Below are 777817 nucleotides of genomic sequence, written 5' to 3' on the forward strand. Positions count from 1 at the left end.
ACCACCACCTGCTTGTCGCCCGGCAACATGATCAGCACGTCCGGCTGGAAGCGTTCGCCGTCCGGGCCTTTGAGGCTGACCTGGGTCTGGTACTCGCGCCCCTTCTCAAGGCCCGCATGTTCCAGTACCCGCTCGAGGATCAGCTCGCCCCAGTTGCCCTGGGTTTTCTGGCCTTTGAGGGCACGGGTCAGGTTGGTGGCTTCGTCCGACAGGCGCAGGTTCAGTTGCTGCAGGCGCTCAAGCTCCTTGGCCAGGGAGAAGCGTTCGCGGGCTTCGTTCTGGTAACTCTCTTCAACGCGTTTTTCGAAGGACTGGATGCGTTCCTTGAGTGGGTCCAGAAGCTGGCCCAGGCGCTCCTGGCTGGTTTCGGCAAAGCGTTGCTCGCGCTCATCGAAGATCTTCCCGGCCAGTTCGGCAAACTGGGCGCGCAGTTCATCGCGGGAACCTTGCAGGTCGGCGAGGCGCTGCTGATGGCTGTCCTGCTGTTCGCGCAGCTCGGCGCGCAAGGCCGCGGCCAGGGCGTCAAGCCGGCGCAGCTCGGTTTCCTTGGCGCTGCGATCCAGGTTCCAGGCGTGGGCGGCGTCGCGGGCGTTGTCGCGGTCGATCTGCAACAGCTCGACTTCACGGCGCACGGCGGCCAGGTCGGCCTGCTTGGCGGCATTGGCCTGGCTCAGATCGCTGATCTCGTCGCGGCTGGCGTCCAGTTGGGCGCCAAGCCCTTCCTGGGCCAGTTGCGCGATCGCCAGGCGCTCTTCCAGCAACTCCCAGCCGGTGGTGCGCGCGGTCAGCCGCCGTTGAATCTGCCAGCACAACGCCAATAACGGCAGCGCTGCCCCAGCAAACCCCAAGGCGACACTGGTCCAGTCGAAAACCATAGCCATTTCTGCCATCACCAAAAAACAGCAAGGTTAACCAAGCAAGGCACGGGAGGACAGCTCAGTCTTCGACCTGGCCCAGTTCACGCTGGGCGAGACGGTCGCCGGCGCGGGCCGCTGAACGCAGCAGGTCGTGGCCGATACGCCGGTCGCGGGCACTTCCGCATTCACGGCACATCAACTGGCCCAGGCGGCTCTGCGCGGCCACCACACCCTCGCGGGCAGGCTGCTTGAGCAGACGGCCAGCCAAGTGCTTGATGTTGGTACTCTGCCCCAGGCGCGGGCTGTCGAGGAGCCACAAGGCGACTTTCAAAGAGAAACGCTTGGGCGCGGTAACAGATTGGGGCGTGTCGGTAACAGAAGGTGATACTGAGCGAAACTTCATAAAGCACTGTGGGACAGAACGGAAGGCGCGCCACTCTACTCTTTTTTTCGTACAGGTAAAGTCGAAAAAACGCTGCACGCCCGTTCTAGAGCAAGCGCTTGGGACAATCCACAGAAGCTGTGGATAACTCAGTGGACAACCCGGCTTTAACTCGCGCAAAGGCCCATGGAACGGGGGCCGCAGTCAAACTGACGATTTTTTCACCAATAAAAAAAAGCGAGATTTTTCATTGACTTAAATTTTGATTGCAGGCAAATGGGCAGGCTCCAGCACTGTCACCAGCGAAGTTAGGTGGGCTGCGACTAATGTGCACAAGTACACAGCCAATGGTTATATCCACGGCTTTTTTTGGTCCGACACGCTCGCAAAATGTTACTGCCAGCCAACCAGGGGCCTTTTCAAACCGGTCGCGGCTCGCCACACTCCCCCACCAACAACCCAACCGTGCAGGGCCGATGAAAGGAATTCTGTTATTCGCCGCATTGCTGCTGGCGGTCTGCGCGACGTCTCTGGGCATCAATGCGCTGTTACCGTCCCCGGACGGCGCACTGTTCGCCATCGCGATCCTGCTGTCAGCCGCCTTGACCGCTGTGTGCCTGTGCATCGAACTGGGTGAAGGCGGGATCAATGACATGCGTGATGTGATGCGGGTCATCGAGACCGGCCAGTCCCTGCGACTGACCCTCGCCGCGTACGGGCTTGGCTCCACGCTGGCGGCGGCCATAACCGTGTTGGTTTATCGTGGCCTGCTGGGTGGCTGAATGTTTTTTTGCCTGGCGGCTTCCCTTCCTAGTTTCGATCCGTTACTATCCGCGGCGTTAGTACCAAGCTGAAAGTCAATTCTGGTCGAACACGTCCCCTGAACAACATGGGATCGACCACCTCGATGGTTTCCAGGTATCACTTGCGACGACACTGCCTTTGAATAAGCAAAGGGTGCCGCGAAGTCTGCATACTCTGACCGAACCAACCTGCAAATTGATCAGGATCTTCACCCCGGGCCCAGAACCTTTGCCCTTGTTGTGTTGCCTGCCCTCCTAAGTACCTACCTGCCAGCCCAAGCGCGCCTAATTGAATAGCGCTTCAAACTGGCTGCTTTGTTCCAGACTAGGTTCTTTCGCTTGATCAATGGTGATCAGCGTTTCTGGAACGTTTTAACGTTGCACGGTTCTTATCCGTGTCATTTGTAGGAACACCAATAATATGAACGCTCAAATCCACACTCAGGATGCCATCCGCACCCTCACCAACGCTTTTGCCCCAATGAACTGCCTGATCATGGCCGCTCGCAAAGGCTGCTTCAGCTTCACCCTGGTCAACGAACACGGCATCGCACGTCACAGCGAACGCCTGTACCCCGATCAATACTCCAGCGCAGAACCGCTGCAGGCCGTGATCGAGCGTACCCGTCAGGCACTGACTGCCTGATCGACCCGAGTCGCTGAAACACAAAAACCCTGCCTGAAAAGCAGGGTTTTTTATTGCCTGGAATTTGACCCAGGTACTTTTTACTAAGCACGAATAGATATAAACGTTATAACCGGATAAAGAAGATGTTTTAAAAACAGTCCTTTACAAGACGAATATGACACTACACTTCAACTCAAGCGGCATGATCCGCTTGCGACGGGCCTGAGATCCGATCCACCGCTGCCAAGCCCCCTTCTCAGGCCCGTCAATCATTCCGACGGACTGAGGCTTGTATGGGTATTGCCGCCAGCGAATTGTGTCGTTATGTAATCAGGCCGACCTTGATGTACCTCGGCTGTCATAACCCGACTGCCGAAACCCTGTTGCTGGGCATTGCCGCCAGCCAGTCGGAGCTTGGCTCAGCCTTGCATGACCGGCGCGGCCACGGCCTCTACAGCATCACCGAACCGCGCCACCGCGCCCTTTGGGACACCTACCTGGCGCTCGACCCCGAACGGGCGAGCCTGGTGCGTGGACTGGCCAGCCAACATGCGTTCCTCAGTGCGCCCCAGTTGGAGCTGACGGTGAACCTGCGTTACGCCACAGCGATTGCCTGGTTGCTGGTGGAACAGCACCGTCCCGCCCTGCCCGCCCCCGGCGATGTACTGGCGATGGCACGTATCTGGAAAGAAATATTTCACCCTCAAGGCCGGCTGCGGGATTTCTCTCAGGCCTGGCAAACCTGCGTCTCCCCAATGAAACAGGCGACCTGCTGACCGGGCAAATTGCAAGATTCGCCAAAACCCGGTGAATTTGGTCGGATTGTCCTACAAAACCGCTCTATCTCCTGCGTTACAGCCTATAGCGCGATGACAAATTTATTGATACTTTCCGCAGCGGTGATCACACGGAGTTCTAATAATGAAAAAAGTAATGCTCAAGACCACACTTAGCCTCGCCGTTGCCATGGCCTCCTCCCAACTGTTCGCCAGCGGCTTCGCTCTGAACGAACAGAGCGTCAGCGGAATGGGTACCGGTTTCGCAGGTCGTTCTTCTTCTGCCGATGATGCAAGCACTGTCTATGGCAACCCTGCCGGTATGGCTCGCCTGAATGGCCAGCAGATCACCGGTGGTGTCGCAGCCATTGATGCTTCCACCGATATCAGCGACGTCAGCGGCCGCTCCCGCGGCAGCAACAAAGGCGATATGGTGCCTTTCACTGCCGTACCGTTCGGTTTCTACACCAACAAACTCAACGACCAGTGGGCAGTCGGTTTCGGCGTCTATGCACCGTTTGGCCTGATCACTGACTACGAAAGCGGCTTCCAGGGCCGTGGCTTTGGCAGCAAGAGCGAAGTAAAAGTCATGACCTTCCAGCCGACGGTCAGCTACGCGTTCAACGATCGCGTTTCCGTCGGTTTCGGTCCGACCATCAACCGAATTTCCGGTACGCTGGAATCGGACATCACGCTCAACCCTGCCGCGCCAGATACCAATATCAAGATCAAGGGTGATGACACCGCGCTGGGCTTCAACATCGGCGTGCTGGTACAAGCCACCGATACCACCCGCGTCGGCCTGACCTATCACTCCAAGGTCAGCTACAAGCTGGACGGCCACACCGAAGTGACCGCGCCCACCGCGACCTCGCCGTTCCTGCGCAGCAACCGCTACGACGCTTCGCTGAAGATCGATACGCCTGAGTCCTACGACCTGTCGGTGACCCAGGACCTGACCGACGCCTGGAAGCTCTATGCCGGTGCCACCTGGACCCGCTGGAGCCGCCTCAAAGACATCACCGTCAACAACGACGGCGTCAGCGGCGCAACCGGTGGCGCACTGGCCCCTGCGCTGGTAAGCACCATCAAGGAAGACCAGAACTGGCACGACACCTGGGCTTACGCCGTGGGTACTTCGTACCAGTTGACCAAGCAAGTGGTGCTGCGTACCGGCCTGACGTTCGATCAGTCGCCGACCAACAACACCGATCGCTCGCCACGCATTCCTACCGGCGACCGCACCATCTTCAGTCTGGGCCTGGGCTACGAGGTCATGCCGAACATGACCATCGACGTGGCCTATTCCTACCTGAAGGAAGAGGACGTCAAGGTGGCACGCTCCAACCAGCTGGCCAGCTACAACGCCAAGTATGAAAACAGTGCCAACGGTTTCGGCCTGGGCATGACCTACCGCTTCTGATTCGCTGCGGTATAAAAAAGCCCCGCTCTCCTGCAAAGGAGGCGGGGCTTTTCAATGGCCGGCGATCAGGGTTTGGACGCCAGCGCCTTTTCCACCGCCTCGATCAACTCCGGACTGTCAGGCTTGGTCAGGCTGGAAAAATTGGCGATGACCTTGCCCTGGCGATCCACCACGTACTTGTAGAAGTTCCACTTGGGCGGCGCGTCGGTCTGCTGCGCCAGAACCTTGAACAAATTGACCGCATCCGGCCCCTTGACCTTCTGCGGCTCGGTCATGGTGAAGGTCACGCCGTAGTTCACGTAGCAGACCTTGGCGGTTTCTTCGCCGGTCTTGGCTTCCTGCTTGAAGTCATCGGAAGGCACGCCGATCACCTCCAGACCGTCGCCCTTGTAGCGCTGATACAACGCCTCAAGCCCTTTGAATTGCGGAGCGAAGCCACAGAAGCTTGCGGTGTTGACGATGACCAGCGGTTTGCCTGCGAAACGCTGGCACAGGTCAATGGATTCCTTGGCCCGCAACTTGGGCAATTGGCCCTCCAGCAACGGCGGACAACTGGCCGCCAGGGCCACGCTGCCAAAAGCCATCAGGACGGGTAAAGCGAGCCAGCGCTTGCGCATATCGAAAGTCCTTGAGTCGGTTCAGGCCAACAACTTAACAGATCGACATACCCAACTGCATCAACGCCAGGCCCCCTTGCTGCCAGCCCCACCAGGCCAGCAGCAACAGTATCAGCCCTGCCGCCAGGGCCATGCACCGCAGTGCTGCACTCATGCCGCCTCCATTTGCGCCTGCACCCGCGCCACCGGCCGTTCACGCACCGGCCAGTTCAGGGCCGCCGCGAGCAGGCTGAGCAGAATCGCCACGTGCCAGATCAAGTCGTAGTTACCGGTTCGATCATAGACCACCCCGCCCAGCCAGCCCCCCAGGAACGAGCCGAGTTGATGGAACAGGAACACGATCCCACCCAGCATCGAGAGGTTGCGTACGCCGAACAAGGTCGCAACGGTGCCGTTGGTCAGCGGTACGGTGGACAACCACAAAAAACCCATCGCCATGCCAAACAGGTAGGCCGTGACTTCCGTTACCGGCGCCCACAGGAACAACACGATCACCACCGCACGCAACAGGTACAAGCCGGTGAGCAAGCGCGGCTTGGACATGCGCCCACCCAGCCAGCCCGCGGTGTAAGTTCCGAACACGTTGAACAGACCGATCAAGGCCAGCACGGTGGTGCCTACCGTGGCCGGCAAATGCTGGTCCACCAGGTAGGCCGGCAGATGCACGCCGATAAACACCACCTGAAAACCGCAGACAAAAAAGCCGAAGGCCAGCAGCCAGAACCCGGAGTGCGAACATGCCTCCTTCAACGCTTCGCCCAGGGTTTGCTGGCCGAGCGTCACCGGCAGTGGCCGATCCTTGAGCATGGCCACCAGCGGCAAGATCAACGCTACCATCAGGCCCAACGCCAGCAGTGCTGCGGACCAGCCCAGCCAACCGATCAAACCGAGGGTGCCGGGGACCATGGCGAACTGGCCAAAGGAGCCGGCGGCACTGGCGATGCCCATGGCCATGCTGCGTTTTTCCGGGGGTACGGCGCGGCCGACCACGCCCAGAATCACCGAAAACGAGGTACCGGACAGGCCGATACCAATCAGTAATCCGGCGCTCAACGACAAGGACCACGCCGAGTCCGACATACCCATCAACACCAGACCCACGGCGTACAGCACGCCGCCGACGAACACCGCCTTGGTCGCGCCGAAACGGTCGGCCAAGGCCCCGGTGAACGGCTGCGCCAGGCCCCAGATCAGGTTCTGCAAGGCAATGGCGAAGGCGAACGTCTCACGCCCCCAGCCAAATTCGCTGCTCATCGGCGCCAGGAACAGGCCAAAGCCGTGCCGCACGCCCAGAGACAACGCCAGGATCAGCGCACTCCCCAACAGAACCCAGCCACTGGTGCGCCACAACGAGGTCATTTCTTATTCTCCGGTCGCGGGTATGTACCCGCTTATAGTCGAACAAACTGCCGTTCAGGCGAGTTCATCCAGCAAGGCCAACAAGGTTTCGCGCTTTTCGGCGCCCAGCTTATCAATCAGTTTCTGTTGCGCCGCTTCCCATGCCGGCAACGCGGCCGCCAAGCGCTGTTCACCTACGCGGGTCAAGACCACCAGGCGGTTGCGCAGATCATCGCCTTCGACCAACTGCACCAGGCCCTCACCTTCGAGTACGCGCAGGTTACGCCCCAAGGTGCTACGGTCCAGGCCCATGGCGTCCGCCAGACTGGAGATGCTCGGCTGATCCAGACGCTGCAAGTTGCACAGCAGAGAATACTGCGCAACGTTGATCCCGAAGCCGTCGAGGGCGCCGTCGTAATGCCTGCTGACGCCACGGGCGGCACGTCGCAGGTTGATGCATAAACATTGGGAGGCAAGCATGGAGCGTGTATATACCCGGAGTTAAGGAAATGCAAGAAAGTGTTACAGCGCCAGCCCAATCAATACAGCCGCTTCAAGCAGCTCCAGCAGGGCGCCGGCGGTATCGCCGGTGGTGCCACCGAGGCGGTTGACCATCAACTGGCGTAATCCGATAAAACACATGCCAGCCAACAGTACCGCTAGGCCACCGCTGAAGCCTGCGATGAAGATGCAGGCCAATCCACTGAGAATCAGCACCTGCTGACCGACGATCCTGGGTAAATGATCCGACAGCGCCTGACCCAACCCACCTGCACGCACATAGCGCGTGGTAAGAAACAGCGCCAGCATCGAAGCGCGGCCGATCAACGGCGCAAGAATCAGCGCAGCGCCATTGTGCTGCTCGATCAGGGCCACCAGCGCGGTGAACTTGAGCAACAACACCAGGCCCAGGGTGACCACGGCGATGGGCCCGCTGCGGGGGTCCTTCATGATGGTGAGGGTGCGTTCGCGGTCGCCAAAGCCACCCAGCCAGGCGTCGGCGCTGTCCGCTAGACCGTCCAGGTGCAGGCCACCGCTGAGCAGCACCCAGGCGGTCAATAGCAGCGCGGCGTGCAGCAACAGTGGGGTGCCGGTTAGCAAACTGTTCAGGCCCCACAGGAGCAGGCCAAACAGCAAGCCCACCACGGGGTAAAACAGCAACGAGCGCCCCAGCTCCTGCGGTTGCGGCATGCCGGGCAGGCGAATCGGCAGGCTGCTTAGAAACTGCAGGGCGATCCAGAATGGCAGCATGTTCAAGCCCCTTCCTTCAGTGAGCCATCACTCGCCACCTGCAGGCTGAACAGCCCGCCGTGGCCGACTTCGACATTCAGCAAGTGTTCTCGGGGCAAACCCCGCGCGCGCGCCAACAGCAGCCGCATCACGCCACCATGGCTGATCAACAGCACGCGCTCACCGGCATGGGCCTGCTGCAGGCGTGCGACAGCGCCAAGCACCCGTTCGGAAAATGCGCTTACCGGCTCGCCGTCTGGCGGCGTAAAACCGTAGGGGTCGGCCCAGAACAAGCCCAGGCCCTCGGCATCGGTTTCCATCAGCGCGGCCGCACTCTGCCCTTCCCAGGCGCCGAAGTGCAGCTCTTGCAGGCCTTTTTCCAGGCTGACTGGAAGGTTCAGACGTTCGCCCAATTCCTCGGCAAAGCGCGCACAGCGTTGTAAGGGCGAGCTGATCAGTCGGTCCCACGGCCCCTGCCCCAGTACGGCGGCGCGCATCTGCTCCCAGCCCTTGGCCGTCAATGCATCGTCCAGGCTGCCGCGCAGCCCGCCGCCCAGTTCGGTTTCACCGTGGCGCAGCAGGTCCAGGCGCAAGGTCATGCGGGGCGATCCGCCACGGCGGCTTCGGCGAACGTCGCCATCTGCCCGTGCAACGCACAGGCCAGGCGCAACATCGGCACCGCCAACGCCGCGCCGCTACCTTCGCCCAGGCGCAGGCCCAGGTCCAGCAGCGGCTGTGCATCGAGACTGTGCAGCACGTGACGATGGCCCGGCTCAGCGCCCCGGTGGCCGAACACCAGCCAATTGCGGCATGCCGGGTTCAGGCGCGTGGCAACCAGCGCGGCGACGCTACAGATAAACCCGTCCACCAGCACCACGATGCCTTCCTGGGCGCAGGCCAGGTAGGCGCCGACCAGCGCGGCAATTTCAAAGCCACCCAAGTTGAACAGCGTCTGCAACGCATCGCCCCGCTGGGCCGCGTGCAAGGCCAGGGCGCGTTTGATGACCGCTACCTTGTGACTGACTCCCTGGGCATTCAACCCCGTGCCGGGGCCGGTCATCTCACTCACCGGGCAATCGAGCAGCGCACACGCCAGCGCACTGGCGGCGGTGGTGTTGCCGATGCCCATTTCGCCACCAATCAACAGCTGGGCGCCGCCTTGCTGAGCGCGACGTACGCTGTCTCGCCCGGCGTGCAGGGCTTGGCGCCCCTGAGTCTGGGTCATTGCCGGGCCTTCGACAAAGTTGGCGGTGCCCGCGCCGAGATTCAGGTGGCGCACGCCGGGCAGGTCCAGGGAGGGCGTCACCGTGCCGAGGTCGACCACTTCCAGCTGCGCACCCAGTTGCCGGGCCAATACGCTGATGGCCGCGCCGCCGGTGACAAAGTTGTGCAGCATCTGCCCGGTCACGGCCTGGGGGAACGCCGACACGCCTTCGGCGACCACGCCATGGTCGCCGGCAAAAATCGCGATCCACACCTGTTCCACCGACGGCTTGACCTGCCCCTGTAAACCGGCCAGTTGCACCGCCAGCGCTTCCAACTGGCCGAGCGAACCGGCCGGCTTGGTCAACTGCTGCTGACGTGCCAGCGCCTGCTCGTGCACAGCGGCGTCGATGGCCTTGCAAGGGTGGAGCCACCAGGAATCCGTCATAACGCAGTACCTTTCAAAGTCAGGGGCAGGCCGGCGACTGTCAGTACCACACGCTGACACCGCTCGGCCAAGGCTTGATGCAGCCAACCGGCTTCATCCACATAACGGCGAGTCAATTCGCCCAGCGGCACGACACCGAGTCCGGTCTCGTTGCTGACAAAAATGATCTGCCCCGGCAATGCCGCCAGGGTTTCCAGCAATTGGTCGCGCTCGAAGGCCAGGCGCTCGGGGTCTTCCAGCATCAGCAGGTTGGTCAGCCACAGGGTCAGGCAGTCCACCAGCAGGCAACGCTGGGCGGCAGCGTTTTCGCGCAACACCCGCGCCAGCTCAATGGGCTCTTCGATCAGGCCCCAATGCTCGGGACGACGCGCCCGGTGCAGGGCAACGCGCTGGTTCATCTCACCGTCCAGCGGCTGGCTGGTGGCGATATACATCACCGGTAAACCACTGTCGCCGGCGAGTTTTTCAGCGAGGCGACTTTTGCCCGAACGAGCGCCGCCGAGAATCAATTGATGCATGAGCCAGTACCTTTTTCATTCAGCCGGAAGCTTGCGCCTGGCACCGTCCGTTATGGGAAGGGGCTTCAGACATTGATGCATCGACTGACACACCGCTATCGGGGGCAAGCCCCCTCCCACATGTGTATCGTTTACAGGCCGTCAGATCCCGCACAAACGACGCAACAATTGAGTGTCCAGATGGTTTTCCACCAGGTCCGCCAGGCGCTCGATATCGCGCTCACGCAGGGCGTGATAATCGACCTCCTGCACATCCTGCAAACCCGCCCAGCGCAGCAAGGCACTGCACGCTGCCGGTGTTTCGAACAGCCCGTGCAGGTAGGTGCCCAGGATTTGCCCGTCGGCACTCTGCGCCCCATCACTGCGCCCATCATCGAGCAGCACGGCGGCCTTCGACAGCGCTTGGCCGGTCGTCACCCCCGCATGAATCTCATACCCGCTGACCTCGGCATCCTCCAGCAACAAGCGCCCGCGCACATTACGCAACTGCTTCTCTTGCGCGAGCGTCGTACTGAATGCCAGCAGCCCCAAGCCGTCGCTGGAGCCGACAGGTCCTTCCAGCCCGAGCGGGTCATGCACCTGCTCACCGAGCATCTGCAAGCCGCCACAGATGCCCAGCACTTTGCCGCCATAGCGCAAATGCCGCGCCACGGCGCTATCCCAGCCATTGGCGCGCAGGTAGGACAGATCACTGCGCACGCTTTTCGAGCCGGGCAGGATGATCAGGTCGGCGGCAGGAATCGGCTGACCCGGCCCGACGAACTGCAGATCCACCTGCGGGTGCAGGCGCAGCGGGTCGAAATCCGTGTGATTGCTGATGCGCGGCAGCACCGGCACCACCACCTTGAGCACCTGGGCGGCCTTGTCGATCTGGCGCTGGTCGATGCCGTCTTCGGCCTCCAGGTGCAGGTCCATCACATAGGGCAATACGCCCACCACCGGCTTGCCGGTGCGCGCTTGCAACCAGTCCAGCCCCGGTTGCAGCAGCGCAATATCGCCGCGAAAACGGTTGATGATAAAACCCTGCACCCGCGCCTGTTCGCTGGGGGACAACAATTCCAGCGTGCCCACCAGATGGGCGAACACCCCGCCGCGATTGATATCGGCGATCAACAGCACCGGGCAGTCCACCGCTTCGGCGAAACCCATATTGGCGATGTCGTTGGCGCGCAGGTTGATTTCGGCCGGCGAGCCCGCGCCTTCGACCATGACCACTCCATAGGCCTGGCTCAAACGCGTGTGGGAAGCCAGCACCGCCTGCATGGCGATGGCTTTGTAATCGTGGTAGGCGACCGCGTTCATGCTGGTCACGGCGCGGCCATGGATGATCACCTGAGAGCCGGTGTCACTGTTGGGCTTGAGCAACACCGGATTCATGTCGGTGTGTGGCGCAAGGTTGGCGGCCTGCGCCTGCACCGCCTGGGCGCGGCCGATCTCGCCGCCTTCGGCGGTCACCGCGCTGTTGAGCGCCATGTTCTGCGGTTTGAACGGCACCACCGCGATGCCCTGGCGCACCAGCCAGCGACACAGCGCAGTTACCAGCGTGCTTTTGCCGGCGTCGGAGGTGGTGCCCTGCACCATCAGCGTAGTCATGTGGCTTCCTTGTAAGCGGCCAGCGCCGTGTCCAGACGTTGCCAGTCGGCCTCGCTGTCGGGCAGGCCGAAACGCACGCTGCTGTCATGCACGAACAGGCGCAGCAATATGCCGCGCTGGGCCATGAATTCGTGCAGGCGTTCGGCATGGGGGGTGATCAACCACTGGAACAAGGCGCAGCCACCCTGGGGTTGAAAGCCCTGGCGCTCAAGCAGGTCGAACAGGCGCTGGCCGGCCTCGATGCACCGCGTGCGCTGGCGGGTGTGCCCGGCGCTGTCGCGCAGGCATTGCTGGCCGATTACCCGTGTCGGCCCGCTGACCGCCCATGGCCCGACCTGGTCAGCGAGCAATTTGAGCAGCTTGCGCTCGGCCAGCACGAAGCCCAAACGCACGCCGGCCAGGCCGAAGAACTTGCCGAAGGAACGCAACACGATCAAGCCGACCTGATGAGTGTGACTGGCCAGGCTCAGGTGCGGGGTGACGTCCATGAAGGCTTCGTCCACCACCAGCCAGCCGCCGCGCTGGGCCAGCCGCGCGTGCCAGTCAAGCAGGCGCTCGGGGGCCAGGCTCAAGCCGGTGGGGTTGTTGGGGTTGACCACCACCAGCACGTCGAGGCTGTCGAGAAAGAAGTCGACTTCCTGCTCCTGTACCTCGCGCACCAGATAACCGGCGCGACGCCAGGCTTCGGCGTGTTCGGCGTAGCACGGCGACAGCACGCCGACCTTGCCGGACCGGCGCAGGCGCGGCAGTAACTGGATGGCGGACTGAGAACCCGGCACCGGCAACACCTGAGCGGCGCCATAGTAGTCGGCGGCCGCTTTTTCCAGACCGTCATCGGCCTCAGGCAAGCGGGCCCAGGCGCGCAGGGGAATCTCAGGGATCGGCCATGGCCAGGGCGCCAGGCCACTGGACAAATCCAGCCAATCGGCTTCGGCGATCCCGTATTCAATTGCCGCCTTGCGCAAGCGTCCACCGTGTTCAAGCATAAAATTGCGCCCCCGCGCACAGGATCAGCAGCCACAGCCAGACGCCGCGTTGCACCAGTTGCCAGCCTCGGTCGATGGCGTCAGCGTCGGCCGGCGGACCTTCGCCCAGCTGTGGACGCTGGTGCAGCTCGCCGTGATAAATCGCCGCGCCGCCCAGTTCGACGCCCAACGCACCGGCGCCAGCGGCCATTACCGGGCCAGCGTTGGGGCTGTCCCAGGTCGGGCCCTGGCTGCGCCAGCATTTGAGCGCCAGGCGCGTCTTGCCCAGCAATGCGTAGGTCAAGGCCACCAGGCGTGCAGGAATATAGTTGAGCCCATCGTCGATCTTCGCCGCCGCCCAGCCGAAGCGTTCAAAGCGCTCGTTGCGATAGCCCCACATGGCGTCAAGGGTGTTGCTCAGGCGATAGAGCACCACCCCCGGCACGCCAGCGACCACGAACCAGAACAACGCGGCGAACACAGCGTCGCTGCCGTTTTCCAGCACCGACTCGGTGGCAGCGCGGGCGACTTCGGTGCGGTCCAGCTCGCTTGTCTGGCGGCTGACCAGATAACTCACGCGTTTGCGCGCTTCGTCCAGGTCATCACTGCGCAAGGCCTGGGCGACCGGAATCACATGCTCTCCCAGGCTGCGCATGCCCAGCGCGCAGTACAACGCCAGGATCTCCAGCACCCAGCCGATGTAAGGGGCCCAGGACAATGCAGTCGCCAGCAGGGTCAGCGGCACCACCGCGATAAACCACGCGGTCACGCCATGGCTGCGCCAGCCACGGCCTCCGGTATTGAAACGTTGCTCGATGCGCCCGGCAAAATTGCCGAACGCCACCAGCGGATGCCAGCGCCTGGGTTCGCCCAGCAGCGCATCCAGCGCGACTGCGGCGACACACAGCAAGGCCACACTCATTGACTCACTCCCCACAGGTTTTCATACAACATGTCACTCAATGGCCGAGGCTCGGTCCAGCCTTCGAGCTGCAACATCGGTGCCGGATAGAACTCGGCGACCGGCCCCAGGCACAGCACCGCCAGCGGTTTGGCACCCGCCGGCAAACCCAGCAGGTCGGCCAGGGCCTGGGGTTCGAACAGCGAAACCCAGCCCATGCCCAACCCCTCGACGCGGGCCGCCAGCCACAGGTTCTGAATCGCGCAGGACAAGGAAGCCATGTCCATTTCCGGCAACGTACGACGGCCGAAAATATGCCGCTCGCGATCATCCATCAGGGCTGCTACCAGTACTTCGGCGCAGTCGTGGATGCCTTCGACCTTGAGCTTCATGAATTCATCGGAGCGTTCGCCCAGGGCTTGGGCGGTGCGTATGCGCTCTTGCTCCACCAGCTGTTGAATCCGGCCCCGTAACTGACGGTCACTGATGCGGATAAAGCGCCACGGTTGCATCAAGCCGACACTGGGCGCCTGGTGGGCGGCCTGGAGCAGACGCTGCAGCAATGCAGGCGCGACGGTGCCGCCGCTGAAGTGGCGCATGTCGCGGCGTTCGGCGATGGCGCGGTAGACGGCCTGGCGGTCGGCTTCGGGGAAGGCGTTGTCGGTCATGGCGTCATCGGGGGCAAGCCCCCTCCCACATTGGATTGGGTTTCAACGCCGTCAATTGTGGGAGGAGGCTTGCCCCCTTCCACATTGGATTGGGTTTCAACGCCGTCAATTGTGGGAGGAGACTTGCCCCCTTCCACATTGGATTGGGTTTCAACGCCGTCAATTGTGGGAGGAGACTTGCCCCCTTCCACATTGGATTGGGTTTCAACGCCGTCAATTGTGGGAGGGGGCTTGCCCCCGATAGCGGTGTCGGGGCCCGGCGCAAACAGCGCGGCCACCGCTGTCGGATTGGACGGAAAGTAAAAGTGCACGTAGGAAGCGGTCATTCGCCCTTGTCGATAAACCGCCTCTGCGCCGCGTCCGCCATTGGGGCTCAGGCCACGGGCGATCGGCTGGCATTCGGTGCTGGTGAGGGAATGGTGGTAGGTGTGGCCACGCAATGTGCCTTCCGGCAACTCGACGCTTTGCAGCGCCAGCGCCGCCAGTTTCTTTTGCATCACCGCATCGCCCTGCAAAAGGCCCAGCAGTTCGGCGCGGTTGCCGTCGACGTCGGTGAGCGAGTCAAGCAGGTACAGCATGCCGCCGCATTCGGCGAGCAAGGGCTTGCCGGCCGCATGATGAGCGCGGATGGCATCAAGCATCGGTGTGTTTGCCGACAGGGCCTGGTGATGCAGCTCCGGGTAACCGCCAGGTAGATACAGGCTATCGGCTTCAGGCAATGCGCCGTCATGGATCGGCGAAAAGAAACTCAACTCGGCGCCCATCGCCCGCAGCAGGTCCAGACTGGCGCCGTAGGTAAACGCGAAGGCCTCGTCACGGGCCACAGCAATGCGTACCCCGGTGAGCAGCGGCTCGGCGGCGATCACCTGCGGCGCGGCGAAGGTCACCGGCGGCGGCAGGGCGACTTCGCAACTGCTGCCCAACGCCTGAGCGGCAGCGTCCAGGCGCATGTCGAGGTCATTGAGTTCGCTGGCCTGCACCAGGCCCAAGTGACGGCTGGGCAATTCGATGCCGGTTTCACGCGAAAGCGCGCCGTACCAGCGCAACCCTTCGGTCAGGCTGCCTTCCAGCAACTGCGCATGGCGCAAGGTGCCGACACGATTGGCGAGCACGCCGGCAAATGGCAGGTCCGGCTGGTAGCGCGCCAGCCCCAGCGCGAGCGCGCCAAAGGTTTGCGCCATGGCCGTGCCGTCGATCACCCCCAGCACCGGCACACCGAAGTGCCGTGCCAGGTCGGCGCTGGACGGCGTGCCGTCGAACAGGCCCATCACGCCCTCGATCAGGATCAGGTCGGCCTCCCCCGCCGCTTCCCACAACAGACGTCGACTTTCCTGCTCGCCGACCATCCACATGTCCAATTGATACACCGGCGCGCCGCTGGCGCGTTCGTGAATCATCGGGTCGAGGAAGTCCGGCCCGCATTTGAATACGCGCACCTTGCGCCCCAGGTTGCGGTGCAGGCGCGCCAACGCAGCGGTGACGGTGGTTTTGCCTTGGCCGGACGCCGGTGCGGCGATCAATACGGCCGGGCAATGACGGGGCTGATTCAAAGTTCGACGCCTTTCTGAGCCTTGATACCGGCCTGGAACGCGTGCTTGAGCATGCCCATTTCGGTGACGGTATCGCCCATTTCGATCAGCTCAGGCTTGGCGCCACGGCCGGTGACCACCACGTGCTGCATCGGCGGCCGCGCTTGCAGGTCGCTGAGCACCTGGTCCAGGTCGAGGTAACCGTGCTTGAGGGCGATGTTCAGTTCGTCCAGCACCACCAGGCCGATGGCAGGGTCATTGAGCATCGCCCGGGATACGGCCCAGGCCGCTTCGGCGGCGGCGATATCGCGCTGGCGATCCTGGGTCTCCCAGGTAAACCCTTCGCCCATCACGTGAAAGCGCACCTGCTCGGGAAAACGGCGGAAAAACAACTCCTCCCCGGTGCTGTTACGGCCCTTGATGAACTGCACCACACCGCACTGCATGCCATGCCCCATGGCCCGGGCCAACATGCCAAAGGCCGAACTGCTTTTGCCTTTGCCGTTACCGGTCAGCACCAGCAGCAAACCGCACTCATTGGGCGAATTGGCAATGCGTTCGTCAATCACGGCTTTTTTGCGCAGCATACGCGCCAGGTGACGCTCGTCGCGCTCGGGGGTATCGGTCATGGCAGCTCTCCGTTGGGGCTGGACAAAAACGGCGGGCAGGAAAAAAGAAAAAACAGACAGCCAAGCATCGCCCACCGTGATGCTGTTGAATGTTTCAGGCCGGTCTCCGGGCTCATGAGTGGCGTTCAGGCCGGCGCTGCGCCTTCCCATATCGTGTGGATACAGTGGCAGAAGGCAGCGTCTTGACTCATTTACCGTTGCGGGGGCAGCGCCGGAATTGCGGCGGCACTGTGTACAAGTGCGCTCACTCACCGGCTTCCCTGTTTCACTCTGTTGACGCATACGCCACAGAGCACCTGGAACAAGCCGCGAAGGTTAGTGGGTTGGGGGTGGAGCGTCAATTAAAGCTGGCCCTGTACTTGAACCATCAAGGCAATGTGCTTCTCTACCCTTACAGGTATTCAGGAGAACACCATGCCTAAAAACAGACTCGCCCTACTGATCGCGCTGGCCGGCACCCTCGCCGCCTGCGGAGAAAGCTCGACCCTGCAGGTGGTCGATGGCACCGGGCCCTCGCCGACGTTGCCGGAACCGAACGAGACGCTGATCCCCACCGTGAACATCGCCCCGGCTGTCGGCTGGCCCGACGGCGCCAAACCAACGGCCGCTGCCGGCACCCAAGTGGCTGCGTTCGCAGAAGGTCTGGACCATCCGCGCTGGCTGTATGTGCTGCCCAACGGCGACATCCTGGTGGCCGAGACCAACGCACCGCCCAAGCCGGATGACAGCAAGGGCGTGCGCGGCTGGGTGATGGAGAAGGTCATGGGCCGTGCGGGTGCCGCAGTGCCAAGCCCGAACCGCATCACCCTGCTGCGCGATGCGGACCACGACGGCGTCGCCGAAACCCGCACGGTGTTCCTGGAAAACCTCAACTCGCCGTTCGGCATGGCGCTGGTCGGCAACGACCTGTACGTGGCGGACTCGGACAAGCTGCTGCGCTTCCCCTATCAGTCTGGCGAAACCGCGATCAAGGCCACAGGCACCAAAGTCGTCGACTTACCGGGGGGCAGCCTCAACCATCACTGGACCAAAAACGTGATTGCCAGCCGGGATGGCAGCAAGCTGTATGTCAGCGTCGGCTCCAACAGCAACGTCGGCGAGAACGGCCTTAAAGCCGAAGAAGGCCGGGCGGCGATCTGGGAAGTCGACCGCGCCACAGGCCAGCATCGGATTTTCGCCTCCGGCCTGCGCAACCCCAACGGCATGGCATGGGAACCGCAGAGTGGCAAATTGTGGACGGCGGTGAACGAGCGCGATGAAATCGGCAGTGACCTGGTGCCGGACTACATCACCTCGGTCAAGGATGGCGCATTCTACGGTTGGCCCTTCAGCTACTACGGGCAACATGTGGATGTGCGCGTCAGCCCGCAGAGCCCGGAGCTGGTCGCGCAAGCCATTGCGCCGGACTACGCGGTAGGCCCTCATACCGCGTCGCTGGGGCTGACATTCGCCCAAGGCAACAAACTCCCGGCGCAGTTCGCCAACGGCGCGTTCATTGGCCAGCATGGTTCATGGAATCGCAAGCCGCACAGTGGCTATAAAGTGATCTTCGTGCCGTTCGAAGGCGGACAACCCAAGGGCCAGCCGGTGGATGTCCTGACCGGGTTCCTCGACAAGGATGAGAACGCCATGGGCCGGCCGGTGGGCGTGGTGGTCGATCAGCAAGGCGCTTTGCTGGTGGCTGATGACGTGGGGAATAAGGTATGGCGGGTGTCTGCTGCCAAGTAAAGATTCCCTGGGCCGATACAAAACCAATGTGGGAGGGGGCTTGCCCCCGATAGCAGTGTGTCAGGCACAGATACTGTGACTGATACTGCGCTATCGGGAGCAAGCCCCCTCCCACATTTGGATTGGTGGTTTGTTCAGGGATTTCGCGCCAGGTTTGCCGGCAACACCCGCTTGGCGCTCAGGTAGGCATTCTGCCAATACGCCTTTGACAAGGTATCCAGCTTCACCGTACCGCCGGTCTGCGGAGCATGCACAAAACGCCCCTCACCCACATAGATCCCTGCATGGCTCACCCGCGAACCACCGCCGGTGGCAAAGAACAACAGGTCACCGGTTTGCAGGTTTTGCTCGCTCACGTCCTGGGCGCGCATCACGATCAGCTCGCGGGTGGTACGTGGCAGAGAGATGCCGGCCGCGTCGCGGTAGACAAAGCCAATCAGGCCACTGCAATCAAACCCCGAGTCCGGCGTATTGCCGCCCCAACGGTAAGGCGTGCCGACCAGGCCCAGCGCGCGGAAGAGCACGTCTTCAGCCGCAGGCGAGAAATTCTGGGTGGAATAGTTGAACACCGGCTTAGGCTTGGCTGCGACGGGCGCGGGCGGCGGTGGACGGCTTGCGCAGGCGCTGAGCAGCGCGGCGCAAACAAGCAGAATGAGGCGGGCCGAGGTCGACATGGGCAGAACAATCCTGATCTGGATGCGGCTTTCGCTGCCGAACGCTGAAAACCAGAACGCGCAAGCAAAGCTCGCGCGAACGGATTACAACAATGTCCAGGGATTCTAGCGCTTACACGTCAAACTTCAAGTATCACTTTAACTTTACTTACTGGCGGTAACCGTAGACGGGGCCATGGCGAGTGCACGCTTGGCTTCGATAAAGGTTTTGCTCCAGTAGCTGTCGCCCAGGTTATCGACCCGAACACCACCACTGCGACGGCTGCTGGAGTGGATAAACTGGTTATCACCCAAGTAGATACCGGCGTGGCTGACACGACCGCGACCGGCCGTACTAAAGAAAAGCAGATCACCAGGCTTGAGGTTGTTGCGCGCGACCAACGGTGCTTTCACGTTGATCATTTCGCGAGTGGAGCGCGGCAGGTTCATGCCGGCCTCTTCACGAAACAGGTAGCCGATAAAACCGCTGCAGTCGAAACCGGCTTCGGAAGTGCCGCCGAAACGGTAACGGGTACCGATCAGGGACATGCCGCGTTCGAGAATGCTGTCGGCCAGAACAGGCAGCTGGTAAGGCTTGCTGCCGGAGAAATCGGTGAGTTCTTTTTCGGTTGCCAGCTCTTCTTCATAAACAGAAGCAGACTGTGCAGCAACGAATTTAGCCTGATTTTGAACCTGTGGTTTTTGCTGCTCTGCCACCTGCTGGGGGTGGGAGGCGCAACCAAACAACAGGGTAACGAGTGCGAGAGGCACGAGGGGTGCGAAGCGATTTAGCATGGGCACGACCGTGGCTGATGTGTAAAGAAGGCGAGACTATGCCCTCTATCACATCGATTTGCAAATTCAATCGAGTTCTTTGTGACTTCTCGTTTGGACTATGCCATCTAAGCCCTCAATCCCTGATACCCGCCGCTTGCGTGGCCAAACCGGCCAAAACGCAGGTTTTCTGGCGCCTGGAATTTGCCCAGGCCTTGAAATACAAGGGCTGGCTACCAGCCGAGGGTTTCCTTGAGAAAGGGAATGGTGAGCTTGCGCTGGGCCTGCAACGAGGCCTGGTCGAGTTGTTCGAGCAAGTCGAACAGCGCGCTCATGCTGCGTGTGCCACGGGTGAGGATGAAGTGGCCGACTTCGTCGGTCAGGTGCAGGCCGCGACGCGAGGCGCGCAGTTGCAGGGCGCGTAACTTGTCCTCGTCGGACAACGGGCGCATCTGGAAGATCAGCGCCAGCGTCAGGCGCGACTTGAGGTCGGCCAGCTTCACCGGCAGCTCGCGGGGCGACGTCGACGCGGCGATCAGCAGGCGCCGCCCACTGTCACGCAGGCGGTTGAACAGATGAAACAGCGCCTCTTCCCAATCGGCCTTGCCCGCGATGGCCTGCAGATCGTCCAGACACACCAGTTCGTATTGTTCGAGGTTGTCGAAGATGCCGACACCATGGTCCATCAGCTCAGCCAGGGGCAGGTAGACCGCCGGCTCGCCCATTTGCTCGAAGCGCAGGCATGCGGCCTGCAGCAAGTGGGTACGCCCTACGCCATGCTTGCCCCACAGATAGATCAGGCTTTCAGTCCACCCGGCGTCGGCTTCGCAGAGGCGCTCGACATAGCCGAGTGCAGCGGCATTGGCGCCTGGGTAGTAGTTGATAAAGGTAGCGTCGTCACGCAGACGCACACCTAGGGGCAGCTGAATCGGTTTCATGCTGACTGAACGGCTCCCATCGAACCGTGAGTGGCCTCTGTGTAAAGTTTGCAAAGTTTATACTCGTGGCGCTGGGTGCACAATGCAGCAGACCGCAAGCAAAATCAAAGGTTTGCGTTAACTTGCAGGTTTACGTGGATTGTTTGACGCCCCCCTCCCCTTAAACAACAAACCCGGCCATGGGCCGGGTTTGCGTTATCGCGATTACAGGTCGGGGTCTTCAACCCCCGTGTACACGTCCGAATCCTTGTACAAATCGTGCACATGCCGCACCAGCACCATGATCACCGCCGCCACCGGCAGCGCCAGCAGGATGCCGGTAAAGCCGAACAACTCACCGCCCGCCAGGATCGCAAAAATCACCGCCACCGGATGCAGGCCGATGCGGTCTCCCACCAGCAGCGGCGTCAGCACCATGCCTTCCAGCGCCTGGCCGACCATGAACACCGCGACAATCCCCAGCATCGGGTACAGGTCACCGCCGAACTGGAACAGCCCCGCCACCAGCGCCGCACCGATGCCGATCACGAAGCCCATGTAAGGCACGATTGCCGCCAGGCCGGCGATCAGGCCGATCAACAAGCCCAGCTCCAGGCCGATCGCCATCAAGCCGGCGGCATAGATGATGCCCAGCGCCAGCATCACCAGCAATTGCCCGCGCACGAACGCGCCCAGCACCTCATGACACTCGCCCGCCAGGGACACGATGCGTTCCTCACGGTCGCGCGGCAGCAAGCTGCGGATCTTGGCCACCATGATGTCCCAGTCACGCAGCAAGTAGAACGCCACCACCGGGATCAGCACCAGGTTGGTCAGCCAGCCGATCAGTGCCAGGCTCGAAGCGGTGGCCTGGCTGAGCACCACACCGACGATATCGGTGGTCTTGTCCATGTGTTCGCTGATCGCCGCCTTGACCTTGTCGAACTTCCAGAACCCGTCCGACAGCCCCAGCTTGGCCTGGGCCCACGGCATGGCCGTGTGCTGCAACCAATCGAGCATCTGTGGCGCCAGTTCGTACAGCCGATACAGCTGCTTGGCCAGCATCGGCACCAGCACCAGCACCAGCGCGGTAATGATCAAGGTGAACAAGGCAAACACCGCGACCACACCCAAGGTTCGCGACAGGCCAGCTTTCTCCAGGCGATCCACCACGGGATCGAACAGATAGGCGAGCAGCAACGCAACCAGAAACGGCGTCAGGATCGAATGCAGCAAGAACACAAAAACGCACAGCAGGACAATCCCGCCAAGCCACACCCAACGACGCGTATCCGCCATAAACCACTTCCTCTGTTATTGACTTGCCGCTTCTATATAGAAGGAAGGCCACTTACCAACGAAAACGTAACTGCGCCTGGGGTTCAGGCGCGGCGACCGGTTGAGCGCCATCGGCCGCTGGCTGCTGGGCGGCAGGTTCGCCGGCCGGCACCTCCTGCAACTTGGCCAGGCTCAACTGGGTACGCAACTGATCGGCGCTGCCATTGACGCGATACACAATGCGACTGCCATCGACCCGCTGCGGCTGACCACCAAAGGGCTCCAGCAGACGGCCCAGCACGGCGTAACGCTCCAGAGTCATGCCTTGCACCTCAAGCAACTGTTCGGCGCTGACCCCCGGCTTGACCGCAAAACGCGGCGCGAGCTTCTGGCTGACCGCGAGCAATACGGCATCGGCGACCGCGCCAGTGTCAGCGCCCTGGACGCTGCCCTGCTCGGTTTTATCACCCAGCCACAGGCGCCATTTGGCCTGCCACTGGTTGCCTTCCTGGCGCGCATGCACCGCCAGCAACGCATCGGCGCCGTAGCGTTCGGAGGCCGCGCGCAACGGCGTGGCGTCGGCACTTTCCAGGTTTGGCGCGGTGGCGACCACCTGTTCGTCCAGATCACCCAGCGGCAGGCGCAGCGGCAAGCCTCGGTGCTGGGCCGCCCGGCGCAGCGCTTGAGCCACCGCCTGTCCGTCACCGACCAGGCTGCTGCCTTCGGTAGAGTCGTTCAGCCACCAGCCGAGGATTGAGGGTCGATTGCTGCCCCAGATCGCCAGCCCGGCGTCACGCAAGGCGCGATCGGTGCTGACCGGGTCGAAATCCACCTGCAGGCTTTCCGGCGGGCCGGCGTCGTAGCCGTATTGGCTGATGATTTGTTGCGGATCCTTGCGGATCGCCGCCAGGCCTGGGCCCTCGGCGGCCTTGGCATCACCGGTCAAGCGGATGACCAGGGTCTGCACGGCGCGCTGAGTGGCCTGGTCGCGCTCCTGGGGCGACTGGCTGCTGACCGGTTCGAGAACTTGATAGAGGCCATTGAGGGTTTCGGCATGACTCGCCAGGCTGACCAATGACAAGCAGCCTACAAAAAAGAATTTACACAGACGCATGGAAGATTCCCGAACGACAAATTTAGCGGCTGGAACAGACCGCGTGAACTCGGTTTGGCAAGGCTGTGACACAGCGACCGGTAAAACATTCACAGGTCTGGGTAAGTTTAATGCTGTCACAACGATAGCGGGTTCAAGGCTATACCTTAATACGCTCCATTACCGGCCCGATTCGGTTTTTTTTAAGCTCATATGCCCTGCCCGTCGGCCCGAGGATGGCCGCTGCCCCTCAAGCCTGATAAAATCGCGCGCCTTCGCAGACCGTCAACGGCTGGGCCTTTTACAAAGAGTGCCTGCCGGCTCGGTCGTTACCCAGAAATCCCCCCTAAAGGCCTGGATCATGAGCAAGCAACCCTCCCTGAGCTACAAGGACGCCGGTGTAGACATCGACGCCGGTGAAGCATTGGTCGAACGCATCAAGAGCGTCGCCAAGCGCACTGCGCGCCCTGAAGTCATGGGCGGCCTGGGCGGTTTTGGCGCCCTCTGCGAAATCCCGGCCGGCTACAAGCAGCCTGTACTGGTTTCCGGCACCGACGGCGTGGGCACCAAGCTGCGCCTGGCCTTGAACCTGAACAAGCACGACAGCATCGGCATCGACCTGGTGGCCATGTGCGTCAACGACCTGGTGGTCTGCGGCGCCGAGCCGTTGTTCTTCCTCGACTACTACGCCACCGGCAAGCTCAATGTCGAGACCGCGACTCAAGTAGTTACCGGCATCGGCGCCGGCTGCGAACTGTCGGGTTGCTCCCTGGTCGGCGGCGAAACCGCTGAAATGCCAGGCATGTACGAAGGCGAAGACTACGACCTGGCCGGCTTCTGCGTGGGTGTGGTCGAAAAGGCCGAGATCATCGACGGCTCCAAGGTGGCGGCCGGCGACGCCCTGCTCGCCCTGCCGTCCTCCGGCCCGCACTCCAACGGTTACTCGCTGATCCGCAAGATCATCGAAGTGTCCGGCGCCGACATCGAGAACATCCAGCTCGACGGCAAGCCCCTGACCGACCTGCTGATGGCCCCGACGCGCATCTACGTCAAGCCACTGCTCAAGCTGATCAAGGACACCGGCGCGGTCAAAGCCATGGCCCACATCACCGGCGGCGGCCTGCTGGACAACATCCCGCGCGTTCTGCCAAAAGGCGCCCAGGCGATTGTCGACGTGGCCAGCTGGCAGCGCCCGGCGGTCTTCGACTGGCTGCAGGAAAAAGGCAACGTCAACGAAACCGAGATGCACCGCGTACTGAACTGCGGCGTGGGCATGGTCATCTGCGTGGCGCAGGAACACGTTGAAACCGCGCTGAATGTATTGCGTGAAGCCGGCGAGCAGCCTTGGGTGATCGGCCAGATCGCCACCGCTGTCGAAGGCGCGGCCCAGGTTGAACTGAAGAACCTTAAGGCGCATTGATGCCTGTTACCTGTGATGTGGTGGTGCTGCTCTCCGGCACCGGCAGTAACTTGCAGGCCCTGATCGACAGCACGCGTACCGGCGACAGCCCGGTACGCATCGCTGCGGTGATTTCCAACCGCAGCGACGCCTACGGCCTGCAGCGCGCCAGGGACGCGGGTATCGAAACCCGCTCGCTGGACCACAAGGCGTTCGACGGTCGCGAGGCCTTCGACCGCGCCCTGATCGAACTGATCGACGCCTTCAACCCCAAGCTCGTCGTCCTGGCCGGCTTCATGCGCATCCTCAGCGCTGACTTCGTGCGGCATTACGAAGGACGCCTGCTCAATATCCACCCGTCCCTGCTGCCCAAGTACAAAGGCATGCACACCCACCAACGCGCCCTCGACGCCGGCGACAGCGAGCATGGCTGCAGCGTGCATTTTGTCACCGAGGAACTCGATGGCGGGCCTCTGGTCGTACAGGCAGTGGTTCCGGTAGAGTCACAAGACTCGGCGCAGACGCTTGCGCAACGGGTTCATACCCAGGAACACAGGATTTATCCGCTGGCTGTTCGCTGGTTTGCCGAGGGTCGGTTGATTCTTGGCGAACAGGGTGCATTATTGGACGGTCAGTTACTCGCGGCCAGCGGCCACTTGATTCGAACCTAGGAGATTTTATGCGTCGCGCCCTGCTTTTCGCTTTTGCGCTGTTCGCTCTGCCTGCCGTGCAAGCGGCAGACCTTCACCCCTTCTCCGTCAGCTACACCGCCGACTGGAAGCAGCTTCCCATGAGTGGTTCGGCTGAACGCAGCCTGACCAAAAACGGCGATGGCACCTGGACCTTGAACTTCAAGGCCTCAATGATGATTGCCAGCCTGACCGAAACCAGCGTGATCCTGTTTGACAAGGACACCCTGCAGCCCAAGAGCTACAGCTTCGAACGCGGCGGCCTGGGCAAGGCGAAGAAGATCAACCTGGACTTCGACCAGGCGACCAAGAAAATCACCGGCTTTGAAAACAAGGACCCGGTTAACGTCACCCTCGAAAGCGGCATGCTCGACAAGTCCACGTACCAACTCGCCCTTCAGCGTGACGTGGCTGCCGGCAAGAAAAGCATGAGCTACCGCGTGGCCGAGGGTACTGATGTTGATACCTATGACTTCCGCGTGATTGGCCCGGAAAAGGTCCAGACCAAGGTAGGCTCCATCGACGCGATCAAGGTTGAGCGCGTGCGTGATCCTTCGCAGAGCAAGCGCATCACCCAAATGTGGTTTGCCAAGGATCAGGGCGGCATTCTGGTCGCCTTGCGCCAGGTTGAGACCGATGGCAAGGAATACAACATCATGCTGCAGGATGGCACCGTTGACGGTCAGGCTGTCAAAGGTAGCTGATGAGCTGATGATTCCAAGGAAAGCCTCGCTGAATGCGGGGCTTTTTTTTGCCTGCAGGTTTTGTTGTGAGCCGCCACCGCTATCGGGAGCAAGCCCCCTCCCACACTTGGAATGCGTTCCAAAATGTGGGAGGGGGCTTGCTCCCGATGGCGTCAGTAGCCTGCCCCCAACATGAAACTTTTGTCATCCAACCTCAGCCATTGCGGCCAAACGCCGCGGTTTACGCGGCCTGCGCGAATGTTGCGTTTCCCGCAATAAATTGTTGCGTGCAAAAGCAGTTTACTTAGCAAGCTAACAAATCATATAACAAAGGCCTGCGACGACTTGCCGCAGGCCCACCAAAGATTGGAGCAAGCAGATGACTGTAAAAGTAACTGAACGCGACGATGAACATATGTCCCATGAAGCGATAGGCCACGGGATTCATATCTGGGATGTCCATCAGCAAGACGTATTGGTTGGCATGTTCCACAGCGAGAGCGACGCCCACAATTATAAAAACGAACTGGAAACGCTCGAACTGCAACGCCAGGCAAAAAGCTCCTGAAACACTGAAATCACGTAGAAACTCGGCCCACGCAGCCGAGCCGCCTACACACAAAAACCCCGCCTCTGAGCGGGGTTTTTCGTTTATCGCATACACGCATTTAACCCGCTTGATCCTGCGGCTCCCCGCCCTTCCCCCAGTTGAAAAATCGTGTAAGCAAAAAGCGTAACAACAAATAGACATTTGGTAATGATTCTCGATAGTATCGCTGCGCTTTCACTCGGCCCCACGGAAACGGAGTTTGACTTGATGCACGGATACATCACCACACCGGAACAATCGCTGCTTGGCCGCTGGGGTGAAGCTCTCGCCACCCGTCAATTCCAGGCCAGGCACCTCACCATGGATTCGCTGGTGGCGACCTTGGCGCCCGCTTGCGAACGCAGTTTTCAACGCCTGATCCAAGCGCTGTTTCGTGAAGGCCTGCTCGACCCCGACACACTCAGCCATGATGAACACGATCACTGCTGGCTGGTGCTACCCGACCAGAGCCGCCTGCGCTTCGAACACTTGCAGCCCGGCCGTATGGCCAGCTGGGATTTGCGAGGCAAGGTCAGCCTGCTGCGGGCCGGGCAGCCCGAACAGCACATCCAGTTTCCGTCACAGTTGCTGACCCTGCTCAACACGAGCCTGCAATCGCCTGCCGACCCTGAAGTCTTGAACCGTCTCAACGCAGAGATCGACGACAGCTTCATCAACGATACGCTGTGCCTCGCCTTTCACCAGCAATGGACGCTCAACCTGCACGCATCAATGGGCGCTGAGCATCAGGGCAACCTGCTCAGCTACCTCAAGGACGACGCCGAGGTTTGCAACCCGACATCGGTGCTTGAGCAATGGGGTACGCTCGGTCACCCCTGGCACCCCAACTACAAGACGAAGCTGGGTTTGGGGACAGACCAGGTAATTGATTTCTCGCCAGAGTTCGAGGCGCGTTTCCCTGTGTTGCTGTGTGCGTTGCACCGCCAGTACGCCCATGTCGAAAGCCTGGCCGGAACTGCGGATTACTGGCAGTGGTGGCAAAGCCACTTCCCGCAGGCCGCCCGCCAATTGACCGCACAACTGACCGCTCAGGGCCTGGAGGCCGGCGATTATCTGCCGCTGCCTGCCCACCCCTGGCAAGCTCGCCAGGAATTACCGCAGCTGTTCGCCAATGAAATCGGTGACCGCTTGCTGGTGCTGACCGACATCGTTGCATTCACTGCCCACCCCACCATGTCGTTCCGCACCGTTCTGCCTGAAGGCCGCAGCGATGCGCCGATGGTCAAGCTGCCGGTGTCGCTGCGACTGACCAGCGTACAGCGCACCGTTTCGCCACGCTCGGCGCGCATGGGCCCGCGGATCAGCCACCTGCTGCTGGCAATCCTGGAACGCGAGCCTGCGATTAAGAACATCCTCAGCATCGTCCCCGAGCGCATCGGTGTGCATTTCAAGCCACAGCCGGCCAACGACGAACACTCTCGTCACCTGGCGGTGCTGTACCGCGACAATCCGCAGAGCCAGCTGCAGCCGGGAGAAATGGCGGTGCCGGTGGGCAGCCTGTTTGCCACCGACCAGCACGGCCAGCCGCTGCTCAGGCAATGGGTGCGGCTGAGCAAAAGCAAGGATGACGCCGATGCCATGCTCGCCTTCTTCCACGACTACGCGGCAATCACCGTGCCGGCACTGCTGGGCATGTACTTGCGCTACGGCATTGCCTTCGAGGCCCATCAGCAGAACTCCTTCATGGTCATGGCTGCTGACGGCCAATTGAGCCGCCTGTTGCTGCGCGATTTCGGCGATATCCGCATCGACCGCAAAACCTTGCACGCCCACGGCCTGGACATTGAACTGCACGACCCGAAGATGACGCTCTACGACGACGCCGGTTTCGTGCGCGACAAGCTGCTGCACACGGTGTTCATGTGTCACCTGGGCGAATTGGTACTGCTCGCCTCGCGCCACTTCGACCTGCCCCAAGCGCGGCTCTGGAAGGCGCTGTCGACACAGGTCAGCCAGTGCTTTGACGACTTGCGCGGTCAGGTCGAGCCGCAACGCTGGCAAACCGAACGCCAGGCACTGCTGGAGCTGGACTGGCCAGCGAAGTCGTTCATGCGCATGCGCCTGCTGGAAAGCCACGCCGACATCGTCGGACGCCTGCCCAACCCGTTGAGCGCCATCGCCAATGCCGAATAACGGCACGGCGCTGCGGCTGCTGGTGGTGATTCAGTTGGTGTCGATGGGGGCCATGGAGATGAGCGGCCCCTTCTGGCCGCTGCAGATCCAGAAGCTGCTCGGTGTTGCCAATGCCCAGTACACCGGCCTGTTGTCTTCGCTGGTGTACGCCGGGCCTATGATGGCGGCGATGATCCTGACGCCCCTGTGGGGCCGACTGGGCGACCGAACCGGGCACAAGCCGATGATCATCCGTGCGTTGCTGGCGCTGGCGGTGTGCCAGGCGCTGGCGGCGCTTACCCTCGACCCTTGGGTGCTGGTGGCCATTCGCGTGGCGCAAGGGGCCCTGGCCGGTTTCATCGCGGCAGCACAAGCCTATGCGCTGGCCTGCTGCGGCGACGGTGGACGCGGGCATATTCTGGCCCGCCTGCAATCAGCCACCGCCGTCGGTTCCCTCGCCGGGCCGGTGCTGGGCGGCTGGCTGATGGATATATCCGGTTTCGTATTGCTGTGCTACAGCGCCACCGCCGTCTGCGTGTTGTGCGCAATAATCAGTCTGTTTTTACCCAACGACTCACCCCGATCGAGACCTGCCCGCACCTCCAAGCCCGCCGCACTGCCCAAAGGCTGGCTTGGCGCGATGCTGGGAATCATCGTATTGATTCAAGCAGCCAAGATGATGCCGCAACCGTTCTACGCGTTATATGTTGCCGATGTCCTGCACGCACCCGCGTGGCTGATCGGCGCCAGCTATGCCGCCAGCGCATTGACCCTGGCGCTGTCCGCGCCGTTATGGGGCCGCCTGTTCGATCGACATCAACCCGCACACACGCTGCGCATTATCGAGTGGGTCACCTGGGCCTGCGCCTTGACGCTGGCCTTCACCGCACTGGCCAGTGAATGGCTGGGATTCATCGCCAGTCGACTGCTATGGGGCGTGTGGCAAGGCGCCTTGTTGCCCGTTGCCTACACGCTGATCGCCAACACCGTAGCGCCGAGCCAGCAGGGTTTCGCCCTGGGCATGGGCAACAGCGCCGCCAAAGCAGGTGCCTTGGGCGGCGCGCTGATCGGGGGCATCGGCATGGGCTTGGTGGGCCTGGGGCACAGCTTCTGGCTGGTGGCACTCACCTATGCACTGGCCGCCGTCGGCATCCGCGCCATCCGCTCGTTGACGCGCATGCCTGAAACATCGGTTCTTTCTGTCAATACTTCTAATAACTGAGACAAGCTCATGAACAAATCGCAATGGGCAGTGCTGCTGCCGCTTTTCGGGTCGATAAGTGCCCCTGCCTGGGCCGACCAGGCAGAGCAGACCCAGGCCGCGCCGACCACCCTGCAGCTACAGGAGACCGTGGTCTCGGCCACGCGCAATGAAACCAGCATCGCGCAGATTCCAGGCTCGGTGCAGGTGATCAACGAAGAGCAGATCCGCCAGCAGACGGGGGCCGGACGCCGCGTCGCCGATATCCTCGGCCAACTGGTGCCGGGCATCGCCCCTTCCAGCGGCGGCATGAGCAACTTCGGCCAGACACTTCGGGGGCGCAATACCCTGATCCTGATCGATGGGGTTTCCCAGAACGCCACACGGGATAACTTCCGCCAACTCAACAGCGTGGCGCCGGAAAGCATCGAACGCATCGAAGTGATCTCCGGTGCCAGCAGTGTCTACGGCGCAGGCGCATCAGGCGGCATCATCAACATCATCACCAAGCGCAACAAGGGCGAAGACTTGGCTTTCAGCAGCAAGGTCGGCATGACCGCCGGCAATAGCTTCAGCCACAAGGGCTTTTCCTACGAGGCGTTTCAAAGTGCCACGGGGCGCAAGGGCCCGGTGGACTGGTACCTCTCGGGCAACACCGTGCAGCGCAACGACCAGTTCGACGGCAACGGCAAACGCATTCCCCAGGACACGTCCCAGGGCAGCAACATGGACACCGACACCTACGACCTGCAAGGGCGTTTCGGCTACGAGCTCGATGATGACAAGAAGCTCAGCCTGTCGCTGCAGGACTACAAGGACGAGCAAGACACCCGCTATACCAAGAACCCGCGTATCACCAGCTCTGCGGTCGCGGTAAAGGGCCTGGACCTGGGCGACCAGCCTTACACCCACAACCAGGCGGTCAACCTTAACTACACCGACAAGGATTTCTACGGCCAGGGTCTGCAGGTGGAAAGTTACTGGCGCCGCGCGGATGCGTTGTTCTTCCCGGACCTGTCCAGGGGCCGAGCAGGCGTATCGGACAACAACAGCGTGCAAGATGTGTATGGCTTGCGCGCCGCGATCGACACACAAATGCCGGACATCGGCCCGGCGACCGGCAACCTGGTCTGGGGCGCCGACTATGACCATGAAACCTCGCGTCAACGCGGCGACCAGTACCGCGTCAACGGCCTGACCTACACCAAGACCGGCACCACCTTCGAGCTGGGCCCGGACATTCAGACCACCACCAAGGCCATCTTCGGCCAACTGTCCTATGACATCGGTGACTGGACCTTGCGCGGTGGCGTGCGCCGCGAGTGGATCGAGAGCGATGTCGACGACAGCATCGCTTACGGCGAAATCGTTCAGACCGGCAACCGCGCGACGCTGCCGGGCGGCACTCTCAAGTATGACGACACCCTCTACAACCTCGGCGCGGTGTACCACCTGACCGAAAACCAGGATGTATTCGCCAACTTCAGCCAGGGCTTTTCCCTGCCGGATATCCAGCGCTTCCTGCGTGACGTCAACAGCACGTACAACATTCAAGACCTCAATGCCCAGGCGCTGAAGGTCAACAGCTATGAACTGGGCTGGCGTGGCAACTGGGACAAGTGGCTGGCCAATGTCACGGCGTATGAAAACACGTCGGATGTGACGCAGTTCTATGACGCCAATGACCGCGTACTGCGCCTGATCAATCAGAAAGAACGCGTGCGTGGCATCGAAACCAGCCTGACCTACAACGTCAACGACCAATGGTCAGTAGGCGGCACCTACGCCTACGCCAAAGGTGAAACCCAGCAGAACGGCAAATGGATCGACCTGCCCGCCACCCGTATCTCGCCCGCCAAGACCACAGCTTTTGTCGGCTATGACCGTGGCGACTACAGCCTGCGCCTGCAGGGCATGCGCCTGGCCAATTACGACGCCGCGTTCAAGGACAACAACGGGCGCGATATCCAGGGCTACACCCTGGTCGACCTGCTCGGCTCGGTAAGCCTGCCGGTAGGCCGCCTCGAAGGTGCGGTGTACAACCTCACCAACCGCAACTACCAGAACATGTTCGCTCAGGCCAACGCCCGCGCCCCATACCCGAATGCCGAAGGTCGCACCTTCAGCCTCAGCTATGCGGTGGATTGGTAAGCTGCACGCAGCTGGTTAAAACACAAACCCCGCCTTTTGGCGGGGTTTGTGTTTTAACGGCTTACCACATCAGATCGTCGGGGATCTGGTAGGCAGCGTACGGATCGTCCTCATCCGGCACCTGGCTTTCCGTCAGGATATTGAGCTGCACGATACGCTCTGGCGCGCGCTCCTGGATCTTCAGCGCGGCTTCGCGCGGGATCACCTCGTAACCGCCGCCGTGGTGCACGATGGCCAGGGAGCCGTTGCTCAGTTTGTTGCGCATCAGCGTGTTGACCGACAGGCGCTTGACCTTCTTGTCATCCACGAAGTTGTAGTAATCCTCGGTGGTCAACTTCGGCAGGCGCGAGGTTTCGATCAACTGCTTGACCTGGGCCGTGCGCGCCTTGGCCTCGGCTTTTTCCTGCTGCTGACGGTTCAGCTCCTGGTCGCGCTTGACCTTCTCGGCATGCGCCTCGGCCGCCAGGCGCGCCTGGGTGTCATCGACTTCAGCCTGACCCTTGTGGACCAGCCGCTGCTGTTTCTGCTTCTCTTTGCCGACCTGCTTGGCCTGCTTTTGGTTGACCAGACCTGCTTTGAGCAACTGGTCGCGAAGGGAAAGGCTCATGGTGCTTACTCACTTGGGCAACTGCTCAACCGCAGCTGGATACATTCTTTTCCTGGCGTTTGGCTTCGCCCCACAGGGCGTCCAACGTTTCGAGGGTGCAATCTTCTATGGGTTGGTGCGTGTCGCGCAATGCCTGTTCGATAAATCGGAAACGTCGCTCGAACTTGGCATTGGCGCCGCGCAGCGCGGTTTCCGGGTCGACCTTGAGGTGACGGGCCAGGTTGACCGCAGCGAACAACAGGTCGCCGACTTCATCGGCGATGGCCGCCGAATCGTTATCGGCCATGGCTTCAAGCACTTCATCGAGCTCTTCGCGCACGTTATCCACCACCGGCAACGCCGACGGCCAGTCGAAACCCACCTGGCTGGCGCGCTTTTGCAACTTGGCCGCACGCGAGAGAGACGGCAAGGCGGTGGGCACATCATCGAGCAGGGACAATTGCTCGGGTGCGTCGGATTTCTCCGCGCGTTCCTCAGCCTTGATCTGCTCCCAGCGCTGCTTGACCTGCTCTTCGCTCAACTGCGGGATATCCAGCGGGGCATACAGATCGCCGGTCGGAAACACGTGGGGGTGACGCCGGATCAGCTTGCGGGTGATGCTGTCGATCACCCCGGCAAATTCGAAGCGCCCTTCTTCGCGCGCCAATTGGCTGTAATACACCACCTGGAACAGCAGATCGCCCAATTCCCCCTGCAGATGATCGAAGTCGCCGCGCTCGATGGCGTCGGCCACTTCGTAGGCTTCTTCGAGGGTATGCGGCACGATGCTGGCGTAGGTTTGCTTGATGTCCCACGGGCAACCGAATTGCGGGTCGCGCAGGCGGTTCATCAGGTGTAGCAGGTCTTCAAGTGAATACATCAGTCTCTTTCCGCTGAAGATCAAATGTGGGAGGGGGCTTGCCCCCTCCCACATTTTAAACCGCGTTCATGGGGTGCGATTACGCCGCGTCTCGATGATGTTCGGCAACTGGGAAATCCGCCCCAGCAACCGCCCCAGCGCATCCAACCCCGGAATCTCGATGGTCAGGGACATCAGCGCAGTGTTGTCCTCCTTGTTGGAGCGGGTGTTGACCGCGAGCACGTTGATCCGCTCGTTGAGCAGCACTTGCGACACGTCGCGCAGCAGGCCGGAGCGGTCGTAGGCACGGATGATGATGTCCACCGGGTACGTGAGCACCGGCACCGGGCCCCAGCTGACCTGGATGATCCGCTCTGGCTCGCGCCCGCCCAGTTGCAGCACCGAGGCGCAGTCCTGGCGGTGAATGCTCACACCGCGGCCCTGGGTGATGTAGCCAACAATGGCATCGCCCGGCAACGGCTGGCAGCAACCGGCCATTTGCGTCATCAGGTTGCCCACGCCCTGGATCTGGATATCGCCGCGCTTGCCAGGCTTGTAGCCGGTGGCCTTGCGCGGGATCAGTTCCAGCTGTTCGTTGCCGCGCTCCGGCTCCACCAGTTGCTGGGCCAGGTTGACCAACTGGGCCAGACGCAAATCGCCGGCACCGAGGGCGGCGAACATGTCTTCGGCGATCTTCATGTTGGCCTTTTCGGCCAGCTTGTCGAAGTCCACCTGGGGCAGGCCCAGGCGCGCCAGTTCGCGTTCGAGCAGAGTCTTGCCGGCGGCGACGTTCTGGTCGCGGGCCTGCAGTTTGAACCAATGGACGATCTTCGCCCGCGCCCGCGAGGTGGTGATATAGCCCAGGTTCGGGTTCAGCCAGTCGCGGCTCGGCGTGCCGTGTTTGCTGGTGATGATCTCGACCTGTTCACCGGTTTGCAGGCTGTAGTTGAGCGGCACGATGCGCCCGTTGATCTTGGCGCCCCGGCAGTTGTGGCCGATTTCGGTGTGCACGCGGTAAGCGAAGTCCAGTGGCGTGGCACCCTTGGGCAAGTCGATGGCGTGGCCGTCGGGGGTGAAGATGTAGACCCGGTCCGGTTCGATATCCACGCGCAGCTGTTCGGCCAGGCCACCGATGTCGCCCAGCTCTTCGTGCCACTCCAGCACTTGGCGCAACCAGGAGATTTTTTCTTCGTACTGGTTGGAACCGGCCTTGACGTCGGTGCCCTTGTAGCGCCAGTGCGCGCAAACCCCCAGCTCCGCCTCTTCGTGCATGGCGTGGGTGCGAATCTGCACTTCCAGCACCTTGCCTTCAGGGCCGATCACCGCCGTGTGCAGCGAGCGATAGCCGTTTTCCTTGGGGTTGGCGATGTAGTCGTCGAATTCCTTGGGAATGTGCCGCCACAGGGTATGCACGATCCCCAGCGCGGTGTAGCAGTCGCGCATTTCCGGCACCAGCACACGCACGGCGCGTACGTCGTAGATCTGGCTGAACGCCAGGCCCTTGCGCTGCATTTTGCGCCAGATGGAATAGATGTGCTTGGCGCGGCCGCTGATGTCGGCATCCACGCCGGTGGCCTGCAACTCGGAGCGCAACTGGCCCATCACGTCGCTGATAAAGCGCTCGCGGTCGAGCCGCCGCTCATGCAGCAGCGTGGCGATCTGTTTGTATTGATCGGGCTCGAGGTAGCGGAAGGACAGGTCCTCCAGCTCCCATTTGATATGGCCGATACCCAGGCGGTGCGCCAGCGGCGCGTAGATATCGAAGACCTCGCGGGCCACGCGGTTGCGCTTTTCGTCGTCGGCGGTTTTCACCGCCCGGATCGCGCAGGTGCGTTCGGCCAGCTTGATCAGCGCGACGCGCACATCGTCGACCATCGCCACCAGCATCTTGCGCAGGTTTTCCACTTGGCCCTGGGTACCCAGCACCATGGACTGACGCGGACTGAGGCTGGCACTGATGGCCGCCATGCGCAGCACGCCGTCGATCAGCTTGGCCACCACGGCGCCAAATCGCTGGCTGACGGTCGGCAACGGGATGTGCCCTTCACGCACGCCGCGATCGAGCACGGCGGCGATCAGCGAATCCTGGTCCAGCTTGAGATCGGCCAGGATCTCGGCGATTTCCAACCCGGTACGAAAGCTTGAAGTGCCTTCCGCCCACAGGTTTTTGGCCGCATTGTCTTGCTGTTCAGACTCACGAGCGAACTCGCAGGCTGCTTTCAAGGCTTCACGGTCCAGTGCCGGGTCGACACTGACGGCATGATCCAGCCATGCCTCGAGATTGATACTGCCGTCGGTGTTGATCGGCTGGTGTGCTCTCACCTGTACCATCTTGCTTACCTTCCCTACGACGCACCTTGGATGCGCCAAAAATCATCGCCGACCTTGCTGCAGGCTCCCTGGCAGTTCACGGCCCTGGAGACTGCAGGCCAGTCGGATTAAACGGGCATCCTAGCCCGCTTCAAATAACGCCATGGCCTCGACATGCGCTGTCTGCGGAAACATGTCGAGGATCCCGGCACGCTTTAGCCGGTAACCTTGCTTGACCAACTCAACGGTGTCCCGCGCCAGCGTGGCCGGGTTGCAGGACACATACACCAGGCGCCTGGCCCCCAGGGTTGCAAGTTTACGCACAACCTCCTGGGCACCGTCGCGGGGTGGGTCCAAGAGTACCGCAGAAAAGCCTTGTTTGGCCCATTGCGCATCAGTCAGAGGCTGGGACAAATCGGCTTGAAAAAACTCGGCGTTATGCAAATTGTTGCTTAAGGCATTCTGCGCAGCACGCTCGACCATCGCCTGCACACCTTCCACGGCAATCACTTCGCGTACCTGCCTGGCCAGTGGCAGGGCGAAGTTGCCCAGCCCGCAAAACAGATCCAGCACCCGCTCATCGGGTTGCGGCGCCAGCCATTGCAGGGCCTGGGCCACCATCGCCTCGTTGACCGCGGCATTAACCTGCACGAAATCCCCTGGCCGGTAAGCCAGCTCCAGATCCCACGCCTCCAGTCGGAAACCAAGCGTCGTGGCTGGCTCGACCGGCTCCGGCTGACCTTCGCCGTGCAGCCACAATTGGGCGTCATGGAACGCGCAGAATTCCTTCAGTACCTGCATGTCCGCGTCTGACAGCGGTGCCATGTGCCGAAGCAACACGGCGATGGACGACCCGCTGAACAGCTCCACGTGCCCCAACGCCTGCGGTTTGCTCAAGCGGCGCAGCATGGCCGGCAGACGCTGCATGATCGGCTGCAAGGCCTGTACCAGCACCGGGCAATCATCGATGGCGACGATGTCCTGGCTGGCCACGGCACGGAAACCCACCTCGAGTTGCTTCGCCTTCGCATCCCAACGCACCGCCACGCGGGCACGGCGGCGGTAGCCGAATTCCGGCCCGCTCAAGGGCGCGGCCCATTCTTGCGGTTCGACGCCGGCTACGCGGGACAATTGCTCGGCGAGCATGCGCTGTTTCAGCGCAAGCTGTTCGTGATGAGGCAGGTGCTGCACGCTGCAGCCGCCACAACGGCCAACGTGGGCACAGGGTGCGGGGCGGCGCAGCTCGCTGGCGGTGAATACACGCTCGGTGCGCGCCTCAACCACCTTGCCGTGGGTGCCGAGCACGCGTACTTCCACCTCTTCGCCGGCCAGCGCACCATTGACGAACCAGGTGCGGCCTTCGAAGAACACGATGCCGCGACCGTCATTGGCCAGGCGTTCGATGGTCAGGCGTTGCTTCTTGCCTACGGGAATCTGCGGGGCCCGGCTGCCGCCCGTCGGCTGGAAGCGCAGGCCTCTCTCGTGCTTGGCCATCAGTTGGGTTCGTCGAAGATGCCGGTCGACAGGTAGCGGTCGCCTCGGTCACAGATGATCGCGACGATCACCGCGTTTTCGACTTCCCTGGACAAGCGCAACATACCGGCCACAGCGCCACCGGACGACACGCCGCAGAAGATGCCTTCTTCACGGGCCAGGCGGCGGGTGGTGTCTTCGGCTTCACGCTGAGCCATGTCGATGATGCGATCCACCCGCGTGGCGTTGTAGATCTTCGGCAGGTACTCTTCAGGCCAGCGCCGGATACCGGGGATGGCTGCGCCTTCCATCGGTTGCAGGCCGACGATCTGAATCGCCGGGTTCTGCTCCTTGAGGTAGCGCGAGTTGCCCATGATGGTGCCGGTGGTGCCCATGGAACTGACGAAATGGGTAACGGTGCCCTGGGTCTGGCGCCAGATTTCCGGGCCGGTGCTGGTGTAGTGCGCTTCGGGGTTATCCCCGTTGGCGAACTGGTCCAGCACCACGCCACGGCCTTCGGCGGCCATGCGTTCAGCCAGGTCACGCGCGCCTTCCATGCCCTCTTCCTGGGTGACCAGGACAAGCTCGGCGCCATAGGCGGTCATTGCCGCCTTGCGCTCGGCGCTGCCGTTGTCGGGCATGATCAGCACCATCTTGTAACCCTTGATCGCGGCGGCCATGGCCAGGGCGATCCCGGTATTACCCGAGGTGGCTTCGATCAGCGTGTCGCCCGGCTTGATCTGCCCGCGCAGTTCGGCGCGGGTGATCATCGACAGCGCCGGACGGTCCTTGACGGAACCGGCGGGGTTGTTGCCCTCAAGCTTGAGCAACAGGGTATTGCTGGTTTCACCCGCCATGCGTTGCAAGCGGACCAGGGGTGTGTTGCCGACGCAATCGGCTATTGTGGGGTACTGCAAGGTCATGGCGTATTCGCAATCCAGACTGCGGGGGCGGACATCATACCGGGAAAGGTCGGCGGGCCATATCACGCAAAGTATGGTGCTTATGGCTTATGGGAATAAGGCAGAGGTGTGGTGCCTATGAGGGCGCCATCGGGGGCAAGCCCCCTCCCACAGTTGATCGCGTTCCAACATGAGCATGCGGTCGAATGTGGGAGGGGGCTTGCCCCCGATGGCCGCACCTCGATAACCGGCCGGGCCCTAATCTCCGTCGCCATGATTTCGCCGGAAAACCTCTTCACCCATTGCAGCGATCTGCCCCTCGATAAGTGCTTCAAAGGGTTTGAGCAACGGCTCGAACGATGTCGGCGCTTCCAATAACTGCAGCGCCTGCGCAATCGCTTCGACCGTCGACAACGCCCCTGGGCCAGGCGCCTTGCGCAGCCGATACCGGGAAACGCTACCGTCGGCCAAGCTCACTCGCGGCAAGGCTGCCAGCAGCGGGTTCAGGTACAGCAGCTTGCGCGCCTTGCGCCACGTGCCATCGGGCACCACCAGCAACAGTGGCTGATCACCCGGCCCGTAGGTTTGCAAAGGCTGCGCATCATCGGCCGGAAACAACAACCGCGCCTGATACCCCGGCGGGTTCAATAACGTCGCCAGGTCCTCGAACACCTCCCCCACCACCAACTGCGCATTGTTGAGCCCCAGCGCCGCCAATCGCGCCGTATTCAGCGCATGGTTGACCTCGCTGGGGTGCTGCAACAGCAACACGCGGGTACGGCTGTCGAGGCTGGGGATCAGCGCGCACAGGCAATGAGTGGTCGGCCTGAGGCAGCGCGGGCATTGGGGTCTGGACATGGTTTTCAGACCTGGTTGAGCTGGGCTTTAAGTAGATCGCGAAAGGTCTGGATCAGCGGCTCGCGGCTTCGCCCACGGCGCATGATCATCGAAAACGGCGCCTGGTAGCCAAAGGTGGCCGGCAGCAGCACACGCAGGTCGCCCTTGTCGGCCCAGGCCTGGGCGTAGTGTTCGGGCAAGTAGCCGATGTAGGCGCCCGACAGCACCAGAATCAGCTGCGCCTCCATGCTTTCCACCGTCGCGGCGCTGTGCTTGAAGCCGTGGCGCGCCAGTTCGGCCTGGCTCCAGTAACCACGCCCGACCATACGTTGTTGGGTGATGACCTGCTCGGGGATGCGTCGCTCATTGAACAAAGGATGCCGAGTGCTGCAATACAGCCAGTGCTGCTCGCGGTACAGCGGCATATACACCAGCCCGCTCATGCGGTTGGAGAACGCGCCGATGGCCAAGTCCAGACGGTTGTCCTGCACGCCCAGTTGCAACTCATACGGGCTCATGACCGATAAATGCAGGTGCACTGCCGGGTGTTCCTGGCTGTAGGCGCCAATCACTTCGGCGAACGGCAAGGCTTTATCGCTGACGGTTGAGTCGAGCACGCCGAGCTTGAGGGTGCCGCGCAACTCGCCCTTCAACGCGGCGGCATATTGTTCGAAGCCTTCCAGCTCACCCAGTAACCGCAAGGTTTCCTGATGAAACAGCTCGCCCTTGCTGGTCAGGCTGAAGCCGCCCCGCCCGCGATGGCACAGCACCAGGCCCAACGCCGATTCCAGCTGGCTCATGTAGGTGCTGATGGCTGACGTGGACAGGTTGAGTTCGTGCTGGGCATTGGCGAACCCCTGGTGCCGCACGACGCTGACGAAGATGCGCAGGAGTTTGAGGTCGGGCAAGGCGTTGGCCATGGATTCTCCAGAGGCGCTCCCACATTTGCCGCCGAGTTTACCTCAGGCGTTAGTTTAGAAAAATCTGAACTAAGTATTTGCCTCTGCCGATTCTTCCCTCCCTGCGCTTTTCGCAGAATCGGCCCCTGATAAACAAAATAATGATGAGGCAATCCCGTGGACAAGATTTTCCACCAACCACTGGGCGGCAATGAAATGCCGCGTTTCGCCGGCATCGCCACCATGATGCGCCTGCCCCACCTGCAGTCGGCCAAGGGCCTGGACGCCGCCTTTATCGGCGTGCCCCTGGACATCGGCACCTCGCTGCGCGCCGGCACCCGCTTCGGCCCCCGTGAAATCCGCGCCGAATCGGTGATGATCCGCCCCTACAACATGGCCACCGGTGCGGCGCCGTTCGATTCGCTGTCGGTTGCCGACATTGGCGACGTGGCGATCAACACCTTCAACCTCCTGGACGCCGTGCGCATCATCGAAGAAGCCTACGATGAAATCCTCGAGCACAACGTTATTCCCATGACCCTGGGCGGCGATCACACCATCACCCTGCCGATCCTGCGGGCTATCCATAAAAAACACGGCAAGGTCGGGCTGGTGCACATCGACGCCCACGCCGACGTCAACGATCATATGTTCGGTGAGAAAATCGCCCACGGCACCACCTTCCGCCGCGCCGTGGAAGAAGGCTTGCTCGATTGCGACCGCGTGGTGCAGATCGGCCTGCGCGCCCAGGGCTACACCGCCGAAGACTTCAACTGGAGCCGCAAGCAGGGCTTTCGTGTGGTTCAGGCCGAAGAATGCTGGCATCACTCGCTCGCGCCATTGATGGCCGAAGTGCGCGAAAAAGTCGGCGGCGGTCCGGTGTACCTGAGCTTCGATATCGACGGCATCGACCCGGCCTGGGCGCCTGGCACCGGCACTCCGGAAATCGGCGGGCTGACCACCATCCAGGCAATCGAGATCATCCGCGGCTGCCAGGGCCTGGATTTGGTCGGTTGCGACCTGGTGGAAGTGTCACCGCCCTACGACACCACCGGCAACACCTCGCTGCTGGGCGCCAACCTGCTGTACGAGATGCTCTGCGTACTGCCCGGCGTGGTACATCGCTGATGAGCGTGCCAGCGGTGCTCAAGGCTGCGGCGGCGCTGGTCCGGGCCTTCGCTGGCAACGACCGCGCCGCTTACTTCGGCGCGTTCACCTGCGATGCGACTTTCGTGTTCCACACCCTGCCCCAGCCGCTGCTCAGCCGCGATGCCTACCAGGCGTTGTGGGACAGCTGGCGCCGGGACGAGGGGTTCGAGGTGCTGTCGTGCACCTCGAGCAACGCCTTTGTCAGCCTGCAGGGTGACGTGGCGATTTTCATGCATGACGTGGCCACCGAGCTGCGCATGAACGGGGAGCATTACTTCAGCCAGGAACGCGAGACCATCGTCTTCACACGACAAGGGTCGCGCACAGAACAACAACAAGGCCTGTGGCTGGCCTGTCACGAACATTTGTCCGCTATGCCGGAAGGGCTGCCGCCCCCTTAGCCAATGTGATCGGAGCTGATCATGAATAATAAAAACAACCAAAACAGTATTCGCACCATAGAAACCAACGGGGTCGAACAGATCCCCGACCACGAACGCACCGCCGCGCCCAAGGACCTGTTCCGGCTGATCTTCGGCGGTGCCAATACCTTTGCCACTGCGGTGCTGGGCGCGTTTCCGGTGCTGTTCGGGCTGTCGTTCCAGGCCGGGGTCTGGGCGATTGTGCTGGGCGTGCTGGTGGGCGCGGTGATCCTGGCGCCCATGGGCCTGTTCGGACCGATCAACGGTACCAACAACGCCGTGTCTTCCGGCGCGCACTTCGGCGTGCATGGGCGGATTGTCGGCTCGTTTCTGTCGTTATTGACGGCAATTGCCTTCTTCTCACTGTCGGTGTGGAGTTCAGGCGATGCGCTGGTGGGCGGTGCGAAACGTCTGATCGGCTTGCCGGAATCCGACCTGACCCTGGGCCTGGCCTACGGCGTCTTCGCCCTGCTGGTGCTGACGGTATGCATCTACGGTTTTCGCTTCATGCTGTGGGTCAACCGGATTGCGGTGTGGGCCGCGAGCCTGTTGTTCCTGCTGGGGATCTTCGCCTTTGCGCCAGCCTTCGACAGCCACTTCTCCGGCAGCGTCGCCCTCGGCCAGAGCGGTTTCTGGGCGGCCTTTATCGGCGCTGCGCTGGTAGCGATGAGCAACCCGATTTCCTTCGGCGCGTTCCTCGGCGACTGGTCACGCTACATCCCGCGACATACCCCAAAGCATCGGATCATGCTGGCGGTGATCCTGGCCCAGCTCGCCACCCTGATTCCCTTTCTGTTCGGCCTGGCTACCGCGACCATCGTGGCCGTCAAGGCACCGGACTACATTGCCAGCAACAACTATGTGGGTGGCTTGCTGGCGGTGGCGCCGAGCTGGTTCTTCCTGCCGGTGTGCCTGATTGCGGTGATCGGCGGCATGTCCACCGGCACCACCTCGCTGTATGGCACCGGGCTGGACATGTCCAGCGTGTTTCCGCGCCTGCTGTCGCGGGTCAAGGCCACACTGCTGATCGGGGTAATGTCGATTGCCTTCATCTTTATCGGACGTTTCGCCGCCAATCTGGTGCAGAGCGTGTCGACCTTTGCCGTACTGATCATTACCTGCACCACGCCATGGATGGTGATGATGATCATCGGCCTGATCGTACGTAGAGGTTTTTATTGCCCGGATGACCTGCAGGTGTTCACCCGAGGCGAAACCGGCGGCCGCTACTGGTTCAGCCATGGCTGGAACTGGCGCGGGCTGGGGGCCTGGATCCCGAGCGCACTGGTGGGCCTGTGCTTCGTCAACTTGCCGGGGCAGTTCGTCGGGCCATTGGGCAACCTGGCCGAGGGCATCGACATCAGCTTGCCGGTGACGCTGGGCCTGGCCTCGGTGGCGTACCTGAGCCTGCTGCGGCTGTTTCCGGAACCGGCCGCCGTCTATGGCCCGACGTTTGTGGCGAGGGAGCTCGCTCCCGCTGGACTGCGAAGCGGTCCTGAAAAAGCCGACTCCAGCTTCGCTGTCGAACGGGAGCAAGCGCCCTCGCCACAGCAAGCGCCTTCTGCACAATAAAAAATAATCGGAGACTCGCCGTCATGGCTTTGGATTTATTCGTCGTACTCATCTACGCCGCCGGCATGCTTGTGCTTGGCTACTACGGCATGCGCCGTGCCAAGACCCATGAAGACTACCTGGTGGCGGGACGTAACCTGGGGCCCACGCTGTACATGGGCACCATGGCCGCTACCGTATTGGGCGGCGCCTCCACGGTCGGCACCGTGCGCCTGGGTTATGTGCACGGCATTTCCGGTTTCTGGCTGTGTGCTGCGCTGGGTGCGGGGATCATCGCGCTCAACCTGTTCCTGGCCAGGCCGCTGTTGAAACTGAAAATCTTCACAGTCACCCAGGTCCTGGAAAAACGCTATAACTCCACGGCCCGCCAGGCCAGCGCGGTGATCATGCTGGCCTACGCGCTGATGATCACGGTGACCTCGATCCTGGCCATCGGCACCGTATTGCAAGTGCTGTTCGGCCTGCCGTTCTGGGTCTCGGTGCTGCTGGGCGGTGGCGTGGTCGTGGTGTATTCGACCATCGGCGGCATGTGGTCGCTGACCCTGACCGATATCGTGCAGTTCGTGATCAAGACCGTCGGGCTGATGTTCATCCTGCTGCCGATCTGCCTGTACCGCGTCGGTGGCTGGGATGAACTGGTGGCCAAGCTGCCGGTCTCGAGTTTCAGCTTTACCGCGATCGGCTGGGACACGATCATCACCTACTTCATGATCTACTTTTTCGGCATCCTGATCGGCCAGGACATCTGGCAGCGCGTATTCACCGCCCGTGACGAAAAAGTCGCCAAATACGCAGGCACCTTCGCCGGTTTCTATTGCATTCTTTACGGCCTGGCCTGCGCGTTGATCGGCATGGCAGCGCACGTGCTGCTTCCGGACCTGGACAACGTCAACAACGCGTTCGCGGCCATCGTCAAAGCGTCGCTGCCCGACGGTATTCGCGGCCTGGTGATCGCCGCGGCCCTGGCGGCGATGATGTCAACCGCCAGCGCCGGCTTGCTCGCCGCCTCCACCGTGCTGACCGAAGACCTGCTGCCACGCTTGCGCGGTGGCAAGCAGTCGAGCCTGGGCATCAATCGCTTGTTTACCCTGCTGACCGGTGTGGCGGTGCTGGGTATCGCACTGGTGGTGAACGACGTGATCAGCGCCTTGACCCTGGCCTACAACCTGTTGGTAGGCGGCATGCTGGTGCCGCTGATCGGCGCGATTTTCTGGAAGCGTGCGACTACCGCCGGCGCAATTACCTCCATGACCCTGGGCTTCGTCACCGCGCTGGTCTTCATGTTCAAGGATGGGCTGGATGCGAACACCCCGATCTATTACAGCCTTGCGGTGGCTTTGGTGAGTTTTGTAATGGTGAGCCTGTTGTCGCCTAAACCGCGGGCTTTGGCGGCTGGGGCGGCATGAAACGGACCAGGCTTTAGGCAGGACGGTTTCTTCAGCGGGTGCGACGTCGGATGTGGCACCCGTTTTTTATTCTCAACAGTGATGCGCTCTGGCCTGAATGGTTTCCTGAACCAGAGAAGCCCACACCAACCCTTGTGTGGTGCCCCCGGCATACGTTCCCCCGGCCGCAATCTGATGGCAGGCGGACCAATACACGATGGAAAGTCCATCCGAGGTACCCGGCCTGGCACATTCGATTATGTGCAGTTCTGCTTTTTCAACCGCACTGCGGTACGACTGCGGAAAGTGCCGCGAAACAGCGGCAAGGCAGGCAGCCAAAACCTGCTCCTTGTACTCAGGCGTCGATCCACTCGGCACCTGCCCACCCGAGACGAGAATGTAATCCCCATCCCGGCGGCAATTCATGACCCCGACGGGCAGATCGTACTGAAGCTTGAGTCCGCGCATCTGCGCACCTTCATCACCCACTGCGCACAGTTTGAAGAACCAGCCCATGACCGCGATGACGTTGGCCTCCTCTACGCCCATGGCAGTGACAACGAAGTGATCTTTGCTCAACTCGGCAATTTGGTCCGGACTCAGATGCTGGGGCAGAAACTGCACCCCCGAACGCTGCAAAAGCCTCTCTAACTCAAGCATCAGATCGTTGAACGCTACCTCGTAGCCCGATACTTCAATCGCCCGACCTACACCGGGTATTCCATACCTTGCCTGGAACTGCAGCGGGCTGATCTGCGTGACAACACCGCCCGGTTTGCCGCTCGGCCAAGGCCGGTTTTCGATATCGCATTGCTCACCGATCGCCGCTTCCACGCCGCTTGCCTGCGCCATATAGGCGCGAACAACTGGCGAGCACGCAAATCGCGCCAGTGAGGTGTTATCGGCCAGAAGTTTCTCAAACAGCTCGATGCCTGCTCGATTGCACTCGACGGCGAACGACTGATTCGCGCGTAACAGGTAGGGGTTATGCAGCGGCTTTGCCGTCGTCTCCGTCGCCGACAGATGGCGCATGTTCACTTGCTTGTGACTGGCGCCGTCGCTCTGCCGATTTCGACCATATACATCGACCTGATAATTCGCCAGGCGACACATTACGGCTTGTAACAGACCATTGATTCCCCTTCCGATGATCGACACACGCGGCGCGTGGGTATCTATCGGTTGAGGGGGGATCGTCAGTGACTGTGCAAGTTTTCGCCTGACGAGGCCGTGCAAAGCCGTCAAGCTCAGTTGAATTGAGACGGCGTAATCCAGGTCGCATTGGCACGCCTCGATAGTTGCCGCTTGCGCCGTCAGCATCGCCGGCTTGCGCCATGTGGAGACGCTACAGCCGAGCTTCTGTGTGCGCATTCGAAACGCGTCCAGTGTTGCCGGCCCGTAGTCCAATATGAGCTGGATGTTTTCGGCAGTTGCCAGGCATTGCAAAGCGTCATCGCTGAAGACGTCCGGTTTGGCGACGCAGACCAGGCGGGCCTGCCTCTGCATGCATTGAATAAGGGCTCGATCAATGCAATGCACCGAGTCATCCGTCAGCGACAGACATACGGCGACTGCGCTCGCATCCCTCATCGCCTCGAACCCATCCACCACAAATGAAACCCTGCTTTCCTGAAACGCGCGCCTGTCGGGCACCTGGTGAGATCGGCACAACACCTTGATTCGCACATCCGGATCTCGATCAAGCAGTAATCTGACCAGTTCACCGCCGACATTCCCGTATCCCAATACACGGATATCACGCGGTATCGAGCCATCGACCAGTGTCAGCCAGCGCAGGATATAAGCTGCGACATGGGGCGCATTGACCCCAGGCGTGTTGACCACTTGAATCGCGCTGGATGCGCACAGGTCCAGTCGAACCTTATCCAGACTGGTACCTCTGCGGATCAGCTGAAGGCTTCCAAATGGATGAGCTATGCGCCATCGCTCTATGACGTCTGCATCGATGGCTTGGTCCCCGACAACGATGGCGCACGGACGCAGGAGACCGATCTGTGTGAGCAGCGTCTGTTTGGTCAAGGTTGGCGAGAGAAACACGACATTGCTGGGAGCGCTAGCCTTCCAGCCTCTGGACACCGGAGCTATATGCAAGATGCTTTCGGTTGTAGCGATCAAGGAAGCGGCGACTGGCGCAACGGGATAGTTCGTCATGGCGTTGTCTCCAATAACTCTGACTCGCTGATGCCCCAAGAGGCGATTCATAAAGTTTGGAGTTACGGGAGCAGCCCTTCTTCTATTCCGATAAGGGTCTGTAGGGCAGCGGCCAATAGGCTGCGACAAACCAGGAAGAGCCCCGTAACGGAACTCAACCTACGCTCATCTCGAAAACTGAATAAGCCAGCCGATTCTGACAAGCACGTAGTCCAGCTCCGACGCTTGAAAGGGAAGATAACGAGGGTTCATAACCCGCCCTTCATGCCTGACACAAACAAACGTGGGAGCGGCCTTGCTCGCGAATGCAGTGAAACAGTCAACGGTCTATCGACTGATTTACCGCATTCGCGAGCAAGCCCGCTCCCACGTGAATCCTGGGTTGGCTTGGGCTCAGCGCCGACGAGGGCGACGTTGCTCGTCATCGGTACGGATCGGTACCGGCTGCAGCGGAGGCTCGATCAAGCCCAGCGCAACGCCAAGGTCATGGAGCCAGGTTTGGATTTTCTCTTTCATGATGTGCCCCCTTTGAGGGTAATGCTGGCAGGCGCCTGTTCTATCGCCCTTTCCTACACTGATAGTAGCCCTAAGTCCTACGTATTGCTTGCGCGAAACCACAACGAACTATTACTGAATGGATCTGAATCCTGACGGATCGTTCAAGCAATCTCGCGCGTGTCCTTCAAGCATTCTGCTCCGCTTGCCTGCTGCAGCTCGATCCATGCGTTGAGGTTAGCGCCGAGCATACCCTTTCGCCACATCAACCAGGTGGTGGCAGTGGCAAAAGGCCCAGTCAACGGATGAACGGACACACTGTCCTTGCCTGGCAGGCTGTCGAGCATGGATTCAGACATCAACGCCACGCCGGAACCGGCAATCACGCACGCGAGCATGCCTTGGTAGGATTCGATCTCGATAGCGCGGCCCATGGCCACGCGCTCGTGGGAAAACCAGGTTTCCAGGCGCGTGCGATAGGCGCAACTGCGGCGGAAGGTGAAGACCGAGCGGCCGGCCACGTCTTGCGGGCCGCGGACGGGCGGGTGGTCGGCCTCGCAAATGATCACCAGGCGCTCTTCGCACAGCGCGATACCGTCCAGCGTGGCAAGAGTCAGCGGGCCATCCACCAGCGCCGCATCCAGCCGTCCGGTAATCAACCCTTCCAGCAGTTCGCCGCTGGGCGCCGATTGCACCTGCAGGTTCACCCTCGGGTAGGCCTTGTGATAACGCGCCAGCAGTGTCGGCAAGTGAATCGCTGCCGTGCTGTACATGCTGCCGAGCACAAAATCACCGGCCGGTTGCCCGCCCTGCACGGCGCCGTGTGCTTCGTCGTGCAGCGCCAGTAGGCGAGTGCTGTAGTCCAACAGCACTTTACCGGCGGGAGAAAGCTGCAACCGCTGGCGTTCACGCACAAACAGCTCAACGCCGAGTTGTTCTTCCATTTGCTTGAGCCGGGTCGACAGGTTCGACGGCACACGGTGCAAGCGCTCGGCGGCGCGGGTGATGGAGCCCTCCTCGGCCACCGCCTGGAAGATGCGCAGTTGACTGAATTCCACACCTTTCTCCAAAACTGAACAAGTTACTCACTATTATTCATTTTTACAGAAAGTCAATCCGCTTTAGCCTGACGGTCTTCGCTTTGTTGCAGGACACTTGAACATGTCACCACTGATTCGCTTAACCGCCAGCTTTGTTGCCCTGATGATGGCCATGGGCATTGGCCGCTTTGCCCTTACCCCGCAGATGCCGCATCTGCTCAGCGAAGGCCAGATCGACCTGACCGGCGCCGGGCTGATCGCGGCCGCCAACTACCTGGGTTACTTCGTCGGTGCCGTGGACTCGATATTCGCCCGCAGCCATCACCACATTAAGGGTCGCTTGTACGGCGGGCTGTGGTTGTGCGTGCTGCTGACGCTGGCGTCGTACTGGGCACACGGCTTCTGGCCGCACCTGTTGCTGCGTTTCGGCACCGGTGTGGCCAGCGCCTGGGCCTTGGTGATGATCACCAGCCTGAGCCAGCCACTGGCGATTGCCGCCGGCAAGCCACGCCTGGGAGCGTTGGTGTTCGCGGGGCCGGGCCTGGGGATTGTGCTGACCGGCTTGCTGGCGCTGGGCTCCAATCTGCTGGAACAAAGCTCCGCGACGCTGTGGCTGGTGTATGGCGCCGTGGCGCTGGTGATGCTGCTGGCCATCCTGCCCTTCCTGCCGAAGCCGACCCCCTCGGTTGCCACCGAGTCCAGCGCTGGGAATAACGGCAGCATCGCGCACTTATGCTGGATCTACTTCCTGTACGGCCTGGGCTACATCATTCCAGCGACCTTTCTGTCGCAGATGGCCAACGCGCAGTTCAGGGGCGCCTGGCAGGCCGACTTGTTCTGGCCTTGCTTTGGCCTGGCGGCCGCCACTGGCGTGGTGATTGCCAGCCTGCGCCGCAAGGATCCGAACACCACCCGGCGCTGGCTGATGACCACCCTGTGGCTGCAAGCGGCGGGTGTGTTCACTTGCTTGCTGGGCAATGGCTGGGGCCTGGCGCTCGGGGTTTTGCTATGCGGCGCGCCGTTTCTGGCCTGCATGCAGTTGGTCATGGCGCGCCTGCGCGAAGTTGCGCCCCACGGCTACCAGCGCAGCACCGGGCTGCTGACGGCCAGCTTTGCCATTGGCCAATTGAGCGGGCCGCTGCTGGCCGCGGTAAGCAGCCACTTGAGCGGCGGCTTGCAACCGGCGCTGGTGATTGCCGGTTGCGGCCTGCTGGTGGCCGGTGGTGTATCGATCAGCCGGCGACCAGAGGCGTCGGCGCGTGGGCCTGCTCGCGCCGCGCCAGCACCAGAAAAAACAGCCCGCCCAGCAAACATCCGGTAAACCAGGCGAAATTGGCCATGCCCTGCAACGCTGGGGTGAAAGTAATCGCGACGCCCACCAGCGTGGCCGGCACCAGCGCCTTGATCGCCGTCCAGTTCACCCCGCCATCGAAGTAATAGCGCCCGCTCGGGCTGTCATCGAACAGCGCATCCACGTCGATCTGCTGCTTTTTGATCAGGTAAAAATCCACCAGCAGGATGCCAAACAGCGGCCCGATAAACGCGGCGAGAATATCCAGGGTGTAATGGATCATCAGCGGGTTATTGAACAGGTTCCACGGCGTGATAAAGATCGAGGCCACCGCCGCGATCATCCCGCCCGCGCGCCAACTGATCTTGCTCGGCGCGATGTTGGCAAAATCAAACGCGGGCGAGACAAAATTGGCGACGATATTGATGCCGATGGTGGCGGTGACGAACGCAAAGGCGCCCAGCAGCACAGCCATGCTGTTGTCGATGCGCGCCACGGTGGCGATCGGGTCATGCAGCATTTGGCCGAACACCGGCAGGGTGCCAGAGACGATCACCACGGTTACCAGAGAGAACGCCAGGAAATTCACCGGCAGCCCCCAGAAATTGCCGCGCCGCACGTCCTGCATGCTGCGGCAGTAGCGGCTGAAGTCACCGAAATTCAAGGTCGGCCCGGAGAAATACGACACCACCAGCGCCGTCGCCACGATCACTTGGCCGAACGCCTGCCAACCCGACAGCGATTTTTCCGCGAGGGTGAAGCTGATATTCGCCCAGCCGGCCTTCCAGACGATCCAGCCGGCCAAGGCAAACATCACCGCGTACACCACCGGGCCCGCCCAGTCGATAAAGCGGCGAATGGACTCCATGCCCGCCCAGAACACGGCGGCCTGCAACACCCATAAGGTGAGGAAACCGAACCAACCCAAGTAGGACAACCCCGCAAAATGCGGCTCGGCATACACGGCCATCGACGGGAAGAAGCGCAGCACCACGATGATCAGGGCACTCGACGCCAGGTACGTCTGAATGCCGTACCACGCGACCGCAATCAGGCCACGAATCACCGCAGGAATATTCGCGCCGAACACGCCAAATGCCAGCCGGCAGATCACCGGGTAAGGCACGGCCGCTTGCTGACTCGGCTTGGCCACCAGGTTGGCGATCAGTTGCACGATGCAGATACCCGCGAGCAAGGCGATCAACACCTGCCAACTCGCCAGACCCAGGGCGAACAGGCTGGCGGCGAAGACGTAGCCGCCGACGCTGTGCACGTCGCTCATCCAGAAGGCGAAGATGTTGTACCAGGTCCACTTTTGCGGCAGTGGACCCAGGTCCTGGTTGTAGAGCCGTGGGCTGTAGCCTTTGGGCAAGTGTTCAGTCATCGCAGGACTCCTCGTAATATCGCCCCGCGCTGCCGTAGCGGTATGCATACGGAACGCGCGCGGGTTGTATACGAGGCATTCAGCAGAATGCGTGCCAATAGCACACAATCCCCACGGAACAAGGCTCCAAAGGGATTATGAAAATTCAGGAACCAGGGCTACGCGCAGCAACGGTGCACAGCAATCCTGTACACAATCAGCGGTGCACCCGTTGTGCACACAGGTAGCCAACCGTACAACAGGCCGCTGTCAGCACAGTGCCCCACGCCATATCCATCACCGCCAGGCCTGCCGACCAGCCTTGCAGCGTGGCCCAGTTGCTCAGGTCGTAAGTGCCGTAAGCGACCAACCCAAGCAAGGCACCCAGACGCGCGGCGCGCTGCCAGCTGGCACTGGGTAACACAACGAAAACCACGCAACCGAGGACGTACAGCAGGTAAAACACCACTGCGGGAAAAAGGCGGGGCTGATCAAGCATCAGCGAGCCAAGCAGGCTTTTGTAGGTGGGCCCCATCAAGACACCCAGCCACAGGCCGTCGAGCACCAGGAAGGCGACCAGCGTGCCCAGATAGGCAAACAACGTTTTCTTCGACATTTGACCCATCCACTGTAGGAGCGAGCGTGCTCCTACAGCAGAGCGAACCGCAGTCAGCTTAGTTCAATGCGGTCCGCGTGAATCACAATCTGACCCTGTTTGTAGAGCGCGCCAATGGCCTTTTTGAAGTTGCCTTTGCTCACGCCGAACAAGTTGCTGATCACTGCCGGGTCGCTTTTATCGCTGACCGGCAAGGTGCCGTTGTTGTCGCGCAACTTGGCAAGAATCTTCGAGTTGAGACTGGACGCGGCTTCCTGGCCAACCGGCTGCAAGCTCAGACTGATGTTGCCATCGGCGCGGATCTCCTTGATGAAGCCCTTTTCTTCCTTGCCCGGGCGCAGGAACTTGAACACCTCGTTCTTGTGGATCAGGCCCCAGTGCTTGTTATTGATGATCGCCTTGAAGCCCATGTCCGTAGCTTCGGCCACCAACAGGTCGACTTCCTGGCCCACCTGGTAATTGGCCGGGGTCTTGTCCAGATAGCGGTCAAGGCGTGCGGTAGCGGTGATGCGCTTGGTGTGCTTGTCGAGGTAGACATGCACCACGCAATACTCACCGGCGCTCAACTGGCGCTTTTCTTCCGAATAGGGCAGCAGCAGATCCTTGGGCAGACCCCAATCGAGGAAAACGCCAATACTGTTGACTTCCACCACTTTCAAGCTGGCAAATTCGCCCACTTGAACTTTGGGTTTTTCGGTGGTGGCGATAAGTTTGTCATCGCTGTCCAGATAAATGAAAACGTTTAGCCAGTCTTCATCTTCACTGGGAATGTCTTTGGGGATATACCGATTAGGCAAGAGGATTTCCCCGTCTTGCGCACCATCGAGGTACAAACCAAAGTTAGTGTGTTTAACCACTTGCAAGCTGTTGTAGCGCCCGACTAAAGCCATTTCCAAATACCCTCGTTACGTGGGCGGCATTCTACCCGAGTTGGACCAGGCCCGCGCGCGCACCTGAAAAATCCGCTGGCTGACATGGCCCTCCAATGGCACTGCCCCGCTCGTCTGATCAATCCAGCGAATTTCGCCGCTTACACGCGCTGGTTCATTGCATGCTTTCGAGTTAAAACAGTAAGTTAGCGAATTAATCCAGGGATAATGTTCGACCTTTTTTCAGACGCGACATTAATTCCTCGGGGATATTTGCCAAGCAATTGTCAAGTATTTCCTGTACGATGCCTGGCCAAGTTAATTTTCTACAGGTTAGTGGCCGCCATGCGCGTAAAAGCATCCAACAGCAAAGCAAAGCCAGCTCCAGCCGTTGAAACCAGCGAATCGATCAACAGCCAGATTGCTGCGTTCCTCAAGTCCGGTGGCGAAATCCAGCAAATTGCCAAGGGCGTGAGCGGCCAGACTTTCGGTCCGTCCAAGCAGATCAGCCTGGGTAAAAAGTAAGACCTCGCAACACACCTGGTTCCTAAGCGTCTTGCCCCCAAGGCGCTAGGACTAGAGCCCGACACCCCCCTCTTGCTTGACCCCATGATCCGCCAATCGACGAACGGCCCTCAAGCCGGCGACTTTCGTCGGTATGCTTGCACACGTCTAGCACGGGCATCTCCCGACTTTTTTATCACTGCTCCTCGCTTTTCATGGAGTGAAGCATGCTCAAACCCTGCATTTTTCTGATCGCTGCCCTCGCTGCCAGCCCCCCTGCCCAAGCGCAGATCTTTCAGCGTGAGCTGGGCGACTTTGATCTGAAGTTAGGCACCACACCGACTCGCAGCATGGCCCAGGGCCTGGTCAAGCCGACCTCGCCAGGCAGCGACTCATTCCACGGCGGTCTGGACCTGAGCCACAACAGCGGCCTGTATTTCGGCCAGTTTTCGCCGAACATAGGCCTCTCCTCAACCAGTAATCTGGAAGTCGACTCCTACATGGGCTTCAAGCACCCGTTCGACCAGACCCTGGGCTACGAGGTGGGCCTGATTCACTACAGCTACCCCACGCTCAGTCCACTGGACAGCCAGGAGTTCTACGGCGGCCTGAACCTGTTGGGCAATCGTTTCGGCGCTTCTTTCAGCAACGACCCCGACCGCCGTGACAGCACGCTGTTTGCCGACCTCGGCGGCACGCAGCCTTTCGGCATCGGCGTCAGCATGAAATACACCACCCACCAGCTGGGCACCCCGGCCTCGGTGGAAGGCGGCACCATCAGCAGCTTCAGCGATTGGTCGGTCCAGTTCTCCCGCGCCTGGAAGGGCGTTGACCTGGACCTGATCTACAGCGATTCCAGCCTCAACGGCGGAGACTGTTCGGCCTACTCCGGACACAATTCGCAATGTGATGGGCTGTTGACCTTGAAGGCCGTGCGATCGTTTTATTGATGGGCTGAACTGTCGCCCCCGCCGCAGGTTCACATGCATTAACCCTCTCCGTGCAAGGACCTGCCCATGTTGCGTCGGCTCAAATTCGTGGTGTTATTGCTGACCCTGAGCCTGGTGCTCGCCGGCTGCAACCGCGTAGGCCTGGCCTACCGCAATCTCGACGTGATCATCCCCTGGACCCTCAACGACTACCTGGACATGAATGCCGGGCAAAAGAGCTGGTTCAACGACAGCCTCAAGCAGCACCTGGCGTGGCACTGCACGACCCAGTTGCCCGGTTACTTGGATTGGCTGGACCGCCTGCAACTGATGGTCGACAGCAATCAGGTCACGGACGCCGCCTTGCAAGCCCGCACGGTCGAAGCCAAGCAGGCCATCGCCGAGATTGCCCGTGAAATCACCCCCACGGCGGTTCAATTGCTCCAAGGGCTGGATGATCAACAGGTCAAGGAGATGAACGACGCCCTGGCCAAAGACCTGCGCAAGCGCCAGGACGAATACCTGAAACCGCCACTGGCCCAACAGATCAAAGAGCGCGCCGAGCGCATGAGCAAGCGCCTGGACGCCTGGATCGGCCCGCTGAGCCCCAGCCAGCAGAGTCGGGTGACAGCCTGGTCCGTCGCATTGGGTGATCAGAACACCGAATGGATCGGCAACCGCGCCCGTTGGCAGGCTCAGTTCATCGACGCCGTGCAGCAGCGCCATAGCGCCGACTTCCCGCGCAGGATGCAGCAACTGCTGGTCGACCGCGAAAGCCTGTGGACCCCGGAGTACCGCACGGCCTACGCTCAGACCGAGGCCGCCGCGCGCAGCCTGATCGTTGACTTGATGGCTCAAAGCACCGCGCAGCAGCGCCTCAAGCTGACTCAGAAAATCGACGGCGTGCGCAACGACTTCAAGGCCTTGAAGTGCCTGAAAGCCGCGCCTTCACAATAAATGCGGCACGTTTCAATTAGCGCACACGGGTGACGCAGAGCGTCACGGGGTGCATTCCCACGCGGGAGCGTGGGAACGATCTTGGTGAGGCGCGCGACCGCTAAATCGCACCGCCGGCAATGGCCGCCTCGGAGGCGACACGATCAAAGGTGTCTTGATCCAGCGCGTCTTCCTGCTGGTCCATCACATGCCGCGGATGATCGTTGCCCGGAATCGAGCTGTCGATCAGCGAGAGCAGGCTCGCACCTCGCGGGGTCAGAATGAAATTCTCGCCATTGCCGCCCTCTTCCTCAGGGCGCGACTCGATAAACCCACGCTTGAGCAGTAACGCCTCGTAATCGGCAGCGGTCTTTTTCAACGCATCCAGATTGCCGGTGGACTCGCCCGCCGTGGCCTTTTCGGCAGCTTCCTGCTCGGCGTATTTGCGTGGAGCAAAGCTGCCCTCGCCGTTTTGTACTTCGTGCAACAGCCGCTCGATCAGATCCCAGTTGTAAGTCGTCATCCTGATTCCTCCTGCAGGCCTGGATAAATTAGCCCGTCAAAGCTAGTGACCCGTCCACGCGCTCGCCGTTCCGCTGGATGAACGGGCGGTCGTTTCGCTGAACTTTCCAGACGTTTACCCCCTCAACCGAGCATCATCACGCCAAGGAGGTCGAACCATGAGCACTCTGAAAAACCTGACCATCGCCGCCACGCTGTTGTGCGCCCTGCCCGCCTGGGCCTGCACGCCTGACGAGGCCACCGCCAAGCGCGAGGAGCTGGCCAAGGAAGTGACCAGGCTCACCGAGCAGAATCCTGCCAAAGCCAAGGAAATGAACGACGAGTTGCAGAGAATGGATCTGGACACCGAAAGCGCACAATTTCCCGACAAATGCCAGTTGATCGACGCCAGGCTCAAGGAGTTGAAGGAAGCGGCTGCCAAGGCCAACTGAACGAAGCGTGGCGCGGAGCGCCCCTGGCTACGCTCCCACGTCGAGCATCGGAGGGACCAAGCAAACTGCACACGCAAAAAAACCGGACAATGTCCGGTTTTTTTATACCGCCCAGGCCTTATTCGGCAGCAGGTGCTTCCGGCTTGCGGCGCTTGAGCGGGGCCATGCCGTCCTTGCTGACGAGCGACAGGTTGTCGGTCTTCGGACGGTTGGCGATCTTGCGCTTGGTCGGAGACTTGGCGCCGGCTTTCTTCTTGTCACCCTTGGCGTCAGTCTTTTTCTTCTTCACGCCCACCGCCTTGCCCGAGGCCTTGACCTTCTTCGGCCCGGTGTACGTACCTTTGACTTCCTTGATGGTGCGGCGCTCGAACGATTGCTTCAGATAGCGCTCGATGCTCGACATCAGGTTCCAGTCGCCGTGGCAGATCAGCGAGATGGCCAGGCCGTCGTTGCCGGCACGCCCGGTGCGGCCGATACGGTGCACGTATTCATCGCCGCTGCGCGGCATGTCGAAGTTGATCACCAGGTCCAGGCCATCCACGTCGAGGCCGCGTGCCGCGACGTCGGTGGCCACCAGGATCTTCACGCCGCCGGCCTTGAGGCGGTCGATGGCCAGCTTGCGATCCTTCTGGTCCTTCTCGCCATGCAGCACGAACGCCTTGTATTCCTGCGCTACTAGACGACCGTAGATGCGGTCGGCGGCAGCCCGGGTGTTGGTGAACACGATGGCCTTCTGGTAGGTCTCGTTGGCCAGCAACCAGTTGAGGATTTGTTCCTTGTGCACGTTGTGGTCAGCGGTGACGATCTGCTGACGCGTGGTCGCGTTCAGGTCGCTGACGTTGTTGACCTGCAGGTGCTCGGGATTGTTCAGGACCTTGGCAACCATGTCGCGCAGGGTCGAACCACCGGTAGTGGCCGAGAACAGCATGGTCTGCTGACGGTTGACGCACTCTGCGACCAGACGCTGCACGTCGTCGGCAAAGCCCATGTCGAGCATGCGGTCGGCTTCGTCAAGCACCAGCACTTCGACTTCCTTGAGGTCGAGGTTGCCGGCATTGAGTTGCTCGATCATGCGGCCCGGAGTACCGATCAGGATATCCGGGACCTTGCGCAGCATGGCGGCCTGGACCTTGAAGTCTTCACCGCCGGTGATCAGGCCGGACTTGATGAAGGTGAACTGCGAGAAGCGCTCAACTTCCTTCAGGGTCTGCTGGGCCAGCTCGCGGGTCGGCAGCAGGATCAGGGTCTTGATGCTGACGCGGACTTTGGCCGGGCCGATCAGGCGGTTGAGAATCGGCAGGACGAAAGCAGCGGTCTTGCCGCTACCGGTTTGCGCCGTCACCCGCAGGTCACGCCCTTGGAGCGCGAGCGGGATGGCCGCTGCTTGCACAGGCGTAGGCTCGACAAATTTAAGCTCGGCCACGGCTTTGAGCAGGCGTTCGTGCAGGGCGAATTGGGAAAACACGGGTGCTACCTCGAAGAAATACAAAATATCAGCGGCATAGGTTACCGGTTTCGGGCGTCCAAACCGAGTTTCTTTACGCGAACGGTGCTAATCAGCTGCTTTTTTGTCAGCGATTTTGTCCGTGACGTCAACTTTGTTGCACTTAAATGCTCTAATCGCCCCCTGTTGTCTTACAGAAGAATCGGCTCATTCATGGATATCAAACAGCTCTGGCTCAAGGCCCAAGACCTTTGGGGCGCCCTCGACGAACACCCGGTCCTGCATTCCAGCCTCGGCTTGCTGGTGTTGCTGGCGCTGGCACTGTTGGTGGGACGCGTGGCGCGTTATCTCATCCTGCACGCCGTCAAATTGCTCGGCCGGCAACCGGCCCTGCACTGGCTCAACGACCTGCGGCACAACAAGGTCTTTCATCGCCTGGCGCAGATGACGCCGTCCCTGGTGATCCAGTTTGGTCTGTACCTGGTGCCGGACCTGAGCAAGACCGCCATCCTGTTCATCGGCAACGTGGCGCTGGCAATCACCATCCTGTTCATGGTGCTGTCGATGAGTGCCCTGCTCAACGCGCTGCTGGATATCTACGCGCGTACCGAACACGCCCGCACCCGCTCGATCAAGGGGTATGTGCAGCTGGCGAAGATGGTGCTGTTCGTGTTTGGCGCGATCATCATTGTCGCCACCCTGATCGACCGCTCGCCACTGTTGCTGCTCTCGGGCCTGGGTGCGATGTCGGCGGTGATCCTGTTGGTGTACAAGGACACCCTGCTGTCGTTCGTCGCCAGCGTGCAGTTGACCAGCAACGACATGCTGCGGGTCGGTGACTGGATCGAAATGCCCCAGGTCGGTGCCGACGGCGATGTGGTGGATATCACCCTGCACACGGTCAAGGTGCAGAACTTCGACAAGACCATCGTCTCCATTCCCACCTGGCGCCTGATGTCCGAATCGTTCAAGAACTGGCGCGGCATGCAGGCCTCCGGAGGCCGGCGCATCAAGCGCAGCCTGTTCATCGACGCAAGCGGCGTACGCTTTTTGCGCGATGACGAAGAAGTGCGCATGACCCAGGTGCACCTGCTCACCGGCTACATCAGCCGCAAGCAGGCCGAACTCAAGGCCTGGAACGAGGCCCAGGGGCACAGCGCGCAACTGTCGGCCAACCGCCGTCGCATGACCAACCTGGGGACTTTCCGCGCCTATGCCCTGGCGTACCTGCAAAGCCACCCGGACATCCAGCCGAACATGACCTGCATGGTGCGCCAGATGCAAACCACGGCTCAGGGTGTGCCGCTGGAAATCTACTGCTTCACCCGCACCACGGCGTGGGCGGATTACGAGCGGATCCAGGGCGATATTTTCGATTATCTGTTGGCGGTGTTGCCGGAGTTTGGCTTGAGCCTGTATCAGCAGCCAAGCGGCACGGACCTGCGCGGCGGGATATTTGCGCTGACGCAAAATGCCCAGGCCGTGGAAAGCCTGGAGCATTGATCACCTGTGAACACGGGCTGCAACCCTCAGGTCGCAGACGCTCGCTTAATGCCCAATCGGCTGATCCACACTGCCGCCAGAATCACCAGGCCGCCCAGGGCCAGCCTTCCCAGCGGCTCATGCTGGTTCCAGATGAGCAGGTTCAACAGCAGCCCCACCGGCACATGCAGGTTATTCACCACTGCCAGGGTGCCACCATTGACCAGGCAGGCGCCCTTGTTCCACCAGTACATGCCCAGCGCAGTGCTGACCACCCCCAGGAACACCAGCACACCCCATTGCAGCGGCGCCTGGGGCAGGAAGTCCGCCTTGCCGAATAGCAGGAACGCGGGCAACACCACCAGCAAGGCGCCCAGGTAGAAATAACCGAAGCGCCGGTAGTGCGGCTGATCACTCGGGTAGCGCGCCACCAGGTGCTTGTACATGACCTGCCCGGCAGCGTAGGTGAAGTTGGCCAATTGCAGCAGCAAGAAGCCCATCAGGAAGTTCGGGGTGATCTGGTCGAAGCGAATCACCGCCGCGCCCGCCACCGCCACCAGCGCAGCGACCAGCGCCCAGGGATTGAAGCGTCGATTGAGCGCATCTTCGATCAAGGTCACGTGCAAGGGCGTGAGGATCGTGAACAACAATACCTCCGGCACCGTCAGCACACGAAAGCTCAGATAGAGGCACACATAGGTCACGCCAAACTGCAGTGCACCGATGATTAGCATGCTGCGCATGAAGGCCGGTTCCACCGAGCGCCAGCGGGTCAGCGGGATAAAGATCAGCCCGGCCAGCACCACGCGCACCAGCACCGCGAAGTAGCTGTCGACGTGACCGGCGAGGTATTCGCCGATCAAGCTGAAGGAAAAAGCCTGAATCAGAGTGACAACCAGTAGATAGCCCATGTGCGCCTCGCTTCGAATGGGCGCGACATTAAAGCTTTTCGATGTTTGAAGAAACTCAGGGCAAAAAAAACCCGACCTCGCTAAAGCGGCAGTCGGGCAGGAGCACTCAGGAGCACAAGTGCAAAGGGAGGTTCTGTACGCGTACTTGAAGGGATTGCGTGGGGCTAGATAAACATTGGCGGATTATCTGGCGATTAAAGGATCAGGCCACCTGTGCGAGCAGGGCTTTGGCATGGTTGATACCTTTTTCCTGGAAATCACCGCTCAGGTTCACCCCTTCGGCATGAATGAAGGTGACGTCGTGAATCCCGATAAAGGCCATCACTTGGCGCAGGTACGGTTCCTGATGGTCCGATGCTGCACCGGTGTGAATGCCGCCACGGGCAGTGAGCACGATGGCGCGCTTGCCGGTGAGTAAACCTTGCGGCCCGGTAGCGGTGTACTTGAAGGTCACCCCGGCGCGCAACACATGATCCAGCCAGGCCTTGAGGGTGCTGGGGATGGCGAAGTTGTACATCGGTGCGGCCATCACCAGGACGTCGGCAGCCAGCAGTTCATCGGTCAATTCGTTGGAGCGGTCCAGGGACGCCTGTTCGATCGGGCTGCGCTGCTCGGCAGGTTTCATCCAGCCGCCCAGCAGGTTGGCGTCCAGATGGGGCACCGGGTTGAGCGCCACGTCGCGCACCGTGATCTGATCGCCTGGGTGGGACGCCTGCCATTGGCTGATGAACTGCTGGGTCAGTTGGCGGGAAATCGAATCCTGCTGGCGAGCGCTGCTTTCGATGATCAGAACGTTGGACATGGCTATGTAGGCTCCATCGGTAAATGCTGTAAGTCGATGGAGAAAAGATTAACCACGGACGGTTCGATTAAAAAGCGCAAAAAACTGCTATAAACCATCTAGAAATTTGTTCATAAGCGGAGTATTCCTTAAGGCATGCTCCGCTTTCGCGTTATTTCGGCGTGCAGCTCAGGGCGATTCGCATCTTTATGATCGCGCGGTTGAACTTGACCGTGGTGTTGGTGCTTTTGCCCGCGGGTACGCTGACGGTACGCCGGCGCGGCGATTCAGGGCCGTTGGTGAAGACGACCGAACACACAGCATCTTGAGTGCCATAGTTGTTCAGTTGAATCGAACTGATATCGCCGTCTACATCGGACGCCGTGTAATCGATGCTTACACCCTCGATTTTTTTAGTCACGTCGATGGGATAGGCAAACGCGCTCATCGGCGGCAGCGCCAGCAACACACAACACAATTTTCTCATTCGGCAGTCTCCAATAAGGACTGTCAGCTTAGGACAAGAGGAGCTCATCTTGAAAGCGCCCCGCGTTACCCTCGATCAATGGCGCACGCTGCAAGCGGTGGTCGACCATGGCGGCTTCGCCCAGGCGGCCGAAGCGCTGCACCGTTCGCAGTCCTCGGTGAGCTACACCGTGGCGCGCATGCAGGACCAGCTCGGCGTGCCGCTGCTGCGCATCGACGGGCGCAAGGCGGTCCTCACCGATGCGGGTGAAGTGCTGCTGCGCCGCTCTCGCCAATTGGTGAAAAACGCCAGCCAGCTGGAAGACCTTGCCCATCATATGGAGCAAGGCTGGGAGGCCGAAGTGCGCCTGGTGGTGGATGCGGCCTATCCCAACGCGCGCCTGGTGCGCGCCCTCACCGCCTTCATGCCGCAGAGCCGAGGATGTCGGGTGCGGCTGCGTGAGGAAGTGCTGTCGGGCGTCGAGGAGCTATTGATAGAAGGCGTGGCCGACCTGGCGATTTGCGGTTTCAGTATTCCCGGTTACCTGGGCACCGAAATGAGCGACGTGGAATTTATCGCCGTGGCCCACCCCGAACATGCGTTGCACCGCATGAACCGTGAGTTGAGCTTCCAGGACCTGGAGAGCCAGATGCAAGTGGTCATCCGTGACTCCGGCCGCCAGCAACCGCGGGATGTGGGTTGGCTCGGCGCCGAACAGCGCTGGACCGTCGGCAGCCTGGCCACCGCCGCCGCGTTCGTGGGCAGCGGCCTGGGGTTTGCCTGGCTGCCCCGGCACATGATCGAGCGCGAACTTGCCGAAGGCGTACTCAAGCAACTGCCGCTGGAACAGGGCGCCAGCCGCCACCCCACGTTCTATCTGTATTCGAACAAGGACAAGCCCCTGGGGCCGGCGACGCAGATCCTCGTCGAATTGCTGCGTACCTTTGATACCGCTCCGCTGGACGCGCCCTTCGCGGCCCCTCGGCAAGCCTGAAACGGAGTTCACCCATGGTTTGGTTCGATCATGAAGGTTGCAGCCTGCACTACGAGGAATACGGCCACGGCGCCCCGCTGATCCTGATCCATGGCCTGGGTTCAAGCAGCCAGGACTGGGAACTGCAAGTGCCCGTGCTGGCCAGGCACTATCGCCTGATCGTGGTGGATGTGCGCGGGCACGGCCGTTCCGACAAACCTCGCGAGCGCTACAGCATCAAGGGATTCATGCTCGACCTGAACGCCCTGATCGAACACCTGGCCCTGCCACCAGCCCATGTGGTCGGCCTGTCCATGGGCGGCATGATCGCCTTCCAGCTGGCGGTGGACGAGCCTGCGCAGGTCAAAAGCCTGTGCATCGTCAACAGCGCGCCCGAGGTCAAGGTGCGCAGCGCCGCAGACTATTGGCAGTGGGCCAAGCGCCGCAGCCTGGCCCGTCTGCTCAGCCCGAGGACCATCGGCAAGGCCCTGGGCGAGAGGCTGTTTCCCAAGGCAGGGCAGTCCGACCTGCGCCGCAGGATGGCCGAACGCTGGGCGAGCAATGACCAACGTGCTTATCTCGCCAGCTTCGACGCGATTGTAGGCTGGGGCGTGCAGGAACATCTTTGCACCATCACCTGTCCAACCCTGGTCATCAGCGCCGACCACGATTACACCCCCGTTGCGCAGAAAGAAATCTATGTAAAACTGCTGCCCAACGCGCGACTGGTGGTGATTGAAGATTCCCGCCATGCCACGCCCCTGGATCAACCCGAAGTCTTTAACACTACCCTGCTCGACTTTCTACAGACCGTCGACGCCACTACCAGGATCACTGACCCATGCTGAAAAAAATCGCCTTCTTTGCCGGTTCCGTTTTGTTCGCTGCCAACCTGATGGCGGCCGAACCCGCCAAGGCGCCCCACGTATTGATCTCCACCACCAATGGCGACATTGAAATCGAACTGGACCCGGTCAAGGCGCCGATCAGTACCAAGAATTTTCTCGCCTACGTCGACAAAGGCTTCTACACCAACACGATCTTCCACCGCGTGATCCCGGGCTTCATGGTCCAGGGCGGCGGCTTCACCCAGCAGATGTCGCAAAAGCCGACCGAAGCGCCGATCAAGAACGAAGCCAGCAACGGCCTGCATAACGTGCGCGGCACGCTGTCGATGGCACGCACCTCGAACCCGGATTCGGCCACCAGCCAGTTCTTCATCAACGTGGCCGACAATGCCTTTCTCGACCCGGGTCGCGACGCCGGTTACGCCGTATTCGCCAAAGTGGTCAAGGGCATGGACGTGGTCGACATCATCGTCAACTCCCAGACCACCACCAAGCAAGGCATGCAGAACGTGCCAATCGATCCTGTCCTGATCAAGTCGGCCAAGCGCATCGACTGAGGTCTGCAGGAAGCTTTGCACGTTGCCCGCAAGGCAACGTGCACATTTGAAAGGAGAGCCCGCACGGCGGGCGTCAAGCCTAATGCTCTATCGTCGTTTTGAACAACTGATCGACATCTTCCGCGACGCTCCCAGCGCGGCCCCTCCCGACCAAGTCCTGCCCTTCTATCTCTACTACCTGCGTCAGGTGTGGCCGCATTTTGCCGCCCTGCTGGTGGTGGGCCTGATCGGGGCCCTGATCGAAGTGGCCCTGTTCAGCTACCTGAGCCGCATCATCGATCTGGCGCAGGGCACGCCACCCGCCAATTTCTTTCAGGTCCACAGCACCGAGCTGATCTGGATGGCAGTGGTCGCGCTATTGCTGCGCCCGATCTTCGGCGCCCTGCATGATTTGCTGGTGCACCAGACCATCAGCCCCGGCATGACCAGCCTGATTCGCTGGCAGAACCACAGCTACGTGCTCAAGCAGAGCCTGAATTTCTTCCAGAACGACTTCGCCGGGCGTATTGCCCAGCGCATCATGCAAACCGGCAACTCCCTGCGCGACTCCGCCGTGGCGGCGGTGGATGCGATCTGGCACGTGGCAATCTACGCCATCAGTTCGCTGGTGCTGTTCGCCGAAGCCGACTGGCGCCTGATGATCCCGCTGGTGACCTGGATCATCTGCTACAGCCTGACGTTGCGTTACTTCGTGCCTCGTGTGAAGGAACGCTCGGTGATTTCCTCCGAGGCGCGCTCCAAGCTGATGGGCCGCATCGTCGACGGCTATACCAATATCACCACCTTGAAGCTGTTCGCCCATACCCAGTACGAGCAGCAGTACGCCAAGGAAGCGATCATCGAGCAGACCGGAAAAACCCAGCTGGCCAGCCGCGTGGTCACCAGCATGGACGTGGTGATCACCACCATGAACGGCCTGTTGATCGTCACCACCACCGGCCTGGCCCTGTGGTTGTGGACGCAGTCGCTGATTTCCGTGGGCGCGATTGCCCTGGCCACCGGCCTGGTGATTCGTATCGTCAACATGTCCGGCTGGATCATGTGGGTGGTCAACGGCATTTTCGAAAATATCGGCATGGTGCAGGACGGCCTGAAAACCATTGCCCAGCCGCTGGCCGTGATCGACCGCGACAACGCCCCGCCGCTGAGCGTACCCCATGGCGAAGTGCGTTTTGAGCAGGTGGATTTTCATTACGGCAAGACGAGCGGGATCATTGGTGGCCTCAACCTGGAGATCAAGGCGGGGGAAAAAATCGGCCTGATCGGCCCATCCGGCGCGGGCAAGTCGACCCTGGTCAACCTGCTGCTGCGCCTGTACGACCTGCAGGGCGGACGCATCCTCATCGACGGCCAGAACATTGCCGAAGTGGCCCAGGAAAGCCTGCGTGCACAGATCGGCATGATCACCCAGGACACTTCACTGCTGCACCGCTCGATTCGCGACAATCTGCTGTACGGCAAGCCGGACGCAACCGATGAAGAACTCTGGGCCGCCGTACACAAAGCGCGCGCCGACGAGTTTATCCCGCTGCTGTCGGACTCCGAGGGCCGTACCGGGCTGGATGCCCACGTGGGCGAGCGCGGGGTGAAACTCTCCGGCGGGCAACGCCAACGGATCGCCATTGCCCGCGTGCTGCTCAAGGACGCGCCGATTTTGATCATGGACGAAGCCACCTCAGCGCTGGACTCCGAGGTGGAAGCCGCGATCCAGGAGAGCCTGGAAACCCTGATGCAGGGCAAGACCGTGATCGCGATTGCACACCGCTTGTCGACCATTGCGCGGATGGACCGGCTGGTGGTGCTGGAAAAAGGCCAGATCGCCGAGACGGGCAGCCACGCCGAGCTGCTGGCCCATGGTGGGCTGTATGCAAGGTTGTGGCAGCATCAGACCGGTGGGTTTGTCGGCATCGACTGAACCCACACCCTCCACGGTGGGAGCAGGCTTGTTGTGGCGAGCAAGCTTGCTTGCGCTGGGGTGCGAAGCGCCCCCAAAAAAGCCGTCTCCAGCTGCGCTGTCGGACGGGAGCAAGCTCCCTCGCCACCACCAGCTCGCTCTCATATTTGATCGTAATCGGTTAACACAATTTGCACCGCGCGCCAGTGTCCAAAGGGCCCTGGCGCTTTTTTCACGCCCTGGATTTGTGGCAGAACCGTGCTGTAATCAGTGCAGTGCCCAGAGGGGCGCTGAAGTCAATCTGCAGGGAGCATCATTGATTTACGGATCCGGTAGAGCGATCTATCAAGGATGTGTCACATGTCTTTGTTCAAACGTTCAGTCGCAGAGGGCTTGGGTACGTTCTGGCTGGTGTTGGGCGGTTGCGGGAGTGCGGTGTTGGCCGCAGCGTTTCCCACGGTCGGGATTGGTCTGTTGGGCGTAGCGCTGGCATTCGGCTTGACGGTGCTGACCATGGCCGTTGCAATCGGCCATATCAGCGGTTGTCATCTTAACCCGGCAGTATCGGTGGGGCTGGTGGTCGGCGCAAGATTCCCCGCCAGGGAGCTGCCGGCGTATATCGCGGCGCAAGTCATCGGTGGTGTGATTGCCGCCGCGTTGCTGTACTTCATCGCCAGCGGCAAACCCGGCTTCGAGCTGGCCGGTGGCCTGGCGTCCAACGGCTACGGCGACCATTCACCCGGTGGCTACTCGATGGCGGCGGGGTTTGTCTGTGAGCTGGTGATGACCACGATGTTCGTACTGATCATCCTCGGCGCCACCGACAGCCGCGCCCCGAAGGGCCTCGCGCCCATCGCCATCGGCCTGGCGTTGACCCTGATCCATCTGGTCTCCATTCCTGTCACCAACACATCGGTCAACCCGGCCCGCAGCACCGGCCCGGCATTGATCGTCGGCGGGTGGGCGATCCAGCAGTTATGGATGTTCTGGCTCGCGCCAATCCTGGGCGCGGTGATCGCAGGCGTGGTCTATCGATGGCTGGGCAAGGAGCCGCCGGCCTGAGGTAAACAAGCTCAGCCCTGCCGATAAGGCAGGGCTGACCTTAAGAGCGTGCTGATCAGCCTTGATGAGCCTGCATGTATTGGCGCAAAAGCTGGTTGATACGAGTCTGGTATCCAGTACCTTGACCTTTGAACCACTCTAAAACGTCCGCATCAAGTCGAATGGTAACCGCCTGCTTCACCGGAACACGCAGCTCAGCACGCCGAAAAAACTCAGCATCCAGTTCAGGAATTTCACCGGTATCGATGTCTTTATCATTCATCTTGGCCAAGCGCTCCCAATCAGTTTTCGATGTTTGCGACATAATATTTGGCCTCCTTCTTGGTTGCTTTTCGGGCAGAGATGATACGGATCACATCGCCACGCCGTTCGGTGTATACGACCACACCTATCAATAATTTGATCCAGCCAATACCGATCCAGCGCTCTTCACCATAATCCCCTCGATCATCGCGCAAGGCCAGCATTGGATGCCGAAAGATATCCGGAACGTCATTGAAATCGATGCCGTGCTTAGAAATGTTGGCGTTGTTCTTTGACTCATCCCACTCAAAATGCATGGCACGCCTGTATGTACTTTTGTACATACAGACTAGCGCGTTTGGGTCTTGTCAGGCAGCACCGCCAGACAAGTGGCTCAGCCCTGCCGATAAGGCAGGGCTGACCTCGCCTCTTCGGCATACGCCAGAACGCCCACCCTTTCACGTTCGAGAAAATCTTCCACGGCGTTTTTCAACCCCGGGTGCCGCAGGTAATGCCATGACCGGGTAATCACCGGCTCAAAGCCGCGAATCAGTTTGTGCTCGCCTTGGGCGCCGGCGTCGAAGCGTTGCAGGCCGTGCGCGATGGCGTAGTCCATGCCCTGGTAGAAGCAGGTCTCGAAGTGCAGCCGGTCGAACTCCGCCAGGCAGCCCCAATAGCGGCCGTAGAAGCTGTCACCACCGATCAGGCTGAAGGCCATGGCTACCGGACGGGAGCCCTGCCTGGCCAGTACCACGCGGATCGCCTCGGGCATGCGTTCGGCCAGCAGACTGAAAAACGCCCGGGTCAGGTAGGGCGACTGACGACGTACCGCATAAGTATTGGCGTAGCAGGCGTAGACAAAGTCCCACTGGGCCTCGCTCAGCTCATGGCCCTGCAGCCACTCGAACTCGATGCCCTGCTCCGCCACTTGCTCGCGCTCCTTGCGCATCTGTTTGCGCTTGCGTGAACTCAGGGCGTCGAGAAAGTCCTGGAAGTCACGGTAGCCGCGGTTCTGCCAGTGAAACTGGCAGCCCAGGCGCTGCAACCAGCCCGGTTGCCGGGCCAGTGCATCGTCGGCCAACGAGTCGGTGAAGTTGATATGAGCGCTGGAAAGCCCTTCGATTTCCAGGTAACCGGGCAGGCTGTTCAGCAGCTCAAAGCCGTCCTGGGCGCTGGCGGCCAACAGCCGCGGGCCGCTGACCGGGCTGAAAGGCACGGCCGTCAGCAACTTGGGGTAGTAGTCGATGCCGGCCCGCGCGCAGGCATCGGCCCAACCGTGATCGAACACGTACTCGCCATAGGAATGAAACTTGCGATAACCAGGCAATGCCGCCACCAGACGGTCGCCTTCCCAATGCAGCAAATGCTCCGGCTGCCAGCCCGAATGAGGGCCCAGGCTGGCACTGTCTTCCAGCGCGCTCAGGAACGCATGCCGCACGAACGGCTGGGCCTGCGGCGCCAGCGCATCCCAGAGCTGCGGGGTGATTTCGGACAGGCTGTCCAAACGTTGCAACGGCATCGGCATCCTCACTGTTTCTGGGCGTGAAAGCCTGGCGAGTATCGCCTATCACAGCCGCGCATACACCTCGAAAAAGCCGGACAGAGCTCAAGACCGATAGTTCCATGGGTGACCCACATGTCATGCAGATGAAATCACTTAGCCACTACTCCGTCATAAACCGTCGCGATACTGACGCCTGTTTTTAGAGCATCTGGATATTGCCAGGTGGATTTTTTCCGCCCGTGATCGGTCGGTTGTGTCCTGGAGGGCTTGCTGGCCCTCCCCACTTTCGGAGATTGATATGCGTCTTGCTTCCACTAAAACTGCGGCGGCCCTGTGTGGCGGCCTGTTGCTGGCCCTGAGCGTTCCGGCCAGCGCTGCAGTCGACGCCAAGTTGCTCGACATGCTCAAGGCCAACGGCCAGATCACCGCTTCGCAGTACACCGAATTGCAAAACGAGTTGGCCAAGGATCAGAAAGAACAGCAGATCGCACGGCAGGCTCAACAGGAAACCAACGAACAGATCGCGGCCACCGCCAAAAAGACCAACGAGCTGAGCAGCTTCGACCAGAAGCTGGCCTGGGCCGCCAAGACTCAGTTCAAGGGCGATGTGCGCTTTCGCCAGGAAACCATCAAGATCGACGGCGAACCCAACAATGGCGGGCGTGACAAGGACCGCCAACGCATCCGCGCCCGCCTGGGCGCCTACACCGAAATCAATCCGCAAGTGGACACCGGTATCCGTATCGCTACGGGCGGCGGCGACGACGCGCGTTCCACCAACCAGGACCAGGATGGCTACTTCGATAAGAAATCGATCTGGCTGGACCTTGGCTACATCGACTACCACCCGGACCAGATCAAGAACCTGCACGTGATCGGCGGCAAGATGCTGCAGCCGTGGGTGAACATGGGCGATGTGATCTGGGATAGCGACATCAACCCAGAAGGCTTGGCGGTCACGTACAAATACCCACTGGGCGGCAGTGCCGAACTGTTCGGCAGCCTGGGTAACTACAACCTCAAGGACAACGTCGACGGTGACGGCGTGCAGTTTCGCCACGACCTGCGCCTGACTTCCGGCCAGCTGGGCACACGCTTCTCGCTCACCGACAACCTGAAAATGACCCTGGGCGGCAGTGTCTACGCTTACCAGAACGACAAGGACAGCCGCTGCACGACCACCACCACGCCGTGCGCCTTGGCGGTCAACGGCAACTCGGCCAACGGTGAATTCCGTCTGTATGAAGGTTTCGCCCAGGCAGACATCGGCGGCCTGGCCGTGCCTTTGGCGTTCTACGGCCAGTACGTGAAGAACAACGATGCCGTGACCGATCAGGACACCGCGTGGTTGCTGGGGGCCAAGTCCAAGGTGTTCGGTTTCAACCTGGACTACAACTACCGCGATACCCAACGTGATGCGGTGGTGGGCGCCTTCACCGATTCGGACTTCGCCAACGGCACCACCGGTTCGCGTGGTCACAAGCTGAAGGTCAGCTACGACATCGACAAGAACTTCGCCCTGGGCGCCACGTACTTCCTGACCAAGGCTGACTACGCCAGCCGTACCCAGCGTGATGCCAACGCCAACACCCTGCAGCTGGATGCCGAAGCCAAGTTCTAACCTCACCGTTGTGTAGGAGCGAGCTTGCTCGCGAAGAACAAACAGGCAGCGCGTTTATCCAGGATACGCGCGTTAGCGTTGACGTTTTTCGCGAGCAAGCTCGCTCCTACATGTCTTTGCGCCGCTCGGCGGCGAGCCGTTCGGCCAGTGCATCCGCATCTTTCACCGGCTCTTGCGGCATGATGCGCAACGTCGCCTGCATCAAGCGCATCTGGCGGATAAATCGCCGGCAGTTCGGACAGAACATCAAGTGATGCCGCACCAGCAATCGCTCTCGAAAGCTCAATTGGCCATCGAGGTAGTCACTGGAACGTGCCACTTGTTCCTTACAGGTCAGCATTCGCCCGTTTCCTCAAAATGCTCCACGGTTGCAAAGACTTTAAGCCGTGCTCGATGCAACAGCACCCGCACATTGGAGAGAGAGAGCGTCAGGAGATTACAGATCTCCTCCAACTCCAGGCCCTGGCGCTCGCGCAGCACCAGCACGCTGCTTTGTAATTGGGACAAGCTCAGAATCGTATGCTCCAGGCATTTGCGCAATTCCTCCTCGGTCAGCAGGGCTTCCGGCGTGTCTTGGTGCCAGGCATACGGGGCGACGGCCCAGTGACCGTCGTCAGGCGCGAAGCGGTCATCGCCGATGGTCCCATGAGGAGAAGGCAGGTCGTCGAGTAACACCTCGCGACGATTTTGCTTGTAGCGGCCTTTGGCGGAATTCGCTGTGATAGTCAGCAACCAGGTCTTCAAGCTTGAACGCCCTTCGAACTTGGCAAGGTTGCGCACCACCGACAACCAAGCATCCTGCACCACCTCATCGGCATGCCGCTGGCCGACGATGGCATAGGCCACCGCCCGCATCGCGCTCTGGTAAGTGGTGACCAGCTCTTTGTAGGCCTGCTGCTCGCCGTTGAGCAGGCGTTCGAGCAGGTGCGCGTCGTCCGCTGCTGCCATTCAATACCTCGATGTAAAAGTGCCAGCCAGCGCCCACATCAGCGTTTGCGCAGGATCACACTGCCGATGGAATAGCCCGCACCGAACGAGCTGAGCACGGCCACAGTGCCCTTGGGCAAGTCGTCCTGATAGGTGTGAAACGCAATCACCGAACCCGCCGAGCTGGTGTTGGCGTAGGTATCGAGGATCACCGGTGCTTCTTCCACAGACGCCTCGCGGCCCAGCAGTTTCTTCACGATCAGGTGGTTCATGCTCAGGTTGGCCTGGTGCAGCCAGAAGCGCTTTACATCGTTCACGCTCAGCTGGTTTTCCGCCAGGTGCGTACCGATCAGCTCGGCCACCATCGGGCAGACATCGCGGAACACCTTGCGGCCTTCCTGCACGAACAGTTTGTCCGGCGCGCCGATGCCCTCTTCCGCTGTGCGGTTGAGAAAGCCAAAGTTATTGCGGATGTTGTTGGAGAACTGGGTCAGCAGCTTAGTGCTTACTACATCGAACTGATGCTCGGACGTCGCCAGGTCGGCACGCTCGAGAATCACCGCCGTGGCGGCGTCACCAAAGATGAAGTGGCTGTCGCGATCGCGGAAATTCAAATGACCGGTGCAGACTTCCGGATTGACCATCAGGATCGCCCGGGCCTGGCCCAACTGGATGCTGTTGGCGGCATTCTGGATACCAAAGGTGGCCGAGGAGCACGCCACGTTCATGTCGAAACCGAAGCCTTGAATACCCAGGGCTTGCTGAACTTCGATGGCGATGGCGGGGTAAGCACGCTGAAGGTTGGAACAGGCGACGATCACGCCATCGATATCAGCAGCCGTCTTGCCTGCGCGTTGCAGCGCCTGTTCGGCGGCGCCGACGGCCATCTGGCAGAGTACCGACCATTCGTCGTTGCTGCGCTCGGGCAAGCGTGGAGCCATGCGCTGCGGGTCAAGGATGCCGTCCTTGTCCATGACGAAACGACTTTTAATGCCCGAGGCTTTTTCGATGAACGCCGCGCTGGACTCCGTCAGCGCCTGCACGTCACCGCGCTCGATGGCAGCGGCATTTTCGCTGTTGAACTGCTGTACATAGGCATTGAAAGACTGCACCAGCTCTTCGTTGGAGATGCTGTTGGCCGGGGTGTACAGGCCAGTGCCGCTGATGACGACGTTATGCACGGTCGTTCCTCTAAATCTGTCAGGCAGAAGAAATTGGTACCGTCGTACCAAACTGTAAGTCGTTTGATTCCGTCCAGCGGTCATCAAACTGGCAACACGTTATTTCGTCTTGTAACCGCGAAGTTTGCCACAACGCCGGTGATTTGGCGCCATCTTACCGATTGGCGCCGATTTTACTCTAAGACATGTCTTGTTTTGGAACCGGTTAAGGCTTCAAGGCTCGACCTGGCTCCACTGCTTGCTCAATCGTTTATCGGAAATCGGCACCTTGGTCCCCAGTTGCTGGGCAAACAACGACACTCGGTACTCTTCCAGCCACCAGCGATAGAGCTCCAGCTGCGGATCGCGCTTGCCCTCCTGGGCGTGTTTGTTCAGGCGATTCTGGTACTGCGCCCACAGGCCGCTCAGCTCGGTGCTCCACACACGGTCCTTCTGCACCTGACTCGGCAGCTTTTCCAGGCGCAGCTCGATGGCCTTGAGGAAACGCGGCAGCTCCTTGAACCACTGCGCGGGGGTTTCGCGCACGAACCCCGGGTACACCAGGTTGCTCAACTGCTGCTTGATATCGTTCAACGCCACCGCCTGGGCCAGATCGATCTTGCCTTTGAAGCGCTTTTGCAGGCCGTGCCAGAGTTTCAGCACGTCCAGGGTCAGACGCGCCAGACGCTCGGCGTGTTCGGTCCAACCGCCACGCTTGCGTTCGGCCAGCGCGGCCAGCCCAGCGCCGTCGCGGGGCAGAGTGGCTTCGCCGTCCAGGACGCAGCTGTCGAGGCTCGCCAGCAGGATGTCTTCCACCAGCGCATCGACGCGTCCCAGCTCGCGATACATCAGGCCCAACTCGGTGAGCCCCGGCAATTTGCCGCGCAAGAATTTGGCCGGTTCCGCCAGTTGTTGCATAAGCAGGCGCTGCAAGGCACGGCGGTGCTGGAATTCGGCCTCGGCGGCCGTGGAGAAACGCCCTTCCTTGACCGTGCCGTTTTCTTCCACCAGCGCCGGGTACACCGTCATCGAAAGACCGGCGATGTTTTGCTGGGTTTTTTCGGCCACCGGCGCGAACGCCTTGGCTTGCACCGGTTGTTGGCTTTTTGCGGTTTGCGGCACCGCCAGGGCCGCCTGGCTGGCTTCGGCGAAACGCGCGGTCAGCTGCGCCAGGTCGCGGCCCTCACCAAGGAATTTACCCTGACCGTCGACCACTTCCAGGTTCATCTTCAAGTGGTTTTCCACCTGCTGCGCGGCCTCCGCCCAGGCTTCATCGCTGACCCGCGCGCCGGTCATGCGCAGCAACTCGCGGCCCAACGCTTGGGGCAGCGAGCCCTGGCCAAACTCGATGCGCTGCAGCGCCGCCTTGACGAAATCCGGCACCGGCACAAAGTTTTTACGCAGCGCCTTGGGCAGGTTGCGCACCAGGGCAATGCACTTGGCTTCGATCAACCCCGGCACCAGCCAGTCCAGGCGCTCGGCGGGCAAGGCCGGCAACAGCGGCGCCGGCACCCGCAGGGTCACGCCGTCGCGCGGGTGGTTGGGTTCGAAGTGGTAACTCAAGGCCAGGGCCAGGTCGCCCAGGTGCAAGGTGTCCGGATAATGCGCCGCGGTGACTTCACTGGCTTCGCGCGCCAGCACGTCTTCCTCACGCATGATCAGCAGTTGCGGGTCTTTCTGGCTGTTGACCTTGTACCAGCTGTCGAACGTCGCCGTCTGGTGGATCTCGGCAGGCAAGCGCGCATCGTAGAAGGCGTAGAGGGTTTCCTCGTCGGCCAGGATGTCGCGCCGGCGCGCCTTGGCCTCCAATTCATCGAGCTGCTCCAGCAGTTGCTGGTTGGCCGCAAGGCACTTGGCGCGAGACTGGATTTCCCCACGCACCAGGCCTTCGCGAATAAACAGCTCACGGGACACCACCGGGTCGATCGGCCCATAGTGCACTGGCCGGCGTCCGACCACGATCAGGCCGAACAAGGTGATTTGCTCAAAGGCCACGACCTGGCCGCGCTTCTTCTCCCAATGCGGTTCGAAGTGGTTTTTCTTGATCAGGTGCCCTGCCAGCGGTTCGATCCAGTCAGCATCGATCTTGGCCACCATGCGCGCATACAGCTTGGTGGTTTCCACCAGCTCAGCGGTCATCAGCCATTGCGGGCGCTTCTTGCCGATGCCCGAAGAGGGATGAATCCAGAAGCGCCGCTGACGGGCACCGAGGTAGTCGCCGTCCTCGGTCTTCTGGCCGATCTGGCTGAGCAGGCCGGACAGCACCGCCTTGTGTAGTTTGGGGAAATCCGCCGGTTCCTTGTTGATCATCAGCTGCATGTCGCGGCAGATCAGGCTCAACTGGCGGTGGGAATCGCGCCACTCGCGCAGGCGCAGGTAGTTCAGGAAGTTCTTGCGACACCAATTGCGCAGCGGGCTGGCGGTCAGTTCCTGGCGCTGTTCTTCAAAGCCGCGCCACAGATTGACCAGCCCGGCGAAGTCCGAGTCCGGGTCTTTCCATTGGGCATGGGCCTGGTCGGCCGCCTGCTGGCGTTCCGGCGGGCGCTCACGCGGGTCCTGGATCGACATGGCGCTGGCGACGATCAGCACTTCCTGCAGACTGCCCAGCTTGGCGGCCTCAAGCAGCATGCGGCCCATGCGTGGGTCCACCGGCAGGCGCGCCAGTTGGCGCCCCAACGGCGTGAGCTGGCTGTTACGGTCGACCGCCGACAGCTCTTGCAACAGGTTGAAACCGTCGCTGATGGCCTTGCCATCCGGCGGTTCGATGAACGGGAAGTCCGTGATTTCACCCAGGCGCAGGTGCAGCATCTGCAGGATCACCGCCGCAAGGTTGGTGCGCAGAATTTCGGGGTCGGTAAATTCCGGGCGCCCGATAAAGTCTTCTTCGCTGTACAACCGAATGCAGATGCCCGGCTCGACCCGGCCGCAACGGCCTTTACGCTGGTTGGCGCTGGACTGGGAAATCGCCTCGATCGGCAGGCGCTGCACCTTGGCGCGGTAGCTGTAGCGGCTGATGCGCGCGGTACCGCTGTCGATCACATAGCGAATGCCTGGCACCGTCAGCGAGGTTTCCGCGACGTTGGTCGCCAGCACCACGCGACGGCCGGGGTGTGACTGGAAAATGCGCTGTTGCTCGGCCGGCGACAGGCGCGCATACAGCGGCAGGATTTCTGTGTGCTTGAGCTGCGCCTTGCGCAGCATCTCGGCAGCGTCGCGAATCTCGCGCTCGCCAGGCAGGAACACCAGCACATCGCCGGGGCTGCGCCGCTCGCTGCGTTCATAAGCGGCGATTTCGTCGAGGGTGGCGAGGATCGCCTGATCGACAGTCAGGTCGTCCTCGACGCGATTGCCCTCCTCGTCCTGTTCCAGGGTCAGCGGGCGGTACCACGTGTCCACCGGGAACGTGCGGCCCGAGACCTCGACAATCGGGGCGTCGTCGAAGTGCTTGGAAAACCGCTCCAGGTCGATGGTCGCCGAGGTGATGATGACTTTCAGGTCCGGGCGGCGCGGCAACAGGGTCTTGAGGTAGCCCAGCAGGAAATCGATGTTCAGGCTGCGCTCGTGGGCTTCGTCGACGATGATCGTGTCGTAGCGTTCCAGGTAGCGGTCGTTCTGGGTTTCCGCCAGCAGGATGCCGTCGGTCATCAGTTTGATCAGGGTGTTGGAATCGCTCTGGTCCTCGAAGCGCACTTGATAACCGACCAGCGCGCCAAGCGGCGTGGCCAGTTCTTCGGCGACGCGGCTGGCAACGCTGCGCGCAGCGATCCGGCGCGGCTGGGTATGGCCGATCAGGCCATATTGGCCGCGACCGATTTCCAGGCAGATCTTCGGTAACTGGGTGGTTTTACCCGAGCCGGTTTCGCCAGCAATGATCAGTACCTGATGCTTGTTCAGCGCCTCTTTGATCTCGTCGCGCTTGGCCGCAATCGGCAGGCTGTCGTCGTAGCGAATCACCGGCAGGCTGGCCCGCCGCGCCGTGACCTGGGCACAGGACGCCTGCATGCGCGCCACCCACTGCGCGAGTTTTTCCTCATCGGGCTTCTTGCGCAGCTCAAGCAACTGGCGCCGCAAGCGATGGCGGTCGGCGAGCATGGCGTGATCGAGGTTTTTCAGCAGTTGGTCAATCGTGGGCGCTTGGTCAGTCATCAGGGCGGCAAGGGTCTTTTGGGTGAGGCAGGTGAGGCCTGCGCAGCATCAGTCGATGGATTGGATGGGATTGTCGCAGATTTCGAAGGCGCTCTGGAGATGTTGCGGCACTCGGCAGCCAGGCTGGCAGCCGCAACATAACGACAGGTCTTACAAAAAGCCGGCAAGTTTTCCGAATTTTCAGAAGCTGAAGTCCGATGTGCTCAGCCATGTATGCGGGGTTTAAATGCTTCGTCCAGACACATTTGGGCATTCCAAAATATTTCGATCACGGAGCGTTATATGCGTATTGATTCCCCTGCTGCCTCAACGAGGCTTGCGAGCTACTTTGATGCCATGCGAACCCAACTACCCTCATGCGAGTTGATGCCGCCTCCACAATACGAAAACAAACCGGCCTATGTTTCTATTACGGAAAAGCTCCCGGAGGCAAGCAACCGGCTGCCCTCAACGCCTACAACCAGCCTGACGGCGGTTCGAATTTCGGAACTGCCCCGTAACGAGCGAGGCTGATAGGGCATGAGTTTCATGAGCGCGCTCTGAACGCTCCTGCCCAACAGCTCGCCTGATTAACCGATGCGCGCAGGCAAAAGGGCTGTCTCGATCGGCAGCGCGGCCACCGCGCATCACATCGCCAATCTGCGCTGGTAACCCATCACTTTTGCTTTACACGCATCACGTCACACCTCATTCACCATCACGCCCCCTGCGCCGATACGGAAACACATCAATCACCTTCCCCGCCAGAATCGCTTCCTGCAGGCCCTTCCAGTAATCGGCGTTATACAACTCGCCATGCAACTCATCGAACAGCCTGCGCTGGCCGGCATCGGCAAACAGGAACGGCGGGAACTCTTCCGGAAACACATCGAGCGGCCCGATGGAATACCACGGCTCGGAGGCCATCTCATCCTCGGGCGTGCGCGGCGCGGGGATGTGCCGGAAGTTGGCTTCGGTCAGAAAGCAGATTTCATCGTAGTCATAGAACACCACCCGACCGTGGCGGGTAACGCCGAAGTTCTTGAGCAGCATGTCACCGGGGAAGATATTCGCCGCCGCCAATTGTTTGATCGCCAGGCCATAGTCTTCCAGGGCTTCGCGCACCTGGGCGGGGTTGGCGTTGTCCAGGTAGAGGTTGAGCGGGGTCATGCGCCGTTCGGTCCAGCAATGGCGGATCAGCACCGTGTCCCCTTCCACTTCGACAGTGCCCGCGGCCACTTCCAGCAACTCGGCGAGGCAGTCGGGCTCGAACTTGCTCAAGGGGAAGCGGAAATCGGCGAACTCCTGGGTATCGGCCATGCGCCCTACCCGGTCGACGCTTTTGACCAGACGGTACTTCTCGATCACCGTGGCGCGGTTGACGTTTTTCGACGGTGAGAAACGGTCCTTGATGATCTTGAACACGGTGTTGAAGCCCGGCAGGGTAAACACGCTCATGACCATGCCGCGCACGCCCGGGGCCATGATGAATTGGTCATCGGTGGTCGCCAGGTGGTTGATCAGTGCGCGGTAGAACTCCGACTTGCCGTGTTTATAGAAACCGATGGACGTGTACAACTCGGCGATGTGCTTGCCCGGCAGGATGCGCTTGAGAAAGCCGATGAATTCCGCCGGCACGGCCACGTCGACCATGAAATAGGAGCGCGTGAAGGAAAAGATGATCGACACATCCGCTTCGTCAGTGATCAGCGCATCGATCTGAATACCCCGCCCTTCGCGGTGCAGCAACGGGATCACCAATGGCCATTGTTCGTCGCGGGTGTAGATACGTCCTACGAGGTAGGCGCCTTTATTGCGATAAAGCACCGAGGAAAACAGCTCGACGTTTAAATCGGGGTCTTTGCACACCCAGTCCGGCAGGTTTTCCCGCAGTTGGGCTTCCAGGCGTCGCAGGTCGGCAGGCAAGTCGGCGTAGGGTTCGCTGAAGCTGTAGTCGGCGAAGATCTGCGCGAGCATTTCGGCGATTTTGCCGGCAGGCGTGTAGGTGCGGGTTTGCGCCGCCCGCGCCCGACGCAAGCTGGGGCGCGTGGTATGGATAAACATGCAGCCGTCGCTGATCAGGTCATGGCTGAACAGGCTGCAGAACACCGAGTTGTACCAGGTTTCGGACAGTTCATCGTCAAAGCGCAGGTCAATCAGGCCGATGTAGGCACTTTTCACCAGCGGCCACAGGTCGATGTCCTGCAGCACGCCCGCCTCGAAAGCGGCGTGCAGACGCGCCGTGACCTCACCCACCTTCTCTTCATACAAGTTGATGCGCGCCGCCGACGCAGCCTGCCCCTGCTGCCACTGGGCCTTTTCGAAACGCTCGCGAGCGCCATCGGTGATCTGGCGAAAGTGTTCACGGTAGTCGTCGAAACCGTCGAGGATCATCCGGGCGATAGCGAGGGCGGGCTGCGACATGCGGAAAACCTCGAACGGGTATCTGGGAGCCCTGAGCTTAGCCAGACAACCGAGACAGGAGAAGAAGGATTTTTTACCGGCTGCGCTACTTAGCGATTGTGTCGACCGGAACGCTGGGCAACACTCCGCCGCCTGATTGCGTAGGAGTTTTCCGTGAGACCTGTCGACACCTTGTACCTGCTGGGACTGGCCGCCATCTGGGGCGCGAGCTTCCTGTTCATGCGCATCATCGCGCCGGAAATCGGCACCGTGCCGACCGCGTTTTTTCGCGTATCGATCGCTGCCGCCGGCTTGCTGGTGATCCTGGCGATGATGAGGGTGAGCTGGGATTTCCAGGGCAAGTTCAAGACCGTCCTGCTGCTGGGCGTGATCAATTCCGGGATACCGGCCACTATGTATTCGGTGGCGGCCCAGGTGCTGCCCGCGGGTTACTCGGCGATTTTCAACGCCACCACGCCCCTGATGGGCGTGCTGATTGGCGGCCTGTTTTTCAGCGAGCGCCTGACCCCGTCGAAGATCGCCGGGGTGTGCCTGGGCCTCTTCGGCGTGGGCGTGCTGACCCGCGCAGGGCCAGTGGCCTTTGACATGCAATTGTTGATGGGTGCGCTGGCCTGCCTGCTGGCCACCACCTGCTACGGCTTTGCTGGCTTTCTCGCACGGCGCTGGCTGGATCAGCGCGGCGGACTGGACAGCCGCCTGTCGGCCCTGGGCAGCATGCTCGGCGCGACGTTGTTCCTGCTGCCGTTGTTCGCCTACAGCGCTATCAGCCAGCCGCCGGCGAGCTGGGGTGGCTGGCCGGTGTGGCTGTCGTTGCTGGGCTTGGGCCTGGTGTGTACGGCCTTTGCCTACATTCTGTACTTTCGCCTGCTGTCGTCGATCGGCCCGGTCAAGTCGATGTCCGTGACTTTCCTGATCCCACCCTTCGGCGTGTTGTGGGGCGCGTTGCTGCTGGATGAGCCGCTGTCGATGGCGCATCTGTATGGCGGGGTGCTGATTGCCGGGGCGTTGTGGCTGGTGCTGCGGCCGCAGAAACCGTAGCGAGCGCCTTACCGTAACGCAGCTTTCATGCGATCGAATCAGACCGCTCGCTATACTGCGCCCGGTTTTTTTTCGAAGGATTTCATATGACTGCCCTGCCCTGGCTGTACCTTGCGCTGCTTTCCATTGGCTACGCCGTAGCCTTGATCCACGGGCAACTGGGTGTGCTGGCGGCGGTCTGCGTGGCGCTGCTGGTGGTGGCCGGGTATGCCGTGCGCCAGCAACGCAACCCATGGGCACGCTACCTCGGCCATGGCTTGTTCATCGTACTGGCGTTGAGCCTGGCGATGCACTGGCTGCCGGGTTTCTACAATGGCCGAGGCATCGCACCTCAGCGTTTTACCGCCGATGCCGTGCCGTTCTCCATGTACCTGAACCAGGACAAACCGCTGATCGGCTTCTGGCTGCTGCTGGCCTGCCCCTGGATCGTGGCGCGGCGCTCATTGCGCCTGTCGATGTGCGTCGCCGCCCTGGCCTTGACCCTGACGGCCATCGCAGCCTTGGGTGGGGCAGCGCTGCTGGGGATGATCAGTTGGGCACCGAAATGGCCGGACTCGGCGTGGCTGTGGGTGTTGAACAACTTGCTGTTGGTGACGCTGGTGGAAGAGGCGCTGTTTCGTGGCTATATCCAGGGCGGCCTGAGCCAGCGCTTCAAACACCTGCCTTACGGTGACAACCTCGCGCTGCTGCTGGCCTCGCTGCTGTTCGGCCTGGCGCACCTGGGCGCCGGCTGGCAGTGGGTGCTGCTGGCGAGCATTGCCGGCGCGGGATATGGCCTGGCGTATCGATTCGGCGGTCTGGGCGCGGCGATTGCCACGCATTTTGGCTTGAACCTGCTTCACTTCGGTTTGTTTACCTACCCGATGCTGGCCGGCTGATGCGCGCAACGTTCGCCCCTGGATTGTTGCAAATTTAAGTTAAATAAATGCCCGGCATGGTCGATAACCCCTGAAAGCCTTGCGGATTGAACAACCATGCGTAATAACCAACCCGTTACCCAGCGCGAACGTACCTTCCCCGCTCAGCAACGGTTGATCTCCACCACAGACGCCAAAGGCGTGATTACCTACTGCAACGACGCTTTCGTCGAAATCAGTGGGTTCACCCGCGACGAACTGATCCGTGCCCCGCACAACCTGGTGCGTCACCCTGACGTTCCAGCGGCGGTGTTCGCGCACATGTGGTCCACGCTCAAACAAGGCTTGCCATGGATGGGCATTGTCAAGAATCGCTGCAAGACCGGTGATCACTACTGGGTTAACGCCTATGTGACGCCGGTGTTCGACGGCAAACAGGTGATCGGCTATGAATCGGTGCGCATCAAGCCCACCGCCGAGCAGATCCGCCGGGCCGAAGCGCTCTATCAACGCATCAACCAGGGCAAGTCGGCTATTCCCCAGCGCGACAAGTGGCTGCCAGTGTTGCAGGACTGGCTGCCGTTTATCCTGGTCAGCCAGTTGAGCTTCATGATCGGCGCCACCCTCAACTCCCACTGGGGCTTTGCCCTGGCGGCCGTGCTGTCGGTGCCGTTGGGCCTGTTGGGCCTGAGCTGGCAGCAGCGCGGCCTCAAGCGTCTGCTGCGCCTGGCCGAGCAGACCACCTCCGACCCGTTGATCGCGCAGATGTACACCGACAGCCGTGGCGCCCAGGCGCGCCTGGAAATGTCGATCCTCAGCCAGGAGGCCCGTCTGAAGACCTGCCTCACCCGCCTGCAGGACACCGCCGAGCACCTCAACGACCAGGCAGCGCAGTCCAACACCCTGGCGCACAACAGCTCCAGCGGTCTGGAGCGCCAGCGCGTGGAGACAGAACAAGTGGCCACCGCGGTCAACCAGATGGCCGCGACCACCCAGGAAGTCGCCAGCCACGTGCAGCGCACGGCAGATGCCACCCAGGAAGCCAATCGCCTGACCGGTCGCGGCCGCGATATCGCCGGGGAAACCCGCGAGGCGATTCAGCGCCTGTCGGTGGCTGTGGGCGAGACCGGCGTCACCGTCACGCAACTGGCCAAGGACAGCGATGAAATCGGCGGCGTGGTGGATGTGATCAAAGGCATCGCCGACCAGACCAACCTGCTGGCCTTGAACGCCGCCATCGAAGCGGCGCGCGCCGGTGAGATGGGCCGTGGTTTCGCGGTAGTGGCGGATGAAGTTCGCCAGTTGGCGCAACGCACCGCTGAATCGACCGGGCAGATCCATGCCTTGATCGCCAAGCTGCAGCAAACCGCCAGCGCGGCCGTGCAAACCATGGACGCCGGGCATCGCCAGGCCGAAGAGGGTGTGGCACGGGTGATGGAAGCGGATCAGGCGTTGGTCGGCATCAGTGAAGCGGTGGCGAATATCACCGACATGACCACTCAGATCGCCGCGGCAACCGAGGAGCAAAGCGCGGTGGCCGAAGAGATCAGCCGCAACATCAGCACCATTGCGCTGTTGGCCGATCAGACTTCGGAACAGGCGATGAACTCGGCGCAGTTGAGTGAAGAGTTGACGCATACGGCCAATACGCAGTATTCGCTGGTGGAGCGGTTTAACCGGTAGACCGCTATCGGGGGCAAGCCCCCTCCCACATTTGACCGAGTTCCAAATGTGGAATGTGGTCAAAATGTGGGAGGGGGCTTGCCCCCGATAGGGCCCTAACAGCCACCCAGAAACCCAGCCACTTTCACTGCAGCCGCCTCCAGATGCTGTTCATGACTAAACCCGCTAGCCTTCAGCGGTTTCAAATCATGATCCCCCGCCACCAGCCACATCACCTCGATGCTCGGTGACAGCGCATACCCCTGCACTGCCGCTCGATTGCCCAGCGCATCACGCTCGCCCTGCACAATCAGCGTCGGCGTCTTCAGCCCGGCCAGATGCTCCACCCGAGGTTTGTCCGGCTTGCCCACCGCATAGAACGGATAACCCAGGCACACCAAGCCATCAGCGCCCAGCTCATCGGCCACTAGACTGGCCATCCGCCCGCCCATGGATTTGCCGCCCATCGCCACCTTCCCAGCGACATGGCGTCGCACCTGGGCGAACACCTCACGCCACGCCTCCAGCAATTTCGGCGCCGGGTTCGGTGGGCGCTTGCCCCCGTCCAATCGGCGCTGGGCCATGTAGGGAAACTCGAAGCGCAACACGTTGACGCCCTGCCCGGCAAGGCGCGCAGCCATGTCGTTCATGAATGCCGAGTCCATCGGCGCACCGGCGCCGTGGGCCAGGATCAAGGTGACGGAGTCGCCGGGCTGCGCATTCGCCGCGACATCCCACAGCCAGCCGCGTTCGCGCACACACTGCGCCCATTGATCCCCGTCAATACTGGCCTTGTGCTCTTTGCCCATGCTTGCCTCGCTTTTTAGTCTGCCTATAACTCCAGCCCAAGCGCCGCACTGGCTTGGGTTGAACCGTGGATGGGGAACCATGAACACTACTTTAAGTACCGCCTATAACTACAAGGTGGTCCGCCAATTCGCCATTATGACGGTGGTGTGGGGCATCGTCGGCATGGGGCTCGGGGTTTTTCTCGCGGCCCAATTGGTTTGGCCTGCGCTCAACTTCGATTTGCCCTGGACCAGCTTCGGTCGCCTGCGCCCGCTGCACACCAACGCGGTGATTTTTGCCTTCGGCGGCTGCGCACTGTTCGCCAGCTCCTTCTACTCGGTGCAGCGCACCTGCCAGACCCAGCTGTTCGCGCCGAAAATCGCCGCGTTCTGCTTCTGGGGCTGGCAGCTTGTGATCCTGCTGGCTGCGATCAGCCTGCCGCTGGGCTACACCAGCTCCAAGGAATACGCCGAGCTGGAATGGCCGATCGATATCCTGATCACCATCGTCTGGGTGGCCTATGCCATCGTGTTCTTCGGCACGATCATGAAGCGCAACACCAAGCACATTTATGTGGGCAACTGGTTCTTCGGTGCGTTCATCATCACCGTGGCGATCCTGCATATCGTCAACAACCTGGAAATCCCGGTCAGTCTGACCAAGTCCTACTCCCTCTACGGCGGTGCGACGGATGCCATGGTGCAGTGGTGGTACGGGCACAACGCGGTAGGCTTTTTCCTTACCGCGGGTTTCCTGGGGATGATGTACTACTTCGTGCCCAAGCAGGCCGAACGCCCGGTGTATTCGTATCGCTTGTCCATCGTGCATTTCTGGGCGCTGATCACCCTGTATATCTGGGCCGGCCCGCACCACTTGCACTACACCGCGCTGCCGGATTGGGCGCAGTCGCTGGGCATGGTGATGTCGCTGGTGCTGCTGGCACCGAGCTGGGGCGGCATGATCAACGGCATGATGACGCTGTCGGGCGCCTGGCATAAGTTGCGCAGCGACCCGATCCTGCGCTTTCTCGTGGTGTCCCTGGCGTTCTACGGCATGTCGACCTTCGAAGGCCCGATGATGGCGATCAAGACCGTCAACGCCCTCTCCCACTACACCGACTGGACCATCGGCCACGTACACGCCGGCGCGCTCGGTTGGGTGGCGATGATTTCCATCGGCGCGCTGTACCACATGATCCCGAAAATCTTCGGCCGCGAGCAGATGTACAGTCTGGGCCTGATCAATGCGCACTTCTGGCTGGCCACCATCGGCACCGTGCTCTACATCGCCTCGATGTGGGTCAACGGCATCGCCCAGGGCCTGATGTGGCGTGCAGTCAACGAAGACGGCACCTTGACCTACTCCTTCGTCGAAACCCTGGTGGCCAGTCACCCGGGCTTCATCGTGCGGCTGGTGGGCGGTGCGGTGTTCCTCAGCGGCATGTTGCTGATGGCTTACAACACCTGGCGCACCGTGCGTTCGGCACAACCGGCCGTGGCCGTCGCTTCTGTGCAGATGGCTTGAGGAGTCTGTGATGAAACACGAAACGATTGAAAAGAACGTCGGCCTGTTGATGCTGCTGATGGTGCTCGCCGTGAGCATCGGCGGCCTGACCCAGATCGTCCCGCTGTTCTTCCAGGACGTGACCAACAAGCCGGTCGAAGGCATGAAGCCTTACACCGCGCTGCAACTGGAAGGCCGCGACATTTACATTCGCGAGGGCTGTGTGCAGTGCCACTCGCAGATGATCCGCCCGTTCCGCGCGGAGACCGAACGCTACGGCCACTACTCGGTGGCTGGCGAAAGCGTGTGGGACCACCCGTTCCTGTGGGGCTCCAAGCGCACCGGGCCGGACCTGGCCCGGGTTGGCGCACGCTACTCCGACGACTGGCACCGCGCGCACCTGTACAACCCGCGCAACGTGGTGCCGGAGTCGAAAATGCCGGCTTACCCGTGGCTCGTCACCGCCCAGGTCGACAGCAGCCACACCGAGACCAAGTTGAAGGTGATGCGCACCCTCGGCGTGCCGTACACCGACGACGACATCAGTGGCGCGGTGGCCAGCCTCAAGGGCAAGACCGAAATGGACGCGCTGGTTTCCTACCTGCAAGTGCTCGGCACTGCCATCAAGAGCAAGAGGTGAGCCATGGGATTTGAATTCGATGCAGGCACCATCCGCGGCCTCGGCACGCTGGTGGTCGCCATCGCTTTTATCGGCCTGTCGCTGTGGGTGTTCAACAACCGGCGCAATGCGGAATTCGAGCAGGCGCGCCTGCTGCCGTTCGCCGACGAACCTTCTCCACCGGACGCTCAAGAAGAGCCTGCAACAAGGAGCACTCGGCCATGACCACCTTTTGGAGTACATGGATCTGCGTACTGACCCTGGGCAGCCTGGTCGGCCTGACCTGGCTGTTGGTCGGCACTCGCAAGGGCGAAACCAAAGGCAGCGTCGACCAGACCATGGGCCACGCCTTTGACGGGATCGAGGAATACGACAACCCGCTGCCCCAGTGGTGGTTCATGCTGTTCGCCGGCACCCTGGTGTTTGCCGTCGGCTACCTGATCCTCTATCCGGGCCTGGGCAATTGGAAAGGCATCTTGCCAGGCTATGAAGGCGGCTGGACCCAGGCCAAGGAATGGGACAAGGAAATGGCCAAGGCCGACGCCCGGTTCGGGCCGATCTTCGCCAAATTCGCGGCGATGCCGGTGGAAGAAGTGGCCAAGGACCCGCAAGCCTTGAAAATGGGCGGTCGCCTGTTCGCCTCCAACTGCGCGGTGTGCCACGGCTCGGATGCCAAGGGCGCGTATGGCTTTCCAAACCTGGCGGACAACAACTGGCGCTGGGGCGGTTCAGCCGAAGCGATCAAGGCCACGATCATGGGCGGTCGCCACGCGGCGATGCCGGCCTGGGGTGAAGTGCTGGGCGAGGACGGGGTGAAGAATGTCGCCGCTTACGTACGCCATGACTTGGCCAAGCTGCCCTTGCCGGCCGATAGCACGGCCGACCTGGCGGCGGGCCAGGCTGCCTTCAACACCACCTGCGTCGCCTGCCACGGCCCGCAAGGCCACGGCGTGCAAGCCATGGGCGCGCCTAACCTGACCGAACCGGCCGGGTTTATCTACGGCACCAGCCTGGCGCAGCTGCAACAGACCATTCGCCATGGCCGCCAAGGCCAGATGCCTGCGCAGGAAGTGCTGCAAGGCAATGACAAAGTGCATCTGCTGGCGGCCTATGTCTACAGTCTTTCCCATAACGCTGACGGCGCAACGCCTGAAGGCCAACCTCAATAACCATTAGCTGTGGCGAGGGAGCTTGCTCCCGCTGGGCAGCGAAGCGGCCCCAAAAATCTGGGAGCGCTCCGCACTCCAGCGGGAGCAAGCTCCCTCGCCACGGTTCGCCACTGCTTGCGCGACCAAGTGTCGCACCCTTCCCAGATCCAACTTTCCCCACCCCAGATTCGGGTCTACGCTTGCTTTCAAGCGAAGCGATTTCGGCGTACGCGACAAGCGTTGTCGAGGCCTCGAAATTTTCTTGTCCACTCGATCAGCTTTCGATTTCGGATTTTATCCTTACACCAAACATGGAAAGGGCGCAGAATCTGGCGTGGAACGCATTGATACAGGTCAGCCATTGCGTTGCAATGGCCTCTCGCTTTCTACATACTTGCGGCCGATTTTACCTATAAAAAAACCTAAACCGTGGAACCTTAGAATGAGCACAGCAATCAGTCCGACTGCTTATAACTATAAGGTAGTCCGCCAGTTCGCCATCATGACGGTGGTCTGGGGGATCCTTGGCATGGGGCTCGGGGTGTTCATCGCCTCGCAACTGGTTTGGCCGCAATTGAATTTCGACCTGCCCTGGACGACCTTCGGCCGCCTGCGCCCGCTGCACACCAACCTGGTGATCTTCGCCTTCGGTGGATGTGCCTTGTTTGCCACCTCCTACTACGTCGTGCAACGCACCTGCCAGACGCGGCTGATTTCCGATGGCCTCGCCGCCTTTACCTTCTGGGGCTGGCAGGCGGTCATCGTCGGCGCCATCATCAGCCTGCCCCTGGGCTACACCACCACCAAGGAATACGCCGAGCTCGAATGGCCGATCGCCATTTTGCTCGCCATTGTGTGGGTGACGTACGCCGTGGTGTTCTTCGGCACCATCGTCAAGCGCAAGACCAAGCACATTTATGTCGGCAACTGGTTCTACGGCGCGTTCATCCTGGTCACGGCGATGCTGCACATCGTCAACCACGCGTCGCTGCCGGTCAGCCTGTTCAAGTCCTATTCGGCCTATTCCGGCGCGACGGATGCGATGATCCAGTGGTGGTACGGGCATAACGCCGTGGGCTTTTTCCTGACCACCGGTTTCCTCGGGATGATGTACTACTTCGTGCCCAAGCAGGCCGAGCGTCCGATCTATTCCTATCGCTTGTCCATCGTGCACTTCTGGGCGCTGATCACCCTGTACATCTGGGCCGGCCCGCACCACCTGCACTACACCGCGCTGCCGGACTGGGCGCAGTCCCTGGGCATGGCGATGTCGATCATCCTACTGGCGCCAAGCTGGGGCGGCATGATCAACGGCATGATGACCCTCTCGGGCGCCTGGCATAAGCTGCGCACCGACCCGATCCTGCGCTTTCTGGTGGTATCGCTGGCGTTCTACGGCATGTCGACCTTCGAAGGGCCGATGATGGCGATCAAGACCGTCAATTCGCTGTCCCACTACACCGACTGGACCATCGGCCACGTACACGCCGGTGCCCTCGGCTGGGTGGCGATGATCTCCATCGGCGCGCTGTACCACATGATCCCCAAGCTGTTCGGCCGCGCGCAGATGCACAGCGTCGGGCTGATCAACACCCACTTCTGGCTGGCCACCATCGGCACCGTGCTCTACATCGCCTCGATGTGGGTCAACGGTATTACCCAGGGCCTGATGTGGCGTGCGATCAACGATGACGGCACCCTCACCTATTCCTTCGTCGAAGCGCTGCAAGCCAGCCATCCGGGCTACATCGTCCGTGCGCTGGGTGGTGCGTTCTTCGCCGCCGGCATGCTGTTCATGGCGTACAACGTCTGGCGCACCGTGCGTGCGTCAGACCCAGAGCAAGCTGAAGCCGCCGCCAAGATCGCCGTCGTGGGAGCCCACTGATGAAGCATGAAGTAGTCGAGAAGAATATCGGCCTGCTGGCCTTCTTCATGGTCATCGCCGTGAGTATCGGCGGCCTGACCCAGATCGTTCCGCTGTTTTTCCAGGACGTGACCAACAAGCCGGTCGAAGGCATGAAACCGCGCACCGCCCTGGAGCTGGAAGGCCGTGACGTCTACATCGCCAACGGCTGCGTGGGCTGCCATTCGCAGATGATCCGCCCGTTCCGCGCCGAAACCGAACGCTATGGCCACTACTCGGTCGCCGGTGAAAGCGTCTGGGACCACCCGTTCCTGTGGGGCTCCAAGCGCACCGGCCCGGACCTGGCGCGCGTGGGCGGGCGTTACTCCGATGACTGGCAACGGGCGCACTTGTACAACGCGCGCAACGTAGTGCCTGAATCGAAAATGCCGGCGTATCCATTCCTCGTGGAAAACAAGCTCGACGGCAAGGACACCGCGAAAAAAATGGAAGTCCTGCGCACCCTGGGCGTGCCTTACACCGACGAAGACATCGCCGGTGCGGCTGCCGCAGTCAAGGGCAAGACCGAAATGGACGCACTGGTGGCCTATCTGCAGGGCCTTGGCACCATCATCAAAAGCAAACGGTGACCGGCATGGATATCGGGATGATTCGTGGCCTGGGTACCGTCGTGGTGATGGTGGCCTTTATCGGCCTGGCGCTGTGGGTGTTCAGCCCACGGCGCAAATCGGAATTTGACGACGCGACCATGCTGCCTTTTGCGGATGACCCCGAAGCCATCAAGCACGTCGAGCAAGCGTCTAGGAGTAACAAAGAATGACTACGTTCTGGAGTCTGTACGTCACAGTCCTCAGTCTGGGTACCATCTTCGCCCTGACCTGGCTGCTGCTGTCGACCCGCAAGGGCCAGCGCGCCGAGCAGACGGACGAGACCGTCGGCCACTCGTTCGATGGCATCGAGGAATACGACAACCCGCTGCCAAAATGGTGGTTCATGCTGTTTGTCGGCACCATCATCTTCGCCCTCGGCTACCTGGTGCTCTACCCGGGCCTGGGCAACTGGAAAGGCCTGCTGCCGGGCTACAACTACCTCGACAACGACAAGCAAACCCCATTTGCCAACGGCCAGACCGGCTGGACCGGCGTACACGAATGGGAAAAGGAAATGGCCAGGTCGGAGGCCAAGTTCGGGCCGATCTTCGCCAAGTTCGCCTCGATGCCCATTGAAGAAGTGGCCAAGGACCCGCAAGCGCTGAAGATGGGCGGTCGCCTGTTCGCCTCCAACTGCTCGGTGTGCCACGGTTCCGACGCCAAAGGCGCCTACGGCTTTCCCAACCTGACCGACGCCGACTGGCGCTGGGGCGGCGACCCGGCGACCATCAAGCAAACCATCATGCAAGGCCGCCATGCGGTGATGCCAGGCTGGGCTGAAGTGATCGGCGAGCAAGGCGTGGCCGACGTCGCCGCCTTCGTGGTGACCAACCTCGACGGCCGCAAGCTGCCCGAAGGCGCCAAGGCCGACGTCGCCAACGGCGAAAAACTCTTCGCCGCCAACTGCGTGGCCTGCCACGGGCCACAGGGTAAAGGCACTCCAGCCATGGGCGCGCCGGACCTGACGCACCCGGGTGCGTTCATCTACGGCTCGAGCTTCGCCCAACTGCAGCAGACCATTCGCTATGGCCGTCAGGGCCAGATGCCGGCGCAGGAACAACTGCAGGGCAATGACAAGGTGCACTTGCTGGCGGCGTATGTTTACAGCTTGTCACAGAAGCAGGATTAAGCTTCAAGCTGCAAGAAAAGCCCCGTACAGCGAGCGCTGACGGGGCTTTTTTGTTAAGGCCTTGCAGCAAGTAAAGCAAGGCTCCACCACTTGTAGCTTGCCGCTTGAAGCTTGCAACTGCCTCGTAGTAACGTAACTACATTCACTCCAACAAGCGGGAGGCGCCCATGACCATCACGACCATTTCCAGCCGTGAATTCAACCAAGACACAAGTGGTGCCAAAAAAGCCGCCCGCCAAGGGCCGGTTTTTATCACTGATCGCGGCAAGCCTGCCCATGTGCTGCTAAGCATTGAGGACTACCAGAAGCTCACAGGTCTGAAGGCCGACATCGTTGACCTGCTGGTAATGCCGGAAGCGTCCGATATCGACTTCGAAACCGAACGTGCCGTGATCACTCATCGACCCGTGGACCTGTCTTGATGTATCTACTCGACACCAACGTTATTTCCGAACTTCGCAAACCCCAGGCGGACGCGAACGTCGTCGCCTGGGCCAGAAGCGTCAGTGCACCACGCATGTTTATTTCTGCGATTACGTTGAAAGAACTGGAAACCGGCGTGTTGCGCATCGAGCGTCGGGACCCGGCGCAGGGGAAGGTGTTGCGTACCTGGCTCAAACGTCACGTGATGCCCGCTTTCGATGCGCGAATCCTGCCCGTTGACGCTGCGGTTGCGCTGCGCTGCGCCCATCTGCATGTGCCAGATAGAGCCAATGAAAGTGATGCGCTGATTGCCGCTACGGCGCTGGTTCACGGGCTTACCGTCGTCACACGCAACGTCAGCGACTTCAGATCCAGCGGCGTGCCTCTGATCAATCCATGGGACGAATGACCGGCTTACCCGCGAAAACCATCCATACTTCACAAGTCAATTGATCCAGATCACTTACACCATCATTTGATCACCCCCAATGCGACCAAAGGTCGCACCCTTCGCGCATCACTGGGGGCGTATCATTGGGCCACTGCAACACCCTTATTTTGACCCCGGTCGGCACGTACTGGCCGAGGCAAATCTCCACCGCCGTGGGATGCAATGATGAGCGACCAGATACCGGTACACGACGTTACCCCGCCTGCCAAAACCGTCGACCTCTACGCCGCACGCGAGAAAATCTACACCCGCGCCTTCACCGGACTGTTTCGCAATCTGCGCATGCTCGGCGGTGCCGGTCTGTTCCTGCTGTACTTCGGCACGGTGTGGCTGAATTGGGGCGGTCACCAGGCAGTGTGGTGGAACCTGCCGGAGCGTAAATTCTTCATTTTTGGCGCAACCTTCTGGCCGCAGGACTTCATTCTGCTGTCGGGCATCCTCATCGTCGCGGCGTTTGGCCTGTTCTTTATCACGGTGTACGCCGGTCGCGTCTGGTGCGGCTATACCTGCCCACAAAGCGTGTGGACGTGGATTTTCATGTGGTGCGAAAAGGTCACCGAAGGCGACCGCAACCAGCGCATCAAGCTGGACAAGGCGCCGATGGGCGCCAACAAATTCCTGCGCAAGTTCAGCAAGCACACGCTGTGGCTGCTGATCGGTTTTGTCACCGGCATTACTTTCGTCGGCTACTTTTCACCGATCCGCGAACTGGTCTTCGATTTCTTTACCGGCCAAGCCGACGGCTGGTCGTATTTCTGGGTAGGCTTCTTCACCCTCGCCACCTACGGCAACGCCGGTTGGCTGCGCGAACAGGTGTGCATCTACATGTGCCCCTATGCGCGTTTCCAGAGTGTGATGTTCGACAAGGACACGCTGATCGTTTCCTACGATCCACGCCGTGGCGAATTGCGCGGCCCGCGCAAGAAGGGGGCCGACTACAAGGCCCAGGGCCTGGGCGATTGCATTGACTGCACGATGTGCGTGCAGGTGTGCCCCACCGGCATCGACATCCGCGACGGCCTGCAAATCGAGTGCATCGGCTGCGCCGCCTGCATCGACGCCTGCGATAACATCATGGACAAGATGGAGTACCCGCGCGGCCTGATCAGCTATACCACCGAGCACAACCTGTCCGGGCAAAAAACCCACAAGCTGCGCCCGCGCCTGATCGGTTACGCCCTGGTGTTGCTGGCAATGATCAGCCTGCTGGTGGCCGCGTTCTTCATGCGCTCGCTGGTGGGCTTCGATGTGAGCAAAGACCGCGTGCTGTACCGCGAAAACGCCGAAGGGCGCATCGAAAACGTCTACAGCCTGAAGATCATGAACAAGGACCAGCGCGACCACACCTACGTGCTCGACGCCGCAGGCTTGCCGGACCTCAAGCTGCAAGGCCGACGCGAAATCAAGGTGGCCGCCGGCGATATCGTCAGCCTGCCGGTGGAGTTGTCGAGTGCACCCGAACAGCTGCCGTCCAGCACCAACGAGGTGAGGTTCATCCTCGAAGACGCCGACGACACCAGCGTTCACATTGAAGCCAAGAGCCGATTCATCGGCCCCCAAGTTCGTTAAACAGGGAACACAAGAATGCCCGCAACCACTGCTGCAAGCCCCTGGTACAAGCACCTCTGGCCCTGGATCATTATCGGGATCCTGGCCTGCTCGGTGACGCTGACCTTGTCCATGGTGACCATCGCGGTGAACCACCCGGACAACCTGGTCAACGACAACTATTACGAGGCCGGCAAGGGCATCAACCGCTCTCTGGACCGCGAACGTTTGGCCCAGACCCTGCAACTGCGCGGCAAGCTGCACCTGGACGAGCTGACCGGTGAAGTCGAGCTGCAGCTCACCGGCTACAGCAACCCGAACACGTTGGAGTTGAACCTGATCTCGCCGACCCAACCGGAGAAGGATCGCAAGATCAACCTGACCCGCAGCGACAGCGAACCCGGCCGCTACATCGGCCAGGTCACCGACAAGGTCGAAGGCCGCCGCTTTGTGGAATTGCTTGGCGTGGAAGGCGACAAGACCTGGCGCCTGTTCGAAGAAGAAGAGGTCAGCCACGACAAGGATCTGCTGCTGGGCGATGAGCCGTTGCAAGGCGCCGAAGACCTGAAGAAGTAACTGGATCGTTCCCACGCTCTGCGTGGGAATGCAGCCCGTGGCGCTTAGCGCCACCAAAGCGGACGCAGAGCGTCCAGCGAGGCGTTACCACGCAGAGCGTGGGAACGATCTGCGGAACCAAGCCATGACCACCCCCTGCTACCACTGCGCCCTGCCCGTCCCCTCCGGCAGCCGGTTCACCAGCCACATCCTCGGCGAGCGCCGCGAGCTCTGCTGCCCGGGTTGCCAGGCGGTGGCCGAGGCAATCGTGGCAGGCGGGCTGGAAAGCTATTACCAGCACCGCAGCGAAGCCTCGGCCAACCCCGAGGCGCTGCCGGTGCAGCTGGTGGATGAACTGGCGCTGTACGACCGCGCCGATGTGCAAGAACCGTTTGTGCGTCACGCGGGCGAACTGGCCGAAGCCACTCTGCTGGTGGAGGGCATCAGTTGCGCGGCCTGCGGCTGGCTGATCGAGAAACACCTGCGCAAGCTGCCCGCCGTGGCCGAGGCACGGCTGAACCTGTCCAACCACCGCCTGCACGTGCGCTGGGCCGACGGCCAGTTGCCGTTGAGTCGGCTGCTCAGTGAACTGCGCCATATCGGCTATGCCGCCCACCCCTATCAAGCCGACCGTGCCGCCGAGCAACTGGCCAGCGAGAATCGCCTGGCCCTGCGCCAGCTGGGCGTTGCCGGGCTGCTGTGGTTCCAGGCCATGATGGCAACCATGGCCACCTGGCCTGAATTCAATATCGACCTCAGCCCCGAGTTGCATGTGATCCTGCGTTGGGTCGCGATGTTTCTTACAACCCCCATCGTGTTCTACAGCTGTGCGCCGTTTTTCAAAGGGGCGTTGCGCGACCTGCGCACGCGCCACCTGACCATGGACGTATCGGTGTCCCTGGCCATTGGCGGGGCTTATCTAGCGGGAATCTGGACCGCGATCACCGGCGTTGGCGAGCTGTACTTCGATGCCGTCGGCATGTTCGCGCTGTTCCTGCTGGCCGGGCGCTACCTGGAGCGGCGTGCCCGCGAGCGCACCGCTGCCGCAACTGCGCAGCTGGTCAACCTGCTGCCCGCTTCGTGCCTGCGCCTGGCAGCGGACGGGCAGAGCGAACGCATCCTGCTCGGCGAGTTGGCCCTGGGTGATCGGGTGCTGGTGCATCCTGGCGCGGTGCTGCCAGCGGATGGCGTGATTCTCGAAGGTCAGTCCAGCGTCGACGAGTCCCTGCTCACCGGCGAATACCTGCCGCAGCCCCGGCATGTCGGCGATGCCGTCACCGCCGGCACGCTCAACGTCGAAGGTGCGCTGACCGTCCAGGTGCGCGCCCTCGGTCACGACACGCGCCTGTCCGCCATCGTGCGCCTGCTGGAGCGTGCCCAGGCGGAGAAACCGCGCCTGGCGCAAATCGCCGACCGCGCCGCGCAGTGGTTTCTGCTGGGCTCCCTGCTGGCGGCTGCGGTGATCGGCCTGGTGTGGTGGCAGCTCGATGCATCGAGGGCGTTCTGGATTGTATTGGCAATGCTGGTAGCGACCTGCCCGTGCGCCCTGTCCCTGGCGACCCCCACCGCCCTCACCGCCGCCACCGGCACCTTGCACACCCTTGGCCTGCTGCTGACCCGCGGCCATGTGCTCGAAGGCCTGAACCAGATCGACACGGTGATCTTCGACAAGACCGGCACGCTCACCGAAGGGCGCCTGGCGTTGCGCGCCATCCGGCCCTTGGGCGGACTGGACAGCGATCAGTGCCTGGGCCTCGCCGCGGCGCTGGAAAACCGCTCCGAACATCCGATTGCCCGCGCCTTCGGGCGTGCGCCCCTGGCTGCCGATGACGTGTCGAGCCACCCCGGTCTGGGCCTGGAAGGGCGTGTGGGCGAGCGCCTGCTGCGCATCGGCCAACCCGGTTTTGTCTGTGAACTGAGCGCCAGCCCGGTCCCGGCATCCCCGGGCGACGCCGGGCAATGGCTGCTGCTGGGCGACCAGCGCGGCGTGCTCGCCTGGTTCGTGCTCGACGACCGCCTGCGCAGCGATGCGCCCGCCCTGCTCGCCGCCTGCAAGGCGCGCGGCTGGCGCACGCTGCTGCTGTCGGGAGACAGCTCGCCGATGGTCGCCAGCATCGCTGCCGAGCTGGGCATTGATGAAGCCCACGGCGGCCTGCGTCCCGACGACAAACTGCACGTACTGCAACGCCTGCACAAAGAGGGCCGCAAGGTGCTGATGCTCGGTGACGGTGTCAACGATGTGCCGGTACTGGCCGCCGCCGATATCAGCGTGGCCATGGGCTCGGCCACGGACCTGGCTAAAACCAGCGCCGATGCGGTGCTGCTCTCCAACCGCCTGGACGCGCTGGTGCAGGCTTTTACCTTGGCGCGCCGCACGCGGCGGGTCATCATTGAAAACCTGCTGTGGGCCGGGCTGTACAATGGCCTGATGTTGCCGTTCGCGGCCCTGGGGTGGATCACCCCGATCTGGGCGGCCATCGGCATGTCCCTCAGTTCGTTGACGGTGGTGCTCAACGCCCTGCGCCTGACTCGCCTGCCGAGTGCGCCGGCCGCCAGTGCCCCCTCGATCAATCGCCCGCTGCCGGCCTGAGCCGCGCGGGCATGGAGTGCAGATGCCAGCTCTATACGTGATGATTCCGGCGGCGCTGCTGTTAGTGGGCGTGGCCATCTACATTTTCTTCTGGGCGGTGGACAGCGGCCAGTACGAAGACCTCGACGGCCCGGCCCACAGCGTGCTGTTCGACGATCAGGACCCCAATCACCTGGCCGCTATCGACGAAGCCAACCGCGCCGAGCCGCCGCCCAAAGAGCCGCCCCATGCTTGATTTGGCGCCTTTGCTGGTCTCTGCGCTGATCCTCGGCCTGCTCGGCGGTGGCCATTGCCTGGGCATGTGCGGCGGGTTGATGGGCGCGCTGACCCTGGCGATTCCCAAGGAACAGCGCAGCCGCCGTTTTCGCCTGCTGCTGGCGTACAACCTGGGGCGCATCGTCAGTTACTCCACTGCCGGATTGCTGATCGGCCTGGCCGGGTGGGCGGTGGCCAATAGTCCGGCGGCGATGTTCATGCGGGTACTGGCCGGGTTGCTGCTGATCAGCATGGGCCTGTACCTGGCCGGCTGGTGGAGCGGCCTGACCCGTATCGAAAGCCTCGGGCGCGGCCTGTGGCGGCACATCCAGCCGATTGCCAACCGCTTGCTGCCGGTCTCAAGCCTGCCCCGCGCTTTATTGCTGGGCGCGCTGTGGGGCTGGTTGCCGTGCGGCTTGGTCTACAGCACGCTGCTGTGGGCCGCAAGCCAGGGCAATGCGCTGGACAGCGCACTGCTGATGCTGGCGTTCGGCCTGGGCACCTGGCCGGTGCTGCTGGCGACCGGGCTGGCCGCCGAACGCGTCACCGCGCTATTGCGCAAGCGCAGCGTGCGCACCGCCGGTGGATTGCTGGTGGTGCTGTTCGGCATCTGGACCTTGCCGGGTCCGCACCAGCACTGGCTGATGGGGCATTAATTCGCCTGTGGCATAGCGCCGCTCCCCGTTGATGCAAATCAACATGCCCTGCCCACCCTGCCCCTAGACTCGGCCCACCAGCCAATCCGGGGGACCGCCCGCATGCTCGACGCCATTCGTTGGGACACAGATCTGATTCACCGCTACGACTTGGCGGGGCCGCGCTATACGTCCTACCCCACCGCCGTACAATTCGACAGCCAGGTCGGCACCTTTGACCTGCTACACGCGCTGCGTGACAGTCGCAAAGCCACACGGCCATTGTCGCTGTACGTGCACGTGCCGTTCTGCGCCAACATCTGCTACTACTGCGCCTGCAACAAGGTGGTCACCAAAGACCGAGGTCGCGCCCAGGCTTACCTGCAACGCCTGATGCAGGAAATCCAGCAGGTGGCCTGCCACCTCGACCCCAAACAACCGGTGGAGCAACTGCATTTCGGCGGTGGCACGCCGACCTTTCTCAGCCACGACGAATTGCGCCAGGTGATGACGCACCTGCGCCAGCACTTCAATGTGCTGGACGACGATTCGGGCGACTACGGCATCGAAATCGACCCTCGCGAAGCGGACTGGGCGACCATGGGCCTGCTGCGCGAACTGGGCTTCAACCGCGTGAGCATTGGTGTGCAGGACCTCGACCCCGAGGTACAACGGGCGGTCAACCGTTTGCAAAGCCTGGAAGAAACCCGCGCGGTGATCGACGCGGCGCGCACCCTGCAATTTCGCTCGATCAATATCGACCTGATCTACGGCCTGCCCAAGCAGTCGCCACTCAATTTTGCGCGCACCGTGGAGGAAGTGATCAGCCTGCAACCGGACCGCCTGTCGGTGTTCAACTACGCCCATCTGCCGGAACGTTTCATGCCCCAGCGGCGCATCCATACCGACGACCTGCCCTCGCCCACAGAAAAACTGCTGATGCTGCAAACCACCATCGAGCAGTTGACCCAAGCGGGTTATCGCTACATCGGCATGGACCATTTCGCGCTGCCGGACGACGAACTGGCCATCGCCCAGGAAGAAGGCACCCTGCAACGCAACTTTCAGGGCTACACCACCCATGGGCATTGCGATTTGATTGGCTTGGGGGTTTCAGCGATCAGCCAGATCGGCGACCTGTACTGTCAGAACAGCAGCGACCTCAACCAGTACCAGAACGCCTTGGCCGGCGCGCAACTGGCCACCAGTCGCGGCCTGATCTGTACCACCGACGACCGCTTGCGGCGGGAAGTGATCCAGCAGTTGATCTGCAATTTCAGCCTGGGATTCGAGGCCATCGAGCGGGGGTTCAACATCGATTTTCGCGGCTATTTCGACGAGCTGTGGCCGCAATTGCAAACGATGGCCGCCGACGGTTTGATCGAGCTGGACGCCCAGGGCATCCGCGTGCTGCCGGCCGGGCGCCTGCTGGTGCGCTCGGTGTGCATGGTGTTCGATGCGTACCTTGAGCACCAGAACCGGCAGCGGTTCTCGCGGGTGATCTGATTACATCGACAGCGAGGCCGCTTTCATCGCATCGTCGCCGCTCAGCCCCTTCATGGCCTTGGTCAACGAAGTCTGCGCCGTGACGAGGGCTGCGTTCAGCGAGGCGAGCGCGCCCTGCAGATTGCTCACCTTGACCCGGGCCTGTTCGGCAGACAGCGTTTTGTCTGCCATGACGGCAGCCAGCTCGGCTTGCTTTTCTTCGATCTGCTTCTTGATCTCGCGGATCATCTTCAGAACCTGCTGGACGTTGTCCGGCAATCCGCTGTCCTCGATAGCGCTGCTGGATTTCTTCGCCTCGCTGATCGCCTTTAAAGCCGCCCCGGAAAGCGTCACTTTCACGCCTTCCTCCGTCTTGGTGCTCAGAGGCGCTGAAGTAGCGTCCTTCAGTTCCTTGGCGGCCGCGGCCGACTTGGCTTCAGCCACGCGGTCTTTGGGCTCCGGCGGAGGCAGTGCACTGACGCTTGCCGGGGTATTTCCTCCAATGGAAAGCATGGTCGAGCTCCAGATTCAAAGATTTACGTGACCTTGTATCGGCCTCGATACACGAACCTTTATACCCCTGGCGGTTTTTTGTACACGCTGGCCTCATCGCCCCCCAGTGCGTTACCCTTACGTCTTATGTGTGATTTCCCACAAGGATTTAAGAAATGTCCGAGCCAGTTAAACTGCGCGCTCACAGCCAGGCCCATTGCAAGGATTGCAGCCTGGCACCCCTGTGCCTGCCACTTTCGCTGAATTTGGAAGACATGGATGCGCTGGACGACATCGTTAAACGCGGCCGCCCACTGAAAAAAGGCGAGTTTCTGTTTCGCCAGGGCGACAAGTTCGATTCCGTTTATGCCGTGCGTTCAGGGGCGCTGAAGACCTTCAGCCTCAGCGACGGCGGCGAAGAGCAAATCACCGGTTTCCACTTGCCCAGCGAACTGGTCGGGCTGTCCGGCATGGACACCGAGATTCACCCTGTGTCGGCTCAGGCGCTGGAGACCACCTCGGTGTGCGAAATCCCCTTCGAGCGCCTGGACGAATTGGCCTTGCAGCTGCCGCAACTGCGCCGTCAATTGATGCGCGTCATGAGCCGCGAGATCCGTGACGATCAACAGATGATGCTGCTGTTGTCGAAAAAAACCGCCGACGAGCGCATCGCGACCTTCCTGGTCAACCTGTCGGCACGTTTCCGCGCCCGTGGGTTTTCGGCCAACCAGTTCCGCCTGAGCATGTCGCGCAATGAAATCGGCAATTACCTGGGCCTCGCGGTAGAAACCGTGTCCCGCGTGTTTACCCGCTTCCAGCAGAACGCGCTGATTGCCGCCGAGGGCAAGGAAGTGCACATCCTCGACCCCATCCAGCTCTGCGCCCTGGCCGGCGGTTCCCTGGAAGTCTGATCCAGGACCTGCGGCCAAGCGCACCCGCGAGGCCGCAGGTATACTCCGAGTCCGTTTTCCGCCCAGGACTCTTCGACGATGACTTTCGATTCGTTCGACATCAAATCCCTGATCCGCCCTGTCATCGATTTCCCCAAGCCTGGGGTGATCTTCCGTGACATCACGCCGTTGTTCCAATCGCCCCGCGCCCTGCGCCTGGTAGCCGACAGCTTTGCCCAGCGCTATGTCGAAGCCGATTTCACCCACATAGGCGCAATGGACGCCCGTGGCTTCCTGATCGGCTCGATCATCGCCTATCAGCTCAACAAGCCCCTGATCCTGTTTCGCAAGCAAGGCAAGCTGCCGGCTGACGTGCTGGCCGAGGGTTACCAGACCGAATATGGCGAAGCCTTCCTTGAAGTCCACGCCGACAGCCTGTGCGAAGGCGACTCGGTGCTGATGTTCGATGACTTGATCGCCACCGGCGGCACCCTGATCGCCGCGGCGAACCTGGTGCGACGCATGGGCGCGAAGATCTTTGAAGCGGCGGCGATTATCGATTTGCCGGAGCTGGGTGGGTCGCAGCGGTTGGAGGATATGGGCATACCGACTTTCTGCCTGACCCAGTTTGCGCTGACCGAGCGATAACTATTGCCTTGGCTGGCCTCATCGGGGGCAAGCCCCCTCCACACTTTTAACTGTGTTCACAATCAAACTGTGGGAGGGGGCTTGCCCCCGATGAGGCCCGAAAGCGCACTGCCCATCACAACCCCATCTGCTTGCTGATGATTTCGTTCATCACTTCCCGAGTCCCGCCACCAATCGACAGGATGCGATTGTCGCGATACAGCCGCTCCACCAGGTTGCCGCGCATATAGCCCTGGCCGCCCAGGATCTGCACTGCGTCATAGGTCACGCGGTCGGCGGTGTCGGTGGCCAGGTTCTTGGCCATGGAAATCTCCTTGATCACACTCTTGCCCGCCGCCATCTTCGCCGCCTGGCGATAGGTGAATTCCCGCGACACTTCAACCGCCGTGGCCATCTCCGCCAGGCGATGCTTGAGCACCTGAAACGTGCCGATGGGTTTGCCGAAGGCTTCGCGCTGGGCCGCCCAGTTGAGACTTTCTTCCAGTGCCAATTGCGCCGTCATATTGGCCATCAACGCCAGGGCCAGGCGCTCGCTCTGAAAATTGCCCATGATGCAGGCAAAACCCATGTTCTCGGCGCCTATCAGGTTGCCCACAGGCACCTGGCAGTCGTCAAAGAACAATTCAGCCGTATCCGACGCCCACCAGCCCATTTTCTTGAGCGGTTGGCCGACCGTGAAGCCGGGGGTGCCTTTTTCGATCAACAACAGGCTGATGCCGGCAAACCCGGGCCCGCCGGTGCGTACGGCAACGGTATAGAAGTCGGCACGGATACCACTGGTGATAAAGGTCTTGCTGCCGCTGACGCGGTAATAATCACCCTGGCGAACGGCGCGGGTCTGCAGATTGGCCACATCGGAACCGCCGCCCGGTTCGGTCACGGCCAGGGCGATGATCTTTTCGCCCGTCAGCACGTGCGGGACTACACGCTCACGCACCTCGGGCCGCGCCCATTTGACGACGGGAGGCAGGCCGATATCCAACGAACCAAGCCCCGCCACCACGCCGCCCGAGCCACAGCGCATCAGCTCTTCACTGGCCGCCACCTTGGCGAACACATCGCCCTCGTGACTGCCACCCAGGCCTTCGGGATAACCGATGCCGAGGATCCCCGCCGCGCCGGCCTTGAGGTACAACTCGCGGGGAAAGCTGTGCGCCTCTTCCCATTGTTCGACACCGGGCAGTATTTCGCGCTCGACGAAACGGCGCACGCTGTCGCGAACCAATTGGTGGCTGGGGTCGAAGTAGTCCTGATAGGCAGACATCGGCAAGCTCCATGGCGAGATGGAGCGAACTTACCAAGCGCTTGCTTGGTTATCAATGTTCAAGGCACACAAAACCAATGTGGGAGGGGGCTTGCCCCCGATAGCGGTGCACCAGCAACAAACTGTTGACTGACACTCCGCTATCGGGGGCAAGCCCCCTCCCACATTAAGTTTTGCAGTGGCTTTTAGAGGGCGATCGGCTTGCGGCCAGCGAACGAGTGCGCCAAGGTGCCGCCGTCGACCAGCTCCAACTCGCCACCCAGCGGCACACCGTGGGCAATGCGCGAGGTGATCAGCCCCTTGTTGGTCAGCAACTGGGCGATGTAATGCGCCGTCGCTTCGCCCTCCACCGTCGGGTTGGTCGCCAGGATCACTTCGCTGAAGGTGCCCTGCTCTTCGATCCGCGCCACCAGTTGTGGAATACCGATAGCTTCCGGCCCCAGGCCATCGAGCGGCGACAAATGACCTTTGAGCACGAAGTAACGCCCGCGGTAGCCGGTTTGCTCCACCGCGTACACATCCATTGGCCCTTCCACCACGCACAGTAATGTGTCATCGCGACGTGGGTCGGCGCATTGCGGGCACAGCTCTTCTTCGGTGAGGGTGCGGCACTGGCGACAGTGGCCTACGCCTTCCATGGCCTGGCTCAAGGCCTGGGCCAGGCGGGTGCCGCCGCTGCGATCACGCTCCAGCAGTTGCAGCGCCATGCGCTGGGCAGTTTTCTGGCCAACGCCTGGCAAGGTACGCAGGGCGTCGATCAGTTGGCGAATCAGGGGGCTGAAGCTCATGGGCGAAGGGTCCGACAAAACAACGAGACGCGGTTTATACCCGCGCCCCGGATTAGCGTCAAATGCTCAATCCTGTGCGACGCGCACCACCAACTTGCCGAAGTTGCGTCCCTCGAGCAAACCGATAAAGGCTTCAGGCGCCTGCTCCAGGCCGTCGACCACGTCTTCGCGGAACTTGATCTTGCCGTCGCGCACCCAGGGCGCCATGGCGCTCAGGAACTCAGGCTGGCGATCACCGTAGTCATCGAACACGATAAAGCCCTGGATGCGCACGCGCTTGGTCAGCAAGGTGCGCTGCAGCGCCGGCAGACGGTCGGGGCCGCCTGGCGCTTCATGGGCGTTATACCCGGCGATCAGCCCGCACAGCGGAATCCGCGCCTTGGGGTTGAGCAGCGGCATCACCGCATCGAACACCTTGCCACCGACGTTTTCGTAATAAATATCGACGCCGTTGAAGCAGGCCAGCGCCAGCTCATTGGCAAAATCAGCGCTCTTGTGGTCGATACAGGCATCAAAACCCAGTTCATCCACCACATAGCGGCATTTGTCGGCACCGCCGGCAATCCCCACCACACGCAAGCCCTTGAGCTTGGCGACCTGGCCCACCACCGAGCCCACCGCACCGGAGGCGGCCGCGACGACCAGCGTCTCACCAGCCTTGGGCTGGCCGATGTCCATCAGGCCCATGTAGGCGGTCATGCCCGGCATGCCCAATACGCCGAGGGCCATCGATGGGCTCGCCAGACCGTTGGGCACTGGCATCAAGTTGCGGCCATCGCAAATGCTGTGGCTTTGCCAGCCGGTGGAACCCACGACCAGGTCGCCCACCTCGAATTTCGGATTGCGCGACTGCTCGACGCGGCTGACAGCGCCCCCGGTCATCACCTCGTCGATTTCCACCGGCGCGGCGTAGGACGGCGCGTCGCTCATGCGTCCGCGCATGTAGGGATCCAGCGACAGGTAGAGCGTCTTGAGCAGCACCTGGCCCTCCGCCAGCTCTGGCAGGTTGACGCGTTCGAGGCGGAAATTTTCCGGAGTCGGCGCGCCTTGCGGGCGCGAGACCAGGACGATGCGTTGGTTGAGCGTCGGTTCTTGAGGCATCAGGGGCTCCCTTGGGGAATGCATGAGTATAGGGTGCAGACCCTGATTAGCCTGCCAGGGTTCAGATCCGATAGGCACAAACAAAAATGCCAGGCACGAGGCCTGGCATTGGAGTGCAGCGCAAAACCAGCCGATTAGAACGGTAGCTTCATACCGGGTGGCAGTTGCATGCCAGCGGTCACGCCGCCCATTTTTTCCTGGCTGTTGGCTTCGATCTTGCGCACGGCGTCGTTGACGGCCGCGGCGAACAAGTCTTCCAGCACTTCACGGTCGTCATCGCTGACGCCTTCGAGCAGGCTTGGGTCGATGCTGACGCGCTTGATGTCGTGACGTCCGGTCATCACCACGCTGACCATATCGCCACCGGCTTTACCGGTGACTTCGGCGTTGGCCAGCTCTTCCTGCATCTTGGCCATTTTTTCCTGCATCTGCTGCGCCTGCTTCATCAGGCCGGCCATGCCACCTTTCATCATGGGAATCACCTCAAAAGTACGTGGATCAAATTAGTCGCCCGGTTTATGACGCCTGGGGCGCCGGGGCTTCGACAGGTTCAATAGTATCGTGACGGACGACCGCACCGAACTGTTGCATCATTTGTTGGATAAGCGGATCCGCGTGGATCGACTCCTCGGCGTCGCGCTGGCGGTTCAGGCGCCGACGCGTCGCAGCCTGGGCCGGGGTTTCCTGCTCGGGCTTGATCAGCTCGATGGCGATGGTCAGCGTGCGCCCATGGTACTGGTTGAGCGCATCGTTGAGCCGGCGCTGCTGGGTGGCATTGAACAAGGCGCTGTGGGCCGGGTCCAGGTGCAGCAGCCAGTGGTCACCGTCGACGGCGATCAATGTGCAGTTGGCGGCGATACTGCCGGTCATGCCGGAGATGGGCAATTTCGGAAACAATTCCAGCCATTGCAGGGCCAGGCCGGTGGCCGGGGCGGCAGCGGGCTCTACCTCCGGCTCGGGGGCCGGCTCAGCGGTGTGCTCGCTGGCCAGTTCGTCCAGGTAGCTGTAGGCCGAATCCATGTCCGGCTCGATGTAGTCTTCGTCCAGCGGCGGTTCGTCGTCGAGGTCGATGCCGGGGGTGGCGGCTTCAACCTGGGCCACGGTCGGCTCCGGCACAGGTGCGGATACCCACTCAGGCGCATCCGGCACCACGCTGTCCGGGGTCGGCGTGGGCATGGGGGTCAATTCCGGCTGCTCGCCGGTGGTCTCCAGTACCGGCTCCACGGCGGGCTGTTGCTCGGGCTCGACGGGCGCTTCAACCGGGTCGTTCCAGGGCAGGTCCACCGCGGGTTCGGGCTCGACAATCGCCTGCGGCTCAACCACCGGCGCTGCCGCTACGGGTGCAGGCTCAGGGGGCGGGGCAACCGGCGCGGGCGCAGCCACCACTGGCGCGACCACTGCCGCGCCAGCCACTGGTTTGGCGGAATCAACTGTGGCCTGGCTGATCCCCACTGGCTTTAGCGGCTGTCTCGGCGCATCCGTCGAGTCGGCGGGCCGGAACGCCAGCATCCGCAGCAACACCATCTCGAAGCCACCGCGCGGGTCCGGCGCCAGGGGCAGGTCGCGACGACCGATCAGGCCCATCTGGTAGTAGAACTGCACGTCTTCGGCCGGCAGCGCCTGGGCCAGCGCCAATACGCGGTCGCGATCGCCATGACCGTTGTCGACACCCTCAGGCAGTGCCTGGGCGATGGCGACACGGTGCAGCACATTGAGGATTTCCGAGAGCACGCCATTCCAGTCCGGGCCCTGCTCCGACAAATGGCGCACGGCTTCGAGCAACGCCTTGGCGTCGCCTTCGATGAGCGCATGCAGCACGTCGAACACCTGGCCGTGGTCCAGCGTGCCGAGCATGGCGCGCACATCGGCGGCCATGACCTTGCCTTCACCGAAGGCGATGGCCTGGTCGGTGAGGCTCATGGCATCACGCATCGAACCATCGGCGGCGCGGCCCAGCAGCCACAGCGCGTCGTCTTCGAACGGTACGTTCTCGACGCCCAGCACGTGGGTCAGGTGCTCCACCACCCGCTCAGGGGTCATGTTCTTCAGGGAGAATTGCAGGCAGCGCGACAGAATGGTCGCAGGAAGTTTCTGCGGGTCGGTGGTCGCCAGGATGAATTTGACGTACGGCGGCGGCTCTTCCAGGGTTTTCAACAATGCGTTGAAGGAGTGGCTGGAGAGCATGTGCACTTCGTCGATCAGGTAGACCTTGAAGCGGCCACGGCTCGGCGCGTACTGCACGTTGTCGAGCAACTCGCGGGTGTCTTCGACCTTGGTGCGGCTTGCGGCGTCGATCTCGATCAGGTCGACGAAGCGCCCTTCGTCGATCTCGCGGCAGACCGAACAGGTGCCGCAAGGCGTCGATGTGATACCGGTTTCACAGTTCAGGCACTTGGCGATGATGCGCGCAATCGTGGTCTTGCCCACCCCGCGGGTACCGGTGAACAGGTAGGCGTGGTGCAGCCGTTGGCTGTCCAAGGCATTGATCAGAGCCTTGAGCACATGGGTCTGGCCGACCATTTCGCGGAACGAGCGCGGGCGCCATTTACGTGCAAGAACCTGATAACTCATCGAAAACCGTCGCAACTGGGAAGCAGAAGCCGGTAATGCTAGCGGAGCAAGGGGGAAATTGCATCCGGCACGCTCGTCTAATCTGACTAAGCTCTCCTCAAAGGCTGCGCAAGGGCCTGAACCTGGAGAGCATATGCGCGTAGTCCTGGGCGCTTTATGGATGATAGCCACGACCCTTATGGCGGCGCCTGCGCCGCTGCACTTTTCGGTTTCCGACAGCTGGGCGATGCCCATGGTGCACCTTGAGGGCGGCATCCCGACCCAGGGCATCCTGTATGACGTAATGGTGAGCCTGGCCACCCAGGTCGGCCGCCCCGCCCAGTTCCAGGTGCTGGCCCGGGCGCGCCTGGCCAATGCCATGTCCCACGGGGAAATCGATGTGCGTTGTTACGTCGCCCAGGCGTGGCTGTACGACGTTCCCGGTGACTACACCTGGAGCGTCCCGCTGATGGTGCAGCGCACTGTCTTGATCAGCACTGAACCTGAACCGATCCAGGTGGACCGGTTGCTGCCGCAGGCGGTCGGCACGGTGCTCAACTACCGCTACCCCCTTCTCGACCCCCTCTTTGCCGATGGCCGGTTGAGCCGCGACGACGCGCGCAGCGAAGAGCAGGTGCTGCAAAAGCTGGTGGCCGGGCGTTACGCCTATGCGTTGAGCAACGAATGGATACTGGATCGCTTCAATCAGCAACTGCCGATCGCCCGCCGCTTGCATAACGTCGCCGTGATCGAAGAACAGCACCTGGGCTGCATCGTGCGCAACGACCCCAGCGTGCCGGTGCAACAGATCCTGCGCACGCTGTTGCGGATGAAGCAGTCCGGCGAGATCGACGCCATCATCCAGCTGTACACCGGGCAGACCGCACCCAGCGTGTCTCCAGACCGATAGCGGCCACGCTGGCCAACACCATCAGCCCACCCAGCAGCACCTGCAGGGCGATGTGTTCGCCCAGCAACAGCGCCGCCATCACCATTGCAACCGGTGGCACCAGGTACATCGCCACCGAAGCTCGGCTGACCTCGACATGTTTGAGCACGTAGCCCCAGGCCAGATACGCCAGGGCACTGGGAAAAACACCGAGCACCAGTATCGCCAGGTTTACCGACATCGGCGCCCGCGCGACCGCAGCAGGCAACCCCGGCAGGTTTACGCACAGCATCAAGGTGCCGGACCACACCATATAACAGGCCAGGGTCAGCGGACTGTAGTGGTGCGCATAACGCCTCTGCACTGCGAAACACACGCTCCAGGACAGTGCGGCCACCAGAATCAGCAAGCCGCGTGGGTCCAGATCAGCCAGCCCTTGGTCGCCCCGGATCACCACCAGCACACCGCACAACCCCAGCAGCACACACCCCCAGCGCCAGGCACTGACCCGCTCCTTCAAGCAGAAAAACGCAATCAACACGCTGAACAGCGGCGCCGACTGCGCCAGCACGCTGGATGCCGATGCCGTCACCCATTGCTGGCCGCTGTTAAGGCTGGTGTGGTGCAGGAACACGCCGAAAAAACCCAGTACCAGCAGCCACGGCAGATCCCGCAGGCGTGGCCGACCGATGCCCATCACCAGCGCCACCGCGCCCATGAACACCGACGCGATCAAAAATCGCAGCAGCGCCAATTGGCCGGGGCTGTAGCTGTGCAACCCCAGGTGCACGCCAATCGGCGAATACGCCCAACAGAGGATGACGGCGGCGACCACTAGCGTTAGCTTTACGGGGGTTGGGGTATTCATCGACGACATCCGGACACAGAAGGAATGCCGTCAGTCTTGGCCCGCGCCAGGCGCAGCACAATTAAGCGTTTCTGACTTCTGAGATCACGGGAACTGAGCAATGGAACTGGCCCAACTGAAAATGGTGCGAGCCGTGGCGCAAACCGGCAGCGTGGCCCAGGCCGCCCTGCAATTGCACTGTGTGCCGTCCAACATCACCACGCGCATCAAGCAGCTGGAAAGCGAGCTGGGCACGCCGTTGTTCATTCGCGCCGGACGTGGCCTGGCGATCAGCGCCGCCGGGGAAATTTTCCTGGATTACTGCGAACGCATCCTGGCGTTGGTGGATGAATCCAAGCGCGCGGTGGAGGCCAACGCGATGCCGCGCGGCACCTTGCGCATCGGTGCGGTGGAGTCCAGCGCCAGCGGGCGCCTGCCGCCGCTGCTGGCCGAATATCACCGGCGCTATCCCGACGTCAGCCTGGAACTGGTCACCGGCGCCTGGGCGCAGCTGCTGGACGACCTGCAGCACCATCGGCTCGACGTGGCGCTGGTGGCGTCAGCCAACCCGCGCGCCAAGCTGGACCATAGCGTGGTGTACCGCGAACGCCTGGTGCTGATCGCCAGTGCAACCAGCGCGCCGATCCAGGGCCCCGCCGACCTGGCGGGCCGCACCTTGCTGGTCTGGCCAGTGGGATGCCCGTATCGCGCTGCCCTGGAGAACTGGCTCAAGCCCCATGACCTCACGCCCGCCATCGCCAGCTACGCAAGCTGGGGCACGATCATTGGCTGCGTCAGCGCAGGGATCGGCGTGGCCCTGGCGCCGGAAGGCATTCTGGCTCGGTATGAACAGGCCGATCAGTTGGCGTCGTATCGATTCGAGGAACTGGCGCCGGTTGATAACCTGCTGTTCTGGAACCCAGACAGCCAGCGGCACCTGGCGCGGGATGCGTTCGCCCAGCTGTTGCGCGAAACCTTCAGCTGATCGGGCCGAGGTGATGCAAAGCGTCACGGGCTGCGCTTCCACGCGGGAGCGTGGGAGCGATCCTCGCGCCTGACAGGGTCAGCGCTTCGGCGCAGCCAACCGTGCGTATTGCTCCTGGCTGATCCAGCCGGTGAACGAACGGTCATCGGCATTGATGAACTCGACCTGTGCCCAGCCGTCCTTGAACGCCAGCACCCCCACCACATCATTCTTGACGACGTAGGGACGCTTGGCCGCTTTCGCCGTTGGGTTTTTCAGCAGGTAAGCCTTATCGGCCGACACCGTCACCAGGGCGATCCATTGCTTCCTGGCCGTCTGGCTCAGGTCCAGACCCGTGGCGATTTCCGGCATCAACACATTGATGCAGCCCGGATGCTGACGCCCTTGCGCCACCGTCAGGGTCACGCCATCGGACGACGCGGCCACGCTGCCGGGATAAGCCACATCGCGCCAGGTGGTCAGCGCTTCGGGCGGGCCCTGCATAAAGAAGCGGCACCCGCGCGTCACGCCCTCGCCCATGTCCTCGGCGTAGAAACCTTCGACCTGATGCTGCGGCGTCACCGCCAGCATCAGCCCTTCGTACTTGCCCGACTGCAACGTGGCCGAACCTGCAAAGGCAGGCACCACGGCGCACAGCGACAACACACCTGCCACCAGCAAACGAATCATCTTATTTCTTCCCTTCCAGTACGTCGTAGGCCTGCTTCATCAGCACGTCGTAGTTGCCATAGTCATCACCGTTATAGTTACGGGCCATGGCGGTAAAGTCCTTGTTTTTCATCGCGCTCAACAACGCGGTGTTTTTGCCGCAAAGGGCCAGGTAGGCCTTGAGTTGATTGCCGGCGTTCACTTTCAGTGACGCCACGAACTCAAACACAGTCTTGAACCCGCACGACGCAAAATTGAACCCCATGATCTGGAACATACCCCACGAGGCCGACATCAACGCTGCTTCCTGGTCCAGTGCGAACGCCGTGGCCATGGTTTCCCAGGCCTTGACCTGATCCTTGTTGTTGGCCTGCCATTGCGGGCCGGCTTTTTTCTTATAGATGTACGACAGCAGCGGGTGTGCCTGGTCGTAGATATGCTTGGTGTACTTGCGAAATTGATGGCCTTCGAAGGCGATGATCGGCAACTTGGCCGGCCCGAAGCCCACCTTCCCGCCCGACTCCACGGTGGCAAATGCCTTGATGACATTCACCGAGATCCCGTTGCCCAGCTGCTTGGCAGCATTCTGGAAATCCGTTTCGCTCAGCGTCGTGCCGCCGTCGCAGGTAGCCTGCATCATCAGCTGCCGGTTACGCCGTTCGGCCTCGATCACCGCACGCACCTGGTTGAGGTACACGTTGACGGTGGCCTGCACCGCATCGGCATTGTTATTGCCGAAGGCATTCAGAAACGTAGGAATACGCGTCGTCGGGAAGGCCTGCACCGGCACCTTCACCGCCTCTTCGATCAAGCTGTTGAAGGTACGGCCGGTAGGGTCGATCACGCCATCGGGATGGGCATACTTGAGATGACGAAACTGGTACTGGCTGATGCACTGCACCAACTGGCCGTCGCATTTGCCGTTTTCAGGCAGGGGGAACCCCAGCTTGGGGATGATCAGGTTGAATAAATACTGGATGCACTGCACATCGGCGGGCAGGTTGCGGGCTTTACCGGGGGTGCCGACCGAGGCACTGATAAGACGAGGCAACCCTTGCAGGCTTTTCATGACAGACATCCTTGTTAGTTAAAGAAGTGATAGCACTTCAATATCAAGTCGCGCCCTTGTCATACTCTGAAACAAGTGGCCGGCGCACGCTAACAAGGCGATTTGGGGTTGTCCAGCAGGGGCTTCAAAAGTTGTGAATCAGCCGGACTAAATCAGTTAGTAGCCATGCACTTCGCGAGTCTTCTGGTACTGGTGGTAGTCGATCCACTCGACCACGTCGTACGGTAGATAAAGCTGCACCCTGGCACGGGAAATGGCGATATACACCGCGCACAGCCGCTGATCGAACGCATAGGCATCCTTGAACTTCACATTGGTCAGCAACTCAGGCGTGAGCAAGACCCGATCGAATTCCATGCCGCCAGCGTCCTGGGCCAGCATCAATAAACAGCGTTCGGCCGGGTCGCCGCTCAGCCTGTTCAAACGCGTTACATCGGCCACGTTGAACCCTTTTTCCAGCCTGGCCTCGACCCACAGAAACGCCTCGTCGAACCGGCACGCGTCACGCACCTGTTGCCAGTCGGTCATATCGCTGAAAAACGGATGAGGCCCACGGTCACTGTACTCGCTGCCATAAAATTCTGGCTTGAACAGGGCGATGACGGTGTCCATGAAGTATTTGAGGTCCTGCTGCGCTTCATGGCTGGCAAAGGCACAGGCACAGCGCGCTTCGCTCAGTTCAATGAGCCATTTCATGCTGTCCCAGGCGGACGCGGTCAGCACTACGCAGCCTGGCGGCGGCACAAAACCCTGGGGATACAGCTCGATGCCGACATCAGCATCCCGCGCCCCCTCGAACAGTACCTTGCTTTTCTCGGAGTGCTGGCTGATCAGCGGATTGACCAGGCGCTCGACATTGCGCCCGGAACGCACGGAGTAGCTCACATCGGTGTGGCGAACTTCGCGGGCGCGTTTGACCATCACCCCGCTGGCCTGCTGATACTCATCGCCCAGGGTGATCAGCACCTGGCGACCGCGCTCGATGATTTGCAGCAGCGGTGCCGGAATATCCTGGCTCTCGTCGATCAACACATGGGTATAGCGTTCAGGCACTACGCTGCCTGCAAGGGCTGCGCGCTTGATCATCAACAAGGCTTCGAAGCCTGTGTGGCTGCTCCAGGCCGGATTCGCCTCAAGGTAACCCCACAACCGGCTGGAGTATTCGAGCAGCGCCTGGGCATCGACCGTCGACAACGGTTGCTTGAAATGCGGCAAGTGCTTGGCCGACAGGCTGTAGTCCCAGGAGCGGCAGTAGCTTTCCAGCACCTTGAGGCACACCTCCAGCACCGCCTGCCCTTCCAGGCGACGAAAACCAAAGATGTTCAGCTCCTGGGCCAGTGCCTGCTTGCTTGGCACGCGCACTTGCGTACGCACCGGCTGCGGCCTGGGGCCATGCAACAACGCGTGCGCGAACCCCTCAAAGGTCTGCCCGGCCTTTCTTTCCCGCGCGCCCACCATGCGCGCGCGCAAGGTTTCCAGCTTGGCCGGCGTACGGGCCAGCAACAAAGTCTTTTCGGGGCGCAGATGCTCCATAAGCGCCACCAGCAGATGACTCTTGCCGATGCCCGCGTACCCCTGGACATGCAGGTCTTCGTTCAGGTTGGCGCGAAAGGTTCGGACCAGCTTGTCCTGCTCGGCACTCAACCAGCGCTCGCGGTGCCGGGGCGTGACCATCTGCTGGCGGAACGGATTGTTGGCCTTGAGGTGACGAACTTTGTATTCGACGTCCCATTTGCCGTCGGGCAATAGATAGTCGCGGGCCGACACTTCATCGGCCAGCAGAAAACGCAATCCAAGGCTCTTGACCACATTGAGGCCGAAGTACAGCTTGCGCGTATCAAACAGCCGCTGCGCTTCCGACAGCAGGCTCACGGCCGCAGAATGCCTGGCCTCTGCCGCCCAGCCAATGAGCTTGGCCAGCACCCGTTCAGCGCCCACTGCACTCAGTTCGTTTTCCGGCATTTGCGCCAGATTCTGGATAACCAGCACCGCCGCAAGCTCCGGCTCACTCAGCGCAACGAGCGCAGCCGCACCCTCGGCGCTCAACAACCCGGCGCAGGTTTCGTCGGTGATCGGCAGGAATACCGGGCTGGATAACGCAAAATGTTCCGAGTGCATACAGCCTCATAGCCAGGGGAAGCGACGCTTGGGAGTATGCCACTAGTCGTGAAATGGCCGTCATGCACTGTGCAACAAACGTCACAGATGACTGGCTGAGTATTGGGATTTTGATTTGGATGGGTGTTGCAGGAGGGAGCGTTATGGAGGCAACCCCACCAGCCACACCCCGGCACACAATGTTCCCGCTGTGGCTGCTGCCTTCCGGCTCTGACCAGGTTCACGGGTAATCGTTGCGGGGGGACCGATGGGGTCACCATAACGACGCTGGCCTCTCGGCAAGCGGGGCCATTGTACCGATCTCATCGGAAGTTACAACCGTAAAAAATGAGAAGCTTCAAGTACTTGCCATGGCCTTGAACAATGACGCTATCCAAGGTGGGAGGGGGCTTGCCCCCGATGGCGGTGAACCAGCCAATAAATATGTTGGCTGACACCTTGCTATCGGGGGCAAGCCCCCTCCCACATTTTTTCATCATTGTGCCTGTAGGACTTCATCCGCCTTGCCGCCCTCTTCCTGGATCACCAGGTGAATGAAGTGCAACTTGGCAATTACCGCTGGCGGCAATACGAAGGGGTAAAAATCCGGCTGGCCCATGCTGCGCGACAATTCGTTGAGCATGCCGGCCAGTTCGATCCAGGCGTTGACGAAGGAGAGAAACGCCGCACCGCCAGGGTGGTCGGGGTCGTACAGGGTGGTCAGGGGAAACGGCTGGTAGTCCAGGTCCATCTCCCGCGCACTCATGCCGAAGCCCAGGGCCGTGTCGACCGCGTCCATCATGTGCAGGTAGTGAGCCCAGGTTTCGGCCCAGTCTTCCCAGGGGTGCATGGTGGCGTAGGCGCTGACGCAGGTTTGCTGCCAGTCCGGGGGTGGCCCGTTTTGGTAGTGATGATCGAGCGCGTCAGCGTAGCTTGCGCGCTCGTCGCCGAATAGGTTGCGAAAGGGTTCAAGCCAGTGGCTGTTGGCGATCAGGCGATCCCAGTAGTAGTGGCCGACTTCATGGCGAAAGTGGCCGAGCAACGTGCGATAGGGCTCGCGCATCTGCACGCGAACCTTTTCACGATGGGCGTCGTCGGCCTCCTTGATGTCGAGGGTGATCAGGCCGTTGGCGTGACCGGTGGTGGGCGCATTGCCTGCCAGGTCGATGCCGACGAAATCGAATGCCAGGCCGGTGTCTTCGTCGACGCATTTGGGCACCACCTGCAGGCCCAGACTGATCAGCTGCGCCACCAGTCGGCGCTTGGCGGTTTCCACCTTGCGCCAGCGCTCGGGGTTTTCCGGGACCGATAAGTCGGGAATGGTGCGGTTCAGGCTGCAGGCCACGCACAAGGAAAAGGTGCTATGCGCCGGGAGCAGCCAGTTGCAGGCAGCCGGTGTGTCGAGGTTGGCGCAGCGGCGAAAGGCGCCGGCGTCGAGGTTTTCATCCATCAGCCAGGTGTCGACCACGGGACCGGGCTGCAGCGAGGACAAGCGACTTTGCTGCGGGTGGTAGCCCAGCAGCGCCGAGCAGGCCAGGCACTGGCTGTTGCGAAAGAACAGGGACTGGCCGCAGCGGCATTGCCAGACCTTGCTGTTACGCGAAGAGCCGGCCATGAACGGTGCAGCGATACGCGAGCTGAGTTGGTCGAAGTAACGGAACATGGCGATCTCTCCCAGGGGGTGACTGAGACTAGATCATTTCCTTTGCAGGATCGTTCCCACGCTCAGCGTGGGAATGCATACGGTGACGCTCTGCGTCATGCCTTGGAAGAGCAGGCGCGGAGCGTCCAGGGCGCAATTCCCACGCGGAGCGTGGGAACGATCGTCATACGGGGATATTGTGCGTGGCCAGGAAGGCGACGAACGCCTCTTCGTCCAGCACCTTCAGGCCCAGCTCGCTGGCCTTGGCCAGTTTGGAACCGGCGCCCGGCCCGGCCACCACGCAATGGGTCTTGGCCGAAACGGAACCGGCCACCTTGGCGCCGAGGCTTTCCAGCTTGTCCTTGGCCACATCGCGGCTCATCAGCTCCAGGGAGCCGGTGAGCACCCAGGTGTGCCCGGCTTCCGGCAAGCCTTCGACGACCTTTTTCTCGCTTTGCCAGTGCATGCCGAAGTCCTTGAGCTGCTGCTCGATGGCCAGGGCCTGGCGGGCGTTGTCGGGGTTGTCGAAAAACTCGCGCACGGCCTTGGCCTGCTTCTCGGGCAGGGCCTGGCGCATGTCCAGCCAGTCGGCCTGGATCACGCCTTCGAGGCTGCCGAACTTGTCCGCCAGTTTTTGCGCCGCACCCGGCCCCACCGTGGGCACGTGCAGCTTGTCGAGCAGGCCGCCCAGGGTGGCGCTGGCGGCGAACTCAGCACTCAAGTCGCCCTGCTCCTGCAATTGCAGGCCGCATTCCTGCGGCGACAGCAGCGCGCCAATCACGTCCTCGTTATGACGGTCTTCAAAGAAGCTATGGATTTCGTGTGCCACTTCCAGGCCCACATCCGGCAGGTAGGTGAGCACTTCCGGCAGCGCTTTTTGCACACGCTCAAGAGAGGCCAGGGAGCGCGCCAGCACCTTGGCGGTCTCCTCGCCCACATCGGGAATACCCAGGGCGTAGATGAACCGCGCCAGGGTGGGCGTCTTGCTGTTTTCGATGGCGGCGATCAGCTTCTTGCTGGAAATGTCGGCGAAGCCTTCCAGGTCGATGATCTGCTCGTACTTGAGTTTGTAGAGGTCAGCCGGCGAACCGATGAGTTTTTCATCCACCAGTTGCTCGATGGTCTTGTCACCCAGGCCATCGATGTCCATGGCGCGGCGCGAGACGAAATGAATGATCGCCTGCTTGAGCTGCGCGCCACAGGCCAGCCGCCCGACGCAACGGTACACCGCGCCCTCGCTGACGGTTTCCTTGCCCTTGCTGCGCTTGACCAGTTGCGTGCGCTCCACATGGGAGCCGCATACCGGGCAGCTCTCGGGGATCTGCACCGCGCGGGCGTGTTCCGGGCGACGCTCGGTGACCACCGACACCACCTGCGGGATCACATCCCCGGCGCGGCGGATCACCACCGTGTCCCCGATCATCAGGCCCAGGCGCGCCACTTCGTCCATGTTGTGCAGGGTAGCGTTGGACACGGTCACGCCAGCGACCTTGACCGGCTTCAAACGCGCCACGGGGGTGACGGCACCGGTGCGGCCGACCTGGAATTCCACGTCAAGCAACTCGGTCAGCTCTTCCATGGCCGGGAATTTATGCGCAATGGCCCAGCGCGGCTCGCGGGCGCGGAAACCCAGTTCACGCTGGTAGGCGATGTTGTTGACCTTGAACACCACACCGTCGATTTCATACGCGAGGCTGTTACGCCGCTCGCCGATATCGCGGTAATAATCCAGGCACTCCTGGATACCCTTGGCCAGCTTGAGTTCATGACTGATGGGCATGCCCCACTTCTGCAACTGCTTGAGATTGCCGATATGGGTATCGCTGATATCCGCCGTCACCTGACCGATGCCATAGCAGCAGAATTCCAGCGGGCGACTGGCGGTGATCTTCGAATCCAGTTGGCGCAGGCTGCCGGCCGCGGCATTACGCGGGTTGGCGAAGGTCTTGCCGCCGACTTCCAGTTGCGAAGCGTTCAGGCGCTCGAAACCGGCCTTGGACATGAACACTTCACCGCGCACCTCCAGGGTGGCCGGCCAGCCGCTGCCGTGCAGCTTCAGCGGGATGTTGCGCACAGTGCGCACATTGACGCTGATGTCCTCGCCAGTGGTGCCGTCGCCACGGGTCGCGCCGCGCACCAATTCGCCGTCCTGATACAGCAGGCTGACCGCCAGGCCGTCCAGCTTCGGCTCGCAACTGTATTCGACGCTGCCAAACAGGTCACCGGCCGGCAGGTCCAGGCCCTCGGTCACGCGCCGGTCGAATTCGAGCATGGTCGCTTCATCGAAGGCATTGCCCAGGCTGAGCATCGGGATTTCATGCCTGACTTGGGTAAACGCCGACAGCGCCGCACTGCCGACCCGCTGCGTCGGCGAATCACGCGTCACCAGCTCCGGGTGCTCAGCCTCCAGGGCCTTGAGCTCATGGAACAGCCGGTCGTACTCGGCGTCCGGAATACTCGGCTCATCGAGGACGTGGTAGCGGTAGTTGTGCTGATCCAGTTCAGCGCGCAGTTCGAGGATGCGGGTAGGGGCGGCGGTCATGGGTGTTCTCTCATAAAGCAAAAGAGCAGCCGAAGCTGCTCAATATGTTAGTGCGCTTATTCTACTGACAACGCCGAAGCGCAATCCTCAGCGTTTCTGTGTCAGGGCGCGACGCTCGAACTCGACGATGCGCTGACGGTAATGCTCGATGGTCTGGGCAGTGAGGACGCTGCGTTGGTCGTCCTTGAGTTCGCCGTTCAATTCCTGGGACAGCTTGCGGGCTGCGGCCACCATCACGTCGAACGCTTGTTTCGGGTGACGCGGGCCTGGCAGACCGAGGAAGAAACTGACCGCCGGGGTGCTGAACAGGTCGATATCGTCCAGGTCGAAGGTGCCCGGCTTGACCGCGTTGGCCATGGAGAACAGCACTTCGCCGTTACCGGCCATGCTTTCGTGACGGTGGAAGATATCCATCTCGCCAAAGCGCAGGCCGCTCTCAAGGATGTTCTGCAACAGCGCAGGGCCCTTGAAACCACCCGCGTCGCGGCAGATCACACTGATTACCAGCACTTCTTCGGCGGCCGGCTGATCGTTGACCGATTGGCGTGGTGCGTTCTTGCCGGCGTTTTCATCCGGGAAATCATCGTCGCGGCTGCTGAAGCTCGGGCCTTCATCGACATCGAGGTTCAGGTCGCCCTGATGCGGCTCGGCAACGCCAGCGCTGCCGCGCTTACCGCGCTTGGACGAGGGTTCACGGGCTTCACGCACTGGCGCGCTCATCGACGGCAAGTCGTGTTCATCCAGTTGCGGTTCCTTGTGGGTGTCCAGCACACGGGGCGGCCCCAGCAGCTCGGCGCTGCCGTCATCGTCCGGCAGGTTGGACAGGTTTCGGTCCAGGCGGAATTTAAGCTTGCCCTTGCCACCGCGCATGCGGCGCCAGCCATCAAAAAGAATACCGGCAATGACAATAATGCCGATGACGATCAGCCACTCGCGCAGACCGATTTCCATGTAATCCCGTGCCTCTATAAAAAATGCTGAAAAATAAGGGGTTTAGCACCGTGCAAACCGCTTTAAAACGTGGCGCCAACTCTATGTTCTGACTGGCGTTTTGCCCACGCATACGAAAAATTGACATTAAACTAGCACGACCAAAGATAACTTTACACAGTTGCAGCGAAATGTGTCGAATTGCCAGCTTTTCGGCATAGTAGGCAATCTCCTACAGCCAGCTCCAACTGTGGCTACAAGCCCTGAGCTACAAGCTTCAAGCCAACTCACTCGCAGCTTGCCGCTTGAAACTCACAACTCGCCGCTAGGCGTCCACCATCTTCATGGCTTCTTCCACATCCACCGCCACCAAACGCGAACAGCCAGGCTCATGCATCGTCACGCCCATCAACTGATCGGCCATTTCCATGGCGATCTTGTTGTGGGTGATATAGATGAACTGCACGGTCTGGGACATCTCCTTGACCAGCCGAGCGTAGCGTCCAACGTTAGCGTCATCCAGCGGTGCGTCAACCTCATCGAGCATGCAGAACGGCGCCGGGTTCAGCTTGAAGATGGCAAATACCAGTGCCAGAGCGGTCAGGGCCTTTTCGCCGCCGGACAACAAATGGATGGTGCTGTTTTTCTTGCCCGGTGGCCGCGCCATGATCGTTACCCCTGTATCGAGTAGATCTTCGCCCGTCAGTTCCAGGTAAGCGCTGCCACCACCGAAAACTTTTGGGAATAAGGCCTGTAAACCGCCATTAATCTGATCAAAGGTATCCTTGAAGCGGTTGCGGGTTTCCTTGTCAATCTTGCGGATCACGTTTTCCAGGGTGTCCAGGGCTTCCACCAGGTCGGCGTCCTGGGCGTCCAGATAACGCTTGCGCTCGGACTGCTGCTGGTACTCATCAATGGCCGCGAGGTTGATCGCGCCGAGTCGCTGGATACGCGCGGCAATCCGCTCCAGTTCTTCCTCGGCGTCTTTTTCGTTGGCCTGGGCGGTCAGTGTGTTGAGCACGCCGTGCAGGTCGTAACCGTCTTCCAGCAACTGGTCCTGCAAGGTTTTGCGGCGCACGGTCAGGGCTTGCCACTCCATGCGTTGCTGTTCGAGCTGGCCGCGAATCAGCTGGGATTGCTGCTCGGCCATGGTGCGGCGCTTTTCGGCGTCGCGCAGTTCGCGGTCGGCGTCTTCCAGGGCGATCTGCGCGGTCTTGAGTTCTTCGTCAACGCTCATGCGCTTGTCGAGCAACTCTTCAAGCTTGAGGCGCAGCTCTTCAAGGGGCGCTTCGCCCTCCTCCAGGTTGAGGCTCAACTGCTCGCGTTTCTCGGTGAGGCGTTCCGACTGCATCTCCAGGCGCTCGAGGGCCTGGGCCGTGGAAGCGTGCTGGGCGCGCAGCGAGCCCAGGCGTACCGCCAACTGGTGGGCGTGGTCCTTGTGCTGGCGGGCTTCCTGGCGCACGCGGTCAAGCCGTTCGCGCAGGCTGTCGCGCTGGGCCAGCAGCAATTCGCGCTGCTCGGTGTCCAGGGCCATGCTGTCGAGGGCTTCCTGCAATTGCAGGCGCGCTTCGCCGATCTGTTCGTGCTCCAGGGCGCGCTGTTCGCCCATCTCGGTCACTTCTTCGTCGAGACGGGTGCGGCGCAGGGTCAGTTGTTCGACCTTGGCCTTGCTCGCCGACAGCTGGGCCTTGAGTTCGCCTTGCTGACGCGCTTCGTCCTGCAACAGGCGGCGCAGGTGTTCACGGCCGGTCTCTTGCTGGCGCTGGGTGGCGCGCAGGGTTTGCAGCTCGGTTTCCAGGTTTTCCAGGGTGGCTTCGCGTTCTTCACGCTCGGCGCTCAGGTTGACGATTTCCTGGCCACGGGCCAGTACCCCGCTCTCGGCTTCGCTGGCACGCCGCACGCGCAGAAAGTGACGACCAACCCAGTAACCGTCACGGCTGATCAGGCTTTCACCGCCACCCAACTGACCGCGCTGGGCCAGGGCCTGCTCAAGCGATTCAACCGGTTTGACCTGGCCCAGCCACGGCGACAGATCAATCGCCGCCTCGACCTTGTCCAGCAGGCTGCCCGGCACGCGCGTGCCGTCGGCGGCCGGGCTGAGCAGGCGCAGGTCACCCTGAGCAAAACCGGCCAGGTCGAAGCCGCCAAAATCATCCACCAGCACCGCTTGCAGGTCGGCGCCCAACACGGTTTCCACCGCCAGTTCCCACCCGGCCTCCACTTTCAGCCCTTCGGCCAGGCGTGGGCGCTCGGCCAGATGCTGGTCGCGCAGCCATTCGGCGGTGCCGGTGCCAGGGTCCAGCGCGGCTTGCTGCAGGGCTTCAAGCGATGCCAGCCGCCCGTTGAGCCGCTGCAGATCGCCCTGGGCCTGCTGCTGCGCCTGGGTCGCGGTGTGCAGTTGCTGACGCAATTGCTCCAGGCGCTCCACTTGCTGTTCTTCGCTGGCTTCGAGTTCTTCCAGGGTCATTTCGCTTTCGGCCAGCTGCTCGCTCAACTGCAGGATCGCGGCGTCTTCCGGGTCGGCGGCGAGCAATACGCGCTCGTCCTGCAGGCGGCGCTGACGCTCGGCCAATCGCTCCATGCTGGTTTCCAACTGCTGGATGCGCGACTGCTGCACCTCGGCCTGGCGCCGCGGTTCGGCGGAGGTGAGGTTGAAGGTGTCCCACTGCTCCTGCCAGCCGTGCATGCTGGTTTCGGCTTCTTCCAGGGCCGCCGCCGCTTCTTCGGCGGCGGCGCTGGTGATTTCCTGCTCGGGGGTGAGCATGTCCAGCTCTTCGCCCAGGGTCAGCAGCAAGGTACGGTCGTGGCCCAGGTGCGACTCGGTTTCCAGGCGCGCGCGCTCGGCTTCCTTCAGGTCGTCCTGCAACTGGCGCAGACGCTGCTGGCCGTGCTGGATGCTCTGTTCGACCCGGGCGATGTCGCCGCCCACCGAATAGAAGCGCCCCTGCACCAGATTGAAGCGCTCGGACAGCTCATGGTGCCCGTCCCGCAGGCGCTCGATACTGGCGTCGGCGTTGCGCTGCTCGGCCACCAGCGCTTCAAAGCTGACTTCCTGGGTGCCGATGATCGCCTCGCGCTGGCCAACCTGATCGTTCAACGCCTGCCAGCGCAGGGCCGACAGCTGTGCCTTGAGCTGGCGCTCTTCGCCCTTGTATTCCTGATACTTCTCGGCAGCCTGGGCCTGGCGGTGCAGGCGCTCCAACTGGCGCTCCAGCTCTTCACGCAGGTCGGTCAGGCGGGCGAGGTTTTCATGGGTGCGGCGGATGCGGTTTTCGGTTTCGCGGCGGCGCTCCTTGTATTTGGAGATGCCGGCCGCTTCTTCGATGAAATTGCGCAGGTCTTCAGGCTTGGCCTCGATCAGCTTGGAGATCATGCCCTGCTCGATGATCGAGTAGCTGCGCGGGCCCAGGCCTGTGCCGAGGAAGATGTCGGTGATGTCGCGTCGACGGCATTTGGTGCCGTTGAGGAAGTAACTGTTCTGGCTGTCACGCGTGACTTTACGGCGGATGGAGATTTCCGCGTAGGCCGCATATTCGCCGATCAGGGTGCCGTCGGAGTTATCGAACACCAGTTCGATGCTGGCCTGGCTCACCGGCTTGCGGCTGGTGGAGCCGTTGAAGATGACGTCGGTCATCGACTCGCCACGCAGGTTTTTCGCCGAGCTCTCGCCCATCACCCAGCGGACGGCGTCGATGATATTCGACTTGCCGCAACCATTGGGCCCGACCACCGCCGCCATGTTACTGGGGAAGTTCACCGTGGTCGGGTCGACAAAGGATTTGAACCCCGCCAACTTGATGCACTTGAGCCGCACGCTTAGGCGTCCGCCAACGCTGCGATCACCAGCGTGCTGCTGCGCTGGCAGTAGGCCGACAACACCAGGCGGATCTGCGCCAGGTCACGGGCCAGCACGGCAGCGAGCAACTGTTCGAACAGCGTGATGTACTCGCTCATTTCCGCCTTGCGCTGCTCGAGGGCCAGGTAATAGGCGCGGTTCATCGCCGGCTGCAGGTTTTCGACGGTTTCCTGCAGATACGGGTTGTTGGCGAAGGGGTACGCGGCGCGCATCACGTTGAAGCTTTCTTCGACGAAGGCGCGGATGTCCTGGCGCTCATAGCTGCCCATCAGGCGCTGCTGAATTTGCAGGAAAGGCGCCATGTCGGCCTGGGTCTGCCAGCCTTCGGCCACCGCATTGCCAAGCAGGATGTACATCTCGCCCATCAACGTACACAGGCTCTGCACCTTGTGCGCGGTGAGTTCGGTGACGTGGGCGCCACGGCGCGGCAGGATCGCGATCAGGTGCCGGCGCTCGAGGATCAGCAAGGCTTCGCGCACGGAGCCACGGCTGACATTCAGCGCCAGCGTGACCTTCTGCTCCTGGATCCGCTCCCCAGGCTTGAGATCGCCGCGAATGATACGTTCGGCGAGGTGGTGAGCGATTTGCTCGGCGAGACTGTCCGGCGCCTTGAACGTCATGTTTTCCCTTCAAAATCTTCTATCGGTACAAGCGCGGCAGTGTAGCGCATTGGCCCGCTGATGGCGCTACGCCCACCGTGGCGAATTTGGCATGAAACACGCAAGCCCGAATAGCGATAAGCCCCTGAAAACAACAGTTTCAGAAGACTGAACCATAATTGTCAGTGTTGTGATCGCATTTTCTTGACCCTTAAGTCAGAAAATCATTGACCGAAAAGTCAGACATGACTAGATTCGGCGCAAAGCGGTTAACAACAATAATGAGTCTGCGAGGCCTTCCGTGATCCAGTTTTTACTTAACCAGGAACTCCGTAGCGAGCACGCCCTGGACCCCAACCTCACCGTGCTCAACTACCTGCGTGAGCACGTGGGCAAACCCGGTACCAAGGAAGGCTGCGCCAGCGGCGACTGTGGTGCGTGCACCGTGGTGGTGGGCGAGCTGCACAGCGATGATCAAGGCGTTGAGCAGATTCGCTATCGCAGCCTCAATTCCTGCCTGACCTTTGTCTCGTCGCTGCACGGCAAGCAACTGATCAGCGTTGAAGACCTCAAGCACCAGGGCCAACTGCACAGCGTGCAACAGGCGATGGTCGAGTGCCACGGTTCGCAGTGCGGCTTCTGCACCCCAGGTTTCGTGATGTCGCTGTTTGCCTTGCAGAAGAACAGCGACGCGCCCGACAGCCAGAAGGCCCACGAAGCCCTGGCCGGCAACCTGTGCCGCTGCACCGGCTACCGTCCGATTCTGGCGGCCGCGGAACAAGCCTGCTGCAACAAGCCTCACGACCAGTTCGACAGCCGCCAGGCCGAGACCATCGCCCGCCTCAAAGCCATCGCGCCGACCCAAACCGGTGAACTCAACAGCGGCGACAAGCGCTGCCTGGTGCCGTTGACCGTCGCCGACCTGGCCGATCTCTACGACGCTTACCCGCAAGCCCGCCTGCTGGCCGGCGGCACCGACCTGGCGCTGGAGGTCACCCAGTTCCATCGCACCCTGCCGGTGATGATCTACGTCGGCAATATTGCCGAGATGAAGCGCATCGAAGCCTTCGACGACCGCCTGGAAATCGGCGCCGCCACCGCCCTCTCCGACTGCTACGCCGCGCTGCACCACGAATACCCCGACTTCGGCGAACTGCTGCATCGCTTTGCCTCGTTGCAGATCCGCAACCAGGGCACCCTGGGCGGCAATATCGGCAACGCCTCGCCGATTGGTGATTCGCCGCCATTGCTGATCGCCCTCGGCGCGCAGATTGTGCTGTGCAAGGGCGATACCCGCCGTACCCTGGCGCTGGAAGACTACTTCATCGATTACCGCGTCACCGCCCGCCAGGACAGTGAATTCATCGAGAAGATCATCGTGCCCAAGGGTCACTCGCTGTTTCGCGCGTACAAGGTTTCCAAGCGCCTGGACGACGATATTTCCGCCGTGTGCGCCGCCTTCAACCTGACACTCGACAACGGCGTAATCCGCGAGGCCCGCGTTGCTTTCGGCGGCATGGCCGCAACCCCCAAGCGCGCCAGGCACTGCGAGACGCAACTGATTGGCGCCACCTGGAACGCCGCCACCGTGGAGAAAGCCTGTGCCGCCCTGGCCGAGGATTTCACCCCGCTCTCGGACTTCCGCGCCAGCAAGGAATACCGCCTGCTCAGTGCGCAAAACCTGCTGCGCAAATACTTCATCGAACTGCAAACGCCGCACATCGAGACTCGGGTGACCGCTTATGTCTAACCATCACGCCGTGGAAAAAACCCAGGCAGAACTCGCCGAACTGTTTGCCCGCGACCTCACGTCCGGGGTCGGGCGCAGCGTCAAGCATGACAGCGCCGCCAAGCACGTCAGTGGTGAGGCGCAGTACATCGACGACCGCCTCGAATTTCCCAACCAGCTGCACCTGTATGCGCGCATGTCCGACCGCGCCCACGCGAAAATCCTCAGCATCGACACCGCCCCCTGCTATGCCTTCGAAGGCGTGCGCATCGTGATCACCCACGAAGACGTACCGGGCCTCAAGGACATCGGCCCATTGATGCCGGGCGATCCGCTGCTGGCCATCGACACCGTGCAGTTCGTCGGCCAGGTGGTATTGGCCGTGGCCGCCCGTGACCTTGAAACGGCACGCAAGGCCGCGATGGCGGCAGTGATCGAGTACGAAGACCTGGAGCCGGTACTGGATGTGGTCGAGGCGTTTCGCAACAAACACTTCGTGCTCGACAGCCACAGCCATCAACGCGGCGATTCGGCCGGCGCGCTGGCCACGGCGAAAAACCGTATCCACGGCACGCTGCATATCGGCGGCCAGGAACACTTTTACCTGGAAACCCAGATCTCCTCGGTGATGCCCACCGAAGACGGCGGCATGATCGTCTACTGCTCCACGCAAAACCCCACCGAAGTGCAGAAACTAGTGGCGGAAGTGCTTGATGTGTCGATGAACAAAATTGTCGTGGATATGCGCCGCATGGGCGGCGGGTTCGGCGGCAAGGAAACCCAGGCCGCCAGCCCCGCCTGCCTGTGCGCGGTGGTGGCGCGCCTCACCGGCCAGCCCACCAAGATGCGCCTGCCGCGGGTCGAAGACATGCTGATGACCGGCAAGCGCCACCCGTTCTATATCGAATATGACGTGGGCTTTGACGACAACGGCCGTTTGCACGGCATCAACCTGGAACTGGCGGGCAACTGCGGCTGCTCGCCGGACCTGTCCAACTCGATTGTCGACCGCGCGATGTTCCACGCCGATAACGCCTATTACCTGGGCGATGCCACGGTCAATGGCCATCGCTGCAAGACCAACACCGCATCCAACACCGCTTATCGTGGCTTCGGTGGCCCGCAAGGAATGGTCGCCATCGAGGAAGTGATGGACGCCATCGCTCGCCACCTGGCGCTGGACCCGTTGGCCGTGCGCAAGGCCAACTATTACGGCAAGACCGAGCGCAACGTTACCCACTACTACCAGACGGTCGAGCACAACATGCTCGAAGAAATGACCGCCGAACTTGAAGCCAGCAGCCAATACGCCGAGCGCCGCGAAGCGGTGCGTCTGTACAACGCCCACAGCCCGATCCTGAAAAAGGGCCTGGCGCTGACACCGGTCAAATTCGGTATCTCGTTCACTGCAAGTTTCCTTAACCAGGCCGGCGCCCTGATCCACATCTACACCGACGGCAGCATCCACCTGAACCACGGGGGCACCGAGATGGGCCAGGGCCTGAACACCAAGGTCGCCCAGGTGGTGGCCGAGGTGTTCCAGGTCGACATCGACCGCGTGCAGATCACCGCCACCAACACCGACAAGGTGCCCAACACCTCGCCGACAGCCGCCTCCAGCGGCGCCGACCTGAACGGCAAGGCCGCACAGAATGCCGCCGAAACCATCAAGCAGCGCCTGGTGGAGTTTGCCGCGCGCAAGTACGACGTGAGCGAGGCGGACGTGGAATTTCGCAACGGCCATGTGCGCGTGCGCGAGCAGATCCTGAGCTTCGAGGCGCTGATCCAGCAGGCGTATTTCGCCCAGGTGTCGCTGTCGAGCACCGGCTTCTACAAGACCCCGAAAATCTTCTACGACCGCAGCCAGTCGCGCGGACGGCCGTTCTACTACTTCGCCTTCGGCGCAGCGTGCTGCGAAGTGATCGTCGACACCCTGACCGGCGAATACAAAATGCTGCGCACCGACATCCTCCACGACGTGGGCGCCTCGCTGAACCCGGCCATCGACATCGGCCAGGTCGAAGGCGGGTTTATCCAGGGCATGGGCTGGCTGACCATGGAAGAGTTGGTGTGGAACAACAAAGGCAAGCTGATGACCAACGGCCCGGCCAGCTACAAGATCCCGGCCGTGGCGGACATGCCGCTGGACCTGCGGGTCAAGCTGGTGGAAAACCGCAAGAACCCGGAGGACACGGTGTTCCATTCCAAGGCCGTGGGCGAGCCGCCGTTCATGCTCGGGATTGCCTCGTGGTGCGCGATCAAGGATGCGGTGGCGAGCCTGGGTGACTATCGTCATCAGCCCAGGATCGATGCGCCGGCCACGCCGGAACGGGTGTTGTGGGGGTGTGAGCAGATGCGGCGGTTACAGATGGCGACAGCCGTTGAGACTGAAACCGAGACAGCTTCGCTCTAGACCGAGGCGCTGCCATCGGGGGCAAGCCCCCTCCCACAATTTGATCTGCGAATACATTCAAATGTGGGAGGGGGCTTGCCCCCGATGACGGCCTGACAGACACCACAAGAGGTGACCATGAACAACTGGATCAGCGCCCTCGCCGACCTGCAAAACCAAGGCGAACCCTGCGTGCTCGTCACCATCATCGAAGAACTCGGTTCCACCCCACGCAACGCCGGTTCCAAGATGGTGATCAGCGCCGCCCACACCTTCGACACCATCGGCGGCGGGCACCTGGAATACAAGGCGACGCACATCGCCCGCCAGATGCTTGCCCTTGGCCAGCAGAACACCCACCTGGAACGCTTCAGCCTTGGCGCGAGCCTGGGCCAGTGCTGCGGCGGTGTGACGGTGCTGTTGTTCGAGCCCATGGGCCAGGTGCAGGCGCAGATTGCCGTGTTCGGCGCCGGCCACGTAGGGCGTGCGCTGGTGCCGTTGCTGGCGAGCCTGCCGTGCCGGGTGCGCTGGATCGATTCGCGCGAGCAGGAGTTTCCCCAGCAGATCCCCCAAGGCGTGCGTAAAATCGTCAGCGAAGAGCCGGTCGACGAAATTGCCGACTTGCCGGCGGGCAGTTACTGCATCGTCATGACCCACAACCACGCCCTGGACCTGGAACTGACCGCCGCCCTGCTCAAGCGCGATGATTTTGCCTACTTCGGCCTGATCGGCTCCAGGACCAAGCGCGTCAAGTTCGAACACCGCCTGCGTGATCGCGGCTTCGACCCCGCGCAATTGCAACGCATGCGCTGCCCGATGGGCCTCACCGAGGTGAAGGGCAAATTGCCGGTGGAGATCGCCATTTCCATCGCTGGCGAAATCATCGCCACCTATAACGCCCAGTTCGGCCAGCACACCGCCAGCGCCGAACCCATTGCCAAATTGCTGCCGGTCTCACGCCGCAGCCAAGCCAAGAATTGAGATAACCATGCCCTTGACTCGCAAAGCCTACCGTGCCGCCATCCTGCACAGCATCGCCGATCCCGCCGAGGTCGGCATCGACGCGTCCTACGAGTATTTCGAAGACGGCCTGCTGGTGATCGACAACGGCCAGATCAGCGCGGTTGGCCATGCCGGCGACCTGCTGCCGACCCTGCCCGCCGACATCGACGTCACGCATTATCAGGACGCGCTGATCACCCCCGGCCTGATCGACACCCACATCCACCTGCCGCAGACCGGCATGGTCGGCGCCTATGGCGAGCAACTGCTGGACTGGCTCAACACCTACACCTTCCCGTGTGAAAGCCAGTTCGCCGACAAGGCGCACGCTGACGAAGTGGCGGATATCTTCATCAAGGAACTGCTGCGCAACGGCACCACCACGGCGCTGGTATTCGGCAGCGTGCACCCGCAATCGGTGAACTCGTTCTTCGAAGCCGCTGAAAAACTTGACCTGCGCATGATCGCCGGCAAAGTGATGATGGACCGCAACGCGCCGGACTACCTGACCGACACCCCGCAATCGGGCTACGAGCAAAGCAAGACGCTGATCGAACGCTGGCACGGCAAGGGCCGCCTGCATTACGCCGTCACGCCGCGATTCGCCCCCACCAGCACGCCGGAACAACTGGCCCTGGCCGGGCAACTGTTGGGGGAATACCCGGACCTGTACATGCAGACCCACATCAGTGAGAACAAGCAGGAAGTCGAGTGGGTGAAGGCGCTGTTTCCGGAGCGCAACGGCTATCTGGACGTGTACGACCACTACAAGCTGCTCGGCGAACGCTCGGTGTTTGCCCATGGCGTGCACCTGTGCGACGAGGAATGCGCACGGTTGGCCCAGACCGGTTCGGCCGTGGCGTTTTGCCCGACATCAAACCTCTTCCTCGGCAGTGGCCTGTTCAACCTGCCGATGGCCGAAAAGCACAAACTGAATGTAGGCCTGGGCACCGACGTAGGCGGCGGCACCAGTTTCTCGCTGCTTCAGACACTGAATGAAGCCTACAAGGTCATGCAACTGCAAGGCGCGCGGTTGAGCCCGTTCAAGTCGCTGTACCTCGCCACCCTGGGCGGCGCACGAGCGCTGCGCCTGGAAGACAAGATCGGCACCCTGCAGCCGGGCACGGATGCGGACTTCCTGGTGCTGGACTACAACGCCACGCCGCTGCTCAGCTATCGCTTGAAGCAGGCCAATAACATTGCCGAGACGCTGTTCGTGCTGATGACGCTGGGGGATGATCGGACGGTGTTGCAGACCTATGCAGCCGGCCAACTCGTGCACCAACGCTAATTTCAGCCGCAGCACAAAACAAATGTGGGAGGGGGCTTGCCCCCGATAGCAGAGTATCAGTCACTGATTCAGTTGACTGACACACCGCCATCGGGGGCAAGCCCCCTCCCACATTTGATTGGGTTGGGCTTACAACTTTACCGAAGAGCGCCCTGGCTTCTTGGTCTGCAGCAAATGCGAGAACACCGCATGCAAGTCATCCGATGCACTTTCCTCATCGAGGTTGAGCTTGCTGTCGATATGGTCCATGTGATGCATCATCAAGTCCACCGCCAGTACCGCATCGCGGGCTTCGATCGCGTCGATCAGCTGGGTGTGTTCATCGTAGGAACAGTGCGAGCGGTTGCCGCTTTCGTACTGGGCGATGATCAATGAAGTCTGGGACACCAGGCTACGCTGGAAGCTGATCAACGGCGCATTCTTCGCCGCTTCAGCCAGCTTCAAGTGAAACTCGCCGGAGAGGCGGATGCCGGCACCCCGGTCGCCACGGGAGAAACTGTCGCGTTCGTCGTTGACCATCTGGCGCAACTCGGCCAATTGCTCAGCGGTGGCGTGCTGTACCGCCAATTCGGTGATCGCCCGCTCCACCAGGCGCCGGGCCATGAACACCTGGCGCGCCTCTTCAACGCTTGGGCTGGCGACGACCGCGCCACGATTGGGCCGCAGCAACACCACGCCTTCATGGGCCAGACGCGATAGCGCGCGGCGAATGATGGTGCGGCTTACGCCGAAGATTTCGCCCAGTGCCTCTTCGCTCAATTTGGTGCCGGGTGCCAGGCGTTGCTCGAGGATCGCCTCGAAGATATGCGCGTAGACGATATCGTCCTGGGTTCCGCTGCGACCAGCCTTGCCGGCTCGCGGTTGTTTCTTGAGAGGTTGCAACTGTTCGTTCATGGGCACTCGGGTTTGGAGAACGGCGGCGAATTAACGGTAATACGGCAACAGCGGGTCGCTGGCAAGTATCACCTAAAAACAGGGCACATTGTACACAACCCTATGCGCCAACACACTGTACGGCTGTTTGCGGCGTCGGCTGTATTGCAATGGGACGTTACGTTTGAGTTTAGGCTTGATTCCACGATTTCCCCACGCCCTCTTTGTAGGAGCGAGCTTGCTCGCGAAAAACGTCAACGATAAAGCGAGCTTCCTGAATAACCATGGCGCTCTCGGGTTTTTCGCGAGCAAGCTCGCTCCTACAAAAGAACGCCTGACACAAGGAACACCTTTCCATGACCGACGCCACCCAAGCGCCGTTGCGCCCACTGGCCGACACCTCGCCATCGGCCCTCGTCGCCGGTTTCATCGCCATGATGACCGGCTACACCAGCTCGCTGGTGCTGATGTTCCAGGCCGGCCAGGCCGCCGGGTTGACCACGGCGCAGATCTCCTCATGGATCTGGGCGATTTCCATCGGCATGGCGGTGTGCAGCATCGGCCTGTCCCTGCGTTACCGCACGCCGATCACCATTGCCTGGTCGACACCCGGCGCGGCGCTGCTGATCACCAGCCTGGGCGGGGTCAGTTACGGCGAGGCCATCGGCGCCTACATTACCTGCGCGGTGCTGGTAACGATCTGCGGGCTGACCGGCAGCTTTGAAAAACTGGTCAAGCGTATCCCCGCCTCACTGGCGGCGGCGTTGCTGGCGGGGATTCTGTTCAAGATCGGCAGCGAAATCTTCGTCGCCGCGCAGCATCGCACCGGCCTGGTGCTGGGGATGTTTTTCACTTACCTGATCATCAAACGCCTGTCGCCGCGTTATGCCGTGCTGGCCGCGCTGGTGATCGGCACCTTGTTGTCAGGCTTGATGGGGCTGCTGGACTTCAGCGGTTTTCACCTGGAAGTCGCGACACCGGTGTGGACCACGCCGCATTTCTCACTGGCGGCGACCATCAGTATCGGCATTCCGCTGTTCGTGGTGGCGATGACTTCGCAAAACATGCCGGGGGTCGCCGTGCTGCGCGCCGACGGCTACACCGTGCCGGCCTCGCCACTGATCACCACCACCGGCCTCGCCTCGCTGGTGCTGGCGCCATTTGGCTCCCACGGTATCAACCTGGCGGCGATCAGCGCGGCGATCTGCACCGGGCCGCATGCCCATGAAGACCGCAACAAACGCTACACCGCGGCCGTGTGGTGCGGGGTTTTCTACGGGATTGCCGGGGTGTTCGGCGCGACCCTGGCGGCACTCTTCGCAGCGTTGCCCAAGGAACTGGTGCTGTCGATTGCGGCCCTGGCGTTGTTTGGCTCGATCATCAATGGCCTGAGCATCGCCATGAATGAGCCCAAGGAACGGGAAGCGGCGCTGATCACCTTTATGGTCACCGCGTCAGGCCTGACGTTGTTTTCCATCGGTTCGGCGTTCTGGGGGATTGTGGCGGGGCTGTTGACGCTGCTGATTCTGAATGGGAGGAGAAGCTAGCTTCAAGCTTCAAGCTTCAAGCCGCATCAGCTTGCGGCTTGAAGCTCGTAACTTGCCGCTTCAATTCTTGGAATTGATCGGCTTTTCCGGATACCACACGTCCAGCAACGGGCTGACTTCAGCCTTGGTCAGCTCGGAACGGGTTTTCAGCCAGGCTTCAACAGCAGCACGCTGCTCTTCGGAGACCGAGCCGCGCTTCTGCAGGCAAACCAGACCGTAGTCATCGCCGCCGACATAGCCCAGACCGTTGGCTTCCATGGCTTCTTTGATGAATGCTTCGAGGAAAGCGTCGATAGCTTCTTCACTCAGGCCTTCGTTGAAGTCCAGGTTCAGTTCGAAACCCAGCTCTTGAAATTCATCAACGCACAATTTTTTGCGCAGACGCTGGGAACGGTTAGTCGCCATTGGAACAATCCTCATAAGTAATAACGGGCGGCACTTTAGCAGTTTAAGACGGCAATTGCCCGACTCTCTGGGACGGGCGGCGCTTTGCCGATAAAAAAACCCGGATTCCCCGCTATCGTTCAGCTACAAGTAAGCTTGGGTTGGGGCATAATGCCGACACTTTCGTGACCAATGAGGGATTTTTCTTCCATACCCCTCGCCTTTTTCACCCTTCCCAGCAGTAGGGTCTTATTTCTTATGATCAAATCTTTACGTTCTGTTTTCCTCGCCGGCGTTCTCCTGCCACTGGCCGTTTGCGCCACCGCCGCCCCCGTCAATACCGCCCTGCCCCCCAGCGTTGCCCAAGCCCTTCAGAAGGCCAAACTGCAAAACACCGCGTTGTCCCTGGTGATGCTGCCGTTGAACGGCCCCGGAACGCCGACCGTATTCAATGCCGATGTTTCGGTAAACCCGGCCTCGACCATGAAACTGGTGACGACCTACGCGGCCCTGGAAATGCTCGGCCCCAACCATCAGTGGAAAACCGAGTTCTACACCGACGGCGTACTCAGCGGCGGCGTGTTGCGCGGCAACCTGTACCTCAAGGGCGGCGGCGATCCCAAGCTGAACATGGAGAAACTCTGGCTGCTGATGCGCGACCTGCGCGCCAACGGCGTACAGCAAGTCACCGGCGACCTGGTGCTGGATCGCAACTTCTTCCAGCAGCCGCAATTGCCGGAGTTCAATGACGACGGCAACGACGAGAACAAGCCGTTCCTGGTCAAGCCCGACGCCTTGCTGGTCAACCTCAAGGCCCTGCGTTTCGTGACGCGCAATGATGCGGGCCGGGTGATCGTGTCGGTCGAGCCGCCGATTGCGAGCATTCGCATCGACAACCAGGTGAAAGTGTCCAACGCCAAACAGTGCACTGGCGACGTGCGCTACAGCCCGATGACCGCAGCCGATGGCAGTGTGACCGTGACGGTCAGCGGCCAACTGGCCGACGGTTGCAGTTCGCAGACCTACTTGTCGCTGCTCGACCATGCCACCTACACCGCTGGCGCCGTGCGGGCGATCTGGAAGGAACTGGGCGGCACCATCCAGGGCCGCGACATCCAGGCGCCAGTGCCCAAGGATGCCAAGGTCCTGGCCCGTGCGTTCTCGCCGGACCTGGCGGAAATCATCCGTGACATCAACAAATACAGTAACAACACCATGGCCCAGCAGCTGTTCCTGAGCCTGGGTGCGCAGTTTCGCAACGATGCCGACGGCGACGATGCCAAGGCTGCGCAACGCGTAGTGCGTCAGTGGCTGGCGAAAAAAGGCATCACCGCGCCGCACCTGGTGATGGAGAACGGTTCCGGCCTGTCCCGCGCCGAACGGATCAGCGCCCGCGAGATGGCGGCGATGCTGCAAGCGGCCTGGAAAAGCCCTTACGCCGCCGAGTACATCAGCTCGCTGCCCATCGCGGGCACCGACGGCACCATGCGTAAACGCCTGAAAACCACCGCCATGCGCGGCGAAGCCCATGTGAAGACCGGTACCTTGAACACCGTACGCGCCATCGCCGGGTTCAGCCGCGACAACAACGGCAACACCTGGGCAGTGGTGGCGATTCTCAACGATTCCAAGCCGTGGGGCGCGTCGTCGGTGCTGGACCAGGTGCTGCTGGACCTGTATCGCCAGCCGAAGGCGGTTGCAGCCGCGCCGGTGCTCTAAGGCTATTGAGCACCGCTGCTGCAAGGCTGCACCCGGTCCCTGCCCGTCTGCTTGGCGGCATACACCGCCGAGTCGGCGCGCAGCAGCAAGCCATCGATGCCTTCATCGACACGCCAGCTGGCAACTCCGAAGCTGGCGGTGACAATGCCCACCGGCGCCATCGGCACACTGCGCAACGACTGCCACAGTTCCATCGCCAGGCGGTAAGCCTGGGCGCCGTCGGTGTTCGGGCATAGCACCACGAACTCTTCCCCACCCAACCGACAGAACACGTCGGTACGACGCAGGCGCTGGCTGATTCGCCTGCACAGCTCCTGCAATACGCCGTCGCCGACACCATGCCCGTGCTGGTCGTTGATCCGCTTGAAGTGGTCGATATCCAGCATGATCACCGACAGCGCGCCGGCCGTGCGGTTGAAGCGCAGCAGTTCGGCCTTCATGCGGTCCTGGAAATAGCGGCGATTGTGGATGCCCGTCAGGGAGTCAGTGATGGACAGCGTGCGCAGCTCTTCTTCGACGCGCTTGAGATCGGAAATATCCGACACATAGCCGTGCCACAACGTACCGCCGCCGGGGAGTTCTTCCGGTGTGGCCTCGCCACGAATCCAGCGCAGGCCGCGCTGGGGCAACAGCACGCGATACTCTTCGCGCCAATGGCTCAATTGCAGCGCCGACAGGCGTATCGAGGCGCGTACCCGCTCAACGTCCAGAGGGTGAATGCGCTCCAGCACCTTGCCGCCGTCCTGTTGCAACACGCCAAGCTCGATCTCATAGATATCGCGCATGCCTTCGCTGGCATATATGAAACGCCAGGTGTCGCCGGGCTCCAGGGTGAACTGGAAAATGCCGCCTGGCACATGGGCACTGAGCTTTTTCAGCAAGCGATCCCGTGCAGCCAAGGCCTCATAGGCGCGTTTCTGCTCAGTGATGTCCAGGTAAATGGCCAGGTGCCCGACCCACAGGCCATGGTCATCGAGCAACACGGTGGCCAGCATGTTGACGGTCAATGGGCTGCCATTTTCACGCAACAGCGTCCACTCGCGGGCGTCATGCTGGCTGTCCGGGCTTTCCACCAGCATCGCCTGGCTCGGTGCGATGCGCTTACCCAGCGCCACACTCAAACGCGCGGCCCGGGCTTCGAGTTCCGAGGCCAGGTGCAGGCTTTCCAGCGTCAGGCGTCCCACCACGTGCTCGCCCTTGAACCCCAGCATCCGCTCGGCGCCGGCGTTGAACGTGTTGATGACCCCGCGCAAGTCCGTGGCGATGATCGCCATGTGCGTCGCCGCGTTCAGCACGCTGCGCAATTGACCATGGGCGCCGCGCAGTTCCTGCTCACGCAGGCGCAACTGAGCAGTACGCTGCTCGACCAGCATCAGCGCCCGCTGGCGCTGGCTGACCAGCACGTAGAGCAAGGCACTGAACAGCGCACTCAACAGTACGCCCATGGCCAGTATGGTGTTGGTCGAAGAATGGTTGGCCTTGTCGAAAGTCTCGCTGGCACGCAGGCTCAACGCGTAGACATGATCACCAAGGGTCAGGCGGCGGGTGGCGACATAATCGCTGCCGCCGGGCGCATTACCGGATGCGTACAGCACACGCTGCTGAGTGTCGGAGGTGTCGACGATCTGCATCACCAGGTTATCCCGGTTCGACTTGGGCAAACCATCAGCCACCAGTTGGCGCATGCTGATCACCGCCATCACATAGCCGTACGGCTGGGCATCCGCCGCTTTACTCACCGGTGCCACCAGCAGCACCCCCGCGGCATAAGCCGGTTCCACACCCACCAGTTGCATGGGCTGGGACACCGCCGCCTTGCCACTTTTTTGCACACGCTCAAGCACAGCGCGCCGCAGGGGTTGGGCCAGCAGGTCAAAACCCAAGGGCGAACCCAGCAGACTTTGGGTCTGGCTGTACAGCACCGGTACATATTCATCGCGCTCGGACGCCGGCGCCAACTCACCTGCCGAATTCAGCTCACGGATGTTGAAAGGTACGCCGCGCTGGCGCGAGATCTCCTGTTCGAACTGCCTGCGCTGCTCCCGAGACACCCGCGGCGCCCAGGCATAGGCACGCGCATGCAACAACAAGGGTTGGGCGAAACCGTCGAATTCGCTGCGGGATACTTCGCCGGAGTTGACGAAAAAACGGCGCAGGCTGTCCAGGCGCAGCTCCTGGTCTTCGAAGCGCTCCTGGATCCGGCTGTAGCGCTCGCTGACCAGCAACTGGAAGCGCTGGCGCACCTGTTGCTGATAGAGGTCGGCAGCGGCCCACGCGATGACCAGGGTCAATGCGCTACCGGTTGCCAACACCACCACTGCCACCAGCCAAGCCGATGCCTGTTCACTGATAAAACCAAGGATTTTCGGGCGTACGGCTTGCATCGGCATAGGCAACACTCACAACGCCAGCGTGCGGGGTGTCACTTTGGCTGGACGTTAAGTTATAGCCATCGGTCGAGTGTTTGACCAGCGTAAATACTGCGAGCGCTTGCTGTGGGAGGGAGCAAGCTCCCTCCTATCGAAGCTCGCCCCTGCGGACAATCAGCGTGCGGTGATTTTCCAGGCGCGATGGATCTTCGCGTTGCGCGCAAAATCCGGGTCGATGGTCTTGTCGCTGATCTCCTCGACCGCATAGCGTTCGCTGAGGTTGTCTTCCAGCTGGAACTTGCGAAAGTTGTTCGAGAAGTACAGCACGCCGCCCGGTGCCAGGCGCGCCATGGCCAGGTCGAGCAATTGCACGTGGTCACGCTGCACGTCGAAAATGCCTTCCATGCGCTTGGAGTTGGAGAACGTCGGCGGGTCGATGAAAATCATGTCGAACTCATCACGACTGGCTTCCAGCCACGCCATCACGTCGCCCTGTTCCAGGCGGTTCTTGTCGGAAAACCCGTTGAGGGAAAAGTTGCGACGCGCCCAATCCAGGTAGGTTTTGGACAAATCGACACTGGTGGTGCTGCGCGCGCCACCCTTGGCTGCGTGTACGCTGGCGGTGGCGGTGTAGCAAAACAGGTTGAGGAAGCGCTTGCCCGCCGCTTCCTTCTGAATGCGCATGCGCATCGGACGGTGATCAAGGAACAGGCCGGTGTCCAGGTAGTCGGTCAGGTTGACCAGCAGCTTCACGCCACCTTCGCTGACCTCGGTGAACTTGCCCTGGGCGCTCTGGCGCTCGTATTGCTTGGTGCCGCTCTGACGCTCGCGACGTTTGACCACCACGCGGCTCTTGTCAACGTTCAATGCCTGGGGGATCGCTGCAAGCGCGTCGAACATGCGCGCCGAGGCTTTTTCCGGGTCGATGGATTTGGGCGCGGCGTATTCCTGCACGTGCACCCAATCGTGATACAGGTCGATAGCCATGGAGTACTCCGGCATGTCGGCGTCGTACACACGGTAGCAATCCACGCCTTCACGCTTGGCCCATTTGCCCAGCAGCTTGAGGTTCTTCTGCAGGCGGTTGGCAAACATCTGCCCGCCTTCGCTCAAACGCGCCTGCTCGACCACCGGGGCCGGTGCTGGCTTGATCGGGTTGCCGTTCTTGTTGTACTGACGCTCGGCCGGTTCGGTCGGGGCCTGGTCGTAAGCGGCTTGCTCACGTTCGGCCTGACGCTGTTCCGGGGTACGACGCTCGCCGGTGACGAACTGATCCGGGTTGACCTTGATCAGCAGCAATTTGCACGGCAACGCGCCGTTCCAGAACGAGTATTGCTTGTGGCTGCGAATGCCCATGCGCTTGCCCAGGTCCGGCGCGCCGGTGAATACGGCCGCTTCCCAACCCATGCAGGCCTGACGCAGACGCTCGCCAAGGTTCTGGTAGAGGTACAACAAGCTGGCTTCGTCACCCAAACGCTCGCCGTATGGCGGGTTGCAGATCACCAAACCTTTCTGGTTCTGGTCCGGGCGCGGCTCGAACGTGCCGACTTCGCCCTGGTACACCTTGATCCAGTGGCTCAAGCCTGCGCGCTCGATGTTGTTGCGGGCTGGCTGGATCAGGCGCGGATCGGCTTCGTAGCCACGCACCCACAGCGGCGTTTTGTTCATGCCGATGGCGGCACGTTCAGTGGCCTCGGCGTGCAGTTTCTTCCACAGCGCCGGGACGTGACCCAGCCAGGTGGTGAAGCCCCACAGTTCGCGATTGAGGTTGGGCGCCATGTCGGCGGCGATCATCGCGCCTTCGACCAGGAAAGTGCCCACGCCACACATCGGGTCGGTCAATGCGCCGCCTTCGGCAGCAATGCGCGGCCAGCCGGCACGGATCAGAATCGCGGCCGCCAGGTTTTCCTTCAACGGCGCGGCGCCCTGCTGCAGGCGATAGCCGCGCTGGTGCAGGCTATGGCCGGACAGGTCCAGGGACAGGATGGCTTCGCCACGGTCCAGGCGCAGGTGGATGCGCAGGTCCGGGTTGATCTTGTCGATGGAGGGGCGTTCGCCGGCCGGGGTGCGCAGCTTGTCGACGATCGCATCCTTGACCTTCAGCGCGCCGAAGTGAGTGTTGTCGATGCCCGAGCCGTGACCGCTGAATTCCACCGCCAGCGTACCGTCGCAAACCATGTGATCGGCCCACTCGATGTCCAGCACGCCGTGGTAGAGGTCCTCGGCGTCCTTCATCGGGAAGCGCTTGAGCACCAGCAGCACGCGGTTGGCCAGGCGCGACCAGAGGCACAGGCGATAGGCGGTTTCCATGTCGGCCATGCCGCGGACGGCCGAGGTATGCTCACGGGCTTCCTCAAGGCCAAGCCCGACGGCTTCCTCGATCAGCAGGCCTTCGAGGCCCTTGGGGCAAGTGAGAAAGAGTTCAAAACGGTCCGACATGGGGCATTCCAGGCTTTTCAGCAATAAATGAACGGGCGACGCATCACCGGCTCGGTTTTCAATCAAGCACTTTTCTTGAAGAGTGCTCGCGTGGCACGAATGTGCCGTTCCACTCCGTCTGACGGGCCCTCGGGCCTTTATTGACGGGGCAGAAGAAGAAAGTGAAGCAACAAAAGGAAATATTCCGACCCTTCGTCGAATAATAACCGACTGCAACAGGCGGGCATTCTCACCAAGGGATCAAACCGTTGCGCTTCGCAGGGCACATCATAGCTGGCTTTGCTCTATAAAAGGGGCGAAAAGCCGTCCCAGCTTATGGCTATAGCATCGTTCCGGTTACGTGCTTATGACAAAACGATCATTGAATCCATGTGACCTATTGGTTAGAACTCAACACAGGTTGACACCGTAACGGCGTCGACACATCGGCTCGCCACGCCGGCAGCGAGCCCACCAACGGCAGAAAAACTCTGCCCGGCCTCACACGAGGCCGAAGGATATCTAGACAGTCAACAAGTGAGGGAAACACCCTATGAGAAGACTTAAGCGTGATCCGTTGGAAAGAGCATTTTTACGCGGATATCAATATGGCGTTCATGGAAAATCCCGTGAGCTTTGCCCATTTACTCTACCGTCGGTACGCCAAGCCTGGATCAATGGCTGGCGAGAAGGACGCGGCGACAACTGGGACGGTATGACTGGCACTGCGGGTATCCACAGACTCAACGAACTTCACGCCGTCGGCTAATCAGGGCACTTAATTCCGACACTCAACTTGAATATGTAACGACTTAACCACGCACGTCCTATCCGGGCGGCGGGCTTCGGCCCAGGGGCTCCTTCATGGAGCCCTTTTTATTGCCTCGCTAACGGTAGTTCAGGCAGGCATCAGCGCAGCGCAGCGATTGCGTCCACCGATTCGCGGATGAGCGCGGGGCCTTTGTAGATGAAGCCGGAGTACAACTGCACCAGGCTTGCGCCCGCCGCGATCTTTTCGGCCGCGTGCTTGCCTTCGGTGATCCCGCCGACGGCGATGATCGGCAGGCGCCCCGCCAGTTCGGCGGCCAGTACCTTGACGATGTGGGTGCTTTTGTCGCGTACCGGCGCGCCGGACAGACCGCCCGCCTCATCACCGTGAGCCAGGCCTTCGACGCCCACACGGCTGAGGGTGGTGTTGGTCGCGATGACCGCATCCATCCCCGAGTCCACCAGGGCCTGGGCCACCAGCACGGTTTCTTCATCGCTCATATCGGGAGCGATCTTGATCGCCAACGGCACCCGCTTGCCGTGACGCACCGCCAGGTCTTCCTGGCGCTGGCGCAGCGCTTCGAGCAATTGCTTGAGCGAGTCACCGAACTGCAGGCTGCGCAAGCCTGGGGTGTTGGGCGAGCTGACGTTGACGGTGACATAGCTGGCGTGGGCGTAGACCTTATCCAGGCAGATCAGGTAATCGTCCACCGCACGCTCCACCGGCGTGTCGAAATTCTTGCCGATATTGATACCGAGGATGCCCTTGTACTTCGCCGCCTCAACCCGCGAAAGCAGATGGTCCACCCCCAGGTTGTTAAAGCCCATGCGATTGATGATCGCCTCGGCGTCCGGCAGGCGGAAGATCCGGGGCTTGGGGTTGCCCGGTTGCGGCCGAGGGGTCACGGTGCCGATTTCGACGAAACCGAAACCCAACTGTGCAAACCCGTCGATGGCCGCACCGTTCTTGTCCAGCCCGGCAGCCAACCCGACCGGGTTGGGGAAGTTCAGCCCCATCACCGACACCGGCATTTTCGCCGGCGCCTTGCATACCAGGCCATTGAGCCCCAGGCGGCCGCCGGCACCGATCAGGTCCAGGGACAGATCGTGGGAGGTTTCCGGGGAGAGTTTGAACAACAGCTGGCGGGCCAGGGTATACATGGGCGGGCTAGACTCGGATGGCGGCGAAAGGTGGCGCGATTATAGCCGGGGAGACGGGCTGCATGCGAGGCGTGCCACCCAATCGTCAGTTACGATGAGCCATCAATGCCTCGTAACGCACCCAGACTTTTTCGGCGTAGCGCATGCGCAATGCCTCACGCTGCGCCCCGGCACCAGGCCCCACATTGTAGGAGCCCACCGCCGTCCAGTTATAGCCGAAACGCTGAACGAACCCGGCAAGAATCGAGGCGCCGACTTCCACCGACAAACATGGCTCGCTCAGCAAACGTTCTTCGGTAATGCCCAGCTTGAGCAAGCGCGGCAAGTGACTGCTGTTGATTTGCATCAAACCGATATCACGCGTGCCATTACCGTTGGCATAGTTGATCGCCTCCGCGCGGTACCCCGACTCTACCGCCGCAATGGCCTGCAGTAACTCCGGCTCGAAGTCATAGCGACGCGCCACTTCATCCCAGCAGTAGGCCAGGGCCTGGTTGCTGCTCATCAGCGCGCTCAGTATCAGGGCCTTGCCCCATCGCCTAGACACTGCTGATCTGCCCGCACGCCGCACACAGGTGCATGACTTGCTTTGGCCCAGTGTCTTCAACCTGCACGGGGCAGGTAAACCGATAGCCCTTGCCATACACGGTCTTGATAAAGCCTTTGTCGGCTCTCAAGTGCTTGCGCAACGCATAAATACACCGAGTCAATGATTCATCGGCCACCTCGCCCCTGGGCCAGGCGAGCGCCAACAGACGGTCCTTGGTCATCAACGAACCGCCGGAAGCCAGTAACAGTCGAAGCACCCGCCCCTCTTTGGGCGGCAGTTGAATATCGGTTTCCCTGCCAGTCAGCCGACCATCGCCATGCAAGGTCCAATGAGCGAAAACAAAAGACGTTGTCGATTTTTCAATCACCACGGCCATAGCGCACCTGCATATTCGACGGCTGACATCCAAATCCCTTCTTCCAGTGACGGCTCATTCGCCCGATGCCGTGACTATAAAAACCTGTCTCACCCATCACGCTAGGAAAAGCCCTATTCAGTCAGCGTTTTTTAGCGTTCTCCTGTAAGAAAATTCAGGACTCAACCGGAGTCGGATACCCACTCCTGATACACCTCATGCAGCTCAACCCCTAGCCGGTCCTCCAACTGCACCAACTCACCCACCGCCATCAATTGCCCATTGACCCGTATTTCCACGCAATGGATGACCTCAGGCGCCAGAGGCAACACTTTTCCCGGCGCAAATGCAGCCAAACGCCTGCGGCTGATCAATTGCTCCTGCAGCAGTACTTCCAGGTACATGGACAAACGCCTTTAGTCAGGGGAACGCTCGCGGCCCGGTCTTACAAACGCACGTTGCACACGTTCATATTGCGCAGCCGTCAACGGCGGCGGCCCGGCCGGGGGCTTCGATTCGTCACGACCCACGTCCACCCGCCATGACGAGATTTCATTCAGTTGCTTGGGCACATCCAATTGCTCCACCAGCTGTTCGATCTGGCTGATCTGGGCAGGCTTGCCTTTGATCAAGAGGCTGTTGGTATCCGGATAGGCGATCAGCGTGAGGTTCTTGTCCGCAAGCAGCCCCTTTCGCTCACTGGCCAGCAGGCTTTGAACGATGGATACCATTCCCGGCACGCTGACCTTGCTCGCACCGGTTCCATACTGCCGGTCCTCGACGTGTGTATTGAACACCTGCACCACGCCAAAGGCCTGGGCACCCACACGCAGCTCACTGCGTTGCCGGTCCGTCAACTGCGCCAGCCGCAGCACCTGGCCGACATAGCTCGGCGGCCCGGACACATAGAACGTGCGCACCCCGCTGTCTCGCAGCGGATAGCGCGACTCATCCAGCCCCGTACGCCGCATGATGGCGCGCAGCCGGTTGACCGAAATGTAGCGCAGCGCCACCGCAGAGGTTCTCGCCTCGGCCGCGTCGTAGAGATGAACGGCTTGCCCGTCGCTGTGCCAGATCAGGCCTTCCTGCCGGGCCAGCGCTTCGAGCACCTGCTGGGGTGCCTGGAAATCGAATGTCCCGCTGATTCGCTTATGCGCCGCTTCCCGGCTGACCACCACAGGCATTCCCAACGGCACCGCCAGCGCGGTGAAAAAACTGTCCAGGCTTTCATCCAGGGCCTGATACGGCTCGCCCCAGGCAACGCGGCCGACCAGCAACAGCACGACCCACAACAGCATGCTACCGAGCCCGTGGCGGTTGGTCGTAATGAGAAAATCAGCAGGCACCTTGGGTTTTCCTGGGAGGGTTGGACGCAAAAGAGCGGCCATACTGAAAGGCGGGCGAGGTTCAATCATGATGAAAAGCTGACGGCTGGCCCGTGGCATGTGCCTTGCTATGCACTCTCTATCAGGGCGCGCGCCAGCGACGGAGCGTGCCTACGGACAAAGGCGTCGTTTCCCTGCAATGGCTGGTATCGCCATCCGAGGGCGCGACGCTTTTTTTTGAGTGAAAAGGTAGGTGTTGATGAACGATTCGGTCGGCAACAGCTCGGTGAACGCCGCGCTGGCCTGGGTAAACGGCAGTGACGCCCCGGAAAAAAGCAGCCTGGACCTGGGGTTCATGGCCTTGACTGACTGCGCGTCACTGGTGGTCGCCGCTACCCAGGGGTTCGCGCAACCCTACGGCCTTACGCTGAACCTCAAGCGCCAGTCGTCCTGGGCCAGCTTGCGCGACAAACTGGTCAGCGGCGAACTGGACGCCGCCCACAGTCTCTACGGGCTGATTTATGCGGTGCATTTGGGCATCGGTGGCGTTGCTCCAAGCCCAATGGCGGTGCTGATGGGGCTGAACCAGAACGGGCAGAGCATCAACCTGTCCCGTGGGCTGCAGCAGCAAGGCGTGACCACTCCTGAGGCATTGGACCGTCACGTGCACCAAAGCCGCACAAAACTCACCTTCGCCCAGACCTTTCCGACCGGCACCCACGCCATGTGGCTGTATTACTGGCTGGCGAGCCAGGGCATCCACCCGCTGCGGGACGTGGACAGTGTGGTGGTGCCTCCGCCGCAAATGGTTGCGCACCTGCAAGCGGGCCGTATCGACGGGCTGTGTGTCGGCGAACCCTGGTGCGCCAGCGCAGTGAAACAAAACCAGGGGTTCACCCTGGCGACCAGCCAGTCGATCTGGCCGAATCATCCGGAAAAAGTCCTCGGCTGCACCCAGGCCTTCGTCGACCAATACCCCAACACCGCCCGTGTGCTGGTGATGGCAATACTCGAGGCCAGTCGCTTTATCGAAGCAAGCGCGCAAAACCGTCGCTCCACCGCCCAACTGCTCAGCGCCCGTGAGTACCTTGACGCACCGCTGGACTGCATCGAACCGCGCCTGCTGGGCAACTACGAAGATGGCCTGGGCAACCAGTGGCAGGACCCGCACGCCCTGCGCTTTTTCGCCGACGGCGCGGTCAACCTGCCGTACCTGTGCGACGGCATGTGGTTCATGACTCAATTTCGCCGCTGGGGCCTGCTACGCGAAGATCCGGACTACCTTGAGGTTGCCCGTCAGGTGCAACAACTGGACTTATATCGTCAAGCCGCCACTGCCGTGGGCGTGGTGACCAGCACACAGGACATGCGCAGCAGCCAGTTGATCGACGGCAAGGTCTGGGACGGCTCCGACCCCGCCGGCTATGCCCGCAGCTTCCGCCTGCACGCCATGGCGCACGACACTACCCGCCAAGCGCTGCGCTGACAGGAGCACAACCATGCTGCGAATCCTGTTGATCAACGACACCCCGCGCAAAGTCGGCCGGCTCAAGGCTGCGCTGACCGAGGCCGGCTTTGAAGTGATCGATGAGTCCGGCCTGACCATCGACTTGCCTGCGCGCGTCGAAACGGTGCGCCCCGACGTGATCCTGATCGATACCGAGTCACCCGGCCGCGATGTGATGGAACAGGTGGTGCTGGTCAGCCGCGACCAACCCCGCCCTATCGTGATGTTTACCGATGAGCACGACCCGAATGTCATGCGCCAGGCGATCAAGTCCGGAGTCAGTGCCTACATTGTCGAAGGCATCCAGGCCCAGCGCCTGCAACCGATCCTCGATGTGGCCATGGCTCGCTTCGAAAGCGACCAGGCCCTGCGCGCCCAGCTTCACGCCCGCGACCAGCAGTTGGCAGAGCGCAAGCGCATCGAGCTGGCCAAAGGGCTGCTGATGAAAATGAAGGACTGCAATGAGGAAGAGGCCTACACCCTGATGCGCCGCCAGGCCATGAGTCGCCAGCAGAAGCTGATTCAGGTGGCCGAACAGATTATTGCCATGAGCGAGTTGCTCGGCTGATCTGGCGCGGCTCTTGCTAAACAACCTCTACAGGTAGCCAACGGCGGTTGCCCCACCCACGACAAAGACGTCGCACACCCGGTTTGCTCTCGCGAACCCGGTGGCGGCGTTTTTTCGTTTTAGACCCCCAACCGTTGAGGTGCGTGATGAAATCAAGCTTCTGGAAATCCGGGCACACCCCGACCCTGTTTGCCGCGTTCCTGTATTTTGACCTGAGCTTCATGGTCTGGTACCTGCTGGGCCCACTGGCGGTACAGATTGCCGCCGACCTGCACCTGACCACTCAACAGCGCGGCCTGGTGGTGGCCACGCCGATCCTGGCGGGCGCGGTGTTGCGCTTTCTGATGGGCATGCTGGCCGACAAGCTGTCGCCCAAGACCGCCGGGCTGATCGGCCAGGTGATCGTCATCGTCGCGTTGTTCTGCGCCTGGAAACTGGGGATTCACAGCTACGAGCAAGCCCTGCTGCTGGGCATGTTCCTCGGCATGGCCGGTGCGTCTTTTGCCGTTGCGCTGCCGTTGGCTTCGCAGTGGTACCCGGCCGAGCACCAGGGCAAAGCCATGGGCATCGCCGGCGCCGGCAACTCCGGCACCGTGTTTGCCGCCTTGCTGGCACCGGTACTGGCGGCGGCCTTTGGCTGGAGCAATGTGTTCGGCTTCGCCTTGATTCCGCTGATCCTCACCCTGATCGTGTTCGCCTGGCTTGCGCGCAATGCCCCGCAACGCCCAAAAGCCAAGTCGATGGCCGACTACTTCAAGGCCCTGGGCGATCGCGACAGCTGGTGGTTCATGTTCTTCTACAGCGTGACCTTCGGCGGCTTCATCGGCCTGGCCAGCGCCCTGCCCGGCTACTTCAACGACCAGTACGGCCTGAGCCCGGTGACCGCCGGCTATTACACTGCGGCCTGCGTCTTCGGCGGCAGCCTGATGCGCCCGTTGGGCGGCGCCCTGGCGGACCGTTTCGGTGGGATCAAGACCCTGCTCGGCATGTACAGCGTGGCGGTGATCTGCATCGCGGCGGTGGGTTTCAACCTGCCCAGTTCCTACGCCGCGCTGGCGCTTTTCGTGTGCACCATGCTCGGCCTTGGCGCCGGCAACGGCGCGGTATTCCAGTTGGTGCCGCAGCGTTTTCGCAGTGAGATCGGCGTCATGACCGGCCTGATCGGCATGGCTGGCGGGATCGGCGGCTTTGCCCTGGCCGCCGGCATGGGCGCGATCAAACAGAGTACCGGCAGTTACCAGTTGGCCCTGTGGTTGTTCGCCAGTCTCGGCGTGTTGGCCTGGTTTGGCCTGCACGGCGTCAAGCGGCGCTGGAGAACCACCTGGGGCTCGGCTGCCGTGACCGCCGCGCGCGTCTGATGAGCCTGCAACTGAGCGTCGCCCAGGCCAGTGCGATCGGCCCACGGGCAGAAAACCAGGATGCCTTGCGGGTGGTCACGCCCGTGGCGGAACTGGCCGCGAGCAAAGGCTACCTGTGCGCCCTGGCCGACGGTGTCAGCCAATGCGCCGACGGCGGCCTGGCCGCGCGCTCGACCTTGCAGGCGCTGGCCCTGGACTACTACGCCACGCCGCAGACCTGGGGCGTGGCCCAGGCGCTGGAACGCTTGCTGGTCGCACAGAATCGCTGGCTGCAAGCCAATGGCGGCGGCCAGCCTTTGCTGACCACCCTCAGTGCCCTGGTATTTCGCGGCCAGCGTTTCACCCTGGCCCATGTCGGTGACTGCCGGGCCTATCGCTGGCTGGACGGCGAATTGCAGCGCATCAGCGAGGACCATGTGTGGGAGCAGCCGGGCATGCAGCATGTGCTCAAGCGCGCCCTCGGCTTGGACCAACACCTGGTGCTGGATTTTCTCGACGGTGAACTGCGCGCAGGCGAGTGTTTCCTGCTGCTCAGTGACGGGGTCTGGGCCACGCTGGGCGACCACAGCATCAGCGCGATTCTGCGCGAGCAAAGCGACCTGGACATGGCGGTCAATACGCTGGTCGCTGCCGCCCACCTGGCAGGCAGCCAGGACAATGCCAGCGCCTTGCTGGTGCGTATCGATGCCCTCGGCGCCGCCACGCTCGGTGATGCACTGGCGCAGTTGCAGCAGTGGCCGCTGCCACCATTGCTCAAAGCAGGACAACGTTTCGAAGGTTGGCACGTGCAAAGCCTGCTGGCGCAGAGCCGGCAGTCAATGCTTTATCGGGTACAGGATGATCAACAGCGGCCCTGGTTGTTGAAAACCTTGCCGTTGAATCGTGAAGAAGATGCTGACGCCGCCCAGGCCTTGCTCTCGGAAGAATGGTTTCTGCGCCGGGTCGCTGGTCGCGCGTTTCCCGAAGTGCATGCCGCCAGTGGGCGCCAGCATCTGTATTACGTGATGCGTGAATATCCGGGGCAAACCCTTGCCGAACTGTTCAAGCGCCAGGGCCCATTGCCCCTGGCCCAATGGCAGGCCATCGCCGAACGTTTGCTGCGCGCGGTCGGCCTGCTGCACCGGCGCCAGATCCTGCACCGTGATATCAAGCCGGAAAACCTGTTGCTGGGGGACGACGGCGAACTGCGCGTGCTGGATTTCGGCCTGGCCTACTGCCCGGGGCTGTCCGAAGACCGCGCCAGCGTATTGCCCGGCACCCCGAGCTTTATCGCGCCGGAGTCGTTCAACGGCGAACGTCCTACGCCGCAACAGGATTTGTACAGCGTCGGCGTCACGCTCTATTACCTGCTCACCGGCCACTATCCCTACGGAGAAATCGAAGCCTTCCAACGCCCGCGTTTCACTCATGCGGTCAGCGCCAGCCGCTACCGGCCCGATGTGCCGGACTGGCTGCCGGCGAGCCTGGAACGGGCCGTGGCTGCGCAAGCGGAACAGCGCTATGAAACCGCAGAGGAATGGTTGCTGGTGCTCGAACAGGCCGACCGCCGCGAGCTGAGCGTGCGTCCGCGACCCTTGCTGGAGCGTGAACCGCTCAAGGTATGGCAAACCCTGGCGGTGGTTTCACTGCTGCTCAATCTGGTGCTGCTGTTCTGGCTATTGCACCACTAACGGGCAGATTTTTTCGGTATCGCCATTGAATCCCCAGTAAAACAGCGGATATCAACACTTGGCACAGCTGCTGCATTAGCTATCCCAACAACCCACATACAGCCGCGCCTTCAACGTCGAAGGATCGAGCTTCCCGAGAGAACGGGACCAGGACAAAGGCGTCCTCGCTAGGTAACTAGCGGGGACGCCTTTTTTTGTTTGCGCGTGATTGGTCGGAGAGCGACATGAAAAAACTCAAACTGGTGATGATCGGCAACGGCATGGCCGGGGTTCGCACCCTGGAAGAATTGCTCAAGCTCAGCAGCGAGCTCTATGACATCACGGTGTTCGGCGCCGAGCCCCACACCAACTACAACCGCATCCTGCTGTCGCCGGTGCTGGCCGGCGAGCAGACTTTCGAAGAGATCGTGCTCAACGACCTGGACTGGTACCTGGACAACAACGTCAAGCTGCTGCTCAACCGCAAGGTGGTGCAGATCGACCGGGTCAAGCGCCGCGTCATCGCCGAGGACGGTACCGAAGCCGAGTATGACCGCCTGCTGATCGCCACCGGTTCCACGCCGTTTATCCTGCCCATTCCCGGCAACACCTTGCAGGGCGTGATCGGCTACCGCGACATCGCCGACACCCAGGCCATGATCGACACCGCCAAGACCCACACCCACGCCGTGGTCATCGGTGGCGGCCTGCTCGGTCTTGAGGCCGCCAACGGCCTGATGCTGCGCGGCATGCACGTGACCGTAGTGCATATCGGTGAATGGCTGCTGGAGCGACAACTGGACAAGACCAGCGGCCAACTGCTGCAAACCGAACTGGAAAGCCGTGGCCTGGTGTTCCGTCTGTGCGAACAGACCCAGGCCCTGCACGATGCCGGTAATGGCCGGGTCGGCTCGGTGCAGTTCAAAAATGGCGACATCATCCCTGCCGACCTGGTGGTGATGGCCGCCGGTATCCGCCCCAACACCGAACTGGCGGAAAAGTCCGGCATCCCCTGCAACCGTGGGATTCTGGTCAACGATACGATGCAAACCTACGACCCGCGCATCTACGCCATCGGTGAATGCGCCAGCCACCGTGGGATCGCCTACGGCCTGGTGGCACCGCTGTTTGAACAGGCCAAGGTCTGCGCCAACCACCTCGCCCAGTTGGGTTTCGCCACCTATAAAGGCTCCGTGACCTCCACCAAGCTGAAAGTCACCGGCATCGACCTGTTCTCCGCCGGCGATTTCATGGGCGGCGAAGGCACGGAGACCATCACCCTCTCCGACCCCATCGGCGGCGTGTACAAGAAACTGGTGATCAAGGACGACATCCTGGTCGGCGCCTGTCTGTACGGCGATACCGCCGATGGCGGTTGGTATTTCCGTCAGATTCGTGAGAACCATGCCATCGGCGAAATCCGCGATCATTTGATGTTTGGCGAAAATGCGCTGGGCGACGTCGGCCACCAAGGCCAGGACAAAGCCATGAGCATGGCCGACAACGCCGAGGTCTGCGGCTGCAATGGCGTGTGCAAGGGCACCATCGTCAAGGCGATCCAGGAACAGGGACTGTTCAGCGTCGATGAGGTGAAAAAGCACACCAAGGCCGCCAGTTCCTGCGGCTCTTGCGCGGGGTTGGTGGAACAGATTCTGATCAACACCGTGGGCGGTGCCGCCGATGTCAAACCCAAGAGCGAAAAAGCCATCTGCGGTTGCAGCGACCTCAACCACGGGCAAATCCGCCAGGCCATTCGCGACCAGCACCTGCTGACCATCGCCGGCACCATGAGCTACCTGAACTGGCGCACGCCCAACGGTTGCGCCACCTGCCGCCCGGCGCTGAACTACTACCTGATTTCCACCTGGCCCGGCGAAGCCAAGGACGACCCGCAATCGCGCCTGATCAACGAGCGTGCCCACGCCAACATTCAGAAAGACGGTACCTACTCTGTAGTCCCGCGGATGTGGGGCGGTGTGACCAATCCGTCGGAGCTGCGCCGTATCGCCGACGTGGCCGACAAATACAACGTGCCCATGGTCAAGGTGACCGGCGGCCAACGCATCGACCTGCTCGGCATCAAGAAGCAGGATTTGCCTGGGGTTTGGAAAGACCTCGACATGCCGTCCGGGCATGCCTACGGCAAATCCATCCGTACCGTGAAGACCTGCGTGGGCAGTGAGTTCTGCCGCTTCGGTACGCAGAACTCCACGCAACTGGGCATCGAGCTGGAGCACGACCTGTTCAATATGTGGTCGCCGCACAAGGTCAAGCTGGCGGTGTCAGGTTGCCCACGCAATTGCTCGGAAGCGGGCATCAAGGACGTGGGAATTATCGGCGTGGATTCAGGCTGGGAGATGTATATCGGCGGCAACGGCGGGATCAAGACCGAAGTCGCGGAGTTCTTCGTCAAGCTCAAGACCGCCGAAGAGGTGCGCGAATACAACGGCGCCTTCCTGCAGCTGTACCGCGAAGAAGCCTTCTACCTGGAGCGCACCGTGCATTACCTGCAGCGCGTCGGTATGGACCATATCAAGAAAGCCGTCCTGGAAGACCCGGCCCGGCGCCAGGCCCTCAACGAGCGCCTGCAGTTTTCGCTGTCGTTCGAGCAAGACCCTTGGAAAGAACGCTTGGAACAGCCGCTGCTGAAAAAAGAATTCGACGTCATCCCGGTCAAGCAACTGGAGGTGCCAGCATGAACTGGCTGGATATCTGCGCTCTGGAAGAGATCAACACGTTGGGCTCGCGCATCATCAACGGACCCAAGGGCGACATTGCGATTTTTCGTACCAGCGACGATGAAGTCTTCGCACTCGATGACCGCTGTCCTCACAAAGGCGGGCCACTCTCCCAAGGCTTGATCTATGGCAAGCGCGTGGCGTGCCCGCTGCACAATTGGCAGATCGATCTGGCGTCCGGCGAAGCCCAGGCACCGGATATCGGCTGCGCCCATCATCACCTCGCCCGCGTGGAAAACGGCCGAGTGATGCTGGCCCTCCGGGACGCAGGGTGATGAACCGCCAGGTCACGGCGTCCACCTGCTGCTATTGCGGGGTGGGCTGCGGCGTGCTGATTGAGCATGACGGTACCCGGATTCTTGGCGTGCAAGGCGATCCGGACCACCCGGCCAACTTCGGCAAGCTGTGCAGCAAGGGCGCCAGCCTGCACCTGACCGGCGACCTCGACGCCCGCGCCCTCTACCCGCAGTTGCGTCTGGGCAAGGGCATGGCGCGCAGTCGCACGGACTGGGATACCGCGCTGGAACATGCCGCCAATGTCTTCGCCGCCACCATCGCCGAACACGGCCCCGACAGCGTGGCGTTCTATATCTCCGGGCAACTGCTGACCGAGGACTACTACAGCTTCAACAAGCTGGCACGGGCGCTGGTGGGCACCAACAATATCGACAGCAACTCACGGCTGTGCATGTCCTCGGCCGTGGTGGGCTACAAGCGCAGCCTGGGCGCCGATGCGCCGCCGTGCAGCTACGAAGACCTGGAAACCAGCGACTGCGTGATGATCGTCGGCAGCAACATGGCCTACGCGCACCCGGTACTGTTCCGACGCCTGGAGGAAGCCAAGGCGCGACGGCCACACATGAAAGTGGTGGTGATCGACCCTCGGCGCACAGACACCTGCGACGTGGCCGACCTGCACCTGGCGATCCTGCCGGGGACGGACGTCGCGCTGTTCCATGGGATTTTGCATCTGCTGCTGTGGGAAGACTGGATCGACCGCGACTTTATCCAGGCGCACACCGACGGCCTGGCCGAATTGAAGCGCCTGGTGCATGACTACACGCCTCAGATGGTCACGCAGCTGTGCGGAATCAGCGTCGAGCAATTGCGCCTGTGTGCGCAATGGGTCGGCACCTCCAGCAGCTTCCTGTCGCTGTGGTGCATGGGGCTTAACCAATCCACCGCCGGCAGCGCAAAAAACAGCGCACTGATCAACCTGCACCTGGCCACCGGTACCATTGGCCGGCCAGGCTGTGGCCCGTTTTCCCTGACCGGCCAGCCCAATGCCATGGGCGGGCGCGAGACCGGCAGCTTGTCGAATCTGCTGCCTGGGCATCGCGACGCCACCAACCCCGAACACCGCGCAGAAGTTGCCGCTTATTGGGGCGTCGATCAACTGCCGGCCACCACCGGCCTCACGGCCATCGAACTGTTCGAACAGGTGCAGGCGGGCAAGATCAAGGCACTGTGGATCGCCTGCACCAACCCCGCCCAATCGTTGCCGGACCAGAATGCCGTGCGTGCCGCCTTGGAAACATGCCCTTTTGTGGTATTGCAGGAAGCCTTTCGAACCACCGAGACCGCCGCCTACGCCGACCTGCTGTTGCCCGCCGCCAGTTGGGGCGAAAAGGAAGGCACGGTGACCAACTCCGAACGGCGTATTTCCCACGTGCGGCGCGCCATCAGCGCACCGGGAGAAGCGCGGCCGGACTGGGCGATTACCGTGGATTTCGCTCAACGCCTGGAGCGTCGCCTGCGGCCAGGGCTGGGCAGCCTGTTTGCCTTTGAGCAACCTGCGCAGATTTTTGACGAGTTCAAGTTGCTGACGCGAAACCGCGATCTGGATATGTCCGGCATCAGCCATGCCGTGCTTGACCGACTCGGCCCGCAGCAGTGGCCGTTTCCCATGGGCGCGCAGGCCGGGACGCCACGGCTCTACGTCGACGGTATATTCCCCACCGAAAATGGCCGTGCGCAATTTGTCGCCGACCCTTATCGCGCCGCCAAGGAGCAGCGTGATGCGCGCTTTCCGCTGACCCTGATCACCGGCCGCCTGCGCGACCAGTGGCACGGCATGAGCCGCACCGGCACGGCAGCGCAGTTGTTCGGGCATGTCAGCGAGGCGCTGTTGAGCCTGCATCCGGACGAGTTGCGCCGTCACCGCTTCAAGGAGGGCGATCTGGTCACCCTGAAAAGTCGTCGAGGCCATGTGGTGGTGGCGGTCACCAGCGATGACAGCGTGCGTCCTGGCCAAGCGTTCCTGCCGATGCACTGGGGCGACCGTTTTCTCAAGGGCGGCGTCAACGTACTCACCCAGCCGGCGTTCGATCCGTTGTCCAAACAGCCTGAACTCAAGCACAGCGGTGTACGGCTGGAAGCGGTGCAACTGCCGTGGCAGCTGTTTGCGCTGATCGAGGGCGACGTGCAGCGACATGTCGAAGCCCTGCGTCCGCTCTGTGAGGGGTTTGCCTATGTCAGTCTGAGCCTGTGCGGCCGTGAGCGACCCGCGCTGCTGGTGCGCGCCGCCCATACCGAAGCACCCGACCTGACATTATTGAACCGCATCGACCAGCTGCTGGGGCTCAATGACGGCCCGGTAATGGCTTATGACGACCCGCGCCGCTCCATCGGTAAACGCGTGAAAATCGAGAAAGGCCGCATCACCGCGTTACGCCTGGCCGGCGAAACCCTCGCCCGTCATTGGCTGCAAAGCCTCTGGCTGGAAGGCCGTGCCGACGATCAACTGCGCCGCTGGCTGTTGGCGCCTTTGAGCGCGCCACCGGGAGGCGCGGCAGCCGGCAACAAGGTGCTGTGCAATTGCAAGAACGTCAGCGAAAGCGCGGTGTGCGCCGGGATTGCCCGAGGCCTCGACCTGAACGGACTCAAACAAGAACTGGAATGCGGCACGCAATGCGGTTCCTGCGTGCCCGAAATCAAACGTCTTTTGGCCGCCAGCACGCAGCCAATCGCAATCAGTGTGTGAGGCAAAAACATGAGCGCAAAAGTTTGGCTGGTAGGCGCAGGGCCCGGTGATCCGGAGTTGCTCACCCTTAAAGCGGTAAGGGCGCTGCATGAAGCGGATGTGGTGCTGATCGACGATCTGGTCAACCCGGCAGTGCTGGAGCACTGTGCCGATGCGCGGGTGATCACCGTGGGCAAGCGCGGCGGCTGTCGCTCCACACCGCAAGAGTTCATTCACCGGCTGATGCTGCGCTACGCGCGCCAGGGCAAATGCGTGGTGCGCCTTAAAGGCGGTGACCCGTGCATCTTCGGTCGGGGTGGCGAGGAAGCAACGTGGCTGCGCGAGCATGGAGTCGAGGTGGAGTTGGTCAATGGAATCACTTCAGGGCTGGCTGGAGCGACGAATTGCGACATCCCGTTGACGTTGCGCGGTGTGAGCCGTGGCGTGACGCTGGTCACGGCGCATACCCAGGACGACAGCAGCCTGAACTGGCGCGCACTGGCTGAGGGCGGAACGACACTGGTGGTGTACATGGGCGTAGCCAAGCTGGAAGAGATACGCGAACAGTTGCTGGAGGGTGGCATGGCTGCAAATATGCCGGTGGCGATGATCGAAAATGCGTCGTTGCCCGAGCAGCGCGAATGCCGTAGCGACCTCGCCTCGATGCATGAAGATGCGCAGACTTTTGCGCTCAAGAGCCCGGCGATCCTGGTGATTGGCCGTGTCGCCAGCACAGCGCAGGTGGCCTGCGTCGCGGCGGCGGCCAGCGCCTGAGGTAAATCGCAGGCGAAAAAAAGCCCGGCCTAAGCCGGGCTTTTTTGTGAAGCTCGGCTAATTACTTAGCTTGAGCTTCTACCGCTGCTTCTACGCGACGGTTAACAGCACGACCAGCTTCAGTTGCGTTGTCAGCAACTGGACGGGATTCGCCGTAACCTACGGAAGTGATGCGGCTAGGAGCTACGCCATCTTTAACCAGGACTTGCTTAACAGCGTCAGCACGACGCTGGGACAGCTTCTGGTTGTAAGCGTCTGGACCTACGGAGTCAGTGTGACCAGCAACTTCTACGTTGGTGTCTGGGTACTGAGCCATGAAGTCGGCCAGGTTTTTAACGTCGCCGTAGCTGTTAGGCTTAACAACGGCCTTGTCGAAGTCGAACTTAACGTCCAGCTCAACACGAACAACCTGAGCAACCGGAGCTTCTGGCTCTGGAACTGGCTCTGGAGCTGGTGCTGGGGTAGGAGCTGGAGCAGCTGCGCCAGCGTTACCGCCGAAGTTCACACCCAGGCCGACCAGTGCGGAGTAGTCCCACTTGCCGTTGTCCAGACCGTAGTCAGCTTCAACACCAGCACGAGCGTACAGGTTGTTGGTGAAGTAGTACTTCACGCCGGTACCGATGGTAGCGAAAGTAGTCTGATCGCGACCGCTGTGACCGTCAGCTTGCACGTTGGTACGGCTCTGGTGGCCGAAACCGCCTTCAACGTATGGACGCAGGCTGTCAACGCCAGCTTGACCGAAGTGATATTGGGCAACCAGGCTGCCGGTATCACCTTTGATTTTCTGGCTACCAGTACCGTCGTTCGAACGGGTGTGGTTAGTCTTGTCGTAGGACAGGTTCAAGGACAGGTCGTCGGTCAAGAAGTAACCGATGCGAGCGCCAGGATTGAAGCCGTCTTCGATGTGCTTGACGCTATCGTTGTACTGCTTCTTGTAGAACAGCTCGCCTTCAACTGCGCCTTGGCCTTGTGCCAGAACGCCGAAAGAAGTAGCGGCAATAAGAGAACCAATGGCCAAGCCCAAGGTGTTTTTCAGTTTCATCCGTTAAATCCCCATCTGGTGATTGTAAAGCAGTCCCACAAACCGGGGGACAACTCGGCGACAAGTCTAACAGAACTTGCCTACACGTAAGAGATATTTGCTACGCACTAAGTTTCAGTCTCGCTCGCAAATTTCTCACGTAATTTATCAAGAGCACGTTTGTAACGCATTTTTGTAGCACTCAACCCCATATGCATGATGTCAGCGATCTCCTGAAATTCCAATTCTGCGACGAAACGTAGCACCAGAATTTCACGGTCAATCGGGTTCACATGCACCAGCCAGCGATCGAGTCCGCCCTTTTCCTCGGGTGTCGGCGCCTTCTCTTCAGACGCTTCCTCAAGGGGGTCCAGACTCAAGGCGTCCATCAAGCGACGCTTTCGCCGTTCCTTCCGATACTGCGTGATGCACTCGTTGTACGTGATGCTGTAGAGCCAGGTCTTGAACTTCGATTTGCCTTCGAAGTTCTTGAGGCCGTACAGCACCTTGAGCATCACTTCCTGACAGACATCGTCCGCATCTCTATCGTTCCCCAAATACCTTGAACAAACGTTGAACAGAGTGCGTTGATACCTGCGCATTAATTCTTCGTACGCGCGTGTTACGTGAAACAGCTCCGTGTGCGAACGCGCGACCAGCTCCTCATCAGAGAGCTCACGGGGGTCATAGCGCGTGGACAGCGTTTGGGCTTTATTCAAAACAAGTCGTGCCGGCAGTCGGGTCAATGTCCGCTGCAACCCGGTAAGCCGGGTTTGCGGCGGCGTACATTAGCAGGGTTTGCCGGATTAGCGGCTACTGACCTGCTGCTCCAGGAGAATCCGGTTCGACAGCGACACCAGTTCTCCCTCATCGGTCAGCACTGTCGTCTTGACTGTGCCGATCTCCTCGATTTGCCCTTCGACCTCGCCCACACGCACCTGTTGCCCAACCTGATACAACTCACGCACATAGATTCCCGCAAGAATCTGACCGGCAATTTCCCGGCTTCCGAGGCCCATGGCCAGTGCAACGGCCAGACCAACGGTAATCAAAACGATCACAATAACGTGGTTCAGCAGGTCAGTCTTGACCTCCAACTGACTGATCGCGACCGAAATACTGATGATGATCACCAGTCCCTGGGCAATTCGCCCCAGACCTGCCGCATAGTCCAGCCCGACGCCTTCGGCGGCTCCGCGCACCAGGCCGTTGGCCAACTGAGCGAGCAAAACACCGACCAGCAACACCAGCGCGCCGCCGAAAACCTTCGGCAAATACAGTGCCAGCATGTCGAGCGTAGCTGAAACTCGCTCAAGTCCAAGGGACTGAGCCGCAGAAACCAGAAAAATAAGTAGAACGAACCAATAGACGATCTTGCCGACCAGGGTAGAAATCGGCACTTGCAGCCCTGCGCGGCCCAGCAGCTTGGTCAGACCGGTGCCGGCCATCAGGCGATCCAGCCCGAGTTTGGCAAGCAATTTGGACAGCAGGGTGTCGAGCAGCTTGGCCACGACAAAGCCCAGCAATACCAGGACCAGGGCACCAAACAGGTTGGGAATGAAATTCGCCACCTTGGTCCACAATGCGGTCATCGCGGTGACCAGGCTCTGGGTCCAGAGATCAAGTTCCATATTCAATCAGCCTTATCAGCAGTGCGAGCAAGAGGTTTTCTACGGGAAACCGGTGATACGTGGGCCGAACCGTTGTTCAGGGCCATCATCAACGCCGGCACCCAACGCCCGAGCAGCCCGAACAGGTCACCGGCCCCAACCTGACGGTTGGCGGTTTTCAGTACGCGGCCCAGGCAAGCGTCGTCATCACGGTTGGATGGCGAAGCATTGAGCATGTCACGCAAAGACTGTTCGAACGGATCGTGCATAAGAGACCTCTCGCAAGTGATTTAAAAGACGAGGGTAAAATTCATCGGGTCACATCAACCCTTTCCTACGTTCAGCTCATATTCAGTTCAAACCCAGCGCAATCGCCGAAACAGCCACCATTGACCCAGGGCTACCGAGACCATCAGCAGGCAGGCAATCATGAATCCGTAGGGGCTGCTGGAAAACGGTATCCCCCCTACATTGATGCCCAGCAAACCAGTCAGAAAACTCATTGGCAAGAAGATGCCGGTGATGATCCCGAAGCGGTACATCGTGCGGTTCATGCGCAGGCTCAAGCGCCGGTCTTCGGCCTCAAGTACAAGCCCCACGCGCTCCCGAGCCAATTCCAGTTCTTCCAGGTAACGGGTCAGGCTGTTGTGCAACTCGTTCCAATAGTCAGCGTCGTCGTCACAGAACCACGCCAACTTGATGCGCGTCAGCTGCGCAAAAATATCCCGTTGCGGTGCCAGAAAACGCTTGAGCCCAGCCGCACGCCGACGGATCTGCAAGACACTGCCGTGCTCAGGCGTATACCGTTCGTCGGCATCGAGTTTTTCTTCCTCGGAATCGACGATTTCAGACAGCCCGGTGACCAGATCCTGCACTTTGTTGGTCAGGTACTGCGCCATATAAAGGATGAGTTCAGACGCGGTTCTGGGGCCCTTACCCTCTGCCAACTGCACCAGCAGCTCATCGGTGGCCCGTAACGGGCGCAAACGCAAGGAGATCACACGATTGGCCGCGGCGAATATGCGTACCGAAACCATGTCTTCCGGTTCCGCGCCGGGGTTGAGATTGATCCCGCGCAGAAACAGCAGCAGTTCGGCATCCGGCAACGGCAACAGCCGCGGGCGGGTGTTTTCTTCCAGCAGCAGGTCACAGGCAAATTCGCTCAAGCCGCTGGATGTGCGCAGCCAGGTCTGGGTTTGCGGATGGCTGCGGTCCCAATGCAGCCACAGGCTTTCCTGGGGTTGCAGTTGCAACTCGTCAAGCTCAGTCCGGGCAATCGAACGCGCACCGCCTTTACCGTCCAGTACCAGGGCATGCACCAGCCCCCACTGCGCGTTGTCTTCCTCGAACATCCTCACCCCTTTCGGCTACCGCGTTTTATTCAGGCATTTTCAGTGGGCTGGGCGAGACGATTACACCGTTGTTATCGGCATACACGTACTCCCCCGGGCGGAACGTCACGCCTGCAAAGGTGACCACCACGTTCAGGTCACCCAGGCCACGCTTGTCGGTTTTCATCGGGTGCGAAGCCAGGGCCTGCACGCCCAGGTCAGTCTGGGCGATCACGTCGACATCGCGGATGCAACCGTAGATCACCATGCCTTCCCAGCCATTTTTTGCGGCTTTCTCGGCGATCAGGTCGCCCAGCAGCGCGCGGCGCAGCGAACCACCGCCATCGACCACCAGCACCTTACCGGCGCCCGGCTGTTCGGCCTGCTGCTTGACCAGCGAGTTATCCTCGAAGCATTTGATGGTGACAATTTCGCCGCCAAAGGAGTCTCGGCCACCGAAGTTGCTGAACATCGGCTCGACCACCTGTACCAGTTCCGGGTACGCATCGCACAGGTCGGGGGTCACGTAATGGTTCATCGGGAAACTCCTGTCGTCAAAGAAGAGGTCGAACATCCCACGGTGTACTTCAGAAAACGTCTTGCAACCGGCATTTTTTAAAGGCTGGGCCAGTGACGGCGGCCATGATCAGACCCACGCCAGCGTAACGCAACAGCCGTTAAGCGACTGAATATGACCAGAAGCGCCCGAGGCGTCATATCTTAGCCGCAACCACTTCAGAGTGAAACGCCCTCTGCAGAGCGCCTCGCTAAACTTCAGCGACCGCCTCAGGCCGAGTGCCGAACAAAGGTGTCAGCGGGTCTTTCAACCAGCGCTCCACCAATGGCCACACTTGGGCCTGTGCGGCCTTGCTGACCAGCATTTGTACATGCCCGAAGTCATCGGTAAACCCCTGCCGACGCCCCAGGCACAGGTACTGGCGATGCTCGCTGCCGACTTGCTCGAACAACTTGCGACACGCCCAGTCCGGATCTTGCTGGTCGCCCGCCGCGCTGACCGCCAATAACGGCACGTCGACGTCCGCCAGGCCTTTCCACCAATCGCACTCGGCATCGCCAAAGCGGCCAAACAGGCCATTCCAACGCATCGCTTCAATCATCACACCGGCCGGCTCGTCCTCAGGGCCACGCTTGAAGCGCGGGCCGGACAGCTGACCCAGGCGCTTGAGAATAAATCGACCGCCCCACTCCACCGGTGGCAGTTTCAACGGCCAATGGGTGCGGCTGACCTGACATCCGAACAACGCCACCGACGCCACTGACTGCGCGTTCAGATGTTGCCCACCCAGCGCTGCAGCCAGCGTCGTGGCGCCGAGGGAATGGCCGATCCAATGCGCAACCTGTCCGCTTTGCTCACGGACAAACGCGCCAATGGCTGGCAAATCGTAGCGTGCGTAATCGGCGACACGGTTGCGGGCGTAGTCATGGTTGCGCTTGGACAGACCATGGCCGCGCATTTCCGGGATCCAGACATCAAATCCACGGCGTGCCAGATGAGCCCCCAGCCCGATGCCCTTGGGCGAATACCAGAAGCGTCGATTGGAAAAACTGCCGTGCACAAATATAACCGGCGTGCCCCGGTTTTCCGGGCCATCGGCCAGGCCCAGCCGGGTAACCGCCAGCTCGACGGTGCCGTCGGGGCTGTTACCGGGCTTGAGGCGGTACACATCTTCACTCAGGTCGCCACGACGTTCAGCGCTGATCAGGGCGACAGGAAACAGGTTGCTGCTGCTTTGCATAAGGTTCTTGCACAAAAAAGGGCGGCGTCCGGTAGGAATTCCGCCCTGTACAGATAAGAATGCCGGTCACCCTCAAGGAGTGACCGGCACTTTTGACGTAGCGACGTTAAGCCGACGCTTGGCCTTCGGCGAGGAAGAACCAGGTTTCGAGCACGGAATCGGGGTTCAGCGAGACGCTTTCGATACCCTGCTCCATCAGCCATTTAGCCAGGTCCGGGTGGTCGGAAGGGCCTTGGCCGCAGATACCGATGTACTTGCCGGCCTTGTTGCAGGCCTGGATGGCGTTGGCCAGCAGCTTCTTGACTGCGGGATTTCGCTCGTCGAACAGGTGAGCGATGATTCCGGAGTCGCGGTCCAGGCCCAGGGTCAACTGGGTCAGGTCGTTGGAGCCGATGGAGAAACCATCGAAGAATTCCAGGAACTCTTCGGCCAGGATGGCGTTGGACGGCAGCTCGCACATCATGATGACCCGCAGGCCGTTCTCGCCGCGCGTCAAACCGTTTTCAGCCAGCAGGTCGACTACCTGGCTCGCCTCACCCAGGGTACGCACGAACGGCACCATGATTTCGACGTTGGTCAGCCCCATCTCGTTGCGCACGCGCTTGAGGGCGCGGCATTCGAGTTCGAAGCAGTCACGGAACGCTTCGCTGATGTAACGCGAGGCGCCACGGAAACCCAGCATCGGGTTTTCTTCTTCCGGCTCGTAGAGCTTGCCGCCGATCAGGTTGGCGTATTCATTGGACTTGAAGTCCGACAGCCGCACGATGACCTTCTTCGGGTAAAACGCCGCCGCCAGGGTGCTGATGCCTTCCACCAGCTTCTCGACGTAGAAGCCCACCGGGTCGTTGTAGCCGGCGATGCGTTTGTCGACGCTTTCCTTGATGTCCAGCGGCAGGCCGTCGTAGTTCAGCAGGGCCTTGGGGTGCACGCCGATCATGCGGTTGATGATGAACTCCAGGCGGGCCAGGCCCACACCGGCGTTCGGCAATTGCGCGAAGTCAAAGGCGCGGTCCGGGTTGCCGACGTTCATCATGATCTTGAACGGCAGGTCAGGCATGGCGTCGATGGAGTTCTGCTTGATGTCGAAACCCAGCTCGCCTTCGAAGATGAACCCGGTATCGCCTTCGGCACAGGACACGGTTACACCCTGGCCGTCCTTGAGCAACTGCGTGGCGTTGCCGCAACCGACGACCGCGGGAATCCCCAGCTCACGGGCGATGATCGCCGCGTGGCACGTGCGCCCGCCACGGTTGGTAACGATGGCGCTGGCGCGCTTCATCACCGGTTCCCAGTCCGGGTCGGTCATGTCGGAAACCAGCACGTCGCCTGGCTGGACTTTGTCCATTTCGGACACGTCCTTGATGATGCGTACCTTGCCGGCGCCGATGCGCTGGCCGATGGCACGGCCTTCCACCAGCACAGTGCCGGTTTCCTTGAGCAGGTAACGCTCCATGACGTTGGCCGAGGTGCGGCTCTTCACGGTTTCGGGGCGGGCCTGCACGATGTACAGCTTGCCGTCGTCACCGTCCTTGGCCCACTCGATGTCCATCGGGCACTTGTAGTGCTTCTCGATGATCATCGCTTGTTTGGCCAATTCGCTGACTTCAGCGTCGGTCAGGCAGAAACGCGCACGTTCGGCCTTGTCGACCTCAACGGTCTTGACGGAACGACCGGCCTTGGCCTCGTCGCCGTAGATCATCTTGATTGCCTTGCTGCCCAGGTTGCGGCGCAGGATGGCCGGGCGACCGGCCTCAAGGGTGTGCTTGTGCACGTAGAATTCGTCCGGGTTCACCGCGCCTTGTACGACGGTTTCGCCCAGGCCGTAGGCGCCAGTGATAAACACCACGTCACGGAAGCCCGATTCGGTATCCAGGGTGAACATCACGCCGGCGGTGCCGGTTTCCGAACGCACCATGCGCTGCACACCGGCAGACAAGGCCACCAGCTTGTGGTCGAAACCCTGGTGCACGCGGTAGGAAATGGCGCGGTCGTTGAACAGCGAGGCAAACACTTCCTTGGCCGCGCGGATCACGTTTTCCACGCCGCGGATATTAAGGAAGGTCTCTTGCTGGCCGGCGAAAGAGGCATCCGGCAAGTCTTCGGCGGTGGCCGAGGAGCGCACGGCGACGGCCATATCCGGGTTACCGGCGGACAACGTGGCGAAGGCGGTGCGGATTTCTTCGTTGAGCTTCTCGGGGAACTCGGCTTCCATGATCCATTGACGGATCTGGGCGCCGGTCCGGGCCAGGGCATTGACGTCGTCGACGTCCAGGGCGTCCAGCGCGGCGTGGATCTGGGCGTTGAGGCCGCTCAGCTCGAGGAAATCGCGGTAAGCCTGGGCCGTGGTGGCAAAACCACCCGGCACCGAAACACCAGCGCCTGCAAGATTACTGATCATCTCGCCGAGGGATGCGTTCTTGCCCCCCACATGCTCTACATCATGGACGCCGAGCTTATCGAGGGAAACTACGTACTCTACCAAGGTGATCTCTCCACTTTCTGTGTTGGAAAAGCTCAGGACGCGGGTTGCTCAGCAAGAGCAAACGCCAGCGCTTGTGGCCTGGACCTGGAAAATAAGTGAGAATGCGGCCCACTGCGGGACGGCAAAATCGCGCCTATCATATCCAAGATTCGCCATCAGCTTAAGGCCCAGGGTTCAAATGAAACGATCTGCTTTCTTTATTTCCGATGGCACCGGCATCACGGCCGAAACACTGGGCCAGAGCCTGCTCGCGCAGTTCGAAAACATTACCTTCGCCAAATTCACGCGGCCTTATATAGACAGCGTGGATAAAGCGCGGGCCATGGTACAACAAATCAATCTGGCGGCCGAAAAAGACGGCTTTCGCCCGATCATTTTCGACACCATCGTCAATCAGGATATTCGTGAGATTCTCGCGACGTCGAATGGTTTCATGATCGACATCTTCTCCACGTTCCTGGCGCCATTGGAACAGGAGCTGAGCGAACATTCCTCTTACTCCGTCGGAAAGTCCCACTCCATTGGTCATAACTCCAACTACATGGAGCGTATCGAGGCGGTGAACTTCGCCCTCGACAACGACGACGGCGCCCGCACGCACTACTACGACAAGGCCGACCTGATCCTGGTCGGCGTGTCGCGCTGCGGCAAGACGCCAACCTGTCTGTACATGGCCATGCAATTCGGCATCCGCGCGGCCAACTACCCGTTGACCGAAGACGACATGGAACACCTCACGCTGCCAGCCGCCCTGCGCGCGCATTCGCACAAGCTGTTCGGCCTGACCATCGACCCGGACCGGCTCACTGCGATCCGCAATGAACGCAAGCCCAACAGCCGTTATTCCAGTTACGCCCAGTGCGAGTTCGAAGTGCGCGAAGTGGAAAACCTGTTCCGTCGCGAGAATATTGCGCACATCAATTCCACGCATTTTTCGGTGGAAGAGATTTCGGCGAAGATTCTGGTGGAGAAAGGCGTGGAGCGGCGTTTTAAGTGAAGCAGCTGCAAGCTTCAAGCTTTAAGCATCAAGCCACTCGGCTCCTGTCTTGTAGCTTGTAGCTTGTAGCTTGTAGCTCACAGGTGAAACCTGCCGCCCCCCTGCCCCAGCGCCGTCGCCAGCGCATCGAAGCCTTCACGCAACAGTTGGTCATCCCCCGAGGTATTGCAGATACTCGCCCGGATAAACTGCGGCACCGCCGTCTGCCCCACGGCAAACGCCTCGGCGGTGGCGATCAGGTAATTGTTCTGCTTGAGTTCCGCCTCGATTTCCGACGCGCGCCATGGCTCCGGGACTTCGATCCAGAAGTGTGGGCTATTGAGGTGGGTACGGTAGGCCAGGCCAGTCAGCAAGCCTTCGACCAACGCCTTGCGCCGACTGATCTCGTTGATCTGCTGGCGCAGCAGGTATTGCGCCGTGCCGTTTTCGATCCACTGGGTCGCAAGCTCCAGGGTCACCGGGGTGGCCATCCAGCAGGTCGAGCGCAACGCCGCGGAAATACGACTGACCAGCGCCGGCGGTGCATGCACATAACCGACCCGCAGCCCAGCCGACACCGCTTTGCTCAGGCTGCTGATCAAAATCGTGCGCTCGGGCGCAAAGGCGCTCAGCGGTGGTGGGCGGTCTTCTACCAATACACCGTGGGCTTCGTCCTCAAGTATCAGCAGATTGTGCTCGCGACAGACTTTGACCAAAGCTTCTCGACGCGCCACCGATAACACCGCCGTTGTAGGGTTCTGGATAGTCGGCGTGCAGTACAGCGCCGAAATCCGGTGGTTTCGACAGACTTCATCCAGCGCGCCCGGCAGCACGCCTTCTTCATCCATCTCCAACCCGATCAGCCGTACACCCAGCATGCGCGCGGCGGTGATCAGCCCCGGGTAAGTCAATTGTTCGGTGACCACCGTGTCGCCGGCACGCAGCAACGCCATCATCGCGCAGAGCAAGCCGTGCTGACCGCCATTGACGCAGATGACCTGCTCGGGGATCGGATGGAAGTCGCGCTGCACCAGCCATTGCGCACCGGCCTCACGGTAGCGCGGCAGGCCTGCATCCGGGGTGTAGGCGCTGATGTCCTGGAGAAATTTGCCGTTGGTCGACAAGGTCTGGAAGCTCTGGGCCAGAAACACCGTTTCCTGCCCGGGGATATGCATGTTGCGGCTCATATCGAAGTACTGGCGTGGCTCCTCGCTGAAATTGCGAAAGCCTTCATCCCGCTGGCGCTCCATCCCACGCTTGCGCACGAACGTGCCGTCACCCACACGCGCCACCACCAACCCTAGCCGCTCCAGCTCACCGTAGGCGCGGCTGATGGTGCCGATAGTGACACCCAGATTGTCGGAAAGCACCCGATGGGGCGGCAGTTTTCTTCCCGGTTCAATCGTGCCTTCGAGGATGCCCCTTTCCATGACATCGGACAGGCGCTTGTACTTCACGCCCTGACCGCTGGACAACCCCTCACGCATAATTGACACCATGTCAATATTTGTTTTGACAGTCATCATTCGCCCTAATAGTGTGCTTTTGCGGGTTCAATCACCGGATTGAATCACTTATAACAAGTTCAATATAGAGTTCAATTCCGGCTCAGGGAAGCAATAAACGATGCCAATGTCCGCCGTTCTTGAAAACAGCGCAAAAACCAAAACCCAGAAACAATGGCTGGCCGGCTTGATTACCAGCCTCATGTTCCTGATCGTGTGCCTGAGCTGGGGCACGACCTGGCTGGGTATCAAGATCGCAGTGGAAAGCGTGCCGCCATTGACCTCCGCCGGCCTGCGCTTTCTGATCGCATTCCCACTGTTTTTGTGTTTTGCCCTGGTGCGCCGCGAGCCGATCCTGTTTCCGCGGGAAAGCCGCTGGTTCTTCGTGTTCGTGACCCTGTCCTACTTCAGCGTTCCCTACTACCTGCTCAATTACGGCGAGATGCACGTCTCGTCAGGCCTGACCGCCCTGCTCTTCAGCTGCATGCCGGTGTTCATCCTGATCTTCTCCGCGCTGTTTCTGCGTGAGCGTATCTACTTCTCCCAGGTGGTCGGCATCGGTATCGGTTTCGGCAGCCTCTACATGATCATCAAAAGCCAGGGGCTGCACCTGGACCATGCCGAGTTCTTCGGCGTATTGGCGATTCTGACCGCCGCGATCATGCACGCCCTGTGCTACGTGATTACCAAGCAAAAAGGCAGCGCCATCAGCGTCATCACCTACAACACCCTGCCCATCGGCATTGCCGGGCTGATGCTGTTCGTGGCCGGCCTGTGGTTTGAGACCCCGACGTTCGACGACATCACCCTGCGCTCCTGGAGTGCGCTGTTCTACCTCGGGCTGGTGGCGTCGGTGGGCGGTTTCATCGTGTATTTCATGCTGCTCAAGCGCCTGAGTCCGATCATTCTTTCCTTCGTGTTCATCATCTTTCCGGTGTTCGCGGTCATCATCGGCGCCTGGTACGAAGGCGTGGAAATCTCCCGCGACCTGATGCTGTACTCGGCAATCCTGCTGGCCGGTTTTGCGATCACCAAGTTGCCGATCGAAAAACTGCTGGCCAAGAAAAATTGACCCTCAACCGACGCGAGAGAAACATGGAAGTGCTCCGCCCCCAAGCCCTGGAACAGATCTACGCCCACGCCAGCCGCAGCTATCCCGAAGAATGCTGTGGCTTCGTCTTCGCCGACGGCAGTGTGTACCTGGGCTGCAATATCCAGAACGAGTTGCACCGCAAGAACCCGGACATGTATCCGCGCAGCGCGACCAGCGGCTACACCTTTTCCGTCGCCGATACCTTGCTGATGAACAAAGCGTTTCGCAGCGACAACCCGGTGGTGGTGATCTACCACTCCCATCCGGATGTCGGTGCCTATTTCAGTGATGAAGACCAGGACAAGGCACTGTTCCTGGGCGAACCGATCCACCCCGTCAGCTACCTGGTGGTCGATGTTCGTCAAGGCCAGGCCCTGGGGTCAAAGCTGTTTGCCTGGGATGGCAAGCATTTTGCCCTTCAACCTTTCAACGACCTGCACACGGAGTTGTCCATGAACGCTGTCTCTTTCCCCGACATTCTGGTTCGCGTGGCCAAGCTACCGGAATCGACCCTCGAGGGCGCCGGATCGACATTGCGCGAAGTCATTGAAAACCTCTGCGACAGTCACCCACAGTTGCGCCCCCATCTGTTTCACGAGAAGAACAACCAGCTCAAGGAACACTTCCTCTTCACCGCCGAGGAGGAGCTGATTGACCCCGATGATTCATTGCCCGAACAAGCCCGGATCGAGGTGCTGCTGGCCACCTCCGGCGGTATCGACGTCGATACCTTGAGCAACGAAGAAGTGCAACGCTACGTCCGCCATATCACCCTGCCCGGCGTCGGCCGTGAAGGCCAATTGAACCTGAAAAAAGCCAAGGTGCTGATCATCGGCACTGGTGGCTTGGGCTCGCCCATCAGTCTGTACCTGGCGGCGGCCGGTATCGGCACCTTGGGGCTGGTGGACTTCGACGTAGTGGAGAGCAGCAACCTGCAACGTCAGATCGTCCACGGCAACAGCACCCTGGGGATGCCCAAGGTGGAGTCGGCCAAGCAACGCCTGCAGGACCTCAACCGCCACATCCAGATCAACGCGCACGACACCGCGCTCAATGCCGACAACGCCCTGGAACTGGTGGGTGCCTATGACCTGGTGATCGACGGCACGGACAATTTCGATACCCGCTACCTGGTCAACGACGCCTGCGTGCAATTGGGCAAACCGCTGGTGTACGGCGCCATCTACCGCTTCGACGGGCAGATCAGCGTGCTCAACTACAAAGGTGGGCCGTGCTATCGCTGCCTGTTCCCCAAGGCTCCACCCGCAGAGCTGGCGCCCAACTGCAGCGCCGGCGGGGTCATCGGCGTGTTACCGGGCGTGGTCGGGATGATCCAGGCGACCGAGGCGATCAAGTTGCTCATCGGCATCGGCGAACCCTTGTCCGGCCGCTTGATGCGCTTCGATGCACTGGCCATGAAATTCAGCGAGATCCGCTTCAAGCGCCGCGCCGACTGCCCGTGCTGCTCGGAACAGCGCCGCAGCGAACCCGCAGCGCCGACGGTATGCGCCGATGCCGTGCCAAGCCAGCCATCCCTGGGCGAAGAGCGCTACATCAAGCCGCGCGTGCTCAAGCAAGTGATCGACAGCCACCGCAGCGCCGACGTGTTGCTCGATGTGCGCGACGCCAGTGAACTGGAAGTGTGCAAATTGCCGGGCGTGGTGCACATCCCCCTGGCCGAGCTGGATGAGCAGCTCGACAGACTGAGCCGCGACAATACCCATTACCTGATCTGCTATGCCGGAACCCGTGCCGAACAGGCTGCCAGCACCTTGCTGGCGGCGGGCTTTGCCAACACCAAAGTCCTGCAGGGCGGCATGAAACACTGGGTGCGCGACGTCGAACCCGACATGCCGCTGTACTGAGCGGGGGGCGACTGATGCTGCATAACTCTATTCTCGACGTGATCGGCCAGACCCCGATCGTACGTCTGGCGCAGTTTTCCGAAGACCTCGGCATCGAGGTCTACGCCAAGCTGGAATCCCTCAACCCGGGCGGCAGCCACAAGGCGCGCATCGCCCTGGGCATGATCCTCGACGCCGAGCGCCGTGGCGTGCTGATGCGCGACTCCGGGCAAACCATCATCGAGCCCAGCGGTGGCAATACCGGCATCGGCCTGGTGATGGCCGGCAACGTGCTCGGCTACAAGGTGGTGCTGGTGATTCCGGACAACTACAGCCCCGAAAAACAGAAGCTGCTGCGCCTGTACGGCGCCAGGGTTGTACTGTCGGACAGCCGCCTCGGTAACAATTCCCACGGCGAAAAGTGCATGGAGCTGCAGTTGGAAAACCCCAACTACGTGATGCTCAACCAGCAACGCAATGGCGCCAACCCGCAAACCCACCGTGACACCACCGCGCCGGAAATCATCCGTGCCTTCGGTGAGCGGCGGGTGGACTACTTTGTCAGCGGCATCGGCACCGGTGGGCATATCACCGGTATCGGCGAAACCCTCAAGGCCGCCTGGCCGGCGATTCGTGTGATGGGCGTGGAGCCGGAGGAATGCGACCTGCTCAAGGACCAGCATGCCTCGCACGCCATCCAGGGCCTGTCGATCGGCCTGATCCCGAGCATTCTCAACGTGGACGTACTGGACGGCATGCTCAAGGTGTCGCACTCGGCGTGCCTGGACATGATCAAACGCATCATGCGCACCGACGCCATCAGCCTGGGGCTGTCCTCAGCCGCCAACATGGTGGCCATCGCCCAACTCGCCCCGGAGCTGCCGCCCGAAACGGTGGTGTTGACCATGGTCTACGACAATGCCGACAGCTACCTGCCCAGTTTCGAATAACCGGTTACCCAACCCATCAGAATGCGGGGGTGCCTCCATGGGAGGCTTTATCGACATGCAACAGCTGCACGATGAGTTGCTGACCCACCTCATCCAAACCCTGACACCTGGGCAGATGAAGCAGCTGGAACCGCACTTGGCGCCGCTGATCCAGAGTGCCGCCCAGGCGGTGGCCGAGGACTTGATCGCCTACGCCTACCGCGACCCGGCGTCGCGCGGGCGCGGCGAGTTGATCCTGGAGTCCTACGCGTCGTTCAAGGCGGTGTTGTTCTACCGGCTTGCGCACCAGGTGTGGAATTTCCCGGAGCCCGCCCACGGGGTATTTACCCGCATGGCGCTCCAGCTCAGCAACCAGGGCAAGATCCTTTCCGGCGCCGAGATTCACCCGGCGGCGCGCATCGGCCGACGCTTTGTGCTGGACCACGGCTACGGCACGGTCATCGGCGAAACCTGCGAGATCGGCAACGATTGCTACATTCTCTGCGGCGTGACCCTCGGCGCTCGCGGCATCGCCAACAACCCGGACGGCAAGCGCCATCCCCGCCTGGGCAACAATGTCGAAGTCGGCTCCGGCGCGCGGGTGCTGGGCTACGTGCAGATCGGTGACAACGTGTTTATCAGCCCCTCCTGCGTCATTACCCAGGACGTGCCGGCCGGCACCAAGGTCAAGGTGGTCAACCAGATCCAGTTGCAGAAAAACAATGAATCGGATCACAGCAACTACCTCGGCGCGTTCGCCCTGGATGAGCGCCTGCATGTGGTTGGCGAGGTCGATGCCGGCCATAAGGTCACGGTGCTGGACGCCGATTTTCATCCGTTGCCAGGGCTATTGCTCGAACCCACGGTGAAAGAGCGTCATCACCTGCAATTTCGCCTGCGCCGCCTCGACGTCGGCGAACAACTGCCGCGCCTGCCGCTGAACCTGAAAGTCTGCGGGCCGGAGTTCGAAATCACCCTGCTCTCTCCCCCTGGCTTGAGTGCAATGGTGCGTCACCTGTTGCAAGCCAGCCCACTGATCGTCGGAGGTTGAACATGTCTGTGCATACCATGGAAACCCTGGCGCTGTTCGACAGCGCGCCTTATCAAAACGCCTTCAGCGCCCGGGTGATTGCGGTCAGCGAGCACGGCGTGGCCCTGGAGCACACGCTGTTCTACCCCACCGGCGGCGGGCAACCGGGTGACACCGGCCACCTCACCCTGGCCGATGGAACCCGCGTGACGGTCACCGGCACCGTGCGCGACCCGGTGCTGCGCTCGATCATCTGGCACCAGGTGGAACATTGCCCGACGCAACTGACGGCCGGTGTCCAGGTGGACGCCGGCCTGGACTGGGAGCGCCGCTACCAGCACATGAAGATGCACACCTGCCTGCATTTGCTGTGCTCCATCATCGACGCGCCCGTCACAGGCTGCAGCATCAGCGCGGACAAGGGCCGCCTGGACTTCGACCTGCCGGAAATGACCCTGGACAAAGACAGCATCACCCGTGACCTCAACGCCCTGATCGAACAGGCTCACGTCGTGCAGACGCTGTCGATGCCGGCCACGGAATACTCGACTCTGCTGCAGATCACCCGCACCCAGGCCGTTGCGCCGCCGATCATTCAGGGTTCGGTACGGGTGATCGACATTCCGGGCATCGACATCCAGCCGTGCGGGGGTACCCACGTGCTCAATACCGAGGAAATCGGCCGGGTGTTCTGCGAGAAGATCGAAAAGAAGAGCAAACACAACCGCAGGGTAATCCTCAGGTTCGAGTCATAACTGAGCCTGACTCGACAGTTGCAACAATGCAAAACCAATGTGGGAGGGGGCTTGCTCCCGATAGCGGTGGATCAGCCAATGAACCTGTTGACTGACACTCTGCTATCGGGGGCAAGCCCCCTCCCACATTTGGTTGCGTTGTCCGCTAAATCATGAACAGATCCATGAACCGGTTGACTGGCGTCGCTTCCAGCCGTGCCGGGTCCTTGCACAGCGCAAAAATCTCGGCGCAGCGCTGTGCGGGGAAGCGTGTCGCCAGGTGCGCCTTGAACTTGTCTTCCAGCAGGGGAATCCCCTGCGCCCGGCGACGACGATGGCCAATCGGGTACTCCACCGCGACCTGCTCGGTGCAGGTGCCGTCAGTGAAGAATACCTGCACCGCATTGGCGATGGAGCGCTTGTCGGCCTCCAGGTATTCGCGGCTGTAACGCGGGTCTTCAACGATGACCATTTTTTCGCGCAGCTCATCGACGATCGGATGGGCCGCGTGGAATTCGTCTTCATAGTGCTCGGCCACCAAGTCGCCGAACGCCAACGGCACGGCGGTCATGTATTGCAGGCAATGGTCACGGTCGGCGGCGTTGGCCAATGGGCCGACCTTGGAAATGATGCGAATCGCCGACTCGTGGGTGGTGATCACGATGCGCTCGATGGCATGCAGGCGTTGCTTGACCAGCGGGTGCAAGGTGACCGCCGCTTCACAGGCGGTCTGCGCGTGGAATTCAGCGGGGAAGCTGATCTTGAACAGCACGTTTTCCATCACGTAGGTGCCGTAGGGCTGGGACAGGCTGAACCTGCGGTACTCTTCTGGCTTGAGCGCCAGGTCCTTGTTGGTGTGGCTGAACAACACGTCGTAGAAGCCCCACTGTGGCGCGCTCAGCACCCCGGGGATGCCCATCTCGCCGCGCAAGGCAATATCCGCCAGGCGCACCCCGCGACTCGATGCATCGCCCGCCGCCCAGGATTTACGCGAACCGGCGTTCGGCGCGTGGCGGTAAGTGCGCAATGCCTGCCCGTCGACAAACGCATGGGATAACGCCGCGAGCAGTTGCTCACGGTTGGCGCCCATCAGCTTGGCGGTGACCGCCGTGGAGGCGACTTTCACCAGCAGCACATGGTCGAGGCCGACGCGGTTGAAGGCGTTTTCCAAAGCAATCACGCCCTGGATCTCGTGGGCCATGATCATGGCTTCCAGCACCGCACGCACGGTCAGCGGTGCGTCGCCATTGGCCACGCGCTTTTGCGACAGGTGATCGGCCACCGCGAGGATGCCACCCAGGTTGTCCGAGGGATGGCCCCACTCAGCCGCGAGCCAGGTGTCGTTGTAGTCGAGCCAACGCACGATGCAGCCGATGTCCCAGGCCGCCTTGACCGGGTCCAACCGCAACGCGGTGCCCGGCACCCGCGCCCCGAACGGCACCACGGTGCCTTCGACGAGCGGCCCCAGGTGCTTGGTGCACTCGGGAAAGCGCAAGGCCAGCAGACCGCACCCGAGGGTGTCCATCAGGCAGTTGCGGGCGGTGTCCAGGGCGGCCTCGGATTCGATCCGGTAGGTGAGGACGTAATCGGCAATGTCCTGCAGGACCTGGTCGTAATCGGGGCGGTTGTTCTGGTCGACGTTGGCGCTCATGGCAGTTCTCCTAAGATAGGTTGGGGTCAGTCCTCGGGCGTACGGTTATTGAAGGCAGATCTTGGATGCCTGCCTTGAAAGGGATCGCTTGTGGGAGGGGGCTTGCTCCCGATGGCGGTGTATCAGTTGATGAATATGTCGACTGGTACTCAGCCATCGGGGGCAAGCCCCCTCCCACATTAGATTGGGGTTGGGTGTTAGAAGGCGTCGCCGGGAACGCGCACGAAGCCTTCCATCAACACCCGCGCACTGCGGCTCATGATGGCTTTTTTCACCACCCACTCACCGTTCACTTGAGTCGCCTCGGCGCCGACGCGCAAGGTGCCCGACGGGTGCCCGAAGCGCACGGCACTGCGCTCCACGCCGCCTGCCGCCAGGTTGACCAGGGTTCCGGAAATCGCCGCCGCCGTGCCAATCGCCACCGCCGCCGTGCCCATCATTGCGTGGTGCAGTTTGCCCATGGACAACGCCCGTACCAGCAGGTCGACATCGCCGGCCTTGATCGCCTTGCCGCTGGACGCCAGGTAATCAGCAGGCTTGGCCACGAACGCCACCTTCGGCGTGTGCTGGCGCTGGGCTGCTTCGTCCAGGTGCTTGATCAGGCCCATGCGCAACGCGCCATAGGCACGCACGGTCTCGAACATCGCCAGGGCCTTTGGGTCGCTGTTGATGGCGCCTTGCAGTTCGGTGCCGGTGTAACCCAGGTCCTGGGCATTGATGAAAATTGTCGGAATACCGGCATTGATCAGCGTGGCCTGGAAGGTGCCGACACCCGGCACGTCCAGCTCGTCGATCAGGTTGCCGGTGGGAAACATCGAACCCCCGCCGCCCTCTTCTTCCGCCGCCGGGTCGATGAACTCAAGCTGCACTTCGGCGGCGGGAAAGGTCACGCCGTCCAGTTCAAAATCACCGGTTTCCTGCACCGCCCCATCAGTGATGGGCACATGGGCGATGATGGTCTTGCCGATATTGGCTTGCCATATGCGCACCACGGCCACGCCGTTGAGGGGCACGCGGCCAGGGTCGACCAGGCCGGCGCTGATGGCGAACGAACCGACCGCCGCGGAGAGGTTGCCGCAGTTGCCGCTCCAGTCGACAAAGGGTTTGTCGATGGAGACTTGCCCAAACAGGTAGTCCACGTCGTGGTCGGCGCGCGTGCTCTTGGCCAGGATCACGGTTTTGCTGGTGCTGGAGGTGGCGCCGCCCATGCCGTCGATTTGCTTGTCATACGGGTCGGGGCTGCCGATCACCCGCAGCAGCAGGGCGTCGCGGGCAGCGCCCGGCACCTGCGCCGACGGCGGCAGGTCCTGAAGGCTGAAGAACACCCCCTTGCTGGTACCGCCACGCATATAGGTGGCGGGGATCTTGATTTGCGCTACGTGTGCCATGGTTGTCCCTCAGGCGGTTGCCGCCGATTCCAGGAAGTCTTGGGCAAAACGCTGCAACACGCCGCCCGCCTCGTAGATCGACACTTCTTCAGCGGTGTCCAGGCGGCAGGTCACCGGCACTTCGACACGCTCGCCATTCCTGCGGTTGATCACCAGGGTCAATTGCGCGCGCGGCGTGCGTTCGCCGAGCACATCATAGGTTTCGCTGCCGTCGATCTTGAGCGTGTGACGGTCGGTGCCCGGCAGGAACTCCAGCGGCAGCACGCCCATGCCGACCAAATTGGTGCGGTGGATGCGCTCGAAACCTTCGGCGGCGATCGCTTCCACCCCGGCCAGGCGTACGCCCTTGGCCGCCCAGTCGCGGGACGAGCCTTGGCCGTAGTCGGCGCCGGCGATGATGATCAGCGGCTGCTTGCGTTCCATGTAGGTTTCGATGGCTTCCCACATGCGCGTGACCTTGCCTTCCGGCTCGATACGCGCCAGGGAGCCCTGCTTGACCTTGCCGTTTTCCTGGACCATTTCGTTGAACAGTTTCGGGTTGGCGAAGGTGGCGCGCTGCGCGGTCAGATGGTCGCCGCGGTGAGTCGCGTAGGAGTTGAAGTCCACTTCCGGCAGGCCCATTTTCGCCAGGTACTCGCCGGCGGCGCTGTCGAGCATGATCGCGTTGGACGGCGACAGGTGATCGGTGGTGATGTTGTCCGGCAGCACGGCGAGCGGGCGCATGCCCTTGAGCGGACGCGCACCGGCCAACGCGCCTTCCCAGTACGGCGGGCGGCGAATGTAAGTGCTTTGCGGGCGCCAGTCGTACAGCGGGGTGACTTTGGGGCCGGTGTCTTCGTGAATCGCGAACATCGGAATGTACACGGCGCGGAACTGCTCAGGCTTGACCGAGGCCTTGACCACCGCGTCGATCTCTTCGTCGCTCGGCCAGATGTCCTGCAGGCGAATTTCCTTGCCGTCGGCGTCGAGCCCGAGCACGTCTTTCTCGATATCGAAACGAATGGTGCCCGCGATCGCGTAGGCCACGACCAGCGGCGGCGAGGCGAGGAAGGCCTGCTTGGCATACGGATGGATACGCCCATCAAAGTTGCGGTTGCCCGACAGCACGGCGGTCGCGTAAAGGTCGCGGTCGATGATTTCCTGCTGGATCACCGGGTCGAGCGCGCCGGACATGCCGTTGCAGGTGGTGCAGGCGAAGGCCACCACGCCGAAACCGAGTTGTTCCAGCTCATGCCCCAGGCCCGCTTCTTCCAGGTACATGGCCACGGTTTTCGAACCCGGCGCCAGGGACGATTTGACCCACGGCTTGCGCGTCAGCCCGAGCCGGTTGGCGTTGCGCGCCAGCAGGCCTGCGGCGATCACGTTGCGCGGGTTGCTGGTGTTGGTGCAACTGGTGATGGCGGCGATGATCACCGCGCCGTCGGGCATTTGCCCCGGTACGTCGTCCCACTGGCCGCTGATGCCCTTGGCCGCCAGGTCACGGGTGGCGACGCGGGCGTGCGGGTTGCTCGGGCCCGCCATGTTGCGCACCACGCTGGACAGGTCGAACCTGAGGCCGCGCTCGTATTGTGCGCCCTTAAGGTCGTCCGCCCACAGGCCGGTGTGGCGTGCGTATTGCTCCACCAGGGCGACTTGCTCCTCTTCGCGACCGGTGAGCTTCAGGTAGGCAATTGTCTGCTGGTCGATGTAGAACATCGCCGCGGTGGCGCCGTATTCCGGGGCCATGTTCGAGATGGTGGCGCGGTCGCCCAGGGTCAGTGCCGAAGCACCTTCACCGAAGAACTCCAGCCACGCGCCGACGACTTTCTGTTGGCGCAGGAACTCGGTCAGCGCCAGCACCATATCGGTGGCGGTGATACCCGGCTGCAGCTTGCCGGTCAGCTCCACGCCGACGCTTTCGGGCAGGCGCATCCACGAGGCACGGCCGAGCATCACGCTCTCGGCTTCAAGGCCGCCAACGCCGATGGCGATCACGCCCAGGGCATCCACATGGGGGGTGTGGCTGTCGGTGCCGACGCAGGTATCCGGGAAGGCCACACCGTCGCGCACCTGGATCACCGGCGACATTTTCTCAAGGTTGATCTGGTGCATGATGCCGTTGCCGGGCGGGATCACGTCGACGTTCTTGAAAGCCTTCTTGGTCCACTCGATAAAGTGAAAGCGATCTTCGTTGCGGCGGTCTTCGATGGCGCGGTTCTTTTCGAACGCCTGCGGGTCGGCACCACCGGCTTCGACGGCCAGGGAGTGGTCGACGATCAACTGGGTCGGCACCACCGGGTTGACCTGCGCCGGGTCACCGCCTTGCAGGGCGATGGCATCGCGCAGACCGGCGAGGTCCACTAGCGCGGTCTGGCCAAGGATGTCATGGCATACCACCCGGGCGGGGAACCAGGGGAAATCGAGGTCACGCTTGCGTTCGATCAGTTGGCTCAGGGACGCGTTGAGAGTGGCCGGGTCGCAGCGACGCACCAGGTTCTCCGCGAGTACGCGGGAGGTATACGGCAAGGTGGCGTAGGCACCAGGGGTGATCGCCTCGACAGCCGCGCGGGCATCGAAGTAATCCAGGCGGCTGCCGGGCAGCGGTTTGCGAAATTCAGTGTTCATCGTCAGGACTCGGTCACGGTGGTTACAAAAGGAAGGCCTGCGCCGGTCGGAAAATTGAAATGCAATCCAAAATGTGGGAGGGGGCTTGCCCCCGATGGCGGTGTATCAGTCGACACATGTGTTGCATGACACACTGCTATCGGGGGCAAGCCCCCTCCCACACTTTGATCGCATTCCAATCCCGGGTCCGTGGGCCCTCTCATTCAGCGACGTTCGATTGGCACGAACTTGCGCTGCTCTACGCCGATGTACTCGGCACTTGGACGGATGATGCGGTTGTTGGCGCGCTGCTCGAACACGTGCGCGGCCCAGCCGGTGAGCCGCGAACAGACGAAGATCGGTGTGAACAGCTTGGTCGGGATGCCCATGAAGTGGTACGCCGAGGCATGGTAGAAGTCGGCGTTGGGGAACAGCTTCTTTTGCTCCCACATGGTCTTGTCGATGGCTTCGGAAACCGCGAACAACACGGTGTCGCCCACTTCGTCGGCGAGTTGTTTCGACCAGCCCTTGATCACCTCATTACGAGGGTCGCTGTCTTTGTAGATCGCGTGACCGAAGCCCATGATCTTGTCCTTGCGCGCCAGCATGCCGAGGGTGCCTTCGACGGCTTCTTCGGCCGAACCGAAACGTTCGATCATCTCCATCGCCGCCTCATTAGCTCCACCGTGCAGCGGCCCGCGCAGGGAACCGATGGCCGCGGTGACGCAGGAATACAGGTCGGACAGGGTCGAAGCGCAAACCCGGGCGGTAAAGGTCGAGGCGTTGAATTCGTGCTCGGCGTAGAGAATCAGCGACACGTTCATCACTTTGACGTGCAGTTCGCTCGGCTTCTTGCCGTGCAGCAGGTGCAGGAAGTGCCCGCCGATGCTTGGCTCGTCGGTGACGCAGTCGATGCGTTTGCCCTCGTGGCTGAAGCGGTACCAGTAGCACATGATCGCCGGGAAGGCGGCAAGCAGGCGGTCGGTGACGTCACGCTGCACGCTGAAGTCTTTTTCCGGCTCGATATTGCCCAGGAATGAGCAACCGGTGCGCATCACGTCCATCGGATGGGCGTCGGCGGGGATGCGTTCGAGCACTTCTTTCAAGGCTTGCGGCAAGTCGCGCAGCTTGCTCAGCCTGGCGCTGTAGGCATCCAGTTCGGCCTGGGTCGGCAGTTCGCCGTACAGCAGCAGGTAAGCGACTTCTTCAAAGTGCGCATCGGCGGCCAGTTCACGTACGTCGTAGCCACGATAGGTCAAGCCGGCACCTGCCTGGCCCACGGTCGACAGTGCGGTCTGCCCGGCTACCTGGCCACGCAGGCCGGCACCACTCAATACTTTTGCTTCAGCCATGGTTCTTCTCCAATTTTGTAGTTATTCAGGGAGGCGCGTTTGTCACTTTTTCGCGGCAAACAGCGCGTCGAGCTTCTGCTCGAAGGTGTGGTAGTCGATGCGATCGTAAAGCTCCATGCGGGTTTGCATGGTATCGATCACGTTCTGTTGCGTACCGTCGCGACGGATCGCGGTGTAGACGTTCTCGGCGGCCTTGTTCATGGCACGGAAGGCCGAGAGCGGGTACAGCACGATGGAAACATCGGCAGATTTCAACTGTTCGGTGGTGTACAGCGGGGTCGCGCCGAATTCGGTGATATTGGCCAGGATCGGCGCCTTCACCCGCGAAGCGAACAGCTTGTACATCTCAAGTTCGGTAATGGCTTCCGGGAACACCATGTCGGCGCCGGCCTCGATGCACGCGGCGGCACGCTCCAGGGCGGACTCCAGACCTTCCACGGCCAGGGCGTCGGTGCGCGCCATGATCACGAAGCTGTCATCGGTGCGCGCATCGACGGCAGCCTTGATGCGGTCGACCATTTCCTGCTGGGACACGATCTCTTTGTTGGGACGGTGGCCGCAGCGCTTGGCGCCGACCTGGTCTTCGATGTGGATGGCCGCCGCGCCGAACTTGATCATCGACTTGACGGTGCGCGCCACGTTGAACGCCGACGAGCCGAAACCGGTGTCCACGTCCACCAGCAGCGGCAGGTCGCACACGTCAGTGATGCGGCGTACATCGGTCAACACATCATCCAGGCCGGTGATGCCCAGGTCCGGAACACCCAGGGAACCCGCGGCCACGCCGCCACCGGACAGATAGATCGCCTTGAAGCCGGCGCGCTTGGCCAGCAAGGCGTGGTTGGCGTTGATGGCGCCGACGACCTGCAACGGCTGTTCACTGGCGACCGCGTCACGGAAACGCTGGCCTGGGGTGCTGTTGTTCGTAGAACTCATGACTCACCTCTATTTATTGGGGAGCGCCGTCCGGGAAGTGACGGGCGATGTTGCGTTTGGACGCGCCGATATGGCGGCGCATCAACAGTTCGGCCAGTTCACCATCGCGATCGGCGATCGCGTCCAGAATGCGGTGATGCTCGGCAAAGGCCTGGCGTGGACGGTTGGGCGTGGCGGAGAACTGGATGCGGTACATGCGCACCAATTGGTACAGCTCGCCGCAGAGCATCTGGGTCAGGGTGCGGTTGCCGGCCCCCTGAATGATCCGGTAATGGAAGTCGAAATCGCCCTCCTGCTGGTAATAGCCGACACCGGCCTGGAACGCGGCGTCCCGTTCGTGGGTGTGCAAGACCTGGCGCAGTTCTTCGATTTCCGCGTCGGTCATGCGCTCGGCGGCCAGCCGGCACGCCATGCCTTCCAGTGACTCGCGAATCTCATACAGCTCGATCAGCTCGGCGTGGCTCAACGACACCACACGCGCGCCGACGTGGGGCACTCGCACCAGCAGGCGCTGGCCTTCGAGGCGGTGAATCGCCTCGCGCAGCGGGCCACGGCTGATGCCATAGGTGCGCGCCAGCTCCGGTTCGGAGATCTTGGTGCCGGGGGCAATCTCGCCTTTGACGATGGCGGCCTGGATTCTGCGGAAGACGTTTTCCGACATCGTTTGGGATTCGTCCGACAGCGCCGGCGGAGCTTCCGATTGGTCCAGCATATTGTCGACACCTTTGAAAGCAATGTGGCAAAAACTAGCCAATCTCTACTGCTTAGTCAAAGAATAATTCCACATTGTCGACAATCGTCTAATAACCTCCATTGACCTCTGTAAAGCATGGCCGCCTGCCAGCGCTGGCGCCAGAAAAGCATCATGTTAGAATGCCCGCCGCATTTGCCTGACATCGCGAGATGAAACGGCGCACGAGGGAGCTTGCGCAGTAATGCCAGTCGCCTTGAATTTCGCACTGCATCGCCTCAGGAATTATGAGACTCAAGCCCTTCCCCCTACTGTTATGCCTACTGTCACTCCCGAGCCTTGGCGTTGCCGCCGAGAAAACGGTGTATGGCCTCAATGAATACGCCAAGCTGGCGGGCATCGACCTTGAAGTCGCGGCCAAACTCGACACGGGCGCCAAGACCGCCTCACTGAGTGCGCGCGATATCAAACGTTTCAAGCGCAACGGCGAATCCTGGGTACGCTTTTACCTGGCCATCGATGCCGCCCACTCCCATCCCATCGAACGTCCCCTGGCCCGCGTCAGCAAGATCAAGCGCCGCGCCGGTGATTACGACCCCGAGGAGGACAAGCAGTACACCGCTCGTCCGGTGATTGCCCTGGATATCTGCATGGGCAACGCTTTACGCAGCATCGAGGTGAACTTGACTGACCGAAGCACCTTCCAATACCCGCTGCTGATCGGCTCCGAAGCGCTGAAGCGCTTTGATGCGCTGATCGACCCCAGCCTTAAATATGCAGCAGGCAAACCTGCCTGCGCCGCCGACGCTCATACCGCCGAGTAAACCGAATGCGCTCTCTGACCCTGCACCTGAAAATCCTGATCACCATTTTGGTGGTGCTGGGTATTTCGGTCACCGCCTACCAGATCTTCGTGCTGGGCATCCCCGTTACCGAGGACGCCACCGACGACTTGTGGAACATCGACGCGAAGGTCGAGTTCGTCGCCAACCCCAAGGATCCGGTGAAAATCTCGATGTTCGTGCCGCCGCTGAGCCGCGACTTCGTCAGCCTCAATGAGAGTTTTATTTCAAACAACTACGGGGTGAGCGTCAACCGCGCCGACGGCAACCGCAAGGTCACCTGGTCGGCGCGACGCGCCAAGGGCAACCAGACCCTGTATTACCGCCTGGTGCTGACCAAGCGCTACAGCGGTGAAAAGGTCAAGATCAAGGGCCCGACCTTCCGCGACAGCATCGCCGTGGAAGGCCCGGAAAAAATCGCCGCCGAAGCCTTGCTCGCGCCGATTCGCCAGCACTCGGCGGACGTCGAGACTTTCATCACCGAAGCCATCAAGCGCACCAACAACCTCAACGACGACAACGTAAAACTGCTGCTGGCGGGCGACGCGTCGACGTCGCACAAGGCCAAGATCGTTGAGTTGCTGCTGTCCATCGCCCACGTTCCGGTGGAGAAAGTCCATACCATCCGCCTCGTCGCCGACCAGCCACAATCTCCGGAACTGTGGTTGCGCAGCTTCAACGGTAATGACTGGCTGTACTTCAACCCGGAAACCGGTGAACAGGGCCTGCCCGCCGACCGCCTGCTGTGGTGGACCGGCGATGAAAACCTGATCACGGTCGATGGCGGCAAGAAAGCCATGGTGACCTTCAGCCTGAACAACAGCGAGATGAACGCCATCCGCCTGGCCAAGCTGACCGACGAAAACACTGACGCCAACTTCCTCGAATACTCGCTGTACGGCCTGCCGCTGCAGACCCAGCAGACCTTCATGATCATGGTGATGATCCCGATTGGCGTGCTGGTGATCCTGATCCTGCGCAACCTGATCGGCCTGCAGACCCTCGGCACCTTTACCCCGGTGCTGATTGCCCTGGCGTTCCGCGAGACGCAGCTGGGCTTCGGGATTGTGCTGTTCACCATTATCACCGCGCTGGGGCTGTCGCTCAGGTCCTACCTGGAACACCTGAAGCTGCAGATGCTGCCGCGACTGTCGGTGGTGCTGACCTTCGTGGTGGTGCTGATTGCCGCCATCAGCCTGTTCAGCCACAAGCTGGGCCTGGAGCGCGGCTTGTCGGTGGCACTGTTCCCGATGGTGATCCTGACCATGACCATCGAACGCCTGTCGATCACCTGGGAAGAGCGCGGCGCCAACCATGCGCTGAAAGTGGCAATCGGCACGCTGTTCGCGGCGTCCCTGGCGCACATCATCATGAGCGTGCCGGAGCTGATCTACTTCGTGTTCACCTTCCCGGCGATCCTGCTGATCCTGGTGGGCTTCATGCTGGCCATGGGGCGCTATCGCGGCTACCGCCTGACCGAACTGGTCCGTTTCAAGGCCTTCCTGAAGGCTGACTCGTAATGTTCGGCTTCTGGAAGACCTGGAAAGCCCTGGAAGCGCGAGGGATCATGGGCATCAACCGGCGTAACGCCGACTACGTGCTCAAGTACAACAAGCGCAGCCTGTACCCCATTGTGGATGACAAGATCATCACCAAGGAGCGGGCCATGGCGGCCGGCATCCATGTGCCGCAAATGTATGGCGTGATCTCCACCGAGAAGGAAATCGACAAGCTCGACGAAATCATCGGCGGGCGCAGCGACTTCGTGATCAAGCCCGCCCAGGGCGCCGGGGGCGACGGAATCCTGGTGGTTGCCGACCGCTTCGAGGGACGCTATCGCACGGTGTCCGGCAAGATCATCAGCCATGAAGAAATCGAGCATCAGATTTCCAGCATTTTGACCGGCCTGTACTCCCTGGGTGGCCACCGCGATCGCGCCTTGATCGAATACCGCGTGGTACCCGACCAGATCTTCAAGAGCATCAGCTACGAAGGCGTGCCGGATATCCGCATCATCGTGCTGATGGGCTACCCGGTGATGGCCATGCTGCGCTTGCCGACCCGCCAGTCCGGTGGCAAGGCCAACCTGCACCAGGGCGCGATTGGCGTGGGCGTCGACCTCGCCACCGGCCTGACCCTGCGTGGCACCTGGCTGAACAACATCATCACCAAGCACCCCGACACCACCAATGCGGTGGATGGCGTACAACTGCCAAACTGGGACGGTTTCATGAAGCTGGCGGCCGGCTGCTACGAGCTGTGCGGCCTGGGCTATATCGGTGTGGACATGGTGCTGGACCAGGAAAAAGGCCCGCTGATCCTGGAGCTGAACGCGCGGCCCGGGCTCAATATCCAGATTGCCAACGACTGCGGCTTGACCTTGCGCACCCATGCAGTGGAAGCGCGACTCGAAGAACTCAAAGCCGCTGGCGTGAGCGAAACCCCGGAAGAACGGGTGAAGTTCGTGCAGGAAATGTTCGGGCATATACCGCCCGTGGAAGGCTGACCCGACCTTCAAACGGTCTAACCCCGACATCCCCTCTAGGAGCAAATCCTATGGGGGACTACAATCCCCTCCCTTCGCGCCACTGGCTGATTCACCCCCGCATGTCGACTTGTTCCGTTTACCCGTTGCCCTATCGGGCCAACCCTACCGAGTATTTTGCGGCGATTCGCCATGCCCCTGGCGCGGTGCTGCTCGACAGCGGCCGTCCGGCTGCCGAGCGTGGCCGTTATGATCTGCTCAGCGCCTGGCCTGAGGCGACCTTGGCGGTTGAGCCTGACGAAAGCGGCAGTGACTTCCTGCAGCGCTTGCGGGAAAACCTTACACGGTTGGGCGAAGCGGATTTACCCGCAGGGTACGAGCTACCGTTTGCCGGCGGCCTCATCGGGTATCTGAGCTATGACTTTGGCCGGCACCTGGAGCAGATGCCGCAACTGGCCGTAGATGACCTGAACCTGCCGGACGCACGCTTTGGGCTCTACGCCTGGGCGTTGATCAGCGACCACCAGGCGCAGTCCAGCCAGTTGGTGTTCCACCCGGCATTGGCCCAGGGCGAGCGGCAACGATTGGTCGCCTTGTTCAGCCAGGAAAGCGTCGAGCTGTCGGCACCGTTCAAACTTCATGGCCCCATGGCCCCTGACCTGACCGCCGAGGTCTATCGTCAGGCCATTGGGCGAATTCAGGACTACATTCAGGCTGGCGACTGCTACCAGGTCAATTTCGCCCAGCGCTTTCGTGCGCCCTGCAGCGGCGATCCCTGGTTGGCTTACTGCGCACTGCGCGAAGCCTGCCCGACGCCGTTTTCCGGGTTCCAGAGCCTGCCGGACGACGGCGCGGTGCTGAGCCTGTCGCCCGAGCGTTTCGTGCATGTCAGCCAGCGCCGCGTGGAAACCCGCCCCATCAAAGGCACCCGCCCACGTGGCCTGACGCCGGAGGAAGATACCGCCAACGCCGCCGAACTGCTGGCCAGCGCAAAGGATCGCGCCGAGAACCTGATGATCGTCGACCTGCTGCGCAACGACCTCGGCCGCAGTTGCCGTATCGGCTCGGTAAACGTCCCGGAATTGTTCAGCCTGGAAAGCTACCCCAACGTGCACCACTTGGTGAGCAGCGTCACCGGCACATTGGCCGACGACAAAGACGCCCTCGACCTCATCGCCGGCAGCTTCCCCGGCGGCTCCATCACCGGTGCGCCGAAGATCCGCGCCATGCAGATCATCGACGAACTGGAGCCGACCCGACGCGGCTTGTACTGCGGCTCGCTGATGTACCTGGACGTGCGCGGCGAAATGGACAGCTCCATCGCCATCCGCAGCTTGCTGGTCAAGGACGCGCAGGTCTGCTGCTGGGGCGGCGGCGGGATCGTCGCGGACTCGCAGTGGGAGGCGGAATACCAGGAGTCGCTGACGAAAGTGCGGGTGCTGTTACGCACCCTGGAAAGCCTCTGATCCCCAAGCCATTCCTGCCGCAACCTCGACGCGAAAAACCCTGAATCAGAACGGGAGTGGACCGACGGTGAACTGGACGATAGCGTCCGACTTCCGCCGCCACCGGCCATCTGTGAAGGACCACATAGGCGATTGCTCAACCGTCAGAACTTGTTTCAGAGATTGCATCTCTGCCCACTCAGGCCTAACATCTCCCAAAACGGGAGGTCGTGACGATGCGAATCATTGCGCTCTCAACCTTACGAATATTCTGGGAAAGCCAGCCAGCGTTCGCCGATGCAAAAACGCCCCTGGTCGAGTTATATCGCCATCTGGAGAAGGCCACTTATCCGACGCCGCAGGCGCTCAAGGCAGCGCTGCGCACTGCGAGCATCCTCAAAGGCGGACGGGTTGTATTTAACGTGGGTGGCAACAAGTACCGGGTGATCATGTCGATCGATTATGAGCGCCAGCTTGGGTTCGTGCGCTTCGTCGGCACCCACGCGCAGTACAACCCAATCAATGCGGAGACCGTGTGATGAACATCAAACCTATTCATTCTCAGGAAGACCTGGCCGCTGCGCTCGCCCGCGTTGAGCAGCTGTGGGGAGCCGCCATCGGCAGCCCCGAAGGTGACGAGCTTGAAATTCTCGCTGTTCTCATTGAGAAGTACGAGGCGCAACACTTCCCGATGCCGCCTTCGGACCCGGTGGAGGCGATCCGATTCCGTATGGAGCAGATGGGTCTGACTGCCCGCGATCTTGAGGCGTTTATCGGCTCCAGCGGGCGGGTTTCGGAGGTTCTGAACGGCAAGCGCAAGCTGAGCCTGGCCATGATCAAACGCCTGCACGAGGGTTTGTGCATTCCTTATGAGCGGTTGCTGGCAGGCATTTAGGCGGCGCTGGGTGGGCCCATCGCGAGCAAGCCCGCGCCCACATTTGCCCGCGTTTATCCCGTGGGAACGCGGTCGAATGTGGGAGCGGGCTTGCCCGCGAAGAGGCCACCCGCCTCACCGCATTACTTAAAGGCTAAACTGCCGGTTCGACGCCTTGATGAACGCCTTCTTCAAATCCTCGAACGTATGCACCGCCGGAAACTGCGGGAACTCGCGAATCACGTTCTCCGGGGCATGGAACAGAATCCCCTGGTCCGCCTCACCCAGCATGGTGGTGTCGTTATAGGAGTCACCCGCCGCAATCACCCGGTAGTAGAGCGTCTTGAACGCCAACACCGACTGGCGCTTGGGATCCTTCTGGCGCAGCTGGTAGCTGACCACCCGGTCGTTTTCATCGGTGATCAGGCGGTGGCAGAGCAAGGTCGGAAAGCCCAGCTGGCGCATCAGCGGCTGGGAGAATTCGTAGAAGGTGTCTGAGAGGATCACCACCTGGAAGCGCTCGCGCAGCCAGTTGACGAACTCGATGGCGCCGTCCAGTGGCTTGAGGGTGGCAATCACTTCCTGAATATCGCCGAGCCTGAGCCCGTGCTCGTCAAGAATGCGCAGGCGCTGCTTCATCAGCACGTCGTAGTCGGGAATGTCACGGGTGGTCGCGCGCAGGGATTCAATACCGGTTTTTTCGGCGAAGGCGATCCAGATTTCCGGAACCAGCACCCCTTCCAGGTCGAGACAGGCAATTTCCACAAGACACTCCATTGGTATTATTCAAGTTGAGCGAGCAAAAGGACTGCCGAACTCTAGCGACTCGAGCACGCCGCCGCAACGCAGGGCGGATTTTGATACCATCGCCCCCTATAGAGCGCTCAGCGCCACTGACCTGTAGGAACCGTCCTGATGAACCAAGCCTTCGACGTCGTTGAACTCGCCACGACCTATGCCAACAAATCCGCCCAGGACATTCTCAAGCTGGCGTTCAGCCAGTTCGGTGATGACCTGTGGATTTCCTTCAGCGGCGCCGAGGATGTGGTGCTGGTGGACATGGCCTGGAAGCTGAACAAGAACGTCAAGGTGTTCAGCCTCGACACCGGTCGCCTGCACCCGGAAACCTACCGGTTTATCGAACAGGTGCGTGAGTTCTACAAGATCGACATCGAGCTGATCTCGCCGGACCAGAGCAAGCTGGAGCCCTTCGTCAAGGAAAAAGGTCTGTTCAGCTTCTATAAGGACGGTCATGGCGAGTGCTGTGGCATACGCAAGATCGAGCCGTTGCGCCGCAAACTCGCCGGGGTGCGTGCCTGGGCCACCGGCCAGCGTCGCGACCAGAGCCCGGGCACCCGAAGCCAGGTGGCCGCGTTGGAAATCGACACGGCGTTTTCTACCCCGGAACGCACCCTGTACAAGTTCAACCCACTGGCGCAAATGACCAGCGAGGAGATCTGGGGCTATATCCGTATGCTGGAGCTGCCCTATAACAGCCTGCATGAACGCGGCTTTATCAGCATCGGCTGCGAGCCCTGCACCCGCCCGGTCCTGCCCAACCAGCACGAGCGTGAAGGCCGCTGGTGGTGGGAAGAAGCCACGCAGAAGGAATGCGGGCTGCATGCCGGGAATATCATCACCAAGGCGTAAAGGCTCACGCAGTTAACAGGTGGGAGGGGGCTTGCCCCCGATGGCGGCGTGTCAGTCACTGTACGGGTGACCGATCCGGCGCTATCGGGAGCAAGCCCCCCTCCCACATTTGTTTTGTGTTAGCAATAAACATGTACACACAGTTGTAACTATCGGTGCCATTTATGTGTGCAATCCAGGACGCACCGCACCAAAACGTAACACTTCCTGCCTTTCGGTTTTCGCCCTCCTGAGTCTCCCACCTTCGTCTTTAAAATAAATAACTGTTCGAATGGTCAATTTATATCGCTTTCAATTCAGCCAGTTATTTCAATCAGCGATAAAAACGAAATTAGCCTTGGTTTTCATAGATCGAAAGCTGGCACGCATGTGGCTTAAGGTGAAACGCGCTTTGTATACAATAAATACAAAACCTACATACACTTTGCCATCTGCCGTCTCGCTGCGGATGCGCTGGAGCCTGCCGGAATGCGTACAAGTCTCTCGAATAACGTCGCACTGGATATACCCTCCTCCGCCCTGAACCCCCAGGCCGCAAGCCCCGGCCCGCTGGTACTCAGCCCACGCCTGCACAACAAGGACCTCGCGCCGACCAAGGCCGAAGGTCGCCGTTGGGGGCGCTACAGCATCTTTGCGCTGTGGACCAATGACGTGCACAACATTGCCAACTATTCATTCGCCATCGGCCTGTATGCGTTGGGCCTGGGCGGTTGGCAGATCCTGCTATCCCTGGGGATCGGTGCGGCACTGGTGTACTTTTTCATGAACCTGTCGGGGTATATGGGCCAGAAGACCGGCGTGCCGTTTCCGGTGATCAGCCGCATCAGCTTCGGTATTCATGGCGCACAGATCCCCGCGTTGATCCGCGCGGTGATTGCGATTGCCTGGTTCGGCATCCAGACCTACCTGGCATCGGTGGTTTTCCGCGTGTTGCTGACGGCGATTCATCCAGGCTTTGCCGACTATGACCACAACTCGATCCTCGGCCTGTCTTCGTTAGGCTGGGCGTGTTTCGTGGCGATCTGGCTGGTGCAACTGGTGATCCTGGCCTATGGCATGGAAATGGTTCGTCGCTATGAAGGCTTTGCCGGACCGGTGATTTTACTCACCGTGGCTTCGCTGGCCGGCTGGATGTACTTCCAGGCAGGCGGCAACATTGCCTGGTCGATTCGCGAGCCGCTGAGCGGCGGCGAGATGTGGCGCAATATCTTTGCCGGTGGCGCGTTGTGGCTGGCGATCTACGGCACGCTGATCCTCAACTTTTGCGACTTCGCGCGCTCCTCGCCGTGCCGCAAGACGATTCTGGTGGGCAATTTCTGGGGCCTGCCGGTGAATATCCTGGTGTTCGCCGCCATCACCGTGCTGCTGTGCGGCGGGCAGTTCCAGCTCAACGGCCGGGTGATTGAGAGCCCGACCGAAATCATCGCCGCCATTCCCAATACCTTCTTTCTGGTGCTCGGCTGCCTGGCCTTCCTGATCGTCACCGTGGCGGTGAACATCATGGCCAACTTCGTCGCCCCGGCGTTCGTACTCAGCAACCTGGCGCCCAAGTACCTGAACTTCCGTCGCGCCGGGCTGATCAGCGCCACCGTGGCGGTGCTGATCCTGCCGTGGAACCTCTACAACAGCCCGCTGGTGATCGTGTATTTCCTGTCCGGCCTGGGCGCACTGCTGGGGCCACTCTACGGCGTGATCATGGTCGACTACTGGCTGATCCGCAAAAGCCAGGTGGATGTGCCGCAGCTGTATAGCGAAGACGCGCTCGGGGTTTATTACTACAGCCGGGGCGTGAACCTGCGCGCGGTGGCGGCGTTCGTGCCGGCAGCGGTGATCGCCATCCTGCTTGCACTGCTGCCCGGGTTCGCCAGCGTTTCGCCGTTCTCCTGGCTGTTTGGCGCCGGTATTGCAGGGTTGCTGTACCTGCTGATCGCCAAGCGCCAGCCGTTCTACGCCGATGTCAGCGGCGAAAGCATTGCAGTCGACAACGTCAGTCATTAAACAAGGACATTTCATGCGCATCCTCGTGGTCAACGTCAACACCACCGAATCCATCACCGAAACCATCGCCCAGCAGGCGCGCAGCGTGGCCTCGCCGGGCACCGAGATTGTCGGGCTTACCCCCTACTTCGGCGCGGAGTCGGTGGAGGGCAACTTTGAAAGCTACCTGGCGGCCATCGCGGTAATGGATCGCGTGATGGCCTATGACCAGCCGTTTGATGCGGTGATCCAGGCCGGCTACGGCGAGCACGGTCGCGAAGGCCTGCAGGAATTGCTCAACGTGCCGGTGGTGGATATCACCGAAGCCGCAGCCAGCACGGCGATGTTTTTGGGTCACGCCTATTCGGTGGTGACCACGCTGGACCGCACGGTGCCACTGATCGAAGACCGGCTGAAATTGGCCGGCCTGTACCAGCGCTGCGCCTCGGTGCGCGCCAGTGGCATGGCGGTGCTGGAGCTTGAGGAAGACCCGCTGGCTGCGATGGAGGCCATCGTCCGCCAGGCGGAACTGGCGATCAGTGAGGACAAGGCAGAAGTGATCTGCCTGGGCTGCGGCGGCATGGCCGGGCTGGATGAGCAGATCCGCCGGCGCACCGGGGTGCCGGTGGTGGATGGGGTGACGGCGGCGGTGACGATCGCAGAATCGCTGGTGCGGTTGGGGTTGTCGACATCGAAGGTCAGGACCTATGCAACCCCAAGGCCAAAGAAAGTGCTGGGTTGGCCCGGCAAGTTTGGGCACTGAAAATAAAATGTGGGAGGGGGCTTGCTCCCGATAGCGGTATGTCAGCCAGCTTATCTATAGCTGACCCAGCGCTATCGGGAGCAAGCCCCCTCCCACATTTTGCTCACTGCGAGGCTTTAGATTGCACTGAATCTGCGGCCCAATTGCTGCTCAGCAAACTGCTCGATCACAAAATCAACAAACGCCCGCGTCTTGCCGGGCAGCAGTTTGTGCTCGGCGTAGTAGATAGAAATATTACCGTCATCCACATACCAGTCCGGCAGCACCCGCACCACCGCGCCGCTGTCGAGGAACGGCACCGCCATCGGCATGCTGACCAGCGCAATGCCCAGGCCCTGGGCGCTGGCGCAGCAGGCGGCTTCGGAATCGCTCATGGTCATCGCAGCCTTGAGCACCAGCGGGCTGTGCTCGTGCTCGCGATGGGTCAGTTGCCATGAACGCACCCGGCCGGTCTGCGGTGAACGAATCAGAATTCCTTGGCAGCGCGACAAATCCTCGGGCGCACGCACCGCTGGGCGTTGCGCCAGATAAGCCGGCGACGCCACCAGCACCCGGTGCGCCGGTGTCAACTTGCGCGCCACCACGCCTTGAGGCAGTTCAAAGCCGCCGCCAATGGCTGCGTCAAAGCCTTGGCCGATCAAGTCGACCTGACGATTGTCGAAATGCCAGTCCGGGCTGATAGCCGGAAAACGCTGCATGAACTCCCCCAGCAGCGGCACCACATACCGATTGCCAAACACGGTACCCATGCTGACCTTCAGTGTGCCCACCGGCCGCCCTTCGGCGCTGGCCAGGTTGGCCACGGCGTTTTGAATGGTGGTCAGGCTACCGCTGACCTCATCAAGGAATAGCTTGCCGGCTTCGGTCAGGGTCAGGCGACGGGTACTGCGCTGAAACAGCCTGACGCCCAGGCGCACTTCCAGCTTGGCCACGCTTTTGCCGACCGCTGCCGGCGTCAGGCTAAGGTGCCGCGCCGCCTCGGCGAAGCTGCCGCCCTCGGCGCTGCGCACAAAGCATTCGATACTGCCAAAGCTTTCCATACCGCCCCACTCTAAACTTCTGGTTTACACAGACTATAGCAATCACGCTCTACCGGTGCCGACGAGCGAGGTCGATACTCACGCCATCAACCACTTGGAGATCGACATGACCACATCTACCCTCACTGGCAAAGTCGCCTTGGTTCAAGGCGGTTCCCGCGGCATCGGCGCTGCCATCGTCAAGCGCCTCGCCGCACAAGGCGCCGCCGTTGCCTTTACCTACGTCAGCTCGGCCGCCAAGGCTGAGGCGCTGCAGAACAGCGTGATCAGCGAAGGCGGCAAAGCCCTGGCGATCCACGCCGACAGCGCCGATGCCGCCGCGATCCGCAATGCGGTCAACGTGACGGTCGACACCTTCGGGCGCCTGGATATTCTGGTGAACAACGCGGGCGTGCTGGCCATCGCGCCGCTGGAAGCGTTCAAACTGGAGGACTTCGACCAGACCCTGGCGATCAACGTGCGCAGTGTCTTCATCGCCACCCAGGAAGCCGCGCGGCACATGGGTGAAGGGGGCCGGGTGATCAACATCGGCAGCACCAACGCCGAGCGCATGCCGTTTGGCGGCGGTGGGCCGTATGCGATGAGCAAGGCGGCGCTGGTAGGCCTGACCAAAGGCCTGGCCCGCGACCTGGGGCCACGGGGCATCACCATCAATAACGTGCAGCCAGGGCCGGTGGATACTGACATGAACCCGGCAGACAGTGATTTTGCCGAGAGTCTGATGGGGCTGATGGCGGTGGGACGCTATGGGCATGTGGAGGAAATCGCCAGCTTCGTCGCGTATCTCGCCGGGCCGGAAGCCGGGTACATCACAGGCGCCAGCTTGACCATCGACGGTGGCTTCAGCGCCTGAGGTTTAGGCAACACTGCACAACCCATGTGGGAGGGGGCTTGCCCCGGTACAAACCGGGGACATCGTTTACATTTCTAACCGGGGACATGGTTTACAGGTTAATACGCATGATCAGGAGGTAACTGATCATGCCCTGGAACCAAGAGTCCCCTATGAATCAGCGAATCAGACTGGTCGCCGACTGGCTTTCTGGCAACTACACCAAAAGCCAGTTGGCACGCCGCTTTAACATTAGTCGGCCTACCGTCGACAAATGGATTGCCCGGCACAACGGTGATTTAAAGTCCTTATCCGAACTGTCTCGGCGACCTCACAACAGCCCAAATAAAACCGACGAAGAGATCTTGGCCCGCGTCGTGGCGATGAAACAGGCTCACGATAAATGGGGGCCAAAGAAGCTTCTTGAGCTATTACGGCTTGAAGATCCCTCAGTCGCCTGGCCTTCTCCGAGTACAGCAGGCCAATGGCTTGATCGGCTCGGGCTCGTCAACAAGCGACGCTTCAAGCGCCGGCACAGTATTTCCCACGTAGAGATGCGAGAAGCCAACGAACCTAACAAGACGTGGTGCGCTGACTACAAAGGGCAATTCAAGATGCTTAACGCGCAGATGTGCTTCCCTTTGACCGTTACGGACCACGCGTCCCGGCTGATTCTGGCGTGCAGGGCCCATCCCAAGATCATGACCCAGCCGGTAAAACAAACATTTGAGAGGCTTTTTCAGGAGTACGGCATGCCGGAAGTTATCCGTTCGGACAACGGGGTTCCGTTCGCCTCTCCTGGCTTGGCAAGAATGTCCACATTGGCAGTTTGGTGGATACGCCTGGGCATCTATCCGGAGCGCACCATGCCTGGAAGGCCAGCGCAGAATGGCCGCCATGAGCGAATGCACCGTAGTTTGAAGCTTGAGCTGCCCTTAGGAAAAAACTTAGTCGAGCAGCAGCTTTTGCTGGAGCACTTCAGGCATGAGTTCAATTACGTACGCCCTCATGAAGCACTCGGTATGAAACGTCCGGGAGATTTGTATGTACCGTCCTCCCGACCTTACCCAGGATGCTTGCCCGATGTGGAGTATCCCGCGCAAATGAAGGTTCGCAGCGTCAGGCAGGATGGATCGATCAAATGGAACGGCAAGTTGGTATTTATCAGCGAGGCGCTATCTGGGGAACGGATAGGGCTCAAAGAAGCTGAAGATGATGTTTGGGATTTGTACCTGTGTGATTATCCCTTGGGGAGGCTTGGACGAGGTATGACCCGCGTCCAGGCCTCAAAAGTGTAAACGATGTCCCCGGTTTCAGATGTAAACGATGTCTACGGTTCTACACCCCGATAGCGGTGAGTCAGCTATAGATAAGCTGGCTGATACACCGCGATCGGGGGCAAGCCCCCTCCCACATTTTTCCGGGTTGAATCAGGTCATCGGCGGCAGGCCATACGCAGCCAGGTCAAACTCCGCGAGCTTGCGGATGATCTGGTCGGCATGCTGATACTTGCTGTCGGCCATGGCTTCATCGGGCACGGCGATAGCGGTCATGTGCGCCGCTTTCGCCGCCGTCACGCCGAACGGCGAGTCCTCGAATACCAGGCAATCCTCGGGCGCCACGCCCAGGCGACGCGCGGCGGTGAGGAAGATGTCCGGCGCAGGCTTGGCGGCGCCGACTTCCGGGTCGTCGGCGGTCACGATGGTGTCGAACAGGCCAAACCACTCGCGGTGCAAGGTGGTCTTGTGGCCGAACGAGTTGCGCGACGAACTGGTGCCCACGGCAATCGGAATATTGTGCGCTTTCAGATGCCGCACCAACGCCTCGGCACCGGGCATGCCCAAGGCTTTGGGAAAGCGTTCGCTCATCAGCGGTTCGCGAATTTCTAGAAACTCGGCCGGCGTGATCGGCAAGTGCAGCGCCTTGACGACGTAGTCTGCCAGGTCCTGGGCGCCGCGCCCGATGATGTGCTGCTTGATGCTCCAGTCATAGGTGCGGCCGTAGCGTTCGGCGATGATTTGCGTGACTTCGGTGTAGATGCCCTCAGTGTCCAGCAATAACCCGTCCATATCGAAAATCACGGCCTTGATCTGGACAGCGGTATGCGGTGCATTCATCACAACAGAACCCTGGAGAAAGACTAAAAGGATTCAGCACAATAACGGCCAGACTTGCTTGCGAGCAACCCTTTACACTGCCCGCTTTCCCGTAGAAGTGCCTGCAATGCTCTTTCGTGTAGCCGCCGACGGCCTGGTGCTGTTCCATTTGGGCTTTATCCTGTTCGTGTTATTTGGCGGGCTGCTTGCGCTCAAATGGCGATCGCTCATCTGGCTGCACCTGCCTGCGGCCGCCTGGGGCGTTGCCGTGGAAGTATTTCACCTGCCCTGCCCGCTCACTCGCTGGGAAAACCTGTTGCGCCACCTGGCCGGGCAGGACGGTTATGGCGCAGGCTTCATCGAGCACTACATCCTCACGCTGATCTATCCGGCCGGGCTGACGCCGCAGATCCAACTGGGCCTGGGCGCGCTGGTGCTGTTGGTCAATATCGCGGTGTATGCACGACTGATCCGGCGTTATCGACAGGCTTGAGACAGCCGCACTGGTGAAGAATCAGGGTTCCCCTGCCCCTGCATAGACGCCGCCATGTCCGAAGCTTTCGAAGTTCCCAGCCCCCACGAAAAACACCTCGAACACACCACCGAACACGCTCACGGCCGTGGCGACAGCTTCGCCAGCCGCATCGCCGTGATGACCGCCATCATGGCCACCGTTGGCGCCATGCTCAGCTACCAGGCCGGCTCCAGTGAAAGCGAGGCGGCGATGGACAAAAACAACGCCGCCATCATCAAGACCGAAGCCGCCAACCAATGGAATTACTACCAGGCCAAATCCAGCCGCCAAAACCTGGCGGAACTGGCCGCGCATATCCCTGGCGTGGATGCCGCCCACTACAACGACGAAATCCAGCGCTATAAAAGCCAGAAGGAAGAGGTGCGCAAACAGGCAGAAACGCTTGAAGCCAGCTCGCTGGAATGGGACCACAAATCCGAACAAGCGCTGCATCAGCACCATCGCTGGGCCCAGGCCATGACCGCGATTCAGATCGCGATTTCCCTGGCCGCGATCACCTTGCTCACACGCAAGGAGTGGCTCAAGCGCATGTCATATACCGCTGGCAGCGTGGCGGTGGTGCTCGGCAGCCTGGCTTGGCTGCATCTGTAATACCGACCGTGGAGGCAAGCGAGGTGATTTCAATCTGCTGACCGAGCGATTAGAGTGTCGCGCCTCGAGAATTGAATCTCGATATTCAGCCCATGGAGTTACTTGTGAAGTACATCAGCAAAGCAGTTGCAGCAGCCGTTCTCGGTTTCACTCTGGCAGGTTGCACCGGCACCGCCATGAAGACCCAGCAATACGACGCCAGCCAATACACCGTGCTCGGCCACAGCGAAGCCAGCGCCACCGGCATCATGCTGCTGGGCATTATTCCGATTGGCCAGAACAGCCGCTTCGTGCGCGCCCAGGATGCAGCCATCAAGGCCAAAGGCGGCGACGCGATGATCAACACCCAAGTGCAGGAAAAATGGTTCTGGGCCTGGGTACTCAATGGTTACACCACCAAGATCTCCGGTGATGTGGTCAAGTTGAAAACCACGCAATAAGTATTAAGCTGCCGGGGCGCTGCCCGGGCGAGCGTGGGATCGTGGGCCTGCCTTCAGGGGCTGGCCCATGAACCTCCGTCTTTTTACGCAATCGCCGCTGCTGCCCTGTAGAGCGTCAGCACAACGCTGACCCATAGCGGTATTGCGGCTGACCGCCGCGTCCGAGCCAGGCAAGCAGGTCCTCTAAATGAAGCTATCGTTTATCGTCTCGCTGGCGGTTCTGTCGCTGGCTCAACCGTCACTCTCCTTGGCAGACAATGCCAACGGAAAAAACCTCTACTTGCAGCGATGCGCCATGTGCCACGGAGCCGATATCCGAGGAACAGGACCGCTGGCCCGTAAAAGCAGCCCTCCTACACCTGACCTCACGACTTCCGTGTTCAAGAAACGCCTGCATGATTATCCGGGCGTCATCGTGTCATCAATCATCCTGCGGCCAAATGGAGACTTGATCCCGAACACGTTGCGAGAAAATGGTGTGAAGCTAGCGCCGCACGCCTGGAGCGTTAAGGACTTTCGCGACTTGAACCAGTATATGAGTGATGCCATCGCGAAAAGTCGCTGAGTTGAAGGTGAGCGCCACCATTCAAATATTACTCGCCGGGTTTTGGGAAAGAGGAACAACCCAATGGACAAGGTAGTGGAAGAAGACCTGTCGCGGCCGCAAGCGATCAGTTTGCGTGAGGCGTTCGGGTTCTGGTTGAAGCTCGGCTTCATCAGCTTCGGCGGGCCTGCCGGGCAGATCTCGATCATGCACCAGGAGTTGGTAGAGCGCCGGCGCTGGATATCCGAGCGCAGATTCCTGCACGCACTGAACTACTGCATGCTGCTCCCGGGGCCAGAAGCTCAACAGTTGGCGACCTACATCGGCTGGCTGATGCATCGAACCTGGGGCGGGGTGATTGCCGGGGCACTCTTCATATTGCCCTCCCTGTTCATACTGATTGCGTTGTCATGGATGTATATCGCCTTTGGCGACGTGCCTGTGGTGGCGGGACTGTTCTATGGCATCAAGCCGGCCGTAACCGCCATCGTGGTGCAGGCCGCCCATCGAATCGGCTCTCGGGCCTTGAAGAACAATGCGTTATGGGCGATAGCGGCGGCGTCATTCGTTGCAATCTTTGCGTTTAATGTTCCATTCCCGTTGATCGTGCTGTGCGCTGCGCTGATCGGTTATGCCGGTGGTCGTCTGGCACCGGAGAAATTCAGAGCAGGCGGCCATCGCGCCGCCGAAAAAACCTTCGGCCCGGCCTTGATCGATGACGACACCCCGCCGCCGGAGCATGCCCGATTCAGCTGGTTCAAACTGGCACTGCTCGCGCTGGTTGGCGCCGCGCTATGGGCGTTGCCGATGGGAGTACTGACCGTTCTTTTTGGGTGGGAAGGCACGTTCACTCAAATGAGCTGGTTCTTTACCAAGGCTGCGCTGCTGACCTTTGGCGGGGCCTACGCGGTGCTCCCCTATGTCTACCAGGGCGCGGTGGGCCACTATGGCTGGCTGACGCCGACGCAGATGATCGACGGGCTGGCGCTAGGGGAAACCACACCAGGGCCGCTGATCATGGTGGTGGCCTTCGTCGGCTTTGTCGGCGCCTATGTCTCGCAGGTGTTCGGTGCAGATCAACTGTTTCTGGCGGGAGCCGTCGCTGCCTGTCTGGTGACCTGGTTCACCTTCCTGCCTTCGTTCCTGTTCATCCTCGCGGGCGGCCCACTGGTGGAGTCGACCCACAACCAACTCAAGTTCACCGCACCACTCACCGCCATCACCGCCGCGGTGGTTGGCGTGATCCTCAATCTGGCGTGCTTCTTCGGCTATCACGTGCTTTGGCCGCAGGGTTTGAGCGGCTACCTGGACTGGCCTTCCGCGCTGATCGCCACGGCGGCGGCAGTGGCCTTGTTTCGCTTCAAACGGGGCGTTATCCAGGTACTGATGGGCTGCGCGCTAGTGGGCCTGGCCGTGCATCTGCTGCGGTAAAGCATGGGCTGGATGGGGTGTGAACCTTATGCGCTCAACCCGATCCAGCCATGAATGCCGACATAAAGGCCAACGCCGATAATCAGCACACTGGAAAAATAAGGCGCACGACGAGCAACCGTGCCCAGCCAAGGCCAACGGTTGGACGCCTGCCGGGCGCCAATGGCCGCCGCAGCCCCCACGGTGACCAGCGTGATCGCCAAGCCAATGCTGAAACACAGGACAAGCATGCCGCCCAATGCCACCTCCTTAACCTGAAGGCAGAGCAGCAGCACCGTAATGGCAGCAGGGCACGGAATCAGGCCGCCCGTGAGGCCAAACATCACGATCTGCCCCGTGGTGACTTCCCGGTTGGTAAAGCGCTTACGGATATCATCAGCATGGGCGCGCTCATGGGCATCCTGATAGCCATCACTTGCTAATTCGAGCCCCGCCATTTCCGCGTGCCCGTGATCGTGCTCCGCGTAATGCAGATCGTAATCATGGAAATGGCCTGCATGCCCGAGACTCAGGCAAACACTGAATTCATGGGGCTGCGGGATAGCAACCGACGACTCCACAAAGCCTTCGCGCTCAATGAAGGAAAACGATTGCAGGCTGCCGTCTGGTCGGGTTGTGGTCAGGCGAACATCCGAGGCGGACCAGGCATGGCCGGCGAGAGCTTTCAGACGCCAGTGCGGCGCGGTGCCCTCTTCGAAGATCGACAGTTCGACCCGACCATGGCCGGTATCCAGCCTGTGAACCTCGTCATGATGGCCATGTTCGTCGTGGTGGTGCGCATGGCCTTGCTCGAACTTGAACAGCTGCTCGCCGCGCCAAGTCCGCCATAGCATCCACAGCGCAATGGCGATAATCAGCGCAGCGGATGCCAACTGGAAATACGGTTCAGTGGTTTGAGCGTCCAAGCCTTTGCCCAGGTACATGCCGCCGATCGCCACCAGCCAGACTACGGCGGTGTGCGACAGGGTAGCCGCCAGGCCCAGCAACACCGCCTGTTTTACCGAGCCTCGAATGGCAACGATAAAGGCCGCCATCATGGTCTTTGAATGGCCGGGCTCAAGCCCGTGCAATGCACCGAGCACTATTGCACTGGGAAAATAAAGCCAAGCGTGAGCCCCGCCTTGCTGAAGCAAGTCCGCAAAATTTGGCATAAAAGACCTACTTCGAATAACGGCGGATGGCTTCAAGCAACTCGTCAACGCCCTTGGCCCGTTCTTCATCGCTCAACGCAGGGTTAGCGACATGGGCGTGAGCGTGCGCTTCGATGATCTCATCCATCAAACCGTTCATTGCCCCGCGGGTGGCTGCTGCGAGATGCAGGGTTTTCGCACAATCGGCGTCTGACTCCAGCGCTCGCTCGATGGCCTGTACCTGTCCCGCAATGCGTCGTACGCGTTTCAACAGATTGTCTTTTTGTGCATGCGTGTGAGACATACTATACCCCCCCTACCTATAGGGTGCGGATGATCACTTGAGTTGGGGGTATTGGCAAGGGGTAGGTGTGTTCATCTCGACTGGCTCGGCTCATGTACGGCCCGGATGATCCCATATCGGCCTTTTCGGCCACCCTGAAAACACAAAACCCCTGAAAACTTTTACGTTTTCAGGGGTCTTGTCATTTCGAATGTGGCGGTGAAGGAGAGATTCGAACTCTCGATACAATTTCTTGTATACACACTTTCCAGGCGTGCTCCTTAAGCCACTCGGACACTTCACCGTATCTCGTCAAACCAGTTCAGTCTGTCGAGGCGCGCTAATGTAGTCGAAAGCTTTTCTGATGGCAAAGGTTTTTTTGAGAATTTTCATGCGGTTAGACGGTTATGCCGGAACTGGGCCTGTGTGCGGTGGTGATTGTGCCAATCTCGGGCATGGATGGCGATGGTCTACGCTGGCTATTGTGCCCTGCCCCGGGCGCTCTGCTGCCGGGTGTGGGGCGAAAGCCTGACTGGGCAGTCAGTCATGGCGCTTTACCCGCGCGGGCGTGGTGGGTAACGTCTGCTGCATTCTTCTATAACAAGTCATATAAGGAACCGCGTCATGAGTGAGTTGATTGCCTACCACCTCGAAGACGGCATTGCGACGCTGACCCTGAGCAACGGCAAGGTAAATGCCATTTCTCCTGCCGTGGTCAGTGCGTTCAATGCGGCGCTGGATCAGGCGGAGAAGGATCGGGCGGTGGTGGTTATCACGGGCACGCCGGGGATTCTGTCGGGTGGTTATGATTTGAAGGTGATGACGGCCGGCCCTAAAGAGGCCATCGGCCTGGTGACGTCGGGTTCGACGCTGGCGCGTCGCCTGTTGTCGCATCCGTTCCCGGTGATCGTCGCGTGCCCTGGGCATGCGGTGGCCAAGGGGGCTTTCCTATTGCTGTCGGCGGATTATCGGATCGGTGTGGAAGGTCCGTTCAGCATTGGCCTCAATGAAGTGGCAATCGGCATGACCATGCACCACGCCGGTATTGAGTTGGCGCGCGATCGCCTGCGTAAGTCGGCGTTCCATCGGTCGGTGATCAATGCCGAGATGTTTGACCCCCAAGGCGCTCTGCAGGCAGGCTTCCTCGACAAGGTCGTGGCGCCGGAAGAGTTGCACGCAGCAGCCCTGGAGGCAGCTCGGCAGTTGAAAAAGATCAATATGAATGCCCACAAGCACACCAAGCTGAAAGTGCGTAAGGCTCTGCTGGATGCGTTGGACGATGCAATTATCCAGGACCAGGGCCACGTCCTGATGTAACGCCTACGTACACCATGCGAAAGCCCGGCCTTGAGTCGGGCTTTTTCTTACAGCCCAAACCGAAACAACCTGCGCCGCTCTAGACTGCCTTTCTTGGTAGATGTTGAAACATGCGCTTAAACATCGCCTATCTCCTACCTCTATAGGCGCAATTGCCGAATACAGTGCACATCCGTACACTGCGCCACCTTTTGTGCCGGTGGGCCGTGTCGATGCTTTTTCTGTTACGTATGTTGTTGATGAGCTTGCACTTTATCGTCGCTGGTGTGCTCGGCGTGCTGGTGGGGATCTGCCGCCCGTTCAATCCGGACAACAGCCGTATCTGTGCCCGCCTGTATGCGCTGCCAGCGATGTGGATCCTGCGCCTGAACGTGAAGGCCGATGTCGATTCCCTGCGCAACAAGCCCGGCACCTGTGTGGTGATCGCCAACCACCAGTCCAACTATGATCTCTTTGTGCTCGGCACCGTGGTGCCCTACCGCACGGTGTGCATCGCCAAGAAAAGCCTGAAATGGGTGCCATTGTTCGGCCAGTTGTTCTGGCTGGCCGGCAATGTGTTGATCGACCGCGGCAATGCGCACAAGGCGCGCCGTGCCATGCTCACCACCACCCGCACCTTGCAGCATGAAGACACCTCCATCTGGGTATTTCCCGAAGGCACGCGCAACCTGGGCAAAGGTTTGCTGCCGTTCAAAAAGGGCGCGTTCCATATGGCGATTGCCGCCGGTGTGCCGATCGTGCAGGTGTGTGTCAGTAACTACGTCACCCATATGCGCCTTAATCGCTGGAACAGTGGGGATGTGCTCATACGCTCGTTGGCGCCGATTCCTACTGTGGGGATGACGGCTGATGACGTTCCGGCCTTGATGCAAGCGTGTCAGAGACAGATGGACGAATGCATTGCGCAGATGGATCGCCAGCTGTGAAACGCTTGAACGCTTGAACGCCTGCGCCGTGACGGCGCTTGGTCTGGGGAGCGCGCAGGGCGACGCGGAGCGTCACGGGAGGCATTCCCACGCGGAGCGTGGGAACGATCAACGCAGAGCGTGGGAACGATCAGCCTAAGTAAGCCCAGCACCACCTTCATCACAACGGAACGCCATTCAGGCTAAGCTGCCCAACATCTGTCCTCTTGATAAGAAGTGATCAGCACCATGGGTAGAGTCGTTGCGGCCGCCGTCTACAGCGCCGGAAAAAAAGTCACGGATATTACCCTCGATGAAGGCGCGGCCTGGGCCGCCAAACCCAATCACTTTGTGTGGATAGGCCTGGAAGAACCCAGCGCCCTGGAGCTGAACAACCTGCAGCGCCAGTTCAACCTGCACGAACTGGCGATCGAAGACGCCATGGAAAAACACAGCCGCCCGAAGCTGGAAACCTTCGGCGACGCGCTGTTTATCGTCACCTACTCACCGGTGCGCGAGAACGGCAAGCTGGAGTTTATCGAAACCCATATCTTCGCCGGCACCGGCTACATCATCACCGCACGTAACGGGCATTCGGCATCCTACGGCTTTGTGCGCCAGCGCTGTGAGGCGCGGCCGTTGTTGCTGGAGCATGGAGAAGATTTCGTACTCTATGCCTTGCTGGATTTCGTCACCGAAAACTACCAGCCGGTCAGCGAAGCGATCCACGCCGAGATCGATGAGCTGGAGCGCAACGTGCTGTGCAGTTCGCTGAACGAGCGTGATATTCAGAACCTTCACGGCCTGCGCCGCGACGTGCTGCGGCTCAAGCGCCATGTGGCGCCGATGGTGGAAATCAGCCAGGAATTACAGAAGCTGAGCTTCCCGTTTATCGACAAGAACATGCGCCCGTATTTCCGTGACGTGCAGATCCACGTGACGCGGCAGATGGAAGACCTGACGACCCTGCGCGACATCGCCAGCCAGACCATCGAGATCGGGGTGTTGCTGGAGGCCTCGCGCCAGAGCGTGGTGCAGCGCAAGTTCGCCGCCTGGGCGGCGATCCTCGCGTTCCCCACGGCGGTAGCGGGGATTTACGGGATGAATTTCCAGAACATGCCCGAGCTGCAATGGCACTACGGCTATTTTGCGGTGCTCGGGCTGATTGCGCTGGGCTGCACCAGCCTGTGGGCGAGCTTCAAGCGTTCGGGATGGCTTTAGGCTGGTGCGCCACAAAGCGCATCATCCATTCCGCCACGGTCGCACCGTGGTGGTCCCGTTCAAGGCTGGCCACGCCGTTGGTGTAGACTTTTTCGCCCAGGGTTGTCTGAAGAATCTCGAGCAGTTCGCGGGAATAGTCGTGAACAAATTCCGGATGGCCCTGGAAGCACAGCACCTGGTCGCCGATGTGGTACGCCGCGATAGGGCAGAACTCACTCGAGGCGATGACCGTGGCATTTTCCGGCAAGCTCGTGACTTGGTCCTGATGGCTGATCAACAGCGTCAGTTCCGGTACTTGCGGACTCATCCACGGTGCCGTGGTATCGAGGGTGTAATCATGAATGCCCATGCCCCAGCCCTGGCTCGCGCGCTCGGTCTTGCCACCGAGCAGCAGCGCCAGCAACTGGTGACCGAAGCAGATACCCAATAACTTGTCGCCACGCTCGTAGCGCTGCAGTACGTAGGTCTTGAGCGTCTGGATCCAGGGGTCGGTGCCGAACGAGTCGGCCTTGCTGCCGGTGATCAGGTACGCATCAAAGGCTTCGTCATCCGGCGGATATTCGCCCTGCACCACGTTGTAAACAACGAACTCGGCGGCAATCGGCTGCTTGGCGAACAGGCGCTTGAACATCTGCCCGTAACCTTGGTACTGATCGATCAAGCCTGGACGCAGGATATCGGTTTCCAGGATGCAGACGCGTAGCGACATAAAAAATACCTGACACGGCGATGGGAATATTGAACACCCAGAGCGTGCCTTGAAACACCTGTTCAAAGCAAGCCCCTCCCACGTTCCGATCAGCGGAACGTCTCGCCCTGGGCGGCCTTCTCCAGCAACAGCGCCGGCGGCGTGAACCGCTCGCCATATTCGTCGGCCAGGTAGCGCGCCCGAGCGATAAAGTCGTTCAAGCCGTACTGGTTGATAAACTGCAACGCGCCGCCACTCCACGCCGCAAAGCCAATGCCGAAGATCGAACCGATATTGGCGTCGGCTGTGGACATCAGCACCCCGTCCTCCACGCAACGCACGGTTTCGATCGCCTGGATAAACAGCAAGCGGTCGCGCACGTCCTGGGGCGAAATCTGTTTACCGGGCTGCTCGAACCGCACCTTGAGTTCCGGCCACAGGTGCTTCTGGGCGCCTGCTGGGTAGTCATAAAACCCGCCACCCGCGGCCTTGCCCATGCGTTTGTAGTCGTTGACCAACAGCTCGATCACCGCCGTTGCCGGGTGGGTCGGTGCCACCTTGCCTTGCGCCTGCAGGTCCTTGGCGGTTTGCTGGCGGATATGGCTCATGAGGCTCAGGGATACTTCATCGGACACCGCCAGGGGCCCTACCGGCATACCGGCCTTGCGCGCCTCGGTCTCGATCATCGGCGCAGCCACGCCTTCGCCAAGCATGGCGATGCCTTCGCTGGTGAAGGTGCCGAACACCCGCGAGGTGAAAAAGCCGCGGCTGTCGTTGACCACGATCGGGGTTTTCTTGATCTGCAGTACGAAGTCGAAACCTCGCGCCAGGGTTTCGTCGCGGGTGTGAGCGCCCTTGATGATTTCCACCAGCGGCATCTTGTCCACCGGGCTGAAGAAATGCAGGCCAATAAATGCGCCGGGGTCGGGCACTGCCGTCGCCAATCCGCTGATGGGTAAGGTCGAGGTGTTGGAGGCAATCACCGCGTCTGCCCCGACCACGCGTTGCGCGGCGGCGGTGACGCGGGCCTTGAGTTCACGGTCTTCGAACACCGCTTCGATCACCAGATCACAGCCAGCCAAATCGGCGTCATCCTGTGTGGGATGGATCCGCGCCAAGGTGGTTTCGCGCTGTTCGGCGGTCAATTGCCCACGGCTGACCTTTTTGTCCAGCAACGCGGCCGAATGGGCCTTGCCCTTCTCGGCCGCCGCCAGGTTGATGTCCTTGAGCACCACATCGATACCCGCACAGGCGCTGACATAGGCAATGCCCGCGCCCATCATGCCGGCCCCCAGCACGCCGACCCTGCGCGTCACATAAGGTGCAAAACCCTGCGGTCGCGAACGGCCGGCATTGATTTCGTTGAGCTGGAACCAGAACGTGCCGATCATGTTTTTCGCCACTTGGCCGGTCACCAACTCGGTGAAGTAGCGGGTTTCGATCAGGTGCGCGGTGTCGAAATCCACTTGGGCGCCTTCCACCGCAGCGCAGAGGATTTTCTCCGGCGCAGGGAAACAGCCATGGGTCTTGCTGCGCAGGATCGACGGCGCGATGGCAAGCATCTGCGCGACTTTGGGGTTTGACGGCGTGCCGCCGGGAATCTGGTAGCCCTTGTTGTCCCACGGCTGCGTGGCCTGCGGATGGGCGAGAATCCAGGCGCGTGACTTGGCCAGCAGCTCATCGCGATCTGCCGCCACTTCATCGATCAAGCCCGCCTGCAGTGCCTGCGCAGGTCGTAGTTTCTTGCCTTCGAGCAGGTACGGCAGGGCTTTTTCCAGGCCCAGCAGGCGCACCATGCGCACCACCCCGCCGCCGCCCGGCAACAGGCCCAGGGTGACTTCCGGCAAACCGAGCTGCACGGACTTGTCGTCCAGCGCGACCCGGTGATGACAGGCCAGGCAAATTTCCCAGCCACCGCCCAGGGCCGCGCCATTGATCGCAGCCACCACCGGTTTGCCGAGGGTTTCCAAACGGCGCAGCTGGGCTTTGAGCACGCCGACACCGTCGTAGAAATCCCTGGCATAGGCTTGGTCGACCTGGATCAACTCATTGAGGTCACCACCGGCAAAAAACGTCTTCTTTGCCGAGGTGATGATCACCCCGGCCAGGCTGTCCTTTTCCGCCTCCAGGCGCGTGACGGTGGCCCCCATGGCCTCACGGTACGCAGCGTTCATGGTGTTGGCGCTTTGGCCGGGCATGTCCAGGGTCAGCACCACGATCTGGTCCTGGCCCTTTTCGTAACGAATGGCGTCAGTCATGACAGTTTCCTTGGGCTCAGAGGCGTTCGATGATGGTGGCGATGCCCATGCCACCGCCCACACACAGAGTGGCCAGGCCGTAGCGCTGCTGGCGCACCTCCAGCTCATCAAGCAAGGTGCCGAGAATCGCGCAGCCGGTGGCGCCCAAGGGGTGGCCCATGGCGATCGAGCCGCCATTGACATTGACGCGGGCGGCGTCGATGCCCATGTCCTTGATGAATTTGAGAACCACCGACGCGAAGGCTTCATTGACCTCGAACAGGTCGATGTCCTCGACACGCAGACCCGCCTTGGCCAACGCCTTGCGCGTGGCGGGTGCAGGGCCGGTCAGCATTATGGTGGGATCGGTGCTGGTCACCGCCGTGGCAACAATGCGCGCTCGCGGCTGCAAGCCAAGTTCGCGTCCTTTGGCCTCGGAGCCGATAAGCATCAAGGCAGCGCCGTCGACAATGCCGGAACTGTTGCCCGGTGTGTGCACATGCTGGATGCGTTCCACCTGGCTGTAGACCCGCAATGCGGTGGCGTCGAAACCCATCTGGCCGATCATTTCGAAACTCGGCTTGAGCTTGCCAAGGCCTTCGAGGGTGGACTCGCCACGGATAAATTCGTCATGGTCCAGCAGCACAATGCCGTTCTGGTCCTGCACCGCAATCAGCGATTTGTTGAAGGAACCGTCTGCGCGTGCCCTGGCGGCTTTCTGCTGGGACTGTAGGGCAAAGGTGTCCACGTCCTGGCGCGTGAAGCCTTCCAGCGTTGCGATCAAGTCGGCACCAATACCCTGAGGGGTGAAGTGGCTGTGCAGGTTGGTTTGCGGGTCGAGCACCCAGGCGCCGCCGTCACTGCCCATCGGCACGCGGGACATGGACTCGACCCCGCCGACCACCACCAGGTCCTCAAAACCGGAACGCACTTTCATCGCCCCGAGGTTGACCGCCTCTAGGCCCGAGGCGCAGAAGCGGTTGATTTGCACGCCGGCAACGCAGGTGTCCCAGTCCGCTACCAGCGCAGCGGTCTTGGCAATATCGGCGCCTTGGTCGCCCACCGGGGTGACGCAACCCAGGACAATGTCATCCACCTGGCGCGTGTCGAGGTCGTTGCGGCGCGCCAGCGCTGTGAGCAAACCGGCGACCAGGTTCACCGGCTTGACGCTGTACAGCGCGCCGTCGGCCTTGCCCTTGCCCCGGGGCGTGCGTATCGCGTCAAAGATCAAAGCTTGGGTCATGATGTCCTCGAGCCACAGTCGATGTATGCCCCTACCTTAAGCCCGATTGACACGGTTTCAATGACGGATGCGCTCATTGCTTTTGACCCCCTCGCTCGGACGAACGGTAGGTAGCTATGGGAAACCTCGGGTTAATCGTTTTAGCTGTCTAGCCTTGGGCTTGGCGGCAAGATGGCACTAAGCCTCATACCGTTTTAAGCACAAAAAGCCCTTAGCTGATATGAAATGGATCTATGCGGCGAAGAACGAGGGCTCTAAGGTTGAATCAGTAAGAAGTTGCTGCCGGGTTTTGCTGGAGCAGCTGTAGGAAAAGTGTCACGTCGGATTGCGATACTGGACTAACCGGCACGCATTTGACGCTCAGGAATAACAACAAAAGGCAGTCAGCCATGTTCAAACATTCGAAAGTACGTCAGGCGGGACTTATTCTGTTCGCCACCACACTGATTCTGATCCTGCCCAATTTAACCAAGGTTATTGGGTGACGGGTCGAGCCACCTATCCTGTGCACACACAGCATCGGGACTGCAGCTTTTGGCAGCACCTGCCGGGACATTGCGTATAGCGGTCTTGTTGCAGGGGCTGTCTTTTTACGTGCAGATTTGCGCTATGGTGACTTCCCGTCAACTTGAAACGGCCCGCCCTTGAAACCGATCCTCGCCTTGTTTGCCCTGCTCCTGGCCCTTCCCGTTTCTGCGGCGCAACTGACCATCGAGCTGGACCATACCAGCAAGACCTGGCAGACCGCAGACTTGCTCAAGCACCCGGAGGCGCAGACGGTGCAAATCGTCGATGACGTTTCCTACAAGTGCAACATGACCTATCGCGCGGTGCCCTTGGCGACTCTCCTATCGGGCCTTAACCCCGCAAGCCATCTGCAGGCAGTCGCCCTTGACGGCTTTGCCGCTGAACTCGCCGCTGCGCCATTGCTGGAGAAAACCGGGGCTCGCGCCTGGCTGGCGGTGGAGGACCCGGCCCATCCATGGCCGCCGTTGGGGGATGGCAAACCGAGCGCGGGGCCGTTCTATCTGGTGTGGACCGACCCGCAAGCCGGGCATATCAGTCCGGAACAGTGGCCCTTCCAGATTTCCGGTATCAAGCAACTGCAGACGGTGGCGGAGCGTTTTCCGGCGTTGCTGCCCGACCCGCAGTTAGCGGCAAACGATCCGATCAACCAGGGCTTTGCGCTGTTTCAGAAAAACTGCCTGGCCTGCCACCGCCTCAATGGTGCAGGCGATGCGCAGTTCGGGCCGGACTTGAATATTCCCTACAGCCCCACCGAGTATTTCGGCGGTGATTTCCTCAAGCGTTATATCCGTGACCCGCAGAGCCTGAGGCATTGGCCGCAGGCGAAGATGCCGGCGTTTGCGGCCAGTGTGTTGCCGGATAATGAGCTGGAATTGCTGGTGGGGTATCTGAAGCACATGGCGGGTCGCAAGCAACCACAACCGTGAGCATGGCGCAGTTAAAAATGTGGGAGGGGGCTTGCCCCCGATAGCAGTGGGTCAGCCAGTCATTTGTAGCTGACACAACGCTATCGGGGGCAAGCCCCCTCCCATATTTAAATGCAGTCAGTTTCGGATTACTGCTGTTGGATAGAAATCAGCGGGGTCGGTGCGACAGACACCTTCGCATGCATCTGCTCATGCCCGCCCCCACGGCGCATGCCCCGCACCGGGCAGGCATCCAGGTAGTCCAGGCCCACGGCGAGCTTCAAGTGCCGCTCCGGCCGGGTCAATTGGTTGGTCACGTCGAAACTGTACCAGGCGTCATCCAGCCAGGCTTCTGCCCAGGCATGGCTGGCCAGGTGCGCGCTGTCTTCGGTGTACAAATACCCGGATACGTAGCGCGCAGGAATCCCCAGGCTACGCGCGCAGGCCAGGAACACATGGGTGTGGTCCTGGCATACCCCCGCGCGGCCGGCGAAGGCCTCGCCAGCGCAGGTGTCGACCTGAGTGACACCCGGCGCGTAGACCATCGACTGGTTCAGCGCATGCATCAGGTCGATCAGGGCCGTGCGGTCACGACGCTGATGGCAGTGTTGCCGGGCAAAATCCCGCAGGGCTTCGTCAGGCTCGGTCAGGCGCGTGCAGCGCAGGAACGGCAAGGCGGACTGGCTCTCATGCTCAGCCTCACGCAATTCGTCGATATCCACCTGGCCACGGGCGCCGATGATGATGGCGTCGTGCGGTTCATCCAGCGTCAGCACGTGCAGGATGTTGCCGAAGGGATCCACTTGCGCACGCACTGGGCGCGGCAGCTCAAGCTGCCAGCTCAGCACATGCTGGCGCTCACTCTCCTGGGGGGTGAGACGCAGGTATTGGATGCTGGCGCGCACCTGATCTTCGTAGCGGTAGGTGGTTTCGTGGCTGATGGAAAGTCTCATGCCGCCTCCAGGTAGGAACTGTAGATGGCGTCGCCCAACTGGCGGACCAAGGGGATAAAGTCGGTCAGCCAGACGTGCAGGCCTTCCTCAAGAATTTCATCGATGGCGGTAAAGCGCAGGCGCGCGTCCATCTCGGCGGCCAGGCGCTGGGCCGGACGACCGTTGAGGCCGGACAGGCTGGCGAGGATCTGGTCGATCTCTTCGCTGCAAGCCCGTAGCGAGCGCGGAACATCCGCGCGCAGCAGCAGCAGTTCGGCGACTTGCCGGGCGCCCGGAGCGTCGCGATAAATTTCGGTATAGGCCTCGAACGACGACAATGCCCTCAGCAACGCACTCCATTGGTAGTACGCATGCGCCGTGCCATCGCTGACCGTCGCAGCCTGGTCGCCGGCCATTTCGTAACGCGCGTCGAGCAGGCGCAGGGTGTTATCGGCGCGCTCGATGAAGGTACCCAGGCGGATAAAGCGAAACGCATCGTTGCGCATGATGGTGCCGTAGGTGGCGCCGCGAAACAGGTGCGAGCGCTCTTTGACCCATTCGCAAAACCGGCTCATGCCGTAGCGGCTCAAGCCTTGCTGGGCGATTTCGCGAATATCCAGCCAGGTGGCGTTGATGTTTTCCCACATGTCGGCGGTAATTCGCCCACGCACCGCATGGGCGCTGGCTCGCGCAGAGCCAAGGCAACTGTAGATGCTGGCCGGGTTGGCTGCGTCGAGAGCGAAAAAGTGCAGCAGGCGTTCGGCGTGCAGTTCACCGTGACGCTCGTGGTAGTCGTCCAGGGTGCCGGTGATCAATAGCGGCATGGCCAATTCGTGCAGGCCGTCGCCGCGTCCGTCCTGGGGCATCAGCGACAGCGAATAGCTGACATCGAGCATGCGCGCCAGGTTTTCGGCGCGCTCCAGGTAGCGCGACATCCAGTACAAATCCGAGGCAGTTCTACTCAACATAAGTCAGTCCTCGACCACCCAGGTATCTTTGGTGCCGCCGCCCTGGGACGAGTTCACCACCAAAGAACCTTCGCGCAGCGCCACACGGGTCAGGCCACCGGGTACCACGCGGGTGTCCTTGCCGGACAGCACGAACGGGCGCAAGTCGATGTGCCGTGGGGCGATGCCGTTTTCGACAAACGTCGGGCAGGTGGACAAACACAGGGTGGGTTGGGCGATATAAGCGTGAGGCTTGGCCTTGATACGTGCGCGGAAGGCTTCGATTTCGGCTGCTGTCGACGCCGGGCCCACCAGCATGCCGTAGCCGCCGGAGCCTTGGGTTTCCTTGACCACCAGTTCGGGCAGGTTGGCCAGTACGTAGGACAGTTCGTTGGGCTTACGGCATTGAAAGGTCGGAACGTTCTGCAGGATCGGTTCTTCATCCAGGTAAAACCGGATCATCTCGGGCACGAACGGGTACACCGATTTGTCGTCCGCCACCCCGGTGCCGATGGCGTTGGCCAGCACGACGTTGCCCGAACGGTAGGCGGCAAGCAGGCCTGGCAAGCCGAGCATCGAGTCTGGGTTAAAGGCCAGCGGATCGAGAAAGGCGTCGTCAAGACGGCGGTAAATCACGTCCACCGCTTCAGGGCCGTGGGTGGTGCGCATGAAGACGCGGTCGTCACGCACGAACAAATCGGCGCCTTCTACCAGCTCCACCCCCATTTCCCGGGCGAGGAAGGCATGCTCAAAGAACGCACTGTTGAAGCGCCCCGGGGTGAGCACCACGACGTTGGGGTTATCCAGGGGGCTGGCGCTTTTCAGGGTGTCGAGCAACAGGTTGGGGTAGTGGTCAATCGGCGCGATACGCTGGGCGGCGAACAGCTCGGGGAACAGGCGCATCATCATCTTGCGGTCTTCGAGCATGTAGCTGACGCCGCTCGGCGTACGCAGGTTGTCCTCCAGCACGTAGTAAGTGCCGTCGCCATCACGCACCAGATCGACCCCGGAGATGTGCGAGTACAGATCACGGTGCAGGTTCAGGCCTTGCATCGCCAACTGGTATTGCTGATTAGCCAAGACCTGTTCGGCGGGGATGATCCCCGCCTTGATGATGCGCTGCTCGTGGTACAGGTCGGTAAGGAACATGTTCAGCGCTTTGACCCGCTGGATGCAGCCGCGCTCGACCATTCGCCATTCGCTCGCCGGAATGCTGCGAGGGATGGTGTCGAACGGAATCAAGCGCTCGGTCCCTTGCTCGTCTCCATACAGCGTGAAGGTGATGCCGGCGCGGTGGAACAGCAAGTCGGCTTCGCGTCGACGTTGAGCCAGCAGTTCAGCAGGGGTGTCGGCCAACCAACGGGCGAACTCGCGGTAGTGGGGACGGACCTGCCCTGCCCCATCGTACATTTCGTTGTAATACGTGCGGATCATGCCGTACTCCTTGTCACCCGGGACGCAGGGACCATCGCAAGGCCCGTGCCAGCGGCATAAACACTTAAAAATCAAAAAGTTAGATAACCCGAAAAAACTCACCGCACCGTCCTGGTGCGCAGAATGACCGGAGCCCTGTCGCACGCTTCATTGCAATGCGGCGTGCGACTATCGAGGGCATAGTCAGAGTCGATTTCACTGCGCGCCTGCATCTGCCGATAATCGCGTTCATCGGCTGCACAGGACATGTCCTACAGCGAAACCCTTTGCCCAGCCCGTAATGTGTGAGCTCGTGAACTGACCGACTCCTAGGTCTTCCCTTTCAGCCACCCTATTGGGGTGGCTTTTTTTTTGGTGCAAAAAAGCGCAATGCAAGTTCCGAAAACTTTTGGGTAGCCCAAACAAAATCGGCCGGCCCTGAGGCCAGCCGATACGCTGTGTTGCGCATAATCACTACATGGGTAACCCACGCACCTCCTGCTTGACGCCCCAGCCTTCGATAATCCCGCCCAACGGCTCTACCACTGCCTCAAAGTCCTGCTCGAAGTCTCCTATACCGTCGTAGGTTGCGGACATGATTTTGCTCAGTTCCAGGTACCAGGCACCGTCGTCGCGTGCGCTGACCTGGGCGTTCAGGGATTCGCCACGAAATCGACCCGCAGCCCTGCGCGCCCGTTCTTCATCGGGAAAAATGGCGTAGAACTCGATGGGGTGAAAACGTGAAAAGTCGAAGCCGCCTTCTTTCATGCGGCGCAGAACGTTGGTGCTGATGTCTTCTTGATAGGCTGTGCTCATGAAACGTCCTCCTCAGACTGATGGATAGACTTTCCGTGCTTCCTGAAGCCCGCGCGCTGCTGGCGCGGGTACCACGGCAATAACAGCACCGCAGGAAAACAAGCATGTAGCTGACAAGACCAGACCTTAGCGATTCATTCGCTGATCTCGATTGCAGAGTAGCGCGAAGCTATCACCTCTACCAGAGGCGCTTGAATGGCCTTTGGGAAATGTTCAGACGGCAGACGAGATGTCGAGGATTTGAATACTGTTCTGGTCTTTGAGAATCTTGACCGTGGGCTCGGGCTTGCGGCCTTCGAGGTCGTTGAGGTCGAGTTCGGCGGCGACGGGCACCAGCTTGTTGCGAATCATGTGCGCAGCGTCTTCGAGGCTGGGCTTATGTTCGCAGCTGAACTGCTCCACGGACTGCACGCCGTGATCATCAACGAAAGTAATTTGCCACTTTTGCATCAATGCCTCCTCGATAAAGCCCGCGTGTGGGCTCACATCTATCGGACCTTGAGGGTTCGCCAAACGTTCCACTCAAGGCAGGAGGCACAGGATCAGACGCGCTTATTTTTCGGCGTGTTCCTTCAGGGCTTTCAAGGTGTTGAACGGTGCGTCCACCACGAACTTGTTGGCCAGCCACGACGGCACGCTGCCGCCTGGCTCAGTGTGCACCTGATAGGTCACTTCGGTCTCGTTGGCACCTTTGGGCACCAGCTTCCAGAAACCTTCCACCTGGGCGACGCGGACATAGCCTTTCTCTTCAGGCTTGTAGTTCGGTACGCCTTCCAGCTTGCGGGTAACGGTACCGTCAGCCGCTTTGGTGGTGGTGACATGGATATACGAATCGCGGTCCGTCACAGGGAACGGCGCCTTGAACTGGGTGTAGGTCCAGGCCTCATCGCCTTTCTTGTCGACGAGCTTCTGGGATTTGCATTCATGGATCCATGAGCAGGCACCGGCTACATCTTCCTGCAGGGCCTGGACTTTCGCCACCGGCGCCTTGATCACGGTGACACCGCGATACGCCTTGTACTTGGAGCCGGCCACTTCACTCAGGGAAACCTTGATGCCGTCCTCGTTCTTGGCGTCTTGCCACTCCTCAGCCTGTGCAGCGCTCGCAAACACCATCGTGAAACCGCATACCACAGCCATTCGTTTCAGCGAACCCATCGTTGTATTCCTTGTTGTTGAAGTTCCGATAGTAAAGCCCATCAAGCCGCCGTCATCTGCTCCCACCAGCCTATCAAGCGGATCGCATCGGCCTGGTCGTTGCCGCAGACGTCGATATCGGCCTTGAAATCACTGCACACCGCAGGCCGCTCAGCTTGGCCGAACAGCTGGCACAAAAGTTCGACCGACAAGTGCAGGCAGCGTTCGCCCGCAGGTTTGCCGTGGGGCATTCCCGGCAACGGCGAACTGATGGAGGGGGCGATGCAGCAAGCGCCACAGCCTTCACGGCATTTCATGACCAGCAGATTCCTCGACGACTCAATGGGATGGCCGGGCTAGGGTACGCCCTTAAACAGCCGTTTTAAAATGGTCCAACAGAGGTTTTTCGCTCAAAACGGAAGTGACCGACCAGTCTGCGACAGATGGTCGGTGACGCTAGTCACTGACGAGCGAAAGTTTATTGCTTGAATTCAAAATCGAGCGCGGCACCTTCCACATCACGCCGTTCTTCGTTGCGCAACTGCAGCTTCATCTCATTGCTGAGCAAGCGGCCGTTGATCTGGAATGCGCTGTTGTCGGAAGGTTTGTCACCAAACAGCGGCGGCAATAATGGCACGCTCTTGGGTTTAGGCATGGTGCCGATCGGCTGCAGCAGCTTGACCATATCCGAGGGCAGAGACAGATCCAACTGTGCAGGTGGCAGTTGAGTCTTGGCGACTTCGCGGGCCGACTTGGATTTGCTCGCAATCGGTGCGCGCTTTTTCACCTTGGCGGCTTTTTTGCTCGCCTGCGGCGTTTTCTTTGCCGGTGTGGTTTTTTTCGCAGCAGCCTTCTCTTCGGCGCTCGCAGCAGGCTTGGCTTCTGTCACAGGCGACGCCGCCAGCGCAGTGCCAACGTTGCATAGACTTAACAAGCCAACCATCCAGACAGCGCGAAAAATAGAGGTCATATCGCCAACAGCATTAACGGCAGAAGGCCACATGCTCGCCTGTTGTGCGTGGCATGACAAGCACAGAGATCAATCTTGTCCCCCTTTGCCATTTTCAAAAGCCCGACGCCGTCTCCTGGCATAACTGGCTGGCAAGCATGCCCAGGGTCATCAGCGCCCGCTCTGCCTCGCGGTTCCACGGGGTGCCGCAATTGAGTCGGATACAGTGGTTGAACTGTTCGGTGTTACTGAAAATCAGCCCCGGCGCGATACTGATGCCCTGCTGCAGGGCACGCACATGCAGTTCCTGGGTATTGACTCGCCCGGGCAAACTGACCCACAAAATAAAGCCGCCGGTCGGACGGGTCATCTGCGTGCCTTCGGGGAAATACTGCTGCACCGCCAGTTGGAAGGCACTGAGGTTCTTGCGGTATTCCTGGCGAATGTAACGCAGGTGCCGGTCGTAACCGCCGTTCTCCAGGTAAGCCGCAACGCCCATCTGTGTGACGCTGCACGCCGAATGAGTGCTGAACATCTGCAGACGCTGGATTTCCTGCTGGTACTTGCCAGCGATCATCCAGCCGATGCGCACGCCGGGGGACAGGGTCTTGGAAAAACTCGAGCAATAGATGACCCGGTCCAGACGATCATAGGCTTTCAGGGCCTTGGTGCGACCCAGTTCGAACATCAACTCGCCGTAGATATCATCCTCGACGATCTGGATATCGAAATCCGAGGCCAGGCGCAGCAATTGTTTCTGCCGCTCTTCGGGCATGGTGCCGCCCAAGGGGTTGCTCAGGCGCGTGGTCAGCACCAGCGCCTTGATCGACCACTGATTGGCGGCCAGTTGCAGGGCCTCCAGGCTCATGCCGGTGGCCGGGTCACTGGGGATCTCGATCACCTTGAGGCCCAGCAGGTCAGCCAGTTGCAGCAAGCCGTAATAGGTCGGTGACTCCGCGGCGATCAGGTCGCCGGGGCGCGTCAGCACGCGCAGAGACATCTGCAGCGCATCGACGCAGCCGTGGGTAATCACCACTTCGGACGGGTCGACCACCACACCGGCATCGCGCATGCGAATCGCCACCTGGCGGCGCAACGGTTCGAAACCTGGGCTGAACATGTAGCTGAACGCGCGCGGGCTCTGGAAGCGCGTGACCTTGGCCAGTTGCTGGTGCAATGCGCGTACCGGCAGGTAATCCACACTTGGCACCGCTGCGCCGAGGGGGAATACGCCTTCACGGCGCGACTCGACCAGCACTTGCTGGATGATGCTGCTGCGGGTGACCAACCCTGGACGTTCCACCCGCGCGATGTCCGGCGTTGGCGCCGTGAGTGCTGGGGTCTGGTGCACGTAGTAGCCCGATTGCGGTCGTGCCCGGATCAGCCCCTGGTCTTCCAGGTTGGCATAGGCCTGCAGCACCGTGGCATGGCTCACATTGAGCTGGGAACTCATCTTGCGCACCGAAGGCACGCGCTCCCCCGGCTGATAAACACCACGCCGGATGTCCTCAGCCAGTTGCTGGGCAATACGTTGGTAGAGCAACAGATTGGTCATGACGCAGCACTCGATTTCACGGGTATTTTATTGTTGTGTGAAACATACATACCGGCACAGTTTAGAAGTGTACTGGGACAGTTGCCACAATAGTCGAGCGCGGGCGGGAGTGACAGAAAAAACTGTGCGGGCCGTGAACAGAACTTTCAGATGCAGGGCACGAAAAAATGTGGGAGGGGGCTCGCCCCCGATGGCGGTAGTTCAGTTGGAACATCTTTAACTGATACACCGCCATCGGGGGCAAGCCCCCTCCCACACTCTTGAACAGCGTAAGGCTTTAGCGAGCAGCGCCGAGCTGGCCTTTTTCGTCGGAGAAGACGATTTCCACACGACGGTTCTGCGCGCGGCCACGCTCGGACGCATTGGCCTCCACCGGGTATTTGTCGCCATACCCCTCGACCTCGATGCGTTTTTCATCGATGCCCAGGTCAACCAGCAAATCGGCCACCGATTGAGCACGGTCATGGGACAGGTTCAGGTTATCGCGTTCGCCCCCGGTGTTGTCGGTGTAGCCCTCGATGCGCACCTTGCGCTTGGGGTTCAGTTGCAGGAACTGCACAATTTTCAACACGGTGCGATTGGCCGAGTTCTGCAGCTCTGCTTCGCCGGTATCGAACAAAACGTCACCCAGGGTCATCACCAGGCCACGGTCGGTCTGGGTGGTCAGGCTGGCGATTTGCTGCTCCACCCACTTGCCCTGCTGCTGCACGCTGGCCAGCTTGCTCTCACGCAACGCCAGTTGCAGGCGCTGACGCTCCAGCTCGAGTTTGGCCAGGCGCTCGGCGTTAAGCCCTTGTTCGGTGTGTTCGCGGGCGATGGCGCTGTAACGCTGGCTCAAGTAGGCGTAATGCACCACGTCAGCGCCGCTGCCCCAGTAGCTGGACAGTCGATCGGCACGCGCGAGCGACTCACCGGCACGGATCACGTCCTTGGGCGCGAAGCGCAGTACATTGGCGTCTTCCTTGACCAGCTGGAAGTCATTGCCGGCCTGTTGCAACGCCTGCTCGCTATTGGGCTGGCTGGCACAACCGCCCAACGCCGCAGCGCTGAGCACTAACACGCCGCTCAAACCACGCATCAACGGGCTCATTGGGCTTCTCCCAGCTGCAACTGCTTGCGCAGACGGGCGATGCGGGTATTGACCACGTTCAATTGTTCCTGGCTCTTGCAGGTCAGCACTTTGGCCTCGGCCAGACGCGCATCCAATTCGGCCTGTTCGGCCCGCATACGCGCGTGTTTGTAGGACTGGTCGGCCATGTTGGCCTTGGCTCTGGCGAATTTGTCTTCGGCCTGTTTCAGCTCGGTCGATTCATCGGTATTGGCGCCGACCGCGTTGGCTTGCTCCAGGGCTTGCTGGGTCAGGCGCATTTGTTCGGTCGGCGCAGGATCGGTGGCGCATCCCGCCAGAGCGACAACGGCAAGGGCCGCGAAAAGAGGTCGAAGAGTCACTGAAAATCCCTACTTTGTTGGGGTGCCGACGGGCTGTAGCAATTGCGCTTTCCAACGTTCCAGATTGCGCTGCAACGCGGCTTGCGTCACACCGGACGCCGGCAATTCTGTCATCTTTTTTGCCAGCTGTCCGCGCAGCCACGGATCGTTGCAGGCCGAATTGTGGGAAATCGCCAGGTACAAGCCTGGCTGGTCGATCGGTACTTCGCGCGCAACCAGGTCGTGGTCCATGCCCAGGGTCTGGGCCATGGCCATCCCGGAGTAGCGGCTGGCGAGCACATAGTCCACCTCCCCCAGCAACAGCTTCTGGAACGCCGGCGTCAGGTTGGGCAGACGCTGCAGGGTCAGTTGCTGGCTGGCAAAGGTTTCGAACTCGGCGCTCAAACGGGCGCGCTCCGACACCGCACCCTTGTGGCCGTGCAGGTCGTCAGGGGTGGCGTAGACCAGGGGCGAGTCCTTGCGCGTCCAGACCAGGTAATCGATCTGCACCAATGCCGGATGAATGTAGTCAAGGGTGTCCAGCTCGCCGAGATTCAACGGCGCATCAGCCAGTATGTCCATGCGTCCGCTGCGCACTTCATCCAGGGCCAGGGAGCGTTTGCCACCGTAGAGCAGGTCGATTTTCAGCCCCAGGTCCGCAGCTACCTGTTGCAGCACATCGGCGGTGGCGCCGATCAGGTGGGTCGGGTCCTGCGGGTCGCGCCACAGCAACGGCGGTGCATCCGGGCTGCCGGTGATCACCAGGCGTTCGCATTTGCCGGCCGCCAGCGACAGCGTCGGCAGCAGCGCAAGGCCCAGCAGCAGGATCAAGGGACGCAGTTGCATGGCGAGGTGCTCCAGCAGGTCAAAAAAAAAGCCCGGTCATCAGACCGGGCTCTTTATAAGTGAAGCGACTGGATTAGACCAGCTTCTCCAACTCAGGAACAGCTTCGAACAAGTCCGCGACCAGGCCGTAGTCAGCCACCTGGAAGATCGGTGCTTCTTCGTCCTTGTTGATCGCAACGATCACCTTGGAGTCCTTCATACCGGCCAAGTGCTGGATCGCGCCGGAGATACCGACCGCGATGTACAGCTGTGGCGCAACGATCTTGCCGGTCTGGCCGACCTGCATGTCGTTGGGTACGAAACCTGCGTCGACGGCAGCGCGCGAGGCGCCGACCGCTGCGCCCAGCTTGTCGGCCAGAGCGTACAGGTGCTTGAAGTTGTCACCGTTCTGCATGCCGCGTCCGCCGGAAACGACGATCTTGGCAGCGGTCAGCTCAGGGCGATCCGACTTGGCCAGCTCTTCGCCGACAAAGCTGGAAGTGCCAGCGTCGTGGGGCGCAGCAACCGCTTCTACAGCAGCCGAACCACCTTCAGCGGCAACCGGGTCGAAACCGGTGGCACGCACGGTGATAACCTTGACCGCAGCGTTGGACTGTACGGTGGCAATGGCGTTACCGGCGTAGATCGGGCGCTTGAAGGTATCGGAGCTTTCAACCGAGATGATCTCGGAGATCTGGTCAACGTCCAGCTGCGCGGCAACGCGTGGCAGGATGTTTTTGCCGTTGGAGGTAGCAGCCGCCAGGATGTGGCTGTAGCCCTTGCCGAGCTCGGCAACCAGCGGCGCGACGTTTTCCGGCAACTGATGCGCGTAAGCGGCGTTGTCAGCGTTCAGTACTTTGCTCACGCCGGCGATTTTCGCGGCTGCCTCAGCGACTGGACCCGCGCCTTGGCCGGCTACCAGTACGTGAATATCACCACCAATCTTGGCAGCAGCCGCAACGGTGTTCAGGGTGGCCGGAGCCAGCACCTTGTTATCGTGTTCGGCGATTACGAGGATAGTCATGGTCAGATCACCTTCGCTTCGTTTTTCAGTTTCTCGACCAACTCAGCAACAGACTTGACCTTGATGCCCGCGCTGCGTGCAGCCGGCGCTTCGACTTTCACGGTCTTGTTGGTGGAGGCGGTGGAAACGCCCAAAGCGTCCGGAGTCAGCACTTCAAGAGGCTTCTTCTTGGCTTTCATGATGTTTGGCAGGGACGCGTAGCGCGGCTCGTTCAAACGCAGGTCGGTGGTGACGATGGCCGGCAGGCTCAGGGACACTGTCTGCGCGCCGCCGTCGATTTCACGGGTCACTGCCACCTTGTCGCCGCTCACTTCCACTTTGGAAGCGAAGGTACCCTGGCCGTAACCGGTCAGTGCAGCCAGCATCTGGCCGGTCTGGTTGTTGTCGCTGTCGATGGCCTGTTTGCCAAGGATCACCAGCTGAGGCTGTTCCTTGTCGACAACGGCCTTGAGCAGTTTGGCCACGGCCAGGGAGGTCAGCTCTTCAGCGGACTCGACCAGGATGGCACGGTCGGCGCCCAGTGCCAGGGCGGTACGCAGTTGCTCCTGGGCAGTGGTCGGGCCGATGGAAACCACGACGATCTCGGTCGCCACGCCTTTCTCTTTCAGGCGTACGGCTTCTTCCACGGCGATTTCACAGAATGGGTTCATCGACATCTTGACGTTAGCAAGGTCGACGCCGGAATTGTCCGCCTTGACGCGAACTTTCACGTTGTAATCGACAACGCGTTTGACAGCTACAAGAACCTTCATGGATTCCTCGTTACTCTCCGGTGAAAAGAAAGTCGCCTAGGCGAACCTGGCGGTTGATGCTCATCGGCACACAAGGGCACCTCCAAAAACGTCGGCGGATGACCTTGCTCACGGGAAGTAATGACCGTTCGTCAGGGGTGACTGAGAAGTCATTCTTTATCGCAGCGTGTAAACTGCGCACCCTCACGAGGCGCGCGTCACCTGTCTTGCTTTTGGACGTGCTCTTGAAACCTGCAGTCTGCCTACGGTTAGCGCAAAACCGACCGTATATTGACCGGAACGCCTATTCTGGTCAATACGGCAAAATGGTCAGTCATAAGCCGCGTTGCTTTGATTTACCTAGCCTGCGGGCAATTCAAACAAACGTTTGTATTGGACGCTGACAGTGGTGTAGATATAATGCGCCACCTAGAGAGAAAGGTGGGTCCTGCCGTTGCCGCAAGACGTCACCGAACCTCCACCCATTAGAAAAAAAAGCCTGTTGAGCCTTGAGTAGGAGATAGCCTGTGGAACGCGAATACATGGAATTCGACGTGGTCATCGTCGGCGCCGGCCCGGCGGGCCTGTCCGCCGCCTGCCGCCTGAAGCAGAAGGCCGCCGAAGCCGGTAAGGAAATCAGCGTCTGCGTGGTCGAGAAAGGCTCCGAAGTCGGCGCACACATCCTCTCCGGCGCCGTCTTCGAACCACGCGCCCTGGACGAACTGTTCCCGGACTGGAAAGCACTCGGCGCCCCGCTCAACACCCCGGTGGTGCGTGACGACATCTATGTATTGCGCAGCGGCGAGACCTCCACCAAGGTTCCCGACTTCTTTGTGCCCAAGACCATGCACAACGAAGGCAACTACATCATCTCCCTGGGCAATCTGTGCCGCTGGCTCGCCCAGCAGGCCGAGAACCTGGGCGTGGAAGTCTACCCAGGCTTCGCCGCTCAGGAAGCGCTGTTCGACGAGAACGGTGTGGTGCGCGGGATCATCACCGGTGACCTCGGCGTCGACCGTGAAGGCAAGCCCAAAGAAGGCGTCTACACCCCCGGCATGGAGCTGCGCGGCAAGTACACGCTGTTCGCCGAGGGCTGCCGCGGCCACATCGGCAAGCAGTTGATCGAGCGTTTCAACCTGGCCAGCGACGCCGACGCCCAGCACTACGGCATCGGTCTCAAGGAAATCTGGGAAATCGATCCGGCCAAACATCAGCCGGGCCTGGTGGTGCACACCGCCGGTTGGCCGCTGGATATCATGGGCCACGAGAACACCGGCGGCTCGTTCCTGTATCACCTGGAAAACAACCAGGTGGTGGTCGGTCTGATCGTCGATCTTTCCTACAGCAACCCGTTCCTGTCGCCCTTCGATGAGTTCCAGCGCCTCAAGCATCACCCGGTGCTGGCCCAGTACCTGGAAGGCGGCAAGCGCGTCAGCTACGGCGCCCGCGCCATCGCCAAGGGCGGTCTGAACTCCCTGCCCAAGATGGTCTTCAAGGGCGGCGCGCTGATCGGTTGCGACCTCGGCACCCTGAACTTCTCCAAGATCAAAGGCAGCCACACCGCGATGAAATCCGGCATGCTCGCCGCCGACGCCGTGGCCGACCGCCTGTTTGCCGAATCCGAAGGCGGTGATGAACTGACCGCCTACGTCGACAGCTTCAAATCGAGCTGGCTGTATGAAGAACTGTTCGCCAGCCGCAATTTCGGCGCGGCGGTGCACAAATACGGCGCCATCATCGGCGGCGGCTTCAACTGGCTGGATCAGAACATTTTCGGCGGCAAGATCCCGTTCACCCTGCGCGATACCACGCCGGATTACGCCTGCCTGAAGCTGGCCAAGGACAGCAAGAAGATCAACTACCCCAAACCCGACGGCAAGCTGAGCTTCGACAAGCTGAGCTCGGTGTTCATCTCCGGTACCAACCACGAAGAAGAGCAACCGTGCCACCTCAAACTCAAGGACCCGAGCATCCCGATCGGCACCAACCTGCCGCTCTACGATGAACCGGCGCAGCGCTACTGCCCGGCTGGGGTGTATGAAGTGGTGACCCAGGAAGACGGCGAGAAACGCTTCCAGATCAACGCCCAGAACTGCGTGCACTGCAAGACCTGTGACATCAAGGACCCTTCGCAGAACATCACCTGGGTGACGCCGGAAGGCGCGGGTGGGCCGACTTACCCGAATATGTAAGCCAAGCGAGGCCCCCGGATGGGGGCCTTTTTCATGGCCGACATCAATTAAAAATGTGGGAGGGGGCTTGCCCCCGATAGCGGTGGGTCAGCCACAGATGGGCTGACTGATACACCGCCATCGGGGGCAAGCCCCCTCCCACATTTGGATTGTGTTTTGCCTGAATTGACTAAGCAGCGCGCTCTTCGCCGGGGTTGCGCAGGAAGTAGCGTTTGTACTCGCGACTGAACTGCGAGGTGCTCTGATACCCCACACTATGCGCCGCCTGCGCCACGCCCATGCCATCTACCAGCAATAGCTGCTGCGCCTTGAGCAACCGCAAGCGCTTGAGGTACTGCACCGGCGACAACAGGGTGCAGCGCTTGAAGTGTTCGTGAAAGGTCGACGCGCTCATATGCGCAAACCCGGCCAGCGTCTCGATGTTCAGCGGTTCGGCGAAATGGGCATGCAGGTGGTTCAACGAGGTGGCAATCCGCGAAAACTGCCCCTGCTGTTCCACCAATGCGCGCAATACATCGGCCTGTGGCCCGCGCAGTGCGGTGAACAATAATTCGCGTACCCGCGCCGGGCCCATGATCCGGCTTTCCAGCGGATCGTGCAGGCACTGCAACAGCCGTTCGACGCACCCGCGCATGGCGTCATCGAGCACCACTGAACTCATCGATTCCAGGGTCTGCGCTGCCGGCGGCGGCCCGGCTTGCATGCCCATGGCCATGACCAACTCACCCAGCACCACCCGATCAATGCCCACGGTCACGCCCAGCAACGGCGCACCGGGCGCCATGGCGAAGGTCTCGCATTCGAAAGGCACGGGCATCGCCTGGACCAGGTAATGCCCGGCGCCATATTCCAGGGTACGCGGGCCCAGGTAAGCGACCTTGCTGCCCTGGGCCACGAACATCAGGCTCGGCTCGTAGATCTGTGGCCCGCGCGCCACATCGCAACTGGCACGCAGCACCTGCACGCCAGGAAGGTGAGTCGGGGAAAAACCGTCACGGGAGGCGAGCCCCTCGATCAAGGAAACCAGCGTGGCGTTGGCGTCGACATGGCGGGTCAGGAGCATAAAAGCAGTTCTCGGGAGGGCTTGGATTTGGGCGTCAGCGAGCTTTAGGCTGCAAGCTGCAAGCGCATACAGTTTATAACTTGCAGCGTGTCGCTTGCGGCTTTTAGCTGCTCCCCCGGAGTTTTAGGCATGAGACTCGGAGCAATCACCATGGCCGCATCCGGGCGTGGCACGCAGAATGGCCCGCCTCACTTGTCACTGCTTTTGCGAGGTTTCTTTATGTACACCGCCATCGGTTACGCCGCCCAGTCGGCCACCACTCCCCTCGCCCCCATGTCGTTCGAACGCCGCAGCCCGCGCGCCGATGACGTGGCAATCGACATTCTCTACTGCGGCGTGTGCCACTCCGATATCCACCAGGCGCGCAACGAATGGGGCATCGCCGTTTACCCGCTGATGCCTGGCCATGAGATCGTCGGTAAAGTCACCGCCGTCGGTGCCAGCGTCACCGCCCATAAGGTGGGTGATCTGGTTGGCGTGGGCTGCATGGTCGACTCGTGCCGCCACTGCACAGCCTGCCAGGCGAACCTGGAGCAATACTGCCTCGAAGGCCCGACCATGACCTACGCCACCCCGGACCGGGTGGACGGCAGCAACACCATGGGCGGTTACTCCGACAGCATCGTGGTCAGCGAGCACTTTGTGGTGAAGATCCCGGCCAAGCTCGACCTGGCCAGCGCTGCGCCGATTCTGTGCGCGGGCATCACCACCTACTCGCCGCTCAAGCACTACGGCGTGAAGGCCGGCGACAAGGTCGGGATCCTCGGCATGGGCGGCCTGGGCCATATGGGCATCAAGTTCGCCAAGGCCATGGGCGCCGAAGTGACGCTGTTCACGCGTTCGGCGAGCAAGGCCGAAGAAGGCCGTCGCCAGGGCGCCGACCACGTGATCGTGTCCACCGATGCCGAGCAGATGAAAGCCGCCGCCGGGCACTTCGACTTCCTGCTCGATACCATCCCGGTGCAGCACGACCTGAACCCCTACCTGGATGTGCTGCGCTTTGACGGCGTGCATATTCTGGTCGGCCTGATCGAACCGGTGGACCCGCCCGTCAACGCCGCCAAACTGGTGCTGGGCCGTAAAGTGCTGGCCGGCTCGCTGATCGGCGGCATTGCCGAAACCCAGGAAGTCCTGGATTTCTGTGCCGAGCATGGGATCACCTGCGACATCGAGATGCTCGACATCCGCCAGATCAACGAGGCTTACACACGGATGATCGCCGGTGATGTGAAGTACCGCTTCGTCATCGACATGGCGACCCTGAAGGCCTGATCAGGCCTTCGCGCCCAGTTCCGCCGAGAGCCGAGCCGCGACCTGTTTGATCACAGGGATCAGCTCGGCCATCTTCTCCAGCGGCATGTAGGGCACGGTACTGGCGATGCTGATGCCGGCGACAATTCGCCGGCTGGCATCGCGCACCGGTGCCGCGACGCAACGGATCGACGGTTCGTTGTCTTCCAGGTCGAACGCATACCCGCCCACCACGTATTCATGCATGCGCTGCTCGAACTGCGCCCAGGACTGCTCAGGGTGCTGCGGCCACTGCAGGTTCTTGCCCCCCGCCGGCAGGCTGACTTCGTACAGGCGCTGCCACTCCTGAACGCCATCATCGAGCATCAACGCCTTGCCGATGCCGGTGCGCGCCAGCGGCATGCGATGGCCCACGCGCGAGCGCATTTCCGGTCCGTTGCGGCCAGGGTTCTTGTGCAGGTAGAGCACCTCGTCGTATTCGCGAATCGCCAGGTGAATGGTGTCGCCGGTCAGCGCCGACAGCTCATCCAGATAGGGCACCGCCAGGTTGACCAATGGCAACTCTTCACGCGCCTGAAAGCCCAGCTCGATCAACTTCGGCCCCAGCAGATAACCGACTTGCGGCACCACGCGCAGGTAACGCTCCTCCACCAGGCAACTGGCCAGGCGGTGCGTGGTGCTGCGGGTGGTGCCGATGCGCCGGGCGATTTCCTTGAGGTCCCGCGCGCCCGCCGCAACCGCTTGCACCACGCCCAGGCCGCGCAGCAGGGTCTGGGTGCCGGTAGGGGCGGCGTCTTTGACGGGGATGTGGGGGTTTTCCAGCATATCGGGCCTATAGATAAAAAAGCGGGGGCATTATGGCAAATACCGCCCTCCTGAACACAGGAGATCCACTGTGGGAGGGGGCTTGCCCCCGATAGCGGTGGGTCAGCTTGCACATCTGCCTACTGATAGACCGCCATCGGGGGCAAGCCCCCTCCCACATTTAGTCCTCATATGGCATGAGTCAGCGTTGCTTCATGCGATCGATGATGACGGCCAGCAACAGGATCGAACCGCGGATCACGTACTGATAGAACGTGTCGATGTTTTTCAGGTTCATCGCGTTCTCGATGATCGCCAGGATCAGCACCCCGGCAATCACATGGCGGATCATGCCGATACCGCCGCTCAACGACACACCGCCCAGCACGCACGCCGAGATCACTGTCAGTTCGAAACCCTGGCCGATCATCGGCTGGCCCGAGGTCATGCGCGAGGCGAGGATTACCCCCGCCAGTGCGCCAACCAGACCATGCACGGCAAAAATGATGATCTTGGTGCGATCAACGTTCACCCCGGCCAGCAGCGCCGCTTCCTGGTTGCCGCCAATCGCCATGGTGTTGCGCCCATAGGTGGTGTAGTTGAGCAGCCAGCCAAAGAACACAAAGCACAACACGGTAATGATGATCGGCACCGGCACGCCCATCAGTTGGCCGTTGCCGAACACGAAGAAGCCTTCGTCCATCACCCCCACCGCCTTGCCATTGGAGAAGATGTAAGCCAGGCCGCGCACGATCTGCATGGTCGCCAGGGTAGTGATCAACGCGTTAATGCGCAGCTTGGCAATCACGATACCGTTGATCAGCCCCACCAGCAGGCCCATGGCCAAGGCCGCCGACACACCGAGCACAACGCTGTCGGTGTCGCGGATCACGATCCCCGCCACCACACCCGCGCAGGCGATCACCGAACCCACCGACAAGTCGAAATGCCCCGACGCCAGGCAGAACAGCATGGTGCACGCAGCGATACCCACGGTGGAAATCGCCAGGCCCAGCCCGCGCATGTTCAGCGGCGACAGAAAGTTGTCGATAAACAGCGCGCTGAGCACAAAGATGCCCAACGCCGCGAGGAGCATCACCCAGTCATCCAGGAATTTGCGTTGGTTGAAACCTGGCCAGAAGCCTTTTGCAGTTTTTACTTCAGACATACCCGTGCCCTCGAATGCTTCAAGCCCGCGTACGCGGGAGTGCCAGTTGCAACAGCCGTGCTTCGTCCGCCTGTTCGCGGGGTAGCTCGCCGGTGAGAGCGCCTTCGCTCATCACCAGAATGCGGTCGGAGATGCCCATCACCTCCATCAAGTCGCTGGACACCACAATCACGGCAATACCCTGCGCTGCGAGGTTGTGAATGATCTGATAGATCTCCGACTTGGCGCCGATGTCGATACCCCGCGTGGGCTCGTCCAGCAGCAGCACCTTCATCGGCATCGACAGCCAGCGGCCGAGGATGGCTTTCTGCTGGTTGCCGCCGGACAGGTACATGATTTTCTGCTGGGCATTCGGCGTCTTCACGCGAAGCGCCTTGATCTGAGTGTCGGCGTTGCCCTTCTCCCAGTGATCGCGCAGCAACCAGCCAAATGCCGCGTGGGCGCCACGGGCACTGATGTTGATGTTCTCGGCGACGCTGGCAAGCGGGAGGATGCCCTCCTTCTTGCGGTCCTCGGGGCACAGCAGCACGCCACCGGCGATGGCATCGCGTGGTGAGCGCAGGGCCAGCGGTGCTCCACAGAGTTCCAGGTGCCCCGCCGTGTTGCGTTCCAGGCCGCTTAGCAGGCGCAGCAGCTCCGTGCGCCCTGCCCCCACCAGCCCGAACAGGCCGAGAATTTCGCCTTTGCGCACCTGGAAGCTGATCGGTTCGCGCAGGCCGGTTCCCAGCAGGCCGTCGACCTTCAACGCGACTTCGCCGTGCTCACGCGGGCGATAGTCATAGATGTCCTGAATATCGCGACCGACCATGCAGGTCACCAACTGGTCGTGGCTCAGCGCGCTCATGTCATCGAAGGTACGCACGAAGCGCCCATCCTTGAATACCGTGACCGCATTGCAGATGCGGAACACCTCCTCCATGCGGTGCGACACGTAGAGCACCACTTTGCCCTCGTCGCGCAGGCGCGTGATGATCGCCATCAAACGGTCGATCTCGCGGGCCGACAAGCTGCTGGTCGGCTCGTCGAAGGCGATCACATGGGCGCCACGGGACAGCGCCTTGGCGATTTCCACCAATTGGCGCTGGCCCAGGGACAGGCGACCAAGCTTCTCTTCAGGGTCGATTTCATCGGCCAGGCCCTTGAGGCACGCCAGCGCTTGCTGGCGCAGCAGGCCGCGGTTGACCACGCCAAAGCGCGACGGCATATGCCCCAGGAACAGGTTCTCGGCAACGGTCATTTCCGGCACCAGGTGCAGCTCCTGGTGAATCACCGCAACGCCGCTGGCAATGCTGTCGGCGGCGCATTTGAAGGCCATGACCTGCTCGCCGATCTGCACCGAGCCGGTGCTGGGAATATAGGCGCCGCCGAGGATTTTCAGCAGCGTCGATTTACCCGCACCGTTCTCGCCCATCAGCGCATGCACCTGCCCTGGGTGGGCGGTGAAGCTGATGCCATCCAGCGCCTTGACCCCAGGGAAGGTTTTGCCGATTGCGTCAAAACGAAGGGCTGCAGCGGTCATTTCCACAGCCCGATCTTGGTCAGTTCAGCCTGGAAATTGTCGCGGGTGATCAAGGTCACTTCGTCCATGGCGGTGTACTTGGGCGGTTCGGTGCCCTTGGTCACCCACTCGTACATCATCAGCGCGGTGTTGTAGCCCTCGATGTGCGGGCTAGGCAGCATCGAGCCGAAGAAACCGCTGTTGGCTTTCTTCAATTCGCCGATGGCGTCGGTGCCATTGATGCCGATGCCGATCACGTTGGCCGCCGCGAAACCGGCGCTTTCGGTCGCGCGTACGCCGCCCAGCACGGTGTTGTCGTTCATGCCGCCGATGATCAGGTTTTTCGCGCCACTGGGCAGTTTGACCAGGGCCGAGTTGGTGGCGTCCATGCTGCCCGGAACGTCGAGGGTTTTTAGCGCGGCGGTGAGGATGTGGTCTTTGGGGATGCCGGCTTCTTCCAGGGATTTGATCGAGCCGTCGGTGCGTTTCTTGCCGGTGTCCAGTTCATTGAAGGTGTTGATCACCGCATAAGTGTCCTTCCAGTCCCAGCCGCGTTTTTTCGCTTCGGCGGCCATCGCGGCGCCCTGCTTCTGGCCCACTTCGAAGGCGGCCATGCCCAGGTACGGCACGTCCTCCATGAAGTTGCCCTTGGCATCGACGAAGCGGTCGTCCACAGCGATGACTTTCAAGCCGTTGACCTTGGCCTTGGCGACAATCGCCGGGCCCAGCGATACGTCCGGCGGGCAGATCACAAAGCCCTTGGCGCCATTGGCGGCCAGGCTGTCAATGGCCGAGAGGGTCTTCTCACCGTCCGGCACGGCGATCTTGATCACGGTAAAACCGTGCTCCTTGCCGGCTTTTTCGGCAAAAGCCCATTCGGTTTGAAACCAGGGTTCTTCGGCCTGTTTGACCAGAAAGCCGATCTTCACTTCTTCAGCCGATACGAACCCGCTGAACGCCATTGCCAGCGCCACAGCACCGAGTGTCTTCTTGAACATGGACTACCTCATTCTTGTTATTGGAAAACGATTTAGTCGTGGTACATCACAGACCGCCCGCCATCGATCATCAGGCAGGTGGCATTGATAAAGGGCGCTTCGTCGGTGGCCAGAAACAGCGCGGTCATCGCCACCTCGACCGGCTGGCCGATGCGCTTGGGCGGGTGCAGGTCGAACGCGCGCTGGCGCTCGGCGTGGGGGTCGGGAAAGGTGTTCCAGTAGTCGACGTTGAGCTGGGTTTCGATATATCCCGGGGCGATGGCATTCACGCGGATACCCTTGGGCGCGTATTCGATACCCAGGGCGCGGGTGAGCCCGAGCAGGCCGTGTTTGGCGACCGGGTAGGGAAAGCAGCCGGGAATGATGTGGCTGGAATGGGTGGAAGCAATGTTGATGATATTGCCGATGCCCTGCTCGATCATGTGTGGCAGCACCGAGCGGCAACCGTACCAGGCACCGTCCAGGTCAATGGCGAAGCAACGGCGCCAATCCTCGTCGGTCATTTGCAGCGGGTCGCAAAACACATTGACCCCGGCGCAGTTGACCAGCACGTCGACGCGGCCGAAGCGCTCGATGGCCACATCGACCAGCGCCTGCCACTGCGCCTTGCACGTGATATCGACGGCTTGCGCGACAATCTCGGCGCCACGTTCGCGCCAATGGGCCGCGACTTTTTCGACTTTATCGCACTGGATGTCCGCAATCACCAACCGCGCCTGCTGCGCCTGGAAGCAGGCCACAATCGCCTCGCCAATGCCTTGCGCAGCACCGGTGATGATCACCACCTTGTGCTTGAGGCGCTCGCCGTAAGTGGGCTCGGGCACGGCGGGTAAGGACAACGGTTGTGCCTGCATCGCTTCACCTGTTTTATTTTTGATAGTGAGTGCTGATGCAGGCGACTATAAACCCATCATTTGAAATATCTCAATATATAAATTTACGTCCCACAATATGAGCATACCTATAAAAAAACCGGCCTCAATCGGCCGGTTTCCAAATCCCGTCAGCCTTGGGCAAAATCCCTCAGCGCGTTGCCTTCCATGCGATAGCGCACCCACTCTTCCTGAGGTTGCGCGCCAATGGACTTGTAGAAGGCGATTGCCGGCTCGTTCCAGTCCAGCACGCTCCATTCGAAGCGCCCACAGCCGTTGTCGCAGGCGATCCTGGCAAGATGGCGCAGCAACTTCTTGCCCGCCCCGCCGCCGCGCTGCTCCGGGTTGATATAAAGATCTTCCAGATACAGGCAGTTGCTGCCGAGCCATGTGGAATAGCTGAAAAAAAACACCGCGAAGCCAATCGGCAGGCCGTCGCGCGAACAGATCAGGCCGTGGGCGGTAGCGCCTTCGCTGAACAGGCTGCGTTCGATATCCACCACGCTGGCGACCACTTCGTGCCGGGCTTTTTCATATTCGGCCAGTTCAGTGATGAAAGTCAGGATCTGCGCAGCATCGCTGGGTACGGCGGGGCGAATCTCGATGGTCATGGGCGCGCCTTGGGCAAGTTCAAAGCCCACATACTAAGACGCTTTGATGAACGATTGCAGCGCAATTTCCGAGGTACGGGCACACAAAATCTTACAACCGGTGCAAGACCGTTCGTCGCCATCAAGGCACGAACCGTAGATAAGGGCTGACCAATACAGGGTAAGGACATTAATCCCAATGGAGACACCCTGATGAAGAATTCCAAATTGGCTGCCCTCGCTCTCACCGGCCTGTTGTCTGCTGCCTCGCTGAGTGCCTTCGCTGCGACGTCGTCCACCGGCAAGACTGATCCGGTCGGTTCCCCGCCAAGCCCTGCCACTCAGGAATCCCAGGATTCCATGGGCACTGGCCTGGACACCAATGGCGGCGCAGTCATCGACAACGGCGCCGACCCGCGCACCAAAGGCAATGACACCCAGCGTCAGGCACCCGCTGCCGTGGGCAACGGCAAGATGGGCCCTGGCGCCGAAAAAAATGAGCCGAAGATCAACAAAGGCGACGACTCCAATATCCCAGGTGCACCCAAACAACCTGCGCCTTGATACCTCCATGGCCGGAAGGAGTGTTAGCGATGCCTCGTGGAAGCAAAGCGAAATACACCGAAGAACAGAAACGCAAAGCCGCTCATATCGAAGACAGCTATGAGCACAAGGGACTGTCCAAGGACGAAGCCGAGGCGCGTGCCTGGGCCACCGTCAATAAGCAGTCGGGCGGCGGCGAAAAGTCCGGCGGATCCGGCCAGCGTAAAGCGCCGGCAAAGAAGACTCAGGATCGACAGGATTCGGCCAAGCGCGCAGCGGCCAGCCGTGAGGGTCATCCTCGCGGCAGCCGCGCCTCGCTTGAGACGCAAACCAAGGAAAGCCTGATGAAGGAGGCGCGGGCCAGGGACATTCCCGGGCGTTCGAGCATGCGCAAGGATGAGTTGATCGAGGCGCTGCGCAAGGCCGGTTGAACACCGGTCAACTGTGGGAGGGGGCTTGCCCCCGATAGCAGTGGGTCAGTTATAGATGAGCTGGCTGACACACCGCTATCGGGGGCAAGCCCCCTCCCACATTCTGGTTTGTGTTTATTTTGAGATTAATGCCTCGACCTCGGCGATGTCAGGGCACGTCGCGGGGCCCCAGCGAGTCACCGCCAACGCCGCCGCCGCATTCGCTCGGCGTGCGGCCTCAAGCGGTTTCAAGCCGTTCGCAAGCCCGGCAATAAACACCCCGGCATGCGCATCCCCCGCGCCATTGCTGTCCACCGCCTGCACCTTGAAACCTGGCACATGCTCGATTTCGCTGCCGCGCCCTACCCAGCAACCGTTGGGCCCGTCACGCACCACCCGCAGCGTCTCGGCAGGCAGATGACGATTGAGTTCGCGCAATGCAGCGCCGACATCTGCAGCACCAGTGAATGCCAGCGCCTCGGGGCCATTGCTGGTCCAGATATGGATACGCGGCAACAATGCGCGCATCACGGCCGAGTCCGGCGCCTTGACCAGCGGGCCCGGGTCGAACACCACCACGACCTCGCGCGGCAGCGCCAGCAGCCAGTCGATCAGCGGCTGCGCCTTGCCCTCCAGCAGCAGGCTGTAGCCACTGACGTACACATAGTCCTCGGCACGCGGGACGATCGGGGCCAGGTCGTCGGCACTTAACTCACCCTCGGCACCGAGATGGGAAATGAACGTGCGCTCCGTGGTGGCTTCGGTCAGGGCGACGCACAAGCCGGTGTCCTTGCCGCTGCTTGCCGGCAGTGCCATTTCAATGCCCTCAGCCTGCATTGCAGCGCGGGCCAGTTCACCGAACCGACCGCTGCCGTGACGCCCCAGGTACACCACCCGCAGGCCATTACGCCGTGCGGCGGCCATCACGTTGAAGCCGCCACCAGCTTCGAAACTGGCCGATCTGGCCAGCACGTCGCCACCCGATGCCGGCAGGGTGTCGAGGGCCATGACCAGGTCGACGATGACCTGCCCGGTATGCAGCAATCTAGGCATTGGCACGCTCGACTGACGCGGGGCGTCGATCGGCAGCGCCGCCCAGTACGGCATACACACCGCCGGCCACCAGGAAGGTCACGATCCAGCCAAGGCCGTTATGGCCCAGCCAGGAGTCCGACAATGGCCCGGCGAACCAGACGGTTTCGGCCGTGGTACCAATGGTGGTGAAACAAAAACCCAGCACGATGGCCAGCGCCCAGGCGCCGAATGCGCGCCACTCCACACCGCCGCGATACCAATAGGCGCTGCTGGGGCTGACATCCAGCAAATCCTTGGGGCTGTAGTAGTGACGGTGAATCAGGTCGACCACGAAAATCCCCACCCAGGCGGTGATCGGCACCGCCAGCAACGAGATGAAGGTAATGAACGGGCCGTAAAAGCTCTCGGCAATCAGCATGAAGTAAATGGAGCCGGCGAAAATCGCCACGATGTCGACGATCACCGCATGCACGCGCTTGACCTTCAAGCCCAGGGTCAGGGTGGTGAGGCCGGCGGAATACACCGACAGGTTGTTCGATAACAGCAGCCCGCCGAACGCAGTGATCAGGTACGGCACCGCCATCCAGGTCGGCAGCATGTCGCGGATCGCAATGATCGGGTCCGTGGCCGAAGCCAGGTCGTTGTTACCCACCGACAACAGGCCACCCAGGGTGATCAGCAACACCAGCGGGATGCCCGCGCCGAACGCGGCAGAAGCCACCAGGCGCACGGCCTTGACGCTGCGATGCTGGTAACGCGACATGTCGGCACCCGCGTTGGCCCAACCGATGCCGGTGCCGGCCGCCATGGTGCCGACGCCGATGATCATGGCGCTCAGCGGCGCCGGGGTGGCGTTGAATACCGCGCTCCAGTCGATGGTGGCACAGAGGAAGCCGCCCACCAGAATATTCAGGGCGCCGAACACGTAGGTCGCCCATTTCTGGATCACCAGCAAGGTGGCGTGTCCCAGGCCGGAAACCGCCAGGGTCAACAGCACGAAGAGGCCGATGAAGATCAGGGTGAGCATCGGTGCGCTTTTGGCCTGCACCGGCGAACCGAACAGAATCGAGCACAGCGACAGCAGCACAAAGGCCGCCGTGGTGGTGTTGACCGTTTCCCAGCCCAGGCGCGACATCAACGACACCAGGGTTGGCCCGATATTGCCGCGTACGCCGAAGATGGCGCGGGACAAGGTCAGGCTGGGCGCGCGACCACGGCGACCGGCGATGGAAATAATGCCCACCACCGCGAAGGAACCGGCAGCGCCCAGGATCGCCACGATAATCGCCTGCCAGATCGCCAGGCCGCGAAACGCAACCAGCGTGGCACCGAGCGGCAAGCCGAGGATGCTGATATTGGCCGCGAACCATACCCAGAACAGCTGCAGCGGATGCCCGTTGCACTCGCCCTCCGGGACCGGTTCGATGCCGCGCGTTTCCAATTGCCCGGCGCTTTGGCCGGAAGAAGTGCTGCTCATGGGGGTGCTCCTGATGCCTGTATTATTGTGGTTGTGGCAACGCTTCACTCATTCAACGCAATGCGAGCAGATTCTGAACCAGCGCTTGCAGGTCCAGGCCGTTCACTCGCCTGACCTGCTCGACCATCTCCGGCGGCCAGCACTGCAGACCCAGACAGGCACCGAGCATGGCACCGAGGATCGCGGCGATGGTGTCGGTGTCGCCACCCAGGCTCGCGGCCAGGCACAACGCCTCGAAGGCGTTCATGTCGCCCGACGCCACTTGCTGCGCGAGGGCGAACGACACCACCACTGACTCCTGGGAGGCGACGGAGGTCCCAATCAGCTCATAGAGCAAGTCGGTGAACAGGGCCTTGTCGCCACTGCCCACGCTCAGGGTGCGCGCCCAACTGATGCGCGTGGACATGCGTCCGCCAGCCACCCAGTGGCCATGGTGCTCCGCCTGTTGTGCAACCTGAGTACCGATGTTCAGAGCTTCGCCCAGGTCCACGCCGTTGATGCCGGCCGAGACCACCGCCGCCACAGCGGCCGCGCTGGCAATGCCCAGGCTGGTGTTATGGGTGACCTGGCAGGCCTGGAGCACCGCCTGTATAAACCGCGTCGGGTCACTGACGTCGGCGGCAATGCCCACCGGCGTGATGCGCATGGCCGCGCCATTGGTCGTGCCATAGCGCCCGGACTCTTGGGGTGTATGCCCGGCGAGGATCATGTCGATAGCCCGCTTGGTGGACGGCCCGAGCAGGTCCTGGGACCCCTTGGCGCGCATGGCCGCTTCCCAGTCGATCAGGCGTTGGGCGAGCACGGCAGGTTCGATCCTGCCATGGCCTTGCACCAACAACTCAGCGACCAGGATCGCCTGTTCGGTGTCATCGGTGATGGAACCGGCGGGCATGTTCGGCGCAATGGGTTGGTCGGGGCCCGCATCCTGCAGCGTGGTGATCGCACCGAAGCGCTGGCGGACTTGCTCACGGCTCAAGGATTGCGTGGGCATGCCCAGCGCGTCGCCCAGGGCCAGGCCATAAAACGCGCCAAGCGCGCGAAGTTCAGCAGTCATTTGGACGCCCCGAATTGCAGGTGTAAACGAAAGTGCAGCGGGTCGAGCAGGCTTTCAACATGCTCCATGAAGCGCTCACGCCGGTCATAGGTGGTGCGCGACGCCTTGAGGAAGACCGTGCCGGCCGGACGTCCAAGCAATTGCGCATCCTCATCGCTCAGGGCCTCGGCACCGATCCATTGGTCACCTGCGGCGCCCACATAGCCGTAGGCCGCCAGGGTGATGGTCAGGGAATTGTCGATCAGACCCATGCGGGGCAGGCTTTCCAGGTCCGCACTGGCAGGCATCAGCGAGCGCTCCAGCGACACTGGCGTACCGTCAGCCGTGCGCCGGCAACGGTCGAGGGCTATGAACTGCTCAGTGCCAAAGCGGCTGAACAGATCCGGGCGCGTCACCGCTTCAAAGCGCAACACCTCGGTGCTCACCTGTGCGCCTGTGTCAGCCAGCGCCTGGGCCCAACCCTGGCGCTGGTCGAGCACCATGCCATCAAAGGTGACGATGGAGCCGACACCGCTTTGGGTGGCAATGTAGTTGCGCCGCTTGAGCTCAGCCAGCGCTTCACGCAGCGTGCCACGACTGACTGCAAACTCCTCGGCCAGTTGATGCTCGCCGGGCAGCAGGAAACCGTCGGCTATCACACCACCTTCGATACGGCGGATGAGCTCGTCGACGACGCGTTTTTTCTTATCGAATCGGACATGTCTAATCATGTACAAATTGATAACCGAAAGCCGTGGTGTACGGCAAGCGAATTATTTCCGGGAAATCAAGGAACCGACCTCAGGGCTCCAGGCCAATCGGGAAAAACGCCCCGTTGCTCCATACGCCAAGCCAGCTTTGCCCGTTGATCGGACGGCTCACGGCCAGCTCGACCAATTGGTAGAACACGTTGCGGTGCACCAGCGCTTCGAGGTTACTGCGCACCCGCAGGTAAGGCGCCGGCTCTTCGGTGAGCGGGTCGATCACCACACGCAGGGGGTGTTCGGGCCCAGCCTCAATCGGTTCGTCGACGTTGGTGGTAAACCGCAGCACCTGGCTTTCGCCCTGCCCCTGCACCTCGAGCGTGACGGCGACAAAGGGCGCGTCATCGACCATGATGCCGACCTTTTCCACCGGCGTTACCAGAAAATAATCATCGCCATCGCGGCGGATGATGTTGGAAAACAACTTGACCATGGGTTTGCGCCCGATCGGCGTGCCCTGATAGAACCAGGTGCCGTCACGGGCGATGCGCATGTCGATATTGCCGCAGAAATCCGGGTTCCATAGATGCACCGGCGCCGGCCCTTTGCCTTTGGGCAGTTGCGCCAATAGATCATTGGCCTTGGCGGTATCGGTCATGGAGGTCTCCTTTTCAGGCTTACTGATCACTCATGCCCAACAACCCACGAGCGTACTGGGCCAGGGGCCGGGCGATCAGATCTTGTGGCGTGTTGTCGTGGAACGTCAGTAAACCGCCACGACTGCGAATGCGTGCAGTATCAATCAAATACTGGGTACTGGTCTCGATCAACATGATCTGGATCACGCCGCTGTCCAGGCCAAGGCGGTCCAGGGCTTGCTGGTCGGTCCACTCATCGGCGTTGCCGATACGGTCATCGGCTGCCGCGAAACGGCAATACAGCAAGTAATGCGCCCCCGCCGCGCGCGCTTCGGCCATGGCTTGTTCCAGTCCTTCGGGCTGACGGGCACGACGCACCATGGGGAAGTATTCGACGAAGCCGTTGAACGCTTCCTCGGCCACCACGTTCGGTCGCGGATAGGCGCTGCCAGGCGGCACGAACGCGCCCTGGGCGATAAACACAAAGGAGTCCGGCTGGATACGGACCGACGCGGTGCGGCGGGTATCACTGTGGTCGAGCAAGCCGGCGTCGCTCATCTGATAGCGGGTGCCTTCGGCCATATCGCTGACGGTCATGCAACCACTCAGCGCCAACGACACCAGCAACAAAACCAGACTACGCATCCTATTCCTCCAGAAGCCGGTGACGGAAAACCGGCGAATGGGCGTGAGATGCAGAATCTGGGCCAGGGGGGCAGCTGCCAGCTTCAAGCTTCAAGCTTCAAGCTGGCAGCTTGGCGTCAGCCGCCGATGATCTTCATCACCGTTGCGCCGCCCGAGAAGGCGACTTCCTGCTTGTCGCCCAGGGCCTTCATCAGCAAGCCCTGCAAAGCCGGCAGCGCCTGGTGGCGAGGTTTGTCCAGCAGGTCGCCGACGTAGTGACGATTGCTCGAAGACAGGCAACCGTGCAACCAGCCCGTAGAGGACAGACGCAGGCGCGAGCAGGTCCGGCAGAACGGCACGCTTTCATTGGCAATCACGCCAAAGAAGCCCTTGCCTGGCACCTCATAGCGCACGGCGGTGGCGTCGACAGGGGCATTGGCCTGCAGGTATTCGTGGTGTTCGCCGATCAGGCTGAGCAGTTGCTGCAGGCTGACGAATTGCTGCAGGAACGCGTTGGAGTCTTTCGCCAGGTGTCCCATGCGCATCAACTCGATAAAGCGCAGCTCGTAGCCCCGCTCCAGGCAGTAATCGAGCAACGGCATCACCTGGTCCAGGTTCTGGCCGCGCAGGGGCACCATATTGACCTTGATCTTGATCCCCGCCGCGCGTGCCTGGTCCATCCCATCGAGCACAGTGGCCAGGTCGCCGCCGCGGGCGATACTGCGGAAGGCGTCGGCATCCAGGGTGTCGAGGGAAACGTTGATGCGCCGGATACCCGCGTCCACCAATAGCGGCAGCTTGCGCGCCAGCAACTGGCCATTGGTGGTCAGGCTGATATCGCTGAGCCCCATCTGCCCCACGTCGCCCATGAAGGCTTCCAGCTTGGGGCTCACCAACGGCTCACCGCCGGTAATACGCAGGCGGTCGATGCCGGCCGCCTCGATCAGGTAGGCCACGCCTCGCGCCATGGCTTGTGCCGAGAGTTCGTCCTGGGCAGCCACCAGCCGCTTGCCATTGGGCACGCAGTAGGTACACGCGTAATTACAGGCTGAGGTCAGGCTGATCCGCAAATTGCGAAACCGCCTGCCTTGACGATCAACGATCATGAACCACTCCGGCAGAGGATTTTACGAGGGCGTACCAAGAAGCTGACTTATTAATCAGCTTTTAGCAAGGTCCTTGCCTGAGTATATTCCTAGGGTACTGCGCCTGGCAGTAAATCATTGAGTCATCAGCGTGGCGAATGACTCAGGCGGCAGGCGCTTCGCCGGCTTTTTCAGGGCCAGGCAATTCCGGGCTGTGCTTGCGCTTGTTGCCCATGCGCACGCCGATGTCCATCAAGAACTGAAAGAAGCCTTCCTGATCTTCCAGCACATTGCTCCAGAACGGCGAGTGGTACAGCGCGACGGCGCCATGCACCAGCGCCCAGGCCGCGCAGTAGTGGAAGTAAGGCGGTACGTCTTCGAGCTTGCCTTCACTGATACGACCCTTGATCAGCAAGGTGAGGCGTTCGAAGTTCGAAGCGCGGATCTTGTGCAGCTCCTCGACCATTTCCGGCACTTGATGGCCCTTGACCACCTTTTCTTCCAGCCGGTCAAACAGACGGTAACGCTGCGGATCGCGCATGCGGAACTCGAAATAGGCCCGGGACAAAGCCTCTTTGTCCTTGTCGACATCGGCCGAATGCAACAGCTCGTTCAAGTCGCGCTCGTAGTCGAGCATCAGGCGCAGGTAAATCTCGGCCTTGGACTTGAAGTGTTTATAGATTGTGCCTTTGCCGATACCCACGGCATCCGCGATCATCTCGACGGTGACGCTGTCTTCGCCTTGTTCGAGGAACAATTTGAGTGCGGTGTCGAGAATTTCCTGCTCACGGCGGCGAAACTCACGGACCTTACGGGGTTCTTTATGCATGAGGAAGAGGTCTGCACAGGTCGGAATAGGGAGGGCAGCGCACGCCACGGATACGTGGCGATACGATTTACCCGATGCGAGGGATTATCCCGACTGAACGGTCGTTGGGCAACGCCTATGTGAACCGGTTGCGTACTTTACTTTCAATACGCCAACGATTTTGGCGATATCAGTCAGAAACAATACGCGACACTTGAACCTGCGCATCATGCCCGATGAGAACTCAAGCGAAGAACGCGTATTCCAAATCTGTTTAAAAATCGATCAATCGCGACTGGACTGAATCCGATAGTGATCAATACTTCAACTGTCGGCGCGACATCTCCCCCAAGTGAAGCGTCGACCTGGGTGCCGACGGACTGTGTACCCTTGTTTTACTCCTAATGGTCTTAGCCCGGATTCACCCCCCAGAACCCGGGTTTTTTTTGCCCGCGATTTGGTAATAATCAGCCAGCCATATGGGCCAGTGGAAACAAACGCTTGAAGTTCTCGGTGGTCTGCTCGGCGAAGCGCTCATAGGACTCACCGCGCAGCATCGCCAGATAATCCGCCACATCGCGCACATACTCCGGCAGGTTCGGCTTGCCGCGATGGGGGATCGGCGCCAGGTACGGCGAGTCGGTTTCCACCAGCAAGCGGTCGGCAGGCACCTGACGGGCGACATCGCGCAGCGCGTCGGCGTTGCGGAAGGTGACGATGCCCGACAGGGAAATGTAGAAACCCAGGTCCAGGGCAGCCCTGGCCATCTCCCAGTCTTCGGTAAAGCAATGCAACACACCCGCCTGCGGCAGCGCGGCTTCACGCAACAGGGCCAGGGTATCGGCGCGCGCGCCGCGGGTGTGGACGATCACCGGTTTGCCGGTCTGTTGCGCGGCGTGCAGGTGCAGGCGGAACGAGGCCTGCTGCAGCTCGGCGGCTTCGGGTTCGTAGTGGTAATCCAGACCGGTTTCGCCAATAGCGACGACGCGCGGGTGATTGAGTTCGCCCAGCAGCCAGTCCAGGGCCGGTGCTTCGCCGGGTTTGAGATCCAGCGGGTGGATACCCACCGAACAATCCACATCGGCGTAGCGATCAGCAAGGGCTTTGACGTCGGCGGCGTTTTCAGCGCTGACGCCGATGCACAGGAAGTGCCCTACCCCGCGCTGGCGCGCAGCTTCAAGGGCGGCGTCAAGGGAGCCGCCGTGCTGAGCGAGGTCGAGGCGATCAAGGTGACAGTGAGAATCTACGAGCATGGGCCTCTACAACTTGAGTGACGGAACATGTCTGGCCAACGATACACCCGCCGGCCATGGAAATTAACGCCGGCCGAGCAGGCCGACCCACTGCACCAGCAGCGCTTCGAGCAACAGCACGCGGTTGAGGTTGGCCTTGCCGAGCACTTTCTGGCGCTGGGCGAGGATCCAGTCCTGAAGGGTCAGCACCTTGTCCTGGGCGCTTTTCTGCGCCAGGTACTGCACCACTTTGCGCATGTCCGGCAGGCCCAGGCCGTGTTCGTCCTGGGTCAACTGGTAGCGCAGGATCAGGCTGGACCAGTCGCAGAACCAGTCGAACAGCAGCAACAGGGGAATGTCTTTCCAGGCGGTTTCAGCCAGCTGGGTGGCGGACGTTTCCTGTTTGATGAGCTTTTTTACGCCCTCGACCACCAGCGCGCGCTGCTCACGCACGCCTTGGGCCTGCAGCTTCACCGCCGCCAGCGGAGAGCCGGCCGCCAGGGTCAACAATTCAACCCGTTCTTCCTGGCTGCACTCCGGCAGCGCCTGCGCCAGCCACTCAAGGCTCATGGCCTCGCTCGGCAGCGGGCACGCCTGCTGCACGCAACGGCTGCGAATGGTCGGCAGCAAACGGCTGGATTGATGGCTCACCAGCAACAGCACGGTGTCGCCGGACGGCTCTTCAAGACTTTTGAGCAGGGCGTTGGCCGCGTTGATGTTCATCGCCTCCACCGGCTCGATCAGCACCACTTTGCGCCCGCCCATTTGCGCGGTCTGCACCACGAAGCTGACGAGGTCGCGTACCTGGTCGACCTTGATCGCCTTGTCTGCTTCTTCAGGTTCCAGCAGATAGTTGTCGGGGTGGCTGCCAGCTTTCAGCAGCAGGCAGGATTTGCATTCACCGCAGGCCTCCAGATTGACCGGGCGCTGGCACAGCAAGCTGGCCATCAAGCGCTCGGCCAGGGCGCGTTTGCCAATGCCTATCGGGCCATGCAGCAAATAGGCGTGGGCGTGCTGGGCACGGCCGGCCAGTTGCTGCCAGAGGCCGGCCTGCCACGGATAGGCTTCAGCCACGGGCGCGCTCCAGAAGGGTGGGCAGCAGCGCGTCGATGGCTTGTTGCACCTGAGCCAGCGGCTGCGCCGCGTCGAGCAGGTGGTAACGCGCAGGCTCCGCCTTGGCACGCGCAAGAAACGCGCTGCGCACGGCGTCGAAGAAACCCTGGCCTTCCAGCTCGAAACGATCCAGGCGGCCGCGGGCGCTGGCACGGGCCATCCCCACTTCCACCGGCAGGTCGAACAACAGGGTCAGATCAGGACGCAGATCCGCCTGCACGAAGGTTTCCAGCGTCGCAATACGCTCCCGGCACAACCCACGGCCACCCCCCTGGTAGGCGTAGGTGGAGTCGGTGAAACGGTCGCAGATCACCACGGCCCCACGTGCCAGGGCCGGTCGGATCACCTGGGCCAAATGCTGGGCACGGGCGGCGAATACCAGCAGCAGCTCGGTGTCCGGGTTCATCGCCTCGTCACCCGGCGTCAGCAGTACCTCACGGATGCGCTCGGCCAGCGGCGTACCGCCGGGCTCGCGGGTCAACACCACTTCAACGCCTGCGGCACGCAGGCGCTCGGCCAGGTAATCGCGGTTGGTGCTTTTGCCGGCGCCTTCCGGGCCTTCGAGGGTCATAAACAAGCCAGTCACAGGCAGTCCTTAGTCAGAGTCATTGCGGGCTTTGCGGGGCGCTGGTGTCCGGCGTGGACTCTGCCGGTACGTCAACAGGTGGCACCGTGCCTTCCAGCGGCTTGGCTGACGGCGCCGGGCTGGAGCGGTAATCGGCGCGACGCTTGAGCTGGAATTCACGCACGGCGGCATTATGCGCATCCAGGTCGTCCGAGAAAATATGGCTGCCGTCGCCACGCGCAACGAAATACAGGCTGCTGCCCGGCACCGGGTTCAGCGCGGCATGAATCGCCTCGCGGCCGACCATGGCGATGGGGGTCGGCGGCAGGCCGGCGATCATGTAGGTGTTGTAAGGATTGGCCTCTTTGAGGTGGGCACGGGTCAACTTGCCGTTGTAGCGCTCACCCAGGCCATAGATCACCGTGGGATCGGTCTGCAGCATCATGCCCAGCTTCAGGCGACGCACAAACACGCCGGCAATTTGCCCGCGCTCTTCGGGTACACCGGTTTCCTTTTCCACCAGGGAGGCCATGATCAGGGCTTGATAAGGTTCGGTGTAAGGCGCATCAGCGGCGCGTTTGCTCCACTCCTGGGCCAGCACGTCATCAAGACGGTTGTAGGCTTTCTTCAGGAATTCGACATCGGTCATGCCCCGCACAAAGCGGTAGGTGTCGGGAAAGAACCGCCCTTCAGGGAACACACCAGGATGACCGAGCTTGTCCATCACTTCGCTGTCGCTGAGGCCCGCGAGGCTTTGCACGATCTTTTCATGCTTGGCCAGGGCCGAGCGCACCTGACGAAAATTCCACCCTTCCACCAGGGTCAGGCTGTATTGCACCACTTCCCCACGCTGCCATAGGCCGATCAGGCCTTCGGCGGTCATGCCAGGGGTCATGCGATATTCGCCGCTGTGCAACGGCTGGCCCTCAAGGTTGAAGCGCCAGTACAGACGCAGCCAGAAGGCACCGTCGAGCACGCCATCAGCTTCCAGGCGATTGAAGGTGCCAGTGGGCGTTGCCCCTGCCGGCACATCGAGCAATTGCTCCTGGGTCAGATGCAACGGCTGTTTCAAGGCAGCGTTGTATTTCCAGGCAGAAAAGCCCAACACCAAAACCGCCGAGAACAGACCGATCAGCAGCAGTACAACCAGTTTTCGTATCAACTCAAATATCCAATAGCGCGCGAACAATACCCTGCAGTTTACGGGTGAGCGGCCCAACCGACCAGCTCATCCCGGCGTACTCGCGTACCGGCCAGATGCCATAAACGCTGTTGCACACAAAGACTTCATCGGCTTGCTGCAATTGCTCAAGGCTGATGTCGGCCACGGCCAGCGGGATGCTCAGGGCTTTTGCCTGAGCGAGAATCTCGGCGCGCATCACGCCGGCAACGCCGCAACGCGTCAGATCAGCGGTTAGTAACAAGCCATTGCGCACCAGGAACAGGTTGCTGAACACACCTTCGATGACGCGACCGGACATATCCAGCATCAAGCCTTCGGCATGCTCGGCATCACGCCATTCGGCGCGGGCAATCACCTGTTCAAGGCGGTTGAGGTGTTTGAGCCCGGCCAGCAGCGGTTGTTCGGCCAAGCGCGTGGCGCACGCGAACAGGCGGATGCCGTCGGCGCCATGGGATTCGGGATAAGCGGCAGGCGAACTGCCCTGCAAGATACGGCGTACAGCGGCATCAGGGTTGATGCCATAACCCCGCTGGCTGTCGCCACGGGTCAGGATCAACTTGAGCACGCCATCGCCAAGGGCGGCGGCATAGGCGAGCACCTCGCTACGCACCAGAGCGTGATCCCCCGCCAGTGCGAGGCGCCTGCAGCCTTCCTGCAGGCGCTGCAGGTGTCGGTCAAGCAGCAGTGGCTGCCCAGCCTTGACCGCGATGGTTTCAAACACACCATCGCCGTACGCCAGGCCGCGATCTTTCAGGGGCACGCTGTCCGCTGGCTGACCGTCGACCCAGCTCTGCATCACTCGGCGAACCGGCGGAACACCAGCGAGCCGTTGGTGCCACCAAAACCGAACGAGTTGGAGATCACCACGTCGATCGGCATCGGTTGCGCTTCGTGCGGCACGAAGTTCAGGTCGCAGCCTTCGTCCGGCTCATCGAGGTTGATGGTCGGCGGAGCGACCTGGTCCTTGATGGCCATCACGCTGAAGATCGCCTCGACCGCGCCCGCCGCACCCAGCAGATGGCCGGTCATGGACTTGGTGGAGCTGACCGCCAGCTTATAGGCGTGCTCGCCGAATACCGATTTGATGGCCTCGGCTTCCGCCAGGTCGCCGGTCGGCGTCGAAGTGCCATGGGCGTTGATGTACTGCACCTGGTCGGCGTTGACCTTCGCATCGCGCAGGGCGTTGGTGATGCAACGTGCAGCACCGGCACCGTCGGACGGCGGCGAGGTCATGTGGTAGGCGTCGCCGCTCATGCCAAAGCCGATCAGCTCGGCATAGATGGTGGCGCCACGCGCCTTGGCATGCTCCAGCTCTTCCAGTACCAAGGCGCCGGCGCCGTCGGACAGCACGAAACCGTCACGGCCCTTGTCCCAGGGACGACTGGCGCGGGTCGGCTCGTCGTTGCGAGTCGACAGCGCACGGGACGCGCCGAAGCCGCCCATACCCAGGCCGCAGGCGGCCATCTCGGCGCCACCGGCGATCATCACGTCGGCTTCATCGTAGGCGATGTTGCGCGCCGCCATGCCGATGCAGTGGGTGCCCGTGGTGCACGCCGTTGCGATGGCGTAGTTAGGCCCCTGTGCGCCCAAGTGGATGGACAGGAAACCGGAAATCATGTTGATGATCGAGCCCGGCACGAAGAACGGTGAAATTCGACGGGGGCCGGAATCGTGCAGCGTGCGGCTGGTTTCTTCGATATTGGTCAGACCACCAATACCCGAACCCATGGCCACGCCAATACGGTCACGGTTGGCGTCGGTCACTTCCAGGCCGGCGTTACGCACCGCCTGAAAACCGGCTGCCAGGCCGTACTGAATGAACAGGTCGAGCTTGCGGGATTCCTTGACCGAGAGATATTCCTCGACATTGAAACCCTTTACCGAGCCGCCAAAACGGGTGGAATAGGCAGAAAGGTCCGTGTGTTCGATCAGACCAATACCACTGTGGCCAGCCAGAATGCCCTGCCAACTGCTTGGCACATCCGTGCCCAGTGGCGACAACATACCCATACCGGTGACTACGACGCGTCTACGCGACACAGCACTCTCCTTTTTCTAATGACGACACTTTGCTTCGCAGCGTACTTTTCGTCACCGTTCAAAGAAAAAACCGCACGCCGTTACAGCAGTGCGGTTTTTCCCTGACAGCAAGCGACGACTACAAACTATTACGCCTGGTGGGCAGTAACGTAGTCGATAGCAGCTTGAACAGTAGTGATTCTTTCAGCTTCTTCGTCCGGGATTTCGGTCTCGAATTCCTCTTCCAGAGCCATCACCAGCTCAACGGTGTCAAGGGAATCGGCACCCAGGTCTTCTACGAAGGAAGCGGAGTTGGTCACTTCTTCTTCTTTGACGCCCAGTTGCTCGGCAACGATTTTCTTGACGCGCTCTTCGATGGTGCTCATACCTTGTTTAACTCCTAATGGACAAATTCAGGCAGCTGGCCAGTGGGTAAGTGTATAGAAAGCCATTTCAGCTTTTCAACCGAAAGCTTTCACCCTGTACCCGCTCGGCCACCTGCCTATAAATTAAGTTGCAGCTTTATAACGGATTTTAGACAGCTCGTATGACATATTTTTGAAGCGATCCGTCACAATTTAACTCATGTACATCCCGCCGTTCACTGGGATTGTAGCCCCAGTCACGTATGCCGCACCGTCGGATGCCAGGAAAGTGACCACGTTCGCGATCTCTTGAGCCTGACCCAGACGGCCTAGCGGAATCTGCGTCAGCAAGGCTTCACGCTGCGCTGGCGGCAGTTCGCGGGTCATATCGGTGTCGATGAACCCTGGGGCCACCGAGTTTACCGTAATCGACCGCGAACCGACTTCACGCGCCAGCGCACGGCTGAAACCTTCCAAACCGGCCTTGGCCGAAGCGTAGTTTACTTGGCCTGCGTTGCCCATGGCACCCACTACGGAGCCAATATTGATAATTCGACCCCAACGGGCCTTGGTCATGCCACGCAAAACACCCTTGGACAGGCGAAACAGACTGTTCAGGTTGGTATCGACCACGTCGTACCATTCGTCGTCTTTCATGCGCATCATCAGGTTATCGCGGGTGATACCAGCATTGTTCACCAGAATCGCCGGCGCGCCGAACCGAGCGGTGATCTCGGCCAGCACGGCCGCCACGGATTCATCACTGGTCACATTCAGCTCAAGGCCTGTGCCCTGCACGCCGTTTTCCTTCAGGGTCGCGGCGATACGCTCGGCACCCGAGGCAGAAGTGGCGGTGCCGATCACGACGGCGCCCTGACGGCCCAGCTCCAGGGCGATGGCCTGACCAATGCCACGGCTTGCGCCGGTAACCAGTGCAACTTTACCTTGCAGACTCATGCAGGCTTCTCCTAATTTCGGGGGGATCAGGCCAGTGCCGCGCGAGCGGCAGCGAAGGCTTCAGGGGTATTGAGGTTGGCGGTCGACACGCCATCGGCGCAGCGCTTGTTCAGGCCGGCCAAGACTTTGCCCGGACCGCACTCGACCAGCTCGGTGGCGCCGTTGGCGGCCAGAGTCTGCACCGATTCAACCCAACGTACCGGCTTGTAGAGCTGCTCCAGCAGGTCGCGCTTGAGGGTGTCCAGGTCAGGGGCAACCGCCGCGCTGACGTTCTGCACCAGCGGGATCTTCGGCGCCTGCCAGTTGATGGCAGCGATAGACTCGGCAAAACGCTCGGCGGCCGGACGCATCAGTTCGCAGTGCGACGGCACGCTCACCGGCAACGGCAGCGCACGCTTGGCACCACGTGCCTTGCAGCCTTCAATGGCACGCTCGACCGCCGCCTTGGCGCCGGCGATGACCACTTGGCCCGGTGAGTTGAAGTTCACAGCGCTGACCACTTCGCCCTGTGCCGCTTCGGCGCACGCTTGGATCACCACGTTATCGTCCAGACCCAGAATGGCAGCCATACCGCCCTGCCCGGCCGGAACGGCCTCCTGCATCAACTGACCACGGCGCTCGACCAGCTTGACCGCTTCACCGAGGGTCAGGCTGCCCGCGGCGACCAGTGCGCTGTATTCGCCCAGGCTGTGACCGGCGACGAATGCCGGGCGCGCGCCGCCTTCAGCCAGCCACAAGCGCCACAGGGCGATCGAGGCGGTCAGAATGGCGGGCTGGGTTTTGTCGGTTTGATTGAGTTGCTCTTCCGGCCCCTGCTGGGTCAAGGCCCACAGGTCGTAACCCAGGGCATCGGAAGCTTCCTTGAAGGTATCCAGGACCAGCGGGTATTGCGCGCCCAGCTCGGCCAACATGCCGAGGGACTGCGAACCCTGCCCTGGAAAGACGAATGCGAGGGATGTAGACATGTAACAAGCCCCTAATGATCTGGTCGTCAAAAATGGTCGCTCCTACGGTGGGAGCGCACGAAACTGACAGATTGGATGGTCAATTGAACTGGCCGGTCACATTTAAGCACTCCGCGGCCAATTCGCCTAAGGCAACAGGTCCTCCAGGCGACCGTGCAAGCGCTGCGGCAGGTTTTCTTGGATCTCGATCAGGGCCCGCGCAATCGCGCTTTGGAAGCCTTCCACACCCGCCGAGCCATGGCTTTTTACCACAATGCCCTGCAAACCCAGAAAACTCGCACCATTATGCCGTGCCGGAGCCAGGTCAGCCTGCAGGCGGCGCATCAACGGCAGCGCCAGGGCGCCGACCAGACGCGACGCCAGGTTCTGTTTGAATAAGGCTTCGATGCGCGTGGCAATCATGGTCGCCAAGCCTTCGCTGGATTTGAGCAGGATATTGCCGACGAATCCGTCGCACACCACGACATCCGCTTCGCCACGGTACAGGCCGTCACCTTCGACAAAGCCGATGTAGTTCAAGCCCGGCGCGCCTTGCAGCAAGGTGGCCGCCAGCTTGACCTGCTGATTGCCCTTGATGTCTTCGGTGCCAATGTTCAGCAGCGCCACCCGCGGGCGGACCACGCCGAGCGCTTCGGCAGCCACCGACCCCATCACAGCGAACTGCAACAGGTGCTCGGCACTGCAATCGACGTTTGCCCCCAGGTCCAGCAACTGGCAATAGCCTTTTTGCGTCGGAATCGCGGCCACCATGGCGGGCCGATCGATGCCCGGCAGCGTCTTGAGCACATGCCGCGACAAGGCCATCAGAGCGCCAGTATTGCCTGCACTGACACAGGCCTGCGCCTTGCCGTCGCGCAGCAACTCCAACGCCACGCGCATGGACGAGTCGGGCTTGCCGCGTAGGGCCGCCGCCGGCTTTTCATCCATGGTGATGGTTTCGCTGGCCGCTGTAACAGTCAGGCGCGCGCGATCCACCGCCGGATGGCTGGCAATCAGTTCTTCAAGAAGGGAGGCTTGACCGACGAGGGTCAGGTGCAGAGAGGGCGTTGCAGACAGGCTGGCAATGCAGGCCTGAACAATGCTGCGGGGACCGAAGTCCCCGCCCATTGCGTCAATCGCGATGACTTGAGCAGACAAGTGATTACTCGTCAGCGCCCTTGTCGATCACTTTACGGCCACGGTATACGCCTTCTGGCGATACGTGGTGACGCAGGTGAACTTCACCGGTGGTCTTTTCCACAGACAGGGTGCTTGCCTCGAGAGCGTCGTGCGAACGGCGCATGTCACGGGCGGAGCGGGATTTTTTGTTCTGCTGAACAGCCATAATTGATTAACTCCTAAACGTTTGGGTCACGCTTTAACTGCGCCAATACACTGAACGGGTTGGACCGCGTTACCTCGTCCTCGCTCGGTTCGGGCTCGTCATCGAGGCCCGCCGGCTGCTGGCATTCTTCCGGATGATGAGCAGGCACAATGGGCAAGGCGAGCAAAAGCTCCTCCTCGATCAGTGCATGCAGATCCAAAGGATCTTCGCCCAGTTCCAGCACGTCATAACCTTTCGGCAACGACTGGGTATTCGCACCCTCCTTCACCACAGCATAACTGCACTCGCTGTGGATCGGCAGGGTGACCAGCTCAAGACAACGCTGGCAAACCATTTTGACTTCGGTGTCGATAACGCTGTGGATCACCACAGATTTACGTTCATCTCGTTCAAAAACGAATTTAGCCTGGACCGTACCGACAGTGTCGGAAAGCGGGTCGCAGAGTCTCTCCAAATCGGCCAGCAGCAACTCACCTTGAAGGGAGGTGCCACGATCAGCCAATTTGCGCGGGTCAACGTGAGGTGGAATCGGGTCATTCAACATAGGCGCAGCATTATAGGGATGCACCCGGCCATGTCAAAGGAAATTCAGCCCTGTGCGTCAGCCGGTCACGCCGCTAGAATCTGCGGCTGTTCCGAGGAGACGTATATGCTGCCTTTATTACTCGCATCCAGCTCGGTTTATCGCCGGCAATTGTTGAGCCGCCTGCATCTGCCATTCACCTGCAGCTCGCCGGATATCGACGAAAGTCACCGTGCGGATGAATCTGCCGTGGCGCTGGTCAAGCGCCTGGCAGAACAGAAAGCCCGCGCACTTGCCGGCAGCCATCCAGGGCATTTGATCATCGGCTCCGACCAGGTCGCGGCACTCGAGGGCCGGATCATCGGCAAACCCCACACTTTCGAGAACGCCCGCGCGCAACTGCTGGCGGCCAGTGGCAAGCGGGTCAGCTTCCTCACCGGCCTGGCACTGCTCAATAGCCAGACCGGCCACTGCCAGGTCGACTGCGTACCCTTTACCGTGCACATGCGCGAGCTGGATGCAGAACGCATCGAGCGCTACCTGCGCACCGAGCAGCCGTACGACTGCGCCGGCAGCTTCAAGGCCGAGGGGTTGGGCGTAAGCCTGTTCCAGAGCACCGAAGGGCCGGATGCCACCAGCCTTGTGGGCCTGCCGCTGATCCGCCTGGTGGATATGCTGCTGACGGAAGGTGTGCATATCCCCTAGGAACACCACAAATCCGAATGTGGGAGGGGGCTCGCCCCGATAGCAGTGGATCAGCCAGCTTATCTGTGACTGATACACCGCCATCGGGGGCAAGCCCCCTCCCACATTTTGAGCTGCATCCAGCCCGGGATGTCAGCGCAGGCTCGGGCCCTGGAAGCCCATATACAAGGCCAGTTTCTCCGCCACGCTGGCACCGAGCTTCTTGGAGAAGCGGTCAAACGGCGACTCTTCGACGGTGAAGTCTACCAGCTCCTTCTCGCCGACCACGTCCCGCGCCACCGAGCTGGCACTGCCCAGGCCGTCGATCAGGCCCAGCGGCAATGCCTGCTCGCCCGACCACACGAGCCCGGAGAACAGCTCCGGATGCTCCTTGTCTTTCAACCGATCACCACGCCCCTGCTTGACGCTGGCAATGAACTGTCGATGGGTAGTGTCAAGCACGCTCTGCCAGAACTGGGTTTCATCTGCCTTTTGCGGCTGGAACGGGTCGAGGAATGCCTTATGCTCGCCCGACGTGTAGGTGCGACGCTCCACACCCAGCTTCTCCATGGTACCGACAAAGCCGTAGCCGGCCGCCGTCACGCCAATGGAACCCACCAGGCTGGCCTTGTCCGCGTAGATCTGGTCAGCAGCGCTGGCGATGTAATAGGCACCCGAAGCCCCCAGGTCCGAAATCACCGCATAAAGCCTGGTATCGGGATGCAGGGCGCGCAGACGGCGAATCTCGTCATACACATAACCAGACTGCACCGGACTGCCGCCCGGGCTATTGATGCGCAGGATCACCGCCTTGACCTTGGAATCCTCGAACGCGGCACGCAAGCTGCTGACGATATTGTCGGCACTGGCGGGCTCCTTGTCGGCAATCACCCCACGCACTTCGATCAGGGCGGTGTAGTGGCTGCCACGGGTGGCGCTTTTTTCCACGTCCATCAGCGGGCTGAACAACGCCAGCATGCCCAGCAGGTAAACAAAGGTCAGCAGCTTGAAGAAAATCCCCCAACGCCGCGAGCGACGCTGCTCCTGCACGCTGGCCAGCAAGGTCTTTTCCAGCAACTTCCAACTCTTGTCGTCGCCGCTGTCGGCCTTTTCAGGCGCTTTCCACTCGTCACTCATGCCATCAACCCCAGCAAAGACTTATTGAGCCCGACCGAGCCAGGCCTGCAGTTCAGAAAAATGGTCGATCGTCATCTTGGGCCCGTATTGCTGCAAGGCTTCAGCCGCCTGGGCGCCATAACTGACCGCGACGCTGTCCATACCGGCATTGCGAGCCATCATCAGATCGAACGACGCATCACCCACCATCAATGCCTGGCGTGGCGCTACACCGCAGTGAGCCAGGATCTGCTCCAGCATCAGAGGATGGGGTTTGCCGGCGGTTTCATCCGCGGCACGGGTAATGTCGAAATAATCATCCCAGCCATGGGCCTTGAGCACGCGGTCCAGCCCGCGACGGGCCTTGCCGGTAGCCACGGCGAGGTAATAGCCCTGGGCGCGGAACGCCTCAAGCGATTGCCTCACACCGTCAAACAAGGGTGAAGGCTCGGCTTCCAGGGCGATGTAGTGGTCCGCGTAGTGCTGTCGAAACGCGATCAGTTGCTGATCATTGATCTGCGGGTACAAGGTGCGGATGGCCTCGGACAAGCTCAAGCCGATAATGCCCTTGATCGCCTGATCAGTGCACAACTCGAAGCCGCAAAGGGTCGACGCCATGTGCATCGATTCGACAATCCGCCCTACGGAGTCGGACAGCGTCCCGTCCCAATCGAAAATCAGCAGCTTGTAGTCACGGTGCGACACTCAAACGCTCCACGGTCTTGGCCCACATCTCATCGACTGGCGCCTGTAGCTTGAGTTCGCCACCATCGGGCAGCGGCACCGTCAGCATGTACGCATGCAGGAACAGGCGCTTGCCGCCCAGGTCGCGAATTTCCTTGGAGAAATCCTCGTCGCCGTATTTGGTGTCGCCAGCGATGCAGTGGCCCGCATGCAAGGTGTGCACGCGAATCTGATGGGTACGCCCGGTGACCGGCTTGGCCTCGACCATGGTGGCGAAGTCGCCGAAGCGGCGCAGCACCTTGAACAGCGTCAGGGCTTCTTTACCCTCCTCATCGACCTCCACCATGCGTTCACCGGAGCGCAGGTTGCTCTTCTGCAACGGCGCGCGAACGCTCTTGATGGAGCTGGCCCAGTTGCCACGCACCAGCGCCATGTAGCGCTTGTCCACACCGTCGCCACGCAGTGCGGTGTGCAGGTGGCGCAGCATGCTGCGTTTCTTGGCGATCATCAGCAGGCCGGAGGTGTCGCGGTCCAGTCGATGGACCAGCTCCAGCTCCTTGGCATCCGGGCGCAATTGACGAAAGGCTTCGATCACACCGAAATTCAAGCCGCTGCCGCCATGAACCGCAATGCCACAGGGCTTGTTGATCACGATCAGCTTGTTGTCTTCGAAGACAATCGAGGCTTCCAGGCGCTGCAGCAGCCCCTGGGCCAGCGGCACCGGCTCGTCGCGCTCAGGCACGCGCACTGGCGGCACACGGACGATATCGCCCGCCTGCAGCTTGTACTCAGGCTTGATCCGGCCCTTGTTCACGCGCACTTCGCCTTTGCGCAAGATGCGGTAAATCAAGGTCTTGGGCACGCCCTTGAGCCTGGCCAGGAGAAAATTGTCGATGCGTTGGCCGGCATATTCCGGCGAGACCTCAAGCAGCTGGACGCTGGGGGTCGGGGGGGCGGTAGTCGTCATGGCGGCGATGATAACAATTTTTTATGGAATTGAAGCACTTAATCATTGCTGCTATAGTCGCGAACGCCGTCAAAAGCGGCCTGGACAGAGGACATGCGGCAAACTGCCGGCCCTGACCATCGCAATTCATCAGGACGCGAGGCCGTCCTACGGGGCATTCGCCACCTTGGAAGGCTTGAGATTGTAACAAGCGCAGGTGACATGAGGCCTGAAGCGAGTGCGCAAAGCAGAGTGAATACTCGCCTTGCGCGCCGATATTTACGGCCAGTTCACAAAGTGCAGTCAGTCTTGAGCCAGACCATGGCGAATGCTTCGGAAACAACGCCTGTTAAGAGCTGAGTGAGAGCGCAACCGCCCACACCTAGTCTTGTTTAGCCATGAGCGTGGACTCCCCATTGGAGAACACGGTAAATGCCAACCCGCTGCGGATTCTGCGCGCGGCAGCACCCGAATTATCAGGGATACGTGTAGGGTGGAGATGCACAACCGTCGGACCGTGTAGCACTAGGCTTATATTTAGACGCTTCATCTCGTCCACAGTCGCCGGTTGATTCCTCCTCCTGACCTTAGCTTTTGTTGAAGTGGTGCCTTTGTCACCACCGCTAACAAGCAGGACGCGTCCGTCGCGATACGGCCCAATTGGCCTGTTATTGCTGGACACTGGAGTGGCCAACCACTCTTGACGCACCTGACACCGACCGTGAGAAGTCGTGTGTGCCGAACGCCGTTTCCGGCAGCCCGGAAACCGACGGTACAACATGAAAAGAATGCTGATTAACGCAACTCAACCCGAAGAGTTGCGTGTTGCACTGGTAGATGGCCAACGCCTCTACGACCTGGACATCGAATCCGGTGCACGCGAGCAAAAGAAGGCCAACATCTATAAAGGCCGTATTACTCGCATCGAACCAAGCCTTGAGGCTGCCTTTGTCGATTTCGGCTCCGAGCGCCACGGCTTCCTGCCCCTCAAAGAAATCTCCCGCGAATACTTCAAGAAAGCCCCCGAAGGCCGCGTGAACATCAAGGACGTCCTGAGCGAAGGCCAGGAAGTCATTGTTCAGGTCGAGAAAGAAGAACGTGGCAACAAGGGCGCCGCCCTGACCACCTTCATCAGCCTGGCTGGCCGTTACCTGGTGCTGATGCCGAACAACCCGCGTGCCGGCGGCATTTCCCGTCGCATCGAAGGCGAAGAGCGCAACGAACTGCGCGAAGCGCTCAACGGCCTGATCGCACCGGCCGACATGGGCCTGATCGTGCGCACTGCAGGCTTAGGCCGCAGCAGCGAAGAAATGCAGTGGGACCTCGACTACCTGCTGCAACTGTGGACCGCCATCAAAGAAGCCTCCCTGGATCGTTCCGCGCCGTTCCTGATCTACCAGGAAAGCAACGTGATCATCCGCGCCATCCGCGACTACCTGCGCCAGGACATCGGCGAAGTGCTGATCGACAGCGTTGAAGCCCAGGACGAAGCCCTGACCTTCATCCGCCAGGTAATGCCGCAGTACGCCAGCAAGATCAAGCTGTACGAAGACAGCGTTCCGCTGTTCAACCGCTTCCAGATCGAAAGCCAGATCGAGACCGCTTTCCAGCGCGTGGTCGAACTGCCTTCCGGCGGCTCCATCGTGATCGACCCGACCGAAGCCCTGGTGTCCATCGACATCAACTCGGCGCGCGCCACGAAGGGTAGCGACATCGAAGAAACCGCCCTGCAGACCAACCTGGAAGCGGCTGAAGAAATCGCCCGCCAGCTGCGCCTGCGTGACATCGGCGGCCTGATCGTGATCGACTTCATCGACATGACCCCCGCCAAGAACCAGCGCGCCGTGGAAGAGAAAGTCCGCGAATGCCTGGAAGCCGACCGCGCCCGCGTGCAAGTCGGCCGCATCTCGCGCTTCGGCCTGCTGGAAATGTCCCGTCAGCGCCTGCGTCCATCCCTGGGCGAAAGCAGCGGCATCGTCTGCCCGCGTTGCAACGGCACCGGCATCATCCGTGACGTTGAATCGCTGTCCCTGGCGATCCTGCGCCTGATCGAAGAAGAAGCCCTGAAAGACCGCACCGCCGAAGTTCGCGCACAAGTGCCGATTCCGGTGGCCGCGTTCCTGCTCAACGAAAAACGCAACTCGATCACCAAGATCGAACTGCGCACCCGTGCCCGTATCGTCATCCTGCCGAACGATCACCTCGAGACACCGCACTTCGAAGTGCAGCGCCTGCGCGATGACAGCCCGGAAGCCCACAGCGGCCAGTCCAGCTACGAAATCGCCGCCGCGGCTGCCGAAATCGAAGAAGTCCAGCCAGCCGCTGCGACCCGCACCCTGGTCCGCCAGGAAGCCGCCGTGAAGACCGCGCCGGCCCGCGCCAACGCACCGGTCCCGACCGAAGTTGCCGCCCCGGTTGCCGCGCCGGCCGCCATGCCTGAGCCAAGCCTGTTCAAAGGCCTGGTGAAATCGCTGGTCAGCCTGTTTGCCACCAAGGAAGAGCCCGTCGCTCCGGTTGTGGTTGAAAAAACCACCACCGAACGCCCTGCGCGCAACGAAGAGCGTCGCAACGGTCGTCAGCAGAGCCGTAACCGCAACGGTCGTCGCGACGAAGAGCGCAAGCCGCGCGAAGAACGTGCCGCGCGTGAAGAGCGTGCGCCACGTGAAGAACGTGCCCCTCGCGAAGCCCGTGAAGAAACCCCGACCGTAGCCCGTGAAGAACGCGCACCTCGCGAAGAACGTGCACCGCGTACTCCACGCGCCCCACGTGAAGATCGCAAGCCGCGTGGCGAGCGTGAAGAGCGTGTGCGTGAACTGCGCGAGCCGCTGGACGCCGCACCTGCCGTCGCCGCTGCCGCAGCTGCTACCACCGAAGAACGCCCGGCTCGCCAGCCGCGTGAAGAACGCGCGCCACGTGAGGAGCGTCAACCACGTGCTCCGCGTGAAGAGCGTCAACCGCGTGCCGAGCAAGCCGCTGCCGTCAGTGAAGAAGAAGAAGTGCTGACCGGCGAAGAGCAACTGCAGGACGACGGTCAGGACAACGCCGAAGGCGATCGTCCACGCCGCCGCTCCCGTGGTCAGCGTCGTCGCAGCAACCGTCGTGAGCGTCAACGTGATGCCAACGGCAACGTGATCGAAGGCTCGGAAGAAGCCGGCGAGAACGCAGAAGCTGCCAACCACGAGCCGACCGGCGACGAACTGGCTGCCGGCCTGGCCGTGACTGCCGCCGTGGCCAGCACGGTCATCAGCGCACCGGCTGAAGCCCAGGCTCATGAGCAGGCTGAGCGCGCAACCGCTGCTGTCGAGGAAACCGCCGCAGTAGAAGCGCCTGTCGCCGAAACTCCGGTGGTTGAAGCGCCAGTGGTGGAAGCGACTACCCCGATCGAAACCCCAGAGGTTCCGGAAGTGGAAGTGGCACCGGTTCGCGACGCTCAACCGCAAACCGAACCGGTTGCCGTTGAACCTGCTCCAGTGGTCGAGCCTGAGCCAGTGGTTGAGGCGGTTGTTCAAGCCCCAGCTGTTGAAGAAGCTGCCCCGGCCGTGCGTGAAGTTCGCGAAGAACAGACCGCCTTCCAGTGGACCGCCGAACCTGCCGCTCCGGTTGAAGCGCCTGCGCCTGCCCCGGTAGTCGAAGAAGCGCCGGCTCCGGTTGCCGAAGTCGTGGTTGAAGAAGCTGCCCCAGTGGCTGAGCCAACGCCGGTCGCGGAACCTGCACCAGTGGTTGAAGCCCCCGTGGTAGCCCAAGAAGCTGCCCCTGTGGTTGAAGCCCCTGTGGTAGCCGAAGAAGCTGCCCCAGTGGTTGGAACCGCACCGGCCAGCGCACTGACCGAGAACGGCCGTGCGCCGAACGATCCACGTGAAGTGCGTCGTCGTCGCAAGGAAGCCGAGGCGGCTGCAGCTGCTGCGGCCCTGGAGCAAAAGGCCCTGGAAGCAGAGCACGAGCCTAAACCCCTCGTCTGATTCCATCAGCCGTTAAAAAGCCCCGCCTGAGTGATCAGGCGGGGCTTTTTTATGGCCAATAGTCACAAGTAACGATGCTTCACTGTAGGAGCGAGCTTGCTCGCGAAAAACGCTCAGGCAACGCGTTCATTCTGGATTAACGCGAGTGCCCTGAGTTCTTCGCGAGCAAGCTCGCTCCTACAAAAGCCATGGCAAGCCCTTCCCACCTTTCAGTGCGCATTGAAATTCAAGCGTTGTGGCACGTCCACATCCCACAGAACGCCGCCATCCTCCAACGGCACTTCACTCACCCAAGCACGCGCGAACAGTGGTTTTGCGCCGCGATCCCCGGTCAGCGCCATCAACTCTGCGCCCAACGCACGGTCAAAGGCCACGGGATGCCCATACTCACCCGCCTGCACCGGCACGCTGATGCCACCCGGCTCCAGCGCATCGATCACCCGCTCGATGCTGGTGGATCGAATAAACGGCATGTCTCCCAGCACCACCAACCATCCCTGGGCAGCAGCACTGGCCGCAACCGCCGCTGCAATACTGTCGCCCATGCCGGCCGACTGCAGCAGCAAGACCTTGCAACCATATGCCTGCGCCAACCGAATGACGGCTTCACGCTCCGGCGAGGTCACCACCCAGCGCTCCGTCACGCTGGCCGGCAGATTCACCAATACCTGCTCGATCACCGGCCGCGTCACGCCGTCCAGGCCGACGCAATCGGCCAGCAATTTATCCCGGTCCGCACCAGCCTCGGCGCGAAAGCGACTGCCCTGCCCCGCCGCCAGCACGATCGCCGTGATGGTCACTCGGCAACCACCGCCAGCGGCTTCTTCTGCAAAGGCGCCACGCCGTTCTTGATTGCGACGATTTCCGCCATCAGCGACAGCGCGATTTCCGCCGGCGTATGGCTGCCGATGTGCAAGCCGATTGGCCCATGCAAGCGCGCAATCGCATCCGCCGACAACCCCAGCGCGGCCAGGTTTTCCCGGCGTTTCTGCGTGTTGACTCGCGATCCCAGGGCGCCAATGTAGAACGCGCTGGAATTCAACGCGGTGAGTAAGGCCATGTCATCCAGGCGTGGGTCGTGGGTCAGGCAGACAATCGCCGTGCGCTCGTCGGTCTGGATATTGAGCACCGCTTCATCGGGCATGCCCGGCACGAAGCGGCCGTGCTGCTCCTCCCAGCCATACACAAATTCTTCACGTGGGTCGCAGATCAGCACTTCGAAGTCGAGCAAGCGCGCCATTTCCGCTACGTAGCGCGACAATTGCCCGGCGCCGATCAACAGCAAGCGCCAGCGCGGCCCGTAGATCGCGCGCAGGCGTTGCTCGTCAAAGACCACCCCATCGGTCTTGCTCGCCGCAGTCAGGGTCACTTTGCCAGTGGCCAGGTCCAGCTCCCGCGCAACGATCTCATGATCCTCGCAGCGTGCCAGCAATTGCTCGACCCACTCCCAGTCGTCCACCCGCTCCTCGGTCAGGCGCAGGGTGCCGCCGCAGGGCAGACCGAAACGCGCCGCCTCATCGCGAGTGACGCCGTAGGTCACCAATTGCACGGGCGGGCCGTCGTCGGGCAAGCGGCCATCCTGCAAGCGTGCGATCAAGTCGTCCTCGATGCAGCCGCCGGACACCGAGCCGATCACCACCCCGTCGCCGCGCAAGGCCAGCATCGCCCCCGGTGGGCGCGGCGCGCTGCCCCAGGTCTGCACCACGCTGTACAGGATCACGCGTTGCCCGGCGCGGCGCCATTGGAGCACGCTGCGCAAGACATTCAGGTCCACACTGTCCATCAGGCCTTCGCCTCCTGCCAACCCTGCAACTGATAGCGTATCGGCAGGCTGCGGATACGCTGGCCGGTCGCCGCGAAGATGGCGTTGCACAACGCCGGCGCAATCGGCGGTACGCCGGGTTCACCGACACCGCCGAGCGGCACTTCGCCTGCCGGCGTCACCAGGTGCACGGCGATTTCTTTGGGCGCCAGGGACATGCGCGCCACTTCGTACATATGGAAATTGTCTTGCTGGACCTTGCCGTCCTTGAAACTGATCTCGCCCAGCACCGTGTTACCCAAGCCCATGACACACGCGCCCTCGAACTGCGAGCGGATGCGTTCCGGGTTGATCTGCGGGCCGCAGTCCACGGCGATATCGGCCTTGTGCACGATCAGCGTACCGTCACCCTTGACTTCCACCTCGATCACCGCCGCCACATAGGTGACGAAGCTGTAGTGCACCGCCAGACCCAACCCACGCCCCTTGGGCAGCTTGCGCCCCCAGCCGGCGGCCTTGGCGGCGGTTTCCAGTACGCCGCGCAGGCGTGCGGTGTCGATCGGGTAACGCTCGGGGGATTCGCCGTAGTTCCACTCGTCGCTCAAGGTTTTCGGATCGATCTGACGGTCCGGGCCGAGCAATTTGATCTGGTACTGCAACGGGTCCTGGCCGGCCTTGTGCGCCAGCTCGTCAACGAAACTCTGAATGGCAAAACCGTGAGGGATGTTCGACACCGAGCGGTACCAGCCCACGCGGGTATGCGCCGATGCTTCAGGGTTTTCCAGGCGCACGTTGGGAATGGCGTAGGCCATGTTGGTAAAGCCCATGCCCAGCTCGAACGCCGCTTCGTGATTCATGCCCGGTGCGAACAGCGCCGTGATGCTCGGCGCGACCGTACGGTGCAGCCAGGCAGCAGGCAGGCCGTCTTTGTTCAGGCCGGCCTTGAGGTATTCGGCGGACACGGTATGAAAATAGGAATTGTGGATGTCGTCTTCACGGGTCCACTGCACGCGCACGGCCTTGCCCGGAAACTGCTTGGCCAGCACGGCGGCTTCGATGACGAAATCCGGCTTGGACTTGCGCCCGAAACCGCCGCCCAGCAGGGTTACGTTCACCGTCACGCTATCGAAGGGCACACCCAGGCGCTCGGCGATGCGTTCGCGGGTAACTTGCGGTGCCTGGCTCGGCGCCCAGGCTTCGCACTGGCCCTTGTCGAAACGGGCGACCGCGACCATCGGCTCCATCGGCGACTGCGCCAGGTGCGGCAGGTAGTAGGCCGCCTCCAAGGTGCTGTCCGCCTCGCCCATGGCCTGGTCAAGGGTGCCGGTGTTACGCACCACTTTACCGGGCTGCCGGGCAGCGGCCTCCAGTTGCTTGCGGTAGTCCACGGAGTTGTAGCTGGCGTTGACGCCGTCGTCCCACACGATCTTCAGCGCGTCGCGCCCCTTGATCGCCGCCCAGGTATTACTGGCCACCACGGCCACGCCACCCAGGGGCTGGAATTCGGACGGGATCGGCCGGCTTTCGATTTCCAGCACCTTGATCACGCCCGGGACTTTCATCGCCGCACTGGCATCGAAGGATTTGACCTTGCCGCCATACACCTGCGGCCGTGCAATGGTGGCGTAGAGCATGCCCTCGAAATGCACGTCGGCACCGTACACGGCGCTGCCGTTGACGATATCGGCGCCATCGATGGCCTTGACGCCTTCTTTGCCGATATAGCGAAACTCCGCCGGCGGCTTGAGGCGCAGGCTGTCGCGCGCGGGAACGGCCAGCGCGCCGGCAGCAGTGGCCAACTCGCCATAGCCCAGCTCTCGTCCGCTCGGTTGGTGGATCACCTTGTGCAACTGCGCACGGCACTCGCTGACCGGGACCTTCCACTGCTCGGCCGCGGCCTGCTCCAGCATCGCCCGCACACTGGCGCCGCAACGGCGCATCGGCTCATACCAGTGGCGCATGCTGCGCGAACCGTCGGTGTCCTGGTTGCCATAACGCACCTCATCACCCGGCGCCTGCTGGACCTTCACCTTGGCCCAATCGGCTTCCAGCTCATCGGCCACCACCAGGCTGAGACTGGTGCGCACGCCCTGCCCCATCTCCGAACGGTTGCACATCACAGTCACCGTGCCGTCGGTGGCAATGCTGACGTAGACCTTGGGGTCGTCGATCAGCCCATTGGGCATGGCATCGCCGCCGTACGGTTTGACCGCATCGGCGGCGAACGCATCAGGCAAGCCCCAACTGGCGGCGATCACCAGCGCGCCGGTGGCGCCCGCACCTTTGAGAAAGCCGCGACGGCTGAGGTTAGCGAGCACGAAATCAGCGGGTAACCGGCTCATGCCTTGGCTCCCAGGTGAGTGGCTGCCTGGCGGATCGCAGTCTTGATTCGGTTGTAGGTGCCGCAACGGCAAATGTTGCCGACCATGGCCTCCTCAATCTGTTCGTCACTGGGATTGGGGTTGGTCTTGAGCAGCGCGGTGGCCGACATGATCTGCCCACCCTGGCAATAACCGCACTGGGCCACGGCGGTGTCCAGCCAGGCTTGCTGTACCACCTGGCCGACAGGATCGGCGTGCAGGTTGTCGATGGTGCTGATGGCCTGGCCTTTGACCGAGCCGATCGGGGTGATGCAACTGCGCGCGGGCGCACCGTCGATGTGGATCGTGCAGGCACCGCACAAGCCCATGCCACAACCGAACTTGGTGCCGTTGTAGCCCGCCACATCGCGGATCGCCCACAGCAGCGGCATATCCTCGGTGACGTCCAGTTGATGGTCTTGACCATTGAGTTTCAGGGTAATCATGGGCACGCCCGCCTGTTCATTGCATTGTTAGGGGCGAGCAATCTGTTGCAAGAGGTCACGCGGTTCGGTGCGCACAGATTGGCTCAGGCTGAGGAGGCTCTCTTGTGAAGACAGGTCTTCACCGGGCCTTTGGTGGATCAATCACTTAATGTAAACCAAAAAGCCCGAAAGTCAGCGGGCAGAAACTCAAACGCCCCGAACAGGTCGGGGCGTTTGCGGATAACTGAGCGGCGCAGGTTCACGCCATCAGTGGCTTACTTGACCACAGGTGCAGGGCCTTCGGCCACACCCAGGTCATCTTCCGGACGGGTGTCGGAAATACCGGTACCGCCGGACGCCAGTTCGCTCTGCAGCTTGTCGGTGTCCAATTCGTTGACCCACTTGGCCACAACGATGGTGGCAACGGCGTTACCCACCAGGTTGGTCAGCGCACGGGCTTCGGACATGAAGCGGTCGATACCCAGGATCAGGGCCAGGCCGGCAACCGGCAGGTGGCCTACGGCCGACAGGGTGGCAGCCAGTACGATGAAACCACTGCCCGTCACGCCCGCAGCGCCTTTGGAAGACAGCAGCAGCACCAGCAGCAAGGTGATCTGGTGGGTGATGTCCATGTGGGTGTCGGTCGCCTGGGCGATGAACACGGCCGCCATGGTCAGGTAGATCGACGTGCCGTCCAGGTTGAACGAGTAGCCGGTTGGGATCACCAGGCCGACCACGGATTTCTTCGCGCCCAGACGCTCCATCTTGATCAGCATGCGTGGCAGTGCGGATTCGGAAGACGACGTGCCGAGAACGATCAGCAGCTCTTCACGGATGTAGCGGATCAGCTTGACCACGCTGAAACCGTGGGCGCGGCAGATGGCGCCCAGCACCACCAGTACGAACAGTACGCAGGTGATGTAGAAGCAGATCATCAACTGGCCCAACTGCACCAGCGAACCCACACCGTAGGCGCCGATGGTGAACGCCATGGCGCCCAGGGCACCGATTGGCGCGAGCTTCATGATCATGTTGATGATGTTGAACATCACGTGGGCGAAACGATCGATGAAGTCCAGCACCGGCTTGCCGTAGGCACCCAGGCGATGCAGGGCGAAACCGAAGATCACCGAGAACATCAGCACTTGCAGGATGTCGCCGTTGGCGAAGGCGCCGACGATGGTGTTAGGAATCACGTTGAGGATAAAGCCGACGATGCTCTGGTCTTTACCGGCAGTCACGTAGGCAGCGACTTTGGAAGCGTCCAGGGTTGCAACATCGATGTGCATGCCGGCGCCCGGCTGCACAACGTTGACCACGACCAGGCCAATCAGCAGGGCGATGGTGGAAACGATTTCGAAATACAGCAGCGCGTAGCCGCCGGTTTTGCCGACCGATTTCATGCTTTGCATGCCAGCGATGCCGCTGACCACGGTGCAGAAGATAATCGGGGCGATGACCATTTTGATCAGCTTGATAAAGCCGTCACCCAGTGGCTTGAGGGCCACGCCGGTCTCTGGGTAGAAGTGACCGAGCAAGATACCGATAACGATTGCAACGATCACCTGGAAATACAGGGATTTGTAGATTGGCTGACGAGTCGTCATTGCAAAATTCCTCAATCGTCCCGTGTGGCAAATATCCGCCATTGCCCACGACACTTGAATTGCGAACCCTCCTGCACTGGAGGGATTTGTTGTTTGCGAGACGTGTAGGAATACGCCTGCGCTGTAATCCCTATCGCAAACGCCGTGCCAGTTTGCGATAAACACGCTGAAGGCCTTTAGACATCAGGCCCGAAGGTTTCCAGAGCCCGCCTCTGACCGCGGACAAGGTGGCGGTTTTCCGCCGAGCAGCCCAATCGTATCCTGGAAATTGGCGGATATCCGCCTTGTCGCTTCGCAGGGTGATGACTACCATCCGCCATTCCATGGACGAGGCCCTGTCATGCGTGAACGCACCATCGCCAGTCATTTCGCCCGCGCCGCACTGGGCGGTGCGCGTCGAGCCGGTTACAACTACTGCGGCCTGCTGCAGCAGGTGGGTATCACTCAGGAACTGTTGAACGAACCCCGTGCGCGTATCGCTCCGGAGCAATTTACCCGGTTGCTGCAACTGCTCTGGCTGGCGCTGGATGACGAATACCTGGGCTTCGCCGACGGTCCGAGCAAGCGCGGCACCTTCGCCATGATGTGTCATGCGCTGATCCATTGCCGCACGCTGGAGAAGGCACTGGAACGCGGCTTATTGTTTTATAGCCTATTCCCACACGGGCCGCGCTGGCAGCTGACAAGAGAAGGCGACATGGTTCGCCTGAGCCTGGACGACGCGACCTTGTGGGACCCGGACCACTTTCTCAGTGAATGCCTGCTGGTGATCTGGCATCGCCTGGGCAGTTGGTTGATCGGCCAGCGGATTCGGCTGCATCAGGTCACCTTCTGCTACCCGATGCCGCCCCACGCCGGTGAATATGACTTGTTGTTTCCCTGCTCCCTCGTATTCGGTGCACCGAACAGCAGCCTGGTGTTTCCGGCCCGCTACTTGAGCCTGCCTCTGTTGCAGGACGAACGCACCCTCAAGCACTTTCTCGAGCGCTCCCCCGCCGACCTGCTATCGCGGCCGGATGAAGGCGACAGCTTGAGCAGCCAGTTGCGCCGCTTGCTGAGCCGCGACCACACGCCCTGGCCCGACCTGGAAGCCGTCGCCCAGCATTTGCATATCAGCCCACAGACCCTGCGCCGGCATTTGCGTGAGGAAGGCACCAGTTTTCAGGCGCTGAAGGATGAGTTACGACGCGACATCGCCATTTATCACTTGGGGCGAGCGGACTTGTCGTTGCAGGAGATTGCAGAACAGCTGGGGTTCTCCGAGCCGTCGGCGTTTCATCGGGCGTTCAAGAAGTGGACGGGGCTGACGCCTGGGGCCTATCGGGCGCAAGAGAGTTAGAAGGGGGTTGCCGGTGAGGGCCTCATCGGGGGCGAGCCCCCTCCCACATTTGACTGGGTTCACACCGCGTAAATTGTGAATAATTTTAAAGTGTGGGAGGGGGCTTGCTCCCGATAGGGCCAGCCCAGCCACTACCGATCACACGGCCGGAAAGTGAATCCTGAATGCCGCGCCCCCCAGCGCTGAATCACTCAAGGTCAACCGCGCGTGATAGCTTTCGATGATGTCCTTGACCACGGCCAGTCCGATCCCCTGCCCCGGATGCTGGCGATCAAGCCGTTCGCCCCGTTGCAGAATCCGCGCGCGCTGGTCCGGTGGAACGCCGGGGCCGTCGTCCTCGATGCACAACTCAGTACCTTCAAGGTTTTCAACCAGGCTGATGCGCACTTTGCTCAGGCATAGGCGATAGGCGTTTTCCAGCAGGTTACCGAGCATTTCGAGCAGCGCGCCTTTTTCGATGGGCACGTCGCATGCCTGCGGCAACTCAAAGAACACGGTGACGCGCTTGTCCCGGTAAACCTTGTCCAACGTATCGCACAGGCTTTGCAGCACCGGCTCCAGGCGCACCTGGTGGCGTACCAGGCCGCTCTTGCGCAGGCTGGCGCGCTGCAACTGATAGCCGATCTGCTGGCTCATGCGCTCGATCTGCGACTGCAGCACCCAGGCCTGGCTGCGTTCTTCGGGGCGTTGCGCCATGTCTTCGCTCACACCCTGCAGCACCGCCAGCGGGGTTTTCAGGCTATGGGCCAAGTCATCCAGAGAGTCACGGTAGCGTGCCCGCTGCTCGCGCTCGCTGTGCAGCAAACGATTGAGGGAACCGGTGAGGCGCAGCAGTTCGCGGGGGTGCTCCTCGCTGAGGCTTTCACGGGTGCCGCCTTCGATCTGGTCCAGTTCCTGGCTCAGGCGCCGCAGGGCCTGCAGGCCCCAGGTCAGGCCAAGCCACAGTAACGTCAACAGCACCAGCAACGCCGCGCCGAACCCCAGGTAGAGATTCTCGCGCAGGCCTTCGAGGGTCAGCTGGTACTCGCGCACCGGTTGCAGGGCGACAATGCTGAAGGCCGCACTCTTGCCGCCCAGCAAGCGGACCTCGACATCGTAGACGAAAAATTCCTGGCCGTTGGCCTCGCGAATGCGCGCGAACTCGTTGCCGCGCCCATCGTAGCGCGGCTTGTAGTTGATGTTTTCTTCCTGAGTTGCCCGCGAGCGCCACACCAGGTGGCCTTCGCGGTCGTAGATATAGCCGAGCAGGCGGCTATCGGTCAGGTTGAAACGCTCATCGGGCAACTGCGCCGGCATCAGCAGCCGGTTGTTTTCCACGCGTGCCGCGGAAATCAGGGTGGTGACATCCGACGCCAGGCGCTGCTCGATGGAATCCTGCAACGCCAGGCTGAACGCCCCCTGCATGGCGGGCAGCAAGCCGAGCATGAACAGCACCGCCAGGGTGGCGGCGGCCAGCATCAGGCGCACGCGTAGCGAGCGAATCAACGGCAGCGCTCATTGAACAGGTAGCCCAGGCCGCGCACGGTGTCGATCGGCTTGAACCCGGCCGGGCCTTCCAGCTTGCGGCGCAGGCGACCGACCAGCACTTCGATGACGTTTGGATCGCGCTCGTCGTCGTCAGGATAGAGCTGTTCCATCAGGCGGTCCTTGGCCACCACCTGCTGATGATGGCGCATCAGGTATTCGAGGATCCGGTATTCGTAGGCGGTCAGCGCCAGCGGCTGTTCATCCAGCGACGCTTGCTTGCGGTTGAGGTCCAGCAGCAGCGGCCCGGCGACGATGGTGGACTGGGTAAAGCCGCTGGAGCGGCGCAGCAACGCGTTCATCCGCGCCTCCAGTTCTTCGAACTGGAACGGTTTGACCACGTAGTCGTCGGCACCGGCGGCCAGGCCTTCGACTTTGTCCTGCCAGTTGCCACGGGCGGTCAGGATCAGGATCGGAAAGGTCTTGGCCTGGGTGCGCAGTTGCCGGATCAGGTCCAGGCCACCCATGCCGGGCAGGCCCAGGTCGACGATCGCCAGGTCATGGTTGAATTGGCCGGTCTGGTACAGGGCTTCCTCGGCATTGGCCACGGCCTCGACGACGTGCCCGCTGTCGGTCAGGCGGGTAAACAGGTGATGACGCAACAGCGCCTCATCTTCCACCACCAGCAATTTCATAAGGCTCTCCAAGGCGATTCAACAGTCCGAGCGAGGGATATCATAGCGGCCCTGCAAGTCTTGCGGGCGCAGTTTAATGCCATTGTAGTGGCCCGACACAGACGCATAACCGCTGCGGTAGCCCGGTTGAAGGGCGGCGACGTCCAGGGACTGGCCCCACGGCGCGGCCTGCACACTCACCTCTTCGAAGCTGACGCGGTGGATCAGGTTGCTGGGTTTGCGGGTCTTGTCGCGGTCAAATGCGGCAAAGGTGCTATCGCTGGCTTGCGCGCCGGCGGTGGCACTGAGCATGGTCAACGCCAACATCAGCTTCTTGATCGCAGTCATGGTCGTTACCTCGTACGCGTTTAGGCTGTGACGCTCACACTACGCAAACGCCCCTGAACTCCCCCTGAACAGGCTCTGAACCCAGGCTGAACCGCAACGGGCTATGCACTGGCGCGCCAACTCGGCAGAATGTCGCGCATGACGTCCCTACCCGCCTGTTGCACCCCATTCGATGCCCATTGGCCGCTGCCGGCTCCGTTGCCGGGCACGGTGTTCTTGAGCACGCAATTCGATCCGACTTTACTTGACCCCGGCGACTTCCAGCGCAGCGCCGTGCCACCGCCCGCGAGCATTCAGCGCTCGGTGGCCAAGCGCCAGGCGGAGTTCCTTGCCGGCCGCTTGTGCGCCCGCGAGGCGCTGCAACGACTCGATCATCTGGACTGCATCCCGGCCATCGGTGACGACCGCGCACCGGTCTGGCCTGGGCACATCAGTGGTTCCATTACCCACAGCAACGGGCACGCCGCGGCGATTGTCGGGCATAAGGCGCAGTGGCGCGGTCTCGGAATGGACTTGGAAAACCTACTGACGCTGGAGCGGGCGGAACGCCTGGCCGGGGAGATTCTGACGCCGGATGAATTGCAACGAATGGCCACCTTGCCGCGCGAGCAGATCGCCTTGCTGGTGACGCTGACGTTTTCGGCCAAGGAGAGTGTGTTCAAGGCGCTCTACCCGATCGTGCAGAAGCGCTTTTACTTTGAGCATGCTGAGCTGGTGGAGTGGACCGAAGCCGGGCATATACGGCTGAGGTTGCTGACCGAGTTGTCGGCTGAGTGGTGTCATGGCAAGGAGCTGGTTGGCCAGTTTGCGGTGGATGGGGACCAGTTGTTGAGCCTGGTGGCTGTAGGGGCTTGATCGACTGCTATCGGGGGCAAGCCCCCTCCCACAGGGGAACGCATTTCAAATGTGGGAGGGGGTTTGCCCCCGATAGCGATATCAGCCTTTCTCCTGATCCCTGGGCCAACTCAGGCTGAAACACGCCCCGCCCAGGTTGTTGCTCTTGCTGATCAACGCCCGCCCGCCATGCCAATGGATAATCCGCCGCACGATGGACAAGCCCAGGCCATGCCCGCCCGAGGCGCGGGTGCGGCTGTCGTCCAGGCGCAGGAACGGGGTGAAGATACGCTCCCAGGCGCTTTGCGGCACGCCGGGGCCATCGTCTTCCACGTCGATACGGCAACGCACCTGCCCGACCTGATAACTGATCAGCACCTGGCCCTTGGCATGGCGCATGGCATTGGTGACCAGGTTTTGCAGCGCGCGATGCAGATAACGTGGCTCGGCATCGACCCAGGCGTCCTCCCAATCGGCCGATGACAGGCAGATGCCCCGGGTCACGCTGACCTGCGGGCGCAGTGGCGATAATTCGCCGATCACCTGATCGAGCAACGCATCCAGGTCCACACGCTGGAAGTCCAGCGCCGGCGCGCCCTGCTCCAGGCGCGCGTAAGTGAGCATCTCGTCCACCAGGCCATCCAGGTCCTGGATGTCGCCGTCCATGCCGTCCAGGTATTTGCGGCGCGCCTCGGCCGTGGTGGCGTCGCCGATCATCTCCAGGCCGAAGCGCAGGCGCGCGACCGGCGTGCGCAGCTCGTGGGACACCGCCCGCACCAGTTCACGCTGGATCGCCAGCAACTGTTGCAAGTGCTCGGCCATGCCGTTGAACGCTGCCGCCAGCCGCCCCACCGAATCGGCGCCACGGGCCGGTACGCGAACCTCCAGGTTGCCCTTGGCGATGCGCGTGGCCGCTGCCTCCAACCCCTTGAGCCGGCGTTCAAGCTGACGCACCAACAGGTAGACGATCAAACCGATCAGGGTCAGGCCTATCAGCGTGATCAGGATCAGCCATTGCGCCGGGTACGGGTTCATCTGGTACAGCGGACCGATCTCCAGCACCCACGGCGTACCGACCATGCCGGCAAACACGCGGATCGAGTCGCCGCCCTTGCCCAGGGCCATCACCGTATCGCCTTCCGCGACGCGACGGCGCTGGTCCTCGTCCATGTCAGCCTGGTCGAGGGTCATCAGGTGCATTTCGAAACCAAAGCCCTTCGCGTGCTTGAGCTCAGCCAAACGTTGCGGTTGTTCGCCCACCGGGAAGCGCACCAGCTCGTCGGCCAGCAAATAGATAGTGGCGCGGGCCAGCTGCTCGCTGATCTGCTGCACTTCGCCCGTGAGCACCAGTTGCTCCTGTTCGCTGACCAGACGCAGCACGCGCGCGGCGTGGGGGCCGGTCTGTTCCACCAGCACCTGGCCACGTTGCAGGCGCTTGCGCTGGCCCAGGTCCAGTTGCGCGTCAGTGAAGGTGCGCAACTGCAAGGGAATGCCCAGCAATCGCTCCCACACCGCCAGGGCGCGCTGACGCTCGATGGCGCTCATGGGCTGCAGATTGTCACCCATCAGCGCGAAAGTGCCGTGGGCCAGGCGCTCACGGTATTGGTCGCTGCGTACATCGTTAAGCAGGTGCAGCGCCAGCACCCCCAGCAGCGCGACCAGCACCAGCGCGGCGCACATGCCGCCGTAGATGCGCAGGAAGATCGAGTTCACAGCGGCATATCGGCGGCGGCTTCGGGAACGAACAGGTAGCCTTTGCTGCGGATGGTCTTGATCAGGCGGGGGTGGATCGGGTCATCGCCGATCTTCGGCCTGATACGCGAGATGCGCACATCAATCGAGCGATCCTGGCCGTCGTAACCGACGCCGCGCAGGGCGATGAAGATTTCCTCGCGGGACAGGATGCGCCCGGCGTTCGCCACCAGCAGCCACAGCAGGTCGAACTCGGCACTGGTCAGTTCGATCCCATTTTGGTGCAGCCAGGCCTCACGCAAGGCGCTGTCGACCACCAGTGGGCCGAACTGCAGGCGGCGCTGGTTTTCCACCATCACCGGTAACACCGGTTCGCTGCGTCGCAACAGCGCCTGGATACGCGCCAGCAACAAGCGCGGGCGCACGGGTTTGCATACGTAGTCGTCGGCGCCCATGTCCAGGCCGAGCACCTGGTCCATGTCATCGGTACGCGCCGTCAGCATCAGGATCACGCCATCATAGCGCTCGCGCACCTTGCGGCAGATGCTCAGGCCGTCCTCGCCCGGCAGCATCAGGTCGAGGATCACCAGGTCCGGTTGCTCGGCGATGATGCGCGCCGCTGCCAGGGCACCGTCGTTCTCCACCGACACCCGCAGGCCGTTGCTCTCCAGGTATTCGCGGGTCAGCTCGGCGAGCCTGTGGTCATCCTCGACGATCAATACCTGCCAGGCTTCCTGCTGCATGCGTAGTCCTCATTGTTATAAGAAGTGCTTGTTTGGACGCGGCTCGAATGTGCGCAGACGGTTGATCTTCGCCAGGCACACCCCGTTTGTCATGTCTGGAGGGCATGACAAAGGCCGATTGTAGCCACGCCCGGGGCCTCAAACACAAGCCGGGAAATCCATTCGGTAATGGCGTTTTTTTGTGATAGGGTTCGCGCCCTTCGAAAAGGGGCACGTTGTTTTGAGCCGGAAATATTTAATGACAAACGGCGCAATCCAGCAGCTATGCGGCCTACACGCTTATTCCACCTTTCTTACACATTTTACCCACAGCGTTATCCACAGGTTACTGCGTTGCCAACCCCTCCAAAACGCATTATCTTGTACCTCGGCGCCGAAGAAGACCCTACATGTAGGGTTTTTGAAGAAGACGCCTAACCACACAAGTGGCTCGAAATTCAAGCGCTTTATTGCTAGGCGCTGCGTGGAACCAACAGATTTTCAGTAGACCAAACCGCTCACGCGGATGGCAGCTGTTTCCCATCCCCGATATGGAAAACGGTACGGGTGTTGCAGGAAGAGCCTGACACTCGCAATCAAATATAGAACGTGGAGACAACCCCCCATGCAAACCGACACAACTCGCGAGAACCCGCAGGGCTCCGTGCCGCAGGCCGCCGATTCGAATATGGATCTGTCCGCCACTGCACCTGGCCAACTGCGCGTGATCAAGCGTAACGGTACTGTCGTTCCCTACACCGATGACAAGATCACCGTCGCCATCACCAAAGCGTTTCTTGCAGTTGAAGGCGGCAACGCTGCCGCTTCGTCGCGCATCCACGACACCGTCGCACGCCTGACCGAACAAGTGACCGCGACCTTCAAGCGTCGCATGCCGTCGGGCGGCACGATCCACATCGAAGAAATCCAGGACCAGGTCGAACTGGCCCTGATGCGTGCCGGCGAGCAGAAAGTTGCCCGCGACTACGTGATCTACCGCGATTCCCGTGCCAAGGAGCGTGCCGTACACGCGCCAGCCGCCGAAGCCGTGCAAGCCCATCCGTCGATCCGCATCACCCTGGCCGATGGCAGCTTTGCACCGTTGGACCTGGGCCGACTGAACACCATCATCACCGAGGCCTGCGAAGGCCTGGAAGAAGTCGATGGTGACCTGATCCAGCGCGAAACCCTGAAGAACCTGTACGACGGCGTGGCCCTGACCGACGTCAACACCGCCCTGGTGATGACCGCCCGTACCCTGGTTGAACGCGAGCCGAACTACTCGTTCGTGACCGCGCGCCTGCTGATGGACACCCTGCGCGCCGAAGGCCTGGGTTTCCTGGGCGTGGCCGACAGCGCCACCCACCACGAGATGGCTGACCTGTACGCCAAGGCCCTGCCTGCCTATATCGCCAAGGGTATCGAATTCGAACTGCTGAACCCGATCCTGGCCACCTTCGACCTGGAAAAACTCGGCAAGGCGATCAACCACGAGCGCGACCAGCAGTTCACCTACCTGGGCCTGCAAACCCTGTACGACCGTTACTTCATCCACAAGGACGGTATCCGTTTCGAACTGCCGCAGGTGTTCTTCATGCGCGTGGCCATGGGCCTGGCGATCGAAGAGAAGCACAAAGAAGACCGTGCCATCGAGTTCTACAACCTGTTGTCGTCCTTCGACTACATGTCGTCGACTCCGACCCTGTTCAACGCCGGCACCCTGCGTCCACAGCTGTCGAGCTGCTACCTGACCACCGTGCCGGATGACCTGTCGGGCATCTACCACGCGATCCACGACAACGCCATGTTGTCCAAATTCGCCGGCGGCCTGGGCAACGACTGGACGCCGGTGCGTGCACTGGGTTCGTACATCAAGGGCACCAACGGTAAATCTCAGGGCGTCGTACCGTTCCTGAAGGTGGTGAACGACACCGCCGTCGCCGTGAACCAGGGTGGCAAGCGCAAAGGCGCTGTGTGTGCCTACCTGGAAACCTGGCACATGGACATCGAAGAGTTCATCGAGCTGCGCAAGAACACCGGTGATGATCGTCGTCGTACCCACGACATGAACACCGCCAACTGGATCCCTGACCTGTTCATGAAGCGTGTCTTCGATGACGGCCAGTGGACCCTGTTCTCGCCATCCGAAGTCCCGGACCTGCACGACCTGACCGGCAAGGCCTTCGAAGAGCGCTACGAGTACTACGAGGCCCTGGCCCAGTACCCTGGCAAGATCAAGCTGTTCAAGACCATCCAGGCCAAAGACCTGTGGCGCAAAATGCTGTCGATGCTGTTTGAAACCGGCCACCCATGGCTGACGTTCAAAGACCCATGCAACCTGCGCAGCCCGCAGCAGCACGTTGGCGTGGTCCACAGCTCGAACCTGTGCACCGAGATCACCTTGAACACCAACAAGGACGAGATCGCCGTTTGCAACCTGGGCTCGATCAACCTGCCGAACCACATCGTCAACGGCAAGCTCGACACCGCGAAGCTGGAACGCACCGTCAACACCGCCGTACGCATGCTCGATAACGTGATCGACATCAACTACTACTCGGTGCCACAGGCGCAGAACTCCAACTTCAAGCACCGTCCGGTAGGCCTGGGCATCATGGGCTTCCAGGACGCGCTGTACCTGCAGCACATTCCTTACGGTTCCGATGCGGCCGTCGAGTTCGCCGACAAGTCCATGGAAGCGGTCAGCTACTACGCGATCCAGGCTTCCTGCGACCTGGCCGACGAGCGCGGCGCCTACGAGACATTCCAGGGTTCGCTGTGGTCCAAGGGCATCCTGCCGCTGGATTCGCAACAGATCCTGATCGAAGCCCGCGGCCAGAAGTACATCGACGTTGACCTCAACGAAACCCTGGACTGGGCGCCGGTACGTGCCCGTGTGCAGAAAGGTATTCGTAACTCCAACATCATGGCCATCGCACCGACCGCGACCATCGCCAACATCACCGGCGTATCGCAGTCGATCGAACCGACCTACCAGAACCTGTATGTGAAATCGAACCTGTCGGGCGAATTCACCGTGATCAACCCGTACCTGGTCCGCGACCTCAAAGCCCGCGGCCTGTGGGACTCGGTGATGATCAACGACCTCAAGTACTACGACGGTTCGGTGCAGCAGATCGAGCGCATCCCGCAGGAGCTCAAAGAGCTCTACGCGACGGCGTTCGAAGTGGACACCAAGTGGATCGTTGACGCCGCCAGCCGTCGCCAGAAGTGGATCGACCAGGCGCAGTCCCTGAACCTCTACATCGCCGGCGCCTCGGGCAAGAAACTTGACGTGACCTACCGCATGGCTTGGTACCGTGGCCTGAAAACCACCTACTACCTCCGTGCCCTGGCCGCGACCAGCACCGAGAAGTCGACCATCAACACCGGTAAGCTCAACGCCGTTTCCAGCGGCAACCACGGTGATGACTCGGTACTCGCCGCACCTGCCGGCCCGGCGCCGGTACCAAAGGCCTGCGCGATTGACGAGCCGGATTGCGAAGCTTGCCAATAAGATGAAGTGGTTCCGGGCTTGAATAGCCGGAACCGAAAAACCCCTGATAGACCCAGGCAACAGTTGGGTATATCAGGGGTTTTCTTTTACCTGGCAGAAAACCAGTCTGTCGCTAGATCAGGACGGTTGCGATGCCCGAGTTGGGCACACCACCACGCTGCCCCCACAACTCGACGCGGCCGTTGATCACCGCCATCGAGTGACCGCCGTATTCCACTGTACCGACTTTGCTGCTTCTCAAGTCGGCATCCGTCGCCGGCCTGTAAAGCCCCCTCAGCCCCAAGCGATCCAGGCCTTCACGAGAGTACTCTCCATCGTTGAGGCTGTTCATTGCGGCCATGAAGCTGCGCCCTGCCGTACCATCGTTGTTTTCCATTTGTGCCCGCTTGGCACTCGCGGCATACATGAAGTTGGCATCGGTCATCATCGCAGGATCGTCGCCCTTGAAACGGGCGTGTGTGGCAGCCTCCCGCACTTCATTCCTGGTCAAAGACAGCTTGAAGCCATCTCGCATGGTCACGTCATAGCCTGCGCTCGTTTCCTTGACCTCCTTGAAGACATCCGTCGGTTTCTGGCCGTAGCGCATCATGGCGGCTTTTATGGCAGAAACGGTGACGCAATTGCCGTCAGGTCCCTGGCTGAAACCGCTCCATATATTGTCGGGCTTTTTCCCGGGATTGGTGGTGTCGGGCTTGTAGTTGAAATGTTTCGAGCCTTCGGTAATCGGCTTGTTGCTCATGGATTCGCGGGGACCGAAATCCGCCGGGTTTACCCGGCTGCCACCTCCGCCGCCCCTTGGCGATGGCGATGGCGATGGCGAGACAGGTGGGGCTGTATCATCATCAGGAAACCACTCTTTCAGCAGTCGCTTTAAAAGCTCAAGGAACTGCCCGGACGCGTCCTCAATCAGCTTGTTAAGAATCTCCTTGAGCTTCTCGCCTCCCAATTTCTCACGCAGCGCATTCAACTTGTCGCGCGCATCCTGAATCGCCTGCGTCTTGCCCGACTGCTTTGCCTCCAGCATGTCATTGAGCAAGGTTTTTACCGCTGCCTTGTCGGCATCTGGCGCGGCCGGTATTGATTCAATTGGCGCCACGCCTGGCATAAATCCGGCACGTCTTGTATCGGACGTAAAAACCCCTGAACTCCACATATTCCCGCCCCCATGATTGGTGAGCTTCACAAGCTCTGGTCCGATCAGTGGCAAGACGGGGGTGCCGCGTTCCTTCCTCTGGTGGTTAACGAGTAATCCGATGTGTCTGAGGCAACTTTCCTACGCCCACAAAAAAGCCCCTCTTACGAGGGGCTTTCTGTACAGCGCTGACGCATCAGGTCATCTGAATGATGGTCTGCATGATGGTGCTCTGGGTGGAAATCGTCTTGGCGTTCGCCTGGTAGTTGCTCTGGGCCTTGATCAGGTCCACCAGCTCATTGGTCAGGTTGACGTTGGAGTTTTCCAGCGAGTTAGCCACGATCGAACCCAGGGTGCCGGCTTGCGGGGTGTCGTAACCAGGCTGACCCGACGCGAAGGTCTCTTTCCAGGTGGTGCTGCCAGCGGGCTGCAGACCCTGTTCGTTGTTGAAGCTGGCCAGCGAAATCTGGCCGATGGCCTTGCTCTGCTGGTTGCTGAACGTGGCGAACAGCACGCCGCTGCCGTCGATCTTCAGGCCGGTGATCTGGCCGGTGGCATAGCCATCGGTAACCGGAGGGTTACGGTAGGTGGCCGAATTGTATTGGGTAATGTTGGCCATGTTGACGGCAATCCCCGTCGGGTTGGCATTCGCGCCATTGGCCTTCCACACACCATCGGTCACGGTGCCCGGCACCCAGCCTGTCACGGTGAGCGTTTTGTCGGATACGCCACCGGTGACTACGCTGGTGAGCTTGCCGGCGCCATCGAAGGTTAATGTCGAGGCGACAGGCGGGGTCGACGGGGTACCGGTCGGCGAGGAACCGTCAGGATTGCGACCGTCGATCAAGGTGTAGGCATTCCACTTGTTGCCGTCGGTTTTCACCAGGTACTGCACCATCGGGTGCGCGTTGCCCTGGGTATCGTACAAGGTGGTGCTGTACTGGGTGGTGAAGGTGTCGGTCTTGGTGGGATCGAACGGCTTGGCCGTTTGGTCGATCACCGGCTCCGAGGAGTTCAGGTTACTGGTGGAGTCAACCTTGGTGGATGCCTTGGGCGGCAGGTTAGTCAGGTTCAGTTGCAGGTCGGTGAGACCGCCCTTGATGATCTTGCCGTCATCATCCGCCGCATAACCTTGCAGACGCGAGGTACCGGTGTTGTTGGTGATGTAGCCGTCCTTGTCGGCACGGAAGGCACCGCTGCGGGTGTATTCCAGCGAACCGTCGCTGCCCTTCTGGACGAAGAAGCCACCACCCTGGATCGCCATGTCCAAGATACCGCCGCTGCCGTTAACGTCACCCTGGGTGAATTGCTGGGACACCGCCGCCAGGTTCACGCCGTTACCGATGCTGTTCTGGCCAGTGCCCAGTTTGGACGCCGCGTAGATGTCGGCGAACTCCGCACGAGACGACTTGAAGCCCGTGGTCGCGACGTTGGCGATGTTGTTGCCGGTCACGTCCAGTTGTTTGTTGGCCGCATAGAGGCCGCTAAGGCCGATATTAAAAGACATGTTTCTCTCCCTCTGCCGTATCTAGCCGGCTCTATGTACCGATAGTCTGGATTTGCGACAGCTTGACGCTGCCCATGCCGCCCGCAAGGTTGAGCAGCATTTCGCCGCCGGTCTTGCTCAGCGTTACGCTGGTCACCGTTGCCGGCAGCGAAGTAGCGAGGGCAACCGCGTCGCCCTTGTCGTTTTTGGTGGAGGCCGCGAAGGTGTAAGTGCCCGCTGGGGCGACCTCTCCCTTGTCGTTCTTGCCATCCCAGATAAAGTCCGAAGAACCTGCGCTCTGGGCGCCCATATCAAGGGTGCGCACCACATTGCCGTCTTTGTCGGTGATCTTGATCGAGACGTTGCCCGTCGCCGCCGTCACCGCCACCGAACCGGTCATGCTCTTGCTGGTATCGACCAGCGCCTTGTCGGTCTGAGTGATGATCGAACGCCCCACCAGCGATGAAGCCTGCAGCGCCTGGGAAGAGCTGAAGTTGCTCGAGATGTTATTCACCGAGTCGTTCAGAGTGTTGATGCCTTCCAGGCTGCTGAACTGCGCCAGCTGGGCCACGAACGCACCGTTGTCCTGTGGCGACAGCGGGTTCTGGTTTTTCAGCTGGGTCACCAGCAATTGCAGGAATGCATCCTTGCCCAAGGCCTGGTTGCCGGTGGCGGCTTTGGAAACATTCGCTACATTGTTCGACGCGTCCTTGACCTTGGAGTTGAACAGGTCCTGGACAGCCGTATTGTTGGATGTATCAACGATGGCCATTATTTGGCGCCCCTTATCACTGACCCAGGGTCAGGACCTTCTGCATCATGGTTTTGGCGGTGTTCATCATTTCCGCGTTGGTCTGGAACGAGCGACTGGCGGAAATCATGTCGGCCATTTCCTCGACCACGTTGACGTTGGGGTAGTAGACATAACCCTTTTCGTTCGCAGCCGGATGGTTGGGTTCGTAGCGCGCTTCAAGGTTGCTCTGGTCTTCAACCACACCCAGCACCTGCACGCCCTGGCCAGCGGCATCCTGGTTCTGGAACAGCGAATCACTGCCGCCGCTCTGGCCGCCCTGGAACATGGTGGCAAATACCGGGTGACGGGCACGGTAAGTCTGGTCAATGCTCGAAGACACGGTCTCGGCGTTGGCGATGTTACTGGCGACGGTGTTCAAGCGCGTGGTCTGCGCGCTCATGCCACTGCCGGCAATATTGAAAACACTGGACAGGGACATGGCTTACTCTCCACGCAGGGCTGACATCAGCCCTTTGAATTTGCTGTTGAGCAGGGTAAAGCTGGCCTGGAAGTTCACCGAGTTTTCGGCGTAGTTCGATTGTTCCAGTTGAGCATCGACGGTGTTCTGGTCGATCGACGGCTGCATCGGCGTGCGATACAGCAGCGACTCGTCACCACTGCTCAGGCCTTGCGCTTCGATATGACGGCTGTTGGTCATGTTCAAGGCGAAGGTGCCGTTCTTGGTCTTGTCCTGCTGCGCGGCGAGCACGGCGGAGAAGTCCAGATCCCGAGCCTTGTAGTTCGGGGTGTCGGCGTTGGCAATGTTGTTGGCCAGGACTTCGGCACGCTGGGCGCGAAAGCCCAGGGCTTGTTCGTGGATACCGAGCGCTTTATCGAAGCTGATGCTCATGGCGGAAACCTTTAGGCTGACCTGCTGTTCGTTAACAGGGCTATAGCAAGGTGCATGCCAATCTTTTGGAGCCCCGTATATCAGGGGCTTGCGGGGGAGAAGGCTTGCGGCAATGCCAGAAAAGCGGCAAGCCATTTCCGCCTGGCGCCAGTAAAGCGGCAATCGGGAGTTGCCGCTTTCTTCAACTTTGCCGTAGATACGATTGTGGGAGGGGGCTTGCTCCCGATAGCGGTAGTTCAGTTGATGTTCCTATCACTGATACACTGCTATCGGGGGCAAGCCCCCTCCCACATTTTTGACTGCGTATTGCTTATTTGGCCTGGTAGATGATCCCAGGACTGCACTGCACCATCTGGAAATGATCAGGCAGGCCGTTCAGTGCCTCGGAAGCACCGAGGAACAAATAGCCGCCACGCTTGAGCGTGCCATGGATACGCAACAGGATGTCTTTCTTCACTTCGGCGGAGAAATAAATCAGCACGTTGCGGCAGAACACCATGTCGAACTTGCCCAGGCTGGCGTAGCTGTCGAGCAGGTTGAACGAGCGGAACTCCACGCGGTTCTTGATTGGCGCCTTGATCGCCCAACGCCCTGCCCCTTTGGGGTCAAAGTAGCGTTGCAGCCGCTCCTGGGACAAACCTCGGCCCAGCGCCAGGCTGTCGTACTCACCGGTCTTGCAGTTGGTGAGCATGGTGCCCGACAAGTCCGTCGCCACAATCTGCGCGCCGGCCTTCAACTGACCCATGTTCGTCCGTTCGAACTCGTCGATGGACATCGAGATCGAATACGGTTCCTGACCCGACGAGCACGCGGCCGACCAGATACGCAGGCGCTGGCCCGGGCTGGCCTTGATGGCTTCGGGCAGCACCTTGTTCTTGAGCACCTCAAAAGGATAGGTATCACGAAACCACAGGGTTTCGTTGGTGGTCATGGCATCGACCACCATCTCCTTGAGCCCACTGCGCGGCTGCCCCTGGATCCGCTGGACCAACTCACCCAGGGACTTGATGCCCTGCTGTTCCATCAGCTTGTTGAGGCGGCTGGATACCAGGTATTGCTTGTTTTCACCAAGCAATATGCCACAGGCCTTTTCCAGGAAGACCCGGAACTGTTCGAAATCCAAATTACCCGTAGACAATGATACCGCCTCTTAAATCGTGTGACCGCCAGGAGGGAAAATCCCCCTAGCCGTGATCTGCTGCCTTGATCCGGTCAACTACCCGGGATGCGAGGTCATCAGGCCGGAATTTAGCCAGGAAGTCATCTGCGCCGACCTTCTTGACCATTGCCTGATTGAATACCCCCGACAACGAAGTATGCAGGATGATATGTAATTTTTGCATGCGTGGATCGCTGCGTATCTCAGCCGTGAGGGTGTAGCCATCCATTTCCGGCATCTCGATGTCGGAAATCATCATCAGGAATTCTTCTTCCGGTTTCTTGCCTTCATCCACCAGCTTGCGCAGGTAATCCAAGGCCTGACGTCCGTCATTGAGGGCAACGACATCGACACCGACGGTTTGCAGGCAACGCGTGACCTGCTTGCGAGCGACAGAGGAGTCGTCCACGGTCAACACGCGCAGGGACACCGCCTTGTGCGCCGTCTCGGCATCCACCACGCCGACCGAAATGGTCTCCGAGGTCGGTGCGACTTCGGCGAGGATTTTCTCCACGTCAATGATTTCCACCAGTTGATTGTCCACGCGCGTCACGGCCGTCAGGTAGTGATCGCGCCCGGTGCCCTTGGGTGGCGGGTGGATCTCTTCCCAGTTCATATTGACGATACGTTCCACCGAGCGCACCAGGAACCCCTGGGTCTTGGTGTTGTACTCGGTAATGATCACGAACGGGCTCTGACGGTCCTGCAAACCAGAGGAGCCAGTGGCCATTGCCAAGTCAAGAATCGGAATGGTCGCGCCACGGATATTGGCGACGCCGCACACCACCGGACTGGATTTAGGCATGATCGTCAACTTGGGACACTGCAACACTTCACGCACTTTAAACACGTTGATGCCGTACAGCTGCTTGCCGTCCAGGCGGAAAAGCAACAACTCCAGGCGATTCTGCCCTACCAGCTGTGTGCGCTGGTTTACTGAATCCATTACACCTGCCATGCCCAGACTCCTAAATCCCAGAGGTACGATGCGTACCCAACACTAAACGGCACGAGCTTTGCTATTTGGTTGGCTATGGATATTAAAACGACAGTTTCCCGACGCCCTTGCCGCCCAAAGTACCGCAGACTGCTCTGCGCCGCGATGGCGCTGCTTGTCTGGGGCGTGGGCGTCGCGGCTCGCGCCGACAACGTCACCCTGCCTGATCTCCTTATCGGCGTCACCCAGGGCTTTCTTGAATTCACTGTAGAAGATTATCTGGAGTCCACACAGACACCTGGACGCTATGAGATTCAGGTCAACCAGCTGGACCCGCGCCTGCGCATGCCCATGTGTGACAAGGAATTGACAGCCACCCTGGAAAGCCCGGCCCAGCCCATCGGCCGCGTAACCGTCAAAGTACGCTGCGAAGGCGCGTCTCCCTGGACCGTGTTCGTGCCGGCCCAGGTCAAATTGTTCCGCGACGTTGTTGTGGTAGCGCGACCATTGAAGCGCACCGGCATTATTGGCTATGACGATGTTGCGTTGCGTGAACGGGATATCAGCTTGATCAACCAGGGTTACCTTACCTCCCTGGACCAGGCGATCGGGCAGCGGCTTACCCGACCAATGGTCACCGATCAGGTCATCACGCTGGTTCATCTGGAGCAGGCTGAAGTGATTCGCAAGGGTGACCAGGTGGTGATTTCCGCCAGCAGCGGCGGGCTGAACGTAAAAATGCCGGGGGAAGCGCTGTCCAACGGTGGCATGAGCGAACAGATACGGGTGAAGAACCTCAACTCGAACCGCGTGATCAAGGCGCGGGTGACGGCGCCTGGCCAAGTGGAGGTGGCGCTATAGATGACTGGAATCAGTTGCCCGCTTTTCCTACACTGTGGGTTGGATGCCGAGCCTTGCGAGTTAATTGTCACTCGCGGCTAAAGTTTGTCCGGGTATGGCCGAAAACATGGCAAGCGTCCAAATACCCAGAGGTTTTTTATCATGGTCATTGATTTCAATCGTTTGAACAGCAACCAGCCCCTACCGGGCGCCACGCGCACCAACGGTGCCAAGGAAAGCGTAGAAGCCAAGTCTCAGCCCGTGAAGGCAGAGCAGGCAAGCGCGAGCCCGAGTGGGGAATCGGTACACCTGAGCAATGAGGCTCAACAGTTGCAGAAAGTCACTGACTCGCTGCGCGATCAACCGATCGTCAATAAAGCCCGCGTGGCCGAATTGAAACAGGCAATCGCCGACGGCACTTACACAGTCGACAGCAACCGTGTAGCCAGCAAGCTGCTTAACTTCGAAGCCGAGCGCTAGGCAAAGGCCTTCGCTGGGCTTCTGGACGCTTAACACCCAAGGCCAGCCATGCACCACGACGAACATTTGCTTGAACTGATCATTGATGATCTGGCGCCGACGCAACAATTGCTCGAGCTGCTTAAAGAAGAGTCCCTGGCACTGTATGGCCGGGATATGCCTTTGCTCGAAGAAATACTGGCGCGCAAACAGTCGCTGATTGTGCTGCTCGAACAGCACGGCAAGAAACGCAGCGAGATCCTGACCAGCCTGGGCTTGCCCGCCGATCACGACGGCCTGGCACAGCTGGCGAGCCATTCCTCGGTCGGCGAACAGTTACTGGCGCAAAGCAAAGCGCTCAATCAACTGCTCGCTCAATGCCAGGAAGCCAACCTGCTCAACGGCCAGTCGATCCAGCTTCAGCAAGCCACCACTGCCAACCAGTTACGCATTCTTCATGGCGGCGAGCCTCCGGCGCTCTATAACGCCCAGGGTTCCACTTCGCGCCTGGTCAAGCCAAGCACCCGCAGCCAAGCCTGACGCCGGTTTACAGCGCGACCTATCCAAGGTGCGCTACATACTGGCAAAATGCCGGTTCTTGCGTGTAGTCGTATTTTGCCTGGAGATGGAACAACCGTGTTCAACGCCCCTAATGCGGAAGATGCACCGCAGCCACCGAAGGTCCTCACCACGCCTCTGGAAATCGCCAGCACGCTGCGGATGCTCCAGGACAGCCATGATCCGCTGATCATCACTTTCCACGAACGCAGCCAACGCTTCCAAAGCTATCTTGTGGACATCGATCGGGACAGCAAGACACTGACCCTGGACGAGATGATTCCGCGTGATGGTGAACGTTATCTGGAAAATGGCGAACCCTTCCGCATCGAGGGTTTCCATGATGGGGTACGGGTTGCCTGGGACAGTAACGGCACGCTGAACATCAGCGAAAAAGACGGCCACCGCATCTACACTGGCAGCATGCCCGGCGAAGTGGTCTACCATCAGCGTCGTGATGCGTTCCGCGCTGCATTGAAGCTGGCGCAGTTGGTGAACATTGAACTGGGTGGCGAGAAGCTCAAGGCACCGCTCAGCGGCAAGCTGCTGGACATCTCGGCCACCGGGTGCAAATTGCGCTTTGAAGGGGATATCTCCGAACGCCTGCAGTTGGGCCAGGTGTATGACCGCTTTATCGCCGCGCTGCCGTTCGGCAGCATGACCACCGCTGTGGAGCTGCGCTATCTGCATTTCGAAGACAGGATCAACACAACCTTTGCGGGCGTGCGCTTCCATAACATGAGCGGCCTGGTGCAGCGCCAAGTGGAGCGTTTTGTGTATCAACTGCAGCGCGAAGCTCGACGCTTCGACAAGGATGACGATCTGTAAGCCTTGAAACGCGGATGTAAAAAAAACGGGCAGATCCTGAGGGATCTGCCCGTTTTTTCGTTCAGGGGCGCGCCCTGCTCAGGTCATGGGGATGTTCGTCCGGGTCTATAGGCTCTGAGGGAGCCTGCGCAGCCGGCTCCTGAACCGCTGGTTCAGGCTCAGGATCGGGATCAGGAACCGTGTCCTGCATCTGTTCCTGTACCACCTGTTCATCCACCCGCGGATCCAGTGCAGCCACCAACGGCGAACTGGACATGCTGTCTGGCATTGCTACGTGATGCAGCGGCGCGTCGTCGACCTGATGCAGGTTAGTCACGGCCTTCGGCCGAATACGCCATACCAGGATCAACGCACATAGACTGAAAAATGCGTACAGCATCTGGCTGCCGAACAGCTTCATGACCACGCCCGCCAAGAGCGGCCCGATACTGGCACCCACCCCGTAAGTCACCAGCAACATAGCGGTCAGCGACACCCTGCGGTCACCTTCCACATGGTCGTTGGAAAACGCCACCGCCAGTGGGTAAAGACAAAACTGCACGAGTGAACACAGAAAACCTGCCACGAACAGCACTTCCAAAGGCACGCTGGTCATGATCGCCAAGGGCAACGCCGCCACCGCCAGGCAAAAGGCAAAGCAGCGAATCAGCAGTGCGCGGTCATAGCGGTCCGACAACCAGCCCAACGGCCACTGCACGAGCAGGCCAGCGAAAATACAGGAACCCATGAACAGACCGACCTGCTCGGTCGTCAGCCCCTGCTGGGACGCATAGAGCGGCGCCAAGCCGTAGAACGAGCCGACAATGAGGCCAGCTCCCAGCACCGTGCTGAGAGACTGTGGCACACGCTTGATAAAGAAACGCGGCTCCATCGGCGCAGGGTGTAATGGCGCCGGGTGAATGCGTCGGGTCATGGCTACCGGTACCAGGCACAGGGCAAAGCACAGCGCGACCAGCATCAACAGCTCAAGGCCCAGGTGGGGGTGCATGACCAGTATCAACTGGCCGAGCACCAGGCCGAGGTAGGAGGCGATCATATAGCCGCTGAACACGACCCCCCGCTGCTTGGCATCCGCCTGCTCGTTGAGCCAGCTCTCGATAACCATGTACTGGCACATCATCCCCAGGCCAACGATTATCCGCAGTACGATCCACGCGGGCAGCCAATCGATCAAGCCATGCCCCAACACAGCCGCGCCGACGATCCCGGCGCAGGTAGCGTAAGCACGTATATGCCCGACACGGGCGATCAAACGGTGGCCGATCTTGCCGCCCAGCACCAGACCAAAGTAGTTGGCCGCCATCAGCGCACCGACCCACAGACTGTCGACATGGTCGGCCGCCAGGCGCAAGGCCAGGTAAGTACTGAGCAGGCCGGAGCCGATCAGCATCATCAAGGAGGCGAAATAAAGGGCTCGAAAAGATTTCCAGATCTGGCGCATCGGCGTTCCGAGCGGCTCCTTGCAGTGAGGGGACAGGACTATCGGAATGATAGTCCGCAGTGGTCAGGTCCGGACAGGCGACATGAGCCATTACCGGGATTATTTTGCTTAACAGCTCAGACGCTGCATGCGTGCCTTTGAGGTACATAGAGCCAGAGATAAATATGCAGCGCACCACCTGTGAACCTTGAACATCCGCAAGGTTCGACTGGTGTTTGGAAATCGACCATAAAAGGCCTGAATAGAGCGGTCCACAGGATGCTGAACATGCCTGTAAGCTCTGCATCAGCGTCGGCGAACTCAAGAGCATGGGGATTTTCGACCGCCCAAAACAAAACCCCTGTCTGCGTTAGCAAACAGGGGTTCTGGAATTTAATCTTGACGATGACCTACTCTCACATGGGGAAACCCCACACTACCATCGGCGATGCATCGTTTCACTGCTGAGTTCGGGATGGGATCAGGTGGTTCCAATGCTCTATGGTCGTCAAGAAATTCGGGTACTGAGTCGTGGCCAGTTGGCCTCGCTTCAGCAAATTGGGTATGTAATAGAATTTGGTGTTTTGCAAGCGTCGAACTTTCGGTTCATTTCGTCTTCACACACCGCAATCTGGTCTCTCTCGAGTCGCAAATTGCTTGGGTGTTATATGGTCAAGCCTCACGGGCAATTAGTATTGGTTAGCTCAACGCCTCACAGCGCTTACACACCCAACCTATCAACGTCGTAGTCTTCGACGGCCCTTCAGGGAACTCAAGGTTCCAGTGAGATCTCATCTTGAGGCTAGTTTCCCGCTTAGATGCTTTCAGCGGTTATCTATTCCGAACATAGCTACCCGGCAATGCCACTGGCGTGACAACCGGAACACCAGAGGTTCGTCCACTCCGGTCCTCTCGTACTAGGAGCAGCCCCTCTCAAATCTCAAACGTCCACGGCAGATAGGGACCGAACTGTCTCACGACGTTCTAAACCCAGCTCGCGTACCACTTTAAATGGCGAACAGCCATACCCTTGGGACCGGCTTCAGCCCCAGGATGTGATGAGCCGACATCGAGGTGCCAAACACCGCCGTCGATATGAACTCTTGGGCGGTATCAGCCTGTTATCCCCGGAGTACCTTTTATCCGTTGAGCGATGGCCCTTCCATACAGAACCACCGGATCACTAAGACCTACTTTCGTACCTGCTCGACGTGTCTGTCTCGCAGTCAAGCGCGCTTTTGCCTTTATACTCTACGACCGATTTCCGACCGGTCTGAGCGCACCTTCGTACTCCTCCGTTACTCTTTAGGAGGAGACCGCCCCAGTCAAACTACCCACCATACACTGTCCTCGATCCGGATAACGGACCTGAGTTAGAACCTCAAAGTTGCCAGGGTGGTATTTCAAGGATGGCTCCACGCAGACTGGCGTCCACGCTTCAAAGCCTCCCACCTATCCTACACAAGCAAATTCAAAGTCCAGTGCAAAGCTATAGTAAAGGTTCACGGGGTCTTTCCGTCTAGCCGCGGATACACTGCATCTTCACAGCGATTTCAATTTCACTGAGTCTCGGGTGGAGACAGCGCCGCCATCGTTACGCCATTCGTGCAGGTCGGAACTTACCCGACAAGGAATTTCGCTACCTTAGGACCGTTATAGTTACGGCCGCCGTTTACCGGGGCTTCGATCAAGAGCTTCGCGTTAGCTAACCCCATCAATTAACCTTCCGGCACCGGGCAGGCGTCACACCCTATACGTCCACTTTCGTGTTTGCAGAGTGCTGTGTTTTTAATAAACAGTCGCAGCGGCCTGGTATCTTCGACCGGCATGAGCTTACGGAGCAAGTCCTTCACCCTCACCGGCGCACCTTCTCCCGAAGTTACGGTGCCATTTTGCCTAGTTCCTTCACCCGAGTTCTCTCAAGCGCCTTGGTATTCTCTACCCAACCACCTGTGTCGGTTTGGGGTACGGTTCCTGGTTACCTGAAGCTTAGAAGCTTTTCTTGGAAGCATGGCATCAACCACTTCGTCGTCTAAAAGACGACTCGTCATCAGCTCTCGGCCTTAGAATCCCGGATTTACCTAAGATTCCAGCCTACCACCTTAAACTTGGACAACCAACGCCAAGCTGGCCTAGCCTTCTCCGTCCCTCCATCGCAATAACCAGAAGTACAGGAATATTAACCTGTTTTCCATCGACTACGCTTTTCAGCCTCGCCTTAGGGACCGACTAACCCTGCGTCGATTAACGTTGCGCAGGAAACCTTGGTCTTTCGGCGTGGGTGTTTTTCACACCCATTGTCGTTACTCATGTCAGCATTCGCACTTCTGATACCTCCAGCAAGCTTCTCAACTCACCTTCACAGGCTTACAGAACGCTCCTCTACCGCATCACTTACGTGATACCCGTAGCTTCGGTGTATGGTTTGAGCCCCGTTACATCTTCCGCGCAGGCCGACTCGACTAGTGAGCTATTACGCTTTCTTTAAAGGGTGGCTGCTTCTAAGCCAACCTCCTAGCTGTCTAAGCCTTCCCACATCGTTTCCCACTTAACCATAACTTTGGGACCTTAGCTGACGGTCTGGGTTGTTTCCCTTTTCACGACGGACGTTAGCACCCGCCGTGTGTCTCCCATGCTCGGCACTTGTAGGTATTCGGAGTTTGCATCGGTTTGGTAAGTCGGGATGACCCCCTAGCCGAAACAGTGCTCTACCCCCTACAGTGATACATGAGGCGCTACCTAAATAGCTTTCGAGGAGAACCAGCTATCTCCGAGCTTGATTAGCCTTTCACTCCGATCCACAGGTCATCCGCTAACTTTTCAACGGTAGTCGGTTCGGTCCTCCAGTTAGTGTTACCCAACCTTCAACCTGCCCATGGATAGATCGCCCGGTTTCGGGTCTATTCCCAGCGACTAGACGCCCTATTAAGACTCGCTTTCGCTACGCCTCCCCTATTCGGTTAAGCTCGCCACTGAAAATAAGTCGCTGACCCATTATACAAAAGGTACGCAGTCACCCAACAAAGTGGGCTCCCACTGCTTGTACGCATACGGTTTCAGGATCTATTTCACTCCCCTCTCCGGGGTTCTTTTCGCCTTTCCCTCACGGTACTAGTTCACTATCGGTCAGTCAGTAGTATTTAGCCTTGGAGGATGGTCCCCCCATATTCAGACAAAGTTTCTCGTGCTCCGTCCTACTCGATTTCATGACTAAGAGATTTTCGCGTACAGGGCTATCACCCACTATGGCCGCACTTTCCAGAGCGTTCCGCTAATCTCAAAGCCACTTAAGGGCTAGTCCCCGTTCGCTCGCCACTACTAAGGGAATCTCGGTTGATTTCTTTTCCTCAGGGTACTTAGATGTTTCAGTTCCCCTGGTTCGCTCCATACACCTATGTATTCAGTGTAAGGTAACCATCTTATGATGGCTGGGTTCCCCCATTCAGACATCTCCGGATCAAAGTCTGTTTGCCGACTCCCCGAAGCTTTTCGCAGGCTACCACGTCTTTCATCGCCTCTGACTGCCAAGGCATCCACCGTATGCGCTTCTTCACTTGACCATATAACCCCAAGCAATCTGGTTATACTGTGAAGACAACATTCGCCGAAAATTCGAATTTCTCGATTAAGAGAACTCACAAATTTTACCTTAGCCTGATCCGTTACCAGTGAAAGTAACGTTCAGTCTATCTTTCTATCACATACCCAAATTTTTAAAGAACGAACTAGTCAAAGACTAGAAATCAACATTCACCATCACAGCGATGGAATGCTCATTTCTAAGCTTTATACCGACAGAAGCAGTAGTGGTGGAGCCAAACGGGATCGAACCGTTGACCTCCTGCGTGCAAGGCAGGCGCTCTCCCAGCTGAGCTATGGCCCCGTATTTCTACAGGCGTTTCCCACACAAAATTGGTGGGTCTGGGCAGATTCGAACTGCCGACCTCACCCTTATCAGGGGTGCGCTCTAACCAACTGAGCTACAGACCCAATTTCGGGCTGCTTCTTTCGTCTTCTTCAATGAATCAAGCAATTCGTGTGGGAACTTATGGAGCAGCTGATGTCGTCGATTAAGGAGGTGATCCAGCCGCAGGTTCCCCTACGGCTACCTTGTTACGACTTCACCCCAGTCATGAAACACACCGTGGTAACCGTCCTCCCGAAGGTTAGACTAGCTACTTCTGGTGCAACCCACTCCCATGGTGTGACGGGCGGTGTGTACAAGGCCCGGGAACGTATTCACCGCGACATTCTGATTCGCGATTACTAGCGATTCCGACTTCACGCAGTCGAGTTGCAGACTGCGATCCGGACTACGATCGGTTTTGTGGGATTAGCTCCACCTCGCGGCTTGGCAACCCTCTGTACCGACCATTGTAGCACGTGTGTAGCCCAGGCCGTAAGGGCCATGATGACTTGACGTCATCCCCACCTTCCTCCGGTTTGTCACCGGCAGTCTCCTTAGAGTGCCCACCATAACGTGCTGGTAACTAAGGACAAGGGTTGCGCTCGTTACGGGACTTAACCCAACATCTCACGACACGAGCTGACGACAGCCATGCAGCACCTGTCTCAATGTTCCCGAAGGCACCAATCCATCTCTGGAAAGTTCATTGGATGTCAAGGCCTGGTAAGGTTCTTCGCGTTGCTTCGAATTAAACCACATGCTCCACCGCTTGTGCGGGCCCCCGTCAATTCATTTGAGTTTTAACCTTGCGGCCGTACTCCCCAGGCGGTCAACTTAATGCGTTAGCTGCGCCACTAAGAGCTCAAGGCTCCCAACGGCTAGTTGACATCGTTTACGGCGTGGACTACCAGGGTATCTAATCCTGTTTGCTCCCCACGCTTTCGCACCTCAGTGTCAGTATCAGTCCAGGTGGTCGCCTTCGCCACTGGTGTTCCTTCCTATATCTACGCATTTCACCGCTACACAGGAAATTCCACCACCCTCTACCATACTCTAGTCAGTCAGTTTTGAATGCAGTTCCCAGGTTGAGCCCGGGGATTTCACATCCAACTTAACAAACCACCTACGCGCGCTTTACGCCCAGTAATTCCGATTAACGCTTGCACCCTCTGTATTACCGCGGCTGCTGGCACAGAGTTAGCCGGTGCTTATTCTGTCGGTAACGTCAAAACAATCACGTATTAGGTAACTGCCCTTCCTCCCAACTTAAAGTGCTTTACAATCCGAAGACCTTCTTCACACACGCGGCATGGCTGGATCAGGCTTTCGCCCATTGTCCAATATTCCCCACTGCTGCCTCCCGTAGGAGTCTGGACCGTGTCTCAGTTCCAGTGTGACTGATCATCCTCTCAGACCAGTTACGGATCGTCGCCTTGGTGAGCCATTACCCCACCAACTAGCTAATCCGACCTAGGCTCATCTGATAGCGCAAGGCCCGAAGGTCCCCTGCTTTCTCCCGTAGGACGTATGCGGTATTAGCGTCCGTTTCCGAACGTTATCCCCCACTACCAGGCAGATTCCTAGGCATTACTCACCCGTCCGCCGCTCTCAAGAGAAGCAAGCTTCTCTCTACCGCTCGACTTGCATGTGTTAGGCCTGCCGCCAGCGTTCAATCTGAGCCATGATCAAACTCTTCAGTTCAAACATCTTTGGGTTTTTAAGAAACCCTAAACTTGGCTCAGCAATCGTTGGCTACATCTTTGATTTCTCGCGGAGTAACTTGTGATGCTGATAATCTTGTTGACTATCAGTCTGACTCCACAAGCACCCACACGAATTGCTTGATTCAGTTGTTAAAGAGCGGTTGGTTAAGATCTTTCGTCTCAACCGAGGCGCGCATTCTACAGCAGCCTCATTTGCTGTCAAGCGGTTATTTTCAGAAGTTTTCGAAGATTTCTTCAACAACTTCAACCTCTTGCGCTTGCGCTTGCGATCTCTCGTAAGCGGGAGGCGAATTCTACAGCTTTCAACTGGAGCGTCAAGCCCCTAAATCAAAAACTTTAAAATTCCCTTCAGCCTCGCTGGCTTTCTATATAGATAGGAGAAACAGCGACCCGACTGCCCACAAACTGATGAACGAATTCCCTTCTGTTAGGGAACCATCGGCAGGCAAAGGAAGCGAAGGTTTTTGATATCGGCGAACGCCAACAACGCATACAGCTGATGAAATGGTGTCCCAGGGCCGGTTCGAACGGCCAACCTTCCCCTTAGGAGGGGGATGCTCTATCCAATTGAGCTACTGGGACGAGTCGCAATCGACAAGCCAGGGGCTTAACGACGGACGGCGTGCATGTTAACGGCCAAGGTCGTCTTTGTCATGTCATCCCTTGGCTTTTTGATCGTAGGCCAATCCTTGTAAGCACCGAGTGCACTTGGCCCATTAAACGCGAACGCCTCCTGTCGCCGTGCAAATTGCACTACCCCAAACTGCCATCATTGCAAATTGCACTGAAGACTACCCTTTTAAATCACATAACCTATTGAATATATTGACTTAATCAGTTGGCACGCCACCTGCAACACTTCTCTCATAAAACCAACCTGGCCAAGGCATACGGAGAAGACGACCATGAACAGCGCCCTACTACTCGGCCTCAACGCAGTGGCACTGGCCGCACTGGCAACTTTTCATTTCGCACCGACGAATTCACCGGACAACGCCGAGATAGCTCAAGCCGTGCCCCACCATCTGCAGCAGCGCCCGCAGCTGGCCGTGATGACAGGCAACCCTAAATCTCCCATCCGTCTAACCCAAGGCACCCAAGCCACCCAAACCTCCGAACATTGGGTTTTCTGAGAGCGCTATTCATGTCCAAACCTGCATGGGTTTTTCTATGCCTGACGATCGCGACCACCCTGATGGGCCTGGGTAGCGACGCGCAAGATGGCCAACCAGTGGCGTTCATCGCCAGCGCCGTATTCGGATGCCTGCTGATTCTGACGCTCGCTGTGGGTAGGCGGATAAAATTTGATCCAGTGTTGCGCTAAGCTCACTCCCCCTCCCCCCTACCTTACGTCGCCTCGCGCTAGTAAATCAGCAAACTGCCACTACCCTTGTACGTGAGGGCAAAAGGCCATGTTGCTCAGGGCGTGCGCTCTTCAACCCGACTTTGGGATAAGGCTCGTGTGAGGATCAGGAATGTCCGATCCCACGCAAAAACTTTTCCAACCAGTCCGCAAAAATGCAAATCAGTGCTGGCATAAAGCCTTTAGGCGGTTCAATATTTGTCACAGAATTGACGCCAAGGAAATGTCAAATCTGAGGCATGATGCGGCCTCTTTGCAATTCGGGTTGAACTTTGGTCGTGAGTCTTGTCTTAACACTCATCTTGCGGCCAATTCCAAAAACCGCTCCCCTGAACTAACCGGTTAAATATATGCGCCCATTGAAACAGGCAATTTATTCCAGCCGTACGGCTGACAAGTTCGTCGTACGTCTGCCAGACGGAATGCGTGAACGCATTGCCGAGGTGGCTCGCAATCATCATCGCAGCATGAACTCCGAAATCATCGCCCGCCTGGAACAGAGCCTTATTCAGGAAGGAGCCTTGGGTGAAGAGCTAAGCATGCGCCTGGATAGCCCAGAGCTGTCACTCCACGAACGCGAACTGCTGCAGCGTTTTCGGCAGCTTTCCCACCGCCAGCAAAATGCTCTCGTCTCGCTGATCGCGCACGACGTGGAGGCGGCCGCAGAAGCCAATTGACTTGTACGTGAAAGCCGAAGCCAGCCATGTGCTGGCTTTTTTTTGCGCGGGATTTGAGCAAGCAAGCAGAGCGAGGGCAGAGCTGCCCCCGCAGGAAGGGGTCAAAGCAGGAAGATTGTAGCCAAGCCCAGGAAGATGAAGAAGCCACCACTGTCAGTCATGGCCGTAATCATCACGCTGGCACCCATGGCAGGGTCGCGCCCCAGACGCGCCAGGGTCATGGGGATCAAAACCCCCATCAAGGCGGCCAGAAGCAAATTCAGAGTCATGGCGGCAGTCATCACCACACCCAGCGACCAACTGCCATATAGCAGGTAAGCCACCACCCCTATTACGCCGCCCCACACCAGGCCATTGATGAGGCCCACGGCTAATTCCTTGCGCAACAGACGTGAAGAGTTGGCAGTACTGACCTGGTCCAGCGCCATGGCACGCACAATCATCGTGATGGTCTGGTTACCGGAATTACCGCCGATACCCGCCACAATCGGCATCAACGCCGCCAAGGCCACCAACTTTTCGATGGAGCCCTCGAACAGCCCGATCACCCGGGACGCAATAAACGCGGTAATCAGGTTGACGGCCAGCCAAGCCCAGCGGTTATGCAGCGAACGCCAGACTGACGCGAAAATATCTTCCTCTTCACGCAAACCGGCCATGTTGAGGACTTCGGTTTCGCTCTCTTCGCGGATCAGGTCGACGATTTCATCAATGGTCAAACGACCGATCAGCTTGCCGTTCTTGTCGACCACCGGGGCCGAGATCAAGTCGTAACGCTCAAAAGCCTGGGCCGCGTCGTAAGCGTCCTCATCCGGGTGAAAGCTCACGGTATCGCTGGCCATCAGGTCAGCAACCTTCTTTTCCGGATCATTGACCAGCAGGCGCTTGATGGGCAATACGCCCTTGAGGATGCCTTCGTAGTCGACGACGAACAGTTTATCGGTGTGGCCCGGCAACTCCTTGAGACGGCGCAGGTAGCGCAGCACCACCTCCAGGCTGACGTCTTCACGGATGGTGACCATCTCGAAGTCCATCAGCGCGCCGACCTGATCTTCATCGTAAGACAGCGCTGAACGCACACGCTCACGCTGCTGAGTGTCCAACGCCTCCATCAGCTCATGAACGACATCGCGTGGTAACTCGGGAGCCAAGTCAGCCAGCTCGTCCGCATCCATCTCCTTGGCCGCAGCCAGGAGTTCATGATCGTCCATGTCGGCGATCAGGGTTTCACGGACCGAATCAGATACTTCGAGGAGAATGTCGCCGTCGCGATCAGCTTTGACCAACTGCCAGAGCGTCAGTCGATCATCCAGCGGCAAGGCTTCGAGAATATAAGCAACGTCGGCGGAGTGCAGGTCATCGAGCTTACGCTGCAACTCGACGAGGTTTTGCCGGTGAACCAGGTTTTCGACGCGGTCGTGGTGCGGACCTTCCTGGCGGTGCGTGAGATCTTCGACCACACGCTGGCGCTGCAGTAGCTCGATAACTTGAGCCAAACGATCCTGCAGGCTTTCTTGTGTTTTCTTTACTTCTACTTCGGTCATAGGCGAACTCCACTCCCAGCAGCGGAGCGCGCCGGAAGAATCAATCAGTCAATTCATGATTGGTAAAGCGGGGTACTGAGTAACTACTGGGTAAGTCCATGGAGGCATTCCACAAGCCCCGGCGGGGCTGACCGGCGCATGATACACCGCTCGACCGCTTTTAACGTCAAAAAACTGGAAAGAACAAGCGCTTGCAAGCCAAAGCTGAGTATTGGCTGCATCTATGGACTGCGACGACGCAGCCGGAAGGTAAAACACATGGGAAATGGAAAAAGGCGTACGCCAGGAAAAAACCTACACAAACCCCAGACGGCAAAAAGCCCGCACTAGGCGGGCTTTTTGTTTGTATGGTGCACTCGACAGGATTCGAACCTGTGACCGCTCGGTTCGTAGCCGAGTACTCTATCCAGCTGAGCTACGAGTGCAGATTGTGTTTTTAGACCAGGTCACAACTGGTTGAAGCCGAGACACCTGCATTGCTGCAACTGAATCTTAAATGGTGCACTCGACAGGATTCGAACCTGTGACCGCTCGGTTCGTAGCCGAGTACTCTATCCAGCTGAGCTACGAGTGCATTTGTTGCCGCGCATTATAGGCCGTTCAATCTCTATGTAAAGCTATTTTTTCGAGTATTTTCAACAACTTACCGAAAAAACCAGATTGCAACGTACTAAGCAAATAATGGCGGAGAACGGGGGATTCGAACCCCCGACACCCTTTTGAGGTGTACTCCCTTAGCAGGGGAGCGCCTTCGGCCACTCGGCCAGCTCTCCGCAACACGGGGCGTATATTAACCACGTTCTTCCCCGTTTGCAAACATAAAAAACGATAAAAATTAAAGGCTTGGTTCTTCGTCCTTCTCTTTCTTGATCCGCAGGTAGATTTCCTCGCGATGGACCGCTACCTCTTTCGGAGCGTTAACCCCGATACGCACTTGATTGCCTTTGACGCCAAGCACCGTCACGGTGATTTCGCCATCACCGATAATCAGGCTTTCTGCGCAACGACGAGTCAGAATCAACATACCTTTCACCTCACGCAATTCAGTTCAGGAACAACAGTCTGCAAAAAAAAGGCATTCGACCTACAACCAGAAGGCCATAGCCCTACCGCCTAAGTATTGTCGAGCCCACGCAAAAGAACATGCACCCAACAAAAAAATGAAAGGCGCGGTAAGCCGCGCCTTCCTGGCATCGCCTCACTCGCCCTGTCGGGCCGGAGCGTCCAGCTCAAAGGCGGTATGCAGCGCACGCACAGCCAGTTCCAGGTACTTCTCTTCAATCACCACCGAGACTTTGATTTCCGATGTGGAGATCATCTGGATGTTGATGCTTTCCTTGGCCAGGGCCTCGAACATGCGGCTGGCAACGCCGGCATGGGAGCGCATGCCCACACCCACGATCGACACCTTGGCAATCTTGGTATCACCCACCACTTCACGGGCGCCGATCTCGCTCGCCGTGTTCTGCAGGATACGCTCGGCCGCATCGTACTCGTTGCGGTGCACAGTGAAGGTGAAATCGGTGGTGTTATCGTGCGAAACGTTCTGCACGATCATGTCGACTTCGATGTTCGCGCCGCTGATAGGGCCGAGGATCTTGAACGCCACACCCGGGGTGTCTGGCACGCCACGGATCGTCAGCTTGGCTTCATCGCGATTGAAAGCGATGCCGGAAATGATCGGCTGTTCCATGGATTCCTCTTCATCAATAGTAATGAGGGTGCCCGGACCCTCTTTGAAGCTGTGCAATACGCGCAGCGGAACGTTGTACTTGCCGGCGAACTCCACCGCACGGATCTGCAGCACCTTGGAACCGAGGCTGGCCATTTCCAGCATCTCTTCAAAGGTGATCTTGTCCAGGCGCTGGGCCACGGACACGACGCGCGGGTCGGTGGTGTAGACGCCATCCACATCGGTATAGATCTGGCATTCGTCAGCCTTGAGCGCCGCTGCCAGCGCCACGCCAGTGGTGTCCGAACCGCCACGACCGAGGGTGGTGATGTTGCCCTGCTCGTCCACACCCTGGAAACCGGCTACCACTACCACGCGACCAGCCTTCAGATCAGTACGAATCTTCTGATCGTCAATCTGCAGGATGCGCGCTTTGGTATGTGCGCTGTCGGTAAGGATGCGCACCTGACTGCCAGTGTAGGACACCGCCGGCACACCACGCTTGTTCAGAGCCATGGCCAGCAGCGCAATCGTCACCTGCTCACCGGTGGACACAATCACATCCAGCTCACGCGGCAGCGGTTGTTGATCACCGCTGATGGCCTTGGCCAGGTCGATCAGGCGATTGGTCTCGCCGCTCATGGCCGATAGCACCACCACCAGGTCGTCGCCGGCATCACGGAACTTCTTAACCTTGTCGGCGACCTGCTCGATTCTTTCGACAGAACCGACCGAGGTGCCTCCGAATTTCTGTACGATCAAAGCCATTTCTAAGCCGCCTCAGCCCGTAAAGGGGCGCCCAATAAACGAATCTTCCAGCAACCGAGCGAGCCCACGACTAGACCATGGGCTCATTAACAGCGCCTTAAATACCTGCCTCGACAAACGGCACGGTCAAGGCCAGGGCCGCGTCCAGGGCGCCGGCGTCAACACCACCGCCTTGCGCCATGTCCGGACGACCACCGCCCTTGCCGCCCACTGCCGCAGCGGCTTGCTTCATCAAATCACCGGCTTTGAGTTGGCCAGTCAGGTCCTTGGTTACACCCGCAACCAGAACGACCTTATCCTCATGGACACTGCCGAGCAGGATCACTGCGCGGCCGAGCTTGTTCTTCAACTGATCGACCAAGGCCAGCAACGCCTTGCCGTCCTGACCGTCCAGGCGCGCCGCCAGGACTTTTACGTCCTTGACGTCAACCGCCGAGGCCGACAGGTCGTCGCCGGCCGCACTGGCTGCCTTGGCTTGCAACTGCTCCAGCTGTTTCTCCAGCGCGCGATTGCGCTCGAGGACGGCGGACAGCTTGTCGATCAGATTGTCACGGCTGCCCTTGACCAGGCCGGCCGCTTCCTTGAGTTGTTCTTCGGCTGCGTTGAGGTAGGCCAGCGCCGCAGCACCGGTCACCGCCTCGATACGACGCACGCCCGAGGCCACGCCGCCTTCGCTGATGATTTTCAACAGGCCGATGTCGCCGGTACGGTTGGCGTGGATACCCCCACACAGTTCCACCGAGAAACTGCCGCCCATGCTCAGTACGCGCACCTGGTCACCGTACTTCTCGCCAAACAGCGCCATGGCGCCCTTGTTCCGGGCGGTTTCGATATCCGTTTCCTCGGTTTCGACCGGGGTGTTCTTGCGGATTTCAGCGTTGACGATGTCTTCCAGCGCCTTGATCTGCTCAGGCTTGATCGCTTCAAAATGGCTGAAGTCGAAACGCAGGCGCTGGCTGTCAACCAGCGAGCCCTTCTGCTGGACGTGCTCGCCCAGTACCTGACGCAAGGCAGCGTGCAGCAAGTGAGTGGCCGAATGGTTCAGCGCGGTTGCATGCCGTACATCGGCATCAACTTGAGTGTCGACTGGCGCACCGACGACCAGGTTACCCAGCACCAACACACCGTGGTGCAGGAAAGCACCACCGGTCTTGGTGGTATCGCGCACGTCGAAACGGCCGGACGTCGAACTGAGGAAGCCACAGTCACCGATCTGGCCACCGGACTCAGCGTAGAACGGCGTCTGGTCCAGGACCACCACCGCTTCATCGCCCTCGTTCAGCACATCGACGGACTTGCCGTCTTTGTAAATGGCCACGATCCTGGCCGAGCCGGCGGTAGCCTTGTAGCCGATGAACTCGGTGGGCACATCGACCTTGACCAGGGTGTTGTAGTCCAGGCCGAACGAACTGGCGGAACGCGCACGCACGCGCTGGGCCTCCATCTCGCGCTCGAAACCGGCTTCATCGATGGTCAGCTCGCGCTCACGGGCGATGTCGGCGGTCAGGTCCATCGGGAAACCGTAGGTGTCGTAGAGCTTGAACACCACATCGCCCGGCACCACGGTACCTTTGAGTTCGGCCAGGTCCTGCTCGAGAATTTTCAGGCCGTGCTCCAGGGTTTTGGAAAATTGCTCTTCCTCGGCCTTGAGTACGCGCTCGATATTGGCTTGTTGCTGCTTCAGTTCCGGGAAGGCATCGCCCATCTCGGCAACCAGCGCCGCCACGATCTTGTAGAAAAAGCTGCCGGTAGCGCCCAGCTTGTTGCCGTGACGGCAGGCGCGACGGATGATGCGGCGCAGCACATAGCCACGGCCTTCGTTGGACGGCAGCACACCATCGGCAATCAGGAAACCGCAGGAACGGATGTGGTCCGATACGACCTTGAGCGAAGACTGGCCTTCATTGGCGCAACCAATGGCCGCCGCCGATGCACTCAGCAGGTTGGTGAACAGATCGATCTCATAGTTGGAATGCACGTGCTGCATGACCGCACTGATGCGCTCAAGGCCCATGCCGGTGTCCACCGACGGCGCTGGCAACGGGTGCAACACACCATCAGCGGTGCGGTTGAACTGCATGAACACGTTGTTCCAGATTTCGATGTAGCGGTCGCCGTCTTCATCCGGCGAACCCGGCGGGCCACCCCAGATGTCGGCGCCGTGATCGTAGAAAATCTCGGTGCAGGGGCCGCACGGGCCGGTATCGCCCATGGTCCAGAAGTTATCGGAGGCGTACGGCGCACCTTTGTTGTCGCCGATGCGAATCATGCGCTCGGCGGGCACGCCGATTTGCTGGGTCCAGATGTCATACGCTTCGTCGTCCGTCGCGTAGACGGTGACCCAGAGCTTTTCTTTGGGCAGCTTCAGCACGCCGGTCAGGAAGGTCCAGGCGAAGGTGATCGCATCTTTCTTGAAATAATCGCCAAAGCTGAAGTTACCCAGCATTTCGAAGAAGGTGTGGTGACGTGCGGTGTAACCCACGTTTTCCAGGTCGCTGTTCTTGCCACCGGCGCGTACGCACTTCTGACTGCTGGTCGCGCGGGTGTAGGCGCGCTTTTCCTGGCCCAGGAAACAGTCCTTGAACTGGTTCATCCCCGCGTTAGTGAACAGCAGGGTGGGGTCGTTGCCTGGGATCAAGGAGCTTGAGGCTACACGAGTGTGGCCTTGCTCTTCGAAGAAGCGAAGGAAGGCTTCACGGATTTCTGCGCTTTTCATTAGGTTCTTCCACGGAGGCTGCGGCCAAAGGCCAGTGCGCAACATCATCAGACGAAGCGACGGCAAAGGGCCGCATTATATCGGCCCTTTGCCGGTGGTACAGCGTGTTTATGTGATAGAAACAGTCAATTAGACGGTCTGCGCTGTCATTTCTGCGAAAAGGCGACGAATGCCTGCACGACTTGCTCAATCTGCGCCCGGCTCACATCCAAGTGCGTGACCATGCGCAGGCGTGGCGCGGCACTCAACTTGATCCCACGCTCAGCGGCAAACGCCTTCAGCGCCTGCGCCTGGTCCCCGACCTGCACATACACCATGTTGGTCTGCACCGGCTCCACCGTATAACCCGCCTCGCGCAACTGGGCCCCCAGTTGCTGGGCGTTGGCGTGGTCGTCGGCCAGACGCTGCACCTGGTGATCCAGCGCATACAGGCCCGCCGCCGCCAGCGAGCCGGCTTGGCGCATGCCACCGCCGACCATCTTGCGCAGGCGTCGGGCCTTGGCGATCAATGCCGTGGAACCGCACAGCACCGATCCGACCGGCGCACCGAGGCCCTTGGACAGGCACACCGACACCGAGTCGAAATGCCGGGCAATCTCGCGCGCATCCACCCCAAGCTTGACCGCTGCGTTGTACAGCCGCGCGCCATCCAGGTGCAGCGCCAGGCCGTGCTCACGGGTAAACGCCCGCGCCTTGGCCAGATACGCCAATGGCAGCACCTTGCCTTGCATGGTGTTTTCCAGCGCCAGCAAGCGCGTGCGGGCGAAGTGGAAGTCGTCGGGCTTGATCGCCGCCAGCACCTGGTCAAGGTCCAGGGACCCGTCGGGTTGCACTTCCAGCGGCTGCGGCTGGATCGAACCCAGCACGGCCGCCCCGCCTCCTTCGTATTTATAGGTATGGGCCTGTTGCCCGACGATGTATTCCTCGCCGCGCTCACAGTGGGCCATCAGCGCCAGCAGATTGCTCATGGTGCCGGTGGGCACGAACAGCGCGGCCGCAAAGCCCAGGCGCGCAGCGAGTTCGGCCTCCAGTTTGTTGACGCTGGGGTCTTCGCCGTAGACGTCATCACCACTGACGGCGCTGGCCATCGCGTCACGCATGCCGGGGGTGGGTTGGGTCACGGTGTCGCTGCGCAGGTCGATCACAGACATGGAACAGGCCTCTAAGGGTGTAATGTCGGTTGGTTTTATGAACGATTACTGCGGGCAACGCTACGTAATATCAAGCCCCACGTCACTTCAATCGAATACCTACCAAACAAACCGATATAGCTTATCGATACGGCAACCGTGCAGTTTTTGAAAAAGCATGATAAAAACTCTGCGCCGCCAGGGTTCTGGCGGCAACGTTCTCAGGGCGGGGTGTAATTCCCCACCGGCGGTAATTGCGCGCAATGTGCATAGCCCGCGAGCGCTTGGCGCCTCGAACTGCTCAGGCAGGACGGCGACAAGGTCAGCAGACCCGGTGTGATCCCGGGGCCGACGGTCATAGTCCGGATGAAGAGAGAACGGGATTGGCACCTAAGGGCCGCGCGCCTGCTTGCGCCTGCGTACCCTTAAATCCCATTCGATTCATAACGCCCTGTTTTTTTCTTAAACAGGAGTCAGAACATGCAACCCACCGCAATCGACAGCAAAAGCAAAAACCACCACGGCGAGCGCGTCGCGTTTATCCAGGCCTGCTGGCACAAGGATATTGTCGACCAGTCGCGCAAAGGCTTCCTTGCCGAAATGATCGCCCAGGGCTACCAGGAATCGGATATCGATTTCTTCGAAGTCGGCGGCGCCTTTGAAATGCCCCTGCACGCCAAGCTGCTGGCCAAGACCGGCCGTTACGCCGGTATCGTCGCCGCTGCGCTGGTGGTGGACGGCGGAATCTACCGCCACGAATTCGTCGCGCAATCGGTGGTCAGCGGCCTGATGCAGGTGCAGCTGGAAACCGAAGTGCCGGTATTCTCGGTGTCCCTGACCCCGCACCACTTCCACGGCGGCAGCGAACACACCACCTTCTTCTACGAGCACTTCGTGCACAAAGGTCAGGAAGCGGCACGCACTTGCGCCGACACGCTGCACAAAGTCCGCGCGATCCGCCGCAGCGAGCCGCGTGCCGTAGCGGTCTAAGCAGCGCTTAACACCCATGTGGGAGGGGGCTTGCTCCCGATAGCAGTGGGTCAGCTACAGATGAGCTGGCTGACACACCGCTATTGGGGGCAAGCCCCCTCCCACATTTGCATCTAGGCCAGGCCAGCGTCCGTGGTCGGCACGATCAATATTCCGGCGCGCAGACCATTCTTGACCTTCGGGTTGGGAAAGATGATGCGTGCGCCCTCCTCCTCGATCACCCAACGGGTCTTGGCCACGTCTTCGGCCAGCAGATAGCCTTTTTCCAACTCGGAAAAGTTTTCCACGTCCGCCGGCAGGTGCATCAGGAAGGCGTCGCTGTGCTTGATCACTTCCCGCGCAACGGCGAACAACTGCATGCCGTCGAGGCTATCGGTCTCGGGCTCGGTGCCCTCGATGATGTGCTTGAGGCGGGTTTCCAGACGCGACACATCCACGCCCTGGTTCTGCCCGAACGGCCGTGCCTTGCCCAGTTCCAGGGTGAAGGCCTCGGCCTCCAGCTGCTCGTAGGTAAATGCGGTAAAGGTGACCGACGTCTTGTTCTGCAGCAGCACCGCTTCCATCCCGGCGGCGCGCAGACGCTCCAGTTCACGGCGTGAATGCTGACGCCCGTCTTTCCAGGGGTACAGCGCGAACTGCTCGATCTTCGAGCCGCGAATGGCCGTGTGCAGGTCGTAATGCAGGCGCGAACGGCCAGGCTGGCTAAAAAAGCTGCGGGCCAACTGTTCAAGCTCGGCGGCGCGCATGGCTTCAGGGCCGATGTTGCTTTCATGACGGCCGTTGAACAGCCGGTTGACGTCCAGTTCCAGGTAACGCTCGCCGCGACGCATGGCCTCGGGGTTGCCGAACAGGAACAGAATACGGGTGCGGGGTTTGATCTCCCCACGTGCGATGCCATGCAACAGACGGTCGAGCAATTCGATCGGCGCGGTTTCGTTGCCATGGATGCCGGACGACAGCAGCAGGTCGCTGCCATTGTCCCGAGCTTCAGGAGGACGCACCTCAAGCGCGCCTTCACTGAGCCAGCGCATCTGCACGCCGTCGACAGTCAGTTGAATTTTTTGCGCCGGTTCGCGACCGGCGAGGGTCAGTTCAAGCAGTTTGCCGAGGGCGAGCATAAGCAGCTTCCTTAGTGGTTGCAGCCTGGACCATGAACGTGATCGTCGTCGTCACCTTCAACGTCGGCCGGTTCCATTTCCAGTTGCAGGCTCATCAGGTTGGTCGCCAATGGGCGCATCAGCAGGTTGGCATACTCGGCGTCGCCCTCCTCCACATCCACGCCGATCAACAGCTGGCCGCGGCCGTCGTGCTGGATCCAGATCTCCTTGCCCTGCCAGACCACGGCAACGCGGGTGCAGGACGTTTCCAGCTGGGTGCCGTCGGTGTCTTCAAGGATCAGCTTCAGGGTGTCGGTCATAAATAAAATATCTCAGCCATAGGGCGTTAATTGATCTGGAAAGGATAAACCGAGCCCAGTTTAAGGATTTGCGTCAGTTCATCCAGTGCCGTCCGGCACTCAAGCAGCAGTTGCGGGTCAGCCAGGTCGCTTTCGCGCAGGCTGTCGCGGTAGTGCCTGTTGACCCAGTCGGTCAGGGTCTCGTACAGCGGCGCGGTCATGATAACGCCTGGATTCACCGCCGCCAGTTCAGTTTCGTTCAATGCCACACGCAGACGCAGGCACGCCGGGCCGCCGCCGTTTTGCATGCTTTGCTTGAGGTCGAAGACTTTTACTTCGCGGATCAACCCGCCGGAAGCGGTGAGCTGTTGCAGGTACTGCCAGACACGCTCGTTGGCGCGGCATTCTTCCGGCACGATCAGCAGCATCGAGCCGTCAGGGCGTGTCAGCAACTGGCTGTTGAACAAGTAGGAGCGCACCGCGTCCTCGACACTGACCTGGGCCCGCGGCACGCAGACCGACTGGAAGTTGCCGCCCAACGTGCCCAGTTTGCCTTGCAACTCGCCAAGCATCTGTTCGGTATTGAGGAACGCGTCCTCGTGATAGAACAGCATTTCGCCATTGCCCACCGCGATCACGTCGTTGTGGAACACACCGGCATCGATCACCGCCGGGTTCTGCTGGGCGTAGACCACGCCGCCATCCTTCAGGCCGTGCAGACGCGCCACCGCCTGGGACGCCTCGAGGGTCTGGCGCGCCGGGTATTTCTGCGGGGCCGGGTAACGGGCGTCGAACGCACTGCGCCCGAACACAAAGAACTCCACGCCCGCCTCGCCGTAGTCACGGCAAAAACGCGTGTGGTTCGCCGCGCCTTCATCACCGAACTGCGCCACCGCCGGCAACGCGGCGTGATGAGCAAAATGCTGTTGGTCGGCGAACATTGCCCCCAGCACGCGGCTGGTGGTCGGGTGTTCGATGCTGCGGTGGTACTTGCAGTTGAGGTTGGCAGCGGTGAAGTGCACGCGGCCATCGGCCGTATCGGCGCTGGGGCTGACGGTGGCGGCGTTGGCCACCCACATGCTCGACGCCGAGCAGCTCGCCACCAGCAACGGCATGGCCTGCTTGGCCGCCTGCTGAATGACCTGAGCGTCGGTGCCACTGAAACCCAGGGTGCGCAAAGCCGCCACGTCCGGACGTTCCTGGGGCGCAAGCACGCCTTGCACAAAGCCCATGTCCATCAGCGCTTTCATTTTCTGCAGGCCCTGCAACGCCGCTTCCTTGGGGTTGGAATGCTGCTGGCTGTTGCTCTGGGACGCGACGTTGCCGAAGGACAAACCGCCGTAGTTATGGGTCGGCCCCACTAGACCGTCAAAATTGACTTCACAGGATTTCATCGGCGAGGCTCCACGAACATCTGTTTTTATAGGCATCGGGTTACTTGAACACACCACAACTCAATGTGGGAGGGGGCTTGCCCCCGATAGCAGTTTGTCAGTTGATGAATCAGGTGACTGATCCACCGCCATCGGGGGCAAGCCCCCTCCCACATTTAGATCAGTGTGATGCCGGGGGTTAGTGTGGCTGGCACGACCAACGCAGGTGTCTCCAGCGACGCCACCGGGTACGCGCAGTAATCCGCTGCGTAATAGGCACTGGCGCGGTGGTTGCCCGAAGCCCCTACCCCGCCGAACGGCGCGGTGCTGGCGGCGCCGGTCAGCTGTTTGTTCCAGTTGACGATGCCGGCGCGGCTTTCTAGCCAGAACTGCTGGTAACGCGCCTCGGAATCGGAGAGCAAACCCGCAGCCAAGCCGTACTGGGTGTTGTTGGCCTCGGTAATGGCCGCCGCAAAATCAGCGTAGCGAATCACCTGCAACAACGGGCCGAACAGCTCCTCGTCCTCGCGCTCGGTCACGGCCGTCACGTCAATGATGCCCGGTGTCAGCAAGGCGGCCTGATCCTGGGGCTGGGTCATTTCCAGCAGCGCCACGGCGCCATTGGCCAACATCAGCTCTTGGGCGTCCATCAACGCTTTGGCCGCCGCCAGGGAAATCACCGAGCCCATGAACGGCGCTGGCTGCTGGTCGAACGCACCGACTTCAATCGTTGCACTGACCGCCACCAGACGCGCCAGCAATGCGTCACCCCAGGCGCCATCCGGCACCAAGAGGCGACGGGCGCAGGTGCAGCGCTGGCCGGCGGAAATAAAGGCCGACTGGATGATGGTGTACACCGCCGCATCCACGTCGGCCACTTCGTCCACCACCAGCGGGTTGTTGCCGCCCATTTCCAGGGCCAGGATCTTGTCCGGGCGGCCGGAGAACTGCTGGTGCAGATGGTTGCCGGTGCGGCTGGAGCCGGTGAAGAACAGCCCGTCGATGCCGGGGTTGGCCGCCAACGCGATACCGGTTTCCCGCGCACCTTGCAGCAGGTTCAGGACACCCGCCGGCAAGCCTGCTTCGATCCAGCACTGCACGGTCAGCTCGGCGACTTTCGGCGTGAGCTCGCTCGGTTTGAACAGTACGGTGTTACCCGCCAGCAGCGCCGGGACGATATGCCCGTTCGGCAAGTGGCCGGGGAAATTGTAAGGGCCGAACACCGCCACCACACCGTGGGGCTTGTGACGCAGCACAGCGGTGGCATCGCCCAGGGGGCCGCTCTTCTCGCCGGTACGTTCGCGGTAGCTTTGCACCGAGATCGCGATCTTGTTGGCCATGCTGGTGACTTCGGTGGCCGATTCCCACAACGGCTTACCGGTTTCCTCACCGATGCAGCGGGCGATTTCATCGGCGCGGCTTTTCAGGGTACTGGCGAAGGTTTCCAGCACGCTGATGCGCTCTTCCAGCGAACGCCGCGCCCAGCCTGGAAACGCCTGGCGTGCAGCCTGCACGGCGGACTCGACCTGCTCGGCCGTCGCACCATTGCCGCTCCACAGCACGTGCTGGGTCACGGGGTTACGCGATTCAAACAGTTCACCCTGGCCGGCCAGCCAGCTACCTGCGATATACAACGAATTCATTATTTCGACTCCCGGGCTGCGGACAACGGTACGGCACGCACTTGATCACCCACCACCAGTTGCAGGCGCTTGGCGGTCTGAGGATCGACCACCAGCGTACCCGCCGCCAGCCGAGCCGGTGCAGCGGTGATGCGGCAGTCTTCACGTTTGCGGTTATGGATCAGGAACGGCGTGGCGTCGTCCCCCGGCGTGCCGATGGCCAGCACCAGCGACTGGCTGTCGCGCACCGCACGGATCTTGCTGGTTTCACATTCCACCGCCGGGCCTGCGTCGAAAATATCCACGTAGCCCTGGTAGCTGAAGCCTTCGCTCTTGAGCATGCTCAGCGCCGGTTCGGTATCCGGATGGACCTTGCCGATCACGTTGCGTGCGTCTTCGGAAAGAAAGCAGCTGTACAGCGGAAACTTGGGCATCAGCTCGGCGATAAACGCCTTGTTGCCCACACCGGTGAGGTAGTCAGCCTGGCTGAATTCCATCTTGAAGAAGTGCCGGCCCAGGCTCTCCCAGAACGGCGAGCGCCCCGCTTCGTTGGACACGCCGCGCATTTCGGCGATGATCTTGTTGCCGAACAGCTGCGGGAATTCAGCGATAAACAGCATGCGCGCCTTGGCCAGCATGCGGCCGTTGAGGCCGTTGCGGTAATCGGCGTGCAGGAACAACGAACACAGCTCGGAATTGCCGGTGAGGTCGTTGGCCAAAAACAGCGTCGGGATTTCGCGGTAGATGTTCAACTCCTGGGAGGCGCTGACCGTCAGGCCGACCCGGAAGTTGTACCACGGCTCGCGCAGGCCGACGGCACCGGCGATGGCCGAAATGCCCACCACCCGGCCTTCGTCGTTTTCCAGCACGAACAGGTAATCGGCATCGCCGCGCCCGGCTTCGCCGCGAAAGGTTTTTTCAGCCCAGCCCACGCGGTGGGTCAGGCGCTCTTCGTTGGCCGGCAAGGTGGTGAGGCCGGTGCCGGTGCTGCGCGCCAGATCAATCAGGGCCGGTAAATCGCTGCTGCGTACGGGACGAACGATCATGCTATCTCCTCGAACGGGCCGCTTTGCAGCCACCCGCGAAACTCTGTTTTATACCGGCTCTTACACTGCAACCAGACGCACACTCGCGCCTTCGCCTACGCCCAGGGCTTCGGCAGCCGCCAGGTCCAGGGTTACCGGTTTGCCGGGGGCATAGTCCAGTTCCAGCATCACCGCACGGTAATCCTGCAGCTGCGCGTTGCTCACCAGGTACTGGCGGCCGACACCCTTGAGCATCTCGCCGATCTTCACCGGCACCACGCGGCTCTGGGCGATCGAACGAATGCCGGAAACCCGCGCATGCAGGGTTGGGCCGCCGTCGAAGATGTCGATGTAGTGGTCGGTCTCGAAGCCTTCGCGCATCAGGATGTCGAAGGTGATCTGCGCCCGTGGGTGCACCTGGCCCATGGCTTCCTGGGCTTCATCCGGCAGCAGCGGCACGTAGATCGGGTAATGCGGCATCAGCTCGGCGAGGAAGGTGCGGCTTTTCAGCCCGCACAGACGCTCGGCGGCGGCATAGTTGAGGTCGAAGAAGTTGCGGCCGATGGCGTCCCAGAACGGCGAATCACCGTTCTCGTCGCTGTAGCCGACGATTTCGGTGACCACTGAATCGGCAAAGCGCTCGGGGTGGCTGGCGACGAACAGCAGGCGGCCGCGGGAGTTGAGCTCAGACCACGGCGAACCGACCAGTTCAGGCACCACGTAGAAGCTGGTGAGCAGGCTGTTGCCGGTGAGGTCGTGGCACTGGGACAGCACGTGGATCTTGTTGTGGATCTTCAGCTCGCGGGAAGCGTGCACGAAGGTCTCGTTACGAAAACTGTAGAAAGGTTCGGAGTAACCAGCCGAGGCGACGATGGCCGAGCAGCCGGCGAGCTTGCCGGTCTCGGTGTCTTCGAGCACGAAGAAATAGCTTTCTTCACCGTTGAAACTCACCTCGGCCGCGAAGGACGCTTCGCTGGCGGCGATCTTGTCGCTCAGGCGTTCCACATCATCGGGCAAGGAGGTGACACCAATCGGGCTGTCCGCAGCCAGACGCTGTACCTCGCCCAGATCAGCCATTTGCGCGGGGCGCATCACCAGCATGGGTGTCACTCCTTAACTCTAAAACTCATTGGGGAAAATTACCGGACATATCTGGAACAACCCTATTCCAATGTGGGAGGGGGCTTGCCCCCGATAGCGGTGTATCAGTCACCGGATATATCAACTGACAGACTGCTATCGGGGGCAAGCCCCCTCCCACATTTTTGACCCAGTCCAGCCGGCAGAAGGTGTAGCTATCAGGCTTGGGTCAGCGTTTTTACCGCACGTTCGAAGCGGTCCAGGCCTTCGTTGATGTCTGCTTCTTCCACCACCAGGCTCGGGGCAAAACGCACCACGTCCGGGCCGGCTTGCAGGATCATCAGGTTTTCTTTCTCGGCGGCGTTGAACACGTCCTTGGCCTTGCCTTTGAACGCATCGCTCAACACGCAACCGATCAGCAGGCCCAAGCCACGCACCTGGGTGAAGAGGCCGTACTGCTTGCCGATCTGCTCCAGCCGCGACTTGAACAGCGCGTGCTTGGCATTCACGCCAGCCAGCACTTGCGGAGTGTTGATCACGTCGATCACCGCTTCAGCCACTGCGCACGCCAGCGGGTTGCCGCCGTAAGTGGTGCCGTGGGTGCCGACCACCAGGTGCTTGGCCAGGTCTTCACGGGTGAGCATCGCGGCAATCGGGAAACCGCCACCCAGGCTCTTGGCGCTGGTGAGGATGTCCGGCACCACGCCGTAGTGTTGGTAGGCGAACAGGTGGCCGCTACGGCCCATGCCGGTTTGCACTTCGTCGAACACCAGCAGCGCATCATTGGCGTCGCACAGTTCGCGGGCACCTTGCAGGTAAGCCAGCTCGGCCGGCAGTACGCCGCCTTCGCCCTGGATCGGCTCCAGCACCACGGCGCAGGTCTTGTCCGACACGGCGGCTTTCAGCGCGGCCAGGTCGTTGTAAGGCACATGGGTGATGCCGGTGATTTTAGGCCCGAAACCGTCAGAGTACTTGGACTGGCCACCGACGTTCACGGTGAACAGGGTACGGCCGTGGAAGCTGTTCAGCGCGGCGATGATCTCGTACTTCTCGCTGCCGAAACGGTCGAACGCAACGCGACGGGCCAGCTTGAAGGCGGCCTCGTTGGCTTCGGCGCCGGAGTTGCAGAAGAACACACGTTCGGCAAAGGTGGCGTCGATCAGCTTGTGCGCCAGGCGCAACGCCGGCTCGTTGGTGAACACGTTGGAGACATGCCACAGCTTGTTGGCCTGCTCGGTCAGTGCGCCGACCAGCGCCGGGTGGGCGTGGCCCAGTACGTTGACCGCGATGCCGCCGGCAAAGTCGATCAGCTCGCGACCGGCCTGGTCCCACACGCGCGAACCTTCGCCACGCACAGGGATAAACGCGGCAGGTGCATAGTTAGGCACCATTACCTGGTCGAAATCGGCACGTTGCACCGGGGCTTGCTCAACGGACATCGGAGTCTCCTGAAGAGGAACGCCTGCCTGGAACTGGCGGGCGATGCAGGGATTGTAAGGACAGTTTTCAGAGCGGCCTTGCCGCCAAGCGACAACTTCTTATAGCGCCAACCCGCGTTTTACGCGGGTTTACGCCAATGCGACAAATAGCGTCGCAATGGCGCAGTTTAAACCGATAGCGAAGATTTGCAGCAGGCCCGCGAACATATCGATGGCAATAGCGTGACCTGCGCAACGTATGCACCTCATTGCGCGAACGGGATTTTGTTTTGCTGGGGCTCCCTTTATTCAAGAGACCCACCCCCGATGCCACTCAGCCAAGCGCCCGAACACTACACGCCTCTCACCAACCCCCTGCCCGACTGGCTGGGCCAGGCCTCGTCCGCTCGGCACTGCGCGCTGAAACACGCGCCAGTTGCACTGTCATCGCGAGTCAAAGCAGCGACGACGCCCGAGCACGAGCGCCTGCAAGGGCTGATTGCCAATTACATGACGGCGCAGAACAGCATCGACAAAAAGCTGGAAAAGATCGCGGATGCCAAAGCCTACGCCGAGCCCATCCTCAAGCAAGCCCTGAAAACCCGCTTCGGCCTTGACCTGGACGTACAGGCTACGTTCCTGCACCTCTACGTACCCGTCACGGTGCCAGGCTTCCCGATCAAGACCGGGGCGCGTACCTGGACCGTGTCGCTGCTGGATGCCGCGCTGCACAATTTTGAAGAGCGTGAGACCCGGGCCGACGCCTTCGAAGCCGACTCCACGTTTATTACCCAGCCTTCCGAGGTGGTCAGCCGCCCCTCCGATGAGAGCAGCCAGCCCGATGAGGTCATCCGCCGAGCCTGCACCATGGGCGGCGCCGTCGAATTTATCCGCAGGCCCAGCGAGACGGGCCAGTATGAAACCCTGCCGCAGGTTGCCGCTGCCATCAGCATCCCGGCGTTTACCGCGCTGTGTCGCGAGCTTGATATTGGCGGCCAGTATAAAACCTACCTGGAAGACAACCTTGGCATCTCCAATCGCCTCGTCGACCAAGTCCTGCGGCCCAAAGTCAAAACCGCCCAGGAAAGCGCACTGCGGGTCGCGCTGCAACTGGCGCGGATGAACCGTGATATCAGCGAGGACTATCAGCTGGTGATCCTGGGGTTGCTCGACGGCCTGCAAGGCATGCGCATGGATGGGCAAGCCGTGCTGTGCCACGACCTTTCGCTGATGTCAGCGTCGCTGCCCGGCATTCTGGTGTTCGCCCCGGACCTTGAGCAAGCCCGGGAGCCTGGCAGGGTCGTGGCCTATGTGCCTGACGACCCTGAACACCCCATCAAGGAATACGCGTCCACAGCCGACATGATGCTGGAGCTCACGCGCCAGTTACGCACGCCGCAGTACCAGGTCTTTTTCAGTCGTTTCGTCGCTCATGAGCAACGCGGTTTCTTCTTCGCCGACCTGAGCCGACGCCTGTCCAGGGTCACCTGGCAAAAGGCCGAAAAAGGCAGCGAACTGCCCACCTGGCGCGACACCCCGATCGAGCGACCCAACTTGCAGTTTTATGTGACACCGATCACCGGCGATCTTTGGGAACACCTCTACACGCGCAAACTCAATCGGATTCTCAACGATACCGGGGTTATTGCCGTGCCTACCGCCACGGTCGATCGCAACGCGCGGTGGGCGCTCTGGGATTCTTTCGTCAACGTCGTCTCAGCGATTTTTCAAATAGCCCTATTCGTGGTGGCACCTTTCGTACCCTTCCTGGGCGAAATGCTGATGGCCTATATGACCTATCAAATGCTCAGCGAGATGTTCGAAGGCATCATCGACTGGGCCCAGGGCCAGACCACCGAAGCCGCCGAGCACCTATGGGCCACCATGGAGGCACTGATTCAAATAGGCGCCTTCGGTACGGGCAGCCATATTGGCCTGAGTGAACTGCCCAAGGTATTGCCGGCCAAAGTCCTGGCGTTCGTCGAAAGCTTCAAACCCGTCAAGTTGCGCAACGGCAAAACGTTGTATTGGAAGCCTGACCTGGAGCGCTACAAATGCCCGCCCCCCGAAAACAGTATCCGCCCAACCCCGTTGGGCCTGCTTGAGCATAAAGGCAAAAACCTGCTGCCCATCGACCAGGCGCATTATTCAGTCAGCGAGGCGACACTGCCGGGGCGCTACCAGATCGAGCACCCGACTCGGCCCGACGCCTACCAGCCCACGGTGTTTCACAATGGCGACGGCGCCTGGCACACGGAGCTTGAACAGCCCCTGGCGTGGGACAACAACACCGTGCTGCGACGGATTGGCCATAGCGTCGAGGGGTTCTCGATAGCCGAACGCGACCAGATCCTTAACGTCAGTGGCACCTCAGCGGATGCCGTGCGCAAGATGCATGTAAATCGCGAACCAACGCCTGCGCTGCTGGCCGACAGCATTACCCGCTTCCAGATCGACCAGGACCTGCAGCGCTGCATCGATCAGCTTTCCAACCCTGAGCCCAAGCAATATTTGCAGGCTGACCCGCTGCAGCAACTGCAGTTGCTGCAACGCGAGCGTCTCTGGCCCAAAACCCGGCGACTGCAGTTTGTCGATGAGCGCGCAGAAGTCCTCTGGCAGTCTACCGACGATGCGTCACTTGCTACGGCGGTGATCAAGCGTCATCGCCTGGTAGACGGCGACGTGCTCAAAAGCCTGTTGCAAACACTCAGCGAGCGCGAGATCAAGACCTTGCTCGGCGAAGAATTCGCCGTCACCCAAACCCTGCAAGCGCGAACTCGCCTGCTGCGCTCCAAACTGGTGCAGCTACTTAAAGAACATAGGGCTGCACTGTTCGATGAACGCTACCAGGCACTTGAAAAGATCGACAATCCCTTGCAAAAGCGACTCGCTGACCAACTACCGCAGCTGCCCAGCAGCCTCACCCGTGAGTTGCTTAACACGGCCACCGGGGACGAGTGGCTGGAAATTGGCCGGGGCCGCTTGCCACAAGCCCAGGCGGAACTGGCCGCCCATGCCGACCAGGAACTGCGCGTAAGCCGTGCTTATGAAGGGCTAGAGCTGGACTCAGTGCACAACCCAGAAACCGACACGTTGGCGTTGCACAGCCTGTCGCGCCTCTCGGGCTGGCCAAAGGACCTGCGCCTGGAAATTCGTGATCAAGCGTTCGGCGCAACATTGCTCGACAGTAGCGGGCCTGCCGATGCAACAGTGAAGAAAGTGCTGGTTCGACAAGCAGACGGCACTTACCAGCCCTACGACAGTGAGGGCCTGGAGCTGTCCGCTCCCACCGACTTCTACACCAGCGTGCTGCAAGCGCTGCCGGACACCGCACGACAGGCAGTGGGCATTCACATAGATGAGGGAGCGAGGCTCAAGCAGGCAATCCGTGACAACCCGTTGCCGCGCGATGACTTACGGATAGCTGTCACCCCTGGCTCGGTCAAGCAGCCCGCCGTCGATACCTTGCGCCTGCTGGGCATGGACGGCTACCGGCGCGTCGCGCAGCATGTACCGCCCACACTGGAACAGCGCATCCGGGAAATTTACCCAGGTGCCTCCAGCGAGCAAATAGACGAGTTCGTCCAACGCTTGCAAAACCATCCCAATGGGCCGCTCGCAGAACTGGCACGGTTGCGCGGGGAATATGCACGCCTGCGCGACGACCTGGCCCAATGGACGACCACCACCCCAAGCGTCGACCCCACCAGCGGCATTGCGCTGGCACCGGCCGACTACCGTGCCGCACGGCACAACCGCGCCTTGTTCGCCCAACGCGTTGAGCGGTGCTGGCGCCGGGAACCCAACGGCACACCCATTGAAACGCTGAGCTTTGCGGACCCGATACCTGGCGATTTGCCTGAGCTGAGCGCCGACTTCAGCCATGTATCCACCCTGAAACTCAACGGCAGCCCAAGTAGCCGCGGCGTCGAGCGCTTCTTGCAACAGTTTGGCCAATTGCAGACCCTTGACCTGCGCAATTTCCCCCTTCAAACGCTGCCGGAAGTCATCGCGACGATGCCACGGTTGCAGCAACTGAGATTGCGCAATTGTGCACTGACGCTCACGCCGGCCAGCCAGACGACACTGTCTTCAATGATCCGCCTGGCTACCCTGGACCTGGGGCGCAACCCACTGGGGTTGGTGCCAAATATTGAGTCGATGCAAGCACTCACCCATTTGCAGCTTGAAGACACTGGCATTTCGATACTGCCTAATGGCCTGCTGAGCCATACGAATCTGGACGTCGTCAATCTGAGCAACAACCAGTTCACCGAATTGCCGGATGCAGTGTTCGCGCTCAGCCCTCAGGCTGCGAACAAGCTGAATTTTGCGCGAAACCCGCTGACCCAGGTGGCCCGCGAGCGCATCAAGACTTACTACAGAGCGCACAAACGCGATTTTGGGGTCCTGCCGGAGCCAGGCGATATCACGCGCGTACGCTCACTGTTTCCGGCCCTTGACCACATGCAGGCAGGCCGGCTGATCTATGAATTGCCGAGCACACTGCTACAGGGGCAGATCCAGGTTGCGCAGTGGGAAAGCGAAATACTCCAACTGACCTCGCAACTGTCGCGCTGGACAAGGCAACTGCCGGCGCTCAATCCCTCGAATGGCCAGGCCTTTACAGCGGTGGAACAACTGGCGGAACTGGCGGCGCGAGATGCGTTTTCCACCCAGCTGGAAAATCTCTGGCGCGCTCGCGCTACGACGTCGCCGTTTGCCCGGGCGGACAGTTTCTCGTCCGAGCTGACATTCATGGGAGACCTGCCGGAGCTGGCGATCGACTTTGATCATGTGAGCAGACTGACATTGGACGGCGGCAGCTCGGTCCGTGGAGCCCCATCTTTCTTCAAACGATTCGCGCATTTGCGCAGCCTGCAATTGAACCGTTTCGCCCTGGACTCGCTGCCGCAAATTCTCAGCCATCTGCCGCAACTGACCACACTCACGCTGGACCAGTGCGGGGTGATCATCACCGAACAGCTCCAGGTTCACCTGGCATCCCTGCACAACCTTCAATCACTGGCGCTGCCTAACAACCCTCTGGGCACTGCCCCTGATGTTGCCCCCCTGCCGCGCTTGAACCACTTGGATGTTTCCAATGCCAGCCTGTCACAAGTACCCGCCAGCCTGGCAAACCACCCCCGCCTTAGTACGGTCATTTTCACCGACAATCGGATCACTGGCCTGCCCGACGAGCTATTCAAGCTGCCCGCGCAAAAAAGCCAAGGCTACGTTTTTTCAAATAATCCATTGACGGACACTACCCTGGAGCAGATCAAGACCTACTGCCGTGATACCGGGCAAGACTTCGGCGTCACTGCGCCTCTGGCGGATATCCAGGCCACTCAGGCCTTGTTCCCAAGCCTGGACATGGAAGAGGCCAGTGACGTCTTCTATGCCTTGCCGGGCTCTCTGGGGGAAGCCCGCAGCCAGCTCGCACACTGGAAAGCCGAGTTCCAACTGATGAGCGAGACGCTGACAACCTGGCGAGCAGATATTCCAGAATACCATCCGATCACCGGGACCCAGCTGGACGTCACACAAAAATTGGCACAGTTCGCGGCCAGGAACAGCTTCGCCGATCATCTGATTGAATTGTGGCAAGCGCGACAGCCTGACGCGCCAAGGCAAAGGGCCTCAAGCCTGTTTGTCACCGTCCCCTTCATCGGGGACCTGCCCGTGCTGAGCATGGATTTCAGTTCTATTTCCACCCTGGCACTGCAAGGCAACCCCGCTCTGGGCTCAATCTCGACCTTTCTCGACTCGTTTACCGGCTTGCAGTACCTGGGGATACAAGACGCCATGCTCGGCCAAATTCCACCCGCGCTGGCGCGCATGACTTCACTGGAAAGCCTGCTCCTTAACCGGTGCGCAATTGACCTGTCACCACCCGGCCAATCCATGCTCCCAGCACTGCCCCGGCTCGAAACGCTGAACCTGAGCAACAATCCACTGGGCGTACAACCCGATATCAGTGCCCTTCCGGCGCTCGAGCGCCTGCTGTTGTCGAACGCCGGTATTTCGGCGATACCCGACAGGCTGACCGAACACCCACGCCTTGAAATCGCTCTGTTCAACAACAACCAGATCAGGGAACTGCCGCAAAGTCTGTTCACTGTCGCCGATCGCGACCTCAGCGGATTCAGCTTCAACAACAATCCACTTTCGCTGGCCAGCCGAGAACATATAAAAGCCTGGTTTGGACGCACCGGGCAGCACCTTGGAGTCACCATTGCACGCGCGGATATCCAACGCACCATCAACGTGTTCCCCTCCCTCACCGAACTTGAAGCCAACGCATTGTTGTATCAACTTCCGGGCACGCTGCTGGAGGGACAAGCACAGCTCACACGCTGGGAGGCCGATCTAGGCAAGCTCAATGATGACCTGGCACAGTGGGCCACCGCCCTTCCCGAACAGAATCCCGCCACCGGCCGGCCCTTCAGCGCCGCAGAACGAACCCGGCAACTCAATGACAGGCGCGCACTGAGCAACACGCTGGAAGACATCTGGCGCAGCAGGCAAGAGAACAACCCCTTGGCCAGGCCCAACAGCCTGTCACTGAACCTGTCGCATATCGGTGACATGCCGGCATTGAGTGCCGATTTCAGCTTCCTGCTGGAGCTGGGTCTGCATGGCAACCGCCACGCGCAGATAAACGACCCGTTCCTCAAGTGCTTCACCGGTTTGACCAACCTTGAGATGCGTGACCTGCCACTGGATCGGCTGCCCGCCGCGCTGACCGAAATGCCCGCCCTTGAACACCTCACGCTCAGCAATTGCGGCGTTGTATTGGACGCCGAGAACCATACTGTTCTCGTCTCGCTGCACAACCTGCTAAGCCTGAGCCTGGACCGCAACCCGCTGGGGCGCGCACCGGATATTCAAAGCCTGCCGCGCCTGACCTACCTTGACCTTGATGAGACCGGCATCACCGAAGTTCCCGCCAACCTGGTGCGCCAACGGTCGCTGGAAACCTTGCTGTTGACCGACAACCAGATCAGCGAGCTACCCCGTGAGTTATTTGAATTGCCGCCCGCCATCAGCAAAGGCTTCGATTTCTCCGGTAACCCGCTGAGCACCGCCACGCGCGACCGGATCAAAGCTTACTATCGCAATACCGGGGAAGACTTCTGCGTGCTGGCCCAAACAGCAGACCTTGTCCGAGTACAGAAACTCTATCCCAATCTGGACAGCCTGGAAGCCAGTGACTACTTCTACAACCTGCCGGGGACCATCGCCCAGGCCCGAATCGAGCTCACCCGCTTGGAAGGCGAACTCAATGACCTGACCCGCGAGCTGAACCAATGGGAAAGCGAAATCCCCAACGACCCCCTCACCGGGCAGCCTCTTGAGATGGCGGAACGGGAGCTGCAGGAATCACTTCGCGAGGCATTCAAGGAAAAGCTGTTGACAGCGTGGCGTAAACAGCCTGTCGAAGGCTCAAGCACGGCTGAGTTCGAACTGACATGGTACTTGCCGTTGCTGGGAGAGCTGCCGAGACTCACGAAACAGTTCGGCTATGCATTCAAACTGATCCTGGTTAACGAAAGCACGACCGCGCCCAGGCTTGGACGGTTCCTGGAGGCATTCCCCAACTTGGACAGCCTGACCATTGAACGGTACGATTTGGGCGAGCTGCCCGAGGCGATTTCCCGGATGGGCCGGCTCAAAGAGCTGAACTTACCGCAGTGCAACATCCGTCTGACCCCGGATACCGTGGCCAAACTCGGCGAGATGACTCAGCTCAATGTACTGAATCTGCAAAATAACACCTTGGGCATCACCCCTGACCTGAGCAACCTGCAGAGCCTCAGAAAACTCAACCTGACCAATACTGCAATTACGCACATTCCGGAGGGTGTGCTCGGTAATCATCAGTTCATCAGTGTCTCCCTTGCCGGCAACCAGATCACTGAAATGCCGGACGCGCTGTTGCAAGTACCGAGCGAAGTCGGCGTGCGTTACAACCTGGGCAACAATCGGTTCTCGGCGCAAAGCATGGCGACCATCCGGGCTTATTACCATGCTACCGGCAACACCCTGAACGTACAGGGCATTGCCGCAGCCCAGGGAGCGCCGCAGCTACCTGTCGAGGACTGAAAATGCGCAGCCGCTGATCCAGGCTCAACCGCGCTCGGACGGCACCGACGACAGCTCGAACGGGCTGCTGCTGCGCCGCTGGTTGCGGTCTTCACGCGGAGTGGCGCCAAAGAAATTGCGGTAGGCGCTGGAAAAGTGCGGCCCCGAGGAGAAGCCGCAGGACAGGCCGATCTGGATGATCGACTTGCTGGTTTGCATCAGCATCTGGCGCGCCTTGTTCAGGCGCAGCTCCAGGTAGTACTGGCTGGGGACACGGTTGAGGTACTGCTTGAAAATGCGCTCCAGCTGTCGTCGCGATACGCACACGTGCTGGGCGATTTCGTCGGTGGTCAGGGGCTCTTCGATATTGGCTTCCATCAACAGCACCGCCTGGGTCAGCTTCGGGTGGCTGGACCCCAGGCGGTTCTGCAGCGGAATGCGCTGGCGCTCGCCGCCTTCGCGGATGCGCTCCACCACCAATTCTTCGGACACGGCGCCGGCCAGTTCGGCACCATGGTCACGGGCCAGTACCGCCAGCAGCAGGTCGAGTACCGACATGCCGCCGCAGGCGGTCAGGCGGTCGCGGTCCCAGTCGAACAGGTGGCTGGTGGCGATGACCTTGGGGAAACGCTCGGCAAAATCGTCCTGCCAGCGCCAATGCACCGCGGCGCGGTAGCCATCGAGCAGACCAAGCTGGGCCAAGGGGTAGACACCGGCCGACAGGCCACCGATCACACAGCCTGCCCGCACCAACTGCTTGAGCGCGCTGCTGAGCGGGGACGCAATGACGGTGGGCGGTTCATCGGCCAGCAGAAACAGCTTCTGGAAACCCTCCAGCTTGCCGGCCCACGGCTCGCCCGGCAGTTGCCACGCACCTTCGGTCGCAGGCTCGGCAAGCAAGAACGACAGTTCATAAACCACGTCCGGATGCACCCGCTGAGCAACGCGCAAGGCCTCCTCAGCCAGCGCAAGCGTGAGTGCTTTTGTGCTGGGCCAAATCAGGAAACCAATTTTATGGGCGGTCATGGAGTGCTATCCGAAGCGAGTAACGGTAATGAAGACAAAGGCCAATGCTAGCCGGTAAACGAACACAAAGCTCAAAAACGATGTTGATCCCAATCTTGAGATCCAATGTGGGAGGGGGCTTGCCCCCGATCGCTGCGTGTCAGCCAGTGCATATGGATCTGATACACCGCCATCGGGGGCAAGCCCCCTCCCACATAAAGCAGCTCCAACAGAAAGGGATTACTTCAAGCTGCCGGACAGGAACTGCTGCAACCGTTCCGATTGCGGGTTCACCAGCACTTCCCGCGGGTTGCCGCGCTCTTCGACGATGCCTTTGTGCAGAAACACCAGTTGGTTCGACACTTCACGGGCAAAGCCCATTTCGTGGGTGACCACCACCATGGTGCGGCCTTCCTGGGCCAGGTCCTGCATCACCTTGAGCACTTCGCCCACCAGTTCCGGGTCCAGCGCCGAGGTGGGTTCGTCGAACAGCATCACCTCCGGCTCCATCGCCAGCGCACGGGCAATGGCCACGCGCTGCTGCTCGCCGCCGGACATGTGGCCGGGGAACGCATCCTTGCGATGCCCCACACCGACCTTGGCCAGGTAGTGCTCGGCCTTTTCACGGGCTTCTTTCTTCGACACGCCGAGTACATGCACGGGTGCTTCCATCACGTTTTCAATCGCGGTCATGTGCGACCACAGGTTGAAATGCTGGAACACCATGGACAGGCGCGAACGCATGCGTTGCAGCTGCTTGGGGTCGGCGGCCTTCATCGCGCCGTCCTTGTTCGCCACCAGTTTCAGCTCTTCGTTATTGAGCAGAATCTTGCCGGCGTGGGGTTGCTCAAGCAGGTTGATGCAACGCAAAAAGGTACTTTTGCCCGAACCGCTGGAACCGATGATGCTGATCACATCACCGGCCGCGGCGGCCAGGGACACGCCTTTGAGCACTTCATGACTGCCATAGCGTTTATGCAGGTCTTGGACTTCAAGCTTATACATGCGGTCGGTTCTCACAAAAACAGGTGGTCAGTCGTTGAGCAAGCGCCCGTGACGCAGCGCATCGCGCCCCGCCACCTTGGCCAGCCAGAAACCCGCTTGGGCATAACGTAGCCGTTCAACGGCAAACAACACCCCCGAGGTGCCCGCGCAGATAATGCTGACGCGGTCGGTCAAGGGGTCTATCACTTCAAAAATCGGTTCGCCGGTTTCAACCCAGTCACCGGCCTTACGCAGGTAACTGATCACCCCGGCGTGGGGCGCGAACAGCAACTCGGTGCCTTCAAAGGGCATGCCTTCACAGGGTTCGTGTTGCGGCGCGGGCCACTCGCCGGTGATCAGGCCTTGTTCGGCGAGGAACGCCAGGATGCCCTCGGCATGGAAGATCGCCTCGTCGCGGCCGGTGTCGGCCTGGCCGCCCAGCTCCAGGGTAGTGGCCAGACACGCCAGCGGAATCTGCGCCTCGGGGAAGGCGCGCGACAACCGCAGCCACGGCAACGAACACGCCTCGTCAAACGAACTGCCGCCGGAATCTTCGGCCAGCAGGCCGACTTTCACATTCAGATGCGCCGACAGCGAACGCCACTGCGGCCAGTGCTGGGGCAGCGCGTACATGTGCAGCGCGGCTTCGGCGTCGCAATGCAGGTCGAGGACGATATCGGCGGTGCAGGCGTGGCTCAGCAACACCCGCTGCATGCCTTGCAGTTGGCTGCTCGGCGCGGGCAAGGCGTTGAGCACATCGCTCATGGCCTGGCGGATCAGGCGCACGTTGGCGTGCGGGTCATCGCCCAGCTTGCCTTGCAGGCGCTCGGCGACCGGCGCGCTCAACTCAACGAAATCGCGATTGAAATTCTTGCCGCTGCCAATCTCGAAACGCCCCTGGTGGCTGCCTTGCAGCAGTTGGCCCAGGCCCATCGGGTTGGCCACCGGCACCAGTTCGATCACGCCGTTGAGCGCACCCTGGCGTTCCAGTTCAGTAAGGCGCTTCTTCAACTCCCAGGCAGCGCGCATACCGGGCAACTCATCGGCGTGCAGGCTGGCCTGGATGTAGGCCTTGCGCTCGCCACTGCCGAAACGAAACACGCTCAGCTGGCGCTCGCAACCCAGGTGGCCCCAGGGCAACAGGTGATCGATACGTTCCATATCAATGCTTCCGTGGAGCCAGGTAGCTCAGCCAGCGGCGCTCGGCCAACTTGAACAGGCGCACCAGGATGAAGGTCAGGCACAGGTAGAACACGCCGGCGGTGATGTAGGCTTCGAACGGCAGGTAATACTGGGCGTTCACCGTGCGCGCGGCACCGGTGATGTCGATCAGGGTGACGATGGAGGCCAGACTGGTGGTCTGCAGCATCATGATCACTTCGTTGCTGTACTGCGGCAGCGCGCGGCGCAGGGCCGACGGCAACAGGATGCGGCGGTACAGCTTGTAGCGCGACATGCCCATGGCCTTGGCCGCTTCGATCTCGCCATTGGGCGTGGCCTTGAGGCTGCCGGCGATGATCTCGGCGGTATAGGCGCTGGTGTTGATTGCAAATGCCAGGCACGCACAGAACGTGGCGCTGGACAGCAGCGGCCAGAGGAAGCTTTCACGCACGGCCTCGAACTGCGCCAGCCCATAGTAGATCAGGAACAGCTGCACCAGCATCGGCGTGCCGCGGATCACATAGGTGTAGAGCCAGGCCACACCGTTGACGATCGGCTGCTTGGACACGCGCATCAAGCCCAGGGGCAATGCGGCGAGCAGGCCGAAGAACAGCGAAATGGCGAGCAGTTTCAGGGTGGTCAGCAAGCCGCCAAGGTACAGCGGCATGGCCTCCCAGATGACGTTGTAGTCGAAGATCATAGATCAGCCGCCCTTACGCCTACCGAGTAGCGCTTCTCAAGATAGCGCAGGGCCAGCAACGACACGCTGGTGATCACCAGGTACATCGCCGCCACTGCGAGGAAGAAGGTAAAAGGCTCGCGGGTGGCGTCGGCCGCCTGCTTGGCCTTGAACATCATGTCTTGCAGGCCCACCACTGAAATCAGCGCGGTGGCCTTGGTGAGCACCAGCCAGTTATTGGTAAAACCGGGGATCGCCAGTCGAATCATCTGCGGCACCATCACCCGGAAAAATACCTGAAAGCTGCTCATGCCATACGCCAGGCCGGCCTCGGCCTGGCCCTTGGGAATGGCCATGAAGGCGCCGCGGAAGGTTTCCGACAGGTACGCGCCAAAGATGAAACCCAGGGTGCCGATACCGGCGGCCAAGGGGTTCAGGTCAATATAGTCGTCAAAGCCGAGCATCGGCGCGACGCGGTTAAGCAAGTCCTGGCCACCGTAGAAGATCAGCAGGATCAGCACCAGGTCGGGGATCCCGCGGATCACCGTGGAGTACAAGTCACCCAGCCAGGCCAACCAGCGCACCGGCGACAGGCGTAACGCGACCCCGATCAGACCCAGAACAATGGCCAAGGCCATGGACGACAAGGCGAGCTGAAGCGTCAACCATGCGCCATCGAGGATGACGGCCCCGTAGCCTTTCAACATGATTCAGGTCCTCGAAAAGGGGGATGAAAAAATGGCGCAAACTTCAGAGTGTTCTGTTGCTTGCGCCATTTCGGACAGACAGCTGCGACTATTTACTTGGCGTCAGCGCCGTAAATGTCAAAGTCGAAGTACTTGTCCTGGATTTTCTTGTACTCGCCGTTGGCACGGATCGCAGCGATAGCCGCGTTGATACGCTCCAGGTTTTCCTTGTCGCCTTTGCGAACCGCGATACCTACGCCGTCGCCGAAGTATTTGACGTCGGTGAACGCAGGGCCGGTGAACGCGTAGCCTTTGCCGGCGTCGGTTTTCAGGAAACCGTCCTGCAGCAGGGTGGCGTCAGCCACGGTGCCGTCAAGGCGACCGGCTTGCACGTCCAGGTAGATTTCGTTCTGGGTGCCGTAAGGAACGATGGTGGCGCCCTTCGGAGCCAGGACTTCCTTGGCGAAACGGTCATGGATCGAACCGCGCTGCACGCCGATCTTCTTGCCTTTGAGCTCATCCAGGCTGTCGCTGACGGCAGTGCCTTCCTTCATCACCAGGCGAGCTGGGGTCAGGTAGTAGCGGGTGGTGAAGTCCACCGACTTCTTGCGGTCTTCGGTGATGGACATCGAGGACAGGATCGCGTCGATCTTGCGCACTTTCAGCGCCGGGATCAGGCCGTCGAATTCCTGCTCGACCCACGTGCACTTCACGTCCATCTGTTTGCACAGCGCGTTGCCGATGTCGTAGTCAAAACCGACGATACTGCCATCCGGCGCCTTGGAGGCAAACGGAGGGTAGGCTGCTTCGATACCAATTTTCAGTGGCTTGCCTTCAGCGAAAGCCTGCATGGACAGCACGGACAGCGCCAGGGCGCCCAACAGCACGAGTTTCTTCATCTTGGGACTCCATCGGTATAGGGCAAAACAGCAGTATGAGCCATGGCCCACGATGCGGCGAAGGTGAAACCGAATAGCGGTGTAGCGTCCTGCGCCAGTGAGTGCCAGCGACGACGAGCGAGTGATCGGCATTCTAACGACAGGCTGGAAGCCGATATTTCCTCAATGCGACAACAATTTACAGAAGCACCGAGAAAGCGGTTCCAGCTCATTGACAGCCTCTGGATTTTGTGCAGAGACAAAAGATATTAAACCAGTTGATACTGCAAATTGCGGGCCTATTATTCGCAAACCCTTCTAGCACGGCAAGTGTGGCGTTTAATCTTATTTCCCAGGGGGTCTGGAATGGGGGTTTTCGGGGCATTGCCGTAGCACATTGCCTCAGGTTTGGGCCGAGGGTTACACATTCAGGCGTGACGGTAACATTCAGAAACGTCCTACGCGATAAACCGATATTTATTGGTCTGGTGGGGAACCAAAATGTGGGAGGGGGCTTGCCCCCGATGGCGGTGGGCCAGCTACAGATAAGCTGACTGACACACTGTTATCGGGGGCAAGCCCCCTCCCACATGGGATCTTCAGTGGTTTTGAGGCCCCACAAAAAAGCCCCATTCGGCTTACACCGAATGGGGCTTTGTTTGACCAACCCCGCCTTACGCGACGTTCATGGTCTTGTGCGTCTCGATCAAGTGCGCCACCACCCCTGGGTCGGCCAGGGTGGAAATGTCCCCCAGCCCGTCATACTCAGCCGTGGCGATCTTGCGCAGAATTCGGCGCATGATTTTACCCGAGCGGGTCTTCGGCAAGCCGGGCGCCCACTGGATCACATCCGGCGAGGCAATCGGGCCGATTTCCTTGCGCACCCAGTTCTTCAGTTCCAGGCGCAGCGCTTCGCTCGGCTCTTCGCCATTCTTGAGGGTGACATACACATAGATGCCCTGGCCCTTGATGTCATGCGGCACACCGACCACCGCCGCTTCCGCGACTTTGGGGTGGGCAACCATGGCGCTTTCGATCTCGGCCGTGCCCATGCGGTGGCCGGATACGTTCAACACGTCATCCACCCGTCCGGTGATCCAGTAGTAGCCGTCCTCGTCACGCCGCGCACCGTCGCCGGTGAAGTACATGCCGCGGAAGGTCTTGAAGTAGGTGTCCACAAAACGATCATGGTCGCCGTACAGCGTACGCGCCTGGCCCGGCCACGAATCGAGGATCACCAGGTTGCCCTCGGCGACGCCTTCGATCAGGTTGCCGAGGTTGTCCACCAGCGCCGGCACCACACCGAAGAACGGCCGCGCCGCCGAACCCGGCTTGAGCGCATGGGCGCCCGGCAGCGGGCTCATCATGTTGCCGCCGGTTTCGGTCTGCCACCAGGTGTCGACAATCGGGCAGCGGGATTGGCCGACATTCTTGTAGTACCAGTCCCAGGCTTCCGGGTTGATCGGTTCGCCCACCGAACCGAGCAGGCGCAGGCTGCTGCCATCGGCGCCTTCGCAGGCGGCGGTGCCCGAGGCCATCATGGCGCGGATCGCGGTGGGTGCGGTGTAGAGAATATTGACCTTGTGCTTGTCGACGATCTTCGCCACCCGCGTGATGTCCGGGTAGTTCGGCACGCCTTCGAACAGCACGGTGGTCGCGCCGTTCGACAGCGGCCCGTAGACAATATAGGTGTGGCCGGTGACCCAGCCGACGTCGGCGGTGCACCAGTAGATTTCGCCTGGGCGGTAGTCGAACACGCGCTCGTGGGTCAGGCCCGCATACAGCAGGTAGCCGCCGGTGGTGTGCTGCACGCCCTTGGGCTTGCCGGTGGAACCGGAGGTATAGAGGATAAACAGCGCTTCTTCAGCACCCATCTCTTTGGGCGCACACACGGTGCCCGCCACTTTCATCAGGTCTTCGTACCAGATGTCGCGATGCTGGTTCCACTTGATCGCGCCATTGGTGCGCTTGCACACGATGACCTTCTGGATGCTGCTGGTTTCCGGGTTGGTCAGCGCATCGTCGACGTTGGCCTTCAGCGCAATCTTCTTACCGGCGCGAATGCCTTCATCAGCAGTGATCACCACCTTCGACTTGCAGTCAATGATGCGACCGGCCAGGGCTTCCGGCGAAAAACCGCCGAACACCACGGAGTGAATCGCACCGATGCGGGTACAGGCCAGCATGGCGACCACGGCTTCGGGGATCATCGGCATATAGATAGTCACCACGTCGCCGCGATGCACATCCTGGCCGCGCAGGGCGTTGGCGAACTTGCAGACTTCTTCATGCAGCTCGCGGTAGGTGATGTTGCGGCTCTCGGCAGGGTCATCGCCCTCCCAGATGATCGCGATCTGGTCGCCACGCTCGGCGAGGTGACGGTCCAGGCAGTTGTAGGAAACGTTCAGGGTGCCATCGGCGAACCACTTGATGTCGACATGGTGATCGTCGAACGAGGTCTGCTTCACCGTGGTGAAAGGCTTGATCCAGTCAAGACGCTTGGCTTGCTCGCGCCAGAAACCATCGGGGTTGACCACCGACTGCTGGTACATCGCCTTGTAGGTCGCCTCGTCGGTCAGCGTGTTGGCTGCTACTTCGGGGCGAACGGGGTACAGGGAAGCCGCACTCATCTTTCTTACCTCGGTGACAATAGTTGTTGTTGTATGGCCCCTGTTGTAGCCGGGGTGGGCCTATAGAACCATTCGACGATGGTAGTAACAAGACCCTACAAACTGCCCAGCTATACCCGTTTGCCGCTCTGGCCCGCGCCCTGCGGCGCGCTGCGGGTTTCTGAAAATTCCTTCACCGAGGTGATTGTTACAAAAACCGCCAAAAGTGTTTATCAAAACCGCGGGTATATGAATGTAACCCGCAGGCTTAGAATCAACGCCGTCAACACGACACCGAGATTAACAACGCAACAGCCCCCACGAAGGCAACGTTAATCCGAACTTCCCAACTCTTAAGTTACACACGCGGCCTCACAAGGGCCCCGTGACCCCTTTCGCCCTGAAGAAGGTAAATAGAGAAATGAAAGCGTTATTAGTTTTGGCCCTCAGCAGCCTGTGCGCCACCGCCGCCCTTGCCGACGAAGCCCCGACCGAACTGGCCGGCCAGAATGCTCCCATCGTTGAAGACTATACCTACAGCACCCACTTGGACGTCGCCAAAGTCCTGTCCATGAGTGACATTCCGCAAGTGTGCGAAGTTGTACCGGTGAAGATGGAATATGAAGATTCGCAAGGTCAGCGTCATATTCTTAATTATCATGTGATGGGCAATGGTTGTTCTAACGGATAATAGCCATTGCTTCGCTCCATGAAAAAGTCCTGCCTATGTGAAATAGTTGGCGTTGCGACGGGGGGCATTACCTCGGCCGCCGCCTATCTATACAGTGATGAGGCCCCCTACTCCTTCGGCGTATATAACTCTTTACCGGCAAAGCACCCCTGCATAATTCCAAGTCGCTCTATAAACCTGTCAACACTGACAGTTATCTCAGTATGAGTTGGGTGTTCAAATGAGATTCCGAGTTTGTCAGGCCTGACGCGTCAAGAAGGGTGCGATAAGACAAACATCATGGGCAACGACTGAGGAGCATAACCATGAGCACTTTAAAAAAAGATCCCCGCGATTTAGCTCAAGCTGCAGGAAGCGGGAGCGCGACGATCAAGTTCACGGAGATCCGGGGAGAAGTCGACCCGAATGCAGCTTATTGTAGTTTATTTGCAACCTCTTCGAACAAGGAAAGTTACTTTGATCTAATCATCCGGACTGCGGCAATTAACCAAGGCCCAATTCGTTTACCCTCACCGCATGTAGAAGTTGTTGTCAAACTGGGCTATTCCTGGAGCCCCATTTCCGGAAGCATTAAATTCGACTACGACAAAAACTCGGGCCACGCTAAATGTACCTTTACGTCATTGACCTCGCAAATCGGAGAAGAAATACCTTCCGGTGATTTTGAAGTGACATTCGCGAAACAAACGTGACACACCATCGCGGGGGGGGGGCACTAAAGCTGCAGGCCAACCCTCCTGCCCCCGTATCTGCAGCCTGAGTGAAGCTCATTGGCATCACGGTGCATGAATGATCGTGGCATCGACCACGGTGCCGTACCGTAACAACAGGCCTCGGTCGGCCAGATAACCGTTGATGATCTCCATCCCACCGCAAATCAAATGTGGGAGCGGGCTTGCTCGCGAAAGCGCCATCCGACGCGCCACTGCACCAACGCCAGGCATCCTACTCCGGCCTTACACCCTCGCCATCTTCCCGCTCTTGCAAGAAATCCTCATCCGCCCTGTGTGAATCGCCTAGCGATGACCAACCGGGCCTGACGGGTCGCAGGATAATCGTTTCCCCTCCCGGATAATTCCAGCTCATCCACCCGGTCGTAAGCCATATCCGCCGGCAAATGGATCCTCAGCCCTTCGCCACCCCTGATGATTGAAACAGTGCGCATAACAGTCGCCCTCCTAAATAGCTGATCGTCCTAATTTAAAAAGGGCCACGTCGTCGCGGAGCAATGCAAATACGCACGCCCCTGACCACCACTCCCCGCCCCAGTAAAATATCGCCACCGCCCGTCAAAAAATTCCTACCCCGCCGCCCCCCCCGCAAACCCTCACCCTGGCCCAACTACCCGCCCTTCTCTGCGCCCACCGAGACAATCCGCCCCAACACAAACCCAATTTTTTCCCTATAATGCGCGGGTAAATCGGGCCTGCAATATCCCTTTACACAGGGACGAAGAGCCAGACCTGAGGCCTCCGCAGGAGCAAGCCCCTACCGCTCCGCACCTCAAGCCTCATGCAGAACCCGTAACCCAATTGCGTTTAATGCCTGCGCTAGCTGCTGCAACAAACGATTCCTTAAGATCCACCGCGGCCTCAGGGCCGTGTGAACACCCAACCATCCGGTTTCACACGGGCACCTTTGAGCCCTCACGCAGGAGACGACACGTCATGCTGAGCTGGGACGAATTCGACAAAGAAGAAGAAGGCGAGGTAGCCACCAAAGGCGCCAACGCCGGCCACGCCACCGAAGCCAACATGGACCGCCTCGACGGTGCCGGCGCTGCCGCCGCCGTTGAAGCCCGCGCCGTCACCGCCAACGACTCCGCTGCCATCGTGCGCGCCAAGGCCGCCCTGGACAAACTCGACGTCGCCGAAGGCCTCGCCGAGCTCGAAGGCGCCTCCGCCCGCGTCGCCGTTGACGAAAAGCGCATGATCAACTGCCGCGCCGACCTCAACCAGCTCGTGCCTTTCAAGTACGACTGGGCCTGGCAGAAATACCTCGACGGCTGCGCCAACCACTGGATGCCGCAAGAGGTCAACATGACCGCCGACATCGCCCTGTGGAAAAACCCCGAAGGCCTGACCGATGACGAGCGCCGCATCGTCATGCGCAACCTGGGCTTCTTCTCCACCGCCGACTCCCTGGTCGCCAACAACCTGGTGCTGGCCGTCTACCGCCTGATCACCAACCCGGAGTGCCGGCAGTACATCCTGCGCCAGGCCTTCGAAGAAGCGATCCACACCCACGCCTATCAGTACTGCATCGAATCGCTGGCCATGGATGAAGGCGAGATCTTCAACATGTACCACGAGATCCCATCGGTCGCCAAAAAAGCCGCCTGGGGCCTGAAGTACACCCGTTCGATCTCCGATCCGAAGTTCGAAACCGGCACCGTCGACACCGACAAGGAACTGCTGCGCAACCTGGTCGCCTACTACTGCGTGCTGGAAGGCATCTTCTTCTATTGCGGCTTCACCCAGATCCTCTCCATGGGCCGCCGCAACAAAATGACCGGCGTGGCCGAGCAGTTCCAGTACATCCTGCGCGACGAGTCGATGCACCTGAACTTCGGTATCGATGTGATCAACCAGATCAAAATCGAAAACCCACACCTGTGGGATGCCGAGATGAAGGAAGAAGCGACCCAGATGATCCTGCAAGGGACCCAGCTGGAAATCGAATACGCACGCGACACCATGCCGCGCGGCGTGTTGGGCATGAACGCGGCGATGATGGAGGATTACCTCAAGTTCATCGCGAACCGTCGCCTGTCGCAGATTGGCTTGAAGGAAGAGTACCCAGGCACGACTAACCCGTTCCCGTGGATGAGCGAGATCATGGACTTGAAGAAAGAGAAGAATTTCTTTGAGACTCGGGTGATCGAGTATCAGACCGGCGGCGCGTTGAGCTGGGATTGATTCCCGAGCCAAGCACCCCCATGAAGCCCTGACTAGTTCGGGGCTTTTTTATGCGCGGTGAACAGCCATTTCTTGAAGCACATCGCAGTTCCCGCCTCGCCCAAAAGGGTTCGGATCGCATCACCAATGCTGTAGCCTTGTGCCCCAATTGCCATCAGCGTTGTCACCGGTCCAGTGATCGGGACGCTTTCACCGAAGGGCTTTACGCCAACATCGGCAGTTTGGCACGGGAGTAGACTCCTGCTGTCACACCTGATGCACGTTTAAAACTATTAGACAGGACCGAGGCCAACCGTGAACCCAGACATGCTCGAAGCCGGCCCCGTAGACGCCAAAGTACTTTCCGTCTTTGACTTCGACGGCACCCTCACCCACCACGACAGTTTCGTGCCCTTCCTCAAGTTTGCTTTTGGCCCTGGCGCGTTCTATGGCCGGATGGTGAAGCTGGCCGTGCCGGGGTTGCGCTTTTTGCTGCAGCAGATCAGCCGGGATGAGTTGAAGGCGCAGTTGATTCGCACCTTTATGACCGGGATGGAAAAAACGTGGGTGCAGCAGAAAGCCGAGGAGTACTGCCAGCGCAATTGGGCGCGCTTGATGCGCCCGGCCGGGGTGTTGTCGGTGGAGCAGGAGCTCGGTTCGGGGGCGGTGGTGACGCTGTGTTCGGCGTCGCCGGCGCTGGTGTTGCAGCCGTTTGCCGATCGGCTGGGGATCAAGTTGATTGGGACTGAGCTTGAGGTGGTCGACGGGGTGTTGACCGGCAAGCTCACCGGGAATAACTGCCGGTGCGAGAACAAGGTGCTACGGCTTGAGGCGGTGTACGGGGACCTGGGGGAGTATCGGCTGCGGGCCTGGGGCGATACGCGCGGGGATCGGGAGTTGTTGGCGGCGGCGCAGGATGCGCATTTTCGGCACTTTCATGCGAAGAAGAAAAAGCGGGCTCGGTTGCAGCGGTGATACGGGTAGAGGGGTTGGGGGAGACGGCGGTGATCCCATCGGAGCCTCGCTAAAGCTCGACACCTCCCACATTTGATCGTTGACGGGGCTTAAAGCGGCGTCTTCAGGTCTACGCCCAGGGCCGTGGCGAAGGCTTTGACCATCGGGCTTCTTGGGGCGTTGTGGCGCAGGATCAGGTTGAACGCGGTGTTCAGGTGAACCTGCTCCGGGCACAGTGCGCGCAGGCGCCCTTCCCTTACCAGCGGCGCGGCGTAGTGTTCCGGCAGAAAGCCCAGGAAGCGGCCGGTGAGGATCAGGATAGCGACGGCTTCAACCTGGGAGGCTGAGGCGGACTGGCTGTCGTAGTTGACGAACTGGGACTTGTCGCGATGGATCGCATACCGATGGTTAACCACTTCGTATTGGCGCAGCACCTCGGGTGTAATGTCGTTCGCGATGAAAAGCGGGTGTCCTATGGCACAGTAGGCGTGGGCCTTTTCTTCGTAAAGGGGGAAGTAGTCGAACTCCTCGCGGCGTTGGTAGACGGGGACGATGCCGACGATCAAGCGACCTTCCACCACGCCGCGTTCAACTTCGTCCAACTGCGAGGCATACAGGCGCAATCTTACTTTGGGTGACTGGCTATGTAAGTTGCCTAGCGCGGTGATCAGCGGGGAATTAACGTCGGAGACGGTGTTATCAATAACCCCCACACTAAGGTCACCAATAAGCTCATTCTGCGCCGAACTAAGCTTGTCGCGAAAACTGTCCACCGAGGTAAATAACTCGATGGACGCCTGATACACCAACTTGCCTTCTTCGGTCAGCGCGAAGCCTTCTCGGCCGCGAGTACACAGGCGCATGCCGATGCGAATTTCCAGGTCGGAGATCTGTTTGCTGATGGCCGCCAGGCCCACATTCAGTTCGTTTTGCGCCGCACTGAAACCGCCGGCTTCGACCACGGCCATAAATACCCGCAGCAACTTGAAGTCCAGCCCGCTCAGTTGCAGCGGTGGCCGGGTGCCGGGTTTTGGCGGCAGGTTTCCAGAAGTGGAAAGTGGGGTTTCCATAATGCGCGTTGACCTCTAGTGCCATATTCAACAGGCTTGAACCCAATCCTTGAACATAGCCAGGCGGCGATAATGAACATAAACATCCGCCCTTGGCAACCTTGAATACGGCGCGTCAGACGCCGGTTCTGGCGCGTTGAAATTTTGCTGTTACTGCCTCCGACTCTTCTAAAAACAAGCGTGAGGAATACCCATGTCCCAGCCCACCGACCGCCTTTGGGGCGCTCGTTTCAGCACCGGTCCGTCTGCGGCGCTGGCCGCATTGTCACGTTGCCCTGAGCGCTACTTTCGCCTCACGCCCTACGACCTCGCCGGCTCCCGTGCCCATGCCCGCGAACTGCAACGCGCCGGTTTGCTGGATGAGTCGGAAACCTTGCGCACGCTGGAAGCGCTGGACCGCATCGGTGAGGATTTCGCCGCCGGGCGCCTGCATCCGACCCTGGATGACGAAGACGTACACACCTTTATCGAACGCGTGTTGACCGAGCGCCTGGGCGCCCTGGGCGCCCTGGGCGGCAAGTTGCGCGCCGGGCGCTCGCGCAATGACCAGACGGCCAATGACCTGCGTCTGTTCCTGCGCGACCATGCGCGCACCATCACCACCGAGGTGTTGGGCTTGCAGCAGGCGTTGGTGGAACAGGCCGAGCAGCATATCGAGAGCATCTGCCCAGGCTTTACCCATCTGCAGCAGGCGCAACCCATCGTGTTCGCCCACCATTTGCTCGCCCACGCCCAGTCGATGCTGCGCGATGTGCAGCGCCTGGTGGATTGGGATGCGCGCACGGCGTTGTCGCCACTGGGCGCCGCAGCGATGGCCGGTTCGGCGATTGCGCGTCAGCCGCAGCATTCGGCCAAGGAAATGGGCTACACCGGGCCGTGCGAAAACTCCATCGATGCCGTCGCCAGCCGTGATCATGTGGCGGAGTTCCTGTTCGTGGCAGGGATGCTCGGCGTGAATATTTCACGGCTGTCCGAGGAGTTTTGCCTGTGGTCGTCGCGGCAATTTCGCTGGGTGGTACTGGACGATGCCTACGCCACCGGCAGTTCGATCATGCCGCAGAAGAAGAACCCGGACATTGCCGAGCTGGCGCGGGGCAAGGCCGGGCGCTTGATCGGCAACCTGACCGGGTTGATGTCGACGCTCAAGTCGTTGCCGCTGTCGTACAACCGCGATTTGAGCGAAGACAAACACAGCGTGCTGGACAGTGTGGACACCTTGCTGCTGGTGCTGCCGGCGATGGCCGGGATGGTGGCGACCATGCAAGTGCAGGTGCAGGAGCTACGGCGTCAGGCGCCGATGGGGTTCACCTTGGCGACCGAGGTGGCGGATTGGTTGGCCACGCGGGGCGTGCCGTTCAAGAAGGCACACGAGATTACCGGTGCGCTGGTACAGGCCTGTGAGAAGCATGAGATCGAGTTGTGGGAAGCCTCGCCGGCGATGTTGGCGCAGGTGGATGCTCGGTTGACGCCCGAGGTGCGCGACTGCCTGACATTGGAAGCGGCGATTGCAGCGCGCAGTGGTTGGGGAGGTACGGCGCCGGAGCGGGTTCGGGAGCAGATTGGGCGGTTGAAGACCGCGTTGGCGGCTCAGCAGCGTTGGGCCGACAGTTACACCGGTTTCAGAATTTAAAGATCGTTCCTACGCTCCGCGTGGGAATGCCGCCAGGGACGCTCCGCGTCCCACCAAGCCGGGCGCCAGGGTGACGCGGAGCGTCACGGGATGCATTCCCACGCGGAGCGCGGGAACGATCAGCGATACGTATTTTTTTGGAGTAGCACCATGAACCAAACCCCGGCCGAGCGCTTGGAAGCCGAGCGCAAGTTGTCCGAGAACCAGTTCGATATCACGCAGTACGAGCATGTGCCGCGTCGCTATTACGGGCGGATGTTTTTTGCCACATTAATCGTGATTGTGTTGGCGGCGCTGTTGCGCGCCTTCGCCAATGGTCAGATCGAATGGTCCTACATCGGCCAGTTCCTCACGTCCGAGGCCATCCTTTGGGGCTTGGTGAATACCATTGTCATGTCGATCCTGGCGATGGCACTGGGCGTGGTGATTGGGGTGATCACGGCGATCATGCGCATGTCGGCCAACCCGATCCTGCGCTACGTGGCAATCACCTACACCTGGCTGTTTCGTGGCACGCCGCTGATTCTGCAGTTGCTGCTGTGGTTCAACCTGGCGCTGATTTTCCCGGTGATCGCCATCCCCGGTCTGTTCAGCATCGACACCGTGGACCTGATGACGCCGTTCGTGGCCGCCCTGCTCGGCCTGAGTATCAACCAGGGTGCCTACACCGCCGAAGTGGTACGTGCCGGCCTGTTGTCGGTGGACACCGGCCAGTACGAAGCCGCCAAGTCCATCGGCATGCCCAGCCTGCAGGCGCTGCGCAGGATCATTCTTCCGCAGGCCATGCGCGTGATCATTCCGCCGGTGGGCAACGAGTTCATCAGCATGGTGAAAATGACCAGCCTGGCCAGCGTCATCCAGTACTCGGAGCTTTTGCACAACGCGCAAAACATCTACTACGCCAACGCCCGGGTGATGGAGCTGCTGATTGTGGCGGGCATCTGGTACCTGGCAGTGGTGACTGTTCTTTCATTTGGTCAAAGCCGCCTCGAGCGCCGCTTTGCCCGCGGCGCCGGCAAGCGTTCGTAAGTCTGGGTTGAGGAGATTTGCCCCATGAGAAGCATCGTCAAGGCCGTCAACCTGAACAAGTATTACGACCAGTATCACGCGCTGCGCGACATCAACATCGAGGTCGAGCAAGGCGAGGTGATGTGCATCATCGGGCCGTCCGGTTCGGGTAAAAGCACCCTGCTGCGCTGCGTCAACCAGCTGGAGAAAATCGACAAGGGCGGCCTGTGGGTCGACGGCGAGCTGGTGGGTTACCGTGTGGTGGGCAACAAGCTGCACGAGATGAATGAAGTTCAGATCGCCCGCCAGCGCTTGGCCACCGGCATGGTGTTCCAACGCTTCAATTTGTTTCCGCACATGACCGTGTTGCAGAACATTATCGAAGGCCCGTGCCAGGTGCTCAAGCGCTCGCCCAAGGAGGCGATCGAAGATGCAGTGGAACTGCTGGCCCGCGTGGGGTTGGCGGACAAGCGCAATGCCTACCCGGTGGAATTGTCTGGCGGGCAACAGCAGCGCGTGGCGATCGCCCGTGCGCTGGCGATGCGCCCCAAGCTGATGTTGTTCGACGAACCCACGTCAGCCCTCGACCCGGAGCTGGTAGGAGAAGTGCTGTCGGTGATGCGCGATTTGGCCACCACCGGCATGACCATGATCGTGGTCACCCATGAGTTGGGTTTTGCCCGCGAAGTGTCCAACCGCATGGTGTTTATGGATGCCGGCCAGATTGTGGAAGCCGGCAGCCCGGAAGAAATTCTAATAAGCCCACAAAACCCGCGTACCCAAAGCTTCATTTCTGCCGTTCGCACTTAACTAAAAAACTAACGAGAACGCCCCCATGAAAAACCTGTTTATCCCAACCTTGCTCGCAGGCCTGATGGCCTCCTCCTGCGTATTCGCCGCCTTGCCGGCGGCCATCAAGGACAAGGGTGAAATCAGCGCGGCCATCGTGCCGAACTACCCACCCATGGACTTCAAGGACCCGGCCACCAACAGGCTCACCGGGTTCGACTTTGACCTGGGCAACGCCCTGGCCGAACGCCTGGGCGTGAAAATCAAGTGGCAGGAAACCGGCTTCGAGCAAATGCTCAGCGGCTTGACCACCAAGCGCGTGGACATCGTGTTGTCGGGCATGACCGATACCGCCGAGCGCCAGAAGTCGGTGACCTTTATCGACTACTTCACCAGCGGCCCGCAGCTCTACACCTTGGCCAAGCGCGAAGAGATCAAGGAGCTGACCGACTTGTGCGGGAAAAAAGTCGGCACCAGCCGCCGCACCACTTGGCCGTCGGAAATTGCCGCCTGGAGCAAGGAAAACTGCGAGGCGGCCGGTAAGCCGGCGATCGTGGTGATCGGTACCGAAGGCTCGGCCGATGCGCGGGCGCAGTTGCAGCAGAACCGTCTCGATGCGGCGATGCAGGGCAGTGAGACGATTCCCTATTTGATGTCGCTGGATAAAGGCAAGTACAAGCCGGTGGGCCTGGCGATTTCCAAGCAGTTCACGGGGCTTGGGATCGAGAAAAGCAATACCGCGTTGGTCAGCTCGATCAGTGAGGCGTTGCAGGGCATGATTGACGATGGCACCTACGGCAAGATCCTGAAGAAGTGGGATCTGGAGCAGGGTGCGGTGGAAAAAATTTCCATCAACGCCGGCCAGTAAACACAATCTGAAAATGTGGGAGGGGGCTTGCTCCCGATTGCGGTATATCAGGTTACAGCCAGGCTAGCTGACCCACCGCTATCGGGGGCAAGCCCCCTCCCACATTGGATCTGTGTTCATATTGGATCTGTGTTCACATGGGATCCGTGTTCACAGATGATCTGCAGGATCCTGGATAAATAACAAGGACGCTTTCCGCCCGTGGCCACCTACTCCCTGGTAATTCGCCGCCTGTTGATCTGCTCGGTGACCATCGTGGTCAGCCGGTCCATGACCAGCCCGCTGCTGGCGCTTTGGCTGAGCACTCGCCTGGGTCTGAACCAACAGGACATCGGCCTGCTGATGGGCGTTGCGGTGTTTATCGCTACATTGCTCGGCTTGTATGGCGGCTACATCATCGACCGCTTGGAAAAGCGCAAGCTGCTGATCCTGGCCATGCTCTCCAGCTCCATCGGTTTTCTGTTACTGACGTTTGCCAGCAACCTCTACCTCACCACCCTGACCCTGGTGATTACCGAAGCCGCGTCGGCGCTGTTCCTGATCGGCTCCAAGGCGATCATCAGCGAAAACCTTCCGGTGGGCGAACGTGCCAAAGTATTTTCCCTGCGCTACACCCTGACCAACGTCGGCTACGCCACAGGCCCCATGTTTGGCGTGGTGATCGCCGGCGAGTTGCCCTGGGCACCGTTTCTGATCGCCAGCCTCATTGCCTTTGGCAGTCTGTTCCTGATGATTGGCATTGCGCCGACGGCACGGGATGCCAGTCATAAACCCCAGAGCTTTTTCAGCACCCTGCAGACCTTGCGCAGCGACCGCACGCTGATCCTGTTCACCAGCGGCAGCTTGTTGAGCACCATCGTCCACGGGCGCTACACCCTGTATCTGTCGCAGTTTTTGCTGGTGGCCTACAAGCCCGCCGAGGCCTTGAAGATTCTGTCTGCGGTGCTGGCCTGCAACGCCATTACGGTGATTTTAATGCAGTACCAGATCGGCCGTTTTCTCAAGCGTGAGCAACTGCGCTACTGGATCGTGCTGGGCACCTTGTTGTTCATCTGCGGTTTGATTGGTTTCAGCCTGGCCGACAGCCTGGTCACCTGGTGCCTGGCGATGTTCGTGTTCACCCTGGGCGAGATGATCATCTACCCTGCCGAGTTCCTGTTTATCGACACCATCGCCCCCGATGCATTACGCGGCAGTTACTACGGCGCGCAGAACCTGGCGGCGTTTGGCGGGGCGATGAGCCCGGTGATTTGCGGTTACTTGCTGATCAATGCCGCGCCGTCCAGCATGTTCTACGCGCTGGCGGGGTTGACCGCAGTCGGAGGCACCCTGTGTTTCCTGAGCGGGCGACGGGTTGCAAGTTCTTGCTGATATTTGCGCAGATTCTGGCTATTAATAGCCAACCCTCTCACGGACCCGAGCCCCATGAAATTCGACACGGCCTACAGCCTGAGTCTCGATGACAAACTGTCCATCTATGACGTACGAGACCTGAATTTCGACGAAACCGACGGGTTCGACTCCGACAAGGAGCGTTTTCTGTGCCCCAACGATGCGTGCCGTGCAGCCTTCGATTCGGGCAATACGCTGAGCACGTTCAACGCGAAAAACGTCAACTACCAGCGCACGCCGCATTTCAAGAACAAGACCAGCACCCAGCATATCGATGGTTGCCGCTACGCCAGCACGCACAAGGGCACGACCGGCGAAAGTGATGACGAGCGCGAGGAAAATTTCCCGTCGGAATTTGTACTCACACGGCGTCAATACCAGCGCAAGCCCCCCCTGGCAGGCACCGAGGACGTGGCCGTGCCAGAACCAACCAAAGCCCCCGCCAATCGCGCCTCCTCCACCCGCAGCAACGTTGAAACCACCCCGGACAAAACCAGCGTATTCGCCCACCCGGTGGAATGCTACGTGTCGAATATCGACGACAAGGACAAGCTCAAATCAATGCCGTTGAAAATCGGCGAGCACACCGCGACGTACTGGACGTTCTTCAAGAAAATCGAATACCTGCAGGACAACAAGGGCCTTATCTACTGGGGCAGGATCAAAACCATCAAGGATTACACCAACAGCTTTCGCATCGACTTCGAAAAGAAGGTATGGCTCGACAAAAAGCCCTACTCCGTCAACGTCTACCTGAGCAAAAAGCTCCTTGAGAGCTACCGCAAGCGCAGCGCTTTCCTGGAACAGATCAAGGCCGCAGCAAGCAGCGAACGGCCGTTGTACTGCTTTTTCTATGGGGTCACGCCGCAGCTCAAGCAGGTACCGAGCAAGAAGAACCCCGAGCAGACGTTCGGGGTATTCAGCGCGAATATTGAAAACCTGGATCATCTGATCATTCGCGAGGCGCCAGGCATGGAGTAGGCACAGCCTAAAAGGCGTTGATTGCCCTGAGTGGATGAGCGGTATAAACAACTGTATAAAAACACAGTATAGTTGTGTCTCCCCTGTCGAACCTGGAGAAATCCCATGTCCTCTCTGGCAATGAGCTCTTTCGTAGAACAGCAGATCGTCCTTCATCAATTCACCGCCAAACACTGCGCCCAGGCCCGCGTCATGCTGGGCTGGAGCCGCGAAGAACTGTCCCGCCAGGCCGGTGTTGCGGTGCAGGCCATCCAACAATTGGAGAGCCACGGCGAGGTGAGTGATGAAACGCGATTGGTCCTGGCGTTTTGCCTGGAAGCCCAAGGGCTGGTGTTTTTCCCAGGGTTTGCACCAGGGTGGGGGATGAGCAAACGCCGCTTCGACACCGCATCGGTTGAACCTTCGGCGCCCGGCATTATTGCTCGGTTGCTCGGCTCGCCCGCTGCATCCGTTGAGTGCGCAGGCCCTCAACCCAATGGCGCATAGCGTGCTGCCTGATGGCCGGGCAATCCCGGCACTGTCTCTGGGGATGGGCGTACAGATGCACGCGCTGCTGTACGCCCAGGAACAGAGGTCAGATCAGGTCCTGGCGTTGCCTGCCAAGACATCATCTGCATCATCTGCATCAGCTGTGATCACAGGCGCTGGCTTGAACGGAATGCCAGGCAGGAACGCCGGCTCTTTAATCGCCTGTGTCGCTTGCTCGTAAACATAGGCAGCCGACAGCAATGTAGCCTCGCTATTAGCCGCCCCGTAAAGGTAAAGCGCCGTTGGCATCCCTTCATCATCCATACCAGAGGGAATGGACATGCCTGGGTAACCTGCCGCAGCGCTGAAATAATAGTTGTTGGAGAGGAAGTTCGATGCCATGGCATCCAGATTATGCGCTCTCATCGGATCATCGATGGTTTTCTGGAAAATCGGGATGATGGCCTCCCAAAGCTTATCGCGCTGGTCCTGAGTCGTCTCCAGGCCGCTGATAAGTTCCAGCATGTTCTGGTCAGGCTCACCGGGCTTCTGGTGACGCTTATTGAATTCAATCAGCTCCAAAAGCGAGTTGACCGGCAGACCTTCGCGACCGGCAAGATACTCTTCCAGCCGGTGCTTGACGTCTGAAAACAACGCCTCGTTGTAGTCGGAGTAGGTTCGCTCAGGAACGCTCTGTTCGAGCGTACCCAAAGGCACCAGGATCGCACCTTGAGACTTCAATACCTCAAGCGCGTCCGCGTAGTGTTTGCTGTCCGCCCGCTTCGCGGGGTCTTGGCCTTCCTGCACGGACAATTCAGGCACAGGCGTGTAGCCAATTCGCTTGCCTTTCAGGGCATCGGCCCGCAGGCCCAAGGTGTAACGATTGGTCTGTGTCATGGCGTTGAGCGCTTCTGCCGCATCGCAAACATTGCGCGTGAACGTGCCAATGGTATCCATGCGTGAACTGGTCATGACCCCCTCGGTACTCAGCAGGCCCACGGAGGTTTTCAAGCCAAAAACACCGTTAAAGCCGGCTGGGGCGATGACCGACCCGCTGGTTTCCACCCCTAACGCCAACGGCACATGCCCTTGGGCAACCGCCACGGCAGAGCCCGAACTGGATCCTGCGACCGCGCCTCCCAGGCGATGAGGATTCAGGGTCTGGCCCCCTCGGGAGCTCCAGCCATCCACCGGTGATTCCGAGCGAAAGTTGGACAATTCGCTCATGTTGGTTTTACCGACCACCACCACCCCGGCCTTGAGCAAGCTGTCCACGACCTTGGCATTTTTGGTTGCAGCCTTGCCCACCAGCGCCTTGGAACCCGCGCTTGTCTGCATGCGGTCGTTGGTTTCAAACACATCCTTGAGCGCGATGGGGACGCCGTGCAAATACCCGCGCACATGGCCTCCTTTGCGCTCCGCATCCAGCGTTCTGGCTTCCTTGAGCGCGTCCGGGTTGGTTTCTATGAACGCGTTACCGCCCTGCAGTCCACGATCAATGTTGGCGATTTGTCTGAACGCGTCCTTCACCAGCCCCTCTGACGTGACCCCGCTGCCATTGGCCATCTCCCCTGCCATCTGACAGGCCCCCTTGAAGCCCTGCGGCGGATTTGCAAGCGCCTGGAACAAGCCTGTCGCCCACCCAACCGCCGAAAATGGTCCGATCATAAAATTCCCCTGTCGCTGACTGAATGAGAGCTATCGGCCGATAACTCGACACCAGTCTAAGAGGCCGTTCTGCCCTCTTTCTTCAGGCTAATCCGGCGGCCCGGAGCGATCATTCCGTACCTCGCGTAGGCGCCTCAGCGGATGCCAAATGGCGGTAGGTTTGCAGCAAAACCTTCACGCGATCAGCCGCCCAACGGGCGCCGTAGAACCAGAGCCTGGCCCCGTCTTCCAGTACCTGGCAGGCGCTGGGGTAGCCACTGATGCACGCGGCATGAAACGCCGCACTCTGATTGTCTGACACCAGGGCATCCAAACGATGGCTGGCCACAAGCTCATCGATAGCCCTGGCGGATTCAAGGGGGTTGTCCGTACGCTGCGCGTCCACTGCCACTAATTGCACCCCCGCCTGGCGCAGGATGATGAAGGCTCGGCGCAGGTTTTCGCTTTGGTCCGTGAGTTCGACACGACCACCGCCTACTAAGCGGCTGGCGTAGCCGATACGCCACCCTGCCAGCACCGCAGCGGTAGTCAACGCGCTGTTGTTCTGCACCAGAGGCACCTCGACCATCACCGGCTCAGCGGGGTCGACACCGCTATAAAGCCGGGTCTCGCGTGGGCTTGAGCATCGGTGCCAGGGCATTGTAACCGGGGATGAGCACCGTCCCCTCAGCGCGTGCGGCACCAAAGACGATAGTGCTCGGGCTCGCACTATCAGTTCGCGCTTGGGTTGAAGAGCCAGGTTCGAGGTAATCCGCCGGCGAGGTGGGCAGTGACGCCGGGGGGCAGGGGATTCCCGATCGCCTAAGTTTCTTGCAGTCGTCGCTCATTACAACCTACCCCCCAGAATTGATTTTCCGGGGGATCATCGCACTCCCTTCCGACGTTTGTCGCAGAGTTGAAACACGCTGAAAACACCTTTTTTTCAGACGCTTTCATTCAACCTGTTGCCTGTTCCTTCCCATCATGAGCCTCTACTTCCAGCCACCACGCATGCCCTCGTTCGGGCTGGTTGAGCCTGAACGCCTGCCCCATCGCCGGGGTAGTGATCGACACATTGCGCTCCCAGGCCAGTGCCATGATGCGGTCGAACGGCTCGTGCCAGGCGTGAAACGCCAGGTCGAACGTGCCGTTGTGAATCGGTAGCAGCCAGCGCCCCTTGAGGTCGATATGCGCCTGCAATGTCTGCTCCGGTTGCATATGGACGTGAGGCCAGTCCACGTTGTAGGCCCCGGTTTCCATCAGGGTCAGGTCAAACGGCCCGTATTGCTCGCCGATCCGCTTGAAACCATCGAAATACCCCGTGTCGCCGCTGAAAAAGATCCGCCGCGCGTCATCAATCATTACCCAGGAACACCAGAGGGTCTGGTTGCCGTCAAACAGGCCGCGCCCGGAAAAATGCTGCGCCGGCGTGGCGACAAAACGAATGCCGTCGACTTCAATGCCCTGCCACCAATCCAGTTGCCGCACCTGGTTGGCGTCCACCCCCCATTTGACCAGCGTGTCTCCCACTCCTAAAGGCGTCAGAAAGTACCGCGTCTTATCGGCCAATTGGGTGACAGCCTTTCGGTCAAGGTGGTCGTAGTGATTGTGGGAAAGGATCACCGCTTCCAACGGCGGCAACTCTTCAAGGCTGATCGGGGGCTGGTGGAAACGTTTGGGGCCGGCCCAACTGAAAGGCGAGGCGCGCTCGGCGAACACCGGGTCGGTGATCCAGAATTTACCGCGCATTTTCAACAGCACCGTTGAATGGCCCAGGCGGAACACACTGTGGTCAGGGGCTGCCACCAACTGCTCGCGGGTCAGGGGTTGTACTGGAATGTTGCCCACAGGCCTGGTGGCGCGCGGCTTGTTGAACGCCATGTTCCAGAAGATGCGCAGGGTCTTGCCAAAGCCGCCGTGGGGCACCGGCGCGTCGTTATGGAAATGCCCCTGGTCGCGCTCGGCCGGCTTGAGCGCAGTGGGTGTCGGGTCAACAGGGGTTGAAATCGTGGCCATTACAGAGTGACTCCTACGTCCGCTCACAAATTACACTGCACAGTGTAGTTTCTAGATTGCAACAAAACCCTGACCAAGTAAACTACCGAGTGTAATTTCATTTGCGAGCCGACCGCCCTCCATGACTGCCTCCCCACGCCTCACCGACCGTAAACGCGAAGCCATCGTGGGGGCGGCCATCGCCGAATTTCGGGCCAATGGCTTCGAGGTCACCAGCATGGACAAGATCGCCGCCACTGCCGGTGTTTCCAAGCGTACGGTCTACAACCACTTCCCCAGTAAGGAAGAGCTGTTCGCCGAAATCCTGCATCAGCTGTGGGCCAGCAGCGCCGCGCAACTGGATGTGGCGTACAGCAGCGAGCAGCCTTTGCGCGACCAACTGCGCGGGTTGCTGGAAGCGAAAATGAAGATGATGTCAGATGCCAACTTCCTCGACCTGGCGCGCGTGGCCATTGCCGCCACCATTCACTCGCCGGAACGTGCCCAGGACATGGTCAACCGCCTCAGCGAGCGTGAAGAAGGCTTTACTCAATGGGTTCGCGCTGCCCAGGAAGACGGTCGTCTGCGCTGCGGCGACCCGGCGTTCGCAGCCCACCAGATCCAAAGCATGCTCAAAGCCTTCGCGTTCTGGCCGCAGATTACCCTTGGCCAACCCACCCTCGACGCAACGTCCCAGGCCCGGGTGATCGAATCGGCGATCGACCTGTTCCTCGCAGGCTATGAAGTCAGCCCTCACCATCCCCGGTAAACGGCCTGATGCGAATGCGACATTCCAGGTCGCTTTCTGTATGCACGCCTTCTTTTCTGCGCGAATGGCCCGGAAGGACACTGATTATTGCCACAGGAATAATCGACAATAATCGCCCCTCCATCCGATCAACGGTTAACTCGCTGACGCACGCTGTTGTATCTGCACAAAGAGCTACCCCAGGACATTATGGAAAACAGACGAGGCAAGGGACTTTCATTTGCCAAGCGTATCTACACGCCAAGGATCATCGGACTGGGTGTCGGCTGCATCAGTGTGATCGGAGCGATGTACCCCTTGTCATTGCCCGGTTGGGTATGGGCGTTGCTGTTGTTCAATGGCTACGCCTGGGCGCATGTGGCCTACCTGATGTCGACACGTTCAACCTCCCCCTACCAGGCCGAGCAACGCAATTTTCTGTATGACTCGCTCTTCGGCGGCTTCTGGGCCGCAGCTACCCAATTCACCCCCCTGACGGCGGTCACCATTCTGTCGTTGATAGCGATGAACAACGTCGCAGCCGGCGGTCGGCGCTTGTTCATGCGCGGGCTGCTGGCCCAGGCCGTCGGTGTGGGGGTGGCTTGGGCGCTGTTCGGCATCCGGTTCAACCCAGACGTGGACCTGCTTGAGGTCTACACGTGCCTGCCGATGCTGACGCTCTACCCGATGGTGATCGGCATGGCCTGTTATCAACTGGCGATCAAGCTGTCGGAACATAAACGCGCCCTCAGCGCCTTGAGTCGCATCGACAGCCTGACAGGGCTGCTCAACCATGGCTCGTGGAAAGACCTGCTGAGCCTTGAGTTTCATCAGCGTCAGCAACAACACGGCGTCGCCACCATCGCCCTGATCGATATCGATCACTTCAAGCGCATCAACGACACACACGGGCACATTGTCGGGGATACGGTGCTGCGCCAGCTAAGCCTGGAATTGCGACGGCATCTGCGGGAAAACGACTTGGTCGGACGCTACGGTGGCGATGAGTTCTGCGTGATCCTTGCGCAAATGCAATCGGAAAAGGCGGCGAAAATCATGGAGCGCCTGCGCGAAACGCTCGGTAACTACCGCCATCCGCAGATTCCGGAATTACGCATAAGTCTGAGCATCGGCCTGGCAGGTTTCAAACCTGCCTTCAGCGATGCCGCGACCTGGCTTAATGCCGCGGATCGCGCGCTGTATGTGGCCAAACGCAACGGCCGCAACCAGGTGGTCACCAGCGAAGACACCCTCACGCATTCGACCCAAGTCGTCCTACAACTTCCCGTCTGAATCTTCTGCTGTCAGCCTGCCGCGATAGCATAATGCCGCCATTGGTCGCCTCCACCAAAATCAACCTCCCCAGAGGCGAACTTCTTGGCGGCCCAATCACTCTGAAGCCGTTGTTCCCCCTCTGTCAGCACAAGGAAGCTGGCAATGAGCAAGTCAACCGTGAGGCCCAGGTGCCCTACGGGGTCAGGCGCATTTACATGGATCCCTCATACGCATGCCTGCTCGAGCTCACGACCATGCTATTCAACGGCCACAAAAAAACCATCACCGCTTTACAACACGCCAATGCGCAACAGGCCAGCCTGCTGGAAGCGATCGAGCGATCAATGGCAGTCATCGAATTCGACCTGCAGGGCACTGTGCTGCGCGCCAATGAGAATTTCTTCAAGACCATGGGCTACCGCGCCGAACAGATTCAGGGCCAGCCACACCGGATGTTCTGCACCCCGGCGTTCGCTCGCAGCCCCGACTACAACCAGCTGTGGACGCACTTGCGCAATGGCCAATTCCAGTCGGGCACGTTTGAACGGGTGAGCGGCACCGGTCAGTCGGTGTGGCTGGAAGCCAGTTACAACCCGGTACGCGATGAAGCCGGTCGCGTCATCAAGGTGGTGAAGTACGCCATGGACGTCACTCCGCGCCTGCAAGCCGAAAGTGAAGCCAATGCCAAGCTGCAAGCCATCGACCGCGCCATGGCGATGATCGAATTCAACCTCGATGGCACCATCATCACCGCCAACGCCAACTTCCTGCAGCGCATGGGCTACAGCCTGACGCAAATCCAGGGCAAGCATCACCGCCTGTTCTGCACGCCTGAACTGGCCAACAGCTCAGCCTACAGCGATTTCTGGAAGCGCCTGAACCAGGGTGAACTGTTCAACGGCCAGTTCGAGCGGGTGGACAAGCACGGCAACACGCTGTGGCTGGAGGCCAACTACAACCCGGTGTATGACGCCAGCGGGCGCCTGTGCAAAGTGGTGAAGTTCGCCTCTGACGTCACCGCCCGTGTGCAGCAGCATGCGGCCGACGCGCAAAGCGCTGCGCAGGCGTACCACCTGTCGCTGAACACCCAGGACATGGCCGAAAAAGGCGCCGAAGTGATTCAGAAAACCGCCACCGGCATGCGCGACATTGCCGTCGACATCGACGCTTCTTCGCAACTGATCGCCAAGCTGGGCGAGCGCTCGCAGCAGATCACCACCATCGTCAACACCATTCGTGGCATCGCCGACCAGACCAACCTGCTGGCCCTCAACGCCGCCATCGAAGCGGCCCGCGCGGGCCAACAGGGCCGTGGGTTTGCCGTGGTCGCCGATGAGGTTCGCCAATTGGCGGCGCGTACCAGCGGCTCCACTGCCGAAATTTCCGGGATGATCGCCATGATCCAGGACGAAACCCGCCAGGCCATCGACAGCATGGACGCTACCCGCGACCGTGCAGCTCAGGGCGTGGAACTGGCCAACCAGGCCGGCACGGTGATATTGCAGATTCGTGAAGGCACCAGCGAGGCGGTGCAGGCAGTGAGCGCGTTTGCCAGTGATCGAGGCAACCACTGACCGCTTCTTCATAGGACTCGGTCGAAAGCTTGGGCCTGCCATGCCCCTGGCACAGTTGCGTAAAGCCTAATCGCGCAGTCTGCGCACATGGTGCCCCAGCTCATCGAACAGGGTCACCACTGAGCGCAACGCCCGGCAATCAGGACGCGTCAGCAACCACAGCGCCGTGTCGTGCCCTGCCAATGCAGGGCCAAGCGGTTGCAGGCCATTTCCGATCAGAAAGTCCGGCAACGCCGCCACCCCCAGCCCGGCGCGCACCAGTTCGGCCACCGACTGCATGCTGTTGCAACGGTAACTGGGGCGCACGCCCGGCAGATGCCCACGGCGCCAGGTGACTGTCGGGTGATCGGGCAAAAAATCGTCCGGTGCGATCCAGGCCAGGTCGCCCAACTCACGGCCTGCATGCCTGCGGGCATAGTCGGCACTGGCGCAGACCTGGTACGTCACCGTCCCCAGGCAACGTCCGACAAGATGCTCCGGCGGCTTGCGGGTCAGGCGCAGGGCGATGTCCGCATCGCGACGGCTGAGGTTGGCGAAATCGTTGGAGGTGCTCAGTTCCAGGATCAACGCCGGATACGCCGCCATGAACCTGGCCAGTGCCGGCAACAGCAGACCTTGCAGCACCGAATCGGTACAGGTCAGGCGCACCGTGCCGCTGATCACTTCACCGCCCTGCTCCACACCGATGCGCGCAGCCTCCAGGGCCTGTTCGGCGCGCTCGGCCTGCTGCGCCAAGTGGTTGGCCAAACCAGTGGGCAGGTAGCCGGTGCGGCTTTTTTCAAACAGCGTTTGACCAAGGGCCGCTTCCAAGCGCCGCACTGCCCGGAATACCGTGGACACATCCACCCGCAGCAGCCCCGCCGCCCGCGCCAGGGTGCCGCCGCGAACCAGGGCGAGGATCAACGACAGGTCGGGATAGTCCACTTGATAGTGCGCGGCTGCATTGAGCATGTGGGAAAACGCCAATATTGATTGCGTGAGCGCCAATTTATAGTGCCCACCGGGACACCACAACCCATGGGATGCACACGATGAATAACGCCCCGCTGCACCTCGCTCTGATCGGCGATTACAACCCTGATGTGATTGCGCACCGGGCCATCCCCGTGGCGCTGCAACAAGCCGCCCGAGTCCTGAACGTGAGCGTCGACGCGCAATGGCTGGACACCGACACCATCCCCTCCACGGCCTCGCTGCACGGGTTCGACGGTTTCTGGTGCGTGCCCGCCAGCCCGTACCGCGACATCGACGGCGCACTGCGGGCCATTCGGTTTGCCCGCGAACAGCGGCGGCCTTTCCTAGGCACCTGCGGTGGTTTTCAACACGCGGTGCTGGAATATGCCCGCAACGTGCTCGGCTGGGCGGATGCCGAGCACGGCGAGTTGGCACCGGGTGCTCAACGCGCCGTCATCACCCCCTTGAGTTGTGCGTTGGTGGAAGCAAGCGACGCCATACGCCTGGCGCCCTACACCCGTATCGCTGACGCCTATGGCAGCCTGGCTATCCACGAAGGCTATCATTGCCGCTACGGCATGAACCCCGAGTTCGCTCACGCCCTGCTTGAAGGAGAACTGATCGCCAGCGGCCATGATGCTGCGGGCGACCTTCGAGCAATGGAGCTGCTGAACCACCCCTTTTTCGTTGCCACCTTGTTCCAACCCGAGCGCGCCGCCCTCAAAGGCACCACGCCACCGCTGGCCCTTGCCCTGCTCAAGGCGTGCCAGGAGGCTTTGGCATGATCGCCCAGACCCCGGCGCCACCTTACTACGCGGTGATTTTCAGCTCGCTGCGCAGCGATGGCGACCAGGGCTATGGCCAGGCCGCCACGCACATGCTGGAACTGGCGCGTGAACAGCCGGGGTTTCTCGGTGTGGAATCAGCGCGGGAAGATGGCCTGGGGATCACCGTGTCCTACTGGAGCAGCGAAGCGGCGATCCTGGCCTGGAAACAGCAGGCCGAGCATCGGCAGGTGCGCGAAAAAGGGCGCTCCCTCTGGTACACGGCGTTTCATACCCGCGTGTGCAAGGTGGAGCGGGCCTATGCCTTCCACGCGCGATGATGGCCATTGCCAGCAAACCTGCGCGCTTAGCTGACCAGACTGCGCAACGCACTGATCTGCGGGATCTCGGCCCGGCGCATGTACACCCGCAGTGGCTCGCTGATGTTGAGGCGTTCATCAATGTGCAGGTCCTGCAGCAATTGAATGCGCGCACGCGACAGGATCATGGTGTGATCGGCAGCCGGGACCCAGACGAATTCAGCGGTGGGAATGATGCCGTCATCGGCCACGTCCATGCCGAAGGCATCTTCGCTGAAACGCACGATGTACTGGCCCGTCTTGCGGTTCAGGCCAACAAAACCGTGGAGTTGGTCGGCGGCCTGGCAGATAAGCTCGGAAGTGATGCGCATGGTAAACCTCACTGAAAAGTCCCACAGGGACTGGAAAGATGGTTTACACGCGTGGCAGAAAATACCGTCCTCTAACGGGGCGGCTTCGGCTAAGGGTACTGCAACGCATCACAAAAAAACTCACAAAATTGGCGCGTGCGCACGTTAATGTCGGTTTGGTGATAGCGCCTTTCGCAATCAATTGTTAAAAAGGACACCTTCTCAAAGTTACCTCCACGAAAGGACTTCGCATATGCCTGTCACGTTAACCAACGGCCCGGTGCCCGCGACCATAGGGAGTGCCTTGCTGCTGGCACTGATGCTCGGCATTGCCCCGGCACAGGCTGCCGACCCGATCAGCCCGGCAGAACTGGCGACAAACGAAGGCATCCCCTACCCTGCCGTGATCGCCCACCGTGGCGCCTCCTATGACGCTCCCGAGTCCACCGCCGCTGCTTACAAGGTCGCGCGCGACCTGGGCGCCGACTACCTGGAACTGGATCTGCAACGCAGCAAGGACGGCGTGCTGTTCGCCCTGCATGACAACAACCTGCAACGCACCACCGACGTGGCGACCAAGTTCCCCGAGCGCAAAGACGCGCCGGCCAACGAATTCACCTGGAAAGAGCTGCAAAGCCTAGACGCCGGCAGCTGGTTCAACGCCGCCTACCCGGACCGCGCACGCCCTGGTTTCGTCGGCCTGAAAATCCAGAGCCTGGATGACATCATCAAGATCGCCGAAGGCAACCCGCAGCACAAACCCGGCCTGTACATCGAGACCAAGGAGCCCAAGCAATTCCCGGGCATCGAGGCCGACCTGAAAAACAAGCTGCTGGACAAAGGCTGGTTGAGCTCCGCCGGCTCCAAGCTGGGCAAGAGCAACACCGGTGTCGGCCAGGGCAAGGGCCGCGTGGTGCTGCAGACCTTCGAGGTGGCCAGCCTGAAGGAACTGCAGAAAGAAATGCCCAACACGCCGAAGATCCTGCTGTTGTGGGTGGGTGAAGGCAGCATTGAACCGAAGTCCAAAGTGAGCTTTGCCGAGTCTGGCGAGCCCACCAAAGCCGCCTACTATGCCAAGCAGGAACCAAAGGATGCGGCCGAGTTCGAAAAATGGGTCGACCAGGCCAAGAGCCTCGGCGCCATCGGCACCGGCCCTTCGGCCGAGCTGACCGACCATGGCGACCAGAGCTACACCGACCTGGTCAAACCTGAAATGAACAAGCTGACACACGACAAGGGCTTGCTGGTGCACGTGTACACCGTCGATGAACCCGTCGACTTCGACAAAGTGATGAAAGCCGGCGTCGATGGCATCTTCACCAACCGCGCGGCCGAACTGCTGAAGTTCTACAAGCGCTGGCCGTCGTCCAGCGTGCAGGACCTGCTGAGCGACCATAAGTACTGAGTCGTTTGTGTCGGCAAGCCATTAAGCGTGAGTTAAGTTGCGCCGGTTAATCTGGCGCCACTTAAACAGCTCAACCAGAAGGACACACACCATGAAAACCTTGACCGCTCTGTTCGCCGCCACCGCCCTGACCCTGACTGCCGGTTTGGCACAGGCTGATGTTCGCCCTGATCACGTTGAAGGCCTGCTCAAGTCAGGTGCCGTCAAGCCATTCGATCAACTGAACGCTGCGGCCGTCGCCAAACACCCAGGCGCCACCATTAACGACACCGAGCTGGATCACAACAAAAGCGGCGTATTGGTCTACGAAGTCGAACTGACCGACACCGCCGGCAAGCAATTTGATGTGAAGCTCGACGCCAAGACCGGCGCGGTACTGGAAGACAAGCAAGACACCTGAGTTGAGTCTCAAAAAAAACGCCACCTCCGGGTGGCGTTTTTTTTGGGCGCGCTGCGGCACATCAAATTCCCCCTACTCTGTCCAAGGTCGTTAAACTCCCAGGCATCGGCCGATGCATTACGCTGCCGCCATCGCCAACATGAGAACGTCTATGGGGCACAAAGCCGCCGACATCGCCACCATCGGCCGAATCAGTGCCGTGCCCGCGATGCTTCGCGTCATCAGCGACATGACCGGCCTGCGTTTTGTCGCCGTGGCTCGCGTGACTGACCAGACCTGGACCGCCTGCGCCGTGCTCGATGAGTTGGCGTTCGGCCTGGGTGTGGGCGGCGAGCTGGACCTGACCACCACCCTCTGCCACGAAATCCGTAGTTCCCATGTGTCCGTGGTGATCGACGAGGCCAGTCAAGACCCGCTGTATCGCACGCATCACACCCCACTGATGTACAAGTTCGAAAGCTACATCTCGGTGCCCGTGTTCCGTACCGACGGCAGCTTTTTCGGCACCATCTGCGCCCTTGATCCAAAACCCGCGTCGTTGCGAAGCAGCGCCATCCAGTCGACGATGGAGTCTTTCGCGCGGGTCCTTTCGCTGCAGATCGAAGCCGAAGAACACCAGCAGAACACCGAAGACGATTTGCGTGAAGAACGCAACACGGCGCAGTTGCGTGAGCAATTTATCGCCGTGCTCGGGCACGATCTGCGCAATCCGCTGTTCGCCATCAACGTCGGCGCCGAGCGCCTGCTGCGCAAACACCCGCTGCCAGCCACAGACAGCATCGTGCGCCACATCCTGGCCAGCGGCCGTCGCGCGGCGCAGTTGGTCGAAGATGTGCTGGATTTTGCCCGTGGTCGCATGGGCAGCGGCATCCCGCTGCACCTGGGTCATTGCGAGGATTTGCAGAGCGCCCTGCAGCAGGTGGTCGCGGAGCTGCAGAGTGTGCATCCTGAGCGGGACATACGCGCACAGATCGACGCACTTCCAGGCATCAACGGCGACCGCGATCGCCTGGCGCAATTGCTCTCCAATCTGGTCGCCAACGCCGTGCACCATGGCGACCCTGACGGGCCCATCGAAGTGTGTGCAACGGTTGAACAGGGGCACTTTGAACTGAGCGTGAAGAACGCGGGACAGATCAATGAGCCAGCCCTGCCCCGGTTGTTCCAACCCTATGCGCGTCCCACCACCGCGAGCCCCCAGGCCGGCCTTGGTCTGGGACTGTACATCGTCAAGCTGATCGCCGACGCCCATGGCGGCGAACTGAAGGTTTGCAGTACGCCGTTGCACGGCACGGTGTTCACCTTCCGCCTGCCGCGGGCGTGATCAGGCTCCTGGCACGCCTCGCAGAACCGTCACAAAACCGTCATCCCTCCCTGTAAAGATGCGCTCGCGACCTGTGAAATGTCCGACAGGTTTTCTCTCTGCGAGCCACCATGAACCACAGCATTGACCACAGCCACCAGGATTCGGATCTGTTTGGCCTGCTTTACGGTTTCCGCTTTCTGCCCGGCGAAAAAGCTGAGCAGATTGATTCGGCCACGGCGCTCAAGGCGCTGCAACAGCCTACCGCTCCAGAAGAGTTTCTCTGGCTGCACTTGAACCTGGCTCACGCCGCGTGTGAACGCTGGATGCAGGCGCACCTGGAGCTGCCCGAGGAGTTCTTCGAGGCCTTGCACGAAGGCTCGCGCTCAACGCGCATCGAGCATGTCGATTCCGCCCTGCTGGCGGTGGTCAACGACGTGGTGTTCAACTTCAGCAGCCTGGTATCGTCGGATATTTCCACCTTGTGGGTGTGCGCGCGCAGTCGCTTGCTGATCAGCGCGCGCCTGCAACCGCTGCACTCGGTGGATAAATTGCGCTCGTCGGTCAAAGCCGGTGAACGCTTCCGCTCGCCGCTGGAACTGCTGGTGCATTTGCTGCGCGACCAGGGCGAAGTGCTGACGCAGATCGTGCGCAAGACCAGCCTCAGTGTCGACCAGATCGAAGACCAGTTGCTGTCCTCGCGCCTGTCCACCAACCGCGCCGAACTCGGTGCCGCGCGCCGCGTGCTGGTGCGGTTGCAACGCCTGCTGGCGCTTGAGCCGGGCTCACTGTTGCGCCTGCTCAACCGGCCGCCGCAATGGCTGCAAAAGGAAGACGTGAAGGAGTTGCGCAAATCCACCGAAGAGTTCGCCCTGATCATCAACGACCTGACGGCCCTGGGCGAGCGGATCAAGTTGTTGCAGGAAGAGATCGCCGCCAACCTCAACGAACAGAGCAACCGCACGCTGTTCACCCTCACGGTGGTGACGGTGCTGGCGCTGCCGATCAACATCATCGCCGGCTTTTTCGGCATGAACGTCGGTGGGGTGCCGCTTTCTACCGACCCGGAAGGGTTCTGGATCCTGGTGGCGTTGGTGGCGACATTCACGTTGATCGCCGGGCGCTGGGCGTTCAGGAAACGCACGGATTACTGAATTGAATGCACTGAAGATCGCAAGATCAAGATAATTCCCACGCTCCCGCGTGGGAATTGAGCTGCGTCACCCGTGCGCGGTATTGGCGGGACGCGGAGCGTCCTAGGAGGCATTCCCACGCAGAGCGTGGGGACAATCAGCCACGAATGTGCTCGCGGACGCGGTGGGCCAGCTGATACATGCGCGCCCGAACTGGCGCTATCGTAGGCAAGCCAGCTCCCACATTGGAATGCATTCCCCTGTGGGAGTCGGGCTTGCCCGCGATGAGGCCCGCCCGGCCAAAAACCGTTTCAAGGCTTGCACCGCCTGCGGGCGTGAAGATGAAGATCGTTCCCACGCTCCCGCGTGGGAATTGAGCCCGTGACGCTCTGCGTCACCCGTACGCGGTGTTGGCGGGACGCGGAGCGTCCTAGGAGGCATTCCCACGCAGAGCGTGGGAACGATCAGCTAGCCAGTGTTTAATAGACCAGCGGCACACGCGTCTGCCTAAACACTGACCTGCCGCAGCATCTCTGTAACATTCTGCAATGATCATGGGAAACATCCTCCCCACACTGGATGCTCCGGCATGGCCACCCCCTCCCTGACCGCCTCTCCCCACCTCTCACCTACAGCCCCCAAACCCCGACTGGACACCAAGCCAGGCCTGGTGACGGTGATCCTGTTCTTCGCCGTACTCGCCATGGGCCTGTTGTTCACCGCCTACAGCCTGATGCACGACATGCACGAACTCGGCACGGTGGTCACCACCTGGACGCCGTTCCTGCTGCTGGGCGTGGCACTGTTGATCGCCCTGGGCTTCGAGTTCGTCAACGGCTTTCATGACACCGCCAATGCGGTGGCCACGGTGATCTACACCAACTCGTTGCCGCCGCATTTCGCGGTGGTGTGGTCGGGCTTTTTCAACTTTCTCGGCGTGCTGCTTTCCAGCGGTGCGGTGGCGTTCGGCATCATTGCCCTGCTGCCGGTCGAGCTGATCCTGCAGGTAGGTTCATCAGCCGGATTCGCCATGATCTTTGCCCTGCTGATCGCTGCAATCCTGTGGAACCTCGGCACCTGGTGGCTGGGTTTGCCGGCGTCGTCGTCGCACACGCTGATCGGCTCGATCATCGGTGTCGGCGTCGCTAACGCCTTGATGCACGGCCGCGATGGCACCAGCGGTGTGGATTGGAGCCAGGCCGCCAAGATCGGTTACGCGTTGCTGCTCTCCCCACTGATCGGCTTCGCGTTTGCCGCCTTGCTGTTGCTGGCCCTGCGCGCCTTCGTGAAAAACCGCGCGCTGTACAAAGCCCCGAAGGGCGATACCCCGCCGCCGTGGTGGATTCGCGGCATGCTGATCGTCACCTGCACCGGTGTGTCATTCGCCCACGGCTCCAACGATGGGCAAAAAGGCATGGGCCTGATCATGCTGATCCTGGTGGGCACCCTGCCCATGGCCTATGCGCTGAACCGCACCATGCCCGCCGACCAGTCGCTGCAATTTGCCGCCGTCGCCGAGGTAACCCAGGCCGCGTTGGTGAAGGCCGCACCGCAGCCTGCACCTGCCGACTCCCGCGCTACCTTGTCGACCTACGTGCGCACCAAGGAAGCCACACCGGAACTGGTGCCCGCTCTCGCCGCCATCACCGGCCATATCGGCAGCGAAGTCAAAAGCTATGGCTCCCTCGCCGCGGTACCGGCTGAGGCGGTGGGCAACGTGCGTAACGACATGTACCTGACCAGCGAAACCATTCGCCTGATGGACAAGGGCAAGGTCGGCCAGTTCGACGCCGACACCCAGGGCAAGCTGCAGCTGTTCAAGCAACAGATCGACAACGCCACGCGCTTTATCCCGCTGTGGGTCAAGATCGCAGTGGCCATCGCGCTCGGGCTGGGGACCATGGTTGGCTGGAAACGCATCGTGGTCACGGTGGGTGAAAAGATCGGCAAGACCCACCTGACCTACGCCCAAGGCGCGTCGGCCGAAACCGTGGCGATGCTGACCATCGGCGCGGCCGACATGTTCGGCTTGCCGGTGTCGACCACCCACGTGCTGTCATCCGGTGTGGCCGGCACCATGGTGGCCAACGGCGGTGGTTTGCAGATGCGCACCATCCGCAATTTGCTGATGGCGTGGGTGCTGACGTTGCCGGCGGCGATTGTGTTGTCGGGCAGCTTGTACTGGCTGTTCACCCAATTGTTCTGACACCACAGATGTGATGTGGGAGCCAGCTCCCACATCGGTTTTGCCATGTGTCAGCCGCCAAAAAGTGCCGCCATCGCCTTGAGCCGCTTCTTGTATACCCGTCGCGCCTCCAGCGCCTGCTCCAGGGTGACCGCGACAAACCCCGCCCGCTGGTTCGGCTGCATCTGCCCGATCAGGTCCAGGTCGGCGCTGATCACGGTGCCGATCATGGCATAGCCGCCGCCCGACACCGCATCGCGGTGCAACACAATCGGCTCCAGCCCGGCCGGCACCTGGATCGAGCCGATGGGGTAGCAACTGTCGACGATGTTCGAAGGGTCGGAACCTGCGCCAAACGGCTGTTCCCGTGCCTGGAAACTCAAGGCGCTGCCACCCTTGAAGCGATAGCCGATGCGGTCTGCCTCCGAGCCCACAGTCCAGGGCTCAGCGAAAAAACTGCTTTTTGCCGCTGCCGTCAGCCGCTCGTAATACAGCCCCGGCACCACGCGCAAGGTCACATCGCCGCCGACCGATTGGCGCAAGGCCATCGGCAGGCTGTTGCCCGCCCGGCCCTTGCCGCTGGCCTCGCCGACCGGCAGTTCATCGCCTTCCACCAGGCGCCGCCCATGAAACCCGCCCAGCGCGCCGAGGGTGTAAGTGGAGCGGCTGCCAAGCACCAGCGGCACATCGATGCCACCGGCCACCGCCAGGTAAGTGCGTGCGCCGGCCTTCGGGAATTCGAACCGCAGCACTTGCCCGGCGCGCACCTGGAATGCGGTGTCCTGATGCACCACTTCGCCATCCAGGCGCGGCGACATCAGCGCGCCGCACAGTGCCACCAGGCCGTCGCGCTGGAATTGCAACTGCGGGCCGATCAAGGTGCATTCCAGCCCCGCCGCGCCGATCGGGTTACCCACCAGATGGTTGGCCGCGCTCAAGGCGTACTGGTCCAACGCGCCCGACGGCGGAATGCCCAGGTGGTAATAGCCTTCACGGCCAAGGTCCTGCACCGAGGTGGCCAGGCCGGGTTTGAGGACCTTGATCATGCCAGCGCCTCCTGCAGGGTTTTCGGATAACCGGTGGGGTCGGCGAGAAATGCATCGAGGGAAAATTCCACCGGGCGGATGCGCAGGTCGAAACGTCCTGCCTCCACCTCGGCCACCGCCAGGTCATAGGCCTCACGGTCGATGGGCTTGAACTGAACGATATCGCCGGGACGGAAAAACACCATGTGGTCCTTGAGGTAGGCCAGTTGCTGCGCCGGGTCGTAGATCGGCGCCGGGGTCACGCCGAACATCTGGTACCCACCGGCGCCGCGTACCGAATAGATGCAACCGAAACAGCCGCCGTGGCCAAGGGTCAGTTTTGGCGTGTCGGTGCGCGGGCGCAGGTATTTGGGTACCTGCAACTGCCGCTCGCGCTCGACCATCTGGAACATGAACGGCAGGCCGGCGACGAAACCGACCATCGACACAAACCACGGCGCGCCACTGTGGGCCGCGACAAAGGCGTCGACGTCCGCCAGGCCGTTGATCCGCGCGGCGTACTCCAGGTCGGTGCCGCTCGGGTCCTGGTGCCGGTCGCGAAAACGCATCAGGGTTTCATGGGTCCAGGGGTCGTTGTACAGCACCGGAATCTCGATGATCCGCGTGTGCAGGGTGCGCTCGGCCACGGCCAGGCTTTCGGCGTCTTGCACCGCATCGAGCAGTACCTGGGGCGCGATGCGGTCCGGGTCGAAACGGATCTGGAACGACGCATTGGCCAGGCACACGTCCAGCACACCCTCCAGCGCCAGGCGCTCTACCGCGCGGGTTACGGCCATGCCCTTGAAAAAGGCCTGCAGGGACATGCTCTCGCTGACCTCGGCAAACAGGTGCTCGTCACCGCCAAAGCTGTAGCGGATCGGGGAAGATTCAGCCATGTCTGTTCCTCTTGGAATCATTGTAGAAAGGCAGGCAAAAAATCAGTCAGACCCGGCGTCTGTGCACCGGTGTCATTCAGCGTGGCGTGCGCACAAAGATCCCCGCCTGGTCGAGCGCCTCGCGCGTGGCTTCCACCAGTTCCAGCGCACCGGGGGTATCGCTGTGCAGGCAGATGGAATCGAATTCCATAAGCAAGTCTTCCCCTTCGACGGTACGCACTCGTCCGGTCTGACAGGCCCGCAGGACACGTGCCGCGACAGTGGCCGGATCCAGCGCGCGCACCTTGCGGGTAAATACGATGGAGCCGGAGAGATCGTACTCACGGTCAGCGTAAAACTCGCGCACCACCGGTTGCCCCAGTTCCCGGGCAACCTGCCAGATCACCGAATTGGGCATGCAGTACAGCAACAATGTGGGCTCGACAATCTGCAGGTTTTCCACCAGCAGCCGCGCGGCTTCCTCGTCCCGCGCCAGGTGCATGTACAGCGCACCGTGGGGCTTGATGTGTTGCAGCGCTACCCCCTGGGCGCGAGCGATTTCGCGCAAGGCGCCGAGCTGGTAGAGGATGTCGTCCACCAGTTCCTGGGCCGACGCGTTGATGTGCCGGCGACCGAAGCCGACCAGGTCACGAAACCCCGGATGCGCGCCGATGCCAACGCCCAGCTGACGGGCGCGTTCGACGGTGCGCCGCATGGTGCCGGGGTCGCCGGCGTGAAAGCCGGTGGCGATATTGGCCGAGCTGATGTAGGCCATCAGTTCGCTGTCGACGCCATCACCGACGGTCCAGGGGCCGAAGCCCTCGCCCATGTCCGAGTTGAAATCCACTACCTGCATTGAGGTCGCTCCGCAAAGGTTCGTGGCATCGAAAGTAGGCTGCGGCTTGACCCCTTGGGAAGATCTATTATCAGATAGGTCGCCTTCTGAAAATCAGATACCCGTATCGTGCCTGAGGCCACACCCGATCGTCCCCACACTCTGCGTGGGAATGCATCCCGCGATGCTTAGCGTCGCTTCGTCAGAGCAGGCGCGGAGCGTCCCAAAGCGGCATTCCCACGCGGAGCGTGGGAACGATCAACTTCACTGTGGAGAACTGCATGTCCCTCACCCTGCGCCAGGTTCGCTACTTTGTCGCCACCGCCGAGATCGGCCAGATCTCACAGGCGGCGATTCACCTGAACATCTCGCAATCGGCGGTGACCACCGCGATCAAGGAACTCGAAGCCATGCTCGGCGCGCAGTTGTTCGTGCGCTCGGCCCAAGGCATGAGCCTGACCGACGCCGGGCGGCACTTTCTCAACCGTGCCTACGTGATCGTGCGCAGCGTCGACGACGCGCTGAACAGCCCACTGCCGGACTACCGCGCCAGCGGCGTGCTGCGCGTGGCGGCCAGCTACACGGTGCTGGGATATTTCCTGCCGCACCATCAGCAGCGCATGGAACACTGGCACCCGGACGTGACCATCGAAGTGTTCGAACAGGAACGCCAGGCCATCGAGCATGGCTTGCTCAACGGCCAGTTCGACATGGCCGTGGTGCTGACCGCCAACCTGACGCACCCGGATATCGTCTCCGAAACCCTGTTCAACTCCGAACGCCGCCTGTGGCTGCCCAGCCACCACCCCCTGTGCAATCAGCCGGTGGTGAGCCTCGCCGATGTGGCGCGCGAACCATACATTTTTCTCACCGTCGACGAGGCCGAACAAAGCGCCATGCGCTACTGGGAACAAGCCGGACAGACACCCACCGTGCGCCTGCGCACCAGCTCGGTGGAAGCGGTGCGCAGCATGGTGGCCAATGGCAGCGGCGTGGCGATTCTTTCCGACTTGGTGTACCGCCCCTGGTCGCTGGAAGGCAAGCGCATCGAAACCGTGAGCGTGACCGACAAGGTCACCCCCATGAGCGTCGGCCTGGCCTGGCACCGCGAACGGACGTTCACCCCGGCGATGCAGGCCTTCCGTGATTATTTCCACGATGCGTTCCTCGCACCGCAACAACTGTCGGCCCGCCGTTAAAGCTGAGCCTGCAAGGTCAGCGCGAGCCAGTCCATGAACACCCGCACCCGCAGTGGCAAATGCCGTTGCCCGGCGTACAGCAACGACACATCCAGCGCTGGCGCCGGGTACTCGGGCAGCACCGCCAGCAGTTCGCCACTGGCCAGTTGCTCACGAATCCCCAGGGCCGGCATCTGCGCCAGGCCGAACCCACCGAGGCACGCAGCCTTGTAGGCGTCGGTGCTGTTGACCGTGACCCGCCCGGCCATCGGCACGCGGTGCACCTTGTTGCCCTGTTGGTACTCGAACCCCGGCGAGCGTGCGCCCAGCGGCCGCACGTAATGCACCAGCCGATGCTCGGCCAGGTCCGCCAGGATGTGCGGCACGCCATGCCGCTGCACGTACCCGGGGCTCACGCAGTTGAGCATCGGCATGCTGCACAGCAGGCGCGCCACCACCGATTGGTCCGGCTGGGCACCGACGCGCAACACACAATCAAAGCCTTCGGCCAGCAGGTCGACCTGGCGGTCGGTGCTGCTGATTTCCAGTTCGATCAGCGGGTGCAGGTCCATGAACTGCGGCAAGCGCGGCAGGATCAATTCGCGTGCCATCACGTTAGGCATGTCTACGCGAATCCGCCCGGCCAGTTGCGCCTCATCCTGGCGAAACAGCCCTTCCAGTTCCTCCATATGCGCCAGCAGGTCCTTGCTCCGCTCGTACAGCACCCGCCCGTCCTGCGTCGCCTGGACCTTGCGCGTGGTGCGCTGCAACAGGCGCGTGCCGAGCAATTCTTCCAGCGCCTGCACATGCTCGGAGACGGTGGAGCGCGGCAGGCCGAGGCGCTCGCCCGCCTGGGTGAAACTCGACAGTTCGGTGACGCGCACGAAGGTGCGCAGCAGCTCAAGTTTGTTCATGGGATTGTTCGCCTTATCCGGCCGGTGATTCCGGTATCGCTCTGTTTATCACGTTATGAGCGGACAAATACACTCCGTCCCACATTCACTCACCTGCTCCGAGGACTCCACCATGACCCGTAAAATCGCACTGATCACCGGCGCCAGCCGCGGCCTGGGTAAAAGCGCGGCGCTGCACCTGGCCGCCCAGGGCGTCGACATCATCGGCACCTACCACAGCAAGGCCGATGAGGCTCAGGCCTTAGTGGGGCAAATCGAACAACTGGGCGGCCGCGCCGCCATGTTGCAACTGGATGTAGGCCAGAGCGCGACATTCGGGGGTTTCGTCAGTGAAGTTACCGACGCGCTCAAGAATGTTTTCGCACAGGATCACTTTGATTTTCTGATCAACAACGCCGGTATCGGCCTGCATGCAAGCTTTGCAGAAACCACCGAAGCCCAGTTCGACCAACTGGTGGCGATCCAATTCAAGGGGCCGTTTTTTCTCACACAGAAGCTGTTGCCGTTGATTCGCGACGGCGGCCGTATTCTCAACGTGTCGAGCGGGCTGGCGCGCTTCAGCCTGCCGGGCTACGCAGCCTACGCAGCGATGAAGGGCGCGATGGAAGTGCTGACCCGCTACCAGGCCAAGGAACTGGGCGCGCGTGGCATCAGCGTCAATATCCTCGCCCCTGGCGCGATTGAAACCGACTTCGGCGGTGGTGCGGTACGCGACAACGCCAACCTCAATGCCATGGTCGCCAACAACACCGCCCTGGGCCGCGCCGGGTTGCCTGACGATATTGGTGGGGCCATTGCGCTGCTGCTGGCCGATGGCAGCCACTGGATCACCGGTCAGCGGATCGAGGCGTCAGGCGGGATGTTTTTGTAAGGATTTTCTCCCGCACCACGTCGTACCCCCAGTGGTACACGTAGGTGTAGGGCAGGAAGAACAGCAGCACGCCGATGTCGAGGATGAATGCGTCGAGCAGGCTGATCTTCAGCCATGCAGCAATCAACGGCACGGCGACAAGAATCAGCCCGCCTTCGAACATCAACGCGTGCAGCACCCGTGTCGATGCGCCACCGGACAGTTGCAGGCGTACTTTGAGGCGGTCGAACAGGCTGTTGAAAATGACGTTCCAAGTCAGCGCCAGAATGCTGATACCCAGGGTTACCGCGCCCATTTCCAGGGCTGGCCGGCCGGTGATCCACATCAGCAGCGGGGTGCAGATCAGCAACGCCAGGCCTTCGAAACCCAGGGCTTGCAGAACACGTTCAGTAATCGACTTGGTGGGGTGCATGACCCGGCTCCTTGAATGACGACAGTTGCCATCATTACCCCTTGAGCCGATACTTCATAACCAATAACCATCGATTAAAGCGATACTTATGGCCTCCCATGAAGTGCTGCAGGCGTTTGTCCAGGCGGCCACCCAAGGCTCGTTTTCCGCAGCGGCGCGCAAGCTGGGCAAGAGCCAGTCCACCGTCAGCGCGGCGGTGGCGAGCCTGGAGATCGACCTGGACGTGGTGCTGTTCGACCGCAGCAGCCGCAAACCGACGCTGACCCCGGCCGGCCAGGTGTTGTTGCAGCGTGCCGAGCAGGTGCTGGAGGCCAGCAGCCGACTGGAGCTGGCGGCGAGCCAATTGGCCCAGGGGCTGGAGCCCAGGTTGAGTATCGCCATGTCCGATACCTACCAGTCCGACCGCTTCGAGATCGCCCTCAGCACCTTTGAACAACGCTACCCGGACCTTGAGTTGGAATGCCTGATCGCCGAATGCGAAGACCTGATCGCCTTGGTGCAAAGTGGCCGGGCGCATATTGCGTTCATCGAGCAGCAGGAGGTTTACCCGCCGGACCTGACGTTTTCCAGCGTTGAAGAACGTACGGAGATCGCCCTGTTCGTCTCGCCCAAACACCCGTTGGCGGGCCTGGCCAAGGTGCACCCGCACACGCTGCAGTTGCACCGGGAGTTGCGCTTGGCGAGCATCATCAACCCCAATGAAACCCGCAGCACCCAGCGCGTCTGGTCGGCACCGAGCTATTTGATGTTGATGGAAATGGCGCAACTGGGCTTCGGCTGGGCACCGATTCCGCGCTGGCTGGTGGAGCGTTTTGGCGGCGGGCAATTGGTCGAACTCAAGGTTCGCAGTTGGCCTCGCTCGGTGGCGGTGGATGCGCTGTGGTCGCGGCAAAGCCCGCCTGGGCCGGCGGGCAGTTGGTTACTGGGCAAGATGCTTGAGTGAGTCATTGCTCATTGGATTTGAGCTGCGCCAAGCGTTTTTCCAGAAAGCGCTGCTCAGGGGTTTGCCGGGTCAAGGCCAGTGCCCGCTCGTAGGCCGTGCGCGCCTCAGGCAACTCGACAGCCCGTACAAAAATAATTTGGCCTTTAACAAAAACGCTAGAATCCGTTCCTCTTTGCAGATTTCGGATATGCAGCACATGGAAACCCGCCTCGTTCCCTATGAGACGCTGAACGCGTTGCAAAAACAGCAGCTCGACGGCCTGGAAGTCCATCCGCAACAATTGGCTTATTCCGGCGATATCTACTGCGCGCTGAACAGCCTGCTGGTCAATCCCAATCCTGACGCTATCAAAGGCTTTACCCTGCTCGCCGACGAGATTCCCGTGGCGTTCCTGCTGCTCAAACGCCCACCTTGCCTGCCCCATTGGGCCCACGAGGACAGCGCCACATTGCATGCATTGCAGGTGGATCGGCGCCAGCAGGGGCGAGGCTTCGGCAAGGCCTGTTTGCAGGCGCTACCGGCGGTAGCGCTGCAAGCATGGCCGCAGATCAAGGCACTGGAGTTGTCGGTGGACGCCGACAATGCAGCTGCAATGAGCGTGTATTCAGCGGCCGGCTGGGTGGACAGCGGCGAGGCGTACAAAGGGCGGATCGGGTATGAGCGCAGATTGAGTCTGTCGCTCATACGCCACTGACGTCGGGGTCAGCCCTTCTCTCCAACCGGTAGCCAGATTTCCACCGTCCCGGTGCCCTTCCTTCCATCAAAATCCGCGCTATAGCGCTCGAAATCAGCCCCCACCACTTTGTAGCCCGAGTTCGGCAGCCATTCGAACATGATGCGCTCGTAGGTTTGCGCAAGGGCTTGCACCGACCCGTGATGGGGGAATACGGCATAGTTGAGTGGCGGAATTTCAATGAATTGGAAATTGCTCGGCACGTCGCTGCGGGTCGGGACTTCAACCCCGGCCAGGTAGTCGAATTCGCCGTGGTGGACGTTGTGGCACACGCCGTAGGTCACGCCGCCGACGCGCTTTTTGATGTCCTTGATACAGCTGTCGAACAACTCCCACAGCTTTGGAATATCGCCCACCGTGGCCTTCGAATAGCGCCCTTGGACGCCTGCGATCACCAAGGCCTTGCCGGCTTCCATGCGTGGCTCCAGCGGTTGTCTTGTCTGCTGATCCATACGAACAGTCTCCTTCTTATGAGGGCACAAACCCGCATCGAGTATAGGGGCATATTCGCACCGCACTCCATGTAGAAATTTTTCCTACGCATCTGGACAACTTGCCATCATCGACCGTATTGTCTGCCGCAGGCCACCGCAGTGGCCGACGTCGCTCGGACGGTTCCGGGCGCTTACGTACCTCGAGGCAACAATGGCAGACCAAGGTTCGCCGCGCCGCTTTGCGCGCATAGATCGACTTCCCCCCTACGTTTTCAATATCACTGCCGAGCTGAAGATGGCTGCGCGTCGGCGCGGCGAAGACATCATCGACTTGAGCATGGGTAATCCCGACGGCGCCACGCCACCGCACATCGTGGAGAAAATGGTCACCGTCGCCCAGCGTGAAGACACCCACGGCTACTCCACCTCCAAAGGTATTCCGCGTCTGCGCCGGGCGATTTCGCGCTGGTACAAGGACCGCTATGAAGTGGACATCGACCCCGAGTCGGAAGCCATCGTCACCATCGGTTCCAAGGAAGGCCTGGCGCACTTGATGCTGGCCACCCTGGACCAGGGCGATACCGTGCTGGTGCCCAACCCCAGCTACCCGATTCACATCTACGGTGCGGTGATTGCCGGCGCCCAGGTGCGCTCGGTGCCGCTGGTGCCCGGCGTGGATTTTTTCGCCGAGCTGGAGCGGGCGATTCGGGGCTCGATCCCCAAGCCGAAAATGATGATCCTGGGCTTTCCGTCCAACCCCACCGCCCAGTGCGTGGAGCTGGACTTTTTCGAACGCGTGATCGCCCTGGCCAAGCAGTACGACGTGCTGGTGGTGCATGACCTGGCTTACGCCGACATCGTCTACGACGGCTGGAAAGCCCCATCGATCATGCAGGTGCCCGGCGCCAAGGACATCGCGGTGGAGTTTTTCACCCTGTCCAAGAGTTACAACATGGCCGGCTGGCGTATCGGTTTCATGGTGGGCAACCCCGAACTGGTCAACGCTCTTGCGCGGATCAAGAGTTACCACGACTACGGCACCTTCACCCCGCTGCAAGTCGCCGCCATCGCGGCATTGGAAGGCGACCAGCAGTGCGTGAAAGACATCGCCGAGCAGTATCGCCAGCGCCGCAATGTACTGGTCAAGGGCCTGCATGAACTGGGTTGGATGGTGGAGAACCCAAAGGCGTCGATGTATGTCTGGGCCAAGATTCCCGAGCAGTATGCCGCTATGGGCTCGCTGGAATTCGCCAAGAAACTGCTGCTGGAAGCCAAGGTGTGTGTGTCGCCGGGCATTGGATTTGGTGAGTATGGGGATGACCATGTGCGTTTTGCGCTGATCGAAAACCAGGACCGGATTCGCCAGGCGGTGCGAGGGATTCGCGGGATGTTCCGCGCGGATGGGCTGGTAGCAAAAACCGGCGCCTGACTCGGTCAATAATGTGGGAGGGGGTTTGCTCCCGGTGGCGGTGGGTCAGTCGCCAGATGCAGTGACTGGCACTCTGCTATCGGGGGCAAGCCCCCTCCCACATTTGATTGGGTTCCTGTCTTTGTTGGGTGGTGTGGCTTATACCACCAGCGACAGCAAGATGATGAAGATCAGCGCCCGGCTCGGTCAAAAAATGTGGGAGGGGGTTTGCTCCCGGTGGCGGTGGGTCAGTCGCCAGATGCAGTGACTGACACTCTGCTATCGGGGGCAAGCCCCCTCCCACATTTGATTGGGTTCCTGTCTTTGTTGGGTGGTGTGGCTTATACCACCAGCGACAGCAAGATGATGAAGATCAGCGCCCCGCTCGGTCAAAAAATGTGGGAGGGGGCTTGCCCCCGATGGCGGTGGGTCAGCACCACATGCAGTGGCTGACACTCTGCTATCGGGGGCAAGCCCCCTCCCACATGTGATTGGGTTCCTGTCTTTGTTGGGTGGTGTGGCTTATACCACCAGCGACAGCAACATGATGAAGATCAACGCCCGACTCGGTCAGAAATGTGGGAGGGGGCTTGCCCCCGATGGCGGTGGGTCAGTCACCAGATGCAGTGGCTGACACTCTGCTATCGGGGGCAAGCCCCCTCCCACATTTGATTGGGTTCCTGTCTTTGTTGGGTGCTGTGGCTTACACCACCAGCGACAGCAACATGATGAAGATCAGTGCCACCACCGACAGGATGGTCTCCATCGCGGTCCAGGTCTTGAACGTCTCGGCCACGGTCATGTTGAAGTACTGCTTGACCAGCCAGAACCCCGCATCGTTGACGTGAGACAGGATCAATGAACCCGCCCCCGTCGCCAGCACCAGCAGCTCGCGGTTAACCCCTGGGATCATGCCCACCACCGGCACCACGATGCCCGCGCCGGTAATGGTCGCCACGGTTGCCGAACCTGTGGCCACGCGAATCACCGCCGCCACCAGCCATGCCAGCAGGATCGGGTTGATCTGTGCATTCACCGCCATATGGCCGATCACGTCACCCACGCCGCTGGTTACCAGCATCTGCTTGAAGCCGCCACCGGCACCGATGATCAGGATGATCGCGGCGGTGGGCGCAAGGCTGGCGTCGAGCAGTTTGAGGATCTGCTTGGAATGGATGCCCTGGCGATGGCCAAAGGTGTACAGCGACAGCAGCAACGCCAGCAACAGAGCGGTGATCGGGTGGCCGATCATGTCCATCCAGTTGCGCACCACGTTGCCTTCGGCAAACGCGATGTCGGCGAAGGTCTTGAGCAGCATCAGGAACACCGGCAGCAGCACGGTCACCAAGGTGATGCCAAAGCTTGGCAGCGATTTGTTATCAGTCTCGCGGGCCAGTTGATCCACCAGTTCCTGGGACGGATTACCCGGAATGTACTTGGCGATAAAGGTACCGAAGATCGGACCCGCGATGATGGCGGTCGGCAGCGCGACGATCAGGCCATACAGAATGGTCTTGCCGATGTCCGCGCCAAACACGCCGATGGCCAGCAGCGGCCCCGGGTGCGGCGGCACCAGACCGTGCACCGCCGAGAGACCGGCGAGCAGTGGGATGCCGATCTTGATCAGCGACACGCCGGTGCGGCGCGCGACGATGAACACCAGCGGGATCAGCAGCACAAAGCCGATCTCGAAGAACAGCGGGATGCCCACCAGGAACGCGGCGAACATCATGGCCCACTGGACCTTTTCCTTGCCGAAGGCGCGGATCAGCGTCTGGGCGATCTGATCGGCGCCGCCGGATTCGGCCATCATCTTGCCGAGCATGGTACCCAGCGCGAGGATGATGCCGACAAAGCCGAGCACCCCGCCGAAGCCCTCCTGGAACGCCTTGATGATCTTGTCCACGGGCATGCCCGAGGTCAGGCCGAGGAAGCCGGCCGCGATGATCAGTGCGATGAACGGGTGCACCTTGAACTTGGTGATCAGAACGATCAACCCGATGATAGTGACTACTGCGTCTAGCAGCAGGTAGGACTCGTGGGACATGCCAAACATGGGGGGTCTCTCCTGTTTGTTGTTGTTATTAAAGCGGGTGTTGAACTTCCTGCCGGGGATAGCGCTATCTTTCCGGCAAAAAATTAATGAGTTGGTTCAAAGCCGTGCTTGCGCCACCAGGTATCGGTCTGCGCGGCCAGGTCCTCGACGCTGTCTTCGCTGGCGTTGAGGGCCAGGGTCAGCGGCTCGCCCTTGGGCGATTCAAGGGTGGCGAACTGACTGTCAATGAGGCTTGCCGGCATGAAGTGGCCGGGGCGATGGGACACACGGTCGGCGGCCACTTCACGGGTCAGCTCCAGAAACACGAAACCCAGCCCCGGCGCGGCTTCGCGCAGGTGGTCGCGGTATTTCTTTTTCAGCGCGGAGCAGGTCAGCACCGGGTGCTCACCGGCCTTGAGCGAACGGCGCAGTTCATCACAGAGGATGTCGAGCCAGCCGGCGCGGTCGTCGTCGTTGAGGGGGTGGCCGGCGCTCATCTTCTCGATGTTCGCGGCGGGGTGAAAGCTGTCGCCTTCAATGGCGGTGGCACCGGTCAGGCGGCACAGGGCCTCACTGACGCTGGACTTGCCACAGCCGGAAACACCCATGATGACCAGGGCGGTAACAGGTTGACTCATGAAACACCTCAGGACGCAGATAGCGCTACCTTTGCACGCTGTAAGGCTAGTGCAAAAACAGGCTTTTCCCGCGCCGTCTTGTCTTTTTTTATGGAGTGACGCGTGCATCCGCTCCAACGGTTTTGAACAGGATCAGGCAACCCTTCGTTCAACAATTTGCAGCCCTTCGGAGACAGCGCTACCTTAGTGCCTCGATTTTTGTTTGGCAAGCCGCCTGATGACCTCCAAGAACGATAAAAATACCCGCACCACGGGCCGCCCCACCCTGAACGAAGTCGCCCGCCTGGCCGGCGTCAGCCCAATCACCGCCTCCCGCGCCTTGCGCGGTATCAGTACCGTCGCCGCCGAACTGGTGGAAAAAGTGCAGCGCGCCGCCGCCGAACTCAGCTACGTGGTCAACCCCGCCGCCCGCGCGCTGGCTTCGGCCCAGAGCCATTCGGTGGTGGTGCTGGTGCCGTCCTTGTCCAACCTGCTGTTTATCGAAACACTGGAAGCCATCCACCAGGTACTGCGCCCCAAGGGCTTTGAAGTGCTGATCGGCAATTCCCATTATTCGCGCGACGAAGAAGAGAACCTGCTGCGCAACTACATGGCCTACCAACCCCGCGGGTTACTGCTGACCGGGTTCGATCGCACCGAAAGCGCGCGACGGATGGTTGAGGTCAGCAACGTGCCATGCGTGTACATGATGGACCTGGACCCCAATGCCGGCGTGAACTGCGTGGGCTTCTCGCAACTGGCCGCCGGTGAAACGGCAGCCGCGCACCTGCTGTCCCGTGGGCGCAAGCGCCTGGCCTATATCGGCGCGCAGTTGGACCAGCGCACATTGCTGCGGGGTGAGGGCTTCCGCCGCGCCTTGCAACAGGCCGGCCTGTACGACCCGGCGCTGGAGTTGCTGACACCGCGCCCCTCCTCCGTCGGCCTGGGTGGCGAATTATTCTTGCAATTGCTCGCCGCCCATCCGGATGTGGATGCGATTTTCTTCGGCAACGACGACCTGGCCCAGGGCGCACTGCTCGAAGCCATGCGCCACGGCATCAGCGTGCCGGAGCGCGTGGCCGTGCTCGGCTTCAACGACCTGCCCGCCTCCTCGTTCATGGTGCCGCGCCTGAGCAGCATCAGCACACCGCGCGAAGCCATCGGCCGGCGTGCGGCGGAGCACTTGCTGACGATCATGGCCGGCAACAAGATCGCCAAACCGGTGGTGGATATGGGGTTTGAGTTGCAGGTGCGCGAGAGTACTTGAAGGCCTGCGCTCAGTCGCAATGTTGATCGTTCCCACGCTCTGCGTGGGAATGCCTCTTGGGACGCTCCGCGTCCCGCCAATCGCTGAGTGACGCAGAGCGTCACGGGCTACATTCCCACGCAGAGCGTGGGAACGATCCTTGAGCCACGACCAAGCTGCCTGATTCACCGCTATCGGGAGCAAGCCCCCTTCCACATTTTTTGACTCTGCCCACTTGGCCCCTGCTAGATTAACCACTCTCCACTGCCAGGGAAGCACCATGGGACACTCACTGAAAATCTTGGGCCGCGCCTCCTCGATCAACGTACGAAAAGTACTCTGGACCTGCCAGGAACTGGGCATCGACTATGTGCGTGAAGACTGGGGCATCGGCTTCAAGCCCACCCAATCTGCCGAATTTCTTGCCTTGAACCCCAATGCCCAAGTGCCGGTGCTGATCGACGACCATGGCGTGCTGTGGGAGTCCAACACCATCTGCCGCTACCTCGTCGGCCTCTATCAACGCACCGATCTGCTGCCCGTCGAGCCCGCACCACGGGCCCGCGTCGAGCAATGGATCGACTGGCAAGCGGTCGAACTCAACCGGGCCTGGGGTGACGCGTTCACTGCGCTGGTGCGTAACAACCCCGACGGCCTGGACGCGACACAGATTGCCGCCGCCGTGCAGCGCTGGAACAACGTGATGGGCATTCTGGAACAACAGCTGACCAAGACCGGCGCTTACGTAGCGGGCGACGAATTCACCCTCGCCGACATCCTCATCGGCCTCTCGGTACATCGCTGGCAGGTCACACCCATGCAGCGTCCGCCCTACCCGGCCATTGCCGCCTACTATCAGCGGCTCGCCCAGCACGCCGGCTTCAGGGCCTTCGCGCTTGATGGTCACAATTAAACAAAAGGACGACACAGTGAACGGAATCCACGTACTCCTAACCGGCGCCTGCGGCCGCATCGGCAAGACGTTTTTCGAGGCCTCCAAAGGCCGCTATCGCTTTACCCTCACCGACCGCGTCACACCGGATTTCGACCTGGGTGAACACCGTTTCGTACACGCCGACCTCAGCGATAAATCCAGCCTTGGCGCTCTGCTCGATGGCATCGACGTGATCGTGCACCTGTCGGGCATCCCCCACGCCGACGCAACGTTCGACGAACTGCTGCCCAACAATATTCTGGCCACCACCTACCTGTTCGAAGCCGCCGTGGCCGCCGGCGTGCAGCGCCTGATATTTGCCAGCAGCGCGCAAACCATCGAAGGCTACCCGGTGGACCGCCAGATCACGCCCGGGATGCCCGTGCTCCCCGCCAACCTGTATGGCGCAAGCAAATGCTACGGCGAGGCGTTGTGCGGTTATTACGCCGCCAAGACGCCGCTGTCGACCATCGCCCTGCGCATCGGCGCCTTTGAGTTTCCCGAAAACCACGGCCTGACCAACGCCCGCGACCTCAGCGCCTGGCTCAGCCCCCGTGATGCCGTGCAACTGCTGCAGCGTGCGGTAGAGGCCGAGGGTGTGAAACACTTGATCGCCCATGGCATTTCCAATAACCGTTTCAAGCGACTGGACCTGAGCGAAACCACCCGCGTGCTGGGCTATCAACCCGTGGATGATGCGTTCCAGACCTTTGAAATCCCCCTGACTTACTGAGTGCTCCGGCCATGCCCTCCTTCTCTGCCACAGACGGCATCGACCCCACCCGCGCCGCGCACATCAGCGCGCGCATCGACCGTCTGCCCGCCGTCGCCAGCATCTGGCGGCTGGTGGCGCTGCTGTCGATCGGCGGTTTCTTCGAGCTGTATGACCTGTTCCAGACGGCCTATATCAGCCCAGGTCTGATCAGCGATGGAATCTTCCACACGGGCAGCGAGGGAGTGTTCGGCTTTTCCGACCAGGCCGCGTTCGCCTCGGCCACTTTCCTCGGTCTGTTCCTCGGCGCCAGCCTGCTCAGCCCCATCGCTGACCGTTTCGGGCGTCGGGCAATCTTCACCTTTGCGCTGATCTGGTACACCGTCGCCACCGTGTTGATGGGCATCCAGACGTCCGCACTGGGCATTATCTGCATGCGCTTTCTGGTGGGCATCGGGTTGGGGATCGAACTGGTGACGATCGACGCCTACCTGTCGGAACTGGTGCCCAAGCGCATGCGCAGTTCGGCGTTTGCCTTTGCGTTCTTCATCCAGTTTCTGTCGGTGCCGGCGGTGGCATTGATGTCATGGTGGCTGGTGCCCCAGGCACCGTTCGGGATTTCCGGTTGGCGCTGGGTGGTGCTCAGCAGTGCAGTGTTTGCGCTGTTTATCTGGCAACTGCGCAAGCGCCTGCCGGAATCACCACGCTGGCTCGCCCAGAAAGGTCGTTTCGAAGAAGCCGGCACGATCCTGGATCGCCTGGAGGCAAGCTGCCTGAAGGATCACGGCAAGCCGCTGGATGAACCGCAACCCGAGGCCGTCAGCGTGCAGGGCAGTGGCCGTTTCGCCGATATCTGGCAACCGCCCTACCGGCGCCGCGCCTTGATGCTGATCGTGTTCCACGTGTTCCAGGCCATCGGTTTCTTCGGCTTCGGCAACTGGCTGCCGGCGTTGCTCTCGGGCCAGGGTGTCAGCGTGACCCATAGCCTGCTCTACGCCTTTATCATCACCCTCGCCTACCCGCTGGGCCCGTTGCTGTTCGTGAAGGTCGCCAACCGTTTTGAAAACAAATGGCAGATCGTCGGCTCGGCCATGGGTGCGGTGATCTTCGGTAGCCTGTTCGCCCTGCAAACCACGGCGCTGGGGCTGATTTTCTGCGGGGTGATGATCACCTTCTGCAATGCCTGGCTGAGCTTCAGCTATCACTCGTATCAGAGCGAATTGTTCCCCACCAATATCCGTGCGCGGGCGGTGGGGTTCTGCTACTCGTTCAGCCGCCTGTCGACGGTATTCAGCAGCCTGCTGATCGGTTTTATCCTCGAGCACCTGGGCACGCCGGGCGTGCTGGCGTTTATCGCCAGCAGCATGTTGATTGTGATGATCACCATCAGTTGGTTCGGGCCGCGCACGCGCAACCTGGCGCTGGAAAATATCGCCCACTGACGGCAACGATTGGCCGTCGACGGGACATCACTTGCCGCAATGGCGGCTTCCACCCCAATCAAACCGGGCATGGCATGCCCGGCATGCTAATTGCTCCAGCTGTCACACCGAACATTCCCCCAGGTGACCGATCATGCTGGTTAACAACGACACCCAAGCCGCGTCGACCGTCCAACAGCTCAAGCGCTCCGACATGGACCCGGCCAATGCCGCCGCCAGCGCGCTGTACAGCGGCGCCCTGCAAGCCGCGCAGCAAAGCGTGACGGTGCCGGCCGCCCAGAAGGACTTGGACAAGGCGAGCGATCGCATCGACGAGGCCTTCGCCAAGACCCGCGTACAGTTGCAAGCCACAGCGACGAACTCCGGAGCACGGGCTGAACTCACCGAATACATGAGCAAATCCCCGGCCGAACGCATTCGCGAACAGCTGCTCAAGGAACAGGGGATGACAGAAGAGCAAGTGCAGGCCCTGCCGCAGGAAAAACAAGACGCCATTGCCAGGCAAGTGGCTGAGCGTTTAAAGGAGCAGCAACAGCAGCAGGTAGCGGCGAAGGCGGCTGCTCCACAGGCCCAGGCAGAGAAAGACACCCTGGCGGCAATCTAAGCCACACCGCCGAACAAAAAATGTGGGAGTGGGCTTGCCCCTCCCACATTTTGAATTTATTTCACATGAGGTCAGCAGCGTTTTCAGTTATCAGTCAGCATTGCCAGCAACGCATCGGCGGCCGCAGAAGGTGAGCGGTTTGGCGGATAGACCAAGGCGAACTCGCGGTGGATCGGCACACTCAGGGGCAGCACATGCAAGCCCTGGCGCTGGACCGGCAGGGTCATTTCCGGCACCAGGGTCACGCCGACGCCTTCGCGCACCAGGCTGAAAGCGCTGCTCCACTCACGCACTTGCACGCGCACATCGCGCATCACCAGGCCGGCGTCGCCCCCCAGGCTGCGGGCGTTGACGGTGCAGCCGCCGGTGGCGAGCACGAAAGGCTGCTCCAGCAACTGCGCAAGGGTTACCGTGGCCTGCTGCGCCAGCTCATGCCGGGCCGACACCACCGCCAGCCAGGTGTCCCGTCCCAGTGGTGTGGCGTTGCGCTCGGCTCTTGGGTTGAGCACCACGCCCAGGTCGACCAGGTCGGCGTCGAGCAAGGCATTCACTTCGCTGTCGGTGACTTCAAGGGTGGTCACCTCAATGCCCGGATACAGCTGGGCAAACCGCTGCAGCCTGGGGCTCAGAAACTTCGCCAGCACCTGAGGGAAACAGGCGATGCGCAAGTTTCCATGCAGCGCGGGCCTGGCTTCTTCCACGCGACAGCGTATCGCCTGCAACGCGCCGAGCATCACCCGGGCCTGTTCGAGCACACTCACGCCCAACGCGGTGGGCAAGGTCCTGCGCGGCTCGCGGATGAACAGTTGCGCGCCCAGCGTGGCCTCCATGGACGCCATGGCCTGGCTGGCGGCGGACTGGGTCATGCCCACCCGCTCGGCAGCGGCGGTGATGCTGCCGTGATCGGCCACCGCCACCAGCAAACGCCAATGCATCAGGTTCATCATGGCAGTAGCTGTCCTTATGGGTGAGGCGTTAAGGATTAATTTTACTCACGGTGTCACGCCCACGAGACTGGCGCAAATCCTACACAGAGGCGCTCCATGAAACTGTATTTTTCGCCCAATGCCTGCTCGCTCGCCCCCCACATCGTCCTGCGGGAATTGGCCTTGCCCTTCGAGCTGGTGCGCGTCGACAACCAGGCCAAGACCACGGCTGACGGCAAGGACTTCCTGCAGATCAATCCCAAGGGTTATGTGGCAGCCCTGCAACTGGACGACGGCCAGGTGCTGACCGAAGCCAGCGCGATCCTGCAATACCTCGCCGACCTGCAACCCGACGCCGGTCTGGCCCCGGCCAACGGCAGCTGGGAGCGCGTGCGCTTGCAGGAATGGCTGAATTTCATCGCTACCGAGATGCATGGCGGGCTCGCCGTGTTTTTCAACCCTGCGATACAGGGAGAGGTGCGGGCGATATTCCTGACCACGTTGTTCAAACGTTTTGCCGTGCTGGTGCAGACGCTGGAGCGGCAGGATTATCTGCTGGGCGCGCCGTATTCGGTGGCGGATGCGTATCTGTACGTGGTGCTGCGCTGGGCGGCGATTCATGCGATTGAGCTGACGCAGTGGCCTGCATTGGCGGCGTTTGAGCAACGGGTGGGCGAGCGGCCTGCTGTCATTGCGGCGTTGGCAGCGGAAAACCCATGAGCTGACCCGCTGACCAAGCGCTGGCGAGGGAGCGGCTCCCTCGCCCCAGGGCTTATGGCGCCTTGAACACAACTTGCTGCACATCGATCTTTTTCGGGATCAAGGCATTGGCGAAAAACAAGTCGGCGGTGCGTTGTTGAGTGGCGATGTCGCTCGCCTGCAGCGGCCGGATCGGCTCGGGCGAGCGGTGTTCGAAGTAGCGCTTGACCACGGCCGGTGGCAGGCCCAGGGTCTTGGCCATCAGCGCGATGCTGTCTTCGGGCTGGTCGAGGGATAGACGCTGCGCCTTGGCGAGGGTCTGCAGAATGGTGGCAACCGCCTGGGGGTTTTGCCGGGCAAACGCGCTGCTGGCCACAAAGAAACTGCCGGCCGGATTGAGGCCTTCGCCGGTGCCCAGCACGCGCGCGGCACCGTCTACCACGGCGGCCGAGTAGTACGGGTCCCATATCACCCAGGCGTCCACCTTGCCCTGCTCGAACGCGGCGCGCCCGTCGGAAGGCGACAGGTACACCACGTTCACGTCCTTCCACTGCAAGCCGGCACGCAACAGGCTCTTGAGGAACAGGTTGTGGGAACTGGAGCCCTTGAGCAGCGCCACGCGCTTGCCCTTGAGTTCAGCCACGCTCTGGATCGTGCTGGTGTTGGGCACAAGGACGGCTTCGTTTTTGCCCTCATTGGGCTCGACGGCGATGTATTGCAGCTCGATACCAGCGGCCTGGGCGAAAATCGGCGGGATGTCGCCGATATTGCCGATGTCCAGGCTGCCGGCGTTTAACGCCTCGATCAGCGGCGGGCCACCGAGGAATTCGGTCCACTGCACCTGAGTACCGGGCAGCGCCGCTTCGAAAAGTTTGTGTTCACGGGCGAGCACCATGCTCACCGAGCTTTTCTGATAGCCGATGCGCAGGGTGGGAGGATCGGCGGCCAGCACGTTAGCGGCGACCAGCGAAAGAACAGCGAGAGCAATCATCTTCAGGTGGTTGAGTATTTTCATGTAAAGCCTCGTGGTGAATGCAGGCGGCGCAGCGCCTGCGCCGAATAGTCGCTGACCGAGCGCCGGGAAATGCCCAACTCGGCGGCTATTTGCGGGTAGGTCAAACCGTTGAGTCGCGAGAGCAGAAAGGTGGCCTTGACCTTGGCGGGGCAGCCGTCGAGCAACTGGTCGATGGCCTGCAAGGTTTCCAACTGCTGGGCCAGCGCTTCGGGGGACGACGTGCAACTGGCGTCGTCGTGATCCAGGTCGTCCAGGTAAGCGCGCTCCAGGTCGCGGCGGCGCCATAGCTGGTACATCAGGCGCTGGGCGATGGTGGTGAGCAAGGCGCGGGGCTGGCGGATCGGCCGTGCGTCGGGTGAACGCAGGAGCTGGACGAAGGCGTCGGCGGCGATGTCTTCGGCGTGTGAACGGGAATCGAGGTGGCGGTGCAAACGGCTGCACAGCCAGGCGTAGTGACTGTGGAACAATCCGCCCACGTAGTCGCTGTGGAAAGTGTCGGCGCCGGACATGGTTGGCTCCATCTGGGTTGGTTGCACGGTATGTCCGGTGTTCCGGTGGAGCGATCCTAACAAGCGCTCTTATTCTTTAATAATATTTAAAAGTCACTTCTATATAACTTTATACAAGGACAGGGTAGCCGCTGTCTTCGGCCTGCTGCTGGTAGGCGAGCAACACGCGATAGTCGTCCTCACTCGCCGCCAGCACGGCTTGCAGGCCCAGCGTTTCACCCACCTGCGCAAGATCCTGCAGCGCAAGGTTCATCGCTTCGCGAATCTGCTCCAGGCGCTCATCGCTCAAACTCCCCGGGCCGATATAGGGCAATGTCGGGCTCGGCGCGCTGCGGCTGACGATGCGCAGCCCGGCCACTTCGGCGGGCGCGAAACGGGCCAGGTAATCGAAGGTGACGCTGTCGATGGCGCCAAGGTCGGCGCGGCCTTCGCGCAGCCAGCGCAGGCTTTCACGGTGGGCGCCGCTGATACCGACACTGGCGAAGAAACGGCCCTCGCGCTGCAACGGCGCCACGCGCTCGCGCAGCAGGTTCATGCCGCTGTTGGAATCGTGACCGTTGATCACCGCGCGGCTGCCATAGAACTGTTCCAGGCAGGTGCGCGGGTTGTTCTCGCGGGTCAGGAGCAGGCTGCAATGCTCGCCATCGCGGCTATGGGGCAGTTCGTAGCGCGGGCGGCCAATCACCCGGACCTGGCCGCGCAGTTGGGTCATCAACGGGTAGCCGCAGGTCTGCGCGACCAGCAGTTGGGGGGCCAGCCACAGGCTGTGCAGGTCCAGGTGGTCGGCGCGGCGACGCGTCAGTCCCAATCGTTCAAAGATGCGCTCCAGCCACTGCTGGTTGGCCTGGCGCACCTGCTCCGGTGCGACATACATCAGCAACTCGGCGTAGTGATCACTCATGCTCGCTTCTCATGCAAAGGGATGCCGGGGACTGTCGATGGCCTTGACGCCGTAGCGGCCCATGAACTGGCCGTAACCCTGCACGACGAAACCGCCGCTGCGCGCCACCCACTGTGCACGCCGCGCACGGTACACCGTGGGCAACACGTACCACGGCAGCTTCGGCAAATCGTGGTGCACCAGGTGCAAGTTATTGTTGAGGAACAGCCAGCTCCATGGCCATGACGCTTCGTTGAGTACCGTGCGTTGTTCCGGCTGCGGGTGGGGTCGATGCTCATAGTAGGAGCGGATCGACGCCAGGGACAACGCCGGCACGGTGACCAGCAACAGGTAATGCCACACCGGCAGTGCGCTGGTGTGGGCGATAAAACCCAGCATCAGGCAGGTGACGGCGCCATGGGCCAGCCACATCGGCCATGCGTGCGGCAGGCGTTGCCACTCATCACGAGCCAATCGGCTGATCGCCAGCGGTGCCGCCAGCACGAGGCGGCCCAGCAGGGTCTTGGTCAACCAATGCACGCCACGCTCGAATATTGAGCTGCGGTCCCACGCTGCTGATTGAGGTAGCGACTTTCCGGGTCGACGCCCGGCAGGGTCAGGTCCTCGTCGTTGTGGTGCAGCAGATGGCTGTCTCGATACAGGGTGTAGGGGTACCACACGGCAAACGGCGCGTAGCCGAGCAGTTTGTTCAGCCACAGGGAGCGGGTGGGATGACCGTGGAGCAATTCGTGTTGCAGCGACAACCACAAGGTCACCAACGGGATCAGCAACAGCGTGCTCAGCCACACGCCGAGCCAGTGGCTGGCGAGGATCACCGCGAACCAACCGGCGTAGACGCCGATCAGCAGCAGCCAGGTCGGCCATTCGGTGCGCACGGCGAACCCTTGGCACAGGGCGTCGATTTCGCGGCGGTGGGTCGCATCCAGGTAGTGGGTCATCAAGCGCTCGGAACAGATGTTTACTTCCTTGTGCAACCGCGCGCGAAAATCTTGCAGAACCTTTGGTGCTGAGCTTAGAAGCAAAGGCTGCAACAGCTACACTGCCCGCCTCGTCCCTTGATTGGTTTGAACATGCACATCGAACTGCTGGCAGCGCCGCTATGGCCGCTGCTGAACAAGTTTTACCGCAGCCACAACTCGTCGATGAAGGCGCTCAAGGGCGGGCAGCTGTGGGTTGCAAGGGACACGGACATCGTTGCCGGGTTGTGCCTGACACCCGTGGTCGGTGGGCAGTGGCTGACGGGTGTGTTCGTCGACCCGGCCTATCGCGGCCAGGGGCTGGCGGCGCGGTTGATCCACCCGGCCGTGGCGCAGGTGGACGGCACAGTATGGTTGCTGTGCCACCCAGACCTTGAACCGCTGTACCAGCGCATGGGTTTTTCTCAAGACACCGTGCTGCCGCAGTCGCTCAGCGAACGACTGGTGCGCTACAAGCGCAACAAACCGATGATTGCGATGGGCTTGAATGCCCTGGATGAAGGATAACCGCCCGCGGGGGCGGTCAAGAAGCCGCACAAGCGAGAAGTCATCTGTGGTGAGGGAACTTGCTCCCTCACTACAGGTAAGGTGTTCGCCGGGGGTGCTTCGAGGGGTTATTCGTCAGCCGTTGGGTCCATATCGGGGAACATCACGTCGATAAACCCGAACTTGCTGAAGTCGGTTATCCGCGACGGGTACAAGCGGCCGATCAGGTGATCGCATTCATGCTGCACCACCCGCGCATGGAAGCCGTCGGCAAAACGTACGATCGGCTCGCCCTTGGGGTCGAAACCTTCGTAGCGGATCTGCTGATAACGGTTCACGGCGCCACGCAGGCCGGGGACGGACAGGCAGCCCTCATAACCTTCTTCCAGTACCGGGCTGAGCGGCGTGATCAACGGGTTGATCAGGATGGTCTGCGGCACCGGTGGTGCGTCCGGGTAGCGTTCGCTGGCCTCGAAACCAAAGATCACCAGTTGCAGATCCACACCGATCTGCGGCGCGGCCAGGCCGACACCGCCCACGTGTTCCATGGTCTGGAACATGTCATCGATCAGTTGCCACAGCTCGGGGCTGTCGAACATTTCCGGCGGCACTGGCGGGGCAATGCGCAGCAGACGTTCATCGCCCATTTTCAGGATTTCACGGATCATTGATCGGGCTCGATGATAGGTTTGGAGTGGTCCCGGCCCAGGCCTGAGACATGTTGTTTTTCGCCCGCATGGCCCGGTTCGCCGATTTCCTTCTCACCGGGGTCCTTGCCTTCGGCGGACATGTGTTCGATCACCGCATTCATCTCCGCGCCGAGCAACAGCACCGCGGCGGAGATATAGAAATACAGCAGCAGGACGATGATCGCACCGATACTGCCATACATGGCGTTGTAGTCGGCGAAAGTCTTGACGTAGTAGCCAAAACCGAGGGAAGCGACGATCCACACCACCACCGCCAATACCGAACCTGGGGTGATGAAGCGAAACTCCTGCTCGACGTCGGGCATCACGTAGTACATGAGGGCCACCGCAAACATCAGCAGGATCACGATCAAAGGCCAGCGCAGGATGGTCCACAGCGTGACGACGAACTCCTGCATGCCGATCTGCCCCGCCAGCCATTCCATCACCTGCGGGCCGAGCACCATCAGCGCGGCGGCGGCCAGCAGCATGCCGGCGATGCCGATGGTGTAGAAAATCGACAGCGGGAACCGCTTCCAGATCGGGCGCCCTTCCACCACGTCATAGGCCGCGTTCATCGCGCTCATCATCAGGCGCACGCCGGCGGATGCGGTCCAGAGCGCAATCACGATACCCACCGACAGCAGCCCACCCTTGGATTGCTGCAATTGGTCGATCACCGGGTTGACCTGCTCCAGCGCCTGGGGCGGCAACACCAACTCCGACTGCAGGCGCAGCCAGGTGAAGAAGTCCGGCAGATGCAGGAAACCGATCAGCGCAATCAGGAACAGCAGGAAGGGAAACAGCGAGAACAGCATCTGGTAGGCCAATGCGGAGGCGTAGGTCGGCATCTCGTCATCGACGAATTCGGTGACGGTGCGCACCAGCACCTTGTGCAGCTTGAGACCATCGAGTACCGGAAAAATCATAGCGTCTCCTTTCGCCGCAAAGAGGTTGAGTTCGTGGGCGACTCAGGGGCCGTTTTCTACATCAAAGTAGCCCATTTGGCGACTTTGAAACAATTTCCAAACTTTAGTTGCAGCAGCGGGTACAAAAACGGCCATCCGTGGATGGCCGTCGGGCTGCTGGGGTCAGCCAGCCGAACCGTGTCACTCGGTGGCTTTTTTCACCGCGTCCTTGGTCTTGCCCACTGCCTGCTGTGCTTCACCTTTCTTTTCCTGGATCACGCCTTCGGCACGCAGTTTGTCGTTATCTGTAACCTTGCCCACACCTTGCTTGATGTTACCGACTGCTTCGTTAGCCAGGCCTTTTGCCTTATCGGAAGTGCTGCCCATGGTATTACTCCTGATAACAATCAATTGGTTTTTGGTCACTACGCAGCGGTTGACTCGAAGCGAAGCGCCAGAGTTTCAATTATTTTGCGCGGGCATTTCATCGAAAGGGGCAGGTTTGCCTTTATGTTTTGCGGCCAACCCACGAGAATGCCCGGCAGATTCAGGCTCGAACGCTGAATAACAGATCCCGTAGGAAGGTTATGAAACTCAATAAAGCACAGGCCATCGCCCGCAGAAACCAGGAACTGGGCGGTGCCGTACTCGGCGTCAACAACTGCCATTTCACCGACCTGGACCCAAAACGCAACATCTGGTGGTTCGACCTGCCAGTGGCGCGGATTGGCGTGGGCCAGTACGAGTGGATCCACCTGTTGATGCACAACGCCGAGACCGACCAGTTGCTGCACCTGAAGGTGCCCACTGTGTTCCTGCGTGAAAACCTCGAAGGGCTGGTGGTGCGCAATGCCGGCAAGCGCAAGCCGGAAATCACCCTGGAACTGAGCGCCGACAAGGATTCGTTCCTCAAGGACGTGCGCCCTGCCGGTGCGGGCATTAGCTTCGCGCAGTTCGCCCTGTAACAACGCTGAAAAAAATGTGGGAGGGGGCTTGCTCCCGATAGCGGTGGGCCAGTCACCCGATAAGGTGACTGACACTCAGCCATCGGGGGCAAGCCCCCTCCCACATTTGAGGTGCGTTACTTTTTGAGGCCGAGTTTCTTCAGCTCTTCGTCACGCAGTTCACGGCGCAGGATCTTGCCCACGTTGGTGGTCGGCAATGCATCGCGGAACTCAATGGCCTTTGGCACCTTGTAGCCGGTAACGTTGGCGCGCATGTGTTCCATGACCTGTTCCTTGGTCAGCGTGGCCCCGGGCTTGACCACAATGAACAGCTTGATGTGCTCACCGGACTTTTCATCCGGCACGCCGATGGCCGCACACTGCAGCACGCCCGGCAGGCCTGCCAGCACGTCTTCGAGTTCGTTGGGGTAGACGTTGAAACCGGAGACCAGAATCATGTCCTTCTTGCGATCCACGATGCGCATGTAGCCATCGGGCTGGATGATCGCGATGTCACCGGTCTTCAGCCAGCCTTCGCTGTCGAGCATCTCGTCGGTAGCGTCCTGGCGCTGCCAGTAGCCCTTCATGACCTGGGGGCCCTTCACGCACAGCTCGCCGGTTTCGCCCAGCGCCAGCTCGGTGCCGTCGTCGGCAATCACTTTACACACGGTGGAGGGCACCGGAATGCCAATGGTACCGATCTGGATATGCTGGATCGGGTTGACCGTGGCCACCGGGCTGGTTTCGGTCATGCCGTAACCCTCGCAGATGCCACAACCGGTCACGGCCTTCCAACGCTCGGCTGCCGCCAGTTGCAGGGCCATGCCGCCTGACAGGGTGACCTTCAGCGCGGAGAAGTCGAGCTTGCGGAACGCTTCGTTGTTGCACAGCGCCACGAACAGGGTGTTGAGGCCGACGAAGCCGCTGAACTTCCACTTCGAGAGTTCCTTGACCATCGCCGGCAGGTCGCGCGGGTTGCTGATCAGGATGTTGTGGTTGCCGATCAGCATCATCGCCATGCAATGAAAGGTAAACGCATAGATGTGATACAGCGGCAGCGGCGTGATCAGGATTTCGCAACCTTCATTGAGGTTGGAGCCCATCAGCGCCTTGCATTGCAGCATGTTGGCGACCAGGTTGCGATGGGTGAGCATCGCGCCCTTGGCCACGCCGGTGGTGCCGCCGGTGTATTGCAGCACCGCTACATCGCCACTGGCGGGGTTGGCGTCGCTGACCGGCTGGCCGTGCCCCTTGGCCAGCACTTCGTTGAACTTGATCGCTTGCGGCAAGTGATACGCCGGGACCATTTTCTTCACGTATTTGATCACGCTGTTGATCAACAGGCGTTTGAATGGCGAGAGCAGGTCGGCCACTTCGGTCACGATCACGTGCTTGACGGCGGTCTTGGGCACGACTTTTTCAGCCAGGTGCGCCATGTTGGCCAGGCAAACCAGGGCCTTGGCCCCGGAGTCATTGAATTGGTGTTCCATTTCCCGCGCGGTGTACAGCGGGTTGGTATTGACCACGATCAGCCCGGCACGGATGGCACCGAACACGGCGACAGGGTACTGCAGGACATTGGGCAGTTGCACGGCGATTCGGTCGCCAGGCTTCAGGTCGGTGTGCTGCTGCAGGTAGGCGGCGAAGGCGCCGGACAATTCGTACAGTTCACCGTAGGTGATGGTCTTGCCCAGGTTGCTGAAAGCCGGTTTGTTGGCGAAGCGCTGGCAGGACTGCTTCAGTACCGCCTGAATATTCGGATACTCGTCCGGATTGATTTGTGCAGCAATCCCGGCGGGGTACTTATCCTTCCAAAAGTCTTCGTTCATGGAAGCCCACTCCTCAGCGACGCGAATTCATCATCGCATTTGATGCGATTATTATTGGTGTATGTTTTTTTAAGGTGAATCTGGCGCTTTAAAGCAGGCCTAGACGTCACAAAGCGCGCCGAGAGTAGCAGCTTTGCCAAGGGCCGCCTAGAGCCAAACGAGGGCCCTACAGTCATTATCACGACTGTCCTACAATAATTGGTCACACTTTAAACGTAGGCAAAATAACCCACTGGAAGGCTCTGGAACAGGGCTTTTCGGGCAATGCAAAACAATGTGGGAGGGGGCTTGCCCCCGATAGCGGTGGGCCAGTCACCGAAAATGTGACTGACACTCCGCAATCGGGGGCAAGCCCCCTCCCACAGTTGCTGGCTATTTCACTTCAAGCGATGTCGCGCAGCTCCCGGCGCAGAATTTTGCCCACCGGCGTCATCGGCAACGACTCACGCAGCACAATGTGCTTGGGCACCTTGTAGCCCGTGAAGTTGGTCTTGCAGTAGGCCTTCAATTCCTCAAGGCTCACCCCTTCGGCACGCGCAACCACAAACAGCTTCACTGCCTCCCCCGTACGCTCGTCCGGCACGCCGATCACTGCGCAGTTGGCGACGGCCGGGTGGGCCATCACCACGTCTTCGATTTCGTTGGGGTACACATTGAAGCCCGAGACAATGATCAGGTCTTTCTTGCGATCGACGATGCGCACGAAGCCATCGTCGTCGATCACTGCGATGTCGCCGGTCTTCAGCCAACCCTCGGCGTCCAGCGCCTCGGCCGTGGCCGCCGGTTGCTGCCAATAGCCCTTCATCACTTGCGGGCCCTTGATGCACAGTTCGCCGCGCTCGCCCAACGGCAGCTCGACGCCTTCGTCGTCGATGACTTTCATGGCCGTGGCCGGCACCGGAATACCCACCGTACCCAGCCGCGATTTGTTGCCATAAGGGTTGGTGCTGGCCACCGGCGAGGTTTCGGTCAGGCCGTAGCCCTCGCCGATCGTACAGCCGGTGATCTGCTGCCAGCGCTCAGCGGTGGCCTTGATCAGCGCGGTGCCACCGGAGTTGGTGAGTTTGAGGTGGGAGAAGTCCAGGTTCTTGAACTCGGGATGGTCCATCAGCGCGACAAACAATGTGTTGAGCCCCAGCAGCCCGGTGAAGCGCCACTTCTTCAGCTCCTTGATGAACCCGCCGATGTCCCGTGGGTTGGTGATCAGCACGTTGTGGTTGCCGGATACCATCATGCACATGCAGTTCGCGGTGAACGCATAGATATGATAGAGCGGCAGCGGCGCAATCATCACTTCCTGGCCTTCCTTGATCAGCGGATGGCCGTCGTCCCCGACTTGCGACATGCACGCCCGCGCCTGCTGCATGTTCGCCACCAGGTTGCCGTGGGTGAGCATCGCGCCCTTGGCCAGGCCAGTAGTGCCACCGGTGTATTGCAGCACGGCAATATCATCGAGGCTCACCGGATGTCGCGTCACCCCCAGGCCAGCCCCCATGCGCAAGGCGCGCTTGAACGACACCGCACGCGGCAGGTGGTAGGCCGGGACCATCTTCTTCACTTTGTCGACCACGGTGTTGACCAGCCAGCCTTTGGCGGCGGGCAGGAAATCACCCATTTTGGCTTCGATCAGGTAGTCGATTTCGGTGTCGGTACACACCTCCTGCACCCGCGAGCCGAACAGGTTGAGGTACACCAGCGCACGCACGCCGGCGTCCTTGAACTGATGGCGCATTTCACGCGGGGTGTACAGCGGGTTGGTATTGACCACGATCAGCCCGGCGCGCAGTGCACCAAAAACGGCAATCGGGTAGTGCAGCACGTTGGGCATCTGCACCGCGATGCGCTCGCCGGGCTTGAGGTCGGTGTGCTGCTGCAGGTAACCGGCGAACGCCGCACTCTGGCGCTCCAGCTCGGCGTAAGTCAGGGTAACGCCCATGTTGCTGAACGCCGGACGGTCGGCAAAGGCCTTGCAGGAACGCTCGAAGACTTCGACCACCGAATGGTAGCTGGTGAGGTCGATGACATTGGGCACGCCCGCGGCGCGTTTGTCATTCCAAAAATCAGGTTGCATTATTCTTGTCCTCTTTACCTGAGTGTGTCCGGCCGCTTTTCCATACAGCTATAAAGAGCGGAGCTTTGAGGACGTTAGCAGTAATGACCAAACAGGCAAATACGCTGAACTGTGTCATTGATTGTATGAATCTTGTTGCTGAGGCGCAGGCAGATACCCCTCCCTGCGACGGATGAGCTATACACTGCAACGACTCCGAGCAAAGGAAGCGCCATGAACCACACCACTTTCTGGCTGACCGCGAACGACCACAGCCGGCTGCACGTCAATCAATGGATGCCCGATGACGCCCCCAGGGCCGTGGTGATGCTTGCCCACGGCATGGCCGAGCACAGCGCTCGTTATGAGCGTCTGGCGCAGGCGTTGTGCGATGCCGGCTTCGGTGTGTATGCGCTGGATCAGCGCGGGCATGGCCGTACCGCCGACGCAGGCACCTTGGGGCTGTATGCCGAAAAGGACGGCTGGAACAAAGTGGTGGGCGACCTGGCCAGCCTCAACCAGCACATCGGCCAGCAGCAACCGGGGCTGCCGATTATTTTGCTGGGCCACAGCATGGGCAGTTATATCGCCCAGGCTTTTCTGCTGCACCACAGCGCCAGCCTGCAGGGGGCGATACTCAGCGGTTCGAATTTCCAGCCGGTGGCGCTGTATCGGGCAGCGCGGGTGATCGCGCGCATCGAACGCGCTCGCCAAGGCTTGCGCGGGCGCAGCGCGTTGATCGACTTTTTGTCGTTCGGCTCATTCAACAAAGCCTTCAAACCCAATCGCACCGCCTTCGACTGGCTCAGCCGCGACCCCGTCGAAGTGGACAAGTACGTCAACGATCCGCTTTGCGGGTTTCGCTGCACCAACCAACTGTGGATCGACCTGCTCGGCGGCTTGCAGCACATCAGCAAAGTGTCCAACCTCGCGCAGATCGATCCGGGCCTGCCGGTGCTGGTAATCGGCGGCGAATGTGATCCGGTGAGTGAAGGCAAGCGTCTCAAAAGCCTGGCCCACGCGCTGCGTGAGGCCGGCTGCCAGAACGTGCAATTGACGATCTACCCGCAGGCGCGTCATGAAGTGTTCAACGAAACCAACCGCGACGACGTCACCGCGGATGTCGTGACGTGGCTCGAGCAAGCCCTGATAGCGCGCAGACCTACCCGCTGCGAATAAATTTCCGTTTAAAATCAGCTTATTAAATTACCGATTAGCCACAGGATGCACGCTTAGATGACCCAGGTAACCAACACCCCCTACGAGGCCCTCGAAGTCGGCCAGACCGCAAGCTTCAGCAAGACCGTCGAAGAGCGCGATATCCAGTTGTTCGCCGCCATGTCCGGCGATCACAACCCGGTGCATCTGGATGCCGAGTACGCCAAGGCGACCATGTTCAAGGAGCGTATCGCCCATGGCATGTTCAGCGGTGCGCTGATCAGCGCGGCGGTAGCCTGCGAACTGCCTGGCCCGGGTACGATTTACATCGGCCAGCAGATGAGCTTTCAAAAGCCGGTCAAAATCGGCGACACCCTGACCGTGCGCCTGGAAATTCTGGAAAAACTGCCCAAGTTCCGTGTGCGCATTGCCACGCGGGTATTCAACCAGCGCGATGAGCTGGTGGTGGACGGCGAGGCCGAAATCCTGGCGCCGCGCAAGCAGCAAGTCGTGACGCTGACTGAGTTGCCGCCCATCAGCATCGGCTAATATTGGCGCAATACAAATGTGGGAGGGGGCTTGCCCCCGATAGTGGTGAGTCAGTCACTGAACATATCGACTGATACACCGCTATCGGGAGCAAGCCCCCTCCCACATTTTTTTACAGCATTTGCAACTCAGGGCTTACGACTGAGCGCGAGCCTGGTTACGCAGGGCTTTCACCTGGTCATGGTTGCGCTGCACGCCGTGGAACTGGCGTTCAACCAGGTCACGAATGCCCAGCAGGTTGTGCTGGTTGATCTTCTCGATCGCTTCCTTGTAAGCCTTCAGGGCGTGGTCTTCACCGCGCTCGGCTTCGTTCAGCACCGCTTCTTCGTCCTTGCCGGTCACCATCGACTTAACGTCAACCCAGCCGCGGTGCATTGCACCGGCGACGCTGCCGGATTCTTTCGGCTCGCCACCCAGGGCACGTACGGCGGTCTTCAGTTCTTCAGCGGCGGTACCGCAATCAACGGCACGCTTGGCGAACAATGCCTTGAGCTCTGGGTGCTTGATGTCTTCAGCACATTCCTTGAAACCCTTTTGGCCGTCAATGCTGGTTTCGATCAGGTCGTTCAGAACGGAGATGGATTCTTTATTGATGTCAGTCATTTTTCAATTCCTTATGTGGGTTGAGGAAGGTTGCCTTAATGATTGCAGCGCCCGTGCCAGGTTTTGAAAAATAACTTAATCGTTTTATTTCAATAACTTACGAATTATTGAACCATCTGTATGTACGTTATTTGCATGATCTGTCATTTGGCCTTCGTGCAGAATGCCTGTATTTTCCAGGCATCGAACCAAACGCTTGAAGCCCATGAACCCCGAAAAACTCGAATTGCTGATCACCCGCCAAATGCCCTTCGGCAAATACAAGGGCCGGATCATCGCCGACCTGCCCGGCCCTTACCTGAACTGGTTTGCCCGCGAAGGCTTTCCCCACGGAGAACTGGGCGGCTTGCTGGCCCTGATGCAGGAAATCGACCACAACGGCCTGGCCGAATTGCTCGAACCGCTGCGCGTAAAACACGGTAAACCCGCCCCTCGCCATTAATTAAGAGGCGCCCATGCCAAGGAATGCAGACAACGAACTCCACTGGCAGGCCATTGCCCAGCGCTATGAGCTGGAGCCAGGCCCGATCAATCTGGAAAACGGTTACTTCGGGCGCATGAGCCGGGCCGTCCAGGCGCAGTACCTGGAACACGTTGCGTTTATCAACCGCAGCAACTCGGTGTATGTACGCCAGCGTTTCGAGCAAGGGGAAAATCTGGAGATTCGCCGTGAACTGGCTGCTTTGATTGATGCCGACCCCGAGTCGGTGGCCTTCACCCGCAACGCCACCGAAGCCTTACAGTCGTTGATTCGCAACTACAACCGCCTGCAACCGGGCGATCAGGTGTTGATCAGTGATCTGGAGTACGACACGGTCAAAGGCGCGATGCGCTGGCTGGCCGGCGTGCGCGGGGTGGAAGTTGTCGAAATTACCCACACTCACCCAGCCAGTTTCGAAAGCTTGGTTCAGACGTATCGCGATGCCTTCGCTCAATACCCGCGCTTGAAGCTGATGGCGCTGACCCATGTCACCCATCGCACCGGCCTGGTGATGCCCGTGGCGGCAATCGCCAGAGCGGCGCGTGAACACGGTGTCGACGTGATCCTTGATGGCGCCCACGCCCTGGGCCAGATCGACTTCAACCTCACCGAACTGGGCATTCAGTTCGCCGGCTTCAACTTGCACAAATGGATTGGCGCGCCGCTGACCCTGGGCTTTCTCTATATCGCTCCCGAGCGCCTGGCGGACATCGACCCGGACATGGGTGAATTCCACTACCCCGCTACGGATGTGCGTGCGCGAACGTCCTACAGCACGCCGAACTTTCCGGCGCTGATGAGCCTGCCCTTGGTGTTTGAAGAGCATCGCCAACTGGGGGGTGCGGCGGCCAAGGGGGCGCGGGTGAACTACCTGCGCGATCTTTGGGTGAGCCAGGTGCGGCCGCTACCGGGGATTGAAGTGCTGACTTCGGATGACCCGCGGCTGTATTGCGGGATCACGGCGTTCAAGTTCATGGGGCGCGATCAGCAGGTGATGGTCGACCGGTTGCTCAAGGAGTATGACGTGTTCACCACAACCCGCTCAGGGGCGGCGTTTGGCACGTGTATTCGGGTGACACCGGGGTTGGTGACTACGGCGACGGACATCAATGTGTTGGTGCACGCGATTACCCAGCTCAACACAGATTGAAATGTGGGAGGGGGCTTGCTCCCGATGGCGGTGTATCAGTCACCAAATGCTTTGACTGAACCACTGCTATCGGGGGCAAGCCCCCTCCCACATTAGAATGTGGGGTGGTCTTAATTTCTACAGGCAAAAAAAAAGCGGTCCGCCGACCAAGCGCACCGCAAAAATGCCGTTAAGCACAGCAACAACGATTCGGTAAATCAGATCAGTCCAGCAGCGCCAACGCCTCGGCGGTGACTTCCTGGATGCGTGCCCAGTCGCCGTTTTTGATCCACTCAGGATCAAGCATCCAGCTACCGCCCACGCACATCACGTTTTTCAACGCCATGTAGCTTTTGATATTGGCCGGGCCGACGCCACCGGTCGGGCAGAATTTCACTTCGCCGAACGGGCCGCCCAAGGCCTTGATCGCCGCCACGCCGCCGCTGACTTCGGCCGGGAACAGCTTGAAGCGGCGATAACCCAGGCCATAGCCTTCCATGATGCCGGAAGCATTGCTGATGCCGGGCAGCAGCGGGATCGGGCTGTGCACCGAGGCTTCCAGCAGGTCGCGGGTAATGCCGGGGGTGACGATGAATTGCGAACCGGCCACTTCAGCGGCTTCAAGCATGTGACGGTCCAGCACGGTGCCAGCACCGGTGCACAGTTCAGGGCGTTGCTCGCGCAGCACCTGAATGGCCTTGAGGCCGAACTCGGAACGCAGGGTCACTTCCAGGGCGGTCAGGCCACCGGCGGCCAGGGCATCGGCCAGCGGCAGGATGTCCTGTTCGCGAGCGATGGTGATCACCGGCAAAATCCGCGCCTTGGCGCAGAGGCTGTCGATCAAGGCAACTTTATCCGCCATGGACACGGTCGGTTGAGGGCTTTTCATAGCGGCTGATCCTTGGCTCATGGGCACCAGTAAATCTCTAAAGTAGGTTGCAAAAACGCGCGAATCGGCATGGCAGCGATATCGTCACTGGCCAGGGCCGCGCTCAAGGTGGTCAATTTCGAACTGCCGGAAATAGACAGCACGGTGTAGTGGGCCGTGGCCAGTAGCGCGCGACTCATGGTCAGGCGCTGGTGCGGCACGGTCGGCGCCAGCATCGGCCAGCAACGGCGGGTACCGTCGGCCTGCAACGCTTGCGCAAGGTTCGGGCTGTTGGGAAACAGCGAGGCGGTGTGACCGTCATCGCCCATGCCCAGCACCAGCACATCGATCGCCGGCAGTTCGGCCAGCAGGCGATCAGCCTGCTCGGCCGCGTCTTCCAGATTGGCCGCAGCGCTGTACAGGCTCAAGAACTTCGCCTTGGCCGCCGCCCCTTGCAGCAAGTGCTGCTTCAACAAGCCGGCATTGCTGTCGGCGTGCTCCACCGGAACCCAACGCTCATCGGCCAGGGTGACCGTGACCTTGGACCAGTCCAGGGCCTGTTTGGCCAGGTTCTGGAAGAACGCCACGGGGCTGCGGCCACCGGAGACCACCAAGGTCGCCTCGCCACGGGCGCTGATAGCCGCGCGCAGTTGTTCGGCCACGTCATTGGCCAGACCGTCCGCCAACAGCACGGGCGTGCGGTACTCATGGGCAGTGACGCCCTGAGGCAGTTTCAATTCAGATATCGCCATACCACGACCTCCCATCCCGCGTGATCAGTGCAATCGAGCTCATCGGCCCCCAGGAACCCGCCGCGTACGGCTTGGGCGCATCACCGGATTTTTTCCACCCGGCGATCAACTGGTCACACCACTTCCACGCGGCTTCGATTTCATCTTTGCGAACAAACAGGTTCTGATTGCCGCGCATCACTTCCAGCAACAGCCGCTCGTAGGCATCGGGAATCCGTGCGCTGCGATAGGTGTCGGAAAAATTCAGTTGCAGCGGACCGCTGCGCAGTTGCATGCCCTTGTCCAGGCCCTGCTCCTTGGTCATCACGCGCAAGGAAATACCTTCGTCCGGCTGCAGGCGGATGATCAACTTGTTGCTGATCTGCAAGCGCTGTTCGGGGGCGAAGATATAGTGGGACGGCTCCTTGAAGTGGATGACGATCTGCGACAGCTTTTGCGGCATGCGTTTGCCGGTACGCAGGTAGAACGGCACCCCGGCCCAACGCCAGTTACGGATATCGGCACGCAGGGCGACGAAGGTCTCGGTGTCGCTCTGGGTGTTTGAGTTCTCTTCTTCCAGGTAGCCCGGCACGGCTTTACCGGCGCTGTAGCCGGCAATGTACTGGCCGCGCACTACCTGGGTGGTCAGGCCTTCCGGGCTGATCGGCGCCAGGGCCTTGAGCACCTTGACCTTCTCGTCACGGATGCTGTCGGCGGACAGATCGGCCGGCGGGTCCATCGCGATCAGGCACAGCAACTGCAACAAGTGGTTCTGGATCATGTCGCGCAGTTGGCCAGCCTTGTCGAAATAGCCCCAACGGCCCTCAATGCCCACCTGCTCGGCCACGGTGATTTCCACGTGGGAAATGTAGTGCTGGTTCCATTGGGTTTCGAACAGGCTGTTGGCGAACCGCAACGCAATGAGGTTCTGGACGGTCTCTTTGCCCAGGTAGTGGTCGATGCGGTAAGTGCGGTTTTCCGGGAAAAACTGCGCAACGGCGTCGTTGACCTTGCGCGAGGATTCCAGGTCCGAACCAATCGGCTTTTCCAGCACGACGCGGGTGTTTTCCGCCAGGCCGACCTTGGACAGGTTTTCACAGATCGCGCCATACACGGCGGCCGGGGTGGCGAAGTAGGCGATGAGGCGCTGCTCGCTACCGACTTTTTCGGCAAGGCCGACATAGTCGTCAGCCTTCATGAAGTCGACATGCACATACGCCAGGCGCGCGAGGAAACGCTGGGCCACGGCTTCGTCGAGTTCCTTGCCGACGTATTTGCGCAGTTCTTTTTCGATATGGGCCAGGTGTTGCTGCTCGGACCCGGCTTCGCGGGCCAGCGCCAGGATGCGCGTGTCTTCGTGCAGGAGGCCGGCGCCATCAAGCTGATAGAGGGCAGGAAATAACTTGCGCAGCGCCAGATCACCCAAGGCGCCAAACAGGGCAAAGGTGCAGGGTTCTACGGTTATCGAAGGCATGATGTTTGTTCTTTTATCAAGTTAAGCTACAAATACCTTTTTTCAAGGCATCACTCAAGGAAAAATGTAGTAATAACCACAACATTTTCCGCAAAAACGCATTGCGAGTGGTGGTGTTCAGCTACCCTCAGTAGGATAGGCCACCGCGAAACGCCACTCATCGATTGGTTACCGCCTTTTTATTTGCATCGTCGCCCGAAGGAAAGACTGAATGGACCGCGTGCGAAATCTTCTGGAACAGATCCGGAACCGCCTCGAAGAATTGAACAAGGCCGAACGCAAGGTCGCCGAAGTGATCCTGCTCAACCCGCAGCAGGCCACCCGCTTCTCGATCGCTGCCCTCGCCCAAGCCGCCTCGGTCAGTGAACCGACGGTCAACCGTTTCTGCCGTTCGTTCGGTGTCAGCGGTTACCCTGAACTTAAATTGCAGTTGGCGCAAAGTCTGGCCAGTGGCGCAGCGTATGTCAGCCGCGCCGTGGAAGCCGATGATAACCCTGAGGCCTACACGCAGAAGATCTTTGGCAGCGCCATTGCGTCGCTGGACAGCGCCTGCCAGGCCCTGGACCCTGCGCTGATCAGCAAGGCCGTGGATCTGTTGATCCAGGCGCGGCAGATCCACTTCTTCGGCCTGGGTGCCTCGGCCCCGGTGGCCATGGACGCGTTGCACAAGTTCTTCCGCTTCAACCTGGCGGTCACCGCTCACGCCGACGTGCTGATGCAACGCATGATCGCCTCGGTGGCGCACACCGGTGAGTTGTTCGTGATCATTTCCTACACCGGGCGTACCCGTGAGTTGGTGGAAGTGGCGCGTATCGCGCGGGAAAATGGCGCGTCGGTACTCGGCGTAACGGCCGAGAACTCGCCGCTGGCCAAGGCCAGCACGGTGAGCCTGAATATTCCGCTGCCGGAAGACACCGACATCTACATGCCGATGACCTCGCGGATCATTCAGCTGACGGTGCTGGATGTGCTGGCGACCGGCATGACGTTGCGCCGTGGGGTGGACTTCCAGCCGCACTTGCGCAAGATCAAAGAGAGCTTGAACGACAGCCGGTATCCGGTGGGAGATGAGTTCAACTGAGCCAATGTGCTTGTGTGTTGGATGTACTGGCCTCATCGAGGGCAAGCCCCCTCCCACATGAGTTCTTTGTGGTTCTCACAGTCTGTTAACGCTAAAGATCAAATGTGGGAGGGGGCTTGCCCCCGATGAGGCCATCAGCCACACCGCTAGACCCCAGCCCTGGCCTGCAGGCTCAGGTGCGCCCTCTCCCCCGGCGCCAGGCTCGCCCCGGCCATCGCCGACTCGACGCACACAAAACCTGCCGCCTCGTTGAAGCTCACGCCCAGTAACGGCCGGCTGCCGGGATGCCACACCACGGTATCGGCGCTGTCGCCCGTGTCGATGCACAGTTCACGCTGCCAGGCGTGGTCCTTGAGGTGCAGTTCTCCCTCATGCTGGAACACTCGCTGGCACCCGCCATCCACGCGCAGTTCACCTTCCTGCTGGCAAGCCTGACGGTTGAGCTGGTCATAACCTTGCGCTCCGTCGAGCCCAGACAGCGCTACCTCATCAACGTGACCAATACGCCAGTAGGCGTGCAAAGCATGGCTCAACTGGCACGGCAGCTCATCCTGATGCTCGGTGCTCAGGCGCAGCTCGAGGGTTTCACCCAACTGCGCGTGCAGGTCCACCTGCCAGTCGCACAACTGCAGTTGCCAGTGCAGGCGCACACCATCGTCATCGGTGCTGCTGTCGAGCAGTTTCCAATCGATCAAGCGTGCCCAGCCATGGGACGGCCAGGCGTTTTCGCTGGGGTGACGGCCATACCACGGCCAGCACACCGGAACACCCCCACGGATGGCACCGACTTGCGGCCATTTGGCCGCGCACCACAACCAGGGTTTCTGGCCGGTGGGCTGAAAATGCAGCAACTGCGCGCCCTGGCGACTGAACACCGCCTGGCACAGCGGATGGTCGATCACCAACACATCGCGCATCTGAAAGCGCTCCCAGGCGAACACCGGACGCTCGCGCAAGGATTTGAAAAAACGTTGCAGCGGTTGCTCATGCATGTGCCACGGTCCCGAATATCACAGTGCAACCCAAAAAAAAGCGGATAGCCATGGCTACCCGCAAAATGCGCACAGAGAGAAGGAGCTTATCGCAACAGCGTTAGAACGTAGACTGAATTTTCAGGCCCGCTACCAGCGCGTTGTCGACTTTGTCCACGCCACCAGGCTGGACAACGTATTGCAGGTTAGGACGCACGGTCAGCCAGTTGGTGACGTGGAAACCGTAGTTGAGTTCGACGTTGTACTCGGTCTCACGAATCGGCGTGTAGAGCGGGTTGTCGTAGTCGTTCACACCGTTGGCAACGTTGAGCAGCTCGGAGTTCTTCTTCACGTCATCGTTGACGTGCAGGCGAGCGACACCAATGCCGACGTCATCTTTTGGACGCGCGTCGAATGGGCCTTTGTACACCAGCATCAAGGACTGGTAGTTGTCGACCAGGTTGGTTTCCTTGTCGTGGAAGGTCGCGTTGGCGGCAATGTTCAGACCGCGGGTAGCGTCGCCGTTATGCGTGGTGAGTTGCTGTTGCGCAACGAACCAGTAGCCTTTCTTGCTGCTGCGGGTACGGTAGGCGGCGCCAGTGGTAGCGGCATCGTTACCGTTGATGTCTTCACGCACGTCAGACGCATCGGCGGCGCTTTTGTAGTAACCCACACGGTATTCGCCCGGCAGGTTATTAACTTTCGGCGACCAGACCAATTCCACCGGGATCACGGTGCCTTTGGTACCGCTGCCGCTGAGCTTGAAGCCGTTGCCGTGCTCCAGCTGCGACGGGTTCTGGTTGTAGGCACCGATCTGTGCATACAGCTCAGGCGTGATGTTGTACTTCACGCGGATAGCCGCCTGGCTGACGGGCCAGTTGTACCAGGTGTTTACGTAGTTACCCACTTGCGAGCCGCAGAACGACAGGTTCTGGAAGTCGCACGGGAAGGTGTTGAAGTCTTCGCCTTCACCGAAGTAGCCGAGTTTGACGTCCAACTTGTTGTCGAACATCTGGTGCTGAACCCAGAACTGGGTCAGGCGCACCATGTGGCCACGGCCATACACTTCCTGGGACGAGCTCAGGGTGCCGGCACGCGGGTCGCCGATACGGTCGTTGGAGATGTTCTGGCCATTACGGTTGGTGAACTGGATCTTGGCCTGGGTGTTATCCCAGCCCCACAGCTTTTGCAGGTCCAGTGCCACGCCCAGACCGAACTGGTCGGAGTAACGACCGGTCTTGTCGTCGTTGTAGCCACCGTGGGCGTTGTAGCCCATTTCCCCAACGTAGTCGGCCTTGATGTCGATACCTTGCTCGATCAGCTTGGTACGCTCGCCGCCCCAATCGCCGGTCATCCACTTGGAGTCGGCGCTGAACGCATCGGCCGCCATCGCATTGGCGGACAATACAAGGGCTGCTGCCGCTGACAGTTGGCAGAGCAGCCGGGTGTTGTTGTGTTGCTTTTTCATCCCTACATCCTCGTCTTTATTGTTATTAAACTGTTTTTATCTAACGCGGGTTACATTTTTTAGTTAAAACAACAACTTAAGCCCTTATCAAATCCCTGTAGGAGCGAGCTTGCTCGCGAAAAACCCGAGAGCGCCACTCTCAACCAGGAGCGCTGCGCCATCGTTAACGACCTTCGCGAGCAAGCTCGCTCCTACAGATGCTTCAACGGCCTTTGAACTGGGCCACATTGTCGGCATGCCCCTGTGCCGGCAATGAAGCGGCGCTACCCAATCGCTCACCGGTCTTGGCATCGAACAGCAATACCTTGGCCGGGTCGAACTGCAGGGTCAGGGTCTCGCCAACCTGCGGTGCCACGTCCGGCGCCAAACGGCAGCAGACCTTGGTGTCATTGAGCTGCACGAACACCAGGGTGTCCGGGCCGGTCGGCTCGGTCACCTGGACTTCGGCACGAATGCTCGAAGAACCATTGCCCTCGCCCACCGCCAGCACGATCTGCTCCGGGCGCAGGCCCAGGATCACATCGCGGTCTTCCAACCCAGCGTCATTCATGCTCAGCGGCAGCTCGCAACGGGCCTGGCCGCTGTCGAGCAGCGCTACCAGGCGACCGTCCTTGCGTTGCAGACGCAAAGGCACGAAGTTCATGGGAGGTGAACCGATAAAGCTTGCCACAAACAAGTTGGCCGGGTCGTTGTAAATTTCTTTCGGCGTACCAAATTGTTGGATGATGCCGTCCTTCATCACCGCCACTTTGTCACCCAGAGTCATCGCTTCGATCTGGTCGTGGGTCACATAGACGGTGGTGGTTTTCAGGCGCTGGTGCATCAGCTTCATTTCGGTGCGCATCTCGACGCGCAGCTTGGCGTCGAGGTTCGACAGCGGTTCGTCGAACAGGTAGATCTTCGGCCGACGCGCCAATGCCCGGCCCATGGCCACACGCTGTTGCTGGCCGCCAGAGAGCTGGCCCGGCTTGCGATTGAGCAGGTGCTCGATCTGCAGCAGCTTGGCCACGCGCGCCACTTCGGCATCGATGTCCGCCTGGGGCATCTTGCGGATCTTCAGGCCGAACTCGATGTTCTCGCGCACGCTCATGGTCGGGTACAGCGCGTAGGACTGGAACACCATGGCGATGTCACGGTCCTTGGGGCTCATGCCGCTCACGTCCTGATCACCGATCATGATCGCGCCGCCGGAAATGGTCTCCAGGCCGGCGATGCAGTTCATCAACGTGGACTTGCCGCACCCCGAAGGGCCGACCAGGATCAGGAATTCGCCTTCCTTGATCGACAGTTCGATGTTCTTCAAGGTGTCGGGCAGGCCGGCGCCATAGGTCTTGTTTACATTGCGAAGTTCAAGCGTAGCCATGATTACCCCTTGACCGCGCCGGCCGTGAGGCCGCGCACGAAATACTTGCCTGCGATCACATAGACCAGCAGGGTCGGCAGCCCGGCGATCATCGCCGCCGCCATATCCACGTTATATTCCTTGGCCCCGGTGCTGGTGTTGACCAGGTTGTTCAGCGCCACCGTGATGGGCTGGGAGTCGCCGCTGGAGAACACCACACCGAACAGGAAGTCGTTCCAGATCTGGGTGAACTGCCATATCAGGCAGACCATGATGATCGGCGTCGACATCGGCAGAATGATCTGACGGAAGATGGTGAAGAAGCCGGCACCGTCCAGGCGGGCCGCCTTGATCAGCGCATCCGGAATGCTCACGTAGTAGTTACGGAAGAACAGCGTGGTGAACGCCAGGCCGTAGACCACATGCACGAAGACCAGGCCGGTGGTGGTGCTGGCCAGGCCCATCTTGCCGAGGGTGAACGACGCCGGCAGCAGCACGGTCTGGAACGGCAGGAAGCAGCCGAACAGCAACAGGCCGAAGAACAACTGCGAACCGCGAAAGCGCCAGAACGACAGCACGTAGCCGTTCAACGCGCCGATGGCCGTGGAGATCAGCACAGCCGGCACGGTGATCTTGAGCGAGTTCCAGAAGTAACCGTCCACGGTGGCCCAGGCCTTGACCCAGCCGATGCCGCTGAACACGGTTGGCCAGCTCAGCAGGTTGCCGTTGCTGATGTCTTCCGGGGTCTTGAAGCTGGTGAGCAGCATCACCACCAGCGGCACCAGGTACAGCAGCACCGCAAGGATCAGCACCGCATAGATCGCGATGCGACTCAGGCTGATGGCGGGTTTGGCGGCGAGACTAGTCATTGCGCTTGGTCCTCAGCTCGGAATACAGGTAGGGCACGATGATCGCGAGGATCGCACCGAGCATCAGGATTGCACTGGCCGAGCCCATGCCCATCTGGCCGCGGCTGAAGGTGAACGAGTACATGAACATGGCCGGCAAGTCGGACGAATAGCCCGGGCCGCCTGCGGTCATCGCCGCCACCAGGTCGAAGCTCTTGATCGCAATGTGCGCCAGGATCATTACCGCACTGAAGAACACCGGACGCAGGCTTGGCAGCACCACGCTCCAGTAGATGCGCGGCAGGCTCGCGCCGTCGATCTGCGCGGCGCGGATGATCGACTGATCGACACCGCGCAGGCCCGCCAGGAACATCGCCATGATAAAGCCCGAGGCTTGCCATACGGCGGCGATCACCAGGCAGTAGACCACGCGGTCGGGGTCGATCAGCCAGTCGAGACGGAAGCCTTCCCAGCCCCAGTCGCGCAATAATTTGTCCAGGCCCATGCCCGGGTTGAGCAGCCATTTCCACGCCGTACCGGTCACGATCATCGAGAGCGCCATCGGGTACAGGTAAATGGTACGGATGAAACCTTCGCGGCGGATTTTCTGGTCGAGGAAAATCGCCAGCATCACGCCGATCACCAAGGTGATCCCGATGAACATCCCGCCGAACACGGCCAGGTTCTTGCTCGCGACCCACCAGCGATCGTTGTCGAACAAGCGCTCGTATTGCGCCAGGCCAGCCCACTTGTAGTTGGGCAGGAATGTGGAGGTGGTGAACGACAGCACGAACGTCCACAGGATGTAGCCATAAAAGCCCACCAGCACGATGAACATGCTCGGCGCCAGCACCAGTTTAGGGAGCCAGCGCTGCAGTGCATCGAACGGCGAGGCCTTGCTGAACACAGCAACAGAACTCATGGGAAAATCCAATAGAAGAAGGGAGGCGGCCACAAGCTACGAGCTGCAAGCGGCAAGACAGCGGCGCCCCTGCTTGCAGCTTGTAGCTTGCAACTTACAGCTTATTTAGCCGACTTGATCGCAGCGCCAAGTTTCTTGGCAGTGTCGGCCGGGTCGGCTTTAGGATCGTTCATGTAGTTGGTGACCACGTCAAAGAACGCACCTTGTACCGCCAGGGTGGTGGCCATGTTGTGCGCCATGCTTGGCTGCAGGCCGCCGGTCTTGGCATCGGCCAGGAAATCCTTGGCGGCGGTCTGGGCGCACGAGTCGAAGCCGTACGAATCCATTTTGTTCAGCATGTCGTTACGCACAGGGATCGAACCCTTGTTGATGCTGAAGACTTTCTGGAAGTTTTCACCCAGCACGACTTTGGCAATGTCCTGCTGGCCAGCCGCGGTGCCTTTGTCTTTCTGCCTGAACACCGCCAGGGAGTCGATGTTGTAGGTAAAGGCTTTGTCGGTGCCCGGGAAGGCTACGCACTCGTAGTCCTTGCCGGCGACTTTCTTGGCGGCGGTCCATTCGGACTTGGCCCAGTCACCCATGATCTGCATGCCGGCCTTGCCGTTGATGACTTTACCGGCTTCCAGGTTCCAGTCCTGGCCTTTGCCGTCAACGTCCATATAGGTCGCGACTTTCTTCAGCTCAGTCAGGGCCTTGACCATTTCCGGGCCGGTCAGTGCAGCGTTATCCAGGTCGACCAGGGCTTTCTTGTAGCCATCGGCACCCATCACCGAGAGCACCACCGCTTCGAACACGGTGCTGTCCTGCCAAGGCTGGCCGCCATGAGCGAGGGCAATGAAGCCCGCCGCTTTGAGCTTGTCGCCGGCGGCGTAGAATTCTTCGAGGGTGGTTGGGTTCTTGGTGATGCCGGCTTTCTTGAAGACTTCCGGGTTGATCCAGAGCCAGTTCACGCGGTGGATGTTGACCGGCACGGCAACGTAGTCACCGTCGTATTTCACGGTGTCGGAGACTTTCTTGTCGAGCAGGGAATCCCACTTTTCTTCTTTGGCGACGTCCTTGAGCACGTCGGTGTCGAGCAGGCCGGTGGACGCCCATTCCTGGATGTCGGGGCCTTTGATCTGGGCAACGCCTGGCGGGTTGCCGGCGACCGCGCGGCTTTTCAGCACGGTCATGGCCGTGGCGCCACCGCCACCTGCGACCGCACCGTCTTTCCAGGTGAAGCCGTCTTTCTCAACTTGGGCCTTCAGGACATCCACAGCCGCTTTTTCACCGCCGGAGGTCCACCAATGCACCACTTCAACCGTACCTTTGGAGTCGGCTGCAAATGCACTGAGGGGGAACAACGAGGCAATGGAAATAGCAACGGCGAGGCGATTAATCGCGTTCATCTGAGTACCTTTTCTTGTTGTTATGCATGCAAGTCTAGAGCTTGCGCTGCACGGAGTTTAAACAGGGATTTTCCAGGCGCAGGTAACAAAGGGACGCACAAATGTCACCACTTGGTGACATAGCGTCCACTGCCCAATGCACTGGCCAGGCTGGGTGCCAAGGGTAATGCAGGCAGCACGACGGCTTGCCAGGCATGGTACAGGTCCGGTTTGCCGCCCCAGATCTTGCTGCTGGGCTGGTTGTGCGGGCTGAGTTCATGGTGCCAACTGCCATGGAGTCGGTCGATAAAGTGGGTTTCGCAAAACTCCCAGAACCGCCGATACCAGATTTCGTAATGTAGCTCCCCGGTACGCTTGAGCAGCGCCTGGGCCGCAGCGCTGGCTTCGGCATGGGTCCAGTGCAGGCGTTCGCGCACCACCGGACGCTGATTCCAGTCCAGGGTGTAGACAATGCCCGGCGCACCATCCACCGCCCAGGCATAGTCACAGGCACTGGCAAACAGCCCTTGGGCGTCGGTCACCAACCAGTCCGGCGTGGGCAGCCCGGCTTGCAGGCGCGCAGCTTCCAGGTGCAGTACCAGCCGCGCCCATTCGAAGCCATGGCCGGGGGTGATGCCATAGGGACGGAAGCCGTCGGCGGGGTTGTCTTCGTTGTAGCCGAGCAACGGGTGCCACTGGGCGTCGAAGTGCTCGATCACCATGAAGCGGTTTCCAGCGGCATGGGTATGGATGACACGTTCGACGATACGCAACGCACGGTCCAGCCAGCGTGTGTCACCCGTGACATCGGCCAGGGCGAGGAACGCTTCGGTGGCGTGCATGTTGCTGTTGGCGCCGCGGTAGGCTTCAACGCTGCTCCAATCCTGGGCGAAGGATTCGAGCATGACGCCCTCCTCCTCACTCCAGAAGAACTGGTCGATGATATGGATCGCATCGTTGAGCAGGGTTTGCGCGCCGGGCGCGCCGGCCACCACCGCCGAGCTGGCGGCCAGGGCAACGAACGCATGCAGGTAAGCAGCCTTGCCGGTGTTGCCATCGATGGCGTCGGGCGCTGCGAACCAGCCACCGTGTTCGCTATCGTGCAACGGGCCACTCAGGGCGGCGACGCCGTGCGCGACCAGGTCGGCATAACCGGGCAAGCCCATGGCATGGGCCATGGCGAAACTGTGGGTCATGCGGGCAGTGTTCATGGTTTCAGCGTGGGCGTCGGCCGGCAGTTGGCCTCTATCATCCAGGTTGCCGAAGCCTTGCGGCAGCCGCGAAGCCTTGGCAAACGAGAGCAGGCGCTGGCCTTCGGCCGCGAGCCAGGCGTGATGGGCAGGTGCGTTCAGCCAACTGCTGGCAGGCAGTGGTTGCATGGTCATGGGTGGCCCTTGTTATTTTTAATGGGTGACCGGAGTCTAAACAAGGGCATGGAAGCGGCAAGTAACGAAGGCGAAGATAAATGTCACCAGATAGTGACATTTTGCGGTGTATATCATTGAGCCGGCGTAGCAGCCGCCGGCGCATTGAGACGCTGATTCAGGTTCTGCACCTGGCTCTGCAAGGTGGTGATATTGCGCGTGGTCTGAATGCGGAACACGTCGAACTCTTTATTGGTGGGTGCATCCGCGTTGGCGGGCTGGTTTTCCTGTGCGCTCTTGAGCACCAGCAGTTCCTGCTCGATTCGAGCGATGGCCGCCGTCGGATTGCCCTGTTTTTTCAGCGCCGCCACATCCTCAACCAGGCCCTTGGTCTCGCCCTGCGCCGCCTTGAGTGTGGCGACCGCTTCGGTCAACGCCTGCACCTGGCCCTGCAATTTGGCATTCGCGTTCGTCAGCTCGGTGGTGCTGGCGCTCATCTGTGCCAGGCGCTGATCCAGCTCGGTGGCTTGCCCGGCCACCCCCGATTGCTGCTTGCCCTGCTCAAGCAACTGGGCTTTCAACTGTTCGATCTGCAGTTTCAGCGCTTCGCTGCCGTTGTTCACGTTGGCTTCGCTGGCCACGACCTTGCCGGAAATGTCCTGCAGCCGCCCCGCCGCTTCTTCGCTGATGCGCGCAAAGCTTTCCTGGGTGGCGACCAGTTGCTGGCCCATCAGGGAAATCTGCTGAAAGCTCCACCAGGCGAGGCCGGCAAAGGCGATCAGCAACGCGCCGACCAGGGCCCATAGCGGGCCGGTGTTGGCCTTTTTCACCTTGACCACAGGCGTGGTCCGCGAGCGCACCGAAGTGGCGGCCGTCGGCACGAAATCATCATCGTCCTCAAGATCGGCCCGCAGGCTGGGAACGTTGTCGAAATCGTCTTTAGCATCGTTACGCATGAATCTACCCTGAATCAATGAGATGGCCCGTTGAGAAGCCGAGCGTCGCAAGTATAAACGGTGCCCCCGGCGCATGGGTCGACCTGCAACCTGCCATTGGGTTCCGGATGTGTTGCTGGTTATGAACTCATGGGTGGCCCGAATGCTGGACTTTCCACCATGAGCAGAACTCGTCCAGAGCGCTCCACAGGCTGACCTTGGGATCGTAATCGAGATAATGCCGTGCCCGGCTGATGTCGAGGGTGAAATCTTTGTTCATCACCTGCATGCCCAGGCGCGACAACGAAGGCTCCGGTCGCCCTGGCCACATCGCGCAGAACGCCTCGTTCATTGCCGCCACGCTGTAGGACAAGCCATAGGAGCGATAGCGAGTGACCTGCGGCAGGTCCATTTGTCGCATTACGTAGTTGACCACGTCCCACACCGGCACCGGCGTGCCATTGCTGATGTTGTAGGCCTTGCCCAACGCCGACCCAGGTGCCAGCAGGCTGCTGAGCAACGCCTCGTTGAGATTGTGCACGCTGGTGAAGTCGACCTTGTTGAGGCCGTCACCAACGATGGCCAGGCGGCTCTTGCGCTGCATCTTCAACAGACGCGGGAAGATGCTCATGTCACCGGCACCGGTGACGAAACGCGGGCGCAGGGCCAGCACCTCCAGGCCGAACTCCTGGGCCCCGAACACCTTCTGCTCGGCCAGGTACTTGGTCGCGGCATACGGATGCTTGAAGCGCTTGGGTACCTGCTCTTCGGTCAGCCCCAGGTGGTCGCGCCCATCGAAGTAAATGGAGGGCGACGACAGATGCACCAACCGCCCGACGCGCTGCTTGAGGCACGCTTCGACCACATTTTCGGTGACCAGCACATTGCCTTGATGAAAATCCTGATACTTGCCCCACAGCCCCACGGCTCCGGCGCAATGCACAACGGCCTCGACATCACGGCACAGGTCGCGCACCAGGTCGGCATCGTTCAGATCACCCTGGATAAACTCGGCACCACGGCGCACCAGGTGTTCCACACCTTCAGCGCGTCGCCCGTTGACCCGCACGTCAAGGCCCTGCTCCAGGGCGAAACGCGCAAAGCGCCCGCCGATGAAGCCGCTTGCGCCGGTGACCAGAATTTTCATGGTGTCTCCTACGGATACAGCTGCAAGCTTCAAGCTTTCAGCTGCAAGTTAAATACGGTCCGCAAGCTATTCTCTTGCCGCTTGCAGCTTGACGCTCGTTACTGCTGATAGGGCACCAACCATTGCCCACAGACGTGCGCCAGATGCTCGGTCAACAGGCCCAACAGTTGCCCGCCACTGCGCCAATGATGCCAGTACAACGGCACATCGATGGGCTTATCTGGCAGCAATTCGACTAACAGGCCGCTCTGCAACTGGTCGCGGACCTGCAATTCGGGCACCAGGCCCCAGCCCAGGCCGGCCTCCGCCAGGCGGATAAAGCCTTCGGACGACGGGCATAAATGGTGCTCGAAACCACCGTTGACCCCGAGCGACGCCAGGTATCGGTGTTGCAGGAAATCGTCCGGCCCGAACACCAGCGCCGGTGTACTGGCCAACTGATCAGCCTTCACGCCGTCAGGAAAGTGCCGGGCGATGAACGCAGGACTGGCCAGTGCACGGTAACGCATGGCGCCAAGCGCCAGGCTGCGGGCGCCGGCGACCGGGCGCTCGCTGGCGCAGATACAGGCCGCCACTTCACCGGCGCGCATGCGTTTAAGGCCCACGGTCTGGTCCTCCACCACCAGGTCCAGCAGCAAGTGCTGCTCGCCACAGAAATCGCTGACCGCCAGCGCCCACCAGGTGGCGAGGCTGTCGGCGTTCAGCGCGATGCGCAGGCGCTCGGGCATGCCCTCTTCGTCCAACGCGGGCACCTGGCTTTGCAGGTCGCGCTCCAGCAAACGCACCTGTTGCACATGGTTGAGCAAGCGCCGACCGATATCGGTGGGGGTCGGTGGCGTCGCCCGTACCAATACCGGTTGGCCGACACGCGCCTCCAGCAGCTTGATGCGCTGGGACACCGCCGACTGCGAAAGCCCCAGCACTTGAGCACCGCGTTCGAAGCCGGCCTGTTCCACCACCGCTGCCAGGGCGGAGAGCAATTTATAGTCGAACATCAGTTTCTCTAATGAGCGATCAGCAAGATTGATTTTTCTTATACCGCGCGCACCCAGAGAATAGCCAGCATCGCTTCTCTCTTGAAAAGGAAACCTCCATGGCTGGCGAAACCGCCCTGGCAACCCTGTTGCGCAGCTTGAGCCCTCAACTCAATGACGGCGACTACGTGTTCTGCACCGTGCCCGATCAGCGCATTCCGGCCGGATGCGAGGTGATCGGCAGCTTTCGTGAGCAACAGGGCCTGACGTTGATCGTGGAACGCCAACATGCCGAACGGGCCGGCCTGGCCTTCGACTACGTGGCGGCCTGGATCACCCTGAAGGTGCATTCGGCCCTCGAAGCGGTAGGCCTGACCGCCGCGTTCGCCAGTGCGCTGGGCAAGGCCGGCATCAGTTGCAACGTGATCGCCGGTTTTTACCACGATCACCTGTTTGTCGGTCGCGCGGATGCCGAGCGCGCCATGAGCGTGCTACGCCAATTGGCAGCGGATGCGGAGTAAACCCTATGTGGCAAAGCTATCTGAACGGCTTGTTGGTGTCCCTCGGCCTGATCATGGCGATCGGCAGTCAAAACGCTTTCGTCCTGGCGCAGAGCCTGCGCCGTGAACATCACCTGCCGGTGGCCGCGTTGTGCATTGTGTGTGATGCAGTGCTGGTGGCAGCGGGCGTATTCGGCCTGGCGACAGTCCTGGCGCAAAGCCCGCTGCTGCTGGGCGTTGCCCGCTGGGGCGGCGCGGCGTTTCTGTTGTGGTACGGCACGCTGGCGTTGCGTCGTGCGTTTTCGAAACAGAGCCTGGAGCAAGGCGCCAACCTCAAGGTGCGCTCATTGCGCGCGGTGTTGCTCAGTGCCCTGGCGGTGACGCTGCTCAACCCCCACGTCTACCTGGACACCGTGCTGCTGATCGGCTCACTGGGCGCGCAGCAGGCCGAACCGGGCGCGTATGTAGCGGGCGCCGCCAGCGCTTCGTTGCTGTGGTTTTCCACGCTGGCGCTCGGCGCGGCCTGGTTGGCGCCGTGGCTCGCACGCCCGGCGACCTGGCGCCTGCTGGACCTGTTGGTGGCGGTGATGATGTTCAGCGTGGCCTACCAGTTGATCAGTGCGCCATGAACTTATTCCAAAAGGCTCTGGAACCTCTATCCCACACAGTTGTTGCGTGGTTTTGCCGCACCCCCGGTGCTATGATCCCGAACTTGCGCCGCAAAGAGTACAGACTCGCCGGCGCTTGTTTGGCCGCCCGTGATCGGCCTTGCGCTCACCGCAACTGACCTGATTAGGAGAATCATCATGGCTTTCGAATTGCCGCCGCTGCCCTACGCACACGATGCCCTGCAGCCGCACATCTCCAAGGAAACCCTGGAGTATCACCACGACAAGCACCACAACACCTATGTCGTGAACCTGAACAACCTGGTGCCAGGCACCGAGTTCGAAGGCAAGACCCTGGAAGAAATCGTCAAGTCTTCTTCGGGCGGTATCTTCAACAACGCCGCTCAGGTCTGGAACCACACCTTCTACTGGAACTGCCTGGCGCCAAACGCCGGCGGCCAACCAACCGGCGCACTGGCTGAAGCCATCAATGCAGCGTTCGGTTCGTTCGACAAGTTCAAGGAAGAGTTCAGCAAGACGTCCATCGGCACCTTCGGTTCCGGTTGGGGCTGGCTGGTGAAAAAGGCTGACGGTTCCCTGGCCCTGGCCAGCACCATCGGCGCAGGCAACCCGCTGACCAACGGCGACACCCCGCTGCTGACCTGCGACGTCTGGGAACACGCCTACTACATCGACTACCGCAACGTACGTCCCAAGTATGTAGAAGCGTTCTGGAACCTGGTTAACTGGAAGTTCGTGGCTGAGCAGTTCGAAGGCAAAACCTTCACTGCGTAAGTAACGTTCGCATCAGAAAAAGCCCGGCGATTGCCGGGCTTTTTTTTGGGCAATGGAACCGAGCCGGCGTCAACGGCCACCCAGGCAGCAGAGGAATTTGCCTCTGGAACCTGTCGGAGAAATAACCATGTCTATTGGAGCACTCGCAGTACTGCCCGTGATCAGTGAAGTGGCCAAAGCCGCCGGTGATATCACCAAGTCGGTCGCACCACTCGTCAAACCCTTCACCGATGTGCTGGCCAAATCCTTGGGCGATGCCCTGGAATCGCAAAACAAAACCGTGGACTTTTCCTGCGCCCAAGAGGCTCACAAGCGCCAAGTGAACTACGCGAAGGCCTGATCGCGGCCTCATCGACCAAGCAGGCGGACGCAAATCCGCCTCGCCCTGCCTTGTCCTGCCCGCACAAACCGCACTTGTCCCAATGTTCCTTTGACTGCCATCACCAGATTGCCAATACTCATGGCATATTGAAGGCCACCCGCATGAGACAAGGAATGCCCCTTTGAAGCTGGAACTCAAAAACAGCTTGTCGGTGAAGTTGCTACGGGTCGTCTTGCTCTCGGCATTGATCGTGGGCGTGGCGTTGAGCGTGGCGCAGATCGTTTTCGATGCCTACAAGACGCGCCAGGCCGTGGCCGGCGATGCGCAACGTATCCTCGACATGTTTCGCGACCCCTCGACCCAGGCCGTCTATAGCCTGGACCGCGAAATGGGCATGCAGGTGATCGAAGGGCTGTTTCAGGATGACGCCGTGCGCGTGGCGTCCATCGGCCATCCCAACGAAACCATGCTGGCGGAAAAAAGCCGGCCGTTGCAGCCATCCTCCAGCCGCTGGCTGACCGACCTGATTCTTGGAAAGGAACGCACCTTCACCACTCCGCTGGTCGGCAAGGGCCCCTACAGCGAGTATTACGGCGACCTGAGCATCACCCTGGACACCGCCACTTACGGCGAAGGCTTCCTTGTGAGCTCCGTGATCATTTTTATTGCCGGCGTGTTGCGCGCCCTGGCCATGGGCCTGGTGCTGTACCTGGTGTATCACTGGCTCTTGACCAGACCGTTGTCGCGGATCATCGAGCATCTGACCTCGATCAACCCGGACCGGCCCAGCGAGCACAAGATCCCGCAGCTCAAGGGGCATGAGCGCAACGAGCTGGGCCTGTGGATAAACACCGCCAACCAGTTGCTCGAATCCATCGAACGCAATACCCACCTGCGCCACGAGGCCGAATCCAGCCTGTTGCGCATGGCCCAGTATGACTTTCTCACCGGCTTGCCGAACCGCCAGAAGCTGCAGGAGCAGCTGGACCGGATCCTGACCGATGCCGGCCGGCGCCAGCGCCGCGTGGCGGTGCTGTGCGTGGGCCTGGATGATTTCAAGAGCGTCAACGAGCAGTTCACCTACCAGAACGGCGACAAACTGCTGCTGGCCCTGGCCGATCGCTTGCGCGCCCACAGCGGTCGCCTCGGCGCACTCGCCCGCCTGGGTGGCGACCAGTTCGCCCTGGTGCAGGCCGATATCGACCAGCCCTACGAAGCCGCCGAGCTGGCGCAAAGTATCCTGGATGACCTCGAAGCAGAGTTTTCCCTGGACCAGGACCAGATCCGCCTGCGCGCCACCATCGGCATCACCTTGTTCCCTGAAGACGGCGACAGCACCGAGAAACTGCTGCAAAAAGCCGAACAGACCATGACCCTGGCCAAAAGCCGCTCGCGCAACCGCTATCAGTTCTACATCGCCAGCGTCGACAGTGAAATACGTCGGCGCCGCGAACTGGAGAAAGACCTGCGCGATGCCTTGAGCCGCGACCAGTTTCATCTGGTGTACCAACCGCAGATCAGTTACCGCGACCACCGCGTGGTCGGTGTAGAGGCACTGATTCGCTGGCAGCACCCGGAGCACGGCCTGGTTCCGCCGGACCTGTTCATCCCGCTGGCGGAACAGAACGGCACCATCATTGCCATCGGCGAATGGGTACTGGACCAGGCGTGCCGTCAACTGCGCGAATGGCATGACCTGGGCTTCACCGAGCTGCGCATGGCGGTGAACCTGTCCACCGTGCAGTTGCACCACACCGAGCTGCCGCGAGTGGTCAACAACCTGATGCAGATTTACCGCCTGCCACCGCGCAGCCTGGAGCTGGAAGTCACCGAAACGGGCCTGATGGAAGACATCAGCACCGCCGCCCAACACCTGCTGAGCCTGCGCCGTTCGGGGGCGTTGATCGCCATCGATGACTTTGGCACCGGGTATTCATCCCTCAGTTACTTGAAAAGCCTGCCGCTGGACAAGATCAAGATCGACAAGAGCTTCGTCCAGGACCTGCTGGACGATGACGACGATGCGACCATCGTGCGGGCCATTATCCAACTGGGCAAAAGCTTGGGCATGCAGGTGATCGCCGAAGGCGTGGAGACTGCCGAGCAGGAGGCCTACATCATTTCCGAAGGTTGCCATGAAGGCCAGGGCTACCACTACAGCAAACCGCTGCAGGCCCGGGAGTTGGCGGCTTTTCTGAAGCAATCGGAACGTGATAACGCGGCGATTCTTTGAGCCGGCACATCGATACCAAATATTTCCCGCGTATAAGCCTTTACACAAAATGCAAATCTTTCGCATTATGTCGCAGCTTTTGCGCCCGCGCGCGCGCCCTATCAACAACCGAAGCAGGATGTTCGCCATGATTCGTATGCCCCTGGCCACCGCCAGTCTGCTGGCCATTGCTATTTCTCTCGCCGGCTGCGGCGAAGGTAAAGACAAGGCCGCCGCGCCTCAGGCGCCTGCCGCTGCCAGCACCACCGCTCCTGCGGCGGCCACGCCTGCGGGCCAGGTCGACGAGGCTGCCGCCAAGGCCGTGGTCGCGCATTACGCAGACATGGTGTTCGCCGTGTACAGCGACGCCGAGTCCACCGCAAAAACCCTGCAGAGCGCCATCGACACCTTCCTCGCCAACCCGAACGCCGACACGCTCAAGGCGGCCCGTACCGCCTGGATCGCGGCACGCGTTCCTTACCTGCAGAGTGAAGTGTTCCGTTTCGGCAACACCATCATCGACGACTGGGAAGGCCAGGTGAACGCCTGGCCCCTGGACGAAGGGTTGATCGACTACGTCGACAAATCCTACGAACACGCCCTGGGCAACCCCGGCGCCAACGCCAACATCATTGCCAATACTGAAATCCAGGTTGGCGAAGACAAGGTCGACGTCAAGGAAATCACCCCGGAAAAACTCGCCAGCCTCAATGAGCTGGGCGGTTCCGAAGCGAACGTCGCCACCGGCTATCACGCCATCGAATTCCTGCTCTGGGGCCAGGACCTCAACGGTACAGGTCCTGGCGCGGGCAACCGTCCGGCTTCGGACTACATGACCGGCGACGGTGCAACCGGCGGCCACAACGAGCGTCGTCGTACCTACCTGCGTGCCGTGACCCAACTGCTGGTCAGCGACCTGCAGGAAATGGTCGGCAACTGGAAGCCCAACGTCGAAGACAACTACCGCGCCACCCTCGAGTCGGAACCGGCTACCGACGGCCTGCGCAAAATGCTGTTCGGCATGGGCAGCCTGTCCCTCGGCGAGCTGGCTGGCGAACGCATGAAGGTGTCCCTGGAGGCCAACTCGCCGGAAGACGAGCAGGACTGCTTCAGCGACAACACGCATAACTCGCACTTCTACGACGCCAAGGGCATCCGCAACGTCTACTTGGGCGAGTACACCCGCGTTGACGGCAACAAGCTGACCGGCCCGAGCCTGTCGTCCCTGGTCGCCAAAGCCGACCCGGCTGCCGATGCAGCCCTCAAGGCTGACCTGGCGGCAACTGAAGCCAAGATCCAGGTGATGGTTGACCACGCAGCCAAGGGCGAGCACTACGACCAATTGATCGCAGCCGGTAACGATGCCGGCAACCAGATCGTCCGTGACGCCATCGCTGCGCTGGTCAAGCAGACCGGCTCGATCGAAGCCGCCGCAGGCAAGCTGGGCATCAGCGACCTGAACCCGGACAGCGCTGATCACGAGTTCTGATCCAGGGCGAGTTGAAAGAGGCGACCTTCGGGTCGCCTTTTTCATGCGCCATCTGCACCACCACAAAACCTATGTGGGAGGGGGCTTGCCCCCGATAGCGGTGTGTCAGCAAAGATTTATTTGCTGACCCGGCGCCTTCGGGGGCAAGCCCCCTCCCACATTTGCTCCAGGTTGTTTCCCGAGCTCACCGGTTTACATGCCCTGCACCGCAGGTAGAATGGCGCCTCTGCCCAATCTCCAGAGCGAACTTCATGGCGTTGCCGACCCTGCGCATCATCGGTTTCATCATCGGCATCTTCCTGATCACGCTTGCGATCGCCATGGTCGTGCCCATGGCCACACTGGTGATCTTCGAACGCACCAGCGACCTGCCCTCGTTCCTGTGGGCCAGCATGATTACCTTTCTCGCCGGCCTGGCGCTGATCATTCCCGGTCGCCCCGAGCACGTGCACCTGCGCCCGCGGGACATGTACCTGCTTACCGTGACAAGCTGGGTGGTGGTGTGCGTCTTCGCGGCGCTGCCATTTCTGCTGACGCAGCACATCAGTTACACCGACTCGTTTTTTGAAAGCATGTCCGGCATCACGGCCACCGGCTCCACCGTGTTGAGCGGGCTGGACAGCATGTCGCCGGGCATCCTGATGTGGCGCTCGCTGCTGCACTGGCTCGGCGGCATCGGCTTCATCGGCATGGCGGTGGCGATCCTGCCCCTGCTGCGCATCGGTGGCATGCGCCTGTTCCAGACCGAATCGTCGGACCGTTCAGAAAAAGTCATGCCGCGCTCGCACATGGTTGCGCGGCTGATCGTTGCGGCGTATGTGGGCATCACCATCCTCGGCAGCCTGGCGTTCTGGTGGGCCGGGATGGGGCTGTTCGATGCGATCAACCACGCCATGTCGGCGATTTCCACCGGCGGGTTTTCCACCTCCGATGAATCCCTGGCGCACTGGAAGCAACCGGCGGTGCATTGGGTGGCGGTGGTGGTGATGATCCTCGGCAGCTTGCCATTCACCCTCTACGTGGCGACCCTGCGTGGCAACCGTCGGGCGTTGATCAAGGACCAGCAGGTGCAGGGTTTGCTCGGCTTGCTGGTGGTGACCTGGCTGGTGCTCGGCACCTGGTATTGGTGGACCACCAACCTGCACTGGCTGGACGCCCTGCGCCATGTGGCGCTGAACGTCACCTCGGTGGTGACTACTACAGGTTTCGCGCTGGGGGACTACAGCCTCTGGGGTAACTTCTCACTGATGCTGTTCTTTTACCTGGGCTTTATCGGTGGCTGTTCCGGCTCGACCGCCGGCGGGATCAAGATCTTCCGCTTTCAGGTCGCCTATATCCTGCTCAAGGCCAACCTTAACCAGTTGATTCACCCGCGCGCGGTGATCAAACAGAAGTACAACGGCCATCGTCTCGATGAAGAAATCGTGCGGTCGATCCTGACCTTTTCGTTTTTCTTCGCCATCACCATCTGCGCCATCGCACTGGCCCTGTCGCTGCTGGGCCTGGACTGGATGACCGCGCTGACCGGCGCGGCCAGCACCGTGTCCGGCGTGGGCCCGGGCCTGGGTGAAACCATCGGCCCGGCCGGCAATTTCGCCAGCCTGCCGGATGCGGCCAAGTGGATTCTGTCGTTGGGTATGCTGCTGGGGCGGCTGGAGATCATTACGGTGTTTGTGCTCTGTATTCCGGCGTTCTGGCGTCACTGACGCTCGACGCTTGCAGCAACCGCGCCCGGTATTCGCCGGGCGTGGCGTCGAACCAGCGGCGGAATGCGCGAAAGAAGTTGCTGGGGTCGGCAAAGCCCAACAGGTAGGCAATTTCCAGCAAGGTCATGCTCGGCTGCGCCAGGTACTGCTCGGCCAGCTCACGGCGGGTGTCATCGAGCAGCGCCTGGAAGCTGGTGCCCTCCTCCTGCAAACGCCGTTGCAAGGTACGCTGGGACAGGTGCAGCGTCTGCGCCACCACTTCGCGCTTGGGCTCGCCCTGGGGCAGCAGGCGGCATAGCACTTGCCGGGCGTTGTGGGTCACGCGGCTTTCGGAAAAGCGCGCCAGGTATTCACCGGCAAAACGATCATGCAGAATCGCCATGGCCTCATTGGCCGTGGGCAGCGGTGCATCCATGTCAGCCTGCTCGAAAATCAGCGCGTCATACGGCGCGTTGAATTCCAGCGGCGCGTGGAAAACCTGTTTGTAGGGCGTCAAATCCGCCGGCTGATCACCCTGCAGCAGTACTTTATGCGGTTGCAGGGTGCGCCCGGTGAGCCAGCCGCAGAGCGCCAAGGCACTCGCCAGGGAGGCTTCGGCGCTTTGTCGGGTGGGCGGCAGGTGATCGCCGTGCACGGTCAGAATCAGCGCATAACCCTCGGGGGACAAGCGGAAGCTCAAGTCGGCGCTTTCGGCGATGATGCGCTGGTAACGCACCAGGCGCTTGAAACCCTCGGCCAGGGTGTTGCTGGACATCAAGGCATAACCGGCCACATGAAACGATGCGGGTCGCACCACCTTTCCCATGTTCAGGCCAATGGCCGGGTTGCCCGACAACTCCACCGCACGCTGCCACAAACGGGTCATGGCGTCTTGCGCAAAACGCGCGTCGGGATCACTCAGGGCGGCGTAGTCCAGCCCCAGCTGCATGAACAGGGCCCGGCAATCCAGGCCGTCCATTTCCAGGGCCTTGACGATGCCCATGGCCCAGCTTGCAGAAGTTGTTCGTTCGCTCATGGCGTCTTCTTGAATAAAGCGGGCCGAAATGGCAGCCAGAAAGGCAAGGATACTAAAGTGGCATCTATTGTCACTGGCTGTCAGCACCGATCACTCTAGACTCAAACACGCTCCCCGCCGAGCACCTGTTGGGCGGCACAACAACCAGAGGGCCTGCTACCGTGGAAAATCTCAAGCGGTTCAACAGCTTCGCCGAGTTTTACCCCTACTACCTGACCGAGCACGGCAACAGCACGTGCCGGCGCCTGCATTTTATCGGTACCACGCTGGTAATCGGCATTCTGGCATACGCCATTGGCCGAGGCTCGCTGGGCCTGTTGCTGGCCGTGCCGATTGCCGGCTACAGCTTCGCCTGGATCGGGCATTTCTTCTATGAAAAGAACCGCCCGGCTACCTTTCAGCACCCGTTCTATAGCCTGCTCGGTGATTTCGTGATGTACCGCGACATGATCCTGGGCAAGGTGCCCTTCTAACGCGCAGGATGAAAATCCGTACATCCATCGCGATAAAAGTCTATTTGTCATTTAGGGTGCTGTATCCTGCCAAGGCTTTTTGAAAGCGCGGATCACCTGCGATTGACAACAGACCTTGCGAGGAGCGACGACGATGCACGAGATACCTAATCTCCCCTTCCCAAGCCTGCACCCTACAGAGCAGCCAACACCGCAACAGGCCAGCCCCAAGCAGCCTGAGGCCAAACAAGCCAAACCAGTCGACAGCAAACGCCAGGACTGACGCCGTACCAGACCGTGTGGAAAGCGCACATTCAAGCGCTTTCCACACTGCCTGAACCCTGAGGTACCCACCATGACCGACACCCTCCCTGATGCCCCGGACGCCGCCGTCCTCGACGCTGCCTTGCAGATGATCGAAGTGTGGAACCGCCTCAGCGCGGACAAGCAAGCCACGCTGCTCCAGCGTTTCGGCACCCAGGAAAACGCCCTGGCCGCCTTGGTGACCACCCAGTTACTGACCCCTGCCCAGACCTGAAACCTGCTTGATCCGAGGTTTTTGCGTTTCGCGCCCCTGCACCGGGCAAAGCATCGGTATCATTAGCAGCCTATCTTTACCTGCTGCGACAGTGGACCTCTCCTATGCCAGATACCCAGCGCCCCATGGCGGTCACGCTGCAAGTCGTTTCCATCGTGCTGTTCACCTTTATCGGTTACCTGAATATCGGCATCCCGCTCGCCGTATTGCCCGGCTATGTGCACAGCCAGCTGGGTTACGGCGCGGTGATTGCAGGCTTGGTGATCAGCGTGCAGTACCTGGCCACCCTGCTGAGTCGCCCGTATGCGGGCAAAATCATCGATAACCTGGGCAGCAAGCGTGCCGTGCTGATTGGCTTGGCGGGGTGTGGCTTAAGCGGTGTGTTCATGCTGCTCGCGGCGTGGTTTTCAAGCCTGCCGGCCTTGAGCCTTGCCAGCCTGCTGATCGGTCGTCTGGTATTGGGCAGTGCTGAAAGCCTGGTGGGCTCGGGCGCCATCGGTTGGGGCATTGGCCGGGTCGGTGCGCAGAACACCGCCAAGGTCATCTCCTGGAACGGGATCGCCAGCTATGGCGCCTTGGCGGTCGGTGCGCCGCTGGGCGTATTACTGGTAAGAAATTTCGGACTGTGGAGCATGGGCGTCAGCATCCTCCTGCTGGCGGCAATCGGCCTGTTGCTGGCCTGGAACAAGGTCGCCGCGCCAATCGTAACCGGCGTGCGCCTGCCCTTCATGAACGTGCTGGGCCGAGTCTTGCCGCACGGCTGCGCGCTGGCGCTGGGCTCTATCGGCTTTGGCACCATCGCGACCTTCATTACCTTGTATTACACCACCCAGCATTGGGAAAACGCGGTGTGGGCACTGAGCCTGTTCGGCGCCAGCTTTATCGGTGCACGCCTGCTGTTTGGTAATTTGATCAACCGGATCGGCGGCTTTCGCGTGGCAATCGCCTGCCTGTCGGTGGAGGTGCTCGGCCTGCTGTTGCTGTGGCTGGCGCCGGATGCGCGCCTGGCGCTGGCCGGCGCGGCATTGAGTGGCTTCGGGTTTTCCCTGGTATTTCCCGCATTGGGCGTGGAAGCGGTCAACCTGGTGCCCGCCTCCAGTCGTGGTGCGGCAGTGGGCGCCTATTCGTTGTTCATCGACCTGTCGCTGGGCATCACCGGGCCATTGGCCGGGGCCGTGGCGGCAGGCTTCGGGTTTGCCTCGATCTTCCTGTTCGCTGCCCTCGCTGCCTGCGGTGGCTTGCTGCTGAGCCTGTACCTCTACCGCCAGGCGCCGAAGGCACGCGAAGCCCGCGACAGCTAGAAGTCGACCTTGCCGCGCCCGGCCTTGATGCTGCCGCGCTTGGTCTTGGATTCCAGGCGGCGTTTCTTCGAGCCCAGGGTGGGCTTGGTCGGACGGCGTTTCTTCTCGACCTTGGTGGCGCTGAGGATCAACTCCACCAGGCGCTCAAGGGCATCGGCGCGATTCTGTTCCTGGGTGCGGTATTGCTGGGCCTTGAGCACCAGCACGCCGTCGCTGGTGATGCGGCTGTCGCGTAATGCTAGCAGCCGCTCCTTGTAAAACTCCGGCAACGATGAGGCCGGGATATCAAAACGCAGGTGCACCGCGCTGGACACCTTGTTGACGTTCTGCCCACCGGCGCCCTGGGCGCGAATGGCGGTCAGCTCGATTTCAGCGTCGGGCAGGTGCACGTTGTTGGAAATTACCAGCATTGGAACAGGTCCGTGATTCAGGCCGATCAGCATACGCCACACGTTCCGCCAGTCCAAAAAAACCCGGCGATACGCCGGGTTCTTTATTGAGGGTTAACGAGGTTACTCAAGTACGGTCTGTGGCCTGACCAGGGCGGCCTGTGCCTTACGCTTGTTTTTCAGCCAGTAACACACAGCCATAAACGCCACCCACACCGGGATCGCATACACCGACACCTGGATTCCCGGGATCATCAGCATGATCACCAGGATAAACACCACGAACGCCAGGCAGATGCAGTTCCCGTACGGATACCACAGCGCCTTGAACAACGGCACCTGGCCGGTACGGTTCATGTGCTGACGGAACTTGAAATGGGAGAAGCTGATCATCGCCCAGTTGATCACCAACGTGGCCACTACCAGCGACATGAGCAACTCCAGCGCATGCTGCGGGATGAAGTAGTTCATCAACACCGCCACCAGCGTGACCGCCGCAGATGCCAGGATCGAACGCACCGGTACTCCGCGCTTGTCGATCTTCGCCAGAGCCTTGGGCGCATCGCCCTGCTCGGCCATGCCCAGCAGCATGCGGCTGTTGCAGTAGGTGCCGCTGTTGTACACCGACAGCGCCGCGGTCAGCACCACGAAGTTGAGGATATGCGCAGCGGTGTTGCTGCCCAGCATCGAAAACACCTGCACGAACGGGCTGCCGCTGTAGGCATCGCCCGACGCGTTGAGGGTGGCCAGCAGGCTGTCCCACGGCGTCAGCGACAACAGCACCATCAAGGCGCCGATGTAGAAAATCAGGATGCGGTAGATCACCTGATTGATCGCCTTGGGGATCACGGTGCGCGGCTGGTCCGCTTCGGCCGCGGTAAAACCGAGCATTTCCAGGCCGCCAAAGGAGAACATGATGATCGCCATGGCCATCACCAATCCGCCGACGCCATGGGGGAAGAAGCCGCCATGGTCCCACAGGTTGCTCACCGAGGCTTGCGGGCCGCCGCTGCCGCTCACCAGCAGGTAGCTGCCCAGGGCAATCATGCCGACGATGGCCACTACCTTGATGATTGCGAACCAGAACTCGGCTTCACCGAAGACTTTGACGTTGGCCAGGTTGATCAGGTTGATCAGCACGAAGAAGGCCGCCGCCGAAACCCAGGTCGGGATTTCCGGCCACCAGTAGTGCACGTACTTGCCGACCGCGGTCAGCTCTGACATCCCCACCAGGATGTACAGAATCCAGCAGTTCCAGCCCGACAGGAAACCGGCGAAACCGCCCCAGTACTTGTGGGCAAAATGGCTGAAGGAGCCGGCGACCGGCTCTTCGACGATCATTTCGCCGAGCTGGCGCATGATCATGAAGGCAATAAAGCCGCAGATGGCGTAGCCCAGGATCATCGATGGGCCGGCGGACTTGAGTACCCCGGCCGAGCCGAGGAACAGACCGGTGCCGATGGCGCCGCCCAGGGCGATCAACTGGATATGTCGATTTTTCAGGCCGCGTTTCAGCTCGCCTGAAGAGGAATGGGGTCCACTCATGAAAAGGGTCTCACGCAAGGTTTGAAGAGGTTGAATGCAGGTTGCTGCCTTGAATTACCGACTCAAGCAGCGCCGCTCAAACCCCAGCGCAGGCACCAGGAGTACAGCGTCTTTATAGCGGTCATGCGTCACCTGTTTGTTTTTATCTGTGACGAAATCGAACCCGTCTGGCTCGTGGCCGGGCGGAGTGATCAGGGCGGATAAACCCTGAGGTCTTGGCCTTTGCGTGGCTACGCAAGAGGCGTCACAGTAAAACGCGGCGCATTGTACACCGCTCGACAGCTTCGGCACGCACCAGGATCGTGCACCCGACAATCTGTCAGCTATTTCTTACAGCTGTTTGATGCCCAAGGATTACGGAACTGTCGCGTAAACCTATCGTTACATACCGGAAAATAGTCTTTACGGTCAGGCTCGGAGGTGGGTTTACGAAAAATTGGCGGTCCGCCACGACTGAAGAATCGGTTCAGCCAATTCGCTGTTTTTTCTCGATAAAAAATAGTGTCAAAAAAACAGAAGAAAAAGTCCAAATGAAACCGTGTCAATAAATATTTTGCATTTTGAAACACACTCTCCTAGGTTCTGTGCACTTGCCGACGAAGCCCGTCGGCAAGCCGTTCTCAAACACCGTCCTCTAGGAGATACACCATGCAAGCACTGGAAAAAGACCTGGAAACCGAACTGCAACTCGACGATTGGTTTGAAGCGCCGACCCATGAGGCCGCCGTTGAAATGATGCAAGCCGATGCCGTTGTGCCATTTGGCACCGCGATGTGGCCGTTCTAACACCCGGCAGGCATTCGGCAGGTGCTGTGCACGGCACCTGCCCCCTTACCCAAGGCATCGAAGGACACCCGTCATGGACAAGGCCCGCGCCGTGGAACATTTTCTCTACTACCTCGCCCACCACCCGGCCCTGAAGGGATTGAACCGCCCTACCGTGCTGCTGGGCCACACCGAACGCTACGACGCCATCGCCCAGGCAATCACCCAGGGCAGTGCCGCCCGTTTCAATTTCCAGGTGCAGCGCCTGGACCTGAGCGCCAGCGAATCCCTGGCCCAGGCCATCGAAGCCTGTGACCTGTACCTGTTCCTCTACGATTCCTCCACCCTGCCCAACCCACGCGCCGAAGGCCCGGATTTTATCCGCGCGCTGCAGGGCGTGATGGCCGAACACTGGAAAAAGTCGCTGTTGTTCAAGGACTACGGCGATTATTTCTACGACACCTTCAGCGTCGAACCGCAGCGCATTGCCGACCTCAACGCCACATTGATCCGGCGCATGTCCGAGGCCAATGTGCTGAGCTTCACCGACAAGCACGGCTCACGCCTTGAAGCCCCCATGAGCAGCATCAAGAAGTGGACCAATATCAACGGCGTCGGCAACCACGACCTGGCGCCCGGCGAGATCGCCACCCACAGCGAAGCCATCAACGGGCAAGTGCGATTTGTCGGCACGTTTCTCAGCACCATCCCCTTTGCACGCAAATATGGCGTGCTGGAGTCGCCGCTGGAACTGTGGATCGAGAACTCCACCATCTGCAGCGTGGCCAGCGACGTGCCGGGTCTGGCGGATGACTTCAACAAGTACCTCAATGCCAACCCGTCCAACCGCCGCGTGGAGGAACTGGGGATTGGGACCAATGAAGGCGTGAAGGATCTGTACGCGCGCAATGCCGGCTTTGAAGAGCGTCATTGCGGGCTGCACCTGGGCCTGGGGGGCGGGCAGAAAGGCAGTCATCACCTGGATCTGATTTTTGCCAGTGGGGTGTTGGCGCTGGATGACAAGCCGGTGTTCGATGGCACGTTTGCTTTTTGAGCCCCTATTTCGAATCAAATGAGGTTCAAAATGTGGGAGGGGGCTTGCCCCCGATTGCGGTGGATCAGCCAATAAATTTGTAACTGACAGACCGCAATCGGGGGCAAGCCCCCTCCCACAGGTGACTGCATTTCAATTTGAGATCGCAAAAAAAACGCCAACCCGAAGATTGGCGTTTTTTGTGCAGCGCTTAAAACATCATTGCGGCTTCTTGCGACCAAACCCAGGACGCTGACCGGAACCGGCCGGCGCGCCACGGCGCTTGCCCGACGGCTCGTCAGCGACCAGTTTCGGGCCAGGGCGCTTGTTGGCCGCCGGCTTGGCTGGGCGCTTGGTGCTGGCGTTGTCGGCGGGGCGATCCGCTTCACCACGGTTGCTGCGACCACCCGCAGGGGCTGGACGCGGCGTGCGTGGCGCGCGGTCACCTTCCTGACGCGATGGCGCGGTGGGGCGACGCTCACCTTCGATCTGCGGCTCACGGGAGATGCGACCGCCAGTGGCCGGTGCATTCAACGCCGGGCGCAGGGTGCGGGCAACACGCTCGGTGCGCGCCACAGGACGCGACGACTTGCGCTGCATACGCTCGAGCTTGTCCTTGCTCTTGGCGTTCATCTGCGGCATCGCCACCGGCGTCAGGCCGACTTCGGCGCTGAGGATGTCGACTTCGTACTGGCTCATTTCGCGCCAGCGGCCCATCGGCAGGTCGGAGTTGAGGAACACCGGGCCGAAACGCACGCGCTTGAGGCGGCTGACCACCAGACCCTGGGATTCCCACAGGCGACGCACTTCACGGTTACGGCCTTCCATCACCACGCAGTGGTACCAGTGGTTGAACCCTTCGCCACCCGGCGCCTGCTTGATGTCGGTGAACTTGGCCGGGCCGTCTTCCAGCACCACGCCAGCCTTGAGGCGTTCGATCATTTCGTCGTCGACTTCACCGCGTACACGCACGGCGTACTCACGGTCCATCTCGTAGGACGGGTGCATCAGGCGGTTGGCCAATTCACCGTCGGTGGTGAACATCAGCAAGCCGGTGGTGTTGATGTCGAGGCGACCGATGTTGATCCAGCGGCCTTCTTTTGGCTTGGGCATCTTGTCGAACACGGTCGGACGGCCTTCCGGGTCGTCACGGGTGCAGATCTCGCCATCGGGCTTGTTGTACATGATCACGCGGCGCACCGACTCGGCCGCCTCTTCACGCTTGATGACCTTGCCATCGATGGTGATAGCGTCATGCAGGTCGACGCGCTGGCCGAGGGTGGCCTCGACGCCGTTGACCTTGATGCGCTTCTGGGTGATCCAGGCTTCGACGTCGCGGCGCGAGCCCACGCCGATACGCGCCAGCACCTTTTGCAGTTTTTCGCCTGCTGGGCCGATTTCCTGGCTGTCGTTCTGGTCTTTGTCGTTCATCTTAAGCACCTCCCGGTGGGTCGATTCAGGCGTGGCCTGAAGAATGTTGAAAGCGGGGCCTTGGCCGAAGAGCTCGGCGAAGGGTCGCGAATCATACGCGCATGCTGCGCGTTGCGCATCAGAGACTAGTCGATCCAGGCGCAATCATTTGCTTTTCCGCCGACCGGTGGCGCCCAGGGCCAACAGGCGCAACTCGGCTTCGGCCAGCACCGTGCGTTTGTCGGCCTTGTCGAGCTTCTTCCAGGCGCGGATTTCGCGCTTGCTGCGGCCACAGCCGACGCAGATGTCGTCGCTGAATTTGCAGATACTGATGCAGGGATCTTTGGTTGAGCTCATATTTTCTCCCAGGCAATAGAGATCAAATGTGGGAGGGGGCTTGCCCCCGATGGCAGTGGGTCAGTTGATGCATAGGTTGGCTGACACACCGCTATCGGGGGCAAGCCCCCTCCCACATTTTGATACACGTCAGTCTTCGAATTGGCGGCGTTCGTTTTCGATGGCTTCGGCCAGCGCCCTGGCTTCGTCTTCCTCATCACTCAACGGTGGCTGTTCGAGGGCCGCGACCGCCGCCAGCAGTTTTTGCCGGGCGTCGGCAACGCCGAGGATGTCTTCTTCGACTGGCGGCTCAACCTCAACGTTCACCTGGGTTTCAGGCTCAGCCGCGCCGTCACGCAGCAAGTCGTCAAAGTCGGTCTTGATGCCCTGCTCCATATCGTCCAGTTCCAGCAGCAAGGTGTGGAAACTGGTTTCGTCTTTTGGCTCCTCCGGCTCGGCGCTGGCGTCGGCCAGTTCCTGCAGGCTTGCCGGGACGGGGGCGTCGTCGAAATCCAGAACGGGCTCGGCTTCCATCTCGCGCAGTTCGGCCAGGGGTGGCAAATCGTCGAGGTTTTTCAGGTTGAAGTGGTCGAGGAACACCTTGGTGGTGGCGAACATTGCCGGTTTGCCGGGCACATCACGGTAGCCGACGATGCGGATCCACTCGCGTTCCAGCAACGTCTTGACGATATGGCTGTTGACCGCCACGCCACGCACGTCTTCGATCTCGCCCCGGGTGATCGGCTGGCGATAGGCGATCAACGCCATGGTCTCCAGCATCGCCCGTGAATAACGCTGAGGGCGTTCTTCCCACAAGCGCCCCACCCACGGGGAAAATTTCTCGCGGATCTGCAGACGATAACCGGAGGCCACCTCGCGCAGTTCAAAGGCGCGCCCCTCGCAGGACTTGCGCAGGATCTCCAGCGCCTTCTTGAACACAGGCGGTTCGGGGCGTTCGGCCTCTTCAAAGAGTTCGAACAGGCGCTCCAGGGATTGCGGCTTGCCCGAGGCCAGGAGAAAGGCTTCCAGCAAGGGCGCCAGTTCGCGGGGTTCAGTCAGATTCATCGATTCAGCTCGTTATTCGGCTCGCGCCCGCACGTGGATAGCCGCAAACGGCTCATTCTGGACCAGCTCAACCAACGACTCCTTGACCAGCTCCAGGATCGCCATGAAGGTCACCACCACGCCCAGGCGCCCTTCTTCTGCGGTGAACAGCTCGACAAACGGCACAAAGCCACCGCCCTTGAGACGCTCCAGCACATCGCTCATGCGTTCGCGGGTGGACAGCGCTTCGCGGCTGACCTGGTGGCTCTCGAACATGTCGCCACGGCGCAATACCTCGGCCATGGACATCAGCAATTCTTCCAGGCTCACGTCGGGCAGCAGTTTGCGCGCGCGGGCCTCCGGGGCATCCAGCTTGGGCACCACCACATCGCGGCCGACACGGCTCAACCCGTCGATACCTTCGGCGGCGGCCTTGAAGCGCTCATATTCCTGCAAGCGACGGATCAGCTCGGCGCGCGGGTCGTCTTCTTCGGCCTCAACCGTCTCCGAGCGCGGCAGCAGCATGCGCGACTTGATCTCGGCGAGCATGGCAGCCATCACCAGGTATTCGGCGGCCAGTTCCAGGCGCACCGATTGCATCAACTCCACATAGCCCATGTACTGCCGGGTGATTTCTGCCACGGGTATGTCGAGGATATTGATGTTCTGTTTGCGAATCAGGTACAGCAGCAAGTCCAGCGGGCCTTCGAAGGCTTCAAGGAAGACTTCCAAAGCGTCCGGCGGGATGTACAGGTCCAGGGGCATTTCCATGACGGCCTGGCCGTAGACCATGGCAAAGGGCAGTTCCTGCTGGGCACCCGCCTGGGGGTCAACGGTTTCCACGACCGACATTCAGGCCTCGACCATGAACGGAGTCGGGTCGCCGCAGCCCACGCGCACCACTTCCGGCTCGCCATCGGCCAGGTTGATCACGGTAGAGGCTTTGTTGCCGCCATAGCCGCCGTCGATGATCAAGTCGACGTGCTTTTCCAGCAGGCGGCGCATCTCGTAAGGGTCATACAGCGGTTCGGTCTCGCCGGGCAGGATCAACGACACGCTCATCAACGGCTCGCCCAGTTCAGCCAGCAACGCCAGGGCAATCGGGTGTTCCGGCACCCGCAGGCCGATGGTGCGCTTTTTCGGGTGCAGCAACAGGCGCGGCACTTCGCGGGTGGCGTTGAGAATGAAGGTGTACGGCCCCGGCGTGTGCGCCTTGAGCAAGCGGAAGGTGCCGGTGTCGACCTTGGCAAACAGCCCGAGCTGGGACAAGTCGCTGCAGATCAGCGCAAAGTTGTGCTTGTCGTCCAGTTGGCGCAGGCGTCTTACCCGCTCGACCGCGCCCTTGTCGCCGATCTGGCAACCGATGGCGTAGGACGAATCAGTTGGATAGATCACCACGCCGCCGGCGCGAATGATCTCCACGGCCTGTTTGATCAGGCGCGCCTGGGGGTTTTCCGGATGAATCTGGAAGAATTGACTCACGTGTTCTACCTGTTCAGACGGTGGCAATAATGGGGTCATGCTTGAATCGCCCCCACAACAGCGGCAGGTCTTGCGGGACCTGGCGATACTCGCCGATCTCGGACCAGCCGCCTGGGCCATGAAAATCACTGCCGGCACTGACCAGCAGACCAAATTCGCGGGCAAGGATCGCCAGGCTGCCGACCTGTTCGGCGGGCTGATGCCCGTTGACCACTTCGATCGCGTGGCCGCCCGCTCCAATATAGTCGCTGATCAGCTTGCGGCGCTTGCTGCGGGTGAAATCGTAATGCCAGGGATGCGCCAGGCTGACCCAGGCCCCGGCGGCCCGCAACGTCGCGACGGTGTCCCCCAGGGTCGGCCAATGTTGCTTCACATCGCCCAACTTGCCCGCGCCCAACCATTTGCGGAAGGCTTCGGCGCGGTCCTTGACGAAACCTTCGCGCACCATCCAGTCGGCAAAATGCGGACGGGCCGGTGCATTGCCGCTGTCACCCAGCGCCTGCTGGATAGCCCGCGCGCCCTCGAGGGCGCCAGGCATGCCTTTAAGGCCGAGCTTGCGGCTTATTTCTTCGGACCGCAGCCAGCGCCCATCGTGCAATTGGGCGATGGCGGCCACCAAGGAGGGGGCGTTCTGCTCGAAACCGTAGCCGAGCACATGAATGGTGGCGCCGCCCCAGGTGCAGGACAATTCCACGCCGTTGACCAACTGCATACCCAACGCATGGGCCGCCGTGCGGGCCTCATCGAGGCCTTCGAGGGTGTCGTGGTCGGTCAGCGACAGGACTCGCACGCCTTTTTCAAACGCACGCGCAACCAGTACCGCGGGCGCCAGGGCGCCGTCGGAGGCCGTGCTGTGGCAGTGCAAATCAACATTCACGGGGGTGTGTAACCTCAAGTCAGCTGGCGCTATCGCAACCAAGGATGTTTGTTATTATGCCGCCACATCCAGCTTCTGGCTCTTACTGTGAAACAATTCATCGACTTCATCCCGCTGTTGCTGTTTTTCATCGTTACCAAACTCGACCCCAGGGTCATCGATATCGCCGGTCACCCACTGTCGTTCGGAGGCATCTACAGCGCCACCGCCGTACTGATCGTCAGCTCCATCGTGGTCTACGGCGCCATCTTCATCTCCCAGCGCAAGTTGGAAAAAAGCCAATGGCTGACCCTCGTCGCCTGCCTGGTGTTCGGTGGCCTGACCCTGGCCTTCCACAGCGAAACCTTCCTCAAATGGAAAGCCCCGGTGGTCAACTGGCTGTTCGCCCTGGTCTTCATCGGCAGCCACTTCATTGGTGATCGCCTGCTGATCAAGCGGATCATGGGCCACGCGCTGACCTTGCCGGAGCCCATCTGGCTGCGCCTGAACGTGGCCTGGATCGTGTTTTTCATCTTCTGCGGTGCGGCCAACCTGTTCGTGGCCTTCACCTTTCAGGAATACTGGGTCGACTTCAAGGTGTTCGGCAGCCTGGCCATGACTTTGTTGTTCCTGGTCGGCCAAGGTATCTACCTGTCGCGCCACCTGCATGACACTGCCGCTACCACGCCGAAAACCGAGGACTGACATGCTCTACGCCATCATTGCCACCGACGTCGCCCACTCGCTGGAAAAACGCCTGAGCGTGCGCCCCGCCCACGTCGAGCGCCTCAAGCAGCTGCAAACCGAAGGCCGCATCGTCCTGGCCGGCCCGCACCCGGCCGTCGACAGCAACGAGCCGGGCGAAGCGGGTTTCACCGGCAGCCTGATCGTTGCCGAGTTCGCCTCCCTGGCCGATGCACAGGCGTGGGCCAAGGCTGATCCGTATGTGGCGGCGGGCGTCTACGCGGATGTCGTGGTCAAGCCGTTCAAGCAAGTCCTGCCTTGAGTCCGGTCGCGGCGAACCAAAACGGTTCGGCGCGATCCCAATGGCTCATTATTCCCGGTAACCTGCCGACAACGTTCTGAATATTCGTGTGGAATCAGGAGTTCCGATGCGCTTACGTCAGTTGTGTCTGTTGGCCGTGTTAACGATCGGGGCGACCGCCCACGCTGAAGAGACCTCCAATGGCGGCAGCTCCACGCCGCTGTCCTTGAGTGCCGGCAGCCAGATCACCGAATTGCAGCAACGCTTGAAAGAAAGCGAAGGGCTGCGCGAAGAACTGAGCAAGCAGCTGCAAAGCGCGCAAGCTACCCGCGAAAGCGCGCAACTGAGTCGCTTGCGTCAGGAGAACCAACGCCTGGCCCAGCAACTCAAAGAGACACAAGACGGCGCGTTGACCCGATGGCTGACCGAGCAGCAGCAATGGTTTGTCACCGGCGCGGCCGTCGCACTGATCGCCTTGCTGTGCGGCATCTTCGCCAGCGGGGGGCACCGTCGTCGTCGACAATGGCTAAATTGAGTGAGTCATGAGCGAGCTGTTACTGATAGATGATGACCAGGAGCTCTGTGAGCTGCTGACCAGTTGGCTGAGCCAGGAAGGTTTCCAGGTGCGCGCCTGCCACGACGGTTCCAGCGCCCGCAAGGCCCTGGCCGAAGCCGCTCCGGCGGCGGTGGTGCTTGACGTGATGCTGCCCGACGGCAGCGGCCTGGAGTTGCTCAAGCAATTGCGCAACGACCACCCGGAACTGCCGGTGTTGATGCTGTCGGCCCGCGGCGAACCGCTGGACCGCATCCTCGGCCTGGAACTGGGCGCCGACGATTACCTGGCCAAGCCCTGCGATCCGCGCGAACTCACCGCGCGCTTGCGTGCGGTGCTGCGCCGCAGCCATCCGGCAGCCGTGTCGAGCCAGATGGAGCTGGGGGACCTGTGCTTCAGCCCGGTGCGCGGCGTGGTCAGCATCGACGAACAGGAGTTCACCCTCACCGTCTCCGAAAGCCGCCTGCTCGAAGCCTTGCTGCGCCAGCCCGGCGAACCGCTGGATAAGCAGGAACTGGCGCAGATCGCCCTGGGCCGCAAGTTGACCCTGTACGATCGCAGCCTGGACATGCACGTGAGCAACCTGCGCAAGAAGATCGGCCCCCACCCGGACGGCCGTCCACGGATCGTGGCGCTGCGCAGCCGCGGTTACTATTACAGTCTTTGAAGCAGCTTCAAGTGGCAAGCTACAAGCGGCAAGTTAGAAGCTATTGACGTGCAGCTTGCAGCTTGCAGCTTACCACTTGAAGCTGCCGCCCTCCCCCTTACCAAATCTTTACCCTCCCCTGACGGCGGCTGACCTTGATCTGAGTAACCTACTCACATCCGGACTCACCGGAATAGAGACAGGAGAATCACCATGCGCAAGACCCTTATCGCTTTGATGTTCGCCGCTGCACTGCCTACCGTCGCCATGGCCGCCATGCCCGAAGGTCCAGGCCCGATGGGCGGCCCTGAAGGCCACATGATGGGTGGCCCGGGCCACGGTGAACACGGTCCGCGTGGTAAAGGTGGCCCATTCAGCCAACTGGACTTGAGCAAGGAACAACGCGAGCAGATCCGCAAGCTGATGGGTGACCAATGGCACGCTCGCAAGGACCTGACCCAGAAGTACCTGGCCAAGCTGCCCGCCGCCGACCAGAAAGCCATGCAGGACGAGATCGCCGCCGGCAAGCAGAAAACCCAGGCCGACATCCGCGCCGTGCTCAAGCCCGACCAGCAGAAGAAGTTCGACGATATCGTCAAGCAGCAAGAGCAGCGCCGTGCCGAATGGAAGGAATTCCAGGCCTGGAAAGCGCAGCAGCCGCAAAAAGCGCAATAATACCCTTGCGTTAATGCTCCCAGCCCAGTGGCCCCCCGCCGCTGGGCTTTTCCTATTTGAGGGTTTCCTGTGCGTTCATTGTTCTGGCGCATCCTGGCGAGTTTCTGGCTGGCCATTGCCTTGGTTGCCGGGCTGTCGATACTGCTTGGGCATATGTTGAACCAGGACGCCTGGATTCTCAGCCGCCACCCCGGCCTCAACAACCTGGCGCAAGAGTGGACGCAACTCTACGAAGCCCAGGGCGAGGACGCGGCTCAGGAGCTGCTGCAGCAACGCAAGCGCCAGTACCACATTGACGTGCAAGTGTTGAACGAAGGCGGCGAGCCGGTGGTGCGCGGCACCTTCCCGCGCCGCGCCGCCGCCTTCGAAGCCCGGCAGAACGACAGCCAGGACGGTCACCTGCCCTGGCGGCGCCTGACCGCCGAGTACACCAGTGAAAAAACCGGCGACACCTACCTGCTGATCTACCGCATTCCCCATCCGGAACTCGACGCCTGGCACCGCAGCAGCCTGTTGTGGCCGTTCAGCGCCCTGGCCATTGCCCTGGTGGTGCTCACGCTGTTCAGCCTGCTGGTGACATTGTCCATCACCCGTCCGCTGAGCCGACTGCGAGGCGCGGTGCATGACCTGGGCCAGGCCACCTACCAGCAGAACAGCCTGGCGCAATTGGCCAACCGCCGTGATGAATTCGGCGTGCTGGCCACCGACTTCAACCGCATGGGCGCACGCCTGCAGAGCCTGATCGGCAGCCAGCGCCAACTGCTGCGCGACGTCTCCCACGAACTGCGCTCACCCCTGGCTCGCCTGCGTATCGCCCTGGCCCTGGCCGAACGCGCCAGCCCCGAAGAGCGGCAAAAACTGTGGCCGCGCCTGACCCGCGAATGTGACCGCCTGGAAGCCTTGATCAGCGAAATTCTGGTACTGGCCCGGGTGGATGCCGACAACGCCAGCGCCGAAGAGGTGGACCTCAATACACTGCTCAAGACACTGCAAAAGGACGCTCAGCTCAGCGCACCGGAGCAAGTGGTGCAGCTGTCGGCCGAGCACGACCTGCGTCTCAAAGGCTGGCCGACCATGATCGAGCGCGCCGTGGATAACCTGCTGCGCAATGCCCAGCGCTTCAACCCGGCCGAGCAACCGATCGAGCTGAACGCGCAGCGGCGCGGCGAGCGCATCCTGATCAGCGTGCGCGATCACGGCCCCGGTGTTGAAGCCGAGCACCTCGGCCAATTGGGCGAGCCGTTCTACCGCGCACCCGGCCAGACCGCGCAAGGTCACGGCCTGGGCCTGGCGATTGCACGTCGCGCCGCCGAACGCCATGGCGGCCAGTTGATCCTGGCCAATCATCCTGAGGGCGGTTTTATCGCCAGTATCGAACTGCCCCTGGTGCCTGGGGTTGCCACACCGGCCTGACGTTCTTCTATAGTGGCCCTTCTCTTACGGAGGGCCTTTGATGACTGACCTGCTGACTCCCATCCAAGCCGCACTCGATCTTGCGCAAACACCCCTGAGCCTGAGCGAGTCCGGCGCCCTGCCCTCGGCCTTCGCCGTGACCGACCTGGCCGCCGCCAGCATCGGCGCCGCCGGCCAGGCCATCGCCGAGCTTATCCGGCAGCAGACTGCACGCTTGCCCAGCCTCAGCGTGGACCGTCGCCTCGCCTCGTTCTGGTTCTCCTCCACGATTCGCCCCCTGGGCTGGCAAGTGCCCCCGCTGTGGGACCCGATCGCCGGTGACTACGCCAGCGCCGACGGCTGGATCCGCTTGCACACCAACGCCCCCCATCACCGCACGGCCGCTGAACGCGTGCTGGGCAAGGTCACTGACCGTATAGAAATGGCGCGTTACGTCGCCCAATGGAACGCCGCCGAGCTGGAACAGGCGGTGGTCGATGCGGGCGGTTGTGCGGCGCAGATGCGCACGTTGCAAGACTGGCAGAACCACCCTCAAGGCTTGGCGGTGAACGCCGAGCCACTGGTGCAGCGTCAAGCCTTCGAAACCTTCAGCGACAAACCCTGGCTCGGCAGCGCAGCCCGCCCGCTGGCCGGTATCAAGGTGCTTGACTTGACCCGCGTCTTGGCCGGCCCGGTCGCCAGTCGTTTTCTCGCGGGTCTGGGTGCGGATGTCGTGCGCATCGACTCGCCCACCTGGGACGAGCCCGGCGTAGTGCCGGAAATGACCCTGGGCAAACGCTGTGCGCGCCTTGATCTGAAAAGCCCCCAAGGCCGGCAGGTATTCGAGGCGTTGCTCAAGGAAGCCGACATGCTTGTGCACGGTTACCGCGCCGATGCCTTGGAGCAGCTGGGCTACCCTGCCGAGGAGCTGCAACGCATTGCGCCGGGGCTTATCGACGTCAGCCTCAATGCCTATGGCTGGAGCGGCCCGTGGCGCAATCGGCGCGGCTTCGACAGCCTGGTGCAGATGAGCAGCGGGATTGCCGACGCCGGGATGGCCGGCATGCACGCGGACAAACCGGTGCCGCTGCCGGTGCAGGCGCTGGACCACGCCACCGGTTACCTGATGGCGGCCAGTGCGATCCGCGCCTTGACCGAGCGCCTGGCATCCGGCCGGGGTGGGTCGGCACGCTTGTCATTGGCGCGCACGGCGAAGTTACTGGTGGATGCAGGCCAGGTACCGCAGCAACCGCCGCTGCGGGCCGAAGATGCGCGTGATCAAGGCCTGGTGGTGGAGCAGACGGCCTGGGGCCAGGCGCATCGCCTGCTGGCGCCGGTGAGCATCAATGGCACGCCTCTGCAGTGGGACTTGCCGGCGGGAGAACTGGGGGCGCACCGGCCGCAGTGGTGACTTCTAGGACGCCATCGGGGGCAAGCCCCCTCCCACACTCTTAAAGCATTCACCGTTCAATGTGGGAGGGGGCTTGCCCCCGATGAGGCCCATACAGCCACCCTCAATCCCGACGCCCCAGCGACGCCCACAAATGCTGCGCCGCATACGCCCTGAGCGGACGCCACGCCTCGGCCCGCGCCAACAAGTGCCGCGCCGACACCGGCCCGCCTTCCAGCGCCGCCAGCGCATTGATCAACCCGATGTCCCCGGGCGCAAACGCATCCGCCTCGCGCAACTGACGCATGGCGATGTAGTGCGCGGTCCAGTCGCCGATCCCCGGCAGCGCGACCCACCGCGCAACGCTTTCCTTCAAGCTGGCCTGGGGCACAAACAGCTGCGGATCATCCAGCAGCGCCTGGGCCACTCCCGACAACGTGCGCCCTCGTGCCCTCGGCATGCCCAGGGTGGCGAGGTCTGCTGCCGCCAACACTTCAGCCGTCGGGAACACGTGGGTAATAGCGGCATGGGGTGTCTGCAGCGGCTGGCCGTATTGCGCCACCAATTTACCTGCCAGGCGAATCGCCGCCACCACCGTGATCTGCTGGCCCAGCACGGCGCGCATCGCCAGCTCCAGACCGTCCCACGTTCCCGGCAGGCGCAGCCCGGGGCGGGCAGCCACCAGTTGCGCCATCAGCGGGTCGCGGGCCAACGTTGCGTTGATCCGTTCAGGTTGGGCATCCAGGTCAAACATTCTGCGCAGCCGCCGCTCGATTTCCGGCAGGACTGCAGGGTCGGGAAAGTCGACCCCCACGTCCAACCAATCACCCGCCCCTGGCGCAACGCTGATCCAACCCTGCTGCCCAGCCAGACTGATGCTGCGCCGGTACACCCCGGCCTCCACACTCTCCAGCCCGCTGATCGCCCGCGCCGACAAAAACTCCAACATCGCTGCCCAGTCGTAGGGCGGCTGATAGGCCAGCCTCATAACGAAAGCACCCCGCTATACAGCCCATAGGCCGCCAGCCCAGCCCCGGCAACCACGCAGCCGAAAATGCCTTTTTCCACCGTGGTGAACAACGGCTGGCCCTGCTCGCGCTTGGCCTGGGCGAACAGGATCACCCCAGGCGCATACAGCAGCGCCGACAGCAGCAGGTACTTCAGCCCACCCGCATACAGCAGCCACACGGCATAACCCAGGGCAATCAGGCCGACCAGCAAATCCTTCGTGCGCCGGCCCTGGGCGCCCTCATAGGTTTCGCCACGCCCGCTCAGCAGCACCGCATAGGCCGCCGACCACAGGTAGGGCACCAGAATCATCGAGGACGCCAGGTAGATCAGGGTGGTGTAGGTGCTGGCGGAAAACAGCGTGATCACCAGGAAGGCCTGGATCATCAGGTTGGTCAGCCACAGGGCGTTGACCGGCACCTGGTTGGCGTTTTCCTTCTTCAGGAACGCCGGCATGGTCTTGTCCTGGGCGGTCGCGTACAGGATTTCCGCACACAGCAATGCCCACGACAACAGCGCCCCCAGCAGCGAAACCGCCAGGCCGATGCTGATCAAGATCGCCCCCCACGGCCCGACGATATGTTCCAGCACCCCGGCCAGCGACGGGTTTTGCAACTGCGCCAGTTCCGGCTGGCTCATGATGCCTAAGGACAGCACGTTCACCAGCACCAGCAGCGCCAGCACGCCGAGAAAACCGATCACGGTAGCCCGGCCCACGTCCGCGCGCTTCTCGGCCCGCGCCGAGTAAACGCTGGCGCCTTCGATACCGATAAACACAAACACCGTGACCAGCATCATGTGGCGCACCTGCTCCGTCACACTGCCCATTTGCGGGTTGCCCAGGCCCCAGATATCGCGACTGAAAATGTCCGCCTTGAACGCCACGGCGGCAATCACGATAAACATCAGCAGCGGTACGATCTTCGCCACAGTGGTGACCTGGTTGATGAAGGCCGCCTCCTTGATCCCGCGCATCACCAGAAAATGCACCGCCCACAACAATAGCGACGCACAGCCGATCGCCAGCGGCGTGTTGCCCTGGCCGAACACCGGAAAGAAGTAGCCCAGGGTACTGAACAGCAATACGAAGTAACCGACATTGCCCATCCACGCACTGATCCAGTAACCCCAGGCGGACGAAAAACCCATGTAGTCGCCGAACCCGGCCTTGGCGTAGGCATACACGCCGGAGTCCAGCTCGGGCTTGCGGTTGGCCAGGGTCTGGAACACAAAGGCCAGGGCCAGCATGCCCACCGCCGTGATCCCCCAACCGATCAGCACCGCGCCGGCGCCCGCGCGTGCGGCCATGTTCTGTGGCAGGGAAAAGATCCCGCCGCCGATCATCGAACCCACCACCAGGGCGATCAGGGCACTGAGCCTAAGTTTCTGTGCTGGGTGGGCCATCGGAACTCCTCGCGATAAATTTTTTAGCTGACACCTGTGCACTCAACTAATTCATTAAATCAGTGTAGCGCTTCATAACATAAGGGCATGTAAACACAGGAAGTTTAGGCTTATTTAGAATTTAAATAAGTGCCAAGTACGGCCATCGTCAAACTTCGATTAAAAAGTTTGCACATTCACGAATACGAACTAGCTTCATACATCCATGCCCCAACCAAATCATTAATCAGAAAGACGCAAGGGCTCTGCAAAGCGCTTCTTCGAGATTTTTATCGCCCGCGAAATATCCACCCTAAGTCGTTAATTCACAATGGAATGTGCCAATGAAGTGATCTGAGTCAGCTGTTTGATTAGCGCACAGAATTATTCTGTGGTCTCTCTCTCCTGCATTGGAGTCACTCAATGTCTGATTCTCCCGGAAAACTTAGGCTTGGCGCGCTGGTTGCGCTTGTCGTGGGTTCGATGATTGGCGGTGGGATCTTCTCACTGCCGCAAAACATGGCCGCCAGTGCCGACGTGGGCGCGGTGTTGATTGGCTGGCTGATTACCGCCATCGGCATGTTGACCCTGGCCTTCGTGTTCCAGACCCTGGCCAACCGCAAGCCGGACCTCGACGGCGGTGTCTACGCCTACGCCAAGGCCGGTTTCGGCGACTACATGGGTTTCTCCTCCGCCTGGGGTTACTGGATCAGTGCCTGGCTGGGCAACGTCGGTTACTTCGTGCTGCTGTTCAGTACCCTCGGCTACTTTTTCCCGATCTTTGGCGAAGGCAATACCCCCGCGGCGGTGATTGGCGCCTCGGCGTTGCTGTGGGCCGTGCATTTTCTGGTGCTGCGCGGGATCAAGGAAGCGGCGTTCATCAACCTGGTGACCACGGTCGCCAAGGTGGTGCCGCTGGTGCTGTTCGTGTTGATCGCGCTGTTCGCGTTCAAGCTGGACATCTTCACCGCTGACATCTGGGGCGTGAAAAACCCCGAACTGGGCAGCGTGATGAACCAGGTGCGCAACATGATGCTGGTCACCGTGTGGGTGTTCATCGGCATCGAGGGCGCGAGCATCTTCTCGTCCCGCGCCGAGAAACGCTCCGACGTGGGCAAGGCCACCGTGATCGGCTTTATCACCGTGCTGCTGTTCCTGATGCTGGTGAACGTACTGTCACTGGGCATCATGACCCAGCCGGAATTGGCCAAGCTGCAGAACCCGTCGATGGCCGCCGTGCTGGAGCATGTGGTGGGCCACTGGGGTGCGGTGCTGATCAGCGTCGGTTTGATCATCTCGCTGCTGGGGGCGTTGCTGTCGTGGGTGCTGCTGTGCGCGGAGATCATGTTCGCCGCCGCCAAGGACCACACCATGCCCGAGTTCCTGCGCAAGGAGAACGCCAACCACGTGCCGGTCAACGCCCTCTGGCTGACCAACGCGATGGTGCAACTGTTCCTGGTGATCACGCTGTTTTCCGCCAGCACTTACCTGTCGCTGATCTACCTCGCCACCTCGATGATCCTGGTGCCTTACCTGTGGTCGGCGGCTTATGCGCTGCTGCTGGCGGTGCGCGGCGAGACTTACGAAAACGCCCTCAAAGAGCGCCGCAAAGACCTGTTCATCGGCGCCATTGCACTGATCTACGCGATCTGGCTGCTCTACGCCGGCGGCACCAAATACCTGCTGCTCTCCGCCCTGCTCTACGCCCCCGGCGCGATCCTGTTCGCCAAGGCCAAGCGTGAACTGGGCAAACCGATATTCACCAACGTCGAGAAGCTGATTTTCGCCGCAGTGATCATTGGCGCCCTGGTGGCTGCCTATGGCCTGTATGACGGCTTCCTGACGCTGTAATTGTAAGTTCACTGGAGGATCTGAAATGACCACGGAAAAAGTGAAGTACGGCGTTCATTCCGAAGCCGGCAAACTGCGCAAAGTCATGGTGTGCTCCCCAGGCCTGGCCCACCAGCGGCTGACCCCCAACAACTGCGACGAGCTGCTGTTCGATGACGTGCTCTGGGTCGCCCAAGCCAAGCGCGACCACTTCGACTTCGTCACCAAGATGCGCGAGCGGGACATTGATGTGCTGGAAATGCACAACCTGCTGACCGATATCGTCGCCATCCCCGAAGCGCTGGACTGGATTCTGCAGCGCAAGATCACCGCCAATACCGTCGGTCTGGGCCTGGTCGACGAAGTCGGTTCCTGGCTGCGCAGCCTGGAGCCGCGCAAGATCACCGAATTCCTGATCGGTGGCGTATCGGCCGAAGACTTGCCGAGCAGCTTCGGTGGCAGAACCATCGAGATGTTCCGCGACTTCCTCGGCCACGCCAGTTTCATCCTGCCGCCGCTGCCCAATACCCAGTTCACCCGCGACACCACCTGCTGGATCTACGGCGGCGTGACGCTCAACCCGATGTACTGGCCGGCGCGCCGCCAGGAAACCCTGCTGACCAGCGCCATCTACAAGTTCCACCCCGAGTTCACTAACGCGGACTTCCAGATCTGGTACGGCGACCCCGACCAGGACCACGGCGCCGCCACGCTGGAAGGCGGCGATGTAATGCCGATCGGCAACGGCGTGGTGTTGATCGGCATGGGCGAGCGTTCGTCGCACCAGGCCATCGGTCAACTGGCGCGCAACCTGTTCAAGAACAAAGCCGTGGAACGCGTGATCGTTGCCGGCCTGCCCAAATCCCGTGCGGCGATGCACCTGGACACGGTGTTCAGCTTCTGCGACCGCGACCTGGTCACCGTCTTCCCCGAAGTGGTCAACCAGATCGTGCCCTTCACCCTGCGCCCTGATGAGAGCAAGCCCCACGGTATCGACATTCAAAGGGAGACCACCAACTTCCTCGAAACCGTTGCTGCAGCGCTCAACCTCAAGGCCCTGCGTGTGGTCGAGACCGGCGGCAACAGCTTCGCCGCCGAACGCGAGCAATGGGACGACGGCAACAACGTGGTGGCCGTGGAACCGGGCGTGGTGATCGGCTACGACCGCAACACCTACACCAACACCCTGCTGCGCAAGGCGGGGGTGGAAGTCATCACCATCAGCGCCGGTGAACTCGGCCGAGGCCGTGGCGGCGGCCACTGCATGACCTGCCCGATCATCCGCGACCCAATCGACTATTAAGGAGAACTCCCATGGCTTTCAATATGCGCAACCGCAGCCTGCTGTCGCTGATGCACCACACCACCCGCGAGCTGCACTACCTGCTGGACCTGTCCCGCGACCTCAAGCGCGCCAAATACACCGGCACCGAGCGTCCGCACCTCAAAGGCAAGAACATCGCGCTGATCTTCGAAAAGACCTCGACCCGCACCCGCTGCGCGTTCGAAGTGGCGGCCCACGACCAGGGCGCGCACGTCACCTACATCGACCCGGTGTCGTCGCAGATCGGCCACAAGGAAAGCATGAAGGACACCGCCCGCGTGCTTGGCCGCATGTTCGATGCCATCGAGTACCGTGGCTTTGAGCAGGAGATCGTCGAGGAGCTGGCCAAGTTCGCCGGCGTGCCGGTGTTCAACGGCCTCACCGCCGAATTCCACCCCACACAAATGATTGCCGACACCCTGACCATGCGCGAGCACAGCGACAAGCCGCTGCATGACATCAGCTACGCCTACCTTGGGGATGCGCGCTACAACATGGGCAACTCGTTGCTGATGATCGGCGCCAAGCTCGGCATGGACGTGCGCATCGGCGCGCCGAAAGCCCTGTGGCCCCACGAGGATTTCATCAAACAGTGCCAGGCGTTCGCAGAAGAAAGCGGCGCGCGCATCACCATCACCGAAGACCCAGCCGAGGCGGTCAAGGGCGTGGACTTCATCCACACCGATATCTGGGTGTCCATGGGCGAACCGGTGGAGGCGTGGGACGAGCGCATCGAGCAACTGCTGCCCTACCAGGTCAACACCAAGATGATGAAAGCCTCGGGCAACCCACGCGTGAAGTTCATGCACTGCCTGCCGGCGTTCCACAACAGCGAGACCAAGGTCGGCAAGGACATCGCCGCACGCTACCCGCACTTGGCCAATGGCGTGGAAGTCACCGAAGAAGTCTTCGAATCGCCGTCCAACATTGCCTTTGAACAGGCGGAAAACCGCATGCACACCATCAAGGCGATTCTGGTGTCGGCGCTGGCGGATATCTAACTTTTTACGGCTGGAACACAGTCAATGTGGGAGGGGGCTTGCTCCCGATAGCGGTGGCTCAGCTACAGGTCAGTTGGCTGACACACCGCCATCGGGAGCAAGCCCCTTCCCACATTGGGCCTGGTGTTCACACATCTAGAAGGATTGCATTATGCGTATCGTCGTAGCCCTGGGCGGCAACGCCCTCCTGCGCCGTGGTGAACCCATGACGGCCGACAACCAGCGCGCCAACATCCGCATCGCCACCGAACAGATCGCCAAGATCCATGCCGGCAACGAACTGGTGATCGCCCACGGCAATGGCCCGCAGGTTGGCCTGCTGTCGCTGCAGGCCGCCGCCTACACCAGCGTGTCGCCTTACCCGCTGGACGTACTCGGTGCCGAGACCGAAGGCATGATCGGTTACATCATCGAACAGGAACTGGGCAACCTGCTGGACTTCGAAGTGCCCTTCGCCACCCTGCTCACCCAGGTCGAAGTAGACGCCAAGGACCCGGCGTTCCAGAACCCCACCAAGCCGATCGGCCCGGTGTACACCCAGGCCGAAGCAGAAAAGCTCGCCGCGGAAAAAGGCTGGGCCATCGCCCCCGATGGCGACAAATATCGCCGCGTCGTCGCCAGCCCGCGGCCCAAGCGCATTTTTGAGATACGCCCGATCAAATGGCTGCTGGAGAAAAAGGCCATTGTGATCTGCGCCGGCGGCGGCGGCATTCCGACGATGTATGGCGACGACGGCAAGCTGCACGGCATCGAAGCGGTGATCGACAAGGACCTCTGCTCATCGCTGCTGGCCGCGCAACTGGACGCCGACCTGCTGGTGATCGCCACCGACGTCAATGCAGCTTTCATCGACTTCGGCAAGCCCACCCAGAAGGCCATCGGCCAGGCTCACCCCGACGAAATGGAACGACTCGGCTTCGCCGCCGGCTCCATGGGCCCCAAGGTGCAGGCCGCCTGCGAGTTCGCTCGCCAGACTGGCAAAACCGCGGTGATCGGTTCACTCTCCGACATCGAAGCCATCGTCCAAGGCAGCGCCGGCACGCGCATCAGCACGGCAACACCTGGCATCACCTATCTGTGAAGTAGAGGAGAAACGCCTATGGCCATCTTTGAACCCGGTCACTTGCATATCGAACGGCATGCACTGAACAAAGACGATGTCAGCTACGACCTGTGCCTGGACTACGAAGTCGTCACGGATAACAGCGAAGGCAAAGGCATGCAGTTCACCCTGCATGGCAGCATCCAGGGCAAGGACATGAAGGAAACGTTCTTCCTGCCCAAGGACCAGGCTTACAACTTCGCCAGCAACGTGACCAAGATTGCCGAAAAGTACGGCATTCCCAAGACCCACAGCAGCCTCGGCTCGCAGCACAAGCATTACGACCTGATGTTTGAAGATGTGCGGCATCAGTTGGACATGAAATCCGGAGACCCGGTCAAGCCCGAACACCTGGGGTGATAAGGTTGCACTGACACAACACTGTTCAAAATGTGGGAGGGGGCTTGCCCCCGATAGCGCTGGATCAGCCAACAAATCTTTAGCTGACACACCGCCATCGGGGGCCAAACCCCCTCCCACATTTTGATCTGCATCTGCTCCAAGGCATACTTGCCGCCTCTGCTCCCCAGAATTGTCAGCCACACCATGCGTATCCACGTCAGCTTCATCGACCGCGTCGGCATTACCCAGGAAGTCCTGGCCCTGCTCGGTGGGCGCAATCTCAACCTGGATGCGGTGGAGATGGTGCCGCCCAACGTCTATATCGACGCGCCGACCTTGAGCGCCGAGGTGCTCGAAGAACTGCGCGATGCGTTGTTCAGCGTGCAGGGCGTGCAGGCGGTGACCGTGGTCGACATCCTTCCCGGCCAACGCCGCCATCTGCAACTCGATGCCCTGCTGGCGGCCATGACCGACCCGGTGCTGGCCCTGGACAGCGCGGGCAAGATTCTGCTGGCCAACCCGGCGCTGATCGCGTTGTACGGGCGCGAACCCGCCGGGGAAAGCATCGCCGAGCTGTTCAACGACCCGGGGTTGCTGGAGACCTTGCTGGAGCATGGCTTCCGCCTGCCGTTGCGCGAAATCAGCGTGAACGGCCAGACCCTGTTGCTGGACGCCACGCCGATCACCGATGCCGGCGCTCTGCTCACCCTCTATCAGCCCAACCGCATCGGCGAGCAATTGTCGGCGTTGCATCACGACCATGCCGAAGGGTTCGACGCGCTGCTGGGTGAATCCCCGGCGATCCGCACCTTGAAGGCGCGGGCGCAACGCGTGGCCGCGCTGGATGCACCGCTGTTGATCCAGGGCGAGACGGGCACCGGCAAAGAGTTGGTGGCGCGTGCCTGTCATGCGATCAGCGCACGCCACAGTGCGCCGTTTCTGGCCTTGAACTGCGCCGCGTTGCCGGAAAACCTCGCCGAAAGCGAGTTGTTCGGCTACGCGCCCGGTGCCTTTACCGGCGCCCAGCGCGGCGGCAAGCCGGGGCTGATGGAACTGGCCAACCAAGGCACGGTGTTTCTCGATGAAATCGGCGAGATGTCGCCCTACCTGCAGGCCAAGTTGCTGCGTTTTTTGAATGACGGCAGCTTTCGCCGGGTCGGCGGCGACCGCGAAGTGAAGGTCAATGTGCGCATTCTCAGCGCCACCCATCGCGACCTGGAAAAAATGGTCAGCGAAGGCACCTTTCGCGAAGACCTGTTCTACCGCCTCAACGTACTCAACGTTGAAGTGCCGCCGTTGCGCGAGCGCGGCCAGGACATCCTGCTGCTGGCCCGCTACTTCATGCAGCAAGCGTGCGCGCAGATCCAGCGCCCGGTGTGCCGCCTGGCGCCGGGGACCTACCCGGCACTGCTGGGCAACCGCTGGCCGGGCAACGTGCGCCAACTGCAGAACGTGATCTTCCGCGCCGCCGCCATCTGCGAAAGCAGCCTGGTGGACATCGGCGACCTGGACATCGCCGGCACCTCCGTGGCCCGCCAGAGCGACGGCGAAGTCGACAGCCTGGAGCAGGCGGTGGAAGACTTCGAGCGCGGCCTGCTGGAAACGCTCTATACCCGCTACCCCTCGACACGCCAACTGGCCAGCCGCCTGCAAACCTCCCACACGGCCATTGCCCATCGCCTGCGCAAGTACGGCATCCCAAACAAACCCTGATTCCAGTTGGAATACAAACCAATGTGGGAGGGGGCTTGCCACCGATAGCAATTTGTCAGGCAGTTAACCTGTTACTGATACACCGCTATCGGGGGCAAGCCCCCTCCCACATCTGAAATGCATTCCAGATTTTGGTCTGAGAACGACATCGAGTGTACTGAAAGCGCTACAGTGGAACGATATCGCTACAACCCTGTTTTTTGCGCGCCATGCAAGGCTTTGATCCACATAGGCTTTTTTTCGCAGGCCTGGCTGTAGCGAAATCGCTACAGCGTCAGCGCATAAGCTCAGAACCGATATTACCAAGTGCTTGTTTTACAAGGACTTAATGACATTGGCCGCAATATTGCTAAGCAACTCCCATTATTCCAATCCCGTCCACCAGACGAATCTGGCCCTGAGGAGTTTCCATGAGCGAGTTGCGTTTCACTGAAGATCACGAATGGCTGCGCGCCGAAGCCGATGGCAGCGTCACCGTGGGTATCACCGCTTTCGCGCAGAATGCGCTGGGTGACGTGGTTTTCGTGCAACTGCCCGAGTTGCAGGCCTACGACAAAGGCGCTGAAGCCTCCACCGTGGAATCGGTAAAAGCCGCCAGTGGCGTGTACATGCCCCTGGACGGTGAAGTCCTCGAAGTGAACGACAAACTCGACGCCAGCCCGGAGCTGGTCAACGAAGACCCGATGGGCGAAGGCTGGTTCTTCCGCTTTAAACCGGCTGATGCCGAGGCGGTCGCTAAACTGCTGGATCAGGATGCGTACGACCGTCTGATCAAAGCCAACGCCGAAGCCTGAGGAGCGTGCCATGACCGTTAATCTGACCACCGCCAACGAATTCATCGCCCGCCACATCGGTCCGCGCGCGGAAGATGAGCAGCAGATGCTCGCAAGCCTGGGCTTCGATTCCCTCGAAGCCTTGAGCGCCAGCGTCATCCCGGAAAGCATCAAGGGCACCAGCGTGCTCGGCCTGGAAGACGGACTGAGCGAAGCCGAGGCCCTGGCCAAGATCAAGGCCATCGCCAGCCAGAACCAACTGTTCAAGACCTATATCGGTCAGGGCTACTACAACTGCCATACGCCGTCGCCAATCCTGCGCAACCTTCTGGAAAACCCGGCCTGGTACACCGCCTACACCCCGTACCAGCCAGAGATTTCCCAGGGCCGCCTGGAAGCGCTGCTGAACTTCCAGACCCTGATCAGCGACCTCACCGGCCTGCCGATCGCCAACGCCTCCCTGCTCGACGAAGCCACCGCCGCCGCCGAAGCCATGACCTTCTGCAAGCGCCTGAGCAAGAACAAAGGCAGCCATGCGTTCTTCGCCTCGGTGCACAGCCACCCGCAAACCCTGGACGTACTGCGCACCCGTGCCGAGCCACTGGGCATCGACGTGGTGGTGGGCGATGAGCGCGAACTGACCGACGTCAGCGCATTCTTCGGCGCCCTGCTGCAATACCCGGCCAGCAACGGCGATGTGTTCGATTATCGCGAGCTGACCGAACGCTTCCACGCCGCCAACGCGCTGGTGGCCGTCGCCGCCGACCTGCTGGCCCTGACCCTGCTGACCCCGCCGGGTGAGTTCGGTGCCGACGTGGCCATCGGCAGCGCGCAACGCTTTGGCGTACCACTGGGTTTTGGCGGCCCGCACGCGGCGTACTTCTCCACCAAGGATGCGTTCAAGCGCGACATGCCAGGCCGTCTGGTCGGTGTCTCGGTGGACCGCTTCGGCAAGCCGGCCCTGCGCCTGGCCATGCAAACCCGTGAGCAACACATCCGTCGCGAGAAGGCCACCAGCAACATCTGCACCGCCCAAGTGCTGCTGGCCAACATCGCCAGCATGTACGCCGTGTACCACGGCCCCAAAGGCCTGACCCAGATTGCCCAGCGCATTCACCAGCTCACCGCGATCCTGGCCAAGGGCCTGACCGCGCTGGGCCTGAAGGTCGAGCAGGAAAACTTCTTCGACACGATCACACTCAACACCGGCGCCAACACCGCCTCCCTGCACGACAAGGCCCGTGCCCAGCGCATCAACCTGCGCGTGGTGGACGCCGAGCGTGTCGGCCTGTCGGTTGACGAAACCACGACCCAGGCCGATATCCAGGCCTTGTGGGCCATTTTCGCCGACGGCAAGGCGCTGCCAGCCTTCACCGCGACCGACAGCACCCTGCCGGCCGCCCTCCTGCGCCAGTCGCCGATTCTCAGCCACCCTGTGTTCAACCGCTATCACTCGGAAACCGAGCTGATGCGCTACCTGCGCAAGCTGGCCGACAAGGACCTGGCGCTGGACCGCACCATGATCCCGCTGGGCTCGTGCACCATGAAGCTCAACGCCGCCAGCGAAATGATCCCGGTGACCTGGGCCGAATTCGGCGCCCTGCACCCCTTCGCCCCGGCCGAACAAAGCGCCGGCTACCTGCAACTGACCTCGGAGCTGGAAGCCATGCTCTGCGCGGCCACCGGCTACGACGCGATCTCGCTGCAGCCGAACGCCGGTTCCCAGGGTGAATACGCCGGCCTGCTGGCCATCCGCGCCTATCACCAGAGCCGTGGCGAAGCGCGTCGCGACATCTGCCTGATCCCGTCGTCGGCCCACGGCACCAACCCGGCGACCGCCAACATGGCCGGCATGCGCGTGGTGGTCACCGCCTGCGACGCACGGGGCAACGTCGACATCGACGACCTGCGCGCCAAGGCCGTCGAGCACCGCGAGCACCTGGCCGCGCTGATGATCACCTACCCGTCCACCCATGGCGTATTCGAGGAAGGCATCCGCGAAATCTGCGCGGTCATCCACGACAACGGCGGCCAGGTGTACATCGACGGCGCCAACATGAACGCAATGGTCGGCCTTTGCGCGCCAGGCAAGTTCGGCGGCGATGTGTCCCACCTGAACCTGCACAAAACCTTCTGCATCCCCCACGGCGGTGGCGGCCCGGGCGTTGGCCCGATTGGCGTCAAGTCCCACCTCACGCCGTTCCTGCCGGGCCATGCGGCCATGGAACGCAAGGAAGGCGCCGTGTGCGCGGCGCCATTCGGCAGCGCGAGCATCCTGCCGATCACCTGGATGTACATCAGCATGATGGGCGGCGCGGGCCTCAAGCGCGCCTCGCAGTTGGCGATCCTGAACGCCAACTACATTTCCCGTCGCCTGGAAGAGCACTACCCCGTGCTGTACACCGGCAGCAACGGCCTGGTGGCGCACGAGTGCATCCTGGACCTGCGCCCGTTGAAAGACAGCAGCGGCATCAGCGTGGACGACGTGGCCAAGCGCCTGATCGATTTTGGTTTCCATGCGCCGACCATGTCGTTCCCGGTGGCCGGCACCTTGATGATCGAGCCGACCGAAAGTGAATCCAGGGAAGAACTGGACCGCTTCTGCGACGCCATGATCGCCATTCGCGAAGAGATTCGCGCGGTGGAAAACGGCACGCTGGACAAGGACGACAACCCGCTCAAGAACGCTCCGCATACCGCTGCGGAACTGGTGGGCGAATGGAGCCACCCTTACAGCCGCGAGCAGGCGGTGTACCCGGTTGCTTCGCTGATCGAAGGCAAGTACTGGCCACCGGTTGGCCGGGTCGACAACGTGTTTGGCGATCGCAACCTGGTATGTGCGTGCCCGTCGATCGAAAGCTACGCGTAACCTGACTGGCTGAACGAGGTCAACATGTGGGAGGGGGCTTGCCCCCGATAGCGGTCTACCAGTCACCAGATTTTTCTACTGACACACCGCCATCGGGGGCAAGCCCCCTCCCACATTTAACCGCGCCTGGCCTCAGGAATAATAAGAAACCGGAGAACAACCATGTCCCTTAGCGTGTTCGACCTGTTCAAAATCGGCATCGGCCCCTCCAGTTCCCACACCGTCGGCCCGATGCGCGCCGCCGCTCGCTTCGTCGAGGGGCTCAAGCGTGACGACCTGCTGAGCACCACCCACAGCATCAAGGTGGAACTCTACGGCTCGCTGGGCGCCACCGGCAAAGGCCACGGCAGCGACAAAGCCGTGTTGCTGGGCCTGGAAGGCGAACACCCGGACACCGTGAATACCGAAACCGTGGCCGCGCGCCTTGCGCAGATGCGCAGTGACGGTCGCCTCAACCTGCTCGGCGAACACAGCATTGCGTTCAACGAGAAAGAACACCTGGCGATGATTCGCAAACCCCTCGCCTACCATCCCAACGGCATGATCTTTCGCGCCTTCGATGCCGCCGGTATCCAGGTGCGCAGCCGCGAGTATTACTCGGTGGGCGGTGGTTTCGTGGTGGATGAAGACGCGGCCGGCGCCGACCGGATTGTCGAGGATGCCACCCCACTGACCTTTCCGTTCAAGCACGCCAAGGACTTGCTCGGCCATTGCGCCACTTACGGGCTGTCCATCAGCCAGGTGATGCTGACCAATGAAAGCGCCTGGCGCCCGGAAGCGGAAACCCGCGCCGGCCTGCTGAAGATCTGGCAGGTCATGCAGGACTGCGTGGACGCTGGCTGTCGCAATGAGGGCATCCTGCCCGGCGGCCTGAAGGTCAAGCGCCGCGCCGCCGCGCTGCATCGGCAACTGTGCAAAAACCCCGAGTCAGCCTTGCGCGACCCGTTGTCGGTGCTCGACTGGGTCAACCTCTATGCGCTGGCGGTCAACGAAGAAAACGCCAACGGCGGGCGCGTGGTCACCGCGCCCACCAACGGTGCGGCCGGGATCATTCCCGCCGTGCTGCATTACTACATGCGTTTTATCCCCGGCGCGAACGAAGACGGCGTGGTGCGCTTTCTGCTCACCGCCGCCGCCATCGGCATTCTGTACAAGGAAAACGCGTCGATTTCCGGCGCTGAAGTCGGGTGCCAGGGCGAGGTCGGCGTGGCCTGTTCCATGGCCGCCGGGGCACTTTGCGAGGTGCTGGGCGGCAGCGTGTCACAAGTGGAAAACGCTGCCGAGATCGGCATGGAGCACAACCTCGGCCTGACCTGCGACCCGATTGGCGGGCTGGTGCAGGTGCCCTGCATCGAGCGCAATGCGATGGGCTCGGTCAAGGCGATCAACGCCGTGCGCATGGCCTTGCGCGGCGATGGGCAGCACTTTGTGTCCCTCGACAAAGTGATCCGCACCATGCGCCAGACCGGCGCCGACATGAAGAGCAAATACAAGGAAACCGCCCGTGGCGGTTTGGCCGTCAACATTATCGAGTGCTGACGCCTAACCGCGCGCCAGCACGTTTTTCAGGAGCTGAACATGTCCACCGAAACCCTGTTGAAAACCCCATTGCACGCCCTGCACCTCGAACTGGGCGCGCGCATGGTGCCCTTCGCCGGCTACGACATGCCGGTGCAGTACCCGCTCGGTGTAATGAAGGAACACTTGCACACCCGTGAACAGGCCGGGTTGTTCGATGTGTCGCACATGGGCCAGATCCGCCTGACCGGCGCCAATGCCGCCAAGGCCCTGGAAACCCTGGTGCCGGTCGACATCATTGACCTGCCGGTGGGCATGCAGCGCTACGCGATGTTCACCAATGACCAGGGCGGCATTCTCGATGACCTGATGGTGGCCAACCTGGGCAACGACGAACTGTTCCTGGTGGTCAATGCCGCCTGCAAGGAGCAGGACCTGGCCCATCTGCGCGCGCACATCGGCGAGCAGTGCAGCATCGAGCCGCTGTTCGAAGAACGCGCGCTGCTGGCCCTGCAAGGCCCGGCAGCGGTGAAGGTGTTGGCGCGCCTGGCACCTGAAGTCACCAAGATGACCTTCATGCAGTTCGCCTCCCTGCGTCTGCTGGGTGTGGACTGCTACGTCAGCCGCTCCGGCTACACCGGTGAGGACGGTTTCGAAATCTCCGTACCGGCTGAAAATGCCGAAAGCCTGGCCCGCAGCCTGCTGGCCGAGGCCGAAGTGCAGGCAATCGGCCTGGGCGCGCGCGACTCCCTGCGCCTGGAAGCCGGCCTGTGCCTGTACGGCCATGACATGAACACCGACACCACGCCGATTGAAGCCAGCCTGTTGTGGGCGATTTCCAAGGCCCGCCGTGCCGATGGCGCGCGAGCCGGCGGTTTCCCGGGCGCCGACCGGATCTTCACCCAACAGCAAGCCGGCGTGAGCCGCAAGCGCGTTGGCCTGCTGCCGCAGGAACGCACCCCAGTGCGCGAAGGCGCGGAAATTGTCGATGAGCACGGTACGGTCATCGGCAGCGTGTGCAGCGGCGGCTTTGGCCCAACCCTGGGCGGGCCTCTGGCGATAGGCTACCTGGACAGCCCATTTGTCGCACTGGATACCGAAGTTGCTGCGCTGGTGCGTGGGAAAAAAGTGCCATTACGTGTAAGTAAAATGCCATTCGTCCCACAACGTTACTTCCGAGGCTGATCAGCTGTTTCTATAAGTAACGAGGTTGCGTTACGTGCACTAAACTGTAACGCAACCGCCATATAACAGTGCACGCTTGATAGCCATTATTATAGGGAATGCCCTATAACAAGTGATCGAGACTATCGAATAAGTCCGTTCGACTTAATTCAACGAAGTGCCATCAACCCAAGCAAACTCGGGCTTTCTGGCGGGGCTTGTTTTTTTCGTATTAGTTGGCGTAGAGTTTGCCCACTGTGTTTGCATGGGTCGCTTGGAACCTGGACCTGGGCAGTAGCTTAAGTGGTGCGCTACAACCCGTTCGACGTCTCTTACTTTCCTGCAACCCAGCCCAGTGCTCTTTCATGTGAAAGGGGCTGTCATTAATTTTTAGCGTCAAAGGAAAGAAGAAAATGGCTGATCGTCAGAGCGGTACCGTCAAATGGTTCAACGACGAGAAAGGGTTTGGTTTTATCACGCCAGAAAGCGGTCCGGATCTGTTCGTGCATTTCCGCGCTATTCAGGGCAACGGCTTCAAGAGCCTCAAAGAAGGCCAGAAAGTGACTTTCGTTGCTGTGCAAGGCCAGAAAGGCATGCAGGCTGACGAAGTACAAGCAGAAGGCTGATCCTTCCTGCGACAAAAAGCCCCTGATATGACATCAGGGGCTTTTTTATGCCCGCGATTCCGTAAACTGCACTTTTCGCCAGAGAGTCCTGCCATGTCCAAGCCCCTGCTGAGCCCCCAGGGCGAGTTTCCCGCCGTTGGCCTGGGTCGTCGCCTGGCAGCGATGTTCTATGACTTCCTTTTATGCACCGCGCTGCTGATCGTCACCGCATTTATCTATAAGTTGATCTGGATCGCCTTCGTGGGTGAGGCGAAGATGCGCACGCTCACCGAATCCGGCGCGCTGGACGGTGACCCGCTGCTGTCGACCCTCCTGCTGTTCGTGCTGTTCGGCTTCTTCGCCAAGTTCTGGACCCATTCCGGGCAGACCCTGGGTATGCAGGTGTGGGGCGTGCGCGTGCAAAACGCCGACGGCTCGCGCATCAGCCTGTGGCAGGCGCTGTTGCGCTTTGTGGTGTCGATCGCGTCGTGGCTGTGCGTGGGGCTGGGGTTTATCTGGTCGCTGTTCGACAAGCAAAAGCGCAGCTGGCATGACATCTATTCGGACACGCAGTTGGTGCGGATCCCAAAGCAGAAGAAATAATCCCCTGCAAAGTGAAGAGCAAAATGCGGGAGCAACTGTCTTGATGACCATACGATCATTCCCACGCTCCCGCGTGGGAATGTAGCCCGTGACGCTCTGCGTCACCCTAGCGCAATTACCGAATGCAGCGGTGGCGGAACGCGGAGCGTCCCAAGAAGCATTCCCACGCAGAGCGTGGGAACGATCAAGAACCCACATCAGAGCTTTCGCCTGACGCAATACCAATGTGGGAGGGGGCTTGCTCCCGATAGCGGTGGATCAGTCAATGTATCGGGTGACTGTCACACCGCTATCGGGAGCCAGCCCCCTCCCACATCTTTTTACCCAGTCAGACTCAGGTCAGGCGTTGCCGGCGAGTTTGAGACGCGCAGCCTGGGTGAAGTCCAACATGCGCTTGAGCGGGCGTACCGCATGGGGGATCACAGACGGCTCCACAAATATCTCGTTACTGCCCTCGCGCAAGCATTGCAGCGTGCGCTCCAGGGTATTCATCGCCATCCACGGGCAGTGCGCGCAACTGCGGCACGCGGCGCCGTTGCCTGCGGTCGGCGCTTCGATAAAGACCTTATCCGGGCACAGCTGCTGCATCTTGTAGAAGATGCCGCGGTCGGTGGCGACGATGAAGGTCTTGTTCGGCAGGCGCTGCGCCGCAGCAATCAGCTGACTGGTGGAGCCTACGGCGTCCGCCAGTTCGATCACCGAGGTCGGCGATTCCGGGTGCACCAGGATCGCAGCGTCCGGGTACAGCGCCTTCATGTCTTCCAACTGCTTGGATTTGAACTCTTCGTGGACGATGCACGCACCGTCCCACAGCAGCATGTCGGCACCGGTCTGACGCTGGATGTAAGTGCCCAGGTGCTTGTCGGGGCCCCAGATAATCGTCTCGCCGTTATCCATCAGGCTTTCGACGATCTCCAGTGCGCAACTGGAGGTTACCACCCAATCGGCACGGGCTTTGACCGCCGCCGAGGTGTTGGCGTAGACCACCACGGTACGCTCGGGATGCTGGTCACAGAACGCGGAAAACTCATCCACCGGGCAGCCCAAGTCCAGGGAACAGGTGGCTTCCAGGGTCGGCATCAGGATGCGTTTTTCAGGGGTGAGGATTTTTGCGGTTTCGCCCATGAACCGCACCCCCGCCACCAGCACGGTCTTGGCCGGGTGAGCGGCGCCGAAGCGCGCCATTTCCAGGGAGTCGGAAACGCAGCCGCCGGTTTCTTCGGCCAGGGCCTGAATCACCGGATCGCAGTAGAAGTGGGCGACCAGCACCGCGTCCTGCGCTTTGAGCTCGGCGGCGATGGCAGCGCGCAAGCTCGCTTCCTCATCGGCGCTCAGGGCCTTGGGCTGCTTGGCGTCGAGGTGGGCTTGAACCAGTAGGCGTTCGGAGATATGCGTCATGTTCGCAAGACCTGCAGGCGCAGTAGCGCGAAAATCGAGTGTACCACCGGCTCTGGAGCCCTTCGGGCGCCGCCGGACGAAGTGTGTGTATTCATCAAGCACGGGTAACGGTGAGGCTGCGCAAGGCTACAGAATATCGAATCGATTCAAAAGCCTAATCTGGCAGTGCGAGGGCATTTTGCGGGGGGATGACGGCGGGGGTTGGAGCCCCCGCGAAGACCTTCCATAGAAAGGCGTTCGCGGGGCTGTGCAACGGGATACGTCAGGCGAACAGCTTCTGCACGTTGCTCATCGCATCCTCGGCGAACCCTTGCAGGAATGCCTCGAACGCCGGCACGTCTTCCGGGCCGCCGGTGTAAGGCTGGCCAATGATGGTCCAGGTCGCCAGGCTTTGGTCGGCGCCCTGCGGCACCACTTCCATGACGGCCCACAGGTTGCCGATATTCAGCGAGGTGTAAATCAGCGACCAGGTCATGGTCATGCCTTCGTTGTCATGGCTGTTGAGTTGCTCGATCACCACATTGCCGTCCTTGAACAGCTTCTTGCGCACCGAGCGAACGCCCTCCCCTGTCATCTCAATGTGCGACAACGCCGGAATAAACTTCGCGAAACCGGAAAAGTCACCGACGACATTCCACACGCTGCGCGCATCGCCATTGACGGTGACGCTGGCAACCACAGGGTTGCCCACCGGGTTGCGTACCAGGGTATCGGGTTCAAAATGTTGCATGAGACAGCTCCTTTTTTTTGCTCAGATGAAATCGATTTGCTTGAGGTAGTCGCAGCCTTTTTGCAGCAGCGCACTGTTCTTGGCCGGGTAGTCTTCACCCATGCTACGGATGCCTGAGAGCGCATTGCGGTACTCGATCATCGAGATATCGCCGATGTCTTCCTCAAACCCATTGAGGTAAAAGCCAACGACACCGAACAACGCGTTGTCACTGTCGATCGCCGACAAGCGCTGCTGCCATTGTGTCACCGGGACCATCTGGAAATCGTGACCAGCGGCGCGAAACGCCTCCAGGTAATGCGTCCAGCTCAGGGGCAGCGGGTTGTGCAGGTTGAAGACCGCCTTGGCGCGGTTATGCCGGCTGGCGTGGAAGGCAATGAACCGAGCGAGGAAGTCCACCGGCATCAGGTCGAAGTTCAGCGCCAGCTCAGGCACTTCCTTAAGCTGCAATGAGCCTTTGAGCATCAGCATCAACCGGTTCTGATGGGGTTGGCACACACCGGTACGCGTATTGAAGGCAATGTTGCCCGGACGATAAAGGTTGACCCACACCCCCGACTCACTGGCGTTCCACAAGATGCGCTCGGCCACCCATTTGGACAGGTTGTAGCCATTGCGGATGTAGATCGGCGGCGTGAACGCCGGGGGTTCTTCCAACACGCGCCCCTGCTCATCCACCGTGCTGGAGGCGGACAAGGTGGAAATGAAATTGAACACCTTCTTGCTGCGCCCTTCACACAACTGCAGGCATTCCAGTACGGGCGTGACGTTGTCCTTGACCAGCGACTCGTAGTCGAGCACGTGGTTGACGTTGGCCGCGTTGTAGATCAACACGCCGTATTCACGGTCCAGCCATTCGTAATCCGCTTGCGACAGCCCCAGCCGAGGCTGGCTGATATCTGCCGCCAACACCTTTACCCGACTGAGGTCCAGGTGTTCGAGACGGTTCTGAATCAACGCGTGTTCGAAACGCTGCTGGGCACTCATCCCCGCCGATTCGCGCACCAGGCACGCCACTTCAGTGCTGCCCAGCTCCAGCAGCGCCTCAACGATATGCACACCCAGAAACCCGTTGGAACCGGTGACGATAACCTTGTGCAGATTGCCCAGTCGGCTGATCGGCAACACGTCCAGCTCAGGCCTGAGCATCGCGTCACGCAATGCCTGGGGGCTGACCGTGGCGGTGGCCTCGACGTCCTGGTCGATCAGATTGGCAAGATTGATCAGGGTAGGTTGTTCAATAAAACGGTTGATCGACACGCCCTTGCCGAACGTCTCGCGAATGCCCATCAGCATTTGCGACAGCAGGATCGAGTGGCCGCCGAGGTTGAAGAAACTGTCATCCACGGAGATGTCGGCGCCGGGCATGTCGAGCAGTGTCGACCACAGCCCGAGCAGGGTTTCCTGGGTAGGGTTCTGCGGTGCCTGACGTGGCCCCTGGGTTTTGTAATTGACGGGTAGATTCTTCAGGGCCGAGCGGTCGACTTTACCGTTGGCCGTGGCCGGCAGGCGTTCCAGCAGGCAGTAAGCGCTGGGGCGCATGTAATCGGGCAAATGCATGACTGCGTAGGCCTGCAGCTGTTCGCTGGCCGCGTGCCCGTCACCGCCTTGGGGCTGGGAGAAAAACGCCAGGATGCGCCGCTGCTGATCGATCACGACCGCCAACTGACGAAACAACTGGCTCGATTGCAGCAAGTGTTCGATTTCCTCCGGCTCGACACGAAAACCACGGATCTTTACCTGGTTATCCAGGCGCCCGATGATCTGGATGCCGTCTTGGGTCCAGCGCGCCAGATCCCCGGTGCGGTACAAACGCAACAGCTGGCCATCGGGCAATTCGTGCAGGCGGTACCGTTCGGCCGTCATCTGCACGGCGTCCAGATAACCCAGGCCCACCCCCGGCCCGGCGATGTGGATCTCACCACTGCCACTTTGCCCTACCGGCAGGCCATCTTCGTCGAGCAGGTAGATCGCGGTATTGGCAATCGGCACGCCGAGGTTGCGATTATTGTCGCCGGGCTGGAAGGTGCGGCATGTGGCAAGTACGGTCGTTTCCGTGGGCCCATAAATGTTATGCAGTTGGCAGTGGCCCACCAGTTGCTCGATGACATGGGGCTCGCACACATCTCCGCCCGTCACCAGATGGCGCATGCCGTACAGCGATTCGAGCGGGAGAATGCTGAGCAAGGCCGGTGGCAGGAAGGCGTGAGTCACTTGCTCCTGCTCAATCAGCTCGGCCAGCGCCACCGGGTCGCGGCGCTGGTCCTCGGTGGGTACGATCAACTCGGCGCCCTGGATCAGCGTCGGGAAGATGTCGAGCAGCGAGGCATCGAAGTTGATGGTGGAAAACTGCAAGGCCCGGCTGTCACGGTCCAGCTCCACATAGCGGGCATACCACGCGCAGAAGTGACTCAGGTTGTCGACCGTCAGCAATACGCCCTTGGGTTGACCCGTGGTGCCCGAGGTGTAGATCGCTACACAGGGTGCCGCCCCTGCCAGCGGCACGCGCAGCAGGCTTTGATCTGGCGCGAGGGCCACGCGGCTGTAACCTTTGGCGCCGTGGTGGAAGAAATCCAGGTGGCCGATGTCCAGGGTCGTCAGGCCCGGGAGCGGGTTGCTGGCTTCGGTGTCCTGGATCAGCAAGCTGGCGTTGGCATGTTTGAGGATCGCGCCACGACGCTCCGCCGGATGGTTCGGGTCCAGGGGCAGGTACACGGCGCCGCAGCCGATCACCGCCAGGATCGCGGCATACAGCGCCGTGCCCTTGGGCAACGAGATGCCCACCACGGTCAGCCCCCCGGCCTGCGCTTGCAGCAAAGGCTGCAGGCGTTCCTGAATCGCCACGCTGTAGGCGTGCAGTTGGGCGTAGGACATGCCGTGCCCGTCGACTTTCAAGGCACTGCGCTCGGCATTGGCCAGCAGGCTGTCGGCCAGGCGCTGTACGAAGGGTTGCCGGGCTTCCTGCAGCACCCCGATGTTGGCAGTGGCATTGTGACGATGCTGCCAGGCGAGCCGATCCAGCGCGATCAGGCTCAACAGTCTGTCGGCAGATTTCGCCGGCTCACGCGGCGCCTCAAGATAGTCGGCGCTGCGCGAGTAGCGGCCAATGTGCACACTGGCCAACTCGACCATTTGCGCGATGGCTTCCTGCGCCCGGTCGGCCCCGTTGCCGGACGCGTCGGCGCCGACTTCACGGCGCCCCAGCGTCATCCAATCACCCTCCCCCGCACGCCATAGGCACTCAAGGTGCAAGGGCGCGAACACATCGCCGGCATCGTCGGACCGCATCCGCAAAGACAGACGGTGACATGTCGGATAGTCAGGGAACCGTGTCGTGCTGGCGTCATCGATCACCAGGTCCGGCGCCGCCAACCGGCGCAGCTCGTTGGCGTTATCAGTGGGCAACAGATGCGTCGTGTGCCCCATCTGCTCCAGCTCTTGCGTCAGGCAGGCGAGCGCATGGCTGCGCCCGCACAGAACGATATCAAGATGTCTCATTGAAGTTCTCCTCTAGCGCAGATAATCGGCGAGCGCTTCCTGCATGCAGGGAGCGTCGAGCATGGCGCTGTGTTTGAAGAATCGAACGATGTTGCCCACCAGCGGATGCGTCGGCGTGATCGGAAAACTCATGCCCTCGACTTCCTCACGCAACGCGGCCTTGACGGAGGCGCTCACCGGCAACTGCTCGATCAAGGCAAAATCGAACCCCTGCTGGATCTCGTTGGTCAGGTACTCGCCGAGGAACACCGGCATGATCGCGGCCAGCGAGCGCTTGTCTTCCTCGCTCGCGGTGCGCCAATAAATGCGCGTCAAGTTGGCCCAGAAGCCGGAGTGCCGCCCCTCGTCCGCCAAGTGGTCTGCCATCAACCCCTTGACCGACGCTTTCACCGAGTCGTCCCGGGCAAACGCCGCAACATCGTTGGTCAGGGTGTTTTCGGCAATCGCAACGCAGATCAGCTCGACAGCCGCTTTAAGGTGCTCGGGCGCCATCGCCAGTGCCTTGGGAATCGAACGGCTGAGTTCGATTTCCGCGGGCAAGTCAATGGGCTCGATCCCGGTCAGTTCGATGGTCTGTTGCATGTAATCCATCGCCACTAGCGCGTGGTAGTCCTCGTCAACCACCACGGTCATCGCGTCATACCGACAGGCAAACGGGAAGCGGATGGCGAAGTTGTCCTTCGCGATACTTCGGGCCGTTTTATCGACGATTTCCGTTTCGAAAATCACCACGTCGTTAATGAACTTGTACAAACTCTGAACGAGCACGAAGTGCTGCAAGTGAGCACACTCGCGAATAAACGTTGCACCCATCACCAGCGGTTGGCGACTGATTGGGAATATTAACTTTCCATCATCTTCCAAACGACGCCTCGGCCGCGTACGAATCGTCGCCCGCTCCTCCCAAGACTCGGAAAATGACTGATATTCTTCAGCTCTCATGAATCGTTCCCTTTGTTCATGATGGTCAGTAATAGTGCACTTCAAACAACAGGCAACCGTCTTTCGAATTGAACGGTCCGTGCTCGGTGTGCGCCGCCCTGAAGAAGTAACCGCCATCACGGTAGGTTTTCTCGGGACGCTCTTTACTGGCTAACTCTGTCTGGTCGCCTTCAATCAAATACACTTCTTCGTGATAGTCATGTGTATAGATTTCACGGGTGCCGCCGCCCGGATGGAAGCGCACCAGTCGCGTGCGAATCCCGGTCTTATTGACAGGGTCCAAGGTGTCCTTGAATACCGTCAGGGTGATACCGCGCTCGGATGTCACCTCGACCCATTGGGCCTGGTCAGCTTCGATGACTTCTACGTTCATGCCACGCACTCACTGACATTTTCGCGCATGGCCACGCGCAAGTTGTCCCACAGCGCCAGGCGACTTTGCACTGCAGCGATGGCCGACTCATAGACTTCTTCCTGGCGCTGGGCATCACCGTTGACCAGCCGCGCGAGCAGGCTTTCGGCGGCCGGGCCGTGATCTTCGGAGTCGACTTCAATATGGCGCTGCAGGTAGTAGCGGAACGTTGGTGCGTCGTCGGCAGTGATGTCCCAGTCATCGAGAATGCGTTGGAACATCTCTGGAATGACGCTCTCACGCCCATGCAGAAACGCGGCGGCGACACTGTGCGTCGACGCGTTGATTGCGGTTTCGATGGTATCGGTCACAAAGGCGGAAGCCGCCAGGCCTGCGTCGCAACGGCTCAAGGCGGTCTGCAGATCGACCCCTTCACGCATCAGTTCGACGAAGAATTCGATCTTGTCGGTGCTGGCGCCCACTTCACGCATGGCGTGCAGATAGAGTTCGAAGTGGCTGTAGTGACCACCCTGCAGGTTTTGGTCAGACTCTTCGCCGAGGATGATTTCGTTGATCAGGTGAGCGGCCGCCGGGTCCAGTGGAGGCAGCCATGGCAGACGAGTACAGGTCAGGTCCTGCTGCAGGCGCTTGGCCAGGGACATGAAATCCCACACGGCAAAGACATGGGTTTCCATAAAGGCGCGCAAGACGGGCAATGAATTGATTTCAGCAAATATCCGATGATTGCCCAGTTCCGTTTTCTTTGCATTCAATAGCGACTTTTTATCTTCCATGCTGCTCTCCTTATCAGGCTTAGTTGCGCCCTGGCGCCTCGACATATACCCACCCGCCTTATTTAAGGCATGAGCAGGCTTATCTCGCCGTTACCGGCCAGCACGCGATACATTTCAATTAGATTACAGGGTGATACTTCATTGGCCCGAGAGGTCAGCCGCCGAAGCAAGACGAAACTTAGAGGAAGTTCATTACCATCAGCAAGCGTTTTCTGGAAAAATATTACAAATTATTTCAAAACCACAAAACACACAACAACAGAAGCCCGATCAAAGTTATAAACATCAACTTTGTCGGGCGATAGTTTACCTACTCGCGGATCGCGAGCATTGGCAAACTTCATGTCATTGCTAAGTTAGCAATCAACTAAACCGTTAACAGGCCATTCGCCTTTTTACCATTCAAGTTCCCTCTTGTTCGTTGAGAAGAGCCGCGCTCACTTGCCGGCTGTGTGCATTCAATTCTTTGCTTGCTGACGTAAAGCCAATGCCGCCACACCGCACAGGATCAAGGCGACACAGGACACGTAGAACGCATCGCTGTAGGCCATCAAGTAGGCCTCGCGACGCACGGTGTGCATCAGGCCCTCAAGGACTTGCTGCTGGGCGGGCAACAGTTGGTTGAAAACGAATTCTTCGCTGTCCACCATGCCCGCGCGCAGGCGCTCCTGGAACGACGGGGAAAACAGAGTGATCGATTCGCCGACACGCTCGGAATGAAAGCGCTCGCGCATGGCGACGATCTGCGTCAGCCCGGCAGTGCCCACGGCCCCACCCAGGTTGCGCAGCATGGAAAACAACGCCGAAGCGGAACCGGCTTCATCCTTGGCCAGCCCCGACACGGCCAGCACTGACAGCGCCACCATGATCAACGGCTGTCCGATACCCCGTACCACGGTGGACGGGATGATCACGTTGGCGGCGCTGTCCACGTCCAGGTGCGCGCCGAGATAACAGCCCAGGGCCATGATGAAAAAGCCGCTGGCCACCATCAGCTTGGGGTTGAGCCATTTCATCAGGCGCGGCATGAACGGTGCCAGTACCAGTTGCACCATGCCGTAGGCAATGAGGCTGATCCCGATTTCCCGGGCGTTGTAGCCCTGCAATTGGGACAGGTAATTGGGCACCAGAAACACCAGGCCGAACGTGGCCCCGCCAAAAATGAACATCGCCGCGCTCGCCACGCCGAAGTTGTAGCTTTTGAGCAAGCGCAGGTTGATGAATGAGCGGCTGCCGTACAGTTGCGACAGCACGAAGTACACCAGGGCGACGCCGGCGGCCAGTGACATCCACACGATGAAGTCGGAGCCGAACCAGTCTTTGCGCCCGCCTTCTTCGAGCACGATCTGCAATCCGCCCAGGCCGACGATCATGGCCAGGATGCCGCCCCAGTCGCCGCGTTTGAGCAGGCTCAGTTGCATGGGTTTGGCATCGATGGACCACGCCACCGCCAGCAGCAGGAGAATGCCGGGGGCCAGCTGCAGGTAGAAGATCCAGCGCCAGGAATAGGCATCGGTCAGCCAGCCGCCGATGGACGGCCCGGCAGCCTGGGCCACACTGTTGGATAACGCGAACAGGGCCATGCCCATGGCGATCTTGCTCGGCGGCAGCTCGGTGATGATCAGCTGGAACGACAACGGGATCAGCACCGCGCCGGCGGCACCCTGGATCACCCGAATGATGATCATCACTTCAAGGTTGGGCGCCCAGGAGCAGGCAATCGAAGCCACCAGAAACACAAACGAGCCCACCAGCATCACGCGGCGCAGCGAGAACACCTGCACCAGCCAGGCGGTCAGCGGGATCATGACGATTTCCGCGACCAGGTACGCCGTGGAGATCCACGAACCCTCTTCGAAGGTCGCCCCCAGCGAGCCTTCGATTTCAGGCAACGCGGCGCTGGTGACGTGCACGTTCATGCCGGCCATGAAGCAGCCGAACAGCCCGCCGATCACGGCCACCCAGGCGCGAAAGGAGACGGTTTTCTCGCCAGCCTCAGTCATGCGCGGCGCCCTGGACAGTGGGACGGGTATCCACCGTGGTGACCACCGACATACCCGGCAGGATGGGGCCGCCGTCATCGTGCTGATCAATCATGATCTTCACCGGAAAACGCTGCACGATCTTGGTGAAGTTGCCGGTGGCATTGTCCGACGGCAGCAGCGCGAACACCGCCCCCGAGCCGGGCGAGAAACTCACCACATGGCCCTTGAGCTTGCGTCCCGAATAGCTGTCGACGCTGATATCCACCGCTTGCCCGGCGCGCATGTCGCGCAATTGGGTTTCCTTGTAGTTGGCCACCACGTAGGCCTGCTGCAAGGGCACCACCGCCAGCAGCGGCAGCCCCGGCGCGACGTACTGGCGGGTGCGCACCTTGCGCTGCCCCACCACGCCGTCGATCGGCGAGCGGATCAAGGTGTCTTCCAGCGCATGGTCCGCCAGTTTCAACTGGGCCTCGGCCTGGCCGCGCCGGGCTATCTGCTGCTGCAGCGAGGCATCGGCCAATTGGCGTCGGGTAATGGCGACGTTCAGGCGGGTTTCCTGCTGGCGCTGCATCGCCCGGGCAATTTCCACCGCGGCGCTGGCCTGGGTGTAGCTGGCAGCCGCGCTTTCCAGACGTTGGGCGCTGGCGGCATGTTCGCGCACCAAGCCTTCATAGCGACGCTGATCCAGGCTGGCGCGGCGCAACTCCGCCCCCACGCTGCGGGTGTGCGCCTCAGCCTGAGCCACGCCGGCCTTTTGCTGGGCGATCAGGCTGTCGGTGACTTGCAGGTTGGCTTGCTGGGCAGCGATGGAGGCGTGCACTTCGGCCAACTCTGCACGGGCCTGGGCCAAGCGCGCCTGGTAATCGCGGTCCTCGATGCGCACCAGCACATCGCCTGCCTTGACGGGCTGGTCGTCCTCCACCAGCACCTGGGCCACGTACCCCGACACCCGTGGACTGATGGGAATCCAGTCGGCACGCACGTAGGCGTCGTCGGTCTGTTCCAGGTAGCGCCCAACCGTCATCCAATACACACCGAACGCCACTGCGCCGATCAATAACGCCGCACCACCGAGCAGGATCAGGTTGCGTTTGCGGCGTTGCTTGCGGGCGTGCATGAGTTGTTCGAGCACATGCTCCTGCTCATCCTGCACAGTGGTTTTTTCATCAACAGCGATATTCATGGCTGGGTACCGGAAAAAGTGACAGAGGCGTGAGTGGGCGCAGCAGCAGGGGTGGGGGTGGATTGCCAGCCGCCGCCCAGGGCGCGAAACAGACTGATCTGGCGCTGCAGCAACTGGCCGTCGGCATCGGCTTGGGTGGCTTGCAGGCGGATCAGCTCACGCTCGCTGTCGAGCACGTCGAGAAAGTCGATGGAGCCGGCTTCGTAGTTGAACTGCGCCAGCTGGTAGGCGTGCCGACTGCTCTCCAGGGCCTGACTCAAGGCCGCGTGGCGTTGACGCTCGCCGTCGTACAACGCCAGGGCCTGGCGCACATCCTTGAGGGCCTTGAGCACGCTCGCCTCGAACTGCGCGACCTCCACCTGCTCAAGCGCGCGAGCCTGGTTGACCCGTGCACGGTTGGCACGCCAGTTGGGGAATTGCCAGGTAATCAGCGGGCCAATGCCGAACATCACCGCGCTGCTGTCCCCCAGTTCATGGGGTTTGCTGGCAGAAGAAGACACGGATGCACCAAAGGTCACCTTCGGGTACAGGTCGGCCTGGACGATATCCACTTGCAACGTGGCCGCTTGCAGCGCTCGCTCGGCCTGGCGAATATCCGGGCGGCGCGCCAGCAATTGCCAGCCATCGCCCACCGGCAGCGCGCCAGTCAGTTGCGGCACCACTTCGCATGTCGCAGCGCCCGAGCCCTGCTCCAGATCAGCCACGCCGGTGAGCATCGCCAGCTCGTACAACGCGGTCTGGCGGCGCGCCTCCAGCATGGGCAGCAAGGCCAGGGTTTCGCCCTGCAGGGCCTGCATGCGGCTGTATTCAAGATCGGTCACCACACCGGCCTGACGCTGGCGATCGGTCAATGCCAGGCTGTGCCCGACCACTTCCAGCGAATGGCGCTGCACCTTGGCGCGCGCGCCCAGGGCGCAGGCATTCACGTAGGCGCGGGTGGTTTGCGCGGCGACCGTGATGCGCAGCAGGTCTTCGGCATCCTGAGCCGCCGCCGCCTGCACCTGCGCCCGTTCGATGCTGCGCTGGACCTGGCCCCACACATCCACCTGGTAAGCCAGTTCGAAGCCAGGGTTGAAGGCCCACTGCGATGGCGCGTGGCTGTCGGTGGCCTTGGCCAGGGTCTGATCGTCGGCCGTCTTGCCATAGACCGCGCCCACTGACGCTTGAGTGGACGGCCAGCGCTCGGCGTCGGCTTGCATGATTGCGGCCAGCATCGACTGCACATGAGCCTGTGCCGCCGCCAGGTCGCGGTTGTGCGCCAGCGCTTGCTGCACCAGGGCGTCGAGTTGGGGATCGTTGTACAACTGCCACCAACGGTCGGGTAAGGGCTGGGCCGACACACCTTGCGGCAGGCGGCTCAACGCATCGATGCGCTGGGGGTGCGGTTGCGCCGGCGCATGGGCCACCCACGAGGAACACCCCGCCAACCAGACGACGGCCGCGCCCAGGAGCGAAAGACGGCTGTGCCGCATGGAAAAAGAAGGCGAACCCATCGCAGAAATCCAGAGTGCTAAGTAGAGACGCAGGTTAAGAGAGCACCGCGCTGCGCATCTCCCGAGTTCCAGACAACCATCGTTTCGATTGGGACAACCTGCGCGCGCAGGCTGGATCTTGAGCGCTCGCCGAGCAGACGCACGCACGCATGGCCCTGCGCGAAGGCGGGCCATGTCCAGTAGGAAAAAAACGTGTGAGCGCGAGGTCCGATCAGACCAGCCGGCAGTTGCTGGGGGTGTAGCCCATGGTGCGTTTGAACATTGCGGTGAACGCGCTCGGGCTCTGGTAGCCATGCTCGAGCGCCACTTCCAGAATGGACACGCCACACGCCAGGCGCTGCATGCTGAGCAGCAGCCGCGTGCGCTTACGCCACTCGCCATAACTCATGCCCAGCTCTTTCTGGAACAGCCGAGCCAGGGTGCGCGAACTCATATTGAGTTGTACCGCCCAGCTCTCCAGTTTCGACTCCTGGGATGGGTTGTCGATAAAGTCGGCACACAGCGACTTGAGCCGCGGTTCGTCCGGAATCGGCACATGCGCCAAAACCCTCTGCGCGCGGTCGAGTTCGGAGAAGATCAGGTCGACGATCTGCACATGACGCAGCACGGCCGGCTCGCTGTCAGGCGTTTCGGCCGCTGCGATGATCAACTCACGCAGCAGTGGTGACACGCGTATAACGTGGCATTCCTCGGTCAAGGCACGGTGCGCGCCGGGGGTGATCAGCAACGTGCGCATGCGCACCTCGCCCGTCATGCGGATCTGGTGCTCCTGCCCCGACGGCACCCACAGCGCGTGCCCGGAAGGCACCACCCAGGTGGTGCCGACGACCGATACCAGCATCACACCGTTGATGGCGTAGACCAGTTGGCCTTCGTCATGCCGATGCGAGGCAACGATGTCGCCATGACCGTAGTTACCGGTAAGCGCCGCCAATGCGGTGTGCGCATTCATCTCAGGAAGGCACCGCGGCAGTCACCACGCTGAGCAGGCCCAGGCGCGATGCACGGTTGACGGCGCTCGTCACTGCCTTGAGGGACGCCAGCAAGATGCTGCCATCGCGGGCGGCACCGAACAGCAACTGGTTGTTCACGCGGATCTCCACATAGGCCAATGCCTCAGCCTGGGCACCGTCGCGGGTAGCATGTTCGTGGTAGTCGGCGATGTCGAAGTGGATGCCGCGTTGCGCGAACGCATCGACCAGCGCCGCCAGCGGACCATTACCTTCGCCGCTCAGCTCGAGGGGGCGCTCGCCACCTGTCAGCGTGCCTTCCAGATACGTCACGTTGCCTTCGCTGACCAGTTTGGGCTGCAGCAAGGTGTAAGGCTTGCCTTGATCCAGATAGTGCCGGGTAAAGCAGGCCAGGATCATCTCGCCACTGACTTCCTGGCCCGACGCATCGGCTTCCTGCTGAACCAGGCTGCTGAATTCAATCTGCAAACGGCGCGGCATCACAATGCCGTGCTGCTCCAGCAGATACGCCACACCACCTTTGCCCGACTGGCTGTTGACGCGAATCACCGCCTCATAGCTGCGTCCCATGTCGGCAGGGTCAATCGGCAGGTAAGGAACTTCCCACAGCCCATTGGGATTGGCTTGGCGGGCAGCAAAACCTTTTTTGATCGCGTCCTGGTGCGATCCGGAAAACGCGGTGAACACCAACTCCCCTGCGTAAGGATGGCGCGGGTGCGTGGGCAGTTGATTGCAGAATTCGACTTCGCGCTGCACATGGATGATGTCCGAAAAATCCAGTTGCGGGTCGATGCCGCTGGTGTAGAGGTTCATTGCCAGTGTCAGGATGTCCACGTTGCCGGTTCGCTCGCCGTTCCCGAACAACGTGCCCTCGACACGTTCGGCTCCGGCCAGGCACGCCTGTTCGGCGGTCGCAACCCCAGTACCCCGATCGTTATGCGGGTGAACACTGATGACCACGCTGTCGCGCCGGCTGAAATGCCGGCAGAACCATTCGATCTGATCCGCGAAGACATTCGCCGTAGAGACTTCCACGGTGGTCGGCAGATTCAGGATCATCTTGTTCGACGGGGTCGGTCCGAAGGCGTCCGTCACCGCCTCGCAAACCTGCAGCGCAAAATCCAACTCAGTGAAACAGAAGGTTTCCGGGGAATACTGGAACGTCCATTGGGTATCTGGATTGTTGTCCATGTGACGCTTGATCTCGCGCGTTGCCTGGGTGGCAATGTCGATGCAGCCGGCGCGATCAACACCGAACACCACCTCTCGAAATACCGGCGCGGTGGCGTTGTACACATGCACGATGGCTCGCGGGGCGCCTTTCAGGGCTTCAAACGTGCGCTCGATCAAATGGCTGCGCGCTTGCGTCATTACCTGGATAGTCACATCGTCGGGAATCGCGCCACTGTCGATCAACTCACGCACGTAATCGAAATCGGTCTGCGACGCGGCAGGAAAGCCCACCTCGATCTCCTTGAAGCCCACCTTGACCAGCAACTCGAAGAAGCGGCGCTTGCGCTCGGCATTCATGGGCTCGATCAAAGCCTGGTTGCCATCACGCATATCGACACTGCACCAGGTCGGCGCTGCCGCCTGCACGATGCTGGGCCATTGGCGGTCAGGCAGATCCACGGTGGTGAAATGGCGGTATTTGCTGGAAGGGTCCTTGAGCATCATGTCGCTTCTCCTTTTTAGAATTGATCGCCGACGTCGCGCGCAGGCTGCCTGAACGCTTTACGACATTGGATCCAATACTAAACGCAGTGAGCTTGACATGAATTGCGTATTTGGGTCGATAAAATGAAAAAAATTATATAAAAAACCAAATATCGGTTGAATATTGGTTAGTATTTTTAAGATTGGTATTTTAATGGCAAGAAAAAATCGATAAGCCGCGTTGATTCGGCTCATCCAGCTGCAGTGAGAAGGGCAATAAGGGGGTTATTCAGGAGAAGAGACGCGATGGCGGTCTGGCCGCCCACTTCGCAGGGCCGTTGGCTGATTTACGAGCCGATTGCCAACGGCCGAATGACAGGCAAAAAAAAACCCGGAAATCCTCACTTGCGTGGGCCTTCCGGATTTTCTAAACCGCCAAATATGGTGGGTCGTGTGGGATTCGAACCTACGACCAATTGGTTAAAAGCCAACTGCTCTACCAACTGAGCTAACGACCCGCTGTGTGGTGGCGCGTATAATACTGATTTCTAAGGATTATTCAACACCTTATTTGAAAATAATTCAGAATTTGTACGCAGGCCCCTTGATTCGGTGGGCTGGAGCGCCCCGCGCCACCGTCTGATCGGTCGTATCAGCGCCCTGGTTCGTCGTTCCACAGGTATTTGTGCAACTGCAATTGCAGGCGTACCGGCAGGTTGTCCGCAACGATCCAGTCTGCCAATTCACGGGCGTTCAGGTCGTGATGGCTTGGGGAAAATAGCACCTCGCCCGCGCGTCGCTCCAGGCCATACTGGATCAGCTTGGAGGTCGCCCAGTCATAATCCTCACGCGAACAGATGACGAACTTGACCTGATCGTTAGCCGTCAGCAAGTCGATGTTCTCGTAGCGGTTGCGGTGGGCTTCCTTGGAGTCGGGGGTCTTGAGGTCGACCACCCGACTCACACGCGGGTCTACCGCAGAGATGTCCAAGGCGCCGCTGGTTTCCAGCGAGACCTCGTAGCCGGCGTCGCACAGTTGCTTGAGCAAGGGAATGGCATTGGGTTGCGCCAACGGCTCGCCGCCCGTCACACAGACGTAGCGCGGCCGGTAGCCGGCAACCTGTTCCAGAATGTCTTCAAGGGTACGCACGGTGCCGCCGCTGAAGGCGTAAGCGCTGTCGCAATATTGGCAACGCAAGGGGCAGCCGGTAAGCCGTACAAATACGGTAGGCAGCCCTGCGGTGCGCGTTTCACCCTGTAATGAGTAAAAAACTTCGGTAATACGTAATGTGTCTTGCATAGTCGCCACGGGCGTAACAGCTAAACAGGCTGTCCGCCTCCGTCAGGCACTTCAGGGGATTGCGCCAACGCGTCAACCCCAGGAAGCGTGTTTCATAAAAGGGCGTGGATTCTAACGAAAAAACCCGCGCCAGGCGCGGGTTTCTTCTAAACGGGCTGCATGGCTTACAAGCGTTGCAGATCCCGCTGGGCCAACTGCGCAGCAGAAGTACCCGGATACTGAGCAACAACCTGCTGCAGAATGCCTTTGACCTTGTCGGTATGACCCAGTCGACGTTCTACGTCAGCCAACTTGTACAGCGAATCCGGTACCTTGGCGTGCTTGGGATACAGCTGGCTGACCTTGGCGAAAGCCTGGCCTGCCCCCTGCAGATCACCCTTTGCCAGGTTGACCTCACCCAACCAGTATTGGGCGTTGCCCGCGTACTGGCTGTTGGGGTACTTGCGCAGGAATGCGGTGAAGGCCTGGCTGGCCTTATCGAAGTCCTTGGCCTTGATCAGGTCGAAGGCTGCATCGTAATACAGTTTTTCCTTCGCCGGATCACCCGGTTCACTGCTGGCAGCCGGGGCCTGGCTCGCTGCCGCGGCCCCCGCTGCTGCGCCACCGGCGGCGGCACTGGGCGCGCCACCGGCAGAAGAATTATCAGGAGTAGCGGCAGGTGCAACACCGGCTCCAATACGTCGATCAAGATCCTGGTAACGCTCCAGGCCTTCTTGCTTAAGCTGGTTCACTTGATTCTGCAGAACTTCAATGGCGCCTTGTTGCTGGGCCAATTGATCCTGCATGCGTTGCAGCTGGTTGAACAGTTCGCCCTGTGCCGAAGGCGCGGCCGTAGCCGCCCCCCCAGCATAGGCGCCGTTCGTGCCATAACCCGCTGGCGGATAACTGCTGCCGCTATTGTTATAGCCAGAGTTGTTATCCGTTACAGGAACCGCAGCCCACACCGAAAGCGGTGCGAGGCTGAGAGCCAATACAGTTAAAGCACGACGGCACGTTCGCATGACGAATTACTTACGCAGTTCGACGCGACGGTTCTGAGCCCACGACTGTTCGTCGTTGCCAGTTGCAACTGGACGCTCTTTACCGTAGGAAACCAGTTCCAGTTGGCCTGGAGCAACACCTTGCAGTACCAGGTAGCGCTGAACGGCTTTCGCACGACGCTCGCCCAGTGCCATGTTGTACTCACGAGTACCACGGGCGTCAGTGTTACCTTCCAGAACAACGCGAGCGCCGTTAGCTTTCAGGTCCTTGGCGTGAACGTCCAGAGCGCGCATGGCTTCTGGCTTCAGGTCCGAACTGTCGTATTCGAAGTAGAAAGTGGTGATCGCGCGCAGAGCAGCTTCTTCGCTCAGGGAGCCGTCAACTGCACCAGTGTTAGCGCCGTAACCAGCGTTTGGATCAACAGCTGCGCCTTCACCGGCATTGTCGCCGCCTTTAGAGGAGCAACCAACGGCTACGGACAGAGCCAGAGCCAGAGCAGCAAACTTACCAAACTTCAGCATTTCCATCGTGAAACTCCTAATGAACCCCAGTGTGTTAAGTACTTCTTTTTGTAGCGCCGCGTCAGTTCAGGTAAGGGGACCAGGATGGTTCTCTGACTTCGCCTTGTGCGGTAGGAAGCGGGAGCCTTACGCGTCCATTAATGGACACGAGCATCAAGACTCCCCGGCCCTGCTGGCGGGTGGCGTAGATTACCATGGTGCCGTTGGGCGCAACAGTGGCTGACTCATCAAGGTTGGTATCTGTAAGGATTTTTACGGTTCCGCGCTGCAAATCCTGGGCCGCAACCCGGAAATTAGTGAAACCATCCTGACGGTGAATCATCACCAACGTCTTTTCATCGGCCGAAAGCTTGGGGTTGGCGTTGTAGTTACCGATAAAGGTCACACGTTCCGCACCGCCACCACCCACGCTGGCTTTATAGATTTGTGGCTTGCCGCCTCGGTCGGAGGTGAAGTAGATGGTCGAGCCATCCTTACCCCAGAACGGTTCGGTGTTGATGCCCGGGCCGCTGGTCACGCGAGTGAGTTGGCGCGATGCCATGTTCATCACGTAGATGTCCGGGTTACCGTCTTTGGACAACACGAATGCCAGGCGCGAACCATCGGGCGACCAGGCTGGCGCGCCGTTGAGGCCTTCGAAGTTGGTGATCTGCTCACGACGGCCAGTATCGATGTGCTGGACGAAGATACGCGGACGCTTCTGTTCGAACGACACGTAGGCAATGCGCTTGCCATCCGGCGCAAAACGCGGCGACAGAATCGGCTCGCGCGATTGCAGCAGGGTCACGGCGCGGGCGCCGTCATAGTCCGAGCGCTGCAGGGTATAACGGGTGTTGTCTACGGAGAAACGCTCAGCGGTGACGTACAGCATGCGTGTCGAGAACGCACCCTTGATACCGGTGAGTTTTTCAAACGACTGGTCCGAAATGTAGTGGGCCATGTCACGCAGTTGCTCGGCGGTACCCGAAACATTGCCGGTCAGGACCTGCTGCTCGGTGGCCACGTTGAACAAGGTGTAGGTGATTTGCAGGCGACCGCCGGCCGGCGTGATGTTGCCGACCATCAGGTACTGCGCACCCACCGCCTTCCAGTCACGGAACACGACTTCGCTGGCCTGGTTGGGCTGGCTGATCATGTTGCCTTTTGGAATCGGTGCGTAGTAGCCGGAGTTGCGCAGGTCGTCGCTGACGATCTGGGCCATGTCGTCCGGCAGCACGCTGCCGCCCTGCCAGCCGAACGGTACTACCGCGATCGGGGTGGCCCGATCGCTGCCGCTGGTAACCAGGATGTTCTTTTCATCCGCCGCCGCTATCCCTGCCATACAGCAAATAACGACAAGCATTCCTCGAAGAAGGTTTCTCACAAGGCTAGATCCTCAGGTGTGAATGTCATCTTGAATGAACGATAGGGAGCGAAGTCGCTTGGTTTCATTCCCTGCATCTCGGTCAACCGGCCAATATTCTTGACTGCGGCAACCGCCGAACTGTCGAACGAACCGTCACCACTGGACTTGGCCACGCTGACCGAAGTCACCGTGCCGTCCGGCAACATGCCGATCTGCAGCACTACTGTCATGCCTTTACGTGCCGAAGGTGGACGTGTCCAGCCTTCCGCTGCCCGAGCCCGGATCAGGTCATCGAAACTGCCCGCGACTTCATCGCCACGCTCATCGGCCAAGGCTTGCTGACGCTGCGGCGTGTCGGAAAGCAAATCTGCCAGGGCCTGGGCCTTTTTCTCTTCGGCGGATTTACGTGCTGCTTCCTGGGCCTTTTTCTTGGAGGCGTCGGCGGCAGCTTTCTTCTTCGCATCATCGGCGACTTTCTTCTTCGCCTCGTCTGCTTCAGCTTTTTTCTTGGCGTCTTCGGCGGCTTTCTTCTTCGCGTCTTCGACAATCTTCTTCTTGGCTTCCTCAGCGGCCTTTTTCTTGGCCTCTTCTTCGGCAGCTTTCTTGGCTTCTTCTTCGGATTTCTTCTTGGCTATATCAGCCAATTGTTTCTCTTCAGCCTTTTTGGCTTCGGCAGCTTTCTCGGACTTCTTGGCTTCATCAGCCTTTTTCGCCTCGTCAGCTTTCTTCGCCTCGTCAGCCTTTTTCGATTCCTCGGCCTTTTGAGCCGCCTCTTCTTTCTTTTGTTCCGCAGCAGCCTTCACCGCTTCCTGCTCGACCTTCTTCTGTTCCATCTGCTCGACTTCGGTCTGGCGCGCAGCCGACTTCTGGGCCTCACCCGCAATCTTCTGATTGGTCTGGGTGGTGGCCTGACTTTTCGATTTCAGCTGATACAGGGTCGCCTGCACGATCGGCTTGGCTGGCGGCAGGTCCGGGGTCATGGCAAAGCTGACAAACAGCATGCCAAACACCAGGACGTGCAGGGCTATCGCCCAAACACCAGGCCAGAAGTAGCTTTCCGAGGCGGACGGCTCTCGCTGTTGCTGCATCAGGGCGCCTCGGTAATCAAGCCAACGTTACCGACGCCGGCCTTCTGCAGCCCGCCCATGGCGCCCATGACGGAGCCGTAGTCGACCGACTTGTCACCGCGAATGAACACCTGGGTGTGCTTGCCGCCTTCGTTGCCGGAGCGAATGATCTTGGTCACGGCGTCAGTCATGGCCGGCAAGGTCAGGGCCTTGTCCTGCTGCTTCTGCGTGTCGACTTCGCTGCCAAGGTTCCAGTAGTAGGTCTTGTCAGCCTTGATCGAAATGGTCAGGACCTGAGTGTTGTTGTCCTGCGGCAAGGCTTCACTGGAAACCTTGGGCAGATCAACCTTCACGCCCTGGTTGAGCATCGGCGCGGTCACCATGAAGATCACCAGCAGCACCAGCATCACGTCGATGTAGGGCACTACGTTCATCTCGGCGACCGGCTTGCGCTTTTTGCGAGCTCGAGCGATTAAAGCCATTGGGAATTACCTGCTTATTCTTCGCTGGTGTGCACTTTACGGTGCAGGATCGCCTGGAATTCATCGGCGAAGGTGTAGTAACGGCCAATCAACGTTTCGCTGGTGGCGGCAAAACGGTTGTAGGCGATTACTGCGGGGATAGCGGCGAACAGGCCGATCGCGGTGGCGATCAAGGCTTCGGCAATGCCCGGGGCCACGGTGGCCAGGGTCGCTTGCTGGGCCTGGGCCAGGCCCCGGAAGGAGTTCATGATGCCCCATACGGTACCGAACAGGCCGATGTAGGGGCTGACGGAACCGACGGTCGCCAGGAACGGCAGGCTCTGCTCCAGCTTCTCTTCTTCACGGGAGATGGCAACGCGCATGGCGCGGGCCACGCCTTCCATCACGGCTTCCGGGTCAACGCCAGGCTGCTGGCGCAGGCGCGAGAACTCCTTGAAGCCGGCGCGGAAGATCTGCTCGACGCCCGAATCCGGGTCAGGGTTGCTGCCGGCCTGGCGATACAGCTTGGACAGGTCGATGCCCGACCAGAAGCGCTCTTCGAAGCTCTCGAGGGCACGTCGACCGGCACGCAGCAGGTTGCTGCGCTGAAAAATCATGACCCAAGAGGTAACCGATGCGGCTACCAAGGTCAGCATGACCAGTTGCACCACGACACTGGCATTGCTGACCAGGCTCCACATGGAGGAATGGTCGACGACGGTAGGTTCCACGCTAAATCTCCTGCTTTGATTGTTTACCCGCGCCGCTCACGGCGGCAAAGGCCGCACGTAGAGTTTCGGGAATGGCCCGAGGTTTCAAACTGTTGGTGCGAACACACGCCACCAGGAACTGCCCCTCACAGAGCAGCGTTGCATCCGTTGCCCGCCTGACCTGCTGCTTGAATCGCAGGCTGGCACGGTTCAATTCGATGACTTCAGCACTGACCAGCAGCTCATCGTCCAGTCGCGCCGGTGCGTGGTAACGCGCCTCGCTGGAATGCACGACGAATAACAGGTCCTCCCCGGCCAGCAAGGATTGGGCAAAGCCCAGTTCCCTTAGCCGCTCGGTTCGAGCCCGTTCCATGAATTTCAGGTAATTGACGTAATAAACGATGCCGCCGGCATCAGTGTCCTCGTAATAAACGCGACAGCGATGTGCGAACGACTGATCCCCGTTTTGCGCGCGCATACTCTAGTGCTTACTCCTCAGGTTGCCAATCCGGCTGGGCAACTGTTTTTTCATTCCTGAAACTTTCTTCAGTGACTCAAATGACGACGCCAGACACTGGGACAGCACAAACTTCAGATAAATCGCCCAACGTGGCAAATACCCAGTAAGAGCGAGCTTGCTCGCGAATCACCTGAGCGCCGCGTACAACCAGACACACTGCATCATCGTTGACGTTTTTCGCGAGCAAGCTCGCTCCTACAATTTTTTTAATCGTCTACTGCATCGAGAAATTCGTCTACCACGGGCATCTCTCCCAATCGTGACGGGATGTTTAGCCCGAAGTGCAGGTAGGCGTGACGCGTTACCACCCTGCCCCGTGGCGTACGCATGATGTAGCCCTGCTGGATCAGGTAGGGTTCCAGCACATCCTCAATGGTATGACGCTCCTCACTGATGGCGGCGGCCAGGCTGTCCACACCCACCGGGCCACCGTCGAATTTCTCGATCATGGTCAGCAGCAGACGCCGGTCCTGATGATCGAAACCATGCTCGTCGACGTCCAGAAGGTTCAACGCCAGGTCCGCGACCGCCTTGGTGATATGCCCCTTGGCGCGCACCTCGGCAAAATCGCGCACCCGACGCAGCAGACGGTTGGCGATCCGTGGCGTACCCCGGGCGCGGCGGGCGATTTCGAAGGCGCCCTCCGGGTCCAGCGGCAAGCCGAGGATACTCGCCGACCGGCTGACGATAGTCGCCAGGTCCGCGGTGCTATAGAACTCAAGACGTTGAACGATACCGAAACGGTCTCGCAGCGGGTTGGTCAGCATGCCCGCACGTGTGGTCGCGCCCACCAGGGTGAACGGCGGCAGATCGAGCTTGATCGAGCGAGCGGCCGGGCCTTCGCCGATCATGATGTCGAGCTGGAAATCCTCCATCGCCGGGTACAGCACTTCCTCGACGATGGGCGATAGCCGGTGAATCTCGTCGATAAACAGCACATCGTGCGGTTCGAGATTGGTCAGCAGCGCGGCCAGGTCGCCGGGGCGCTCCAGCACCGGGCCGGACGTGGACTTGATCGACACGCCCATTTCCTGGGCGATGATGTTGGCCAACGTGGTTTTACCCAGGCCCGGCGGGCCGAAGATCAGCGTGTGGTCCAGCGACTCGCTGCGCCCGCGCGCGGCCTGGATGAACAGCTCCATCTGCTCGCGCACGGTGGGCTGGCCGATGTATTCGGCCAGGCTCAGGGGGCGGATGGCGCGGTCCTGCACTTCTTCACGGTCGCGCGGGCCGGTGGCCGCGATCAGACGATCAGCTTCAATCACTTAAATCATTCCCTTCAGGGCTCGGCGGATCATGTCTTCGCTGCTCAGGTTCTTGTCCTTGATGGCCGACACCGCTTTGCTGGCCTCCTGCGGCTTGTAGCCCAGGGAGATCAACGCACTGACGGCATCGCTTTCAGCACTGGCGACCGGGGCCGCCGGCATGTCCGGCTGATTCGGTACCAGGGCGAACATGCTCGGCACCACCTCCCAGGCCTTGAAACGGTCCTTGAGTTCCACCAGCAGGCGCTCGGCGGTTTTCTTGCCGACACCGGGGACCTTGGTCAAGGCCGAGGTATCCTGGGCCGAAACCGCTCGCACCAGCTCGTCCACTTCCAGGCTCGACATCAATGCCAGGGCCAGCTTGGGCCCCACCCCATTGAGGCGAATCAGTTCGCGAAAGAAATCACGGTCGCGCTTGCCAATGAAACCATAGAGCAATTGCGCATCTTCGCGCACCACCAGGTGGGTGTGCAGCGTCAGCGGCTCGCCCACCGACGGCAGGCGATACAGGGTGGTCATGGGCACTTCAAGCTCGTACCCCAACCCGTTTACATCCAGAATCAGGTGCGGCGGCTGTTTCTCAGCCAGGGTGCCGCGCAAGCGTCCAATCACGGTTCAGATCCTTAAAGCGTGGGGGCCAGATAAAGGCTGACCGCACATTTCGATTGCGCTGATGCTATCAGAGACGCAGGCGTCCGCCACGACTGCGTGCCGCGCCCAAGCCATGGGGCAGCAGGCTGGAGCGGGTGTGGGCGTGGCAAATGGCGATGGCCAGGGCGTCGGAGGCGTCGATCTGTGGCTTGGCGGTGAGTTTGAGCATGTGCATGACCATCATCTGCACCTGCTCCTTATTCGCCCCACCGGTACCGACGACCGCCTGCTTGACCTGGGTTGCGGTGTATTCGGCGATTTCCATGCCCTCCTCGGCCCCGGCCACAATCGCCGCGCCGCGGGCCTGGCCGAGTTTCAACGCCGAGTCGGCATTCTTGGCCATGAAGACTTTTTCGATGCCCATCGTCACCGGGCCGTAGGTCTGGATGACTTCACGCACGCCGCGATAAACGATCTGCAAGCGTTCGGCCAGTTCACCCGCGCCGGTGCGGATGCAGCCCGAGGCGACGTAGACGCAGCCACGCGGGGTCTGTTGCACCACGCCAAAACCGGTGATGCGCGAACCGGGGTCGATACCTAGGATTAAAGTCATAACGCCTGCGGGTTGGGTAAACACATTTCTGATACACCGAAGTTCACATGTGGGAGGGGGCTTGCCCCCGATGGTGGTGGTTCAGTCTATTTATAAGTAACTGACACACCAGCATCGGGGGCAAGCCCCCTCCCACATTTTGACCTCATCGCTTTTTAGACTAGCTGCTCGGCCACGGATTCCGGGATGTCGGCATTCGAATAAACGTTCTGCACGTCATCCAGGTCTTCGAGCATGTCCAGCAATTTCAACACTTTCTGCGCACCGTCCAGGTCCAGTTCGGCGCTGGTGGTCGGCAGCATCACGATTTCCGCGTCCGTGCCTTTGAAACCAGCAGCTTCAAGGGCGTTACGCACCGCGTAGAAGCTGGCGAACGAGGTGAATACGTCGATGGAGCCGTCTTCGTTGGTGACCACGTCGTCGGCGTCCGCCTCCATCGCGGCTTCCATCAGCGCGTCTTCGTCCGTGCCAGGTGCAAAGCTGATCTGCCCCTTGCGCTCGAACAGGTAGGCCACCGAACCGTCGGTGCCCAGGTTGCCACCGCACTTGCTGAACGCATGTCGAACCGCCGCTGCGGTACGGTTGCGGTTGTCGGTCATGCATTCGACCATCACCGCCACGCCGCCCGGGCCGTAACCTTCATAGGTCAATTCGACCATGTCGTCGGTGTCGGCGGCGCCGGCACCACGGGCCACGGCACGGTCGATAATGTCGCGGCTCATGTTGGCGCCGAGCGCCTTGTCCAGCGCCAGGCGCAGACGCGGGTTGGAGCCCGGGTCGCCGCCACCCTGACGGGCGGCGACGGTCAGTTCGCGGATCCACTTGGTGAAAATCTTGCCTTTCTTGGCATCCTGACGCTCTTTGCGGTGCTTGATGTTCGCCCACTTGGAATGGCCAGCCATAACACAACTCCGAAATTCTCTAGAAACCTTTATCCATCCCGCTCCAGGCGGACGTCTCGTGTTAAGTGCAGCCCTTGTAACGCAAAGGCGCATCCGAAGATGCGCCTTTAAGACTGCGTAAACCTCAGTGCGCTTTCACGCAGCAGCCTTACTCAGCCTTCGGCGTCTCGCGCAGGCGGATGTGCAGTTCGCGCAATGCCTTGGCGTCCACCACACCCGGTGCCTGGGTCATGACGTCCGCAGCACTCTGGGTTTTCGGGAACGCGATCACTTCACGGATCGACTGGGCGCCGGTCATCAGCATCACCAGACGGTCCAGGCCGAAGGCCAAGCCACCGTGCGGTGGCGCACCGTACTTGAGGGCGTCGAGCAGGAAGCCGAACTTCTCTTCCTGTTCCGCTTCGTTGATGCCCAGCAGACGGAACACCGCTTGCTGCATCTCCTTGCGGTGGATACGGATCGAACCGCCACCCAGCTCGGTGCCGTTGAGCACCATGTCATAGGCACGGGACAGCGCGCCGGCCGGGTTGGCTTCCAGCTCCTGCGGCGAGCACTTCGGCGCGGTGAAGGGGTGGTGCAAGGCGCTGAAGCTGCCGTCGTCGTTCTCTTCGAACATCGGGAAGTCGACTACCCACATCGGTGCCCATTCGCAGGTCAGCAGGTTCAGGTCGTGACCCAGCTTGATGCGCAGCGCGCCCAGGGCTTCGCTGACGATCTTGGCCTTGTCGGCACCGAAGAACACGATATCGCCATCGACCGCACCGACGCGATCGAGGATCACGTTCAGGTTGGCTTCCGGGATGTTTTTCACGATCGGCGATTGCAGACCGTCAACACCGTTGGCGCGCTCGTTGACCTTGATGTACGCCAGGCCCTTGGCGCCGTAGATGCCGACGAACTTGGTGTAATCGTCGATCTGTTTGCGCGGCATGCTCGCGCCGCCAGGCACGCGCAGGGCGGCGATGCGGCATTTCGGGTCGTTGGCCGGGCCGCTGAACACCTTGAAGTCGACGTCCTTGAGCTGGTCGGCCACGTCCACCAGTTCCAGCGGGTTACGCAGGTCTGGCTTGTCGGAACCGTAACGGCGCATGGCCTCTTCGAAGGTCATGTGCGGGAATTCGCCGAACTCCAGGTCCAGCACTTCCTTGAACAGGTTGCGGATCATTTGTTCGGTGAGGCCCATGATCTCTTTTTCATCGAGGAAGCTGGTCTCGATGTCGATCTGGGTGAATTCAGGCTGGCGATCGGCGCGCAGGTCTTCGTCGCGGAAGCACTTGGCGATCTGGTAGTAACGGTCGAAGCCGGCCACCATCAGCAGCTGCTTGAACAATTGCGGCGATTGCGGCAACGCGAAGAACGAACCGGCGTGGGTGCGGCTCGGCACCAGGTAGTCACGCGCGCCTTCAGGCGTTGCACGGGTGAGAATCGGCGTTTCGACGTCGAGGAAACCGTTCTCGTCGAGGAAACGGCGGATGCTGGTGGTCATGCGCGAACGCAGACGCAGCTTCTCGGCCATTTCCGGGCGACGCAGGTCCAGGAAGCGATAACGCAGGCGGGTTTCCTCGCCAACGTCGGAATATTCGTTCAGTGGGAACGGCGGGGTTTCCGACTCGTTCAGCACTTCCAGCTCATAGCCCAGCACTTCGATGCCGCCGGACGCCATGTTCTTGTTCACGGCACCGGCCGGACGCAGGCGCACCTTGCCGGTGATTTTCACGACGTATTCGCTGCGCACGCGGTCGGCGGCGGCGAAGCTTTCGGCGCGGTCCGGATCGAACACCACCTGGGCCAGACCATCACGATCACGGATATCGAGGAAGATCACCCCGCCGTGGTCGCGGCGACGGTGAACCCATCCGCAAAGGGTGATTTCCTGACCTTCCAGGGTCTCGTTCAGTTGGCCGCAATAGTGGCTGCGCATCATGGTAGTGGTTTCACTTCTCGTAATTCGAAATTCGGTGGCAGGCCTGCCTCGTCACCGTACATTAAAGCAGGGGACGGATAATGCAGGAGCCTGCGCGTAGAGTTCAACTCAGTCTGCTTTGTCGCCGCCCGCCAGGTTCTTCTTGGCGCCGGTCTTGAAATCGGTCTCGTACCAGCCGCTGCCGCTCAGGCGAAAGCCCGGCATGGACAACATCTTCTTCAACTCAGGCGCCTGGCAGGCTGGGCAATCGACCAACGGCGCGGCGCTGATCTTCTGAATGGCTTCCAACTGATGACCACAGGAAGCACATTGATAGTCGTACATGGGCATGGAGATGTCTCGGCGATCAGATCGTTACTGCGCCACGCCCTGCCGTTGTGCATAAAGCCCCGGCATGCGCAGCAAAGCGCGGGATTATATCTGGTAAATCGAGGCAGCGCAGCCGGCTTTCTGCCCGGAACCCAGCCCGCCGGCAGGAAGGGCTGGGCCCTGGAACATCGAATCACATCGGCCCGTTGGCGCCAGGACGGTCTTTCAACACATGAACGACGCACACCACCCGCACCAGACCGCTGAAGTTCTTCACACCGCCATAACGCAAATGCACTTCCCGATCGACATAGGACAACAGCGCACTGACCGAGCAGGTGTTGAGGGTGGCTATCTCCGTAAGGATATTCCAATAGACCTGCTCAAGCCTCAGGCAGGTGGAAAACCCGTTGAGCCGCACCGACCGCGACAAGGGTCTGGCGAGCCCCATGTCGAACCCCTTAGCGAAAGGGTCGACCTTTATCTTGTGAAAACCGCAGGTTTCCACGCTCTTACCCAATCCACACGACATACACCTGACACTCCCTTGCCAAACCGCTGTCCACGGGTTTCTCCCATTGGACGATCAGCCTATAAAACAGCAGGAAGCGAGAAGCAGCCAGAAGACGCGGGAACCGGTTGTCGTAGGACAACGCCAGCAAGTAAGGGGAAATCCGTGAGCGGCGCCAGGGAGGCGCCGCCAGGGGTTGGACCGTTACTGGTTCTCGAGCAGCGAGCGCAGCATCCACGCGGTTTTCTCGTGCACCTGCATGCGCTGGGTCAGCAGGTCGGCCGTTGGCTCATCGCTGACCTTGTCGAGCAAGGGGAAAATGCCGCGCGCCGTGCGAGTGACAGCCTCCTGGCCAGCCACCAATTGCTTGATCATCTCTTCGGCGCTCGGCACACCCTCTTCTTCCTTGATCGAAGACAGACGGGCGTAGATCGAGTAGGCACCCGGCGCCGGGAAGCCCAGGGCACGGATACGCTCGGCAATGGAGTCCACGGCCAGCGCCAGTTCGTTGTACTGCTCTTCGAACATCAAGTGCAGCGTGCGGAACATGGGGCCCGTGACGTTCCAATGGAAATTGTGGGTCTTGAGGTACAGCACGTAGGTATCGGACAGCAGCCGTGAAAGTCCGTCGACGATGGATTTACGATCTTCTTCACTGATACCAATATCGATTGCCATGTTTTTCCCCTTCAATTGATGAGCATTCATTGATCAGGTGCAGGGTCACTCTAGCAAGAGTGGTGGCCGCGTGCAGCCCGGCACACCCAGGCGATGTGCGACAAATCGCCCCGCACCGCTGGCGAGGCCGCGACCGGAGAGTCTTTTGCCTTGTAGGAAAAACCTTCAAAAGACCGCTCAAGTTACCTGCACCTGTCTAGGACAAGCCTTCGACGCAAAAATGCCACCGCGATTGCAACACCCCGAAATGCTTGATTTGAGTAGGCACAGCCTTTGCTGTTAAATAGGCGGCGTGTGGCTGCCGTTCATCTCTGCGGCACGCCACATAGGCTGATATCCGCGCACGTGCTCAACGCCTCCCATTGTTCAGAAGCGAACCGTGCCAGTCAGCTCTTCCTTGTGATCCGTCTTAACGTGAGTTAATCAAAATGTTGAAAATCGTCCACCTGCTAACGGGCGTTGCAGCTTTGCTGCTGTCCTTTATCCCGAGCCTGCAGCCTGAAAGCCTGCCCTACCTGCAACAACACGACGCTCTATACCTGGCCTTGTTCGGCCTTCTCAACCTGACACTGGCACCGGTAATTCCTTACTGGAACAAAGGCACGCGTCATCAACTGCAAAACCTGGTCAGCGCGCTGCTGGTACTGACCGTTGTCGTTCAAACCCTTACCCTGCTGGCACCCATGCCTGAAGTGGGCGGCCACCCGGCCATCCTGCTCAGCCTGGTGATTGCTGTGGTCGCCATCGTTCTTCACCTGGCCATCAGCTTCTACCGTTCGTCCCCAGCGGCCGCGTCGCAAAACTACGACATGACCAACCGGGATACCGGGACCGTCAAGTGGTTCAACACGTCCAAGGGCTTCGGCTTTATTTCCCGCGACTCGGGCGACGATATTTTCGTCCACTTCCGAGCCATTCGTGGTGAAGGCCACCGCGTGCTGGTCGAAGGCCAGCGTGTGGAGTTCTCGGTGATGAACCGCGACAAAGGTCTGCAAGCTGAAGATGTGATCGCAGCCCTGCCGCGTCGCTGATTGCACCTGCTGTAAAAAAAACCGCGATCCGGCGTTGGCCGGATCGCGGTTTTTTATTGCGCGCTCAATCAATAGTGAGGCGGCGGCGCTTCTTCTTCCGAAGTTTCGAACTGGCCGCCCATCTCTTCCTGGCGCTTGAGCAAGGCGATCATCTGCAATTGCAGACGCTCCACCGCTTGCTGCTGGGCGATCAGAATGTCATTGAGGGTTTCGATGGTGTCGTCCTGGAAGGCCAGGCGGCTTTCCAGATCGGTGACGCGATCTTGCAGGTCCATGATTCAGTCCTGGGTAAAAATGAAGTCGGCAGGCAGTAACTCACGCAAGCGGCTGCGGATCGCCGCCACCTGCTCCGTGCTGTAAGGACGCGCCGGATGCTTGCCCCATACCGGCGCCGGCCAGGCGGCGTCATCACGCTTGCGCACGATGACATGCACATGCAACTGACTGACGACATTGCCCAGCGCGCCGATGTTCATCTTGTCGGCCGCCAGCCCTTCGTTCAGCAACTGGGCGAGGGAGGTGGTTTCCTGCCACAACGTATGTTGCGCAGCGACATCGAGTTGAAATACTTCGCTGATACCGTTGATACGCGGTACCAGGATGAACCACGGGTAATTCGAGTCGTTGGACAGCAGCAGGCGACAGAGCGGGAAGTCCCCAATGGCCAATGTGTCTTGTTGCAGGCGTTGATCTAAAGCGAACACGTGGGCACTCCGTTGGGTGGGTCGATTTCAGGTGCCCAGCATAACGCCGAATCCCCAAGGCTTCACGGTGAATGCGGGGTTGGCTTGAGACGAACGTGTTGCACAGACGCACCCTTTCGAGGCAGCTGCACGGTTGAACCACGCTAACTCGGGGGTCTGAGGAATGCACCAAAATGACCCACCCGTGCTTCAAAGGAAGCCGCCGACTACTCACCGGGAGGGTCAATCGGTAACGTTTTGCTCAGGCGCTGGTTTTACAGGCCACCGAACAGAGGTAACACCCGCGCGTCACGCCGTAACCAAACGGCCTGATAAGCCCGTGCTTATGCGGTTTTTACACTGCCGTAACGTTTTTCACGAAAAAATGACATTCGGTTGGCCCTTTGTGCACGCTTGTTGCATTCACCTCGCTATCGTCGGCAACAGCACCTGGTGGACGCAGGGGTTTTGCGATAAGAAACAGTAGCGTTTCAATGTGTACCAGGGATGACTTCAAACTTTAGAGCAAGTCTGAAAAGAACATTGAAGTTGTCAGCCCGGTTACCGTCGGGCTGTGATTTGCGACACGGAGCTCGCAATTTACGACAGCCTCGTAAAGAAGCTGAAAGGATAGTTGGGTAAGTATCGTCAACAGCGCCGGTGTGAGATAACTTTGCGCCGACACAATAAAGAAAGAGCCGCCCAGATAAAAATACAGGTGGGACGGCAGTACTCTTCCTAAAACCAAAGGAGCAAATCACGATGCGCGTGATGAAGTGGAGCATGATCGCCCTGGCTGTTTCAGCAGGCACCTCGCAGTTCGCAATGGCGTCCGCCCAGGACGATTCCAAGGGTTTTGTCGAAGACAGCACGTTCAGCATCAATACTCGCGCTTTGTACTTCAGCCGCGATTTCCGTAACAACCCGTCGGGCCCGGGCACCAAGAGCCGTGCGGAAGAAACCGGCCTGGGCTTCAACGCCTTGTACGAATCGGGCTTCACCCAAGGCACCATTGGTGTCGGTGTTGACGTGATCGGCCTGATGGGCCTCAAGCTCGACAGCGGCAAGGGCCGTGCCGGCACCGGTCTGTTCCCTACCGGTTCCGACGGTCGCTCGCAAGACGACTACTCCAAAGGCGGCGGCGCGGTTAAGTTCCGCATCTCCAACACCGTGCTGAAAATCGGTGACCAGTACACCACAGCGCCTGTGTTCGCCTCTGATGACAGCCGTCTGCTACCGGAGCTGCCACAAGGTATCTCGATCACCAGCAACGAGATCAAGGGCCTGAAGCTCGAAGGCGGTCACTTCACTTCCAGCGTCGCGCAGAACCAGACCTACCACGACAGCCTGGGCCTGACGAAGACTGACTTTGTCGGTGGCGTCTATGCCTTCACCCCTGAGTTCACCGGTAGCCTGTACTACGCGAAGACCGAAGATTACTTCCGCAAGTACTACAGCAACCTGAACTGGACCCACGCCCTGAGCGATGACCAGTCGTTCGCGCTGGACTTCAACATCTATGACACCAAGAGCGACGGTGCCGGCCTGCAGCGCGCAGAGAAAGATGGCGTGACCAAGCTCGACAACCGCGCATTCAGCTTGCAGGGCGCGTACACCATCGGTGCTCACACCTTCACCCTGGCCGCACAGAAGGTCACCGGTGACGGCGACTACGGCTACGGCGTAGACGGCGGCGGCACAGTATTCCTGGCCAACTCCATCGCCCGTTCCGACTTCAACGCCGAAGGCGAGAAGTCCTACCAGGCGCGTTACGACATCAACATGGCGACCTTCGGCATTCCTGGCCTGAGCTTCATGACTCGTTACGTAACCGGTAGCGGCGCCAACACGGCCACCACCAGCAACGGCAAAGAGTGGGAACGCGACATCGAAGCCAAGTACGTCGTACAGAGCGGCCCGGCTAAAAACCTCAGCCTGCGTCTGCGTCAAGCGACCTATCGTTCCGGCGATGGCGTTTACTACGGTTCGCCTTCGATCGACGAATTGCGTCTGATCGCGAACTACCCGCTGAACATCCTGTAACGACGCAAGTCATTACAACGATGACCTAAGGTTTCGACCTTAAATAAAAAGCCGCTCCCCTGTTTACAAGGGAGCGGCTTTTTTATTGCAGTTATATTTCAAACAGCGAAATAACTAGCAAGCTAAGTAACTATATCCAACTCTTGCATTTAACCTGACCTTTCGGCCAACTTAAACGCAACACTGTTTCATGATTTGGCCGGGGCTTCCTGCATCACGCGAATAACGCGCTGCGGGAACGGAATATCAATTCCTGCCGCTTTCAAACGGTCGCGCGCCAGTTCATTGAGCATAAACACAACATCCCAGTAATCCGGGGTATTGGTCCAGCAGCGCAGGGAAACGGTGATGGAGCTATCGCCCAGGGTCGATACGACGGCAGCAGGCGCCGGGTCGGCCAGCACGCGTGGGTCTTTGGCCAGCTCCAGCAACACTTCGCGGGCTTTCTGCAGGTCAGCCTCGTAGTCCACGCCCACGTCAAACACGACCTTGCGGGTCGGCTGGCGGTTGGTGTTGGTGATGATGCCGTTGGACAGGATGCCGTTCGGCACGATCACGGTCTTGTTGTCGCCAGTACGCAGCACCGTGTGGAAGATCTGAATGCTGTCGACGGTACCCGAGGTGCCCTGGGCTTCGATCCAGTCACCGATACGGAACGGACGGAACAACAGAATCAGCACGCCGCCGGCGAAGTTGGCCAGGCTGCCTTGCAAGGCCAGGCCGATCGCCAGGGTCGCAGCACCGATGGCGGCGACGAACGAGGTGGTGGCCACGCCGATCATCGAGGCCACGCTGACGATCAGCATGACTTTCAGCGCAATGTTCGCAAGGCTGGTGATGAAGTGCTGCAGCGCCAGGTCGGCATTACGCACGGCCAGCAAGCGCCCCACCCGGTGAGTAAAGACGTTGATCAGCCACCAACCGATGGCCAGGGTGATAACGGCCAGCAGTACCCGGCTGCCGTATTCCATGATCATCGGGATCCAGGACTGCGAGGTCTTGATCAAGTGATCCACTTCAGCGTTCAAATCCATCTATCTTCTCCTGTTTGCGGATATGCGGCTTCATTGACTGCCTGAAAACGCAAATGAGCCCCGTAGGGCTCAATTGTAGGCATTGTTGCTGCGGCGTGGGACGGCAAAAACCGCCACAGGTTCCGCAAGGTGCCATCAGTCGCGGAAGTTATTGAACTGCAGCGGCATGTCGAACGTCTTGGCGCGCAGGGCCGCGATGGCCTCTTGCAGGTCATCACGCTTTTTGCCGGTGACACGCACCTGTTCACCCTGGATGGCCGCCTGGACTTTCAGCTTGGCATCCTTGATGTGCGCGACGATCTTCTTCGCCAGTTCCTTGTCGATGCCTTCCTTGAGCACGGCTTCCTGCTTCATCAGCTTGCCGGAAGCGTAGGCGTCCTTGACTTCAAGGCACTGCACGTCGATCTTGCGCTTGACCAGAGCCAGCTTGAGGATTTCGATCATCGCTTCCAGCTGGAAATCGGCTTCAGCGGTCAGGTTGACGGTCAGTTCCTTTTCCTTGAATTCGAAGCTGCCCTTGCCTTTCAAGTCATAGCGACGGTCCAGTTCCTTGACGGCGTTCTCGACGGCGTTAGTGACTTCGTGTTTGTCCAGTTCGGATACCACGTCGAACGAAGGCATGTCATTTCTCCAATATAAGGGGCGGGCTCAGTAGAGATGGAGCGCGCCCGAGCTAAAATGCCGGGGCATTATAGCGGTTCTTTCGCCGCGTTCACCGCTGGCAACCCCAAGGAGCACACACTGATGTCGACCACCTGGCATATTCTCGGCGCCGGAAGCCTGGGCACCCTCTGGGCCACGCGACTGGCGCGCGCGGGCGTGCCGGTGCGGCTGATCCTGCGCGATCAGGCGCGGCTGGCCAGTTATGCGGCGGGCCAGGGCCTGACCCTGGTTGAACACGGCATTGCCCGCACCTACCCCGTCGCGGGCGAAACACCCGACAGCCCGGAGCCGATCCATCGCCTGCTGGTCGCGTGCAAGGCCTACGATGCCCAGAACGCTGTGGCACAGGTGCAACACCGCCTGGCGCCGGATGCGGACGTGATCCTGCTGCAAAACGGCCTCGGCAGCCAGGATGCGGTGGCCGCCCAGTTGCCGCACGCGCGTTGCATTTTCGCGTCCAGCACCGAAGGCGCGTTTCGCGATGGCGAATGGCGCGTGGTATTTGCCGGCCATGGCTACACCTGGCTCGGCGATGCGTCTCGGCCGACTGCGCCGCTGTGGCTGGACGACCTGCAGGCCGCCGCCATTGCCCATGAATGGAGCACCGACATCCTCACCCGCCTGTGGCGCAAGCTGGCGCTCAATTGTGCAATCAACCCCCTGACCGTGCTCTACCAGTGCCGCAACGGAGGGCTGCTGGCCCATCAATGTGAAGTCGCAACCCTGTGCGCCGAGTTGACCGAACTGCTGGAATATTGCGGCCAGCCCGCGGCTGCGCAAGATTTGCACAGCGAGGTGCAACGGGTGATCCAGGCCACCGCGGCGAACTATTCCTCCATGTACCAGGACGTCGCCAACGCGCGGCGTACCGAAATCAGCTACCTGCTGGGCTACGCCTGCCAGGCGGCCGCCCGCCATCAACGGGTGCTGCCGCATCTGCAGCAGGTGCAGGCGCGGCTGGTCGAGCAGTTGGTAGCACGCGGATTGCCCAGCGACTGAGGCACGCGCTACCCTGCCGTATGTCTATTGCCTGCGAAAAACCTGATGCCACTGCGCCAGCGTCTTGAAAACCTACCGGTGGGGCAGAAATTGCTGGCCGCCCTGCTGGTACTGCTGACCACCGTGTTGCTGGTGGCCAACCTGACCTTTATCAGCGCCGCCTACTGGATCTCCCAGGAAAGCATGGCGCCCCAGGCCTTGCAGGCCATCGGTCGACTGGTGTCCAACCCTGCGCTGGCAGCCGACGCCCTTCAATCCCCGGCCAAGGCCAACGCGCTGCTCAATGAACTGACCAGCTACGCCCCCTTGCGCGCCGCCGCCCTGTACGACGGCGAAGGCAATCGCCTGGCGCAGATGCAACACGGCGACCGCCTGCACCTGCCCGACAACTACCGGCATATCGAGGCCTGGCGCCTCACCGAGTTTCGCAGTAATCAGGTCATCACCCTGCCCCGCGCCGGTCAACCTTCAGGGCATTTGCTGCTGGTGGCCAGCAGCGAGCTACCGGTGGCGTTCTACACCGGCACCCTGACCGCAAGCCTGGGCATCCTGATTTTCAGCGTGTTGCTGTGGCTGGTGATTGCCCGGCAGATCAAACGCCTGATCACGCGACCCATCCATGAACTCGAAGAACTGTCCCGCCAGGTCACCCGCGAAGAGAACTACGCCCTGCGCGCAGGCCCCGGGAACCACGATGAAATCGGCAGCCTGGCGGAAGCCTTCAACACCATGTTGTCGCGCATTGAAGCCCGCGAGCAGCAGCTCAAACGCGCGCGGGACGATTCCCAGGCCGCCTACGACCAGGCCCAGGGCCTGGCCGAAGAAACCCGCCACACCAACCGCAAGCTGGAACTGGAAGTCCAGGTGCGCAGCAAGATCGAGAAAAAGCTCACGGGTTTCCAGAACTACCTGAACAGCATTATCGACTCGATGCCTTCAGCGCTGATCGCCCTGGATGAACAGCTCTACGTCACCCAGTGGAATCAGGAAGCCACCGCGCTTTCCGGTACGCGCCTGGACGAAGCCCTCAACCAACCGATCTTCCTCGCGTTTCAACCGCTCAAACCGTACCTGCCGCAGATCAAGGCCACGGTGGAACAGCACACCGTGGAGCGCATCGAGCGCGTCACCTGGGTCAAGGACGACGAGCCAAAGCATTACGCCCTGACGTTCTACCCCTTGATGGGCGGTGCCGGGCGCGGCGTGGTGATCCGCATCGACGACATCACCCAGCGCCTGTCCCTGGAAGAAATGATGGTGCAATCGGAAAAGATGCTGTCGGTCGGCGGCCTGGCTGCCGGCATGGCCCACGAGATCAACAACCCGCTGGGTGCGATCCTGCACAACGTGCAGAACATCCGACGCCGCCTGTCACCCGACCTGCCCAAAAACTTGGAGCACGCCGAACAGGCCGGCATCGAGCTGGACCTGGTCAATCGTTACCTGCAAAGCCGCGAAGTTCCGCAGTTGCTGGACGGAATTCAACAGGCCGGTGCGCGCGCAGCGAAGATCGTCACGCACATGCTCAGCTTCAGCCGGCGCAGCAACCGGCAAATGGCGCCGTGCGACTTGCCGGCCCTGATCGACCAGGCCGTGGAGATCGCCGGCAACGATTTCGACCTGGCCATCGGTTTTGACTTCAAGGGCCAGGCGATCATCCGTCAGTTCGATCCGCAACTGGGGCCAGTCCCCGGCACAGCCAACGAACTGGAGCAGGTGCTCCTCAACCTGCTGAAAAATGCCGCCCAAGCGATTCACCTGCGCGAAGGCGACAGCGAACCTGGGCGCATTATCCTGCGCACCCGCCTCAACCCGCCGTGGGCCGAAATCCAGGTGGAAGACAACGGCATCGGCATGAGCGAAAACGTGCGTAAACGCACCTTCGAGCCGTTCTTCACCACCAAGGAAATAGGCCAGGGCACTGGGCTTGGGCTGTCGGTGTCGTATTTCATCATTACCAATAACCACAAGGGCCAGATGGAAGTGCATTCCACCCTGGGCCAAGGCACGTGTTTCACCTTGCGCCTGCCGCTGGCCGGCAGCCAACTGTCCCCCGCAGAACTCACCCAACTGGAGCAATGACCATGGGCTTTCGCCTGTCGAAGATCTACACCCGCACCGGTGACCAGGGCGAAACCGGCCTCGGCGACGGTCGCCGCGTGCCCAAGGATCACCCACGGGTGGAGGCCATTGGCGAAGTGGACACGCTGAACAGTCAGCTTGGATTGCTGCTGGCAAACCTTGAAGAACAAAGCGGCAAACATCCTGAATTGAACGATGTCATCGAGGTGCTCACGCCCTGCCAGCATCGGTTATTCGATCTGGGCGGCGAGCTGGCCATGCCGGTGTATAAGGCGCTGAATGCAGCCGAAGTGGATCGGCTGGAAGCGGCGATTGATCGCTGGAATGAAGAGGTGGGGCCACTGGAGAATTTCATCCTGCCCGGCGGCTCGGCATTGATCGCCCAGGCGCATGTGTGCCGCAGCCTGGCGCGCAGCGCCGAACGCCGTTGTCAGCACTTGAATGCAGTGGAGCCTTTGGAAGGGGTGGGGTTGGCGTATATCAATCGGTTGTCGGATTTGCTGTTTGTCGCGGCCAGGGTGATTGCCCGGCGCCAGGGCGTTGCCGAGGTTTTGTGGCAGGCGGCGGCGAAGCCTCACTGAAAATAATGGGTGGCTGGCAGGGCACCATCGGGGGCAAGCCCCCTCCCACATTTTGATTTGTGAATACAGTCTAGTGTGGGAGGGGGCTTGCCCCCGATGAGGCCCGCCAGAGCAACCTCAAACCTGCGGCCAGAACGCCCTGATCCCTGCAACACCCTGAGCACCCACCGCCCAAGCCTGCTCCCGCTGCGCAGGCCCAACCCCGCCCAACAGAAACACCGGCTTGCTGAACCCACGGATCAGCTCGGCCGCCTGTTCCCAACCCAAGGGCTGAGCATCGGGGTGGGTCTGAGTCGGCTCAACCGGCGACAGCGTGACAAAGTCCACATCCATCAACTCTGCCAGCGCCAGCTCTTCAGCGTTGTGGCACGAGGCCGCCAACCAACGGTCCTTCGGCAAGGGTCGCCCCTTGCTCGCGTATTTGCGCAATTGGGCCGAGGTCATGTGCCAGCCGGCCGAGGGAAAATCCCCCAGCCATTCGAACGGCCCCTTGAGCATCAACTGCGCCTTGCCGGCACACAACCCCACCGCGTCCACGGCGAGGTCGCGGTATTTGGGGTCGTAACCGTTGGGCGCGCGCAGTTGAACCAGCTTGATGCCGCCGGCAATGGCTGCCTGAAGGCCACGCAACAAGGGTGCGGTTTCCAGTTCACCGGGGGTGATCAGGTACTCGGCAGGCAGGCGCGCTGCCGCAACAATGGGCGCGTTAGCCGCCGGAAACTCATAGTTGATCAAGTCTCGCGGAGCCACCCATTCCAGGGGCTGCCCTTCAACCCCATGGGGCTCGCCGGTAAACGCCGAGACTTCCCAGACGTCCAGCAACACCTGCTTGTCCGGGTAGTCATGCTGCACCTGGATCAGCGGCCGCGCCGTGGTGACCTGGATGCCCAGCTCTTCCTGCAATTCGCGGGACAAGGCCGTGGCGACCGATTCGCCCGCCTCCACCTTGCCACCGGGAAATTCCCAAAGGCCACCTTGATGCTGAGTATCGGCGCGGCGTGCCAGCAGGATCCTGCCATCGACACCGCGGATCACCGCTGCTGCTACATGCACTCGTTTCACCGCCGATTTCCTCCGGGTTTCAGGTGCGATATTCCGCGTTGATCTTCACGTATTCGTGGGACAGGTCCGTGGTCCAGATGGTTTCGCTGCATTCGCCGCGGCCCAGCTCGATACGGATGGTGATTTCTTCCTGCTGCATCACCGCCGAGCCCTGGGCTTCGGTGTAGGTTTCGGCACGGGCGCCACGGCTGGCAATGCACACGTCACCGAGGAACACGTCGATCTTGCTTACGTCCAGGTCAGGCACGCCGGCACGACCAACGGCTGCGAGGATACGGCCCCAGTTCGGGTCGGAAGCAAACAGGGCGGTCTTGATCAGCGGCGAGTGCGCCACGGTGTAACCCACGTCCAGGCACTCCTGGTGGTTGCCGCCGCCGTTGACTTCAACGGTGACGAACTTGGTAGCGCCCTCGCCGTCCCGCACGATGGCCTGGGCCACGTCCATGCACACTTCGAATACCGCCTGCTTCAACGCCGCGAACAGCGGGCCTTCGGTGGAGGTGATTTCCGGCAGGTTGGCCTGGCCGGTAGCAATCAGCATGCAGCAGTCGTTGGTAGAAGTGTCACCGTCGATGGTGATGCGGTTGAACGACTTGTTGGCGCCATCCAGCATCAGGCGTTGCAGCACATCCCGGGAGACTTTGGCGTCGGTGGCGATATAGCCGAGCATGGTGGCCATGTTCGGACGGATCATGCCCGCGCCCTTGCTGATGCCGGTTACGGTGACGGTCACGCCCTCGTGCACGAACTGACGGCTCGCGCCCTTGGGCAAGGTGTCGGTGGTCATGATGCCGGTGGCCGCAGCCGCCCAGTTATCCACAGACAGGTCATCCAGTGCGGCTTGCAGGGCGCCTTCGATTTTTTCCACCGGCAGCGGCTCACCGATCACACCGGTGGAGTACGGCAGCACCTGGCTGGCGTCTACGCCGGTCAGCTGCGCCAGCTTGGCGCAGGTGCGCGCCGCTGCGACAAGGCCGGGCTCGCCGGTACCGGCGTTGGCATTGCCGGTGTTGGTCAGCAGGTAACGAATCGAACCGGCCACGCGTTGCTTGGCCAGGATCACCGGCGCAGCGCAAAAGGCGTTGAGGGTGAACACACCGGCAACGGTCGAACCTTCGGCACAGCGCATCACCACCACATCCTTGCGGCCCGCACGCTTGATACCGGCCGAAGCGATACCGAGTTCAAAACCGGCGACCGGGTGCAATGTGGGCAAAGGACCAAGACCAACAGCCATGTATGCGCTCCTTGAAATAGATGATGTTTGTGCCGCCGCTACCGACGGGAAATTAATGGCAAAACGCCGCGACGGCTGATGCCGGTCGCGGCGCAGGGTGTTGCAGCGTCAGGCGAAAATCTTATTCGATCTGGCCGTGGCAGTGTTTGAATTTCTTGCCCGAACCGCAGTAGCACAGTTCGTTGCGGCCCAGCTTCTGATCATTGCGTACCGGGGTCTGAGCCAAGGCCACATCGACCTCTTCGCCCAACACTTCAGGCGTGTCCAGGCCCGGCGCCTCGTCATGCTGGAACTGCATGCGCGCAGCCAGTGCCTCGGCTTCCTGGCGCAGGCGCGCTTCTTCCTCGATCGGGTCTTCGCGACGCACCTGAACGTGGGACAGCACACGGATCGAATCGCGCTTGATCGAATCCAGCAGTTCGGAGAACAACGTGAACGACTCGCGCTTGTACTCCTGCTTCGGGTTCTTCTGGGCGTAGCCACGCAGGTGGATGCCGTGACGCAGGTGATCCATCGTCGACAGGTGGTCTTTCCACAGGTCGTCCAGCACGCGTAGAACGATTTGCTTCTCGAAGGTGCGCAGTGCTTCGGCACTCGCCTGCTCTTCTTTCTCGTTGTACGCGGCCAGCAATTCGGCCATCAGTTTTTCGCGCAGGGTTTCTTCGTACAGGTGGTCGTCTTCGTCGAGCCACTGCTGAACCGGCAGGTCGACGCCGAAGTCGCTCTTCAACGCAGCTTCCAGACCGGCAACATCCCACTGCTCAGGCAGCGACTGCGGTGGAATATGCGCACTGACAGTGGCGTTGAGCACGTCCTGACGGAAGTCAGCGATGGTCTCGCCAATGTTGTCGGCGGCCAGCAACGTGTTACGCATGTGATAGATCACTTTACGCTGTTCGTTGTTGACGTCATCGAACTCGAGCAGTTGCTTGCGGATGTCGAAGTTACGCCCTTCAACCTTGCGCTGGGCCTTCTCGATGGCGTTGGTCACCATGCGGTGCTCGATGGCTTCACCGGACTGCATGCCCAGGGCCTTCATGAAGTTCTTCACCCGGTCCGAGGCGAAGATACGCATCAGGCTGTCTTCCAGCGACAGGTAGAAACGGCTGGAACCGGCGTCACCCTGGCGACCGGCACGGCCGCGCAGCTGGTTGTCGATACGGCGCGATTCGTGACGCTCGGACGCGATCACCTGCAAGCCACCGGATTCCAGCACGGCCTGGTGGCGTTTCTGCCAGTCAGCCTTGATCTGGGCGATCTGCTCGGGGGTCGGGTTGTCGAGCGAAGCCACTTCCACTTCCCAGTTGCCGCCCAACAGGATGTCGGTACCACGACCGGCCATGTTGGTGGCGATGGTCAGCGCGCCGGGGCGACCGGCCTGGGCAATGATCTCGGCTTCCTTTTCGTGGAACTTGGCGTTGAGGACCTTGTGCTCGATGCCTTCCTTGTTGAGCAGGTTGGACACGTGCTCGGAAGTCTCGATGGTCGCGGTACCCACCAGGATCGGACGACCCTTGGCCATGCCGTCCTTGATGTCATTGATGATCGCCGCGTATTTCTCTTCGGCGGTCAGGAATACCAGGTCGTTGAAGTCTTTACGCGCCAGTGGCTTGTTCGGCGGGATGACCACCACCGACAGACCGTAGATCTGATGGAATTCGAACGCTTCGGTGTCGGCCGTACCGGTCATGCCGGACAGCTTGTTGTACAGACGGAAGTAGTTCTGGAAGGTAGTGGAGGCCAACGTCTGGCTTTCGGCCTGGATGTTGAGCATTTCCTTGGCTTCGATGGCCTGGTGCAGGCCTTCGGACAAGCGACGACCGGGCATGGTACGGCCGGTGTGTTCGTCGACCAGTACCACCTGACCGTCCTGGACGATGTATTCGACGTTGCGATGGAACAGTTTGTGAGCACGCAGGCCGGCATACACGTGGGTCAGCAGGCCCAGGTTATGCGCCGAGTACAGGCTTTCGCCTTCAGCCAGCAGGCCGATCTGGGTCAGCATGTCTTCGACGAACTGGTGGCCAGCCTCGTTGAGTTCGACCTGACGGGTCTTCTCGTCGATGGTGAAATGACCGTCTTTGGTCACCACGCCTTCGACTTCCTCGATGTGCTGCTCCAGGCGCGGGATCAACTTGTTGATCTCGGTATACAGGCGCGAGCTGTCTTCGGCCTGGCCGGAGATGATCAGCGGGGTACGGGCTTCGTCGATCAGGATGGAGTCGACTTCGTCGATCACGGCAAAGTTGAGTTCGCGCTGGAATTTTTCTTCCATGCTGAACGCCATGTTGTCGCGCAGGTAGTCGAAACCGAATTCGTTGTTGGTGCCGTAGGTGATGTCGGCCGCGTAGGCAGCGCGCTTCTCTTCCGGCGGCTGGAACGGGGTCACCACGCCGACGGTCAGGCCGAGGAATTCATACAGCGGGCGCATCCAGTTGGCGTCCCGGCGAGCCAGGTAGTCGTTCACCGTCACCACGTGCACGCCCTTGCCGGACAGTGCGTTGAGGTAAACACCCAGGGTTGCCACCAGGGTCTTGCCTTCACCGGTACGCATTTCGGCAATCATGCCTTCGTGCAAGGTCATGCCGCCGATCAACTGGACGTCGAAGTGGCGCATGCCCATGACGCGCTTACCGGCTTCACGGGCGACCGCAAAGGCTTCGGGAAGCAGCTTGTCGAGGGTTTCACCTTTGGCTATGCGGGCCTTGAACTCTTGGGTCTTGGCGCGCAATTGCTCGTCCGACAGGGCAACCATCTGCTCTTCGAAGGCATTGACCAGCTGCACCGTCTTGAGCATGCGTTTGACTTCGCGCTCATTCTTGCTTCCAAAAAGTTTCTTTAACAAAGGCGCAAACATATCGGCAGGTTCTTCCACACATAGGGATGGAGGGCGCACCGTGAGTGGCCCGAGCAGCCCTCACGGCCGCATGCGAACGCGCATTCTACCCGGAATCGTGGGTGAGGAAAGTGGCGTTGTTCCCGGAGGCGGGCACGGCGCTGTGAGAGGGCTTGTTTAAAATAAGGGCTTTTGCTGGAACTTCAACCCATCAAATGCAGAAGTTACTTGTTGATTTCACGAGAAAAGCCCTGCTTTTGCATGGCCTCGGGGCCCAGAGGCGCTTTCTGTTAAGATAGTCGCTCTGTTACTTAAGGTGTCTAAACATGGCATTTCGCCCTCTTACAGCCCGCGCTCCCGGCGTGTTGCTTCGCGAAGCCAAGCCGCTCAAAGCCATCTTCGGCCACGCGCAACGCCTGGGGCGTTTGCAACGCCTGCTCGAAAGCCAGCTGCAACCGGCTGCCCGCGAGCACTGCCATGTGGCGTCCTGGCGTGAAGGCAACCTGCTATTAATTGTCACTGACGGGCATTGGGCAACCCGCTTGCGTTACCAGCAAAAACGCTTGCAGCGCCAATTGATGGAGTTTGACGAGTTTGCCGGCCTTACGCGCATTCAGTTCAAGGTGCAGCCGCCCACCGTACTGCGCAGCACGGCGGGGAATACGATGGACCTGTCGCAAACTGCGGCCGAAACCCTCCAGGCCACGGCCGAAGGGATCAACGACCCGGGCTTGCGCGCGGCATTGGAACGGCTGGCCGCCCATGCCAGGCCCAAACCCTGAGCCCTACTTGCGCTTGCTGCCACCGAGCAACGAGCCTAACAAGCCGCGCACCAACTGCCGCCCCATCTGATTGGCGGCCTGCTGCATGGCGGATTTGAGCGCCTTGCCTGCTGCGGTTCCCAGGAAAGCGCCGGCCTTGTCGGTGAAGCTGGGTTCCTCGGTCGTCGGCTTGGCCTCCTCGGTCGGCCCCAGATCCTTGCGCGCCATCAGCACTTCATAGGCCGATTCACGGTCAATCGGCTTGTCATACCGGCCCTGCAGCGGCGAACTGGCGACCAACGCCGCACGTTCGGCCTCGGTGAGCGGCCCGATCCGCGACTGGGGTGGCGCGACCAACACGCGCTGGACTACTTCCGGCGTGCCCTTTTCCTGCAAGGTGCCCACCAGCGCCTCACCGGTGCCCAACTCGGTCAGCACCGCCAAGGCCTCAAATGCCGGGTTGGGCCGGAAACCGTCCGCCACCGCCCGCAGGGATTTCTGCTCCTTGGTGGTAAATGCCCGCAGGCCATGCTGAATCCGCAGCCCCAGTTGCGCCAGTACCGTGTCAGGCAAATCCCCCGGCGACTGGGTGACGAAATACACACCCACGCCTTTGGAGCGAATCAACCGCACTACCTGCTCCAAACGGTCCTGCAGCGCCTTGGGCGTGTCGGCGAACAACAGGTGCGCCTCATCGAAAAACAGCGCCAACAGCGGTTTTTCGGCATCACCGCGCTCCGGTAGCTGCTCGAACAGTTCGGCCAGCAGCCACAGCAGAAACGTCGCATAGACCTTCGGCGCATCGTGCACCAGGCGGCTGGCGTCCAGCAGATGGATACGCCCGCGCCCGTCGCTGGCCGGCTGCAAAATATCTTCGAGCTGCAGGGCCGGCTCGCCAAACAGCGCTTCGGCGCCCTGCTGCTCCAGCACCGCAAGGCGCCGCAACAACGCCTGACTGGAACCGGTGGTCATCAACGCTGCGTCGTCGCCCAACAGCTCGGGGTGGTAACGCAGGTGGTTGAGCAAGGCCTTGAGATCTTTAAGGTCCAGCAGTAACAAACCTTCGCGGTCAGCCACCTTGAATGTCGCGTACAGCGCCGACTGCTGGCTGTCGGTGAGTTCCAGCAGGCTGCCGAGCAACAACGGCCCCATTTCGCTGATGGTGGTGCGCAACGGATGACCGGACTGCCCGTGGATATCCCACAGGGTGACCGGATAAGCCTTGGGCGCGTAATCAAGGAAGGGCATACCCGCGATGCGTTCGGCGACTTTGCCCTGGGGGTTGGCCGCAGCGCCCAGGCCGCAAAGGTCGCCCTTGATGTCGGCGGCAAAGACTGCCACGCCCGCATCACTGAAGGCTTCGGCCAGGCGCTGCAAGGTGACGGTCTTGCCGGTGCCCGTGGCGCCGGCGATCAACCCGTGACGGTTGGCCAGGCGCATGGACTGGGCGATGGGCTGGCCATCTGGACCGGCACCGATAAGCAATTGTGTGGAGTCAGGCATTTCGTCACCTATGGTTAATCTTTAATGCAGCGGGGTCGATACAGACCATGTGAAACCTACAAAGTCTAAAAATAGGACAGATATTTCCTACGGGTGCCCCTGGTGCAAGCACCAGAAGTACCACACCTTTTTTGACGCTGCCATTTTTGCGCATCCCACCAGGACGCGCCCCGAATATCAAGACCTTAGCGGACCCTACAAGCCATGAATAAAAACCTGCGCTTCAGCCATAAAATTTTGCTTGCAGCCTCCCTTATCGTCATCGCCGCCTTCGCGTTATTTACGCTTTATAACGATTACCTTCAGCGCAATGCGATTCGTGAAGACCTCAACAGCTACCTGCATGAAATGGGCGACGTCACCGCCGGCAGTATTCAGACCTGGCTCACCGGACGCATCGCTCTGGTGGAAAACGCCGCACAGAATATCGCCCTTAATCCCGATCCATCGGTGGTTGCCAGCCTGCTGGAACAGAAAGCGCTGACCTCCTCGTTCATGGCGACCTACGTCGGCGACAGCCAGGGCTCCTTCACCATCCGTCCCGACATGAAGATGCCCGACGGTTTCGACCCGCGTGTTCGCCCCTGGTACAAGGGCGCCCAGACCAGCAACGGCTCGACCCTGACCGAGCCCTATATCGACGCGGGTACGGGGCAACTGATTATTTCCATCGCCACACCGAGCGCCAAGGCTGGCCAGAGCATCGGTGTGGTCGGCGGCGACTTGAGCCTGCAAACCCTGGTGGACAACATCGCTGCACTGGACTTGGGCGGCATGGGTTACGCGTTCCTGGTCAGCGCCGACGGCAAAGTGCTGGTGCACCCGGACAAGGCCCTGGTGATGAAGACCCTGACGGACGTCTACCCGAAAGACACCCCGAAAATCAGCGGCGACATCAGTGAAGTTCAGGCCAACGGCAAGGCCAATATCGTCACCTTCACCCCGATCAAGGGCCTGCCGTCGGTGAACTGGTACCTGGGCATCTCGGTGGATAAAGATAAGTCGTTCGCCATGCTCAGCGAATTCCGTACCTCGGCGGTCATTGCCACGATCATCGCCGTGGTGATCATCATCGCGTTGCTGGGCATGTTGATCCGCGTGTTGCTGCAACCGCTGCACGTGATGACCCGGGCCATGGAGGACATCGCCGACGGCGAAGGCGACCTGACCCGTCGCCTGACCATCCAGAACAACGACGAATTCGGCACCCTGGGTACGGCGTTCAACCGTTTCGTCGAGCGCATTCATACCTCGATCCGCGAAGTATCGTCGGCCACCGAACAAGTCAATGAAGTCGCACTGCGGGTGGTCAGCGCCTCCAACTCCTCGATGGTCAATTCGGACGAACAGTCCAACCGCACCAACAGCGTCGCGGCGGCCATCAACCAACTGGGCGCGGCCGCCCAGGAAATTGCCCGTAACGCAGCGCAAGCCTCCAACCAGGCCAGCGACGCGCGGCATCTGGCCGAAGACGGCCAGCAGGTGGTGGAGCGCAATATCAAGGCGATGACCCAACTGTCGAGCATGATCAGCACCTCCAGCACCCATATCGAGGCGCTGAACAGCAAGACGGTGAACATCGGCCAGATTCTGGAAGTGATCACCAGTATTTCCCAGCAGACCAACTTGCTCGCGCTCAACGCCGCCATCGAAGCCGCGCGTGCCGGTGAAGCCGGCCGTGGCTTCGCGGTGGTGGCCGATGAGGTGCGCAACCTGGCGCATCGCACCCAGGAATCGGCGCAACAGGTGCAAAAGATGATCGAGGAACTGCAAGTCGGCGCCCGCGACTCGGTGAGCACCATGAGTGAAAGCCAGCGCCACAGCCAGGACAGCGTGGAAATCGCCAACCTGGCGGGCGAGCGCTTGAGCAGCGTGACTCAGCGTATTGGCGAGATCGACGGCATGAACCAGTCCGTGGCCACCGCCACCGAGGAACAGACGTCGGTGGTGGAGTCGATCAATATGGACATCACCGAAATCAACACCCTGAACCAGGAAGGCGTGGAAAACCTCCAATCGACGCTGCGCGCCTGTGCGGACCTGGAACGCCAGGCTGCACGCTTGAAGCAAATGGTGGGCAGCTTCAGGATCTGATACACAGAGGGCTTGCCCCGATGGGCATGGCTACCTGCGGTAGCCCCCAACGCTAACCACGATGCGCAGCGAGTCGCTCTTGATCTTGATCTGCTTTTGATCTCAGGCGCCCCGTTAAACCACGCTGGCCGAACGCAGGCTTGAATTCGTGGGTAACCCGGCAGGACGCCGGGTTAGCCGCCCCGCGCCATGGATGGCGCATGGCGGCGGCCCACGGATTCAAGCCTGCGTTCGGGCACACCGAGCCTAAGCGAGGTGCCGAGTGGTGGGGCAAGAGCGTTTTGCTTACTTTTGCGCTTTTCAAAAGTGAGCCGCTGTAAAAGCGGAACCCTAAGTGGCCGTTACCGCAGAAACGGATATGTACTCGGTCCAATCCAACATCCTGGTCGGCCCAGAGGCCGCCATCGGGGGCAAGCCCCCTCCCACATTTGGATTTCGGATCGTCAGGTAGATACGCGTTTGGCTGTCCGGCCGTCACGGGAGCCCCTCCCACATTTACCATCATTTCAAGCTCGAACACGCGGCACGACATCAATCCCGATCGAACATCTATCCTTACCTCAGGTCCACGTTAAGGAGAGCAATGGATCGGAGGGATGTTCATCGTGCATATCGCTGACATAACCATGTTCTACGCCCCGGCCAGCGGTGGCGTACGCACTTATCTGGACGCCAAGCACCGGCGCCTGGCGCTGAAACCTGGCATTCGCCACAGCCTGCTGGTGCCTGGCGCCCACTTGAGCGAGCGAGACGGTATTTTCGAGGTGCCGGCGGCGCCGCTGCCCTTCGGCAAAGGCTACCGCTTCCCCCTGCGCCTGGCGCCTTGGCGAAACGTCCTGCACGATTTACAGCCTGATCTGATCGAAGTCGGCGATCCGTACCTGACCGCCTGGGCCGCTCTGGACGCCCGGCGCCAGCTCGACGTGCCGGTCATCGGCTTTTATCACTCCGACCTTCCGCTGCTGGTGCGCAACCGCATGGGCGCCTGGCTCACCCCCAATGTCGAAGCCTATGTCAGCAAACTCTATGGGAATTTTGACCGGGTACTGGCTCCCAGTCAGGTCATGGCCGACAAACTCACTGGGCTCGGGGTGAAAAACGTTTTCGTACAGCCCTTGGGCGTCGACCTGCAAACCTTCACCCCCGCCGCGCGCGACCCGGGCCTGCGCGCCGAACTGGGGATCGATGAAGACACTCGGCTGCTGATTTTCGCCGGCCGTGGTTCCAAAGAGAAAAACCTGCCGGTGCTGCTCAATTGCATGAAACGCCTGGGCGAGGGTTATCACCTGCTGCTGGTGGGCTCCGGTATGCCGGCCAGCGTGCCGGACAACGTCACCGTGGTCGACGGCTTCCGCCCGGCCCAGCATGTTGCCCGCTTGATGGCCAGTGCCGATGCGCTGCTGCATGGTGGCGACCAGGAAACCTTTGGCCTGGTCATTCTGGAAGCCATGGCCTGTGGCATCCCGGTGGTCGCCGTCGCGGCAGGCGCTTTCACCGAGATTGTCGACGAGCGCTGCGGTTTACTCTGTGCGCCCAACAACCCAAAAGCCATGGCCGATGCGGTCCGCGAACTGTTCGGCGCCGACAGTCGCCGTCTGGGGGAACAGGCTCGGCGCCATGTGGAACAGCATTACGCATGGGATGCGGTGGTGGACAGCCTGCTGGGGCACTACCACGCCGTGCTGGGTACTCACAAACCGATGCTCGCCCATGGCTGAACGTTCAGTAATGCTGGTGCTGCATGATGTGGCGCCGAGCACTTGGGCCGATTACCGGCCTTTTGTCGAGGCCGTCGATGCCCTCGGCGATGTCCCTATCACCTGGCTGGTGGTCCCGGATTTTCACCACCATAACGCCCTCGCCGCCCACGGTGACTTCCGGCGCCTGCTCGATAGCCGCGTCGCCCGCGGCGATGAACTCGCCTTGCACGGTTATTACCACTGCGACGAACAACCTCGGCCACGTACGCCAAAAGAATGGTTCATGCGGCGCATCTATACCCATGAAGGCGAGTTTTACCAGCTGTCCGAAGCCGAGGCGTTACAGCGCCTGACTGACGGCATTGAAGTATTCCAGCGTAATGACTGGCCGCTGCACGGGTTTGTCGCGCCCGCCTGGTTGATGAGCCAGGGCACCCGGCTGGCGCTGCGTCAGTTACCGCTGAGCTATACCAGCGACCCGCAGCATCTGTATCGCCTGCCTGACTTCACGCGCATCCCTGCGCCGGGCCTGGTGTGGAGCGCTCGCAGTGCGTGGCGCCGGGGCCTGTCCAAAGTCTTAAGCGACCAACGTGAACAGCGCTGGCAGACAGCCCCGGTGATCCGCCTGGGGTTGCACCCCGTGGACATGCGCCATGCGTTCTCGCGCCATTACTGGCTGCACACCCTGCAACGACTGCTCGACGACGGCCGCACGCCACACACCAAGGCCGCTTGGCTGTCGACGCTGCCATGCGCCGGCTGATCTGGCTCCTGCTGGCGCTGTTGGTCGCCCTGGTGATTCCGGTGTGGCTGGGTGGCGGCGAAACCGTGGCACGGCTGCGGCAGTTTCCGCTGCCCCAGTTACTGGGGATGTTTGCCATGATCATCGGCTGCTGGTTGATCAACAGTCTGCGCATCCGCTTGTTGCTGGGCGAACAGCGCGGCAAGTTGGGATGGCGCAAAAGCCTGGGCGTGGTGATATCGACGGAGTTCGCCATGTGCGCGACGCCTGGCGGTAGCGGTGGGCCGCTGACGCTGATGGGCCTGCTGGCGCGCAATGGCATCCGGCCTGCCCACGGCAGCGCGGTGTTTGCCATGGACCAGTTGAGTGATTTGCTGTTTTTCCTCTGCGCATTACTGGGCATCGTGCTGTACGCGCTGTTTCATAGCCTCAGCCCGCGCCTGGAATGGCTGCTGGGGGTCAGTGCGGTGTCGATGGTCGGTGGCGTCGTCGGTTGCCTGATGGTGGTTCGCTTTCACCGCCGGCTGATTCGCCTGGCCGGGCGGGTGCTCAAGGCGCTGCATGTGCGCGTCGCCACGCGTCGGCGCTGGGCCCGTCGAGTGCTGCGCTTCCTCGCGGCATTCGCCCAGACGCTGAAATTGCCCTTGCCCACGCTGCTCGGCGTGTTTGCGCTGACCAGCCTGCACTGGCTGATACGCTACAGCGTGTTGTACCTGGCGCTAAAAGGGTTGGGGGGTGATGTGCAGTGGGCCTGGTGTTTCCTGATCCAGATGCTGTCCTTGACTGCAGGTCAATTCAGCCTGTTGCCCGGCGGGGCCGGGGCGGCGGAGTTGACGTCGGCGGCCTTGCTGGCGCCCATGGTGGGCAAATCCACGGCGGCGGCGGCGATTCTGATCTGGCGCGCAGTGACCTACTACTTCTATCTGCTGGCCGGTGCGCCCGTGTTCCTGTTGATGGTGGGCAAACCGCTGCTCAAGCGTCTTTTTCAGGGCCCGCAGGCGGCTTCCCAGCGTCCTGCAACTGCTTCCACAACTGGGCAGCGCCGGGAAACTCAGTCCCATCATCGGCGCCCAGCGCGTCCGGGTCGTAGCGACTCAGACACCCCTCACCCACGGTAGCGGGTGGCCTGGCTGTCGCCTTGTCGAGTGGATCAGCCATGGTCGGCTCCTGAACATAAAAAAGGGCCCGTAGAGTTTTACTCCCGGGCCCCTGCTTGTTCAATCACAACGCGCTGATCAGAACACCACGGTCTTGTTGCCGTGCACCAACACGCGATCTTCCAAGTGATAACGCAAACCGCGGGCCAGCACCATCTTCTCGACGTCACGACCGAAACGCACCATGTCTTCGATGCTGTCGCTGTGGCTGACACGAACCACGTCCTGCTCGATGATCGGACCGGCGTCCAGCTCTTCGGTGACGTAGTGGCAGGTCGCGCCGATCAACTTCACGCCGCGCAGGGACGCCTGGTGATAAGGCTTGGCACCCACGAACGAAGGCAGGAAGCTGTGGTGAATATTGATCACCTTGCCGGCGTATTCGCGGCACAGTTCCGGCGGCAGGATCTGCATGTAGCGCGCCAGCACCACCACGTCGGCGTCGTGCTGCTTGACCAGGCGGGACACCTCGGCGAAGGCAGGCTCCTTGTCCTGCGGGTTGACCGGCACGTGGTAATACGGGATGCCATGCCATTCGACCATGCTGCGCAGGTCATCATGGTTGGAGATCACACAGGCGATCTCGCAATCGAGTTCATCGCTGTGCCAGCGGTGCAGAAGGTCCGCCAGGCAATGGGATTCACGGCTGGCCATCAGGACGACGCGTTTTTTCTGCTCGGTGTCGGTGATGTGCCAGGTCATCGAAAACTCTTCGGCGATCGGCGCAAACGCCTCGCGAAAGGCTTCCAGACCAAAAGGCAATGTATCGGCACGGATTTCGTGACGCATGAAAAACCAACCGCTGAGATCATCCGAGTGATGGCTCGCCTCGGTGATCCAACCGTTATGAGAAGCCAGAAAGTTACTGACCTTGGCAACGATGCCAACCCGGTCCGGGCAAGCAATCACCAGCCGAAAAGTGCGCATTAGGGGGAAACTCCAGAACTTCACAAAGGCCGCCATTCTAGCGATTGCGCAGAAAAACTGCAGTACTCCTTGCGGCTTATTCTGAACCGCTGCGGCGGCAACAGCCCTTAATAGCGTAAGGTTTTACCACCGGTATATGACCGTACCCGGGTTAACTCGGCACTTAGCAGCATTAAGGCAATTGTTTTTAGCGGCTCGCCTGATAATTAACTCGACTGCACAGCGAAGCCGCAAACATTCAATGTAATTCACCTAAATAGCCGGTTAAATGTTTACTTGATCAAATTGCCTGACTATTATTAGGCCACTCACCCTGTCATCAGCGTTCTACATAAGGTAGTCCACATGTCTCTGATCAACGAATACCGCGCCACCGAAGAAGCTATCAAAGAGCTGCAAGCCCGTTTGAAGAACCTGTCCCAAGACGACAAGCTGAAAACCGAGCTGGAATTCGAAGGCAAACTGCGCACCCTGATGGGCGAATACTCCAAATCCCTGCGTGACATCATCGCGCTGCTGGATCCGGAATCGAAAGTTAAAGCACCGCGCGGCGCTGTGAAAACTACCGGCACCAAACGTGCTCGCAAGGTCAAGCAATACAAAAACCCGCACAACGGTGAAGTGATTGAAACCAAAGGTGGCAATCACAAGACGCTGAAAGAGTGGAAAGCCAAGTGGGGCGGTGACGTGGTTGAAGGTTGGGCTACCCTGCTGGGCTAAGCCTGGTCGGATTTACACCCGATACGCAACACATTAAAAACGCCAGCTTGCTGGCGTTTTTTATTGTCTCGATTTTTTGCAGTTGTCCGGCTACAGATTCAGGCGAGCCGCTAAAGAGTCGGCATAGTCCTGCCATTCACCCAGTACCTGGCACTGGAACGAAGTGACACTGTTTTCCAACTCCTCACGCGCAAGCTTAAATGCCATCAAGGTATTGGGTGCGCCCCACACCGGGTCCGACAAACGTTGCTGACAGAAAAGTCTCCAGCGCTCTTGTTCCTCGCTGCTCAAGGTTTCAGGAAAGTTACGCGCGCGGTAGCGAAATAATAATTCGGGCAAACGATGATCATCGAAGGGCCATTGCTGACGCCCTAATTGAACCGGCTCTGCCATGCGAACTTGTTCACATAAACGCCGGTCACGGTCGCCGATAAAACCGTCATAGAGCTGCTGCTCCGGGTCCCCGTTCGCCGCAGATTCCTCTTCGGCATAAATGCTCGCCAACTTGTCGCGCCAAACTTCCTGTGCGTCAGTTAGTCGCAGCGCGCGCGCCTGATAAACGCCCATATCCAATTGCAACCGCTCGCGATCTTCGGCCCGCAGCACCTTCAACGGTGCGACGACCGGGCAGCGGTTGATGTGTAACAACTTCAAAGGCACCGCCAGCTCGCCCTCCGCCAGTTGATCGCGGCGCGTATAAAGGCGTTCGCGCAATGTATCGGCATCCAGTTCAAGCAGGGCCTGCGGGTCGAGTCCCAGGTCGCAGACAATCAATGCATTGCGATTGCGCGGATGCCACGCCAAAGGCAATACGACACCCAGATAATGACGTTCGGCGCTGAAGCGTCCGGAAATGTGCACCATTGGCTGCAACAAGCGCACCTGATCCATCACCCGTTGCTTGCTGCGCAACTGGAACAGCCATTCAAACAGTCTGGGCTGCTTGTCCCGCACCAATCGCGCCAGGGCAATGGTCGCGCGCACGTCAGACAACGCATCATGAGCCTGGCCGTGGTCGATGCCATTGGCCTCGGTCAAGCGCTCAAGCTTGAGCGTCACGCGCCCATCTTGCTCGGGCCACACAATCCCTTCCGGTCGCAGGGCATAGGCGGTGCGCATCACATCGATCAGATCCCAGCGGCTGTTACCGCCCTGCCACTCACGCGCATAAGGGTCGAAAAAGTTGCGGTACAGGCTGTAGCGGGTCATTTCGTCGTCGAATCGCAAGGTGTTGTAACCCGCGCCACACGTACCGGGCGCTGACAGTTCGGCATGCACCCGGGTCATGAACTCCGCTTCGGCAAGGCCCTTCTGCGCCAGTACCTGCGGGGTAATCCCGGTGATCGCGCACGCCGCCGGATGGGGCAGGATATCGTCGCTGGGCTGACAATAAAGATTGACCGGCGCGCCGACTTCGTTGAGCTCGAGGTCGGTACGAATGCCGGCTACCTGCAGCGGGCGATCGCTGCGCGGGTTGATCCCGGTGGTTTCATAGTCGTACCAGAAAATGGAGGTCACGGGCTGTTCCTGTGCTGAAGACCGGCAAAGTCTAGGCGCTGGGGGGTGTCAGGGGCCAGCGATACCTTCACTGTACAAACACCCAGTAAACTCTTGAAGGGTTGCTTCCAGCCTCGACACTGCTAGCATCCGTCTCTCTGAGTCGCTTCGCACTGCCAAGGATCGCAATGCCAACAGCCCCTTTGGATACCCGCTACCAGATCGAGACCCCCGAGGGTATCGACCTGCCCTTGCGCCCTGCCGGCCTGCCGCCAAGGGCCTTGGCGTTTGCCTTCGACCTGCTCGTGCGTGGCGTGATCATGGGCATCCTGCTTGTGCCTCTGGCGCTGCTGGGCAACCTTGGCCTGGGCTTGGGCTCGCTGCTGCTGTTTGTGGTCAGCTGGTGGTACATGGTGTTGTTCGAAGTACTCAACCAGGGCTGCTCCCCCGGCAAGCAGGTCATGGGGCTGCGGGTGGTGCAGGACGACGGCACCCCCATCGGCTGGTCGGCGTCGCTGATCCGCAACCTGCTGCGCTTTGTCGACATGCTGCCCTTCGGCTATTTCTTCGGCGCCATCAGTTGCCTGCAGCATCCCCACTTCAAGCGGCTCGGCGACCTCGCCGCGGGTACGCTGGTGGTCTACCGCGAACAATCCCTGGCCCGCCCACCCCTCCCCCAGGCCGCCGCCCTGCGCCTGCCCTTTGCACTGGACCTGAGCGAACAGCGAGCCATACTCGGTTTCGCCGAACGCCAGGCTGAGCTGTCCGCCGAGCGGGTGCATGAACTGGCTGCAATCCTCGCCGCGCCCCTGCAGGTGTCTCCGGCTCGCGCCGTGGAGCAGCTCAACGGTGTGGCCCATGGCCTGCTGGGGCCGACATGAAGCAGAGCCTTTTCGAAAACCGTCACCAGCAGCAATGGCAAACCTTCGCCGAACAGCTGCAACAGCTGGAGCGAGGCAAAGCCTGCGAGGTATCCGACTTCCCTTATCACTACCGGCGGCTGTGCCAGCACCTGGCCCTGGCCCAGGAGCGCGGCTACAGCAGTTACCTGGTGGACCGCCTGCAACAACTGGCGCTGCGCGGCCATCAGCAACTGTATCGTCATCGCAGTCAAACGACGGCAAACGTACTGGCCTTCATCCTGGCCGGCTTCCCGCGTCTGGTGCGCGAACAGTGGCGCTTCGTACTGGTCGCCAGCCTGCTGTTCTTCGGCAGCCTGCTGGGCATCGCTTTGCTGGTCTACCTGTTCCCCGACCTGATCTACAGCATTGTCAGCCCGCAGCAGGTGGCCGAGATGCAAAGCATGTATGACCCCGCCGCGAGCCGCCTGGGGCGTGCGGCCGAACGTGCCTCCAGCGAAGACTGGATGATGTTTGGCTATTACGTGATGCACAACATCGGCATCGCCTTCCAGACCTTCGCCGCCGGCTTGCTGTTCGGCCTGGGCAGCGTGTTCTTCCTGGTATTCAACGGATTGACCATCGGGGCGGTCTGCGGGTACCTGAGTGAAATCGGCTACGGCCAGACGTTCTGGTCATTCGTGATCGGACATGGCGCCTTCGAGCTCAGCGCCATCGCTCTGGCCGGTGCAGCAGGCCTGCAACTGGGCTGGTCGCTGATCGCTCCAGGGCCGCTGGCACGCAGCGAATCCCTGCGCCTGGCCGCCCGCAAAAGCGTGCAGATGCTCTGCGGGGTCATGATATTCCTGCTGATCGCAGCGTTCATCGAAGCCTACTGGTCGTCCACCACGACCGTTGCCCCCTGGATCAAATACCTCGTGGGCAGCGCACTTTGGCTGCTGGTGGCTACCTACCTGATCTTCGCCGGCCGGACTTACCATGCGCCTGACTGACTCAAGCGTGGTCATCCGCCCGCGTACCTCCTGGGAAGCCATGGACCTGGGCGTACTGATGGCCCGGGAACATCGGGCATTGCTGATGAGCAGTTGGGCACTGGTAAGCCTGCCTGTGTTCATCCTGCTCACTGCGCTGCTGTGGCAGTACCCGTCTTACGCCATCTTCCTGTTCTGGTGGCTGAAGCCCGCGTTCGAGCGCTTGCCGCTGTACATTCTTTCCAAGGCCCTGTTTGGCGAAACGCCCAGCCTGAAACAGGCCGTTCGACAGTGGCCACGCCTGCTCAAGGGGCAATTGCTCGCCAGCCTGACCTTGCGTCGGCTGAGCTTGAGCCGCAGCTTCGTGTTGCCAGTGAGTCAGCTCGAAGGCCTGGAGGGTCAAGCGCGCCAGCAGCGCCTGGGCGTACTGCAACAGCGCAATGCGGGCGCCGCGCGCTGGTTGACGATCATCGGAATACACCTGGAAATCGGCCTGTGGTTCGGTTGCATGGCGCTGTTTTATCTATTCATCCCGGAGCAGGTCGAACTGGATTGGGACTGGCAGCGCGTGGCACTGGCGGCAGGCGCGCAGGGGCTATGGCTGGAACACCTGAGCAATGCCTTCTATGCGTTGATCCTGGTGTTCTGGGAACCCATCTATGTCGCCTGCGGCTTCAGCCTGTACCTGAACCGTCGCACCGTGCTGGAAGCCTGGGACCTGGAACTGGTGTTTCGAAGGTTGCGCCAACGCCTGAGCAGTGTGGCGCCGCTGTTGCTGATAGTCGTCGGGCTGGCACTGGTGCAACTGAGTCCATCGGCGATGGCCGATGAAACACCTGATTCAAAGCCCCTCAGCACCCAGGCGGCCAACCAATCGATCAAGGCATTGCTGGAAAAGCCGCCGTTCAAGAACCCCGAAACCGTGACCCGTTACCGTTTTGGCGAGGAAAAACCCGCCGCCGGCCGCAAAGCCCAAGGCGACGGCAAGCTGCCTGGCTGGCTCCAGCATCTGCTCGACAACCTCAACAGCAACACCTTCAAACACTTGGCCCTGGGCCTGGAGATACTGCTATGGGCCCTGGTGATTGGCGGGCTGGCCTTGGTGGTGTGGCGCTACCGTGAATGGCTGCGCACGTTTGTCAGCCGCAGACGGCGACCTCATTCCAAAGCCGAAAAACCTGCGCCGGCCCAGTTGTTCGGGCTGCAAGTGGGGGTCGAGACATTGCCCGACGACATCGCCAGCGCTGCCGAACAGCTATGGCCCAGCCAACCGAGAGAAGCCCTTGGCCTGCTCTATCGCGGCCTGCTCAGCCGGCTGCTGCATGAGTTCAACCTGCCGCTCAAAAGTGCCGACACCGAGGGCCAGGTACTGGAGCGCATCCACCCTTTGCAGCATCCGCAGTTGCTGGCATTCAGTCATGAGTTGACCGGTCACTGGCAAAACCTCGCCTATGGTCACCGCTTGCCTCCCGACGCCGCTCGGCAAAAGCTGTGCAGCGACTGGCGCGCACTCTTCAGCGGCGGAGCGAGCCAATGAACCGCCCCTTAGTCTGGATGGCGCTGCTGCTGGCGTGCCTGTTGGGAGTAGGTGGCCTGTATGCCTGGCACAAGGCAATTCCCTATGAGGAAGTCGTGGATCGCGGCCCATCGCCGCAGGCACTGGCGAATCCTTACCTGGCGGCCGAGCACTTCCTGCGCGGGCAAGGCGTGGCGGTAGCGCACGCCAACGGGCTTGAGCACTTGGCCGACCTGCCCGCCACTGGCCATAGCCTGCTGTTGCTGGGGGAACGCAGCAACATGACCCCGCGCCAGGTTGAGCAGCTGCTGGCATGGACAAAAGCCGGCGGCCACCTGCTACTGGTGGCCGAAGCGTTATGGGATGACGAGACCGGAAAAAGCGGCGATTTGTTGCTCGATCGTCTCAATCTGCGCCAGTCCTTGAGTGACGACTTCGACGAGCCGGAGCCACCGCGCAAAAAAGTCGCGCCGGACCTCACCAAACTGTATGTCGACAATAAAACCGCGCCGGCGTACTTCAGTTTCGACACTGACTTCAACCTTACCGACCCCAAGCACTTGGCGCAGTTTTCAGCCAACAGCGCCAAGTCCAGCCATTTGATGCAAGTTGACCTTGGGTCAGGCCGGGTCACGGTGATCACCGACAGCGACCTGTGGAAAACCCCAGCCATCGGCAAACACGACAACGCCTGGCTGCTGTGGTACCTGACCCAGGGCACTGACGTAACCTTGCTGTTCAACAGCGACGTGGACAACCTGCTCACCCTGCTAATCCGCTATTTTCCCCAGGCCCTCGTCGCGCTTGCAGCACTGATTGCGCTGGCGCTCTGGCAAGCCGGCATGCGCCAGGGTCCGATCCAGGCGACCGCGCCCAAGGCACGGCGCCAACTGCAAGAACATCTGCGTGCCAGCGCCGACTTCCTGTTACGCCGCAACGGCCAAGGCACACTGCTGCAAGCCTTGCAGCAGGACCTGCTGCGCACCGCTCGACGGCGTCACCCCGGCTTCGAACACCTCGACACGGCCGAACAATGGCTGGTGCTGGAACGCCTGACGCGACAACCCTCTCATATCATCAGCCAGGCACTCGGCGCACCGTCGCTGAAACGGCTCTCCAGCGCCGACTTCAGCCGCCAGGTCGCGTGCCTGCAAACCCTCAGGAATGCCCTATGAGCGACTCTCCAATGGCCACTGCCCTGACCACCGAACAACGTCTTCAATCCGCCAGCCAACAGGCTCAGGCCCTGCGCGTTGAGTTGCGCAAGGCGGTCATTGGCCAGGACGCGGTGATCGACGACGTCCTCACCGCGCTGATTGCCGGTGGTCATGTGTTGCTCGAGGGCGTTCCCGGCCTGGGCAAGACGTTGCTGGTGCGGGCGTTGGCCCGTTGCTTTGGCGGCGACTTCGCGCGCATCCAGTTCACCCCGGACCTGATGCCCAGTGACGTCACCGGCCACGCGGTGTACGACCTGCAGACCGAACAGTTCAAGCTGCGCAAGGGCCCGGTATTCACTCACCTGCTGCTTGCCGACGAAATCAACCGTGCCCCGGCCAAGACCCAGGCGGCACTGCTCGAAGCCATGCAGGAGCGCCAAGTCACCCTGGAGGGCGAAGCTTTGCCCATCGGCGCGCCGTTCATGGTGCTGGCCACCCAGAACCCCATCGAGCAGGAAGGTACCTACCCCTTGCCCGAAGCCGAGCTGGACCGATTCATGCTCAAGGTGCGCATGGACTATCCCGACGCACAACAAGAGTTGGACATGGTGCGCGAAGTCAGCCGCTCGTCACGGGCCGACATGCTCGATGTGCAACCCTTGCGCACTGTGCTGCAAGCCGAAGACGTGGTGCAGATGCAGCAGACCGCCAGCGGCATGCCCCTGGATGAACAGGTCCTCGACTATGCCGTGCGCCTGGCGCGAGCGACGCGCAGCTGGCCGGGCCTGGCCATTGGTGCCGGTCCACGGGCCTCTATTGCCCTGGTTCGCGGCGCCCGTGCCCGCGCGCTGTTGCGTGGGGGCGAATTCGTGATCCCGGATGACGTCAAGGGCTGCGCCCTGGCGGTGCTGCGTCATCGCGTACGTCTTTCGCCCGAGCTGGACATTGACGGCCTGGAGGTAGATCAGGTGATCACGCAGTTGCTCGACCAGACCCCGGCACCCAGGCAGTAACGCTGCATGAAACCGACCCGTCTGCTTCTGACCTGGCTGAGTGTGCTGCTGGCTCTCAATCTGCTGCTGGGTACGTCCGTGGCGTTGCAGTTCAAGGTGCCCAATGCCTTGCACGCGATCGCCTGGGGCTTGCTGCTGGCCCTGCTTTTGCTGGCGATACTGGATGCCATACGGCTGCGTCGCCGGCCGTCCCCGCGCGTGCACAGGACGCTGCCCGGCAGCCTGGCATTGGGACGCTGGGGCGAAGTGCGGCTGTCACTGGAACATGACTATCCCCAACCGCTGACCGCGCAGGTATTCGATCACGTGCCCGACGGACTGGTTGTGGATAACCTGCCCCAATCCATCCCACTGCGCCCAGGCGAACGTGGCGAATTGGGTTATCGGGTGCGCCCCGTGCGACGTGGACATTTCAGCTTCAGCCGCTGCGAAATCCACGTGCCCAGCCCCTTGGGATTGTGGTCGGCACGGCGCCGGATCGAAGCCAGCGATGCCACGCGCGTGTACCCGGATTTCGCCCGCATATCCGGTGCACAGTTGCAGGGGGTGGATAACTGGCTGAGCCAACTGGGCGTACGTCAGCATCAGCGGCGCGGGCCGGGACTGGAGTTTCATCAGTTACGCGAGTTTCGCGACGGTGACAGCCTGCGTCAGATCGACTGGAAAGCCACGGCACGCCAACGCACGCCGATTGCGCGCGAGTATGAGGATGAGCGCGACCAGCAGATTGTATTCATGCTCGATTGCGGCCGGCGCATGCGCAGCCAGGATGACGAGCTGTCCCACTTCGACCACGCGCTCAATGCCTGCTTGCTGATGAGTTATGTCGCCTTGCGCCAGGGCGATGCGGTAGGTCTGTGTACCTTTGCCGGCGACCAACCGCGTTACCTGGCGCCGGTCAAGGGCAGCGGCCAGTTGAACGTGTTGCTCAATGCGGTCTACGACCTGCAGAGCACACGCCAGACAGCCGACTATGAGGCCGCCGCCAGCCAGTTGCTGGCTCGGCAAAAACGCCGCGCATTGGTGATCGTGGTCACCAACCTGCGCGATGAAGACGATGAAGCACTGCTCGGGGCTATCCAGCGAATCGGTCGACACCACCGGGTACTGGTCGCGAGCTTGCGAGAGGAAATACTCGATCAGTTGCGCCACGCCCCGGTACAAACCCTACCCGAGGCACTGGCCTACAGCGGCGCGGTTGACTACCTCAACCGGCGAAACCAGCTGCATGATCGCCTGGGTGCGCATGGGTTGGCAGTACTGGACAGCGTGCCGTCGGCGTTGGGCGCCGCGCTGGTGACGCGTTATCTGCGCTGGAAAAAAGCCGGCGTGTTCTGAAGACAGGCGTGCCGGCTCGGTAAACGCAACGACGCAGGGTCAGACGGATGCCTGCAACGGATCGAAACTGAAGTAATGCAACAAAGCACTGATCAACTGTGTGTACCCATCGCACGCCTTAAGCACGCGGAAACCCGAGTCGTAATGCTGCGGGTTGACATCTTCACGGCTCCACAGACAAGTGGCGGTAAGTTCCACAGCCTGGAACTCGCCGTGCGGCCCTGGAATTTTCAGGCACAGCTCAAACTCTGCGCCGATCATCATCGGAAGCTGGCTGATCAGCATCAGTCCGTCTTCAGAGACGTCGCCCAGAAACCCGATTGGCTTGTCCGTAAGCCGATTGAACACCTGCAAAAAGTAAGGCAGCTGATGCCGTTCGATCCGTCGTTCGATAAACATGGTGAGTTCGCCATCCAATAAAGCCAGTGATTCGGAACGAGCCCAGCGCTCGCTCTCCCTGGATATCGGTGTGACAAGCCTTCGTTGTCACAAACAGCTGCCGAATCCGGGCCTTGCATTCTTTTGAATAGAAAGTTGTACAAACAGACATTCAAAGAATAACCCAAGACTGGAAACAGGCCAGTTATGAAGCGACAAATAGCATCACAAAGACGTCGGCCGAGGTTGCGCCACACTCACCCCAGAGGTATGGCCCAGCTGGCGCAGGGTATCGAGCCGGGCTCGGGCGCGGTAAGCGTATTCGCTTGCCGGGTATTGGCTGATGATGAATTGATAGGTTTGTGCGGCATCGACGAACAGCTTCTGCCGCTCCAGGCACTGGCCGCGCAGCATCGAAACCTCGGGTTGCACATAACGACGGGTGCGGCTCTCACGGTCGACCTGGGACAATTCCAGGGTGACCCGCGCGCAGTCACCCACCCCATAGGCGCGATAAGCATTGTTCAAATGATGGTCCATCGACCAGCGGGTGCAGCCGACAACACTGACGGCCAGGGCAGCAACGAGCAAAATTCGCATGGGGGTTCTCCTGTCTTGTGCAGTGTATCGACCCCTGGTCGAAAATCTTCAAGGCGTTTGCCTTTCATCCTCAGCAAAAACAAACCGATCGTCGATAAGTAGTGCAAACGAACAATGACTACAACGAAAGAGCATAGTAGCCTTCCCCAGCGCTTGAACTCAGGAGTCTGTGCATGTCCGTTCGTCGTACCAAAATCGTCGCCACCCTTGGCCCGGCCAGCAACTCGCCGGAAGTCCTCGAACAGCTGATTCTGGCTGGTTTGGACGTTGCCCGTCTGAACTTCTCCCACGGCACCCCGGACGAGCACAAGGCTCGCGCCAAGCTGGTGCGTGACCTGGCCGCCAAGCACGGCCGCTTCGTGGCGCTGCTGGGTGACCTGCAAGGCCCGAAGATTCGTATCGCCAAATTCGCCAACAAGCGGATCGAGTTGAAGATCGGTGACAAATTCACCTTCTCCACCAGCCATCCGTTGACCGAAGGCACCCAGGACGTCGTCGGTATCGACTACCCGGACCTGGTCAAGGACTGCGGCGTTGGCGACGAACTGTTGCTGGACGACGGCCGCGTGGTGATGCGCGTCGACACCGCAACCCCGACCGAACTGCATTGCACCGTGATCATCGGCGGCCCGCTGTCCGACCACAAAGGCATCAACCGTCGCGGTGGCGGCCTGACCGCACCGGCCCTGACTGAAAAAGACAAGGCCGACATCAAGCTCGCCGCTGAAATGGAAGTGGATTACCTCGCCGTTTCCTTCCCGCGCGACGCCGCCGACATGGAATACGCCCGTAAACTGCGCGACGAAGCCGGTGGTACCGCCTGGCTGGTGGCGAAGATCGAACGTGCCGAAGCCGTGGCCGACGACGAAACCCTCGACGGCCTGATCAAGGCTTCCGACGCCGTGATGGTTGCCCGTGGTGACCTGGGCGTGGAAATCGGCGATGCCGAGCTGATCGGTATCCAGAAGAAGATCATCCTGCACGCACGCCGCCACAACAAAGCGGTGATCGTTGCGACGCAGATGATGGAGTCGATGATCCAGAACCCGATGCCGACCCGCGCCGAAGTGTCCGACGTGGCCAACGCCGTGCTCGACTACACCGACGCCGTGATGCTCTCGGCGGAAAGTGCCGCAGGCCCGTACCCGCTGGAAGCCGTGCAGGCCATGGCGCGTATCTGCCTCGGCGCCGAAAAGCACCCGACCAGCAAGACCTCCAGCCACCGTATCGGCAAAGAGTTCGAAAGCTGCGACCAGAGTATTGCCCTGGCCGCCATGTACACCGCCAACCACTTCCCGGGCGTAAAGGCGATCATCGCCCTGACCGAAAGTGGCTACACGCCGCTGATCATGTCGCGCATCCGTTCCTCGGTGCCGATCTACGCGTTCACCCCTCACCGCGAAGCCCAGGCTCGCGCGGCGATGTTCCGTGGCGTGTACACCATTCCGTTCGATCCGGCTTCGCTGGCACCGAACGAAGTCAGCCAGAAGGCTATCGACGAACTGGTCAAACGCGGCGTAGTCGAGAAAGGCGACTGGGTCATCCTGACCAAGGGCGACAGCTACCACACCACTGGCGGCACCAATGGCATGAAGATCCTGCACGTGGGCGACCCGCAGGTCTGAGTGTCACGCTGAAAAACATGTGGGAGGGGGCTTGCTCCCGATAGCGGTGGATCAGTCACACATAAACTGACTGATCCATTGCTATCGGGAGCAAGCCCCCTCCCACATTTGACCGTGCACCTTTCAAACAACTCGGTCGATTGTGGGCCTGCAATGGCGTCGGTCATGGCGAATTTCGTGGCGGGAGGATTCAGCGCTCAACCACGGGGCAGGAACACGTCGGCCAACAGTTGATTACGCGGCAGTCCCGCCAGGAACAAGCGCTTGGCGAACGCCTCGACGCTGACGGGGTGCCCGCAGAGTAAGGCCTGGGTTTGCCTGGAAACGAGCCGCAGTTGCGCCAATGCCTGGTCCAGCTGCGCCGCCGTCCACAATTCCACGGTCACGTTCGGATGGCTCGCGGCCAGCGCCGCCAAGGGCGCGGCCAGGTAATGCCCTTCGGCGTCATGGGCCAGGTGAATCAGGCGGATAGCGCCTTGGTGATCCTGGCGCAGCGCTTCACGCAACACACCCCACAATGGTCCCAGGCCGGTGCCGGAGGCGAACAGCCACAGCGGCCGCGATTGCCAGTCCGGGTCGTATTGCAGCGCCCCGCCGCGCAGCTCGCCCAGGCGCAGACGATCACCGGTTTTCAATTGTCGCGCCGCATTGCTGAATTCACCGGGCAGGCGGCAATCCAGATGAAACTCCAGGAACGGGTCTTCCTGGGGCAAACTTGCCAGGGAATACGGGCGCGCCACCTGCCCCGCCCACAGCACCAGGTGCTGCCCCGCCCTGTACCGCAGGCCGCGTTCGGGGAGCAGGCGCAGACGCAGCACCGACGCCGTCAGCCAATCGGCACTCACGACCTGGGCAGCCATACCGTCACGCACCGGGTCGAAGGCTTCAACCTGCAAATCGCCGACAACCTGGCACTGGCACGCCAGGCGCCAGCCGTCCTGGCGTTGCGCCGGATTCAACGCGTCAGGCTGTTGGTCCAAAACCTCACCCTGGCAACGTACCAGGCAGGCATGGCAACTTCCGGCGCGGCAGCTGTAGGGCACGGCCACACCCGCCTGGTTCAAGGCATCCAGCAGGTTGCTGCCGGTGGCTACCGACCAATGGCGTTCGCCGACGTAGAGTTCGGGCATACAAAGGCTCAATCACAAAGGGCGCGCACAGGGAATCATGCCTGCGACAGTTTGACCATAGTCGGGTGTATCGGCCACCGTGCCGGGTTATACTGCCGCGCCTTTTTAGCGTCGCGCCTGCACCAGTGGCGTGCCTTGGAAAGGTGGTTTCAGCCGACCGATGCACCCCACTGAAGCCACCTTATTGAATGTTCCCTTATAGAGGAGCGCGACTCATGACCGTGATCAAGCAAGACGACCTGATTCAGAGCGTTGCCGACGCCCTGCAATTCATTTCCTACTACCACCCCGTTGACTTCATCCAGGCGATGCACGAGGCCTATCTGCGCGAAGAATCGCCGGCCGCCCGTGACTCGATCGCCCAGATTCTGATCAATTCGCGCATGTGCGCCACCGGCCATCGCCCGATCTGCCAGGACACCGGTATCGTCACCGTGTTCGTGCGCGTGGGCATGGACGTACGTTGGGATGGCGCCACCATGGGCCTGGACGACATGATCAACGAAGGCGTGCGTCGCGCCTACAACCTGCCGGAAAACGTCCTGCGCGCATCCATCCTGGCCGACCCGGCAGGCGCGCGTAAAAACACCAAGGACAACACCCCGGCAGTGATCCACTACTCCATCGTCCCGGGTAACACCGTGGAAGTGGACGTGGCCGCCAAGGGCGGTGGTTCCGAGAACAAGTCGAAAATGGCCATGCTCAACCCGTCCGACTCGATCGTCGACTGGGTGCTCAAGACCGTTCCGACCATGGGCGCCGGCTGGTGCCCACCGGGCATGCTCGGCATCGGCATCGGCGGCACCGCCGAGAAAGCCGCGGTGATGGCCAAGGAAGTGTTGATGGAATCCATCGACATCCACGAGCTGAAGAAGCGCGGCCCGCAGAACCGCATCGAAGAGATGCGCCTGGAGCTGTTCGAAAAGGTCAACCAACTGGGCATCGGCGCCCAGGGCCTGGGTGGCCTGACCACCGTGCTCGACGTGAAGATCATGGACTACCCGACCCACGCCGCGTCCCTGCCGGTGTGCATGATCCCCAACTGCGCCGCCACCCGCCACGCGCACTTCGTGCTCGACGGTTCGGGCCCGGCCTCGCTGGAAGCGCCATCGCTGGACGCCTACCCGGAAATCGTCTGGGAAGCCGGCCCATCGGCCCGTCGCGTCAACCTCGACACCCTGACGCCGGAAGAAGTGCAAAGCTGGAAGCCGGGCGAGACCGTGCTGCTCAACGGCAAGATGCTCACCGGTCGCGACGCGGCGCACAAGCGCATGGTCGAGATGCTGAACAAGGGCGAAACCCTGCCGGTGGACCTCAAGGGCCGCTTCATCTACTACGTCGGCCCGGTTGATCCGGTGCGCGAAGAAGTGGTTGGCCCGGCAGGCCCGACCACCGCGACGCGGATGGACAAGTTCACCCGTCAGATCCTCGAGCAGACCGGCCTGCTGGGCATGATCGGCAAGTCCGAGCGCGGCCCGACCGCCATCGAAGCGATCAAGGACCACAAGGCCGTGTACCTGATGGCCGTGGGTGGCGCCGCTTACCTGGTGGCGCAAGCCATCAAGAAATCGCGCGTCGTTGCGTTCGCCGAGCTGGGCATGGAAGCGATCTACGAGTTCGACGTGAAGGACATGCCGGTCACCGTTGCGGTGGACAGCAACGGCGAATCCGTACACATCACCGGTCCTGCCATCTGGCAGAAGAAGATCAGTGAGAGCCTGGCGGTGGAAGTGCAGTAAGCACCTCCCTGCAAGAATAAAGGCGACTGCGGCCCCACGGCCCAGTCGCCTTTTTTCATGATGAGTGCGGTCAAATGTGGGAGCAACTGTCTTGATGACCCTACGATCGTTCCCACGCTCCCGCGTGGGAATGTAGCCCGTGACGCTCCGCGTCACCCGTGCGCAATTGCCGAAACTTGCAGCGGTGGCGGAACGCGGAGCGTCCCAAGAGGCATTCCCACGCAGAGCGTGGGAACGATCAACTGCGGCCCCACGGCCCAGTCGCCTTTTTTCATGAGGAGTGCAGTCAACTGTGGGAGGGTGCTTGCTCCCTCCCACACAAGCCCTCTGACTGCACTAGCCAATGGCTCATGGTATGGTGCTAGCCCCCTACCGGCCTGTTCATCATCGTATGATCGCAATCCCTCGCCCCCTGCGCCTGACCTTCTACTCTCTGCTGATCATTGCCGGCGCCGTACTGGCCGCAGCGCTTGCCACGCGCCATGCCGAGCGCCAGGCCCTGGTGGACGATGCCGTTCGCGCCAACCAGCAACTCACGCTGTATGGCAACTCGCTGCACACCCTGATCGAACGCTACCGCGCCCTGCCCGCCGTGCTGGCCCTGGACTCGGAGATGATCAACGCCTTGAAAGGCCCGCTGGATGCCACTACCCAGGACGTGCTCAACCGCAAGCTGGAACGCATCAACGGCGCCGCACAGTCTTCCACCCTGGAATTGATGGACCGCACCGGCCTGGCCGTGGCCGCCAGCAACTGGAACCTGCCCAGCAGTTATGTGGGGCACAACTACGCGTTTCGCCCCTATTTCAGCCAGACCCTGAGCCAGGGCACCGGGCGTTTCTATGCGGTGGGGGTCACCACCGGGATTCCGGGCTATTTCCTTTCCAGCGCCGTGGTCGACGAACACGAGCAGTTCCTCGGCGCCATGGTGGTCAAACTCGAATTCCCCGAGCTCGAACGTGAATGGGCTCAGGGCAACGACCTGCTGCTGGTCAGCGATGCCCGCGGCATCGTGTTTATCGCCAACCAGCCGGGCTGGCGCTACCGCAGCTTGCGTGAGCTGTCGGCCAGCGACCTGGCGGAACTGAAAGCCACCCGCCAATACGACAAGAAGCAACTGCAACCGCTGGAGACCCGCATCCTGCAGCGCTTCGACGACAACAGCCACTTGATGCGCGTCAACGGCCCCGATGGCAACGCCAACTACATCTGGGAATCGCTGCCGCTCAAAGCCGAAGGCTGGACCCTGCACCTGCTGCGCAAGCCCCAGTTCCCGTTCGAAGACCAACGCAACGCCGGCCTTGCCGCCGCCGGGTCCTGGCTGGCGCTGGTGTTCCTGGTGCTGTTCCTGAGCCAACGCTGGCGCCTGGCGCGTTTGCGTCAACGCAGCCGCGAGGAGCTTGAGCAACTGGTCGAGGAGCGCACCCAGGCCCTGCGTACCGCCCAGGACGGCCTGGTGCAGTCGGCCAAGCTCGCGGCATTGGGGCAGATGTCCGCCGCCCTCGCCCACGAAATCAACCAACCGCTGACCGCCCAGCGCATGCAATTGGCCACGCTGCGGCTGTTGCTCGACCACGGCCGCGTCGACGATGCCTACAAGGCACTCACGCCGCTGGATGACATGCTCACACGCATGGCCGCGCTGACCGGCCACCTCAAGACCTTCGCGCGTAAAAGCCCCAGCGGCCTGCGCGAACGCCTGGACCTGGCCACGGTGGTCGATCAGTCCCTGCACCTGCTCGACGCGCGCCTGCGCGATGAAGCAGTCAGCACCGTGCTGGACGTGGCCCGCCCTGCCTGGGTACGTGGCGACGCGATTCGTCTGGAACAGGTGCTGATCAATCTGCTGCGCAACGCCTTGGACGCCATGGCCGACAAGCCGCGCAAACGCCTGGAAATCCATCTGCACGCCGATCAACAGCTCTGGCAACTGAGCGTCAGCGACAGCGGCGGCGGGATTGCCGAAGAACACCTGAACAACGTCTTCGACCCGTTCTTCACCACCAAGCCGGTGGGTGACGGGCTCGGCTTGGGGCTGGCGGTGTCCTACGCTATCGTGCATGAGCTGGGTGGACGCCTGGTCGCCGGCAATCGGGGCGACGGCGCAGTATTCACCCTGACCTTGCCTGTTGCGCTGGAGACGCCCGACCTATGTTGAACGCGGTGATTGTGGTCGATGACGAAGCCAGCATTCGTACGGCCGTCGAGCAATGGTTGAGCCTTTCAGGGTTCGAGGTGCAGTTGTTCAGCCGCGCCGAGGAATGCTTGGCGCAGTTGCCCAGGGACTTTCCCGGCGTGATCCTTAGCGACGTGCGCATGCCCGGCCTCAGCGGCCTGGAGCTGCTGGCCGAGGTGCAGCGTCGTGATGCCGACTTGCCGGTGATCCTGCTCACCGGCCATGGCGACGTGCCGATGGCCGTGGAAGCCATGCGCGACGGTGCCTACGACTTCCTCGAAAAGCCCTTCAGCCCGGACGCCCTGCTCAACAGCCTGCGCCGCGCCCTGGATAAACGCGGGCTGATTCTGGAAAACCGCCGCTTGCATCGCCAAGCCGATCATCGCGCGCAGCTGGAGTCGAGCCTGCTGGGGGTGTCCAGGAGCCTGCAAACCCTGCGACGCCAGGTGCTGGACCTGGCAACCCTGCCGGTCAACGTGTTGATCCGCGGTGAGACCGGCAGCGGCAAAGAGCTGGTTGCACGCTGCCTGCATGATTTCGGCCCACGGGCGAAAAAGCCCTTTGTGGCGCTCAACTGCGCCGCGATCCCCGAGCAACTGTTTGAGGCCGAGCTGTTTGGCCATGAAAGCGGTGCGTTCACCGGGGCCCAGGGCAAGCGTATCGGCAAACTGGAATATGCCCACGGCGGCACGCTGTTCCTCGATGAAATCGAAAGCATGCCCCTGGCCCAGCAGGTAAAACTGCTGCGCGTGTTGCAGGAACAGAAGCTGGAGCGCCTGGGTTCCAATCAAAGCATTCACGTGGATTTGCGCATCATCGCGGCCACCAAGCCGGATTTGCTGGAAGAGGCGCGTGCCGGGCGTTTTCGCGAAGACCTGGCGTATCGCCTCAACGTCGCGCAACTGCGCCTGCCACCCTTGCGTGAGCGGCGCGAAGATATTCCGCTGCTGTATGAACATTTTGCCCAGGACGCCGCCCAGCGCCTGGGGCGCAGCGCCGAACCGCTGAGTGGCCCGGCGTTGGGGCGCCTGCTCAGTCATGACTGGCCAGGCAACGTACGCGAGCTGGCCAACGCGGCCGAGCGCCAGGTGCTGGGGCTTGGCGAGCCGGAACCGGAAGGCATCGAGGCCGGGCAATCGTTGGCGGCCCAGCAAGAGGCGTTTGAAGCGCATTGCCTGAAAGCCGCGCTGACCCGGCACAAGGGCGATATCAAGGCGGTGCTGGCCGAGTTGCAACTGCCGCGGCGGACCCTCAATGAAAAGATGCAGCGCCATGGGTTGGTAAGGGAGATGTTTCTCTAGCGGCCTTCCGATCGCCATCGGGGGCAAGTCGAATCGTCGCACCGCCCCTCCCACACTTGGATGTGTTCACAAATCAAAATGTGGGAGGGGGCTTGCCCCCGATGAAGCCAGCAGCCATAAGCGGATTTCCGCTCATCACCACAAAACCATCAGCAACATTCCGCTCAAAAAAAAACCTGCAACCCTTCTAAACCGGGCCTTCACCCACCTGGCACAGCTCCTGCTAAAGCCCCAGCAGGCTGCGCACGCGCCGTTCCATAAAAACAACTAGATGAAGGATCCTTCAATGGATAACTCCAATACCTTGCCTCTGGGGTCGGCGGCTGCGCCGGCCAAAGAACGCACCACCTCCAGCCGGATCAAATCGATCTTCAGCGGCTCCGTCGGCAACATGGTCGAGTGGTATGACTGGTATGTCTACGCCGCGTTTTCGCTGTACTTCGCCAAGACCTTCTTCCCGAAGGGCGACACCACCGCCCAATTGCTCAACACCGCCGCGATCTTCGCCGTAGGCTTCCTGATGCGCCCTATCGGCGGCTGGCTGATGGGCCTGTACGCCGACAAGGTCGGGCGTAAAAAAGCCCTGATGGCCTCGGTCTACCTGATGTGCTTCGGCTCGCTGCTGATTGCACTGAGCCCAAGCTATGAAGTCATCGGCATCGGCGCGCCGATCCTGCTGGTGTTTGCCCGTCTGCTGCAGGGGCTGTCCGTCGGTGGCGAATACGGCACTTCCGCCACGTACCTCAGCGAGATGGCGACCAAGGAACGTCGTGGTTTCTATTCCAGCTTCCAGTACGTCACCCTGATCTCCGGCCAGCTCATAGCCCTGGCGGTGCTGATCGTCCTGCAGCAAGTGCTGACCACCGAGCAGCTGTATGCGTGGGGCTGGCGTATCCCGTTCGCCATCGGCGCCCTGTGTGCGGTGGTTGCGCTGTTCCTGCGTCGCGGCATGGAAGAGACCGAATCCTTCACCAAAAAGGAAAAAGCCAAGGAAAGCGCAATGCGCACCTTGATGCGCCACCCCAAGGAACTGCTCACCGTGGTCGGCCTGACCATGGGCGGCACCCTGGCGTTCTACACCTACACCACCTACATGCAGAAATACCTGGTGAACACCGTCGGCATGAGCATCTCCGACTCCACCACCATTTCGGCCGCCACGCTGTTTCTGTTCATGTGCCTGCAACCGCTGGTGGGCGGGCTGTCGGACAAGATTGGCCGTCGGCCGATCCTGATCGCCTTCGGTGTCCTCGGCACGTTGTTCACCGTGCCTATCCTCACCACCCTGCACACCATCCAGACCTGGTGGGGCGCGTTCTTCCTGATCATGGCGGCGCTGATCATCGTCAGCGGCTACACCTCGATCAACGCCGTGGTGAAAGCCGAGCTGTTCCCCACTGAAATCCGCGCCCTGGGTGTTGGCCTGCCGTATGCCCTGACCGTGTCGATCTTCGGCGGCACCGCTGAATACATCGCGCTGTGGTTCAAGAGCATCGGCATGGAAACCGGCTATTACTGGTACGTGACCGCCTGTATTGCCGTGTCGTTGCTGGTCTACGTGACCATGAAAGACACCCGCAAGCATTCTCGGATCACCACCGACTGAAAAAAATGTGGGAGGGGGCTTGCTCCCGATGGCGGTGTATCAGCTACGCATGAGCTGGCTGACACATTGCTATCGGGGGCAAGCCCCCTCCCACATTGGTTTGCATCGTTTGTTCAATCAGGACAGCTCTGCAACCTCGCTGCGCCCATAGCGGCGCTGCGCATAGGATGCGCCGGCAATCATCACCACCAGCACCGCCGCCAACACCGCCGACGAACCAATGGTGCCGAAATCCAGCCCACCCTTCTCATGGGGTTTGGTCAGGAAGTCGCCCAGCGTCGCGCCAAACGGCCGGGTCAGCACGAACGCCACCCAGAACAACAGCACTGACGAGATCCGGGTGAAGTACTTGAGCGCCACCACCAGAGCAATGGTCGAGCCGATCAGCAGCGCGCCGCCGGCAAAACCCAGCCCCGAATCGTCCGCCAGGAAATCGCCCAACGCGGTGCCAAGCGTGTTGGAAAACAGAATCGCCATCCAGTAGAACAGCTCGCCCCGAAAGCTCTGCACCTTGTTCACGTTCAGCGAATCGCCACTGAGGTGCCACAACGCAAAGATGATCATCAGCAGCACGATCAGGATCATTGAACCGGTGGCGTAACCCAGGCCCAGGGTTCGGTCCATGAAGTCCGACATGGTAGTACCGGCCGTGCTGGTAGAGAGGATCACGATCCAGTACAGCACCGGGTTGTAGGTTTTCGACCAGAGTTGCGTCACCAGGGTGACCAGGAACACGCTGATCAGGATCATTGAACTGAGCGCATAACCGACATTCAAGGTCATCGACAACAGGTCCCCGGCGGTTTCGCCCAAGGTGGTTGCGCAGATTTTCATGACCCAGAACGCCAGGGTGATCTGAGGAAGTTTATTCATAGTGCGAGTAGGCTCCGAGGCTCAGTCTTTTAATGGCCGACTTATGGGGGTGTCGACCTTGGGCGCAGCCTGAGGGGAGTGCTGTGAAAAATAGGTGGGCGACGAATGAAAATTCCATGGGGACGATGGAAATTCGCTGGCATGGGTTGCACTATGACCGCCTCTCAGAACACGCAGCAGGAAGCCTGGCCCATGTCCGACGATATCCACTTCTACGAACCCGCCAAAGGCCACGGCCTGCCTCATGACCCGTTCAATGCCATTGTCGGTCCGCGACCGATCGGCTGGATCTCGTCCCACGACAGCGAAGGCCGCCTGAACCTGGCGCCCTACAGTTTCTTCAACGCGTTCAATTACATTCCACCGATCATTGGGTTTTCCAGCGTCGGTCGAAAGGACAGCCTGAACAATATCGAGCAGACCGGCGAATTCGTGTGGAACCTGGCGACGCGCCCGCTGGCCGAGCAGATGAACCAGAGTTGCGCGGCCGTCTCGCCGGACGTGAATGAATTCGAGTTGTCCGGCCTGACGCCAGTGGCGTCGAAGATCGTCGGCGTACCGCGGGTGGGCGAGAGCCCGGTGTCGTTCGAGTGCAAGGTCACGCAGATCATCCAGCTGCAACGCGCCGACCAGCAGTTGGTACCCAGCTGGCTGGTACTGGGCGAAGTGGTCGCGGTGCACATCGCCAAATGGCTGCTCAAGGATGGGATCTACGACACCGCCGCCGCCGAGCCGATTTTGCGCGGTGGCGGCCCGGCGGATTATTTCCAGCTGGGTCCGGAGGCGCTGTTCAAGATGTACCGACCCGGCGCCACCAAAGCCTGACTGAACTACAACCTGTGGGAGGGGGCTTGCTCCCGATGGCGGTGTATCAGCTGCGCATGAGCTGGCTGACACACCGCTATCGGGGGCAAGCCCCCTCCCACATTTGGATCTACAGCAGGCGTTAGTTTGCTGTAGTTGCCCAGGCCAATTGACCCTCTGAGTCCACATCAACCAACTGCTCAAGCTGCACAGTCGCCGCATCGTCGGCGTCGGAGGCGGTCTTGAAGGTCTGCCCTTGCAGGATCTTGTGAAACTGCGGTGCGCCCATGCCATCCAGTGCCTTGACGGCGATGGCGGCGCTGTAGCCACCCTCTCCCGGCACTACGGCGGAAACGGCTTCGTGGTGGGCAAATTGTTTACGTGCCATGTTGAAAGTCCTGGCCAATGGAAAGTCGGCCATTCTAACCCTCTCAACCGGCCAGTTGCAGGTACTCGTCGTAGGCGTTGACGGCGGATGCATCGGTGAAGGTCTGGAAGTCCATGCTGCGCACGACCATGTCGTTCAGCAGCTCGGTAAAGACCATCAGGGCCGGCGAATTGAAGTAGGCGCTCATCGCCTGCTCACTGCTCCAGAAGCCCGAAATCAGCCACACATCGGGGTCGGTCTGGGAATGCTGCAACGAGAACTGCAAGCAACCCTGAGCCTGTCGGCCCGGTTCGATCAAACTGCTCAAGCGTGCACCGAGTTCGGTGCTGCACCCGGTACGGGCACGGATAAAGGCCATATGGCTCGCGGGAATGGGGGTGGACATGTTCGACTCTCCCGTTGAGAAGTGATGCTCGGCAAGCACTGTGGGGGCGTGTTGCCACAGGATCAAAGATAGCGGCGCCGGTGTGGGCACGGTTAGTCAATTCCTGCAGGCTTATTGCACAATCCTGCGAGAAGCGTAGGCAGGACGTCCCAGCCGCCGATTTATTCCACGCGCGAACGCCATGTTTCAGGGAGATGACAGCCCTCTTGCTTGCCTGATCCACGTAATGGCGCAGGATCAGGCAAGGATTGTGCAGAATCGACGTAACACTATTTGAAAACCCACCGCTAAGCTGAGCCCCATCAAACCCGCGTGTAGAGGACGCCCCATGTCGTCGCCCGACCTCAAGCCCATTCCCCTCGATGCCGAGATGGAAAAGCAGCGTGCCGAACTGGCCAGCATTGTGCATCGCCATACCTGGGAGGATGGTTCCTACGGCACGGCGATCACCTCGCTGTACCTGAACCGCCACAACACACCGCGCGACTTCATGCCGGTGCTGGTGGAGCCGGCCCTGTGCATCCTGGCCAGTGGCAGCAAGGAAGTGCGCCTGGCCGACGAAATCTTTGCCTACGACCCGCTCAACTACCTGGTGTTCTCGGTGGCCATGCCGGTGTCCGGCCGGATTATCGACGCCACTCCCGAAGACCCCAACCTCTCGGTGCGCATCAATATCGACCCGGCCCAGCTGACCGCGCTGATTGCCGAAGCCGGGCCGATGGGGGTGCCGTCGCGTCCAACCGCCCGCGGCATGTACGTCGACCGCATCGACAATCAGCTGCTCGACGCCGTGCTGCGCCTGACTCGCCTGCTGGACACACCCAAAGATATCGCGATGCTCGCACCGCTGATCAACCGCGAAATTCTCTACCGCTTGTTGCGTGGGCCCCAAGGCTATCGTCTGTACGAAATTGCCGTGGCCAACAGCCAGAGCCATCGGGTGAGCCAGGCGATCAAGTGGTTGAACGGCAATTACGAACAGCCGCTGCGCATCGATGACCTGGCGCGGGAAGTGAACCTGAGCGTCTCGACCTTGCACCACCGCTTCAAGGCGATCACCGCCATGAGCCCGCTGCAATACCAGAAACAACTGCGCTTGCAGGAAGCCCGGCGACTGATGATTGCCGAAGGGCTGGAGGCTTCGGCAGCCGGGTATCGGGTGGGGTATGAAAGCCCGTCGCAATTCAGCCGGGAATACAGCCGGTTGTTTGGTGCACCGCCACTTAGAGACCTGGCCAGGCTGCGCCAAAGCATCTGATGCAATGAAGATCAAAATGTGGGAGGGGGCTTGCCCCCGATGGCGGTGGGCCAGCTACAGATAAGCTGACTGACAGACGGCTATCGGGGGCAAGCCCCCTCCCACATGGGCTCCGGCGTATGTTCAGTCAAGGCCGCGGGGCAGTTGCAGGGTCACCCGCAATCCACCCTCGCGCAAATTCTGCAAACTCACTTCACCGCCATGGCTGTGGGCGATGTTGCGCGCGATCCCCAGCCCCAAGCCATAGCCCTGCTGCTGCCCGGCGAGGCGAAAGTGCGGTTCGAACACCTGCTCCAGGCGCTGTTCCGGCACGCCGGGGCCTTCGTCATCCACGTGCAGGATGAACTCGATGCCGTTGTCCTCGATACGCAAATGCGCGTTCTGCCCGTATTTGAGCGCATTGTCGATCAGGTTGCCGATGCAACGCTTGAGCGCCAGCGGCTTGCCCGGGTAGGTGCTCAGGGCGTGCCCATGCTGGGTGACTCGCCCATTGCCGTTGGGCGCCAGATAGGGTTCCACCACGCATTCGAGCACGTGGTTGAGGTCCACCGGCTGGATGTTTTCGTGGATATCGGTGTCTTTCACGCATTGCAGGGCGCCCTTGACCAGCAATTCCAGCTCATCCAGGTCACGTCCGAACTTGGTTTGCAGGTTCTCGTCTTCAAGCAGTTCCACGCGCAGGCGCAGGCGTGTGATGGGCGTGCGCAAGTCGTGTGAAATCGCGCTGAACAACTGGCTGCGTTCGGTCAGGTAACGGCTGATGCGCTCACGCATGGCATTGAACGCACGCCCCACTTCCACCACTTCACTGCCGCCACCTTCGGCCACCGGCTCTACATCGGCGCCCAGGGACATGTCCCGCGCCGCCCGCGCCAGGCGCTTGAGCGGCCGGCTTTGCCAATGCACCAGCAGGCCGATAAACAGCAGCAGAAAACCGCTGGTCAACACGATAAACCACACCTGCTGGGCGGGCAGGCCTTGCTCTTCAAGGCTGGTGTAGGGCTCGGGCAACAGCGAGGCGATGTACAGCCATTCACCGGGCGCGAGCTGAATCTGGGTGACCAGCACCGGCGGGTTGACCGGCTCCAGGGTCAATGCGTAGTGAGCCCAGGAGCGCGGCAGTTCATCGAGTTTGAGGCCGGCATTGAAGATGCGCAGGTCTTCGGCGCTGACGAACTCCACCGAGATATGCACATCGGCGCCGAGGGTCTGGCGCAGCACCTCGTCCACCGCCACCAGCACCGCCTGCTTGCGCGGGGTTTCGGGCAAGATCTGCATGTCCAGCGGGCGATCATTGAGGGTCACCACGAACCGCGTGCCGCCCATGCTGCGCAACTGATCGAGCACCAGCGGGCGATAGGCCACCGGCAATGAACGGAAGTAACTCACGCTGGCGGTCATCGAATGCGCCAGGCTACGGGCGCTGGTGACCAGGCCTTCCAACTGAGTGGCACGCAGCTGCGACACCCAGATCACGCTGGACAACGCCTGGGCGAACAACACGGCGAGCAGGGTCAGCAGCAACATGCGCCCAAGCAGCGAGCGGGGCACGGGAAAACGGCGGCGGCGTTCGCTCAGGTGTTCAGTGGGCATTGCCGGCAACCACGCTGGCTGCCAGTTGATAGCCGCTGCCGCGTACGGTGCGGATCAGCCGCGGAGGTTTTTCGGTGTCGCGCAGGCGTTGGCGCAGGCGGCTGACGGCCATGTCGACGATCCGATCCAACGGCATCAGGTCGCGACCACGGGTGGCGTTGCCGATGGTGTCGCGGTCGAGGATCTGTTGCGGGTGGTCGAGAAACAACTTGAGCAAGGCAAAGTCGGCACCGGAGAGGATCACCTCTTCGCCATCCACGTGAAACAGGCGATGGCTGATCATATCCAGGCGCCACTCGTCGAACACCAACACCTCGCCGCCACTGCTGCGCTCCTGGCCGAACTGGCAGCGACGCAGCAGCGCCTTGATCCGCGCCTGCAACTCGCGGGGGCTGAACGGCTTGCCGATGTAGTCATCGGCGCCCAGCTCCAGGCCGATCACGCGGTCGGCTTCGTCGGAACTGGCGGTAAGCATGATGATCGGCACCTGCGCCTGGCGCGGGTGCTGGCGGATCCAGCGGCAGAGGCTGAAACCGTCTTCGTCCGGCAACATCACATCGAGGATAACCAGGTCGCACGGCGCCTCGTTCATTGCCTGGCGGAACCCCGCGCCATCGGCCACGCCACGGACCTGGAAGCCGGCGCGACTGAGGTAGGTTTGCAGCAATTCGCGGATTTCCTGGTCGTCGTCGACGAGGAGAATCGATTTACTGATTACGCTCACGGGGTCCTCCTTGTTGTGATGGGGTGTTCTTGAGGGCCTCATCGGGGGCAAGCCCCCTCCCACATTTGAAACGCATTCCAGTGTGGGAGGGGGCTTGCCCCCGATGAGCCATCACAGCCTAAGCAAATGCCTGCTCCAGCGCCACACCCGCCCCGGTCAACCCCGAATACGGCGCCGTTACCAACCATACCGGAATGCCCTTGAAGTAGTCGCTCATGCAACCTTTGTCGGCAAAGCTTTTGGCGAAACCGCTGTTGATAAAGAAGTCGGCAAACCTCGGTATCACCCCGCCCACGATATACACGCCGCCACGCCCACCCGTGGTCAGCACATTGTTGCCCGCCACCCGGCCCAGCCAGATGCTGAACTGGTCGAGGACTTCCATCGCCACCGGATCGCCCGCCAGGCCCGCCGCCGTGATCGCCTCGGGCGTGTCCAGTACCGGTGTGTGTCCGTCCACCGCACAAATCGCCCGGTACAGGCGCGGCAAACCGCCGCCGCTCAACGCGGTTTCAGCGCTGACATGGCCGATCTCGCTGTAGATGTGTTGCCACAACTGGGTTTCCCGCGGGCTGCTCAGGGGCAGGTCGACATGGCCGCCCTCCCCTGGCAATGCGGCATAACGGCCTGCGCCGAAGTCCAGCAGGGTACCGACGCCCAGGCCGGTGCCCGGGCCGATCACCACCGCCGGTCGCAACGGCTCCGGGGTGCCTTCGCAGACCACGCGAAATTCATCGGGCTGCAAGCGGGTCATGCCCAGGGCCATGGCCGAGAAATCGTTGACCAGCAGCAGTTCGTCCACCTGCAACGTCTGGCAGAACGCCGTCTTGCTCAAGCGCCAGTGGTTATTGGTGAACTTGAACTCATCGCCGCTCACCGGCCCGGCCACCGACAGGCACACCGCGCCAATGTCACCCAGCGCCAGGCCTGCTTGCTTGAGATAGACCTTGATGGCCTCCTCAGGGCTTGAGTGATCCGCCGTGGCCAGCACGCGGATCGCATGCAGAGCCTGATCCCGCCACAACGCAAAACGGGCGTTGGTACCCCCGATATCACCGACCAGCGCTAACTTCACTTAAGCGTCTCCAAGGCAGAGGTAAAGGCGCTGGCGCCCTGCTCTGCGGAGCTTGCGGCCAAGCGCATGAATGCAAACAACTCGCGACCGGCGCCCACGTTATTGCCCAACAGGCCCGTGGCCGGCGTGCGCGCGGCAAATTCTTCGGCGTCCACCTTAAGCTCTAGGGTGCCGGTGACGCCATCGACGCGAATGATATCGCCATCTTTAACCCGCGCCAGCGGCCCGCCGCTCTGGGCTTCGGGGTTGACGTGGATCGCGGCGGGGATCTTACCCGACGCGCCGGACATACGCCCGTCTGTCACCAGCGCCACTTTGAAACCACGGTCCTGCAACACGCCCAGAAACGGCGTCATCTTGTGCAATTCGGGCATGCCGTTGGAGCGCGGGCCCTGAAAGCGCATCACCGCGACGAAGTCTTTTTCCAACTGACCGGCCTTGAACGCATCGGCCAGGTCCTGTTGGTCCTGGAACACCACGGCCGGTGCTTCGACCACCTGGTGCTCCGGCGCGACGGCCGAGACTTTCATCACGCCACGGCCGAGGTTGCCTTCCATCACCCGCAAGCCGCCTTCCGGCGAAAACGCACGGGCCACGGGGCGCAGGATGGTTTCGTCGAGGCTTTCGATGGGGCCGTCGCGCCAGATCAGTTCGCCGTCGACCAGGAACGGCTCCTGGGTGTACCGGCTCAAGCCCTTGCCCGCCACGGTGTTGACGTCTTCGTGCAGCAGGCCGGCTTCGAGCAGTTCGCGGATCAGGAACGACATGCCGCCCGCTGCCTGGAAATGGTTGATGTCAGCCTTGCCGTTCGGATACACGTGGGACAGGGTCGGGACCACCTCGGAGAGGTCGGCCATGTCCTGCCAGGTCAGGATGATGCCCGCCGACATGGCGATGGCCGGCATGTGCAGCGTGTGGTTGGTGGACCCGCCCGTGGCGTTGAGGGCGACGATGGAGTTGACGATGGACTTTTCGTCGACGATCTCGCCGATGGGCGTGAAGTTGCCGTTGGCCTTGGTCAGGCGCGTGACCTGGTGCGCGGCCTCGCGGGTCAGCGCATCGCGCAGCGGCGTGTACGGGTTGACGAACGAAGCGCCCGGCAGGTGCAGGCCCATCACTTCCATCAACAGCTGGTTGGTGTTGGCGGTGCCGTAGAAGGTGCAGGTACCGGGGCTGTGGTAGGACTTCATCTCCGATTCCAGCAGCTCTTCGCGGGCGGCCTTGCCTTCGGCGTAGCGCTGGCGCACATCGGCTTTCTGCTTGTTGGAGATGCCCGACGGCATCGGTCCGCCGGGCACGAAGACCATCGGCAGGTGCCCATAGCGCAGCGCGCCCATCATCAGGCCGGGGACGATCTTGTCGCAGATGCCCAGCATCAGCGCGGCGTCGAACATGTTATGGGACAGCGCTACCGCCGTGGACATGGCGATGACTTCGCGGCTGAGCAGGCTCAGTTCCATGCCCGGCTCGCCCTGGGTCACGCCGTCGCACATGGCGGGCGTGCCACCGGCGAACTGGCCGACCGAGCCGACTTCGCGCAGGGCTTTCTTGATTTGTTCAGGGAAATGTTCGTACGGCTGGTGCGCCGAAAGCATGTCGTTATACGAAGAAACAATTGCCACGTTGGCGGCATTCATCATGCGCAGGCTGTTTTTGTCTTCGGTGCCGCAACCCGCCACGCCGTGGGCGAAGTTGGCGCACTGCAGCTTGCCGCGCATCGGACCGTCGCTGGCTGCGCCGCGAATGAGCGCAAGGTAGGCCTCGCGGGTGGCGCGGCTGCGGGCGATAAGCCGTTCGGTGACCTCAAGAACGCGGGGATGCATGTATAGAACTCCAGGCTAACGGATATGGCGACCTGAGTGTCTATGCTGATCAAACGCCCGCAGCGCATGGGATGGCAGGGAGTCGTTTGGATCATCGGACCAGTTGATTCAGGTCACTCGTTGTAGATTGAACAAAATATTGCCACTAAAAAGGCTTGTTTTCTATTTTTATGCGAATAATCTTGTAATTCTTACAACAAATCGACGATAGGCACCTTCCAATGACTCTACGTATCGCAATCAATGGTTTTGGCCGCATCGGCCGTAATGTCCTGCGCGCACTGTATACCCAAGGCTACCGCCAGGATTTGCAGATCGTCGCCATCAACGATCTGGGCGACAGTTCGATCAATGCCCACCTGCTCAAATACGACACCGTCCATGGCACATTCGAAGCAGAGGTCGCCCACGATCAGGAAAGCCTGACCGTCAATGGCGACCGGATCGCCGTCAGTGCCATTCGCAACCCGGCCGACCTGCCGTGGGCCGCGCACAAGATCGACGTGGTGTTCGAATGCACCGGTCTGTTCACCGACCGTGACAAGGCTGCCGCCCATATTACCGCCGGCGCGCGCAAGGTGATCATCTCCGCCCCGGCCAAGGGCGCGGACGCGACCGTGGTCTACGGTGTGAACCACGACATTCTGCGTCAATCGCACCAGATCATCTCCAACGCATCCTGCACCACCAACTGCCTGGCACCGGTGGCCCAGGTGCTGCACCGCGAACTGGGCATCGAAAGCGGCCTGATGACCACTATCCATGCCTACACCAATGACCAGAACCTGACCGACGTCTACCACACCGACCCGTACCGCGCGCGTTCGGCCACCCAGAACATGATCCCGAGCAAGACCGGCGCCGCTGAAGCCGTCGGCCTGGTGCTGCCGGAACTCGCGGGCAAGCTGACCGGCATGGCCGTGCGCGTGCCGGTGATCAACGTGTCGCTGGTGGACCTCACCGTACAGCTGAAGAAAGAAGCCACGGCCGATGAAGTCAACGCGCTGTTGAAGCACGCCAGCCAACACTCGAAGATCCTCGGCTACAACACCCTGCCGCTGGTTTCCAGTGACTTCAACCATAACCCGCTGTCGTCGATCTTCGACGCCAACCACACCAAGGTCAGCGGCAAGCTGCTTAAAGTGCTGGCCTGGTATGACAACGAGTGGGGCTTCTCCAACCGCATGCTGGATAACTGCCTGGCGCTTTGCAACGCCGAGTAAACCCATTTGGAATGGGGCTTGTGTGGGAGGGGGCTTGCTCCCGATGGCGGTGTGTCAGTCAGACTGTCCATAACTGATATACCGCTATCGGGGGCAAGCCCCCTCCCACATTTGAGCTGCAAGGCTGCAGAAATAGCCACTTGCCATTTCGGTTGATGATAAGCATTATCATTAACTGCAAATCGGTCTGGTATCACTGTGAGCCAATCTCGCTTCAACCACGTCTTTCTCACCCAACGGGTGATCCTGCTGCGCACGCTGCAACGCATGGTGAATAACCACAGCACCGCCGAGGACCTGTTGCAGGAAACCTACCTGCGCGTGACCCGGGCCCTGAGTGAGCGGCCGATCGACCACCTGGAACCCTTCGTCTACCAGACAGCCCGCAACCTGGCGCTGGATCATTTGCGTTCGCGCAGGATTCAGGCCCGCACCCTGCAGGAAGATGTCCCGCTGGATATCCTGCAAAGCGTCGCCGCCCCGATCAGCACACCTGAAGACGCGACCCAGGCCGAGCAATTGCTTGAGCACCTGAGCGTCAGCCTGGGCCAGTTGAGCGCCCGCCAGCAACGCATCTTCATCCTCAGCCGCCTGCACGGTTGCAGCTACCAGGAGATTGCCGATCAGTTGCAGGTGTCCTTGAGCACCGTACAAAAGGAACTGAAGTTGATCATGGCCATCTGTGTAGGTGTGGCCGAACGGCTGGATCAGCCTTAAGCTTCACTCCGACAGAAGTGTCGATCCAAGCTGTAGGAAAAATGAATAGAACGTGGCGAAGACCCGAGGAACACCGTGACGGACCCGAATAAACTGCGCCCCCATGAGCTGGCTCATGAGGTGCTGCAAGACGCGGCCATGGACCAAGCCCTCGACTGGCTGATCGCCATGCAATGCCCGCAGCCCGGCCAGCACGCCGCGTTCCAGGCCTGGCTGGCCGAGAGCCCAACGCATGCCCACGCCTTCAGCAAAGCCCAGGCTGCCTGGGGCGGCGCGCCGGTGCACAGCGCCGCCGTGGCCCTGGCCGCGCCGCGCAAGCCGAGCGCCTGGCGCCGGGTCAAACCGCACTGGAAACCCCTGGCCACCGCCGCCGTGCTGCTGCTCGGCCTGTTCAGTTCCAGCAACCTGCCGGTACGCCTGCAAGCCGACCACCTCACCGTGGTCGGCGAGCGCCAGCGCCTGCAACTGGACGAAGGTTCCAACGTACTGCTCAACACCAATTCGGCGTTTTCCAGCAGCATCAAGGACCACCAGCGCATCGCCCGCCTCTACCAGGGCGAAGCGTTTTTCGACATCGCCCCCGCCCGTGGCCTGCCGCTGGAAATCGACGCCGGCCCGGTGCGCGCCAGCGTGCAGGACACCGCGTTTGCCGTGCGCTATCTCGACGGCGAAGCCCAGGTGCAAGTGCAGCGCGGTGATGTCGACCTGAGCAATACCTTCGACGACGCGCGGGTGCGCCTGAGTGCCGGCGAGAGCATCCGCATCGGCCCCAAGGGCTTCGGCCAGCCGGCCAAGCTGGACGCCGGCAAGGACCTGGCCTGGGTCCAGGGCCGCCTGGTCTTCGAGAACTGTCCGATGAGCGAGGTGCTGGCGGAGCTGCGTCGCTATTACCCGGGCTGGATCGTCAACACCAACGACAAGCTCGCCAGCGTCGCCGTCACCGGCAATTATCGCCTCGACCAGCCGCTGGACGTGGTGCGTTCCCTGGCCCACATCACCTCGGCCAAGCTGTCGGAATACCCGGCGCTGGTCATCCTGAACTAAATGAGAATTATTTTTACTCGATCCTGACCGGCGATACGTCTCGTTATAGCCAATGCAACTGATTCCTATTTGGATCGGTTCGCAACTATAAGATTCGTATCTCCGGAGCGCTCTCGATGTCCTCTCGTTTCAACCGCCGGTCTTGTTCGCCCGTCCTGTCCCTGCTGACCGTCGCCATACTGATGGCCGGCGCGCCGGCGATGGCCGCCACTGCCGTCGAACCGGTGCCGCGCAGCCACGGCAACTACACGTTCAGCATCGAACAGCAGCCATTGGTGTCGGCACTGAATGCCTTTACCGGCGTGACCGGCTGGCAAGTCGGCCTGCCGGCCGAGCTGGGCCAGGGTGTGTCGTCCCCGGGCGTGCGCGGTGCGTTGTCGCCGGAGAAGGCGCTAGAGCGGCTGTTGGCGGGGACCAACCTGAGCTATCGCAAGCTGGGCAATAACAACATCGTCCTGGAGAAACGTGCCGCCGGCAGCGCTCTGAACCTGCAGCAAGTGACCATCAGCGCCACCCGCACCGAGCAGGATGTGGACAGCGTACCGAGCATGGTCAGCGTGCACGACCGCCAGGAGCTGGACCGCCAGAACGTCAATACCACCCGTGAACTGGTGCGTTACGAGCCGGGCGTGTCGGTGGGCGGCGCCGGCACCCGCTCGGGCAACGCGGGCTATAACATTCGCGGTATCGACGGTGATCGCATTCTTACCCAGGTCGACGGCGTGGAAGTGCCGGACAACTTCTTCAACGGCCCCTACGCCAAGACCCGGCGCAACTACGTCGACCCGGAAATCGTCAAGCGCGTGGAAATCCTGCGCGGTCCGGCCTCGGCCCTGTACGGCAGCAGTGCCATTGGCGGCGCGGTGAGCTACTTCACTCTCGACCCGGATGACATCATCAAGCCCGGCCAGGACGTCGGCGCGCGCCTGAAGACCGGTTACAGCTCCGCCGACGAAAGCTGGCTGACCTCCGCCACCGTCGCCGGCCGCCTGCAGGACTTCGACGGCTTGCTGCACCTGAGCCAGCGCAACGGTCACGAAACCGAATCCTATGACGGCAACAACGCCACCGGCCTGGCCCGCACCGGCGCCAACCCCGAAGACGCGCGCACTACCAACGTGCTGGCCAAACTCGGCTGGAATTATGGCGACGACAACCGCCTGGGCCTGACCTACGAGAAGTACAAGGATGATCGCGACGTCAACCTGAAGAACGCCGTGGGCGGCCCGTTCGTGGGTGGACGCGGTTTCAACCTTTACCGAGACCGTCGCGGCAACGACACCATTACCCGCGAGCGTTTCGGCCTGGAAAACAGCTTCGCCCTCGACTCGCCCATCGCCGACCGCATCAAGACCAGCCTCAATTACCAGATCGCCAAGACCGACCAGACCACGGCTGAAATCTACCAGTCGGGCCGTCGCGTATTGCGCACCCGCGACACGTTGTACGAAGAGAAACAGTGGGTCTTCGATGCGCAACTGGACAAGGCCTTCAGCCTCGGTGACACCGATCACCAGGTCACCTACGGCACTACGCTCAAGCAGCAGAAAGTCACCGGTTCGCGCGAAGGCAGCGCCACCTGCCTGGCGGTCGGCAGCGGTTGCACCGCCATCGGCGCGCCCAGCCCATCGGCCAGCGACAGCGTGAAGAAAGCCAGCGACTTCCCCGACCCGACCATCAACACCTATTCGCTGTTCGCCCAGGACCAGATCACCTGGGACAAATGGACCTTCCTGCCCGCCGTGCGTTACGACTACACCCGGCTCAAGCCCAAGCTGACCGAGGAATTCCTCAGCACCGTGAACCCCACCGGTGAATATTCCGTCGACGGCAAGGACAAGACCTGGCACCGCGTCACGCCCAAGTTCGGCCTGACCTACGCCCTGACCGATCAATACACTTGGTTCGGCCAATACGCCGAAGGTTTCCGCACACCGTCGGCAAAAGCCCTGTACGGCCGCTTCGAAAACCTCAACCTGGGCTACACCGTGGAGCCCAACCCCGACCTCAAGCCGGAAACCAGCAAGGGCATCGAAACCGGGTTGCGCGGCAAGTTCGACGAGGGGTCCTTTGAAATCGCGGTGTTCTACAACAAATACCGCGACTTCATCGACGAAGACAACGCGGTGGTCGGCGGCACCGTCGAACAGTTCCAGGCGGTGAATATCAAGCGCGCCACCATCAAGGGCGCCGAAGCCAAGGGTCGTCTGAACCTGGATGCCTTCGGTGCACCACAAGGCCTGTATACCCAGGGTGCGGTGTCCTACGCCCATGGCCGCAACGACGACAACGGCGAGCCGCTCAACAGCGTCAACCCGCTCAAAGGCGTCTTCGGCCTGGGCTACGACCAGGACAGCTACGGCGGCCTGGTGAGCTGGACCCTGGTGAAAAAACAGAATCGCGTCGACAGCAGCACCTTCCACGCGCCGGACGGCGATACCAGCGGCCCGTTCAAGACGCCGGGGTTCGGCATTCTCGACCTGACCGCCTACTACAAAGTCACCCAAGACGTGACCATCAACGGCGGCGTCTACAACCTCACCGACAAGAAATACTGGAACTGGGATGACGTACGCAGCTACGACAGCGTCGGCGAAGCCGCGGTGACCGGCCCGGCCAACCTTGATCGCCTGACCCAGCCGGGTCGCAACTTCGCGATCAATGTGATCTGGGACATCTGATAGCACTTGCCCAATCTGGCCGCGATGACTCCGCGGCCAGATGAGGATTTTTTACTGTGCCGCGTCTTCCTGTTCGTCTAGTTGATAACCGCTCGCTTTAGAGCCAACAGGCGCTACCCCTTCTCAAGGACTTTTTCATGACCGCTTCTCCTACCGCAGAACGTCCAAGCCTGCGCTCCCAGCGCCTGAACCAGATCACCCACGAACCGCACACCAAGCTCGACGCGCTGGTCAAAGCCCACGCCCCGTTTGAAACCCAGGCCAACTTCGCCCGCTTCGTGGTGGCGCAGTACCTGTTTCAATCGGAATTGGTCGCGCTGTACAACGATGCCGAACTGAACCAGATCATCCCGGACCTGGCCCAGCGTTGCCGCGCAGAGGCCGCCAGACTCGACCTGGGCGACCTCGACACCGACGTGCCTGCACCGGTTGCCGGTGCCGTGAACAACCCCGGCCGCGCCGAGGCCCTGGGCTGGCTGTTCGTCTCCGAAGGCTCCAAACTGGGCGCTGCCTTCCTGATCAAACGTGCCGTGGGCCTGGGCCTGAGCGAAACCTTCGGTGCCCGCCACCTGGGCGAGCCGGAGGGCGGGCGTGCCGAAGGCTGGAAACGCTTCACCCGCACCCTCGATGCGATGCAACTGAGTGCCGAAGAGGAAGCGGCCGCGGAGAAAGGTGCGGTCGATGCGTTCGTACGCTTCACCGTATTGCTGGAACAGGCGTACGCTAGCGCCCCTGAACTGGCCTGAGCCCCAACTTAAACGCGATCCAATGTGGGAGGGGGCTTGCTCCCGATGGCGGTGTATCAGTCAACGAATCTATTACTGACCCACCGCCATCGGGAGCAAGCCCCCTCCCACATTCAGACCGCATTTCAATGCTGACTTTTTTGTTGCTCCCAACCTTGCACACACCATGACCCGCAAACTCCAATCCACCTCTAAAATCGCGCAGATCCTGTACGGCCTGCTGGCCTACGTCAGCCTGGGGATCGGCCTGGTGGCGATTGTCATACCGGGTTTGCCCACCACCGAATTCATCCTGCTGGCCGCCTGGGCCGCCACTAAAAGCTCACCACGCCTCAGCGCCTGGCTGGAAAACCACCGCCTGTTCGGACCCATCCTGCTCAACTGGCGCAATGGCAAGATCATCGCGCGCCGGGCCAAAGTCAGCGCCACCGTGAGCATGCTGCTGTGCGCCGCGCTGATGCTGGTGATGCTCGACCATGGCTGGCCGATCTACCTGGCAATCGCCGGCATGAGCCTGGGCAACCTGTGGATCTGGTCGCGCCCCGAGCAGCTCGCACGCCCCGTATAACGCTGCGTGCAGGCGCCTACCGCTCATCGGCTGTTACTCATGAATTGATTTGTTACGCCGATGTTTCAGACATGGCGCCGAACGGACTTGGCACTTTTGCGTGCTTCTCAACAAGTCCATTCGTGAGTGAACCTATGTTCGACACCCTCTCCATCCGCTTGAAAATCGTGCTGCTGTCCGGCCTCTGCCTGCTAGGCGTGATTGCACTGGTGGTCGGCATCAACATCTACAACACCAACCAGAACGACCAACTGGTCAGTGACTCAAGCTCACGAATGCTGACGGCCAGCGTAGAGCAGCTGCTGCAAGCCAAGGCGGCGGAACAGGCCGTGCAGTTGCAGAAGACCTTCAATGAAAACCTGCTGGTGGTCACCGCCCTCGCCGACCAGGTCAAAGACCTGCGCAACCTCGCAGCCAAGCGTTCCCTGGAAGCCGGAGCCCTGCGCGAAGAACTCAACCAAAGCGTAAAAACCGCCTTTGACCGCAACACCAAGGTGTTGGGCATCTGGCTGTCGTTCGAACCCAACGCACTGGATGGCAAGGACAGCGAATTCGTTGACGACAAGGCACGCGTCTCCAACGAGAAAGGCCGCTTCTCCAGCTACTGGAGCCGGGCCGGCGGCGAAAGCCTGAACACGATCATGGTTGAAGATGACCTGACGAAAACCTCCCTCAACCTCAGCGGCACGCCCTACAACATTTGGTACACCTGCCCACGAGACACACGTGCCACCTGCCTGCTGGACCCGTACGAAGACACGGTGGCCGGCAAGCCCGTGCTGATGACCACCATCTCCCAGCCTTTGATCGTGGACGGCAAGGTGATCGGCGTGGTCGGTGTGGACATCGCCCTCAACGCCCTGCAAGCCGTCACCGATGCGGCTCAGAAAGACCTGTTCAACGGCGCTGGGCATTTGGAAGTGCTGTCCAGCACCGGCCTGATCGCCGCCTACAGCGGTGAACCGGCGCGTGTGGGCAAGAACCTGATCGACACCCTTGGCGCCGAAGGCAAAGAGATCGTGCAACTGCTCGCCAGTGATCGCCCGATGATCCGCGAACAGGACGAGACCATTCGCGCCGTGTACCCCGTCAAGCCGATTGCCGACGCCAAATCCTGGGGCGTCGTGATCAAGCTGCCCAAGGCCGTGATGCTCGCCGATAACGTCAAGCTGCAAGCGGTGCTTGACGACGCGCAGGCCACAGGCACCCTCAAAGCCTTGCTGGTCGCGGCGGCCGCCGGCCTTGTCGGCCTGCTGCTGATCTGGCTGACCGCCACCGGCGTGACCCGCCCGATCAACAGCGTGGCGGCCATGCTCAAGGACATCGCCAGCGGCGACGGCGACCTCACCCAACGCCTGGCCTATGCCAAAAAAGACGAACTGGGCGAGCTGGTGAACTGGTTCAATCGCTTCCTCGACAAGCTGCAACCGACCATTGCGCAGATCAAGCAGAGCATCACCGAAGCGCGCGGCACGGCCGACCAGTCCTCGGCCATTGCGCGCCAGACCAGCGAAGGCATGCAGGTGCAGTTCCGCGAAATCGACCAGGTGGCCACCGCGTCCAATGAAATGAGCGCCACCGCCCATGACGTCGCCAACAGCGCCTCCAACGCCGCCAGCGCGGCACGCGGCGCGGACCAGTCGGCACGCGAAGGCATGTCGATCATCGAACAAAGCACCCGCGACATCACCACCCTGGCCGAGGAAGTCAGCAAGGCGGTGGGCGAAGTCGAGGCGCTGGCCGTCAACAGCGAACAGATCGGTTCGGTCCTGGAAGTGATCCGCAGCATTGCCGAACAGACCAACCTGCTGGCGTTGAACGCGGCAATCGAAGCGGCACGTGCCGGAGAAAGCGGGCGCGGCTTTGCCGTGGTGGCCGATGAGGTGCGCAACCTGGCCAAACGCACCCAGGATTCGGTCGAGGAAATTCGCCTGGTGATCGAACGCATCCAGAGCGGCACCCGCGGCGTGGTGGCGAGCATGCACTCAAGCCAAAGCCAGGCCCAGAGCAATGCCGGGCAGATCCATCAGGCCGTGCAGGCGCTGGGCAAGATCAGCGACGCGGTGACGGTGATCAGCGACATGAACCTGCAGATCGCCAGCGCCGCCGAACAGCAAAGCGCAGTGGCTGAAGAGGTCAATCGCAACGTCTCGGCGATCCGCACCGTGACCGAAACCCTCACCGGCCAGGCCACCGAGTCGGCGGCCATCAGCAGCCAGCTCAATGCCTTGGCCAGCCAGCAGATGAAGTTGATGGATCAATTCAAGGTCTGAATAACACCACACCTCAATGTGGGAGGGGGCTTGTCCCCTCCCACAGTTGGAGTACCGCTTAGACTCCCGGTCAGCCAGCAAGTGAAGTTGATGGATCAGCGGAATATCTGGAAACAGCACAGGCCCAATGTGGGAGGGGGCTTGCCCCCGATGGCGGTGTGTCAGCCACAAATAAGCCAGCTCACCCACCGCTATCGGGGGCAAGCCCCCTCCCACATTGGCTCGCTTTAACCTTACAGACCGGTCCAGGCCTGGACGAACGCTGTCAGGTCTTCCTTCGGCGCAGTGCGCGGCGGGTTCTGTGGGGTGCCCAGGTAGAGAAAGCCAATCACTTCCTCGCCAGCTGCCAATCCCAGGCCTTTGGCGACGTGGGCCGAGTAGGACAATTCACCCGTGCGCCACACCGCGCCAATCCCTTGGGCATAAGCCGCCAGCAGAATGCCATGGGCCGCGCAGGCGGCTGCCAGCAATTGTTCGGATTTGGGCACCTTGAAGTGCTCCTGCAGGCGAGCAATCACCACCACCACCAGTGGCGCACGCAGCGGGCCGTTCTGGGCCTTGTCGATCACGGCTTGCGGGGCATCGGCATCGTGCAGGCGGGCGGCTTCGGCCAACAGTGTGCCCATCTGCTCACGGGCGGCACCTTCCACGGTGAGGAAACGCCACGGGCGCAACTGGCCGTGGTCGGGCGCACGCATGGCGGCGGCGAACAGCACGTCGCGCTGCTCCTGGGTCGGTGCCGGTTCGAGCAAACGCGGCACGGAAACACGGTTGAGCAAAGCGTCGAGAGCCTGCATTGGCCACCTCCTGAAAAAAATGTGCGGTCATTCTAGCGGAATGAATCGGCAGGCCACCAAACGATAATTGCTCTTATTCAAACCGCCCCGCCCTGTTAGACTTTGCGACCACCTTTTTCGCCCCCGTTCAGGAAACTCGATGTTCCGTTCGCTACTTCACCTGTGCGCAGCATTGATGGCCCTGGGCCTGACCGCCTGCGACGACGCCCCTCGGTTTACCCAGGCCGAGCCGGGTGAAGCGCGCGCCGGCGGTGCCACAACGGTGAACAAGCGTGACCAGAATGCGTTTTCCCTGCCCTCGGCCAACCTGGCGCCCACCCGCCGCCTGGACTTCAGCGTCGGCAACAGTTTCTTTCGCAGCCCCTGGGTGATCGCGCCCTCCACCACCACCGCACGGGACGGCCTGGGCCCGCTTTTCAATACCAACGCCTGCCAGAACTGCCATATCAAGGACGGCCGCGGCCATCCACCGCTGGCCGACGCGCCCAATGCCGTGTCGATGCTGGTCCGCCTGTCGATCGCCCCGCCTGTTACCGAAAAGGAGCCTTACGCCAAACTCATCGAGCAACTTGGCGTAGTGCCAGAGCCGGTGTACGGCGGGCAATTGCAGGACATGGCCGTGCCTGGCGTGGCCCCGGAAGGCAAGGTGCGGGTCGATTACACACCGGTCAACGTCCGGTTCAAGGACGGTACGGTGGTGGAGTTGCGCAAGCCCGACCTGCAGATCACCCAGCTCGGCTATGGCCCGATGCACCCTGACACACGTTTTTCTGCGCGCATCGCTCCGCCGATGATCGGCCTGGGGCTGCTCGAAGCCATCAGCGATGCCGACATCCTGCGCAACACCGACCCGAAGACGGCGGACAGCGAAGCCATCATCGGCAAGGCGAATCAGGTGTGGGACGACGCCGAGCAAAAAACCGTGCTCGGGCGGTTCGGCTGGAAAGCCGGGCAACCCAACCTCAATCAACAAAATGTTCACGCGTTCTCTGGTGATATGGGCCTCACCACCTCCTTGAGACCCTTCGATGACTGCACCGACGCCCAGGTCGCCTGCAAACAGGCCCCCAACGGCAACGGCCCCAATGGCGAGCCGGAAGTCAGCGACAACATCCTGCGCCTGGTGCTGTTCTATACGCGCAACCTCGCCGTGCCGCTGCGCCGTGACGTCAACGCGCCGCAGGTGCTGGCCGGCAAGAACCTGTTCTACCAGGCCGGCTGCCAGGGCTGTCACAAGCCGACATTCACCACGGCCACCAACGCCGCCGAACCTGAACTGGCCAACCAGGTGATCCGCCCCTACAGCGATTTGCTGCTGCATGACATGGGCGAAGGGCTGGCCGACAACCGTACCGAATTCAAGGCCGGTGGCCGCGACTGGCGTACCCCGCCGTTGTGGGGCATCGGCCTGACGCAAGCCGTCAGTGGTCACACCCAGTTCCTGCATGACGGCCGCGCCCGCAACCTGCTCGAAGCCGTGCTCTGGCATGGCGGGCAAGCACAAGCGGCGCAGCAGCATGTGTTGTCATTCAATGCCGAGCAGCGCGCCGCGTTGCTGGCGTTCCTGAATTCTCTATAAGCTTTGCCCCAATTACAGAAGGGAGCTCGACATGTTCCGTCCCAAGTTGTTGTTCACCAGCCTGGCCGCCCTCGCCCTCGGCGCCTGCTCGCCCCAGGACCCGCAAGCGGTGACCTCGGCGGCCATCGCCAAGCAAGTCATCCTGCCGACCTACAGCCGTTGGGTTGAAGCCGACCGCCAACTGGCCGTGAGCGCCCTGGCCTACTGCCAGGGCAAGGAAAGCCTGGACACCGCCCGCGCCGACTTCCTCCACGCGCAAAAAGCCTGGGCCGAGCTGCAACCGCTGCTGATCGGCCCGCTGGCCGAGGGCAACCGTGCCTGGCAGGTGCAGTTCTGGCCGGACAAGAAGAACCTGGTAGGCCGCCAGGTCGAGCAACTGGTTGCCAGCCAGCCACAGATCGACGGCGCCGCCCTCGCCAAATCCAGCGTGGTGGTGCAAGGCCTGTCGGCCTACGAATATATCCTCTACGACGCCAAGCCTGACGTTGCCGACGCAGCCCAGAAAGCCCGGTACTGCCCGCTGCTGATCGCCATCGGCGAGCGCCAGAAAGCCCTGGCCGAAGAGATCCTGGCCAGCTGGAACAGCACCGATGGCATGCTGGCGCAGATGACCAAGTTCCCGAACCAGCGCTATGCCGATTCCCACGAAGCCATCGCTGACCTGCTGCGCGTGCAAGTGACCGCTCTGGACACCCTGAAGAAAAAACTCGGCACGCCGATGGGCCGCCAGACCAAGGGCATCCCGCAACCGTTCCAGGCCGATGCCTGGCGCAGCCAGTCGTCCCTGCAAAGCCTGGAAGCCAGCCTCGCGGCGGCCCAGACCGTTTGGGTGGGCGTGGACAACAAAGGCTTGCGCGGCCTGCTGCCGGCCGATCAGAAAGCCCTGGCCGAGAAGATCGACGCCGCGTACGCCGCGTCGCTGAAACTGTTCGCCAGCAACCAGCGTTCCCTCAACGAACTGTTGAACGATGACGCCGGGCGCCAGCAACTCAACGATCTCTACGACAGCCTCAACGTGGTCCATCGCCTGCATGAAGGCGAGCTGGCCAAGGCGCTGGGGATCCAACTGGGCTTCAATGCCAACGACGGTGACTGATGATGCTCAGGCGACAGGCTTTGGCGATTGGCAGCGTGCTGCTCAGCGCACTCACGCTGGGTGGCTGGACGCTGTCCAAAGGTAATGGCGCTTCACAAACCAAGCATGGCCCGTTGCTGCTGTCGGCGCGCGATGATGCCGACGGCAAGCACTACGCCGTAGGTTATCGCCTGGACGGCAAGCAGGTGTTCGCCACCCAGGTCGGCCAGCGCTGCCACGACATCATCAACCACCCGACGCTGCCGATTGCGCTGTTCGTCGCCCGTCGTCCGGGCACCGAGAGTTACCTGGTCGACCTGCGTGATGGCGCGCTGCTGCAAACCATTACCTCCAACGCCAACCGCCACTTCTATGGACACGCCGTGATCCACAAAGACGGTGAATGGCTGTACGCCACCGAGAACGACACGTCCGACCCCGGCCGTGGTTTGCTCGGGGTGTACCGGTTCGAAGGCGAGCGGCTGGTGCACAGCGGGGAACTGTCGACCCATGGCATCGGCCCGCATCAGGTGTCATGGATGCCCGATGGCGAAACCCTGGTGGTGGCCAACGGCGGCATTCGCACCGAGGCCGAAAGCCGCGTGGAGATGAACCTCAATGCCATGGAACCGAGCCTGGTGCTGATGCACCGCGACGGCAGCCTGATCAGCAAGGAAACCCTGGGCCAGCAGATGAACAGCGTGCGCCACATGGGGATCGCCAGCGATGGCACCATCCTCACCGGGCAGCAGTTCATGGGGCCGTCCCAGGAGCGTTCCGAGTTGCTCGCGATCAAGCGGCCGGGCCAGCCGTTCGTGGCCTTCCCGGTGGCCGATGAGCAGTTGCAGGCGATGGGTCACTACACCGCCAGCGTTGCGGTGCACAGTGAGCTGCGGCTGGTGGCGCTGACAGCGCCGCGCGGCAACCGGTTCTTTATCTGGGACATGGACAGCGGCGAACTGCGCCTGGATGGGCCCTTGCCAGACTGTGCCGGTGTGGGCGCGGTGGCCGATGGGTTTGTCGTGACGTCAGGCCAGGGACGCTGCCGGTTCTACGATTGCCGCCAGGAAAAATTGCTCGCGCAGCCGCTGGAATTGCCGGCGGGTTTTTGGGATAACCACCTGCATCTGGTCTGATTCCCGATTGCAAAAAAAAGGGCCTCGCATCGCAAGGCCCTTTCCGGGGGTTTCAATCGTTTCAACTTTGCGGCCTCATCGCCTGAGACATCCCGAACATGAACAAAAGCAGCTCATGATCGGGTTTGGCCGCCACACTGACCTTGGCGACACGGGGCAGCAGGCATTGCCCACCGCCCTGCACCGCACTGAGTACCTGTGTGCGAGGCTGTTCCCAGGCGGCCAGGGCCAGGGCTGCAACGCCCAGTGCCCCAACCAGGAACAAACCTCGTGCTATTTCTAGCTTCATCTGCTTAAACCCTTGATAGCGCTGCCAAACGCCGTCTCGTAAAAGTAGCTGAGTTTTTTCCAGTCGGTATCGTTCCACGACGAATGGCGGCGCAATTGCAGCATGTCATGGGAGGCGGCCCGATAAGCGGTCAGACGCTGACGGCATTTTTCAAAGTCCAGCAGTGCCACCTCCACGTTCACCGCATCAGCCTCGCCGGTAACCCGTACGAAGATATGCTTGATGTACAGGCAACCATGCTGCCAGCGCCCCTTGTGCATGCGCGCCAGGGTGCCGGCCAGTTCCTTGAGCACGCGCTCATGCACCTCTTCACCGTATTGCTCACGGCCGCCGGCGGCGTACCAGTTTTCAATCTCGTCGAAACCGTCCAGCGAAGCGGTGACCAGCAAGGCCTTCCACTGATGCTCCGGGTCGCGCCGCGCCTCGCAGAACACCAACTCCGGCACGCGTACATCCAGCAAGCGCAGGCCCTTGAGGGCATCGCGCTCACGCAACACGGTCGGACGTCCGAACGGATGCAACCAGCTGCGGTAGATGTGTCCGGTCTGACGCTTGCAATAGAGCAAGCGCCCATTGGGACTGACCACCCGCTGCACGCCACTCTCACCGCCACGCCGACGATTGGGCTCTTCAACCCATTCACCCTGCTGGCGCCAGAAAAAATCAAATCGTTCTTCGGGAGCTACATGACTGCCTACTACGCACTCAACTGCCATCCTGTTACCTCTTACGCAATACATAAACTCGCCACATGGCGTAGAGCGGCATGAAGTCCAGAGACTCCTGAACTCGGAAACCGGCCTGCTCAAACTCTGCCTCGACAGTAGCAGCCGGTAACACAAACCGGTTTTGGTAACCTTCTTGCTCACCTTTCTTACGACGACGCACTTCGGCGCGCTTACGCTTCCAGGCCTTGAAATTGCCATCCACCCAGAGCGAGATAATCACGCTGTCGCGGGTAACACGTTGAAACTCACGCAGTATTGTCATTCTGTGCGCAGGGTCACCGATGTGGTGCATCAAGCGCATGCAGAAAATACTGTCGACCGAATTATCTGGCAGATCGATATCAAAGGCGGAGGTCTGCAAAGGGCGTACCCGTTTCACCACTTCCGCCGGTTGCGCCACCGTAGCGACTTTCAACATCGATGCCGAATTGTCGGCCCCGATAATCACGCGGTTGGGTTTCTCGGCCAACAACGGCCAGAACCGACCGGCGCCACACGGCAGGTCGAGCACCAGGCCCGGCTCACCGGCCATGGCCAGCGCACCGCGCGCCAGTTGCTCGTCGCGCTTGTGGGACAACCGGCGAGCCAGATTGTCCTGATGCTTGAGCAAATATTGCTGCGCGTGTTGATCGTCGTACTTTTCTGAAAATTCCAACTTGATCGGGGAAGGCATCTTACGTCTCCGGTAACTGATGCCTACAACCCTATGCAGCGAACTGTGATGAACAAGTCAACTGATTGTGAAAAACTTGTCCTGTCTAATCTCATACATTTCAAGACTTTACAGAAACATTCAGTAGCACCGGGCCATCTTCGCTGAAAAGAACGCAACGTGCAGCAGCAAACTGACAGACTGAACGGTCAGGTTTTGACCCGGCCCAGTTCGACATGAAAACGGCAGCCATTGGGCTCCATGGTGCTCAACGTCACGCTCCAGCCCTGGCTTTCACAGATACGCTGCACCAGCGACAAACCGAGCCCCAAGCCGTCGCCGCGCTTCTCGCTGCCGCGCACGAACGGCTCGAACATCGCCTCACGCTTGTCTTCAGGAATGCCCACACCGGAGTCCTCCACCACAAAGCCGCTCGGCTCCAGGGTGAGGCGGATGAAGCCCTGCTCGGTGTAATGCAGTGCATTGCGCAACAGGTTGCCCATTACGGCGTGCAGGAAGGTGGTGTTATAGCGCGTGTCCAGCGGGTTGCCAGGGCAATAGATCAACGCCAGGCCCTTCTGCTCGATGGGCCCGCGCCAGATCCCGAGCAGGTCCTCGGCGACCTGTGTCAGGTTGACCTGGGCCGACATGGCGGCGTCGTCATGCTTGGCGCGGGCCAGCATCAGGAAAGTCTGTACCAGTTCGCGCATTTCTTCACAGGCCCGGGCGATACGCAGGACCTGGTTGCGACCCCGTTGATCGATAGCCGGGTTCTCCAGCAACAGCTCGCAGGAACTGGCCAGCACCATCAGCGGTGTGCGCAGTTCATGGCTTACGTCGCTGGTAAACAGCTGTTCGCGAGACAGCGCCTGGCGCAGGCGACCCAGCGTGGCATCGAACGCCACCGCCAACTCGCCCACTTCGTCGGCCGCATAATCGGGTGCCAATGGCGGTGCAAGTCCCAGCAGTTGATCGCGATGGCGCACCTGACGCGCCAGCCGTACCACCGGCGCCATCACCTTGCGCGCCAGCACCCAGCCGAGAAACACCGCCAACGCCAGGCTGAGCACGAAGCCCACCAGCACTACGGCAAACAGCACGCGCTCGCGCTCTTCGAAATCGCTCTGGTCCTGCAGCAGCACATAGCGCCGGCCATCGATCACTTCGACCATGGCGTGGTACGACAGCGACTCGCGAAACACTTCATGAAAGCCTGGGTCCAGATGGCGCAAGTCCTTGGGCAGCTCGAAATCGCCGGGGCCACCGCTGAAATAGAACAGCTGGTCAGGCTCGGGGCGGTGTCGCCAGTCCTCCATGCTGTCCATCAACAGCAGGCGTTGCAGATCGCCGCCCAGGCCCGCCGAAATCAGCTTCTCTTCCACCAGGTGCACCGTCGCGACGATGCCCATGGCGAAGGCCCCCGCCACCAACGCGCTCATCAACGCAAAGGCGATGATGATCCGTTGGGCAAGGCTTTGCTTAAACTCCATCACGGCCCTCGGCCAGGCGATAACCCACACCGTGCACCGTTTGCAGCAGCGGCTTGGCGAAGGGCTTGTCGATCACTTGGCGCAATTGGTGAACGTGGCTGCGCAGGCTGTCGCTGTCCGGGCAATCGTCGCCCCACAAGGCTTCTTCGAGGATTTCGCGGCGCAATACGTGCGGGCTTTTCTGCATCAACACCGCCAGCAGCTTCAGGCCGACCGGGTTGAGTTTGAGCAGGCGCCCTTCGCGCGTGACCTCCAGGGTATCGAGGTCGTAGTTCAGGTCGCCCACCTGCAAGGCACGACGCCCGCCACCCTGGGCACGGCGCAGCACCGCTTCGATACGCGCGGCCAGTTCGGACAAGGCAAACGGCTTGAGCAGGTAATCATCGGCCCCGGACTTGAAGCCCTGCAGCCGGTCGTCCAGCTGGTCGCGGGCGGTGAGCATGATCACCGGCGTGTCGCGGCGCGCGTCTTCGCGCAGGCGTTTGCACAGGGTGTAGCCATCGATGCCCGGCAGCATGATGTCGAGCACGATCAAGTCGTAGTGCTCGGTAGCGGCCAGGTGCAGGCCCGACAAACCGTCCTGCGCACAGTCCACTGTGTAGCCTTTTAGCCCCAGGTAGTCGGCCAGGTTGGCCAGAATATCGCGGTTGTCTTCAACCAGTAAAATTCGCATGGGCAGTGTCTCCGTACGCGGTAACGGCCGTGTTGGCTCGCGCAGCTTAAGGCCAAGTGTCGCTCAGGGATAGACCCGCAGGGCCCGTCGATAAAGGTTTTCAACTGATTATTCAGCTGAACGAGTTTTTCACTATAGCTTCACAAACTGACTACAGTGTCAGCGTGAAGATCGCCCCCATTGATAAAAGGACATTGGACATGGGTTTTCCAAAAACCGCGCCTATGCGCTATTTGCTGTTGATAACCGGCACCTGGCTGGTTGTGTTCCTGCTCACCCGCAGCGTGCTGCTCATCACTCACCTGGATGAGGTGAGCGGCAACCTGCTGCCGGTGTTCGGCGTGGGGTTGCTCTACGACCTCGGTTTCCTGGCCTATGCGGCGCTGCCGCTGGGGCTGTACCTGTTGCTGTGCCCGCCTGCCCTGTGGCGCCGCCGCGGTCACCGCTGGTTCCTGCAAGGGCTGCTTACGGTAAGCCTGTTCGCGATGCTGTTCACCTCGGTGGCCGAATGGCTGTTCTGGGATGAATTCGGCGTGCGCTTCAACTTTATCGCCGTGGATTACCTGGTGTATTCCGACGAGGTGTTGAACAACCTGTTGGAGTCCTACCCCATCGGCAAGCTCCTCAGCCTGCTGGCGATGCTCGCGCTGATCCTCAGCGTGGTACTGCGCAAGCCTTTCAACGCGGCAATCGCCGCGCCTTTGCCGGTGCTGCGTGGCCGCTTGGTGAGTGCCCTGGCGTTGCTGGTGGTCGCCGGCCTCAGTCTGCAGTTGATCAGCCAGGACAGCCCGCGCACCCAAGGCGGCAACGCGTACAACAACGAGCTGGCCAGCAATGGCCCTTATCAGTTCTTTGCCGCGTTCCGTAACAACGAACTGGACTACACACAGTTCTATAAAAGTCTGCCAACCGAGGTGGTCGCGAAGCAACTGCGCGCCGAACTCAGTGAGCCTAATGCGCGCTTCGTCGACCAGGACCCACTGGATATCCGCCGCGCCATCACCAACCCCGGCACGCTGCGCAAACCCAATATCGTGCTGGTCACCATCGAGAGCTTCAGCGCCAAATACATGGGCAGCAACGGCGATGAGCGCAACCTCACGCCCAACCTCGATGCGCTGCGCAAACAGAGCCTGTTCTTCAATAACTTCTACGCCACCGGTACGCGTACCGACCGAGGCCTGGAAGCCATCACCCTGGCGATTCCCCCGACGCCCGGGCGCTCGATCGTCAAGCGCATCGGCCGCGAAAGCGGTTTCGCCAGCCTGGGCCAGCAGCTCTCCGCGATTGGCTACGACAGCGTGTTCGTCTACGGCGGGCGCGGCTATTTCGACAACATGAACGCGTTTTTCAGCGGCAATGGCTACCGCGTCGTCGACCAGAGCAGCGTGCCCGAAGCGGAAATCTCGTTCAAAAATGCCTGGGGCATGGCCGACGAGGACCTCTACAAACAAACCCTGAAACTGGCCGACGCCGACTACGCCAAGCAGCAGCCGTTCCTGCTGCAATTGATGACCACCTCCAACCACCGTCCCTACACCTACCCGGACGGGCGTATTGATATCAAATCCGGCAAGGGCCGCGACGGCGCGGTGAAATACACCGACTACGCCATCGGCCAGTTCCTCGACGCCGCGCGCCAGAAGCCCTGGTTCGATAACACGATCTTCGTATTCGTCGCCGACCACACCGCCGGCAGCGCAGGCAAGGAAGACCTGCCCATCACCAACTACCAGATACCGCTGTTCATCTATGCACCCAAGCTGATCGACGCCCGAGAAAACGCGCAACTGGCCAGCCAGATCGACCTGGCGCCCACGCTGCTGGGCCTGATCAACCTGAGCTACGAATCAACGTTCTTTGGCCGCAACCTGCTGCAGGACAATCCGCTGCCACCGCGGGTGGTGGTCGGCAACTACCAGCACCTGGGCCTGTTTGACGGGACCAACCTGGCGATCCTCAGCCCGCGCAAAGGCCTGCGTCGCCATGACCAGGCGCTGGGTGACAGCCAGGAACTGCGCGTGGGCAGCGATGACCCGTTGATCCAACGGGCCATCACTTACTACCAGGCCGCCAGCTATGGCTACAAACAACAACTGCTGAGCTGGAGAGCCCCCAAGGAAGAGGCCCCAGCCCTGAGCACACGCTAATCAAAAAAGTCCCGTACAGGTGAGTACGGGACTTTTTTTGCCAAGGTTCGTCATGAATCCCCCCGCCTCTCTTCCCGTTTCAAAACCGCTGAATTTCTGGCTGTGTCTGGGCCTGCCTGCCGGCGCTGCACTGGCCTTGCTGCTGCTGCAGCTGACCTCGCTGGACATGGACCTGGCCAAGCGTTTCTACGACGCCGAGCAGGGCGGTTTCATCGGCCGCTACAGCTTTTTTCTCGAAGACATCCTGCATGACCGGGCCAAGCAACTGGTGATCCTGTTCTCGGTACTGGCGATCCTCGGGCTGGTCGGCAGTTTCATCCTGCAGCGACTCAAGCCTTATCGCCGCGAGCTGGTGTGCCTGGTGCTTTCCCTGGGATTGGCGACGGCCTATGTGGCGCCATTGAAAACCGTCACCGCCGTGCAATGCCCGTGGAGCCTCAAGGAATTCGGCGGCCAGGAGACCTACAGCGAACTGCTCAGCCCTCGCCCGCCTACCGACAAGCCTGGGCGCTGCTGGCCGGGCGGGCATGCGGCGACCGGGTTTGCCTTGTTCGCCTGGTTCTTTGCACTGCGCGATCGCCGGCCACGCATGGCGCGCAACGCCTTTATCTTTGCGGTGGCCTTGGGCAGCGTCTTTTCCGTCAGCCGCATGCTGCAAGGGGCGCACTTTTTTTCCCACAATGTGTGGACGGCAATCTTCTGCTGGTTGATCTGCCTGGGCCTGTATTGCCTGCTGCTGTACCGGCCATTGAGGACCGCTTCTCCCGTTTGACGGCTTGCGCAGCGCCCATAAAAAACCCCGCCTGCATCGCTGCAGGCGGGGTTTTTCAGTAGCCGGGTAAGGCTGGCTTACATCATGCCGCCCATGCCACCCATGCCGCCCATGTCTGGCATACCGCCGCCAGCTGCGCCTTCAGCCTTCGGCTTGTCAGCGATAGCAGCTTCGGTAGTCAGGATCAGGCCACCGATGGAGGCTGCCGCCTGCAGCGCGGAACGGGTCACCTTGGTTGGGTCCAGGATGCCCATTTCGATCATGTCGCCGTACACGCCAGTCGCAGCGTTGTAACCGTAGTTACCTTTGCCGTTCTTGACTTCGTTGACCACAACGCTTGGCTCGTCGCCGGAGTTGGCAGCGATCTGGCGCAGCGGTGCTTCAACGGCACGACGCAGTACAGCGATACCGACGTTCTGGTCAGCGTTGTCGCCGGTCAGATTGGTCAGGGCTTCCAGAGCACGGATCAGCGCAACGCCACCGCCAGGTACCACGCCTTCTTCAACGGCTGCACGGGTTGCGTGCAGGGCGTCTTCAACGCGGGCCTTCTTCTCTTTCATTTCAACTTCGGAACCAGCGCCAACCTTGATCACTGCAACGCCGCCGGACAGCTTGGCCAGACGCTCTTGCAGTTTTTCACGGTCGTAGTCCGAGGAAGTCTCGGCAACCTGGGCACGGATCTGAGCGATACGCGATTCGATGTCGCCTTCAACGCCAGCACCGTCAACGATGATGGTGTTTTCCTTGGAGATGGTCACGCGCTTGGCGCTACCCAGGTTTTCCAGGGTGGCGCTTTCCAGGCTCAGGCCGATCTCTTCGGAGATAACGGTACCGCCGGTCAATACGGCGATGTCCTGCAGCATGGCCTTGCGACGGTCGCCGAAGCCTGGAGCCTTGACGGCTGCGACTTTGACGATGCCACGCATGTTGTTCACAACCAGCGTCGCCAGAGCTTCGCCTTCAACGTCTTCGGAAACGATCAGCAATGGACGGCCGGCTTTGGCAACGGCTTCCAGTACTGGCAGCATTTCGCGGATGTTGGAGATCTTCTTGTCGACCAGCAGGATCAGCGGGCTGTCCAGCTCGGCAACCATGGTGTCTGGCTTGTTGACGAAGTACGGGGACAGGTAGCCACGGTCGAACTGCATGCCTTCTACAACCGACAGTTCGTTTTCCAGGCCCGAGCCTTCTTCAACGGTGATCACGCCTTCTTTACCGACTTTTTCCATGGCTTCGGCAATGATGTCGCCGATGGAGCTGTCGGAGTTGGCGGAGATGGTACCTACCTGAGCGATAGCCTTGGTGTCAGCGCATGGCTTGGACAGGTTTTTCAGCTCGGCAACGATGGCGATAGTCGCCTTGTCGATACCGCGCTTGAGGTCCATCGGGTTCATGCCGGCAGCGACGGCCTTGTAGCCTTCGTTGACGATGGCCTGAGCCAGAACGGTAGCGGTGGTGGTGCCGTCGCCAGCGTCATCGTTGGCACGGGAGGCAACGTCTTTGACCAGCTGCGCGCCCATGTTTTCGAAACGGTCTTCCAGTTCGATTTCTTTGGCTACGGAAACGCCGTCCTTGGTGATGGTCGGAGCGCCGAAGCTCTTCTCGATGATCACGTTACGGCCTTTCGGGCCCAGGGTCGCTTTTACTGCGTCAGCCAGGACGTTGACACCGGTGAGCATTTTCTTGCGGGCGGAGTCGCCGAATTTAACTTCTTTAGCAGCCATGATCGATATTCCTTAAATACTTTGGAGTAAACGGGAAAATGAGCGGGAATCAGTCTTCCAGTACGGCGAGAATTTCGTTCTCAGCCATTACCAGCAAGTCTTCGCCGTCGACTTTCACAGTGTTGCTGCCGGAGTAAGGGCCGAAAACAACCTTGTCACCCACTTTCACGGCCAGCGCACGTACTTCACCGTTTTCCAGGGCCTTGCCTGGGCCTGCAGCCAGAATCACACCGTGGTTGGCTTTTTCAGCAGCCGAACCTGGCAGGACGATGCCGCCAGCGGTTTTCTTTTCTTCTTCACTGCGACGGATGACGACGCGGTCATGCAGAGGACGAAGCTTCATTGTCGATCTCTCCTAATTGTGTTTTTCATCGGCCGGTATCAATTCCGGCGGGTTAAATTCCGGCGGTGCCGGTCGCGGTTCGCTGGGCGAGCCGCGGAAGTCTGTCTAGTGTCACCACCAGAAACCTTGCGGTGACCGTTACATAAGGGCGCCCAGGCTTATTACAAGGGGCAGCGAATGAAATTTTTTGTGTCTGCTCGAGGGTAAATGCAACACGGCACCCGCAGGTGCCGTGCCAGTGCAGCGGTTATTTGCTGTCGCGGTGTTCGAACTCGCCTTCGATCACATCGCCTTCACGCCCCAGGGGCTGGCGCGGGGCCGGGCCACCGCGGGATTGCAGATCGTCGGCAAAGGCGCGCTGGCGCAGGGCCGCTTCTTCGGCGCGCTGGCGCATCTTGCCCGCCAGCAGTTTACGGGTAACCGGCAGCAGCATGACCAAGCCGACCACGTCGCTGATAAAGCCGGGCAGGATCAACAGGCCACCGGCCAGCGCCATCATCAGGCCTTCGAGCATGGTCTGGGCGGGCAGTTCGCCGCGGTTCAGGCTGTCACGGGCACGCAGCGCCGTGGCCAGGCCGGCGACGCGCAGCACCAGAACGCCGAGCATCGAGCCGAGAATGATCAGCAGCAGTGCCGGGAAAAATCCGATCGCACCGCTGACTTGAACGAATACGAACAGCTCCAGCACCGGGAACAAGAGAAAAAGCAGCAAAAAAGGGCGCATCAAATGGTTCCTCAACGCAAGAATGCCTTGCTAGTCCACCTTAGATGACGTCGCCTTTTCGTGAATTCAAGCGCTAACGTCTGATTTTTTCGGCCAGATCTCGGCGTGAGCCAATGAAACCAGGGCTTCGCGCACTTGTGTCGGCGTGTTGCAGGACTCGGCAAACGGCAACCAATGCAGGGACTGGCCGATGCGCAGGTGCATGCCTTCGCTGTCGATACCCACCAGGTGTGCCGGTTCGGTCTTCGGTAAACCGGCGAGGTCGACGTAATGGGCGATGGCCTTGGCGTGATCGCTGTTCATGTGCTCGATCATGCTGTGCTCGGCCTTGCCCGCGAACGGATTGGCCAAGGTGATCTGGTCGACCCAGTGAATCGCGCCAAACCCACCGATATACCGGTGGCGCACCGGCTGAAGTACCCAGAAATCGAAGTCGTGGGCCTTGTGGTAGTTGGCCGACTCGGGGAAGTAGCGGTAGTAGCGCTCGGCGGCGGCTTCGATGGCAGCGGCGTCCTCCAGCTTCTCGGCTTGCGCCAGGTAGGTCAGGCGCCCCACGGCCTGTACGTCGTCGGCCTCGCGTTCACCGACCAGCAGCGAGCACTTGGGGTCTTTTTGCAGGTTATGGGTGTGCTGGGCGATGCGACTGATCAGGATCAGCGGGCGACCGTGCTCGTCGAGGCAGTACGGCACGACCGAACCGAAGGGAAAACCGGGCATGGCTTTGGACAGTGTGGCCAAGGCCCCACGGTACTCCTTGAGCAACAGCTCTCGGGCGTTGCTGGCAACGTGCGCGCTCAATGTATGACTCCTGGTTGTTTCGCCGCCCATGGCATATGGGAATGGATCTCAACACAAGGTAATCAATATCCGCGCAGGTTGCCAGAGCACTCGGTGCGGCGTTACCAGGCCACGCCAAAGCCTGCGGTGTAACGGGTCTTGCTCAGGCTGCTGTCGGAGTCGCCGCTGATGACGTCGCGCTCCGCCTTGAGATTGAGCGAGGCCCATTCGGTGACCTTGTAGCGCAGGCCCATCTCGGCATCCAGGGCATAGTCAGCCGGGCCGTCGAGAGGCTTGCCCAGCTCGCCGTTGGTGAAGAATTCCACGGTCTTGCCCACCAGATAGCGGTTGTAGTTCCACTTCATGGCCAGGGAATAGAAGTTGTCCTTGCCGCCATCGGCGTATTCGTAATCGGTGCGGTTGACCAGCGAGCCGAGGGAAAACGCGCCCAGCTCGTCGTCCCAGAACTGATAGCCCGGGCCGGTACCGACGGTGCGCTGGCGTGCCAGGTCTTCGACCTTGTCGCGCTTGTAGGTCAGGCGGCCCTGCCAGAACCAGTGCTCGGTGATAAAGCGGTCCAGGTCGTATTCCAGGGACCAGTTGTCGGTGGTGGTGACGTCGTCCTGGAACTCGCGGTTGTATTCGCCCTTGCCGGTATGGCGCCACTGGCCGTGACGGGCCGAGGTCTTGAAGTCGACGTCATAGTCGTTGGTGTCTTTGTCGGCGCGCTTGTAGTCCAGCGCCAGGTCGACGTTGCCCTTCCAGACCAGGTCCTCGATCACAGGCTTGGGCTTGATGATCTGCTGGATGCTGGCCAGGTCCACGGTCTTGGGCGCTTCGCCGTTGGCCAGTACGACCTTGCCATCTTCGGCAGGCTTGAGGGACTTGGCCTTTTCACCGCTGTAGGCGTCCTGCTTGACCAGCAGTTCCTGGTCGCTCTCCAGGGTTTTGACCTGCTTCCAGTCCACCGGGATCGAGCCGCCGTAGCTGGTCTGGATCAGCAGTTTGCCGCCGTCGAAGACTTTGATCTTGCCGGTCAGGCGATCACCGTTCTTCAACCAGACGGTGTCGGCGAGCAAGGGCGTGGAGGCACTGAGAACAGCGAGGCACAGCAGGGTTCTGGACAACATAAGCAGATACGGGGCTCGGGGTTGGCGAAAAGAAGGGGCTATCGTCGTAGATAGCCTGAACTGACTCAACTATTTATAGTGAGTTCAATACTCACCGCCAAGTTTACAGACGTTTCTTACAAAAACACCGACGTTCTCAACGGATAGCCTCACAGTGAATACACCTGCCGACACCCCGCAGAGCCCCGCCGACATGCGCCGCACCGCGCTTTACTTGACGTTGGCGCAAGTGCCGCCAGGTTGCGTGGTGAGCTACGGCGAATTGGCGCACCTGGCAGGCTTGGGCCGTGCCGCGCGCTGGGTGGGGCGTACCTTGAGCCAGCTACCGGGGGACACTCGCCTGCCCTGGCATCGGGTGTTGGGTGCCGGCGGTCGGATAAGTCTGCCGGTGGGCAGTGCCTCAGGTGACGAGCAACGTGCGCGTTTACGTAGAGAAGGTGTCACTATCCTGAACAATCGCGTTGATATTCAGCGTCATGGCTGGCGCCCGGTAGAGCACAGCGGTTAGAGTGCGCGCTTTGTTTCCGCAAATCTGAGGCAGACTCCAGCCCATGCCCCGTAAAACCTGGCGCGCCGCGCTCGCCGCCTATGCCAGCCCCTCGACGTTAGTGCTGTTGTTGCTCGGTTTCGCTGCCGGCCTGCCTTATATGTTGGTGTTCTCGACGCTTTCCGTGTGGCTGCGTGAGGCGGGTGTTGCCCGCGAGACCATCGGTTATGCAAGCCTGATCGGGCTGGCCTACGCCTTCAAATGGGTCTGGTCGCCGCTGCTCGACCAATGGCGCCTGCCGTTGCTCGGTAAACTCGGGCGCCGGCGTTCCTGGCTGGTGCTTGCCCAGTCGCTGGTGATCCTCGGATTGATCGGCATGGGCTTTTGTGACCCGCAAAAACACCTGTCCTGGCTGATTGCTATTGCCGTTGTCGTTGCCTTCGCGTCGGCCACCCAGGACATCGCGGTCGATGCCTACCGCCTGGAAATTGCCGACGACAGCCGCCAGGCCGCCCTCGCCGCCAGCTACATGTCCGGTTACCGCATCGCCGCCCTGCTCGCCACGGCCGGTGCGCTGTTCTTTGCCGAAGGCTTCGGTTCCACCGGTTTCAACTATAAACACTCGGCGTGGACCGGCACTTACGTGCTGTTCGGCGTGTTGATGGTGCCGGCACTGCTCACCACCCTGTTCATGCGCGAACCCAACGTGCCGCTGCGCACCCAGCTGCAGGCCGGGCGCTACAGCTTCGTGCATCAGTTGGTGTCGGTGTTCGTGTTGATCGTGCTGCTGGTGTCGGTGCCGGCGATGTTTACCCAGCTGTACAACACCGATTTCGCCAGCGTGCTGTTCCAGGGCGTAAGCCTGTGGGAACTGCTGATGGAAGACCGCGCATTCCTGCGGGCCATCCTTTATATCCTGCTCACCAGCCTGTGCCTCTCGGCCATGGGCCGCCGTGGCCTGGCGCCGGTGCTGACGCCGGTCAACGACTTTATCCTGCGCTACCGCTGGCAGGCGTTGCTGCTGCTCGGGTTGATCGCCACCTACCGCATGTCCGACACGGTCATGGGCGTGATGGCCAACGTGTTCTATATCGACCAGGGCTTTACCAAGGACCAGATTGCCGGGGTCAGCAAGATCTTCGGCCTGATCATGACCCTGCTTGGCGCCGGCATGGGCGGCCTGTTGATCGTGCGGTTCGGTATTCTGCCGATCCTGTTCATCGGCGGCGTGGCCTCGGCCGGCACCAACCTGCTGTTCGTGATGCTCGCCGACATGGGCCCCGACCTGCAGATGCTGATCGTCACCATTTCCCTGGATAACTTCAGCTCGGGCCTGGCCACGTCGGCGTTTGTCGCGTACCTGTCGAGCCTGACCAACCTCAAGTTCTCCGCCACCCAGTACGCGCTGCTCAGCTCGATCATGCTGTTGCTGCCGCGCCTGATCGGCGGCTATTCCGGGGTGATGGTGGAGAAGTTCGGCTATCACAACTTCTTCATGATCACCTGCCTGCTGGGTGTGCCGACGCTGTTCCTGATTGCCTTGCACTGGTTCCAGGAGAACCGGCGCATTCGGTTGAATCCGCCACAGGAAGACTGATACGACTCAGTCAATGTGGGAGGGGGCTTGCTCCCGATAGGGGTGTGTCAGTCAGTGCATCTGACACTGACACATCGCTATCGGGAGCAAGCCCCCTCCCACATTGGATCTCCCACAGTCAGTCAGATCCCCGCGCAATGTCACGCCTGTACTCCAGCAGCAACCGCCCGTACAATCCCAAGTCATTTCAAGTCCAAGCAACCGACAACGGCCTACCATGCGTACCAGTCAATATTTGCTCGCCACACAGAAAGAAACGCCTTCCGACGCGGTTGTGATCAGCCATCAGCTGATGCTGCGCGCCGGCATGATCCGCAAGCTGGCCTCTGGCCTGTACACCTGGCTGCCCATGGGCTTGAAGGTGATGCGCAAGGTCGAAGCCATCGTTCGTGAAGAAATGAACGCCGCCGGCTCTCTGGAAGTGTTGATGCCGAGCACTCAACCGGCTGAACTGTGGCAGGAATCCGGGCGCTGGGAAGAGTACGGCCCCGAGCTGCTGCGCTTCAAGGACCGTCACGGCCGCGACTTCTGCGCAGGTCCCACCCATGAAGAAGTCATCACCGACCTGATGCGCAACGAGTTGAGCAGCTATAAGCAGTTGCCGCTGAACCTGTATCAGATCCAGACCAAATTCCGTGATGAAATCCGCCCACGCTTCGGTTTGATGCGCGGCCGTGAATTCATCATGAAAGACGCCTATTCGTTCCACGCGGACCAGGCTTCCCTGCAGGCGACCTACGACCGCATGCACCAGGCCTACTGCAATATCTTCACGCGCCTGGGCCTGAAATTCCGTCCGGTTGAAGCGGACAACGGCTCCATCGGCGGTGCCGGCTCCCACGAATTCCACGTGCTGGCCGAGTCCGGCGAAGACGATATCGCGTTCAGCAACGGTTCGGACTACGCGGCGAACATCGAAAAAGCCGAAGCCATCCCACGGGAAACCTCGCGTCCAGCCCCGACGCAGGAACTACGCCTGGTCGATACCCCAGACACCAAGACCATCGCGGCCCTGGTGGAAAAATTCAATCTGCCGATTGAAAAGACCATCAAGACCCTGATCGTGCGCGCCGAAGAAGAAGGCAAGCTGATCGCTCTGGTGATCCGTGGCGACCACGAGCTCAACGAAATCAAGGCCGCCCAGCAACCTGGCGTGGCCAGCCCGCTGGTCATGGCCACCGATGCCGAACTGCGTGACGCCATCGGCGCCGGCGCCGGTTCCCTCGGCCCGCTGAACCTGCCGCTGCCGATCATCATCGACCGCTCGGTCGAGCTGATGAGCGACTTCGGTATCGGCGCGAACATCGACGACAAGCACTACTTCGGCGTGAACTGGGAACGCGACCTGCCGGTTCCGACCGTGGCCGACCTGCGCAACGTCGTGGCCGGCGACCCGAGCCCGGACGGCAAGGGCACCCTGGAGATCAAGCGCGGCATCGAAGTCGGGCACATCTTCCAGCTGGGCAACAAGTACAGCAAAGCGATGAAGTGCGAAGTGCTGGGCGAGAACGGCAAGCCGATCACCCTGGACATGGGCTGCTACGGCATTGGTGTGTCCCGTGTGGTCGCCGCCGCCATCGAGCAGAACAACGACGAGAAAGGCATCATCTGGAGCGACGCCCTGGCACCGTTCCAGGTGGCGCTGGTGCCGTTGCGCTACGAAACCGAGCAAGTGCGCGAAGCCACCGACAAACTGTATGCCGAACTGACGGCTGCCGGTTTTGAAGTGCTGCTCGATGACCGGGACAAGAAAACCAGCCCGGGCATCAAGTTCGCCGACATGGAACTGATTGGCATCCCCCACCGCATCGTGGTCAGTGACCGCGGTCTGGCCGATGGCAATCTGGAATACAAGAGCCGGACCGAAGCCCAAGCCCAACCGTTGCCGGTGGCTGACGTGCTGTCTTTCCTTCAGGCGCGTATTCGTCGCTGAAAACCAGATCAAGAGAAGTCATGTTCAAGCGAAACACCAGAGCCCTGGGGGGCGCCGCCTTGTGCGGCGCCCTGCTGGTCAGCGGCTGCGCCAACCAGATGTCGCAACGCAGTGAGCACGAGGAGCGGGTCGAGCGTAAGTTGCTCGACCACAGCCTGCAGATCGATGTAGGCGAGCCCAAAGTGCTGGAGCTGCCGCAACGTCGGGTTCGGATTCACGAGCAGAAGACCTTCGAAGTCACCGAATTCGAAGTCACCCGGCGTTACGACCGCTACACGCCCTATCAGCCCTGGCGCAAACTCTATGAGATGCCCCTGGGTGCCGTGGCCCTGGTGGCCGGCGCGGGCGCCAACGTGGTGAACATCTTCGCCCTCGGCAACCTGCCTGCCAGCATGACGCGCGATTGGCTGAGCTATGGCGTGGACGGCATCAACCCGTTCATGAACGTGCAATCCCACGGCCGTGCGCAACAGAACCTCGCGGGTATCGATGAAGTCCAGCGTGACAAGCGCCTGGAATATTCAAGCCTGCCCTGGAGCGAACGCCCGGTGCAGGTCACCGCTGGCAGGCAGACCCATGACCTGACCACCGACCGCGACGGCGTGCTGCGCCTGAACCTGCTGGACAGCCCGTTTTCCGAGCAGGACCTCAACCGCGTCACCACCTTGAAGATCAGCGTGGAAGACGGCCAGGACGATGTGCACACCGACTCGACCCTGGCAATCAGCAACACCCTGCGCAGCAAATTGCTGGAAGCCCACGGCCTGATTTTCGACGACCTCGAGGACGATGAAGTGAGCCAGTGGGTGCACCGGGTCAAGCGCCTCTCGGAGCTGGGCCTGGAAGAAGAAGCCAGCGAGCTGGAACAAAGCCTGATCGAACTGACGCGCAATGATCCGGAGTTGCAGCAGGAGTTTTTGCAGGCCCTGGCCAAGGATGCAGGGCGGTTGGTGGCAGACCCAGGGGCACGCTGAGTTCTCAAAATTTTCCGCAGATCAAATGTGGGAGGGGGCTTGCCCCCGATAGCGGTGTGTCAGTGTCAGGTGTACTGACTGACACATTGCAATCGGGGGCAAGCCCCCTCCCACATTTTTATCTGTTACATTTTTTTAATCCCGGTTCTACCAGGCAAACTCCAGCTGTTCATTACCGCTGCGCAAATCCAGCAACCTCACCCCAATCCCCAGCAACCGCACCGGTTTTCCACCACGGTTGAACGCCTGGGTCATCAGCTGTTGATAACTTTCCAGGTCCCGCCCTGCCCCCGCCTGCTCCAGGGTGGTTTGGGTAAAGTCATGAAACTTGACCTTCACGAACGGCTTGCCTGCGCGGTAGCTGCTGTCGATTCGCGCCATGCGCCCGGCCAGGGTTTCCATCAGCTCAGGCAGCTTCGCCAGGCAGCTGGAAAGGTCCGGCAGGTCCACATCGTAGGTGTTTTCCACACTGAGGGACTGCCGCCGACTGTCGTTGTGCACCACCCGATCATCGATCCCACGGGCGAGGCTCCAGAGCCGTTCACCAAAACTGCCGAATTCGCGCACCAGCGCCAGCTTGTTCCAGTCACGCAATTGCAGGCAGTCCTCGATGCCCAGCCGCGCCAGCTTGTCGGCGGTGACCTTGCCGACCCCGTGCAATTTGCTTACCTGCAACTGGGAGACGAACGCTTCGACCTGGTCCGGGGTAATTACAAACAGGCCGTTGGGCTTCTTCCAGTCGCTGGCGATCTTGGCCAGAAACTTGTTGGGCGCCACGCCGGCAGACACGGTGATATGCAATTGGTTGGATACGCGCCGGCGGATGTCCTGGGCGATGCGCGTGGCACTGCCGCCAAAGTGCGGGCTGTCGGAGACATCGAGGTAGGCCTCATCCAGCGACAAGGGCTCGATCAAGTCGGTGTAGTCGCGAAAGATCGTCTGGATTTCCTTCGACGCCTCTTTATAGGCGTCAAAGCGCGGCTTGACGATGGTCAGGTCCGGGCACAACTTCAACGCGTGACGGGATGACATCGCGGAGCGCACCCCGTAGGCCCGCGCCTCGTAATTGCACGTGGCGATCACGCCCCGCCGATCTGCCGAGCCGCCGACTGCCAGGGGCTTTTGCGCCAGGCTCGGGTCGTCGCGCATCTCGATGGCGGCGTAGAAGCAATCACAGTCGACGTGGATGATTTTGCGCTGCGTCATATAAACGGGGTGTGGATCAACGGGTGCCCAGTATCGCATTCACCCCTGTATATAGCACCAGTAGTTTGAATCTTCCATCTGAGCGGTAGGAAATATCGCTGATGAATGTATTTTCTCAATCGAATTCAGTCTTCCAATAGAGCTGAAAGCCTCTGCCTGACTGGCTTCGCGCCCTTCAAGCGCTTGTCTCGGAGCGCTAACCGCTTGAAGCACAAGCGCTTTTTTTCGGTTTCCGGGTTGACACGCTCGCGTTCCTCTGTAGAATGCCGACACACAGACGCGGGATGGAGCAGTCTGGTAGCTCGTCGGGCTCATAACCCGAAGGTCGTCGGTTCAAATCCGGCTCCCGCAACCAAACATCAAACATCAAACAAGGCTACTCGAAAGAGTGGCCTTTTTTGTGCGCGCCTGTTTTTACCCCTCCGCCTTGTAGGAGCGAGCTTGCTCGCGAAAGACGTCAAGATACCGCTGGCTACCTGAAGCGCTTCGTTATCGTTGGCGTTCTTCGCGAGCAAGCTCGCTCCTACAATGGGCGGTGCCAAGGCCTTGATTTTGAATAAATCACACTAATTTGAGCCATCGGCTCATTAACGGTTGACACCTCGGCGCTGGACTGTAGAATGCCGCCCACAGACGCGGGATGGAGCAGTCTGGTAGCTCGTCGGGCTCATAACCCGAAGGTCGTCGGTTCAAATCCGGCTCCCGCAACCAAACATCAAAAAAGGCTACTCGAAAGAGTGGCCTTTTTTGTATCCGGTGAAAAAGTTCTTCTGAAACAATGGCATGGCATCTTTCATGAAACCGTAGACGGTTTGTAGAGTCCATCTCATTGCACGCTATGCTCAGTGCTCAAGCACTACCCTCTACGACCAATGGCCGCAGTCGCCGCACTCGGTGATCCGCGTTAATATTTGTAATTATTTTGTCCATAGGGATTGGTAACTTGGCTGGATACCTCCATCCTGTCGCGCACAATCCACGAGGTGATTGATGCGCGCCAACTCGTCTGAACCACAAGACACCGTCACAGCGGAACAACCGATCCCTCCCACCCGTTTGCGTTGGCTGGATCTGTTGAGCAAATACCGTCAGCCCATCGGCCTGGCCGTCACGCTGCTGCTGTTTGCCATTGCCTTGATCGCCTGTCGGCACCTGTTGCTGGAGCTCGACCTTTACGCCCTCCACGACTCGATCCTGGAGGTGCCTAAACCGGCCTTGCTCGGTGCATTTGCGGCAGGGGTGGCCGGCTTCATCATTCTGTTGGGCTACGAATTTTCCGGCGCACGCTATGCCGGTGTGAAGCTGCCCGCCAAGACCCTGGCCCTGGGGGGCTTCACCGCCTTCGCCATCGGCAACGCGATTGGCTTGTCGATGCTCTCGGGCGGTTCGGTGCGCTACCGTTTATACGCACGTCACGGCATCGGCGCTTCGGAAGTCGCCCACATGACCGTGTTCGCCAGCCTGGCGCTGGGTTGTGCGCTGCCGCCACTGGCTGCATTGGCCACGCTGAGCAACTTGCCGGCGGCCTCGACCTACCTGCATTTGCCGCAAAGCCTGCTCGGTGGGGTCGCCGCCGCGGTGCTGCTGCTGTCGGCCATGCTGTGCATCGGTATCTACCGCCGTCGCCTGCCGGAGCAGCCTTACCCGGATAACCTGCTGGTCAAGGTCGGGCGTCGCACCCTGCGCCTGCCTGGCCGTCGCTTGACGTTCCTGCAGTTGATCATCACCGCACTGGACGTCGCCGCTGCGGCAGGCGTGCTTTATATGCTGCTGCCAGAAGCTCCGCCCTTCGGCCCGTTCCTGTTGGTGTACCTGCTGGCCCTGGCCGCCGGCGTGCTCAGCCACGTACCGGGCGGCGTGGGGGTTTTCGAAGCGATCCTGCTGGCGGCCTTCGCCGACAAGCTCGGCGCCGCGCCACTGGCGGCCGCGCTGCTGCTGTACCGCATGATCTATGTGGTGTTGCCGCTGTTGATCGCCTGCATCTTTCTGCTGGTCAACGAGGCCCAGCGCCTGTTCCAGACTCAGCAAAGCCTGCGGGTCGCCTCGGGCCTGGCGGCACCGGTGCTGGCCGTACTGGTTTTTTTGTCAGGCGTGGTCCTGCTGTTTTCCGGCGCCACGCCGGAGATCGATTCACGCCTGGAAAACATTGGCTTCCTGATTCCCCACCGCCTGATTGACGCTTCGCACTTCGGTGCCAGCCTGATCGGCGTGCTGTGCCTGTTACTGGCCCAGGGCCTGCGTCGACGTTTGTCGGCCGCCTGGATGCTGACCATGGTGTTGCTGCTGGTCGGCGCCCTGCTCTCACTGCTCAAGGGCTTCGACTGGGAAGAAGCCAGCCTGATGACCATGACCGCCGTGCTGCTGGCGATCTTCCGACGCTCGTTCTACCGCGCCAGCCGCTTGACCGAACTGCCGTTCTCGCCGCTGTACCTGGTGGCCAGCGTGTGCGTGCTGGGTGCGTCGATCTGGCTGCTGCTGTTCGCCTATCAGGACGTGCCCTACAGCCATCAACTCTGGTGGCAGTTCACCCTCGATGCCAACGCCCCGCGCGGCCTGCGCTCATTGCTGGGTGCCGCCGTATTGCTGGTGATCGTGTCGCTGACCTGGCTGCTGCGTACCGCGCGCCCGGTGATCCATCTGCCAACCCCGGAAGAACTCGAGCGCGCCTCCAAAATCCTGATGGCGTCTTCGCAACCCGATGGTGGCCTGGCGCTGACCGGCGACAAGGCGTTGCTGTTCCACCCCAACGACGAAGCCTTCCTGATGTATGCCCGTCGCGGGCGCAGCCTGGTGGCCTTGTACGATCCGATTGGCCCGACTCAACCGCGCGCCGAGATGATCTGGCAGTTCCGCGACCTCTGCGACATCCACCACGCACGGCCAGTGTTCTATCAAGTACGCGCCGAGAACCTGCCGTACTACATGGACATCGGGCTCACCGCGATCAAGCTGGGCGAAGAAGCCCGTGTCGATCTGAAACGCTTTGACCTGGAAGCCAAGGGCAAAGAAATGAAGGATCTGCGCTACACCTGGAACCGTGGCACCCGGGACGGCCTGTCCCTGGAAATCTGCGAACCGGGCACGGCGCCGATGGATGAATTAAAAGTTATCTCGGACGCCTGGCTAACCGGTAAGAATGTGCGCGAGAAAGGCTTCTCCCTGGGCCGCTTCAGCGACGACTACCTCAAGCACTTTCGTATCGCGATCATTCGCTTCGAAGGGCGACCGGTGGCCTTTGCCAACCTGCTCGAGACGTACAACCATGACCTGGCCAGTCTTGACCTGATGCGCGCCCACCCGGACGCGCCGAAGCTGACCATGGAGTTCATGATGGTCGGTCTGATTCAACATTATAAGAACCACGGCTACGCCCGCTTCAGCCTCGGCATGGTGCCGTTGTCGGGCCTGCAACCACGGCGTGGCGCGCCACTGACCCAGCGTCTGGGCTCGATGGTGTTCCGCCGTGGCGAGCAACTGTATAACTTCCAAGGTTTGCGCCGCTTCAAAGACAAGTTCCAGCCTGACTGGGAACCCCGTTATATGGCCGTGCCCGCAGGACTTGATCCGCTGGTGGCACTGGCCGACACCGCCGCCCTGATCGCGGGCGGCTTGACTGGATTGGTGAAACGCTGATGATTCGACGCTCCTGGCGGTATGTATTGGCCTTTGTGGTGCTGCTTGCGCTGATCCTGGGCGGCGGCTACTGGTACTGGAACCGCCCTGCCCCGCAGCCGACCCTGGAGCAATTGCCCCAGGCCGACGGCTCAGTCATGACCCGCGTGACCCCGGCCAGCACGGCGAAAGCCCGCGTGGCGGTGGCCGCGATGGCCGACGAAACCCTCACCGACAGCCAGCTGATCGCCTTGAGCCAGGGCGGCTCGGCACAGATCGTCCAGGTGGTCTTGCCCAAGGAAGACTGCAAACTTCAGGAACAAGCCCTGCAAGGCGCCCTGGCCCAGCTTAAAGGCTCGGCGACCCTGGTCAGCGGCATCGGCCCTGGCGCGGCGCTTGCCTGGCGCTGGCTGGCCACCCAGAACGACGACAAGGCCAACGCCATCTCCGTCGGCTTCGCCCTGAAACAGGAAGGCTGCAACGACCCGCTGCCGAAAACCGCCGCCCATGGCAACTGGCTGGTGGCCTGGAACGACAACCCTGACGATGAAAGCGCCAGTTTCGTACGCGACACACCGCGTGCCACCACCAGCATCAGCGATTACGACATTCATTACCCGCAGGTCCTGAACAACGAGTTGCGCAAGCAACTGGTGGGTTCGGACAACGGCGGCCTGGCGATTCCAGTAGTGGAGGTGCCAGCAGGCCAGGCCAAGGACACCGTGACCCTGTTCCTCTCCGGTGACGGCGGCTGGCGCGACCTTGACCGCGACGTGGCGGGCGAGATGGCGAAGATCGGCTATCCGGTGGTCGGCATCGACACCCTGCGCTACTACTGGCAGCACAAGAGCCCGGAACAGAGCGCCAAGGACCTTACTGAGCTGATGCAGCACTATCGGCAGAAATGGGGCACCAAGCGCTTCGTGCTGACCGGTTACTCATTCGGCGCCGACGTACTGCCGGCGATCTACAACCGCATGCCGGCAAACGAGCAGCAACGGGTCGACGCGATCATCCTGCTGGCCTTCGCCCGCACCGGCAGCTTTGAAATTGAAGTGGAAGGCTGGTTGGGCAACGCCGGCAAAGAAGCCGCCACCGGCCCGGAAATGGCCAAGCTGCCCGCGGACAAGGTGGTGTGCATCTACGGCGCCGAGGAAGTCGACGAGAGCGGCTGCACCGACAAGACCGCCGTGGGCGAAGCCATGAAACTGCCTGGCGGGCATCACTTCGATGAGAACTACCCGGCGCTGGCCAAGCGCTTGGTGGATATCATCGTCAAGCACCAGGCCAAAGCCGAGTAAGTAATACACAAAACCCAATGTGGGAGGGGGCTTGCTCCCGATAGCGGTGGGTCAGTCCTATCAACAGTGACTGACACTCCGCCATCGGGGGCAAGCCCCCTCCCACATGTGTATTGCAGTGTCTGGATCTAACGCGGTTCGATATGCGCAATCATCAGCTGCACCGTTTCATTGCCGCGATACTCGTTCACATCCAGCTTGTAGGCCAATTCCACCCAGCGCACCGTCGGGTTCGGCCAGATTTCGCGGTCTACGCCAAACGCGATGCCATCGAGCTTCACTGACCCGCATTCGCTCTTGAGCACCACCTTCAGGTGCCGTTCACCCACCACCCGCTGCTCCACCAACTGGAACACGCCGTGAAACAACGGCTCGGGAAAGTGCTGACCCCAGGGGCCGGCATGGCGCAGTGCGCGGGCCAGTTCCAGGTGGAACTCTTCCACCGCGAGGGTGCCGTCGGTGAGCAGGCGACCGGTGAGGTCTTCCTCGCGCAGTTGCCGACGCACTTCGGCATCAAAGGCTTGGGCAAACAAGGGGAAATTCGCTTCGGGCAGTGTCAGCCCCGCCGCCATCGCGTGCCCACCGTACTTGGCGATCAGGTTGGGGTGCTGGCTGGCGACCACCGCCAGCGCGTCACGGATGTGAAAGCCTTGTACCGAACGCCCGGAGCCCTTGAGCAGGCCATCACCGGCATCGGCAAACGCGATGGTGGGACGGAAATAGCGCTCTTTCATGCGCGACGCCAGGATCCCGATCACCCCTTGGTGCCACTCCGGGTCGAACAGGCACAAGCCGAACGGCATCGACTCCACCGGCAAATCCTTGAGTTGCGCCAGGGCCTCGCGCTGCATGCCTTGTTCGATGGACTTGCGGTCCTGGTTCATGCCGTCCAGTTGCGCAGCCATTTCCCGCGCCGCGGCGATGTCCGAGGTGAGCAGGCATTCGATGCCCAGGCTCATATCGTCCAGGCGTCCGGCGGCATTGAGCCGTGGGCCGAGGATGAAGCCAAGGTCGGTGGAGGTGATGCGGGCGTGGTCGCGCTTGGCCACTTCCAGGATCGCCTTGATCCCCGGGCGCGCACGGCCGGCGCGGATACGTTCCAGCCCCTGATGCACCAGGATGCGGTTGTTGGCGTCCAGCGGCACCACGTCGGCGACGCTGCCCAGGGCCACCAGGTCGAGCAGCTCGCCAATGTTCGGCTGCGGGCTGCTGTCGTACCAGCCCAGGCTGCGCAAGCGCGCACGCAGGGCCATCAACACGTAGAAGATCACGCCCACGCCGGCCAGCGCCTTGCTGGGGAATTCGCAGCCTGGTTGGTTCGGATTGACGATCGCATCCGCCGCCGGCAGTTCATCGCCCGGCAAGTGGTGATCGGTGACCAATACCTTCAGCCCCGCCGCCTTCGCCGCGGCCACGCCCTCGACGCTGGAGATACCGTTGTCCACGGTGATCAGCAACTGCGGCTCGCGCTGCAGCGCCACCGCGACGATCTCCGGCGTCAGGCCGTAGCCATACTCGAAACGGTTGGGCACCAGGTAATCGACATGGGCGGCACCGAGCAAACGCAGGCCCAAAGTGCCGACGGTGCTGGCAGTGGCGCCGTCGGCATCGAAGTCACCGACGATCAGGATACGCTGACGCTGCTCCAGCGCCGTCACCAGCAGGTCGACGGCGGCATCGATGCCCTTGAGCTGCTGATAGGGGATCAAGCGCGCCAGGCTCTTGTCCAGTTCAGCTTGCGATTGCACCCCGCGTGCGGCGTAGAGACGGGTCAGCAGCGGCGGCAATTCACCGAGAAATGGCAGGACGGCGGGCAAGGGACGGGGATCAATACGCATACGGTGGGGATAACTTCTCACTGATACAACGGTTGAACGACAATTCAAAACGCTATGAAGATCAAATGTGGGAGGGGGCTTGCTCCCGATAGCGGTGGGCCAGTCACACCATCATTGGCTGACACTCAGCTATCGGGAGCAAGCCCCCGCCCACAGATTCAATCACGCCCGCCCACCAGCCATTGCAGTTGCACTTCATGCTGGCCACGGTCGTCGGTGACGAAGATCGTGCCTTCGCTGATCATCACATCCCACTTGATCACGCGAGGCATGTCCTTGGCCAGGGTCTCGAGGATCTCCTGGGGCACGGCGGCGATGTGGACGTTTTTCAGGTTGTTGGCCACCGGCACAACCTTGCCTTCCCACACGCGCAGGCTGCCATAGGCCAGCAGGCTGGTGCGTTCGGTACGGCGCGAACACCAGGTCAGACGGTCTGCATCCGGCTGGCCGACTTCGATCCAGTGCAACACCCGATCATCCAGGCTCTTTTCCCACAGGGCCGGCTCGTCGACGTCCGACAAGCCACGGCCGAACGCCAATTGCTCGTTGTACCAGAGGGCGTAGGCCAGCAGGCGCACGGTCATGCGTTCTTCGGTTTCCGAAGGGTGGCGGGCGATAGTCTGTTTGACGCTCTCGTACACCGAACGGTCGAGGTCGGTGAGGTTGAGTTCGAATTTGTAGGTCGTGGACGGCTGGGCCATGAACGGGCTTCTAAAGACAAGGAAAGGCGGCCAGTCTAACCGATGGCGAGGCCATTGAACGAATACTGCGCGGCATCCCCCTTATCCCTGGGACGGCGGCCTGTGTTAAAAGGCAACACCACTGCCCCATGCATGTAAGGATTCCCATGTCGCCCAACGCCAAACCGCTTGCAGGCCTGAAAGTCATCGAACTCGGCACGTTGATCGCCGGCCCGTTTGCCTCGCGGATCTGCGCGGAGTTCGGCGCCGAGGTGATAAAGGTCGAATCCCCCGACGGCGGCGACCCATTGCGCAAATGGCGCAAGCTGTACGAAGGCACCTCGCTGTGGTGGTTCGTGCAGGCGCGGAACAAGCAGTCGCTGACCCTCAACCTCAAGCACCCCGAGGGCCTTGCGATCCTCAAGCAGTTATTGGCCAACGCCGACATCCTGATCGAAAACTTCCGCCCCGGCGTGCTGGAAAAGCTCGGCCTGAGCTGGGAAACCCTGCACGCACTCAACCCCCGCCTGGTGATGGTGCGCCTCTCGGGCTTCGGCCAGACCGGGCCGATGAAAGACCAGCCGGGCTTTGGCGCGGTGGGCGAGTCCATGGGCGGCTTGCGCTACATCACCGGCTTTGAAGATCGCCCGCCCGTGCGCACCGGGATTTCCATCGGAGACTCGATTGCGGCGTTGTGGGCGGTGATCGGCGCGCTGATGGCGCTGCGTCATCGCGAGGTCAACGGTGGCCTGGGCCAGGTGGTGGATGTGGCGCTGTACGAAGCCATCTTTGCCATGATGGAAAGCATGATCCCCGAGTTCGACGTGTTCGGCTTTATTCGCGAACGTACCGGCAACATCATGCCCGGTATTACCCCCTCCTCGATTCACACCAGCGCGGACGGCAAACACGTGCAGATCGGCGCCAACGGCGATGCGATCTTCAAGCGCTTCATGGCCGCCATCGGCCGCGACGACCTGGCGAGCGACCCGGCGCTGGCCAGCAATGATGGGCGTGACAGCCGCCGCGACGAGCTCTACGGGGTGATCGACCGCTGGGTCAGCGGCCTGCCGCTGGAGCAGGTCATGGCGCAACTGAACGCGGCCCAAGTGCCCGCCAGCCGCATCTACAGTGCCGAAGACATGCTGGGTGACCCGCAATTTTTGGCCAGGGAGATGTTCCTCAGCGCCCGGTTACCGGGCGGCAAGGATTTTAAAATGCCGGGCATCGTGCCCAAACTGTCGGACACGCCAGGCAGTTGTGAATGGGTGGGGCCGCAGTTGGGCGAGCACAACACTGTGGTGCTCAGCGCCCTGGGTTATGACGCGCCAGCCATCGCCCGCTTGCGTGCGGACGGCGCGATCTGAGGGCGTGTCGCGCCAAATTCCAGGCAAAAAGAAACCCCGAGGAGTGGGGAGACAACTCGGGGTTAAACGTGATCTACAAAGACCAGTACAACAAGCCACAAACACCGGAGCACAATGTTTGCTCTTGCTGTTAAAACCTCTGACAGAGCGAAATGTAGGAAGGTTCCGAAGAAAAATAATTCTTCACGCCAGCGCGCCGCTGCGTGTCCGGGCAGCGTTGCGCAAGGCGGCGGTGACCGAGGGTTCCACGCGCCCTTCGGCGATTTTAATGTCGCGAAGCAGGCAATCCACCACATCCACCAACGCGCGTTTGTCGGTCAGTTGCGCGCGGTCGAAGTCGCGCTCCACCACAATGGCGCCACCGGGGTTCTTCACGGAAACCAGGCACTCGCCCTGCACACCAGCAGGCGTCAGCGAAACTTGATAAGGGCTCAGCGCTTCGCTGAGCAATAGATTGATACTTTCCATCTCGATCACCACTCAATCATTCGAAAAAGGTTCGAAAAACAAAAACGTCACGAAGGTGCTGACATTCAAGTGACCTGTGCTCAAAGCAGAAAGTTCGACCTTTTATGTAGGAAGCCGCCTGAGTCGATCAAGCATGCACGGCAAAGATGACAGAGAGAAAACATGCGCTGACAGGCTAGAATCCCTGGATTATCCCGGGAGCCTGCCTTGAAAGCCGCGTTTGAACCGCCATTGCGCGTCGTGCTTGCCGACGACCACCCGATCTTCCTGATTGGTTTGCGCGCTGTGCTCGAGCGTGACGAGCACGTGCGCATCGTCGGTGAAGCCAACTCGCCGCAGGCCCTTAACGCGTTGCTGCAACACTGCGCCTGCGACGTGCTGGTGACCGACTTCATGATGCCGGCCGAACCCCAGGCCGACGGCCTGCGCTTGATCGAGCACCTGCGCCGGCACCATCCGGACCTGCCCATCGTGGTGGTGACCATGCTCAATAACGCCGGTTTGTTTCATTCGATCCTGGCCTTGGGCGTCATGGGCCTGCTGAGCAAGGCCAGCCTGGCCGATGAGTTGCCGCAGGCCATCCGCCAGGCGCTGAGCCTGGCCGGACAAGCCAGCGGCGATGGCGCGCACGCCCAGGAACCGCTGTCACCGCGCGAACTGGAAGTGATTCGCCTGCTGGCGGGCGGCATGACGGTGGGCGAGATCGCCGCACACCTGCATCGCAGCAAGCAGACCGTCAGTGCGCAAAAGGTCAGCGCCATGCGCAAGCTGGGCCTGGGCAACGACGCTGCGCTGTTTATCTACGTACAGGAACACGGGCTGGCGTAGCCTGGAAGGCGAGCCATCGGCGAAGCGCCTCGGGGTCCATGGGCGGCGCGATGAAACAACCCTGCAGCCAGGCCGCGCCGAGTTCGCTCACGGCATGATAGTCAGCCGCGCTTTCTACACCGGTAACCACCACCGCGACGTTCAGGCGAGCAGCCATGCTCATGGCACCCGCCACCACGGCCGCCCTGCGATCGTCATTGGCCATGCCGCTGGCAAACGCTGGGGGGATTTTCAGTTCGGTAAAGGGCAGCTCCAGCAGCTGTTGCAGGCTGGTGCCGCCCAGGCCGAAGTCGCCAATGGACAGCTGGCACCCCAGCATGCGCAGGCGCAACAAGCCGGTGAGATGAACGCTGTCGGCTTTGAGGCGTGAAGCTTCCACCAGCTCCAGGGTCAGGCTGTGGGCCGGCACCCGATGCAGTTGCAGCAGGCCTTGCAACACTTCAGGAAAGTGCGCGCGCTCCAGCATCCGCGCGGGGATATTCACCGCCACCGGCAACGCCTGTCCCGTCTCGCCCATGACCTGGCCAGCCAGTCCGAGGGTTTGCTCCAGCACATGCCAGGTAAAGGCTTCTTCCATGCCGGCAAATTCCAGCACGGGTAGAAAGTCGTCGGGCAGCAGCGGTTCACCGGCCGGCAATTGCCAGCAGGCCAACGCCTCTACACCTTGCAAGGCTCCCGCCTGATCGACGATGGGCTGGTACCAGACCCTGCCACACCGCGCGATGGTGTCCTGGCTGACGTCCGCCGAGGGCGGCAACGGCTCGCTGTCGCTCACGCCCAGCAAGTCGCGTACGCGCCCCCAGGACAGCGCCGTCGGCCCCGGGCGCAGCAGCGCCTGGCAATCGGTCAGGATCTGCCCGATCAGCGCTGCCGAAGCGGGCTTGGGCAGGCATGCCAGCACGTGCAGACCCAACTGCCGCGCCATGTTCGCGACGCCTTGCAGTACGTCAGGCTCAGCGTTACTGAGCAAAACCAGCACCTGAGTCAGGCGGCGTTCGGCCAATTCGCGGATCAATTCCAGACAGTCGCCCTGCTCCAGGTACAGATCACACAGCGCGATATCCACCGGGCCCTTGCTGCCCAGGGATTGGCGCGCCGTGTCGACGTTTTCGGCGGTCAACACATTGAACACGCCGTTGGCATTGAGCATCTGGTGCAGGGCCATCAGTCGAAACGGGTTGTCTTCGAGGATCAGGACATTGAGAGATCGCATGGGCCTTGGAGTCGGTGCTGGGAAGAGTCCGGCAGCATAGTCAACTACCACAATGGGTCACATAGGACGTGTCCTAAATGTGCCCATCCAGATAAGGCTGCAAATCGCGCCGGAACAGTTTGAAGGGCAGGCTGACGGCAGCCAGGCTGGCAGGCACCTGGGCAAGCAGCAGTGCGCACACCAGTCTCGCTATCCATTGAATCAAAACATGCACCGATTGGGTCCTTGGCTGGCGGGGATCGCCCCAGCAAGTATGGCTCGCCAGAATGAGAAAGCGACGGGCTTGGTCTATTGCAAAAGCGCTACCTGGCTGCGGCTGCCCGAGCAGCGAATGCCTCGGGCAGCCTGTGTCGATCAGAGCGGTTTGCCGCGATTGCCATGCTGGCTGACAAACGCCTGCACCGTCTTCAGATCGTTGGCCAACACCGTGCAACGCTCTTCGCGCTCGAACAGATCAGCCAGGTGCTCCGGCAGTTGCAGGGCCTTGCCCACGCCAGCCTTTTCCACCGCTTCGGGGAATTTGACCGGGTGCGCCGTACCCAGGATCACCATCGGGATATCCAGGCTGCGACGGCACTCGCGGGCGGCCTTCACACCAATGGCGGTGTGCGGGTCGAGCAGCTCGCCGGTCTGGGCATACACCTCAGCAATGGTTTCGCAGGTCTGCGCGTCGTCCACCGCCAGGGAGTCGAACAGCTTGCGGGTTTCGGTCCAGCGCTCTTGCTCCACGCTGAAGCCGCCCCCTTGCTTGAAGCTGTTCATCAGTTCGGCCAGCGCCGCGCCGTTGCGACCGTGCATGTCGAACAGCAGGCGTTCGAAGTTCGACGAGACCATGATGTCCATCGACGGCGACAGCGTGGCGTGCAGGGTTTCCTTGACGTACTGGTTGCCGCTCATGAAGCGGTGCAGGATGTCGTTGCGGTTGGTCGCGACAATCAACTGGTTGATCGGCAGGCCCATGTTGCGCGCCAGGTAGCCGGCGAAGATGTCGCCGAAGTTGCCGGTCGGCACCGAGAACGACACCGAACGCGCCGGGCCGCCCAACTGCAGGGACGCGTGGAAGTAGTAGACGATCTGGGCCATGATCCGCGCCCAGTTGATCGAGTTCACCGCCACCAGGCGCGTGCCCTTGAGGAAGCTCTGGTCGGCGAAGCTGTTCTTGACCATTTCCTGGCAGTCATCGAAGTTGCCTTCGATGGCGATGTTGTGGATGTTCTCACCGAACAGGGTGGTCATCTGGCGACGCTGCACCTCCGACACACGCTTGTGCGGGTGCAGGATGAAGATGTCGACGTTTTCGCAGTGCTTGCACCCTTCGATGGCCGCCGAGCCGGTATCGCCGGACGTAGCGCCGATGATCACCACGCGCTCGCCGCGCTTCTCCAGCACGTAGTCCAGCAGGCGGCCGAGCAGTTGCAGGGCAAAGTCCTTGAACGCCAGGGTCGGGCCGTGGAACAGCTCAAGCACCCACTCGTTGCCGTTCAACTGGCGCAGCGGAGCAATGGCGCTGTGGGAGAACACGCCGTAGGTTTCTTCCAGGATCTTTTTGAAGTCCGCGTCCGGGATGCTGCCGGTGACGAACGGGCGCATCACCCGGAACGCCAGCTCGTGGTACGGCAGGCCGGCCCAGGAAGCGATTTCCTCCTGGGTGAAGCGTGGCAGGTTTTCCGGCACGTACAGGCCGCCGTCGGTGGCAAGGCCTGCCAGCAGAACGTCTTCGAAATTCAGGGCCGGTGCCTGGCCGCGGGTGCTGATGTAACGCATAGGGGCAAACCTTCGGTTTGAGCTGCAAGCTTTAAGCTACAAGCTGCAAGTGAGAGCAGATCTGCTTTTACTTGTAGCTTGTAGCTTGGCGCTTGTCGCTTAATTAATTTAGATGTTCGACACGAATGCGAACGACCGGGCCAACTACGCCCTGCAGGGCTTCCAGGGCGGCGATCGCATCGTTGATATGCTGCTCAAGCACGCGGTGGGTCAGCAGGATCATCGGCACCTGGCCGTTCTGCTCCTCGACTTCCTTCTGCATGATCGATTCGATGTTGATCCCGCGCTCGGACAGGATGCTGGCCACCTGGGCCAACACGCCCGGATGATCCTGGGCCTGGATGCGCAGGTAGTAGGCGCTTTCGCAGGCTTCGATCGGCAGGATCGGGTGCGCCGACAGCGAGTCCGGCTGGAAGGCCAGGTGCGGCACGCGGTTTTCCGGGTCGCTGGTCATGGCGCGAACCACGTCCACCAGGTCGGCGATCACCGAGGAAGCGGTCGGCTCCATGCCGGCACCGGCGCCGTAGAACAGGGTGGAACCGGCGGCGTCACCGTTTACCATCACCGCGTTCATCACGCCATTGACGTTGGCGATCAGGCGGTCGGCCGGGATCAGCGTCGGGTGCACGCGCAGCTCGATACCGGCCGGGGTGCTGCGCGCCACGCCGAGGTGCTTGATGCGGTAGCCCAGGGCTTCAGCGTAGTTCACGTCGGCGGTGGTCAGCTTGGTGATGCCTTCGGTGTAGGCCTTGTCGAACTGCAGCGGGATACCAAAGGCGATGGACGCCAGAATGGTCAGCTTGTGAGCCGCGTCGATGCCTTCCACGTCGAAGGTCGGGTCGGCTTCGGCATAACCCAGGGCCTGGGCTTCGGCCAGCACGTCTTCGAACGTACGGCCCTTTTCGCGCATTTCGGTGAGAATGAAGTTACCGGTGCCGTTGATGATGCCGGCCACCCAATTGATGCGGTTGGCGGACAGGCCTTCACGAATCGCCTTGATCACCGGGATACCGCCGGCCACCGCCGCTTCGAACGCCACGATCACGCCCTTCTCACGCGCCTTGGCGAAGATCTCGTTGCCGTGCACGGCGATCAGCGCCTTGTTGGCGGTGACCACATGCTTGCCGTTCTCGATGGCCATGAGCACCAGCTCACGGGCCACGGTGTAGCCGCCTACCAGCTCGATGACAATATCGATTTCAGGGTTGGTGGCCACGGCGAACACATCGTTGGTAATCGTAATACCGGTCGTTTCGAACTGAGGCTTTGGCGAACGCGTGGCAATTTGCGCCACTTCAATTTCGCGCCCTGCACGGCGGGAAATTTCTTCAGCGTTACGCTGAAGTACGTTGAAGGTGCCGCCACCGACGGTCCCTAACCCACAGATGCCTACTTTGACCGGTTTCACTGAAGAACTCCCCATGAAACGGCCGACTCAAGGTCGGCCGTGGAACACAGCCGCACAACGGCGGCTCTCAATTAATGACCCGCCGACGGTTCGGCGGGTCATGCTCGTCAAAGGCTCGACGATTAATGCTTACTTGGCACCCAGTGCCAGTTTGGCAACTTGTGGCGCCGGCTGGTAGCCCGGAATCACTTGGCCGTCGGCCAAAACGATAGCCGGTGTACCGTTCACGCCGATGGACTGGCCCAGGGCGAACTGCTTGGAAACCGGGTTGGCGCATTTGGCCGCCTTGATTTCCTTGCCGTCGACCATCTTGTCCATGGCCGCTTTCTTGTCGGCCGAGCACCACACTGCCTGCAACTGCTCGTCACCCGGCGAGCCCAGGCCCTGACGCGGGAACGCCACGTAGCGTACTTCCACGCCCAGCTTGTTCAGCGCAGGCACTTCGGCGTGCAGCTTGTGGCAGTACGGGCAGGTGGTGTCGGTGAATACGGTGATGTGGGTCTTGGTTTCGCCGATGGCCGGGTACACCACGGTTTCAGCCACCGGAATGCCGTTGATCAGCTTGGACACGCCCAGGCGTTCGGCTTTCTCGGTCAGGTTGACCGGCTTGCCGTCCTTCAACTGGAACAGGTAGCCCTGAACGATGTACTGGCCGTCGGCGCTTGCGTACAGCACGCGGCTGCCCTTGAGCTTGACTTCATACAGGCCGGCCATGGGGCTGGCGCTGATGCTTTCGATAGGCGTGTCGAGCTGCAGATTGACCAGGCTCTTGCGAATGGCCTGCTCGGCCGCATCATCGGCGACGACAAAGGTGGAAACCAACGCAATGGCTGCGGCGGCAATAATCTGGGTCAAGCGCATGGGAACTCCTGAAGGCAGATACAGGGACGGGTGCAGGTACGCCGATTGGAAACTGGGAGTGTGACCGTCGCCTTTGAACCGGCAAAGCCTACCACAGTTGGGCCGCAGGGCAGCCCGTAGCCGGGTAAATTGGGATTTTTCAGCCGCGCGGATGGTGCCTGGCGTGCATATCCTGCAAGCGCGCCCGTGCCACGTGGGTGTAAATCTGGGTGGTGGACAAGTCACTGTGCCCCAGCAACATCTGCACCACACGCAAATCCGCGCCGTGGTTGAGCAAGTGCGTGGCGAATGCATGGCGCAGGGTGTGAGGCGACAGTGTCTTGCCGATCCCGGCCACCTTGGCCTGGTGCTTGATGCGGTGCCAGAAGGTCTGCCGGGTCATCTGCTCACCGCGCAGGCTGGGAAACAGCACATCACTGGGACGGCCACCGAGCAGTTCGTGGCGCGCATCACGCATGTAACGCTCGACCCACACAATCGCCTCCTCCCCCATCGGCACCAGGCGCTCCTTGCTGCCCTTGCCCATCACCCGCAGCACGCCCTGACGCAGGTTGACCTGCTCCAGGGTCAGGCTGATCAACTCGGTCACTCGCAATCCGCAGGCATACAGCACTTCCAGCATGGCGCGATCACGCTGGCCGATGGCTTCGCTCAGGTCGGGCGCGGCGAGCAAGGCATCCACGTCGGCTTCCGACAGGGATTTGGGCAGTGGCCGCCCCAGCTGGGGCATGTCGATTTGCAGGGTGGGGTCGACCGCGATGAGTTTTTCCCGCAGCAGGTAGCGATAAAAGCCACGCACGCCGGAGAGAAAGCGCGCCGTGGAACGCGGTTTGTAGTTCTGCTCCAGGCGCCAGGCCAGGTGATCGAGGATCAGCTCCCGACCAGCATTGATCAGCTCGAGGTTTTTTTCCTGCAACCAACCATTGAACAGCGCCAAGTCGCTGCGATAGGCATGGCGGGTGTTATCTGACAGGCCCTTTTCCAACCAGAGGGCGTCAAGGAAGCGGTCGATCAGGGGGTGGTCAATGGCGGGCATAGAGGCTCAGGCGATTGAAGGTGGTGTGCGATGGATGCTATCGCAGGTAAGCCAGCGTCCACAGGGACAATGCGTCCCAATGTGGGAGCTGGCCTTGCCTGCGATGACCACAACTCGGTTTCAGATCAATCGACAAACCCAGGCAGCACTGGCACCGGGCGCTTGTCGGGGTCGATTGCGACAAAGCTGAACACGCCCTGGATCGCCCGCTCACGGCCATCGGCGCTCATGCTTTCCACAAACACTTCCACTTCTACCTTGAGGCTGGTGTTACCGACTTTGATCACGCGACCGATCAACTCAACGATGGAACCGGCCGGGATCGCGTGATTGAAGTCGATGCGGTCGGTGGAGACCGTCACCAGCGGCAATCGGCAGAAGCGCGTGGCGGTGATGAACGACACTTCGTCCATCCACGCCAGCGCTGTGCCGCCGAACAAGGTGTTGTGGTGGTTGGTGGTCGGCGGGAACACGGCCTTGGTCACGTGAGTCACGGACAAGTCGGTGCGGCGCTGGATTTCTTCGAGGCGGGTGGTCATGGACAAATACCGGGGATTGGGCAAATTTCAGGCACAAAAAAGCAGCCCGTAGGCTGCTTTTTTCTGCATCGGGAAGCTGGACTTAAGCCAGTTTTTCCTTGATGCGAGCTGCTTTACCGGACAGGTCACGCAGGTAGTACAGCTTGGCTTTGCGTACGTCACCGCGACGTTTCACAGCCATGCTGTCGATTTGCGGGCTGTAGGTCTGGAAAGTACGCTCTACGCCAACACCGTTGGAGATTTTACGAACAGTGAAAGCACTGTTCACACCACGGTTACGCTTGGCGATTACCACGCCTTCGAACGCTTGCAGACGCGAACGGTCGCCTTCCTTCACTTTCACCTGAACGACAATGGTGTCGCCCGGGGCAAAGGTAGGGATCTCTTTGGTCATCTGCTCTGCTTCGAGTGCAAGGATGATTTTGTTAGTCATGCTGTGCTCCTAAGGTAAGTCAATGGACCTACCATCGATACGTTGTTAACTATCGTCCCGCGCGAGGATGTATTCCTCGAGCAGCTTCTTCTCTTCTCCAGAAAGCGAGCGGCTTTCCAGAAGATCGGCGCGTCGTTCATAGGTCCGACCAAGGGACTGCTGTAAACGCCAACGCCGGATGTGTGCGTGATTGCCACTTAGCAATACGTCGGGAACACGCTGATCCGCATACACCTCCGGACGGGTGTAGTGCGGGCAATCCAGCAAACCATCCGTGAAGGAATCTTCCTCCGCAGAGTCCGCATGCCCTAAAGCTCCAGGCAGCAGTCGTGTAACCGCATCTATCAGGACCATCGCCGGCAGCTCGCCGCCAGACAGGACATAGTCCCCAATCGACCACTCTTCATCGACATGAGCTTCAATAAAACGCTCGTCAATGCCTTCATAGCGACCGGCAATCAGGATAAGTGCTTCCTCATTCGCCAGTTCGCGTACCGCAGCCTGTTTCAGCTGACGGCCTTGAGGGGACAGGTAAATTACCTTCGCCTTCTCCCCGGCGGCTGCCTTGGCCTCAACCAACGCGTCTTCCAGGGGCTTGATCTTCATCACCATGCCCGGGCCACCGCCAAATGGGCGATCGTCCACAGTGTGATGTCGATCCGTCGTGTAGTCTCGCGGGTTCCAACAGGTGAGCTGCAACAGCCCCTGTTTCACCGCCCGACTGGTGATGCCGTACTCGCTGATGGCGGAAAACATCTCGGGAAACAAACTGATCACTTCAATGCGCAAATTAGCCACGCTTAGAAGTCCGCGTCCCATTCCACCTTCATCTCGCCCGCTGCCAGGTCGACGGCCAACACGCACTGCCCGGTATAGGGCAACAGGCGTTCGCGATCATCCAGGCTGCCAGCGCAAGGCTTGACCACCATTACATCATTGGCGCCGGTTTCCAGAAGATGATCGATTTTCCCGAGCAATTGCCCCAGTTGATCAATAACCTTCAGACCTTCCAGCTGGTACCAGTAGTACTCGCCGTCGGTCAATTCAGGGAACAGGTTGCGCGGCACGCAGATCTCATAACCAGCCAGAAGACGAGCTTCTTCACGATCATCAAGACCCTTGAGCTTCGCGACCAGGAACTTGTCGCTCCCGCGTCCACTGACCAGCTCGACCTGTTTCACGCTACCTTCGCGCTTGAGCGTCCAGGTTTTGTACTGCAACAGGTTTTCAGTCGGATCAGTAAAGGAATACACCTTCACTTCGCCGCGAACGCCATGAACAGAATAAATCTTGCCGATAACGATCAAATCATCAGCAACAGTCGGCGTCGCGTTCATATTGCTCAGGCTGCGGCCTTAGCCGAGTCCTTCAACAACTTGGCAACACGCTCAGAAGGCTGTGCACCAACGCTCAGCCAGTAGGCTACGCGCTCTTGGTTCACGGACAGGCGGACTTCTTGACCACGAGCGATCGGGTTGAAGAAGCCAACTTGTTCCTTGTGAGAGCCGTCACGTGGGTTGCGGCTGTCAGTTACGGTCAAGTGGTAAAACGGGCGCTTTTTGGAGCCGCCAAGGGCAAGACGGATTGTTAGCATGTGAACATCGTTCCTGTAGTCGGTGCTGCAAATCTAAATGCACAGCGGGCATAGGTGCCCGAAAGGCCGCATATTCTAAGGAATATCCGGACTTTTGCAAATGTCTTTTTCTGGCGCCTATCAGCGTGCCATTCAGATCTGCTATAGAGCCGTCGGTTAAAACGGCAGGTCAGCGCCCGCCAACGGCGGGTTTGCTGGAGATCCCACATCCCTGTGGGTCGGAGCGCAAGCTGGGCTTGCGCTCGAATACTTTACATTTTCGGCATGCCGCCGCCGGGCAACATACCGCCCATGCCGCGCATCATCTTGGCCATACCGCCCTTGGCGGAGAATTTCTTCATCATCTTCTGCATCTGCTTGTGCTGCTTGATCAAGCGACCGATGTCCTGCACCTGGGTGCCGGAACCCATGGCGATCCGGCGCTTGCGCGAACCGCTGATCAGCTCAGGGTCGCGGCGCTCGGCCGGGGTCATGGAGTTGATGATGGCTTCCATCTGCTTGAACTGCTTCTCTGCCGCGCCCTGGGCGTTGCCCATTTGCGCCAGGTTCACACCGCCGATGTTCGGCAGCTTGTCCATCAAGCCGCCGAGGCCGCCCATGTTCTTCATCTGCTGCAGCTGGTCACGGAAGTCTTCGAGGTCGAAGCCCTTGCCCTTCTTCAGCTTTTTGGCCAGCTTGTCGGCCTTGTCTTTATCGAGCGTGGCTTCGGCCTGCTCGATCAGGCTGAGCACGTCGCCCATGCCGAGGATGCGCGAGGCGATACGCTCCGGGTGGAACGGCTCGAGCGCTTCGCTCTTCTCGCCCATACCGATGAACTTGATCGGCTTGCCGGTGATGGCACGTACCGACAGCGCGGCACCGCCACGGGCGTCGCCGTCGACCTTGGTCAGGATCACGCCGGTCAGCGGCAGCGCATCACCGAAGGCCTTGGCGGTATTCGCCGCGTCCTGACCGGTCATGGCGTCGACCACGAACAGCGTCTCTACCGGGTTGATCGCGGCATGCAGCGCCTTGATCTCGCCCATCATCTCTTCATCGATGTGCAGGCGACCGGCGGTATCGACGATGACCACGTCGATGAATTTCAGCTTGGCTTCTTTAATAGCCGCGTTGGCGATATCGACCGGCTTCTGGCTCAGGTCCGACGGGAAGAAGGTCACGCCCACTTCGCCGGCGAGCATTTCCAGCTGCTTGATAGCGGCCGGACGGTAGACGTCGGCCGAGACCACCATCACCGACTTCTTCTTGCGCTCTTTAAGGAAGCGCGCCAGTTTGCCCGCGGTGGTGGTCTTACCCGCACCTTGCAGACCGGCCATCAGCACGACGGCCGGCGGCACGGCGCTCAGGTTCAGGTCTTCGTTGGCCGCGCCCATCAGGCTTTCGAGCTCGGCCTGGACGATCTTCACGAACGCCTGGCCCGGGGTCAGGCTGCGCGACACTTCAGTGCCGACCGCACGTTCCTTGACCGAATTGACGAAGTCCTTCACCACCGGCAAAGCCACGTCGGCTTCCAGCAACGCCATGCGCACTTCACGCAGGGTGTCTTTAATATTGTCCTCGGTCAGCTTGGCCTTGCCGGTTACGTGGCGCAGCGTCTGCGAGAGACGGTCAGTCAAGTTTTCAAACATGCGCGATCCTTTCAGGCCCTATTCAACGAAATGCATTGGTAGACCGAGGTAATGGCAGCCCAGGCTGTGGTAAATCGCTATTAAAAACAGCGCTCGGCGAGCCTGCGGCGTGGGCAGGTCGCGGATTATAGCGAAGACTGCGCCCGTGCACACCCGCTGTCTGGCCCGGGAGTCTTTCGTGCAGCGCAGGTGTGTGCCAAACTCAGCGCCTTTCGGGCTTGTCTCTCAGGATTTATGCTCCCTTTGTCACCCAGTTTGCTACCCAGTCTCGCCGCCGCCATCTTGTATGCCGCTGCGACCCTCTATCAGGGCACTCGTCTGGCCCAAGGCGCCAAAGCGGACAAACGTCTGCTGACAGGCCTTGGCGTGCTCGCCCTGCTGGCCCATGCCGCCAGCCTGTTTACCCATTTGATGACCCCGGTCGGCCTGGGCCTGGATTTTTTCAGCGCCGCCAGCCTGATCGCGGCCGCCGTGATCGCGCTGACACTGCTGGCGTGCTACCGGATTCCGGTCGAGAACCTGCTCGTCCTGCTGTTCCCGCTGGGGATGCTCACGGTGCTGCTGGCGCAATTCGCGCCCACCGGCACCGTTCAGGTGATCGATGAAGAACCGGGCATCCTTGCGCACATCCTGCTGTCGATCCTTGCCTACGGCATGTTCACCATCGCGGTGTTCCAGTCGCTGCTGGTGCTGCTGCAGGACCACCAGCTCAAGCACAAGCACCCGTCCGGGCTGATCAAGAACTTCCCGCCGCTGCAAACCATGGAAAGTCTGCTGTTCGGCTTTCTATGGGCCGGCTGGACCTTGCTGTCGCTGTCGCTGATTTCCGGCTGGCTGTTCGTCGAGAACCTGTTCGCCCAGCATCTGGTGCATAAAACCCTGCTGGCCTGCCTGGCCTGGGTGGTGTTCAGCGTATTGCTGTGGGGCCGCAACCGCCTCGGCTGGCGTGGACACAAGGCCATCCGCTGGACCCTGGCCGGTTTCTGCCTGCTGATGCTGGCCTATTTCGGCAGCAAGCTGGTCCGCGAATACATCCTGCATATCTGACTGGCGGCGATCATGGACAACTTGCCCCTTGGGCCGATGCTCGCCGTAATTGCCCTGCTGATTTTATGGGCAGCGCTGTTTACCGCCATCGAAGCCGCACAACAACACCTGCTGGCCCTGCGCCCCGGCACCCGCCAGGGCGACAAGGCCGCCGCACGCCTGAGCTTCCCGCGCCACAGCCTGATCCTGTGCAACAGCCTGTGCCGCGCAGCCGTCGTCATCCTGTGCACGCTGCTGGCGATTTATGCCTGGGCGCAGAACGGGCCATGGCTCGGCTGGCTGATCTCCTGCGGGTTGCTGCTGATTCTCGCCGACTACCTGCCCCGTGCCGTGGCGACTCGCTATCCGCAGCCAATACTGGGCTTTGGCAATGCCCTGCTGGGGGTGCCGCTGAAAATTCTCTACCCCGCGGCCTGGTTGCTCAATGGCATCAGCCTGATGTTGCTGCGCCCGTTCGCGCGCAAGCCTGGCATGGTGAAAAAGAGCGACGAACCGTTGTCCGATCACGACGACGAACCGCACCATGACGCCGACGAAGAGCACAGCCCCGGCATGCCCGGCATCCATGCCCTGGACAACATCACCGTCAACGACATCCTGGTGCCGCGCAGCGAAGTGGACGGCATCAACCTGGATGACCCGATCGAAGACATTATCGAGCAACTGCGCGCGTCCCAGCGCACGCGGTTGCCGGTGTTCCACAGCGATATCAACCAGGTCGAAGCGGTGCTCAATACGCGGCAGATCCAGCATCTGCTGCCCGACGCCAGCCTGACCAAGGAAGCGCTGCTGGCCGCCTGCCACACCCCCTACTTCGTGCCGGAAAGCACGCCTTTGCAGCTGCAATTGTTGAATTTCCATAAACAGCAGCGACGCCTGGGCATGGTGGTGGACGAGTACGGCGAAGTGCTGGGCATCGTTACCCTGGAAGACATCCTGGAAGAAATCGTCGGCGAATTCGAAAGCGATCAGGCTGTGGATAACCCGCACATCGAAGCCCAGCCCGATGGCCGCTACATCATCGACGGCGCAGCCTCGATCCGCGAGCTGAACAAGAGCCTGGGCTGGCACCTGCCCAGCGACGGCCCCAAGACCCTCAATGGCCTGGTGACCGAAGCGCTGGAGACCATCCCGGACTGCGCGGTATGCCTGAAAATTGGACGCTACCGCCTGGAAATCCTCGAGACCGAGGACAACCGGGTGAGCAAGGTACTGATCTGGCATACCAGCCACGTGCCTGTCGCCATCTGACTTCCTGAACAACACCTATTCCAAATGTGGGAGGGGGCTTGCCCCGATGGCAGAGTGTCAGTCACTGTACTTGCTGGCTGATACACCGCCATCGGGGGCAAGCCCCCTCCCACACTTTGTTCTGCGGCGCTCCAACCACTTGTTGTATGTTCAAAGCCCTTCCTATAATCGGACGGCTTACCCAAGCCCCGCCCGACCGCGTGCTACCCGCACCCAGCGTGTCCAGGCACCGTTTCACCATGTCCGACCGGTGTTTGCTCCCATCCCGAGCCGCCCCGCGTATAACCCTGATCCATGGGTGTTCGACCAATAATAATCCGCGTCCAAACGCGCAATGACCGTCAGGGATACCTCCATGAGCACCACGTATAACGAGGCCGCAACCGCCGCCCCGACCAACTCGACGGCCCGCGTGGCGACCGCGAGCATCGTCGGCACCGCCATCGAGTTCTACGATTTCTATATCTACGCCACGGCTGCGGCACTGGTCATCGGCCCGGTGTTCTTCCCGCAGACGTCCGGTACTGCGCAGATGCTGGCGTCGTTCCTGACCTTCGGCATCGCCTTCATCGCACGCCCGCTGGGTTCGGCACTGTTCGGCCACTTTGGCGACCGTATCGGCCGCAAGTCGACGCTGGTGGCCTCCCTGCTGCTGATGGGCGTGTGTACCACGCTGATCGGCTTGCTGCCCGGCTACGACAGCATTGGCGCCTGGGCGCCGATTCTGTTGTGTGTATTGCGCTTCGGCCAAGGCCTGGGACTGGGCGGGGAATGGGGCGGTGCGGCATTGCTGGCCACCGAGAACGCCCCCAAAGGCAAGCGCGCCTGGTTCGGCATGTTCCCGCAACTGGGTCCCTCGATTGGGTTCCTGGCGGCCAACGGCTTGTTCCTGATCCTGGCCATGAGCCTGAACGACGAGCAGTTCCGCAGTTGGGGCTGGCGCATCCCGTTCATCCTCAGCGCGGCGCTGGTAATGGTAGGCCTGTATGCGCGGCTCAAGCTGCACGAGACGCCAGTATTCGCCAATGCCGTGGCCCACGAAAAACCGGTGAAGGTGCCACTGGTGGAGCTGTTCAGCCAACACTGGCTGCCGGTGCTGCTGGGCGCCGCGTCGATGGTAGTGTGCTATGCGCTGTTTTATATCACCACGGCGTTTTCCCTGAGCTACGGCGTGTCGACCCTCGGCTACAGCCGCGAAACCTTCCTCGGCCTGTTGTGCTTCGCGGTGCTGTTCATGGGTCTGGCGACACCCTTGGCGGCGTTGGCCAGCGACCGCTACGGGCGCAAGCCGGTGCTGATTGTCGGCGCGGTCCTGGCGATTCTGTCTGGCTTTACCATGGAGCCGCTGCTCACCCACGGTTCGACCTGGGCCGTGGCGCTGTTCCTGGCGCTGGAGTTGTTTCTGATGGGCGTGACCTTCGCGCCGATGGGTGCGCTGCTGCCGGAACTGTTCCCGACCCGCGTGCGTTATACCGGTGCTTCAGCGGCGTATAACCTGGGCGGTATCGTAGGAGCCTCGGCGGCACCGTTCTTCGCGACCAAGCTGGTGGCGATGGGCGGGCTGAGTTATGTCGGTGGGTATGTGTCGGCGGCGGCGTTGCTCAGCCTGATTGCTGTGCTGTGCCTGAAAGAGACGCGGGATAATGATTTGAACAGGGTGGCCTGACAGGCCGCTATCGGGGGCAAGCCCCCTCCCACATTTGAAATGTATTCACAGTTCAATGTGTGGGAGGGGGCTTGCCCCCGATGCTTTTACAGCTCTACCACAACAGCCTGGGAAGCACGGGTCGCCTTGGCCCGAGCTGCGTCAATCGACTCATCCCGCGCCAACGCCACGCCCATGCGGCGCTGGCCGTTCACTTCTGGCTTGCCAAACAGACGCAACGCCGTGTCCGGCTCGCTCAATGCGGCGCCCAGGTTGGCGAACGCCGTCTGGGTCGACTGCCCTTCCACCAGAATCACCGCCGAGGCCGACGGCCCGAACTGACGGATCAATGGAATCGGCAGGCCGAGGATGGCGCGCGCGTGCAGGGCGAACTGCGATAAATCCTGGGAAATCAGGGTTACCAGGCCGGTGTCATGCGGGCGCGGCGACACTTCGCTGAACCACACTTGATCACCCTTGATGAACAGCTCCACGCCAAACAGACCACGGCCACCCAGGGCTTCGGTCACTGCTTTGGCGACGCGCTCGGATTCGGCCAGGGCAATCGGGCTCATGGCCTGGGGCTGCCAGGATTCCTGGTAGTCGCCCTTCTCCTGACGGTGGCCGACCGGCGCGCAGAAGGTGGTGCCGCCGATGTGGCGCACGGTCAGCAGGGTGATTTCGTAGTCGAAGTCGATAAAGCCTTCGATGATCACCCGCCCCTTGCCGGCGCGCCCGCCTTCCTGGGCGTAATCCCAGGCTTTGCGCACGTCGTCGGCGCTGCGCAGCAGGCTCTGGCCCTTGCCCGAGGAACTCATCACCGGCTTGACCACGCAAGGGAAGCCCAGGTCCTGCACGGCCTTGCTGTAGTCCTCGAAGGTGTCGGCGAAGTGGTACGGCGAGGTCGGCAGGTCCAGCTCTTCGGCGGCCAGGCGACGGATGCCTTCACGATTCATGGTCAGCGAGGTGGCGCGCGCGGTCGGGATCACGGTGAAGCCTTCGGCTTCCAGCTCGACCAGGGTCGCCGTGGCGATGGCTTCGATTTCCGGCACGATGAAGTGCGGCTTCTCCGCCTCGATCACGGCGCGCAACGCGGCGCCATCGAGCATGTTGATCACATGGCTACGGTGCGCAACCTGCATGGCCGGCGCGTTGGCGTAGCGATCCACGGCAATCACTTCAACGCCCAGGCGTTGCAGTTCGATTACCACTTCCTTGCCCAGCTCACCGCAGCCACACAGCAAAACGCGGGTCGCGGTTGGCGACAATGGAGTTCCGATTCGGGTCATCTCAGGTCCTCAGGGGAGCGGATCAGGGGGAGAAAGGCCGGCATTTTACATGAACTGCGAAAATTGGCCTCAGTTGGCGACGGTGCGCCGGCGGATGCGCCAGGCCATGACCAGCCACACCACGGTGACGCCGGCGAACTTCGACACCAGCGCAGTGCCCGCCACGGCCGGCGTCAGGGCACCGATCAGGCCAAAGAAGATAAAGGTGTCGAGGGGAATGCTCAGCGCCGAACTTATCCACAGGCGATCGTGCAGCGGACGCCGGGTAATGCTGAACACCAGCCAGTCGATGCATTCGGACACCGCAAAGGCCGTGGCGCTGGCCAGGGCGATGGACGGATCGGAGGTGATATAGGACAGCACCAGCGCGGCCAGCATGGCGATGATCGCGCCGTGGCCGAAGCGGGTTTGCACCATGTCGCGCAGGATAAACACCAGGCCGCCCCAGGCGGACCAGATGACGTCCAGGTGGGGGGCGGTGGAAAAGGCGAAGTTGATCAGCACGACGCTGCTGATGTAGGCGATCAGGAAAAACATGCAGGATGGACCTGTGGGTAAGATTTGGAAATGTGTTGTCTGGGAGGGCCTCATCGGGGGCAAGCCCCCTCCCACACTTGAATGTGTTCACAGATCAAAATGTGGGAGGGGGCTTGCTCCCGATAGCGGTTTATCAAACACTCAAGTTCTTGGGTGTCATCCACACCAACCCACTCGCCACCGCCCGCTCATGACACAACCCCAACACCACCCGACGTTCGGCGTTGTTCATGCGGCTCCAGCGCGTAATCTCTTCCACGGTACGCTGGCATCCGGTGCAGATATCCTCATCATCCAGCGCGCAAATGCTCACGCACGGCGAGGCGACGGGACGTTCAACCGCGCTCATTCTGCCTGCTCAACCAGGTCCCGCGCGTACCGCTGCGCGTTATGCACATAGTGCGCGGCGCTGGCTTCGAGCATGCGCTTCTGCGCTTCGGTCAGCTCGCGCACCACCTTGCCCGGCGAGCCCATCACCAGCGAGCCGTCGGGAATTTCCTTGCCTTCGCCGATCAGCGAGTTGGCGCCGATGATGCAATGCTTGCCGATCTTGGCGCCATTGAGGATCACCGCGTTGATGCCAATCAGGCTGTAGTCGTCGACGGTGCAGCCATGCAGCATGGCGTTATGGCCGATGGTCACGCCGGTGCCGAGGGTCAGTGGGTAGCCCATGTCGGTGTGCATCACGCTGCCGTCCTGCACGTTGCTGTTCTTGCCGATCAGGATCAGCTCGTTGTCGCCACGCAACACCGCGTTGAACCACACGTTGGCGCCCTCCTCCAGCTTGACCTTGCCCACCAGCGTGGCATTGGGTGCCACCCAGCTGTGTGGATGGGTCTCGACGCTGGCATCGCCCAAGCGGTATTTCATGGTTTTCCCTCACGGCTCGCCATTCAAGCGATGGCTTAGATATTGATGAAGCTCTTGGGTGGCTGGTGCAGGCTGATCTGCGCATCGTCATAGAGCAGATTGATCAGCTCCACGATCATGATTGCCGTCAGGCCCCAGATCTTGTATTCGCCGAACCTGTAGCTTGGCACATACCAACTGCGGCCCTGGTAGTCGATGCGGTGGGTGTGCTCGCGGGGATCCTGGCGGAAGAAATCCAGCGGGACGCTGAAGACAGCGGCAATTTCGGCGTCGTTGGCCAGGTATTCGACGTAATCCGGGATCACGCCCACGTAAGGCGTTACGCGGATGCCGTGCAGGGAGATCAGCGGGCTCAGCGGCCCGATCACTTCGACCAGCCCCGGCGGCAGGCCGATTTCTTCCTCGGCTTCGCGCAGGGCGGTGAAGATCAGGTCCGGGTCTTCGGGGTCGCGGCGCCCGCCGGGAAAGGCCACTTCGCCACCGTGGGTCGACAGGCCGCTGGCGCGCAGGGTCAGGATCAGCTCGGGTTCGTCACTGCGGGTAATCGGTACCAGCACCGCGGCCTCGGGGAAACGCCCGTCGGTCTCCAGGGTATGAGGGGTGTGATTGCTTACCCGGCGAAGTAGCTCGTCCAGCATGAGTCATCTCGGTCTGTTGGCTACCTTGCATCATGCACCAAAGCGGGCAGGCGCCCAAGCCCAAAACCGCTGGCATGTCGCTAAACGACAACTTGCAGGGCCCTGCCCGCCACGCCAAGATAGGCCCACTCTCCAGGAACCCCAGCATGAACTTCTGCAGCCAGTGCGGTAAACCGGTTACCCAACGCATTCCCGAAGGCGACGCACGTCTGCGCTATGTCTGCGACCACTGCTCGACCATCCACTATCAGAACCCCAATATCGTCGCGGGTACCGTACCCGTGTGGGGCGACAAGGTGCTGCTGTGCCGCCGCGCCATCGAACCGCGCCTGGGTTACTGGACCCTGCCCGCAGGCTTTATGGAAAACGGCGAAACCGTGGAACAGGCCGCCATGCGCGAGACGCTGGAAGAAGCCTGCGCCCGCGTGCGCAACCTGAGCATCTACACCCTGATCAACGTGCCGCACATCAGCCAGGTGCATATCTTCTATCGCGCCGAGCTGGTCGACCTGGACTTCGCCGCCGGCATCGAAAGCCTGGAAGTGAAACTGTTCGCTGAAGCCGATATCCCTTGGTCCGAGCTGGCTTTCCGCACGGTCGGGCGTACCTTAGAATGCTTCTTCGTCGACCGCCGGCAACAGCTGTTCCCGGTACGCAGCGAGTCCGTGCCACCGCTGTCCAAGCCCGCCCAATAACAAGCCGGCCAATCGTCGCCAAAGGGAAATCGTTTCAATGCGTTGGTTGCTTGCTCTTATCTGTCTGTCGTTCGCTGCCCTGTCCTCGGCCTCCACGGTGGAAACACTGGGCGGCAAACCCGTCGAAAAAGTCCTGGTGCTCAAATCCGCCCACCAACTGCAGCTGATCAACGACGGCAAGCCCCTCAAGACCTATCGTATTTCCCTGGGCAAGAACCCCAAGGGCCACAAGCTGATGGAGGGCGACCGACGCACGCCGGAGGGCTTCTACTGGATCGACTGGCGCAAGACCAGCGAGCGCTTCAACCTGGCCATGCACATTTCCTACCCCAACATCAGCGACGCCGCCCGCGCCCGCCGCGAAGGGGTGAAACCGGGCAGCATGATCATGATCCACGGCACCCCGGACACCGAGGACTACCCGGAACAGTGGTTCCACACCCTGGACTGGACCGACGGCTGCATCGGCATGCGCAATGTGGACATGCGTGAGGTCTGGGGCCTGGTCAAGGACGGCACGCTGATCGAGATTCGGCCGTGATCCTCGACCGCTCGTAAAATAATTCGAAAATATTTCCTGCCCCGAGCAGCGCTTGCCGGTGAATACCAGTTCACCGCGCGGGCTGCGCCGTTCTGCGCGCCATAAAGACCTCTCTAATACCACTTGATACAGGGCACCGTTACGGCGCCCTGAAACCAGTGCGCGCACCGTTTTGGTTGCATTGACATGGTATTTAAGTGGTATTAATTTCCGCCCATACCGGGCGACAACACTCCAATAATGCATCGGAAACCTGACAGATGAATCCCATCCAGGCCTTGCGCCCCGACGACAAACAATCCACGCCGTTGTACCTGCAATTGGCGCGCAAGCTCGAAGCGGCGATCCATGCCGGTCAGTGGACGTCCGAGCAAGCCCTGCCCTCGGAACGCGCACTCAGCGAACAGTTGAGCATTTCTCGAGTGACTGCCCGCAAGGCGCTGGAAGTCCTGTTCGAACAAGGCCTTATCCGTCGCAGCCAGGGCTCCGGCACCTTTATCACGCCACGCCTGGAACAGCCGCTGTCGCGCTTGTCGGGGTTCAGCGAGATGCTGCGTCTGAAGGGCTTTGTGCCGGGCTCCCAGTGGCTGGAGCGCGACATCACCCCACCAACCCATGAAGAACTGATCCGCCTGTGCCTGTCGACCAATGACAAAGTGGCGCGCCTCAAGCGCCTGCGCAAAGCCGACGACACGGTCATGGCCATTGAAATGACCGCCGTCCCCGCCTCGGTGCTGCCACAGCCCCAGGCCCTGGGCAGTTCGTTGTATGAATACTTCGAAAGCATCGGCAAGCCCATCGTCCGCGCGCTCCAGCATGTACAGGCGATCAACGCCTCGGACGAATTCGCCAAGCTGGTGGGCATCGCCCCCGGCACCGCCATGCTGCTGATGACCCGCGTGGGCTACACCGCCGACAACACGCCGATTGAAATCACCGACACCTACTGCCGCAACGACTACTACGACTTCGTCGCAGAGCTGCGCCGCCATGATTATTCCGCCGAACTGCGAATCTAGAGAACTGCCCATGTCCGAAGACAATATCCTCACGCCCAGCGGCTGGATGCGCGGCCGCCTGGTGCACGCGCACGGCAAGGTCGTCGCCATTGAAGGCACGCCGTGCAACCCGGCCGACAACGACCTGCCCTATTTGCTGCCGGGCTTTATCGACCTGCACGTGCACGGCGGCGGCGGTGCGGACATCATGGAAGGCGCCGAGGCCTTCGAGACCATCACCCGCACCCACGTGCGCTTTGGCACCACCTCGCTGCTGGCCACGACCATGACCGCTCCGGTGGATGAAATCTCCCGTGTGCTCGGCGAGCTCGGCAGTTTTTGCGAGCAGCGTCCTGCAGGCAGTGCCCGCGTGCTCGGCGTCCACCTGGAAGGCCCCTACATCAACCCCGGAAAACTCGGCGCCCAACCCAACTTCGCCCACACCGCGTTGATGGCCGAAGTCGAAGCCTACCTGCGCCTGGCGCCGATCCGGGTGATCACCATCGCCCCGGAAATTGCCGGCCATGACGGTCTGATCCGCGCCTTCAGCGAACGCGGCGTGCGCATGCAGATCGGCCACACCCTGGGCAGCTATGAAGAAGGCGTGGCCGCCCTCGCCGCCGGCGCCACCAGCTTTACCCATTTGTACAACGCCATGAGCCCGCTGCATCACCGCGAGCCAGGCATCGTCGGCGCTGCGCTGGCCCACGCCAAATACGCCGAGTTGATCCCCGACCTGCTGCACGTGCACCCCGGCGCCATGCGCGTGGCGCTGCGCTCGATCCCGTGCCTGTATTGCGTCACCGATTCCACCGCCGCCGCCGGCATGCCCGATGGCGAATACAAGCTGGGCAGCCACACCGTGACCAAGTGCCTGGGCGGCGTACGCCTGGCCGACGGCACCCTGGCCGGCAGCACCCTGACCATGGACCAGGCGCTGCGCAACCTGGTGAAGATCGGCCTGCCGATCAGTGAAGCCTCACAACGCCTGTCGCAATTTCCTGCGGATTACCTGGGCCTGGAAGAACGCGGCCGCCTGCAACCCGGCAGCTTTGCCGACTGCGTGCGCCTGGACCGCTCCCTGACACTCACCGACGTAATGGTCGAAGGAGAAACCATTGACTTCAAAAATGCTTGAAGAGGCCCTGGCCTCCTGTGACGCCGTCGCGGCGCAACTGCAACGCCTGGAGCCGATGCTGGAAGAAGTCGCCGGTCGCCTGCGCCGCCAGCCGCCACAAGTGGCGATGACCGTCGCCCGTGGCAGCTCGGACCATGCCGCCAGCTATTTCGCCTACCTGGCCATGCAACACGTGGGGATTCCGGTGGCGTCGCTGCCGATGTCGGTGGTGACGCTGCTGCAGGCACCGTTGAAGGTCAGCGGCCAGGTTGCGTTTGGTTTCTCCCAGTCGGGGCAAAGCCCGGACCTGGTCAACAGCCTGCGCCTGCTGCGCAAGCGCGGGGCCTTGAGCATCTCGATGGTCAACGCCGAAGAGTCGCCGCTGGAAGCTGCCTGCGAGTTTCACGTGCCGTTGTGCGCCGGGCCGGAACTGAGCGTGGCCGCCACCAAGAGCTTTATCGCCACCCTCAGCGCCAGCGCGTTGCTGGTCGGCCACTGGAACCAGGAAGCCGACCTGCTGCACGCCTGCCAGGCGCTGCCCGAGGGCCTGCGCGACGCTGCCAAACAGGATTGGCACACCGCAATCGAGGCCCTCAAAGACAGCCAGCGCCTGATGGTGATCGGCCGTGGCGCCGGTTTTGCCATCGCCCAGGAAGCCGCGCTCAAGCTCAAGGAAACCTCGGCGATCCAGGCCGAAGCCTTCAGCAGCGCCGAAGTGCGCCATGGGCCGATGGCCTTGATCGACGAAGACTACCCGTTGCTGGTGTTCGCCCCACGTGGCGCCGAACAGGCCGGTCTGCTGACCCTGGCCGCCGATATGCGCCAGCGCGGCGCCCGCGTGTTGCTGGCCGCGCCGGACGACATTGCCGAACGCGACCTGACCTTAAGCCGCGCCGAACACCCAAGCCTGGACCCGATCCTGGCGATCCAGAGCTTCTATGTAATGGCCGCAGGCCTGGCGGTGGCGCGTGGGATGAACCCCGATCAGCCACGTCACCTGAGCAAAGTCACTCGCACTCACTGAGTCGAGTGCCGTGTTTTCCTGATGAGTACCGTGCCCATGTCCAACAACAATAACCGACTGACCCTTAGCGCCCCCTTGACTGGGCCGGTGCTGGCCCTGGGCAATGTCCCGGACGAAGTGTTCGCCAGCGGCGCCATGGGCGACGGTATTGCCATCGATCCGTTGAACGACTGCCTGCATGCGCCGTGTGATGGGGTGATCATCCACGTCGCCCGCACCGGGCATGCGCTGACCCTGCGTGCCGACAACGGCGCGGAGATACTGATGCACATCGGTATCGACACCGTTGAGCTCAATGGCGAAGGCTTTGCCCTGCTGGTCAAGGAAGGTACACGGGTGAGCCAGGGCCAGGCGCTGGTGCAATTTGATCTGGACCGCATTGCGCGCCAGTGCAAGAGCCTGGTGAGCCTGATCATTCTGACCAACAGCGACCGTTTCGAACTGACGCCCTGCCCGCTCGGCACGGTCAAGGTCGGGGAGCCATTGATGCAGGTGGCGTTGCGTTCAGCCGCCCCTGTTCAAGCGGCTGTGGATAACTCCAGCGCCGAAGCCCGCGCCAGCGTACGCATCACCCACCGTGGCGGTTTGCATGCGCGCCCCGCGGCGCTGATTCGCAAGACCGCCCAGGGTTTCAGCAGCCAGTCGCAGCTGCATTTCGGTGACAAATCGGCAGCCTGTGACAGCCTGATTGGTTTGATGGGATTGGGCATTGGCGAAGGTGACGAGGTGCGTGTCAGCTGCCGTGGCAGCGATGCCGACGCGGCTTTGCACGCGTTGATCGCGGCGCTGTCCGTGGCGGTCAGCGAAGAACATCACGCCCCCGTGGCGGCGGCTGCGCCACGTCGCGCCAGTGTGGAGGCCGATGTGTTGCAAGGCGTTTGTGCAGCGCCCGGCCTGGTGTGTGGACCGTTGTTCCGCTTGACTGGCGTCGAGCTGCCCGAAGACACCGGCAACCATTCGGCCAGCGAGCAAACCCAACGTCTGGACGCGGCACTGGAGCAGGTGCGCGGGGAAATCCGCAGCACCCTGGACCAGGCCCGCCAACGCAAGCACGTCGAGGAAGAAGAGATCTTCGCCGCCCACCTCGCCTTGCTGGAAGACCCGGCCCTGCTGCAAGCGGCTGCCGGCGCCATTGCACAGGGCAGCGCCGCGACCCACGCCTGGCGTGATGCGATCCAGGCCCAGTGCGCGGTATTGCTGGCGCTGGGCAAGCCCTTGTTTGCCGAACGCGCCAATGATCTGCGCGACCTGCAGCAGCGCGTGCTGCGGGCGCTGCTGGGCGAAGCCTGGCACTTCGAATTGCCCGCCGGCTCGATTGTCAGCGCCCATGAACTCACCCCCTCCGACCTGCTGCAACTGAGCGAACAGCAGGCCGTGGGGATCTGCATGGCCGAAGGCGGCGCCACGTCTCACGTGGCCATTCTGGCGCGGGGTAAAGGCTTGCCCTGTGTGGTGGCGCTGGGCGCGGCGGTGCTTGATGTGCCCCAAGGCCAGCGCGTGGTGCTGGACGCCGCCAATGGCCGCCTGGAGCTGGCCCCCAGCGACGCGCGCCATGCCCAGGTGCATCAGATTCGCGACGCGCAGAAGGTGCGCCGCCATCAGCAACAGGCCCAGGCCCAATTGCCGGCATGCACCACCGACGGCGTGAGCATTGAAATCGCCGCCAACGTTGCCTCCAGCGCCGAAGCCCAGCTGGCCTTTGAAAACGGCGCCGATGGCGTCGGCCTGTTGCGCACCGAGTTTCTCTTCGTCGACCGCCGCACCGCGCCGGACGAACAGGAACAGCGCCAGGCCTACCAAGCCGTGCTGGATGCCATGGGCGACAAGTCCGTGATCATCCGCACCATCGACGTGGGCGGCGACAAGCAACTGGACTACCTGCCGCTGCCCGTCGAAGCCAACCCGGTGCTGGGCCTGCGCGGTATCCGCATGGCCCAGGTACGCCCGGAACTGCTCGACCAGCAACTGCGCGCCCTGTTGCAGGTCAGCCCGCTGCAGCGTTGCCGCATCCTGCTGCCGATGGTCAGCGAAGTGGATGAACTGCTGCAGATCCGCCAGCGCCTGGAGCAATTGTGCACGGAGCTGGGGCTGGCCCAGCGCCCCGAACTGGGGGTGATGATCGAAGTGCCCGCCGCCGCGCTGATGGCGGAACAACTGGCCGAGCATGCGGACTTCCTGTCCATCGGCACCAATGACCTGTCGCAGTACACCCTGGCCATGGACCGCGACCACGCGGGCCTCGCCGCACGCGTCGATGCGCTGCACCCGGCCTTGCTGCGGCTGATCGCCCAGACCTGCGCCGGCGCGGCAAAACACGGGCGCTGGGTCGGCGTGTGTGGCGCCCTGGCCTCCGACCCCTTGGCCACGCCCGTGCTGGTCGGCCTGGGCGTCAGCGAGCTGTCGGTGAGCCCGCCGCAGATCGGCGAAATCAAGGACCGCGTCCGCCACCTGGACGCGGCGCAATGCCGGCAACTGAGCCAGGGCCTGCTCAACCTGAGCAGCGCCAAGGCCGTTCGCCAAGCCTGTCAACACCACTGGCCGCTGAGCTGAAAACAACAAGAATAGGGAGACACGCCATGTACCAACATTTCATCGAAGGCCTGCAACGCCTGGGCCGCGCCCTGATGCTGCCGATTGCGATCCTGCCGATCGCCGGCCTGTTGCTGCGGCTGGGCGACACCGACCTGCTCAACATCGCGGTGATGCATGATGCCGGGCAGGCGATCTTCGCCAACCTGGCGCTGATCTTCGCCATCGGCATCGCCGTCGGCTTTGCCCGCGACAATAACGGTACCGCAGGCCTGGCCGGGGCAATCGGCTACCTGGTGATGATCTCCACGCTCAAGGTGATGGACACGTCCATCAACATGGGCATGCTCGCCGGTATTGCCAGCGGGCTGATGGCCGGCGGGCTGTACAACCGCTTCAAGGACATCAAGCTGCCGGAGTACCTGGCGTTCTTCGGCGGGCGGCGCTTCGTGCCGATTGTCACAGGGTTTTCCGCGGTGGGCCTGGGGGTAATCTTCGGCCTGATCTGGCCCCCGATCCAGCACGGCATCAACAGCTTCGGCGTGTTGCTGATGGAAAGCGGCAGCCTGGGCGCGTTCGTGTTTGGCGTGTTCAACCGCCTGCTGATCGTCACCGGCCTGCACCACATCCTCAACAACATGGCGTGGTTTGTGTTTGGCAGCTTTACCGACCCGGTAACGGGCGCGGTGGTCACCGGCGACCTGACCCGCTACTTCGCCGGCGATCCCAAAGGCGGCCAGTTCATGACCGGCATGTTCCCGGTGATGCTGTTCGGCCTGCCGGCCGCGTGCCTGGCCATGTACCGCAACGCCCTGCCGGAGCGGCGCAAAGTGATGGGCGGGATTTTTCTGTCGATGGCGCTGACTTCGTTTTTGACCGGGGTGACGGAGCCGATTGAATTTGCGTTCATGTTCCTCGCGCCGTTTCTGTACCTGATCCACGCTGTGCTGACGGGCCTGTCGATGGCCGTCACCAATATGTTGAATATCCACCTCGGGTTTACCTTCTCCGGTGGGTTTATCGACATGGTGCTGGGTTGGGGCAAGTCCACCAATGGCTGGCTGGTGTTCCCGGTTGGCCTGGCTTACGCGCTGATCTACTACTCGGTCTTCACCTACTGCATCCGCCGCTTCAACCTGAAGACGCCGGGTCGGGAAGATATCCAGGTGGCACAGGCCGAGGTGATGACGGATAACCAGCGGGCAACCGCTTATATCCAGGCGTTGGGCGGTGCGCAAAATCTGCTGAGTGTGGGGGCTTGCACCACACGTCTGCGCCTGGACATGGTGGATCGCAACAAGGCCATCGACAGTGAATTGAAAGCGTTGGGCGCCATGGCGGTGGTTCGTCCTGGCAATGGCGGAAGCCTGCAGGTGGTGGTCGGGCCGATGGCCGATAGCATTGCCGATGAGATCCGCCTGGCCATGCCTTCGTTTGTCGCCCGTGCGCCTGCGGCGGTGGCGCCTGTGGATAAGCCGGTGGCGGTGGATGTGCAGGAGGCCGGGAAATGGCTGAGCGCGTTGGGTGGTCGCGCGAATGTGCGCCAGCTGGAAGCGGTGGCGATGACCCGTTTGCGGGTGGAATTGGCGGACGACTCGGGGTTGTCCGAAGCGGACCTGACCGCGCTGGGTTGCCAGGGTGTAAGCCAGCTGGACAGCGGGGTTTGGCACCTGTTGATTGGCGACACGGCGTCTGGGCTCGGTGAAGCACTGGAGCGGCTGGTCTCTCGCCCAATCAACGCCTGACCGATCGTTCCCACGCTCTGCGTGGGAATGCCGCCCCGGACGCTCCGCGTCCCGCCGTTGCGTAAAAGTGACGCGAGGTCGGCGCCAGGGTTTAGAGAAGTAGTGGCTTTGCTGGCCTCATCGGGGGCAAGCCCCCTCCCACAGTTGACCGCATTGCCAAGTCCGGCACGGATCTAAAATGTGTGTGGGCTTGCTCCCGAATGGGTTTTAACTGGCGCTGGAAGAGTTAAGTTCGGGCACCTCGTTCAAGTCCAACACCCGATCCACCATTAACTGAATACCCTCCAACATCCGGCAAATCGCCAAAACAACATCACGCTGTGCGCCAGCGACTTGAAATGCCAGATGACTTGTTAGCGCCTGCACCGAAGCAATGTCCTGCGAGGCATTGGCGAGTAAGGTTTCGTTATCGATACTGAGTCGGACGCTGAATAGCTGATCGGACGGGGGGTTTGGGCTGTCTTTGATCATGGTAAAACTCCTGAAGAATAGGAGCTGCCAGCATCACTTGCAGATGATGGGTGGCAGCTGTGCGCGGGTCTGCAAGACCGAGTCAGAAGCACCTCGGCAGACCCAAAGGTCTCCCGCGCACAGCCACCAGAACACGATGACCATGAAAAGCGCCACGATTATAGCGGCGCTTCCGAGCTTCTAACATTATTTCGGCGGGCTTGCAGTCCCGGTCGCTGAATTGGCAGCGACTGGCGAAGGTTAGGTGTGCGAGTTCCGAGGGACAACCTGAAAGGTTTGTCGGAAAGGTCTGAGGCGCCTGTATGGACGCCATCGGGGGCAAGCCCCCTCCCACATTGGACTGCATTCCAAAGCTGGAACTCGGTCAACTGTGGGAGGGGGCTTGCCCCCGATGAGGCCCTGACGGCCAACAAAAAACCCGCTGGCCAAACTGGCCCAGCGGGTTTCTTGTGTTTACAGCCAGCGCATCAAAAATCCGCCAGCTGCCACACCTCATACGCCGGTGTTTCGTACGGATGGCTGAGTTTGAGCGCGGCCACCACAGCCACGATCAACTCATCCGCCACCACCAGCTCAACCTTCCATTCTTCAACCACTTCAACCTGGCCCACCTGCCCGATAAACGGCTGGCTGCCGTCCAGCGCGCGGAATTGGCCCTGGCCCAGCACTTGCCAGGCACAGCTGTCGTAGCTGCCGATGCGCCCGCCGCCGGCTGTGAAGACGGCGGTTTTCACCGTCTCCACGTGGCTGTCGGGTACGAAGAAGGCGAGCTTGTACACGCCTTAGTTCACCCACACGCGCGCGTTGCGGAACATGCGCATCCAGGCGCCGTCTTCGTTCCACTCTTCCGGGCGCCACGAGTTCTGCACAGCACGGAACACGCGCTCCGGGTGCGGCATCATGATGGTCACGCGGCCGTCGCGGCTGGTGAGGCCGGTGATCCCGCGCGGCGAGCCGTTCGGGTTGGCCGGGTAGGTCTCGGTGACCTTGCCGTGGTTATCCACAAAGCGCAGGGCCACGGTGCCGGACAGGTCGGCTTCGAGCAGTGCTTCTTCGCTGGCGAACTCGGCATGGCCTTCACCGTGGGCGATGGCGATCGGCATGCGCGAACCGGCCATGCCTTGCAGGAAGATCGAATTGGATTCCTGCACCTGCACCATGGCGACGCGGGCTTCGAACTGCTCGGAACGGTTACGCACAAAGTGCGGCCAGAACTCGCTGCCCGGGATCAGTTCGCTGAGGTTGGACATCATCTGGCAACCGTTGCACACACCCAGGGTGAAGCTGTCGTTGCGCTCGAAGAAGCCCTGGAACGCATCGCGGGCACGGCTGTTGAACAGCGCCGACTTGGCCCAGCCTTCACCGGCACCCAGTACGTCGCCGTAGGAGAAACCACCGCAGGCCACCAGGCCTTTGAACTCGTTGAGGTCAACGCGACCGGCGAGGATGTCGCTCATGTGCACGTCGATCGCATTGAAGCCGGCGCGGTCGAACGCCGCCGCCATTTCCACCTGGCCGTTGACGCCCTGCTCACGCAGTACGGCAACCTGTGGGCGAATGCCTTTCTTGATGTAGGGCGCAGCGACGTCCTGGTTGACGTCGAAGCTGAGCATGGTGCTCAGGCCCGGGTTGTCTTCTTCCAGGATGACGTCGAATTCCTGCTCGGCGCAGTCGACGTTGTCGCGCAGACGCTGGATCTGGTAGCTGGTCTCGGCCCACTGGCGTTGCAGCAGGCGGCGCTGACCGGTAAATACCGTGTCACCGTTGAACGAGATATTCACTTCGCCGTTGTTGATCGGCTGACCGATCACCGCCACGCACTCGGCCAGGCCAGCGGCGCTGAACTGTGCAAGCACGTCCGGAGTGGCGTCCTGACGCACCTGGATCACCGCACCCAACTCTTCGTTGAACAGGATGCCGTTGATTTCGCCAGCATCCTCGGCAACGCTGTCGAGCACGATGTTCAGGCCGCAGTGACCGGCAAACGCCATCTCGACAACGCTGGTCAGCAAACCACCGTCGGAACGGTCGTGGTAAGCCAGCAGGTGGCCGTCGGCGTTGAGGCCCTGGATCACGGCGAAGAAGGCCTTCAGGTCTTCAGCGTCGTCGACGTCCGGCGCCTGTTTGCCGAGCTTGCCGTGGGTTTGCGCGAGGATCGAGGCGCCCATGCGGTTCTGGCCACGGCCCAGGTCGATCAGGATCAGGTCGGTGGTGCCCTTGTCCATGCGCAGTTGCGGGGTCAGGGTCTGGCGAATGTCGGTGACCGGTGCGAAACCGGTGACGATCAGCGACAGTGGCGAGGTGACGCTCTTGTCGGTGCCGTCTTCGTTCCAACGGGTGGCCATGGACATGGAGTCCTTGCCCACCGGAATGGTGATACCCAGTTCCGGGCACAGCTCCATGCCGACAGCCTTGACGGTGTCGTACAGGCGCGCGTCTTCGCCAGGGTGGCCGGCAGCGGACATCCAGTTGGCCGACAGTTTAATGTCGGACAGTTTGCCGATGCGCGAGGCGGCGATGTTGGTGAGGGTTTCACCAATGGCCATGCGGCCCGACGCCGGAGCGTCCAGCAGGGCCAGCGGCGTGCGCTCGCCCATGGCCATGGCTTCACCGGTGTAGACGTCGAAGCTGGTGGCGGTGACGGCAACGTCGGCCACCGGCACCTGCCATGGGCCCACCATTTGGTCACGGGCCACCAGGCCGGTGATGGTGCGGTCGCCGATGGTGATCAGGAAGCTTTTGCTCGCCACGGCCGGGTGGTGCAGCACGCGTTCGATGCTGTTGGCCAGGTCCAGCGTGCTTGGGTCGAAGTCATCGCCCAGCTCGGTTTCACGTACCGCCGAACGGTGCATGCGCGGGGCTTTGCCCAACAGCACTTCGAGCGGCATGTCCACCGGGCTGTTGCCGAAGTGGCTGTCGGTAACGGTCAGTTGGGGTTCGGCTGTAGCCTCGCCGACCACGGCAAACGGGCAACGCTCGCGCTCGCAGATGGCCTGGAAGCGCGCAAAGTCTTCAGGGCCGACCGCCAGTACGTAACGCTCCTGGGATTCGTTGCTCCAGATTTCGTGCGGGGCCATGCCCGGCTCGTCGTTTGGAATGTTGCGCAGTTCGAAACGGCCACCACGGTCGCCATCGTTGACCAGTTCCGGGAAGGCGTTGGACAAGCCACCGGCACCGACGTCGTGGATGAAGCTGATCGGGTTCTTGTCACCCAACTGCCAGCAACGGTCGATGACTTCCTGGCAGCGACGCTCCATTTCAGGGTTTTCGCGCTGCACGGAAGCGAAGTCCAGGTCAGCCGAGCTGGTGCCGGTGGCCATGGAGGAAGCCGCGCCGCCGCCCAGGCCGATGAGCATCGCCGGGCCGCCGAGGACGATCAGCTTGGAGCCGACCAGGATCTCGCCTTTCTTGACGTGTTCTTCACGGATGTTGCCCATGCCGCCGGCCAGCATGATCGGCTTGTGGTAGCCGCGCACTTCATCACCGCGCGGGGTGGTGATGGACTGCTCGAAGGTACGGAAGTAGCCGGTCAGGGCCGGACGCCCGAATTCGTTGTTGAACGCGGCGCCGCCCAGCGGGCCTTCGATCATGATGTCCAGCGCGGTAACGATGCGCTCGGGCTTGCCGTACGGCACTTCCCAGGGCTGTTCGAATCCCGGGATCTGCAGGTTGGACACGGTGAAGCCGGTGAGGCCCGCTTTTGGCTTGGCGCCACGGCCGGTCGCGCCTTCGTCGCGGATTTCGCCGCCGGAACCGGTGGCAGCGCCGGGGAACGGGGCAATCGCGGTCGGGTGGTTGTGGGTCTCGACCTTCATCAGGATGTGCACCGGTTCCTGCACCGCACCGTACTGGCGGGTTTCAGGGTCCGGGAAGAAACGGCCGGCGACGGAGCCGACGATGACCGAAGCGTTGTCCTTATAAGCCGACAGAACGCCTTCGCTGTGCATCACGTAGGTGTTCTTGATCATGCCGAACAGGCTTTTTTCCTGGCTTTCGCCGTCGATGTCCCAACTGGCGTTGAAGATCTTGTGACGGCAGTGCTCGGAGTTGGCCTGGGCGAACATCATCAGTTCGATGTCGTGCGGGTTGCGCTTCAAGCCGTTGAAGGCGTTGACCAGGTAGTCGATCTCGTCTTCGGCCAGGGCCAGGCCCAGTTCGGTGTTGGCCTTTTCGAGGGCGGCGCGGCCACCGCCGAGCACGTCGATCGCGGTCAGCGGCTTGGGCTCGGCGTGGCTGAACAGGCCGGCAGCCTGTTCCAGCTGGCTGACGATGATCTGGGTCATGCGGTCGTGCAGGCTGCTGGCGATCAGTTCGGCTTCGGCCTCGCTGAACTGCCCGGCGACGTAGAAAGCGATACCCCGCTCCAGGCGCTGGATGCTCGAAAGGCCGCAGTTGCGGGCGATGTCGCTGGCCTTGCTCGACCAGGGCGAGATGGTGCCGAACCGTGGCAGAACCAGGAACAAGCGGCCCGCAGGCTCTTGAACGGGAACGCTTGGGCCGTACTTCAGAAGGCGTGCCAGCACTTGCTGTTCGTCGGCGGTCAAGACGCCGGTTACGTCGGCGAAGTGAGCAAATTCAGCATACAGGCCTGTAACAGCTGGAACCTTCTGGCTCAGTTGCTCAAGGAGTTTGCTGTGGCGAAAGGCAGAAAGGGCAGGAGCGCCGCGCAGGATCAACATCTTCGGGACAGCCTCGGAAGGGGGTGTGCTTTGAGGCCGTGCATTCTAGCGTAAACCTTCGCCAACGGCACCCGAAACGCTACCGGTGGCCGCTGCCGGACGTCAGTTGGCCGGATCAGGGCCCTTCTGGAATGCATTACCGGGGATTCGGCGCAGATATTTTAACCGTCACCATCACGCGCCAGGCCCCGTTTCTGTGGGCTGCAGCACAGTTTTCGAGGCGCTAGCAGACAAGTCCCATGCTGTCGAGATATGGCGCCGTGGGCCGTTTGCGTATACTGCGCAGATGTTCTCCCCAACTGCTTTGCGCCCGCGCTGCGCCAAATGGCTCATCGCAACCGGACTCTTCCTGATGCTCAGCGCCTGTGTTGATAAACCCAGCACGCTTGAGCGAATCAAGGAGGATGGCGTATTGCGGGTGGTTACTCGCAACAGCCCGGCCACGTATTTCCAGGACCGCAACGGTGAAACCGGTTTCGAATACGAGCTGGTCAAGCGCTTTGCCGATGACCTGGGCGTAAAGCTGGAAATCGAAACCGCCGACAATCTCGATGACCTGTTCGGCCAACTGGGCAAACCCAACGGTCCGGTGCTGGCCGCCGCCGGCCTGGTCAGCAGCGAGCAGCGCCAGCAGCAAGTGCGCTTCTCCCACCCCTACCTCGAAGTCACCCCGCAGATCATCTACCGCAACGGCCAGTCGCGGCCGACCAACGCGGCGGACCTGGTGGGCAAGAAGATCATGGTGCTCAAGGGCAGCACCCACGCCGAGCAGTTGGCGCAGCTTAAAAAGCAGAATCCGGCGATCGAATACGAGGAATCCGATGCCGTCGAGGTGGTCGACCTGCTGCGCATGGTCGACGAAGGGCAGATCGACCTGACCCTGGTGGATTCCAACGAAGTCGCCATGAACCAGGTGTACTTCCCCAATGTGCGGGTAGCCTTCGACCTGGGCAATGCCAGCAACCAGAGCTGGGCCGTGGCCGCAGGCGAAGACAACAGCCTGCTCAACGAGATCAATGGTTACCTGGACAAGGTCGAGAAGAACGGCACCCTTCAGCGTCTGAAAGATCGCTATTACGGGCACGTCGATGTACTGGGGTACGTCGGCGCCTATACCTTCGCCCAGCATTTGCAGCAGCGCCTGCCCAAGTACGAGAAACACTTTCGCACCTACGCCAAGGAAGAAAAGGTCGATTGGCGGCTATTGGCGGCCATCGGCTATCAGGAATCGCTGTGGCAACCGGCGGTCACCTCCAAGACCGGCGTGCGCGGCCTGATGATGCTGACCCAGAACACCGCCCAGGCGATGGGCGTGTCCAACCGCCTGGATGCCAGGCAAAGCATCATGGGCGGCGCCAAGTACCTGGCCAAGATCAAGGACGAGCTGGACGACAAGATCGCCGAGCCCGACCGCACCTGGTTCGCCCTTGCCGCCTACAACGTCGGCACCGGCCACCTGGACGACGCGCGTCTTTTGGCCAAGAAGGAAGGCCTGAACCCGAACAAGTGGCTGGATGTAAAGAAAATGCTGCCGCGCCTGTCGCAGAAGCAGTGGTACAGCAAAACGCGCTACGGTTATGCCAGGGGTGGCGAGCCGGTGCATTTTGTGGCGAACATCCGGCGCTACTACGACATTCTGACCTGGGTGACCCAGCCTCAGCTGGAAGGTAACCAGGTGGTGGAAGGCAACCTGCATGTGCCGGGTGTGGACAAGACCAAACCGCCCGAAGATAGCCCGCAGCTCTAAGACCACTGTAATACCAATGTGGGAGGGGGCTTGCCCCCGATAGCAGTGTGTCAGCTACTGATAGGCTGGCTGACACACCGCAATCGGGGGCAAGCCCCCTCCCACATTTTGATCTCTACTTGGCTTCAAAGGCCGGTGATCAGATGCACTACCCCGCCCGCCAATACCATCACCGCCGGCACACCCGCCGCCTTCAACGCCACCGCATCCAACCGCGCTGCATCCTGCAACTGCACCCGCACCCGCGTCAGCGCCACACGCTGCTGCGATGTGAGGTTATCCGCGCCGCCCAGCGCACTCACCACGTCGGCCGACAACAGCCCCTGCGTCGGAGCCTCTGCGGGCTCGGCAATCAAATCCGGCGTCAGGGCTTTCCAGAACGCCCGCTGCAATTTCTCGAACATGCTCAGTGCTCCCCGACAGATGAGGTTTCAACGGTAGCGGCGTGGTACAGGCGCAGGGCCTCGCGCACTTGGCCGGCTTCTTCCAGGCTCAGTACCTGGCGGGCGATGACCTGGCAGTCGGCCAAGTCCAGTTCACGTACGGTGGCCTTGATGCTGGGGATCAACGGTACGCTGACCGACAGTTCATCCACCCCCAGCCCGATCAACATCGGCACCGCCAGGGTTTCGGAAGCCAGCGCACCGCATACGCCCACCCACTTGCCGTGGGCATGGGCGGCCTTGACCGTGGTGGCAATCAGGCGCAGCACCGCCGGGTGAAAGCTGTCGGCCTGGCTGGCCAGGCGCGGGTGGTCGCGGTCCATGGCCAGGGTGTATTGGGTCAGGTCATTGGTGCCGATGGAAAAGAAATCCACATGGGGCGCGAACACATCCGCCATCAACGCGGCGGACGGCACTTCAATCATGATGCCCAACTTGGGCATCTCGCTGAGTCCGAGCGCCCGCGCCTCTTCTTCCAGCATCTTGCGCGCCAGGTGCAACTCCGACAGCAAGCTGACCATTGGCAACATGATGTGCAGTCGCGCCAGCCCGGCACTGGCAAGGATGGCCCGCAGTTGTTCGCGCAACAGCTGCGGCCGCTCCAGGCACAGGCGGATACCCCGCAAGCCCAGGAACGGATTGGTCTCGGCTTCCATCGGCACATAGGCCAGCGGTTTGTCGCCGCCGACATCCAGGGTGCGCACCACCAGGTTACGCTCGCTGCCCAGGGCGCGGGCGATAGCACTATAGGTCGCCGCTTGCTCGTCGGGGCTCGGCGCGCGGTTGCGGTCCAGGTAGAGAAACTCCGAACGCAACAGGCCGACGCCTTCGCCGCCCAGGGTCAGGGATTGCTCGACTTCCTGCAACGAGGCGACATTGGCCGTGACCTCGATGTGATGACCGTCGCGGGTGGTAGCCGGCTGCGAGGCCTGCGCCACGTCGCGCTGATGGCGCAGCGCCTGCTGCTTGCGGGCGGCGTCCAGTTGTTCGATCTCGGCCAGATTCGGCTCCAGGTGCAGCTCGCCTTTGTCGGCGTCGAGCAGCACCTGTTTACCGTTGGCCAACCCGATTACCTGGGCCGAAACGCCGCATATGGCCGGCAGGCCCAACGCCCGCGCGAGGATCGCGACGTGGCTGGTGGCGCCGCCGCCGACGGTGACAAACCCCAGCACCTTGCGCGTATCCAGGCTGGCGGTCTGCGAAGGCGTCAATTGCTCGGCGATCAGAATCGCGCGATCCGGTAAATCCCATACGCTGTCCGGAACGCCCAGGATCAGTTTCAACACACGCTGGCCCACATCGGCCAAGTCGGCCGCCCGCTCGGCGATCAGCGCATTGCCCAAGCCCTGGAACAGTTCGGCCGTCGTGGCCGTGGCACTGTTCCAGGCAAACGCCGCGCTCTTGCCCTGCGCCAGCAAACGATGGGCCTGTTCGAGCAAGGTAGGGTCTTCGAGCAATTCTTGATGAGCGCGAAAAATCTCAGCCTGGGCACTGCCGCCCGCCTTGTCCTGCAGGGCTTGCAGTGCGTGGGTTGCAGCCAGCAGGCCACGCTCCAGGGCGGCGCGTTCAGCCGCTTCACCGGTGCCGGCTTCGGTGATCGTCAGCTCAGGCTCGACCACCTGGACGACCTGCCCGAACGCCGACCCCGGTGATGCGCAGACACCTTTGAGCAAGGTGGCCGACGGCACGCTTGCGACCGGCTCAACCTCCCTGCTCACCGTCTCGCCACAGCCCTCAGCCAGCAGGGCCACCAGCGTATTGATCGCCATCTCGGCATCCTGCCCGGCCGCGCTCACTTGCAGTGTGTCGCCCTGCACCGTTTGCAGGGCCATGATCGCTACCAGGGATTTGGCGTTGGCGCTCTGGGTTTGCTTGTGCAGGTAAATGCTGGCATTGAACCCCTTCGCCGCCTGAGCGAGCACCGCTGCCGGGCGCGCATGCAAGCCGTTGGCGTTGAGCAAGGTCAGCGGCTTGGAAAACAGCGCATCGCCGTCCTCCTCGTCCGGCACCTCAACCGCTTCACGTGGGGCCAACTGCAGCAGCGGCTGGCCGGGCTCTACCAAACCGCTCGCCAACACGCTGAACGGTTCGCCACTGACCACCAGCATCAAGGTCAGCAAACTGCGGGCATTGAGCGCCACATAGTCGGCGTCGAACTCGATCAACGGCTGCCCGGCCGTCACGCGCTGGCCCTCTTCGACCAGACGGGTGAAGCCCTTGCCTGCCAGATTCACGGTGTCCAGGCCGATATGCATCAGCACCTGCACGCCGTTGTCGTCGGTGACACTGACCGCATGCCCGGTGTCCTGAATATTGCTGATGGTTCCGGCCAACGGCGCGCAGAGGGTTTGCGAGGTGGGGTCGATGCACAGGCCATCGCCGATCATGCGGCTGGAGAATACCGGGTCTGGAACCTGATCCAACGCCAGCAGCATCCCGGACAGGGGTGCCAGCAATTCCAGGGGTTGAGAAGGGTTCATGGCTTCACCTGTTGTCGTGTTCTGTAAAAATCATGGGTGACAGGAATTGACCGTGGGAGGGGCCTGGCCCCTGCCGCACTTATTTCCACCAGTATTCGACTTGCACACCGATATTCGAGCCATGCCGCGCCGTGCCATACGCGCCGGTATCGGACAACGCCGAGCCCGCCGCCAGTTCGTTCGCCGCGCGCTTGGCCGCTTCGTTCCAGGTGGCATAGGTGTAGTACAACCGCACCTCCGGCCGCGCCCAGAAATCCGGGCCTTTGGGCGACCAAGTCGGAGCGAAGGTAAATTTGCTCAGCTTGCGTGTGCCACCCGTGGCATCGACCTGATCATGCCCAAGCTCGGCGACCAGTTTGAACTGCTCGCTGATGGCATACGCCGGACGCACGCCAAGCGATATCCAGGTCTGGTCCTGGCTGCCCGGGCGAATATCCTTCTGGTACACCGCCTCGGCCTGCCCGCCGAAACGCGGGGTCACCTGCCAGTCGAAAAACTCCACCGCGCGGTAACTCTTGCTGCTTTTGTCCAGCAAGGTATTGCCGGTGTAGCCCAGGCCAGTGCCGGGGCCTTCGCCGTACTGCAGGGCGAATTTGTTCTTGCCGCCCAGGAACGGTTTCTGTACGTGCTGCGCAGTGATCGCCCAACCACTGTTGGTGTCCCGTCCGCCGGCTTTTTCGATGTAGCTCAAGCCCAGTTCCAGTTCGCCGCCGGGGTTGGTCTTGAAGCCCGCAACGTTGAAGTCATGACGCGTGGCGTATTCCTTCTGGTACAGGTTGTCCTTGCGGGAAATGGCGTAGCTGTACTTGAGGTCGCCAATCAGCACGTCCTCGATACCACCGCCCGTGGCGCTCTGGTTCCAGTAGTAGAAGTCGGAAATATGGATGTCGTTTCGCTTGTAGTAACGCCGCCCGGCCCACAGCGAACCACCATTGAGGCTCGGCAGGTTGGACCATTGCGCGTACATCTGCGGCATGCGCGCCGAGCCGTTGTCCTCGCCCTGGAATTTCAGGGCGCGGTCGTACTTGTTATAGAGGGAAGCCATGGCGTCGACGCTGAGCACCGAACCATCGTCGAACGTCAGCAGGTCCTGGCGCAATTCAAGTTCAGCGTACTGCTCGCATTCGTTGCCCAGGCGGTATTTGGTTTGCGCCCCAGGCAACTGGAAACACTGCTGCTTGCCGCTGCCGGTGGAAGTGCCGGCGCCGCTGCGCAGGTAACCAGCAAACTCCAGGGCTTGGGCGCCAAACGGCAGGCTCAGGCAGGATGCAACGAGGCCCAGCTTTATTGTTGTCTTCATGAACCACTCCAATTTTTTTATTGTTTTTCTTACTGTCTTGTGTGACGCGATCACCTGTAGGAGCGAGGCGGGCGGCTAGCCCTTGCTCGCGAAGAACTTCCAGCCTCCACGCTGCGCCTGGAAGGGCGCGTTATCGTTGACGATCTTCGCGAGCAAGCTCGCTCCTACAGGCGGCATTTCAACCAGTCAGGTGCAGCACGAAGGATTCATAAGGGCGCAACACCACTTTGCTAGTACGCAGCGGGCAGTCGGGGTAGTTGCTGATCAGCAGGCGTTGTTCGCTCGCGGCATTGATGACGTGGTCGGGCAACTGGATTTGGCACGGCGTGCCGTAGAAGTTGCTGACTACCAGCAAACGTTCGCCGCGCCCTTCGCGCACATAAGCCCAGACCTGGCGGTGGTCCTGCAGCAGCGGGCGGTAAACACCTTCCTGGATCAGGGGTTCGTGGCGACGCAAGGCGATCAGCGCTCGGTAGTGATGCAGCACCGAATCGGGATCATTGCGTTGGCGCTCAACGTTGATCTGCGCCGCGTTGGCCGGGATACCGATCCACGGTTCACCCCGGCTGAAACCGGCATTGGCCTGGCCGTTCCACTGCATCGGTGTGCGGCCGTTGTCGCGAGACTTCTGCATGATCGCCGCCATGCTGGACGCCTCGGACTCACCGGCATCGCGCTTGAGACGGAAGATGTTCAAGGTCTCCACATCGCGGTATTGGTCGATCTTGTCGAACCCCGGATTGGTCATGCCCAGTTCTTCGCCCTGGTACACATAGGGCGTGCCCTGGAGGAAGTGCAACGCCGTGGCGAGCATCTTGGCCGAGACCACGCGATGCTCGCCGTCATCACCAAAGCGCGAGACCACCCGTGGCTGGTCGTGGTTACACCAGAACAGCGCGTTCCAGCCGCCGCCTGCCTGCATGCCCACTTGCCAGTCGGAAAAGATTTGCTTGAGTTGCAGGAAGTCGAAATCGGCTTTCACCCACTTCTGCAGGTTCGGGTAGTCGACTTTCAAATGATGAAAATTGAAGGTCATCGACAGTTCTTTCGACGCCGGATTCGAGTAGCGGATGCAGTGTTCCAGGCTGGTGGAGGACATTTCGCCGACATTGATCAGGTCATGGCCTTCGAAGACTTCGCGGTGCATTTCCTGCAGGTATTCGTGCACGTTCGGGCCGTCGGTGTAGAAGCGTCGGCCGTCGGTGTTGTCGTCGGGGAAATCAGCCGGCTTGGAGATCAGGTTGATCACATCCAGGCGGAAACCGCCCACGTCCTTGTCGCGCCAGAAGCGCATCATCTTGAATACTTCGGCGCGCACCTTGGGGTTGTCCCAGTTGAGGTCGGCCTGGGTGTGGTCGAACAGGTGCAGGTAGTACTGCCCGGTTTGCGCCTCGTACTCCCAGGCCGAACCGCCGAACTTGGATTCCCAGTTGTTCGGCTGGTCGCGCCAGATGTAGAAGTCGCGGTAGGGGTTGTCGAGGCTGCTGCGCGCCTGCTGGAACCACTCGTGCTCAATGGAGGTGTGGTTGACCACGATGTCGAGCATCAACCTGATGCCGCGCTTGGCCGCTTCGCTGATCAGCAGGTCGCAATCGGCCATGGTCCCGTAACTGGGGTCGATGGCGTAGTAGTCGCTGATGTCGTAGCCATTGTCGCGTTGCGGTGAGCGCAAGAATGGGGTGATCCACAGGCAGTCGATACCCAGCCAATGCAGGTAGTCGAGCTTGTCCACGATGCCCAGCAGGTCACCGGTGGCATTACCCGCGTGGCTGTGGAAGCTTTTGGGGTAGATCTGGTAGATCACCGAGTGTTGCCAGGTTTGCATGGGCGGTTCCTTTAAATAGTTTTGTGCAGGCCTTGAAGGCCTCATCGGGAGCAAGCCCCCTCCCACAGGGGAATGCATTCCAAATGTGGGAGGGGGCTTGCTCCCGATAGCGGTAGCTCAGGCGACGCGATAACCGGGCCGCACAATTTTCATGTTCAACGCACACGTCAGGCCGAACGGCACCACAATCGCGATGACCATCCCGACCACAAAACTGGGGATGAACTGCGGCACGATCGAGATAAATCCGGGCAAGCCACCGACCCCGATGGCCGAGGCCTTGACCTTGCTCATCGAGAGGAAAATGCTGCCCAGGGCCGAGCCGACCAACGCGGCGTAGAAGGGAAACTTGAAGCGCAGGTTGACCCCGAACATCGCCGGTTCAGTGATGCCGAAGTAAGCGGAAATCGCCGATGTCGAGGCCATGCTTTTATCCCGCGCGTTCCGCGTGGTGTAGAACACCGCAAGCGCGGCGCTGCCCTGGGCCAGGTTGGACATGACGATCATCGGCCAGATAAAGGTGCCGCCCTGGGTGGAGATCAGTTGCAGGTCCACGGCGAGGAACATGTGGTGCATGCCGGTGATTACCAGCGGCGCATACAGCAGGCCGAAAATCAGCCCGCCGACCATCGGCGCCAGGTCGAACAGCGTGACCAGGCCTTCGGTGATCAGGATGCCGAGGTGACGGGTCACCGGGCCGATCACCGCCAGGGCCAGCACGCCGGTGACAACGATGGTGGTGATCGGCACCACCAGCAGCTGAATGGCGTTTGGCACGTGCGCCCGCAGCCATTTCTCGATGACGCTCATCACGTAGGCCGCCATCAGAATCGGCAGAATCTGGCCCTGGTAGCCGACTTTCTCGATCCTGAACCAGCCGAAGATATCGAAGTACGGCAGGCTCTGGCCGTCGAGCCCCGCCACGGCCTTGCCGTAGTTCCAGGCGTTGAGCAGGTCCGGGTGCACCAGCATCAGGCCGAGCACGATGCCGAGGATTTCACTGCCGCCAAAGCGCTTGGCCGCCGACCAACCCACCAGTGCCGGCAGGAACACGAACGAGGTGTTGGCCATCAGGTTGATCAGGCTCCACACGCCGTCCAGGTTCGGGTAGGCCTCCAGCAGCGTCTGACCCTCGATGAACATGCCCTTGGCGCCCATCAGGTTGTTGATGCCCATCAACAAGCCGGCAATGATCAGCGCCGGCAGGATGGGCATGAACACATCGGAAAACACCCGCACCAGGCGCTGCAGGGCGTTGGTCTTGTCGGCGCCCTTCTTCTTGACGTCGGCGATGGTGGCGGCGGCCAGGCCGGTCTGTTCGCGCAGGGCGGCGTAGACCTTTTCCACTTCGCCGGGGCCGATCACCACCTGGAAAAGCCCGCCGGTAAAGAACGAACCCTTGACCAGATCGACCTGGTTCAACGCGCTGGCATTGACCAGGCTCGGGTCCTTGAGCGCCAGGCGCAGGCGCGTCACGCAGTGAGCCGCTTGCTCAAGGTTGTCGCGGCCCCCGAGGTTCTCAAGAATCTCGCGGGCAATGTTTGAATAGTCGTGGCTCATGCTCGTTTCCACTGTGATTGTTGTTATGGGTGGCAGTCTTGGCAGCACGCCGAGAAGGCAAACGTACTCGTCTGTACGAGTTAAATCAACAACTCGTCTGTACGAGTTACAATTTGTTTATCTTCGCGGTCAATCGCTGAACATTCCTGTCGACAGCGCCAGTGGCGAATGGACAAACCCCACCCGTGCCACTAAGGTTCCTGCCTTGACAGCGCCGTTCCCTTCTTAAGCCGGGCATAGAGCCAACCCATGAGCAAATACAACCAGATCTATACGGATCTGCTTGCCAGCATCACCACTGAACGCCTGCAGCGCGGCACGCGCCTTCCCTCCGAAACCGAACTGATGGACAGCTACCAGGCCAGCCGAGGCACGGTGCGTCGGGCCATCGAACAGCTACAGGAACGCGGTTTCGCGCAAAAAATCCACGGCAAGGGCACCTTTGTGTTGTCGCCGAACCCGATTGAGTTTCAGTTGGGTGGCATCGTGAGCTTCCATGAAACCCACGCCGACCTGGGCGATGACATCCACACCGAAGTGGTCGAGTTCACCCAACTGCCGTTGGAAGGCGCATTGCTGCAGCACATCGAGGCCGAGCCCGGCACGCTGATCACGCGCATCAAGCGCGTACGCCGCATCGGCGGCAAACGGGTGATCCTGGACATCAACCACTTCGTCGCCGAACTGATCCCCGGGCTGGATCCGGACATCGCCAGGCAGTCGATCTACGCGTTCATCGAAGGGACCTTGCAACTGCAGATCAGCTACGCCCAACGCACCATCGAAGCCCTGCCCCGCAGCAAGGACGACCAGGCGCATCTGGACCTAGAAGGCCAGAGCCATGTGATCGTGGTGAGCAACCAGACGTTTTTGCAGGATGGGCGGCAGTTTGAGTACACCGAGTCGCGGCATACGTTGGATAAGTTTTACTTTTCGGATATTGCCCGGCGCTGACGCAAGATCGCTCCGTCAAGTCGCGCATCGCACGTCAATGCCGGGTTGATCGATGACGACGAACGACGAAGCAGCTTGTTACCGTTGAGCCACGCTGCGGCCTGACAAAAAGGTCCGACCTGACGTAGGATGCCTTCGTGGCTATGGAACACCTTCCTTCTAACCTCTTATGAATTAGGGGTTTCGCTCTCCACACCGCGCCTGCTTCCTGCAGGCGTTTTTACATCAGCTGTAGAACGATGCTGCAGCTCACCCATCACGGCGACCAAGGAGAAAATCAGGCATGAATCAGGATCTATTCCTACGTCGCCGTAGCAAAATTCTTGTCCCGATGGGCACTGGCGGTGCTACGCGCGCTCAAGTCGCGTCGGCCGTACGGGAAGTGGCGGCGTTCCGATGCGTACTGTCAGAGCCTCTGATTGAACAAATCGGCAGGTTGTCAGCGACAGAACTCAAGTACTGGCTTCGCGAAATTGTTGGCGTGCTGCGGCGGGAAACAGGTGGTCATGTACACCACAGGCCGTTTTACCCCGACTTTCCAGAGCAGGTTCTGACCGCCTCAGAGGCAGACCTGTACCTTAATGCCGTCATGCATTACCTCACGCTCTGGCGTCTGCCAACGACAGAACACACTCGGCCTGCGATGCTTGAAGGCAGCTTGATATCCCGCGTTATCGAACCGGGAAGCGTCGCTGAGTTTGAGTCACTGCTCGAGCCGCTGGTTTCATCGCGCACCTCGCTCTCCGAAGCGGACGCTGCCGATGTCGTCTGGTTTATTCGAGCTTACAAAAGCGACGTGTTCCGTCTGCTGCCTGAGGCCGTCCCGTTCCGGGAGATCCGTGCACAGGTTGGCGGCGCACTTATCCTGCATGTAGCTGGCGATGTGCGCGTGGACGCATTTCTAAAGCGAAACGTCGAAACGGCGACCGACGTGCTACGACTTGCGGTCGCGCTGCATGGCGGAGACGTGTCACTGGCGACAGCTTCGACACGTTTCAAACCGATGAAGCGCTCAATGCGCCGTCTCCTATTGCGTCTGCTTGACCCCATACCCAACGCTCTAGAAGACGTGATGCGACATGCTGAGCGATGGAAACGCCTGGCTGAAGTGCTGCACCCCGGCGACTACGCGGATAAGTACCCACGAGCGCTAGTTGCCATTACGGCAGCACGTCGTAACGAAGCGCCAGACTCATTTGGATCACAGGTCGAAACATTGCTTGCCCAGCGTCACATCGATACGCTCACGCCTCTCCTGCAAAGCCATCCTGGTGAGTTCGCAAGAAGGCTGGACGTTACCCTGCGGCGCACGACGGAACCAGAATCAGTTCTCGACGCGTTCGAGGCGGTCGCCACACAAGTATCCTCACCTGTCCTGCTGCAGTTGCTGACCCACTTACGTGCGCCGCGCCCTCTCCCCCTGCGAGCCTTCACACCGAAAGGTGCATTCGCAAAGGTCTATGGCATCAAGGATCGGCGCGAACTAATCGCGCCCGACGTGTTGGCTCGTGCGGCCAGAATCTGCCAAGCCGCTCTCGTCACACGTTTTGCGTCGCTACCCCCTCTGGGCCGCTGTTTCGTCGATCCAGCATTAAGCGAATACAGGGTGCCGCTTGCGCAGCGGTCCTCATCGAAGTCGCTACGGACGCTTGTACGAGGCAGTCGGTTACCTATGCCCGACACACGTTTCATTCGCCTGTTTCTGTGGTGGAAGAATGGCAGTGAGCGTACCGATATCGACTTGTCCGCCGCTTTTTTCGACGCCAACTTCGTATTCAACGAAGCGGTCGCGTACTACAACCTCAGGGATTTCGGCGGCTGTCACAGCGGCGACATCGTCGACGCGCCTAACGGGGCTTCGGAGTTCATCGACCTCGACATTGATGTTCTCGTCGGGAAGGGTATCCGCTATGTCGTCACGTCTATCAACTCGTTCACCGAGCAGCCGTACTGCGACCTTCCAGAATGCTTCGCTGGCTGGATGGCACGCTCCGATACAGCATCGGGTGAAGTATTCGAGCCGCGCTCCGTGCTCGACCGTATCGATATCGCATCCGATACAAAGATTTGTCTGCCGTTCGTGATGGATTTGCAGGAACGACGCATGATTTGGGCCGACCTGGGGCTCACTTCATCTGTGCGATGGAACAACGTCCAGAACAACCTCAGCGGGGTATCGTTGATGCTGCAAGCTTTGATACATACACCAAAACCGGATTTGGCAACCCTGTTCGATTTACACGTTCGGGCACGGGGAGAACGAGTCGAGTCACCGCAGCAGGCACAGGCGGTGTTTGCGCCGGATCAAGGGATAACACCGTTCGATACGGATTTGATTCGCTCACAGTTTCTCTAATACCTGCGCCAGCCTTTGGTATTGATTGAAAAAGAGACTCTGCCCCGGCAGGCTACCAAGTCGGCGACTCCCCATGAACTCGCTGCGCGATCGGTTAGCGGCGACGTCTTTTTGTGAACGCCCATAGTCTTGCGCTCACAGGTTGCGCAAACTTCACACACCTTGACCCATGTGTTGGCGTTGTACGGCACCGCAGGGATGTCGGCGCTAGCAGCGCTGGGCAGTTGCGTTTTCTCCACCGCGAGCATCGGCGAGCAAAGGGAGCCCCAAAAAACCAAAAGCCCGCAATTACGCGGGCTTCAGGATACTTTTCTAGCGGTGGCGGTCAGTACCGGACGACCATCATTCCCACTCTATTATAAACTACCAGCAAAAGCCGCTATAACAGGCAGCTAAAAGTCATAACTGCATGGAATACCATGAAGAATGCCATAACTAAGACTTCACAGCTATGCGGGTGAGACCATCCAGCGAAAGCCCTAACTACGCGCCCGCGACCGACCAACTGAAACGAAGCCCGTACGGTATTCGACTCAATGCTTCATCCGCACAGGCGCAAGAAAGTCGCTCCACCAGCTCGCTACAAGCTTAGCCTGTGGACAAGAACATAAATAGATCAATTACTATTTTAAGGTTTACAAGCAAAGCTAACAAAGTAAGGAGTTACTACAAAGGCAACACCAATCAAACCCACCGCTAAAAAGGATAGCCTGAAGCACTTTCCGTAAGTCCACGCCGATTCGCCTCCAAGACCAGCAGCGTTGTTTCTTTCCTTAGTGAATATAGATACCTCTGAGGAAAGCCCGACACCCTCCAAATAGCACAAGGTCGCTTCCGCATGCTTTATTATAAAAGACACTCGTTGGTCGAGCTTCCAGAATATAAATGCCACTAAACTTAAGAAACAACCTAAAAGTGAAACCAGAGCTGAAAATTTTCCGCCCTGCTGCAAGCCAACCCCTATTCCGGCAGCAACAAGACCAGAGATCGCTAAAAAGAAATTGAACACTGTCATTCGCTGTTGCGCATGCAGTTCGAAGTACTTCCAAGCGTGTTCCATCGAACGCTCAAACTTTATAACATCATCCATATCCACCTCGACAATTAAAATTACTTTAACTAAAGTACAAGCACACAACACTTGATACCCAGAAGCAAATCAAAAACAGTTTGCAATAGTAATATCATTTTGGCATTATGACAAGAAAATCCGCTTTTGTGCCAAAAAGGACCACAGCATGAAAATGAGAAAAACGACAAACATAAACTTAGTTGATGTCCAAAATCTTGTTCGAGGAGCTCTCGCAAAGCTCAAAGAACCAAGCACACCAGAACGAGCGCGTGATGCAGGAAAACAGGCTCAGTATTGTCAAAAGCAAATCAACAAAGCAATATCAATGGCCAAAGCTAAACTCAGTCAAACGTTGCTCAACGAGTTTTTTGAATGGCTGGCTCTACAATTGGGCGCCACGGGAGCAGTTCAATCGTCTCTCGGAGTCGAGCTTAGTTCAATAGGTATATTCCCTGCTGAGATCGACTCCCTCGATCTTGCTTCAGAAATAGACACTGCGCTGTCTAAAACAGCACGTTTTTCGGGAAAATTAGAAGCATTCGCTGATGTAGCCTGTAAAATTTCATCTGCAATACGGGACTCAGACTGGGGAACTGCTGCTACCTACCTGAAAGACTTTGAGAGCGTGGAAGGAGTGTCTTACTGGTCGCTGGAGACAAGCCTTGCTTTGCTCCAAAAGACAGATGGCCTAGAGCCTATGAAAACTCGAAGCGCGGAGCTCTCAGTATCAGCGTATGGTTTGACTAGATTTTATCTGTATTTTTTTGGTGTGCGAAATGAACCCGCTCAAAACTCAGCTCGCTATCGATCCAACACAACTAGAAGAGTTGATGATGCAGACCTGAGCGAAGCAATGAGAGTGTATTCCAAGTATAGACTGCACGGAAATCTGGGATCATCCGACCAAGACTTGAGACTAATTCTTGCCGCTGAGCAATTTACCACTCCTATTGATCTCTTATTTACGCTTATCAAAGCATGTAAAAAAATACTGTGCAATCAGAGCAATTATACGGTAGCAGTACGCAGCAGGGCCAGCAGAGCAATAGATGTGCTAAGTCCAATATTGAGCAGACTTAACCTTCTACCTATAGGCGACAGCACCTCAGAAACCATTAGCTACAACGCTAAAACTGCTAGCTACGCAAAATCCGCAATACAAATTTCTTTTGGTTCCGAGCCAGCAAAACCTCTTTCTTTATTTGATGAGATATTTGCACGCGGACTAGCATCACAAATATCATCGCAGAACAGTGATCTACATGCCGAGGAACTAGCAAAATTCTGTCTGAATTTCAGTTGGATATCTGAATGTATCGAAGTAGGAGACTTGGTGTCGCTCCCGACACTGCCAAAAATATTTGAAAGCTGTATCTCACCTATATCCTCGCCTCCCTCCACAATGTCGTTCGCACTTCAGAACGAAGCCAAGTACTTGATGCAGGATCACGATAAACTGGGAGCGGAACTCCAACAAATTTATGATGCACTGTACACAAATATCAAACCTGAAATCTCAAGAATTCATAATCGTCTTACACAGGATTGTGTCGGCGTTATAGCAAGCAACCGCTACTTTACTAGTGGAGATCATGCTACAGCCGTTGAAATTTGCGCCAAGTCGGGAATATATAACGCCAAGATAATTGCCGCGCTCCCAATAGTGGATATGTATTACGGCTATAAATGGTCAACCGTTAGAAGGAGTGGCGAACTCCTACACGTTGCGATTACACTCGATCACTTGTTAAAAATCGTAGACGAGCGCACATACAGAACTTACAAAAGATATGCAATTGAAGATCTGATGAAAGCTTATAGCTGTAAATCAATCGTTGATCTACCACAACGCCTGCTGGAATCTGATCACCCTATCGAACTAATTGCTCATCTGTGTGCAAACACCTGCAATCTGGTAACAATTGAACTATTACCTGGCATGACGAGTTCTAAGAAGTCAAGACAGACTAGGAGCGATCTACTCAAAGCATTGGCAAAGCTGAAGCCGCCAATGGAAGAGCTATACATCCAAGAAGCTATTCATATCGAAGATAGTCTTCATGTCGATGATGGATTAGAAGTCCTTGATGACAGCAAGGTGTATGTAGACGAGCAGTCAATTATGAATGCGCTTAGCGCTGAAGTCTCCGCAGACTTTCAACGCTATAAAAAATTAGTTGAGAGCGGGGTCGGTGAATCCGAAGACCTTCAAGAGGTGATAAAAAGTTTTCGTTCGCCATCTGCTAAGAATTTTCAAGTTCCAAAAAACGAGGCGGATGATCTTTTAGGGGAACTAGTAGGCTCTATAAGAGAGAAATTCCTGTGGGATCCAGTTTCCGGATTAGATATATTAATTGGAAGGCGCATAAGGCACGGTACAATTGCAAGTGAACTACGCGGTGTACTTGAGCCTGTGGAATTAATATGCCAAAGACCAAAACCAGGAGCAGACTATCAGCTTTCTGCTAGACTGGACGCGTTAGCGGCAAAGCTTGATCCTAAAAGAAGAAAGATCCTGAAAGCAGCTTTTTCGCGTTTTTCGGAATCGATCGACTCGATAATTGGCGTACTGCGCGATGAGTATTTTTATGTAAAATCTAAAAACAAGCCTCGCGGGGTATTTGATTTAGTTATTCCCACCTCATTTTTAATGCTACTCCGCGCTGTTGCACAAGCATGCAACTCTGCCGACCAGTTCCTTAAAGAATGCATCGGAATGTTTTGGTACGATATAACCGGGAGATGCGAGATAGCCCGTCCCGCCATCGATCATGAAATCAAAAAAAATCTTCAATCTGCCTTTTCAAAACTAACCAATGAGCTCCGAAGCAATGGCATTGACGATGTAGAACTATTATCCAGTATTGTCCACCAGTCGGAGGAGTTACATCGCAGGGCCTCAGTTATTGCAAGCTGGATCAGAGTCCCCAACATAGAACTAGATGAAAGTTACACACTAAAATACATAGTGGACGTAGCAGTAGCCTTTGTCAGTGGTCAACATACGAAATTCAATCCAAAAATTGAAGCAAGCGTACCAGAGGACCTATTTTTAGATCTTCATGGATTCTCTATTATACAAGACGCACTCTACCTGGCGTTAGTTAATATATACGAGCACTCAGGCGTAAAAACCAGAAATCAAGTATCAATAAAAGTCGACCTTGATGCTGCAACCTCACTTCTTCACTTTACCATTACTAATGACATTGCCGAAAATACAATCACACCAGAAAAAGAGACTAAACTAAACTCACTAAGGCAAGATATTAAAAAGCGCGCTTACGGCGAAAGAGCTAAGCAAAACCGAGACTCTGGGATTAGTAAGCTTGCGACGATAGTAATGCAGTACAAAGACACCAACATATCTTTTGGCTTCGAGGGAAAAGATTTATTTCGCTTGGAGTTTCAGCTTCTATACTTAGGTAGTCCACCATCTCGGGCCGAAGATCCTCCATCCCGTGAAGCTTCGAAAATTATCGAGGTAGAATATAATGCCTAATTTCAAGATTTTGATTGTAGAGGATAGCGAATCAAAACTTACTAGCATACAGGGTGTCGTGGAGCGAGTAATTCCATATGTGACACTTCGCAAAGCATATTCGGTTAGATCTGCGATAGATGCACTGGAAGAATATGTACCCGATTTTATAATTGCTGATATGTCTTTACCTACGTATGACATCGAATCGAGAGAACGTGGTGGTACTCCTAGACCTTTTGGAGGCATTGAGGTCTTCGAAACCCTTGAACGCTATGAAATGGAGATTCCTACTCTAGTAGTGACATCGTATCCAGTATTCAGCGAGGGATCGAAAAGCTTGGGGCTAACAGAGCTATCAAAACAGCTGAAAAAGGACTTCCCTAACACCTTTTTAGATACCGTATATTTTGATTCAGCATTCTCTGACTGGGAGCTTCGCATCGAATCTAATCTTAGATCAATTTTAGAGAAAAAAAATGCCTCTTGACATACTTTTGCTAGAAGACGACCCGGCAAAAAAAGGGAAACTCCTTGCCCTGCTCAAAGATAAAGGTCTATTTGGGCGTCTGGACGTTGCTATCTGCACGAGCCAAGCACTAGAGCTAATTGAAGATCGCCCACGCTATGACTTGTTAATAGCCGACGTGGTCGTACCTGGCGAATTAGGTAGTGAAAAGGACGAAAGAAATTGTATAGATTTTTTCAACAGCATTGACGACATTATACCAGCGGAAAAAAGACCGCTTTATTCTTTACCTATAAGTGCTGCTACGGACCTGACCGATGCAGCTTATGATTTTTTCAGCTGTCGGCCTTGGGGCATCCTCCCCTATTCGGAAAACGATGAAGACTGCCTCAATGCATTACACCGTATAGCCGTTTGGATTCTTAACGACAAAACGCAACGCGAGCAGCGTAACACCTGCGACGTTTTTATAATAACTGCACTTCCTCATCCCGAGTACAGCGCCATTGAAAATCTTAAATTAGATTGGGGCCCCTTTGAACCGCTGGATCGTACACACCTAATACGCTATGCATCCCTGAGCGTTGCTGGGAGTACTATAAAAATCGGGGCAGCTTTTTGCGCGAGAATGGGGGCCGTTGCAGCTTCAACATTGACTACTAAAGCATCATTGATTCTTAATCCGAAGATTGTGATTATGGCTGGTATCTGCGCCGGAATTGCAAGTAAAGCCGGGATAGGAGATGTGGTTGCGGCAGAAGTTTCTTGGGACTGGCAGAGCGGTAAATATATAGACAAGAATGGCGAAGAAGCATTTGAATCTTCCCCCCACCACATCAACATCGATGATGAATTAAGAAACAAACTATTTCTGCTGAAGAGGGACGAGCCCTTTTGGAAATCTTTTTCCGACTATGCTAGAGAGCATAAATTGCAGCTTCCAAAGCTCGTATTAGGACCTATGGCTACAGGCTCATCCGTACTCGCTGATGTCCGAGTATCAGAGCGGATACGTACGATCCAACATCGTAATGTTACAGGCCTAGACATGGAAACTTATGGGGTTTATGCCGCAGTATCATCAACTCTTACAGGTGCAGACTTTATTTCATTGAAATCGGTTTGCGATAATGGCGACAAGAAAAAAGATGATCAGCATCAACAATACGCAGCGACAATCTCTGCGAACGCTGTAGAGCAATTTATCCGCCACTACTTTCGGGAATAAATCAGCTAACATCTTGCACATGTAATGGTGGTGAGAAAGAATATACTTTTCGACCACCTTCATGGCTTCGACTAACCTACCGATCAAGGAGAGTGGTGAAAAGGTCTCGGAGGGCAGTGTCGTCAAATTTTTCCCGATCACGCCTGTTCGATGACGAGATACTCGGAGAGGAAGCGTGACTGCTTTGGTCTTGAATCTCGCCTATACGATCCTCAATAGCTGAAATGGCGCTACTCAACACAGCGTCCGGCACCCCAAAACGGGGGGCAAACTTTTTCAGGGCATCGATCCGATCTGATAGGGAGGACTCGCTATCATCCTCGCTGATACGGATGGTGTTCTCCTCAAATTCTTTGAGCACAGCCGCCTGCAAGGCAAGGGTGATGCTGGCGGGCAGCCCATTCGCTGCGTCCACCGCATCGACAAGCGTGGAGAGCATGTCACTTGAACTCCAGCGTATTGTTTCCCTGAGGATATTTTCGATTAGCGCTAATAATTCGGCTTCGTAAATGAACGGCCGGCTACAGCTCCTGTCGCTCAGCAAAGAAAAGAAGGCGATCAGAGCTTCCCCGTCCGACCATGCATCGAAGCCTTGCTGGGGATTGCGGGCGATCGAGATGATACTGTCGGCAAACCGCTGCTCGTCAGTGAGCAGCCACCAATCCATCAGCATTCGGAGCCGCTTGGAGTTCGTGGCGTCATTGTATTCGAGAGAGCGGGCGTCACCAGCTCGGGGTCTCCAGTGCGGACGGGTTTCTATCATCTCCAACATGCCAACGGAGGCTCTGGCGATCTTCGCTTGCTCGGTTTCGCTGAGTCCGTTCGGATGCACGAAGTCCCACAGGCTCGACAGCCAATCGATGGAGGCTGCTGCGGGAGCAATGCGAATGAGGAGGTCCGTGTCCAATAGGTAGGCTGAGAGATAGTCCTTGAGTGAGGGATTGAGAAAAGAGACCGTTGGCCCGCTGATGTTGACGATGTTTATGAAGCTACCTTCAAGAATGCGAAGTGCTTCTTCGAAATCCTTAGGCCCATGTTCCAGGCCGTAGGCTGTGCTCATAGCGGTATGTAGGCTCTCGAAAGATGAGCGAAGGATGGCAAGGGGAACCCCATACTCCGTAAGGAAAAACATCGCCATCAGAAGGTGCCTGCAACGATGATCAATGTGCGTCCGGAAAGCAGTGTCCCAAATCTGGCTGGGATTGTTTAAAGCATCGATAAAGGCGGCGGGATAGTAAGCGGATTCGATATCACCGATGCGAAATGCATCCGTCATCGCCTCAATAACACGTGGGTTATAGTTCTTGTGATCAACAATTTCCGAGAGCTTATTGCTTTCCAATAGAGCCCGGATATGCGACTGCGGTGTCTCTAGTACTAGGAGATGGTTGTAGAGAATCCGCGCCTTGATTCGGCGGGTATAGATGCCAACATCGAGCACGTACTTCGTCACATCGAGACGCTGGTCGCCTAGATGTTCGGAGACTCTCCGGGCTTCCTCAAATATGTAGCCCCTCGTCGTCAGAATAAAACGGGCGTTCGGTGAGCGTCGTACGCGGCTCATAAACCGCGCTAAATCTGAATCCTTGTGCGCTAGAGCTTGTCGGTCGAGGGCGACCTTTCCTAAGAAGTCGTCGAAAAGGAATACCTGCTTTTTGCTGTCGGTAATCGCAGCGAAGCCGTCCTCCAGACTGCGGATGGGAACGAGCTCCCACTGCTCGCTCAGGAAGGTGTAGCAAAGCATCTCGGCCAGTGTCGTTTTGCCGACACCAGGCGGACCGGAGATGATGAGAAGCCGATGTTTTTCTAGCGTAGCTAGTGATTCGTCGAAGCTGGGGTTCGATGCATAAACGCGAACCTTTTGTTCGATGTCCTCCTGCGTGAACGCTGCGAAGGTATGGGCCGCCGCACGTACGACACGCTCCAAAACACCCGCCCCGGAGAGCCACAGTTTGATATGCGACTTGAGGATGTCTGGGTACTTCCGGAGAAGACCGTTAATGTCCTCCGGACCAAAAATATCCGCTTCAGACTTCAGGCTTGGCCCTATGAGCGGGGCGAGTTTGCCCTTGCCAAGCGGAGTGAACTTACAAGAGGTCGCAAGAATATATCGGGTGGGAGCCAGCTTATCGATTGACAAGCGCTCACGCTTCATCGCGGCAGTCAGTTTGCTGAATGGCGAACCTTCGTAATGCTTCGCCTGAAGGATGACGTTACCGCTGGACTGCGCGTGCCGACCGTCAATGCCGCCATCTGGCCCTGCACAGAATGCCTCGAAGCGAAGTCCTTCTTCTTTTCCGATGAGGTCCCGGACCAGGTCCTCAAAGTCCGCCGATGAGAGATTTCTAAAGTCATAGTTCATGCCGCAGTATCGTCCATTAAAAATTTCGCTCCTATCAACTGCTGTCAGCACACACACGATGCGGCGGCTAAGCGAGCAGATCCTCAAGTACAGAATCAGATCTGGGGGAAAACTGGATGCAACGATTCGCCGACATTAGGCGTGCTGGTTCTACTTGTGCGCTCCAAACGCGAGGGTTAGCTGTTGTAACAAAATAGCCAGTTCTGCTGGGCTGCCTTCGCGTAACACGTCGGCAAGTAGTTCAGCCGCATATGCTGGGTCAGCACGAAGCTGCTCGGACATTGCTTCACTGTGCGGTCGATCTTTCATCTGGTCCTCCCCTATCGCCTAGTGACCTGCGAGCGCAAGCCAACCAATAGCATACGTTGAGCAATTGAGCGACGGCATCGTTCTCAAAACAGTCCGAGGGGCAGCCAACCGGCTATCAGTCTTTGTGGATTGCACAATCCAAAAGCGGTTCAGAGCTAAGACTTACCTGTGAGCTTTGACAATCGCTCCCATCTTCATTCCTACGGCCACCTGCAACCTCCGAAACTCCATCATCACACTTTCCACTTCAATGACGTTCGCGCCTTCTCCACGCTTCTCTGCAAGCCAGAGTTTTAACAGACCAGCAACCCGCCCGAGGTCGCCACTCACCTTGGCCAAATCACCCACGGCGATCAGGTCAACGACCGACCGAATGGGCGTGTTCATGCCTATGGCGCGAAGGTAGCCAGATCGGGACATGCCAGCTTCTTTGGCCTTATTCGTGATCACCGCCTTTTCCTCGTCAGTGACCCAAACCTCGATTGGCTTGCCGCGTCGGCGAGTCGTTGTTTTTTCTTTGGTGCCACCTGTCATGGGTGCTCCTGCCGTTGCTGTGTTTTTGTTCTTAGACGCGGCAGCGGCTGTACGCCTCGCAGAGCAAGATACGTTGAGCCGCAGGCGAATAAGGGTAGGTGTTGGGAGGGTGCGGGCTTGCCCGCACCCGTACAACACACATCTTGCCGTCTGCCTGGGTGCAATTAAAAGAAATTTATTGCTAATAGTCGTTTCGGCAAAGTCAGTTGCCTTAAATTTCCTTGAGTTGCGTTAATTCTCACTAAGTTGCCTAGAGTTGCATTAATTTAGGTAAGGAATTGCCTAAAATTGCTTTGAGTTAACTTAATCGACTAAATTTAAATGAATGAATCAAACAGAGCGGAGAAAGTATGAGCGCCGGCCAACTTACCGCGGCCACGCTTAGCTCGTAGCGACGCCGATCCTGATATGGCTAACAACTCCAGCGGTCGCTAGAATCTCCGCTACCCACAATAGATCAAGGCCGAAATGGCACCAAAAGGAGCATGAAAAATGGCTAGAAAAACCCTTTCTGAGCGTCGAGCTGACGCCTGTTCTGAACTAGAGATGGCTAAGGCAAGGCTTGCAAAACTAGACAATGAGGCAGCAGAAAGAATTGCAAGAATTGCAATAAAATCAGGATTAGTTAATCTTGATCTCGCGGACGATCACATCCGGGAAGAATTCGACAGAATCGTGGAAAGGATAAGCAAGAGGAATTGATTATGAAGACAGCTCACCGCATCAGCGCTTTGGCCACTCAACTCAATGAACTGCAAGCCTGCCTCGGCCGAGCCAGTGGGCAATCTAGTAAGCGCATTGCGGAGGCCCAGCGCATCGCGGCCGAGCTAGCTTCTTCACTCGAAGAGTGGCACCTTGAGACGCTGCACATCCCTGAAACTGAGCGTTGCCTCTATCGCACTCATAATCCTTATTACGCAGCCCACTGACGCCGCGCACCAACTTATAAAAAGCTCACTTCAGTGGGCTTTTTTCGTCCGCAAAACGCATCAAACCGGACAGCCAACTCTTCTTCCTTACAAAAGAAAAAACCTAGACAAGCCAGAGATTTGCCATCATTAAAAGGGTTGATTAACGGACAGTTTCCGGACGCAACTTATTGCAATCTATGCGGATAGACTATTATCCGCATATTCAAAACAACGCCATATCGGAGAATAATCAAACCTCAAGCTACTACAAAATTAGGTATTCGGTATGGAAATAGAATCGCAAAAAACGTCAGTTTATGTCGCTCGGATATTCGGCCGAGGCGCGGCGCTAGCTGTGGCAATGGCAACCACAAGCCTTGGTGTAGTTCTCTATATGACACCTGCCCCGGCTTACGCCATCTACTGCTCTAACTGCTCGACGTTCTATCAACAGATGTTCGAGTACGCCGAGCAGGTCAACACGGCGCTGAACACCGCCGAGCAACTGCAAACGCAAATTCAGCAGTACCAAAACATGGTCACGCAGGGCACGGGCTTGCCCGATTCGATGTTCGGCAGCATCGCGGCTGACTTGAAAAGCGTGGTCAACATCTACAACCGCTCGCAGGTCTTGGGCCGCCAAATCCAGAATATGGATTCGCAGTTCAACACGGCTTTTCCTGGCTTCGAGTCCTACCTGAATCAAGCAGCAAACTCGGCACAATTCCCGGCACGGGATCGTTATCAGAAGTGGTCTAAACAAGGCAGCGACAACGTAAAGACAGCACTTGAGGCGGCAAATCTCAATACCAGCACGTTCGAGTCTGAAGACACTCAGCTTAATCGCATGGTGTTCCGTTCGCAGTCAGCCGTAGGCCGCATGCAAGCTATTCAGGCGGGCAACGAAATTGCTTCCCAGAACGTGCAGCAACTGCAAAAACTGCGCGATCTGATGGCCACCCAAATCAATATGCAGGGCAACTACATGGCCCAGCAAGGAGACCGGAAGGCCGCTAGCGAAGCTGCGGAACAACAATTCGAGGCTAGGAAAAATAACTGGGGAGCTTCGGAGGATTTCTAACCATGTTTATTTCTAAGATTTTTATTGCTGTGTTGTGCATCGCTTCTGCTCTTAGTGGTGCTTTTGTGTCCGGTGTCGTTGTGTCCGTCAGTGCTGAATGCGTGACTGCTGAACGGCATACGCCGACAGATGCCGATAAAAAATTTGAAACCCGGAAAAACGACTGGGGTCCATCTGAGGATTTCTAACTATGCAACGTTCAGCACTTCTCGCATTCATCGGTGCGACGCTATTGTTTTCGGTCGGCAATGCTGCGGCAGCAGGAGATATAACTCAGGGCAATGAAATGAATGGCCTTTTGCGGATGCTATATAACGCCGCAAGTGAATGGTCACCACGGCTCCAGGGCTATGCACTAACATTACTGAGCTCCCTTGCACTAATTCAGCTGGTATGGACGTTCATGCCTCTAGTCATGAAACAAACTGACTTAGGCGAGATTGCCGGTGAGTTAATCCGCTTCTTCATGGCAGTCGGCTTTTTCTACGCCATTATTGAGCATTCCGTTCCGTGGGCGACAGCAGTAGTTAATAGTTTCCGGGAAGCGGCGGGCACGGCTAGCGGTTTGGGTCAAGCTATTCAGCCGGGTGATATGTTCGCAGTGGCTGTCGATTTCTCACGCACTATTGTAGAGGGAATCTCTGTATTCTCTCCGGGTAAAGCGATCCTCATCGCGATTGTTGGCTGTTTAGTTTTATTATGTTTCGCGTTCATCGCGGCATTCATGTTTGTGACGCTAGTAGAGTCGTATGTCATCATCAACGCCTCCGTACTGTTCTTTGGTTTTGGTGGTTCACAGTGGACACGCGACTTTGCTATAGCTCCGCTCCGCTTCGTTATTGCAGTTGGCGCTAAGCTGTTCGTCCTAACGTTGATCGTAGGAATTATCGTCACGTCAGCGAAGTCGTGGTTAGCAGCGTATACCAACGACGAAGCGTCTTTGATGACATTGGCAGGCTTGGCTCTTGTATGCGCTTATCTGACTAAAACTATCCCCGAATTGATCGGCGGGATGATTAGTGGCACGTCTATGGGCGGCGGATCGGCAATCGGTGGTATGGCGGCGGCTGGAGCCGCTGGTGCAGCGGCGGCTATTGCAACCATCTCAACAGCAGGTGCCGCAGCTCCAGCGGCAGCGGCAGCGGCGATTGGCGCGGGCGGGACAAGTGCAGGCGCGGCCGGTACCGCTGGCGGTCTTGCGGGCTCGCTCAACTCCAGCATGGCCGCCGGTGCTACCTCGGCCGGTGGCGCGACGACCTCTGCCGGAGGCATGGCGTCATCCGCAGGCGTTGGCACCAGTACCGGTGGCGGGGCCGCCGCTAAGGGTGCAAGTTCGGCCGGTTCGCGTGTAGGCGGCAGCACTGCTAATTCGGCACAATCACCTTCACCTTCACCTACGCAGCCCAGCAGCGGCGTGCAGCAGGCCGCCAGACAGGCTGGAAAGGCTGCTCAGGGCAACGACGACAAAGACCCGCAGGCAACACCAAATGGGGGATTTGTCAGCGCCGGTAACGCGCTTTCGCAGTCGACCAATGGCGGAGCAAAGATGCTCGGCGTGATGGCCTCGATGGCAGTGCCGGGTATGGAGAATGCGCACGCCTTGTCTCTAGGTGCAGGATCTCCGCCACCAGTTCCCGACGATACCAACTCGACCACTCAGGCCAATGGGGCAGAATCGGCCACGGAACCCACAGAGGCGGAGTCTAACGTCATCCGTCCAGCCTCGGATGCAAGCCTCGCTACAAGTCGACTAGCCTCGCTCAATGTGCCCGGCACGGCCTCAAACAAAGACACCTCGGAGAAATAACCATGATGGACATACTGATGTTCGCTGGATTCGTAGTATTCGCATCGACGTTCGCCATCGGCATGTGGGCGCTCGGCCGATGGCTACGTAGCAAGGGCTACGGGCCGCAACTCGATAGGCTGGATCGCCAGTACACGGCCTTGCAGCTTCGAGTAAGCCCGCTCGCCTTGTCGGCTTCCTATCGCATGTTTGCCGGGGCACAGGCTATGAATCGCCTACCTTTGCTAGGGAGCAAGAATAACGCAGCCCTGAATCAGCAGGCGTTGATGGCCATCCAGGCTGTACAGGAAGCACAGAAGCAAGAGACGCCCGGCAAGCGGTGATTGCTGATCTGACCCGCAAAACCCCGCCTCTGTGCGGGGTTTTGCTTTCCAAACGCAGCCTCTCCTGGTCACGTTGACGTACAGGCTTTGCGTGCTACTCGCGATATTTCATTACGGGGCTAATCCCGACTATGCCGGACAACCAAACGGGCTTCGCCATTAGTAATACGCACGCACTTGTCTCAACTCCGTCCGTGCCCCCTGTAGGGCGATGCGCTGCGCTCTGAACGATTTTTTGGCTATGTGCACCCACAGAAATCACCGCGCCCTTAAAAAGCATTTTTGACGGCTTCTGCGGCCTTCTGGCAAGCCAAAAAGGGTCTGGAGGCTCCTAGTTCTTCCTTTTTGGTGTCCAGCGGCCGTAGGCCGACCGGCGAGGCCGGACCGCGCCTAAAGCGCGGGCTGCGCCGCGCAGGGACTGAATATCCTGAATATCCTGCTAGTTCCGGGCGGGTGTGGCACGCACCGGGCGTGTGTGAAACGTTTCCGGGCGTGTGTGGCACGCCATCGGGCGGGTGTGAAACGCTCCAGGGGTTGAGAGCACCGCCTTCGTGATGCGATCACCATCAAGCATAAGCCCAATCCGCCGTAGGTCTTCAGCATCATCCTTGATCCTCTTTCGCGCATTGCGCATGTTTTGACTTGAGACTTGTCCAGCAACCGCCCCAATAACGGTGTCCAGATACCAACCGCCTGCTGGCACTACTTTGTGGCTCAAAACGTGCCGAGCTACTGCTTGGCTGATGCCGTGCTGGAGCCGGGCTATGGGGGCCGGGTCGTAGTAAAGGCTCAGATCATGTTCAAGGAGCATCATCAGTGCAATTCCGAGCCGCACCCGCCATAGGTTGCGCTCTCCTCCTGACAGAGGATCGGGACGTGTCATAGGTGAAGGGATAACGTGGTCAATCAACCCGCCGATGATGGGAAAATCAAATTGCGGCGTTTCAATTGTGATCGTTGCAGCCCGAAGTTCGGCTAGCAGCTTTTCGAGCTGTGAGAAGCTGTAGCGGCTATCGGAAAGTGTCTTTCTCACTCGCGCAGGATCTACCAGAAGTTCTACGCCACCATCGGAGACAGGCCGCCGACGTTCTGCGCAGTACAGGACCGCTTCCAATACATCCGCGTGTCTCTGCCCTAACCGACCTGCCACGCGGCAGCGTCCAAATGATGTCTCTGCCCAATCACCTTCGCGCAGCCGCGGGCGCTGGCTAGGCTGATAAAGCATCACTCTGGCCTGTGCGATAGTACTGGTGGGGACCACGGAGTTACCACCGCTCATCGTCACCTCCGTTTGCGACTTGCAGAGGGCTCCCTTTCCTCACTTCCGCCAGTTCAACCGGCACAAGAACGCCGCCTTCCTGACGCTGGTACCACTGATCGAGCGGGGTGGCATCGTAGTTCTGTTTGCTAACACCAAAACGGACAAAAAAACTGCGCCTGTCATTGCCAATAGGCTGTCGCTCATAGGTGCGGTCACTTAGTCGCTTTGCTTCGTCCTCGGTCATCTTGGCCACGAAGCCGCACCAACGGGCGTTATCGATAAGAGCTGATGCACCACGCGCTGCCTGCTGCTGATCGGTTTGCCCATCGCGGGCGCTACCCTTGCTGACATGATGAAGGTACAACACCGATGCTCCCGTGTTGGCAGCAACGTGCTCAAGCGTAGCGACAAGCCGCGCCATGTCACCGTTGCTATTCTCGTCACGGTCGTGAATCCTGCTGAGTGTGTCCAGTACGATCAACCGGGCACCGGCGCAAAAATCGGTGATCCGGGCAAGATGCCGATCATCCATTACGTTCAGCCGCTTACCCATTATTGGCTCGAGGGTAAGGTTTATTGCGATGGATTCACGTGCCTGCTGATTCAGGTGCCGACCGATGGCATGAATCCGGCGCACCAGTGCGGCTTCTGGGTCTTCTCCTGCAAAGTAGACGACGCGGCCAGCACATGCTGGGGCAAGCCCTACAAGATCCCCGCCCGCAACGCTGCATGCGATGGCCATTGCAGCTTCCAATGCCCAAAAGCTCTTGCCTGTGGCTCCTGGGGCTACCAACGCTCCTACTGTTCCAGCAAGAAAACCCGGCCAAATGAAGTCTAGAATGGGAGGCTCGTTCTCGAACGCAGCCCGCAAGTCAATCGCCACAATTCAGGCCCCCATTCCTGGTCGGGGAGCCGGGCCACTGCCCTTGCATGCATCAATCCATTCTTCGACCTCGCACAGATCCCACACGACCTTGCGGCTACTGAGCGCAATCCGGCGAGGGAATTTTCCCTGCTTTTCAAAGTTGTAGATCGTGCGCTCGCATAGCGGAATCATTGCCAGCAACTGTTTCTTGCTGATCAGTATTTTGCTCTCTTTTCTCGATTCTTTTTCCACACCGAATACCTCATTCCGTCATCACTCGAGGTTCGATTATTGCCCCACATTTCCTGTATTTTCCAGCAAATTTCCTGAATTTTCCCATCAAAATCAATAAGTTAACTGTCCGACTAACGTCTAGTTTCGGGACAGACGCAGCCACGCAATGTCTTGTTTTATCGGCAGTTTTATTAACGAAATTCGGTAGAAAAAAAGTGTCCCTAAAACGCCTATTTCGGGACGAAAAAAAACCCACCGAAGTGGGTATTTCGCCACAAACACGCGTGTTCTGTTTGGCCAAGAGGCTCAGAATCAATCCGCTACACGAGGTTTTTTAAGCGTCCACTCGTCAATCATGTCCGCCCAATCCTGCAACATCGCACGGCGCTGATCCCGGTACTCGGCTTTGTTGTAGACGGCGCGCACACCTTTCTGCTCGTGCGCGAGGCACTTCTCGATCCAGTCGGAGTTGTAGCCCGCCTCATGCAACAGCGTGCTGGCCGTGCGCCGCAGGTCGTGGGGACCGAACTTGCCTAGTGGCACACCTTCCTTTTGAGCAAGGCGATAGGTGAGCGTCAGTACCTGATTGATCGTGGCCGCACTCATTGGTAAATCGGAGTCGTAGCGTGACGGCAGAACGTAGTCTGAACCTCCTGCCAAGGTTTTCAACGCGATGAAGAAATCCAATGCCTGCTGGGACAGAAACACCAAATGAGAGTTACGACGCTTCATCCTCTCTTTGGGAATCGTCCATAGCGCCTCGCTGAAATTGATCTCACTCCACGTCGCGTTGGTCAGTTCGCTCTTGCGTACCATCGTCAGCAAGAGAAGTTTGGCCGCTGCGCGGACCGAAGTAGCGGTACCGATTCTGTCCATGTACTGGTACATCAGCGCGATTTCATCAGGCGTCAACGCACGGTCGCGTGGCTCAAATTTCGCGATGCTGGCAGGCCGTACCAGATCTGCCGGGTTTTCAACCTTCTGACCACGCTCAATGGCCCATCGGAACACCTGCATGACGATCTCACGTGAGTGAACCGCAGTTGCGGGTGCCCCCCGCTCGACTATCGCGTCTGTTAACGTTCGCAGGTCCTCGTGGTTTATTTCTGCCAGCTTCTGGTTGCCAAACTGTGGTTTCAACTCGCGCTCATAGACTGAGCGGCGCATATCTCGTGTCGAGTCCGCCATCTGATAGCCGCGCAGCCATTTTTCAGCCCAATCATCAAAGGTCTCAGCACCCTTCGTGCGCGCCTTCGCACGCGCCTTCTCCTTAGCTGGCGACTTACCTGCGGCGATCATCTTCTTCGCCTCCCCTAGCCGCTCACGTGCCTCTGCCAGGGTGATCCCGCCCAAGCCATAACGACCGAAGGTGACGGTCTCCTGCCGGCCATTGATGGAGTAGTTGTAGCGAAAGGAGATTGAGCCGGCCGGTGTAACCGCCACGTACAAGCCATCTCGGTCAATCACCTTGTAGAGCTTGTCTTGGGGTTTGAGATTTCGAAGCTTGGTATCAGTGAGCATGGCTTCCACTATTTCCATGAAAAAATACCATGCGTAGAGAAGCGCAGAAAAACGGCGCCTAACCCCAGTAAAACCGGGCCTTCCGCACTACTTGATACCATGAAGCGCCTAAGCTAATCGACATGGTATTAAGCGCCACACATGGCATTGAAGACAGTTGATACCCCGTACCATGCCACATAAACACCGTGCTTGGCGATGCAGAACACTACCTGAACTTGCCAGACCTAAAAAGCCAAAAGCCCGCAATTACGCGGGCTCCAGGGTATTTCTTGCTAGATTGTGCCGGGCAGTGCCGGACGTAGGATCATTCCCACTCAATCGTCGCCGGCGGCTTGCTCGACACGTCATACGTCACGCGCGAAATGCCTTCGATTTCATTGATGATACGGCCGCTGACGGTCTCCAGCAGTTCGTACGGCAGGTGTGCCCAGCGGGCGGTCATGAAGTCGATGGTTTCCACCGCGCGCAGGGCCACGACCCACGCGTAGCGACGGCCATCGCCTACGACGCCTACGGATTTCACCGGCTGGAACACCACGAACGCCTGGCTGACTTTGTGGTACCAGTCGGCCTTGCGCAGTTCTTCGATGAAGATGTGGTCGGCGCGACGCAGCAGGTCGGCGTATTCCTTCTTCACTTCACCCAGGATGCGCACACCCAGGCCCGGGCCCGGGAATGGGTGGCGGTAGACCATGTCGTACGGCAGGCCCAGTTCCAGGCCCAGACGGCGGACTTCGTCCTTGAACAGTTCGCGCAGCGGTTCTACCAGCTTGAGGTTCATTTCCTCAGGCAGGCCACCCACGTTGTGGTGGGACTTGATCACGTGGGCCTTGCCGCTCTTGGCGCCGGCCGACTCGATCACGTCGGGGTAGATGGTGCCCTGGGCGAGGTACTTGATGTTGTCCAGTTTGTTGGACTGGGCATCGAACACGTCGATGAAGGTGCGGCCGATAATCTTGCGCTTCTTCTCCGGGTCGGACTCGCCGGCCAGGTTGTTGAGGAACTGCTCCTCGGCGTTGGCGCGGATCACCTTGACGCCCATGTTCTCGGCGAACATGGCCATCACTTGCTCACCTTCGTGCAGGCGCAGCAGGCCGTTGTCGACGAAGACGCAGGTCAGTTGGTCGCCGATAGCCTTGTGCAGCAGGGCAGCAACCACCGAGGAGTCAACGCCGCCGGACAGGCCGAGCAGGACGTTATCGGTGCCGACTTGGGCACGCACTTGAGCGATGGCGTCTTCAGCGATTTTGGACGGGGTCCACAGCGCTTCACACTCGCAGATGTCGAGGATGAAGCGCGACAGGATGCGCCCGCCTTGCTTGGTGTGGGTCACTTCCGGGTGGAACTGCACGCCGTAGTAACGACGCTCGTCGCTGAACATGCCGGCGATCGGGCAGCTCGGGGTGCTGGCCAGGATGTGGAAGTCTTCCGGCATCTTGGTGACCTTGTCACCGTGGCTCATCCATACGTCGAGGCCGAACAGGCCGTCGGCGTCGATGTGGTCTTCGATGCCGTCCAGCAGGCGGCTCTTGCCGACCACGTCGACCCGCGCATAACCGAATTCGCGCAGCTCGGAGCCTTCAACCTTGCCGCCCAGTTGCTCGGCCATGGTCTGCATGCCGTAGCAGATGCCGAAGACCGGCACGCCCAGGTCGAACACCGCTTGCGGGCAGCGCGGGCTGTTGGCTTCGTGCACGGACTCGGGGCCACCGGCCAGGATGACGCCTTTGGGTGCGAATTCGCGGATCGCTTCGTCATCCATGTCGAACGGGTGCAGTTCGCAGTACACGCCGATTTCACGCACGCGGCGGGCGATCAGTTGGGTGTACTGGGAACCGAAGTCGAGGATCAGGATGCGGTGGGCGTGAATGTCGAGGGCCATGAGGTCAGTCTCGTCTAATGAATCAGAAACAACTCGGGGCTGAAAGAACAGCCCCGGTTACTTAACGTTTTGCTGGAAGCCTCAACCTACGCGGTAGTTTGGCGCTTCCTTGGTGATCTGCACGTCGTGGACATGGGATTCAGCCATGCCGGCGCCGGTGATCCGTACGAACTCTGGCTTGGTGCGCATTTCTTCGATGTCGGCGCTGCCGGTGTAGCCCATCGAGGAACGCAGGCCACCCATCAGTTGATGGATGATCGCGCTCAGGGTGCCTTTGTACGGCACACGGCCTTCGATACCTTCCGGAACGAGCTTCTCGGCGCCTGCCGAGGAGTCCTGGAAGTAGCGGTCGGACGAACCCTGCGCCTGGGACATGGCGCCCAGCGAACCCATGCCACGGTAAGCCTTGTAGGAACGGCCCTGGAACAGTTCGATCTCACCCGGTGCCTCTTCGGTACCGGCGAACATCGAGCCCATCATCACGCAGGAAGCACCGGCAACGATGGCCTTGGACAGGTCACCGGAGAAACGGATGCCGCCGTCGGCGATCAACGGAACGCCAGTGCCTTCAAGGGCAGCGGCGACGTTGGCGATGGCGCTGATTTGCGGCACGCCGACACCGGCGACGATACGCGTGGTGCAGATCGAGCCTGGGCCGATACCGACCTTGACTGCGTCCGCGCCCGCTTCGGCCAGGGCCTTGGCGGCAGCGCCCGTGGCGATGTTGCCACCGATCACCTGCACTTCAGGGAAGTTCTGCTTGACCCAGCGAACGCGATCGATCACGCCTTTGGAGTGACCGTGAGCGGTGTCGACCACCACCACGTCAACACCTGCAGCCACCAGGGCCGAAACGCGGTCACCGGTGTCTTTACCGGTACCGACGGCGGCGCCCACGCGCAGACGACCTTGGTCATCCTTGCTGGCCAGCGGGTAAGCCTTGGCTTTTTCGATGTCGTTGACGGTCATCATGCCTTTGAGGGCGAATTTTTCGTCGACGATCAGCACGCGCTCGATGCGGTGCTTGTGCAGCAGTTCGCGCACATCGTTCTTGTCGGCGCCTTCGTTGACGGTGACCAGACGCTCTTTGGGCGTCATCACTTCGCGGACGGTGATTTCAAGACGGTTCTCGAAACGCACGTCACGGGAAGTGACGATGCCGACCAGGTCGCCATCGTGCAGTACCGGAACGCCGGAGATGTTGTGCATGCGGGTCAGTTCGAACAGATCGCGCACAGTGGCGTCAGCTTCGATGGTGATGGGATCTTTCACCACACCGGCTTCGTAACGCTTGACCTTGCGCACTTCGGCAGCTTGCTGCTCGATGGTCATGTTCTTGTGGATGATGCCGATGCCGCCTTCCTGAGCCATGGCGATGGCCAGACGGGCTTCGGTGACGGTGTCCATGGCAGCGGAAACCAGGGGAATATTCAGCTCGATGCCACGGGTTAGGCGGGTCTTGAGACTGACTTCGTTAGGAAGCACCTCGGAATAACCGGGCACTAGTAGAATGTCGTCGAATGTCAGAGCTTCTTGGCTGATACGCAGCATCGCGGGGGCTCCCGAGCGGGAAAATGGAAGCGCGCCATTATACTCAGACACCCCCACCGGCTCAATGTAAAACTCTGACATATTTGGGAATAATGATAGAAGGGCAAAACCCGCCGCCTTGATCGTTCCCACGCTGCGCGTGGTAACGCCTCTATGGACGCTCCGCGTCCGGGCCCAACGCAAGGTTCGAACCCTGCGCAGGAGTGACGTAGAGCGTCACGGGATGCATTCCCACGCCGGAGCGTGGGAACGATCGGTCGAGGGTTCAAAGCTCGACTTTGACCCAAGCGATCTTCTGGTCCAGCCAGTCGGCGAATTCATCGATGAAGCTTTGCTTGAACCCCGCCTCCGCCCAGTTGTTGAAGATAAACCCCAAGTTGGAGAACCCACACTCCTGCAGGAACAGGAAGCCGTTGATGTCGTCTTCATGCCCACACAGCGGGCAGGTGAAGTTGTCGGTGTGGCCGGGCATCCAGTCTTCCAGGCTTTCGAACAGGGCTTCACCGACTTCCTTGCGGCATTGCGGGCAGCCCGCTTCTTCAAGAAAGCCTTTGGCCGGCGTATAGATGCAGCGTTTGTAGATGATTTCCAGGCCATTGACCGGTTCGTTGAACGGCAGCGCCTCAGGGTGCAGCACCACCGCACGGGCGCCGTCGGCCAGGGCGTAGGCCATGCGGTTGCCGGTACGGCCGCAGGTGGTCAGTTCTTCCTTGATGATGTTCTTGCGCACCAGCCAGCGCACGATTGCCCGCGCGCGGGGCTCGTGGACCGGCAAGGTGGAGATTTTCGGGACAAGGATGCTTTGGGAATTCATGAGAGTCCTGCGGTGTGGCTGCTGACGCTATCGGGGGCAAGCCCCCTCCCACATTTGAATGGTGAACACAGTTAACTGTGGGAGGGGGCTTGCCCCCGATAGCGCCCTGAAGGCTGGCAGCTTAATCCCTGCCCCACACAGGTCAAGTACTCAAATACCGCCCAATCAATGCGATCCCGCTGGCCAGCACCAACCAGGTCACCAGCCTTACAAACGCCTCGCGGGACATGCGCATGGTCAACCGGCGCCCGCCCCACAGCCCCAGGGCCATCGCCGGCAACAGGCACACCGCCAGCATCAACAAGGGTAAATCCGCATACACCCCGGCCATCAGAAACAGGCTCAGGCGCACCACCGTGCTGCAACTGATCAGCGCGCTTTGCGTGGCTCGCGCCGCGTCCTTGGGCAAACGGCTATTCAAATAAATCGCATATAAAAAGCCGCCACTGCCGAACAGTGCACCGAACAGGCCGCCGACCGTACCCATGGGGACCGACCACCCCGTCGTCAACTGCGTGGGCCGCGCCTTCACCGCCAGGCTGTAGATCGCGTACGCACTGATGAACAGGCCCATCAGTAACAGCAACAGGTCCGAATGCAGGTTGAGCAAAAACACCACACCCAGCGTGCAGCCAATCGCCATGCACGGCAGCAATCGCAGCAGTTCTGACGTGTTCACGTCTCGTCGCGACTGCAGCAGGTTGCCAAACGCCGCGACAAAATCCAGCAGCACGAGCAGCGGGATGATCTTCGACAGCGGCATGAAAATGATCAGGATCGGCCCCGCGACCAATGCCGTACCGAACCCGGCAATGCCGAACACCACATAGGCCAGCACCACACCCAGGCCGATCACCAGCCAGTCCACAGCGCCGAACGGCCACTGACTCATCCACTCAACCAGGCTCATGGGCTATTCCCTAAATAGACATGGCGTTCACTTTAGCCATGGCGGAGTGTTGCGACTAATATCGTCAAAGCCCGTCACCCATCTCAAAAAGGCATGAGCCGTGATTTCCACTCGCCAGCTGCGTTACTTCGTCGAAATCGCCGACAGCGGCAGTTTCAGTGCCGCCGCCGAACGCCTGTTCGTGGCGCAATCTGCGTTGAGCCGCCAGATCAAGGAGCTGGAGTCCCAGCTGCAAACCCCGCTGTTCGAACGCACCGCACGCCAGCCACGCCTGACAGCTGCCGGGGAGGCGTTCTACCCTCGGGCGCGCAATCTGTTGAGCGACCTGAACAAGGCGAGTGAAATGGCCACTCAGGTGGGCAACGGCCAACTCGGCACCCTGCGCCTGAGCCATTCGAGCACCGTACCGATGGGCGGCGCGTTGCTGCGCGGCGTCAGTACCTGGCTGCAATGCTGCCCCGGCGTGTCGATGGACTCGTCAAACTGTCCTCCGAAGCCCAGCTGGAGGAAATCGCCGACGGTCGCCTCGAAGCAGGACTGCTGCGCCTGCCGGTGTTGCGCCAGCGCGAAGGCGTGCGCGTGCTGCCTTTATACAGCGAGCCGCTGTTAGTGGCGGTGCCGCCGGGTCACCCATTGGCATACCGCGATACACCGGTGGAATTGGCACAGCTCAAGGACGAAGCGTTTATTTCAGTGCCCCACCCCCAGCGCGGCGGGCTGAGTTATCTGTCGGCAGAGTTGTGCATGCGTGCCGGATTTTTCCCCAAGGCGGCACGGGTGATGTCGCGCAAGACCACGCAATTGCAGCTGATCCAGGCCGGTTTCGGTATTGCCTTGTTACCAAAATCCATGCAGGACATCGCGCCCGCCACCCTGCACTTCTTGCCGCTGGCCGACCCGGATTGCCACAGCACCGTGGCCCTGGCCTGTGCCCAGGCGCCGAGCGCGTTGGTAGAGCAATTCTGCCAAACCTTGCGCGAATGCCTATAAACTGCGGCCCATGATTAAAGATCCTTTTGCCCGACTGGGCCTGGACCGCGAAGTCCTGACTGTCAGCCAGCTCAACGGCCGCGCGCGGGTGTTGCTCGAAGACGTGTTCACCAATATCTGGGTTGAAGGCGAGATCTCCAACCTCGCCCGCCCGGCCTCCGGCCATGTGTATTTCACCCTCAAGGACAGCGGCGCCCAAGTGCGTTGCGCGTTGTTTCGAAACAACGCTGCGCGGGTGCGCCAGGCGTTGAAGGATGGCCTGGCGGTGAAGGTGCGCGGCAAGGTCTCGTTGTTCGAGGGCCGTGGCGATTACCAGTTGATCCTCGACACCGTGGAGCCAGCGGGTGATGGTGCGCTGCGCCTGGCCTTCGATGCCTTGAAGGAAAAGCTCAGCGCAGAAGGCCTGTTCAGTGCCGAGCGCAAGGCGCCCCTGCCGGCGCACCCCCGTCGCATCGGCATTATCAGCTCGCCAACCGGCGCGGTGATTCGCGACATCATCAGCGTGTTCGGCCGCCGCGCGCCGAACATCGAACTGACGTTGATTCCGACCGCCGTGCAAGGCCGCGAAGCCATCCCGCAGATTGTGCGGGCGTTGAAACTGGCCGACGCCCGTGGCTTCGACGCGTTGATCCTGGCCCGTGGCGGCGGCTCACTCGAAGACCTCTGGTGCTTCAACGAAGAAGCCGTGGCCCGCGCGATAGACGCCTGCGTCACGCCCATCGTCAGTGCGGTCGGGCATGAAACCGATGTATCGATCAGCGACTTCGTCGCCGACGTGCGCGCCCCTACCCCATCGGCCGCCGCTGAACTGCTGGCACCGGATGCCAGCCACCTGGTGCGCCAGGTGGAAAACCTGCATCGCCGCCTGGTGATGCTGATGCGCAATCGTCTGAGCCACAGCCGCCTGCGCCTGGAAGGCATGGCCCGCCGCCTGCGTCACCCCGGTGAGCGTCTGCGCCAGCAGGCCCAGCGCCTGGACGACCTGGACATGCGCCTGCGCCGCGCCTTCGAGCGCAGCCTCAACACCCGTCGCGAACGCTTGATCCGCCTGGAAACCCGCCTCGCCGGCCAGCACCCGGGCCGCCAACTGGCGCTGCTGCGCCAGCGCCTGGACAGCCTTGCCGAGCGCCTGCCCCGCGCCATGCGTGAAGGCCTCAAGGCGCGGCGCCTGCAACTGCAAAGCCAGGTCCAGACACTGCAGGTGGTCAGCCCGCTGGCCACCCTCGGCCGGGGCTACAGCATTTTGCTGGACGAACGCGGCCAGGCCATTCGCAGCGCCGCGCAAACCCATACCGGCCAGCGCCTGACCGCGCGCCTCGGTGAGGGCCAACTGCAAGTGCGGGTGGAAGACAACCACCTGACGCCTGTCACCCTTTCGCTACTGGATTGACTGATGCCACGCTTTCTCAGTTTGTTGATGCTCGCTTGCCTGAGCTTCAATGCCCACGCCGACAGCTACATCACGCGCACGCTGAACAAGCCGGTGCCTGGTGGCGTGGCAGTGGTCGACCTGGGACCTGCCGCAACGGCGCCCAAGGCGGTCTACCTCGGCCGGCCGGTGCTGGTGGTCAAGGAGCAGAGCAATTGGCTGGCGATTGTCGGCATCCCGCTGACGGTCAAGCCGGGCAACGAACGCATCAGCAGCGGCGCACGCGTTCTGCCGTTTGTGGTGGATTACAAGAAATACCCGGAACAGCGTATCACGCTTAAAAACAAAAGCCAGGTCAACCCCGACCCGGCGCAGTTGAAGCGCATCGAGGGCGAACTGGCCGTGCAGCTCAAGGCTTACCGCAGCTTCAGCCCGAACGTGCCGAGCAATCTGGTGCTGGACAAGCCGGTGAACGGGCCGCTGTCGAGCAAATTCGGCGTGCGCCGCTTCTTCAATGGCGAGGAGCGCAACCCGCACTCGGGCCTGGACTTCGCGGTGCCGGCCGGTACGCCAATCAAGACGCCTGCTGCCGGCAAGGTGATCCTTACCGGCAACTACTTTTTCAATGGCAACACGGTGTTTGTCGACCATGGTCAGGGCTTTATCAGCATGTTCTGCCACATGTCGAAGATTGATGTGAAGGTGGGCGACCAACTCGCACGCGGCACGGCGGTGGGCAAGGTCGGCTCGACCGGTCGGGCAACCGGGCCGCACATGCACTGGAACGTCAGCCTGAACGATGCGCGAGTGGATCCGGCGATCTTCATCGGCGCTTTCCAGCCCTGAGCAGATCGATTGCGCGGCCGGGGAAGGCTGCGCAATTAAAGCCAATCACAGCCTAATTAACGGTCATAAAATCTCGTTTCCTACGTGAATAGCAGAAGTTCTCTCAATTTTTAGCGGCTGCTTGCCATCCTCTACCCCGACGGTTAGGGTTGAGCTTATGAAAACCTCTCACACCCTCATTCAGCGCCGTCAGCACCGCAGCCTGTGCCTTGTCAGCGCACGACTGCCAAGCTGAATCGATCTGTCTCGCCCAAGCGTCGTCCCCAACAACAGTGATTCGGCAGGCCGCCTTTTCTCGGCCCTATGACAAAGGATTTTGCGATGAGCATGCTCAAAGACCCGTCTTCGAAATACCGTGCGTTTCCGACCATCGATATCCCGGACCGCACCTGGCCGTCCAACACCATCACCACCGCGCCGATCTGGTGCAGCTCTGACCTGCGTGATGGCAACCAGTCGCTGATCGAACCGATGGATGCCGCGAAGAAGCTGCGCTTCTGGAAGACCCTGGTCGCCGTCGGTGTGAAGGAGATCGAAGCGTCTTTCCCGGCCGCGTCGCAAACCGATTTTGATTTCGTACGCACCCTGATCGAAGACAACCACATCCCCGAGGACACCACCATCCAGGTGCTGACCCAGGGCCGTGAAGACTTGATCGCCCGTACCTTCGAATCCCTGCGTGGCGCCAAAAAGGCCATCGTGCACCTGTACAACGCCACCTCGCCGTCATTCCGCCGTATTGTGTTCAACCAGGACAAGGACGGCATCAAGGCAATCGCAGTGAACGCGGCCAAGTTGTTCGTCAAATACGCAGCCCAGCAGCCGGAAACCCAGTGGACCTTCGAATACTCCCCGGAGACCTTCAGCGCCACCGAGCTGGAATTTGCCAAGGAAGTCTGTGACGCGGTGATCGAGGTATGGAACCCGACGCCCGAGCACAAGATGATCCTCAACCTGCCGGCCACTGTGGAATGCGCCACGCCGAATATCTATGCCGACCAGATCGAGTGGTTCGGTCGCCATATCAACCGCCGTGACAGCGTGATCATCAGCCTGCACACCCACAACGACCGTGGCACGGGCGTGGCCGCCACCGAGCTGGGCCTGATGGCCGGGGCTGATCGTGTCGAAGGCTGCCTGTTCGGCAACGGCGAGCGCACCGGTAACGTCGACCTGGTGACCGTGGCACTGAACATGTACACCCAGGGCCTCGACCCGCAGCTGGACTTCTCCGATATCGACGGCGTGCGCAAAGTCGTCGAGGAGTGCAACCAGATCCAGGTGCACCCTCGCCATCCGTACGTTGGCGACCTGGTGCATACCGCGTTCTCCGGCTCGCACCAGGATGCCATCCGCAAGGGCTTCTCCCAGCAGAAAGACGACGCCCTGTGGGAAGTGCCGTACTTGCCGATCGACCCGGCAGACATCGGCCGCAGCTACGAGGCGGTGATCCGCGTGAACAGCCAGTCGGGCAAAGGCGGTATTGCCTACCTGCTGGAGCAGGAATACGACATCAGCTTGCCACGCCGCATGCAGATCGAATTCAGCCAGGTGGTGCAGGCTGAAACCGACCGCGTCGGCCTGGAAATGACCGCACCGCAGATCTACGCCTTGCTGCAACGCGAATACCTGCAGGCCAACACCCCGTACGCGCTGGTCAGCCATCGCCTGCAGGAAGAAAACGGCAACAGCTACGTGGAAGTGGAAGTTTCCGGCAAAGGCCAGGGCGAAACCAACCTGCACTGGAAAGGCAAAGGCAACGGCGCGCTGGAAGCGCTGGTGGCGGGCTTGCCGATTGGCGTAGAGATCATGGACTACAACGAACATGCAATCGGCGCTGGCACCAACGCTAAAGCGGCGGCGTACATCGAGCTGCGCGTGAACGGCGAACGCCCGGTACACGGAGTGGGCATCGATGAAAACATCACCACCGCCAGCTTCAAGGCGCTGTTCAGTGCGCTGAACCGCTCGTTGAGCCAGCAGGAAGCGAAAGCGGCCTAAGCGTTATCGGCGCAATGCAAAAGGCCCCTGGGTGAGAATCCAGGGGCCTTTTTACTGTGGTGTTGCTAGCGGCCTCATCGGGGGCAAGCCCCCTCCCACAGGGGTATGCATTCCAAATGTGGGAGGGGGCTTGCCCCCGATGACGGTACGTCAGGTAAATTGAAAGCTATCGGCATCCAGGTTCGCCGGAAAACGGGTGCGATACGCCGCCAGTTCAGCCGCATCCAGCCTCACCTGAAACACCCCATCCGCCTCCCCCGCACTCAGCAAGGTCTCGCCCTGGAAGTCCAGCACCTGGCTGTCCCCGGTATAGGCAAAACCCTTCCCATCCGTGCCCACCCGGTTCACGGCGGCTACATAGCACAGGTTCTCGATGGCCCGCGCAGGCAACAGTCGATTCCAATGCTGACGCCGTGCGCCCGGCCAGTTGGCGGTATACAGCAAAAGATCAGTGTCCTGGGCATCACGGCTCCACACCGGGAAGCGCAAGTCGTAGCAAATCAACGGACGAATACGCCAACCGTTCAACTCGAACTGCACCTGACGTTCGCCGGGGGTGTAGTGATCGTGCTCACCGGCCATGCGGAACAGGTGGCGCTTGTCGTAATGCAACACCTCGGCGTCCGGCCGCGCCCACAGCAGGCGGTTACGGTGACTGCCGTCCGCTGCCTGGATGATGACGCTGCCCGTGATCACGGCGTTGTATTTCGCGGCCTGGGCCTTGAGCCAACGGTGAGTCGGGCCGTTTTCCGGTTCGGCAAGCGAAGCTGATTCCATGGAAAAACCAGTGGTGAACATCTCCGGCAATACGATCAGGTCGGCGCCCTTGGCCTGCTCCAACAGCAGCTCGAAATGTTCGAGATTGGCCTGGCGGTCGTGCCACGCCAGGGTGGTCTGGACCAAGGCAATGTTCAGGTCAGGCAAAGCACTCAGATCCCGCATAGTTTTTCCGCCGCTTGTTGCAGCGTCTCCTCGCGTTTGGCAAAGCACAGGCGCACCAGGCGCTGGCCTTGGGGCGGGTCGCGGTAGAACACAGAGATGGGAATCGACGCCACGCCGTGTTCGCGAGTCATCCATTCGGACATGGCGACATCATCCAGGTCCGGGCGAATCCGGGAATAATCCACCAATTGAAAGTAAGTCCCCGCCGACGGGCTGAAGCTGAACCGCGACGGCGCCAGCAACCGGCAGAACAGGTCGCGCTTGGCTTGGTAGAACGCCGGCAGCGCACCCACGTGCTCCGGGTGCTCTGCCATGAAATCGGCCAGCGCGTACTGCAAGGGCGTCACGCCACAGAAACTGACGTACTGATGCACTTTGCGCAGCTCGGCAGTGAGGGCTGGCGGCGCAACCACATAGCCGGTTTTCCAGCCCGTGACGTGATAAGTCTTGCCGAACGAGCTGACCACGAACGCACGCGGGTACAGCTCCTCGTGGGCGAGCACGCTGACGTGGGGCACGCCGTCGAACACCAGGTGTTCGTACACTTCATCGCTGAGCAGATAGATATCGCGCCCGCGAATCAGCTCGGCCAGTTGGTCCAGCTCCTCACGACTGACCAGCGCGCCGCTGGGATTGTGCGGGGTATTGAGCACGATCATGCGCGTGCGTGGCGACAGCGCGGCCTCGATGCGCTCGAAGTCCAGGCTGAAATCCTGCAAGCCTAACTGCACATGCACGCAGCGCCCGCCGGCCAGCTCTACCGAGGGCGCGTAGCTGTCGTAGCAAGGGTCGAAGATGATCACCTCGTCACCGCTGCGGATAACAGCCTGGATAGCGCAGAAAATGCCCTGGGTAGCGCCGGGCGTAATGGTGACCTCAAGGTCGGCATCGACGCTGACACCGTAGCTGTGGGCAATCTTCGCCACCACTTGCTGACGCAGCGCGGGCAAACCGCTCATCGGTGCGTATTGGTTATGGCCGTTGGCGACGTGCCGACCCACTGCGTCGAGCAAGTCTTGAGGGCCATTGAAGTCAGGAAAACCCTGGGACAGGTTGATTGCGCCGGTTTCGGCCGCCAACTGCGACATGCTGGTGAAGATGGTGGTGCCGACATTCGGCAGCTTGCTGGTGATCATGGGAGCCCCCTTCGGGTGAGCCCAAGTTTTAAGCTGCAAGCTGCAAGGAGGTCAAGGGGCAAACCGCCAGGCACAAAAAAGGGCTCTGAATGAGCCCTTTTTTGTGCCTGGCGGTTTGAGCTGCAAGCTGTCAGCCGCAAGCCGCAAGCAAACCTGCTTCAGCTTGCAGCTTGTCGCTTGGAACTTGCCGCTGCTACTTCTTATCCCTGCGCTTCTTGTCGGCCTTCTTGTGGTGAGTCATCAAACGACGCTTCTTGTTCACCTGACGGTCGGTCAGTGTGTTCTTGTTGCCTTCGTATGGGTTCTCACCACCCTTGAACTCGATACGGATCGGCGTGCCGACCAGTTTCAAGACACGGCGGTAGGTGTTTTCAAGGTAACGCACATAGGACTTGGGCACCTTCTCGATCTGGTTACCGTGGATCACGATAATCGGCGGGTTGGCACCACCCAAGTGGGCGTAACGCAGTTTGATGCGGCGGTTGTTGACCATCGGCGGCGCGTGCTCGCCAACCGCGTCTTCCAGGATCTGGGTTAGACGGTTGGTCGGCCAGCGGGTAACCGCCGACTTGAACGAGTTCTGTACCGACGCGTAGAGGTTGCCCACGCCAGTGCCGTGCAGTGCCGAGATAAAGTGGATATCGGCGAACTCAACGAAGAACAGGCGACGCTGCAGCTCGATCTTGACGAAATCGCGCTCGCTTGGCGTCATGCCGTCCCACTTGTTGATCGCGATCACCAGGGCACGACCGGCTTCCAGGGCGAAGCCCAGCAGGTTCAGGTCGTGGTCAACCACGCCTTCGCGGGCGTCCATCACGAAGATCACCACGTTGGCGTCTTTGATCGCCTGCAGGGTTTTCACCACGGAGAATTTTTCAACTTCCTCGTGGATCTTGCCGCGCTTGCGCACACCGGCGGTGTCGATCAGCGTGTACTTCTCGTCGTTGCGCTCGAACGGGATGTAGATGCTGTCGCGCGTGGTGCCGGGTTGGTCGTAGACGATGACCCGGTCTTCACCGAGCATGCGGTTGACCAGGGTCGACTTGCCGACGTTAGGGCGGCCGATGATGGCGATCTTGATCCCGTCTTTTTCGCTCGGGCCAGGAATGCGCTTGGCTTCCTCGCCTTCGGCGACGATCTCTTCTTCACCCTCTTCTTCTTCGGCGTCATCCCTGGGGAAACTGCTCAGGGCAATTTCCAGCATCTGGGTGATGCCGCGACCGTGGGCACCGGCGATCGGGATCGCGTCGCCCAGGCCCATCGGGCTGAATTCGGCGCGGGCCTGCTCAGGATCGATGTTGTCGATCTTGTTGGCGATCAGGTAGGAACGCTTGTTGCGCTTGCGCAGGTGCTCGCCAATCATCTGGTCGGCAGCGGTGTAGCCCGCACGGGCGTCCACCAGGAACAACACGACATCGGCTTCTTCAATGGCCAGCAGCGACTGCTCGGCCATCTTTTCGTCCATGCCATGTTCGTCACCGGAGATACCACCGGTGTCGACAATAATGTAGGAGCGCCCTTGCCACTTTGCCTCACCGTATTGGCGATCACGGGTAAGACCGGACAAGTCGCCGACGATGGCGTCGCGAGTCCTGGTCAGGCGGTTGAACAAGGTGGACTTGCCGACGTTAGGTCGGCCCACCAGGGCGATTACGGGAACCATGCGGCTCTCCACTTCGTTATTTCAGAAAATACAAAAGCCGCTGCGGGGCAGCGGCTGGTGCTCGACTGTAGGAGCGAGCTTGTCGTGGCGAGGGAGCTTGCTCCCGCTGGGCTGCGTAGCAGCCCCAAAACCATTCGACCGAGATGCATCAGATGCACCTGTTTGACAGGTTTGGGAGCGCTTCGCACTCCAGCGGGAGCAAGCTCCCTCACCACATGACGCTCGCTCCTACAGGTTGAAGCTGCCTGGGGAGTTTAGTCCCCAGGCATCGTTCTTACTTGATGGTCAGGGCTTCCAGCTTGCCGCTGTTGCCATACACATAAAGCATGTTACCTACCACCAGCGGACGCGCACGCAGGCCGTCGCTGTCAATACGCTCGCGACCTACAAAGCGACCGTCCACCTGGCTCAGCAGGTGCAGGTAACCTTCGAAGTCACCGACCGCTACGTAGCTGGAGAAGACTTCCGGTGCCGACAGTTGGCGGCGAGCCAGGGAATCGTTGCTCCACAGCGCAGTGGTGGAACGCTCGTCGACACTTTCAACGGTGCCGGACGCCAGGCTTACGTAGACGCTGCCAAACCCTTGGGCGACACCGGCGTAGCTGGAAGCATCACGCTGCCAGTTGACCCGACCGCTCTGCAGATCCAGCGCCGCAACACGGCCCTGGTAGGTGGCGACGTAGAGGGTCTCGCCGGACAGCAACAGGCCGCCGTCGATGTCCACCACGCGATCCAGCTCGGAACGACCTTGCGGGATTGCCACGCGGGCTTCCCAGACCGGCACGCCGTTCTGGGTATTCAGGGCGACCACTTTACCGGTCGACAGCCCGGCAACGGCCAGATTGTTGGTCACAATCGGACCACTGGTACCGCGCAAGGTCAGCACCGCTGGGGTGCTGTCGTACAACCAGCGCTGGTTGCCGGTGGCGGCGTCCAGACCGATCACACGGTCATCCTGGGTCTGCACCACGACGATATCGCCGTTGGTGGCAGGCGGTGCGAGGACTTCACTGGTCACGCGAGCGCGCCATTTCTCTTCACCGGTGCTGGAATCCAGGGCCACGACCTCACCCTTGAGGGTGCCGAGCATGACCATGCCGTAACCCACGCCTACGGCGCCGGAAACTGGCAATTCCAGGTCTTTCTTCCACTTCACGTCACCGTTCATGCGATCCATGGAGGTCACGATGCCGGTTACGTCAGCCGCCACAATGTTGTCACCGTCGATCGCCGGTACCAGCATGTTGTAGGTTTCGCCCTGACCGTCACCGATGGAGCGGCTCCACTGCTTCTGCAGGACCACTTCTTCCTTGAAGCTGGTCAGCTCCGCAGGCGGCAGTTCTTTTTTACTGTTGCTGCTGCAACCCGCGGCCAGAACGGCCAGAGCCAGCAATGCTGCATGTTTCCAACGGATCACGTCACGCATCCCCTTTGGCCAAGTCGTCCAGCTTGATTTGTAAGCCACCGACCGCCGCTTCATCAGACAGCGCCGCCTTGGCTTTTTGGTACGCAGCATTGGCTTCGTCGGTACGACCCAATTGGACCAACAGGTCGCCCTTGAGCTCTTCGCGAGTGGCTACAAATGCCTTGTCAGCATCGCCGTCGAGCAGTTTGAGTGCTTCGTCAGCCTTGTTCTGTGCCGCCAATACCTGTGCCAGGCGCTGACGTGCGATTTCACCCAGGGTCGGGTTGGTCGGCTTGTCGGCGATGGCCTTGAGCTCGGTGGCTGCATCATCCAGCTTGCCGGTGTCGACCGCGACTTTCGCGACGAACAGGCTGCCGTACTGGGCGTAGGTAGTGCCGCCAAATTCGTTCTTCAGCTTGCCGGCCAGGTCTGCCACTTGAGCAGGGTCCGGCTTGCCGTCCGGCGTCAGGGTAGTTTCCAGCAATTGCTGATAAACGATCGAGGCGCCCTGGGACTGGTTGGCCTGATACTTGGTCCAGGCTTGCCAGCCGAACACCACCACTAAAGCCAGCAGACCGCCAGTAACCAGGGGCTTGCCGTTACGCTGCCACCAGTCCTTGAACTCGGCCAGTTGCTCATCATCAGTACTCGACACCCCAATACTCCTTAATCGCTAAATTCGGCTGTTCGACAGCTTCAACCCTGCACGACGCAGGTGGCCAGGTGCGCAGCGAGCGCATCAAAGGCAATGTTCTGTTGTTCGCCCTGGCCACGCAGGGGTTTGAAACCTATCACTTGCTGGGCCAACTCGTCATCGCCGAGGATCAACGCATACAACGCGCCGCTCTTGTCGGCCTTCTTGAACTGGCTCTTGAAGCTACCCGCACCGGCATTGATCTGCAGGCGCAGGTTCGGCAGTTGGTCACGCACTTTTTCGCTCAGGGCCAAGGCAGCCAGTTCGGCGGCCTCGCCAAACGCACAAAGATACACGTCCACCTGACGGGAAATCTCTTGCGGCACCTGCTCCAGGGTTTCCAGCAGCAGGATCAGCCGCTCGATGCCCATGGCGAAACCCACGCCCGCAGTGGGCTTGCCGCCCATCTGCTCGACCAGGCCGTCATAACGACCACCGGCACATACCGTGCCCTGGGCGCCGAGTTTGTCGGTGACCCACTCGAACACGGTCTTGCTGTAGTAATCGAGGCCGCGTACCAGCTTGGGGTTGATCACATACGGAATACCCGCTGCATCCAGGCGAGCCTTGAGGCCCTCGAAGTGCGTGCGGGATTCTTCGTCCAGGTAGTCGGCCATTTTCGGCGCGTCGACCAGTACAGCCTGGGTGTCGGCGTTCTTGGTATCCAGCACGCGCAGCGGGTTGGTCTTCAGGCGACGCTGGCTGTCTTCGTCCAGTTTATCCAGGTGAGCAGACAGGTACTCGACAAGGGCGACCCGGTAGCGGCCACGGGACTCGCTGGTGCCCAGGCTGTTGAGTTCGAGCTTGACCGCGTCGCGGATGCCCAGCTCGCCCCACAGGCGCCAGGTCAGCACGATCAGTTCGGCGTCAATGTCCGGCCCGTCCAGGTTGAAGACTTCGCAACCGATCTGGTGGAACTGGCGATAACGACCTTTCTGCGGACGCTCGTGGCGGAACATCGGGCCGATGTACCACAACTTCTGGGTCTGGCCGCCACCGGTGATGCCATGCTCCAGCACAGCGCGAACGCACGCGGCGGTACCTTCCGGACGCAGGGTCAGGGAGTCGCCGTTACGGTCTTCAAAGGTGTACATCTCTTTTTCGACGATGTCGGTCACTTCACCGATGGAGCGCTTGAACAGCTCGGTGAACTCGACGATCGGCATGCGAATCTGCTTGTAACCGTAGTTATCCAGCAGGCGCGCGACAGTGCTCTCGAAGTAACGCCACAGTGGCGTCTGCTCCGGCAGGATGTCGTTCATGCCACGAATGGCTTGCAGAGACTTGCTCACATCAAATCCTTAAATTCGTTCAATCAGCCGCGAGCGATCAGCGCTGCGTCAGCGGCGACCTTTTCGGCCGCTTTCTCGCGGATCAGCTTTTCCAGCTCATCCACCAGATTGTCATTCGTCAATTTCTGCGACGGTTTGCCGTCGATGTAAATCAGATTCGGGGTACCGCCGGTCAAACCCACATGCGCCTCTTTGGCCTCGCCCGGACCGTTGACCACGCAACCGATCACCGCGACATCAAGCGGCACCAGCAGGTCTTCCAGGCGCAACTCCAGGTCGTTCATGGTTTTCACCACGTCGAAGTTCTGCCGCGAACAGCTCGGGCAGGCAATGAAGTTGATGCCACGGGAACGCAAACGCAGGGATTTGAGAATGTCGTAGCCGACCTTCACTTCCTCTACGGGGTCTGCCGCCAGGGAGATGCGGATGGTATCGCCAATCCCTTCGGCGAGCAGCATACCGAGACCCACCGCAGATTTCACTGTGCCTGAGCGTAAACCGCCCGCTTCAGTGATACCCAGGTGCAACGGCTGCACGATTTCCTTGGCCAGCAGGCGGTAGGCTTCTACGGCCATGAACACGTCGGAAGCCTTTACGCTGACCTTGAAGTCCTGAAAATTCAGGCGTTCCAGGTGTTCAACGTGGCGCAGTGCCGACTCGACCAGCGCCGCCGGGGTAGGCTCGCCGTATTTCTTTTGCAGGTCTTTTTCCAGCGAGCCGGCGTTGACGCCGATGCGGATCGGAATCCCGCGATCACGGGCCGCATCGACCACAGCGCGCACACGGTCTTCGCGACCGATGTTGCCCGGGTTGATGCGCAGGCAGTCCACACCCAGTTCGGCTACGCGCAGCGCGATCTTGTAGTCGAAGTGAATGTCGGCAACCAGGGGCACCTTGACCAATTGCTTGATGCGGCCGAACGCTTCGGCGGCGTCCATGTCCGGTACGGAAACCCGCACGATGTCCACGCCAGCCGCTTCCAGACGATTGATCTGGGCAACGGTGGCGGCCACGTCATTGGTGTCGCTGTTGGTCATGCTCTGCACCGCGATGGGGGCATCGCCGCCCACCGGCACCGAGCCGACCCAGATCTTGCGCGATACGCGACGTTTGATTGGAGATTCGCCGTGCATGACTATTGTCCCAACTTGAGGCGAGCTGTCTCGCCACTGGTGAACGGCGCCACGTCCACAGGCTGGCCGTTATAGGCCACTTGCGCGCCACGGGCGAAGCCCAGACGCAGCGTCAAAGGAGGCTTGCCGCCCTGGTCCAGAGTATCTCCCTTACGCTTGAGACCGCTAAACAGCACTTTGCCATTGCCATCGGTGACTTGCGTCCAGCAGTCAGCGACGAAGGTGATCTGTACGCGCCCGTCACCGGCGATCAACGCTGGGGTGGTGGGCGGTGAGATGGCTGGCGCCGTCGGTGCGGCCGGCGCTGGAGCCTGTACCGGAGCGGCCGCTGCTGGGGCCTGGGCGACTGGCGCTGCAGGAGCCGGAGCGGGCACGGCCGCAGTCGCGGCGGGTGCGCTGCCGGCTTGCGGAGCAGGCTGTTCAGCGGTGGCCGGCGCTTCTGGCGCGGCCTGGCCTTCAGCAACGGCCTGGTCTTCCGGCTCATCCAGCGGATGAATCTGGGTGGTACCGTCGGCGCTTTCGACTTCGACGTGTTCCAGAGCATTGCTGGTCAGGTCTTTATTGCGCTGGGTGGTCTGGTCTTGCCACCAGACAAAGCCACCACCGATCACGGCAATCAGCAGCAACAGGCTGACAATGCGCAAGATCGTGTGGGAAACCCGCGTGGGCTCTTCGATACGGCCGAGGCCATGGACATTGCTGCCCTGGGAGTCGGTGCCGGTGAACTCGTCGAACGCCTGGACCAGCACGGTCTGGTCGATCCCCAGCAATTTGGCATAGGCGCGGATATAGCCGCGGGCAAAGGTGTGCCCAGGCAGCTTGTCGAACGCGCCAGCCTCCAGGTTGGCCAGGGAGGTGGTGGTCAAATTGAGCTTGAGCGCCACTTCGGCCAGCGACCAACCATTGCTTTCGCGGGCCTGACGCAAGGTCTCGCCTGGGTTGACGCGATTAGCTGCTACAACTTCCGGGTGCGCGGCTTTCATCATTGCTCCGACAGGTATTGCTGATATTCCGGCGTACCGGGATAGAGTCGTTCGAGTTGCTGGCCAAAACGTGCGGCTGTGGCCGGTTCTTCATGAACCGTCGCCAGACGCACACCAAGTAACAAGCTACGTGCATTGTGCCCGCTGAGCTGGCTGAAACGCTCGTAATAGTCGCGTGCCGGCACATAATGCCTATCTTCGTAAGACAACTCAGCCATTTCAAGCAACGCGCGTGGCTGGCGAGCGTTCAGGAGCAGGGCTTTTTCCAGCTGCTGGCGCGCAAGTTCGCGTTGGCCCAGGTGGATCGAAGCCACCCCCAGGTTCTCGAAAACGCGCGAGCGCTCAGGATAAAGGGTATCGGTGCTGGCTTGCCGGAAATAACCGGCGGCCTGTTCATAACGTTTCTGCTCGAACAGGAAACTGCCGTAGTTATTCAGTAAACGCGCGTCACCAGGACGGGACGCCAGCGCCTTGATGAAATACCGATCAGCCAACTCGGGCTCGGCCTGCGCCTTGAACACCAGCGCCAGCGCGGCATTGGCATCAGCATCGTCGGCATCCAGTTCCAGGGCTTTCTTCAAGGGCACCTTGGCCTGCTCGCTCATGCCTTGTTGCAGATAGCCCAGGCCCAGTTGCACATAGGCCACTCGCGCCGCTTCACGACCCTTGCCGGTTTGCAACGGGCTCTCGTGGCCCGATGAAACACAACCGGTCGCCAGACCGGTAACAAGCAACAGCAGCGCAAGGCGCAAGGGCATAGAGGTCCTCTCTCAGGTTCGGTTTGCAGCGCTTTGCGGGCCATCGTCGGCGGCGCTCAACTCACGCACGGCGATGTAGCGCTCACTGCGACGGGTGCGATCCAGCACCTGCCCTACCAATTGGCCACAGGCGGCGTCGATGTCTTCGCCGCGGGTCGTGCGGACAGTGACGTTGTAGCCGGCCTGGTGCAGTTGATCCTGGAAACGGCGGATGGCGTTGTTGCTCGGCCGCTCGTAGCCAGAATGCGGAAACGGGTTGAACGGAATCAGGTTGATCTTGCATGGGGTGTTCTTGAGCAGCTCGATCATCTCCACGGCATGCTCGACCTTGTCGTTGATGTCCTTGAGCATGGTGTACTCGATGGTCAGCACGCGCTTCTCACCCAGGGTGGCCATATAACGCTGGCAGGATTCGAGCAGCATCTTAAGCGGATACTTCTTGTTGATCGGCACCAATTGGTTACGCAATGCGTCATTCGGTGCGTGCAGCGACAACGCCAGGGAAACGTCGATGTGCTTGGCCAACTCATCGATCATCGGTACCACGCCGGAGGTCGACAGGGTCACACGGCGCTTGGAGATGCCGTAGCCCAGGTCGTCCATCATCAGGTGCATGGCCGCAATCACGTTGTCGAAGTTCAGCAGCGGCTCACCCATGCCCATCATCACCACGTTGGTGATGGCACGGTCGACGGTCGCCGGGACGCTGCCAAAGGATTTGTTGGCAATCCACACCTGGCCGATGACTTCGGCGGCGGTGAGGTTGCTGTTGAAGCCTTGCTTGCCGGTGGAGCAGAAACTGCAGTCCAGGGCACAGCCTGCCTGGGACGAAACGCACAAGGTGCCGCGCTTGCCCTGGGGAATGTACACGGTCTCGACGCAGCTGCCGGACGCCACGCGCACCACCCACTTACGGGTGCCGTCGCTGGAGATGTCCTCGCTGACCACTTCGGGACCACGGACCTCGGCAATGGCCTTGAGCTTGTCGCGCAGGGCCTTGCTGACGTTCGTCATGGCGTCGAAATCGTCGACGCCAAAGTGGTGAATCCATTTCATTACCTGACCGGCACGGAAACGCTTCTCCCCGATTGAGTCGAAGAATTTCTCCATTTCCGGCTGAGTCAGACCCAGCAGGTTGGTTTTAACAGTCGATGTAGTCATGGATTCACCCTCACTCTTTAAGCCGATGCTTAGCGAGCGGTTACTTCAGTAGCGGCGAAGAAGTACGAGATTTCGCGAGCAGCAGCGGCTTCGGAGTCCGAACCGTGTACAGCGTTGGCGTCGATGGACTCAGCGAAGTCAGCACGGATGGTGCCGGCAGCCGCTTCTTTAGGGTTGGTAGCGCCCATCAGCTCACGGTTCAGAGCGATAGCGTTTTCGCCTTCCAGAACCTGAACAACAACAGGACCGGAGATCATGAAGGCAACCAGGTCGCCGAAGAAGCCACGAGCGCTGTGCTCAGCGTAGAAGCCTTCAGCTTCAGCCTTGGACAGTTGCTTGAGTTTCGAAGCTACAACCTTCAGGCCGGCTTTTTCGAAACGAGTGGTGATCTCGCCGATGACGTTTTTTGCAACAGCGTCAGGCTTGATGATGGAGAAAGTACGTTGAACAGCCATGGTGTAACTCCAGAAACGGTAATTTACGAAAAATTAAACCCGCGAATTATACGCGGGTTATTGGGTATTGCCTAACTGCGTAAAAAGGCGGCTCAGTCTGCTTCTTCGATCCACAGGCCTTGAATCGCCTCCAGGACCTTTTCGCCACCCCGATCAGGGATGTCGTCGAAATCCGGCAGTGCCATTACGAGGTTGCGCAGCTTGACGAAGTTCACTGTCAGAGGATTGACCTCAGGGTGAGCTTCGGCAAGTTGTATAGCGATTTCTTGTACATCAACCCATTTCAGGCTCATGACAGTTCCTTGAATCAATGCGGCGCTTCGGCCGCATGGTTGAGCGAATATTTCGGGATTTCGACCGTGATGTCTTCAGTGCCGACCTTTGCCTGACAGCTTAGGCGAGAAGTCGCCTCCAGGCCCCAGGCGCGGTCGAGAAAATCCTCTTCCAGTTCGTCCGCTTCCTCGAGGGAGTTGAAGCCCTCGCGGATGATGCAGTGGCAGGTGGTGCAGGCACACACACCGCCGCAGGCGCTTTCGATCTCGATATGGTTGTCATGGGCAACTTCGAGGATGGACTTGCCGGTCTCAGCCTCAACAACCATACCGTCCGGGCAATGCTCGGCGTGTGGCAGAAAAATGACCTGCGGCATCAGTTATTCCTCAATTTCATTCAGGTTGCGACCCGCCAGGGCGGCTTTTACCGTCTGGTCCATACGGCGGGCGGCAAAGGCATCGGTGACTTGTGACAGGCGCTTGGTCTGTTGCTCGATGGCATAACCATCGTTGCCCTTCATGAGCTCGGCCAGTTCCTGCATCTGCAGGTCAATGACCATGCGCTCTTCGGCGTCCAACAGGCGCTCGCCGTCGGCATCAAGCGCGCCCTGCACCGCTTCGAGCAGGCGCTGGGCGTCGACTTGCTGCTCACGCAGCACGCGGGCGACCTTGTCATCGCCGGCATACTGGAACGAGTCCTTGAGCATCTTGGCGATTTCACCGTCAGTCAGCCCATAGGACGGCTTGACCTGGATACTGGCCTCGACGCCCGAACCCAGTTCACGGGCAGCCACGCTGAGCAGGCCATCGGCGTCGACCTGGAAGGTCACGCGAATCTTCGCCGCACCCGCAACCATGGCTGGGATACCGCGCAATTCGAAGCGCGCCAGGGAGCGACAGTCGCTGATCAGCTCGCGCTCGCCTTGCAGCACATGAATCATCATGGCCGTCTGGCCGTCTTTATAGGTGGTGAAGTCCTGGGCACGCGCGACAGGGATGGTGGTGTTGCGCGGAATCACCTTCTCCATCAGGCCGCCCATGGTTTCCAGCCCCAGGGACAACGGGATCACGTCGAGCAACAGCAATTCGCCGCCATCGCGCTTGTTGCCAGCCAGGGTATCGGCCTGGATCGCGGCACCGATGGCCACCACTTGATCCGGGTCGATTTCAGTCAGCGGCTGGCGCCCAAAGGCTTCGGCCACGGCTTCACGAACGCGCGGAACGCGGGTGGAGCCGCCCACCATGACCACAGCACCGACCTCTTCCAGCTCAATACCGGAATCACGCACGGCGCGGCGACAGGCTTTCAGGCTGCGGGCAACCATCGGCTCGATCAACGCATGGAAGGCTTCACGGGTCAGCTGGGCCGACCAGGTGCCGTAGGAAACTTCAACGGTTGCAGCATCCGTCAGCGCTTCCTTGGCAGCACAGGCGGTTTGCAGCAGGTTGCGCTGCGCACCTGGGTCCAGGTCGGCAGACAAGCCCGCACTGCTGATGATCCAGCCTGCGATGGCATGGTCGAAGTCGTCGCCGCCCAGGGCACTGTCGCCGCCGGTCGCCAGCACTTCAAAGACACCGCCGGTCAGGCGCAGGATCGAAATATCAAAGGTGCCGCCGCCCAGGTCGTAAATCGCGACCAGGCCTTCGGCATGCTGATCCAGACCATAAGCCACGGCAGCAGCGGTCGGTTCATTGAGCAAGCGCAGCACATTCAGGCCGGCAAGCTTTGCCGCATCTTTGGTGGCTTGGCGCTGAGCGTCATCGAAATAGGCCGGAACCGTGATCACCGCACCGACCAGTTCGCCACCCAAGGTCGTTTCCGCACGCTGGCGCAGCACCTTGAGGATATCGGCTGACACTTCCACCGGGCTTTTCGGGCCTTGGACGGTGTCGATGAATGGCATGTGGGATTCGCCGCCGACAAAGCGGTACGGCAGCTGGTCACCCAATTGCTTGACGTCGGACAACCCACGACCCATCAAGCGCTTGACCGACAACACGGTGTTCAATGGGTCGGTAGACGCCGCCAGCTTGGCAGACTCGCCCACTTCGATGCGGTCGGCGTGATAACGCACGGCGGATGGCAGGATCACCTGACCGTCGGCGTCGGGCAACGGCTCGGACAGGCCGCTGCGCACGGCAGCGACCAGGGAATTGGTGGTGCCCAGGTCAATCCCGACCGCCAGGCGACGCTGGTGCGGTTGAGGGCTTTGGCCGGGTTCGGCGATTTGCAGTAGAGCCATGGTAATCAGGTCTTATCTGTCTATCAGGCGTGCATCACGGGCAGCACTGGGTTAATCGTCGAGGCGCTCTTCTAGCTGGCGCACTTCGTAGGTGAGCTTGTCGAGAAACTGCATGCGCCGCATCAGGCGCTCGGCCTGCTCGCGCTGCGCTGCATCATCCCAACAGGCCGCGAAGCTTTCGTTGAGCTCATCCTGGGCGGTTTTCAGACGACGCTTGAACACCGCGACTCCGGCCACATCGGCTTCGTCCTGCAAGTCTTCGAGCTCTTCGCGCCACTGCATCTGCTGCAGCAGGAAGTCCGGATCGTGCACCGTGACCTCAAGCGGCAGCTCGCCACCGTTCATCGCGAGCAGGTAACGCGCGCGCTTGGGCGGACTCTTGAGCGTCTGATAGGCTTCGTTGAGGCTGGCTGACCGCTCCAGCGCCAGGCGTTGCTCACGCTCGGAAGCGTCAGCGAAGCGGTCCGGATGCACGCCGCGCGCCAATTCTCGGTAGCGCGTGGCAAGCTGCTCGAGGTCCAGCCGAAAGCTCGGTTGCAGCTCGAATAAAGCGAAATGACAAGGAGTACCCACAAGAAGCCTCAGATGTTGAAGCTTTCGCCGCAGCCACATTCACCGCGTACGTTGGGGTTGTTGAACTTGAAGCCTTCGTTCAACCCTTCCTTGACGAAATCGAGCTCGGTGCCGTCCAGGTAGGTCAGGCTTTTCGGGTCGATGATCACTTTCTCGCCGTGACTTTCGAACACCTGGTCTTCCGCCACCACCTCGTCGACAAACTCCAGCACGTAGGCAAGGCCGGAACAGCCCGTGGTGCGAACACCCAGACGAATCCCCTCACCTTTACCGCGCCCATTCAGGGAGCGGCGAATGTGCTGCGCAGCCGCTTCTGTCATGCTGATAGCCATCGTTGACTCCTTACTCGTCGCCAAATGCTTAGATCAAGCCTTTCTTCTGCTTGTAGTCGCGAACGGCCGCCTTGATGGCGTCTTCCGCGAGTACCGAGCAGTGAATTTTAACTGGCGGCAGGGCCAGTTCTTCGGCCAGCTGGGTGTTGCTGATGGTGACAGCCTCATCCAGGGTCTTGCCTTTCATCCATTCGGTCGCCAGGGAACTGGAGGCGATAGCCGAACCGCAGCCGTAAGTCTTGAACTTGGCGTCTTCGATAACGCCAGCGTCGTTGACCTTGATCTGCAGACGCATCACATCGCCGCACGCCGGAGCGCCAACCATGCCAGTGCCAACATCAGGATCTTGCGCGTCCATCTTGCCGACGTTGCGCGGGTTTTCGTAGTGGTCGATGACCTTTTCGCTGTAAGCCATGGTACTGATTCCTCACTCATCAGGGCCGCTCTGGAACCCTGTAGAAACGTCTGCGTTTTCCGCCACGTTCCTACAGAGCTTGGGTGGCGGCTTCTATATTTAGTGTGCCGCCCACTCGATCTTGGAGATATCGACACCGTCTTTGTACATGTCCCACAGCGGCGACAGAACGCGCAGCTTGTTGACGGCTTCGCAGACTTTCTGCGCGGCGTAGTCGACTTGCTCTTCAGTGGTGAAGCGGCCGAAGGTAAAGCGGATCGAGCTGTGTGCCAGTTCGTCGTTACGGCCCAGGGCGCGCAATACATACGAAGGCTCAAGGGACGCCGAGGTGCAGGCCGAACCGGACGATACCGCCAGGTCCTTGAGCGCCATGATCAGCGACTCGCCTTCGACGTAGTTGAAGCTCAAATTCAGGTTGTGCGGTACACGTGCAGTCATGCTGCCATTGATGTACAGCTCTTCAAGGTTCTCGACCTGCTTGTAGAAGCGATCGCTCAACGCCTTGATGCGCACGTTTTCGGCAGCCATGTCTTCCTTGGCTACGCGGAAGGCTTCGCCCATACCGACGATCTGGTGAGTCGCCAGGGTGCCGGAACGCATGCCGCGCTCGTGGCCGCCACCATGCATGGCGGCTTCGATACGCACGCGTGGCTTACGGCTCACGTACAGTGCGCCGATGCCTTTAGGGCCGTAGGTCTTGTGGGCCGAGAACGACATCAGGTCGACTTTCAGCTTGGACAGGTCGATCTCGACCTTGCCGGTGGACTGAGCGGCGTCGACGTGCAGCAGAATACCCTTGGAACGGGTCAGTTCGCCGATTGCTTCGATGTCGTTGATGGTGCCGATTTCGTTGTTCACGTGAATCACGGACACCAGGATAGTGTCATCACGCAGCGCGGCTTCGATCATGGCCGGGGTGACGATACCGTCGGTGGTCGGCTCGAGGTAGGTGACCTCAAAACCTTCACGCTCCAGTTGGCGCATGGTGTCGAGGACAGCCTTGTGCTCAATCTTGGTGGTGATCAGGTGCTTGCCCTTGGTCGCGTAGAAATGCGCCGCGCCCTTGATCGCCAGGTTGTCGGACTCGGTGGCACCGGAGGTCCAGACGATTTCGCGCGGGTCAGCACCCACCAGGTCGGCGACCTGGCGACGCGCGTTCTCGACCGCTTCCTCGGCTTTCCAGCCGAATACGTGGGAGCGGGAGGCCGGGTTGCCGAAGTTTCCGTCAACCAGCAGGCATTCGCTCATTTTTTGCGCGACACGCGGATCAACCGGGGTGGTCGCTGAGTAATCAAGGTAAATCGGCAATTTCATGGACTTTCTCCTAAATCAGGCTGGCTGGCGTGCCGTTAGCTCTGCGGCTGTCACTCGACGGCGGACGCTTCGATCTTGTCCAGACGCGGCGCCTTGGTGTTGCAACGGCGCTGGTCCTGACGCTGGGCTACTTCTTGCACCTCACGGCGAGTCACAAGATCAGCCAAGCTGATACCACTCAAAAACTCATGGATCTGCAGGCTCAAGTCACACCACAAGTGGTGCGTCAGGCAGGTGTCGCCGGCGTGGCAGTCACCCAGGCCCTGGCATTTGGTGGCATCGACGGATTCGTTGACCGCGTCGATCACCTGGGCCACCTGGATGCCCTGCATGTCGCGGGACAACTGATATCCACCACCCGGGCCCCGAACGCTGGACACCAGGTTGCTACGGCGCAATTTGGCGAACAGCTGCTCGAGGTAAGACAGGGAAATGCCTTGGCGCTCGGAGATATCGGCCAGGGACACCGGCCCAGTTTGCGCGTGCAAAGCCAGGTCGAGCATGGCAGTCACCGCGTATCGGCCTTTTGTAGTCAGTCTCATGGACAAGTACCAAGGTGTTTCAGAATGGGAGCAAGTATGCGATTCCCGAGTATTTAAGTCAACTATAAGACCTAGTACTTTAGTCAGGATTACCCGTAAAAAGGGCGCGCGAATCATAGCAGGACGGGGCGCAAGCGAACAGCAGGAACAGGACAGGGCAGGAATTCCCAGACCAATGAAGATCAAAATGTGGGAGGGGGCTTGCCCCCGATAGCGGTGGATCAGCCAAAACTATGGTGACTGACACTCTGCTATCGGTGGCAAGCCCCCTCCCACAGGGGATCTGTGGTGGTGACGAGAACTCAGCCGGCCTTGGTGGCGGCTTCGTCCTTGATCTGGGCGAAGTCTTCTTCGCGCAACTCAGGCAGCTCTTTTGCGCAGTAAGGACTGCCCAGGTCCTTCAGCGCGCCGCACATCCCGTCCAACTTGCCATCAACCGCTTGCAGGTGATCAAGCAGTTGACCAATGGCGCGAGCCACCGGGTCGGGCATGTCTTCGCTGACACCGTAAGCGTCGAAACCGATCTTCTCGGCCATGGCCTTGCGCTTGGCTTCCTGCTCGTCGCCAACTTCCGGCTTGACGATGATCCGTCCGGGAATGCCCACCACTGTGGCACCCGGCGGCACTGCCTTGGTGACCACGGCATTGGAACCCACCTTGGCCCCCGCGCCTACAGTGAACGGGCCGAGCACCTTGGCGCCCGCCCCCACCACTACGCCATCACCCAGCGTCGGGTGGCGCTTGCCTTTATTCCAGGTGGTACCGCCCAGGGTCACGCCCTGATAGAGCGTCACGTCATCGCCAATTTCGGCCGTCTCGCCAATCACGATGCCCATGCCGTGGTCGATAAAGAAGCGACGACCGACCTTGGCGCCCGGATGGATTTCGATCCCGGTCAACCAGCGCCCGAAGTTCGACACCAGGCGCGCCAGCCACTTCCAGCCCATGCCCCACAGGGCGCCGGACAAGCGGTGAATCCAGATCGCGTGCATGCCCGGGTAGCAGGTCAGCACTTCAAAGGCGTTGCGCGCCGCCGGGTCACGGTGGAAAACACTCTGGATATCTTCTCGCAAACGCTCGAACATTTTTAATCCTTCCGCTTAAGGAGCTCGCCACGGGCCGCTTTCTGGGTTTCCGTGAGGATGCCACGCAATATATTCATTTCTGCCCGGCTGACCGAGCTGCGTCCGAAAAGGCGACGCAGGCGCGCCATCAAGTGCCGTGGTTTTTCAGGATCGAGGAATTCGATGGCCACCAGGGTTTGCTCCAGGTGCTCATAGAATCGCTCCAGCTCGTCCATGGTGGCGAGCTCGCCACTTTTGGTCGATGCAACCTCCTCCTTTTCCATCTTGCTGGGCTGACCGGCAGCCGCCAGCCAGGCCATGCGCACTTCATACGTCAGCACCTGCACCGCCGCGCCGAGGTTCAGCGAACTGAACTCGGGGTCTGAGGGGATGTGCACGTGGTAGTGACATCGCTGCAGCTCTTCGTTGGTCAGGCCGGAGTCTTCACGGCCAAATACCAGGGCGATTTCTGCGCCACCGGCCGCCTCCTCCACCACTTTGGTGCCGCATTCACGCGGGTCCAGCAGCGGCCAGGGAATGCGACGATCACGGGCACTGGTGCCGAGCACCAGGTTGCAGCCGACCAGGGCGTCTTCCAGAGTGGCGACAACCTGGGCGTTTTCCAGGATGTCATTGGCGCCGGATGCGCGGGCATCGGCCTCGTGGTGCGGAAACACACGTGGCTCGACCAGCACCAGGCGTGTCAGCCCCATGTTTTTCATGGCTCGAGCTACCCCGCCGATGTTGCCGGGGTGGCTGGTATTGACCAGGACGACACGAATGTTTTGCAGCAAGGGAGGCGCTCTCGGACACGGGAAAGGGGTGCAAATCTTACAGAACCGCCCAAGGTTATGCCACGAAAGCTAACGTCGTCCTTCACCTGAAGAAAGTTTCTGCTAGAATGCCCGGCTTTCTTTAACAACCTTAGGTGACACATCCATGCAGCCCATGCTGAATATCGCGCTGCGCGCCGCCCGCAGCGCCAGTGAATTGATCTTCCGCTCTATCGAGCGCCTGGATACCATCAAGGTCGACGAAAAAGACGCCAAGGATTATGTATCCGAGGTGGATCGCGCCGCCGAACAGAAAATCATCGACGCTCTGCGCAAGGCCTACCCTACCCACGGCATCCTCGGTGAAGAAACCGGCCTGCACAAAGGTAGCGGCGAAGGCGAAGACTACCTGTGGATCATCGACCCACTGGATGGCACCACCAACTTCCTGCGCGGCATCCCGCACTTTGCCGTGAGCATCGCCTGCAAATACCGTGGCCGCCTGGAACACGCCGTTGTTCTGGACCCTGTTCGCCAGGAAGAATTCACCGCCAGCCGTGGCCGTGGCGCCCAGCTCAATGGCCGTCGCCTGCGCGTCAGCGGCCGCACCAGCCTGGATGGCGCCCTGCTGGGCACCGGCTTCCCGTTCCGTGACGATCAAATGGACAACCTGGAAAACTACCTGGGCATGTTCCGCGCCCTGGTCGGCCAGACCGCAGGCATCCGTCGCGCTGGCGCAGCGAGCCTGGACCTGGCTTATGTGGCTGCCGGTCGTTTCGACGCGTTCTGGGAGTCGGGCCTGTCCGAGTGGGACATGGCTGCAGGCGCCCTGCTGATCCAGGAAGCGGGCGGCCTGGTGAGCGACTTCACCGGCGGTCACGACTTCCTTGAAAAAGGCCACGTGGTTGCCGGCAACACCAAATGCTTCAAGGCAGTACTGACGGCGATCCAGCCGCACCTGCCGGCCTCGCTGAAGCGCTAAGCGAGCGAGCACAAAAAAGCACCCCGAGGGGTGCTTTTTTTATGCCTGGGCTTTTTGCTGTGCGCTGCGATCCCAGCCACACCACCCATCAAATGTGGGAGGGGGCTCGCCCCCGATGGCAGTGGATCAGCACCTGATCGGCTGACTGATACACCGCTATCGGGGGCAAGCCCCCTCCCACATTTTGAGCTGTATAGGCTTTTGAATCTGTTACTGCTGATTCTGACCGAGGATCAGACGACCTTCTTTGTCGACGGGAATCTGGCCGCCTGGATCACGCTCCATACGCACCGTGCCTTCCTTGCCGTCCAGGTTGTAACGCACGTCATAACCTACAACCTTGTCACTGATGTCGTTCACGGTGTTACAACGGGTCTGGGTAGTGGTGTAGGTATCACGGTTCTGCATACCTTCCTGAACCTTGTTACCCGCGTAACCACCACCAACCGCACCGGCTACCGTAGCCAGCTTCTTGCCGTTACCACCGCCGATCTGGTTACCCAGCAGGCCACCGGCAAGGGCACCTACCACGGTACCGGCGATTTGATGCTGATCCTGCACCGGACGCTGCCGGGTCACTGTGACGTCCTTGCAGACCTCACGCGGGGTTTTAATCTGGGTTTTCACCGGCTGTACCGCCAGCACTTGCGCATACTCAGGGCCGCTTTTTACCAGGCTGTAGGTGGCAACAGCACCCCCGGCAGTCACACCGACAGCACCCAATACCGCACCAACCAGCAACGACTTGTTCACGTTGAACCTCCTGACCATCACAAACGGATCGAAAGATCCGCGCTATACCCAGCCTTGGAGCAAAAAAAAGGGCGCGAGTTCAATCTCGCGCCCTTCTTGTAACCGCCGATCAACAAACGCCCATCAAGGACGGTCATCGACCTCCTTGCCAGTGCTGGCCGGAGGGATCAGGTCTTCGCTGTTGAGGTTCAGCCAGATCAGCACCACGTTGGCGATGTAGATCGACGAGTAGGTACCCGCCAGAACGCCAATGAACAGTGCCAGGGAGAAGCCCCACAGGTTGTCGCCACCGAAGATCATCAGCGCCGCGATCGCCAGCAAGGTGGAGATCGACGTGGCCATGGTCCGCAGCAGCGTCTGGGTGGTGGAGATGTTGATGTTTTCGATCAACGTCGCCTTGCGCAGTACGCGGAAGTTCTCACGAACCCGGTCAAATACCACGATGGTGTCGTTGAGCGAGTAACCAATGATCGCCAGCACCGCCGCCAGTACCGTCAGGTCGAAGGTGATCTGGAAGTACGCCAGGATACCCACGGTCACGATCACGTCATGGATCAGCGACACAATGGCGCCGACACCGAACTTCCACTGAAAGCGGAACGCCAGGTAGATCATGATGCCGACCAGCGCCATCAGCATGCCGAGGCCGCCCTGGTCGCGCAGCTCTTCACCCACCTGCGGGCCGACGAACTCGACGCGCTTGACCGACGCCGGGTTGTCGCCACCGACCTTCTGCAAGGCCTCGGCCACCTGGTGACCCAGTTGCGGGTCTTCGCCAGGCATGCGCACCAGCAGGTCGGTTGTGGCACCAAAGCTCTGCACCACCGCCTCGTGATAGCCGGCCTTGACCAGCTCGTCACGCACTTTGGTTACGTCGGCCGGCTTCTCGTAGGTCAGCTCGATGAGCGTACCGCCGGTGAAGTCCAGGCCATAGTTCAGGCCCTTATGGAACCAGCTGAACAACGCCAGAACGGTAAGGAGCACGGTGACGCCGAACGCAATGTTGCGAACGCCCATGAAGTTGATTGTACGTAACATGGCAGCCCCTTAAATCCACAACTTCTTGAAGTCACGCCCGCCAAAGATCAGGTTGACCATTGCGCGGGTCACCATGATGGCCGTGAACATCGAGGTAAAGATACCGAGGGACATGGTCACCGCAAAACCTTTGACCGGGCCGGTGCCCATGGCAAAGAGAATCCCGCCGACCAGCAACGTGGTCAGGTTGGAGTCGAGAATCGCGGTGAATGCCCGGCCGAAGCCTTCGTTGATTGCGCGCTGTACGGTCATGCCGGCAGCGATCTCTTCACGAATCCGCGAGAAGATCAGCACGTTGGCGTCGACCGCCATACCCATGGTCAGCACGATACCGGCAATACCTGGCAAGGTCAGCGTAGCGCCCAGCAGCGACATCAGGGCCAGCAGCATCACCATGTTGCCCGCCAGGGCCACGGTGGCGATCACGCCGAAGAAGCGGTAGATGGCAATGATGAACAGCGACACGAACAACATGCCCCACAGCGCCGCATCGACGCCCTTGGTGATGTTGTCGGCACCCAGGCTCGGGCCGATGGTGCGTTCTTCAGCGAAGTACATCGGCGCAGCCAGGCCACCGGCACGCAGCAGCAAGGCCAGTTCCGAAGACTCACCCTGGCCGTTCAGGCCGGTGATACGGAATTGCGCACCCAGCGGCGACTGAATGGTCGCCAGGCTGATGATCTTCTTCTCTTCCTTGAAGGTCTGTACCGGCACGTCTTTTTCGACGCCGTTGACCATCTGCTTGGTGTAGGTGGTAACAGGGCGTTGCTCGATGAAGATCACCGCCATGCTGCGACCGACGTTGCTGCGCGTGGCGCGGCTCATCAGTTCGCCGCCGTGACCATCCAGACGGATGTTCACTTCAGGGGTACCGTGCTCGCCGAAACCGGCCTTGGCGTCGGTGACCTGGTCACCGGTGATGATCAAGCCACGCTCGATCAGCGCGGGAGGACGGTTGCCTTCACGGAATTCAAACTCTTCGGAAGTGGCGCGCGAAGCACCCGGCTCAGCCGCGAGGCGGAATTCCAGGTTGGCGGTTTTACCCAGGATACGCTTGGCTTCAGCGGTGTCCTGCACGCCCGGCAGCTCAACCACGATACGGTTGGCACCCTGGCGCTGCACGATCGGCTCGGCCACACCCAGTTCGTTGACCCGGTTACGCACCGTGGTCAAGTTCTGCTTGATCGAGTATTCGCGGATTTCCGCGATCTTGGCCGGGCTCATCGCCAGACGCAGCACCGCCTGACCATTCAGGTCGGCCGGTACGATGTCGAAATCGTTGAAGTTCTTGCGGATCAGCGCACGGGCCTGTTCGCGGGAAGCTTCGTCAGCAAAACCCAGCTGAATGGCGCCGTTGAGCTGCGGCAGGCTGCGATAACGCAGCTTCTCTTTGCGCAGCAGGCTCTTCACGTCGCCTTCGTAGACTTTCAGACGCGCGTCGAGGGCTTTGTCCATGTCGACTTCCAGCAGGAAGTGCACACCGCCGGACAAGTCCAGACCCAGCTTCATGGGGTGCGCGCCAATGCTGCGCAACCATTGTGGCGTGGTCTGTGCCAGGTTGAGCGCAACAACGTAGTCATCACCCATGACCTTGCGCACAACGTCTTTGGCCGGCAATTGGTCTTCCTGCTTGGTCAGGCGCAACAAGCCGCCCTTCGCACCAGCCGCCAATGTTGCCGCCTTGACCTGGATGCCCGCGTCGGTGAGCGCTTTGCTCGCGCGTTCCAGATCAGCCTGATTGACCTGCAGCGCAGTGCTGGCGCCAGTGATCTGGATCGCCGGGTCATCAGGATAGAGATTGGGAGCGGAATAAATAAAACCGATCGCCAGCACCGCCAGGATCAGTACGTATTTCCACAGAGGGTATTTGTTCAGCATCACGCCGCCCGCTTATAACGCGGGGCGCCTTGCGCGCCCCGTCGATTGGTAAAGGTTGTTACTTAGATCGCTTTGAGCGTGCCTTTAGGCAGCGTGGCGGCGATGGCGCCCTTCTGGAACTTCATTTCCACGGTGTCGGAGACTTCCAGTACCACGAAAGCATCGGAAACCTTGGTGATCTTGCCGGCGATACCGCCAGTGGTCACAACTTCGTCGCCTTTTTGCAGGCTGCCCAGCAGGTTCTTCTGCTCTTTGGCGCGCTTGGCCTGTGGACGCCAGATCATCAGGTAGAAGATGACCAGGAAGCCGACCAGGAAAATCCACTCGAAACCACCGCCCATAGGGCCGGCAGCGGCAGGCGCAGCGGCGTCAGCCATGGCGTTAGAGATAAAAAAGCTCATTTAGCACTCCAGTTGCAAATAGTGAATCTTAGGGTCGGGAAACTCAGTCCAAGGGCGGCACAGGGAGCCCGCGCTTGGCATAGAAGGCATCGACGAAGGCGGCCAATGTACCCTGTTGAATAGCCTCGCGCAAACCAGCCATCAGGACTTGGTAATGACGCAAATTGTGGATGGTATTCAACATGCTACCCAGCATTTCCCCGCACTTGTCCAGATGGTGCAGATAAGCACGCGAGAAGTTCTGGCAGGTGTAGCAGTCACAGGTGGGATCCAGCGGCGAATCATCATGGCGATGGAACGCGTTACGGATCTTCAGCACGCCGGTATCGATGAACAGATGCCCATTGCGGGCATTACGGGTTGGCATCACGCAATCGAACATGTCCACACCGCGGCGCACACCCTCTACGAGATCTTCCGGTTTGCCAACGCCCATAAGGTAACGAGGTTTGTCTGCCGGCATCAGGCCCGGCAGGTAATCCAGCACCTTGATCATCTCGTGCTTGGGCTCGCCCACCGACAAACCGCCGATGGCCAGGCCGTCAAAACCAATCTTGTCGAGGCCTTCCAGCGAGCGTTTACGCAGGCTTTCATGCATGCCGCCCTGCACGATGCCGAACAACGCGGCGGTGTTATCGCCGTGGGCATTCTTGGAGCGCTGCGCCCAGCGCAACGACAGCTCCATGGAAATACGCGCGACGTCTTCGTCGGCCGGGTACGGCGTGCACTCGTCGAAAATCATCACGATGTCCGAGCCCAGGTCGCGCTGCACCTGCATCGACTCTTCCGGCCCCATGAACACCTTGGAACCGTCCACCGGCGAGGCGAAGGTCACGCCCTCCTCCTTGATCTTGCGCATGGCGCCCAGGCTGAACACCTGGAAACCACCGGAGTCGGTGAGGATCGGGCCTTGCCACTTCATGAAGTCATGCAGGTCGCCGTGCTTCTTGATCACTTCCGTGCCCGGGCGCAGCCACAGGTGGAACGTGTTGCCCAGGATGATCTCGGCGCCGGTGGCAACGATGTCACGCGGCAGCATGCCCTTGACGGTGCCATAGGTGCCGACCGGCATGAAGGCCGGGGTCTCGACGGTGCCGCGCGGGAACGTCAGGCGACCACGACGGGCCTTGCCATCGGTGGCCAATAATTCAAACGACATACGACTCATAAGTTGTCCTCAGGGCCGCGCGGCGCCGGATTGCGGGTGATAAACATCGCATCACCGTAGCTGAAAAAACGGTACCCATTGTCGATGGCGGCCTGGTAAGCGGCCATGGTTTCCGGGTAGCCGGCAAATGCCGAAACCAGCATCAACAGCGTGGATTCGGGCAAATGGAAGTTGGTCACCAGGCAGTCGACCACATGGAACGGCCGGCCTGGGTAAATGAAGATATCGGTATCGCCGCTGAACGGCTTGAGCACGCCATCACGCGCCGCGCTCTCCAGCGAACGCACACTGGTGGTGCCCACGGCAATCACCCGACCGCCACGCGCCTTGCACGCGGCAACCGCGTCCACCACGTTCTGGCTGACCTCCAGCCATTCGCTGTGCATGTGGTGGTCTTCGATGTTATCCACACGCACCGGCTGAAATGTGCCGGCCCCCACGTGCAGGGTCACATAGGCCGTCTCGACGCCCTTGGCGGCGATGGCGTCCAGCAGCGGCTGGTCGAAATGCAACCCGGCCGTCGGCGCCGCCACGGCACCGAGGCGCTGGGAGTACACCGTCTGGTAGCGCTCGCGGTCCGAGTCTTCGTCGGGGCGGTCTATATAAGGAGGCAACGGCATGTGACCGACGCGTTCCAGCAGCGGCAACACCTCTTCGGCAAACTTGAGCTCGAACAGCGCGTCATGACGCGCCACCATCTCGGCTTCGCCACCGCCATCGATCACGATGCTCGACCCCGGCTTGGGCGACTTGCTGGAGCGCACATGGGCCAGCACACGATGGCTGTCCAGCACCCGCTCCACCAGAATTTCCAGCTTGCCGCCGGAGGCTTTCTGGCCAAACAGCCGCGCCGGAATCACCCGGGTATTGTTGAACACCATCAAATCGCCCGGGCGCAAATGCTCAAGCAAATCAGTGAATTGACGGTGTGCGAGGGCACCGCTCGGCCCGTCCAGGGTCAGCAGTCGACTGGCGCGACGCTCGGCCAACGGGTGGCGAGCGATCAGCGAATCAGGGAGCTCAAAAGTAAAGTCAGCAACGCGCATGATGGGGTTCGTCTAGCAGGGCCGGGAAGTCTAGCCGAAATAGTCAAAATTGACCATGAAACGTGATTGACCAACGGTAATCTCATCTCTATACTTCGCCGCCATTGAGCCCTGATGGCGGAATTGGTAGACGCGGCGGATTCAAAATCCGTTTTCGAAAGGAGTGGGAGTTCGAGTCTCCCTCGGGGCACCATCTTAAAAAAAGACCTTGAAATTCAAGGTCTTTTTTTTCGCCTGCAGAAAAGTGGGCGGTCGGCTGCTTCATCGCCCACCACCCCTTTCAACCTGAAACACGATCCAAATGTGGGAGCTGGCTTGCCTGCGACTACGCCAGCCCAAACACCCTGAAAACCACCTGCCTACACACCAACCGATTCCCCCTCCTCCACCACCCCATTGGGCAACATCCCCTTCGCCAAATCATCCACCACCGCCTTCGCCATCTCCCCCAAATAATGCGCCGCCCAGGCATAGCGATCCGCGCCTGTATCCATCGCTGCGTCCAACGCCAGCATTTTGGAACAGTGCAGGAGCTCGGAGGCATGCTCCAGGGCATCGCGGATGGGTACGCCGGAATTGACGCGGAAAAGGCGGTGGAGGTTGGGCTGTTTGCCGCAGGTGGAAAAGGTGATGACGCCGAGGGTTTTGTTGAGGGGTGGGTTGATCATTGGGCACCTCCGGTCTGAGCGAGGGTGTCGGTTGCGGTACTGCGGGGGTAAGGCCTGTCAGAAACGCTCATTGCTTAAGCTCCTAATGTAATGAGCTGCCACGTTCGTTTCTCATGCGAATGGGTGGCAGCTATGCGCGGGTTGAGAAACCGGGACAATAGGAACCCGGCAGGCCCGAAGGCCTCCCACGCATAGCCGCCATTACACAGACATGCGGGCACAAAAAAGCGCCAACAGTCTAATGGATGGTGGCGCCTATGCGCCTATTGTTTCTCGGATTCTCAAGTCCGGTCGCTGGGTTGGAAGCGACGGAGGGGAAGGTAACGCAGGAGTGGCTCGGGATGAAAGTTAGCATCTGTGGCGAGAGATTTCCGGCGTACAGTCTGGAGGGTTACGAGCGGCAGGAGGGGGAATCGTGGTCTTATCTAGATTGTCATGCGGCGGCGGTGAATAAAGGGTTCATGGAGCGGGTGCTAAAGGTCTCGACACCGCCACGGAGCAACATCGCCAGCAACTGATCATCAGAATGCTGGAGCAGGAACTAATCGACATCGCCCGACGCACTACCAAGGCCCCAGAGGAACACAAAAAATAGAGGAAAAGTTTACAACTCACACGCGATACTTTGGAATAAAATTGGAACGAATCCGCCGAAAAGCTGCTCGATGTAGGGGAAACCTCTATCCGCATCCCGGCTGATCGACCAAGCCCCATCGTCACTGTTCAAGCTCGGTATTACGGAGCAAGGTAAGAACTTACATAGCTGGAAGTGGGGTAACGTGGCGGACCGCGCACCCCAGTACCGAACACAGGATGCCCTTACAACGTACAATCATTGACCTTTTACCACTAAAAACCCGACAACAGTAGGCTTTTTGTCTCATTCAGTCTTCTATTGTGTGGTTTATAAGACTGCTTAAAGCATCGCTCCAAGGTTTCCACTTCGACGCAACATCTCGCACATAAGAGCTTCAGAAACCATCAAAAATTAAGCAACTCTAATAATTTGTTTTACGAATGAATTAAACCCCCGCTCTTCATCAGATGAAAGTTTGACATACCCGAAAAATGGCGCACAGGCTAGTCGCTCCCCAAGATTAAAAGCCCCACCATACATACCATACTCATCATTAAAAGACTTCGGAATGAATGCATATACTGCCTTTATCGCGCCTGGCCCCTCAACAACCCCGTGCTTAGACATCGACCTTGTTTTTAAATAATACTTACTAATAATTTCAGGCAAGTGCTTATCTTTAGTATTTGAATGATCCGAATATTTCGCATCAAATATTAAGTAAGACTCAACACCTTCCTTTTCAGTTTTAATTAGAAAATCTGGAGTCCAACAGGATCGATACCCAGCACCAGCATGAAACACATCTACCAGTTCATTTGGCTGAGAATATTTTGAATGAGACCATATCGTAGGCTCATAAAACAACTGTATTTTTTTATCCCCACCTGTGAAAGTATAATAATTCGAGAGTTCATCATCCGAAAATACTTCTAGACGTCCCGCTGTGCCTAATTCGCGAGCGGCACTCCGTGTTTGCGCGGCAGTCAACGTAAATCCAGCATCTCGAAGACAGTCTATTAATTTATACAGGCAGAAAAACTCATAAAGCTTATCGAGCGACTTCATTCCGAACAGATAGTTAGCACCACTCCACTTTGGCTGGCCCAGCTTGTACCACTCATCAATCAACCTAAAAGTCTTATCATAATGAGTATATCGCTTAGCAAGAGGCGTCAGGACAGGTCGAAGCACCCCTTTATTCTGGCAAGGCAAGTACTTTTCAAAAAAAGAAATCAGATCATTACATTGGCGCACCAGTTGAACTGCTTCACGATGGCGCCGCTGAAGCAATGGTGCCTCTATAGTTTGAAGTATACTATCAAATGTATAAAAACCGGCATGCTTAGAGTTCGGCTTATAAGACTTGAAATGGTCGGGAATATCGAGCAAAAACTTTTTCAAATTAATCAAAAACCCATAAATAACCTGATTTTCAAAAAGATTAGTATTCCTCTCAACTACCGCCCGCTGAATCTTGTCAATTGAATAATATCGATTTTGAATTGAAACTTTTGATGAATCAATTGGAACCGGATACAACTGATCCAAATGCTTAAACAGCCAATCAATTTCTCTGTCAGTTATATGCGCACCATCATCATACGGAGTGATCCGGAGTTGCTCAGACGATCTCTTGCATGGTTGAGTCATGAATCTAGTGCGACTTGAATTTATCGCTTCTAATATCTTCCTTGAAAAATTTAATTTGGTGAGCGTATCTACATTATCTCCAGGTTGAGAGTCCGAGCCAGCCTGAGTTTTTGAAAAGCATATTTTTGTTACATCCGCCATTTTCAAAGATAGGTAACCAAGAATCTTTTCAGCTTGTTCTTTGTTTATTTTCGTGGCAACTACATTAATGGGCGTTACGCGAACGATCTGGGCAGTAACCTCAAAAAACAAAGCTACCGACGCCAGCCCAAAATGATTTAGTAAATGCCTCTTTAGTTCCGCCCTATACTCTACTGACTCATCACCTTTCTTATAACTAGTGAGAACAATGGGATGATCCTGCACAAACAGTGTTGGCTCACCCATAGAATGCCGGGAAACGATAGTAAAAGAAATCGTATCAGTTTCTCTTATCTCTGGTGGTTCTGATACACCCTCCGTCAATTCGTGAATTGCCTTTCCCGCAGGGCTGTCAACTAGTAGATACGCGGTAAACTCTTTCATGCCAGTCCCTTAGGAAAAGTAGCTGAAGGAATGCATATCTAGCTTACCAGCCTCCACTATCCTATAAAGAATACTGTGGCTAATTTTAAACTCACTAGGAGATAAGATTTGCAGCAACGCCTCCAATCGCTTGCAATAGCCCTCACCGCTGCCTTGAATTAAAGGTAGTACGTGTTGACTGAGAGCATAATCTAATGCTCGCATATTTGAAGCTGACCGCATCAAAGGGTGTGCAACCAAGCAATACCTTTCGATTGCTATTTCTTTACGCTTTGAAATTACGCATCTTTTTCCATAAGAGATATTACTATCCATCAATATGCTTCTAACATCTTGAAAAAAAGCCATTTGATCATTAACGGCAGCTCTTTCAATCTCAAGATCCAAAGTCGGGTCCACATTAAACATTTGATCCAAAGAAGCGTGACTGTAGGGAATCTGTATTAGATCCTCATTGAACTCAAATTTACTATCATACTCAAACTCCTCATAGCTCGGCTCAAGAGTTATAATAGGAGCACGATCGATAAGCCTCGGGCTTAGCGGTTCGGTGGTCATGTCATAGTTTATAGTGCCGATAAACCTCAACGACTCTGGTATCTGAATAGGAGATTCATTTTCGTTAACGCGCAAAGTTCGATCTGACTCAGCGTCAGCCATTCCCATAAAAGGAGCCCAATAGTGTTCAATAGCCGATAAATTCGCCTCATCAAGAACCACCCAAAGTGGTGGAGCACTATGGCAAACTTCAGCCTGACATGACTTTATATAATTATAGAATCCTGTTGGCGCCGGAACCATGCGATTGGAAAGAGGATTAAAGTACCCTATAAGATCACGCTGACTAGTCCAACCACGCCCAACCGATATATTAAGAAGCCGGCTATCTAGAAGTTTAGATTTACCTAACAACTTAATCAGAGAAGTCTTACCTACACCTGGGAGCCCGGACAAAATCACGATAAAGCTTTGCTGAACAGAAACGAGCAAATTTGCTATAAAATCGCGCTCATAAATACGTCCTTGCCTTGCGAGAGACTCCCGAATTTGATCTATATAAAGATTTCTTTCAGCTATAAGATCTTTGGGAGCAAATTGTCGCCCATTACCATGAGGAAGTTTGGTAACTTCTTCCTCTACGGGCGATACCATTCCAGAAATGGTTTCAACGTAAGGTCTCAACGCAATTAATTTTTTCCTTAAATCTTCAGTTCTTTTATTAAGCTCATCATCTAAAGATATTTTTTCTTGTTTAGCCGTTGTTATTTCATCCGTTAGAAAACTACGGCGACCTTCTTCTCGGGCAACTGCTGCCTTTATATCGGATAGTGACTTGTAAGGCCCGAGCTCCTCTTTCAGCAGAGCTAATTGCTCTTTAGTCTTTTGGAGCTCGGAGTCCAATTCGTTTCGCTCTTTATTTCTCGCCTCATCAAATAGCGTTTTCTGTTGATCTTTCAACAGGAAATTTCTTTCTTGCAGTTTTTCCGCTGCAACTTGATTTTCGTTCTCAAGATTTTTTTGTATTTTCGAAAGACTATCTACTTCTGTTTCAAGAATAGCCAAGTCGGCTCGAAGCTGTTGCTCCCTATCTTGTCTAAACTGTTTTAAGTACTGCTCTTTACGCTCTTCAATATGCTTATTGAGTAAGCCCGTGCCTTTCGAGGAATTTAAATAATCATGAAGCGCCTGATCTAGACTTTCAAATTTCTCGTCAGCCTCACTGGCAATTGAAAAAAACCGATTTAGTTGTTCCGACGCATTGGATGGAATTCCTTTAGCTTTAGAAACCGCCATCCTAAACATCATTTGCTCATGCTTTGAAAAGCTTTTAACATTTGCTTTTTTTAGCAAATCACTACAGATCTTTATAATCTCTTCATCGGATGCATAATCTGTATATTCGCAATCTATTTGATTGAATATATCGGCCTTCGTGAAAAACGAATATCTATCACCATTAGTATCGTAATGGACAACACCATTTTCAATATCTGCATATTTATAAGTTCTTAGACCGCCGACAGGACCGCCTGGCTTCCCTGGAAACGCACCATCTAGGTTTAGAAGTTTTACACTAGAGCTTCCGTCGGTATCTATCTCGACCTCAGTCTGAAAGGGTCCGTAGATCTTTTCTCCGTGCTTTACCAGAATCAAAGGAGTGAGAGGTGGGGTTTCCGTAAATAGTAACCTCTCATTAGCCGAAGGCAACGGAGAACTCATAATTTGAACTGCAGCTTTTCTGGATGTATTCAGACTCGTTTTCTGTGCAGTTGTAACATAGCGGCAGTCTCCTTCTTTCCACTCTTGGGTGGTAGGAACAGCCTCAATTATCAATAAGTCGTGCTCAGTAAAGCTTAAATCGATTTCGCTATAGTTATGGGTTACAAAAACCTGCTTAGTCTCACAGAAAAATTCTTTATCGTTAATTAAGTAAAGCTCACCGTTAATCTGCTCAAATATTATATCCAGCTTCCCTAAATTAGCTGGGCCATCCGCATTCGAAATACCTTTACTTTTTTTTCCGTAAACTATTCGCTTTTTTGACGTATCCATTTAATTCTCTACCATTTTTTAATCGATAAGGTACGCTTATATCTTTTATGAGAATACGTCAGGGTGGAGCATTAATATGAAGTTCTAGGGATGAAAACCAAGTTGAGATGGAAGGCAACGATCGAATTGAGCAAGGATTGGTCACAGCGTCATCCTGAGCATGTGGCCCGACGGGCGATTTGCTACTATACAATCGTATGCGGGGCAATTGGCCATATTTTTTGGAGCTTTGGAAATTTTCGCACTGATTTTAATTGAGGGCCTAAATCCCATTCCGCAGCTCCTCATCAGCATCGGACAGAAAAAACGCCCCCTTCAGCAATGGAAGCAAGCCGTTTTCAAACCTCGTCACCCATTAGCCTTGTCACGAGCTCCAACGCACCCTTTTGTGTCTCGTAGAGCCCGATCACACCACAGATGTAGTGGCCTTATAGGCTGGACACCCATTTAGGCGTGACTGCAACGACGGGAAAAGAGGGGGACGAAAAAAGGAAGAATAGAGTTTATTTCTTGAAAAAATAGATCCGCCCCTCCGTTCCAAAGCTAGGAATATCAACCTGCCGGCCGGTACGACAATCGGTACGGTCATCCGCAATGATCAGGTGCGGATTGTCCAACGTGGTCGATTCAGTCGATCACGTCATGATGTTCCAGAAAGACGCACTTATGATGCGGCGCAACTGTTTCAGATAGCCTTGAGCTTCGTCTGAACAGCTCCCACCCAGACTGAACCTCCCCCCGATCTCCTAGGTCGCTAACGCTCGTCGCCCAACCCGAATTCTCCCTACCCGTGCGCATCACAACCCTACGCACCACGCCTCCACGGCCGTCAACAGGGAGAACCCACCCAATGTCTGAACCCAAAAACCCCCAGCCCCCACTCCAAGGCTCCCAGTCCGACGGCTCTGCCGCCGGCGGCTGGCCCGCACTAAACGCGGTCAACAAGCACCTGCTCCACCAGCACATCCTGCTCAAGGGCAACCGTACGCTGCTGTCCATGAACAAGCCGGACGGTTTCGACTGCCCCAGTTGTGCCTGGCCAGACCCAAAGAAGCCGCACACCTTTGAATACTGTGAGAACGGGGCCAAGGCACTGGCGTGGGAGTCGACCAAAAAGCGGGTCACGCCCCAGTTTTTCGCTCAGCATACGGTGAGTGAGCTGGCCACCTGGAGCGATCACGACCTGGAAGATCAGGGCCGTATCACCGAGCCGATGCGCTATGACGCGGGCAGCGACAAATACTTGCCGGTCAGTTGGGATGAGGCTTTCGCCGAGATCGGGCGGGAGCTGCGCCAGTTGAGCGACCCGTGGAAGCTGGAGTTGTACACCTCGGGGCGTACGTCAAACGAAGCGGCGTTTTTGTATCAGTTGTTTGGCCGCTTGTATGGCATGGCTAACTTTCCTGACTGCTCGAACATGTGTCACGAGACCACCAGCGTGGCGCTTCCCGAGTCGATTGGCGTCGGCAAAGGCACCACCACGCTGGAAGACTTCGAGAATGCCGATGCGATTTTTATCTTCGGTCAGAACCCCGGTACCAACAGCCCGCGCATGATGTCGGAGCTGCACGCCGCCGCGCGCCGGGGTGCGAGCATCATCTCGTTCAACCCGCTGCGCGAGAAGGCGCTGGTGCGGTTTGCGTCACCCCAGGACCCGCGCGATATGCTCAGTCGCAGCGGCGTGAAGATCAGCTCGCAGTACCATCAGGTCAGAATCGGCGGCGACATGATTGCCGTGCAGGGCATCTGCAAAGCGGTGATCGAGGCGGACGATGCGGCGCAGCGTGAAGGGCTGCCGCGTGTGCTGGATGTCGCCTTCATCGAGGAGCACACCCACGGCCTTGAGCGGTTCGCCGATTACTGCCGACAGTTGCCATGGGAGATCATCGAGCGTCATTCGGGCCTGACGCGTCAGGCGCTGGAAGAGGTGGCGGCGGTGTATATGCATTCGCAGCGGGTGATCTGTTGCTGGGGCATGGGCATTACGCAACACAAGCGCGGTGGCGACGCGATGCAGCAGATCATTAACCTGCTGCTGTTGCGCGGCAACATCGGCAAGCTGGGCGCGGGGGCTTGCCCTATTCGCGGCCACTCCAATGTGCAGGGTGACCGCACCATGGGCATCTACGAAAAAGCCGGCGAGCCGTTCCTGACCAGCATGAGCAAGGTGTTCGGTTTCGAGGCGTCCCGCAAAGGTGGGCATGATGTGGCCGAGGCCTGTGAAGCGCTGCTGCGTGGCGAGGTGGAAGCGTTTATTTCGATGGGCGGCAATTTCTTCCGGGCCATCCCGGATATCGACGTGGTGTGCCCGACCGTCAAGCGCCTGAAAATGACGGTGCTGGTCAATACCAAGCTCAACCGCAGTGCAACGGTCCATGGCCAGAAAGCATTTTTGCTGCCGTGCATCGCCCGCTCGGAGCTGGACATGCAGAACGGTGTGGCGCAAACCGTTACGGTGGAAGACTCGATGTCGATGGTGCACGGCTCCACCGGCATGCTGGAGCCTGCGTCGAAACACCTGATTTCCGAAGTGGCGATCATCGCCGGTATGGCCAAGGCGACGCTTGAACCCAACCCCAACGTGGATTGGGACAGCTACGTGAGCGATTACGCGCGCATTCGCGACAAGATCGAAGCCGTGCTGCCCGAGCAGTTTTACGACTTCAATCAGCGCATCAAAGAGCCCGGTGGTTTCCGCCTGCCCAATGGCGCCAGCGAGCGCCAGTGGAACACCGAGTCGGGCAAGGCCAACTTTCTCTTTCCCGAGGGGGTTTTTGACGAAGACGACACGCCACCGGGCGCTGACCATCTGCAGTTGATGACGATCCGCAGCCATGACCAGTTCAACACCACGGTGTATTCCAACGATGACCGTTACCGGGGTATCTACGGCGACCGCATGGTGGTGATGCTCAACCCGCAGGACATCGAGCGCCTGGGGCTCAAGGCTGGGGACTACGTCGAATTCCAGACGGCCCTCGACGAGACAACGCCGCGTCGTGCGCCCGGCTTCAAAGTCATCCCCTTCGACGTACCGCAAGGCTGTTGCGCCGCCTACTACCCGGAAACCAATGGCTTGCTGCCATTGGCGAACCGGGACAGCCGCAGTAACACACCGGCGGCGAAATCCATCCCGGTGAACCTGGTGCGGATGAATCCAGAGCAGACGCAAGTGGCGTTGGAACGGCGCGGATTGATTGCGGCGGCCATTTAAGCCTGGTGTTACAGCTCGCTACCCCCAGAAGCGAAAAGAGGGGACAGATTTATTTCCGGGAAGAATAAATCTGCCCTCCTCCGCTCTCCCCTGTTGACCGACATGAGGTTCAAGCCAAACGATTCGCAGCATTCGGTTCTTTTTTTTCGTGCCTGGAACAGTGATCATCGCCCTCCCCTAAAGTCCCAGGAACATAGACCATGGAATTGACGCTGGAAGCGGCCGCGCTCTTTGCACTGAAGCTGGCGCACGAGCGCGAGGATGGCAGCCCGCTGCTGCGCGATGATCCGGTGATGCAAGCCTATGACCGCGAGGTGTTTGGCTTGTTGGTGCGCCAGGGGGATTTGCCTGGGATTCAGTTGAAGCTGGATGAATGCCTGACGTCAGCGCTCGAATCGTTGGGCGGCGCAACGACTGTGATGGGCCGGGAACTGAAACGGCTTGCTCTGGACGTGCACCAGGCATCGACACTGGAAGCACTCAGTACCCCGCTCGACGCGCTCAAGGATTATCTGAAAGCCATCCTGTGAACCGCGATTACCGACGCCTCTATACCGCCATCCGCACCGCCAATCCCATCAGCACCGTGCCCATCAGCCAGCGCTGTACCACCTGCCATCCCGGCCGGGTGACGAAAAATACCGCGATGGACCCCGCCAACGTGGCAATCACCGCATTCACGCTCACGCTGATGAAAATCTGCGTGAAGCCCAGCACCAAGGATTGCGTCAGCACGCTGCCATGACCGTTCGGGTCGATGAACTGAGGCAGCAGTGACAAATACATCACCGCCACCTTGGGGTTCAGCAGGTTGGTCACCAGGCCCATGGTGAACAGTTTGCGCGGGCCGTCCTGAGGCAAGCTGCGCACCTGGAACGGCGAACGGCCACCCGGCTTGACGGCCTGCCAGGCCAGATAGGCCAGGTACAACGCACCGCCAATCCGCAGGGCGTCGTACGCAAAGGGCACCGCCATCACCAACGCGGTAATACCGAATGCCGCGCACAGCATATAAACCAAGAAACCCAACGCAACGCCGCCCAGGGAAATGAACCCGGCCGCGCGCCCTTGGCAGATCGACCGCGAAATGAGGTAAATCATGTTCGGGCCGGGTGTGAGCACCATGCCGAGTGATATCAGCGCATAAGCGAGCCAATTGGACAATTCAGGCATGGTTGGGCTCTGGGGAGGTCTGTTCTGTCGACACGAAACATCTGGTCAACGTTGTAAGGTTGGACGCCATGGTAGGGCGTTCAAAATGCGCGCGTTAGATACAGATCCGCGCGCAAAACGTCATACACCAGCGACACCACTCACCCAGGACAAGCACATGATCGATTTCAATAACAAAGGCTTCTTCAAGCTCAAACAAAACAACGAGTACGCCGAACGCGTGGCGGCATTGCTGCTGGAGGGCGAAGAGGTGATCGATTCCTACAAAGCCATGCGCGACGGCGTAGTGTTCACCACCAAGCGCATCATTGCCGTGAACGTGCAGGGCATCACTGGCAGCAAGAAGGATTTCACCTCGCTGCCGTATAAAAATATCGTGGCGTACTCGGTGGAAACGTCCGGGACGTTTGATCTGGATTCGGAATTGGAGATTTACTTCTCGTCGCTGGGGAAGGTGAAATTCGAGTTCACCGGCAAGACCTCGATTGTGGAAATCTCTCGCCTGATTTCCAAGCACCTGCTGGGCTAAACCACTGCACGATTCAACCGCTCAATCTGTAGGAGCTGGCTTGCCTGCGAAGACGCCAGCCCCCACACCGCCAAACCCCGCGCTTACACCTAAGCAGTCCGCACCAGGCATAGCCCCGCTCAACTGACTTTTCCCACGCAAGCCATCGAACAAAGCCAATATCAGCCCCCGATTCTGCCTCGTAGTCTCACTGCCTCGCACAAGGAAGTGAGCCGTCATGTCAGAACGCGCATACCCCATCACCGAAGAAGAACAGCTCAGAAGGCGCATTCTGTCGCCGCAGCCCAAACGCGTGCCCTATTCGCCACACATTGACCTGTCCGAACCTCTTCCCGGCCAGGCGCCTGCGCCCGAGAAGCTGCCAGGCTGTACCTTCACCAAACCCTGCCAATTGCCCGATGGAATCATTCACTACGCCGACCCTGCCGGTTACGTACCCCTTGAACTGATTAAAGACTACGGCCATTTCAGTCTGCTGGGTGGGCGCGAATTGGATAGCCGAGGCGCGATGGCCCTGCGCAAGATCAGCGGCAGCGCGCTCCCGGTAGGCTTGGGTCAGTTGGCGTTGCGCTCGGCCGTCGTGGAGTCCGCTGCTGCGGCTGCAGGCACCGTAGGCGCTGGCCTGCTGGCAGGTTTGGTGGGGCTGGTTTGGCCATCGGCGTTGGGCGATAGCGCGCTCTATAGCGAAGAGCAATTGCGCACGATGCAAAAGGCACGCTCGCAGATGCGCTTGCATATCGAGCAACGCGAGGACGGTACGCTCAAGGGGTACGGGTTTTATACCGGCAACCATCCGAACTGGCAGATGATCGATGTGGTGCAGTTCCAAAGCCGTGGCGATCAGTTTATGGCGGATTTGGGCCAGGGCGTTGAGCTGATCTGGACGCCTGCGATTGACCCTGGCGACACCCTTGGCATTCCGGCACTGGAAGCTGCGCCACAAGCGCCGGTGGTGTGGATCTACCCACCGACGGAGAAGGCCGCGCAGATACTGGTGAACCCGATTTATCCACCGGAGTACCGGGATTTTATTCTGGTGTTCCCGGTGGAGTCGGGGGTTCGGCCGTTGTATGTGGTGGTTAATGAGCCGAGGAAGGGGCTACGAAACCCAGATCATGATTACTTCCCTGCGCTCGAAACCGAAGACATAACAGGCTTCCCTGGGCTGATCCCCCAAAAACCTTTAACACCAAGAAAAGGCGGAGCGGGCTTACGTGAACGATGGATAGACGCAAAAGGAAAGAGAATATTCGAATGGGATTCCAAAAAAGGCGAGCTGGAAGTCTATCGAAAAAGTGATTTGGAACACCTCGGCGCGTTTGACCCTTACACCGCCGAGCGTCGAGGAGCGGCGGACCCAAAACGTCGGATTTACAAATAACGAGGAACGCGCAAATGGCGATGAAAATCAGATTGCGTTGGTACGAAAAACACAGTGATAACTTGAAGGCGGATGAGTATTCAGCGGCTATCGAGGACTCGGACGGTATTCTGAAAGCGTTGGGGTTAGGTGAGGAAACCGCGATATATGCGGATGTATTCAACCTGCTGCCAAATTGGATAACGATTATCCAGCCCTACTTCCAGCACATGATTGAGCCCGACCAGCTCGACTACCAGATTTCCTTCCGTTACCAAGGCGCGTGGCCACCGCCTCCAAAACAACCAAAGAAGAGGTCATGATGCAATGAGACCTACATCGCAAAAGCCTCTCTATCGCTCAGTCAACACCCGAACCCATGGCGTACGCCACGGAAGCTGCGGCGCGTACCGGTACGAACGACACAGCAAGGCCGAAAAGCGCGCGCAATCAACTCGCGGGTCAATGCACAGCCATCAACGACACGGGCTCGATTACACACCGCTATTCCGCTTTCTTCTGTCCAAAGTCGGCCACCCATGGAGCCAGGTTTTCAGCGAAGCCAAGGCCCGCCTGGACCGTCCAGATCCGGTGTTCTGGATGGTTGCGCTGCATGAAAGCGACAAGCAGGAATACGTACGAACGGACGAAAATAGCTACTACAGCGGCTTGTGGGTGGACGAAGCTGGCCTGCTGCAAAAGGTCAACCCGCGGCTAACGCCCGAGCACATGACGCGCTTTTGCAACTGCTGCACCCAAACGTTCAACGGCGCGGTGTTCGCACAGGCTTTACCTCGCTCACAGCGGCACGACAGCCCCCAAAGTTGATCAGCCGTGCCTCAACGCTTATTTGGGCTGGAACGTCTCAAGATACGCCAATATATTTTCAATCTTCTCTTGGTCACTGATGCCCCAGAAGATCATCCGCGTACCGCTCACCACTTTCTTCGGCGCTTCGATATAGGCCGCCAGTTTGTCGCGTGTCCAGACCACGCCGGAGTTTTTCATCGCGTCGGAATATTGGTAATCCGTGGTTGTCCCCGCTGGCCGGCCGATGATGCCGTTGAGTTGGGGCCCGAACCCACCCCGTGCGCCTTCACCGACACTGTGACAGCCGCCGCACGTCTTGGTGAACAGCTTGCCGCCCGCCTCGGCATCGCCGGCAGCAAACGCCGAGTGGGCATTGAAGATCAGGGCTAGGGTCAACAAGGCATACTTCATCAGAGGGCTCCGCATCGAGTGTTGCCTGCGATTATGCCTGTTTAAAATCGACTTCCCCCTTCGTACCTCCCACTAACCGTCAAACGACCACCCATCGTTTAAAAAACATCCAATCGAACCTATGTGCCCGAGTTCCACTCCACCCTACTGGAACCTGATGGTGGAGTAAGGATCATGGCTCAGCCATCGATTTTAGTGCTGGAAGACGACGAAATCATTCGGGCGTTAATGGTGGATGTGCTGGAAGACTTCGGCGCAGTGGTGACGTCGTTCCCTTCGGCCGATGAAGGGATGATTTATCTGGAGCGGGGCGATGAGCCGGTGCACCTGATCGTCAGCGATGTGCAGATGCCCGGCCTGCTTAACGGTTACGACTTGAGCCGCGTGGTCGCCCATCGCTGGCCCGAGGTTCAGGTGGTGTTGACGTCGGGCAACACCACGATAGCGTCGCAACTGGGCGGGTCGGTGCGCTTTTTACCCAAGCCCTGGAGTACCGACCACTTGATTGAATGCGTGCAGACCGCCTTGACCCAGCAAGGTCTGTCGATGCACTGATAGCGTCGCGACATCACTTAAATCGAACTTCGCGGCTCCCTCTGCGGTCACTAAACCCGAACGGAGCGACATTTCTGATCCGCTGGTCAGCCTTTTCGCTGATTGCGTTCAGCTGATGACCACGAATTGTGTAGAATCGTCGCCCATTTTCACGCGTCATTCATGGCCGAGAGGCCCTCAGTTCGAGCTCATTGAATGCATTCAAAGGCCCATGACGTTGGTGCGCCCTCCTTGTTGGAAACGTTGCGCACAGGCACGGGGCTGCTGCATGTCGCGTTGGAAAAGCGCCTGCCGTTTTTTTCCGGACAGCTGGATACCGGCTGGTACCGGCGATTGTTGCAGGCGTACTACGGTTTTTATCAGCCAATGGAAGCTGCGCTGTATGGCAGCGATTTAATTCCCGATGGCTATGACGCGGCATCGCGTAAGAAAACACCGACCCTGGTCAATGACCTCTACGCCCTCGGCCTGAGTGAGCACGCCCTCAGCGCCCTGCCTCTGTGCACCCGACTCCCTGCCTTGGACACGCCCGCCGCCTGCCTCGGCGCCTTGTATGTGCTTGAAGGCGCTACACTCGGCGGGCAAGTGCTGCGCCGAGAAATGGCTGGGCGCCTGGCGATCGATGCCGATAACGGCGGTGCGTTTCTGGATGTTTACGGCGTAGAGACCGGCCGACGCTGGAAAGATTTTCTCGACTACCTGGCTCGCCTGCCGCTGGACGCGACCGCCAGAGAGCACGCAGTCATCGCTGCGCGTTCCACATTCAGCGGCTTTGAGCAATGGCTCGACAGCCAGGAGGTACTGCTATGAAACCCGACGATTTTGAAGAGCTGCTTGCCAACTGTGCTGACGAGCCCATCCGCTTTCCGGGGGCGATCCAGCCCCATGGTGCGCTGCTGACCCTGTCGGAACCAGACCTGAACATCATCCAGGTCAGCGCCAACGTGGATACGCTGTTCAACCATGCGCCCGAGGCGCTGTTGGGCCAGCCACTGCACACGCTGATCGGTACGGAGCAGGCGCACGCCGTGCAGGCCATGGCGCAGCACAACACGTTTCTCGATGCGCCAGCGCTGCACGTCACGCTTAACGGCACGCCCTTCGAGGGCCTGCTGCACCGCCATCAGAACGTGCTGATACTCGAATTCGAGCCGCACCTGGAAAATTTCAAACCGCGCGCGTTGAACGGTCGCACCAGTAACCTGGGCAAAATGCTGCAACGCTTGCAGGCGGCGAAAACCCTGCAGGCGCTGTACGAAATCAGCGTGAATGAAATCCAGGCCATGACCGGTTACGACCGCGTGCTGATCTACCGCTTCGAAGACGAAGGCCATGGCCAAGTGATCGCCGAAGCGTCGGCGCCGTCCATGGAGCTTTTCAACGGCCTGTTCTTCCCCGCGTCCGACATCCCGGAGCAGGCGCGCGAGCTCTACCGCACCAACTGGCTGCGGATTATTCCCAACGCGGCCTACGAGCCGGTACCGCTGCTGCCCAAGCTGCGCCCGGACACCGGGCAGGCTCTGGACCTGAGCTTCGCCACCCTGCGCAGCGTGTCGCCGATTCATTGCCAATACATGAAGAACATGGGCGTGCTGTCGTCCATGAGCATCTCGCTGATGAAGGGCGACAAGCTCTGGGGCCTGATCAGTTGCGGCAACCGCGAGCCGCTGCTGGTGCCGAACGAATTGCGCACCGCCTGCCAAACCATCGGCCAGGTGCTGTCGTTGCAGATCAGTGCCATGGAGGCCCTGGAACTGAGCCGTCAGCGCGAGGAAAAGGTCCAGGCGCTGGCGCGACTCGACCAGGCGATGAGGGGCTCGCAGGACACCGTGTTCGACGGCCTGGCCCAACAAGGCCAGTTGCTGATGGATCTGACGCGGGCGGGTGGCGTGGCGATTATCGAGGACAGGCAATTGCACCGCTATGGCAACTGCCCGGAACCGGCGCAGGTTCGTGCCCTGCACAAGTGGCTGCAGGAACGCGACGAAGCGGTGTTTTCCAGTCACAACCTGGCCTCGGTCTACCCACCGGCCGCCGAGTTCCAGCAAGTGGCCAGCGGCGTGCTGGCCCTGCACCTGCCCAAGCCGGTGGACAACGGTGTGCTGTGGTTCCGCCCGGAAGTGAAGGAAAACATCAACTGGAGCGGTGACCCGCAAAAGCCGCTGGACCTGGAAAACGCCGACGGTAGCCTGCGTCTTCGCCCACGCACCTCGTTTGAAATCTGGAAAGTGGTGATGGCGGGCATTTCCACCAAGTGGAGCCATGGCGACCTGTTCGCCGCCAACGACCTGCGCCGCTCGGCACTGGAAAACGACCTGGCTCGCCAGGTAAAGCGCGAGCAGTTGGCGGTGCGTGCGCGTGATGACTTGGTGGCTGTGGTGTCTCACGACCTGCGTAACCCGATGACCGTCATCTCCATGCTCTGCGGCATGATGCAAAAAGCGTTCAGCTCCGAGGGCCCGCACACGTCGCGACGGATCTCCTCTGCCATCGACACCATGCAACAGGCCGCCGGGCGCATGAACGTGCTGCTGGAGGACTTGCTCGACACCTCGAAAATCGAGGCCGGGCGCTATGTGGTCAAGCCCGTGCCGCTGGATGTGAGCCAGATGTTCGATGAGGCCTACTCGTTGCTCGCCCCTCTCGCGATGGAAAAAGGCATCGACCTGTCGTTCAACGCCGAGCCCGGCCTGCTGATCAATGCCGACCCGGAGCGCTTATTCCAGGTGTTGTCGAACCTGATCGGCAACGCCATCAAGTTCACCCCGCGCCAAGGCAATATCGGCATCAGCGCCATGAGCAACGGTGAAGAAATCGTGTTCTCGGTGCGCGATTCCGGCGAAGGCATCGCGCCGGACCAGTTACCTCACGTGTTCGAACGCTACTGGACAAAAACCGAAAACAACCCCACCGGCAGCGGTTTGGGGCTGTACATCACCCAAGGCATTGTCCAGGCCCATGGCGGCCAAATCGTTGCCGAAAGTGAGGTGGGCCGCGGCAGTGAGTTCCGGTTTACCGTGCCCAGGGTGACTGAAGGCTCACTGGCCTGATGCAGCAAGCCCACACACATTTTTGATCGTTCCCACGCTCTGCGTGGGAATGCCGCTTGGGACGCTCCGCGTTCCGCCACCGCTGCACGTTTCGGCAATTGCGCGCGAGTGACGCAGAGCGTCACGGGCTACATTCCCACGCGGGAGCGTGGGAACGATCGTACGCGCGCGCGTGGGAATGATCGTATGCGTTACCGGCCAGGTCTCATACAGGCAATATCACCACCGCTTCCAACCCGCCGCCCTGGCGCTCGCACAGCGTCAGGCTGCCGCCATGCTCCAGCACAATCGCTCGGGCGGTAGACAGCCCAAGCCCTACGCCGCCCGTGCTTTTGTTGCGTGACCCCTCCAGGCGATAGAACGGCAGGAATACATCCTCCCGATGCGCGGCTGGAATGCCCGGCCCCCGGTCCAGCACGCGAATCACCACCTCGCCATGCTTGCTGTGCAACTCGATCTGCGGCGCCTTGCCGTAGTGAATCGCGTTGTCCATCAGGTTGGTCATCACCCGCTTGAGGCCCAGGGGCCGGCCGAAGTACACCAGGCGCGGTGGGCCGCTGAAGGTCAGATCAATGGCCTGGTCGCGATAATCGTCGATCAGGGTCTGCAGCAACTCCGCCAGGTCCAGCTGGGTGGCTTGCTCCAGGCGGGCATCGTCGCGGAAAAATTCCAGGGCGGTGTTGATCATGGCCTGCATTTCATCGACGTCGCGAAACAGTCGCTGCTGCTGGTCGGCATCCTCGATGAATTCACCGCGCAGGCGCAGGCGGGTCAGCGGTGCGCGCAGGTCGTGGGAGATGGCGGCAAGCATCTGGGTGCGGTCCTCGATGAAGTGACGCAACTGCGCCTGCATGCTATTGAAGGCCAGAATCGCCTGGCGCATTTCGTGAGGCCCCACCGGTTCGATCGGCGGCGCGCGAAAGTCGCTGCCAAAGCGCCGCACACCCAGGGCGAAGTGTTGCAGCGGGCGCGCCAGGCGCCGGGTGGCGACCAGGGTGACCAGCGCGGTAGACACCAGCACCAGCGCCAGCACGATCAGGCTGCGCACCCCATCGTCGAGCCCCCAACTGCGCGTGCCTGTACTGAACATCAGCCAGGAGCGATCGGTTAGCTGCATCAACAGCACATACTGGCCGTTGCCGTCCGGCCAGTCGGCAGGTCCATAGACTTCCGTGGGTCGCGTCGGGCCGTCAAGCAGGTGCTTGAATACCTCCTCCCCGGTGCTGAAGTCAGGATCATTGAGCACCGGCAAACCAAGGGCCGCTCGCTGCGCCGCCCAGGTCACGCTGAAAGAGCCGTCGCCGATCACTTGAGCAAGGCGCGTACGCTGCGCCGGCTCGGACGCTTCGATCACGCGGACCACCACGGCGACTTTTTCCAGCAGGCCGGTTTCGGTCAGCGGTGGCCTGGCCCATACCCCTGCAAGCTGTACGAACAGGGCATTGAACGCCAGCGCGGTGATCATCGCGACCAGTACGGTCAGCGCGATCCAACGCGCCACGGTGTCGCGCGGACGCTGGCTCATGAGCGGCTCACGCTGGCGGTGAACTGATAACCGCCATTGCGCACGGTGCGGATCATCGCCGGGCGTTTGGTATCGAACTCCAGCTTGCGGCGCAGGCGACTCACTTGCACGTCAATGCTGCGGTCGACGGCGTCATGGCTATGGCCGTGCGCCAGGTTCAGCAACTGTTCGCGGGTGAGCACGCGCTGGGGATGCTCAAGGAACACCAGCAGCAGGTCGAATTCGCCCGACGACAGCGCAATCATCACCTGGTCGGGTGAGCGCAACTCCCGGCGCGTGAGGTCCAGTTGCCAGCCGTCAAAACGGATCAGCGGGCGCGCGGTCTGCCCCGCAGGCGGTCGGCTTTCACCCGCGCGGCGCAATACCGCACGCACCCGCGCCAGCAGTTCGCGGGCGTCGAAGGGTTTGCTCAGGTAATCGTCGGCGCCCATTTCCAGGCCCACCACGCGGTCGCTGAGCTCACCCATGGCGGTGAGCATGATCACCGGCGTCGCATAGTGCTGGCGCAGACGCTGGCACAGCAGCAGGCCGTTATCGCCGGGGAGCATCAGGTCGAGAATGATCAGGTCGGCGGGCTGATGTTCCATGGCCGTCCACAGCTCGGGGCCACTGGCGACGGTCTCTACCGAATAGCCGTGTTGCAGGAAAAATTTCTTCAGCAGGGCGAGGACTTCAAGGTCATCGTCGACGATTAACAGGTTACTCACCGGCAGGCTTCACTGGGCTGGGTAAAGCCGCCATCTAAAACTATTCAAGGCTGTCCGTCATATATTTCAACCGTGCAATAAAGCGTCAACAGCGCAATAAACCTGACATCTTCGTGCACGGCTGCCATGCAAGCATCAGCCTCGCTTTTGATCGCTGTAATGCTTTTAAACATCGCAGTCATATTTTGCAGCGACGCGTTTATAGCGGCCTCATTTGCGCTGCGATTAAGGTTGGCCTGGCTTCGCGCCAATAGGCGAAGCCATCCTATCCTCAAGAAGGAACATCCATGATCAGCGGAATCAATCACTCACTGGGCAACTTTCAATACCCACCTCTGCAGCAGGATGATGCAGAGCCCCAGCGAAGGAAACGCAGCATCGACTCCACACGGATGCAATTGAATAGCGCCGAGCCTGATGGCACGGCGACCAATGATCGTTCCAGAAAAAGAAGTGGTGGGCTGGACCACCTGGGGCGGGGCAACCTGCTTTAACTGACCGTCTACGAAGGGCAGTGCACGGCCCTTCGTACCTCCCCCTTAACAAAACCATGACATCTGCTCGCTTAAACTCACCGGTTCAATCGAGCCTGGGACCACGACCTGCATGTCGCACTCCGACACATTGCCCGCCGTACTGGCCGGCCCGCTGCTACGACGCCTCGAAGCTCGGCGTCTGGTGTTGTGGCTGGTAGCAAGTCGAGCACTGGAACTGACCCTGAAGCTGCATCTGCCCGCCCAGACACTGAACATTACCCTGGACCAGTGCCAGGTAATACCAGTGGGGCGTCACGCGTTTATTCATTTGATCGATGTGTCGCTGGATGACGCGCTGCCCCTGGACGTCGCGATCAGCTACGACCTGGTATCCGACAACACCGGCATAGCCGACTGGGCACCGCACCTGCTGTATGCCGACGCTCAATACCCCAGTTTCGTGTTGCATAGCCGTATCCACCAATTGGTGCACGGCTCCTGCCGCAAACCCCATCACAGTGCCGACGAAGGTTTACTGTGCGTCGACCGTCTGCTGGCCGAAGCCCAAACCCCGGCCGAACGTCCGGCCTTGCTGATGATGAGCGGCGATCAGGTCTACGCCGACGATGTCGCCGGGCCGATGCTGCGTGCGATTCATGAACTGATCGCACGGCTGGGCCTGTTCGACGAACACCTCGAAGGCGCGGTGGTCGACGACAGCGCCAGCCTCTACGGGCATCCCGCCAGTTATTATCAGCGTGCCGATCTGCTGCCGGCACTGGACAGCAACGAGACCTTGCGCGAGCGCTTCTTCGGTGGCGTGAAAAAGCCGATTTTCACCAGCAGCACCGCCGATAACCACCTGGTGAGCTTCGCCGAAGTCATCGCGATGTACCTGCTGGTATGGTCGCCCACGCCCTGGACGCTGATCACGCTTGAGCGCCCACCGCTGAGCATGGAGCAACAGCAGCGTTACGCCAGCGAAGAGGTTCGGATCAAGCGATTCCGCGACGGCCTGCCGGGTGTCGCGCGGGTCTTTGCCCACCTGTCGACCTTGATGATCTTTGACGACCATGACATCACCGACGACTGGAACCTCAGCGCCCAATGGGAAGAAACTGCCTATGGCCACCCCTTCTCCAGGCGCATCATCGGCAATGCCTTGCTGGCTTATCTGCTGTGCCAGGGCTGGGGCAACCAGCCGGATGCGTTTGGCGAACTCGTGCGCCAAACCCAGGCGCTGACCACCCAGGCCCAGGCCAACCACCTGGACGCCGCCGCGCAGGACGCATTACTCGAAACACTTCGCACATTCCAGCACTGGCACTACGTACTGCCTACCACGCCAGCATTGGTGGTGCTCGATACCCGCACCCGGCGCTGGCGCAGCGAGTTCAGCCTCAAGCGACCCTCCGGCCTGCTGGATTGGGAAGCCCTGAGCGAACTGCAGCAGGAGCTGCTCGATCATCCTTCGGCCATTATCGTCTCGCCCGCACCGATTTTCGGCGTAAAGCTGATCGAGACCGTGCAAAAAGTGTTCAGCTGGTGCGGTTACCCATTGCTGGTGGACGCCGAAAACTGGATGGCCCATCGCGGTGCCGCCCAGGTGATTCTCAACATCTTCCGCCACTCCCGCACACCGGGAAACTACGTGATTTTGTCGGGTGACGTGCATTACTCGTTCGTCTACCACGTGCTGATCCGCCACCGCAACGCTGGTCCTAATATCTGGCAGATCACCAGCAGCGGCATCAAGAATGAGTTCCCGCCACGCCTGCTGGAATGGTTCGATCGTCTCAATCGCTGGCTCTACTCGCCACGCTCGCCGCTCAACTGGTTTACCCGGCGCCGCACCATGCAGGTGGTACCGCACATTCCGGAACATGCAGAGGCCGGCGAGCGGTTATGGAATTCAGCAGGAATCGGCCAGGTATTTTTCAACGATCAGGGCCAGCCCGAGATGATTTATCAGCACAATGCAGATGGAAAACCTCGCACGAAAATGATCGCGCCACGCCCCTGAACGGCAAGTTTGCCCTATTCAAAGCCCGCCAACGGCGGTGTACAGTAGCTCAGCCACGGAGTCCCGGCGTCAACACCCGCTGGCTTTGAAGCCAGTCCACGCAGGAAGCGCGTAGATGGACGATACAACCGGCAACGAACCGCTGCGCAATGACTTTTCCGAACTCAGCGCCGACATGTTTCACGCAGTCATGGAACTGGTCAGCGATGGGGTATGGGACTGGAATGCCAACACCGGGTTCGTCTACCGCAATCCCGGCTGGTACGAGATGCTGGGCTATCCGCGCCACTCCCTGGAAAACAGCGTATTCAGTTGGGAGAACCTGATCCACCCCGAGGATTTTGCGCGCGTGATGACCGGGTTTGATGACTATATCTGCCAACGCGCCCCCCATTACCGAGCCGAGTATCGCTGTAAAAAACACGACGGCACTTACCTCTGGATCGAGGACCGTGGCTACGTCATTGCGCGCAATCCCGACAACTCGGTAGCCCGCATGGTGGGCGCGCACCGCAATATCCATACACGCAAATCTTCAATAGAGCGTCTTGAAGAGCGTAACCGATCCCTTGAGGCCTTGGTGATCGAGCGCACCCTTGAATTGTCGCGCGTCAATCAGCAGCTGCGGTTACAGCTGGACGAAAACCGCTCCCTGGCCGAACGGGATGCTCTGACGCGCATCGCCAACCGTTATCGCCTGGAACAGGTTTTGCTCCAGCAGTGCGAACGTGCCGAGCGCTTTCGCTTGCCACTGGCCCTGGTGGCGATGGATATCGATGACTTCAAGCCGATCAATGACCGACACGGCCATGCCGTAGGCGACCAGACGCTGATACAGGTAGTGGAGGGCCTGGAAGCCTGCGTACGGCCAGGTGACCTGCTGGCCCGCTGGGGCGGCGACGAGTTCATGCTGGTATTGCCCGACAGTACTGTGGAGACGGCGAAGGAGCTGGCCGAAAGGGTGCGCCGTAAAATCCAGGAAATGCCCGCCGTCGGAGATACCAGGATCACCCTGAGCCTGGGCGTGGTGGAACGGCGGATCGGCGAGTCACCGGCAGCCCTGATGGCGCGCGCCGATCAGGCGTTGTATCGGTCCAAAGCGGCGGGGAAGAATGGCGTGTCGGAATAAATAACCGGTAGCCGCCTGTGCCCATTGACGCTCGGCGCGTATTGGAGCCTGGCAACCCGAGCGCACATCGCGACTTTTAATAATGATCCGGCGACTTTATTTCGTTTGCGGCAAGGGCACTGGCGCGGCTTAGATAAAACCCAGCCCATCACTGCCGAGTCAACGATTCATGAGCCGCGAAACGATCAGCCAATCGATCTCCATCGTCCACCCCATCAGCCTCAGCCACGGTAAAAACGCCGAAGTCTGGGACACCGAGGGTAAGCGCTATATCGATTTTGTCGGCGGCATTGGCGTACTCAACCTTGGCCATTGCCACCCGGCCGTGGTGGACGCCATTTGCGCGCAAGCAACCAGGCTCACTCACTATGCGTTCAACGCCGCGCCGCATGTGCCCTATATCGAATTAATGGAGCGCCTGACCGCCTTTATTCCGGTGAGCTACCCGGTCAGCGGCATGCTCACCAACAGCGGTGCCGAGGCTGCGGAAAACGCCTTGAAGATAGTGCGCGGCGCCACCGGCCGCACGGCGGTGATCGCGTTCGACGGAGCGTTCCATGGGCGTACCCTGGCCACCCTCAACCTCAATGGCAAAGTGGCGCCCTACAAGCAAAAGATCGGCGTACTGCCAGGTCCCGTGTACCACCTGCCCTACCCCAGCGCCGACAACGGCGTGACCTGCGCCGAAGCGCTGAAGGCCATGGACCGCCTGTTCAGCGTGGAAATCGACGTCAACGATGTCGCCTGTTTCATCATTGAGCCGGTACAGGGCGAAGGTGGCTTCCTCGCCCTGGATATGGCGTTCGCCCAGGCTCTGCGACGCTTTTGTGACGAGCACGACATCCTGTTGATTGCCGATGAGATCCAGTCCGGTTTCGGTCGCACCGGGCAGCGCTTTGCCTTCTCGCGCCTGGGCATCGAACCCGACCTGATCCTGCTGGGCAAAAGCATTGCCGGCGGCGTGCCGCTGGGGGCGGTGGTGGGTCGCAAGGCACTGATGGACAACCTGCCCAAAGGCGGGCTGGGGGGGACCTACTCCGGCAACCCCATCGCCTGCGCCGCCGCCCTGGCAACGCTCGACGTCATGACCGATGAACACCTGCAGGCATGGGGCGCTCGGCAGGAAGAGGCCATCGTGCGACGTTATCAAGCGTGGCGCGCGCAACACCTGTCGCCCTACCTGGGCCGTCTCACTGGTGTGGGTGCCATGCGTGGCATTGAACTGGCGCATGCCGACGGCACGCCCGCCGCCAAGCAACTGAGCCAATTGCTGAGCCTGGCGCGCGCTGCCGGCCTGCTGCTGATGCCCAGCGGCAAGTCGCGGCACATCATCCGTTTGCTGGCCCCGCTGACCATCGAGCCGGCCGTGCTGGAGGAAGGGCTGGACACGCTCCAGGCGTGCCTTGAGCAACTGGACTAGACGCGTGCCTTCGCTTGACGCTCTGACGGGGCGCCTTGACCTGACTCCCCTGCCCCCTGAAAATGCCCGACGCTTTTTTGTCTCTCCCGTTTACTGAAGTAGTGAAATTTCAATGTCCGATTCGTACACCGCTGAATCCGCCGAAGCCTCCGTAGTCGCCTTGCACGCCAAAGCCGAGTACGAAAACGCCATCCATCTTTCACAGCATGTGCCAGCGGCCAAGATCATCAGCGAAATGGTGCTGGACGCGTTTCATACCTCCAAGGAAAGCGACCAGATCCGCGAGTTGCGCCTGGCTATTCGTCAGGCCCACGACGCCTTCGACGATGACAAAGCCTACGACCTGATGGGCCAGCTCAAGCAATTGAAGGACGCCGAGGCCGCCGATAACGCCGCCCTGGAAGACCTGAGCAGCAAGTTCTCCATCAGCCGCATCCTGTCCAGCTTCAAGGACGACCCTGACTTCCAGGAACTGGTCTATGGCCTGGCCCTCAAGGTGCTGAACCAGTCGCACCAGGCCATCAGCAACCCAAGCGCCGGCAAGGGCAAGGCCGCACGCGCCAAGAAAGAAGCCGAAGTGTTTGTGATCAGCAAGGATGGCATCAGCGTCACCCTGCCGCTGCGCACACCGCGCTCCAAACTCAACGTCGACCGTGAAGCGTTCGAGTTCCTGGGGTTCAACTTCGTTGGCGAGGGCGATGAGGCCGAGCTGGACGTGGAGAGCTTTGTGGATAACGCGGGTACCGAACAGCCGCTGAGCCGCAAGAGCGTGATCACGGCGCTGCAACAGCAGACCGCGTTTGACGGGTACAGCATCGCCCAGCAGTAACCCATGCCGGCATCCACGTGGGAGCTCACCCGCTCCCACGTCAGTGTCCAGGTTGTTTCAGCCAACGCGTTGCACCTGCGCGGCAAAAACCTCGCGAAAGCGCTCCATCTCCTGGCGGTTACCTACCGTCACCCGCACCCACTGCGGCCAGTTCTTCCATACCCGCCCTACCAGCACATGCTGCTCAGCCAGCCGCTCGACCAGCTGTTGCGCCGGCTGCCTGACGTCGATCATGAAGCAGTTGCTGTGGGAAACCGTGCAGGCAAACCCCAGCCCCTTCAGCCAGGCAATAGTCTCATCCCGCACGCTGGCATTGAGCGCTTTGCGTTGGCCCAGCAGCTTGACGTCTTCCAGGCTGGCATGGGCGCCCAGCAGGCCGGCACCGGCCGGGACGTTGTCGCCGCCAAACACCGCGAGGCGCTCCAGCAGCGCAGGATGGCCGATGGCCAGACCGATGCGCGCACCGGCCATGCCGTAGATTTTCGAGAACGTGCGCAGTACCAGCAGGTCGTCGTGATCCTTGATCCAGCTCACGCAACTTTGGGCATCGCAGAAGTCGATATAGGCTTCGTCCACCACCAGCACGCTGCCTTCGGGCTTGTTCGCCAGCGCTTGGTGGATCGCCTCGGTGGGGGTCAGGGTGCCGGTCGGGTTGTTGGGGTTGCACAGGTACAGCATGCCGGCCTGGGGGTCCGCTGCGAGCATGGCCGGCACATCATGGGCATGCTGGGCATCAAGGTCGACTTCGTGCACCGGTGCCTTGTTCGACTCCGCCGCCTGGCGCGGTACTTCGTAGGACGGCGTGGCCATCACCAGGCCACGGGTTGGACCGGTGAACGCCAGCACGGCATAGCGCAGAGCCGCCATGGAGCCGGCGAACACAGCCACGTTGTCCTCGCCGATGCCTTGCTGCTGGGCAAACAGCGCCGCCAACGCGTACATGTGCGGGTAGGGATAACGCGCCGATGCCGCGTTACCGCGCTGCATGGCCTCGAGCGCCGCTTTCGACGGCCCATAAGGGCTTTCATTGTAATTGAGCAGTACGTAGTCAGAAGCCGCCGGCGCAGGGCTTGCGAGCGCCCAATCCAGATGCCCAAGCACCGGCAAGGCCGCACCCAGTGCGAGAACGGACCGACGACTGACGCTGACCATGGTGACTACTCCTTGTAGGCGGACGGGAATTCGTACGTGTCGTACAGAGGAGTATGACGAGGAATATGTCGCCCGATTTAGCATCACCTGGTTAACCCAGCCAACGCCGCCGACCGCGCCTGACCTGCCGGAACGATGCACGCAGCGCTTTATTGTCGAGGATGACGCATGTAACACTCGTTGCCAGGAAGCCGAAAATACGCCACGACACGCTCTAGGCTGCTGGTCTCGCGCGGCAATGGACGATCATGACAAGAAGGAACGGGTGAGCACGTGATGCACAGACGGGAAAAAACCGAGCACCTCAAGAGCAACATCAGGTACTTGATCAAAAGTCGCGGCGAAACCCAGCTTTCGTTAAGCAGCGCCGCCGGGCTGACCAGGACCACCATCTACAACATCCTGGAAGGCAAGGTCGCCAACGTACAGCAGTCGACCATCCGCAAGATCTCCGACTTCTTTGGGGTCTCCTATGAAGAAATCGAGACCATCAATTTCGAAGCCAAGGAAATCATCGAGAGCAATGTTTCCCCCTTGGGCAACATGAACCCGGCAGCGGTGCCGGTGCTCAAGGAAAGCCTGCTCATGCAGAACCTGGGCAAGCGCATCGGCGAACTGTCCACGCTGTTTCCGCTGACTTACTACTTCGGCCTGTCCTGCAATTTGATCGGCGTGCTGCTGGAACACGGGATTCCCGGCATCAATGAGCCGGGGGACCTGCTGATCGTGCAAAAAGGCGTGTCCAGTGACGACAAGGAAAAGCTGATGTACGACCGCGCTACCAAAAAGCTGTTCATCAGCCTCGAACCCTGCGCGAATTCAGATCGTTTGTGTGTCATCGGCGATATTTTCGAGGAACGCTTCAATGACCACGGCTGAAGTGAGCGCTGAAAACAGTAAATACAAGCTGCTGGGCTTTGAGAATGACAAACGCCTGGCCGTGGTCATGGTGATCGCCACCGGCAAGGTCATCAAGATCAAGCTCAGTGAAGTGCTCAACAGCGAAATGATGGACAACTTCAACAAGCTGGAAATCAAGAACCTCTACAAGAAGTTCTACTCGCAGGCCGGCACACTCACCGCGTACGACATGAACGACCGCAATGAGAACTCATGGATGATCTACATCATCCTGAACCTGTTGCTGTTCACGTTTTATATCTTCACCAGCATCGCGGCGACCAAACCGATTTACCTGGAATCGATGGGCATCATCGTCACACCGGGCACGTTCCTGTACCCGCTGACCTTCCTGATCGTGGACCTGCTGAACGAAAACTTCGGGCTGCGCCTGGCCCGCAGGGCGATTCTGTTTGCGTTTGCCAGTAACGCGATGATCATCATCCTGCTCTATAGCTCGACCTTCCTGCCGGGTTTGCCGGGCTGGAAACTCGATGGGCCTTACAACGACGTGATCCTGCAAGTGTCGTCGGTGCTGATCGCCTCTTCGGTGTCGTTCCTGGTGTCGGAGAACATCAATTCCTACCTGCTGTGCAAAATCAAGGAACTGACCAACTCCCGATACCTGTACCTGCGGATTTTCCTCAGTACGTTCTTTGCGGTCATCATCGACAGCTTCCTGTTCTGCTTTATTGCCTTCTATGGCGTCATGCAGACCAGCGACCTGCTGAGCATGATCTATGTACAGATCGCGATCAAAGTCGGCTTTGCGTTCTTCAATATCCTGCCCGCCTATGGCGCGCGTTCGTTGTTCAAACGCTACCTGACCAGTGCCAGCGCATAAGCTCTATGGGCTACTGCTCATGTGGGAGGGGGCTTGCCCCCGATGGCGGTGTGTCAGCTGAACATGCATTCACTGACACGGCCTCATCGGGGGCAAGCCCCCTCCCACATTTGGACCTCACTATTTCAGCTGCAGCTTGTGCTTGAGGCTCTGCATGACATCGGCCTTGTTCTGCAGGTACTCATTCAGGCCGCGGGCGCGCAGGTTGCACGCATCACATTCGCCACAGCCGGTGCCGATGATGCCGTTGTAGCAGGTCAGTGTCTGCTCGCGCACCAGTTCCAGTTGCCCGTGGTAATCGGCCAGGGCCCAGGTCTCGGCCTTGTTCAGCCACATCAGCGGCGTGTCGAGACGCACGTCGTATTCCATGCCCAGCTTGAGGGCCTGGTTGAGCGCTTTGACGAACTCGTCACGGCAATCCGGGTAGCCCGAAAAGTCGGTTTCGCAGACGCCGGTGATCACGGTCTCAGCCTTCACTTGATAGGCGTAGATCGCGGCGAGGGTCAGGAAGAGGATATTGCGCCCCGGCACGAAGGTGCTCGGCAGGCTTTCACCTGAGCTGTTCACGGTGGGCACGGGGATGTTGTCGCGGGTGAGGCTGCTGATCGCCAGCTCATTGAGCAGGGATACGTCCATCACTTTGTGCACGGTGGCGCCCAGCTGTTTGGCCAGCTTTTGGGCCACTTCGATTTCCGCCACATGCCGCTGACCATAATCGAAGGTGATGCAGTGCACTTCGTCATACAGCTTCAGCGCCTGGATCAAGCAGGTGGTCGAATCCTGCCCGCCACTGAACACCATAACGGCTTTTTTACTCATTGCGTTGCTTCCCGCAGTCGTGGAATTAAGTGTAGGAGCGAGGCGGGCGGCTAGCCCTTGCTCGCGAAAAACATCAACGATAACGCAGCGCATCCGGTTTGACACAGCGGTCAATAAAAAACCCCGCGCATCTTTCGAAGGCGGGGCTTTTCACTGCAAGACCACTCAGTGGGCGTAGGTCAGCAACAGCTCTTTCGGCACTTGGAAATCCAGGGACATCATCACGCTGAGCGCGGTGATGGTGAAGATCGAGAACACGAACAGCTTGCGCGCCCAGACGGTGTCATCCACCGCCTTGTAGCCGGTCCAGGCCATGTACAACCAGTACATGCCCATGGCCGCGGCGACGGCGAGGTAGCTCATGCCGGCGTAGCCACTGAAGGTCAACATCAAGGTCGCCACGAGGAAGGCCAGGATGTAGAGCAGGATGTGTTTCTTGGCCACCTGGATGCCACGCTTGACCGGCAGAACCGGAATCGACGCAGCCAGGTAGTCATTGAAGCGGAAAATCGCGATGGCGTAGGAATGCGGCATCTGCCACAGGCTGAACATCACCAGCAGCACCAGCGCGGCCATGTCGAAGCTATTGGTTACAGCCACATAACCAATCACCGGCGGCATCGCCCCCGACAGACTGCCCACGAGCGTGCCGTGCACCGACTTGCGCTTGAGGTAGAGGCTGTAGAGGCCGACATAGATGACAAAACCGATCACGGCAAACAGCGCCGCCAGCGGGTTGGCCACCTTGTACAACAACACCACGCCTGCAACACCCAGGACGGTCGCGAAGATCAGTGCCAGTTTCAGGGAGATAAGGCCCTGGACCAGCACACGATTCTTGGTGCGCTCCATCTTGATGTCGATGTCACGGTCGATGCAGTTGTTGAACACGCAACCGGAAGCAACCACCAGGGACGTACCGATCATTGCAGCCAGGAAGATGGCCAGATCGACATGTCCCTTGGAGGCCAGGAAGAAACCGCCCGCCACAGAAAGCACGTTACCGAAAATGATCCCCGGTTTGGTGATTTGGATAAAGTGCTTAAGCGACATCGGGTTTTACCTCACTTCGCCATCATGAACGTATGGATGCTGAACATGATCCAGATCGACAAGCCAACCAGCAGCAGGATTACCAAGCCTGCGAACACGAACGCAATCACGTTATCGCGCTGCTCTTTGGAGCGATCCAAATGCAGGAAGTACACCAGGTGAACCAGCACCTGAATCACCGCGAACGCCAGTACGATCATCAGGGTGATCGACTTCGGCAGGGTCGGGTACATCACCAGACCGAACGGGATGAGCGTCAGGATTACCGACAGGATGAAGCCGATGGCGTACGACTTGACGCTGCCGTGGCTCGCATCATGGCTGTCATGGTCATGGGAGTGTGCATTAGCCATTACAGGGTCCCCATCAGGTAAACAACGGTGAAGACGCAGATCCAGACCACGTCCAGGAAGTGCCAGAACAGGCTCAGGCAGCTCAGGCGGGTCTTGTTGGTGTTGGTCAGGCCGTGCTTATTGACCTGATACATCATCACCGCCATCCACAGCAGGCCAGCCGTTACGTGCAGACCGTGGGTGCCTACCAGCGTGAAGAACGCGGACAGGAAGCCGGAACGGTGCGGGCCGTAGCCTTCGGAGATCAACAGGTGGAACTCGTTGATCTCCATGCCGATGAAGCCCAGGCCGAACAGGAAGGTCAGTGCCAACCAGCTCAGTACGCCCTTCTTGTTGCCCTTGTAGAAGGCCAACATGGCGAAGCCGTAGGTGATCGAGCTGAACAACAGCAAGGCGGTTTCGCCAAGCACGTAAGGCAGTTCGAAGATGTCGTGGCCCGATGGGCCACCCGCTACGTTGTTTACCAGTACCGCGTACACCGCGAAGATCGACGCAAACAAGATGCAGTCGGTCATCAGGTAGAGCCAGAAACCGAAAACGGTCATCGGCCCAGAGTCGTGGTGATGGTCATCGTGCCCATGGTCATCGACATGGGCGTGTCCAGCATTGGTCACTAAGTTCGACATGGTTTAAGCCTGTTCCAACGAGGTTTCTACACGGTTGGCCGGGATTTTCTTCTCGGCGACCAGGCGAGCGTGCTGCTCGGCTTCGATGCGTTCGATCGTTTCGACCGGCACCATGTAGCCTTGATCATCACGTGCGGCGTGGACGATGAAGTAACCGATGGTACCCACCAGGCCCACGATCGCCAGCCACCAGATGTGCCAGATCATCGCGAAACCGAACACGGTCAACAGCGCACCCATCACCACGCCAGTGGCGGTGTTGTTTGGCATGTGGATCGGCTCGTAATGCTTAGGACGCTGGTACGCAGTACCGTCTTCCTTGGCTTCGGTGAACGCATCGATGGTGTTCGCAGTAGGGATCACGGCGAAGTTGTAGAACGGCGGTGGCGACGAGGTCGACCATTCCAGGGTGTGGCCATTCCATGGGTCACCGGAGTCGCAAGCGTTCTGCTTACGGTCACGGATGCTCACGTACAGCTGGATCAGCTGGCAGGCGATACCGGCAGCGATCATCAGCGCACCGAACATGGCGACGTACAGGTACGGCACCCACTCAGGGTTGGTGGTAGCGTTCAGACGACGGGTCATGCCCATGAAGCCCAGTGCATAGAGCGGCATGAACGCAACGAAGAAGCCCGAGATCCAGAACCAGAATGCAGCCTTGCCCCAGCCTTCGTGCAGCTTGAAGCCGAACGCTTTCGGGAAGTAGAAGCTGAAACCAGCGATGTAACCGAATACCGCACCACCGATGATCACGTTGTGGAAGTGAGCGATCACGAACAGGCTGTTGTGCAGTACGAAGTCAGCACCCGGGATGGCCAGCAGTACGCCGGTCATGCCGCCGATGGCGAAGGTCACCATGAAGCCCAGGGTCCACAGAACCTGGCTGGTCATGCGCAAACGACCGTGGTAGATGGTGAACAGCCAGTTGAATAGCTTCACCCCCGTCGGGATGGAAATCAGCATCGTCGCCAGGCCGAAGAAGGCGTTGACGCTGGCACCCGAACCCATGGTGAAGAAGTGGTGCAACCACACCATGAAGCCCAGTACCGAGATTGCGCCCGATGCGTAGACCATCGAGTGGTGACCGAACAGGCGCTTGCCGGTAAAGGTCGAGATCACTTCGGAGAAGATACCGAACGCTGGCAGGATCAGGATGTACACCTCAGGGTGACCCCATGCCCAGAACAGGTTCACGTACATCATTGGATTGCCACCAAGTTCATTGGTGAAAATGTGGAAATCCAGGTAACGGTCAAGCGACAGCAGCGCCATGGTAGCGGCCAGGATCGGGAACGAAGCCACGATCAGCACGTTTGCCCAGGTGCAGGTCCAGGTGAAGATCGGCATGTCCATCAGTTTCATGCCGGGGGCGCGCATCTTCAGGACGGTGGCCAGGAAGTTGACCCCCGTCAATGTCGTCCCGAGTCCCGATAACTGCAGCGCCCAGATGTAGTAGTCCACACCCACGCCCGGGCTGTATTGCAGGCCCGACAGAGGTGGATACGCAACCCAACCGGTCTTGGCGAACTCGCCGACGCCCAGGGACAGGTTGATCAGTACAACGCCGGATACCAGCAGCCAGAAGCTCAGGGAGTTCAGGAACGGGTAGGCAACGTCACGGGCACCGATCTGCAGCGGCAAGGCAAGGTTCATCAAGCCGGTGAAGAATGGCATCGCCATGAAGATGATCATGATCACACCGTGGGCGGTGAAGATCTGGTCATAGTGTTCAGGCGGCAGGTAGCCAGGCGAACCCTCGGTGGCCATGGCCAGCTGGGTACGCATCATGATGGCGTCGGCAAAGCCACGCAGCAGCATGACCATGGCAACGATGACGTACATGACACCGATTTTCTTGTGGTCGACAGACGTCAACCACTCGGTCCACAGGTAGGTCCACTTCTTGAAATACGTAATGGCTGCAAACAGTGCCAGACCACCCAGCGCGATCATGGCGATGGTCACCATTACGATCGGCTCGTGGAATGGGACCGCGTCCCAACTTAATTTACCAAACATCGTTTACTCCTCTGCCCCAGCAGTTGAATGCGAGCCCGTGTCAGAACCTTCAACCGCGGCCACTTCTTTCTTCTCGTGCTTGACCGGCTTGCCTGGCTTCATACCTTCGTACTTGTCGACGATTTTCTGAAACAGGTTCGGCTCGTACGCGGAGTACAGGGCGACTGGGTTGTTCTGGCTTGGTTTGGTCAGGGCGTCGTATTCAGCTTGATCAAGCTGTTTAGGTGCGGCCTTGACTTCGGCTACCCAGGCGTTGAAGTCTTCCTGGCTCGTCGAGATCGCTTTGAATTTCATGCCGGTGAAGCCAGCGCCGCTGTAGTTCGCGGAGATGCCTTCCATTTCAGCTTTTTCGTTGGCGATCAGGTGCAGACGGGTCTGCATGCCTGCCATCGCATAGATCTGGCCGCCCAGGGCTGGAATGAAGAACGAGTTCATCACGGCGTCGGAGGTGATCCGGAAGTTCAGCGGGGTGTTCTCCGGGAACCGGATCTGGTTCACCGTGGCGATACCCAGGTCCGGGTAGATGAACAGCCACTTCCAGTCCAGCGCGACCACTTCGATGTTGATCGGCTTGACGTCGGATTCCAGCGGACGGTACGGGTCCAGCTCGTGGGTCGACTTATAGGTGATGTAACCCAGGGCGATGATGATGAGGATCGGGACCAGCCACACCGCGATTTCAATCTTGGTGGAGTGCGACCACTTCGGCGCGTAGGTCGCGCTGGTGTTCGACGCGCGGTATTTCCAGGCGAAGGCGAAGGTCATGATAATCACAGGCACCACGACCAACAGCATCAGCAGGGTGGCGGTGATGATCAGGTTTCGTTGATCCAGACCGATCTGTCCTTTCGGGTCCATCAAGGTCCACTTGCAGCCTCCCAGCATTAACATCATGCCAAGCAGCGGCAAAAAGCCTAGTAATCGGGGGTACCTGTTTTTACTCATCTCACGACCTCTAAAGCAGCTTGCGCAATGCAGTTGGGTTTTGATCGCCAACACTTCACCCTGCCAAGGGTTGGCATTTCTCTTCGATTGAATAAGAGCCTGCCCGTCACGTCATAGCTGTACGTTTCACGGACCTGCGGTGAGTTCTTATTCGATTTCGTGGCTAAAGGCCTTGTTACAGACCAATTCCATTTGGTGCGGATAGTTGAAGGCTGCCGGAACCTGGGGTCGCACAGAGCCTTCCATCTGCTCCTCGACCGCTCCAATGCTCAAATATTGAACAGCACCGGACATTCAGTGCGGGCGATTGTAGTTAGCTAGCGATGTATAAACCATGTCTGATAAAGAAATAATTTTTATCGATTACAGCAATAATCCTTCACCATTCCTGTAAAGGTTCGCGACTTTATCGCGTTGGATTCTCAACAAAAACCACAAAAATTGCGCTGTTATTGGGCAGATTGCCACTCCCCTTACGGCTTGTAAGGGCATGGCAAACGCAGCGAAGTGCCCATAAAACAAGGCATTTACACAACGCTTGTGGGCTGAAACTCCACGGGTTTGGCGGTGTCTTTCAAGCCACGAAGTGACAGCACAATTTGCACGGCAGATGCAAATTCGGAGGCCGCTTCGGCGAGTCAGAAACCATCTGCGACCGCCTCCGTGTGACAACATGTCGCACACTGCGCGCACCATTCTTTGCCGCTCGTCACGGCTCCTTCACAAATCCCCACACACAAAAACGCCCCGGCCTCCACTCAAGGAGACCGGGGCGTTTTGTTGAACGGGTTCAGGCTTTGGGGTGGCGATTGCGATAGATGCACAACGGCACCAGGATCACCGTCAGCACGAAGGCCACCAAGGCCCATTGCGCCAGCGAAAGGCCGAGGATGGGCGGATAGGGCGTGCTGCAGAAGCCGTCGACCTGAAAGCCCAGGGGAAACACTTTGGCCAGGGGCAGCTCATCGACGATCGGCTGCAACACATCGATGCCGCAGCTGACCTGAGGGAAGAACTGGGTGTACACGTGATGACCGGCCGCGGCCACGCCGCCCAAGGCGCTGAGGACCACCAGCCCTTCAAAGAACGTGACGGCTCCCTTGGTACGCATCGCGGCGCCGATGAACGCAAAGAGCGCAATCAGCAGCAAGGCGTAGCGCTGCAGGATGCACAGCGGGCACGGCGCTTCGCCCAACACCACTTGCATGTACAGCGCGCCGCCGATCAGCGCCAGGCAGATGATGCCCAGCAACACCAGAAAGCGCCGCTCCCTGCCCAAACGCATTTCGTCACTCATCCCCGTTTCCCTTTCTTTGTTGTGCCAATGGCGCAAGTTTACACACAGGCACCCGTTAAAACAGAGAGGGGTTAACAACGGATTAATCAGGAAAAATGAAGCGTTAAATGTGGGAGGGGGCTTGCCCCCGATAGCAGTGGATCAGCCAGCTTATGGGCAACTGACCCAGCGCCATCGGGGGCAAGCCCCCTCCCACATGGTTAAGCGTGTTACTCCAGGGCGGCAGCCGGGCCGAAGAATTCGTAGCGGCTCTGTTTCTCCGGTACACCCAGGGCCTTGAGGTGGCGCTTGATCGCCGCCATGAAGCCTTTAGGGCCCAGGAAGTAGGCATCAATGTCACGCTGCTCGGGCAGCCACGCGGCCAGTTGCTCCTGGCTCAGCAGGCCGACGGTGTCCGCCGCCGGGCTCACGCCGTCATCCTCGGCGTAGCAGTAGAAGCGCTTGAGCTGCGGGTGCCTGGCCGCCAGGGTGTCCACCCAGTCACGGAACGCATGCACCGAGCCGTTACGCGCACAGTGGATAAAGTGCACGGGGCGCTCGGTGGCCAGTGCCGCTTCGAGCATCGGCAGGGTGGGCGTAATGCCCACACCGCCGCTGATCAGCACCAGCGGCTTATCGCTGCCGGCCAGGGTGAACTCGCCGGCAGGCGGGAACAGGTCAATGCTCGCGCCGACCTGCAGCTGGTCATGCAGGTAGTTGGACACCCGCCCACCGGCTTCGCGCTTGACGCTGATGCGGTACAGGCCGCTATCGCTCAACGCCGACAGGGAATAGTTGCGGCGTACTTCCTCGCCATCGAGCACCAGTTTCATGCCGATGTACTGGCCGGGGGCAGCCTCGAGGATCGGGCCGTTGTCCACCGGGGCGAAGTAGAACGAGGTAATTTCGTCGCTCTCCTCCACGCGCTTGACCAGCAGGAACGGCCGCGCACCGCGCCAGCCGCCGGGCGCCTGGGCTTTTTCGTCGTAGATAGCCGCTTCGGCACCGATCAGGATATCCGCCAACTGACCGTACGCCGCGCCCCAGGCACTCATCACCTCTGGGGTGGCAATCTCGCTGCCCAGCACTTCGGAAATTGCGCGCAGCAGGCAGGCCCCGACGATGGGGTAGTGTTCCGGCAGGATCTGCAAGGCCACATGCTTGTTGATGATCTTGGCCACCAGGTCGCCCAACTGGTCCAACTGGTCGATGTGCCGCGCATACATCAGCACGCCATTGGCCAAGGCACGGGGCTGGTCGCCGCTGGCCTGGTGGGCCTGGTTGAACAGTGGGCGAACTTGCGGGTACTCGGCCAGCATCATGCGGTAGAAATGGGTGATCAACGCTTCGCCGCCGCTTTCCAGCAACGGCACAGTGGATTTGATGATGGCACGGTCTTGGGCACTCAGCATGGGAGACTCCTGGGTCTTTTAACGAATTGCTCTTAGCTACTCAGTAATCGTGCCAACTCATAAAAGCCTATTTTTCAACGACTTAAAGATTGTGTAGTCAGAATAACCTCCTACACATTATAGTCATAAGGACTACAAGGAGTCATTATGACTGCGCAATCGCTGCTCACCACGCTGCTGCCCCTGGTCGCTGACTTGTCGCGGGAACTGCCTGAAGGCGAGCGCTATCGACGCCTGCTGCAAGCCATGCGCGCCCTGCTGCCATGTGATGCCGCCGCGTTGCTGCGCCTGGAGGGCGAGTGGCTGGTGCCGCTGGCCGTGGACGGCTTGAGCGCCGACACCCTGGGCCGACGCTTCAAGATCAGCGAGCACCCGCGATTCGAAGTGCTGCTGAGCAGCCCCGGCCCCACCCGCTTTGACAGCGACAGCGACTTGCCCGACCCCTATGACGGCCTGGTCGATGGCCTGCACGGGCACCTGGAAGTTCACGATTGCATGGGTTGTCCGCTGTTTATCGACGACCAACCGTGGGGCCTGCTGACCCTGGACGCCCTCGACACCGAACGCTTTGAGCGGGTCGAACTCGATGCCCTGCAAGCCTTTGCCAGCCTCGCCGCGGCCACGGTCAACGTCGCCGAGCGCATTGAACGCCTGGCGTTGCGCGCCGAAGACGAGCACCAGCGTGCCGAAATCTATCGCCAGGCCAGCGGTCAGCAGCACACGGAGATGATCGGCCAGAGCAAGGCGCACAAGCACTTGGTCGAGGAAATCAAACTGGTGGGCGGCAGTGACCTGACCGTGCTGATTACCGGCGAAACCGGCGTCGGCAAGGAGTTGGTTGCCCAGGCGATCCACGCCGCGTCCTCGCGAGCCGACAAACCCATGATCAGCCTCAACTGCGCCGCGCTGCCCGAAACCCTGGTGGAAAGCGAGCTGTTCGGCCATGTGCGCGGCGCCTTCACCGGTGCGCTGAATGAGCGCCGGGGCAAGTTCGAACTGGCCAATGGCGGTACGTTATTTCTGGACGAGGTGGGCGAGTTGTCGCTGACCGTGCAGGCCAAACTGCTGCGGGTGCTGCAAAGCGGCCAGTTGCAGCGCCTGGGGTCGGACAAGGAGCATCAGGTGAATGTGCGCCTGATTGCCGCCACCAATCGCGACCTGGCCGAAGAAGTCCGTAATGGCCGCTACCGCGCCGACTTCTACCACCGCTTGAGCGTCTACCCCCTGCGGGTGCCAGCGTTGCGTGAACGTGGGCGCGATGTGCTGCTGCTGGCCGGCTTTTTTCTGGAACAGAACCGCTCACGCATGGGCCTGGGCAGTCTGCGCCTGACGGGCGATGCCCAGGCGGCGCTGCTGGCCTACGACTGGCCGGGCAATGTACGCGAGCTCGAACATTTGATCGGACGCAGCGCGCTCAAAGCCCTGGGCCATCGCCGCGAGCGGCCGAAGATCCTCAGCCTGAGCGCTGTGGATCTGGACCTGCCTGCTGTCAGCGCAACCCCCGTCCAAGCACCGGTTGCTGCCATTACCGAAGTCACCGGCGACCTGCGCCAGGCCACCGAGCACTACCAGCGCCAGATCATCAGCGCCTGCCTTGCGCGCCATCAACACAACTGGGCCAGTGCCGCCCGCGAATTGGGCCTGGACCGCGCCAACCTGGGCCGAATGGCCAAGCGCCTTGGAATGAAATAACCAGGGTCAACTCAATCAATGTGGGAGGGGGCTTGCCCCCGATAGCAGTGTGTCAGCCAGCACATTGGCAACTGACCCACCGCCATCGGGGGCAAGCCCTCTCCCACATTTAGACTGTCTTGGCCTTGAAGACCGGGCTCACACCCTTAGGCTTACGGAACACCAGCACATTGCCCAGCATCACCAGCACCAACCCCGCCAGCGCCGGGGCCGTCCACTGATAACCTTCGGCAAATGCCGACACGTTCAGCGCCACCACCGGAAACAACACGGTGCAGTACGCCGCCCGCTCCGGCCCCATGCGGCCCACCAGCGTCAGGTAGGCGGTAAAGCCAATCACCGAGCCTGGTATCACCAGGTATCCCAGGGCGCCAAGGTAACGTGCGCTCCAGTCCATCTCGAACGGTATACCGCGCACGGCGCAATAGGCCGCCAGCATCGCTGCGCCATAGGCCATGCCCCAGGCGTTGGTGGTCAGGGGCCGCAGCCCGGCTTTCTGCTGCAGGCTGGACAGCATATTGCCCGCCGAAAAACACATCGTGCCCAGCAACGCCAAGCCCAGGCCGAGCAGGGTCTGCGGGCTGGCGGCGTGCCCCGCCAACTCGGGCCAGAACAGCAAGCCCAGGCCGAGCAAGCCAAGGCCGCCGCCCATCAACACATTGCGTGCGACCCGCTGGCCGAAAAACACGCGGGCGTTCAGCGCGTTCCACAAGGTTGCCGTGGAAAACACCACCGCCACCAGCCCGCTGGGGATCCACTGGCTGGCGGTGAGAAAACACATGAAGTTGACGCAGAACAGGCACAGGCCCTGGGCCAGGCAAATCAGGTGCCCGCGCCGGTTCATCACTTGCAGTCGGCGGCTGAGCAGCAGCAACACGAACAGCACCAGGGCCGCCAGGGCGAAGCGATAGACGATCGACACGGGAATCGCCACCACGCCCAGCTGCCATTTGAGTGCGATCCAGGTGGTGCCCCAGATCAGCACGGTGAGTAGATACAGGAAAAGGTTCATAACAGGCTCCGGTGATAGAGCCACAGTGTCGCCCTCATCGCGTGCGGATCTCTTGCACATTCTTGCGCTTTTGTCGGGGCCGGGGATCACAGCGCCATGACGGCAGAGTAGGATGCAAAACGTCGGAGAACACACCATGCCTGAGCTCGAATCCCTGCAAGTCTTTCAAGCCCTCAACCGCTCGCCCAACGCACGGCTGGAAGCCTGCGCCGAGCTCGGTGACGGTTTGTCCGCGGCGCTGTGGAGCAACCACCACGATGCCCAGGATTATCAGGCGCCCAGCCATCACACCTTGTCGTGCTACATCGGCGGCGGCACCGGCACCTTTCGCCGTGACCAGCCGGGCACCAAGGGCGGTCCCGACAAGCTGTGCATCCTGCCGGCCGAGCATCAATCCGCCTGGGTGATCAATGGAGAGATTCGCCTGGCCCATGTGTATTTCAGCCCCGAACAATTCGCCCTCGGCTGCATCACCCTGCTCGACCGCGAACCCCGTGAACTGCAACTGCGCGAAAGCACCTTCCTTGAAGACGCCAGCCAGGCCGCACGCTTTCACCAGTTGATCGCCCTCAACTGGCAAGAACCCGGCGAGCGCCTGCTGACCAGCAGCCTGGCCCATGAAATGCTCAGCCATACCCTGCTCAGCCAGGTCGGCGCCCGCGAGGGGCTGCGCGTCAAAGGTGGGTTGGCCGCGCACCAGCGGCGGCGGTTGGTGGAGTACATCGAGCATCACCTGCAGGACGCCATCAGCCTCGGCCAACTCGCCGATCTGTGCGCCCTGTCGGAGTACCATTTCGCGCGCATGTTCCGGCAAAGCTTCGGCCTGCCGCCGCACCAGTACCTGCTGACGCGCCGGCTGGCCCGTGCGCAGAGCTTGTTGCGCAGCAGCGCCCTGGCCATAGGCGAGATAGCCTGCAGGTGCGGTTTTTCCAGCGCCAGTCATTTCAACCAGCGCTTTCGCCAGGCCATGGGGGCCGCGCCTGGGGATTATCGCCAGGCGTTTGGCCGCTAGCCCATCAGGCCCAGGGTCTTGGCCTTGGCCACGGCCTGGGTGCGCCGCTCCACCCCCAGTTTGCTGTGGATACGCCGCGCGTGGGTCTTGACGGTGTGCAGCGAGATATACAGACGGTCGGCAATTTCCAGGTTGGAATTGCCCAGGGCGATCAACTGCAGCACTTCCAATTCGCGCTGGCTCAGCGGGTTTTCCGTGACGCAGGCTGGCGAGGCTTGCGGTTCGAGCCCCAACTCGCTCAATAGCCCCGGCGCACGTAAACGCAACTCGCGAACCGCCTGCTGCACCTGGCAACGCCCCGCCAATTCCAGCCCGGCTTGCAGCGCCAGTCGCGCCTGGGCCGGGTCGCCCAGCCGCCAGCTCACCTCCCCCAGCACCAGCTGCAGCTCGGTTTCAAGGCACAGCATGCCGCGTTGCCGGGTGTTGTCGAGCAAGGCGCTGAGCCGTTCCAGCGGGCGTTCAGCGCAGCCCAGCCTGACCTCGGCCAACACCAGCAGGTACTCAAGACGCGGGATCAATTCCAGGGTGGCCGGCGGTGCCTGCTTGGCGCAGGGCCCTTGAAAGTGACGCAGCACGCGGCGCATCGCTTGCACGGTCAATTCGGCGCGCCCTTGCTGCAACCAGAAATGCCCGCTGATCAGCAAAAGAACCGCGCGGTACACCACGACGGGCACGTGGCGCTGCTGCATCAGCCGTTCGGCGTCGCGCAGTTGGATAAACGCCTGGGCGTAGTCACCGCGATTGGCCGCCAGCAACGCCAGCCCGAGAAACCCGTAAAGCACACGCTTGTCCTGGCTGTGCAGACAGATGTCCAAACCGGACTCGAAACACTCGTTCGCCAATGCGTCCTGCCCCTGGCGCAATGCCAGATGCCCGCGCCGCAGGGCGATCCGCCCCATCAGTGGCCCGGCCTGCAAGCGCTGCCCGACCAGCATCGCCTGCACGCTTTCCAACAGGCTTTGCGCCCGATAAGGCGCGCCGCGCTGTTCCAGCAGCTGGGCGTGATCCAGCTCAAGCAAGGCCTCCAATACCAGCGAGCCGTGGGCGCGGGCCAGACACAGCGCTTCACGGTTCAGGCCTTGAGCAACGTCCAGTTCACCGCGCAGCATGGCTTGCTGGGTCAGGCCCGACAGGCACATCAGGCGCGATGTCCAGGCGCTCTCGGGCAAGGCTTGCAGCGCCTCAAGAAAATGCGCCCGGGAATGCTCGGCATCGCCGCTCAAGTGCAGCAACCAGCCCACTTGCGCCTGCCAGCGCGCCACCAGATGGCGCTGCGCAGTTGCCGTCGGTCGCGGCGCGAAGCGGGACAACTGGTCGATGCACAACGCCGCCTGCTCAAACCGCCCGGCAAACAGCAGTGCGGCCGTGACCAGGCCTACCAATTGCGCCGAGCCGAGCATCAGTTCATCGCCATGCTGCTCATGCAGGCGCAACAGCAGCAAGGCATTCTGCCCGCGGAACAAGTCTTCGAAACTGAAGTGCTGCAGCAGGCTCACCGCCCCTTCATATTCCTGCGCCAGCAACGCCTGCTCGAAGGCGGCCTGCCAGTCCTGCTCGGCGCTGAACCACTGGCAGGCGCGCCGATGCCAGGCGCGCTTGGCGGCCCAGGGTTCTTCGCGCAGCACGCGCGCCAGGGGCGGGAAGATGTGCAGCCATTCAGTGCTGCCTTCCCAGGGCTGGATGAACGCACCGAGCGCTTGCAGCTCCCGCAGGTACCGTGCGCCGTCTCCAGAGCCGAACAAATGTTCACACAGGCCCGTATTGAAACGCGGCAGATTGGCCAGCACCCGCCAGGCTTCGGCCAGTTCCGCCGGCAAGCTGCTGAACACTTCGTGTTGCAGATAATCAAGTACGGTTTTATCGGGATGGCCGTCGCCGAGCAACGCGATGCGCACGCCGGCGCACCACCCCGCGCTGAACTGCATGACGCTATCGACGCTCTGCCCGGGGCCGAGCAATGCCTGGGCCTCCGTAGCATTGAAGGCCAGTTCAGCGCTGCCACATTCCAACAGTTCGTCGTCAAGCAGCAGTCGCGGCCAATTGCACGCCGGCCGGCGTCGCGCACCCAGCCACCAGGTCAGCGCCGGGCTGCTGGCAGTGAGCAAGCGGTCCAGCAAGGCATCCAGCTCGGGAGCAGGCAAGCGGCAGAAATCGTCCAGGCACAACCACGCCCTGGATTGCCAACGGCCCAGATCGAGCAATAACGTCGCTTCATCCGTATACGCCAGCCCCAGGCTGTGGGCCAGGCGCCGGGAGAAATCCACAGGGCATGCAACCACACCATTGAGCGCCAGCCAGTAAACCTGACACCCAGGCGGCGCCTGCAAGGCGCACTCGGCGAGCAGCGCGCTCTTGCCACTGCCACCCGGCGCGCACAGCAACTTCACCCTTGCCGGTGCTGCGAGCAAAGGTCCGGCAAGACGCGGGCGCAACACATGGTGAGCGGACAGCCGAGGCATGAATCCAGGACGGTCCAGGCAGCGTGTCATGGCGGTCATTGCTGCATCCTGCGTTTTTATTGTTATGCAACCCTAGACCTGTGGTGGACGGTTGTTGAAGAAGTATTCAGCGGGGTGATTAAGGACCATGCACAAAACCCGATGTGTACATCACCCAATGTGGGAGGGGGCTTGCCCCCGATGAGGGAGTGTCAGTCAATGGATGGGTTGACTGATACACCGCCATCGGGGGCAAGCCCCCTCCCACATTGTTTTGCAGCGTTGCTTTGATGATCATTCCCACGCTCCCGCGCGGGAATGTAGCCCGTGACGCTCTGCGTCACCTGTGCGCAGTAACCCGAATTCGCCGCGGTTGGCGAGACGCGGAGCGTCTCAGGAGGCATTCCCAAGCAGAGCGCGGGAACGATCAACTGATACACCGCCATCGGGGGCAAGCCCCCTCCCACATTGATTGCAGTTCACATCCAGAATCAGCGCACGCCTTCGGACCTGAGCGCGGCCGGGGTGTAGTCGGCTGCCTTGGCGGCAAAGCCGAACACAAAGCTGCTCTTCTCCTCGTTCTTCATGCCCAGGGCGATGTAGCGCCCGGCGATCAGGTCGTACAGGGTTTCCACGGTGTAGGCCGGCACCTGGTGGTCGTAGTAGAACTGGGCGTGGCCTTCGGCGACGCGCCACAGTTGGCCGCGACCGTCGTAGTGGTCCACCAGGGCGACCTGCCAGCTGTCTTCGTCGATGTACATATGGCGCTTGGCGTAGATATGCCGCTCGCTCGGCTTGACGGTGCCGACCACTTCCCAGACGCGATGCAGCTCATAGCGGGTGAGGTCCTGGTTGATATGCCCGGCCTTGATGATGTCGTCGTACTTGAGGCTCGGCGAATCGAGCTTGTAGCTGTTGTAGGGGATGTACAGTTCCTTCTTGCCCACCAGTTTCCAGTCATAGCGGTCGGGCGCGCCGGAGAACATGTCAAAGTTGTCGGTGGTGCGCAGGCCGTCGGAGGCGGTGCCCGGCCCGTCATAGGAAACCTGCGGCGCGCGGCGCACGCGGCGCTGGCCGGCGTTGTAGATCCAGGCCAGGCGTGGCTCTTTCACCTGGTCGAGGGTTTCGTGCACCAGCAGCACGTTGCCGGCCAGCCGCGCGGGCGCCGTGACCGATTGCTTGAAGTAGCTCAGTACGTTGGCTGCCTTGGCCTGATCGATATCGGGAATGGCCTGGGGCACCGCCACTTCCTCTTCGAAGCGGATCGGCGTGTAGCTGCCGTTGGTCTGCGGCGTGGCCTGGGTGATGATGCGGCGCAGGTTGCCGCCGTGGTAACGGGTGATGTGATTCCACAGCACTTCCACGCCGTTCTTTGGAATCGGGAACGCGTAGTAACGGTTACCGGTGAAGTTCTCCAGGCCGTTGCCGTCGTTGATCGCCTTGACGTTCAGGGCGCTGCGCTTGATCGACTCGTAGATGTCCGCCGGCAGGTTGACCGTACGGTGGCTCGGATACACCGGGATCTTGTAGGTTTCGGGGTAGCGCTTGAACATCGCCACCTGGCCGTCGGAGAGCTTGTCCTTGTACTTGTCGACGGTGGCGGCGGTGATCACGAACAGCGGTTTTTCACTGGCGAACGGGTCGGCGAGAAAGCCCTTGCTGTCCACCGCGCCGGCGTTTTTCGGGATGCCGCCGGTCCAGGCCGGAATCGAGCCATCGGCGTTGCCGGCCTTTTCCGCGCCCACCGGGGTCAGGGTGGTGCCCAGCTTGGCGGCTTCTTCCGGCGATACCGCGGCCATCACGTGGGCGGCCAACAGGCTCAGGGCCAGCACTGCAATTGTCTTACGCATAGGTTCTTGTCCTTCTTTAAGCCAAATCAGAAGTTCACGCCGAAGCTGAGGGCGAGGAAGTCACGGTCGGTCAGGGTGTTGTAGTCGCCGCCAAAGAAGTCGGTGTAGCTCAGGCTAGCGGTGTAGGTGCTGCGGTAGTCCGCATCCACGCCAACGCTGATGGCCTTGGCGCCTTTGTTGAATACGCCGTTGGGGCCGTAGCCGGCGACGTCGTGGGACCACGACAGGTTGGGCTTGAGATTGACCCCGGCAATCGCGTTGTTGTAATCCAGGATCGCCCGCGCGCGGTAGCCCCAGGAGGTGGAGGTGACGAAACCGTCGGTGTCCCCTTCGAAACCGTAGGCGCCGTACACCGAGTCGCGGCCATAACGCAGCTTGGTTTTGTCTTCCAGGCCCGCGACATGCACCACGGCCGCCTCGCCCACCAGCGTCAGGCGCTCGGCGCCCAGCACCTGGTCGAAGAACTGGGTCATGGTGCTTTGGATCTGGGTGATTTCCTTGCGGCGGTAGCCTTTGTTGTCCGCGCCAAACGAGCTGCGGATCGGCGACGCGGTGTTGCCGGCGATGGGATTGACCAGCGCCAGGGTCAGGTCGGTGGTGTTGAGCTGCACCGGGGCATTGGGCCGGTAGCTGATTTCCCCGGTCCACGCCGTGCCTGTGGGCAAGGTGGTGGAGAAGCTGGCGCCGAACAGACGGATATCTTCCGGGTAGTCCAGGTAGTACTGGCCACGTCCAAGCATGGTGCTCTGGGCCAGGGCCGAACCGAAGCCTGGCGGGGCGGCGGCACCAATGGCGCCGATGGTCGCCAGGTTGGTATTGGCGGTGATGGTGCCCACGGTCGGCGTGCGGCTGTGGTAATTCATGAAGTACAGGCCGTATTCGGTGTCGTCGCCCAGCCAGCGCAAGGCCGCGCCGAACTGGCCGGAGTCACGCGCATCACGGTCGGCGGCGCGCTGCACCACCACACCTTCGCGGGTGACTGAAAAGCCTTGGCCGCGTGCCGCTGCAATCGGTTGCAGCGGTGCAATCGCCGGGTTACCCACCGTGTAGTTACCGGTGCAGCCATCTGCCGCCACGTCACCACCGAAGAAGGTGCCGCAGTTGTCCAGCACGGTCTGGTCCCACTCAAGCTGGTAGAAACCTTCCACGGTCAGTTGATTGGTCAGGCTCTGAGAGGCAAACAGCATGTTTACCGGGATCAGGCCTTCCTTGATCTCGGCCCCCGGACGACGGAACGCCGACACGTCGATCGGGTTGATGCTGTTGATGGAGTTACCGATGAAGGTACTTTCGCCCCAACTGACCACCTGCTTGCCGGCGCGCACGGTGCCGGGCAGGTCGCCCAGGGAATAGTTGTGATAGACGAAGGCGTCGAGGATCTGCGCACCGCTGGATTTGGCGCCTTCCTTGCGGTTGTGGTCGCTGATGGGCTTGAACTCGCGGTCTTCGTCCTTGAGTTCGAAGTCGTACCAGTATTTGCCGCGCACGAACACACCGGTGTCGCCGTATTTGAGTTCAAGGTCGTGCAGGCCCTTGAAGATTTTCGAGAAGGTCTCGCCCTTCTTGAAGTTGAGGCGCCCGTCATCGCCGGTGGACGCCTGGCCGGTGCCGCCGTTGACGGTGCCGACCAGGCTCTTGTCGGCGTCGCGCATGCCCCAGCTCGCACCGACCGACAGCGAGGAGTCGAATTGCCCTTCGATCTCGCCAATGTTGAACGAAACAGCCTGAGCCTGGGCACAGCAGCCCAGCGCAACCGCTGCGGCCAGCGCCTCTGGCATGAAGATGGCGCGCATTGTTGTTTTTGTCATGCGTCTTCCCCGGTGAGTGACAGAAGGCCCCACCCTACTGCCGCCCATGAGGAGCGATAAGCGCACCAAGGAGGTATTCGTGTTGTCGCTCGAAAGGATGACAAGCCGCGCCGGCCATGGGTGTGGCGCGCGTCATGGATTGGATGGATGAAGCGCTATCAGAAGAATCGATGACATGCCGGACATTGTTGTTATTTTTGTAACAGTCCTTGTCCTGAACCGCTATTACTCATTTTGTTACAAGCGACTATTCTTACCTCGCTTTCAGGGCAAACCGCCCGCTCCCGGACTCGGGAGAAAAGCCTGAATTCAACGGATTGTTTATGTATTCAATCTGTTACCGGTGTTCACTGACGTTGATTTATCGCTCCTTGATCCAACGTCTTACTTCGGCCGCTGCCTGTGCAGCGGCCTTTTTTATGCCTGCAATAAAAACGGGGCGCCATCGACGCCCCGCAGGATTCACTGGTTTTATGGCAACGATCAGAGGCTGAACTTCTGCAAGTTGGCCATCATCTCCTTCAACGCCTCGATCGTGTCCTTGGGGTGCGCCGCGCCTTCGAAGTCGCAGATCTGCTGCCAGTGCGCCGCCACGTCATCCGGCGAAAAGCCCGCCTCGGGATCAAAGCCCACACCCAGGCTGCGCTCCCAACGGGTCTTGCCGATCCAGCCGCCGCCCACCTCGAACAACCCCGACGTTTCCTGGCAGGCTTCGCTGCCCAGGTACACCACAAGCGGGCTGATCAGTTCCGGCTTGAGGCGCTCGAACACCTGCGGCGGGATCAGCCCTTCGGTCATGCGCGTGGCGCCGGTGGGGGCAATCGCGTTGACCAGGATGTTGTTCTTGCGGCCTTCCAGCGCCAGGGTGCGGGTCAGGCCATACAGGCCGAGCTTGGCCATGCCGTAGTTGGACTGGCCGAAGTTGCCGTAGATGCCCGAGGTGGACGCGGTGAAGATCACCCGGCCATACGCCTGCTCACGCAGATGCGGCCAGGCGGCGCGCGTGACTTTGTAGGCGCCTTCGACATGCACCCGGTAAACCAGGTCCCAGTCGCTGTCCTCCATCTTGTGGAAGGTCTTGTCGCGCAGGATACCGGCGTTGTTCACCACCACGTCGATACGACCGAATGCATCCAGCGCGTTCTGCACGATTTTATCGCCGTCGGTGACAGAGTCATGGTTGGCGTGCGCAATGCCACCCGCTTCGCGGATTTCGGCGACCACCCGGTCGGCTGCCGAAGCACTGGCGCCCTCCCCCTGGGTCGAGCCGCCCAGATCGTTGACCAGCACTTTGGCGCCGTGCCGAGCGAACAGCAGCGCATGGGCCCGGCCCAGTCCACCGCCGGCACCGGTGACGATCACGACCTTATCCTGCAACTGCACTGACTGACTCATACCCAACTCCTCTGGCGACAATGGCGATGGGCAGAGTGTCGGGCACAGGGCCTTTGGTCACAATAATTACGGCCGACCCTGAATGGTGCTCGATAAGGCAGCGGGATGATGCCGTGCGCTCAGGAACAGACCGCACGCACCGACTGCTGGCCAATACGTTCACGAAACGCCTGGTAGTGCCTGAGCACCTGCACCGGCGCCTCGATCTGCGGGTAATGGCCGATGTTGGCCAGCAGTATCGCGTCGGCATGCGGCACAAGCTGTTGATAGCGCTCCACCATATGCGCGCCGGAAATGGGGTCGACCTCACCGTCGATGACGCGCAACGGCACCTCGTCGCGTTGCATTGCCGCCACCCAGCGGTCACGCAGGCGCCGACGCTGGGGGATGTAATTGATCAGTTTGTGCAGGATGCGCGGACCGTCGTTGTGTTCGAGCAGACTCCAGAAATCATCCAGGGCGCTTTCACTGGGCCGTGTCTGGGGACCGAATATCTGGTTGAAACTGTTGGCCAGGCCGCTTCGCCCAGTGGCGCGGCCGATCATCCAGCCCAAGGGGCTGAGCAATAACTTCTGCACCAGGGTGGCGCGATGGGTTTCGGGAAACAGCCCACCGTTGAGGAACACGCAGCTGGCCATCTGGAACCGGCCTTCGTAATGCCGGGCCAGCAGTTCCTGAGCAACGCTGTCGCCATAGTCGTGGGCCAATACGTGCACGGGCTGCATCACCCCCAGGTGTTCAAGCAGCGCCTGTTGCAGGTCCGCTTGCTCCAGCAGGCAATAACCGTGGTCCAGTGGTTTGGCCGAGTCGCCAAAACCGAGCATGTCGCAGGCAATCACCAGGTTGCGCTGGGCCAAGGGTTGCCACAGGTAATGCCAATCCCAACTGGCCGTGGGAAAGCCATGAATCAGCAGCAGGGGCTCGCCCTGCCCGGCCACCCAGTAACGAATGGAGCGGCCGCGAAAGACGAAATCCTGGCCACGTGTGCGCCAGGCGCTGAGCGGTATTTCGGCAAGTGGCATCAGCTTTTATACCCGGGGTTCTGGTGATCCAATTTGCGCAGCAGCGCCGGCCAGGCAAGCGCACCGCCCATGCCCTGGGCGCTTTTTGTGACAGCGGCCACCATCGCCTTGGCGCCGGCCAGCACCTGCGGCTCGATGGCGATCAACTCGGCAGCGCCGTTCTGCGCCAGCACCTGGATGTCACAGGCACGCTGGAAGGTGAACATCATCAGAAAGGTGTCGGCAATGGTCGCCCCGCACGTCAGCAGGCCGTGGTTGTGCAGCATCAGAAAGTTGTTTTCGCCCAGGTCCGCCTGCAGGCGCGCCTTCTCGTCGTGGTTCAGGGCGACGCCTTCATAGGCGTGATAGGCCAGGCTGGACAGTACGAACAGCGACTGCTGGCTGATCGGCAAGACGCCCTGCTTTTGTGCCGACACGGCAACACCGGCAGCCGTGTGGGTGTGCAGCACGCAGGTCACGTCATGGCGCACTTCGTGGATGGCGCTGTGGATGGTGTAGCCCGCGGGGTTGATCTCATAGGGGCTGTCCATGCGCTTGTTACCGGCCTGGTCCACCTTGACCAGACTCGAGGCGGTGATCTCGTGGAACATCAGCCCATACGGATTGATCAGGAAATCATCGGTGCCCGGCACCTTGGCCGATATATGCGTGAAGATCAGGTCATCCCAGCCATGCATCGCCACCAGGCGATAGCAGGCCGCCAGGTCGACACGGGCTTGCCATTCGGCGGCACTGACCTGCTCTTGGACATTCTGTGACGATAGAACGGGGGCTAAACTCACGATGATGACCTCCTTGGCGCACTTATTCTTGTTGTGCAAGTGAGTGGCCAGTCTAGTCAGACGCCCTGGCTTGCGGAGTTGCCTTCGCAGCCAGCTTGATGACTGAACGAGTCAGCCAAGAGAATAGTACAACTAGGTGTCAGAGAAGCGCCGTCAATAAAAGCACGCAGGACGGCGCCTCGCAGGCGGTCAAGGCTTGAGTGCGGTGGTCAACTCGGCCAGCCACGGCTCGGCGTCGGCCTCCGGGGTCACGCTTTCGCTGGCGTCCAGGCGCAGCATAGGCAGCACTTCACGCACGCCCAGTTCGCTGAACAGCTCGCGCATTTGCTCGCCACCACCGCAGAAGGTATCGCCGTAGCTGGCGTCCCCCAAGCCGATGACGGCCCCCGGCAAGCCGCGCCAGGCGGCGGGCAATTGGTCACGCATGCTTGAATACAGCGGTTGCAGGTTGTCGGGCAACTCGCCCATGCCGGTAGTGGAGGTAACTGCCAGGAACGCCTCGGGGGCGAAGGCCTGCACGTCCGCCAGCGTGGCACGCGGGTTGTGCCAGGCTTGAAACCCTGCGTCTTTCAGGATTTTTTCGGCGTGCCGAGCGACTTCTTCGGCGGTGCCGTAGACCGAGCCGGAAAGGATGGCGACTTTCATCAATCTGATCCTGTAGTTGAGCCAAAGCGTGGGATATTAGCAGCTGGTGCAGATTTTTCAGCGCGCGCCGTGCAACATTCAAGACGTGTCATAAACTTGAGACCTCAACAACAAGCCATGGACCGCTCAATGATCAACGCGAACCTGATGCAAATGGTCATCAACGCCTCCAACGACGGGATTGTCGTTGCAGAACGAGAAGGCGCGGACAAACCGCTGATCTACGTCAACCCGGCCTTCGAACGCCTGACCGGCTATACCCTGGATGAAATTCTGTACCAGGATTGTCGCTTCCTGCAGTCGGGGGACCGTGACCAGCCGGCCCTGATGGCGATTCGGGACGCACTCGACAACGGCGGCGCGTGCCGGGAAACCCTGCGCAACTACCGCAAGGACGGCACGCATTTCTGGAACGAACTCTCACTGTCATCGGTGTACAACGCGGCCGACCGGCAGACGTATTTTGTCGGCGTGCAAAAAGACGTCACCACCCAGGTAAAGGCCCAGCAACGCGTCGCTAAGCTGGAAGCCCAGGTGGCGGAGCTCAAGGCCGAGTTGGCTGCGCTCAAAGCGACAAGTGGAGTTAACAAGCTGTAAAAATTGCGCTCTTTAGAGCAATAATGGCCTTTTAATGCCTGACCTTTGAGCTATATCAATGCAACGCGATGCTCTCTTGACGCAGGACGAGCTGGATTTTATCCAGAACATGCAGCACAACCCGCAGCTCAATCTGCGGGATGCAGGCTCGAGCCTGACGGTGAATGGCGGTGCGCAGATTCGCGATTTGCTCACGCGACTGGCCGCTCACGACCAAGTCACCATCCAGGCGCAGTTCGACAACCAGCAGCTCACCTTCCCCCTGCACCTGGTGGAGGATGAGTTTCATGCGGTACATCTTCGCCTGGGCGTGCCGAGTATCTATGAAGACGGGCCGATGATCCGCCCATGGCGTCTGGCCCTTGAAACCCCGGTTGCCCTGGAGAACGTCAAGGGCTACGCCAGCGCACTGTGGGTGCACCAAGTGTCATTCAAGGGTGTATTGGTCGAAGGGCGTGGCCGGGCCAGACCGCCAAAAACCTTTTCCTTGTGGTTCAGCCCGTCCGGCTACGAGCGCATTGCGCTGCGCGGCACGCTGGAGCGGGAAACCGCCCGTGGACTGTTCGCCTACCGCCTGAATCAGAGTGACGCCGATGAGATCGAGCGCCTGCGCCAATTCATCCTGCACCAGCATCGTCTGGTGCATCCGCATGTACATGCCTGAGATCAGGTATCCAGACCGCCACTGAGAAACTGCTGCAAACGGTGCTGCATCTGACGCCCTTCGCTGCCCAGGCAGCCGATGGACGTGCTGTCCAGATCGGTCTGCAACAGGTCTGAAGCAGCGCCTGCCAGAAGCAGCGGGCAATCCAGGGTCAGCGCCAGGCGGTTCAACCGCATAGCCATGTCGTGCTTGTGCAGGTGGTTGGAGAAAATGATCAGTGCCTGGGGGCGGATTTTTTCGCAGACCAGGGTCAACTCATCGACCGGCTGGCCCAGGCCCAACACTTTCACGGTCAAGTCCTCCCGGCTCATCAACAGCGCCGCCACCAATAGCTCCAACCTGTGGGACTCTCCCGGCATGGCGGTCAGCAGAACGCGAGGGGCGGTCGACGCACTCGCAACCTGCAGGCGCAAGACAGTCTGTACACACAGAAAAGCATCGTAAAACAGCCACTCGCTGGCCTGACCGAAACGGCCCTGGTGGCGCAGCAAGTCGTTCCACAGCGGCATCAGAATGTGCTGGAACGCAACGCTTAAGGGGTAGGTAGAGAAAATCTGGCCGTACACGCTTTCCAACTGGCGATCATCGAATGCACTGATGGCCTGCATCAGCCGAGTCCGCCACTGCGGCCCTTCATTGTCTTCAACAGCGCCGCGCTCGGCACGAATCGCTTCGAGCTGTTGATCGTCACGCGCCAGAATCTTGCCAACCTTGCTCACCGCTACACCGCGTTCAGTCCATTCAATAATACGATTGACGGTCTCGATATCGGCCATGGAATAGAGGCGGTGCCCGCTTTCGGTGCGCATGGGCTGGATGAGCCCGTAGCGCCGCTCCCAGGCACGCAGGGTGACCGGGTTGACGCCTGTCAATCTCGAGACTTCCCGAATTGGAAACAACTGAGCTGAATCCGCTGGAGTTAGTCGCGAAATGCTATCAGTTGGAGCAGTAATCACAGGCATTGTTGACCAAATGTGCAGCGCAAAATGATCCTTATTTAACGCTTTTAGATTTGTCTTTTTCAAGACCCGTGCTTATCGGACCAATGTCTCTGGTGTATTTGGGCAAAAGAGGAATAATCCTTGCCTGTTTTTCAGAGGGCGGCCTTACCCGGCTCCCCTCTTAGTGCGCCACCTACCCGGTTCAGCGCACCCGTCTATCTGGAGATACACAATGTCTACCTCACCCGTTACTTTGATGGTCGCGCGCCGCGTGGCCAAGGGTCGCTACGAAGAACTGATGGCCTGGCTGCGTGAAGGCGAGCAATTGGCCACCGACTTCCCCGGTTACCTGGGTTCCGGGGTGCTGGCACCACCGCCCCATGATGATGAATTCCAGATCATCTTCCGCTTCGCCGATGAGAAGACCCTGCATGCCTGGGAATTTTCCGCCTCGCGCAGTGCCTGGCTGAGCCGTGGCAGCGAGCTGTTCGCCGACCCGTCCGAACATCGGGTGAGCGGCATCGATGGCTGGTTCGGCGCCGTGGGCGCCCGTCCGCCGCGCTGGAAACAGGCGGTGGCAATCTGGCTGGCGTTTTTCCCGGTGTCGCTGCTGTTCAACTTCGGCCTGGCTCCTTTGCTCGGCGAACTCGACCTGTTCAGCCGGGTATTGGTCAGCACCTTGGCGCTCACACCGCTGATGGTCTACTTCTTCATTCCGCTGTCGACCCACCTGCTGGCGAACTGGCTGCATCCCACGCCACCGCGCAAGGCCAGCGAAGCGGCTGCTTGAGTACAGGGCAGACTCGTCGCTGGTATAGTTTGCACCTACCCGCGACGCGAGTTTCCCATGACTGCAACCAACGCCCCGATCCTGATCACCGGAGCCGGCCAGCGTGTCGGCCTGCATTGCGCCGAACGCCTGTTGGACGACGGGCATTCAGTGATATTCAGCTACCGCCGTGAACGTGCGGGTGTGCAACGGCTGCGCGAACGCGGTGCGGTCGGCGTGTTTGCCGACTTCTCCAGCGAAGCAGGGATTGTGGCGTTCATCGACGAGCTGAAAACACACACCGACTCGCTGCGCGCGATCATCCACAACGCCTCGGCCTGGGTCGCGGAAACTGCGGGCGACGAAAGCCGCGCCTTTATCGACATGTTCAGTGTGCATATGCTTGCGCCGTACCTGATCAACCTGCATTGTTCACCTCTGCTGCAACGCTCGACACCAGCCGACATCGTGCACATCAGCGACGACGTGGTGCGCAAGGGCAGCCGTCAGCACATCGCCTATTGCGCCACCAAGGCCGGGCTCGACAGCCTCACGCTGTCGTTTGCCGCGCAGTTCGCGCCGTTGATCAAGGTCAACGGCATTGCGCCGGCCATGGTGATGTTCAACGAGGACGACGACGCGGCCTACCGCGCCAGGGTCCTGGCCAAGTCGGCCCTGGGCATTGAACCCGGGCCGGAGGTGATCTACCAGAGCGTGCGTTACCTGCTGGACAACCCCTATGTCACCGGGACCACCCTGACCGTCAACGGCGGGCGGCATATCAAGTAAGCCGTTTTTGAGGATGTTGTATGACTTTGTCCCTGCCCCACCATTACCGCGAAATCCTCAAGGGCCTGGGTGAAGATCCTGAGCGCGAGGGCCTGCTCGACACGCCCAAGCGCGCCGCCAAGGCGATGCAATACCTGTGTCATGGCTACGAGCAGAACCTGGAAGAAATCGTCAACGGCGCACTGTTCGCCTCCGACAATGACGAGATGGTGATCCTGCAGGACATCGAGCTGTACTCGCTGTGCGAGCATCACCTGCTGCCCTTTATCGGCAAGGCCCATGTGGCCTATATTCCGACCGGCAAGGTGCTGGGCCTGTCGAAGCTGGCGCGCATCGTCGACATGTACGCCAGGCGCCTGCAGATCCAGGAAAACCTCACGCGGCAGATCGCCGACGCGATCCAGCAGGTCACCCAGGCCGCCGGCGTGGCGGTGGTAATAGAAGCCAGGCACATGTGCATGATGATGCGCGGTGTGGAAAAACAGAACTCAACCATGAACACCTCGGTGATGCTCGGCGCGTTCCGCGAGTCGAACACCACGCGCATGGAGTTCCTGCAATTGATTGGACGGAGCAAGTAGCAATGCCACAACTTCAACCAGGCATGGCGCGCATCCGGGTCAAGGACCTGTGCCTGCGCACTTTTATCGGCATCAATGAGGACGAAATCCTCAACAAGCAGGATGTGCTGATCAACCTGACCATCCTGTATGCCGCCCAGGAAGCCGTGCGCGATAATGACATCGACCATGCGTTGAACTACCGCACCATCACCAAGGCGATCATCGCGCACGTGGAAGGCAATCGGTTTGCCTTGCTCGAGCGCCTGACCCAGGAGCTGCTGGACCTGGTGATGAGCAACGAATCGGTGCTGTACGCCGAAGTCGAGGTGGACAAGCCCCACGCACTGCGCTTTGCCGAGTCGGTTTCGATTACGTTAGCTGCAAGCCGTGAGTTACAAGCTTCAAGCTAAAAGCCACACGCATTCCAACTTGCAGCTTGAAGCTTACCCGCTTGAAGCTGTCTCGGAGAGATTCCATGAACGACCAACAACGCCTCGAACTCGAAGCCGCCGCCTTTCGCCGGCTGGTAGCCCACCTGGACAGCCGCAAGGATGTGCAGAACATCGACCTGATGAACCTGGCCGGCTTCTGCCGCAACTGCCTGTCCAAGTGGTACAAGGCCGAAGCCGATGAGCGCCAGATCGACCTGAGCCTCGATGACGCCCGTGAAGTGGTGTACGGCATGCCGTACGCCGAGTGGAAAGCTCAATACCAGAAAGAAGCCAGCGCCGACCAGCAAGCGGCGTTTGCCAAAGGAAAAACCCATGACTGACCTGAACACCCTGCGCGCCAGCCTCAACAGCGGTAACCACGCGTTTGCCGATACCTTGGCCTTCGTCGCAGCCGGTTACGATTACCAGCCGCAAGCCTTCACCAACGGCGACGTCGAAAACGCCGCCGGCCAGAACGAAGGCTCGTGCAAGACCCTTGGGTTGGCGCTGTTGGAGGGCTTAAGCGATCAGGAAGCGTTGCTGGCGTTCGGTGAGCATTACCGCTCGGTGGTGGCAACGCCGCAAGGCAGCGACCATGGCAATATCCGTGCGCTGATCACACACGGCCTGGCCGGCGTGACATTCACCGCCCAACCCCTGACCCGTAAATCCTGAGTCAGACACAGATCAACATGTGGGAGGGGGCTTGCCCCCGATAGCGATGTGTCAGTCAGTACATTGGGTACTGAACCACCGCAATCGGGGGCAAGCCCCCTCCCACATTTAAAGTACAGACACAAAAAAACCGGCCTCGCGGCCGGTTTTTTTTATTTCAACGAGTTAGAACGAAGCGTCTTTCAACCCATCGAGGTAACGCTCGGCGTCCAGGGCCGCCATGCAACCGGCGCCGGCCGAGGTGATGGCCTGGCGGTAGACGTGGTCAGCCACGTCACCGGCAGCGAAGATGCCTTCGATGTTGGTGGCAGTGGCATTGCCTTCACGGCCGCCCTGCACCACCAGGTAACCATCTTTGGCTTCCAGCACACCCTCGAACAGCGAAGTGTTCGGCGTGTGGCCGATGGCGATGAATACGCCGTCGACTTTCAGCTCGTCGAAGCTGCCGTCGTTGTTCTTCAGGCGGGCACCGGTCACGCCCATGTTGTCACCCAGGACTTCGTCCAGCGTGGCGTTGAGCTTGAGGATGATCTTGCCTTCAGCGACACGGGCGTGCAGCTTGTCGATCAGGATCTTCTCGGCACGGAAGGTTTCGCGGCGATGCACCAGGGTCACGGTGCTGGCGATGTTGGCCAGGTACAGCGCTTCTTCCACGGCGGTGTTGCCGCCACCGACCACAGCCACTGGCTTGTTGCGATAGAAGAAACCGTCGCAGGTCGCGCAGGCGGAAACACCCTTGCCCATGAACGCCTCTTCCGATGGCAAGCCCAGGTAACGGGCGCTGGCGCCGGTGGCGATGATCAGCGCGTCACAGGTGTACACGCCACTGTCGCCGGTCAGGCTGTAAGGCTTCTTGGAGAAGTCGACCTTGTTGATGTGGTCAAACACAATCTCGGTTTCAAAGCGTTCGGCGTGTTCTTTCATACGCTCCATCAGCACCGGGCCGGTCAGGCCGTGGACATCGCCCGGCCAGTTGTCGACTTCAGTGGTGGTGGTCAACTGACCGCCCGCCTGCATGCCGGTAATCAGCAGCGGCTTGAGGTTGGCCCGGGCAGCGTAGACGGCAGCGCTGTAACCGGCAGGGCCGGAACCGAGAATAATCACTCGCGAATGACGGGTATCAGACATGACTCACTCCTATCGACCGCCCGCACAACAGGACGGCTGGAATAAAAAAGGACCGCGAAGCACTTGGGGAAGGCTTGAACTCGCGGATCCTGAAAATGATGGGTGCAGCGTATAGAGGGGGGCAAGATTAAGGAAATACGCAATAACAATCCAGCTCATAGGTGGTCTCTATGCAGTCGACCGGTTTGATCGACCTGCTCGCTCACTTAGGTGTTACTGCTGATGTCGCCACTTTCACCGTCACGGCAAAGCCGGTAAGGTCGGCGCGTTCGCCCTTCTGCTCGGAGTCTTCCATGCCTGCCCCCGTTCTTTCCGGCCCGCAATACCTGCGTGAAGGCCTCAAACTGGTGCTGAGCCCCGGCCTGCGCCTGTTCGTACTGCTACCGCTGGCAATTAACCTGGTGCTGTTTTTCGGTTTGATCTACTTTGCCGGGCATCAATTCAGCCTGTGGGTCGACCACCTGATGCCCACGCTGCCCAGTTGGCTGAGCTTCTTGAATTACCTGCTGTGGCCCTTATTCGTGGTGCTGGTGGTGTTGATGGTGTTTTTTACCTTCACCATGCTCGCCAATATCATCGCGGCACCCTTCAATGGTTTTCTCGCCGAGAAAGTCGAGGTCGTGGTGCGCGGCACCGACGACTTCCCGCCGTTCAGTTGGGGCGAGCTGATAGCGATGATCCCGCGCACGCTGGCCCGGGAAATGCGCAAGCTGGGCTACTTCCTGCCGCGGGCCATCGGCCTGTTCATCCTGTCGTTCATTCCAGTGGTCAACCTGATCGCCGCGCCATTGTGGCTACTGTTCGGCGTGTGGATGATGGCGATCCAGTACATCGACTACCCGGCCGACAACCACAAGCTGGGCTGGAACGAAATGCTCGCCTGGCTGCGCCAGAAGCGCTGGCAGAGCATGAGTTTTGGCGGCATCGTTTACCTGGTGCTGCTGGTGCCGGTGGTCAACCTGCTGATGATGCCGGCGGCAGTCGCCGGGGCCACGCTGTTCTGGGTGCGCGAACAAGGTGCGGAGGCGATGGCGGGGCAACAGGTGGCCCGGTCATAAATCCATCATCCCGTTGACACAATGAAGACATGGCCCACAGCGACACTGTGGGTCATGACGACAGCTTCGCTCCACATCACCCTGATCACCGAAACCTTCCCGCCGGAAATCAACGGGGTGGCCAATACCCTTGGCCGCCTGTGCGACGGCTTGCGCGCACGCGGCCACCAGATCGAACTGGTGCGCCCGCGCCAAGGTGTCGACCAGAGCCGACCGAGTGACGATGGGTTGCTGCTGTGCCGAGGCTGGCCGTTGCCGGGGTATCCGGGGCTGCAATGGGGCCAATCGTCGATGCACAAACTGCTGCGACGCTGGACCCGCCAACGCCCGGATGTTTTATACATCGCCACCGAGGGGCCGTTGGGCTTGTCGGCGCTGCGCGCGGCGCGACGCTTGGGCATCAGCGTGGTCAGCGGCTTTCACACCAACTTTCAACAGTATTCGAACCAGTACGGTTTGAGTCTGTTAAGTCGCCTGGTCACCCACTACCTGCGCTGGTTTCATAACCGGTCGACGTTGACGCTGGTGCCCAGCGCGAGTCAGCGCCTGGAGCTGGAGCGCCGGCACTTCGAGCGTCTCGGGATGCTGTCGCGGGGGGTCGATAGCCAACTGTTCCACCCGGCGAAACGCGACGACGCCCTGCGCGAAAGCTGGGGCCTGGAGGGCGGCGATCTTGCAGTGCTGCACGTAGGACGCCTCGCCCAAGAGAAAAACCTCGGGCTGCTCAAACGCTGTTTCGATGCGTTGCAGAGCACTTACCCATCGCAGCGGCTCAAGCTGGTGATTGTCGGCGATGGGCCGCAGCGCAGCCTGTTGCAGCGCGATCTGCCGGACGCGGTGTTCTGCGGCACCCAGCGCGGTGAAGCACTGGCACGGCATTACGCCTCGGGCGATCTGTTTGTGTTTCCCAGCCTGACCGAGACGTTTGGCAATGTGGTGCTTGAGGCCATGGCTTCCGGCCTGGGTGTGGTGGCCTACGATCAGGCGGCCGCTTCCCAGCATATTCGCCACGGCTACAACGGCGTGCTGGCGATGCCGGGGGATGAAAACGCGTTTTGCGATGCAGCCGTGTGGCTGCTGGAAGAGCGCGAGACGCTGCGCCGGGCGCGCCTGAATGCGCGGCAGCATGCCAGTCGCCAGGGGTGGCCGGCGATCATCGAGCAATTCGAAAACCAACTGCGAGGGGCGTGCGCAGAACAGCCAGTCATACCGTCACAGACCTGCGTGCGTTGAGCGTGGGGCTGAAGATCAGGAAAGGATTACTCGATATTTAAACAGGGAACGTCTTACAGCCAATTGCCAACCATTGATACCTGCCACCCACCACGGGCAGGGCCTTCACATCAATGGAGATACGAAGACATGGCAATTTATGGAATGGGTGTACGCAACGGGGTCAACATGCCGACGGCAGAGTGGATGCGCCAACAACAGATACTGGATAAGTCCAGAGCTGAGCCTGCAACCTACGACCAGTCGCCCCGTAAGGACGGGCACAGGACTGATCGCAGCCGGGAGTTGAGGAAGGGAGTGGAGTACTGATTCAGCAGGCCAGCTCCCCGTGATGTTCACGGGGAGTTCCGCATTTTTATACCAGGCTCGTCAACGCTTCACGACTGAAGGGCAGGATGTCAGCCTCCCGACCCTCACGCACCTTCACCGCCCAATCGGGATCCACCAGCAACGCACGGCCCACGGCGACCAGATCGAACTCGTCGTTATTCAAGCGCTCCAGCAGTTTTTCCAGGCTTGCTGGCTGGGCAACTTTGTCGGTGTTGACCATGAACTGCAGGAATTCGCCGTCCAGGCCGACGCTGCCCACGGTGATCGTCGGCTTACCGGTCAGCTGGCGGGTCCAGCCGGCCAGGTTGAGGTCGGAACCTTCGAATTCCGGCTCCCAGAACCGGCGCGTGGAACAGTGGAAAATATCCACACCGGCGTCGGACAGCGGCTTGAGGAATTCGCCCAATGCCTCGGGCGTTTGCACCAGGCGCGCGGTGTAGTCCTGTTGCTTCCACTGGGAAAATCGCAGGATGATCGGAAAATCCGGGCCGACGGCAGCGCGGGTAGCCTGGATCAGTTCGATAGCGAAACGTGAGCGGTTGGCCAGGCTGCCGCCGTACTCGTCGGTACGCTGGTTGCTGCCTTCCCAGAAGAACTGATCCACCAGGTAGCCGTGGGCGCCGTGGATCTCCACACCGTCCATGCCAATGCGCTGGGCATCCTTGGCCGCCTGGGCGAAGGCGTTGATCACGTCCTTGATGTCCTGGGTGGTCATGCCGTGGACGACCACATTGCCATCCTTGAGCTTTTCCATCGGACCATAGGCCGGCACGCTGGCGTCCGGTTCGGTACCGATACGGCGCACGCTGCCCACATGCCACAGCTGCGGAACAATCTTGCCGCCTTCGGCGTGGACCGCATCGACCACTTTCTTCCAGCCGGCCAATGCCGCTTCGCCATAAAAATGCGGAACGTTAGGGTAGCCGTTGGAGGCCTGATGGCCGACCACGGTGCCTTCGGTGATGATCAGTCCGACGCCGGCGGCGGCGCGACGGCGGTAGTACTCGATCACTTTGGAGTTGGGTACGCCGCCCGGTGAGAACGAGCGCGTCATGGGCGCCATGACCACGCGAGTCGACAGCTGCAGTGCACCGAGCTGGAATGGTTTGAATAACGCTTGAACAGGCATGGGAGCACTCCACATCAGACGGATTTATGATGTGGATAATATGGGCGCCCCGGCCTGCTGGATAGCACTATTGATCTGAGTGATTAAGGCGATAAAAGCCACCGAATACCCGTAGGAGCGAGCTTGCTCGCGAAGAGCCTGGGGACGCCGCGTATATCCAGAGTACACGCGTTATCGTTGGCGATTTTCGCGAGCGAGCTCGCTCCTACAGGAAACAGGGTTAGCTCAGGGCTTTTTCGATGGCCTGGATGATCAAAGGATCTTCCGGTGGGGTACGTGGCGAAAAGCGCGCCAACACGCGACCGTCCTTGCCGAGCAGGAATTTTTCGAAGTTCCAGGTAATATCCCCGGGAAATTCGGCGCCCTCGCCCGCCAGCAGGCGGTATAGCTGGTGACGGTCCGGCCCGTTCACCTCAAGCTTGCTGCCCAACGGGAAGGTCACGCCGTAGTTCAGGCTGCAGAACTCGCTGATCTCCTGCTCGGTGCCCGGCTCCTGGCCCGCAAACTGGTTGCATGGCAGGCCCAGCACGGTAAAACCCTGGCCTTTATACTGCTGGTAGAGGTTTTCCAACGCCCCGTATTGCGGGGTCAGGCCGCATTTGGAGGCCACGTTGACCACCAGCACCACTTGCCCCTTGTAAGGGGCCAGCGGTAGCTCTTGCCCGTCCAACGCTTTGAGTTTCAGGTCGTGGAAAGCACTCATGACAAACTCCAGATATCCCATGTTCTTCGCATTGCAACGGTTCGAGATTACAGACCACAAGCTTTCAATCATAGATGCCGATTGAAAAACTCGCCCGCCGGTTATTGCGCTGTTGGCCAGGGCAAAATCGGAATCGCCGTCACTGCGTTCTGTGGGCTGCCTTCGATCAGGCGGTCGCTGTAGACCAGGTACACCAGCGTATTACGCTTCTTGTCGAGGAAACGTACCACCTGCATGGTCTTGAATACCAACGAAGTGCGCTCCTTGAACACTTCGTCGCCGTCCTTGAGTTCGCCCTTGAAGTGGATCGGGCCAACCTGGCGGCAGGCAATCGAGGCTTCGGCGCGGTCTTCGGCCAGGCCCAGGCCGCCTTTCACGCCGCCGGTCTTGGCGCGCGACAGGTAACACGTCACGCCGTCGACCTTGGGGTCATCGAAGGCTTCGACCACGATCCGGTCGTTGGGCCCGACAAACTTGAACACTGTCGAGACCTGGCCGATCTCTTCGGCCGAGGCCAGCAGTGGCATGGCCAGTAACAGGCCGAGCAATCCCTTCATGATGCGCATCGTGTATTCCTTTGGTTAAACCAGGATCAGGTTGTCGCGGTGAACCAGTTCCGGTTCGGCCATATAACCCAATAGACCGACAATCGCGTCAGACGACTGCCCGATGATTTTCTGCGCCTCAAGCGCACTGTAGTTGGCCAGGCCGCGGGCGATCTCACGACCATCCGGCGCCACGCACACCACCATCTCGCCGCGACGGAAGCTGCCTTGCACCAACTTGACACCCACCGGCAGCAAGCTCTTGTTGCCCTGGGACAACGCCGACACAGCACCCGCGTCGAGCACCAGCGTGCCACGGGTTTGCAGGTGCCCGGCCAGCCACTGCTTGCGTGCCGCGAGCATGCCGCGCTCCGGCGACAGCAGCGTGCCGATGCGCTCTCCGGCCTTGAGACGGTCCAACACGCGCTCCAGGCGCCCGCCGACGATGATGGTATGGGCACCGGAACGCGCAGCCAGGCGCGCGGCGCGCAACTTGGTCTGCATGCCGCCACGGCCCAATGCGCCACCGACACTGCCGGCCACGGCATCCAGCGCCGGGTCATCCGCGCGTGCTTCGTAGATCATCTGGGCGTCGGGGTTGTTGCGCGGGTCGGCGTCGAACATGCCGTCGCGATCGGTGAGGATCACCAGCAGGTCGGCCTCCACCAGGTTGGCCACCAGCGCGGCCAGGGTGTCGTTGTCGCCGAAACGGATTTCGTCGGTGACCACGGTGTCGTTCTCGTTGATCACCGGGATGACCTTGAGCTCCACCAGCGCACGCAAGGTGCTGCGGGCGTTGAGGTAGCGCTTGCGGTCGGACAGGTCGTCGTGGGTCAGCAGGATCTGCGCCGTGTGGCGGCCGTGCTCGGCAAAGCTCGATTCCCAGGCTTGCACCAGGCCCATCTGGCCGATGGCGGCGGCGGCTTGCAGCTCGTGCATCGCGCTGGGTCGCGCGGTCCAGCCGAGGCGGCTCATCCCGGCGGCCACGGCCCCGGAGGAGACCAGCACCAACTCGACACCGGCCTCATGCAAGGCCACCATCTGCTCGACCCAGACGCTCATGGCTGCGCGATCCAGACCCTTGCCATCCGCCGTCAGCAATGCGCTGCCGATCTTTACGACCCAGCGCTGCGCGCCTGTCACTTTGCTCCGCATCATCTTCAACCTTAGAGTGAGGGCCGCGCGACCCAGCGCCGCCCATAACGTTATACCCGGATACCAAAACGCCGCTCCAGGGAGCGGCGTTCAAGTTTATCGCAACGAATCAGTCGCGCACGTAAATGATTTCCGGACCGTCTTCATCATCCACGTCTTCTTCGTCCCAGTCATCGTCGCCGATGTCATGGACCGACTTCACGCCGCTGCGGCGCAGGGCACGCTGGTCGTCCAGGGCCTGCAGCTGGGCGCGGGCTTCGTCTTCGATCTGCTGGTCGAGCTCGGCCAGTTCTGCCTTGAATACCGGGTCGGCCGCCAAGCGGTCGGCGCGGTCTTCGAGGTAGCGCATGATGTCGCGGGTCAGGCGCTCGGTGCCTTCTTTGGCAATGGCCGAGATCACGTAGACCGGACCTTCCCACTCCAGGCGATCGACGATTTCCTTGACGCGCTCTTCGTGCTCTTCCTCAAGGATCTGGTCGCACTTGTTCAGCACCAGCCAACGATCACGCTCGGCCAGGGCCGGGCTGAACTTGGTCAGCTCGCTGACGATCACTTCGGCGGCGTCCGCGGCACTGGTTTCATCCAGTGGCGCCATGTCGACGAGGTGCAGCAGCAAACGGGTACGCGACAAGTGCTTGAGGAAGCGAATCCCCAGGCCCGCGCCATCGGAAGCACCTTCGATCAAGCCGGGAATGTCGGCAATCACAAAGCTTTTCCAGCGGTCGACGCTGACCACGCCCAGGTTTGGCACCAGGGTGGTGAACGGGTAGTCGGCGACTTTCGGCTTGGCGGCCGAGACCGAGCGGATGAAGGTACTTTTACCGGCGTTCGGCAAGCCCAGCAGGCCGACGTCAGCGAGTACTTTCATTTCCAGCTTGAGGTCACGCTGCTCGCCCGGCTTGCCCGGCGTGGTCTGGCGTGGCGCACGGTTGGTACTGGACTTGAAGCGGGTGTTACCCAGCCCGTGCCAGCCGCCCTGCACAACCATCAGCTTCTGGCCGGCCTTGGTCAGGTCGCCGATCACTTCCTGGGTGGCGGAGTCGATGATCGTGGTGCCGACCGGTACGCGCAGTACCAGGTCTTCGCCTTTCTTGCCGGTGCAGTCGGTGCTGCCGCCGTTGGAGCCACGCTCGGCATCGAAGTGCCGGGTGTAACGGTAGTCGACCAGGGTGTTGAGGTTTTCGTCGGCCATCATGTAGATGGAACCGCCGTCACCGCCGTCACCGCCGTTTGGGCCACCGTTTTCGATGAATTTTTCGCGACGGAAACTCATGCAACCGTTACCGCCGTCGCCTGCTTTTACTCGGATGGAAACTTCATCAACAAACTTCATAACAAAACGCCTCTCGCCGCACGGACGAGCTTAAGAAACCAAGACATAAGACTCTTGCAAAAATGAGCGCAGCGACCTCAAGCAACGACCGCAAATCCTGCTGCCCTCGCCCATGACAAACAGCTTTGCAAGAGACTCACTCCACAAACGAAAAAGCCCCGTCGCAAGACAGGGCTTTTCCAGCGATCTCGCAATTAAGCTGCGACAACGCTCACGTAACGGCGGTTGAACGCGCCCTTTACTTCGAACTTGATCACGCCTTCGATTTTAGCGAAGAGGGTGTGATCTTTACCCATGCCAACACCGTAACCGGCGTGGAATTGGGTGCCGCGCTGACGCACGATGATGTTGCCCGGAATGATTTTCTGGCCGCCATACATCTTCACGCCAAGGCGTTTGGCTTCTGAGTCGCGACCGTTACGGGTACTACCACCAGCTTTTTTGTGTGCCATGAGTCAATTCTCCTAGTGAGGAATTAGGCTGAAATTAAGCCTGAATACCGGTGATTTTGATCTCGGTGTACCACTGGCGGTGGCCCATACGCTTCATGTGGTGCTTACGACGACGGAACTTGATGATGCGGACTTTATCGTGACGACCTTGGGAGATCACTTCAGCCACAACGGTAGCGCCAGCAACAACTGGAGCGCCGATGTTCACGTCATCGCCATTGGCGACCAACAGAACGCGATCAAAAGTAACGGAGTCGCCAGTAGCGAGTTCCAGTTTTTCGATCTTCAGGTATTCACCTGGGGCGACCTTGTATTGCTTGCCACCAGTAACAATTACTGCGTACGACATGGTATTTCTCCGATAATCCTGCTCACCCAGCTCTTTATAAGAAGAGGTATTGGCTGGCATGGCTGCATGGGATGGACGTCCCGAATGCAATTGCGTAAGGCAGGTGCTGCCCAGGAAGTTCAGGGTGCGCGATTGTACGCAAGCAACAGAAGTGTTGCAAGGGGCCGTCCATCGCGCCTTGACACCCAGGGGCGTGGGTCCTAGCATGCCGCGCAACCCTTCTGGAGCGACTGTCGCTGATGCAACCCCAAGCTTTCTACCGCGCGGTCGCGGACGATTTTACCGCCGTCGACGGCATCATCAAGCAGCAGCTGACGTCTAAAGTGCCGCTGGTCTCCAAAATTGGCGACTACATTACGTCGGCCGGTGGCAAACGCCTGCGTCCTTTATTGGTGTTGCTGTGTGGCAAGGCCCTGGGACGCGAAGGCGATGACCTGCGCCTGCTGGCTGCCACCATCGAATTCCTGCACACCGCCACCCTGCTGCACGACGACGTGGTCGACATGTCGGGCATGCGCCGTGGCCGCGAAACCGCCAACGCCATGTGGGGCAACGCCCCGAGTGTGCTGGTGGGCGACTTCCTGTACTCGCGCTCGTTTGAAATGATGGTCGAGCTGGGCTCGATGCCGGTGATGAAGATTCTGTCACAGGCCACGCGCATCATCGCCGAAGGCGAAGTGTTGCAGCTGTCCAAGGTGCGCGACGCCAGCACCACCGAAGAAACCTACATGGAAGTGATTCGCGGCAAGACTGCGATGCTCTTCGAAGCCTCCACCCACAGCGCCGCCGCATTGTGTGGGGCAAACGCCGAACAGGCCGAAGCCCTGCGCACCTTTGGCGACCACCTGGGCGTGGCGTTCCAGCTGGTGGACGACCTGCTCGACTACCGTGGCGACGCCGAGACCCTGGGCAAGAACGTTGGTGACGACCTGGCCGAGGGCAAGCCGACCTTGCCGCTGATCTACACCATGCGCGAAGGCACGCCGGAACAGGCTGCCCTGGTGCGCAAGGCGATCCAGAAAGGCGGCATCGAAGACCTGGAGGCCATCCGCGCCGCCGTCGAAGCCTCCGGTTCCCTGGAGTACACCGCACAACTGGCGCGTGATTACGTGGCCCGTGCGATCAAGTGCCTGGAAGCCCTGCCCGCCAGCGAATACCGGGATGCCCTGGTGGAGCTGAGCGAGTTCGCGGTCGCCCGTACGCACTAAAGCACCAGCGCCGCAGGACAATGTGGGAGGGGGCTTGCTCCCGATAGCAGAGTGTCAGCCAATGGATAAGTTGGCTGCTGCACCGCCATCGGGGGCAAGCCCCCTCCCACATTTGGATTTCAAACAACCTGCGAGACCACAAACCCCTATATAATGTGCGACTTTTAGCCATCCTGACTCTCAAGGAGCTTTAGTGAGCACGTTGCCACCCTGCCCGAAATGCAATTCCGAATACACCTACGAAGACGGGGCCCAACTGGTCTGCCCGGAATGCGCCCATGAGTGGTCCGCCAATGGCGAGGCTGACGTGGCCAGCGATGAAACCGTGAAGAAAGACTCCGTGGGCAACGTCCTGCAGGACGGCGACACCATCACCGTGATCAAGGACCTCAAGGTCAAGGGTACTTCGCTGGTGGTCAAGGTCGGCACCAAGGTCAAGAACATCCGCCTGTGCGACGGCGACCACGATATCGATTGCAAGATTGATGGCATCGGCCCGATGAAACTCAAGTCCGAGTTCGTGCGTAAGGTCTGATCCTGCTGCATTCCATCCCACGCCCGGCGTGGGATGGCGTTTCGCCCTCTTGATTGACCCATCGCAATCGTCACTCAGAAAATACCGGAAACCGCCAATAGGCACTTGCTATTCTGTGAATAAGAATTATTCTCATTGAAACCCATCAAGGAGAACGACCATGACTTATTTGATAGACGCCTGGCTGGACCGTCCACACCCCTACCTGCGGATCCTGCATCGGGAAACCGGCGAAGTCTGTGCTGTGCTGGAAGAGGAAGCGCTCAATGAGCTGCAGGACCAGGGCGACTTGGACGTCAATGGGCTGAGCTCAAGCGAACCCGGCGTGTTGAAGGAGGTGGTGCGCAATCTGTTTCTGTTCTGCTACGCCAGGGCGTTGCGCCCGGCGACGGAACTCAGTGGCAAGTTCCACCCATGAACCGCCCTGCAACACACTGTAGGAGCGAGCTTGCTCACGATGACCGTATAAACGACGCGTTCATCCTGGGTGCCCGCGTCATCGGTAACGTTTTTCGCGAGCAAGCTCGCTCCTACAGGTGATCAACAGCAGGTCTTACAGAACGTCGAGCAGCTCGACGTCGAATACCAGAACGCTGTGCGGCGGGATGCTGCCAACGCCTTGAGCGCCGTAAGCCAGTTCGCTCGGCACGTACAGGCGCCATTTGCTGCCGGCATTCATCAGTTGCAGGGCTTCGGTCCAGCCGGCGATTACGCCGCCAACCGGGAATTCTGCAGGCTGGCCGCGCTCGTAGGAGCTGTCGAATACTGTGCCGTCGATCAGTGTGCCGTGGTAGTGGGTGCGCACTTGATCTTCACGGGTCGGCTTGGCGCCATCACCGGCGGTCAGCACTTCAAATTGCAGGCCGGAAGCCAGGGTGGTGATGCCATCACGCTTGGCGTTTTCGGCCAGGAATGCAAGGCCCGCGCCCGCAGCGGCTTCAGCCTTGGCGGCCGCTTCAGCCTGCATGACTTCGCGGATCACCTTGAAGCTGGCAGCCATTTGCTCTTGGTCCACACGGCTTGGCTTACCGCCGAACGCGTCGGTCAGGCCAGCCAGGATCGCGTCCAGGCTAACGCCCGGTGGTGGGTTGTCACGCAGTTGGTCGCCCAACTGACGGCCGATACCGTAGCTGACGCGGGTTTCGTCGGTGGACAGATTAACTTCGGACATGAAGAGGCTCCGCTGTAGGACAACGCGATTTTCCGCGCCATCCAAAACTAAAAGGGCCCGCAGACTAGCACACAAGTCCGACCCGTGATGAGCCCACCTTCCCATCCGCGCACTGCGCCGGCGCGCCCTTCGTCGCACCGGTAATAAAAGCATTTCAGATTCACGCCCTGCCGCCGATACAGCGCTACACACTTTGGCTGGCCCCAACAACAACACCGTCCAGCAAACCGACATCATTCTTGCGGAGCATTCGATGAACAGCTGGTTCGGCAACATCAGCGTCAACCTCAAACTGGGCCTGGGCTTCGGCCTGGTGCTTGTCCTCACCTCGATCCTGGCGCTCACCGGCTGGAACAGCCTGGGCAGCCTGATCGACCGCAGCAACTGGATGAGCGACATCACCCAGCTCAACGCCTCGCTGACCAAGCTGCGCATCGTGCGCCTGCAATACATGCTGGCCAACGGCGATGAAGCCGTGGCGCAGAACGTACAGACCAGCCTTGACGCTTTCGCCGCCCAGCAACAGAAACTGCTGGACAGCTTCAAGAGCCCGGAAAACCTCAAGCTGCTCAACGAACAGAAAGCTGTCATTACGGCGTATCAGCAGTCCCTGAACAAAATGCGCGAGGCCTATCGCAACGGCAACGCCGCGCGCCAGGTCATGGGCGACAAGGCCGATATCGCCAACGCACAAATCAATGCCCTGGACACCAGCGTGGAGCAGATGCCGGAAAGCCCGGAGCGTTTCGCACAGTTCCAGGCCGTGACCAATGCCAAGGAAGAATTCCTGCTGGCGCGCTATGAAGTGCGCGGTTACACCAACAACGTCAGTGCAGAGACCGAAGCCCGCGCCGCTGCGCAAATCGAGAAAGCCATCGCCGGGTTGAAAAACCTCAACGCGGTGTTCGGCAGCAGCCAGCAAACCGCACTGGCGTCGCTGGAAACTGCACTCGGCGCCTATCGCAGCGCCGTACAGAGCTACAAGGCCGCCAACGCCAACATCGTGACCGCACGCGCCGAAATGACCACCCAAGGCACCGATATCGTCACCATCAGCGACAAGCTGTACGACATCCAGCTGGAACGTCGCGATGCCGAAAGCGCCCAGGCCCGCAGCCTGCAATTGATCAGCACCTTGCTCGCCCTGTTGGTCGGCATCATCGCGGCGCTGGTGATCACGCGCCAGATCACCCGTCCGCTGCAAGAAACCCTGGCCGTGGTTGAACGCATTGCCTCCGGGGACCTGAGCCATAACATCCAGGTCACCCGCCGTGATGAGCTGGGTGTGCTGCAACAAGGCATCCAGCGCATGGGCACCACCTTGCGCGAGCTGATCAGCGGGATCCGTGATGGCGTGACCCAGATCGCCAGCGCGGCCGAGGAGCTGTCAGCCGTTACCGAGCAGACCAGCGCCGGCGTCAACAGCCAGAAGATCGAGACCGATCAGGTCGCTACGGCGATGCATGAAATGACCGCCACCGTGCAGGAAGTGGCGCGCAATGCCGAACAGGCTTCCCTGGCTGCAGCCGATGCCGATGGGCAGGCCCGTGCAGGCGACAAAGTGGTGGCCGAAGCCATCGCCCAGATCGAACGCCTGGCCGCTGAAGTGGCACGCTCCACCGACGCCATGGCGCACCTGCAACAAGAGAGCAACAAGATCGGCAGCGTGATGGATGTGATCAAGGCCGTGGCCGAACAGACCAACCTGCTGGCCCTCAACGCCGCGATTGAAGCGGCGCGCGCCGGTGAAGCCGGGCGTGGGTTCGCCGTGGTCGCCGACGAAGTGCGTGGCCTGGCCCAGCGTACGCAGAAGTCCACCGAGGAAATCGAAGGCCTGGTGGCCGGTTTGCAGAACGGTACTCAGCAAGTGGCCAACGTGATGAACAACAGCCGCAGCCTCACCGACAGCAGCGTCGAGCTGACGCGCAAGGCTGGCGTATCGCTGGAAAACATCACCCGCACGGTGTCGAACATCCAGTCGATGAACCAGCAGATCGCTGCTGCCGCCGAGCAACAGAGCGCCGTGGCCGAAGAGATCAGCCGCAGCATTGTGAACGTGCGCGATGTGTCTGAGCAGACCGCCACGGCGAGTGACGAGACGGCCAAGTCGAGCGTGGAACTGGCGCGCCTGGGAAGCCAGTTGCAGCAGATGGTCAGCCATTTCCGGGTGTAGCCAACTGCAAGCTCACCACAGATGCAGCCCCGGTCACTGACCGGGGCTGCTATCAATCCGTTAATCCTTCCCCTCTTCGACAAACACCAGCCGATTGCCAAACGGGTCCTTGATACTCATCTCCCGCGAGCCCCAGGGTGTTTCTTCAACGCCAGGCTTGGCATAACGGTAATCCTTGGCCTGCAATTGCTGCTGGTACGCGTCCACCCCTTGCGCCTGAATCCGCACTGCTGCGCCCGGTGACGCATCGCCATGGTGCTCGGACAAATGCAGCACGCACTGTCCCAACGACACCTGCAGGTACAACGGAAAATTGGCCTCGAAGCGATGCTGCCAATCGACCTTGAACCCCAGGAAGTCGACGTAGAACTCCAGTGCCTTGGCCTCGTCGAAAATCCTCAGAATGGGGGTAACGTTTCCCAGGGACATTTATCTTCCTCCTTTTTCATCCCGCCACTATGCCGCCCTGCTATCGCGTCCACAACTCCGTTATCCGCCCCTGAAGAGCACGATCATGAGCCAGGTGAACCTCGTCGAACCCATAGGCACCCTGTCCGAACATGTTCAAGTCTCCATTGCTACGCAGCTCATCAATTTCACCCGGTTCCTTGCCCTCCCGCGCTTCAAAGAATTGCGGGTTGTGCTCAACGTTCTCAACCAGCGAAACCGCAGGTATTTGCGATGTGTCGATTTCGTATAGTTTGTACTTCCCATTGAACTGGGTCCGACCGTACTCCATGGCAGCCTCTTTGGAACGAGAGGTGATGAGCACATCGCCATCCATCATTTTCTCTACGCCGTCGAAGAAGTTGGAATCGTTGAACCCATAGGTCACCGGGCTACCACGCCGCTCCACCCTCTCGGTACTCTCCGCGCGGTACAATTTTGGTATATCGGTTCTTTCGATCATTCCCCGACTATTGAAATAACCGCCGGAAGGCAGGGTAACCTTGTCTTTGAAGAGGTTCTCTTTCAAGACATGCGCATCGTTGTACGGCGAATATTGCGCGCTGGACGTTGCGTTGGAGGCCGGTGAAGAGTCCATTGAATCGCCAGCGTCGGAACCGCTCGAGGAGCCGGGAACCAACGTTGCCTCTGCAGAATTCGCAGGTTCTGAAGCCTCCATGGACTCACTGGCCAAATCGTTCGACTCTGTCCAGGGCGACGTCGGGGTTCTCGGTGATAAATACGTGTCTAAAGCGTGATCATACAAAGGGTTGATCGGGCGCGGCGTTGAAAACTGAAAGGGTTTCGTGGGGCCCGCCAGGTAACCCACCTGCCCATTGACACGTTGCAATGAAGGCGCCGGTGTCCCTGGCACTGGCTCTTGGGCGGCTTTAGGCAACGCACTTTTGCCCGCTGCGTGCACCAACGCCATGGTTGCCAGGTCGAATAGCGATGCATGGAGCCCGCTCTGGCGTTCTTGCTGGGTATCGCCGTCTACCGCATTTTCGACTTCCAGCCCCACCTGCGTGCCAAAGGCCACGGCACCGATGCCTAAACCTATAGGTCCGAGCAATGCCAAGGGAATGGAAAAAACCGCGTTGGCCGATTGTACGAAACCCAGGGCATCATCCTGAGTGACCTCAGCATTGGATTTGATTTCGGTATCAATATCCGAGCTAATCCGGGCTTGTGTCTGTTTAGCCATAAAGGCAAATAGATCATCATCCACACGTTGGTTATTGGCGTTGATATGGCTCAAATCGGCCGCCATCTCACCGGTGCCGAGCTTTTTCAGGGCACTGTCCACACCGTTGACACTCAGCGCCCCAAAAATACCCTGCTGACGATCGGCAAGCGAAAAGTGTTGTGCGAGCGCTGCGGCCTTAATGGGGTCTTTACCCTGCGCCACCACCCACTGATTAAGTTCTGTCAGGTTCATGAACTTGAGCAAGGACGGCTTCTCGCCGGGGATGTACAAAATTTCTTCGCCATTGCGGCGTACGAACCGATAGATGTCGGTGGCGTTATAGCCATTGATGTCCAGGCGCAACAAACTGGACGATCCATAGTAAGGTGCCCGCGTGCGCAACTGGGTCAGTGTCGGCTCCTCGTCAAGACCAATGTTGGGAGCCCCCACCTCCATGAGTAAGCGGTAGTCATCTTCCGAAAGACCCTGGGCGGGGTCCGAGCGGTGGGCCTCCCTCGCCAGCCGGGCCTCACTGATGAACTTGGCCTTGGCCATTCCTTGCCAATCCGTGAAATGCTTCAACCAGAATGCATCGAATGAATTCGACACCTGCTTCTGCAAGTCGGCATTACGTACCATCGCCAGCATTTGCGAAGGTTTCAAGGGCAATTCATTGTCCTTGTTGTACACCCCCGCTTGCGGCCCATCCATGTAAATGCCATAAGCCGAGTCGAGGTCCCGCCAGCTTTCCCTGGCAGCGGGAACATCCTCAGTGATCTTTGAATAGATGTACCCCGGGCCGGTACGATCAATAATCAACTTCCCCAGCCTGCTGAAAAAATCCGAGACACTCTCACTATGAAAGATTGTCGTCGGGCTCACGTTCGAAGAAGCGAAGTGCGCCGCTGTCTGTACTTTCCCGGATACACCATATTGCTCGGCCGCAAAAAAATTGCTGGTTACCGCCTCGGTCAATGTCATCGACCTTTCGGGCCTGCCACGGTGCTCGTACTGTGTAATAGTGTTTTTAGACGGGGTGGTCTGGGCAGGAAAGAACTGATGCAGCCAGACTTTATCAGGGTCGATACGCTTACCCGTTCGTAACTCGACATTATCCTGTATCCAGGACTTAACCCATTGATGAGGATCAGGCAGGCCAGCGCCGGAATCAGAAGTAAAAAGTTTATTCGCTTCGATATGAGCAGACACAATACCCTGCACCATCGCCTGCTTATCTGCAATTTCTGGTGCCTTGGGACGATTCAAAACAGCACTGACCGGGCTATGCATGAGATATTCCTTACAATGATTTGGAAAGCGCTTACTCAGCTCAACAACGAGACACAATTAATATCTATCGGTCAATACACAGGGCATGCGCACCACGTAAAAGATTAAATTGAAGTTGAAGACACTGTCCAAAAGGTAAATATATACCGCTCTGGAGAAACGCCCCAAATCATAAGGATATTTTCATTCAGCACAATCGACCACGTGTAACCACAAACAACCAAATACGACTAAACATTAATGGCCGACGAACACTTTATTCATGAAGGCCAATTATCCAATTAAAGCAATATAACTACACACTTCATATTGCTGACCTATCAGCAAAGCCTTCGCGCAAATCACCCGAACGGGCCAGGAACACGCCGGATCGCGCTCCACAGGCCCGCCCTTGAGCGTAGCTGAGCACCCCGTTGACCCACACGCCATCAATCCCTTCGGCTGCTCGCTGTGGCTCTTTGAAATCCGCCACGTCTCTCACACGCAGCGGATCGAACAACACCAGGTCGGCCCAGTGCCCTTCACGAATTTGCCCACGTTCAGTGAGGCCGAAGCGCGCTGCCGAGAGCCCGGTCATCTTGTGCACCGCCGTGTGCAACGGGAACAAGCCGACATCACGACTGAAATGTCCCAGCACCCGCGGAAACGCACCCCATAACCGTGGGTGAGGGAACGGGTCTTCGGGCAAACCGTCGGAGCCCACCATCGACAGCGGATGCGCGAGGATACGTCGCACGTCCTCTTCATCCATTCCGTAGTACACCGCCCCCGCCGGTTGCAGGCGGCGGGCGGCGTCCATCAGCGAAACGCCCCACTCGCCGGCAATGTCCTGCAGGTCACGCCCGCCCATGTCAGGCTGCGGCGTGGACCAGGTGATGGTAATGCGAAACGCATCGGTGACCTGCTTGAGGTCCAGGGTCGAAGAACTGGCCGCGTAGGGATAGCAATCACACCCTACCGGATGGGTTTTCGCCGCGGCTTCCAGCGACGCCAACAGCTGCGGGCTGCGCCCCCAGTTACCCGCACCCGCGCACTTGAGGTGGGAAATAATCACGGGCGCCCTGGCATGCCGGCCGATCAGAAAGGCCTCGTCCATTGCGTCCAGGACCGGCTCGAATTCACTGCGCAAGTGGGTGGTGTACACCGCGCCATACGCCGTCAGTTCTTCGCTCAGTTGCAGCACCTCATCGGTCTCTGCGTTGAAGGCGCTGGCGTAGGCCAGGCCTGTGGATAAACCCAGGGCGCCGGCTTGCAGGCTTTCCTGCAGCTGCACCCGCATGGCCGCGATTTCGTCTGCACACGCAATGCGATGCAGATCGTCCATATGGTTGCTGCGCAACGCGGTGTGGCCAATCAGTGCCGCGACGTTCACCGCCGGATGCGCACCCTCGACCGCCGCACGGTAATCGGCAAAACGCGGGTAAGCGAAGGCCTCACGCGTGCCCAGCAGGTTCATCGGGTCCGGCGGATCGCCGCGCAGGCTCACCGGCGACGCACTGATGCCGCAGTTGCCGACAATCACCGTGGTCACGCCCTGGCTGAGCTTGGGCAGCATCTGCGGATGGCGAATCACCACCGTGTCGTCGTGGGTGTGCACATCGATAAAGCCCGGCGCCAACACACGGCCAGCGGCGTCGACCACCTGTTCCGCCACCGCCGTGGACAGGTCGCCGATGGTCTCGATACGCCCATTGCGCACGCCCACATCCGCGAGGTACCCAGGGGTGTTGCTGCCATCAATGATCAGCGCCTGGCGAATCAGCGTGTCGTATTTCATCTCAGTCTCCAAGCGGCAGGCTGTCGGGGCCGCCGCGATAATCGTCCAGGGCCAGCTTGATGCGGCGCAGGCGTTCCTGGTTGGCGTCAGGCATGGCCAGCGCCAGCTCGGTGGCCAGCAGGTCGATGGCCAGCAACATGCCGTAACGCGCAGCCGTGGGTTTGTAGATAAAGCTGGTTTCAGCCGGTTGCAGCGGCAGCAGCACATCCGCCAACCCGGCCAGGGGCGAATCCGCCAGGGTGATGGCGATGATGCGCGCGCCGTAGTTGCGCGCCAGCGTCACCACATCCAGCAGCTCAGGGGTAAGGCCCGTCAGCGAGCAGACAATCAGCGCCTGTTCCGGCCCCAGGGTCGCCGCGGTCACGCGCATCATCACCGGGTCATGGCAGGCCGCAATCGGATAGCCCAGGCGCACCAGGCGCACCTGCAGTTCATCGCTGCACAGGCTCGACGGGCCGCCCATGCCAAACGCATGAATCATGCGTGCCTTGCCGAGCAGGCTGACGGCGTCGGCAAAGCTGTGCTGATTGAAGCCCGACAGGTGCTGGCGCAACGTCGCTTCGATATCGCCGAGAATCTGCCGATGAAACGCCGACTGTTCCGGCAGCCCCGCCGGGTCCAGGAAGCGGCTGCCCACCCCGCTGGCCTGGGCCAGTTGCAGGCGCAGGTCACGCAAATCGCGGCAACCGACACTGCGGGCAAACCGCGACAAGGTGGCGGTGCTGACCTCGGCCCGTTGCGACAGCGCTTCCAGACTGGCCGACGCGGCAAAGCTCACGTCACCGAGCATCAGTTTGGCGATGCGCCCTTCGCCGGCGCTGAAGGAATCCTGGCGGGCGCGGATCTGGTAGAGGATGTCCATGGGGGCTCCGGGTCACAAGAAACGGCTCATAAAACAAGGGACAGACCGTAAGTGAGGCCGAAGGCAACCACCGAAATCAGGGTTTCCAGCACGGTCCAGGTCTTGAAGGTCTGGATCACCGTCATATTGAAGTATTCCTTGATCAGCCAGAAGCCGCCGTCGTTGACGTGGGAAAAGATCACCGAACCCGCACCGGTCGCCAGTACCAGCAATTCAGGGTGTGGATAACCCATCCCCAGGGCGACCGGCGCGACCACACCGGACGCGGTGGTCATCGCCACCGTGGCCGAGCCCGTGGCGATACGCATCAGCGCGGCGAACAGCCAGCCCATCACCAGCGGCGATAGCTGAAACGCGTTGGCCAGGCCGAGAATTTCGTGGGTGACACCGGCATCCACCAGGATGCGATTCAAGCCGCCGCCGGCACCTACCAGCAGGGTGATGCTCGCCGTAGGCGCCAGGCATTCATTGGTGAACTTGAGGATCGACTCGCGGTTGAAGCCCTGGGCCAGCCCCAAGGTCCAGAAGCTCACCAGGGTCGCCACCAGCAACGCGATTACCGAGTTGCCGATGAATAACAGGAATTGGTTGAAACCGGTCCCCGGCGTGGAAATCACATTGGCCCAGCCGCCGATCATCATCAGCACCACCGGCAGCAGAAGGGTGGCCATGGTCAGCGCGAAGCTTGGCAGACGGGTCCGGGGTTCGCGCTCGATGAACTGGCGTTCCAGCGGGTTTTGCGCCGGCAGGTGGATACGCGGCACGATGAACCTGGCGTAGACCGGGCCGGCGATGATCGCTGTAGGAATACCGATCAGGATCGCATACAGCACGGTCTGCCCGACCGAGGCGTTGTACGCCAGCACCGCCATCATCGCCGCCGGGTGCGGCGGTACCAACGCATGCACCACCGACAGGCCGGCCACCATCGGCAGGCCGACCATCAGGATCGACACGCCCACGCGCCGCGCCACGGTAAAGGCGATCGGCACCAGCAAGACAAAGCCCACCTCGAAGAACAGCGGCAGCCCCACCAGAAACGCGATGCAGACCATCGCCCAGTGGGCGTTGCGTTCGCCGAAACGGTTGATCAACGTACGCGCCACCTGCTCCGCGCCACCGGACTCGGCCATCATCTTGCCAAGCATGGTGCCCAGCGCCACGACCAGGGCGATGTGCCCCAGGGTCTTGCCAACCCCGGCTTCGTAGGAGCCCATGATGGTGTCCGCCGGCATCCCGGCCATCAGCGCCAGGCCAATGGACACCAGGGTGATGACGATAAACGGGTTGAGTCGGTAACGTGCGATCAGCACGATCAAAGCGATGATGGCGATGGCAGCGTATGCCAACAGCCCGAAGCCCGGTGATGCGGCCATGCGGTACTCCTCGGAAAGGGTCACGTCGAATAGGTTGTGAAACTCATAAATCATTACCGAGGAGCTTTTTCAAACTTCATGAAAGTAATTTTCGCGCACGGATAAGCGCTGTCGCGAAGGGATATGCCCAACGCTTCTTTATGAAAATTCAAGGAGCGTTCTTACATGACGTTCGCAGAAGGTTGGAAACTCAAACAGCGCGCTTGAGTCATACACTGCATACCCATCGATGCCAGGAAAACACAGATGATTCGCACGACACTTGCCGCCGGCGCCCTGCTTCTTGCCGTGTGCGGCACTGCCGCCGCCGCCGATAACCCGGCGTTGAAAAAATGCATGGACGGCGCCAACACCACGGCCGAGATGGTTGGTTGCAACGTCAAGGAGGCCAAGGTGCAGGACGCCCGACTGAACAAGGCTTACAAGACTGCGCTGGCCGCCCAGGAAGGCAACCGCAGGGACCAATTGCAGGACCTGCAGCGCCTGTGGATCAAATACCGTGACGCCAACTGCGCCTTTGCCGGCAGCGCCACCGGCGGCACCATCGATCAGGTCAACGGCTCCGGCTGCGTGCTGGACATGACCCAGGCCCGCGCCCAGGAACTGGAAGACCTGGTCGGGCCTTAACCCTAATCGTGATGAACCTTCGCACGCTTGAGCAGCTTCTTGCAGCGTTCCGACAAATGCAGCACGCGCAAATGCTTGCCCGCCTTGCTGTAGCGCTCACGCAGGGTCATCAGCGCGGCAATCGCTGAATAGTCGACGAAGCTCAGGTGACGGCAATCGAGCGTCACCTGGGCCGGGTCGTTGGCCGGGTCGAATTGATTCAGGAACGGCGTGGTGGAGGCAAAGAACAACGTGCCGTGCAGACGGTAGAGTTTGCTGCCGTCAGCTTCCAGGTGTTCGTCGGCATACAGTTCACGCGCCTGTTGCCAGGCGAAGTTCAGCGCTGCAATCACGATGCCGCACAGCACAGCGGTCGCAAGGTCGGTGAACACGGTGATGACCGTCACCGCCATGATCACCAGCACGTCATTGAGCGGCACCTTGTTGATCACCCGCAACGACGCCCAGGCAAAGGTCTGCTGGGACACCACGAACATCACCCCCACCAGCGCCGCCAGCGGAATCCGCTCGATCAACGGCGACAGAAACAGGATGAACAGCAGGATCATCACCCCGGCGAACACCCCGGAAAAACGCCCACGCCCGCCGGAACTGAGGTTGATCACGGTTTGCCCGATCATCGCGCAACCGCCCATGCCGCCGAACAGGCCCGAGACCATGTTCGCAGCGCCCAAGGCCACGCTTTCGCGGTCGGGGTAGCCACGGGTTTCGGTAATTTCGTCGGTGAGGTTGAGGGTCAGCAGGGTTTCCAGCAGGCCGACCATGGCCATCAGGAACGCGTAAGGCGCAATAATGCCCAGGGTTTCGAAGGTCCAGGGGATCTGCGGCAGCGCGAAGGTCGGCAGGCCGCCGGCGATGTGCGCCATGTCGCCAAGGGTGCGGGTGGGCAGGCCGAGCAGGTACACCGCCAGGCCCACGCCGAGGATTGCCACCAGGGCAGGCGGCACGGCGCGAGTCAGGCGCGGCAGCAGGTAGACAATGGCCATGGTGACCGCGACCAGAGCGACCATCACGTACAGCGGCGTACCGCTGAGCCAGGTTTCACCGCGCTTGAAGTGCTCCAACTGCGCCAGCGCGATGATAATCGCCAGGCCATTGACGAAGCCCAGCATCACCGGGTGCGGCACCATGCGCACCAGCTTGCCCAGGCGCAACAAGCCGAAAGCGACCATGATCAACCCGCCCAGCAGCACGGTCGCCAGCAGATACTCGACGCCGTGCTGCACCACCAGCGCCACGATCACCACCGCCATCGAACCGGCCGCTCCGGAGACCATACCGGGGCGACCACCGAACAGCGCGGTGAGGGTGCATATGATGAACGCGCCGTAGAGTCCCATCAACGGGTTGAGATGGGCCACCAGCGCGAAGGCGATGCACTCGGGCAGCAAGGCAAATGACGTAGTGAGGCCGGCCAGGGCGTCGGCGCGCAGACGGGTGAGGTTCATGGAGTACCAGGGAATTGCGGGGATGAGGCGAGGAATGGTACGGAATTGAGCGAGGTGGGGCTAGCCTCGAAGACTTTGGTCGTTGCAATCGGGGGCAAGCCCCCTCCCACACTTGACGGTGTTCCAACTCTGGAATCCATTCAATGTGGGAGGGGGCTTGCCCCCGATAGCCGCACCTCGGTATCACCCGAACATCACACCATCTCGTTGCGAATCCACTCAACCACCGACGTACGCTTCGGCGCCCAGCCCAGCCGTTCACGGGCCTGCTTGCCACGCACCCGGCTGTTGGAGCCCAGGCCGTAGTTGGCCATTTCATAACCCCACTCGGCCTCCGCCTCGGCCAGTGGCCAATCTTGCGGTTCACCCAGTTCAAGCGCTTGTGCGATGGCGGTGGTCATGTCGATGAACGCAGCTTCGCTGCTTTCCACAAAGTAGAACGTGCCCGGCACATTCTTCGTCAGCGCCAGCAGGTACAACGCAACCACGTCTTCGATATGCACGTTGGACCAGATGTTCTGCCCTGGCCCCACATGGCGCACCACGCCACTTTTGCGGGCCTGCTTGAGCAAGCGCGGCAATTGCACGCTGTCACGCTTCACGCCCAGGCTGTGACCGTAGATCAGGGTGTTACAGATCACCGCTGAATTCACACCGTCCTTGGCTGCGGCCAGGATCAAGTCATCAATCGCCACGCGGGCGGCCTTGTCGGCGGTCGGGGCTGGCAGGTTGTCTTCGAAGTAGACGACATCACTGGCCTTGCCGCCCGACGCATCGCCGACGATGCTCGAACCGCTGGTGTGCAGAAACACTTTGTTGGAGCCTTTCAAGGCAGCCAGCAGGGTTTCGACGCCAGCGCGGTGGTCGCTGCTGGCGGCATTGATCACCGCATCGGCGTGCTGCGCCTGTTCGGTCAATACGGCGGCGTCATCCAGGCTACCGATCACCGGGGTGATGCCCAGCGCAGTCATTTGCGCAGCTTGCTCGGCGCTGCGCACCAGGCCGGTGACGTTGTGCCCGGCCTTGACCAGACCGGTGGCGATGGAGCCGCCGATAAAACCTGCGGCGCCGGTAACGAATACATGCATGGAGAGTGCTCCTGACTGGGTAAGTGATGAGCCCAGTATCCAGCAGCCTATGCGGCCGAATAAGCCCGTGGCGGCCAATTCACTCTTGCGCTGTGGTCACGAATCAAAGGGCATAACGTGCCAGCTTGGCCTGGATAAAATCCAGGAAGCACTGGATCCGCAGCGCCAGTTGCGAGTTGCGGTAGTAAACCGCATGGATCGGCTGGCGATAGCCACTGTTGAATGCTTCCAGCAGCGGCACCAGGCGCCCGGCCTCGATGTCTTGATGGGTCATAAAGTTCGACAGGCAACAGATGCCCTGCCCTTCCAATGCCAGGTGCCGCACGGTTTCACCGCTGGACGCGGCAACGCCCGGCTGGATGTGCCAACGGTCGCCCTCGGCGTGGCGCAGCGGCCAATGGTTGAGGCTGTCGGTCTGGGTGAATCCCAGCAACGTATGCTCAGCCAGCTCGGCGACAGTGGTCGGCGTGCCATGTTGCTTGAGGTAGTCGACGCTGGCCAGGATGTGCAGCGGCGTGCTGCCCAGTGCGCGGGCATGCAGGGTGGAGTCCGCCAGCGTGCCGATACGAATGGCGATGTCGGTGCTTTGCTCCAGCAGGTCGATGATCAGATCGTCGCTGTTCAGCTCCAGCTGGATGTCCGGGTAGAGGCTACGAAACTCGCCGATGTAGGGCATGATCCCGTGCAGCATGAACGGCACCGCCGCATTGATGCGCAGCCGCCCGGCCGGTTTTTTCTGGCGTGACGACAGGCGCTCCTCCAGCGCTTCCATCTGCGCCAGGATGACCTTGGCTTGGTCGAAAAAGTACCGGCCCTCCTCGGTCAGGTCCATGCGCCGCGTGGTGCGGTTGATCAGGGTGGTGTCGAGCTTGGCTTCCAGGCGCGACAAGGTGCGGCTGACCGCCGACGGCGTTTGCCCGACCTGCTCGGCGGCAGCGGAAATCGAGCCGCATTCAATCACGCTGACGAAAATCTGCAGTTCATCGGATCGGGCTTTCACGGGCGGTCCCTCTTATCGGCACACGAATCAGCGCCCATTATTAACCAGCCAGCAACAAATGAGCGCCCAGCAGCGCCATGCCCGTGAAAAAAACCCGCTTGAACCACAGCGCACTGATGCGCTGGCGCAGCGCCTGGCCCAGCCACATGCCGAGCAATGCCGGAACCAGCGCCACCAACGACGCCCCCACTTCACCGCCGCCGAGCGCACCGCGCCAGGCCAGCCCGGCGGCCAACGCCAGGGTCGACACGCTGAACGACAGCCCCAGCGCCTGCACCAGTTGATCGCGGCTCAAGCCTAATGCTTGCAGGTACGGCACCGCAGGGATCACGAACACGCCGGTGGCCGAGGTGATGAGGCCGGTGATCAACCCACACAACGGGCCCAGCCAGCGCTCGGTTCGGGGCGCCACCTTGAAGGTGGGCAGGAACAAACCACTCAGCCCATACACCAACAGCGCCCCGCCCAGCGCGCGGACCACCCACGGCCCAGCGTCCATGCCCAGCCACAGCGTGCCCAGCCCGGCGCCGAGGGCAATGAGCACGAACATCGGCCACAACCGCTTGAGCAAGACACTCAAGTGCCCACCCAGCGCCAATTGCCAGAGGTTGGTGACCGTCGAAGGAATAATCAGCAATGCCGCAGCCTGCGCCGGCAACATAGCCAGGCCGAGCATGCCCATGGCCACGGTGGGCAGGCCCAGGCCGATCACGCCCTTGACGGTACCGGCCAGCAGGAAGGTGCCCATCACCAGCAGAGTCAGGGCTGGACCGAGGGTTTGGTAGAACGTCAGGAAAGTAGTCATGACTCGATTGTGCGAGGTTGCCGAGCCGCTGGAAATTCACCATATACTGAGGCAGCCTCTTGTTTTGAATGAGGCTGAGGAAACTTGAGCATGCACTTTGATCTGATCGACCTGCGCCTCTACCTGCACATACTCGACAGCGGCAACATCACCGCCGGCGCCGCTCGCAGCCATTTATCCCTGGCTGCCGCCAGCGCTCGCATTCGGGCAATGGAGGGGTCACTGGGCATCCAATTGCTCGAACGCGGCCGCCGTGGCGTCACCCCGACACCGGCCGGCAAAGCCCTGGGCCGCCACGCCCGCCTGCTGTTGCAACAGGCCGAGCATCTGCAACACGACCTGGCGGAGTACGCCAACGGCGTCAAAGGCCAGGTGCGCTTGCTGTGCAATACCACCGCCCTCAGCGAATACCTGCCGGAACGCTTGGCCGACTTTCTGTGCGAGCACCCCAACCTGGATATCGACCTGCAGGAGCTGCCCAGCCTGCGTATCACCCACGCCCTGCGCCAGGGCACGGCCGACCTGGGCATCATCTCCGATGCGGTGGACACAACCGGCTTGCAGACGCTGCCCTTTCACGACGACCCGCTGGTGCTGATCATGCCCCTGGCGCACCCGCTGGCGAGCGGCACGGTGAGTTTCGTCGACAGCCTGCAACACGACTATGTGGGCCTCGCCGCCGGCAGCGCGCTGGCGGTGTACCTGGAAGAGCAGGCGCTGCACGCAGGGTTTCGCCTGCAAACGCGCATTCGCGCCGAAGGTTTCGACGGGGTGATCCGCATGGTCGCCCGCGGTGCGGGCCTGGGCATCGTGCCCCAGGCCGCCCTTGACCGCTGGCCGCAACAAGAACGCATCAAGGCCCAGCCCCTCAAGGAGGACTGGGCCTGTCGCCAACTGCTGCTCTGCGCGCGCTCGTTCGACCAACTGCCCGGTTATGCCAGGGCCTTGTTCGACACCTTGGCCCTGCCCTTGCGGAAAAACCCGTAGTACACCGCGCTGAGGATCAGCAGGAACGGCACGCCAAACACCAGGGTCATCTTGAACGCCTCGGTAAAATACGTGGTGATCATCACCGCGCCCATCAGCACCAGGCCCAGCAGCGTGCTGTAGGGAAACAGTCGCAGCTCGAAGGACAGCTTCGGCGCGCCATGGCGCTTGCGGTAGCGCCGGAAAAACAAGTGGGTGAGGAAGATCATGAACCAGGTGAAGATTGCGCCGAACATCGAGATCGCCATCATCAGCGTGAACGAACTTTGCGGGTATATCACGTTAAGCAGGGTCGCCAACGCGATACCGGAGCTGGACAGCAGCAAGGCATTGAACGGGATGCCGCTCTTGCTCAACGCGCCCATGGACCTGGGCGCAAAACCTGCGCGGGACAGGCTGAACATCATGCGCGTGGTGATGTAGAGCTGGCTGTTCATCGCCGACAGCGCCGCGATCAGGATCACGAAGTTCATCACCCCGGTGGCGCCGGGAATGCCGATGGTCTGCATCACCGTGACGAACGGGCTCTGGGCCTGGCCGGCCTGGTTCCAAGGTACGATGGCGAGCATCAGCGCCAGGGTCAGCAGGTAGAACACCACCAGGCGCACGATGGTTGCGCGAAAGGCTTTCTTCACCGCCCGCTCCGGGTCGGCCGCTTCACCGGCCGCCACGGCGATCATCTCCACACTCAAATAGCTGAAGATCGACACGATCACCGCCATCCACATACCGGTCAGCCCGTGGGGGAAAAAACCGTCATGGGCCGTGTAGTTCTGCACGCCATAATCCGGGTTGCCCGAGCCGAACACCACGTACACCGCCAGGATGATGAAGCCGACGATGGCGCTGATCTTGATGGTGGAGAACCAGTATTCGAAGTTGCCGAAGGTCTTCACGCTGATCGCGTTGAGCAGAATCAGCACGCTGGAAAACGACACGATCCACACCCATTCCGGCACGTTGGCGAACCAGTACTTCATGTACATCGCAACCGCCGTCACCTCGGCCCCCACGGCCAATACAATCGCCGCCCAGTAGGCATACCGCACCAGGAACCCGGCCAGCGGGCTGATGTAGAACTCGGCGTAGGCGCCAAAGGAGCCGGAGGTGGAATGGGCCACCGTCATCTCCGCTAGGCACCCCATCAGGATCAAGGTGATCAGCGCACCGATGGCGTAGCTCAGCAGCACGCTGGGCCCGGCGTAGCCAATCGCGTAGGCGCTGCCCATGAACAGCCCGGTGCCAATGGCGCCGCCGATGGCGATCATGCTCATCTGCCCGGAAGTGAGCTGGCGCCGGAGGCCCAGTTCGCGGTGGGTAATTTCTGCAAAGCCGTTGTCTGGCGTGGTCACGTGATGTGCCCCTTTTATTATTGTGGTTGCACTATTTAGCGGTTTGTCACAGATCCCCTGTGGGAGGGGGCTTGCTCCCGATAGCAGTGTGTCAGTCACTGATGTGGATACTGATACGCCGCCATCGGGGGCAAGCCCCCTCCCACATTTTGATCTGTGTTTATTCAGGTGACGCTATGGCGAACTTTGAACTGCGGCTGGTCCCAGGTGTCGTTGTCGAGAATGTCACCGAGGATTTCCACGGCGTCCCACACTTCGGTGAAGCTGGTGTACAGCGGGGTGAAACCGAATCGCATGATGCGCGGCTCGCGATAGTCGCCGATCACGCCACGGGCGATCAGGGCCTGGATCACTGCATAGCCCTGGGGGTGTTCGAAGCTCACATGGCTGCCGCGCCGCGCATGTTCGCGGGGCGTGATCAGCACAAGGTTGTGGGCTGCACAGCGGCTTTCAACCAACGCGATAAACAGGTCGGTCAAGGCCAGCGACTTGCTGCGCAGGTGGCTCATATCGGTGCGTTCGAAAACCTCCAGGCCGCATTCCACCATGGCCAATGAGGTAATCGGCTGGGTGCCGCACAGGTAGCGCAGGATGCCGGCGCTCGGCGCATAGTTGGCTTCCATCGCGAACTGTCGGGTATGCCCGAACCAGCCCGACAGCGGCTGGCGGACCAGGTCCACCAATGCCGGGTGGACCCACACGAACGCCTGGGAACCGGGACCGCCATTGAGGTATTTGTAAGTGCAGCCAATCGCGTAATCCGCCCCGGCCGCGTGCAGGTCGATGGGCACCGCGCCCGCCGAATGCGCCAGGTCCCAGAGACTCAGCGCGCCGCATTCATGGCTCAAGGCGGTGAGCGCGCGCATGTCGTACATGTAGCCGGTCTTGTAGTTGACGTGGGTGAGCATCACCACCGCCACGTCCTGGTCGATGGCTTGGGGCAGTTCATCCGGGCTGTTGACCAGACGCAGGGAGTAACCCTGTTGCAGCAGCTCGGCGAGGCCCTCGGCGATGTACAGGTCGGTGGGAAAGTTGCTGGCTTCGCTGACGATCACCTTGCGCGAAGGCTGGCGCTGGCGCTGCACGCTCAGCGCGGCGCTGAGCACCTTGAACAGGTTGATGGAGGTGGTATCGGTGATGACCACTTCGCCTTCCCGTGCGCCGATCAGCGGCGCCAGGCGATTGCCCAGGCGCTGGGACAGCTCTGCCCAGCCGGCGCTGTTCCAGCTGCGGATCAAGCCATTGCCCCACTCCTGCTCGATCACCTGTTGTGCCCGTTGCAACGCTGCAACCGGGCGCGCGCCCAGGGAGTTGCCGTCGAGGTAGATCACGCCTGCGGGCAGAGCAAACTCGCTGCGCAATGGCGCCAGCGGGTCCTGAGCGTCGAGGGCTTGGCAATGGCTTCGGGTGGTCATGGTCGGTCCTGGTTTTTATCGGGAATATGGACCAAATAATGAACGAAGTTTTAGAGAATTTTCGTGCAAACTGGTGGGCAAGCGGCTATTTAAGCCGTAGGAAATTCGAATTTAGCCCCTAAACACGCGGATTTATTCTAACCATGATTCTTGACGCCACCGACCTGCGCCTCCTGCATTTCCTGCAACAGGATGGCCGTATCAGCAACCAGGAACTGGCGGAAAAAGTCGCGCTGTCGCCCTCCGCGTGCCTGCGTCGTCTGCGCCTGCTGGAGAGCGAAGGCGTGATCAGCGGCTATCGGGCGGTGCTCAACGCCGAGCAGTTGGGCATCGAGCTGGAGGCCATCGTGCACCTGTCATTGCGCCAGGATGTGGAAGACTGGCATGAGACGTTCATCAAGAAAGTGCAGGGTTGGCCGGAAGTGGCCAGCGCCTATGTGATCACCGGCGCCAGTAACTATGTGCTGCGAGTGCAGGCGCGCAACCTCAAGCATTTTTCCGACTTTATCGTGAACCACCTGAACCGCACGGCGGGGGTGATGGACATACGTTCGGAGATTGTGTTGCAGAAGATCAAGGATCGGGATGAGGTGTTGAATCTGGTTATTCGCAAATAACCCGCAACACCGCTGTTCAAATGTGGGAGGGGGCTTGCCCCCGATAGCAGTGTGTCAGTGACATATTTACTGACTGACCCACCGCCATCGGGAGCAAGCCCCCTCCCACATTCTTTTGACCGCGTTCAGTCTTCGAGAGCGCGCACGCGCTGCAGGCGTTGTTGCTCTAGCGGGGCAGCGGCTACCTGCAGTTCAAAGTCGAAATCAATCTGTGCAAACCTGCCCTCCACGCCAAACTCCCGCGCCAGTTGCGGATCGTCGCTGAAGCGAATCTCGGCGATCAGTTCGTCGCGGGTGGCGTAGGCAAAATCATCGTGCAGGTACGGATCGTCCGACAGGTTGATCTGGGTGGTCAGGTGCCGATGGCCCGGCGCCGAGATGAAGAAGTGAATGTGCGCCGGACGCTGCCCGTGGCGCCCCAACTGGTCGAGCAACTGCTGGGTCGGCCCGGTCGGCGGGCAGCCGTAGCCGGACGGCACGATGCTGCGAAAACGATAGTTGCCCTGGGCGTCGGTCTCGATGCGTCGGCGCAGGTTGAATTCCGACTGGCTGGGATCAAACCAGGAATAGGTGCCGCCGGTATTGGCCTGCCACACATCGACAATCGCCCCGGCCAACGGCTTGCCGTCGGTGTCGCGCACCTGCCCGCGCATGAACAGCGGCACGGCGTCGTCCTTGCCATCGTCCAGCCGTGCTTCGTAGGTGGACAGCGGCGCACCGGCCACATACAGCGGGCCTTCGATGGTGCGCGGGGTGCCACCGGACTTGCCGGCTTCGACGTCGGCGGCGTCCATCAGCAAGTCCAGGTAATGCTCCAGACCCAACCCGGCGGCGAGCAGGCCAGCTTCCTGGTGCTTGCCCAACTCGTTGAGGTAATTGACCGCCTTCCAGAATTCTTCCGGGGTCACTTCCAGGTCTTCGATGATGTTCACGGTGTCGCGCAGGATCCGGTAGATCAACGCCTTGGCGCGCGGGTTGCCACCGTCATTGAGGTTACCGCTGGCTTCTTCGAGAAACTGCTGGGCGTGGGCCGTCTGGGACAGTCGGATGGACATGGTGCAATCCTCATCTTGTAATTATTGGGTGCGATACAGGCTCAGCGGTCGTCGTCATGGATCGACGACGGGTGCCGGCACAGCGGGTTCACTTCGATGGCCATATAGGGAAACAACGGCAGTTGCATCAGCGTGTCGTGCAGGTCTTGCACGCTGTCGACATCGAACACGCTGTAGTTGGCGTAGTGCCCGGCGATGCGCCACAGGTGGCGCCATTTGCCTTCGTGTTGCAGGCGCTGCGCGAGCGCTTTTTCTTCGGCCTTGAGGCTGGCAGCGCGCTCGGCTGGCATGTCGAGCGGCAGGTTCACGGTCATCTTTACGTGGAACAACATGGCAGGCGCCTCTTAGTGTTTGTCACGACGGAAGAACGCCAGGCGCTCTTCATCGATCGCCAGGCCCAGGCCCGGTGCGGTGGAGACATGCAGCTGGAAATCGCGGTACAGCGGCGGCTCGGTGAGGATGTCTTCGGTGAGCAGCAACGGGCCGAACAGCTCGGTGTCCCACGCCAGCTTGTTCAGCGTGAGAAAGGCGTGAGCCGAGGCCAGGGTGCCGATGCCGCCTTCGAGCATGGTGCCGCCGTAGAGGCCGATGCCCGCCGCTTCGGCAATCGCCGCCGTGCGCAGTACCGCGCGCGGGCCGCCGTTCTTGGCGATCTTGAGGGCGAACACCGAGGCCGCGCCTTCGCGGGCCAGGTTGAAGGCATCTTCGACGCATTCGATGGATTCATCGGCCATGATCGGCGCCGGGCTCGACAGGTTCAGCCGCGCCATGCCGCCTCGGTTATTGCGCGAGATCGGCTGCTCGATCAGGTCGATACCGTGGTCACCCAGGACCTTGCAGGCACGTAGCGCCACGGCCTCGTCCCAGGCCTGGTTGACGTCGACCCGCACGCTGGCGCGCTCACCCAGCGCCTGCTTGATCGCGATCACATGGGCCAGGTCGCGGCCGACTTCGCCCGCGCCGATTTTCAACTTGAAGATGCGGTGGCGGCGCAGGTCCAGCATCTTCTCGGCCTCGGCAATGTCTTGTGCGGTGTTGCCGCTGGCCAGGGTCCAGGCCACCGGCAACGCATCGCGCACACGCCCGCCGAGCAGTTCGCTCACCGGCAGATTCAGGCGCTTGCCAAGGGCATCGAGCAAGGCGCTTTCAATACCCGACTTGGCGAAGGTGTTGCCGCGGATGCTGCGCTCCAGGCGCAACATGGCCGCGTTGATATTGCTCGCGTCCTGGCCGAGCAACAGCGGCGCGAAGTGCTGGTCGATGTTGGTCTTGATGCTCTCAGGGCTCTCGTTGCCATAGCTCAGGCCACCGATGGTGGTGGACTCGCCAATGCCTTCTATGCCATCGGCGCAACGCAGGCGGATGATCACCAGGGTCTGCTTCTGCAGGGTGTGCATCGCCAGCTTGTGCGGGCGAATGGTGGGCAGATCGACGATGACGGTTTCTATCGACTCGATGGGGCAATTCGGCATGGCAATACCCGTTGGGTTCTTTATAGGTTTGCGCCGATTCTGTGCTGCAGGGTTGAAGGGTTCCAATATAGAATTGGTCTGGTTCAATACCTCCAAGGTATTAAAGGAGCCAACATGGAACTGCGTCACCTGCGCTATTTCCAGATGCTGGGGGAAACCCTCAACTTCACCCGTGCCGCCGAGCGCCTGCACATTGCCCAGCCGCCACTGAGTCGGCAGATCCAGCAATTGGAGGAGGAACTGGGGGTGGTGCTGCTCGAGCGCGGCCGACCGCTGCGGCTGACCGAGGCCGGGCGGTTTTTCTATGAACATGCCAACGTGCTGCTCGAGCAGTTGGGCAAGGTGTGCGACAACACCCGGCGCATCGGCCTGGGCCAGAAGACCTGGCTGGGCATCGGCTTTGCGCCGTCGACCTTGTACGGCGTGTTGCCGGAACTGATTCGCCAGCTGCGCAGCCATGAGTCGCTGGAGCTGGAGTTGGGCTTGTCGGAGATGACCACCTTGCAGCAGGTCGAAGCCCTCAAAGCCGGGCGCATCGATGTGGGCTTCGGGCGGATCCGCATCGACGACCCGGCCATCGTCCAGCGTGTACTGGTGGAAGATCGACTGGTGGCGGTGTTGCCCAGCGGTCATCCGTTGCTGGGCGCGCCCGCGAGCCTTGCGCAGTTGGCCGCCGAGCCGTTTGTGCTCTACCCCGGCAACCCGCGGCCCAGCTATGCCGACCATGTGATCGCGCTGTTCGACGCCCACGGCCTGAATCTTCAAGTGGCGCAGTGGACCAACGAGCTGCAGACCGCCATCGGCCTGGTGGGCGCAGGCATGGGCGTGACGCTGGTGCCGGCGTCGGTGCAGGTGCTGCACCGGGCGGATATCGGTTACACGCCGATAGTGGAAGCCACCGCGACCTCGCCGATCATTCTCAGCCGACGGGTGAATGATCAATCGCCGGGGCTGCGGCATTGCTTGCAACTGGTCGAAGAGCTGATCTGAAGCCTTCCAGACACCACAATTCAAATGTGGGAGGGGGCTTGCCCCCGATAGCAGTGTGTCAGTGAATGATGTGTGTGCTGACACTCCGCCATCGGGGGCAAGCCCCCTCCCACATTGGATTTGCATGGCTCTAGAGGCTGCGCAGGCGCTTGCGTTGCAGGGTCTGGCTGGGGGATTCATCGAACAGTTTGCGGTACTCCGCCGAGAACCGTCCCAGGTGAGTAAACCCCCAGCCCAGGGCTATCTCGGAGATGGTCCGCGTGGTGCCATGCTCGAGGATTTCCTGGCGCACCGCCCCCAGCCGATGCTTCTTCAGATACGCCATGGGCGACAGCGCGAAGTATTTGCGAAACGCATCGAACAGCTTGAAGCGCGACACGCCGGCCACTGCCTCCAGGTCTTCCAGGTGCACCGCCTCGCGCGCGTTGTCGTGCAGGTACTGGCGCGCCCGGATCAGGTAGTGCGGCAGCTTCACGCCGAGCACGTCGCGCAGTTCTTCGGAGTAGTTGTTCGGCTGCGCCAGGATCAGGCCCTTGATCAGTGAGCTTTCCAGGTCCCGGGTGAAGGCCGCTTGCTCGTACAGTTCGCTGCTGCGCTCGAACTCGGCAATGAAGTAGCGTGCCATGCGCCACCATGACGCCGGAGCACCGTCCACCGCGTCCATCACCGGTTCGAACCGCAGCGGCGCCTCGATCGGCCGTTGCAGCAAACCTTCCAGGGATTCGCTCATGGCGGCGCGTGTGATCACCACCTGCAACTTGCGGCAGTCACCGGAAATCGCCAGCACCTGATGCTCGTTGGGGGAGATGATCACGCCCTGGTCACGGTTGGAGCTCAGGCGCTCGCCGTTCTTGCTCAGCTCCTGCTCGCCGATCAGCGGCAGGCTCAGGCTGTAGCTGCTGAAGTGTTCGGCGTCTTCGATGTCGATGGTCACGTCGGTGCCATATTCGATCACGCCCAGGGTGGTGGCGCGGGACTTGAACACGTTGGCACTGTGGTGAAAACGCAGGCGTTCAGGCGTGGCCGTTGCCAAACGATGGGGCCCGCAGATGCCGGACATCCAGCTGCAGGCGCCCTCCAGGTCGAAGCGTTGAATACGGATATCACGTGTCTGGCTACTCATCGGGGTGCACCCACGGCGGTTAGGCGTTTGCGCGCTCTGGCGGCGCGTCGTCAGTGTTCGACAGCAAGTTCCAAGCCACGCCAGCGCGGTCGTCACTGGGCGGATAGCAAAGGCCGACTATGTGGATAACTCACGGCTGTTTTTGACCGTTGCCGCCCATCACAGTAGCGCATCACCTTCGCCCACCGCACCGCAGTGGGTATTTGCTGCCCAACTTTGCGGCCCATCTTCCCCGATTAAGCGGATAGCCCGCGCCCTGCCCCGCTGCCTCTAATGGACCACCGATTAGCCCTGATCAAAAAAGGTGCCTCCCATGAGTGGTGCAAGAAACGTCGAACAGTGGAAAACCTTTATCGAAAGTTGCCTGGACTTTCGCCCGGCCGATGAAGTGTTCCGCATCGCTCGCGACATGTTTACCGAGCCCGAACTGTTCGACCTGGAAATGGAACTGATCTTCGAGAAGAACTGGATCTACGCCTGCCACGAAAGCGAACTGGCCAATAACCACGACTTCGTGACCCTGCGCGCCGGGCGCCAGCCGATGATCATCACCCGCGACGGCGAAGGCCGGCTCAATGCGCTGATCAATGCCTGCCAGCATCGCGGCACCACCCTGACTCGCGTGGGCAAGGGCAACCAGTCCACGTTCACCTGCCCGTTCCACGCCTGGTGCTACAAGAGCGACGGCCGGCTGGTGAAGGTCAAGGCGCCGGGGGAATACCCGGAAGGTTTCGACAAGGCCACGCGCGGCCTGAAAAAGGCACGCATCGACAGCTACAAGGGCTTTGTGTTTATCAGCCTCGACGTGAACGGCACTGACAGCCTGGAAGACTTCCTGGGTGATGCCAAAGTGTTCTTCGACATGATGGTGGCGCAGTCCGCCACCGGTGAGCTGGAGGTGCTGCCGGGCAAGTCCGCCTACACCTACGATGGCAACTGGAAGCTGCAAAACGAAAACGGCCTGGACGGTTATCACGTCAGCACCGTGCACTACAACTACGTGGCCACGGTGCAGCATCGCCAGCAGGTGAATACCGAAAATGGCGCCAGTACCGGCGCCACCCTGGACTACAGCAAGCTCGGCGCCGGCGATGCCAACACCGATGACGGCTGGTTCGCCTTCAAGAACGGCCACAGCCTGTTGTTCAGCGACATGCCCAACCCCAGCGTGCGCTCCGGCTACGCCACCATCATGCCGCGCCTGGTGGCGGAACACGGCCAGCAGAAAGCCGAATGGATGATGCACCGCCTGCGCAACCTGAATATCTACCCGAGCCTGTTCTTTCTCGACCAGATCAGCTCCCAGTTGCGCATCATCCGCCCGCTGGCGTGGAACAAGACCGAGATCATCAGCCAGTGCCTGGGGGTGAAGAACGAGTCCGACGCCGACCGCGAAAACCGCATTCGCCAGTTCGAGGATTTCTTCAACGTGTCGGGCATGGGCACGCCGGATGACCTGGTGGAATTTCGCGAGGCCCAGCGGGGTTTCCAGGGCCGCCTGGAGCGCTGGAGCGATATCTCGCGCGGCAGCCATCGCTGGGAAACCGGGCCGACGCCCAACAGCGAAGCCATTGGCATCCAGCCCGCCATGACCGGCACCGAATTCACCCACGAAGGCCTGTACGTCAACCAGCACCGCAACTGGCAGCAGTTCCTGCTCGACGGCCTGGACCAGCAAGCGCTGAAACTGCGGGAGGTGAAGTGATGAATGCCCAGTTGCAGTACCAGATCGAGCAATTCTTCTACCGCAAATCCGAACTGTGCGACGCCCAGGACTGGGACGCTTACGTTCAGCTGTTCGACCCGCAGAGTGAATTCCACCTGCCGCAATGGGACTCCGAACATGTCTACACCCAGGACCCGAAGCGCGAGATGTCGCTGATCTATTACGCCAACCGCTCGGGGCTGGAGGACCGGGTATTTCGCCTGCGCACCGGCAAGGCCGCCTCGGCCACGCCGATGCCGCGCACCTTGCACCTGATCAACAACGTGCGCATTGGCGAGCTGGCGGACGGCGGGCTGGAGGTACGGTTGAACTGGCACACGCTGTTCTACCGGCTGGCCACGTCGGAGCAGTTCTACGGGCAGGCTACCTATCGCCTCAAGCCACACGGCGACAGCTGGCTGATCATGCGCAAGCACGCGTTACTGCTCAACGACACCATCAACTCGGTGCTGGATTTCTATCACCTCTGATCAAACACATCCCACCCTGTGGCGAGGGAGCTTGCTCCCTCTGGGCAGCGCAGCGGCCCCAAATGCTTGGGAGCGCTGCGCACTCCAGCGCGAGCTTGCTCCCTCGCCACAGGTATACGGAGTCGTATAGATGAATCACAAAGTGGCCTTCAGTTTTGCCGACGGCAAGACCCTGTTCTTCCCGGTGGGCGCCCATGAAATCCTGCTGGACGCGGCCTTGCGCAACGGCATCAAGATCCCGCTGGACTGCCGCGAAGGCGTGTGCGGCACCTGCCAGGGGCGCTGCGAATCCGGCGATTACAGCCAGGACTATGTCGATGAGGAAGCGCTGTCGAGCCTCGACCTGCAACAGCGCAAAATGCTCAGTTGCCAGACGCGAGTGAAGTCCGACGCAACCTTCTACTTCGATTTTGATTCGAGCCTGTGCAACGCGCCGGGGCCGGTGCACGTGCGCGGCACGGTGAGCGAAGTGCAATTGGTGTCGGCCAGTACCGCGATCCTGCAAGTGCAGGTGGAGGCGCCGCTGGATTTCCTGCCGGGCCAGTATGCGCGGCTGTCCGTGCCGGGCACCGACCGTTGGCGTTCCTATTCCTTCGCCAACCTGCCGGGCAACCAACTGCAGTTTCTGGTGCGCCTGTTGCCCGACGGGGTGATGAGCAACTACCTGCGCGAGCGCTGCCAGGTGGGGGATGAGGTGGTAGTGGAGGCGCCGCTGGGGGCTTTCTACCTGCGGCACGTCACCCAGCCGCTGGTGCTCGTCGCCGGCGGCACCGGGTTGTCGGCGTTGCTGGGCATGCTCGATGAGCTGGCCGCCAGCGGCTGCGATCAGCCCGTGCACCTTTACTATGGCGTACGCACCGAGCAGGACCTGTGCGAAGCCGCACGCATCAGCGGCTACGCGTCGAAGATCGCCGATTTTCGCTACACCGAAGTGCTCAGCGACGCCTCGGCGCAGTGGACGGGCAAGCGCGGCTACCTCACCGAGCATTTCGACCTGGCCGAACTGCGGGACAGATCGGCGGATATGTACGTTTGTGGCCCCCCGCCGATGGTCGAATCGATCCAACAATGGCTGAAGGATCAGGCACTTGATAGCGTTCAACTGTATTACGAAAAGTTTACGCAGAGTAATATCTGACCCTCAGCACTTCTGAGGGGCTGATGCGGCCTGCACTCACCCTTAAGAAAAACAAGTAGAAGGGAACGTTAATGGCGGATGACATGGTTAACCCGGTGGGCCTCAAACGTGGCCTGAAGAACCGGCATATTCAACTGATCGCTTTGGGAGGAGCGATCGGTACGGGATTGTTCCTCGGCTCGGCCGGGGTGCTCAAGTCGGCGGGACCGTCGATGATCCTGGGCTACGCGATTGCCGGCTTCATCGCCTTCCTGATCATGCGTCAGCTCGGCGAAATGATCGTCGAAGAGCCGGTGGCCGGTTCCTTCAGCCACTTCGCGCATAAATACTGGGGCGGCTACGCAGGCTTTCTCGCGGGCTGGAACTACTGGGTGCTCTACGTGCTGGTGGGCATGGCCGAACTGACGGCCGTTGGCAAGTACATCCAGTTCTGGTGGCCGGAAATCCCGACCTGGGTCAGTGCGCTGGTGTTCTTCGTCGCGGTGAACCTGATCAACACTTTGAACGTGAAGTTCTTCGGTGAAGCCGAATTCTGGTTTGCGATCATCAAAGTGGTGGCGATCGTCGGCATGATCGTGCTCGGCTGCTACCTGCTGTTCAGCGGTACCGGCGGCCCGCAGGCGTCGGTCAGCAACCTGTGGAGCCACGGCGGTTTCTTCCCGAACGGCGGCATGGGGCTGCTGATGTCGATGGCGTTCATCATGTTCTCGTTCGGTGGCCTGGAGCTGGTGGGCATCACCGCCGCCGAGGCCAGCGAACCGCGCAAGGTGATCCCGAAGGCGATCAACCAGGTGGTTTACCGCATCCTGATCTTCTACGTCGGCGCCCTCACCGTGCTGCTGTCGCTGTACCCGTGGGATCAACTGCTGCAAACCCTCGGCGCGTCGGGCGATGCCTACAGTGGCAGCCCGTTCGTGCAGATCTTCTCGCTGATCGGCAACGACACGGCGGCGCACATCCTCAACTTCGTGGTGCTGACCGCGGCGCTGTCGGTGTACAACAGCGGCGTGTACTGCAACAGCCGCATGCTGTTCGGCCTGGCCGAGCAAGGCGACGCGCCCAAGGCGCTGATGAAGCTCAACAAGCAAGGCGTGCCGCTGCGGGCGCTGGCGATTTCGGCGGCAGTGACCCTGCTGTGCGTGGTGGTCAACTACGTCGCGCCGCAGAGTGCACTTGAGCTGCTGTTCGCACTGGTGGTTGCCTCGCTGATGATCAACTGGGCGCTGATCAGCATCACCCACATCAAGTTCCGCAAGGCCATGGGCGAGCAAGGCGTGACGCCATCGTTCAAGACCTTCTGGTTCCCGTTCAGCAATTACCTGTGCCTGGCGTTCATGCTGATGATCGTCAGCGTGATGCTGGCGATCCCGGGGATCCGCGAGTCGGTGTATGCGATGCCGGTGTGGGTGGGGGTTATCTATGTTGCCTACCGGTTGCGGGTCCGAAACACGAAACTCGTAACAGCGCAGTAACCCTGTGGGAGGGGGCTTGCCCCCGATGGCGGTGTGTCAGTCATTGAAGTGTTTACTGACCCACTGCTATCGGGAGCAAGCTCCCTCCCACAGTTGATTGCATTGCACACATGAAAAAGCCCCGGTGATCCGGGGCTTTTTGTTTAGAGCGTTGAGCGTACTCGCCACAGTTCGGGGAACAGCACCGTGTCGAGCATCTTGCGCAAATAGCCCACGCCTTCGGTGCCACCAGTGCCCGGTTGGAAGCCGATAATGCGCTCCACCGTGGTCACATGCCGGAAGCGCCACTGGCGGAACGAATCCTCCAGGTCGATAAACTTCTCGGCCAGTTGATACAAATCCCAGTACCGGCTCGGGTCGCGATACACCTCGCGCCAGGCCGCCTCTACGGAATCATCGTGCACCGTGGCGGCCGTCGGGTCGCGTTCGGCGCGCTTGGGATCGATCGCCAGGCCTGCCTTGAGCATCAGGTTGATCGCCTCGTCATACAGCGACGGCGTGGCAATCGCCACCTGCAGCTGCTGCAACAACTCCGGGCGATGCGCATGGGGCCGCAGCAACGCCGGGCTTTTGTTGCCGAGGATGAATTCAATCTCACGGTACTGGAACGACTGGAACCCCGACGACTGCCCGAGAAACGGGCGGATCGCCGTGTACTCCGACGGTGTCATGGTCGCCAGCACCGCCCAGGCGTGCACCAGTTGGTCGAAGATCCTGGAGACCCGCGCCAGCATCTTGAAGGCTGGCGGCAACTCGCCCAGGCGCACGTGTTCACGGGCGGCCTTGAGTTCGTGCAGCATCAGCTTCATCCACAGCTCCGAAGTCTGGTGCTGGATGATGAACAGCATTTCGTTGTGGTCCGGCGACAGCGGGTGCTGGGCGCTGAGGACTTTGCCCAGGTCCAGGTAGTCGCCGTAGCTCATGGACTCGGAAAAATTCAGCTCAGCGTTGTGCCATTCTTCCGGGGGCTGGCCGTCGGCAGGCTTATATTCTGAAGAGAAAGGACATTGGCTCATCGCGAAGGCTCCAAAAGCGGGCGCAGGATTGCGCGGACCGGGCTGGCATCCAGGTTGGCAAAACGCAGCGGCAGCGCGATCAGTTCATAGTCGCCCTCCGGTACGTCGTCGAGCACGATGCCTTCGAGGATCGCCATGCCATGGCGCGCCACGGCGTTGTGCGAATCCATGGTCTTGGACTGTTGCGGGTCCAGGGACGGCGTATCGATACCGATCAACCGAACACCGAGGCCGGCCAGCAGTTCGATGGTTTGCGGCGCGATGGCGGTGAAGTTCGAGTCCCAGTGCGTCAGTGGCGCTTGTGGATAAGTGCGCAGCAGCACACGCTCGGGCAGGTTATCCACACGCCCTTGCAGTTGATGCGGCTGCACCAGGGCGCCACTGCCCAGGCAGTGCAGCACCCGGCACGGGCCCATGTACACGTCCAGCGACACCTCGCCAATCGGTGCGCCGTCGGCGCTGTAATGCAGCGGTGCGTCCACATGGGCACCGGTGTGCGGCGACAGGGTCACGCGCCCCACATTCACCGGGCACTCGGGGCCAAACTGCCACACGCGCTCTTCCTGGAACGGCGTATCGCCCGGCCAGGTCGGGGTCGCCGCGCTCAAGGGCGGGCTGATGTCCCACCACGTTTTTATTGGGTTCATTTCAAGGCTCTCGGCTGTCACTGGAGTGAATGATACGAGGGCCAGCTGTGAATTTTCTTGCGAATTCTGCCGTGAAGCGGGAAATCTTTCGCACTTACTGCGAGGATATAGCTTATTCACGCTCGAAAATTTCGCCTGATGGCCTATGTGGGAGGGGGCTTGCTCCCGATGGCGGTGGTTCAGTTAATAAACCAGTGACTGACACACCGCTATCGGGGGCAAGCCCCCTCCCACATTTGATTGCATTGGGTCTGGGGGATTGCGTTCTGCTGCGTTTCTGGGCATCCGGATGTCGAGTTCAGACCACTGATAATCAGCTCGGCGCTATAGGGTTCGACTTCTGTTTCCTTGCCTCGGAGTCATCATGTCCCAGCCGATCACTGTTCTGCGCGATACCCACCCCTTGCCGGTCCTGGATGCCTGCAAATGGGAAAAACTCGAAGGCGATCCGCATACCGTCAACCTCAACGCCTACACCAGCGAAGACGGCAGCAAGATCATGGGCACCTGGATCTGCACGCCGGGCAAGTGGTACGTGGAATACGTGAAGTGGGAGTACTGCCATTTTCAGGAAGGCTACTGCGTGATCACACCCGAAGGCATGGCGCCGATCCATCTGCGGGCTGGGGATATCTTTGTGGTGGAACCGGGGATGAAGGGCACGTGGGAAGTGGTGGAGACGGTGCGCAAATATTTTGTGTTTGCTTGAGCAACAGGTTATGGCGAGGGAGCAAGCTCTCCCTCGCCACAGTGTTTATTTGGGCTTGCGATAGCTGTTGATGATCGCCGAGAAGTCCTTGCCCCCTTCCCCACGCTGGCTCATAGACTGGTACAACTGCTGCGCCACTGCACCAAGCACCACCGGTTGGTGTGCCTGGCGCGCCGCTTCAGTGGCCAGCCCAAGGTCCTTGAGCATCAGGTCGGCGCCAAAACCACCGGTATAGCCACGCGACGACGGCGCGGTTTCAATCACGCCCGGCCATGGGTTGTAGGTGTCCGAACTCCAGCAGCGCCCGGTGGAGCTGTTGATGATTCCGGCCAGCACCTTTGTATCGATCCCCAACGCATCGCCCAGGGCCATGGCTTCACTGACGCCGACCATGCTGATGCCCAGCAGCAGGTTGTTGCAGATCTTGGCGATCTGCCCGGTGCCGACATCGCCGCAGTGCACGATATTGCGGCCCATCTGCGCCAGCACCGGTTGCAAGGTGGCGAACAGTTCGGGCGTGGCGCCGACCATGAAGGTCAGCGTCCCGGCTTGCGCCCCGCCGGTGCCGCCGGAGACCGGCGCGTCGGCCATCACCACGCCTTGCCTGGCCGCAGCGGCCGCGACATCGCGGGCGGTCTGCGGGTCGATGGTGCTGCAATCCACGGCCGGGATGCCTTCGCCGATGCCGGCGAGCACACCGTCTTCGTTCAGCCACACGCTGCGCACATGCGCGGCGGCCGGTAGCATGGTGATCACCAGCTCAGCGCCTTGGGCCGCGTCACGCGGTGAGGCGCTGATGCGCCCGCCCAATTCGGCCAGCTCCTTGAGCACGGTCTGGTTCAGGTCGAACAGGTTCAGCGCGTGCCCGGCCTTGATCAGGTTGCGGGCCATGGGCGCGCCCATGTTGCCCAGGCCGATAAATGCAATGTTCATGGTTGCCTCCCGGACTCAGCGCAGGTTGATGGTGGTGTTGACGCCATCGTTGACCGTGTCGTCATCGAACCAGCGGCTGGTGACGGTTTTGGTCTGGGTGTAGAACTGCACCACTTGCTTGCCGTACGGCCCAAGGTCGCCGAGCTTGGAACCACGCGAACCGGTGAAGCTGAAGAACGGCACCGGCACCGGGATCGGAATGTTGATGCCCACCTGGCCCACATCGATTTCGCTCTGGAATTTACGCGCCGCCGCCCCGCTCTGGGTGAACAGGCCGGTGCCGTTGCCAAACGGGTTGGCGTTGACCAGCGCAATGGCTTGATCAAGGGTGTCGACTTCCAGCACCACCAGTACCGGGCCGAAGATTTCCTGGGTGTAGATCTGCATATCGGTGGTCACGCCCGAGAACAGCGTCGGGCCGACGAAGTTGCCTTGTTCGAAACCCGGCACCTTGATGTCACGGCCGTCCAGCTCCAGCTTCGCGCCTTCTTTCACGCCGCTTTCGATCAGTTCCAGGATGCGCGCCTTGGCACGTTTGGAAATCACCGGGCCGACATCGGTGCCCGCTTCGCTGCCGGCGTTCACCTTGAGTTTCTGCGCCAGCGCCTTGAGATCCGGCAGCCACTGCTTGGCCGCGCCCACCAGCACCACCACCGAGGTGGCCATGCAGCGCTGGCCCGCCGCGCCGAAACCGGCACCGACCAGGGCATTGAGGGTGTGCTCGCGGTTGGCGTCCGGCAGCACCACCGCATGGTTCTTGGCGCCCATCATCGACTGCACACGCTTGCCGTGCTTGCCGGCCAGGTCGTAGACGTGCGTGCCCACAGCGGTGGAGCCCACGAACGACACCGCCTTGATGTCCTTGTGGGTGCACAGCGCATCCACCACCTCCTTGCCGCCGTGCACCACGTTGAGCACACCCGGTGGCACGCCGGCTTCCAGCGCCAGCTCCACCAGCAGCAGGGTGGACAATGGGTCTTGCTCGGACGGCTTGAGTACGAAGGTGTTACCGCAGGCGATGGCCATCGGGAACATCCACAGTGGAATCATCGCAGGGAAGTTGAACGGGGTGATGCCGGCGCAGACGCCGATGGGTTGGCGCAGGGTGTAGGTGTCCACGCCACCGGCGACGTTCTCGGCGAACTCGCCCATTTGCAGGGTGCCGATGGAACAGGCGTGTTCCACCACTTCAAGACCACGGAAAATATCGCCCTCGGCGTCGGCAATGGTCTTGCCCTGCTCGGCGCTGAGTACCACGGCGATGCGCTTGGAGTGCTCGCGAATCAAGGCTTGCAGCTTGAGCATGATGCGCATGCGCGCGCCGATCGGGGTGAGTTTCCAGGTTTGGAAGGCTTGATGGGCGGCGTCGATGGCGGCGTTGACTTCGTCGGCCGTGGCGAACGGGACTTTGGCCAGCACTTGCTGGGTGGCGGGGTTGACGATGTCTTGCCACTGGGAGGTCTTGGACTCGACCCATTCACCGTTGATCAACAACTTGACCTGTTTAACGGAAATATCGGCAGATGCGTTCATGGGGTCTCCAACTTTTATAATTATGCAGAGAACCAAGGCGTTGAATCGCCTTGAGGATGAGGCGTTCGGACTGTTTTTGGAGTATAGATGTGCAAATCTCTAATAAGAACGCACATAAAAGCCGGTCCAATATGCAAAAAAACATCACATCCCTGGGCTCCCTGAATTGGGATGACCTGAAGTTTTTCCTCGAAGTGGCCCGCACCCGCAAGGCCAGCGTGGCCGCCAAGCGCCTGGCAGTGGACTACACCACCGTGTCGCGGCGCATCAGTTCACTGGAAGTGTCGCTCGGCACCCTGCTGTTCGAAAAATCCCGGACCAACGGTTTTGTACTCACCACCGAAGGCCAGCGTTTACTGGGCTATGCCGAATCCATCGAAAGCACCTTGCACATGGCGTGCGAGCAGGTCTCCGGCTCCGGCGTGGCGCTGTCGGGGCACGTGCGCATGGGCTGCACCGAAGGCTTCGGCAGTTTTTTCGTCACCCCGCAGTTGAGTCACTTTGTCGATACTTACCCGGCGATCTCGGTCGACATCCTGCCGCTGCCGCACTTCATCAGCCTGTCCAAGCGCGAAGCCGACATCGTCATCGCCCTGGAACGCCCGGAGCACGGGCCCTATGTGTGCTGCAAACTGTGCGACTACAAGCTGCAGCTGTACGCGACCCAGGATTATCTGGACCAGCACGCGCCCATCCAACGCCCGGCGGATTTGGCCGAGCATCCGTTTATCAGCTATGTGGATGACCTGGCGTTCAGCTCGGAGCTGCTGTACCTGGCGAACGTCGTACCCGGTGCCAGCGCCAGCCTGCGCAGCACCAGTGTGATTGCACAGTACGTCGCGGTGCAGCAGGGACGGTCGATGGCGATATTGCCGTGCTTCCTGGCGGCGCAGGACCCGCGCTTGCTGCCGGTGCTGGGGGAGCAGATAGCGATTACGCGGCAGTTCTGGATGTACTGCCGGGAGGACTTGCGCAAGTTGAAGCGGATTACGTTGTTGTGGGATTACATCCGCGAAGTGACCGAGCAGAACCAGGGCTTGTTGATGGGGCAGACGCGGGAGATGCGGTTTGCCGATTGAAGGCGCCGCGTGAGGTGAATGTGGGAGGGGGCTTGCCCCTGATGGCGGCGTGCCAGTTACCAAATCTATTGGCTGACACACCGCTATCGGGGGCAAGCCCCCTCCCACATTTGGAATGCATTTCAGATTGGGAAAGGCGAAAAATACCTCAGTCGGCAATCACTACAATCGACACGCGCCGGTTCTCGGTGCGGCCCGCCGTGGTTGTATTCGACGCCACCGGCTCGCTGCTGCCCAGGCCGCGCAGTTGGATGTTTTCTTCTTTCATGCCCACGCTGCTCAACACCTTGCCCACGCTTTTGGCGCGGCGCAGGGACAGGGATTGGTTGTAGAGTTCTTTGCCCGACGCGTCGGTGTGGCCTTCGACGCGCACGCGTTCGATGCCCGCGCCCACCAAGGCTTTGCCGATGCGTTCGACGATCTCGGTGCTGGGCTTGTTGAGGGTTTCGACGTCACTGCCAAACAGCACTTTGCCCGACAGGCCGAAGGCCCAGCCGTCGTCCGTCAGCTCAAAGCCCTGCTGTTTGAGCACGGCCACTTGCGCCGGGGTCAGGCCTTTGGGCGGTGGGGTCTGGCAACCACTGAGGGCCAGGCAGGCGACAAGTAAGGTGACGAAGAGGACGCGTGCGTTAGAAAACAAGGGATTAACTCCTGTGTTGAACATTGACGACGGAGGGTTCCAATTCCGCCGTTTGCTGGCTGCCCGAGGACAGCCGTTTGGCCTGGTACATCGCCGCGTCGGCGGCATTGAGCAGGGCGCCGGGCGTGGCGCCATGCTCGGGGTAAACGGCGATGCCGATACTGAGGGAGGTCGATACCAGGGTGTTGCCAGGCAGTGGGATTGGCTTGTCCATGCTGGCAATGATCTTGTCGGCGATGCGCTGCGCATCTTCGGGTTTATGCAGCGGCGCGAGCAGGACGGCAAATTCGTCGCCGCCCAGGCGGGCCACTAGGTCATCTTCGCGCAATTGCGCACGTACCCGCTCGGCAACGGCCATCAGTACGGCATCGCCGGCGGCGTGGCCGAAGTTGTCGTTGATGTCTTTGAACCGATCACTGTCGAGAAACAGCACCGCCACCCGCTCGTTGGCCTTGGCGGCGCTGCGCAGGGCACGAATCAAGCGGCCTTCGAAGAACGCACGATTGGGCAGCCCGGTGAGGCTGTCGTGACTGGCCTGGTGGGCAAGGGTTTCGTTTTCACTTTGCAGGTGGCTCTGCCAGGCTTCCATCTCGCCAAGCAAGGCGTTGAAGTCGCTGCCCAGGCTGTCGAGTTCGGCGATCTGTGCAGGCGGCACGCGGCGGTCGAAGTCACGCTCGCTGCGGGCGGCGTGAGCCACGGCGGCAAGACTTTGCAGCGGCCCGGTGATCCCCCTCAACAGACGCCGTGCCAGGTGCAGGGCTATCCAGGCGCTGAGCGCGGTGCATATCACAATGCCCGCCAGGCCGCTGAGCAAGAAGCGCAACAGGCTGCCGCCATGACCGGTCAGGTGGATGCTGCCGACGGGGTTGCCCTGATGAAGGATCGGCTGGCTGATGGGTTGTTCGAGCAAGGCATGCGCCAGCTCCAGTTCAACCCGTGACAACATGCCGGTGTTCGGCCGCACCCATTGCGCCAGCAGTTTGCCGCTTGCGTCAAAAACTTCGGCCTGGGCGACCTCTTCGGTAGAAGCAATCAGGCTAAGGGCTTCAGTGGCAGCGGCACTGTCGTTGAACACCACTGCCGCTTCCACGGTGTAATTGATCGAGCGTGCGATCAAGTGCAGGTTATGTTCGGCATACACCCGCAGCGCCAGTACGCCGAGCAGGGTCAGGGACACGCTGGCCAAGGTCACCGCTACCAGGGCCAGGATCATGTGCCCTCGGCCGATGACCGAGCGCAGGGTCGGTCGAGCTTTAGCCGGCCTCATGGCGCTGGCGCTCGACGGCGCGACAGTTGCAGCACGCTGGGGTGAATGCGCACGCCACTGCGGGCGACGGAATCCAGGTTCACCTCGAACGATACTTGCGCATCGCTCACCCGCAGGCAGAACAAGCTACCCACGGTGCAATGGTCACCGCCTTCGCTGATGCTGAGCACCGGATGCCCCATCAATGAGGTAAACAACGCGGTGCGTTCGTCAGCGCTGAGTTTGCCGATGTAAATGGCGTCGCAGGCACCGACGATATCGGGGTTGTTCGCCAGCAGGCGGCGCACGACTACCGGACGGCCGGTCGCCTGGGTGGTGCCCTTGATCAGGTCGTCGGTGTACTGGGTGGGCCCGACGATGCACAAGCGCAGTTGCGCGGGCTCCACCGGCCAACGGGCATAGCTGAGGATACCGAGCACGACCTGGGTGACCGCCTGGGCGCGCTGCTCTGCCGGGCTAGGGGTCTGCGCCCACGCCAGCGGAGCGAGCAGGCATAGCACCACCACCTGTAACAGGCGCCTCCAGCTCAAACTACGCTCGGTGAGCGAGACAGCCACGTTCATGCAGCGATTCTCTCAAGAAATTTCAAAGTGATGCCGCAACGATAGCACAGCGGCGGAAGCCCCCACGAAGCGAGCCTTTCACGGGACCGCCTATTTTTTCAGAAAAGTCTGACAACCGAATCAGAAATATTACATGACCGTTCAGTCAGTTTTATTCGGGCGTGGCGTCCAGCTCAAGCATCAGCCCGCTCAAGCGCTTGACCCTGCGCCGTACGGCTTCCTCAAAGACACCGGCACGCGGCTCGATCAGGCTGAACCAGCGTTTGGCACGCGTGATACCGGTGTAGATAAGTTCTTTGGTCAGAACCGGGTTCAACGCGTCAGGCAGGATCAGCGCGGTATGCGTGAACTCCGAACCCTGGGATTTGTGCACGGTCATGGCGTAAACCGTTTCCACATCGTTGAGCCGGCTGGGCAGCACAAAGCGCACGCCGCCCTGGCCGTCGTTTCGCGGGAAGGCCACGCGCAGCACCTGGGGGCCGCCATCGCTTTCGGGCAGCTTCAAGGCGATGCCGATGTCACCGTTCATCAAGCCCAGGCCGTAGTCGTTACGGGTCATCAATACCGGACGGCCTTCATACCATTGCTCATCGCCCTCGATCAGCCGCACCTTGCGCAAGGCGGCGGTGATGCGCAGGTTCAATCCTTCGACTCCCCACGGGCCTTTGCGTACCGCGCAGAGCAGTTGGAACGCGTCAAAGGCCTGCAGCAGTTGTTGCGCCCAATCGGTCCAGGCGTGATCGTCACGCGGGGTGTCCAGTGCAGGACGCGCCGACTGCAGCAGGTTCAGGTAATAGCGATAGCCTTGGGCCTCCCCGCCCTGCCCATCCAGCACCAGGCGCTCAAGCGCAGGATCGTGCTCGCCCTTGAGGCTGAGGCAGAACAAGTCGTCATGACTGCGCGCAGCCAGCAGCTTGCGCGCTTCTTCAGCGTTCTGCTGGTTCACCCAGCGCGCCAACTGGCCAATGCCGCTGCCCTCGCCGAAACGCCGCGAGTAGCGCAGCATCACCACCTGCTGGGCCAGGGGATGGCTGCCGTCGAGGTCCTCCTGCAAGCCGCTGTTGCCGAGGTCTTCGCCGCTGACCGCTTGCAGCCATTGGCGCGTGGCCGGGCTGTACCAACCGGCCTCGGCATCGCGGCACAAATCGCCGAGCACCGCGCCCGCCTCTACCGAGGCAAGCTGGTCCTTGTCCCCCAGCAGCACCAGGCGAGCATGTGGCGGCAAGGCGTCGAGCAGGTTGGCCATCATTTCCAGGTCGATCATCGATGCTTCGTCCACCACCAGCACATCCAGTGGTAAGGGGTTGCCGACGTGATGACGAAAGTGCCGAGTGCCCGGACGACTGCCCAGCAAGCGGTGGACCGTGGTGACCTGGGTCGGGATTTTTTCGCGCACCGTGTCGGGCACTTTCAACGACAACACTTGCTGGCTGATCGACTCGGTAAGACGTGCGGCGGCTTTACCGGTGGGCGCGGCCAGGCGGATACGCAACGGATTGCCGCCTTCCACGGCCGGCGCCTGCAACAGCGCGAGCAGGCGAACCACGGTGGTGGTCTTGCCGGTGCCGGGGCCGCCTGTGACGATGCTGAACGCGCCTCGGGTGGCCAGGGCGCAGGCGAGTTTTTGCCAGTCGATCACGCCATCGGGCGCCGGTTGATCGAACAAACCATTGAGGCGCCGCGGCAAATCGGCAGCGACGGTTTCGTGGCTGGCCAGACGCAGGCGCAGTGCACTGTCGATGCGCCGTTCGTACGCCCAATAGCGGCGCAGATAGAGACGTTTTCCGGACAGCACCAACGGACGGCTTTGGGCCGACTCACTGCCATCGACCGCCAGCGCGACCAAGCGGCTGGAGGCCAGCGTATGGCACCAGTGGGCGCCGTCCAGACCGTCGAGCAATTGCGACGGCAACAGCATCGCACCGGTTTGCAGGTCACCTTCGGGCGGCAACGACAAGGCAAAGTCCGGCGCCTTGAGGGTTTCGAACAGGTCGAGGCACACATGGCCGTGGCCCAGTTGGTGGCTGGTCAATGCCGCCGCCAGCAGCACCAGGGGGTCGGCCTCTGGGTCAAGCTCATGCAGAAAGCCGACGAACGCTTTGTCCAGGGCCCGCAGCCAGCCACGGTCAACCCAACGCTCCAGCAGGTGCACCAGGTCGGCGGCGCGACTGAGGGGCGTGAGTTCCTCCAGCAGTAGCGGCGACAGGCTCATAGCAGCACTCCTTGTTCCCAGGCGGGTTCGGCTTTGGGCGGGATAGGCTTGCCCTGGAACAACAGGTCCAGCCCTTCGATCAGCTCTCGCGGCGGCCGGGTGAAATACGCGCCCTGGCTCACCGATTGCGTGCCGCGCAGAAACAGGTAGAGGGCACCGCCGATGTGGCGTTCATAGTCGTAATCGGGCAGGCGCGCCTTGAGCTGACGATGCAGGGCCAGCAGGTAAAGCACGTATTGCAGGTCATACCGATGCTCGAGGATCGATTGTTCCATGGCATCCAGGGTGTAGGCCGAATCGTCGGGGCCGAGCCAGTTGGATTTGTAGTCAGCCACGTAATAGCGGCCGTCGTGCTCGAATGTCAGGTCGATAAAGCCCTTGAACATGCCGTTGAGCAGCACCGGTTCGGCCGCCACACGGGAAACGCCGTTGTGGGTGTACTGGCACACCAGTTTGTCGAGGGCCAACACGTCGACCTTATGGCTGGCGAACCAGAATTCCATTTCGATCTGATACTGCTGCAGGGTGCTGAGGCTGACCCGACCGTCATACAGCGGCAGTGGCGTTCGCAACAGGTGACCAAGCCAAGCGCTGAGGGTGACGATCCAGCCTTCCCAATTGCGGCGGTTGCAACGGGCTCCGACAGCGTTTTCGATGGCCTCGGGGCTCAGGTTGAAACCTTCTTCACCGGCCCACTCCAGCAAACCGTGAAGGAAGGTCCCTGGATTCGGACCGCGTGGGAATCGATGAATGTCACCGCCCGACGCCGCCACTTCCCTTGGTGCGTCGGGATCAAGGCGTTCGTCATCGAACAGTTTCTGGGCCTGTGGGCTTTCAGGCGCTTCGAGATTCGCGGCGCTCATGCTGTCGCCAATGCGCAAGGCGCTGTAGGAAGCGATCCACCAGTTCTCCGCGGCCTTGCGTTTGGGCAACAGCGGAGCCAGCAAGGTGGCTTCATTGCGCGGCGGATGAAACATCATGTCTTGCGCTGGCGGCACATGGGCATAGCTGATTGCAGGGCAACCTTGCAGCAGATCCATCAACCAGCGTGCCAGGCCGGCGGATTCACCCAGCGGCGCACCGGCGCCAAGCAAATAGCCCAGCGCCGAGAGGTGCAGCACCGAGCTGCTGCTGTTGCCGCGCTTGAGGTCGGCGATGCCCAACCAGCAGGCGTGCTTGGCGCGGGTCAGGGCGACATAGAGCAAGCGCAGGTCTTCAGCCAGGCGCTCATCGTCAGCCTGGGCGATCAACTCAGCGGTGGGCCGCAGGCTCACCTGGGATTTGCCCTGCTCGTCGTGGTAATGCAGCGGCAAGCGAGTGCCGTCCACGGGTTTGGCCGAACAGATGAAGGGCAGGAACACCAGATCGTATTCGAGGCCCTTGGATTTGTGGATCGTCACCACCTTGACCAGTTGCTCGTCACTTTCCAGGCGCAGGATCTGCTCTTCGCCGGCCTGACCCGACATCGCCAAGTGCTCGGCAAGATGGCGAATCAACGCCTGTTCGCCGTCCAGTTCCGAGGCGGCCTGTTGCAGCAGTTCGCTCAGGTGCAGCAGGTTGGTCAGCACACGCTCGCCGTCGCTGCGGGCGATCAGGGTTTGCGGCAGCTGGAAGTCATGCAGCAGGCGGCGCAGCATCGGCAGCACGCCTTGGGTGCGCCAGATCGAGCGGTAGCCACGAAACTGCATCACGCGGCTTTCCCACGCCAGTTCGTCCTGGTTCAGACGCTCCAGTTCCGCCAGTGAGAGGTTCAAAGTGACACAGGCCAGGGCTGCGCGCAGCGGGCGCTCCACGTCCGGCTCGGCGCAGGCCTTGAGCCAGGCCAGCAGATCATGGGCCTCCTGGGCGGCGAAGACCGAGTCCTTATCCGACAGGTACACACTGCGCACGCCCCGCGCCGCCAGTTCGGCGCGCACGGCCTGGGCTTCCTTGCCATCTCGCACGAGGATGGCGATGTCTGACGGCAGCACGCCTTTGAAGCTGCTGTCTTTAACAAAGCCAGCAACGCCTTGCTGTCCACCATTGAGCAACGCGACGATCTGCGTGGCGCAGGCAGCGGCCAGTTGCTGGCGATACACCGCGTTGGAAACCGGCTGGTCAGCAGGCAGGTGCCAAAGGTGCATCGCCGCTAGCGTTTGGCCGTCGACCTGCAGCTGTTCTCTACGGCCTTGGGACAGCACCGGGTGAAACGGCACCGGGTTATGGCCGTCGGGTTCACGGAACAGGAATGCGCCTCGGCCTGTTTCCGCGCGCTGGAACACATGGTTCACCGCCTCGACCATCGCATGGCTGGAGCGGAAGTTGGTGCCCAAGGTGTGATGACGACCGGTGGTAGATTGCCGGGCACGCAGGTAGGTGTAAATATCCGCGCCGCGGAAAGCGTAGATCGCCTGTTTGGGGTCGCCGATCAGGAACAGGCCGCTGTCCAGGTGGTTTTCTTCGATGCGGTAAATGCTGTCGAAGATGCTGTACTGCACCGGGTCCGTGTCCTGGAATTCATCGATCAAGGCCACCGGGAATTGCTCGCGGATCACGCTGGCAAGGCGCTCGCCGCCGTCGGCCTGAAGCGCGGCGTTGAGGCGGATCAGCATGTCGTCGAAACCCATTTCAGCGCGGCGCCGCTTCTCTTCCTCAAAGCGCTTGCCCACCCAGGCGGCGGCGTGTTGCAACACCGCAGCGTCCGGGGTTGGCAGGGCGTCGAGGGCGGCTTTGAGACCGGCCATGGCATCGATGCCGGGATGCTGTGGCGGCTCGCCTTTCCAGGCTTCGGCCATGCCTTCAGGGGTCAACCGCGTGAAACCGGTGCCGATGTCCAGTTGCTCCAGGGTTTCGTCAGCGGCCCAGGCACTGATTTTTTCAAACCAGGGCTCGAAGTAACGGGCCTGCATTTTGCGACCGTCGACCGCCTTGGCCGCAACAGCTTGCAGACAGAGATCACGCAGCTCTGCGGCCCATTGCTGCCAAGGTGCCTTGATGCTGGCCAAGGCCTCGCGGCGCTCTTGCAGGCAGGCGGTGATCATTTCAGCCGGCTCGCGGCTGTCATCGGCGGGCCGCTCGCTGCCGAACAACGCACGCACCCGTGGCATCAACGCGGCCGGGCCGCCCCAGTTGTTGCGCACCCAATTGAGCGCATCGTCGTGCATCGGGTAGCAGAACAGGCGCCAGTAGTCGCGCAACACTTCACCGAGCAGGTCGCTGTGATCGGTTTCCAGGGTCTGGGTAAACAGGCTGCCGCTGTCGAACGCGTGTTCGCGCAGCATGCGCTGGCACCAACTGTGGATCGTCGAGACCGCGGCCTCGTCCATCCATTGCGCGGCAATGTCCAGTCGATTGGCGCAGGCGGGCCACTGTTCCTCGGGGTATTGGCCGCGCAGGTCGGCGATCAAGGCGTCGGGCTGCTCGATTTCACCCCGGAAGAAGCGCGCGGCTTCCGCCAGGCGGATACGGATACGTTCACGCAATTCCTTGGTGGCGGCGTCGGTGAAGGTCACCACCAGGATTTGCGGTGGTAACAGTTCGCGGCCGAAGCCGGACTCATCACCGCCGTTGCCGAGGACCAGGCGCAAGTACAACGCCGAAATGGTAAAGGTCTTGCCGGTGCCAGCGCTGGCTTCAATCAGCTGGCTGCCTTTGAGCGGGAAGGCCAAGGCCAAGGGTTTGCCATTCATGCGTCGGCCCCTTCGCTGGACAGTGAACGCCAGGGGGCGTTGATCAGCGGGCGATACAGGGTTTCGCACCAGCCTTCGAATTCTTCGCTGGCAACCAGCGCGGCGTAGTCGGGGAACTGGCGGGTGAGCGCGGGCGTTTCGCGGCGTTCGCCGTCGGTGGTCATACCGTCGCCCTCGTAGGCTTTGCAGGCAGCGGCCTGGGCTTTGGCAGGATCGGTTTGGCCGAGCCAGGCAAAGGCGGTTTTGACGGCGACGGGCAGCGGTTGGCTCATGCCGGTGTGCCAGGCGAGCAGCAAGTCACCGAGGATGCTTTGAGCGGTGGATGTGTCCAGGGGGGCCAGCAGCAGGGTGTCGTCACTCGCCACCAAACCGGTACTCAACGGCACGCCGCAGGCACAGGCGACCACGTGATTGACCCAAGGGCGAATCAGGCGGTGCCACTTGCGCGTCTTGATCGAGCCGATGCTGTTAGGGATGGTGGTAACGCTTAGCAATCCGCCATCACTGCGGCGATGCAGGCCGCTGATCCAGCCTTCGAGTTGGATGCCCTGATATTCAAAACTGACAGGTTCCGCGCCGGTATGCGGGGTTGGCCAGAGCGCCAGGAGTTGCTGGTAGCGCTGCAGCAGATCCGGCAACGGCTCGATCAGCTCGTTACGCAGGCATTCGCCGAAACCGACCATAGGCAGCAGGCCACTGCCTTGCAGGCGCAAGGCTTGGGCGTTGAGGGCCTGATCGAACTGATCGGGCCGCGTCAGCGCCGCGTTCAGCAGACTGTCGCTGAGGTTGTAGCGTTGCAGCGCATCAAGGACGAAAGGTTCTTCGTCGGCCAGCGGCACTTGGGCGGCTTCAAAGAACACTTTCAGACGTTGGCTGAAGAAATGTTTTACCGGGTTGCGCAGGAAATCCTGCAACTGGCCGAGGCTCAGGGGCTCTTCCTGGTGGTGCGGCATCAACGCAGGCTCGTGCTCCATTGTGGCGGGGGCTTGGTGCAGCAGCTGCCATTCGCGGGCGTAACTGAACAGCGGCTCGCCTTCATGGAAGTAGCGGGCGCTGAAAGGCTGGAGCGGGTGCTCCTGGGTCATCGCTTCGATCAGGGGGCGGTCGCTTTGGGCGTTATGCCAGCCGCTGGCGAGATGGTCGCGCAACTGGCCGATCAGCACCGAGGCCGGACGATCGCTGTTGTCACGGATACTGCGGCCGACCCAACTGATATACAGCTGGTCGCGCGCGGAAAGCAGGGCTTCGAGCAGCAGGTAGCGATCATCTTCACGGCGAGAGCGGTCGCCGGGACGGTAGTCGCTGCCCATCAGGTCGAAGTCCAGCGGGGGTTGGGCGCGTGGGTAGTCGCCGTCGTTCATGCCGAGCAGGCAGACCAGCTTGAACGGGATCGCACGCATGGGCATCAGGGTGCAAAAGTTGACCGCTCCCGCCAGGAAACGCTGGGACAGGCGGCCCTGGTCAAGCCCGGCTAACCAGGCCTCGCGGACCACCGTCAGCGGTAACTCGTCTTGCAGGCCTACGGATTCACAGGTCTCCAGCCAGGTCTCCCTTAACTGTTCGAGTTGGCCCAACAGGTAGTCATCGTGTTCGCTGCTGGCCAGGAAAAACAGCTGCATCAAGCGTTGCAGGCGTTCGCCCCACGCCTGTGGAGGCGCTGGTTGTGACAGGGCGTGATGCGCGTCGTTTAACGCGTCGAGCAAGGCGACCAGCGGGCCAATCAGTGCGGCATCAAGCCCACCGATCTCGTCGTAGGGCTCAATGCCATCGCATGCGACACCGGTGCCGACGGCGTAACCCAGCAGCATGCGCCGCAGGCCGAAACGCCAGCTGTTCTGTTCCAGTTCCGTGGGTAGCCCCAGGCCGGCACGCTGTTCGGCATTGAGCCCCCAGCGGATGCCGGCGCCTTCAATCCAGCGGTGCAGCGTCGGCAGGTCGCGCTCATGGATGGCGAAACGTTCGCGCAGGGCGGGAACGTCCAGCAAGTCGAGAATTTCGCTGACAGGGAAGCGGCTGTCGGGGAGTTTGAGCAGGTGTTCGACAGCAATCAGCAGCGGGTCGCGGCCGCGCTGGCCCTGGTCTGTCAGGGTGAACGGAATGAAACGTGGGTCATTTCGCTCCAGTTGGCCGAAAACTGCGCGAATGTGCGGTGCATAGCTGTCGACATCGGGGACCATGACGATGATGTCCCGAGGACGCAATGTGGGGTCGGCGCTGAAGCGCTGGAGCAATTGGTCGTGGAGAATCTCTACTTCGCGTTGGGCGCTGTGGGCGATGTGAAAGCGAATGGACGAGTCGCGCTGCAGGTCGACCGCAGGCCAGCATTCACGGGTTTCATCGAGTGGGCGCAGTTCGAGAATATCGTCCTGAAGCTGGTTGAGCAGCGTGGTGGGCTGGTTGTCGCTGAACAGGTCGATACGACCATCACGGAAGGCGGCGCGGTAGCTGTTGGGGTCGTCGTAACTGTCCAATAGGCTGATGTAGTCGCGGCCCTGCTTGCCCCAGGCGGCGAGCAGCGGGTGGGCGTGTTGGTGCAACGTTTGTGGATCGATGGTGACCGGCATGCCCGCTTTGCGTGCCTGGCGCTTGTATTCGTTACGCAGCAGGTCTTTGTCGGCCACGATGTCCGACCAATGATGGCGGCAAGGGTTGTGCACACACAGCAACACTTGGCTGAAACGGGCCAGGCCCGCCAGGGCTTCGAGCGCTTGGGCGGGCAGTGATGAAATGCCAAAAACAATCACTCGGGAAGGTAGGCCAGGAGGCGCTTGCTCAAGTGTGTTGATACGTTCGATAAAGCGCTGGTGAACGCCCGCGCGACTCTGGGCCATACCCTGCGCCCCTACGTCGAGCAGCAAGGCGCGCCATAACTCAGCCTGCCAGCAGTTGGCGGGGTTAAGCGGTTTGGCTTCGCCGCGCCCGTTGCGTAACTGATGACGGCCTGCTGCCCAGTCCTCCAGCCAATCGGCGCGATACACCTGGTATTGGTCGAACAAGTCGGCCAGGCGCTCAGCGAGCTGGTAGCGTTTGCGCAGGTCGCTGTCGTGGGTCAGGAAGCGTTGCAGCGGCTCGAAGTGAGGTTGGTCGATAAGCTCCGGTAGCAGACGCATAAGCCGCCAGGTCAGTGGGGCCTTATCAAGGAGAGACTTTGGGGGAATTTCGTCACGCCCTAATACCATGCGATAGAGCTGCCACATGAAGCTGCCGGGCAGTTGCACATCGATTGCCGCTGCAATGCCGCAGCCACCCATATCATCCTCTTGCGGATCTTCGGCCAAGGCTAGCTTGAGCCATTGGGCGATGCCGTTGCTTTGGACCAGAGCGATTTCATTTTCCAATGGCGCCAGGGGATAACGACGCATCCAGCTGACTACCAGGCTGCGCAACTCGTCCAGGCGGTTACCGTGAACCACCATGAATCCAGCGCTGAGGGACGTCGCACCCGGCATAACGGTTTCCTTGGAAAAGCAAAAATCGAGGCATGGACTTTAGCACCGAAGACCACTGCGATGAGCGTCCAGACACTTTTCGACCGCCCAAAACAAAACCCCTGTCTGCGTTAGCAAACAGGGGTTCTGGAATTTAATCTTGACGATGACCTACTCTCACATGGGGAAACCCCACACTACCATCGGCGATGCATCGTTTCACTGCTGAGTTCGGGATGGGATCAGGTGGTTCCAATGCTCTATGGTCGTCAAGAAATTCGGGTACTGAGTCGTGGCCAGACGGCCTCGCTTCAGCAAATTGGGTATGTAATAGAATTTGGTGTTTGCAAGCGTCGAACTTTCGGTTCATTTCGTCTTCACACACCGCAATCTGTTCTCTTTCGAGTCGCAAATTGCTTGGGTGTTATATGGTCAAGCCTCACGGGCAATTAGTATTGGTTAGCTCAACGCCTCACAGCGCTTACACACCCAACCTATCAACGTCGTAGTCTTCGACGGCCCTTCAGGGAACTCAAGGTTCCAGTGAGATCTCATCTTGAGGCTAGTTTCCCGCTTAGATGCTTTCAGCGGTTATCTATTCCGAACATAGCTACCCGGCAATGCCACTGGCGTGACAACCGGAACACCAGAGGTTCGTCCACTCCGGTCCTCTCGTACTAGGAGCAGCCCCTCTCAAATCTCAAACGTCCACGGCAGATAGGGACCGAACTGTCTCACGACGTTCTAAACCCAGCTCGCGTACCACTTTAAATGGCGAACAGCCATACCCTTGGGACCGGCTTCAGCCCCAGGATGTGATGAGCCGACATCGAGGTGCCAAACACCGCCGTCGATATGAACTCTTGGGCGGTATCAGCCTGTTATCCCCGGAGTACCTTTTATCCGTTGAGCGATGGCCCTTCCATACAGAACCACCGGATCACTAAGACCTACTTTCGTACCTGCTCGACGTGTCTGTCTCGCAGTCAAGCGCGCTTTTGCCTTTATACTCTACGACCGATTTCCGACCGGTCTGAGCGCACCTTCGTACTCCTCCGTTACTCTTTAGGAGGAGACCGCCCCAGTCAAACTACCCACCATACACTGTCCTCGATCCGGATAACGGACCTGAGTTAGAACCTCAAAGTTGCCAGGGTGGTATTTCAAGGATGGCTCCACGCAGACTGGCGTCCACGCTTCAAAGCCTCCCACCTATCCTACACAAGCAAATTCAAAGTCCAGTGCAAAGCTATAGTAAAGGTTCACGGGGTCTTTCCGTCTAGCCGCGGATACACTGCATCTTCACAGCGATTTCAATTTCACTGAGTCTCGGGTGGAGACAGCGCCGCCATCGTTACGCCATTCGTGCAGGTCGGAACTTACCCGACAAGGAATTTCGCTACCTTAGGACCGTTATAGTTACGGCCGCCGTTTACCGGGGCTTCGATCAAGAGCTTCGCGTTAGCTAACCCCATCAATTAACCTTCCGGCACCGGGCAGGCGTCACACCCTATACGTCCACTTTCGTGTTTGCAGAGTGCTGTGTTTTTAATAAACAGTCGCAGCGGCCTGGTATCTTCGACCGGCATGAGCTTACGGAGCAAGTCCTTCACCCTCACCGGCGCACCTTCTCCCGAAGTTACGGTGCCATTTTGCCTAGTTCCTTCACCCGAGTTCTCTCAAGCGCCTTGGTATTCTCTACCCAACCACCTGTGTCGGTTTGGGGTACGGTTCCTGGTTACCTGAAGCTTAGAAGCTTTTCTTGGAAGCATGGCATCAACCACTTCGTCGTCTAAAAGACGACTCGTCATCAGCTCTCGGCCTTAGAATCCCGGATTTACCTAAGATTCCAGCCTACCACCTTAAACTTGGACAACCAACGCCAAGCTGGCCTAGCCTTCTCCGTCCCTCCATCGCAATAACCAGAAGTACAGGAATATTAACCTGTTTTCCATCGACTACGCTTTTCAGCCTCGCCTTAGGGACCGACTAACCCTGCGTCGATTAACGTTGCGCAGGAAACCTTGGTCTTTCGGCGTGGGTGTTTTTCACACCCATTGTCGTTACTCATGTCAGCATTCGCACTTCTGATACCTCCAGCAAGCTTCTCAACTCACCTTCACAGGCTTACAGAACGCTCCTCTACCGCATCACTTACGTGATACCCGTAGCTTCGGTGTATGGTTTGAGCCCCGTTACATCTTCCGCGCAGGCCGACTCGACTAGTGAGCTATTACGCTTTCTTTAAAGGGTGGCTGCTTCTAAGCCAACCTCCTAGCTGTCTAAGCCTTCCCACATCGTTTCCCACTTAACCATAACTTTGGGACCTTAGCTGACGGTCTGGGTTGTTTCCCTTTTCACGACGGACGTTAGCACCCGCCGTGTGTCTCCCATGCTCGGCACTTGTAGGTATTCGGAGTTTGCATCGGTTTGGTAAGTCGGGATGACCCCCTAGCCGAAACAGTGCTCTACCCCCTACAGTGATACATGAGGCGCTACCTAAATAGCTTTCGAGGAGAACCAGCTATCTCCGAGCTTGATTAGCCTTTCACTCCGATCCACAGGTCATCCGCTAACTTTTCAACGGTAGTCGGTTCGGTCCTCCAGTTAGTGTTACCCAACCTTCAACCTGCCCATGGATAGATCGCCCGGTTTCGGGTCTATTCCCAGCGACTAGACGCCCTATTAAGACTCGCTTTCGCT

Annotated in this window: 696 protein-coding genes, 12 tRNA genes, 5 rRNA genes, 1 other RNA gene, 11 pseudogenes and 2 riboswitches (2 of these 727 cut by a window edge); of the genes and pseudogenes, 302 read left to right on the forward strand and 423 right to left on the reverse strand. The window is 60.5% G+C overall.

Annotation, left to right across the window (positions count from 1 at the left end; genetic code table 11):
- Together rmuC and SC318_RS18750 are read right to left on the reverse strand one after the other, a co-directional pair.
- Positions 1–761, reverse strand: partial view of a DNA recombination protein RmuC gene (rmuC, locus tag SC318_RS18745; RefSeq protein WP_320431263.1) — the 5' portion only. 604 nt of this gene lie to the left of the window's left edge; 761 of the gene's 1365 nt are visible here — the first part of the coding sequence; the start codon lies at positions 759–761; its stop codon lies off the left edge, out of view.
- Between the two features lie 175 nt (positions 762–936).
- Positions 937–1260, reverse strand: a complete 324-nt coding sequence (locus tag SC318_RS18750) for an SEL1-like repeat protein (RefSeq protein ID WP_320427998.1) — start codon at positions 1258–1260, stop codon at positions 937–939.
- 455 nt (positions 1261–1715) lie between these two features.
- On the opposite strand from SC318_RS18750, the gene SC318_RS18755 reads away from it, so the two are divergent.
- From SC318_RS18755 to SC318_RS18770, 4 genes are all read left to right on the forward strand, one after another.
- A complete protein-coding gene (locus tag SC318_RS18755) occupies positions 1716–2021 on the forward strand; it encodes a hypothetical protein (RefSeq protein ID WP_320427999.1) in 306 nt (101 codons plus the stop codon).
- Positions 2022–2463: 442 nt separating this feature from the next.
- Positions 2464–2688, forward strand: a complete 225-nt coding sequence (locus tag SC318_RS18760; protein WP_005790139.1) for a hypothetical protein — start codon at positions 2464–2466, stop codon at positions 2686–2688.
- A gap of 275 nt (positions 2689–2963) precedes the next feature.
- Positions 2964–3446: a hypothetical protein gene (locus tag SC318_RS18765; RefSeq protein WP_320428000.1), complete on the forward strand. Its 483-nt coding sequence runs from the start codon at positions 2964–2966 to the stop codon at positions 3444–3446.
- Between the two features lie 145 nt (positions 3447–3591).
- A complete protein-coding gene (locus tag SC318_RS18770; protein ID WP_320428001.1) occupies positions 3592–4869 on the forward strand; it encodes an OmpP1/FadL family transporter in 1278 nt (425 codons plus the stop codon).
- A 65-nt stretch (positions 4870–4934) separates the two neighbouring features.
- On the opposite strand, the gene SC318_RS18775 is transcribed toward SC318_RS18770, so the two are convergent.
- The 13 genes and pseudogenes from SC318_RS18775 to cobO all read right to left on the reverse strand — a co-directional run bounded on the left by SC318_RS18775 (position 4935) and on the right by cobO (position 16508).
- Positions 4935–5486, reverse strand: a complete 552-nt coding sequence (locus SC318_RS18775; RefSeq protein WP_320428002.1) for a glutathione peroxidase — start codon at positions 5484–5486, stop codon at positions 4935–4937.
- Positions 5487–5636: 150 nt separating this feature from the next.
- Entirely contained in the window at positions 5637–6845 is a 1209-nt protein-coding gene (locus SC318_RS18780) for an MFS transporter (protein ID WP_413817566.1), read from the reverse strand.
- 54 nt (positions 6846–6899) lie between these two features.
- Entirely contained in the window at positions 6900–7304 is a 405-nt protein-coding gene (locus tag SC318_RS18785) for a MarR family winged helix-turn-helix transcriptional regulator (protein WP_320428003.1), read from the reverse strand.
- A gap of 42 nt (positions 7305–7346) precedes the next feature.
- A complete protein-coding gene (locus tag SC318_RS18790) occupies positions 7347–8075 on the reverse strand; it encodes an adenosylcobinamide-GDP ribazoletransferase (protein ID WP_320428004.1) in 729 nt (242 codons plus the stop codon).
- 2 nt (positions 8076–8077) lie between these two features.
- Positions 8078–8653 (reverse strand): alpha-ribazole phosphatase family protein, encoded by a 576-nt coding sequence (cobC, locus tag SC318_RS18795; protein ID WP_320428005.1) that lies wholly within the window; start codon positions 8651–8653, stop codon positions 8078–8080.
- Positions 8650–9705 (reverse strand): nicotinate-nucleotide--dimethylbenzimidazole phosphoribosyltransferase, encoded by a 1056-nt coding sequence (cobT, locus tag SC318_RS18800; RefSeq protein WP_320428006.1) that lies wholly within the window; start codon positions 9703–9705, stop codon positions 8650–8652. The genes cobC and cobT overlap by 4 nt, the downstream gene beginning before the upstream one ends.
- Entirely contained in the window at positions 9702–10223 is a 522-nt protein-coding gene (gene cobU / locus SC318_RS18805) for a bifunctional adenosylcobinamide kinase/adenosylcobinamide-phosphate guanylyltransferase (RefSeq protein ID WP_320428007.1), read from the reverse strand. The genes cobT and cobU overlap by 4 nt, the downstream gene beginning before the upstream one ends.
- A gap of 141 nt (positions 10224–10364) precedes the next feature.
- Positions 10365–11816 (reverse strand): cobyric acid synthase, encoded by a 1452-nt coding sequence (locus tag SC318_RS18810; RefSeq protein ID WP_320428008.1) that lies wholly within the window; start codon positions 11814–11816, stop codon positions 10365–10367.
- Positions 11813–12802 (reverse strand): threonine-phosphate decarboxylase CobD, encoded by a 990-nt coding sequence (gene cobD / locus SC318_RS18815; RefSeq protein WP_320428009.1) that lies wholly within the window; start codon positions 12800–12802, stop codon positions 11813–11815. Before cobD ends, SC318_RS18810 begins: the two co-directional genes overlap by 4 nt.
- Positions 12795–13703 carry an adenosylcobinamide-phosphate synthase CbiB gene (cbiB, locus tag SC318_RS18820; RefSeq protein ID WP_306494035.1) on the reverse strand — a complete coding sequence of 303 codons (909 nt, stop codon included), beginning with the start codon at positions 13701–13703 and terminating at the stop codon, positions 12795–12797. Before cbiB ends, cobD begins: the two co-directional genes overlap by 8 nt.
- On the reverse strand, positions 13700–14350 hold the full coding sequence (gene bluB / locus SC318_RS18825) for a 5,6-dimethylbenzimidazole synthase (protein ID WP_320428010.1): 651 nt from the start codon (positions 14348–14350) through the stop codon (positions 13700–13702). The genes cbiB and bluB overlap by 4 nt, the downstream gene beginning before the upstream one ends.
- A gap of 179 nt (positions 14351–14529) precedes the next feature.
- Positions 14530–15900, reverse strand: a pseudogene (locus SC318_RS18830) (cobyrinate a,c-diamide synthase); the annotation flags it as partial.
- Positions 15897–16508 (reverse strand): cob(I)yrinic acid a,c-diamide adenosyltransferase, encoded by a 612-nt coding sequence (cobO, locus tag SC318_RS18835; RefSeq protein WP_320428011.1) that lies wholly within the window; start codon positions 16506–16508, stop codon positions 15897–15899. The gene cobO and the pseudogene SC318_RS18830, both read right to left, overlap by 4 nt.
- Before the next feature lie 79 nt (positions 16509–16587).
- Positions 16588–16823, reverse strand: a riboswitch (cobalamin riboswitch).
- Between the two features lie 99 nt (positions 16824–16922).
- Between cobO and SC318_RS18840 the strand changes: the two genes are divergently transcribed.
- Entirely contained in the window at positions 16923–18236 is a 1314-nt protein-coding gene (locus SC318_RS18840; protein ID WP_320428012.1) for a PQQ-dependent sugar dehydrogenase, read from the forward strand.
- A 134-nt stretch (positions 18237–18370) separates the two neighbouring features.
- Here SC318_RS18840 and SC318_RS18845 read toward each other — a convergent pair whose 3' ends face one another.
- From SC318_RS18845 to SC318_RS18865, 5 genes are all read right to left on the reverse strand, one after another.
- On the reverse strand, positions 18371–18910 hold the full coding sequence (locus SC318_RS18845) for a C40 family peptidase (protein WP_320428013.1): 540 nt from the start codon (positions 18908–18910) through the stop codon (positions 18371–18373).
- A gap of 144 nt (positions 18911–19054) precedes the next feature.
- Positions 19055–19684: a C40 family peptidase gene (locus tag SC318_RS18850; RefSeq protein WP_320428014.1), complete on the reverse strand. Its 630-nt coding sequence runs from the start codon at positions 19682–19684 to the stop codon at positions 19055–19057.
- A gap of 212 nt (positions 19685–19896) precedes the next feature.
- Entirely contained in the window at positions 19897–20601 is a 705-nt protein-coding gene (gene hda, locus SC318_RS18855; protein ID WP_065884498.1) for a DnaA regulatory inactivator Hda, read from the reverse strand.
- Positions 20602–20805: 204 nt separating this feature from the next.
- Complete coding sequence (locus tag SC318_RS18860; RefSeq protein ID WP_320428015.1) at positions 20806–21879, reverse strand: AI-2E family transporter; 1074 nt, start codon at positions 21877–21879, stop codon at positions 20806–20808.
- Between the two features lie 52 nt (positions 21880–21931).
- Positions 21932–22972 carry a DUF2066 domain-containing protein gene (locus SC318_RS18865; RefSeq protein ID WP_320428016.1) on the reverse strand — a complete coding sequence of 347 codons (1041 nt, stop codon included), beginning with the start codon at positions 22970–22972 and terminating at the stop codon, positions 21932–21934.
- A 340-nt stretch (positions 22973–23312) separates the two neighbouring features.
- On the opposite strand from SC318_RS18865, the gene purM reads away from it, so the two are divergent.
- The 8 genes from purM (at position 23313) to SC318_RS18905 (ending at position 31796) form a co-directional block, all read left to right on the forward strand.
- Complete coding sequence (gene purM / locus SC318_RS18870; protein ID WP_065940601.1) at positions 23313–24371, forward strand: phosphoribosylformylglycinamidine cyclo-ligase; 1059 nt, start codon at positions 23313–23315, stop codon at positions 24369–24371.
- 78 nt (positions 24372–24449) lie between these two features.
- Positions 24450–24555, forward strand: a tRNA-OTHER gene (locus SC318_RS18875).
- Positions 24556–24646: 91 nt separating this feature from the next.
- Positions 24647–25021 (forward strand): phosphoribosylglycinamide formyltransferase, encoded by a 375-nt coding sequence (purN, locus tag SC318_RS18880; protein WP_320428017.1) that lies wholly within the window; start codon positions 24647–24649, stop codon positions 25019–25021.
- A gap of 8 nt (positions 25022–25029) precedes the next feature.
- Entirely contained in the window at positions 25030–25743 is a 714-nt protein-coding gene (locus SC318_RS18885; RefSeq protein WP_306494046.1) for a DUF3108 domain-containing protein, read from the forward strand.
- Between the two features lie 358 nt (positions 25744–26101).
- Positions 26102–26290: a hypothetical protein gene (locus SC318_RS18890; protein ID WP_320428018.1), complete on the forward strand. Its 189-nt coding sequence runs from the start codon at positions 26102–26104 to the stop codon at positions 26288–26290.
- A 249-nt stretch (positions 26291–26539) separates the two neighbouring features.
- Entirely contained in the window at positions 26540–28465 is a 1926-nt protein-coding gene (locus SC318_RS18895; RefSeq protein ID WP_320428019.1) for an IucA/IucC family protein, read from the forward strand.
- Positions 28455–29666 carry an MFS transporter gene (locus tag SC318_RS18900; protein ID WP_320428020.1) on the forward strand — a complete coding sequence of 404 codons (1212 nt, stop codon included), beginning with the start codon at positions 28455–28457 and terminating at the stop codon, positions 29664–29666. Before SC318_RS18895 ends, SC318_RS18900 begins: the two co-directional genes overlap by 11 nt.
- A 9-nt stretch (positions 29667–29675) precedes the next feature.
- Complete coding sequence (locus tag SC318_RS18905; protein WP_320428021.1) at positions 29676–31796, forward strand: TonB-dependent receptor; 2121 nt, start codon at positions 29676–29678, stop codon at positions 31794–31796.
- A gap of 61 nt (positions 31797–31857) precedes the next feature.
- Here the strand turns inward: SC318_RS18905 and SC318_RS18910 are convergent, their stop codons facing one another.
- From SC318_RS18910 to SC318_RS18940, 7 genes are all read right to left on the reverse strand, one after another.
- The gene (locus SC318_RS18910) at positions 31858–32403 is read right to left on the reverse strand and encodes a DUF2058 domain-containing protein (RefSeq protein WP_014719402.1); all 546 of its coding nucleotides are present in this window, start codon (positions 32401–32403) and stop codon (positions 31858–31860) included.
- A 25-nt stretch (positions 32404–32428) separates the two neighbouring features.
- Positions 32429–33262, reverse strand: a complete 834-nt coding sequence (gene mazG, locus SC318_RS18915; RefSeq protein ID WP_306494049.1) for a nucleoside triphosphate pyrophosphohydrolase — start codon at positions 33260–33262, stop codon at positions 32429–32431.
- Positions 33263–33328: 66 nt separating this feature from the next.
- On the reverse strand, positions 33329–35572 hold the full coding sequence (gene relA / locus SC318_RS18920; RefSeq protein WP_320428022.1) for a GTP diphosphokinase: 2244 nt from the start codon (positions 35570–35572) through the stop codon (positions 33329–33331).
- A gap of 120 nt (positions 35573–35692) precedes the next feature.
- Positions 35693–37045, reverse strand: a complete 1353-nt coding sequence (gene rlmD / locus SC318_RS18925; protein WP_320428023.1) for a 23S rRNA (uracil(1939)-C(5))-methyltransferase RlmD — start codon at positions 37043–37045, stop codon at positions 35693–35695.
- Positions 37045–37947, reverse strand: a complete 903-nt coding sequence (cysM, locus tag SC318_RS18930; RefSeq protein WP_306494050.1) for a cysteine synthase CysM — start codon at positions 37945–37947, stop codon at positions 37045–37047. Before cysM ends, rlmD begins: the two co-directional genes overlap by 1 nt.
- A gap of 237 nt (positions 37948–38184) precedes the next feature.
- Complete coding sequence (locus tag SC318_RS18935; RefSeq protein ID WP_320428024.1) at positions 38185–38784, reverse strand: tRNA-uridine aminocarboxypropyltransferase; 600 nt, start codon at positions 38782–38784, stop codon at positions 38185–38187.
- A 5-nt stretch (positions 38785–38789) separates the two neighbouring features.
- Complete coding sequence (locus tag SC318_RS18940) at positions 38790–39683, reverse strand: LysR family transcriptional regulator (RefSeq protein ID WP_320428025.1); 894 nt, start codon at positions 39681–39683, stop codon at positions 38790–38792.
- 156 nt (positions 39684–39839) lie between these two features.
- On the opposite strand from SC318_RS18940, the gene speB reads away from it, so the two are divergent.
- Genes speB through SC318_RS18960 form a run of 4 tightly spaced genes read left to right on the forward strand, consistent with a single transcriptional unit; the run spans position 39840 to position 44211 of the window.
- The gene (gene speB / locus SC318_RS18945; RefSeq protein ID WP_320428026.1) at positions 39840–40790 is read left to right on the forward strand and encodes an agmatinase; all 951 of its coding nucleotides are present in this window, start codon (positions 39840–39842) and stop codon (positions 40788–40790) included.
- Positions 40790–41212, forward strand: coding sequence for a nuclear transport factor 2 family protein (locus SC318_RS18950; RefSeq protein WP_320428027.1), 423 nt, complete (start codon positions 40790–40792; stop codon positions 41210–41212). Before speB ends, SC318_RS18950 begins: the two co-directional genes overlap by 1 nt.
- Before the next feature lie 21 nt (positions 41213–41233).
- The gene (locus SC318_RS18955) at positions 41234–42805 is read left to right on the forward strand and encodes a purine-cytosine permease family protein (protein WP_320428028.1); all 1572 of its coding nucleotides are present in this window, start codon (positions 41234–41236) and stop codon (positions 42803–42805) included.
- Between the two features lie 23 nt (positions 42806–42828).
- Positions 42829–44211 (forward strand): sodium:solute symporter family protein, encoded by a 1383-nt coding sequence (locus SC318_RS18960; protein WP_320428029.1) that lies wholly within the window; start codon positions 42829–42831, stop codon positions 44209–44211.
- Between the two features lie 72 nt (positions 44212–44283).
- On the opposite strand, the gene SC318_RS18965 is transcribed toward SC318_RS18960, so the two are convergent.
- The 3 genes from SC318_RS18965 to ptrR form a co-directional block, all read right to left on the reverse strand.
- Entirely contained in the window at positions 44284–46362 is a 2079-nt protein-coding gene (locus SC318_RS18965) for an FAD-dependent oxidoreductase (protein ID WP_320428030.1), read from the reverse strand.
- A gap of 393 nt (positions 46363–46755) precedes the next feature.
- Positions 46756–46878 (reverse strand): PA1414 family protein, encoded by a 123-nt coding sequence (locus tag SC318_RS18970; RefSeq protein WP_017737772.1) that lies wholly within the window; start codon positions 46876–46878, stop codon positions 46756–46758.
- Between the two features lie 143 nt (positions 46879–47021).
- Positions 47022–47915 carry a putrescine utilization regulator PtrR gene (ptrR, locus tag SC318_RS18975; RefSeq protein ID WP_320428031.1) on the reverse strand — a complete coding sequence of 298 codons (894 nt, stop codon included), beginning with the start codon at positions 47913–47915 and terminating at the stop codon, positions 47022–47024.
- A gap of 103 nt (positions 47916–48018) precedes the next feature.
- Between ptrR and SC318_RS18980 the strand changes: the two genes are divergently transcribed.
- Entirely contained in the window at positions 48019–49218 is a 1200-nt protein-coding gene (locus tag SC318_RS18980) for an MFS transporter (RefSeq protein ID WP_320428032.1), read from the forward strand.
- On the opposite strand, the gene SC318_RS18985 is transcribed toward SC318_RS18980, so the two are convergent.
- The 3 genes from SC318_RS18985 to SC318_RS18995 all read right to left on the reverse strand — a co-directional run bounded on the left by SC318_RS18985 (position 49130) and on the right by SC318_RS18995 (position 52057).
- Positions 49130–50572, reverse strand: a complete 1443-nt coding sequence (locus tag SC318_RS18985; RefSeq protein WP_320428033.1) for an NCS1 family nucleobase:cation symporter-1 — start codon at positions 50570–50572, stop codon at positions 49130–49132. The genes SC318_RS18980 and SC318_RS18985 overlap by 89 nt on opposite strands.
- 196 nt (positions 50573–50768) lie before the next feature.
- On the reverse strand, positions 50769–51167 hold the full coding sequence (locus SC318_RS18990) for a DUF2177 family protein (protein WP_320428034.1): 399 nt from the start codon (positions 51165–51167) through the stop codon (positions 50769–50771).
- 53 nt (positions 51168–51220) lie between these two features.
- The gene (locus SC318_RS18995) at positions 51221–52057 is read right to left on the reverse strand and encodes a CvfB family protein (RefSeq protein WP_057721276.1); all 837 of its coding nucleotides are present in this window, start codon (positions 52055–52057) and stop codon (positions 51221–51223) included.
- 324 nt (positions 52058–52381) lie between these two features.
- On the opposite strand from SC318_RS18995, the gene SC318_RS19000 reads away from it, so the two are divergent.
- From SC318_RS19000 to SC318_RS19010, 3 genes are all read left to right on the forward strand, one after another.
- On the forward strand, positions 52382–52561 hold the full coding sequence (locus tag SC318_RS19000) for a PFL_1563 family small protein (protein WP_003193095.1): 180 nt from the start codon (positions 52382–52384) through the stop codon (positions 52559–52561).
- Positions 52562–52767: 206 nt separating this feature from the next.
- The gene (locus SC318_RS19005) at positions 52768–53490 is read left to right on the forward strand and encodes a TorF family putative porin (protein ID WP_320428035.1); all 723 of its coding nucleotides are present in this window, start codon (positions 52768–52770) and stop codon (positions 53488–53490) included.
- A gap of 66 nt (positions 53491–53556) precedes the next feature.
- The gene (locus tag SC318_RS19010; protein WP_320428036.1) at positions 53557–54426 is read left to right on the forward strand and encodes a DUF6279 family lipoprotein; all 870 of its coding nucleotides are present in this window, start codon (positions 53557–53559) and stop codon (positions 54424–54426) included.
- 100 nt (positions 54427–54526) lie between these two features.
- On the opposite strand, the gene SC318_RS19015 is transcribed toward SC318_RS19010, so the two are convergent.
- Positions 54527–54928, reverse strand: a complete 402-nt coding sequence (locus SC318_RS19015; RefSeq protein WP_320428037.1) for a transcriptional regulator — start codon at positions 54926–54928, stop codon at positions 54527–54529.
- Between the two features lie 157 nt (positions 54929–55085).
- Here SC318_RS19015 and SC318_RS19020 point away from each other — a divergent pair, with 157 nt between their 5' ends.
- The gene (locus SC318_RS19020) at positions 55086–55358 is read left to right on the forward strand and encodes a hypothetical protein (protein ID WP_320428038.1); all 273 of its coding nucleotides are present in this window, start codon (positions 55086–55088) and stop codon (positions 55356–55358) included.
- Between the two features lie 118 nt (positions 55359–55476).
- Here the strand turns inward: SC318_RS19020 and SC318_RS19025 are convergent, their stop codons facing one another.
- Positions 55477–56823 (reverse strand): DEAD/DEAH box helicase, encoded by a 1347-nt coding sequence (locus SC318_RS19025; protein WP_124387655.1) that lies wholly within the window; start codon positions 56821–56823, stop codon positions 55477–55479.
- A 192-nt stretch (positions 56824–57015) separates the two neighbouring features.
- Here SC318_RS19025 and SC318_RS19030 point away from each other — a divergent pair, with 192 nt between their 5' ends.
- Complete coding sequence (locus SC318_RS19030; protein ID WP_320428039.1) at positions 57016–58305, forward strand: mechanosensitive ion channel family protein; 1290 nt, start codon at positions 57016–57018, stop codon at positions 58303–58305.
- Between the two features lie 26 nt (positions 58306–58331).
- On the opposite strand, the gene SC318_RS19035 is transcribed toward SC318_RS19030, so the two are convergent.
- The 3 genes from SC318_RS19035 to SC318_RS19045 form a co-directional block, all read right to left on the reverse strand.
- Positions 58332–59195 carry a carboxylate/amino acid/amine transporter gene (locus SC318_RS19035; protein WP_320428040.1) on the reverse strand — a complete coding sequence of 288 codons (864 nt, stop codon included), beginning with the start codon at positions 59193–59195 and terminating at the stop codon, positions 58332–58334.
- Positions 59196–59397: 202 nt separating this feature from the next.
- Positions 59398–59997: an FMN-dependent NADH-azoreductase gene (locus tag SC318_RS19040; protein ID WP_320428041.1), complete on the reverse strand. Its 600-nt coding sequence runs from the start codon at positions 59995–59997 to the stop codon at positions 59398–59400.
- Positions 59998–60148: 151 nt separating this feature from the next.
- The gene (locus SC318_RS19045) at positions 60149–60463 is read right to left on the reverse strand and encodes a 3-phosphoglycerate kinase (protein ID WP_320428042.1); all 315 of its coding nucleotides are present in this window, start codon (positions 60461–60463) and stop codon (positions 60149–60151) included.
- Positions 60464–60512: 49 nt separating this feature from the next.
- On the opposite strand from SC318_RS19045, the gene SC318_RS19050 reads away from it, so the two are divergent.
- The 5 genes from SC318_RS19050 to aqpZ all read left to right on the forward strand — a co-directional run bounded on the left by SC318_RS19050 (position 60513) and on the right by aqpZ (position 65776).
- Entirely contained in the window at positions 60513–61436 is a 924-nt protein-coding gene (locus SC318_RS19050; protein WP_320428043.1) for a LysR family transcriptional regulator, read from the forward strand.
- Positions 61437–61450: 14 nt separating this feature from the next.
- Positions 61451–62263, forward strand: a complete 813-nt coding sequence (locus SC318_RS19055) for an alpha/beta fold hydrolase (RefSeq protein ID WP_320428044.1) — start codon at positions 61451–61453, stop codon at positions 62261–62263.
- Entirely contained in the window at positions 62257–62820 is a 564-nt protein-coding gene (locus SC318_RS19060) for a peptidylprolyl isomerase (RefSeq protein WP_078825643.1), read from the forward strand. Before SC318_RS19055 ends, SC318_RS19060 begins: the two co-directional genes overlap by 7 nt.
- An 82-nt stretch (positions 62821–62902) precedes the next feature.
- Entirely contained in the window at positions 62903–64735 is a 1833-nt protein-coding gene (locus SC318_RS19065) for an ABC transporter ATP-binding protein (protein WP_320428045.1), read from the forward strand.
- A gap of 339 nt (positions 64736–65074) precedes the next feature.
- Positions 65075–65776 (forward strand): aquaporin Z, encoded by a 702-nt coding sequence (gene aqpZ, locus SC318_RS19070; protein ID WP_320428046.1) that lies wholly within the window; start codon positions 65075–65077, stop codon positions 65774–65776.
- Positions 65777–65831: 55 nt separating this feature from the next.
- On the opposite strand, the gene SC318_RS19075 is transcribed toward aqpZ, so the two are convergent.
- From SC318_RS19075 to SC318_RS19085, 3 genes are all read right to left on the reverse strand, one after another.
- On the reverse strand, positions 65832–66080 hold the full coding sequence (locus tag SC318_RS19075; RefSeq protein WP_320428047.1) for a BrnA antitoxin family protein: 249 nt from the start codon (positions 66078–66080) through the stop codon (positions 65832–65834).
- Entirely contained in the window at positions 66058–66336 is a 279-nt protein-coding gene (locus tag SC318_RS19080; RefSeq protein ID WP_320428048.1) for a BrnT family toxin, read from the reverse strand. Before SC318_RS19080 ends, SC318_RS19075 begins: the two co-directional genes overlap by 23 nt.
- Positions 66337–66413: 77 nt before the next feature.
- Positions 66414–67538, reverse strand: coding sequence for a GNAT family N-acetyltransferase (locus SC318_RS19085; protein WP_320428049.1), 1125 nt, complete (start codon positions 67536–67538; stop codon positions 66414–66416).
- 283 nt (positions 67539–67821) lie between these two features.
- Between SC318_RS19085 and SC318_RS19090 the strand changes: the two genes are divergently transcribed.
- Positions 67822–69144 (forward strand): putative porin, encoded by a 1323-nt coding sequence (locus SC318_RS19090; RefSeq protein ID WP_320428050.1) that lies wholly within the window; start codon positions 67822–67824, stop codon positions 69142–69144.
- A gap of 106 nt (positions 69145–69250) precedes the next feature.
- Here SC318_RS19090 and SC318_RS19095 read toward each other — a convergent pair whose 3' ends face one another.
- The 5 genes from SC318_RS19095 to aceK form a co-directional block, all read right to left on the reverse strand.
- Positions 69251–69484, reverse strand: a complete 234-nt coding sequence (locus SC318_RS19095) for an anti-sigma factor family protein (protein ID WP_320428051.1) — start codon at positions 69482–69484, stop codon at positions 69251–69253.
- A complete protein-coding gene (locus SC318_RS19100) occupies positions 69478–70092 on the reverse strand; it encodes an RNA polymerase sigma factor (protein ID WP_320428052.1) in 615 nt (204 codons plus the stop codon). The genes SC318_RS19095 and SC318_RS19100 overlap by 7 nt, the downstream gene beginning before the upstream one ends.
- A gap of 38 nt (positions 70093–70130) precedes the next feature.
- The gene (locus tag SC318_RS19105) at positions 70131–71252 is read right to left on the reverse strand and encodes a beta-ketoacyl-ACP synthase III (protein WP_320428053.1); all 1122 of its coding nucleotides are present in this window, start codon (positions 71250–71252) and stop codon (positions 70131–70133) included.
- A gap of 213 nt (positions 71253–71465) precedes the next feature.
- On the reverse strand, positions 71466–75377 hold the full coding sequence (gene hrpA / locus SC318_RS19110) for an ATP-dependent RNA helicase HrpA (protein WP_320428054.1): 3912 nt from the start codon (positions 75375–75377) through the stop codon (positions 71466–71468).
- 687 nt (positions 75378–76064) lie between these two features.
- Positions 76065–77780 (reverse strand): bifunctional isocitrate dehydrogenase kinase/phosphatase, encoded by a 1716-nt coding sequence (gene aceK / locus SC318_RS19115; RefSeq protein WP_320428055.1) that lies wholly within the window; start codon positions 77778–77780, stop codon positions 76065–76067.
- Positions 77781–77933: 153 nt separating this feature from the next.
- Between aceK and SC318_RS19120 the strand changes: the two genes are divergently transcribed.
- From SC318_RS19120 to SC318_RS19130, 3 genes are all read left to right on the forward strand, one after another.
- A complete protein-coding gene (locus tag SC318_RS19120) occupies positions 77934–78818 on the forward strand; it encodes a DMT family transporter (protein ID WP_320428056.1) in 885 nt (294 codons plus the stop codon).
- Positions 78819–78904: 86 nt separating this feature from the next.
- Positions 78905–79696, forward strand: coding sequence for a CPBP family glutamic-type intramembrane protease (locus tag SC318_RS19125; RefSeq protein ID WP_320428057.1), 792 nt, complete (start codon positions 78905–78907; stop codon positions 79694–79696).
- 96 nt (positions 79697–79792) lie between these two features.
- Positions 79793–81358: a methyl-accepting chemotaxis protein Aer gene (locus tag SC318_RS19130; protein ID WP_320428058.1), complete on the forward strand. Its 1566-nt coding sequence runs from the start codon at positions 79793–79795 to the stop codon at positions 81356–81358.
- Positions 81359–81453: 95 nt separating this feature from the next.
- Here the strand turns inward: SC318_RS19130 and SC318_RS19135 are convergent, their stop codons facing one another.
- Positions 81454–82146 (reverse strand): alpha/beta family hydrolase, encoded by a 693-nt coding sequence (locus SC318_RS19135; protein ID WP_320428059.1) that lies wholly within the window; start codon positions 82144–82146, stop codon positions 81454–81456.
- A 79-nt stretch (positions 82147–82225) separates the two neighbouring features.
- Here SC318_RS19135 and ccoN (SC318_RS19140) point away from each other — a divergent pair, with 79 nt between their 5' ends.
- The 16 genes from ccoN (SC318_RS19140) to hemN all read left to right on the forward strand — a co-directional run bounded on the left by ccoN (SC318_RS19140) (position 82226) and on the right by hemN (position 97002).
- Positions 82226–83650 carry a cytochrome-c oxidase, cbb3-type subunit I gene (gene ccoN / locus SC318_RS19140; RefSeq protein WP_306494094.1) on the forward strand — a complete coding sequence of 475 codons (1425 nt, stop codon included), beginning with the start codon at positions 82226–82228 and terminating at the stop codon, positions 83648–83650.
- Positions 83651–83660: 10 nt separating this feature from the next.
- The gene (gene ccoO / locus SC318_RS19145) at positions 83661–84269 is read left to right on the forward strand and encodes a cytochrome-c oxidase, cbb3-type subunit II (protein WP_034108140.1); all 609 of its coding nucleotides are present in this window, start codon (positions 83661–83663) and stop codon (positions 84267–84269) included.
- Positions 84270–84272: 3 nt separating this feature from the next.
- The gene (locus SC318_RS19150; protein WP_124387684.1) at positions 84273–84473 is read left to right on the forward strand and encodes a cbb3-type cytochrome oxidase subunit 3; all 201 of its coding nucleotides are present in this window, start codon (positions 84273–84275) and stop codon (positions 84471–84473) included.
- Complete coding sequence (ccoP, locus tag SC318_RS19155) at positions 84470–85417, forward strand: cytochrome-c oxidase, cbb3-type subunit III (protein WP_306494095.1); 948 nt, start codon at positions 84470–84472, stop codon at positions 85415–85417. The genes SC318_RS19150 and ccoP (SC318_RS19155) overlap by 4 nt, the downstream gene beginning before the upstream one ends.
- Positions 85418–85838: 421 nt before the next feature.
- Complete coding sequence (gene ccoN / locus SC318_RS19160) at positions 85839–87281, forward strand: cytochrome-c oxidase, cbb3-type subunit I (protein WP_124387686.1); 1443 nt, start codon at positions 85839–85841, stop codon at positions 87279–87281.
- Entirely contained in the window at positions 87281–87889 is a 609-nt protein-coding gene (gene ccoO, locus SC318_RS19165; protein ID WP_320428060.1) for a cytochrome-c oxidase, cbb3-type subunit II, read from the forward strand. Before ccoN (SC318_RS19160) ends, ccoO (SC318_RS19165) begins: the two co-directional genes overlap by 1 nt.
- A gap of 5 nt (positions 87890–87894) precedes the next feature.
- The gene (locus SC318_RS19170; protein ID WP_003193169.1) at positions 87895–88080 is read left to right on the forward strand and encodes a CcoQ/FixQ family Cbb3-type cytochrome c oxidase assembly chaperone; all 186 of its coding nucleotides are present in this window, start codon (positions 87895–87897) and stop codon (positions 88078–88080) included.
- Positions 88077–89039 carry a cytochrome-c oxidase, cbb3-type subunit III gene (gene ccoP / locus SC318_RS19175; RefSeq protein WP_320428061.1) on the forward strand — a complete coding sequence of 321 codons (963 nt, stop codon included), beginning with the start codon at positions 88077–88079 and terminating at the stop codon, positions 89037–89039. The genes SC318_RS19170 and ccoP (SC318_RS19175) overlap by 4 nt, the downstream gene beginning before the upstream one ends.
- 167 nt (positions 89040–89206) lie before the next feature.
- Complete coding sequence (locus SC318_RS19180) at positions 89207–89461, forward strand: type II toxin-antitoxin system Phd/YefM family antitoxin (protein WP_320428062.1); 255 nt, start codon at positions 89207–89209, stop codon at positions 89459–89461.
- Positions 89461–89871, forward strand: coding sequence for a type II toxin-antitoxin system VapC family toxin (locus SC318_RS19185; RefSeq protein WP_320428063.1), 411 nt, complete (start codon positions 89461–89463; stop codon positions 89869–89871). The genes SC318_RS19180 and SC318_RS19185 overlap by 1 nt, the downstream gene beginning before the upstream one ends.
- 207 nt (positions 89872–90078) lie before the next feature.
- Positions 90079–91482 carry a cytochrome c oxidase accessory protein CcoG gene (gene ccoG / locus SC318_RS19190; protein WP_320428064.1) on the forward strand — a complete coding sequence of 468 codons (1404 nt, stop codon included), beginning with the start codon at positions 90079–90081 and terminating at the stop codon, positions 91480–91482.
- A 15-nt stretch (positions 91483–91497) separates the two neighbouring features.
- Positions 91498–92037, forward strand: a complete 540-nt coding sequence (locus tag SC318_RS19195) for a FixH family protein (RefSeq protein ID WP_320428065.1) — start codon at positions 91498–91500, stop codon at positions 92035–92037.
- 124 nt (positions 92038–92161) lie between these two features.
- Positions 92162–94606, forward strand: coding sequence for a heavy metal translocating P-type ATPase (locus SC318_RS19200; protein WP_320428066.1), 2445 nt, complete (start codon positions 92162–92164; stop codon positions 94604–94606).
- A gap of 22 nt (positions 94607–94628) precedes the next feature.
- Positions 94629–94841, forward strand: a complete 213-nt coding sequence (ccoS, locus tag SC318_RS19205) for a cbb3-type cytochrome oxidase assembly protein CcoS (protein WP_320428067.1) — start codon at positions 94629–94631, stop codon at positions 94839–94841.
- Positions 94834–95517 (forward strand): sulfite exporter TauE/SafE family protein, encoded by a 684-nt coding sequence (locus SC318_RS19210; protein ID WP_320428068.1) that lies wholly within the window; start codon positions 94834–94836, stop codon positions 95515–95517. The genes ccoS and SC318_RS19210 overlap by 8 nt, the downstream gene beginning before the upstream one ends.
- Before the next feature lie 102 nt (positions 95518–95619).
- Positions 95620–97002: an oxygen-independent coproporphyrinogen III oxidase gene (hemN, locus tag SC318_RS19215; protein WP_320428069.1), complete on the forward strand. Its 1383-nt coding sequence runs from the start codon at positions 95620–95622 to the stop codon at positions 97000–97002.
- On the opposite strand, the gene SC318_RS19220 is transcribed toward hemN, so the two are convergent.
- A complete protein-coding gene (locus SC318_RS19220) occupies positions 97003–97494 on the reverse strand; it encodes a hypothetical protein (protein WP_320428070.1) in 492 nt (163 codons plus the stop codon).
- 155 nt (positions 97495–97649) lie between these two features.
- Between SC318_RS19220 and fnr the strand changes: the two genes are divergently transcribed.
- Positions 97650–98384 (forward strand): fumarate/nitrate reduction transcriptional regulator Fnr, encoded by a 735-nt coding sequence (gene fnr / locus SC318_RS19225; protein WP_306494103.1) that lies wholly within the window; start codon positions 97650–97652, stop codon positions 98382–98384.
- 78 nt (positions 98385–98462) lie between these two features.
- On the forward strand, positions 98463–99011 hold the full coding sequence (locus SC318_RS19230) for an adenine phosphoribosyltransferase (protein WP_046035975.1): 549 nt from the start codon (positions 98463–98465) through the stop codon (positions 99009–99011).
- 115 nt (positions 99012–99126) lie between these two features.
- On the opposite strand, the gene SC318_RS19235 is transcribed toward SC318_RS19230, so the two are convergent.
- The 5 genes from SC318_RS19235 to dnaX form a co-directional block, all read right to left on the reverse strand.
- The gene (locus SC318_RS19235) at positions 99127–100275 is read right to left on the reverse strand and encodes an acyl-CoA dehydrogenase family protein (RefSeq protein ID WP_320428071.1); all 1149 of its coding nucleotides are present in this window, start codon (positions 100273–100275) and stop codon (positions 99127–99129) included.
- A 185-nt stretch (positions 100276–100460) separates the two neighbouring features.
- Positions 100461–101063 (reverse strand): recombination mediator RecR, encoded by a 603-nt coding sequence (recR, locus tag SC318_RS19240; RefSeq protein WP_005790294.1) that lies wholly within the window; start codon positions 101061–101063, stop codon positions 100461–100463.
- A gap of 66 nt (positions 101064–101129) precedes the next feature.
- Positions 101130–102164 (reverse strand): NADPH-dependent curcumin/dihydrocurcumin reductase, encoded by a 1035-nt coding sequence (locus SC318_RS19245; RefSeq protein ID WP_320428072.1) that lies wholly within the window; start codon positions 102162–102164, stop codon positions 101130–101132.
- A gap of 134 nt (positions 102165–102298) precedes the next feature.
- Positions 102299–102637 carry a YbaB/EbfC family nucleoid-associated protein gene (locus tag SC318_RS19250; RefSeq protein ID WP_124363899.1) on the reverse strand — a complete coding sequence of 113 codons (339 nt, stop codon included), beginning with the start codon at positions 102635–102637 and terminating at the stop codon, positions 102299–102301.
- 43 nt (positions 102638–102680) lie between these two features.
- Positions 102681–104735, reverse strand: coding sequence for a DNA polymerase III subunit gamma/tau (gene dnaX, locus SC318_RS19255; RefSeq protein WP_320428073.1), 2055 nt, complete (start codon positions 104733–104735; stop codon positions 102681–102683).
- Positions 104736–104868: 133 nt separating this feature from the next.
- Here dnaX and SC318_RS19260 point away from each other — a divergent pair, with 133 nt between their 5' ends.
- Positions 104869–105624 (forward strand): substrate-binding periplasmic protein, encoded by a 756-nt coding sequence (locus tag SC318_RS19260; RefSeq protein WP_320428074.1) that lies wholly within the window; start codon positions 104869–104871, stop codon positions 105622–105624.
- Here SC318_RS19260 and SC318_RS19265 read toward each other — a convergent pair.
- Positions 105572–106471 carry a DMT family transporter gene (locus SC318_RS19265; RefSeq protein ID WP_320428075.1) on the reverse strand — a complete coding sequence of 300 codons (900 nt, stop codon included), beginning with the start codon at positions 106469–106471 and terminating at the stop codon, positions 105572–105574. The two genes, SC318_RS19260 and SC318_RS19265, sit on opposite strands and share 53 nt — an antisense overlap.
- Before the next feature lie 100 nt (positions 106472–106571).
- Between SC318_RS19265 and SC318_RS19270 the strand changes: the two genes are divergently transcribed.
- Positions 106572–107435, forward strand: coding sequence for a LysR family transcriptional regulator (locus tag SC318_RS19270; RefSeq protein WP_320428076.1), 864 nt, complete (start codon positions 106572–106574; stop codon positions 107433–107435).
- Between the two features lie 78 nt (positions 107436–107513).
- On the opposite strand, the gene SC318_RS19275 is transcribed toward SC318_RS19270, so the two are convergent.
- From SC318_RS19275 to SC318_RS19315, 9 genes are all read right to left on the reverse strand, one after another.
- On the reverse strand, positions 107514–108104 hold the full coding sequence (locus SC318_RS19275) for a hypothetical protein (RefSeq protein ID WP_320428077.1): 591 nt from the start codon (positions 108102–108104) through the stop codon (positions 107514–107516).
- A 1-nt stretch (position 108105) separates the two neighbouring features.
- Positions 108106–109152 (reverse strand): N-acetylmuramidase family protein, encoded by a 1047-nt coding sequence (locus SC318_RS19280; RefSeq protein WP_320428078.1) that lies wholly within the window; start codon positions 109150–109152, stop codon positions 108106–108108.
- Between the two features lie 156 nt (positions 109153–109308).
- A complete protein-coding gene (locus SC318_RS19285; RefSeq protein WP_320428079.1) occupies positions 109309–111270 on the reverse strand; it encodes a hypothetical protein in 1962 nt (653 codons plus the stop codon).
- 153 nt (positions 111271–111423) lie between these two features.
- An RNA gene (ffs, locus tag SC318_RS19290) (signal recognition particle sRNA small type) lies at positions 111424–111520 on the reverse strand.
- 225 nt (positions 111521–111745) lie between these two features.
- Complete coding sequence (locus SC318_RS19295; RefSeq protein ID WP_320428080.1) at positions 111746–112912, reverse strand: zinc-binding metallopeptidase family protein; 1167 nt, start codon at positions 112910–112912, stop codon at positions 111746–111748.
- Positions 112913–113075: 163 nt separating this feature from the next.
- Complete coding sequence (gene ligA / locus SC318_RS19300) at positions 113076–115433, reverse strand: NAD-dependent DNA ligase LigA (protein WP_320428081.1); 2358 nt, start codon at positions 115431–115433, stop codon at positions 113076–113078.
- An 87-nt stretch (positions 115434–115520) separates the two neighbouring features.
- On the reverse strand, positions 115521–116384 hold the full coding sequence (gene zipA / locus SC318_RS19305; protein WP_124367939.1) for a cell division protein ZipA: 864 nt from the start codon (positions 116382–116384) through the stop codon (positions 115521–115523).
- Positions 116385–116688: 304 nt separating this feature from the next.
- A complete protein-coding gene (smc, locus tag SC318_RS19310; protein ID WP_320428082.1) occupies positions 116689–120177 on the reverse strand; it encodes a chromosome segregation protein SMC in 3489 nt (1162 codons plus the stop codon).
- Between the two features lie 2 nt (positions 120178–120179).
- Entirely contained in the window at positions 120180–120839 is a 660-nt protein-coding gene (locus SC318_RS19315) for a GntR family transcriptional regulator (protein WP_320428083.1), read from the reverse strand.
- 280 nt (positions 120840–121119) lie between these two features.
- Here SC318_RS19315 and xdhA point away from each other — a divergent pair, with 280 nt between their 5' ends.
- From xdhA to guaD, 4 genes are all read left to right on the forward strand, one after another.
- Positions 121120–122568 carry a xanthine dehydrogenase small subunit gene (xdhA, locus tag SC318_RS19320; RefSeq protein ID WP_320428084.1) on the forward strand — a complete coding sequence of 483 codons (1449 nt, stop codon included), beginning with the start codon at positions 121120–121122 and terminating at the stop codon, positions 122566–122568.
- On the forward strand, positions 122561–124960 hold the full coding sequence (xdhB, locus tag SC318_RS19325) for a xanthine dehydrogenase molybdopterin binding subunit (protein WP_320428085.1): 2400 nt from the start codon (positions 122561–122563) through the stop codon (positions 124958–124960). The genes xdhA and xdhB overlap by 8 nt, the downstream gene beginning before the upstream one ends.
- Positions 124961–125077: 117 nt before the next feature.
- Positions 125078–125920: a xanthine dehydrogenase accessory protein XdhC gene (xdhC, locus tag SC318_RS19330; RefSeq protein WP_320428086.1), complete on the forward strand. Its 843-nt coding sequence runs from the start codon at positions 125078–125080 to the stop codon at positions 125918–125920.
- 7 nt (positions 125921–125927) lie between these two features.
- Positions 125928–127232: a guanine deaminase gene (gene guaD, locus SC318_RS19335; RefSeq protein WP_320428087.1), complete on the forward strand. Its 1305-nt coding sequence runs from the start codon at positions 125928–125930 to the stop codon at positions 127230–127232.
- Between the two features lie 129 nt (positions 127233–127361).
- On the opposite strand, the gene SC318_RS19340 is transcribed toward guaD, so the two are convergent.
- Positions 127362–128126, reverse strand: a complete 765-nt coding sequence (locus SC318_RS19340; RefSeq protein ID WP_017739583.1) for a GntR family transcriptional regulator — start codon at positions 128124–128126, stop codon at positions 127362–127364.
- A gap of 335 nt (positions 128127–128461) precedes the next feature.
- On the opposite strand from SC318_RS19340, the gene SC318_RS19345 reads away from it, so the two are divergent.
- A complete protein-coding gene (locus SC318_RS19345) occupies positions 128462–129652 on the forward strand; it encodes a benzoate/H(+) symporter BenE family transporter (protein ID WP_320428088.1) in 1191 nt (396 codons plus the stop codon).
- 60 nt (positions 129653–129712) lie between these two features.
- Here SC318_RS19345 and SC318_RS19350 read toward each other — a convergent pair whose 3' ends face one another.
- Positions 129713–130057, reverse strand: coding sequence for a YggL family protein (locus tag SC318_RS19350; protein ID WP_320428089.1), 345 nt, complete (start codon positions 130055–130057; stop codon positions 129713–129715).
- Positions 130058–130294: 237 nt separating this feature from the next.
- On the opposite strand from SC318_RS19350, the gene dacB reads away from it, so the two are divergent.
- A complete protein-coding gene (gene dacB / locus SC318_RS19355) occupies positions 130295–131755 on the forward strand; it encodes a D-alanyl-D-alanine carboxypeptidase/D-alanyl-D-alanine endopeptidase (protein ID WP_320428090.1) in 1461 nt (486 codons plus the stop codon).
- A gap of 2 nt (positions 131756–131757) precedes the next feature.
- Here the strand turns inward: dacB and SC318_RS19360 are convergent, their stop codons facing one another.
- Together SC318_RS19360 and rlmKL are read right to left on the reverse strand one after the other, a co-directional pair.
- A complete protein-coding gene (locus SC318_RS19360; protein WP_320428091.1) occupies positions 131758–134145 on the reverse strand; it encodes a sensor domain-containing diguanylate cyclase in 2388 nt (795 codons plus the stop codon).
- Positions 134146–134298: 153 nt separating this feature from the next.
- Complete coding sequence (gene rlmKL, locus SC318_RS19365; RefSeq protein WP_320428092.1) at positions 134299–136563, reverse strand: bifunctional 23S rRNA (guanine(2069)-N(7))-methyltransferase RlmK/23S rRNA (guanine(2445)-N(2))-methyltransferase RlmL; 2265 nt, start codon at positions 136561–136563, stop codon at positions 134299–134301.
- A gap of 532 nt (positions 136564–137095) precedes the next feature.
- Here rlmKL and rmf point away from each other — a divergent pair.
- Positions 137096–137311, forward strand: coding sequence for a ribosome modulation factor (gene rmf / locus SC318_RS19370; protein WP_002553055.1), 216 nt, complete (start codon positions 137096–137098; stop codon positions 137309–137311).
- A 140-nt stretch (positions 137312–137451) separates the two neighbouring features.
- Here rmf and SC318_RS19375 read toward each other — a convergent pair whose 3' ends face one another.
- The 5 genes and pseudogenes from SC318_RS19375 to SC318_RS19395 form a co-directional block, all read right to left on the reverse strand.
- Entirely contained in the window at positions 137452–138471 is a 1020-nt protein-coding gene (locus tag SC318_RS19375; RefSeq protein WP_320428093.1) for a quinone-dependent dihydroorotate dehydrogenase, read from the reverse strand.
- 85 nt (positions 138472–138556) lie between these two features.
- Positions 138557–138976 (reverse strand): transglycosylase SLT domain-containing protein, encoded by a 420-nt coding sequence (locus SC318_RS19380; protein WP_320428094.1) that lies wholly within the window; start codon positions 138974–138976, stop codon positions 138557–138559.
- Between the two features lie 34 nt (positions 138977–139010).
- Complete coding sequence (locus SC318_RS19385; protein ID WP_320428095.1) at positions 139011–139397, reverse strand: winged helix-turn-helix domain-containing protein; 387 nt, start codon at positions 139395–139397, stop codon at positions 139011–139013.
- A 161-nt stretch (positions 139398–139558) separates the two neighbouring features.
- The gene (locus tag SC318_RS19390; RefSeq protein ID WP_320428096.1) at positions 139559–139780 is read right to left on the reverse strand and encodes a FliM/FliN family flagellar motor switch protein; all 222 of its coding nucleotides are present in this window, start codon (positions 139778–139780) and stop codon (positions 139559–139561) included.
- A gap of 105 nt (positions 139781–139885) precedes the next feature.
- Positions 139886–140674 (reverse strand): annotated as a pseudogene (locus SC318_RS19395) (secretin N-terminal domain-containing protein); the annotation flags it as partial.
- 286 nt (positions 140675–140960) lie between these two features.
- Here SC318_RS19395 and SC318_RS19400 point away from each other — a divergent pair.
- The 8 genes from SC318_RS19400 to cobA all read left to right on the forward strand — a co-directional run bounded on the left by SC318_RS19400 (position 140961) and on the right by cobA (position 152257).
- Positions 140961–142187, forward strand: coding sequence for a CmpA/NrtA family ABC transporter substrate-binding protein (locus tag SC318_RS19400; RefSeq protein ID WP_320428097.1), 1227 nt, complete (start codon positions 140961–140963; stop codon positions 142185–142187).
- A 13-nt stretch (positions 142188–142200) separates the two neighbouring features.
- Complete coding sequence (locus tag SC318_RS19405) at positions 142201–142776, forward strand: ANTAR domain-containing response regulator (RefSeq protein ID WP_057721200.1); 576 nt, start codon at positions 142201–142203, stop codon at positions 142774–142776.
- Positions 142777–142922: 146 nt separating this feature from the next.
- Positions 142923–144134 (forward strand): nitrate/nitrite transporter, encoded by a 1212-nt coding sequence (locus SC318_RS19410; RefSeq protein WP_057721199.1) that lies wholly within the window; start codon positions 142923–142925, stop codon positions 144132–144134.
- On the forward strand, positions 144134–145804 hold the full coding sequence (locus tag SC318_RS19415) for a bifunctional protein-serine/threonine kinase/phosphatase (RefSeq protein ID WP_320428098.1): 1671 nt from the start codon (positions 144134–144136) through the stop codon (positions 145802–145804). Before SC318_RS19410 ends, SC318_RS19415 begins: the two co-directional genes overlap by 1 nt.
- Before the next feature lie 224 nt (positions 145805–146028).
- Positions 146029–148482 carry a nitrite reductase large subunit NirB gene (nirB, locus tag SC318_RS19420; protein ID WP_124387728.1) on the forward strand — a complete coding sequence of 818 codons (2454 nt, stop codon included), beginning with the start codon at positions 146029–146031 and terminating at the stop codon, positions 148480–148482.
- Positions 148479–148796 carry a nitrite reductase small subunit NirD gene (nirD, locus tag SC318_RS19425; RefSeq protein WP_065887851.1) on the forward strand — a complete coding sequence of 106 codons (318 nt, stop codon included), beginning with the start codon at positions 148479–148481 and terminating at the stop codon, positions 148794–148796. The genes nirB and nirD overlap by 4 nt, the downstream gene beginning before the upstream one ends.
- Positions 148796–151504, forward strand: coding sequence for a nitrate reductase (locus SC318_RS19430; RefSeq protein ID WP_320428099.1), 2709 nt, complete (start codon positions 148796–148798; stop codon positions 151502–151504). Before nirD ends, SC318_RS19430 begins: the two co-directional genes overlap by 1 nt.
- A 9-nt stretch (positions 151505–151513) precedes the next feature.
- The gene (gene cobA, locus SC318_RS19435) at positions 151514–152257 is read left to right on the forward strand and encodes a uroporphyrinogen-III C-methyltransferase (protein WP_320428100.1); all 744 of its coding nucleotides are present in this window, start codon (positions 151514–151516) and stop codon (positions 152255–152257) included.
- A 61-nt stretch (positions 152258–152318) separates the two neighbouring features.
- On the opposite strand, the gene SC318_RS19440 is transcribed toward cobA, so the two are convergent.
- The 8 genes from SC318_RS19440 to ppsA form a co-directional block, all read right to left on the reverse strand.
- Complete coding sequence (locus tag SC318_RS19440) at positions 152319–153299, reverse strand: OmpA family protein (protein WP_181285686.1); 981 nt, start codon at positions 153297–153299, stop codon at positions 152319–152321.
- 107 nt (positions 153300–153406) lie between these two features.
- Positions 153407–153997: an RNA polymerase sigma factor SigX gene (gene sigX, locus SC318_RS19445; protein WP_320428101.1), complete on the reverse strand. Its 591-nt coding sequence runs from the start codon at positions 153995–153997 to the stop codon at positions 153407–153409.
- A gap of 87 nt (positions 153998–154084) precedes the next feature.
- A complete protein-coding gene (locus tag SC318_RS19450; protein WP_320428102.1) occupies positions 154085–154909 on the reverse strand; it encodes a mechanosensitive ion channel family protein in 825 nt (274 codons plus the stop codon).
- A 2-nt stretch (positions 154910–154911) separates the two neighbouring features.
- The gene (locus SC318_RS19455; RefSeq protein WP_025854229.1) at positions 154912–155157 is read right to left on the reverse strand and encodes a hypothetical protein; all 246 of its coding nucleotides are present in this window, start codon (positions 155155–155157) and stop codon (positions 154912–154914) included.
- Between the two features lie 87 nt (positions 155158–155244).
- On the reverse strand, positions 155245–156240 hold the full coding sequence (locus SC318_RS19460; RefSeq protein WP_320428103.1) for a divalent cation transporter CmaX: 996 nt from the start codon (positions 156238–156240) through the stop codon (positions 155245–155247).
- Positions 156241–156265: 25 nt separating this feature from the next.
- A complete protein-coding gene (gene rraA, locus SC318_RS19465) occupies positions 156266–156757 on the reverse strand; it encodes a ribonuclease E activity regulator RraA (protein ID WP_306494142.1) in 492 nt (163 codons plus the stop codon).
- 229 nt (positions 156758–156986) lie between these two features.
- A complete protein-coding gene (locus SC318_RS19470; protein ID WP_320428104.1) occupies positions 156987–157976 on the reverse strand; it encodes an alpha/beta fold hydrolase in 990 nt (329 codons plus the stop codon).
- Positions 157977–158082: 106 nt separating this feature from the next.
- Complete coding sequence (gene ppsA / locus SC318_RS19475) at positions 158083–160458, reverse strand: phosphoenolpyruvate synthase (protein ID WP_306494144.1); 2376 nt, start codon at positions 160456–160458, stop codon at positions 158083–158085.
- A 178-nt stretch (positions 160459–160636) separates the two neighbouring features.
- Here ppsA and SC318_RS19480 point away from each other — a divergent pair, with 178 nt between their 5' ends.
- Positions 160637–161455 (forward strand): posphoenolpyruvate synthetase regulatory kinase/phosphorylase PpsR, encoded by an 819-nt coding sequence (locus SC318_RS19480; RefSeq protein WP_003193298.1) that lies wholly within the window; start codon positions 160637–160639, stop codon positions 161453–161455.
- A 77-nt stretch (positions 161456–161532) separates the two neighbouring features.
- On the opposite strand, the gene SC318_RS19485 is transcribed toward SC318_RS19480, so the two are convergent.
- Entirely contained in the window at positions 161533–162957 is a 1425-nt protein-coding gene (locus SC318_RS19485; protein WP_320428105.1) for an aminotransferase-like domain-containing protein, read from the reverse strand.
- Between the two features lie 184 nt (positions 162958–163141).
- Between SC318_RS19485 and SC318_RS19490 the strand changes: the two genes are divergently transcribed.
- From SC318_RS19490 to SC318_RS19510, 5 genes are read left to right on the forward strand one after another with little or no spacing between them, the layout of a single operon-like run.
- Positions 163142–164011 carry a DMT family transporter gene (locus tag SC318_RS19490; RefSeq protein WP_373424494.1) on the forward strand — a complete coding sequence of 290 codons (870 nt, stop codon included), beginning with the start codon at positions 163142–163144 and terminating at the stop codon, positions 164009–164011.
- 23 nt (positions 164012–164034) lie between these two features.
- Positions 164035–165897, forward strand: coding sequence for a molybdopterin-synthase adenylyltransferase MoeB (moeB, locus tag SC318_RS19495; RefSeq protein ID WP_320428106.1), 1863 nt, complete (start codon positions 164035–164037; stop codon positions 165895–165897).
- 14 nt (positions 165898–165911) lie between these two features.
- Positions 165912–166826 carry a PLP-dependent cysteine synthase family protein gene (locus SC318_RS19500; RefSeq protein ID WP_320428107.1) on the forward strand — a complete coding sequence of 305 codons (915 nt, stop codon included), beginning with the start codon at positions 165912–165914 and terminating at the stop codon, positions 166824–166826.
- A 37-nt stretch (positions 166827–166863) separates the two neighbouring features.
- Positions 166864–167856, forward strand: coding sequence for a serine O-acetyltransferase (locus SC318_RS19505; RefSeq protein WP_320428108.1), 993 nt, complete (start codon positions 166864–166866; stop codon positions 167854–167856).
- Between the two features lie 2 nt (positions 167857–167858).
- Positions 167859–168590, forward strand: coding sequence for an alanyl-tRNA editing protein (locus tag SC318_RS19510; protein WP_320428109.1), 732 nt, complete (start codon positions 167859–167861; stop codon positions 168588–168590).
- A 145-nt stretch (positions 168591–168735) separates the two neighbouring features.
- Here the strand turns inward: SC318_RS19510 and prpD are convergent, their stop codons facing one another.
- From prpD to SC318_RS19540, 6 genes are all read right to left on the reverse strand, one after another.
- Positions 168736–170220, reverse strand: coding sequence for a 2-methylcitrate dehydratase (prpD, locus tag SC318_RS19515; RefSeq protein WP_320428110.1), 1485 nt, complete (start codon positions 170218–170220; stop codon positions 168736–168738).
- A gap of 197 nt (positions 170221–170417) precedes the next feature.
- On the reverse strand, positions 170418–171608 hold the full coding sequence (gene prpF, locus SC318_RS19520) for a 2-methylaconitate cis-trans isomerase PrpF (protein ID WP_320428111.1): 1191 nt from the start codon (positions 171606–171608) through the stop codon (positions 170418–170420).
- 9 nt (positions 171609–171617) lie between these two features.
- Positions 171618–174212, reverse strand: a complete 2595-nt coding sequence (gene acnD, locus SC318_RS19525; RefSeq protein WP_320428112.1) for a Fe/S-dependent 2-methylisocitrate dehydratase AcnD — start codon at positions 174210–174212, stop codon at positions 171618–171620.
- Positions 174213–174415: 203 nt separating this feature from the next.
- Positions 174416–175543: a bifunctional 2-methylcitrate synthase/citrate synthase gene (gene prpC / locus SC318_RS19530; protein ID WP_320428113.1), complete on the reverse strand. Its 1128-nt coding sequence runs from the start codon at positions 175541–175543 to the stop codon at positions 174416–174418.
- 42 nt (positions 175544–175585) lie between these two features.
- Positions 175586–176479 carry a methylisocitrate lyase gene (prpB, locus tag SC318_RS19535; protein ID WP_060756239.1) on the reverse strand — a complete coding sequence of 298 codons (894 nt, stop codon included), beginning with the start codon at positions 176477–176479 and terminating at the stop codon, positions 175586–175588.
- Positions 176480–176492: 13 nt separating this feature from the next.
- Complete coding sequence (locus SC318_RS19540; RefSeq protein WP_320428114.1) at positions 176493–177191, reverse strand: GntR family transcriptional regulator; 699 nt, start codon at positions 177189–177191, stop codon at positions 176493–176495.
- A gap of 266 nt (positions 177192–177457) precedes the next feature.
- Between SC318_RS19540 and SC318_RS19545 the strand changes: the two genes are divergently transcribed.
- The 6 genes from SC318_RS19545 to SC318_RS19570 all read left to right on the forward strand — a co-directional run bounded on the left by SC318_RS19545 (position 177458) and on the right by SC318_RS19570 (position 182837).
- Positions 177458–177994 (forward strand): retropepsin-like aspartic peptidase RloA, encoded by a 537-nt coding sequence (locus SC318_RS19545; protein WP_306494159.1) that lies wholly within the window; start codon positions 177458–177460, stop codon positions 177992–177994.
- A 5-nt stretch (positions 177995–177999) separates the two neighbouring features.
- Positions 178000–179532, forward strand: coding sequence for an osmotic stress tolerance membrane protein RloB (locus SC318_RS19550; protein WP_124387749.1), 1533 nt, complete (start codon positions 178000–178002; stop codon positions 179530–179532).
- Positions 179532–180518 carry an alpha-L-glutamate ligase-like protein gene (locus SC318_RS19555; protein WP_124387750.1) on the forward strand — a complete coding sequence of 329 codons (987 nt, stop codon included), beginning with the start codon at positions 179532–179534 and terminating at the stop codon, positions 180516–180518. Before SC318_RS19550 ends, SC318_RS19555 begins: the two co-directional genes overlap by 1 nt.
- 101 nt (positions 180519–180619) lie before the next feature.
- Complete coding sequence (gene pabB, locus SC318_RS19560) at positions 180620–181963, forward strand: aminodeoxychorismate synthase component I (RefSeq protein WP_320428115.1); 1344 nt, start codon at positions 180620–180622, stop codon at positions 181961–181963.
- A gap of 215 nt (positions 181964–182178) precedes the next feature.
- The gene (locus tag SC318_RS19565; protein WP_320428116.1) at positions 182179–182481 is read left to right on the forward strand and encodes a type II toxin-antitoxin system HigB family toxin; all 303 of its coding nucleotides are present in this window, start codon (positions 182179–182181) and stop codon (positions 182479–182481) included.
- Positions 182481–182837 (forward strand): helix-turn-helix domain-containing protein, encoded by a 357-nt coding sequence (locus SC318_RS19570; protein WP_320428117.1) that lies wholly within the window; start codon positions 182481–182483, stop codon positions 182835–182837. The genes SC318_RS19565 and SC318_RS19570 overlap by 1 nt, the downstream gene beginning before the upstream one ends.
- A gap of 126 nt (positions 182838–182963) precedes the next feature.
- Here SC318_RS19570 and thrH read toward each other — a convergent pair whose 3' ends face one another.
- Positions 182964–183581, reverse strand: a complete 618-nt coding sequence (gene thrH, locus SC318_RS19575) for a bifunctional phosphoserine phosphatase/homoserine phosphotransferase ThrH (RefSeq protein ID WP_320428118.1) — start codon at positions 183579–183581, stop codon at positions 182964–182966.
- A gap of 150 nt (positions 183582–183731) precedes the next feature.
- On the opposite strand from thrH, the gene SC318_RS19580 reads away from it, so the two are divergent.
- The 3 genes from SC318_RS19580 to SC318_RS19590 all read left to right on the forward strand — a co-directional run bounded on the left by SC318_RS19580 (position 183732) and on the right by SC318_RS19590 (position 187206).
- Entirely contained in the window at positions 183732–184466 is a 735-nt protein-coding gene (locus SC318_RS19580; protein WP_320428119.1) for a phosphoadenylyl-sulfate reductase, read from the forward strand.
- A 468-nt stretch (positions 184467–184934) separates the two neighbouring features.
- Complete coding sequence (locus tag SC318_RS19585; protein WP_320428120.1) at positions 184935–186464, forward strand: NCS1 family nucleobase:cation symporter-1; 1530 nt, start codon at positions 184935–184937, stop codon at positions 186462–186464.
- 13 nt (positions 186465–186477) lie between these two features.
- Complete coding sequence (locus tag SC318_RS19590; RefSeq protein WP_320428121.1) at positions 186478–187206, forward strand: aspartate/glutamate racemase family protein; 729 nt, start codon at positions 186478–186480, stop codon at positions 187204–187206.
- A 116-nt stretch (positions 187207–187322) separates the two neighbouring features.
- Here the strand turns inward: SC318_RS19590 and SC318_RS19595 are convergent, their stop codons facing one another.
- On the reverse strand, positions 187323–188246 hold the full coding sequence (locus SC318_RS19595) for a LysR family transcriptional regulator (protein ID WP_320428122.1): 924 nt from the start codon (positions 188244–188246) through the stop codon (positions 187323–187325).
- Between the two features lie 106 nt (positions 188247–188352).
- Between SC318_RS19595 and SC318_RS19600 the strand changes: the two genes are divergently transcribed.
- Entirely contained in the window at positions 188353–189099 is a 747-nt protein-coding gene (locus SC318_RS19600; RefSeq protein WP_320428123.1) for a 3-oxoacyl-ACP reductase family protein, read from the forward strand.
- A 128-nt stretch (positions 189100–189227) separates the two neighbouring features.
- Entirely contained in the window at positions 189228–190376 is a 1149-nt protein-coding gene (locus SC318_RS19605) for an integrase core domain-containing protein (protein WP_413817564.1), read from the forward strand.
- A 132-nt stretch (positions 190377–190508) separates the two neighbouring features.
- Here the strand turns inward: SC318_RS19605 and SC318_RS19610 are convergent, their stop codons facing one another.
- The gene (locus SC318_RS19610) at positions 190509–191195 is read right to left on the reverse strand and encodes an HAD-IA family hydrolase (RefSeq protein WP_320428124.1); all 687 of its coding nucleotides are present in this window, start codon (positions 191193–191195) and stop codon (positions 190509–190511) included.
- A 106-nt stretch (positions 191196–191301) separates the two neighbouring features.
- Here SC318_RS19610 and SC318_RS19615 point away from each other — a divergent pair, with 106 nt between their 5' ends.
- From SC318_RS19615 to chrA, 5 genes are all read left to right on the forward strand, one after another.
- Positions 191302–191667, forward strand: a complete 366-nt coding sequence (locus SC318_RS19615; RefSeq protein WP_320428125.1) for a DUF2784 domain-containing protein — start codon at positions 191302–191304, stop codon at positions 191665–191667.
- 54 nt (positions 191668–191721) lie between these two features.
- Positions 191722–192300 carry a DUF4337 domain-containing protein gene (locus SC318_RS19620; RefSeq protein ID WP_320428126.1) on the forward strand — a complete coding sequence of 193 codons (579 nt, stop codon included), beginning with the start codon at positions 191722–191724 and terminating at the stop codon, positions 192298–192300.
- Between the two features lie 104 nt (positions 192301–192404).
- Positions 192405–192740, forward strand: coding sequence for a hypothetical protein (locus SC318_RS19625; RefSeq protein WP_320428127.1), 336 nt, complete (start codon positions 192405–192407; stop codon positions 192738–192740).
- Positions 192741–192927: 187 nt separating this feature from the next.
- Positions 192928–193305, forward strand: coding sequence for a c-type cytochrome (locus SC318_RS19630; protein WP_320428128.1), 378 nt, complete (start codon positions 192928–192930; stop codon positions 193303–193305).
- A gap of 63 nt (positions 193306–193368) precedes the next feature.
- Positions 193369–194715 (forward strand): chromate efflux transporter, encoded by a 1347-nt coding sequence (gene chrA, locus SC318_RS19635; RefSeq protein ID WP_320428129.1) that lies wholly within the window; start codon positions 193369–193371, stop codon positions 194713–194715.
- A gap of 26 nt (positions 194716–194741) precedes the next feature.
- Here chrA and SC318_RS19640 read toward each other — a convergent pair whose 3' ends face one another.
- The 3 genes from SC318_RS19640 to SC318_RS19650 form a co-directional block, all read right to left on the reverse strand.
- Positions 194742–195866, reverse strand: a complete 1125-nt coding sequence (locus SC318_RS19640) for a nickel/cobalt efflux transporter (RefSeq protein ID WP_320428130.1) — start codon at positions 195864–195866, stop codon at positions 194742–194744.
- 7 nt (positions 195867–195873) lie between these two features.
- Complete coding sequence (locus SC318_RS19645) at positions 195874–196149, reverse strand: metal/formaldehyde-sensitive transcriptional repressor (RefSeq protein ID WP_320428131.1); 276 nt, start codon at positions 196147–196149, stop codon at positions 195874–195876.
- Between the two features lie 193 nt (positions 196150–196342).
- A tRNA-Ser gene (locus SC318_RS19650) sits at positions 196343–196432 on the reverse strand.
- Between the two features lie 320 nt (positions 196433–196752).
- On the opposite strand from SC318_RS19650, the gene SC318_RS19655 reads away from it, so the two are divergent.
- The 3 genes from SC318_RS19655 (at position 196753) to SC318_RS19665 (ending at position 199571) form a co-directional block, all read left to right on the forward strand.
- Entirely contained in the window at positions 196753–197445 is a 693-nt protein-coding gene (locus tag SC318_RS19655; protein WP_320428132.1) for a crotonase/enoyl-CoA hydratase family protein, read from the forward strand.
- A 212-nt stretch (positions 197446–197657) separates the two neighbouring features.
- Positions 197658–198371, forward strand: a complete 714-nt coding sequence (locus SC318_RS19660) for a lysophospholipid acyltransferase family protein (RefSeq protein WP_320428133.1) — start codon at positions 197658–197660, stop codon at positions 198369–198371.
- Between the two features lie 228 nt (positions 198372–198599).
- A complete protein-coding gene (locus SC318_RS19665; protein WP_320428134.1) occupies positions 198600–199571 on the forward strand; it encodes a magnesium and cobalt transport protein CorA in 972 nt (323 codons plus the stop codon).
- Here the strand turns inward: SC318_RS19665 and SC318_RS19670 are convergent.
- The 3 genes from SC318_RS19670 to SC318_RS19680 all read right to left on the reverse strand — a co-directional run bounded on the left by SC318_RS19670 (position 199549) and on the right by SC318_RS19680 (position 203739).
- Entirely contained in the window at positions 199549–200280 is a 732-nt protein-coding gene (locus SC318_RS19670; protein ID WP_320428135.1) for an amidotransferase, read from the reverse strand. The genes SC318_RS19665 and SC318_RS19670 overlap by 23 nt on opposite strands.
- Before the next feature lie 89 nt (positions 200281–200369).
- Positions 200370–202517 carry a 3-hydroxyacyl-CoA dehydrogenase NAD-binding domain-containing protein gene (locus tag SC318_RS19675; protein WP_320428136.1) on the reverse strand — a complete coding sequence of 716 codons (2148 nt, stop codon included), beginning with the start codon at positions 202515–202517 and terminating at the stop codon, positions 200370–200372.
- Positions 202518–202533: 16 nt separating this feature from the next.
- Positions 202534–203739, reverse strand: a complete 1206-nt coding sequence (locus SC318_RS19680) for an acetyl-CoA C-acetyltransferase (protein WP_320428137.1) — start codon at positions 203737–203739, stop codon at positions 202534–202536.
- A gap of 644 nt (positions 203740–204383) precedes the next feature.
- Between SC318_RS19680 and SC318_RS19685 the strand changes: the two genes are divergently transcribed.
- Positions 204384–205193 carry a c-type cytochrome gene (locus SC318_RS19685; RefSeq protein WP_320428138.1) on the forward strand — a complete coding sequence of 270 codons (810 nt, stop codon included), beginning with the start codon at positions 204384–204386 and terminating at the stop codon, positions 205191–205193.
- Positions 205194–205321: 128 nt separating this feature from the next.
- On the opposite strand, the gene SC318_RS19690 is transcribed toward SC318_RS19685, so the two are convergent.
- The 14 genes from SC318_RS19690 to SC318_RS19755 form a co-directional block, all read right to left on the reverse strand.
- Positions 205322–206125: a transglutaminase family protein gene (locus SC318_RS19690; RefSeq protein ID WP_320428139.1), complete on the reverse strand. Its 804-nt coding sequence runs from the start codon at positions 206123–206125 to the stop codon at positions 205322–205324.
- Complete coding sequence (locus SC318_RS19695) at positions 206122–207072, reverse strand: alpha-E domain-containing protein (RefSeq protein WP_320428140.1); 951 nt, start codon at positions 207070–207072, stop codon at positions 206122–206124. The genes SC318_RS19690 and SC318_RS19695 overlap by 4 nt, the downstream gene beginning before the upstream one ends.
- Before the next feature lie 3 nt (positions 207073–207075).
- The gene (locus SC318_RS19700; RefSeq protein ID WP_320428141.1) at positions 207076–208485 is read right to left on the reverse strand and encodes a circularly permuted type 2 ATP-grasp protein; all 1410 of its coding nucleotides are present in this window, start codon (positions 208483–208485) and stop codon (positions 207076–207078) included.
- Between the two features lie 453 nt (positions 208486–208938).
- The gene (locus SC318_RS19705) at positions 208939–209280 is read right to left on the reverse strand and encodes a ribonuclease E inhibitor RraB (protein ID WP_057721151.1); all 342 of its coding nucleotides are present in this window, start codon (positions 209278–209280) and stop codon (positions 208939–208941) included.
- Positions 209281–209493: 213 nt separating this feature from the next.
- Complete coding sequence (locus SC318_RS19710) at positions 209494–209730, reverse strand: hypothetical protein (protein ID WP_306494231.1); 237 nt, start codon at positions 209728–209730, stop codon at positions 209494–209496.
- 102 nt (positions 209731–209832) lie between these two features.
- Complete coding sequence (locus SC318_RS19715) at positions 209833–210438, reverse strand: START domain-containing protein (RefSeq protein ID WP_320428142.1); 606 nt, start codon at positions 210436–210438, stop codon at positions 209833–209835.
- Positions 210439–210479: 41 nt separating this feature from the next.
- Positions 210480–210734, reverse strand: coding sequence for a YkgJ family cysteine cluster protein (locus SC318_RS19720; protein ID WP_306494233.1), 255 nt, complete (start codon positions 210732–210734; stop codon positions 210480–210482).
- 161 nt (positions 210735–210895) lie between these two features.
- Positions 210896–211387, reverse strand: coding sequence for a translation initiation factor 2 (locus tag SC318_RS19725; protein WP_320431265.1), 492 nt, complete (start codon positions 211385–211387; stop codon positions 210896–210898).
- Between the two features lie 94 nt (positions 211388–211481).
- Positions 211482–212921 carry an aminotransferase-like domain-containing protein gene (locus SC318_RS19730; RefSeq protein ID WP_181284589.1) on the reverse strand — a complete coding sequence of 480 codons (1440 nt, stop codon included), beginning with the start codon at positions 212919–212921 and terminating at the stop codon, positions 211482–211484.
- A 277-nt stretch (positions 212922–213198) separates the two neighbouring features.
- Positions 213199–214011 carry an OmpA family protein gene (locus SC318_RS19735; protein WP_320428143.1) on the reverse strand — a complete coding sequence of 271 codons (813 nt, stop codon included), beginning with the start codon at positions 214009–214011 and terminating at the stop codon, positions 213199–213201.
- Positions 214008–214370: a DUF4398 domain-containing protein gene (locus tag SC318_RS19740; protein ID WP_320428144.1), complete on the reverse strand. Its 363-nt coding sequence runs from the start codon at positions 214368–214370 to the stop codon at positions 214008–214010. The genes SC318_RS19735 and SC318_RS19740 overlap by 4 nt, the downstream gene beginning before the upstream one ends.
- Positions 214371–214379: 9 nt before the next feature.
- A complete protein-coding gene (locus SC318_RS19745) occupies positions 214380–215195 on the reverse strand; it encodes a substrate-binding periplasmic protein (protein WP_320428145.1) in 816 nt (271 codons plus the stop codon).
- 73 nt (positions 215196–215268) lie between these two features.
- Positions 215269–216198: an electron transfer flavoprotein subunit alpha/FixB family protein gene (locus SC318_RS19750; RefSeq protein WP_320428146.1), complete on the reverse strand. Its 930-nt coding sequence runs from the start codon at positions 216196–216198 to the stop codon at positions 215269–215271.
- A 2-nt stretch (positions 216199–216200) separates the two neighbouring features.
- Positions 216201–216950 carry an electron transfer flavoprotein subunit beta/FixA family protein gene (locus SC318_RS19755; protein WP_124387784.1) on the reverse strand — a complete coding sequence of 250 codons (750 nt, stop codon included), beginning with the start codon at positions 216948–216950 and terminating at the stop codon, positions 216201–216203.
- Positions 216951–217456: 506 nt separating this feature from the next.
- On the opposite strand from SC318_RS19755, the gene SC318_RS19760 reads away from it, so the two are divergent.
- Entirely contained in the window at positions 217457–219121 is a 1665-nt protein-coding gene (locus SC318_RS19760) for an electron transfer flavoprotein-ubiquinone oxidoreductase (protein WP_320428147.1), read from the forward strand.
- 169 nt (positions 219122–219290) lie between these two features.
- Here SC318_RS19760 and SC318_RS19765 read toward each other — a convergent pair whose 3' ends face one another.
- Positions 219291–220184, reverse strand: a complete 894-nt coding sequence (locus tag SC318_RS19765) for an AraC family transcriptional regulator (RefSeq protein WP_320428148.1) — start codon at positions 220182–220184, stop codon at positions 219291–219293.
- A 219-nt stretch (positions 220185–220403) separates the two neighbouring features.
- On the opposite strand from SC318_RS19765, the gene SC318_RS19770 reads away from it, so the two are divergent.
- The gene (locus SC318_RS19770; protein WP_320431266.1) at positions 220404–221456 is read left to right on the forward strand and encodes an NAD(P)-dependent alcohol dehydrogenase; all 1053 of its coding nucleotides are present in this window, start codon (positions 220404–220406) and stop codon (positions 221454–221456) included.
- Here SC318_RS19770 and SC318_RS19775 read toward each other — a convergent pair whose 3' ends face one another.
- The 6 genes from SC318_RS19775 to SC318_RS19800 form a co-directional block, all read right to left on the reverse strand.
- Entirely contained in the window at positions 221457–222260 is an 804-nt protein-coding gene (locus tag SC318_RS19775) for an IclR family transcriptional regulator (RefSeq protein WP_320428149.1), read from the reverse strand.
- Positions 222261–222441: 181 nt separating this feature from the next.
- Entirely contained in the window at positions 222442–223407 is a 966-nt protein-coding gene (gene araH, locus SC318_RS19780) for an L-arabinose ABC transporter permease AraH (protein ID WP_306494241.1), read from the reverse strand.
- Between the two features lie 19 nt (positions 223408–223426).
- Positions 223427–224926, reverse strand: a complete 1500-nt coding sequence (gene araG / locus SC318_RS19785) for an L-arabinose ABC transporter ATP-binding protein AraG (protein WP_320428150.1) — start codon at positions 224924–224926, stop codon at positions 223427–223429.
- The gene (locus SC318_RS19790; protein ID WP_320428151.1) at positions 224923–225903 is read right to left on the reverse strand and encodes a substrate-binding domain-containing protein; all 981 of its coding nucleotides are present in this window, start codon (positions 225901–225903) and stop codon (positions 224923–224925) included. The genes araG and SC318_RS19790 overlap by 4 nt, the downstream gene beginning before the upstream one ends.
- A gap of 32 nt (positions 225904–225935) precedes the next feature.
- Entirely contained in the window at positions 225936–226757 is an 822-nt protein-coding gene (locus SC318_RS19795) for an SDR family oxidoreductase (protein ID WP_320428152.1), read from the reverse strand.
- A 149-nt stretch (positions 226758–226906) separates the two neighbouring features.
- On the reverse strand, positions 226907–227386 hold the full coding sequence (locus tag SC318_RS19800) for a GNAT family N-acetyltransferase (RefSeq protein WP_320428153.1): 480 nt from the start codon (positions 227384–227386) through the stop codon (positions 226907–226909).
- Between the two features lie 192 nt (positions 227387–227578).
- Here SC318_RS19800 and SC318_RS19805 point away from each other — a divergent pair, with 192 nt between their 5' ends.
- Together SC318_RS19805 and SC318_RS19810 are read left to right on the forward strand one after the other, a co-directional pair.
- On the forward strand, positions 227579–227929 hold the full coding sequence (locus SC318_RS19805) for a hypothetical protein (protein ID WP_320428154.1): 351 nt from the start codon (positions 227579–227581) through the stop codon (positions 227927–227929).
- A 29-nt stretch (positions 227930–227958) separates the two neighbouring features.
- The gene (locus SC318_RS19810; RefSeq protein WP_320428155.1) at positions 227959–228339 is read left to right on the forward strand and encodes a Rho termination factor N-terminal domain-containing protein; all 381 of its coding nucleotides are present in this window, start codon (positions 227959–227961) and stop codon (positions 228337–228339) included.
- A 114-nt stretch (positions 228340–228453) separates the two neighbouring features.
- Here SC318_RS19810 and SC318_RS19815 read toward each other — a convergent pair whose 3' ends face one another.
- From SC318_RS19815 to SC318_RS19910, 20 genes are all read right to left on the reverse strand, one after another.
- Positions 228454–229371: a PfkB family carbohydrate kinase gene (locus tag SC318_RS19815; RefSeq protein WP_320428156.1), complete on the reverse strand. Its 918-nt coding sequence runs from the start codon at positions 229369–229371 to the stop codon at positions 228454–228456.
- Positions 229364–230830, reverse strand: coding sequence for a purine-cytosine permease family protein (locus SC318_RS19820; RefSeq protein ID WP_320428157.1), 1467 nt, complete (start codon positions 230828–230830; stop codon positions 229364–229366). The genes SC318_RS19815 and SC318_RS19820 overlap by 8 nt, the downstream gene beginning before the upstream one ends.
- 52 nt (positions 230831–230882) lie before the next feature.
- Positions 230883–231884, reverse strand: a complete 1002-nt coding sequence (locus SC318_RS19825) for an ADP-ribosylglycohydrolase family protein (RefSeq protein ID WP_320428158.1) — start codon at positions 231882–231884, stop codon at positions 230883–230885.
- Positions 231881–232594: a GntR family transcriptional regulator gene (locus SC318_RS19830; protein WP_320428159.1), complete on the reverse strand. Its 714-nt coding sequence runs from the start codon at positions 232592–232594 to the stop codon at positions 231881–231883. The genes SC318_RS19825 and SC318_RS19830 overlap by 4 nt, the downstream gene beginning before the upstream one ends.
- Before the next feature lie 70 nt (positions 232595–232664).
- Positions 232665–233225, reverse strand: coding sequence for a DUF1285 domain-containing protein (locus SC318_RS19835; RefSeq protein WP_320428160.1), 561 nt, complete (start codon positions 233223–233225; stop codon positions 232665–232667).
- A 19-nt stretch (positions 233226–233244) separates the two neighbouring features.
- Entirely contained in the window at positions 233245–233850 is a 606-nt protein-coding gene (locus SC318_RS19840) for a DUF4823 domain-containing protein (protein WP_306494254.1), read from the reverse strand.
- 116 nt (positions 233851–233966) lie between these two features.
- Positions 233967–234935 (reverse strand): GTP 3',8-cyclase MoaA, encoded by a 969-nt coding sequence (locus SC318_RS19845; RefSeq protein ID WP_320428161.1) that lies wholly within the window; start codon positions 234933–234935, stop codon positions 233967–233969.
- Between the two features lie 142 nt (positions 234936–235077).
- Positions 235078–235743 carry a TetR/AcrR family transcriptional regulator gene (locus SC318_RS19850; RefSeq protein WP_306494256.1) on the reverse strand — a complete coding sequence of 222 codons (666 nt, stop codon included), beginning with the start codon at positions 235741–235743 and terminating at the stop codon, positions 235078–235080.
- A 446-nt stretch (positions 235744–236189) separates the two neighbouring features.
- Positions 236190–236975 carry a TatD family hydrolase gene (locus SC318_RS19855; RefSeq protein ID WP_320428162.1) on the reverse strand — a complete coding sequence of 262 codons (786 nt, stop codon included), beginning with the start codon at positions 236973–236975 and terminating at the stop codon, positions 236190–236192.
- A 63-nt stretch (positions 236976–237038) separates the two neighbouring features.
- On the reverse strand, positions 237039–238028 hold the full coding sequence (locus SC318_RS19860; protein ID WP_320428163.1) for a DNA polymerase III subunit delta': 990 nt from the start codon (positions 238026–238028) through the stop codon (positions 237039–237041).
- Positions 238021–238653: a dTMP kinase gene (gene tmk / locus SC318_RS19865; RefSeq protein ID WP_320428164.1), complete on the reverse strand. Its 633-nt coding sequence runs from the start codon at positions 238651–238653 to the stop codon at positions 238021–238023. The genes SC318_RS19860 and tmk overlap by 8 nt, the downstream gene beginning before the upstream one ends.
- A 19-nt stretch (positions 238654–238672) precedes the next feature.
- On the reverse strand, positions 238673–239794 hold the full coding sequence (gene mltG / locus SC318_RS19870; protein ID WP_320428165.1) for an endolytic transglycosylase MltG: 1122 nt from the start codon (positions 239792–239794) through the stop codon (positions 238673–238675).
- 1 nt (position 239795) lies between these two features.
- Entirely contained in the window at positions 239796–240611 is an 816-nt protein-coding gene (gene pabC, locus SC318_RS19875) for an aminodeoxychorismate lyase (protein ID WP_320428166.1), read from the reverse strand.
- The gene (fabF, locus tag SC318_RS19880; protein WP_068935423.1) at positions 240611–241855 is read right to left on the reverse strand and encodes a beta-ketoacyl-ACP synthase II; all 1245 of its coding nucleotides are present in this window, start codon (positions 241853–241855) and stop codon (positions 240611–240613) included. The genes pabC and fabF overlap by 1 nt, the downstream gene beginning before the upstream one ends.
- Before the next feature lie 128 nt (positions 241856–241983).
- Positions 241984–242220, reverse strand: a complete 237-nt coding sequence (gene acpP, locus SC318_RS19885) for an acyl carrier protein (protein WP_320428167.1) — start codon at positions 242218–242220, stop codon at positions 241984–241986.
- A 192-nt stretch (positions 242221–242412) separates the two neighbouring features.
- Positions 242413–243156 carry a 3-oxoacyl-ACP reductase FabG gene (gene fabG, locus SC318_RS19890; protein WP_320428168.1) on the reverse strand — a complete coding sequence of 248 codons (744 nt, stop codon included), beginning with the start codon at positions 243154–243156 and terminating at the stop codon, positions 242413–242415.
- Between the two features lie 26 nt (positions 243157–243182).
- Positions 243183–244121: an ACP S-malonyltransferase gene (gene fabD / locus SC318_RS19895; RefSeq protein WP_320428169.1), complete on the reverse strand. Its 939-nt coding sequence runs from the start codon at positions 244119–244121 to the stop codon at positions 243183–243185.
- A gap of 126 nt (positions 244122–244247) precedes the next feature.
- Complete coding sequence (plsX, locus tag SC318_RS19900; protein WP_320428170.1) at positions 244248–245258, reverse strand: phosphate acyltransferase PlsX; 1011 nt, start codon at positions 245256–245258, stop codon at positions 244248–244250.
- Positions 245259–245262: 4 nt separating this feature from the next.
- Complete coding sequence (gene rpmF, locus SC318_RS19905; RefSeq protein WP_003179396.1) at positions 245263–245445, reverse strand: 50S ribosomal protein L32; 183 nt, start codon at positions 245443–245445, stop codon at positions 245263–245265.
- Between the two features lie 13 nt (positions 245446–245458).
- Positions 245459–245989, reverse strand: coding sequence for a YceD family protein (locus tag SC318_RS19910; protein ID WP_306494264.1), 531 nt, complete (start codon positions 245987–245989; stop codon positions 245459–245461).
- Positions 245990–246094: 105 nt separating this feature from the next.
- Here SC318_RS19910 and SC318_RS19915 point away from each other — a divergent pair, with 105 nt between their 5' ends.
- Positions 246095–246673 carry a Maf family protein gene (locus tag SC318_RS19915; protein ID WP_320428171.1) on the forward strand — a complete coding sequence of 193 codons (579 nt, stop codon included), beginning with the start codon at positions 246095–246097 and terminating at the stop codon, positions 246671–246673.
- Between the two features lie 132 nt (positions 246674–246805).
- Here the strand turns inward: SC318_RS19915 and SC318_RS19920 are convergent, their stop codons facing one another.
- The 3 genes from SC318_RS19920 to rluC are packed head-to-tail and all read right to left on the reverse strand — an operon-like array spanning position 246806 to position 249419.
- Positions 246806–247789, reverse strand: coding sequence for a S49 family peptidase (locus SC318_RS19920; RefSeq protein ID WP_320428172.1), 984 nt, complete (start codon positions 247787–247789; stop codon positions 246806–246808).
- A 21-nt stretch (positions 247790–247810) separates the two neighbouring features.
- The gene (locus tag SC318_RS19925; protein WP_320428173.1) at positions 247811–248473 is read right to left on the reverse strand and encodes an HAD-IA family hydrolase; all 663 of its coding nucleotides are present in this window, start codon (positions 248471–248473) and stop codon (positions 247811–247813) included.
- Entirely contained in the window at positions 248460–249419 is a 960-nt protein-coding gene (gene rluC, locus SC318_RS19930; protein WP_320428174.1) for a 23S rRNA pseudouridine(955/2504/2580) synthase RluC, read from the reverse strand. The genes SC318_RS19925 and rluC overlap by 14 nt, the downstream gene beginning before the upstream one ends.
- Before the next feature lie 767 nt (positions 249420–250186).
- Between rluC and rne the strand changes: the two genes are divergently transcribed.
- Complete coding sequence (rne, locus tag SC318_RS19935; protein ID WP_320428175.1) at positions 250187–253357, forward strand: ribonuclease E; 3171 nt, start codon at positions 250187–250189, stop codon at positions 253355–253357.
- 209 nt (positions 253358–253566) lie between these two features.
- Here the strand turns inward: rne and SC318_RS19940 are convergent, their stop codons facing one another.
- The 5 genes from SC318_RS19940 to SC318_RS19960 form a co-directional block, all read right to left on the reverse strand.
- Positions 253567–254157: a nucleotidyltransferase family protein gene (locus tag SC318_RS19940; protein WP_320428176.1), complete on the reverse strand. Its 591-nt coding sequence runs from the start codon at positions 254155–254157 to the stop codon at positions 253567–253569.
- Positions 254154–255140 carry an XdhC family protein gene (locus tag SC318_RS19945; RefSeq protein ID WP_320428177.1) on the reverse strand — a complete coding sequence of 329 codons (987 nt, stop codon included), beginning with the start codon at positions 255138–255140 and terminating at the stop codon, positions 254154–254156. Before SC318_RS19945 ends, SC318_RS19940 begins: the two co-directional genes overlap by 4 nt.
- A complete protein-coding gene (locus SC318_RS19950) occupies positions 255140–257461 on the reverse strand; it encodes a xanthine dehydrogenase family protein molybdopterin-binding subunit (protein WP_320428178.1) in 2322 nt (773 codons plus the stop codon). Before SC318_RS19950 ends, SC318_RS19945 begins: the two co-directional genes overlap by 1 nt.
- Entirely contained in the window at positions 257458–257925 is a 468-nt protein-coding gene (locus SC318_RS19955) for a (2Fe-2S)-binding protein (RefSeq protein WP_320428179.1), read from the reverse strand. Before SC318_RS19955 ends, SC318_RS19950 begins: the two co-directional genes overlap by 4 nt.
- A gap of 254 nt (positions 257926–258179) precedes the next feature.
- Positions 258180–259511 (reverse strand): dicarboxylate/amino acid:cation symporter, encoded by a 1332-nt coding sequence (locus SC318_RS19960; protein ID WP_306494274.1) that lies wholly within the window; start codon positions 259509–259511, stop codon positions 258180–258182.
- A gap of 340 nt (positions 259512–259851) precedes the next feature.
- Between SC318_RS19960 and SC318_RS19965 the strand changes: the two genes are divergently transcribed.
- Entirely contained in the window at positions 259852–260850 is a 999-nt protein-coding gene (locus SC318_RS19965) for an AraC family transcriptional regulator (RefSeq protein WP_320428180.1), read from the forward strand.
- A 138-nt stretch (positions 260851–260988) separates the two neighbouring features.
- Here SC318_RS19965 and SC318_RS19970 read toward each other — a convergent pair whose 3' ends face one another.
- From SC318_RS19970 to SC318_RS19980, 3 genes are read right to left on the reverse strand one after another with little or no spacing between them, the layout of a single operon-like run.
- A complete protein-coding gene (locus SC318_RS19970) occupies positions 260989–262335 on the reverse strand; it encodes an ATP-binding protein (RefSeq protein WP_320428181.1) in 1347 nt (448 codons plus the stop codon).
- A complete protein-coding gene (locus tag SC318_RS19975; protein ID WP_306494277.1) occupies positions 262332–263009 on the reverse strand; it encodes a response regulator in 678 nt (225 codons plus the stop codon). Before SC318_RS19975 ends, SC318_RS19970 begins: the two co-directional genes overlap by 4 nt.
- Positions 263010–263027: 18 nt before the next feature.
- Positions 263028–263336: a hypothetical protein gene (locus SC318_RS19980; RefSeq protein ID WP_320428182.1), complete on the reverse strand. Its 309-nt coding sequence runs from the start codon at positions 263334–263336 to the stop codon at positions 263028–263030.
- 138 nt (positions 263337–263474) lie between these two features.
- Between SC318_RS19980 and SC318_RS19985 the strand changes: the two genes are divergently transcribed.
- A complete protein-coding gene (locus SC318_RS19985) occupies positions 263475–264191 on the forward strand; it encodes a 4'-phosphopantetheinyl transferase family protein (protein WP_320428183.1) in 717 nt (238 codons plus the stop codon).
- Positions 264192–264272: 81 nt separating this feature from the next.
- Here the strand turns inward: SC318_RS19985 and SC318_RS19990 are convergent, their stop codons facing one another.
- Complete coding sequence (locus SC318_RS19990; protein ID WP_320428184.1) at positions 264273–265883, reverse strand: ATP-binding protein; 1611 nt, start codon at positions 265881–265883, stop codon at positions 264273–264275.
- Entirely contained in the window at positions 265880–266605 is a 726-nt protein-coding gene (locus tag SC318_RS19995; RefSeq protein ID WP_320428185.1) for a response regulator, read from the reverse strand. Before SC318_RS19995 ends, SC318_RS19990 begins: the two co-directional genes overlap by 4 nt.
- A 604-nt stretch (positions 266606–267209) precedes the next feature.
- Here SC318_RS19995 and SC318_RS20000 point away from each other — a divergent pair.
- On the forward strand, positions 267210–270101 hold the full coding sequence (locus tag SC318_RS20000; RefSeq protein WP_320428186.1) for a ribonucleoside-diphosphate reductase subunit alpha: 2892 nt from the start codon (positions 267210–267212) through the stop codon (positions 270099–270101).
- 112 nt (positions 270102–270213) lie between these two features.
- Here SC318_RS20000 and SC318_RS20005 read toward each other — a convergent pair whose 3' ends face one another.
- The 7 genes from SC318_RS20005 to SC318_RS20035 form a co-directional block, all read right to left on the reverse strand.
- Positions 270214–271206: a hypothetical protein gene (locus SC318_RS20005; protein ID WP_320431267.1), complete on the reverse strand. Its 993-nt coding sequence runs from the start codon at positions 271204–271206 to the stop codon at positions 270214–270216.
- A gap of 223 nt (positions 271207–271429) precedes the next feature.
- On the reverse strand, positions 271430–272740 hold the full coding sequence (gene flgE / locus SC318_RS20010; protein WP_320428187.1) for a flagellar hook protein FlgE: 1311 nt from the start codon (positions 272738–272740) through the stop codon (positions 271430–271432).
- 31 nt (positions 272741–272771) lie between these two features.
- On the reverse strand, positions 272772–273491 hold the full coding sequence (gene flgD / locus SC318_RS20015; protein WP_065951071.1) for a flagellar hook assembly protein FlgD: 720 nt from the start codon (positions 273489–273491) through the stop codon (positions 272772–272774).
- 16 nt (positions 273492–273507) lie between these two features.
- On the reverse strand, positions 273508–273951 hold the full coding sequence (gene flgC / locus SC318_RS20020; RefSeq protein ID WP_024076985.1) for a flagellar basal body rod protein FlgC: 444 nt from the start codon (positions 273949–273951) through the stop codon (positions 273508–273510).
- 3 nt (positions 273952–273954) lie between these two features.
- The gene (gene flgB, locus SC318_RS20025) at positions 273955–274362 is read right to left on the reverse strand and encodes a flagellar basal body rod protein FlgB (RefSeq protein WP_057726450.1); all 408 of its coding nucleotides are present in this window, start codon (positions 274360–274362) and stop codon (positions 273955–273957) included.
- Between the two features lie 310 nt (positions 274363–274672).
- The gene (gene cheR / locus SC318_RS20030; RefSeq protein ID WP_014719581.1) at positions 274673–275500 is read right to left on the reverse strand and encodes a protein-glutamate O-methyltransferase CheR; all 828 of its coding nucleotides are present in this window, start codon (positions 275498–275500) and stop codon (positions 274673–274675) included.
- Positions 275501–275546: 46 nt separating this feature from the next.
- Positions 275547–276479: a chemotaxis protein CheV gene (locus SC318_RS20035; protein WP_124387831.1), complete on the reverse strand. Its 933-nt coding sequence runs from the start codon at positions 276477–276479 to the stop codon at positions 275547–275549.
- Between the two features lie 75 nt (positions 276480–276554).
- Here SC318_RS20035 and flgA point away from each other — a divergent pair, with 75 nt between their 5' ends.
- The 4 genes from flgA (at position 276555) to SC318_RS20055 (ending at position 279143) form a co-directional block, all read left to right on the forward strand.
- Entirely contained in the window at positions 276555–277319 is a 765-nt protein-coding gene (gene flgA / locus SC318_RS20040) for a flagellar basal body P-ring formation chaperone FlgA (RefSeq protein WP_320428188.1), read from the forward strand.
- 141 nt (positions 277320–277460) lie between these two features.
- Positions 277461–277778, forward strand: coding sequence for a flagellar biosynthesis anti-sigma factor FlgM (gene flgM, locus SC318_RS20045; protein WP_320428189.1), 318 nt, complete (start codon positions 277461–277463; stop codon positions 277776–277778).
- A 48-nt stretch (positions 277779–277826) separates the two neighbouring features.
- A complete protein-coding gene (locus tag SC318_RS20050) occupies positions 277827–278297 on the forward strand; it encodes a flagellar protein FlgN (protein ID WP_320428190.1) in 471 nt (156 codons plus the stop codon).
- Between the two features lie 96 nt (positions 278298–278393).
- Positions 278394–279143, forward strand: coding sequence for a flagellar brake protein (locus SC318_RS20055; protein ID WP_320428191.1), 750 nt, complete (start codon positions 278394–278396; stop codon positions 279141–279143).
- Between the two features lie 61 nt (positions 279144–279204).
- On the opposite strand, the gene SC318_RS20060 is transcribed toward SC318_RS20055, so the two are convergent.
- The 7 genes from SC318_RS20060 to SC318_RS20090 form a co-directional block, all read right to left on the reverse strand.
- Positions 279205–280584, reverse strand: coding sequence for an MFS transporter (locus SC318_RS20060; RefSeq protein ID WP_320428192.1), 1380 nt, complete (start codon positions 280582–280584; stop codon positions 279205–279207).
- A 376-nt stretch (positions 280585–280960) separates the two neighbouring features.
- Positions 280961–281076, reverse strand: a 5S ribosomal RNA gene (rrf, locus tag SC318_RS20065).
- A gap of 155 nt (positions 281077–281231) precedes the next feature.
- Positions 281232–284123, reverse strand: a 23S ribosomal RNA gene (locus SC318_RS20070).
- A 247-nt stretch (positions 284124–284370) separates the two neighbouring features.
- Positions 284371–284446, reverse strand: a tRNA-Ala gene (locus SC318_RS20075).
- 30 nt (positions 284447–284476) lie between these two features.
- Positions 284477–284553 (reverse strand) — tRNA-Ile (locus SC318_RS20080).
- A gap of 81 nt (positions 284554–284634) precedes the next feature.
- Positions 284635–286171, reverse strand: a 16S ribosomal RNA gene (locus tag SC318_RS20085).
- The 16S, 23S and 5S rRNA genes sit together here with 2 tRNA genes alongside, the layout of an rRNA operon.
- 528 nt (positions 286172–286699) lie before the next feature.
- Positions 286700–286776 (reverse strand) — tRNA-Arg (locus SC318_RS20090).
- Positions 286777–287099: 323 nt separating this feature from the next.
- On the opposite strand from SC318_RS20090, the gene SC318_RS20095 reads away from it, so the two are divergent.
- The 3 genes from SC318_RS20095 to SC318_RS20105 all read left to right on the forward strand — a co-directional run bounded on the left by SC318_RS20095 (position 287100) and on the right by SC318_RS20105 (position 288234).
- Entirely contained in the window at positions 287100–287327 is a 228-nt protein-coding gene (locus tag SC318_RS20095) for a hypothetical protein (RefSeq protein ID WP_320428193.1), read from the forward strand.
- A gap of 11 nt (positions 287328–287338) precedes the next feature.
- Positions 287339–287518, forward strand: a complete 180-nt coding sequence (locus tag SC318_RS20100) for a PA3371 family protein (RefSeq protein ID WP_320428194.1) — start codon at positions 287339–287341, stop codon at positions 287516–287518.
- A 389-nt stretch (positions 287519–287907) separates the two neighbouring features.
- Positions 287908–288234: an Arc family DNA-binding protein gene (locus tag SC318_RS20105; RefSeq protein ID WP_003193592.1), complete on the forward strand. Its 327-nt coding sequence runs from the start codon at positions 287908–287910 to the stop codon at positions 288232–288234.
- A gap of 101 nt (positions 288235–288335) precedes the next feature.
- Here the strand turns inward: SC318_RS20105 and mgtE are convergent, their stop codons facing one another.
- The 8 genes from mgtE to ltaE form a co-directional block, all read right to left on the reverse strand.
- A complete protein-coding gene (gene mgtE / locus SC318_RS20110; RefSeq protein ID WP_065950554.1) occupies positions 288336–289778 on the reverse strand; it encodes a magnesium transporter in 1443 nt (480 codons plus the stop codon).
- A gap of 348 nt (positions 289779–290126) precedes the next feature.
- A tRNA-Arg gene (locus SC318_RS20115) sits at positions 290127–290203 on the reverse strand.
- Positions 290204–290275: 72 nt separating this feature from the next.
- Positions 290276–290352 (reverse strand) — tRNA-Arg (locus tag SC318_RS20120).
- A 108-nt stretch (positions 290353–290460) separates the two neighbouring features.
- Positions 290461–290551 (reverse strand) — tRNA-Ser (locus SC318_RS20125).
- 62 nt (positions 290552–290613) lie between these two features.
- Positions 290614–290802, reverse strand: a complete 189-nt coding sequence (gene csrA / locus SC318_RS20130) for a carbon storage regulator CsrA (RefSeq protein ID WP_003175645.1) — start codon at positions 290800–290802, stop codon at positions 290614–290616.
- 174 nt (positions 290803–290976) lie between these two features.
- Positions 290977–292218: an aspartate kinase gene (locus SC318_RS20135; RefSeq protein WP_056861669.1), complete on the reverse strand. Its 1242-nt coding sequence runs from the start codon at positions 292216–292218 to the stop codon at positions 290977–290979.
- A 97-nt stretch (positions 292219–292315) separates the two neighbouring features.
- Entirely contained in the window at positions 292316–294934 is a 2619-nt protein-coding gene (gene alaS / locus SC318_RS20140) for an alanine--tRNA ligase (RefSeq protein ID WP_320428195.1), read from the reverse strand.
- Positions 294935–295080: 146 nt separating this feature from the next.
- Complete coding sequence (gene ltaE, locus SC318_RS20145; RefSeq protein ID WP_320428196.1) at positions 295081–296085, reverse strand: low-specificity L-threonine aldolase; 1005 nt, start codon at positions 296083–296085, stop codon at positions 295081–295083.
- A gap of 192 nt (positions 296086–296277) precedes the next feature.
- Positions 296278–296447: riboswitch (FMN riboswitch) on the forward strand.
- A 97-nt stretch (positions 296448–296544) separates the two neighbouring features.
- Here ltaE and SC318_RS20150 point away from each other — a divergent pair.
- Positions 296545–297054, forward strand: coding sequence for a 6,7-dimethyl-8-ribityllumazine synthase (locus tag SC318_RS20150; protein WP_057723717.1), 510 nt, complete (start codon positions 296545–296547; stop codon positions 297052–297054).
- A gap of 113 nt (positions 297055–297167) precedes the next feature.
- Here SC318_RS20150 and astE read toward each other — a convergent pair whose 3' ends face one another.
- The 7 genes from astE to SC318_RS20185 form a co-directional block, all read right to left on the reverse strand.
- Positions 297168–298172 (reverse strand): succinylglutamate desuccinylase, encoded by a 1005-nt coding sequence (astE, locus tag SC318_RS20155; protein WP_320428197.1) that lies wholly within the window; start codon positions 298170–298172, stop codon positions 297168–297170.
- Between the two features lie 11 nt (positions 298173–298183).
- Complete coding sequence (locus SC318_RS20160) at positions 298184–298471, reverse strand: hypothetical protein (RefSeq protein WP_003175651.1); 288 nt, start codon at positions 298469–298471, stop codon at positions 298184–298186.
- A 26-nt stretch (positions 298472–298497) separates the two neighbouring features.
- A complete protein-coding gene (gene astB / locus SC318_RS20165; RefSeq protein WP_320428198.1) occupies positions 298498–299844 on the reverse strand; it encodes an N-succinylarginine dihydrolase in 1347 nt (448 codons plus the stop codon).
- A 155-nt stretch (positions 299845–299999) separates the two neighbouring features.
- On the reverse strand, positions 300000–301469 hold the full coding sequence (astD, locus tag SC318_RS20170; protein ID WP_320431268.1) for a succinylglutamate-semialdehyde dehydrogenase: 1470 nt from the start codon (positions 301467–301469) through the stop codon (positions 300000–300002).
- Positions 301466–302491 carry an arginine N-succinyltransferase subunit beta gene (gene astA, locus SC318_RS20175; RefSeq protein ID WP_124387846.1) on the reverse strand — a complete coding sequence of 342 codons (1026 nt, stop codon included), beginning with the start codon at positions 302489–302491 and terminating at the stop codon, positions 301466–301468. The genes astD and astA overlap by 4 nt, the downstream gene beginning before the upstream one ends.
- A 60-nt stretch (positions 302492–302551) precedes the next feature.
- Entirely contained in the window at positions 302552–303571 is a 1020-nt protein-coding gene (gene aruF / locus SC318_RS20180; protein WP_124364050.1) for an arginine/ornithine succinyltransferase subunit alpha, read from the reverse strand.
- A 197-nt stretch (positions 303572–303768) separates the two neighbouring features.
- Positions 303769–304989, reverse strand: a complete 1221-nt coding sequence (locus SC318_RS20185; protein WP_320428199.1) for an aspartate aminotransferase family protein — start codon at positions 304987–304989, stop codon at positions 303769–303771.
- Between the two features lie 306 nt (positions 304990–305295).
- Here SC318_RS20185 and SC318_RS20190 point away from each other — a divergent pair, with 306 nt between their 5' ends.
- Positions 305296–313077: a dermonecrotic toxin domain-containing protein gene (locus SC318_RS20190; RefSeq protein WP_320428200.1), complete on the forward strand. Its 7782-nt coding sequence runs from the start codon at positions 305296–305298 to the stop codon at positions 313075–313077.
- Between the two features lie 24 nt (positions 313078–313101).
- On the opposite strand, the gene argR is transcribed toward SC318_RS20190, so the two are convergent.
- From argR to acs, 7 genes are all read right to left on the reverse strand, one after another.
- Positions 313102–314082: a transcriptional regulator ArgR gene (argR, locus tag SC318_RS20195; RefSeq protein WP_320428201.1), complete on the reverse strand. Its 981-nt coding sequence runs from the start codon at positions 314080–314082 to the stop codon at positions 313102–313104.
- A 219-nt stretch (positions 314083–314301) separates the two neighbouring features.
- On the reverse strand, positions 314302–315066 hold the full coding sequence (locus SC318_RS20200; protein ID WP_010208310.1) for an ABC transporter ATP-binding protein: 765 nt from the start codon (positions 315064–315066) through the stop codon (positions 314302–314304).
- 27 nt (positions 315067–315093) lie between these two features.
- A complete protein-coding gene (locus SC318_RS20205) occupies positions 315094–316206 on the reverse strand; it encodes a succinylglutamate desuccinylase/aspartoacylase family protein (protein WP_320428202.1) in 1113 nt (370 codons plus the stop codon).
- 1 nt (position 316207) lies between these two features.
- Positions 316208–316906 carry an ABC transporter permease gene (locus SC318_RS20210; RefSeq protein ID WP_034119440.1) on the reverse strand — a complete coding sequence of 233 codons (699 nt, stop codon included), beginning with the start codon at positions 316904–316906 and terminating at the stop codon, positions 316208–316210.
- Positions 316903–317592, reverse strand: a complete 690-nt coding sequence (locus SC318_RS20215; protein ID WP_078738713.1) for an ABC transporter permease — start codon at positions 317590–317592, stop codon at positions 316903–316905. The genes SC318_RS20210 and SC318_RS20215 overlap by 4 nt, the downstream gene beginning before the upstream one ends.
- 92 nt (positions 317593–317684) lie before the next feature.
- Complete coding sequence (locus SC318_RS20220; RefSeq protein ID WP_124405049.1) at positions 317685–318470, reverse strand: L-arginine-binding protein AotJ; 786 nt, start codon at positions 318468–318470, stop codon at positions 317685–317687.
- Positions 318471–319123: 653 nt separating this feature from the next.
- A complete protein-coding gene (gene acs, locus SC318_RS20225) occupies positions 319124–321079 on the reverse strand; it encodes an acetate--CoA ligase (protein WP_320428203.1) in 1956 nt (651 codons plus the stop codon).
- 400 nt (positions 321080–321479) lie between these two features.
- On the opposite strand from acs, the gene SC318_RS20230 reads away from it, so the two are divergent.
- The 5 genes and pseudogenes from SC318_RS20230 (at position 321480) to SC318_RS20255 (ending at position 325621) form a co-directional block, all read left to right on the forward strand.
- Positions 321480–321749 (forward strand): DUF2790 domain-containing protein, encoded by a 270-nt coding sequence (locus tag SC318_RS20230; RefSeq protein ID WP_320428204.1) that lies wholly within the window; start codon positions 321480–321482, stop codon positions 321747–321749.
- 305 nt (positions 321750–322054) lie between these two features.
- On the forward strand, positions 322055–322441 hold the full coding sequence (locus tag SC318_RS20235) for a hypothetical protein (RefSeq protein WP_320428205.1): 387 nt from the start codon (positions 322055–322057) through the stop codon (positions 322439–322441).
- 975 nt (positions 322442–323416) lie between these two features.
- Positions 323417–324667: a ribonucleotide-diphosphate reductase subunit beta gene (locus tag SC318_RS20245; protein WP_306494304.1), complete on the forward strand. Its 1251-nt coding sequence runs from the start codon at positions 323417–323419 to the stop codon at positions 324665–324667.
- A 65-nt stretch (positions 324668–324732) separates the two neighbouring features.
- Positions 324733–324903 (forward strand): annotated as a pseudogene (locus SC318_RS20250) (HNH endonuclease); the annotation flags it as partial.
- Positions 324904–324973: 70 nt separating this feature from the next.
- Entirely contained in the window at positions 324974–325621 is a 648-nt protein-coding gene (locus SC318_RS20255; RefSeq protein WP_320428206.1) for an HAD-IB family hydrolase, read from the forward strand.
- An 89-nt stretch (positions 325622–325710) separates the two neighbouring features.
- Here SC318_RS20255 and SC318_RS20260 read toward each other — a convergent pair whose 3' ends face one another.
- Positions 325711–326670 carry a LysR family transcriptional regulator gene (locus SC318_RS20260; protein WP_320428207.1) on the reverse strand — a complete coding sequence of 320 codons (960 nt, stop codon included), beginning with the start codon at positions 326668–326670 and terminating at the stop codon, positions 325711–325713.
- 193 nt (positions 326671–326863) lie between these two features.
- Here SC318_RS20260 and argH point away from each other — a divergent pair, with 193 nt between their 5' ends.
- From argH to SC318_RS20295, 7 genes are all read left to right on the forward strand, one after another.
- The gene (gene argH, locus SC318_RS20265) at positions 326864–328300 is read left to right on the forward strand and encodes an argininosuccinate lyase (protein ID WP_320428208.1); all 1437 of its coding nucleotides are present in this window, start codon (positions 326864–326866) and stop codon (positions 328298–328300) included.
- 150 nt (positions 328301–328450) lie between these two features.
- Positions 328451–329329 carry an amino acid ABC transporter permease gene (locus SC318_RS20270; RefSeq protein ID WP_016979819.1) on the forward strand — a complete coding sequence of 293 codons (879 nt, stop codon included), beginning with the start codon at positions 328451–328453 and terminating at the stop codon, positions 329327–329329.
- Positions 329330–329353: 24 nt separating this feature from the next.
- Positions 329354–330118, forward strand: a complete 765-nt coding sequence (locus SC318_RS20275) for an amino acid ABC transporter ATP-binding protein (protein WP_320428209.1) — start codon at positions 329354–329356, stop codon at positions 330116–330118.
- A 25-nt stretch (positions 330119–330143) separates the two neighbouring features.
- Positions 330144–330965 (forward strand): ABC transporter substrate-binding protein, encoded by an 822-nt coding sequence (locus SC318_RS20280; RefSeq protein ID WP_320428210.1) that lies wholly within the window; start codon positions 330144–330146, stop codon positions 330963–330965.
- Positions 330966–331166: 201 nt separating this feature from the next.
- Positions 331167–332336, forward strand: coding sequence for an MFS transporter (locus tag SC318_RS20285; protein ID WP_320428211.1), 1170 nt, complete (start codon positions 331167–331169; stop codon positions 332334–332336).
- A 54-nt stretch (positions 332337–332390) separates the two neighbouring features.
- Positions 332391–333338 carry a hypothetical protein gene (locus tag SC318_RS20290; protein WP_320428212.1) on the forward strand — a complete coding sequence of 316 codons (948 nt, stop codon included), beginning with the start codon at positions 332391–332393 and terminating at the stop codon, positions 333336–333338.
- Positions 333339–333443: 105 nt separating this feature from the next.
- Positions 333444–333824: a helix-turn-helix domain-containing protein gene (locus SC318_RS20295; protein ID WP_320428213.1), complete on the forward strand. Its 381-nt coding sequence runs from the start codon at positions 333444–333446 to the stop codon at positions 333822–333824.
- A 93-nt stretch (positions 333825–333917) separates the two neighbouring features.
- Here the strand turns inward: SC318_RS20295 and SC318_RS20300 are convergent, their stop codons facing one another.
- The 3 genes from SC318_RS20300 to SC318_RS20310 all read right to left on the reverse strand — a co-directional run bounded on the left by SC318_RS20300 (position 333918) and on the right by SC318_RS20310 (position 337469).
- A complete protein-coding gene (locus tag SC318_RS20300; protein ID WP_320431269.1) occupies positions 333918–335384 on the reverse strand; it encodes an amidase family protein in 1467 nt (488 codons plus the stop codon).
- Between the two features lie 199 nt (positions 335385–335583).
- On the reverse strand, positions 335584–336042 hold the full coding sequence (locus SC318_RS20305; RefSeq protein WP_320428214.1) for a hypothetical protein: 459 nt from the start codon (positions 336040–336042) through the stop codon (positions 335584–335586).
- A gap of 368 nt (positions 336043–336410) precedes the next feature.
- The gene (locus SC318_RS20310) at positions 336411–337469 is read right to left on the reverse strand and encodes an MBL fold metallo-hydrolase (protein WP_320428215.1); all 1059 of its coding nucleotides are present in this window, start codon (positions 337467–337469) and stop codon (positions 336411–336413) included.
- A gap of 121 nt (positions 337470–337590) precedes the next feature.
- On the opposite strand from SC318_RS20310, the gene SC318_RS20315 reads away from it, so the two are divergent.
- The 4 genes and pseudogenes from SC318_RS20315 to SC318_RS27120 form a co-directional block, all read left to right on the forward strand.
- A complete protein-coding gene (locus SC318_RS20315) occupies positions 337591–338217 on the forward strand; it encodes a TetR/AcrR family transcriptional regulator (RefSeq protein WP_320428216.1) in 627 nt (208 codons plus the stop codon).
- Between the two features lie 189 nt (positions 338218–338406).
- Positions 338407–339489, forward strand: coding sequence for a diguanylate cyclase (locus tag SC318_RS20320; RefSeq protein ID WP_320428217.1), 1083 nt, complete (start codon positions 338407–338409; stop codon positions 339487–339489).
- 236 nt (positions 339490–339725) lie between these two features.
- Positions 339726–340496: pseudogene (locus SC318_RS27115) on the forward strand (PAS domain-containing protein); the annotation flags it as partial.
- 111 nt (positions 340497–340607) lie between these two features.
- Positions 340608–341045 (forward strand): annotated as a pseudogene (locus SC318_RS27120) (methyl-accepting chemotaxis protein); the annotation flags it as partial.
- 66 nt (positions 341046–341111) lie between these two features.
- Here the strand turns inward: SC318_RS27120 and SC318_RS20330 are convergent.
- Entirely contained in the window at positions 341112–341996 is an 885-nt protein-coding gene (locus tag SC318_RS20330; RefSeq protein WP_320428218.1) for a LysR family transcriptional regulator, read from the reverse strand.
- A gap of 80 nt (positions 341997–342076) precedes the next feature.
- Between SC318_RS20330 and SC318_RS20335 the strand changes: the two genes are divergently transcribed.
- Entirely contained in the window at positions 342077–342784 is a 708-nt protein-coding gene (locus SC318_RS20335) for a CTP synthase C-terminal region-related (seleno)protein (protein WP_320428219.1), read from the forward strand.
- Positions 342781–343104, forward strand: coding sequence for an antibiotic biosynthesis monooxygenase family protein (locus SC318_RS20340; protein WP_320428220.1), 324 nt, complete (start codon positions 342781–342783; stop codon positions 343102–343104). The genes SC318_RS20335 and SC318_RS20340 overlap by 4 nt, the downstream gene beginning before the upstream one ends.
- Positions 343105–343130: 26 nt before the next feature.
- Here SC318_RS20340 and SC318_RS20345 read toward each other — a convergent pair whose 3' ends face one another.
- Positions 343131–343454, reverse strand: a complete 324-nt coding sequence (locus SC318_RS20345; RefSeq protein ID WP_320428221.1) for a DUF2025 family protein — start codon at positions 343452–343454, stop codon at positions 343131–343133.
- 232 nt (positions 343455–343686) lie between these two features.
- On the opposite strand from SC318_RS20345, the gene SC318_RS20350 reads away from it, so the two are divergent.
- From SC318_RS20350 to SC318_RS20370, 5 genes are all read left to right on the forward strand, one after another.
- On the forward strand, positions 343687–344838 hold the full coding sequence (locus SC318_RS20350; RefSeq protein ID WP_320428222.1) for a glycerophosphodiester phosphodiesterase family protein: 1152 nt from the start codon (positions 343687–343689) through the stop codon (positions 344836–344838).
- Between the two features lie 91 nt (positions 344839–344929).
- Positions 344930–345238, forward strand: a complete 309-nt coding sequence (locus SC318_RS20355) for a PepSY domain-containing protein (protein WP_320428223.1) — start codon at positions 344930–344932, stop codon at positions 345236–345238.
- 151 nt (positions 345239–345389) lie between these two features.
- Positions 345390–346562, forward strand: coding sequence for a GAF domain-containing sensor histidine kinase (locus SC318_RS20360; protein ID WP_320431271.1), 1173 nt, complete (start codon positions 345390–345392; stop codon positions 346560–346562).
- Positions 346563–346672: 110 nt separating this feature from the next.
- Positions 346673–347695, forward strand: a complete 1023-nt coding sequence (locus SC318_RS20365) for a transporter (protein WP_320428224.1) — start codon at positions 346673–346675, stop codon at positions 347693–347695.
- A 568-nt stretch (positions 347696–348263) separates the two neighbouring features.
- Positions 348264–349880 (forward strand): inorganic phosphate transporter, encoded by a 1617-nt coding sequence (locus tag SC318_RS20370; protein WP_320428225.1) that lies wholly within the window; start codon positions 348264–348266, stop codon positions 349878–349880.
- Between the two features lie 50 nt (positions 349881–349930).
- On the opposite strand, the gene SC318_RS20375 is transcribed toward SC318_RS20370, so the two are convergent.
- From SC318_RS20375 to SC318_RS20385, 3 genes are all read right to left on the reverse strand, one after another.
- On the reverse strand, positions 349931–350905 hold the full coding sequence (locus SC318_RS20375; protein ID WP_320428226.1) for a 5-oxoprolinase subunit C family protein: 975 nt from the start codon (positions 350903–350905) through the stop codon (positions 349931–349933).
- The gene (locus SC318_RS20380) at positions 350902–351780 is read right to left on the reverse strand and encodes a 5-oxoprolinase subunit B family protein (protein WP_320428227.1); all 879 of its coding nucleotides are present in this window, start codon (positions 351778–351780) and stop codon (positions 350902–350904) included. The genes SC318_RS20375 and SC318_RS20380 overlap by 4 nt, the downstream gene beginning before the upstream one ends.
- A 76-nt stretch (positions 351781–351856) precedes the next feature.
- Entirely contained in the window at positions 351857–352615 is a 759-nt protein-coding gene (locus SC318_RS20385) for a 5-oxoprolinase subunit PxpA (protein WP_320428228.1), read from the reverse strand.
- Between the two features lie 260 nt (positions 352616–352875).
- Between SC318_RS20385 and SC318_RS20390 the strand changes: the two genes are divergently transcribed.
- Positions 352876–353793: a LysR family transcriptional regulator gene (locus tag SC318_RS20390; protein WP_320428229.1), complete on the forward strand. Its 918-nt coding sequence runs from the start codon at positions 352876–352878 to the stop codon at positions 353791–353793.
- On the opposite strand, the gene SC318_RS20395 is transcribed toward SC318_RS20390, so the two are convergent.
- Positions 353790–354686 (reverse strand): LysR family transcriptional regulator, encoded by an 897-nt coding sequence (locus tag SC318_RS20395; RefSeq protein WP_320428230.1) that lies wholly within the window; start codon positions 354684–354686, stop codon positions 353790–353792. The two genes, SC318_RS20390 and SC318_RS20395, sit on opposite strands and share 4 nt — an antisense overlap.
- Before the next feature lie 112 nt (positions 354687–354798).
- Here SC318_RS20395 and SC318_RS20400 point away from each other — a divergent pair, with 112 nt between their 5' ends.
- Positions 354799–355557, forward strand: coding sequence for an SDR family NAD(P)-dependent oxidoreductase (locus tag SC318_RS20400; RefSeq protein WP_320428231.1), 759 nt, complete (start codon positions 354799–354801; stop codon positions 355555–355557).
- Here the strand turns inward: SC318_RS20400 and SC318_RS20405 are convergent.
- Positions 355514–355969, reverse strand: coding sequence for a multidrug/biocide efflux PACE transporter (locus tag SC318_RS20405; RefSeq protein ID WP_320428232.1), 456 nt, complete (start codon positions 355967–355969; stop codon positions 355514–355516). The two genes, SC318_RS20400 and SC318_RS20405, sit on opposite strands and share 44 nt — an antisense overlap.
- Positions 355970–356057: 88 nt before the next feature.
- On the opposite strand from SC318_RS20405, the gene SC318_RS20410 reads away from it, so the two are divergent.
- The gene (locus SC318_RS20410) at positions 356058–356912 is read left to right on the forward strand and encodes a LysR family transcriptional regulator (protein WP_320428233.1); all 855 of its coding nucleotides are present in this window, start codon (positions 356058–356060) and stop codon (positions 356910–356912) included.
- A 1-nt stretch (position 356913) separates the two neighbouring features.
- Here the strand turns inward: SC318_RS20410 and SC318_RS20415 are convergent, their stop codons facing one another.
- Positions 356914–357108 (reverse strand): hypothetical protein, encoded by a 195-nt coding sequence (locus SC318_RS20415; RefSeq protein WP_320431304.1) that lies wholly within the window; start codon positions 357106–357108, stop codon positions 356914–356916.
- Here SC318_RS20415 and SC318_RS20420 point away from each other — a divergent pair, their 5' ends adjacent.
- Entirely contained in the window at positions 357109–357606 is a 498-nt protein-coding gene (locus SC318_RS20420) for a GNAT family N-acetyltransferase (RefSeq protein WP_320428234.1), read from the forward strand. It abuts the gene before it with no gap.
- 8 nt (positions 357607–357614) lie between these two features.
- On the opposite strand, the gene SC318_RS20425 is transcribed toward SC318_RS20420, so the two are convergent.
- The gene (locus tag SC318_RS20425) at positions 357615–358097 is read right to left on the reverse strand and encodes a GyrI-like domain-containing protein (RefSeq protein WP_320428235.1); all 483 of its coding nucleotides are present in this window, start codon (positions 358095–358097) and stop codon (positions 357615–357617) included.
- Positions 358098–358290: 193 nt separating this feature from the next.
- On the opposite strand from SC318_RS20425, the gene alaC reads away from it, so the two are divergent.
- Entirely contained in the window at positions 358291–359508 is a 1218-nt protein-coding gene (gene alaC / locus SC318_RS20430) for an alanine transaminase (protein WP_320428236.1), read from the forward strand.
- A gap of 682 nt (positions 359509–360190) precedes the next feature.
- On the opposite strand, the gene SC318_RS20435 is transcribed toward alaC, so the two are convergent.
- Both SC318_RS20435 and SC318_RS20440 read right to left on the reverse strand, forming a co-directional pair.
- A complete protein-coding gene (locus SC318_RS20435) occupies positions 360191–361543 on the reverse strand; it encodes a GntP family permease (RefSeq protein WP_320428237.1) in 1353 nt (450 codons plus the stop codon).
- An 83-nt stretch (positions 361544–361626) separates the two neighbouring features.
- Positions 361627–362160, reverse strand: coding sequence for a gluconokinase (locus SC318_RS20440; RefSeq protein ID WP_320428238.1), 534 nt, complete (start codon positions 362158–362160; stop codon positions 361627–361629).
- Positions 362161–362374: 214 nt separating this feature from the next.
- Between SC318_RS20440 and SC318_RS20445 the strand changes: the two genes are divergently transcribed.
- From SC318_RS20445 to SC318_RS20465, 5 genes are all read left to right on the forward strand, one after another.
- A complete protein-coding gene (locus SC318_RS20445; RefSeq protein ID WP_320431272.1) occupies positions 362375–363406 on the forward strand; it encodes an HTH-type transcriptional regulator GntR in 1032 nt (343 codons plus the stop codon).
- Between the two features lie 259 nt (positions 363407–363665).
- Positions 363666–364298 carry a glutathione S-transferase family protein gene (locus SC318_RS20450; RefSeq protein WP_320428239.1) on the forward strand — a complete coding sequence of 211 codons (633 nt, stop codon included), beginning with the start codon at positions 363666–363668 and terminating at the stop codon, positions 364296–364298.
- Positions 364299–364314: 16 nt separating this feature from the next.
- On the forward strand, positions 364315–365052 hold the full coding sequence (locus SC318_RS20455) for an NAD-dependent epimerase/dehydratase family protein (RefSeq protein ID WP_320428240.1): 738 nt from the start codon (positions 364315–364317) through the stop codon (positions 365050–365052).
- An 11-nt stretch (positions 365053–365063) separates the two neighbouring features.
- Positions 365064–366473 carry an MFS transporter gene (locus SC318_RS20460; protein ID WP_320428241.1) on the forward strand — a complete coding sequence of 470 codons (1410 nt, stop codon included), beginning with the start codon at positions 365064–365066 and terminating at the stop codon, positions 366471–366473.
- A gap of 133 nt (positions 366474–366606) precedes the next feature.
- The gene (locus SC318_RS20465; RefSeq protein ID WP_320428242.1) at positions 366607–367077 is read left to right on the forward strand and encodes a hypothetical protein; all 471 of its coding nucleotides are present in this window, start codon (positions 366607–366609) and stop codon (positions 367075–367077) included.
- Positions 367078–367160: 83 nt separating this feature from the next.
- On the opposite strand, the gene SC318_RS20470 is transcribed toward SC318_RS20465, so the two are convergent.
- The gene (locus SC318_RS20470) at positions 367161–368024 is read right to left on the reverse strand and encodes a LysR family transcriptional regulator (protein WP_320428243.1); all 864 of its coding nucleotides are present in this window, start codon (positions 368022–368024) and stop codon (positions 367161–367163) included.
- Positions 368025–368120: 96 nt separating this feature from the next.
- Between SC318_RS20470 and gstA the strand changes: the two genes are divergently transcribed.
- Positions 368121–368723: a glutathione transferase GstA gene (gene gstA / locus SC318_RS20475; RefSeq protein ID WP_320428244.1), complete on the forward strand. Its 603-nt coding sequence runs from the start codon at positions 368121–368123 to the stop codon at positions 368721–368723.
- A 52-nt stretch (positions 368724–368775) separates the two neighbouring features.
- Here gstA and SC318_RS20480 read toward each other — a convergent pair whose 3' ends face one another.
- The 4 genes and pseudogenes from SC318_RS20480 to SC318_RS20495 form a co-directional block, all read right to left on the reverse strand.
- Positions 368776–369717, reverse strand: a complete 942-nt coding sequence (locus SC318_RS20480) for an aliphatic sulfonate ABC transporter substrate-binding protein (RefSeq protein ID WP_320428245.1) — start codon at positions 369715–369717, stop codon at positions 368776–368778.
- Positions 369714–370226: a sigma-70 family RNA polymerase sigma factor gene (locus SC318_RS20485; protein WP_320428246.1), complete on the reverse strand. Its 513-nt coding sequence runs from the start codon at positions 370224–370226 to the stop codon at positions 369714–369716. The genes SC318_RS20480 and SC318_RS20485 overlap by 4 nt, the downstream gene beginning before the upstream one ends.
- Positions 370227–370335: 109 nt before the next feature.
- Positions 370336–371127, reverse strand: coding sequence for a phosphate/phosphite/phosphonate ABC transporter substrate-binding protein (locus SC318_RS20490; RefSeq protein WP_320428247.1), 792 nt, complete (start codon positions 371125–371127; stop codon positions 370336–370338).
- Between the two features lie 9 nt (positions 371128–371136).
- Positions 371137–372065 (reverse strand): annotated as a pseudogene (locus tag SC318_RS20495) (fatty acid desaturase).
- Positions 372066–372197: 132 nt separating this feature from the next.
- Between SC318_RS20495 and SC318_RS20500 the strand changes: the two are divergent.
- Positions 372198–372611: a GNAT family N-acetyltransferase gene (locus SC318_RS20500; RefSeq protein WP_320428248.1), complete on the forward strand. Its 414-nt coding sequence runs from the start codon at positions 372198–372200 to the stop codon at positions 372609–372611.
- 107 nt (positions 372612–372718) lie between these two features.
- Here SC318_RS20500 and def read toward each other — a convergent pair whose 3' ends face one another.
- The 3 genes from def to SC318_RS20515 form a co-directional block, all read right to left on the reverse strand.
- The gene (gene def, locus SC318_RS20505; RefSeq protein WP_003175712.1) at positions 372719–373258 is read right to left on the reverse strand and encodes a peptide deformylase; all 540 of its coding nucleotides are present in this window, start codon (positions 373256–373258) and stop codon (positions 372719–372721) included.
- Positions 373255–374208, reverse strand: coding sequence for a YihY/virulence factor BrkB family protein (locus SC318_RS20510; RefSeq protein WP_124387906.1), 954 nt, complete (start codon positions 374206–374208; stop codon positions 373255–373257). The genes def and SC318_RS20510 overlap by 4 nt, the downstream gene beginning before the upstream one ends.
- A gap of 180 nt (positions 374209–374388) precedes the next feature.
- Positions 374389–374574: a CsbD family protein gene (locus tag SC318_RS20515; protein ID WP_306494355.1), complete on the reverse strand. Its 186-nt coding sequence runs from the start codon at positions 374572–374574 to the stop codon at positions 374389–374391.
- Positions 374575–374774: 200 nt separating this feature from the next.
- Between SC318_RS20515 and SC318_RS20520 the strand changes: the two genes are divergently transcribed.
- Positions 374775–375152: a hypothetical protein gene (locus SC318_RS20520; RefSeq protein ID WP_124387908.1), complete on the forward strand. Its 378-nt coding sequence runs from the start codon at positions 374775–374777 to the stop codon at positions 375150–375152.
- Positions 375153–375268: 116 nt separating this feature from the next.
- On the opposite strand, the gene fadD1 is transcribed toward SC318_RS20520, so the two are convergent.
- Positions 375269–376960, reverse strand: a complete 1692-nt coding sequence (gene fadD1 / locus SC318_RS20525) for a long-chain-fatty-acid--CoA ligase FadD1 (protein ID WP_320428249.1) — start codon at positions 376958–376960, stop codon at positions 375269–375271.
- A gap of 382 nt (positions 376961–377342) precedes the next feature.
- Positions 377343–379031 carry a long-chain-fatty-acid--CoA ligase FadD2 gene (gene fadD2 / locus SC318_RS20530; protein ID WP_306494362.1) on the reverse strand — a complete coding sequence of 563 codons (1689 nt, stop codon included), beginning with the start codon at positions 379029–379031 and terminating at the stop codon, positions 377343–377345.
- A gap of 213 nt (positions 379032–379244) precedes the next feature.
- Between fadD2 and SC318_RS20535 the strand changes: the two genes are divergently transcribed.
- Both SC318_RS20535 and SC318_RS20540 read left to right on the forward strand, forming a co-directional pair.
- The gene (locus SC318_RS20535; protein ID WP_320428250.1) at positions 379245–380189 is read left to right on the forward strand and encodes an alpha/beta hydrolase; all 945 of its coding nucleotides are present in this window, start codon (positions 379245–379247) and stop codon (positions 380187–380189) included.
- A 57-nt stretch (positions 380190–380246) separates the two neighbouring features.
- Positions 380247–380717: a MaoC family dehydratase gene (locus tag SC318_RS20540; protein ID WP_034115694.1), complete on the forward strand. Its 471-nt coding sequence runs from the start codon at positions 380247–380249 to the stop codon at positions 380715–380717.
- Between the two features lie 135 nt (positions 380718–380852).
- Here SC318_RS20540 and SC318_RS20545 read toward each other — a convergent pair whose 3' ends face one another.
- Complete coding sequence (locus SC318_RS20545) at positions 380853–381320, reverse strand: ferritin-like domain-containing protein (RefSeq protein WP_124387913.1); 468 nt, start codon at positions 381318–381320, stop codon at positions 380853–380855.
- Positions 381321–381525: 205 nt separating this feature from the next.
- Here SC318_RS20545 and SC318_RS20550 point away from each other — a divergent pair, with 205 nt between their 5' ends.
- Together SC318_RS20550 and SC318_RS20555 are read left to right on the forward strand one after the other, a co-directional pair.
- On the forward strand, positions 381526–381762 hold the full coding sequence (locus SC318_RS20550) for a DUF3820 family protein (protein WP_065887770.1): 237 nt from the start codon (positions 381526–381528) through the stop codon (positions 381760–381762).
- A 13-nt stretch (positions 381763–381775) separates the two neighbouring features.
- Positions 381776–382951 carry an aminotransferase class V-fold PLP-dependent enzyme gene (locus SC318_RS20555; RefSeq protein ID WP_320428251.1) on the forward strand — a complete coding sequence of 392 codons (1176 nt, stop codon included), beginning with the start codon at positions 381776–381778 and terminating at the stop codon, positions 382949–382951.
- 202 nt (positions 382952–383153) lie between these two features.
- On the opposite strand, the gene SC318_RS20560 is transcribed toward SC318_RS20555, so the two are convergent.
- Genes SC318_RS20560 through zwf form a run of 3 tightly spaced genes read right to left on the reverse strand, consistent with a single transcriptional unit; the run spans position 383154 to position 386003 of the window.
- A complete protein-coding gene (locus SC318_RS20560) occupies positions 383154–383819 on the reverse strand; it encodes a bifunctional 4-hydroxy-2-oxoglutarate aldolase/2-dehydro-3-deoxy-phosphogluconate aldolase (protein ID WP_017735662.1) in 666 nt (221 codons plus the stop codon).
- A 17-nt stretch (positions 383820–383836) separates the two neighbouring features.
- Positions 383837–384550, reverse strand: a complete 714-nt coding sequence (pgl, locus tag SC318_RS20565) for a 6-phosphogluconolactonase (RefSeq protein ID WP_320428252.1) — start codon at positions 384548–384550, stop codon at positions 383837–383839.
- A complete protein-coding gene (gene zwf, locus SC318_RS20570) occupies positions 384537–386003 on the reverse strand; it encodes a glucose-6-phosphate dehydrogenase (protein WP_306494365.1) in 1467 nt (488 codons plus the stop codon). Before zwf ends, pgl begins: the two co-directional genes overlap by 14 nt.
- Positions 386004–386223: 220 nt before the next feature.
- Here zwf and SC318_RS20575 point away from each other — a divergent pair, with 220 nt between their 5' ends.
- Positions 386224–387084, forward strand: coding sequence for a MurR/RpiR family transcriptional regulator (locus tag SC318_RS20575; protein WP_169856377.1), 861 nt, complete (start codon positions 386224–386226; stop codon positions 387082–387084).
- Positions 387085–387230: 146 nt separating this feature from the next.
- On the opposite strand, the gene SC318_RS20580 is transcribed toward SC318_RS20575, so the two are convergent.
- The 10 genes from SC318_RS20580 to SC318_RS20625 form a co-directional block, all read right to left on the reverse strand.
- Positions 387231–388076: a D-hexose-6-phosphate mutarotase gene (locus SC318_RS20580; RefSeq protein ID WP_306494366.1), complete on the reverse strand. Its 846-nt coding sequence runs from the start codon at positions 388074–388076 to the stop codon at positions 387231–387233.
- Positions 388077–388176: 100 nt separating this feature from the next.
- The gene (locus tag SC318_RS20585) at positions 388177–389523 is read right to left on the reverse strand and encodes a carbohydrate porin (RefSeq protein ID WP_320428253.1); all 1347 of its coding nucleotides are present in this window, start codon (positions 389521–389523) and stop codon (positions 388177–388179) included.
- Positions 389524–389725: 202 nt separating this feature from the next.
- Positions 389726–390886 (reverse strand): ABC transporter ATP-binding protein, encoded by a 1161-nt coding sequence (locus SC318_RS20590; protein WP_306494368.1) that lies wholly within the window; start codon positions 390884–390886, stop codon positions 389726–389728.
- Positions 390887–390888: 2 nt separating this feature from the next.
- Positions 390889–391734 carry a carbohydrate ABC transporter permease gene (locus SC318_RS20595; RefSeq protein ID WP_124387920.1) on the reverse strand — a complete coding sequence of 282 codons (846 nt, stop codon included), beginning with the start codon at positions 391732–391734 and terminating at the stop codon, positions 390889–390891.
- Entirely contained in the window at positions 391727–392635 is a 909-nt protein-coding gene (locus SC318_RS20600) for a carbohydrate ABC transporter permease (protein WP_320428254.1), read from the reverse strand. Before SC318_RS20600 ends, SC318_RS20595 begins: the two co-directional genes overlap by 8 nt.
- A gap of 101 nt (positions 392636–392736) precedes the next feature.
- A complete protein-coding gene (locus SC318_RS20605; RefSeq protein WP_320428255.1) occupies positions 392737–394023 on the reverse strand; it encodes an ABC transporter substrate-binding protein in 1287 nt (428 codons plus the stop codon).
- Positions 394024–394127: 104 nt separating this feature from the next.
- The gene (locus SC318_RS20610; protein ID WP_320428256.1) at positions 394128–395387 is read right to left on the reverse strand and encodes a D-mannose isomerase; all 1260 of its coding nucleotides are present in this window, start codon (positions 395385–395387) and stop codon (positions 394128–394130) included.
- Positions 395388–395500: 113 nt separating this feature from the next.
- Positions 395501–396322 carry an ATPase gene (locus SC318_RS20615; protein WP_320428257.1) on the reverse strand — a complete coding sequence of 274 codons (822 nt, stop codon included), beginning with the start codon at positions 396320–396322 and terminating at the stop codon, positions 395501–395503.
- 127 nt (positions 396323–396449) lie between these two features.
- The gene (locus SC318_RS20620; protein ID WP_320428258.1) at positions 396450–397448 is read right to left on the reverse strand and encodes an NAD-dependent epimerase/dehydratase family protein; all 999 of its coding nucleotides are present in this window, start codon (positions 397446–397448) and stop codon (positions 396450–396452) included.
- A gap of 98 nt (positions 397449–397546) precedes the next feature.
- Complete coding sequence (locus SC318_RS20625) at positions 397547–398443, reverse strand: LysR family transcriptional regulator ArgP (protein WP_320428259.1); 897 nt, start codon at positions 398441–398443, stop codon at positions 397547–397549.
- Between the two features lie 98 nt (positions 398444–398541).
- Here SC318_RS20625 and SC318_RS20630 point away from each other — a divergent pair, with 98 nt between their 5' ends.
- The 7 genes from SC318_RS20630 to SC318_RS20660 all read left to right on the forward strand — a co-directional run bounded on the left by SC318_RS20630 (position 398542) and on the right by SC318_RS20660 (position 406054).
- Positions 398542–398943, forward strand: a complete 402-nt coding sequence (locus SC318_RS20630) for an ACT domain-containing protein (protein ID WP_320428260.1) — start codon at positions 398542–398544, stop codon at positions 398941–398943.
- A gap of 5 nt (positions 398944–398948) precedes the next feature.
- Positions 398949–399551 (forward strand): LysE/ArgO family amino acid transporter, encoded by a 603-nt coding sequence (locus tag SC318_RS20635; protein WP_320428261.1) that lies wholly within the window; start codon positions 398949–398951, stop codon positions 399549–399551.
- A 177-nt stretch (positions 399552–399728) separates the two neighbouring features.
- Positions 399729–400325, forward strand: coding sequence for a superoxide dismutase (locus SC318_RS20640; RefSeq protein ID WP_065949384.1), 597 nt, complete (start codon positions 399729–399731; stop codon positions 400323–400325).
- Between the two features lie 127 nt (positions 400326–400452).
- Positions 400453–400665, forward strand: a complete 213-nt coding sequence (locus SC318_RS20645) for a hypothetical protein (RefSeq protein ID WP_320428262.1) — start codon at positions 400453–400455, stop codon at positions 400663–400665.
- Between the two features lie 163 nt (positions 400666–400828).
- The gene (locus tag SC318_RS20650; RefSeq protein ID WP_320428263.1) at positions 400829–402880 is read left to right on the forward strand and encodes a putative bifunctional diguanylate cyclase/phosphodiesterase; all 2052 of its coding nucleotides are present in this window, start codon (positions 400829–400831) and stop codon (positions 402878–402880) included.
- Between the two features lie 127 nt (positions 402881–403007).
- A complete protein-coding gene (locus SC318_RS20655) occupies positions 403008–404348 on the forward strand; it encodes an imelysin family protein (protein WP_320428264.1) in 1341 nt (446 codons plus the stop codon).
- Positions 404349–404599: 251 nt separating this feature from the next.
- Positions 404600–406054 (forward strand): TrkH family potassium uptake protein, encoded by a 1455-nt coding sequence (locus SC318_RS20660; protein ID WP_320428265.1) that lies wholly within the window; start codon positions 404600–404602, stop codon positions 406052–406054.
- Here SC318_RS20660 and SC318_RS20665 read toward each other — a convergent pair.
- Complete coding sequence (locus SC318_RS20665; RefSeq protein WP_320428266.1) at positions 406011–407069, reverse strand: AraC family transcriptional regulator; 1059 nt, start codon at positions 407067–407069, stop codon at positions 406011–406013. The two genes, SC318_RS20660 and SC318_RS20665, sit on opposite strands and share 44 nt — an antisense overlap.
- Positions 407070–407230: 161 nt before the next feature.
- Between SC318_RS20665 and SC318_RS20670 the strand changes: the two genes are divergently transcribed.
- The 3 genes from SC318_RS20670 (at position 407231) to SC318_RS20680 (ending at position 409360) form a co-directional block, all read left to right on the forward strand.
- On the forward strand, positions 407231–407542 hold the full coding sequence (locus tag SC318_RS20670) for an Mpo1-like protein (protein ID WP_124387934.1): 312 nt from the start codon (positions 407231–407233) through the stop codon (positions 407540–407542).
- A 334-nt stretch (positions 407543–407876) separates the two neighbouring features.
- On the forward strand, positions 407877–408059 hold the full coding sequence (locus SC318_RS20675; RefSeq protein WP_306494381.1) for a hypothetical protein: 183 nt from the start codon (positions 407877–407879) through the stop codon (positions 408057–408059).
- A gap of 104 nt (positions 408060–408163) precedes the next feature.
- On the forward strand, positions 408164–409360 hold the full coding sequence (locus SC318_RS20680; protein ID WP_320428267.1) for an MFS transporter: 1197 nt from the start codon (positions 408164–408166) through the stop codon (positions 409358–409360).
- On the opposite strand, the gene arfB is transcribed toward SC318_RS20680, so the two are convergent.
- On the reverse strand, positions 409357–409770 hold the full coding sequence (gene arfB, locus SC318_RS20685; RefSeq protein ID WP_017847165.1) for an alternative ribosome rescue aminoacyl-tRNA hydrolase ArfB: 414 nt from the start codon (positions 409768–409770) through the stop codon (positions 409357–409359). The two genes, SC318_RS20680 and arfB, sit on opposite strands and share 4 nt — an antisense overlap.
- Positions 409771–409872: 102 nt before the next feature.
- Entirely contained in the window at positions 409873–411294 is a 1422-nt protein-coding gene (locus tag SC318_RS20690) for an amino acid permease (RefSeq protein WP_320428268.1), read from the reverse strand.
- 648 nt (positions 411295–411942) lie between these two features.
- On the opposite strand from SC318_RS20690, the gene SC318_RS20695 reads away from it, so the two are divergent.
- Positions 411943–412080: a hypothetical protein gene (locus SC318_RS20695; RefSeq protein ID WP_003237751.1), complete on the forward strand. Its 138-nt coding sequence runs from the start codon at positions 411943–411945 to the stop codon at positions 412078–412080.
- A gap of 73 nt (positions 412081–412153) precedes the next feature.
- A complete protein-coding gene (locus SC318_RS20700) occupies positions 412154–413113 on the forward strand; it encodes a CgnE/CgnB domain-containing protein (protein WP_320428269.1) in 960 nt (319 codons plus the stop codon).
- Between the two features lie 198 nt (positions 413114–413311).
- Here SC318_RS20700 and rluB read toward each other — a convergent pair whose 3' ends face one another.
- The 6 genes from rluB to SC318_RS20730 form a co-directional block, all read right to left on the reverse strand.
- Positions 413312–414523 carry a 23S rRNA pseudouridine(2605) synthase RluB gene (gene rluB / locus SC318_RS20705; RefSeq protein WP_071484392.1) on the reverse strand — a complete coding sequence of 404 codons (1212 nt, stop codon included), beginning with the start codon at positions 414521–414523 and terminating at the stop codon, positions 413312–413314.
- A gap of 144 nt (positions 414524–414667) precedes the next feature.
- A complete protein-coding gene (locus tag SC318_RS20710) occupies positions 414668–414859 on the reverse strand; it encodes a DUF1289 domain-containing protein (RefSeq protein ID WP_025858413.1) in 192 nt (63 codons plus the stop codon).
- 129 nt (positions 414860–414988) lie between these two features.
- Complete coding sequence (gene scpB, locus SC318_RS20715) at positions 414989–415903, reverse strand: SMC-Scp complex subunit ScpB (protein ID WP_320428270.1); 915 nt, start codon at positions 415901–415903, stop codon at positions 414989–414991.
- 12 nt (positions 415904–415915) lie between these two features.
- The gene (locus SC318_RS20720) at positions 415916–416614 is read right to left on the reverse strand and encodes a segregation and condensation protein A (protein ID WP_164365898.1); all 699 of its coding nucleotides are present in this window, start codon (positions 416612–416614) and stop codon (positions 415916–415918) included.
- 120 nt (positions 416615–416734) lie between these two features.
- Positions 416735–417364 carry an L-threonylcarbamoyladenylate synthase gene (locus SC318_RS20725; RefSeq protein ID WP_034115727.1) on the reverse strand — a complete coding sequence of 210 codons (630 nt, stop codon included), beginning with the start codon at positions 417362–417364 and terminating at the stop codon, positions 416735–416737.
- Positions 417365–417377: 13 nt separating this feature from the next.
- A complete protein-coding gene (locus SC318_RS20730; protein WP_320428271.1) occupies positions 417378–418241 on the reverse strand; it encodes a PHP domain-containing protein in 864 nt (287 codons plus the stop codon).
- Positions 418242–418328: 87 nt separating this feature from the next.
- Here SC318_RS20730 and SC318_RS20735 point away from each other — a divergent pair, with 87 nt between their 5' ends.
- The 7 genes from SC318_RS20735 to SC318_RS20765 all read left to right on the forward strand — a co-directional run bounded on the left by SC318_RS20735 (position 418329) and on the right by SC318_RS20765 (position 423882).
- Positions 418329–418925, forward strand: coding sequence for a septation protein A (locus tag SC318_RS20735; RefSeq protein ID WP_306494386.1), 597 nt, complete (start codon positions 418329–418331; stop codon positions 418923–418925).
- Between the two features lies 1 nt (position 418926).
- Positions 418927–419226, forward strand: coding sequence for a YciI family protein (locus tag SC318_RS20740; RefSeq protein ID WP_320428272.1), 300 nt, complete (start codon positions 418927–418929; stop codon positions 419224–419226).
- Positions 419227–419332: 106 nt separating this feature from the next.
- Positions 419333–419740: an SH3 domain-containing protein gene (locus SC318_RS20745; protein ID WP_306494388.1), complete on the forward strand. Its 408-nt coding sequence runs from the start codon at positions 419333–419335 to the stop codon at positions 419738–419740.
- A 7-nt stretch (positions 419741–419747) separates the two neighbouring features.
- Positions 419748–420425, forward strand: a complete 678-nt coding sequence (locus tag SC318_RS20750; protein WP_320428273.1) for a response regulator transcription factor — start codon at positions 419748–419750, stop codon at positions 420423–420425.
- A gap of 192 nt (positions 420426–420617) precedes the next feature.
- Complete coding sequence (locus tag SC318_RS20755; protein WP_306494390.1) at positions 420618–421079, forward strand: LTXXQ domain protein; 462 nt, start codon at positions 420618–420620, stop codon at positions 421077–421079.
- A gap of 69 nt (positions 421080–421148) precedes the next feature.
- The gene (locus SC318_RS20760; RefSeq protein WP_320428274.1) at positions 421149–422492 is read left to right on the forward strand and encodes a sensor histidine kinase; all 1344 of its coding nucleotides are present in this window, start codon (positions 421149–421151) and stop codon (positions 422490–422492) included.
- Between the two features lie 40 nt (positions 422493–422532).
- Positions 422533–423882, forward strand: a complete 1350-nt coding sequence (locus SC318_RS20765; protein ID WP_320428275.1) for a CoA transferase — start codon at positions 422533–422535, stop codon at positions 423880–423882.
- Positions 423883–423985: 103 nt separating this feature from the next.
- Here SC318_RS20765 and SC318_RS20770 read toward each other — a convergent pair whose 3' ends face one another.
- Together SC318_RS20770 and arcD (SC318_RS20775) are read right to left on the reverse strand one after the other, a co-directional pair.
- Positions 423986–424849, reverse strand: a complete 864-nt coding sequence (locus tag SC318_RS20770; protein ID WP_320428276.1) for a DNA-3-methyladenine glycosylase family protein — start codon at positions 424847–424849, stop codon at positions 423986–423988.
- Positions 424846–426273, reverse strand: a complete 1428-nt coding sequence (gene arcD / locus SC318_RS20775) for an arginine-ornithine antiporter (protein ID WP_320428277.1) — start codon at positions 426271–426273, stop codon at positions 424846–424848. The genes SC318_RS20770 and arcD (SC318_RS20775) overlap by 4 nt, the downstream gene beginning before the upstream one ends.
- 402 nt (positions 426274–426675) lie before the next feature.
- Between arcD (SC318_RS20775) and arcD (SC318_RS20780) the strand changes: the two genes are divergently transcribed.
- The 12 genes from arcD (SC318_RS20780) (at position 426676) to SC318_RS20835 (ending at position 441096) form a co-directional block, all read left to right on the forward strand.
- The gene (gene arcD / locus SC318_RS20780; protein WP_320428278.1) at positions 426676–428103 is read left to right on the forward strand and encodes an arginine-ornithine antiporter; all 1428 of its coding nucleotides are present in this window, start codon (positions 426676–426678) and stop codon (positions 428101–428103) included.
- A gap of 25 nt (positions 428104–428128) precedes the next feature.
- A complete protein-coding gene (gene arcA, locus SC318_RS20785) occupies positions 428129–429385 on the forward strand; it encodes an arginine deiminase (protein WP_320428279.1) in 1257 nt (418 codons plus the stop codon).
- An 11-nt stretch (positions 429386–429396) separates the two neighbouring features.
- Positions 429397–430407 (forward strand): ornithine carbamoyltransferase, encoded by a 1011-nt coding sequence (locus tag SC318_RS20790; protein WP_320428280.1) that lies wholly within the window; start codon positions 429397–429399, stop codon positions 430405–430407.
- A gap of 151 nt (positions 430408–430558) precedes the next feature.
- Positions 430559–431488 carry a carbamate kinase gene (gene arcC / locus SC318_RS20795; protein ID WP_320428281.1) on the forward strand — a complete coding sequence of 310 codons (930 nt, stop codon included), beginning with the start codon at positions 430559–430561 and terminating at the stop codon, positions 431486–431488.
- A gap of 18 nt (positions 431489–431506) precedes the next feature.
- Positions 431507–431869, forward strand: coding sequence for a DUF5064 family protein (locus SC318_RS20800; protein ID WP_320428282.1), 363 nt, complete (start codon positions 431507–431509; stop codon positions 431867–431869).
- Between the two features lie 186 nt (positions 431870–432055).
- Complete coding sequence (locus tag SC318_RS20805; protein WP_320428283.1) at positions 432056–433564, forward strand: transcriptional regulator GcsR; 1509 nt, start codon at positions 432056–432058, stop codon at positions 433562–433564.
- Positions 433565–433974: 410 nt separating this feature from the next.
- Positions 433975–434358, forward strand: coding sequence for a glycine cleavage system protein GcvH (gene gcvH / locus SC318_RS20810; protein WP_320428284.1), 384 nt, complete (start codon positions 433975–433977; stop codon positions 434356–434358).
- A gap of 10 nt (positions 434359–434368) precedes the next feature.
- Positions 434369–437206: an aminomethyl-transferring glycine dehydrogenase gene (gene gcvP / locus SC318_RS20815; RefSeq protein WP_320428285.1), complete on the forward strand. Its 2838-nt coding sequence runs from the start codon at positions 434369–434371 to the stop codon at positions 437204–437206.
- A 162-nt stretch (positions 437207–437368) separates the two neighbouring features.
- The gene (locus SC318_RS20820; protein ID WP_320428286.1) at positions 437369–438745 is read left to right on the forward strand and encodes an L-serine ammonia-lyase; all 1377 of its coding nucleotides are present in this window, start codon (positions 437369–437371) and stop codon (positions 438743–438745) included.
- Between the two features lie 39 nt (positions 438746–438784).
- Positions 438785–439909, forward strand: a complete 1125-nt coding sequence (gcvT, locus tag SC318_RS20825; protein ID WP_320428287.1) for a glycine cleavage system aminomethyltransferase GcvT — start codon at positions 438785–438787, stop codon at positions 439907–439909.
- 392 nt (positions 439910–440301) lie between these two features.
- The gene (locus SC318_RS20830; RefSeq protein WP_014339904.1) at positions 440302–440514 is read left to right on the forward strand and encodes a cold-shock protein; all 213 of its coding nucleotides are present in this window, start codon (positions 440302–440304) and stop codon (positions 440512–440514) included.
- Positions 440515–440607: 93 nt separating this feature from the next.
- Positions 440608–441096: an RDD family protein gene (locus tag SC318_RS20835; RefSeq protein ID WP_320428288.1), complete on the forward strand. Its 489-nt coding sequence runs from the start codon at positions 440608–440610 to the stop codon at positions 441094–441096.
- A 339-nt stretch (positions 441097–441435) separates the two neighbouring features.
- Here SC318_RS20835 and nadA read toward each other — a convergent pair whose 3' ends face one another.
- The 28 genes from nadA to SC318_RS20975 all read right to left on the reverse strand — a co-directional run bounded on the left by nadA (position 441436) and on the right by SC318_RS20975 (position 469796).
- Complete coding sequence (gene nadA / locus SC318_RS20840; RefSeq protein ID WP_124387962.1) at positions 441436–442494, reverse strand: quinolinate synthase NadA; 1059 nt, start codon at positions 442492–442494, stop codon at positions 441436–441438.
- 262 nt (positions 442495–442756) lie between these two features.
- Positions 442757–443224, reverse strand: a complete 468-nt coding sequence (locus SC318_RS20845; RefSeq protein WP_320428289.1) for an SRPBCC family protein — start codon at positions 443222–443224, stop codon at positions 442757–442759.
- Between the two features lie 21 nt (positions 443225–443245).
- A complete protein-coding gene (locus SC318_RS20850; RefSeq protein ID WP_320428290.1) occupies positions 443246–446722 on the reverse strand; it encodes an amino acid adenylation domain-containing protein in 3477 nt (1158 codons plus the stop codon).
- Between the two features lie 12 nt (positions 446723–446734).
- Positions 446735–447664 (reverse strand): diiron oxygenase, encoded by a 930-nt coding sequence (locus tag SC318_RS20855; protein WP_320428291.1) that lies wholly within the window; start codon positions 447662–447664, stop codon positions 446735–446737.
- Between the two features lie 25 nt (positions 447665–447689).
- Complete coding sequence (locus tag SC318_RS20860) at positions 447690–448037, reverse strand: DUF4437 domain-containing protein (protein ID WP_320428292.1); 348 nt, start codon at positions 448035–448037, stop codon at positions 447690–447692.
- Positions 448034–448810 carry a DUF3050 domain-containing protein gene (locus tag SC318_RS20865; protein WP_320428293.1) on the reverse strand — a complete coding sequence of 259 codons (777 nt, stop codon included), beginning with the start codon at positions 448808–448810 and terminating at the stop codon, positions 448034–448036. Before SC318_RS20865 ends, SC318_RS20860 begins: the two co-directional genes overlap by 4 nt.
- 458 nt (positions 448811–449268) lie before the next feature.
- Entirely contained in the window at positions 449269–450813 is a 1545-nt protein-coding gene (locus SC318_RS20870; protein ID WP_320428294.1) for an MDR family MFS transporter, read from the reverse strand.
- Positions 450806–451978 (reverse strand): HlyD family secretion protein, encoded by a 1173-nt coding sequence (locus tag SC318_RS20875; RefSeq protein WP_320428295.1) that lies wholly within the window; start codon positions 451976–451978, stop codon positions 450806–450808. Before SC318_RS20875 ends, SC318_RS20870 begins: the two co-directional genes overlap by 8 nt.
- Positions 451975–453471, reverse strand: coding sequence for an efflux transporter outer membrane subunit (locus SC318_RS20880; protein ID WP_320428296.1), 1497 nt, complete (start codon positions 453469–453471; stop codon positions 451975–451977). Before SC318_RS20880 ends, SC318_RS20875 begins: the two co-directional genes overlap by 4 nt.
- A 211-nt stretch (positions 453472–453682) precedes the next feature.
- Positions 453683–454423: an AraC family transcriptional regulator gene (locus SC318_RS20885; RefSeq protein WP_320428297.1), complete on the reverse strand. Its 741-nt coding sequence runs from the start codon at positions 454421–454423 to the stop codon at positions 453683–453685.
- A 1-nt stretch (position 454424) separates the two neighbouring features.
- Positions 454425–456119 (reverse strand): 2-isopropylmalate synthase, encoded by a 1695-nt coding sequence (leuA, locus tag SC318_RS20890; RefSeq protein ID WP_320428298.1) that lies wholly within the window; start codon positions 456117–456119, stop codon positions 454425–454427.
- 421 nt (positions 456120–456540) lie between these two features.
- A tRNA-Lys gene (locus SC318_RS20895) sits at positions 456541–456616 on the reverse strand.
- Between the two features lie 134 nt (positions 456617–456750).
- Positions 456751–457398 carry a 7-carboxy-7-deazaguanine synthase QueE gene (gene queE / locus SC318_RS20900; protein ID WP_320428299.1) on the reverse strand — a complete coding sequence of 216 codons (648 nt, stop codon included), beginning with the start codon at positions 457396–457398 and terminating at the stop codon, positions 456751–456753.
- 164 nt (positions 457399–457562) lie between these two features.
- Positions 457563–458399: a tol-pal system protein YbgF gene (ybgF, locus tag SC318_RS20905; protein ID WP_306494414.1), complete on the reverse strand. Its 837-nt coding sequence runs from the start codon at positions 458397–458399 to the stop codon at positions 457563–457565.
- A gap of 6 nt (positions 458400–458405) precedes the next feature.
- On the reverse strand, positions 458406–458906 hold the full coding sequence (gene pal / locus SC318_RS20910; RefSeq protein WP_003193861.1) for a peptidoglycan-associated lipoprotein Pal: 501 nt from the start codon (positions 458904–458906) through the stop codon (positions 458406–458408).
- A gap of 55 nt (positions 458907–458961) precedes the next feature.
- Complete coding sequence (gene tolB / locus SC318_RS20915) at positions 458962–460242, reverse strand: Tol-Pal system beta propeller repeat protein TolB (protein ID WP_057723839.1); 1281 nt, start codon at positions 460240–460242, stop codon at positions 458962–458964.
- A gap of 17 nt (positions 460243–460259) precedes the next feature.
- A complete protein-coding gene (tolA, locus tag SC318_RS20920) occupies positions 460260–461333 on the reverse strand; it encodes a cell envelope integrity protein TolA (protein WP_124359617.1) in 1074 nt (357 codons plus the stop codon).
- Positions 461333–461785 carry a protein TolR gene (gene tolR / locus SC318_RS20925; RefSeq protein ID WP_161793227.1) on the reverse strand — a complete coding sequence of 151 codons (453 nt, stop codon included), beginning with the start codon at positions 461783–461785 and terminating at the stop codon, positions 461333–461335. The genes tolA and tolR overlap by 1 nt, the downstream gene beginning before the upstream one ends.
- A 23-nt stretch (positions 461786–461808) precedes the next feature.
- Positions 461809–462504 carry a protein TolQ gene (tolQ, locus tag SC318_RS20930; protein ID WP_015885609.1) on the reverse strand — a complete coding sequence of 232 codons (696 nt, stop codon included), beginning with the start codon at positions 462502–462504 and terminating at the stop codon, positions 461809–461811.
- Position 462505: 1 nt separating this feature from the next.
- Positions 462506–462961 carry a tol-pal system-associated acyl-CoA thioesterase gene (ybgC, locus tag SC318_RS20935; protein ID WP_124364183.1) on the reverse strand — a complete coding sequence of 152 codons (456 nt, stop codon included), beginning with the start codon at positions 462959–462961 and terminating at the stop codon, positions 462506–462508.
- A gap of 248 nt (positions 462962–463209) precedes the next feature.
- Positions 463210–464268 carry a Holliday junction branch migration DNA helicase RuvB gene (gene ruvB / locus SC318_RS20940; protein ID WP_003193867.1) on the reverse strand — a complete coding sequence of 353 codons (1059 nt, stop codon included), beginning with the start codon at positions 464266–464268 and terminating at the stop codon, positions 463210–463212.
- Complete coding sequence (gene ruvA / locus SC318_RS20945) at positions 464269–464880, reverse strand: Holliday junction branch migration protein RuvA (protein ID WP_159955520.1); 612 nt, start codon at positions 464878–464880, stop codon at positions 464269–464271.
- Positions 464881–464947: 67 nt separating this feature from the next.
- Positions 464948–465472, reverse strand: coding sequence for a crossover junction endodeoxyribonuclease RuvC (gene ruvC / locus SC318_RS20950; protein WP_320428300.1), 525 nt, complete (start codon positions 465470–465472; stop codon positions 464948–464950).
- Between the two features lie 155 nt (positions 465473–465627).
- A complete protein-coding gene (locus SC318_RS20955) occupies positions 465628–466374 on the reverse strand; it encodes a YebC/PmpR family DNA-binding transcriptional regulator (RefSeq protein WP_320428301.1) in 747 nt (248 codons plus the stop codon).
- Between the two features lie 148 nt (positions 466375–466522).
- Entirely contained in the window at positions 466523–468298 is a 1776-nt protein-coding gene (gene aspS, locus SC318_RS20960; protein ID WP_073522935.1) for an aspartate--tRNA ligase, read from the reverse strand.
- A 108-nt stretch (positions 468299–468406) separates the two neighbouring features.
- Complete coding sequence (locus SC318_RS20965) at positions 468407–468628, reverse strand: FmdB family zinc ribbon protein (protein ID WP_003193872.1); 222 nt, start codon at positions 468626–468628, stop codon at positions 468407–468409.
- 172 nt (positions 468629–468800) lie between these two features.
- Positions 468801–469139 carry a ribbon-helix-helix domain-containing protein gene (locus SC318_RS20970; RefSeq protein WP_320428302.1) on the reverse strand — a complete coding sequence of 113 codons (339 nt, stop codon included), beginning with the start codon at positions 469137–469139 and terminating at the stop codon, positions 468801–468803.
- Between the two features lie 183 nt (positions 469140–469322).
- Positions 469323–469796, reverse strand: coding sequence for a Dps family protein (locus SC318_RS20975; RefSeq protein ID WP_003193874.1), 474 nt, complete (start codon positions 469794–469796; stop codon positions 469323–469325).
- A gap of 428 nt (positions 469797–470224) precedes the next feature.
- Between SC318_RS20975 and SC318_RS20980 the strand changes: the two genes are divergently transcribed.
- Positions 470225–470827, forward strand: a complete 603-nt coding sequence (locus tag SC318_RS20980) for a cold-shock protein (RefSeq protein ID WP_005790922.1) — start codon at positions 470225–470227, stop codon at positions 470825–470827.
- Positions 470828–470895: 68 nt separating this feature from the next.
- On the opposite strand, the gene SC318_RS20985 is transcribed toward SC318_RS20980, so the two are convergent.
- The gene (locus tag SC318_RS20985) at positions 470896–471102 is read right to left on the reverse strand and encodes a SlyX family protein (protein WP_300633199.1); all 207 of its coding nucleotides are present in this window, start codon (positions 471100–471102) and stop codon (positions 470896–470898) included.
- 3 nt (positions 471103–471105) lie between these two features.
- A complete protein-coding gene (locus SC318_RS20990) occupies positions 471106–471531 on the reverse strand; it encodes an HIT domain-containing protein (RefSeq protein WP_320428303.1) in 426 nt (141 codons plus the stop codon).
- Between the two features lie 741 nt (positions 471532–472272).
- Between SC318_RS20990 and SC318_RS20995 the strand changes: the two genes are divergently transcribed.
- Positions 472273–473553: an OprD family porin gene (locus tag SC318_RS20995; RefSeq protein ID WP_320428304.1), complete on the forward strand. Its 1281-nt coding sequence runs from the start codon at positions 472273–472275 to the stop codon at positions 473551–473553.
- A 188-nt stretch (positions 473554–473741) separates the two neighbouring features.
- Here the strand turns inward: SC318_RS20995 and SC318_RS21000 are convergent, their stop codons facing one another.
- Together SC318_RS21000 and SC318_RS21005 are read right to left on the reverse strand one after the other, a co-directional pair.
- A complete protein-coding gene (locus SC318_RS21000) occupies positions 473742–474587 on the reverse strand; it encodes a mechanosensitive ion channel family protein (RefSeq protein ID WP_320428305.1) in 846 nt (281 codons plus the stop codon).
- 135 nt (positions 474588–474722) lie between these two features.
- On the reverse strand, positions 474723–475208 hold the full coding sequence (locus tag SC318_RS21005; protein WP_003193880.1) for a YajQ family cyclic di-GMP-binding protein: 486 nt from the start codon (positions 475206–475208) through the stop codon (positions 474723–474725).
- A 123-nt stretch (positions 475209–475331) separates the two neighbouring features.
- Here SC318_RS21005 and SC318_RS21010 point away from each other — a divergent pair, with 123 nt between their 5' ends.
- From SC318_RS21010 to SC318_RS21020, 3 genes are read left to right on the forward strand one after another with little or no spacing between them, the layout of a single operon-like run.
- Entirely contained in the window at positions 475332–476249 is a 918-nt protein-coding gene (locus SC318_RS21010) for a putative 2-dehydropantoate 2-reductase (protein ID WP_320428306.1), read from the forward strand.
- Positions 476250–476294: 45 nt separating this feature from the next.
- Positions 476295–478331 (forward strand): sensor histidine kinase, encoded by a 2037-nt coding sequence (locus SC318_RS21015; RefSeq protein ID WP_320428307.1) that lies wholly within the window; start codon positions 476295–476297, stop codon positions 478329–478331.
- A gap of 2 nt (positions 478332–478333) precedes the next feature.
- A complete protein-coding gene (locus SC318_RS21020) occupies positions 478334–478912 on the forward strand; it encodes a cob(I)yrinic acid a,c-diamide adenosyltransferase (protein ID WP_306494421.1) in 579 nt (192 codons plus the stop codon).
- Positions 478913–479029: 117 nt separating this feature from the next.
- Here the strand turns inward: SC318_RS21020 and SC318_RS21025 are convergent, their stop codons facing one another.
- The 3 genes from SC318_RS21025 to secA form a co-directional block, all read right to left on the reverse strand.
- Positions 479030–479974, reverse strand: a complete 945-nt coding sequence (locus SC318_RS21025) for a Nudix family hydrolase (protein WP_320428308.1) — start codon at positions 479972–479974, stop codon at positions 479030–479032.
- 19 nt (positions 479975–479993) lie between these two features.
- Positions 479994–481211, reverse strand: a complete 1218-nt coding sequence (gene argJ, locus SC318_RS21030) for a bifunctional glutamate N-acetyltransferase/amino-acid acetyltransferase ArgJ (protein WP_320428309.1) — start codon at positions 481209–481211, stop codon at positions 479994–479996.
- Positions 481212–481332: 121 nt separating this feature from the next.
- Entirely contained in the window at positions 481333–484068 is a 2736-nt protein-coding gene (gene secA, locus SC318_RS21035; RefSeq protein ID WP_320428310.1) for a preprotein translocase subunit SecA, read from the reverse strand.
- Between the two features lie 305 nt (positions 484069–484373).
- Here secA and SC318_RS21040 point away from each other — a divergent pair, with 305 nt between their 5' ends.
- Positions 484374–484829 (forward strand): DUF721 domain-containing protein, encoded by a 456-nt coding sequence (locus SC318_RS21040; RefSeq protein WP_306494424.1) that lies wholly within the window; start codon positions 484374–484376, stop codon positions 484827–484829.
- A gap of 3 nt (positions 484830–484832) precedes the next feature.
- On the opposite strand, the gene SC318_RS21045 is transcribed toward SC318_RS21040, so the two are convergent.
- Positions 484833–486311 (reverse strand): helicase HerA-like domain-containing protein, encoded by a 1479-nt coding sequence (locus tag SC318_RS21045; RefSeq protein ID WP_320428311.1) that lies wholly within the window; start codon positions 486309–486311, stop codon positions 484833–484835.
- Positions 486312–486515: 204 nt separating this feature from the next.
- Between SC318_RS21045 and SC318_RS27125 the strand changes: the two are divergent.
- The 5 genes and pseudogenes from SC318_RS27125 to SC318_RS21065 all read left to right on the forward strand — a co-directional run.
- Positions 486516–487547, forward strand: a pseudogene (locus SC318_RS27125) (cache domain-containing protein); the annotation flags it as partial.
- Positions 487548–487640: 93 nt separating this feature from the next.
- Positions 487641–488405: a methyl-accepting chemotaxis protein gene (locus SC318_RS27130; protein WP_413817649.1), complete on the forward strand. Its 765-nt coding sequence runs from the start codon at positions 487641–487643 to the stop codon at positions 488403–488405.
- A gap of 605 nt (positions 488406–489010) precedes the next feature.
- Positions 489011–490123: an N-acetylglucosaminyl phosphatidylglycerol synthase gene (locus tag SC318_RS21055; protein ID WP_320431273.1), complete on the forward strand. Its 1113-nt coding sequence runs from the start codon at positions 489011–489013 to the stop codon at positions 490121–490123.
- Positions 490116–490868, forward strand: a complete 753-nt coding sequence (locus tag SC318_RS21060; RefSeq protein ID WP_320428313.1) for an N-acetylglucosaminyl phosphatidylglycerol deacetylase — start codon at positions 490116–490118, stop codon at positions 490866–490868. The genes SC318_RS21055 and SC318_RS21060 overlap by 8 nt, the downstream gene beginning before the upstream one ends.
- The gene (locus tag SC318_RS21065; RefSeq protein WP_320428314.1) at positions 490856–491965 is read left to right on the forward strand and encodes a glucosaminyl phosphatidylglycerol flippase; all 1110 of its coding nucleotides are present in this window, start codon (positions 490856–490858) and stop codon (positions 491963–491965) included. Before SC318_RS21060 ends, SC318_RS21065 begins: the two co-directional genes overlap by 13 nt.
- Before the next feature lie 117 nt (positions 491966–492082).
- On the opposite strand, the gene purU is transcribed toward SC318_RS21065, so the two are convergent.
- Complete coding sequence (gene purU / locus SC318_RS21070) at positions 492083–492931, reverse strand: formyltetrahydrofolate deformylase (protein ID WP_019821236.1); 849 nt, start codon at positions 492929–492931, stop codon at positions 492083–492085.
- A gap of 345 nt (positions 492932–493276) precedes the next feature.
- Here purU and mvaT point away from each other — a divergent pair, with 345 nt between their 5' ends.
- Positions 493277–493651 (forward strand): histone-like nucleoid-structuring protein MvaT, encoded by a 375-nt coding sequence (gene mvaT, locus SC318_RS21075; protein ID WP_003175830.1) that lies wholly within the window; start codon positions 493277–493279, stop codon positions 493649–493651.
- A 90-nt stretch (positions 493652–493741) separates the two neighbouring features.
- Here the strand turns inward: mvaT and sbcB are convergent, their stop codons facing one another.
- Positions 493742–495169 carry an exodeoxyribonuclease I gene (sbcB, locus tag SC318_RS21080; RefSeq protein ID WP_320428315.1) on the reverse strand — a complete coding sequence of 476 codons (1428 nt, stop codon included), beginning with the start codon at positions 495167–495169 and terminating at the stop codon, positions 493742–493744.
- A gap of 167 nt (positions 495170–495336) precedes the next feature.
- Between sbcB and SC318_RS21085 the strand changes: the two genes are divergently transcribed.
- Genes SC318_RS21085 through SC318_RS21110 form a run of 6 tightly spaced genes read left to right on the forward strand, consistent with a single transcriptional unit; the run spans position 495337 to position 502003 of the window.
- Entirely contained in the window at positions 495337–496029 is a 693-nt protein-coding gene (locus tag SC318_RS21085) for an RDD family protein (RefSeq protein WP_320428316.1), read from the forward strand.
- Positions 496026–497000: a stage II sporulation protein M gene (locus SC318_RS21090; protein ID WP_320428317.1), complete on the forward strand. Its 975-nt coding sequence runs from the start codon at positions 496026–496028 to the stop codon at positions 496998–497000. The genes SC318_RS21085 and SC318_RS21090 overlap by 4 nt, the downstream gene beginning before the upstream one ends.
- Entirely contained in the window at positions 496987–498516 is a 1530-nt protein-coding gene (locus SC318_RS21095; RefSeq protein WP_320428318.1) for a DUF4129 domain-containing protein, read from the forward strand. Before SC318_RS21090 ends, SC318_RS21095 begins: the two co-directional genes overlap by 14 nt.
- Positions 498513–499670, forward strand: coding sequence for a DUF4350 domain-containing protein (locus SC318_RS21100; protein WP_320428319.1), 1158 nt, complete (start codon positions 498513–498515; stop codon positions 499668–499670). Before SC318_RS21095 ends, SC318_RS21100 begins: the two co-directional genes overlap by 4 nt.
- Entirely contained in the window at positions 499667–500665 is a 999-nt protein-coding gene (locus SC318_RS21105) for an AAA family ATPase (RefSeq protein ID WP_320428320.1), read from the forward strand. The genes SC318_RS21100 and SC318_RS21105 overlap by 4 nt, the downstream gene beginning before the upstream one ends.
- A gap of 6 nt (positions 500666–500671) precedes the next feature.
- Positions 500672–502003 carry a DUF58 domain-containing protein gene (locus SC318_RS21110; RefSeq protein ID WP_320428321.1) on the forward strand — a complete coding sequence of 444 codons (1332 nt, stop codon included), beginning with the start codon at positions 500672–500674 and terminating at the stop codon, positions 502001–502003.
- Positions 502004–502042: 39 nt separating this feature from the next.
- On the opposite strand, the gene SC318_RS21115 is transcribed toward SC318_RS21110, so the two are convergent.
- Together SC318_RS21115 and SC318_RS21120 are read right to left on the reverse strand one after the other, a co-directional pair.
- Positions 502043–502402, reverse strand: coding sequence for a PilZ domain-containing protein (locus tag SC318_RS21115; protein ID WP_320428322.1), 360 nt, complete (start codon positions 502400–502402; stop codon positions 502043–502045).
- 204 nt (positions 502403–502606) lie between these two features.
- The gene (locus SC318_RS21120; protein WP_306494437.1) at positions 502607–502981 is read right to left on the reverse strand and encodes a tetratricopeptide repeat protein; all 375 of its coding nucleotides are present in this window, start codon (positions 502979–502981) and stop codon (positions 502607–502609) included.
- Positions 502982–503154: 173 nt separating this feature from the next.
- Between SC318_RS21120 and pyk the strand changes: the two genes are divergently transcribed.
- Entirely contained in the window at positions 503155–504606 is a 1452-nt protein-coding gene (gene pyk / locus SC318_RS21125) for a pyruvate kinase (protein WP_124388010.1), read from the forward strand.
- 197 nt (positions 504607–504803) lie between these two features.
- Here the strand turns inward: pyk and SC318_RS21130 are convergent, their stop codons facing one another.
- Positions 504804–505736, reverse strand: a complete 933-nt coding sequence (locus SC318_RS21130; RefSeq protein WP_320428323.1) for an iron-sulfur-binding ferredoxin reductase — start codon at positions 505734–505736, stop codon at positions 504804–504806.
- A gap of 215 nt (positions 505737–505951) precedes the next feature.
- On the opposite strand from SC318_RS21130, the gene SC318_RS21135 reads away from it, so the two are divergent.
- The 4 genes from SC318_RS21135 (at position 505952) to SC318_RS21150 (ending at position 512558) form a co-directional block, all read left to right on the forward strand.
- Positions 505952–507475, forward strand: a complete 1524-nt coding sequence (locus tag SC318_RS21135) for a fumarate hydratase (protein ID WP_032879675.1) — start codon at positions 505952–505954, stop codon at positions 507473–507475.
- A gap of 391 nt (positions 507476–507866) precedes the next feature.
- Positions 507867–509633: a two-component system sensor histidine kinase MifS gene (locus SC318_RS21140; RefSeq protein WP_320428324.1), complete on the forward strand. Its 1767-nt coding sequence runs from the start codon at positions 507867–507869 to the stop codon at positions 509631–509633.
- Complete coding sequence (locus SC318_RS21145) at positions 509627–510952, forward strand: two-component system response regulator MifR (RefSeq protein WP_320428325.1); 1326 nt, start codon at positions 509627–509629, stop codon at positions 510950–510952. Before SC318_RS21140 ends, SC318_RS21145 begins: the two co-directional genes overlap by 7 nt.
- A gap of 286 nt (positions 510953–511238) precedes the next feature.
- The gene (locus SC318_RS21150; protein WP_320428326.1) at positions 511239–512558 is read left to right on the forward strand and encodes an MFS transporter; all 1320 of its coding nucleotides are present in this window, start codon (positions 511239–511241) and stop codon (positions 512556–512558) included.
- Positions 512559–512675: 117 nt separating this feature from the next.
- On the opposite strand, the gene SC318_RS21155 is transcribed toward SC318_RS21150, so the two are convergent.
- Complete coding sequence (locus tag SC318_RS21155) at positions 512676–513431, reverse strand: COG4705 family protein (protein ID WP_320428327.1); 756 nt, start codon at positions 513429–513431, stop codon at positions 512676–512678.
- A 192-nt stretch (positions 513432–513623) separates the two neighbouring features.
- On the opposite strand from SC318_RS21155, the gene SC318_RS21160 reads away from it, so the two are divergent.
- Positions 513624–514256, forward strand: coding sequence for a flavin reductase family protein (locus tag SC318_RS21160; RefSeq protein ID WP_320428328.1), 633 nt, complete (start codon positions 513624–513626; stop codon positions 514254–514256).
- Between the two features lie 121 nt (positions 514257–514377).
- Here the strand turns inward: SC318_RS21160 and SC318_RS21165 are convergent, their stop codons facing one another.
- Positions 514378–514623 carry a hypothetical protein gene (locus tag SC318_RS21165; RefSeq protein WP_320428329.1) on the reverse strand — a complete coding sequence of 82 codons (246 nt, stop codon included), beginning with the start codon at positions 514621–514623 and terminating at the stop codon, positions 514378–514380.
- 43 nt (positions 514624–514666) lie between these two features.
- A complete protein-coding gene (locus SC318_RS21170) occupies positions 514667–515008 on the reverse strand; it encodes an antibiotic biosynthesis monooxygenase family protein (protein WP_306494444.1) in 342 nt (113 codons plus the stop codon).
- Positions 515009–515336: 328 nt separating this feature from the next.
- On the opposite strand from SC318_RS21170, the gene SC318_RS21175 reads away from it, so the two are divergent.
- Positions 515337–516266, forward strand: coding sequence for an AraC family transcriptional regulator (locus SC318_RS21175; RefSeq protein WP_320428330.1), 930 nt, complete (start codon positions 515337–515339; stop codon positions 516264–516266).
- Between the two features lie 123 nt (positions 516267–516389).
- Here SC318_RS21175 and SC318_RS21180 read toward each other — a convergent pair whose 3' ends face one another.
- The 4 genes from SC318_RS21180 to edd form a co-directional block, all read right to left on the reverse strand.
- Positions 516390–517859 carry an ATP-binding protein gene (locus SC318_RS21180; RefSeq protein ID WP_320428331.1) on the reverse strand — a complete coding sequence of 490 codons (1470 nt, stop codon included), beginning with the start codon at positions 517857–517859 and terminating at the stop codon, positions 516390–516392.
- On the reverse strand, positions 517849–518583 hold the full coding sequence (locus SC318_RS21185) for a response regulator (protein ID WP_124364221.1): 735 nt from the start codon (positions 518581–518583) through the stop codon (positions 517849–517851). Before SC318_RS21185 ends, SC318_RS21180 begins: the two co-directional genes overlap by 11 nt.
- 118 nt (positions 518584–518701) lie before the next feature.
- A complete protein-coding gene (locus SC318_RS21190; protein WP_320428332.1) occupies positions 518702–519658 on the reverse strand; it encodes a glucokinase in 957 nt (318 codons plus the stop codon).
- On the reverse strand, positions 519655–521481 hold the full coding sequence (gene edd, locus SC318_RS21195) for a phosphogluconate dehydratase (protein WP_320428333.1): 1827 nt from the start codon (positions 521479–521481) through the stop codon (positions 519655–519657). Before edd ends, SC318_RS21190 begins: the two co-directional genes overlap by 4 nt.
- A gap of 221 nt (positions 521482–521702) precedes the next feature.
- Here edd and gap point away from each other — a divergent pair, with 221 nt between their 5' ends.
- The 8 genes and pseudogenes from gap (at position 521703) to SC318_RS27140 (ending at position 530733) form a co-directional block, all read left to right on the forward strand.
- Positions 521703–522704: a type I glyceraldehyde-3-phosphate dehydrogenase gene (gap, locus tag SC318_RS21200; RefSeq protein ID WP_124388026.1), complete on the forward strand. Its 1002-nt coding sequence runs from the start codon at positions 521703–521705 to the stop codon at positions 522702–522704.
- Positions 522705–522902: 198 nt separating this feature from the next.
- Positions 522903–523421 (forward strand): RNA polymerase sigma factor, encoded by a 519-nt coding sequence (locus SC318_RS21205; RefSeq protein ID WP_124368204.1) that lies wholly within the window; start codon positions 522903–522905, stop codon positions 523419–523421.
- Positions 523422–523496: 75 nt separating this feature from the next.
- On the forward strand, positions 523497–524465 hold the full coding sequence (locus SC318_RS21210; protein WP_320428334.1) for a FecR family protein: 969 nt from the start codon (positions 523497–523499) through the stop codon (positions 524463–524465).
- A 116-nt stretch (positions 524466–524581) separates the two neighbouring features.
- The gene (locus SC318_RS21215; RefSeq protein WP_320428335.1) at positions 524582–527146 is read left to right on the forward strand and encodes a TonB-dependent receptor; all 2565 of its coding nucleotides are present in this window, start codon (positions 524582–524584) and stop codon (positions 527144–527146) included.
- A gap of 137 nt (positions 527147–527283) precedes the next feature.
- Entirely contained in the window at positions 527284–527892 is a 609-nt protein-coding gene (locus SC318_RS21220; RefSeq protein ID WP_320428336.1) for a biliverdin-producing heme oxygenase, read from the forward strand.
- 166 nt (positions 527893–528058) lie between these two features.
- Positions 528059–528460 (forward strand): YbaN family protein, encoded by a 402-nt coding sequence (locus tag SC318_RS21225; protein WP_320428337.1) that lies wholly within the window; start codon positions 528059–528061, stop codon positions 528458–528460.
- A 275-nt stretch (positions 528461–528735) separates the two neighbouring features.
- Positions 528736–529875 (forward strand): annotated as a pseudogene (locus tag SC318_RS27135) (HAMP domain-containing protein); the annotation flags it as partial.
- Between the two features lie 102 nt (positions 529876–529977).
- Complete coding sequence (locus SC318_RS27140) at positions 529978–530733, forward strand: methyl-accepting chemotaxis protein (RefSeq protein WP_413817650.1); 756 nt, start codon at positions 529978–529980, stop codon at positions 530731–530733.
- A 233-nt stretch (positions 530734–530966) separates the two neighbouring features.
- On the opposite strand, the gene SC318_RS21235 is transcribed toward SC318_RS27140, so the two are convergent.
- Positions 530967–531530 (reverse strand): NAD(P)H nitroreductase, encoded by a 564-nt coding sequence (locus SC318_RS21235; protein ID WP_320428338.1) that lies wholly within the window; start codon positions 531528–531530, stop codon positions 530967–530969.
- A gap of 139 nt (positions 531531–531669) precedes the next feature.
- On the opposite strand from SC318_RS21235, the gene SC318_RS21240 reads away from it, so the two are divergent.
- Genes SC318_RS21240 through SC318_RS21250 form a run of 3 tightly spaced genes read left to right on the forward strand, consistent with a single transcriptional unit; the run spans position 531670 to position 535320 of the window.
- Positions 531670–533109: a di-heme oxidoreductase family protein gene (locus SC318_RS21240; RefSeq protein WP_320428339.1), complete on the forward strand. Its 1440-nt coding sequence runs from the start codon at positions 531670–531672 to the stop codon at positions 533107–533109.
- A gap of 31 nt (positions 533110–533140) precedes the next feature.
- Positions 533141–534205, forward strand: a complete 1065-nt coding sequence (locus SC318_RS21245) for an imelysin family protein (RefSeq protein ID WP_320428340.1) — start codon at positions 533141–533143, stop codon at positions 534203–534205.
- A gap of 2 nt (positions 534206–534207) precedes the next feature.
- Positions 534208–535320 carry a DUF1513 domain-containing protein gene (locus SC318_RS21250; protein ID WP_320431275.1) on the forward strand — a complete coding sequence of 371 codons (1113 nt, stop codon included), beginning with the start codon at positions 534208–534210 and terminating at the stop codon, positions 535318–535320.
- A gap of 61 nt (positions 535321–535381) precedes the next feature.
- Here the strand turns inward: SC318_RS21250 and SC318_RS21255 are convergent, their stop codons facing one another.
- The 5 genes from SC318_RS21255 to colR form a co-directional block, all read right to left on the reverse strand.
- Complete coding sequence (locus SC318_RS21255) at positions 535382–535609, reverse strand: hypothetical protein (RefSeq protein ID WP_320428341.1); 228 nt, start codon at positions 535607–535609, stop codon at positions 535382–535384.
- Positions 535606–536325: a lipopolysaccharide kinase InaA family protein gene (locus SC318_RS21260; protein ID WP_320428342.1), complete on the reverse strand. Its 720-nt coding sequence runs from the start codon at positions 536323–536325 to the stop codon at positions 535606–535608. Before SC318_RS21260 ends, SC318_RS21255 begins: the two co-directional genes overlap by 4 nt.
- A 4-nt stretch (positions 536326–536329) precedes the next feature.
- On the reverse strand, positions 536330–537010 hold the full coding sequence (locus SC318_RS21265) for a class I SAM-dependent methyltransferase (RefSeq protein ID WP_124359667.1): 681 nt from the start codon (positions 537008–537010) through the stop codon (positions 536330–536332).
- A gap of 188 nt (positions 537011–537198) precedes the next feature.
- Positions 537199–538479, reverse strand: a complete 1281-nt coding sequence (locus tag SC318_RS21270) for a sensor histidine kinase (RefSeq protein WP_320428343.1) — start codon at positions 538477–538479, stop codon at positions 537199–537201.
- Positions 538469–539152, reverse strand: coding sequence for a two-component system response regulator ColR (gene colR / locus SC318_RS21275; RefSeq protein ID WP_003208587.1), 684 nt, complete (start codon positions 539150–539152; stop codon positions 538469–538471). Before colR ends, SC318_RS21270 begins: the two co-directional genes overlap by 11 nt.
- Before the next feature lie 200 nt (positions 539153–539352).
- Between colR and SC318_RS21280 the strand changes: the two genes are divergently transcribed.
- Positions 539353–541302, forward strand: coding sequence for an LTA synthase family protein (locus tag SC318_RS21280; protein WP_320428344.1), 1950 nt, complete (start codon positions 539353–539355; stop codon positions 541300–541302).
- 52 nt (positions 541303–541354) lie between these two features.
- Positions 541355–542074: a phosphatase PAP2 family protein gene (locus tag SC318_RS21285; RefSeq protein WP_320428345.1), complete on the forward strand. Its 720-nt coding sequence runs from the start codon at positions 541355–541357 to the stop codon at positions 542072–542074.
- Between the two features lie 77 nt (positions 542075–542151).
- Here SC318_RS21285 and groL read toward each other — a convergent pair whose 3' ends face one another.
- The 5 genes from groL to SC318_RS21310 form a co-directional block, all read right to left on the reverse strand.
- Positions 542152–543798, reverse strand: coding sequence for a chaperonin GroEL (groL, locus tag SC318_RS21290; protein ID WP_320428346.1), 1647 nt, complete (start codon positions 543796–543798; stop codon positions 542152–542154).
- Between the two features lie 49 nt (positions 543799–543847).
- The gene (locus tag SC318_RS21295; RefSeq protein WP_320428347.1) at positions 543848–544141 is read right to left on the reverse strand and encodes a co-chaperone GroES; all 294 of its coding nucleotides are present in this window, start codon (positions 544139–544141) and stop codon (positions 543848–543850) included.
- A 247-nt stretch (positions 544142–544388) separates the two neighbouring features.
- Positions 544389–544865 (reverse strand): FxsA family protein, encoded by a 477-nt coding sequence (locus SC318_RS21300; RefSeq protein ID WP_320428348.1) that lies wholly within the window; start codon positions 544863–544865, stop codon positions 544389–544391.
- 66 nt (positions 544866–544931) lie between these two features.
- A complete protein-coding gene (locus tag SC318_RS21305) occupies positions 544932–545663 on the reverse strand; it encodes a HugZ family pyridoxamine 5'-phosphate oxidase (protein WP_320428349.1) in 732 nt (243 codons plus the stop codon).
- Positions 545664–545764: 101 nt separating this feature from the next.
- On the reverse strand, positions 545765–546772 hold the full coding sequence (locus SC318_RS21310; RefSeq protein ID WP_320428350.1) for a DUF481 domain-containing protein: 1008 nt from the start codon (positions 546770–546772) through the stop codon (positions 545765–545767).
- A 193-nt stretch (positions 546773–546965) separates the two neighbouring features.
- Between SC318_RS21310 and SC318_RS21315 the strand changes: the two genes are divergently transcribed.
- From SC318_RS21315 to SC318_RS21330, 4 genes are all read left to right on the forward strand, one after another.
- Positions 546966–547280: an MGMT family protein gene (locus SC318_RS21315; RefSeq protein WP_320431276.1), complete on the forward strand. Its 315-nt coding sequence runs from the start codon at positions 546966–546968 to the stop codon at positions 547278–547280.
- Between the two features lie 43 nt (positions 547281–547323).
- The gene (locus tag SC318_RS21320) at positions 547324–548856 is read left to right on the forward strand and encodes an AmpG family muropeptide MFS transporter (RefSeq protein WP_320428351.1); all 1533 of its coding nucleotides are present in this window, start codon (positions 547324–547326) and stop codon (positions 548854–548856) included.
- Positions 548857–549073: 217 nt separating this feature from the next.
- Positions 549074–550789: a proline--tRNA ligase gene (locus SC318_RS21325; RefSeq protein WP_320428352.1), complete on the forward strand. Its 1716-nt coding sequence runs from the start codon at positions 549074–549076 to the stop codon at positions 550787–550789.
- A gap of 20 nt (positions 550790–550809) precedes the next feature.
- A complete protein-coding gene (locus SC318_RS21330) occupies positions 550810–551763 on the forward strand; it encodes a hypothetical protein (protein ID WP_320428353.1) in 954 nt (317 codons plus the stop codon).
- Between the two features lie 147 nt (positions 551764–551910).
- On the opposite strand, the gene dinB is transcribed toward SC318_RS21330, so the two are convergent.
- Positions 551911–552969: a DNA polymerase IV gene (dinB, locus tag SC318_RS21335; protein WP_320428354.1), complete on the reverse strand. Its 1059-nt coding sequence runs from the start codon at positions 552967–552969 to the stop codon at positions 551911–551913.
- A 278-nt stretch (positions 552970–553247) separates the two neighbouring features.
- On the opposite strand from dinB, the gene SC318_RS21340 reads away from it, so the two are divergent.
- From SC318_RS21340 to SC318_RS21355, 4 genes are all read left to right on the forward strand, one after another.
- Positions 553248–553324 (forward strand) — tRNA-Met (locus SC318_RS21340).
- A gap of 279 nt (positions 553325–553603) precedes the next feature.
- A tRNA-Met gene (locus SC318_RS21345) sits at positions 553604–553680 on the forward strand.
- Between the two features lie 279 nt (positions 553681–553959).
- Positions 553960–556602, forward strand: a complete 2643-nt coding sequence (mprF, locus tag SC318_RS21350) for a bifunctional lysylphosphatidylglycerol flippase/synthetase MprF (RefSeq protein WP_320428355.1) — start codon at positions 553960–553962, stop codon at positions 556600–556602.
- On the forward strand, positions 556602–557882 hold the full coding sequence (locus tag SC318_RS21355; protein WP_320428356.1) for a virulence factor family protein: 1281 nt from the start codon (positions 556602–556604) through the stop codon (positions 557880–557882). The genes mprF and SC318_RS21355 overlap by 1 nt, the downstream gene beginning before the upstream one ends.
- Positions 557883–558010: 128 nt before the next feature.
- Here SC318_RS21355 and recJ read toward each other — a convergent pair whose 3' ends face one another.
- Positions 558011–559720, reverse strand: coding sequence for a single-stranded-DNA-specific exonuclease RecJ (gene recJ / locus SC318_RS21360; protein ID WP_320428357.1), 1710 nt, complete (start codon positions 559718–559720; stop codon positions 558011–558013).
- Positions 559721–559878: 158 nt separating this feature from the next.
- Positions 559879–560421 carry a YaeQ family protein gene (locus tag SC318_RS21365; RefSeq protein WP_306494476.1) on the reverse strand — a complete coding sequence of 181 codons (543 nt, stop codon included), beginning with the start codon at positions 560419–560421 and terminating at the stop codon, positions 559879–559881.
- Between the two features lie 146 nt (positions 560422–560567).
- Here SC318_RS21365 and SC318_RS21370 point away from each other — a divergent pair, with 146 nt between their 5' ends.
- Positions 560568–561767, forward strand: a complete 1200-nt coding sequence (locus SC318_RS21370; RefSeq protein ID WP_320428358.1) for a CaiB/BaiF CoA transferase family protein — start codon at positions 560568–560570, stop codon at positions 561765–561767.
- 183 nt (positions 561768–561950) lie between these two features.
- On the opposite strand, the gene SC318_RS21375 is transcribed toward SC318_RS21370, so the two are convergent.
- Positions 561951–562235 (reverse strand): DUF3509 domain-containing protein, encoded by a 285-nt coding sequence (locus SC318_RS21375; protein WP_320428359.1) that lies wholly within the window; start codon positions 562233–562235, stop codon positions 561951–561953.
- Between the two features lie 207 nt (positions 562236–562442).
- On the opposite strand from SC318_RS21375, the gene SC318_RS21380 reads away from it, so the two are divergent.
- On the forward strand, positions 562443–563063 hold the full coding sequence (locus SC318_RS21380) for a response regulator (protein ID WP_320428360.1): 621 nt from the start codon (positions 562443–562445) through the stop codon (positions 563061–563063).
- On the opposite strand, the gene SC318_RS21385 is transcribed toward SC318_RS21380, so the two are convergent.
- The 12 genes from SC318_RS21385 to ffh form a co-directional block, all read right to left on the reverse strand.
- Positions 563032–564276, reverse strand: a complete 1245-nt coding sequence (locus SC318_RS21385) for an EAL domain-containing response regulator (RefSeq protein ID WP_320428361.1) — start codon at positions 564274–564276, stop codon at positions 563032–563034. The two genes, SC318_RS21380 and SC318_RS21385, sit on opposite strands and share 32 nt — an antisense overlap.
- 73 nt (positions 564277–564349) lie before the next feature.
- Positions 564350–564490: a hypothetical protein gene (locus tag SC318_RS21390; protein WP_320428362.1), complete on the reverse strand. Its 141-nt coding sequence runs from the start codon at positions 564488–564490 to the stop codon at positions 564350–564352.
- Positions 564491–564630: 140 nt separating this feature from the next.
- Positions 564631–566040 (reverse strand): threonine synthase, encoded by a 1410-nt coding sequence (gene thrC, locus SC318_RS21395; protein WP_124388059.1) that lies wholly within the window; start codon positions 566038–566040, stop codon positions 564631–564633.
- A gap of 103 nt (positions 566041–566143) precedes the next feature.
- Positions 566144–567448 (reverse strand): homoserine dehydrogenase, encoded by a 1305-nt coding sequence (locus SC318_RS21400; protein WP_320428363.1) that lies wholly within the window; start codon positions 567446–567448, stop codon positions 566144–566146.
- Between the two features lie 129 nt (positions 567449–567577).
- Complete coding sequence (locus SC318_RS21405; protein ID WP_320428364.1) at positions 567578–568309, reverse strand: thioredoxin fold domain-containing protein; 732 nt, start codon at positions 568307–568309, stop codon at positions 567578–567580.
- A gap of 139 nt (positions 568310–568448) precedes the next feature.
- Positions 568449–569345 (reverse strand): site-specific tyrosine recombinase XerD, encoded by an 897-nt coding sequence (xerD, locus tag SC318_RS21410; RefSeq protein ID WP_320428365.1) that lies wholly within the window; start codon positions 569343–569345, stop codon positions 568449–568451.
- A 125-nt stretch (positions 569346–569470) separates the two neighbouring features.
- Positions 569471–569884, reverse strand: coding sequence for an acyl-CoA thioesterase (locus SC318_RS21415; RefSeq protein ID WP_320428366.1), 414 nt, complete (start codon positions 569882–569884; stop codon positions 569471–569473).
- 82 nt (positions 569885–569966) lie between these two features.
- Positions 569967–570317 (reverse strand): 50S ribosomal protein L19, encoded by a 351-nt coding sequence (gene rplS / locus SC318_RS21420; RefSeq protein WP_003175895.1) that lies wholly within the window; start codon positions 570315–570317, stop codon positions 569967–569969.
- A 45-nt stretch (positions 570318–570362) separates the two neighbouring features.
- The gene (gene trmD / locus SC318_RS21425) at positions 570363–571136 is read right to left on the reverse strand and encodes a tRNA (guanosine(37)-N1)-methyltransferase TrmD (RefSeq protein ID WP_177343966.1); all 774 of its coding nucleotides are present in this window, start codon (positions 571134–571136) and stop codon (positions 570363–570365) included.
- On the reverse strand, positions 571118–571654 hold the full coding sequence (gene rimM / locus SC318_RS21430; protein WP_057723919.1) for a ribosome maturation factor RimM: 537 nt from the start codon (positions 571652–571654) through the stop codon (positions 571118–571120). Before rimM ends, trmD begins: the two co-directional genes overlap by 19 nt.
- A 5-nt stretch (positions 571655–571659) precedes the next feature.
- Complete coding sequence (rpsP, locus tag SC318_RS21435) at positions 571660–571911, reverse strand: 30S ribosomal protein S16 (RefSeq protein ID WP_003238923.1); 252 nt, start codon at positions 571909–571911, stop codon at positions 571660–571662.
- Between the two features lie 251 nt (positions 571912–572162).
- Positions 572163–573539 (reverse strand): signal recognition particle protein, encoded by a 1377-nt coding sequence (gene ffh, locus SC318_RS21440; RefSeq protein ID WP_003193965.1) that lies wholly within the window; start codon positions 573537–573539, stop codon positions 572163–572165.
- Positions 573540–573773: 234 nt separating this feature from the next.
- Between ffh and SC318_RS21445 the strand changes: the two genes are divergently transcribed.
- The 3 genes from SC318_RS21445 (at position 573774) to SC318_RS21455 (ending at position 577503) form a co-directional block, all read left to right on the forward strand.
- Positions 573774–574586, forward strand: coding sequence for a cytochrome C assembly family protein (locus tag SC318_RS21445; RefSeq protein WP_124388063.1), 813 nt, complete (start codon positions 573774–573776; stop codon positions 574584–574586).
- A 12-nt stretch (positions 574587–574598) separates the two neighbouring features.
- Entirely contained in the window at positions 574599–575837 is a 1239-nt protein-coding gene (locus SC318_RS21450) for a transporter associated domain-containing protein (RefSeq protein WP_320428367.1), read from the forward strand.
- Positions 575838–576192: 355 nt separating this feature from the next.
- A complete protein-coding gene (locus SC318_RS21455) occupies positions 576193–577503 on the forward strand; it encodes an MFS transporter (RefSeq protein ID WP_124388065.1) in 1311 nt (436 codons plus the stop codon).
- A gap of 86 nt (positions 577504–577589) precedes the next feature.
- On the opposite strand, the gene purT is transcribed toward SC318_RS21455, so the two are convergent.
- The 5 genes from purT to SC318_RS21480 form a co-directional block, all read right to left on the reverse strand.
- Positions 577590–578771 (reverse strand): formate-dependent phosphoribosylglycinamide formyltransferase, encoded by a 1182-nt coding sequence (purT, locus tag SC318_RS21460; RefSeq protein WP_320428368.1) that lies wholly within the window; start codon positions 578769–578771, stop codon positions 577590–577592.
- A 69-nt stretch (positions 578772–578840) separates the two neighbouring features.
- Positions 578841–579308 carry a preQ0 transporter gene (locus tag SC318_RS21465; protein WP_320428369.1) on the reverse strand — a complete coding sequence of 156 codons (468 nt, stop codon included), beginning with the start codon at positions 579306–579308 and terminating at the stop codon, positions 578841–578843.
- Between the two features lie 133 nt (positions 579309–579441).
- The gene (locus tag SC318_RS21470; protein WP_320428370.1) at positions 579442–579657 is read right to left on the reverse strand and encodes a DUF1289 domain-containing protein; all 216 of its coding nucleotides are present in this window, start codon (positions 579655–579657) and stop codon (positions 579442–579444) included.
- Entirely contained in the window at positions 579654–580178 is a 525-nt protein-coding gene (locus SC318_RS21475; protein ID WP_124388069.1) for a gamma carbonic anhydrase family protein, read from the reverse strand. Before SC318_RS21475 ends, SC318_RS21470 begins: the two co-directional genes overlap by 4 nt.
- 35 nt (positions 580179–580213) lie before the next feature.
- The gene (locus SC318_RS21480) at positions 580214–580816 is read right to left on the reverse strand and encodes a CoA pyrophosphatase (protein ID WP_033898592.1); all 603 of its coding nucleotides are present in this window, start codon (positions 580814–580816) and stop codon (positions 580214–580216) included.
- Positions 580817–580962: 146 nt separating this feature from the next.
- Between SC318_RS21480 and SC318_RS21485 the strand changes: the two genes are divergently transcribed.
- The 7 genes from SC318_RS21485 to nagE all read left to right on the forward strand — a co-directional run bounded on the left by SC318_RS21485 (position 580963) and on the right by nagE (position 589465).
- On the forward strand, positions 580963–581511 hold the full coding sequence (locus SC318_RS21485) for an NUDIX hydrolase (RefSeq protein WP_320428371.1): 549 nt from the start codon (positions 580963–580965) through the stop codon (positions 581509–581511).
- A 37-nt stretch (positions 581512–581548) separates the two neighbouring features.
- Positions 581549–582052, forward strand: coding sequence for a L,D-transpeptidase family protein (locus SC318_RS21490; protein ID WP_320428372.1), 504 nt, complete (start codon positions 581549–581551; stop codon positions 582050–582052).
- Between the two features lie 260 nt (positions 582053–582312).
- Positions 582313–583071, forward strand: coding sequence for a GntR family transcriptional regulator (locus SC318_RS21495; RefSeq protein ID WP_320428373.1), 759 nt, complete (start codon positions 582313–582315; stop codon positions 583069–583071).
- A gap of 10 nt (positions 583072–583081) precedes the next feature.
- Positions 583082–584188 (forward strand): N-acetylglucosamine-6-phosphate deacetylase, encoded by a 1107-nt coding sequence (gene nagA / locus SC318_RS21500; RefSeq protein ID WP_320428374.1) that lies wholly within the window; start codon positions 583082–583084, stop codon positions 584186–584188.
- Positions 584181–585191, forward strand: coding sequence for an SIS domain-containing protein (locus SC318_RS21505; RefSeq protein WP_413817651.1), 1011 nt, complete (start codon positions 584181–584183; stop codon positions 585189–585191). The genes nagA and SC318_RS21505 overlap by 8 nt, the downstream gene beginning before the upstream one ends.
- Positions 585192–585227: 36 nt before the next feature.
- Complete coding sequence (gene ptsP, locus SC318_RS21510) at positions 585228–587741, forward strand: phosphoenolpyruvate--protein phosphotransferase (protein WP_320428376.1); 2514 nt, start codon at positions 585228–585230, stop codon at positions 587739–587741.
- A 26-nt stretch (positions 587742–587767) separates the two neighbouring features.
- Positions 587768–589465 carry an N-acetylglucosamine-specific PTS transporter subunit IIBC gene (gene nagE, locus SC318_RS21515; RefSeq protein WP_320428377.1) on the forward strand — a complete coding sequence of 566 codons (1698 nt, stop codon included), beginning with the start codon at positions 587768–587770 and terminating at the stop codon, positions 589463–589465.
- A gap of 207 nt (positions 589466–589672) precedes the next feature.
- Here nagE and SC318_RS21520 read toward each other — a convergent pair whose 3' ends face one another.
- The 3 genes from SC318_RS21520 to purL all read right to left on the reverse strand — a co-directional run bounded on the left by SC318_RS21520 (position 589673) and on the right by purL (position 594615).
- Positions 589673–589936: a DUF6124 family protein gene (locus SC318_RS21520; RefSeq protein WP_320428378.1), complete on the reverse strand. Its 264-nt coding sequence runs from the start codon at positions 589934–589936 to the stop codon at positions 589673–589675.
- Between the two features lie 467 nt (positions 589937–590403).
- Positions 590404–590715 carry a YqfO family protein gene (locus SC318_RS21525; RefSeq protein ID WP_306494499.1) on the reverse strand — a complete coding sequence of 104 codons (312 nt, stop codon included), beginning with the start codon at positions 590713–590715 and terminating at the stop codon, positions 590404–590406.
- Positions 590716–590718: 3 nt separating this feature from the next.
- The gene (gene purL, locus SC318_RS21530) at positions 590719–594615 is read right to left on the reverse strand and encodes a phosphoribosylformylglycinamidine synthase (protein ID WP_320428379.1); all 3897 of its coding nucleotides are present in this window, start codon (positions 594613–594615) and stop codon (positions 590719–590721) included.
- A gap of 286 nt (positions 594616–594901) precedes the next feature.
- Here purL and mltF point away from each other — a divergent pair, with 286 nt between their 5' ends.
- The gene (gene mltF / locus SC318_RS21535) at positions 594902–596362 is read left to right on the forward strand and encodes a membrane-bound lytic murein transglycosylase MltF (RefSeq protein WP_320428380.1); all 1461 of its coding nucleotides are present in this window, start codon (positions 594902–594904) and stop codon (positions 596360–596362) included.
- Between the two features lie 125 nt (positions 596363–596487).
- Here the strand turns inward: mltF and SC318_RS21540 are convergent, their stop codons facing one another.
- The 5 genes from SC318_RS21540 to treP all read right to left on the reverse strand — a co-directional run bounded on the left by SC318_RS21540 (position 596488) and on the right by treP (position 603970).
- Positions 596488–596766, reverse strand: coding sequence for a PTS sugar transporter subunit IIB (locus tag SC318_RS21540; RefSeq protein ID WP_320428381.1), 279 nt, complete (start codon positions 596764–596766; stop codon positions 596488–596490).
- A 2-nt stretch (positions 596767–596768) separates the two neighbouring features.
- Positions 596769–599285: a phosphoenolpyruvate--protein phosphotransferase gene (gene ptsP, locus SC318_RS21545; protein ID WP_320428382.1), complete on the reverse strand. Its 2517-nt coding sequence runs from the start codon at positions 599283–599285 to the stop codon at positions 596769–596771.
- Between the two features lie 79 nt (positions 599286–599364).
- On the reverse strand, positions 599365–600585 hold the full coding sequence (locus tag SC318_RS21550; RefSeq protein WP_320428383.1) for a maltoporin: 1221 nt from the start codon (positions 600583–600585) through the stop codon (positions 599365–599367).
- 178 nt (positions 600586–600763) lie between these two features.
- Positions 600764–602410, reverse strand: a complete 1647-nt coding sequence (treC, locus tag SC318_RS21555; protein WP_320428384.1) for an alpha,alpha-phosphotrehalase — start codon at positions 602408–602410, stop codon at positions 600764–600766.
- A gap of 117 nt (positions 602411–602527) precedes the next feature.
- Positions 602528–603970 (reverse strand): PTS system trehalose-specific EIIBC component, encoded by a 1443-nt coding sequence (gene treP / locus SC318_RS21560; RefSeq protein WP_320428385.1) that lies wholly within the window; start codon positions 603968–603970, stop codon positions 602528–602530.
- Between the two features lie 249 nt (positions 603971–604219).
- Between treP and treR the strand changes: the two genes are divergently transcribed.
- A complete protein-coding gene (gene treR / locus SC318_RS21565; RefSeq protein WP_320428386.1) occupies positions 604220–604924 on the forward strand; it encodes a trehalose operon repressor in 705 nt (234 codons plus the stop codon).
- A gap of 283 nt (positions 604925–605207) precedes the next feature.
- Positions 605208–607280, forward strand: a complete 2073-nt coding sequence (locus tag SC318_RS21570; protein WP_320428387.1) for a TerD family protein — start codon at positions 605208–605210, stop codon at positions 607278–607280.
- 628 nt (positions 607281–607908) lie between these two features.
- On the opposite strand, the gene SC318_RS21575 is transcribed toward SC318_RS21570, so the two are convergent.
- Positions 607909–608370, reverse strand: a complete 462-nt coding sequence (locus tag SC318_RS21575) for a hypothetical protein (RefSeq protein ID WP_320428388.1) — start codon at positions 608368–608370, stop codon at positions 607909–607911.
- Between the two features lie 148 nt (positions 608371–608518).
- Between SC318_RS21575 and SC318_RS21580 the strand changes: the two genes are divergently transcribed.
- The 3 genes from SC318_RS21580 to SC318_RS21590 are packed head-to-tail and all read left to right on the forward strand — an operon-like array spanning position 608519 to position 613530.
- Entirely contained in the window at positions 608519–611854 is a 3336-nt protein-coding gene (locus SC318_RS21580; protein ID WP_320428389.1) for a hypothetical protein, read from the forward strand.
- Positions 611847–612323 carry a response regulator gene (locus SC318_RS21585; protein ID WP_320428390.1) on the forward strand — a complete coding sequence of 159 codons (477 nt, stop codon included), beginning with the start codon at positions 611847–611849 and terminating at the stop codon, positions 612321–612323. Before SC318_RS21580 ends, SC318_RS21585 begins: the two co-directional genes overlap by 8 nt.
- The gene (locus tag SC318_RS21590) at positions 612313–613530 is read left to right on the forward strand and encodes a phosphorylase family protein (protein WP_320428391.1); all 1218 of its coding nucleotides are present in this window, start codon (positions 612313–612315) and stop codon (positions 613528–613530) included. The genes SC318_RS21585 and SC318_RS21590 overlap by 11 nt, the downstream gene beginning before the upstream one ends.
- 76 nt (positions 613531–613606) lie before the next feature.
- Here SC318_RS21590 and SC318_RS21595 read toward each other — a convergent pair whose 3' ends face one another.
- Both SC318_RS21595 and SC318_RS21600 read right to left on the reverse strand, forming a co-directional pair.
- Positions 613607–615892, reverse strand: coding sequence for an nSTAND3 domain-containing NTPase (locus SC318_RS21595; protein WP_320428392.1), 2286 nt, complete (start codon positions 615890–615892; stop codon positions 613607–613609).
- A gap of 471 nt (positions 615893–616363) precedes the next feature.
- Entirely contained in the window at positions 616364–616735 is a 372-nt protein-coding gene (locus SC318_RS21600; protein ID WP_320428393.1) for a plasmid mobilization protein, read from the reverse strand.
- A 492-nt stretch (positions 616736–617227) separates the two neighbouring features.
- Here SC318_RS21600 and SC318_RS21605 point away from each other — a divergent pair, with 492 nt between their 5' ends.
- The 6 genes from SC318_RS21605 (at position 617228) to SC318_RS21630 (ending at position 620857) form a co-directional block, all read left to right on the forward strand.
- A complete protein-coding gene (locus SC318_RS21605; protein WP_124401818.1) occupies positions 617228–617437 on the forward strand; it encodes a TraC family protein in 210 nt (69 codons plus the stop codon).
- 2 nt (positions 617438–617439) lie between these two features.
- A complete protein-coding gene (locus SC318_RS21610) occupies positions 617440–617664 on the forward strand; it encodes a hypothetical protein (RefSeq protein WP_068967681.1) in 225 nt (74 codons plus the stop codon).
- A 268-nt stretch (positions 617665–617932) separates the two neighbouring features.
- Entirely contained in the window at positions 617933–618727 is a 795-nt protein-coding gene (trbJ, locus tag SC318_RS21615) for a P-type conjugative transfer protein TrbJ (RefSeq protein WP_320428394.1), read from the forward strand.
- Between the two features lie 2 nt (positions 618728–618729).
- Positions 618730–618915, forward strand: a complete 186-nt coding sequence (locus SC318_RS21620) for a hypothetical protein (RefSeq protein WP_169896454.1) — start codon at positions 618730–618732, stop codon at positions 618913–618915.
- 2 nt (positions 618916–618917) lie between these two features.
- A complete protein-coding gene (trbL, locus tag SC318_RS21625; RefSeq protein WP_320428395.1) occupies positions 618918–620534 on the forward strand; it encodes a P-type conjugative transfer protein TrbL in 1617 nt (538 codons plus the stop codon).
- Positions 620535–620536: 2 nt separating this feature from the next.
- Positions 620537–620857 carry a hypothetical protein gene (locus SC318_RS21630; RefSeq protein ID WP_320428396.1) on the forward strand — a complete coding sequence of 107 codons (321 nt, stop codon included), beginning with the start codon at positions 620537–620539 and terminating at the stop codon, positions 620855–620857.
- Between the two features lie 439 nt (positions 620858–621296).
- On the opposite strand, the gene SC318_RS21635 is transcribed toward SC318_RS21630, so the two are convergent.
- The 8 genes from SC318_RS21635 to SC318_RS21670 form a co-directional block, all read right to left on the reverse strand.
- Positions 621297–621890: a hypothetical protein gene (locus SC318_RS21635; protein ID WP_320428397.1), complete on the reverse strand. Its 594-nt coding sequence runs from the start codon at positions 621888–621890 to the stop codon at positions 621297–621299.
- A 232-nt stretch (positions 621891–622122) separates the two neighbouring features.
- Entirely contained in the window at positions 622123–623001 is an 879-nt protein-coding gene (locus SC318_RS21640; RefSeq protein ID WP_320428398.1) for a helicase RepA family protein, read from the reverse strand.
- A gap of 3 nt (positions 623002–623004) precedes the next feature.
- Positions 623005–623235, reverse strand: a complete 231-nt coding sequence (locus SC318_RS21645; RefSeq protein WP_169896450.1) for a helix-turn-helix transcriptional regulator — start codon at positions 623233–623235, stop codon at positions 623005–623007.
- A 294-nt stretch (positions 623236–623529) separates the two neighbouring features.
- Positions 623530–624738 (reverse strand): tyrosine-type recombinase/integrase, encoded by a 1209-nt coding sequence (locus tag SC318_RS21650; RefSeq protein ID WP_320431277.1) that lies wholly within the window; start codon positions 624736–624738, stop codon positions 623530–623532.
- Positions 624739–625045: 307 nt separating this feature from the next.
- Positions 625046–626623 carry a glutamine-hydrolyzing GMP synthase gene (gene guaA / locus SC318_RS21655; RefSeq protein ID WP_073521822.1) on the reverse strand — a complete coding sequence of 526 codons (1578 nt, stop codon included), beginning with the start codon at positions 626621–626623 and terminating at the stop codon, positions 625046–625048.
- 81 nt (positions 626624–626704) lie between these two features.
- Positions 626705–628174 carry an IMP dehydrogenase gene (gene guaB / locus SC318_RS21660; protein ID WP_320428399.1) on the reverse strand — a complete coding sequence of 490 codons (1470 nt, stop codon included), beginning with the start codon at positions 628172–628174 and terminating at the stop codon, positions 626705–626707.
- Between the two features lie 265 nt (positions 628175–628439).
- Entirely contained in the window at positions 628440–628988 is a 549-nt protein-coding gene (locus SC318_RS21665; RefSeq protein WP_320428400.1) for a sugar ABC transporter ATPase, read from the reverse strand.
- Between the two features lie 142 nt (positions 628989–629130).
- Positions 629131–629898: a sulfite exporter TauE/SafE family protein gene (locus SC318_RS21670; protein ID WP_320428401.1), complete on the reverse strand. Its 768-nt coding sequence runs from the start codon at positions 629896–629898 to the stop codon at positions 629131–629133.
- Between the two features lie 100 nt (positions 629899–629998).
- On the opposite strand from SC318_RS21670, the pseudogene SC318_RS21675 reads away from it, so the two are divergent.
- The 4 genes and pseudogenes from SC318_RS21675 to leuA (SC318_RS21690) all read left to right on the forward strand — a co-directional run bounded on the left by SC318_RS21675 (position 629999) and on the right by leuA (SC318_RS21690) (position 635104).
- Positions 629999–630888 (forward strand): annotated as a pseudogene (locus tag SC318_RS21675) (LysR family transcriptional regulator).
- 10 nt (positions 630889–630898) lie between these two features.
- Positions 630899–632278 (forward strand): exodeoxyribonuclease VII large subunit, encoded by a 1380-nt coding sequence (gene xseA, locus SC318_RS21680; protein ID WP_320428402.1) that lies wholly within the window; start codon positions 630899–630901, stop codon positions 632276–632278.
- A 3-nt stretch (positions 632279–632281) separates the two neighbouring features.
- Complete coding sequence (locus SC318_RS21685) at positions 632282–633103, forward strand: M23 family metallopeptidase (RefSeq protein WP_320428403.1); 822 nt, start codon at positions 632282–632284, stop codon at positions 633101–633103.
- Between the two features lie 321 nt (positions 633104–633424).
- The gene (gene leuA / locus SC318_RS21690) at positions 633425–635104 is read left to right on the forward strand and encodes a 2-isopropylmalate synthase (RefSeq protein ID WP_320428404.1); all 1680 of its coding nucleotides are present in this window, start codon (positions 633425–633427) and stop codon (positions 635102–635104) included.
- A 150-nt stretch (positions 635105–635254) separates the two neighbouring features.
- Here the strand turns inward: leuA (SC318_RS21690) and SC318_RS21695 are convergent, their stop codons facing one another.
- The 21 genes from SC318_RS21695 to trmJ form a co-directional block, all read right to left on the reverse strand.
- Positions 635255–636046, reverse strand: coding sequence for an amidohydrolase (locus tag SC318_RS21695; RefSeq protein ID WP_320428405.1), 792 nt, complete (start codon positions 636044–636046; stop codon positions 635255–635257).
- The gene (locus SC318_RS21700; protein WP_320428406.1) at positions 636034–637182 is read right to left on the reverse strand and encodes a pyridoxal phosphate-dependent aminotransferase; all 1149 of its coding nucleotides are present in this window, start codon (positions 637180–637182) and stop codon (positions 636034–636036) included. Before SC318_RS21700 ends, SC318_RS21695 begins: the two co-directional genes overlap by 13 nt.
- A 193-nt stretch (positions 637183–637375) precedes the next feature.
- Positions 637376–638845, reverse strand: coding sequence for a ribosome biogenesis GTPase Der (gene der / locus SC318_RS21705; protein ID WP_320428407.1), 1470 nt, complete (start codon positions 638843–638845; stop codon positions 637376–637378).
- Positions 638846–639119: 274 nt separating this feature from the next.
- Positions 639120–640271 (reverse strand): outer membrane protein assembly factor BamB, encoded by a 1152-nt coding sequence (gene bamB, locus SC318_RS21710; RefSeq protein ID WP_320428408.1) that lies wholly within the window; start codon positions 640269–640271, stop codon positions 639120–639122.
- Positions 640264–640905, reverse strand: a complete 642-nt coding sequence (locus SC318_RS21715) for a YfgM family protein (RefSeq protein ID WP_124388098.1) — start codon at positions 640903–640905, stop codon at positions 640264–640266. The genes bamB and SC318_RS21715 overlap by 8 nt, the downstream gene beginning before the upstream one ends.
- Positions 640906–640946: 41 nt before the next feature.
- On the reverse strand, positions 640947–642236 hold the full coding sequence (gene hisS / locus SC318_RS21720; RefSeq protein WP_306494524.1) for a histidine--tRNA ligase: 1290 nt from the start codon (positions 642234–642236) through the stop codon (positions 640947–640949).
- 23 nt (positions 642237–642259) lie between these two features.
- Positions 642260–643369, reverse strand: a complete 1110-nt coding sequence (gene ispG / locus SC318_RS21725) for a flavodoxin-dependent (E)-4-hydroxy-3-methylbut-2-enyl-diphosphate synthase (protein ID WP_003175952.1) — start codon at positions 643367–643369, stop codon at positions 642260–642262.
- Positions 643370–643371: 2 nt separating this feature from the next.
- Positions 643372–644352, reverse strand: a complete 981-nt coding sequence (locus SC318_RS21730) for a RodZ domain-containing protein (RefSeq protein WP_320428409.1) — start codon at positions 644350–644352, stop codon at positions 643372–643374.
- The gene (gene pilW, locus SC318_RS21735) at positions 644352–645110 is read right to left on the reverse strand and encodes a type IV pilus biogenesis/stability protein PilW (protein ID WP_320428410.1); all 759 of its coding nucleotides are present in this window, start codon (positions 645108–645110) and stop codon (positions 644352–644354) included. Before pilW ends, SC318_RS21730 begins: the two co-directional genes overlap by 1 nt.
- Before the next feature lie 12 nt (positions 645111–645122).
- Positions 645123–646271, reverse strand: coding sequence for a dual-specificity RNA methyltransferase RlmN (rlmN, locus tag SC318_RS21740; RefSeq protein ID WP_320428411.1), 1149 nt, complete (start codon positions 646269–646271; stop codon positions 645123–645125).
- Between the two features lie 29 nt (positions 646272–646300).
- Complete coding sequence (gene ndk, locus SC318_RS21745) at positions 646301–646726, reverse strand: nucleoside-diphosphate kinase (protein WP_003175956.1); 426 nt, start codon at positions 646724–646726, stop codon at positions 646301–646303.
- A gap of 92 nt (positions 646727–646818) precedes the next feature.
- Complete coding sequence (iscX, locus tag SC318_RS21750; protein ID WP_032879605.1) at positions 646819–647019, reverse strand: Fe-S cluster assembly protein IscX; 201 nt, start codon at positions 647017–647019, stop codon at positions 646819–646821.
- Between the two features lie 14 nt (positions 647020–647033).
- Positions 647034–647375: an ISC system 2Fe-2S type ferredoxin gene (gene fdx / locus SC318_RS21755; protein WP_003175958.1), complete on the reverse strand. Its 342-nt coding sequence runs from the start codon at positions 647373–647375 to the stop codon at positions 647034–647036.
- A gap of 3 nt (positions 647376–647378) precedes the next feature.
- The gene (gene hscA, locus SC318_RS21760) at positions 647379–649241 is read right to left on the reverse strand and encodes a Fe-S protein assembly chaperone HscA (protein WP_320428412.1); all 1863 of its coding nucleotides are present in this window, start codon (positions 649239–649241) and stop codon (positions 647379–647381) included.
- A 51-nt stretch (positions 649242–649292) separates the two neighbouring features.
- The gene (gene hscB, locus SC318_RS21765) at positions 649293–649814 is read right to left on the reverse strand and encodes a co-chaperone HscB (protein ID WP_320428413.1); all 522 of its coding nucleotides are present in this window, start codon (positions 649812–649814) and stop codon (positions 649293–649295) included.
- Positions 649815–649822: 8 nt separating this feature from the next.
- Entirely contained in the window at positions 649823–650146 is a 324-nt protein-coding gene (gene iscA / locus SC318_RS21770; RefSeq protein WP_003175963.1) for an iron-sulfur cluster assembly protein IscA, read from the reverse strand.
- Positions 650147–650174: 28 nt separating this feature from the next.
- Positions 650175–650561, reverse strand: a complete 387-nt coding sequence (gene iscU / locus SC318_RS21775; protein ID WP_034100437.1) for a Fe-S cluster assembly scaffold IscU — start codon at positions 650559–650561, stop codon at positions 650175–650177.
- 99 nt (positions 650562–650660) lie between these two features.
- Positions 650661–651875, reverse strand: a complete 1215-nt coding sequence (locus SC318_RS21780; protein WP_191952396.1) for an IscS subfamily cysteine desulfurase — start codon at positions 651873–651875, stop codon at positions 650661–650663.
- A gap of 50 nt (positions 651876–651925) precedes the next feature.
- A complete protein-coding gene (gene iscR / locus SC318_RS21785) occupies positions 651926–652417 on the reverse strand; it encodes a Fe-S cluster assembly transcriptional regulator IscR (protein WP_003194020.1) in 492 nt (163 codons plus the stop codon).
- Positions 652418–652719: 302 nt separating this feature from the next.
- The gene (gene cysE, locus SC318_RS21790) at positions 652720–653502 is read right to left on the reverse strand and encodes a serine O-acetyltransferase (RefSeq protein ID WP_124388105.1); all 783 of its coding nucleotides are present in this window, start codon (positions 653500–653502) and stop codon (positions 652720–652722) included.
- Between the two features lie 2 nt (positions 653503–653504).
- Positions 653505–654275 carry a tRNA (cytosine(32)/uridine(32)-2'-O)-methyltransferase TrmJ gene (gene trmJ, locus SC318_RS21795; protein ID WP_320428414.1) on the reverse strand — a complete coding sequence of 257 codons (771 nt, stop codon included), beginning with the start codon at positions 654273–654275 and terminating at the stop codon, positions 653505–653507.
- A 145-nt stretch (positions 654276–654420) separates the two neighbouring features.
- Between trmJ and suhB the strand changes: the two genes are divergently transcribed.
- Entirely contained in the window at positions 654421–655236 is an 816-nt protein-coding gene (suhB, locus tag SC318_RS21800) for a type III secretion system regulator SuhB (protein WP_003175971.1), read from the forward strand.
- A gap of 210 nt (positions 655237–655446) precedes the next feature.
- Here suhB and SC318_RS21805 read toward each other — a convergent pair whose 3' ends face one another.
- From SC318_RS21805 to queA, 6 genes are all read right to left on the reverse strand, one after another.
- Positions 655447–655989: a glycine zipper 2TM domain-containing protein gene (locus SC318_RS21805; protein ID WP_005791197.1), complete on the reverse strand. Its 543-nt coding sequence runs from the start codon at positions 655987–655989 to the stop codon at positions 655447–655449.
- A 123-nt stretch (positions 655990–656112) separates the two neighbouring features.
- Positions 656113–657027, reverse strand: a complete 915-nt coding sequence (gene secF, locus SC318_RS21810) for a protein translocase subunit SecF (protein ID WP_124388108.1) — start codon at positions 657025–657027, stop codon at positions 656113–656115.
- A 9-nt stretch (positions 657028–657036) separates the two neighbouring features.
- Positions 657037–658905, reverse strand: coding sequence for a protein translocase subunit SecD (secD, locus tag SC318_RS21815; protein ID WP_306494532.1), 1869 nt, complete (start codon positions 658903–658905; stop codon positions 657037–657039).
- 62 nt (positions 658906–658967) lie between these two features.
- The gene (gene yajC, locus SC318_RS21820; protein WP_003175975.1) at positions 658968–659306 is read right to left on the reverse strand and encodes a preprotein translocase subunit YajC; all 339 of its coding nucleotides are present in this window, start codon (positions 659304–659306) and stop codon (positions 658968–658970) included.
- A gap of 43 nt (positions 659307–659349) precedes the next feature.
- Positions 659350–660465, reverse strand: a complete 1116-nt coding sequence (tgt, locus tag SC318_RS21825; RefSeq protein WP_003175976.1) for a tRNA guanosine(34) transglycosylase Tgt — start codon at positions 660463–660465, stop codon at positions 659350–659352.
- A gap of 5 nt (positions 660466–660470) precedes the next feature.
- A complete protein-coding gene (queA, locus tag SC318_RS21830; RefSeq protein ID WP_320428415.1) occupies positions 660471–661520 on the reverse strand; it encodes a tRNA preQ1(34) S-adenosylmethionine ribosyltransferase-isomerase QueA in 1050 nt (349 codons plus the stop codon).
- 108 nt (positions 661521–661628) lie between these two features.
- Between queA and SC318_RS21835 the strand changes: the two genes are divergently transcribed.
- A tRNA-Leu gene (locus tag SC318_RS21835) sits at positions 661629–661713 on the forward strand.
- 166 nt (positions 661714–661879) lie between these two features.
- On the opposite strand, the gene SC318_RS21840 is transcribed toward SC318_RS21835, so the two are convergent.
- The 3 genes from SC318_RS21840 to SC318_RS21850 form a co-directional block, all read right to left on the reverse strand.
- On the reverse strand, positions 661880–662188 hold the full coding sequence (locus SC318_RS21840) for a DUF3077 domain-containing protein (protein ID WP_320428416.1): 309 nt from the start codon (positions 662186–662188) through the stop codon (positions 661880–661882).
- A gap of 988 nt (positions 662189–663176) precedes the next feature.
- Entirely contained in the window at positions 663177–664943 is a 1767-nt protein-coding gene (locus SC318_RS21845) for a nuclease domain-containing protein (RefSeq protein ID WP_320428417.1), read from the reverse strand.
- A gap of 9 nt (positions 664944–664952) precedes the next feature.
- Positions 664953–667496, reverse strand: coding sequence for a DUF8727 domain-containing protein (locus SC318_RS21850; RefSeq protein WP_320428418.1), 2544 nt, complete (start codon positions 667494–667496; stop codon positions 664953–664955).
- A gap of 850 nt (positions 667497–668346) precedes the next feature.
- Between SC318_RS21850 and SC318_RS21855 the strand changes: the two genes are divergently transcribed.
- Together SC318_RS21855 and SC318_RS21860 are read left to right on the forward strand one after the other, a co-directional pair.
- Entirely contained in the window at positions 668347–670710 is a 2364-nt protein-coding gene (locus SC318_RS21855; RefSeq protein WP_320428419.1) for an FdhF/YdeP family oxidoreductase, read from the forward strand.
- Positions 670711–670910: 200 nt separating this feature from the next.
- Positions 670911–671240 carry a hypothetical protein gene (locus SC318_RS21860; RefSeq protein WP_320428420.1) on the forward strand — a complete coding sequence of 110 codons (330 nt, stop codon included), beginning with the start codon at positions 670911–670913 and terminating at the stop codon, positions 671238–671240.
- Positions 671241–671259: 19 nt separating this feature from the next.
- Here SC318_RS21860 and SC318_RS21865 read toward each other — a convergent pair whose 3' ends face one another.
- Entirely contained in the window at positions 671260–671883 is a 624-nt protein-coding gene (locus tag SC318_RS21865) for a LysE family translocator (RefSeq protein ID WP_320428421.1), read from the reverse strand.
- A gap of 157 nt (positions 671884–672040) precedes the next feature.
- Here SC318_RS21865 and SC318_RS21870 point away from each other — a divergent pair, with 157 nt between their 5' ends.
- The 4 genes from SC318_RS21870 (at position 672041) to SC318_RS21885 (ending at position 674600) form a co-directional block, all read left to right on the forward strand.
- The gene (locus SC318_RS21870) at positions 672041–672412 is read left to right on the forward strand and encodes a PH domain-containing protein (protein ID WP_320428422.1); all 372 of its coding nucleotides are present in this window, start codon (positions 672041–672043) and stop codon (positions 672410–672412) included.
- A 217-nt stretch (positions 672413–672629) separates the two neighbouring features.
- A complete protein-coding gene (locus SC318_RS21875) occupies positions 672630–673793 on the forward strand; it encodes an S-type pyocin domain-containing protein (protein ID WP_320428423.1) in 1164 nt (387 codons plus the stop codon).
- Positions 673794–673807: 14 nt separating this feature from the next.
- Positions 673808–674095 carry a colicin E3-like toxin immunity protein gene (locus SC318_RS21880; protein ID WP_320428424.1) on the forward strand — a complete coding sequence of 96 codons (288 nt, stop codon included), beginning with the start codon at positions 673808–673810 and terminating at the stop codon, positions 674093–674095.
- Positions 674096–674237: 142 nt separating this feature from the next.
- Positions 674238–674600 (forward strand): hypothetical protein, encoded by a 363-nt coding sequence (locus SC318_RS21885; RefSeq protein WP_320428425.1) that lies wholly within the window; start codon positions 674238–674240, stop codon positions 674598–674600.
- Between the two features lie 18 nt (positions 674601–674618).
- On the opposite strand, the gene SC318_RS21890 is transcribed toward SC318_RS21885, so the two are convergent.
- Positions 674619–674993, reverse strand: coding sequence for a c-type cytochrome (locus SC318_RS21890; protein ID WP_320428426.1), 375 nt, complete (start codon positions 674991–674993; stop codon positions 674619–674621).
- A gap of 174 nt (positions 674994–675167) precedes the next feature.
- Between SC318_RS21890 and SC318_RS21895 the strand changes: the two genes are divergently transcribed.
- The 3 genes from SC318_RS21895 to SC318_RS21905 all read left to right on the forward strand — a co-directional run bounded on the left by SC318_RS21895 (position 675168) and on the right by SC318_RS21905 (position 678598).
- The gene (locus SC318_RS21895; protein ID WP_320428427.1) at positions 675168–675548 is read left to right on the forward strand and encodes a response regulator; all 381 of its coding nucleotides are present in this window, start codon (positions 675168–675170) and stop codon (positions 675546–675548) included.
- A 195-nt stretch (positions 675549–675743) separates the two neighbouring features.
- Positions 675744–676358, forward strand: a complete 615-nt coding sequence (locus SC318_RS21900) for a biliverdin-producing heme oxygenase (RefSeq protein WP_320428428.1) — start codon at positions 675744–675746, stop codon at positions 676356–676358.
- Positions 676355–678598 carry an ATP-binding protein gene (locus tag SC318_RS21905; protein WP_320428429.1) on the forward strand — a complete coding sequence of 748 codons (2244 nt, stop codon included), beginning with the start codon at positions 676355–676357 and terminating at the stop codon, positions 678596–678598. The genes SC318_RS21900 and SC318_RS21905 overlap by 4 nt, the downstream gene beginning before the upstream one ends.
- 205 nt (positions 678599–678803) lie before the next feature.
- Here SC318_RS21905 and SC318_RS21910 read toward each other — a convergent pair whose 3' ends face one another.
- Both SC318_RS21910 and SC318_RS21915 read right to left on the reverse strand, forming a co-directional pair.
- Positions 678804–680123, reverse strand: coding sequence for an ATP-binding protein (locus SC318_RS21910; RefSeq protein WP_320428430.1), 1320 nt, complete (start codon positions 680121–680123; stop codon positions 678804–678806).
- Positions 680120–680830 carry a response regulator gene (locus SC318_RS21915; protein ID WP_320428431.1) on the reverse strand — a complete coding sequence of 237 codons (711 nt, stop codon included), beginning with the start codon at positions 680828–680830 and terminating at the stop codon, positions 680120–680122. Before SC318_RS21915 ends, SC318_RS21910 begins: the two co-directional genes overlap by 4 nt.
- A gap of 287 nt (positions 680831–681117) precedes the next feature.
- Here SC318_RS21915 and SC318_RS21920 point away from each other — a divergent pair, with 287 nt between their 5' ends.
- The 5 genes from SC318_RS21920 to SC318_RS21940 all read left to right on the forward strand — a co-directional run bounded on the left by SC318_RS21920 (position 681118) and on the right by SC318_RS21940 (position 686707).
- Positions 681118–681324 carry a hypothetical protein gene (locus tag SC318_RS21920; RefSeq protein ID WP_320428432.1) on the forward strand — a complete coding sequence of 69 codons (207 nt, stop codon included), beginning with the start codon at positions 681118–681120 and terminating at the stop codon, positions 681322–681324.
- A gap of 112 nt (positions 681325–681436) precedes the next feature.
- Positions 681437–683329 carry an alkaline phosphatase D family protein gene (locus SC318_RS21925; RefSeq protein ID WP_320428433.1) on the forward strand — a complete coding sequence of 631 codons (1893 nt, stop codon included), beginning with the start codon at positions 681437–681439 and terminating at the stop codon, positions 683327–683329.
- A gap of 115 nt (positions 683330–683444) precedes the next feature.
- Complete coding sequence (locus SC318_RS21930) at positions 683445–684458, forward strand: diguanylate cyclase domain-containing protein (RefSeq protein ID WP_320428434.1); 1014 nt, start codon at positions 683445–683447, stop codon at positions 684456–684458.
- 169 nt (positions 684459–684627) lie between these two features.
- Positions 684628–685878 (forward strand): 2-aminoadipate transaminase, encoded by a 1251-nt coding sequence (locus SC318_RS21935; protein ID WP_320428435.1) that lies wholly within the window; start codon positions 684628–684630, stop codon positions 685876–685878.
- 112 nt (positions 685879–685990) lie between these two features.
- The gene (locus SC318_RS21940; RefSeq protein WP_320428436.1) at positions 685991–686707 is read left to right on the forward strand and encodes a hypothetical protein; all 717 of its coding nucleotides are present in this window, start codon (positions 685991–685993) and stop codon (positions 686705–686707) included.
- 57 nt (positions 686708–686764) lie between these two features.
- Here SC318_RS21940 and SC318_RS21945 read toward each other — a convergent pair whose 3' ends face one another.
- The gene (locus SC318_RS21945; RefSeq protein WP_320428437.1) at positions 686765–687859 is read right to left on the reverse strand and encodes a pyoverdine biosynthesis transaminase PtaA; all 1095 of its coding nucleotides are present in this window, start codon (positions 687857–687859) and stop codon (positions 686765–686767) included.
- Between the two features lie 276 nt (positions 687860–688135).
- Between SC318_RS21945 and SC318_RS21950 the strand changes: the two genes are divergently transcribed.
- On the forward strand, positions 688136–688738 hold the full coding sequence (locus SC318_RS21950; RefSeq protein ID WP_320428438.1) for a helix-turn-helix transcriptional regulator: 603 nt from the start codon (positions 688136–688138) through the stop codon (positions 688736–688738).
- A complete protein-coding gene (locus SC318_RS21955) occupies positions 688725–689603 on the forward strand; it encodes a queuosine precursor transporter (RefSeq protein ID WP_320428439.1) in 879 nt (292 codons plus the stop codon). Before SC318_RS21950 ends, SC318_RS21955 begins: the two co-directional genes overlap by 14 nt.
- A gap of 120 nt (positions 689604–689723) precedes the next feature.
- Here the strand turns inward: SC318_RS21955 and queC are convergent, their stop codons facing one another.
- The 8 genes from queC to hmpA form a co-directional block, all read right to left on the reverse strand.
- Complete coding sequence (gene queC, locus SC318_RS21960) at positions 689724–690422, reverse strand: 7-cyano-7-deazaguanine synthase QueC (protein WP_320428440.1); 699 nt, start codon at positions 690420–690422, stop codon at positions 689724–689726.
- A 165-nt stretch (positions 690423–690587) separates the two neighbouring features.
- Complete coding sequence (gene cyoE / locus SC318_RS21965) at positions 690588–691475, reverse strand: heme o synthase (RefSeq protein WP_003176002.1); 888 nt, start codon at positions 691473–691475, stop codon at positions 690588–690590.
- A gap of 11 nt (positions 691476–691486) precedes the next feature.
- Positions 691487–691828, reverse strand: a complete 342-nt coding sequence (gene cyoD, locus SC318_RS21970; RefSeq protein ID WP_010206434.1) for a cytochrome o ubiquinol oxidase subunit IV — start codon at positions 691826–691828, stop codon at positions 691487–691489.
- Positions 691828–692454: a cytochrome o ubiquinol oxidase subunit III gene (locus tag SC318_RS21975; protein ID WP_010206435.1), complete on the reverse strand. Its 627-nt coding sequence runs from the start codon at positions 692452–692454 to the stop codon at positions 691828–691830. Before SC318_RS21975 ends, cyoD begins: the two co-directional genes overlap by 1 nt.
- Positions 692455–692457: 3 nt before the next feature.
- Positions 692458–694476, reverse strand: coding sequence for a cytochrome o ubiquinol oxidase subunit I (gene cyoB, locus SC318_RS21980; protein WP_122720239.1), 2019 nt, complete (start codon positions 694474–694476; stop codon positions 692458–692460).
- 3 nt (positions 694477–694479) lie between these two features.
- Positions 694480–695421, reverse strand: coding sequence for a ubiquinol oxidase subunit II (cyoA, locus tag SC318_RS21985; protein WP_027607622.1), 942 nt, complete (start codon positions 695419–695421; stop codon positions 694480–694482).
- Between the two features lie 790 nt (positions 695422–696211).
- Positions 696212–696718 carry a disulfide bond formation protein B gene (locus SC318_RS21995; protein WP_320428441.1) on the reverse strand — a complete coding sequence of 169 codons (507 nt, stop codon included), beginning with the start codon at positions 696716–696718 and terminating at the stop codon, positions 696212–696214.
- A gap of 209 nt (positions 696719–696927) precedes the next feature.
- Positions 696928–698109, reverse strand: a complete 1182-nt coding sequence (hmpA, locus tag SC318_RS22000; protein WP_320428442.1) for an NO-inducible flavohemoprotein — start codon at positions 698107–698109, stop codon at positions 696928–696930.
- Positions 698110–698256: 147 nt separating this feature from the next.
- On the opposite strand from hmpA, the gene norR reads away from it, so the two are divergent.
- Positions 698257–699801, forward strand: a complete 1545-nt coding sequence (gene norR, locus SC318_RS22005; RefSeq protein ID WP_320428443.1) for a nitric oxide reductase transcriptional regulator NorR — start codon at positions 698257–698259, stop codon at positions 699799–699801.
- A 109-nt stretch (positions 699802–699910) separates the two neighbouring features.
- On the opposite strand, the gene SC318_RS22010 is transcribed toward norR, so the two are convergent.
- The gene (locus SC318_RS22010) at positions 699911–700813 is read right to left on the reverse strand and encodes a DMT family transporter (RefSeq protein WP_320428444.1); all 903 of its coding nucleotides are present in this window, start codon (positions 700811–700813) and stop codon (positions 699911–699913) included.
- Between the two features lie 136 nt (positions 700814–700949).
- Here SC318_RS22010 and SC318_RS22015 point away from each other — a divergent pair, with 136 nt between their 5' ends.
- Positions 700950–701825, forward strand: a complete 876-nt coding sequence (locus tag SC318_RS22015) for a helix-turn-helix domain-containing protein (protein WP_320428445.1) — start codon at positions 700950–700952, stop codon at positions 701823–701825.
- Here SC318_RS22015 and SC318_RS22020 read toward each other — a convergent pair.
- From SC318_RS22020 to SC318_RS22050, 7 genes are all read right to left on the reverse strand, one after another.
- On the reverse strand, positions 701822–704323 hold the full coding sequence (locus SC318_RS22020) for a LuxR C-terminal-related transcriptional regulator (protein ID WP_320428446.1): 2502 nt from the start codon (positions 704321–704323) through the stop codon (positions 701822–701824). The genes SC318_RS22015 and SC318_RS22020 overlap by 4 nt on opposite strands.
- 431 nt (positions 704324–704754) lie before the next feature.
- On the reverse strand, positions 704755–706113 hold the full coding sequence (locus tag SC318_RS22025; RefSeq protein WP_320428447.1) for a DUF1329 domain-containing protein: 1359 nt from the start codon (positions 706111–706113) through the stop codon (positions 704755–704757).
- 26 nt (positions 706114–706139) lie between these two features.
- Positions 706140–707921: a DUF1302 domain-containing protein gene (locus SC318_RS22030; RefSeq protein WP_320428448.1), complete on the reverse strand. Its 1782-nt coding sequence runs from the start codon at positions 707919–707921 to the stop codon at positions 706140–706142.
- A 483-nt stretch (positions 707922–708404) separates the two neighbouring features.
- Positions 708405–709316, reverse strand: coding sequence for an SDR family oxidoreductase (locus tag SC318_RS22035; protein WP_320428449.1), 912 nt, complete (start codon positions 709314–709316; stop codon positions 708405–708407).
- A 119-nt stretch (positions 709317–709435) separates the two neighbouring features.
- Positions 709436–710338: an alpha/beta fold hydrolase gene (locus SC318_RS22040; RefSeq protein ID WP_320428450.1), complete on the reverse strand. Its 903-nt coding sequence runs from the start codon at positions 710336–710338 to the stop codon at positions 709436–709438.
- A complete protein-coding gene (locus tag SC318_RS22045; protein ID WP_306494572.1) occupies positions 710338–711120 on the reverse strand; it encodes a class II aldolase/adducin family protein in 783 nt (260 codons plus the stop codon). The genes SC318_RS22040 and SC318_RS22045 overlap by 1 nt, the downstream gene beginning before the upstream one ends.
- A gap of 189 nt (positions 711121–711309) precedes the next feature.
- Positions 711310–711765, reverse strand: coding sequence for a flavodoxin (locus SC318_RS22050; protein ID WP_306494573.1), 456 nt, complete (start codon positions 711763–711765; stop codon positions 711310–711312).
- A gap of 129 nt (positions 711766–711894) precedes the next feature.
- Between SC318_RS22050 and SC318_RS22055 the strand changes: the two genes are divergently transcribed.
- Together SC318_RS22055 and SC318_RS22060 are read left to right on the forward strand one after the other, a co-directional pair.
- Positions 711895–712362: a PAS domain S-box protein gene (locus SC318_RS22055; RefSeq protein WP_320428451.1), complete on the forward strand. Its 468-nt coding sequence runs from the start codon at positions 711895–711897 to the stop codon at positions 712360–712362.
- 58 nt (positions 712363–712420) lie between these two features.
- Positions 712421–713026 (forward strand): hypothetical protein, encoded by a 606-nt coding sequence (locus tag SC318_RS22060; RefSeq protein WP_320428452.1) that lies wholly within the window; start codon positions 712421–712423, stop codon positions 713024–713026.
- A 2-nt stretch (positions 713027–713028) separates the two neighbouring features.
- On the opposite strand, the gene SC318_RS22065 is transcribed toward SC318_RS22060, so the two are convergent.
- A complete protein-coding gene (locus SC318_RS22065) occupies positions 713029–713988 on the reverse strand; it encodes a MerR family transcriptional regulator (protein ID WP_320431278.1) in 960 nt (319 codons plus the stop codon).
- A 211-nt stretch (positions 713989–714199) separates the two neighbouring features.
- On the opposite strand from SC318_RS22065, the gene SC318_RS22070 reads away from it, so the two are divergent.
- The 6 genes from SC318_RS22070 to SC318_RS22095 all read left to right on the forward strand — a co-directional run bounded on the left by SC318_RS22070 (position 714200) and on the right by SC318_RS22095 (position 717194).
- Complete coding sequence (locus SC318_RS22070) at positions 714200–714757, forward strand: putative antibiotic biosynthesis monooxygenase (protein ID WP_320428453.1); 558 nt, start codon at positions 714200–714202, stop codon at positions 714755–714757.
- 57 nt (positions 714758–714814) lie between these two features.
- Positions 714815–715525 carry a dihydromonapterin reductase gene (gene folM, locus SC318_RS22075; RefSeq protein ID WP_320428454.1) on the forward strand — a complete coding sequence of 237 codons (711 nt, stop codon included), beginning with the start codon at positions 714815–714817 and terminating at the stop codon, positions 715523–715525.
- A 20-nt stretch (positions 715526–715545) separates the two neighbouring features.
- Complete coding sequence (gene folE, locus SC318_RS22080; RefSeq protein ID WP_306494579.1) at positions 715546–716106, forward strand: GTP cyclohydrolase I FolE; 561 nt, start codon at positions 715546–715548, stop codon at positions 716104–716106.
- A 2-nt stretch (positions 716107–716108) separates the two neighbouring features.
- Positions 716109–716498: a dihydroneopterin triphosphate 2'-epimerase gene (gene folX / locus SC318_RS22085; RefSeq protein WP_320428455.1), complete on the forward strand. Its 390-nt coding sequence runs from the start codon at positions 716109–716111 to the stop codon at positions 716496–716498.
- 65 nt (positions 716499–716563) lie between these two features.
- On the forward strand, positions 716564–716860 hold the full coding sequence (locus SC318_RS22090) for a DUF1244 domain-containing protein (protein WP_320428456.1): 297 nt from the start codon (positions 716564–716566) through the stop codon (positions 716858–716860).
- Positions 716853–717194, forward strand: a complete 342-nt coding sequence (locus SC318_RS22095) for a HopJ type III effector protein (protein ID WP_320428457.1) — start codon at positions 716853–716855, stop codon at positions 717192–717194. The genes SC318_RS22090 and SC318_RS22095 overlap by 8 nt, the downstream gene beginning before the upstream one ends.
- A 165-nt stretch (positions 717195–717359) precedes the next feature.
- Here the strand turns inward: SC318_RS22095 and trxB are convergent, their stop codons facing one another.
- Entirely contained in the window at positions 717360–718322 is a 963-nt protein-coding gene (gene trxB, locus SC318_RS22100) for a thioredoxin-disulfide reductase (RefSeq protein ID WP_003194076.1), read from the reverse strand.
- Positions 718323–718615: 293 nt separating this feature from the next.
- On the opposite strand from trxB, the gene cysZ reads away from it, so the two are divergent.
- Entirely contained in the window at positions 718616–719380 is a 765-nt protein-coding gene (cysZ, locus tag SC318_RS22105) for a sulfate transporter CysZ (protein ID WP_320428458.1), read from the forward strand.
- A 54-nt stretch (positions 719381–719434) separates the two neighbouring features.
- Positions 719435–720613: a glycosyltransferase family 4 protein gene (locus SC318_RS22110; protein ID WP_320428459.1), complete on the forward strand. Its 1179-nt coding sequence runs from the start codon at positions 719435–719437 to the stop codon at positions 720611–720613.
- 355 nt (positions 720614–720968) lie between these two features.
- Here SC318_RS22110 and SC318_RS22115 read toward each other — a convergent pair whose 3' ends face one another.
- The 7 genes from SC318_RS22115 to rplU all read right to left on the reverse strand — a co-directional run bounded on the left by SC318_RS22115 (position 720969) and on the right by rplU (position 726609).
- Positions 720969–722072: an NADH:flavin oxidoreductase gene (locus SC318_RS22115; protein WP_320428460.1), complete on the reverse strand. Its 1104-nt coding sequence runs from the start codon at positions 722070–722072 to the stop codon at positions 720969–720971.
- Positions 722073–722292: 220 nt separating this feature from the next.
- On the reverse strand, positions 722293–722775 hold the full coding sequence (locus SC318_RS22120; RefSeq protein WP_320428461.1) for a glutathione peroxidase: 483 nt from the start codon (positions 722773–722775) through the stop codon (positions 722293–722295).
- A gap of 101 nt (positions 722776–722876) precedes the next feature.
- Positions 722877–723341: a CreA family protein gene (locus tag SC318_RS22125; RefSeq protein ID WP_124388169.1), complete on the reverse strand. Its 465-nt coding sequence runs from the start codon at positions 723339–723341 to the stop codon at positions 722877–722879.
- A gap of 15 nt (positions 723342–723356) precedes the next feature.
- A complete protein-coding gene (proB, locus tag SC318_RS22130) occupies positions 723357–724475 on the reverse strand; it encodes a glutamate 5-kinase (protein ID WP_320431279.1) in 1119 nt (372 codons plus the stop codon).
- Positions 724476–724584: 109 nt separating this feature from the next.
- Complete coding sequence (gene cgtA / locus SC318_RS22135) at positions 724585–725808, reverse strand: Obg family GTPase CgtA (RefSeq protein ID WP_003230855.1); 1224 nt, start codon at positions 725806–725808, stop codon at positions 724585–724587.
- Positions 725809–726002: 194 nt separating this feature from the next.
- Complete coding sequence (gene rpmA / locus SC318_RS22140; protein WP_003176049.1) at positions 726003–726260, reverse strand: 50S ribosomal protein L27; 258 nt, start codon at positions 726258–726260, stop codon at positions 726003–726005.
- Between the two features lie 34 nt (positions 726261–726294).
- Positions 726295–726609, reverse strand: a complete 315-nt coding sequence (gene rplU, locus SC318_RS22145) for a 50S ribosomal protein L21 (protein WP_017847748.1) — start codon at positions 726607–726609, stop codon at positions 726295–726297.
- A 239-nt stretch (positions 726610–726848) separates the two neighbouring features.
- Here rplU and SC318_RS22150 point away from each other — a divergent pair, with 239 nt between their 5' ends.
- The 3 genes from SC318_RS22150 (at position 726849) to SC318_RS22160 (ending at position 728770) form a co-directional block, all read left to right on the forward strand.
- Positions 726849–727817 (forward strand): polyprenyl synthetase family protein, encoded by a 969-nt coding sequence (locus SC318_RS22150; RefSeq protein ID WP_320428462.1) that lies wholly within the window; start codon positions 726849–726851, stop codon positions 727815–727817.
- Between the two features lie 193 nt (positions 727818–728010).
- A complete protein-coding gene (locus SC318_RS22155) occupies positions 728011–728352 on the forward strand; it encodes a zinc ribbon domain-containing protein YjdM (protein WP_320428463.1) in 342 nt (113 codons plus the stop codon).
- Between the two features lie 160 nt (positions 728353–728512).
- Positions 728513–728770, forward strand: a complete 258-nt coding sequence (locus SC318_RS22160; protein WP_057724031.1) for a PA4570 family protein — start codon at positions 728513–728515, stop codon at positions 728768–728770.
- 135 nt (positions 728771–728905) lie between these two features.
- On the opposite strand, the gene SC318_RS22165 is transcribed toward SC318_RS22160, so the two are convergent.
- On the reverse strand, positions 728906–729523 hold the full coding sequence (locus SC318_RS22165; RefSeq protein WP_010206497.1) for a BamJ family beta-barrel-assembly machinery protein: 618 nt from the start codon (positions 729521–729523) through the stop codon (positions 728906–728908).
- A gap of 253 nt (positions 729524–729776) precedes the next feature.
- Here SC318_RS22165 and SC318_RS27145 point away from each other — a divergent pair.
- Positions 729777–730793: pseudogene (locus SC318_RS27145) on the forward strand (methyl-accepting chemotaxis protein); the annotation flags it as partial.
- Between the two features lie 309 nt (positions 730794–731102).
- Positions 731103–731696, forward strand: a pseudogene (locus tag SC318_RS27150) (methyl-accepting chemotaxis protein); the annotation flags it as partial.
- Positions 731697–731756: 60 nt separating this feature from the next.
- Here SC318_RS27150 and SC318_RS22175 read toward each other — a convergent pair.
- From SC318_RS22175 to SC318_RS22195, 5 genes are all read right to left on the reverse strand, one after another.
- A complete protein-coding gene (locus SC318_RS22175; RefSeq protein WP_320428465.1) occupies positions 731757–732125 on the reverse strand; it encodes a glyoxalase superfamily protein in 369 nt (122 codons plus the stop codon).
- A gap of 40 nt (positions 732126–732165) precedes the next feature.
- Positions 732166–734619: a dermonecrotic toxin domain-containing protein gene (locus SC318_RS22180; RefSeq protein ID WP_320428466.1), complete on the reverse strand. Its 2454-nt coding sequence runs from the start codon at positions 734617–734619 to the stop codon at positions 732166–732168.
- 304 nt (positions 734620–734923) lie between these two features.
- Positions 734924–736396, reverse strand: a complete 1473-nt coding sequence (locus tag SC318_RS22185; protein ID WP_320428467.1) for an N-acyl-D-amino-acid deacylase family protein — start codon at positions 736394–736396, stop codon at positions 734924–734926.
- Between the two features lies 1 nt (position 736397).
- Positions 736398–737258: a MurR/RpiR family transcriptional regulator gene (locus SC318_RS22190; protein ID WP_320428468.1), complete on the reverse strand. Its 861-nt coding sequence runs from the start codon at positions 737256–737258 to the stop codon at positions 736398–736400.
- Between the two features lie 26 nt (positions 737259–737284).
- Positions 737285–738634, reverse strand: coding sequence for a GntT/GntP/DsdX family permease (locus tag SC318_RS22195; RefSeq protein ID WP_320428469.1), 1350 nt, complete (start codon positions 738632–738634; stop codon positions 737285–737287).
- Positions 738635–738880: 246 nt separating this feature from the next.
- Between SC318_RS22195 and SC318_RS22200 the strand changes: the two genes are divergently transcribed.
- The gene (locus tag SC318_RS22200) at positions 738881–739261 is read left to right on the forward strand and encodes a lysozyme inhibitor LprI family protein (RefSeq protein WP_320428470.1); all 381 of its coding nucleotides are present in this window, start codon (positions 738881–738883) and stop codon (positions 739259–739261) included.
- A 2-nt stretch (positions 739262–739263) separates the two neighbouring features.
- On the opposite strand, the gene SC318_RS22205 is transcribed toward SC318_RS22200, so the two are convergent.
- The 4 genes from SC318_RS22205 to SC318_RS22220 form a co-directional block, all read right to left on the reverse strand.
- Positions 739264–740709: a SulP family inorganic anion transporter gene (locus tag SC318_RS22205; RefSeq protein WP_320428471.1), complete on the reverse strand. Its 1446-nt coding sequence runs from the start codon at positions 740707–740709 to the stop codon at positions 739264–739266.
- Between the two features lie 194 nt (positions 740710–740903).
- On the reverse strand, positions 740904–741797 hold the full coding sequence (locus tag SC318_RS22210; RefSeq protein ID WP_320428472.1) for an NAD-dependent epimerase/dehydratase family protein: 894 nt from the start codon (positions 741795–741797) through the stop codon (positions 740904–740906).
- A 103-nt stretch (positions 741798–741900) separates the two neighbouring features.
- The gene (locus SC318_RS22215; protein ID WP_320428473.1) at positions 741901–742797 is read right to left on the reverse strand and encodes a LysR substrate-binding domain-containing protein; all 897 of its coding nucleotides are present in this window, start codon (positions 742795–742797) and stop codon (positions 741901–741903) included.
- 40 nt (positions 742798–742837) lie between these two features.
- Complete coding sequence (locus SC318_RS22220; protein ID WP_320428474.1) at positions 742838–743602, reverse strand: sulfite exporter TauE/SafE family protein; 765 nt, start codon at positions 743600–743602, stop codon at positions 742838–742840.
- Positions 743603–743692: 90 nt separating this feature from the next.
- Between SC318_RS22220 and SC318_RS22225 the strand changes: the two genes are divergently transcribed.
- Complete coding sequence (locus SC318_RS22225) at positions 743693–744589, forward strand: LysR substrate-binding domain-containing protein (protein ID WP_320428475.1); 897 nt, start codon at positions 743693–743695, stop codon at positions 744587–744589.
- On the opposite strand, the gene SC318_RS22230 is transcribed toward SC318_RS22225, so the two are convergent.
- Both SC318_RS22230 and kynU read right to left on the reverse strand, forming a co-directional pair.
- Positions 744535–745941: an amino acid permease gene (locus SC318_RS22230; protein WP_320428476.1), complete on the reverse strand. Its 1407-nt coding sequence runs from the start codon at positions 745939–745941 to the stop codon at positions 744535–744537. The two genes, SC318_RS22225 and SC318_RS22230, sit on opposite strands and share 55 nt — an antisense overlap.
- Before the next feature lie 164 nt (positions 745942–746105).
- Positions 746106–747356 (reverse strand): kynureninase, encoded by a 1251-nt coding sequence (kynU, locus tag SC318_RS22235; RefSeq protein WP_320428477.1) that lies wholly within the window; start codon positions 747354–747356, stop codon positions 746106–746108.
- Between the two features lie 143 nt (positions 747357–747499).
- On the opposite strand from kynU, the gene SC318_RS22240 reads away from it, so the two are divergent.
- On the forward strand, positions 747500–747973 hold the full coding sequence (locus SC318_RS22240) for an Lrp/AsnC family transcriptional regulator (RefSeq protein WP_320428478.1): 474 nt from the start codon (positions 747500–747502) through the stop codon (positions 747971–747973).
- A 125-nt stretch (positions 747974–748098) separates the two neighbouring features.
- Here the strand turns inward: SC318_RS22240 and catA are convergent, their stop codons facing one another.
- From catA to SC318_RS22255, 3 genes are read right to left on the reverse strand one after another with little or no spacing between them, the layout of a single operon-like run.
- Positions 748099–749028, reverse strand: a complete 930-nt coding sequence (catA, locus tag SC318_RS22245) for a catechol 1,2-dioxygenase (RefSeq protein ID WP_320428479.1) — start codon at positions 749026–749028, stop codon at positions 748099–748101.
- A 41-nt stretch (positions 749029–749069) separates the two neighbouring features.
- Positions 749070–749360: a muconolactone Delta-isomerase gene (gene catC / locus SC318_RS22250; RefSeq protein WP_320428480.1), complete on the reverse strand. Its 291-nt coding sequence runs from the start codon at positions 749358–749360 to the stop codon at positions 749070–749072.
- A gap of 12 nt (positions 749361–749372) precedes the next feature.
- Complete coding sequence (locus SC318_RS22255; protein ID WP_320428481.1) at positions 749373–750500, reverse strand: muconate cycloisomerase family protein; 1128 nt, start codon at positions 750498–750500, stop codon at positions 749373–749375.
- A 114-nt stretch (positions 750501–750614) separates the two neighbouring features.
- On the opposite strand from SC318_RS22255, the gene SC318_RS22260 reads away from it, so the two are divergent.
- A complete protein-coding gene (locus SC318_RS22260; RefSeq protein ID WP_320428482.1) occupies positions 750615–751490 on the forward strand; it encodes a LysR family transcriptional regulator in 876 nt (291 codons plus the stop codon).
- A gap of 130 nt (positions 751491–751620) precedes the next feature.
- Here the strand turns inward: SC318_RS22260 and SC318_RS22265 are convergent, their stop codons facing one another.
- Positions 751621–752613, reverse strand: a complete 993-nt coding sequence (locus SC318_RS22265) for an AraC family transcriptional regulator (protein WP_320428483.1) — start codon at positions 752611–752613, stop codon at positions 751621–751623.
- 313 nt (positions 752614–752926) lie between these two features.
- Between SC318_RS22265 and antA the strand changes: the two genes are divergently transcribed.
- The 4 genes from antA (at position 752927) to SC318_RS22285 (ending at position 757419) form a co-directional block, all read left to right on the forward strand.
- Positions 752927–754318 (forward strand): anthranilate 1,2-dioxygenase large subunit, encoded by a 1392-nt coding sequence (antA, locus tag SC318_RS22270; protein WP_320428484.1) that lies wholly within the window; start codon positions 752927–752929, stop codon positions 754316–754318.
- Positions 754318–754809, forward strand: a complete 492-nt coding sequence (antB, locus tag SC318_RS22275; protein ID WP_320428485.1) for an anthranilate 1,2-dioxygenase small subunit — start codon at positions 754318–754320, stop codon at positions 754807–754809. Before antA ends, antB begins: the two co-directional genes overlap by 1 nt.
- Before the next feature lie 130 nt (positions 754810–754939).
- Positions 754940–755947 (forward strand): anthranilate 1,2-dioxygenase electron transfer component AntC, encoded by a 1008-nt coding sequence (gene antC, locus SC318_RS22280; protein WP_320428486.1) that lies wholly within the window; start codon positions 754940–754942, stop codon positions 755945–755947.
- A 71-nt stretch (positions 755948–756018) separates the two neighbouring features.
- Positions 756019–757419, forward strand: a complete 1401-nt coding sequence (locus SC318_RS22285) for an amino acid permease (RefSeq protein WP_320428487.1) — start codon at positions 756019–756021, stop codon at positions 757417–757419.
- A 143-nt stretch (positions 757420–757562) separates the two neighbouring features.
- Here the strand turns inward: SC318_RS22285 and kynA are convergent, their stop codons facing one another.
- Together kynA and kynB are read right to left on the reverse strand one after the other, a co-directional pair.
- Positions 757563–758435 carry a tryptophan 2,3-dioxygenase gene (gene kynA / locus SC318_RS22290; RefSeq protein ID WP_320428488.1) on the reverse strand — a complete coding sequence of 291 codons (873 nt, stop codon included), beginning with the start codon at positions 758433–758435 and terminating at the stop codon, positions 757563–757565.
- Entirely contained in the window at positions 758432–759082 is a 651-nt protein-coding gene (gene kynB / locus SC318_RS22295; RefSeq protein ID WP_320428489.1) for an arylformamidase, read from the reverse strand. The genes kynA and kynB overlap by 4 nt, the downstream gene beginning before the upstream one ends.
- A gap of 364 nt (positions 759083–759446) precedes the next feature.
- On the opposite strand from kynB, the gene SC318_RS22300 reads away from it, so the two are divergent.
- On the forward strand, positions 759447–759791 hold the full coding sequence (locus SC318_RS22300) for a cupin domain-containing protein (RefSeq protein WP_124388198.1): 345 nt from the start codon (positions 759447–759449) through the stop codon (positions 759789–759791).
- 45 nt (positions 759792–759836) lie between these two features.
- On the opposite strand, the gene mmsB is transcribed toward SC318_RS22300, so the two are convergent.
- Both mmsB and SC318_RS22310 read right to left on the reverse strand, forming a co-directional pair.
- Entirely contained in the window at positions 759837–760724 is an 888-nt protein-coding gene (gene mmsB, locus SC318_RS22305; RefSeq protein ID WP_320428490.1) for a 3-hydroxyisobutyrate dehydrogenase, read from the reverse strand.
- Positions 760725–760739: 15 nt separating this feature from the next.
- The gene (locus SC318_RS22310) at positions 760740–762257 is read right to left on the reverse strand and encodes a CoA-acylating methylmalonate-semialdehyde dehydrogenase (protein WP_320428491.1); all 1518 of its coding nucleotides are present in this window, start codon (positions 762255–762257) and stop codon (positions 760740–760742) included.
- Between the two features lie 131 nt (positions 762258–762388).
- Here SC318_RS22310 and SC318_RS22315 point away from each other — a divergent pair, with 131 nt between their 5' ends.
- Positions 762389–763336 carry a LysR family transcriptional regulator gene (locus SC318_RS22315; RefSeq protein WP_320428492.1) on the forward strand — a complete coding sequence of 316 codons (948 nt, stop codon included), beginning with the start codon at positions 762389–762391 and terminating at the stop codon, positions 763334–763336.
- A 148-nt stretch (positions 763337–763484) separates the two neighbouring features.
- Here SC318_RS22315 and SC318_RS22320 read toward each other — a convergent pair whose 3' ends face one another.
- From SC318_RS22320 to SC318_RS22355, 8 genes are all read right to left on the reverse strand, one after another.
- On the reverse strand, positions 763485–763976 hold the full coding sequence (locus tag SC318_RS22320) for an outer membrane lipoprotein YfiB (RefSeq protein WP_320428493.1): 492 nt from the start codon (positions 763974–763976) through the stop codon (positions 763485–763487).
- 4 nt (positions 763977–763980) lie between these two features.
- Complete coding sequence (locus SC318_RS22325; RefSeq protein ID WP_320428494.1) at positions 763981–765243, reverse strand: diguanylate cyclase DgcN/YfiN; 1263 nt, start codon at positions 765241–765243, stop codon at positions 763981–763983.
- Positions 765240–765806 (reverse strand): regulatory sequestration protein YfiR, encoded by a 567-nt coding sequence (locus SC318_RS22330; protein ID WP_320428495.1) that lies wholly within the window; start codon positions 765804–765806, stop codon positions 765240–765242. Before SC318_RS22330 ends, SC318_RS22325 begins: the two co-directional genes overlap by 4 nt.
- Positions 765807–765957: 151 nt before the next feature.
- On the reverse strand, positions 765958–768018 hold the full coding sequence (gene recD, locus SC318_RS22335) for an exodeoxyribonuclease V subunit alpha (RefSeq protein ID WP_320428496.1): 2061 nt from the start codon (positions 768016–768018) through the stop codon (positions 765958–765960).
- Positions 768015–771686: an exodeoxyribonuclease V subunit beta gene (gene recB, locus SC318_RS22340; protein ID WP_320428497.1), complete on the reverse strand. Its 3672-nt coding sequence runs from the start codon at positions 771684–771686 to the stop codon at positions 768015–768017. The genes recD and recB overlap by 4 nt, the downstream gene beginning before the upstream one ends.
- Positions 771683–775135 carry an exodeoxyribonuclease V subunit gamma gene (gene recC, locus SC318_RS22345; protein WP_320428498.1) on the reverse strand — a complete coding sequence of 1151 codons (3453 nt, stop codon included), beginning with the start codon at positions 775133–775135 and terminating at the stop codon, positions 771683–771685. Before recC ends, recB begins: the two co-directional genes overlap by 4 nt.
- Before the next feature lie 137 nt (positions 775136–775272).
- Positions 775273–775388, reverse strand: a 5S ribosomal RNA gene (rrf, locus tag SC318_RS22350).
- Between the two features lie 154 nt (positions 775389–775542).
- Positions 775543–777817: ribosomal RNA gene (locus SC318_RS22355) — 23S ribosomal RNA — on the reverse strand (it continues 617 nt past the right edge of the window).

Source organism: Pseudomonas sp. MUP55 (genome assembly GCF_034043515.1).
GTDB lineage: Bacteria > Pseudomonadota > Gammaproteobacteria > Pseudomonadales > Pseudomonadaceae > Aquipseudomonas.

Bases quoted from the DNA above. Each gene is read 5' to 3' on its own strand.
- SC318_RS18750 (WP_320427998.1), bottom strand. From the start codon at position 1,260: ATGAAGTTTCGCTCAGTATCACCTTCTGTTACCGACACGCCCCAATCT.
- SC318_RS18755 (WP_320427999.1), top strand. From the start codon at position 1,716: ATGAAAGGAATTCTGTTATTCGCCGCATTGCTGCTGGCGGTCTGCGCG.
- SC318_RS18760 (WP_005790139.1), top strand. From the start codon at position 2,464: ATGAACGCTCAAATCCACACTCAGGATGCCATCCGCACCCTCACCAAC.
- SC318_RS18765 (WP_320428000.1), top strand. From the start codon at position 2,964: ATGGGTATTGCCGCCAGCGAATTGTGTCGTTATGTAATCAGGCCGACC.
- SC318_RS18770 (WP_320428001.1), top strand. From the start codon at position 3,592: ATGAAAAAAGTAATGCTCAAGACCACACTTAGCCTCGCCGTTGCCATG.
- SC318_RS18775 (WP_320428002.1), bottom strand. From the start codon at position 5,486: ATGCGCAAGCGCTGGCTCGCTTTACCCGTCCTGATGGCTTTTGGCAGC.
- SC318_RS18780 (WP_413817566.1), bottom strand. From the start codon at position 6,845: ATGACCTCGTTGTGGCGCACCAGTGGCTGGGTTCTGTTGGGGAGTGCG.
- SC318_RS18785 (WP_320428003.1), bottom strand. From the start codon at position 7,304: ATGCTTGCCTCCCAATGTTTATGCATCAACCTGCGACGTGCCGCCCGT.
- SC318_RS18790 (WP_320428004.1), bottom strand. From the start codon at position 8,075: ATGCTGCCATTCTGGATCGCCCTGCAGTTTCTAAGCAGCCTGCCGATT.
- cobC (WP_320428005.1), bottom strand. From the start codon at position 8,653: ATGACCTTGCGCCTGGACCTGCTGCGCCACGGTGAAACCGAACTGGGC.
- cobT (WP_320428006.1), bottom strand. From the start codon at position 9,705: ATGACGGATTCCTGGTGGCTCCACCCTTGCAAGGCCATCGACGCCGCT.
- cobU (WP_320428007.1), bottom strand. From the start codon at position 10,223: ATGCATCAATTGATTCTCGGCGGCGCTCGTTCGGGCAAAAGTCGCCTC.
- SC318_RS18810 (WP_320428008.1), bottom strand. From the start codon at position 11,816: ATGACTACGCTGATGGTGCAGGGCACCACCTCCGACGCCGGCAAAAGC.
- cobD (WP_320428009.1), bottom strand. From the start codon at position 12,802: ATGCTTGAACACGGTGGACGCTTGCGCAAGGCGGCAATTGAATACGGG.
- cbiB (WP_306494035.1), bottom strand. From the start codon at position 13,703: ATGAGTGTGGCCTTGCTGTGTGTCGCCGCAGTCGCGCTGGATGCGCTG.
- bluB (WP_320428010.1), bottom strand. From the start codon at position 14,350: ATGACCGACAACGCCTTCCCCGAAGCCGACCGCCAGGCCGTCTACCGC.
- cobO (WP_320428011.1), bottom strand. From the start codon at position 16,508: ATGACCGATACCCCCGAGCGCGACGAGCGTCACCTGGCGCGTATGCTG.
- SC318_RS18840 (WP_320428012.1), top strand. From the start codon at position 16,923: ATGCCTAAAAACAGACTCGCCCTACTGATCGCGCTGGCCGGCACCCTC.
- SC318_RS18845 (WP_320428013.1), bottom strand. From the start codon at position 18,910: ATGTCGACCTCGGCCCGCCTCATTCTGCTTGTTTGCGCCGCGCTGCTC.
- SC318_RS18850 (WP_320428014.1), bottom strand. From the start codon at position 19,684: ATGCTAAATCGCTTCGCACCCCTCGTGCCTCTCGCACTCGTTACCCTG.
- hda (WP_065884498.1), bottom strand. From the start codon at position 20,601: ATGAAACCGATTCAGCTGCCCCTAGGTGTGCGTCTGCGTGACGACGCT.
- SC318_RS18860 (WP_320428015.1), bottom strand. From the start codon at position 21,879: ATGGCGGATACGCGTCGTTGGGTGTGGCTTGGCGGGATTGTCCTGCTG.
- SC318_RS18865 (WP_320428016.1), bottom strand. From the start codon at position 22,972: ATGCGTCTGTGTAAATTCTTTTTTGTAGGCTGCTTGTCATTGGTCAGC.
- purM (WP_065940601.1), top strand. From the start codon at position 23,313: ATGAGCAAGCAACCCTCCCTGAGCTACAAGGACGCCGGTGTAGACATC.
- purN (WP_320428017.1), top strand. From the start codon at position 24,647: ATGCGCATCCTCAGCGCTGACTTCGTGCGGCATTACGAAGGACGCCTG.
- SC318_RS18885 (WP_306494046.1), top strand. From the start codon at position 25,030: ATGCGTCGCGCCCTGCTTTTCGCTTTTGCGCTGTTCGCTCTGCCTGCC.
- SC318_RS18890 (WP_320428018.1), top strand. From the start codon at position 26,102: ATGACTGTAAAAGTAACTGAACGCGACGATGAACATATGTCCCATGAA.
- SC318_RS18895 (WP_320428019.1), top strand. From the start codon at position 26,540: ATGCACGGATACATCACCACACCGGAACAATCGCTGCTTGGCCGCTGG.
- SC318_RS18900 (WP_320428020.1), top strand. From the start codon at position 28,455: ATGCCGAATAACGGCACGGCGCTGCGGCTGCTGGTGGTGATTCAGTTG.
- SC318_RS18905 (WP_320428021.1), top strand. From the start codon at position 29,676: ATGAACAAATCGCAATGGGCAGTGCTGCTGCCGCTTTTCGGGTCGATA.
- SC318_RS18910 (WP_014719402.1), bottom strand. From the start codon at position 32,403: ATGAGCCTTTCCCTTCGCGACCAGTTGCTCAAAGCAGGTCTGGTCAAC.
- mazG (WP_306494049.1), bottom strand. From the start codon at position 33,262: ATGTATTCACTTGAAGACCTGCTACACCTGATGAACCGCCTGCGCGAC.
- relA (WP_320428022.1), bottom strand. From the start codon at position 35,572: ATGGTACAGGTGAGAGCACACCAGCCGATCAACACCGACGGCAGTATC.
- rlmD (WP_320428023.1), bottom strand. From the start codon at position 37,045: ATGGCCAAGCACGAGAGAGGCCTGCGCTTCCAGCCGACGGGCGGCAGC.
- cysM (WP_306494050.1), bottom strand. From the start codon at position 37,947: ATGACCTTGCAGTACCCCACAATAGCCGATTGCGTCGGCAACACACCC.
- SC318_RS18935 (WP_320428024.1), bottom strand. From the start codon at position 38,784: ATGTCCAGACCCCAATGCCCGCGCTGCCTCAGGCCGACCACTCATTGC.
- SC318_RS18940 (WP_320428025.1), bottom strand. From the start codon at position 39,683: ATGGCCAACGCCTTGCCCGACCTCAAACTCCTGCGCATCTTCGTCAGC.
- SC318_RS18950 (WP_320428027.1), top strand. From the start codon at position 40,790: ATGAGCGTGCCAGCGGTGCTCAAGGCTGCGGCGGCGCTGGTCCGGGCC.
- SC318_RS18955 (WP_320428028.1), top strand. From the start codon at position 41,234: ATGAATAATAAAAACAACCAAAACAGTATTCGCACCATAGAAACCAAC.
- SC318_RS18960 (WP_320428029.1), top strand. From the start codon at position 42,829: ATGGCTTTGGATTTATTCGTCGTACTCATCTACGCCGCCGGCATGCTT.
- SC318_RS18965 (WP_320428030.1), bottom strand. From the start codon at position 46,362: ATGACGAACTATCCCGTTGCGCCAGTCGCCGCTTCCTTGATCGCTACA.
- SC318_RS18970 (WP_017737772.1), bottom strand. From the start codon at position 46,878: ATGAAAGAGAAAATCCAAACCTGGCTCCATGACCTTGGCGTTGCGCTG.
- SC318_RS18980 (WP_320428032.1), top strand. From the start codon at position 48,019: ATGTCACCACTGATTCGCTTAACCGCCAGCTTTGTTGCCCTGATGATG.
- SC318_RS18985 (WP_320428033.1), bottom strand. From the start codon at position 50,572: ATGACTGAACACTTGCCCAAAGGCTACAGCCCACGGCTCTACAACCAG.
- SC318_RS18990 (WP_320428034.1), bottom strand. From the start codon at position 51,167: ATGTCGAAGAAAACGTTGTTTGCCTATCTGGGCACGCTGGTCGCCTTC.
- SC318_RS18995 (WP_057721276.1), bottom strand. From the start codon at position 52,057: ATGGCTTTAGTCGGGCGCTACAACAGCTTGCAAGTGGTTAAACACACT.
- SC318_RS19000 (WP_003193095.1), top strand. From the start codon at position 52,382: ATGCGCGTAAAAGCATCCAACAGCAAAGCAAAGCCAGCTCCAGCCGTT.
- SC318_RS19005 (WP_320428035.1), top strand. From the start codon at position 52,768: ATGCTCAAACCCTGCATTTTTCTGATCGCTGCCCTCGCTGCCAGCCCC.
- SC318_RS19010 (WP_320428036.1), top strand. From the start codon at position 53,557: ATGTTGCGTCGGCTCAAATTCGTGGTGTTATTGCTGACCCTGAGCCTG.
- SC318_RS19015 (WP_320428037.1), bottom strand. From the start codon at position 54,928: ATGACGACTTACAACTGGGATCTGATCGAGCGGCTGTTGCACGAAGTA.
- SC318_RS19020 (WP_320428038.1), top strand. From the start codon at position 55,086: ATGAGCACTCTGAAAAACCTGACCATCGCCGCCACGCTGTTGTGCGCC.
- SC318_RS19030 (WP_320428039.1), top strand. From the start codon at position 57,016: ATGGATATCAAACAGCTCTGGCTCAAGGCCCAAGACCTTTGGGGCGCC.
- SC318_RS19035 (WP_320428040.1), bottom strand. From the start codon at position 59,195: ATGGGCTATCTACTGGTTGTCACTCTGATTCAGGCTTTTTCCTTCAGC.
- SC318_RS19040 (WP_320428041.1), bottom strand. From the start codon at position 59,997: ATGTCCAACGTTCTGATCATCGAAAGCAGCGCTCGCCAGCAGGATTCG.
- SC318_RS19045 (WP_320428042.1), bottom strand. From the start codon at position 60,463: ATGAGAAAATTGTGTTGTGTGTTGCTGGCGCTGCCGCCGATGAGCGCG.
- SC318_RS19055 (WP_320428044.1), top strand. From the start codon at position 61,451: ATGGTTTGGTTCGATCATGAAGGTTGCAGCCTGCACTACGAGGAATAC.
- SC318_RS19060 (WP_078825643.1), top strand. From the start codon at position 62,257: ATGCTGAAAAAAATCGCCTTCTTTGCCGGTTCCGTTTTGTTCGCTGCC.
- SC318_RS19065 (WP_320428045.1), top strand. From the start codon at position 62,903: ATGCTCTATCGTCGTTTTGAACAACTGATCGACATCTTCCGCGACGCT.
- aqpZ (WP_320428046.1), top strand. From the start codon at position 65,075: ATGTCTTTGTTCAAACGTTCAGTCGCAGAGGGCTTGGGTACGTTCTGG.
- SC318_RS19075 (WP_320428047.1), bottom strand. From the start codon at position 66,080: ATGTCGCAAACATCGAAAACTGATTGGGAGCGCTTGGCCAAGATGAAT.
- SC318_RS19080 (WP_320428048.1), bottom strand. From the start codon at position 66,336: ATGCATTTTGAGTGGGATGAGTCAAAGAACAACGCCAACATTTCTAAG.
- SC318_RS19085 (WP_320428049.1), bottom strand. From the start codon at position 67,538: ATGCCGTTGCAACGTTTGGACAGCCTGTCCGAAATCACCCCGCAGCTC.
- SC318_RS19090 (WP_320428050.1), top strand. From the start codon at position 67,822: ATGCGTCTTGCTTCCACTAAAACTGCGGCGGCCCTGTGTGGCGGCCTG.
- SC318_RS19095 (WP_320428051.1), bottom strand. From the start codon at position 69,484: ATGCTGACCTGTAAGGAACAAGTGGCACGTTCCAGTGACTACCTCGAT.
- SC318_RS19100 (WP_320428052.1), bottom strand. From the start codon at position 70,092: ATGGCAGCAGCGGACGACGCGCACCTGCTCGAACGCCTGCTCAACGGC.
- hrpA (WP_320428054.1), bottom strand. From the start codon at position 75,377: ATGACTGACCAAGCGCCCACGATTGACCAACTGCTGAAAAACCTCGAT.
- aceK (WP_320428055.1), bottom strand. From the start codon at position 77,780: ATGTCGCAGCCCGCCCTCGCTATCGCCCGGATGATCCTCGACGGTTTC.
- SC318_RS19125 (WP_320428057.1), top strand. From the start codon at position 78,905: ATGACTGCCCTGCCCTGGCTGTACCTTGCGCTGCTTTCCATTGGCTAC.
- SC318_RS19130 (WP_320428058.1), top strand. From the start codon at position 79,793: ATGCGTAATAACCAACCCGTTACCCAGCGCGAACGTACCTTCCCCGCT.
- SC318_RS19135 (WP_320428059.1), bottom strand. From the start codon at position 82,146: ATGGGCAAAGAGCACAAGGCCAGTATTGACGGGGATCAATGGGCGCAG.
- ccoN (WP_306494094.1), top strand. From the start codon at position 82,226: ATGAACACTACTTTAAGTACCGCCTATAACTACAAGGTGGTCCGCCAA.
- ccoO (WP_034108140.1), top strand. From the start codon at position 83,661: ATGAAACACGAAACGATTGAAAAGAACGTCGGCCTGTTGATGCTGCTG.
- SC318_RS19150 (WP_124387684.1), top strand. From the start codon at position 84,273: ATGGGATTTGAATTCGATGCAGGCACCATCCGCGGCCTCGGCACGCTG.
- ccoP (WP_306494095.1), top strand. From the start codon at position 84,470: ATGACCACCTTTTGGAGTACATGGATCTGCGTACTGACCCTGGGCAGC.
- ccoN (WP_124387686.1), top strand. From the start codon at position 85,839: ATGAGCACAGCAATCAGTCCGACTGCTTATAACTATAAGGTAGTCCGC.
- ccoO (WP_320428060.1), top strand. From the start codon at position 87,281: ATGAAGCATGAAGTAGTCGAGAAGAATATCGGCCTGCTGGCCTTCTTC.
- SC318_RS19170 (WP_003193169.1), top strand. From the start codon at position 87,895: ATGGATATCGGGATGATTCGTGGCCTGGGTACCGTCGTGGTGATGGTG.
- ccoP (WP_320428061.1), top strand. From the start codon at position 88,077: ATGACTACGTTCTGGAGTCTGTACGTCACAGTCCTCAGTCTGGGTACC.
- SC318_RS19180 (WP_320428062.1), top strand. From the start codon at position 89,207: ATGACCATCACGACCATTTCCAGCCGTGAATTCAACCAAGACACAAGT.
- SC318_RS19185 (WP_320428063.1), top strand. From the start codon at position 89,461: ATGTATCTACTCGACACCAACGTTATTTCCGAACTTCGCAAACCCCAG.
- ccoG (WP_320428064.1), top strand. From the start codon at position 90,079: ATGAGCGACCAGATACCGGTACACGACGTTACCCCGCCTGCCAAAACC.
- SC318_RS19195 (WP_320428065.1), top strand. From the start codon at position 91,498: ATGCCCGCAACCACTGCTGCAAGCCCCTGGTACAAGCACCTCTGGCCC.
- SC318_RS19200 (WP_320428066.1), top strand. From the start codon at position 92,162: ATGACCACCCCCTGCTACCACTGCGCCCTGCCCGTCCCCTCCGGCAGC.
- ccoS (WP_320428067.1), top strand. From the start codon at position 94,629: ATGCCAGCTCTATACGTGATGATTCCGGCGGCGCTGCTGTTAGTGGGC.
- SC318_RS19210 (WP_320428068.1), top strand. From the start codon at position 94,834: ATGCTTGATTTGGCGCCTTTGCTGGTCTCTGCGCTGATCCTCGGCCTG.
- hemN (WP_320428069.1), top strand. From the start codon at position 95,620: ATGCTCGACGCCATTCGTTGGGACACAGATCTGATTCACCGCTACGAC.
- SC318_RS19220 (WP_320428070.1), bottom strand. From the start codon at position 97,494: ATGCTTTCCATTGGAGGAAATACCCCGGCAAGCGTCAGTGCACTGCCT.
- fnr (WP_306494103.1), top strand. From the start codon at position 97,650: ATGTCCGAGCCAGTTAAACTGCGCGCTCACAGCCAGGCCCATTGCAAG.
- SC318_RS19230 (WP_046035975.1), top strand. From the start codon at position 98,463: ATGACTTTCGATTCGTTCGACATCAAATCCCTGATCCGCCCTGTCATC.
- SC318_RS19235 (WP_320428071.1), bottom strand. From the start codon at position 100,275: ATGTCTGCCTATCAGGACTACTTCGACCCCAGCCACCAATTGGTTCGC.
- recR (WP_005790294.1), bottom strand. From the start codon at position 101,063: ATGAGCTTCAGCCCCCTGATTCGCCAACTGATCGACGCCCTGCGTACC.
- SC318_RS19245 (WP_320428072.1), bottom strand. From the start codon at position 102,164: ATGCCTCAAGAACCGACGCTCAACCAACGCATCGTCCTGGTCTCGCGC.
- SC318_RS19250 (WP_124363899.1), bottom strand. From the start codon at position 102,637: ATGATGAAAGGTGGCATGGCCGGCCTGATGAAGCAGGCGCAGCAGATG.
- dnaX (WP_320428073.1), bottom strand. From the start codon at position 104,735: ATGAGTTATCAGGTTCTTGCACGTAAATGGCGCCCGCGCTCGTTCCGC.
- SC318_RS19260 (WP_320428074.1), top strand. From the start codon at position 104,869: ATGCGCGTAGTCCTGGGCGCTTTATGGATGATAGCCACGACCCTTATG.
- SC318_RS19265 (WP_320428075.1), bottom strand. From the start codon at position 106,471: ATGAATACCCCAACCCCCGTAAAGCTAACGCTAGTGGTCGCCGCCGTC.
- SC318_RS19270 (WP_320428076.1), top strand. From the start codon at position 106,572: ATGGAACTGGCCCAACTGAAAATGGTGCGAGCCGTGGCGCAAACCGGC.
- SC318_RS19275 (WP_320428077.1), bottom strand. From the start codon at position 108,104: ATGATTCGTTTGCTGGTGGCAGGTGTGTTGTCGCTGTGCGCCGTGGTG.
- SC318_RS19280 (WP_320428078.1), bottom strand. From the start codon at position 109,152: ATGAAAAGCCTGCAAGGGTTGCCTCGTCTTATCAGTGCCTCGGTCGGC.
- SC318_RS19285 (WP_320428079.1), bottom strand. From the start codon at position 111,270: ATGCACTCGGAACATTTTGCGTTATCCAGCCCGGTATTCCTGCCGATC.
- SC318_RS19295 (WP_320428080.1), bottom strand. From the start codon at position 112,912: ATGTTCCGTTACTTCGACCAACTCAGCTCGCGTATCGCTGCACCGTTC.
- ligA (WP_320428081.1), bottom strand. From the start codon at position 115,433: ATGACCGCCGCCCCTACCCGCATCCTCGAACTGCGCGCTGAACTGGAT.
- zipA (WP_124367939.1), bottom strand. From the start codon at position 116,384: ATGGAAATCGGTCTGCGCGAGTGGCTGATCGTCATCGGCATTATTGTC.
- SC318_RS19315 (WP_320428083.1), bottom strand. From the start codon at position 120,839: ATGACGTTCAAGGCGCCGGACAGTCTCGCCGAGCAAATCGCTCACCAC.
- xdhB (WP_320428085.1), top strand. From the start codon at position 122,561: ATGTCTAACCATCACGCCGTGGAAAAAACCCAGGCAGAACTCGCCGAA.
- xdhC (WP_320428086.1), top strand. From the start codon at position 125,078: ATGAACAACTGGATCAGCGCCCTCGCCGACCTGCAAAACCAAGGCGAA.
- guaD (WP_320428087.1), top strand. From the start codon at position 125,928: ATGCCCTTGACTCGCAAAGCCTACCGTGCCGCCATCCTGCACAGCATC.
- SC318_RS19340 (WP_017739583.1), bottom strand. From the start codon at position 128,126: ATGAACGAACAGTTGCAACCTCTCAAGAAACAACCGCGAGCCGGCAAG.
- SC318_RS19345 (WP_320428088.1), top strand. From the start codon at position 128,462: ATGACCGACGCCACCCAAGCGCCGTTGCGCCCACTGGCCGACACCTCG.
- SC318_RS19350 (WP_320428089.1), bottom strand. From the start codon at position 130,057: ATGGCGACTAACCGTTCCCAGCGTCTGCGCAAAAAATTGTGCGTTGAT.
- dacB (WP_320428090.1), top strand. From the start codon at position 130,295: ATGATCAAATCTTTACGTTCTGTTTTCCTCGCCGGCGTTCTCCTGCCA.
- SC318_RS19360 (WP_320428091.1), bottom strand. From the start codon at position 134,145: ATGCCGATGCAAGCCGTACGCCCGAAAATCCTTGGTTTTATCAGTGAA.
- rlmKL (WP_320428092.1), bottom strand. From the start codon at position 136,563: ATGTCGGACCGTTTTGAACTCTTTCTCACTTGCCCCAAGGGCCTCGAA.
- rmf (WP_002553055.1), top strand. From the start codon at position 137,096: ATGAGAAGACTTAAGCGTGATCCGTTGGAAAGAGCATTTTTACGCGGA.
- SC318_RS19375 (WP_320428093.1), bottom strand. From the start codon at position 138,471: ATGTATACCCTGGCCCGCCAGCTGTTGTTCAAACTCTCCCCGGAAACC.
- SC318_RS19380 (WP_320428094.1), bottom strand. From the start codon at position 138,976: ATGAGCAGCAACCAGGCCCTGGCCTACTGCTGGGATGAAGTGGCGCGT.
- SC318_RS19385 (WP_320428095.1), bottom strand. From the start codon at position 139,397: ATGGCCGTGGTGATTGAAAAATCGACAACGTCTTTTGTTTTCGCTCAT.
- SC318_RS19390 (WP_320428096.1), bottom strand. From the start codon at position 139,780: ATGTACCTGGAAGTACTGCTGCAGGAGCAATTGATCAGCCGCAGGCGT.
- SC318_RS19400 (WP_320428097.1), top strand. From the start codon at position 140,961: ATGAACGATTCGGTCGGCAACAGCTCGGTGAACGCCGCGCTGGCCTGG.
- SC318_RS19405 (WP_057721200.1), top strand. From the start codon at position 142,201: ATGCTGCGAATCCTGTTGATCAACGACACCCCGCGCAAAGTCGGCCGG.
- SC318_RS19410 (WP_057721199.1), top strand. From the start codon at position 142,923: ATGAAATCAAGCTTCTGGAAATCCGGGCACACCCCGACCCTGTTTGCC.
- SC318_RS19415 (WP_320428098.1), top strand. From the start codon at position 144,134: ATGAGCCTGCAACTGAGCGTCGCCCAGGCCAGTGCGATCGGCCCACGG.
- nirB (WP_124387728.1), top strand. From the start codon at position 146,029: ATGAAAAAACTCAAACTGGTGATGATCGGCAACGGCATGGCCGGGGTT.
- nirD (WP_065887851.1), top strand. From the start codon at position 148,479: ATGAACTGGCTGGATATCTGCGCTCTGGAAGAGATCAACACGTTGGGC.
- SC318_RS19430 (WP_320428099.1), top strand. From the start codon at position 148,796: ATGAACCGCCAGGTCACGGCGTCCACCTGCTGCTATTGCGGGGTGGGC.
- cobA (WP_320428100.1), top strand. From the start codon at position 151,514: ATGAGCGCAAAAGTTTGGCTGGTAGGCGCAGGGCCCGGTGATCCGGAG.
- SC318_RS19440 (WP_181285686.1), bottom strand. From the start codon at position 153,299: ATGAAACTGAAAAACACCTTGGGCTTGGCCATTGGTTCTCTTATTGCC.
- SC318_RS19450 (WP_320428102.1), bottom strand. From the start codon at position 154,909: ATGGAACTTGATCTCTGGACCCAGAGCCTGGTCACCGCGATGACCGCA.
- SC318_RS19455 (WP_025854229.1), bottom strand. From the start codon at position 155,157: ATGCACGATCCGTTCGAACAGTCTTTGCGTGACATGCTCAATGCTTCG.
- SC318_RS19460 (WP_320428103.1), bottom strand. From the start codon at position 156,240: ATGTTCGAGGAAGACAACGCGCAGTGGGGGCTGGTGCATGCCCTGGTA.
- rraA (WP_306494142.1), bottom strand. From the start codon at position 156,757: ATGAACCATTACGTGACCCCCGACCTGTGCGATGCGTACCCGGAACTG.
- SC318_RS19470 (WP_320428104.1), bottom strand. From the start codon at position 157,976: ATGCAAAGCAGCAGCAACCTGTTTCCTGTCGCCCTGATCAGCGCTGAA.
- SC318_RS19480 (WP_003193298.1), top strand. From the start codon at position 160,637: ATGAAACGATCTGCTTTCTTTATTTCCGATGGCACCGGCATCACGGCC.
- SC318_RS19485 (WP_320428105.1), bottom strand. From the start codon at position 162,957: ATGACTGTCAAAACAAATATTGACATGGTGTCAATTATGCGTGAGGGG.
- SC318_RS19490 (WP_373424494.1), top strand. From the start codon at position 163,142: ATGTTCCTGATCGTGTGCCTGAGCTGGGGCACGACCTGGCTGGGTATC.
- moeB (WP_320428106.1), top strand. From the start codon at position 164,035: ATGGAAGTGCTCCGCCCCCAAGCCCTGGAACAGATCTACGCCCACGCC.
- SC318_RS19500 (WP_320428107.1), top strand. From the start codon at position 165,912: ATGCTGCATAACTCTATTCTCGACGTGATCGGCCAGACCCCGATCGTA.
- SC318_RS19505 (WP_320428108.1), top strand. From the start codon at position 166,864: ATGGGAGGCTTTATCGACATGCAACAGCTGCACGATGAGTTGCTGACC.
- SC318_RS19510 (WP_320428109.1), top strand. From the start codon at position 167,859: ATGTCTGTGCATACCATGGAAACCCTGGCGCTGTTCGACAGCGCGCCT.
- prpD (WP_320428110.1), bottom strand. From the start codon at position 170,220: ATGAGCGCCAACGTCGACCAGAACAACCGCCCCGATTACGACCAGGTC.
- prpF (WP_320428111.1), bottom strand. From the start codon at position 171,608: ATGGCACACGTAGCGCAAATCAAGATCCCCGCCACCTATATGCGTGGC.
- acnD (WP_320428112.1), bottom strand. From the start codon at position 174,212: ATGAACACTGAATTTCGCAAACCGCTGCCCGGCAGCCGCCTGGATTAC.
- prpC (WP_320428113.1), bottom strand. From the start codon at position 175,543: ATGGCTGAAGCAAAAGTATTGAGTGGTGCCGGCCTGCGTGGCCAGGTA.
- prpB (WP_060756239.1), bottom strand. From the start codon at position 176,479: ATGAGTTCTACGAACAACAGCACCCCAGGCCAGCGTTTCCGTGACGCG.
- SC318_RS19540 (WP_320428114.1), bottom strand. From the start codon at position 177,191: ATGCTGGACCAATCGGAAGCTCCGCCGGCGCTGTCGGACGAATCCCAA.
- SC318_RS19545 (WP_306494159.1), top strand. From the start codon at position 177,458: ATGAGACTCAAGCCCTTCCCCCTACTGTTATGCCTACTGTCACTCCCG.
- SC318_RS19550 (WP_124387749.1), top strand. From the start codon at position 178,000: ATGCGCTCTCTGACCCTGCACCTGAAAATCCTGATCACCATTTTGGTG.
- SC318_RS19555 (WP_124387750.1), top strand. From the start codon at position 179,532: ATGTTCGGCTTCTGGAAGACCTGGAAAGCCCTGGAAGCGCGAGGGATC.
- pabB (WP_320428115.1), top strand. From the start codon at position 180,620: ATGTCGACTTGTTCCGTTTACCCGTTGCCCTATCGGGCCAACCCTACC.
- SC318_RS19565 (WP_320428116.1), top strand. From the start codon at position 182,179: ATGCGAATCATTGCGCTCTCAACCTTACGAATATTCTGGGAAAGCCAG.
- SC318_RS19570 (WP_320428117.1), top strand. From the start codon at position 182,481: ATGAACATCAAACCTATTCATTCTCAGGAAGACCTGGCCGCTGCGCTC.
- SC318_RS19580 (WP_320428119.1), top strand. From the start codon at position 183,732: ATGAACCAAGCCTTCGACGTCGTTGAACTCGCCACGACCTATGCCAAC.
- SC318_RS19585 (WP_320428120.1), top strand. From the start codon at position 184,935: ATGCGTACAAGTCTCTCGAATAACGTCGCACTGGATATACCCTCCTCC.
- SC318_RS19590 (WP_320428121.1), top strand. From the start codon at position 186,478: ATGCGCATCCTCGTGGTCAACGTCAACACCACCGAATCCATCACCGAA.
- SC318_RS19595 (WP_320428122.1), bottom strand. From the start codon at position 188,246: ATGGAAAGCTTTGGCAGTATCGAATGCTTTGTGCGCAGCGCCGAGGGC.
- SC318_RS19600 (WP_320428123.1), top strand. From the start codon at position 188,353: ATGACCACATCTACCCTCACTGGCAAAGTCGCCTTGGTTCAAGGCGGT.
- SC318_RS19605 (WP_413817564.1), top strand. From the start codon at position 189,228: ATGCCCTGGAACCAAGAGTCCCCTATGAATCAGCGAATCAGACTGGTC.
- SC318_RS19610 (WP_320428124.1), bottom strand. From the start codon at position 191,195: ATGAATGCACCGCATACCGCTGTCCAGATCAAGGCCGTGATTTTCGAT.
- SC318_RS19615 (WP_320428125.1), top strand. From the start codon at position 191,302: ATGCTCTTTCGTGTAGCCGCCGACGGCCTGGTGCTGTTCCATTTGGGC.
- SC318_RS19620 (WP_320428126.1), top strand. From the start codon at position 191,722: ATGTCCGAAGCTTTCGAAGTTCCCAGCCCCCACGAAAAACACCTCGAA.
- SC318_RS19630 (WP_320428128.1), top strand. From the start codon at position 192,928: ATGAAGCTATCGTTTATCGTCTCGCTGGCGGTTCTGTCGCTGGCTCAA.
- chrA (WP_320428129.1), top strand. From the start codon at position 193,369: ATGGACAAGGTAGTGGAAGAAGACCTGTCGCGGCCGCAAGCGATCAGT.
- SC318_RS19640 (WP_320428130.1), bottom strand. From the start codon at position 195,866: ATGCCAAATTTTGCGGACTTGCTTCAGCAAGGCGGGGCTCACGCTTGG.
- SC318_RS19645 (WP_320428131.1), bottom strand. From the start codon at position 196,149: ATGTCTCACACGCATGCACAAAAAGACAATCTGTTGAAACGCGTACGA.
- SC318_RS19655 (WP_320428132.1), top strand. From the start codon at position 196,753: ATGAGTGAGTTGATTGCCTACCACCTCGAAGACGGCATTGCGACGCTG.
- SC318_RS19660 (WP_320428133.1), top strand. From the start codon at position 197,658: ATGCTTTTTCTGTTACGTATGTTGTTGATGAGCTTGCACTTTATCGTC.
- SC318_RS19665 (WP_320428134.1), top strand. From the start codon at position 198,600: ATGGGTAGAGTCGTTGCGGCCGCCGTCTACAGCGCCGGAAAAAAAGTC.
- SC318_RS19670 (WP_320428135.1), bottom strand. From the start codon at position 200,280: ATGTCGCTACGCGTCTGCATCCTGGAAACCGATATCCTGCGTCCAGGC.
- SC318_RS19675 (WP_320428136.1), bottom strand. From the start codon at position 202,517: ATGACTGACGCCATTCGTTACGAAAAGGGCCAGGACCAGATCGTGGTG.
- SC318_RS19680 (WP_320428137.1), bottom strand. From the start codon at position 203,739: ATGACCCAAGCTTTGATCTTTGACGCGATACGCACGCCCCGGGGCAAG.
- SC318_RS19690 (WP_320428139.1), bottom strand. From the start codon at position 206,125: ATGAGACTTTCCATCAGCCACGAAACCACCTACCGCTACGAAGATCAG.
- SC318_RS19695 (WP_320428140.1), bottom strand. From the start codon at position 207,072: ATGTTGAGTAGAACTGCCTCGGATTTGTACTGGATGTCGCGCTACCTG.
- SC318_RS19700 (WP_320428141.1), bottom strand. From the start codon at position 208,485: ATGATCCGCACGTATTACAACGAAATGTACGATGGGGCAGGGCAGGTC.
- SC318_RS19705 (WP_057721151.1), bottom strand. From the start codon at position 209,280: ATGAGCACAGCCTATCAAGAAGACATCAGCACCAACGTTCTGCGCCGC.
- SC318_RS19710 (WP_306494231.1), bottom strand. From the start codon at position 209,730: ATGCAAAAGTGGCAAATTACTTTCGTTGATGATCACGGCGTGCAGTCC.
- SC318_RS19715 (WP_320428142.1), bottom strand. From the start codon at position 210,438: ATGGGTTCGCTGAAACGAATGGCTGTGGTATGCGGTTTCACGATGGTG.
- SC318_RS19720 (WP_306494233.1), bottom strand. From the start codon at position 210,734: ATGAAATGCCGTGAAGGCTGTGGCGCTTGCTGCATCGCCCCCTCCATC.
- SC318_RS19725 (WP_320431265.1), bottom strand. From the start codon at position 211,387: ATGACCTCTATTTTTCGCGCTGTCTGGATGGTTGGCTTGTTAAGTCTA.
- SC318_RS19730 (WP_181284589.1), bottom strand. From the start codon at position 212,921: ATGACCAATCTGTTGCTCTACCAACGTATTGCCCAGCAACTGGCTGAG.
- SC318_RS19735 (WP_320428143.1), bottom strand. From the start codon at position 214,011: ATGAGCCCGTTGATGCGTGGTTTGAGCGGCGTGTTAGTGCTCAGCGCT.
- SC318_RS19745 (WP_320428145.1), bottom strand. From the start codon at position 215,195: ATGCAACTGCGTCCCTTGATCCTGCTGCTGGGCCTTGCGCTGCTGCCG.
- SC318_RS19750 (WP_320428146.1), bottom strand. From the start codon at position 216,198: ATGACTATCCTCGTAATCGCCGAACACGATAACAAGGTGCTGGCTCCG.
- SC318_RS19755 (WP_124387784.1), bottom strand. From the start codon at position 216,950: ATGAAGGTTCTTGTAGCTGTCAAACGCGTTGTCGATTACAACGTGAAA.
- SC318_RS19765 (WP_320428148.1), bottom strand. From the start codon at position 220,184: ATGCTCCTGACCCGCCATGTCGACGCCAACGCCACGCTGGTTTCCTTG.
- SC318_RS19770 (WP_320431266.1), top strand. From the start codon at position 220,404: ATGTACACCGCCATCGGTTACGCCGCCCAGTCGGCCACCACTCCCCTC.
- SC318_RS19775 (WP_320428149.1), bottom strand. From the start codon at position 222,260: ATGCTGGAAAACCCCCACATCCCCGTCAAAGACGCCGCCCCTACCGGC.
- araH (WP_306494241.1), bottom strand. From the start codon at position 223,407: ATGTCTGAAGTAAAAACTGCAAAAGGCTTCTGGCCAGGTTTCAACCAA.
- araG (WP_320428150.1), bottom strand. From the start codon at position 224,926: ATGACCGCTGCAGCCCTTCGTTTTGACGCAATCGGCAAAACCTTCCCT.
- SC318_RS19790 (WP_320428151.1), bottom strand. From the start codon at position 225,903: ATGTTCAAGAAGACACTCGGTGCTGTGGCGCTGGCAATGGCGTTCAGC.
- SC318_RS19795 (WP_320428152.1), bottom strand. From the start codon at position 226,757: ATGCAGGCACAACCGTTGTCCTTACCCGCCGTGCCCGAGCCCACTTAC.
- SC318_RS19800 (WP_320428153.1), bottom strand. From the start codon at position 227,386: ATGACCATCGAGATTCGCCCCGCCGTACCCAGCGATGCTGCGCAGATC.
- SC318_RS19805 (WP_320428154.1), top strand. From the start codon at position 227,579: ATGAAGAATTCCAAATTGGCTGCCCTCGCTCTCACCGGCCTGTTGTCT.
- SC318_RS19810 (WP_320428155.1), top strand. From the start codon at position 227,959: ATGCCTCGTGGAAGCAAAGCGAAATACACCGAAGAACAGAAACGCAAA.
- SC318_RS19815 (WP_320428156.1), bottom strand. From the start codon at position 229,371: ATGCCTAGATTGCTGCATACCGGGCAGGTCATCGTCGACCTGGTCATG.
- SC318_RS19820 (WP_320428157.1), bottom strand. From the start codon at position 230,830: ATGAGCAGCACTTCTTCCGGCCAAAGCGCCGGGCAATTGGAAACGCGC.
- SC318_RS19825 (WP_320428158.1), bottom strand. From the start codon at position 231,884: ATGACTGCTGAACTTCGCGCGCTTGGCGCGTTTTATGGCCTGGCCCTG.
- SC318_RS19830 (WP_320428159.1), bottom strand. From the start codon at position 232,594: ATGATTAGACATGTCCGATTCGATAAGAAAAAACGCGTCGTCGACGAG.
- SC318_RS19835 (WP_320428160.1), bottom strand. From the start codon at position 233,225: ATGACCGATACCGCCAAGGCCAATGATCTATTGGCGCAACTGCCCAAA.
- SC318_RS19840 (WP_306494254.1), bottom strand. From the start codon at position 233,850: ATGCGTAGTCTGGTTTTGTTGCTGGTGTCGTTGGCGCTGAGTGGTTGC.
- SC318_RS19845 (WP_320428161.1), bottom strand. From the start codon at position 234,935: ATGATCGTTGATCGTCAAGGCAGGCGGTTTCGCAATTTGCGGATCAGC.
- SC318_RS19850 (WP_306494256.1), bottom strand. From the start codon at position 235,743: ATGCATAAAGAACCCCGTAAGGTCCGTGAGTTTCGCCGCCGTGAGCAG.
- SC318_RS19855 (WP_320428162.1), bottom strand. From the start codon at position 236,975: ATGCTCGTAGATTCTCACTGTCACCTTGATCGCCTCGACCTCGCTCAG.
- pabC (WP_320428166.1), bottom strand. From the start codon at position 240,611: ATGCAGAGCTGGGTCGACGGTCAGCCAGCGGACAGCGTGCCCCTGAAA.
- acpP (WP_320428167.1), bottom strand. From the start codon at position 242,220: ATGAGCACCATCGAAGAGCGCGTCAAGAAAATCGTTGCCGAGCAACTG.
- fabG (WP_320428168.1), bottom strand. From the start codon at position 243,156: ATGAGTCTGCAAGGTAAAGTTGCACTGGTTACCGGCGCAAGCCGTGGC.
- fabD (WP_320428169.1), bottom strand. From the start codon at position 244,121: ATGTCTACATCCCTCGCATTCGTCTTTCCAGGGCAGGGTTCGCAGTCC.
- rpmF (WP_003179396.1), bottom strand. From the start codon at position 245,445: ATGGCTGTTCAGCAGAACAAAAAATCCCGCTCCGCCCGTGACATGCGC.
- SC318_RS19910 (WP_306494264.1), bottom strand. From the start codon at position 245,989: ATGTTGAATGACCCGATTCCACCTCACGTTGACCCGCGCAAATTGGCT.
- SC318_RS19915 (WP_320428171.1), top strand. From the start codon at position 246,095: ATGCTGCCTTTATTACTCGCATCCAGCTCGGTTTATCGCCGGCAATTG.
- SC318_RS19920 (WP_320428172.1), bottom strand. From the start codon at position 247,789: ATGAGTGACGAGTGGAAAGCGCCTGAAAAGGCCGACAGCGGCGACGAC.
- rluC (WP_320428174.1), bottom strand. From the start codon at position 249,419: ATGACGACTACCGCCCCCCCGACCCCCAGCGTCCAGCTGCTTGAGGTC.
- rne (WP_320428175.1), top strand. From the start codon at position 250,187: ATGCTGATTAACGCAACTCAACCCGAAGAGTTGCGTGTTGCACTGGTA.
- SC318_RS19945 (WP_320428177.1), bottom strand. From the start codon at position 255,140: ATGGACAGTGTGGACCTGAATGTCTTGCGCAGCGTGCTCCAATGGCGC.
- SC318_RS19950 (WP_320428178.1), bottom strand. From the start codon at position 257,461: ATGAGCCGGTTACCCGCTGATTTCGTGCTCGCTAACCTCAGCCGTCGC.
- SC318_RS19955 (WP_320428179.1), bottom strand. From the start codon at position 257,925: ATGATTACCCTGAAACTCAATGGTCAAGACCATCAACTGGACGTCACC.
- SC318_RS19960 (WP_306494274.1), bottom strand. From the start codon at position 259,511: ATGACGACTCGTCAGCCAATCTACAAATCCCTGTATTTCCAGGTGATC.
- SC318_RS19965 (WP_320428180.1), top strand. From the start codon at position 259,852: ATGCGTGAACGCACCATCGCCAGTCATTTCGCCCGCGCCGCACTGGGC.
- SC318_RS19975 (WP_306494277.1), bottom strand. From the start codon at position 263,009: ATGAAATTGCTGGTGGTGGAAGATGAGGCGCTGTTGCGTCATCACCTG.
- SC318_RS19980 (WP_320428182.1), bottom strand. From the start codon at position 263,336: ATGACTGCGATCAAGAAGCTGATGTTGGCGTTGACCATGCTCAGTGCC.
- SC318_RS19985 (WP_320428183.1), top strand. From the start codon at position 263,475: ATGACGTCCCTACCCGCCTGTTGCACCCCATTCGATGCCCATTGGCCG.
- SC318_RS19995 (WP_320428185.1), bottom strand. From the start codon at position 266,605: ATGCAGCAGGAAGCCTGGCAGGTATTGATCGTCGAGGATGACCACAGG.
- SC318_RS20000 (WP_320428186.1), top strand. From the start codon at position 267,210: ATGCAAACCGACACAACTCGCGAGAACCCGCAGGGCTCCGTGCCGCAG.
- SC318_RS20005 (WP_320431267.1), bottom strand. From the start codon at position 271,206: ATGCCAGGCGTGGCGCCAATTGAATCAATACCGGCCGCGCCAGATGCC.
- flgE (WP_320428187.1), bottom strand. From the start codon at position 272,740: ATGTCTTTTAATATCGGCCTTAGCGGCCTCTATGCGGCCAACAAACAA.
- flgD (WP_065951071.1), bottom strand. From the start codon at position 273,491: ATGGCCATCGTTGATACATCCAACAATACGGCTGTCCAGGACCTGTTC.
- flgC (WP_024076985.1), bottom strand. From the start codon at position 273,951: ATGTCCCTGTCCAGTGTTTTCAATATTGCCGGCAGTGGCATGAGCGCG.
- flgB (WP_057726450.1), bottom strand. From the start codon at position 274,362: ATGAGCATCAGCTTCGATAAAGCGCTCGGTATCCACGAACAAGCCCTG.
- SC318_RS20035 (WP_124387831.1), bottom strand. From the start codon at position 276,479: ATGGCAGGTGTAATGGATTCAGTAAACCAGCGCACACAGCTGGTAGGG.
- flgA (WP_320428188.1), top strand. From the start codon at position 276,555: ATGGATATTAAAACGACAGTTTCCCGACGCCCTTGCCGCCCAAAGTAC.
- flgM (WP_320428189.1), top strand. From the start codon at position 277,461: ATGGTCATTGATTTCAATCGTTTGAACAGCAACCAGCCCCTACCGGGC.
- SC318_RS20050 (WP_320428190.1), top strand. From the start codon at position 277,827: ATGCACCACGACGAACATTTGCTTGAACTGATCATTGATGATCTGGCG.
- SC318_RS20060 (WP_320428192.1), bottom strand. From the start codon at position 280,584: ATGCGCCAGATCTGGAAATCTTTTCGAGCCCTTTATTTCGCCTCCTTG.
- SC318_RS20095 (WP_320428193.1), top strand. From the start codon at position 287,100: ATGAACAGCGCCCTACTACTCGGCCTCAACGCAGTGGCACTGGCCGCA.
- SC318_RS20100 (WP_320428194.1), top strand. From the start codon at position 287,339: ATGTCCAAACCTGCATGGGTTTTTCTATGCCTGACGATCGCGACCACC.
- SC318_RS20105 (WP_003193592.1), top strand. From the start codon at position 287,908: ATGCGCCCATTGAAACAGGCAATTTATTCCAGCCGTACGGCTGACAAG.
- mgtE (WP_065950554.1), bottom strand. From the start codon at position 289,778: ATGACCGAAGTAGAAGTAAAGAAAACACAAGAAAGCCTGCAGGATCGT.
- csrA (WP_003175645.1), bottom strand. From the start codon at position 290,802: ATGTTGATTCTGACTCGTCGTTGCGCAGAAAGCCTGATTATCGGTGAT.
- SC318_RS20135 (WP_056861669.1), bottom strand. From the start codon at position 292,218: ATGGCTTTGATCGTACAGAAATTCGGAGGCACCTCGGTCGGTTCTGTC.
- alaS (WP_320428195.1), bottom strand. From the start codon at position 294,934: ATGAAAAGCGCAGAAATCCGTGAAGCCTTCCTTCGCTTCTTCGAAGAG.
- ltaE (WP_320428196.1), bottom strand. From the start codon at position 296,085: ATGTCTGTGATCGACCTGCGCAGCGACACCGTGACCCAACCCACCCCC.
- SC318_RS20150 (WP_057723717.1), top strand. From the start codon at position 296,545: ATGCAACCCACCGCAATCGACAGCAAAAGCAAAAACCACCACGGCGAG.
- astE (WP_320428197.1), bottom strand. From the start codon at position 298,172: ATGCTCGCCCTCGGCAAACTGCTTGAACTGACCCTCGCCGGTCGCGAA.
- SC318_RS20160 (WP_003175651.1), bottom strand. From the start codon at position 298,471: ATGACCGACACCCTGAAGCTGATCCTTGAAGACACCGACGGCACCCAG.
- astB (WP_320428198.1), bottom strand. From the start codon at position 299,844: ATGAAATCCTGTGAAGTCAATTTTGACGGTCTAGTGGGGCCGACCCAT.
- astA (WP_124387846.1), bottom strand. From the start codon at position 302,491: ATGATCGTTCGTCCCGTACGCAGCAGCGATTTACCGGCCCTGATTGAT.
- aruF (WP_124364050.1), bottom strand. From the start codon at position 303,571: ATGCTGGTGATGCGCCCCGCGCAAATGGCTGATCTGGGCGAGGTACAG.
- SC318_RS20185 (WP_320428199.1), bottom strand. From the start codon at position 304,989: ATGTCCGTTGAGCAAGCCCCGGTGCAACGTGCCGATTTCGACCAGGTA.
- SC318_RS20190 (WP_320428200.1), top strand. From the start codon at position 305,296: ATGCCACTCAGCCAAGCGCCCGAACACTACACGCCTCTCACCAACCCC.
- argR (WP_320428201.1), bottom strand. From the start codon at position 314,082: ATGACCGCCCATAAAATTGGTTTCCTGATTTGGCCCAGCACAAAAGCA.
- SC318_RS20200 (WP_010208310.1), bottom strand. From the start codon at position 315,066: ATGTATAAGCTTGAAGTCCAAGACCTGCATAAACGCTATGGCAGTCAT.
- SC318_RS20205 (WP_320428202.1), bottom strand. From the start codon at position 316,206: ATGGAACGTATCGATCACCTGTTGCCCTGGGGCCACCTGGGTTGCGAG.
- SC318_RS20210 (WP_034119440.1), bottom strand. From the start codon at position 316,906: ATGATCTTCGACTACAACGTCATCTGGGAGGCCATGCCGCTGTACCTT.
- SC318_RS20215 (WP_078738713.1), bottom strand. From the start codon at position 317,592: ATGTTGAAAGGCTACGGGGCCGTCATCCTCGATGGCGCATGGTTGACG.
- SC318_RS20220 (WP_124405049.1), bottom strand. From the start codon at position 318,470: ATGAAGAAACTCGTGCTGTTGGGCGCCCTGGCGCTGTCCGTGCTGTCC.
- acs (WP_320428203.1), bottom strand. From the start codon at position 321,079: ATGAGTGCGGCTTCCCTGTACCCCGTTCGCCCCGAAGTAGCAGCCAAC.
- SC318_RS20230 (WP_320428204.1), top strand. From the start codon at position 321,480: ATGAAAGCGTTATTAGTTTTGGCCCTCAGCAGCCTGTGCGCCACCGCC.
- SC318_RS20235 (WP_320428205.1), top strand. From the start codon at position 322,055: ATGAGCACTTTAAAAAAAGATCCCCGCGATTTAGCTCAAGCTGCAGGA.
- SC318_RS20245 (WP_306494304.1), top strand. From the start codon at position 323,417: ATGCTGAGCTGGGACGAATTCGACAAAGAAGAAGAAGGCGAGGTAGCC.
- SC318_RS20255 (WP_320428206.1), top strand. From the start codon at position 324,974: ATGCTCGAAGCCGGCCCCGTAGACGCCAAAGTACTTTCCGTCTTTGAC.
- SC318_RS20260 (WP_320428207.1), bottom strand. From the start codon at position 326,670: ATGGAAACCCCACTTTCCACTTCTGGAAACCTGCCGCCAAAACCCGGC.
- argH (WP_320428208.1), top strand. From the start codon at position 326,864: ATGTCCCAGCCCACCGACCGCCTTTGGGGCGCTCGTTTCAGCACCGGT.
- SC318_RS20270 (WP_016979819.1), top strand. From the start codon at position 328,451: ATGAACCAAACCCCGGCCGAGCGCTTGGAAGCCGAGCGCAAGTTGTCC.
- SC318_RS20275 (WP_320428209.1), top strand. From the start codon at position 329,354: ATGAGAAGCATCGTCAAGGCCGTCAACCTGAACAAGTATTACGACCAG.
- SC318_RS20280 (WP_320428210.1), top strand. From the start codon at position 330,144: ATGAAAAACCTGTTTATCCCAACCTTGCTCGCAGGCCTGATGGCCTCC.
- SC318_RS20290 (WP_320428212.1), top strand. From the start codon at position 332,391: ATGAAATTCGACACGGCCTACAGCCTGAGTCTCGATGACAAACTGTCC.
- SC318_RS20295 (WP_320428213.1), top strand. From the start codon at position 333,444: ATGTCCTCTCTGGCAATGAGCTCTTTCGTAGAACAGCAGATCGTCCTT.
- SC318_RS20300 (WP_320431269.1), bottom strand. From the start codon at position 335,384: ATGGCAGGGGAGATGGCCAATGGCAGCGGGGTCACGTCAGAGGGGCTG.
- SC318_RS20305 (WP_320428214.1), bottom strand. From the start codon at position 336,042: ATGGTCGAGGTGCCTCTGGTGCAGAACAACAGCGCGTTGACTACCGCT.
- SC318_RS20310 (WP_320428215.1), bottom strand. From the start codon at position 337,469: ATGGCCACGATTTCAACCCCTGTTGACCCGACACCCACTGCGCTCAAG.
- SC318_RS20315 (WP_320428216.1), top strand. From the start codon at position 337,591: ATGACTGCCTCCCCACGCCTCACCGACCGTAAACGCGAAGCCATCGTG.
- SC318_RS20320 (WP_320428217.1), top strand. From the start codon at position 338,407: ATGGAAAACAGACGAGGCAAGGGACTTTCATTTGCCAAGCGTATCTAC.
- SC318_RS20330 (WP_320428218.1), bottom strand. From the start codon at position 341,996: ATGCTCAATGCAGCCGCGCACTATCAAGTGGACTATCCCGACCTGTCG.
- SC318_RS20335 (WP_320428219.1), top strand. From the start codon at position 342,077: ATGAATAACGCCCCGCTGCACCTCGCTCTGATCGGCGATTACAACCCT.
- SC318_RS20340 (WP_320428220.1), top strand. From the start codon at position 342,781: ATGATCGCCCAGACCCCGGCGCCACCTTACTACGCGGTGATTTTCAGC.
- SC318_RS20345 (WP_320428221.1), bottom strand. From the start codon at position 343,454: ATGCGCATCACTTCCGAGCTTATCTGCCAGGCCGCCGACCAACTCCAC.
- SC318_RS20350 (WP_320428222.1), top strand. From the start codon at position 343,687: ATGCCTGTCACGTTAACCAACGGCCCGGTGCCCGCGACCATAGGGAGT.
- SC318_RS20355 (WP_320428223.1), top strand. From the start codon at position 344,930: ATGAAAACCTTGACCGCTCTGTTCGCCGCCACCGCCCTGACCCTGACT.
- SC318_RS20360 (WP_320431271.1), top strand. From the start codon at position 345,390: ATGGGGCACAAAGCCGCCGACATCGCCACCATCGGCCGAATCAGTGCC.
- SC318_RS20365 (WP_320428224.1), top strand. From the start codon at position 346,673: ATGAACCACAGCATTGACCACAGCCACCAGGATTCGGATCTGTTTGGC.
- SC318_RS20370 (WP_320428225.1), top strand. From the start codon at position 348,264: ATGGCCACCCCCTCCCTGACCGCCTCTCCCCACCTCTCACCTACAGCC.
- SC318_RS20375 (WP_320428226.1), bottom strand. From the start codon at position 350,905: ATGATCAAGGTCCTCAAACCCGGCCTGGCCACCTCGGTGCAGGACCTT.
- SC318_RS20380 (WP_320428227.1), bottom strand. From the start codon at position 351,780: ATGGCTGAATCTTCCCCGATCCGCTACAGCTTTGGCGGTGACGAGCAC.
- SC318_RS20385 (WP_320428228.1), bottom strand. From the start codon at position 352,615: ATGCAGGTAGTGGATTTCAACTCGGACATGGGCGAGGGCTTCGGCCCC.
- SC318_RS20390 (WP_320428229.1), top strand. From the start codon at position 352,876: ATGTCCCTCACCCTGCGCCAGGTTCGCTACTTTGTCGCCACCGCCGAG.
- SC318_RS20395 (WP_320428230.1), bottom strand. From the start codon at position 354,686: ATGAACAAACTTGAGCTGCTGCGCACCTTCGTGCGCGTCACCGAACTG.
- SC318_RS20400 (WP_320428231.1), top strand. From the start codon at position 354,799: ATGACCCGTAAAATCGCACTGATCACCGGCGCCAGCCGCGGCCTGGGT.
- SC318_RS20405 (WP_320428232.1), bottom strand. From the start codon at position 355,969: ATGCACCCCACCAAGTCGATTACTGAACGTGTTCTGCAAGCCCTGGGT.
- SC318_RS20410 (WP_320428233.1), top strand. From the start codon at position 356,058: ATGGCCTCCCATGAAGTGCTGCAGGCGTTTGTCCAGGCGGCCACCCAA.
- SC318_RS20420 (WP_320428234.1), top strand. From the start codon at position 357,109: ATGGAAACCCGCCTCGTTCCCTATGAGACGCTGAACGCGTTGCAAAAA.
- SC318_RS20425 (WP_320428235.1), bottom strand. From the start codon at position 358,097: ATGGATCAGCAGACAAGACAACCGCTGGAGCCACGCATGGAAGCCGGC.
- alaC (WP_320428236.1), top strand. From the start codon at position 358,291: ATGGCAGACCAAGGTTCGCCGCGCCGCTTTGCGCGCATAGATCGACTT.
- SC318_RS20435 (WP_320428237.1), bottom strand. From the start codon at position 361,543: ATGTTTGGCATGTCCCACGAGTCCTACCTGCTGCTAGACGCAGTAGTC.
- SC318_RS20440 (WP_320428238.1), bottom strand. From the start codon at position 362,160: ATGAGTCAACCTGTTACCGCCCTGGTCATCATGGGTGTTTCCGGCTGT.
- SC318_RS20450 (WP_320428239.1), top strand. From the start codon at position 363,666: ATGGGACACTCACTGAAAATCTTGGGCCGCGCCTCCTCGATCAACGTA.
- SC318_RS20460 (WP_320428241.1), top strand. From the start codon at position 365,064: ATGCCCTCCTTCTCTGCCACAGACGGCATCGACCCCACCCGCGCCGCG.
- SC318_RS20465 (WP_320428242.1), top strand. From the start codon at position 366,607: ATGCTGGTTAACAACGACACCCAAGCCGCGTCGACCGTCCAACAGCTC.
- SC318_RS20470 (WP_320428243.1), bottom strand. From the start codon at position 368,024: ATGATGAACCTGATGCATTGGCGTTTGCTGGTGGCGGTGGCCGATCAC.
- gstA (WP_320428244.1), top strand. From the start codon at position 368,121: ATGAAACTGTATTTTTCGCCCAATGCCTGCTCGCTCGCCCCCCACATC.
- SC318_RS20480 (WP_320428245.1), bottom strand. From the start codon at position 369,717: ATGAAAATACTCAACCACCTGAAGATGATTGCTCTCGCTGTTCTTTCG.
- SC318_RS20485 (WP_320428246.1), bottom strand. From the start codon at position 370,226: ATGTCCGGCGCCGACACTTTCCACAGCGACTACGTGGGCGGATTGTTC.
- SC318_RS20490 (WP_320428247.1), bottom strand. From the start codon at position 371,127: ATGAGTGATCACTACGCCGAGTTGCTGATGTATGTCGCACCGGAGCAG.
- SC318_RS20500 (WP_320428248.1), top strand. From the start codon at position 372,198: ATGCACATCGAACTGCTGGCAGCGCCGCTATGGCCGCTGCTGAACAAG.
- def (WP_003175712.1), bottom strand. From the start codon at position 373,258: ATGATCCGTGAAATCCTGAAAATGGGCGATGAACGTCTGCTGCGCATT.
- SC318_RS20510 (WP_124387906.1), bottom strand. From the start codon at position 374,208: ATGATTTTTCCGGTACTCGATGGTCTCAAGCTGCACAAGGTGCTGGTG.
- SC318_RS20515 (WP_306494355.1), bottom strand. From the start codon at position 374,574: ATGGGCAGCACTTCCGATAAGGCAAAAGGCCTGGCTAACGAAGCAGTC.
- SC318_RS20520 (WP_124387908.1), top strand. From the start codon at position 374,775: ATGAAACTCAATAAAGCACAGGCCATCGCCCGCAGAAACCAGGAACTG.
- fadD1 (WP_320428249.1), bottom strand. From the start codon at position 376,960: ATGAACGAAGACTTTTGGAAGGATAAGTACCCCGCCGGGATTGCTGCA.
- fadD2 (WP_306494362.1), bottom strand. From the start codon at position 379,031: ATGCAACCTGATTTTTGGAATGACAAACGCGCCGCGGGCGTGCCCAAT.
- SC318_RS20535 (WP_320428250.1), top strand. From the start codon at position 379,245: ATGAACCACACCACTTTCTGGCTGACCGCGAACGACCACAGCCGGCTG.
- SC318_RS20540 (WP_034115694.1), top strand. From the start codon at position 380,247: ATGACCCAGGTAACCAACACCCCCTACGAGGCCCTCGAAGTCGGCCAG.
- SC318_RS20545 (WP_124387913.1), bottom strand. From the start codon at position 381,320: ATGACTGACATCAATAAAGAATCCATCTCCGTTCTGAACGACCTGATC.
- SC318_RS20550 (WP_065887770.1), top strand. From the start codon at position 381,526: ATGAACCCCGAAAAACTCGAATTGCTGATCACCCGCCAAATGCCCTTC.
- SC318_RS20555 (WP_320428251.1), top strand. From the start codon at position 381,776: ATGCCAAGGAATGCAGACAACGAACTCCACTGGCAGGCCATTGCCCAG.
- SC318_RS20560 (WP_017735662.1), bottom strand. From the start codon at position 383,819: ATGAAAAGCCCTCAACCGACCGTGTCCATGGCGGATAAAGTTGCCTTG.
- pgl (WP_320428252.1), bottom strand. From the start codon at position 384,550: ATGGCGATATCTGAATTGAAACTGCCTCAGGGCGTCACTGCCCATGAG.
- zwf (WP_306494365.1), bottom strand. From the start codon at position 386,003: ATGCCTTCGATAACCGTAGAACCCTGCACCTTTGCCCTGTTTGGCGCC.
- SC318_RS20580 (WP_306494366.1), bottom strand. From the start codon at position 388,076: ATGCATGAGCAACCGCTGCAACGTTTTTTCAAATCCTTGCGCGAGCGT.
- SC318_RS20585 (WP_320428253.1), bottom strand. From the start codon at position 389,523: ATGAAAAAGCAACACAACAACACCCGGCTGCTCTGCCAACTGTCAGCG.
- SC318_RS20590 (WP_306494368.1), bottom strand. From the start codon at position 390,886: ATGGCTACGCTTGAACTTCGCAATGTAAACAAGACCTATGGCGCCGGC.
- SC318_RS20595 (WP_124387920.1), bottom strand. From the start codon at position 391,734: ATGACTAGTCTCGCCGCCAAACCCGCCATCAGCCTGAGTCGCATCGCG.
- SC318_RS20600 (WP_320428254.1), bottom strand. From the start codon at position 392,635: ATGAGTTCTGTTGCTGTGTTCAGCAAGGCCTCGCCGTTCGATGCACTG.
- SC318_RS20605 (WP_320428255.1), bottom strand. From the start codon at position 394,023: ATGAACGCGATTAATCGCCTCGCCGTTGCTATTTCCATTGCCTCGTTG.
- SC318_RS20610 (WP_320428256.1), bottom strand. From the start codon at position 395,387: ATGACCATGCAACCACTGCCTGCCAGCAGTTGGCTGAACGCACCTGCC.
- SC318_RS20615 (WP_320428257.1), bottom strand. From the start codon at position 396,322: ATGCGTAACGATGCTAAAGACGATTTCGACAACGTTCCCAGCCTGCGG.
- SC318_RS20620 (WP_320428258.1), bottom strand. From the start codon at position 397,448: ATGAAAATTCTGGTCACCGGCGCAAGCGGCTTCATCGGCGGGCGCTTT.
- SC318_RS20625 (WP_320428259.1), bottom strand. From the start codon at position 398,443: ATGTTCGACTATAAATTGCTCTCCGCCCTGGCAGCGGTGGTGGAACAG.
- SC318_RS20630 (WP_320428260.1), top strand. From the start codon at position 398,542: ATGGCTGGCGAAACCGCCCTGGCAACCCTGTTGCGCAGCTTGAGCCCT.
- SC318_RS20635 (WP_320428261.1), top strand. From the start codon at position 398,949: ATGTGGCAAAGCTATCTGAACGGCTTGTTGGTGTCCCTCGGCCTGATC.
- SC318_RS20640 (WP_065949384.1), top strand. From the start codon at position 399,729: ATGGCTTTCGAATTGCCGCCGCTGCCCTACGCACACGATGCCCTGCAG.
- SC318_RS20645 (WP_320428262.1), top strand. From the start codon at position 400,453: ATGTCTATTGGAGCACTCGCAGTACTGCCCGTGATCAGTGAAGTGGCC.
- SC318_RS20655 (WP_320428264.1), top strand. From the start codon at position 403,008: ATGATTCGTATGCCCCTGGCCACCGCCAGTCTGCTGGCCATTGCTATT.
- SC318_RS20660 (WP_320428265.1), top strand. From the start codon at position 404,600: ATGGCGTTGCCGACCCTGCGCATCATCGGTTTCATCATCGGCATCTTC.
- SC318_RS20665 (WP_320428266.1), bottom strand. From the start codon at position 407,069: ATGAGCGAACGAACAACTTCTGCAAGCTGGGCCATGGGCATCGTCAAG.
- SC318_RS20675 (WP_306494381.1), top strand. From the start codon at position 407,877: ATGACCGACACCCTCCCTGATGCCCCGGACGCCGCCGTCCTCGACGCT.
- SC318_RS20680 (WP_320428267.1), top strand. From the start codon at position 408,164: ATGCCAGATACCCAGCGCCCCATGGCGGTCACGCTGCAAGTCGTTTCC.
- arfB (WP_017847165.1), bottom strand. From the start codon at position 409,770: ATGCTGGTAATTTCCAACAACGTGCACCTGCCCGACGCTGAAATCGAG.
- SC318_RS20690 (WP_320428268.1), bottom strand. From the start codon at position 411,294: ATGAGTGGACCCCATTCCTCTTCAGGCGAGCTGAAACGCGGCCTGAAA.
- SC318_RS20695 (WP_003237751.1), top strand. From the start codon at position 411,943: ATGCAAGCACTGGAAAAAGACCTGGAAACCGAACTGCAACTCGACGAT.
- SC318_RS20700 (WP_320428269.1), top strand. From the start codon at position 412,154: ATGGACAAGGCCCGCGCCGTGGAACATTTTCTCTACTACCTCGCCCAC.
- rluB (WP_071484392.1), bottom strand. From the start codon at position 414,523: ATGAACGACAAAGACCAGAACGACAGCCAGGAAATCGGCCCAGCAGGC.
- SC318_RS20710 (WP_025858413.1), bottom strand. From the start codon at position 414,859: ATGAGCTCAACCAAAGATCCCTGCATCAGTATCTGCAAATTCAGCGAC.
- scpB (WP_320428270.1), bottom strand. From the start codon at position 415,903: ATGAATCTGACTGAACCCCGCGAACTGGCGCCCTTGCTGGAAGCCTTT.
- SC318_RS20740 (WP_320428272.1), top strand. From the start codon at position 418,927: ATGCTCTACGCCATCATTGCCACCGACGTCGCCCACTCGCTGGAAAAA.
- SC318_RS20745 (WP_306494388.1), top strand. From the start codon at position 419,333: ATGCGCTTACGTCAGTTGTGTCTGTTGGCCGTGTTAACGATCGGGGCG.
- SC318_RS20750 (WP_320428273.1), top strand. From the start codon at position 419,748: ATGAGCGAGCTGTTACTGATAGATGATGACCAGGAGCTCTGTGAGCTG.
- SC318_RS20755 (WP_306494390.1), top strand. From the start codon at position 420,618: ATGCGCAAGACCCTTATCGCTTTGATGTTCGCCGCTGCACTGCCTACC.
- SC318_RS20765 (WP_320428275.1), top strand. From the start codon at position 422,533: ATGACTGACCTGCTGACTCCCATCCAAGCCGCACTCGATCTTGCGCAA.
- SC318_RS20770 (WP_320428276.1), bottom strand. From the start codon at position 424,849: ATGAGGCTGGCCTATCAGCCGCCCTACGACTGGGCAGCGATGTTGGAG.
- arcD (WP_320428277.1), bottom strand. From the start codon at position 426,273: ATGGCCCACCCAGCACAGAAACTTAGGCTCAGTGCCCTGATCGCCCTG.
- arcD (WP_320428278.1), top strand. From the start codon at position 426,676: ATGTCTGATTCTCCCGGAAAACTTAGGCTTGGCGCGCTGGTTGCGCTT.
- arcA (WP_320428279.1), top strand. From the start codon at position 428,129: ATGACCACGGAAAAAGTGAAGTACGGCGTTCATTCCGAAGCCGGCAAA.
- SC318_RS20790 (WP_320428280.1), top strand. From the start codon at position 429,397: ATGGCTTTCAATATGCGCAACCGCAGCCTGCTGTCGCTGATGCACCAC.
- arcC (WP_320428281.1), top strand. From the start codon at position 430,559: ATGCGTATCGTCGTAGCCCTGGGCGGCAACGCCCTCCTGCGCCGTGGT.
- SC318_RS20800 (WP_320428282.1), top strand. From the start codon at position 431,507: ATGGCCATCTTTGAACCCGGTCACTTGCATATCGAACGGCATGCACTG.
- SC318_RS20805 (WP_320428283.1), top strand. From the start codon at position 432,056: ATGCGTATCCACGTCAGCTTCATCGACCGCGTCGGCATTACCCAGGAA.
- gcvH (WP_320428284.1), top strand. From the start codon at position 433,975: ATGAGCGAGTTGCGTTTCACTGAAGATCACGAATGGCTGCGCGCCGAA.
- gcvP (WP_320428285.1), top strand. From the start codon at position 434,369: ATGACCGTTAATCTGACCACCGCCAACGAATTCATCGCCCGCCACATC.
- SC318_RS20820 (WP_320428286.1), top strand. From the start codon at position 437,369: ATGTCCCTTAGCGTGTTCGACCTGTTCAAAATCGGCATCGGCCCCTCC.
- gcvT (WP_320428287.1), top strand. From the start codon at position 438,785: ATGTCCACCGAAACCCTGTTGAAAACCCCATTGCACGCCCTGCACCTC.
- SC318_RS20830 (WP_014339904.1), top strand. From the start codon at position 440,302: ATGGCTGATCGTCAGAGCGGTACCGTCAAATGGTTCAACGACGAGAAA.
- SC318_RS20835 (WP_320428288.1), top strand. From the start codon at position 440,608: ATGTCCAAGCCCCTGCTGAGCCCCCAGGGCGAGTTTCCCGCCGTTGGC.
- nadA (WP_124387962.1), bottom strand. From the start codon at position 442,494: ATGACGCATATCTCCGAACGCCTACTGGTTCAAGCCCACCTCGACGCC.
- SC318_RS20845 (WP_320428289.1), bottom strand. From the start codon at position 443,224: ATGCAACATTTTGAACCCGATACCCTGGTACGCAACCCGGTGGGCAAC.
- SC318_RS20850 (WP_320428290.1), bottom strand. From the start codon at position 446,722: ATGAGACATCTTGATATCGTTCTGTGCGGGCGCAGCCATGCGCTCGCC.
- SC318_RS20855 (WP_320428291.1), bottom strand. From the start codon at position 447,664: ATGAGAGCTGAAGAATATCAGTCATTTTCCGAGTCTTGGGAGGAGCGG.
- SC318_RS20860 (WP_320428292.1), bottom strand. From the start codon at position 448,037: ATGAACGTAGAAGTCATCGAAGCTGACCAGGCCCAATGGGTCGAGGTG.
- SC318_RS20865 (WP_320428293.1), bottom strand. From the start codon at position 448,810: ATGGAAGATAAAAAGTCGCTATTGAATGCAAAGAAAACGGAACTGGGC.
- SC318_RS20870 (WP_320428294.1), bottom strand. From the start codon at position 450,813: ATGACTGAGGCTGGCGAGAAAACCGTCTCCTTTCGCGCCTGGGTGGCC.
- SC318_RS20875 (WP_320428295.1), bottom strand. From the start codon at position 451,978: ATGAATATCGCTGTTGATGAAAAAACCACTGTGCAGGATGAGCAGGAG.
- SC318_RS20880 (WP_320428296.1), bottom strand. From the start codon at position 453,471: ATGGGTTCGCCTTCTTTTTCCATGCGGCACAGCCGTCTTTCGCTCCTG.
- SC318_RS20885 (WP_320428297.1), bottom strand. From the start codon at position 454,423: ATGAATGCGCACACCGCATTGGCGGCGCTTACCGGTAACTACGGTCAT.
- leuA (WP_320428298.1), bottom strand. From the start codon at position 456,119: ATGATGCTCAAGGACCCTTCCAGCAAATACCGCCATTTCACCACCGTG.
- queE (WP_320428299.1), bottom strand. From the start codon at position 457,398: ATGCAAGACACATTACGTATTACCGAAGTTTTTTACTCATTACAGGGT.
- ybgF (WP_306494414.1), bottom strand. From the start codon at position 458,399: ATGCGAACGTGCCGTCGTGCTTTAACTGTATTGGCTCTCAGCCTCGCA.
- pal (WP_003193861.1), bottom strand. From the start codon at position 458,906: ATGGAAATGCTGAAGTTTGGTAAGTTTGCTGCTCTGGCTCTGGCTCTG.
- tolB (WP_057723839.1), bottom strand. From the start codon at position 460,242: ATGCTTGTCGTTATTTGCTGTATGGCAGGGATAGCGGCGGCGGATGAA.
- tolA (WP_124359617.1), bottom strand. From the start codon at position 461,333: ATGCAGCAACAGCGAGAGCCGTCCGCCTCGGAAAGCTACTTCTGGCCT.
- ybgC (WP_124364183.1), bottom strand. From the start codon at position 462,961: ATGCGCGCGCAAAACGGGGATCAGTCGTTCGCACATCGCTGTCGCGTT.
- ruvC (WP_320428300.1), bottom strand. From the start codon at position 465,472: ATGACTTTAATCCTAGGTATCGACCCCGGTTCGCGCATCACCGGTTTT.
- SC318_RS20955 (WP_320428301.1), bottom strand. From the start codon at position 466,374: ATGGCTGGCCATTCCAAGTGGGCGAACATCAAGCACCGCAAAGAGCGT.
- aspS (WP_073522935.1), bottom strand. From the start codon at position 468,298: ATGATGCGCAGCCACTATTGCGGCCAACTGAACGAGACCCTGGAAGGT.
- SC318_RS20965 (WP_003193872.1), bottom strand. From the start codon at position 468,628: ATGCCCATGTACGACTATCAATGTGCTTCCTGTGGTCATCAGTTGGAA.
- SC318_RS20970 (WP_320428302.1), bottom strand. From the start codon at position 469,139: ATGTCGTGTGGATTGGGTAAGAGCGTGGAAACCTGCGGTTTTCACAAG.
- SC318_RS20975 (WP_003193874.1), bottom strand. From the start codon at position 469,796: ATGGCAATCGATATTGGTATCAGTGAAGAAGATCGTAAATCCATCGTC.
- SC318_RS20980 (WP_005790922.1), top strand. From the start codon at position 470,225: ATGTTGAAAATCGTCCACCTGCTAACGGGCGTTGCAGCTTTGCTGCTG.
- SC318_RS20985 (WP_300633199.1), bottom strand. From the start codon at position 471,102: ATGGACCTGCAAGATCGCGTCACCGATCTGGAAAGCCGCCTGGCCTTC.
- SC318_RS20995 (WP_320428304.1), top strand. From the start codon at position 472,273: ATGCGCGTGATGAAGTGGAGCATGATCGCCCTGGCTGTTTCAGCAGGC.
- SC318_RS21000 (WP_320428305.1), bottom strand. From the start codon at position 474,587: ATGGATTTGAACGCTGAAGTGGATCACTTGATCAAGACCTCGCAGTCC.
- SC318_RS21005 (WP_003193880.1), bottom strand. From the start codon at position 475,208: ATGCCTTCGTTCGACGTGGTATCCGAACTGGACAAACACGAAGTCACT.
- SC318_RS21010 (WP_320428306.1), top strand. From the start codon at position 475,332: ATGTCGACCACCTGGCATATTCTCGGCGCCGGAAGCCTGGGCACCCTC.
- SC318_RS21015 (WP_320428307.1), top strand. From the start codon at position 476,295: ATGCCACTGCGCCAGCGTCTTGAAAACCTACCGGTGGGGCAGAAATTG.
- SC318_RS21020 (WP_306494421.1), top strand. From the start codon at position 478,334: ATGGGCTTTCGCCTGTCGAAGATCTACACCCGCACCGGTGACCAGGGC.
- argJ (WP_320428309.1), bottom strand. From the start codon at position 481,211: ATGGCTGTTGGTCTTGGTCCTTTGCCCACATTGCACCCGGTCGCCGGT.
- secA (WP_320428310.1), bottom strand. From the start codon at position 484,068: ATGTTTGCGCCTTTGTTAAAGAAACTTTTTGGAAGCAAGAATGAGCGC.
- SC318_RS21040 (WP_306494424.1), top strand. From the start codon at position 484,374: ATGGCATTTCGCCCTCTTACAGCCCGCGCTCCCGGCGTGTTGCTTCGC.
- SC318_RS21045 (WP_320428311.1), bottom strand. From the start codon at position 486,311: ATGCCTGACTCCACACAATTGCTTATCGGTGCCGGTCCAGATGGCCAG.
- SC318_RS27130 (WP_413817649.1), top strand. From the start codon at position 487,641: ATGGTCAATTCGGACGAACAGTCCAACCGCACCAACAGCGTCGCGGCG.
- SC318_RS21060 (WP_320428313.1), top strand. From the start codon at position 490,116: ATGGCTGAACGTTCAGTAATGCTGGTGCTGCATGATGTGGCGCCGAGC.
- SC318_RS21065 (WP_320428314.1), top strand. From the start codon at position 490,856: ATGCGCCGGCTGATCTGGCTCCTGCTGGCGCTGTTGGTCGCCCTGGTG.
- purU (WP_019821236.1), bottom strand. From the start codon at position 492,931: ATGCGCACTTTTCGGCTGGTGATTGCTTGCCCGGACCGGGTTGGCATC.
- mvaT (WP_003175830.1), top strand. From the start codon at position 493,277: ATGTCTCTGATCAACGAATACCGCGCCACCGAAGAAGCTATCAAAGAG.
- SC318_RS21085 (WP_320428316.1), top strand. From the start codon at position 495,337: ATGCCAACAGCCCCTTTGGATACCCGCTACCAGATCGAGACCCCCGAG.
- SC318_RS21090 (WP_320428317.1), top strand. From the start codon at position 496,026: ATGAAGCAGAGCCTTTTCGAAAACCGTCACCAGCAGCAATGGCAAACC.
- SC318_RS21095 (WP_320428318.1), top strand. From the start codon at position 496,987: ATGCGCCTGACTGACTCAAGCGTGGTCATCCGCCCGCGTACCTCCTGG.
- SC318_RS21100 (WP_320428319.1), top strand. From the start codon at position 498,513: ATGAACCGCCCCTTAGTCTGGATGGCGCTGCTGCTGGCGTGCCTGTTG.
- SC318_RS21105 (WP_320428320.1), top strand. From the start codon at position 499,667: ATGAGCGACTCTCCAATGGCCACTGCCCTGACCACCGAACAACGTCTT.
- SC318_RS21110 (WP_320428321.1), top strand. From the start codon at position 500,672: ATGAAACCGACCCGTCTGCTTCTGACCTGGCTGAGTGTGCTGCTGGCT.
- SC318_RS21115 (WP_320428322.1), bottom strand. From the start codon at position 502,402: ATGTTTATCGAACGACGGATCGAACGGCATCAGCTGCCTTACTTTTTG.
- SC318_RS21120 (WP_306494437.1), bottom strand. From the start codon at position 502,981: ATGCGAATTTTGCTCGTTGCTGCCCTGGCCGTCAGTGTTGTCGGCTGC.
- pyk (WP_124388010.1), top strand. From the start codon at position 503,155: ATGTCCGTTCGTCGTACCAAAATCGTCGCCACCCTTGGCCCGGCCAGC.
- SC318_RS21130 (WP_320428323.1), bottom strand. From the start codon at position 505,736: ATGCCCGAACTCTACGTCGGCGAACGCCATTGGTCGGTAGCCACCGGC.
- SC318_RS21135 (WP_032879675.1), top strand. From the start codon at position 505,952: ATGACCGTGATCAAGCAAGACGACCTGATTCAGAGCGTTGCCGACGCC.
- SC318_RS21140 (WP_320428324.1), top strand. From the start codon at position 507,867: ATGATCGCAATCCCTCGCCCCCTGCGCCTGACCTTCTACTCTCTGCTG.
- SC318_RS21145 (WP_320428325.1), top strand. From the start codon at position 509,627: ATGTTGAACGCGGTGATTGTGGTCGATGACGAAGCCAGCATTCGTACG.
- SC318_RS21150 (WP_320428326.1), top strand. From the start codon at position 511,239: ATGGATAACTCCAATACCTTGCCTCTGGGGTCGGCGGCTGCGCCGGCC.
- SC318_RS21155 (WP_320428327.1), bottom strand. From the start codon at position 513,431: ATGAATAAACTTCCTCAGATCACCCTGGCGTTCTGGGTCATGAAAATC.
- SC318_RS21160 (WP_320428328.1), top strand. From the start codon at position 513,624: ATGTCCGACGATATCCACTTCTACGAACCCGCCAAAGGCCACGGCCTG.
- SC318_RS21165 (WP_320428329.1), bottom strand. From the start codon at position 514,623: ATGGCACGTAAACAATTTGCCCACCACGAAGCCGTTTCCGCCGTAGTG.
- SC318_RS21170 (WP_306494444.1), bottom strand. From the start codon at position 515,008: ATGTCCACCCCCATTCCCGCGAGCCATATGGCCTTTATCCGTGCCCGT.
- SC318_RS21175 (WP_320428330.1), top strand. From the start codon at position 515,337: ATGTCGTCGCCCGACCTCAAGCCCATTCCCCTCGATGCCGAGATGGAA.
- SC318_RS21180 (WP_320428331.1), bottom strand. From the start codon at position 517,859: ATGCCCACTGAACACCTGAGCGAACGCCGCCGCCGTTTTCCCGTGCCC.
- edd (WP_320428333.1), bottom strand. From the start codon at position 521,481: ATGCATCCCCGCGTTCTTGAGGTCACCGAACGGCTTATCGCCCGCAGC.
- gap (WP_124388026.1), top strand. From the start codon at position 521,703: ATGACTCTACGTATCGCAATCAATGGTTTTGGCCGCATCGGCCGTAAT.
- SC318_RS21215 (WP_320428335.1), top strand. From the start codon at position 524,582: ATGTCCTCTCGTTTCAACCGCCGGTCTTGTTCGCCCGTCCTGTCCCTG.
- SC318_RS21220 (WP_320428336.1), top strand. From the start codon at position 527,284: ATGACCGCTTCTCCTACCGCAGAACGTCCAAGCCTGCGCTCCCAGCGC.
- SC318_RS21225 (WP_320428337.1), top strand. From the start codon at position 528,059: ATGACCCGCAAACTCCAATCCACCTCTAAAATCGCGCAGATCCTGTAC.
- SC318_RS27140 (WP_413817650.1), top strand. From the start codon at position 529,978: ATGCAGGTGCAGTTCCGCGAAATCGACCAGGTGGCCACCGCGTCCAAT.
- SC318_RS21235 (WP_320428338.1), bottom strand. From the start codon at position 531,530: ATGCAGGCTCTCGACGCTTTGCTCAACCGTGTTTCCGTGCCGCGTTTG.
- SC318_RS21240 (WP_320428339.1), top strand. From the start codon at position 531,670: ATGTTCCGTTCGCTACTTCACCTGTGCGCAGCATTGATGGCCCTGGGC.
- SC318_RS21245 (WP_320428340.1), top strand. From the start codon at position 533,141: ATGTTCCGTCCCAAGTTGTTGTTCACCAGCCTGGCCGCCCTCGCCCTC.
- SC318_RS21250 (WP_320431275.1), top strand. From the start codon at position 534,208: ATGCTCAGGCGACAGGCTTTGGCGATTGGCAGCGTGCTGCTCAGCGCA.
- SC318_RS21255 (WP_320428341.1), bottom strand. From the start codon at position 535,609: ATGAAGCTAGAAATAGCACGAGGTTTGTTCCTGGTTGGGGCACTGGGC.
- SC318_RS21260 (WP_320428342.1), bottom strand. From the start codon at position 536,325: ATGGCAGTTGAGTGCGTAGTAGGCAGTCATGTAGCTCCCGAAGAACGA.
- SC318_RS21265 (WP_124359667.1), bottom strand. From the start codon at position 537,010: ATGCCTTCCCCGATCAAGTTGGAATTTTCAGAAAAGTACGACGATCAA.
- SC318_RS21270 (WP_320428343.1), bottom strand. From the start codon at position 538,479: ATGGAGTTTAAGCAAAGCCTTGCCCAACGGATCATCATCGCCTTTGCG.
- colR (WP_003208587.1), bottom strand. From the start codon at position 539,152: ATGCGAATTTTACTGGTTGAAGACAACCGCGATATTCTGGCCAACCTG.
- SC318_RS21280 (WP_320428344.1), top strand. From the start codon at position 539,353: ATGGGTTTTCCAAAAACCGCGCCTATGCGCTATTTGCTGTTGATAACC.
- SC318_RS21285 (WP_320428345.1), top strand. From the start codon at position 541,355: ATGAATCCCCCCGCCTCTCTTCCCGTTTCAAAACCGCTGAATTTCTGG.
- groL (WP_320428346.1), bottom strand. From the start codon at position 543,798: ATGGCTGCTAAAGAAGTTAAATTCGGCGACTCCGCCCGCAAGAAAATG.
- SC318_RS21295 (WP_320428347.1), bottom strand. From the start codon at position 544,141: ATGAAGCTTCGTCCTCTGCATGACCGCGTCGTCATCCGTCGCAGTGAA.
- SC318_RS21300 (WP_320428348.1), bottom strand. From the start codon at position 544,865: ATGCGCCCTTTTTTGCTGCTTTTTCTCTTGTTCCCGGTGCTGGAGCTG.
- SC318_RS21310 (WP_320428350.1), bottom strand. From the start codon at position 546,772: ATGTTGTCCAGAACCCTGCTGTGCCTCGCTGTTCTCAGTGCCTCCACG.
- SC318_RS21315 (WP_320431276.1), top strand. From the start codon at position 546,966: ATGCGCCGCACCGCGCTTTACTTGACGTTGGCGCAAGTGCCGCCAGGT.
- SC318_RS21320 (WP_320428351.1), top strand. From the start codon at position 547,324: ATGCCCCGTAAAACCTGGCGCGCCGCGCTCGCCGCCTATGCCAGCCCC.
- SC318_RS21325 (WP_320428352.1), top strand. From the start codon at position 549,074: ATGCGTACCAGTCAATATTTGCTCGCCACACAGAAAGAAACGCCTTCC.
- SC318_RS21330 (WP_320428353.1), top strand. From the start codon at position 550,810: ATGTTCAAGCGAAACACCAGAGCCCTGGGGGGCGCCGCCTTGTGCGGC.
- dinB (WP_320428354.1), bottom strand. From the start codon at position 552,969: ATGACGCAGCGCAAAATCATCCACGTCGACTGTGATTGCTTCTACGCC.
- mprF (WP_320428355.1), top strand. From the start codon at position 553,960: ATGCGCGCCAACTCGTCTGAACCACAAGACACCGTCACAGCGGAACAA.
- SC318_RS21355 (WP_320428356.1), top strand. From the start codon at position 556,602: ATGATTCGACGCTCCTGGCGGTATGTATTGGCCTTTGTGGTGCTGCTT.
- recJ (WP_320428357.1), bottom strand. From the start codon at position 559,720: ATGCGTATTGATCCCCGTCCCTTGCCCGCCGTCCTGCCATTTCTCGGT.
- SC318_RS21365 (WP_306494476.1), bottom strand. From the start codon at position 560,421: ATGGCCCAGCCGTCCACGACCTACAAATTCGAACTCAACCTCACCGAC.
- SC318_RS21370 (WP_320428358.1), top strand. From the start codon at position 560,568: ATGTCGCCCAACGCCAAACCGCTTGCAGGCCTGAAAGTCATCGAACTC.
- SC318_RS21375 (WP_320428359.1), bottom strand. From the start codon at position 562,235: ATGGAAAGTATCAATCTATTGCTCAGCGAAGCGCTGAGCCCTTATCAA.
- SC318_RS21385 (WP_320428361.1), bottom strand. From the start codon at position 564,276: ATGCGATCTCTCAATGTCCTGATCCTCGAAGACAACCCGTTTCGACTG.
- thrC (WP_124388059.1), bottom strand. From the start codon at position 566,040: ATGCGTTACATCAGCACCCGCGGCCAGGCACCGGCCCTGAATTTCGAA.
- SC318_RS21405 (WP_320428364.1), bottom strand. From the start codon at position 568,309: ATGCGCTTGACCCAGATTATTGCCGCCGCAGCCATTGCGTTGGTTTCC.
- xerD (WP_320428365.1), bottom strand. From the start codon at position 569,345: ATGCCCGCCATTGACCACCCCCTGATCGACCGCTTCCTTGACGCCCTC.
- SC318_RS21415 (WP_320428366.1), bottom strand. From the start codon at position 569,884: ATGACCACCCGCCTCGAAGAAATCCAGCGCCGCACCGACTTGTCCGTG.
- rplS (WP_003175895.1), bottom strand. From the start codon at position 570,317: ATGACTAACAAAATCATCCTTGCACTCGAAGCAGAGCAGATGACCAAA.
- trmD (WP_177343966.1), bottom strand. From the start codon at position 571,136: ATGGGACGCGGACTTCTAAGCGTGGCTAATTTGCGCATTGAAGTGATC.
- rimM (WP_057723919.1), bottom strand. From the start codon at position 571,654: ATGAACGCGACGCCGACTGTTGCTGATGATTTGATCGTTATCGGCAAG.
- rpsP (WP_003238923.1), bottom strand. From the start codon at position 571,911: ATGCTAACAATCCGTCTTGCCCTTGGCGGCTCCAAAAAGCGCCCGTTT.
- ffh (WP_003193965.1), bottom strand. From the start codon at position 573,539: ATGTTTGAAAACTTGACTGACCGTCTCTCGCAGACGCTGCGCCACGTA.
- SC318_RS21445 (WP_124388063.1), top strand. From the start codon at position 573,774: ATGCTCCCTTTGTCACCCAGTTTGCTACCCAGTCTCGCCGCCGCCATC.
- SC318_RS21450 (WP_320428367.1), top strand. From the start codon at position 574,599: ATGGACAACTTGCCCCTTGGGCCGATGCTCGCCGTAATTGCCCTGCTG.
- SC318_RS21455 (WP_124388065.1), top strand. From the start codon at position 576,193: ATGAGCACCACGTATAACGAGGCCGCAACCGCCGCCCCGACCAACTCG.
- purT (WP_320428368.1), bottom strand. From the start codon at position 578,771: ATGACCCGAATCGGAACTCCATTGTCGCCAACCGCGACCCGCGTTTTG.
- SC318_RS21465 (WP_320428369.1), bottom strand. From the start codon at position 579,308: ATGTTTTTCCTGATCGCCTACATCAGCAGCGTCGTGCTGATCAACTTC.
- SC318_RS21470 (WP_320428370.1), bottom strand. From the start codon at position 579,657: ATGAGCGCGGTTGAACGTCCCGTCGCCTCGCCGTGCGTGAGCATTTGC.
- SC318_RS21475 (WP_124388069.1), bottom strand. From the start codon at position 580,178: ATGAAATACCGCTTGGGCGATGCCAGCGTCGAGACCCATCCACACAGC.
- SC318_RS21480 (WP_033898592.1), bottom strand. From the start codon at position 580,816: ATGCTGGACGAGCTACTTCGCCGGGTAAGCAATCACACCCCTCATACC.
- SC318_RS21485 (WP_320428371.1), top strand. From the start codon at position 580,963: ATGAACTTCTGCAGCCAGTGCGGTAAACCGGTTACCCAACGCATTCCC.
- SC318_RS21490 (WP_320428372.1), top strand. From the start codon at position 581,549: ATGCGTTGGTTGCTTGCTCTTATCTGTCTGTCGTTCGCTGCCCTGTCC.
- SC318_RS21495 (WP_320428373.1), top strand. From the start codon at position 582,313: ATGAATCCCATCCAGGCCTTGCGCCCCGACGACAAACAATCCACGCCG.
- nagA (WP_320428374.1), top strand. From the start codon at position 583,082: ATGTCCGAAGACAATATCCTCACGCCCAGCGGCTGGATGCGCGGCCGC.
- SC318_RS21505 (WP_413817651.1), top strand. From the start codon at position 584,181: ATGCTTGAAGAGGCCCTGGCCTCCTGTGACGCCGTCGCGGCGCAACTG.
- ptsP (WP_320428376.1), top strand. From the start codon at position 585,228: ATGTCCAACAACAATAACCGACTGACCCTTAGCGCCCCCTTGACTGGG.
- nagE (WP_320428377.1), top strand. From the start codon at position 587,768: ATGTACCAACATTTCATCGAAGGCCTGCAACGCCTGGGCCGCGCCCTG.
- SC318_RS21520 (WP_320428378.1), bottom strand. From the start codon at position 589,936: ATGATCAAAGACAGCCCAAACCCCCCGTCCGATCAGCTATTCAGCGTC.
- purL (WP_320428379.1), bottom strand. From the start codon at position 594,615: ATGTTGATCCTGCGCGGCGCTCCTGCCCTTTCTGCCTTTCGCCACAGC.
- mltF (WP_320428380.1), top strand. From the start codon at position 594,902: ATGTTCTCCCCAACTGCTTTGCGCCCGCGCTGCGCCAAATGGCTCATC.
- SC318_RS21540 (WP_320428381.1), bottom strand. From the start codon at position 596,766: ATGTTCGAGAAATTGCAGCGGGCGTTCTGGAAAGCCCTGACGCCGGAT.
- ptsP (WP_320428382.1), bottom strand. From the start codon at position 599,285: ATGAACCCTTCTCAACCCCTGGAATTGCTGGCACCCCTGTCCGGGATG.
- SC318_RS21550 (WP_320428383.1), bottom strand. From the start codon at position 600,585: ATGAAGACAACAATAAAGCTGGGCCTCGTTGCATCCTGCCTGAGCCTG.
- treC (WP_320428384.1), bottom strand. From the start codon at position 602,410: ATGCAAACCTGGCAACACTCGGTGATCTACCAGATCTACCCCAAAAGC.
- treP (WP_320428385.1), bottom strand. From the start codon at position 603,970: ATGAGCCACGACTATTCAAACATTGCCCGCGAGATTCTTGAGAACCTC.
- treR (WP_320428386.1), top strand. From the start codon at position 604,220: ATGAGCAAATACAACCAGATCTATACGGATCTGCTTGCCAGCATCACC.
- SC318_RS21570 (WP_320428387.1), top strand. From the start codon at position 605,208: ATGAATCAGGATCTATTCCTACGTCGCCGTAGCAAAATTCTTGTCCCG.
- SC318_RS21575 (WP_320428388.1), bottom strand. From the start codon at position 608,370: ATGGATGATGTTATAAAGTTTGAGCGTTCGATGGAACACGCTTGGAAG.
- SC318_RS21580 (WP_320428389.1), top strand. From the start codon at position 608,519: ATGAAAATGAGAAAAACGACAAACATAAACTTAGTTGATGTCCAAAAT.
- SC318_RS21585 (WP_320428390.1), top strand. From the start codon at position 611,847: ATGCCTAATTTCAAGATTTTGATTGTAGAGGATAGCGAATCAAAACTT.
- SC318_RS21590 (WP_320428391.1), top strand. From the start codon at position 612,313: ATGCCTCTTGACATACTTTTGCTAGAAGACGACCCGGCAAAAAAAGGG.
- SC318_RS21595 (WP_320428392.1), bottom strand. From the start codon at position 615,892: ATGAACTATGACTTTAGAAATCTCTCATCGGCGGACTTTGAGGACCTG.
- SC318_RS21600 (WP_320428393.1), bottom strand. From the start codon at position 616,735: ATGACAGGTGGCACCAAAGAAAAAACAACGACTCGCCGACGCGGCAAG.
- SC318_RS21605 (WP_124401818.1), top strand. From the start codon at position 617,228: ATGGCTAGAAAAACCCTTTCTGAGCGTCGAGCTGACGCCTGTTCTGAA.
- SC318_RS21610 (WP_068967681.1), top strand. From the start codon at position 617,440: ATGAAGACAGCTCACCGCATCAGCGCTTTGGCCACTCAACTCAATGAA.
- trbJ (WP_320428394.1), top strand. From the start codon at position 617,933: ATGGAAATAGAATCGCAAAAAACGTCAGTTTATGTCGCTCGGATATTC.
- SC318_RS21620 (WP_169896454.1), top strand. From the start codon at position 618,730: ATGTTTATTTCTAAGATTTTTATTGCTGTGTTGTGCATCGCTTCTGCT.
- trbL (WP_320428395.1), top strand. From the start codon at position 618,918: ATGCAACGTTCAGCACTTCTCGCATTCATCGGTGCGACGCTATTGTTT.
- SC318_RS21630 (WP_320428396.1), top strand. From the start codon at position 620,537: ATGATGGACATACTGATGTTCGCTGGATTCGTAGTATTCGCATCGACG.
- SC318_RS21650 (WP_320431277.1), bottom strand. From the start codon at position 624,738: ATGCTCACTGATACCAAGCTTCGAAATCTCAAACCCCAAGACAAGCTC.
- guaA (WP_073521822.1), bottom strand. From the start codon at position 626,623: ATGGCCCTCGACATTCACGCCCACCGCATCCTGATCCTCGACTTCGGT.
- guaB (WP_320428399.1), bottom strand. From the start codon at position 628,174: ATGCTGCGTATCAGCCAAGAAGCTCTGACATTCGACGACATTCTACTA.
- SC318_RS21665 (WP_320428400.1), bottom strand. From the start codon at position 628,988: ATGAATTCCCAAAGCATCCTTGTCCCGAAAATCTCCACCTTGCCGGTC.
- SC318_RS21670 (WP_320428401.1), bottom strand. From the start codon at position 629,898: ATGAGCCTGGTTGAGTGGATGAGTCAGTGGCCGTTCGGCGCTGTGGAC.
- xseA (WP_320428402.1), top strand. From the start codon at position 630,899: ATGATTAAAGATCCTTTTGCCCGACTGGGCCTGGACCGCGAAGTCCTG.
- SC318_RS21685 (WP_320428403.1), top strand. From the start codon at position 632,282: ATGCCACGCTTTCTCAGTTTGTTGATGCTCGCTTGCCTGAGCTTCAAT.
- leuA (WP_320428404.1), top strand. From the start codon at position 633,425: ATGAGCATGCTCAAAGACCCGTCTTCGAAATACCGTGCGTTTCCGACC.
- SC318_RS21695 (WP_320428405.1), bottom strand. From the start codon at position 636,046: ATGCGGGATCTGAGTGCTTTGCCTGACCTGAACATTGCCTTGGTCCAG.
- SC318_RS21700 (WP_320428406.1), bottom strand. From the start codon at position 637,182: ATGATCACCAGCAAGCTGCCGAATGTCGGCACCACCATCTTCACCAGC.
- der (WP_320428407.1), bottom strand. From the start codon at position 638,845: ATGGTTCCCGTAATCGCCCTGGTGGGCCGACCTAACGTCGGCAAGTCC.
- bamB (WP_320428408.1), bottom strand. From the start codon at position 640,271: ATGCGTGACGTGATCCGTTGGAAACATGCAGCATTGCTGGCTCTGGCC.
- ispG (WP_003175952.1), bottom strand. From the start codon at position 643,369: ATGCACGGCGAATCTCCAATCAAACGTCGCGTATCGCGCAAGATCTGG.
- SC318_RS21730 (WP_320428409.1), bottom strand. From the start codon at position 644,352: ATGAAAGCCGCGCACCCGGAAGTTGTAGCAGCTAATCGCGTCAACCCA.
- pilW (WP_320428410.1), bottom strand. From the start codon at position 645,110: ATGCCCTTGCGCCTTGCGCTGCTGTTGCTTGTTACCGGTCTGGCGACC.
- rlmN (WP_320428411.1), bottom strand. From the start codon at position 646,271: ATGACTACATCGACTGTTAAAACCAACCTGCTGGGTCTGACTCAGCCG.
- ndk (WP_003175956.1), bottom strand. From the start codon at position 646,726: ATGGCTGTTCAACGTACTTTCTCCATCATCAAGCCTGACGCTGTTGCA.
- iscX (WP_032879605.1), bottom strand. From the start codon at position 647,019: ATGAGCCTGAAATGGGTTGATGTACAAGAAATCGCTATACAACTTGCC.
- fdx (WP_003175958.1), bottom strand. From the start codon at position 647,375: ATGCCGCAGGTCATTTTTCTGCCACACGCCGAGCATTGCCCGGACGGT.
- hscA (WP_320428412.1), bottom strand. From the start codon at position 649,241: ATGGCTCTACTGCAAATCGCCGAACCCGGCCAAAGCCCTCAACCGCAC.
- iscA (WP_003175963.1), bottom strand. From the start codon at position 650,146: ATGGCTATCAGCATGACAGAAGCGGCTGCGCAGCACATTCGCCGCTCC.
- iscU (WP_034100437.1), bottom strand. From the start codon at position 650,561: ATGGCTTACAGCGAAAAGGTCATCGACCACTACGAAAACCCGCGCAAC.
- SC318_RS21780 (WP_191952396.1), bottom strand. From the start codon at position 651,875: ATGAAATTGCCGATTTACCTTGATTACTCAGCGACCACCCCGGTTGAT.
- iscR (WP_003194020.1), bottom strand. From the start codon at position 652,417: ATGAGACTGACTACAAAAGGCCGATACGCGGTGACTGCCATGCTCGAC.
- cysE (WP_124388105.1), bottom strand. From the start codon at position 653,502: ATGTTCGAGCGTTTGCGAGAAGATATCCAGAGTGTTTTCCACCGTGAC.
- suhB (WP_003175971.1), top strand. From the start codon at position 654,421: ATGCAGCCCATGCTGAATATCGCGCTGCGCGCCGCCCGCAGCGCCAGT.
- secF (WP_124388108.1), bottom strand. From the start codon at position 657,027: ATGTTACGTACAATCAACTTCATGGGCGTTCGCAACATTGCGTTCGGC.
- secD (WP_306494532.1), bottom strand. From the start codon at position 658,905: ATGCTGAACAAATACCCTCTGTGGAAATACGTACTGATCCTGGCGGTG.
- yajC (WP_003175975.1), bottom strand. From the start codon at position 659,306: ATGAGCTTTTTTATCTCTAACGCCATGGCTGACGCCGCTGCGCCTGCC.
- tgt (WP_003175976.1), bottom strand. From the start codon at position 660,465: ATGTCGTTTGAATTATTGGCCACCGATGGCAAGGCCCGTCGTGGTCGC.
- queA (WP_320428415.1), bottom strand. From the start codon at position 661,520: ATGCGCGTTGCTGACTTTACTTTTGAGCTCCCTGATTCGCTGATCGCT.
- SC318_RS21840 (WP_320428416.1), bottom strand. From the start codon at position 662,188: ATGATCAACCCACCCCTCAACAAAACCCTCGGCGTCATCACCTTTTCC.
- SC318_RS21845 (WP_320428417.1), bottom strand. From the start codon at position 664,943: ATGAAAGAGTTTACCGCGTATCTACTAGTTGACAGCCCTGCGGGAAAG.
- SC318_RS21850 (WP_320428418.1), bottom strand. From the start codon at position 667,496: ATGGATACGTCAAAAAAGCGAATAGTTTACGGAAAAAAAAGTAAAGGT.
- SC318_RS21855 (WP_320428419.1), top strand. From the start codon at position 668,347: ATGTCTGAACCCAAAAACCCCCAGCCCCCACTCCAAGGCTCCCAGTCC.
- SC318_RS21860 (WP_320428420.1), top strand. From the start codon at position 670,911: ATGGAATTGACGCTGGAAGCGGCCGCGCTCTTTGCACTGAAGCTGGCG.
- SC318_RS21865 (WP_320428421.1), bottom strand. From the start codon at position 671,883: ATGCCTGAATTGTCCAATTGGCTCGCTTATGCGCTGATATCACTCGGC.
- SC318_RS21870 (WP_320428422.1), top strand. From the start codon at position 672,041: ATGATCGATTTCAATAACAAAGGCTTCTTCAAGCTCAAACAAAACAAC.
- SC318_RS21875 (WP_320428423.1), top strand. From the start codon at position 672,630: ATGTCAGAACGCGCATACCCCATCACCGAAGAAGAACAGCTCAGAAGG.
- SC318_RS21880 (WP_320428424.1), top strand. From the start codon at position 673,808: ATGGCGATGAAAATCAGATTGCGTTGGTACGAAAAACACAGTGATAAC.
- SC318_RS21885 (WP_320428425.1), top strand. From the start codon at position 674,238: ATGCACAGCCATCAACGACACGGGCTCGATTACACACCGCTATTCCGC.
- SC318_RS21890 (WP_320428426.1), bottom strand. From the start codon at position 674,993: ATGAAGTATGCCTTGTTGACCCTAGCCCTGATCTTCAATGCCCACTCG.
- SC318_RS21895 (WP_320428427.1), top strand. From the start codon at position 675,168: ATGGCTCAGCCATCGATTTTAGTGCTGGAAGACGACGAAATCATTCGG.
- SC318_RS21900 (WP_320428428.1), top strand. From the start codon at position 675,744: ATGCATTCAAAGGCCCATGACGTTGGTGCGCCCTCCTTGTTGGAAACG.
- SC318_RS21905 (WP_320428429.1), top strand. From the start codon at position 676,355: ATGAAACCCGACGATTTTGAAGAGCTGCTTGCCAACTGTGCTGACGAG.
- SC318_RS21910 (WP_320428430.1), bottom strand. From the start codon at position 680,123: ATGAGCCAGCGTCCGCGCGACACCGTGGCGCGTTGGATCGCGCTGACC.
- SC318_RS21920 (WP_320428432.1), top strand. From the start codon at position 681,118: ATGATCAGCGGAATCAATCACTCACTGGGCAACTTTCAATACCCACCT.
- SC318_RS21925 (WP_320428433.1), top strand. From the start codon at position 681,437: ATGTCGCACTCCGACACATTGCCCGCCGTACTGGCCGGCCCGCTGCTA.
- SC318_RS21930 (WP_320428434.1), top strand. From the start codon at position 683,445: ATGGACGATACAACCGGCAACGAACCGCTGCGCAATGACTTTTCCGAA.
- SC318_RS21935 (WP_320428435.1), top strand. From the start codon at position 684,628: ATGAGCCGCGAAACGATCAGCCAATCGATCTCCATCGTCCACCCCATC.
- SC318_RS21940 (WP_320428436.1), top strand. From the start codon at position 685,991: ATGTCCGATTCGTACACCGCTGAATCCGCCGAAGCCTCCGTAGTCGCC.
- SC318_RS21945 (WP_320428437.1), bottom strand. From the start codon at position 687,859: ATGGTCAGCGTCAGTCGTCGGTCCGTTCTCGCACTGGGTGCGGCCTTG.
- SC318_RS21950 (WP_320428438.1), top strand. From the start codon at position 688,136: ATGCACAGACGGGAAAAAACCGAGCACCTCAAGAGCAACATCAGGTAC.
- SC318_RS21955 (WP_320428439.1), top strand. From the start codon at position 688,725: ATGACCACGGCTGAAGTGAGCGCTGAAAACAGTAAATACAAGCTGCTG.
- queC (WP_320428440.1), bottom strand. From the start codon at position 690,422: ATGAGTAAAAAAGCCGTTATGGTGTTCAGTGGCGGGCAGGATTCGACC.
- cyoE (WP_003176002.1), bottom strand. From the start codon at position 691,475: ATGTCGCTTAAGCACTTTATCCAAATCACCAAACCGGGGATCATTTTC.
- cyoD (WP_010206434.1), bottom strand. From the start codon at position 691,828: ATGGCTAATGCACACTCCCATGACCATGACAGCCATGATGCGAGCCAC.
- SC318_RS21975 (WP_010206435.1), bottom strand. From the start codon at position 692,454: ATGTCGAACTTAGTGACCAATGCTGGACACGCCCATGTCGATGACCAT.
- cyoB (WP_122720239.1), bottom strand. From the start codon at position 694,476: ATGTTTGGTAAATTAAGTTGGGACGCGGTCCCATTCCACGAGCCGATC.
- cyoA (WP_027607622.1), bottom strand. From the start codon at position 695,421: ATGAGTAAAAACAGGTACCCCCGATTACTAGGCTTTTTGCCGCTGCTT.
- SC318_RS21995 (WP_320428441.1), bottom strand. From the start codon at position 696,718: ATGAGTGACGAAATGCGTTTGGGCAGGGAGCGGCGCTTTCTGGTGTTG.
- hmpA (WP_320428442.1), bottom strand. From the start codon at position 698,109: ATGCTGAGTGCCCAAGACCGTGCCATCATCAAATCCACTGTGCCGTTG.
- norR (WP_320428443.1), top strand. From the start codon at position 698,257: ATGACTGCGCAATCGCTGCTCACCACGCTGCTGCCCCTGGTCGCTGAC.
- SC318_RS22010 (WP_320428444.1), bottom strand. From the start codon at position 700,813: ATGAACCTTTTCCTGTATCTACTCACCGTGCTGATCTGGGGCACCACC.
- SC318_RS22015 (WP_320428445.1), top strand. From the start codon at position 700,950: ATGCCTGAGCTCGAATCCCTGCAAGTCTTTCAAGCCCTCAACCGCTCG.
- SC318_RS22020 (WP_320428446.1), bottom strand. From the start codon at position 704,323: ATGACCGCCATGACACGCTGCCTGGACCGTCCTGGATTCATGCCTCGG.
- SC318_RS22025 (WP_320428447.1), bottom strand. From the start codon at position 706,113: ATGCGTAAGACAATTGCAGTGCTGGCCCTGAGCCTGTTGGCCGCCCAC.
- SC318_RS22030 (WP_320428448.1), bottom strand. From the start codon at position 707,921: ATGACAAAAACAACAATGCGCGCCATCTTCATGCCAGAGGCGCTGGCC.
- SC318_RS22035 (WP_320428449.1), bottom strand. From the start codon at position 709,316: ATGAGTCAGTCAGTGCAGTTGCAGGATAAGGTCGTGATCGTCACCGGT.
- SC318_RS22040 (WP_320428450.1), bottom strand. From the start codon at position 710,338: ATGCCACTTGCCGAAATACCGCTCAGCGCCTGGCGCACACGTGGCCAG.
- SC318_RS22050 (WP_306494573.1), bottom strand. From the start codon at position 711,765: ATGAAAGTCGCCATCCTTTCCGGCTCGGTCTACGGCACCGCCGAAGAA.
- SC318_RS22055 (WP_320428451.1), top strand. From the start codon at position 711,895: ATGATCAACGCGAACCTGATGCAAATGGTCATCAACGCCTCCAACGAC.
- SC318_RS22060 (WP_320428452.1), top strand. From the start codon at position 712,421: ATGCAACGCGATGCTCTCTTGACGCAGGACGAGCTGGATTTTATCCAG.
- SC318_RS22065 (WP_320431278.1), bottom strand. From the start codon at position 713,988: ATGCCTGTGATTACTGCTCCAACTGATAGCATTTCGCGACTAACTCCA.
- SC318_RS22070 (WP_320428453.1), top strand. From the start codon at position 714,200: ATGTCTACCTCACCCGTTACTTTGATGGTCGCGCGCCGCGTGGCCAAG.
- folM (WP_320428454.1), top strand. From the start codon at position 714,815: ATGACTGCAACCAACGCCCCGATCCTGATCACCGGAGCCGGCCAGCGT.
- folE (WP_306494579.1), top strand. From the start codon at position 715,546: ATGACTTTGTCCCTGCCCCACCATTACCGCGAAATCCTCAAGGGCCTG.
- folX (WP_320428455.1), top strand. From the start codon at position 716,109: ATGCCACAACTTCAACCAGGCATGGCGCGCATCCGGGTCAAGGACCTG.
- SC318_RS22090 (WP_320428456.1), top strand. From the start codon at position 716,564: ATGAACGACCAACAACGCCTCGAACTCGAAGCCGCCGCCTTTCGCCGG.
- SC318_RS22095 (WP_320428457.1), top strand. From the start codon at position 716,853: ATGACTGACCTGAACACCCTGCGCGCCAGCCTCAACAGCGGTAACCAC.
- trxB (WP_003194076.1), bottom strand. From the start codon at position 718,322: ATGTCTGATACCCGTCATTCGCGAGTGATTATTCTCGGTTCCGGCCCT.
- cysZ (WP_320428458.1), top strand. From the start codon at position 718,616: ATGCCTGCCCCCGTTCTTTCCGGCCCGCAATACCTGCGTGAAGGCCTC.
- SC318_RS22110 (WP_320428459.1), top strand. From the start codon at position 719,435: ATGACGACAGCTTCGCTCCACATCACCCTGATCACCGAAACCTTCCCG.
- SC318_RS22115 (WP_320428460.1), bottom strand. From the start codon at position 722,072: ATGCCTGTTCAAGCGTTATTCAAACCATTCCAGCTCGGTGCACTGCAG.
- SC318_RS22120 (WP_320428461.1), bottom strand. From the start codon at position 722,775: ATGAGTGCTTTCCACGACCTGAAACTCAAAGCGTTGGACGGGCAAGAG.
- SC318_RS22125 (WP_124388169.1), bottom strand. From the start codon at position 723,341: ATGCGCATCATGAAGGGATTGCTCGGCCTGTTACTGGCCATGCCACTG.
- proB (WP_320431279.1), bottom strand. From the start codon at position 724,475: ATGCGGAGCAAAGTGACAGGCGCGCAGCGCTGGGTCGTAAAGATCGGC.
- cgtA (WP_003230855.1), bottom strand. From the start codon at position 725,808: ATGAAGTTTGTTGATGAAGTTTCCATCCGAGTAAAAGCAGGCGACGGC.
- rpmA (WP_003176049.1), bottom strand. From the start codon at position 726,260: ATGGCACACAAAAAAGCTGGTGGTAGTACCCGTAACGGTCGCGACTCA.
- rplU (WP_017847748.1), bottom strand. From the start codon at position 726,609: ATGTCGTACGCAGTAATTGTTACTGGTGGCAAGCAATACAAGGTCGCC.
- SC318_RS22150 (WP_320428462.1), top strand. From the start codon at position 726,849: ATGCAACCCCAAGCTTTCTACCGCGCGGTCGCGGACGATTTTACCGCC.
- SC318_RS22160 (WP_057724031.1), top strand. From the start codon at position 728,513: ATGACTTATTTGATAGACGCCTGGCTGGACCGTCCACACCCCTACCTG.
- SC318_RS22165 (WP_010206497.1), bottom strand. From the start codon at position 729,523: ATGTCCGAAGTTAATCTGTCCACCGACGAAACCCGCGTCAGCTACGGT.
- SC318_RS22175 (WP_320428465.1), bottom strand. From the start codon at position 732,125: ATGTCCCTGGGAAACGTTACCCCCATTCTGAGGATTTTCGACGAGGCC.
- SC318_RS22180 (WP_320428466.1), bottom strand. From the start codon at position 734,619: ATGCATAGCCCGGTCAGTGCTGTTTTGAATCGTCCCAAGGCACCAGAA.
- SC318_RS22185 (WP_320428467.1), bottom strand. From the start codon at position 736,396: ATGAAATACGACACGCTGATTCGCCAGGCGCTGATCATTGATGGCAGC.
- SC318_RS22190 (WP_320428468.1), bottom strand. From the start codon at position 737,258: ATGGACATCCTCTACCAGATCCGCGCCCGCCAGGATTCCTTCAGCGCC.
- SC318_RS22195 (WP_320428469.1), bottom strand. From the start codon at position 738,634: ATGGCCGCATCACCGGGCTTCGGGCTGTTGGCATACGCTGCCATCGCC.
- SC318_RS22200 (WP_320428470.1), top strand. From the start codon at position 738,881: ATGATTCGCACGACACTTGCCGCCGGCGCCCTGCTTCTTGCCGTGTGC.
- SC318_RS22205 (WP_320428471.1), bottom strand. From the start codon at position 740,709: ATGAACCTCACCCGTCTGCGCGCCGACGCCCTGGCCGGCCTCACTACG.
- SC318_RS22210 (WP_320428472.1), bottom strand. From the start codon at position 741,797: ATGCATGTATTCGTTACCGGCGCCGCAGGTTTTATCGGCGGCTCCATC.
- SC318_RS22220 (WP_320428474.1), bottom strand. From the start codon at position 743,602: ATGACTACTTTCCTGACGTTCTACCAAACCCTCGGTCCAGCCCTGACT.
- SC318_RS22225 (WP_320428475.1), top strand. From the start codon at position 743,693: ATGCACTTTGATCTGATCGACCTGCGCCTCTACCTGCACATACTCGAC.
- kynU (WP_320428477.1), bottom strand. From the start codon at position 747,356: ATGACCACCCGAAGCCATTGCCAAGCCCTCGACGCTCAGGACCCGCTG.
- SC318_RS22240 (WP_320428478.1), top strand. From the start codon at position 747,500: ATGATTCTTGACGCCACCGACCTGCGCCTCCTGCATTTCCTGCAACAG.
- catA (WP_320428479.1), bottom strand. From the start codon at position 749,028: ATGTCCATCCGACTGTCCCAGACGGCCCACGCCCAGCAGTTTCTCGAA.
- catC (WP_320428480.1), bottom strand. From the start codon at position 749,360: ATGTTGTTCCACGTAAAGATGACCGTGAACCTGCCGCTCGACATGCCA.
- SC318_RS22255 (WP_320428481.1), bottom strand. From the start codon at position 750,500: ATGCCGAATTGCCCCATCGAGTCGATAGAAACCGTCATCGTCGATCTG.
- SC318_RS22260 (WP_320428482.1), top strand. From the start codon at position 750,615: ATGGAACTGCGTCACCTGCGCTATTTCCAGATGCTGGGGGAAACCCTC.
- SC318_RS22265 (WP_320428483.1), bottom strand. From the start codon at position 752,613: ATGAGTAGCCAGACACGTGATATCCGTATTCAACGCTTCGACCTGGAG.
- antA (WP_320428484.1), top strand. From the start codon at position 752,927: ATGAGTGGTGCAAGAAACGTCGAACAGTGGAAAACCTTTATCGAAAGT.
- antB (WP_320428485.1), top strand. From the start codon at position 754,318: ATGAATGCCCAGTTGCAGTACCAGATCGAGCAATTCTTCTACCGCAAA.
- antC (WP_320428486.1), top strand. From the start codon at position 754,940: ATGAATCACAAAGTGGCCTTCAGTTTTGCCGACGGCAAGACCCTGTTC.
- SC318_RS22285 (WP_320428487.1), top strand. From the start codon at position 756,019: ATGGCGGATGACATGGTTAACCCGGTGGGCCTCAAACGTGGCCTGAAG.
- kynA (WP_320428488.1), bottom strand. From the start codon at position 758,435: ATGAGCCAATGTCCTTTCTCTTCAGAATATAAGCCTGCCGACGGCCAG.
- kynB (WP_320428489.1), bottom strand. From the start codon at position 759,082: ATGAACCCAATAAAAACGTGGTGGGACATCAGCCCGCCCTTGAGCGCG.
- SC318_RS22300 (WP_124388198.1), top strand. From the start codon at position 759,447: ATGTCCCAGCCGATCACTGTTCTGCGCGATACCCACCCCTTGCCGGTC.
- mmsB (WP_320428490.1), bottom strand. From the start codon at position 760,724: ATGAACATTGCATTTATCGGCCTGGGCAACATGGGCGCGCCCATGGCC.
- SC318_RS22310 (WP_320428491.1), bottom strand. From the start codon at position 762,257: ATGAACGCATCTGCCGATATTTCCGTTAAACAGGTCAAGTTGTTGATC.
- SC318_RS22315 (WP_320428492.1), top strand. From the start codon at position 762,389: ATGCAAAAAAACATCACATCCCTGGGCTCCCTGAATTGGGATGACCTG.
- SC318_RS22325 (WP_320428494.1), bottom strand. From the start codon at position 765,243: ATGAGGCCGGCTAAAGCTCGACCGACCCTGCGCTCGGTCATCGGCCGA.
- SC318_RS22330 (WP_320428495.1), bottom strand. From the start codon at position 765,806: ATGAACGTGGCTGTCTCGCTCACCGAGCGTAGTTTGAGCTGGAGGCGC.
- recD (WP_320428496.1), bottom strand. From the start codon at position 768,018: ATGAGCCTGTCGCCGCTACTGCTGGAGGAACTCACGCCCCTCAGTCGC.
- recB (WP_320428497.1), bottom strand. From the start codon at position 771,686: ATGAATGGCAAACCCTTGGCCTTGGCCTTCCCGCTCAAAGGCAGCCAG.
- recC (WP_320428498.1), bottom strand. From the start codon at position 775,135: ATGCCGGGTGCGACGTCCCTCAGCGCTGGATTCATGGTGGTTCACGGT.